At 58.1% G+C, this 763,073-nt stretch carries 720 protein-coding genes, 15 tRNA genes, 3 rRNA genes, 1 other RNA gene, 1 pseudogene and 1 riboswitch; of the genes and pseudogenes, 351 read left to right on the forward strand and 389 right to left on the reverse strand.

Annotation, left to right across the window (positions count from 1 at the left end):
- Nucleotides 1–36: 36 nt before the first annotated feature.
- The 5 genes from purF to ACP15F_RS07780 all read left to right on the forward strand — a co-directional run bounded on the left by purF (nucleotide 37) and on the right by ACP15F_RS07780 (nucleotide 5,083).
- Nucleotides 37–1,488 (forward strand): amidophosphoribosyltransferase, encoded by a 1,452-nt coding sequence (gene purF / locus ACP15F_RS07760; RefSeq protein WP_424940959.1) that lies wholly within the window; start codon nucleotides 37–39, stop codon nucleotides 1,486–1,488.
- A 44-nt stretch (nucleotides 1,489–1,532) separates the two neighbouring features.
- Nucleotides 1,533–2,186, forward strand: a complete 654-nt coding sequence (locus tag ACP15F_RS07765; RefSeq protein ID WP_424940241.1) for an SDR family NAD(P)-dependent oxidoreductase — start codon at nucleotides 1,533–1,535, stop codon at nucleotides 2,184–2,186.
- 130 nt (nucleotides 2,187–2,316) lie between these two features.
- Entirely contained in the window at nucleotides 2,317–3,114 is a 798-nt protein-coding gene (gene surE, locus ACP15F_RS07770; RefSeq protein ID WP_424940242.1) for a 5'/3'-nucleotidase SurE, read from the forward strand.
- Nucleotides 3,111–3,779: a protein-L-isoaspartate(D-aspartate) O-methyltransferase gene (locus ACP15F_RS07775; RefSeq protein WP_424940243.1), complete on the forward strand. Its 669-nt coding sequence runs from the start codon at nucleotides 3,111–3,113 to the stop codon at nucleotides 3,777–3,779. The genes surE and ACP15F_RS07775 overlap by 4 nt, the downstream gene beginning before the upstream one ends.
- 122 nt (nucleotides 3,780–3,901) lie before the next feature.
- Nucleotides 3,902–5,083, forward strand: coding sequence for a peptidoglycan DD-metalloendopeptidase family protein (locus ACP15F_RS07780; protein WP_424940244.1), 1,182 nt, complete (start codon nucleotides 3,902–3,904; stop codon nucleotides 5,081–5,083).
- Between the two features lie 104 nt (nucleotides 5,084–5,187).
- Here ACP15F_RS07780 and ACP15F_RS07785 read toward each other — a convergent pair whose 3' ends face one another.
- The 4 genes from ACP15F_RS07785 to ACP15F_RS07800 all read right to left on the reverse strand — a co-directional run bounded on the left by ACP15F_RS07785 (nucleotide 5,188) and on the right by ACP15F_RS07800 (nucleotide 10,860).
- On the reverse strand, nucleotides 5,188–7,146 hold the full coding sequence (locus tag ACP15F_RS07785) for a bifunctional 2',3'-cyclic-nucleotide 2'-phosphodiesterase/3'-nucleotidase (protein ID WP_424940245.1): 1,959 nt from the start codon (nucleotides 7,144–7,146) through the stop codon (nucleotides 5,188–5,190).
- 156 nt (nucleotides 7,147–7,302) lie between these two features.
- Nucleotides 7,303–8,763 carry a ribosome biogenesis GTPase Der gene (der, locus tag ACP15F_RS07790; protein WP_424940246.1) on the reverse strand — a complete coding sequence of 487 codons (1,461 nt, stop codon included), beginning with the start codon at nucleotides 8,761–8,763 and terminating at the stop codon, nucleotides 7,303–7,305.
- Nucleotides 8,764–8,810: 47 nt separating this feature from the next.
- A complete protein-coding gene (locus ACP15F_RS07795; protein WP_424940247.1) occupies nucleotides 8,811–10,160 on the reverse strand; it encodes a PQQ-binding-like beta-propeller repeat protein in 1,350 nt (449 codons plus the stop codon).
- A 61-nt stretch (nucleotides 10,161–10,221) separates the two neighbouring features.
- The gene (locus tag ACP15F_RS07800) at nucleotides 10,222–10,860 is read right to left on the reverse strand and encodes a hypothetical protein (protein ID WP_424940248.1); all 639 of its coding nucleotides are present in this window, start codon (nucleotides 10,858–10,860) and stop codon (nucleotides 10,222–10,224) included.
- A 202-nt stretch (nucleotides 10,861–11,062) separates the two neighbouring features.
- Between ACP15F_RS07800 and ACP15F_RS07805 the strand changes: the two genes are divergently transcribed.
- Both ACP15F_RS07805 and ACP15F_RS07810 read left to right on the forward strand, forming a co-directional pair.
- Nucleotides 11,063–12,295, forward strand: a complete 1,233-nt coding sequence (locus tag ACP15F_RS07805) for an efflux RND transporter periplasmic adaptor subunit (RefSeq protein ID WP_424940249.1) — start codon at nucleotides 11,063–11,065, stop codon at nucleotides 12,293–12,295.
- The gene (locus tag ACP15F_RS07810) at nucleotides 12,292–16,059 is read left to right on the forward strand and encodes an efflux RND transporter permease subunit (protein WP_424940250.1); all 3,768 of its coding nucleotides are present in this window, start codon (nucleotides 12,292–12,294) and stop codon (nucleotides 16,057–16,059) included. Before ACP15F_RS07805 ends, ACP15F_RS07810 begins: the two co-directional genes overlap by 4 nt.
- 52 nt (nucleotides 16,060–16,111) lie before the next feature.
- On the opposite strand, the gene ACP15F_RS07815 is transcribed toward ACP15F_RS07810, so the two are convergent.
- Nucleotides 16,112–17,938: an ABCB family ABC transporter ATP-binding protein/permease gene (locus tag ACP15F_RS07815; protein WP_424940251.1), complete on the reverse strand. Its 1,827-nt coding sequence runs from the start codon at nucleotides 17,936–17,938 to the stop codon at nucleotides 16,112–16,114.
- An 85-nt stretch (nucleotides 17,939–18,023) separates the two neighbouring features.
- Between ACP15F_RS07815 and ACP15F_RS07820 the strand changes: the two genes are divergently transcribed.
- Nucleotides 18,024–18,353 carry an ArsR/SmtB family transcription factor gene (locus ACP15F_RS07820; protein ID WP_424940252.1) on the forward strand — a complete coding sequence of 110 codons (330 nt, stop codon included), beginning with the start codon at nucleotides 18,024–18,026 and terminating at the stop codon, nucleotides 18,351–18,353.
- A gap of 70 nt (nucleotides 18,354–18,423) precedes the next feature.
- Here the strand turns inward: ACP15F_RS07820 and ACP15F_RS07825 are convergent, their stop codons facing one another.
- The gene (locus ACP15F_RS07825) at nucleotides 18,424–19,554 is read right to left on the reverse strand and encodes a LysM peptidoglycan-binding domain-containing protein (protein WP_424940253.1); all 1,131 of its coding nucleotides are present in this window, start codon (nucleotides 19,552–19,554) and stop codon (nucleotides 18,424–18,426) included.
- A 107-nt stretch (nucleotides 19,555–19,661) separates the two neighbouring features.
- On the opposite strand from ACP15F_RS07825, the gene ACP15F_RS07830 reads away from it, so the two are divergent.
- Nucleotides 19,662–20,219 (forward strand): TIGR00730 family Rossman fold protein, encoded by a 558-nt coding sequence (locus ACP15F_RS07830; RefSeq protein WP_424940254.1) that lies wholly within the window; start codon nucleotides 19,662–19,664, stop codon nucleotides 20,217–20,219.
- Here the strand turns inward: ACP15F_RS07830 and rarD are convergent.
- From rarD to ACP15F_RS07870, 8 genes are all read right to left on the reverse strand, one after another.
- The gene (gene rarD, locus ACP15F_RS07835) at nucleotides 20,183–21,097 is read right to left on the reverse strand and encodes an EamA family transporter RarD (protein ID WP_424940255.1); all 915 of its coding nucleotides are present in this window, start codon (nucleotides 21,095–21,097) and stop codon (nucleotides 20,183–20,185) included. The genes ACP15F_RS07830 and rarD overlap by 37 nt on opposite strands.
- 101 nt (nucleotides 21,098–21,198) lie before the next feature.
- Complete coding sequence (locus tag ACP15F_RS07840; protein ID WP_424940256.1) at nucleotides 21,199–21,798, reverse strand: superoxide dismutase; 600 nt, start codon at nucleotides 21,796–21,798, stop codon at nucleotides 21,199–21,201.
- Between the two features lie 91 nt (nucleotides 21,799–21,889).
- The gene (locus tag ACP15F_RS07845) at nucleotides 21,890–22,213 is read right to left on the reverse strand and encodes a hypothetical protein (RefSeq protein WP_424940257.1); all 324 of its coding nucleotides are present in this window, start codon (nucleotides 22,211–22,213) and stop codon (nucleotides 21,890–21,892) included.
- Nucleotides 22,214–22,350: 137 nt separating this feature from the next.
- Entirely contained in the window at nucleotides 22,351–22,776 is a 426-nt protein-coding gene (locus ACP15F_RS07850) for a hypothetical protein (protein ID WP_424940258.1), read from the reverse strand.
- Between the two features lie 220 nt (nucleotides 22,777–22,996).
- The gene (locus ACP15F_RS07855) at nucleotides 22,997–23,410 is read right to left on the reverse strand and encodes a hypothetical protein (protein ID WP_424940259.1); all 414 of its coding nucleotides are present in this window, start codon (nucleotides 23,408–23,410) and stop codon (nucleotides 22,997–22,999) included.
- Between the two features lie 65 nt (nucleotides 23,411–23,475).
- The gene (locus ACP15F_RS07860) at nucleotides 23,476–24,030 is read right to left on the reverse strand and encodes a sarcosine oxidase subunit gamma (protein WP_424940260.1); all 555 of its coding nucleotides are present in this window, start codon (nucleotides 24,028–24,030) and stop codon (nucleotides 23,476–23,478) included.
- A complete protein-coding gene (locus ACP15F_RS07865; RefSeq protein WP_424940261.1) occupies nucleotides 24,023–27,040 on the reverse strand; it encodes a sarcosine oxidase subunit alpha family protein in 3,018 nt (1,005 codons plus the stop codon). The genes ACP15F_RS07860 and ACP15F_RS07865 overlap by 8 nt, the downstream gene beginning before the upstream one ends.
- The gene (locus tag ACP15F_RS07870) at nucleotides 27,037–27,360 is read right to left on the reverse strand and encodes a sarcosine oxidase subunit delta (RefSeq protein ID WP_424940262.1); all 324 of its coding nucleotides are present in this window, start codon (nucleotides 27,358–27,360) and stop codon (nucleotides 27,037–27,039) included. Before ACP15F_RS07870 ends, ACP15F_RS07865 begins: the two co-directional genes overlap by 4 nt.
- A gap of 50 nt (nucleotides 27,361–27,410) precedes the next feature.
- On the opposite strand from ACP15F_RS07870, the gene ACP15F_RS07875 reads away from it, so the two are divergent.
- Nucleotides 27,411–27,584, forward strand: a complete 174-nt coding sequence (locus tag ACP15F_RS07875) for a hypothetical protein (RefSeq protein WP_424940263.1) — start codon at nucleotides 27,411–27,413, stop codon at nucleotides 27,582–27,584.
- Nucleotides 27,585–27,592: 8 nt separating this feature from the next.
- Here ACP15F_RS07875 and ACP15F_RS07880 read toward each other — a convergent pair whose 3' ends face one another.
- Entirely contained in the window at nucleotides 27,593–28,840 is a 1,248-nt protein-coding gene (locus ACP15F_RS07880) for a sarcosine oxidase subunit beta family protein (protein WP_424940264.1), read from the reverse strand.
- A gap of 223 nt (nucleotides 28,841–29,063) precedes the next feature.
- On the opposite strand from ACP15F_RS07880, the gene ccmI reads away from it, so the two are divergent.
- From ccmI to ACP15F_RS07900, 4 genes are all read left to right on the forward strand, one after another.
- Nucleotides 29,064–30,332: a c-type cytochrome biogenesis protein CcmI gene (gene ccmI, locus ACP15F_RS07885; protein WP_424940265.1), complete on the forward strand. Its 1,269-nt coding sequence runs from the start codon at nucleotides 29,064–29,066 to the stop codon at nucleotides 30,330–30,332.
- Entirely contained in the window at nucleotides 30,329–30,793 is a 465-nt protein-coding gene (gene ruvX, locus ACP15F_RS07890) for a Holliday junction resolvase RuvX (protein ID WP_424940266.1), read from the forward strand. The genes ccmI and ruvX overlap by 4 nt, the downstream gene beginning before the upstream one ends.
- A complete protein-coding gene (locus tag ACP15F_RS07895; protein WP_424940267.1) occupies nucleotides 30,793–31,026 on the forward strand; it encodes a DUF1289 domain-containing protein in 234 nt (77 codons plus the stop codon). Before ruvX ends, ACP15F_RS07895 begins: the two co-directional genes overlap by 1 nt.
- A gap of 79 nt (nucleotides 31,027–31,105) precedes the next feature.
- Nucleotides 31,106–31,477 carry a hypothetical protein gene (locus tag ACP15F_RS07900; RefSeq protein WP_424940268.1) on the forward strand — a complete coding sequence of 124 codons (372 nt, stop codon included), beginning with the start codon at nucleotides 31,106–31,108 and terminating at the stop codon, nucleotides 31,475–31,477.
- Nucleotides 31,478–31,777: 300 nt separating this feature from the next.
- On the opposite strand, the gene ispG is transcribed toward ACP15F_RS07900, so the two are convergent.
- From ispG to hemA, 3 genes are all read right to left on the reverse strand, one after another.
- Nucleotides 31,778–32,899, reverse strand: a complete 1,122-nt coding sequence (gene ispG / locus ACP15F_RS07905; RefSeq protein ID WP_424940269.1) for a flavodoxin-dependent (E)-4-hydroxy-3-methylbut-2-enyl-diphosphate synthase — start codon at nucleotides 32,897–32,899, stop codon at nucleotides 31,778–31,780.
- Between the two features lie 95 nt (nucleotides 32,900–32,994).
- Nucleotides 32,995–34,212 carry a helix-turn-helix domain-containing protein gene (locus ACP15F_RS07910; RefSeq protein WP_424940270.1) on the reverse strand — a complete coding sequence of 406 codons (1,218 nt, stop codon included), beginning with the start codon at nucleotides 34,210–34,212 and terminating at the stop codon, nucleotides 32,995–32,997.
- Nucleotides 34,213–34,320: 108 nt separating this feature from the next.
- Nucleotides 34,321–35,544, reverse strand: a complete 1,224-nt coding sequence (hemA, locus tag ACP15F_RS07915) for a 5-aminolevulinate synthase (protein ID WP_424940271.1) — start codon at nucleotides 35,542–35,544, stop codon at nucleotides 34,321–34,323.
- A gap of 270 nt (nucleotides 35,545–35,814) precedes the next feature.
- Between hemA and ACP15F_RS07920 the strand changes: the two genes are divergently transcribed.
- Nucleotides 35,815–37,191 carry a M20/M25/M40 family metallo-hydrolase gene (locus ACP15F_RS07920; RefSeq protein ID WP_424940272.1) on the forward strand — a complete coding sequence of 459 codons (1,377 nt, stop codon included), beginning with the start codon at nucleotides 35,815–35,817 and terminating at the stop codon, nucleotides 37,189–37,191.
- 59 nt (nucleotides 37,192–37,250) lie between these two features.
- Here the strand turns inward: ACP15F_RS07920 and ACP15F_RS07925 are convergent, their stop codons facing one another.
- From ACP15F_RS07925 to ACP15F_RS07945, 5 genes are all read right to left on the reverse strand, one after another.
- Nucleotides 37,251–37,463, reverse strand: coding sequence for an RND transporter (locus tag ACP15F_RS07925; RefSeq protein ID WP_424940273.1), 213 nt, complete (start codon nucleotides 37,461–37,463; stop codon nucleotides 37,251–37,253).
- A gap of 82 nt (nucleotides 37,464–37,545) precedes the next feature.
- Nucleotides 37,546–37,622 (reverse strand) — tRNA-Asp (locus tag ACP15F_RS07930).
- 150 nt (nucleotides 37,623–37,772) lie between these two features.
- Nucleotides 37,773–37,849: transfer RNA gene (locus ACP15F_RS07935), tRNA-Asp, on the reverse strand.
- A 164-nt stretch (nucleotides 37,850–38,013) separates the two neighbouring features.
- Nucleotides 38,014–38,202, reverse strand: a complete 189-nt coding sequence (locus ACP15F_RS07940; RefSeq protein ID WP_424940274.1) for a phosphoglycerate mutase family protein — start codon at nucleotides 38,200–38,202, stop codon at nucleotides 38,014–38,016.
- Nucleotides 38,203–38,237: 35 nt separating this feature from the next.
- Nucleotides 38,238–38,313 (reverse strand) — tRNA-Val (locus tag ACP15F_RS07945).
- Nucleotides 38,314–38,444: 131 nt separating this feature from the next.
- Between ACP15F_RS07945 and ACP15F_RS07950 the strand changes: the two genes are divergently transcribed.
- Nucleotides 38,445–39,473: a GlxA family transcriptional regulator gene (locus ACP15F_RS07950; RefSeq protein ID WP_424940275.1), complete on the forward strand. Its 1,029-nt coding sequence runs from the start codon at nucleotides 38,445–38,447 to the stop codon at nucleotides 39,471–39,473.
- Between the two features lie 4 nt (nucleotides 39,474–39,477).
- On the opposite strand, the gene speB is transcribed toward ACP15F_RS07950, so the two are convergent.
- Nucleotides 39,478–40,449 (reverse strand): agmatinase, encoded by a 972-nt coding sequence (gene speB, locus ACP15F_RS07955; RefSeq protein WP_424940276.1) that lies wholly within the window; start codon nucleotides 40,447–40,449, stop codon nucleotides 39,478–39,480.
- Between the two features lie 395 nt (nucleotides 40,450–40,844).
- On the opposite strand from speB, the gene ACP15F_RS07960 reads away from it, so the two are divergent.
- Nucleotides 40,845–41,411, forward strand: coding sequence for a hypothetical protein (locus ACP15F_RS07960; protein WP_424940277.1), 567 nt, complete (start codon nucleotides 40,845–40,847; stop codon nucleotides 41,409–41,411).
- A 35-nt stretch (nucleotides 41,412–41,446) separates the two neighbouring features.
- Here ACP15F_RS07960 and ACP15F_RS07965 read toward each other — a convergent pair.
- The 5 genes from ACP15F_RS07965 to ACP15F_RS07985 form a co-directional block, all read right to left on the reverse strand.
- Nucleotides 41,447–41,522: transfer RNA gene (locus tag ACP15F_RS07965), tRNA-Val, on the reverse strand.
- A gap of 126 nt (nucleotides 41,523–41,648) precedes the next feature.
- Nucleotides 41,649–44,054: an endopeptidase La gene (gene lon, locus ACP15F_RS07970; protein WP_424940278.1), complete on the reverse strand. Its 2,406-nt coding sequence runs from the start codon at nucleotides 44,052–44,054 to the stop codon at nucleotides 41,649–41,651.
- Between the two features lie 220 nt (nucleotides 44,055–44,274).
- On the reverse strand, nucleotides 44,275–44,760 hold the full coding sequence (locus ACP15F_RS07975) for a flavodoxin family protein (RefSeq protein WP_424940279.1): 486 nt from the start codon (nucleotides 44,758–44,760) through the stop codon (nucleotides 44,275–44,277).
- 6 nt (nucleotides 44,761–44,766) lie between these two features.
- Nucleotides 44,767–45,909: a tRNA guanosine(34) transglycosylase Tgt gene (tgt, locus tag ACP15F_RS07980; RefSeq protein WP_424940280.1), complete on the reverse strand. Its 1,143-nt coding sequence runs from the start codon at nucleotides 45,907–45,909 to the stop codon at nucleotides 44,767–44,769.
- A 54-nt stretch (nucleotides 45,910–45,963) separates the two neighbouring features.
- Nucleotides 45,964–46,137 (reverse strand): hypothetical protein, encoded by a 174-nt coding sequence (locus ACP15F_RS07985; protein ID WP_424940281.1) that lies wholly within the window; start codon nucleotides 46,135–46,137, stop codon nucleotides 45,964–45,966.
- Nucleotides 46,138–46,476: 339 nt separating this feature from the next.
- On the opposite strand from ACP15F_RS07985, the gene ACP15F_RS07990 reads away from it, so the two are divergent.
- From ACP15F_RS07990 to ACP15F_RS08010, 5 genes are all read left to right on the forward strand, one after another.
- Nucleotides 46,477–46,842 (forward strand): SUF system Fe-S cluster assembly protein, encoded by a 366-nt coding sequence (locus ACP15F_RS07990; protein WP_424940282.1) that lies wholly within the window; start codon nucleotides 46,477–46,479, stop codon nucleotides 46,840–46,842.
- A 155-nt stretch (nucleotides 46,843–46,997) separates the two neighbouring features.
- Complete coding sequence (locus ACP15F_RS07995; protein WP_424940283.1) at nucleotides 46,998–47,645, forward strand: MarR family transcriptional regulator; 648 nt, start codon at nucleotides 46,998–47,000, stop codon at nucleotides 47,643–47,645.
- Nucleotides 47,642–48,349 carry a DUF3307 domain-containing protein gene (locus ACP15F_RS08000; RefSeq protein ID WP_424940284.1) on the forward strand — a complete coding sequence of 236 codons (708 nt, stop codon included), beginning with the start codon at nucleotides 47,642–47,644 and terminating at the stop codon, nucleotides 48,347–48,349. The genes ACP15F_RS07995 and ACP15F_RS08000 overlap by 4 nt, the downstream gene beginning before the upstream one ends.
- A 29-nt stretch (nucleotides 48,350–48,378) precedes the next feature.
- The gene (locus ACP15F_RS08005) at nucleotides 48,379–48,771 is read left to right on the forward strand and encodes a HesB/IscA family protein (protein WP_424940285.1); all 393 of its coding nucleotides are present in this window, start codon (nucleotides 48,379–48,381) and stop codon (nucleotides 48,769–48,771) included.
- On the forward strand, nucleotides 48,771–49,079 hold the full coding sequence (locus ACP15F_RS08010; protein WP_424940286.1) for a TfoX/Sxy family protein: 309 nt from the start codon (nucleotides 48,771–48,773) through the stop codon (nucleotides 49,077–49,079). The genes ACP15F_RS08005 and ACP15F_RS08010 overlap by 1 nt, the downstream gene beginning before the upstream one ends.
- Here the strand turns inward: ACP15F_RS08010 and ACP15F_RS08015 are convergent.
- Nucleotides 49,076–49,993, reverse strand: coding sequence for an isopenicillin N synthase family dioxygenase (locus tag ACP15F_RS08015; RefSeq protein WP_424940287.1), 918 nt, complete (start codon nucleotides 49,991–49,993; stop codon nucleotides 49,076–49,078). The two genes, ACP15F_RS08010 and ACP15F_RS08015, sit on opposite strands and share 4 nt — an antisense overlap.
- Before the next feature lie 131 nt (nucleotides 49,994–50,124).
- Here ACP15F_RS08015 and tpiA point away from each other — a divergent pair, with 131 nt between their 5' ends.
- The 4 genes from tpiA (at nucleotide 50,125) to ACP15F_RS08035 (ending at nucleotide 55,044) form a co-directional block, all read left to right on the forward strand.
- Nucleotides 50,125–50,871 (forward strand): triose-phosphate isomerase, encoded by a 747-nt coding sequence (gene tpiA / locus ACP15F_RS08020; protein WP_424940288.1) that lies wholly within the window; start codon nucleotides 50,125–50,127, stop codon nucleotides 50,869–50,871.
- Nucleotides 50,872–50,985: 114 nt separating this feature from the next.
- Nucleotides 50,986–52,383, forward strand: coding sequence for a pyridoxal phosphate-dependent decarboxylase family protein (locus ACP15F_RS08025; protein ID WP_424940289.1), 1,398 nt, complete (start codon nucleotides 50,986–50,988; stop codon nucleotides 52,381–52,383).
- 146 nt (nucleotides 52,384–52,529) lie between these two features.
- Nucleotides 52,530–53,264: a PAQR family membrane homeostasis protein TrhA gene (gene trhA / locus ACP15F_RS08030; RefSeq protein WP_424940290.1), complete on the forward strand. Its 735-nt coding sequence runs from the start codon at nucleotides 52,530–52,532 to the stop codon at nucleotides 53,262–53,264.
- A gap of 241 nt (nucleotides 53,265–53,505) precedes the next feature.
- Nucleotides 53,506–55,044: a trimethylamine methyltransferase family protein gene (locus tag ACP15F_RS08035; protein WP_424940291.1), complete on the forward strand. Its 1,539-nt coding sequence runs from the start codon at nucleotides 53,506–53,508 to the stop codon at nucleotides 55,042–55,044.
- A gap of 70 nt (nucleotides 55,045–55,114) precedes the next feature.
- Here ACP15F_RS08035 and ACP15F_RS08040 read toward each other — a convergent pair whose 3' ends face one another.
- The 3 genes from ACP15F_RS08040 to ACP15F_RS08050 all read right to left on the reverse strand — a co-directional run bounded on the left by ACP15F_RS08040 (nucleotide 55,115) and on the right by ACP15F_RS08050 (nucleotide 58,354).
- Complete coding sequence (locus tag ACP15F_RS08040) at nucleotides 55,115–56,935, reverse strand: ABC-F family ATP-binding cassette domain-containing protein (RefSeq protein WP_424940292.1); 1,821 nt, start codon at nucleotides 56,933–56,935, stop codon at nucleotides 55,115–55,117.
- A 31-nt stretch (nucleotides 56,936–56,966) separates the two neighbouring features.
- Entirely contained in the window at nucleotides 56,967–57,707 is a 741-nt protein-coding gene (locus ACP15F_RS08045; RefSeq protein ID WP_424940293.1) for a GNAT family N-acetyltransferase, read from the reverse strand.
- 173 nt (nucleotides 57,708–57,880) lie between these two features.
- Nucleotides 57,881–58,354 carry an outer membrane protein assembly factor BamE gene (locus tag ACP15F_RS08050; protein WP_424940294.1) on the reverse strand — a complete coding sequence of 158 codons (474 nt, stop codon included), beginning with the start codon at nucleotides 58,352–58,354 and terminating at the stop codon, nucleotides 57,881–57,883.
- Nucleotides 58,355–58,498: 144 nt separating this feature from the next.
- On the opposite strand from ACP15F_RS08050, the gene ACP15F_RS08055 reads away from it, so the two are divergent.
- The 8 genes from ACP15F_RS08055 (at nucleotide 58,499) to ACP15F_RS08090 (ending at nucleotide 64,636) form a co-directional block, all read left to right on the forward strand.
- Nucleotides 58,499–59,095, forward strand: a complete 597-nt coding sequence (locus tag ACP15F_RS08055; RefSeq protein WP_424940295.1) for a YceD family protein — start codon at nucleotides 58,499–58,501, stop codon at nucleotides 59,093–59,095.
- A 245-nt stretch (nucleotides 59,096–59,340) separates the two neighbouring features.
- Nucleotides 59,341–59,550: a 50S ribosomal protein L32 gene (gene rpmF, locus ACP15F_RS08060; RefSeq protein ID WP_108856658.1), complete on the forward strand. Its 210-nt coding sequence runs from the start codon at nucleotides 59,341–59,343 to the stop codon at nucleotides 59,548–59,550.
- A gap of 56 nt (nucleotides 59,551–59,606) precedes the next feature.
- Nucleotides 59,607–60,695, forward strand: coding sequence for a phosphate acyltransferase PlsX (gene plsX / locus ACP15F_RS08065; protein WP_424940296.1), 1,089 nt, complete (start codon nucleotides 59,607–59,609; stop codon nucleotides 60,693–60,695).
- Nucleotides 60,692–61,666, forward strand: coding sequence for a beta-ketoacyl-ACP synthase III (locus ACP15F_RS08070; protein ID WP_424940297.1), 975 nt, complete (start codon nucleotides 60,692–60,694; stop codon nucleotides 61,664–61,666). The genes plsX and ACP15F_RS08070 overlap by 4 nt, the downstream gene beginning before the upstream one ends.
- Before the next feature lie 193 nt (nucleotides 61,667–61,859).
- A complete protein-coding gene (gene ihfA / locus ACP15F_RS08075) occupies nucleotides 61,860–62,162 on the forward strand; it encodes an integration host factor subunit alpha (RefSeq protein WP_424940298.1) in 303 nt (100 codons plus the stop codon).
- Nucleotides 62,163–62,223: 61 nt separating this feature from the next.
- Nucleotides 62,224–63,300 (forward strand): MerR family transcriptional regulator, encoded by a 1,077-nt coding sequence (locus tag ACP15F_RS08080; RefSeq protein ID WP_424940299.1) that lies wholly within the window; start codon nucleotides 62,224–62,226, stop codon nucleotides 63,298–63,300.
- Nucleotides 63,301–63,400: 100 nt separating this feature from the next.
- Nucleotides 63,401–63,477, forward strand: a tRNA-Pro gene (locus tag ACP15F_RS08085).
- 85 nt (nucleotides 63,478–63,562) lie between these two features.
- Nucleotides 63,563–64,636, forward strand: coding sequence for a 2'-deoxycytidine 5'-triphosphate deaminase (locus ACP15F_RS08090; protein ID WP_424940300.1), 1,074 nt, complete (start codon nucleotides 63,563–63,565; stop codon nucleotides 64,634–64,636).
- Between the two features lie 40 nt (nucleotides 64,637–64,676).
- Here ACP15F_RS08090 and ACP15F_RS08095 read toward each other — a convergent pair whose 3' ends face one another.
- The 7 genes from ACP15F_RS08095 to ACP15F_RS08125 form a co-directional block, all read right to left on the reverse strand.
- Nucleotides 64,677–64,886 carry a hypothetical protein gene (locus ACP15F_RS08095; protein WP_424940301.1) on the reverse strand — a complete coding sequence of 70 codons (210 nt, stop codon included), beginning with the start codon at nucleotides 64,884–64,886 and terminating at the stop codon, nucleotides 64,677–64,679.
- A 6-nt stretch (nucleotides 64,887–64,892) separates the two neighbouring features.
- The gene (scpB, locus tag ACP15F_RS08100) at nucleotides 64,893–65,495 is read right to left on the reverse strand and encodes an SMC-Scp complex subunit ScpB (protein WP_424940960.1); all 603 of its coding nucleotides are present in this window, start codon (nucleotides 65,493–65,495) and stop codon (nucleotides 64,893–64,895) included.
- Nucleotides 65,496–65,583: 88 nt separating this feature from the next.
- Nucleotides 65,584–66,378 (reverse strand): segregation and condensation protein A, encoded by a 795-nt coding sequence (locus ACP15F_RS08105; RefSeq protein ID WP_424940302.1) that lies wholly within the window; start codon nucleotides 66,376–66,378, stop codon nucleotides 65,584–65,586.
- Nucleotides 66,365–67,396, reverse strand: a complete 1,032-nt coding sequence (locus tag ACP15F_RS08110; RefSeq protein ID WP_424940303.1) for a glycoside hydrolase family 3 N-terminal domain-containing protein — start codon at nucleotides 67,394–67,396, stop codon at nucleotides 66,365–66,367. Before ACP15F_RS08110 ends, ACP15F_RS08105 begins: the two co-directional genes overlap by 14 nt.
- 2 nt (nucleotides 67,397–67,398) lie before the next feature.
- Complete coding sequence (locus ACP15F_RS08115; RefSeq protein WP_424940304.1) at nucleotides 67,399–68,586, reverse strand: SPOR domain-containing protein; 1,188 nt, start codon at nucleotides 68,584–68,586, stop codon at nucleotides 67,399–67,401.
- Nucleotides 68,587–68,686: 100 nt separating this feature from the next.
- Nucleotides 68,687–70,408 carry an arginine--tRNA ligase gene (gene argS, locus ACP15F_RS08120; protein ID WP_424940305.1) on the reverse strand — a complete coding sequence of 574 codons (1,722 nt, stop codon included), beginning with the start codon at nucleotides 70,406–70,408 and terminating at the stop codon, nucleotides 68,687–68,689.
- Between the two features lie 143 nt (nucleotides 70,409–70,551).
- Complete coding sequence (locus ACP15F_RS08125) at nucleotides 70,552–71,694, reverse strand: deoxyguanosinetriphosphate triphosphohydrolase (protein WP_424940306.1); 1,143 nt, start codon at nucleotides 71,692–71,694, stop codon at nucleotides 70,552–70,554.
- 139 nt (nucleotides 71,695–71,833) lie between these two features.
- Between ACP15F_RS08125 and ACP15F_RS08130 the strand changes: the two genes are divergently transcribed.
- Entirely contained in the window at nucleotides 71,834–72,157 is a 324-nt protein-coding gene (locus ACP15F_RS08130; protein ID WP_424940961.1) for a HesB/IscA family protein, read from the forward strand.
- 4 nt (nucleotides 72,158–72,161) lie between these two features.
- Here the strand turns inward: ACP15F_RS08130 and ACP15F_RS08135 are convergent, their stop codons facing one another.
- A complete protein-coding gene (locus ACP15F_RS08135; RefSeq protein WP_424940307.1) occupies nucleotides 72,162–72,578 on the reverse strand; it encodes a hypothetical protein in 417 nt (138 codons plus the stop codon).
- 141 nt (nucleotides 72,579–72,719) lie between these two features.
- Here ACP15F_RS08135 and ACP15F_RS08140 point away from each other — a divergent pair, with 141 nt between their 5' ends.
- The 7 genes from ACP15F_RS08140 (at nucleotide 72,720) to ACP15F_RS08170 (ending at nucleotide 79,041) form a co-directional block, all read left to right on the forward strand.
- Entirely contained in the window at nucleotides 72,720–73,910 is a 1,191-nt protein-coding gene (locus ACP15F_RS08140; protein WP_424940308.1) for an NAD(P)/FAD-dependent oxidoreductase, read from the forward strand.
- Between the two features lie 62 nt (nucleotides 73,911–73,972).
- Entirely contained in the window at nucleotides 73,973–74,752 is a 780-nt protein-coding gene (gene xth, locus ACP15F_RS08145) for an exodeoxyribonuclease III (RefSeq protein WP_424940309.1), read from the forward strand.
- 9 nt (nucleotides 74,753–74,761) lie between these two features.
- Nucleotides 74,762–75,700 carry a nucleoside hydrolase gene (locus ACP15F_RS08150; RefSeq protein ID WP_424940310.1) on the forward strand — a complete coding sequence of 313 codons (939 nt, stop codon included), beginning with the start codon at nucleotides 74,762–74,764 and terminating at the stop codon, nucleotides 75,698–75,700.
- The gene (locus ACP15F_RS08155) at nucleotides 75,697–76,143 is read left to right on the forward strand and encodes a GNAT family N-acetyltransferase (RefSeq protein ID WP_424940311.1); all 447 of its coding nucleotides are present in this window, start codon (nucleotides 75,697–75,699) and stop codon (nucleotides 76,141–76,143) included. The genes ACP15F_RS08150 and ACP15F_RS08155 overlap by 4 nt, the downstream gene beginning before the upstream one ends.
- Nucleotides 76,144–76,167: 24 nt before the next feature.
- Nucleotides 76,168–76,851, forward strand: coding sequence for an endonuclease/exonuclease/phosphatase family protein (locus ACP15F_RS08160; RefSeq protein WP_424940312.1), 684 nt, complete (start codon nucleotides 76,168–76,170; stop codon nucleotides 76,849–76,851).
- A 91-nt stretch (nucleotides 76,852–76,942) separates the two neighbouring features.
- Complete coding sequence (locus tag ACP15F_RS08165; protein ID WP_424940313.1) at nucleotides 76,943–78,205, forward strand: cation:proton antiporter; 1,263 nt, start codon at nucleotides 76,943–76,945, stop codon at nucleotides 78,203–78,205.
- On the forward strand, nucleotides 78,205–79,041 hold the full coding sequence (locus ACP15F_RS08170) for a PhzF family phenazine biosynthesis protein (RefSeq protein WP_424940314.1): 837 nt from the start codon (nucleotides 78,205–78,207) through the stop codon (nucleotides 79,039–79,041). Before ACP15F_RS08165 ends, ACP15F_RS08170 begins: the two co-directional genes overlap by 1 nt.
- Here ACP15F_RS08170 and ACP15F_RS08175 read toward each other — a convergent pair.
- A complete protein-coding gene (locus ACP15F_RS08175; protein WP_424940315.1) occupies nucleotides 79,038–79,700 on the reverse strand; it encodes a TetR/AcrR family transcriptional regulator in 663 nt (220 codons plus the stop codon). The genes ACP15F_RS08170 and ACP15F_RS08175 overlap by 4 nt on opposite strands.
- A gap of 306 nt (nucleotides 79,701–80,006) precedes the next feature.
- Here ACP15F_RS08175 and ACP15F_RS08180 point away from each other — a divergent pair, with 306 nt between their 5' ends.
- The 4 genes from ACP15F_RS08180 (at nucleotide 80,007) to ACP15F_RS08195 (ending at nucleotide 83,663) form a co-directional block, all read left to right on the forward strand.
- Complete coding sequence (locus tag ACP15F_RS08180) at nucleotides 80,007–80,423, forward strand: Fur family transcriptional regulator (RefSeq protein WP_424940316.1); 417 nt, start codon at nucleotides 80,007–80,009, stop codon at nucleotides 80,421–80,423.
- Nucleotides 80,424–80,546: 123 nt separating this feature from the next.
- Nucleotides 80,547–81,419 carry a DMT family transporter gene (locus ACP15F_RS08185; protein ID WP_424940317.1) on the forward strand — a complete coding sequence of 291 codons (873 nt, stop codon included), beginning with the start codon at nucleotides 80,547–80,549 and terminating at the stop codon, nucleotides 81,417–81,419.
- Between the two features lie 83 nt (nucleotides 81,420–81,502).
- A complete protein-coding gene (eno, locus tag ACP15F_RS08190) occupies nucleotides 81,503–82,777 on the forward strand; it encodes a phosphopyruvate hydratase (RefSeq protein WP_424940318.1) in 1,275 nt (424 codons plus the stop codon).
- Nucleotides 82,778–82,895: 118 nt separating this feature from the next.
- Nucleotides 82,896–83,663, forward strand: a complete 768-nt coding sequence (locus ACP15F_RS08195; RefSeq protein ID WP_424940319.1) for a hypothetical protein — start codon at nucleotides 82,896–82,898, stop codon at nucleotides 83,661–83,663.
- 41 nt (nucleotides 83,664–83,704) lie between these two features.
- Here the strand turns inward: ACP15F_RS08195 and ACP15F_RS08200 are convergent, their stop codons facing one another.
- Complete coding sequence (locus tag ACP15F_RS08200) at nucleotides 83,705–84,037, reverse strand: GYD domain-containing protein (RefSeq protein WP_424940320.1); 333 nt, start codon at nucleotides 84,035–84,037, stop codon at nucleotides 83,705–83,707.
- Nucleotides 84,038–84,172: 135 nt separating this feature from the next.
- Here ACP15F_RS08200 and ACP15F_RS08205 point away from each other — a divergent pair, with 135 nt between their 5' ends.
- Nucleotides 84,173–84,598 carry a cupin domain-containing protein gene (locus ACP15F_RS08205; RefSeq protein WP_424940321.1) on the forward strand — a complete coding sequence of 142 codons (426 nt, stop codon included), beginning with the start codon at nucleotides 84,173–84,175 and terminating at the stop codon, nucleotides 84,596–84,598.
- Nucleotides 84,599–84,600: 2 nt separating this feature from the next.
- On the opposite strand, the gene ACP15F_RS08210 is transcribed toward ACP15F_RS08205, so the two are convergent.
- Nucleotides 84,601–85,854, reverse strand: coding sequence for a divergent polysaccharide deacetylase family protein (locus ACP15F_RS08210; RefSeq protein ID WP_424940322.1), 1,254 nt, complete (start codon nucleotides 85,852–85,854; stop codon nucleotides 84,601–84,603).
- 129 nt (nucleotides 85,855–85,983) lie between these two features.
- Here ACP15F_RS08210 and ACP15F_RS08215 point away from each other — a divergent pair, with 129 nt between their 5' ends.
- From ACP15F_RS08215 to lexA, 6 genes are all read left to right on the forward strand, one after another.
- Nucleotides 85,984–86,565, forward strand: coding sequence for an anthranilate synthase component II (locus ACP15F_RS08215; protein ID WP_424940323.1), 582 nt, complete (start codon nucleotides 85,984–85,986; stop codon nucleotides 86,563–86,565).
- Nucleotides 86,562–87,578, forward strand: coding sequence for an anthranilate phosphoribosyltransferase (gene trpD, locus ACP15F_RS08220; RefSeq protein ID WP_424940324.1), 1,017 nt, complete (start codon nucleotides 86,562–86,564; stop codon nucleotides 87,576–87,578). The genes ACP15F_RS08215 and trpD overlap by 4 nt, the downstream gene beginning before the upstream one ends.
- Nucleotides 87,579–87,614: 36 nt before the next feature.
- On the forward strand, nucleotides 87,615–88,415 hold the full coding sequence (gene trpC / locus ACP15F_RS08225; protein ID WP_424940325.1) for an indole-3-glycerol phosphate synthase TrpC: 801 nt from the start codon (nucleotides 87,615–87,617) through the stop codon (nucleotides 88,413–88,415).
- Nucleotides 88,412–88,894: a cyclic pyranopterin monophosphate synthase MoaC gene (gene moaC, locus ACP15F_RS08230; RefSeq protein ID WP_424940326.1), complete on the forward strand. Its 483-nt coding sequence runs from the start codon at nucleotides 88,412–88,414 to the stop codon at nucleotides 88,892–88,894. Before trpC ends, moaC begins: the two co-directional genes overlap by 4 nt.
- Nucleotides 88,894–90,066 carry a gephyrin-like molybdotransferase Glp gene (glp, locus tag ACP15F_RS08235; RefSeq protein WP_424940327.1) on the forward strand — a complete coding sequence of 391 codons (1,173 nt, stop codon included), beginning with the start codon at nucleotides 88,894–88,896 and terminating at the stop codon, nucleotides 90,064–90,066. Before moaC ends, glp begins: the two co-directional genes overlap by 1 nt.
- 144 nt (nucleotides 90,067–90,210) lie before the next feature.
- Nucleotides 90,211–90,909: a transcriptional repressor LexA gene (lexA, locus tag ACP15F_RS08240; protein ID WP_424940328.1), complete on the forward strand. Its 699-nt coding sequence runs from the start codon at nucleotides 90,211–90,213 to the stop codon at nucleotides 90,907–90,909.
- Nucleotides 90,910–90,984: 75 nt separating this feature from the next.
- On the opposite strand, the gene phaR is transcribed toward lexA, so the two are convergent.
- From phaR to ACP15F_RS08255, 3 genes are all read right to left on the reverse strand, one after another.
- The gene (gene phaR / locus ACP15F_RS08245; RefSeq protein ID WP_424940329.1) at nucleotides 90,985–91,545 is read right to left on the reverse strand and encodes a polyhydroxyalkanoate synthesis repressor PhaR; all 561 of its coding nucleotides are present in this window, start codon (nucleotides 91,543–91,545) and stop codon (nucleotides 90,985–90,987) included.
- A 176-nt stretch (nucleotides 91,546–91,721) separates the two neighbouring features.
- Nucleotides 91,722–92,165, reverse strand: coding sequence for a Phasin (locus tag ACP15F_RS08250; RefSeq protein WP_424940330.1), 444 nt, complete (start codon nucleotides 92,163–92,165; stop codon nucleotides 91,722–91,724).
- Between the two features lie 149 nt (nucleotides 92,166–92,314).
- Entirely contained in the window at nucleotides 92,315–94,120 is a 1,806-nt protein-coding gene (locus ACP15F_RS08255) for a PHA/PHB synthase family protein (RefSeq protein WP_424940331.1), read from the reverse strand.
- A gap of 111 nt (nucleotides 94,121–94,231) precedes the next feature.
- Between ACP15F_RS08255 and phaZ the strand changes: the two genes are divergently transcribed.
- Nucleotides 94,232–95,548, forward strand: a complete 1,317-nt coding sequence (phaZ, locus tag ACP15F_RS08260) for a polyhydroxyalkanoate depolymerase (RefSeq protein WP_424940332.1) — start codon at nucleotides 94,232–94,234, stop codon at nucleotides 95,546–95,548.
- 78 nt (nucleotides 95,549–95,626) lie between these two features.
- Here the strand turns inward: phaZ and ACP15F_RS08265 are convergent, their stop codons facing one another.
- The 3 genes from ACP15F_RS08265 to ACP15F_RS08275 form a co-directional block, all read right to left on the reverse strand.
- Nucleotides 95,627–96,352 (reverse strand): alpha/beta fold hydrolase, encoded by a 726-nt coding sequence (locus tag ACP15F_RS08265; RefSeq protein WP_424940333.1) that lies wholly within the window; start codon nucleotides 96,350–96,352, stop codon nucleotides 95,627–95,629.
- A gap of 67 nt (nucleotides 96,353–96,419) precedes the next feature.
- Nucleotides 96,420–97,388: an alpha/beta hydrolase gene (locus ACP15F_RS08270; protein WP_424940334.1), complete on the reverse strand. Its 969-nt coding sequence runs from the start codon at nucleotides 97,386–97,388 to the stop codon at nucleotides 96,420–96,422.
- Nucleotides 97,385–98,140 (reverse strand): alpha/beta fold hydrolase, encoded by a 756-nt coding sequence (locus tag ACP15F_RS08275; protein WP_424940335.1) that lies wholly within the window; start codon nucleotides 98,138–98,140, stop codon nucleotides 97,385–97,387. The genes ACP15F_RS08270 and ACP15F_RS08275 overlap by 4 nt, the downstream gene beginning before the upstream one ends.
- A gap of 172 nt (nucleotides 98,141–98,312) precedes the next feature.
- Here ACP15F_RS08275 and thrS point away from each other — a divergent pair, with 172 nt between their 5' ends.
- The 5 genes from thrS (at nucleotide 98,313) to ACP15F_RS08300 (ending at nucleotide 103,297) form a co-directional block, all read left to right on the forward strand.
- A complete protein-coding gene (thrS, locus tag ACP15F_RS08280; RefSeq protein WP_424940336.1) occupies nucleotides 98,313–100,259 on the forward strand; it encodes a threonine--tRNA ligase in 1,947 nt (648 codons plus the stop codon).
- Nucleotides 100,260–100,673: 414 nt separating this feature from the next.
- The gene (locus tag ACP15F_RS08285; RefSeq protein ID WP_246936518.1) at nucleotides 100,674–100,967 is read left to right on the forward strand and encodes a DUF2282 domain-containing protein; all 294 of its coding nucleotides are present in this window, start codon (nucleotides 100,674–100,676) and stop codon (nucleotides 100,965–100,967) included.
- A gap of 96 nt (nucleotides 100,968–101,063) precedes the next feature.
- Nucleotides 101,064–101,942 carry a DUF692 domain-containing protein gene (locus ACP15F_RS08290; RefSeq protein ID WP_424940337.1) on the forward strand — a complete coding sequence of 293 codons (879 nt, stop codon included), beginning with the start codon at nucleotides 101,064–101,066 and terminating at the stop codon, nucleotides 101,940–101,942.
- The gene (locus ACP15F_RS08295) at nucleotides 101,939–102,727 is read left to right on the forward strand and encodes a putative DNA-binding domain-containing protein (protein ID WP_424940338.1); all 789 of its coding nucleotides are present in this window, start codon (nucleotides 101,939–101,941) and stop codon (nucleotides 102,725–102,727) included. Before ACP15F_RS08290 ends, ACP15F_RS08295 begins: the two co-directional genes overlap by 4 nt.
- A gap of 21 nt (nucleotides 102,728–102,748) precedes the next feature.
- Complete coding sequence (locus tag ACP15F_RS08300; protein WP_424940339.1) at nucleotides 102,749–103,297, forward strand: DoxX family protein; 549 nt, start codon at nucleotides 102,749–102,751, stop codon at nucleotides 103,295–103,297.
- Nucleotides 103,298–103,359: 62 nt separating this feature from the next.
- On the opposite strand, the gene ACP15F_RS08305 is transcribed toward ACP15F_RS08300, so the two are convergent.
- From ACP15F_RS08305 to ACP15F_RS08315, 3 genes are all read right to left on the reverse strand, one after another.
- Complete coding sequence (locus ACP15F_RS08305; protein WP_424940340.1) at nucleotides 103,360–104,706, reverse strand: uracil-xanthine permease family protein; 1,347 nt, start codon at nucleotides 104,704–104,706, stop codon at nucleotides 103,360–103,362.
- Between the two features lie 200 nt (nucleotides 104,707–104,906).
- Nucleotides 104,907–105,263, reverse strand: coding sequence for a hypothetical protein (locus tag ACP15F_RS08310; protein WP_424940341.1), 357 nt, complete (start codon nucleotides 105,261–105,263; stop codon nucleotides 104,907–104,909).
- A gap of 35 nt (nucleotides 105,264–105,298) precedes the next feature.
- The gene (locus ACP15F_RS08315; RefSeq protein WP_424940342.1) at nucleotides 105,299–105,634 is read right to left on the reverse strand and encodes an arsenate reductase family protein; all 336 of its coding nucleotides are present in this window, start codon (nucleotides 105,632–105,634) and stop codon (nucleotides 105,299–105,301) included.
- A 264-nt stretch (nucleotides 105,635–105,898) separates the two neighbouring features.
- Between ACP15F_RS08315 and ACP15F_RS08320 the strand changes: the two genes are divergently transcribed.
- Nucleotides 105,899–106,117, forward strand: a complete 219-nt coding sequence (locus ACP15F_RS08320) for a cold-shock protein (protein WP_142853336.1) — start codon at nucleotides 105,899–105,901, stop codon at nucleotides 106,115–106,117.
- Between the two features lie 226 nt (nucleotides 106,118–106,343).
- On the opposite strand, the gene ACP15F_RS08325 is transcribed toward ACP15F_RS08320, so the two are convergent.
- Nucleotides 106,344–106,994 (reverse strand): hypothetical protein, encoded by a 651-nt coding sequence (locus ACP15F_RS08325; protein ID WP_424940343.1) that lies wholly within the window; start codon nucleotides 106,992–106,994, stop codon nucleotides 106,344–106,346.
- Nucleotides 106,995–107,088: 94 nt separating this feature from the next.
- Nucleotides 107,089–108,000 carry an FAD-dependent thymidylate synthase gene (gene thyX / locus ACP15F_RS08330; RefSeq protein WP_424940344.1) on the reverse strand — a complete coding sequence of 304 codons (912 nt, stop codon included), beginning with the start codon at nucleotides 107,998–108,000 and terminating at the stop codon, nucleotides 107,089–107,091.
- Nucleotides 108,001–108,153: 153 nt separating this feature from the next.
- Here thyX and ACP15F_RS08335 point away from each other — a divergent pair, with 153 nt between their 5' ends.
- Both ACP15F_RS08335 and ACP15F_RS08340 read left to right on the forward strand, forming a co-directional pair.
- Nucleotides 108,154–108,582 (forward strand): VOC family protein, encoded by a 429-nt coding sequence (locus ACP15F_RS08335; protein WP_424940345.1) that lies wholly within the window; start codon nucleotides 108,154–108,156, stop codon nucleotides 108,580–108,582.
- A gap of 32 nt (nucleotides 108,583–108,614) precedes the next feature.
- The gene (locus ACP15F_RS08340) at nucleotides 108,615–109,337 is read left to right on the forward strand and encodes a DUF1194 domain-containing protein (protein ID WP_424940346.1); all 723 of its coding nucleotides are present in this window, start codon (nucleotides 108,615–108,617) and stop codon (nucleotides 109,335–109,337) included.
- Here ACP15F_RS08340 and ACP15F_RS08345 read toward each other — a convergent pair.
- From ACP15F_RS08345 to ACP15F_RS08355, 3 genes are all read right to left on the reverse strand, one after another.
- Entirely contained in the window at nucleotides 109,331–109,828 is a 498-nt protein-coding gene (locus ACP15F_RS08345; protein ID WP_424940347.1) for a MarR family winged helix-turn-helix transcriptional regulator, read from the reverse strand. The two genes, ACP15F_RS08340 and ACP15F_RS08345, sit on opposite strands and share 7 nt — an antisense overlap.
- 116 nt (nucleotides 109,829–109,944) lie before the next feature.
- Nucleotides 109,945–110,253, reverse strand: coding sequence for a succinate dehydrogenase assembly factor 2 (locus ACP15F_RS08350; RefSeq protein WP_424940348.1), 309 nt, complete (start codon nucleotides 110,251–110,253; stop codon nucleotides 109,945–109,947).
- A 3-nt stretch (nucleotides 110,254–110,256) separates the two neighbouring features.
- Nucleotides 110,257–110,652: a helix-turn-helix domain-containing protein gene (locus tag ACP15F_RS08355; RefSeq protein ID WP_424940349.1), complete on the reverse strand. Its 396-nt coding sequence runs from the start codon at nucleotides 110,650–110,652 to the stop codon at nucleotides 110,257–110,259.
- Nucleotides 110,653–110,758: 106 nt separating this feature from the next.
- Between ACP15F_RS08355 and ACP15F_RS08360 the strand changes: the two genes are divergently transcribed.
- Together ACP15F_RS08360 and ACP15F_RS08365 are read left to right on the forward strand one after the other, a co-directional pair.
- Complete coding sequence (locus ACP15F_RS08360) at nucleotides 110,759–111,961, forward strand: pyridoxal phosphate-dependent aminotransferase (protein ID WP_424940350.1); 1,203 nt, start codon at nucleotides 110,759–110,761, stop codon at nucleotides 111,959–111,961.
- 32 nt (nucleotides 111,962–111,993) lie between these two features.
- Complete coding sequence (locus ACP15F_RS08365; protein ID WP_424940351.1) at nucleotides 111,994–112,395, forward strand: hypothetical protein; 402 nt, start codon at nucleotides 111,994–111,996, stop codon at nucleotides 112,393–112,395.
- A 33-nt stretch (nucleotides 112,396–112,428) separates the two neighbouring features.
- Here the strand turns inward: ACP15F_RS08365 and ACP15F_RS08370 are convergent, their stop codons facing one another.
- The 5 genes from ACP15F_RS08370 to ACP15F_RS08390 all read right to left on the reverse strand — a co-directional run bounded on the left by ACP15F_RS08370 (nucleotide 112,429) and on the right by ACP15F_RS08390 (nucleotide 120,377).
- Nucleotides 112,429–113,790 (reverse strand): MATE family efflux transporter, encoded by a 1,362-nt coding sequence (locus tag ACP15F_RS08370; RefSeq protein WP_424940352.1) that lies wholly within the window; start codon nucleotides 113,788–113,790, stop codon nucleotides 112,429–112,431.
- 51 nt (nucleotides 113,791–113,841) lie between these two features.
- Nucleotides 113,842–114,993: a lytic murein transglycosylase gene (locus ACP15F_RS08375; protein ID WP_424940353.1), complete on the reverse strand. Its 1,152-nt coding sequence runs from the start codon at nucleotides 114,991–114,993 to the stop codon at nucleotides 113,842–113,844.
- A 141-nt stretch (nucleotides 114,994–115,134) separates the two neighbouring features.
- Nucleotides 115,135–116,088: a polyphosphate kinase 2 gene (gene ppk2 / locus ACP15F_RS08380; RefSeq protein ID WP_424940354.1), complete on the reverse strand. Its 954-nt coding sequence runs from the start codon at nucleotides 116,086–116,088 to the stop codon at nucleotides 115,135–115,137.
- Nucleotides 116,089–116,239: 151 nt separating this feature from the next.
- Nucleotides 116,240–118,531 (reverse strand): glycosyl hydrolase family 28-related protein, encoded by a 2,292-nt coding sequence (locus ACP15F_RS08385; protein WP_424940355.1) that lies wholly within the window; start codon nucleotides 118,529–118,531, stop codon nucleotides 116,240–116,242.
- 199 nt (nucleotides 118,532–118,730) lie between these two features.
- Nucleotides 118,731–120,377, reverse strand: coding sequence for a lysine--tRNA ligase (locus ACP15F_RS08390; protein WP_424940356.1), 1,647 nt, complete (start codon nucleotides 120,375–120,377; stop codon nucleotides 118,731–118,733).
- A gap of 152 nt (nucleotides 120,378–120,529) precedes the next feature.
- Between ACP15F_RS08390 and ACP15F_RS08395 the strand changes: the two genes are divergently transcribed.
- Entirely contained in the window at nucleotides 120,530–120,901 is a 372-nt protein-coding gene (locus ACP15F_RS08395) for a tellurite resistance TerB family protein (RefSeq protein ID WP_424940962.1), read from the forward strand.
- 233 nt (nucleotides 120,902–121,134) lie between these two features.
- On the forward strand, nucleotides 121,135–121,833 hold the full coding sequence (locus tag ACP15F_RS08400; RefSeq protein WP_424940357.1) for a glutathione binding-like protein: 699 nt from the start codon (nucleotides 121,135–121,137) through the stop codon (nucleotides 121,831–121,833).
- A gap of 47 nt (nucleotides 121,834–121,880) precedes the next feature.
- Here the strand turns inward: ACP15F_RS08400 and dacB are convergent, their stop codons facing one another.
- Nucleotides 121,881–123,365, reverse strand: a complete 1,485-nt coding sequence (gene dacB, locus ACP15F_RS08405) for a D-alanyl-D-alanine carboxypeptidase/D-alanyl-D-alanine endopeptidase (RefSeq protein ID WP_424940358.1) — start codon at nucleotides 123,363–123,365, stop codon at nucleotides 121,881–121,883.
- A gap of 74 nt (nucleotides 123,366–123,439) precedes the next feature.
- Nucleotides 123,440–124,036: a nicotinate-nucleotide adenylyltransferase gene (locus ACP15F_RS08410; RefSeq protein WP_424940359.1), complete on the reverse strand. Its 597-nt coding sequence runs from the start codon at nucleotides 124,034–124,036 to the stop codon at nucleotides 123,440–123,442.
- Nucleotides 124,037–124,175: 139 nt separating this feature from the next.
- Here ACP15F_RS08410 and ettA point away from each other — a divergent pair, with 139 nt between their 5' ends.
- Nucleotides 124,176–125,831 carry an energy-dependent translational throttle protein EttA gene (ettA, locus tag ACP15F_RS08415; protein ID WP_424940360.1) on the forward strand — a complete coding sequence of 552 codons (1,656 nt, stop codon included), beginning with the start codon at nucleotides 124,176–124,178 and terminating at the stop codon, nucleotides 125,829–125,831.
- 56 nt (nucleotides 125,832–125,887) lie between these two features.
- On the opposite strand, the gene ACP15F_RS08420 is transcribed toward ettA, so the two are convergent.
- Nucleotides 125,888–126,778 (reverse strand): hypothetical protein, encoded by an 891-nt coding sequence (locus tag ACP15F_RS08420; protein WP_424940361.1) that lies wholly within the window; start codon nucleotides 126,776–126,778, stop codon nucleotides 125,888–125,890.
- A gap of 151 nt (nucleotides 126,779–126,929) precedes the next feature.
- Between ACP15F_RS08420 and ACP15F_RS08425 the strand changes: the two genes are divergently transcribed.
- Entirely contained in the window at nucleotides 126,930–127,421 is a 492-nt protein-coding gene (locus ACP15F_RS08425; protein WP_424940362.1) for a histidine phosphatase family protein, read from the forward strand.
- Nucleotides 127,422–127,423: 2 nt separating this feature from the next.
- On the opposite strand, the gene ACP15F_RS08430 is transcribed toward ACP15F_RS08425, so the two are convergent.
- The 8 genes from ACP15F_RS08430 to ACP15F_RS08465 form a co-directional block, all read right to left on the reverse strand.
- Nucleotides 127,424–127,813, reverse strand: coding sequence for an acyl-CoA thioesterase (locus ACP15F_RS08430; RefSeq protein ID WP_424940363.1), 390 nt, complete (start codon nucleotides 127,811–127,813; stop codon nucleotides 127,424–127,426).
- A gap of 79 nt (nucleotides 127,814–127,892) precedes the next feature.
- Nucleotides 127,893–128,321, reverse strand: a complete 429-nt coding sequence (gene hpaR, locus ACP15F_RS08435) for a homoprotocatechuate degradation operon regulator HpaR (RefSeq protein WP_424940364.1) — start codon at nucleotides 128,319–128,321, stop codon at nucleotides 127,893–127,895.
- The gene (locus tag ACP15F_RS08440; RefSeq protein WP_424940365.1) at nucleotides 128,305–128,715 is read right to left on the reverse strand and encodes a hypothetical protein; all 411 of its coding nucleotides are present in this window, start codon (nucleotides 128,713–128,715) and stop codon (nucleotides 128,305–128,307) included. Before ACP15F_RS08440 ends, hpaR begins: the two co-directional genes overlap by 17 nt.
- 74 nt (nucleotides 128,716–128,789) lie before the next feature.
- A complete protein-coding gene (locus ACP15F_RS08445) occupies nucleotides 128,790–130,022 on the reverse strand; it encodes a Tm-1-like ATP-binding domain-containing protein (protein WP_424940366.1) in 1,233 nt (410 codons plus the stop codon).
- Nucleotides 130,019–131,461 (reverse strand): aldehyde dehydrogenase, encoded by a 1,443-nt coding sequence (locus ACP15F_RS08450; protein ID WP_424940963.1) that lies wholly within the window; start codon nucleotides 131,459–131,461, stop codon nucleotides 130,019–130,021. Before ACP15F_RS08450 ends, ACP15F_RS08445 begins: the two co-directional genes overlap by 4 nt.
- On the reverse strand, nucleotides 131,368–133,008 hold the full coding sequence (locus ACP15F_RS08455; RefSeq protein ID WP_424940367.1) for a tripartite tricarboxylate transporter permease: 1,641 nt from the start codon (nucleotides 133,006–133,008) through the stop codon (nucleotides 131,368–131,370). Before ACP15F_RS08455 ends, ACP15F_RS08450 begins: the two co-directional genes overlap by 94 nt.
- Nucleotides 133,009–133,015: 7 nt before the next feature.
- A complete protein-coding gene (locus ACP15F_RS08460) occupies nucleotides 133,016–133,705 on the reverse strand; it encodes a tripartite tricarboxylate transporter TctB family protein (RefSeq protein ID WP_424940368.1) in 690 nt (229 codons plus the stop codon).
- A gap of 78 nt (nucleotides 133,706–133,783) precedes the next feature.
- Entirely contained in the window at nucleotides 133,784–134,725 is a 942-nt protein-coding gene (locus tag ACP15F_RS08465) for a tripartite tricarboxylate transporter substrate-binding protein (protein ID WP_424940369.1), read from the reverse strand.
- 169 nt (nucleotides 134,726–134,894) lie between these two features.
- Here ACP15F_RS08465 and ACP15F_RS08470 point away from each other — a divergent pair, with 169 nt between their 5' ends.
- Both ACP15F_RS08470 and ACP15F_RS08475 read left to right on the forward strand, forming a co-directional pair.
- A complete protein-coding gene (locus tag ACP15F_RS08470; protein WP_424940370.1) occupies nucleotides 134,895–135,701 on the forward strand; it encodes an IclR family transcriptional regulator in 807 nt (268 codons plus the stop codon).
- Nucleotides 135,698–137,050, forward strand: a complete 1,353-nt coding sequence (locus ACP15F_RS08475) for an aspartate aminotransferase family protein (RefSeq protein WP_424940371.1) — start codon at nucleotides 135,698–135,700, stop codon at nucleotides 137,048–137,050. The genes ACP15F_RS08470 and ACP15F_RS08475 overlap by 4 nt, the downstream gene beginning before the upstream one ends.
- A 50-nt stretch (nucleotides 137,051–137,100) precedes the next feature.
- Here the strand turns inward: ACP15F_RS08475 and ACP15F_RS08480 are convergent, their stop codons facing one another.
- The 4 genes from ACP15F_RS08480 to ACP15F_RS08495 are packed head-to-tail and all read right to left on the reverse strand — an operon-like array spanning nucleotide 137,101 to nucleotide 140,455.
- Entirely contained in the window at nucleotides 137,101–137,469 is a 369-nt protein-coding gene (locus ACP15F_RS08480; RefSeq protein WP_424940372.1) for a VOC family protein, read from the reverse strand.
- Between the two features lie 53 nt (nucleotides 137,470–137,522).
- Nucleotides 137,523–137,834 (reverse strand): 2Fe-2S iron-sulfur cluster-binding protein, encoded by a 312-nt coding sequence (locus ACP15F_RS08485; protein WP_424940373.1) that lies wholly within the window; start codon nucleotides 137,832–137,834, stop codon nucleotides 137,523–137,525.
- 25 nt (nucleotides 137,835–137,859) lie between these two features.
- Nucleotides 137,860–139,149, reverse strand: coding sequence for a glutamine synthetase (locus ACP15F_RS08490; RefSeq protein WP_424940374.1), 1,290 nt, complete (start codon nucleotides 139,147–139,149; stop codon nucleotides 137,860–137,862).
- 46 nt (nucleotides 139,150–139,195) lie between these two features.
- Nucleotides 139,196–140,455: a cytochrome P450 gene (locus tag ACP15F_RS08495; protein WP_424940375.1), complete on the reverse strand. Its 1,260-nt coding sequence runs from the start codon at nucleotides 140,453–140,455 to the stop codon at nucleotides 139,196–139,198.
- Between the two features lie 87 nt (nucleotides 140,456–140,542).
- Between ACP15F_RS08495 and ACP15F_RS08500 the strand changes: the two genes are divergently transcribed.
- Nucleotides 140,543–141,253 (forward strand): type 1 glutamine amidotransferase, encoded by a 711-nt coding sequence (locus tag ACP15F_RS08500; RefSeq protein WP_424940376.1) that lies wholly within the window; start codon nucleotides 140,543–140,545, stop codon nucleotides 141,251–141,253.
- A gap of 3 nt (nucleotides 141,254–141,256) precedes the next feature.
- Here ACP15F_RS08500 and ACP15F_RS08505 read toward each other — a convergent pair whose 3' ends face one another.
- On the reverse strand, nucleotides 141,257–141,907 hold the full coding sequence (locus ACP15F_RS08505) for a GntR family transcriptional regulator (RefSeq protein WP_424940377.1): 651 nt from the start codon (nucleotides 141,905–141,907) through the stop codon (nucleotides 141,257–141,259).
- A 238-nt stretch (nucleotides 141,908–142,145) separates the two neighbouring features.
- On the opposite strand from ACP15F_RS08505, the gene ACP15F_RS08510 reads away from it, so the two are divergent.
- The 6 genes from ACP15F_RS08510 (at nucleotide 142,146) to pta (ending at nucleotide 149,147) form a co-directional block, all read left to right on the forward strand.
- Entirely contained in the window at nucleotides 142,146–143,543 is a 1,398-nt protein-coding gene (locus ACP15F_RS08510; protein WP_424940378.1) for an aspartate aminotransferase family protein, read from the forward strand.
- A 99-nt stretch (nucleotides 143,544–143,642) separates the two neighbouring features.
- Nucleotides 143,643–144,233 (forward strand): GNAT family N-acetyltransferase, encoded by a 591-nt coding sequence (locus tag ACP15F_RS08515; RefSeq protein WP_424940379.1) that lies wholly within the window; start codon nucleotides 143,643–143,645, stop codon nucleotides 144,231–144,233.
- A 92-nt stretch (nucleotides 144,234–144,325) separates the two neighbouring features.
- Nucleotides 144,326–144,628, forward strand: coding sequence for a hypothetical protein (locus ACP15F_RS08520; protein ID WP_424940380.1), 303 nt, complete (start codon nucleotides 144,326–144,328; stop codon nucleotides 144,626–144,628).
- A 55-nt stretch (nucleotides 144,629–144,683) separates the two neighbouring features.
- Complete coding sequence (locus tag ACP15F_RS08525; RefSeq protein WP_424940381.1) at nucleotides 144,684–146,162, forward strand: PLP-dependent aminotransferase family protein; 1,479 nt, start codon at nucleotides 144,684–144,686, stop codon at nucleotides 146,160–146,162.
- A 117-nt stretch (nucleotides 146,163–146,279) separates the two neighbouring features.
- Nucleotides 146,280–148,055: a sulfoacetaldehyde acetyltransferase gene (gene xsc / locus ACP15F_RS08530; protein ID WP_424940382.1), complete on the forward strand. Its 1,776-nt coding sequence runs from the start codon at nucleotides 146,280–146,282 to the stop codon at nucleotides 148,053–148,055.
- An 87-nt stretch (nucleotides 148,056–148,142) separates the two neighbouring features.
- The gene (pta, locus tag ACP15F_RS08535; RefSeq protein WP_424940383.1) at nucleotides 148,143–149,147 is read left to right on the forward strand and encodes a phosphate acetyltransferase; all 1,005 of its coding nucleotides are present in this window, start codon (nucleotides 148,143–148,145) and stop codon (nucleotides 149,145–149,147) included.
- Between the two features lie 3 nt (nucleotides 149,148–149,150).
- Here pta and ACP15F_RS08540 read toward each other — a convergent pair whose 3' ends face one another.
- The 4 genes from ACP15F_RS08540 to ACP15F_RS08555 are packed head-to-tail and all read right to left on the reverse strand — an operon-like array spanning nucleotide 149,151 to nucleotide 152,081.
- Entirely contained in the window at nucleotides 149,151–150,017 is an 867-nt protein-coding gene (locus tag ACP15F_RS08540) for a phosphate acyltransferase (protein ID WP_424940384.1), read from the reverse strand.
- Between the two features lie 12 nt (nucleotides 150,018–150,029).
- Nucleotides 150,030–150,827, reverse strand: coding sequence for a metal ABC transporter permease (locus ACP15F_RS08545; RefSeq protein WP_424940385.1), 798 nt, complete (start codon nucleotides 150,825–150,827; stop codon nucleotides 150,030–150,032).
- Nucleotides 150,817–151,596 (reverse strand): metal ABC transporter ATP-binding protein, encoded by a 780-nt coding sequence (locus ACP15F_RS08550; protein WP_424940386.1) that lies wholly within the window; start codon nucleotides 151,594–151,596, stop codon nucleotides 150,817–150,819. The genes ACP15F_RS08545 and ACP15F_RS08550 overlap by 11 nt, the downstream gene beginning before the upstream one ends.
- Nucleotides 151,593–152,081: a Fur family transcriptional regulator gene (locus ACP15F_RS08555; protein WP_424940387.1), complete on the reverse strand. Its 489-nt coding sequence runs from the start codon at nucleotides 152,079–152,081 to the stop codon at nucleotides 151,593–151,595. The genes ACP15F_RS08550 and ACP15F_RS08555 overlap by 4 nt, the downstream gene beginning before the upstream one ends.
- 76 nt (nucleotides 152,082–152,157) lie before the next feature.
- On the opposite strand from ACP15F_RS08555, the gene ACP15F_RS08560 reads away from it, so the two are divergent.
- Complete coding sequence (locus ACP15F_RS08560; protein WP_424940388.1) at nucleotides 152,158–153,132, forward strand: zinc ABC transporter substrate-binding protein; 975 nt, start codon at nucleotides 152,158–152,160, stop codon at nucleotides 153,130–153,132.
- 47 nt (nucleotides 153,133–153,179) lie between these two features.
- Here ACP15F_RS08560 and ACP15F_RS08565 read toward each other — a convergent pair whose 3' ends face one another.
- The 3 genes from ACP15F_RS08565 to gabT all read right to left on the reverse strand — a co-directional run bounded on the left by ACP15F_RS08565 (nucleotide 153,180) and on the right by gabT (nucleotide 159,393).
- A complete protein-coding gene (locus ACP15F_RS08565) occupies nucleotides 153,180–156,770 on the reverse strand; it encodes a hydantoinase B/oxoprolinase family protein (protein WP_424940389.1) in 3,591 nt (1,196 codons plus the stop codon).
- A gap of 112 nt (nucleotides 156,771–156,882) precedes the next feature.
- On the reverse strand, nucleotides 156,883–158,094 hold the full coding sequence (locus ACP15F_RS08570; protein WP_424940390.1) for an acyl-CoA dehydrogenase: 1,212 nt from the start codon (nucleotides 158,092–158,094) through the stop codon (nucleotides 156,883–156,885).
- 3 nt (nucleotides 158,095–158,097) lie between these two features.
- Nucleotides 158,098–159,393, reverse strand: a complete 1,296-nt coding sequence (gene gabT / locus ACP15F_RS08575; RefSeq protein ID WP_424940391.1) for a 4-aminobutyrate--2-oxoglutarate transaminase — start codon at nucleotides 159,391–159,393, stop codon at nucleotides 158,098–158,100.
- A 136-nt stretch (nucleotides 159,394–159,529) separates the two neighbouring features.
- On the opposite strand from gabT, the gene ACP15F_RS08580 reads away from it, so the two are divergent.
- Both ACP15F_RS08580 and ACP15F_RS08585 read left to right on the forward strand, forming a co-directional pair.
- Nucleotides 159,530–160,111, forward strand: coding sequence for a cupin domain-containing protein (locus tag ACP15F_RS08580; RefSeq protein ID WP_424940392.1), 582 nt, complete (start codon nucleotides 159,530–159,532; stop codon nucleotides 160,109–160,111).
- 8 nt (nucleotides 160,112–160,119) lie between these two features.
- The gene (locus ACP15F_RS08585) at nucleotides 160,120–161,232 is read left to right on the forward strand and encodes a CaiB/BaiF CoA transferase family protein (RefSeq protein WP_424940393.1); all 1,113 of its coding nucleotides are present in this window, start codon (nucleotides 160,120–160,122) and stop codon (nucleotides 161,230–161,232) included.
- A gap of 54 nt (nucleotides 161,233–161,286) precedes the next feature.
- Here ACP15F_RS08585 and ACP15F_RS08590 read toward each other — a convergent pair whose 3' ends face one another.
- From ACP15F_RS08590 to ACP15F_RS08600, 3 genes are all read right to left on the reverse strand, one after another.
- Nucleotides 161,287–162,537, reverse strand: a complete 1,251-nt coding sequence (locus ACP15F_RS08590) for an imelysin family protein (protein WP_424940394.1) — start codon at nucleotides 162,535–162,537, stop codon at nucleotides 161,287–161,289.
- A gap of 154 nt (nucleotides 162,538–162,691) precedes the next feature.
- The gene (locus ACP15F_RS08595; protein WP_424940395.1) at nucleotides 162,692–163,426 is read right to left on the reverse strand and encodes a hypothetical protein; all 735 of its coding nucleotides are present in this window, start codon (nucleotides 163,424–163,426) and stop codon (nucleotides 162,692–162,694) included.
- 11 nt (nucleotides 163,427–163,437) lie between these two features.
- Entirely contained in the window at nucleotides 163,438–164,685 is a 1,248-nt protein-coding gene (locus ACP15F_RS08600; RefSeq protein WP_424940396.1) for a hypothetical protein, read from the reverse strand.
- 172 nt (nucleotides 164,686–164,857) lie between these two features.
- Between ACP15F_RS08600 and mnmH the strand changes: the two genes are divergently transcribed.
- Nucleotides 164,858–165,913 carry a tRNA 2-selenouridine(34) synthase MnmH gene (gene mnmH / locus ACP15F_RS08605; RefSeq protein ID WP_424940397.1) on the forward strand — a complete coding sequence of 352 codons (1,056 nt, stop codon included), beginning with the start codon at nucleotides 164,858–164,860 and terminating at the stop codon, nucleotides 165,911–165,913.
- On the opposite strand, the gene selD is transcribed toward mnmH, so the two are convergent.
- Complete coding sequence (selD, locus tag ACP15F_RS08610) at nucleotides 165,894–168,074, reverse strand: selenide, water dikinase SelD (protein ID WP_424940398.1); 2,181 nt, start codon at nucleotides 168,072–168,074, stop codon at nucleotides 165,894–165,896. The two genes, mnmH and selD, sit on opposite strands and share 20 nt — an antisense overlap.
- Before the next feature lie 206 nt (nucleotides 168,075–168,280).
- Between selD and ACP15F_RS08615 the strand changes: the two genes are divergently transcribed.
- Nucleotides 168,281–169,591: an NAD(P)/FAD-dependent oxidoreductase gene (locus tag ACP15F_RS08615; RefSeq protein ID WP_424940399.1), complete on the forward strand. Its 1,311-nt coding sequence runs from the start codon at nucleotides 168,281–168,283 to the stop codon at nucleotides 169,589–169,591.
- A 61-nt stretch (nucleotides 169,592–169,652) separates the two neighbouring features.
- Here ACP15F_RS08615 and ACP15F_RS08620 read toward each other — a convergent pair whose 3' ends face one another.
- From ACP15F_RS08620 to ACP15F_RS08630, 3 genes are read right to left on the reverse strand one after another with little or no spacing between them, the layout of a single operon-like run.
- Nucleotides 169,653–171,008 carry a sensor histidine kinase gene (locus ACP15F_RS08620; protein ID WP_424940400.1) on the reverse strand — a complete coding sequence of 452 codons (1,356 nt, stop codon included), beginning with the start codon at nucleotides 171,006–171,008 and terminating at the stop codon, nucleotides 169,653–169,655.
- Entirely contained in the window at nucleotides 171,005–171,670 is a 666-nt protein-coding gene (locus ACP15F_RS08625; protein ID WP_424940401.1) for a response regulator transcription factor, read from the reverse strand. The genes ACP15F_RS08620 and ACP15F_RS08625 overlap by 4 nt, the downstream gene beginning before the upstream one ends.
- Complete coding sequence (locus tag ACP15F_RS08630; protein WP_424940402.1) at nucleotides 171,671–171,928, reverse strand: PepSY domain-containing protein; 258 nt, start codon at nucleotides 171,926–171,928, stop codon at nucleotides 171,671–171,673. It abuts the gene before it with no gap.
- A 55-nt stretch (nucleotides 171,929–171,983) separates the two neighbouring features.
- Here ACP15F_RS08630 and ACP15F_RS08635 point away from each other — a divergent pair, with 55 nt between their 5' ends.
- Entirely contained in the window at nucleotides 171,984–172,151 is a 168-nt protein-coding gene (locus ACP15F_RS08635; RefSeq protein ID WP_424940403.1) for a hypothetical protein, read from the forward strand.
- 94 nt (nucleotides 172,152–172,245) lie between these two features.
- Here the strand turns inward: ACP15F_RS08635 and ACP15F_RS08640 are convergent, their stop codons facing one another.
- Complete coding sequence (locus ACP15F_RS08640) at nucleotides 172,246–173,487, reverse strand: PqqD family peptide modification chaperone (RefSeq protein ID WP_424940404.1); 1,242 nt, start codon at nucleotides 173,485–173,487, stop codon at nucleotides 172,246–172,248.
- Between the two features lie 128 nt (nucleotides 173,488–173,615).
- Between ACP15F_RS08640 and ACP15F_RS08645 the strand changes: the two genes are divergently transcribed.
- Entirely contained in the window at nucleotides 173,616–174,026 is a 411-nt protein-coding gene (locus ACP15F_RS08645; RefSeq protein ID WP_424940405.1) for a hypothetical protein, read from the forward strand.
- A gap of 243 nt (nucleotides 174,027–174,269) precedes the next feature.
- Here the strand turns inward: ACP15F_RS08645 and ACP15F_RS08650 are convergent, their stop codons facing one another.
- From ACP15F_RS08650 to ACP15F_RS08660, 3 genes are read right to left on the reverse strand one after another with little or no spacing between them, the layout of a single operon-like run.
- Nucleotides 174,270–174,599: a DMT family transporter gene (locus ACP15F_RS08650; protein ID WP_424940406.1), complete on the reverse strand. Its 330-nt coding sequence runs from the start codon at nucleotides 174,597–174,599 to the stop codon at nucleotides 174,270–174,272.
- A gap of 54 nt (nucleotides 174,600–174,653) precedes the next feature.
- Nucleotides 174,654–176,207: a phytoene desaturase family protein gene (locus tag ACP15F_RS08655; RefSeq protein ID WP_424940407.1), complete on the reverse strand. Its 1,554-nt coding sequence runs from the start codon at nucleotides 176,205–176,207 to the stop codon at nucleotides 174,654–174,656.
- 13 nt (nucleotides 176,208–176,220) lie between these two features.
- Complete coding sequence (locus tag ACP15F_RS08660) at nucleotides 176,221–177,129, reverse strand: N-acyl homoserine lactonase family protein (protein WP_424940408.1); 909 nt, start codon at nucleotides 177,127–177,129, stop codon at nucleotides 176,221–176,223.
- A gap of 223 nt (nucleotides 177,130–177,352) precedes the next feature.
- Between ACP15F_RS08660 and ACP15F_RS08665 the strand changes: the two genes are divergently transcribed.
- Together ACP15F_RS08665 and ACP15F_RS08670 are read left to right on the forward strand one after the other, a co-directional pair.
- Nucleotides 177,353–177,877 carry a flavodoxin domain-containing protein gene (locus ACP15F_RS08665; protein WP_424940409.1) on the forward strand — a complete coding sequence of 175 codons (525 nt, stop codon included), beginning with the start codon at nucleotides 177,353–177,355 and terminating at the stop codon, nucleotides 177,875–177,877.
- A gap of 8 nt (nucleotides 177,878–177,885) precedes the next feature.
- Nucleotides 177,886–178,245, forward strand: a complete 360-nt coding sequence (locus tag ACP15F_RS08670; RefSeq protein ID WP_424940410.1) for a DUF1801 domain-containing protein — start codon at nucleotides 177,886–177,888, stop codon at nucleotides 178,243–178,245.
- 6 nt (nucleotides 178,246–178,251) lie between these two features.
- Here the strand turns inward: ACP15F_RS08670 and ACP15F_RS08675 are convergent, their stop codons facing one another.
- From ACP15F_RS08675 to ACP15F_RS08700, 6 genes are all read right to left on the reverse strand, one after another.
- Nucleotides 178,252–179,538: a saccharopine dehydrogenase family protein gene (locus tag ACP15F_RS08675; RefSeq protein ID WP_424940411.1), complete on the reverse strand. Its 1,287-nt coding sequence runs from the start codon at nucleotides 179,536–179,538 to the stop codon at nucleotides 178,252–178,254.
- A complete protein-coding gene (locus ACP15F_RS08680; protein WP_424940412.1) occupies nucleotides 179,519–179,809 on the reverse strand; it encodes a 2TM domain-containing protein in 291 nt (96 codons plus the stop codon). Before ACP15F_RS08680 ends, ACP15F_RS08675 begins: the two co-directional genes overlap by 20 nt.
- A gap of 287 nt (nucleotides 179,810–180,096) precedes the next feature.
- A complete protein-coding gene (locus ACP15F_RS08685) occupies nucleotides 180,097–181,194 on the reverse strand; it encodes an ABC transporter ATP-binding protein (protein WP_424940413.1) in 1,098 nt (365 codons plus the stop codon).
- Nucleotides 181,195–181,198: 4 nt separating this feature from the next.
- Nucleotides 181,199–182,095: a carbohydrate ABC transporter permease gene (locus tag ACP15F_RS08690; RefSeq protein WP_424940414.1), complete on the reverse strand. Its 897-nt coding sequence runs from the start codon at nucleotides 182,093–182,095 to the stop codon at nucleotides 181,199–181,201.
- A complete protein-coding gene (locus ACP15F_RS08695; RefSeq protein WP_424940415.1) occupies nucleotides 182,088–182,960 on the reverse strand; it encodes a carbohydrate ABC transporter permease in 873 nt (290 codons plus the stop codon). Before ACP15F_RS08695 ends, ACP15F_RS08690 begins: the two co-directional genes overlap by 8 nt.
- A 62-nt stretch (nucleotides 182,961–183,022) precedes the next feature.
- Nucleotides 183,023–184,267, reverse strand: coding sequence for an ABC transporter substrate-binding protein (locus tag ACP15F_RS08700; RefSeq protein WP_424940416.1), 1,245 nt, complete (start codon nucleotides 184,265–184,267; stop codon nucleotides 183,023–183,025).
- Nucleotides 184,268–184,487: 220 nt separating this feature from the next.
- On the opposite strand from ACP15F_RS08700, the gene ACP15F_RS08705 reads away from it, so the two are divergent.
- Complete coding sequence (locus ACP15F_RS08705; RefSeq protein ID WP_424940417.1) at nucleotides 184,488–185,231, forward strand: response regulator; 744 nt, start codon at nucleotides 184,488–184,490, stop codon at nucleotides 185,229–185,231.
- Nucleotides 185,228–186,676: a sensor histidine kinase gene (locus tag ACP15F_RS08710; protein ID WP_424940418.1), complete on the forward strand. Its 1,449-nt coding sequence runs from the start codon at nucleotides 185,228–185,230 to the stop codon at nucleotides 186,674–186,676. Before ACP15F_RS08705 ends, ACP15F_RS08710 begins: the two co-directional genes overlap by 4 nt.
- A 351-nt stretch (nucleotides 186,677–187,027) precedes the next feature.
- On the opposite strand, the gene ACP15F_RS08715 is transcribed toward ACP15F_RS08710, so the two are convergent.
- Nucleotides 187,028–187,561: a hypothetical protein gene (locus ACP15F_RS08715; protein WP_424940419.1), complete on the reverse strand. Its 534-nt coding sequence runs from the start codon at nucleotides 187,559–187,561 to the stop codon at nucleotides 187,028–187,030.
- Nucleotides 187,562–187,924: 363 nt separating this feature from the next.
- On the opposite strand from ACP15F_RS08715, the gene ACP15F_RS08720 reads away from it, so the two are divergent.
- On the forward strand, nucleotides 187,925–188,296 hold the full coding sequence (locus tag ACP15F_RS08720; protein WP_424940420.1) for a Rap1a/Tai family immunity protein: 372 nt from the start codon (nucleotides 187,925–187,927) through the stop codon (nucleotides 188,294–188,296).
- Between the two features lie 124 nt (nucleotides 188,297–188,420).
- Nucleotides 188,421–188,765, forward strand: a complete 345-nt coding sequence (locus ACP15F_RS08725) for a hypothetical protein (RefSeq protein ID WP_424940421.1) — start codon at nucleotides 188,421–188,423, stop codon at nucleotides 188,763–188,765.
- Nucleotides 188,766–189,128: 363 nt separating this feature from the next.
- Here the strand turns inward: ACP15F_RS08725 and ACP15F_RS08730 are convergent, their stop codons facing one another.
- From ACP15F_RS08730 to ACP15F_RS08760, 7 genes are all read right to left on the reverse strand, one after another.
- A complete protein-coding gene (locus ACP15F_RS08730) occupies nucleotides 189,129–189,644 on the reverse strand; it encodes a hypothetical protein (protein ID WP_424940422.1) in 516 nt (171 codons plus the stop codon).
- Between the two features lie 138 nt (nucleotides 189,645–189,782).
- Nucleotides 189,783–190,190, reverse strand: coding sequence for a helix-turn-helix domain-containing protein (locus ACP15F_RS08735; protein ID WP_424940423.1), 408 nt, complete (start codon nucleotides 190,188–190,190; stop codon nucleotides 189,783–189,785).
- Nucleotides 190,183–190,530 (reverse strand): hypothetical protein, encoded by a 348-nt coding sequence (locus ACP15F_RS08740; RefSeq protein ID WP_424940424.1) that lies wholly within the window; start codon nucleotides 190,528–190,530, stop codon nucleotides 190,183–190,185. Before ACP15F_RS08740 ends, ACP15F_RS08735 begins: the two co-directional genes overlap by 8 nt.
- A 183-nt stretch (nucleotides 190,531–190,713) precedes the next feature.
- Nucleotides 190,714–190,926: a MerR family transcriptional regulator gene (locus ACP15F_RS08745; protein WP_424940425.1), complete on the reverse strand. Its 213-nt coding sequence runs from the start codon at nucleotides 190,924–190,926 to the stop codon at nucleotides 190,714–190,716.
- A 92-nt stretch (nucleotides 190,927–191,018) separates the two neighbouring features.
- Nucleotides 191,019–191,855: a hypothetical protein gene (locus ACP15F_RS08750; protein WP_424940426.1), complete on the reverse strand. Its 837-nt coding sequence runs from the start codon at nucleotides 191,853–191,855 to the stop codon at nucleotides 191,019–191,021.
- Nucleotides 191,856–191,902: 47 nt separating this feature from the next.
- A complete protein-coding gene (locus tag ACP15F_RS08755; protein ID WP_424940427.1) occupies nucleotides 191,903–193,093 on the reverse strand; it encodes a tyrosine-type recombinase/integrase in 1,191 nt (396 codons plus the stop codon).
- A gap of 150 nt (nucleotides 193,094–193,243) precedes the next feature.
- Nucleotides 193,244–193,333: transfer RNA gene (locus ACP15F_RS08760), tRNA-Ser, on the reverse strand.
- Nucleotides 193,334–193,531: 198 nt separating this feature from the next.
- Between ACP15F_RS08760 and ACP15F_RS08765 the strand changes: the two genes are divergently transcribed.
- The 16 genes from ACP15F_RS08765 to ACP15F_RS08840 all read left to right on the forward strand — a co-directional run bounded on the left by ACP15F_RS08765 (nucleotide 193,532) and on the right by ACP15F_RS08840 (nucleotide 208,594).
- On the forward strand, nucleotides 193,532–194,419 hold the full coding sequence (locus tag ACP15F_RS08765; protein ID WP_424940428.1) for an SPOR domain-containing protein: 888 nt from the start codon (nucleotides 193,532–193,534) through the stop codon (nucleotides 194,417–194,419).
- A gap of 63 nt (nucleotides 194,420–194,482) precedes the next feature.
- Nucleotides 194,483–195,685, forward strand: a complete 1,203-nt coding sequence (locus tag ACP15F_RS08770) for a D-alanyl-D-alanine carboxypeptidase family protein (RefSeq protein WP_424940429.1) — start codon at nucleotides 194,483–194,485, stop codon at nucleotides 195,683–195,685.
- Between the two features lie 8 nt (nucleotides 195,686–195,693).
- A complete protein-coding gene (tmk, locus tag ACP15F_RS08775; protein ID WP_424940430.1) occupies nucleotides 195,694–196,323 on the forward strand; it encodes a dTMP kinase in 630 nt (209 codons plus the stop codon).
- The gene (locus tag ACP15F_RS08780) at nucleotides 196,320–197,447 is read left to right on the forward strand and encodes a DNA polymerase III subunit delta' (RefSeq protein ID WP_424940431.1); all 1,128 of its coding nucleotides are present in this window, start codon (nucleotides 196,320–196,322) and stop codon (nucleotides 197,445–197,447) included. The genes tmk and ACP15F_RS08780 overlap by 4 nt, the downstream gene beginning before the upstream one ends.
- A 16-nt stretch (nucleotides 197,448–197,463) precedes the next feature.
- The gene (locus ACP15F_RS08785) at nucleotides 197,464–198,267 is read left to right on the forward strand and encodes a TatD family hydrolase (protein ID WP_424940432.1); all 804 of its coding nucleotides are present in this window, start codon (nucleotides 197,464–197,466) and stop codon (nucleotides 198,265–198,267) included.
- Nucleotides 198,264–199,079 carry an MBL fold metallo-hydrolase gene (locus ACP15F_RS08790; protein WP_424940433.1) on the forward strand — a complete coding sequence of 272 codons (816 nt, stop codon included), beginning with the start codon at nucleotides 198,264–198,266 and terminating at the stop codon, nucleotides 199,077–199,079. The genes ACP15F_RS08785 and ACP15F_RS08790 overlap by 4 nt, the downstream gene beginning before the upstream one ends.
- The gene (locus tag ACP15F_RS08795; protein ID WP_424940434.1) at nucleotides 199,076–200,011 is read left to right on the forward strand and encodes an AEC family transporter; all 936 of its coding nucleotides are present in this window, start codon (nucleotides 199,076–199,078) and stop codon (nucleotides 200,009–200,011) included. The genes ACP15F_RS08790 and ACP15F_RS08795 overlap by 4 nt, the downstream gene beginning before the upstream one ends.
- A 177-nt stretch (nucleotides 200,012–200,188) precedes the next feature.
- Complete coding sequence (gene pcaF / locus ACP15F_RS08800) at nucleotides 200,189–201,391, forward strand: 3-oxoadipyl-CoA thiolase (RefSeq protein ID WP_424940435.1); 1,203 nt, start codon at nucleotides 200,189–200,191, stop codon at nucleotides 201,389–201,391.
- Nucleotides 201,392–201,393: 2 nt separating this feature from the next.
- Nucleotides 201,394–202,371: a 1,2-phenylacetyl-CoA epoxidase subunit PaaA gene (gene paaA, locus ACP15F_RS08805; RefSeq protein ID WP_163038429.1), complete on the forward strand. Its 978-nt coding sequence runs from the start codon at nucleotides 201,394–201,396 to the stop codon at nucleotides 202,369–202,371.
- Nucleotides 202,372–202,382: 11 nt separating this feature from the next.
- On the forward strand, nucleotides 202,383–202,667 hold the full coding sequence (gene paaB / locus ACP15F_RS08810) for a 1,2-phenylacetyl-CoA epoxidase subunit PaaB (RefSeq protein WP_108856777.1): 285 nt from the start codon (nucleotides 202,383–202,385) through the stop codon (nucleotides 202,665–202,667).
- Nucleotides 202,667–203,425, forward strand: a complete 759-nt coding sequence (gene paaC, locus ACP15F_RS08815; protein ID WP_424940436.1) for a 1,2-phenylacetyl-CoA epoxidase subunit PaaC — start codon at nucleotides 202,667–202,669, stop codon at nucleotides 203,423–203,425. Before paaB ends, paaC begins: the two co-directional genes overlap by 1 nt.
- Before the next feature lies 1 nt (nucleotide 203,426).
- Nucleotides 203,427–203,888, forward strand: coding sequence for a 1,2-phenylacetyl-CoA epoxidase subunit PaaD (paaD, locus tag ACP15F_RS08820; RefSeq protein WP_424940437.1), 462 nt, complete (start codon nucleotides 203,427–203,429; stop codon nucleotides 203,886–203,888).
- A gap of 9 nt (nucleotides 203,889–203,897) precedes the next feature.
- A complete protein-coding gene (locus ACP15F_RS08825) occupies nucleotides 203,898–204,962 on the forward strand; it encodes a 2Fe-2S iron-sulfur cluster-binding protein (protein ID WP_424940438.1) in 1,065 nt (354 codons plus the stop codon).
- A gap of 10 nt (nucleotides 204,963–204,972) precedes the next feature.
- A complete protein-coding gene (locus ACP15F_RS08830; protein ID WP_424940439.1) occupies nucleotides 204,973–205,731 on the forward strand; it encodes a Phenylacetic acid catabolic protein in 759 nt (252 codons plus the stop codon).
- A gap of 36 nt (nucleotides 205,732–205,767) precedes the next feature.
- The gene (gene paaZ, locus ACP15F_RS08835) at nucleotides 205,768–207,795 is read left to right on the forward strand and encodes a phenylacetic acid degradation bifunctional protein PaaZ (protein ID WP_424940440.1); all 2,028 of its coding nucleotides are present in this window, start codon (nucleotides 205,768–205,770) and stop codon (nucleotides 207,793–207,795) included.
- Nucleotides 207,796–207,802: 7 nt separating this feature from the next.
- Nucleotides 207,803–208,594 carry a PaaX family transcriptional regulator C-terminal domain-containing protein gene (locus ACP15F_RS08840; protein WP_424940441.1) on the forward strand — a complete coding sequence of 264 codons (792 nt, stop codon included), beginning with the start codon at nucleotides 207,803–207,805 and terminating at the stop codon, nucleotides 208,592–208,594.
- A gap of 55 nt (nucleotides 208,595–208,649) precedes the next feature.
- On the opposite strand, the gene rpoH is transcribed toward ACP15F_RS08840, so the two are convergent.
- The 3 genes from rpoH to ACP15F_RS08855 form a co-directional block, all read right to left on the reverse strand.
- The gene (rpoH, locus tag ACP15F_RS08845; protein WP_424940442.1) at nucleotides 208,650–209,546 is read right to left on the reverse strand and encodes an RNA polymerase sigma factor RpoH; all 897 of its coding nucleotides are present in this window, start codon (nucleotides 209,544–209,546) and stop codon (nucleotides 208,650–208,652) included.
- A gap of 182 nt (nucleotides 209,547–209,728) precedes the next feature.
- Nucleotides 209,729–211,177, reverse strand: coding sequence for a cardiolipin synthase (gene cls / locus ACP15F_RS08850; protein WP_424940443.1), 1,449 nt, complete (start codon nucleotides 211,175–211,177; stop codon nucleotides 209,729–209,731).
- A gap of 32 nt (nucleotides 211,178–211,209) precedes the next feature.
- On the reverse strand, nucleotides 211,210–212,244 hold the full coding sequence (locus ACP15F_RS08855) for an RluA family pseudouridine synthase (protein WP_424940444.1): 1,035 nt from the start codon (nucleotides 212,242–212,244) through the stop codon (nucleotides 211,210–211,212).
- On the opposite strand from ACP15F_RS08855, the gene ACP15F_RS08860 reads away from it, so the two are divergent.
- Nucleotides 212,243–212,572, forward strand: coding sequence for a DUF6476 family protein (locus tag ACP15F_RS08860; protein WP_424940445.1), 330 nt, complete (start codon nucleotides 212,243–212,245; stop codon nucleotides 212,570–212,572). The two genes, ACP15F_RS08855 and ACP15F_RS08860, sit on opposite strands and share 2 nt — an antisense overlap.
- A 27-nt stretch (nucleotides 212,573–212,599) precedes the next feature.
- On the opposite strand, the gene ACP15F_RS08865 is transcribed toward ACP15F_RS08860, so the two are convergent.
- A tRNA-His gene (locus tag ACP15F_RS08865) sits at nucleotides 212,600–212,676 on the reverse strand.
- A 106-nt stretch (nucleotides 212,677–212,782) separates the two neighbouring features.
- On the opposite strand from ACP15F_RS08865, the gene ACP15F_RS08870 reads away from it, so the two are divergent.
- Entirely contained in the window at nucleotides 212,783–212,989 is a 207-nt protein-coding gene (locus tag ACP15F_RS08870; protein ID WP_163038448.1) for a DUF6324 family protein, read from the forward strand.
- A 6-nt stretch (nucleotides 212,990–212,995) separates the two neighbouring features.
- On the opposite strand, the gene ACP15F_RS08875 is transcribed toward ACP15F_RS08870, so the two are convergent.
- The 4 genes from ACP15F_RS08875 to ACP15F_RS08890 form a co-directional block, all read right to left on the reverse strand.
- Nucleotides 212,996–213,454 (reverse strand): MmcB family DNA repair protein, encoded by a 459-nt coding sequence (locus tag ACP15F_RS08875; protein WP_424940446.1) that lies wholly within the window; start codon nucleotides 213,452–213,454, stop codon nucleotides 212,996–212,998.
- Nucleotides 213,455–213,742: 288 nt separating this feature from the next.
- Complete coding sequence (gene coaD / locus ACP15F_RS08880) at nucleotides 213,743–214,234, reverse strand: pantetheine-phosphate adenylyltransferase (RefSeq protein WP_424940447.1); 492 nt, start codon at nucleotides 214,232–214,234, stop codon at nucleotides 213,743–213,745.
- 205 nt (nucleotides 214,235–214,439) lie between these two features.
- Nucleotides 214,440–214,874: a CBS domain-containing protein gene (locus ACP15F_RS08885; protein ID WP_424940448.1), complete on the reverse strand. Its 435-nt coding sequence runs from the start codon at nucleotides 214,872–214,874 to the stop codon at nucleotides 214,440–214,442.
- Between the two features lie 92 nt (nucleotides 214,875–214,966).
- Nucleotides 214,967–215,869, reverse strand: a complete 903-nt coding sequence (locus ACP15F_RS08890; RefSeq protein ID WP_424940449.1) for a LysR family transcriptional regulator — start codon at nucleotides 215,867–215,869, stop codon at nucleotides 214,967–214,969.
- 182 nt (nucleotides 215,870–216,051) lie between these two features.
- Between ACP15F_RS08890 and ACP15F_RS08895 the strand changes: the two genes are divergently transcribed.
- The 7 genes from ACP15F_RS08895 (at nucleotide 216,052) to ACP15F_RS08925 (ending at nucleotide 222,988) form a co-directional block, all read left to right on the forward strand.
- Complete coding sequence (locus ACP15F_RS08895) at nucleotides 216,052–217,551, forward strand: CoA-acylating methylmalonate-semialdehyde dehydrogenase (RefSeq protein ID WP_424940450.1); 1,500 nt, start codon at nucleotides 216,052–216,054, stop codon at nucleotides 217,549–217,551.
- Nucleotides 217,552–217,684: 133 nt separating this feature from the next.
- The gene (locus ACP15F_RS08900) at nucleotides 217,685–218,818 is read left to right on the forward strand and encodes a carboxylate-amine ligase (protein ID WP_424940451.1); all 1,134 of its coding nucleotides are present in this window, start codon (nucleotides 217,685–217,687) and stop codon (nucleotides 218,816–218,818) included.
- Nucleotides 218,819–218,958: 140 nt separating this feature from the next.
- Complete coding sequence (locus ACP15F_RS08905) at nucleotides 218,959–220,110, forward strand: acyl-CoA dehydrogenase family protein (protein ID WP_424940452.1); 1,152 nt, start codon at nucleotides 218,959–218,961, stop codon at nucleotides 220,108–220,110.
- Nucleotides 220,110–221,138, forward strand: a complete 1,029-nt coding sequence (locus ACP15F_RS08910; protein ID WP_424940453.1) for an enoyl-CoA hydratase/isomerase family protein — start codon at nucleotides 220,110–220,112, stop codon at nucleotides 221,136–221,138. The genes ACP15F_RS08905 and ACP15F_RS08910 overlap by 1 nt, the downstream gene beginning before the upstream one ends.
- Before the next feature lie 10 nt (nucleotides 221,139–221,148).
- Nucleotides 221,149–222,021, forward strand: coding sequence for a 3-hydroxyisobutyrate dehydrogenase (mmsB, locus tag ACP15F_RS08915; protein ID WP_424940454.1), 873 nt, complete (start codon nucleotides 221,149–221,151; stop codon nucleotides 222,019–222,021).
- Nucleotides 222,022–222,046: 25 nt separating this feature from the next.
- Nucleotides 222,047–222,706 (forward strand): Crp/Fnr family transcriptional regulator, encoded by a 660-nt coding sequence (locus ACP15F_RS08920; RefSeq protein WP_424940455.1) that lies wholly within the window; start codon nucleotides 222,047–222,049, stop codon nucleotides 222,704–222,706.
- Between the two features lie 78 nt (nucleotides 222,707–222,784).
- Nucleotides 222,785–222,988, forward strand: a complete 204-nt coding sequence (locus tag ACP15F_RS08925; RefSeq protein WP_424940456.1) for a YgaP family membrane protein — start codon at nucleotides 222,785–222,787, stop codon at nucleotides 222,986–222,988.
- Nucleotides 222,989–223,108: 120 nt separating this feature from the next.
- Here the strand turns inward: ACP15F_RS08925 and ACP15F_RS08930 are convergent, their stop codons facing one another.
- From ACP15F_RS08930 to ACP15F_RS08950, 5 genes are all read right to left on the reverse strand, one after another.
- Nucleotides 223,109–224,500, reverse strand: coding sequence for a TRAP transporter large permease (locus ACP15F_RS08930; protein WP_424940457.1), 1,392 nt, complete (start codon nucleotides 224,498–224,500; stop codon nucleotides 223,109–223,111).
- 3 nt (nucleotides 224,501–224,503) lie between these two features.
- Nucleotides 224,504–225,163 (reverse strand): TRAP transporter small permease, encoded by a 660-nt coding sequence (locus ACP15F_RS08935; protein WP_424940458.1) that lies wholly within the window; start codon nucleotides 225,161–225,163, stop codon nucleotides 224,504–224,506.
- Between the two features lie 110 nt (nucleotides 225,164–225,273).
- On the reverse strand, nucleotides 225,274–226,275 hold the full coding sequence (locus ACP15F_RS08940) for a DctP family TRAP transporter solute-binding subunit (protein WP_424940459.1): 1,002 nt from the start codon (nucleotides 226,273–226,275) through the stop codon (nucleotides 225,274–225,276).
- A gap of 232 nt (nucleotides 226,276–226,507) precedes the next feature.
- Nucleotides 226,508–227,749: a sigma-54-dependent transcriptional regulator gene (locus tag ACP15F_RS08945; RefSeq protein WP_424940460.1), complete on the reverse strand. Its 1,242-nt coding sequence runs from the start codon at nucleotides 227,747–227,749 to the stop codon at nucleotides 226,508–226,510.
- Nucleotides 227,746–229,488: a sensor histidine kinase gene (locus ACP15F_RS08950; protein ID WP_424940461.1), complete on the reverse strand. Its 1,743-nt coding sequence runs from the start codon at nucleotides 229,486–229,488 to the stop codon at nucleotides 227,746–227,748. The genes ACP15F_RS08945 and ACP15F_RS08950 overlap by 4 nt, the downstream gene beginning before the upstream one ends.
- Before the next feature lie 58 nt (nucleotides 229,489–229,546).
- Here ACP15F_RS08950 and ACP15F_RS08955 point away from each other — a divergent pair, with 58 nt between their 5' ends.
- Nucleotides 229,547–230,722, forward strand: coding sequence for a cytochrome P450 (locus ACP15F_RS08955; RefSeq protein WP_424940462.1), 1,176 nt, complete (start codon nucleotides 229,547–229,549; stop codon nucleotides 230,720–230,722).
- Here the strand turns inward: ACP15F_RS08955 and ACP15F_RS08960 are convergent, their stop codons facing one another.
- A complete protein-coding gene (locus ACP15F_RS08960) occupies nucleotides 230,723–231,184 on the reverse strand; it encodes an Lrp/AsnC family transcriptional regulator (protein ID WP_424940964.1) in 462 nt (153 codons plus the stop codon). It abuts the gene before it with no gap.
- Nucleotides 231,185–231,324: 140 nt separating this feature from the next.
- Here ACP15F_RS08960 and ACP15F_RS08965 point away from each other — a divergent pair, with 140 nt between their 5' ends.
- The 8 genes from ACP15F_RS08965 to ACP15F_RS09000 all read left to right on the forward strand — a co-directional run bounded on the left by ACP15F_RS08965 (nucleotide 231,325) and on the right by ACP15F_RS09000 (nucleotide 240,836).
- Complete coding sequence (locus tag ACP15F_RS08965) at nucleotides 231,325–231,651, forward strand: DUF2849 domain-containing protein (protein ID WP_424940463.1); 327 nt, start codon at nucleotides 231,325–231,327, stop codon at nucleotides 231,649–231,651.
- The gene (locus ACP15F_RS08970) at nucleotides 231,644–233,314 is read left to right on the forward strand and encodes a nitrite/sulfite reductase (protein ID WP_424940464.1); all 1,671 of its coding nucleotides are present in this window, start codon (nucleotides 231,644–231,646) and stop codon (nucleotides 233,312–233,314) included. Before ACP15F_RS08965 ends, ACP15F_RS08970 begins: the two co-directional genes overlap by 8 nt.
- Nucleotides 233,304–234,044: a phosphoadenylyl-sulfate reductase gene (locus ACP15F_RS08975; RefSeq protein ID WP_424940465.1), complete on the forward strand. Its 741-nt coding sequence runs from the start codon at nucleotides 233,304–233,306 to the stop codon at nucleotides 234,042–234,044. The genes ACP15F_RS08970 and ACP15F_RS08975 overlap by 11 nt, the downstream gene beginning before the upstream one ends.
- A complete protein-coding gene (locus ACP15F_RS08980; RefSeq protein ID WP_424940466.1) occupies nucleotides 234,041–234,451 on the forward strand; it encodes a DUF934 domain-containing protein in 411 nt (136 codons plus the stop codon). Before ACP15F_RS08975 ends, ACP15F_RS08980 begins: the two co-directional genes overlap by 4 nt.
- Nucleotides 234,452–234,519: 68 nt before the next feature.
- Nucleotides 234,520–235,374 (forward strand): ferredoxin--NADP reductase, encoded by an 855-nt coding sequence (locus ACP15F_RS08985; RefSeq protein ID WP_424940467.1) that lies wholly within the window; start codon nucleotides 234,520–234,522, stop codon nucleotides 235,372–235,374.
- 107 nt (nucleotides 235,375–235,481) lie between these two features.
- The gene (locus tag ACP15F_RS08990; RefSeq protein WP_424940468.1) at nucleotides 235,482–236,048 is read left to right on the forward strand and encodes an ImuA family protein; all 567 of its coding nucleotides are present in this window, start codon (nucleotides 235,482–235,484) and stop codon (nucleotides 236,046–236,048) included.
- The gene (locus tag ACP15F_RS08995) at nucleotides 235,990–237,483 is read left to right on the forward strand and encodes a Y-family DNA polymerase (RefSeq protein ID WP_424940965.1); all 1,494 of its coding nucleotides are present in this window, start codon (nucleotides 235,990–235,992) and stop codon (nucleotides 237,481–237,483) included. The genes ACP15F_RS08990 and ACP15F_RS08995 overlap by 59 nt, the downstream gene beginning before the upstream one ends.
- On the forward strand, nucleotides 237,480–240,836 hold the full coding sequence (locus ACP15F_RS09000) for an error-prone DNA polymerase (protein ID WP_424940469.1): 3,357 nt from the start codon (nucleotides 237,480–237,482) through the stop codon (nucleotides 240,834–240,836). The genes ACP15F_RS08995 and ACP15F_RS09000 overlap by 4 nt, the downstream gene beginning before the upstream one ends.
- Nucleotides 240,837–240,909: 73 nt before the next feature.
- Here ACP15F_RS09000 and ACP15F_RS09005 read toward each other — a convergent pair.
- Both ACP15F_RS09005 and ACP15F_RS09010 read right to left on the reverse strand, forming a co-directional pair.
- Nucleotides 240,910–240,985: transfer RNA gene (locus tag ACP15F_RS09005), tRNA-Thr, on the reverse strand.
- 47 nt (nucleotides 240,986–241,032) lie between these two features.
- A complete protein-coding gene (locus ACP15F_RS09010) occupies nucleotides 241,033–242,694 on the reverse strand; it encodes an ABC transporter permease (protein WP_424940470.1) in 1,662 nt (553 codons plus the stop codon).
- An 87-nt stretch (nucleotides 242,695–242,781) separates the two neighbouring features.
- On the opposite strand from ACP15F_RS09010, the gene ACP15F_RS09015 reads away from it, so the two are divergent.
- Complete coding sequence (locus ACP15F_RS09015; protein WP_424940471.1) at nucleotides 242,782–243,660, forward strand: hypothetical protein; 879 nt, start codon at nucleotides 242,782–242,784, stop codon at nucleotides 243,658–243,660.
- A gap of 45 nt (nucleotides 243,661–243,705) precedes the next feature.
- Here ACP15F_RS09015 and ACP15F_RS09020 read toward each other — a convergent pair whose 3' ends face one another.
- Nucleotides 243,706–243,963 (reverse strand): DUF2312 domain-containing protein, encoded by a 258-nt coding sequence (locus ACP15F_RS09020; protein ID WP_424940472.1) that lies wholly within the window; start codon nucleotides 243,961–243,963, stop codon nucleotides 243,706–243,708.
- 154 nt (nucleotides 243,964–244,117) lie between these two features.
- On the opposite strand from ACP15F_RS09020, the gene ACP15F_RS09025 reads away from it, so the two are divergent.
- Nucleotides 244,118–244,333 carry a hypothetical protein gene (locus ACP15F_RS09025; RefSeq protein ID WP_424940473.1) on the forward strand — a complete coding sequence of 72 codons (216 nt, stop codon included), beginning with the start codon at nucleotides 244,118–244,120 and terminating at the stop codon, nucleotides 244,331–244,333.
- A 50-nt stretch (nucleotides 244,334–244,383) separates the two neighbouring features.
- Here ACP15F_RS09025 and ACP15F_RS09030 read toward each other — a convergent pair whose 3' ends face one another.
- The 8 genes from ACP15F_RS09030 to ACP15F_RS09065 all read right to left on the reverse strand — a co-directional run bounded on the left by ACP15F_RS09030 (nucleotide 244,384) and on the right by ACP15F_RS09065 (nucleotide 253,211).
- On the reverse strand, nucleotides 244,384–246,468 hold the full coding sequence (locus ACP15F_RS09030; protein WP_424940474.1) for a 3-hydroxyacyl-CoA dehydrogenase NAD-binding domain-containing protein: 2,085 nt from the start codon (nucleotides 246,466–246,468) through the stop codon (nucleotides 244,384–244,386).
- A 132-nt stretch (nucleotides 246,469–246,600) separates the two neighbouring features.
- Nucleotides 246,601–246,813 (reverse strand): hypothetical protein, encoded by a 213-nt coding sequence (locus ACP15F_RS09035; protein WP_424940475.1) that lies wholly within the window; start codon nucleotides 246,811–246,813, stop codon nucleotides 246,601–246,603.
- Nucleotides 246,814–246,892: 79 nt separating this feature from the next.
- Entirely contained in the window at nucleotides 246,893–247,219 is a 327-nt protein-coding gene (locus ACP15F_RS09040; protein ID WP_424940476.1) for a TraR/DksA family transcriptional regulator, read from the reverse strand.
- 74 nt (nucleotides 247,220–247,293) lie between these two features.
- Entirely contained in the window at nucleotides 247,294–248,292 is a 999-nt protein-coding gene (locus tag ACP15F_RS09045; RefSeq protein WP_424940477.1) for a FliM/FliN family flagellar motor switch protein, read from the reverse strand.
- Nucleotides 248,293–248,337: 45 nt separating this feature from the next.
- Entirely contained in the window at nucleotides 248,338–251,076 is a 2,739-nt protein-coding gene (locus ACP15F_RS09050) for an ATP-binding protein (protein WP_424940478.1), read from the reverse strand.
- Nucleotides 251,076–251,369: a hypothetical protein gene (locus ACP15F_RS09055; RefSeq protein WP_424940479.1), complete on the reverse strand. Its 294-nt coding sequence runs from the start codon at nucleotides 251,367–251,369 to the stop codon at nucleotides 251,076–251,078. Before ACP15F_RS09055 ends, ACP15F_RS09050 begins: the two co-directional genes overlap by 1 nt.
- 7 nt (nucleotides 251,370–251,376) lie before the next feature.
- Complete coding sequence (locus ACP15F_RS09060; protein ID WP_424940480.1) at nucleotides 251,377–251,745, reverse strand: response regulator transcription factor; 369 nt, start codon at nucleotides 251,743–251,745, stop codon at nucleotides 251,377–251,379.
- Between the two features lie 125 nt (nucleotides 251,746–251,870).
- Nucleotides 251,871–253,211 (reverse strand): short-chain fatty acyl-CoA regulator family protein, encoded by a 1,341-nt coding sequence (locus ACP15F_RS09065; RefSeq protein ID WP_424940481.1) that lies wholly within the window; start codon nucleotides 253,209–253,211, stop codon nucleotides 251,871–251,873.
- A 298-nt stretch (nucleotides 253,212–253,509) separates the two neighbouring features.
- Between ACP15F_RS09065 and ACP15F_RS09070 the strand changes: the two genes are divergently transcribed.
- Nucleotides 253,510–253,794: a glucose-6-phosphate isomerase gene (locus tag ACP15F_RS09070; RefSeq protein ID WP_142854628.1), complete on the forward strand. Its 285-nt coding sequence runs from the start codon at nucleotides 253,510–253,512 to the stop codon at nucleotides 253,792–253,794.
- A 51-nt stretch (nucleotides 253,795–253,845) separates the two neighbouring features.
- Here ACP15F_RS09070 and ACP15F_RS09075 read toward each other — a convergent pair whose 3' ends face one another.
- Entirely contained in the window at nucleotides 253,846–255,351 is a 1,506-nt protein-coding gene (locus ACP15F_RS09075; RefSeq protein ID WP_424940482.1) for a class I adenylate-forming enzyme family protein, read from the reverse strand.
- Nucleotides 255,352–255,471: 120 nt separating this feature from the next.
- On the opposite strand from ACP15F_RS09075, the gene ACP15F_RS09080 reads away from it, so the two are divergent.
- The 4 genes from ACP15F_RS09080 (at nucleotide 255,472) to aat (ending at nucleotide 259,211) form a co-directional block, all read left to right on the forward strand.
- Entirely contained in the window at nucleotides 255,472–256,014 is a 543-nt protein-coding gene (locus ACP15F_RS09080; protein WP_424940483.1) for a LuxR C-terminal-related transcriptional regulator, read from the forward strand.
- Nucleotides 256,015–256,693: 679 nt separating this feature from the next.
- The gene (accB, locus tag ACP15F_RS09085) at nucleotides 256,694–257,191 is read left to right on the forward strand and encodes an acetyl-CoA carboxylase biotin carboxyl carrier protein (protein ID WP_424940484.1); all 498 of its coding nucleotides are present in this window, start codon (nucleotides 256,694–256,696) and stop codon (nucleotides 257,189–257,191) included.
- Between the two features lie 10 nt (nucleotides 257,192–257,201).
- The gene (gene accC, locus ACP15F_RS09090) at nucleotides 257,202–258,554 is read left to right on the forward strand and encodes an acetyl-CoA carboxylase biotin carboxylase subunit (protein WP_424940485.1); all 1,353 of its coding nucleotides are present in this window, start codon (nucleotides 257,202–257,204) and stop codon (nucleotides 258,552–258,554) included.
- A 6-nt stretch (nucleotides 258,555–258,560) separates the two neighbouring features.
- Nucleotides 258,561–259,211, forward strand: coding sequence for a leucyl/phenylalanyl-tRNA--protein transferase (gene aat, locus ACP15F_RS09095; RefSeq protein WP_424940486.1), 651 nt, complete (start codon nucleotides 258,561–258,563; stop codon nucleotides 259,209–259,211).
- On the opposite strand, the gene ACP15F_RS09100 is transcribed toward aat, so the two are convergent.
- The 15 genes and pseudogenes from ACP15F_RS09100 to ACP15F_RS09170 form a co-directional block, all read right to left on the reverse strand.
- Complete coding sequence (locus tag ACP15F_RS09100) at nucleotides 259,175–259,534, reverse strand: DUF2155 domain-containing protein (RefSeq protein WP_424940487.1); 360 nt, start codon at nucleotides 259,532–259,534, stop codon at nucleotides 259,175–259,177. The two genes, aat and ACP15F_RS09100, sit on opposite strands and share 37 nt — an antisense overlap.
- Nucleotides 259,531–259,989: an outer membrane lipid asymmetry maintenance protein MlaD gene (gene mlaD, locus ACP15F_RS09105; RefSeq protein ID WP_424940488.1), complete on the reverse strand. Its 459-nt coding sequence runs from the start codon at nucleotides 259,987–259,989 to the stop codon at nucleotides 259,531–259,533. Before mlaD ends, ACP15F_RS09100 begins: the two co-directional genes overlap by 4 nt.
- 45 nt (nucleotides 259,990–260,034) lie before the next feature.
- Nucleotides 260,035–260,406 carry an NADH:ubiquinone oxidoreductase subunit NDUFA12 gene (locus ACP15F_RS09110; protein WP_424940489.1) on the reverse strand — a complete coding sequence of 124 codons (372 nt, stop codon included), beginning with the start codon at nucleotides 260,404–260,406 and terminating at the stop codon, nucleotides 260,035–260,037.
- Nucleotides 260,407–260,588: 182 nt separating this feature from the next.
- Nucleotides 260,589–261,857, reverse strand: a complete 1,269-nt coding sequence (gene clpX, locus ACP15F_RS09115) for an ATP-dependent Clp protease ATP-binding subunit ClpX (RefSeq protein ID WP_424940490.1) — start codon at nucleotides 261,855–261,857, stop codon at nucleotides 260,589–260,591.
- A gap of 135 nt (nucleotides 261,858–261,992) precedes the next feature.
- Nucleotides 261,993–262,625 (reverse strand): ATP-dependent Clp protease proteolytic subunit, encoded by a 633-nt coding sequence (locus ACP15F_RS09120; protein WP_163040322.1) that lies wholly within the window; start codon nucleotides 262,623–262,625, stop codon nucleotides 261,993–261,995.
- 237 nt (nucleotides 262,626–262,862) lie between these two features.
- Nucleotides 262,863–263,714: pseudogene (locus tag ACP15F_RS09125) on the reverse strand (ABC transporter permease); the annotation flags it as partial.
- A gap of 5 nt (nucleotides 263,715–263,719) precedes the next feature.
- Complete coding sequence (locus tag ACP15F_RS09130; RefSeq protein WP_424940491.1) at nucleotides 263,720–264,994, reverse strand: ABC transporter permease; 1,275 nt, start codon at nucleotides 264,992–264,994, stop codon at nucleotides 263,720–263,722.
- A gap of 111 nt (nucleotides 264,995–265,105) precedes the next feature.
- A complete protein-coding gene (locus tag ACP15F_RS09135; protein WP_424940492.1) occupies nucleotides 265,106–266,212 on the reverse strand; it encodes an extracellular solute-binding protein in 1,107 nt (368 codons plus the stop codon).
- Between the two features lie 116 nt (nucleotides 266,213–266,328).
- Nucleotides 266,329–267,429 (reverse strand): ABC transporter ATP-binding protein, encoded by a 1,101-nt coding sequence (locus ACP15F_RS09140; protein ID WP_424940493.1) that lies wholly within the window; start codon nucleotides 267,427–267,429, stop codon nucleotides 266,329–266,331.
- A gap of 357 nt (nucleotides 267,430–267,786) precedes the next feature.
- On the reverse strand, nucleotides 267,787–268,995 hold the full coding sequence (locus tag ACP15F_RS09145; protein WP_424940494.1) for an aminopeptidase P family protein: 1,209 nt from the start codon (nucleotides 268,993–268,995) through the stop codon (nucleotides 267,787–267,789).
- A 167-nt stretch (nucleotides 268,996–269,162) separates the two neighbouring features.
- On the reverse strand, nucleotides 269,163–269,981 hold the full coding sequence (locus ACP15F_RS09150) for a metallophosphoesterase family protein (protein WP_424940495.1): 819 nt from the start codon (nucleotides 269,979–269,981) through the stop codon (nucleotides 269,163–269,165).
- 12 nt (nucleotides 269,982–269,993) lie between these two features.
- A complete protein-coding gene (locus tag ACP15F_RS09155) occupies nucleotides 269,994–271,157 on the reverse strand; it encodes a DegT/DnrJ/EryC1/StrS family aminotransferase (protein ID WP_424940496.1) in 1,164 nt (387 codons plus the stop codon).
- A 12-nt stretch (nucleotides 271,158–271,169) separates the two neighbouring features.
- Nucleotides 271,170–271,874, reverse strand: coding sequence for a PIG-L deacetylase family protein (locus tag ACP15F_RS09160; RefSeq protein ID WP_424940497.1), 705 nt, complete (start codon nucleotides 271,872–271,874; stop codon nucleotides 271,170–271,172).
- Nucleotides 271,871–272,788: a methionyl-tRNA formyltransferase gene (locus ACP15F_RS09165; protein WP_424940498.1), complete on the reverse strand. Its 918-nt coding sequence runs from the start codon at nucleotides 272,786–272,788 to the stop codon at nucleotides 271,871–271,873. The genes ACP15F_RS09160 and ACP15F_RS09165 overlap by 4 nt, the downstream gene beginning before the upstream one ends.
- Nucleotides 272,785–273,396: a sugar transferase gene (locus ACP15F_RS09170; RefSeq protein ID WP_424940499.1), complete on the reverse strand. Its 612-nt coding sequence runs from the start codon at nucleotides 273,394–273,396 to the stop codon at nucleotides 272,785–272,787. Before ACP15F_RS09170 ends, ACP15F_RS09165 begins: the two co-directional genes overlap by 4 nt.
- A 199-nt stretch (nucleotides 273,397–273,595) precedes the next feature.
- Here ACP15F_RS09170 and ACP15F_RS09175 point away from each other — a divergent pair, with 199 nt between their 5' ends.
- The 21 genes from ACP15F_RS09175 to ACP15F_RS09275 all read left to right on the forward strand — a co-directional run bounded on the left by ACP15F_RS09175 (nucleotide 273,596) and on the right by ACP15F_RS09275 (nucleotide 299,989).
- Entirely contained in the window at nucleotides 273,596–274,735 is a 1,140-nt protein-coding gene (locus ACP15F_RS09175) for a glycosyltransferase (RefSeq protein ID WP_424940500.1), read from the forward strand.
- A 182-nt stretch (nucleotides 274,736–274,917) separates the two neighbouring features.
- Nucleotides 274,918–276,780 carry a GumC family protein gene (locus ACP15F_RS09180; protein WP_424940501.1) on the forward strand — a complete coding sequence of 621 codons (1,863 nt, stop codon included), beginning with the start codon at nucleotides 274,918–274,920 and terminating at the stop codon, nucleotides 276,778–276,780.
- A gap of 19 nt (nucleotides 276,781–276,799) precedes the next feature.
- Nucleotides 276,800–278,188: a hypothetical protein gene (locus tag ACP15F_RS09185; RefSeq protein ID WP_424940502.1), complete on the forward strand. Its 1,389-nt coding sequence runs from the start codon at nucleotides 276,800–276,802 to the stop codon at nucleotides 278,186–278,188.
- Nucleotides 278,185–279,540 (forward strand): lipopolysaccharide biosynthesis protein, encoded by a 1,356-nt coding sequence (locus ACP15F_RS09190; RefSeq protein WP_424940503.1) that lies wholly within the window; start codon nucleotides 278,185–278,187, stop codon nucleotides 279,538–279,540. The genes ACP15F_RS09185 and ACP15F_RS09190 overlap by 4 nt, the downstream gene beginning before the upstream one ends.
- On the forward strand, nucleotides 279,537–280,880 hold the full coding sequence (locus ACP15F_RS09195) for an O-antigen ligase family protein (protein WP_424940504.1): 1,344 nt from the start codon (nucleotides 279,537–279,539) through the stop codon (nucleotides 280,878–280,880). The genes ACP15F_RS09190 and ACP15F_RS09195 overlap by 4 nt, the downstream gene beginning before the upstream one ends.
- On the forward strand, nucleotides 280,877–282,106 hold the full coding sequence (locus ACP15F_RS09200) for a polysaccharide biosynthesis/export family protein (RefSeq protein ID WP_424940505.1): 1,230 nt from the start codon (nucleotides 280,877–280,879) through the stop codon (nucleotides 282,104–282,106). Before ACP15F_RS09195 ends, ACP15F_RS09200 begins: the two co-directional genes overlap by 4 nt.
- 16 nt (nucleotides 282,107–282,122) lie before the next feature.
- Entirely contained in the window at nucleotides 282,123–283,295 is a 1,173-nt protein-coding gene (locus ACP15F_RS09205) for a glycosyltransferase family 4 protein (RefSeq protein ID WP_424940506.1), read from the forward strand.
- Nucleotides 283,296–283,299: 4 nt separating this feature from the next.
- Entirely contained in the window at nucleotides 283,300–284,124 is an 825-nt protein-coding gene (locus ACP15F_RS09210) for a sulfotransferase family protein (RefSeq protein ID WP_424940507.1), read from the forward strand.
- 643 nt (nucleotides 284,125–284,767) lie between these two features.
- The gene (locus ACP15F_RS09215) at nucleotides 284,768–286,903 is read left to right on the forward strand and encodes a polysaccharide biosynthesis protein (protein ID WP_424940508.1); all 2,136 of its coding nucleotides are present in this window, start codon (nucleotides 284,768–284,770) and stop codon (nucleotides 286,901–286,903) included.
- Between the two features lie 5 nt (nucleotides 286,904–286,908).
- The gene (locus ACP15F_RS09220) at nucleotides 286,909–288,138 is read left to right on the forward strand and encodes a glycosyltransferase family 4 protein (protein ID WP_424940509.1); all 1,230 of its coding nucleotides are present in this window, start codon (nucleotides 286,909–286,911) and stop codon (nucleotides 288,136–288,138) included.
- Entirely contained in the window at nucleotides 288,135–288,563 is a 429-nt protein-coding gene (locus ACP15F_RS09225; protein ID WP_424940510.1) for a GtrA family protein, read from the forward strand. The genes ACP15F_RS09220 and ACP15F_RS09225 overlap by 4 nt, the downstream gene beginning before the upstream one ends.
- Entirely contained in the window at nucleotides 288,560–290,209 is a 1,650-nt protein-coding gene (locus tag ACP15F_RS09230) for a hypothetical protein (protein WP_424940511.1), read from the forward strand. Before ACP15F_RS09225 ends, ACP15F_RS09230 begins: the two co-directional genes overlap by 4 nt.
- A 115-nt stretch (nucleotides 290,210–290,324) precedes the next feature.
- Entirely contained in the window at nucleotides 290,325–291,131 is an 807-nt protein-coding gene (gene rfbF, locus ACP15F_RS09235; protein ID WP_424940512.1) for a glucose-1-phosphate cytidylyltransferase, read from the forward strand.
- Between the two features lie 8 nt (nucleotides 291,132–291,139).
- Nucleotides 291,140–292,264, forward strand: a complete 1,125-nt coding sequence (gene rfbG, locus ACP15F_RS09240; protein ID WP_424940513.1) for a CDP-glucose 4,6-dehydratase — start codon at nucleotides 291,140–291,142, stop codon at nucleotides 292,262–292,264.
- Nucleotides 292,265–292,284: 20 nt separating this feature from the next.
- Nucleotides 292,285–293,490, forward strand: a complete 1,206-nt coding sequence (locus ACP15F_RS09245) for a DegT/DnrJ/EryC1/StrS family aminotransferase (protein ID WP_424940514.1) — start codon at nucleotides 292,285–292,287, stop codon at nucleotides 293,488–293,490.
- Complete coding sequence (locus ACP15F_RS09250) at nucleotides 293,487–294,590, forward strand: acyltransferase family protein (RefSeq protein WP_424940515.1); 1,104 nt, start codon at nucleotides 293,487–293,489, stop codon at nucleotides 294,588–294,590. Before ACP15F_RS09245 ends, ACP15F_RS09250 begins: the two co-directional genes overlap by 4 nt.
- Nucleotides 294,587–295,831, forward strand: a complete 1,245-nt coding sequence (locus ACP15F_RS09255; RefSeq protein WP_424940516.1) for a class I SAM-dependent methyltransferase — start codon at nucleotides 294,587–294,589, stop codon at nucleotides 295,829–295,831. Before ACP15F_RS09250 ends, ACP15F_RS09255 begins: the two co-directional genes overlap by 4 nt.
- Nucleotides 295,832–295,839: 8 nt before the next feature.
- Entirely contained in the window at nucleotides 295,840–296,802 is a 963-nt protein-coding gene (locus ACP15F_RS09260; RefSeq protein WP_424940517.1) for an NAD-dependent epimerase/dehydratase family protein, read from the forward strand.
- Nucleotides 296,799–297,827, forward strand: a complete 1,029-nt coding sequence (locus ACP15F_RS09265; RefSeq protein ID WP_424940518.1) for a glycosyltransferase family 2 protein — start codon at nucleotides 296,799–296,801, stop codon at nucleotides 297,825–297,827. Before ACP15F_RS09260 ends, ACP15F_RS09265 begins: the two co-directional genes overlap by 4 nt.
- A gap of 5 nt (nucleotides 297,828–297,832) precedes the next feature.
- Nucleotides 297,833–298,915: a glycosyltransferase family 4 protein gene (locus ACP15F_RS09270; RefSeq protein ID WP_424940519.1), complete on the forward strand. Its 1,083-nt coding sequence runs from the start codon at nucleotides 297,833–297,835 to the stop codon at nucleotides 298,913–298,915.
- A 3-nt stretch (nucleotides 298,916–298,918) separates the two neighbouring features.
- The gene (locus tag ACP15F_RS09275; RefSeq protein WP_424940520.1) at nucleotides 298,919–299,989 is read left to right on the forward strand and encodes a glycosyltransferase family 4 protein; all 1,071 of its coding nucleotides are present in this window, start codon (nucleotides 298,919–298,921) and stop codon (nucleotides 299,987–299,989) included.
- Here ACP15F_RS09275 and ACP15F_RS09280 read toward each other — a convergent pair.
- The 4 genes from ACP15F_RS09280 to ppsA form a co-directional block, all read right to left on the reverse strand.
- On the reverse strand, nucleotides 299,986–300,639 hold the full coding sequence (locus ACP15F_RS09280; RefSeq protein WP_424940521.1) for an HAD family hydrolase: 654 nt from the start codon (nucleotides 300,637–300,639) through the stop codon (nucleotides 299,986–299,988). The genes ACP15F_RS09275 and ACP15F_RS09280 overlap by 4 nt on opposite strands.
- 6 nt (nucleotides 300,640–300,645) lie before the next feature.
- Complete coding sequence (locus tag ACP15F_RS09285) at nucleotides 300,646–301,617, reverse strand: ATP-grasp domain-containing protein (protein ID WP_424940522.1); 972 nt, start codon at nucleotides 301,615–301,617, stop codon at nucleotides 300,646–300,648.
- A gap of 118 nt (nucleotides 301,618–301,735) precedes the next feature.
- A complete protein-coding gene (locus ACP15F_RS09290) occupies nucleotides 301,736–302,629 on the reverse strand; it encodes a hypothetical protein (RefSeq protein ID WP_424940523.1) in 894 nt (297 codons plus the stop codon).
- A 305-nt stretch (nucleotides 302,630–302,934) separates the two neighbouring features.
- Nucleotides 302,935–305,334 (reverse strand): phosphoenolpyruvate synthase, encoded by a 2,400-nt coding sequence (gene ppsA, locus ACP15F_RS09295; protein ID WP_424940524.1) that lies wholly within the window; start codon nucleotides 305,332–305,334, stop codon nucleotides 302,935–302,937.
- Between the two features lie 117 nt (nucleotides 305,335–305,451).
- On the opposite strand from ppsA, the gene ACP15F_RS09300 reads away from it, so the two are divergent.
- Nucleotides 305,452–305,802 carry a hypothetical protein gene (locus tag ACP15F_RS09300; protein ID WP_424940525.1) on the forward strand — a complete coding sequence of 117 codons (351 nt, stop codon included), beginning with the start codon at nucleotides 305,452–305,454 and terminating at the stop codon, nucleotides 305,800–305,802.
- Nucleotides 305,803–305,837: 35 nt separating this feature from the next.
- On the opposite strand, the gene ACP15F_RS09305 is transcribed toward ACP15F_RS09300, so the two are convergent.
- From ACP15F_RS09305 to acsA, 4 genes are read right to left on the reverse strand one after another with little or no spacing between them, the layout of a single operon-like run.
- Entirely contained in the window at nucleotides 305,838–306,092 is a 255-nt protein-coding gene (locus ACP15F_RS09305) for an acyl carrier protein (RefSeq protein WP_424940526.1), read from the reverse strand.
- Nucleotides 306,089–307,249, reverse strand: coding sequence for a dihydrolipoamide acetyltransferase family protein (locus ACP15F_RS09310; protein WP_424940527.1), 1,161 nt, complete (start codon nucleotides 307,247–307,249; stop codon nucleotides 306,089–306,091). The genes ACP15F_RS09305 and ACP15F_RS09310 overlap by 4 nt, the downstream gene beginning before the upstream one ends.
- Before the next feature lies 1 nt (nucleotide 307,250).
- On the reverse strand, nucleotides 307,251–309,245 hold the full coding sequence (pdhA, locus tag ACP15F_RS09315; RefSeq protein ID WP_424940528.1) for a pyruvate dehydrogenase (acetyl-transferring) E1 component subunit alpha: 1,995 nt from the start codon (nucleotides 309,243–309,245) through the stop codon (nucleotides 307,251–307,253).
- Nucleotides 309,242–310,981, reverse strand: a complete 1,740-nt coding sequence (gene acsA, locus ACP15F_RS09320) for an acetate--CoA ligase (RefSeq protein WP_424940529.1) — start codon at nucleotides 310,979–310,981, stop codon at nucleotides 309,242–309,244. The genes pdhA and acsA overlap by 4 nt, the downstream gene beginning before the upstream one ends.
- A 194-nt stretch (nucleotides 310,982–311,175) precedes the next feature.
- Here acsA and ACP15F_RS09325 point away from each other — a divergent pair, with 194 nt between their 5' ends.
- Entirely contained in the window at nucleotides 311,176–313,788 is a 2,613-nt protein-coding gene (locus ACP15F_RS09325; protein ID WP_424940530.1) for a cation-translocating P-type ATPase, read from the forward strand.
- 16 nt (nucleotides 313,789–313,804) lie between these two features.
- Here ACP15F_RS09325 and ACP15F_RS09330 read toward each other — a convergent pair whose 3' ends face one another.
- Together ACP15F_RS09330 and ACP15F_RS09335 are read right to left on the reverse strand one after the other, a co-directional pair.
- Nucleotides 313,805–314,563, reverse strand: a complete 759-nt coding sequence (locus ACP15F_RS09330; protein WP_424940531.1) for a sulfite exporter TauE/SafE family protein — start codon at nucleotides 314,561–314,563, stop codon at nucleotides 313,805–313,807.
- 241 nt (nucleotides 314,564–314,804) lie between these two features.
- A complete protein-coding gene (locus tag ACP15F_RS09335; protein ID WP_424940532.1) occupies nucleotides 314,805–317,060 on the reverse strand; it encodes an adenosylcobalamin-dependent ribonucleoside-diphosphate reductase in 2,256 nt (751 codons plus the stop codon).
- Between the two features lie 172 nt (nucleotides 317,061–317,232).
- On the opposite strand from ACP15F_RS09335, the gene ACP15F_RS09340 reads away from it, so the two are divergent.
- From ACP15F_RS09340 to ACP15F_RS09405, 14 genes are all read left to right on the forward strand, one after another.
- Entirely contained in the window at nucleotides 317,233–317,667 is a 435-nt protein-coding gene (locus ACP15F_RS09340) for a DUF1489 family protein (protein WP_424940533.1), read from the forward strand.
- Nucleotides 317,668–317,898: 231 nt separating this feature from the next.
- Nucleotides 317,899–318,765, forward strand: a complete 867-nt coding sequence (locus ACP15F_RS09345) for a branched-chain amino acid aminotransferase (RefSeq protein WP_424940534.1) — start codon at nucleotides 317,899–317,901, stop codon at nucleotides 318,763–318,765.
- Between the two features lie 74 nt (nucleotides 318,766–318,839).
- Entirely contained in the window at nucleotides 318,840–319,295 is a 456-nt protein-coding gene (locus ACP15F_RS09350; RefSeq protein ID WP_424940535.1) for a universal stress protein, read from the forward strand.
- A 12-nt stretch (nucleotides 319,296–319,307) separates the two neighbouring features.
- Entirely contained in the window at nucleotides 319,308–319,772 is a 465-nt protein-coding gene (locus tag ACP15F_RS09355) for a DUF2267 domain-containing protein (protein ID WP_424940536.1), read from the forward strand.
- An 85-nt stretch (nucleotides 319,773–319,857) separates the two neighbouring features.
- A complete protein-coding gene (locus tag ACP15F_RS09360) occupies nucleotides 319,858–320,418 on the forward strand; it encodes a NifU family protein (protein WP_424940537.1) in 561 nt (186 codons plus the stop codon).
- Nucleotides 320,408–321,016 carry a tRNA (adenosine(37)-N6)-threonylcarbamoyltransferase complex dimerization subunit type 1 TsaB gene (gene tsaB / locus ACP15F_RS09365; protein WP_424940538.1) on the forward strand — a complete coding sequence of 203 codons (609 nt, stop codon included), beginning with the start codon at nucleotides 320,408–320,410 and terminating at the stop codon, nucleotides 321,014–321,016. Before ACP15F_RS09360 ends, tsaB begins: the two co-directional genes overlap by 11 nt.
- A 6-nt stretch (nucleotides 321,017–321,022) precedes the next feature.
- Nucleotides 321,023–321,445: a GNAT family N-acetyltransferase gene (locus ACP15F_RS09370; RefSeq protein ID WP_424940539.1), complete on the forward strand. Its 423-nt coding sequence runs from the start codon at nucleotides 321,023–321,025 to the stop codon at nucleotides 321,443–321,445.
- A gap of 179 nt (nucleotides 321,446–321,624) precedes the next feature.
- Nucleotides 321,625–322,620 carry a BMP family lipoprotein gene (locus ACP15F_RS09375; protein ID WP_424940540.1) on the forward strand — a complete coding sequence of 332 codons (996 nt, stop codon included), beginning with the start codon at nucleotides 321,625–321,627 and terminating at the stop codon, nucleotides 322,618–322,620.
- A gap of 7 nt (nucleotides 322,621–322,627) precedes the next feature.
- A complete protein-coding gene (locus ACP15F_RS09380; RefSeq protein WP_424940541.1) occupies nucleotides 322,628–324,196 on the forward strand; it encodes an ABC transporter ATP-binding protein in 1,569 nt (522 codons plus the stop codon).
- Nucleotides 324,196–325,302, forward strand: a complete 1,107-nt coding sequence (locus tag ACP15F_RS09385) for an ABC transporter permease (RefSeq protein ID WP_424940542.1) — start codon at nucleotides 324,196–324,198, stop codon at nucleotides 325,300–325,302. Before ACP15F_RS09380 ends, ACP15F_RS09385 begins: the two co-directional genes overlap by 1 nt.
- Before the next feature lies 1 nt (nucleotide 325,303).
- The gene (locus ACP15F_RS09390; protein WP_424940543.1) at nucleotides 325,304–326,311 is read left to right on the forward strand and encodes an ABC transporter permease; all 1,008 of its coding nucleotides are present in this window, start codon (nucleotides 325,304–325,306) and stop codon (nucleotides 326,309–326,311) included.
- Nucleotides 326,295–327,098 (forward strand): purine-nucleoside phosphorylase, encoded by an 804-nt coding sequence (locus tag ACP15F_RS09395; RefSeq protein ID WP_424940544.1) that lies wholly within the window; start codon nucleotides 326,295–326,297, stop codon nucleotides 327,096–327,098. Before ACP15F_RS09390 ends, ACP15F_RS09395 begins: the two co-directional genes overlap by 17 nt.
- 62 nt (nucleotides 327,099–327,160) lie before the next feature.
- Complete coding sequence (locus ACP15F_RS09400; protein WP_424940545.1) at nucleotides 327,161–328,078, forward strand: sulfite exporter TauE/SafE family protein; 918 nt, start codon at nucleotides 327,161–327,163, stop codon at nucleotides 328,076–328,078.
- A complete protein-coding gene (locus tag ACP15F_RS09405) occupies nucleotides 328,078–328,845 on the forward strand; it encodes a TIGR02186 family protein (RefSeq protein ID WP_424940546.1) in 768 nt (255 codons plus the stop codon). The genes ACP15F_RS09400 and ACP15F_RS09405 overlap by 1 nt, the downstream gene beginning before the upstream one ends.
- A 109-nt stretch (nucleotides 328,846–328,954) precedes the next feature.
- Here ACP15F_RS09405 and ACP15F_RS09410 read toward each other — a convergent pair whose 3' ends face one another.
- The 7 genes from ACP15F_RS09410 to ACP15F_RS09440 all read right to left on the reverse strand — a co-directional run bounded on the left by ACP15F_RS09410 (nucleotide 328,955) and on the right by ACP15F_RS09440 (nucleotide 336,017).
- Nucleotides 328,955–329,683 (reverse strand): SDR family oxidoreductase, encoded by a 729-nt coding sequence (locus tag ACP15F_RS09410; RefSeq protein ID WP_424940547.1) that lies wholly within the window; start codon nucleotides 329,681–329,683, stop codon nucleotides 328,955–328,957.
- On the reverse strand, nucleotides 329,676–331,214 hold the full coding sequence (locus ACP15F_RS09415) for an ATP-dependent DNA helicase (protein ID WP_424940548.1): 1,539 nt from the start codon (nucleotides 331,212–331,214) through the stop codon (nucleotides 329,676–329,678). The genes ACP15F_RS09410 and ACP15F_RS09415 overlap by 8 nt, the downstream gene beginning before the upstream one ends.
- Nucleotides 331,215–331,301: 87 nt before the next feature.
- On the reverse strand, nucleotides 331,302–331,952 hold the full coding sequence (locus ACP15F_RS09420) for an acyl-homoserine-lactone synthase (protein ID WP_424940549.1): 651 nt from the start codon (nucleotides 331,950–331,952) through the stop codon (nucleotides 331,302–331,304).
- Nucleotides 331,953–332,041: 89 nt separating this feature from the next.
- Entirely contained in the window at nucleotides 332,042–332,755 is a 714-nt protein-coding gene (locus ACP15F_RS09425; RefSeq protein WP_424940550.1) for a helix-turn-helix transcriptional regulator, read from the reverse strand.
- Complete coding sequence (locus ACP15F_RS09430) at nucleotides 332,700–332,915, reverse strand: hypothetical protein (RefSeq protein WP_424940551.1); 216 nt, start codon at nucleotides 332,913–332,915, stop codon at nucleotides 332,700–332,702. Before ACP15F_RS09430 ends, ACP15F_RS09425 begins: the two co-directional genes overlap by 56 nt.
- Nucleotides 332,916–333,149: 234 nt before the next feature.
- Nucleotides 333,150–334,439 carry a crotonyl-CoA carboxylase/reductase gene (gene ccrA / locus ACP15F_RS09435; protein WP_424940552.1) on the reverse strand — a complete coding sequence of 430 codons (1,290 nt, stop codon included), beginning with the start codon at nucleotides 334,437–334,439 and terminating at the stop codon, nucleotides 333,150–333,152.
- Nucleotides 334,440–334,583: 144 nt separating this feature from the next.
- Nucleotides 334,584–336,017, reverse strand: coding sequence for a 1-acyl-sn-glycerol-3-phosphate acyltransferase (locus ACP15F_RS09440; protein WP_424940553.1), 1,434 nt, complete (start codon nucleotides 336,015–336,017; stop codon nucleotides 334,584–334,586).
- A gap of 228 nt (nucleotides 336,018–336,245) precedes the next feature.
- On the opposite strand from ACP15F_RS09440, the gene ACP15F_RS09445 reads away from it, so the two are divergent.
- Together ACP15F_RS09445 and ACP15F_RS09450 are read left to right on the forward strand one after the other, a co-directional pair.
- On the forward strand, nucleotides 336,246–338,210 hold the full coding sequence (locus tag ACP15F_RS09445) for a methylmalonyl-CoA mutase family protein (protein ID WP_424940554.1): 1,965 nt from the start codon (nucleotides 336,246–336,248) through the stop codon (nucleotides 338,208–338,210).
- A 133-nt stretch (nucleotides 338,211–338,343) separates the two neighbouring features.
- Complete coding sequence (locus tag ACP15F_RS09450; RefSeq protein WP_424940555.1) at nucleotides 338,344–338,976, forward strand: CAP domain-containing protein; 633 nt, start codon at nucleotides 338,344–338,346, stop codon at nucleotides 338,974–338,976.
- A 62-nt stretch (nucleotides 338,977–339,038) separates the two neighbouring features.
- Here ACP15F_RS09450 and ACP15F_RS09455 read toward each other — a convergent pair whose 3' ends face one another.
- Nucleotides 339,039–339,563 (reverse strand): DUF4329 domain-containing protein, encoded by a 525-nt coding sequence (locus ACP15F_RS09455; protein WP_424940556.1) that lies wholly within the window; start codon nucleotides 339,561–339,563, stop codon nucleotides 339,039–339,041.
- 46 nt (nucleotides 339,564–339,609) lie between these two features.
- Between ACP15F_RS09455 and deoD the strand changes: the two genes are divergently transcribed.
- Nucleotides 339,610–340,314 (forward strand): purine-nucleoside phosphorylase, encoded by a 705-nt coding sequence (gene deoD / locus ACP15F_RS09460; RefSeq protein WP_424940557.1) that lies wholly within the window; start codon nucleotides 339,610–339,612, stop codon nucleotides 340,312–340,314.
- Between the two features lie 55 nt (nucleotides 340,315–340,369).
- Here deoD and creD read toward each other — a convergent pair whose 3' ends face one another.
- Entirely contained in the window at nucleotides 340,370–341,842 is a 1,473-nt protein-coding gene (creD, locus tag ACP15F_RS09465) for a cell envelope integrity protein CreD (protein ID WP_424940558.1), read from the reverse strand.
- 68 nt (nucleotides 341,843–341,910) lie between these two features.
- The gene (locus ACP15F_RS09470; protein WP_424940559.1) at nucleotides 341,911–342,774 is read right to left on the reverse strand and encodes an urea carboxylase-associated family protein; all 864 of its coding nucleotides are present in this window, start codon (nucleotides 342,772–342,774) and stop codon (nucleotides 341,911–341,913) included.
- Between the two features lie 96 nt (nucleotides 342,775–342,870).
- Between ACP15F_RS09470 and ACP15F_RS09475 the strand changes: the two genes are divergently transcribed.
- A complete protein-coding gene (locus ACP15F_RS09475) occupies nucleotides 342,871–343,377 on the forward strand; it encodes a DUF2478 domain-containing protein (protein ID WP_424940560.1) in 507 nt (168 codons plus the stop codon).
- Nucleotides 343,378–343,494: 117 nt separating this feature from the next.
- The gene (locus tag ACP15F_RS09480; protein WP_424940561.1) at nucleotides 343,495–344,712 is read left to right on the forward strand and encodes an NAD(P)/FAD-dependent oxidoreductase; all 1,218 of its coding nucleotides are present in this window, start codon (nucleotides 343,495–343,497) and stop codon (nucleotides 344,710–344,712) included.
- An 11-nt stretch (nucleotides 344,713–344,723) separates the two neighbouring features.
- Here ACP15F_RS09480 and trpA read toward each other — a convergent pair whose 3' ends face one another.
- Together trpA and ACP15F_RS09490 are read right to left on the reverse strand one after the other, a co-directional pair.
- Nucleotides 344,724–345,515, reverse strand: a complete 792-nt coding sequence (trpA, locus tag ACP15F_RS09485; RefSeq protein ID WP_424940562.1) for a tryptophan synthase subunit alpha — start codon at nucleotides 345,513–345,515, stop codon at nucleotides 344,724–344,726.
- A gap of 59 nt (nucleotides 345,516–345,574) precedes the next feature.
- Complete coding sequence (locus ACP15F_RS09490; protein WP_424940563.1) at nucleotides 345,575–345,991, reverse strand: VOC family protein; 417 nt, start codon at nucleotides 345,989–345,991, stop codon at nucleotides 345,575–345,577.
- Between the two features lie 100 nt (nucleotides 345,992–346,091).
- On the opposite strand from ACP15F_RS09490, the gene ychF reads away from it, so the two are divergent.
- The 4 genes from ychF (at nucleotide 346,092) to ACP15F_RS09510 (ending at nucleotide 350,942) form a co-directional block, all read left to right on the forward strand.
- Nucleotides 346,092–347,189, forward strand: coding sequence for a redox-regulated ATPase YchF (gene ychF / locus ACP15F_RS09495; RefSeq protein WP_424940564.1), 1,098 nt, complete (start codon nucleotides 346,092–346,094; stop codon nucleotides 347,187–347,189).
- 210 nt (nucleotides 347,190–347,399) lie between these two features.
- Nucleotides 347,400–348,740: an NAD(P)-dependent oxidoreductase gene (locus ACP15F_RS09500; RefSeq protein WP_424940565.1), complete on the forward strand. Its 1,341-nt coding sequence runs from the start codon at nucleotides 347,400–347,402 to the stop codon at nucleotides 348,738–348,740.
- The gene (preA, locus tag ACP15F_RS09505) at nucleotides 348,740–350,044 is read left to right on the forward strand and encodes an NAD-dependent dihydropyrimidine dehydrogenase subunit PreA (RefSeq protein WP_424940566.1); all 1,305 of its coding nucleotides are present in this window, start codon (nucleotides 348,740–348,742) and stop codon (nucleotides 350,042–350,044) included. The genes ACP15F_RS09500 and preA overlap by 1 nt, the downstream gene beginning before the upstream one ends.
- Before the next feature lie 43 nt (nucleotides 350,045–350,087).
- Nucleotides 350,088–350,942, forward strand: coding sequence for a DMT family transporter (locus ACP15F_RS09510; protein WP_424940567.1), 855 nt, complete (start codon nucleotides 350,088–350,090; stop codon nucleotides 350,940–350,942).
- On the opposite strand, the gene ACP15F_RS09515 is transcribed toward ACP15F_RS09510, so the two are convergent.
- Nucleotides 350,923–351,549, reverse strand: a complete 627-nt coding sequence (locus ACP15F_RS09515) for a TetR family transcriptional regulator C-terminal domain-containing protein (RefSeq protein ID WP_424940568.1) — start codon at nucleotides 351,547–351,549, stop codon at nucleotides 350,923–350,925. The genes ACP15F_RS09510 and ACP15F_RS09515 overlap by 20 nt on opposite strands.
- Nucleotides 351,549–352,181 carry a TetR family transcriptional regulator C-terminal domain-containing protein gene (locus ACP15F_RS09520; RefSeq protein ID WP_424940569.1) on the reverse strand — a complete coding sequence of 211 codons (633 nt, stop codon included), beginning with the start codon at nucleotides 352,179–352,181 and terminating at the stop codon, nucleotides 351,549–351,551. Before ACP15F_RS09520 ends, ACP15F_RS09515 begins: the two co-directional genes overlap by 1 nt.
- Nucleotides 352,182–352,386: 205 nt before the next feature.
- On the opposite strand from ACP15F_RS09520, the gene ACP15F_RS09525 reads away from it, so the two are divergent.
- From ACP15F_RS09525 to ACP15F_RS09550, 6 genes are all read left to right on the forward strand, one after another.
- On the forward strand, nucleotides 352,387–353,634 hold the full coding sequence (locus tag ACP15F_RS09525; RefSeq protein WP_424940570.1) for a Zn-dependent hydrolase: 1,248 nt from the start codon (nucleotides 352,387–352,389) through the stop codon (nucleotides 353,632–353,634).
- Between the two features lie 63 nt (nucleotides 353,635–353,697).
- A complete protein-coding gene (hydA, locus tag ACP15F_RS09530; protein WP_424940571.1) occupies nucleotides 353,698–355,152 on the forward strand; it encodes a dihydropyrimidinase in 1,455 nt (484 codons plus the stop codon).
- Complete coding sequence (locus tag ACP15F_RS09535) at nucleotides 355,152–355,940, forward strand: ABC transporter ATP-binding protein (protein WP_424940572.1); 789 nt, start codon at nucleotides 355,152–355,154, stop codon at nucleotides 355,938–355,940. Before hydA ends, ACP15F_RS09535 begins: the two co-directional genes overlap by 1 nt.
- A complete protein-coding gene (locus ACP15F_RS09540; RefSeq protein ID WP_424940573.1) occupies nucleotides 355,933–356,868 on the forward strand; it encodes an ABC transporter permease in 936 nt (311 codons plus the stop codon). The genes ACP15F_RS09535 and ACP15F_RS09540 overlap by 8 nt, the downstream gene beginning before the upstream one ends.
- Entirely contained in the window at nucleotides 356,865–357,710 is an 846-nt protein-coding gene (locus ACP15F_RS09545) for an ABC transporter permease (protein WP_424940574.1), read from the forward strand. The genes ACP15F_RS09540 and ACP15F_RS09545 overlap by 4 nt, the downstream gene beginning before the upstream one ends.
- Before the next feature lie 53 nt (nucleotides 357,711–357,763).
- Entirely contained in the window at nucleotides 357,764–358,753 is a 990-nt protein-coding gene (locus ACP15F_RS09550) for an ABC transporter substrate-binding protein (protein ID WP_424940575.1), read from the forward strand.
- 73 nt (nucleotides 358,754–358,826) lie between these two features.
- Here ACP15F_RS09550 and ACP15F_RS09555 read toward each other — a convergent pair.
- Together ACP15F_RS09555 and ACP15F_RS09560 are read right to left on the reverse strand one after the other, a co-directional pair.
- A tRNA-Leu gene (locus ACP15F_RS09555) sits at nucleotides 358,827–358,913 on the reverse strand.
- A gap of 47 nt (nucleotides 358,914–358,960) precedes the next feature.
- Nucleotides 358,961–359,434, reverse strand: a complete 474-nt coding sequence (locus tag ACP15F_RS09560) for an Lrp/AsnC family transcriptional regulator (protein WP_424940576.1) — start codon at nucleotides 359,432–359,434, stop codon at nucleotides 358,961–358,963.
- A gap of 105 nt (nucleotides 359,435–359,539) precedes the next feature.
- Here ACP15F_RS09560 and putA point away from each other — a divergent pair, with 105 nt between their 5' ends.
- Nucleotides 359,540–362,983, forward strand: coding sequence for a bifunctional proline dehydrogenase/L-glutamate gamma-semialdehyde dehydrogenase PutA (putA, locus tag ACP15F_RS09565; protein ID WP_424940577.1), 3,444 nt, complete (start codon nucleotides 359,540–359,542; stop codon nucleotides 362,981–362,983).
- Between the two features lie 47 nt (nucleotides 362,984–363,030).
- Nucleotides 363,031–363,780 (forward strand): rhomboid family intramembrane serine protease, encoded by a 750-nt coding sequence (locus ACP15F_RS09570; RefSeq protein WP_424940578.1) that lies wholly within the window; start codon nucleotides 363,031–363,033, stop codon nucleotides 363,778–363,780.
- 30 nt (nucleotides 363,781–363,810) lie between these two features.
- On the opposite strand, the gene ACP15F_RS09575 is transcribed toward ACP15F_RS09570, so the two are convergent.
- From ACP15F_RS09575 to ACP15F_RS09585, 3 genes are all read right to left on the reverse strand, one after another.
- Nucleotides 363,811–364,014 carry a hypothetical protein gene (locus ACP15F_RS09575; protein WP_424940579.1) on the reverse strand — a complete coding sequence of 68 codons (204 nt, stop codon included), beginning with the start codon at nucleotides 364,012–364,014 and terminating at the stop codon, nucleotides 363,811–363,813.
- Between the two features lie 75 nt (nucleotides 364,015–364,089).
- Nucleotides 364,090–364,875, reverse strand: coding sequence for an inositol monophosphatase family protein (locus tag ACP15F_RS09580; RefSeq protein WP_424940580.1), 786 nt, complete (start codon nucleotides 364,873–364,875; stop codon nucleotides 364,090–364,092).
- A gap of 71 nt (nucleotides 364,876–364,946) precedes the next feature.
- Nucleotides 364,947–365,852, reverse strand: coding sequence for a LysR substrate-binding domain-containing protein (locus tag ACP15F_RS09585; RefSeq protein ID WP_424940581.1), 906 nt, complete (start codon nucleotides 365,850–365,852; stop codon nucleotides 364,947–364,949).
- Between the two features lie 98 nt (nucleotides 365,853–365,950).
- Between ACP15F_RS09585 and metF the strand changes: the two genes are divergently transcribed.
- On the forward strand, nucleotides 365,951–366,817 hold the full coding sequence (metF, locus tag ACP15F_RS09590; protein ID WP_424940582.1) for a methylenetetrahydrofolate reductase [NAD(P)H]: 867 nt from the start codon (nucleotides 365,951–365,953) through the stop codon (nucleotides 366,815–366,817).
- A gap of 102 nt (nucleotides 366,818–366,919) precedes the next feature.
- On the forward strand, nucleotides 366,920–367,399 hold the full coding sequence (locus ACP15F_RS09595; protein WP_424940583.1) for a PaaI family thioesterase: 480 nt from the start codon (nucleotides 366,920–366,922) through the stop codon (nucleotides 367,397–367,399).
- Here ACP15F_RS09595 and ACP15F_RS09600 read toward each other — a convergent pair.
- The gene (locus ACP15F_RS09600; RefSeq protein WP_424940584.1) at nucleotides 367,396–368,535 is read right to left on the reverse strand and encodes a type III PLP-dependent enzyme; all 1,140 of its coding nucleotides are present in this window, start codon (nucleotides 368,533–368,535) and stop codon (nucleotides 367,396–367,398) included. The genes ACP15F_RS09595 and ACP15F_RS09600 overlap by 4 nt on opposite strands.
- A 122-nt stretch (nucleotides 368,536–368,657) precedes the next feature.
- On the opposite strand from ACP15F_RS09600, the gene ACP15F_RS09605 reads away from it, so the two are divergent.
- The 3 genes from ACP15F_RS09605 to ACP15F_RS09615 all read left to right on the forward strand — a co-directional run bounded on the left by ACP15F_RS09605 (nucleotide 368,658) and on the right by ACP15F_RS09615 (nucleotide 373,114).
- The gene (locus tag ACP15F_RS09605; protein WP_424940585.1) at nucleotides 368,658–369,089 is read left to right on the forward strand and encodes an Lrp/AsnC family transcriptional regulator; all 432 of its coding nucleotides are present in this window, start codon (nucleotides 368,658–368,660) and stop codon (nucleotides 369,087–369,089) included.
- Between the two features lie 41 nt (nucleotides 369,090–369,130).
- Nucleotides 369,131–370,777 carry an alpha-D-glucose phosphate-specific phosphoglucomutase gene (locus ACP15F_RS09610; RefSeq protein ID WP_424940586.1) on the forward strand — a complete coding sequence of 549 codons (1,647 nt, stop codon included), beginning with the start codon at nucleotides 369,131–369,133 and terminating at the stop codon, nucleotides 370,775–370,777.
- Between the two features lie 234 nt (nucleotides 370,778–371,011).
- A complete protein-coding gene (locus ACP15F_RS09615; protein ID WP_424940587.1) occupies nucleotides 371,012–373,114 on the forward strand; it encodes an autotransporter domain-containing protein in 2,103 nt (700 codons plus the stop codon).
- 71 nt (nucleotides 373,115–373,185) lie between these two features.
- Here the strand turns inward: ACP15F_RS09615 and ACP15F_RS09620 are convergent, their stop codons facing one another.
- Nucleotides 373,186–373,524 carry a hypothetical protein gene (locus tag ACP15F_RS09620; protein ID WP_424940588.1) on the reverse strand — a complete coding sequence of 113 codons (339 nt, stop codon included), beginning with the start codon at nucleotides 373,522–373,524 and terminating at the stop codon, nucleotides 373,186–373,188.
- A gap of 261 nt (nucleotides 373,525–373,785) precedes the next feature.
- On the opposite strand from ACP15F_RS09620, the gene ACP15F_RS09625 reads away from it, so the two are divergent.
- Nucleotides 373,786–376,911 (forward strand): valine--tRNA ligase, encoded by a 3,126-nt coding sequence (locus ACP15F_RS09625; protein ID WP_424940966.1) that lies wholly within the window; start codon nucleotides 373,786–373,788, stop codon nucleotides 376,909–376,911.
- A 43-nt stretch (nucleotides 376,912–376,954) separates the two neighbouring features.
- On the opposite strand, the gene ACP15F_RS09630 is transcribed toward ACP15F_RS09625, so the two are convergent.
- On the reverse strand, nucleotides 376,955–377,131 hold the full coding sequence (locus tag ACP15F_RS09630; RefSeq protein ID WP_142854590.1) for a twin-arginine translocation signal domain-containing protein: 177 nt from the start codon (nucleotides 377,129–377,131) through the stop codon (nucleotides 376,955–376,957).
- 96 nt (nucleotides 377,132–377,227) lie between these two features.
- On the opposite strand from ACP15F_RS09630, the gene ACP15F_RS09635 reads away from it, so the two are divergent.
- Entirely contained in the window at nucleotides 377,228–378,340 is a 1,113-nt protein-coding gene (locus tag ACP15F_RS09635) for a pyridoxal phosphate-dependent aminotransferase (protein ID WP_424940589.1), read from the forward strand.
- Here ACP15F_RS09635 and ACP15F_RS09640 read toward each other — a convergent pair.
- Nucleotides 378,337–379,536 carry a pyridoxal-phosphate-dependent aminotransferase family protein gene (locus ACP15F_RS09640; protein ID WP_424940590.1) on the reverse strand — a complete coding sequence of 400 codons (1,200 nt, stop codon included), beginning with the start codon at nucleotides 379,534–379,536 and terminating at the stop codon, nucleotides 378,337–378,339. The genes ACP15F_RS09635 and ACP15F_RS09640 overlap by 4 nt on opposite strands.
- A gap of 168 nt (nucleotides 379,537–379,704) precedes the next feature.
- Here ACP15F_RS09640 and ACP15F_RS09645 point away from each other — a divergent pair, with 168 nt between their 5' ends.
- The 3 genes from ACP15F_RS09645 to ACP15F_RS09655 are packed head-to-tail and all read left to right on the forward strand — an operon-like array spanning nucleotide 379,705 to nucleotide 383,062.
- Nucleotides 379,705–380,391 (forward strand): fused DSP-PTPase phosphatase/NAD kinase-like protein, encoded by a 687-nt coding sequence (locus tag ACP15F_RS09645; protein WP_424940591.1) that lies wholly within the window; start codon nucleotides 379,705–379,707, stop codon nucleotides 380,389–380,391.
- The gene (locus ACP15F_RS09650; protein ID WP_424940592.1) at nucleotides 380,388–382,271 is read left to right on the forward strand and encodes an ABC transporter ATP-binding protein; all 1,884 of its coding nucleotides are present in this window, start codon (nucleotides 380,388–380,390) and stop codon (nucleotides 382,269–382,271) included. Before ACP15F_RS09645 ends, ACP15F_RS09650 begins: the two co-directional genes overlap by 4 nt.
- A gap of 56 nt (nucleotides 382,272–382,327) precedes the next feature.
- The gene (locus ACP15F_RS09655; protein WP_424940593.1) at nucleotides 382,328–383,062 is read left to right on the forward strand and encodes a YgfZ/GcvT domain-containing protein; all 735 of its coding nucleotides are present in this window, start codon (nucleotides 382,328–382,330) and stop codon (nucleotides 383,060–383,062) included.
- A 79-nt stretch (nucleotides 383,063–383,141) separates the two neighbouring features.
- Here ACP15F_RS09655 and ACP15F_RS09660 read toward each other — a convergent pair whose 3' ends face one another.
- Nucleotides 383,142–383,687, reverse strand: coding sequence for a pseudouridine synthase (locus ACP15F_RS09660; RefSeq protein WP_424940594.1), 546 nt, complete (start codon nucleotides 383,685–383,687; stop codon nucleotides 383,142–383,144).
- Between the two features lie 66 nt (nucleotides 383,688–383,753).
- Nucleotides 383,754–384,317: an elongation factor P gene (gene efp, locus ACP15F_RS09665; RefSeq protein WP_108856959.1), complete on the reverse strand. Its 564-nt coding sequence runs from the start codon at nucleotides 384,315–384,317 to the stop codon at nucleotides 383,754–383,756.
- A 213-nt stretch (nucleotides 384,318–384,530) separates the two neighbouring features.
- On the opposite strand from efp, the gene ACP15F_RS09670 reads away from it, so the two are divergent.
- The gene (locus ACP15F_RS09670) at nucleotides 384,531–384,848 is read left to right on the forward strand and encodes a DUF6280 family protein (protein WP_108856960.1); all 318 of its coding nucleotides are present in this window, start codon (nucleotides 384,531–384,533) and stop codon (nucleotides 384,846–384,848) included.
- 121 nt (nucleotides 384,849–384,969) lie between these two features.
- Nucleotides 384,970–386,415, forward strand: a complete 1,446-nt coding sequence (locus tag ACP15F_RS09675; protein WP_424940595.1) for a cobyric acid synthase — start codon at nucleotides 384,970–384,972, stop codon at nucleotides 386,413–386,415.
- Nucleotides 386,416–386,418: 3 nt separating this feature from the next.
- Here the strand turns inward: ACP15F_RS09675 and ACP15F_RS09680 are convergent, their stop codons facing one another.
- The 3 genes from ACP15F_RS09680 to ACP15F_RS09690 all read right to left on the reverse strand — a co-directional run bounded on the left by ACP15F_RS09680 (nucleotide 386,419) and on the right by ACP15F_RS09690 (nucleotide 389,688).
- Nucleotides 386,419–387,411 (reverse strand): hypothetical protein, encoded by a 993-nt coding sequence (locus ACP15F_RS09680; RefSeq protein WP_424940596.1) that lies wholly within the window; start codon nucleotides 387,409–387,411, stop codon nucleotides 386,419–386,421.
- Nucleotides 387,412–387,564: 153 nt separating this feature from the next.
- Nucleotides 387,565–388,989, reverse strand: coding sequence for a TolC family outer membrane protein (locus ACP15F_RS09685; RefSeq protein WP_424940597.1), 1,425 nt, complete (start codon nucleotides 388,987–388,989; stop codon nucleotides 387,565–387,567).
- A 45-nt stretch (nucleotides 388,990–389,034) separates the two neighbouring features.
- Nucleotides 389,035–389,688 carry a protein-L-isoaspartate O-methyltransferase family protein gene (locus ACP15F_RS09690; protein WP_424940598.1) on the reverse strand — a complete coding sequence of 218 codons (654 nt, stop codon included), beginning with the start codon at nucleotides 389,686–389,688 and terminating at the stop codon, nucleotides 389,035–389,037.
- A gap of 200 nt (nucleotides 389,689–389,888) precedes the next feature.
- Here ACP15F_RS09690 and ACP15F_RS09695 point away from each other — a divergent pair.
- Nucleotides 389,889–389,962: transfer RNA gene (locus tag ACP15F_RS09695), tRNA-Cys, on the forward strand.
- Nucleotides 389,963–390,318: 356 nt separating this feature from the next.
- On the opposite strand, the gene ACP15F_RS09700 is transcribed toward ACP15F_RS09695, so the two are convergent.
- A complete protein-coding gene (locus ACP15F_RS09700) occupies nucleotides 390,319–391,278 on the reverse strand; it encodes an NAD(P)-dependent alcohol dehydrogenase (protein WP_424940599.1) in 960 nt (319 codons plus the stop codon).
- Nucleotides 391,279–391,421: 143 nt separating this feature from the next.
- On the opposite strand from ACP15F_RS09700, the gene ACP15F_RS09705 reads away from it, so the two are divergent.
- From ACP15F_RS09705 to ACP15F_RS09730, 6 genes are all read left to right on the forward strand, one after another.
- Complete coding sequence (locus ACP15F_RS09705; RefSeq protein ID WP_424940600.1) at nucleotides 391,422–392,408, forward strand: NAD(P)-dependent alcohol dehydrogenase; 987 nt, start codon at nucleotides 391,422–391,424, stop codon at nucleotides 392,406–392,408.
- A gap of 44 nt (nucleotides 392,409–392,452) precedes the next feature.
- Nucleotides 392,453–393,181, forward strand: a complete 729-nt coding sequence (locus ACP15F_RS09710) for an ABC transporter ATP-binding protein (RefSeq protein WP_424940601.1) — start codon at nucleotides 392,453–392,455, stop codon at nucleotides 393,179–393,181.
- Nucleotides 393,178–395,541, forward strand: coding sequence for an FtsX-like permease family protein (locus ACP15F_RS09715; RefSeq protein ID WP_424940602.1), 2,364 nt, complete (start codon nucleotides 393,178–393,180; stop codon nucleotides 395,539–395,541). The genes ACP15F_RS09710 and ACP15F_RS09715 overlap by 4 nt, the downstream gene beginning before the upstream one ends.
- Nucleotides 395,542–395,546: 5 nt before the next feature.
- Nucleotides 395,547–396,776, forward strand: coding sequence for an efflux RND transporter periplasmic adaptor subunit (locus ACP15F_RS09720; RefSeq protein ID WP_424940603.1), 1,230 nt, complete (start codon nucleotides 395,547–395,549; stop codon nucleotides 396,774–396,776).
- 727 nt (nucleotides 396,777–397,503) lie between these two features.
- On the forward strand, nucleotides 397,504–400,422 hold the full coding sequence (locus ACP15F_RS09725; RefSeq protein ID WP_424940604.1) for an acetoacetate decarboxylase family protein: 2,919 nt from the start codon (nucleotides 397,504–397,506) through the stop codon (nucleotides 400,420–400,422).
- A gap of 89 nt (nucleotides 400,423–400,511) precedes the next feature.
- Complete coding sequence (locus ACP15F_RS09730; RefSeq protein WP_424940605.1) at nucleotides 400,512–403,316, forward strand: ATP-binding protein; 2,805 nt, start codon at nucleotides 400,512–400,514, stop codon at nucleotides 403,314–403,316.
- 310 nt (nucleotides 403,317–403,626) lie between these two features.
- On the opposite strand, the gene ACP15F_RS09735 is transcribed toward ACP15F_RS09730, so the two are convergent.
- From ACP15F_RS09735 to ACP15F_RS09765, 7 genes are all read right to left on the reverse strand, one after another.
- Nucleotides 403,627–404,283 carry a Crp/Fnr family transcriptional regulator gene (locus ACP15F_RS09735; RefSeq protein WP_424940606.1) on the reverse strand — a complete coding sequence of 219 codons (657 nt, stop codon included), beginning with the start codon at nucleotides 404,281–404,283 and terminating at the stop codon, nucleotides 403,627–403,629.
- Nucleotides 404,284–404,449: 166 nt separating this feature from the next.
- Nucleotides 404,450–405,673, reverse strand: a complete 1,224-nt coding sequence (gene nqrF, locus ACP15F_RS09740; RefSeq protein ID WP_424940607.1) for an NADH:ubiquinone reductase (Na(+)-transporting) subunit F — start codon at nucleotides 405,671–405,673, stop codon at nucleotides 404,450–404,452.
- Nucleotides 405,674–405,686: 13 nt separating this feature from the next.
- The gene (gene nqrE / locus ACP15F_RS09745; protein WP_108856976.1) at nucleotides 405,687–406,295 is read right to left on the reverse strand and encodes an NADH:ubiquinone reductase (Na(+)-transporting) subunit E; all 609 of its coding nucleotides are present in this window, start codon (nucleotides 406,293–406,295) and stop codon (nucleotides 405,687–405,689) included.
- Nucleotides 406,295–406,948, reverse strand: coding sequence for an NADH:ubiquinone reductase (Na(+)-transporting) subunit D (locus tag ACP15F_RS09750; protein WP_246936217.1), 654 nt, complete (start codon nucleotides 406,946–406,948; stop codon nucleotides 406,295–406,297). Before ACP15F_RS09750 ends, nqrE begins: the two co-directional genes overlap by 1 nt.
- Nucleotides 406,948–407,760, reverse strand: coding sequence for a Na(+)-translocating NADH-quinone reductase subunit C (locus ACP15F_RS09755; RefSeq protein ID WP_424940608.1), 813 nt, complete (start codon nucleotides 407,758–407,760; stop codon nucleotides 406,948–406,950). The genes ACP15F_RS09750 and ACP15F_RS09755 overlap by 1 nt, the downstream gene beginning before the upstream one ends.
- On the reverse strand, nucleotides 407,753–408,952 hold the full coding sequence (locus tag ACP15F_RS09760) for an NADH:ubiquinone reductase (Na(+)-transporting) subunit B (protein ID WP_424940609.1): 1,200 nt from the start codon (nucleotides 408,950–408,952) through the stop codon (nucleotides 407,753–407,755). Before ACP15F_RS09760 ends, ACP15F_RS09755 begins: the two co-directional genes overlap by 8 nt.
- Before the next feature lie 4 nt (nucleotides 408,953–408,956).
- Nucleotides 408,957–410,300, reverse strand: coding sequence for a Na(+)-translocating NADH-quinone reductase subunit A (locus ACP15F_RS09765; protein WP_424940610.1), 1,344 nt, complete (start codon nucleotides 410,298–410,300; stop codon nucleotides 408,957–408,959).
- Between the two features lie 181 nt (nucleotides 410,301–410,481).
- Between ACP15F_RS09765 and ACP15F_RS09770 the strand changes: the two genes are divergently transcribed.
- Together ACP15F_RS09770 and nqrM are read left to right on the forward strand one after the other, a co-directional pair.
- Nucleotides 410,482–411,504: an FAD:protein FMN transferase gene (locus ACP15F_RS09770; protein WP_424940611.1), complete on the forward strand. Its 1,023-nt coding sequence runs from the start codon at nucleotides 410,482–410,484 to the stop codon at nucleotides 411,502–411,504.
- A 16-nt stretch (nucleotides 411,505–411,520) separates the two neighbouring features.
- The gene (gene nqrM, locus ACP15F_RS09775) at nucleotides 411,521–411,760 is read left to right on the forward strand and encodes a (Na+)-NQR maturation NqrM (protein WP_133489393.1); all 240 of its coding nucleotides are present in this window, start codon (nucleotides 411,521–411,523) and stop codon (nucleotides 411,758–411,760) included.
- A 38-nt stretch (nucleotides 411,761–411,798) separates the two neighbouring features.
- On the opposite strand, the gene ACP15F_RS09780 is transcribed toward nqrM, so the two are convergent.
- Nucleotides 411,799–411,984, reverse strand: a complete 186-nt coding sequence (locus tag ACP15F_RS09780; protein ID WP_133489391.1) for a hypothetical protein — start codon at nucleotides 411,982–411,984, stop codon at nucleotides 411,799–411,801.
- An 81-nt stretch (nucleotides 411,985–412,065) separates the two neighbouring features.
- On the opposite strand from ACP15F_RS09780, the gene ACP15F_RS09785 reads away from it, so the two are divergent.
- Nucleotides 412,066–412,587, forward strand: coding sequence for a CBS domain-containing protein (locus ACP15F_RS09785; protein WP_108856983.1), 522 nt, complete (start codon nucleotides 412,066–412,068; stop codon nucleotides 412,585–412,587).
- A 133-nt stretch (nucleotides 412,588–412,720) separates the two neighbouring features.
- Here ACP15F_RS09785 and ACP15F_RS09790 read toward each other — a convergent pair.
- Nucleotides 412,721–412,795 (reverse strand) — tRNA-Thr (locus tag ACP15F_RS09790).
- A gap of 264 nt (nucleotides 412,796–413,059) precedes the next feature.
- On the opposite strand from ACP15F_RS09790, the gene murA reads away from it, so the two are divergent.
- The 10 genes from murA to ACP15F_RS09840 all read left to right on the forward strand — a co-directional run bounded on the left by murA (nucleotide 413,060) and on the right by ACP15F_RS09840 (nucleotide 419,486).
- Nucleotides 413,060–414,325 (forward strand): UDP-N-acetylglucosamine 1-carboxyvinyltransferase, encoded by a 1,266-nt coding sequence (murA, locus tag ACP15F_RS09795; RefSeq protein ID WP_424940612.1) that lies wholly within the window; start codon nucleotides 413,060–413,062, stop codon nucleotides 414,323–414,325.
- 5 nt (nucleotides 414,326–414,330) lie between these two features.
- Entirely contained in the window at nucleotides 414,331–414,813 is a 483-nt protein-coding gene (locus ACP15F_RS09800) for a DUF2948 family protein (protein ID WP_424940613.1), read from the forward strand.
- A gap of 65 nt (nucleotides 414,814–414,878) precedes the next feature.
- Complete coding sequence (gene hisD, locus ACP15F_RS09805; protein WP_424940614.1) at nucleotides 414,879–416,180, forward strand: histidinol dehydrogenase; 1,302 nt, start codon at nucleotides 414,879–414,881, stop codon at nucleotides 416,178–416,180.
- 16 nt (nucleotides 416,181–416,196) lie between these two features.
- Nucleotides 416,197–416,679: a UPF0262 family protein gene (locus ACP15F_RS09810; protein WP_424940615.1), complete on the forward strand. Its 483-nt coding sequence runs from the start codon at nucleotides 416,197–416,199 to the stop codon at nucleotides 416,677–416,679.
- Between the two features lie 65 nt (nucleotides 416,680–416,744).
- Nucleotides 416,745–417,152: a low molecular weight phosphatase family protein gene (locus ACP15F_RS09815; protein ID WP_424940616.1), complete on the forward strand. Its 408-nt coding sequence runs from the start codon at nucleotides 416,745–416,747 to the stop codon at nucleotides 417,150–417,152.
- A gap of 122 nt (nucleotides 417,153–417,274) precedes the next feature.
- Entirely contained in the window at nucleotides 417,275–417,493 is a 219-nt protein-coding gene (gene infA, locus ACP15F_RS09820) for a translation initiation factor IF-1 (protein WP_008186030.1), read from the forward strand.
- A gap of 12 nt (nucleotides 417,494–417,505) precedes the next feature.
- Nucleotides 417,506–418,093 (forward strand): Maf family protein, encoded by a 588-nt coding sequence (locus ACP15F_RS09825; protein WP_424940617.1) that lies wholly within the window; start codon nucleotides 417,506–417,508, stop codon nucleotides 418,091–418,093.
- Nucleotides 418,090–419,127 (forward strand): ribonuclease E/G, encoded by a 1,038-nt coding sequence (locus tag ACP15F_RS09830; RefSeq protein ID WP_424940618.1) that lies wholly within the window; start codon nucleotides 418,090–418,092, stop codon nucleotides 419,125–419,127. Before ACP15F_RS09825 ends, ACP15F_RS09830 begins: the two co-directional genes overlap by 4 nt.
- Complete coding sequence (locus tag ACP15F_RS09835) at nucleotides 419,127–419,321, forward strand: DNA gyrase inhibitor YacG (protein ID WP_424940619.1); 195 nt, start codon at nucleotides 419,127–419,129, stop codon at nucleotides 419,319–419,321. The genes ACP15F_RS09830 and ACP15F_RS09835 overlap by 1 nt, the downstream gene beginning before the upstream one ends.
- Nucleotides 419,322–419,411: 90 nt before the next feature.
- Nucleotides 419,412–419,486, forward strand: a tRNA-Phe gene (locus ACP15F_RS09840).
- A 260-nt stretch (nucleotides 419,487–419,746) separates the two neighbouring features.
- Here the strand turns inward: ACP15F_RS09840 and ACP15F_RS09845 are convergent.
- The 4 genes from ACP15F_RS09845 to dcm form a co-directional block, all read right to left on the reverse strand.
- Nucleotides 419,747–421,570 (reverse strand): hypothetical protein, encoded by a 1,824-nt coding sequence (locus ACP15F_RS09845; protein WP_424940620.1) that lies wholly within the window; start codon nucleotides 421,568–421,570, stop codon nucleotides 419,747–419,749.
- A 125-nt stretch (nucleotides 421,571–421,695) separates the two neighbouring features.
- Nucleotides 421,696–423,006: an MvaI/BcnI family restriction endonuclease gene (locus ACP15F_RS09850; RefSeq protein ID WP_424940621.1), complete on the reverse strand. Its 1,311-nt coding sequence runs from the start codon at nucleotides 423,004–423,006 to the stop codon at nucleotides 421,696–421,698.
- Nucleotides 422,991–423,422 carry a very short patch repair endonuclease gene (locus tag ACP15F_RS09855; protein WP_424940622.1) on the reverse strand — a complete coding sequence of 144 codons (432 nt, stop codon included), beginning with the start codon at nucleotides 423,420–423,422 and terminating at the stop codon, nucleotides 422,991–422,993. Before ACP15F_RS09855 ends, ACP15F_RS09850 begins: the two co-directional genes overlap by 16 nt.
- Before the next feature lie 31 nt (nucleotides 423,423–423,453).
- Entirely contained in the window at nucleotides 423,454–424,500 is a 1,047-nt protein-coding gene (gene dcm / locus ACP15F_RS09860; RefSeq protein ID WP_424940623.1) for a DNA (cytosine-5-)-methyltransferase, read from the reverse strand.
- Between the two features lie 487 nt (nucleotides 424,501–424,987).
- Here dcm and ACP15F_RS09865 point away from each other — a divergent pair, with 487 nt between their 5' ends.
- The gene (locus ACP15F_RS09865; protein ID WP_424940624.1) at nucleotides 424,988–425,482 is read left to right on the forward strand and encodes a hypothetical protein; all 495 of its coding nucleotides are present in this window, start codon (nucleotides 424,988–424,990) and stop codon (nucleotides 425,480–425,482) included.
- A 524-nt stretch (nucleotides 425,483–426,006) separates the two neighbouring features.
- The gene (locus tag ACP15F_RS09870; protein ID WP_424940967.1) at nucleotides 426,007–427,341 is read left to right on the forward strand and encodes a MobA/MobL family protein; all 1,335 of its coding nucleotides are present in this window, start codon (nucleotides 426,007–426,009) and stop codon (nucleotides 427,339–427,341) included.
- Nucleotides 427,342–428,028: 687 nt separating this feature from the next.
- Here the strand turns inward: ACP15F_RS09870 and ACP15F_RS09875 are convergent.
- Nucleotides 428,029–428,202, reverse strand: a complete 174-nt coding sequence (locus ACP15F_RS09875) for a hypothetical protein (RefSeq protein ID WP_424940625.1) — start codon at nucleotides 428,200–428,202, stop codon at nucleotides 428,029–428,031.
- 334 nt (nucleotides 428,203–428,536) lie between these two features.
- On the opposite strand from ACP15F_RS09875, the gene ACP15F_RS09880 reads away from it, so the two are divergent.
- The 5 genes from ACP15F_RS09880 to ACP15F_RS09900 all read left to right on the forward strand — a co-directional run bounded on the left by ACP15F_RS09880 (nucleotide 428,537) and on the right by ACP15F_RS09900 (nucleotide 433,680).
- Nucleotides 428,537–429,856, forward strand: a complete 1,320-nt coding sequence (locus ACP15F_RS09880) for a DNA-primase RepB domain-containing protein (RefSeq protein WP_424940626.1) — start codon at nucleotides 428,537–428,539, stop codon at nucleotides 429,854–429,856.
- 368 nt (nucleotides 429,857–430,224) lie between these two features.
- Entirely contained in the window at nucleotides 430,225–432,057 is a 1,833-nt protein-coding gene (locus ACP15F_RS09885; protein WP_424940627.1) for a DUF7380 domain-containing protein, read from the forward strand.
- Nucleotides 432,058–432,487: 430 nt separating this feature from the next.
- Nucleotides 432,488–432,850: a hypothetical protein gene (locus ACP15F_RS09890; protein WP_424940628.1), complete on the forward strand. Its 363-nt coding sequence runs from the start codon at nucleotides 432,488–432,490 to the stop codon at nucleotides 432,848–432,850.
- A gap of 80 nt (nucleotides 432,851–432,930) precedes the next feature.
- Nucleotides 432,931–433,347, forward strand: coding sequence for a hypothetical protein (locus tag ACP15F_RS09895; RefSeq protein ID WP_424940629.1), 417 nt, complete (start codon nucleotides 432,931–432,933; stop codon nucleotides 433,345–433,347).
- 111 nt (nucleotides 433,348–433,458) lie between these two features.
- Complete coding sequence (locus tag ACP15F_RS09900) at nucleotides 433,459–433,680, forward strand: hypothetical protein (RefSeq protein WP_424940630.1); 222 nt, start codon at nucleotides 433,459–433,461, stop codon at nucleotides 433,678–433,680.
- Between the two features lie 86 nt (nucleotides 433,681–433,766).
- Here ACP15F_RS09900 and ACP15F_RS09905 read toward each other — a convergent pair whose 3' ends face one another.
- Together ACP15F_RS09905 and ACP15F_RS09910 are read right to left on the reverse strand one after the other, a co-directional pair.
- Nucleotides 433,767–433,913, reverse strand: a complete 147-nt coding sequence (locus tag ACP15F_RS09905) for a hypothetical protein (protein WP_424940631.1) — start codon at nucleotides 433,911–433,913, stop codon at nucleotides 433,767–433,769.
- 61 nt (nucleotides 433,914–433,974) lie between these two features.
- On the reverse strand, nucleotides 433,975–435,126 hold the full coding sequence (locus tag ACP15F_RS09910; RefSeq protein WP_424940632.1) for a DUF6538 domain-containing protein: 1,152 nt from the start codon (nucleotides 435,124–435,126) through the stop codon (nucleotides 433,975–433,977).
- A gap of 248 nt (nucleotides 435,127–435,374) precedes the next feature.
- On the opposite strand from ACP15F_RS09910, the gene ACP15F_RS09915 reads away from it, so the two are divergent.
- Both ACP15F_RS09915 and ACP15F_RS09920 read left to right on the forward strand, forming a co-directional pair.
- Complete coding sequence (locus tag ACP15F_RS09915) at nucleotides 435,375–435,824, forward strand: thiol-disulfide oxidoreductase DCC family protein (RefSeq protein WP_424940633.1); 450 nt, start codon at nucleotides 435,375–435,377, stop codon at nucleotides 435,822–435,824.
- Nucleotides 435,821–437,422, forward strand: coding sequence for a DUF4166 domain-containing protein (locus ACP15F_RS09920; RefSeq protein ID WP_424940634.1), 1,602 nt, complete (start codon nucleotides 435,821–435,823; stop codon nucleotides 437,420–437,422). Before ACP15F_RS09915 ends, ACP15F_RS09920 begins: the two co-directional genes overlap by 4 nt.
- An 81-nt stretch (nucleotides 437,423–437,503) precedes the next feature.
- Here ACP15F_RS09920 and ACP15F_RS09925 read toward each other — a convergent pair whose 3' ends face one another.
- Together ACP15F_RS09925 and ACP15F_RS09930 are read right to left on the reverse strand one after the other, a co-directional pair.
- Nucleotides 437,504–439,396, reverse strand: coding sequence for an acyl-CoA synthetase (locus ACP15F_RS09925; RefSeq protein ID WP_424940635.1), 1,893 nt, complete (start codon nucleotides 439,394–439,396; stop codon nucleotides 437,504–437,506).
- A 152-nt stretch (nucleotides 439,397–439,548) separates the two neighbouring features.
- Entirely contained in the window at nucleotides 439,549–441,345 is a 1,797-nt protein-coding gene (locus ACP15F_RS09930; protein WP_424940636.1) for an ABC transporter transmembrane domain-containing protein, read from the reverse strand.
- Between the two features lie 158 nt (nucleotides 441,346–441,503).
- Between ACP15F_RS09930 and ACP15F_RS09935 the strand changes: the two genes are divergently transcribed.
- Nucleotides 441,504–441,899 (forward strand): hypothetical protein, encoded by a 396-nt coding sequence (locus ACP15F_RS09935; protein ID WP_424940637.1) that lies wholly within the window; start codon nucleotides 441,504–441,506, stop codon nucleotides 441,897–441,899.
- Nucleotides 441,900–441,907: 8 nt separating this feature from the next.
- On the opposite strand, the gene ACP15F_RS09940 is transcribed toward ACP15F_RS09935, so the two are convergent.
- The 5 genes from ACP15F_RS09940 to ACP15F_RS09960 form a co-directional block, all read right to left on the reverse strand.
- Nucleotides 441,908–442,306 (reverse strand): hypothetical protein, encoded by a 399-nt coding sequence (locus ACP15F_RS09940; RefSeq protein ID WP_424940638.1) that lies wholly within the window; start codon nucleotides 442,304–442,306, stop codon nucleotides 441,908–441,910.
- A gap of 92 nt (nucleotides 442,307–442,398) precedes the next feature.
- Complete coding sequence (locus ACP15F_RS09945; protein ID WP_424940639.1) at nucleotides 442,399–442,983, reverse strand: rhodanese-like domain-containing protein; 585 nt, start codon at nucleotides 442,981–442,983, stop codon at nucleotides 442,399–442,401.
- Nucleotides 442,984–443,003: 20 nt separating this feature from the next.
- A complete protein-coding gene (locus ACP15F_RS09950; RefSeq protein ID WP_424940640.1) occupies nucleotides 443,004–443,324 on the reverse strand; it encodes an antibiotic biosynthesis monooxygenase family protein in 321 nt (106 codons plus the stop codon).
- 70 nt (nucleotides 443,325–443,394) lie between these two features.
- Nucleotides 443,395–443,787, reverse strand: coding sequence for a zf-TFIIB domain-containing protein (locus ACP15F_RS09955; RefSeq protein ID WP_424940968.1), 393 nt, complete (start codon nucleotides 443,785–443,787; stop codon nucleotides 443,395–443,397).
- 90 nt (nucleotides 443,788–443,877) lie between these two features.
- The gene (locus ACP15F_RS09960; RefSeq protein WP_424940641.1) at nucleotides 443,878–444,285 is read right to left on the reverse strand and encodes a universal stress protein; all 408 of its coding nucleotides are present in this window, start codon (nucleotides 444,283–444,285) and stop codon (nucleotides 443,878–443,880) included.
- Nucleotides 444,286–444,410: 125 nt separating this feature from the next.
- On the opposite strand from ACP15F_RS09960, the gene ACP15F_RS09965 reads away from it, so the two are divergent.
- The 12 genes from ACP15F_RS09965 (at nucleotide 444,411) to rpmE (ending at nucleotide 451,821) form a co-directional block, all read left to right on the forward strand.
- A complete protein-coding gene (locus ACP15F_RS09965) occupies nucleotides 444,411–444,914 on the forward strand; it encodes a hypothetical protein (RefSeq protein WP_424940642.1) in 504 nt (167 codons plus the stop codon).
- Between the two features lie 167 nt (nucleotides 444,915–445,081).
- Complete coding sequence (gene ffh / locus ACP15F_RS09970; protein ID WP_424940643.1) at nucleotides 445,082–446,599, forward strand: signal recognition particle protein; 1,518 nt, start codon at nucleotides 445,082–445,084, stop codon at nucleotides 446,597–446,599.
- Between the two features lie 7 nt (nucleotides 446,600–446,606).
- Entirely contained in the window at nucleotides 446,607–447,170 is a 564-nt protein-coding gene (locus tag ACP15F_RS09975; RefSeq protein WP_424940644.1) for a GNAT family N-acetyltransferase, read from the forward strand.
- Nucleotides 447,167–447,463, forward strand: a complete 297-nt coding sequence (locus tag ACP15F_RS09980; protein ID WP_163038848.1) for a chorismate mutase — start codon at nucleotides 447,167–447,169, stop codon at nucleotides 447,461–447,463. The genes ACP15F_RS09975 and ACP15F_RS09980 overlap by 4 nt, the downstream gene beginning before the upstream one ends.
- A gap of 55 nt (nucleotides 447,464–447,518) precedes the next feature.
- Nucleotides 447,519–447,908 carry a 30S ribosomal protein S16 gene (gene rpsP, locus ACP15F_RS09985; protein WP_424940645.1) on the forward strand — a complete coding sequence of 130 codons (390 nt, stop codon included), beginning with the start codon at nucleotides 447,519–447,521 and terminating at the stop codon, nucleotides 447,906–447,908.
- Nucleotides 447,909–447,929: 21 nt separating this feature from the next.
- Nucleotides 447,930–448,559, forward strand: a complete 630-nt coding sequence (gene bluB, locus ACP15F_RS09990; protein ID WP_424940646.1) for a 5,6-dimethylbenzimidazole synthase — start codon at nucleotides 447,930–447,932, stop codon at nucleotides 448,557–448,559.
- Between the two features lie 6 nt (nucleotides 448,560–448,565).
- Nucleotides 448,566–448,715 (forward strand): hypothetical protein, encoded by a 150-nt coding sequence (locus ACP15F_RS09995; protein WP_424940647.1) that lies wholly within the window; start codon nucleotides 448,566–448,568, stop codon nucleotides 448,713–448,715.
- On the forward strand, nucleotides 448,712–449,224 hold the full coding sequence (gene rimM / locus ACP15F_RS10000; protein WP_424940648.1) for a ribosome maturation factor RimM: 513 nt from the start codon (nucleotides 448,712–448,714) through the stop codon (nucleotides 449,222–449,224). The genes ACP15F_RS09995 and rimM overlap by 4 nt, the downstream gene beginning before the upstream one ends.
- Nucleotides 449,225–449,275: 51 nt before the next feature.
- Nucleotides 449,276–450,097, forward strand: a complete 822-nt coding sequence (gene trmD / locus ACP15F_RS10005; protein WP_424940649.1) for a tRNA (guanosine(37)-N1)-methyltransferase TrmD — start codon at nucleotides 449,276–449,278, stop codon at nucleotides 450,095–450,097.
- Between the two features lie 36 nt (nucleotides 450,098–450,133).
- Nucleotides 450,134–450,940 carry a mechanosensitive ion channel family protein gene (locus ACP15F_RS10010; protein ID WP_424940650.1) on the forward strand — a complete coding sequence of 269 codons (807 nt, stop codon included), beginning with the start codon at nucleotides 450,134–450,136 and terminating at the stop codon, nucleotides 450,938–450,940.
- 273 nt (nucleotides 450,941–451,213) lie between these two features.
- A complete protein-coding gene (rplS, locus tag ACP15F_RS10015) occupies nucleotides 451,214–451,588 on the forward strand; it encodes a 50S ribosomal protein L19 (protein WP_142852306.1) in 375 nt (124 codons plus the stop codon).
- A gap of 11 nt (nucleotides 451,589–451,599) precedes the next feature.
- On the forward strand, nucleotides 451,600–451,821 hold the full coding sequence (gene rpmE, locus ACP15F_RS10020; protein ID WP_108857017.1) for a 50S ribosomal protein L31: 222 nt from the start codon (nucleotides 451,600–451,602) through the stop codon (nucleotides 451,819–451,821).
- 55 nt (nucleotides 451,822–451,876) lie between these two features.
- Here rpmE and ACP15F_RS10025 read toward each other — a convergent pair whose 3' ends face one another.
- The 3 genes from ACP15F_RS10025 to ACP15F_RS10035 form a co-directional block, all read right to left on the reverse strand.
- The gene (locus ACP15F_RS10025; RefSeq protein ID WP_424940651.1) at nucleotides 451,877–452,131 is read right to left on the reverse strand and encodes a peptidase; all 255 of its coding nucleotides are present in this window, start codon (nucleotides 452,129–452,131) and stop codon (nucleotides 451,877–451,879) included.
- Between the two features lie 81 nt (nucleotides 452,132–452,212).
- Complete coding sequence (locus tag ACP15F_RS10030; protein ID WP_424940652.1) at nucleotides 452,213–452,575, reverse strand: Lin0512 family protein; 363 nt, start codon at nucleotides 452,573–452,575, stop codon at nucleotides 452,213–452,215.
- Complete coding sequence (locus tag ACP15F_RS10035) at nucleotides 452,575–452,919, reverse strand: Lin0512 family protein (RefSeq protein WP_424940653.1); 345 nt, start codon at nucleotides 452,917–452,919, stop codon at nucleotides 452,575–452,577. Before ACP15F_RS10035 ends, ACP15F_RS10030 begins: the two co-directional genes overlap by 1 nt.
- A 166-nt stretch (nucleotides 452,920–453,085) precedes the next feature.
- On the opposite strand from ACP15F_RS10035, the gene ACP15F_RS10040 reads away from it, so the two are divergent.
- The 11 genes from ACP15F_RS10040 to ACP15F_RS10090 all read left to right on the forward strand — a co-directional run bounded on the left by ACP15F_RS10040 (nucleotide 453,086) and on the right by ACP15F_RS10090 (nucleotide 464,525).
- Nucleotides 453,086–453,898 carry a division plane positioning ATPase MipZ gene (locus tag ACP15F_RS10040; protein WP_424940654.1) on the forward strand — a complete coding sequence of 271 codons (813 nt, stop codon included), beginning with the start codon at nucleotides 453,086–453,088 and terminating at the stop codon, nucleotides 453,896–453,898.
- A gap of 62 nt (nucleotides 453,899–453,960) precedes the next feature.
- The gene (locus ACP15F_RS10045) at nucleotides 453,961–454,908 is read left to right on the forward strand and encodes an ABC transporter permease (RefSeq protein ID WP_424940655.1); all 948 of its coding nucleotides are present in this window, start codon (nucleotides 453,961–453,963) and stop codon (nucleotides 454,906–454,908) included.
- A complete protein-coding gene (locus ACP15F_RS10050) occupies nucleotides 454,905–455,729 on the forward strand; it encodes an ABC transporter permease (RefSeq protein ID WP_424940656.1) in 825 nt (274 codons plus the stop codon). Before ACP15F_RS10045 ends, ACP15F_RS10050 begins: the two co-directional genes overlap by 4 nt.
- The gene (locus ACP15F_RS10055) at nucleotides 455,726–457,303 is read left to right on the forward strand and encodes an ABC transporter ATP-binding protein (RefSeq protein ID WP_424940657.1); all 1,578 of its coding nucleotides are present in this window, start codon (nucleotides 455,726–455,728) and stop codon (nucleotides 457,301–457,303) included. The genes ACP15F_RS10050 and ACP15F_RS10055 overlap by 4 nt, the downstream gene beginning before the upstream one ends.
- Entirely contained in the window at nucleotides 457,303–458,742 is a 1,440-nt protein-coding gene (locus ACP15F_RS10060) for an aldehyde dehydrogenase family protein (RefSeq protein ID WP_424940658.1), read from the forward strand. Before ACP15F_RS10055 ends, ACP15F_RS10060 begins: the two co-directional genes overlap by 1 nt.
- An 11-nt stretch (nucleotides 458,743–458,753) precedes the next feature.
- Entirely contained in the window at nucleotides 458,754–459,176 is a 423-nt protein-coding gene (locus ACP15F_RS10065; RefSeq protein WP_424940659.1) for an acyl-CoA thioesterase, read from the forward strand.
- Nucleotides 459,177–460,319: a winged helix-turn-helix domain-containing protein gene (locus ACP15F_RS10070; protein ID WP_424940660.1), complete on the forward strand. Its 1,143-nt coding sequence runs from the start codon at nucleotides 459,177–459,179 to the stop codon at nucleotides 460,317–460,319.
- 68 nt (nucleotides 460,320–460,387) lie between these two features.
- Nucleotides 460,388–461,128, forward strand: coding sequence for an SDR family oxidoreductase (locus tag ACP15F_RS10075; RefSeq protein WP_424940661.1), 741 nt, complete (start codon nucleotides 460,388–460,390; stop codon nucleotides 461,126–461,128).
- A gap of 69 nt (nucleotides 461,129–461,197) precedes the next feature.
- Nucleotides 461,198–462,184: a P1 family peptidase gene (locus ACP15F_RS10080; RefSeq protein WP_424940662.1), complete on the forward strand. Its 987-nt coding sequence runs from the start codon at nucleotides 461,198–461,200 to the stop codon at nucleotides 462,182–462,184.
- 33 nt (nucleotides 462,185–462,217) lie between these two features.
- Nucleotides 462,218–462,775, forward strand: a complete 558-nt coding sequence (locus ACP15F_RS10085) for a hypothetical protein (protein WP_424940663.1) — start codon at nucleotides 462,218–462,220, stop codon at nucleotides 462,773–462,775.
- 271 nt (nucleotides 462,776–463,046) lie between these two features.
- The gene (locus ACP15F_RS10090; protein WP_424940664.1) at nucleotides 463,047–464,525 is read left to right on the forward strand and encodes an NAD-dependent succinate-semialdehyde dehydrogenase; all 1,479 of its coding nucleotides are present in this window, start codon (nucleotides 463,047–463,049) and stop codon (nucleotides 464,523–464,525) included.
- 48 nt (nucleotides 464,526–464,573) lie between these two features.
- Here ACP15F_RS10090 and ACP15F_RS10095 read toward each other — a convergent pair whose 3' ends face one another.
- A complete protein-coding gene (locus ACP15F_RS10095; protein ID WP_424940665.1) occupies nucleotides 464,574–464,945 on the reverse strand; it encodes a hypothetical protein in 372 nt (123 codons plus the stop codon).
- 442 nt (nucleotides 464,946–465,387) lie between these two features.
- A riboswitch (FMN riboswitch) is annotated at nucleotides 465,388–465,604 on the forward strand.
- Between the two features lie 72 nt (nucleotides 465,605–465,676).
- Between ACP15F_RS10095 and ACP15F_RS10100 the strand changes: the two genes are divergently transcribed.
- Nucleotides 465,677–466,555, forward strand: coding sequence for a DMT family transporter (locus tag ACP15F_RS10100; RefSeq protein ID WP_424940666.1), 879 nt, complete (start codon nucleotides 465,677–465,679; stop codon nucleotides 466,553–466,555).
- Nucleotides 466,556–466,607: 52 nt separating this feature from the next.
- Here the strand turns inward: ACP15F_RS10100 and ACP15F_RS10105 are convergent, their stop codons facing one another.
- From ACP15F_RS10105 to ACP15F_RS10150, 10 genes are all read right to left on the reverse strand, one after another.
- Nucleotides 466,608–467,060 (reverse strand): Hsp20 family protein, encoded by a 453-nt coding sequence (locus ACP15F_RS10105; protein WP_424940667.1) that lies wholly within the window; start codon nucleotides 467,058–467,060, stop codon nucleotides 466,608–466,610.
- Nucleotides 467,061–467,181: 121 nt separating this feature from the next.
- Nucleotides 467,182–467,988 (reverse strand): trypsin-like serine peptidase, encoded by an 807-nt coding sequence (locus ACP15F_RS10110; RefSeq protein WP_424940668.1) that lies wholly within the window; start codon nucleotides 467,986–467,988, stop codon nucleotides 467,182–467,184.
- A gap of 12 nt (nucleotides 467,989–468,000) precedes the next feature.
- Complete coding sequence (locus ACP15F_RS10115; RefSeq protein ID WP_424940669.1) at nucleotides 468,001–468,828, reverse strand: trypsin-like serine peptidase; 828 nt, start codon at nucleotides 468,826–468,828, stop codon at nucleotides 468,001–468,003.
- Nucleotides 468,829–468,907: 79 nt separating this feature from the next.
- Entirely contained in the window at nucleotides 468,908–470,197 is a 1,290-nt protein-coding gene (gene glcF, locus ACP15F_RS10120) for a glycolate oxidase subunit GlcF (protein WP_424940670.1), read from the reverse strand.
- A 3-nt stretch (nucleotides 470,198–470,200) separates the two neighbouring features.
- Nucleotides 470,201–471,331, reverse strand: coding sequence for a glycolate oxidase subunit GlcE (glcE, locus tag ACP15F_RS10125; protein ID WP_424940671.1), 1,131 nt, complete (start codon nucleotides 471,329–471,331; stop codon nucleotides 470,201–470,203).
- Nucleotides 471,332–471,385: 54 nt separating this feature from the next.
- Nucleotides 471,386–472,819 carry an FAD-linked oxidase C-terminal domain-containing protein gene (locus ACP15F_RS10130; protein WP_424940672.1) on the reverse strand — a complete coding sequence of 478 codons (1,434 nt, stop codon included), beginning with the start codon at nucleotides 472,817–472,819 and terminating at the stop codon, nucleotides 471,386–471,388.
- Between the two features lie 75 nt (nucleotides 472,820–472,894).
- Complete coding sequence (locus ACP15F_RS10135; protein ID WP_424940673.1) at nucleotides 472,895–474,982, reverse strand: DUF7408 domain-containing protein; 2,088 nt, start codon at nucleotides 474,980–474,982, stop codon at nucleotides 472,895–472,897.
- Nucleotides 474,979–477,744 (reverse strand): DUF4159 domain-containing protein, encoded by a 2,766-nt coding sequence (locus ACP15F_RS10140; RefSeq protein ID WP_424940674.1) that lies wholly within the window; start codon nucleotides 477,742–477,744, stop codon nucleotides 474,979–474,981. The genes ACP15F_RS10135 and ACP15F_RS10140 overlap by 4 nt, the downstream gene beginning before the upstream one ends.
- Nucleotides 477,741–478,610, reverse strand: a complete 870-nt coding sequence (locus ACP15F_RS10145) for a DUF58 domain-containing protein (RefSeq protein WP_424940675.1) — start codon at nucleotides 478,608–478,610, stop codon at nucleotides 477,741–477,743. Before ACP15F_RS10145 ends, ACP15F_RS10140 begins: the two co-directional genes overlap by 4 nt.
- Nucleotides 478,610–479,614 (reverse strand): AAA family ATPase, encoded by a 1,005-nt coding sequence (locus ACP15F_RS10150; RefSeq protein WP_424940676.1) that lies wholly within the window; start codon nucleotides 479,612–479,614, stop codon nucleotides 478,610–478,612. The genes ACP15F_RS10145 and ACP15F_RS10150 overlap by 1 nt, the downstream gene beginning before the upstream one ends.
- A 58-nt stretch (nucleotides 479,615–479,672) precedes the next feature.
- On the opposite strand from ACP15F_RS10150, the gene ACP15F_RS10155 reads away from it, so the two are divergent.
- On the forward strand, nucleotides 479,673–480,275 hold the full coding sequence (locus ACP15F_RS10155) for a DUF1285 domain-containing protein (RefSeq protein ID WP_424940677.1): 603 nt from the start codon (nucleotides 479,673–479,675) through the stop codon (nucleotides 480,273–480,275).
- A 52-nt stretch (nucleotides 480,276–480,327) separates the two neighbouring features.
- Complete coding sequence (locus ACP15F_RS10160) at nucleotides 480,328–481,443, forward strand: THUMP domain-containing class I SAM-dependent RNA methyltransferase (protein WP_424940678.1); 1,116 nt, start codon at nucleotides 480,328–480,330, stop codon at nucleotides 481,441–481,443.
- Nucleotides 481,444–481,488: 45 nt separating this feature from the next.
- Here ACP15F_RS10160 and ACP15F_RS10165 read toward each other — a convergent pair whose 3' ends face one another.
- Nucleotides 481,489–482,265, reverse strand: a complete 777-nt coding sequence (locus ACP15F_RS10165) for a transporter substrate-binding domain-containing protein (RefSeq protein WP_424940679.1) — start codon at nucleotides 482,263–482,265, stop codon at nucleotides 481,489–481,491.
- Nucleotides 482,266–482,419: 154 nt separating this feature from the next.
- Here ACP15F_RS10165 and ACP15F_RS10170 point away from each other — a divergent pair, with 154 nt between their 5' ends.
- Together ACP15F_RS10170 and ACP15F_RS10175 are read left to right on the forward strand one after the other, a co-directional pair.
- Nucleotides 482,420–483,121: an amino acid ABC transporter ATP-binding protein gene (locus tag ACP15F_RS10170; RefSeq protein WP_424940680.1), complete on the forward strand. Its 702-nt coding sequence runs from the start codon at nucleotides 482,420–482,422 to the stop codon at nucleotides 483,119–483,121.
- Nucleotides 483,122–483,130: 9 nt separating this feature from the next.
- Nucleotides 483,131–483,904 carry an amino acid ABC transporter permease gene (locus ACP15F_RS10175; protein ID WP_424940681.1) on the forward strand — a complete coding sequence of 258 codons (774 nt, stop codon included), beginning with the start codon at nucleotides 483,131–483,133 and terminating at the stop codon, nucleotides 483,902–483,904.
- A gap of 12 nt (nucleotides 483,905–483,916) precedes the next feature.
- Here ACP15F_RS10175 and ACP15F_RS10180 read toward each other — a convergent pair whose 3' ends face one another.
- The 8 genes from ACP15F_RS10180 to acs all read right to left on the reverse strand — a co-directional run bounded on the left by ACP15F_RS10180 (nucleotide 483,917) and on the right by acs (nucleotide 493,398).
- Complete coding sequence (locus ACP15F_RS10180; protein WP_424940682.1) at nucleotides 483,917–484,603, reverse strand: D-lyxose/D-mannose family sugar isomerase; 687 nt, start codon at nucleotides 484,601–484,603, stop codon at nucleotides 483,917–483,919.
- A gap of 81 nt (nucleotides 484,604–484,684) precedes the next feature.
- Entirely contained in the window at nucleotides 484,685–486,100 is a 1,416-nt protein-coding gene (locus ACP15F_RS10185) for an exonuclease domain-containing protein (RefSeq protein WP_424940683.1), read from the reverse strand.
- 2 nt (nucleotides 486,101–486,102) lie between these two features.
- Nucleotides 486,103–486,627, reverse strand: coding sequence for a hypothetical protein (locus ACP15F_RS10190; RefSeq protein ID WP_424940684.1), 525 nt, complete (start codon nucleotides 486,625–486,627; stop codon nucleotides 486,103–486,105).
- A gap of 51 nt (nucleotides 486,628–486,678) precedes the next feature.
- Nucleotides 486,679–488,514 (reverse strand): putative nucleotidyltransferase substrate binding domain-containing protein, encoded by a 1,836-nt coding sequence (locus ACP15F_RS10195; RefSeq protein WP_424940685.1) that lies wholly within the window; start codon nucleotides 488,512–488,514, stop codon nucleotides 486,679–486,681.
- A 103-nt stretch (nucleotides 488,515–488,617) separates the two neighbouring features.
- Complete coding sequence (locus ACP15F_RS10200; protein ID WP_424940686.1) at nucleotides 488,618–490,405, reverse strand: sodium:solute symporter family protein; 1,788 nt, start codon at nucleotides 490,403–490,405, stop codon at nucleotides 488,618–488,620.
- A gap of 15 nt (nucleotides 490,406–490,420) precedes the next feature.
- Nucleotides 490,421–490,681, reverse strand: coding sequence for a DUF4212 domain-containing protein (locus ACP15F_RS10205; protein WP_424940687.1), 261 nt, complete (start codon nucleotides 490,679–490,681; stop codon nucleotides 490,421–490,423).
- A gap of 63 nt (nucleotides 490,682–490,744) precedes the next feature.
- Nucleotides 490,745–491,428, reverse strand: a complete 684-nt coding sequence (locus ACP15F_RS10210; protein ID WP_247093693.1) for an adenylate kinase — start codon at nucleotides 491,426–491,428, stop codon at nucleotides 490,745–490,747.
- Nucleotides 491,428–493,398, reverse strand: a complete 1,971-nt coding sequence (gene acs / locus ACP15F_RS10215; protein WP_424940688.1) for an acetate--CoA ligase — start codon at nucleotides 493,396–493,398, stop codon at nucleotides 491,428–491,430. Before acs ends, ACP15F_RS10210 begins: the two co-directional genes overlap by 1 nt.
- Nucleotides 493,399–493,803: 405 nt before the next feature.
- Here acs and ACP15F_RS10220 point away from each other — a divergent pair, with 405 nt between their 5' ends.
- Nucleotides 493,804–494,484, forward strand: coding sequence for a nitroreductase (locus ACP15F_RS10220; RefSeq protein WP_424940689.1), 681 nt, complete (start codon nucleotides 493,804–493,806; stop codon nucleotides 494,482–494,484).
- Here ACP15F_RS10220 and ACP15F_RS10225 read toward each other — a convergent pair.
- The 6 genes from ACP15F_RS10225 to ACP15F_RS10250 all read right to left on the reverse strand — a co-directional run bounded on the left by ACP15F_RS10225 (nucleotide 494,481) and on the right by ACP15F_RS10250 (nucleotide 501,953).
- Entirely contained in the window at nucleotides 494,481–495,584 is a 1,104-nt protein-coding gene (locus ACP15F_RS10225) for a thiolase family protein (protein ID WP_424940690.1), read from the reverse strand. The two genes, ACP15F_RS10220 and ACP15F_RS10225, sit on opposite strands and share 4 nt — an antisense overlap.
- Nucleotides 495,581–496,780, reverse strand: coding sequence for an AMP-binding protein (locus ACP15F_RS10230; RefSeq protein WP_424940691.1), 1,200 nt, complete (start codon nucleotides 496,778–496,780; stop codon nucleotides 495,581–495,583). The genes ACP15F_RS10225 and ACP15F_RS10230 overlap by 4 nt, the downstream gene beginning before the upstream one ends.
- Before the next feature lie 133 nt (nucleotides 496,781–496,913).
- On the reverse strand, nucleotides 496,914–497,348 hold the full coding sequence (locus ACP15F_RS10235; RefSeq protein WP_424940692.1) for a universal stress protein: 435 nt from the start codon (nucleotides 497,346–497,348) through the stop codon (nucleotides 496,914–496,916).
- Entirely contained in the window at nucleotides 497,345–499,960 is a 2,616-nt protein-coding gene (locus ACP15F_RS10240; protein ID WP_424940693.1) for a TRAP transporter permease, read from the reverse strand. Before ACP15F_RS10240 ends, ACP15F_RS10235 begins: the two co-directional genes overlap by 4 nt.
- 126 nt (nucleotides 499,961–500,086) lie before the next feature.
- Nucleotides 500,087–501,055 carry a TAXI family TRAP transporter solute-binding subunit gene (locus ACP15F_RS10245; protein WP_424940694.1) on the reverse strand — a complete coding sequence of 323 codons (969 nt, stop codon included), beginning with the start codon at nucleotides 501,053–501,055 and terminating at the stop codon, nucleotides 500,087–500,089.
- Nucleotides 501,056–501,083: 28 nt separating this feature from the next.
- Entirely contained in the window at nucleotides 501,084–501,953 is an 870-nt protein-coding gene (locus ACP15F_RS10250; RefSeq protein ID WP_424940695.1) for a MurR/RpiR family transcriptional regulator, read from the reverse strand.
- A gap of 117 nt (nucleotides 501,954–502,070) precedes the next feature.
- On the opposite strand from ACP15F_RS10250, the gene ACP15F_RS10255 reads away from it, so the two are divergent.
- Nucleotides 502,071–503,390 (forward strand): aspartate aminotransferase family protein, encoded by a 1,320-nt coding sequence (locus tag ACP15F_RS10255; protein ID WP_424940696.1) that lies wholly within the window; start codon nucleotides 502,071–502,073, stop codon nucleotides 503,388–503,390.
- Nucleotides 503,387–504,157 carry a 3-keto-5-aminohexanoate cleavage protein gene (locus tag ACP15F_RS10260; protein WP_424940697.1) on the forward strand — a complete coding sequence of 257 codons (771 nt, stop codon included), beginning with the start codon at nucleotides 503,387–503,389 and terminating at the stop codon, nucleotides 504,155–504,157. Before ACP15F_RS10255 ends, ACP15F_RS10260 begins: the two co-directional genes overlap by 4 nt.
- Nucleotides 504,158–504,160: 3 nt before the next feature.
- On the opposite strand, the gene ACP15F_RS10265 is transcribed toward ACP15F_RS10260, so the two are convergent.
- From ACP15F_RS10265 to lpdA (ACP15F_RS10300), 8 genes are all read right to left on the reverse strand, one after another.
- Complete coding sequence (locus ACP15F_RS10265; RefSeq protein WP_424940698.1) at nucleotides 504,161–505,126, reverse strand: helix-turn-helix domain-containing protein; 966 nt, start codon at nucleotides 505,124–505,126, stop codon at nucleotides 504,161–504,163.
- 73 nt (nucleotides 505,127–505,199) lie between these two features.
- On the reverse strand, nucleotides 505,200–508,052 hold the full coding sequence (gcvP, locus tag ACP15F_RS10270) for an aminomethyl-transferring glycine dehydrogenase (RefSeq protein ID WP_424940699.1): 2,853 nt from the start codon (nucleotides 508,050–508,052) through the stop codon (nucleotides 505,200–505,202).
- 62 nt (nucleotides 508,053–508,114) lie between these two features.
- Entirely contained in the window at nucleotides 508,115–508,480 is a 366-nt protein-coding gene (gcvH, locus tag ACP15F_RS10275) for a glycine cleavage system protein GcvH (RefSeq protein ID WP_424940700.1), read from the reverse strand.
- Between the two features lie 18 nt (nucleotides 508,481–508,498).
- Complete coding sequence (gene gcvT / locus ACP15F_RS10280; RefSeq protein WP_424940701.1) at nucleotides 508,499–509,596, reverse strand: glycine cleavage system aminomethyltransferase GcvT; 1,098 nt, start codon at nucleotides 509,594–509,596, stop codon at nucleotides 508,499–508,501.
- A 32-nt stretch (nucleotides 509,597–509,628) separates the two neighbouring features.
- Nucleotides 509,629–510,042 carry a universal stress protein gene (locus ACP15F_RS10285; protein ID WP_424940702.1) on the reverse strand — a complete coding sequence of 138 codons (414 nt, stop codon included), beginning with the start codon at nucleotides 510,040–510,042 and terminating at the stop codon, nucleotides 509,629–509,631.
- A 66-nt stretch (nucleotides 510,043–510,108) separates the two neighbouring features.
- Entirely contained in the window at nucleotides 510,109–511,482 is a 1,374-nt protein-coding gene (locus ACP15F_RS10290) for an alanine/glycine:cation symporter family protein (protein ID WP_424940703.1), read from the reverse strand.
- A 47-nt stretch (nucleotides 511,483–511,529) separates the two neighbouring features.
- Entirely contained in the window at nucleotides 511,530–512,474 is a 945-nt protein-coding gene (lipA, locus tag ACP15F_RS10295; RefSeq protein WP_424940704.1) for a lipoyl synthase, read from the reverse strand.
- 10 nt (nucleotides 512,475–512,484) lie between these two features.
- The gene (gene lpdA, locus ACP15F_RS10300; protein WP_424940705.1) at nucleotides 512,485–513,861 is read right to left on the reverse strand and encodes a dihydrolipoyl dehydrogenase; all 1,377 of its coding nucleotides are present in this window, start codon (nucleotides 513,859–513,861) and stop codon (nucleotides 512,485–512,487) included.
- Between the two features lie 268 nt (nucleotides 513,862–514,129).
- Here lpdA (ACP15F_RS10300) and ACP15F_RS10305 point away from each other — a divergent pair, with 268 nt between their 5' ends.
- Nucleotides 514,130–514,666 carry a helix-turn-helix domain-containing protein gene (locus ACP15F_RS10305; protein ID WP_424940969.1) on the forward strand — a complete coding sequence of 179 codons (537 nt, stop codon included), beginning with the start codon at nucleotides 514,130–514,132 and terminating at the stop codon, nucleotides 514,664–514,666.
- A 128-nt stretch (nucleotides 514,667–514,794) separates the two neighbouring features.
- Here ACP15F_RS10305 and ACP15F_RS10310 read toward each other — a convergent pair whose 3' ends face one another.
- A complete protein-coding gene (locus tag ACP15F_RS10310) occupies nucleotides 514,795–515,187 on the reverse strand; it encodes a carboxymuconolactone decarboxylase family protein (RefSeq protein WP_424940706.1) in 393 nt (130 codons plus the stop codon).
- 389 nt (nucleotides 515,188–515,576) lie between these two features.
- Here ACP15F_RS10310 and ACP15F_RS10315 point away from each other — a divergent pair, with 389 nt between their 5' ends.
- Entirely contained in the window at nucleotides 515,577–517,538 is a 1,962-nt protein-coding gene (locus ACP15F_RS10315) for a DEAD/DEAH box helicase (protein WP_424940707.1), read from the forward strand.
- 107 nt (nucleotides 517,539–517,645) lie between these two features.
- Here the strand turns inward: ACP15F_RS10315 and ACP15F_RS10320 are convergent, their stop codons facing one another.
- The 6 genes from ACP15F_RS10320 to ACP15F_RS10345 form a co-directional block, all read right to left on the reverse strand.
- Nucleotides 517,646–518,653 carry an Ldh family oxidoreductase gene (locus tag ACP15F_RS10320; RefSeq protein ID WP_424940970.1) on the reverse strand — a complete coding sequence of 336 codons (1,008 nt, stop codon included), beginning with the start codon at nucleotides 518,651–518,653 and terminating at the stop codon, nucleotides 517,646–517,648.
- Between the two features lie 62 nt (nucleotides 518,654–518,715).
- The gene (locus tag ACP15F_RS10325) at nucleotides 518,716–519,366 is read right to left on the reverse strand and encodes a DUF3726 domain-containing protein (protein ID WP_424940708.1); all 651 of its coding nucleotides are present in this window, start codon (nucleotides 519,364–519,366) and stop codon (nucleotides 518,716–518,718) included.
- Nucleotides 519,363–521,066: a hypothetical protein gene (locus ACP15F_RS10330; protein WP_424940709.1), complete on the reverse strand. Its 1,704-nt coding sequence runs from the start codon at nucleotides 521,064–521,066 to the stop codon at nucleotides 519,363–519,365. Before ACP15F_RS10330 ends, ACP15F_RS10325 begins: the two co-directional genes overlap by 4 nt.
- Nucleotides 521,067–521,170: 104 nt before the next feature.
- On the reverse strand, nucleotides 521,171–522,715 hold the full coding sequence (locus ACP15F_RS10335) for a BCCT family transporter (protein WP_424940710.1): 1,545 nt from the start codon (nucleotides 522,713–522,715) through the stop codon (nucleotides 521,171–521,173).
- A gap of 63 nt (nucleotides 522,716–522,778) precedes the next feature.
- Nucleotides 522,779–523,759 carry a membrane dipeptidase gene (locus ACP15F_RS10340; RefSeq protein WP_424940711.1) on the reverse strand — a complete coding sequence of 327 codons (981 nt, stop codon included), beginning with the start codon at nucleotides 523,757–523,759 and terminating at the stop codon, nucleotides 522,779–522,781.
- Nucleotides 523,759–525,207 (reverse strand): aldehyde dehydrogenase family protein, encoded by a 1,449-nt coding sequence (locus ACP15F_RS10345; protein WP_424940712.1) that lies wholly within the window; start codon nucleotides 525,205–525,207, stop codon nucleotides 523,759–523,761. Before ACP15F_RS10345 ends, ACP15F_RS10340 begins: the two co-directional genes overlap by 1 nt.
- 112 nt (nucleotides 525,208–525,319) lie before the next feature.
- Here ACP15F_RS10345 and ACP15F_RS10350 point away from each other — a divergent pair, with 112 nt between their 5' ends.
- Both ACP15F_RS10350 and ACP15F_RS10355 read left to right on the forward strand, forming a co-directional pair.
- The gene (locus ACP15F_RS10350; protein ID WP_424940713.1) at nucleotides 525,320–526,228 is read left to right on the forward strand and encodes a LysR family transcriptional regulator; all 909 of its coding nucleotides are present in this window, start codon (nucleotides 525,320–525,322) and stop codon (nucleotides 526,226–526,228) included.
- Nucleotides 526,225–527,238 carry a GlxA family transcriptional regulator gene (locus ACP15F_RS10355; RefSeq protein ID WP_424940714.1) on the forward strand — a complete coding sequence of 338 codons (1,014 nt, stop codon included), beginning with the start codon at nucleotides 526,225–526,227 and terminating at the stop codon, nucleotides 527,236–527,238. The genes ACP15F_RS10350 and ACP15F_RS10355 overlap by 4 nt, the downstream gene beginning before the upstream one ends.
- A 10-nt stretch (nucleotides 527,239–527,248) precedes the next feature.
- On the opposite strand, the gene ACP15F_RS10360 is transcribed toward ACP15F_RS10355, so the two are convergent.
- The 4 genes from ACP15F_RS10360 to ACP15F_RS10375 are packed head-to-tail and all read right to left on the reverse strand — an operon-like array spanning nucleotide 527,249 to nucleotide 532,319.
- Nucleotides 527,249–527,800, reverse strand: a complete 552-nt coding sequence (locus ACP15F_RS10360; RefSeq protein WP_424940715.1) for a sarcosine oxidase subunit gamma — start codon at nucleotides 527,798–527,800, stop codon at nucleotides 527,249–527,251.
- On the reverse strand, nucleotides 527,793–530,747 hold the full coding sequence (locus tag ACP15F_RS10365; protein ID WP_424940716.1) for a sarcosine oxidase subunit alpha family protein: 2,955 nt from the start codon (nucleotides 530,745–530,747) through the stop codon (nucleotides 527,793–527,795). The genes ACP15F_RS10360 and ACP15F_RS10365 overlap by 8 nt, the downstream gene beginning before the upstream one ends.
- Nucleotides 530,744–531,040, reverse strand: a complete 297-nt coding sequence (locus ACP15F_RS10370; RefSeq protein ID WP_108857908.1) for a sarcosine oxidase subunit delta — start codon at nucleotides 531,038–531,040, stop codon at nucleotides 530,744–530,746. The genes ACP15F_RS10365 and ACP15F_RS10370 overlap by 4 nt, the downstream gene beginning before the upstream one ends.
- Nucleotides 531,041–531,068: 28 nt before the next feature.
- Nucleotides 531,069–532,319: a sarcosine oxidase subunit beta family protein gene (locus ACP15F_RS10375; protein WP_424940717.1), complete on the reverse strand. Its 1,251-nt coding sequence runs from the start codon at nucleotides 532,317–532,319 to the stop codon at nucleotides 531,069–531,071.
- A 320-nt stretch (nucleotides 532,320–532,639) separates the two neighbouring features.
- Between ACP15F_RS10375 and ACP15F_RS10380 the strand changes: the two genes are divergently transcribed.
- The 3 genes from ACP15F_RS10380 to ACP15F_RS10390 all read left to right on the forward strand — a co-directional run bounded on the left by ACP15F_RS10380 (nucleotide 532,640) and on the right by ACP15F_RS10390 (nucleotide 539,028).
- Nucleotides 532,640–534,643: a hydantoinase/oxoprolinase family protein gene (locus tag ACP15F_RS10380; RefSeq protein ID WP_424940718.1), complete on the forward strand. Its 2,004-nt coding sequence runs from the start codon at nucleotides 532,640–532,642 to the stop codon at nucleotides 534,641–534,643.
- A gap of 208 nt (nucleotides 534,644–534,851) precedes the next feature.
- Complete coding sequence (locus tag ACP15F_RS10385; protein WP_424940719.1) at nucleotides 534,852–535,829, forward strand: efflux RND transporter periplasmic adaptor subunit; 978 nt, start codon at nucleotides 534,852–534,854, stop codon at nucleotides 535,827–535,829.
- Nucleotides 535,822–539,028 carry an efflux RND transporter permease subunit gene (locus ACP15F_RS10390; RefSeq protein WP_424940720.1) on the forward strand — a complete coding sequence of 1,069 codons (3,207 nt, stop codon included), beginning with the start codon at nucleotides 535,822–535,824 and terminating at the stop codon, nucleotides 539,026–539,028. The genes ACP15F_RS10385 and ACP15F_RS10390 overlap by 8 nt, the downstream gene beginning before the upstream one ends.
- Before the next feature lie 29 nt (nucleotides 539,029–539,057).
- Here the strand turns inward: ACP15F_RS10390 and ACP15F_RS10395 are convergent, their stop codons facing one another.
- On the reverse strand, nucleotides 539,058–539,594 hold the full coding sequence (locus ACP15F_RS10395) for an SDR family oxidoreductase (protein WP_424940721.1): 537 nt from the start codon (nucleotides 539,592–539,594) through the stop codon (nucleotides 539,058–539,060).
- Between the two features lie 421 nt (nucleotides 539,595–540,015).
- Here ACP15F_RS10395 and ACP15F_RS10400 point away from each other — a divergent pair, with 421 nt between their 5' ends.
- Entirely contained in the window at nucleotides 540,016–550,755 is a 10,740-nt protein-coding gene (locus ACP15F_RS10400; protein ID WP_424940722.1) for a hypothetical protein, read from the forward strand.
- A 6-nt stretch (nucleotides 550,756–550,761) separates the two neighbouring features.
- Here ACP15F_RS10400 and ACP15F_RS10405 read toward each other — a convergent pair whose 3' ends face one another.
- From ACP15F_RS10405 to ACP15F_RS10435, 7 genes are all read right to left on the reverse strand, one after another.
- Entirely contained in the window at nucleotides 550,762–551,238 is a 477-nt protein-coding gene (locus ACP15F_RS10405) for an invasion associated locus B family protein (protein WP_424940723.1), read from the reverse strand.
- Nucleotides 551,239–551,526: 288 nt separating this feature from the next.
- A complete protein-coding gene (locus ACP15F_RS10410; protein ID WP_424940724.1) occupies nucleotides 551,527–552,066 on the reverse strand; it encodes a DUF3833 domain-containing protein in 540 nt (179 codons plus the stop codon).
- A gap of 30 nt (nucleotides 552,067–552,096) precedes the next feature.
- Nucleotides 552,097–552,657, reverse strand: coding sequence for a DUF3833 domain-containing protein (locus ACP15F_RS10415; RefSeq protein WP_424940725.1), 561 nt, complete (start codon nucleotides 552,655–552,657; stop codon nucleotides 552,097–552,099).
- Nucleotides 552,654–553,880, reverse strand: a complete 1,227-nt coding sequence (locus ACP15F_RS10420; protein WP_424940726.1) for an MFS transporter — start codon at nucleotides 553,878–553,880, stop codon at nucleotides 552,654–552,656. Before ACP15F_RS10420 ends, ACP15F_RS10415 begins: the two co-directional genes overlap by 4 nt.
- The gene (locus tag ACP15F_RS10425; protein WP_424940727.1) at nucleotides 553,880–554,374 is read right to left on the reverse strand and encodes a hypothetical protein; all 495 of its coding nucleotides are present in this window, start codon (nucleotides 554,372–554,374) and stop codon (nucleotides 553,880–553,882) included. The genes ACP15F_RS10420 and ACP15F_RS10425 overlap by 1 nt, the downstream gene beginning before the upstream one ends.
- Complete coding sequence (locus tag ACP15F_RS10430) at nucleotides 554,367–555,524, reverse strand: class I SAM-dependent methyltransferase (protein ID WP_424940728.1); 1,158 nt, start codon at nucleotides 555,522–555,524, stop codon at nucleotides 554,367–554,369. Before ACP15F_RS10430 ends, ACP15F_RS10425 begins: the two co-directional genes overlap by 8 nt.
- Nucleotides 555,463–556,806: an NAD(P)/FAD-dependent oxidoreductase gene (locus ACP15F_RS10435; RefSeq protein ID WP_424940729.1), complete on the reverse strand. Its 1,344-nt coding sequence runs from the start codon at nucleotides 556,804–556,806 to the stop codon at nucleotides 555,463–555,465. Before ACP15F_RS10435 ends, ACP15F_RS10430 begins: the two co-directional genes overlap by 62 nt.
- A 122-nt stretch (nucleotides 556,807–556,928) precedes the next feature.
- Here ACP15F_RS10435 and ACP15F_RS10440 point away from each other — a divergent pair, with 122 nt between their 5' ends.
- A complete protein-coding gene (locus ACP15F_RS10440; protein WP_424940730.1) occupies nucleotides 556,929–557,702 on the forward strand; it encodes a DUF1365 domain-containing protein in 774 nt (257 codons plus the stop codon).
- A complete protein-coding gene (locus ACP15F_RS10445) occupies nucleotides 557,699–558,424 on the forward strand; it encodes an SDR family NAD(P)-dependent oxidoreductase (protein WP_424940731.1) in 726 nt (241 codons plus the stop codon). The genes ACP15F_RS10440 and ACP15F_RS10445 overlap by 4 nt, the downstream gene beginning before the upstream one ends.
- A 124-nt stretch (nucleotides 558,425–558,548) precedes the next feature.
- Here ACP15F_RS10445 and ACP15F_RS10450 read toward each other — a convergent pair whose 3' ends face one another.
- The 3 genes from ACP15F_RS10450 to ACP15F_RS10460 all read right to left on the reverse strand — a co-directional run bounded on the left by ACP15F_RS10450 (nucleotide 558,549) and on the right by ACP15F_RS10460 (nucleotide 560,510).
- Nucleotides 558,549–559,064: a fasciclin domain-containing protein gene (locus tag ACP15F_RS10450; protein WP_424940732.1), complete on the reverse strand. Its 516-nt coding sequence runs from the start codon at nucleotides 559,062–559,064 to the stop codon at nucleotides 558,549–558,551.
- 178 nt (nucleotides 559,065–559,242) lie between these two features.
- The gene (locus tag ACP15F_RS10455) at nucleotides 559,243–559,878 is read right to left on the reverse strand and encodes a ChrR family anti-sigma-E factor (protein WP_424940733.1); all 636 of its coding nucleotides are present in this window, start codon (nucleotides 559,876–559,878) and stop codon (nucleotides 559,243–559,245) included.
- A complete protein-coding gene (locus ACP15F_RS10460; protein ID WP_424940734.1) occupies nucleotides 559,875–560,510 on the reverse strand; it encodes a sigma-70 family RNA polymerase sigma factor in 636 nt (211 codons plus the stop codon). Before ACP15F_RS10460 ends, ACP15F_RS10455 begins: the two co-directional genes overlap by 4 nt.
- A 322-nt stretch (nucleotides 560,511–560,832) precedes the next feature.
- On the opposite strand from ACP15F_RS10460, the gene ACP15F_RS10465 reads away from it, so the two are divergent.
- Complete coding sequence (locus tag ACP15F_RS10465) at nucleotides 560,833–561,369, forward strand: hypothetical protein (RefSeq protein ID WP_424940735.1); 537 nt, start codon at nucleotides 560,833–560,835, stop codon at nucleotides 561,367–561,369.
- On the opposite strand, the gene ACP15F_RS10470 is transcribed toward ACP15F_RS10465, so the two are convergent.
- Complete coding sequence (locus tag ACP15F_RS10470) at nucleotides 561,366–564,680, reverse strand: polysaccharide deacetylase family protein (RefSeq protein ID WP_424940736.1); 3,315 nt, start codon at nucleotides 564,678–564,680, stop codon at nucleotides 561,366–561,368. The genes ACP15F_RS10465 and ACP15F_RS10470 overlap by 4 nt on opposite strands.
- A gap of 511 nt (nucleotides 564,681–565,191) precedes the next feature.
- Between ACP15F_RS10470 and ACP15F_RS10475 the strand changes: the two genes are divergently transcribed.
- The 4 genes from ACP15F_RS10475 (at nucleotide 565,192) to argE (ending at nucleotide 571,720) form a co-directional block, all read left to right on the forward strand.
- Nucleotides 565,192–567,630 (forward strand): DUF3131 domain-containing protein, encoded by a 2,439-nt coding sequence (locus ACP15F_RS10475; protein ID WP_424940737.1) that lies wholly within the window; start codon nucleotides 565,192–565,194, stop codon nucleotides 567,628–567,630.
- A gap of 351 nt (nucleotides 567,631–567,981) precedes the next feature.
- Nucleotides 567,982–569,355, forward strand: coding sequence for an aspartate aminotransferase family protein (locus ACP15F_RS10480; protein WP_424940738.1), 1,374 nt, complete (start codon nucleotides 567,982–567,984; stop codon nucleotides 569,353–569,355).
- A 10-nt stretch (nucleotides 569,356–569,365) separates the two neighbouring features.
- Nucleotides 569,366–570,550 carry a M24 family metallopeptidase gene (locus tag ACP15F_RS10485; protein WP_424940739.1) on the forward strand — a complete coding sequence of 395 codons (1,185 nt, stop codon included), beginning with the start codon at nucleotides 569,366–569,368 and terminating at the stop codon, nucleotides 570,548–570,550.
- Nucleotides 570,551–570,553: 3 nt separating this feature from the next.
- Nucleotides 570,554–571,720, forward strand: a complete 1,167-nt coding sequence (argE, locus tag ACP15F_RS10490) for an acetylornithine deacetylase (protein ID WP_424940740.1) — start codon at nucleotides 570,554–570,556, stop codon at nucleotides 571,718–571,720.
- Nucleotides 571,721–571,993: 273 nt separating this feature from the next.
- Here the strand turns inward: argE and ACP15F_RS10495 are convergent, their stop codons facing one another.
- Nucleotides 571,994–574,543 (reverse strand): CARDB domain-containing protein, encoded by a 2,550-nt coding sequence (locus ACP15F_RS10495; protein WP_424940741.1) that lies wholly within the window; start codon nucleotides 574,541–574,543, stop codon nucleotides 571,994–571,996.
- A gap of 353 nt (nucleotides 574,544–574,896) precedes the next feature.
- Between ACP15F_RS10495 and ACP15F_RS10500 the strand changes: the two genes are divergently transcribed.
- From ACP15F_RS10500 to ACP15F_RS10520, 5 genes are all read left to right on the forward strand, one after another.
- Entirely contained in the window at nucleotides 574,897–576,624 is a 1,728-nt protein-coding gene (locus tag ACP15F_RS10500) for a sensor histidine kinase (protein ID WP_424940742.1), read from the forward strand.
- A complete protein-coding gene (locus ACP15F_RS10505) occupies nucleotides 576,624–577,964 on the forward strand; it encodes a sigma-54-dependent transcriptional regulator (RefSeq protein WP_424940743.1) in 1,341 nt (446 codons plus the stop codon). Before ACP15F_RS10500 ends, ACP15F_RS10505 begins: the two co-directional genes overlap by 1 nt.
- Nucleotides 577,965–578,085: 121 nt before the next feature.
- Entirely contained in the window at nucleotides 578,086–579,096 is a 1,011-nt protein-coding gene (gene dctP / locus ACP15F_RS10510; RefSeq protein ID WP_424940744.1) for a TRAP transporter substrate-binding protein DctP, read from the forward strand.
- 57 nt (nucleotides 579,097–579,153) lie between these two features.
- Nucleotides 579,154–579,786: a TRAP transporter small permease subunit gene (locus ACP15F_RS10515; RefSeq protein ID WP_424940745.1), complete on the forward strand. Its 633-nt coding sequence runs from the start codon at nucleotides 579,154–579,156 to the stop codon at nucleotides 579,784–579,786.
- Nucleotides 579,787–579,796: 10 nt separating this feature from the next.
- Complete coding sequence (locus ACP15F_RS10520) at nucleotides 579,797–581,197, forward strand: TRAP transporter large permease (RefSeq protein WP_424940746.1); 1,401 nt, start codon at nucleotides 579,797–579,799, stop codon at nucleotides 581,195–581,197.
- A gap of 249 nt (nucleotides 581,198–581,446) precedes the next feature.
- Here ACP15F_RS10520 and ACP15F_RS10525 read toward each other — a convergent pair whose 3' ends face one another.
- From ACP15F_RS10525 to ACP15F_RS10555, 7 genes are all read right to left on the reverse strand, one after another.
- The gene (locus ACP15F_RS10525; RefSeq protein ID WP_424940747.1) at nucleotides 581,447–581,701 is read right to left on the reverse strand and encodes a hypothetical protein; all 255 of its coding nucleotides are present in this window, start codon (nucleotides 581,699–581,701) and stop codon (nucleotides 581,447–581,449) included.
- A gap of 69 nt (nucleotides 581,702–581,770) precedes the next feature.
- Nucleotides 581,771–583,603, reverse strand: coding sequence for a Na/Pi cotransporter family protein (locus tag ACP15F_RS10530; RefSeq protein WP_424940748.1), 1,833 nt, complete (start codon nucleotides 583,601–583,603; stop codon nucleotides 581,771–581,773).
- 15 nt (nucleotides 583,604–583,618) lie between these two features.
- On the reverse strand, nucleotides 583,619–585,259 hold the full coding sequence (locus ACP15F_RS10535; RefSeq protein WP_424940749.1) for an inorganic phosphate transporter: 1,641 nt from the start codon (nucleotides 585,257–585,259) through the stop codon (nucleotides 583,619–583,621).
- Between the two features lie 384 nt (nucleotides 585,260–585,643).
- Nucleotides 585,644–586,783, reverse strand: coding sequence for an N-acetylglucosamine-6-phosphate deacetylase (gene nagA / locus ACP15F_RS10540; protein WP_424940750.1), 1,140 nt, complete (start codon nucleotides 586,781–586,783; stop codon nucleotides 585,644–585,646).
- Nucleotides 586,780–587,823 carry an SIS domain-containing protein gene (locus tag ACP15F_RS10545; protein ID WP_424940751.1) on the reverse strand — a complete coding sequence of 348 codons (1,044 nt, stop codon included), beginning with the start codon at nucleotides 587,821–587,823 and terminating at the stop codon, nucleotides 586,780–586,782. The genes nagA and ACP15F_RS10545 overlap by 4 nt, the downstream gene beginning before the upstream one ends.
- 26 nt (nucleotides 587,824–587,849) lie before the next feature.
- Entirely contained in the window at nucleotides 587,850–588,605 is a 756-nt protein-coding gene (locus ACP15F_RS10550; RefSeq protein ID WP_424940752.1) for a GntR family transcriptional regulator, read from the reverse strand.
- The gene (locus ACP15F_RS10555; protein ID WP_424940753.1) at nucleotides 588,592–589,488 is read right to left on the reverse strand and encodes a BadF/BadG/BcrA/BcrD ATPase family protein; all 897 of its coding nucleotides are present in this window, start codon (nucleotides 589,486–589,488) and stop codon (nucleotides 588,592–588,594) included. Before ACP15F_RS10555 ends, ACP15F_RS10550 begins: the two co-directional genes overlap by 14 nt.
- Before the next feature lie 159 nt (nucleotides 589,489–589,647).
- Here ACP15F_RS10555 and ACP15F_RS10560 point away from each other — a divergent pair, with 159 nt between their 5' ends.
- From ACP15F_RS10560 to ACP15F_RS10585, 6 genes are all read left to right on the forward strand, one after another.
- Complete coding sequence (locus ACP15F_RS10560) at nucleotides 589,648–590,541, forward strand: N-acetylmuramic acid 6-phosphate etherase (protein WP_424940754.1); 894 nt, start codon at nucleotides 589,648–589,650, stop codon at nucleotides 590,539–590,541.
- 22 nt (nucleotides 590,542–590,563) lie between these two features.
- The gene (locus tag ACP15F_RS10565; protein ID WP_424940755.1) at nucleotides 590,564–591,817 is read left to right on the forward strand and encodes an ABC transporter substrate-binding protein; all 1,254 of its coding nucleotides are present in this window, start codon (nucleotides 590,564–590,566) and stop codon (nucleotides 591,815–591,817) included.
- A 64-nt stretch (nucleotides 591,818–591,881) separates the two neighbouring features.
- Nucleotides 591,882–592,796, forward strand: a complete 915-nt coding sequence (locus ACP15F_RS10570) for a carbohydrate ABC transporter permease (protein ID WP_424940756.1) — start codon at nucleotides 591,882–591,884, stop codon at nucleotides 592,794–592,796.
- Between the two features lie 12 nt (nucleotides 592,797–592,808).
- Nucleotides 592,809–593,648: a carbohydrate ABC transporter permease gene (locus ACP15F_RS10575; RefSeq protein WP_424940757.1), complete on the forward strand. Its 840-nt coding sequence runs from the start codon at nucleotides 592,809–592,811 to the stop codon at nucleotides 593,646–593,648.
- A complete protein-coding gene (locus ACP15F_RS10580; protein ID WP_424940758.1) occupies nucleotides 593,645–594,679 on the forward strand; it encodes a Gfo/Idh/MocA family protein in 1,035 nt (344 codons plus the stop codon). The genes ACP15F_RS10575 and ACP15F_RS10580 overlap by 4 nt, the downstream gene beginning before the upstream one ends.
- Entirely contained in the window at nucleotides 594,676–595,671 is a 996-nt protein-coding gene (locus ACP15F_RS10585) for an ABC transporter ATP-binding protein (RefSeq protein WP_424940759.1), read from the forward strand. The genes ACP15F_RS10580 and ACP15F_RS10585 overlap by 4 nt, the downstream gene beginning before the upstream one ends.
- Nucleotides 595,672–596,107: 436 nt before the next feature.
- On the opposite strand, the gene ACP15F_RS10590 is transcribed toward ACP15F_RS10585, so the two are convergent.
- Both ACP15F_RS10590 and ACP15F_RS10595 read right to left on the reverse strand, forming a co-directional pair.
- Nucleotides 596,108–598,027: an ATP-binding protein gene (locus ACP15F_RS10590; protein ID WP_424940760.1), complete on the reverse strand. Its 1,920-nt coding sequence runs from the start codon at nucleotides 598,025–598,027 to the stop codon at nucleotides 596,108–596,110.
- The gene (locus tag ACP15F_RS10595) at nucleotides 598,008–598,847 is read right to left on the reverse strand and encodes a phosphate/phosphite/phosphonate ABC transporter substrate-binding protein (protein WP_424940761.1); all 840 of its coding nucleotides are present in this window, start codon (nucleotides 598,845–598,847) and stop codon (nucleotides 598,008–598,010) included. The genes ACP15F_RS10590 and ACP15F_RS10595 overlap by 20 nt, the downstream gene beginning before the upstream one ends.
- Before the next feature lie 273 nt (nucleotides 598,848–599,120).
- On the opposite strand from ACP15F_RS10595, the gene ACP15F_RS10600 reads away from it, so the two are divergent.
- The 3 genes from ACP15F_RS10600 (at nucleotide 599,121) to ACP15F_RS10610 (ending at nucleotide 602,922) form a co-directional block, all read left to right on the forward strand.
- Nucleotides 599,121–600,107 carry a sulfotransferase family protein gene (locus ACP15F_RS10600; RefSeq protein WP_424940762.1) on the forward strand — a complete coding sequence of 329 codons (987 nt, stop codon included), beginning with the start codon at nucleotides 599,121–599,123 and terminating at the stop codon, nucleotides 600,105–600,107.
- Nucleotides 600,097–601,317, forward strand: a complete 1,221-nt coding sequence (gene chrA / locus ACP15F_RS10605; protein ID WP_424940763.1) for a chromate efflux transporter — start codon at nucleotides 600,097–600,099, stop codon at nucleotides 601,315–601,317. Before ACP15F_RS10600 ends, chrA begins: the two co-directional genes overlap by 11 nt.
- 366 nt (nucleotides 601,318–601,683) lie before the next feature.
- The gene (locus ACP15F_RS10610; RefSeq protein WP_424940764.1) at nucleotides 601,684–602,922 is read left to right on the forward strand and encodes a helix-turn-helix transcriptional regulator; all 1,239 of its coding nucleotides are present in this window, start codon (nucleotides 601,684–601,686) and stop codon (nucleotides 602,920–602,922) included.
- A 142-nt stretch (nucleotides 602,923–603,064) separates the two neighbouring features.
- Here ACP15F_RS10610 and ACP15F_RS10615 read toward each other — a convergent pair whose 3' ends face one another.
- The gene (locus ACP15F_RS10615) at nucleotides 603,065–603,535 is read right to left on the reverse strand and encodes a hypothetical protein (protein ID WP_424940765.1); all 471 of its coding nucleotides are present in this window, start codon (nucleotides 603,533–603,535) and stop codon (nucleotides 603,065–603,067) included.
- Between the two features lie 190 nt (nucleotides 603,536–603,725).
- Here ACP15F_RS10615 and ACP15F_RS10620 point away from each other — a divergent pair, with 190 nt between their 5' ends.
- Nucleotides 603,726–603,920 (forward strand): hypothetical protein, encoded by a 195-nt coding sequence (locus ACP15F_RS10620; RefSeq protein ID WP_424940766.1) that lies wholly within the window; start codon nucleotides 603,726–603,728, stop codon nucleotides 603,918–603,920.
- 208 nt (nucleotides 603,921–604,128) lie between these two features.
- On the opposite strand, the gene ACP15F_RS10625 is transcribed toward ACP15F_RS10620, so the two are convergent.
- Nucleotides 604,129–604,204, reverse strand: a tRNA-Ala gene (locus ACP15F_RS10625).
- A 97-nt stretch (nucleotides 604,205–604,301) separates the two neighbouring features.
- The gene (locus tag ACP15F_RS10630) at nucleotides 604,302–604,622 is read right to left on the reverse strand and encodes a TIGR02300 family protein (RefSeq protein ID WP_424940767.1); all 321 of its coding nucleotides are present in this window, start codon (nucleotides 604,620–604,622) and stop codon (nucleotides 604,302–604,304) included.
- Nucleotides 604,623–604,748: 126 nt separating this feature from the next.
- Between ACP15F_RS10630 and ACP15F_RS10635 the strand changes: the two genes are divergently transcribed.
- Both ACP15F_RS10635 and ACP15F_RS10640 read left to right on the forward strand, forming a co-directional pair.
- Complete coding sequence (locus ACP15F_RS10635) at nucleotides 604,749–605,480, forward strand: M48 family metallopeptidase (protein WP_424940768.1); 732 nt, start codon at nucleotides 604,749–604,751, stop codon at nucleotides 605,478–605,480.
- A 31-nt stretch (nucleotides 605,481–605,511) separates the two neighbouring features.
- On the forward strand, nucleotides 605,512–606,162 hold the full coding sequence (locus tag ACP15F_RS10640) for a GntR family transcriptional regulator (protein WP_424940769.1): 651 nt from the start codon (nucleotides 605,512–605,514) through the stop codon (nucleotides 606,160–606,162).
- A gap of 55 nt (nucleotides 606,163–606,217) precedes the next feature.
- Here ACP15F_RS10640 and ACP15F_RS10645 read toward each other — a convergent pair whose 3' ends face one another.
- From ACP15F_RS10645 to ACP15F_RS10680, 8 genes are all read right to left on the reverse strand, one after another.
- Nucleotides 606,218–606,880: a hypothetical protein gene (locus tag ACP15F_RS10645; protein ID WP_424940770.1), complete on the reverse strand. Its 663-nt coding sequence runs from the start codon at nucleotides 606,878–606,880 to the stop codon at nucleotides 606,218–606,220.
- 380 nt (nucleotides 606,881–607,260) lie between these two features.
- Nucleotides 607,261–608,646, reverse strand: coding sequence for a dihydrolipoyl dehydrogenase (gene lpdA / locus ACP15F_RS10650; protein WP_424940771.1), 1,386 nt, complete (start codon nucleotides 608,644–608,646; stop codon nucleotides 607,261–607,263).
- A 100-nt stretch (nucleotides 608,647–608,746) separates the two neighbouring features.
- Nucleotides 608,747–609,016, reverse strand: coding sequence for a hypothetical protein (locus tag ACP15F_RS10655; protein ID WP_424940772.1), 270 nt, complete (start codon nucleotides 609,014–609,016; stop codon nucleotides 608,747–608,749).
- 125 nt (nucleotides 609,017–609,141) lie between these two features.
- Nucleotides 609,142–610,635, reverse strand: a complete 1,494-nt coding sequence (odhB, locus tag ACP15F_RS10660) for a 2-oxoglutarate dehydrogenase complex dihydrolipoyllysine-residue succinyltransferase (RefSeq protein WP_424940773.1) — start codon at nucleotides 610,633–610,635, stop codon at nucleotides 609,142–609,144.
- 3 nt (nucleotides 610,636–610,638) lie between these two features.
- Entirely contained in the window at nucleotides 610,639–613,617 is a 2,979-nt protein-coding gene (locus tag ACP15F_RS10665; protein WP_424940774.1) for a 2-oxoglutarate dehydrogenase E1 component, read from the reverse strand.
- A 60-nt stretch (nucleotides 613,618–613,677) separates the two neighbouring features.
- Complete coding sequence (gene sucD / locus ACP15F_RS10670; protein ID WP_108857213.1) at nucleotides 613,678–614,562, reverse strand: succinate--CoA ligase subunit alpha; 885 nt, start codon at nucleotides 614,560–614,562, stop codon at nucleotides 613,678–613,680.
- A 4-nt stretch (nucleotides 614,563–614,566) separates the two neighbouring features.
- Nucleotides 614,567–615,760 carry an ADP-forming succinate--CoA ligase subunit beta gene (gene sucC / locus ACP15F_RS10675; RefSeq protein WP_424940775.1) on the reverse strand — a complete coding sequence of 398 codons (1,194 nt, stop codon included), beginning with the start codon at nucleotides 615,758–615,760 and terminating at the stop codon, nucleotides 614,567–614,569.
- 186 nt (nucleotides 615,761–615,946) lie between these two features.
- Nucleotides 615,947–616,804, reverse strand: a complete 858-nt coding sequence (locus tag ACP15F_RS10680) for a putative nucleotide-diphospho-sugar transferase (RefSeq protein ID WP_424940776.1) — start codon at nucleotides 616,802–616,804, stop codon at nucleotides 615,947–615,949.
- 150 nt (nucleotides 616,805–616,954) lie between these two features.
- On the opposite strand from ACP15F_RS10680, the gene ACP15F_RS10685 reads away from it, so the two are divergent.
- Entirely contained in the window at nucleotides 616,955–617,962 is a 1,008-nt protein-coding gene (locus tag ACP15F_RS10685) for a glycosyltransferase family 2 protein (protein WP_424940777.1), read from the forward strand.
- Here the strand turns inward: ACP15F_RS10685 and ACP15F_RS10690 are convergent.
- Both ACP15F_RS10690 and mdh read right to left on the reverse strand, forming a co-directional pair.
- Nucleotides 617,959–618,852, reverse strand: coding sequence for a putative nucleotide-diphospho-sugar transferase (locus ACP15F_RS10690; protein ID WP_424940778.1), 894 nt, complete (start codon nucleotides 618,850–618,852; stop codon nucleotides 617,959–617,961). The two genes, ACP15F_RS10685 and ACP15F_RS10690, sit on opposite strands and share 4 nt — an antisense overlap.
- A gap of 77 nt (nucleotides 618,853–618,929) precedes the next feature.
- The gene (gene mdh, locus ACP15F_RS10695; RefSeq protein WP_108857218.1) at nucleotides 618,930–619,892 is read right to left on the reverse strand and encodes a malate dehydrogenase; all 963 of its coding nucleotides are present in this window, start codon (nucleotides 619,890–619,892) and stop codon (nucleotides 618,930–618,932) included.
- Between the two features lie 158 nt (nucleotides 619,893–620,050).
- Here mdh and ACP15F_RS10700 point away from each other — a divergent pair, with 158 nt between their 5' ends.
- Complete coding sequence (locus ACP15F_RS10700) at nucleotides 620,051–620,809, forward strand: sulfite exporter TauE/SafE family protein (protein WP_424940779.1); 759 nt, start codon at nucleotides 620,051–620,053, stop codon at nucleotides 620,807–620,809.
- Here the strand turns inward: ACP15F_RS10700 and ACP15F_RS10705 are convergent.
- Nucleotides 620,806–621,129 (reverse strand): hypothetical protein, encoded by a 324-nt coding sequence (locus tag ACP15F_RS10705; protein WP_424940780.1) that lies wholly within the window; start codon nucleotides 621,127–621,129, stop codon nucleotides 620,806–620,808. The genes ACP15F_RS10700 and ACP15F_RS10705 overlap by 4 nt on opposite strands.
- Before the next feature lie 305 nt (nucleotides 621,130–621,434).
- On the opposite strand from ACP15F_RS10705, the gene ACP15F_RS10710 reads away from it, so the two are divergent.
- The 9 genes from ACP15F_RS10710 (at nucleotide 621,435) to ACP15F_RS10750 (ending at nucleotide 629,477) form a co-directional block, all read left to right on the forward strand.
- The gene (locus ACP15F_RS10710) at nucleotides 621,435–622,283 is read left to right on the forward strand and encodes an HpcH/HpaI aldolase/citrate lyase family protein (protein ID WP_424940781.1); all 849 of its coding nucleotides are present in this window, start codon (nucleotides 621,435–621,437) and stop codon (nucleotides 622,281–622,283) included.
- Between the two features lie 23 nt (nucleotides 622,284–622,306).
- Entirely contained in the window at nucleotides 622,307–622,855 is a 549-nt protein-coding gene (locus tag ACP15F_RS10715; protein WP_424940782.1) for an NnrU family protein, read from the forward strand.
- Between the two features lie 68 nt (nucleotides 622,856–622,923).
- Nucleotides 622,924–623,958, forward strand: coding sequence for a MaoC family dehydratase (locus ACP15F_RS10720; RefSeq protein WP_424940783.1), 1,035 nt, complete (start codon nucleotides 622,924–622,926; stop codon nucleotides 623,956–623,958).
- Between the two features lie 131 nt (nucleotides 623,959–624,089).
- Nucleotides 624,090–625,094 carry a glycosyltransferase family 2 protein gene (locus tag ACP15F_RS10725; protein ID WP_424940784.1) on the forward strand — a complete coding sequence of 335 codons (1,005 nt, stop codon included), beginning with the start codon at nucleotides 624,090–624,092 and terminating at the stop codon, nucleotides 625,092–625,094.
- Between the two features lie 282 nt (nucleotides 625,095–625,376).
- Nucleotides 625,377–625,760: a succinate dehydrogenase, cytochrome b556 subunit gene (gene sdhC, locus ACP15F_RS10730; RefSeq protein WP_424940785.1), complete on the forward strand. Its 384-nt coding sequence runs from the start codon at nucleotides 625,377–625,379 to the stop codon at nucleotides 625,758–625,760.
- A 10-nt stretch (nucleotides 625,761–625,770) separates the two neighbouring features.
- Nucleotides 625,771–626,142: a succinate dehydrogenase, hydrophobic membrane anchor protein gene (sdhD, locus tag ACP15F_RS10735; RefSeq protein WP_424940786.1), complete on the forward strand. Its 372-nt coding sequence runs from the start codon at nucleotides 625,771–625,773 to the stop codon at nucleotides 626,140–626,142.
- An 18-nt stretch (nucleotides 626,143–626,160) separates the two neighbouring features.
- Nucleotides 626,161–627,966, forward strand: coding sequence for a succinate dehydrogenase flavoprotein subunit (sdhA, locus tag ACP15F_RS10740; protein WP_424940787.1), 1,806 nt, complete (start codon nucleotides 626,161–626,163; stop codon nucleotides 627,964–627,966).
- A gap of 12 nt (nucleotides 627,967–627,978) precedes the next feature.
- The gene (locus ACP15F_RS10745) at nucleotides 627,979–628,758 is read left to right on the forward strand and encodes a succinate dehydrogenase iron-sulfur subunit (protein ID WP_108857227.1); all 780 of its coding nucleotides are present in this window, start codon (nucleotides 627,979–627,981) and stop codon (nucleotides 628,756–628,758) included.
- Complete coding sequence (locus ACP15F_RS10750) at nucleotides 628,755–629,477, forward strand: ZIP family metal transporter (RefSeq protein ID WP_424940788.1); 723 nt, start codon at nucleotides 628,755–628,757, stop codon at nucleotides 629,475–629,477. The genes ACP15F_RS10745 and ACP15F_RS10750 overlap by 4 nt, the downstream gene beginning before the upstream one ends.
- A 14-nt stretch (nucleotides 629,478–629,491) precedes the next feature.
- Here the strand turns inward: ACP15F_RS10750 and panC are convergent, their stop codons facing one another.
- Together panC and panB are read right to left on the reverse strand one after the other, a co-directional pair.
- The gene (panC, locus tag ACP15F_RS10755; RefSeq protein WP_424940789.1) at nucleotides 629,492–630,328 is read right to left on the reverse strand and encodes a pantoate--beta-alanine ligase; all 837 of its coding nucleotides are present in this window, start codon (nucleotides 630,326–630,328) and stop codon (nucleotides 629,492–629,494) included.
- Nucleotides 630,325–631,152, reverse strand: coding sequence for a 3-methyl-2-oxobutanoate hydroxymethyltransferase (gene panB / locus ACP15F_RS10760; protein WP_424940790.1), 828 nt, complete (start codon nucleotides 631,150–631,152; stop codon nucleotides 630,325–630,327). Before panB ends, panC begins: the two co-directional genes overlap by 4 nt.
- Nucleotides 631,153–631,303: 151 nt before the next feature.
- On the opposite strand from panB, the gene ACP15F_RS10765 reads away from it, so the two are divergent.
- Entirely contained in the window at nucleotides 631,304–632,773 is a 1,470-nt protein-coding gene (locus ACP15F_RS10765) for an ABC transporter substrate-binding protein (RefSeq protein ID WP_424940791.1), read from the forward strand.
- A 43-nt stretch (nucleotides 632,774–632,816) separates the two neighbouring features.
- On the opposite strand, the gene ACP15F_RS10770 is transcribed toward ACP15F_RS10765, so the two are convergent.
- The 3 genes from ACP15F_RS10770 to ACP15F_RS10780 all read right to left on the reverse strand — a co-directional run bounded on the left by ACP15F_RS10770 (nucleotide 632,817) and on the right by ACP15F_RS10780 (nucleotide 635,128).
- On the reverse strand, nucleotides 632,817–633,722 hold the full coding sequence (locus tag ACP15F_RS10770) for a DMT family transporter (protein WP_424940792.1): 906 nt from the start codon (nucleotides 633,720–633,722) through the stop codon (nucleotides 632,817–632,819).
- A 90-nt stretch (nucleotides 633,723–633,812) separates the two neighbouring features.
- Nucleotides 633,813–634,553, reverse strand: a complete 741-nt coding sequence (locus ACP15F_RS10775) for a YebC/PmpR family DNA-binding transcriptional regulator (RefSeq protein ID WP_424940793.1) — start codon at nucleotides 634,551–634,553, stop codon at nucleotides 633,813–633,815.
- Nucleotides 634,554–634,675: 122 nt separating this feature from the next.
- Complete coding sequence (locus ACP15F_RS10780) at nucleotides 634,676–635,128, reverse strand: hypothetical protein (RefSeq protein WP_424940794.1); 453 nt, start codon at nucleotides 635,126–635,128, stop codon at nucleotides 634,676–634,678.
- 125 nt (nucleotides 635,129–635,253) lie between these two features.
- On the opposite strand from ACP15F_RS10780, the gene ACP15F_RS10785 reads away from it, so the two are divergent.
- Nucleotides 635,254–635,643, forward strand: coding sequence for a MarR family winged helix-turn-helix transcriptional regulator (locus tag ACP15F_RS10785; protein WP_424940795.1), 390 nt, complete (start codon nucleotides 635,254–635,256; stop codon nucleotides 635,641–635,643).
- On the opposite strand, the gene ACP15F_RS10790 is transcribed toward ACP15F_RS10785, so the two are convergent.
- Nucleotides 635,640–636,092 carry an Lrp/AsnC family transcriptional regulator gene (locus tag ACP15F_RS10790; RefSeq protein ID WP_424940796.1) on the reverse strand — a complete coding sequence of 151 codons (453 nt, stop codon included), beginning with the start codon at nucleotides 636,090–636,092 and terminating at the stop codon, nucleotides 635,640–635,642. The genes ACP15F_RS10785 and ACP15F_RS10790 overlap by 4 nt on opposite strands.
- A 72-nt stretch (nucleotides 636,093–636,164) precedes the next feature.
- On the opposite strand from ACP15F_RS10790, the gene ACP15F_RS10795 reads away from it, so the two are divergent.
- Together ACP15F_RS10795 and ACP15F_RS10800 are read left to right on the forward strand one after the other, a co-directional pair.
- Nucleotides 636,165–636,758 carry a LysE family translocator gene (locus ACP15F_RS10795; protein ID WP_424940797.1) on the forward strand — a complete coding sequence of 198 codons (594 nt, stop codon included), beginning with the start codon at nucleotides 636,165–636,167 and terminating at the stop codon, nucleotides 636,756–636,758.
- Nucleotides 636,759–636,789: 31 nt separating this feature from the next.
- A complete protein-coding gene (locus ACP15F_RS10800) occupies nucleotides 636,790–638,571 on the forward strand; it encodes an SLC13 family permease (RefSeq protein WP_424940798.1) in 1,782 nt (593 codons plus the stop codon).
- Here the strand turns inward: ACP15F_RS10800 and ACP15F_RS10805 are convergent.
- The 5 genes from ACP15F_RS10805 to mgtE all read right to left on the reverse strand — a co-directional run bounded on the left by ACP15F_RS10805 (nucleotide 638,566) and on the right by mgtE (nucleotide 643,881).
- The gene (locus tag ACP15F_RS10805) at nucleotides 638,566–639,141 is read right to left on the reverse strand and encodes a hypothetical protein (RefSeq protein ID WP_424940799.1); all 576 of its coding nucleotides are present in this window, start codon (nucleotides 639,139–639,141) and stop codon (nucleotides 638,566–638,568) included. The genes ACP15F_RS10800 and ACP15F_RS10805 overlap by 6 nt on opposite strands.
- Nucleotides 639,142–640,920 carry an SLC13 family permease gene (locus tag ACP15F_RS10810; protein ID WP_424940800.1) on the reverse strand — a complete coding sequence of 593 codons (1,779 nt, stop codon included), beginning with the start codon at nucleotides 640,918–640,920 and terminating at the stop codon, nucleotides 639,142–639,144.
- A gap of 95 nt (nucleotides 640,921–641,015) precedes the next feature.
- A complete protein-coding gene (locus ACP15F_RS10815; protein ID WP_424940801.1) occupies nucleotides 641,016–641,840 on the reverse strand; it encodes a TIGR00282 family metallophosphoesterase in 825 nt (274 codons plus the stop codon).
- Between the two features lie 73 nt (nucleotides 641,841–641,913).
- Nucleotides 641,914–642,474, reverse strand: coding sequence for a 5-formyltetrahydrofolate cyclo-ligase (locus tag ACP15F_RS10820; protein ID WP_424940802.1), 561 nt, complete (start codon nucleotides 642,472–642,474; stop codon nucleotides 641,914–641,916).
- 21 nt (nucleotides 642,475–642,495) lie between these two features.
- On the reverse strand, nucleotides 642,496–643,881 hold the full coding sequence (gene mgtE / locus ACP15F_RS10825; RefSeq protein WP_424940803.1) for a magnesium transporter: 1,386 nt from the start codon (nucleotides 643,879–643,881) through the stop codon (nucleotides 642,496–642,498).
- Between the two features lie 127 nt (nucleotides 643,882–644,008).
- On the opposite strand from mgtE, the gene guaD reads away from it, so the two are divergent.
- Complete coding sequence (guaD, locus tag ACP15F_RS10830; RefSeq protein WP_424940804.1) at nucleotides 644,009–645,292, forward strand: guanine deaminase; 1,284 nt, start codon at nucleotides 644,009–644,011, stop codon at nucleotides 645,290–645,292.
- Here guaD and ACP15F_RS10835 read toward each other — a convergent pair.
- From ACP15F_RS10835 to ACP15F_RS10845, 3 genes are all read right to left on the reverse strand, one after another.
- A complete protein-coding gene (locus ACP15F_RS10835; RefSeq protein WP_424940805.1) occupies nucleotides 645,289–646,620 on the reverse strand; it encodes an 8-oxoguanine deaminase in 1,332 nt (443 codons plus the stop codon). The genes guaD and ACP15F_RS10835 overlap by 4 nt on opposite strands.
- 151 nt (nucleotides 646,621–646,771) lie before the next feature.
- Entirely contained in the window at nucleotides 646,772–647,575 is an 804-nt protein-coding gene (gene hisN, locus ACP15F_RS10840) for a histidinol-phosphatase (protein ID WP_424940806.1), read from the reverse strand.
- 59 nt (nucleotides 647,576–647,634) lie between these two features.
- Nucleotides 647,635–648,003 (reverse strand): helix-turn-helix domain-containing protein, encoded by a 369-nt coding sequence (locus ACP15F_RS10845; protein WP_424940807.1) that lies wholly within the window; start codon nucleotides 648,001–648,003, stop codon nucleotides 647,635–647,637.
- A 299-nt stretch (nucleotides 648,004–648,302) separates the two neighbouring features.
- Between ACP15F_RS10845 and ACP15F_RS10850 the strand changes: the two genes are divergently transcribed.
- Nucleotides 648,303–649,274, forward strand: a complete 972-nt coding sequence (locus tag ACP15F_RS10850) for an NADPH:quinone oxidoreductase family protein (protein WP_424940808.1) — start codon at nucleotides 648,303–648,305, stop codon at nucleotides 649,272–649,274.
- A 15-nt stretch (nucleotides 649,275–649,289) separates the two neighbouring features.
- On the opposite strand, the gene ACP15F_RS10855 is transcribed toward ACP15F_RS10850, so the two are convergent.
- The gene (locus ACP15F_RS10855) at nucleotides 649,290–650,141 is read right to left on the reverse strand and encodes a LysR family transcriptional regulator (RefSeq protein ID WP_424940809.1); all 852 of its coding nucleotides are present in this window, start codon (nucleotides 650,139–650,141) and stop codon (nucleotides 649,290–649,292) included.
- Between the two features lie 123 nt (nucleotides 650,142–650,264).
- Here ACP15F_RS10855 and ACP15F_RS10860 point away from each other — a divergent pair, with 123 nt between their 5' ends.
- The 3 genes from ACP15F_RS10860 to ACP15F_RS10870 all read left to right on the forward strand — a co-directional run bounded on the left by ACP15F_RS10860 (nucleotide 650,265) and on the right by ACP15F_RS10870 (nucleotide 652,080).
- Complete coding sequence (locus ACP15F_RS10860) at nucleotides 650,265–650,477, forward strand: DUF1127 domain-containing protein (protein ID WP_424940810.1); 213 nt, start codon at nucleotides 650,265–650,267, stop codon at nucleotides 650,475–650,477.
- A gap of 109 nt (nucleotides 650,478–650,586) precedes the next feature.
- On the forward strand, nucleotides 650,587–651,303 hold the full coding sequence (locus ACP15F_RS10865) for a Bax inhibitor-1/YccA family protein (protein ID WP_424940811.1): 717 nt from the start codon (nucleotides 650,587–650,589) through the stop codon (nucleotides 651,301–651,303).
- Nucleotides 651,304–651,375: 72 nt separating this feature from the next.
- Nucleotides 651,376–652,080, forward strand: coding sequence for an SGNH/GDSL hydrolase family protein (locus tag ACP15F_RS10870; protein ID WP_424940812.1), 705 nt, complete (start codon nucleotides 651,376–651,378; stop codon nucleotides 652,078–652,080).
- A 57-nt stretch (nucleotides 652,081–652,137) separates the two neighbouring features.
- On the opposite strand, the gene rpmG is transcribed toward ACP15F_RS10870, so the two are convergent.
- From rpmG to ACP15F_RS10905, 7 genes are all read right to left on the reverse strand, one after another.
- The gene (gene rpmG / locus ACP15F_RS10875; RefSeq protein WP_008034579.1) at nucleotides 652,138–652,305 is read right to left on the reverse strand and encodes a 50S ribosomal protein L33; all 168 of its coding nucleotides are present in this window, start codon (nucleotides 652,303–652,305) and stop codon (nucleotides 652,138–652,140) included.
- 176 nt (nucleotides 652,306–652,481) lie between these two features.
- Nucleotides 652,482–652,872, reverse strand: an RNA gene (gene rnpB, locus ACP15F_RS10880) — RNase P RNA component class A.
- A 119-nt stretch (nucleotides 652,873–652,991) separates the two neighbouring features.
- Nucleotides 652,992–653,642 (reverse strand): N-acetylmuramoyl-L-alanine amidase, encoded by a 651-nt coding sequence (locus ACP15F_RS10885; protein WP_424940813.1) that lies wholly within the window; start codon nucleotides 653,640–653,642, stop codon nucleotides 652,992–652,994.
- Complete coding sequence (locus ACP15F_RS10890; RefSeq protein WP_424940814.1) at nucleotides 653,642–654,388, reverse strand: hypothetical protein; 747 nt, start codon at nucleotides 654,386–654,388, stop codon at nucleotides 653,642–653,644. Before ACP15F_RS10890 ends, ACP15F_RS10885 begins: the two co-directional genes overlap by 1 nt.
- Before the next feature lie 42 nt (nucleotides 654,389–654,430).
- Nucleotides 654,431–655,912, reverse strand: a complete 1,482-nt coding sequence (gene gatA, locus ACP15F_RS10895; protein ID WP_424940815.1) for an Asp-tRNA(Asn)/Glu-tRNA(Gln) amidotransferase subunit GatA — start codon at nucleotides 655,910–655,912, stop codon at nucleotides 654,431–654,433.
- Between the two features lie 12 nt (nucleotides 655,913–655,924).
- A complete protein-coding gene (gene gatC, locus ACP15F_RS10900; protein WP_108857251.1) occupies nucleotides 655,925–656,212 on the reverse strand; it encodes an Asp-tRNA(Asn)/Glu-tRNA(Gln) amidotransferase subunit GatC in 288 nt (95 codons plus the stop codon).
- 95 nt (nucleotides 656,213–656,307) lie between these two features.
- Nucleotides 656,308–656,763, reverse strand: coding sequence for a nucleoside deaminase (locus ACP15F_RS10905; protein ID WP_424940816.1), 456 nt, complete (start codon nucleotides 656,761–656,763; stop codon nucleotides 656,308–656,310).
- A 71-nt stretch (nucleotides 656,764–656,834) separates the two neighbouring features.
- On the opposite strand from ACP15F_RS10905, the gene ACP15F_RS10910 reads away from it, so the two are divergent.
- The gene (locus ACP15F_RS10910) at nucleotides 656,835–657,791 is read left to right on the forward strand and encodes a pseudouridine synthase (RefSeq protein ID WP_424940817.1); all 957 of its coding nucleotides are present in this window, start codon (nucleotides 656,835–656,837) and stop codon (nucleotides 657,789–657,791) included.
- Between the two features lie 10 nt (nucleotides 657,792–657,801).
- Here ACP15F_RS10910 and xseA read toward each other — a convergent pair whose 3' ends face one another.
- On the reverse strand, nucleotides 657,802–659,382 hold the full coding sequence (gene xseA / locus ACP15F_RS10915) for an exodeoxyribonuclease VII large subunit (protein ID WP_424940818.1): 1,581 nt from the start codon (nucleotides 659,380–659,382) through the stop codon (nucleotides 657,802–657,804).
- A 1-nt stretch (nucleotide 659,383) separates the two neighbouring features.
- On the reverse strand, nucleotides 659,384–660,034 hold the full coding sequence (locus tag ACP15F_RS10920; protein WP_424940819.1) for a glycine-rich domain-containing protein: 651 nt from the start codon (nucleotides 660,032–660,034) through the stop codon (nucleotides 659,384–659,386).
- 59 nt (nucleotides 660,035–660,093) lie between these two features.
- Here ACP15F_RS10920 and purD point away from each other — a divergent pair, with 59 nt between their 5' ends.
- Nucleotides 660,094–661,356: a phosphoribosylamine--glycine ligase gene (purD, locus tag ACP15F_RS10925; RefSeq protein ID WP_424940820.1), complete on the forward strand. Its 1,263-nt coding sequence runs from the start codon at nucleotides 660,094–660,096 to the stop codon at nucleotides 661,354–661,356.
- A gap of 103 nt (nucleotides 661,357–661,459) precedes the next feature.
- Here the strand turns inward: purD and ACP15F_RS10930 are convergent, their stop codons facing one another.
- The 6 genes from ACP15F_RS10930 to ACP15F_RS10955 form a co-directional block, all read right to left on the reverse strand.
- Nucleotides 661,460–662,176 (reverse strand): FG-GAP repeat domain-containing protein, encoded by a 717-nt coding sequence (locus tag ACP15F_RS10930; RefSeq protein WP_424940821.1) that lies wholly within the window; start codon nucleotides 662,174–662,176, stop codon nucleotides 661,460–661,462.
- On the reverse strand, nucleotides 662,176–662,499 hold the full coding sequence (locus ACP15F_RS10935) for a 2Fe-2S iron-sulfur cluster-binding protein (RefSeq protein ID WP_424940822.1): 324 nt from the start codon (nucleotides 662,497–662,499) through the stop codon (nucleotides 662,176–662,178). Before ACP15F_RS10935 ends, ACP15F_RS10930 begins: the two co-directional genes overlap by 1 nt.
- A 239-nt stretch (nucleotides 662,500–662,738) precedes the next feature.
- Entirely contained in the window at nucleotides 662,739–663,086 is a 348-nt protein-coding gene (locus tag ACP15F_RS10940) for a hypothetical protein (RefSeq protein WP_424940823.1), read from the reverse strand.
- 109 nt (nucleotides 663,087–663,195) lie between these two features.
- Nucleotides 663,196–664,065: a 50S ribosomal protein L11 methyltransferase gene (locus tag ACP15F_RS10945; RefSeq protein ID WP_424940824.1), complete on the reverse strand. Its 870-nt coding sequence runs from the start codon at nucleotides 664,063–664,065 to the stop codon at nucleotides 663,196–663,198.
- Between the two features lie 52 nt (nucleotides 664,066–664,117).
- Nucleotides 664,118–664,663 (reverse strand): YcxB family protein, encoded by a 546-nt coding sequence (locus tag ACP15F_RS10950; RefSeq protein WP_424940825.1) that lies wholly within the window; start codon nucleotides 664,661–664,663, stop codon nucleotides 664,118–664,120.
- A gap of 129 nt (nucleotides 664,664–664,792) precedes the next feature.
- Nucleotides 664,793–666,013 carry an MFS transporter gene (locus ACP15F_RS10955; protein WP_424940826.1) on the reverse strand — a complete coding sequence of 407 codons (1,221 nt, stop codon included), beginning with the start codon at nucleotides 666,011–666,013 and terminating at the stop codon, nucleotides 664,793–664,795.
- Between the two features lie 148 nt (nucleotides 666,014–666,161).
- On the opposite strand from ACP15F_RS10955, the gene ACP15F_RS10960 reads away from it, so the two are divergent.
- From ACP15F_RS10960 to ACP15F_RS10970, 3 genes are all read left to right on the forward strand, one after another.
- Nucleotides 666,162–667,229 (forward strand): YeeE/YedE family protein, encoded by a 1,068-nt coding sequence (locus ACP15F_RS10960; RefSeq protein WP_424940827.1) that lies wholly within the window; start codon nucleotides 666,162–666,164, stop codon nucleotides 667,227–667,229.
- A gap of 92 nt (nucleotides 667,230–667,321) precedes the next feature.
- Nucleotides 667,322–667,768 carry an SRPBCC family protein gene (locus tag ACP15F_RS10965; protein WP_424940828.1) on the forward strand — a complete coding sequence of 149 codons (447 nt, stop codon included), beginning with the start codon at nucleotides 667,322–667,324 and terminating at the stop codon, nucleotides 667,766–667,768.
- 71 nt (nucleotides 667,769–667,839) lie between these two features.
- Nucleotides 667,840–668,115 (forward strand): hypothetical protein, encoded by a 276-nt coding sequence (locus ACP15F_RS10970; RefSeq protein ID WP_424940829.1) that lies wholly within the window; start codon nucleotides 667,840–667,842, stop codon nucleotides 668,113–668,115.
- A gap of 34 nt (nucleotides 668,116–668,149) precedes the next feature.
- Here the strand turns inward: ACP15F_RS10970 and ACP15F_RS10975 are convergent, their stop codons facing one another.
- A complete protein-coding gene (locus tag ACP15F_RS10975) occupies nucleotides 668,150–670,345 on the reverse strand; it encodes a primosomal protein N' (RefSeq protein ID WP_424940830.1) in 2,196 nt (731 codons plus the stop codon).
- Between the two features lie 101 nt (nucleotides 670,346–670,446).
- Between ACP15F_RS10975 and fsa the strand changes: the two genes are divergently transcribed.
- From fsa to ACP15F_RS10995, 4 genes are all read left to right on the forward strand, one after another.
- Complete coding sequence (fsa, locus tag ACP15F_RS10980; RefSeq protein ID WP_142852119.1) at nucleotides 670,447–671,100, forward strand: fructose-6-phosphate aldolase; 654 nt, start codon at nucleotides 670,447–670,449, stop codon at nucleotides 671,098–671,100.
- A 134-nt stretch (nucleotides 671,101–671,234) separates the two neighbouring features.
- Entirely contained in the window at nucleotides 671,235–671,942 is a 708-nt protein-coding gene (locus ACP15F_RS10985) for a DUF484 family protein (protein WP_424940831.1), read from the forward strand.
- Complete coding sequence (locus ACP15F_RS10990; RefSeq protein ID WP_424940832.1) at nucleotides 671,939–672,874, forward strand: tyrosine recombinase XerC; 936 nt, start codon at nucleotides 671,939–671,941, stop codon at nucleotides 672,872–672,874. Before ACP15F_RS10985 ends, ACP15F_RS10990 begins: the two co-directional genes overlap by 4 nt.
- Before the next feature lie 53 nt (nucleotides 672,875–672,927).
- Complete coding sequence (locus ACP15F_RS10995) at nucleotides 672,928–673,620, forward strand: CDP-alcohol phosphatidyltransferase family protein (RefSeq protein WP_424940833.1); 693 nt, start codon at nucleotides 672,928–672,930, stop codon at nucleotides 673,618–673,620.
- A gap of 37 nt (nucleotides 673,621–673,657) precedes the next feature.
- On the opposite strand, the gene ACP15F_RS11000 is transcribed toward ACP15F_RS10995, so the two are convergent.
- From ACP15F_RS11000 to ileS, 11 genes are all read right to left on the reverse strand, one after another.
- A complete protein-coding gene (locus tag ACP15F_RS11000; protein WP_424940834.1) occupies nucleotides 673,658–674,107 on the reverse strand; it encodes a molybdenum cofactor biosynthesis protein MoaE in 450 nt (149 codons plus the stop codon).
- 1 nt (nucleotide 674,108) lies between these two features.
- Nucleotides 674,109–674,357, reverse strand: coding sequence for a molybdopterin converting factor subunit 1 (gene moaD / locus ACP15F_RS11005; protein WP_424940835.1), 249 nt, complete (start codon nucleotides 674,355–674,357; stop codon nucleotides 674,109–674,111).
- Entirely contained in the window at nucleotides 674,354–675,028 is a 675-nt protein-coding gene (gene pgsA / locus ACP15F_RS11010) for a CDP-diacylglycerol--glycerol-3-phosphate 3-phosphatidyltransferase (protein WP_424940836.1), read from the reverse strand. The genes moaD and pgsA overlap by 4 nt, the downstream gene beginning before the upstream one ends.
- Before the next feature lie 18 nt (nucleotides 675,029–675,046).
- A complete protein-coding gene (gene uvrC / locus ACP15F_RS11015) occupies nucleotides 675,047–676,930 on the reverse strand; it encodes an excinuclease ABC subunit UvrC (protein ID WP_424940837.1) in 1,884 nt (627 codons plus the stop codon).
- A 316-nt stretch (nucleotides 676,931–677,246) separates the two neighbouring features.
- Nucleotides 677,247–678,038, reverse strand: a complete 792-nt coding sequence (locus ACP15F_RS11020) for an SDR family oxidoreductase (protein ID WP_424940838.1) — start codon at nucleotides 678,036–678,038, stop codon at nucleotides 677,247–677,249.
- Nucleotides 678,035–679,003, reverse strand: a complete 969-nt coding sequence (locus tag ACP15F_RS11025; RefSeq protein WP_424940839.1) for a calcium/sodium antiporter — start codon at nucleotides 679,001–679,003, stop codon at nucleotides 678,035–678,037. Before ACP15F_RS11025 ends, ACP15F_RS11020 begins: the two co-directional genes overlap by 4 nt.
- A gap of 168 nt (nucleotides 679,004–679,171) precedes the next feature.
- The gene (locus ACP15F_RS11030) at nucleotides 679,172–679,969 is read right to left on the reverse strand and encodes a S49 family peptidase (protein ID WP_424940971.1); all 798 of its coding nucleotides are present in this window, start codon (nucleotides 679,967–679,969) and stop codon (nucleotides 679,172–679,174) included.
- An 80-nt stretch (nucleotides 679,970–680,049) separates the two neighbouring features.
- Nucleotides 680,050–680,811 carry an ABC transporter permease gene (locus tag ACP15F_RS11035; protein ID WP_424940840.1) on the reverse strand — a complete coding sequence of 254 codons (762 nt, stop codon included), beginning with the start codon at nucleotides 680,809–680,811 and terminating at the stop codon, nucleotides 680,050–680,052.
- A complete protein-coding gene (locus ACP15F_RS11040) occupies nucleotides 680,808–681,734 on the reverse strand; it encodes an ABC transporter ATP-binding protein (protein WP_424940841.1) in 927 nt (308 codons plus the stop codon). Before ACP15F_RS11040 ends, ACP15F_RS11035 begins: the two co-directional genes overlap by 4 nt.
- 65 nt (nucleotides 681,735–681,799) lie before the next feature.
- Nucleotides 681,800–682,258: a methylated-DNA--[protein]-cysteine S-methyltransferase gene (locus tag ACP15F_RS11045; protein WP_424940972.1), complete on the reverse strand. Its 459-nt coding sequence runs from the start codon at nucleotides 682,256–682,258 to the stop codon at nucleotides 681,800–681,802.
- Nucleotides 682,259–682,330: 72 nt separating this feature from the next.
- Nucleotides 682,331–685,234, reverse strand: coding sequence for an isoleucine--tRNA ligase (gene ileS, locus ACP15F_RS11050; RefSeq protein ID WP_424940842.1), 2,904 nt, complete (start codon nucleotides 685,232–685,234; stop codon nucleotides 682,331–682,333).
- 269 nt (nucleotides 685,235–685,503) lie between these two features.
- Between ileS and ACP15F_RS11055 the strand changes: the two genes are divergently transcribed.
- Both ACP15F_RS11055 and ACP15F_RS11060 read left to right on the forward strand, forming a co-directional pair.
- Nucleotides 685,504–685,932, forward strand: coding sequence for a group III truncated hemoglobin (locus ACP15F_RS11055; RefSeq protein ID WP_424940843.1), 429 nt, complete (start codon nucleotides 685,504–685,506; stop codon nucleotides 685,930–685,932).
- Nucleotides 685,933–686,027: 95 nt separating this feature from the next.
- Nucleotides 686,028–687,233, forward strand: coding sequence for an FAD-dependent oxidoreductase (locus ACP15F_RS11060; protein WP_424940844.1), 1,206 nt, complete (start codon nucleotides 686,028–686,030; stop codon nucleotides 687,231–687,233).
- On the opposite strand, the gene ACP15F_RS11065 is transcribed toward ACP15F_RS11060, so the two are convergent.
- Genes ACP15F_RS11065 through ACP15F_RS11075 form a run of 3 tightly spaced genes read right to left on the reverse strand, consistent with a single transcriptional unit; the run spans nucleotide 687,181 to nucleotide 690,031 of the window.
- Complete coding sequence (locus tag ACP15F_RS11065; protein ID WP_424940845.1) at nucleotides 687,181–688,200, reverse strand: YcjF family protein; 1,020 nt, start codon at nucleotides 688,198–688,200, stop codon at nucleotides 687,181–687,183. The two genes, ACP15F_RS11060 and ACP15F_RS11065, sit on opposite strands and share 53 nt — an antisense overlap.
- A complete protein-coding gene (locus ACP15F_RS11070) occupies nucleotides 688,185–688,619 on the reverse strand; it encodes an N-acetyltransferase family protein (RefSeq protein ID WP_424940846.1) in 435 nt (144 codons plus the stop codon). Before ACP15F_RS11070 ends, ACP15F_RS11065 begins: the two co-directional genes overlap by 16 nt.
- Nucleotides 688,616–690,031 carry a YcjX family protein gene (locus ACP15F_RS11075; protein WP_424940847.1) on the reverse strand — a complete coding sequence of 472 codons (1,416 nt, stop codon included), beginning with the start codon at nucleotides 690,029–690,031 and terminating at the stop codon, nucleotides 688,616–688,618. The genes ACP15F_RS11070 and ACP15F_RS11075 overlap by 4 nt, the downstream gene beginning before the upstream one ends.
- Nucleotides 690,032–690,224: 193 nt before the next feature.
- On the opposite strand from ACP15F_RS11075, the gene truA reads away from it, so the two are divergent.
- Nucleotides 690,225–690,995 (forward strand): tRNA pseudouridine(38-40) synthase TruA, encoded by a 771-nt coding sequence (gene truA / locus ACP15F_RS11080; protein WP_424940848.1) that lies wholly within the window; start codon nucleotides 690,225–690,227, stop codon nucleotides 690,993–690,995.
- On the opposite strand, the gene ACP15F_RS11085 is transcribed toward truA, so the two are convergent.
- Nucleotides 690,968–692,383, reverse strand: coding sequence for a pyridoxal phosphate-dependent decarboxylase family protein (locus ACP15F_RS11085; protein ID WP_424940849.1), 1,416 nt, complete (start codon nucleotides 692,381–692,383; stop codon nucleotides 690,968–690,970). The genes truA and ACP15F_RS11085 overlap by 28 nt on opposite strands.
- 137 nt (nucleotides 692,384–692,520) lie before the next feature.
- On the opposite strand from ACP15F_RS11085, the gene parE reads away from it, so the two are divergent.
- The gene (parE, locus tag ACP15F_RS11090) at nucleotides 692,521–694,479 is read left to right on the forward strand and encodes a DNA topoisomerase IV subunit B (protein ID WP_424940850.1); all 1,959 of its coding nucleotides are present in this window, start codon (nucleotides 692,521–692,523) and stop codon (nucleotides 694,477–694,479) included.
- A gap of 734 nt (nucleotides 694,480–695,213) precedes the next feature.
- On the opposite strand, the gene ACP15F_RS11095 is transcribed toward parE, so the two are convergent.
- From ACP15F_RS11095 to ACP15F_RS11110, 4 genes are all read right to left on the reverse strand, one after another.
- Nucleotides 695,214–695,624 (reverse strand): c-type cytochrome, encoded by a 411-nt coding sequence (locus ACP15F_RS11095; protein ID WP_424940851.1) that lies wholly within the window; start codon nucleotides 695,622–695,624, stop codon nucleotides 695,214–695,216.
- Nucleotides 695,625–695,700: 76 nt separating this feature from the next.
- Complete coding sequence (locus ACP15F_RS11100) at nucleotides 695,701–696,342, reverse strand: DUF3047 domain-containing protein (protein WP_424940852.1); 642 nt, start codon at nucleotides 696,340–696,342, stop codon at nucleotides 695,701–695,703.
- Nucleotides 696,343–696,438: 96 nt separating this feature from the next.
- Nucleotides 696,439–697,116: an ABC transporter ATP-binding protein gene (locus tag ACP15F_RS11105; protein ID WP_424940853.1), complete on the reverse strand. Its 678-nt coding sequence runs from the start codon at nucleotides 697,114–697,116 to the stop codon at nucleotides 696,439–696,441.
- Entirely contained in the window at nucleotides 697,109–698,395 is a 1,287-nt protein-coding gene (locus tag ACP15F_RS11110) for a lipoprotein-releasing ABC transporter permease subunit (protein ID WP_424940854.1), read from the reverse strand. The genes ACP15F_RS11105 and ACP15F_RS11110 overlap by 8 nt, the downstream gene beginning before the upstream one ends.
- Before the next feature lie 315 nt (nucleotides 698,396–698,710).
- Here ACP15F_RS11110 and ACP15F_RS11115 point away from each other — a divergent pair, with 315 nt between their 5' ends.
- The 4 genes from ACP15F_RS11115 to ACP15F_RS11130 all read left to right on the forward strand — a co-directional run bounded on the left by ACP15F_RS11115 (nucleotide 698,711) and on the right by ACP15F_RS11130 (nucleotide 701,419).
- A complete protein-coding gene (locus tag ACP15F_RS11115; protein ID WP_424940855.1) occupies nucleotides 698,711–699,214 on the forward strand; it encodes a YbjN domain-containing protein in 504 nt (167 codons plus the stop codon).
- A 108-nt stretch (nucleotides 699,215–699,322) separates the two neighbouring features.
- Entirely contained in the window at nucleotides 699,323–700,138 is an 816-nt protein-coding gene (gene proC, locus ACP15F_RS11120) for a pyrroline-5-carboxylate reductase (protein ID WP_424940856.1), read from the forward strand.
- Nucleotides 700,131–700,469: a tRNA-binding protein gene (locus ACP15F_RS11125; protein ID WP_424940857.1), complete on the forward strand. Its 339-nt coding sequence runs from the start codon at nucleotides 700,131–700,133 to the stop codon at nucleotides 700,467–700,469. The genes proC and ACP15F_RS11125 overlap by 8 nt, the downstream gene beginning before the upstream one ends.
- The gene (locus tag ACP15F_RS11130; RefSeq protein ID WP_424940858.1) at nucleotides 700,469–701,419 is read left to right on the forward strand and encodes a 2-hydroxyacid dehydrogenase; all 951 of its coding nucleotides are present in this window, start codon (nucleotides 700,469–700,471) and stop codon (nucleotides 701,417–701,419) included. Before ACP15F_RS11125 ends, ACP15F_RS11130 begins: the two co-directional genes overlap by 1 nt.
- A 93-nt stretch (nucleotides 701,420–701,512) precedes the next feature.
- Here the strand turns inward: ACP15F_RS11130 and ACP15F_RS11135 are convergent, their stop codons facing one another.
- Nucleotides 701,513–702,091, reverse strand: coding sequence for a thymidine kinase (locus tag ACP15F_RS11135; RefSeq protein ID WP_424940859.1), 579 nt, complete (start codon nucleotides 702,089–702,091; stop codon nucleotides 701,513–701,515).
- Between the two features lie 401 nt (nucleotides 702,092–702,492).
- On the opposite strand from ACP15F_RS11135, the gene ACP15F_RS11140 reads away from it, so the two are divergent.
- Nucleotides 702,493–702,960, forward strand: a complete 468-nt coding sequence (locus tag ACP15F_RS11140; protein ID WP_424940860.1) for a hypothetical protein — start codon at nucleotides 702,493–702,495, stop codon at nucleotides 702,958–702,960.
- On the opposite strand, the gene ACP15F_RS11145 is transcribed toward ACP15F_RS11140, so the two are convergent.
- Complete coding sequence (locus ACP15F_RS11145) at nucleotides 702,961–703,314, reverse strand: diacylglycerol kinase (protein WP_424940861.1); 354 nt, start codon at nucleotides 703,312–703,314, stop codon at nucleotides 702,961–702,963.
- Nucleotides 703,308–703,679 carry a YigZ family protein gene (locus ACP15F_RS11150; RefSeq protein WP_424940973.1) on the reverse strand — a complete coding sequence of 124 codons (372 nt, stop codon included), beginning with the start codon at nucleotides 703,677–703,679 and terminating at the stop codon, nucleotides 703,308–703,310. Before ACP15F_RS11150 ends, ACP15F_RS11145 begins: the two co-directional genes overlap by 7 nt.
- Before the next feature lie 92 nt (nucleotides 703,680–703,771).
- Here ACP15F_RS11150 and ACP15F_RS11155 point away from each other — a divergent pair, with 92 nt between their 5' ends.
- Complete coding sequence (locus ACP15F_RS11155) at nucleotides 703,772–704,023, forward strand: hypothetical protein (protein ID WP_424940862.1); 252 nt, start codon at nucleotides 703,772–703,774, stop codon at nucleotides 704,021–704,023.
- On the opposite strand, the gene glpK is transcribed toward ACP15F_RS11155, so the two are convergent.
- Nucleotides 704,010–705,476, reverse strand: a complete 1,467-nt coding sequence (gene glpK, locus ACP15F_RS11160; protein WP_424940863.1) for a glycerol kinase GlpK — start codon at nucleotides 705,474–705,476, stop codon at nucleotides 704,010–704,012. The genes ACP15F_RS11155 and glpK overlap by 14 nt on opposite strands.
- Before the next feature lie 94 nt (nucleotides 705,477–705,570).
- Between glpK and ACP15F_RS11165 the strand changes: the two genes are divergently transcribed.
- Nucleotides 705,571–707,007, forward strand: a complete 1,437-nt coding sequence (locus tag ACP15F_RS11165) for an FAD-binding oxidoreductase (protein ID WP_424940864.1) — start codon at nucleotides 705,571–705,573, stop codon at nucleotides 707,005–707,007.
- A gap of 72 nt (nucleotides 707,008–707,079) precedes the next feature.
- On the opposite strand, the gene ACP15F_RS11170 is transcribed toward ACP15F_RS11165, so the two are convergent.
- From ACP15F_RS11170 to ACP15F_RS11185, 4 genes are all read right to left on the reverse strand, one after another.
- The gene (locus tag ACP15F_RS11170) at nucleotides 707,080–707,565 is read right to left on the reverse strand and encodes a hypothetical protein (protein ID WP_424940865.1); all 486 of its coding nucleotides are present in this window, start codon (nucleotides 707,563–707,565) and stop codon (nucleotides 707,080–707,082) included.
- 135 nt (nucleotides 707,566–707,700) lie between these two features.
- Nucleotides 707,701–709,071 (reverse strand): glutamate--cysteine ligase, encoded by a 1,371-nt coding sequence (locus tag ACP15F_RS11175; protein ID WP_424940866.1) that lies wholly within the window; start codon nucleotides 709,069–709,071, stop codon nucleotides 707,701–707,703.
- 62 nt (nucleotides 709,072–709,133) lie between these two features.
- Nucleotides 709,134–709,640 carry a hypothetical protein gene (locus ACP15F_RS11180; protein WP_424940867.1) on the reverse strand — a complete coding sequence of 169 codons (507 nt, stop codon included), beginning with the start codon at nucleotides 709,638–709,640 and terminating at the stop codon, nucleotides 709,134–709,136.
- The gene (locus tag ACP15F_RS11185) at nucleotides 709,637–710,362 is read right to left on the reverse strand and encodes a 16S rRNA (uracil(1498)-N(3))-methyltransferase (RefSeq protein WP_424940868.1); all 726 of its coding nucleotides are present in this window, start codon (nucleotides 710,360–710,362) and stop codon (nucleotides 709,637–709,639) included. The genes ACP15F_RS11180 and ACP15F_RS11185 overlap by 4 nt, the downstream gene beginning before the upstream one ends.
- An 11-nt stretch (nucleotides 710,363–710,373) precedes the next feature.
- On the opposite strand from ACP15F_RS11185, the gene ubiA reads away from it, so the two are divergent.
- The 3 genes from ubiA to ACP15F_RS11200 all read left to right on the forward strand — a co-directional run bounded on the left by ubiA (nucleotide 710,374) and on the right by ACP15F_RS11200 (nucleotide 713,951).
- Nucleotides 710,374–711,342 (forward strand): 4-hydroxybenzoate octaprenyltransferase, encoded by a 969-nt coding sequence (ubiA, locus tag ACP15F_RS11190; protein WP_424940869.1) that lies wholly within the window; start codon nucleotides 710,374–710,376, stop codon nucleotides 711,340–711,342.
- Between the two features lie 64 nt (nucleotides 711,343–711,406).
- On the forward strand, nucleotides 711,407–713,602 hold the full coding sequence (locus ACP15F_RS11195) for an OmpA family protein (RefSeq protein WP_424940870.1): 2,196 nt from the start codon (nucleotides 711,407–711,409) through the stop codon (nucleotides 713,600–713,602).
- 22 nt (nucleotides 713,603–713,624) lie between these two features.
- The gene (locus tag ACP15F_RS11200; RefSeq protein WP_424940871.1) at nucleotides 713,625–713,951 is read left to right on the forward strand and encodes a hypothetical protein; all 327 of its coding nucleotides are present in this window, start codon (nucleotides 713,625–713,627) and stop codon (nucleotides 713,949–713,951) included.
- 2 nt (nucleotides 713,952–713,953) lie between these two features.
- Here ACP15F_RS11200 and ACP15F_RS11205 read toward each other — a convergent pair whose 3' ends face one another.
- Together ACP15F_RS11205 and ACP15F_RS11210 are read right to left on the reverse strand one after the other, a co-directional pair.
- Nucleotides 713,954–715,996, reverse strand: coding sequence for an FAD-dependent oxidoreductase (locus ACP15F_RS11205; RefSeq protein ID WP_424940872.1), 2,043 nt, complete (start codon nucleotides 715,994–715,996; stop codon nucleotides 713,954–713,956).
- A 99-nt stretch (nucleotides 715,997–716,095) separates the two neighbouring features.
- Nucleotides 716,096–717,655: a trimethylamine methyltransferase family protein gene (locus ACP15F_RS11210; RefSeq protein WP_424940873.1), complete on the reverse strand. Its 1,560-nt coding sequence runs from the start codon at nucleotides 717,653–717,655 to the stop codon at nucleotides 716,096–716,098.
- An 85-nt stretch (nucleotides 717,656–717,740) separates the two neighbouring features.
- Between ACP15F_RS11210 and ACP15F_RS11215 the strand changes: the two genes are divergently transcribed.
- Entirely contained in the window at nucleotides 717,741–718,358 is a 618-nt protein-coding gene (locus tag ACP15F_RS11215; protein ID WP_424940874.1) for a TetR/AcrR family transcriptional regulator, read from the forward strand.
- 116 nt (nucleotides 718,359–718,474) lie between these two features.
- Entirely contained in the window at nucleotides 718,475–721,672 is a 3,198-nt protein-coding gene (locus ACP15F_RS11220; protein WP_424940875.1) for a reductive dehalogenase, read from the forward strand.
- A gap of 24 nt (nucleotides 721,673–721,696) precedes the next feature.
- Here the strand turns inward: ACP15F_RS11220 and ACP15F_RS11225 are convergent, their stop codons facing one another.
- From ACP15F_RS11225 to ACP15F_RS11235, 3 genes are read right to left on the reverse strand one after another with little or no spacing between them, the layout of a single operon-like run.
- On the reverse strand, nucleotides 721,697–723,079 hold the full coding sequence (locus ACP15F_RS11225) for a sensor histidine kinase (RefSeq protein ID WP_424940876.1): 1,383 nt from the start codon (nucleotides 723,077–723,079) through the stop codon (nucleotides 721,697–721,699).
- A 23-nt stretch (nucleotides 723,080–723,102) separates the two neighbouring features.
- Nucleotides 723,103–724,473, reverse strand: coding sequence for a dihydrolipoyl dehydrogenase family protein (locus ACP15F_RS11230; protein WP_424940877.1), 1,371 nt, complete (start codon nucleotides 724,471–724,473; stop codon nucleotides 723,103–723,105).
- A gap of 1 nt (nucleotide 724,474) precedes the next feature.
- Entirely contained in the window at nucleotides 724,475–725,218 is a 744-nt protein-coding gene (locus tag ACP15F_RS11235; RefSeq protein WP_424940878.1) for a TVP38/TMEM64 family protein, read from the reverse strand.
- Nucleotides 725,219–725,476: 258 nt separating this feature from the next.
- Between ACP15F_RS11235 and rpmH the strand changes: the two genes are divergently transcribed.
- From rpmH to yihA, 10 genes are all read left to right on the forward strand, one after another.
- Nucleotides 725,477–725,611 carry a 50S ribosomal protein L34 gene (rpmH, locus tag ACP15F_RS11240; protein ID WP_133484898.1) on the forward strand — a complete coding sequence of 45 codons (135 nt, stop codon included), beginning with the start codon at nucleotides 725,477–725,479 and terminating at the stop codon, nucleotides 725,609–725,611.
- A gap of 17 nt (nucleotides 725,612–725,628) precedes the next feature.
- Entirely contained in the window at nucleotides 725,629–726,069 is a 441-nt protein-coding gene (gene rnpA, locus ACP15F_RS11245; RefSeq protein ID WP_424940879.1) for a ribonuclease P protein component, read from the forward strand.
- Nucleotides 726,066–726,314 carry a membrane protein insertion efficiency factor YidD gene (gene yidD / locus ACP15F_RS11250; RefSeq protein WP_424940880.1) on the forward strand — a complete coding sequence of 83 codons (249 nt, stop codon included), beginning with the start codon at nucleotides 726,066–726,068 and terminating at the stop codon, nucleotides 726,312–726,314. Before rnpA ends, yidD begins: the two co-directional genes overlap by 4 nt.
- 354 nt (nucleotides 726,315–726,668) lie before the next feature.
- Complete coding sequence (locus ACP15F_RS11255; protein WP_424940881.1) at nucleotides 726,669–726,893, forward strand: hypothetical protein; 225 nt, start codon at nucleotides 726,669–726,671, stop codon at nucleotides 726,891–726,893.
- Between the two features lie 111 nt (nucleotides 726,894–727,004).
- Nucleotides 727,005–727,235 carry a hypothetical protein gene (locus ACP15F_RS11260; protein ID WP_424940882.1) on the forward strand — a complete coding sequence of 77 codons (231 nt, stop codon included), beginning with the start codon at nucleotides 727,005–727,007 and terminating at the stop codon, nucleotides 727,233–727,235.
- Between the two features lie 70 nt (nucleotides 727,236–727,305).
- The gene (ttcA, locus tag ACP15F_RS11265) at nucleotides 727,306–728,154 is read left to right on the forward strand and encodes a tRNA 2-thiocytidine(32) synthetase TtcA (protein WP_424940883.1); all 849 of its coding nucleotides are present in this window, start codon (nucleotides 727,306–727,308) and stop codon (nucleotides 728,152–728,154) included.
- A gap of 294 nt (nucleotides 728,155–728,448) precedes the next feature.
- Nucleotides 728,449–729,804 (forward strand): putative bifunctional diguanylate cyclase/phosphodiesterase, encoded by a 1,356-nt coding sequence (locus ACP15F_RS11270; protein WP_424940884.1) that lies wholly within the window; start codon nucleotides 728,449–728,451, stop codon nucleotides 729,802–729,804.
- Between the two features lie 106 nt (nucleotides 729,805–729,910).
- A complete protein-coding gene (gene yidC / locus ACP15F_RS11275; protein ID WP_424940885.1) occupies nucleotides 729,911–731,713 on the forward strand; it encodes a membrane protein insertase YidC in 1,803 nt (600 codons plus the stop codon).
- The gene (locus tag ACP15F_RS11280; RefSeq protein ID WP_424940886.1) at nucleotides 731,710–732,465 is read left to right on the forward strand and encodes an MOSC domain-containing protein; all 756 of its coding nucleotides are present in this window, start codon (nucleotides 731,710–731,712) and stop codon (nucleotides 732,463–732,465) included. Before yidC ends, ACP15F_RS11280 begins: the two co-directional genes overlap by 4 nt.
- Nucleotides 732,462–733,115 carry a ribosome biogenesis GTP-binding protein YihA/YsxC gene (yihA, locus tag ACP15F_RS11285; RefSeq protein ID WP_424940887.1) on the forward strand — a complete coding sequence of 218 codons (654 nt, stop codon included), beginning with the start codon at nucleotides 732,462–732,464 and terminating at the stop codon, nucleotides 733,113–733,115. The genes ACP15F_RS11280 and yihA overlap by 4 nt, the downstream gene beginning before the upstream one ends.
- Nucleotides 733,116–733,157: 42 nt before the next feature.
- Here yihA and ACP15F_RS11290 read toward each other — a convergent pair whose 3' ends face one another.
- Nucleotides 733,158–733,892 carry an SDR family NAD(P)-dependent oxidoreductase gene (locus ACP15F_RS11290; protein ID WP_424940888.1) on the reverse strand — a complete coding sequence of 245 codons (735 nt, stop codon included), beginning with the start codon at nucleotides 733,890–733,892 and terminating at the stop codon, nucleotides 733,158–733,160.
- A 105-nt stretch (nucleotides 733,893–733,997) separates the two neighbouring features.
- Here ACP15F_RS11290 and argB point away from each other — a divergent pair, with 105 nt between their 5' ends.
- Genes argB through ACP15F_RS11310 form a run of 4 tightly spaced genes read left to right on the forward strand, consistent with a single transcriptional unit; the run spans nucleotide 733,998 to nucleotide 736,818 of the window.
- Nucleotides 733,998–734,858, forward strand: a complete 861-nt coding sequence (gene argB / locus ACP15F_RS11295) for an acetylglutamate kinase (protein WP_424940889.1) — start codon at nucleotides 733,998–734,000, stop codon at nucleotides 734,856–734,858.
- A gap of 51 nt (nucleotides 734,859–734,909) precedes the next feature.
- The gene (locus ACP15F_RS11300) at nucleotides 734,910–735,704 is read left to right on the forward strand and encodes a sterol desaturase family protein (protein WP_424940890.1); all 795 of its coding nucleotides are present in this window, start codon (nucleotides 734,910–734,912) and stop codon (nucleotides 735,702–735,704) included.
- Nucleotides 735,641–736,318, forward strand: coding sequence for a ferredoxin (locus tag ACP15F_RS11305; RefSeq protein WP_424940891.1), 678 nt, complete (start codon nucleotides 735,641–735,643; stop codon nucleotides 736,316–736,318). The genes ACP15F_RS11300 and ACP15F_RS11305 overlap by 64 nt, the downstream gene beginning before the upstream one ends.
- Nucleotides 736,315–736,818, forward strand: coding sequence for a SixA phosphatase family protein (locus ACP15F_RS11310; protein ID WP_424940892.1), 504 nt, complete (start codon nucleotides 736,315–736,317; stop codon nucleotides 736,816–736,818). The genes ACP15F_RS11305 and ACP15F_RS11310 overlap by 4 nt, the downstream gene beginning before the upstream one ends.
- 15 nt (nucleotides 736,819–736,833) lie before the next feature.
- Here ACP15F_RS11310 and ACP15F_RS11315 read toward each other — a convergent pair whose 3' ends face one another.
- The 18 genes from ACP15F_RS11315 to rpsM all read right to left on the reverse strand — a co-directional run bounded on the left by ACP15F_RS11315 (nucleotide 736,834) and on the right by rpsM (nucleotide 751,646).
- Nucleotides 736,834–737,379: a hypothetical protein gene (locus ACP15F_RS11315; protein WP_424940893.1), complete on the reverse strand. Its 546-nt coding sequence runs from the start codon at nucleotides 737,377–737,379 to the stop codon at nucleotides 736,834–736,836.
- Between the two features lie 21 nt (nucleotides 737,380–737,400).
- On the reverse strand, nucleotides 737,401–737,850 hold the full coding sequence (rpiB, locus tag ACP15F_RS11320; RefSeq protein WP_424940894.1) for a ribose 5-phosphate isomerase B: 450 nt from the start codon (nucleotides 737,848–737,850) through the stop codon (nucleotides 737,401–737,403).
- Nucleotides 737,851–737,956: 106 nt separating this feature from the next.
- Nucleotides 737,957–738,700: an amino acid ABC transporter ATP-binding protein gene (locus ACP15F_RS11325; RefSeq protein ID WP_246937843.1), complete on the reverse strand. Its 744-nt coding sequence runs from the start codon at nucleotides 738,698–738,700 to the stop codon at nucleotides 737,957–737,959.
- 54 nt (nucleotides 738,701–738,754) lie between these two features.
- The gene (locus ACP15F_RS11330) at nucleotides 738,755–740,392 is read right to left on the reverse strand and encodes an amino acid ABC transporter permease (protein WP_424940895.1); all 1,638 of its coding nucleotides are present in this window, start codon (nucleotides 740,390–740,392) and stop codon (nucleotides 738,755–738,757) included.
- A 1-nt stretch (nucleotide 740,393) separates the two neighbouring features.
- Nucleotides 740,394–741,656 (reverse strand): amino acid ABC transporter permease, encoded by a 1,263-nt coding sequence (locus ACP15F_RS11335; protein WP_424940896.1) that lies wholly within the window; start codon nucleotides 741,654–741,656, stop codon nucleotides 740,394–740,396.
- A gap of 121 nt (nucleotides 741,657–741,777) precedes the next feature.
- Nucleotides 741,778–742,806 carry an amino acid ABC transporter substrate-binding protein gene (locus ACP15F_RS11340; protein WP_424940897.1) on the reverse strand — a complete coding sequence of 343 codons (1,029 nt, stop codon included), beginning with the start codon at nucleotides 742,804–742,806 and terminating at the stop codon, nucleotides 741,778–741,780.
- Between the two features lie 208 nt (nucleotides 742,807–743,014).
- Nucleotides 743,015–743,731, reverse strand: coding sequence for an ATP12 family chaperone protein (locus tag ACP15F_RS11345; RefSeq protein ID WP_424940898.1), 717 nt, complete (start codon nucleotides 743,729–743,731; stop codon nucleotides 743,015–743,017).
- Nucleotides 743,728–744,411: an HAD-IA family hydrolase gene (locus ACP15F_RS11350; RefSeq protein WP_424940899.1), complete on the reverse strand. Its 684-nt coding sequence runs from the start codon at nucleotides 744,409–744,411 to the stop codon at nucleotides 743,728–743,730. Before ACP15F_RS11350 ends, ACP15F_RS11345 begins: the two co-directional genes overlap by 4 nt.
- Nucleotides 744,412–745,452: an RluA family pseudouridine synthase gene (locus ACP15F_RS11355; protein WP_424940900.1), complete on the reverse strand. Its 1,041-nt coding sequence runs from the start codon at nucleotides 745,450–745,452 to the stop codon at nucleotides 744,412–744,414.
- Nucleotides 745,449–745,826, reverse strand: a complete 378-nt coding sequence (gene crcB / locus ACP15F_RS11360) for a fluoride efflux transporter CrcB (protein WP_424940901.1) — start codon at nucleotides 745,824–745,826, stop codon at nucleotides 745,449–745,451. Before crcB ends, ACP15F_RS11355 begins: the two co-directional genes overlap by 4 nt.
- A gap of 31 nt (nucleotides 745,827–745,857) precedes the next feature.
- Nucleotides 745,858–746,463 carry a cytochrome b/b6 domain-containing protein gene (locus ACP15F_RS11365; RefSeq protein WP_424940902.1) on the reverse strand — a complete coding sequence of 202 codons (606 nt, stop codon included), beginning with the start codon at nucleotides 746,461–746,463 and terminating at the stop codon, nucleotides 745,858–745,860.
- 14 nt (nucleotides 746,464–746,477) lie between these two features.
- Nucleotides 746,478–746,924: a c-type cytochrome gene (locus tag ACP15F_RS11370; RefSeq protein ID WP_424940903.1), complete on the reverse strand. Its 447-nt coding sequence runs from the start codon at nucleotides 746,922–746,924 to the stop codon at nucleotides 746,478–746,480.
- A 99-nt stretch (nucleotides 746,925–747,023) separates the two neighbouring features.
- Nucleotides 747,024–748,337: a replication-associated recombination protein A gene (locus tag ACP15F_RS11375; RefSeq protein ID WP_424940904.1), complete on the reverse strand. Its 1,314-nt coding sequence runs from the start codon at nucleotides 748,335–748,337 to the stop codon at nucleotides 747,024–747,026.
- 53 nt (nucleotides 748,338–748,390) lie between these two features.
- Nucleotides 748,391–748,978, reverse strand: a complete 588-nt coding sequence (locus ACP15F_RS11380) for an autoinducer binding domain-containing protein (protein WP_424940905.1) — start codon at nucleotides 748,976–748,978, stop codon at nucleotides 748,391–748,393.
- Nucleotides 748,979–749,164: 186 nt separating this feature from the next.
- Complete coding sequence (gene rplQ / locus ACP15F_RS11385; protein WP_298907557.1) at nucleotides 749,165–749,593, reverse strand: 50S ribosomal protein L17; 429 nt, start codon at nucleotides 749,591–749,593, stop codon at nucleotides 749,165–749,167.
- Between the two features lie 154 nt (nucleotides 749,594–749,747).
- The gene (locus ACP15F_RS11390) at nucleotides 749,748–750,764 is read right to left on the reverse strand and encodes a DNA-directed RNA polymerase subunit alpha (RefSeq protein WP_424940906.1); all 1,017 of its coding nucleotides are present in this window, start codon (nucleotides 750,762–750,764) and stop codon (nucleotides 749,748–749,750) included.
- A gap of 108 nt (nucleotides 750,765–750,872) precedes the next feature.
- The gene (gene rpsK / locus ACP15F_RS11395; RefSeq protein WP_108857342.1) at nucleotides 750,873–751,262 is read right to left on the reverse strand and encodes a 30S ribosomal protein S11; all 390 of its coding nucleotides are present in this window, start codon (nucleotides 751,260–751,262) and stop codon (nucleotides 750,873–750,875) included.
- A 15-nt stretch (nucleotides 751,263–751,277) separates the two neighbouring features.
- Entirely contained in the window at nucleotides 751,278–751,646 is a 369-nt protein-coding gene (gene rpsM, locus ACP15F_RS11400) for a 30S ribosomal protein S13 (protein ID WP_424940907.1), read from the reverse strand.
- A 322-nt stretch (nucleotides 751,647–751,968) separates the two neighbouring features.
- Between rpsM and ACP15F_RS11405 the strand changes: the two genes are divergently transcribed.
- A complete protein-coding gene (locus ACP15F_RS11405; protein ID WP_424940908.1) occupies nucleotides 751,969–752,940 on the forward strand; it encodes a hypothetical protein in 972 nt (323 codons plus the stop codon).
- On the opposite strand, the gene ACP15F_RS11410 is transcribed toward ACP15F_RS11405, so the two are convergent.
- From ACP15F_RS11410 to ACP15F_RS11425, 4 genes are all read right to left on the reverse strand, one after another.
- Nucleotides 752,937–753,515 (reverse strand): adenylate kinase, encoded by a 579-nt coding sequence (locus ACP15F_RS11410; protein ID WP_133484926.1) that lies wholly within the window; start codon nucleotides 753,513–753,515, stop codon nucleotides 752,937–752,939. The genes ACP15F_RS11405 and ACP15F_RS11410 overlap by 4 nt on opposite strands.
- A complete protein-coding gene (gene secY / locus ACP15F_RS11415) occupies nucleotides 753,512–754,864 on the reverse strand; it encodes a preprotein translocase subunit SecY (protein WP_424940909.1) in 1,353 nt (450 codons plus the stop codon). Before secY ends, ACP15F_RS11410 begins: the two co-directional genes overlap by 4 nt.
- Before the next feature lie 106 nt (nucleotides 754,865–754,970).
- Nucleotides 754,971–755,441 carry a 50S ribosomal protein L15 gene (gene rplO / locus ACP15F_RS11420; RefSeq protein ID WP_424940910.1) on the reverse strand — a complete coding sequence of 157 codons (471 nt, stop codon included), beginning with the start codon at nucleotides 755,439–755,441 and terminating at the stop codon, nucleotides 754,971–754,973.
- Nucleotides 755,442–755,575: 134 nt separating this feature from the next.
- Entirely contained in the window at nucleotides 755,576–756,412 is an 837-nt protein-coding gene (locus ACP15F_RS11425) for a DMT family transporter (protein WP_424940911.1), read from the reverse strand.
- 164 nt (nucleotides 756,413–756,576) lie between these two features.
- Between ACP15F_RS11425 and ACP15F_RS11430 the strand changes: the two genes are divergently transcribed.
- A complete protein-coding gene (locus ACP15F_RS11430) occupies nucleotides 756,577–757,131 on the forward strand; it encodes a hypothetical protein (protein WP_424940912.1) in 555 nt (184 codons plus the stop codon).
- 216 nt (nucleotides 757,132–757,347) lie between these two features.
- On the opposite strand, the gene rrf is transcribed toward ACP15F_RS11430, so the two are convergent.
- The 5 genes from rrf to ACP15F_RS11455 all read right to left on the reverse strand — a co-directional run bounded on the left by rrf (nucleotide 757,348) and on the right by ACP15F_RS11455 (nucleotide 762,556).
- A 5S ribosomal RNA gene (gene rrf, locus ACP15F_RS11435) occupies nucleotides 757,348–757,462 on the reverse strand.
- An 80-nt stretch (nucleotides 757,463–757,542) separates the two neighbouring features.
- A 23S ribosomal RNA gene (locus ACP15F_RS11440) occupies nucleotides 757,543–760,374 on the reverse strand.
- A 399-nt stretch (nucleotides 760,375–760,773) separates the two neighbouring features.
- A tRNA-Ala gene (locus tag ACP15F_RS11445) sits at nucleotides 760,774–760,849 on the reverse strand.
- A gap of 7 nt (nucleotides 760,850–760,856) precedes the next feature.
- Nucleotides 760,857–760,933, reverse strand: a tRNA-Ile gene (locus ACP15F_RS11450).
- Nucleotides 760,934–761,085: 152 nt separating this feature from the next.
- Nucleotides 761,086–762,556, reverse strand: a 16S ribosomal RNA gene (locus ACP15F_RS11455).
- The 16S, 23S and 5S rRNA genes sit together here with 2 tRNA genes alongside, the layout of an rRNA operon.
- Between the last annotated feature and the right edge of the window lie 517 nt (nucleotides 762,557–763,073).

Genomic DNA, 763,073 nt, shown 5'->3' on the forward strand with positions numbered 1-763,073 from the left:
CTCATGTCCGACACCTCGCCCGCCTGCCCCTCGACCATGCCATTCGCGCATCCGTTTGATGACGACAAGCTGAAGGAGGAGTGTGGTGTATTCGGCGTAATCGGCCTGAAAGACGCTGCCAACTTCGTCGCGCTTGGCCTGCACGCCCTACAGCATCGCGGACAAGAGGCTGGCGGCATCGTCTGCCACGATCCCGTTGAGGGCTTTAACTCTGCCCGCCGCTTTGGCTATGTCCGCGACAACTTCACCAAGGCCAGCGTGATGGAGACCCTACCGGGTCCGCTGTCCATCGGCCATGTGCGCTATTCCACCGCCGGATCGAAAGGTGCCGTCATCCGCGACGTACAGCCCTTCTTTGGCGAGTTTTCGATGGGTGGCGCTGCGATTGCCCATAACGGTAACATCACCAACGCCGACGCTCTGCGTAAAGAACTTATCGAGCGTGGCTCGATCTTCCAAAGTTCGTCGGACAGTGAATGCATCATTCACCTGATGGCCCGCTCGTTGCAACGCACCATCCCCGAGCGGATGGAAGACGCGCTTCGTCGTGTTGAAGGCGCGTTCTCGGTGGTGGCCATGACCCGCACCAAGCTAATGGGCGTGCGCGACCCGCATGGAGTTCGTCCGCTGGTACTGGGCAAACTTGGCGAAGGCTGGGTTCTGTCGTCGGAAACCTGTGCGCTGGACATCATCGGGGCGGAGTTCATTCGCGAGATCGAACCGGGCGAGATGGTCGTGATCACCGAAGACGGTGTCGACAGCAGCTTCCCCTTCCGCCCGCAGCCCTCGAAGTTCTGTATCTTCGAGCACGTCTATTTCTCACGTCCTGACAGCATCTACGGCGGCCGTTCGGTCTATGAAACCCGTCGTCAAATCGGCGTGGAACTGGCCCGTGAAACCCCGGTTGACGCAGATCTGGTCTGCCCGATCCCGGACAGCGGCGTGCCCTCGGCCATTGGATACAGCCAAGAAAGCGGCATTCCCTATGCGCTTGGGATCATCCGCAACCAGTATATGGGCCGGACCTTCATCGAGCCGACCGAGCAGATCCGCAACATGGGTGTGCGTTTGAAACTGAACGTGAACCGCGCCCTGATCCGCGGCAAACGCGTTATTCTTGTCGACGACAGCGTGGTGCGCGGCACGACGACCCGCAAGATCAAGGACATGCTTCTGGATGCAGGCGCCAAGGAAGTCCACTTCCGCATCGCGTCGCCCCCCACCGCATGGCCCTGTTTCTACGGCGTCGACACGCCCAACCGTGACAAACTTCTAGCCGCACAGATGACTGAGGACGAGATGTGTGAACATCTCAAGGTCGACAGCCTGAAATTCATCTCGCTCGACGGACTGTATCGTGCCGTTGGTGAAGCCGAAGGCCGCAAGAAAGACTGCCCGCAGTATTGCGACGCGTGTTTCTCGGGTGAATATCCGGTGACGCCTGCGGATCAGATCGAAAAAGGGTTCGAGCTGAAAGCGGCAGAGTAATACGACCACTTGCCCGCACTGCAGCGACGTGACATCAGAGCATTATGACCGACACACAGAAAATCGCCCTCGTAACCGGTGCATCGCGTGGCCTTGGCGCCGCACTCGCGCTGGAGCTATCCAAAACCCACCACGTCGTGGCCGTGGGCCGCACCACCGGTGCGCTGGAAGAGCTGGATGACAAGATCAAGGCTGCCGGTGGCTCTGCCACGCTGGCCCCGATGGATGTGACCAACAAAGACGCGATGGCGCATCTGTGCCGTTCGATCCATGACCGTTGGGGACCGATTGATGTTTGGGCGCATACCGCGATCTACGGCCCTGCCCTAATGCCGACCCCTGATCTGGACGACAAGGGCTGGACGCAGGCGTGGAACACCAATGTCGAAGCAACGCGCAACTTGATCTTCATGGTTAACGCTCTGATGACCGATGACAGCACGGCGCTGTTCTTTGCCGATGACCATGCGGGCGAGAAGTTCTTTGCAGGCTATGGCGCGACCAAGGCAGCCCAAGTCGCGATGGTGCGCAGCTGGGCGGCTGAAAACGCCAATATCGGCCCGCGCGTGATCGTGGCGGAACCCAAGCCTTTGGCAACCTCAATGCGCGGACGGTTCTTCCCCGGCGAAGACCGTAGTGCCTTGGCCTCTGTCGAAGACGAGGCAAAGCGTATCCTGTCTGAGGCAAACCTCGCTTAAACGCTGACCTGATCGCAACGGTTTTCACTTCGTCGCCCTATCTATGTCCGCTGTGCTTGCCGCACCAGCGTCCCTGCCCTATTGAATGGCAAAAGGCCACCAAATCTGGGCTTGGCGGAAAGGGCGAACCATGCGCATTCTCATCACCAATGACGACGGGATCAACGCTCCGGGTCTGAAGGTGGCCGAAGCCATCGCCCATCAGATCGCGCAAGATCTGGCCGGCGAGAAGGCCGAGATCTGGACCGTCGCGCCCGCCTTCGAACAATCTGGCGTCGGCCACTGCATTTCCTACACCAGCCCCTTCATGATCGCCGAGCTTGCCCCCCGCCGTTTTGCCGCTGAAGGCAGTCCGGCGGATTGCGTGTTGGCCGCGCTTTATGACGTGATGCCTGCGCGACCGGATCTTGTAATCTCGGGTGTGAACCGGGGTAACAACTCGGCCGAGAACGCGCTTTATTCCGGCACTTTGGGGGCCGCGATGGAGGCCGCATTGCAGGGCCTGCCCGCCATTGCTCTGTCGCAATATATGGGCATCGGCACCAAGGATCTGGACAGCGTATTTCAGGCAGCCGCCGCATATGGCCCCGAGATCGTGCGCAAGCTTGTTGAAAACGGGCCTTGGGACAAGGGCAGCAACTATCCGATTTTCTACAACGTGAACTTCCCGCCCGTCGCCGCCGATCTGGTCAAAGGCGTACGCACGGCCCCACAAGGTTGGCGCCACGATGCGTTCTTCGGAACCGAGGCGCATCACAGCCCATCGGGCCGCAAATTCCTGTGGATTAAGGGCGGGCCGCAGGCCACACCATCCGAGCCCGGCATGGACCTGACCGTTAACTTGGAAGGCTATGTCTCGGTGACACCGATGCGGGCAGACCTGACCGCACATGACCACCTTTCCACGCTTGAGGGTCTGTTTGAATGAACCAAGCTGACGGACAAGCCCCTGTGGCATGGGACGCGGAACAGAAGATGCAGTTCCTGTTCGCGTTGCGCTCGAAGGGCGTGACGAACCCGCGCGTCCTATCTGCGATGGAAGAAGTTGACCGCGGCCCGTTTGTACGCGGCGTCTTCGCCAAGCGCGCCTATGAAGACATGCCGCTGCCGATTGCCTGCGGGCAGACGATTTCACAGCCGTCCGTCGTGGGGTTGATGACACAAGCCGCCAATATCTCGCCCCGTGACAAGGTGTTGGAACTGGGCACCGGGTCTGGCTATCAGGCAGCGATCCTGTCGAAGCTCGCCCGCCGGGTCTATACCGTCGACCGTCACCGCCGCCTTGTGGCAGAAGCACGCGAGCTGTTTGAGGCGATGGACCTGCACAATATCACCGCCATCACAGGCGACGGATCACGCGGCCTGCCCGATCAGGCACCGTTCGATCGCATCATCGTCACCGCCGCCGCCGAAGACCCGCCCAGTCCGCTCTTGGCGCAGCTGGCAGTTGGCGGTATCATGATCGTACCGGTAGGGCAGTCTGACGCCGTACAAAGTCTGATCAAGGTCACAAGAACCGAGACAGGATTTGACTATGACGAGCTTCTGCCGGTGCGGTTCGTACCCCTTTTGGAAGGGCTGGGGCGCGAATAGCGATTTTCCCCGCGACGGCGGGTTCCGGTTGGGCTATTCCAACCACATCACAATAAGGCCCGCAAAAAGGGTCACATGCAGAGCCTGATAAACAGGCCCATGGATTGAGGAAGAGACGAGCAATGCCACTCCACAGCACAATTGCGTGCCTGTCCCCCCGTGCAGAACTGCGCAGCGGGGTGAAAACACGTGCGACACTTTTATTCGGATCGCTTCTGGCGCTTTCTGCCTGCGGCGATGATTTTGACCTGGATTTCCGCGGACTGGCTGGGGGCGAACTATCCACCGCCCAGGCCGCGCAATCTGTCGGCACCGCTCAGCGTCCAAAGCCTGATGCGCGTGGTGTGATTTCCTATCCCAGCTATCAAGTGGCTCTGGCCAAGCGCGGTGATACTGTCGCCGATGTAGCAGGTCGGATCGGAATGAAGCCAACCGAGCTGGGCCGTTATAACGGACTTGCGCTGGATGCGCCCCTGCGGGATGGCGAGCTTCTGGCTCTGCCTCGCCGCGTGTCGGAACCCGCTGGCGGTGTAATCAAACCCGAGGGTGAGATCGACATTACCACACTGGCAGGCGACGCCATTGACCGCGCGGGCAATACCACGCCCAATGCTACGGCGCCCAAGGCCTCGGGCCAACAACCTGTGCGTCACCGTGTCAAACGCGGCGAGACCGCTTACTCTATCGCACGTAGCTATGGCGTGTCAGTACGGTCTCTAGCCGACTGGAACGGGCTGGGTGCAAGCCTGACTGTACGGGAAGGCCAGCACCTGCTGATCCCCGTGAAAGTCGCAGCCCCTGTGAAAGAAACGCGAATTTCGCAACCCGGTCAGGGATCATCTACACCGACACCTCCCTCTGCGGCAGCCGCGCTGCCCAAGGACGAAGAGAAGCAAGCAGCTCCGAAGGCACCCACTGCCCCAAAACTGTCCGACACCCGCACACAAGCCAGCGCGGCCCGGATGTCTCTGCCAGTTGCGGGCAAGGTGACAAGTGTGTTCGATGCTGAGAAAGCAGGATACATCCTGATTTCAGCAAAACCCGGCGACGCAGTGAAAGCTGCTGCCAGCGGCACGGTGCGGCTTGTATCGAAAGACGTCGAAGGGGAAGAGATCGTGGTGATCGACCACGGTAACGGCACGCAGACGGCCTATAGCTTCATTTCAGGGATCACCGTGAAGAAGGGACAGAAGGTTAAGCGCGGCCAGCAGATCGCCGTGGCCACCAAGAACCGCTATAACGCGATCCAGTTCCTTGTGTTCAAAGGCACGGAACCCGTCGACCCGATGCCTTATCTGAACTAAGGGGTTTAGGGGCTCTGCCCCTCGCCCCATTGGGGCTCACCCCGAGATATTTCTGGTAAGAAAACAAGGGCCGCCTGTTTGGGCGGCCCATTTCACTTGATTGCTCAGAGCGAGATGCGGAAGAGCGCAAATCCTGTGTCACTGGTGCCCGCTTCTTCGATCGTGACGCCTTCGACATTTCCTGCGTGGGGCGCGGCAGCGGGTCCGGTTTCAAACAGAACCGTCGTACCTTCGAGTGGGGCAAAGCGCCAGTTGGCATCGGCCTTCGGGCTGACGGTGCCCTGTTCAACGATATAACGCACGATCACATCACGATTGGTGTCCGGGCCTTCAAACACGGTGGTGGATCCATCCGCACCGGGGAAACTGCCGCCGCCGCCAGCACGGTAGTTGTTTGTCGCAATGATGAATTCTTGTGCGTCGTCAATTGGTTGCCCATTGAAACTGAGGTTTACGATGCGATGAGCATCCGGGGCCACAACCTCGCCTTTCTTATTGTAGCGGGATGGTTGGCTTAGATCGATTTCATACGTCACACCGTCGATCACATCGAAATTGTAGGACGGGAAGTCGGGGTTCAGAAGCACCGCATCGGCGCTGCCCGCGTCGATCTGGTTGAACATGCCCGCCGAACGTTCCAGCCATTCGCGCACGGTGGCTCCGTTAATCCGTACCGCCCGGACGGTGTTGGGATAAAGGTACAGATCAGCCACGTTCTTGATCGCCACATCCCCCACAGCCACGTCGGTATAGTAATCAGGTCCCCCTCGCCCACCGGCCTTGAATGGCGCAGCAGCGGATAGGATCGGCAAGCCTTCGTGCTCGGTCCCCTGCATCATTTGCTGGATGTACCACGTCTGGGCATTCGATACGATCTGAACAGACGGATCATCCGCCACCAGCGCGAAATAGCTATGCAGCGGGGCGTCCGTCTTCCCCACCGCGCGGCGCACATAGGCCAGCGTCTCGTCATGTTCGGTCTGGGTCGAGGCCAGGATAGCCGGGACGCTTTCGACCAGCGCGGTGATCGAGCGGTCTTCATTGCGCTTATAGATCGGGCGCGCCTCGGAGGTGTGGGACACTACGCGCCATGCGCCGCCGTCGTGTTCAATCAGCAGATCAATCAACCCCATGTGCGAGCCCCAGAACCCGCCCATCACGGCGGGGGTGCTCATGATCGTGCCGCGTTCAACATCCACGCCGGGGAAATCGGCATAGGTCGAAGACGGGAAGACAAGATGCGAATGCCCGGTCAGGATCGCGTCAATGCCGTCGATGGCCGCCAGCGGGATCGAGGCGTTTTCCATCCCCTCTGTGTGATCCGCCGACCCGATGCCAGAATGAGACAGCGCGATGATCAGATCCGCGCCCTCTTCGCGCATTTGCGGGATATAAGCCTTCGCAGCCTCGATGATATCGCGCGCCTGCACATTGCCTTCCAGATGGCGGCGGTCCCAGTTCATGACTTGTGGCGGCACAAATCCGATGAAACCGATCTTGATAGGTTGTGTCGTGCCCGCGCCGTTGGTGATGGTGCGGTCGACAATCACATAGGGCGGCAGAAGGGTATCATCGTCACGCGGGGACGCGCCCAACGTTTTGGCGACGTTGGCGCAGACCACAGGAAAGTTCGACCCGGCCAGGGATTTCATCAGGAAATCTAGGCCATAGTTGAACTCGTGATTGCCCAGAGTCGACGCGTCATAGCCCAACGTGTTCATAGCATTGATGACCGGATGCGTGTCGCCTTCCTTCATGCCACGCTCATAGGCGATATAATCGCCCATCGGATTGCCTTGCAAAAAGTCGCCATTGTCCAGAAGCAGCGAATTGGTCGCCTCGGCCCGGACATCGTTGATCAGGGCAGCTGTGCGCGCCAGACCAACGCGATCGGTTTCACGATCCGAGTAGTAGTCATAAGGGAAGACATGCACATGCAGGTCGGTCGTCTCCATGATGCGCAGATGCGCCTGATTGGAGGATGCTTGTACAGAGTATGGGTGAAGCGCGAGAAAGCCGGCCGAACCGGCCAGAAAACCGCGGCGTGTCAGAGAAAAGGGCATGGGAACCTCGGTCCTGTTGTATGATTTTTTGAATGCTATGAGGTCAGCATGACAGAGAAATGACGCGAACCGAGAGTCATTTTCCCAAGAAAAGCGAAACTCCGCCCGTTTGGTCGCGGGCGGAGTTTCGAATTTTCAGTACAATCAGCGCGGAACTCAGTCGTCTGCGCGGCCCTTCCCAAGGTGCTTACGCAACCGAGAAGGCGTTGATTTCTTGCGGTTTTTATAGGGGTTCTTATCCCCCTGCCCACGCATAGTCAGGCGAATGGGCGTTCCCGGCATGTCGAAATCTTCGCGCAATCCGTTGACCAGATAGCGCGAATAGCTTTCGGGCAGTTTGTCAGGGTGCGAACACATGACAATGAACCCCGGCGGGCGCGTCTTGGCCTGAGTCATGTAGCGCAGCTTGATGCGGCGACCACCTGGGGCGGGCGGCGGGTGTGCCGAGACCATCTCGGCCAACCAGCCGTTCAAGTGCGCGGTTTTCACGCGACGGTTCCACACGTCATAGGCACGCATCACGGCCTCGTGCAGACGGTCCATTCCCCGGCCCGTCTTGGCTGAGATCGTGATCAATGGCGCGCCGCGCAGCTGTGGCAAAAGGCGATTGAAGGATTCAAGCAAGCCTTTCAGCTTGGCCTGTTTTTCAGGCTCGACGTCCCATTTGTTCACGGCGATGACGACCGCGCGGCCTTCGCGTTCGGCCAGATCGGCGATGCGCAGATCCTGTTGCTCGAACGGGATGGCGGCATCCAGAAGAACGACCACGACCTCGGCGAATTTCACCGCGCGTAGACCGTCAGATACGGACAGCTTTTCAAGCTTCTCCTGCACTTTCGCACGTTTGCGCATTCCGGCAGTGTCAAAAATACGGGTGGGCGTGCCGTTCCAGTCAAATTTCACCGAAATCGAGTCGCGGGTGATCCCAGCCTCGGGCCCGGTCAGAAGACGCTCTTCGCCAATCAGCTTATTGATTAGGGTCGACTTGCCAGCATTCGGGCGGCCAATCACGGCAACCTGAAGCGGCTTTTCATTGGTAGGCACCTTGGGCGCATCTTCATCGTCGTCCGCATCCACATCAACTTCGATCTCGGGCTCGGTTTCGGCAGCGCGTGCTTCGAATTCTTTGGCGATAGGCTGCAGCGCCGACAGCAGCTCGCCCATACCTTCGCCATGCTCAGCCGACAGGCGAACCGGTTCGCCAAGACCCAACGAATAGGCCTCGATCACACCGGCATCGGCAGCTTTGCCTTCAGCCTTGTTGGCACCCAAAATAACGTGAGCATTCTTGCGGCGCAGGATGTCAGCAAACACCTCGTCCGCAGGCAGGATCCCAACACGTCCGTCCACAAGGAACAGGCACGCGTCGGCCATTTCCACCGCGCGCTCGGTCAGGCGACGCATCCGGCCCTGAAGGCTTTCATCCGTCGCTTCTTCAAGCCCGGCTGTGTCGATCACGGTAAACCGCAAGCCTCCCAGTCGCGCCTCGCCTTCGCGCAGGTCACGGGTCACGCCCGGCTGGTCATCAACCAGCGCAAGACGCTTGCCAACCAGTCGGTTGAACAGGGTAGATTTGCCCACATTTGGGCGCCCTACAATGGCAAGGGTGAAGCTCATATTGCTCTCCGGGTCACATCAAGCGCCCCGCATACACGGTTTTTGGATCAGCGCAAAGCCAGAAGTTTGCCGTCGCGCGCCACCACATAGGCAACCCCGTTTACGACGACCGGTCGCGTGGCCGCACCACCCGGCACAGCCGTCTGCGCAATTAGGCTGCCGTCCACCGGGTTATAGCCGCGCATGATCCCGTCCGAGGACGCGACCCACAGCTTCCCACCGGCCAAAACCGGGCCAAGATTGGCATGGATACGCTTGATTTTACGGGCTTTTCGCTTGGTGAAATACGGCAGGCGCGTGCCCCAGATCCGTTCGCCGGTGGCGGCGTCCAGACGCACGATCTCGTTCTCATCGGACACAAGGAAGACCGAGCCACCTGTTACCCAAACGGGACTGGTGGCGCCTTCAGTTGCGGTCCACAGGCGTTCGCCCGACAGGTTCATTGCAACGGTACGCCCGGCCGAGTTGCCGGTGTAAATCACGCCGTTCTTCACAACGGGTTCACCGGTGATGTCGCTGACTTGAGAATAGGCGCGGCCCACGCGTTCGCCAGCGATCAGGCTGGACCATGTGCGCGTTCCGCCTTTTTTCAGGGCGGCCACAACCTCGCCCGAGGCGAAGGGCAGCAGGACCACACGATCTGTCACAGCGGGCGACGAGACACCCACAACGCCGTCTTGGCTGGGCGTGCCGGTCAGGCGCCATTTCACTTTGCCGGTCGCGGCATCCATCGCCCATGCGGTGTTGTCGCGGCTTACCACATAGACAAGACCGCCCACGGCTGCAGGTGCGCCCGATCCCGGTGCGTCCATGCGCTGTTGCCACTTCACTTTTCCGGTTGCCGCATCCAACGCCGACACAAGTCCAAAGCCCGAGGACACAAACAGCGTGCCATTGGCGAAGGCCAGACCACCACCGGATGCATCATCCGAGCGATCCGAGGCAGGCGTCAGGTCGCGCACCCAAACACTTGCGCCCGAGGTCGAGGTCGCCACAACCTGCGCACGGCTGTCCAATGTATAGATACGGCCATTCGCCACTACGGGTTCCGCTGTGATGCGGTGCTTTCGGTCATTGCCTTGCCCGATCGGGGCGCTCCAGATCAGCTGGGGGCGCGACGACAGGGTCGCGTGCTGAATTTGGTGGGTCGGTGATCCGCCCAGATGGGTCCAACTGGCGTGGTTCACAGCGCGCGGCAGGGTGATTGGACGGGCACCGTCCTCCTGCTCGACTACGCTACGCGCAGCGATGGCCTCGGCGGCGGCGTCTTCACCAAGCGTCTGCGGGTTCGGGCTGCGCAGCCCTTCGCGTTCGCCCGGCAGAATATATTCCGGGGTGGAACAGGCTGCCAGAATGCTCATCGAAGTCAGAAGCGCGGCGCTGAGTTTGAATTTCACGACAATCCCCCCAAGGATCACTTATAAATTTCGTCAAAGGCTTATGGCAAAAACCTGTTCGTCAGGATGCCTCGGGCGTGCCCCCTAGCGCCACAATCAACTGAGTTGCGCGACGACGCAAGGCCCCCGATGCCTCGTCATCCACCAAAAGTGCCTGAAGACGGCTTACTGCCGCCTCTTTATCGCCGGCCCGTAGCTCAGCCAGAGCTAGGGCCTCTTCACCCAAAACACGGTATGGGGCACCTGCCACCAAAACCGGAGCCAACATCGACCGCACTTCGTCCAGCGATACGGCCTCGTCCTGCATCTGCGCCACACGCAGCGCGGCCAGATGGCGGAAGTGATCGGGAAGAGATGCGTCCGAAGCAATTTTCATCAGCGCGTCGGTCGATACGTCAGCCGCATCACTTGCTACCAGAAGGTTCAGAACGGCACTTTGCTCGCCCGCGCCTGCAACACCTTGAAGGGCGGCGATTCTTTCCTGCGGGTCCTCAATGCCTTCGGCTGCAAGGATCGCATCCCCAAAGGCCTGTGCTGCGGATTGCTCACTTGCTTTGCGCCATTCATTGTATGCCGCTCCGCCCACCACAGCGACGACGGCCACAGCAGCGATCCAACCATATCGCCGCATCACGGTGTAAAGCTTGTCCCGGCGAACTTCTTCGCTCACCTCATCAATGAAACTGTCTGTGTCGCTCACGGGCATTGCCTCCGAATTCAGTCGCTTTCTTTTGCCCCAACGAAGCCCCATTGCCAAGAGGCATCCGAGGACTGTGCGGATAAAGCACATATGGCGATCCACATCATCACGAACCGTGATCACTTTCACCTAAGCGCGAACTTGTTACCGCGAACGGGAACACCTATGTTCAAACGCAAAACATTACCCATCAGGAGGGGTCATGCGCCTATTCCCAATTGTGACCGCATTACTGGTCGTTGCAGGCCTGTTCATGCTTGTATTTCAGCGAGACACCCTAGACGAAGCTGCCGGCGTGACCGCAGCCTCTGATGCGGCAGTCGATACCGAGGTCGAAGCGGATGCCGCCGAGCAGACTGGCTTGTCGGTTGTTGTTCTTAAATCCGCCGCGCGCGAGATCGAAACCCCCATCGTCATCCGGGGCCGGACCGAAGCCACCCGCCGGGTCGAACTTCGGGCCGAGACCTCGGGACAGGTTGTGTCGGACAAACTGGCCAAAGGCTCGACCGTTGCCAAGGGCGACGTGATGTGCCGACTTGATCCCGGCACTCGTGACGCCAGCCTTGCCGAAGCGAAGGCGCGTCTGGCCGAAGCCAAAGCCCGCGCACCCGAAGCTGAGGCCCGCGTGATCGAGGCTCAGGCCCGTTTGGACGAGGCAACCATCAACCTGACCGCCGCCGATAAATTGTCGCAAGGTGGGTTCGCGTCCGACACCCGCGTGGCCAATGCCCGCGCAGGCGTTGAAGCTGCACGTGCAGGTGTCATTTCGGCCCAATCGGGTGCCGCCAGCTCGGATGCGGTGATCCAGTCGGCCACCGCAGCGGTTGCCGCTGCGGAGCGCGAGATTGAACGCCTCGATATTCGTGCACCTTTCGCGGGTGAGCTGGAAACCGACACCGCCGACATCGGAACCCTGCTCCAGCCGGGCGCCCATTGCGCCACCTTGGTTCAGTATGATCCCGTCCGCGTTGTGGGATATGTGTCCGAGCTTCTGGTTGATCAGCTGTCGACCGGACTTGTGGCAAATGTACGTCTGGCCTCGGGCCGGACCCTGCAGGGCTCGGTGACTTTCGTTGCTGACACGGCAGATCCCGTCACGCGCACGTTCCGCGTCGATGTCGAGATGTTGCCTGCCGAGGGAGAGATCCCCGTACGCGCCGGACAGACGGCCGAAATCGTAGCCAGCGGTCAGGGCACGGTCGCCCATCTGTTGCCGCAAAGCGCTTTGACGCTGAATGATGACGGCAATCTGGGTGTCCGTGTAGCCCTTGAAGATAACACCGCAGGGTTCATGCCCGTGACCGTGGTCCGTGATAGCCTGAAAGGCGTCTGGGTCTCGGGTCTGGGTGAGGCAACGGATGTCATCATCATTGGCCACCACTATGTGACTGACGGGTCTGCCCTTGCCATCACCTATCAGGAGACCGGGCTATGACCGCCATCATTGACTGGGCCTCGGAACGGGCCCGAATGGTCATAGCTTTCGTGATCCTGTCGATTTTGGCAGGCACGATTGCTTATGTTAGCCTACCCAAAGAAGGCGAGCCGGATATCGAAATTCCGGCTCTGTTCGTTTCCGTCCCCTTCCCCGGCATTTCTGCCGCCGATGCCGAGCAGCTTCTGGTCCGCCCAATGGAGACCGAACTGGCCGACATTGATGGTTTGAAAACTATGTCCAGCACCGCTGCCGAAGGCTATGCTGGTGTGGCGTTGGAGTTCGAGTTCGGCTGGGACAAGACCAAGGTCATGGCAGACGTTCGCGACGCCATGAATGGTGCCGAAGGTGATTTTCCGTCGGGCTACGACAGCTATTCCGTGAACGAAATCAACTTCTCGGAATTTCCAATCATCATCGTAAACCTGACCGGCAACGTGCCAGAACGCACACTGGTTCAGATTGCGCGCGATCTGCAAGATCGGCTGGAAGCGCTGGACAGCGTGCTGGAAGCCTCACTGGCCGGCTATCGGGATGAGATGATCGAAGTCGAAATCGACCCGCTGAAGCTGGAAGCCTATAACGTGACCGCAGGCGAGCTGATCTCGGTTGTGCAAAACAACAACCAATTGATCGCAGCGGGGGACATCAAGACGCCGACGGGCTCGACCGCCATCAAGATCCCGTCGTCCTTTGATGAGCTTCAGGATATTTATGACCTTCCGATTAAGGTGAATGACGACAGCGTGGTAACGCTTGGCGATCTGGCGACGATCCGACTGACCTTTGAAGACCGCGAGGGCACCGCACGTTTCAACGGCGACACCACCGTCGCGCTTCAGGTCGTTAAGCGCAAAGGCTTCAACCTGATCGGCACCGCAGCCGAGGTGCGCCGTGTCGTGGATGAGACCCGCGAAGACTGGCCGCCGGAGTTGCAGAAAGCCGTCTGGGTTGGCGTGTCCAACGACCAATCCATCATTGTCGACAGCATGGTGCGCCAGCTTGAGGGCTCGGTTGTAACGGCAATTGCGCTGGTGATGATCGTGGTGCTTGGGGCTTTGGGCACACGCCCTGCCCTGTTGGTGGGTTTTGCCATCCCAACCTCGTTCCTGCTTACCTTTGCACTGTTTGGAGCACTTGGGGTCACGATCTCGAATATCGTGATGTTCGGCCTGATCCTGGCCGTAGGGATGCTGGTCGACGGAGCAATTGTTGTCGTCGAATATGCAGACAAGAAAATCAAGCTGGGGGTCGGCCCCATGCAGGCCTATACGATGGCCGCGAAACGGATGTTTTGGCCGATCGTCAGCTCGACCGCGACCACGCTCTGCGCCTTCCTGCCGATGCTGTTCTGGCCGGGAATTCCCGGACAGTTCATGGGCTGGCTGCCCAAAACACTGATCTATGTGCTGTCGGCTTCGCTTTTGGTGGCGCTGGTTTATCTACCGGTTGTCGGCGGCGTTTCAGGCCGCGTCAGTCGCTTGTTTGGCACACTCTCCAAAGCCCTGTCCTATGCGCCGATCTGGGTCCGGGTGCCGCTGGCAGTGATCTTTGCCTATGTGCTTTTCCTGTCGGGCCTGCAACTCTTGAACCCGGGCTATATCTTCGGCGGCACCATCCCGATTGAGGGCGCAATGGCCATCCTGCCCGGTGCACTGATGTTCCTGATCGGGGCGTCTGGTACCTCCATTGCGATGGGGTCGATTGACTGGCACATGCCGTGGTACCGCGAAGATGATCACATCCATGGCGGCTATCAACGCACCAAGTTTGGCCATGTCATTCATTTCATCGCGGGCAATCCAATCATGCCGATTGTCTCGATTGTTCTTGTGATCACCTTCGTCGTAACCACATTTATCACCTTCGGGCGCAACAGCCTTGGGGTCGAGTTCTTCACGGACAGCGAACCCGAGCAAGCCATCGTCTATGTCCGTGGGCGCGGCAACCTAAGCGTTACGGAAAAGGACGCCATGGTTCGGCAAGCGGAAGAGATTGCGCTGAACACCAAAGGCATCGAAAGCGTCTTTGCCTTTGCTGGCGCTGGCGGTCTGAACCAGAACACTGGCGGGGCCTCAGGCCCGCGCGACACGGTGGGGCAGTTGCAGATTGAACTTGTCGCCTGGGCCGACCGCCCGTCAATCGAGAAAGATGCAGCGCTCTTCGGGTTCATCCCCTTCACAACGCGCGAGATTGATCCCGAATATGACGGCGATGCCGTGATGCTGCGTCTTGAAGAGAACCTGAAAACCATCCCCGGCATTCGGATCGAGGTTCTGAACCTGAACCGCGGCCCGGCGTCCGCCAAGCCGGTGCATCTGCGTCTGAAAGGCGACAATTGGGAGGTCTTGCAAGCTGCGACCGAGGCCGCCGTCACCCAGTTCGAGGCCACCCCCGGTCTGAACGCCATCGAGGACACCCTGCCCCTGCCCGGCATTGACTGGCAGCTGCAGGTCGACGTGGCTGAGGCCGGGCGCTTCGGCACCAATGTCGCCACCGTGGGCGGTATGGTGCAGTTGATCACCAACGGGATATTGTTGGACACCATGCGGGTCGATAGCTCGGACGAAGAAATAGAAATCCGCGTCCGCCTGCCCGAAGAAGACCGCGTCTTGTCCACGCTGGACACTCTGCGTCTGCGCACGCCGGGCGGTCTGGTGCCGCTGTCCAACTTCGTGACCCGCCAACCTGTGCCCAGCTTCTCCCAGATCGACCGGGTGGATCAAAGCCGCTACTACGACGTGAAAGCGGCCGTGGTCAGCGATCTGGTGCGCTTAACAGGCGAAGACGGCAGTGAACAGGTCGTCACGCTGGACGAGGCCGCGAAGATCATGGAGGACACGCCTGATCTGACCCGTACCCCGGTGACGCCTGCCGTGCAGATTGCCACATTGACCGAATGGATCGAAGCCACGGGCCTGCCCGACGGTGTCACCTATGAATGGACCGGCGATCAAGAGGATGAGGCCGAAAGCCAAGCTTTCTTGGGTCAGGCCTTCATCGGCGCGCTGGGGCTGATGTTCATCATCCTGCTGGCGCAGTTCAACAGCGTCTACAACTCGGTTCTGGTGCTTCTGGCGGTGGTCCTGTCGACCACGGGTGTGCTGATCGGGATGATGGTGATGCAACAACCATTCTCGATCATCATGACCGGCACCGGGATTGTCGCGCTGGCGGGGATCGTGGTGAACAACAACATCGTCTTGATTGACACATATCAGGACTATGCGGGTCACATGCCCAAGATCGAGGCCATCACCCGCACCGCCGAGGCGCGTATCCGCCCCGTTCTGCTGACCACAATCACCACGATGGCCGGTCTGGCCCCGATGATGTTCGGCCTGTCGCTGGACTTCTTCGGCGGCGGGTACTCGATCGATAGCCCGACCGCGCTGTGGTGGAAGCAGTTGGCAACCGCTGTGGTCTTTGGTCTTGGCATTGCGACAGTTCTTACGCTGGTCTTCACGCCCTCGATGCTGGCCTTGCGGGTTTGGATCTCGGCGGGCGCGTATCGGTCGATCACACTCTTGGAAAGCCTTGCCCGCAGCTCGGGCCAGACGGCCCGCGACCGCATGCTGGAAAAAGCCGCCAAGAAGCAAGAGCTGCACGAGTTGCAGTGGGTGGACGATGAGCCTGTTTTGTCCGCGGCAGAAGCTGCCTCAACAGCGGTCGAGACGTCGGCCCCGGCAACCCCCGAGGCGTTGCAGCCTGACCCCGACCCCAAACCGGCAAAGCCCGGCAGCGGTAAGGAAGCTGCAGAATAAAGGAAAGGCGCAGAGTTCTCTGCGCCTTTCTTCGTTTCAGGAGTGGGATGGATCAGCCCGCCAATGCCTCGGGCTCTTCTTCACTGGCTTGACGCGCCCACATCGCAGCATACCGTCCGCCCTGCTCCAAAAGCGCATCATGCGTACCTTGCTCGACGATCACGCCTGCTTCCAGCACAACGATTTCATCTGCATCCACGATGGTGGATAGGCGGTGTGCGATGGTGATCACCGTGCGCCCCTGCCCCATCTCGCGCAGACTGTCCTGAATGTCGCGTTCGGTCTGGGTGTCCAAGGCCGAGGTCGCCTCGTCCAGCAAAAGGATCGGAGGGTTCTTCAGAAGCGTCCGCGCAATGCCCACGCGCTGCTTTTCACCGCCGGACAGTTTCAACCCGCGCTCGCCCACCTGCGTTTGATAGCCGTCGGGCAGCTCCATGATGAAGTCGTGGATCTTGGCGGCCTTAGCGGCGGCTTCGATCTCGGACCGGGAGGCCTCGGGGCGGCCATAGGCGATATTGTAGAGCACCGTGTCGTTGAACAGGACTGTATCCTGCGGCACTACGCCGATCTGGGCATGCAGGCTGTCCTGAGTGACGTCGCGCACGTCCTGCCCGTCGATGGACAGGCTGCCATCATTCACGTCGTAAAACCGGAACAATAGCCGCCCAATGGTGGATTTCCCCGACCCGGACGGGCCTACGATCGCCACGGTTTTCCCTGCGCCCACATCCAGAGAAACACCTTTCAAGATCGGGCGTGCAGCTTCATAGCCGAAATGGACATCACGGAAAGAAAGCGCCCCACCTGTCACGGCAATCTCAGCGGCATCTGGTTTGTCACTTACGTCCGCAGGCTGCTCTAAAAGATCGAACATTTCGCTCATATCCACCAGCGATTGCCGGATCTCGCGATAGACCGTGCCAAGGAAGTTCAGCGGCATGGTGATCTGGATCATATACGCATTGACCATGACGAAATCGCCTACGGTCAGCTGCCCGTTTTGAACGCCAACAGCCGCCAGAACCATCACAGCGACCAAACCGCCCGTGATCAACAGGGCTTGCCCGAAGTTCAGGAAGGCCAGCGAATACGAGGTTTTCAATGCGGCCTGTTCATAGCCCGCCATCGCACTGTCATAGCGCGCGGCCTCGCGCTTCTCGGCTCCGAAATACTTGACGGTTTCGAAGTTCAGAAGTGAATCAATGGCCTTTTGGTTGGCATCTGTGTCCTGATCGTTCATTTCCTTGCGGATGCGTACGCGCCACTCGGTCACTTTGAAAGTGAACCAAACGTAGGCCCAGATCGTGACCACTACGACCGCCAGATACCAGACGTCGAACGTCACAAACAGGATCAGCGCGATCAAGCCAAGTTCAAGGATCAGTGGTCCCATCGAGAACAGCATGAAGCGCAGAAGGAACTCGACCCCCTTCACGCCACGTTCGATGATACGGCTTAGGCCACCGGTCTTGCGCGTGATGTGATAGCGCATGGACAAGCGGTGAATATGGGTGAAGGTTTCAAGCGCCAACTGGCGCAGAGCGCGCTGACCGACACGGGCAAAGATCACGTCGCGCAGCTGCTGGAAACCGTTGCTCATCAAGCGCGCCATGCCATAGGCCAAGGTCAGCCCCACTGCCCCTGCGCCGAGCATAACGGCTGGTGCCGTGCTTTCGCCGGCAAGTTCGTTCACGGCCCAGCCATAGAACCACGGCGTTGCCACCGCGACCAATTTCGCTAAAAGAAGCGCCAGCATCGCCAGCACGACGCGGCGTTTCACCCAAGGGTGATCCTCGGGCCAAAGATAGGGAGCGACGCGCCGAATGGTGCGCCAATTGTTGTCTGGAAGCTCGGTCGAAGTGATGCGGCTGGGCGCCATGGCGTCTTGTCCTGACTGCTTAGAAGTTCAGCGCGACGCAAGGTTCAGGCTTGCATCGTTTCAATATTTCATCAATATTTGAACTATGGAACAGAGTCGAGTCCTGAAATCCTTGTCTGCCATGGCCCATGACACGCGGCTTGAGATCGTGCGCCTGTTGGTGCCACGCGGCGATGACGGGCTGTGCGCTGGTGACATTGCGCAAACGCTTGGGGTGTCAGCCTCGGGCCTGTCCTTTCACCTATCGCAACTGGAGCAAGCAGGACTTCTGACCTCGCGTAAGGAAAGTCGCCATGTGATTTATGCAGCAGATCGGGCGGCGCTTGGTGGCGTTATTTCCTATCTGCTGAATGATTGCTGCGCTGGGGCTGCCGATATTTCCGGCTGTATCGCGACAGCTGCGCAGAAGGCCTAGAGGGGCTTTGCCCCTCGCCCCTTCGTGGCTCACCCCAGGATATTTCGGGTAAGAAAATAAGGTGCCGGCGTTACTCTGGGATCGAGAAGACTTGCCCCGGATAAATCAGGTCGGGATCGCGGATCTGGTCGCGGTTTGCCTCGAAGACACGTACATAGAGTGGCCCTTCCCCCAGCGTATCTCGGGCAATGGCCCAAAGGGTCGACCCGGGTTGAACCGTCACAGCTTCGACCTTCGCAGGATCCTCGGGCGTAGACGTGACAGCAGCGATTTGCGCCACATCTTCACGTTTGAACGGGGTCTCGGTGCGCGAGGTAACAGTGCCATCGGCGGCAAGCTCGTCCACGCGCAGGGTATAGATGCCTGCCTCGACATCAGGAAGCGGCAGACGCCATTGCCCGTCGTCGGGAATAGGTGCGGTTTTGACCGGGGTATTGTCCAGATAGACACGCAATGCGCTGCCCCCGGCGGCACGCCCTGACAAGGCAACCTCGCCCTGATCATCATAGGTTATGGCGTCGATGATGACGTTTTGAACAGTCAGATCCCCGACTTCGTCTTGAAGGACCGTGATGCCTTCGTCATCCGCCAATAGGACACGCGGTGCTTCGGTGGCCTCGGGGGCCGAGGGCTGTTCCGGCGCTTCACCTTCATCTTGTGAATCCGCGATGACAGGCGTGTCAGGGGCCGCCTCAAGTGCTGTTGTGCGAGGTTCGATCAAAATGGTTTGTGGCGGGGCCGCGCCCTCGACAACTTCGCCCGCCTCGTTCAGGGCTTGCAAGCTGAGTTGACCGGCCGCAGTGATGGGCACGTCCAACAGGGCCACAAAATTTCCCGCATCATCAGCCGTTAGCGTTTCGATCGGCGCGCCATTCAAGGACAGTTGAACGGTGGCTCTTGGGGCGGCATGTCCCGCGATCACCGCGCGACCATCCGGATCGACGCGCACGACGTCAAAAGCGGGCGCTGTTTCCTTAGCAGGTGACTGCGTGTCTGTCGTGTCCTGAGCAATGTCGGGGTCTGCGGTTTCGACAGGCTGATCTATTTGCGGGACGGCGGCGGTCTTCACATCCGGGTCCGAAACAGGCGCCGAACCGCGTTGCCCAAGGGTGTAGTATCCCAACACCGCCACGACCACAGCGGCCCCAATTCCAATCCAGATCTTACCAGCGCCCGCGGCGCTGCCTGACTTTTCCGCCATCTACATCCCCTGTTGCGATCTTACTGCCGCGTCATCTTGCCCGACCCTAGCAATACGGCTAACACCGGTCAAAAGATCATTCCGATATATTCTGCCCGGAGGGCCTCATGACACAACATACAGCTTCGATTTGCGTTTACTGCGGCTCTCGTATGGGAGGTGACCCCGCCTATCGTGGAAGCGCCGAGACGCTGGGTGCAGCCTTGGCAAACAACAATTGGCGTCTGGTTTACGGCGCCGGGGATGTCGGGTTGATGGGCGAAGTTGCGAAAGCCGCGCAAACGGCTGGTGCTGACACGTTCGGCGTGATCCCCGAGCACCTGTTAAACTGGGAAGTCGGTAAGCGAGATCTAACCAGCTTCATCGTGACCGAGAACATGCACGAGCGCAAAAAGGTCATGTTCATGAATTCGGACGCTGTGGTTGTGCTGCCCGGTGGTGCAGGATCACTGGACGAGTTTTTCGAGATCCTGACTTGGCGCCAGCTTGGCCTTCACAAAAAGCCTATCTTGCTTTTGAACGTGAACGGGTTCTGGGATCCGTTGATTGGGCTGCTGGATCACGTGATCACCCAAGGCTTTGCCGAAGACAGCCTGAAAGGCTTCGTCACCGTGGTGGATGATGTGGATCAAGCGGTGGCGGCCCTGCGCGACGCTCTGTCCTGACGATAAGCGCCCGCCGAGTAGATCGCCAAAGCGGCCCAGATCATCGGGAACGCGATCATGTGCCAGATCGTGATCGGCTCGCCCAGAATGGCCACGGCGCAGAGGAACTGTAGACTGGGATTCAAATATTGCACCACGCCCACGGTCGACAGCTTCAAGCGTCGTGACGCATAGCTGAACAGCATCAGCGGACCGCCAGTCAGCAGGCCCGACCCAATCAGCATCGCGCTGGCAACGAGGTCGGTGCCGAACACTGCTCCATTGCGCCCCAAGATCCCCGCCCAGCCCTGTGTGTGTGTCCCCCAGAGCCAGATCAACGCAAGTGGCGCAAGGAACAGCACCTCGGCCGTAACAGTAACCACAGGACCTGCTGAAATCAGTTTCTTGATCACGCTGTAACCTGCGAACGTACCGCCAAGCAGCAGCGCCAGCCAAGGCGCCACCCCTAGCCCGATGGTCAGGGTCAAAACCGCTCCGGTGGCCAAAAGCACTGCGGCCAGCTTGCTGGCGGACAGGCCTTCGGCAAAGAACAGCATACCCAGCGTTGCCATGATGAGCGGGAAGATGAAGTAACCAAGGCTGGCCTCGACCACCATGCCGACCTGCACCGACAGGATGAACCCACCCCAGTTGACCGAGATCATTACGGCCGCCAGCAGCACCAAAAGTGCTGTGCGCCCGGTCATCAGTCCGGGAATCTCCCACAGCCGACCCTGAAGCGTTAGATAGAGGCCCAACAGAACCAGCGACCAAAGGGTACGATGGCTCAGAAGCTCCAATGGAGGCACATGGGCAAGCATGTAGTAATAGAGCGGTGACAAGCCCCAGACTGTACAGGCCACGATAATGGCGATGACGCCTTTGGTTTTGTCGCTCATGCGCCCCTCCTGCTTCACCCGCAGACTTGGCACAAAAAAAGCGGCCACCCAAGGGGCAGCCGCATCTAATCTTGTGATCTCGGGCATCACGCCCGGATGGGTTACAGGCGCGAGGCCACGTTTTCCCAGTTGACCAGATTGTCGAGGAAGTTCGACAGATAGGCCGGACGCTTGTTGCGGAAGTCGATATAGTACGAGTGCTCCCACACGTCGCAGCCCAGAAGCGCGGTCTGGCCAAAGCACAGCGGGTTCACGCCATTTTCGGTTTTGGTCACAGCCAACGAGCCGTCAGCGTTCTTGACCAGCCAAGCCCAGCCCGAACCGAACTGACCCGCGCCAGCAGCCGAGAACTGCGACTTGAATTCGTCAACCGAGCCGAAGCTTTCAGTGATCGCTTTTTCCAGCTCACCCGGCATGGCAACCTTGCCCGGGCCCATCATTTCCCAGAACTGGTTGTGGTTCCACAGCTGCGAGATGTTGTTGAAGATACCGTTCTGAGCAACAGCTTTGTCGTCATAGGTGCCAGTGATGATCTCTTCGAGGGTCTTGCCCTCCCACTCGGTGCCAGCGATCAGCTTGTTGCCGTTGTCGACATAAGCCTTGTGGTGCAGGTCGTGGTGAAACTCCATGGTTTCAGCCGACATGCCGAACTCGGCCAGTGCGTCGTGTGCGTATGGAAGATCGGGAAGTTCAAAAGCCATTTTGGGCCCCCTGTTCAGTGCGTGTTTCTGTTGCCTACTAGATGGGGCAGCGGAAGGGGGAAGGTCAAGAGGGACCGCCCCCCTTATGTGTTTACTTTGCGACCTCACAAGTGCCTTTCGAACGAAATGTGTTGTCGTACCCAACGATCATCGCTCGGATCGTCGCTGCGCCGTTCGCCTTCTGGCGGGTCAATCGATAGCTGATGTTCATGTTGATTGAGTTGCCGCGATCAGCGTTCGTCCCAAAGTCGCCTTGGACTTTCCATGAGTAGGTGATCCTTTTGTCGTTGTTGACAGCGACCTTTGCGACGATCGGCTGCCCGTATACTTCGTCGATCAGACCGTCATAGGCGTAAGTTTCACCTTCTTCTTCGATGGTGAAGATCACAGGGGCTATCCCCTGTTTCTCTTGCATCGTGCATTTGTAATCTACTGCGTAGGCGGCTGTAGATACTCCGATTGCAGCAATAGTAAAAACGCTACCACATACTGTTCGAATCATAGCTTAGTTCTTGACAATTATCTGCGTACTAGGAGGTCAAAGACCTTAAGTCACTTGGTGACTTTGCAGGTCCCCGTATCACGGAAGGTATTTTGATAGCCGAGTGGCTTCATAGTGATCACCGCTGACAGCGATGGTTTTTTGATCGTAAGACTGTAGACGTGGTTAGCGTAGGCCACACCTGATCGGCCCGTAGACGTCCCACCAATCGTATCCAGACGGTACCGGAAGCTTGTGCGCTTTGCATTGTCTGTGATGCTCGAGGTTGGAACCGGTTTACCAACATACTTGTTGATAATTCCGTCAATAATCATCGCGGTCCCATTTGCCTCGTCGTAGTTTACGTAGACTGTTGGGCCCATCCAGTTCCCCCCAGATCTACCCATCTTAAGCTTACATTCATAGTTTTTTGCAAATGCCGGCGCCGCTGATACGGCCACTGCTGCGACCAATCCGAAGGTGGGGAAGAATTTCATATCTTGTATCCTCAATACTACGTTAAGCTACTCAAACAAAACAGTTCATCTCGTTTGTCCGAACCAGAGTTAGACAAATTTTCTTCTAATTCCGCTCAACAATTCAACTTCGCGCAGGCGTAAATTGATTCATCTTTAATTTCAACCAAAACAAGATTCTGTTAAAAGCTTCAGACAATCTGTCTGAATGCATCTGAATTATCCGAGCACACGGGAATTGTCAGCGCCCCAACAGTCGACACTGCCCCTCCCCCCTAAAGTCATTTGAATACCCCCGTGGTTTGGACTTGACGATCAGCCGCAATGAAGGCTTCAGCAGCGTCGCTCGGAAGGCCAAAGCTGATGTGAATTGCCGACCGGGGCCGGCCCGATTGGTCAGGTCTTTGATTTCCCAAGAAATCGTCAGGCGTTTGTCATTTTCCACGACCACGCGCGCGGGAATGGGGTCTCCGATAAAGTACTTAATCAGTGGGTCCCAGACTTCGGCGTCCAACTGTCCTTGAACGTGTTCAAATATCAGGCGTTCGGGGATCCATTCCCCTGTTCCGTCCGGGCGTATGTCACAACGAAAAATCTCGCCCTGTGCCATTGCTGGCAATAGGGCGAGAAAAGCAATCGCTACACTGTTACGCATGGCGCAACGATAGGCCAAATCTCGCTAAGGTAGCAAGTATTTATATCCTAAAGAGGAGGTCAGGATTACCAGACCTCTCCCCCGGGTTGGGCAGCGTCTTTCAGAAGATCAAACGCGTATTGTGCGACCGAGCGGAAGCAAACCAGAACGGCCGTTTCGTCATCTTCCAAATAGAAAGCGGCAGGGATCTGTGCGATGCGGGTACGGCGTAGCATACCCGGCTGTATGACCGAGGTATCGGCCGGAGCCAGCTTAGCGATCACTTCGCGGCAGGCAGCGCCTTTCACGCGGTACACGGCACGGGCGTCCGAGACGTTGACGACCAGCGAATGCTCGTCGCCGAGCGACTTGGTTGCAGCCTCGACAATCGCAGGTGCTTCGGCATGATCGACGATCAGCAACAGCTCGTCCGGTGACATCCAGCCCACACGGCCTTTGGCCCCTTCCGCGACCTCGCCCTGCCCTGGCATGGCGGCCCCTGTGACGGCTTTCACCGCCTTGGCGACGCCCTTGGACGCAAGGTCCCCGCGCAGGGTGATCATGCCGGTCAGGCCAGCCTCTTCGACTTTACAATAGCCGTCAAACGACGCGCCTTGGAGTGCGGATACAGCGTTAGACATTCTGCTTCTCCCCTTCCTTGTCATAGAAGACCGGATCGCAAATCCGCGCCTTGATCACCGTGTTCGAACCATCGACTGTGGGGAAGCTGATCACTTCGCCCATACGGTCGGGACCGTGCAAAACCAGACCCATCGCGATGCCCTTCTTCAGCGTCGGCGAATAATAGGTCGAGGTCACGCGTCCGATCATGTTGCGTTGGCCGTGGACATTGTTGCCCTCACCCACTGCATAGGCACCATCCGGCAGGACAGACCCGTCCAGCGTTTCCAGACCCACCAGTTTCCAGCGCTCAGGATCGGTCATGTGCGACCGCTGCTGCGCACGCTTACCAAGGAAGTCTTCCTTCTTCTTGGAGATCGCCCAGTTCAGCCCAAGATCCTGCGGGATCACGGTGCCGTCGGTCTCATCCCCGATCATGATAAAGCCCTTCTCGGCGCGCATGATGTGCAGACACTCGGTGCCATACGGCATCACGCCGAACTCTTCACCCGCTTCCAGAAGCGCATCCCAGAAGGCGCGACCCTGGCTGGCAGGTACAGCGATTTCGTAGGACAGCTCGCCCGAGAACGAGATGCGATAGACCCGCGCGTCAAACCCGCCAATGGTGCCGTCTGTCCACTGCATGAAGGGCAGTGTTTCTTTCGAAACGTCCATACCGCCGAGCTTCTCCAACACCTTGCGGGCGTTGGGGCCAACTACGGCAACTTGCGCCAGCTGCTCAGTGATGTTGGCGACATAGACTTTCCAGTCCCACCATTCGGTTTGCAGCCATTCCTCCATCCACGCATGGATGCGGTCCGCGCCGCCCGAGGTGGTGTGGCAGAGCCACGTGTCCTCGTCGATACGGGCCACAACGCCATCGTCCGACAGGAACCCGTTTTCCGAGCACATCAGACCATAGCGGCATTTCCCAATCGCAAGGTTCGACATCATGTTGGTGTACATCATGTCCATGAACTTGCCCGCATCGGGGCCTTTCACGATCAGCTTGCCCAGCGTCGAGGCGTCCAGCAGGCCGAGGTTTTCGCGGGTGTTCAGCACCTCGCGGTGGACCGCTTGTTCATTGGTTTCACCCGGTTTGGCATAGCAATAGGGGCGACGCCAGTGGCCGACGGGTTCCATGTAGGCGCCCGCGTCTTCGTGCCACTGATGCATCGGCGTGCGACGGATCGGCTGGAAGATTTCATGGCGCGCTTCACCTGCAATCGCGCCAAAGCTGATTGGCGTATAAGGCGGGCGAAAGGTGGTGGTTCCGGTGGTTGGAATTTCCTGATCCAACGCATCAGAAAGAACAGCCAAGCCATTGATATTGGAGAGCTTCCCTTGGTCGGTCGCCATACCAAGCGTGGTGTACCGTTTGGTGTGCTCAACACTTTCATAGCCTTCACGCGCAGCCAGCTGAACGTCGGACACTTTCACGTCGTTCTGGTAATCCAGCCACATTTTCATGCGCTTCTCAGGACCCGCGCCCTGCGGCATGATCCAGACCGGCGCCATCGGCTGAGCATCTTCAGCGTCTGCTTTCGGACCAGCTTTGCGCACGGCTTTGCCGCCAGCCGCTTTGGCCGCAGCTTTACCTGCGTCATAGGCATCCGACAGCGTTTCCGCCAGTGACATCGCGCCCGAGGCGGTGCCTGCGGTTACAACGAAGGCCTCGCCGTCATGGCTGGTCGGTGCGCGGTTCGGATCTGGGCGGAAGTGGGCGTACGCCTCGTCCCAGATCAGCTTGCCGCCGCAATGTGACCACATGTGCACGACCGGGGACCAGCCGCCGGACATGGCAACCGCGTCGCATTTGATCTCTTCCAAAGCCGAGCCCTCGCCCGCCTGAAGACAGATCGACACGCCGGTGACGCGCTTGCCGCCGTGCACTTTGGCGATAGCGCGACCCGGTTCAACCCGGATACCTGCGGCCCGGGCGGCTTCTGCCAACGGACCAGTTGCTTCGCTGCGCGCATCCAGAACCACGGGCACGTCCAGCCCGGCCTCTTTCAGCGTCAGCGCCGTGCGGTACCCATCGTCATTGTTGGTCACAACCACGGTGCGGTCGCCGATGGACACGCCCCAGTTCACCGCATAGTCACGCACAGCCGAGGCCAGCATGACGCCGGGAATGTCGTTGCCCGCGAAGGACAAAGGACGTTCGATCGCGCCGGTTGCGGTCACGATCTGCTGGGTACGGATGCGCCACAAACGGTGACGCGGACGTCCGTCGCCCGGCGTGTGATCGGCCACGCGTTCATAGCCCAGCACATAGCCGTGGTCATAGACGCCCGAGGCCATCATGCGGGTGCGCAGGGTGACGTTCTCCATGCCTTCAAGCTCGGCCACGGTGGTGTCGATCCACGCGTCAACCGACATGCCGTCGATCTCGCCGCCATCAACGGCTGCACGACCACCCCAGTGATGGGTTTGCTCCATTACCAGCACTTTCGCGCCCGACCGACCTGCGGCCAGAGCAGAAGCCAGCCCCGCCACGCCGCCACCAATGATGACGACATCTGTGTGGTGGTAATAGTGCTCGTAGCGATCGATATCGGCCTCGGTCGGGACTTGGCCCAAACCGGCGGATTTACGGATGATCGGTTCAAACACGTGCTTCCACGCGGCCGCAGGGGCCATGAAGGTCTTGTAGTAGAACCCCGCCGGTAGGAAGCGCGCGGCGTAGTTGTTCACCACGCCCACGTCGAACTCAAGGCTCGGCCAGTGGTTTTGCGATGTCGCATAGAGACCGTCAAACAGCTCGGTCGTGGTGACGCGCTGGTTGGGTTCAAAGCGCCCACCCTGCCCCAGATTGACCAAGGCATTCGGCTCTTCTGCGCCAGAGGCCACAACACCACGCGGACGGTGGTATTTGAACGACCGGCCCATCAGCATCTGGTCTTCGCCCAGAAGTGCCGCGGCCAGCGTGTCGCCTTCATAGCCCTTCATGCGCTTGCCGTTGAAGGTGAAGTTTTTTGGTTTCGAACGGTCGATCAGACGACCGCCATTTGCCAGACGGGTGCTCATTTCCAGCCCCCCCACTCAGGATGTTTCTTCTTGATCTTGGCGACCAGCTCTTTCGGCGGCTCATAGGTCTGGGCGGAATAGGTGCCGTAAACCTCAAGCGTCATGGTGTTACGCGCCGCGTGGAACCACTTGCCGCAACCCGAGACATGCCGCCAGCGCTCAAAGTGAACGCCTTTGGGGTTCGCGCGGTGGAACAGATAGGTCTCGAAATCATCGTCAGACGAGCCGGGGCCAAAACGCTTCAGATGCGCTTCGCCACCGCCATGCAGGTCCGTTTCATCGGCCATCACGCCGCAGTATGGGCATTCAAGGATCAGCATGGCTGCACCTCATAGTTGACTGTGCTTCCGAACCATGTAGTGCTTTCGGAATGATTGATTTTCTCAGCTTTGAACTGCTTTACGGCCTTATGTTCGCCGCAGCGATCGTGGTTTACCCGTTCCTGAAAAAAGGTAGGAGTCGACCCAAGTCGCGCAAAGACGGCGTCCACAACGCGGACTATCTGAGCAGCCCTTTTGATCCCAACGACAGACGTAACTTCTAACTTCGCCATCAGTGCGCCACCCCCGCAGCTACGCTTTCATCAATGAAGCGTCCTTCGGTGAAGCGATTCAGGCCGAACGCGCCAGCCAGTGAGCCGGGTTCGCCCTTGGCGACGGTTTCGGCCATGGCCCAGCCCGATCCCGGGATCGATTTGAAGCCGCCGGTGCCCCAACCACAGTTGATGAAGCAGTTGCCCAAGGGCGTCTTGCCGATGATCGGCGAGCGGTCTCCGGTCACATCCACGATGCCGCCCCATTGGCGCAGCATTTTCAGGCGCGAGATGATTGGGAAGGTTTCAACCAGTGCGCGCACGGTTTCTTCGACGTGGTGGAATGATCCGCGCTGGGTGTAGTTGTTGAACCCGTCGGTGCCGCCGCCAATCACAAGCTCGCCCTTGTCGGACTGAGACATATAGCCGTGCACAGTGTTGGCCATAACGACCACGTCGATGCAGGGTTTGATCGGCTCTGACACCAGCGCTTGCAGGGCAACGCTTTCCATCGGCAGACGGAAGCCCGCCATATCAGCCAAGTGGCCTGCGTTGCCCGCAACAACCATCGCCAGCTTATCGCAGTCGATCTGACCATGCGTCGTGTCAACGCCGGTGACGTTACCGTTTTCCTGACGCACGCCAGTCACTTCGCATTTCTGGATGATGTCCATGCCCATATCGGAACAGGCACGGGCATAGCCCCACGCCACCGCATCGTGACGCGCGGTGCCTGCACGAGCCTGCCACAGCGCACCCAAAACGGGATAGCGCGGGCCGTTAATGTTCATGATCGGCACCAGTTCCTTTACGCGCTCGGGCGAGATGAACTCGGTCGTGACACCTTGCAGTGCGTTCGCATGCGCCGTGCGCTCATATCCGCGCACCTCATGCTCGGTCTGGGCGAGCATCATGACGCCGCGGGGCGAGAACATGACGTTATAGTTCAGGTCCTGCGACATCGTCTCGTACAGAGACCGCGCCTTTTCATAGATCGCCGCCGAGGGGTCTTGCAGATAGTTCGAGCGGATGATGGTGGTGTTCCGGCCCGTGTTGCCGCCGCCCAGCCAGCCCTTTTCGATGATCGCCACATTGGTGATCCCGAAATTCTTGCCAAGATAAAACGCCGTGGCCAACCCGTGGCCACCAGCCCCTACGATCACCACATCGTATTTCTTCTTGGGTTTGGGCGATTTCCAAGCCCGCTCCCAACCGGTGTGATAGCGCGCAGCTTCCCGCGCGATGGCAAATGCCGAATAACGTCGCATGCGATTCCCCTGTTTGGGTTTTCGGTTTGTGTCGGTTTTACGCCGAAGCGACATGACACCATTCAAGATCAGCGTCATTTGATCGGAAAAAGACGACATATTCCACAAATCACGTCACTTTTCCGGCATGCCGATTGTCGCAGGCCCTGATCTGGGGTTTTGCGATGGGGCTTAGCGCATTACATGGGGTGAGCTACTGTTTGCAAAGCCGCGCGGAGGATACATGGATAACTTGGCATTTTGGGCCATCATTGGTGCTGCCACATTGGCAACCATCCTTGTTCTGGCGCGGCGAATACTCGCGGTCACTGCTGATGAGACGCCAGATGGCGACGAAAAGATGAGTTCAGACATGAAGGTCTATCGCGACCAACTGTCTGAATTGGACCGCGATATTGCCCGCGGTACGATCTCGAAAGCAGATGCCGAGCGCGCACGCGTCGAAATCTCGCGCCGACTTCTTGATGCAGATAAAACGGCGAAAGCCCGCAAAGCCGCCAAAGACACACCCAAAGGCCTAACCCGCGCGACGATGGCCATCATCGCAATCGTTCTGGGGGCCGGAAGCCTTGGTCTTTATTGGACCATCGGTGTTCCCGGCGCCCCCGACTTTGGCCGCGCCAAGCGTATCGCGATCAGTGACGAGGTCCGCCAGAACCGTCCCTCGCAAGACCAAGCAGAGGCGCAGATGCCCGTCTGGGCTGGGCCACCTATCGATGCCCCGGCAGACTATATTGAGCTGGTCGACGGCCTGCGTAAGGCCGTGGCTGGCCGCCCCGAGGATCCCCGCGGATTGGACCTTCTGGCCCAGCACGAAGCGGCACTTGGAAACTTGGTCGCCGCCCGTACGGCCATGGGGCAACTGCTTGAGTTAAAAGGCGACACCGCAACGGCGGATGATTTCGCGCGCCAAGCAGAGTTGATGATCAACGCAGCCGGAGGCTTTGTGTCTCCGGATGCCGAAACCATGCTGAGAAACGCATTAGAGCGCGATCCGAACCATGCTTTCGCGCGCTTCTATTCCGGGCTGATGTTTGCCCAGAATGGCCGTCCGGATCTGGCATTCCGCCTATGGCGTCGACTTTTGGAGGAGGGCCCCGCTGATGCCGAATGGTGGCCCTCAGTTCGCGATCAGATCGGAGATCTCGCGGCCCTTGCCGGCGAGAACTACACCCCGCCGGAAGCACCCGCCATGCCCCCCGTTGCTGGCCTGTCCGGCCCGAGCGCTGAAGACATCGAAGCTGCATCCGACATGTCCGGTGAAGAACGTGCTGAGATGATCCAATCCATGATCACCCGCCTGTCGGACCGCTTGGCGACCGAAGGCGGCACGCCCGAGGAATGGGCGAGGCTGGTTTCGGTCCTGGGCGTGGTTGGTGACACCGATCGCGCTGCGGCGATCTGGGCCGAAGCGCAAACCATCTTTGCAGATCATCCCACAGCACTTGAAACCGTGCGCGCAGCCGCCCAGCAGGCAGGTGTTGTGCAGTGATTTTTGACAGCATCGAAGATTTTGCCGCCGCCCTGCCCCCAATGACGGCTCTGGCTGGGCTGGATCTGGGCACCAAAACCATCGGCGTCGCGGTCTCGGACAGCTTCCGGCAGGTGGCCACCCCGTTGGAAACCGTCAAGCGCAAGAAGTTCACGCTGGACGCGGAACGTTTGCTTGAGATTGCGAAGGATCGGCAATTGGGCGGACTGGTCCTTGGCCTACCCCGCAACATGGACGGAAGCGAAGGCCCGCGCTGCCAATCCACCCGTGCCTTTGCCCGAAATCTAGAGAAACTGACCGATCTGCCCATTGGCTTTTGGGACGAACGGTTGTCCACCGTTGCAGCCGAACGCGCCCTGCTTGAGGCGGATACGTCTCGAAAGCGTCGCGCCGAGGTGATCGACCACGTGGCTGCCGGGTATATCCTGCAAGGTGTATTGGACCGATTGAGGCATCTGTGATGACAGACGACGTCTGGAAACGAAACGAGATCGCAAGCCCTTGCGTGAAGATCTGCGTGGTCCATCCCGAGGCCCGGATCTGCACCGGCTGCTATCGCTCGATCGAAGAAATTGGCGGATGGTCCGGCATGACCGACGCCGAACGCGCCCAGATCATGGACGAACTTCCCGCCCGCAAATCCAGCCTGACTAAGCGACGCGGCGGACGACGCGCGCGGTTGAAAAAAACCTAATCACCTTCTCTCACCGCATCGTGACAGCACGTCATAGCGCGGCGCGTTAGAGTATCTGGACATGTTTTAGGAGCCCCAGATGCGTATACTTCCCTTGGCCATAGCCCTGTGCAGTCTCCCTGCACTAGCCTCTGCAACGGACTGGAATACACGCCCGGATGATCGGCCCTTGTCAGCAGGAGAACTGCGAGACCAACTGGTTGGGAACACCCTTGTCTTCTTTGACAACGGCACCTCGGTCTACTCGAAAAACGGCGAATATTCCTACACCTACGGCGAAGGCGGCACTTGGTTGGGACATTACGAGCTGAAAGAGGACGGTATCGCCTGCACAACCTTTGTCACCGGAGGTACGCGCTGCGATTTGATTGTCCATAGCGGAGCGCGCCTTACGTTGATCACCGAAGACGGTATGCGTTTCCCCATTCGCGAAGTCACACAAACTGAGTAGTTAAAACGCGCATGGCTTTGCCTCGTGCCCAGCGGGGCAGATGCCGGCTGCGCCGGACAGGGGCGCTGCCCCCGCATGATTTTCCTGCGGAAACTCATGCTCCCCCGGGATACTTCCGGTAAGAAAATGAAAGGGAGGCACGAAGCCTCCCTGAAATGAATGTCTCATTTCCTTACACGGCCATCGGCGTCCCCGCCTGTTCCGTGGCTTCACACTCTCAGGTCAAGGTTAACAACCTCTTATTTTCTTACCAAAAATATCCTGGGGGTGAGAGCCGTAGGCTCGAGGGGGCAAAGCCCCCTATTCCGCCGCTTCCGCATCCGCATCGATCTGAGCCGCACGTTTCTCGACCAGATCGACGATGTGATCGACCATTTTGTCGTTATCCAACTTATGGTCCTGTTTGCCCGCAACATAGACCATACCGGATCCAGCCCCACCGCCGGTAAAGCCCACATCGGTCATCAGTGCCTCACCGGGACCATTTACAACACAGCCAATGATCGACAGACTCATCGGTGTGTGGATATGCGCCAAGCGCTCTTCAAGCGTAGCCACGGTCTTGATCACATCAAATCCCTGACGCGCGCATGACGGGCACGAGATAATGTTCACACCGCGATGGCGCAGGCCCAGAGATTTCAGGATCTCAAAACCCACCTTCACCTCTTCGACTGGGTCGGCAGATAGGCTGACACGGATCGTGTCACCAATACCGGCCCACAGCAGATTGCCCAGACCGACAGCCGATTTAATCGTACCAGACACAAACCCACCCGCTTCGGTAATTCCCAAGTGGATAGGCGCGTCGGTGGCCTCGGCAATGCCGTGATAGGCAGCGGCCGACAGGAACACGTCCGAGGCCTTCACGCTGATCTTGTATTCGCGGAAGTCATTGTCTTCCAGAATTCGGATGTGCTCCAATCCGCTTTCGACCATCGCCTCGGGGCAAGGTTCGCCATATTTTTCAAGCAGATGCTTTTCAAGCGAGCCCGCGTTCACGCCGATGCGGATTGAGCATCCGTGGTCTTTGGCCGCTTTAATCACTTCTCGTACGCGGCCTGCGTCGCCAATGTTGCCCGGATTGATCCGCAGGCAAGCGGCCCCAGCCTCGGCGGCTTCGATTGCGCGTTTATAGTGGAAGTGAATATCGGCCACGATAGGCACCGGGCTTTCGGCCACGATTTCCTTCAGTGCAGTGGTGGATCCTACATCCGGGCAGGAAATGCGCACGATATCGGCACCCGCTTCGGCTGCAGCAAGTACCTGCCCCAGCGTCGCCTTCACATCCGAGCTGTCTGTGTTGGTCATAGTTTGCACCGCAATCGGCGCGCCGCCGCCAACAGGCACATTGCCCACCATGATCTGCCGAGATTTCCGGCGCTCGATATCACGCCACGGGCGAATGGGATTGTGAGACATGTGTAGAATTCCAGCTGGCTTCACTTGGTCAGAGAGATAACCCGCGCACGCACCATCGACAAGGCACGCCCGAAAATTGATCTATTGAGAAGCGATTATTCGGTGGCCTGAAGCTCGGCCACGACAGTTGCAAGGTCGGCGTCGCCTTCCATATCAGCCAATGCGAAGTTCTCAAGCACAGCGTCTTGAGACAACGCCACATTCTTAACAACCGACGGTCCATCACCTGCCGGACCGTAGGCGGAACCATTCACCGCGAAGTAGATGGATCCAGCATTACCGGACCGCAAAACGGGTGCTTGTTCGGTTTTGGGCAGGACATAGTGTTCGCCAGTATCTAGGATCTTTTCAAAGATCACACTGCCATCTGCGGCCTGAATACGCACCCACGAGGGACGCACGGCAAAGACGGCCACATCAGCGGCATCAGCACCCAACACTTGAACACTGCGTTCGGTTGTAGCTGCGGGCACGACGCCGGCAAGGCGGGTACCGCTCTCGGGGAAGGTTTCTTCAGAAACTGGAAACTCAGGTGTCTCCAACCCGGCCAGAACGCCAACGGTATTGGGGTTCAGTGTCGAGATCGGCGCATCCCGATGTGTCAGAACCGGCACGTCCAATGCTTGCGGACGATAGAGGCGATCAAGTGCTTCGACGGTGGGCGGGGTCGTCAGACCAGCGGCAGCAACCAGCGTACCCTCTTCGTCAAGCGACGGCCTTGCACCATCCAGCTCTGGCAGTTCCGACAGGACACCGGGGGTTTGTTCAATCGGCGCAAAATCAACGCGCTGAACCTCATTCAACAGGGCCCAGCCGCCATAGCCAAGGCCGCCAATCAAAAGCAGCAGCATCGAGATCGAGCCGATGGCGCCGGGCTCGATACCGGTAAAAATGCTTTCTTTCTGCGGCACCCAAGTTGCATTCGGGTTGGCCAAGGGATCACCACGGTGTTCCGGTTTGCTTTGGGTATTCTTTTCACTGACCAGACCGTTTGACAGGCCGCGATCAACTTCAAAACCGGCCTCTGTGCAGAAGGTCGAATAAGCCCATTCAGGATCCAGCCCCAAATAGCGCGCGTAAGAACGTACATAGCCCGCGATGAACCCTTGCGACGCAAAGGCCGTGGGATCCGCGTTTTCAATGGCTGCAATGTAGGTTGCTTTGATTTTCAGCTCGCGCTGTACATCAAGAAGGGACTTACCAAGCGTCGCACGTTCGCCGCGCATGACGTCGCCAAGAAGCACCTCGTAGGAATCGAACCCCGTAGGTTGTTCTTCTTCCTCGACCTTAGACGTGCTCCAACGCCCGATCATACAACTGCTCCTGATGCCTCTTTAGTCCCAAGGAGACGATTCGTGGTCCATCGTTTCCCTAAGGGGAAAGTAACACATCACGCAAATTTGTGTATATTAACTTTCAGCCTACGCAGACAGTTCGGCACGATTTAGCTCACAGTGCGACCACAGGCTGTCTAGGGCGCGCACCAGCTTGTCCATTTCGTCCGGTCCGTGCACCGGCGACGGGGTGAACCGAAGCCGTTCAGTGCCCCGAGGAACAGTCGGAAAATTGATCGGCTGGACGTAAATTCCGAAGTTTTCCAACAACATATCGGACAGCTGCTTGGTATGGACCGGATCGCCGACGATCACCGGAACGATATGCGAGCCGTGATCAATGATCGGCAGCCCCATCCCCTTCAGGCGAGTCTTCAGGATCTTGGCTTGTGTCTGATGCTGATCGCGCAGCGATTGATCCGTTTTTAAATGCTTCACCGATGCCGCTGCAGCTGCCGCAACCGATGGCGGCAAAGACGTCGTGAAGATAAACCCGGGCGCGTAGGAGCGCACCGCGTCACACATCTTGGCGGAGGCTGCGATATAGCCGCCCATCACGCCGTAGGCCTTGGCCAGTGTGCCGTTGATGATGTCGATCCGGTGGGCCAGGTTGTCGCGCTCGGCAACCCCTGCCCCGCGTGGGCCATACATGCCGACAGCGTGCACTTCGTCGATATAGGTCAGTGCGCCGAACTCGTCTGCCAGATCACAGATCTCTTCAATCGGGCCAAAGTCGCCATCCATCGAATAGACGCTCTCAAAAGCGATCAGTTTCGGCGCGGCAGGGTCGTCAGCTTCCAGCAGTTCACGCAGATGCTCCACGTCGTTGTGACGGAAGATACGCTTCGCTCCGCCATTGCGGCGCACGCCTTCGATCATCGAGGCATGATTCAGCGCATCCGAATAGATGATAAGACCGGGGAACAATTTGGGCAGCGTCGACAAGGTCGCGTCATTGGCAATATAGGCCGAGGTGAACAGAAGCGCCTCTTCCTTTTGATGCAGATCCGCAATCTCGGCTTCGAGCCGTTTGTGATAGATCGTGGTGCCCGAGATGTTGCGCGTGCCGCCCGACCCAGCGCCGGTGGCATCAATCGCTTCATGCATGGCTTCAAGCACAACTGGATGTTGACCCATTCCCAGATAGTCATTGCCGCACCAAACGGTGACCGGCACTTCGCTTCCATCGGGCTTGGTCCAAGTCGCATGAGGGAACTGCCCTTTACGGCGTTCAATCTCGATGAAGGTGCGATAACGCCCTTCCTCATGCAGGCGTGATAGCGCCTCGTCCAGCTTGTGATTATAGTCCAATTTACCCTCCCGGGCCGTTTCATCCTGTTCCCTGCGCAGCCTTATACAGGGATTCCCCCGCAAAACGCATTCAAAAAAACGTATATTGCGCCTGTTCGCTTTCCCATCTTCTGGGACTGGTCCGGGTTTTACATTGATCCATCTCAAACGGAAGAGTTTTCATAGCCAACGCGACAACTCGTCCAAGGGTCGTTTGGAGCGGATCGGATCTGGACAGTGGCAATGGCAGTGATAGGCTCGGCACAAACTTCCCGTTACCGGAGACACGATATGTCGCTTGATCAAGTTCTGGACCGCATTGATGCGGGCCTTCCCGACGCTCTCGACCGTTTGATGGAGCTTCTGCGCATCCAGTCGATATCTACCGACCCCGCTTTTTCCGATCACTGCGTGACCGCCGCCGATTGGCTGGTGAACGACCTGAAAACAATTGGTTTTCAGGCAGATAGGCGTGACACCCCCGGCCACCCCATGGTGGTTGGCCATGGGGGTGACGGCGATCGGCACCTTCTGTTCTATGGGCACTATGACGTGCAGCCTGTCGATCCGTTGGACAAATGGGACCACGACCCGTTTGCGCCGTTTGTCGAAGACACACCCAACGGCAAGATCATCCGCGCCCGTGGAGCATCGGATGACAAAGGCCAGTTGATGACCTTTGTAGAGGCCTGTCGCGCTTGGAAAGAGGTACATGGTTCGCTGCCCGCGAAACTGACGATTTTCTTCGAGGGGGAAGAGGAATCAGGATCTCCGTCGCTCGTGCCATTCATGGAGCAGAATCGCGACGAGCTGACCGCTGATATCGCTTTGATCTGTGACACGTCCATGGTCAGCCCCGGCGTTCCATCCATTGCCAGCCAGTTGCGCGGGATGCTGAAGGACGAATTTACGCTGATCGGGCCGAAGCTGGATCTGCACTCGGGGCATTATGGTGGTCCCGGCCTGAACCCGCTGCGCGAGATGTCCCGCATCGTCGCCAGCTTCTATGATGACGAGACCGGTAAGGTCACGGTCGAGGGCTTTTACGAGGGCGTGCATGACACCCCGGCGGACCAGTTGGACGCGTGGGAGAACTCGGGCTTCGACCAAAAGGCCTATCTGGACAATGCAGGCTATACGATCAGCCACGGCGAAAAGGATCGATCCTGCCTGGAACAGCAATGGGCCCGCCCGACGCTGGAAGTGAACGGCATCTGGGGTGGCTATAACGGTGTCGGATCGAAAACTGTGATTCCGTCGGAAGCGCATTGCAAGATCACCTGCCGTCTGGTGGGCGATATGGACCCGGACAAGCTGCGTGACCGCGTGCGCGCCCATGTCGAGGCTCAGTTAAAGCCCGACATGAAAGTGATCTGGGACAATGATCTGGAAGGCTCTCCGGCCTCGGTGATGGACATCACTCGCCCCGAGTTCGGCGCGGCCCAGAAAGGCCTGTCGGACGAATGGAACCGCGAAGCTGTCTTTGCAGGTATGGGAGGATCGATCCCAATCGCGGGCTACTTCAAGTCGATCCTAGGCATGGAAAGCATGCTGGTAGGTTTTGCTAATGATGATGACAAGATCCACTCTCCGAACGAGAAATACGACCTTGAGAGTTTCCACAAAGGGATCCGCAGCTGGGCACGTATCTTGGCAGAACTGGCTTAATCTTCCTTAGCCGCCAAAAGACGTCAGAACCCCGGAAGGCCCCGCCTTTCGGGGTTTTTTCATGCCCGCTTCAGGCGTACCAGCTTCAGAACCAGCAGCAGCCATGGCGCGCCGTGCATCACCAGATCAAAGATATCGACGGGCTCGACCAGTGTGCCGGATGCAAGCATCCCCAGCTTCTCCCAGATATGCGGCGGCGCATAGGGCGCCAGCCCTAAAGTCAGGCAAGCAATCAGGATCAGCGAGAACGGCATTTCGTCGATAAAGGACATTAAGATCTCCTGATCCAATGGGTTGCACCACGCAGGTTCACCCGCATTAACAGGCCGAGCTATCTGATGAAATGTGGTGAAGTGGCGCGGTTGACGGGGCTCGAACCCGCGACCCCCGGCGTGACAGGCCGGTACTCTAACCAACTGAGCTACAACCGCGCGTGGCGGCTGGAATAGCCCGAGGTCGTCGGGGGGTCAATGGGGAAAACGGCGGTTTCTGGCGAAAAAAATCGACGCCGCTGCGCGGGCATTTCGACGTCCCTACAACGAAAAAGCCCCGCCATTGGCGGGGCTTCTTTCGGGCAGTGGTGGCGCGGTTGACGGGGCTCGAACCCGCGACCCCCGGCGTGACAGGCCGGTACTCTAACCATCTGAGCTACAACCGCTCACTGCCAGTCTTGCGACTGTTTGGGCGTTCTAGGCCCACCCGCCGGGGGCGTCAAGCGGCCTTTTGCAGATTTCGAATTATTTTTCGATCACGCAATGGCCGTGGTCGGGATGAAGGTGAAAAATGATCCCCTGCCCGCCCGGTAAATCCATCATTCCGCCCTCATCCAGCCCCAGCCATCGGGCGCGCAGCACACGCGACAGCACGCCGCAACATACCAGCCATCGCAACAGCCTGACGTCGCCCCTTACCAGTCAGCGGCGAATCCAGTCGCCCCTGATGTCGACCAGCCGCATTCCACTCGGTTTGCCCGTGATGAATAACGAAGATTTCCGGATAGATAGACCCCATGCTGGGATCGTGCACGATTACGTGTGGGGAGTAAATGGTGGGTGATGAGAGACTCGAACTCCCGACATCTTCGGTGTAAACGAAGCGCTCTACCAACTGAGCTAATCACCCGCCGTGGGACGCGACATATCGCTATTCGCCGGGGCTTGGCAAGAGGTGAAATCCACTTTTTTCATTTTCTGACGCGGACGGATGAAAACACGGCGTTGTGTTGCTTTGTTAACGAGGCAAAGGGCGCTAAAATGGGTCAGTTAGCTGTCAGGATTGCCATGCAAGAACCCGTCGTGCCAAAGGGCGTCGCCCATGTCGCCGTCACTCCTCCGAGCGAGCCCGAGCCGATCGTGTTCGTGCTTTTGGACAACCTGTCGATGCTGGCCTTTACGTCAGCCATCGAACCCTTGCGCATTGCCAATCAGCTTACAGGGCAGATCCTATATCGCTGGACCACCATGTCGGAGGATGGCGAAAATGTGCGCTGCTCCAATGGGATCGAGATCGGCATTGATCGCCCCATCGGCGATACGCCTGCCAACAGCCGAATCTTTGTGTGCTCGGGCGTTCAACCCGAGAAATCCGTGTCGACGAAGGTCTCAGACTGGATGCGGTTGCAATGGCGGCTGGGGCGCACGGTCGGGTCGCTGTGCACCGGGGCGTATACATTGGCGAAGGCGGGTATTCTCGGCGGGCACAAATTCACCCTGCACTGGGAAAACATCGCGCCGTTTCGCGAGCATTTCCCGGACCTTGATCCGGTCGAGCAGCTTTACACGATCGACAACCGCGTGTTGACCTGTGGGGGTGGTGCGGCGGCGACGGACCTGTTCCTGCGTCTGATCTATGACACGCACGGGCCGGTTTTGGCGCAGGCCGTTCTGAACATGTGCCTGCACACCGTTCAACGGTCGGAAACGGACCGCCAGCAAAGCTCGACATCGGCAACCATCGGGGTGCGCAACGACAAGCTGGTGCGCGTGTTGACCTATTTTGAAGAGAACCTCGAAGACAGCGTCAATCTGGATATTGTGACCGAAGAGTTGGGCATTTCACGCCGCCAGATGGAGCGGCTATTCCGCCACCATTTGAACACGACGCCAAAGAAATACCTGCAGGACCTACGCCTGCAACGCGCCCGCATCCTGCTGGCCGAAACGGATATGCCTGTGGTCGATGTAGCGATCGCCTGCGGCTACGATTCTGCGGCCTATTTCTCAAAACGGTTCCGCGAGACGTTCGGTATGTCCCCCCACCGGTTTTCTGCCGGCGGGGGATAAGCCCCTACCCGACCTGTTTGTTGTGAAAGATGAAGCCCAGGAAGTTCAACAGCAGCTGCGCCGCCAAAACTTGGGTGCTTTCGGTCGGGTCGTAAGCTGGTGCGACCTCGACCAAATCAATACCAACCACATCACCGCGTTTGCTGAGCCCCTGAAGAATCTCAAGCACGTCGTAGTAGGCAAAGCCCCCGTGGCTGGGTGTCCCCGTTCCCGGCGCGATTGACGGGCAGAACGCATCAATGTCGATGGTCACATAATAGCGCACGCCCTCAGGAATGCGGTCCAGAACACGCTCCGTCCCCAGCTTGCGCACCTGCCGCACCGACAGAATATCCGAGCCTCGCGCCCGCGCATCCTCATAGCCCTCCTTCGCCGTGGACGAGACGTTGCGAATACCCAGTTGCGTCATGCCTGACACATAGTCCTTCTCGATCGCACGGCGCATAGGGTTGCCATGGCCCTCGGTCACGCCGTGGCGTTCGTCGACGAAATCCAGATGGGCGTCGATCTGGACCACATGGATAGGGCCATTTTCGGCGCAGTCTTCTTCAAAGGCGCGAATGCAGGGAATGTTGATCGAGTGATCGCCGCCAATCGTCACCGGCAACGCACCGGCGTCCAGAATTTTCTTCACTCCGTATTCAATGTTGGCGTGACTTTTGTCAGTCATAGTGTGGACGATATCCGCGTCGCCTAGATCGACGATCCGAACATCGCTGCCCAGATAGGTGGCGTCGTCTTCGTGGTCATAAGCACCCGCGTGCCCAAAGCTGAACAGGGTCGATGCCTCGCGTACCGCCCGCGGGCCAAACCTTGCACCGGAGCGATACTGGCACCCGAAATCAAACGGTGCGCCCAGAATTGCGACATCAGCGTCAATCTGATCCCAGTTTTCCACATAAGGTTTCTTGCCAAAGGTGGCGATTCCAACAAATGGCAGGTTCAACCGACCGCCAGCGTAGCCGTGTTCCGACATGCGTTCCTCCTATCGCGTGACAGAGCGAGTGAAACTGAAAACACATCAAGAAGAAAGCGAATTTCGTCGAATTCACAATTGCATGGACAGTTCGATCTCGGCCTGCTTGGGCTTGAACCGGACACCGACCCCACCCTAGATTACATCCAAGGCACAATGCGTGCCGATGTGACGTGTGATTGTTGAAGTTTTTGGAGTCTGGTTTGGCCAAGCAAATATTTGATGGTGCCTCCTTGCGAGTCATTGGGCAGGCAATCGAAAGGCCCCAACTGTTCGTCACCTTTGATCACTGGCGACGCCACAGGGCATCGTTTCCCGACTACCACCCCTCGAATACGGCTCTGAACAACGGGTATGGACATATCTATATCCAGACGGCGCAAAATGACTGGTTCTTGAACCAAGACACCGAGCGTTTGCGCGCCTTTCTGACAGAGTTTTGCCAAGACAAGGAAAGCTGCTCGATCGGGTTCTCTATGGGCGGATACGGCACATTGTTGTTTGCCAATGCGCTACGTCTGCGCCGAACTTTGCTGCTGTCCCCACAGTATTCGATCATGCCGGATAAGGCCCCATACGAAACGACCTATCGAGATGAGGCGACCACTTTGGACCCTGCTCTAGATCATCTTGAGCCTTTGCGGGACGAGCAGCGCCTTCAGGGCATCATCGCCTATGACCCAAGGCTTGCACCGCAAGATCGGCTACATGCACAGCATATTCGCGCTCTGCATCCCGACCTTCAGCCCGTCGCCCTGCCCTTTGGCGGTCACACTGCTTTGAAGCATTTCGAAGGTACGGGAACCACGTATCAGATTATGCAGGCCTTTATCGAAAATGATCTGACCGCCGGCGCGCTGCGCGGTGTACATGGCCTGATCGGTCGCGATACGCCACGTTATCAGACTCGTCTAAAGGCTTATCTTGAACAGCGGCGCGAACGCAGCAGGACCGCTCCTTAAACCAAGGGCGTCAACGCTTTGCAATCAAAGGATAATGGTGGGTGATGAGAGGCTCGAACTCCCGACATCTTCGGTGTAAACGAAGCGCTCTACCAACTGAGCTAATCACCCGACTGGACGCTATTTAGCGCCGCCGCACTAAGGGTGCAAGAGGCAGAATGCAGCCAAAGTCTCGTATATAGAAAAAGGGCGCGACAGATATCCGCCGCGCCCCAAATCTGTTTAATCCGGCTGGGATCAGTGCGCCACGGCACCCGATCCGCCTGCATCCTTGGCCAGTGCCTTGGCGGCGGCCTCTTCTGCGGCTTCGTCCCATTCGACGGCTTCAGGCTTGCGCACCAAAGCGTGCTCCAAAACCTCGGATACATGGCTGACGGGGATGATGGTTAGCCCCTCTTTCACGTTGTCCGGGATCTCGCGCAGGTCTTTTTCGTTCTCTGCCGGGATCAGCACGGTCTTGATGCCACCGCGCAACGCGGCCAGCAGCTTTTCTTTCAAGCCGCCGATGGCCAGCGCATTCCCGCGCAAGGTGACCTCGCCGGTCATGGCGATGTCTTTCTTCACCGGAATGCCGGTCAGCACAGACACGATGGACGTCACCATGGCCAAACCTGCCGACGGTCCATCCTTGGGCGTCGCACCTTCCGGCACGTGCACGTGAATGTCCCACTTTTCGAACTGGGGCGGCTTCACACCGATTTCAGGCGCAATCGAGCGGACATAGGAACTGGCCGCATCAATTGATTCCTTCATCACGTCGCCCAGTTTCCCGGTGGTCTTCATCCGACCTTTACCCGGCAGACGCAGAGCCTCGATCGACAGCAGATCGCCACCGACACTGGTCCAGGCCAGTCCGGTCACAACACCCACCTGATCCGCCTCTTCCGCCAGACCAAAGCGATGCTTGCGCACGCCCAGATAGTCGTCCAGAAGATCCGGCGTGACCTCGACGGTCTCGACCTCTTTCTTCACCAGCTTGGTCACAGCTTTACGGGCCAACTTAGCCAGTTCGCGCTTCAAGTTCCGCACACCTGCTTCGCGGGTGTAGTAGCGGATGATGTCGGTCAAAGTGCTTTCCGGCACCGCAAACTCGCCCTTTTTCAGCCCGTGATCTGCGATCGTCTGGGGTAGCAAGTGACGCGATGCAATCTCGCGCTTTTCGTCCTCGGTGTAACCGGCCAACGAAATGATCTCCATCCGGTCCAGAAGCGGGCCCGGCATGTTGTAGGAGTTCGCCGTGGTCAGGAACATCACGTTCGACAGGTCGTATTCGACCTCAAGATAGTGATCGACGAAGGTCGAGTTCTGTTCCGGATCAAGCACTTCCAGCATCGCTGACGCGGGATCGCCACGGAAATCCTGACCCATCTTGTCGATTTCATCCAACAAGATCAGCGGGTTCGTGGTATTCGCCTTTTTCAGCGCTTGAATGATCTTACCGGGCATCGAGCCAATGTAAGTCCGACGGTGACCGCGGATTTCGCTTTCATCACGCACGCCACCCAGCGAGATGCGAATGAATTCGCGCCCCGTCGCCTTGGCAACCGATTTCCCCAACGAGGTTTTACCCACGCCCGGAGGGCCAACAAGGCACATGATCGGGCCTTTCAGCTTCTTCGAGCGCTGCTGAACGGCCAGATATTCAACGATGCGTTCCTTGACCTTCTCAAGCCCATAGTGATCAGCGTCGAGCACTTTCTGCGCATTGTTCAGGTCTTTCTTCACGCGGCTTTTCTTGCCCCATGGCAGACCCAGCATCCAATCCAGATAGTTGCGAACAACCGTGGCTTCCGCCGACATGGGCGACATGTTGCGAAGCTTCTTCAGCTCAGCATCCGCCTTTTCGCGCGCTTCCTTGGAAAGCTTTGTTTCCTCGATCTTTTCTTCCAGTTCGACCAGTTCGTTCTGGCCTTCCTCGCCGTCGCCCAACTCTTTCTGAATGGCCTTCATCTGCTCATTCAAATAGTACTCGCGCTGGGTGCGTTCCATCTGGGATTTCACGCGGGTCTTGATCTTTTTCTCGACCTTCAGGACGGACATTTCGCCCTGCATCAGGCCAAAGACTTTCTCAAGTCGCTCAGACACAACGAAGGTCTCCAAAAGCTCCTGCTTCTGTTCGACCTCGACGCCCAAATGACCGGCCACAAGGTCGGCCAGCTTGTCGGGTGCACGTGTCTCGGACACGGCGGCAAGCGCTTCTTCGGGGATGTTCTTTTTGATCTTGGCGTAGCGCTCGAATTCTTCGCCGACCGAACGCAACAACGCTTCGATCTCGTTCGGGTCGCCCGGACGCTCTTCGATCACTTCGGCGAAGGCTTCGAAATAGTCTGCATTGTCGACATAGTCGGTGATGCGCACACGCGACTGCCCTTCGACCAACACTTTTACCGTGCCGTCAGGCAGTTTCAGCAGTTGCAGCACATTGGCCAGCACACCTACCTGATAGATGCCGTCCACATCCGGCTCGTCAATCGCCGGGTCGATCTGGCTGGACAGCAGGATCTGCTTGTCATCCGCCATCACCTCTTCCAGCGCACGTACGCTTTTCTCGCGTCCTACAAAGAGCGGCACGATCATATGCGGGAACACCACAATGTCGCGCAGCGGCAGGACCGGGAAGGATTGGCTCAGTTGCTCACTCATGGATCTTCCTTATAGTTGGGCAGTTCGCATGTCCCCGATAGTCGGCAGATCACGCGTCCTCCTGAATTTCGGCCTTGGTTAACAGACCGGTCACGCAAAAATGGGAACGTGAAGCGGGGTTTTCAACCGCTTCCGACCAGCGTTTGACACCATTGTGACCAGCAATTTCCCGATCCACAAGGCGGGTCCCGAAATTATCCACAGGAATCTCTGGGCTGGATCAAAAGACGCCCAGCGCAAGTCCAGCGGACAGGGCAGCCCCAAGCTCGCGACACGGTGCCAAGGCTTCAGCGTCCAACTGTTTTGGGGCCAAGATGTCCTCGGGTGTTTGGGCATGGGTGCAGAGGATCAAGGGCGGCTGAACTTCGCGCAGACGCCAGCCCGTGGCGATCCGGGCCAGTTGTCGTGCAGCCCCCTGCCCGTCCGACCCTGCACAGATCATCTGGGCATAAGGGCGCCCTTCGATCAGGCCCAATACTGGGTAATAGCAGCGGTCAAAGAACTCTTTCATCTGACCGGACAGTGTGGCCAGATTTTCAGGCGCGCAGAACATATATCCCGCAGCGCCCACCAAGTCCTCTGGCCCAGCCTCTTCTGCCGTTAGAATACGCACCGGTCCCTCAGCACGTGCCGCATCATAAGCTGCCTCGGCCATCTGCTTGGAGCCGCCCGTGCGCGAGTGCCATATGATCAGAAGCTCAGCCATAACCCCTTATAGCGGATCAATATCCCCTTGTGCACGGGTCGCGTGGAACTCCGCCTCCCACGCATTAAAGCGCCCTTCGGAAATCGCATCGCGCATCCCCTGCATGATCTCTTGGAAGTAATGCAGGTTGTGCCACGTCAACAGCATGCCCGAGATCATCTCGTTCGAGCGGAACACGTGGTGCAAATAGGCGCGCGAGTAGTTCTGACACGCCGGACAGGTGCAGTTCTCGTCAATCGGGCGCGGGTCATCTTGGTGGCGGGCGTTTTTGATGTTCAGCACACCCATACGGGTCCAGACCTGCCCTGTGCGGCCCGAGCGCGACGGCAACACGCAATCCATCATGTCCACACCGCGCTTCACGGCACCCACGATGTCATCGGGTTTGCCCACGCCCATCAGATAACGCGGCTTGTCTTCGGGCAGGTATCCGGGCGCGTAGTCCAGACAATCGAACATCGCCTCTTGCCCTTCGCCCACGGCCAAACCGCCAATGGCATATCCGTCAAACTCGATCTCGCGCAGGGCTTTCGCTGATTCCTCACGCAGATCAGCCTCGAGCCCGCCTTGCATGATGCCAAACAGCGCATGTCCCGGACGGTCCCCAAATGCATCCCGCGAGCGCTGCGCCCAGCGCATCGACAGACGCATGCTTTCTGCAATCCGCTTGCGATCGGCGGGCAGCGCGGGACATTCGTCAAAGCACATCACGATGTCTGATCCCAGAAGCTTCTGGATTTCCATCGAGCGCTCCGGCGTCAACTCGTGCTTGGACCCATCAATATGCGATTTGAAGGTCACCCCGGTCTCGGTCAACTTGCGTAGGCTAGCCAGAGACATGACCTGAAACCCGCCACTGTCCGTCAGGATGGGTTTGTCCCAGTTCATGAACTTGTGCAGCCCGCCCAGACGATCGATCCGCTCGGCCGTTGGGCGCAGCATCAGGTGATAGGTATTGCCCAGCAGGATATCCGCCCCGGTCGCGGCAACGCTTTCTGGCATCATTGCCTTTACGGTGGCTGCGGTCCCAACGGGCATGAAGGCCGGTGTGCGGATATCGCCACGTGGCGTGTGGATTACACCTGTACGTGCGCGGCCATCCGTTGCCTTCAGCGAATATGAGAACTTTTTCGTGCTTTGATCAGTCATGGCCGAGATGTGGCCCAACACGACCCGAAAGCCAAGGGCTATTGTCAAATCAGCCTAGGCATCGGGGGGTGTTTTCATCTTGTCCATGCTGGCAAGGGCGGCCACGACCTCGGGCTCTTTTGCCAAACGCGCGGCAAGACGTTCCAACCTGCGGCTCATCAGCATCAGTTCGGTTGTTGTGTTCGGGTCAAGATGCGCGGCCAGATCATAGGTGAACCCCTGAACCATTTTCGCCGCGTCGGACAGTTGATCTATCCGTTTTCTTCCCTCGCCTCTTCGTTTTGAAGAGCTCTCAAAATCCGTGGTCATTGCGCCACGCACCCCTTGTAAATCCCCACGGCCCAAAATGGGCACATCGCCCCTAAGGGCCCATCTATCCAGTTAGAGTTGACCTACAACTATGGCGAAAATTGGCCACATCTTCGTCAATATAAAGCTGTGCATATCGAAATCTGTCTAGGGTCATCTTAGCCTGTTTGCTAGCATTTTTCCATGTCTGTCATTGCAGCTCTGGACCTCGGGACCCGAGAACCCTATATGTTCGCTCAGGATTAGAGCGAGACCAGCATGACCGATACAGCCGATACCCGGATTGAAGGGGAACCCCTGATCAAACCGTCCAGCGTAGAGCACCCGCTTTATGACGCGGTGGTCGAAGCATGCCGCACGGTCTATGACCCAGAGATTCCGGTGAATATCTTCGATCTTGGCCTTGTTTACACGATCGAGATCAACGACCAGAACGAAGTCGACCTGATTATGACCCTGACCGCACCTGGCTGCCCCGTGGCTGGCGAGATGCCGGGTTGGTTGGTTGAAGCGATTGAACCTGTGGCAGGCGTTAAGCAGGTGAATGTCGAACTAACATGGGAACCGCCCTGGGGCATGGAAAATATGTCCGACGAAGCGCGGCTGGAACTTGGCTTTATGTAAGCCCTCCGCCCATAATGATATATGTCGATGCAGATCGGCCCAGCGCAACCCAATCGGGTTGCGTTTTTTGTTTCGCACCCCTTTTTGGCTGCACCTCGCACACCGCAACCTAAAAAGGTTGCATTTCAACATTAGCAACCTATTATGGTTGCATCATGTCCGTAAACCAAACACATATCGCTGTCCTGACCGGAGACATCATCGGTTCGACCCAAATGTCGCCCGAGGATCTGGAACGCGCATTTGATGCGCTATCCGCCTCGGCCGAGGTGCAAGCCGACTGGCACGGAGAGGACCTGCACTTCACGCGACAACGCGGGGATGGGTGGCAAGTCAGGCTTGCGCGCCCAGAGCTTGCGTTGCGGTCAGCACTCGCATTCCGGGCTGCGCTTAGGTGCGAGGGGAAAGAGTTTTCGACCTTTATGGCGGTGGCTGAGGGGGAAGCGGGGCCAATCCCGCCCGGTATTGACCTGAACATGTCGTCAGATCAGGTATTTGTGGAAAGCGGTCGCCATCTGGACAGTATGAAATCCAAGACCGAGAGCGTCGAACTCAGCCATCTGGACATCGGAGGGATCAGCGCAGCTTTCGTATTGGCAGACTATATCTCGCAAAGCTGGACCCCCGCGCAAGCTGCTGCCATGCTACCAATGCTCGCACCCGGCGAAACACCAAGCTACTCTGCAGTGGCAAAAGGACTGGGAAAATCTCGACAAGCCGTCTCAAAGGCATTGGATGGCGCTGGATTTGAAGCAATCTGGATCGCGTTAAGCGCAATCGACATGTATGAGCAACAACGATGATTGAAACCTTCACAGCTCTCCTCTTTGCCCACGTGCTGGCTGATTTTGTCTTTCAGACCAAGTGGATCAACGACAACAAGCAGCGACCGCAGGTCCTTCTTCTGCACGCGCTGATCGTCCTTGTCACAGCGCAGGTTGCGCTGGGCGTATATGATACACCCGAGCTATTGGCCCTCGCCCTCGCCCATCTGATCATCGACTGGGTGAAGCAGTTTGGCAGGTTTCGGAAGCTCCCGGGCTTTCTGTGGGATCAGGCAGCGCATCTTCTGACCATCGTGGCTGTCGCTGTCTATGCCCCAACGCTTTGGGACACATGGCCCGACGCCACCCTGCCCCTTATGGCACTGGCCGCAGGGGCGATCCTTGCCACCCGCGCGGGCGGGTTTGCCATCGGGCTGCTTATGCTGCCGCATTCCATGCGCATTCGTAACAACGGGCTGAAAGGCGGTGGTTGGACCATTGGCATTCTGGAACGGGGATTGGTCTTTGTCCTGATCCTTGCCGACCTGCCCCTTGGCGTGGGCTTTTTGGTCGCTGCCAAATCCATCCTACGTTTTGGCACCGCCAGCCGCGATCAGCGCACTGCCGAATATGTGATCATCGGCACTTTGGCCAGTTTCGGCTGGGCGATCCTTGCAGGTTTTGCCACCCAAGGCCTTCTTTCCCTTCTGCCCCCGCTTGAGATTACCGCTTGGCTTCCCTAAATTAGGGACAAGCGACAAGGATCACAGACATGTTCGGTATTCCCGGCAAATCACCCATCACCATGACCCCAGCGGCCGAGGCTCAGATTGCCCGACTGATGGAGAAGGACGGCCATAAAGGCCTGCGCATTGGCGTCAAGAAAGGCGGCTGTGCGGGGATGGAATACACCATGGATTATGTGGACGAGGTCGAAGCCCATGACGAGGTGGTCGAACAAGGCGCTGCCCGCGTGATGATCGCCCCCATGGCGCAGATGTTCCTGTTTGGGACCGAGATCGACTATGAAATCTCGCTTTTGGAAAGCGGCTTCAAGTTCAACAACCCCAACGTGACCGAGGCCTGCGGCTGTGGCGAGTCGATCAAGTTCGACGACACGTTGGCCGCAGCACCCGCGGATCTGAACGCCCCTCCGAAATTCTGATGGCTGTCACGAACAGTGACATCGCCTTCGTCAAAGAGCTCTTTTCCGGGCTTGGTCCGCTTACGCATCGCAAAATGATGGGCGGGGCCACGTTTTACTGCGATGGGCAGGTCTTTGCGATCCTGTCCAGCGAGGGTGAAGTGTTTCTGAAGGCAAAAGGCGCGTTTGCCGATGCTATGGCCGACGCGGGCAGCCGCATCTTTGGGATGAATGGCAAGACGATGGGCTATTGGACCCTGCCCGAAGACGCTCTAGACGATCCCGAGCTTGCGGCCAATTGGGCCCGCCGCGCGCTGGACGCGCTTTAGGATCCTGCCTGCGCCATCAGGTGCAGATAGGTCTCGTCAAACCGCTTCTTCATGTGATCCCCGGCCATAATCGGCTGATCCGCACCCTTGGGGGCGACATTGGTGTCGTGGTTGGGATTGAAGAACATCGGGATCGAGATACGTTCGTCCCCTGATCCAACAACGCGGTGCAAGGTCGCTTTCACGCGGCCTTCGGTCCACATTTCCAACATCTCGCCGAAATTGATAACGAAATCCCCTAGCGGGGCATTCACCGGCAACCAGCTCTCGTCCGCGCCCAGCACCTCAAGCCCGGCCACGCCGTCAGACGCCAAAAGCGTCACGCAGCCATAATCCGTATGCGCCGCGATGCCAAAATCCTTGTCACCTGCCCAATCCGGGCGCGGCGGATAATAGTTACCGCGCAAAAGCGCCATCGGACGGGTGAAGGCCGCGTCGAAATAGGTCTCGTCCTCGCCAATCGCGGCGGCAATGCCACGCAGCACGCCCATCGCGACGCCCAGCGCCTTGGCGTAATAGGCCTGAATGGCCTCGCGAAAGCCCTCAAGCTCGGGCCATTGGTTGTCACCGTAAACCGACAGGTTCTGCGCGCGCAACGGATCGTCGGCGGCAAGCTCAAAGCCGCAGTCGAAGACTTCTTTGAAGTCCGGGTTGGCGTCGGGATCGACCTGCTCGCTACCCGCAGCGCCCCAGCCGCGATTGGCACCGGTCTTGGCCATGTTGACGGCTTCTTTCACACGCTTGGGCTGGTGAAAGAACGCGCGATACATCGCGATCGTCTCGGACAACTCTTCAGTGTTGATCGCCGTATTGTGCACGGTCAGAAAGCCCACCTCCTGCACACCACGCAAAAGTTCGGCCATCGTGGCCGGATCTCGGGCATCAATCAGGGCAGCATCCAGTCTGGGGATCATCGGGGACCTCGCAAATAAACTTGTCCGCTTCTACAGCACGCACCCCACGGATCAATGGCAAAATGGCCGCAGGGCTTGACGCCCCGTGCCCCGCGTCGGAAAACGGACCGAACATGACGAGGGAGATTGATATGCGGCGCAAGATGGCAGCGGGCAATTGGAAGATGAATGGCCTGCAAGATAACCTGGCCGAGCTGGGCGCGCTGGCGCAGGGATATGGAAGCGCGGAGTGCGATATCCTTGTCTGTCCCCCCGCCACGCTGATCAATCAGGCCGCCTCCGTCAGCGGCGACAGCATCGCCATCGGCGGGCAGGATTGCCACAAGGCGGAAACCGGCGCGCATACGGGCGACATCTCGGCCCAGATGCTGAAAGACGCGGGCGCGACCCATGTGATCCTTGGCCACTCTGAGCGCCGCGAAGATCACGACGAAAGCGACACGGATGTGCGCCTGAAAGCCCGCGCCGCGATTGAGGCCGGTTTGAAGGTTGTGATCTGCATGGGCGAAAGCCTTGAAGAGCGCGAGGCCAACAACACACTTGATATCATCGGCGGGCAGCTGGCGGGCTCGATCCCCGATCAGGTCACGGCTGAGAACCTGATTGTCGCCTATGAACCCATCTGGGCGATTGGCACTGGCAAAGTGCCGACACTGGATCAGATCGGCGAAGTGCATGACTTCATCCGCGCGCGTCTCGTGCGCCGCTATGGCGACGGCGTTGGGCTTTCTACCCGCATCCTCTATGGCGGATCGGTCAAGCCAGACAATGCTGCCGATATCTTTGGAGTGTCCAACGTGGACGGCGCCTTGGTTGGCGGGGCCAGCCTTAAGGCCAAGGATTTTGGCAAGATCATCACGGCACTGGCCTCGGCCTGATCCCCCTTGAGACTTCAACAACTCGAAACCCCGGCCATTGTGTCGGGGTTTTTCATATCTTGACAGAATGGCCCATATAGTTAACATCGCAATTAAACATCGCAGGAGCCTTCGATGAACTATGATGATCTGGCCGACTGGCAAAAACGCGCCGCCGATTGGGCTCGCGACTATCACGCCGGCCTTCGTGACCGCCCTGTGCGGCCTGACATCGCACCCGGCGCGTTTCTGGCAAAGATTGAAGCCCCTATTCCAGAAGCCCCCGAAGCAATCGAAGCCATTTTCGACGACTTCACACGGCTTGTACCCGATGCCATGACCCATTGGCAGCACCCGCGTTTCTTTGCCTATTTCCCCGCGAACGCCGCCCCTGCATCGATGCTGGCCGAGCAACTGGCCAACGCGATGTCCGCTCAAGCAATGCTGTGGCAGACCGCGCCTGCCGCCAATGAAATGGAAGATCTCGTGATCCGCTGGTTGCGCGATGGTATGGGCCTGCCCGAGGATTTCACCGGCACCATTCATGACAGTGCGACGACTGCCACGTTCTCGGCGGTCACTACGATGCGCGAGCTTGCGCTGGATCACACAGGTATCACCAAGGGCCTGTCCGGCGCGCCTCAACTGCGCATCTATGCCAGCGCGCAGACCCATTCCAGTGTCGACAAGGCCGTGCGCCTGTCGGGGATCGGGCAGGACAATCTTGTGAAAGTCCCCACTATTCCCGGCCACCCCACATGGTCGATGGATCCCGAGGCCTTGGATCGCCTGATCCGCGAGGACGTCGCCGCCGGGCGCAAGCCAGCGGGCGTTGTGCTCTGCGTTGGCGGCACCTCAATCGGGGCCTGTGATGACATCGCCGCCTGTATCAAAGTGGCGCATGGCCACGGACTGACCGTTCACGTGGACGCTGCTTGGGCCGGCTCGGCCATGATCTGCGAAGAGTTCCGGCATCTATGGGAGGGCATCGAGGACGCCGACAGCATCATCTTCAACCCGCATAAATGGCTGGGTGCTCAGTTCGACTGCGCCGTGCAATTCCTGCGCGACCCCGGCCCGCAAATCGGCGCGATGGGGCTGCGGCCGGAGTATCTGAAGACACAGGGCGCGGACGAGATCGTGAACTATAACGAATGGACCCTGCCCCTTGGTCGCCGCTTCCGCGCGCTGAAAATCTGGTTCCTGCTGCGTGCCGAGGGGCTGTCGGGCCTGCGCGCTCGCATCCGCAATCACGTCGCGTGGGCGAAAGAGGCGAGTGCCGCCATCGCCGCCCTGCCCGGCTTTGAAATCACCACGCCCCCGATCCTGTCGCTGTTCAGCTTTCGATATCAGGACGACGCGAAAACCGCCGAGCTGCTCGAGCGTGTAAACCGCGACGGGCGTATCTATCTGACCCAGACCTATCACGACGGATCCTTCGTGATCCGCGTATCTGTAGGACAGTTCACCTGCACGCGAGAAGACGTGATGACCATCCCATCCGTTCTCGCAGAACTTGCGCAGGATCTGTAAGGTCAGGAAATCTTTACATTTTCGTGAATATGCTCTATAGTATAGGGGCTGGTGTCACGGGCAACTGACATTTTATTGACCAAAGCTCGGCACACCCAAGCCTGTATCGCCCCTTATATTAGAGGCAAGCGAGAGAGGGTATTCACATGGAAGATTTCCGTGAACATTTTCTGGGCCGCCACGCTGAAAACCTATCGGACAGCTGCACTGCCCACCACACTGACACTCTGCCCAACCGGCACCATTTCGGGCAGCATTTCACCTTTCGCGAATATGTAGCTGATGGGGTTGTGCATGGGCTTGGCGTGATTGCCGCGCTGATCGGCTCGATCACGTTGATCCTATGGGCGACCGGCGATGCGCCAATGGGTCATCTGCCGCCGCTGCTTGTCTATGGAATCGGGATGGTCGCCAGCTTCGCGCTTTCCGCCGCCTATAACATGACCCTGCACACCTCTGCCCGTTCCGTTCTTCGCCGCTTTGATCATGCGGCGATTTTTCTTTTTATTGCCGCCACCTATACGCCCATCGCCCTGATCGGGATCGGAGGCGGCACAGGCGTGGCATGGGCCGCCCTGATCTGGAGCGTGGCGCTGTTTGGCATGACGTTGAAGCTTTTCTTCCTGTGCCGGTTCGAGCGGACGGGCTTCATGCTGACACTAATGCTGGGCTGGATGGGTGTTCTGATGATCGGGCCTTTGCTGGCCAGCGTCAGCCTTGGCGTTTTGATCCTTCTCGTGGGTGGAGGGTTTCTATTCACCATCGGCACGCTCTTTCACCTCCGCGACCACTGGCCGTTCAACCGGGCGATCTGGCATGTGCATGTGCTTTTGGGTGCCGCCGCCCACTATGCTGCCGTTGTGATGGTCGCGTGGTCCTGATCGCCCGTTGGCCCGCCTAATTGGACACAGAAAGCGTCATAGAGAATGACGCAAACGGAACAGAATCCTTCGGCCACGTCTCCAATAGTTGACCACACGGAGGACCCGATGGACCGACTTGACTGGATCATCTCGATTGTTGTGCGCACCATTGGCGCAGAACGTGGTCGCGCAGCGCGCGGCCGCCCCTGCTGATGTCATTACCCAGAAATTGACAGAACAGCAGCAAGGACATCCCCATATGACAACAAGAACTTCGCGCCGCGCAGGTGGCCGTCAGGCCCGCCAAGCCCTTCGCGCAGCCCCTTTGGCCAAAGATTCGCGCCCCGTACGCGCAGGACTTGAAGGCGGCGCATACAAGCCCCTCACCCCGGAAGGCATGGAGCGCATTCACCAAGCCGCCTTGGACGCATTGGAACAGATCGGTCTGGCCGACGCCCCGCCGTCTGGCGTCGAGATCATGACAAAAGCCGGGGCCATTCTGGGCGATGACGGACGTCTACGCTTCCCCCGCGCCTTGGTCGAGGACATGCTAGCGAAGGCCGCCAAGGACCTCACCCTGTGCGCACGCGATCCGCAGCATGACCTGAACCTCGCAGGCACGCGCGTCCATTACGGCACTGCTGGCGCAGCCGTGCATATGGTCGACGTGGACGGGCGCGAATACCGCGACAGCACCGTGCAAGACCTGCATGACGCGGCCCGGATCGTGGACCAGCTGGACAACATCCACTTTCTGCAGCGCCCTATGGTGTGCCGCGACATCCCCGACAACCGCGAGATGGACCTGAACTCGATCTATGCCAGTGTGACAGGGACCAAGAAACACATCGGTGTGTCTTTCACCGAGCCGGATTTCGTCGATGACGGGATCGAGCTTCTGCACATGATGGCGGGGGGCGAAGACAAGTGGCGCGCACGTCCTTTCGTGTCGAACTCGAACTGTTTTGTCGTGCCGCCGATGAAGTTCGCCACCGAAAGCTGCCAGGTGATGGAGAAGGTCATTGCCGCGGGCATGCCAGTTCTGCTGTTGTCGGCGGGCATGGCCACCGCCACCGCCCCGCCCACGTTGGCAGGCACCATCGTTCAAGCCGTGGCAGAGTGTCTGGCGGGCGTGGTCTATGTGAACGCGATCAAACCGGGCCATCCGGCGATCTTTGGCACCTGGCCCTTCGTGGTCGATCTGCGGTCTGGCGCTATGTCGGGCGGATCGGGCGAGCAGGCTTTGCTTACCGCTGGCTGCTCTCAGATGCACCAGTTCTATGGGCTTCCAGGCGGCGCTGCGGCGGGGTTCTCGGATTCGAAACTGCCCGATATGCAAGCCGGGTGGGAGCAGATGTGCTCGAACGTGATGGCGGGCCTGTCTGGTTTGAACATGGTGTACGAGGCTGCAGGCATGCATGCGTCCCTTCTGGGCTTCTGCCATGAAAGCCTGATCCTTGGGAACGATATTATCGGACAAGCCTTGCGCTGTGTGCGCGGGATCGAGGTGACCGAGGATGCGGTCAGTCTGGACATGATGCGGTCGGTCTGTCTGGGCGGTCCGGGTCATTATCTGGGCGAGGATCAGACGCTGAACCTGATGCAGACGGAATATGCCTATCCAACCCTTGGCGACCGCACGTCGCCCAAGGAATGGGCCGAGGTTGGAAAGCCTGATCTGGTGCAGGCGGCCAAGGCGCGGAAAGAGGTCATTCTGGCCGAAACGTCGCGTGCGCATTTGGATCCGGTGGTGGACCAAGCCATTCGCACGCGGTTCAACATTCACCTGCCGAGATAGGTCGAAAACTCAGGACCGGGGGTTTTGCACCCCCGGACCCCCGCAGGATATTTACAGTAAGAAAATAAAGTTAGCTGGATGCTTCGGCTTTTTCTTCCAGCTCTAGCCATTCTTCTTCGGCAGCGGCGAGCTTTTGTTGCCGATCAGCTAGCCCCTCAGAGGCTTTCTTGAACTTCACGGGTTCTTTCGAAAACAAATCCGGGTCCATCAGGAACTCTTCCAGCTTTGCGATCTCAGCCGTCAGGCGGTCCATTTCGCTGGGAAGCGCTTCGAGCCGGTGTTTTTCGGTGAAGCTAAGGCCCGGTGCACTCTGCTTTTCTTTGGGCTTGTCTTTAGGGGCGGTCTTGGGTTTCTCGGTTTTTTTCGCAGCCGGAGCGTCTTCTTCCTGACGTTGCGCACGATAGTCCGACCAGCCGCCTGCATAGGCCGTAGCGATCCCGTTGCCTTCCATGGCGATCGTGCGTTCGGCCACGCGATCCAGGAAATCACGGTCGTGGCTGACAACCAGAACGGTGCCGTCGAAGCCCGAGATCAGTTCTTGCAGCAGGTCCAGTGTTTCCACATCCAGATCGTTGGTCGGTTCGTCGAGCACCAGAAGGTTCGACTGCCGCGCCATGATGCGTGCAAGGATCAGCCGCGCTTTTTCGCCACCGGATAGGGACCGTACCGGCGCGCGCGCCTGTTCGTCCGAGAACAGGAATTCTTTCAGATAACCCACCACATGTTTCGGGTTACCGCGCACCATCACTTGATCGGATTTGCCGGAAATGCGCATTTCCGGGTCCGAGGTCAGGTTCTCCCACAGGCTGGCGTTTTCGTCGAGCGTCGAGCGGTTTTGATCGAACACCGCCATCTCGATGCCCGTGCCATGTGACACGCTGCCCGTATCCGGCTCTTCCTGCCCGGTAAGCATTTTCAGAAGCGTGGTTTTGCCCGCACCATTGGGACCGACAAAAGCGATGGTTTCGCCACGCATGACGCGCAAATCGAAGGCTTTCAGGATGACTTTATCGCCGTAAGTCTTTGAAATTCCTTTGGCCTCGATCACCTTGCGACCGGATTTCGGCCCGGCCTCAAGTGCCATCTCGGCGGCGCCCTGCCGCTTAATCTGAGATGCGCGTTCATCTTTCAATGCATGTAGTGCACGCAATCGCCCTTGGTTGCGTTTGCGTCGGGCCGAGATGCCTTCGACGGCCCAGCGGGCCTCGGATTTGATTTTGCGGTTCAGTTTGTGACGGTTCGTATCTTCTTCATCCCAAACCTTATCGCGCCAAGCTTCGAAGTGTTCGAAGCCTTTTTCCTGACGGCGCACCTGCCCCCGGTCGACCCAAAGCGTGGCGCGGGTGAGCGCGCGCAGGAAGGCACGGTCGTGGCTGATCAGAACAAAGCCCGCGCGGGTTTGTTTCAGCTCGTTCTCCAGCCACTCGATGGCTTGAATATCCAAGTGGTTGGTGGGCTCGTCCAAAAGCATCAGTTCAGGCGCTTCGGCCAGAAGTTTGGCAAGTGCCGCGCGACGTCGTTCCCCGCCCGAAGCCGTAGCCACCGGCGTATCGAGCTTCATTTTCAGCCCTTCGGCGACACGTTCAACCAGATAGTCGTGCCCCGGCTCAAGACCCGAGGCCGCGAATTCGCCCAGTGTTTCAAAGGCAGACAGATCCGGGTGCTGGTCCATGTATCCGACTGTCACACCCGGAGACAGAACGCGGGTGCCGGTGTCGGGTTCGACCATGCCCGCCATGATTTTCATGAGCGTCGACTTGCCCGACCCATTGCGCCCAACCAGCGCCACGCGGTCGCTGGGCTGCACCACAAGGTCCAGACCATCAAATATGGGATCGCCGCCAAAAGTCAGCGCGATATCGTTCATCTGCAATAGGGGTATACGTGCCATAGGGCCGGGTTACGGGCTTGCGCCGGTCTGGTCAAGCAGGCGTGGCCACAGCGCGCAGCAATCGCGCACGCGCTGGCGGGACCGAGGCGATCTCGACCCCGGTAAAGACATGAAGCGTATCCAGATCGTGATCCACAACGGCATGATCCGACACCCACCCCCCCATCATCAGATAGGTGCGCAGAAGCGGCGGCAAGCCCAGCATGGCACGCTTGGTATCAGGCGCGCGGCGCAGGCGTTGCGCAAAACGAAACACGTTGGGTGCTTTGACACGCGGGCGCCAGCGTTTGGGTGCAATGTGGCGGTCCCGAAGCAAGGCAAACGTATCCAGATAGCGCGCCTCGTCCGTCCCATGAAACGACGAACAGCCGAATAGTAGGCCGATCTTTTCCTGATCCACATAGCGCGTCATCGCGCCCCATGCCACGCGTAGAATATCCGCCCCGCCTTGAGCTTCGGGATCAATACAGAAGCGGCCCATCTCGATCATCGGGCTGTTATAGTCGTACAAGGCAGAAAGCTCGTAGAACTGCGCGGAATAGCTGTCGCTGATGGATTTGCCGTCTGGAAAGGGCAGCAGGCGGAAACTGGCGACTAGCTTGCCGGTTATGGCGTCTTCGATGAGAACATGGCGGCAAATATCGTCAAAGGAGTCTGCGTCTAGCCCTTCACCACCACGAAAACACCTGTGGCGCAACACCTGTGCGGAAAGGATATCGGCACGGGTTTCGCCAAACCGTGCGTGATAACGGGGTATGTTCCGTATCGGCATGTGGTGCCCCTGCCCTTAGCGCAAAGCGCCTTTGTCATCATATGCGCATGCGCCTTTGTGCAGACAAGATATGACAGACAAGTGACGTCACGAAAGCGAAAGCTGCGCGCCCTGCGCTTACAATAGAAAAGGCGCCGGAAGACCGACGCCATTTCACAGGGATTATGAGGGGCTTAGTTGCGGCCCAGTTGTTCCGCCAGATCGATGCGACCGAACGATCCGAAGAGCTGCCGCAGGAAGCTGACGCCCTTGATGTTGCTTGCGGTCACGCGACGCTCAAGCACAACAACGCGCCCGTCTTGCAACCCGAAACGTTCGATGTTCTCGACACGTCCCTTGCTGTCAAAGCTGATCGCCAGAACTTCGCGGTCGATCTCTTTCGGGGCGTTGTACAAATAATGCTCGAACTGCGAACGAACATAGTAATACCCGCTGTCGGACAATAGACCAGCGGTCCCCGGCTTGCCGATTGCCTCGGCCACGGTTTCGCGGGTATCTTTGCCAACCACCAGAAGATCCACGTCTTCTTTCAACGGCATATAACCGTGATTGCGGTAGGTCGCGGCACAGGCCGTCAAGGCGATGGCAAGCGTCACAACGGCGATGGCCTTGCCTGCGCGTTTCACCCTATCTGTCAGATAAGACATATGCTCCCCTTGCGTTCTGCCCTTGCTTCTGGGTATCGGCTTATCGCAGGAACGGCCACGGTTCAAGAAACGATACTGATCTTGTATCCCCGTGGTCAGGATTCCTACCATATCCGGTTCGCCCCAACGTCAGGAGACACCGACATGAGCACCGATACGCCCGGCACGGGTCAGCATACGACCAAGTATCAGCACATCCTGCGTGTGGCCGATCTGTCGACAGGTTCGGCAACTCCATTCGAGCTGATCCCAACGGATGCCGAATGCAAAGCGATTGCTGCTGAACTGGGGATACCTGCCCTGCGCAAGCTGCGATTCAAGGGCACTCTAAATGCGCGCGGCAAGACGGATTGGCAGTTGAAAGCACAACTGGGTGCCACCGTTGTTCAGGACTGCGTTGTCACCTTGGATCCTGTCACGACCCGGATCGAGGACCCCGTAAGCCGACGCTGGGTCCGCGATCTGCCCGAGCTTGAGGCCGGCGACGAGATCGAGATGCCGGACGATGAAACGCTCGAACAGCTTGGAGCCGAAATTGATCTGGGCGAAGTGATGATCGAATCTCTCGCTCTGGCTCTGCCTATGTTTCCGCGAGCGGAAGGCGCTGAATTGGATCAAACCAACTTCGCCGCTCCCGGCGTTGCTCCGATGAGCGATGAAGACGCCAGACCTTTCGCTGGCCTGTCTGCTCTGCGTGACCAACTGGCAGGTAAATCCGACTCGAGTGACGACGCCGAATAAGCCGCCCGACCGCCCATCACGCTGAAACTCACCCGTAAAACTGAAGATTTCGGCAAATTCAGACCAATCGGCACTTGCAAGAAAAAAGAATCCCAGTATTTTCCCGGCTTCTTCCACAAGATGGGTTGGACAGCGCCCCGCAAACAGCGTATGAGGCGCCGAGACTCACACACGAGAATAACCGGCTTCCCTGAAGCCTTAAGAAATCACCGGGCCATGCGCCCCCAAAATCGAAGGTTGAGACCATGGCCGTCCAACAGAACAAAGTATCCAAGTCGCGCCGCAACAACCGCCGCGCACATGACGCTCTGGTTGCTGCGAACCCGAACGAATGTTCGAACTGCGGCGAGCTGAAGCGCCCCCACCACGTTTGCCCGTCCTGCGGTCACTATGACGATCGCGAAGTTGTTGCCATGGCCGACGAAATCGACCTGGACGACGAGGACGCAGCGTAAGGCACTTGCCCCGCGCGGGTGGGCATGTCAGAAAATCCCCGAGCATGGGATAAAGAATGACAATGAACGCCCCCAAACGCACAATCGTATCGGTCGACGCCATGGGCGGAGATCTAGGACCGGCAGCTGTCGTTGCCGGTCTTGCGCTGTCTGCAGACAAGAACCCAAATATTGGGTTCATTCTGCACGGAAACAAACCCGATCTTGAAAAGCTGGTTGTCCGGACAAAAGGTCTGGCCGACGTTTGCGACATCCGTCACGCCGACGAGGTTGTGACCATGGATGACAAGCCCAGCTATGTGATGCGCAATGGTCAGAACACCTCGATGTGGTCGACCATTGATGCCGTCCGCAATGGAGAGGCCGACGTGGCCGTCAGCTGTGGCAACACCGGCGCCTTGATGCTTCTGTCGATGGTCCGCCTGCGCAAATTGCCCGGCGTGAACCGCCCTGCCATCGCCTGCCTCTGGCCTTCGCGCAACCCAGCTGGTTTCAACGTGATGCTGGATGTGGGTGCTGATATTCGCGCCGATGACACCGACCTTCTGCAGTATGCTCTGATGGGTGCGTCTTACGCGCGCAACGGGCTTGGTCTGGCACGCCCGCGCGTCGGCCTTCTGAATGTCGGAACCGAAGAACACAAAGGCCGACCCGAGCTAAAAAGCGCACATGAGTTGATTGGTGACGCCGCAGAGCATGCCAATATCGACTATGTCGGCTTTGTCGAAGGCGGTGATATTCCATCTGACCGCGTAGATGTCGTTGTCACCGACGGATTTACAGGAAACGTGGCGCTGAAAACCGCCGAAGGTACAGCGAGCCTTGTCTCGGGCCTGCTTCGGGATGCGTTCAACGCGACAATTCTGTCGAAGATCTCGGCCCTTTTGGCGCTGACTTCGCTGCGTCGTCTCAGCAAACGTGTGGATCCGCGCCGCAACAATGGCGGCGTGTTCCTTGGCCTGAACGGCACCGTGGTGAAAAGCCATGGCTCGGCAGATGCGACGGGGATGTCGGCAGCCGTGAAACTGGCCTTCCGACTGGCCGAAAGCGGCTTTAATCAGAAGCTTGCAGCCCGGGTTGCATCCGCAGGCACGCAAAGCCAAGATCAAAAAAATCAAAAACCGGAAGGTGAGCAGCCAGAATGACACTTCGCGCCGTGGTCAAAGGCGTCGGGCACTATTTGCCCGAACGCGTGGTTCCAAACTCGTATTTCGAAGACATCGTCGACACATCTGACGAATGGATTCGCACCCGGTCAGGGATCGAGCGTCGCCACTTCGCCGCAGAAGACGAAACCACTTCGAAAATGGGCGCGAACGCGGCGCGCGCGGCGCTTGCCGATGCCGGACTGGAACCTGATGACATCGACGCCATCGTTCTGGCGACCTCGACTCCGGACCTGACATTCCCGTCGGTCGCCACGATGGTGCAGAACGAATTGGGTATGACGCGTGGCTTTGCGTTTGACGTTCAAGCCGTCTGCGCAGGCTTTGTCTTTGCTCTGACGAACGCCAACGCCCTGATCCTATCCGGGCAGGCCAAGCGCGTTTTGGTCATCGGGGCCGAGACGTTCTCGCGTATTTTGGACATGAATGACCGCGCCACCTGCGTTTTGTTTGGCGACGGTGCGGGCGCCTTGGTGCTTGAGGCACAAGACGGCGACGGTAGCAATTCGGATCGCGGCATTCTTTCAGCGGACCTGAATTCGGACGGACGCCTGCGCGAAATGCTCTATGTGGATGGCGGCGTCTCGACCACGCAGACGTCGGGCCACCTGCGCATGCAGGGCAATCCACTGTTCCGTCAGGCGGTAGGCAAACTGGCCCAAACCGCCGAGACAGCCTTGTCTAAAGTTGGGCTGACCGACGACGACGTAAACTGGATCGTGCCCCATCAGGCCAATATCCGCATCATCCAAGGCACCGCTAAAAAGCTAGGCGTCCCGATGGACCGCGTTGTGGTCACCGTTCAAGATCACGGCAACACCTCGGCTGCGTCGATCCCTCTGGCGATGTCCGTGGCGCGCAGCGAAGGCAAAATCAAAGATGGCGATCTTCTGGTCGCCGAAGCCATCGGCGGCGGTTTGGCCTGGGGGGCAGTGGTTCTTCGCTGGTGATCCCCGAGGCCAGAGCTAACCTTCTCAAGAAACACCATCTCCACCCCAATTTGCACTGGCGAGCTTCTGCTTTCGCAAGCCATTGATATTGACTCGGAATTTCAAAAATTCCATGCTCCATGCCAGTATCTAATCATGCCCGGTGCACATGCATCGATAAAAAGGGCAGAAAAAAGCCATTCAGGGGGACAATATGAATGAAAAGACTTTGACCCGCATGGACCTTAGCGAGTCCGTGTTTCGTGAGGTCGGCCTTTCGCGCAACGAAAGCGCGCAACTGGTTGAAAACGTCTTGAACCACATTTCAGACGCGCTGGTGTCTGGCCAAAGCGTCAAAATCTCGTCATTTGGAACATTTTCGATCCGCGACAAGGCGGCCCGCGTTGGTCGCAATCCCAAGACCGGGGAAGAAGTGCCGATCCTGCCACGGCGCGTCCTGACCTTCCGCCCGTCGCATCTGATGAAAGACCGGGTCGCGGCTGGAAACAAACGCTAATCGGGCCGGATTAAGGCCCCTTTTGCACCCAGAAGCCACGGATTAGAGAGCAGACAACGACATGGACAAGAAGTCTCCTGACGCCTTTCGCACCATCAGCGAGGTGGCCGATTGGCTGGGTGTGCCCACCCACGTGTTGCGCTTCTGGGAAAGCCGGTTCACGCAAGTCAAACCTGTCAAGCGCGCTGGGGGGCGTCGGTACTATCGCCCTGCGGATATGGAGCTTTTGGGCGGTATCCGGAAGCTTTTGCATGAAGACGGCATGACCATTCGTGGCGTGCAGAAACTGTTGCGCGAACAAGGCGTCAAGCACGTGGCAGCCATGTCCCCTCCGCTTGAAAGCTCAGAAATGCGGGATTCGGATGGGTCGAATGTGGTGCCATTGGCGACCTCTCGAACCTCCACCGAGGCTTCGGAAGAGCACGCACCCGAAGTGACTGACACAGTCAGTCCGGACACGGTCAAGGCGCAAACCGATCATCAGGACATCCTGGACGACACTCCGGTGTCTGAGCCAGAACCAGAGCCAGAGGCTGCCGAACACGACAGCCCTCCTACGCTGACCGACGCAGCGGATGATTCCGACGACAACCTTGTAGAGGCCCTGACAGACAAGCCTTCCACCGAGGTGATTGACGACGAGCCAGCAGAACGCGATCTGTTCGCGGCAGAGACAACGCCGGAACCTGAAACGCTTGAGCACGATCACGAGCCGACCGAACTTGAGGCTGATGTCGCCGAGGCGGGCAGCGTTGAGGAGATCGACGAGATTAATGCTCCGGCCAGCGGCGACGTAGAATCACAGGAGAGCGCCACGCAAGAGGCGCCTGACACGTCCGAACCCGAGGTTGCCGCCCCTGCCGAACCAGTCGAACCAGTCCCGGCGATAGAACCTGACCCATCTCCAATCGCTCCTCCCCCTTCTCCGCTTCCAATTGATATTTCGCATATTTCGGATGACGTTGCTGACGACGCTTTCGCCACATCGCAAAGCGTATCGATCAGTGCGAAACTCAGGGCTTTCCGTAGCTCGGGTGGGGTGCTGCCTGACGACAAGCTGAGCAGCTTGACCGCGCGCCTGTCAGATCTGGCGATCCGCATGGCCCCTGCCCCATCCGACAATGGTCAGGCAGAATGACCCCACTTGGAGTTTGGGAAATTTCATTGGAAAGAATGCGCAATTTCCGGACGTTTCCCGCTTGCCCTGCCCGTGAAAATCACTATGTAAGGGCCTCAGTCGGGCTATGGCGCAGCCTGGTAGCGCGTCCGTCTGGGGGACGGAAGGTCGCAGGTTCGAGTCCTGCTAGCCCGACCAATTCAAAAAACGCCCGCCCGGCTTTCGGGTGGGTGTTTTTGTATGGATCAGGCCCCTTTGCGGCCTGCGGCGAAGGAGGAACGCCATGAAATCCGGAGTGTTGGCAGATCATCAGATCCGGCAGATGATCACCGAAGGTGGTATTTCCGCGTCCTCGCCCATTTTGAACGAACAGATACAGCCGGCCTCGCTTGACCTGCGACTGGGCGAGAAAGCCTATCGCGTACGCGCGTCCTTTCTTCCGGGCAAAGAAGCCACTGTCACCGAGCGTCTGGCCGATCTAACCATGCACGAGCTGTCGCTAACAGGCGGCGCGGTGCTGGAAAAGGGATGCGTCTATGTGATTCCTCTGATGGAGCGGCTGAACCTGCCCGAAGGCATGACCGCCGCCGCCAGTGCCAAAAGCTCGATCGGGCGGGTCGATCTGATGACCCGCGTGATCACCGATCAGGGGATCGAATTTGATCGCGTGCCCGAAGGCTATGACGGCCCGCTTTATGCCGAGCTTTGCCCGCAAAGCTTCTCGGTCGTGGCCCAGCCCGGTCAGCTGCTGAACCAAATCATCTTCCGGCAGGGCAAAACGATTCTATCCGACGACGACCTGCGCGCCGTGCATGAACGCAGCGCGATTGTATCGGGCGACCCCGTCATCTCGGACGGGTTGGGGTTTTCGGTTGATCTGAAGCCCCGCGACGGTGATCTGGTCGGCTATCGTGCCAAGCGCCACACTGGCGTCGTGGACCTGTCAAAGCTGGCTCATTACGACCCTGCGGAATACTGGGAAGAGGTCCGCACGACCGAAGGCCGGATCATCCTTGACCCCGGCGCGTTCTATATCCTCGTCAGCCGCGAAGCCATCGCCATCCCGCCCGATTGCGCCGCCGAAATGGCGCCCTATCTGGCCATGGTCGGCGAGTTTCGCGTGCATTACGCGGGCTTCTTTGACCCCGGATTCGGCTATGATGCGGCGGGCGGAACCGGATCGCGTGGTGTCCTTGAGGTGCGCTGCCACGAGGCCCCCTTCGTCTTAGAGCACGGACAGGTCGTGGGGCGTTTGGTTTATGAAAAGATGAGCGAGATCCCCGAGGCACTCTATGGTGTCGACATCAAGTCGAACTATCAGGGGCAAGGCCTGAAGCTGTCGAAGCACTTCAAGTAACGGCAAGGACCACAACCTATCGGAACCGACCGCACGGCAGTTAAAACAATCGCCGTCCGATCCTCATCGTTTTCCGCCCGCGATTAGCAAGCTTGCGGGCTTTGCGGGCCTCTTCGCGTTCCTCGGGAGTCATCTCTTCTTTGGCTTTACCTCGGCGAGCCGCCAAATCGATGCCAGCGTTGACGCCTTTGTTCATCAGGCGGCGCGTGACGATGCGGACGATCATGTTGATGATTTGATTGACGTTCATGGCAAATCAATCCTCGAACAGTTCCGACTGACCTTCCGGGCTTTCATCCTCATCATCAGAGTCTGGTCCGGGCATGGCACCGGGTGGTGGGCGGCTTTCCAGCAGGCCTGCCGAACGCAGCTCCTTCAGCCCCGGCAAGTCACGCGCACTTTCCAGTCCGAATTGGTCCAGGAAGCCCGGCGTGACCACGAAAGTCACGGGGCGGCCCGGTGTCATGCGGCGGCGGCCGAAGCGGATCCACTCCATTTCGATCAACTGATCAATGGTGCCACGGCTGACGGACACGCCCCGGATCTCTTCGATCTCGGCCCGCGTAACCGGTTGATGATAGGCGATAATTGCCAAAGTCTCGATCGCGGCGCGGCTGAGCTTGCGTTGCTCGACCGTTTCCTTTTGCATCAGATACCCTAGGTCCGGCGCAGTGCGGATGGCCCAAGCATCGCCCACCTTTACGACCGAGACACCCCGACCTTCATAGCGCTTGCGCAGATGGACCAAGGCCTCGGCTGCGTCGCACCCATGGGGCATGCGGTCTTCCAATTCTTTCACGCTGACGGCTTCGGCCGAAGCAAAAAGGATGGCTTCGACCATCCGTTCCTGTTCGCCCATCGGAGGGGCCTCGAACAGGCTTTCCTCGCGCGCGTCTTTCGCGTCTTGTCCGTCACTAGGCCCCTCACTGGGCGTGTCACTGATCACATCATCCGTCATTTGATTTCCTGCGGATTTGAATGGGCGAAAACGTGTCGCCCTGTCTAAGTTCAAGCTCGCCTCGTTTGGCCATTTCCAATGTGGCAGCGAAATTTGCAGCCATGGCCGAGCGGCGTTTGGCGGGTTCGACTTCCCACCCTTCGGGCAGATACGAGGTCAGCTCGGTCCAGTCACCGGCATAGTTGATTAGCCCGCGCATCCGGTCCAGTGCCTGCTCCATCGTCATTACCGCGTCGCGATCCATGACGAAGGGGCGGAATTCATCCTTGGTGCGGATCCGGGCATAGCCCTGCATCAGGTCCAAAAGCGTCGCGGTGTAGGTCACACGGCGTATGCGGGTCACATCTTCAGGCACACCACGGGCGAAGAAGTCGCGCCCAAGCTGGTCGCGCGCCATCAGCTTGGCAGCGGAATCACGCATGCCCTGAAGCCGCTCCAACTGGAAGGCAAGGTGGGCGGCCAGCTCTTCCCCGGTCGGCCCTTCTTCCGAAGGATCCGGCGGTAAAAGCAGGCGCGATTTCAGGAATGCAAGCCAAGCGGCCATCACCAGATAATCGGCGGCCAGTTCGATCCGCAGATGTCGCGCTTGTTCCACGAAGGCCAGATACTGCACCGACAGTTCCAACACCGAGATCTTGCGCAAATCCACCTTTTGCGTACGCGACAGCGTCAGAAGAAGATCGAGCGGGCCTTCAAACCCCTCGACGTCAACGATCAGCGCCTCGGCGGCCAACCGCTCGGACACTGACATTGCATCTTCTTGAAACTCTTCAGTCTCGCTCATCACCCGCCTGTACTACTGTCTCACCAGTCATCAGGCTTTGAAATTCCGCGTCCAAGGCGTCAATGTCAATGGGAACGGGTGGTTTGCGCCACGAAAGCGCGGCTTCGGCGCGCGAAAGTGCGTCGCCAGACAGATCTCCGCAGGCATCTGCGACCACTTCCATCTGCTCAAGCACGCCATTGCAATGCAAAATGATGTCACATCCGGCGCGCAAGGCAGCGCGGGATCGCACGGACAAAGCGCCAGACAGCGCCTGCATCGAGATATCATCCGTCATCAGAAGCCCGCCAAAACCGATCTTCTGACGGATCAGGGCAATCATATCCGGGCTTTGGGTCGCGGGGTGGTCTGGGTCGATGTCTTCAAACACGATATGGGCGGACATGCCCAAGGGAAGACCCGCCAAGGGTTCAAACGCCATGAAGTCGGTCCAGCCAAGCTCTTTCGCTTTGGTTTTGACCCGTGGAAGTTCCAGATGCGTGTCCAGAGAGGACCGGCCATGGCCTGGAATGTGTTTGACCACAGGCAGCACGCCGCCATCCAGCAAACCTTGCGCCACGCTGGCCGCACGTTCGGCGACTTTGACCACATCCTCGCCATAGCAGCGATTGAGCAAGATGGGATGGGTGTCTGCCGTCGCAATATCGGCCAAGGGGGCGCAGTTGCCATCAATGCCGACCGACAGAAGCTCGTCCGCGATCAGGCGATAACGGATGTAAAGACTGCGCACCGACGCCTTGGGGTTCAGCTTGACCTGATCCAATGCAGGCAGCCATTCACGCCAATACGGAGCACCCATTCGCGCAACGCGACCACCTTCCTGATCAATGAAGATCGGCGCGTCCCGCCCCACAGCGCCGCGCAGCTCGCTGGTCAGGGCGCGCAACTGATCTGGCGTGTCCACATTCCGGGCAAAAAGGATGAAGCCCCAAGGTTGGGCGCGTTCGAAAAAATCCCTTTCGGCGCGCGAAATCGATGTGCCTTCGCAGCCAAAGATATATGCGCCAATGCGGGACATAACTATCGGGTCGCGACCGGGATACAGGCGGCCTTCGAGGCCATCAGCACCGAGCAGAAGCGGCGCGAGTCTGCCAGATCAGCAAAGCCCATCGCACGCAGGCGATAGAAGGTCTTGCCGCCGGTCTGAGCTTTCTCGATCACGCGGGACTTGCCCCCCATGTAGTCCTCGAACCGGGCGGACAGAACGCCCCACTGTTCGCGCGCGACTTCGGCGCTATCAAAAGCCCCCAGTTGCACAAGGCGTGTGCCGGGGGCCAAGGTCGAAGGATCAACTTCATTTACTGCAGGAGTGCCCGTCGGCGCGGGGGCCGAAACCTTGGTGTTCAGATCCGCAGGCCGCAGATTTGGTCGAAGGGATTTGCTGACACCGGGCACCGAGGCCGGAATGATCTTGACGCTTGGCTCGGCTGGAACGGCTGGCACTGCAGCTTCAGCGACGGGCGGCACAGGAATAGCCATCGGCGCGATCGAGGCGACAAGCTCGGTCGACGCGGTTTCCAGCGTCGCCCCAAGCATAGGAGCGTCGGCGGCGATTTGTTCGGCAATAGCAAGTGCTGCGGCCACGGGATCCAATTCAGTGGTCGGTTCGGTCACATATGCCTGAATGGCTGCGGCGGGCACGGTAACATCGGTATCGGCACGGGCGACCTCGGCCACCGCCGCATCTTCGCCCGACAGTGACGCGGGTTCGGGCGCCAGAACCAGACGATCAGCAGGGGCAGAAGCCTCGCCTTCCGCCTGTACGGCGTTTACGGCCAGACCTTGATGGTCTGCCGATTGTCCGCCGGGATTTTCAGGCTGTACGCGCATGGGGCCCTCAAGCGCGCGAACGACCGGAATGCCGGTAACGTCGCGCATAGCAAGCTTATAGCCCCAAACGCCCAGACCTACGATCAGGGCCAGAGACACAGCGGCCCCAGCATAATTCAAAAGCCCCGCGGCCCCACCACCACGCGACGCGTTAGGTTCAGACGGCTGGGCGTAGTACCCTTGATCATCGAAGGGCGCTTCGTGATACCCGGCGTAACCGTTTTGCTGTGGTACGGGCGGCACTGCGGGACCACCATGGGCCGGATGCACATAAGCAGACCCCGCAGATGTCACCACAGGTTCGGGTCGATGCCCATAGTCGGGATGATTTTGATACGCGGGATGCGGGGCGTTATGCCCCCAATTTGTTTCTGCCATCTTGCCTCACACCCGGAAATCAGGGGCTTGGCCTTATGGCTCTTTCCACACCCTGCGCCGGTCAAACTGCTCTACTCGCACTCGACCGGGGCGCATTTTGTCAGCGCATTTCCTCGGCCGGAGTGACGCCCAAAATACCCAATCCGGACGAAATGACAACGGCCACTGCGCGCGGCAGGGCAATTTTTGCCGCCGATGAGTCATTATTGCCATCCTGAAGGAAGCGCAGTTCAGGTTTGTCGTTGCCACGGTTCCACAGCGCGTGGAATTCCGAGGCCAGCTCGTACAGATAGAACGCAATCCGGTGGGGTTCATGGGTGCGCGCGGCGATCTCGACCAGACGCGGCCATTCGGCCAGTTTCTTGGCCACGGCCAGCTCGGCTTCGTCCTGCAGATTTGGCGTGTCGGTCAGGGTGATCCCCTGCTCTTCCGCCTTACGCAGCACCGAGCGAACCCGCGCATGAGCATATTGTACGTAGAATACCGGATTGTCTTTGGATTGCTCCAACACCTTGTCGAAATCGAAATCCAACGGCGCATCATTTTTGCGCGTCAGCATCACGAAACGGGTCACGTCCGAGCCGACCTGCTCGACCACGTCGCGCAAGGTGACAAAAGTTCCGGCTCGCTTGGACATTTTGAACGGCTCGCCGTTCTTGAACAGCTTCACCAGCTGGGTCAGCTTGATGTCCAAAGGCACTTTGCCATCGGACAGGGCCGACACGGCCGCTTTCATCCGCTTTACATAGCCGCCGTGATCGGCGCCGAACACGTCGATCAGCGCATCAAAGCCACGTTCAACTTTGTCGAAGTGATAGGCAATATCGGGTGCAAAATAGGTCCAGCTACCGTCCGATTTCTTCACCGGGCGGTCCACGTCGTCGCCATGTTCGGTCGACTTGAACAATGTCTGCTCGCGCGGCTCCCAATCCTCGGGCTTTTTGCCCTTGGGTGGCTCCAGTACGCCTTCATAGATCAAGCCCTTGCCTTCCAGCGTCTTGATCGCGCCTTCGATCCGACCCGTGCCATAAAGCGATTTTTCGGAATAGAAGACATCCATCTTCACACCCAGCTGGGCGAGATCCTCACGGATCAGGTCCATCATGGCTTCCGTCGCGAACTCACGGATTTCAACCAGCCAGTCGGCTTCGGGCTTGCCCATATAGGCATCGCCCACCTTGGCCTTCAGCGCCTCGCCAACCGGCACCAGATAGTCGCCGGGATAGGTGCCGTCCTCGAACGCGACCTCTTGGCCGTGTGCTTCGAGGTACCGCAAATATACGGACCGCGCCAATACATCGACCTGCGCACCACCGTCATTGATGTAATACTCGCGCGTCACATCATGACCGGCGAAATCCAACAGGCTCGCCAGCGCGTCGCCAAATACAGCCCCGCGGGTATGCCCCACATGCAGGGGCCCCGTTGGGTTAGCCGAAACATATTCCACGTTCACTTTCTGACCAGCGCCCATGGTCGACCGGCCAAAGCCAGGATCTGCAAGCACGCCTTCAACCAGACCTGCCCAAATCGATGCCGCCAAACGCAGATTCAAGAAACCCGGCCCAGCAACCTCGGCCACGTCAATGCGGGCATCCTCGGCCAACTTGGCGGCCAGCACATCCGCAATGTCGCGCGGTTTCATCTTGGCGGGTTTCGCCAGAACCATAGCGGCATTCGTTGCCATATCCCCATGCGCCGCATCACGCGGAGGTTCGACCGCCACGTTGTCAAAGCTCAGCCCCTCGGGCAAAGCGCCTTCGCTGACCATTTGGGTCAGGGCATCAATCACAAGCGCGCGAATATCGGCAAAGAGGTTCATCATCTCGGTCCTTATCTGTCCCGCGCACTCCTATCAGCCCCGCCCCAAAGGTCAAGCGATGCTAGGGCCGAACCCGACCTCAACTCATTTTCTTACCGGAAGTATCCTGGGGTGAATGCGCGCAGCGCAGAGGGGCAAAGCCCCTACCCGCCCAGTCCCAATCGCGCATGTTCCTGAAGCGCGAAACGATCAGTCATGCCCGCGATATAATCCGACACCAAGCGCGCCAAGGCGGTCTCGCCATCTGCGGCTTCAATCTCGCGGCACCACTCATCGGGAAGCTCCATCGGGTGCGCCATGAAATGGTCGAACAGATCCCCCACCACGGCGGTGACACGGGTGCGCATTTCAACCACCGAGGGCGCGCGGTACATGCGAGTGAACAGGAACTTACGGATCACTTTCAGATCGGCCCACAGCTCGGGCGAAAACCGAATGACCGCGTGGTCCAGCGCGCGAATATCCTCGACCGATTGCGGGTCGGCCGCTGTTAACAAGCGCTGCGAGGTGCTCAACACATCCTCGACCATCACGCCGAACACACGGCGCAGCGCCTCATGACGGCGACGGCCTGCATCCAGCCCGGGGTAGAGCCCGTCCACCTCGGCGATTGCAGCGCCTACAATGGGCAGCTCTGCTATCTCTTCCATGGTGAACAGCCCCGCGCGCAGCCCGTCATGCAGATCGTGGTTGTTATAGGCAATGTCATCGGCCAGCGCCGCCACCTGCGCCTCGGCGCCCGCATGGGTCGACAGTTCCAGATCATGCAGAGCGTTGTACTCGGCCAGTGCATACGGCAGATCTCCCGTCACCGGGCCATTGTGCTTTGCGATCCCCTCGAGCGTTTCCCAGGTCAGGTTAAGCCCGTCCCATTCGGCATAGTGCCGTTCAAGCGAGGTCACGATCTTCAAGGCCTGCGCGTTGTGATCGAAGCCGCCAAAGGGGGTCATCAGCTCGTCCAGCTTATCTTCGCCCGTATGGCCAAAGGGCGTGTGACCCAGATCATGCGCCAGCGCCACAGCCTCGGTGAGGTGGCTGTTCAGTCCCAGAGCGCCTGCGATGGTCCGCGCCACTTGGGCCACTTCGATCGAATGGGTCAATCGAGTACGGAAATAGTCGCCCTCGTGTTCCACGAAAACCTGTGTTTTATGCTTTAGCCTGCGAAAGCCCGAGGAATGGATGATCCGGTCGCGATCCCGTTGATAGGGCTCGCGAAATTCGCTTTCCCGTTCCGCATAAAGCCGCCCCCGGCTGCCACCGGGATGGGTTGCAAAGCTGGCAAGCATGGCTGCCCCTTTCCGCCTGTCATTTCTGGCACGTTTTGGATGTCCCGTCTGCGCGCGCCTGTTCAGGGCGTCTTGTCGCGCCCGTCCGGCCAACCTATATTCTCTTTGGCGTGAACATGAAACGGAATTCCCGATGGATCTGAACCTGCCCCCCAAAGTCACCGAACGGGCTTTTGCCCGCCTGTCCGAGATCGGTGCAAGCCAACAAGGCAAAGCGCTGCGCGTGGCTGTCGAAGGTGGCGGCTGTTCGGGTTTCCAATACGAGATTTCGCTGGATGACCCCGCCGAAGGAGACTTGGTGTTGGCAGGTGGCGGCGAGCAGGTCGTGGTGGACGAAGTGTCCCTGCCCTTCCTGACGGATGCGGTCATCGATTTCACCGAGGAGTTGATTGGTGCGCGCTTCGTGATCAACAATCCGAATGCCACGGCCTCTTGCGGCTGCGGGACCTCGTTCTCAATCTAGGGCGTCAAGCCGCCATCAATTCGGCGCCCAATGCCATCGCGTCCAATGCATCTTCCTTGGCAATACGCCAAGCATAGGCGAAATCGGCCTGCCATGAATTGCCCAGCTGGCGCTTAAGCGTCCCGATCAGCGTGTTCGCCAACAGCTCGGCATGGTCCGTACTCAGCCCACGCATCGCCAGACGAAAGCCGATGAGGCGCAGCCCGGCGGTCATCGTGACCTCGTTTCCAGCGAAGGTCATCATCAAACGATAGAGCACCCGCACCTGTTCGGCGTGATCATCAATCCGCGCAGGAAACAGCACCCGCAACTCGGGCGCACGCTGAAACAGCAACGGGAAAAACGCATGGGCAAACGCGTCTTCCTGCCCGACCAACAGGTCCAGACTGTGCAAGCATTGCGCGCGTGTCAGATGATCCATGGCAGTGATCCTTCGTGTAAACCTTCAGATTTCCCTCAAACTTGACGGATCTCGGTTAACAATTTCTGACTGTTTCCAAAGAAAATCGCCGCCCGGTGTATTTTTCTTCCCCCCGTCCCGTGAACACGCTACCACGCGCGCATGAAAGCGGACTGGCATACGATTATCATTGGCGCGGGCGCGGCGGGACTGTTTGCAGCACCCTATGCGGCCAAGACGGGTGCAACGCTGGTCATCGATCATGCCAAAAAACCCGGCGAGAAGATCCGGATTTCCGGCGGCGGGCGCTGCAATTTCACCAACATGTATGCCGAACCGAAGAATTTCGTTGGGCAGAACCTGCATTTCCACAAATCCGCTCTGGCCCGCTTTGGCCAATGGGATTTTGTCGAACTGGTCGATCAGGCGGGCATCTCTTGGCACGAAAAGACGCTGGGGCAGCTGTTTTGCGATGAGAAGTCAACGCAGATTGTCGAGATGCTGACCACCCGTCTGGCGCAAGCAGGAGCTGAACTGGCACTTGAGACCTCTGTGGACTCAGTCGCACAGACGGATGACGGGTTTCAGCTTGAAACCTCGAAAGGCACACTCACCTGCCAAAACCTTGTCATTTCGACGGGCGGCAAGTCGATCCCCAAGATGGGCGCGACCGGCTTTGCCTATGATATTGCAAGACAATTCGACCATCAAATCGTCGAGACCAGCGCCGGACTTGTGCCCTTCACGTTCCCGGACGGACGGTTTGCGCCAATATCCGGCGTCTCGTTGCCCGTGCGCGTCTGGAATGATCGCGCCAGCTTTGAAGAAGCGCTTCTGTTCACCCATCGCGGCTTGTCCGGCCCGGCGATCCTGCAGATCTCGTCCTATTGGCAACCGGGCGAGCCCGTGCATATCGACCTGATCCACGGGTTAGACCTGCGCGAGACCCTTCGCACGCAGCGTCAGACCGAAGGGCGGCGGCAGTTGTCGACTGAACTGTCCCGCCACCTTCCCGCGCGCTTGGTCGACCATCTGACCACCGAATTGTCGGGGCGTTTTGATCTGACCGAACGGCTGGCGGATCAGTCCGACAAGGCACTGGATGCATTGCTGGACCAGCTCTCGGATTGGCAGCTCACCCCCTCGGGCACCGAAGGCTATCGCACCGCCGAGGTCACGTTGGGCGGCGTCTCGACCGACGGGCTGGACAGCAAGTCCATGATGTCCAAAACCACCCCCGGCCTCTATTTCATCGGCGAATGCGTCGACGTGACCGGCTGGCTGGGCGGGTTCAATTTCCAGTGGGCCTGGGCCAGCGCGCACGCCGCCGGGCGGCATATCGCCGAAGGCTGACCCGCATTGCTTGCGCCCACCCGCGTTTGCCCCCACAGTGACCCCAACGACAGGAGAGCCCCATGAAAATTGCCAGCTTCAACATCAATGGCATCAAGGCCCGTTTGCCCGCTTTGATGGACTGGCTGGACGAGGCGCAGCCCGACGTGGCGATCTTGCAGGAAATCAAGTCAATTGACGAGAACTTCCCCCGAGAAGCCTTTGAAGACAAAGGGTATAATGTCGAAACCCACGGGCAGAAAAGCTTCAATGGCGTCGCCCTTCTGTCCAAACTTCCGCTTGAGGATGTGACCCGCGGATTGCCCGGTGACGACGAAGACGAACAGGCCCGTTATATCGAGGCGACCGTGGTCGGTGATCACGCGGTGCGGATCTGCGGGCTGTACCTGCCCAATGGCAATCCCGTGCCCGGTCCGAAATACGACTATAAGCTTGCATGGATGGAGCGTCTGCGCGCCCGTGCCGAGGAATTGCTGGCCGAGGAAACGCCTTTCCTGATGGCAGGCGATTACAACATCATTCCGCAAGCCGAAGACGCCGCCCGCCCGCAGGACTGGACGGAAGATGCGCTCTATCGCCCGGAAAGCCGCGAGGCTTGGCGCAAGATCCTGAACCTTGGCCTGACCGAGGCGTTCCGCGCCCGCAACCAAGCCCCGGAACAGTATTCATTCTGGGATTTCCAGCGCGGATCGTGGCAGCGCAATGATGGTATTCGCATCGACCATTTCCTGCTGTCGCCGGAATGCGCGGATTTGCTGGAAGATTGCCAGATCGACAAAGAGGTTCGCGGGCGTGAAAAGCCCTCGGACCACGTTCCAGTTTGGGTAAAGCTTGCCGCGTAAGGGGTTGGAATGACGCGTAAGATCATTATCGACACCGATCCCGGTCAAGACGATGCCGTGGCCATCCTTCTGGCTCTGGCCAGTCCCGAGGATGTCGACATTCTTGGCATTACCGCTGTGGCCGGCAACGTGCCACTGGACCTTACCCAGAAAAACGCACGCATCGTGTGTGAATTGGCGGGGAAACCAGAAACGCGTGTCTTTGCGGGCTGTGACCGGCCCCTACGTCGTGATCTGGTGACGGCTGAATATGTACACGGGAAAACCGGTCTGGACGGGCCGACCTTGCCCGATCCTACCATGCCACTTCAGGACCAGCACGCGGTCGACTTCATAATCGAGACCCTGCGCTCGGAAACGCCAGGCTCGGTTACGCTTTGCCCTCTTGGGCCGCTCACCAACATCGCTACCGCGTTCGAGCGCGCGCCTGACATCGTCGAGCGTGTACAGGAAATCGTCTTGATGGGCGGCGCCTATTTCGAGGTCGGAAATGTCACCCCAGCGGCCGAGTTTAACATTTACGTCGATCCGCAAGCAGCTGATATTGTGTTTAAATCCGGAACACCGCTTGTGGTCATGCCACTTGACGTCACCCACAAGGCGCTCGTGACCAAACCCCGTAATGACGCCTTCCGCGCGCTTCCAGGCGACGTAGGCCATGCGGTGGCCGAGATGACGGATTTCTTCGAGCGTTTCGACATCCACAAATACGGCTCGGAAGGCGCTCCTTTGCATGATCCAACCGTCATCGCCTATTTGATCCGTCCGGACCTGTTCACGGGTCGCCACATCAATGTGCAGATCGAAACACAGTCCGAACTGACCATGGGAATGACAGTTGCCGACTGGTGGGGCGTGACAGATCACCCACCCAACGCCACCTTCATCGGCGACCTTGATGCGGATGGATTTTTTGACCTTCTGACCAAAAGGATCGCCCGCCTATGAGCAGCCTGCGCCTTGCCACGATGGACGACCTTGAGCGGCTAATGCCCCTTGTGGCCGGGTTTCATGCCGAAGAAGGCATTGAACAGGACGATGACACCCGACGCGGCGCATTGGTTCCGCTTCTGGAAGGCTCGCCTCACGGCGCTATCTGGATGATCGGACCGCGTGTGGCCCCGGTTGGATACATCGCGGTCAGCTTCGGTTGGTCGATCGAATTCGGCGGGATCGACGCCTATTTGGATGAGCTTTATGTCCGCGAACGCGTACGTGGTCGTGGAATGGGGTCCGAGGCATTGGCCGCTTTGGTTCGCGCCCTGTCCGGGCAAGGTGTTACTGCGATGAGCCTTGAAGTGGATACCGACAATGACCGGGTCCGTGCGCTTTATGAACGCATGGGCTTTCAGTCGCGCAACCGCTATCATCTAATGACTCATCTCTTCTAAAGCGCCTGTGCGGGCATATTCGCTATGGATCTGAAAATCGCCACCTACAATATGCGCAAGGCCATTGGGCTAGACCGCAGACGTGATCCGCATCGCATTCTAAACGTGCTGAACGAGCTGGATGCGGATGTGTTAGTGCTGCAAGAGGCCGATCGCCGTCTTGGCCCCCGTCCCTCGGCGCTTCCGTTCAAAATGATCGAGGAAGAGACGGATTTTGTCCCCGTCCCCTTTGCCTCCAACGGGCTGTCCTTGGGCAGCCATGGCAATGCAGTTTTGGTGCGCAAGGGGCTGACCTTTCACGATGCCCGCACGGTGGAACTGCCAGGATTAGAGCCACGCGGCGCCGTGTCCGTTGGGATCGAGGGCAAGATGCAGGTGATCGGCACGCATCTGGGCCTACTACGCCCCTATCGCCACCAGCAGATGCGCGCGCTTGCAGGACATTTCGACCACATAGAATTGCCTACGGTGATCCTTGGCGACTTCAATGAATGGTCCCCCCGACGCGGGTTCGAACCGCTCGAGGCGCATTTCGACATCCATACCCCCGGCCGGTCCTATCACGCCTCGCGCCCCATGGCGGCGCTGGACCGGATCGCCACCTCGGAAGGTGTTGAGTTACGTGATGCAGGCGTAGATCAGTCCAAGCTGGCGCGCATCGCCTCGGATCACCTGCCGGTCTGGGCAAAGCTGCGCATCACAGACTGAGTGAATCCGTCGCAATTTCCGATATTTGTCTGCGCCTATCCACGTGCTAAGAGGCGCTCAAGCACGATTTACGGATCATACAGGACCGACAATGACTTTTCTGCAAATTGCATCTCTTTTGATTGTTCTGGCCGGCCTTTTCGGCGCCATCAACTATCTATTCCTGAAACTGCCCTCGGCCATCGGCATCCTTGTGGTATCACTGGCGGCTTCGGTTGCGATCCTGATCCTTGACCTTGTGGCCCCTAGCCTTGGTGTTGCCGATCAGGTGCGCACGCAGGTTACCAGCATCGACTTCTCGGACGCACTTTTGGAAGGCATGCTGGGGCTTTTGCTGTTTGCGGGTGCCCTGCACGTCAAAATCTCGGACCTGCGCCTGCAATGGCGGCTAGTTTTCCTGATGGCGACGATGGGCGTGGCCCTGTCGACCGTGGTGGTCGGCGTCGGCTTTAGCTGGATCACCGGCATGCCGATCCTGATCGCATTGGTGTTCGGGTCGCTGATCACCCCCACCGATCCGGTGGCCGTACTGGGTGTCTTGCGCGAGGCAAACCTGCAAAAGTCGCTGGAGACCAAGATCGCGGGCGAAAGCCTGTTCAACGACGGCGTAGGTTACGTGGTCTTCCTGGTGCTGGTCGGGCTGGCCTTTCCAGATCACGGCAGTCACGGCGGTGGGCACGAGGAAAGCGCGGCGATGGGCGCGGTCATGCTATTCCTGCAGGAAGCCGTGGGTGGTGCCGTTCTAGGTGTCGCCCTTGGCTGGCTGACTTTCCGCATCATGCGCCAAATCGACGACTATTCGCTTGAGGTTCTGTTGACCCTTGGCCTTGCATTCGGGGGCTATTCGCTGGCCGTCGCTCTGCATTTCTCGGCCCCGATCATGGCGGTCTGTGCGGGTCTTCTGATCGGTGACGTAGGCGCAAAACATGGGATGAGCGAAGAGACCCGCAAATATGTCGACGCCTTCTGGAAACTGATCGACGAGATCCTGAACGCCGTCCTGTTCCTGATGATCGGGTTCGAGGTCTTCGCCGTTGCCTTCACCATGGATGCCGTCATGGCGGGCACCATGGCCATCGCGCTGGCATTGGTCGCGCGTCTGACCGCAGTGGCCGTCCCTGTGCTGCTTCTGAAGCCCTTCCGCAGCTTCTCGCGCGGGGTGATCCCGATCATGACTTGGGGCGGGTTGAAAGGCGGTATTTCCGTTGCGTTGGCTCTGTCGCTGCCCGACAGTGAATGGAAACCGCTGATCCTGACCGCGACCTATATCGTTGTGATCTTCTCGATCATCGTACAGGGGCTCACCGTGGCCCCGATGGCGAAACGGATTGGCCGCGAACCGGAGCTGATGTGATGCGTGACTATGCCGTCTATGATGTGTTCACCGACACGCCGTTTGGTGGCAACCAACTGGCCGTGATCCCGGATGCGGACGGGCTGACCACGGCGCAGATGCAGACCATCGCGCGCGAGTTCAACTTCTCGGAAACGACCTTCGTTCTACCGCCCGAGGATCCAGCACACACGGCCCGCATCCGTATTTTCACGCCCGTGCGTGAACTGCCTTTCGCGGGGCATCCCACCATTGGCACCGCTGTGATGCTGGCCGAGATGGGATATGGCCCTGACATGGTGCTGGAGCTGGGCGTCGGTCCCCTGCCCGCCCACGCCGAGGCCGGGCAGGCCCGCTTCGTGACCGAGGTACCATTGGAGCGCAAAGGCAAACCCGAGGTCGATCTGGTCGCCCGTGCCATTGGCTGTGGAGCGGATCAGATTGTGACCCAGCCCGAGATCGCCTCGCTTGGTGGGGATTTCGTCTACGCGCAGCTGGATAGTCGCGAGACACTCTCGACCCTATCGCCGAATACGGACGCCATGCGCGAAGGGACAAAGCTGTTCCCCGGCAATCATGACTTTGCGGTCTATGCGTGGGTCGAGGATGCCGACGGCACGATCCGCGCCCGCATGTTCGCGCCGCTGGATGGCATTCCGGAAGACCCGGCCACCGGATCCGCAGCAGCGCCCTTGGCCGCGCTTCTGTGTGCAGATCGTGGAGGGGAACAGCGCCTGACTATTCATCAGGGCTATGACATGGGGCGTCCGTCGCAGATCCAATTGCAGGCGGAACCGGGGAAAGTCACCGTCGCGGGATCTGCCGTGCGTATCATGTCGGGAAAACTGATCCTTTAACCCTGTCTGGGCGGGATCATCACGGCTTCTAGGATCAGCCGCAACGAGGGCTCAAAACTGGGCGCAAAGGCGTAGGCTGCGAAAGCTTCACGCATGTCGTCAGGCAACCCTTCCGGGTCGCGCTGCGCCGAAATGTCGAACTGCGCAGCCCCGAGCATCGTCATCATGATGGTGCGCGCCAGCGTGTCGACTTGATCAGGCCCGATACCGATGACCATCGCCAGATGTGTGGCCCATTCCTGCCCCAAGGCAAGCAGCCTGCGTTTGGCGACGAACAGAGGCTCATCCGCCACATTGGCTTCGATCACAGCGACCAGTCGCGCGAAAAGCGGTAGGAAAAGTGGTGTGGTCTGGGCATTCACGGTCAGCAGATGCGCCAGTTGCGCAGCACTATCGCCGGGTTTCGCACTCGATATGAATCGCGCGACCACCTTTTCCATCGCTTCAATGAACAAAAGCAGGAACAGCTCTTCCTTCGAGCGCACGTAGAGATACAAGGTCCCTTTGGCGAGCCCAGCGCGCTTTGCCAATGCGTTCATCGTCACGCCATCAAAACCTGATTCGTCGATAATCTCTCGTGCGGCAGCCAGAATCGCGACTTGCCGTTCGGCCTTCTGATCTTCGGACCGGGCGCGTTTTGCCTTTTCTTCCAGTGCCATAACCCCATTCGCGGCGAAAACTCGCCTTATCCTCGGTAGACAATTAGTTGCCGCTCACACAACTGACCATTGGTCACTTAAAGCGAATACCCCTTCCGTTCAGTGAAAGGCAAATGCAGTGAAAAAGAAAGCGGTCCTTATCACGGGTGTTTTTTGCGGGGCCGGCAACTAGACCGCGCTGTTTGGATGAAGGGGAAAGCCCCCGCGCCCTGAAGTCCCTGATTAGCCAACACTCTCGGCTTACCCCCCTTTGCCTGCCCGGATTTTCGCGGCATAAGGGGCGGGCATCAAACCACCGAGGGGCAAATGTCAGGCGCATCCATTTTGAAACGCTGTGAAGATATGGGGCTGCGTATGACCGACCAGCGCCGCGTGATTGCGCGTGTGTTGGAAGACGCCCACCATGACCACCCCGATGTAGAAGAGCTTCACGCCCGCGCCTCTGCCGTGGACAGCCGGATATCGCTGGCGACTGTGTATCGTACAGTGAAGCTGTTTGAGGAAGCAGGCATACTGGTCAAGAACGAGTTCGGTGATGGGCGCGCACGGTATGAAAGCGCTGATCGTGACCACCACGACCACCTGATCGACCTGTCCACCGGCGAAGTGATCGAATTCCTCGACCCCGAGATCGAAGCGCTTCAAGAAAAGATCGCCGCCAAGCTGGGGTACGAGCTGAAAGGTCATCGCCTAGAGCTTTACGGCGTGCGCAAGAAAGACTGAGACACGCCGCTATCCATCACGCACCGTGATTGGATACATCAACGAATCCCCCCTTGCCGCACCTTCTGAAATCGGTTTCTGTCGGCTGGCTGCGCGGACGAAACCGCGCCTATGGGACAGAACATGCAGAATATTCGCGGCATCATCTTCGTTACCTTTTCCATGGCAGCCTTTGCTTGCGAAGACGCGTTCATCAAGTCGATGTCGCGCGGCATTCCCGTGTCTGAAGTTCTGATCTTTCTAGGACTGGGCGGGATGATTGCCTTCGGCACCATGACCTATATGCAGCGCGGCACACTGGCCCCGCTGGTGCATCGCGACATGCGATCACCGATCATGCTGTGGCGCAACGCGTCCGAGGCCGTCGCCGCTATGTTCTTCATCACCGCCTTGTCGCTGGTGCCGCTGTCGACCGTCGCGGCCGTCTTTCAAGCCACGCCACTGGCGATCACCGCAGGCGCTGCTCTGTTTCTGGGCGAACAGGTCGGCTGGCGACGGTGGAGCGCCATTGGGTTTGGCTTCATTGGCGTCTTGATCATCATCCGCCCCGGCAGCGATACGTTCCAATTGGCTGCCCTTCTGCCCTTGGGCGCGGTGATCACCATTGCTGTTCGTGATTTGCTGACCCGGCAAATGGACCCGTCGATTCCGTCGATCAGCGTTGCCTTCTATGGTTTTGCATCGGTCATTCCTGCCGGGATCCTATTGGCCCCGATCAATGATCCCTTCGTAATGCCGCACGGCGTCGAGTGGCTGATCATGCTGGGTGCAATCATCTGCGGTGTATCGGGCTACTACGCCATCGTGCAGGCGATGCGGATCGCTGAAACCTCAATCATCATGCCATTTCGCTATATGCGGCTGATCTTCTCGATGATCCTTGGCGTGCTGATCTTTGCGGAACGTCCTGACGGCTGGACCTATCTGGGTGCGGCCATCGTCATTGGCACCGGAATTTACATGTTCCTGCGCGAACGACAGGCCCGCGTGCGCTAACATCGCCCCCGGCTGTTGTCGAGACGCGCAGGACACGCTAAAGACGCCACAACTGAAGTTTTCTTCTTATTGGGAGCGCTAACATGAGCACCATCATCGACATTCTCGCCCGTGAAATTCTGGACAGCCGCGGCAATCCCACCGTCGAGGTGGACGTGATCTTGGAAGACGGCACGCTGGGCCGCGCTGCTGTGCCCTCGGGTGCATCGACCGGTGCCCACGAAGCCGTTGAAAAGCGCGATGGCGACAAGGCGCGTTACATGGGCAAAGGCGTTCTGGCCGCTGTAGAAGCCGTGAATGGCGAGATTGCGGACATGCTGGTCGGCTTCGACGCCACCGAACAGGAAGCCATCGACGCCGCCATGTGCGAGCTGGACGGCACCCCCAACAAAGCCCGCCTTGGCGCCAACGCCATTCTGGGTGTGTCGCTGGCCGTGGCCAAAGCCGCAGCAGACGCATCTGCCCTGCCCCTCTATCGCTATGTAGGCGGCGCATCGGCCCGCGTTCTGCCGGTTCCGATGATGAACATCATCAATGGTGGCGAGCATGCCGACAACCCGATCGACATTCAGGAATTCATGATCATGCCAGTTTCGGCCGCGAACATTCGCGAAGCCGTACGCATGGGCGCCGAGGTGTTCCACACCCTGAAGAAAGAACTGACCGCTGCTGGTCTGTCCACCGGCATCGGTGACGAAGGTGGCTTTGCCCCCAACATCGGTTCAACCCGCGACGCGCTGGACTTCATCATGAGCTCGATCAAAAAAGCGGGCTACACACCGGGCGAGGATATCTATCTGGCCCTCGATTGCGCCGCGACCGAGTACTACAAAGACGGCAAATACGTTCTGGCCGGCGAAGGCAAATCGCTGACATCCGAAGAAAACGCCGATTACCTGAAAGCCCTGTGTGACGATTATCCGATCATCTCGATCGAAGACGGCATGGACGAGGATGACTGGGACGGCTGGGTCGCCCTGACCAAAGCCATCGGCGACAAGGTGCAGCTGGTGGGCGACGATCTGTTCGTGACCAACCCGGCCCGTCTGGCGATGGGCATCGAAAAGGGTGCGGCGAACTCGATGCTGGTGAAAGTAAACCAGATCGGATCGCTGTCGGAAACCCTGAAAGCCGTCGACATGGCCCACCGCGCACGCATGACAAACGTCATGTCCCACCGCTCGGGCGAGACCGAGGACGCCACGATTGCAGACCTCGCCGTCGCCACCAATTGCGGCCAGATCAAAACCGGCTCGCTGGCACGGTCCGACCGGTTGGCGAAATACAACCAGCTGATCCGCATCGAGGAAAGCTTGGGCGCGACTGCCGAATATGCCGGGCGTAGCATTCTGAAATAAGGCGACAGACAATAAACACATGAAGGCCGGGGATTTCCTCGGCCTTTTTCGTTGCACGGCAAGATGACAACTTTGTCATACCGGTTGCCCCTCGCCTGACAGCGCCTAGACTTCCCGCATGGCCCATGTCGCACAATACCAGGTTCACCTTATGCTACTGCTCTTCGGGATCGGAGCGGTCGGCACGCTGTTTCTGTTTCGCAAACCTCCGGGTCACAAGGCATGGAAGCTGGCGGATCTGGTTTGGGTACTTCTGGGTGGCCTAGGTGCGCTGATTGCCATCATCGCGGGGCTTTACACGGCGGACAGCTCGCGGCTTGATCGGCAAATTGATGTGGCCTATGCGGTCACGCGTGCCTTTGACGGGGATGCAGCCCGGTTTCGGCTGCGATACTGCGAAGGTGCGACCGATCCTGACCTGAAGACACTTTGCGAAAAGATCGAGTTTCTATCCGCTTCGACTGCCGCCAACGCCGAGCTTCCCCTGTTCATCGAGGTCACGCAGTCTGTAGCACCGCTTGCGGGCCTCAGCTTTCTGTTCGGGAAAAGCGTTGCCGCCCGCGAGGCCGAGATGCAAGAAATGCGCGATCAGGCCGATGCGTTTAACATCGAACGCTTTCTTGTCTTCGCAGCAACGGATGAGAAAACCAAAGCTGCTGCTGCCGCCCTCGCCCCAACACGTCCCGAAGTGGTTGGTGACTTCAACGTGCTGGCCCGCGCTTATGAGGATCTGGTGTCCGAGGTGGGTGCATTGAAAGACGAATGGGAATACCTGCAACAGCATTCCGGCATCTTGATCTGGCAGGTGATCGCGCTGTGCATGGTCAGCTTCGCCGCGCCGTTCCGACTGGGAAAATCCATCACCGAACTGCGCCATAGTATGTGATGGGCGGGCGACCGATATGCGTCTTCCCGCCCATCTCCCCCTCAGCTTCCGACGGCTTGATAGGCAGCGCGGCCTTTGCCCGCAGCCTCCATCGCTTTCATCGCTTCTTTACTGGTCATTAACTTGATCGTGGATCCGCCAGACATCGTGCCCGACGCGCCGACCACCAAAGCGCAAGCCGCCATCGTGTCGTCATCCGGCGCCTCAATCAGCGCCATGACATCATCATCCCCGAAACAGAAAAACAGGTGATGCAGCTTGCCACCCATGCTTTCGATCATCGCCCCAGCTGCGGCTTCGCGGTCTTGCGGGGTGTCGACCAACGCGCGCAGTGCATCCGTGCTATAACGGCCTTTGAACATATAAAAAGACATATCAACCTCCTGATTGGAAATGGATGACAGGTCTATGCCTTGCCTCGGCACTCGTGAAGACACGCAGATCTTACCACGCTTTCGCACTCGCGCGTATACATCAAAAGGTTATACACTTCCCCCATGACACCGGACATGACAGCAGACCAGATCATCACGCAGCTGAACCTCGCACCTCATCCCGAAGGTGGGCATTACCGCCAGACTTGGGTGGATACGGACGCCAGCGGACGCCCCAGCGGAACCTGTATTTATTTTCTGTTAAAAGAAGGAGAATGCAGCCATTGGCACAAAGTCGATGCAACCGAGATCTGGCTGTATCACGCCGGTGCCCCCTTGGTGCTGTCCTTGTCAGATACCGACAACGGACCCGCCACAGATCGCACACTTGGGCCTGATCTGGCGACGGGGCAGATGCCTCAGATCATTGTGCCCACAGATCACTGGCAGGCGGCACGGACGACCGGAGCGTATACGCTGGTCAGTTGTACCGTGTCTCCGGGGTTTCAGTTTGAAGGGTTCACGCTGGCCCAACCCGGGTTCGACATTCCCCGGACTTGATCTTACGAGCCGCCCAGAAGCACCGCGGACACCGGCACCATCGCAACCGAGCTGATGCGGTTGCCGACGCTCCATTCCACCAAGGCGGTCAGCGTCTGTGGGACTGCGCGTCCCATCAGAATCACGCCCTCTTCCTGATCTGCCTTGAAAGCGGCGTTGTCCAGAAAACGGCGGATCACCTTGTTGTCCTGTCCGTCCCCATCGAGATCACGGAACACCAATCCAGACGGCACGCCTGTTTTCAGCGCGTTCTTGTGGCCGGTGTTCAGCCCCTCGGGCTGAGTGATCAACCCATGCCCAGACACGACAAGGATTTCGGCGATCTGACGCGACAAAGGCGCGTTCGTCTGAAACCCGCTGTCGGGTGCCATGTAAACGGCGACGCCCATATTCAGCTTGGCTTGTTGTACCTGCAGGTTAACCTCGGCATCGGTAGGCGTGGCGCCAGACGGCAAATCAGCCTGCATCACAAGCTCGGCACCTGCACCGCGATAGAAGGCCATCGCGTCCTCAAGATCAGGTGCATTCACATCCAGAATGACGCTGACCGGGAAGGGTAAATTTTCCAAACCTTCCAACTGCGTGCGCTCTGGTCCCATGTCTTTCAACACCACCGCCATCAAGGGGCGCCCTTCCGTATCCGATGCGGGCACGGAGTTGCGCTCAATCGCCAAAGGCGATGTCGACAGGTCGGTCAATGGGGCTTGTGCTTCAGGACGTGTCGCGCCTTCGTCTGCAACCGGCTCTTCGGTCTCGGGGGCTGGATCGGTGCCGCCAATGCTGGGCAAACGGTTGGTGGTTACGTCGCTGGCCTGGTTTTCAAGCGGAGCAACAGATGTACCCAACCCGCTTTGTTGATCTGTGGTGACTTCGGGTTCGGGTGCATCGGGGGCGACTTCGCTGCCATCAGGTGCCGCAGGTTGTTCGGGTTGGCTCGTTTCACGATTCCCAGTGCCATCGCCCGTATCCGTCATCGGCGCAGCATCCCCATCCGAGGGTTGCTCGGATTGCGCGCTATCGTTGGGACCCGCAGCCTCTTCTGTCGCGTCGACCTTCGGTGCCCCTTCCGTTTCCGGCACGGGGTCGGCGGTCTGGATCTCGTCCGCTACGGGATCTGTCACGGGGGCCGGAACTTCGACCGGAGCGACCGGCGCCGTGGCCATTTCGACCGGTGGTAACATCGGAGACACCAACGCCACCCCAATAGCAGATACAAATCCGCCAGAAACCACACCTGCAAGGAAGCCTTTTGCCATGGCTGCTACCCCCAAATACTCAATTGATACTGCACCGCTCTTGACCCTCGGCGCTTGCCTGGACCATGTATAGCCCGACAAGGGCCGTTCGTAACCCCTTCTGACACAACTTTGGCGAAAGGCCGCGACATGATCCTGCTGATCGATAACTATGACAGCTTCACATACAATCTCGTCCACTATTTCGGCGAGCTTGGGGCCGATGTGGTCGTGCGCCGCAACGACGCGCTGGATGTGCAGGAAGCGATGGGCATGGGCGCAGACGGGATTGTGCTTTCCCCCGGCCCTTGTGACCCCGCTCAGGCTGGGATCTGTCTTCCCCTGACCATGGCCGCAGCCGAGGCGAAAGTACCGCTGTTCGGTGTCTGCCTTGGCCATCAGACCATCGGCGAAGCATTCGGCGGCGATGTCGTGCGTGCACCCGAGATTGTGCACGGCAAAATGGGCACGGTTCGGCACGAGGGCAAAGGCGTGTTCGAGGGGCTGCCTTCGCCGCTTCAGGCGACGCGCTATCACTCGCTGGTGGTGGATCGTGACACCCTGCCCGATTGCCTTGAGATCACAGCCGAGTTGGACAATGGTCTGATCATGGGCCTGCGCCACAAAGAGCTTGAGATCGAGGGCGTGCAGTTCCACCCCGAAAGCATCCGGTCGGAACATGGCCATGCAATGATCGAGAATTTCCTGAAGAAAACTAAGGTGGCGGCATGAGCGACGCGATGAAACCTCTGATTTACGCGGCCACCGAAGGTCCGCTGTCACGCGCTCAGGCCGAAGCTGCGTTTGAAGAATTGTTCGAGGGCCGCGCCACGCCTGCGCAAATCGGTGCGCTTCTGGCCGCCATGCGGGCACGCGGGGAAAGTGTCGCGGAGTATTCTGCCGCTGCCGCCGTCATGCGCGCGAAATGCGCCAAGGTGAACGCACCCGAGGGCGCGATGGACATCGTTGGTACGGGCGGCGACGGAATGGGCACGTTGAACATCTCGACCGCGACGGCCTTTGTCGTGGCGGGTGCTGGGGTGACTGTCGCCAAACACGGCAACCGCAACCTGTCGTCCAAGTCGGGTGCCGCAGATGCGCTGACCGAAATGGGCGTTAACGTGATGGTCGGCGCTGATGTGGCTGAACGCGCGATCAACGAGGTCGGTATCGGCTTCATGATGGCCCCAATGCATCATCCTGCGATGAAGCACGTGATGCCGGTGCGTCAGGAAATGGGCTGCAAGACCATCTTCAACATCCTCGGCCCTTTGACCAACCCTGCGGGCGCTAAACGCCAACTGACCGGTGCCTTTGCGGCCGATCTGATCTTCCCGATGGCCGAAACCCTGCAAGCGCTGGGGTCCGAGAAGGCGTGGCTGGTCCACGGGGCAGACGGGATGGACGAGATCTCGATCACCGGGGCGACTTCGGTTGCGGCGCTTGAAGACGGCAAGATCCACGCCCGCGAAATCCACCCGGAAGATGCTGGATTGCCCGTGCATCCGCTGGCCTCGATCCTCGGTGGAGAGCCCGCCGAGAACGCCGTGGCCTTCCGCGCGCTCTTGAATGGCGAGGGTTCAGCCTACCGCGACGCGGTTCTGTTCAACGCTGCGGCCGCTCTGGTCGTGGCCGACAAGGTGGCTGATCTGAAATCCGGCGTCGAGATGGCCGCCGAAAGCATCGATAGCGGTGCTGCGAAGGCCAAGATCGAAGCACTGGCCGCGCTAACCTCAGCAAGCTGACTTGCCCCTACCCCTTCAAGGAACTAGACCAAGCCCATGAGCACTGTTCTGGATAAAATCAAAGCCTACAAACTCGAACACGTGGCCGCCTGCAAAGCCGCCCGCCCCCTGTCCGAGGTCGAGGCCGCCGCCCGCGACGCATCCCCCACAAGGGGCTTTGCACAATCGCTGATGAAAGACGCCGAAAACGGCTATGGCTTGATTGCCGAGGTGAAAAAGGCCAGCCCCTCTAAGGGTCTGATCCGCGCCGATTTCAACCCGCCCGCCATCGCCACAGCCTATGAAGCTGGCGGGGCATCTTGCCTGTCGGTTCTGACCGACACACCGTCCTTCCAAGGCGCGGATGAGTTCCTCGTGGCTGCCCGTTCAGCGGTCTCGCTCCCTGCCCTGCGCAAGGACTTCATGTATGACACCTATCAGGTGGCTGAAGCTCGTGCCTTAGGTGCCGACTGCATCCTGATCATCATGGCGTCCGTCGAAGACAGCCAAGCGCAAGAGCTTGAAGATGCTGCCTTTTCTTGGGGAATGGACGTGTTGGTCGAGGTGCATGACGAAGAGGAGCTGGAACGTGCCACGATCCTGAAGTCCCCTCTTCTGGGCGTGAACAACCGCAATCTGAAGACCTTCGAGACGACATTGGACACCACCCGTCGCCTGTCGAAACTGGCCGGAGCCGAACGTCATTTGGTCTGCGAAAGCGGCCTTTTCACGCCGCAGGATCTGGCCGACATGGCGGAACATGGCGCGCGCAGCTTCTTGATCGGCGAAAGCCTGATGCGGCAAGATGATGTCGAGGCCGCAACCCGTGCCATCCTCGCCAATCCGGTGCCGGCATGAGCGACAGCCCCCTGACCCATTTCGACGCTGACGGACAGGCCCATATGGTCGATGTCTCAGATAAAGCCGTGACAGATCGCGTCGCGCTGGCCGAAGGCTTCGTCCGCATGACGCCCGAGACGCTGGCACTGGTGACATCCGGCACCGCCAAGAAGGGCGACGTTCTGGGCATCGCGCGTCTGGCCGGGATCATGGGGGCCAAGAAGACCTCGGACCTGATCCCACTCTGCCATCCCCTGCCTATTACCAAGGTGGCGCTGGAGCTTGAGCCGCAGCCCGATCTGCCCGGCGTGCGCATCACCGCTACGGTGAAAACCGGCGGCCAAACTGGCGTGGAAATGGAAGCCCTGACCGCCGTGTCGACCGCCTGCCTGACGGTCTATGACATGCTGAAAGCGGCCGAAAAGGGCATGGAAATCACGGGCATCCGCCTTCTGCGCAAAGAGGGTGGAAAATCAGGAATATACGAGGCGACATAATGATCACGGTGAACGAGGCGTTGGACGCAATCTTTGATCTGGTCACGCCTTGTGGAACCGAAGAGATGCCGCTGGCCGAGGCCGCTGGCCGCGCTCTTGCAGCCCCTGTCACCGCCACCCGCCTGCAACCGCCCTTTGCCGCATCCGCCATGGACGGATACGCGCTGAACGGTGTTGAAGCCGACCCTGAAGCGATGTTCCGCGTGATTGGAGAAAGTGCTGCAGGTCACGGGTTCGATGGCCGTGTCGGCCCCGGCGAATGCGTGCGCATCTTCACCGGCGCGCCCCTACCCGACGGCACCAATCGCGTGATCATTCAGGAAGATGTGGACCGTAAGGGCAACCTGATCACGCTTGCTCGGAAACTCGACAAGGGCCCGCACGTCCGCCCAGCAGGTGCCGATTTCAAACCCGGTGACACGATCCCCGCCCCGCGCGTTCTGACACCCGCCGATCTGGCGCTGGCTGCTGCGATGAACGTGCCCACACTGACCGTTGCCCGCAAACCTGTTGTCGCGCTTTTGGCCACCGGAGACGAACTTGTCATGCCCGGAGAGACCCCCGGCCCAGACCAGATCATCGCTTCGAACAGTTTCGGCTTGAAAGCTCTGATCGACGCGAACGGAGGCCACGCCCGCATGTTGCCCATCGCTCGCGACAACGCCGATAGCCTGCGCACGGCACTGGATCTGGCAGCAGATGCGGATCTGATCGTGACCATCGGTGGAGCCTCGGTTGGGGATCATGACATCGTCGGCGAAGTCGCCACCGAGATGGGCATGGACCAGAGTTTCTACAAAGTGCTGATGCGACCTGGAAAACCGCTTATGGCGGGCCGGATGGGTGACGCCGTTATGGTCGGCCTGCCCGGAAACCCAGTATCCTCAATGGTTTGCGGGCATGTCTTTCTTGTCCCGGCCCTGCGTGCCATGCAGGGATTGGGTGAAGCTTCCGCCCCGCGCCACAATGCCACCCTCGCCGTTGATATCGGCTCGAACGGTCCGCGCGAACACTACATGCGCGCGCGGGTCGAGAACGGCAAGATCACCGTCTTTGACAGTCAGGACAGTGCCCTTCTGAGCGTTCTGGCCCAAGCCAATGCGCTGCTCGTGCGCCCGATTTCGGCCCCAGCGTTGGAAGCAGGCGCGCAGGTCGAATACCTTCCAATCTGATCCCTTCGCTCCCGTCCTGTCGCAGACTTGACACAAAAAGGGAACATGGGTAGAACATACCTTGAACGCCCCGCGACGAGGGCCACGGGCTGAAGGTCAAGAAACTGATCCTTTCGCCCGCTGAACGAGGACGGAGGAACGCAGATGCTGACCCGCAAGCAGTTGGAACTTCTGGAATTTATCCACAAGCGCATGCAGAAGGATGGTGTGTCGCCGTCTTTTGATGAAATGAAAGAGGCGTTGGACCTACGGTCGAAGTCCGGCATTCACCGCCTGATCACAGCACTTGAAGAGCGCGGGTTTATCCGTCGCCTAGCTCACCGGGCCCGTGCGATTGAGATCGTGAAGCTGCCGGAAACCATGGACAATGGTGGGCGTGCCGGGTTCGAGCCACGCGTGGTTGAAGGTGGGCGGCCCGAAAGCACTCCCAAAACCGCCATGCCATTGGACGCGCTTGGTGTGAACGAGCTGCCGCTACTGGGCCGGATCGCCGCTGGTGAACCGATCGAAGCCATCACCGACGGGGCACAGCATGTATCTGTACCCGGCGCGATGCTGGGCGCTGGCGGACGCCACTATGCGCTTGAAGTTAAAGGTGATTCCATGATCGACGCGGGGATCAACAATGGCGACGTTGTGGTGATCCGCGAAACCAATCAAGCCGACAATGGCGACATCGTGGTTGCGCAAGTCGATGGATACGAAGCCACGCTGAAGCGCTTTCGTAAGAACGGTGATATGATCGCCCTTGAGGCAGCTAACCCAGCTTATGAAACCCGCCTGCTGCCCGAGGGTCAGGTAAAGGTTCAAGGCAAACTGGTCGGTCTGATCCGCACCTACTAAGCCCTCAACACGGCACCCGAAACGAAGAAAGCCCGGTCTGCACCGGGCTTTTTATCTGGTCAGTGTTGAAGTGTCCTAGCTCAGCTTGGACAGTTTCGACTGAAGTTCAACCAGCTGTTTCTTTATCTTGTCCAGCTCGTCCGCATCCCCAGTCTTTTCCCCCGCTTCGCTGTCCTGCGTAGGACCCGAAGACCCGGAAAACCCGCTCATCATTGCCTTCATGAACGCTTCCTGCTGGGCCTGCATGGCCTCAAACCCCGGCATGTTCGCCATGGGATGTCCCATACCGCCGAAGTTCTCCATCATCTTCGACTGTCCATCGCGCAACATCTCGAAGCTGGCGGCAAGAAACTGGGGCACGATGCTCTGAGCCTGAGTGGTATATGACCGGACCAGATCGGTCAGCACATCTACCGGCAAGACATTCTCGCCGCGGCTTTCGTGTTCAGCAATGATTTGCAGTAGATACTGGCGTGTCAGGTCATCGCCGGATTTCAGGTCGATGATCTGCACCTCGCGCCCATCGCGGATGAACCCCGCAATGTCGTCCAAGGTCACGTAATCGGACGTTTCGGTGTTATAGAGCCGCCGGCTGGCATAACGCTTGATCAGCAGCGCATCCTGAGACTTGTTCATATTACCTCCCCGCAGAAAACTATCTTTCTGCACTGCAAAATCCTAGCAGCGCGGGACGTAAAGGCAAGACATTTGCTCAAATTCCAGTCACGTCACCCAAAAAGAAAAGGACGGGCCATTGACCCGTCCTTCAGGAAGTCGCCGGAAGGGAGGAGTGCTCCGGCGTATATCCTAGCTTATTTCGAGGTTGCCTTTTTGGCAGCTTTCGAAACTTCGTCGGTCGCTTTTTTAACTGCAGCCTGAGCTTCTTCGCCCATCTCTTTGCCAGCAGCCATCATCAGCTCAACGGTTTCAGCTTGAACTTTTTTAGCAACTTCAGCGAAAGCAGCCATGTTTTCGGCAGCCAGCTCGGCCTGAGCCGAAGCGAAGTCGGTCATGGCTTTGGTGTAGTCGGTTGCTTCGTCTTTTGCAGTCGCAACGTCGCCCATTTTCGACAGGGTTTCTTTGGTCCACTTGGTCGAGATCTCGGCCGATTTGTCAGCAGCCTGCAGGGCTACTTTCGACATTTTCTCACCCAGGGCAGCCTGGTTTTTGAAAGCGTCCTGAGCGATCGACATGTCCATCGGGAAGTTGGCCATCATGTCCTGGAACATCTTGGTGTAATCTTGAGTCTTGGTCATTTTAAAGCTCCTAAGTGCGGGGGCGCCGGGAGAAAGCGCCGTTCTGTTTCTGAAAACAATATGCATGCTGCAGTGCAGCAAATCAAGCTTTTTCTGCACTGCAGCATGTAACACTTATAAGTTGTTGGTTTCCAAGTCTTTAGACAGCGTTACGCCTGAGGAACCGCCTTTACGTAGGTGCCGGGTGCAGGCGCAAGTGGCTCGTGTGCCGAATCGCCTGGCTGACGTGCGTCGACCTTTTTGCCGGATTTCTTCGCCAACCATGTGTCCCAGCGTCCCCACCACGATCCTTCGTGGAAGCTGGCACCTTCATGCCAATCTTCGGGCGCGTCTGGCCAATCTTCATTGGTATAGTGTCCGTATTTCTTCTTGGACGGCGGGTTCACGATCCCTGCGATATGGCCGCTCTCGGACAGAATAAATGTCTTGTCCTTGCCTGACATCTGCCGCATCCCGTTATACGAAGACTTCCATGCAGCGATGTGATCTGTCTCGCATGCGATGGCACAAATCGGCGTTTCCACATCTGACAACGTCAGGGTTTCGCCCAACAAGTCAAAGCCATCTTCGGCAAACTCGTTGCCCACACACAACCCGCGCAGATACTCGACTGTCATCTTGGCTGGCAGGTTGGTGCTGTCACCATTCCAATAAAGCAGATCAAAGGCAGGCGGGGTTTTCCCCAACATATAGCTGTTGATCGCCGGGCCATAGATCAGATCATTCGGGCGTAAGTACGAGAATGTGCGCGACATGAAGAAGCTATCCAGATAACCACGTTCATTCACCTCTTCTTCGATCCCATCAACGAAATCGTCATCCAAGAAGACGCCAACCTCGCCCTGATCCGAGAAATCGGTCAATGTGGTGAAGAAGGTGGCTGAGTTAACGGACTTGTCGCCGCGCTTCTTCATCAGGGCCAATGTCAGAGACAATGTGGTGCCCGCAATGCAATAGCCTACCACGTTCACTTTCTGCTGGCCGGTGATATCTTTCACCTCGCGGATCGCGGCCATATAGCCGTCTTCCACATAGTCGGCTAGTCCCACATCGCTGTACGACGCATCCGGGTTCACCCAACTGACCACGAAGAGTGTGTAGCCTTGATCAACAATCCATTTGATCAGGCTGTTCTGCTCTTTCAGGTCCATGATGTAGAACTTATTGATCCAGGGCGGGAAGATGATGAGAGGCCGAGCGTGAACCTTTTCGGTTGTCGGCGCGTATTGGATCAACTCGATCATACGATTGCGATAGACGACTTCGCCGGGAGTGGTGGCGATGTTGCCGCCGACTTCGAAGGCGCTTTCGTCCACCAGCTTGACCAGAAGCTCGCCATCATTGGCTTCCAGATCCGAGACAAGGTTTTCCAGCCCGTCGACCAGCGACTGGCCATTCGTCTCGATCGCGCGTTCCATTGCGTCCGGGTTGGTGCCCAGAAAGTTGGTCGGGCTCATCATGTCGATCATTTGCTGCGTAAAGAAGTCGAGGCGCTTGCGCTCGTCCTCGTTCAGCCCTTCAACACCCTCCAATGCTTCGCTCATGGTACCCGAGGTGATCAGATACTGTCGCTTCAGATAGTTGAAATAGGGGTGTGTTTCCCAAAGGGGGTTGGAAAAGCGGCGGTCTTTGGGGGCATGATCTTCAGGAGCCTTAAACTCTCCTGACAAAAACGCGGCCTGTGCTTCGACTGCATGTTCCAGCGTTTTGCCCCAGAAGGCAGCCTGCTGTTCGATCATTTTGGCGGGGTTGGCCATCATGTCCGACCACATCGAATTGGCCGCTTTAATATAAAAGTCCTGACTAGGCCCCTGGAGGCTGGGTCGCACCGGTTTTCGGTTTGACATGATCTCGCCCAAACGGGAGGACAGCTCTTCAATCTTGGCGAGATTCGCGCCCAATTCGCTCGTATCCGGCACCAAACCTTCCGAAGTTTCCTTTTGATCAGTTGTCATAGCACGAATTCCCCCCTATCCTTTCGCTGTTGCAGCATTACAAAAACCGCATATGTTAAAGACTATGCAAATGCAGAAACAAAAAAGCAAAGGCTAATTAGGGGATTGCGCATGCGCTACATGGCGACCTACGACCTGATGGAGACCATCCGGAACACGAATCAGTGGCTTGGCGCCACGGCCGCAGCAATGGGTTCATACCCGGCGACCGCTTTGTTCCCCAGCCCGGTATTCCAGATGATGGCAGCTTGGGGCGAAGTTACCGAGCGCAGCTTTCACCGTATGATTGTTAAGCCTGACTGGGGCATTACCAGCGTTGTGGCCGAAGACGGACGCGACCATGTGGTGCAAGTCGAGAAGCTGGTGGAGCGCCCCTTTGGCGATCTGATCCAGTTCAAAGTGCTTGGCCGCCCAGAGAAAGCACGCCGCGTGATGCTGGTTGCGCCCATGTCGGGCCACTATGCAACGCTTCTGCATTCAACCGTTGCCAGCCTTCTGCCGGATGCAGAAGTCTATGTGACCGACTGGCACAATGCCCGTGACATCCCGGTCAGCGAAGGCAAGTTCGACGTCGAAGACTATACGCTCTATCTTGTAGACTTCATGCGCCACCTTGGTCCCGACATCAATGTTGTGGCCGTGTGCCAGCCTGCCCCACTGACGCTGGCTGCCACCGCCTATCTGGCCGAAATTGACCCCGAGGCGCAGCCGCAGACACTGACCCTGATCGGCGGTCCGATCAATCCGGATGCCGCTGCCACCGACGTGACCGACTTTGGTCGCCGCGTGACCATGGGCCAGTTGGAAGAAATGGCGATCCAGCGTGTCGGCTTTAAATATGCCGGTGCTGGTCGAATGGTTTATCCGGGCCTTTTGCAGCTGGCGGGCTTCATGTCGATGAACTCCGAGACCCACTCGAAAGCATTTGCAGACCAGATCATGCGCGTCGCCAAGGGCGAAGCCTCGGATCACGACAAGCACAACCGTTTCTACGATGAATATCTGGCCGTCATGGACATGACCGCTGAATTCTATCTGTCGACTGTCGAGCGTCTGTTCAAAAACGGCGAGGTCGCAAAGAACGAGTTCGTTGTGGATGGCCACAGAATTGACCTTGGCGCAATCACCGACGTCGCCGTGAAAACCGTTGAAGGCACCAAAGACGACATCACGGCCCCCGGTCAGTGTATCGCGGCGCTGGACCTTCTTACCGGCCTATCGGACGACAAGAAGGCAAGCCACCTTGAAGAAGGTGCCGGTCACTACGGTATTTTTGCAGGCAAAAGCTGGCGCAACAACATTCGCCCGCTGGTTCTGGACTTCATTGATCAAAACGCCGGACGTCACGCCGCACAGGCCGCCAAGAAAAAGGCTGCCAAGAAAGGCAAGCCGGTTGCCCTGAAAGCTGTGAAAAAAGCCGCCAGCTAATCCTGCCTGCTTCCTAAGAAACAAGAAACGCGCCTGCCTTTCGGCATGGCGCGTTTTTTCATGTCGCTTGAACAGGCATCACGCGATGGCGCGTTCTCGCAGTTGAAGCGGAAGCTCCATCCAGGCACGTAGGCCGATATTCACGTGTTCAGGCGTTTCCAGTGTAGGCAGGTGACCCGCGTCCGGCAGGATCACCAGTTCGGCGTCTTGGATCAGCTCGGCCATGGTTTCATGGCGTTTGGGTGGTGTCAGCGTGTCATGCGCGCCGCACATCACCATGGTGGGGATCTTCAATCTTTGAAGCGCGCGTTGCGCATCCGGCCGGCGTTGCAGCGCACGGGTCTGGCGCACGAATGTCTCGGGACCAATGTCACCCGCCATTTGGAACACAAGCCCCATAATCTCGTCCCGTGCGGGACCGGGGGCCAGAACGTCCGGCGAAAATGCCTCGGCCATAGCCTGATCCAGCCGACCGATGTTCGCATGAACAATCTGCGGCTCGCGCCATGCAGCCTGCGCAGGCGTATCCGCCAATGGCGAGGTCGAGATCAATGCCAGCCTATTCACCCGGTCGGGTGCGCGCCGGGCCATCTCCATCGCGACGATCCCGCCAAGGCTTAACCCCGCCAAAGCAAAGCGCGTGGGCAATTGATCCAGCAATAGCGACGCCATTTCGCGGACGGTTTCGCCCCGCGTCGGAGCAGCCACAATTACCGTGTGGTCGCGTGACAGATCATTGATTTGCGGCCCGAAAACCCGTGCATCGCACATCATTCCGGGGATCAGAACCAAGGGTTCTTTCATGCTGGCCTCACCTGTATTTTTTATCTGCTTTTCCCCGACCTTGGCCCGCAGCCGGGGCGCACGCAAGTTATAACCCGCGCGCCCAGTCCAGAATTTTTTCAACCGTGGAGTCTGTGCCATCCGGGCTGACAATGTCCCCCGCCAACACATGCGCCATAGGGTCGATGCCCGGTCCCGGCGTGACCACGTGCCGATGCACGATCCCGCCCCAGCCAGCAGCGACGTTTTCAGTCGCGTCAGCGGACACCACCTGATCCTCTTTCGAATAGATGAACAACGCCGGTGCGTTGACGACCCCATAGCCCGAGTTCGCCGCGACCTTCACCATTGCTGCCATCGGCATCAAGGCCGTGGTGGGATAGCTTTCCGTCCAGAATTTGGCCTGCATGTCGTTTATCGGCGTGAAGCCGCGATTGGCGCCCGCGAATAATGGCACCCAGTGACGTGCGGCAGGGAAGGTCAACAGCGAGGCTTGCGATTGGTTGATCCCAAAATTCGGCGAGATGAAGGTGATCCCCTTCACACCTTTCGCGGCCTGTTCATCAAACAAGCCAAGGGCTGCAATCGTGCCCCCGGTCGAGGTCGATATAATCAACACTTCATCTCCGATGGCACGACCAATCGCCATAGCCTCGGCAAAATCGACCATCCAGTCGTTGACGGTCGGGCCGGCCATCGCCTCGGCGCTACGGCCGTGACCCGCCAGACGGGCGTTATAAAGGTTCGCCCCCAACCCCTCGGCAACCAATTGCTGCACGGGGCTAATTTCCTGATGAGAGGCCGAGAAGCCGTGGATATAGACGACCGACAGAGGCGTCTTCTGCCCGGCCTCGCCTGCCCAGACGATTTGCTTCTGCGCGCCGTCTACCAGATCGTCAAATACAGCTTCCCGCTGCGCCAGATAGGCGTCCGGATCGGGGCCGATGGCCGCCGCATCAAATTGAACGTCCAGATCAACCGGCTCGTACGGGCCAATTACGAACAGGGCTGCAACAACAGCGGATACACCCATGGCGGTACGCAACACTCCGTTCATGCTGCACCTCGGGCCAAAACGACCTTGACCATTTTCTGGATCGTGCGCAGGCATTCATCGTCCGAGAACCGGTGATCCGCCCCTTTCACAAGCGTCAGGCGAATGTCATCGCCTTCGACATGTTCAAGCAACTTCACCGCCTGAGACGTGGGGACCGCGTCGTCTTCCGTTCCTTGCAGGAACCGCACCGGCATATCCAACCGCAACGGCGAGCGCAGCACCATCTGGTTCCGGCCGTCCTCGATCAGACGTTTGGTAATGATGTAATCCTCGTCATAGTCCGACGGGATCGACACGAAGCCCTCGCGCTCCAACTCGGCTTTCTGGTCATCGGTGAACCCGGCCCAGTATCCGTCCTCGGTGAAATCAGGCGCGGCGGCGATGGTCACCAGGCCCTTGATCCGCTCGGGTCGTGCGCGTGACAGCAGAAGCGATTGCCAGCCGCCCATCGAGCTGCCCACCGCCAGAACCGGCCCGTCAATCAGCTTGTCCACGACTTCCAGCGTGTCTTCGTGCCAATCGCCAATGCTGCCCTCGGCAAACGTGCCTGAGCTGACGCCGTGACCTGAATAGTCAAAGCGCAGGAACGCGCGGCCCTGCTCTTTCGCCCACGCCTCAAGCGCGACGGCCTTGGTCCCTTCCATGTCCGATTTCAGACCAGACAAGAACAGGATCGTCGGCCCCTGCCCGTCTGTCTTTGCAAAGGCGATGCGGCGCCCTTGCTTGGTTTCAAGGTGCTGGATTTCGGACATGTCGGCCTCTTTCTCTGTCATTGGCGACGACAATATCCACCCCTTGGCGCAGTGCAATCCCCCTTATGGCGGGTCGGGCGTTGACAGCACCGGCGCAAGCGGTAAAAAGACCCGCAGACATAACCCGCAACCGGGCGTTCCGTGGGCGCCAAAACGACGAGGAGCTAGGCAAATGAGCCAGATTTCCCTTACATTTCCCGATGGTAATTCGCGTGAGTTCGACGCAGGTGTAACCCCTGCCGAGGTCGCCGCTGGCATTTCCAATTCGCTGGCCAAGAAGGCCATTTCCGCCACTGTGAACGGCGCCCATTGGGACCTGCAATGGCCGATCAATGAAGATTCAGACATCGCCATTCACACGATGAAAGACCCCGATCAAGCGCTGGAACTGATCCGCCACGATTTTGCTCACGTGATGGCGCGTGCCGTGCAAGAGATCTGGCCGGACGTCAAAGTCACCATCGGGCCGGTCATCGACAACGGCTGGTATTATGACTTCGACCGCGAAGAGCCTTTCACGCCGGAAGATCTGGGCACGATCGAAGCCAAGATGAAAGAAATCATCAACAAGCGTGATCCTGTCACGACCGAGATCTGGGAACGCGATCGCGCGGTGAAGTTCTATGAGGCCAACAACGAGCCTTATAAGGTCGAGCTGATCGAAGCCATTCCGGGCGACGAACCGCTGCGTATGTATTGGCATGGTCACTGGCAGGATCTCTGCCGTGGTCCACACTTGCAGCACACCGGCCAGCTGCCCGCCGACTCGTTCAAACTGATGAGCGTGGCCGGAGCTTATTGGCGTGGCGACAGTGACCGCGCCATGCTTCAGCGTATCTATGGTGTGGCCTTCCAGAACAAAGATGGGCTGAAAAAACACCTGCACATGCTGGAAGAGGCCGCCAAACGCGACCACCGCAAGCTGGGCCGCGAGATGAACCTGTTCCACATGCAGGAAGAAGCACCGGGTCAGATCTTCTGGCATCCGAACGGTTGGTCGATCTACACCCAACTGCAAGACTACATGCGCCGCCAGCAGCAAAAAGGCGGCTATGTCGAAGTGAACACTCCGCAAGTGGTGGATCGCCGCCTGTGGGAGGCCTCGGGCCACTGGGACAAATACCAGGAAAACATGTTCATCGTGGAAGTGGATGAAGAACACGCCCGCGAAAAGGCTGTGAACGCGCTGAAGCCGATGAACTGCCCCTGCCACGTTCAAGTCTATAATCAGGGCCTGAAATCCTACCGTGACCTGCCGCTGCGCATGGCCGAATTTGGCTCGTGCAACCGCTATGAACCGTCGGGTGCGCTGCATGGGATCATGCGGGTGCGTGGCTTCACACAGGACGACGCGCATATCTTCTGTACCGAAGCGCAGATCGAAGACGAAACGAAGCTTTTCATCGAGTTCCTGTCCGAGATCTATAAAGACTTGGGGTTCGAGAAGTTCTCGGTCAAATTCTCGGACCGTCCCGAGAAGCGTGCAGGCAGCGACGAGGTCTGGGACAAATCCGAAGCCGCGCTGATGGCCGCCACCAAGGCAGCCGGATGCGAGTTCGAGTTGAACCCCGGCGAAGGCGCCTTCTATGGTCCAAAGCTGGAGTTTGTTTTGACCGACGCGATTGGCCGTGACTGGCAGTGCGGCACATTGCAGGTCGATTTCGTTCTGCCGGAACGTCTGGATGCAAATTATGTCGGCGAAGACGGCGCCAAGCACCGTCCGGTCATGTTGCACCGCGCAACGCTAGGCTCGTTCGAGCGTTTCATCGGCATCCTGATCGAAGAACACGCGGGTAAGCTGCCCTTCTGGCTGGCCCCGCGTCAGGTTGTCGTAGCCTCGATCGTGTCGGATGCGGATGACTTTGTGCACGAAGTTGTCGCAGCGCTGAAAGCCAAGGGCATACGCGCCGAGGCAGACATCCGCAACGAGAAGATCAATTATAAGGTCCGCGAACACTCGGTCGGCAAAGTTCCGGTGATCTTGGCCGTCGGCAAGAAAGAAGTCGAGGACGGGACCGTCTCGATGCGCCGTCTGGGCGAAAAGCACTCGAAAGTGCTGCCTTTGGATCAGGTCGCAACGGATTTGGCCAAGGAAGCCACGGCTCCTGATCTGGTTTGATCGTAAAACACACCAATTCAAGCGCCCTTTGACCCGGTCAGAGGGCGTTTTTTTGTTCTTCAGGGTGTTACACGGGCTCACAAAGGGCGTGAGGCTCCCCCTGCTGCAATGCAGAAAACTGTAACATTACAGAATTTGGCGCCCATACCTTTGAAAGATGTGAACGGCGCGACGCCCTTTTTCGTTACAATCCATTTCAACGCAGCCAAGGCTAACCCGACGGAAACTCAAGTTTTCTTGGCGCTTCGCGATTTTCGCTTGGGCCCAACCGCTCACGCCCGCGTTATGATCCGCTCGCGCTGTCCTGACAGGCCCGTGATCCACGTTTTCGTGAGTGGAGACAGCCCCACTCCCCGCTTAGCTTTTCCTTACCGCCTCGAAGCGGATCGAATTACAAACCCGAAAGGAAATACGATGTCGAAAAAAACTGTAGCCATCCTGGGCGCTGTCACCGCTGCTGTTGCTGCCAATGCTGCTCCGGCTTTTGCTGAAGACAACGAAAAGTGCTTCGGCGTTTCGCTGGCAGGCCAGAATGACTGTGCAGCTGGTCCCGGCACCACCTGCGCCGGTTCGTCGACTGTCGACTATCAGGGCAACGCATGGAAACTGGTTCCGGCCGGCACCTGCGAAACCATGGAAATCACCGATGCAGACGGCAAAAAGCACATGGGTTCGCTGGAAGCTACCGAGATGAACCTGCCCGGCTGATCCCTTCGGATCGCTGACTAGTCCCAAGAAGAACGCTCTGGCCAAGATTACTTGGCCAGAGCGACCCACACAGACAAGAACACGAAGGGCTTTGACATGCTGAATCAACGCAATACCACGACGCTTCCCAACGGCGCTGGCGTTGGGTACAAAGCGCAGCATTTCCAAGATCTTCTGAACAACCCCGGCGCGGTCACATGGCTGGAAATTCACGCCGAGAACTATATGGGCGACGGCGGTCGTCAGATCGCACAACTGCGCCATCTGGCTGAAAACTTCCCAATCTCCGTGCACGGCGTTGGTGCGTCCATCGGCGGCGAAACCCGCTTGGACCCGGAACACCTGGCGCGGCTGAAAAAGCTGGTGGATTGGCTGAACCCGGCCAGTTTCTCGGAACATCTGGCGTGGTCGGCCCATGACAGTGCATTCCTGAACGACCTTTTGCCCCTGCCCTATACGAACGACACGCTGAATCGCGTCACCGCGCATATCAACGAGGTGCAAGAGCTTTTGGGCCGCAAAATGCTGCTTGAAAACCCATCGTCCTATCTGGCCTTCGCTGAAAGCACCTGGTCCGAGCCTGACTTCATCCGGGAAATCGCCCACCGTACCGGATGCGGTCTGCTGCTGGACGTGAACAACGTGTTCATCTCGGCCACCAATCTTGAATTTGAAGCGCTGGATTATCTGGACGCCTACCCGCTGGAGTTGGTCGAGGAAATTCACCTTGCCGGTCACGACGAAGACGCGGACGAACTGGGCCGCAAGCTGTTGATCGACAGCCACGGCAAACCCGTGGACGAACCCGTCTGGGCGCTGTTTGACCATGTAATCGCCCGCACCGGAGCCCGCCCTGCTCTGATCGAATGGGACAATGACGTGCCCGACTGGGATGTGCTGGAAAGCGAAGCTGTCCGTGCCACGGCGCAGATGACCGCCGTCACCGAAGGCCAGACCCAAAAGGTGCCCGCATGACCCAAGACACGCTGACCCAAACGCCCACACGCGCCACCGTTTCCCAAGCAGAGTTTCGCGCCGCAATCCTGAACGCGCAGGCCGATGTGCCCGAGGGCTTGGTGAACCCCGATGGTCAACAGGCGTCCAAACGCTTTTCGGTCTATCGCAACAACGTGGTGCACAGCCTGTCCGAGGCGATGCTGACCGGCTTTCCGGTATTGACCAAGCTGTTGGGGGACGAGTTCTTTCGCGAGATGGCCAAGGTCTATCTGCGTATCCACCCGCCCGCCTCGCAGTTGATGATGCATTACGGCGCTGCGCTTCCGGGCTTTCTGGAGAGTTTCCCCGGCACGTTGCACCTGAAATACCTGCCCGACGTGGCGCGGTTGGAACTGGCCTTGCGCCGCGCCTATCACGCAGGCGACGCCGACCCAATTGACCCGGCAGCTTTGACCGCCCTCAGCCAACACGAGTTAATGGAGGCCCGCCTGACGCTGGCCCCCGCCTGCGAGGTGTTGCGCGCTAAGTGGCCCGCGAAAGCCATTTGGGATTTCAACATGCATGATGGCCCCAAACCGTCAGCCGGAGCGGAAGACATTCTGATCTCGCGCGTGGGGTTTGAGCCTGTCACCCACCTGCTGCCAGAAGGAGCAGCAGCCTTTGTCAGCTCGCTTCTAAAAGGTCGCAGCTTTGGTACCGCCCTTGGGCTTGCCACATCCGAGACACCAGATTTCGATCTGACCGCCACGCTGACGATCCTGATCGCGGCACAGGCCATAACCGGCATAGACCGGGACGAATAAAGAAGAAGGAAGGACATCACCATGCAAGCCTTGGTGCACATTCACAACCGGCTGGCCGGACTGGCTGATCGCGCAGCCCCTGAAGCCCTGCCCCTGCTGGCGCGCTTTACTTTTGCCGCCACGCTGCTGGGCTATTTCTGGGCCTCGGCCCTGACCAAGGTGGGTCCGGGTCTGTTGGGCATCTTCAAGCCCTCGCTGGGCGCCTATGCCCAGATCTTCCCAAAAGCGATGGAGGCCGCCAGTTATAACGTCGGGGACCTAAGCTTCTTTCATTGGGCTGTCGTCTTTGCCGGAACCGTGGCCGAGTTTATCCTACCGCTTCTAATCGTAATCGGGCTGTTCACCCGCTTGGCCTCGCTGGGCATGATCGGCTTTGTCATCGTGCAAAGCCTGACCGACCTTTTTGGTCACGGCGGTATCGAACATGCGGAAACGCTTGGTGCGTGGTTCGACAGAATTCCCGACAGCGTCATTCTGGATCAGCGCCTGTTTTGGGTCGTCGTCTTGCTGATCCCTGTCTTAAAGGGCGCAGGATCACTGTCTGTAGATCGGCTTCTTAAGCTGAAGTAACCAGTGTTTTGTTTGCTTGTGTTGTAAAGAGCACCCCGAGGGGTGCTCTTTCGTCGTTTTTCTTATTCGCCCAATTCTTCCGGAAGTACCAAGTTCAGCACGATCGACAAGAAGGCTGCAGGCAACAAGCCCGAGGTCAGAAGGATCTGCCAGGTCCGCCCCATATGCTGAAGGGCTTCTGGCACCATCTGAAGTCCTAGCCCCATCGACAGGGACACAGCGAAGATCACCATGTTGCGACGGTTCCACGTGACCTCGGACAACATGTTCAATCCAGCCGCTGCCACCATGCCGAACATCACGATCACACCGCCGCCCAGCACATTGATCGGCACTGTCGACACGATCGACCCGATCTTCGGCACCAGACCACATAGGATCAGGAACAATGCGCCGATCGTCACCACATGGCGGCTCATCATGCCAGTCATGCTGATCAGTCCGACATTCTGGCTAAACGAAGTATTGGGCAGCCCACCGAAAATTCCGGCAATCGCGGTACCCAAGCCGTCAGCGTAGGTCGCGCCCGAGATCTCATCATCCGTGGCCTCGCGTCCTGCGCCGCCTTTGGTGATGCCGGACGTATCCCCCACCGTCTCGATCGCCGAGATCACGGCCATGAAGCACATGCCAATGATAATCGCACCATTGAAGTCCATGCCCCACTTAAAGGGCGTCGGAAGCGCGAACCATGATGCACGACCCACGTTGCCGAAGTTGACCTGCCCCATCATCAGCGCAACCACATACCCGACGACCAGCCCGATCAGCACAGCTGCCACAGCCATGAAGCCGCGCGTGAAAAACTTGATGGCCAGCGTCACAACGATCACGACCAGAGCCGGAATCCACATGTTTAGGCTGCCAAACTCGGGTTTACCCATAAGCGGCACGCCCCCGGCGGCGTATTGAATGCCGACCTTGACCAGCGAAAGGCCGATCATCAGGACGATCAGGCCCGTGACCAAAGGTGGGAGAGCGAAACGAATGCGACCAATCACGGTACCCAGCAGAAAATGGAACACGCCGCCAATGACGACACCAGTCATCAGCCCGGCCATCCCGGCCACGCCTTGCCCGGCCACCGCTGGGATCATCACCGGCAGGAAAGCAAAACTGGTCCCTTGGACAATCGGAAGCCGCGCGCCCACGGGGCCCATGCCGATGGTCTGAAACAAAGTCGCGATGCCCGCAAACAACATCGACATTTGGATCATGTACAACATCACCGGAAAATCAGGCGAGTTGGATCCGAACCCGAACCCTGCTGCACCTGCAACAATGATGGCCGGCGTCACATTGGACGCGAACATTGCAAGGACGTGCTGAATGCCCAACGGCACGGCTTGTCCTAAAGGTGGCGTGTAATCGGGGTTTCGCAGGTTCTCTGCGCTTGCAAGGTCTGTCATGGTATGTCCCTGTTCTCCTTGGGGATTTCCCCAAATTGGATTGTTCTTGTTATCGTTGATGGGACGAGCGTGGCCAAAATCCTATATTATTGCAAATTTCAGTCACGCAGATGCAGAAAAACGCACCGCCGCAGGGCAGCACGAAAAACACCCGCAGAGCGGTTCTGCGGGTGTTCAAAATCCAGAGTTTTCAGGGTCGTTTAGTGCGGATCAGGACGCAGCGCCGCCAGAGCCAGAATGCCGCCCAGTGCCGCCAGCGCGATCGGGAACATGGTGAAGACACCATAACCAAAAGCGAAATACATCCCGGCGGCCGAGGCCAGCATCAACGCTCCCCCGATCTGCGCGACTGAACGCGCCATCGCGCCACCCGCCAGCGCCAGAAGCGGCGCGATCAAGGCAAACACCCGCACGCGACCGGGGTTATCCACCTGCTCGGCCAAGTCCGGAAGTTCGCCAAACCGGTCGATCACTTCTGTGTATCCATATCCAAAAAATCCGACGATCATGCCCAAAACACCTGCAATCACACCCAAAACCAACGCGGCATTACGCATCACAATTCTCCTGTTCTTTCACACCAGATAAGCGATCAGGCGCGGTTCTCCAACCATTTCGCCTGAGTTTTTGCATCCCAACCCAACGTCAATAGCCCGCCTGCTTCGATCACAGGGCGTTTCATCAGCGTAGGATGCTGCGCCAGAAGGGCGACCGGATCCCCTTCCCGTTCGTCTTCCGACAACCCGCGCCATGTGGTTGATCGCTTGTTCACCAGCGCCTCGCCAAAAGCCTCGAAGAACCGGGCAAGATCATCCGCAGCCACCCCATCGGCGCGCACATCCACATAATCCAACCTGAACCCAGCCCCTTCAAGCGCCTTCACGGCCTTGCGGCAAGTGTCACAGTTTTTCAGTCCCCAGATGCGCATATCGCCCCCTGTCATATTCCTGTCATGCATCCTTATGAAGATGCAGCCAGCGTCATTTATGGCCGTAAAACATGCAAAACGGAAGGTCGCAAAGACTTGCTGCAAAACAGGCATCACCAAGGTTTTTCTTGCATTTTACGACCTCTCGTCCCATGTCTGAGGGGTAAGACAGAACTATCTACCGCCTCCTTTCATGCAGTCGGACGATACCTGATTGCGAACGAAGGCCCGCACACTGCAGGGTTCAAATAAGGAGAAGCGGACATGTCCGATAAACAAACCGGCACCGTAAAATGGTTCAACACCACCAAAGGCTATGGCTTCATCGCACCCGATAACGGCGGCAAAGACGTGTTTGTACACATCTCGGCCGTAGAGCGTTCGGGCCTGACCGGTCTAGCTGACAACACCAAAGTGGCTTACGAGCTGCAAGAAGGTCGTGACGGTCGCCAGTCGGCTATTGATCTTGAGGTTCAGGGCTGATTTAGCCTTCTACCGTATAGAATTGCGAAACCCCGCGGAGTGAAAACTCGGCGGGGTTTTTCCTTGGGGGACCGCCTCGTCTGCTGAGGGTGGCGCCCGACTTCGGGCGGGTGCGATGCCCGTCTATCACCAAGTTTGCTGAGGGCGGCGCCTGACCCTGGGATGGTGCGAAGCGCCCTCCCGTGGGGAGGGTCGGGCGCTGCCCGTGCGCGGCACGGGCTAACTATCAGTTCGGTTTTTCCTGCGAGCGCCTATTTGTTAGAAGATATTGCAGGAAGTTTCGGCCATTCTGTGTGATCTGATAGTTGCCTGCACGGTGGTCTACGAACTCCCAAACAATGAGATACTTCATAAACTCATCAATGCTCCAACCCTGAAGCAAACCACTTTGCTCCTGATAGTCCGCTAAAAGATCTTCCGCCTCCGCCTGAGGTACATCCCGACCATTTAGCAAGTTCAATGTTCTAAGTTGCGAACCAAATATTCCAGCATAGGCCCGTTCAAAGGAATTCGCCAGTTGTGCGAAAGTAAGGGCTCGCACCAGAGCCGCTTCTCTTTGGTCAGTTGGAATTTTTTCGAGCGCTTCCCAGTTCGCACCTTCAAACTCCTCAGCGACCGGATCGGACAGAGGAGCCAGTGACTCCTTGGCCAGTGCAGAGCCGGGTTTTGGACCTTCGATGTTATCTTGGTTTACGGTGTCAAACTCCGCTCCCGTGGGACCAACTTTCTTTACGCGCACAAGGAGTGTTTTAAGTTCATTCTTGAACAACTTCGCTGCGAAATATACAGCAATTGGCCAAGCAAGGGCGGCCATAAACTCAAATAGTCTATCCCAAAATGGGAGCCAATCGATCAGTATTTTCTCAACTCTATCCATTTCTGTCCTTTTAATAGGCCGCGCCTCGCGGCGCGCCCGTTCTTCACTTCAATTGATCCCTCAGATCAATTGATCGGGGCTTAGCCCCGACCATTCATCCCCCCTTCAACTCCGCCTCAAACTCGCGCCATTCCCCTTTCGACATGCCCGAGTTCTCCTGCGTGACCTCCTCGCCTTTCAGCATCCGACGCACACAATCCATCGCGCGGCCGGACAGGTTGGCACCGCCAAGGCGGTAGTCCTCGAACGCGCCATATGCCGCCGGAACCCAGTCGGCGACGACTTTGCAGATTGCGTCCGCATAGACGCGGATTTCGTATTGGGCGTGGTGGTCGGCGCGCAGGCGCAGGAAGTGGAACAGGTTGTGCAGGTCCACTTTCCAATACCATTGCGTATAGATGTTGGCGGGCAGGTTCATGCGGGCCAGTTCGCGGGCCAGACCGTCTTGGCCGTCGTCCGAAATCATTTCTTCATAGTGATCATAGGCGCGGTTGCTGTCGGCCTTCAGGATCTCCAGAACCCGTGCGGCTTCTTCGCCTTGCAGGGCTGCGCCCCGGCCTTGGTTGTTCACCACGGACTGTGCGGCGACGTGTTCGGGTGCGGGGATGTAGAACTCGCGATCGAGGATCGAATAGCGGGCCGAGTACTCGTTCACATTCGCGGTGCGGTGACGGATCCACTGGCGGGCCACGAAGACCGGCAGTTTGACGTGCAGTTTGATCTCGCACATCTCAAACGGGGTCGAGTGCCAGTGGCGCATCAGATAGCGGATCAGGCCTTCGTCGTTTTGCACCGACTTGGTGCCCTTGCCATAACTGACACGCGCGGCCTGACAAATCGCAGCATCGTCACCCATATAGTCGATCACCCGGACGAACCCGTGATCCAGAACTTCATGCGCGGTATACAGGTGCTTCTCCATCCCTTCGCTGATTGCGCGGCGGGTGGTGCCGGTCTGTGCGCGTTGGTCTTCAATTTCCTGAATTTGCTCGGGGCTAAGTGACATTGCGAATCTCTTTCGGTTGGCTGCCCCGCCACTATATCTAGTTGCGGCTTTCGGAAAAACAGCCATATGCCGTGGAATGTGTGTTTTGGCTGTTCTCGCCGCATTCACCTGATAGGCTGACCGTGAAACCTGTCATTCATCGGAGATATCCCAATGAAAATTCGCTATCTGCACACAATGGTTCGGGTAAAGGACCTTGATGCCAGCATTCGCTTCTTCGAGCTGCTCGGGCTAGAGAAAACACGCCATTCCGACTTTGAAGAGGGGCGGTTTTCATTGATTTTTATGGCTCCACCCGGCCAGCCGGACTGCCCGGTCGAGCTGACCCATAACTGGGATGGTGATGACGGGTTGCCGTCAGACAGCCGTCATTTCGGCCACTTGGCCTATGAGGTCGAAGACATCTACGCCATGTGCCAGCATTTGCAGGACAACGGCGTTGTGATCAATCGTCCTCCGCGCGACGGAAGGATGGCCTTTGTGCGTTCGCCCGACAATGTGTCAGTCGAGCTGCTGCAGGCAGGCGATCCCCTGCCCCCGCAGGAACCTTGGGCCAGCATGGAAAACACCGGACACTGGTGATGGGAACGCGGGCCACATTCGGGCCTGGGTCCATGCGCGTCCTAAAGCGTATGGCGGCAATTGGTTTGGCCTGTGTGCTTCCGCAGCTAGCACAATCAGAGCCCCAATGCAGGCAGGCGCTTGCGCTGGGGCTGGATATTTCAGGATCTGTCGACAGCCACGAATATCGCCTGCAACTGGATGGTCTGGCAGCCGCGCTGCAAAGCCCTGTGGTGATGGAAAGGCTGCTGGCCTCATCCGAGACGATCATAGAACTCAGCATTTTTGAATGGAGCGGTCCCGGAAATCAGCGAATGCTGCGAGACTGGACCGCGCTGACCTCAGAAACTGTGATTTCCGACATCGCCAATGGCCTGCGCCAAACCACACGCGTGCCCGCCGATCCGTCTACGGGGTTGGGGCGCGCGATGTTGTTTGGGGCCGAGTTGCTGTCGCAACGCCCGGACTGCTGGTCCCACAGTCTTGATCTGTCCGGTGATGGGCAATCGAATTCCGGGACCCGTCCACAAGACGTCCATCAAGACCCGCGATTGAGAAACATCGTTATAAACGCGCTGGTCGTCGGTGCCTCGGTTCCGGGCAAGGACTTGATCTCGTATTTCGAGGCCTATGTCCTGCACGGCTTCGGTAGCTTCACCATGCAAGCTGATAGTTTCGATGAATTCGAAGCCGCGATGATCAAAAAGATCCTGCGCGAAACGCAGGGGGTGATGGTGTCAGAAGCAACACCTGCCCTGCACCATGCCGATCAGTAGATATAGCGGATCTGGTCTGTCCAATAGCGTTCAACACGCTTCAACGCAGTGTTGATATCCGTGATACCGTCCGCAGACAGCACATCCCGCGACTGCAACCCATCAGCGTGACGCTCGAAGAGCCCAGCCACGACATCCCGGATTGATCGCCCTTTTTCCGTCAAGCGCACCCGGACCGAGCGGCGATCGATCTCGCATCTCTGATGGTGCATATAGCCCATCTCGACCAGCTTTTTCAGGTTATAGGACACATTCGAGCCCTGATAATAGCCGCGGCTTTTCAACTCGCCCGCCGTCACTTCGTTATCGCCGATGTTGAACAGCAAAAGCGCCTGGACGGCGTTTACTTCCAACACGCCGACGCGTTCAAATTCATCCTTGATGACATCCAAGAGCAACCTGTGCAGTCGCTCGACCAACGCCAGCGCTTCAAGATACTGCACAACGAAGCCATGATTGACCGTTTGCCCGATCTGGGAATGCATGCTCATACGTCTCTCCGAACCGTTACTGTGACGACTCTTGAGACTGAAAGAAAAACATTCAGTTAAATATGTCGGGAAACCACCGACACGATCGGAACAATTTTCAGAAAATGACCGCGCACTTAGCGCGATTGCATATGGCTGGCGATCCGCGAGATCAGTTCAGACAGGGCTTCAGGCGCATCCTGTTGGCCCGACACCCACTGATACAGATCCTGATCGTTTTCACCCAGCAATGCCTCGTACAGATCCAGCTCGTCCGAGCTCATGTCTTCCAGATGATCATCAGCATAACGCGACAGGATGATGTCCATCTCTTTGATGCCGCGCCGCATCGACCGCATGGCAAGACGCTTGACGCGATGCTCGGGCGTCTCGCCCGCGTGCGCACCTGGGGTTTCCTTCAACTGATCATAGGGAATACCGCTCATTACTTATCCTTCCAGTCGCTTGCGCAGGCGTTTTTCTAGTCGGCCTAGTTGATCTGCCGAGCGGTTCATCTGCATCTTGATGTCACGAATTTCAAGCAGAAGATCACGTACCTCTGGGGCTTCGCCACCTTCAAGCGACGGTTCTTCAACCCCTGCCCCTTCACCGGTCAGAAGCCAGCGCATGGACACGTTCAAAACACCCGATACCATCTGCAGTTTATTGGCGCGCGGTTCTGAAAGATCCTCTTCCCAGCCCCGAAGCGTCTTTAGCTTAATTCCCAGCCGTTTTGCCAATGCGGATTGCGACATGTTTTCAGCTTCGCGGGCGGCAGCAAGGCGATCCCCGAAGGTCGCGGCATCCTCGGAATACCAGTCACCGTTTGTTGCTGTCTGTTCCATGCCTGTCTCTCCTCATACAATGTCGATACGCGGCACCTGATGATGCTTGATCAGCTACGCTGCGCACCCTAGAAGAATTGCATTGAACATACAAACCGAGGCCGCCATGTCTTTCCTGTCCGCGACACTTGACCGCGTAAAACCATCCCCAACCATCGCTGTTTCCACTCTGGCTGCCGAATTGAAGGCCGCTGGGCGTGATGTGATCGGTCTTGGCGCGGGCGAGCCTGATTTCGACACCCCTGACCACATCAAAGCCGCAGCAAAGGCCGCCATTGATGCAGGCAAGACCAAATACACGGCGCCCGACGGGATGCCCGAGCTAAAGCAAGCGATCTGCGACAAGTTCAAGCGCGAGAACGGGCTGGATTATACACCTGCGCAAGTCTCGGTCGGCACCGGCGGCAAACAGATCCTGTATAACGCGCTGATGGCCACGCTGAACCCAGGCGACGAAGTGATCATCCCCGCGCCCTATTGGGTCAGCTATCCAGACATGGTGCTTCTGGCCGGCGGTGAACCTGTGGTCGTCGAATGCCCGATCGAGACCGGCTTTCGCATGACGCCCGAACAGCTTGAGGCCGCGATCACGCCGAAAACCAAGTGGCTGATCTTCAACTCGCCGTCGAACCCGACCGGTGCGGGTTATTCGCGCGCGGAACTGAAGGCGCTGACTGACGTTCTGATGCGCCACCCGCATGTCTGGGTGATGACCGACGATATGTATGAGCACCTCGCTTACGACGATTTCGAGTTCTGCACGCCTGCCGAAGTCGAGCCCGGCCTCTATGACCGCACGCTGACCTGCAACGGTGTGTCGAAAGCCTATGCCATGACTGGGTGGCGGATCGGCTACGCGGCTGGTCCCGTGGAACTGATCGCTGCAATGCGTAAGATCCAATCGCAGTCGACCTCGAACCCCTGTTCGGTCAGCCAGTGGGCCGCAGTGGAAGCGCTGAACGGCCCTCAGGATTTCATCACCGAGAACAACAAGATGTTCGTACGTCGCCGCGATTTGGTCGTCGAGATGCTGAACGCTGCCGACGGCATCGAATGCCCGGTGCCGGATGGGGCGTTTTATGTCTATCCGTCGATCAAGGACTGCATCGGCAAGACCTCGGCCGGTGGCGTTAAGGTCGACACGGACGAGGCCTTTGCCAAAGCTCTTTTGGAAGAAAAAGGTGTGGCAGTCGTCTTTGGGTCAGCCTTTGGCTTGTCGCCAAACTTCCGTGTCAGCTATGCCACGTCAGACGAGGCGCTCAAGGAAGCCTGCACACGCATTCAGGATTTCTGTGCCACTTTGGTATAGAACGAAAAGCGTTCCGAATCGAAAGGCCTGTAATGACCTCTGAGTTGCCAGATTACTATTTCCGCGTCCGTGAAAACGGGGCGTTTGTGTTCAAGGTTGATACAGAAAATCGGCAACGCCGGATCGAACTTGATCAGATCGCAGTCGTGAACATCAAAAACGGCGATGTGAAACCCCAAGGGGGTCGCGAGTTGTCTGACGAAGACAAAACCGCGATCTCGGATTGGATGGAGCAACGCCGCACCCAGTTAAAACAGCGCGATATCGATGATATCCTACGCACCGTAGATCACCTGAATCTGACCACACACTGGGCGCAGGCCCGCGCCTCGGACGAGGATCTGGAACAGGTCACGGATGCACTTTTGCTTGCCATGCACGACCTGCGTTCGATGCTTGTGCGCAAGAAAGCTGATCGTCTGGGCAAGGGCTAATTCCCCACATGCGAAAACGTTTGACCGCCTGATCTATCGGGAGGTCGACCCTAGGCGTGACGATTGCATCCAGAAGCGCCACGACATGAAGGCGCCTGCGCAGAGCAACCCCAAAAGCAGTCCCCACCAAACGCCGACCGCGCCAAAGCCCAGCGTGATGCCAAGCACGTAAGACGACCCCATCCCGACCACCCAATAGCTGAGGCTGGCGATGATCATTGGTACCCGCGTATCCTGCACCCCACGCAGAAGGCCCATGGCGATGGCCTGAGCGCCATCTGCAAACTGGAAAAGAGCTGCGACCACAAGCAGCGAGGTGCCAAGGACAACGATCTCATCGCGCAAGACCTCGGCCGGGTCTAAGAACAGTTGGATCAGCGGCTCGGGGAACACAAAGAACAAGATGACCGTCAGACCGCCGAACAGAACGGACGCCAGTGTCGCCGCCAACGCCCCCCGGCGCAGCCCAACTTCGTCCCTGCGGCCCAGTGCACGACCTGCGCGCACCGTTGCCGTCATCGACAGACCAAGATGCACCATAAAGAAGGTCGCGGTAATCTGAAGCGCGATCCCGTGGGCGGCCAATTCCACCGTGCCGATCAGCCCCACAACGATAGTCGAGGCCGAAAACATCCCCACCTCGGCCAACGTAGTCAATCCGATCGGAACACCCAGCTTCAACAGGTCGACCAAGGCCTCCCAATCCGGTTTCCACAGCCGTTGAAACAGCGCTTGCTCGGGGTTCAGGCGGGCGGCGTACAGCCACAGCACGAACCCTGCTGCGATCTGGATGGTGACAGAGGCAATTGCGGCCCCTCGCACACCAAGCTCAGGTGCGCCCCAATTGCCGAAAATCAATGCGTAGTTGATGACACCGTTCATAATGGCGGCAATGATTGTCGCCCATAACACAATCCGCGCGTGCTCCAGCGCCGATAGGTAACTGCGCAAGGAATTGACACCCAGCGCCGGGATTAAGCCAAAGCCCGCGATCCTAAGATAGCTTTGTGCAATTAGGCTTAGCTCTTCGTCCTGCCCCATGGCCTGAAGGATTGGCGCGGACATCCACATCAAAGGCAGCACAGCCAAGGCAAAGCCGATCGAAATCCAAAGCGCCATACGGGTCAGGCGACGCACGCGGACGTCGTCTCCGGCCTCGTGGGCTTCGGCAACCATGGGCATCAACGCAAAGGCTGGCCCAGAGCCCATGATCAGGAAGATGAAGAAGAATGTGCCTGCCAAGGTGACGGCGGCCAGCTCCTCGACCCCATACCAGCCCAGCATGATCGTGTCGGTGATCTGCACCGAAAATTGCGCCAGCTGCGAGGCCACCAAGGGGGTGCCCAGAACCAGAACCGCACGCATGTGCTGAGGAAGAGTCATTACCTGTGTCATTCCCCACACCTATTGCGGGTGATGCGGAGGGGCAAGCACAGACTGATGGCGCTATCGCAGCATTTGCAGCAGAGCTTTCGACGGCTTACCGGTTACAGAAAGACCACGAGAACGCTGGTAGGCTTCGATAGCGGCGAAGGTCTTTTTGCCCAAGACGCCATCCGCCTCGCCAGCGTCAAATCCCGCACGCATCAGCCCGCGTTGCAGCGCCTTGCGATCCTCCAATGTCAGCCCATACTCGTCCGGCCCGAACGAAGCACGCAAGGCGGGGCGTCCGACCAGCCGGTCCGATAGATGTCCAACGCCAATGATGTATTTCTGAGCGTTGTTGTAACGGCCTAGAACGGAATAGTTGTGATAGACTTCGAACACCGGCCCATTATCGCCCGCTGGTTTCACCACGCGCCCCCGACCCGACGGTGCACGGCCCGTAATTTCTTCGCCCCAGCGCTGCCCACGTTTCCAGCCAGACCGGCTGAGGTAAGCCGCCGTTGACGCCAGCGCGTCCGTCGGGTCGTCTGACCAGATATCGCGCTTGCCGTCACCCGTGAAATCCACCGCATAAGCCAGATACGAGGTCGGAATGAACTGGGTATGCCCCATCGCGCCAGCCCAGCTTCCGGTCATTCGGTCAGCCGAGATATCTTCGCGCTGCAGGATCTTCAGAGCTGCCATAAGTTGCCCCTCGAAGAACCGCCCGCGCCGCCCATCATAAGCCAGCGTCGACAAGGCCGAGATCACCGGCACATCTCCGCGCCGCGCGCCATAGCGGCTTTCCAGCCCCCAGACAGCCACGATCACCTCTTTCTCGACACCGTATTTTGCTTCCAGCTGGCGCAACAGACCCGCATGTTTGCGCAGCATAGCGCGGCCTTTCTCGATCCGCGCATCCGACGCCGCGATGGCCAGATAATTCTCGAAACTGCGTACAAACTCGGTTTGGTTGCGGTCTTGTTCCACGACATCGGGCAAGTATCCCACGCCCCGGAAGGCGCGGTTGATCGTAGCCTGACTGATGCCCTGCGCGCGAGCACGTGCTTTTGCACCCTCGATCCACGCATCAAATCTGGCATTCGGAACTGGGCGCATTGCGGTTGAAGACGGACCAGAGGCGCTGGCCACTGCACGTGCCCCGCCGGACTGACACGCCGCAAGCGAAAGTGCTGAAATTCCTGCGAGAAGAAAACGTCTGGAATACGTCATGAAATCACCTGTACTGCTTTACTCGGGACGGGCCGCATTTTGCACACCGACCATGTTTTCCTCAGACTACCTCGCTTCAACAAAAGATTGAACGAAAAAGGGGCGCCGAAGCGCCCCTTGTGTTCCATGTCATCCGCAAGCTTAGGTGCGGCGCTGATCCGGATGCAGGCTTGCACCCAGAATGTGGTTCGAATTGTGGATCACCTGGCTGGCATGACCCACGATCAGCGGATCAGGCGAACCGACCAGATCATGGTCTTTGTCAGGATATTCAACCGTCGACAGGAAGTGGCGCATGCATTCCAAACGGGCACGTTTCTTGTCGTTCGACTTAATGATGGTCCACGGAGCGTCAGCAGTGTGCGTATAGAAGAACATGGCCTCTTTCGCCTCGGTATAGTCATCCCATTTCGACAACGACGCCAGATCGACCGGGCTTAGCTTCCAACGCTTCAACGGGTCATCCTTGCGGCTGTCAAAGCGGCGCTTTTGCTCTTCGCGCGTGACCGAGAACCAGTACTTGTACAGACGGATACCCGAGCGGGTCAGCATACGTTCATATTCAGGGGTCTGGCGCATAAACTCCAGATAGTCGCTGGGTGAACAGAAGCCCATCACACGCTCTACGCCAGCACGGTTGTACCACGAACGGTCATAGAAGACCATTTCGCCTTCGGTGGGCAGCTGGCTGATGTAGCGTTGATAGAACCACTGGCCACGCTCTTCGTCGGTGGGCTTGTTCAGCGCCACAACGCGGGCTTCGCGGGGGTTGAGATGCTCCATAAAGCGTTTGATCGTGCCACCTTTACCGGCCGCATCACGGCCTTCGAACAGAAGCACGAACTTCTGGCCCGTCTCACCAACCCAACGCTGGACCTTCAACAGCTCGGCCTGAAGGCGTGCTTTCTCGGCCTCATACTCCTTGCGTCCCAGCTTGGTATCATAGGGATACTTACCGTTCTCAAACGTTTCGCGGATCTGGTCGGCGCTCACTTTCGGAAACGGCTTAGGCTCAGCTTTGGGTGCATCCGCGGGTTTGGCGGCTGCTTTGGCTGCAGTTTTCGGCGCACTATTACGGGGCTGGGTCACAGTCATTCGCATCTCTCCTTAATTGTCCGATTTGCCTCTAACAAACCCGTCGGCACCGCGCTTTGATCCGCATCAATAAAATGAAGATGTTCCGAAAAATCTCGCGTAGGTATGCACAGGAAAAGGCCCACCAATTGATGGGCCTTTCTGGTCTGCATCAGACGGGATGGTCCGTCCGCAAGGTCACATGTGCCGTCCCACGCACGGGCTTAGACCACTTCAACTGGGCCAATTGTGCGTTACCGCCTTGGTTCACCAACACATGCGGATTGTCCCAGACCTGATTGTTGGAAGCATCGTGTAGATTGCCTTCGATCACCACGGATGTGACCGACCGCGCATTGCCACCGAAGGGGAAATAGGCCGAGCCATCCAAAGTCCAGGTGTTGCTTTCCGTGTTTTGATTGAACTCCAATGTCACCGGCGAGATCGTGCGCTGATCAACCCCAACGAAGGCATTGTTCTGGAAGGTCACATCGCGCGTGCTCCACCCGTTCAACGTCCCATGAGTGGTCGAGACGCTTTCCACACGATCAACACGCCCATTCAGCGACCGGAACGTGTTGTTGCTGACGTGGAAGCCCGACAGATAGTGCCCCGTTCCAAAGGGCTTGATCATGATCCATGTGAACCAGGGGGCCACATCATTGGCGGTGAAGATGTTGTCGGTGATCGTCATCCCGCCGAACGCATACTCGGTGCCGAAATCCGGCTCAGCATCATGTTCGTTGTTCCATTCGACCATACAATTGTCGATGTAGTTGCCGGTAAGGACCGTCTTGTTGTTCTCAAGGGTGAAGACAATGCCTGCCACGCGCGGGCCATCGGGGACTTCATCCCCCTGATACAAGTGATTGCCCTGAATGATATGACCCGAGCCATACATCACCATCGATGTCCCCAGACGTTGGAACTGAGAATCCCTGATCTTGGCATCATTGGCATTCACGTTGACCGCCACGGAAACGCGATCCGTTGCCGGGGTGCTTTGTTCACCCGAGATGAATTGGCAGCGGTCGACGTGGAGGCCCTGACAGGCCCGCCCGATCGAGCTGATCCCGTGGTTCTTCGGCTTGATGAAGTGGCAATCCTCGAACACCATATTCTCGCCGTTGCGCGCCAGCATCACCGCCGAGGCATGTGTATTGCACTGGAACTCGACCTCGATCAGATTCATGCGCCGCAGTTCTGCGAACCCACCGAAATCCAGCACGTATTTGTGACGGGTGAACGTATAAGTCTGGTTGGGATCTGCACCCCAAAGCGGGCGGCTCAGCTCAAGCTCTTGTGCACTGATATCGACCGATTTCACATAAACCTCGCGCCCAACGCCATTGCCGGTCACGATCGAGCCCGGTTGAATGGCTGCGATCCCTGTTACATTCGTTAGTTTTAGCGGATTGGCGGGGCTGTACTGCGCAGCCGAGCTTGTCACCTCGTCATCCCAGGGTGCACCACCGATGACATAGAATTGGCCGTTCCGGATCGCGCGACGGATCAGGAACGTATCCGAGGTCGCATAGGCCTCTTGCATGTCGATGGGCTCGGTCACATCAATGCGTCGGCCGCACATATCCAAAACCTTGTGGTCGGTATAGTGCAGCAGCGCCTGAAACGCCTTGCGAAAGCCCAGAAGCTCGCTTCCGAAGGCGTCGATATACGTGGGCAGATCGAAGCTTCGTGTCAGGGACAAAAAGACATTGTCCGCCATCGTCACAGTGCCTTCAAAGCGGATATCAGAGTGAAGGGTCAAGTTGCCACCGATACGAAAGATGCCTTCGGGTACCAACAACGTACGCCCGCCCGAAGCCGCATCCGCCGCCTGAAACGCAGCACGGTCATCGGTCACGCCATCCCCAGCCGCGCCATAGTCACGGACATCAACCCAGTCCATCATATCGCGCAGATAGGCGCCGGTGACGTCCTCGACGATGATGTCGTCAATGCGCACCGCAGCCCCGTTCGACCCGGTCAAATCCAGCCCCACATGGGCAAAGGCCACGTCCTCGCCCCAGACCATATCGACACTAGACCGGCTGCCAGATCCGATGATCGCAGACACTTCGACCACTTCTCCATAGGCTGTCAGCGCGACCTCTGGCCCGGTCTCGACATAACCGCCCGCATGCCCCCCACCCGACAGGCTGGGACGCGCCGCAATACGCACCGACGGAAGCGGCCCCGAAATCGCCTTGACCCGCGCACGCACCCGCAAATAGCAGCCCTGCTCGAACGGCGTCTGCCCCATAAAGCGCAACGTCTGGGTGTTTTGGTCCTTGAACAGCTCAAGACAGCTGTCGAAATCCTGATCCGCCGGAACAATCGCCGCATTGCCTGCCCCGTCATAGGTCAGGCTGCCGGGGGTGCCGTCCTCGCTTGACCAGACATCCAGCCCATCCGTAAATTCAGGCGGCATGAACACCACCCCTTCGGTAATCGCCTTGTTCATCAGGTTCCCTTTCAGGTCGAAATCCACGCAATGCCCCGCGCAGACGCGAAGGACGCGCAGGACGGGGCGAGAAACGTCGAAAGGGGTAATTATCTGGGGTTAATGGGCGTTAACACCGGCGTGCGTTGCGCAAAGCTCAGTACAGAAAACGGCGCCCGATCTCTCGGACGCCGCACATCATTTCAATGGCTTAAAGGTGTTACTTCACCAGATCTCCGGCCAGCGCCTTGTCGATCAAGGTCGCCGTTTCTTCGGCCCCGTACAGGGCGGCAAACCCACCGAAACGCGGACCTTGGCTGGCACCCAACAGCACTTCATACAGTGCCTTGAACCAGTCGCGCAGGTTTTCAAACCCGTGCAGCTTGCCCAGCGCGAAGACGACTGACTGCAAGAATTCGTCCGATCCGAAATCAACTGCGGGCAGCGGATCTTCGTTGCCCATCATCTGGTTCTTACGCGCAATCGCGTCCAACGCCACGTCGCCATCGCGCAGCGCACGTGCGAGTTCTTCCAACGCGCCGCGTTCTTGATCTGTAGGCAGACGGAAGACCTTCTCTGGCTCCACAAAGTCCTCGTAATACTTCACCGCATAGCCCGCCGCCGCATCCAGATCCGGGTGCGTTTCTGGCGACGCGTCCGGCGCATAGCGCTGGATGAAGCCCCAAAGCTGCGCCTTGTCATGGGCATGTGCCACCGACGCCAAATTCAGAAGCATCGAGAACGGAACCACCAAGTTCGACACCGGCACGTCGCCGCCGTGAATGTGCCAGACCGGGTTGTTCAGCTGCGCCTTCAGATCCTGCTTGTGATAGGCATTCAGCTGCTGGTGATATTCATCCATTGCCTTCGGGATCACATCGAAATGCATCCGCTTGGCCGTCTTGGGCTTCAGGTACATGAAGTACGCCAGACTTTCGGTCGAGGCATAGGTCAGCCATTCGTCAATCGAAATCCCGTTGCCCGAGGTTTTCGAGATCTTCTGCCCATTGGCGTCCAGAAACAGCTCATATGTAAAGTGCTCGGGCGCGCGCCAGCCAAGAATTCGGCAGATCTTGTCATAGATCGGCGTGTTGGTGGAATGGTCCTTGCCGTACATTTCGAAATCAACTTCCAGCGCGGCCCAGCGCGCCCCGAAATCGGGCTTCCACTGAAGCTTCACATTGCCGCCCGTGACGGGCAGCGTCCATTCTTTACCGTCCTCATCATCGAAGGTGATGGTGTGGTTTTCGGCATTCACCTCTTTCATCGGCACGTACAGAACACGGCCAGTTTCGGGGTGGATCGGCAAGAAGATCGAATACGTCTGGCGACGCTCTTCACGCAGTGATTTCAGCATCACCTCCATGACTTCGTCGTATTTCTCGACGGCGCGCTTCAGCACCTCGTCAAACTGGCCCGAGGCATAGAATTCCTGCGCGGAATAGAAGTCGTATTTGAACCCGAACGTATCAAGGAAACGACGCAGCATGGCGTTGTTGTGATGACCAAAGCTCTCATGCGTGCCAAACGGATCCGGCACGCTGGTCAGCGGTTTTTGCAAATGCTCATGCAGGGTTTCGGAATTCGGAACATTGCCCGGCACTTTGCGCATTCCGTCCAAATCATCTGAGAAACAAATCAGCTTGGTCGGAATGTCCGAAATCACCTCGAACGCGCGCTGGATCATCGTGGTCCGCGCGACTTCGCCAAAGGTACCGATATGCGGCAGACCCGACGGCCCATAGCCCGTTTCAAACAGCACATATCCCTTCTCAGGTGCGCCCTTCTGGTAACGTTTAAGCACCCGGCGCGCTTCTTCAAAGGGCCAGGCTTTCGAGCTCATTGCGGCGTCACGCATTTCGGACATGTGCATTCCTTTCATCTCGCGCTTATTGCGCGTGAGCATCTCCCTATTGCGAAGGGAGTTCGGGGTCAATATTCTGCACCGCAACAGAGGAGCAATTCCAAGTGCAAGATATCCCCCATTCCCTGACCCCTCAGGACAGCCTGATTGCCGTGATGATGGCTGTTTCGGCATCAGATGAAGAAATCACATCAGCCGAACTTTTGACGATTGAGCGGATCGTTAATCACCTGCCCGTCTTCGCCACATATGACCCCGACCGTTTCAAAACAGTCTCGCAAACCGTGTTTGACCTGTTCGCCGTCGAAGATGGGTTGGATGCCCTCTTTGGTCTTGTGCGCGACAATCTACCGGAAAACCTGTGGGAAACCGCTTATGCACTCGCCTGCGACGTGGCGGCTGCCGATGGCGTCCTGCAAGGCCCCGAGCTGCGGATCCTCGAAGAAATCCGGTACGAGTTGAGCATCGATCGTCTGCACGCTGCGGCCATCGAACGCGGGGCGCGTGCCCGTCATATGTCGCTGTAGATCAACGGCCAGACCCTACGACACCTCGAAGGGGCCCACGTGGCCCCTTTTGCTTTGGACAGGACGACCAACTGCCGTGTCCCAAATGACACCACGCGGGCGTGATCGATAGGCGTCTTGAAGCCGTGTCGGCTTCGTCCCATATTCGACCTCAATCACGCGTCGCAACACCTTTGAAGAGCTTCAAGTTCTGGCTTTTTCCTCTTTGAAAGGTTTCAACTTTAGGAAAATCCATGTTGCAAGATTTTAAGATCACCGAACGCTGGCCCGCCACCCGGCCCGACGTCATCCAGCTTTATTCTCTGCCCACGCCGAACGGTGTGAAAGCGTCTGCCATGCTGGAAGAAACCGGCTTGCCTTACGAGGCACATCGCGTCTCGATCATGGATGGCGATCAGTTCACGCCCGAATTTCTGTCGCTGAACCCGAATAACAAGATCCCCGCGATCATTGATCCCAATGGCCCCGGCGGCAAGCCGCTGCCCTTGTGGGAAACCGGCGCCATCTTGATCTACCTTGCTGAAAAATCTGGGAAGTTCCTGCCTGTAGACCCGGCCAAACGTGCCGAGGTTCTTCAATGGCTGATGTGGCAAATGGGCGGTTTTGGCCCCATGCTGGGACAGTTCGGTTTCTTCTATGCCTTCGGCGGGAAAGAGATCGAAGATAAGCGTCCGCTGGAACGCTACCGCGACGAGGCCAAGCGCCTATTGGGCGTTCTGGACAAGCGTCTTGACGGTCGCGAGGTCGTGGCCGGTGACGAATACTCAATCGCGGACATCGCCATCTGGCCATGGGTCCGCGCATTGTTTACCGGCTATAATGCGGGCGAAATCCTCGAGCTTGAAACCTTCCCGAATGTGCTGCGCTGGCATACCACCTGCGCGGATCGTCCGGCCTCGAAAATCGCTGTGGATATGCCTCCGAAGCCCTGACAAAGACAACTAACTACGAACACCAAAGGGGCCAAACGGCCCCTTTTTTATGCCTCGAACAATACCGACCAGCGTGCAATCAGATCGTGCTGCAATCCCCGTGAGCGGCGGCTCCATCCCCGCGCGCCTTGCGGTCGTTCACGAAACGCTTTCTGAATTGCGCCCCTGCGCTCCATATCTGCCGTGAAGATCGCAAAGGCCAACTCGCGCCCGTTTGGGGTGGTGACATACCCCGCCAGCGCGGACACGAAGTTCAACGTGCCGGTCTTGGCACGGATCGAGTGGCTTCCACCGTCCAGCAGCAGGTCAGAGTTTGGTTGGATGTTCTTCAAGAGCGGCGCAAGCTCGCCGTCAGGAGACAATGAAATCAGCGCCTTAACCATGTCGCGCGCAGTTACGATGGACTGATCACTTAGACCGCTGTGATCAGCAAAACTTAATCGACGCGTTCCCACCGCGTCTTTCGCCCAATTCGACATCATGGCCGCTGAGCCCGCTAGATCCGCCGGTGCCCCCCCCGCTTCAACACTGGCTGCCATGCCCACAACTTCGGCCGTCAGATTGGTCGAATACTTCAGCATTCCCTTCACGATTTCAGCGACTGGCATTGAGGAATGTGTGACCAGAACGTCGCCATTGGCCGCGCCATCTTGCGTCAATGGACGCGGCAGCTTTACCCCCTGCCCACGCGCCAGCACCTGAAAAACCTCGCCAGCATAAATGTCAGGCCGACGGACCGGCAACCAACGTGACCCGCCCTTACCTAATGCCCCCTGCGCAACGGTCCAGCTGTCGACGCCAGCAGCATCCTTATAGGTGAAAATAGGTGATTTGCGGTCCACGACCTGCATCCGCGCAACCTTTACCGCAGGGCGCAGCGTTTCGGATCGGGCATCCATCGCCACATTCCAGCCCTGCCCCTCGCGTTTCCATTCGAAATGCACGCGGTTGAAGTTTAAGTTCAGCCCGGAAATCGAGGGGTTGTACCCCAGATGATCTGGCTGACCGGGGTCAATAACCCGCTGATATGGCAGATAGGATCCGTTCACATGAAATTTTCCGGTGATCCCTGTCACGCCTTTTGCACGCAGGTCCTTCGCCATTTGTGACAGAGCATCCGTATCCAGTGTCGGATCCGCCCCGCCCACAAGGATCAAATCGCCCTGAATGACACCGTTCTGCACAGGCCCTGTCGCCATCAATCGTGTTTGAAAGCGATGTGTGCCGCCAAAAACTGACAGTGCATACGCCCCTGTAATCGCCTTGGCGACGCTGGCCGGAGGTAGGGGAAGGACCGGATTGTGAACTTCCAACACCTCCCCACTGAGGGCATCTGCCACCATGAAACCGATCTTACCCCCAAGTCCGGCTTCGGCCGCCAGCGCCTCGACCGACGGTAAGCTTTTCTTCGCATAGTCGCCCGGTTTTGGGTTGGGAAACAGCGAGGTAGCGGGCGCGTTGGCAATCGCAGGCGATGCTGCACTTGCCCCCAAACCCGCCAAAAATGCGCGTCGTGAGAATAGGATCGTCATGGGCCGAGTTAACCCTCTGACCTCTAGGCAATCAAGCTAGAAACCGGCCACTCGGCACGTTCTTTCTGATAAGACTACCAGTCTCCACGCGCTCGGATCTGAGAAGACGAGACATCCAGCATTGGCACATTCAGCAAAGACCATGCAGGCGCTTGTGACACCCGCAATTTCGCCGCCTGCCGCCCCGTGATCTGAGCCGACCGGAAGCGGCGCGCGGCCTTGGACATGCGTGCAGCACCCCGATCCCCCGGACGGGCCAAGATGCCGACCGGCACGTTCGACATGATCCAGTCCCAACGCTCCCACCGGTGGAAATCGGCCAAATTGTCAGCTCCCATCAGCCAGACGAAATGCACGCCGGGATAAAGCGCGATCAACGCCTCAAGCGTTTCGGCTGTGTACCGCGTGCCTGTATGCGCCTCGATCTCAGTGACCTTCACACGCGGGTGCTGCATCACATCACGCGCATGGTCCACACGTTGCGCCAGAGGGGCCGGTCCATGTTCCTTCAACGGATTTCCCGGCGTGACCAGCCACCACACCTGATCCAACCCAAACCGCTTCAAGGCCTCGCGTGTGATGTGCACATGCCCTTCATGGGCCGGATCAAACGACCCGCCCAAAAGGCCAATCACCTGCCCCGACCGCGCATATGGAAAATCGTGACGCATCGCCCACCTGCTAAAACCGCAACTTCCCTAGCGTGCGGCAATTGCCCTCGTCCAGTGAAATCGCTATTTGCATGGAATGCGCGCAAATCACCTGCGTGAACGGAACAACGGGCTGCTGCCCACTCAACGGAGCATTCACATGGCCGCTTATCAATATGTCTACCACATGGACGGCGTTTCCAAGACCTATCCGGGTGGCAAGAAATGCTTTGAAAACATCCGCCTCAGCTTTCTGCCCGGCGTGAAGATCGGCGTCGTTGGCGTAAACGGCACCGGTAAATCGACGCTGATGCGCATTATGGCCGGCATCGACAAAGAGTTTCAGGGCGAAGCTTGGGCCGCCGAAGGCGCCAAGGTCGGCTATCTGCCGCAGGAGCCCGAGCTGGACGCATCCTTGGACGTGCGCGGCAACGTCATGCAGGGCGTGGCCGAGAAGAAAGCGATCCTTGAGCGCTACAATGAGCTTGCCATGAACTACTCGGACGAAACCGCCGAGGAAATGGCCAAGCTGCAGGATGAGATCGACGCACAGAACCTCTGGGATCTGGACGCGCAGATCGATGTCTCGATGGAGGCCCTGCGCTGCCCCCCCGATGATGCCGACGTCACAACCCTGTCGGGTGGTGAGAAACGCCGCGTGGCGCTGTGCAAGCTGCTGTTGGAAGCGCCCGACATGCTGCTGCTTGACGAACCGACCAACCACTTGGACGCCGAGACCATCGCGTGGCTGCAACAGCACCTGATCGACTATAAAGGCACCATCCTGATCGTCACCCACGACCGTTACTTCCTGGATGACATCACCGGCTGGATCCTTGAACTCGACCGTGGGTCGGGCATTCCCTACGAAGGCAACTACTCGGCGTGGCTGGAGCAGAAAGCCAAGCGACTGGCCCAAGAAGCCCGCGAAGATAAGTCCAAACAGAAAACGCTCGAACGCGAATTGGAATGGATGCAGCAGGGCCAGAAAGCCCGTCAGGCGAAATCCAAAGCCCGTATCGCCGCCTATAACGAGATGGCGAACCAGTCCGAGCGTGACAAAGTAGGTCGCGCCCAGATCGTTATCCCCAACGGCCCCCGTCTGGGTGGCAAGGTGATCGAGGTCGAGGGCCTGAAGAAAGCCATGGGTGACAAGCTGCTCATTGAAAACCTCGACTTCTCGCTGCCCCCCGGCGGCATTGTCGGCGTGATCGGCCCCAACGGCGCGGGCAAATCGACGCTGTTCAAAATGCTGACCGGTCAGGAACAGCCCGACGAGGGCACCGTTGAACTGGGCGACACCGTGAAACTGTCCTATGTGGACCAGTCGCGCGATGACCTGAACGACAATGACACCGTTTGGGAAGCGATTTCCGGCGGGGCCGAGATCATCGAACTGGGCGACGCGCAAGTGAACTCCCGCGCCTATTGTTCCAGCTTCAACTTCAAAGGCGGCGATCAGCAGAAAAAACTGAACCTGCTGTCGGGCGGTGAACGCAACCGCGTCCACATGGCACGTCTGTTGAAAGAGGGCGGCAACGTGCTCCTCCTCGACGAACCGACCAACGACTTGGACGTAGAGACCCTGCGCGCGCTTGAAGACGCGCTGGTTGATTTTGCCGGCTGCGCCGTCGTCATCTCGCACGACCGCTTTTTCCTCGACCGTATCTGTACCCACATCCTGGCCTTCGAAGGCGACGCCCATGTGGAATGGTTCGAAGGCAACTTCGAGGACTACGAAGAGGACAAGAAGCGCAGGCTGGGACCGGACGCGCTGGAGCCCAAGCGTCTGAAGCATAAGAAGTTTACGAGATAAGAGAGCGGCCCCTTCGGGGGCCGTTTTTTTCGGTGCGAGGTAGCGAAATCAAACAGCTAGCCCTTTTCATCTTGATGATGTCGAAGAACATATGTGATCGCATCGCTAACGACTTTTCTGTAGTGCGCCGAATCGTCATACTTAGACACAAACTCTGGATCTAGCTCGGTTAAATAATCAAATACTTCTGCACGATCCTTCTCTAATTTTTTCCGGCTTATCGCACCGGTATTAAGTCCGCGAGCCAGCCTTAAAACGACTTCATACAATGAGGGGTCAACAGAACTGAAACCGCTACTTGCCAACGCGTTTCTTGTAGAAAGGTTCGGTTTCAATACTTGGCCTTCAAGCCGTCGTAATTGACTGCGGAGACTGTTGAACTCACTTACCCAGAATTCCTTTTCCGTAACCTCTTTGGTATCCAAACCAGCAACTTTGAACTTCCCAAAATGCTTTAGAAAGGTAGTGTACTCAGGATCGGATGACTTTTCAAAAGTAGCTATCATCTTCTGTGATAGCTTCTCTTTAAACGCTAGAACATCGTTGTATCTAAGGTCTCGGCGATACTCGAGGTGTTCGATGGGTGAAGTATCAAAACTGTAGGCAGTCTTGTCGTCCTTGAGAACAATTGCAGGCTTGTCAAAGGCAAGCCTTAGTCCCAGCTCAAACATTACATTCGCGTTTTTTGCACTGACATCACACACAACGATATCCGCATCATAAAGATTCTGTACAATGCGCTGCTGAATAACGCCCACATCATCAGATTCACTAACCAGCTCGGCATCAAATCCCGCAGCGTCCGCCGCTTCTTTCACAATACCAAGCACTTCTGCCCAGTGGTGGGGGGAACAACCATCGATATCTGAGATCGGCATCACAATACCGCAAATCGGCTTCTTCTTCTCTTCGATTTTTCTGCTTTCAGTAGTTGTTCGTTTGGCCATAATTCATTCCCCTGCAACCATCTCCACTCAGCGTTGTAGTGCCCTTCACCAATACATTCAATAAGTTGAGTTCAAATATCCGCCGCCCCAAAACCTAGGCACATCCCCCACTCCGCGATAAGCTCCCCCCATTAAGAAGAGGGGAAACATTATGAAACGAAGGGGTTTTCTGGCGCTGACGGGCGCTGGGGTTTTGACGGCTTGTGCGCGACCGGGTGTGCTCGGGCTTGAGCCGAACACAACGTTGATCATCGTGCGGCATGGGGATCGCACCGGGGAAAATCTGAATGCGATTGGGCGCGCGCGGGCGCAGGCTTTGGTCGGTGCGCTGGATGGGGTCCATGTCGACGCGATCTATTCCCCCAGCGTGCAGCGCAATCTGGACACGGCGCAGCCTCTGGCCTCGGATCGTGGTCTGCAGATCAACCGGCTTCCTGCAAATGGAATGGCGACACGCCTCATCAACGACGCCTCTGGAAAAACCGTCGTCTGGATCGGCAACAAAGGCAATCTGCGCGAGATCTGGGATACCTTGGGTGCAGGCGGAGAGCCGCCGCTGAACTATGGCGACCTGTTCACCGTGACGGCCAATCGTTTCGGCATGTTGCAGATCGACCGGCGCCAACACGGCCCGGCAGTTTAGCGTCAGTCTTTCTTCACAGGAACCGGGTTTCCGTCGTCATCCAGTGACACAAAAATGAACACGCCCTCGGTCACTTTGTGCTTTGATCGGCCACGGTCACGTTCCGACCATGCCTCCAGCGTGATTGCCATTGAGGTGCGGCCGACCTTCGTGACCTCGCCATAAAGGCACAACACATCGCCCACCTTGACCGGCGAGATGAATTTCATCGCGTCCACCGCCACGGTTGCGACGCGCCCGCCTGCATATTCTGCCGCCAGAACACCGCCCGCGATGTCCATTTGGGACAGCACCCAGCCGCCGAAGATGTCTCCGGCAACGTTGGTGTCCTTGGGCATGGCAAGCGTGCGCAGGATGATGTCGCCTTCGGGCGAGGATTGGGTGTCAGACATAGAGAGCCTCGTGTTTTGCTTGCCCATGGGTAAGCCGCACTAAGGCCCCGTGCAAGAACGCCCTTACGTTACACGCGGATCAAGCCGCGCGCGCTACGTTGTAAAGCTCGTTCAACAGATCCAGAAGCGTTTCCATCTTCTCGGTCCCGAATTTCTCTTCCAGATCTTCATAAATGCCCGATGCCTTTTGCGACATGGCAGTGTATCTCCGGCAGCCTTCAGGGGTGATTTGCACACGGCGGCGACGGGCGTCGGTGTCCTCAATCCGTTCGATCAAACCGCGCTCGGTCAGCGTTTTCAGGATACGCGACAGGCTGGGGGGCATCAAAACACAGCGGTCAGCCAGTTCGGTGGCGCAGCAGGCTTTCCCTTCGGCCAGCACGCGGATGACGCGCCATTGCTGGACTGTCAGGCCGATGTCGTCGAGTTCTTGGCGGAAAGGTTTGAGGGTTGCCTCGCGGGCGTGGAGGAGTGCCAGAGGCAGGGCGCGATCAAGTTTCTTCATCATTATCAGTCCTTTCGCGGATGGCCGCGTGGATCGTGCTCCAGGTTTTACGGCTGAAGCGGGTTACGATTTCCTGAACCTCGAGACTTAAGATGAAGGGCGTGTCGCCCATCTGCGGGCGCAGTGCGTCCTCAACCGCACTGTAAAGGGTATCAGCGATGGCCTCGCGCGTGGCCTCGTCCCGTCCCTGCCCAAGCCTAAGGATCATATCCAAGAAGTGATACCCACCTGCCCCGTCGCCAATTGCATCGACGTCCGATTCGAACCCGCGTACACGGATGCCGCCAATAGGGCATTTCCCGGTGGCAACCAATGCTTCGCGCATGGTCTCGGCCAGCGCAGACAGATCCGCTTGTTGGCCCAAACCGGTGCTGTATTCGAATGACAGGTGCGGCATGTTCACTCCTTAACACCGGTAGTAAATACCCGTCGCGTCTAAATTGCAAATCATTGCAGGTGCAACAAGTTGTCTCAGGCAGTGATGACGCCTGCAGCGACCCATGCGTCGAACTCGGCCAGCACCCGATCCGAGAAATCCGCGTCGTTGATGTGGCTGTCCAGCTCGATCAGCGTCACGTTGTCCGGGCAATGGGCGCGGATCTCTTCAATGAAAGCGGCAAGTCCGTCGGCATCATGCAGCGGACCTCCCGGCCGATCCCATTCATTGCCGCCTTCAAGCGGCAGGATCAGGTTCACCGGGCCTTTTGCGCCAGCAAGCTGGGTGCACATGGCCCGCGCCATCTCGCGCCGCTGATCGGGGGTCATCATCACCGAGGACAGCAGCCGATTATGTGCATGCACTTCCTGCCCGGCCAGCTTCGACGGCACGTCCTGCCAACCGATGAAATCCACGAGGTCATAGCATCCGATCGACACCATCTGCGGCGTGGCCGAGGCCCCGGCATTGGTCATCCGGTCGGGCCCGGCAGAAATGGTCGACCCCATGATGTGATTGCCCAGCTCTTGCGGCGCGAAGTCCAGAACGGCGGCAAAGGCACCCTCGCCCGCAAGGCTTTCAAAGGCGCGCCCACCCATACCGGTGGCGTGAAACACAGCGACCTCGAACCCGCGTTCTTCCAGCGCTGGCTTCAGGCTGACCATATATCGCAGCACGGTTTTGCCGAAGCTGGTCATGCCGATGAGCGGCTTTTGGAAGTCCGGCTTCTCGACCGCACGCGCCGCACCCAGCACGGCACCTGCCGCCTGTGACAGCGACGCCTTACAGATCGAGTTCAGCCCGTACAGCCCGCCAGCCCACAGGATCATCTGTACATCCGCCGGCAGGCGCTCAGGTGGGATCAAAGGTGAGAAACTGACGGTCGAGACCACGTATTTCGGCACCCCAATCGGCAAGGCCTGACACAGGTCCAGTGCGGCATCGGTGCCCATCGTCCCACCCAGAACGATCAACCCATCGAACACGCCCTCGCGATAGAGTTTCAGCGCCAAAGAGGCCGAGCCCTGCGCCATGATCTGCATGGCGGTGTTTTCGTCCCCGCTGTCGATTGCAGCTTGGATCGACGAGCCACCCGCCTCGGCCACGTCATGTTTCGAATAGTCGCACGGCGCCGACGGGTCCCCCAGAACCGAGATATCCATCGTGGCCACGCCGCCGCCCTGAGCCCGGATCACATCGGCGATATAGTTCAGCTCGTCATCTTTGGTGTCATAGGTCCCGACGACCAGAATTGTCTTGTCGCTCATAGCTGCATCCATGCTGTCTTGAGGTCGAAATACTTGTCGAAGGCGTGCATCGATTTGTCGTGCCCGTTGCCCGATTGCTTGACGCCGCCCAAGGGGACCGTGCCGTCCGGACCGCCATAGGTGTTCACGTGGACCACGCCCGCCTGAATGTCGCGCACCATGTTATGCGCGCGGCTGAGGTTCGACGTCCAAACCCCTGCAGCCAAACCAAAATTTGTCGAGTTGGCGATAGCAACAGCATCGGCATCGGACTTGAACGGCGTGACGGCCAACACCGGACCGAAGACTTCGTTCTGGGCCACATTATGTTCGGGCTTTACGCCTTTCAACACCGTCGGCTCCATGAAATAGCCCCCCGTGTCCTGCATGATCCGCGAGCCGCCCAAAGCAATCTCGGCGCCCTCGTCAACGGCTTTCGTGACGAAGTTCAGGTTGCCTTCCAGCTGAGGCAAATTGTTCACCGCACCGATGTTGGTGGTCAGGTCCAGCGGGTTACCGACTTTCATCGCAGCGGCGTGGCGCGACAGCGCCTCGACAAACTCATCATGGATGCTTTCTTCGACCAAAAGCCGAGACCCCGCCACACAGACTTGCCCTGCATTGCGGAAAATGCCAGCAGCTGAGACCTTCGCTGCTTGCTCCAGATCCGGTGCGTCGGCAAAGACTACGTTCGGGGACTTGCCGCCCAGTTCCAGATAGCAGCGTTTCAAGTTTGAGCGCGCCGAATATTCCAAAAGCCTACGCCCGACGCCGCCCGAGCCAGTGAAGACCATCACATCCACATCCATCGACATGGCCAACGCTTCACCGGTGACAGACCCGGCGCCCGTGACGACGTTCAGGACGCCATCGGGAAGCCCGGCTTCGGCCGCAAGTTCCGCGAGTTTCAGAAGCGACAGAGATGCGGTTTCGGCAGGTTTCAACACAACCGAATTGCCCGCAGCCAGCGCGGGCGCCAGCTTCCACGCCCCAATCATCAGCGGGAAGTTCCACGGTACAATCGCGCCGACAACACCGACGGGTTCCTTGTGCACAAGGCCCAGAATACCCGGCGCAGTCGGGGCAATCTCACCATACACTTTATCCAAAGCCTCAGCGTAGTAACGGAAAGTGCCCGCAGCCGAACCCGGCTCGGCTTTCAGGGCCATGCCGATCTCGGTCCCATTGTCGCGCACACCCAGAACGGCCAGTTCCAGCGCGTTGGCCTCGATCAAATCGGCCAGCTTGTGCAACACTTTCTTGCGATGGGCAGGCGCTGCGCGCGACCAACGCCCGTCATCAAAGGCGCGGCGCGCCGCTGCCACCGCCCGATCAACGTCAGCCGCAGAGGCACGCTCAATCGTGGTCAGTCTTTGTCCGTCAATCGGCGAGAGAACGTCTTGCGCTTCGCCCTCAGCTTCTTGCCACGCTCCGTCAATATATAGTTTCTGCGGCGCGATAGGATGGCGGGAAAGCTCGTTGATGCGTGACTGATCTGCCATTCGTCGGTCTTTCTTTCTTTGTAGTCCAGCCAGACCCGGCGGAAATGCAGGAGCAAGACAAGGACAATCATTCCAAACAGGATCGCTGCGATAGGGCGATCAATGAAATCAAGCGGGGTCTTCACGCGCGCCATGGCGCTGCGCAGTTTGACCTCCATAATACCGCCCAGAACCATGCCCAGAACGATCGGCACGACGGGCAGTTGCATGCGTTTCATGATGAAACCGAAGATGCCGAAAGCGGCTGCGATGATGCAATCGGTCAGCGAGTTTCGCAGGCTATAGACGCCCACAAAGCTGAGGATCAGAATACACACGCCCAAGAACCGATTGGGGATCTTTACCACCTTGATCAGTTGGTTGGTTGCCACCAACAGGAAGGCCACGACCAGCACGTTCAGGATCAAGAGCGCGAGGTACAGCGCCACCACAAAGTCCATATCGTTCTGAAAAAGCTGCGGTCCCGGGATCACGTTGTGGACGTAGAAGACGGACAGCATCATCGCCGTCAGCGCCTCGCCGGGGATGCCCAGCGCCAGCAGCGGGACCATGGCGGCGCCTGGAACCGCGTTGTTGGCAGTCTCGGCTGCGATCAGACCCTCGGAGGAGCCATGCCCGAAATCCTCGGGGCGTTTCGAGGACTTCTGAGCATAAGTGTAGGACATGAACTGCGCAGTGAATTCACCCACGCCGGGGATCATACCCATGACCACACCGAACGTGGCCGAGATACCCGCGATGCGCGGGTGACGAGCCAGCTCGCGGAAGCCTTGGAAGAAGCTGCCCTTCAGCTTGGTCAGGCGGACTTTCTCGTCATCGCCATGAAGCAGCGTGAAGGCCTGGGACAGTGCAAACAGGCCCAGAACCACAACGATCAGGTTCACGCCTCCCGACAGCCAGCTTTGATCAAACGTGTACCGTTTCGAGAAGCTGGCCGAATGCAGGCCGATGGTATTTAACCAGATGCCAAAGCACGCCATCGCCGCCGCGATCAATGTGTGTTTGCGGTGCGCGGTCACAACAAGAATGATGCCCAGAAGAGCCGCCAAGAAGATCTCGCGTGAGCCAAACATGGGTGCGATTTTCGCCAGAATGGGCGCGAAGAAGATCAGGCAGACCACAGAAAAGATGCCACCAAAGAAGGACGAGCTATAGGCCAGCGACAGCGCGCGCCTTGCCTCGCCCCGGGTGGTCATGGGATAGCCGTCGTAGGTAGTCAGCGCATTCACCGCCGTGCCTGGCGTGTTGATCAGGATCGCGGGGATCGAGCCCCCATACATCGAACTGCCATAAATGCCCAAAAGCACGGTCAGCCCCACGATCGGGTCCATGCTGAACGTGGCAGGCAGCAGGATTGCGATGGCGACCGCGGGGCCGACGCCAGGGATCGCTCCGATCAGCACACCGCCGACCGAGCCGACCAGAAGGGCCAGCACCACATCCCAGCGGGCCAGAACCGAGGAACTGGCTTGCACTTGCGCAAGGAAGTCGTAGATCAGATCCATGCTGCCCTCAGAAATTCAGGATGAAGAACGAGCGCAGCGCGCCCGGAAGATATTCATAGATCGCGGCGCCGGGGATCTTCACTTGCAGGAAGCTTTTGAAGATCAGCACGACTAAAACCGCGAAGACACCTGCGCTCCACATCATCAGGCGCGAGCGATAACCCACGCGCCATGTCAGGATCAGCGAAAACGCGATGGTAACCGGCAGATACCCGATTAGCGGCACCAGAAGAACATAGGCCAAAAACCATCCTGCCCACTCGAAGACTGACGCCCAGATCTTGGCTTCTCGCCGGTCTGTCCAGTGTTGATACAGCCATGTCACGCGGATCACTGCGACCAGAAACACAATGGGGGCTGCGGCGATGGGACCAAGCCAAAACGCCAACCCAATGGCCAACGCAGCCCAAAATAAGCTTTCAGCCCATTGCAGCCAGTCCGCCTCGCGCATCCATCTGGGCAAACGGCGCTGTTTGCGCGGCAAATGCCAAAAATGCAGGGCCGTGAATAGAACCATTCCCCCCACACCAATGCCCGGCCAGAACCGGGGTTGCGCGAAGAAATCTTTGCCTTTCAGCCACTTGGTTTGATCTTCAATGGCAGCGAGCAAAAGCGTGGCGCAGATCAGGAACAAGGCTGCAAACAACACCTGACCACGCTGAGGTCGGTCGGGATGTTCGGTGATTTCGTCGCTCATATCGGGCGCTTTCCGGGGGGTTATGCGTCACACGGGGCCAGCCAAGGCCAGCCCCGCGAAAGGTTGTGTCAGCAAGGATTACTCAAGGATCCCGCTGATCACCGCACCAGTTGCCTGGTCGCCAGCGATGCGTGCGGCCGAAGCTTCGGCATCCATCCAGTAGACCAGAGCGCCGGTTTCCTTGGCAACAGCCTGAGCACGTTCGCTCATCACAGTTTTCGCGGCCACTGCAGCGATCTTTTCACGCACGTCAGCAGGTGTGTCTTTGGTCACGAACAGACCGTTCCACAGAGCGATGTTCAGCTGCGAGTCCAGCTCGCCAATGGTGGGCGTGTCCGGCACAAGGCTGATACGCTCGTCAGTGACCGCCATCAGGACCTTCACATCGTCAAGGCAAGGTAGGATCAGCTGCAATGTTGTGTTGATCACGTCTGCGTCGCCCGAAGCCAACGTGTTACAGTCCAGCGCGTCAAATGCGGCATCCGAACCCCACTCAAACCCAGCATTCTTTGCATAGGCCTTGGTCACCTGCGTCGGCGTCAGCACGTCACCAAAGTGACCCAGAGCTACGTCGTTTTCCTTGGCATAGGCAGCCAGCTCTTCCATCGAGCTGTAGGGCGCGTTGCCCGAAGTCGCGACCACAAAGGGATAGGTCAGGAAGATGCCGATCGGGTCGAACTTGGCCGGGGCCAGCTCGTCGATGCCGATCTCGTGGCCGATCACGGGCACAGCGGGAACGAAGCTACCAATTGTGTATCCGTCAGCCGGAGCCGTTGCCACGTCGATCGCACCGGGGAACGGACCACCGCCGCCACCGGGTTTGTTCACCACAGCCGCCGAGACGCCGTATTCCGCTTGGAAGTCTTCTGCGATCATGCGGGTCAGCACGTCTTCAAGATCACCCGGAGGCCACGGCACGATGAAGCTGACCGGTTTTTCCGGATATTCAGCCATGGCGGGTGCAGCAACCATGGATGCGGTTACGGCCAGCGCGCCAGCCAGAATGGATTTGGTGTTCATTGTGATCTCCCGTTGAGTTCGGTCAGGTTTATCGGTTCATTATTTGAACCATTGGTTTTAAAATAGATTGACAGACGGGAGTGATTCCTGTCAACAAAACAATGAATATGTGAACGAAATTCTGCGCATGCCGCCAATAGGCATGGGCAGAATCCAACCGGAAAGCCCCATGGGAACAGCATCCAAGGCCCTGTCACTGCTGAATTATTTCAGCCGCGCCCAGTCTCAGATCGGGCTAAGCGACCTGGCGCGTCTGTCAGGAATGAACAAGGCTACGGTGCATCGTCTAATGGGCGAATTGGCGGATCATGGATTCGTCGAACAGGTCGGCGCGGGGCGGGAATATCGCCTTGGGCCCGCCTTTCTACGCCTCGCGGCCCTGCGCGAAAAAGCGGTTCCGATGCGAGAACTGGTACTGGCGGAACTGACCAAGCTCAGCGAGTTGACCGGCGAGACATCGCATATGTCGCTCTTGAACGGAGAAGTGTTGTCCAACCTCGCCTACAGCTATGCCCAGAAGCACGGAACCATGGTTATGATGGAAGATGCCGAGGTTTTGGAGCTGCATTCGACCGGATCCGGTTTGGCCGTTTTGGCCTTTTCGCCCGTTCCGTTCGTCGATGCCGTTCTGGAAAAGCCTTTGGTCGCGCGCACACCCGAGACCGTTACCGATCCGGGCGCTATTCGGGCGCTCTTGCCGAGGATCCGCAAGCACGGCATGGCGCAATCCGTCGGCGGTTACGAAGAAGACGTCTATTCCCACGCTGTGCCGATTTTCGACGCCAGATCGCGCTGTATCGGTGCCATGGCCGTAGCGGCCCCGGTGTCACGCATGACCGACGAATTGCGATCAACGATCCAAGCCGAACTCTCCCTTGCGGCCCTCCGCACGACGCGCGTGCTTGGGGGCTTTCCGCCTGACAGTTTTCCGAAAATCAAACCCACAGACTCCCCTGTAGAAAGCGAGCTGACATGAAAGATTCCAACTTTCTGAAAGAAAAGAACGCCCGTTCGCTCTGGCATCCGATGGCGCATCCCGCCGACAGCCTTCAGAACCCGCCCACCATCATCACCGGAGCCTCTGGCGTGAAGATCAAGGATGTGGACGGCCACGAGGTTGTCGACGCTGTCGGCGGATTGTGGAACGTAAACCTTGGCTTCTCGAACCAGCCCATCAAGGATGCGATTTCTGCCCAGCTGGACACCCTGCCCTATTATTCGACCTTCCGGGGCACCACCAATGACAAGGTGATCGAGCTGTCCGAGCTTCTGCGCGATTTCTTCGAACCAGATGGCCTGACGCGGGCGTTCTATACCTCGGGCGGGTCGGACAGTGTGGAAACTGCGCTACGTCTGGCGCGCCAGTATCACAAGGTGAAAGGCGACACGGGCCGCACCAAGTTCCTGAGCCTGAAGAAGGGCTATCACGGCACCCATATGGGCGGCGCGTCGGTGAACGGGAACGCCAATTTCCGCACCCAGTACGAACCACTTCTGCCCGGCTGCTATCACATCCCCGCGCCCTATACCTATCGCAACCCGTTCAATGAAACGGACCCCGAGCGTCTGGCGCAACTGTGCTTGCAGGCGATGGAAGATGAGATCGCGTTCCAAGGTGCGAACACCATCGCCGCCATGATCATGGAGCCCATTCTGGGCGCAGGGGGCGTCATCCCACCCCATGAAAGCTTCATGCCGGGCGTGCGCGAGATCTGCTCGAAACACGGTATCCTGTTGATCGCGGATGAGGTCATCACAGCTTTTGGCCGCACCGGTGGCTGGTCTGGCAGCCGGTACTGGGGTGTGCAGCCTGATTTCATGTGCACAGCCAAGGCCATCACCAACGGATACTTCCCGTTTGGGGCCGTGATGATTGCTGATCATGTGGTTGAAACCTTTGAGAAAGATACGACGGGCGCTGCCGCCATCGGCCATGGCTACACCTATTCGGGCCACCCGGTCGGTGCGGCGGCCGCCGTGGCCTGCATGGAAGAAACTGTTCGTCTGAAGGTGAACGAAAACGCGGCGGCGCGCGGCGCCGAGCTGTTCGCGGGCCTGCAAGACCTGGCCACAGAACATGACATCATCGGAGATGTGCGTGGGGGCCATGGATTGATGTGCGCGTTGGAGCTGGTCTCGGACCGCGCCACAAAAGCATCCATCGACAAAAAGTCCATCGGCACCCTGCAAGAGGTCGCCTATCAGAACGGCGCAATGGTGCGGGTATCCGGCCCGAACGTCATCATGTCGCCGCCGCTGGTGCTTACCTCGGACGACGTGCAAACCATTCTGAGCGCGCTGAAGGCGGGATTTGCCGCCATCTAAACCCGCGCGATCGCCGAGATGAAAGATAAGGCCGCCACAACTGGGCGGCCTTATCTGTGCTGGTCGATCAAAATGGGAAACCCGTCGGGATCTGTGACCATGAAACTACCGGGCCCATCGTCTCCGCCCTGTTCTTGCGTGACTTCGATCCCGGCGGCCGCAAGCTGCGCCTTAATCGCGCGCACATCGTCAAACGGGTCCACATTGGTCGCGTTCTGATCCCAGCCGGGATTGAAGGTCAGCATCGCGCCTTCAAACATCCCCTGAAACAGCCCCACAAGCGTGTCGCCATTTTTCATGATCAGATAGTTGTGTTCCTCGGTCCCGGCATAGGCGGTAAAGCCAAGTGCTTCGTAAAACACCCGAGAAGCGGCCAAATCCCTGACGCCAAGGCTGACGGAAAACGCTCCGAGTTGCATGATGTGATCCTCCCTTTGCCACAAGTGTAGCACATAGGGGGATCACTCGGGATCTAGACTGGGACAACCAGCCGGATGCCGTCCAGTTCATCCGAGGCTTCGATCTGGCAAGACAGGCGCGAGGCATCGGTGACTTCGCCATCCGCCATGTCCAGCATCGCCTCTTCAAAGTCGCCTTTTTCGCCGGTTTTGGACAGCCAATCACCGTCCACATGCACATGGCAGGTTGCACAGGACAAAGACCCGCCGCATTCACCCTGAATGCCCGCAACATTGTTGGCTTGGGCGGCTTCCATCAGATTCACGCCGGGCTGGACGTCGGCCACAACTTCCTCGCCCCCAGGCAAGACCCAGGTTGCTTTCATCTTATATCTCCTTGTTTTTATGAGCTTATATGAAGTTCACATAGAAATCGCGCAGCCCGTCGCCCTCAAGATCTCGGGTTTTGATAACCTCTTTGCGCTTCATAAAAATGTGGTTGTCGACCAGCAGGCGGCCGACGCGGTCACCAAGCACTGTGTCAGCCTCAAGATCCTTCATCGCGGCCTTCAGGTTTACTGCTGTGCCGTCTTTGGCCTCGGTGCGATCAAACCCATCACCGCCCTCCATCGGGCCAAGCGGATAGTTGTTTTCCAGCCCTAGCAACGACGCCTGCAACACTGCGGCGACCGCCGTATAGGGGTTGGCTGCAGCATCCGCCATGCGATGTTCCAAACGCGATTTCGCGCCGCCCTCGCCGGAAATCCGGGTGGTGACGTTGCGGTGATCCCCACCCCAATTGCGCCAATAGCCGGACAGCGATCCCGGCTGCAAACGCTGGTACGAGTTCGTCGTCGGCGCGACCAGCCCAGCCAGCCCTTTGTGGTGATGCATCAAGCCCGAGATACAACCGCGCGCCAGATCGTTCATATGTTCCGGCCCGCCAATGGGTCCGTTGTCCAGCGCATTGCCGCCAGACCGATCCCGGAAGCTATAGTTGATATGCATGCCCGAGCCGCCAGCCTCGGCGATTGGTTTGGGCATGAAGGTCAAGACCAGCCCGTGCTCCAGCGCCACTTCGCGCGCCATCTGGCGGAACAGCACGATGTCATCCACGTGTTTCAGCGCTTCGTCAAAGGTCAGTGTAAATTCGAACTGCGGGCTATCATATTCGCCCGTCATCATCTCGAGATTGAAGCCCAGTTTCTCGGCGCGTTCCCAGATATCATCTGTGAAGCGCAGCGGATCCGTGAACGGCCCGGTGCCATAGACCACGCCACCCGGCGCGTCATAGGGCACAAGGCGGCCGATCTCATTGGCCATCAGGGCGAAACACTCCAGCTCGATCCCGACCATCGGGGTCAAGCCACGCTCTTCCCAAGCCGCAATCGCGCGTTTCAGCGCCTGCCGCCCGCACAGATCCAACGGCACACCGTCTTGGTCGTAAAGGTCACCAATGACAATCTGCGTCGACGCCTCCCAGCCCTCGCGAATGTCCTCGGCCCGCCAGCGCAGCTCCATATCCGGCAGGCCTTCCTTCATCATGGCGCCGGGCGCGTCCAGAAGATCCTTGTCGTAGTGCACGCCATAGGTCGACCGGCAGAACCGCGTGTCGCCCGTGCCGATTTTCGAGCCGGGCAGGTACTTGCCACGCAGAATGCTCAGATGATCAAGCCACAAGGCCCGCAAACGATCTTTCATGTATCCTCCCTACCCCGGCTGTGCCGAGACGTCCCCGTTTGTGGGGTTATTTGGCCTGCATTGTCACAGGCAATTCCTTGATCCCGCCCACGAAGTTCGAGCGCAAGAATTTGTGGTCCCCGGCAGGTTCCACCATTTTCACACGTTTCGCTAGTTCTTCGAACAAAACACGCACCTCAAGCCGGGCCAGATGCATACCCAGACAAACATGCGGGCCGCCCTGCCCGAAGGACATATGGCGGTTGGGGCTGCGGAACAGATCAACGCGGTTAGGATCGTCGAACACCTCTTCATCGCGGTTGGCCGAGGACCACCAATACAGCACCTTGTCGCCTTCTTTGATGAGCTTCCCGTGCATTTCATGGTCCCGCGTGGCGGTGCGGCGGAAGTAAAGCGCGGGCGTGGCCCAGCGGATGATCTCGTCCGGAGCGGTCGCCCAGATGTCGCCACCTTCTTGCATTTGGCCCAGAAGCTCCTGCTGATGCGCCATCGCTTGAATGCCTGCCGCGATGGAATAGCGTGTCGTGTCATTGCCTGCGGCGACAAGCAGACAGAAGAAGTTGCGGAACTCTTGCTCTGGCATCACTTCGCCGTCGCGGTTCGGCTGCAAGATCATGTGGAGCACACCATCCGTGTCGCCCTTGCGGTTCTTTTCCTCGATCAGCCGCTTGGCATAGTCGAACAGCTCGGCCCCGGCGGGTGAGTTGAACGGCATCATCCGGTATTCATCGGTCTGCATCTTGTCCAAGACATGATCAGTGAAATCCGGGTCCGTGTTCGCAATCAGCGCATCGCCCTTTTCAACCAACCATGGCAGGTCCTCGTCCGGCGTGCCAATGATCCGGCCCAGCATCATCATCGGCAGCTGGCGCGCGATGACCTTAGTCGCATCGAACGTTCCAGCCTCTAGGGCCGCGTCCAGAATGGGATGGCACAGCTCGCGAATTTGATCTTCGAACCCGGCAACGACAGGGCGCGAGAACGCCTTACCGACCATCACACGGGTCTTCATATGCTCGGGCGGGTCGGTTTCCTGAAAGGTGCGGCGAGCCAGATATTCCTCGTAAGTCTGGTCCTCCATCCGGATCCCGCGGGCCGAGGACATCAGCTCGTAATTCCGGTTCAGCTCGGTGATGTCAGCGTGGCGTACCACGTTCCAGAAGCCCTCGCCCCCGTCCCAATCGGTCCAGCTGAGCGGGTCTTCGCGGCGCAGACGTGCAAAGGTGTTGTGCGGCGCGCCGTTTACAAAAGTGTCGTGGCTGGACAGATCCGCAAATCCATCATCCTGTGGCGTCCAAACGGTCATGCGCATCTCCCTGGCGTTTTAGCTGTTGTATATAGCGCGTCTGTAAATATATTATAGAACATGTTAAATATGTAAAGCGGAGAAATCATGCACATCGCGATCCTGATGACGAACACGGATGAAAGCGGATTTGCTGACCAACACCCGAAGGATGGCGAGAAGTGGACCGCGTTGCTGTCCCGTCAGCGCCCGGACTGGGAGTATTCGGTTTTCGCCGTAAAGGACGGCGATTTCCCGCAAGATCTTGAAGCCTTTGATGGGTTCGTGATCACGGGCAGCCCAGCCTCGGTCCATGATACGGACGCATGGGTCGCGCAGCTGTCAGATCTAATCCGCACCTTACATATCCGGCAGAAGCCACTTTTTGGTGCCTGTTTCGGACACCAGGCCATCGCGAAAGCGCTTGGTGGAAAAGTAGAATCAAACCCGGGCGGATGGGTTTTTGGATCAACCGAGATGGAGATCAGCACCCCTGCACCGTGGGTCGACGCGCAGCAATTCCGACTCTATGGCGCCCATATCGAGCAGGTGACGCAAATGCCAGCGGGGGCCACAAACATCATGACGTCCGAGGGGTGTCCGATTGGCGGGTTCCACATCGACAATCACGTCTTCACCACGCAGAACCACCCGGAAATGACACCAGACTTCATCGCAGCTTTGATTGACGAGTTGGAAGAAGAAAAGCCCGCCGAGGTGATCGAATCCGCTCGCAACACGCTTTCAAAGCCCGCCAACGGCCCGCAATTTGCCGACTGGATCGTGCGATTCTTTGAACACGCAAAGGCGCAAAGCTAATCCCTAGCCAAGCGCAGCCAGCAGATCCATCACCGTCACCTGGTCGAACAAAACATGTTCGGTCATCAAGGCGCGTGCCCTATCGGATTCATGTGCCAAGATCAGCTCGGCAATCTGGCGATGCTCGCGCGCGCTTTCTGCAATCGCACCGGGTTTGCGATAGCGGGCGCGGTAATAGGCCAACAGCTTGCGCCCATTCATCTTGATCATGTCCAGAAGAAACGGATTTCCCGCGGCCTCGGCCACCTTTTTGTGGAACGCGAGGTTCAGCGCGTAATACCCATTCGGGTCACCATCCCCCTGATCGCGCGCATGGGCTTCGCAGGCTTCGACGATCTGCATCAAAGCAACGCCGTCCTCGGCACCGATCCGCCGCGCAGCCAAACCCGCCGCCTGCCCTTCCAGCTGGGCGTTCACTTCGAGAATGGCCAGAAACTCTTCAAAACTAGGTTTGAACAGAACCGCCCCTTTGCGCGGTGGGCGGGTAACCAGCCCCATTACTTCAAGCCGTAGCAACGCCTCGCGCAGAGGTGTCCGTGACACTTCATAACGCGCGATCAGTGCGTTTTCATCAATCGCTTCGCCGGGCGACAGCTCGCCCTTTTCAATAGACGTCAGGATTGCGTTCAGAACGATTTCGGTTTGACCAGCCATGCGGGCAGTTAAGCAAATCCTGCCGCAATTTCCAGCCTTCGCTGCAATTCCGTGTTACAATTCAGAACGGGCCCGCCAGACAGAGCTGAGATCCACAGGCGATTACGTTATTTCTGGACATATCCTAAAAATCGGCTGGCCCTATTTTCGTTTCCAATTTCCGAGAAGATATTTGATCAAAGAATCTCTGTTCCCACGGCCCGCTTCGCACGGGGAACCTTCAGCACCGGAGGACGTCATGGACGGTCAAATCAAAGAAAACGATATCAGCCACGTAGTTGAAGCCGATAAGGCCCATGTTTGGCACCATCTGACTCAGCACAAGCCTTTTGAAACCGGTGATCCACGTATCATCGTGGAAGGTAAAGGCATGCGTGTTTGGGACCAGAACGGCAAAGAGTATATCGATGCTGTGTCGGGTGGTGTTTGGACCGTGAATGTGGGCTATGGCCGCGAATCCATCGCCGACGTCGTGCGTGAACAGCTGGTGAAGATGAACTATTTCGCCGCCGCTGCGGGCTCGATCCCTGGCGCGCTGTTTTCCGAGAAACTGATCGAAAAGATGCCGGGAATGAGCCGCGTCTACATCACGAACTCGGGTTCGGAAGCGAACGAAAAAGCTTTCAAGATGATCCGCCAGATCGCGCATAAGAAATACGGCGGCAAGAAAACCAAGATCCTGTATCGCGACCGCGACTATCACGGCTCGACCTTGGCAACGATGTCGGCTGGTGGTCAGGACGAGCGTAACGCACAGTACGGCCCCTTCGCACCGGACTTCATCCGCGTGCCGCACTGCATGGAATACCGTAAGCACGAGCTGGGGCTGGAGCATCTGTCGGGTGCCGAGTTTGGCCGCGCCGCTGCTGACGCCATCGAAGAAGTCATCCTGCGCGAAGGTGCTGACACCGTTGGCGCCCTGTGCCTTGAACCCATCACCGCAGGTGGCGGCGTGATCGAAGCGCCCGAAGGCTACTGGCCGCGCGTGCAAGAGATTTGCGAGAAGTACGACATTCTTCTGCACATCGACGAAGTCGTCTGTGGTTTGGGTCGTACCGGCACTTGGTTTGGCTATCAGCACTACGGCATCAAGCCTGATTTCGTCACCATGGCGAAGGGTGTGGCCTCGGGCTATGCGGCGATTGCCTGCTGCGTAACCACCGAGCGCGTGTTTGACATGTTTAAGGAAGACGCCTCGGACCCGATGGGCTATTTCCGCGACATCTCGACCTTTGGCGGCTGCACCGCTGGCCCGGTTGCGGCGCTGGAAAACCTGCGCATCATCGAAGACGAAGGTCTGTTGGAAAACACCACCAAGATGGGTGAACGCATGCTGGCCAACCTGAATGCGCTTGCTGACAAGCATGCCGTCATCGGCGACGTGCGTGGCAAGGGGCTGTTCCTTGGCGTGGAGCTGGTCAAAGACCGCGAAACGAAAGAGCCGGTGGCCGAGGCCGACGTGGGCTCTGTCGTCGCAGATTGCGGCGCGCAAGGCGTGATTATCGGCGCGACCAACCGCTCGGTTCCCGGTAAAAACAACACACTGTGCTTCAGCCCGGCCCTGATCGCGACCGAGCAGGACATCGATCGGATTTGCGAAGCCGTCGACAATGCCCTGACCAAAGTATTCGGCTAACCCAACCGAAATTGGACTGGTCAAAAAATTCAAAGGCGGCTCTGGAAACAGGGCCGCCTTTCTTGCATCTCGATCAGGCACAAAGAAAGGATCTGCACCATGTGGCCAGCCCCCGTCACCCTTACCGGTAATCACGTCACGCTCGCTCCCCTCAGTCTGGATCACGCGCCCGCCTTGAAAGACGCCAGCGCAGACGGAGAGCTGCATCGTCTCTGGTACACGTGGATCCCCAAGCCTGAGGACATGGAGGACGAAATCAAACGTCGTCTGTCGCTGCAGGATGCTGGGTCGATGCTGCCCTTCTGTGTGATGACACCGGATGGCACACCCGTCGGCATGACGACTTTTATGAACATCGACGCCACCAACAAACGGGTTGAAATCGGATCGACGTGGTATCGCACCTCTGTCCAACGCAGCCCACTGAACACCGAGGCCAAGCGGCTGTTGTTGTCCCATGCCTTTGAAGATCTGGGTTGCATCGCGGTCGAGTTCCGCACCCACTTCATGAACCACCAAAGCCGGTCAGCCATCGAACGTCTTGGGGCTAAACTGGATGGCGTATTGCGCAGCCATATGGATCAGGGCAACGGAGTACTGCGAGATACGGCGGTTTACTCGATCATCGCATCGGAATGGCCCGCCGTCAGATCCAACCTGACGTGGCGGCTTGAAAAGCCAAGGAAATAAGGGGCATCACCATCACGTGACCCTCTGGGGCTGGACAATTAACAATTTTGTTCTATATTTGTTCTCATACACTAAGAACAAAGGAACGCGCTATGGCCCAGCCCCAAAGCTTGCCCCCGACGCCCAAACAGACGGATTATGCCCGCGCAATTGCGTCGAAGCTCGGCGCGGCAATTCCTGCGGATGTGGCCCAAGACCGCGCGGCCCTGTCCGGCTGGATTGGCGAACACCAAGCCCGATTGAAATCACGCTCTGCGCAGTTGCATGACAACCGGGCAACCTCGAAACAGGTCGCTTATGCCGAGCGTATCGCTCGTGTAAAACGTCGCTCTGTCCCGGATGAGTGTTTTCGCGATGCAGGTTTGATGTCGGCGTGGATCTCGTCTAATCGCTAAGAAGTTGAGTATATCCAGATTGCGCCCCAACTAGGTCCAATATAAGGTGTCCTGTATGGCAGCACCTGTTGAGACATTCTTTCTGGACCCAGACGCCCAAGGCACACTTCAGGCCCAGATCCAGCAAATGATCGCCGAGGCGATCCTGTCCGGGCGTTTGCCCCGTGGCGAAAAGCTTCCCTCAACGCGGAAGCTGTCGACACATCTGGGGGTCAGTCGGATCACCGTGACCCTGGCCTACACCGAACTTCAAGCGAACGACTATCTTTCGTCCAAGGGGCGGTCTGGGTTCTATGTCTCGGAAAACGCTCCGGAACCGCCCAGCTTCCAGCCGCGCGCCCGCGGCGAAGACAAGGTCGACTGGCATCGCGCCATTGGCAACCATTTTACCGGTGGCAGCACGCCCAAAAAGCCGCAAAACTGGCGGCAACAGAAATATCCCTTCATCTATGGCCAGGCCGATCCCAAGCTGTTTGATCATAACGCATGGCGTCTTTGCGCCCTTCGCGCGCTTGGCCACAAAGACCATGAAGTCATGATGGGCGACTACTATGATCAGGATGACCCTCAACTGATCGAGTTCATCGCCCGCCACATCCTTCCTCGCCGCGGCATTCTAGCCCGGCCGGAAGAAATCCTGATCACGTTGGGCGCTCAAAACGCGCTGTGGATGGCCGCGCAGATCCTGCTGACCCAGCGCCGCACTGCTGCGATTGAGGACCCATGTTATTACTCGCTGCGTGACGTGCTGACCCAAAGCCGATGTCATCTGGTCAACATCCCTGTGGACCGCGACGGTCTTCCACCCGAAATGCTGCCAGATGGCACTGATGTCATCTTTTCCACGCCCAGCCACCACAGCCCCACAACGGCCACGATGCCGATTGAGCGGCGCAAAGCGCTTTTGGCACGCGCGAAAGAGCTGGACGCAGTGATTGTGGAAGACGACTATGACTTCGAAATGTCGTTCCTAAAGCCTCCCTCGCCCGCGCTGAAGTCCTTGGACCGAGAGGGGCGCGTGATCTATGTGGGCAGCTTCTCGAAATCACTATTTCCGGGTCTGCGTCTTGGCTACATGGTTGGGTCCGAACCTTTCATTCGCGAAGCCCGTGCCCTGCGATCCGCCGTGCTGCGCCATCCGCCCGGCCTGATTCAGCGCACGGTCGCCTATTTCTTGTCACTGGGCCATTACGATGCCCTGATCCGCCGCATGGGAAGCGCCTATCAAGAACGGCGCGAGGTTATGAACCTAGCCATCGAAGATACGGGTCTGAGCATTGCAGGGCGTGGTGTTTTTGGTGGCTCCGCTTTTTGGATGCGCGCACCAGATGGGGTGGATATGGGTCAATTGGCCGGATCGCTTAACACCAAGGGCGTCTTGATTGAACCCGGCACGCCGTTCTTCCGCGGACCAAACCAACCCACCAATTTCTATCGGATCGCCTATAGCTCGATTCCAGCTACGCGTATTCCCGAAGGGATATCTCTGATCGCTGACGAGATCACCGCCGCGGTAAATTCTGGCGCCAGATAGCCAATACAACTGGCCCTATAGGCACAGGGCCCAGCTGCCTAAAAAGATTCAGGAAAACAGACAGGGCGGACGAAGTATTTTCGCCACCCCAGCACCATTTCAAGGGAGAGCGTCACAATGAAAATGACCACGGAAGAAGCGTTCGTAAAAGTGCTTCAGATGCATGGGATCGAACATGCTTTTGGCATTATCGGGTCAGCCATGATGCCGATTTCGGACATTTTCCCCGATGCGGGCATCACCTTCTGGGACTGTGCCCATGAGGGATCAGGCGGCATGATGGCCGACGGCTATACCCGTGCGACCGGCAAGATGTCGATGATGATCGCGCAGAACGGCCCGGGCATCACCAACTTCGTGACCGCTGTGAAGACTGCCTATTGGAACCACACCCCGCTTCTGCTGGTCACCCCGCAGGCGGCCAACAAGACCATTGGTCAGGGTGGTTTCCAGGAAATGGAACAGATGCGCATGTTTGCTGACTGCGTGGCCTATCAGGAAGAGGTCCGCGATCCAGCACGTGTGGCTGAGGTTCTGAACCGTGTCATCATGAACGCCAAGCGCGCCTCGGCACCGGCGCAACTGAACATTCCGCGCGACATGTTCACTCAGATCGTCGACATCGAGCTTCCGGCGATTGTTGAATTCGAACGCCCCTCGGGTGGCGCGGATGCGGTGACCGAAGCCGCCAAGCTGATCTCAGAGGCCAAGAACCCGGTCATCCTGAACGGTGCTGGTGTTGTTCTGTCGAAGGGCGGCATCGAAGCCTCGAAAGCGCTGGCCGAGCGTCTGGATGCCCCGGTTTGCGTTGGCTATCAGCACAACGACGCCTTCCCTGGTTCGCACCCGCTGTTTGCTGGTCCCTTGGGATATAACGGCTCGAAAGCGGGCATGGAGCTGATCAAGGAAGCGGACGTGGTGCTGTGCCTTGGCACCCGCCTGAACCCGTTCTCGACCCTGCCGGGTTATGGCATGGAATACTGGCCTTCGGACGCCAAGATCATCCAGGTCGACATCAACCCCGACCGCATTGGCCTGACTAAGAAAGTGTCGGTTGGCATCATTGGCGACGCAGCCAAAGTGGCCAATGGCATTCTGGAACAACTATCGGATACCGCTGGCGACGCGGGTCGCGACGAACGCAAAGCCAACATCGCGCAGAAGAAATCCGCATGGGCGCAGCAGCTCAGCTCGATGACCCACGAGGACGACGATCCCGGCACCACCTGGAACGAACGTGCGCGTGCTGACAAGCCCGAATGGATGAGCCCCCGCATGGCGTGGCGTGCAATCCAGTCTGCCCTGCCGAAAGAGGCGATCATCTCGTCCGACATCGGCAACAACTGCGCCATCGGCAACGCCTATCCGTCGTTCGACGAGGGCCGCAAGTATCTGGCGCCCGGCCTGTTCGGCCCCTGTGGCTATGGCCTGCCAGCGGTTGTTGGCGCCAAGATCGGCTGCCCGGACGTGCCTGTGGTTGGCTTCTCGGGCGACGGTGCTTTCGGCATCGCAGTCACCGAGCTGACCGCCATCGGCCGCGAGGAATGGCCCGCCGTAACGCAGGTTGTCTTCCGCAACTATCAGTGGGGCGCCGAGAAGCGTAACTCGACCCTGTGGTTTGACGACAACTTCGTGGGCACCGAGCTGGACCAGCAGGTATCCTACGCTGGCATCGCCAACGCCTGTGGTTTGAAAGGCGTTGTCGCCCGCACCATGGACGAGCTGACAGATGCGCTGGACCAAGCCGTGAAGGACCAAAAGAACGGCATCACCACCCTGATCGAAGCTATGATCAACCAGGAACTTGGTGAACCCTTCCGTCGCGACGCGATGAAAAAACCCGTCAAAGTCGCGGGCATCAGCAAAGACGACATGAAGCCTCAGCAAGTCTGATCGCATCATTCCGGGCGCGGGATCCCTCGCGCCCGGACATTTGGCCGAGAACTATTCGACTCCCCGTCCCTTGACCCCGAGGCCCTAATGAAACCGCTTGAGACCCTTCTGAAAAACGCGGCCCGCACCAACCTGCGGATCATCCTGTCCGAAGGTAGCGATCCTCGTGCCGTTGCAGCCGGGTATCAAGCTGTCGCGCAAGGCATTGCACGCATCGGCCTTGTCGGCGACAAAGCCGCAATCCAGGCAGAGTTCGACGCGCAAGGCCTTGATATTCAAGATGCAATCGAAATCCACGATCCGGCAATCTCGCCACTTCGCGACGAACTGGCCACGCTGTATCACAGCTTGCGAAAGCACAAAGGTGTGACGCTTGAAGACGCGCAAGTCGCCGTGGATTTGCCCCATGTTTTTGCGGCTCTGTTGGTGAAATCCGGCCACGCTGACGGCACTGTTGGCGGGGCGGTTGCGACCACAGCCGACATCGTACGCGCGGCCATTCAGATCATCGGGACCAAACCAGACACAAAACTTGTTTCGTCTTTCTTTCTGATGCTGTTCTGCAAAGAGCATCACGATCGCAAGGGCGCGATGATCTTCGCTGACAGCGGTCTGGTAGTTGATCCGTCCGCCGACGAAATGGCTCAGATCGCCCTCAGCTCGGCGAATTCCTTCGAACGCCTGACCGGGGAAACACCTCGCGTTGCGATGCTGTCGTTCTCGACGCGGGGGAGTGCGGAACATGACGCCGTGTCGAAAGTCGTAACCGCGACCGAAACTGCCCGCACCCGTGCGCCAGATCTGATAATCGATGGCGAGCTTCAGTTCGACGCAGCCTTCGTACCGGACGTCGCTGCGCGCAAAGCCGAGGATAGCCCTCTTCACGGAAACGCAAATATCTTCATCTTTCCCAATCTGGAAAGCGGAAACATCGCCTATAAGATCGCCCAACGCATGGGTGGGGCCGAGGCGATTGGACCCATCCTTCAGGGTTTGGCCAAACCGGCCAATGACCTGTCGCGCGGATGTTCATCCGAGGATATCTTGCACATGATTGCCGTCACAGCCGCACAAGCCAGCGACACCGAATAAGGGTCACTGCCCGTTCGAGCCTGCAATCGACAGAACTGTCGCGGCGACGATCTCATCTACGGTGGCGCCGCGACTTAGATCACAAATTGGTTTGCGGAAGCCTTGCAAGATTGGGCCATAGGCTTTGGCCCCCGCCAGTTGCACCATTAACTTATAGGCAATATTGCCGGCATCAAGATCAGGAAACACCAGCACATTGGCGCGATTATTCATGCCCGCCTGTTTCTTCTGCGCTGTCATCATATCCAATGCCGCATCGGCCTGAACCGGCCCGGGGAAGCCCGTGATTTCGGCGGCCTCGCGCACTTTCTCGACGGCCTCGCCTGTTCCGGAATACCCTGTCGAAAAGGACAGAAGCGCCACATCAGCACGCCCCAGAAGAGACTTCGCCGTCTTGGCGCTCGCATTGGCGATATCCGCCAGTTCCTGAGATGTCGGAGACACGTTTACCGCGCAGTCGGCGAAGACAAACTCCTGCCCATCGAGAAGAACCATTAGGAAATAGCTCGACGGTGTTTGGATACCCTCCTCCAGCCCGATCACCATCGACGCTGCTTCGATCACGCGGCGGGTGGGAGCGATGGCACCCGCCACCATCAGATCCGCTTCGCCGGTCGCGACCATGGCAGCTGCCCGCATTAAGGGCCGATGCAACAGCCGCTTGGCAATCGAGCTACGCATCGCGCGGGTTGTTGTCAGTGCGTCAACGTGATGATCAGAAAGCTCGACAAGCGCAACTGGCTGCGCCAGTCCATCAGCATGCAGTCGTGCCGCAGCTTCTGAAATGCGGGGATCTTCCATTTCGGGAAAGACAACGCGCGGCTTTCGCTTTGCGGCGATCTCGAAGGCGCGATCCAGCGTGGCCGTCATGAAGCTGTCCTATCAAGCGGTTGGGGTGCGGATCGTCCTATACCCGGTTGTCAGCACAAAGATCAACGCTGCTGCGACAATGATGGATGGCCCGGCGGGTGTATCCAACCGAAGTGACGCCCAAAGCCCTGCCCCGCTAGCGGCCCAGCTGACCAGAACGGCGGCGATCACCATTTGCAAAGGAGACGTCGAAACGCGGCGCGCGGCGGTGGCCGGGATAATCAACATGGCCGACACCAACAGTGCGCCCACGACCTTCAAAGACACGGCCACAACCAACGCAATGGACACCGTGATGACAAGGCTTTCGCGATGTGGGTTCACCCCAGAAGCAGCCGCCAAGTCAGCGCTGAGTGTAGACAACAACAATTTTGACCAACGCCACGCGATAACGGCGGCAATCAATGCCGCACCTCCCCAGATGAGCACAAGATCAGAGCGCGTGACCGTCAGAATGTCTCCGAACAGATAGGCGGACAGATCGACCCGGACATTGGGCACAAACGAGATTGCGACCAGCCCTGTGGCAAGCGCCCCGAAGGACAGCACACCAAGCCCGCTGTCTGGCGACTGACCTTGCGCCATCATCCAACTGATCGCACCGGCCATGGCCAAAGCGACAACCAATGTACCAAGGCTGATCGGCAGCGAAAAGATCAGCGCAAGGGCAACGCCCAGAATGGCCGCGTGCGCCGTCGCATCCCCGAAATAGGCCAACCGCCGCCATACAACAAACGCCCCCAATGGGCCTGTTGCGATGGACAGGCCGAACGCGGCCAGCACCGCACGTACAAGGAAATCATCCAACATGTTCAACCTCGTCCTCGGGTGCACCGTGATGGTGGGTGTGATCATGGGTGTGATCATGTGCGCAGTCATGATCGTGGTCATGCGCATGCTGATACAACGCCAGTGCGCCTTGCGTCCCATGGCCAAACAGCGCGCGATATTCTGGCGCATTCTGCACCACATGTGGCTTGCCCTCGCAGCAGATATGCCCGTTCAGGCAAATCACCCGATCCGAGGCGCTCATCACCACATGCAAATCATGCGAGACCATCAAGACAGCAACTCCTGTGTCGCGCCGGACATCCTCAATCAAGCGATAGAACCCGGCCTCGCCCATTTGGTCCAGACCTTGCGTCGGCTCGTCTAGGATCAGGATATCGGGCTTTTCCAGCAGCGCGCGCGCCAAAAGAACGCGCTGCAACTGGCCTCCGGACAGGTCCGCCACTTGGCGCGTTTCGATCCCCGGCACCCCCACGCGCTCCAGCATGTCCGAAATCCGGTCAGGTTTATGAGACTTGGGCAGGTTCAGGAATGTGCGCACAGGCAGTGGCAGTGTTGGGTCCAGCGCGAGTTTCTGCGGTACGTACCCGACGACCAGACCGACCTTACGCTGGATCTTGCCTTTGGACGGCGTCAGTCCCAGCAACGCACGTAGAAGCGACGTCTTGCCTGACCCGTTGGGGCCTACGATGGTAACGATCTCGCCCGGCGCGACCGATATGTCGACTTTGTCCAGCACAAGCTGTGCGCCGTGGCGGACCGTCAGCCCCTTGGCCTCGATCAGGGTCATGAGTGCGCCTCATCCTGGCAGGATGGGCACAGGCCCAATGCCTCGACATTGGCACGCTCGACGGCAAAGCCTAGCTTCGCGCCGGCTTCATCAATCAATGAACGCAGGGTCGTTGCCGGGATCTCGGCCACGGCCTTGCATGTTCTGCAAATAAAGAAGGCAGGGGCGTGATCGCATTCAAATGTGGTGCAGGCCGTGAAGGCATTCAAACGCCGGATTCGGTGTGCAAGCCCCTGATCCACAAGGAATTCCAAGGCGCGATAGGCGACAGGCGGCTGACTTCCGAACCCATCTTCGGAAAGGCGTTCCAGCACATCATACGCCCCCATAGCGCGGTGTTCTTCCAGAAGAATTTCCAACGCACGCCGACGTACAGGCGTCAATCGCGCCCCTGCCTCTCGGCAAATCCCCTCGGCGCGAGTCAGCGCTTCGCTGGCGCAGGTTGAATGGTCATGATTGTGGAACGCGCTGGCGGGATCCGACATGGGTTGACACCTGTGTTGTGTAATATTATCACCTTTTGTAAATGATATAACATTACACAAACTGGAGCAAGCCCCGATGACATTGATCCGCACCGCGATTGCGCTGTGCTTTGCCCCATCCTTGCTGATGGCGGAAACACCAAAAGTCGTGACCGATTTCGCACCGATCCATTCACTTGCCTCACAGGTGATGGAGGGCCTAGGCGCACCTGAGCTGTTGCTGCCGCAAGGCGCAGACCCGCACGGTTTTCAGATGCGTCCGTCGCAAATGCGGTCGCTGTCGGATGCCGATCTTCTGATCTGGGTTGGCCCGGCCATGACGCCGTGGCTTGAACGCGCCATTGCGGGCGCGTCGCTGGATCACAGCTTGGCGCTGCTATCCGAGCCAGGCACGATACTACGCGAAGGTGGTCATGACCACGACGACGATCACGAGGAACATGCCGACCACGATCATGGACACGCGCATGAAACGCATGATGATCATGATCACGATGATCATGACGACCACGATCACGCCGCGCATGTCGAAGGTGTTGACCCGCATGCATGGCTGTCACCCCATAACGCGCAGGTCTGGATTGAAGCCATCGCTGAAGAACTATCCGAGTTGGATCCCGAGAATGCCGAGCGGTACCACGAAAACGCCCACAAGGCGCAAGAAGGCATCGCCGCATTAGACAGCCGCATTCAAACGCGACTTGCTCCAGTTCAAGGCAAGGGGTTCATTCTGTTCCACGATGCACTTGGCTATTTTTCGGATCACTACGGCCTGAACAGTCTGGGTGCGATCCGCGAAACGGATGCGGCACCGCCCTCGGCCGCGCAACTGAACGAGATTGCCGAGAAAATCGAACATGGCGACGTCTCATGCATCTTCTCAGAGCCCGCGCAGGGCACATCTCAGGTGCAGGAACTGGCTAAGAATACAGATGTCGGTACAGCAGTTTTGGACCCCGGCGGCGCGACCCAAGACATCGGACCAATGCTGTATGAAAACCTGATGTGGGCAACAGCCGACACAATCGCCAGCTGCTTGGAAGGCAAGTAAACAGAAACGGGCGCCAACGCGGCGCCCGGTCTCTTTTGCTTCAGGGATCAGGCTGGTTTGCCCCAGCCGCCCCCTCCGGGTGTGCACATTTCGAATAGATCGCCGGGATCCAGCGCAACCTCGCCATTTCCCGGCATCGGGATGCGGGTACCGTCAGCTTTCTCGGCTGTGTTCACCCCCACCTGTCCGGGCGCACCGCCGTCGCCTCCGAACGGTGGTACAACGCGGTGAGAGCTGAGCGTCGTGACGGTTACAGGCTCAAGGAACCGCAGACGCCGCACCACCCCGCCACCGCCACGCCACTGTCCTGCGCCACCGGACCCGGCGCGCAGCGAGAACGCCTCGAGCCGCACAGGGAAGCGTTTTTCAAGGATCTCCGGATCGGTCATGCGGGTGTTGGTCATGTGGCTTTGCACGCCATCGCAGCCGTCAAACCCCGGCCCGGCCCCGGTGCCGCCGGCGATGGTTTCATAGTTCTGGAAATCATCATTGCCCCAGATGAAATTGTTCATCGTTCCCTGCGACCCTGCAATCACCCCAAGCGCGCCGTAAAGCGCGTTGCAGGCGGCTTGGCTGACCTCAGTGTTTCCAGAGATCACCGCCGCCGGATAGCGCGGGTTCAGCATCGAACCTTCGGGGACGATAATATTCAGCGGCGCCAGACAGCCTTCGTTCAGAGGAATGTCCGCGCCTACCAGTGTGCGGAAGACGTAAAGCACCACCGCGCGGCTGATCGACAAGGGCGCGTTGTAGTTGCCCACTTGTTGATCCGACGTGCCCGTAAAATCAACCGTGGCAGAACGCGTGGCTTTATCGACACTGACGGTGACGCGAATTTCAGACCCGCCATCCATCGGATAGCTGAACGCCCCATCGCGCAGCCGATCAATCACACGGCGCACGCTTTCTTCGGCATTTGCCTGCACATGGCCCATATAGGCCTGCACAATATCCAAACCATAGTGATCGACCACGCCCAGCAAGGCTTGTCGTCCGGTTTCGTTCGCGGCGACCTGCGCTTTTAGATCCGCCATATTCTGGTCGATGTTGCGGCACGGATACCGGCCCGAAGCCAGCAGCGCGCGCATATCCTCTTCCAGCAGCTGCCCTTCAGCAACCAATCGCGTATTCTCGATCAACACGCCTTCGTGCTCGATATGCGTACTGTCAGGCGGACCCGAGCCCGGCGTGCGCCCCCCGATGTCGGCATGGTGGCCACGTGACCCCAGCCAGAAAGCGATGCTGTCGTCCACAAAGACAGGCGTCACCACGGTCACATCTGGCAGGTGCGTACCCCCATTAAAGGGGCTGTTCAGCACAAACGCGTCGCCCGGCTTCACCGTACCTTCGTTGTCGCGCATCACTGTGCGGATGCTGTCGGACATCGAACCCAGATGCACCGGCACATGCGGTGCGTTCGCGACCAGATCGCCAGATGCGTCAAAGATCGCGCAAGAGAAATCCAGCCGCTCCTTGATGTTCACCGACCAAGAAGTATTGGCCAACGTCGCCCCCATCTGATCGGCCACCGACATGAAGAGGTTGTTGAAGACTTCCAGCAACACCGGGTCCACATCTGTCCCCGCCGCATGGGCACGGGTAAGCGCCTCAACTCGTTCAAGGATCAGGTTGCCATGCGCGTCCTGCCGCGCCTGCCAGCCCGGTTCGATCATGTTGGTGCCAGTGGGTTCGCGGACGATCGCGGGGCCGGAAATGCGGGCGTCTGCCGACAGGTTCCCACGGTCATAGAGTGGCACATCTTGCCAGCCCTCTTCAGTGCAGAGTTGCACTTTGTCGTCGGGCTGATCATCCCCACTGGTCACATGCCCACGCGGAGCTTCGCCCGATACTCCGATGGCCTCGACCGCCAGCACCTCGAACAAGATTGCACGTTCGGGCGAGTGGAAACCAAAGCGTGCCTCATGTGCCGCTTCAAAGTCCGCTCGCATCTGGGCAGCATCGCCAAACGGCACCCCAAGCGCTTGATGCGAGCCGTCATAGCGCAAATGCGCGATGCGTTCGATTTGAATGTCGGTGACGCCCTGCTTGGCGACTTCAGCTTCTGCTTCCGTAGCCAAAGCCTGCAAACGTGATGATGCTTCACCCAGCGCATCAAGCGCCGCATCGAACTGTTCCTGCCGCAAGGCGCGGATCTCGGCCAGCCCCATGCCGTATGCAGACAGTACGCCAGCGAAGGGATGCAGAAACACAGATTTCATACCCAACGCATCGGCGACCAAACAGGCGTGTTGCCCCCCTGCCCCGCCAAAGCATTGCAGCACATATCGGGTCACATCATGGCCGCGCTCGACCGAGATTTTCTTGATCGCGTTAGCCATATTGTCGACGGCAATGCGCAGAAAACCACGGGCCACGTCCTCGGGCGACTGAGCGGTTTGGCCGGTCTCTTCCGCGATTTGATGCGCGAGGGTTTCGAATTTCTGGCGCACAACATCAGCGTCCAGTGGTTGATCACCATTCGAGCCAAAAACATGCGGGAAATGGGCGGGTTGCAGACGGCCCAGCATAACGTTGCAATCGGTGACCGTCAGCGGCCCACCGCGTCGGTACGCCGCCGGTCCGGGATTGGCGCCGGCACTTTCCGGCCCGACCTGAAAGCGGCCATCGCGGAATTGACAGATTGAGCCGCCGCCTGCCGCGACCGTATGAATATCCATCATCGGCGCACGCATGCGGACGCCCGCAACCTCGGTCTCGAAACTGCGCTCATAGCTGCCCGCATAGTGGCTGACATCAGTCGATGTGCCACCCATGTCGAACCCAATCAGGTGGTCATAACCGGCAACTTCACCCGTTTTGACCATGCCGACGATGCCACCTGCAGGGCCGGACAGAATCGCGTCTTTGCCCTGAAACATCGCCGCATCGGTCAGACCGCCATTGGACTGCATAAAGAGCAACCGATCACAGGCGGTGCCAATATCGAGCGCCCCCGCAACCTGTTCCACATAGCGGCGCAGGATCGGCGACAGATAGGCGTCGACAACTGTCGTATCACCCCGACTGACCAGTTTGGACAGGCGCGAGACCGCATGGCTTTCGGACACCTGTGTGTATCCAATGTCCCGTGCGATTTTAGCCACCTGCGCTTCATGAACGGGGTTCAGATAGCCATGCAGGAAGGCGATTGCGACGCCGCGAATGCCTGCATCAAAATGGTGCTGCAACAGGGCACGTACAGCATCTTCATCAACAGCACGCAGGACATTTCCGTCCGCGTCCAGTCGCTCGTCCACTTCTTCGACCGCCGCATAGAGCAGATCGGGACGTTTGATATGCAGATCAAACAGGCGTGGGCGGGTTTGATAGCCGATGCGCAGCAAATCCCCGAAGCCTTTGGTGATCAGAAGCAACGTGTCGTCACCCTTACGCTCCAAAAGCGCGTTGGTCGCGACCGTCGTTCCCATCTTGACCGAGGCAATCGCCCCGTCCGGAATCGCCTGATCCGCCACCACCCCCAAAAGCTCGCGGATGCCTTGAACAGCAGCGTCGCGATAGCGTTCGGGGTTTTCACTCAACAGCTTATGGCTTTGCAGACCACCATCAGGGTCACGCGCTACAATGTCGGTGAACGTGCCGCCACGATCCACCCAGAACTCCCACTTGCTGTCCGACATTGGCGCCTCCCTGATCCGTCAGACAGAGGTCAGGCATGGGCCCCGAAATGTCAATCGGGCAGACGCAAAAGGGCGCCCCGAAGGACGCCCCTTTTATTGGATTATTCAGCGATCAGAAGAACGCCTGAAGATCGGTCTGTGCACGACCAAGGATCAGAGCGTGCACGTCATGAGTGCCTTCATAGGTGTTGACCGTTTCCAGGTTCACCATGTGGCGGATGACGTTGAACTCCAGCGAGATGCCGTTGCCACCATGCATATCACGGGCGTGACGGGCAATTTCCAACGCCTTGCCGCAGTTGTTGCGCTTGATGATCGAGACCATCTCGGGTGCGGCTTTGGCTTCATCCATCAGACGGCCAACGCGCAGCGCGGCTTGCAGGCCCAGCGAAATCTCGGTCTGCATGTTGGCGAGTTTCAGTTGGAACAGCTGGGTTTGTGCCAGCGGTTTGCCGAACTGTTTACGGTCCAGACCGTACTGACGCGCAGCGTGCCAGCAGCTTTCTGCAGCGCCCATAGCCCCCCAAGCGATGCCGTAACGTGCGCGGTTCAGGCAGCCGAACGGACCTTTCAGCCCTTCCACGTTGGGCAGCAGCGCGTCTTCCGACACTTCCACGCCGTCCAGAACGATCTCGCCGGTGATCGACGCACGCAGGCTCAGCTTGTTTTCGATTTTCGGTGCGGACAGGCCCTTCATGCCTTTTTCCAACACGAAGCCACGGATCTTGCCGCCATGGGCATCCGACTTGGCCCAGACCACGAACACATCCGCGATCGGCGCGTTCGATATCCACATTTTCGAGCCGTTCAGAACATAGCCACCATCGACCTTCTTGGCCGTGGTTTTCATGCTGCCGGGGTCCGAGCCCGCATCCGGTTCGGTCAAGCCAAAACAACCGATCCACTCGCCCGAGGCCAATTTCGGCAGATACTTGTTGCGCTGCTCTTCCGAGCCATAGGCGTAAATCGGGTACATCACCAAGGACGACTGCACCGACATCATCGAGCGATAGCCGCTGTCGATGCCCTCAACTTCGCGCGCAACCAGACCGTAGGTCACATAGCCGGCTCCGATGCCGCCATATTCCTCGGGGATGGTGGTGCCCAGCAGGCCCATCTCGCCCATCTCGGCGAAGATTTCCGGGTCGGTGGTTTCGGTCGCATAGGCTTCGGTGACGCGCGGGGCCAGTTTCTCGGCGCAATAGGCCTTGGCCGCGTCGCGGATCATGCGTTCGTCTTCATTCAACTGGTCTTCCAGCAGGAAGGGGTCTTCCCAGTTGAAGCTTGACAGTTCGGGGCGGGATTGAGGGGCAAGATCGGCCATGTCTCAGGCTCCTTTCGCGTTGATGGAGGCTTCGATGGAAGCTTCCAGAATATCAAGGGCTTCGTCCAGCTGGTCAGCCGGAACAGTCAGAGGCGGCAACAGGCGTACGGCGTTACCACGGGTGCCGCAAGGCAGGATGATCAGACCGCGCTTTTCTGCCTCGGCCACGATGGCCATGGTCAGGGCAGCATCGGGTGCGTTTGTTTCGCGGTCGGTAACCAGCTCAAAGGCTACCATTGCGCCCAGACCACGCACATCGCCGATGGCTTCCATGCCCTGACGGGCCGCAATATCGGTCAGGCGAGCGTTGATCTTTTCACCGATCTCAGTGGCGCGATCACAGAGTTTCTCTTCGTCGATTACGTCCAGAACGGCGTGCGAGGCAGCGACAGCCAGCGGGTTGCCGGCGTAAGTACCGCCGATGCCACCAGCGGGGGCGGCATCGACGATCTCGGCCCGGCCAGTGACCGCTGAGAGCGGGAAGCCCCCAGCCAGACCCTTTGCCATGGTCACCAGATCGGCAGCAACACCAGCATGATCGAAGGCAAACATTTTGCCGGTCCGCGCGATACCTGCCTGAACTTCGTCCGCAATCAGGACAATGCCGTGTTCGTCACAGATGGCGCGGATCGCTTTCAGGAACTCGGGCGGGGCAATGTTAAAGCCACCCTCGCCCTGTACGGGTTCGATGATCATCGCGGCGACGCGCTCGGGATCAATCGAGCTTTTCAGCATGTTGTCCAGCACGGCCAGCGACTGTTCGACCGACACGCCGTGGAAGGCGTTCGGGAATGGAGCGTGCAGAACTTCCGGCGGCATCGCACCAAAGGCTTTCTTATAAGGGTTCACCTTGCCGCACAGCGCCATGCCCATCAGGGTGCGTCCGTGGAAGGCGCCTGAGAATGCAATCACGCCCGAACGACCCGTATAAGCACGCGCCATCTTCACGGCGTTCTCAACCGCTTCAGCACCGGTGGTCACCATCATGGTCTTCTTGCTGAAATCACCTGGCGTGGCAGCGTTCAGACGCTCGGCCAGCGACACGTAGCCTTCGTAAGGGGCGACGTGGAAACAGGTGTGGGTGAAGGCCTCGGCCTGTTCGGCTACGGCAGCCATCACTTTCGGGTGACGGTGACCGGTATTGTTCACCGCAATCCCTGCAGCGAAGTCGATGAAGCGTTTGCCATCAACATCCCACAGTTCCGCGTTCTCGGCGCGCGCAGCATAGATGCCACGGGTGGCAACACCGTTTGCCACCGCATCTGTGCGGCGGGTCATAAGAGCTTCTGTATTCGACATGCGAACCCCCAGACAAAATTTGATTCCGCTTCATATTGCGCAAAATCTTGAGCAATGCTATCAAAATTTTGCGCAAGATATGGAAAAGCAGAGACTCGCCACGGACCCGGACGGGTACTGGCAAAGGGGGTCAGTTATGCATGATGAGTTTGATGTAGGCACCCGCCTGAAAGAGCTAAGGCAGCAATTTGGCTTATCTCAAAGGCAGTTGGCAGAAGCTGCCGGTGTACCACACGGCCAGATCTCGATGATCGAACGCAACCACTCGTCGCCTTCCGTTGCAAGCTTGCGCAAGATTTTGGGCGGACTTCACATGTCGATGTCCGAGTTTTTTGAGCCCGAAGCTCCCGCAACCCAGCAAGTGTTCTTCACACCAGCCGAGTTGCGCGACCTGACCTCGGCACTGTATCAGGACAACGAAGCGGCCCAACGGATGATCACCATCAAACAGGTGGGCGACGCCAAAGCGCACGGGCTTCAGGTGCTACAGGAATTCTATGAACCCGGTGCCGACACGGGCGAAACCATGATTGAACATGAAGCCAACGAAGGCGGCATCGTGATCGAGGGCGAATTGGAAATAACTGTGGGCGAAGAAACCCGCGTGTTGAAAACGGGCGATTCCTATCTGTTCAACTCGCGCGAGCCACATCGCTTTCGCAACATCTCGGACCGGCCTGCACGCATCATCTCGGCCTGTACCCCACCATACCTATAGGAGCTGCCATGCACCCGCTTGAAGGACTGAAAGTCGTAGAACTCGCGCGCATTCTGGCCGGGCCTTGGATCGGCCAATCTCTGGCCGACTTGGGCGCGGATGTGGTGAAGGTCGAGGCCGAAACGGGCGATGACACCCGCACGTGGGGCCCACCCTTCATCGAACGTGACGGCGACAAGACCGCCGCCTATTACTACTGCGCCAACCGGGGCAAAGACGTGATCACCGCCGATTTTCGCACGCCCGAGGGTCAGGAAAAAGTGCGCGAGTTGATCAAGGACGCTGACATTCTGGTTGAGAACTTCAAGGTCGGTGGACTGGCAAAGTACGGGCTGGATTATGACAGCCTATCGAAGCTGAACCCGCGCTTGATCTATTGCTCGGTCACTGGATTTGGACAGGATGGGCCATGGGCAAAGCGCGCAGGCTATGACTTCCTGCTGCAAGGTCTGTCGGGACTGATGTCGGTGACGGGTGATCCGGCGGGGCAACCGCAGAAGGTTGGCGTTGCGATCACGGATATTGTCACCGGGCTATACGGGACGATCGGCATTCTGGCGGCTGTCGAACAACGTCACCGCACTGGGCGCGGGCAGCATGTGGACATGAGCCTTCTGGACTGCGCCACTGCGCTGATGGCCAATCAGGCGATGAACTATCTGGCAACTGGCAACAGCCCCAATCGGTTGGGGAACGAGCACCCGAACATCGCCCCCTATCAGGTTTGCCCGGTGAAAGATGGGCATATCATTCTGGCAGTTGGCAATGACGGGCAGTTTCAGCGGTTCTGCGGCGTAATCGGGCGCGAGGATTTGGCGTCTGATGCGCGGTTCGGCACGAACTCGGACCGCGTGGCCCATCGCGATGCGCTGACCCCAGCCATCGAGGGCGCTCTGTCGAACTGGACTATGGCCGACATCCTGGCTGCACTGGAAGAGGCGACCGTCCCCGCCGGACCGATCAACACGATGGAACAGACCTTCCAGAACCCCCAGATCCTGCATCGTGGAATGCAGATCACGCCCGAGGGGGTGCCCGGCGTGCGGGGGCCTTGGGTGTTCTCGGATGCCGAGTTGAAGCTGGACCGCTCAGCCCCCACACTCCCCAAGGACAAGAGCTAACAAATAGGGGGCAGACGCAACACGCCTGCCCCCCTGCACCTCTTCCGGCTGATCCTACTGGAACACAGCTGTTGGGTTGTCCAAGCTGTCCGACCCCTCGACCGCGATTTCTCCTGCACCGACCACAGCAACTGCGCGTTCAATGTTGCGGGTCTGATCCACCAGACGGTCAATCGCATTCTGAACCAGCGCACCGCCCGGATGTCCCGCACCCAGCATCTGGTCATAAGAGGTACCCGCTTCGGCCGCCGTGCGAATATCGCCCAACGCAATCATGGTTTCATTCATGTCGCCCAGCAAGTTGTCCGCCAACGCGCCGTCGGCGGCCTTCACCAAATCATACAGCGATGCGCCTTCGACAACGGATCCATCGATGCGGACATAGCGACCGGTATAGACGTTGCGAATACCTAGTCCGTCGAAGTAATGCGAATTGTGGGTATTGTCCGAGAAGCAGTCATGCTCTTCTTCCGGGTCATTCAACAGAAGGCCGAGTTTCATACGCTCGCCTGCTTGTTCTCCATAAGACAGCGATCCAATTCCAGTCAGCGCCATTGTGACACCCTGACCGGCATCCGTTGTCACATCGGTGCGGCCCTGCCCGCCTTCTGACCAGTTCGCAACCGCTTCTTCCAGATCCGAGATCAAAAGATCGGTTGCCGCAATCAGGTACTGAGCACGGCGGTCACAATTGCGCCCGGTGCAATTTGACGTGTTAAAATCTGACGCCGGACGCATACCCGCGCCATGATCGGTGCCCGACAGGTCTTGCCCCCACAGCAGGAACTCAATGGCGTGATAGCCCGTGGCCACGTTTGCCTCAATCCCTTCGAGCTCGTGCAGGCTTTCAAGAAGGTCCGGCGTAATGGTCGTTGCGTCGATCAACGCCCCTCCAGCATTCAGCTTGGCATTTGCAATGATATTTACTGTCGAGAACGGGTTTTCGTCGTTCGCGCCATAATCGCTGGCGATGTAGTCGATAAGACCTTCATCCAGAGGCCAGGCGTTTACCTTGCCCTCCCAGTCATCAACCGTAGGATTACCAAAACGGAAGGCTTCGGTCTGTTGGTAGGGTATGCGGGCTGCCAGCCAGGCGTGCTTGGCAGCACCCAAGGTAGCGTCCGAAGGGGCAGCGACCAATGCATCAACAGCCACCTTCAGTGCATTTGCAGTGGTCAGACTGTCTTCGTACCCAGCCAAGGCGATGTCTGCATAGTTTGTCACGACCTCTTCAGGAGTGACAGCAAAAGCGGCGTGAGCGGAAATTCCGGCGACACATATGGCCAGAAGGGATTTGCGGATCATGGGAACCTCATAAGTTTCAATCCCAGATCAATTAACAAAGTCTTTTTGTCAGGTAAAGATAAACCTTAGTATTTTTATCAGGTTTATATTTCTTCGTCTGCAAATGAAAAAACCCGGCCAAATCGGCCGGGTTTTTCTGACTGCTTATGAGATGTTAATCTGATCCGGCGTTTGCCGGTGCTCCTAGTATTTCGGGAATGGCTCCACTGCGCACCGCGTTCTGAACATAGTCTTCCAGCGCCTGATTGATCTGGTTCACAGCGCGTTTTCGGGCGCGGTCATCTTTTCCGAAACGTAGAACTGTGACGCTTTCTGCCCTGCGCTCAAGACCTTCACCTAGTGTACGCAAATCGCGTCCACCCTCGGGCGTCGCTTTTATCAGCATCACACGCGTATTGTTGAGAAATTTAACTTTCGGTCTGTCCAGGCTGCTATCATCTGGCCCAGAATTCCGTAAATCACCACCTGCCAGCACAATAATCATCTGGCCGGCAGGATATTCCTTTAGCCTACGGACAGTTGAATGAAGGGCCAGCAGAACTGGCTCATCCGGTGCCGACGCCTCAGGTTCATAACCGTCAAGCAGCTCTTTAATCTGGCCCGGCTTCACCCTTCCAAGCCGATCCACACGGGTATCCAACCCGTTACCAAAGGCAACAAGTGACAGATCAACTTGAGCCCAACTATCGCCAAGTTGTTCCTTAATACCACGCACCAATCGTTGTGCAGAACGCGCTGTCATGTTCTGCGCATCACCGCTGACATCTGCAACAATTGTCAATCCAAACAAACTTTTCGGCTGCGCCTGAGCTGGAAGGCCAAAGCCGACAGCGCCGACAAATGTCAACAGCGCGGAGAAACGAAGGAGTTTTGGGGTCATATGTTTCATAGGCTTCATCCTTATCTCAACCACTCGCGAATTCTGGGGCGATCACAATCATAGGACATCTTGTTGAACGCCGCGGTAAAGCCCAATGCCGAGAACCGAACGACATGCTTGGCTTTTCCATTCAGGCCGGTCCCACGAATGACAATCTCTTTCCCGCGACGAATGGCCCGCACGATTTCAGACGATGCAAACCCGTTCCTCAGATCTTTGGGGCGTACACGCCCATCTTCAATATGCAGTCGGATCTTGCGACCATCCACAGTCGCAGTGATCGGAAAGTCATTGTTGAACCGGTTCGGTGTTACGAAATCAAAGAACAGCGAGTTTCCGCGCGCCGCTGGATCAGCATGGATTTCCATCCGCGGCAACGCGTAAGTTTTGAATCCTTGGGTGCGCTTCGCATAGCTGACGATGGCACAGGTGCCGCTTTCGACATCATCATAGCTAATCCAGTCTTGGAAACGCTTGAAACCTGGTTCTCCGCGAAGATCCTTACGTTTCTGCTTGAAGCTTTCATCTAGCAACAGCCTTGCAAGGCCTTCATTCAAGTAACGTGAAGGCTCCAACCCATTTGCTGAAGCATATTTTGCCAGCATACCTCTCTCTCGATTTGTGATTGCACCCTGGCGAACTTCGTCCACGTCCGAGTACTTCCGGTTCAATACCCACCGTATGTGTCGGATCTCACGTGGCTTCAGTCCCAATGCCTCTTCTTCTTCGAGGCTGCCGATTTCGCTGGGTTTAAATGGGCCACCCTTGGCCCCACATTCATTGGCAAGGGCCGCGGCAATTATCTCTGACGTCAGGCTTGAATATGCGGCCGAGTGAAACTCTCCATCACCGGCGCGCCCGGTCAGGTGGAACAACGGAGCATCCTCGTCATTCCCCTGAAGAGCAGCCCAAAGCGGTTCGGCGTTAAGGTTCCTTGGCCTAATCTCAAAGAAGCCAGTGAACTTGTTACGCTGATTGCGATGTACAAACTGTATCCTTTCCCACTCCTCGGCCCCAGTCACATCAAGCGAAACAAAGCCTCGTTTCCCGGCTTTCCGGTATGTCGCCACAAGCAAAGGCGCATTATCAGAGGTCTGAGCGCGCGGTTCAAAAATGACCGAACAACTACCAGAGTCTCTTTTAACAACCTCGTATCGAGTTTCCGCCTGTGCGCTGGTTGCCATCGCCAACGACAGCCCGACACCGCCAAGAAAAGCGCCAAATCGAGACATGCGAAGTTTGGTGTATGACGTCTCAGATCTCGTCATGTTGCAGCCCATCCTTCCTGAATATTTCTAACAATTGAATACAGCATAGCCCCTGCCCCCGGCGGCTTTCAAAAGATTCGTCCCAGAAATTGAAAGTTTTCCGCATTTTAACGGTCTGGCGCCGGGCAACAGTCTGGTTTACCACCAGTATGGCAGAACCTAGAGGACGCGGATGGTGCTGAAACTCGACTTGTTGGCAGATCTTTCAGCGCTGGATGTGGACGACATCATCGACGTGCGTGCACCGTCCGAATTTGCCGAAGACCATATCCCTGGAGCCATCAACCTGCCTGCCCTCAGCGACACGGAACGCGCCCACGTTGGCACGATCTATGTTCAAGACAGTCCGTTCAAAGCACGCAAAATCGGGGCGGCCTTGGTTGCGCGCAACGTTGCGACCCATCTGGAGACACAGCTAGCCGAGCACCCGGGAAGCTGGAAGCCCGTCGTCTATTGCTGGCGCGGCGGGCAGCGGTCCGGCTCTGTCGTGTCAATCCTGTCGCAAATCGGTTGGCGCGCGCAGCAGCTGGAAGGTGGCTATAAATCCTATCGCCGTCTTGTAAAATCGCTTCTCTATGATGCCCCGCTTCCGCATCAGCTCGTGTTGATTGACGGAGGCACTGGCACCGCCAAGACCCGGCTGCTTGAAGCACTGGCAAAGGCCGGCGCCCAAGTGTTGGACCTTGAAGATATGGCCAGCCATCGCGGATCCCTTTTCGGGTTGGTCGGCCCGGCGCAACCCAGCCAAAAGTGGTTTGAAAGCCAAGTGGCCATGGCTTTGGGCAGGTTTGATCCGACCCGCCCTGTCTTCGTCGAGGCCGAAAGCAATAAGATCGGACGACTTATCGTGCCGCCCAGCTTGTGGCAGAAAATGATCCGCGCACCCCGGTTTGCACTGTCAGCCCCCCTGCCCGCCCGCGCGGCTCATCTGGCCCGAGACTATGCCGACCTGATTGATGATCCATCCCGTTTGGAAGACATTCTGGAGCAACTTGTCCCCTATCACGGGCGCGAACAGATCGACCTTTGGCACGCGTTGGCAGGCAGCAGGGATATGCAAACTCTGGCGGCAGGGTTGATCGAGGTGCATTACGATCCGCGCTATCGACGCATTACCCGCAAGGATGCTCCGAAGCCCACGCACATTGAGTTGTCCGATTTGTCGGATGCCACACTGAGGGCAACGGCTGAGAACCTTATTGCGCAAACTAGCGGCAGCGAATGCTAGCAGGTCCGGCCTGCAACTGACCAATGTCAAACGCCTGCAGTCCGTCCGCCATAAACGCCTCCAACACAATTTGCACATTCTGCTGGGGCACGGTGGCCAGAAAACCGCCAGCTGTCTGAGGATCGTGCAGTAACACACCTTTGGCGCCGCCCGCACCGGTGGCCGGGGCCGCATCTCTGTTTGCCGCATGGATCGTTGACCGAACGCCTGCGTCCGCCAGCGCTTCAGCCCCCGGATAGGTCGGAAGGGCTGACAGATCCAATTCAGCCGACACGCCTGACGCACGACAGATCGCCATCAAATGCCCCGCCAGCCCGAACCCGGTGACATCTGTCATTGCGCTGGCATGAGGGCGCAGGATCCGTGCCTCGTCCCCTTGAGAGCGCATCATTTGCTGCATCAGCTGCGCCACATTGCGCCCGTCCGCGCGTCCCTGCATCTCGCCGGCTAACACCGTGCCGGACCCGATTGGGCGCGTCAGGATCAGGTGATCGCCCGGCTGCGCCCCGGCAGTGGTCAGGGCCTGTACCCCGTCAGGCAGCACGCCAGTCATCGACACGCCGATCGTCATCTCAGCCCCCATGCTGGAATGCCCGCCAATCAATGCGACTTGTTCATCGTCAAGGAGCGCAGCAACCTGTGCCAGTATTTCATCCATCGTACGGGACTGAAGTTGCGCGCTCATGCGGGGAAGGATGACAGATAGCATCGCGGTTTTCGGCTGCGCCCCCATCGCCCAGATATCCCCCATTGCGTGGTTCACTGCGATACGGGCCAACACACCGTGATCATCCGTGAATGCACGCAGGTGGTCCGTAGTCAGAACCTGAAGCGCATTTCCGACCCGCATCACTGCGGCATCATCTCCGGGTCCGGTCAGAATTTCTTCCGGCAGGGTTTGATCCAGCTTGGACAGCGCATGTGACAGGCTTCCTGGCGCCACTTTCGACCCGCACCCACCACAGAGCGGAGCCGCATCACACTCATCCCCGCCCAATGCCTGCTCGCCTTTCACCGGCGCGGGCGTCATCAAGGGCAGATGGCGAAACTTCTCCATGAATTTTTGGTCGATACGATCCTTCCAGCGCCACAACCCAGGCAGCGTGACCGCACGCCCCCATTTCTCGGCCAAGGCTCGTTTTCCACCCAACGAGATCAGTTTCAAATAGTCATGTTGCGGTTTGAAGGGGCGCATGGTGCCGCCCGTCAGCGCCGCGCGCAGATTGTGGGCCAACACCGGCGCCGCACGTACCGCGAACACTCCGGCTTTCGGACGGGGATCGTGCAGCATCTCGGCGCAATCCCCGACGGCAAACAGACCCTCCTGCCCCGGCACCCGAAAGTCCGGACCGACCGGAATGAATCCGTCCGGCGTCAGTGGCAGTGGGCTGTCTTGCAACCAACCATGGGCAAAGGCCCCGGCCGTGCCGACGGTGAACCGGCTGTCCAACTTGCTGCCATCCGCTAGTTCCACATGGTCCGCTGCGATCCGTGCGACCGAGATATTCACGTGCAACTCTACCCCAAAATCGCGCAGCGCCGCCCGCAAAGGGCCTTGGGCTGCTTTGGCGCGGGCAGTGATATCTGGCCCGGCCTCGATCAAATGCACCTTGGTGTCCCTCTCGTCCCCAAGTGCATGGGCCATCGCCAAGGCAAGCTCGACTCCGGCCACACCAGCCCCGATCACCGCCACATGAGGCAGCTTTTCGCCCGCGGCCACCGCGTGCAAGAAAGCCTGCCACCGCGCCGCGTACACGTCCAATGGCTTCGCCCCACTGGCATGATCTGAGAAGCCCGGGATATTCGGCATCTGCGCATGAATACCTACATCGACGGACGCGATGTCATACCCGATCTGCCGGTGCCCATCTATCACAACCGTCCGCGCCACTGGGTCGATCTCTGTCGCGTGGCCAATCACCAAGCGCGCGCCTGCAAACCGAGCAAGCTTTACCAGATCAATGTCCAATGCTTCGCGCGTATAATGGCCTGCGATATGGCCGGGTAGCATACCGGAATAGGGCGCGGTCGGGGCCGGGTTGATCAGCGTCAACCGAGCGCCAGGCAATGGCTTCATTCCCCACATCCGCAGGACAAGCGCATGGGCATGGCCGCCACCAATCAACACAAGATCTTTAGTCAGGACGGGCTGCGCAAGCATGATGGGTTACCTTTAAATCTCTGCCCACCGCGATAGCCGAATGAGGGCGCGTTGACCACCACCGAACCTTTCACAAGAACGCGACACTTTCACTGATCTCAAAATCAGCATTGCCAGTATTTTCAACTTGAGCCCCTGCTCTCCCTTGCGCAAGGTGATGAAAAAAGCGCCGCATGGCCTATGGATCAGCAGGGACAAACAAACCCATGACACATTCCCGGATGGACAGGCCCGGCCAGCCCTATCTTGATACCTACTACACACGCACGATGGAGCCACCACTGGACGCCGCCCCTTTAACGGAACGGGTCGAGGCCGATATCTGTATCATCGGCGGCGGGATTGCTGGGATCAGTTGTGCCTACGAACTGGCTTCTGCAGGCAAATCCGTCGTGCTGTTAGAGGCAGGCCAGATTGCTTGGGGCGCCAGTGGCCGCAATGGTGGCGTCGTTGGGCCGGGGTTCGCAGCAGATGGGGCGGCCATCGAAAAGAAACTTGGGCTGAAAGCTGCAAAAAAGCTGTTTGACCTATCCCGCGAAGGGGTCGAGATCTTTCGCTCTTACACAGAAAAGCTGTCGCTGCCCGGAGTAGACATGCGACCGGGTGGGCTGTTGGTGTCCCGCTATCCTGACGCACAGGCGATGCAGGCCTATGCACGGAAAAAAACGCGCGAATATGGTTATCAGCTGAACTATGTGCCGACCGAGCAACTACGTGAGCTGGTGCACTCAGATCGCTATTTTGACGGCGTCTATGACCCGCAAGGTTTCCACGCCCACTCGTTGAATTATTGCCTAGGGTTGGCCCGTGAAATTCGGCGCCTATCGGGACGGATCTTTGAAAACACCCGCGCCCTGTCATTGGAACGACAAGGCGCAGACCATCTGATCACCACGCAGAATGGATCCGTCCGGTGCCAGACGGTTGTAGCTTGCCAAGGTGGGCTGGTGGACGGGTTTTACAGAACACTGCAGCGCACCCTTTTGCCCATCGGGACTTTTGTGACCGTGACCGAACCACTGGGCAGTCGGGCGCAAGAGGTAATCAACACCACGGCAGCCATTGTCGACACGCGCATGGCCTGCGACTACTTCCGGCTTACTCCTGACGGGCGCCTATTGTGGGGCGGCGGTATGACCGGCAAAGCGCTGGAGCCCGCAAATCTGGAACAGCAGATGCGACGCGGCTTCACGTCGGTCTTCCCGCAGCTATCAGATGTCAAAATCGACGCGACGTGGAGCGGCCTATTGGGCTATGCGCGCCACCGAATGCCCTATCTGCGCGAGTTGCATGACGGGATCTGGGCCGCCACCGCCCTAGGAGGCCACGGCATCAATGTCGGCCCTCTGATCGGCCGCCTGATGGCTGAAGCCCTTGTCGAGAACGGTCAGCGCCACAAAATGCTGGATCCATATGACCTTACATGGAATGGGTCTGTGTTTGGGCCATTGGCGGCAGACGCGGTTTATCACTGGGAGGCTTTGAAAGAACGCTACTATGAATGGCGGTTTGCTTGACGCGAATGTGTCGCGCCCGTTGATGTGTGGACCACCCGCGCCACGATTGCACCGGCATGTATCAAGATTCACGGCCAGCTTCGGCTGCGGACCACGACAGGCGCACCTGCAATCCCCCCATATCAGCTTGACCAAGTGACAGGACGCAGCCATGCGTCTGGGCCATGCGTTGCGCGATGCTTAGCCCCAAACCAGCACCAGCCTGGTTCGGATCAAGCCTGGTCCCCTGCGAAAAGGCCGCGTCATGTTCCGATTGCGGGATGCCCGGACCATCGTCCTCGATGGTCAAAACCACATCCTTGCCGTCCTGCCCACCACGCACGGCGATCCGGCTTTCTGTCCACTTCACCGCATTGTCCAAAAGGTTGCCCAAAAGCTCGGTCAGATCAAACTCGTCAAACGGCAACATCAGTGGGCTGGGCAGCTTGATGTCCCATTGGATGTGCTCCGCACCGGGCTGGCGGCCCAGCGCCTTGTGAAGCCGCTCGACAATCGTGCTGACATCACTGCGACGCAACACTTGCTGACTATCACGGCTTGACGAAAGCTCGCGTTCGACAATGTGCTGGATACTGGTGATCTCCATCATCAGATCATCGGCCAGACCGTCATTACCCAGCCGCCGGACCTTCCGCTCGATCCCGTGCATAATCGTCAGCGGAGTCTTCAACCCGTGAGCAAGGTTCCCGGCCCGCGACCGGGCACGTTTCAACGCTGCATCATTGGCATCCAAGAGCTTGTTCACCTCATCGACCAACGGCAAAACCTCGGAAGGATAATCGGAAGACAACCGCTCTTTTGGGGATTGCGAGACATGTTGGACTTCAGACCGGATCTTTTGCAGAGGGCTTAACCCAAGTCGAACCTGGATCCAGCTCGCGGCAAACAAAAACAGACCCAGAACGGCCAGCCAGAGGACGGAATTCGTGGTGAAACGCGCTACGGATTCATCCAAATCTGCCCGACCAATGGCCACTGCCAAAAAGACTTCTCGGCGGGTTTCACCCTCCCCTACGGTGATCACCCAGTTGGCAACGGCCACAACTTCTTCGGTGTCGGTCGTTACGTCCGCAAAAGCAATCACACCCGGTGTCTGCGGACGATTCAGAACCAATGGAGACGCCCAGAATGATGGGGACAAAATCGGTTCAGCATCGTCGATCTGAACCTGCCAATAGAATCCCGACAAGGCCTGTTCGAACCGCGGGTCCGAAATGGGTGCCACCTCGATATCGCCCTCTGCGCTGACACTTACATTGCCACTCAGAAGGGTCAGATATGTCTCAAGCTCGCTGCGGGCGCGGTCTTCAAAGTAAATCCGAAAGAGGACATTGAAAACGATGGCAGTTGCGATCAGGGCCAACGCGGTTGCCAAAGCAGCAGATAGCAACAAGCGTAGACCCAGCGACATTTTCATGCCTCATCCCCGGCTATTAGATACCCAAAACCCCGGCGCGTTTCGATCACACCTGCCCCGATCTTGCGGCGCAGACGGCCAACCAAAACTTCGATTGCGTTACTGTCAGGTTCCTGATCGCGGTAGTAGATGTTTTCGACCAGCTCTTCCTGCGTGACCACTTGGCCGCGATGGTGAAGCAAGTAGTTCAGCAGCCGGTATTCCAGCGGCGTGACTTTCAGCGGACGCCCGTCGACCGAGACACGCATCTGGCGAAGGTCCACCCTCAAAGCCCCGGCTTCAAGGATCGTGGCCTTCTGCCCGCTCGAACGACGCAGAAGTGCGCGCAGACGTGCCACAAGCTCTTCCATCTGGAACGGCTTACCCAGATAGTCGTCAGCTCCCGCGTCGATGCCTTCGACGCGTTCATTCCAGTTGGCCCGGGCCGTCAGCAGGATCACTGGCAGATCCAGCCCTTCTTCGCGCCATTTGCGAAGTACCGACAGTCCATCGCGTTTGGGCAAACCAAGATCCAGGATCGCGGCGGCATAGCTTTCGGTACTGCCCAAGAACCAGCCTTCTTCGCCGTCATGGGCGATTTCAGGGATCAGCCCCTCGCTTTCCAGAACGTCTGCGATAAGCTCGGCGATTTTGTGTTCATCTTCAACAATCAGGATACGCATTCAGCACCTCTGCATGCTGGCGATCCGGCCCGAACCAGCGTCAACCGAGACCGAGATGACGGCGCCAGAGCGATTGACAATCATAACTTGAAAAACCGGCTTTCGTCCTTTTTCGGAGTATCCGACCTGCACCAGTTTGCCTGGATACCTTTTCTGTACGGTCTTCAGAACCTCTTGCAGCGGGCGTGCATCCCCGCGGGCAATCGCACGTTGGGCGCGCTTGTAGTCCTGGCGCGAAATCTGGGCGTTCCCCGACATCGAGGACCTTCGACACGCCCCCGGCCCACTTGGAACAGATGCGGCGCTGTTGGTCGTGTGCCCGGATCCGGTCGGGTCGCTTGGTCCGCTGGCACGGCTGGTTGGTGACGGGCGGGAAGCAGGGCTTGCTGGGGACGCCGGGCTGGCCCGTGAAGCCGGGCTGGCTGGAGATGCTGGTGAAGCCGGTGAGGCTGGTGAAGATCCCGACGATGCCCGCGCCTGACTCAGGCCAAACATCGCGGGAGCCATATAGGCGCCTGCTGCCCCCAGTCCAAGCCTTGCCAGAGCGGCACGGCGCGATATGCGCTTGCTGCTGGTCATTGTGCTGCGACGTCCGAAGCGGCTGGTGTTATCAAACGCGCCCGCGCCAAGTCATGCATCAGACCCGCGCTATCCTGAGCGATCTGTTCGATATCGACAGCCGGGAATGCTGCCGACAAAATCTCAACAACCTCTGTCAGATCAGTTGGCTCTTCTAGCAACTTCCAGATCGCCGATGAAATCGGGTTCAGACGGAAAATGCCGATCCCTGATCCATCCGCCAGGAAACACTCCTCGCCCACCACGCTTTCGGTCACACCAACGGCCTGCACATAGCACAGCCCCTTGTCGAATTTGGGTGCGGATTGACCCAGCTGATCCAGCGGTGCCTGACGGTCATCGGGGGCCAAATTGGTCACACGGGCGGCAGGAAGAGCCGCCAGATCCGGATGGTTTGATAGGTATTCAGCAGCCTCATCGGCACAGTGATAGCACAACTGGAAAATCGGCATGTTGCGCGTCAGCGTATCGATCGATCGCAGGATTGCCCCTGCATGACGTGTTCGGGCGAAATTTTGGGTGATCAGGCTGGCAATCGCATCCTCACGCGTCATCTCGGAAAGTTGCGGAGGGATCGGTTCGTCACGTCGATCAAGCACGACCATTGCTCCGAGGGGAAGGTTTTCGCCCCAAGGCGCAACCGGCAAATTGGCAAGGTATTTGTATTGACGGTTCGACGGGCCGGGATCTTGCGCGACGTCGTTTCGAAATGCCTCGCTGAAACTTTCTGGAACGGGCAGACGCAGGCGCGGCAATATCCCGTTGGCGATGCCAACACAGGTCCGCTTTTCAGGCTCTACGCGTACGGGCAGGAAATCATCGGTATAAAGGCGGCGACCCAAGCGCAACAAAGCGATGGCCAGCGTGCTTTTTCCTGCGCGTCTGGCGTTCGGCACAACCACCAGTCGCCCGCCGAAATCAATTGCCGCCGCGTGCAGGCACAACAGGCCCGGATCCGACCGCAATCGTTCCCACGCCATTTCCGCCACCAGATCACAGACAGCGTTCACATCGTCCCAGATACGCGGGGCATTGGGCGCATCTGCACATTCTACTTCCCAACGCTGTGGCCCGACCGAACGGATCGTCACAAAAGGAGGAGTACTCGAGGCGGTTTCCAGGATCCGATGCGGCCACGCGCTTAGGACCGTAGACAGAATGTCCCCGATCTCCGCCGCCCCTTCGAGTGCGACGGGATGCTGCAACCCTTCGAACTGCACATATTGCGATTCTGCCACGTCTCGACCCCAAATTACCGCTGCTCATGCTAGCGAATTTCCCCTGCGTTTCAACGCAATCCGCCCTGCCCACAATTCTCGTGCGGACAAGGCGTTTTTTCAGGTGGGAATGCTCCCGACCGACTTATTTGTCACAAACAGACACGCCATCTGCACGCGTGCGGACGGTTCCGCCAGAGTTTTCACATTGCGAACGCGTCATCGTTCTGGGGCGGCTTGGACCGCTGGACGAGCTAGGCGAGCTGACCGAGCTCGGCGACGACGACCCGGACGGGGAACTGGACCCCGATGCGCCCGAAGGAGCGCTGGCCGGGGATGCCGGCGACGGTGCACTGGCGGGCGACGGTGCGCTGGCGGGCGAGTTTGAGCTGCCGCCCGATGATCCGCTGGACCCCGAGGACGATGCGTGGGCAGCCGACAGCGTTGTCAGTGCCGGAACGGAATACGCGGTCAACGCAAGACCACCAATGCGGGTCAACGCTCTGCGCCGGGAAATCATTTTGTTATCTTCTTTGGTCATGTTTTCTGTCCTTCTCTGATGTTTGGCATGCCAAACGGCACTCTCCAGATTCGAGATAGCGCATCCTCCCTTTCAACCGTCTGAATGAGTTTGTCAGCGTTTTGTCAGGAACCAGGCGTTTAGTTCATTCGGTGACATGCAGAACCGGTGCTCAGTCCTTCTCATCCCGACAAACGTGACGACAATGCGGAACACACCGCGGTCATTACAGTGCCCCCAGCCATGGGCCTAAATTGGTTTAGAGTTGATATCTGTCCCGAGGCTATCCAGTCGCTGCCGTGGACAGCCCGTTCAACACGACGACACCCGCGATGATAAGACCAATACCAAGATAGGCATATCCATCAAGCGCTTGCCCGAACGCCAATGCGCCGATAAGCGTAACGCCCGCGATGCCGCCCCCTGCCCAGACCGAATATGCAACGCCAAGGGGCATGGTGCGAACGACAAGCGACATGACATAGAACGCGGAGCCGAAGCAGATCAGTGTCAGCCCGACATAGCCGAACTTGGTGAATCCATCCGACAGTTTAAGCGCCGTGGTTGCCAGGAGCTCAATAGCGATCCCGACTGACAGTAGTATCCAGTGCATCAATATTTCCTTTCGTTTCAAGTCATAAGCATGATCGGAGCTTAAAAGACGGCTCTACCCCCTAAACTTGGGGAACACTTTCGGATCGACGCTTGCCGCTGAAAGAAGACCGCCCCAAAGTGCTCCGGGTATTCCCGGACTGGCCACGTCCTGCCCTGCAAGGAATAGACCGGGAACCGGCGTTTTCGCCCGTAGCGCATCACACATGACACGGTCCGGCGTAACGTCGAGGCCATAGAACGCCCCCTTCCGATGTCCGGTGAAACTCACCGTCGAAAGAGGCGTGGCCAAATCCCGATAGACCACCAGATCGGCCAGATCTGGGAAATGGGTTTTGAACTGCGCCATCAGCGTGTCCTCAACCCGACGCTTGAATTCGGCATAGCTGTCGCCACGTTCGCCAGCGGGCAGCTCTGCCCATTTATCGACAGTGGACCAGTCAGCCCAGACCAGTAACTGGCCCATATGTTTTTGCTGCGGACCGGGGTCGTGGGCCGGGTTCTTAAGCGATCCGAAGGACGCGACCATGCAGGGCGGTGGGCCATCGGGCGCGGTGGTCCAAATCGCATCGACCTCTCCCGTTGGGTAAATCCAGTGGTTCGCTTTCGTTGCGCCAGCGGCCTCGATGTCGCCCTCGAAGCCCAAGAAAAGGGTAAAGTGTGCGATGCTCGAAGGCAGCCCGCGGATCTCGGCTTTCCAGTCCTCAGGCCCTATCCCCTCGGGCAGGAAGGCGTCGATGGTCTCGCGCGCACCAATATCCGAGATCACCGCATCAGCATGGATTTCCGTCCCGTCTTCGGTCCGAACCCCAACCACGGTGTCGCCGTCGAACAGAAGCGTGTCTACGCGAACTCCTGCACGGGCTTCGCCGCCGTGTTGAGTGATGGTCGGGATGATGTGATCTGCGAAGGCGGCGCTGCCGCCCACCGGATACCACGAGCCGCTCGGCAGATAGGCCCCGGCGATCAATGCATGCATTGCAAAGCTAGCTTTACTTGGGCGCCCACCATGGTCACCCCATTGCGCAGCCATCACGGCGGCAAGCTGGGGATTGTCGGTTAGTTCGTCGATGACCTCTTGCGTTGTCCGGGAGCACCATTTCGCAATTGCCCGACGGTTCCACCAATCCAGAACGTCCCCCGCAACCTCGGGCATCGCGCGGGTCGGGAAAATCTTTTCCATCGTTTCCAAACCTTCACGCAGCGCTTGGGTCCAAGCCTCGATCGCCTTCGCCTGATCGGGAAAGCGGTCCTTTAGGTCCCGTTCCTGCGCCTCATAGGGACGTGAAAGGGTCAGCGGTTCGGACGATCCGATATGCACCACGTCATAAATCGACCCCAAAGACGTGAACTCGATGGGTGTCATCGACAACCAGTTCAGCAATTCACGCGCGCGATCTTCCGGGGCTACCCCGCTTAGGTAGTGCACCCCCACATCCCAAGAGAACCCATCACGCGAAAAGCTGTGAGTCAGCCCTCCGAATGTCTGATGCTGCTCAAGCAACAAGACCTTGCGCCCGACTTTGGACAAAGCTGCAGCCGCCGCCATTCCGCCCATCCCAGATCCAATCACGATGGCATCCCAGTGGTCATGGTTTGCGTTACTCATTGCACTTCTCCTTTCATCTTTTGGACGCACGACCCATTGCCCGTGCGACTGTCTTTTCTGCGGCAAAGTCATGTGATGCGATAACTGCAAGATCCGGCAGGCGATCCCGCAGCCGACGGACCTTGGCGAACGATGCGAGAAGCATTCCTTTGTCACCTGTTCCGGGCAGGATATCCTGATCCAGCAACCCCGCCTCATAGGTCAGGTCGCCCACCAACAGGATCGGATCCCACCCGCCTTGGCGGATCAGCATCGATATGGAGCCGACCGTGTGCCCGGGCGTGGGCAACAAGATCATCGAACCGTCACCCGCCACGTCATAGATACCGTCGAACCCCTCGAAGAGCGGATCATCAGTAGGCTCGAACGCGATTTGCTGCCAGTTGGCCGACGGGATCTCGATATGCTCGCGCAGGATCCATTCACGTTCCGGGTTTGGTTCATGCAAGATTGACCATTCTCGGTCACTCACCAGTAGTTTGGCCTGCGGGATCTGGGCGATGCCGCCCACGTGATCGAAATGCAGATGGGAAATAATCGCTGTTCGAATGTCGCTGGCAGCGACGCCACGAGCGGCCAAGACGTGATCAACGCGGTCCTTTTCAGTCACGTGGAGCTGGAAAATTCGCGGCAGCAAAAAGCGCCCCACCGCCTGTTTGATATAGCGCGTATCGGACATGATCGCCGGATCAATTCCAGTGTCGAACAGCACCAACCCGTCGCGGTGTTCAATCAGGAAAAACTGTAAAGGCAAAGGCACCCAACGACGCCCAAAGAAAACCCACCAAAGCTGTGGCAGCCGACTGCCATAGCGATGCTCCTCGTGTTGCTCGGCATGCCCGCCATTCAAAACTCGAACCGAGGCAATCGGGTGATCAGCTTGAGGTAACCCAGCCAAGTGAAGTGTTCTGGAAACAGCCATATGCAACTCCCTAAAATCCGGGAACGGCCGCCTTTGACAACGAGGTCAGACGGTCGGACCTCACTAAACAATTCGGTTATCTCAAACGACATAGCATGGGGTAAAACTGATCGCATTGACGTGCGTCATGGCACCCCCGGAACCCTCTGTAGCATAACTATAATTGCTGGTTCCGCGGGTTGACCTCCCGCGTATTGCAGAGAGGTTTCACATGAAGGGTGCGGTGTTATTTGCGACCAAATACGGCTCCACGGCCGAGTATGCCGAATGGATCGGAGAGGCGGTTGGGCTGCCCGTGCAGGACGTCCGAACGCAAAACGTCGACCCGTCTCAATTTGATTTCCTGATCCTCGCAACCCCGGTGATTTACTACAGACTTCTGATCACGGATTGGGTGCAGAAGAACCTTTCGAAGCTCGACGGCAAGCCAATTGTTATGGTCACTGTCTCAGGTGCCCCGCCCGGTCCAAAGCTTGATAATTGGGTGGGTGACAGCCTGCCTCGGGACTTTCTTTCGAACGTCAGCCATGTCGCACTTCGCGGACGGCAGAATCCGAAAGACCTGACTTGGTTTGATCGGACCATGCTGCTTATCGCTGCGTGGAAAAACCCCGATCCCGTGGCCAGCCGGGAGGAACGCGAGGGGTTTGACTATATGGACAAGGCCAGCATCGCCCCGATTGTGGCATTGGTTGAGGAGTTGAGGTCGCAAGGCTCGACCGCACAGCAAGCCAGCATGAAAGAGTAGTGCATGCCATGACCAAAGCGACTGACAATATCGACAGCTACATCGGATCCGGTAGCGCCGAGGCCGCACCGCTTCTATCAGAATTGCGGGCGTTCATTCACGCCACCCTGCCCGGCGCCGCGGAAAAGATGCAGTATGGTGTCCCGACCTTTCTGAATGCCCATGGTGTTCCAGTGATCTATCTGTACGGATCAAAAAAGGGCCAAGTGAACTTCGGCTTTCTGAAAAGTTCTGAACTCAGCGACCCAGACAGTGTGCTGAGGGGATCTGGAACCCCAAGCAAACACATCCCCATCTTTTCAGGCAAACCGATTAACAAGGACATGCTGATCAGTTTCATCCAGCAGTGCGAACAACTGAAAGCTTAAGGTTGGTTATCTTCGACCATCCTCCACCACCTCGAAAAACAGACCCGCATGTGCCGTCACCCGATTGCGCAGCAACTTTCCCATCGCAGCTGCCGGGGTCCAGAACCCACCGCCGACGGGCAATTTGGCTTCATCTTCGGCAAGGCAGAGTGCTGCTTCCGTCAACATCAGCGTGGTCGAGCGTACGCCCGGATCGCCCTGACCGGTGATGCGGAGCTTCAGGATGGTGCCGTCGGGCAACTCCCCCACTTGCATGATCTCATAGGACCCGGTTTCCCGAACTTCCTTGCTTGGCCCCTCACCGGATTTCGGCAGTACATGGCGCTTGAGCATCCCGCGCGTCACCGGGATCGCCATGGCAATCAGAAGCGCGCGCCCGAAGATCGCATAGCGCAATGCCGCCCACCATCCTCCAAACCCGCCACGGGTCAACGCGGTTTCCTGATATCGAAAATCGCGACCATATGGATACCCCATGATCGCATTGCTGCGCCGCACAACCTTGGAATTCATCGGCCCCATGAAATAGGGCTTGGTCCACGCGTGCAGATCGGCATCCCACGTCACTTCGACCGGCATCATGCGATCCGGGCCATCGGGGCCCTGCCGCATGCCCTCGGGACATAGCGCGTATGGATCAACCGACAGCCGGTCAAATTCCGGATCGGTTTCGCGCAGGTGCATGGCATTTAGAAAACTCGCCGCTGTTCCCCCGCTGAAGCCGCCCTTCATCCGGGTCACACGGGTGGTCACACGTTTGCAGCATGTGCCGTGGCGGGACAGAGCAATCTCTTGCAGAAACTGAACGCCCAGATCTGAGGGGATCGAGTCATGGCCGCAAGCATGCACAATCCGCGCGCCGGTGTTCTGCGCCATCTGCTCGTGGGCGTCGATCATCGCCCGCATCCATTGCGGCTCGGCCGTCAGATCACAGTAATGCGTGCCGTTTCGCGCACAGGCCGCGACCAACTCGCTCCCGTAAAGTGCAAATGGCCCGACTGTCGAGACAACAACACGGGTTTGGGCTGTCATTGAGGCCATGAATGCTGCGTCGAGGCTGTCCCCCACCAAGATCGGGATGTTGGTGCCAGAGCCGGGCAATTCGGCGCGCACGGTCTCAAGCTTGCTCTGGTTCCGCCCGCCGATGGCAAGCCGAATGCCACATTCCTCGCTGCGTCTGGCCAGATGATGCGCGGCGCGGCGACCAGTGGCGCCGGTCGCCCCCCACAGCACGACATCGAACTCTCGTCCGTGCATTGGCGTGGGCGAGCCGCTAGCGGTTATCATTGGCATTTTGGACACCTGACTTGCGCAGCTCGCGCTCTGTCATCACGTCAACGATTGTTCTTTTGTCCTTTAACAGGAAGATCCCTGCGCCGTGCAGAACAATGGCAATCCCCCATCCCATCAGGGGCCAATGAAACCAGATTGTCCCTGATGAAGTCAGCAGATCGATAACCAACAACAATGACATCGCTGCAGCGTATACAACCAAGTGAACATAGAACCCGTATTTGGCCTCAGCGCGCTGTCGAGCTCTAGCGTACTCCTCCGTCTGTGTCATAGCTTGCTCCAAAGTCCATCATGTACAATGGAGAAAGGCTCTCACAATTTGAGCGAGTTCGCCGTGATATAAATCAACAGCCCTTTTGGATGTCGGTCGAACCCTGCCTAGATATCAGCACCGCCTCGGACCCGAGGACGCCAATTTTGTTGCCATATTCGACACACACGCTTCTCAGTCGCAGCACCTAGTTGGGGTAGCTGGTCGAGCGAATGCCATACCTGCCTCAAGCGGGTTTCCTTTGGCGGTGCTGGCCCCGCCTTTAGCGGCAACCAGCCTAACTCTGGTCAGTTCAAACGTTCGCCGCTTTCCGGTGCAAAGTAGGAGACTTTGCTCAGGTCAAATGCCAGCGGCAAGGTCTCGCCCGAGCGTGCGCTGGTTTCTGCGTGAAGACGCGCGGTGACTTGTTTGCCCCCCAGTTGTGAGACGACGTAGGTGTCAGCCCCTGCCGGTTCCACCATGTCGATAAGGCAATCGGCTTCTTGTACATCCTCACCGGCGCGGAAACCCGCTTCGGCGATGTCTTCGGGGCGCAGGCCCAGAATAACGTCTTCTGGCAAGTCCTTGGCGTGTGTATCGGTCAAAACCAACGGTTCCGCGCCGGAGCGTTCGATCTCGATCTTCGTGCCATTGCCATTGGCTTTGGCGCGCGCGGGGATCAGGTTCATCGCCGGGCTGCCCATGAAGTCCGCCACGAAAAGGTTGGCGGGGCGGTTATAGATCTCAGCAGGGCTGCCGATCTGCTGCACGATCCCGCCCTTCAGGACGACAATCTTGGTCGCCAAGGTCATCGCCTCGATCTGGTCGTGGGTCACATAAACCATGGTGGCGTTCAGGTTTTGGTGCAGTTTCTTGATCTCGGTCCGCATTTCGACACGTAGCTTGGCGTCGAGGTTCGACAGCGGTTCATCGAAGAGGAACAGCTTGGGATCGCGTACCAGCGCCCGCCCCATGGCCACACGTTGCCGTTGACCGCCCGAAAGCTGGCCGGGACGGCGCTGCAAAAGCGGTTCAATCTGCAGCTGCTGCGCCACTTCCTGAAGCTTTTGGTCCTGCGTTGCCGCGTCCACACCTCGCACTTTCATGCCGAACGTGATGTTCTTGGCCACCGACATGGTCGGGTAAAGCGCATAGGATTGGAAGACCATCGCGATGTCGCGGTCCTTTGGGCTGACGTGGGTCATGTCGCGCCCGCCGATGTCGATCGTGCCCGCGGTGATCGGTTCAAGCCCCGCGATGCAGTTCAAAAGCGTGGACTTGCCGCAGCCCGAGGGGCCGACCAGAACCAAGAAATCTCCCGGTTCGATCGCGACGTTGATGTCTTTCAGGATCTCGACGGACCCATAGTTCTTGTAGAGGTTTTTGATATCCAGAATAGGAGCCATGGGTTTAGCCTTTCACGGAGCCCGCGGTCAGTCCGCGGATGAAATATTTGCCAGCGACGACATAGACGAGGAGCGTGGGAAGGGCGGCGATGATCGCAGCAGCCATATCCACGTTGTATTCCTTCACGCCGGTGGTTGAGTTGACGATATTGTTCAGCGCCACAGTGACGGGTTGGGTTCCGGCTTGACTGAAGGACACGCCGAACAGGAAGTCGTTCCAGATTTGGGTGAACTGCCAGATGACGGTCACAACGATGATCGGAAGCGACAGCGGCAGGAAGATCGACCAGAAAATCCGAAAGAACCCTGCCCCGTCCACTTTGGCGGCTTTCACCAGCTCTTGCGGGATCGATACATAGTAATTGCGGAAGAACAGCGTGGTGAATCCGATGCCATAGATTACGTGGACGAAGATCAACCCAGGAATGGTGCCAGCAATGCCCATCAGGCCCAGCATGCGTGCCATCGGCAGCAGCACCACTTGAAACGGGATGAAGCAACCAAACAGCATCAGCGAGAAGATCAGGTTCGCCCCTTTGAACTTCCATTGCGCAATTACGTAGCCGTTGAGCGCTCCAAGAAAGGTCGTAATGGCAACCGCAGGGATTGCAAGGATGACCGAGTTCCAGAAGTATGGGCGCAGGCCCTCGCATTGGATGCCGGTGCAAGCTCCGGACCAAGCTGTGCGCCATGCCTCGAACGTGACTTCGCGGGGGAAGGCGACAAGGCTGCCCGTGCGGATTTCCTCAAGGCTTTTCAGCGAGGTCGTGACCATCACGAAAAGCGGCATCAGATAGAACAGCGCGAAAAGGCCAAGCAGGATGAATAGCAGCCAGCGCAGGGCGAAACGGGTCCAACTGCGCGACGTGCCGCGAGTGGTGGAAAGCGCGAGATCAGTCATGTTTCGCCCTCAATTCTGAGTAAAGGTAAGGGACGACGATCGCAAAGACGACGACCATCATAACCATGGCAGAGCTTGCCGCCTGTCCGATGTCACCGCGCGAGAACGCCATGGCATACATGTAGGTTGCGGGCAGATCCGTGGCATATCCGGGACCGCCTCCGGTCAAGGCGATGACAAGGTCGAAGCTTTTGATCGCAAGGTGCGCCAGCACAATGAAAGCTGACAGGAAGATCGGGGCCATCGACGGAATGATGATGGCGGAATAGATGCGCCAGCTGGGGATACCATCAACCTGTGCGGCCTTGATGATCTCTCCGTCCACGCTGCGCAGGCCGGCAAGGAACAGCGCCATGACAAAGCCCGAAGCTTGCCAGACACCGGCAATCACAACGGCATAGATGGCCATATCCGGGTCGATAATCCAGTCGAAACTGAAGTTCTCGAACCCCCAGTCGCGAACCATCTTTTCGATGCCCAGTCCGGGGTTCATGATCCACTTCCACGCGGTACCGGTGACGATCATCGACAACGCCATTGGGTAAAGATAGATCGTGCGCAACACGCCTTCTGTGCGGATTTTTTGATCCAGCAAAATTGCGATTAGCAGACCCAGAACCATCGAGATCCCGATGAACAACGTACCGAAGATGAAAAGATTCATCATCGCGGTATCGAACCGAGGCGACGCGAACAGGCGCTCGTATTGGATAAGACCTTCAATCTCGTATTTCGGCAAAAGCCGCGAGCGGGTCAGCGACACCCAAGCCGTCCATGCGATGAAGCCGTAAACGAAAACGAGGATGGCAATGAAAGAGGGTGCAAGCACCATCTTGGGGATATGACGTTCAAGCCATTCGGTCATTGTAACGATCCCTGAGTAAAAGGAGGCCCCGCACCTGTGTTCAGGCGCGAGGCCAGGGAGATTTACATGGAGTTGGCGACAGCGTCGGCCAGCTGATTCACAGCGTCAGCCGAGGACATGTCCGAGTTGAAGTGTGCGGTCACCACATCGGTGATTGCGCCTGACTGAGCACCACGCAGCGCCATCCCATGGGCATAGCTGGGCAAAAGCGAGCCGTTGTCCGAGCTTACGCTCATGTCCTTGGCGGACAGGTGCGCACAGCTGTCAAACTCGTCCAGCGCAACATCAACACGTGCCGGGATCGAACCCTTGTTCAGGTTGAACACTTTCTGGAAGTTTTTGCCGACGATCAGCTTGGACAGAAGTTCTTGTCCGGCTTTCTTGTCGTCACCATCCACGTTGAACATCGCAAAGCTGTCTACATTATACAGGAAGCCATCACCGGGAACAGAAGCACACAGGAAATCTTCGCCCGGCGCTTTGCCAGCGGCAAGGAACTCGCCCTTGGCCCAGTCACCCATGATCTGGAACGCGGCTTCGCCATTCATGACCATTGCGGTGGCAAGGTTCCAGTCACGACCCGAGAAGTTGTCGTCGACATAGCCGCGCATTTTGCGCATCTGGTCAAAGACAGCGACCATCTGGTCAGATTTCAACGTGTCCATGTCCAGCTCAACAAAAGCTTTCTTGAACCCGTCGGCGCCCAGAACGCCCAGCGCGACAGCTTCGAACACCGTGGCGTCCTGCCATGCCTGGCCACCATGTGCCAGTGGCGTGATGCCAGCGGCTGCCAGCTTGTCAGCGGCGGCGTTGAACTCGTCCCACGTGGTGGGCATTGCGATGCCATTGGCTTCTAGAACGTCAGCATTGGCCCAGATCCAGTCCACGCGGTGCACATTGACGGGTGCTGCACACCATTCGCCGTCGCACATCATGTGACCAGCGATTGAAGCTGGCAGAACGTCCGCCCAACCTTCTGCTTCTGCAACGGCCGAGATATCAGCCAGAACGCCTTCCTCATACCATTCCTGAATGGCGGGGCCTTTCAGCTGAACGGCAGTCGGTGCGTTGCCTGACAGTACGCGGGCGCGCAGTGCGGTCATCGCAGCGTCACCGCCCCCGCCAGCGACCGGCATGTCGGTCCAGGTTCCGCCATTGTCGGCGAACTCGCCTTGCAGCACGGCAACAGATTTGGCTTCGCCGCCTGATGTCCAATAGTGCAGAACCTCGGCCTGAGGTTCGGCCACGGCGGGCATGGCACATGTAATAGCAATGGCCGAAACGGCCGCAAATACGGATGTCTTCATTTGTTTTTCCTCCCTTTGGCCACTCGTCTGAGTGACGCTGTATCCAGCTTGACGACCTGCCCCCCTGCGGCGCAACGCTTGAAACGCGGTAGTCTTGCACACGAAGTCAGTTTTTCGGCCGTTTTGTTACGTGATGTTACGCAAGCCTTGATTTTGTTGCACGCTGTTACAAACAAACAGATGGTGAGGACGGCACATTTGCCGAAGGGAGGCACATCGCATGGCGATTCCAAGACTGCTGGTCGTGGATGATGACGCAGAGACACGAAGCATGATGATCCAGTTTCTTCAACAGAACGGGTTCATGGCCTTCCCGTGCGAGACAGAAGACGCCATCCGGCACCATCTGAAGGGTGGTCGGGTGGATCTGATCTTGCTTGACGTGATGCTGGCAGATGAGAACGGCGTCGAGATCTGCTCTCGGCTGCGCAAGGAACAGGACGTGCCTGTTATTCTGGTGTCTGCCCTATCTGCCGACCATCACCGTATGAAAGGGTACGAGGTCGGCGCAGATGACTATATCGCCAAGCCCTTCAATCCCGATCTTCTGCTGGCCCGTGTGCGCGCGGTCCTACATCGTGCAACTCGCAGCGCCTCGCTTGTTTACCGGCGTAGCGTTTCGGTCTTTCGTTTTGCAGGCTGGCACTATGACGCCAAACGTGACGAAATCACGTCGCCACAAGGGTATCAGGTCGCCCTGTCCCGCAAGGAGACCGCGTTGCTTCGTGTCCTGCTGGCAAATCCACATATCCCCCTGACCCGCGAAGAAATCGCAACATCCCTTGATGTAACTGGCGAGGCACATGGGGCGACTTCCGAAGGGTCTGGCCGTGCCATTGACGTGCTGGTGGGCCGGCTGCGCGGAAAGATCGAGACCGACCCGAAAGCTCCTGACCTACTACGTACTGAACGCGGAATTGGGTATGTCTTTGCCGCCGACGTGACGACCGAGGACAGCGCATGAGCAAAGGGTTTCGCCTGCAAACCCTTGGGGTCACTCTGGTTGTAGTCTCTTTCGCGATGGCGTTTGCGTCAGCATGGATGTGGTTTTCATCGACCCGCTCATGGCAGGAACACCAGACCGGCAGCTATGTAAGCGGCATATCCCTTTACGAAGCCCTGCGCACCGGCGCTGAGCCTCCTACTGGCATAAGCATCACGTCATTAGATGCGAAAGACGAGATACTGGCCAGTCGGGGCGAGTTTTCGCGCTTGCCTGACATCCCCACGCCTGCCTTCATCACCAACGTGTCGATCAAGGGGCCCGGTCGAGACCCCCTGTCCGGGGAAACACTTACGCTCGGCATCGTATCCGGCAACCTGCAGTACGCAGTGGCCGAGCTCGTTTCAAACGAGGGCCAGTCCGCCGCGCAGAAATTTGGCAATGTCACGCGCCTTTTGGCGACCTATTGCAGCGAACCGATCCTCTTTGCCCGCATGGGAACACAACCATGGCTGCGCATCGACGGACGTGCGGTCTGGGGGTGCGGTGCCGCGCCCAGGGACCTGCGCCTTCTGGCGGTTCTGATGTGCCTGGTTGCTTTGGCCATCGTTGCAACTCTTGTACGTGACACCTCTGCCTATTTCGATCGGTTCGCGACAGCCTTGCACAATCGCCGTCGCCTGGGAGGGCCCCAAAGCTATGCCGTTCAAGGGCCTGAGGAGCTGCGTGATATTGTTTTGGCGGTGAACAGCTATCTGGAAGATGAACGCGCCCAGCTGTCCAAGCGAGCGACAGTTCTATCTGGGGTCAGCCATGACCTTGGCACCCCTGCGACACGGTTACGCCTGCGTACAGCGCTGATCGAGGACGCCGACCTGAGGGACAAGTTCGAGGCCGACATCGACAGCATGACTGAAATGATCGACAGCGTGCTGACCTATACCCGCGCCGAGCTCAACGAAGAAACACCCCGCCAAGTGTCGTTGACGTCCCTGATCGAAGCTCTTGTTGCGGACTACGAAGACTGGGGCCAACCGGTTTCCATCCGCACCATGGAACGGCCCATGCTCGAAGGGGGACGATCCCTGTTCGCCTCCAGCCCCGGGCAAGTGGCTCTTCCGGACATTCAACGCATTCTGATCACGGCCCGTCCCATTTCCCTGAAGCGCGCCATATCAAATCTGATTGAAAACGCATTGAAATACGGTCGCCGGGCCACTGTCGAGCTGACCGCAAACGCGGATCACGCAACCATCGTGGTCGAGGACGAAGGGTCGGGCATGTCCGCCGAAGACATTGAAGCCGTGGTGGCACCGTTCAAACGCGGAGAGAATACCCAAGCCGTTGATGGATTCGGACTGGGCCTGACGATCGTGGCAACCGTGGCTGAACAACACGGAGGGCGTTTATTCTTCGAAACCGGCGCACATGGTTTGCGCGCGTGTCTCGAGATTTGCAGGAATTAGGAACTGTGACAAATCAGTCAAACTGGTGCGAACCGGCATCGGGTGGTTAGGAAACCCCAAACGGGTCAATGAGCTCTGGATGCGCAGGCAAGTTGTGAAACCGCGTAAATCCAACGAAACGATTGTATCACAGCCATACAAATAATGGCCTAACGCACGCCCTCGACGCGGTTTGACGCGCATAGGAAGTTCAGGAAATCTAAGACAGAGGGCTATGGCGGAGGAGGTGTCTTACGAACTAAACACTCATCCTATTGTTTTTAAGATTTTTTAAGAGAGTCAAAATCCAATATACCACACTAAATACCACATCACTGACTTAGAGAGTCACGATTCACAGTGGTCCTAGGTCTACTTGATTTTGACGCCACGCACCTCACCAAGCCCCCAGCCCCAGCAGTCCTTGTCCTTATCCGCAGTATCGCATCCCCGTTCCACAACGAAGTCAGCAGAGGCGAAGTCATCAATAACCGCGTTAAACTCAGAAGTTGCATCTGGCTCTAGCCAAACCTTGTTGTGGACTGGATGGAATTTTTCGGTTCCATCCGCATCGACCACAACGAAGTTAATCTCAACCCATGTATAGACAATGTCCGGGCGCTCATTTTCCAGCAAGGCCTCAAAAGATAAGTTTTCTTGATCTTTTCGAGGGCCACCTTTCCCTTCCAAGCCATTTGGAGAAAGCCTTATCTCATGCTTGCCAACACAAGCGGCCTTCGTGGCCTCCTCAGACAACACGCTATTGGAGTTTAGGCGCATGCACTCCACCACACCTTCAAGAGAACCGCGCCGAAAATTATCATTGTAGGCCCGTTGAATGGGTTTAAATCCTGTAAGGGAAAGTAACAGCGTCGCAGAAAGTGCGATTAGTAAATAGTTCTTCAATCTTGAAACCTTATTCAAAGAATCTCAGCAAATCTTCATTCACCCTAGGCTGCACAGAAATCCTCGCCCTTCAACCTTTACTATAGCAACATTCGCTCGCGAGACCCGCGAAATGCTGGCTATGAATTCTAATAAAACTCCTCCGCTCCAATGACAGCACAACCCTGCAAGTACTCTACATAAACTTCGTTCATTTCATCCACAAAGCAACAGACCTTTACCGATTGCCGCACGGGGGAGGAAACAATCGTAGACCCTCATGCTAGACTTGCAGATGTCCAACTTGACTTTCGCCCTATGCGAGCACCATTGTTAGGGATGTTTAGATCACTTATTGCAACATCCGCATTGTGCATTTCGCCCATGCTAAACACTCCCGCTCAAGGCTCTCCACTATCTGGCAATCAAGTCTACGAACTGTGTACCGCTACTATGGCGACCAACCCAGAGAATGCTCTGATGTGTAGAGGCTACATGTTCGGCATCATTGAAGGACTAAACTTAGGTTTACTGATGGTAATCGTCAAATCCGGGGAAGCAAAAGACTATCAAGAAACCCACGATGCATACAGCGAGCTTTCGGGATATTGCGCCCCTGATGACGTCACCACAAAACAGTTGGAAGATATCTTTGTTGGCTATATGGCGGCCAATCCTGCTGAACGTCACCTGCCAGCAAGTTCGCTCTTTCTATTTTCGATGCGAAGCGCTTTCCCGTGCTCGCACAATCAATAGGCCGCAAGCAGTAGATACGATCGAAAAGTTCGAGAATGGCGAGATCGAGAAAAGGGCTTTGAATCATACAAGAACTCATCAGATGGCTAGAAATCACACCAGATAAGAAAGTTCTCTTCACACAATGCTAATTTTTGAAAGTGCCTTGTTTTCAGTTTCACAGGGATGGCTCACAGGGTGGAAGGTCAAGGATAAGACCTCTGGAGCGATAACTGTGCCGAATGCGGTATTGAAATCTCAAATTGGGCTGGTTTGGATACAAGTCAGAAAGACAAAAAAACACTTGTCACTAGACAGCGCTCAATCTGAGGATTTGCTGTTTTTTAGTTTTGCGAAGGCGGTTCGCGATCCAAGCGGCAGCGATGGTAAGCTTTGGACCTCCCTGCAACCGGATATCTTAGCCGATCTGATTATCTCCGAAGCCAACAAAACCGTTAACGATCCATTTCACAAACCCAGTTGGTGGTAACCTGAAACCCCTTTCAAAACCTAGAGGAATCGAATTTCTCCGAAAAGCGTCGACCAATCAACGCACTATAGCGACAAATGAGCAGCCCGGTACAATCCACTAGATACAGACGGATTTAACGACTGTTAGACAGAAAACGCACTAACGCCTGCAGCTCGCCCACTGCCATCGACCGCAAACCATGCTTGTAGCTCGGATGCGCTTCCCCCTTAGGCGCACCACCCCCCGCCCCGTGAAAGCGACACACACTCCAACCACGCACCGCTGGTGCCCTACAAGGCTTTCCGGTGCGCTTAGAGTGCGCGGTGCATCTAGGCGCGTTCTGGAGGCGTTCTACAGGGTTCATGGGGTTAGCGTCATTTTTCACTTCGCACCCCCTCCATAGGCCACATCACCCACAACGGCCTGACCGCCCTCATTCACAGTCACACGCTCCACCCGGACAACCTGTTGCGCTTTGGCGCGGTACTTTTTCAGCGCCTCCAGTTGAGCCAAGTAGGTTCGGCTTAGACGCGTCATGGACCGCTCATATGGCTCTCTGACGGTCACAATCTTGGCGTCCATCATGCGCTGAGCGGCACAAGCCATCGCGGCATGGGTAATGCCCATCTGAGTGACAAGCATTGCCTCAGCCGCATCGTGCGGCTCAAGCTCGATACTCATGGACATAACCATGTCCCTGAAACGTTCCCCTTTCTCGCCAAGCGCCAGAATTGCGCTCTCAAGAACGCCTGAGGCGGCTTCGTTGGTCTTTGTGCCATACAGTCCCAACAAAGCGCCTTCGGCCTCTATCTGGACCACTACGCCTCCATTGCTGTCTTTCTTCACCACCGGGATCTTGCGTCCGGTGCCCTGCATCTTTTCGGGTTCATTCCCCATCTCTGTTTCCCCTTAAGTGAGTGGTAAATATTAGTGTTCCGTTTCAGAACCCAACGAGCGCAAATTATCGGCTCTGACGGGTTCTGATTTGGACCCTAAGATTGCCCTAGGGTTTTCATTTGGATCGACCAGCAACGCCTACGGTTCCGTTTCAGAACCGCGTTTTGTTTTTCCTGAAGGCAGGAAAGAACGCCAGTCATTGGTTGCAAGCCGTTTGCCCTTTGCAGATTGCGTGGGCTTTGTTGTGAGCCGCCATTCATGCGCCTTGCGGTGATACCAGTTCCCTTCCCTTTCCAGCGCAAGAAAACCGTGCCTCACAAGCTCAGCATATGCCCTCTGAACGGTTGCCTTCCCCATGCCCAGCGCCTCGCCAGCCTCAGCATAGGAAAGCGTCAGAGCACCATTGTTGCCGCCGTGGTATCTCGTGTGCAGTTCAAGCCAGAGCTTTACCGACGCGCCAGACAGGCTACGCCATGCATCGCTTTTGAGCTGAGCGTATGGGAGGGGCACATACTGCCCCTCGCTTTTCCTGTTGCTCTTACCCATGCGGGGGCACTTCGGGCACCTCAGCACCCTCCCCTTCAGCCTGAGCGCATCCACGCGCCTCGCCTTGCAGCTCTTCGCGCAAACCGATTGCAGATTTTGGAAACTCCAAAGCCTGCCAATCGCATCGACCTGGCAAGCGATAATGCGCTATCCGCTCCGGCCCCCGATAGTCTGTTTCGATAGGCCAGGAATACTGACTGCGCAGGGTGTGGATGATGGCACCCAAGCGCCAGCCGCGCACCTCTCCTATTTCATCCATATGGTTGATGATGCGCCCCTGAACGAGCGCTTTGCAGGTCCAGTAGATTTGCGTTCTGTTGCTATACCAATGCTCAGTCATAGATGATGCGTCCTTTCTGAATTTGAACTCGTTCGACCGAGTTTGTCAGGCGCGAAAAATAAAACCTCTGGCGGTTTTCCCTTGTCGGGCATGGGCGTCTTGTGACATCAACTGAACTTGCGAAGGTGGCAGTTTCTGTCACTCGAAAAGCCTCAGCCCCGCGTGCGGAGTTGGGGTTTTTCATTAGGCGGCCTCTCCATTCGGATCGACGCGCTGGGCGCTGAGATAGGCGTTTAAGTCCGTACCGTGATAGCCGATGCGGCGTCCGATACGGATAAAGGCAGGCCCGGTCATGCGGTGCCGCCATTGTGCGAGCTTTTCGCGGTCGCCTAACACGCGTAGCTCTGGATCTTCTGGAAAGTAGATACGGTCGTCGTCGTAGATTTTGGTCATCATTGAAACCCCTTCAGGTTGGTTGCAATGACAAACTACTGGCTGTTGCCCCTTGTAAAATAGTCCCATCAAGAGAACCAATTAGAAGGGATTAATTACTTCCGAACCTTTCGCGCACGCTCGTAGGTCTGAATCGAACGCCCAGTAATTGGAAACCCCGCTTCCGTCAGCTCAAGAGCAATTGCTTCTGCACTAACCCCATCTGGTGGTCCATCTGGATAGCGAGATAGATACTCTCTCTTAGCCGGTGCTGGCTTAGGACCGCGCTTCCGTAAATGTACCGTTTCGTTTTTTTGCGACTCGGGCTTTGTCCAGTGCTTGTTCAGCAAGCAAATTGAGGCATAAAAATCATAGTAATTATCTGGATAGACCGAAGGATCAAACACCACACAACTTCCAACAAAAGGTAGTACATTGCTCTCAAACACACCATCGGTAGCTGAGGATCCAAATGGATCACCAAAGTAATGTCGCAGCACTCTCTTTGTCTGATTTTTTTCCTTAACAACGCCAGTTTCGGCATCGAGGCAGCAATACCTATCCCAAAAGTCACGCCCAATCATTCGACCAGCATCAAGCTCTTGATATACGGTACAAAGTTCGGACATCTCCCTCAGAGGAAACTCAAGGTAGAAATGGGAGAACTGGTCGGGGTGAAAGAGAACTGCGTGATTGGCCTTTAGCAAGTTACCACTGCTGTTACAAAGCACCGCTCCATAGTTTTCATCGAACTGGTTCATTATCCAGAACGAAATGAGTTCTATCTCGAACCCAGAGTTTCTCAAATCAAGTCGTTTGCGCGCGAACTTATGTTCGTAGAGAGTTGAAAGCCCAAATTCCTGTCCAATTTCTTCGATTAAAGCTCTTTGAGGGTCTTCTTCTAGAATCTCAAGCGCATCAGCCAAATAGACCCTTGTCGCAAGTTCGCGCACTCTCATTCTCACTTCACGCCAATCCAGGTAGTTTGGTGGACAGAACACTAGTTTACCCCCCTAGTGGTTTTCGACTCGACAAACCGGCACCAATCGCCTGCCATATCACGTCGACGTTCCAACAAATCAGACCTTGCATAAGCGCGCTCCACATCATTCCCGATCTGATGCGCTAATGCGGCCTCAGCAAGCTCCCTAGGCGCATTTGCGGCCTCTGATGCCCAATCCCTGAATGAACTGCGGAAACCATGCACAGTGAAGCCCTCACGCCCCATACGGCGCAACAGCATCAGCATCGACATATTCGAAAGCGGCCTGTGCCGTTTCTGCCCCTCAAAGACGTAGATGGATGCCATCGCCTTGAGCGGCTCTAGGATTGCCAGCATTTCATAAGTCAGGGGAACGCGGTGTTCTTTGCCCCCCTTCATACGCTCGGCTGGCACGGTCCAAAGGCGCGTTTCAAAATCGACCTCCGGCCATGTCATTTCCAGCACCTCTGTCGTGCGTGCAGCGGTCAGAATGGTGAATTGCAGCGCCTTCGCCGCCATCGCCGTTCGTTTATCAAGCTCGGCATAGAAGGCAGGCACATCGCGCCACGGCATCGCGTCATGGTGTTGCGGCTTGGCTTTGACCTTGGGAAGAACTTGCGCCTCTTTCACGGCTGTTACCGGGTTCTCACCAGATCGAAACCCTTTGGCCTTCGCCACATCCAAAACAACCTTGATGCGCTGAGCAAGCCGTTTCGCGGTTTCGTGCTTTTCGGTCCAGATAGGAGACAGGCACATCAACACTTCCGGTTGCCCGATGGCATCAACGGGCATTCGGCCAATCTTGGGAAAAGCGTAATCGCGCAATGTGTTTAACCATTGCTGCCCATGCTTGGGGTTCTTCCATGTGGGCAATCGGTCAATATGCACTTGGCGGCTTAGCTCTTCAAAAGAGGGGATCTCGCGCTGGGCGTTATATCGTGGGTTCAGCCCAGACTTTGCCATGCGTCGGTATTCCAAAGCCCTCTCGCGTGCTTGGTTTAGCGTCACAACATCAGCACCACCTAATCCGAAGTCCGTGCGCAACGGCCCGCCCTTGGCGTTCTTCTGGCCCTTAACGGTGACACGCACAATCCAGCGCCGCGCTCCAGAAGGATCGACCACCAGATAAAGCCCAGACCCGTCGCCATGCCGACCCGGCCCCAGATTCTCCACCAGTCTTTTTGTTAGCTTGCCGCCCAGCGCCGCCATCTAGAAATACCACCATTCATACCACGCAATGAAAGTATATGAGGTGAAGCGAGTAAAATCTAGACAAACCGCACGCAATGCCATTCGCCATGCAAATAAGGCGCTTCAGGCACTTAAAGCAAGCAGTTGCAATCTATCGAAATGGGTAGATGGCGGAGGAGGTGGGATTCGAACCCACGGTAGACTTTCACCTACGTCGGTTTTCAAGACCGGTGCATTCAACCACTCTGCCACTCCTCCGACAAGGAGACGCTTAACTTCCATTGAGCGATTCTGAAAGTGCAGATTTCACGCGGGAAGGTGCTCATGGGGCAAGGAAGCAATTGCCGCCCTTTTCTCGCGCGGATGTTGTGTTTAGACTGCCTCCAAATCTGGGGGTTACCCCGAACGAGCAGTCTGGATCCAACGATCCCAAATCAAAGATACTAGGGGCGCGATATGTCGATAAAGACCACCTTGAAAGTGGCCGTGGCACTTGGAGGTGCCTTTCTTGTTGCCGCGTGCGACGACACTAACCTTCCTGGCTTTCTACAAAACACCAAAGACGGCAATGAAAGCGCTAGCGCATCCCCTCGAACTGGGGATGTGAAAGAGCGCGACGTGGAAGCGCCCGAGGTCTTTCAAGTGACCGAAAAAGGCCTTTGGGATGGCCGCCCCAGTCTGGGTGGCGTCTGGGTTGCACATCCAAGCGCGAAAGACCCGGAACGCGTTATCATCCGCAACACATCGAACGGAAAATTCGTCGTTGGTGCCCTGTTCCGTCGCGAGCGGGAAATTCCCGGCCCGCGTTTGCAGGTCTCGTCTGATGCCGCTGCCGAGTTGGGACTGCTGGCCGGAGCACCATCCGAGCTGACCGTGACCGCATTGCGTAAAGAAAAAGTGCCCGAGCCCCCCGCGCCAGAAGCTGAACCGGTTCTAGAGAACCCCGAAGAGATCTCGCAATCGTCGTTGGATGATCCGATCGCCGCCGCCAAGGCCGCATTGGACCGTACCGAGAAAACAGCGCCGCGCGTTGGCACAAAACCTGCGCCCAAACCGGCCGCCAAGCCTGCTGCAGCACCCAAACCCGCCGCACCTGCCCCGTCGGGCAATCTGTCAAAGCCGTTTATTCAGATCGGCATCTTCTCGGTCGAACAAAACGCCAAGAATACAGCCGAGTCCCTGCGTGGGATTGGCATCATTCCGACCATCAAGCAGGGCAAATCGAACGGTAAGGATTTCTGGCGCGTTCTGGCGGGACCGGCTTCGTCCAAATCTGAACGTGCCGAACTGCTGAAGAAAATCGAAAGGCTTGGTTTCGCCGATGCCTATTTTGTCACCAACTAAGCCCGGATAACTGACATCGTGCGAACACACTCTCACAGACCAACCAAAGGACAACACCTGACCATGTTTCGTCGCCTGACCTTGTGCATTTCGGCCTTTGTGGCTTTGGTTCTTCTTGCAGCTCTGCCCGCGCGTGCATTCGAAACGCGTGCGACCTCGGCCTATGTGTTGGATGTCACCACGGGTACCGTCCTGATGGAGAAGAACGCCGAGGTACCCCTGCCCCCAGCATCCATGTCCAAGCTCATGACGGTTAACATGTTGTTCGAGGCGCTGTCGGATGGCCGAGTAACCCTCTCGACCCCCTTTGGTGTGTCAGATCGCGCGGCCAATATGGGCGGCTCGACTATGTTTCTGACCCGCGGCGACCGCCCCACGGTTGAAGACTTGCTGCAAGGCATTATCGTACAATCCGGCAATGACGCCTGTGTTGCAGTGGCAGAAGGGCTTGCTGGCACCGAAGACGCATTCGCCCGGATGATGACCGACCGCGCACGCGACATGGGTCTTGAGAATTCAAGCTTCGGCAATGCCTCGGGGTGGCCTCACCCGATGCAACGCATGTCGATGAAAGATCTGGCCCTTTTGGCGCGTCACCTGATCGTCGATTTCCCGGACTATTATCATTATTTCGCGCAGACCGAGTATCACTTCAAGGATCGTGCACCGGACAACCGGTTCAACCGCAACCCCCTGCTAAGCCTTGGTATTGGTGCGGACGGGCTGAAGACCGGTCACACTCAGGAAGCAGGATATGGTCTGGTTGGCTCGGCCCGTCAGGGCGATCGCCGCATCGTCTTCGTAATCTCGGGCATGAACTCCGAGAAAGAACGCGCGGACGAGGCCGAAGCCATCGTCAATTGGGCCTTCCGCCAATTCACAATGAAGACAACCGTGAAGGCCGGCCAGCGCGTGGCCGAAGCTCCGGTCTGGTTGGGGGCGAGCGAAACGGTTGGACTGGTTCCGGCCGAAGATGTGAACTTGTTGATCCCTGCAGGGCAACGCGACGGGATTAGCGCAACCGTCAACTGGACGGGCCCGATCCCCGCCCCGATTGCACAGGGGCAGGAGCTGGCACAGATGGTGATCAGCCGCGATGGGCTGAGCGATACCGTCATTCCGCTTTATGCTGAGCAAGGCGTTGGCAATGCGGGATACCCCAAACGCCTGACAACCGCCGCCGAAAAGGTTCTGAAGCTGGTAATGGGTGGCGACGTACCGCCCCCCGCGATCCCTCTGGGCGCAACGTCCTCCGCGACGAACTGACCACACTCATGAGCGGCTTATTCATTAGTTTCGAGGGCATTGACGGCTCGGGCAAATCCACGCAGGCACGTCTGTTGGCTGAAGCGTTGCGGGATGCTGGGCATGATGTTGTTCTGACCCGCGAACCCGGAGGCTCGGCTGGAGCTGAAGAAATCCGCGCCCTCGTGCTGGAAGGCGATCCCGACCGCTGGTCGGCAGAGACCGAGCTTCTTTTGTTCACCGCTGCTCGCCGCGACCATTTGGAGCGCTTGATCGACCCGGCCTTGGCCGAGGGCAAGATCGTCATTACAGATCGCTTTGCAGACAGCACCCGCATGTATCAAGGCACACGATCCGGTGACAAACGCGCGCAGGTCGATGCGCTGCACGATCTGATGATTGGGCGCGAGCCTGATGTGACCTTTCTGATCGATATGGACCCGGATCTGGGCCACGCCCGCGCAAAGGGCCGTGGCGGCACCGAGGAACGGTTCGAGGATTTCGGCGCCGAGCTTCAACACAAGATGCGTGCTGGCTTTCTGGAATTGGCAGGGGACCATCCCGACCGGTTCCGTGTTATCGACGGCACCCGCGACATAGACGTGGTCGCCGCAGACGTGCTGACCACAGCGCTGGCCGATATTAAGGTCCACGCATGAGCACCGATCCCGACAACATCCCCCAGCCAGACCAGATCGAAGGCGCCCCACATCCCCGCGAGGCTGCTCGTCTGATCGGGCAAGATGCTGCGGAACAGGCATTTCTAACCGCCTACAACTCGGACCGGATGCATCACGGTTGGCTGATTTCTGGCCCACGCGGAGTGGGCAAAGCAACGCTGGCGTGGCGCATCGCTCGCTTCCTGCTTGCTACGCCTCCAGATGATGGCGGCATGTTCGCGGCCCCTGCCCCGGACACGCTGGATATTTCGCCTGAACACCCAGTTTCACACCGAATTGCCGCTCTGTCGGAACCCGGTCTATTCTTGCTGCGCCGCCCGTGGGACGAAAAAGCGAAGCGCCTGAAAAACGAAATCACTGTGGACGAAGTGCGCAAACTGAAAAGCTTCTTTGCGTTGTCTTCGGCAGGCGGAGGGCGTCGCGTGGTGATTGTCGATGTGGCCGACGAGATGAACACCAACGCAGCCAACGCGCTGCTAAAGCTGCTGGAAGAACCACCCGAGGGCGCAGTTCTGCTGCTGATCAGCCACCAACCCTCGCGTCTTTTGCCAACAATCCGCTCTCGGTGCCGTGAGTTGCGCCTGCCTCCCTTGGCCCCGGACGCTCTGTCTGAAGTTATGGCCGGGCTGGACGAAACACCTTCAGCGGATGACGTTTTGCGCTTGAACGAACTGGCCGCAGGTTCAGCGGGCGACGCGCTGCGCTTGCTGCACCTGAATGGGCTGGGCACCTATGCCGATCTGGTGCACATCTTTCAGGCCCGAGATTTCGACCGCCCCCGTGCATTGAAGCTTGCGGAAAGCGCGACGGGCAAAGCGAATGCAGAACGGTTTGCATTGATCTTGCAACTGTTTGACCTGTTTCTGGCCCGACTGGCACGCCACGGGGCCGGATTTCACCCTGCGGCCGAGGCCGCGCCGGGCGAAGCAGCCTGTTTGGCGCGTTTGTCACCCAACCCGCAAGCCGCGCGTGCGTGGGCCAGTTTGCAGCAGGAATTGTCGGCCCGTGCAGGACATGGGCGCGCCGTGAACCTTGACCCTGCTGCGCTCATCCTTGATATGCTTTTCAGGATCAACGATACGGCCACGAAACTGGCCGCCTGAGGCAAGGACGCCCCTGATGAGCACGCCGAAAATTACCGACAGCCATTGCCATCTGGACTTCCCCGATTTCGAAGGCCGTTTGGACGAGGTGATCGCCAACGCCGCCGAGGCAGGCGTCGCGCGTATGGTCACAATCTGCACGAAAATGGCCAATCTGGCGCAGGTGCAGCCCATTGCCGAAGCCCATGCGCCTATCTTCTTTGCTGCTGCCACCCACCCAATGAGCGTGGCGTCCGAACCCATGGTCTCGGTAGAAGAACTGGTGGCCCTTGCCGCCCATCCCAAATTCGTTGGGATCGGGGAAACGGGGCTGGACTATCACTATACTGCCGAAAGCCGCGACGTGCAGATCGAAAGCCTTTTGGTTCACATCGAAGCCGCTCGCCAAACGGGCCTGCCCCTGATCATCCACTCGCGCGACGCGGATGAAGATATGGCCCGCATCCTGACCGAGGAACACGGCAAAGGCGTGTTTGACTGCGTGATGCATTGCTTCAGTTCTGGCCCTGAACTCGCACAGGCAGCACTGGATTTGGGCTTCTATCTGTCCATGTCCGGCATCGCCGCCTTCCCGCGCAGCAAAGAAGTGCGCGAGATTTTCGCCGCCGCCCCCGTGGACCGTATTCTGGTCGAGACCGACGCACCCTATTTGGCGCCCCCGCCCCATCGCGGCAAACGCAATGAACCGGCCTTTACCGTGCACACGGCCAAAGTGGGTGCCGAGTTGTATGACCTTAGCTACGAAGACTTCGCGGCCCAAACCGAAGCGAATTTCGAACGGCTTTTCGCCAAGGCGGCCGCATATGAGGTGCCCGCATGACGGAACTGTCACCCGGCACCTATTTCACCATCCTTGGCTGCGGATCCTCGGGCGGCGTTCCTCGTTTAGGTGGGCATTGGGGCGATTGCGACCCCAGCAATCCAAGAAACCGGCGCACCCGCTGCTCGGCACTTGTGACGCGCGTTGGGGATGATGGTGGCGTGACCCGCGTTTTGATCGACACATCACCCGACATGCGCACCCAGCTTTTGGACGCGGGCGTCGGCGCGCTAGACGCGGTGGTCTATACCCACAGCCACGCGGACCACATGCATGGCATCGATGACCTGCGGATGATCGTTTACAACATGCGAAAGCGCGTGCCCGTCTGGGCTGACAGCCCCACGCAGACCGCACTGATGTCACGCTTTGGCTACGCGTTCGTGCAGCCCGAAGGGTCGAGCTATCCTCCTATTCTGGATTTGCACACGATTAACGGAGACGTGGTGATCGAAGGTGAAGGTGGCCCGATCCGATTGACCCCGTTCGAAGTGCGCCACGGCAATATGGACTCGCTTGGCTTCCGCATCGGAGACTTGGCCTATCTGCCCGATGTCAGCGAGATCCCCGATGACGTTACCCATGTACTGCAAGGGCTTCAAACCTTTGTCATCGATGCGCTGCGACGTACTCCGCATCCGACCCACTTCAATCTGGATGACGCGCTGCACTGGATCCGCCAGACGGGCACCAAACAGGGCGTTCTAACCAACATGCATATTGATCTGGATTACGCCACGGTTGACGCTGAAACGCCCGATAATGTGACCGTGGCCTTTGACGGAATGGTTCTGCCCATTCAGCACGCATGAATGCGCTGATCGACATCATTCTGCCGGTCTTTCTGGTCGTCGGTTTTGGATATGTCGTGCGCTGGCGCAATGTCTTGTCGGACGGCGCTATTGATGGGCTGATGAAGTTCGCCCAAAGTGTCGCCATCCCCTGTCTTCTGTTTCTGGCCATTGCCCGGCTGGATCTGAAATCCGACTTTAATGCGCCCCTGCTGCTCAGCTTTTACACCGGTGCCTTGGCTGGGTTCTTTGCTGGTCTCTTGGGTGCGCGCTACCTGTTTGGCCGGCCTTGGCCCGACGCGGTGGCGTTTGGATTTGTCACGCTCTTCTCCAACTCGCTTTTGCTAGGCCTGCCCATCACCGAACGCGCGTTCGGCCCTGTCGCCTTGGCCGGAAACTATGCCATCATCGCGATCCATGCGCCGTTTTGCTATGCAATTGGCATCACCGCGATGGAGATAGCACGGGCGCAAGGCAATGGCGCGATGCAAACCGTCCGCCAAATCGGGCGTTCGATGTCACGCAACATCCTTGTGATGGCCATCGCTGCCGGGTTTGTCGTGAACCTGACCGGCCTGCCCCTGCCCGGCGTGCTGGTCGAGGCCTTGGCCCTTGTAGGACGCGCCGCCTTGCCGACCGCGCTTTTTGCCTTGGGGGGGGTGCTCTACCTGTACCGGCCCGAGGGTGATCTGAAGATCGTGGCGTTCCTTTGCCTCGTCTCGTTGATCATGCACCCCGCCATCACGTGGACCTTGGGCAGCACATTGTCGTTGGAAACAGACGCCTTCCGGTCCGCCATCCTAACTGCCGCCAGCGCACCGGGCATCAACGCCTATGTCTTTGCAAACCTCTATGGTGTGGGCAAGCGGGTGGCGGCCACAACCGTTCTGGTTGGCACGGCGCTTTCCATTTTCACCGTCTGGGGTTGGCTTGCTCTTTTGGGCGCGTCCTAAGCCAATCCGTACAAGCTTTCGTAGGTATTGTTACCAATAGCCCTGCAGGGGTTTTATCTCGTAACATATCTATTGTGACGAATCGACGTTCGGACTATATTCGACCAAACGGTCAGCAATACTCCAAGCCGCCGCAAGCTTATCCCGCGCCGTGCTTGGACATTCCGGGAGGGATACATGGAAGCTTTCATCTGCGACGCGGTGCGCACTCCGATCGGTCGATATGGCGGAGCGCTGTCCAGCGTCCGTGCCGACGACCTTGCAGCACTGCCCATCGCCGCTTTGAAAGAGCGCAACCCAGATGTGGATTGGGCGTCAATTGATGACGTGATCTATGGATCAGCCAACCAGGCAGGCGAAGACAACCGCAATGTGGCGCGCATGGCCGCCCTTCTGGCAGGTCTGCCCGTTGAAGTTCCGGGCACCACGATCAACCGTCTGTGTGCTTCGGGCATGGACGCGGTCGGCATGGCTGCGCGTGGCGTGAAAGCGGGCGACTATGATCTGTGTATCGCAGGCGGCGTCGAAAGCATGAGCCGCGCACCCTTCGTGATGCCCAAGGCCACCAGCGCCTTCACCCGCGCCAATGCGGTTTACGACACCACAATCGGCTGGCGCTTCGTGAACCCGAAGATGGACAAGCTGCACGGCACCCATTCGATGCCCCAGACGGCTGACAACGTGGCCGAGGACTATAACGTCAGCCGCGAAGACCAAGACGCGTTTGCCGCCCGTAGCCAAGCCCGCTGGGCCGCTGCGAACGAGGCTGGCATGTTCGCGGACGAGATCATTCCGGTGAGCATCCCGCAGCGCAAGGGTGATCCGATTGTTGTCGACACCGATGAACACCCCCGCCCGGGCACCTCGGCTGAAAAACTGTCGGGTCTGCGCGGCGTGAACGGCCCCGACCTGACGGTCACTGCGGGCAATGCCTCGGGCGTGAATGACGGCGCGGCTGCAATGCTGATCGCCTCGGAAGCCGCCGCGACTGCCAACAATCTGAAACCGATGGCCCGCGTGGTTTCTATGCAAGCCGCCGGTGTTGCGCCCCGTGTAATGGGCATCGGCCCCGTTCCTGCCAGCCGCAAAGCGCTGGATAAGGCCGGGCTGACCATCGACCAGATCGATGTGATAGAATTGAACGAAGCGTTTGCAAGCCAAGGTCTTGCCACGCTGCGCGAACTGGGTGTTGCGGATGATGATCCGCGCGTGAACCCGAATGGCGGTGCGATTGCACTGGGCCACCCGCTGGGCATGTCCGGCGCACGGTTGGTGCTGACCGCCGCTTATCAACTGCAACGCACAGGTGGGCGCTATGCGCTGTGCACCATGTGCGTGGGTGTGGGACAGGGCGTTGCCCTTATTCTGGAAAGGATCTGACGATGTATGCACAGATGATCACAGCCGAGGCCTCGGACGAGGATCCCAAGCTGCTTGAAGAGTTTCAGGCGCGGATTGACCGCGATGAAAAGATCGAGCCGAAAGACTGGATGCCGATGGCGTATCGCAAGACGCTGATCCGCCAGATCGGCCAGCACGCGCACTCGGAAGTGGTTGGTCAGCTGCCGGAAGGCAACTGGATCACACGCGCCCCGACGCTGGAACGCAAAGCGATCTTGCTTGCAAAAGTACAGGACGAGGCCGGCCACGGTCTGTATCTGTACTCGGCCGCGGAAACGCTGGGTGTATCGCGCGACGAGCTGGTTGAGCTTCTGCACGAAGGTAAGATGAAGTATTCGTCGATCTTCAACTACCCGACACTCAACTGGGCCGATATTGGCGCCGTGGGCTGGCTGGTCGATGGCGCGGCCATCGTGAACCAGGTGGCACTGCAGAGGACGTCCTATGGTCCCTACAGTCGCGCGATGATCCGTATCTGTAAGGAAGAAAGCTTCCATGCGCGTCAGGGTTATCACGCGATCATGCAGATGGCCTTTGGTACGCCCGCGCAGAAAGCCATGGCACAAGACGCCGTGAACCGCCTGTGGTTCCCCGCAATCATGATGTTTGGTCCGTCGGACAGCGAAAGCGTCCACTCGGAGCAGTCGATGACGTGGAAGATCAAGGTGCGTTCGAACGACGACCTGCGCCAGCAGTTTGTCGACCAGACCGTCCCGCAGATCGAGTATCTGGGTCTGGACCTGCCCGATCCCGGCATCAAGTGGAACGAGGAACGTGGTCACTATGACTATTCGGACCCCGACTGGTCCGAGTTCTTCAACGTTATCAAAGGCAAAGGCCCCTGCAACGTGGACCGTCTGAATGACCGGACCAACGCTTGGGAAGACGGCGCATGGGTGCGCGACGGTCTTCTGGCCCATGGCCGCAAAAAAGCCGCTGCACGCACAGCCGCCGAATAAGGAGAGATCACATGTCGAAAGAATGGCCCCTCTGGGAAGTATTCATCCGCGGCCAGCATGGCCTGAGCCACCGTCACGTGGGCAGCCTGCACGCGCCAGACGCTGAAATGGCAATCAAGAACGCCCGTGACGTGTACACCCGTCGCAACGAAGGCGTGTCGATCTGGGTTGTAGAAGCACAGCACATCGCAGCCTCGAGCCCCGAAGAAAAAGGTCCGCTGTACGAGCCCTCGAACTCGAAGGTCTATCGTCACCCGACCTTCTTCGACATCCCCGAAGAAGTGGGGCACATGTAATGGCTGACAACGCACTCTTTCAATTTCTGCTGCGGATGGGCGACAACAGCCTGATCCTCGGCCACCGCGTCAGCGAGTGGTGTGGCCACTCGCCGGTACTGGAAGAAGATATCGCTCTGGCCAACACCGCACTGGACCTGATCGGTCAGACTCAGTTCTGGCTGGGTCTTGCGGGTGAAGTCGAAGGCAAAGGCCGCACGGCGGATGATCTGGCCTTCCTGCGCGACGCCTGGGACTATCGCAACGTCCTTCTGTGCGAACTGCCCAACGGTGACTTCGGTCAGACCCTGATGCGCCAGTTCCTCTACGACGCATGGTCGTCGGTGATGCTGGGTCGTTTGATGGCCTCGTCCAACGAACGTGTGGCCGAGATCGCGGCCAAAGCCTCCAAGGAAGTCACCTATCACGTGGAGCGCTCGGGCGACACAGTGGTTGGTCTTGGCGACGGGACCGAAGAAAGCCATGCACGCATGCAGGCCGCACTCGATTACCTCTGGCCCTATGTGGGCGAGATGTTTGACAGTGACGAGGTTGACGCGGCCATGGTCAAGGCAGGCGTTGCCCCTGACCCCGCTTCCCTGCGCGAAGAATACGACGCGCTGGTGGGTAAGGTTCTAGGCCAAGCAACTCTGACCATCCCGACCGACACGTTCCACCACAAGGGCGGGCGCACAGGCTATATGCATACCGAGCATCTGGGCCATCTGCTCTGCTCTATGCAGTGGCTGCAGCGCGCTTATCCGGGCGCGAACTGGTAAGATGGGTCAGCCGTCAGTAGATACGATCTGGGACTGGCTGGACCAGGTGCCCGACCCTGAGATCCCCGTGATCTCGCTGGTCGACTTGGGCATCATCCGGGATGTGAAGTGGGAGGGCGATACATTGAAGGTCGCCGTCACCCCCACCTATTCCGGCTGTCCGGCCACGTCCGTGATCAATTTCGATATCGAAACCGCGTTGCGCGACCGCGGGATCGAGAAGCTGACCCTGACACAGCAACTGTCCCCACCTTGGACCACCGATTGGCTGACGGAGAAGGGCAAGGCGAAGCTTGAAGAATACGGCATCGCCCCGCCCTCGCCCAAAGGCGAACCAGAACGCTGCCCCAACTGCGGCGGCAATAATCTGGAACGCACCAGCCAATTCGGCTCGACCCCATGCAAGGCGCTCTGGCGATGCCGCGACTGCCTTGAACCCTTTGATTACTTCAAGTGCATCTAGGAGACACCCATGGCGCGCTTCCACAATCTTACTGTGACCGATATCCAGAAAACCATCCGCGACGCGGTGGTGGTGACGCTCACCCCTGAAGACCCTGAAGCTTTCGACTTCACCCAAGGCCAATACCTTACCTTCCGTCGCGACTTCGACGGGCAGGAACTGCGCCGCTCTTACTCGATCTGTTCGGGTCTGGACGACGGCAAGCTGCAGGTAGGCATCAAACGTGTCGATGGCGGCGCGTTCTCGACCTGGGCCAATGAAGAATTGGCGACGGGCGCGATGATCGAAGCCATGCCTCCCATGGGCAACTTCCATATCCCGCTCGATGCGACCACCAACCGCCACTATCTGGGCTTTGCCGGTGGGTCGGGCATTACGCCGGTTCTGTCGATCATCAAGACCACGCTGGCGCGCGAGCCTCAGTCCGAGTTCACGCTGGTCTACGCCAACAAGGCCGTGACCACGATCATGTTCCGTGAGGAACTGGAAGACCTGAAAAACCTCTATATGGGCCGCTTCAACGTGATCCATATCCTTGAAAGCGACGCGCAGGAAATTGACCTGTTCACCGGATTGGTGGATGCGGAAAAATGCGCGGCTCTGTTCAAGAACTGGATCGACATCAAATCCGTCGACACAGCCTTCATCTGTGGCCCCGAGCCGATGATGCTGGGCATTGCCAAAGCATTGCGCGATCACGGACTGGATGACGCGCAGATCAAGTTCGAGCTGTTTGCCTCAAGCCAACCTGGCCGCGCGGCCAAGAAAGCCTCCAGCAAAGCTGCTGTCTCTGGCGAAGGCATCGAAGCCGTGATCGCCATGGATGGCGCAAGCCGCACCATCACCATGGACGGCGAAACCTCGATCCTGGACGCGGCTTTGGCCAACGATATGGACGCACCTTACGCCTGTAAGGCCGGTGTCTGTTCGACCTGCCGCTGTAAGGTTCTGGAAGGCGACGTGGACATGATCACCAACCACGCGCTGGAAGATTACGAGGTCGAGAAAGGCTATGTCCTTTCCTGCCAATCCTATGCCCGCTCGGGCAAAGTCGTCGTCGATTTCGACCAATAAGGAGACCCCCATGTCAGAGATGAGCATCACCGATTATCTGGCTCAGGGCGGTGTCCTGACCAATCCCGAAAACGTCCCGGCGCGCTATCGTGCCGAGCTTATGCGCCTGATGGCCACTTTCGTGGACAGCGCATTGGCAGGGGCTGCTGGCTTCGCCGACATCATCAACGAAGGTCCGGGCATCAAAGAACGCATTGCGGCCGCCAAGATCGTGCTGGAAAAGACCGACAACGCCGACAAGGTGCTGACGATCATGGGCGATTTCGGTGCCAACACCGCACGCTATGCCAACCACCATCCTTGGACAGATCGTGTGGCACGCGACGCTGATATCGGCACCTCGCGCACCGACACGGACATGCGCCTGTCGGTCTTCAACTACCCGATGCAGGGCTGGTCGGATGCCGTGGTCATGAACCTTCTGATGGGTTTGGCCGTGGGCGTGCAGATGAGCGAGTTTAAACGCGTCTCCTATGCGCCTTTGGCTGAAGCCTTCCGCGCAGTCGCCCCGGTCGAGGCCCGTCACGCAGAACTTGCCGCCGAAGGCATCGAACGCCTTGTGGAGACCGGCACCAGCATGGCCGACCTGCAAGCCAGCGTCGACTACTGGTGGCCCCGCGTCGCGGCAAGCTTCGGCAAGGACGTGTCGACCCGCGCCAGCCAGCTGCAGGCCTTTGGACTGCGCCATTCCACAAACGCGGAACTGCGCGAGGAATGGGAAGCGGCGGCAGCCACCACCTTGGACAAACTGGGGCTGAGCGCGCCGTAAGCGCTCGCCCACCCGAATACGAACAGAGGACAGAGCATGACCCTGATGAAAGTCTCCAGCTTCGCGGCTGGTCAATGGATCGCACCGGGCGCAAATGCCCGCCCCATCGCCTCGGCCATCACCGGGCTGCCGCTTGCTGAAGCGGGCGGCGCAGATCTGGATATGCAGGCGATGATCGACTATGCGCGCAATGTGGGGGGCCCTGCCCTGCGCGAGATGGGCTTTCATGACCGCGCCAAGATGCTGAAAGCACTGGCAATGGAATTGGGTCAGCACAAACAAGAGCTTTACGACCTCAGCTTCGACACTGGGGCCACGCAGTCGGACCACATGATCGACATCGACGGCGGTGTTGGCACCGTGTTCGTCTTCGCCTCTAAGGGTCGTCGCGAGATGCCTGATGGCAAGGTCTATATCGACGGCGAAATCGAGCAGCTGTCGCGCAACGGCACCTTCCTGGGCATGCACATCGCTACGCCTTTGCAAGGTGTGGCCGTGCACATCAACGCCTTCAACTTCCCGGTCTGGGGGATGCTGGAAAAACTGGCCCCGACCCTGTTGGCCGGCGTGCCTGCCATCGTGAAACCCGCGACAGCCACGTCTTACGTGACCGAGGCCGCCGTGCGCATCATGCTGGACAGTGGCATTCTGCCCGAGGGCGCGTTGCAGCTGATCTCGGGCGGCACAGGTGACCTTCTGGACCGTCTTGGCCCGCAGGATATTGTCAGCTTCACTGGCTCGGCTCAGACCGCGTCGATGCTGCGCTCGAACCCGAACATTCTGAAGAACTCGGTGCGGTTCGTGGCCGAACAGGACAGTCTGAACGCGTCGATCTTGGGCCCCGACGTAACCCCCGGCACGGCAGAATTTGACCTCTTCATCAAAGAGGTACATCGCGAGATGACCACAAAGGCCGGTCAGAAATGTACTGCCATCCGCCGCATCATCGCGCCGGAAGCACAGGTTCAAAACGTGATCGAGGCACTGTCGGCCCGCTTGGACAAAACCGTGATCGGTGACCCACGCGCCGAAGGTGTGCGCATGGGTGCTCTGGTCTCGGCTGGGCAGAAGACAGATGTGTTGCAGAAGGCCGCCGCCATCGGGTCGGAAAGCAAGATGGTCTATGGCAACCCAGATGACATCGATTTCGAAGGCGACGTTGATCCAGGCGCTTTCGTGAAGCCGATGCTGTTTCACTGCGAAAACCCCGACACTGCGACCATCGTCCACGAATGCGAGGCGTTCGGCCCCGTGTCGACCATCATGGGCTATCGCGACATCGCCCACGCCATCGAATTGGCAAACAAGGGCGAAGGCTCGCTGGTGGCTTCGGTCATCACCGGATCAGGAGACGTGGCCCGTGACGTGGCCATGGGCGCTGGGGCTTTCCACGGTCGCCTGTATTTCAACAACGCGACCTCAATGAAGGAATCCACCGGTCACGGCTCACCCCTGCCCCACATGGTGCATGGCGGTCCGGGACGTGCCGGCGGCGGCGAGGAAATGGGCGGTGTCCGTGGTGTACTGCACTACATGCAACGGACCGCCATTCAGGGCAGCCCCGACATCCTGACCTCGATCGGTGGGCGCTGGGTGCCCGGTGCGACCGAAATCGAAGGTCCGGCCCACCCGTTCACTCGCAAATATGGCGAGCTGTCGATTGGCGAGACCCTGCACACCAAATCGCGCGAAGTCACGTTGGCGGATATCGAGAAGTTCGCCCATTTCACCGGCGACACGTTCTATGCCCACATGGACAGCGAAGCCGCCAAGCGGAACCCGTTCTTCCCGGATCGCGTGGCGCATGGCTACCTGCTTCTGTCTTTCGCCGCGGGCCTGTTTGTTGAGCCCAACGAAGGCCCCGTTCTGGCCAATACCGGGCTTGACAACCTGCGCTTTATGAAGCCAGTCGAGGCCGGTGACAGCATGAAAGTGCGCCTGACCGTGAAGGCCAAAACGCGCCGCACAGATGAGTATGGCGAAGTGCGCTGGCATGTCACCCTGACCAACCAGGATGATGAACTGGTGGCGGAATATGAACTGCTGACGATGAACGCCTATTGAGGACGCAATGACACTCACCGACCCGCTTGCAGATACTCTGGCGCACTTGCGCGACAGTAGCGATCTGCGCGTCTGGTCAGTGATCGTCACCTTGATGGGTGATCTGACCGTTATGGGCACGCCGGATGCAGATGCGTCCGGCGTTTCCGGTCAGGCCTTGGGTAAGGTCATGGCGGCCCTTGGCATTCGCCCCGAAGCTACCCGAGTCGCTCTGCATCGTTTGCGCAAGGATGGCTGGATCGAAAGCACGCGCCACGGGCGCCGTTCAGTCTATCACCTGACACAGGACGGGCTGGCCCAGACCAAGGCCGTGGCGGATCGCATCTATGGCCCGGCACGTGCAGCACCTGCGCAATGGCATCTGCTTGCCCTGCCCCCGCACGCCGAAGATGATGGCAGCTTTGACGCTTTGATCGCCGAGGGTTTCAGCGAACTTATGCCGGGCGTGTTCCTTGGCACCTCGGCCCCGCGCACCACACCCGAGGCTCTGCATTTTTCTGATCCAAAAGCAGAGCTACCCAACTGGGTCATCGCAAAGCTTGCACCGCCGAAGTTGCAAATAGATTCGGATCTGTTGCGAAAAACAATCAGACATCTGCCACTTAGCGCGTTGCACAGCCTGCCTGCACTGGATCGCGCAGCTCTCAGGTTGGTATTGTTACACGAGTGGCGCCGTATCGCGCTTCGTCTACCCGATCTTCCGGTGGAAGCGATTTGCCCTGACCTTCAGGTTCGCGCTTTGGTACATGAGGCGTTAAAGGCACTTGGGCCGCTGCCGATTGACCAGCTATCCCCGTAAACAGAAACGGCCCCGCGCAGTCTGCACAGGGCCGTTCAATCATTTGTATTCCTGATCAGGCGTGTTCCAGCAGGCCTTTTTCGGACGCAAGTTCTTGCATGCGCTTTTGCAGCTTCTCAAACGCCCGCACTTCGATCTGGCGGATCCGCTCGCGGCTGACGTCATAGACACCCGACAGGTCTTCCAGCGTCACCGGTTTGTCCTTCAGGCGGCGTTGGGTCAGGATGTCTTTTTCCCGGTCGTTCAGAACATCCATGGCTTGCGACAGAAGCTCGCGACGAACGTTCATCTCGTCGGTTTCGGCATAGTCGCCAGCCTGGTCGGCGTCTTCATCTTCCAGCCAGTCCTGCCACTGCATCGCACCTTCGCCGTCGTTCGAAACAGTCGCATTCAGCGACGCGTCCCCGCCCGACAGGCGACGGTTCATCGAGACCACTTCAGCCTCGGTCACATTCAGATCTTCAGCGATTTTCTGAACGTTTTCCGGACGCAGGTCACCTTCTTCCAGCGCACCAATGCGCGCCTTCGCCTTACGCAGGTTGAAGAACAGCTTTTTCTGGGCCGACGTCGTGCCAAGCTTCACCAGCGACCACGAACGCAGGATGTATTCCTGGATCGAGGCACGGATCCACCACATGGCATAGGTTGCCAAACGGAAACCCTTTTCCGGGTCAAACCGTTTCACCGCCTGCATCAAGCCCACATTGGCTTCGGAAATCACTTCAGCCTGAGGCAATCCATAGCCGCGATAGCCCATAGCAATCTTGGCGGCCAGACGCAGGTGCGAGTTCACCATCTGGTGCGCAGCGTCACGATCCTCGTGATCGGCCCAGCGTTTGGCCAGCATGTATTCCTGTTCCGGCTCCAGCATCGGGAACTTCCGAATTTCCTGAAGATAGCGGTTCAAACCGCCTTCTGGCGTCGGGGCCGGCAAATTTTTATAGTTGCTCATCGTTGCAAACTTCTCCTGTCCGCTTCCCTCATGTTTAAGGGCTTAACATCGAGATAAGCCTTACAACACAGTTTTCAAGAGGGTGTCATCGAATTTCGTTACCAGAGTATGAACCTCAGCGGGCAATTGTAAGAGGATGACACATTGCCTCACGCAGTCGTGCAGAAAGTTGCAAATGCAAATTAAAGCAGAGGCGCCATCATCCCGACCGTGTTGATCAGAACACGGCGGGTAATTGACCAGCTTTCGACCTTCTTGCGCGAAACGGGCAAGGAGGCATTCAAGAACAGCTCTTGCTTGTCCACGATTGCACCGACGGTGGCCGGATCGGCTAGCATCATGCTGTTTTCATAGTTCAGATCAAAGCTTCTGCGATCCAGATTGGGGGACCCGACCAAAGCCGCCTGCCCGTCCACGGTCAAGATCTTGGCGTGCAGAAGGCCGGGCTGGAACTCGTGGATCTCGACGCCCGCCTTCAACAGCGCGCGATAGAAGCTGCGCGAAGCAAAACCCACGAAATGACTGTCATTGTTAGCCGGTACGTTCAGCCGCACCCGCACACCACGCACGGCTGTGGCACAAATCTGCTGCTGCAAGGCTTCGGAGGGCACGTAGTAAGGCGTGGTGATCACCACCTCCTTCTGCGCCGAGGCCAGAAGCATCTGCGCCATGTCAGGTACACCCTGTACGCTTATATTCGGCCCCGTCCCTGCAACGACTGCTGGAAACCCGCCGTCTGGCACCGGGGTTTCGCGTTGCAACAGGTTCGAAATGTCTGTCCCGCCATTGACCATCCAATCCGAGACAAAAAGTCGTTGAGACTGCCACGCCACCGGCCCCGAGATGCGCATCATGATATCGACCCAAGGCGCGAACTTCTTTTTCACCAGAAACGCCGCATCAGAACAGTTCTGGCTGCCCACATAAGTCGTGTCATGGTCGATCACGATGATCTTGCGGTGATTGCGGATGTCCAGACGGCGGAAAAATGCAGCAAAAAGGGCGAACCGGAATGCAAAGGCTACGACAGTTTCGATGCCCGCTTCCTTCATGGCCTTCCACAACGGATCCGCCAAGAGCCCGCGCGACCCAAGTCCGTCGACGATAACCCGACAGGACACCCCGCGTGCCGCGGCCCGCATCAGCGCCTTGGCCACGCGGGTTCCGTTGCGGTCGGTCAGCCAGATATAAAACAGCAGATGCACGTGATCGTGCGCCGCGTCGATGTCTGCAATCAGCCAGTCGATGCTTTCATCACTATCCGTCGTGACCTTGGCGCGGTTGCCTGCAACGGGTTGAAACCCATTGACCGACGCCGCGCGCGCAAAGGATTGGCGGTACAGCAATGGCAGCTCGGGCGAGGCCATCTCGCCTTTTGGCAGCTTGGGAAGTTCGCGTCGCAAGTCTTTGAGTTTCTTATCAGACCTCCGATCCGAACTGGTGTCACCAAGAAAGAAATACGCGATGACCCCAACAAGAGGCAGCGACATGATTACGACGACCCATGCCAGACGCGATGCGGCCGAACGGTGCTCGCGCGTCACAGCACGGGCAATGGTTGCGATGTCCAGAAGCACCAGAAGGATGGCCCAAGTGCTGCCCCAGGTGGTCGCCCAGGAAATCTCGAACATGCTCGCCTTACCTCGTACTCATCGCGCTGGTTTCAGCCCGCGCGCAGGGTTTCGATCAGCTCCAGCATATCCGCTGGAATGGGCGCTTCAAAGCTGAGTTTTTCGCCCGAAACCGGATGCACAAACCCCAGCGACGCAGCATGCAGCGCTTGCCGTGGGAAAGCGCGCGCCGCTTCGACCGCATCAGGGCCAATCACCTTCACGTTCAGCTTACGCCGCCCGCCATAGGTGGGATCTCCGATCAACCCGTGGCCCGCGTGGGCCATATGCACGCGAATCTGGTGGGTCCGACCGGTTTCCAACCAGCACTCGATCAAGGCGGCTTGGACGGGGGTGCCAAAGCCTTCCAGGATCCGCGCCCGCGTCACAGCATGGCGCCCACCCGAAAACAGCACTGCCTGCTTCTGGCGGTCGGTCTTGTGCCGCGCCAGTTGTGTGGTGATCTTTAGGATATTGCCCTTTTCAAAGCTGGTGCCTTTAATCCCGCCCAGACGCGGATCCGCCTGATCTGGCGCACCGTGGGTGACAGCCAGATAGTGCCGCTCGGCCGAGTGCGCTTCGAACTGTTTGGCCAGCCCGTGATGCGCGGCGTCCGATTTCGCAACCACCAACAAGCCCGAGGTGTCCTTGTCGATCCGATGCACAATACCGGGGCGCTTTTCGCCCCCGACTCCAGACAAGTTACCGCCAAAATGGTGCAACAGCGCGTTGACCAGCGTGCCCGTGGGTGTGCCCGGCGCAGGATGCACCACCATGCCTGCAGGCTTGTTCACCACGATCAGATCATCGTCCTCATAGACGATGTCCAGCGGGATATCTTCTGGGCCGATATGGCTTTCATTGGCCTCAGGCACCCGAATCTCCAATTCGTCCCCTTCGGCCAGTTTCCCACGCGGATCATCCATCACCTGACCGCCCATCGTAACCGCCCCTTCGGCAATCAGTTTGGCCAATCGGGACCGCGACAGGTTTGCTTCCTCTGGCACATCACGCGCAATCGCCTTATCAAGACGCTTGGGCGGGTTCTCGGCTATGATGACCCGGACAATCCGGTGCGAGGTAGACATGGACAAAACTCCTGAACAGGAACTGGACGAAGCCCTTGAGGATAGCGTGGGCCTTGGCACCGTGCGCTATCTGAAAACGATTGTCACGGCAATGACGGTGGCAACGATTCTGGGGATGATCGTGCTGATCACCGTTGTGGTGCTGAGATTCTCTCAGACCTCACCCGAGGCGCCCTCCTTCCCTCTACCAGATCAGATCACCCTGCCAGAGGGCGTGACAGCAGAGGCTGTCACACTGGGCCGCGACTGGATCGGCATCGTTTCCGGAGATGAGATTTTGATCTACGGCACTGACGGTCAGCTTCAAAAACGCATTACATTGCGCTGATTCATTTGCGTTCTGAAGAGGGGGAGATGGTACCGACACCCCGGCTCGAACGGGGGACCTCTTGATCCACAATCAAGCGCTCTAACCTACTGAGCTATGTCGGCACGCCGGATGCATTTACCCCCCCACGCGGGGCTTTGCAAGAGGTCGCGGGTTGAAAAATGCATGAAAGCGCACTAACCCGATCAGAAGAAATTCAGGAGGCCACACATGGGCATCAACGACGAAAGTGACATCGACGCAAACCTTCAGATCGGGCCGACCTCGATTGGAATGGTGCGCCTTTATGTGGAAGGCGGCGGCGTGGAACTGCCGATGGATTTCGAACCGGAAGAGGCCGAAGAAATCGCGGAAGAACTGCTAACGGCCGCCAAACAGGCCCGCGCATTGGCAGACAGCGCCAAGTCGAAAAAGTAACGTTTTCTATACGTTGACCAAAGCCGCCACGCCGGGATCGCGAAAACCTTGCAACCGGCGCGCGGCATGGGTCGCAAATTTCTGCACCATCACTTTGCGCCGGGCCGGTGCCAGCTTGTCTTCCGGCCCCATGCGCAAAATCTCGGCGTCATAGCTATCAGCGATGATCAGCCCGGTGTCATCCGGCAACAGCTCGGTCGGGAAGTCGGAATCAACGGCCCAGAAATAGCGGTCGCACCATTCCAGATATCCTTCCCATTTGCTGTCGGACGTGAAATCCACGCGTGAGGATTTGCACTCGATCACCCAGACCTCGCCCTTTGGGCCCAGCGCCATCACATCGACCCGCAGCCCCCGTGTCGGCACCAATTCTTCGACGGTCACAAACCCATGGCTCAGCATGTGACGGCATACACCGCGCGCCAGAAGTTGTCCGGGCATCAAGGTTTGGTCAGTTATCGCCATACTGCAAATCGAACATTTCGTGAACAAAATGTCAATGCTACGTGCGCAGCCGATCCTCCCCTTGCACATAAGGCGCCCCACGCCTATCTAGGCCAAGGCGGCTTCTGCCCTTCGCGTCACATGCGGGTAAAATTCCGGTGGCCTTAAGCAATTCCGAGGGAGCTGGCTCTGTTTGGGCCGTGGTCCACTTACCCGGCGCCCACCTGTATATACAGGTCCTCGGGAATTCAGACCCCGACGGTCGCGGTGGGGCCGCCACTTTTCACTGCAAACCAGCGCCGGTGCGCTTCAGTTAATCTTGTCGAGCAGCTGTCCACGCACGTCTTCGGGAACAAACTTGCTGACATCGCCGCCCAGCTTGGCGATCTCTTTCACCAGCTTTGATGCAATCGCCTGATAGCGTGCCTCGGCCATCAAGAACACAGTCTCGACGCTGTCATCCATCGCGCGGTTCATACCAACCATCTGATATTCATACTCAAAATCCGTAACTGCCCGCAGGCCGCGAATGATGATCTGTGCGCCGACATCATGAGCACAATCGATCAGAAGGTTCTGGAAGGGATGCGCGACGATCTCGGTCCCGGTTTCAGCAGCCAGTTTCGCGCATTCGCTTTCAACCATCGCGACGCGCTCTTCCAGCGTGAACAAAGGCCCTTTGCCCGTGTTGATCGCAACACCAATCACCAGCCGGTCTACCAATGCACAGGCACGACGAATGATGTCCGTGTGCCCCAAAGTGATCGGGTCGAAAGTTCCGGGATACAATCCGATGCGCATGATCTGGTCTCCTTGCAGTGGGCGCACGCAACATTATGGCGCGCCCAAATGCAAGCTTTTTCCGCAGTGCAGCGTATTCCTACGTAAAGCGTTCCCAGATAGACTTGAGACACAAGTTTGTTTCGAAACGCCCGCAACGCGGATGTCTTGCATCGCGTTGCGGCTTCCCCCTTTTCAGGTCAAACCCGAAACGCTTTTATTCGCTTCAGTAGCCCATGATCATGTTTTTCAGCGCGTCCGCCTGCTGCGAGAGCTCTTCCAAACGCGCCTTGACCACGTCACCGATCGAGACAAGCCCAACCATCTCGTCTCCGTCCATCACCGGCATGTGGCGAAAGCGGCCCTCGGTCATGGTCTGCAACACCTGAATGGCGCGGTCGCCCGGTGCGCAGGTGATCAGCTTCTCGGTCATCAGATCGTCCACTGGCTGATCCAAACAGCCCGTGCCAACCTTGCCAAGCTCGGAAACAATGTCGCGTTCTGACAGAATGCCCGCGGGATGCACGCCGTCCGTGGACACGATGACTGCACCGATCTTTTTCTCAGACAACAACTGCGCCGCGTCTGCCACCTTGCTACCCGGCTGAACCGTGGCAACGCCCTCGAGGTTTTTGTCTTTGAGGATCTGGTGAATGAGCATAGGCGCCCTCCCGTCTGTATGCATTGTATTTTTCTGTCCCCAGCGTCACCCCTTGCGCAACATAATGTCAAGGCCTCTTTGCACCTGCAGCGTTATCCGTCCACCATTCCCTCAAGTCGCGCCACCTCGTCCCGAATGCCGCGCAGCAGTTCCTCTCCCACTCGCGCGAAACGCTCCATCCGTGCGTCGCCTTCGTGGCGCACCAAGTAGAAGGAGCGTTTAATCGACAGTTCCTCTATCAGGATGCGCTTCAGTTCCGGAGCTGACGGCAGAATGAAATCATGGGTAACCCCCACACCGCCCCCTTGCTTCACAAGCCCCAACTGAACCGAGACAAGGTTTGACGCCAGTGCCGTCTTTTCGACCCCGAGATCCTCGAGAAAGTCCAACTCAGGATAAGAAATCATGTCCTGAATATACCCGACCACAGGATGATTGCGCAGATCAGCCAAGCAATCCAATGGCGCGGCCTGTTCTAAATAATCATGCGACGCTGCGAGATGCAGATGATAGTCTGTGATCTTCTGAACCGTGATCCGCCCAGTCTGCGGTGGCGATACTGTGATCGCCATATCCGCCTCGCGCTTTGACAGGTTGATCACGCGGGGAAGCGCCACGATCTGCAACTCCAGCTCAGGATGATCACGCTGAATCGCGGCGCAAACTTGCGGCAGGATGAAACTGGCCACCCCATCCGTGGCCCCGATCCGCACCTGTCCAGACAACTGACCGGACTGCCCTGCCAGCTCGTCCACACCCGACATCACCGCCTGCTCAGCCCGTTCCGCATGAGATAACAAGCGCAGCCCTGCATCAGTTAACGCATATCCTTGCGGAGACTTCGTGAACAGCGACAACCCAAGATCCGCCTCTAACTTGGACACCCGCCGCCCAACCGTCGCCGCATCCCGCTTCAACACCCGCCCAGCGCGCGACAAGCTTTCCCCGCGCGCCACTGCTAAAAACACTTTCAGATCATCCCAGTCCAAGGCCAATCCCTCATTTTCTTACCAGAAATATCCTGGGGTGAATGCGCACAGCGCAGAGGGGCAAAGCCCCTTTCACCGGTCATGGACATACCGACGCCTTGCAAAAACGCAAAACGCTTTTGGAAAACTACGTCTTTTCCCGGCAATTTTGCAAGACTATGCTGCGCATGAAATTTGGGAGATTTATCATGCAAAAACTTGGACACTGGATCAACGGCCAGATGGTCGATGGCACGTCGGGCCGCACCGCCGACGTCTTCAACCCCGCCACCGGCGAAGTGCAGGCACAGGTTGCCCTTGCCACCAAAGCCGAGCTGGACGACGCCGTCGCCAAAGCCGCCGAAGCCCAGAAAGAATGGGGCGCCACCAACCCGCAGAAACGCGGCCGCGTGATGATGGCCCTTGTTGGTCTTCTGAACCGTGACATGGACAAGCTGGCCGAAGCCCTGTCGCGCGAGCACGGCAAGACCATCCCTGATGCGAAAGGTGACGTGCAGCGTGGTCTGGAAGTGATCGAATACTGCATCGGCGCGGCCCAGATGATGAAGGGCGAGTTCACCGACAGCGCCGGCCCCGGCATCGACATGTACTCCATGCGTCAGCCTCTGGGCGTTGTGGCCTCGATCACGCCGTTCAACTTCCCCGCCATGATCCCGCTGTGGGGTATGGGCCCGGCTTTGGCCGCTGGTAACGCAATGATCCTGAAACCGTCCGAGCGTGACCCCTCGGTCCCGCTGATGCTGGCTGAGCTGTGCAAAGAAGCGGGCCTGCCCGATGGTGTTCTTCAGGTTGTGAACGGCGACAAAGACGCTGTTGACGCGATCTTGGACAACGAAACCGTTCAGGCGGTGGCCTTCGTTGGATCGACCCCGATTGCGCATTACATCTACTCGCGTGCAACCGCCAACGGCAAACGCGCACAGTGCTTCGGTGGTGCGAAAAACCACATGATCATCATGCCCGACGCGGACATCGAACAGGCTGCTGACGCGCTGATCGGCGCTGGTTTCGGCGCTGCTGGCGAACGCTGCATGGCGATCTCGGTTGCCGTTCCGGTTGGCAATGAAACCGCAGACAAACTGCGCGACGCCCTTGTCCCGCGCATCGAGAAGCTGAAAGTGGCCCCATACACCGACGGTGATGAAGTCGACTACGGCCCCGTTGTGACTGCCGCCGCCAAGGAAAACATCCTGCGTCTGATCAACTCGGGCGTGGAACAGGGTGCTGATCTGGTTGTCGACAGCCGCGACTTCAAACTGCAAGGCTATGAAGACGGCTTCTTTGTTGGCCCGCACCTGTTTGACAACGTCACAACCGACATGGACATCTACAAGCAGGAAATCTTTGGCCCTGTTCTGTCGATGGTCCGTGCCGAGAACTATGAAGAGGCCATCGGCCACGCCATGGATCACGAATACGGCAACGGCACCGCGATCTTCACCCGTGACGGTGATACCGCCCGTGACTTCGCCAACCGGATCAACATCGGCATGGTCGGCATCAACGTTCCGATCCCAGTTCCGCTGGCCTATCACACGTTTGGCGGCTGGAAGAAGTCGGGCTTTGGTGACCTGAACCAGCACGGCCCGGACGCGTTCAAGTTCTACACTCGCACCAAGACCGTTACCCAGCGCTGGCCGTCGGGCATCAAAGAAGGTGGCGAGTTCAACTTCAAAGCCATGGACTAAGACCGCTCACGGTTTAAACGAAACGCCCTGGTCTCTGGCCGGGGCGTTTTGCGTTCCACGACCCCTGCCCGCTTGTCCATTCGACATTCTCTTGCCAAAGTGGACCTGCGCGACGCAGACAGGAGGACAGGCCATGGCCCGAACAGCCCCCACATTCTCGATCGGAATCGAGGAAGAATACCTGCTGGTGGACCGCGACAGCCTTGCCCTGCGCGAAGCCCCAGATGAGATGATGGAGGCCTGCCGCGCAGAGCTGGAAGGCCAAGTCAGCCCCGAATATCTGCAATGCCAGATCGAGATCGGTACCCGCGTCTGCGCCAACGTGACCGAGGCCCGTGATGACCTGAAACGTCTGCGCGCCAGTGTCGCCAAACACGCCAAGGATTACGGGCTGGCCCCAATTGCGGCCTCGTGCCATCCGTTTGCCAATTGGAAAGATCAGCACCACGTCAACAAGGACCGCTATAACGACCTGCGCCGCGATTTGGCGGGCGTTGTGCGCCGGATGCTGATTTGCGGGATGCATGTACATGTGGGTATTCCCGATCCCGACACCCGGATCGACCTGGTCAATCAACTGTCCTATTTCCTGCCCCACCTTCTGGCGATGTCCGCCAGTTCGCCTTTCTGGCAGGGCGAAGATACGGGGCTTGCGTCCTATCGTCTGACCGTCTTTGACAACCTGCCCCGCACCGGGTTGCCGCCTCAGCTGGGCAGCTGGTCGGAATATGAACGCTCGGTTCAGGCGCTGGTGGACATCGGCGTAATCGAGGACAGCTCGAAAATTTGGTGGGACCTGCGCCCGTCGGCCCGCTTCCCCACGATTGAGGCACGGATTTGCGATGTCCAACCCCGGCTGGAAGACACCTTGTCTTTGGCCGCCTTGATCCAGTGTCTGACGCGGATGTTGTGGCGGTTAAAGGCAAGGAACCAACGCTGGCGGCAATATGACAACTTCCTGATCGGTGAAAATCGATGGCGCGCCCAGCGCTATGGCGTGACGGGTGGCTTGATTGACTTTGGTCAGGGAGAAATCGTGGGCTTTGACGCACTGCTCGACGAGATGATCGAGCTGATTGGCGAGGACGCACACGCCTTGGGGTGTCAGACTGAAGTTGAACGCGCCCGCACCATCCTAGAAGGCGGCACGGCAGCAGACCGCCAGCGTGCGGTTTTCCAAGACAGCATTCAGGCCGAAAAGCCGAAAGAAGAAGCCCTACGCGATGTGGTCCGCCATCTGGTCGATTCGTTCCACGACGGCCTGTAGAACTCCGTATTTCTACGTGGTTTTTCGATGGCTTAGCTCCGGATAATTCCAAGGATGCGGTGGAACTGTTACGGGCTTTGAAAAACTCCTGTAAGGATTGCGCCATAAATTGTGCACAGACACGTGGACGGGAGGACCAGATGGATTTCGCGCTGACCGAGGAACAGACCCTCATTTTCGATATGGCCAAAAGCTTTGGCGAAGAAAATATCGCACCTAATTCCGAGAAATGGGAGGCCGAAGGCACCATCCCGAAAGAGCTGTGGCCGCAACTGGCCGAGCTGGGCTTTGGTGGCATCTATGTATCAGAAGAATACGGTGGTTCCGGCCTTTCGCGCCTTGACGCCACGCTGATTTTTGAAGCCCTTGCCATGGCCGACCCGGCCATTGGTTCGTTCCTGTCGATCCACAACATGTGCGGCGGCATGATCGACAAGTTCGGCAAGGAAGAAGACAAGCAGAAATGGCTTCCGGCGCTGTGCTCGATGGAGAAAGTCTTCTCGTACTGTTTGACCGAACCGGGTTCCGGCTCGGACGCGGCTGCGCTGAAAACGCGCGCCGAAAAGACTGACAAAGGCTATGTGATGAACGGCAACAAAGCCTTCATCTCGGGCGGCAACTATTCGGACGTGTACGTCACCATGTGTCGCACTGGCGAAGATGGCCCCAAGGGCATTTCGACCGTAGTCGTCGAAGCCGGCACACCGGGTCTGAGCTTTGGTGCAAATGAACGCAAAATGGGGTGGAAGGCGCAGCCGACCTCTCAGGTTCAGTTCGATGATTGTCTTGTCCCGCATGAAAATCTGCTGGGTGAAGAGAGCAAAGGTTTTGTCTATGCCATGGCTGGCTTGGACGGCGGACGTCTGAATATCTCTGCCGGTGCTCTTGGCGGGGCACAGAAAGCTCTGGATCTGACCCTGCAATACATGGGCGAGCGCAAGGCCTTCGGCAAAACCATCGACCAATTCCAAGCGCTGCAGTTCCGTTTGGCCGAGTATGAGACCAAGCTGCAAGCCGCACGTACCTTCCTGCGTCAAGCCGCATGGAAGTTGGACAATGGCGCTCATGATGCGTCGAAGTTCTGTGCCATGGCCAAGCTGATGGTGACGGATGTTTCGTTTGAGGTCGCCAATGGCTGTCTGCAGTTACATGGCGGCTATGGCTATCTGTCCGACTATGGCATCGAAAAGATCGTGCGTGACCTGCGCGTGCACCAGATCCTTGAAGGCACGAACGAGATCATGCGCCTGATCGTCGGCCGTCAGCTTCTGGCCGAGCGCGACCGCGGCTAATGTCGGACATCTCGATCCGAAAAGAAGGCAAAGCTGGGCGGATCACTTTGACCCGCCCAGAAGCCCTGAATGCACTCAGCTATGACATGTGTCTGGCCATCGACGCCGCTCTGATCAAATGGGCCGATGATGACGACGTGGCGCTGATCCTGATTGATGCCGAAGGCGACCGCGCCTTCTGTGCCGGTGGCGACATCCGCGAGATTTACGAGATCGGCCTATCGGGCGATCACACCCGCGCGCAGGAATTCTGGCGCGATGAATACCGCATGAACGCGCGTCTGTTTGAATTCCCCAAACCCGTGGTCAGCTTCATGCAGGGCTTCACGATGGGCGGTGGCGTGGGTGTCGGCTGTCACGGCTCGCACCGGATCATGGCGCGCTCGTCGCGGATGGCGATGCCGGAATGCGGGATCGGTCTAGTGCCGGATGTGGGCGGATCGATGATCTTGGCGCATGCGCCCGGACGGTTGGGCGAATATATTGGCATGACCGGCGCGCGCCTTGCGCCGGGCGACGCGATCCACGCGGGCTTTGCCGATTATGTGATCCGTCAGGCCGAATGGGACGCGCTGAAGGCGGATCTGATCCGCACCGGCGATCCCAGCCATATTGACGAGGCCGCAATTCCGCCGATCCCGGGCAACCTGTCGGCCATGCAGCCGATGATCGACGCGCATTTCGGCGGCGGCAGCTTGGGCGAGATCGTCGCCTCTTTGCGCGCCGAAGACAGCCAGTTTGCCGAAAACACGCTGGAGCTTCTCAGCCGGAACTCACCCCTGTCGATGGCCTGCACGGTCGAGATGCTGCACCGCATGTCGGACACTCGTGACGTGCGGACCACGCTCGAACTGGAATACCGCTTCGTCTATCGTGCGCTAGAGCATTCCGATCTGGTGGAAGGCATTCGCGCGGCTGTGATCGACAAGGATCGTAACCCGAACTGGGAATACGACATGGAAAACCTGCCGCAAGAGGCAGTCGAACATATGCTCGCCCCGTTGGGCGACAAGAAACTGACATTCTAGGGAGAACCTCATGAAAATCGGATTTATCGGACTGGGCAACATGGGTGGCCCGATGGCTGCGAATTTGGCCAAAGCCGGTCACGAGGTCACCGGCTTTGACATGGCCCCTGTCGAGATCGAGGGCGTCGTCATTGCCGCTTCAGGCGCCGAAGCCGCTGCAGGCAAAGACGTGGTTGTGACCATGCTGCCCAACGGCCAAATCCTGCGCGCAGTTGCCAATGAAATCGTCCCCGCGATGGAACAAGGCGCGGCCTTCGTCGATTGCTCGACCGTGGACGTGGAAAGCGCGCGCGCAGTGGCGGAACAAGCCGCGGCAGCGGGCCTTCTGCCCGTAGACGCCCCCGTATCGGGTGGTGTTGGCGGCGCATCGGGTGGTACGCTGACCTTCATGGCGGGTGGCTCGGCCGAGGCCTTCGCCAAGGCAGATCCTCTGTTCGACATCATGGGCCAGAAGGCCGTGCATTGCGGTGACAGCGGTGCTGGTCAGGCGGCCAAGATTTGTAACAACATGATCCTTGGCATCACCATGATCGGCACCTGCGAGGCGTTCGCGCTGGCCGACAAGCTGGGTCTGGATCGCCAGAAGATGTTCGACGTGGTCTCGACTTCGTCGGGGTATAGCTGGACCATGAACGCCTATTGCCCTGCCCCGGGTGTTGGTCCGGCCTCGCCCGCCGACAACGACTATCAGCCGGGCTTTGCTGCTGAGCTGATGCTGAAAGACCTGCGTCTAAGCCAGCAAGCGGCCGAGGCTGCGGATGCCGACACCCCTATGGGTCAAGCCGCCACCGACCTTTACACGCAGTTCGTCGAGAACGAAGACGGGCTGGGCATGGACTTTTCGGCCATGTTGCCGCGGTTTGAAAAACGCGGTCGCGGCTAAGGCACATTCGGTCTAGCCTAGACACATGAGCTGGACCGAACATACAGATCAAATCGCCGGGCTGGACGCCCCAGCCCGCGCGCTTCTGGACACGCTTTCCCCGATGGATGTACCCGACGGGGCCGTGTTGTTTTGCCCCGGAGAGGCGGTGAAGGGCTATGTCGTCATGCTGTCCGGGCAGGTCGACGTGAACCTGATCGGCCCCAATGGGCGCGACATTCTGCTGTATCGCGTCGCACCGGGCCAAAGCTGCATCCAGTCGACGCTGGGGCTGCTGGGTGGCGACGATTATACCGCCGAAGCCACGGCCGAGACCCCTGCCCGTCTTGTCCTGATCCCACGCGACGTGTTCTTTGCGCTTCTGGACAGCTCGCCCGGCTTTCGACGGCTGGTCTTTGGTGCCTTTGCCGAACGCATGCAGTCGATGATGCAATTGATCGAGAACGTGTCCTTCATGAGCGTCGAGGCCCGTCTGGCCGCGCTTATTCTGGACCGCTGTGGCCCAGATGGGTGTTTGCACATGACACAGGCCGAGATGGCGACAGCGATCGGCACCGCACGCGAGGTGATCTCGCGTCGGTTGGACAAGATGGCACATGCGGGATCGGTGGCGCATGAACGCGGTGTCGTGACAGTTCTGGATCGCAAGGCGCTGAACAAAATCGTCAACGGGACAGCTTTTTAACCATCCTGTGTGACCACGTCACATGCCTTTCCCCAAAAGCCTTGTTAGCAAGGTGTCAGACAAGGAAAGGAGTTCATCATGCTCAAACGTAACGAAGGTAACATGGATCGCATTTTGCGCGTTGTCGCTGGTCTGGCCCTGCTCGGTTGGTATTTCTTTGCTGGAGGTCCGATTTGGGCGCTGATCGGCATCGTCCCACTGGCCACTGGTGCGCTGGGATCCTGCCCGGTGTATTCGATCTTCGGGATCAACACCTGCAAGCTTAAAAACAACGCTCAATAAATTCGCAACTTTTGGGTGCTAAACCCAATTGTGTAGCGAGTAGAACGGTAAACGCCGGGCCCCTAGGAGCCCGGCGTTGTGCTTTTTCCAGGGATGGGCCGCGTTCACGGCCCACCCTATCTATTTCGTGATGATCTCTGGTCCCATCAGCAAAGTCGGCAACCATGTCGACAGGAACGGGATATAAGTCACCATGATCAGGAAGACGAAGAGCACAGCCAAGAATGGTGCCGCTGCCCTCACAACCTTCATCATGGGCATCCCAGCCACGCCCGACGTCACGAAGAGGTTCAGACCAACTGGCGGCGTGATCATCCCAATCTCCATGTTCACCACCATGATGATGCCCAGATGGATCGGATCCACGCCCAGCTCGATGGCAATCGGGAACACCAACGGCGCCACGATCACGATCAGGCCCGAAGGCTCCATGAACTGACCGCCGATCAGAAGGATCACGTTCACGATGATCAGGAACATGATCTTACCAAACCCTGCCGACAGCATTGCATTGGCGATTTGCTGCGGGATCTGTTCATCGGTCAGCACGTGCTTCAGAATCAGCGCGTTGGCGATGATGAACATCAGGGTGATGGTCAGACGACCGGCCTCGAACAGGGTGCCGCGCGTGTCTTTGTGGAAGAACGCAGTGATCAGCGCCTGAGGCTTTTGAAGCAGAGTCTTCTTGCCCTCACCCGTGTCCGCCAGCGGACCCATGTCGCGATAGACGAAACAGGCCACGATGAACGCATAGACCGAGGCAACCGCCGCCGCTTCCGTGGGCGTAAACAGCGCGCCGGTCACGCCGGGAATGCCATAGATGCCAACCATGATGATCACGATCAGAAGCAGTCCCCACAGCGCGTCCGAGAAGCTGGACAAGATCTCGCGCCAGCCTGCGAACTCGCCCTTCGGCATGTCCTTGATCGTGGCAATCACATAGATTGCGATCATCAGCATCAGGCCCGCCATAAGGCCGGGAATGACGCCTGCCAGGAACATACGTCCAACCGAAACTTCCACAGCCGAGGCATAGACCACCATCACAATCGACGGCGGAATCAGGATGCCCAGCGTACCTGCGTTACAGATGACACCTGCGGCGAAATCCTTGGTGTAGCCGACCTGACGCATCGCTGCGATGACGATTGTCCCGATAGCAACCACGGTCGCAGGCGACGAGCCTGAAAGTGCGGCAAACAGCATACAGGCAAAGACGCCCGCAATCGCAAGACCGCCCCGGAAGTGCCCCACACAGGCGATCGAGAAGCGGATGATCCGTGCGGCCACCCCTCCGGTCGACATGAACGACGACGCCAGAATGAAGAACGGAATCGCCAAGAGCGTATAGTGCCCGGCCTGCGCCTGATAGAAGCTCTGCGCAACCGAGGCCAGCGAGGTCTCTGAGAAGAGCAGAAGGAAGGTGATCGAGCTCATGCCCAGCGCAACCGCAATCGGCACGCCGATCATCAGAAGGCCAATGACCATGGCAAATAGGAATACGACGTCCATGGGTTACTCCTCCCACTGATGGTCTTTGAGCTGGTCGATCTCGTCCTCGACCTCGTGGCTCACAATCAGGGCGTCCTGCTGACCGCGCCAGATGCGCAATGTGGCTTGCAGGAACCTGAACAGAAGCAACCCGACCCCGACGGGCAGAATGGTATAGGGGACAACGCGGGGCAGCTTGTCATAGGTCTCGCCCTGATTGATCAACCCTTCCAGAAAGCGCAGGATTTCGGGCATGGGCACCTGATCGGTGATGTACCACGCCTGATCGCGTGTCTTTTCAAAGCCAGTGGGGAACCAGCGGCCCGATGTCCGGTCAAGGGCAGCATAGGGTGCCCAATAGTCCCAAGCGCCTTTCATCAGCAGGAACGCATACACGATGCAAACTGCGGCAGCGATCAGCGCGACAATCCTACGTGTGCGCGACGGCAGCATGTTGGTCAGTGCGTCCACCCCAAGGTGCGCCGTGACCTTCACGCCATAACTGACGCCAAACAGCACAAGCCAGGCAAACAGGATCAGGGTGACTTCCAGCCCCCAGATGATGGCGCTGTTGAAGACATACCGTAGGACAACGTTGACGAATGTGATCATCACCATCAGGCCAAGAAGCAGCGCGATGACCGTTTCCTCGAAGCCTTTGGTGTTATGTGTTGTGGAACTCATGGTGGTTCCTCTCCATGAGGTTGGGCCAAGCAGCGCAGAACGGATCACGTCTGGCCGGGCCGAGGATAAGAGGTGTCGGGGCAGACCAAAGCCCGCCCCGACCGAAAAGCTTAGTGCATTCCGTTGATTTTCTGAGCTTCAGCGATGTTCTCAGCACCTACATCAGCTTCGAACTGAGCCCATACCGGCTTCATCGCTTCCAACCATGCAGCGCGCTGTTCGTCGGTCAGCTGGCGTACAACACCGCCGGCGTCGATAACGGCTTGCTTCGAGGCTTCGTTCACCGCGAAAGCTTCGCTGTTGCGGAAGGCTGTGACCTCGTCCACGATGGTGGCCAGTTGGTCACGCACGTCTGCCGGCAGACCTTCCCACCAGTCAACATTGGTCACGACCATGTAGTCCAGCAGACCGTGGTTGGTCTCGGTCACGCCGTCCTGAACTTCGAAGAACTTCTTGCCATAGATGTTCGACCAGGTGTTTTCCTGACCATCCACAACTTTCTGCTGCAGCGCACCGTAGACTTCCGAGAACGCCATCGGCTGCGGCGAGGCACCCAGTGCTTCCATCTGGGCAACCAGAACGTCCGAGGTCTGAACGCGGAACTTCAGGCCGGCCGCATCGGTCGGCAGCTCAAGCGGTTTGTTGGCCGAGAACTGCTTCAACCCGTTATGCCAGAAGGCCAGACCCAGAAGGCCGCGGCGGGTCATCGATTCTTTCATCGCCTGACCGGTTTCGCCCTGTTGGAAGGCATCCACGGCATCCATGTTTTTGAACATGAAGGGCAGATCGAAGATCCGGAACTGCTTGGTGAAGGCTTCGAATTTCGACAGCGACGGAGCAGCCAACTGAACGTCGCCTTGCAGCATCGCTTCCAGAACTTGGTTGTCGTTATAGAGGGTCGAGTTCGGGTAGACCTCCATACAGGCTTTGCCGTTCATCTCGTCATTCACGCGCTGTTCCAGCAGCGACGCAGCAATCCCCTTGGGGTGCTTGTCGGTGTTGGTCACGTGGCTGAACTTGATAACGATCTCGCCGTCATCACAGGCCGCTTGTGCGGTGGTGACAGACGCAGCGATGGCCAGGGCCGAGGCCGCAATGGTCAGGAATTTCATGTGGTGTCCTCCCAGACAGATAGAAAAGCGCCCGAAATGGGCAACAGTCCAATTGGGTCACGAGTTTGTGACGTCGCCAAGGGGAACAGAGACAATCGCAGCGGATAGCGTTTTTATCTTTTACTTACTGTGTGTTGAGATGCCCCACGCTGTGCTCATGGCTGCCCTGCAACTGCGGCATGGGCGGATTTTCACACAGTGGACATCGGCACCTGTGCGAAAATCCGCACAATCAGGCGCGAAACGCTTCGGGCCGAATCCCATGGCGCGCCAACTTGTCGTAGAAAGTCTTGCGCGGCAGTTTCAGCTCTTTCGCAGCAGCAGTCGCCCCGCCCCCATGTCGCTTCAGGGCATCCATTAGTAGCGACCTTTCAACCTGTGCAAGCTGCTCGGAAAGGCCCAGCCCCTCTCCGTCAGATGGCGCGTCCATCTGATCTAGCCCTAGTCCCATGGAAAAGCGCATGGCAGCGTTCATCAAGGCGCGCGCATTACCCGGCCAGTCCCGTGCCATCAACTGTGCGATGGCATCCTGTCCGATTTCAGGTGGGGTCAGGGCCGCTTGTTCCGACGAGATCGAGACATAGTGCCGGAACAAGAGCGGAATATCCTCTTTCCGCTCGCGCAAGGCCGGGATGCGAATCCGAAAGAGATCCAGTTTATAATAGAGATCTGCATTGAAACGCCCGGCCCGATGTTCAGCTTCAAGATCACGATAGCTTCCAGCAACCATGCGCCAGTTCCCGGGCTGCTCCAACAGGTCCAGAAGTCGATACTGCACACCTGCATCCAGCGCTCCGACCTCGTCCAGAAACAGAGTGCCGCCTTCAGCCCGGTCAACACCCGACAAAAGATCTGCCGCGCTAAGGCCAGCAGCGGCCAGCTTGACGAAGGGCCGCGTGGCATCGCCAGACAGCAGGTGCAGAACCTCGCAGACCTTAGACGTTCCCGAACCCGGCTCGCCACAAATCAAGACCTCGGCCTTGGTGGCGGCGGCGGAACGAACCTGTGCACGCAGTTCTTCTGCCAGTGCGCTTTCCCCGATTAGAAGACGTGCCGCCGCATCTCCTGTTTGTGCTTTGGTGCGAAGGGCGCGGTTTTCCAACACCAGTATTCTGGTATGGATCGCCCGTCCTATAACAGACAGCAACGTATTGGGATTACATGGTTTTTCTAGAAAATCAAACGCCCCTTCGGTCATTCCACGTACGGCCGTGGGGATATCCCCCTCGCCCGTCAGCAAAATAATCGGCAGTTCAGGATCAACCGCTTGCGCCTGCTGTAACAACGCAAAGCCATCCTTTCCAGGCATACGAATGTCCGACAGCACAACACCCGGGAAATCAGCGCGAAGATGATCTTTTGCCTCGACATAGCTGCCGGCGGAAATCACAGTCAAACCGTTCAGCTCAAGCGTCTGGCCCAGTGCTTCACGCACCATCATGTCGTCATCGACCAGCAGCACCGTCTGTGTCATTCCGCGTCCTTCCAATAGGGGAGTTCAACCGTAAACATCGCCCCGTTTTCGCAGTTACGCCCACGAATATCGCCCCCGAAGCTTTGCACAAGCCCATACGAGATCGATAGCCCAAGCCCCATGCCATCTTCTCCTACCTGCTTGGTCGAGAAGAAGGGTTCAAATATCCGGTCGGGATCCTCAATGCCCGGCCCGCTATCTTGCACCGTCACGGATAGGGTCTTGCCCGCATTGACGGCAATCCGAATGTGGCGGTCATTCTGCCCGATCATGGCGTCCGCCGCGTTGTTGATCAGGTTTACAAAGACCTGAGACAATCGCACCTCGCCCGCTTTAGCAAAGACAGGCGTGGTCGGAGGCACCCAGTCCAACGTGACCTGATCCGCCTTTAACCGGGGTTCAGTCAATTCGACCGCAGTCGACACCACTTGCCCCAGATCTACTTTGCCCGTTGGTTCGTTTTCGTTACGCGCAAAGGCGCGCAGGTTCTTGATGATCCGTGCCATGCGATGCGACAGCTCAGAGATCCGCGTCAGGTTCTGCCCGGCCTGCTCTTCCTGTCCGCGCTCAAGAAACAACGAGGCATTCTCGGAAAAACTGCGGATCGCCATCAGGGGCTGGTTCAATTCGTGACTGATGCCTGCTGACATCTGCCCAAGCGCCGACAGTTTGCCTGCCTGCACCAGATCATCCTGCGCCTTCTTCAATGCGGCCTCGGCCTCACGCCGTTCGCGGTTTTCGCGCAGCAGGTCCAGGTTGGCTTCGGACAGCGCCTGTGTGCGTTCCGCAACGCGGGCTTCAAGCCGTGCATTGGCAGCGGCTTCAATGCGCAGCCTCTCATCAAGAGCACGCCGCCGCTCACCCACCGCTAGAAGAAGCCCGCCAATCCCCAGACAAATCGCGGCGGCGATGGCCGCCAGCAGGGCCGCACTGCGTTCGGCTGGCGCCGTATCCAGCAGGATTTCGCCGCTTAGGCCCACGGTGGACAGGTCGCGGGTCAAATGCAGTGCCCGGTCGGGAAGATACGGCCCGGCCGCGACCCTCCAGACCTCGTGCCCCGTCCAGTTGCTAGCGCTGCTGTTCAGGAAACGCTCGGCCGGGCGGGTTGCGCTGACCAGATCCAACCGGTTTGAAACAAAGACCTTTTCGCCATTCAGCGTGAAGAACAGCGCTGACGCGGTCGAGGGCCAGTTCTCTTCAAAATCCAAAAGGTTCGTGCGTGCGATCACTGCGCCCTGCCCCTGTTCGCCCTTACCCACGATTGGTGCTGCATAGGAAAACACCCGGCGCAGACTTCCGTTGCCCACGGGTTGAAACTCGGCTTCTGACCCCAAGGCACCTGTCAGAGCGCGATGGATCATTGCGCTTGCAGGGTCCAACTGCTGTTGGGCTTGGTGTGAAGCCGCCAATACGCGTCCATTGTTATCCACCAGCAAAAGCTGATGCGCACCCGTCATATCTGCCATCGCTCGCAGCAAATCATCCGCAGCTTGTGGGTCCTTGGCCTCTCCACCTAGCCGCGCTCGTAAGACGGGGTGTCGTGCAAGAACAACGGCCAGCTCGCGGTAGCGAAACAGGTGGCGCGTCAACTGGTCCGTTGCCAGATCCAGCTCGGACGAAGCTTGCTCTGACAGCGGTGTCAACGCCGCCCGCCACGCCACCGCCCAGACCCCGGCACTGATCACCAGCGTCCCGAGAAGAAAGGGAAAAATCCATTTCGTATGCAAAAACCGCAACATGACGGCAGCATAGGAAGCAGCTCTTGCATTGACCAGTCGCTTTAAGGAACATGCGCGCATGAAGCGATTGACCCAATCCCCGACCGATCCCGAATTCATCCAGAACCCCTATGCGTTCTACGACTGCGCCCGTGTGGAAGGTGATGTGTTCTTCTGGGAAGACTATGACCTGCCCATGGCGGTCAGCTTTCGCGCGGTCAACGCGTTGCTTCGGGATCGCCGGTTCGGTCGCGAACCCGTCGAGCCACGACAGTTTCCAGACCATCTGGCCCCGTTTTACGCGGTCGAAGCACATTCCATGCTGGAACTGGAAGCCCCCCGCCACACGCGCCTGCGCAAACTGGTGCTGCGCGCCTTTACCTCGCGCAGAATTGCCGCGCTTGGTCCCGAGATCGAGACGCTGACGCATGAATTGATCGACGCCTTTCCGGACGGCGAGTTCGACCTCTTGCCTGCATTTGCCACCCGTATTCCGGTGATCATCATCTGCCGCCTTTTGGGCGTTCCCGAGGATCGCGCGGATGACCTGCTTCGGTGGTCCAACGCTATGGTCTCGATGTATCAAGCACGCCGCACCCGCGCGATCGAGGACGAGGCGATTGCCGCAACCGAAGCCTTCGTCGCCTTCATGCGGGACTATGTGGACGAGCGTCGCGGTGACCCGCACGACGACCTGATCACCGAGCTGATTCAGGCCGAAGAAGAAGGCGAGAAGCTGTCCACGGACGAGCTGATCTCAACCTGCATCCTGCTGTTGAACGCAGGCCACGAGGCGACCGTACATGCTATGGCCATCGCGGTGAAAACCCTGTTGGAACAAAAGGTTTCGGCAGAGGTATTGTTGCCCGATTCAATTGACGAAACGATCGAAGAGACCCTGCGCTTCGACCCTCCGCTGCACATGTTCACACGCCATGTTTATGAAGATACAACGCTTTACGGGCACGAGTTCAAGCGCGGAGACGAAATCGGATTGCTTTTGGGGGCGGCCAACCGTGACCCGGACATGTGGGATGATCCGAACGTGTTCGACCCATCCCGGCGGATTAAACCAAATACGGCCTTTGGGGCAGGCGCGCATTTCTGCATCGGCGCACCGCTGGCGCGGCTAGAACTGAAACACGCCCTCCCGATCCTGTTCGAACGCTGCCCGGGTCTGACCATCACTTCGCCACCCAACTACGGGAATGTCTATCATTTCCACGGGCTGGAAAAGCTGATGGTTCGCGTGTGATCAGATCGGCAGTTCGGTCGAGAACTTGATCTCTTCCATCGACAACAGCGCGGTCACGTTGAAGATTTTCACCTCGGAAATCAGCGCCTGATAAAACTCGTCATAGGCACGGGCGTTTTCCACACGGACCTTCAGGATATAGTCGATCTCGCCCGCCAAACGGTGCGCTTCCATCACTTCAGGGCGCGCACGTAGGGCTGCCAGGAACTTCTCTTGCCAGTCGGCTTCGTGCTCGGACGTGCGGATCAAAACGAAGAAACACGCTTCAAACCCAAGGCTTTCGGCGTCCATCACCATCGTGTTCTGCCCAATCACCCCGCCTTCGCGCATCTTGCGAATCCGGTTCCACACCGGCGTCTTTGATGACCCCACCTTCTTGGCAATTACGTCCAAGGACTGCCCTGCATCACTCTGAAGCTCGCGCAGGATTTTCCGGTCGATCTCGTCCAGCCGAACAGACATTCCGCTTTTTCCCTTCTTCTGGTCCGGGCGTTCCAATTGGCGCTCAAACCGAAACAACATTCCTTATTTCCCACGACACCTCGCGGAATAATGGGAAAATGTCCTATATAATGCACGAACGCAACCGGAAAGGACATCCTATGCCCCGCCCATTCACACCCAAAGTCGTAACCGCCAACGATCTGATCGAAGGTGACGTAATCTATATGGCCCGCAACGGGTCATGGGTGCGTGACATGTGTATGGCATGGTTGATCGACGACGAGGCCGAGGCGAACGCCCAACTGGCCCATGCCGAAACCGAGCCCGGCGTGGCTGTTGGCCCCTATCTGGCTGACGCAGCCGCAGGCCCCACTGGCCCGATCCCCACCCATTTCCGCGAAGCGTTCCGTGCCACCGGCCCGTCGAACCGCTACCACGGCAAACAGACAGAGCAATCGGCGTCGGAGGCCGTGGCCAATGTATGATTACAACCATTTCGACGAAAGCTTCGTGCGCAACCGCGTGGATCAATTCCGCGAGCAAGTGGGCCGCCGCATCTCGGGCGCGCTGACCGAAGACGAGTTCAAACCGCTGCGCCTGATGAACGGCGTCTATCTGCAACTGCACGCCTATATGCTGCGCGTTGCGATCCCTTATGGCTCGCTGAACCCCAGCCAGATGCGTCAGCTGGCGATGATCAGTGAACGCTGGGACAAGGGCTATGGCCATTGGACCACGCGTCAGAACATTCAGTATAACTGGCCGCGCCTGTCGGATATTCCTGACATGCTGGACGCGCTCGCGGATGTTGGCATGCACGCCATCCAGACCTCGGGCAACACGATCCGTAACGTGACCGCAGACCACTTCGCGGGCGCTGCCGCGGACGAGGTTGAAGATCCCCGCCCAACGGCCGAGCTATTGCGCCAGTGGTCCACCGACCACCCGGAATTCCAGTTCCTGCCGCGCAAGTTCAAGCTGGCCGTGACCGGGTCCAAGGCTGACCGTGCTGTCACCAAGGCGCATGACATCGGCATTCGCATCGTGAAGAACGACGCGGGCGATGTGGGTTATCAGATCCTTGTTGGTGGTGGCCTTGGCCGCACGCCCGTCGTCGGTCAGGTCTTGAAAGACTTCCTGCCCCGCGCAGATCTGCTGCCTTATGTCGAGGCCATCGTCAGCGTCTACAACACGCTGGGTCGCCGCGATAACAAGTATAAGGCGCGCATCAAGATCACCACGATGGAGAACGGGATCGACAAGATCCACGAATTGGTCGAGGCCCGCTTCGCTCAGCTGCGCCCGCTGTTTTCCGGCGTGGATCAAGAGCATTTCGCCAGCATCGCCGCTGACTTCACCGCACCTGACTTCAAGACGGCCGACCTTGCGGGCTATCACGCTGCCCGTGACGCCGACCCGATCTTCCGGTCGTGGAGCGATACCAATGTGGATGACCACCGCGCGGACGGCTACGGGATCGTCACGATCTCGATGAAAGCGCATGGCGCGACGCCGGGCGACGCCAGCTCGGATCAGATGCGCGTGCTTGCTGATCTGGCCGAACAGTTCGGCCACAGCGACATTCGTATCAGCCACGAGCAGAACGTGATCTTCCCGCATGTCCACCGCTCGGACTTGCCTGCGCTGTTCGCGACACTTCGCGCGCATGGCATGGCGACGGCCAATGCCGGTCTGATCTCGGACATCATCGCCTGCCCGGGCATGGATTACTGCGCGCTGGCCACAGCCCGCTCGATCCCGGTCGCGCAAGAAATTGCCGAGCGTTTCGACGCGCTGAAGATCGAGCACGACATCGGCCATCTGCAGATCAAGATCTCGGGCTGCATCAACGCCTGTGGTCACCACCACCTGGGCCATATCGGCATTCTGGGTCTGGACCGTGCGGGCGTCGAAAACTATCAGATCACCTTGGGTGGTGACGCCGGCCCGGACACTGTGATTGGCAAACGGGCCGGCCCCGGCTTTGCCTATGACCAGATCGTCCCGGCCATCGAACGTCTGGTGCACGCCTATCTTGAGCACCGCGAGGACGAGGGCGAGACCTTCATCGACGCCTTCCGCCGTCTGGGCGAAGCGCCGTTCAAGGCGGCCCTCTATCCGGAAGAGGACAAGACCCATGCCGCTTGAAATCCCCCTTCCCCCCGCGGAAGAGCGCGCGGCTGATCTGAACGGTCGTTACAAGCACCATTCCGCGACCTCGGTCGTGGAGCGGGCGCTGTCGGACAGCACCATTGGCTCGCTTGCGCTGGTGTCCAGCTTTGGTGCGGAAAGCGTTGTGTTGCTGCACTTGGTGGCCAAGGTCGACCGCACCGTTCCGGTGATCTTTCTGGACACACAGATGCTGTTTCAGGAAACGCTCGATTATCAGGTCGAGGTGGCTGAAAAGTTGGGCCTGACCGATGTGCGCGTTGTGCATCCTGACCCGGAAGAGCTGTTCGCCCGTGACCCGGACAACATTCTGCATTTGGCAGACACCGATGCCTGCTGCGCTGTACGTAAGGTTGAGCCGCTGGACCGTGCTTTGGACGGGTTTGACGGCTGGATCACCGGGCGCAAACGCTTTCAGGGCGGCAAACGCGTGGATCTGGAGTTTTTCGAGGCCGAGGATGGTCTGCTGAAGGTCAATCCGTTGGCCCATTGGGCGGCGTCCGACGTGCAGGATTACCTGATCAACAACCGACTGCCCAAGCACCCGCTGGTCAGCCGCGGCTTCCCGTCAATCGGCTGTGCACCCTGTACCTCGGCTGTGAAACCCGGGGAAGACCCACGTGCCGGACGCTGGCGCGGGGCCGAGAAGACGGAATGCGGCATCCATTTCGTGGATGGTAAAATGGTACGCGTAGGAGCAGAAGCATGAGTGTGATTGTAACCGATAACGGCTTTGCCCGTGACGACTGGACTGAAGGGTTCGCAACCCCGGACGAACGTGCTGCCAATGACACGCGCGGATTGCACATCGCCTCGGACACGGATCCGGCGGCGCTGGCCGATCTGATGGTCGGCGTGCCTGCCATCCGCATCGATTTTCCGTCATTCGCGGATGGACGCGGCTTCACGCTGGGCCGTCAGCTGCGCCTTTTGGGCTATCAGGGGCGTCTGCGCGCCCACGGCCACGTGATCTCGGACCAATATGCGATGGCGCGCCGGTCGGGCTTTGACGAGGTCGAGATCTCGGACGAGCTGGCCCAACGTCAGCCGGAAGCCGAATGGAAGTTCCGGGCGGACTGGAAGGCCTATGACTATAGGTCGCGGATGACTGGCTAGACCGGTCTTCGTAACCCTCCTATATACTCTGACAGGAAAGGGCGGGGCATTGTGCCCTGCTGACGCTTATGAATGAAGTGACGCCCGTTATGGATGCTGAAACCAAAGTAAAACCGGTCCCCACCCTGCCCGACGCGCAGACCGTGACCGAAGTTGAACATTACACTGATCGTCTGTTCAGGTTCCGCTGCACGCGGCCTGCCAGCCTGCGCTTCCGCTCGGGCGAGTTCGTGATGATCGGGTTGATGGGCGACCCGCACCCGGAGACCGGCAAACAAAAACCGCTTCTGCGTGCCTATTCGATTGCATCTCCCAGCTGGGATGAAGAGCTGGAGTTCTACTCGATCAAGGTTCCGGATGGGCCGCTGACCTCGAAACTGCAGCACCTTGAAGTGGGCGACGAGATCATCCTGCGTCCGAAACCCGTTGGCACGCTGGTGCATGACGCCCTGATCCCCGGCAAACGCATCTGGTTCTTCGCCACCGGCACCGGCTTTGCCCCCTTCGCCTCGCTTCTGCGCGAACCGCAGACTTACGAGGATTACGACGAGGTGATCATCACCCACACCTGCCGTGAAGTGGGCGAGCTGACCTATGGTGCGAACCTGATCGAGGCGCTGAAAGACGATGAGCTTCTGAACGAAGTGATCGGTGAAGGCTTCTGGAAGAAGATCAAGTATTACCCGACCACCACCCGCGAACAGAGCCCCAAGATGGGCCGCATCACCGACCTGATGCGCTCGGGCGAGGCGTTCAAGGATCTGGGCGTCGAGCCGCTGAACCCCGACCATGACCGCGCGATGATCTGCGGCAATCTGGCCTTTAACCTAGAACTGAAAGAGATGTTCGAGGAATACGGGCTTGAGGAAGGCGCGAACTCGAAACCTGCGCAATATGTGGTCGAGAAAGCGTTCCTGGACTGATCCAAACAGATCACCGCTGACACATTCTCCGCCCGCTGCACCCTCGTGCCGCGGGCGGTTTTGTTCTGCGTATGTTCCTTTTGGCGACGCGGTGCTAATCTGGACCCATGCAGATTCTCGACCGGCCTCACTTTCCACCAGCCAAGACCCGCACGCATGAAGTGTACGGCCCCGGCGCGCAGGTCTTCGCCTTCGCGATTGCGGCGCGTTTGGGCGGTCCGTGCCTGTGGGTGCGCGGCGGATGGGACGCAGCCCAGATCAACCCAAACGGCTTTGCCCCTTTCATCAACCCGGCGGACTTTGCCCTGTGCAACACCAAGGACCAGATGCAATCGCTGGCCGTCGCAGAAGAAGCCCTGCGCGACGGGGCCGTTCCGCTTGTCGTGATGGCCCTGCACAAACCCCTTGGCCTGACCGAGGGCCGACGCCTGCAACTGGCCGCCCGCGATGGGAAGTCCACGGGGCTGGCCATCATCCCCGAAGGGATGGGCAGCAACGCCGCCGAAACCCGCTGGCATTGCGCGCCCGTTTTTGACCCGGATTATGGCGGCGAGGACTCGACTCTGCATCGGTGGGAGCTTAAAAAGAACAAATCAGGAACATTGGGTGTTTGGTATGTTCGATGGGATCGGGCGTCGCGTCATGTCGTTGTGGTTCCCCCGGTTGGCAAGTGACCGGGTTCTCCGCCGCTGCCCGCTGGATGGCCCCTTTGCCCTGACCCAGAAAATCAGCAACACGGATCGGCTGTATTGCCTGAATGGGCCAGCACTGAAACAGGGGCTGCACGTGGGCATGCCCTATTCCGACGCCCGCGCCTTTTGTCCCGACCTGCAGACGACCCCGGTGGACCTGCCACAGGACGACCGCTTCCTGCATCTTCTGCGCCGCTGGGCCACGCGCTATTGCCCATGGGTCGGGCTGGAAGGCCGGGATGGGCTGGTCTTGGACGTGACCGGAGCCACCCATCTGTTCGGCGGTGAAGACCGGATGTTGGCCGACATGCGCATGCGCCTGATGCGCGCCGGTCTGTCGGTGCAAATCGGGCTGGCGGACACGCGGGGCGCGTCTTGGGCCTTGGCACATTTCGGCGAAGGTGTGGCCCCTGCGGGCGATCCCCTGCCCGTGCTTCAGGCGCTGCCCGTGGCGGCGCTGCGGTTGGGGGACAAAACCACCACCGCGCTGGAACGGCTGGGCCTGCGCAAGATTGGCGATCTGGCCAGCACCGCCCGCGCGCCCCTTGCACGGCGCTTTGGGACGGATGTGCTGATGCGGCTGGACCAAGCCCTTGGCCACCAGCCCGAGGACATCACCCCGCTGGCCGACCCGCCCCATTTTGGGGTCCGCATGACCCTGCCCGAGCCCATTGGCCTGATCGGGGACGTGATGGCGGGAGTCTCGCGCCTGTTGGATCAACTCTGCGCCAAACTGCAAACGCACGAGATGGGCGCGCGGGTGCTGACGGTCACGGTGCGCCGGGTGGATCAGGACAGTCAGGACGTGGAACTGCGGCTGGCCCGCGCCTTGCACGATCCCCAGCGTATCCTGCCGCTCTTTGAACGCGGCTTGGCCGAGGTCGACGCAGGCTTTGGCATTGACCAACTCCGCCTGCAAGCCACCCAAGTTGAACCCCTGCGCGCCCAGCAGATCACCCATGCTTCGACCACGCAGAACGGCAGCGCGGGGCAGCTTGAGGATCTGGTCACCCGGATCGGCGCGCGCATTGGGCTTGAGAACATCCAGCGGTTCCTGCCCGCCGACAGCCACATCCCCGAACGCAGCTTCCTGATCGCCCCCGTCGCCTATTCCGAGGCCACGCGCGGCGGGCCATGGGCCTGCACGCAGCCCCGCCCCCTGTCCCTGTTCCCGCCCGAACCGATTGCCGCCCACGGACCTCAGCCGCCCAAACGCTTTCGCTGGCGGCGCATGTCCCTGACCACAGGGCGCGCCACGGGGCCGGAACGCATCGCGCCGGAATGGTGGCTTCCCGATGAAAACTGGCGATCTGGCCTGCGCGATTACTGGCGCGTCGAGACCACGCAAGGAAGGCGGCTTTGGCTGTTCCATACGCCGCAAAACCCCGGCTGGTTCGTACAGGGAGAGTTCGCATGACCCCGCCCGATACACCCCATCTGCGCAGCCTGCGCGCGCAAGGAAGCTCGTATGCCGAGCTCTGCGTCACCACGAACTTCACCTTCCTGACCGGCGCCTCGCATCCGGAAGAGCTGATCGTACGTGCCGCCGAGCTTGGATTGTCCGCCATCGCCATCACGGACCACAATTCACTGGCCGGGGTCGTGCGCGCGTGGTCCGCCTTGAAGCAACTCAGGCAAGAGGCCGACGAGGCGGTGAAAATCCAGTCACAGCAGCGGGTGGATTCTTCTTCGCGACAGAAAACCGGTCCTGAGACGCCGATTGCCAAACCAGATGCCCTCCAGCTGCCCAAGCTGATTGCCGGATGCCGCTTGATTTTGCAGGACAGCACGGTGGACTGGGTCGCCCTGCCCCGCGACCGCGCCGCCTATCAACGTCTGACGCGCCTTCTGACTTTGGGCAAACGCCGGGCCGAGAAAGGTCAGTGCACCCTCTACACCAAGGACATGCTGGAGGCGTGCAAAGGCATGATCCTGATCGCCCTGCCCCAGAAGAGGTTCAAGCAGGCCGTGTCCGAGATCCAGCAGATGCGCCGCCGCTTTCCCGATCACGTCTTTCTGGGGGCAGCACCCCGTTATGACGGCAGCGATCAGGCCTATCTGACCGCTTGCGCTGACTTGGCGCACCGCGCCTCGGCCCCGATGGTTGCGGTGGGGGATGTGCTGATGCATCACGCCAGCCGCCGCCAACTGGCCGATGTGCTGACTTGCATGCGCGAGCACATCACCATCGACCAGATCGGCACCCGTGCGCTGCCCAATGCCGAACGCCGCATCAAACCCGCCCGCGACATGATCCGCCTGTTTCGCAACCACCCCGGCGCGATCCGCCGCACGCTGGAAATCGCAGACCGGTGCAGCTTTGATCTGGGCGAGCTGTCCTATGAATACCCGCATGAAGAAGACGCGACTGAGCCCCCTTTCGCCCGGTTGGAACGGCTGGCGCATGAGGGGCTGGAACGGCGCTATCCCAATGGTGCGCCAGACCGTGCGCACACGCTCATGGCCAAAGAGCTGGCCGTGGTGAAAGATCTTGATTTCCCAGCCTATTTCCTGACCGTCCATGACATTGTGCAGTTTGCAAAATCGCAGGGTATTCTGTGTCAGGGGCGTGGATCTGCCGCCAATTCGATCCTCTGTTATCTTCTGGGCATCACCGATGTCAGCCCCGACATGATCTCGATGGTGTTCGAGCGTTTCATCTCGAAATACCGGGGCGAGCCGCCGGATATTGACGTGGATTTCGAACATGAGCGCCGCGAAGAGGTGATCCAGTGGATCTATCAGAAATACGGCCGCCACCGGGCGGGGCTCTGCGCCACGGTCATTCACTTCCGAAGCCGCGCGGCCATCCGCGAGGTCGGCAAGGTGATGGGCCTGTCGCAGGACGTGACCTCGAGCCTATCCGGCCAAATCTGGGGAATGAGCAATGGTGGCGTCGATCCCGACCGTATCCGCGAGGTTGGCCTTGATCCCGAAGACCGCCGTCTGATGCAAACCATTCATCTGATCCGCGAGGTCATCGGCTTTCCCCGCCACCTGTCTCAGCATGTGGGCGGGTTTATCATCACCCGCGGGCGGCTGGACGAGCTGGCCCCGATCGAAAACGCCGCGATGGAGAACCGCACCGTCATCTGCTGGGATAAGGATGACATCGACGCGTTGGGCATCCTGAAGGTGGATATTCTGGGGCTGGGGATGCTCAGCTGCCTGCGCAAAAGCTTTGCCCTGCTCAGCGAGTTCGAAGGGCAGGATCTGGGCATCGCCACCGTCCCGCAGGAAGACCCGACCACCTATGATATGCTCTGTGCCGCCGACGCGGTCGGGGTGTTTCAGGTCGAAAGCCGCGCCCAGATGAACTTCCTGCCGCGCATGAAGCCGCAGACCTTCTATGATCTGGTGATCGAGGTCGCCATCGTCCGCCCTGGCCCCATTCAGGGCGGCATGGTGCAGCCTTTTATCAAGCGACGCCAAGGGCTTGAGCAACCCGAGCCCTTCGGCCCAGAGCTGGAAGAGGTGACACGCCGCACCCTTGGTGTACCGCTGTTTCAGGAACAGGCCATGCAGATTGCCGTGGTCGGCGCGGGCTTTACCGCAGAAGAGGCCGACCACCTGCGCCGCTCTCTGGCCTCGTTCCGGCGGATGGGCACCATTGGCCAGCACCGCGACAAGTTCATCACCGGGATGCTGAAGAATGGATATAGCACAGACGTCGCAGAACGCTGCTTCGGGCAGATCGAAGGCTTCGCGGATTACGGCTTTCCCGAAAGCCACGCGGCGGCGTTTGCGATGCTGGCTTACGTCTCGGCTTGGATGAAATGCCACCACCCAGCGGTCTTTGCCTGCGCGCTTTTGAACTCGCAACCGATGGGGTTCTATGCGCCTGCCCAGATCGTGCGGGATGCGCGCGAACATGGGGTGGAAACGCGGCCCATCTGCGTGAACCACTCGGACTGGGACAACCGTCTGGAACGCCGCCCGGACGGCACGCTGGCGCTGCGCTTGGGCTTTCGCCAGATCAAAGGCTTTCGCGAGGAAGACGCGGGCTGGATCGTGGCGGCGCGCGGGAACGGATACCCGGACCCGCAAGCGCTGTGGCTGCGCGCGGGCCTGATCCCCGCCGCGCTGGAACGTCTGGCCGAGGCCGACGCCTTCGCTGATATGGGCCTGACCCGGCGCGACGCGCTGTGGCAGGTCAAGGCGATCCAAAGCCCCAAGCCCCTGCCGCTCTTCAACGACCCGATTGACGGCGAAAGCATCAACGAGCCATCCGTTGCCCTGCCCGCAATGCATCTGGGCGAGGAAGTCGTCGAGGATTACGTCGCCACCCGCCTAACCCTGCGCGCCCACCCGATGGAGCTGTTGCGCCCAAAAATTCCCGGCCTGACCCGCCATGACACGCTGCAACAGGTCCCGTTGGGCCGCCATGCGGTCTGCGGCCTTGTCATCACCCGCCAGCGCCCCGGCACGGCGTCCGGTGTAATTTTCCTGACGCTTGAAGACGAAACCGGCGTCAGCAATGTGGTGGTCTGGCCCAAGGTCTATGAGCAACACCGCCGCATCGTCATGGGCGCGCGGTTGTTGCAAGTGAAGGGCTATCTGCAACGCGAAGGCATCGTCGTACACCTGATCGCAAAAGAAATTACCGACCTGTCCTATAAGCTTTACGAACTTGGCCACCCGATGCCCGAAGCCCTGACCACCGAGGGCGCGCGCACCGACGACACCCCGAAACAGTCCCGCCACCCCGCCCGCGCCATGCATCCGCGCGATCAAGCCAAACGCTTGTTTCCCAGCCGGGATTTCCATTAGCGAACTGGGCGAATACGCATACATAAAGCCGCCGGTCTTGAAAGTTGGCCGTACAAGGTGTGTTTGGTGAAAATGGTGCCCCCACACGGACTCGAACCGCGGACCTACTGATTACAAATCAGTTGCTCTACCAGCTGAGCTATAGGGGCACTCGGGGACGATCTAATTGCTTCTTTCAGAAGGTGCAAGTGAAAGTTCAGCGGCGGCTGGCGCGGGCCATCAGGGCGACGGCGCAGAGGCCGACGGCGATGACCATCAGAGCAGGTGGGGCGGCCTGCCCCAGCTGTTCAAGCGACGCTTGCTCGTAAACTCGAGTGGCGAGGGTGCCATAGTTGAAGGGGCGCAAAAGCAGGGTTGCGGGTAGCTCTTTCACGCTGTCGACAAAGACCAGCAAAAGCGCTGTGCCAACCGAGCCGCGAATCAAAGGGAAGTAGACCTCGGTTAAAGCGCCGCGGGCCGAACGGCCTAGTGAACGGGCCGCCATCGGAATGTTGGGCGAGACGCGTTCAATTGCGGCATCGGTGGCGCCTTGTGCGATAGCGAAGAAGCGCACGCAATAGGCATAGATCACGGCAAAGGCAGTGCCCGTCATCACCAGACCGGGATCCCATCCCGTCACCGCAAGAACGCCATCCGCCATCGCGTTGTCCGCCGCCGCCATAGGGATCAGGATCCCAATGCCCAGAACGGCACCGGGCGCCGCATAACCGATGGTGGTGACAGGCATCAGTTTGCGCGCAAATGCACTGCCGGAAAGACGCACCCCGTAAACCAGAAACAGCGCGCCCAGCACTGTGACGAAAGCAGCGACTGCTCCGACGGTCAACGTGTGTACCAGAGCCGAGAACAGCCCGTTCGACAGCCAGTATTCCGGCTTGGCCAATGCGTGCGAGAACAGAACAGCTACGGGCAGCACAAAGCCGATTACGAAGGGGACTGCGCACAGCATCAACGCTGCCAAGCCGCCCAAACGCCCGAGCTGGCGCGGTTCGACCGGGCGGCTTTGGCGTGACATCCGATAGAACCGGCTGCGCGAGCGTCCGAGCTTTTCAAGCGCAGCCAACAGGAAAACGAAACCGAGAATGACCAAAGCAATCTGGGCTGCGCCTCCTGCGTTATGGCTTTCCAACCAGACGGTAAAGATGCCCGTGGTCAGGGTTTGCACGGCGAAATAGTCCACGACACCGAAATCCGACACCGTCTCCATCATCACGATGGCAACCCCTGCGGCGATGGCTGGTCGTGCAAGCGGCAGGCCCACGCGCCAGAAGCGAGCAAACGGCCCTGCCCCTAACGCGCGGGCGACCTCATAGGCATCAGCGGATTGCTCACGAAACGCCGCGCGGGCCAGAAGAAAGACATAGGGGTTCAAAGCCGCCGCCAGCACGACAATGGCCGCCCAGCGCGAGCGGATTTCAGGGAACCAATAGTCGCGCGCGCTTTCCCACCCGAACACAGACCGCAGACCGGTCTGAAGCGGTCCGGCATATTCCAAAAAATCGACAAGAGCATAAGCCCCGACATAGGCCGGAATCGCCAAAGGTGTCAGCAAAAGCCATTCGAGCCATCGCGCACCAGGGAAGCGATACATGGTTATTAGCCAAGCCGATCCTGTCCCTACCGCAGCGGATAAAAACCCGACGGACAGCGAAATGATCATCGTGTTGGTGACGTAGCGCGGCAAGGTGGTTGCCATTAAATGCGGCCACGCATTTTCTTCGGGCGTAAGCGCCAGCCAAAGGATCGAGAGGATCGGCAAAATCACCAGCGCGGCAATCACAATTGCCCCGACAGACCAAATATTTAGCCGAAGACGTGCGCGTCTTGGCGCCTCTATCCGAGTCTTTTGCTCAACCATGCACCGGCTTTAACCTGAAATTAGTTTAACTGTCCAGAAATCCCCAGTATGTTTCACTTTGGCAGGGCAGCAGAACACAGGCGGCAGATGAAAATCGCAATCCATATCGGCGCACATTGCACGGATGACGACCAGTTGACGAAGTCGCTTCTGAAAAACGCCAATCAGCTTTTCTCGGATGGGGTCGCCGTTCCCGGACCTACGCGGTATCGGGGTTTACTGGGCCAGATCATGGTCAAACTAAAGGGCAGTGTTGCCAGTGCCGACACACAGGACATGCTTATTGACGAGCTTATCGATTCCAAAGAAGCCAAACGGATTGTACTTGGGCATCAGCATTCCTTAGGCGTTCATCACCGCGCGATCGAAGACGGACGTCTTTATCCTTTGGCCGCGCGCAACACGTCTTGGATGCGTAATTTGTTCCCCGATCATGAAGTCTCCTACTACTTGGGGATCAGCAACATTGCCAATTTCATGCCCGACATCGCTTCCCATCTGGACGACGAGAAAAGAGAGCTCATGCTGGCGTCTGCGGACCCACGCGATCTGTACTGGGCGGACGTGATCGAAAGCATTCGTGACGCCAACCCAGATACTCCGATCACTGTGTGGTGCAATGAAGATACGCCACTGATCTGGCCAGAGGTCATGCATGCGATTTCAGGGGTAGATCGAGCCATCGAGCTTGAACGTGGAGGGCTCGACGTTCTTGAGCAGATTACCAAAGCGGACGGGATGACCCGACTGCGGGCCTATTTGCGCGAAAACCCGTTTCAGACCGACGTTCATCGCCGCCGTATATTGGCGGCTTTCCTTGACAAGTTTGCCAAGGACGGAGTGGTTGAGCACGAAATCAACCTGCCGGGCTGGACACAGGATTTGGTCGACGAGCTGACGGAAAACTATGAAAGTGATCTGAGAGACATCGCCAGAATTCCGGGCGTCACATTGCTGAGCGCATAAAAAAAGGGCCCCGCCGGGCCCTTTTCGTTCCTCAGCCTGAAGGGCTTACATGCCCAAGGCTTCCTTATACATGTCCAGCACCGCCTCTTCTTCTGCGATGTCATTGGCATCGCGCTTGCGAAGGGCGATCACCTTGCGCATGACCTTGGTGTCATAGCCACGGCCTTTTGCTTCTGCCATGACCTCTTTCTGTTGGTCCGCAATGTCCTTTTTTTCCATGTCCAAACGCTCGATACGTTCGATGAACTGGCGAAGCTCGTTTGCGGTGACGCGATAGCTGCTGTCGGTTTGTTGTTCGTCCATGGGGCCCTCTTACCTGTGATGATTGCCCGCAGATCGTGACAGGCGATGTTGAAACCCGATTTAGCCCGACAGTTGATCACCTTCAAGACCTCACAGGGCTTGCACAGCGGCATCCCGCGCGGTAGGCGCATGGAAACCAAAACAGGAGACCGCCATGGACTGGCTGATCATCGTAGGAGCAATCATGTCTGGTATCGGCCTGATCGGGTTGGTGGCCAGTGCGCTGAAGGTCATGAAAGCCAAGCGCGAAGGGCTTGAAGATGCGCAGCTGCGCGCACGCGTTCAAAAGGCCATGGCACTGAACATGGGCGCGCTTGGCCTGTCCGTTCTAGGTCTGATGTGCGTTATCCTTGGCGTTTCGCTGAGCTGATGTCGCGACGGGGCCACTTTCGGCCCCACCGCCCTTTTCAAAGCAAGTGCTTATAGGTCGCCAAACTTGCGACCGTTTTTGATCAGCTCGTCAAACAATGGGGACGGCGCCCAGAAACGTGGCTCTTCGGCCCGCCAGCTGGTCAGCGCGTTCTTCACTTTCAAAAGACCGACCTGATCCGCCGCCATCATCGGACCGCCGCGATGGCGCGGGAAGCCATAGCCATACAGAAGCACCACATCCACATCGGACGGGCGCAATGCGACACCCTCTGAAACCAGCCGGGCACCTTCGTTCGCCATCGCAAATAGGCAGCGGTCCTGAATTTCTTGATCCGAGAAACTGCGCGGCGTAATCCCTTGGGCGCGGCGTTCGTCCTCGATGATCTCCAATACGTCCGGGTTTTCTACCGGGCCATCCTCTTGATCGTGGATATAGTATCCGCGCCCCGCTTTCTGACCGAACCAGCCCTGTTCGCAGATCTTGTCTCCGATGCTGACATAGCGATCTTCTGGTGCGCGCGTGGCCGCTAGTCGCTTGCGCCGCGCCCACGAAATATCCAGTCCGGCCATATCCAAAACTTGATAGGGACCAATAGGAAAGCCGAAAGCGCGCATCGCTGCGTCGACCTGCGCCGGTGTCGCGCCATCTTCCAGCATGAAATCAGCCGCCAGCCGGTAGGCCGCAAGCACCCGATTACCGATAAACCCATCGGCCACCCCTGCCCGCACGGGCACTTTGCGCAGCTTACGCGCCAGTTCAAACCCGGTGGCCACCACGTTGGGATCGGTTTTCTCGCCGACCACAATTTCGAGCAGCTTCATGATGTGTGCAGGAGAGAAGAAGTGATACCCAACCACATCTTGCGGCCGCGAGATCGTCGCAGCCAATGCGTCGATATCCAGATACGAGGTGTTGGTCGCAAGGATCCCGCCCGGCTTCATCACCTCATCCAGCTGAGCGAACACGTTGCGTTTGACATCCTCGTCCTCGAATACGGCTTCGATGATCAAATCGACCGGAGTCAGATCCTGCATGTTTGTCGTACCGGTCAGGCGCGACAGGCGCCCTTCACCGGTGGCTGCGTCGATGCGGCCTTTGGCGACCGATTTATCATAGTTGCTAACGATGCGCTGAACGCCACGCTCCAGCCCGTCCTGATCACGCTCGACCAGCACGACTGGGAACCCTGCGTCCAGACAGGCGATCGCAATGCCAGCGCCCATGGTTCCGGCTCCGACAACACCAATGGACGTGACCGGGCGCAGCGTCGCCCCCTTCAGCTCGGGGACTTTCGCCGCACGACGCTCGGCAAAAAACGCGTGGCGCATGGCCGTTGCTTCTGGACCTGTTTCGCAGTCATCAAAAGCCGTGCGTTCCATTGCGATGCCAGCCTCGAACGGCAGGATTTGGGCGGCTTCGACGCAGTCGATGATCCGCGCAACCGAGGGCAGCGGATCGTTCTTCATCTTTTTGCGACGGGCGGCAACGGCGTTCGCAAATGCGACTGCATCCTGCAGACCATCGGCGCGGTCACGGGTTGGGCGGGTCTTGGCACCCTCCAAGACGACCTGTTGTGCCATCGCAAGCGCGGCATCGTCCACGTCAGTTTCGGCAATCTTGTCGATCAACCCAAGACCAAGCGCTTTCTTGGCCTGGATTGGTTTGCCTGACAGCATCAGATCCAAAGCAGCTTCGGCCCCGACGATACGCGGTACGCGCTGTGTCCCGCCCCCGCCCGGCAGAACGCCCAACTTCACTTCGGGCAAACCCAACTTGGCGTTATTCAACACGACGCGGTAATGGCACGCCAGCGCCAGTTCAAACCCTCCGCCAAGCGCGTTTCCATGCACTGCAGCGATTGTAGGTTTCGGACTGGTTTCCAGAAGGTCGCACACTTGCGACAGGATCGGTGTCTCACGAGGGCGTCCAAACTCGCGCACATCGGCACCCGCAGGGAACGTGCGCCCACTGGCCACAAGCACGATCGCCTTTACGGCATCATCCGAGATCGCCGCCTGTATCTGCCTAGATAATCCTGTTCGCACCGCATGGCTTAGGGCATTGACGGGCGGATTATCAATTGTGATGACCGCAATATTGTTCTCGACGCGCAGGGTGACAGGCTCGGACATGGTTCCTCCGTGATCAGTTGCCTCCAAGGGGCAGATCGGGGGCGGTCTTGTCAATGGCTGTTGGCGCCATCAAGACACTTTTCCCGACCGCCCGGTCGGATATGTCACAATCCAAAGTGCTCACCGCACCTGTCAGATGGGCATATTGTCGAACAGGTCGTCCGCGTCATCGTCTTCCAGCTTTTCCTCGAAGTTACGAATGTCTTCGGGCACTGGCAGACCAAGCTTGTCCAGCTCGGCAATTTTCTCGCGCAGTTGTTCCTGCAAAACGTGGCGATCTTCGGGCCGTTTCGCAATCTCGTCCAGAATCATACTGATCGAGGCTTTAAGTTCTTCAAACGCCATGGCGTTCTCCCTTTCATGTCAATCGGTTGGGCGAAGTCTTTAAATCACCAAGCCTTCACCCATCCAGTGGCAGCAGCAGTCAAGCGTGCTTGGCCGCGCAATCCCGACAGAACGGCGTATGCGGCAGCACGTTCAGTCGTTCGGGTGAAATCTCGTTTCCGCATTCGACGCAATAGCCGAACTCGCCCTCATCCATACGGGCAAAAGCTGCCTTGATTTGCGCGATTTCGGTCTGGCCCGAGTTACCCAGACCTTCCAGAACCTCGTCTTCCTCGCGTTCGACAGCCAGTTCTTCCCAGTCTTTCGACTGGTGGCCTTCCAATTCATCTTCAATCTCGTGAAGGCGCTTGTCTAGTTCATTCATCCGCGCCGTCAGAATTCCACGATACCTGTTCACATCTACCATAGCGTTCTCCTTTGCCTCGACTTTGGAGCGTGACAGCAAAATCTGCATTGATGCAGGTCAAGCAATTCCAGGCTTTAAGAGTTCTGCAAATCGCCCCCTACGACTGGCAGATCCGGAGCGGTTGAGGACAAGGATGTCGTAGACATCGCAGTGTCCACCGATGCCATCGGGAGCGCCGGGCTCATGTCAACAGGCACCGCGGTTCCGATGCGCAAAGCCCTCTGGCCATGTATCTGGCCCAGTCGACACGTCGTCACAATGTCCCCCTTGGGGTCCAACAAATCAACATGCCCGAGCGCCTGTGCCGGCACAGGGATCATCATCCCGACCTCAAGCTTAGCGACATCCGTCACCGGCAAATGCACCTGATGAAGGATGGCACGTAATTCTGCCTGACAGGTCATTGCTACATCCGCGAGGGTTGCATCCGTCGTGCCCCCTTCTACAGCTGCATCTCGTTTGGTTTTGGCTGGAGGATCGAACGGGAGGATCAGCGTCAGAGCGCCCTGTTTTGCCCCACCTGCTAGGTCCAACTCAGCCCGATAAGTTCGGTACATTACATTTTCGAGCGTCAGCGGGATCAACTGTGGATCCATGAACGGCAATGCATAGCGATATCCAGTCACCTGCGCGGCAATTTCTAACTGCGCGTCTTGGACTTCCGCCTCAAAACACTCAAGCAATCGGTCCACGAAGTCTGCGCAAATGGCAGCATCCGTACGTGTGGGCGAACGATCACCGGGGACGAGGGCATTTGACACTTTACCAATCGTCAGGGCTTCGACCAGCCCAACCATCAACGCACCGTCCAGAATAACCATCCCAAAGCCGCTGTCTGGTCCTTCCACCAAACAAAGCAGAGCTTGTTCGGGAAGTTCATCCAGCACCGCGTCCAATACCGCCTTACCTTCGACGGACGATCGCATTGCAGTGGATATCTTGGCCACATCCTGCGCCGCGCGTTGAAGTGCATTTCCCAATGCTCCGGTCGCGGTGAGCGGACTTATCCCCGAAGGCGGTCGCCCTGCCCCGGCTTTGCGTTGCAGCACGCTGAGAGTTTCTGGATCGGCCATATCAATTCCAAGCGATTGGTCGCTCCGACACTGCCAAGACAAGGTTTACAAATGATTGACGCCCACGTTCGAAACATGGCCAAGGGGGGATGGGGTGCTAACAGGCAAGGTGACGCGGAACGCTGCGCCACTCTGCCCGGGCAAATAGGTGATTGCACCTCCCAGTTTATCCATGATCTCGCGACAGATGGCCAGTCCAAGCCCAGCCCCCCCGGCCGCCGTCTGATCCGATAAGCGCGAGAATTTTTCGAAGATCATCGACTGACTTTCCAAAGGCACACCGCTGCCATTGTCGACAAAGTCCACCTGCAGCTGGCCTCCGCGTTGACGCACACGGATCGCTAGCCGCTTGCCGTTTGCGTCACAGTATTTCGCAGCATTCGAGATCAGGTTGATGAACACCTGCGCCAACCGGTCGGTGTCCGTGTAAAGCGCAATTCCTTCATCCGATCGATTGCGGTGGATATGCATCTTTTCTTGATCAATAACCGAGCTCGTCGCTGCAATCGCCCGGTCAAGAACTTCACGCACGACCTCGCGCCGAGGATAAAGCTGCACTTGACCGTTTTCCAGCACACTGAGATCCAGAAGATCGTCCAAAAGCCGGGTCAAACGCACGCTTTCATCATGGATGATCGAGGCATGGCGCGCGGCCGCCTCGGGATCATCGGCACCGCCGTCACGCAGAATTTCCGAAAACGCACGGATCGAGGTCATGGGGGTACGAAGTTCGTGGCTGATCTGGCTTAGGAACGCATCTTTCTGGATCGACAGCTGGGTCAGCTTTTCGTTCACTTCGGACAGCTGGCGGGCTGTGGTAGTCAGCTCAAGCTGCTTCGCTTCCATCTGCGATGTCTGTTCCAGCATTTGCTGGGTTTCGTCGGCAACGGCCATTAGGTCATCGACCGATATGGTCGCCCCGCCAAGGATCTGCGCGATCATCGCATGTGCGGTCGCCGACCCCACGAGGCCCGACAACTCCCGTTCCAATCGCCCGATGAAATCTGGCGTCGTGTCCGGAAGGTAACCCTGCTTTCCTTGCTGCTCGGCTTGCGCTTGAAACCACGCCTGTGCCTGATCCGCGCCCATGATCTGTTGCGCCATAACCAGAAGGTCTTCGGATGTGGCCGCGCTGAAGCTGTGGCCGCGCGCGGGCCCCGAGTGATCCAGCACGTTAACGAATTGGGCCGCCTGCAGGCGCTCCAGCGGACTGGGGAAAGACAGAAGCGAGATCAGGACGAACACCGCACAGTTCAGGATCAACGACCAGAATAGCGCGTGTACGACCGGGTCCAACCCGTCCACTCCGAACAAAGCTTGCGGGCGCAGCGCTTCAATCCCCCAAGGACCATGCGCCAACATGGTGCCGGTCATTACGCCTGCCTCTCCGAAGCTGGGCAGGAAAAGCGTATAGGCCCAAATTGCAAAGCCGGTGATAAGCCCGGCGACCGCGCCGTTTCGCGAAGCACCGCGCCAGAACAGCCCGCCCGCCATAGCTGGCAACACCTGTGCCACACCAGCGAACGAGATCAACCCGATCGCCGCAAGCGCCGCCCCGCCACCGGATATGCTGTAATAAAAGTATCCCAGAACCAGAATGCCTCCGATGGACAACCGGCGCGCGGTCAGCAGGATCCGTCGGACATCGCCATACTCCGACGCCCCAGCCCCAAGTCGTGTCGACAGCCAGATGGGCATAATGATGTGGTTTGACACCATGGTCGCCAGCGCAATCGAGGCGACAATGACCATCGAAGTGGCCGAGCTGAATCCCCCAAGGAATGACAACATCGCCAACCCATCCCGCTCGAAATACAAAGGCAGGGTCAGGACGAACAGGTCCGGGTTCTCGCCCTTTGGCAACAGGGCCAGCCCCACCACCGCGATTGGAATGACGAACAAGCTCATCAGAAACAGGTAAAGCGGAAAGGCCCATGACGCAGTGGCTAGCTGGCGTTCATCCACGTTTTCAACCACCATCACCTGAAACATGCGCGGCAGGGTCAGAAAGGCCGCCGCAGACAGGAACGTCAGTCCAACCCAGCGTCCGCCCTGCAGCGCCCACGCGCCTTCTGGGGCAGCCTGAATGGCTTGCTCCATAGCGATCGCGATGCCCTGAGGCCCGCCACCAATGCCCCAAACAACAAAAATACCCACCGCCAAAAGCGCCACCAGCTTGACCACGGCCTCGACCGCGATGGCCGTGACAACGCCGTGATGGCGTTCGTTCACATCAAGGTTGCGGGTGCCAAAAAGGATGGTGAACAAGGCCAGGCCGCCCGCGACCCACAGGGCGGTTTGCTCCAAATCGGGAATGGCCCATCCGGCGGATCGGTCGCGCGCAAAAACGGCAAAGGACAACGTAACCGATTGCAATTGAAGCGCAATGTAGGGCGTGGAGCCGATCACGGCGATCAGCGTGACAAGCACCCCCAGAAGGTTCGACTTACCATAGCGCGATGATACTAGATCCGCGATCGAGGTGACGCGCTGGCTGCGTCCGACCCGCACCAATTTGCGCAAGAACCACCACCAGCCGATCATCACCAGAGTCGGCCCCAGATAGATTGTGACGAACTCCAACCCCGATCGCGCCGCATAGCCGACCGCCCCGTAAAAGGTCCAAGCTGTACAATAGACCGACAAGGACAGCGTATAGATCATGGGCGAGGACAGAAATCGCACCTTACTACGCCGCGCTCGTTTATCGGCCACAAAGGCGACGATGAACAGCATCACGACGTAAAGAAAACAAACGACGACCAGCGTGTTGAACGTCAGCATCAGCGCAGACCTGTGTTTTCTTCATTGGATTGAGGGGCTTCGCGAGGTGTTCCTGAAGCAGCACCTGAAGCCTCTCGCCCAAGATAACGGGCAAGGACAAACGCGGATAGTATCAGAAGGAACCATGCCGAGAACACATAGGCCAGGCGCGCCGATCCGATCACCCCGCCTACCATCAGGGGCAGAAGAAACAAAATCACGCCCAACAGCGGCAAAAGCCGCGCAGCGTCTTCGATCCGGCGCCTGCGATAGCTTTGGCGTGCAAGAAACAAGGGTTCACGCGGAGACCTCATGCCCCTTTCACCCTCCAACCAGCTCGCGCAGATTGCTTAGCATTTCGGTGTTCGAGAAAGGCTTGGTCATGAAACGGTTCACGCCCAACCGCTCGGCCAACTCGCGGTCGGTTTTCTGTCCCTTGGCGGTCAACATCAAAACCGGAAGCGCGCGCGTGGCATCCGAACTACGCAGATCCTGCAGGATGTCATAGCCTGATTTGCCTGGCAGCATCACATCAAGGATCAGCACATCGGGTTTGACGTCATGCACAGCTTGCACCGCAGTTGTCCCGCTGGCATGGGTCGACACCCTCCAGCCATCACGGCTTAAGATGAAGCTGATAGCCTCGGCGATGTTCGGTTCATCCTCGATGACCAACACCTGTTTTGACATACGCCCCTCCCCCGAGATGCGGCATTTCCACACCGTCCAACGACTATCGCCAAGATCATTGTCTCAATCAAGCAAAACACGCCCACACGACAAAGTTGCATCGCTTGGCACAAGGTCGAACGGGATCACCCCGCCGACAGGATTGTCGCCTCTCGGCGCGCAGAACAATCGGTCCGCGGGCAGACACGACAGGTCGAGCCAACTTCAATCGGCGTGGCGAGTGACAAAGCCTCTCCGTCCAATGCATCATCCAGCTCGCGGACCAGCATGACAGCCTCAAGCGCCGGAGGCTGATCAAAGGACGGCGCATCTCGTTGCACGCAAATTGCCTGACACACATGTCGCCGCCTTGCACCGCCCGGTTGGCGGACCACGGCGCGGATCGGGCGTCCGGGCTGTGCAAGGGCTTGAAACAACGGCCAATAGGGACAGGCAGCCCCGAACCGAGGCAGGCTAAATCCGGGTACGGCTTTGCGCAGCACCAGCGCCCCTGCACCATCACAACTGATTACACCAGCAGCCATCCCGTCAGAACGCGCAGGAACGAATGCGATCCGACGCATAACCGATGGCAAGGGCTGACCAAAAGAACGCGCCAAAGCGACCGGGTCCCAACCAAGTGACTCGCGTTCGGCTTGAAACTCCTGCACGGGCATAGCTTCGGCATCCGCCACATATTGCGTTAGGAATTGTCGCGCCATGTCTTGTGCTTCGCGCGTGGTCAAAGCCGCGCTTTCCGAGATAACCATTCCTATCGCCTTATCTCGGGCATTTTCTTTCCAGACTGCCGGGTTCTCGAGGTCGGAGAAGAAGTGGTTGTGAAGTTCGAGGAACGTGGCAAGCTCCTCTGCTGGACCAATAGGCACGACCTCTTCGCTGTTACCGGCGTCCAGAAATTCGACCAACCCCTGTGCAGCACCTGACAACCGCATCCCTTCATCACGCATGTTGCGCAAGAAACGGTCCTGCCATTCCTGATCAACCTCGCCGCCGCCCGACAAAATGGCCGCCGTAGAGCGGATCGCCGTCACGGCCGAGATCACTTCGTGCAGCGATGCCGCCAGTTCCGGATCGTGGGTCAATCGATCGGATAGCGCCTCGACCATCTGCTCAAGCTCTTGAATGCGCTGATTTTGCGCCATGACCAAAGACGCCCAGCCGGGGAAGCGACCTGCGAAGTCTTCGGACCGATCCAATTCGGCCTGCGCCTGCGGCAGCCGCTTATCCGCTTCACTAAGCGCGCCCAGAAGTGCAGCCTCGGCTCCTTCCGCCAGAACGGCCGGGTCTGTCTTCAGCGCTCCTGCAATCGCGTCCAGCAGACTATCCCCAACCCGCCTGCGGTTATGCTCGATCAGGTTCAGATAGGCCGCCGATATCCCAACCTCTTTGGCCAGCGCCGCCTGTTTCAGCCCCAGCACAAGCCTGCGTTCGCGAATTCGGCTTCCTGCAAGTCTGGAATGCGGCATAACGAGATTAGCTTTCTTTAGGTTGACGGGGCAGTTCCTGAGTTTTCAAACCAAACGCGCAGGAAGGTTGTAGTTTACAAAAAGGTTTTGCGTTTATAACCTGTTATCACAGATTTTTCAAAGACGATCCTGACAAGAAACACAGATTAACAAGTTTCAAAATCACGCCACCTCTTACGCAGCACGTTCTGGGTGGCAAAATCCCGCCGGGTTCGGACGAGAATGCGCTGATCAGTTTCCTTGACCTGTCAATCGCCTAGAAAGAGTATGAAAACAGCCTTTCATCCTGGAGGATAACATGAAGAAATCCGTATTGACCCTTGCCTGTGTGGCTTCGCTGGCGTTGACCGCCTGCATGAACCGCCCACTGACCGATCAAGAGAAAACCATCATCGGCGGCGTTGCCGGTATCGGCGCTGGCCTGATCACGGCCAATGCCATTGGCGCCAACAAGAACTGGACAGTTCTGACCACGCTGGCTGGCGCTGCTGCTGGCATCATGGTTGCTCGCAATAGCCACACCAACATGTGCGCCTATTCGAACGGCGACGGCACCTATCGTCAGCGCCCCTGCCCGGTCTGATTTAGACACAGCAGAATGTGACAAGGCGCGCCCGAAACGGCGCGCCTTTTTTTATATGCAAAGCTTGCGAAGCTCGGTTTTCAGCACTTTGCCATAGTTGTTCTTCGGCAGCTCCTGCACAGCAGAATAGGCCTTGGGGCGTTTGAACCGTGCGATATTGGCCAAACAATGCGCGTCTAATGTGGCCTCGTCCAAACTTGCGCCTTCCGCCAAAACGACAAATGCGACAACGTCTTCGCCCCATTCCGTGCTGGGGCGCCCCACTACGCTAACCTCATGCACATCCGGATGGGTCAACAGCGCCTCTTCCACCTCGCGCGGATAGATATTCGTCCCGCCCGAGATGATCACGTCCTTAGACCGGTCCCGCATGGTCAAATAGCCGTCTTCATCCAAAAATCCCATGTCTCCGGTCATCAGCCAGCCATCTACTAGCGTTTTCGCGGTGGCCTCGGGATTGTTCCAATAACCGGGCATGACGGGTGTGCCGCGCACCATGATCTCACCAACTTCGCCGGGCGGCAAAGGTAGACCAGCAGCATCCCCAATCCGTACCTCAACCACACTTTGCGCCCGCCCGACCGAGGCCAGACGCTCGCGCCAGCGCGGATGGGTGCGGTCAGCCACATCGTCACGCGACAGGGCGGTGATCGCCATCGGGCATTCGCCCTGCCCATAAATCTGGATAAAACGTGGACCGAACCAGTTTACCGCGTCCTCAATGTCGGCCAGATACATCGGACCTCCGCCATAGACGATGGTCTTGATCCCTTCGCCGCGACGCCCGGCTGCCTCCGCAATATCCGTGAACCTCCTTACCATCGTCGGAGCCATGAACATTTGAAGCGGGCCTTGTTTCTCGGCCGTATCCAAAAGCTCGATCTCGTCAAATCCGCCAGAGGCCGGTGTGATATGTCGCGCGCCGCGGGCCACGTGGATGGGCGCATAGATGCCCGCGCCGTGGCTCATCGGGGCCATATAAAACACTGCATCTTCAGGCGAGACATCATCGCAATCCAACAGATAGGACAGCGATGTCGACCGGATCATTCCGTGGCTGATATAGACTCCCTTGGGCTGCCCGGTTGTGCCCGACGTATAGAACAGCCACGCCAGATCGTTATCCGCGCGCTCCGCGACTGGTAGCGGATCATGATTGCAAAGCTCGGTAAACGTGTCGTGCTCGACATGGATCAACGGCACGTCGATAACGTCTGACAGGTCAGAGGCCAGGTCATCCGTCGCCAATACCAGCTTCGCGCCAGAGTTATCGACGATGAAGGCGGCCTCTTTCGGGTGGAGCTTTGCATTGATCGGCACAACCGCCGCCCCCAGCCCCCAAACACCGTAGAAGCCCAGAAGATACTCGGGGCAGTTCTTCATGAAAAGCGCGACCCGGTCGCCCGGCCCGACACCATGCGCGGCCAGTGCAGCGGCCAGACCCTGCGCAGCCCGAAAAAACTCCGCATAGGTAAAGACCTGTTCCGGCCCGCGAAACACCGCCGGCCGGTCCCCTTTGATCTGCGCTGTGCGCTCAAGCCAATGCGCCAGATTCATGAGACTTCCCTTTCGCCCTGATCGACCAAACGACTATCGAACGACAGTTTGCATCCATGCAAGCCCCGTAAAACTACGCAACTGTTTGAATTGTCGTCGAAGCTTTGGCAGGATAGGGCCATGACGCAGATGGATCTTGCCTTCATGTACGCGCCCACGGGGCTTGCACTGACCGAAAACAGGATCGTGCGCCAATGCAACTTGCGCTTTGCCGAGATGTTTGGAGCCGAAGTCGACAGCTTTCGCGATATGTCGCTAGAGCGGCTGTACCCGTCCTTGAAAGACTATGAGAAAGTGGCGCGCGTCGGGGGTGACATCCTGCGTGAAACCGGACGGTACGAGGACGAGCGCGTCATGCGGCGCCTAGATGGCGACGTGTTTTGGTGCCGGGTGCGTGGCACCAGCCTGACGCCAGATGACCCTTTCCGACAAGGGGTTTGGAGCTTTGCTGACCTCTCTGCCGAGCGCCCAGTGGTCGAATTGACTCCGCGTGAACGCGATGTGGCGATTCTGACCTGTCAGGGTAAAACTTCGAAAGAGATCGGCCTTTCGTTGGGACTAAGCTATCGCACTGTCGAAGCGCATCGCGCACGACTGCTGCAAAAGTTCGGCGCACGCAAACTGCCCGAGCTTGTGGCGAAGTTTTCGGGCATGCCGATTTAAGGCGCAGTTAACCTTCGTGTGGATTCTCTTGCACGCCTTAATCTTCAGTTAATCCCGAGCCGACTATACTGGTATTTGGTGGGGGCTCCGCAAAAGACGGAGCTTACAATGGAATTCACGATACCGTCCCCTTTGGGGGCGCAAGCCACGATTGCGGCACAACAGCCGGCGCGTCCGGCACCTGATCCGACGCGGGTCGAAAAGGCCCCTAGAGCCGGCAAGGCGCGAGCGGATACGCACAACGCAACGAACCATGGCAATACGCAGGCACCGAGCAACCGCGCGAACCGAAACGCGACCGAACCGCCGCCGGACCCGAACCAACCAGTCGGGCCGCCGCCCTCCTTTCAAGTGAACGTCCTTGAGATGGAACGTGAGTTACAACAGCGGCTAGCGCAGATCGAGCTTTCGCGATCTTTGGAGGACCAGAGCTCTCTTCAGGTGACTGGACCTGAGCACGAAGATCCGGTCAAACCGGCCTCTGACAGGGCCGATTGACGAGAACTTGGGTTTTGTGCCAGAAATCCCCGGTCCGCCCCGCCAATTCCTGACCGAATTCGGGCGATTTTCCGTTTTCACGATCCTTCTTGCTTTTCTCCCCTTACGTGGCGTCCTATAAGCGTTGCAAAGACACAAAGCCTGCATAGATAGACAGGCAGACAATCTAGGGCGAGGACCCATGGCCAAGAAAAATCACGATACCGATGTGGCATTCATCGAAGCACTGGCGAAACTGCTTCAGGAAAACGACCTGACCGAATTGGAAGTCATGCGCGACTATGGCGAAAACGACAGCCTGAACGTGCGCGTCAGCCGCGCCAAAGAGGTCGTTCAGCAGGTCACCGCCCCTGTTGCCGCAGCCCCGGCCGCAGTCGCAGCACCGGCTGCTGCAGCCCCCGCAGCGGAAGCACCAGCTGCCGCGTCAGACGATCCTGCAAGCCATCCGGGCGCTGTACCTTCGCCCATGGTCGGCACCGCCTATCTGCAAGCCGAACCCGGCAGCCCGGCATTTGTCAACGTTGGTGACACCGTGTCGGAAGGCCAGACTGTTCTGATCATCGAAGCAATGAAGACGATGAACCAGATCCCGGCCCCGCGCGCAGGGAAGGTCACTCGCATCTTGGTCGAAGATGGCTCGCCCGTTGAGTTCGGCGCGCCCCTGATGATCATCGAATAAGGGACATCACATGGCCCAGTTCGACAAAATCCTGATTGCCAACCGGGGCGAGATTGCGCTGCGCGTGATCCGTGCCGCCCGCGAGATGGGCATCAAGACCGTTGCCGTGCATTCGACCGCTGACGTGGACGCGATGCATGTGCGCATGGCAGACGAAAGCGTCTGCATTGGCCCCAACGCCGGCGCTGACAGCTATCTGTCGATCCCCGCGATCATCGCCGCCTGTGAGATCACTGGCGCGCAGGCTGTGCACCCCGGTTACGGCTTCCTGTCGGAAAATGCGACCTTCGTGCAGGCGCTGGAAGATCACGAGATCACCTTCATCGGCCCCTCGGCCGAGCACATCCGCATGATGGGCGACAAGATCACTGCGAAAGACACAGCGATCAAGCTGGGCATCCCTGTTGTTCCGGGCTCTGAAGGCGGTGTGCCTGATATCGAAAGCGCGCGCAAAACCGCGGCTGAAATGGGTTACCCGGTCATCATCAAAGCGACTGCCGGTGGCGGCGGACGCGGCATGAAAGTTGCCGAGACCGAGGCCGACATCGACACCGCGTTTTCCACCGCGCGTTCGGAAGCAAAAGCCGCCTTCGGCAATGACGAAGTCTATATGGAGAAATACCTTCAAAAGCCGCGCCACATCGAAGTGCAGGTCTTTGGCGACGGCCAAGGCGGCGGCGTACATCTGGCGGAACGTGACTGCTCGCTGCAGCGTCGCCACCAGAAGGTGTTCGAGGAAGCCCCCGGCCCTTCGATCAGCCCAGAGAACCGCGAGAAGATTGGCACGATCTGCGCCAACGCCGTGGCCGAAATGGGCTATTCCGGCGCAGGCACGATCGAGTTCCTTTATGAAGATGGCGAGTTCTATTTCATCGAAATGAACACACGCCTGCAGGTGGAGCACCCGGTCACTGAATACATCTTCGACGTCGACCTCGTTCGCGAACAGATCCTCGTGGCAGAAGGCAACAAGCTGTCCTTTGCGCAGTCAGATCTGGAAGTGAACGGCCACGCAATCGAGGTGCGTCTGAACGCCGAGCGTCTGCCGAACTTCACCCCTAGCCCCGGCAAGATCACTCAGTATCACGCTCCGGGCGGTCTGGGTGTTCGGATGGATAGCGCACTGTATGACGGCTATTCGATCCCGCCTTACTATGACAGCCTGATCGGCAAGCTGATCGTACATGGTCGCGACCGCCCCGAAGCGCTGGCACGTCTAAGCCGCGCATTGGGCGAGCTGATCATCGACGGGATCGAAACCACTGTCCCGCTGTTTGACATGCTTCTGGCCGAGCCCGACGTCCAATCGGGTAATTACAATATCCACTGGCTGGAACGCTGGCTGGATGAAAATATGGGGTAAGGGCCATTGGCCCACCCCACCCCTCCTCCTTTAACTGCTGAGCTGCTGTTGAAAGCCTATGCCATGGGCGTGTTTCCCATGGCCGAAGGACGCGACGATCCCGAGGTTTTCTGGGTCGATCCAAAGCACCGTGGGATCATCCCTCTGGACGGGTTTCACCTCTCACGCAGCCTTGCCCGCACGATCCGCCGCGCGCCGTATCAGGTCACGCTGAACCGGGACTTCGCCGGGACTGTCGCAGCGTGCGCCGATCGCAACGAAACGTGGATCAATGACACCATTTTCTCGCTGTATGAGCAGCTCCACAGAATGGGACACGCCCATTCGCTTGAACTGTGGGATGGCGACGATCTTGTCGGTGGTGTTTACGGTGTCACGCTTGGCGGGGCGTTCTTCGGAGAAAGCATGTTCTCGCGCCGCCGGGATGCGTCAAAGATCGCACTGGCGTATATGGTAACCCATCTACGCGGCTGTGGCTTTGCGCTGTTTGATACGCAATTCCTGACGCCTCACTTGGCCAGCCTAGGCGCGATCGAAATCCCGCGCGTGGAGTATCATAAACTGTTGGAACGTGCGCTAGAGATCGGCGCGGACCTGACCGACCGCCCCCTGCCCAAGGTTCACTCGGTCGCGCAGCGCAGCACCCAGACGTCATAGCGCGGGTGATCCAAGGCGTTCAGCGCCGGAGAAGAGGCGATCATCCAACCTTCGAACGTCGTCTCTTCAGAGTTTCCATCGCGCACCACCAGCCACGCGAAAGCGTCGCCAGACGGGTTGTCCGTGGGATAGCGGCATTCACCCAATGTGACGCGCAAACGGCCAAGTTCGACCGTGTCGCCTACATTCATTTTGAAGTCCACGGGCGTGCCCGATACCTTGTCCAAGCCCCGCAAATGAGCGCCGGGTGCTTTCGCGGTTTCAGCCCAAGCGGTGCTGGCCGCAAACAGGGCAGCAGACAATGTCAAAGCTGCACGGATCACTCGGCACTATCCTCGCTACCGGCCACGTATTTCAGCAGCAACTGCACAAGACTGACCGAGCCTTGAGTGTCTTCAATCTCGTCGCCAGGCTCTAGGTTGAAGAGCGATCCGCCGGGCAAAAGCTCGACATAGTTACCACCCAGAAGCCCTTCGGACGAAATGATGATGGCGGTGTCTTCCGGAAGGGCGACATCCGACTGAACGGTGAAATCTGCGTCCGCACGGAAAGTTTCAGGGTTCAGCGTTATGTCGGTCACGGCACCAACTTTGACGCCACCCAAGCGCACATCCGTTCCGATCGAAATGCCATCGGCCGTGCGGAAAGACGCGGTATAGGTATCCGTTGTTCCTGTACCGGACAGGCCTACAATCTGGCCCGCGTACATTAGGAACCCAACGGCGACCGCCAGCACGATGCTGCCGGTGACGACTTCGGTTGTGTGGCTATTGCTCATGCGAAATGTCCCTCGTTCCGGGGGCCGATCGGCGAAATAGTGAGTTTATTCGGGCTGCCAAGCTTCGTAGTCGCTACGTTCAGCCGGAGCGGTCTGACGCAAAGATCCTACAGGAGCATAAGCCATCGCTGTGCCGGTCAGGTTGTCCTGATGCGGCTTTTCCCAGTCTTTGTGAGCCAGCGGTTTGTCTTCCGGGCAGTTATCGAAGGTGTGATGAAGCCAGCCATGCCATTCGGGGCTGACGCGGCTTGCCTCGGGCTCGCCGTTATAGATCACCCAGCGGCGGCTATCGTCCTGATTGCGATAGAAGACGTTGCCTTGATCATCTTCCCCAACTTTCACACCCTTGCGACGGGTGAACAGCCAGGTTCCGATCGTCTCACTGTGGTACCATGTCAGAAGCGAAAGAAGCCGCATGTCGATCTCCGAAATTTCTTACACTTGATATGGCCCATGGCAGGCCGAAGGTCCAGAGCTTTGCCCTCCAATCCACGATCCTTGCGCGATTTGAAGCCAGTTTCGCACGAAGGCAGGCCTGAAAAGGAAAAGCCACCGCTAAGGCGATGGCTTCTTGATGCGTTGGGAATCAGTTCGCGCCGTTAGCTGGCGGTCACTTCTTCCTTCGCGGTGTCCGCGTAAATGATCAGCGGCTTCGCGTCCGAGGTTACAGCCTCGTCGTTCACGACAACTTCGTCCACATTCTCGAGCCCCGGCAGGTCGAACATCGTATCAAGCAGGATGTCCTCCATGATCGAACGCAACCCGCGCGCGCCGGTTTTACGTTCGATGGCACGTTTCGCGATGGCCTTCAGCGCATCCTCGGTAAAGGTCAGCTGCGCTTCTTCCAGTTCGAACAGGCGCTGGTATTGCTTGACCAGTGCGTTTTTCGGCGCAGTAAGAATGGTGACCAGAGCTTCCGCATCCAGATCTTCCAGCGTCGCGATCACCGGCAGGCGACCAACGAATTCTGGGATCAGGCCAAATTTCAGCAGATCTTCAGGTTCCAGTTCTTTGAACAGTTCACCCACGCCGCGATCGTCGTTTTCGCGTACATCTGCGCCAAAGCCCATTGCCGAGCCTTTGCCGCGCTGTGCAATGATCTTATCTAGACCAGCAAAAGCACCACCACAGATGAACAGAATGTTCGTGGTATCCACTTGCAGGAATTCCTGTTGCGGATGCTTACGGCCACCTTGCGGCGGAACCGAAGCCACGGTGCCTTCCATGATCTTCAGAAGCGCTTGCTGCACACCCTCGCCCGACACGTCGCGGGTGATCGAGGGGTTGTCCGACTTGCGGGTGATCTTGTCGACTTCGTCGATATAGACGATGCCCCGCTGTGCACGTTCGACATTGTATTCCGACGCCTGCAGCAGCTTCAAAATGATGTTTTCCACGTCCTCGCCCACATAACCGGCTTCGGTCAGTGTGGTGGCGTCGGCCATTGTGAAAGGCACGTCCAGAATGCGCGCCAGCGTTTGGGCCAGCAGCGTCTTACCGCAACCCGTCGGGCCGATCAGCATGATGTTGGACTTCGCCAGCTCGATCTCGTCGCCATTGGCGGCGGCGTGATTCAAACGTTTGTAGTGGTTGTGGACCGCGACAGACAGAACGCGTTTGGCATGCCCCTGCCCGATGACGTAATCGTCAAGAACCTGACAGATCTCCAATGGTGTCGGCACCCCGTCCGAGGATTTCAGCCCCGAAGACTTGGTTTCTTCACGGATGATATCCATACACAGCTCGACGCATTCGTCACAGATGAACACTGTCGGGCCCGCAATCAACTTACGCACCTCGTGCTGGCTTTTGCCGCAGAACGAGCAGTAAAGCGTGTTCTTGCTGTCACCAGAGGAATTATTCGCCATAGTCCAGTCCTATTAGGCCGGATACCGACCCCGTTAAGCCCTTCCGGGCGGTCTTTTGCCCCTATCCCCAGCTTAGGCCAGGGATGGAACAGGTACAATCAGCTTTTTGAAAGGCCCTCAACAGGCCCTTCAAATTCAGGCCTCAGCGTCGTCGCCTTTGGCGCGGTTCTCGACGATCTCGTCAATCAAACCCCAGTCTTTGGCGGCTTGCGGATCCATAAAGTTGTCGCGCTCCAGCGCATCAACCACCGCTTCCATCTTTTGACCCGTGTGCTTCACATAGATTCCGTTCAGGCGATCCTTCAGCTTTTGGGTTTCCTGTGCGTGGATCATGATGTCCGTCGCTTGGCCCTGATAGCCGCCCGAAGGCTGGTGCACCATGATGCGCGAGTTAGGCAGCGAGAAGCGCATGCCGCTTTCGCCAGCTGCCAGCAGAAGCGATCCCATCGACGCCGCCTGACCAATCACAAGGGTCGATACCTTCGGCTTGATGTATTGCATTGTATCATAGATCGACAGGCCAGAGGTCACCACGCCACCGGGCGAGTTGATATACATCGAAATTTCTTTGTTCGGGTTCTCAGCTTCAAGGTGCAGAAGCTGCGCCACGATCAGGCTGGACATACCGTCATGCACCGGACCGGACAGGAAAATGATCCGCTCCTTCAACAGGCGCGAGAAAATGTCATAAGCTCGTTCCCCGCGCGAGGTCTGCTCAACCACCATGGGAACAAGGGTATTCATATAGGTATCAATCGGATCGTGCATGTCGCCTGCTTTCTCTTCGCGCCAAAGCCCGTTCTGGGCACCTGATGCCAACCTAGTCCTGTGCTAAGGGGGCTGCAAGGGGCCGAAACGTCCCCACTGCTAACACCAGCACACATTTCAAACAGAGATGCCGGAAAACGGTTAACAAATTCCTTTTCTTAGCTTCGCTATGACAACAAAGCGCAAAAGAAAAGGCGCCCAAAAGGCGCCTGATCTTTTTCAGTTATTCTAAAATCATCAACCAGGAGACATCCCGCGCAGGCGCTCCGAGCGGCGGCGCAGAAGTTCAACCGTGGTCAGAAGCGCAATCGAGATGACCACCAGGATGGTTGCGACCGCCAGAATGGTCGGGCTGATCTGTTCGCGCAGACCGGTAAACATTTGCCATGGCAGCGTTTGCTGCTTGGCCGAGCCGACGAAGATCACCACCACAACCTCGTCAAAAGAGGTGATGAAGGCAAACAGCGCACCCGAGATCACGCCCGGAAGGATCAGCGGCATCTGCACGCGGAAGAAGGTCGTGACGGGATCTGCACCCATATTCGCCGCAGCACGGGTCAGCGAGCGGTCAAAACCCACCAGTGTTGCGGTCACGGTGATGATCACGAAGGGGATACCAAGTGCAGCGTGCGCCAGAACAACGCCCCAGTAGGTACCTGCCAGACCGATGCGGGAATAGAAGAAGTACATCCCAGCCGCCGAGATGATCAGCGGAACAATCATCGGTGAAATCAGCGTCGCCATGATGGCGCGACGTGCAGGCACATGCGGCTGGCTCAGGCCAATCGCGGCCAAGGTGCCCAGCGATACTGACAGCAGCGTTGCAGCTGGTGCGATCTTGATCGAGTTCCACAAAGCATCTTGCCAATCGGGGTTCGAGAAGAAGTCACGATAGTGCTTCAGCGAATAGCCCGCCGGGTCGAAGCTCAGCATCTCTTTCGTAAAGGTGAAGAAATCCTGCGAGTTGAAGCTAAGCGGGATCACCACAACGATGGGAGCGATCAGGAAGAAAAAGATCAACCCACAGATCACGCGGAACGTATAGTGCCAGACCCGCTGGCCGGTGGTTGCATATGGAGGAAGTGCCATGTCCGTTACCCCAGCTTCACGTTGTCAATGCCGACGATCTTGTCATAGGCCCAGTACAGGACCAGAACGACCGCCAGAAGGATTGCGCCCAGCGCCGAGGCCAAGCCCCAGTTCAGTGAGCTTGAGATGTGGAAGGCAATCTGGTTCGAAATGAACGTGCCTTTCGTACCCCCGACCAAAGCCGGCGTAATGTAGTAACCGATCGCCAGAATAAACACGAGGATCGAGCCCGCGCCAATGCCCGGTACGGTCTGCGGGAAGTAAACCCTCCAGAATGCGGTCCAGTCGGTTGCGCCAAGGCTTTTGGCCGCGCGCAAATATGTAGGCGGGATGGTTTGCATCACCGAATACATCGGCAGGATCATGAACGGCAACAGGATATGGGTCATTGCCACGATCGTACCGAATTGGTTGTTGATGATCACAAGTCGTGCACTGTCATCCACAAGGCCGACCCAGACAAGTATGTCGTTGATCACCCCCTGTTGTTGCAGCAGAATTTTCCAGGCCGACGTCCGCACCAAAAGCGACGTCCAGAAGGGCAGCAACACTAGGATCATCAGAATGTTCGCCTGACGCATTGGCAGGTTCGCCAGGATCCACGCCACCGGGTAAGCCAAAAGGATACAGCAGATGGTGATCGCCATCGACATCCACAGCGTACGTCCCAACAGGTTCATATATATCCGTTCGGCTTCTGGACGCATCTCAGCCCCGTCAGGACCAACGCGCATATCCACAGCGTTCAGGAAGTAACCAGAGGTAACGGGCGGCGAATAGGTCTGGATCGTGCGCCAATTGTCGGCGTCGCCCCAACCCTTGTTGATGTCGATCAGCTCGTCTTTCCAGGAGCTTACGCCCTCGATGTCGAACTTTTTCGCCTTGCGTCCAGTCTTACGAAACAGCGAGGAAATCCCCGGGTTTTCATAGTTCAGTCGCGTGCCAACCTTGGTGTGGGTCTTGGCGGCCGCCGCCTCTTTCAAGTCGGCTGCCATGGCTGCATAGACCGCCTCGCTTGGCAGATCACCAGAATCGGCATCCCAATCCGCCAACGCCACCACTGTGCGTGGAAGCGTGTCGGTTACAATCCCGTTCTTAACCGAACGATACAGCATATCGGCAACTGGCAAGATGAAACTAATCAGAATGAACAGCAACAACGGCGCAATCAGCAGCAGCGCTCGCATTTTCTGTCGGCGGAGCGCCCGCGCAAGACTGCGCTTCAGCGGCGTTCCATCTGCGGCCAAAACCGGGCCGCCGGTATCAGTTGTATCGCTCATATCTTCCCTGTCGGCTGTTGCCGTTTCTTGGTTTCAGTCAGGTAAATTGACAAACAAATCAGATATTAAAAAAGGGGTGAAGGAGGCCCGAAGGCCCCCTTCGATGTCAGATTACTTGGCCAGCCAAGCTTCGAACTTTGCGTTCAGATCGTCACGGTTGTCTGCCCACCATTCGTAGTCATACACGTGTACGTTGCCCGAGTTTGCCGGGTCGGTCGGCATGTGCGGAGCCATGTCGATGCCCAGTTCGGCGTGCTTGCCAACCAGCGGAGCCGACGATGCACGGGCCGGGCCGTACGAGATGTAGGCAGCCTGATCAGCCAGACGCTGAGTGTCGGTAGCGAACTTCAGGAAGTCCATTACGCGGGCTTTGCGGTCTGCAGGCAGGCCAGCGGGAACTACCCAACCGTCCAGGTCAAACGACTGCATGTCCCACAGCATCTCGATCGGCTGGTTCTGCTCGGCGATGGCCGAGAACAGGCGACCGTTGAAGGTCGAACCGAAGACGACTTCACCGTCTGCCAGCAGCTGCGGGGTTTCTGCACCAGCAGTCCACCAGACAACCTGATCTTTGATGGTGTCGAGCTTCGCAAGTGCGCGCTCCATGCCACCGTCGGCGCCCAGAACGTCATAGATTTCGTCCTTTGCTACGCCATCGCAGTACAGTGCCCACTCTACGTTATCGATTGGACGCTTCTGCAGGGCGCGTTTGCCCGGCCAGGTGTCCATATCAAAGATTGCGCAAACGCTGTCAGGCTTGGTTTCGCCAACCAGGTCTGTGCGGTAACCGAAAGTGGTCGAGTATACGATCTGCGGAACAAAGCAGTCCGACACCAGCAGGTCGCCGAAGTCATCCGACGCCGAAGTGCCATCGGGCGCAGCGGCCAGATCAGCATCGTGATCCAGCTCTTCAGCCAGACCTTCGTCGCACAGACGCATCGAGTCCGAAGCAACAGCGTCAACCAGGTCCCAGGTAACGTTGCCGGCTTCGTTCATGGCGCGCAGCTTGGCCACAGCTTCAGCCGAGCTTTCGTCCCAGGTGACTTTCACCTCGGGGTGCATTTCCAGATACGGTTCGACATAGGCCTTGATCTGGCTGGCCTGATAGGCTCCACCCCAGGACACCAGCGTCAGTTCGTTGGCCATGTCCTCGGCGGTTGCCACATTGCCGGCAAGCGTCAGGGCCGAGGTGGCCATAAACATCTTCGCAAGTTTCATACTTAAATTCTCCCTAGTTATCCCGTTTGATTGGTCGGAACTGCATGACGGGCTGCATGGCAATTCCCTGGCAGAATGCCCGGGGCCGTGTCGCCACGCCCCCGTAGCAATTGGGTTTACGCGTCTAGCGCGCGACAATCCTGCGGCAACCAGCCGATTTCGATCTGCTGGCCAGGTGTCAGGCGCTCTACATCCGGGGCGTTACGGGTCTTGATGATGAACTCATCATTGCCAGCAACACGCAGGCGGGTGCGGAAGATGTCGCCCATATAAATGAACTCAAGCACTTCGGCTTTGAGCGTGTGGGCACCTTCCTGCAGGCGCTCTTTATTGTATTCGACGCGCTCGGGACGGATCGAAACCTGAGTGCGTTCGCCAACCTTCGAAACGTTGATCGGGGTCGCATCCAACTCTTCGCCATCATCCAGACGCACGACGCAGGTGTCACCCGAAATCTCGGTCACAACACCTTCCAAGGTATTGTTTTCACCAATAAATTGCGCAACGAAGCTGTTTTCCGGCTTTTCGTACAGCAGATCCGGCGGGGCCAGCTGTTGAATGCGGCCATCGTCGAACACGGCCACGTTGTCAGACATGGTCAGAGCTTCGGTCTGGTCGTGTGTCACGTAGACCGTGGTGATGCCTAGGCTGTGCGCCAAGTGGGTGATTTCGAACTGCATCTTTTCGCGCAGCTGTTTGTCCAGCGCGCCCAGAGGTTCGTCCATCAAAACCAGTTCGGGTTCAAACACCAGAGCACGCGCCAGTGCGACACGCTGCTGCTGACCGCCTGACAATTGCGACGGACGGCGGCCGCCAAAGGCGCCCATTTCCACCATGTCCAGTGCACGTTTGATCTTTTCTTCACGCTCGGATTTGCCCATTTTGCGCACTTCCAAGGGGAAGGCGAGGTTTTCGGCAATCGTCATGTGCGGGAACAGCGCATAGTTCTGGAACACCATGCCGATGCCACGCTTGTGCGGTGGGATATTGTTGATCGGTTGACCGCCCAGACGAATATCGCCGTGGGTTGCGGTCTCGAAACCGGCCAGCATCATCAAGCAGGTGGTTTTCCCGGATCCAGACGGCCCGAGCATGGTAAGAAACTCGCCCTTCGCAATCGACAGGTTCAGGTCTTTTACGACCAATGTTTCGCCGTCGTAGCTTTTTTGGACACGATCGAAAACGACAAATCCGTCGTCGGTTACAGCTTCAGCCAAGTGACCCCCCTGGTCTATGTTCTTTTTTTTCACGCACCAGCCAACACGAAGAAATGAATGAATTCAACAGTCAATTCGACCGAAATTCTACTGTCTGACAATTAAATGTGCTTTTCTGCGCGTGCATTACGCCTCAAAGCTTAACCATCAGATCGCGCCAAACCTCTTTTTATAAACACTTTGCCCCGCCGTTTTCTGACCATGGGTAAAGCCGTTGATTGGTGACCGGGCGGCAGGGGGAATATTGCGTATGCAATCGACCTGCCGCCCGGGTTCCTGCCTTTAGTCTGGGTATATCACACCTTCAGGACGACACGCTCGCGACCCTTCAGGGCAATTTTACGCCAGAATCAGTTCCTATCGCGAAATAATGTTGTGGTCGGGGCCATAGGGAAAGCCGGTGATGTTCTCGGACGCATCTTCGCCAACCACCAGAATATCATGTTCACGATAGCCGCCAGCACCCGCTGTGCCTTCAGGCAAGAACAACATCGGCTCCATCGACACAACCATGCCGGGTTCCAACACGGTGTCGATGTCTTCGCGCAGCTCCAGACCAGCCTCGCGGCCGTAGTAATGCGACAACACGCCGAACGAGTGTCCATAGCCAAACGACCGATATTGAAGCAGTCCTTCGCTTTCGAAGAACTTGTTGATCTCGGCAGTGATGCCAGAACATGTCGCGCCCGGCCTGATCAGGCTGATCCCAAGCTCGTGTGCGGCGACATTGGCTTTCCAGATCCGTAGGCTTTCCGCATCAGGCTCGCCCACGAACAAGGTGCGCTCCAACGCGGTGTAGTAGCCCGAGATCATCGGGAAAGTGTTCAGCGACAGGATATCGCCGCTTTCCAGCTTGCGCGTGGTGACCGGGTTGTGAGCGCCGTCGGTGTTGATGCCCGACTGGAACCAGACCCAGCTGTCGCGGATTTCGCTGTCCGGATGGGTGCGCGAGATTTCAAGCTCCATCGCGTCACGCCCGGCCATTGCGATGTCAATCTCGCGGGCACCGACGCGGATCGCGTCGTGGATGGCGGCACCGCCCACATCTGCGATACGAGCGCCTTCGCGGATCAGCGCGATTTCCTCGGCCGATTTGATCATGCGTGCCTGCATCGTGTCCCCAGCAATGTCCGTGAAGCTGCTGCCGGATAGGAACTCTTCGGCCAAGTCGCGCTGCGCCAAAGTCATGTGATCGCCTTCGATCCCGATGGATTTGGCATTTCCGACAAGGTTCTTAACCGCGCGCCAATAGTTATTGCGCTCCCAATCGGTGTAGATGACGTTGTCGCCATAGCAGCGCCGCCATGGCTGGCCCGCGTCGATATTGGCCGACACCGTGGTCGACCGATCCGCCGTTACGACGAGCGCATAGGGGCGACCAAAGGCGCAATACAGAAAGCCCGAATAATAGGCGATATTGTGCATCGAACTGAACACAACCGCTTCCACACCGCGTGCGGCCATGATCTTGCGCAGACCCGCCAGACGACGTTCGTACTCCGCGTCCGAGAAGGGCAGCGGGGCTTTTTCACCGTTTTCACAAACAAAGTATTGAGGGCGTGACATATCACATCTCTCCATCTTCCGAGGCCGGGATGTCTTGGGATATGCCCGGCCAACCAAACTCCCCGGCGTCCAGGGCAGTTGATCTCCGGACCGGTGTGCATGTGGCACACAGGGCAGCGACGCCATCGCTGCGGATGGGGGATTAGTGGCCATCAAAGGCGGGTCTGTCAACTGGCTTCGTGCGGGTCCGTGTTGTCGGGCCAGATTTGCTGCGAGCCGCCCTGCCCCAATACGTGCACGCCTTGGGCGGAAACGGATACTGTTGGAAGCGTCCCGGTTTGATACGCCCCGGTATCCACCGAGATCCGCCCCTGTCGGACCCTCACGTCGGGAACAATCGTGTGGCCATGCACCACCCAAATTCCATCCTGCCGGGGCTGAGATCGAAAATCCGCATGTCCCCAGACCAGGACGTCATCCTCTTGTTCCTCGATGGGCGCGACGGGATCGGCCCCTGCATGGACGACCGCGACATTGCCAGTCTGCCAGACGGTTGGCAGCGATTGCAGGAAGGACAGCGCGGCGTCGCCAAGCTCCTGCTTCAACCGCTCGCGCACCATCAGAACGCGGTCCCCGCGCATGTCCAACTTCGTAACACCGATGCCGAAGCTTTTCAGGGTCTCAACGCCGCCATTCGCGAACCAGACCGGCGCGTTCAGCGGGGGATTGTCCAGGAAGCTCGAGAGCATTTGCTCGTGATTGCCGCGCAGACAGATAATGTCCCGAGGGTCGTCGGCCTGCAACGCCATCACGCGACGCAGCACCCCCGCGCTGTGCGGGCCGCGATCCATATAGTCTCCCACAAAGACAAGCGGCAGATTAGCGTGGTCTGGATCGGATGCGATCTGGTCCAGCGTGGCGTCAAGCGCCTCAAGCTGCCCGTGAATATCGCCAATGACCAGAAAGGGCTGATCCGGGGCCAGCGGCGCGTCGAAATCCGCGCCGCCCCCAAATTTCCGAAACAGGCTGTCCAGCAGTTTTCCCATTTCGTCCTTTCTTTATCGGGTCGCGTTCGCGATCACCGTTTGCAAACAGTCACCCAGATTCCGCGTACGCTCGGGCGTCCATGTCGGGTCCACAAGGAAGCACAGGCTGGTGTCGCCCAATTCCCGCGCCACCGGAAGCGGCGCGTCTGGTCCCAGACCATAGCGCGTGAAGGTGCCTTCGCGATAGATCTCGGAACAACTGCCTGAAAAGATCGGGAAGCCTGCGTCCGAGACTTCGGCGATGATGCGATCGCGGCTCCAATCGTTTTTCAATGCTTCAGGGCGCACGAAGGCATAGAAACGATAATAGGCATGGGTCATGCCGTCCGGTACGTCCGGCACGCGGATTGCGTCGAGCCCCGACAGTGCCTGCGCCAGAATTCCCGCGTTTTCCGTACGATGCGCGCGCCAATCGGCAAGCCGTTTCAACTGCACCCGCCCGATGGCCGCAGACGGACCCGTCATGCGCAGGTTCGTTCCCGGCCCGGCGCCATGCAGCCAGCGAAAGCCCGGAGGATGCTCGGTGTTGAACACCACATCATAGTCCTTACCGTGATCTTTGAAGCTCCACGCTTTTGACCAAAGATCGCGATCATTGGTGGTCAGCATACCTCCCTCGCCACCTGTCGACATGATCTTGTCTTGGCAGAAGGAAAACGAGCTGAACGTGCCGAAATTGCCAACGTTCTGATCGCCAATCATCGCGCCATGAGCTTGGGCGCAATCTTCAATCACCCACAGATCATGCGCCCGGGCCAGATCCATGATGGCACCCATGTTGCAAGGCCATCCGCCCAGATGCACGGGAATGATCCCTTTTGTTCTGGGCGTGATCAGCGGTGCGATGGTGTCTGCGGTGATGTTCTGGCTGTCCGGGTCGACATCTGCGAAGACCGGCACGCCCCCTTGCAGAGAAACCGAACTGGCCGAGGCGATAAAACTGCGGGGCGTGACGATGACCTCGTCACCCTCCGACAAGCCCAGCACATGCAAGGCCGCGTCCAGAGTGACCGTCCCGTTTGCCATCGCAATCGCATGGGGCACACCGAACCATTCGGCGAACTCGGCTTCGAAGGCGCGCACGTCGGGGCCAGTCCATGCGTTCACTTTGCCAGAGCGTAAAACCTCGGTCACGGCGGCGATCTGTTCTTCGTCGAATACGGGCCAATTGGACATCGGATGTTCCCCTTAGATCACGCTGCGCACTAGGACAAAACCCTCGGCCGCATGGCGATGCACTGTGGCCCCGCGCAGGGTCGCCAAGGCACGAAGCGCGTTGACCGATCGCTCGTGCGGCGGCTCTTTCACTTGGCTTGCAAACATCTGAAACGCCTCAAGCTTGCGGTCGAGCGTGTCGGACACGTCGATGAACACGTTCGGCACAAAAGCGGGCGTCAGGTAAGGCGCATTCCAGTTGGTTTCCGACAAGGTCTCATAAGCCATGATCGTGGTCGGATAGTCCTGCTGATGCGGGCGGCTGGCGACCAGTGTCGACAGGAAAGACAGCTGGTGATCCATATGAATGTCGCCGGGATGGGTGACAAAGATCAATCCCGGAGCCAGATCGCGCACTAGTTTGCCAAGGCCTGCGTTCAGCCCGCCATGCGGATGCTCTGCCAGTTCAGCAGCGGGGAAATCCAACCAATGCGTCTTCGTTACGCCCAGATGGTCATGGGCCGCGCGAGCTTCGGCCCGGACAGCCGCAATCATCTCGTCCGTGTAAAGCGGTGCGCTGCCTTTCGTGACGACGGCCACATGCACTTCGCGCCCTTCATCTGCAAGGCGCGCGATGGTGCCACCTACGCCCAAAACCTCGTCATCGGGATGGGGGGCCACCACCAAAACTGGAGCCTTCGGGTTGCCGCCAAAGGCTGAAGAAGCAAGCGTGCTCATGTCGTACTCTTTCCAAGTTTCGTATGTATTTTCGGGGAGGTGTCCGCCCCGGTCCAATCCAAAATATCAATGCAGTTTCCGTCACCGCAATAGACGGTGAAAACGCGGCCCTCGATGTTCTGAACCTGTCCGGGGATACCGATGTAATAGCCCTTGCGCGGTGTGTGGCGCACATCTGTCAGGACCAGCTTCACCCCATTAACCGTATAGGTGAACGCGCCGGGATAGGGCGGCCCCGCCGCGCGGATCAGGCGGTGAATGTCGGCGGCGGGCCAGTTCCAGTCGATCAGCCCGTCCTCGGGGCGGCGCAGGGCGCAGGTGCTGGCCCCGTCTTCATCTTGCGGTTCGCGGGGCACATCGCCCGCCGCGATACGATCCATCAGGGGGGGCAGCATGTCCGCCAAAGCCTCGATATGCCTGTCATAAAGCTCGCGCACTTTGATCGTGTCGGGGTCGACGGTGAACCGCGCTTTGGCGGCAATCGGGCCGGTATCGGCGCCCTCGCCCAGCCAGAAAAGCGAGGACCCTATGGTTTGCTCTCCTAAAAGAATCGTCCAAGGCAGAACCGCCCTGCCCCGTAATTTGGGCAAGTCCGAGGGGTGATACCCGATGCAGCCCAGCTTTGGCACGGCACGAAATTCAGCCCCGCAAAGCTGCGACCAGCCAATGACAAGCACGAGATCAGGGTCGATGGCGCGAATGGCGGCGATGGTTTCTTCTGAATCGCTTTTCCGGGTCAGATGAAGCGTGCTGCCATGCGCCTTGGCCACGGGCGCAAGGTCCGCGTAATCCGAATGGCGATGCGCCAGTTCCGGTGGCAGTGTCACGACCATCTCGGGGATATGCCCGGCGTCATACAGCGCGTTCAACGCCTTCAAAGAGCCCTCCACGGCGCCTACAAATACGGTTTTCATGCGTTCGCCTGCTTTCCCGAAGGGGTCGCACCCCAATCCGCGGCCTCGGCGATCCGATCCTCGCGCCGATGTTCGCCAAACAAAGCAACGCCGATGGTTTCGGCCATGATGCGGAAGTCCAGCGCGGTCGACCGATGGGCGACATACCAAAGATCCAGCTTCAGTTTTTCGTCGTCATTCAGCGCGGTGTTCCCGCTGACTTGTGACCAACCCGTCAGGCCCGGCCGTACCGAGCCACGCTTAATCCCATCCGCCCCGAACCCCTGAACAGTTTCCACCATCAAAGGGCGCGGACCGACCAGCGCCATGCGACCGGCAAGGATGATAAACAGCTGCGGCAGCTCGTCAAAACGGGTGCGGCGCAGGAATTTTCCAGCTGGGATCAGACGCTCTTCGTCGGGGAGCCAGACGCCGTGTTCATCACGGTCATCCGTCAGAGTGCGGAACTTAACCACATCGAACGGCACCCCGCCCTTTCCCGCGCGCGTTTGGCGAAACATCACCGGACGACCAAGTGTCGCGATCACAATCAGGTAAGTTATCGCGCAAAGAGGCACGGCAATCGCCAGCAGGCACAGGCAGATCAGAATCTCGAGCAATCGATTCATGTGAGTCCAACAAACAAGGGCCTGAAGCAGGCAGAAAGAAAATGCTAGGGCACCCTGAAGCACTTCGGTCGCATCAAAATCGGGCATCATCACCCAGCGCGACGCTAAAATCGCTATGAACCAGAAAATCCTGCCCCAACATGCACATACGTAATGAATCAAGCTTGCCAGACATTCAGATTCCATGCAAGCTCGCCCCATGAAAGTTATTCATGTCGTCACAACCACGGATGTCGGCGGCGCTCAAATTATGTTGCAACGATATTTGTCTGCTCTGAAAGATGATGCGCAGTCGCATTCCGTGATATCGTTGGTGCCCCCCGGCTCGGTTGCCTCGCAAATCGAAGAACTGGGTGTCGAGGTGTCTGACCTTGGCCTACGTCCGGGGCGGATCACATTGGGCGCGCTATGGCGACTACGGCGCATGTTGCGCGACGCGCGCCCGGATGTTGTGCATGGCTGGATGTATCACGGATGCCTTGCAGCGTGGGCTGGGTTGAAGCTTTTGCCCAAACGCAAACGGGCCGCGCAGGTTTGGGCGGTCCATCACTCGCTTCAAGACATCAACAACGAAAAGCGGTCGACTCAGATTGTGGTTCGCATGATGGCCGCCTTGTCTCGTAAAGTTGAGCTGATCACCTATTGCTCGGGCGTTTCGCAACAGCAGCACGAGGCGATTGGTTTCTGCCCGGACCGTGTCGAATTGATCGCGAACGCCGTTGATACCGAAGTGTTCAAGCCGGATTCCGAGGCCCGCGCACGTCTTTCAGATATCGCAGGCATCCCAGAGGGTCGCCTGATTATTGGGAATGTGGCGCGCAGCCACCCCATGAAGGATCACGTCGCCATGGTGACCGCCACGGCGAAATTGGTCGAGATGGGCCATGACGTTCATGCGGTCTTGGTGGGCGAAGGGCATCGCGACAGCCCGGCCGAGCAAGCCGCGCGGGACCTGAACATCGCAGACCGGGTCAGCATCATCGACACGCGCCCGGACATTCATCGCATTGTTCCGGGGTTTGACATCTTCCTGTTGTCCTCGGCATGGGGTGAAGCTTTCCCTCTTGCTGTGTCCGAAGCCATGGCCGCTGAAGTGCCCTGTGTGGTCACGGATGTAGGCGATTGCGCCACGCTTGTCGGCGATACCGGTCGTGTCGTTCCACCTGCTCTGCCTGAAAAACAAGCACTTGCAGTTGCGGAACTCATTGACGAAGGCCCTGTCGCTAGGGCAACCTTGGGGAAACTGGCACGTGAACGCGTGTCCGAGAATTTTTCGACAGGAATTTATGTCGATCGTCATTATGCGGCCTACCGGCGCGCACTCTCTGCAAAGATTTAAGCGCAGAGATCAGATTTGAAACGACGTCCCTTCTCAGGGGGAAATTGGGAAGTGGATTACTTTGGGTGGCCCGCCGAAAGGCGGAAAAAAGTTGATAGGGGTTATGTGGCGAGTTCTTGGAGAACGTCGTCATCGTGTTTTCGCCATTCGGAAACAGTCGTGACCCGAATGGAGATTGATGCATGAAGATCGACGCACAAATCGGAAGCGACGACGGCGGCTCGAACGACTTTGATCGTATCGGGTTGGACGGCTTTTGGCTGATCCTGCGTCGACATCTGCGCCTGATCTTCCTGATCGTCGCCGCTGTCATTGCCGCCACCTATGTTGTCGTCGAACGGCTGGAAGAACGCTATACCGCGCGTGCAACTCTGGTTCTGACGGGCTTGGACACGCGCGTGCGCCAAACTGACACTCAATTGGAAAGCTTTGAGCTTTCGCGCGCAGTGATCGAAACTGAAATGGATGTGTTGAAGTCACGGGCCTTTGCCGATCAACTGTCAATGTATCTGGGTCTGTATGACGACCCGTCCTTTGTCTCGCCGACCTCAGACGGACAACCAATTGAAACCGCATTGCATCAAGAATTGGTGCTGGACAAAATCCAAGGCTCGTATGTGGTGTTCCGGTCCGGGGAAAGTCTGGCCATCGACATCATCGCCACGGCGAATGCTCCGGTCCTTGCAGCCAACATCGCCAATGCCATACCTGCGGTTTACATCGAAAACAGCCTGTCCGAGCAGCGTGAAAGCGTCTCAAGCTCGATCGTGTTTTTACGTGACCGGGTCGAGACGTTGGGTGAAGAGCTGACACTGGAAGAGGTCCAGCTGGCCGATTTCATCCGAGACAACAAGCTGGATGACGAACAGCTTCCCGATCGGCTGCGCTCGCAGGTTCAGTATCTCACGACATTTCTTAAAACTGCGGATGCGGGTCAGGATACGGAACGGCTGCAAAATGAATTGGCCAGTGTCGAAAGCGAGCTGCAAGATCGGACCCGCGCCGAGCTTGCCCAGATGCGCCGCGAGCGCCTTCTGGAAGTGCAGCGCCTGCGCTATCAGACCGCCATCGAGAAACTGAACGAGCTTGAAACACAGATCAATCTGGTGTCGCAGGGCGCGCGGCAGGTTTCCGTCGCCCGCCCCCCCGTTGCGGCATCGTGGCCGAACAAGAAATCATCACTTGTTATTGCAGCCGTCGGTGGATTGGTTCTGGCCTTTGTGGTCGCACTTGTTCTGGACCTGATGAACCGACGCATTTGGAGCGAAACGCAAACCATGCGGATCTCAGGTCTGCCAAATGCCGGATTTCTTCCACGAATTGGCCGGGATGCCGGGGCCATGCGCCGCGAGAGCGTCGCACGTTTTCTGATCGCGAAACCGCATACAATGTTCGCCCAAGCTGTCCGCGGTGCAACGGGTCTTTGGTTTGATGACAACAGTGAAGGCTGGGTGGTGATGATCACGTCGGGTTTACCGCATGAAGGTAAGTCCACCGTCACGGTCGCACTTGGTGTTTCTGCGGCCTTGGATGGTCTACGCACTTTGGTCATCGACATGGACAGCCACCGCGAGGCCGCAGCGCGTCTGCTTGACGCCAAAACCAAGCCCGTGAAACTGACTGATGTACTTGAGGACAAAGTCGCCCCCAGCCCCGTTGTTCTGGACGGCAAAACGATCGAAGGGTTGGATTTCCTGTCCCTGGATTCGCGCAGCACATCCAACTTGAAAGAACAGCGCCAGCATTTAACGGCGCTTAGAAGCAAATTACGTGATACATATGATTTAGTGATTGTTGATACGCCGCCTGTTCTGGTCGTGGACGACACTGTCCGCATCGGCGTGCTGGCGGACGAAATCTGGCAAGTGGTTCGTTGGGGCCGCACCCCAGAAAACGTACTCGTAGATACAGTTGAACGATTGAAGCGCGATGGTCTTCCGATCACGGCGACCTTGATCAACGACGTTGATACGCGCAGGCATCAAAGATTGGGATATGGTGGGTATGCTCAGTATTATAACTACGGTGAAGGATATTATTCATAATCGCCTTTGGAGGCGTCGGTTGAGTTTCAGATCGATCGCGGCCTCTTTCGCTGCCAGTTTGGGAATTGTCGCGACTGTGCTTCCAGCACAGGCCGCTGATTTGGCTTTTCCGGGGGCCATTGGCTATGGAGCCAAGGCCGAGGCTTGGAAGGGAGGCGACATTGTCGCAGTGACGACCTTGGCGGACGATGGTCCGGGAAGCCTGCGCGCCTGCGCCAAGAACGGTAACCAGCCACGCGTTTGTGTTTTCCGCGTCTCGGGGACGATCATGCTGGACAGTCCGATCCGGGTCGGCTCGAATATCTATATCGCGGGCCAGACCGCGCCGGGTAAAGGCATCCAGCTGCGCAATCGCAACTCGGTCCTGACGCCGCTTGTCGTGAAGAACGTGCGCCAGGTGGTGATCCGGTTCATGAAGATCCGTCCCGGCCCCAGCATCACGCCATCAGCCAATGTGGATGCGATTACGGTCGAGGATTCCCGGATGGTCTATCTTGGCAACCTGTCCATGCAGTTTGCCACAGATGAGACGTTCAACATCCATGTGTCCGGCGGAAAGGTCTCGAACATCACGTTGGCCGACAGCATTCTTGCACTCAGCCTTGATCGCAGCACTCACCCGAAAGGCAAGCATTCAAAGGGTGCACTGATCTGCTCACACGAGAAAAAAGAGAACGTGTGCGGCCGGATCACCATCGCGCGCAATCTGTTTGCCCACCATCGTGACCGGATGCCCGACATCAAAGGCACCAACCTTGGGCGGATCGATGTTTTGAACAACGTGTTCTACAATCCGATCAGCCAGTTTGGCGAATTCTATGATCTGCTGGGGGACGTCACAATCATCTATGGCGGGAATGCTGCCCTGACGGGCCCAAGCACTTCGGGAAGAACACCCGAGGCCGTTCAGGTCTTTGAATGGAAGCGCAAGCGGCGTGTGTCGCTCATGTCTTTCAATAACAAAAGGGGTACTGCTACCGGCTGCAATCCTCGCAGCTTTGCGGTGCTGAATTCTACCGCTAAAGCACGGAGAATTCCCACAACGTCCGGTCCCTTCTCTGCACCTGTCTATGATAGCAAACACACCGTGTATAATGTCCTGACACAGTCGGGTGATCGTATGCCAGGGGAAGTGCATCTAGACTGGCTGGACAAGCAGGTCATCAATGACACCCTGAAATGCCGGGGTCGCGTGATTAACCACCCGGAAGAAGTCGGCGGCTGGCCACAAGTTCCCAACGTCCCGCCCACGATTGACAGCGATAAAGATGGGCTGCCTGATCACTATGAGGCGTCAACTCCGGGCCTGTCGCCCAGTCAACCGAACAACCCGTGGGCGCGTCCTTCAGGCAGTTCGCTAAGCCATGTAGAAACTTGGCTGGCTAAACTTGCCGGAGATCTTAAATGATCCAACGACTGCGTCGACTTCTGCCTAGCGACCAGATCGCCCTGCGCCTGCTTCGAAACCTGAAATGGATCTTTTCCTCTCAGGTTGCGATGGCGGTGTTGGGCATGATCTCGCTAGCGGTGTCGGCGCGGGCGCTCGGAGCCGCCGGACTTGGTGCTCTGGCCCTGATCGAAGCGTTTGCGCGCATCAATGCTCGGTTGGTGCATTTCGAGCCATGGCAAGCGGTCATTCAATATGGCAGCGTTGCCTTGGAAGAACAGGACACCACGCGGTTTGAAAAGCTTGTGGGCCTGTCCGTCGTGATTGACGTGATCGGAGGCCTAGCTGCTGCAGCGCTGATCCTCTTGTTGGCGCCCCTTGTGGCAGAAACCATCGGACTGGATGGCAGTGCCGCGCAACTTTTGTCCTTGGGCGCGCTTGCGGTTGTTCTGTCGCTGCGGGCCACGGGCGTTGCTCTGCTTCGGCTTTATGACCGCTTTGACCAACTGGCAAAGATCGACACAGCGACGGCCCTGCTGCGACTGGTGCTCTCGGTGATCGCATGGCTGATTGGCGGCACTCTTGCTCACTTCGTTATCATCTTTGTCTTATTCAGCCTTGCCGAAGGATTGATTGCATTCTTCTTTGGACTTCGTGAGATGAAGCAGCGTGGGCAACAACCAAAGTACGGAAATCTAGTCAGCACCTTGAATCAGAACCGGGGTTTTCTGCGCTTCATGTGGAACTCGAACCTCGCCGTGATCCTGCGCCAAACCACGCAGCGACTGGATGTGGTGATCCTTGGCGCCCTGGTCGCCCCGGTCTTTGTCGGTCACTATCATATCGCACGCAAATGCGGAGACGCGGCCATCCGCCTCGGGCGCCCGATCAAGCAAGCAGTCTTCCCCGAATTCAGCCGCCTTGCGGCCAGCGGAGATTTCGCTCGCATCCGCAAAACCGCACTTTGGATCAGTGTCGGTTTCTGCGCCATCCTCGCGGCCGGCATCATTCCAACACTGATCTATATTGTCCCCATTCTGAACGCCGCATTTGGCGAAGCTTTCATTGCTGCGGCACCAGTTGTGTCCATTCAGGCCATCGCCGTCGCATTGTTCCTAGCAGGCGTTATCCTTGGTCCGGTCTTACTGAGCCTTGGCCTAGACCGCGAGCTGATGCTGGTTGGAGCGGCGACAGCAGCACTATTCTTCGTCCTGATCTATCCGTTTGTCATCGCCTTTGGTGTGAAAGGTGCAGCACTTAGCCACCTCATCAGCAACGCCCTTTGGCTTGGAGCCTGCGGCTGGTTGGTGATCAAAACGCTAGATACGAAAACGAGCCACCCCGCATCGGTTAAGTCCGAGGTGCCGCTATGATCGCGCGCCGGACATGGGCCATGCCAGGCCCCTCGCAACCATCTGGCAACCGCCAGCCCCGATCCCGTATGGACCCTTTCGGGCTGGTCAGTTCCGGCCTTGCCACCCCCACTGGGCTTTTGGTCGCCGCCGCGGTCATTCTTGGCCCAATGAACCACGTCAAGCTCAGCTCGGTATATGTTACGGCCTCGGATATTGTGGCCCTGATGGCTTTTATTCTGATGCTGGCCAGCCGCACGATCAGCATCAAGTTCTTCGGCCCCGCAACAGCGTTCTGGTTTATGTCCTTCTTTGCCTTCATGGGCGGATTGACCATCAGTTCAGTCGTCAATGGAAACCCGATGGCCTTGCCCAACACATTCGCCCAGTACGGCTATTCACTTTTGGTGTTGCCAATGATCCTTGGGGGGCGGTCCTATGCGCAAACCATCGCACTGGTGAAGCTACTAGTAGCGTCGTACGTCTTCGTGATGGTCTTTGGAGCTTATGTTGTTCATTTCGTCGACAATCCCAACCTCATGCTGGTGTCCGGCTCGGGCCGGATGCGGTCCCTAATCCAACGCGAGAATGAATGCGCCGTGCATGGGGCCATCGCCATCGTCTTGGTTCTGGGTCTTTACAAAATGGGCGAGTTTCGGTTGCGTACGGTGCTTCTGTGCCTGCCGCCACTGATCTATGGGATCATGCTGACGGGGTCCGTTTCGGGCCTGTTCGCTACAATCCTTGGCGTTACGCTTCTGATCACAATCGTCGGCCCGTTCAAATACCTGCCATTCTCGGCGGCCGCATTCATCGCCATTGCAGGCTTGATGGTCTTGCTGGGTGACAACTTCATGCCCGCCATCTTCCAAGAACGCGTGCTGAACCCCCTTCTGGATCGAAACCTGTCCGAGGCCGGCACCTTTTCTGACCGCGCCCTACTGATGCAAGAGGCGTTCGCCATCGTGAAAGATACGATCTTTCTAGGTCTTGGCGTCGAACAGTTTCGCGAAGTCAGCTCACATCACGCAGCCGTGCACAACGCATATCTTCTGGCATTTGTTGAGGGCGGATTGATCTCGATGCTGGGGGTGATCGGGTTCTTCTTGTCTGGTTTCGTTCTGATTTGGGCCGCTATGGTCGAACGGGCAAATCGGCTGGTTTGGGCGATCACGCTGGTGGTCCTTCTAATCTATGCCGTAGCTTTCAACATGTTCCCGACGTTCTTTGCCCGCTTCTGGAACATGCCATGGATCCTCTTGTTTTCGCTGACTGCCGCCAGCTTGCAGCAACCGGCTCATCGTCCGCGCCCGCCCAATCCGCAAATCTCGGTTCTTCGCAACAAAAGAGTACGCCCATGATCCGCACAGTTACGCTTGTCCTGACCCTGATGTTTGCTTTGGTTGCGTCGCCCGATCCCGCCCGAGCTACTGAATACCAACTTCACGCACATGACGAACTTCGCTTGCGCGTGCTGCGTTGGGATGGGGATCGCAACGCATTCATGGTGTTGGACGGAGTATCTGGCGATTATCGCATTTCGTCCGAAGGTGTACTGTCCCTGCCCCTGATCGGCAGCCTAAGTGCCATTGGACAATCCACCACCGCTCTCGCCCGTCAGATCGAACTTGAAATCGAGCGCAAACTGGGAATTTCCCCTGCTCCTCGTGTCGGCATCCAGATAACGGACCACCAACCAATCTTCGTCTTGGGTGAAGTCACATCGCCCGGCGCATATGCCTATCGGCCCGGCCTAACAGCGCAGCAGGCCTTGGCTTTGGCCAGCGGGTTGATCCGCCTACAACCGGCCAATGCTGGTGCATTTGCGCAAGACACCATGCGTTTGGGCGGCGAAGTCCGCAGCCTTGAGGCCGAGATCGAAGCGACCGAGGCAGAACGTGCCCGACTGGTCGCCGATCTGGAGGATCTGGATCGCGCCGCAGAAGAAGCAACTAAACCGATCCGTCCCCGTCCGCGTGGGGTCGAAGGTGACATTCTGGACGCCACCCAAAAAGCGCGGGCAGCGCAGGGTGAACGGTTGCGCGACCTGCAAAACGTGTTGCGTGAACAGATTGACCGGATGACGGCCCAGATCACTCTGCGGTCTGAACAGATTGAACGCACCACGGCCGAACTGGCCGATGTGACGTCTCTGAAACAGCGTGGACTGACGGTCAACACACGCGTGAACGCGCTGACCACTGCGCTGAATGATCTGGAAAGCAAACGACTTCAGCTTGAGATCGCGCGCCTAACCGCACGTCAGCAATTGAACCGCGCCGAACGCGACACGCTGGCCCTGACCGATGACGCCCGCGCCAGAACGCTGGAACAGCTCAATCGCGTCGATCGCGACCTAACCCGCTTGGACATTCGCCTTGCAACAGCCGAGGCCCTGCGCGCCCAAGCCGTCGCCAGCGGGCTAGCCGTTCCTGATCCCTTGGCCGAAAGCCTGACTGAATTCCGCGTCAGCCGCGTGATCGACGGCGCGCCTGTTTCACTGGTGATCGCCCCTACCGATAGTTTGATGCCAGGCGACACAATTGAGGTGTCACGATCCGCAACTTTGCCCACCAACTCTCAGTAATTCTTTTAGGCTATTCATGAGTAAAATTCGCATATTCTATCCCTTTGTCGGGGGTGCCACGATTGGGGGCAGCCATGTCTCGGCGCTGGGTTTGATCCGAAATCTAGACCCGGACCGTTACGAACCAATCATCGCCCTGCACCGCGAGGCGGGCGCGCTTGGAGCATATATTTCAGAAATGGGATTGTCCTATGAGGTGCTCGAGACCCCGCGCATCATTGCCCCCAAACACAGCCGCAGCCCTGATGACGCGACACGCCTCGGTTTTCTTCTGCGCTCGGTCCCGCAGATGGTGCGGTATCTAAAGAAAAACCGGATCGACATCGTGCACACGAACGATGGCCGGATGCACGGATCCTGGAGCTTGCCAGCCAAACTGGCGGGCTGCAAATTTATCTGGCACCACCGGCAAGGTCCTGATGCCAAGGGTGCAAATATCATCGCGCCCCTGCTGGCAGATCGCATTCTGTCGGTGTCCGAGTTCTCGCGCCCCGAACGCCCCATCCGATCCATTGATGACCGGTTTCAGGTGGTGCGAAGCCCTTTCAATTTCGACCCGGACATTCCTGACAGGCGGGCTTGTCACAAAGCGCTGTGTACGGAACTGGGCGTGCCAGAAGACAGCGTTCTTCTGGCCTATTTCGGCGTGCTCAACGACCGAAAACGCCCGGTGCATTTCGTGGGTGCCGTAAAGGCGGTACGCGATGCGATGCCAACGCGCCCGGTACATGGGTTGATCTTTGGTCGGGTCGAGACCGAAGGCTCGGGCCTTGATCACGCGTGTATCAATCGCGCTGCAGAACTTGGCCTATCATCAAACTTGCACATGATGGGGTTTCGCGATCCCCCCGCGCCGGCCATGGCGGGCGTGGACGCCCTTTTAATCACAGCGTTGGACGAACCTTTTGGTCGAACGTTAATCGAGGCAATGCATCTTGGCACCCCGGTTATTGCCACCCAACACGGAGGCAACCCAGAGGCAATAACAGATGGCGAAACCGGTTTCCTTGTGGATCCCTGGGACGCGAAGGCCTTTGCCAGCCCTGTGCGCGACCTGATCGAAGATTCCGAACAACGCACGCGGATCGCCGAATCCGCGCAACAAGATGTACGTGGGCAATATGGGCTGGATGTCCATGTCGCCAAAACCACAGCCGTTTATGAAATGCTCGCAGGGCAGATGGATTGACCCAATGACAAACACGACTCCCCGTCCCATTGATTTTCTGATTATCGGTGCCGCCAAATGCGCGACCACTTGGGAACAACAATCCTTGTCGGCTTCGCCCGGCATCTTCATGCCCGCACCCGAGCTACACTTTTTCTCACGCGTGTATGAGAAGGGCTTCGACTGGTTCAACGCACAGTTCGACGGCGCGCAGCCAGATGACATCCTTGGCGAAAAATCTAATTCGTACCTAACCCAACCCGAGGCCGCCGCCCGCATTCATACGGCTTATCCGGACGTGAAGATGATCGTGCAAATGCGCGATCCAGTACAGCGGGCATATTCCGACTATTGTATGCTGCTACGTCGTGGCGAAGTGGATGAGGATATCCGCCGACATTTGGATCCGCAAAAAGCCGCAACCGAACGGTTTCTAAGCGATGGTCTGTATGGACAACACTTGAGAAGGTTCTATGCGCTGTTCCCGCAAGAGCAGATCCTGCTTTTGGCGTTTGAAGACGTGGCCACGCATCCAGAGCGGCAGTTGCAATGGGTCGCGGATCACATTGGCTATACCGGTCAGCTGACCCCGCCGATGCGCGAGAAGGTAAAAGATAAGCATGCCGCCGCCGTTCCCGCCCCTTTGCGTCGCTTGCTTGCACCACTCCGCCCGCTTCTAGACCCCATTCGCAACCGCCCTCCGATCAGCACGTTGCGAAGCCTCGTCGCAAAGCCTTTCACCTATCCTGCTCTTCCTGATGATCTTAAACGTGAAATCGAGACGTTCTATCAGGCTGACAAGGATGAGTTGGGGACCTTGGCCCCGTCGTTCAAACCTAGCTGGGTATAGATGTATCAGCGCAGCGGGGGATAAATATATTCATGATCTAATGATTCCCTCGCCACACCACCTTAGGTTGCTATACAGGATAGCTTTATTGCTTTTTGGATCTTTTTCAAATTCTCGAAATACCACCTAAAGGCGTCCCACCAGAATTCCGCTAGCCGTTCGCGATAGAACCTCCACCTAACCCACTGTAATTCATACTAGTTTCGAAAAAAGAAACAGTACGTGTCTACAATTTGTTAGAAATGTGGCGGCCTTTGCGGTACATTTAAAAAGCAAGGAAACAGATTACGTTTTGATTCTGATCGAAACTTCCAGGGGTGGGTCTGTTTCTAAGTAGCAAAGAATTTTGTGCCTGTGCTCTCCGCCCCAGTTCTAATGCCGTGCGTTTTTTGAAGTGCGGTTATGTGTTTGCCAGATTTTGGCGCAGTAAAAGTATTGATGCGAGAGCGCGCTAGTAGTGAGTGTACGAGACGTTGAACAATTTGTTTGGAACAAACTCAGGCTGACATAATTCAGCCATCCGTGTTGGAAAATGTCAGCCGGTTCAACTTCTCGAAACGTATGAATTTCTGTCGTGCGCCCCTGAAGCGTCACGAAATTTGAACAATGTTTTTTTATCTCGGAGCCGGGGAAGGTTCTTAAAATGCTTGATGGAATGGGGTTCGGGTCTTCTCGGGAAGGCGCCACGTCTGCTCGTACCGGAGTACAAGATACACTGAAGCACTGGCTTGCTCAGAAGAAGATTGAGCTATGTGCAAACCATAAACTGGTGATCGGAGACATTCTTGCCTCTGCTGCTGCCGTGTTTGCTGCGATCAGCCTGTCACAGGGTGGTGCGGTCACATCGGAGCTGATGGCAGCGATGGGTCCGATGATGCTATTGGCAGCCGTCGTTAACTTTGTAATTTTCACAGTGATGGGCTTTTACAAGCGGCATTCACGGTCAACATCTCTGGATGATGTGATGGTGATTTCGCGCGGGGCCTTGCTGGCCATCAGCGTTCAGATCCTGATTGCGGCTCAACTTCCTGCCTTGGCTCCGATCACCTTCTCGATCTTCATTATTCAGTTTCTGGCAACGATCCCGTTCACAGGGGCGCTGCGCATTATCGCACGTCACCGCGAACTGGTCCGCCGCACCCGGCGGGCGGATCGCATCGCAGAAAATCAGGTTCCCGTTGTTCTGGTTGGGACCGGCACAAATTGCGATCTGTTCTTGCGGTCGCTGGACCGGTTAAGCTCGACCTATGTTCCGGTCGGGATCATTGATGATGCCACCGGCTCGACCGGCCTGCATTTCCACAATGCGCGTATTCTTGGTTCGATCCGCGAGCCCAAACGGGCCATCGAAGCTTTAGAGGCTTGCGACTTGAAGGCAGAACAGCTGTTGCTGACAGAAGATGTCGCGCACTTTGATAACAAGGGCATTTTCGAGCTTCTGTCTTGGGCGACATCGAACGGCATCAAGATTTCGCGCCTGCCTGGTCTGGCGGATCCTGCTTTGGATCAGGCCGGTGACAACGAAATCAAACTGCGCGCCATTCAGCCTGAGGACATTCTGAACCGTCCGCAGAAAGCTGTGGAACGGTCTCTGCTTCGCCAGATGATCGAAGGGCGTCGCGTGTTGATCACGGGTGCCGGTGGTTCCATCGGCAGCGAGCTGTCGCGTCAGATCGCCTCGTTCAATCCATCGCTTTTGGTGCTTTTGGACAATTGCGAGTTCAACGCCTACTCGATTGATATGGACCTTGATAAAAACTATCCCGATGTAAACCGACAGGTGCATGTCGGCTGTATCCGGGATGCCCAGCGTGTTCAGTCCGTCTTCCAGCGCTACAAACCTGAACTGGTTTTCAACGCCGCGGCACTGAAGCACGTTCCGATGGTCGAGCTAAATCCCTGCGAAGGCGTACTGACCAATGTCGTTGGCACACGCAACGTCGCGGACGCCGCGCGCGATGTCGGTGCCATTGCGATGGTTCAGATCTCGACTGATAAGGCGGTGAACACAACCAACGTCATGGGCGCGACCAAACGTGTGGCTGAATTCTATGCTCAGGCACAGGATCGCATCACCTATCAAAAGCAAAGCCAGAAATCGACGGCGCAGACGCGCTTCTTCTCGGTTCGGTTTGGCAATGTTCTGGGATCGTCCGGGTCTTTGATCCCGCTGTTCCAAAAACAGATTACCGAAGGCGGACCGCTGACTGTCACCGATCGTCGGATGGAGCGTTTCTTCATGACCATCCGCGAAGCCGTGCAGTTGACGGTTGTGGCTGCGGCCAAAGGGCTGGCGCGCAACTCGGGTCTGGGCGAGATCTTCGTGCTGGACATGGGTGAACCGGTCAAGATCGTGGATCTGGCAGAGCGCATGATCCGCATGGCTGGGCTTGAACCTTACCGCGACATCGAGATCGACTTTGTCGGGATCCGTCCTGGCGAGAAGCTGTTTGAAGAGCTGTTCGATAAAGCAGAAGAGCGTCGCGACAGCGGTATCGAATCTGTCGACAGCGCTCTGCCTGACGGCGTGCCGATGGCACAGCTGCGGTCCGCGATCACGGCCCTAGAAGATGCCGCCCGTGCAGGCGATGAGGCTGCCGTGCGCCGTCAGCTGATCGATCTCGTTCCGGGCTATGGTAAACATGCGGACCCGACTCCGCGCGAGAATGTTCACTGCATCAGATCCGGCCGCCCGTCTTATCCGGCTCCGGTTGCGGGTCCCAAACGTCAGGCCGAGATCCGGGAAGGATCGGGACCGCGCCTTTGGGCAGGCGAGTAATCAAGATGTCGCGCGCATCTCATATGCATGATCAGACCGACAATCACGCTCCAAAGAAAGCGGTCGTGCTTGGCAGTCTTGGATGGTCCTTGGTGAACTTTCGCCTTGATCTGATCCGCAGGCTGGCCGCGAACGGGTACGAGGTTCTGGCCGCCGCTGCGGATATCGATGACGAAACGGCCCGGACGCTCCGCGAAAACGGTGTGCGCCCCTGCCCCATCCCGATGGATCGCACGGGGACTAACCCGGTGCGCGATCTGAAAACGCTTTCGGCTCTGGTCCGGTTCTTTCGAAAAGAAAAGCCTGAGCTTGTGATCTCATACACCATGAAGCCGAACATCTATGGCAGCCTTGCTGCACAGATCGCCGGCGTCCCGCACCGCTATGCGCTGTTTACCGGGCTGGGATACAGCTTCATGGAAGAGAACCCGACAGGACGACGCAAGCGTGTACGCGATTTGTCGATCCTGTTGCACCGGGCCGCTCTGCGCCGCATTCATGGCGCGTTTTGCTATAACTCGGCGGACCGCCGCGACATCCGTCGCTTTCACCTGATCCCAGACCGTGTGCCTCTGCATGACGTTCCCGGATCTGGGGTGGACACGCGGCGCTATACGACCACCCCCATTCCCGAGGGGCGTGTGAAATTCCTGTTCATCGGGCGGCTTTTGCGCAGCAAGGGGCTTTTGACCCTTGGCAAAGCCGCCGAAATTCTTCGTGCCCAAGGGCATGAATGTGACATCGACATTTTGGGACCGGCAGACAGCAACCCTGACGCCATTGACCCCGATCTGTTTGCCGAATGGCAGACAAGCGGACTGGTCAATTGGTTAGGCGAGACACGTGACGTACGTCCGTATCTGGCCAAGTGCAGTGTTTTTGTCTTACCGACCGAGCTGCGTGAGGGCGTCCCGCGATCGATCCTTGAGGCCATGTCCAGTGGACGCGCTGTGATCACCACAGACGCCCCCGGTTGTGGCGAAGCCACCCAAGACGGCGTGTCTGGCCTGGTCTTTCCTCAAGGGGACGCGGACGCCCTTGCGCAGACGATGAAGAAATTCATCGAAGATCCTTCCCTTGCAGTAACTATGGGCAAAGCCGCACGCGACCACGCGTGCCGGACGTTTGACGTGCATCTGGTCAATTCAATCTTGATGCAACACATGGGGGTCGAGCCCCTTGATCCGGAATCGGATCTGCCCAAGGGCCTTTCCTTTGCGGAGATGGCGTCATGATCCGCGCGGCCACCCCTTTGCCGTCAGGCGATACGCCCGAGCAAGGCAACCGTTTCCTGCGGTTCCTAGTAACCGGAGTGGTCAATACTGGCTTTGGCTATTCGGTCTACGCGGCGTTTGTCTTCGCCGGCGCGCACCCCCAAGTAGCCTTGGCTTTGCAGTTCGCCATCGGCGTGGTGTTCAACCACATGACCCATGGGCGCTTTGTCTTTGGAACACGCGGCTACAGCCGTTTCCCACATTACGTCGCCGCTTACGTGGCCGTCTATCTGTTCAACGCAGTTCTATTGAAGCTGCTTCTGGGTCTTGGCGCTGGCGCCTATCTGGCACAAGCCATTGCGCTCGCCCCTACTGTATTGCTGTCGTTCAAACTGGTCTCGGCCGCCTTGCGCGGTGGCTCGGATGACGGAAAGGGCGCAGCATGAGTGTTACCGAACTTTTCAAGACCAGCGCCTCTTCTTCTGACACCGAAAGGTCGTTGGACGATCCGGTTGCGCGCCGCATGGGACATATTGCGATTGCCGTCGGCTTCGCCATCTTGCTGGCCGCCGTCTATGGCCGCCTCATGGGATATGGTCTGCGCCGGGACGAGATGATGTTCGTCCCTCCGGCCCGCCTGCTAAGCGAGATGTCGCTCTATAGCGACGTATTCTATAACCACGTTCCCTATTCTGCAGGGTATTTCCGCGGGTTCGATCTGATTTTCGGAGCCGGAGGGCTGCTTTTCTCGGCCCGTATGGGGATCTTCGCAGCTTGGCTGATGCTGGCGGGTGTGACCAGCTGGATCACACTGCGTCTGTCGGGCTCAACGCGCCTGTCGCTGTTCTCGGCCGTCGCGATCCTGACTTGTCATCCACTGATGAACGAACCCGGCATGGCAGCTTCAAACAATCTGCTACAGCTGCCCTTTGCCCTTGCTGGGCTTGGCTTTTTCCTGATCGAGTTGAAAGAACAACGCCTAAGACCTGCGCGACTGTTTGCTTCGGGGCTTTGCCTGTCCATGGCGGCTGGCATGAAAGTCAGCGCCGTCGCATTCATCCCGCCAGTGGCGATTGCCGCTTTCCTGTTGCCTGTGTCACTTCCATTCGCAGATCGCGCTCGCCGCGTCGCGCTGCCGATCCTTGTTGGTGGTCTGGTGGGGGCATTGCCGCTCTTCATCCAGCTTTTGTCGGACCCCCAGCTATTTCTGGCCCATATCGTCAAGTTCCACACCGGTCCCCATGTCGCCTACTGGGAAGTCAACCGCCTGACCGAACCGGATCTAGCTCTAGGCCTAGGCGCGAAAGCTCAGCTTGCCTATGGGGTTTGGCTGGCTGGCGTTCCCTTGATCATTAGCTTTGTTATCCTGTGCTTTAGCTGGATGGCCTTTACTAATCCGACGGGTCATCACGAGCATGAAGAACATGCATTCGGCCCGGTTCTGGTTGTGCTTGGAACTCTTGTGACGACCGGGATGATGAGCTTTCTGCCGACGCCCGGTTTCTCGCAATACTATATCGCGCCGCTTGTGGTTCTGCCGGTATTGGCCTCGCTGATGATGGCGCATGTACCATGGCGCCAGCAAGAGCACACGCGACCGGTTCTTGCCGCAGCATCGCTTCTGTGCGTGCTGACGGCCCTGCCCTGGTTGGCCCCAGAACTGCGGACCACGCTTGGCGTTGGCACCACCACGCCCCAGCGTATGTATGCCGGGGGCCATGCCCTTGAAGCCGCGATGAACGAGCGTGGGATCGTTAACGGAAAGGTCGCAACCTTCTTGCCGATCTACCCTCTCGAGGCAGGGCTCGACGTCTATCCAGAGCTGGCGACAGGGCAGTTTGCCTATCGCATCGCACCAATGACCGATCCTGAGCTGGCCAAGCATTACGTAATGGCCGGACCGGATCAGATCTCATCCGTATTTGACCGGGAACCGCCTGCCGCTTTCCTGCTTGGCTATGAGCCGACGCTGGAAGAACCGCTTTTGAATTACGCAATTGCGCACGGCTATCGCGAGGTTTCCATCGACGGCCTGAACAACCGCTATGGCGAGGGCCGCGTATTTCTTCAACCCGGGGAGCATTCCGAATGAGCCCCATCCTGCAACCATTTCAACCAAGCACTTTTCAAACCCGCGTCCCTAGGGTGGCACTGATTGGGGCGCTTCTCACACGAGTTCAAACATCTTTCGAAGGGGGTAACACACCATGCAAACAATCTTGCTAGCCGGCGGCCTTGGGTCGCGTCTGGCTGAAGAAACCGTTGCCATTCCAAAGCCGATGGTCGAGGTCGGCGGTCGTCCGATCATCACCCGCGTGATGGATATCTACAGCCATTTCGGGCATAAGGACTTCATCGTAGCAGCGGGCTATAAGTCGCTGTCACTGAAGCAATATTTTGCCAACTACCACCTGATTGCCAACAACATCACGGTAGCCGTGGACAGCGGCAAGATGGACCTGACCCCGGCCCAACCCGGCGGGTGGAATGTGTCCGTCGTGGATACTGGCCCCAAGACCATGACCAGCGGGCGTATTCGCCGCTTGAAGGAATGGCTCAAGCCCGGTCCCTTCATGGTCACCTATTCGGACGGGGTGGGGAACATCGACATCAACGCGCTGATCGAGTTCCACAAATCCCACGGGAAACTGGCGACCGTGACCGCGGTGCAGCCGCCTGCCCGTTTCGGCAACATCGAACTGGCAGGGGACCGCGTCGAGGCCTTCACCGAGAAAGTGCGTCGCCGCAACACATGGATCAACGGCGGTTACTTCGTATTCGAACCCGAGGTCATGGACTATTTCGTCGATGACATGGAACCGCTGGAGCAATCGCCCCTGACCCAGATGGCGCAGGATTGCGAGTTGATGGCCTATAAGCATGACGGGTTCTGGCATCCGATGGATACGATCCGTGATCGCAACACTCTGAACGAGCTGTGTGAAGAGGAAACGCCCCCCTGGATGCGGTTCAACGAAGAATTGCCGTCTGACATTACGGCCCTTGCGATTTGAGGTCCAAGATGTCCGGCGCTGTCCCTTCTGATTTTGGCGGCGCTTTCAAAGGCCGCCACGTTCTTGTCACCGGGCACACCGGTTTCAAGGGCGGATGGATCTGCCATTGGCTGATGCAACTTGGTGCGCGCGTAACGGGCATTGCCCTTGCGCCGGAACCGGGTCCGAACCTGTTTGAGACGACAGGTCTGGAAGGCGACATGGACAGTCGCCTGATCGACATTCGGGATCGGGACACCTTGCTGGAACAGGCTGGTGACATCGATGCCGATCTGGTGATCCACATGGCTGCGCAACCCTTCGTGCGTCGATCTTATGCTGAACCCGCCGCAACCTTTGCCACCAACGTGTCAGGCACAGCCCATGTGCTTGATCTGGCGCGTGACATGCCGTCTTTGAAGGCTGTGGTCGTTGTGACCAGCGACAAATGCTATGAAAACAACGAATGGGGTTGGGGCTATCGCGAAAATGACCCTATGGGCGGCTCGGATCCTTACAGCGCCTCGAAGGGTGCGACCGAACTGGTCGCGCAGGCCTATCAGCGCTCGTTCTTCAACGCTGAGGACGGACCGCAACTGGCAACAGTTCGCGCAGGCAACGTGTTTGGTGGCGGCGACTGGGGCGACGATCGCCTGGTCCCCGACATCGTGCGCGCCACCGTCGCGGGTCAGCCCGTACAGATCCGCAACCCGTCCAGCATCCGCCCGTGGCAACATGTGCTGGAACCGCTTTCGGGCTATCTGGCTTTGGCCGCGCGCCTTTTGTCTGATGGGGCGGGTTTTGCCGGTCCGTGGAACTTCGGGCCCGATGTCTCGGGCACGGTGAATGTGCGCGAATTGGCGGCACTGATGCAGGACAGCTGGGGCGCAGAAGGACCAAAGTTCGAATTCGGGGAAGCCGATCCCAACATGCACGAAGCCGGGATCCTGCGACTGGACAGCACCAAGGCTCAGACCCAATTGGGCTGGCGCCCGCAGCTGGAACTTTCCGGGGCCGTGCGCATGACAGTTGACTGGTATCGCGCCCATCAAGCGCATGAGAACATGAAAGATTTCACCTTGGCACAGATCGCGCAATACGGCGCGCTGATGTCTGGGACAACACAGAACACAACATCGCTGGCCGCCCAATAGCGCCGGAGAAGGAGATTACAATGCGAGTGAATTACGGCCAAACCGTTCATGGACAGGAAGAGATCGACGCCGTTGTCGAGGTACTGAAGACGTCGACCCAGATGGGACCGCGTGTACGCAAGATGCAGGAACGCGTCGCTGCTTTGTTTGCCAAGAACCACGGGATCATGGTGAATTCGGGATCTTCGGCCAATTATCTGGCGGTCGAAATCCTGGACCTGCCAAAAGGCAGCGAAGTGATCACCCCTGCCCTGACTTTCGCCACGACGGTTGCTCCGTTGGTACGTCAGGGTTTGATCCCTGCTTTCGTAGACGTGGCCCCCGGCACCTATAACATCGACGTGGATGCGATCGAGCGGATGATCACGCCCAACACCTCGGCGGTGATGATCCCGTCGCTGATCGGTAACCTGCCGGACTGGGTACGCATTCGCGAACTGGCCGATGCCCACGGGTTGAAAGTCATTGAAGACAGCGCCGACACGCTGGGTGCAACAATTGGGTCGAACAGCACCGGCAAGTATTCGGATGTCTCGACCACCAGCTTCTATGGCTCGCATGTGATCAACGGCGCGGGCAATGGCGGCATGCTGTGCGTGAATGACGAGGAACTGGGCCGCCGCGCGCTGCTTCTGCGGTCATGGGGCCGCAGCTCGTCCTTGTTTGTCGAATCTGAGACCATCGAGAACCGCTTTAACGTGCAGGTCGACGGGATCGATTATGACGCCAAGTTCCTGTTCGAAGATCTGGGATATAACCTGGAACCGTCCGAGATCAGTGCGGCCTTCGGACTGGTCCAACTGGACAAGCTGAACCACAACATCAGCGAGCGCGAAAAGAACTTCGACGCGCATATGGCCTTCTTCAAAACCTACGAGGATTGGTTCATTCTGCCCAACCAGCTACCCAACAGCCGCACAGGCTGGCTGTCTTTCCCGGTGACCCTGCGCGAAGGTGCGCCCTTCACACGGCGCGACATGCAAATCTATCTAGAGAAGGCTGACATCCAGACCCGTCCGGTCTTTACCGGCAACATCCTGCGTCAGCCCGCCATGAAGAACGTCACCTGTAAAACCGACCCGGCGGGCTATCCGGTGTCGGATGAGGTGATGAAGGGCGGGGTTCTTCTGGCGGTCCATCATGGTCTGACACAAGCGCATATGGACTACATGCATGAGATCTTCACCGATTTCGCCCGTCAGTATCAGGGAGTCGCCGCGCAATGAGCAAACTCCGCGCCCCTCACCAATTGCCGAGCTGGCTGCCTTATGAAGGCGGCCAGAACACCGGCATTCACGGGCTGAGGGGCGTGGCCGCCGCAATGGTGTTGTTTGCCCATATCGTGGGCGGCACGGGTGAACATATCTATGCGGATAACGCGGCGTATATCGCCGTGTCCGAGCCGCTTTGGAACTTCGGCACCTTCTTTGTCTATCTGTTCTTTGCAATCTCAGGATTTGTGATCCTGCCCAGCGCCTTCCGCTATGAACCCCGGGATTTCGCATGGCGCCGGATCTTGCGGATCTATCCTCTATTTTTGGTCTTCTCACTGATTTTCATCGCTGGGAATGCGGTCACGAACCTGCAACCCAGCCTGAATGATCTACCTACGATCCTCTATGCGCTAAGTTTCACGAACCTTCTGGCGGGGACCGAACAGCTGACGCCCAACGCGTGGAGCCTGACCTATGAGATGATGTTCTATTGCCTTGCTGGCCTAGGGGCGTATGCGATCACACAAAAGCTGCGGGGGCTTCAGTTGATCATGGCACTTGCCTCGGTCGCGTTCTTGGTGCTGTTTCCGAAATCCATCTATTTCGTAGCGGGTATCCTGGTTTTCATCCTGCATGGCAGAAAGTTCATTCAGAAAATCCCTGCACGCCCTCTGATGGAAATCACCGCTGCGCTGGCTTTGGCCTATGCGTCATCTCGCGCACATTTCGATTTCCGCGCGGGTGAACTTGGCGAGCCGATCACTCTGATCTGCATGGCATTGACCTTCCTGTACTTTCTGTTCGCCGTCGAAAAAGACAGCGTGACTGCACGGCTTCTGTCGGCCCGTTGGGCGCAGTATCTGGGGACAATCAGCTACAGCCTGTATCTGGTGCATCCCTATATCTACATGCCCATGCGGGTCGCTTTTCAAAAGCTTGGACTATTCTCGGACAATGCATGGGCCAGCGTGTTCGTGTTCGGCGTGATCACTTTCATTCTATCCATCGCAGCTGCCCATATTTCCTTCATCTTGTTTGAAAAATACCCTCAGAAGCTGGCCAAAAGTTGGGCCGCTCGACCTAAAATTATCCAAAAGGGAACGCTCTCATGAATGTGCAATCCAAACCCGCTTCGACCCTGTCTCAGTGCCGTACGTGTGGGTCCAAGAACCTGTTTCTTTTCCTGCCGATGGGGGCGCATCCGCCAGCAAATATGTTTGCCAAGACGGCAGATCCTGAACAGCGCCAACCGGCGTTCGAGCTGAACACCCAAGCCTGTCTGGATTGCGGACTTATTCAGGTAGCCGATCAGGTTCCCGACGCGTTCTTCGAGGACTATCTGTATGTCCCGTCCGGCGCAGCCACTATGCACGAACACTTCGCCGGACTGGCGTCCGTGGCCTGCGAGAATGCGGATGGCGGACTGATCGTGGACGTTGGGTGTAACGACGGCCTGATGCTGGGCCATGCGGTGAAAGCGGGCGCGACAGTACTGGGCATCGACCCGGCCGCCAACTTGGCCCCGCTGGCGAAAGAGCGTGGCGTTGATGTGCTGACCGGGTATTTCAATCCCGAAACTGCCGCTGCCGTTCTAAAAGACAAGGGACCTGCAAAGGTCATCACCACCACAAACACGTTCAATCACATTGATGATCTGCACGGGTTCATGGATGCCGTTCGGGTTCTGTTGGACGATGACGGCGTCTTCGTGATCGAGGTGCCGTGGGGCAAAAAGATCGTCGAGACCAACCAGTTCGACAACGTCTATCACGAGCACATGTCCGAGCTGAGCCTCTTGTCGATTGTCCGGCTTGGCCAATCACGTGGCATGGATGTGGTCGATGTTACCAAACTGCCGGTGCATGGCGGATCCATGCGGGTCTTCATGAAGCGCGCCAGCCTTGGACAAGAGCCCGCACCCATCGTGGCGGAAATGCTGGCAGAGGAGAACGCTGCCGGGCTAACCGAACGCGCGACCTATGAAGCCTTTGCCGAACGCGTGGACGAGTTGGGACGCCAGTTGAAGGTCATGCTGGCCGACATCAAGGCCGAGGGTAAAACCGTTGCCGCCTATGGCGCACCTGCAAAGGGCAACACATTGTTGAACTATTTTGGCATCGGCGCAGATACGCTTGATTTCGTGGTCGACAAGAACCCGCTGAAACAGGGGCTTTATACTCCCGGCACGCGGCTTCCGATCCTGTCGCCTGATGCGGTAACCGAACGCAAGCCTGACTATCTGCTCGTCTTGGCATGGAACTTCTTTGACGAGATCCGCGAACAGATGTCCGATTTCGAAGCAAGCGGCGGCAAGTTCATTGTACCCCTGCCGATGCCGCGCCTTGTGCCATAGGTAGCAGGATGGCACGGGTTCTGATCACTGGCGGCACGGGTTTTATCGGCTCGCATCTGGCACGCAAATGTCTTGCGCGCGGGGATGAAGTGACGCTGCTAGTACGCCCAAGCTCGCAGCTTGATCGAGTGTCCGACATCGCGCCGCAACTTAGCATTCAGCGCGTAGCGTTTTCCGATCAGGATCGGCTGGACGCGTGTGTGGCGCAGGCCCGGCCCGAGATCGTGTTTCACCTTGGGGCCAGAACCCGTTTCACCCCTCAGCCAGATCTGTCGGACCTGCAACTTGGGTTGGACGAAAACCTGACGCCTCTGGTGGCACTTTTGTCCGCCTGCGCCCGTATAACCTTGGCCCCAAAAACCTTTGTCCGGGCCGGAACCATTGCTGAATACGGCCCCATCGCGGCCCCCTATCGCGAGAGCGACAAGGAACAACCGGTTAATACCTATGGCCTGTCCATGTTGGCGGGAACGCAGTTTCTGAACGGCAGCCGAAACCGCCTGCCTTTCCCAGTATCGACCGCGCGGCTGGCGCTGACGTATGGCCCGGCGCAATCGCAGGACTTTCTTTTGCCGTCGTTGATCCAATCCTGCTTGACACAGGACCCCATCACCGTTTCGCGTCCCAAGGATCGACGTGACCTTATCCATGTCAGTGACGTGGTTTCGGCCTTTCTACGCATGGCCGAAATGTCGGATGCCGTGCCACAAGTGGTGAACATCGGGACTGGGAACGCTCCGACGATGCGCGAGGTTACACTTGCCGTCATCAAGGCCATGGGCGCCTCGAGCGGGCTTGCACAATTCAAAGACCAACAGGATGATGACAGTGTTGAGCTCAGGATTGACCCCACTTCGCAGCAAGAACAGCTGAACTGGTCCCCCAACATCACATTGGACGCCGGGATTGCCAGTTTGGCTAAGTCCGCACGGGAACACCTGCCTCACCCCACGAACAGGAGATCAGCATGACCACGCTTGTTTCGATCCTTATCCCCGCCCTGAATGAAGAGGCAAATGTGCGCCGCGCCTATGACCGCGTACTGGCGGTGTTTGAGGAATTGGACGGCTACGAGCCAGAGATCATTTTCACTGACAATCACTCGGACGACGATACCTTCTTGATCCTGTCCGAGATTGCTCAGAACGATCCGAACGTGCGCGTGATCCGGTTTTCCAAGAACGTGGGTTATCAGGCGTCCGTGCTGACCGCCTATCGTGCTGCGCGTGGAGCATGCTCCATTCAACTTGACTGCGACCTGCAGGATCCACCTGAGCTGATCCCGAAAATGTTGGACCTGTGGAAACAGGGCAATCAGGTGGTCTATGGCGTGCGCCGCAGCCTTCCGGATGGACGCATCACCGCCTTTGCGCGCCGGTTTTACTACATGCTGATCGATCGGATTAGCGATGACGACCTACCCCGAAATGCGGGCGAGTTTCGTCTGACCGACCGGCGAATTTTGGACGAGCTGAAACGTGTAGATGACCGATCGCCTTATGTGCGCGGATTGATCAGCGGCATGGGGTTCAGCCAAGTTGGCTTTGAATACGATCGGCAGGCCCGGCTTGAGGGCGAGTCGAAATTCCCATTCCGCGCAATGCTGTCACTGGCCATTGATGGCATGATCAACCATTCGCTTCTGCCTCTTAGACTGGCGTCCTATATCAGCCTGATTGTCGGACTGGGCACGTTTCTGTTGATGATGTTCTACATCCTCGCCAAGCTGGTCTTCGGGCAGGATTGGCCCGCAGGTTTCGCAACGACCACCGTATTGCTGTTGCTCTCGATGACGCTCAACGCCATGTTCTTGGGCATAATGGGCGAATATATCGGGCGAATTTTCATGCAGTCGAAAGATCTTCATCGCCCACTGATCGAGGCCGAGTTGAACACGCCCAGCGAAAGGGACAATCTAGCTGGCCGGTCACTTGATGGAACCGGAACCTCTGAAAAACCCGACACGGAAACCCTTATCAACAAGATCGTGGGATAGGTTTTTTGCGCGTACTATTCATTCAGGGTGGGTTTGGGACCGGTGGCGCCGAAAAAGTCATCGCGATGATTGCCAACCACCGGGTTGCCCAAGGTGATGAAGTCGAGGTCGCCGCCATGCGCGCGCCAAAGGACGGCACCTATTACAACTACTCCCCGGACGTCAGATTGACGGTGTTAGAACCCGATGTGGATATGAGCGCTCCGGCAAACCAAATGCGCAGGTTGCGCCAAGTGCGCCGATTGATCCGTGATCGCAAGCCTGATGTGGTCGTATCTTTTCTAACCAAAATCAACGTCCTGACCCTTGTTGCCGGCATGGGGCGTCGTGTTCCGATTGTGATTTCCGAACGCAACAATCCTGGCGTTCAGAACAATCACCCGGTCTGGAAGAAAGCCGCAATGCTTCTGGGGCCGCGGGCCAGCGCTATTGTCACATTGACCGAGCGTGGCCGCGACCAGCTTCCAAGCAAGTTGCACCGTCGCGCCCATGTGATCCCCAACCCGTGCACGCCAATGAACGGCAGTCGGAACCAGAAAAAGTCCCGCGCCACCGACCTTGTGGCTGTCGGGCGCTTGGATTGGCAAAAAGGGTTCGACCTGCTTATGCAGTCCTTGGCCAAATTGCGCGAGACACATCCCGACATCAATCTGACGATCTTTGGTGAAGGTCCCGAACGCCCTTCTTTGGAACGATTGCGATCTGAATTGGAACTGGATGGCGTCGTTTCGATGCCCGGCACGACCCAAAAGCATGGCGCATGGTTGGGCGAAGGGGACATTGTCGTGGTCACCTCGCGCTATGAAGGGTTTTGCAATGTGGTGGCCGAAGCCACGTTGTCGGGCGTTCCCATCGTTTCGTTCGATTGTGAATTTGGCCCACGCGAAATGATCCAGCACGAGGTCAACGGCTTGCTTGTGCAGACCGGAAATGTTGAGGAACTGACCGAAAGCCTGCGCCGCTTGATCGAGAATGCAGAGCTGCGCCAAGGCATGGCGCAGGCCGCGAATTTGAATAAAGACTATCTTGATCCCGATCGAATTCTTGGCGACTGGGACCGTGTCATCAACAGCGCGGTGAAGGACTGATCCATGAAAGTGCTGTTGATCCAAGGCGGTTTCGGAGTGGGAGGGGCAGAAAAGGTTGCGGCCATGATCGCAGCTCATCGCGCGCAGCTTGGAGACGAAGTGACCGTTATGGGCTTCGACATGCCTGATGACGGGTCTTACTTCCCGTATCCCGAAAGTGTGCGGCTATTGCTGCCCGATGGCGCACAGAAGAGCCACCCATTGGCGCGTTTTCAGATGATCCGCCGCACCATTCGCACCATGCGCCCGGACGTCGTCCTGTCCTTCTTGACCAAGGTGAACGTACTCAGCCTTGCTGCCGCAATTGGCACCGGCGCGCCTGTCGTAATTTCAGAACGTAACAATCCACGAGCGCAGAACGCCCACCCGATTTGGCGGCACGCGCAGAACCTTCTGGTGCATCGCGCAGCCTGCGCTGTCATGCAGACCGAACGTGCACGCGCGGATTTGCCCGCATCGGTTCAGGCCTCTTCAACGGTGATCCCCAACCTCTGTGCGCCCGATCCAGACCACCCGGCGCAGCCTGATTCCAGCGGAAATCGACTGGTCGCTGTTGGGCGGCTTGATAAGCAAAAGGGCTTCGATGTTTTACTGCAGGCCATGGTCTCCATTGTGGACGCCTTGCCCGATGTTTCGCTGACCATTCACGGCGAAGGTCAAGAGCGCCAGGCCCTAGAGGCTCTACGCTCTGAATTGAACTTGGAGGATCACGTCGCCTTGCCCGGTGCCAGCCCTTCTCCGGGCGCATGGCTGTCTGAGGCTGATCTTTTGGTCATGCCGTCCCGGTTCGAAGGCTTCCCCAATGTGCTGGCCGAAGCGACGGTCTCGGGCCTTCCCGCCGTATCGACTGACTGCGATTTTGGCCCGCGCGAGATCATTTTGGAAGGCGAGAACGGAGTGCTGGTTCCAGTTGACGACGCGCCCGCTTTAGCAAACGCAGTGATTCAATTGATGCAAGACAGCGCGTTGCGCGCTCATATGTCCAAACAGGCCACAATCAATCGCGACCGCTTGGCACCGGAGCGGATTTTGGCGGATTGGGATCAAGTAATCGCGCGCGCCACCGTGGGCTAACCCGCTAGTACAGCGTCCAGTTCGTCAAAGCTTTCAATCACACAGTCAGCCGCATGCAGTTCGTCAGGGGCTTCAGGTGCATGCACCCGCCCCGGTCGGTCGATCTGAACCGTCATCCAGCCACGCGCCTTGGGCGTCACAAAATCTTTCGCTGGATTGTCGGCAACATAAACCATCTGCATGCCCGGCGTCGCGGCATCCTCCATCAACTCGTAAGCTCGTGGATGTGGTTTCCCGTATCCCTGTGGCCACGCCCCCGTCGGGCAAATATGGGCCAGATGCGCTTCCAGCCCCAAGGCCGAGACCTTGTTGCGCTGCATCCGCTCTGGGCCGTCGGTGATCAACCCAAATGGCCCCTGTACGCGCGCAAAAAAACGCAAAACGTCGTCGCACAGTTGAATGGTTGGAGGGTGATTTCGATAGACATCAACCAGGCGCGCAATCATATCCTGATCCGCCTCAAGCCCCACGGCTTCACAGGCGCGGTTGAAGATGTGTCGCCGTTCGCCTTCTTCAAACAGATTGCGGCAATGCTGCCCGAACCCCTTCAGCCCGAACTGTTCCTGCACCCATTCGCCAGCACAGGCATATCCGCTGAACGCGAAGTCCCGTTCAAGATACAGCGTGTCGTCCAGATCAAACACCAACACAGGCTGTCACCCCTGATAAACGGCGCGGTCATAGCGCAGCATCAGGACACCATCACGCCAGTCGTCATTGGCTGTGGATGGAAGCTCACAAAGTTCCTCGAGCAACCATTGTGCAAAAGTCGCGCCTGCATGATCAGCAAGGGGATAGCCGCCGCCAAAACGCGCGTTGATCTCGATCACGCGAGGACCAAACCGAGGGTCGTCAATGATCTGAAAACAGGCCACGCCCCGCAACCCCGGAAGCGCTCTGGCAATCCCTTGTGCGATTTCCTTCAGGTCTTCGCGCCGCTCGGTTCGGCCTTTTTCGACCTCTCCGGCACGGATGCTTAGCCGGATATGCGGCACCACACATTTCAGGGTGCCGGACTGATCCACAAACATATTGATCGTGTATTCCGGCCCCTCAAGCGTGTCCTGAAAGATCATCGGCTCGTCAAACCTGTCGGGCACATCACCAACATCCTGATAGACCGCCAGCCCGCGACTGGCACTGCCACCGCTGGGCTTTGCAAATACGGGCCATGTCAGTGCAGTGGGATCCGCCCAAAGCTGCGCTTCATCCATAGTGCGCGGCACCGGCACGCCGGCCTCGGCAAAGACTTTGGACGTCAATGCTTTGTTGCGCGCGATCTCGATCACCGAAAGGTCCGAGATATGAACCCTTGCGCCAAGGTCCCGGAACTCGTCCACAGAACGTGCCAGCGGCAAAAGCTCTGTGTCGATGGTTGGCACCACCAGAGCCACATTATACTTCCGTACGATATCCTTGATCGTGTCGATATAGGCGGGATCTTCGCAGCGCGGCACCTTGAAAGCGTGATCCGCCACGGCACAGGCCGCACTGAGGTCAGGATCAAGGTCACAAGCCAAAACAGTCAGATCCAAGGACAGCCGTTCAGCGGCTGCATAGAATGACTCGATCAACCCAACGCGACGACCGGCAGAGCAGATAAGAATGGAAAGTGCCGACTGCCCCATGTGAACTCCTTAATCTATGAAAAACCATATCCTGAAATCAGCTAACTGACATGAAAACACTATAACGGATAACCCCGCAAACACAGTAAAAAGAATGGCTTGGGGGACGAATAGGACGTCAGCAACGATACCCGAATGGTTTCAAATCAATGCCAACCAGACTTGCCAGCTTACGATTGCTTTCATCGTAGTGACCTTCGATCTTCTCATTGATCAACCGCTCATACCGGGTCGAAATTCGATCATCGAAAGACCGCGCGCCGGGCAGTGCACCTAGAAATTTAGTGGCCAGTTTCAAATAGCCCAACGGGACGAAGCCACCGGGGGACAACTGCGTGTTGCCAATCGTGCCGTTCACAAGCCGCATGAGCAAAAGCGGCAACAGCGGACGCGACTGGTTTGTCAGCTCGTTCACAAGCTCCAGATCAAAGCCGAAGAATGTGTTCAATCGCGCCGCAAACGCATTGAAATCCTGCGCCATCAGTTCAAACGGAAGCGCCAGAACATTCTCGGCGCCAAAATGGTCGTGATACAGCGTCACAAGCTGATGATAGTTCAGATAGTCCAGCTCGAACGCGGGAAGCTTATAGATCTGGGGCTGCGGGTTGGTCAGAAACTCGCGCAGCTTCAAACTCCCCCCATCTGCCACGTATTGCTGATAGAAGCTTTTGATCCAGTGAGACTGTTCACGGAAGATGATCAGGATCTTTGCGTCGGGAAAGGATTGGGCAAGGCGACCCGCGATCAGTTCCCGGTCAAACCCGCCTGATGCCGGATAGCCCGAGAGCCTTTCATGCGACATGACCAGCGCTTTGGACTGTTCAACAGCGCGCTCGGTTTCGGACTCGAAGGGCTTGTCGTTGAAGTCCAGTGAATGCCCGATAAACGCATTACGAACTTCCGCGCGCTCGACATAATAGATCGATGCATGCGTGCGAAACTTATTCTGCAAGGTCGACGAGCCGGTCTTGTGTATCCCGATATGGATGAAGGTCGGCGCGGATTGGGTCATAAAATGAAGCTGCTTCTCATCACTGAACAAATTCATTTGCGTTCACGAACACTCCTAATATCCCTCAACAACTGCACAAAACAAAACGTAAATCTTAAACCGGTCAAAAATATGCCGACCAGCTTTGCTTTATGTTGGATTCACTACTATTCGGCCCGAAAAAGCAATTAAAACCTTCTCCTAACGGGCAGAATAGAACAAATTCTACGCCCTTTGCACATCTATGGCGAGAATCAGAGCACGTCACATCATGAGGTGTCACAGAACGCAGTTGTGAACTTCTGGTCTGGATCCCGAGATGGTTTCTAGCTGTCAGTATCAGTTTCCGCGTCAGCGACGTGCTTTTTCACTTGGACAAAACTGTCCGGAACCACCGAGATTGAATCGATTTCGGCATCCACCAGAACGCGGGCGAAGTCGGGATAGTTCGACGGCGCCTGACCGCAAAGGCCGATCTTGGCACCCGAGGCATGGGCCTTCTGAATCGCTGTGCGGATCATCCACTGGACCGCTTCATGGCGTTCGTCGAAAAGCGATGCAAGTTTGTCGCTGTCTCGGTCGATCCCAAGTGTAAGCTGTGTCAGATCGTTCGAACCAATCGAGAAAGCGTCAAAGCGCTTGGCGAACTCCTCGGCCAGAATAACGTTAGAGGGGACTTCGCACATCACGTAAGTTTCCAACCCGTTGACGCCACGCTCAAGTCCTTCTTCCTTCATGACCTCGATCACGCGGTCAGCCTCTTCAGGTGTTCGGCAGAATGGGATCATGACCATCACGTTATCGAAACCGATCACTTCCCGCAGGCGACGAATGGCACGGCATTCCAGTTTGAAGCCTTCAATATAAGCCGGGTCGTAATACCGCGACGCACCGCGCCAACCGATCATGGGATTTTCTTCTTTGGGCTCGAACTGCGCGCCCCCCAGAAGATCCGCATATTCATTGGATTTAAAATCGCTCATCCGAAGGATCATTGGATTTGGATAGGCCACTGCGGCGATCCGCGACAATCCAAGCGCAAGTTGGTCCTCGAAATAGTCGGCTTTGTTGGGATACCCTACCGTCAGCGTTTCGATTTCCGCCCGAACGTTTTCGTCCGTCAGCGTATCAAAGCGAAGCAAGGCTTCCGGGTGCACCTTGATCGTGTTTGCGATGACAAATTCCATACGCGCCAGCCCCACTCCGTCCGCCGGAAGGCGCCACCAGCGCGCCGCGGTCGAGGGGTTGGCCAGGTTCAACATCACCTTCGTCCGTGTGTCCGGAATATGGGACAAATCAAGGTCTTCCACCGTGATCTCGGCCAATCCTTCATGGACATAGCCTTCAGCACCCTCGGCGCAATTCACGGTGACTTCCTGCTGATCATGCAAGACGTGGGTCGCGTTTCCGCACCCGACCAAGGCAGGCACCCCAAGTTCCCGGCTTACGATGGCTGCGTGACTTGTGCGTCCACCATGGTCCGTCACGATGGCGGATGCGCGCTTCATGATGGGTACCCAATCCGGGTCTGTCGTCGACGTGACCAGTACGGACCCATCCACGAAACTCTCGATCTCGTCTGCTGTTTCGATCAGGCAAACCCGTCCAGAGGCAACCTGTTCGCCGATTGAAAGACCTTCGACAATGGTCGGTCCGTGGTCCCCGATCGAGTACCGTTTCAACAGCCCCTCCCCGCTTCGCGATTGAACGGTTTCCGGGCGCGCCTGAACGATGAAAAGGTCTCCGTCCAAGCCATCCCGCGCCCATTCGATATCCATCGGCTGGCCATAGTGCTTCTCGATCGTTGATGCCTGCCGAGCGAGTTGAAGGATTTCCTCGTCACTCAATACAAAGCGCGCGCGTTCCGCCTTCGACGTCGGGACATTGCGGACGGGTTCAACGTCACCGGCACCGGAATATACCATCTTGATTTCTTTGGCGCCGAGCTGCTTTTCGATGATCGGGAAGGTGCCCTTTCGGTCAAGGAAGGGCTTATAGACCTCGTATTCATCAGGCGTAACCGCCCCCTGAACCACGTTTTCCCCAAGACCCCAAGCCGCATTGATCAAGACAACCTTGTCAAACCCTGTTTCCGTATCAATCGAAAACATAACGCCCGACCCGCCGATATCCGACCGCACCATTTGTTGGATGCCAACCGAAAGAGAGACCTGCATATGGTCGAACCCCATCGCCTCGCGGTAGGTGATCGCGCGGTCAGTAAACAGGGACGCATAGCATTTCCGGCACGCAATCAGCAGGTCCTCTTCCCCCGAGATATTCAGATAGGTTTCCTGCTGACCTGCGAAACTCGCGTCCGGAAGATCTTCAGCTGTCGCGCTGGAACGAACCGCAACGGTGACGTCCTTCTTCTTCGAACGGGCCGATAAGGCCCGATAGGCCTTGCGGATTGCGGCCTCTGAGGCCTTGGGCCAGTTTCCCGCCGTGATCGCTGACCGGATTGCTTGCCCGGCCGTTTGCAGCGTGATTTTCCCGTCGTTATAGGCACCGAGAGTGCTGGAAATCAGCGGCCCCAATTCGTTGTTCTGAACATATCGCTGATAGGCACCCGCGGTGGTCGCAAAGCCCGGTGGGACACGGATGTCCATCGCTCTCAGCTCTCTCACCATTTCTCCAAGTGAAGCGTTTTTGCCTCCCACGATGGGTACATCGCGACGGTTCAGATCTTCGAAGAAAATGACCTCTTCGGCATTTGAAGGTTTCATGGCGTCCTCCCAGAAATCCATCTGATTATTCTAGTTAGATACGCTGAAAAGGCCTTGATCTTGGTCAATGCCTTCCGGCGGCCCTAGGTCCAGACTTGACGAAAGGGAGGACGTGCCATGAACACTGATCTTGTGAAACTAGCCCAAGAGGTTGAGGCAGCGCTTACCTTAGACGGTGACCTTGTCGAGCGCGTGATTGCACAGCTTTTCGAAGTGTTAGGGGATCAGAGGATCGAGCCAAAGCACTTGGATTCGACCGACCAGATACTTGCATTGATAGCCGCCATCCGTCCCGGATGGGCTATGTCGATGAAAGGAGCCGCGCATCTTCCCAACGGCCACTGGAGCTGCTCACTCAGGAAATCGGACTTGCGGGACAATGACGAATACCTTGGCATTGGCCGTGGGCCGACGCTTCCGCATTCATTGCTCGCCGCACTTCTGAAGGCCTTGGCGCAGGCATCCTGACTTGCCCGTTCCAATTTGGAGCATTCGACAAGGCACTAAGCCGACTGCTGGAGTTTCTCCATGAGGAACCGTACCGCCGCTCCCGTGGTTTCGATATTCTGATAATCCGTTTCCGAAACCGACACCCCCAATGTCTCGTGAAGTGCTGTCACAAGATTCAGAATATCCATTGAATCCAGCTCCAGATCATCTTGAAGGTGATCATCGTCCGACACATCGGCGGGATCGATGTCCGGCGCGACCTTGTTAACCAATTTCAAGAATGCTTCTCTGATTTCACCCTTGTTCATAACTCCTCCGGTTTTGAAAGCTTGTCAGCCAATACAGTCAGAAATTTTGACGCCTGACGCCCATCGCAGACGCGGTGATCCGCTGAAAGAACGAAACGGGTCACTTCGCGGGGAACGACCGTTCCGTCGACAACCCATGGTCGGACTTGCGGTGCTCCAACGGTCAGCAGCGCCACCTGCGGCGGGAAAATCACGCCGATCATTTTCTCGGCCCCACTTTCCCCAAGGCTTGAAACCGTCAGGGTTCCACCTGTCATTTCAGAGCCACGCAGCCGCCCAGCGCGTGCCCGCGTCACAAGATCCCGCATTCCGGCCATGACCTCTTCCAGCGGCATTTCGTCAACCCGAAACAGCGCAGGGGCCACAAGCCCACCGCCGCGCAAGGCAATCGCGACCCCTGTATTGACGTCTTCAGACGGGACAAATGCGCCGTCTGCAAAATGCCCATTCAACGCGCGAACCTTACGTGCGGCGAGCGCTGCAGCCTTGACGATGACCGCACCAAGCAACACGCGGTCGGATGGCGAAAGGTTCGCGTTTCGGGCTGCCAACCACTTGGAAACAGCTTGTGTATCGACGGTTTGCGTGACCGAGAGGTGAGGAATTTCCCGCTTTGAACGGACCATTGCGGCGGCGACGGCCTTTCGCATCTCGGACAACTCGTCCTTCGCCGTTGGTGTCACTTTCCGCGCCTTTGCCACAGCTTCGACATCAGCAAGAACAATCGCACCACCCGGCCCGCTGCCCTGAAGGTCAGACAGGTCAATATTTGCCTCAGCTGCCGCGCGACGCGCAGCAGGACTGGCGCCGCCACCCGTGACCCGCGCAGGGGCGCGACTTTCAACAGGTGAACACTCGTCCGCGCTGACCGCTTCGCTCGTTGCCTCAACGGTAGGTTCCGGCGTAACTTGGGCCGGCTCTTCCCCCTCTCCTATTCGGGCCAGAGGTTCACCGACTGGAACTGTTTGGCCAATTTGCGCAATCAGTTCAGACACTTTCCCCGCTTCAAAGCTTTCGATCTCGATCGCGCCTTTCTGCGTTTCGACAACGGCCACAACATCTCCTCGGCGCACCTCGTCTCCGGGGTTCACCAGCCACTCGACCAATGTGCCGGCTTCCATGTCAGCACCCAAAGATGGCATTCGGAAAATACCCATCTTACGCCTGCCCCATTGCGGCTTTCGCCGCTGCTACAATTGCAGGAACCTGCGGGATCGAGGCATCCTCCAAGTGTTTTGGATACGGGATTGGAACCTCCGCGGCACAGACCCGACCGACCGGAGCATCCAGTGTCCAGAATCCCTGTTCCATGATCCGCGCCAAAATTTCGGCCGCCAAGGATCCAGAACGCCACCCCTCGTCCACGACTACAGCGCGCCGAGTGCGGGCGACGGACCCGATGATGGTTTCATCATCCAGTGGGCGCAGTGACCGAAGATCGATCACTTCAGCGTCGATCCCCTCGCCCGCCAGCACCTCGGCTGCCTCAAGCGTTTTGTACAGGGACCCACCATAGGTGATCAGCGTCAGGTCCTTCCCCGGCCTGCGAATTGCCGCCTTGGATATGTCGACCGGCCCGGCATTGGAGTCGATCTTGTCAGTTCGATTGTACAACATCACGTTCTCGAAAATCAGCACCGGGTCTGGATCTTGCAGCGCCGTCCAAAGCATCCCGCGTGCGTCCTCTAACGTCGCAGGTGCCAATACTTTCAGGCCGGGAATATGGGCGTACCACCCTTCAAGGCTGTGAGAATGCTGGGCTGCAAGTTGCTTGCCCGCGCCTGTGGCCATCCGAATGACAACCGGCACGCCAAACTGCCCGCCCGACATGTGGCGCAAGGTTGCCGCCGTGTTGAGTATCTGATCCAGCGCCAGCAAACTGAAATTCACGGTCATCAGTTCAACAATGGGCCGCATGCCTGCGCAGGACGCCCCAATCCCCGCCCCGGTGAACCCGGATTCAGATAAAGGCGTGTCGCGAATGCGATCTGGCCCGAACGCGTCCATTAACCCTTTCGAGACCGCATAGCAGCCGCCATAGGCACCAACGTCTTCCCCCATCAGGAACACATCTGGATCGCGCGTCATCGCATCTGAAATCGCCGCGCGAACGGCTTCACGGTATGTTGTCTCGACCATTTCGCCCGACGGTTCAGCTGCGTCGACTGGAGGCACCGACGCGGCCATCACATCCTTGGTCAGGGACGCTACAGGCTCCCATGTTCCGGCTTCTGCAAAAGCGACCGCCTTTTCAATTTCGGCATCCACTTGCACTTCAATATCGGTGATGTCCTTGTCCCGGATCAGCCCGTTCTCCAAAAGCCACGTCTGGAACCTTAAAATTGGTCCCTTCTGACGCCATTCCTCGACTTCTTCCTTGTCCCGATACAGCTGGGCATCAAACATTGAATGTGGCCGAAAACGATAGGTTCTACACTCAAGGAACACCGGTTCACCCGTCTCGCGAATGTGTTCGAGTGCCTGCATCGCAGCGACCTCGACAGCCACCACATCCATGCCGTCAACGACACGGGTTTCGACACCATATGCGCCAGCTTTCCGACTTATGTCAGTCTCAGATTCCGACCGCGCAAGCGCTGTGCCCATCGCGTAGCCATTGTTTTCGCAGACAAACAAGACCGGCAATTGCCACAATGCGGCAAGGTTGAGGGTCTCATGAAACTCTCCTTCGGCGACCGCGCCTTCACCGAAAAAACAGGCCGTCACATTGCTGTCCCCACGCATCCGATCCGCCAAGGCCAAGCCAGCCGCCAAGGGAAGCCCACCACCAACAATCGCGTTGCCACCGTAGAAATTCGTTTCGGCGTCGAACAGGTGCATCGACCCGCCGCGCCCGCCCGAGCAGCCCTCGGACTTGCCGTACATTTCTGCCATCACAGACGACATCGAGACACCGCGCATCAGCGCGTGCCCATGTTCGCGATAGGTGGCAACCACGCGGTCAACGTCCGACAGCAAGGGAATGATCCCGGCCGCGATGGCTTCTTCTCCGTCGTATAAGTGTAAGAAACCGCGTATTTTTTCTTGCGTGTACATCTCGGCGCATTTGTCTTCGAACCGCCGAATGCGGATCATGTCCTGCAACAGCTGGCGGACGTGGTCGTGGTCCAATTTGGGTTTGATCGCGGTCATGTCTCATCCGTCTCCAATGTCGAGATATCCCCCTCGGGCAATCCCAGCTCGCGCGCTTTCAAAAGGCGCCGCATGATCTTTCCCGAGCGGGTCTTGGGCAGAGTTTTGCGGAACACAATCTCGCGCGGGGCAACTGCCGCCCCCAACCGTTTGCGGGCCAGCCCACGGATATCGCGTTCCAGATCTTCGCTTGGGGAATACCCCGGATTAAGCGTTGCATAAGCCTTGACGATCTCGCCAGCCGTCTCGTCCGGAACCCCGATCACAGCGGCTTCGGCTACGGCTTTATGCTCGATCAAGGCGCTTTCAACTTCGAACGGGCCGATCAGATGGCCTGAAGATTTAATCAAATCATCCGCGCGCCCTACGAACCAGAAATACCCGTCTGCATCCCGCATGGCGAGGTCGCCTGACAGGTACCACCCGTCTTTGAAACACTTGTCGTAACGCTCCTGTTCATGAAGATAGGTCCGCATCATCGAGGGCCAGCCGGGCCTCAACGCCAACTCGCCGATTTCACCGTCAGCCAATTCGCGCAGACCGCCATTGTCCTTTTCGACGATACCCGCGCTGATCCCGGGCAATGGCTTTCCCATCGATCCCGGCTTGATGTCATGCGCCTGTGTATTGGCGATCATGATGCCGCCGGTTTCCGTTTGCCACCAGTTGTCGTGAAACGGTCGCCCGAACACTTCGTTCGACCAAACTACCGCCTCGGGGTTCAGGGGCTCGCCAACGCTCGCCAGAAACTCCAATGCGTTGAAATCAAACCGTTCCGCTGCCTCCTCGCCCGCACGCATCATCATGCGAATGGCGGTCGGGGCGGAATACCAAATCGCGACCTTTTCCTGTTCTAGGATGCCGTACCAACGTTCGAGGTTGAACTCGGCCTCGTCGACAATCATCGTTACCCGGTTCACCAGCGGCGAGATGATCCCATAGCTGGTTCCCGTCACCCACCCCGGGTCTGCGGTGCACCAATAGGTTACGCTGGGCCTCAGCTCTAATGCATACCGCCCTGAAAGCGCGTGATACAGCACCGCGCCGTGCACATGAACTGCCCCCTTAGGCCGTCCAGTTGTGCCCGAGGTGAAATGGATCAACGCTGGGTCTTCCGGTTGTGTGTGCACCGCCTGGAAGTCGGTCAAGGCCGCCTGCATTTCAGGGCCAAGGGCGACACATCCTTCTGGCGCGTCGTCACCGACGATCAGAACCAATTCAAGCGACGGGATCTCGGCCCGCCACGAAGCGATCTTACGCTTGTAGAGAGATTTGGTCGTCACCAACACATTGGCGTCGCCAATCTCCATCCGGGTTCGCAAGGGCTCGGGTCCAAATGCTGCAAAGAGCGGCGTGAACACCATCCCGGCCTTCAATGTGCCAAGCGCCGCAGCATAGAGTTCTGGTCGTCGCCCCATCGCGACGAATACGCGCGCGCCTTTCTTCAGCCCGTGACTTTGAAGCAGGTTAGAAAACCGCGAAGACATTTCGGATAGATCGCGATAGCTGAGCGATACTCGCCCGCCATCCTTTGACAGCCAAATCAAGGCAGCTTGATCCCCGTGCCCTTGTTCCACATGGCGATCAACGGCCTCGTAGCCGATGTTAAGTGCGTCGTTCGGTAAGCCTGTCAGAAGTTCGCGACCCAGATCATGTGCTGACTGATCCCGATCCAACTTATCCAGTTGCCAACAAGCAGCCGCGCGCTCTTCGGGGGACTTCCCGATGATGCTCATAGCTACCTCCTCTTGCTTAAAGTCTGGTCGCACAGGGCAATGGTGGGCAATGATTCAAATCAAGGCACGTGAACAATAGCGGTTGGCGGGTTTTGGGATGAACCGCTTAAACAGGCTGGTTTGACCTGCCTCAAGGCCTCAAAAGCTGGCATGCTCAAACTGGATTTGGATGAGAGAAAGGCGGACAACCAATCATGCGTTCGAAAAAATCTCCGGATCGATTTAGCGGCCTGACCGTTGCCGAAGCAGCCAAACGGCTGGAAGAGCACGGCCCGAATGCTCTGGCTGCGGCCAAATCAACGCCGGTATGGCACATCTTCTTGCGTCAGTTCACAGGGCTGTTGGTGTTGCTGTTGATCGCAGCGGCACTGGTCGCGCTGGCTTTGGGCGAGCATATCGACGCCATTGCGATTGGGATGGTTGTCATTTTGAACGGTGTGCTTGGCTTTGTGCAGGAATGGCGCGCCGAGACGGCTTTGGCTGCTTTGCGCAATATGCTGGCCCCGATGGCGCGCGTGATCCGGGACGAGGAACTGATCGAGATTGACCGTCGCGAGATTGTTCCGGGCGACTTGATCCTATTGGAGGCCGGCGACCAAGTGCCCGCTGACGGGGTCCTGACCTCGGCCATGGAACTGCGAGTCGACGAAAGTGTTTTAACGGGCGAGTCCGCGCCGGTTGCCAAATCCCTTCAACCCGCAGACGCCGCCAATCACGTCATGATGGGCACCCATGTGGTTTCCGGTCGAGCCGAGGCGCTTGTCGACGCGACGGGGGTAAACACTGCATTCGGCAAGATCGCCACCCTGACGGGCTCAGTCGGCGAGAAAGAAACCAACTTGTCGAAACGATTGGGGAAGCTGGGTGGGCAGTTGGGTTTAGCTGCGCTGGGAATTGGAGCAGCCGTTGCGCTGGTTGGGATCGTTGCGGGGCGTGACACGATAGACATGGTCATGACCGGGCTTTCCATGGCCGTGGCCATTGTTCCAGAAGGCCTGCCGGCTGTCGTGACGATCAGTCTTGCGCTTGGGGCGGCCGCGATGGTGCGCCAGAATGCGCTGGCCCGGCGCTTGCAAGCGATGGAGACCCTCGGCGCGGCCACCGTGATCTGTACCGACAAGACCGGAACCCTGACCGAAAACATGATGACGACCGAGCGGCTTTGGATCGCTGGCCGTCAATACGAGGCGGCCGGAACAGGCTATGATCCCGCAGGCCGAATTCTGTCGGACGGTCAGCCCATTCGCTATGGCACGGATCCCGATCTGGATGCCGCGCTGGACGTGATGGTGGGCTGCACCCATGCCAAGCTTCGGCGGGAAGGGGCGCAGTGGAAGTTGATCGGAGACCCCACCGAAGGGGCGCTGGTGACCTTTGCCTATAAGGGCTGGACCGAGATGCCGGTAGGAGAGGCCGTGTCCGAAAAACCCTTCTCGTCGGAACGCAAACGAATGAGCACGGTTCGGTGGCTTGGCGAACACCTGACTCAACTGGTCAAAGGGGCACCAGAACAGGTACTGGATGTGTGCACGCACTGGCGTGGGCCAGATGGGACGGTTCCGTTGACCGACGCGGATCGCGCTTCCATAGAAACGGCTTACGCCACCTACGCAGAGCAAGGATTGCGGGTCATCGCTTTGGCGCGGCGCGGAGTCTCATCGTCGGAGGTCACCGAAGAAGCGCTCGAATTCATTGGACTTGTTGGCATGGTCGATCCGCCGCGCCCAGAGGTCCGGGCAGCGATCCGCGCCTGTGCATCGGCCGGCATCCGGGTGATCATGATAACGGGCGATGGCCCGCTAACTGCTCGCGCCATCGCAAACAAGCTGAACATGCCGGTCGAACGGACCGTCACTGGGGCAGAGCTTGAAGGCCTAGATGAAGATGCTCTGGTACAGCTTCTGAAAGAGCCCGTTCTGTTTGCCAGAACCTCTCCCGAGCACAAGATGCGTTTGATCCGCACCCTACAAATCGAGGGGCACATCGTCGCCATGACAGGGGATGGCGTGAACGACGCGCCAGCGCTGAAAAAAGCGGATATCGGCGTGGCCATGGGCACGCGTGGCACAGATGTGGCCAAAGACGCCGCCGATCTGGTGCTGCTGGATGACAACTTCGCCACTTTGGAACGCGCCATCCGCGAAGGGCGCAGGCAATTCGCCAATATCCAGCGGTTCGTGCGGTATCTTTTGTCGTCCAATGCAGGCGAGGTGGTGGCGATCCTTGTGAACCTCGCTTTGGGTGGCCCATTGATCTTTCTGCCGACCCAGATCCTATGGATGAACCTTGTCACCGATAGTGTCACGGCATTGATGCTGGGACTTGAGCCGGGATCGCCCGAGCAGATGAAAAAGCCCCCGCGGGATCCAAAATCGGGAATTTTGAACCGCACAGCAATGTGGATCATTCTGGCCTTCGGCGCCTATACCGGCACCGCAAGTCTTTATCTGTTTCACACCTTCCTGCATGAGGGCGAGACAATCGCACGCACCGTGGCATTCAGCGGCATGGTCCTGTTCGAAAAGGTGAGTGTCTTTGCCTTCAGATCTTTCTCACGCCCGTGCTGGCAGCTGGGCTGGTTTTCTAACCCGCTCTTGATGCTGGCATTGGTCGCCATGATCGGAGCACAGCTTGCCGCCGTGTACTGGCCTCCGTTGCAGACTTTGCTACGTACGGCACCGCTGGGATGGGAACACTGGCAGATGATCGCCCTATTCGCCATTCCGTTGATCGCTGTACCGGAGATTGCGAAGACCATTCTTGCCAAGCGCGAAGGGTTGGCCGGGGACGAGCCTGCTGAGGTTTAATCTGCAACGCCGGACATCATCCCAAGACCAACCGCCCTGCCCCGGCAACGCAGAAGAACAGCAACAACCACATGACACGTGTCTTGAAAGATTCAGCAGGGGTCGAGAAGAAGTGCCGAGACCCCAGCCAGATCCCAAGCAGCATAATCGGGATGGCCACCAGGATCCGCCAAAGCGTCAGCATGTCGTAATGGTCAGCAGCCAACAACAGTCCCCCAGTGAGAATATCGGTGAAGAACAGATAGGCGATCATGGTCGCACGCATGGTGTGCGAAGCGATCGTCGTCGAGGTGAAGAACAATGCCAGCACCATCCCACTTAGCGCGGTTGCGCCGTTGACCACTCCGGCCACCAGCCCTGCCAAGAACAGCCCCGGAATGGTGACCGAAAAGGGACGCCACGAGAACAAAAGCATTGAAGCGGTCGACGCAAAAACGATGCAGTAGACGAACAGACGAAGGTCGTGTTCGGAAAAATACGACAGCAAGAATACACCCGCAGGCGCGCCGATCAGACTGGCTGCCAACAGAACAGCCAGAAATCGTCGGTTTATTTGTGGCAGGATGCGTGGCGCCTGACTGCAGGACGCCAAAATCTCAAGCGCGATGGATAGCGGGACAAGTTGGGCTGCAGGAAAGATGGGCAGCAATCCGACCATCAGTATGGCCGAGAACCCAAATCCAGAATAGCCGCGTGCGAAGGACGCGGCGAATATGACGATGCCCGCCAAAACAAGCGCATAAGGAGACAGGTTCAAAATAGAGGTGCTGATCATCCGAGTTTCCAACGTGAACGGCGTCGGCATTCACTGTAAATCGGTTTTCGCGAAGTTCGAGCCGCAATTCTGCTGGATCATCTTGCTGCGTACCATAATTGCTGCAGTGCGCGTCACGCATACAATCAAACGAGGGATACATGAAAAGAAAATGCCACCGTCCAAATGGAGCGGTGGCATTTTGTAGTGGTAAAATCACAAGCAGTGGCTGGATTTCACATCTGGTTAGTCAACAACCAGATCACCCACATTTGGAATGACCGCAGGATCCGCAGGTCATGCAGCCTTCGATCATGCGCATGTCAAATTGACCACAGCTGGGGCAGGCTTTGCCACGCGGTGCTTCGCCAAGGTTCACGACGGCAGCCTGTGGGTCTGACTTCAGCCCCATACCTTCGCCTTCCAAGAACCCGGTCGCGATCATGTGACGCTCGATCACCGATCCGATGGCCGCCAGAATCGAAGGAATATATTTCCCATCCATCCACGCCCCACCGCGCGGGTCGAACACGGCTTTCAATTCTTCCACGACGAAGCTGACGTCACCACCACGGCGGAACACGGCCGAGATCATGCGGGTCAGCGCCACGGTCCACGCGAAGTGCTCCATGTTTTTCGAGTTGATGAACACCTCGAACGGGCGGCGGTGTCCGTTGATGATCAGGTCATTCACAGTGATATAGATCGCGTGTTCGCTATCGGGCCATTTGACCTTATAGGTATGGCCTTCCAAGGATTGGGGGCGATCCAGCGGTTCCGAGATGTAAACTACGTCCGCGCCGCTATCGGCCTCGGGCGCTTTTTCGCTTTCCTCGGACACCGACAGAACCGATCCGGTCACATCGTTCGGACGATAGGTGGTGCAGCCCTTACAGCCGGATTCCCACGCTTCCATGTAGACGTCCTTGAAGTCATCAAAGCTGATGTCTTCCGGGCAGTTGATGGTCTTGGAAATCGAGCTATCGATCCATTTCTGGGCCGCCGCCTGCATCTTCACGTGATCCATCGGGGCCAGCGTCTGCGCGTTGACGAAATAGTCCGGCAGTTCCTTGTCGCCAAACTTGTCGCGCCACAGCTGAACGGCATAGTCCACGACCTCTTCCTCGGTGCGCGAGCCATCGGGCTGCAGCACTTTGCGGGTATAGGCATAGGCGAAGACCGGCTCGATCCCCGAAGACACGTTGCCCGCATAAAGGCTGATCGTCCCGGTCGGCGCGATCGAAGTCAGAAGCGCGTTGCGAATGCCGTGCTTACGGATCGCGTCGCGCACGTCGTCATCCATGTGTTGCAGCGAGCCCGAAGCCAGATACTTGTCCGCATCAAACAGCGGGAACGGGCCCTTTTCCTTGGCCAGCTCGACCGACGCCAGATAGGACGCGCGCGCGATCTGCTTCATCCACGCTTCGGTCTGGGCCGCAGCCTCATCCGAGCCATAGCGCAGGCCCAGCATCAAAAGCGCATCCGCCAGACCGGTTACACCAAGGCCGATGCGGCGCTTGGCTTGGGCTTCCTGCGCCTGAGCCTCCAGCGGGAAGCGGCTTTCGTCGACCACATTGTCCATCATGCGTACGGCAGTGGCGACCAGCTCGGACAGCGCGTCGCCGTCCAGTTCGGCGGTCTCTTCGAACGGATCCTTGACCATTTTCGCAAGGTTGATCGAGCCCAGCAGACAGGCGCCATAAGGCGGCAGGGGCTGTTCGCCACAGGGGTTGGTGGCGGCGATCGTCTCGCAATAGTTCAGGTTGTTCATCTGGTTGATGCGATCGATGAAGATCACGCCCGGCTCGGCATAATCATACGTGGCCTTCATGATCTTGTTCCAAAGATCACGGGCTTCAACCGTGTGATAGATCGTGCCGTTGAACTTCAGATCCCAGCTGCCATCCGACTTCACGGCCTCCATGAAATCATCGGTGACCAGAACCGACATGTTGAACATGCGCAGACGGGCGGCGTCGGATTTGGCGGTAATGAAGTCCTGAATATCGGGGTGGTCGCAGCGCATGGTGGCCATCATCGCCCCACGACGCGAGCCTGCCGACATGATCGTGCGGCACATCGCGTCCCACACATCCATGAAGCTCAGCGGGCCGGACGCATCCGCTGCCACGCCCATCACATCTGCCCCACGCGGGCGAATGGTCGAGAAGTCATAGCCAATACCGCCACCCTGCTGCATGGTCAGCGCGGCCTCTTTCAACATGTCGAAAATGCCGGCCATGCTGTCGGGGATCGTACCCATAACAAAGCAGTTGAACAGGGTCACGGCACGGCCCGTGCCGGCACCTGCGGTGATGCGACCTGCAGGCAGATACTTGAAATCCTTCAGCGCGTCATAGAATCGCTCTTCCTGCGCGGGTTCGGACGCGGACAATGCACGCGCGATCCGGCGCCAAGTGTCTTCAACCGACTGATCCTGCGGCGTCCCATCGGCCTGTTTCAAGCGATATTTCATATCCCAGATTTGTTCAGCGATGGGGGCGGCAAAGCGGCTCATACGATTGGTTCCTGTTCGGCTTGGAGGGCTTTCGACAATACGCGAGCGGCCCATTTTGGTCAATGGTCGCGCCACCATTTCCGAACGTTGCAACCGGCACTTGCATCGATTGCGAATCCCAAACAGGGCGCGTAGGATTGGAGTTCTAGAACACTACATGTTGATGGGGAAGATGGCAAAGCACGTAAATCTGGTAAAATTATGCGTTGGCGCCGAGAAGGTCGAAGATCTGACCGCGTGGCAGAATATGCGCATGGGACAAACCGGATTACCCAACCCACGTCACATCACCCGCATGTGGCCCAAGCGCGAGGCCGAGCTGATTGCCGGCGGGTCGCTCTATTGGGTGTTCAAGGGGCTGATCTTGGCCCGCCAGCGCATTTTGCGACTGGACGAGGTCATCGGTCAGGATGGCATCCGCCGCTGCGGACTGGTGCTGGACCATCAGGTCGTGCTCACGGAAAACCAACCACGCCGGGCGTTTCAGGGCTGGCGCTATCTGTCGGCAGAAGATGCCCCGCGCGATTTGAAAGCGGATGACCCGTCCGACAAAGACCCCCTGCCCGCTGAATTGGCCTCGGCCTTGGCAGAAATCGGCATCCGCTGAACCTGTCACAAAAGCTTCGCATCCACACGCCAGACTAAGCCTGTGCCCGATTCCGCATTTCCGGATGCCCGCCCGGTAAGGATCGAATGCACACCGCGTGCCCGTCTGGTCCTATCGCACGCACTTAGCGCTCTGACGGTGTCCCCAAGCCGTCAGAGCGTTTTCGTTTTTGTTGCTCTTGGAACGATCTGCGATCGCTGTTAGCCTTCGCAAGATTTTCGGGAGGACACCATGGCAATCGGCACTAACATCCGCACCTATTTCAACGGGACATGGTACAATGAAGACCTAGCGGTGATGAAAGCGGCGGATCATGGATCGTGGCTAGGCACAAACGTGTTCGACGGCGCGCGTTTCTTTGAAGGGGTCCATCCCGATCTGGACGCCCATTGCGCGCGAACCAATCGGTCGGCTGAAGCGCTGATGATCACCCCGACGGTTACGTCCGAACAAATGGTCGAGATTGTGAAGGAAGGGTTGGCTCAGTTTCCAAAAGACGCCGCCGTCTACATCCGCCCTATGTATTGGGCCGTGGACGGAGGTCACATGGGTGTGGCGCCGAAGGAAAACAGCACCGGCTTTGCCATCTCGCTTGAGCAGATCCCGATGGCCCCTGCGCAAGCTTCGTCCCGACTGACCACCACGCGTTTCCGCCGCCCCACTTTGGACAGTGCAATCGTGAACGCCAAGGCGGGGTGTCTCTATCCAAATAACGCCCGGATGCTCTTGGAGGCTCATTCCAAAGGGTTTGACAACGCGTTGGCTTTGGACGCGCTTGGCAATGTCGCGGAAACTGCGACTGCAAACATCTTTATGGTCCGTGATGGAGAAATCTTCACCCCCATCGCCAATGGCTGTTTTCTGGCTGGGATTACCCGCGCGCGCCACATCAAGAACCTGCGCGCTGATGGGTACACCGTACACGAAGCCGTTCTGAGCTATGAAGATTTCCACAACGCGGACGAGGTTTTTGCGTCCGGTAACATGTCCAAAGTCACGCCGGTCAGCGCATTTGACGACACGCAGTACAACGTCGGCCCGGTGACCCAGCGCGTGCGCGAGCTTTACTGGGACTGGGCGCTCTCTGGCGAAAGCTAAGCCAGACAGGCACAGAAAAACGATAGACACTCCTCAATGGCTCGGGCAGAGTGATCGCGTTTCGGAGGACATCTATGCGCAAGTTTCTCGTAATTCTGGATGACAGCCGCGAATGCCTGAACGCGATGCGGTTCGCCGCCATGCGTGCGGCCCATACGGGCGGTGGCGTGACGGTTCTGTCGATCATTCCACCGGATGAGTTTAACCACTGGATTGGCGTGGGAGAGCTGATGCGCGAGGAAGAGCGCGAACGAATAACCGTACATTACGAAGTCTTCGCGAAATGGATGCGTGACCGGCAGGATGTGGAACCAGAACTGGTCATCCGCGAGGGCGAGGCTGTACCGGAAATCTTGGCCCATGTGCGCGAAAATCCAGATGTGGGCGTGCTGGTTCTTGGGGCTGGTGAAGGCAAGAAAGGCCCCGGTCCGCTGGTTACACAGATGACGCGCGCCTCGGCCGAATTGCCGATCCCGATCACCATCGTGCCCGGGACAATGACCAAGGATCGTCTTGAAGCGATCACCTAGGCCCCACACCCAATGCCAATGCCTTGGACATATCGCCACGCGCAAAAAGAATTCGCATCGATCTTGGCGCGCACGAAAGACGAGATGGGCTCGGCCCTACTGTCAGACAATATGACCTACACTGCAATCGAGGGTGTCTTACGCTGCTTTCGCGCGCGACTAACACCCGAACAAGTGATTGCTTTCGGGGGTGTCCTGCCCTCGATCCTGCGTGCCATTCTAGTGCACCAATGGGATGTGACCGAAGCGCCGCGACCATTTGGAACGCGGGCAGGTATGACGAAAGAGGTTCAGGCCCATCGTCAGCACCACAACATCGCCACGGATGATTGCATCGAAGCCTTCGCCATTGCCCTCTGGAGTCACTCAAACCATCGTGATCTGGAGCACGTTCTGGCCAAGATCGGTCCCGAAGCCGAAGATTTTTGGGCCATAACGCGCTATGATCTGTCCGAGCTCCAGCCAAAGATCATCTAGTCTGTCAGGCGCTTCAATCGGGGTCTAGCGGCTTGACAGTCAGTGGTCCGAGGCCCATATCAAACCTGACAAAAAAGGTGCGCTCATGTTTATTCAGACCGAATCCACTCCGAACCCCGCAACGCTGAAATTCCTGCCTGGGCAGGACGTGCTGGGGGCCGGAACTGCTGACTTCCCATCTGCCGACACCGCCGAAGGGTCGCCGCTGGCGACGCGCGTATTCAAAGTGAACGGCGTGACAGGCGTGTTCTTTGGCGCTGATTTCGTCACTGTCACCAAGGACGAAGCGGTCGATTGGGATCACATCAAACCCGCCATTCTTGGCGCGATTATGGAGCATTTCCAGTCGGGCCAGCCCGTCATGGCAGGCGAAGCCGTTGCCTCGGGTCATGCTGAACACACCGGCGAAGATGGCGAGATTGTTGAGCAGATCAAAGAGCTTCTGGACACTCGCGTCCGCCCAGCAGTGGCGCAAGATGGTGGCGACATCACCTTTCACGGCTTTGATCGCGGCATCGTTTACCTGCACATGCAGGGGGCCTGCGCGGGCTGCCCGTCTTCGACCCTGACCTTGAAAATGGGGATCGAGAACCTGCTGAAGCATTATATCCCTGAGGTGATCGAGGTACGCCCTGTTGCAGCCTGATCCGATGATCTTGGCATTTGACACATCGGCCGCGCATTGCGCGGCCGCTTTGCTGTGCGGGGACAGGATTGTCGCTGAAAGGCACGAGGACATGGCGAAGGGACAAGCCGAACGGCTGTTTCCGTTGTTGGAAGAGGTTTTGGCCGACGCCAACCTGGCGTGGTCTGACCTAACAGCCATCGGCGTGTGCGTTGGCCCGGGGAACTTCACCGGCATCCGCATTTCGGTCTCGGCTGCTCGTGGATTGTCCTTGTCTTTGGGGGTGCCCGCAATCGGTGTATCATCGCTTGAAGCGCAGGCGCTGAATGCCCCCCGTCCTGTCTGGTCCCTGATCGACGCGCGGCGGGATCATTTCTATGCGCAACAGTTCGCCGACGATGGGACCACAGCGCCAAACCTGATCACAGGTGATGAAGCGGCTGACCTGACCGGAGATCGCATCGGCCCCGAGGTCGCCGCAAGCCCTGCCCCAGCCATTGCCCGGATCGCGGCAGAGCGCTTGCTTGCAGGCGCGACCGAAGACCGGCCCGCGCCGCTTTACATCCGCTCCGCAGACGCCGCGCCTCCACGTGATCCCGCGCCAGTTATCCTGCCCTGATCTGCCATGTCTGACGCCACTTCAAGTTCCCTCTCGGCCATCCACGTTGCGGCATTCAAGACGTCGCGCGGCTGGAGCACGGATGAGATCGCTCAGCTTCAGGCATCCCCCCACGTTTTCACGGTCTCCTGCCCCGACGGCTTCGTCATGGGGCGCGTCGTTGTCGACGAGGCCGAGCTGCTAACCATCGCGGTTGCTCCGATGGCACAGGGACGTGGGATTGGCGTGAAGCTATTACAGGATTTCGAACGCACCGCCGCCGAACGGGGCGCCGCCCGTGCCTTCCTTGAAGTCGCCAAAGACAACACTGCCGCCTTGGTGCTTTACCGACGCGCGGACTGGTCAATCTGTGGCCAAAGGCCCGCCTATTACACACGATCCGACGGCTCGACCTGCGATGCAATTCTGATGGAAAAGCACCTTACCTAAGGTGAAGCTTCTGATTTTCCCCAAGTTTTGCGGCGCTGCGGCGAACAAATATCGGCATCTCCTCTTGCCCTCTGATGAAAATCCCGGATGATCCTTGGCAGCGATCTGCTCGCAGACTTTTGGGGAATCGGCGGACATGCGGTCTGTGCGGCCCCACAACAACAACCGGGAGAATTGAAATGACCCTGATGAAAAGCTTTCTAGGCGCCGCCGCGTCGTTGGCCCTGACCGCAGGTGCCGCGCTGGCTGAGCCCGCAATCATTTTCGACTTGGGCGGTAAATTTGACAAATCCTTCAACGAAGCTGGCTTTAATGGCGCCGAGAAATGGGCCAAGGAAACCGGCGGTTCGTATCTAGAGGTCGAACTGCAGTCGGAAGCTCAGCGTGAACAGGCTCTGCGCCGCTTTGCTGAAACCGGCGCCAACCCTGTGATCACCATGGGTTTCGCTATGTCGACCCCGATTTCGGAAGTGGCACCTGATTACCCGGACACCACCTTCGTCACCATCGATGGCTGGTCGGACGCGCCGAACGTTCTGAACGTCGCATTTTCCGAGCATGAAGGCTCGTATCTGGTCGGCATGATGGCTGCGACTGCCTCGGAATCGGGCACCGTGGGCTTCATCGGCGGCATGGACATTCCGCTGATCCGTAAGTTCGCCTGTGGCTATGCCGAGGGCGTTCTGGCCGTGAACCCTGACGCCACCGTCATCGCCAACATGACCGGCACCACTCCGTCGGCTTGGAACGACCCGGTTAAAGGCGGCGAACTGACCAAAGCGCAAATCAGCCAAGGCGCTGACATCGTGTATGCTGCCGCTGGCGGCACCGGTCTGGGCGTTCTGCAAACTGCTGCCGACGAAGGCATCCTCTCGATCGGCGTGGATTCGAACCAGAACCACCTGCAGCCGGGCAAAGTCCTAACCTCGATGCTGAAGCGTGTGGACGTGGCCGTTTACGAAGCCATGACCATGGGCGCTGACATCAAGCCGGGCGTACAGGTCATGAACCTGGCTGCTGAAGGCGTTGGTTATGCGCTGGACGAACACAACGCAGCACTTGTCTCGGACGAGATGAAAGCTGCCGTGGACGCCGCTGCAGCCAAGATCATCTCGGGCGAACTGGTCGTGCATGACTACATGTCTGACGACAGCTGCCCGGTTCTGGACTTCTGATCCAGCCATGACTGCGTCACAAAACGGGGAGCAACAGGCGACTGTTGCTCCTGCCATCGAACTTCGCGGCATCTCGAAGGCCTTTGGGCCAGTGCAGGCGAACAAGGACATCTCGATTTCCGTGAAGCCGGGAACGATCCACGGCATCATCGGCGAAAACGGTGCGGGTAAATCCACGCTGATGTCCATTCTTTATGGGTTCTACAAAGCGGATGAGGGGCAGATCTTCATCCACGGCAAAGAAACCCAGATTCCCGACAGTCAGGCCGCGATCCGCGCGGGCATCGGGATGGTGTTCCAGCACTTCAAACTGGTCGAAAACTTCTCGGTACTTGAGAACGTGATCCTTGGGGTCGAAGACGGCCCGATGCTGCGCCCGTCGCTTGCCAAGGCACGCAAATCGTTGAAAGCACTCGCGGAGGAGTATGAGCTCCACGTTGACCCCGAAGCCCTGATTGAAAATCTGGGCGTGGGAACACAGCAACGTGTCGAGATCCTCAAGGCGCTGTATCGCGAAGCCGATATTCTGATTTTGGACGAACCCACTGGTGTTCTGACCCCTGCCGAAGCCGATCACCTGTTCCGCATTCTGAATGGGTTGCGCGATCAAGGCAAAACCATCGTCTTGATTACCCACAAGCTACGCGAGATCATGGAGATCACCGACACAGTATCCGTGATGCGTCGCGGGCAGATGACGGCCACCGTCAAGACCAAAGACACCAACCCCGAAGAGCTGGCCGAGTTGATGGTTGGCCGTAAAGTGCTGCTACGCATCGACAAAGTACCAGCTCAACCCGGCGAGAAGGTCCTCGAGGTCGAGAACCTGCACATGGTCGATGAGCATGGGGTTGAGCGCCTGAAGGGCATCAATTTGAATGTTCGCGCAGGCGAAATCTTGGGAATTGCTGGCGTATCCGGCAATGGGCAGACCCAGCTTCTTGAGGTTTTGGGCGGCTATGCTTCGGCCACCGGAGAAATCCGTATCAACGGGGATACCATTGATTTAACGGGAAAATATTCGGATGGCCGGTCGCGCCGCGAACGCGGTATCGCGCATGTGCCTGAAGACCGTCAAGAGCACGGGCTGATCATGAACTTCCCTGCCTGGCAGAACATTGTTTTCGGGTATCATCACGATCCCGAGTATCAGAAGAACAAGCTTCTGATGGACAATGCCAAGATGGTCGAAGTTGCGCAGGACAAGATGGACCGGTTCGACGTGCGACCTCCACTTCCCCAACTGAATGCGAAAAGCTTTTCCGGCGGCAACCAACAGAAGATTGTTGTGGCGCGTGAAATCGAACGCAATCCCGATCTTTTGCTGGTCGGCCAGCCCACCCGCGGTGTGGACATTGGGGCAATCGAGTTCATTCACAGGCAGATCATCGGATTGCGTGATCAGGGCAAAGCGGTGCTATTGGTCTCGGTCGAGCTGGAAGAGATCCTGTCGCTATCAGACCGGATCGCGGTCATGTTTGACGGCCATATCATGGGCGAACGCCTGCCCGATCAAACCGATGAACGAGAGCTTGGCCTTCTGATGGCCGGTGTGACAGGAAACGGAGACAGCTGATGGACAAGATGCCGAAATGGGCGGACGTCGCCCTGATCCCCTTCCTGAACCTGTTGATCGCGTTCGTCCTGTCCGGGTTGGTAATTTTTGCCATCGGAGAAAACCCGTTCAAGGCGCTGATGACCATGATTGATGGTGCATTCGGGTCCACCTATGGCTGGGGATATACGCTTTATTACACAACCAACTTCATCTTCACGGGGCTGGCCGTGTCCATCGCCTTCAAGGCCGCGATGTTTAACATCGGTGGCGAAGGTCAGGCGATTATCGGTGGATTGGGTGTGGGGCTGGCGTGTTTGTTCATCCCGACCGCCCTGATGCCACACTGGACCATCGCATTGGTCTTCGCGATGATCGCGGGCGGCTTGTTCGGCGCAGGCTGGGCATTTATCCCGGCCTATTTGCAGGCTAAACGAGGTAGCCACGTCGTGATCACCACGATCATGTTCAACTTCATCGCCACTGCGCTGATGGGCTATCTGCTGATCAAACCCTTGAAGTTGAAAGGCGCACAGGAAAGTGCGTCGGCCAGCTTCCCCGAAGTGACGAACCTGCCAACCTTGCACGAGCTTCTGGCCCCTCTGGGCATCAGCTTTTCCAAATCGGCCCCCGCCAACGTGTCGCTGTTCATCGCGCTGGCCATGTGTGTCGTGGTCTATCTGCTGATGAACCGCTCGCGTCTTGGCTATGAAATCCGCGCCTTTGGGGAAAGCCCGACCGCATCGGTTTATGCCGGCATTTCGCCGACCAAGATCATCATTGTCGCGATGATGTTGTCCGGCGCGATTTCGGGTCTGATGGCGATCAACGCCACGATGGGTCAACACGAACGTCTGATCCTGAACGCGGTTGAAGGCGCAGGCTTTATCGGCATCGCAGTGGCGCTTATGGGTCGAAACCATCCGTTCGGCGTGCTTCTGGCCGCGTTGCTATTCGGTTTCCTCTATCAGGGTGGCAGCGAACTGTCGCTGTGGTCGAAAATTCCGCGCGAGTTGATCATCGTTATTCAGGGCTTGGTGATCCTGTTCACCGGTGCGTTGGACAACATGGTGCGCATGCCGGTTGAACGCATGTTCATTGCCGCCGCCAAGCGAAAGGACGCCTAATATGGATTTCCTGACGATCGTCCAGATTGCCGACTCGGCCCTGCGTCTTGCAACGCCCCTGCTATTCGCATGCCTGGCTGGTCTCTTTTCCGAACGCGCCGGCATCTTTGACATCGGGCTTGAAGGCAAGATACTGGTCTCGGCCTTCATGGCTGCCGCCATTGCGTCCGTCACCGGATCGGTCTGGATGGGCCTTCTTTGCGGTGTCTTCGCGTCAATCAGCTTTTCAGCTGTGCACGGCGTGGCCTCGATCACTTTCCGCGGCAATCAGCTGATTTCCGGCGTGGCGCTGAACTTTCTGGCGTCCGGCCTTACCGTGTTGGCCGCCCAAGCATGGTTCAGCCAAGGTGGACGCACGCCGCCCCTGATGGGCAAAGGCCGCTTCCCTCCCATCGAACTGCCCTTTGCCCTTGGCAAGTCCGATGCCGAGGCCGCAGGCGTGCCCCTACGCGTGTTGATCGATCAAGCCAACCCGATCCAGCAGGTCTATTCCGAATTCATCTCGGGCCACACGATCCTTGTCTATGTTGCCCTACTGATGGTGCCTTTGTCGTGGTTCATCTTGTTCCGCACCCGCTTTGGCCTGCGCCTGCGTGCGGTGGGTGAGAACCCAGCCGCCGTGGATACCGCCGGGGTGTCCGTGATCAAGCTGCGCTATGCCTCGATGGCCATTGCAGGCACGCTTTGCGGTCTTTCGGGCGTCTATCTGGCCACAGGCCTTGGCGCAGGTTTCATCAAGGAAATGTCCGCTGGCCGTGGCTATATCGCGCTGGCTGCGTTGATCTTTGCCAAGTGGAAGCCGGTACCCGCGCTGGGGGCCACGTTCCTTTTTGGTCTGCTTGAAGCGATCGCAAACCGCTACCAGAACATTGACCTTGGTGGCATCGTGATCCCCGTTCAGTTCATGCAGGCCCTGCCCTATATCCTGACCGTGGTAATCCTTGCCGGCTTTGTCGGCAAATCCGTCGCACCCAAAGCTGGGGGTCAGCCCTATGTCAAAGAACGCTAAGGCGCTCGCGGATCAGATCCGCGCGGTTGCCGGCGACGCCCCCGTCGAGGTCGGGCTGGTACTTGGATCAGGCCTTGGCCATCTGGCAGACGCGGTGGAAGGCGTTGCGATCCCTTACGGCCAGCTTGAGGGCTTCCCCCATGCGGGTGTCTCGGGCCACAACCCGAACCTTGCAATCGGCACGCTGGGCACTACCCGTGTGGCGGTCTTTGGTGGGCGTGAGCACTACTACGAGAACGGCCGTTCCGACGCGATGCGCCTACCGCTTGAGGTTCTGTGCGAACTTGGCGCCGATCGTCTAATCCTTACCAATGCCGCGGGGTCGATGCGCCCGGACATTCCGCCAGGCGATTTGATGCAGATCACCGATCACATCAACTTCTCAGGTCTGAACCCTCTGATCGGCGAAAGAACTGATGCGCGGTTTGTACCTATGGGTGGGGCATACGACCCAGACATGATCACGGACTTTCAGCACATAGCGGCTGAAGAAAACGTTCCGCTGCAGCAAGGAACATACGCGTGGTACTCGGGCCCATCTTTCGAGACGCCGGCCGAAATCCGTGCAATCCGCATCCTAGGCGCAGATGCCGTCGGCATGTCGACGGTGCCTGAAGTGATTCTGGCCCGCTTTCTTGGCTTGCGCGTCGCGGGCTTTTCGACGGTGACAAACATGGCCCAAGGCCTGTCAGACGAGGCGATTAGCCACGAGCATACAAAGGCTATGGCACCACTTGGCGCAGAAAAGCTGGAAAAACTGGTTCGGCGCTACTTAACGCGTGACTAGACGGCGCAAATTGCGCCATTAATGGTCCAACATCCAAGACCACAAATCAGAGTTGCCTCCACATGCAGATCTACCTGCCGATTGCCGAAGTGTCCGTGAACGCGTTCCTTCTGCTGGGTCTTGGTGGAATTGTGGGCATTCTTTCCGGCATGTTTGGCGTGGGCGGCGGTTTCTTGATGACCCCGCTTCTGTTTTTCATTGGCATCCCACCCGCCGTGGCCGTTGCGACCGAGGCGAACCAGATCGTCGCAAGCTCGTTCTCGGGCGTGCTGGCGCATCTAAAGCGAAAGACGGTGGATCTCCGAATGGGCTGTGTGCTCTTGGTCGGGGGGTTGATCGGCGCAGCACTGGGTGTGCAGCTTTTCAACGCGCTGAAAGCCATCGGCCAAGTCGATCTTCTGGTTAAACTGTCTTACGTGCTATTTCTGGGCATCATCGGTTCGCTGATGTTCGTCGAAAGCCTACGAGCGTTGATGAAATCACGTGGAGGGCACAGCGTCCCCAAGCGACGCAAGCACACGTGGGTTCATAACCTGCCCTTCAAAATGAAGTTCCGCACCTCGGGGCTGTATATCTCGGTTATTCCACCCATCTTGGTCGGTGTCCTAGTCGGTATTCTTGCAGCCATCATGGGAGTCGGTGGCGGCTTCATCATGGTCCCCGCGATGATCTATCTGCTTGGTATGCCGACGAAAGTTGTCGTCGGGACATCGCTGTTCCAGATTATCTTTGTGACCGCCTTCACCACGCTTTTGCACGCCACGACCAACTTCACCGTGGACATGGGCCTTGCGGTCTTGCTTCTGGTCGGCGGTGTTATCGGTGCCCAGATTGGTGCCCGGATCGGTGTGCGCCTCAAAGCCGAACAATTGCGCGTCCTGTTGGCCTTCATGGTGCTGGCAGTCTGCGGCAAACTAGGTTTGGACCTGTTGATCCAACCAGCCGAGCTGTTTGAACTTGGCGCGGCGGGAGGCCACTAATGCTGCGGATCCTGCCCATACTCGCGCTGTTCCTGCTGTCAGCCTTGCCCACCCGGGCAGAAGAAATCGTCGCGGGCCTTAGCCAGAACCGCGTGTCGATCACAGCCACTTTTGTCGGCTCAGAGATCCTGATCTTTGGCGCGGTCAAACGTGAGAGCCCTTCGCCCAAAGCGCCCCCGCTCGAAGTTGTGGTCGTGGTCGAAGGTCCAAGCTCGCCTATTACGGTGCGCAAGAAAGACAAACGTTTCGGTATCTGGGTGAACACCGACGCCATGGAATTGGCTGCCGCACCCAGCTTCTATGCCATCGCGACCACGGATACTTTGGACAAAAGCATCTCGAAACTGGACGACTTTCGACACCTAATCTCAGTCGAACGTTCGATCCAGATTTCTGACAGCCCGTTCAACAACCTTGACCCACGAGAATTCACCGAAGCCCTGATCCGCATTCGCGAGAAAGCAGGCCTTTACAAGCGATTGGAAAAAACCGTCAAGCTTGAACAGGACACGCTGTTCGAAACCCGCGTGGCCCTGCCTGCCAACCTCACTGAAGGCGACTATCGCACACGCATTTTGCTGACACGGGGTGGTCAGGTAACGTCCGAGTACGAGACCATCATCAACGTCCAAAAAGTCGGGCTGGAACGCTGGATCTTCAATCTGGCCCATGAACAACCGCTGATATACGGCCTTTTGTCTCTGGTTATCGCCATCGCCGCCGGCTGGGGCGCGTCAGCCGCCTTCCGCATGATCCTGCGCAACTGATCCTCATTTTCTTACTAGAAATATCCTGGGGGCGTGTGAAAGCCTTGGCTTTCGCACGGGGGCAAAGCCCCCTACAGGCTCACGAAGTGAGCCACCAACAGCCCGTGTATCAGCCGCGGCCGATATAGGGCATCTTGGTCGCCATCACCGTCATGAACTGCACATTCGCCTCGGCGGGCAGCTGCGCCATATGCAGGACCGACCGCGCGACTTCTCCCACATCCATGGACGGGGGCGGTACGTCGCCTTGCGCAACTGCTACGTCGATGATGCCCTGCAACAGGTCCGTACGCGCATTACCGATGTCGATTTGACCACAGGCAATGTCAAAGGGACGCCCATCAAGGCTGAGCTGCCGTGTCAATCCGGTGATCCCGTGCTTGGTCACCGTATAGGTCACGGCCCCCTCACGCGGGACATGGGCGCTGATCGAGCCGTTATTGATGATCCGTCCACCTTGCGGGGATTGCGCCCGCATCTGCGCAAAGGCTGCACGGGCACACAGGAACATGCCGGTAAGATTGACCGACACGGCACGGGTCCAATCCTCGACCGATACCTCGTCAATCGGAGCCGCAGGTGTGAACAGCCCTGCATTGTTGAATAGCACGTCCAGACGGCCCGCTTTCGTGGCGAACTGGTCAAACGCAGCACGTACGGCTTTAGGGTCCGAGACATCTGCAACCAGCACATGCGCCCTGCCCTGCCCTTCGGCGATCTCGTCCAGCACCTCTTTGCGGCGCGCCAGCAGACCGACCGTCCACCCTTCGGCCAGAAACAGCTCGGCCACGGCGCGACCAATGCCGGCGCTGGCCCCGGTGATCAGAATGCTAGGCATCGGATGCTCCTTGTGCTTCGAGTGTCAGGGCGGTGGGTTTCGCGGGCAGATCCGCCGTCGATAACTCGGCCTGCGGACGCGCCATCGCATAGCGCGTCACCCAATGCAGGCGCGTTTCCGCCCTTGTGATCGCCACATAGGCCAACCGCTTCCACAGCGGCAACCCGGCCTCGCTGCGCCCCGCCCACGCCGCTGCGGCAATATCCGGGGCAAACACCTGCACTTCGGGCCATTGCGAGCCCTGCGCCTTGTGGATGGTCACAGCAGCCCCGTGCAGGAATGCAGCCCCCATGCGGGCGGCGAAGGGGATGAAAGGCTCTTCTTCGTCTGGTTTCTCGATCTTCACAATGGATGCCGCCGAGACCTGGGGGTCCTCTGCTCCCAACACATGTAAACGTGAAAACCCGGGCCGTTTTCCAGGCCCCAGATAGACACATTGTGCGCCTTTGATCAGGCCGCGCGCCTCAAGGTCGATGCGTTTCTTTCGGTGCTTCAACGGCAGCTCGATCCCGTCGCAGATCAAGGGCTCACCTGACAGAAGCTCGGTCTCGGGCGCGTGAAAGGCAGATCGAAATGCTTGAATTAACCGCACTCGTGTCTTGTTGCGCCAGACCAGAACCGGCGAACGTGCCATGAGGTCGGCATTTGCCCGTGGTGACACAACTACACGATCATCCCGCGCGGCAGCTTGATGGATCATCCGTTCAAAGCTGTCGAAATCCAGCGCATCGTCGGCCAGAGCATGCGCCAGATCCAAAATTGGGTTGTCTTCTTCCTGACGGTGGATGCGATGCAAAACCTGCTTTCGCGGACCTTTGATATCGTCAAAGATCATCTTTCCTGATTGTCCGACCGGGGCCAGCTGCGCCGGATCGCCAAACAGGACCAACGTCGGAAAAATCTCGCACAGATCCTCGAACTGCTTTTCGTCCAGCATCGAGCTTTCGTCGACAAAGCCAATGTCCAGCGGATCGTCACGCCGCTTCCAGCCGGTAATGAAGTCCGACCCACGAAGGCCAGCAGCAGCCAGAGCGCCGGGAATGGATTTCTGGGTCTGATAGAACGCAAAGGCACGGTCCAGCGCCTCGTCTGTCAGCCCTTCGATTTCGGGCCGCTCGCCGTTTCCGGCCAGCCACTCGGCGATCTTTTCGTATTCCGGGTCATAAACGGGTGTGTAGAGGATCCGGTGGATCGTTGTCGCCGGCACACCGCGGTTGCGCAAAACGCTCGCCGCTTTGTTGGTCGGGGCCAAAATGGCAAGGGTGCGGCGTTCCTTGCGGCGCTTACCTTCCCAATCGCCCGAAATCACGTCGACACCCGCGTCCTCAAGCGCACGATAGAGTTCGGCCAACAACAGCGTCTTACCGGATCCGGCCTTGCCGATCACAGCCATCACCTGCGATTTGCCATCCGCGACAGGTGTCAGCAGGGCATCATCCAGATTGACGCCCGACAGGCGCAGCATTTCCGAGACACGGTCATGCGCTTCGGCTTGGTCGTCCGAGAAAGTAACAGGGGATCGTTCGGTCATGCCGCGACCCTATCGCGCGGGCATGGGCAGCACCAGCGCCCGAAGACGCTGGTCGCCGATTTTTCTCAGGATTTGATCAGCATTCGATCAGGCGCTGCGCGGCAGCTTCTGCGGTGCTGGGGTACGATTGACCGTGGACAGCGAATACTGCAGCCAGCCTTGGCTGACTTCACGCGAGACACCGACCTTCTTCAAGGTGGGTTCAAACGCACTTTCATCCATCGACCACAAGCCGACGCCGATACGATCGCGACCTTCGCCGCCCATTCCGATGACATCCGGTTCAAGGCCCATCAGGCGATAGATCCGTTCCATCCGCGGGTCGAAGACGCCAACGAAGTGTTCCAGCTTGAAGGTATCCATGATTTCACCAGCGCCCAGCGCCAGTGCCGCCGATGCACGACGATCTGCACTTGGGGACAGGCAGAAACGAGTGCATTCCCAGATCAGTGGGCTTTCGATGTGGACGCCGTCGGTCAGATGGCTGAAGTGGTCATTCACCATCGTTTGCCCGACCGTAGGTAGAAAGCGCATAGATCCGCCATGACGGCCATCAGCCTGCTCCCAGATCACGTAGAGCGGGTTCATATCGTCGTATTCGTCGCGCTCGAACCCGTTATCGTCGACCGACACATCCCAGCCAAGACGGCGCGAGAACTGTTCCGCGCGATCCTGAAACATGGTTTCAGCCAGCAGAGGGAATTTCGAAAGATCATTGCCATAGAGGTAACGCAGCATGAGTGGAGCTCCTTTGTCCGAGTGATTAACAGGACAATGCTCGCCTCTTAGTTAACGTATGGCAAATACATCGTGAGGTAGAACTGTGTTTAAATTATGATAACACCCGTCGAAAGCGCCCTAGCAACCGCATGGGTTGTATTCATAGCACCCAACTTGTGACGTGCACTTTCGATATAAACGCGCAGCGTATGTTCCGAGATATTTAGCTCGGCCGCTGCTTGTGCGCGGCTCATTCCACGTGCAAGGCAGCCCATCGAAGCCAGCTCTCGTGGGGACAATGCAGGCACACTGCTTTCCTCTCCCCACTGTTCGAACTCCAGAGCTTTCTTGTTGAACTCATGCGCCAGAATCATCAAATCACGGGTATTTTCATCGATGAATTTTGCCCAAGCCTCGTCGCTTAACGACGCGTTCAAGGTAAACAGGGCGAACTGTCCGTTCGGTCCGCGAATGGGAATTGTATAGCCTTGATTGCCTAGACCGTGGTCCAAAGCATCCTGCCACATTTCACGCGCGGGCTTTGATGACCAGTCCAGCTCCTTCCATGAAACCGGGGTAAACCTTTGAAAACAGCCGAAAATTACTGGGTCTAGACGCAGATACTCTTTTTCGAGATAGCGATCCACCCATTCAGCCGAATAGGTGCCAGCGCCATAGCGCTCGCCCACAGAATTCACCCAATGATAAACAATGTGCTCGACTGCATAGTGATCCCGCAGTTCTTCTAGGACCGACTGTAGATCCTCAAGCGTGGCCGCCGCTTGCAAGGTAGAGAGAAGGTCTTCGAGACGGTTTGTCATAGGAGTGCGCGATCTTCCTCTTCTCGCGAGACATATCTGCAATCTCGGTCAAAGCGATGAGCCGTGCATCATCGAGCCATTCAGCTGTCACACTCAGACCGTTATTCTCAGCATAGGCCATGAGGTCGGTAATTACATCAACAATCCATTTGTCTGACATGACAAAACCTCCTTTGGGTGACGCTAGTGACTACTTTAGCATGTATATTAATGACTTCTAACTCGCGGAATGGAACTCCCCATAAATAGCGAGGTAGAGAATGGTAGTTAATTCACCTTCCGTAGGGGAAACTTCCAAAAACTGGCGCAAACCGGCCAAGTGATTCGCATTTCAAAAAAAATGCCCGCCGCCTTTGGGAAGGCAGCGGGCCGTTTTACGGGTGGAATTCTCGGCTTACTTGGGGCCAGCTTCCAGTGCGTCTTCGAAGGTCCGCAGTCCGGTCTTCGGGGACTGCACCAGCACCGACATGTTGCCGGGCTTGTGCTCGTTGCGGTACATCTTCATGTGTGCGTCCGGGATCTCAGCCCACGGGAACACTTCCGACATGTAGGGGTCGATGCGACGCTCGATCATCAGCTTGTTTGCCGAAGCCGCTTGCTTGAGGTGCGCGAAGTGCGAACCCTGCAGACGCTTCTGGTGCATCCAAGTGTAGCGTACGTCGAAGGTACAGTTGAAGCCGGTGGTGCCTGCGCAGATTACAACCATGCCACCCTTCTTGCAGACCAGGTTCGATACCGGGAAGGTCGATTCACCGGGGTGTTCGAACACGATGTCCACGTTGTTGCCCTTGCCGGTGATATCCCAGATGGCTTTGCCGAAGCGGCGGGCTTCTTTAAACCATACGTCGTATTCGGGCGTGTTCACTGTGGGCAGCTGTCCCCAGCAGGTGAAGTCCTTACGGTTGATCACGCCCTTGGCGCCCAGACCCATAACGAAATCACGTTTGCTTTCGTCCGAGATCACACCAATGGCGTTACCGCCAGCCGCGTTGATCAGCTGGATCGCATAGGATCCCAGACCACCCGAAGCGCCCCATACCAGAACGTTCTGACCGGGCTTCAGTTCATGCGGGTGGTGACCAAACAGCATGCGGTATGCGGTGGCCAGCGTCAGCGTATAGCAGGCGCTTTCTTCCCAAGTCAGGTGCTTGGGACGGTGCAGCAGCTGCTGTGCCTGAACGCGGGTGAACTGAGCGAACGACCCATCGGGGGTCTCATATCCCCAAATCCGCTGGCTAGGCGAGAACATCGGGTCACCGCCGTTACATTCTTCATCGTCGCCATCATCCTGGTTACAGTGGATCACGACTTCGTCGCCCACTTTCCAGCCTTTGACCTTGTCGCCCACGGCCCAAACAACGCCCGAGGCATCGGACCCAGCGATGTGATAGTCCTGCTTGTGAACGTCAAACATGCTGACGGGTACACCAAGACCGGCCCAGATGCCGTTATAGTTCACGCCAGCGGCCATCACCAGAACCAGCACTTCGTGGCTGTCCAGTTTAGGGGTCTCGACGACTTCGACCTGCATGGCCTGATCGGGTTCACCCTGACGGTCGCGGCGGATCGCCCAAGAGTACATCTGAGCGGGTACGTGACCCAGCGGGGGCATTTCACCAATCTCGTAAAGATCTTTTTTCGGGGCATCGTATTCGGCGATGCCGGTTTGTGTGTCCAAAGCCATGTCGGCCTCCTGATCTTGCGCGTTATCTGATTCTATTGCCGCAGTGCGGAATTGCGGCTGCAACTGCAGCATTACGGATCACAAAGTAAGATTGCAACCACAATCAGCAACATTTTGTAATTTTATGTCGCGGCAAACCTGACTTTAGGGCAAGATTGCTGCATCCGCCACTTCTGCGGGCGTCAGGTTCGAGATGTGGATCGGCTCGATCTCAGAGCTCAGATGCGCGATGGAGTTCGCATAATAGGCCAAAATCAATCGATCGGGCCTATGAATGTGATAGGTCGCCTCATTGCCCTCGCCCGTCTTGGCAACCAGTTTACGCAGCAAAAGCTCGCGCAATCCGACCTCGGCAGCATATTCCATATCGCTGCGCGGAATGTGGACATGCACGTCTCGCGTTTCCATATCGTCGACCAGTGACTGAAAACGCGCGGCAATCTGGGCATGGCTTTGCCCGTCGCGTTCCAACAGGATGGCCGAGACAACAGGCACGGGCAGAACAGGCACCACGTCGCGAATGCGCGACATCAACTCGTGACCAAGCGGCTCCAGCATGTCATCCGGGCTGCGCCCATCCAGATAGTCCACCAGAGATACCGGATCCCCGAATGACACACTGGCATAGCCGAATCGGTGAAAGCGCCCAGTCATTCGCTGCCAGAAATGCCGCCCCACATGGCGCGCCACATATTTGAACCGCAGTCCAAAGCGACGGCTGCCTTTGATATCGGCCGATACCAACACCCGGTCTTCAAGGACGCGGTCATAGTTCATTGCGACGGGTATAAAGACCACGTTGCGACTTTCCCCCGGTACGAAGTCTTGCACGATGTAACTCAGCAATCCCAGCTTGGGGTCACCGACCTCTCCGTTCAGGCTCAGCCCACCTTCCGGGAACATCGCCTGCGTCACGCCGCCATCGGTCGCCATACGGACATAGCGCGATAGCACTTTCCGATAGAGGTTATTGCGGCTTCTGCGCCGAATGAAATACGCGCCCATAGAGCGGATCAGCGTGCGCAGCGGCCAGACTCGCGCCCATTCACCCACTGCATAAGAAAGATGGGAACGCTCGGCGGCCAGCCACGTGACCAGCACGTAATCCATATTGGATCGGTGGTTCATTACGAAAATGACCGTGGCGTCAGAATCGATCTCGCTCAGACGCGCCTCGTCAAACGCTCCAAGACGTACGCGATAGAAAGCACGGCTGAGGAGTTTCGCAATCCAAATGCCGAACCCGAAATAGGCTGTGGCGGAAAAGCGCGGGACGATTTCGCGGGCGTAACGCTGGGCTTTTTCGAACGCCACCTGTTCGGGGATCCCCGCCTTGCGCGCGTGTTCGACGATCGCTTTGGCAACCTCGGGGTCATAGGACAGGCGCTGTACCATGTCGTAACGCCGCGCCAGTTTGAACGGCTCGATCGGACGCTCGAGACGTTCGTTCAGCTGCGCAACCGCGCGTTCCAACCGCTTGCGGAAGAACCAGCGCACCGAGGGAAACAGGAAATGCGACGCGAAGGTCACCGTGGCAAAAGCCAAGATAAGAACAAGCAACCAAAGAGGAAGTTCCACCACACGCGTCATATCAAACCTGTCTCACCATTTTGCACAAAGGTAAAGCAGCACGAACCCTCCCGAGCGCAGCGAGGGCCACCCCCAACCGGTTTCAAGGCCCTAAGGGCCAATGCACACCGGGCGGGAGCACCACTTCACGTAACTTTCTTCCCGTGATTTTACCCCTTGCGTAATTTTCTTGCGTCACTAAAAATGCTGCAGCGCAACATAAGGTGAGTCTCTGACATGTCTTCGAATACAATCCGCCCCTGGCTTTTCCGTACCTATGCTGGTCACTCGACCGCCAAAGCCTCGAACGAGCTGTATCGCACCAATTTGGCCAAAGGTCAGACAGGGCTTTCTGTTGCTTTCGACCTGCCAACGCAGACCGGCTATGACAGCGATCACAAACTGTCGCGCGGCGAAGTGGGTAAGGTTGGTGTACCGCTAAGCCACCTAGGCGACATGCGCGCGCTGTTTGACAATATCCCGCTTGAGCAGATGAACACCTCGATGACGATCAACGCCACCGCGCCGTGGCTGTTGTCGCTTTATATTGCCGCGGCCGAGGAACAGGGCGCCGATATTTCGAAGCTTCAGGGCACCGTTCAAAACGACATCATCAAGGAATACCTGTCGCGCGGCACATATGTGTGCCCGCCAAAGCCGTCGTTGCGCATGATCACCGACGTTGCTGCCTATACCCGTGAACACCTGCCGAAATGGAACCCCATGAACGTGTGTTCCTATCACCTGCAGGAAGCCGGTGCGACGCCAGAGGAGGAGCTGGCGTTCGCACTGGCCACTGCCATTGCCGTTCTGGACGACCTGAAAGAAAAAGTGCCCGCCGAGGCCTTCCCCGCCATGGTTGGCCGTATCTCGTTCTTCGTGAACGCCGGCATCCGCTTCGTCACCGAGATGTGCAAAATGCGCGCTTTTGTCGAGCTGTGGGACGAAATCACCCGCGAGCGTTACGGCGTTGAAGACCCGAAATTCCGCCGCTTCCGTTATGGCGTTCAGGTGAACAGCCTTGGCCTGACCGAGCAGCAACCGGAAAACAACGTCTACCGCATCCTGATCGAGATGCTGGCCGTGACCCTGTCGAAAAACGCCCGCGCCCGTGCGGTACAGCTGCCCGCGTGGAACGAAGCACTTGGCCTGCCGCGTCCGTGGGACCAGCAGTGGTCGCTGCGTATGCAGCAGATCTTGGCTTATGAAACCGACCTTCTGGAGTTCGACGACCTCTTTGACGAAAACCCTGCCGTGGAACGCAAAGTGGCCGAACTGAAAGACGGCGCTCGCGCCGAACTGGCCCAGATCGACGGTATGGGCGGCGCAGTTGCCGCCATCGAATACATGAAGTCGCGTCTGGTGGAATCCAACGCCGCCCGCATCGGCAAGATCGAGGTTGGCGACACCACGGTCGTCGGTGTGAACAAATGGCTCGAGACTACTGAAAGCCCGCTGACTGCTGGCGACGGTGCCATCATGGTGGCCGATAAAGAAGCCGAGGCCGACCAGATCGCGCGTCTGGAACAATGGCGTTCGGATCGGGATGACAAGGCCGTGCAGGACGCACTGAATGCCCTTCGTGCCGCCGCCAAGTCTGGCGAGAACATCATGCCATCTTCGATTGCCGCCGCAAAAGCAGGCGTGACGACCGGCGAATGGGGCGAAGTGATGCGCCAGACCTTTGGCCAGTATCGCGCGCCGACTGGCGTGTCGAAGAACCCGTCGAACCGCACCGAAGGGCTGGACGAAATCCGGGGCCGCGTCGACGCTGTGTCGGACGCGCTTGGCCGCCGCCTGACCTTCTTGGTGGGCAAACCGGGCCTTGACGGACACTCGAACGGGGCCGAACAGATCGCCGCCCGTGCGCGCGATTGCGGCATGGACATTACCTATGAAGGCATCCGCCTGACACCCGAAGAACTGGTGGCATCCGCGCTTGAAACCAAAGCGCATGTTGTCGGCCTGTCGATCCTGTCAGGCAGCCACATTCCGCTTCTGGAAGAGCTGATCGAACGGATGAAGGACGCCGGTCTGGGCGACGTTCCAGTGGTCGCGGGCGGCATCATCCCTGATGAAGACGCCGACCGTCTGCGCGCCATGGGCGTCGCAAAGGTCTATACGCCGAAGGATTTCGAGCTGAACACCATCATGGAAGACATCGTGACTTTGGTTGCCCCAAAGGACATCGCTGCGGAATAGAACACCACATGCAATCGCTCGCATTGGAAACAATTGACGCGATTTTGCACCATTCGCTGCAGAATTCGGCCTTATTTCGCGTGTAAATCTCGTGGAAGTAGTGCTTCGTTTCCAGCCAAAGGTGTGTGTCCAAATGAAAAAGCTTCTTCTGACAGTGGCCCTGGGGTTGCTCACCTCTCAGTCACCTGCACTGGCGGGTGAGGTTGTTCAGGTCAGTTCAAAAGGCGGGGTTTTCAACTACTATAAGCCAACCCCCAATGATCACCTAAGCAGCATTGAAAAACAGGCCTATGACATCCTTATGCGTGAACGCGCAAGGCACGGGTTGGCTCCGATCCCACTTTCATCCAGCCTGACCCTTGTGGCCGGGCGCCATGTCGAGGATTTCACCCGCAACATCGCCCCAAAGGGCGGCCCCCGTCGCGGCACGAATACACACAGTTGGAGTGACGCACCCTATTACGCCAACCACCGAGCCCCAAAAGCCATGTGGGACGCACCTAAGCGGTTGCGCACCAAATACCGCAAGAACGCCTATGAAATCACCGCTTGGGGATATAGCGACCCCGAGGTTGTGATCAAAGGCTTCCTGAACTCGCCCAATCATCGCAAGGTCATTTTGAACGAAGGTATGTGGCGACGGAAGAATTGGCGCTCGGTTGGCATTGGCTTTGGTCGCGCTAAGGTTCAGGGACAATATCGGACATTCTGGTCGATCTGGTTCGGAGATGCCAAAGATCCGGCCGGCAAGCCGAAACGCAATTAAGGTTAGGCGCTATTATCTGGCATCGGGACCGTTTCTGGTTCGGGCCAGGGACTGACGTCCTCTTACTCGTCTCCTTCCGCAAGCTTTTGCACTAAATCATCGTAGCCATAGCTCGTGGCGATGTGGCCCATGTCACCGGGCTGAAAATCTGTGTCCGACGGAAGGCATCCGATCCCACAAATCTGCGTGGTCACCATATCTTCCGTGTCGATATACCAAAGACGCCCACCGGGTGTGGCAACCCACCCGTCGATGCCTTCTTCCTCATCGCCTTCCATATCGTCACCAGACGGGACTTCGTTGGCATAGTCGGGCGAGAACGCACCGTGCGTGTGGTAAGATGACAGGATCGTCTCGAGGTTCTCGGGGTCGTCTGGCAAACAGGAATCTCTTTTCCCCGGCGTTGGGCGCGATGCAGCAAGTGCACCCTCGACATCGTATCCAAGGTAACCGCAAAACTCGCGGTTCCAACGTATGGACCTTGGCTGAAGCTCGGCGAAAACTTGTTTCACCAGCGTCAACTCTGCTGCCTCTTGCGCAAGGGTCAAACTTGGCACGATAAAGAATGGTAAAACGATCCAGCGCACGGGATCCTCCTTTGCCTGTAAGACACAATGATTATAGGAGCCGACCATGACCGTCCATATCGGGGCCGAACAGGGCCAAATCGCAGAAACCGTTCTGATGCCGGGCGACCCCTATCGGGCGCGCTGGGCTGCTGAAACCTTTCTTGAAGGGGCGGAACTGGTCAACGAAGTGCGCGGGATGCTGGGATTTACCGGCACTTATAAAGGCAACCGCGTCACCATTCAGGGATCAGGCATGGGGATGCCATCGATCTCGATCTATGCGAACGAGTTGATCCGCGACTATGGCGCAAAAACACTAATCCGCATCGGGTCCTGTGGTGGCATGCAGCCTCAGGTGAAGGTGCGCGATGTGGTGATCGCGATGACCTGTACAACGGTGGCAACCCCGTCCAGCACCATATTTCGCGAGCTGAATTACTCGCCTTGTGCTGATTATGGTCTGCTAGAGGCCGCCGTTGCTGCTGCACGTGGACGCGATGTGGGTGTGCATGTGGGCGGGATCTATTCGTCTGACACGTTCTATGACGAACGCCCGGACCTGAACGAACAGATGACCCGTCACGGCATTCTTGGGGTCGAGATGGAAGCCGCCGAGCTTTACACACTGGCAGCCCGCCATGGCGTTCGTGCGCTGGGGATCATGACCGTATCGGATCACCTGCAAACGGGCGAGGCATTGCCATCCGACCAGCGCGAGAAGACCTTTGGGGACATGGTTGAAATCGGACTGGAAGCTGCGTTCGCCTGACCGCATCCAACGATACCGAACGTGAAAGAGGCGCCCATCGGCGCCTCTTTTTGTGTTAGTCGTCCTTGGGTTTGTCGCTGGCTGGCAATGTGGGCCACGGCCCCTCGGCTTTCTGTGAAGCTTCGGGCTTAGGCGGCACCTCGGCCTTCTTGGCCGCACGTCGGGCAAACAGCCCCGGCCCCGGCCCGCCTTCGCCATACCATTCCTCGTTCCGCGTGGCGTACATGGTCGCCCCAATCGCCACGAAGGCCAGTGTGGCGCCTGCCAGAAGGGCATAGTCGGTCGAATAGAGGATCAGATAGAGCACCGCGTAAAGCAGCACCAACATACCGCCCAACACCCATGTGCGCGTGCCCAGCTTCAAAGCAAACCGCCCGAACATCAAAAGCAACAGGATCAAGGCCGCGGCCGATCCGACATAGGCGGCGGTGAAGCCCACCTGCTCGGCATAGGCCAACATCAGCAGCGTAAACACCGCCTGGGACAGACCGATCAGCAGGTACTGCACCGGATGCACCGGTTTCTTGCTTTGCATGTCCATCAGGAGGACCGTCAAGAAAGTCAGCGACACGAACAGAATGCCATAACGCGCAGCACGCCAAGCTTTCTGATAAAAGTCATTTGGCTGATAGAAGCTTACCCCAAATGACGTATCCCGCCGTGCCGTCGCCTCGTAATCCTGACGCGAGATTTGTGGCAAGCTGCGCGCCAGATGTGGGATGGTCCATTTGGCTTGGAAACCGGTGTCCGAGATCTCGGATCCGTCGGGCAAGAACGCCCCGCCAAAGCTGGGATCCGGCCAGTCGCTGTTCATTTCGACCGTCGAAATTCGCCCCACCGGAGCCATGCGCAATTCGGCCGCACCGTTCAGCCCCAGCACCAAGTCAAACTTCGTTTGGTCTTTGCCGCCTGGCAACAACGCGGTCAAACCGGCGGCATCGCCCAATGGCTCCATCAGGATTTCATCCGACCCTGATGTCAGACGCGCTTCGCCGCGCAGCGCGCGGTTCGAGCTGACAGTCAGACGCAGGCTGGCCTCGTCCCAAACGGCAAACTCATTTTCGTCCAGCTGAGCCTCAACCCGATCAAACGGGTACTCGGTCGCGATGTTGGCCTGCGCCTGATAGACAGGCACTTGGAAGATGCCGCGATGGCGCATCTGGGTTTCGGTCGTGATCTTAACGTCGAACACATCCGGATAAATATAGAGCGCTTCCCGGTTTTCGATCCGCTCAACCTCGACCAGTTTTTGCAAGTTCTCTCCGGTTTCCTTGTCGCGCATGACAAGACCGGTGGCCTCGTCGATCACATTGTGAAGCTCGGTCACAGTGACCCGCGCTTTGACCGGTATGACCACACTCGGACCCGAGATCGTCTGCTGCCCACCCCATTCCTGACCAACTGACCGGATCGTGTCTTCGGAATAGTGACGCCGGGAGTTCACAATGTCCGACACCATCATCAGAGGGATGAACATCACAAGGCACAGAACGCCCACAATAATAAACCGCCAGCCGAGGGATCGCATGGCAAACTCCTTTTAATGCACAACCCTACACTATGGGTTGAGGCGAGACATTCAAGTTGGGGTTTTCCTTATCGCCCGTGGCTTTGATCATAGCCGTTCACGGGTGGGGACTGCCAATCGCCCAGCGCACCCTTGTCCGGGGCGAAGACCTCGACCAACAGCGGATGGCAAGCTGCAGAGTCCGAGCTGTGTTGGTCCGAGCAATCCCCGCCGGGACAAGCGCTGAGCGCGCCCAGCAGGTCAATTTCCGCAAAGAATTCAAGGTAGTCGCCCGGGCGCACCGGGCTGGCTTTCATGAAATACTGCCCCGTATCGCGGGTGAACCCGGTGCACATAAAGACGTTCAACACGTCATGCACATGCGGCTGCGCCTCGTCCAGCGAACAGCCCAGATGATCGGCCAACGCACGGGTCAGGTTGGAATGGCAGCAATGATGATACTGCCCGCCGGACAGCAGGTTATTCGTGTACGGATCGCAGCGCGTGCCGATCACATCATGAACCGAGCCGCCAAATTTGTCGAACCCGTACCAGTCCAGCGTGTCGTCGATGATCGTCGCCATTGGACGCATGGCGGGAAAGCTGGTCCACATCCGATCAGAGACCGACAAATGCGTGCCATGTAAAGCACGGGTCTTACCGGAATAGAACCGCTCGTTCAGATCATCTGCATTCCACAGGTTCAAGTCCCCTACCTGCGGCCCCTCGACCGAGGTGATGCGGAAGAACTGCCCAGCAGGCACGTTGAAGGTACGCGCATCGCGGGCGGGGATCAGAACCTCGTCCACTTTCTGCGCTGTCGCGCGGGCCGCCTGATACAGCTCCAGATCCGGCGCGGTCAGACAATCGACCGGGTAGCAGATGACCGGCTTCACCTCTTTACGGACGTCGGCGTCTGCCGGGGGCGCATGGGATGGGATCTGGGGTTTCATGTGACGCTCCGATTGTCTGATCGCATGAAGACATGCAGTTCACACAATTGACAAGCCCTCGCAGGATTGCCAAGTCAGTGGCGAAGGGAATGACCTATGAAACTTGCTTATGTAATTGCGCCTGGACGGGGCACGACAAACCTTCTTCTGGCGGGCGTAGCGCAGGCTTTGGCCGACAAAGGTGTGAACCTGTGCGGAACCGTGCAACTGGATACCGAACGGGCCGAAGAACATCACTGCGACATGGATGTGTTGGTTCTGCCAGACGGACCGAAAATCCGTATCAGCCAGTATCTTGGCGCCAATGCCCGTGGCTGCAAGCTGAACCCCGAGGCACTGGAAACCGCAGTGGGTCAAACCGAAGAACGTCTGCGCGCCGGGGCCGATCTTCTACTGGTCAACAAGTTCGGCAAGCAAGAGGCCGAAGGACGCGGGTTTCGCGAAGCGGTGGGACAAGCTCTGGCACAGGACATTCCTGCGATTATCGGGCTGAGCGAAGGGTCGCGCGATGCTTTCATGGCCTTCGTGGGCGAGGCAGAAGAGATCGCGCCAGAACATGACGCGGTGTTGGACTGGGCACTTTCGGCAACCGGACGTCAGTGACCTGACGTTCCACGACAAATTCCCATCACAGGATCTTTCCTCATTCGAGACCCGGCGCTAACCTGCGCTGACTCGTGGCCAGCCACGCCGACCCCATCCCATCGACAGGAGCCCTCCGTGAGCCAACGGTCATTCCGCACCCACCCCGAACACAGCACCTATGACGTCGTGATTGTTGGGGGTGCAATCATGGGATCATCGGTTGCGTGGTGGCTGTCGCAAGACACGCAATTTAACGGTCGCATTTTGGTGATCGAACGCGACCCCAGCTTTGCACAATGCTCGACGGCCCATACTAATTCCTGCATTCGTCAGCAGTTTTCTGAAGCTCTAAACGTAAAAGTTTCACAATTCACACTTCAGTTCGTTAAAGACCTCCGCGCGAATATGGGCGGGGATGAACGGATCGAGAATATCGGCGTGCAGGATTTCGGCTATCTTTATCTGGCAGATAATGATGCGCGGGCCGAGGAACTGAAGGCCGCCCAAACCATGCAAGCCGCGCTTGGCGCAGGTACCCGCATCATGTCACGTGAAGAGCTGGCCGAGGCCTATCCGTTCTATGATCTGGACGACATCATTCTGGGTAGCCACGGTGCCGTCGATGAAGGCTATTGGGATGGCGGCGCGCTGTTTGACTGGTTCCGCCGCAAGGCGATGGAAGCGGGTGTGGAATATCTGTCGGGCGAGGTGACGGCCATTCAGACGAACGGTTCGCATGCCAATGCGGTTACCCTATCCGACGGAACCCAAATCGGATGTGGACAGCTGGTCAATGCGGCCGGGCCACGCGCGGCACTCCTGTCGAAAATGGCTGGGTTGGACGTTCCAGTCGAGCCACGCAAACGCTTCACATGGGTATTCAGTGCGGCCGATCCCTTGGACCGCCCCCTGCCCTTGACGGTCGATCCCAGCGGCATCCATTTCCGCCAGGACGGGCCCGAGACCTATATGGTCGGCGTCGCGCCCCACGAAGATATCGCCGTCGCGCCGGATGATTTCCATATGGATCACAGCATCTGGGAAACTCATGTCTGGCCCCATATCGCCACGCGTATCCCGCAGTTTGAGGCGCTAAAGATCGTCACCGAATGGGCTGGGCATTATGCCTATAATACACTGGATCAGAACGTCATTCTCGGCCCGCACCCCGAGCTGGAGAACTTCCATTTTATCAATGGATTCTCGGGACATGGGCTGCAGCAAGCCCCTGCCATGGGGCGTGGGTTGGCCGAATTGATCGTCCACGGCAACTATCGCAGCATGGATCTGTCACCTTTTGGGTATGAACGGATCGTCACGGGCACGCCCTTTGGCGAGCGCGCCGTGATCTAATCAAACGCGATTCACCCTCGGTGCGCGCCGTCAGCCAGCGTTTTGACGAAGGTCAGGATATCAGCGACCGACTCGCCCGCACCGATTTTCGACACGATGGCCGATCCGACGACGGTCCCGTCTGCGACGCTGGCAATCGCCTCGGCCTTTTCTGGGGTGTTCACACCAAAGCCGACGATCACTGGAATATCGGTTGCAGCTTTGATGCGCGCCACTTCCGGTCCGACGTCTCCGGATTGCGCCTCGGCCGAGCCAGTCACACCAGTGACCGAAACGTAATACACAAAGCCCGAGGTGTTCTGCAGAACTTTCGGCAGGCGCTTGTCATCGGTGGTGGGTGTCGCCAGGCGAATGAAGTTCAGGCCCGCCTTTTGCGCCGGGATGCACAGTTCCTCGTCCTCTTCGGGCGGCAGGTCCACCACGATCAAACCATCAACACCCGCAGCTTGCGCATCGACCAGAAACTTGTCCACGCCGCGATTATAGATGGGGTTGTAATAGCCCATCAGAACGATCGGCGTCGTGTCATCTTCCTTGCGAAACTCAGCCGCCATATCCAGCGTCTTTTGCAACGTCATACCTGCGCCAAGCGCGCGCTGACCGGCCAGCTGAATGGTCGGACCATCCGCCATCGGATCGGTGAAGGGCACGCCCAGCTCGATCACATCCACACCAGCCGCGGGCAGACCCTTCATCACCTCAAGCGAAGTTTCCACATCGGGATCACCACCCATTATGTAAGCAACAAAGGCTTTCTGGCCCTTTTCCTTAAGCGCGGCAAACTTGGCGTCGATGCGAGTCATGCGTGATCCCCTTCTTGGTCCTGCCCGGTTTGCCCAAGCAGAACAGGAAAATCAATGCCTCACTGGTAATCACTGTCCGCCATAATCATCCAGCGCACCCCGAACTTGTCGGTCAGCGTCCCAAAAAGAGACGTCCAGAACATCGGCGCAAGCGGCATACGCACTTCGCCACCTTCTGCCAAGGCATCGAACACGCGGCGGGTTTCCTCATCGCCCGCCAGCGACACGCAGACATTGCAGCCCGCCATCTCGGGTGTCTCGCCCGAGGGATCATCGCTGGCAAACAGCCAACCGTCTCCGATGGCCAATCCGGCGTGCATCACCGCGTCATCAGGCACGCCCGGCATCTGGGCGCGGTCGGCCTCGGGCATATCCTTAAACGACATGATCTCAGGCGCCGTTCCGAAAACCTCGCCATAGCGTGTCATCGCCGCGCGCGCTTGGTCTTTAAAAAATACATAGGGAATAGGTTGCATCAATCATCCTCCTCCATTTCATGCGTTCCCACTCCACCACGCTTGCGCCCAGCCTGTCAAAGCCCTAGAACGCGCGAGTATTTCAACGACGGAGGCCGTGATGGGTTTCAAGATGGGTATTGTGGGTCTGCCGAATGTGGGCAAATCGACCCTGTTCAACGCACTGACCAAAACGGCTGCCGCGCAGGCTGCCAACTTCCCTTTCTGCACCATCGAACCCAATACGGGTGAAGTGAACGTGCCCGATGCGCGCCTTGATAAACTCGCTGCGATCGCATCGTCGAAAGAGATTATTCCCGCCCGCATGACCTTTGTGGACATTGCCGGTCTGGTGAAGGGTGCGTCCAAAGGTGAAGGTCTGGGCAACCAGTTCTTGGCAAACATCCGCGAAACTGACGCGATTGCGCATGTTCTGCGCTGTTTTGATGATGGCGACGTGACCCACGTTGATGGGCGTGTGAACCCGGTCGAAGACGCCGAAGTGATCGAGACCGAGCTGATGCTGGCCGATCTGGAAAGCATCGAGAAGCGCCGCGCCGGTCTGGTGCGCAAGCTGAAGGGCAACGACAAGGACGCCCAACAACAGGACCGCCTTCTGGCCGCGGCTCAGGAAGCGCTGGAGGACGGCAAACCTGCCCGCACGGTCGACGTGGACGAAGAAGACAAGAAAGCGTGGAAACTGCTTCAGCTTCTGACCACAAAAAAGATCCTCTATGTCTGCAACGTAGACGAAAGCGATGCAGCCACCGGAAACGCGTACTCGAAAGCGGTCGAAGAGATGGCCGCAGCGCAAGGCGCGGCATCCGTCGTGATTTCCGCCAAGATCGAAGAAGAAATCAGCCAGCTGGACGACGAGGACATGGAGATGTTCTTGGAAGAGCTGGGTCTGGCCGAAGCGGGTTTGGATCGCCTGATCCGCGCTGGCTACGAGCTTTTGCATCTGGAAACCTATTTCACCGTCGGCCCGAAAGAGGCCCGCGCCTGGACCATCCGCGAGGGCACCATGGCCCCGCAAGCCGCAGGTGTGATTCACGGCGATTTCGAACGTGGTTTTATCCGGGCCGAGACCATCGCCTATGACGATTATGTCGAACTGGGCGGTGAAGGCCCTGCGAAAGAGGCCGGCAAAATGCGCGCTGAAGGCAAAGGTTATATGGTAAAGGACGGCGACGTTCTGCACTTCCTCTTCAACGCCTGATCTGACTTACATTTCAATAAGCTAAAGCCGCGACCGCCCGTCGCGGCTTTTTCTTTGCGCCTGCGACGCTTGCACATGAACGTCCGTTCATACGTTGCGGCTTAATTCCTGAGCACCTGTGAAAAACTTTTACCATCTGGTAAAATTTATAGCCATACGCAGATTTCTGTGCCTTACTGAAAGCACCAAAGCCAATCCAAGGAACCAGCTATGGCACATATCAACAGGGAAAATGGCGTTGCAGCCGGGCGACTAGACCCGACGCAAGTAGCCGACAACTTTACCGACCTTTACCCGGAATATGACGGGCACGAGGCACTGGTCGCAGCGGATCGCTGCTATTTCTGTCACGACGCACCATGCATGACCGCCTGCCCCACCTCGATCGACATTCCGCTGTTCATCCGGCAGATCGCCACCGGCACACCCGAAGCCGCCGCGAAGACCATTCTCAACCAGAACATTCTGGGCGGCATGTGCGCCCGCGTCTGCCCGACCGAGACCTTGTGCGAAGAGGTTTGCGTGCGCGAAACCGCAGAAGGCAAACCGGTCGAGATCGGACGCCTTCAGCGCTATGCGACCGACACGCTGATGGCGTCGAACACGCATCCCTTCACCCGCGCAGACAAGACCGGAAAATCGGTTGCCGTTGTGGGCGCCGGTCCCGCAGGTCTGTCCTGCGCGCACCGTCTGGCCATGCTGGGCCATGACGTTGTGGTGTTTGAGGCCCGCGCCAAAGGGGGCGGCCTGAACGAATTTGGCATCGCCGCCTATAAGTCCACCGACGACTTCGCCCAGCGCGAAGTGGATTGGCTTCTGTCCATCGGCGGGATCGAGATCCGCTATGGGCAGTCGCTGGGCAACGGGGTCACTTTGGACACATTGAAAAGCGGTTTCGACGCAGTTTTCCTAGGCATGGGATTGACCGCTGTGAACGCGCTGGGGATGCAGGGCGAGGACAAAGACAACGTCTTGGACGCCGTTGATTTCATCGCGGACTTGCGTCAGGCATCCGACCTGACCACCCTGCCCGTCGGGCGACGCGTTGTCGTCATCGGCGGCGGCATGACCGCGATTGATGCGGGCGTGCAGGCCAAGCTGCTAGGCGCGGAGGATGTCACCATTGTCTATCGTCGTGGACAAGAGGCCATGGCAGCCTCGGGTTTCGAACAGGAGCTGGCGCAGCAAAAGGGCGTAACCCTGATTTGCAACGCGACGCCTGTTGGCGTCGAAGGTAATGGATCGCTGACTGGAGTCACCTTCGCCTATACCGAAACGAAAAACGGCAAACTGGTCACGCTGGACGAGACCTTCAGCCTGCCCGCCGATCAGCTGTTCAAAGCCATCGGTCAGAAGCTGGGCGACACGCCCGACGCGCTGACCTTGGACGGCGGTAAGATCAAGGTCGACGACGCCCAACGCAGCAGTGTCTCGGGCGTTTGGGCCGGGGGCGACTGTGCCTCGGGTGGGGATGACCTGACCGTTACTGCCGTTGCCGAAGGTCGCGATGCGGCCATGGATATTCACGCTACATTGATGGGAGCACGCTAATGGCCGATCTGACATCAAACTTTCTTGGAATTTCGTCTCCCAACCCGTTCTGGCTGGCCTCGGCCCCGCCCACGGACAAAGAATACAATGTTCGTCGCGCGTTCGAGGCTGGCTGGGGCGGCGTGGTTTGGAAAACCCTCGGGGAAGAAGGCCCACCCGTCGTCAACGTCAATGGTCCGCGCTATGGCGCCATTCACGGCGCCGATCGACGATTGCTTGGTCTAAACAATATCGAGCTGATCACCGACCGCCCGCTTCAGGTCAATCTGGACGAGATGACCCGCGTGAAAAAGGACTATCCTGACCACGCGCTGATCGCCTCGGTCATGGTGCCCTGCGAGGAAGCCGCGTGGAAAGAGATCATTCCACGCATCGCGGAAACGGGCTGTGACGGGTTCGAGCTGAATTTCGGCTGCCCGCATGGCATGGCCGAACGGGGCATGGGATCGGCTGTCGGCCAGGTGCCCGAATATATCGAGATGGTCACCCGCTGGTGCAAAGAGGCGACCGACCTGCCGGTGATCGTGAAGCTGACGCCGAACATCACCAACATTCTGAACCCGGCGCAAGCTGCCAAGGATGGCGGCGCGGATGCGGTCAGCCTGATCAACACGATCAACTCGATCACGTCCGTGAACTTGGACGCGATGTCGCCCGAACCGATGATCGACGGCAAAGGCACACATGGCGGCTATTGCGGCCCGGCGGTGAAGCCCATCGCGCTGAACATGGTGGCCGAGATCGCCCGCAACCCCGGCACACATGGCCTACCCATATCGGGCATTGGCGGCGTGACCACATGGCGCGATGCGGCCGAGTTTATGGCGCTTGGCGCAGGCAACGTGCAGGTCTGTACGGCGGCCATGACCTATGGCTTCAAGATCGTGCAAGAGATGATCTCGGGCCTGTCGCAATGGATGGACGAACAGGGGTATAGCTCGATTGACGAAGTCATTGGGCGCGCCGTTCCGAACGTCACCGACTGGCAATACCTCAACCTGAACCACGTCACCAAGGCGCGGATCAGTCAGGACGATTGCATCAAATGTGGCCGCTGCTTTGCCGCTTGCGAAGACACCTCGCATCAGGCAATCACCATGTCCGAAGACCGTGTCTTTGATGTGAAAGACGACGAATGCGTTGCCTGCAACCTGTGCGTCAATGTCTGCCCCGTCGAGGGCTGTATCACGATGGAAACCATCGCGTCCGGCGCCATGGATGAACGGACCGGAAAGCCTGTTGCGGATGAGTATGCGAACTGGACAACCCACCCCAACAACCCCAGCGCAACCGCTGCGGAGTAAAAGCCCTCCGGCCCTGCTGCCTGCGTGGCAGGGCCATTTGGCGATGCTCAGCTTTTCAATGCTGGTGTCGCTGTCATTCACTTTCGGACATATCGTGGCCCGCGACATGGCCCCAGCGGCACTGAGTACGGTGCGGTTTGCGCTGGCTGCGTTGTTGCTGATGGCCGTGGCCAAAGTGATGCGCGTGCCGCTTGCCCCAGTGTTCCACCGCTTCTGGCGCTTTGGCCTGATGGGCGGGTTGATGGCCATCTATTTCATCACGATGTTCGAGGCGCTGCGCGTCACCTCTGCCGTATCAACTGCCGCCGTCTTCACCCTGACGCCCTTGATGGCTGCCGGGTTCGGCTATGTCATTGCCCGCCAATACGCCAGCCGCTGGACCCTGATTGCCCTGACAATCGGGGCCGTGGGGGCAGTTTGGGTGATCTTTCGCGCCGACCTGAACGCGCTTTTGCGGTTCGAGATCGGCTTTGGCGAAGCCTTGTTTACCATAGGCGCCTTCGCGCACGCGATGGTGCCAGCCCTCGCCCGCAAGCTGGCCCATGATGTGAAACCGGTCCAGACCTCGATCGGGACCATTCTTGGGGCGCTGATCGTCACAGCCATCTATGGCGCGCCGGACCTGATCGCGACGAATTACGCCGCCCTGCGCCCTGCCGTCTGGCTGGTGATCATCTATCTGGCCGTTGCCGCTACTGCCGGGTCATTCTTCCTGCTGCAATTCGCCGCCCAGCGTCTGCCTGCAGGAAAGGTCATGGCGTATACCTATCTTGTGCCCAGCTGGGTGGTGCTGTGGGATCTTCTGCTGATTAGCAATACCCAGCCACTGACGCTGCTTCTTGGGATCGGGGCAACGCTGTTGGCGCTGCTCATGCTGCTTAGGGCCGAAGCGTCCTGATCAGCATGTCTTTAATGAACTGCTCGGCATCCTCGAACCGAGTGGCAGAGCGTTCCGCCCCAAGAACCGAGCGCACCTGCACGTCGAAATCGGCATAGTGCTGCGTCATCGCCCAGATCGAGAAGATAAGGTGATGTGGGTCCAACGGTGCCAGTTTACCCGCATCCATCCAACCCTGAATTATCGCAGCTTTTTCGTCGACCAGAGTTTTCAGATCGGTGGGCAGAACCTCTCCCAGACGCGGGGCGCCATGCAGGATTTCCGTCGCGAACAAGCGGCTTTCTCGGGGCATATTACGTGACATCTGAACCTTGCGCGAAACATAGGTCAGGATCTCATCCATTGGATCGCCATCTGCCGTCAGATCATGCAGCGGCTGCACCCATTTCTGAAGCAGGCTTTCCAAAAGCTCGGCATAGATCTCGTCCTTGCCGTTGAAGTAGTAAACCACATTCTGCTTGGACAAACCGGCGGCTTTAGCGACTTGCTCTAACGTCGCGCCACGCAAGCCTTTTTCCGAGAATACATCCAAAGCGGCTTCAAATATCGCCTGCCGCTTTTCCATCTGATTGCGCGTCTTGCGCGCCGTTGTTCCAGCCCGCGCCATTACGCATCACCATGCTTTTCAACGCCACGCAGAAGCAGGTCTTTCACCGCCTTCTTGGTGTCGTCCCACTGGCGGTTGGTCAGTTCGACCCCTTCGTTCAGCGTGGTGATCTGGTGGGTAAAATCCGCATAATGCTGGGTCGTCGCCCAGATCGCATAAAGCAGATGACGCCCGCTGATCGGGCGGATCTGCCCACGCGCAATCCACGCCTCAATCACCACAATCCGGTCTTCGGTCCACGAGCGCAGCTCGTCTTCCAGATAGTCCTGAACTATCGGTGCACGTTGAATGATCTCATTGGCCCAGACCTTCGAACCATAGGGGCGCGTCCGCGCCAGATCGAGCTTGGTGTCGATATAATCGCCCAGCGCTTTGATCGGATCGTTGTCGACGGTGATGCTGTCCGCCGCAGCCCGCCAGATATCAAAGATCTCGCCCACGACGCGCCGATAGAGAAGTTCTTTGGTTTCGAAGTAATAGACCACGTTCGACTTCGGGATGCCCGCTTGCGCTGCGATCCGGCTGATCGAGGCACCTGCATATCCGAACTCGGCGAACACACGTTCAGCTGCGGTCAGAATCCGCGCTGTGATTTCCTGCCGATTGCGGCTTTGAATGCCTTTTGTCGCCATACCTACGTCAACACTTCACACCTTAATTCTGCGTATCTTTCGCGCAGTTCTTTACCTTTTCGCACGAGATTTCCTCAGAAAACAGAACAATTCGCACGATCGGTCAGATAAATGTTGACCGATCGTGCAGAAATCATCCAGCCTGATGACAAGACGGAATCTAAATTCCGCGAACACATTCATGTGTACCCAAAGGGAGATGAATATGACCAATCGCAAGAACCTGCGCATTGACCCGGATCGGCTGTGGGACAGCCTGATGGAGATGGCCAAGATCGGCCCCGGCATTGCAGGCGGCAACAATCGCCAGACGTTGACCGACGAGGACGCAGAAGGCCGCGCGCTGTTCCAGATATGGTGCGAAGCGGCTGGCATGACCATGGGCGTCGACACGATGGGCAACATGTTTGCCACCCGCCCGGGCGAGGACCCCGACGCCCTGCCCGTCTATATGGGCTCGCATTTGGATACGCAGCCAACGGGCGGCAAGTATGACGGCGTCTTGGGCGTGTTGGGCGGGCTGGAAGCCGTCCGCACGATGAACGACCTAAACGTCAAAACCAAACACCCGATTGTCATCGCCAACTGGACCAACGAAGAAGGCACACGCTTTGCTCCGGCCATGCTGGCATCGGGCGTGTTTGCTGGGAAGCACTCGCAAGACTGGGCTTACGATCGCGAAGATGCCGAGGGCAAGAAGTTCGGCGACGAGTTGAAACGTATCGGCTGGGTCGGCGACGAGGAAGTCGGCGCCCGCAAGATGCACGCGATGTTCGAGCTGCACATCGAACAAGGCCCCATTCTGGAGGCCGAAGCCAAAGACATCGGCGTTGTCACCCACGGCCAAGGGCTGAACTGGTTGGAAGTGACCATCATCGGCAAGGAAAGCCACACCGGCTCGACCCCCATGCCTATGCGGATCAACGCAGGCCGTGGCCTCGCCCTGATCACCGAACTGGTTCACGAGATCGCGATGAAGCACCAACCCAACGCGGTGGGTGCCATCGGGCATGTCGATGTCTATCCGAACTCGCGCAACATCATCCCCGGCAAGGTTGTCTGCACCGTCGATTTCCGCTCGCACCTGCAAGAGGTGATCGACGCGATGATCGCCGAGTTTGACGAACGCGCACCGAAGCTCTGCGCCGACATTGGCGTCGAGATGAGCTGGGAAATGGTCGGCACCTTCGACCCGCCCGCCTTCGACGAGACCTGTGTGAAAGCGGTCCGCGATGCGGCGCAAGAGCTGGGCTATAGCCACATGGATATCGTGTCCGGCGCGGGCCACGACGCCTGCTGGATCAACGAAATCTATCCGACGGCGATGATCATGTGCCCCTGCGTGGATGGCCTAAGCCACAACGAGGCCGAGGACATTTCCAAGGAATGGGCGGCTGCAGGAACCGACGTGCTACTGCATGCTGTGTTGGAGACCGCACAAATTATAGACTGATCAAACACATCCCCCGGACTGAATAAAAAACAAACACAGCCGGGCGCAACAGGGAGTTGTCGGATGACCAAAGTAATCAAAGGCGGCACTGTCGTCACAGCAGACCTTACTTATAAAGCTGACGTCCTTGTCGACGGTGGCAAAATCATCGAGATCGGGCCGGACCTGAAGGGCGACGAGGTACTCGACGCCACTGGCTGCTACGTCATGCCCGGCGGGATCGACCCACATGTGCACCTCGAAATGCCCTTTATGGGCACCTATTCCTCGGACGATTTCGAAAGCGGCACGCGCGCTGGTCTTGCGGGCGGCACCACGATGGTGGTGGATTTCTGCCTGCCCAACCAAGGCGAAAGCCTGCTGGATGCGTTGAAGCGTTGGGACAACAAATCGACCCGCGCGAACTGCGATTACTCGTTCCACATGGCGGTGACATGGTGGGGCGAGCAGGTGTTTAACGACATGCAGACCGTCGTGCAGGAGCGTGGCATCAACACCTTCAAGCACTTTCTGGCCTATAAGGGTGCGCTGATGGTGAATGATGACGAACTCTACTCGTCGTTCAGCCGTCTTGCCGAACTGGGCGCGACCCCGATGGTCCACGCAGAAAATGGTGATGTGATTGCCGAGCTGTCAGCGAAACTTCTGGCCCAAGGCAACACCGGCCCCGAGGCACACGCCTATTCCCGCCCTTCTCAGGTCGAAGGCGAGGCCACCAACCGGGCCATCATGATTGCCGATATGGCCGGCGCGCCGCTTTATGTCGTGCATGTATCCTGCGAAGAAAGCCACGAAGCCATCCGCCGCGCCCGTATGCAGGGCAAACGCGTGTGGGGCGAGCCGCTGATCCAGCACCTGACGCTGGATGAAAGCGAGTATTTCAACAAAGATTGGGACCACGCCGCGCGCCGCGTCATGTCGCCCCCCTTCCGCAACAAACAGCATCAGGACAGCCTGTGGGCGGGTCTGCAGTCAGGCTCGCTGAGCGTTGTAGCCACCGACCACTGCGCCTTCACGACCGAGCAGAAGCGTTATGGCGTGGGCGACTTCACCAAGATCCCGAACGGGACCGGCGGGCTTGAAGATCGGATGCCGATGCTCTGGACAAACGGTGTGGCAACGGGGCGTTTGACGATGAATGAATTCGTCGCTGTGACCTCGACCAATATCGCAAAGATCCTGAACTGCTACCCGCGCAAGGGTGCCGTATTGGTTGGCGCAGATGCCGACCTTGTGGTTTGGGATCCCGAGAAATCCAAGACCATCGCCGCGGGCACGCAGCAATCGTCCATCGACTACAACGTCTTTGAAGGGCACGAGGTCAAAGGCCTGCCACGCTTCACCCTGACACGTGGTCAGGTGGCCGTACATGATGGAGAAATCCGCACACAGGAAGGCCACGGCGAGTTTGTCGCGCGCGAACCCAACGCGACCGTCAACACAGCACTTTCGAAATGGAAAGAGCTGACCACACCTCAGCCCGTGAAACGCACCGGCATTCCGGCAACAGGAGTTTAATGCACGTGACTTCGGATACGGTAATCAAGGCAGAGAACCTTGATCTGACCTTTCAGACCAATGACGGCCCGGTTCATGCGTTGAAGGACGTGTCGCTGGACATCAAGAAGGGTGATTTTGTCAGCTTCATCGGCCCATCGGGCTGCGGCAAAACCACCTTTCTACGCTGCATGGCGGATTTGGAAACGCCGACGGGCGGGACGATTACGGTCAACGGTGTAACCCCGCACGAGGCCCGCCAGTCGCGCGCCTATGGCTATGTGTTCCAACACGCGGGGCTGTATCCATGGCGGACCATCGGGCGCAATGTGCGTCTGCCGCTCGAGATCATGGGCTATTCCAAAGCCGATCAAGACGAGCGGATCAAGCGCGTGCTTGAGCTGGTCGATCTGGCGGGGTTCGAGAAGAAGTTCCCATGGCAACTGTCAGGCGGGATGCAGCAACGGGCATCTATTGCCCGCGCGCTGGCTTTTGACGCGGACATCCTTTTGATGGACGAACCCTTCGGCGCTTTGGACGAGATCGTGCGTGATCACCTAAATGAACAACTTTTGAAGCTCTGGGCCAAGACGCAGAAGACGATCTGCTTCGTCACCCACTCGATCCCCGAGGCGGTGTACCTGTCGACCAAAATCGTCGTCATGTCCCCGCGTCCGGGCCGGATCTCTGACGTGATCGAATGCCCCCTGCCCGCCGAGCGCCCGCTGGACATTCGCGACACGCAAGAGTTTCTGGACGTGGCCCACCGGGTCCGCGAAGGGCTGCGTGCGGGTCATTCCTATGACTAGAACGCTGTTTCCAGTCCTGACCGTCCTTTTTGGCTTCCTTGTCATCTGGTTTCTGGCCGTGGCACCGATGAACATCCGCGTCACACTGGATCAAGTGGCGCGCGCAGGTGCCGACGTGACCCCGGCCACGGCTATCGAGCGACGCGAGGCGTCGGTCCTGTCATTGATGGCCAACAACCGCGCCTATATCGCAGCGGGGTATGACCTTGACCGTCCGCGCCTGCCTACGCCCACACAAGTTGGGCAAGAGTTGTGGAAGACCACGGGCGCAATGATCTTGAAAGGACGCACATGGTCGAAACGGTCGCTGATCTATCACGGCTGGATCACCCTGCAATCGACCTTCTGGGGTTTCCTTCTGGGCACCTCGGTCGGAATTTTGGGCGCGGTGTTGGTTGTGAAATCCCGCGTGCTTGAAATGTCACTGGTCCCGTGGGCGATCATCTCGCAAGCGGTGCCCATTGTGGCTTTGGCCCCAATGATCATCGTGCTGTCGTCTCAGGCTGGGATCGAAGGGCGCGGGTTTCCGAAGGCCCTGATCTCGTCCTATCTGTGCTTCTTTCCGGTGATGGTCGGCATGATCAAGGGGCTGCGGTCCCCAACTGGCGAGCAATTGGACCTTCTGAAAACCTATAGCGCCTCGGGTATGCAGCAATTCCTGAAACTACGCGTTCCGGCGTCACTGCCCTATCTTTTCACCTCGCTGAAAATCGGGATCGCCGCCGCTTTGGTCGGCGCCATCGTGGGCGAGCTGCCGACTGGCGCCATCAGTGGGCTGGGCGCGCGGATCTTGATCGGGGATCAGTTCGGAACACCCTTGGCAATCTGGTCAGCCCTTTTCGCCGCGGCCATTCTGGCAGGCGTGCTGGTCACCCTTATTGACCGGACGCAGCATGTCTTGCTGCGCAAGATGGGGATGCGCACATGAGCTGGATGATCCTTGCCTTTGTCTTCTGGATATTTGCCTGGGGCACCAACATCGCCCTTGTTCGCTCGCGGCTGTCTGACACAGCAGTGGTAAAATACACGGTCCCGATCCTGTTCGGTCTAACCATCGTCGTCTTATGGGAGGCCGCAGTCCACACATTTGCCATCTCTCAGGCCATCCTGCCCGCGCCCTCTGCCGTGGCCGAACGGTTCGTAAACTCAACGGGCATGTTGTGGGAGGACTTCGTTCAGACCGTTTTGAAAGGCGCCTTGCGTGGGTACATTTTCGGCGTACTTGCGGCCTTTGTCGTCGCGATCCTGATCGATCGTTCGCCCTTCCTGACACGTGGACTTTTGCCCATCGGGAACTTCGTGGCGGCCCTGCCTATCGTCGGCGTCGCGCCCATTCTGGTCAGCTGGTTCGGATTTGATTGGCACTCGAAAGCTGCCGTGGTGGTTGTGATGGTGTTCTTCCCTGTGCTGGTAAACACCGTTCAAGGCCTGCGCGAAACCGACGCGATGCTGCGAGATTTGATGAAAACCTATGCAGCAGGATATTTCAAAACGCTGATCAAACTGCGCATTCCCGCCGCTATGCCCTTCATCTTCAACGGGCTGAAAGTGGCCGCGACACTTGCCCTGATCGGGGCAATTGTGGCTGAATACTTTGGATCACCCACCCGCGGGATGGGGTTCCGAATTTCAACGGGCGTCGGCAGCCTGTCGATTGATCTGGTCTGGGCCGAGATCGTCGTCGCCGCGTTGGCAGGCACTGCCTTCTACGGCATCGTCGCGTTCATAGAAAAGAAGGTGACCTTCTGGCACCCCTCACAAAGAGGCTGAGGAAATCAGCCCGAAAACCCAAAACAAAAAAAGAATTCAACAAGGAGAGTACCATGAAACTTAAATCAATGATCGGCGCAGCTGCCCTTGCCGTCAGCGCAAGCGCGGCAACTGCGGCAGATGACGTCACATTGCAGCTGAAATGGGTCACGCAGGGCCAGTTCGCGGGCTACTATGTGGCGCTTGAGAACGGCTATTACGCTGAAGAAGACCTGAACGTCACGATCTTGCCCGGCGGCCCTGATATTGCCCCCACGCAGGTGATTGCAGGTGGCAGTGCAGATGTCGTTGTTGAATGGATGCCCGCCGCCCTTGCGGCCCGCGAAAAAGGTCTACCGCTGGTGAACATCGCTCAACCCTTTGCATCATCTGGCATGATGCTGACCTGCTGGGGGGATGTCGGGATCTCGTCGCCCGCCGATCTGGCCAACCGCACCCTTGGTGTCTGGTTCTTCGGCAACGAATTCCCCTTCATGAACTGGATGTCCAAGCTGGGTCTGTCGACAGATGGCAAAAGCGAAACCGGTGTCGAAGTGCTGAAGCAGGCGTTTAACGTGGACGCCCTGTTGCAACGCCAAGCCGACTGTATCTCGACCATGACCTATAACGAATACTGGCAGGTCATCGATTCCGGCGTCAGCCCGGACGAACTGGTCACCTTCAAGTATGAAGACCAAGGCGTCGCGACGCTGGAAGACGGCCTGTATGTGCTGGAAGACAAGCTGTCGGACGCTGCCTTCACCGACAAGATGGAGCGCTTTGTGCGCGCCTCGATGAAGGGCTGGAAATGGGCCGAAGAAAACGCCGAGGCCGCAGCCGGGATCATCTTGGATTATGACGAAACCGGTGCTCAGACCGAGACACACCAGATCCGTATGATCGGTGAGATCGGCAAGCTGACCGCAGGGTCGGACGGGTCGCTGAACGAAGCCGCTTACCAGCGCACGGTCGACACCCTGATGGGTGGTGGTTCGGACCCGGTGATCACCAAAGCACCTGAAGGAGCTTGGACCAGCGCCATCACTGATGCAGCTCTGAAGTAATTCACTGATATAAAAAAGAAAACGGCGCGCCTATCAGGTGCGCCGTTTGCATTTCAACAGCTTGTCAGAAGCTTGGTACCCGCGGCCGGACTCGAACCGGCACGGCCTATCCGGCCTAGAGATTTTAAGTCTCCTGTGTCTACCATTCCACCACGCGGGCAAAGCGCTCTTTTCCTAGCGCCAAAGATCGGAAGGGGCAACGGCAGATCACACCGAAGTGCCATCTTCCTTCACGGCTTGCATCGCTACATGGGTCGAGCTTTGCGCCACATGCGGCAAGGAACTGATCTTCTCTCCTAACACCCGGCGATAATCGCGCATATCCTGCGTACGGACCTTCAGTAGATAATCGAAATGGGCGGCCAGCATATAGCACTCCTCGACCTCGGGAATGGCGGCGACCCCTGCGTTGAAGGCGGTCAACGCCGCCTCGCGTGTGTCGGACAGTTTCACCTCGACAAAAGCAACGTGGTCGCGGCCCATGCGGATCGGGTCAATCTGCGCACGGTATCCGGTGATTACGCCGGTTTTCTCAAGCTTCTTCAATCGGGCTTGGGTTGGCGACTTTGACAAGCCGATCTTCCCGGCCAGATCAGTGATCGATATCCGCCCATCCGTCGACAGAATATCCAGAATCAAACGATCGAAGCGATCGAATTCGGCTTTCCATTCGTCCTGCATTTATCGCTCCATTCAGACTCTATCTTTGCTTTATAGCACTATTTAAGTCATTTCGACTAGCTCTATTGGGATATGATGGTCACAACGACAAGCAAGGAGATCCGCATGACCACCGATCTGCGCACAATGATTGATGACCTCGCCTATACGGATGAAGAGCGCCATATCGCCAGCCTTGTGGATGCGGCCAACCTGTCTGACGCGGATCGTGCGCGGATTGCGGCCAGCGGAGCAAAGCTGGTGCGCGGCATCCGTGAAAGCTCGGACCCCGGATTGATGGAGGTCTTCCTAGCCGAGTACGGTCTGTCCACCGACGAAGGCATCGCACTGATGTGTTTGGCCGAAGCCCTGTTGCGCGTACCAGATGCGGAAACCATTGATGCTCTGATCGAAGACAAGATCGCGCCGTCTGACTGGGGCAAACACCTTGGGCGCTCGTCCTCGTCGCTTGTAAACGCTTCGACCTGGGCACTGCTGTTGACCGGCAAGGTTCTTGAGGACCGCGAGCCGGGCATCGCCGGCGCGCTACGCGGTGCCGTGAAACGTCTGGGCGAACCCGTCATCCGCACCGCCGTCGGCCGCGCCATGAAGGAAATGGGCAGCCAGTTTGTGCTGGGCGAAACCATCGGGGCCGCGATGAAGCGTGGTTCCAAGATGGAAGAAAAAGGATTCACCTATTCCTACGACATGCTGGGCGAAGCGGCCCTGACCGACAGCGATGCGCGTCGCTATCAGATGGCCTATGCCAAGGCGATTTCCGAGATTGCGGGCGCCTGTACGTCCAATGACATCCGGTCGAACCCCGGCATCTCGGTCAAACTCTCCGCGCTTTTTGCACGCTATGAACGCGCCCAGCACAAGCGTGTGATGGAAACGCTGGTCCCCCGCGTCTCGGCCCTTGCGCAGCTGGCGAAATCAGCGGGCATGGGCTTCAACATCGACGCCGAGGAAGCAGACCGTCTGCAAATCTCTCTGGACGTGATCGAAAAGGTGCTGGAAGACCCGGCACTGGCCGGTTGGGATGGATTTGGCGTTGTCGTGCAGGCTTATGGCCACCGCGCCGGAGCCGTCATCGACTGGCTGCATCAGACCGCCGAGCGTCTGGACCGCAAGATCATGGTGCGTCTGGTGAAAGGCGCTTATTGGGACAGTGAAATCAAGCGCGCGCAGGTCGAGGGGCTGGAAGGCTTCCCCGTCTTCACCCGCAAAGTCGCCACTGACGTCAGCTATATCGCCAACGCGAAGAAACTGCTTGGCCTGACCGACCGTATCTATCCGCAATTCGCCACCCACAACGCCCACACCGCAGCGGCTATTCTGGACATCGCGCAGAGCTCGGGCATCGACGCGCAGGCTTACGAGTTCCAGCGCCTGCATGGCATGGGCGAACGTCTGCACCAGATCATCATGGACGCAAACGACACCCGCTGCCGCATCTATGCCCCGGTGGGCGCACATCGCGACTTGCTGGCCTATCTGGTGCGCCGCCTGTTGGAAAACGGCGCCAACAGTTCTTTCGTAAACCAGATCGTCGACGAAAGCGTCACGCCCGAAGAAGTCGCCGCCTGCCCCTTCGATGCCCTCGCCATCGAAGCCCCGCACGTCCCCACCGGACCCGAGATCTTCGGGGCACGCAAGAACTCGATGGGGCTGGACCTGACCTATGACCCGCATCTGGACCAGATCGAAACTGCGCGCGGGGCGTTTGCCGAGACAGATTTCTCGGGCGCGCCGTTGATCGCCGGCAAGCCCGCGGGCGGACCGGTTGTGACGGTTATGAACCCCTCGACCCACGCGCCAATTGGCCAGATCACATGGGCCAGCGCCGAGGACGTGGAAGCCGCGTTGACCGCCGCCAAGGCGTGGGATGCCAGCGCCGTGGAACGCGCCAAGGTGTTGAACCGGGCCGCAGACCTCTATGAGGAAAATCTTGGTCTCTTCTTCGCGCTATTGTCGCGCGAGGCAGGGAAAATCTGGCTGGACTGCATGGGGGAACTACGCGAAGCCGTTGATTTTCTGCGCTATTACGCCAGCCGTGTAGATGATCACACCCGCGCGCCCGTGGGGGTGTTCACCTGCGTTTCGCCGTGGAACTTCCCGCTGGCCATCTTCACCGGCCAGATTGCTGGGGCTTTGGCCGTAGGCAATGGCGTGCTGGCGAAACCCGCCGAACAGACCGGATTGATCGCCCACGCCGCCGTGCAACTGCTACATGACGCAGGCGTTCCGCGTAATGTTCTGCAACTTCTGCCGGGTGACGGCGTGACCGTCGGCGCCGCTTTGACTTCTGATGCACGTGTCGGCGGCGTGGCCTTCACCGGCTCGACTGAGACAGCCCAGATCATCCGCCGTGCAATGGCCGCAAACATGGCGCCGTCGGCCCCTCTGATCGCGGAAACCGGCGGCTTGAATGCGATGATCGTGGACAGTACCGCCCTGCCCGAGCAAGCGGTGCGCGACATCGTAGCATCAAGCTTCCAGTCAGCGGGCCAGCGATGCTCGGCTCTGCGCTGCCTCTATGTGCAAGAAGACGTGGCCGAGGCCATGACTGAAATGCTGGTCGGCGCGATGAATGAGTTGAAGCAGGATGACCCGTGGCATCTGCACACAGATCTTGGCCCGGTAATTGATGACGAGGCCTATCAGGGCATCAAGACCTATGTAGACGCCGCGCGCGCCGAGGGTCGTATCGCACACGAGCTGACCGCGCCGGACGGGGGATATTTCGTCGCCCCGACCCTGATCCGTGTGAATGGGATCGAGGACATGAAACGCGAGATCTTCGGCCCAGTCCTACACCTCGCCACCTTCAAGGCAAATGAATTGGATCAGGTGATCGACGCGATCAACGCGACCGGATATGGCCTGACCTTCGGGTTGCACACCCGTATTGACGACCGGGTACAGCATGTTTGTGACCGAATGCATGTGGGCAACGCATATGTGAACCGCAACCAAATCGGCGCCATCGTAGGATCACAGCCTTTCGGCGGCGAAGGTCTGTCTGGTACCGGCCCCAAGGCAGGAGGTCCCATGTACATGGATCGGTTCTGTCAGCCTGCGCAAGCCGAGCACTACGAAGATAACGGCGGTGCCGTGCCCAGCGTGGAGGTGCTGACTGGGTTGATTGCAAAAGCTAAAAGCCATGCGCCCCTATCATCGTCCCGCCTGCCCGGCCCAACCGGAGAGCTGAACCAACTGTCCGTTCACCCACGCGAGCCATTCCTTTGCATGGGGCCAGGAAAGGCGGCGGCGCAGGCACAGAAAACCGCGATCGAAGCACTCGGCGGTACAGCTGTATTGGCCCCCAACCTGAAACCTGACACGATTGAAGGGATCGACGGAATCAGCGGCGTGATCTTCTGGGGCGCGGATGCGGTCGCCCGACAGATCGTCACCGCACTGGCCAAGCGTACGGGGGCCATCCTGCCCCTGATCACTGGCGCACCAACGGCGGAAACAGTGACCCACGAACGTCATCTCTGCGTTGATACAACGGCATCAGGCGGCAATGCCGAACTTCTTATGCTGGCGCAAACCAAAGCCTGATAGGCCTATGACTTGACCCGGTGACACACATCGGGTCAAGTCAGCCCATGTTCCCCCTTCGCGATCACAACCCGTCAGAACGCCGCCCCTTTGTCACCTATGCGCTGTTGGCAGTAAACGCGCTGGTCTTTCTCTATATGTGGCCGCTCTATGGAAGTACGGCAGCGTCGCAGGTGTTTGTGGATTACGGCATGATCCCGCAACGCTTGTCGCAAGGTGTGGATCTGGAGACGCTCGTCACCTCGATGTTCTTGCATGGCGGCTTCATGCATTTCGCTGGAAATATGCTGTTTCTTTGGATCTTCGGCGACAATCTGGAAGATATGCTAGGCCATGTCCGGTTCCTGCTGTTCTATCTGGCCACCGGAATTGCTGCAGCGCTTCTGCAGTATGCCACAGACCCCGGAAGCCCGGTTCCGATGATCGGCGCCTCGGGTGCAATCGCTGGAGTTATGGGGGGCTATCTGCTTCTGTTTCCCAAAGCAAAGGTCGATGTGCTGTTCATCATCGTGATCATTTTCAAGATCATCCCGATCCCGGCTTGGGCTGCCCTATTGGTTTGGTTCGGGCTGCAACTGTTTAATGGCGTTGCATCTTTCGGGGTAGAAGGCGGAGGCGTGGCACATTGGGCTCATGCAGGCGGCTTTATCGCAGGCTTCGCGCTGATTGCTCCCCTCTGGATGCGTCTGGGGGCGCAACGGTTCTGGGATCGTACAGATGGACACCCCGACCACCCCGAGGCGAAATACAAACTCACCCGGACCAGTGTTCCCCGGACCGGGCGACGCAAACGCTAGTTAAGTATGGTGTTCTGAGAACCGCCGCCGTTAGTTAAGGCCGATCGGCCTTTCGGAAACGACTTCACTGACTTTGTTGGCAAGGCCGGGAAGATTTGAAGTGGCTACAAACGAAGCAAACATGCCGATCATCAGGATTGCAGCGGTCAACACCACCCAATCGACGGTAACGGCGCCATCCTCATCGCGTGCAAAGCGCGATTGGCAACGGGTAATATGTGACAAAATAACCATGCAACTATCTATTGGCTACGTTTGCGGCACAAATATGTCAGGTCGCGGTCTTTTTCAGCCCGGATCCTGCCCGTATTAGCTGTTTTGCACCAAACCGTTGAATTTTTCGAAGATTGGCTCGTTTCCGGCAACAATGCTACCGCTGTCCAGAATCGACTCGCCTTCAACTGGGCCAACCAAGCCGCCAGCTTCCTTTACGATCAGAAGGCCCGCAGCAATATCCCACGCATTCAAGTTCCGCTCCCAGTAGCCATCATAGCGACCAGCGGCGACATAGGCCAAATCCAGAGCGGCCGAGCCGAACCGGCGCACGCCAGCGCAGGACGGTAGAATGCGGGCCAGATCCTGAAGCGTTTCTGGCAAATCAGAACGGCCACCGAAGGGAAGTCCGGTTGCGAAAATGCATTCGATCAAACGCGAACGTCCCGACACACGCAGACGGCTTTGGTTCAGCCATGCGCCCTCGCCTTTTTCGGCGTAGAACATTTCATCTTTGGCGGCATCATAGACCACTCCGGCGACGATCTCGCCCTTGTGCTCAAGCGCAATCGAAATCGCCCAATGGGGCAGACCGTGCAGGAAGTTCGTGGTGCCATCCAGCGGATCGACGATCCAGCGGCGGGTCGGATCTTTGCCTTCAGCGGCTCCACCCTCTTCGGCCAACCAGCCATAGTTGGGGCGCGCTTCCATCAGCTCATCGCGAATAATCTTCTCGGCAGAAATATCGGCCTTCGACACAAAGTCACCGGCACCCTTCATCGAGACCTGTAGGTTCTCGACCTCGCGAAAGTCTTTCACAAGGCTGCGACCAGCCATGCGGGCCGCTTTGATCATCACGTTCAGATTTGCACTGCCTTGCATCGAAAGGACTCCTGAGGTTTCAAACGGCGCGTATACGCCCGTAAGCCTTGTTTGCCAAGCCTGAAAGGACGTCAGTTGCGTTGAAGTTTTACCGGCTCAGACCGACACAAGCGGATCATATGCGCCATGAACGGAACCATCGTGTCTTCGTCCCGTGTTGCGGCATACATTTGCTTGCGCAGGCCGCCTTCGGTCAGAGGTCTGGTGATGAAATCCGGGTTGCGCTTCACATCCCCCAAAACCCAGTCCGGCAACACCGCAACACCGCGCCCTGCGGCGACCAACATCAGCATCACTTCGGTCATTTCGACTTGTCGGATTCCACGCGGCTCGATCCGTTCCGGTGTCAAAAGCGCTGTGAAAACATCAATTTTTGAACGTTCCACCGGATAGGTCAGCAGAAATTCCTTTTCGAAATCCTCAGCGACGACAAAGTCCTCGCTGGCCAGAGGGTGCCCCGCGGGTGCTACAAATCGCGGCTCATAGGCAAAGAGCGGCGAGAAGGTGATGCCCGGCATATCGACCGGATCTGACGAAATGACAAAGTCGACTTCTTCACGTCGCAAGGCTTCGAGTGCGTCAAATGCAAGACGTTGGCGGATGTCCAGATCCACATCCGGCCAAGCATGGCGCAGTTTATCCAGCACGGGAAACAACCAGTCAAAACAGGCATGGCATTCGATCGCAATGTGCAGCCGACCGGATCGGCCGGACTTCAATGCACGAAACTCTTCTTCCAGCCGGTCAATTTCAGGCAACACCTGTTCGGCCAGCCGAAGCAGCTTCATCCCGGCTGGGCTAAGACGCATGGGCTTGGTCCTGCGGTGAAACAGCTCCATCCCCACCTGCTCTTCCAGCCCCTTGATCTGATGGCTCAGCGCAGATTGTGTGATGTGCAGAATGTCTGCCGCCCGCGCAAGTGACCCCGCATGATGAATAGCCCGCACAGTGCGCAGATGCCGGAATTCGATATACATGCATGAACCTCATGTTCTTTTTGAGTATTATGAATTTGTCTCACAATCATTCTTGAGGCACAAGGGGACAACTTCGCCAAACTGACGCCGAGGATGCCATGATCACGCCTAATATCTCGTTCGAGTTCTTCCCCCCCCAATCGCTGGACGCGTCGTTCCGGCTGTGGGAGACCGTGCGCCAGCTGGCCCCACTGGATCCAAACTTTGTCTCGGTGACTTACGGCGCTGGTGGCACCACCCGTGAACTGACCCACGACGCCGTCGGGACGATCCACAAGCATTATGGCCTGAACGTCGCGGCCCACCTGACTTGCGTCGACGCCAGCCGTGAAGAAACTCTGGCCATTGCGAAAAGCTATGCCGAGGTCGGCGTGACAGAAATCGTCGCCCTGCGCGGCGACGCTCCGAAAGGAACTGACCGTTTCGCACCGCGCGCAGATGGGTTCGAGAACTCTGTTGAGCTGATCGAAGGTCTTGCAGACACTGGTGATTTTCACATCCGCGTGGGCGCCTATCCGGACCCGCACCCGGAAGCATCTGATCTGGATGCCGACGTCGCATGGCTGAAGCGTAAGGTTGATGCGGGCGCCAACTCGGCCATCACGCAGTTCTTTTTTGAAGCTGACACGTTCTTCCGCTTCCGCGACAAATGCGAGAAGGCCGGGATCGACGTACCGATCATTCCGGGCATCCTGCCCATCGAAAACTGGAAGGGTGTACGCAAGTTTGCCGAACGCTGCGGCGCATCCGTACCAACTTGGCTTGATGATGCCTTCCAGAAAGCCGAGCGCGACAACCGCACAGATCTTCTGGCCACGGCGATCTGCACCGAGCTGTGCACGGATCTGATTGAAGGCGGCGTTGAAGATCTGCATTTCTACACGCTGAACAAGCCCGGCCTGACCCGCGACGTTGCGCATGCCCTAGGGGTCACACCGCAGATCAACCTGGCAAACGTGGCCTGACACGGGACGCACAACGTCACGAACACTGTGACCCAGCGTAAGACTTGCGCGTATAAGATCACGATCTAGCCTTTTTGAAGACCCCTTCGGAAAGGCTTTTTCATGCTGAATGCATCCTCGTTTGACCAATTACCAACGCTCGACGACACCACATCCATGTCGGGGTTGGAGTTCATGCAGGGCATCTTGAACGGCACCATGCCAGCTCCCCCTATCGGGGCGACGCTGAACTATCATTTGCATGCGGTCGAAGATGGGAAAGTCACGTTCCACGGCACTCCGGCGTTCGAGCATTGCAACCCGATGGGCACCGTCCACGGTGGCTGGTACGGCACACTTTTGGACAGTGCTATGGCCTGCGCGGTGATGACACGCGTACCTAAAGGATCCGTTTATACCACCCTAGAATACAAGGTGAATATCCTGCGCCCCATCCCACGCGGTATGTTGATCGAAGCGACGGCACAGGTTCAACACGCGGGGCGTTCGACAGGTGTTTCGAATGGCGAAATCCGGGGCGTCGAGGATGACAAGATTTATGCCACCGGCTCGACCACCTGTATCATCATGAAGGTTGCCTAAAGCGCCAACGACTGCACCGTCACAGTTTCAATCGCACCATAGCCGTTGAACCGCGTAACGGTCGCAAGGCTATACGCCCCCATTCCAGCCAGCAGAAGATAGTCTTCCTCCTCCAGATCGTCGGGAAGCGACAATGGGTCCGGCAATTGGTCGATGGAATCGCAGGTCGGCCCGAAAACGATACGTTTTTCCAGCGCGCCTGTGTGTAGGGCTCCATCGGCACGAACAGTTTTCAACCGATCTGGCACGCCAATAGACGGCGCTTCCGACAATGCGCCATAGATCCCGTCATTCAAATATACGGCTCCGTCTTCGCGGATGGCTTTAACACAAGTGGCAAGGCTGAATGCCTCGGCCACCATGGCGCGGCCCGGCTCGCAGACCAACTCAGGAGAGTCATCGCCAAACTCGATTACGACAGCTGCGTGGATCGCGTGAAAGATCGCTTCCAGATCCGGTGCCACGCCCCGGTTGGCGGCGAACCCTCCACCCACGTTCAAGCGATGCAATCGAATGCCGGCGTGTTTCGCTACGTCAGCACATTGCGATATGTAAGCCACCCAGGCCGATGGGTCCGCGCATTGAGTGCCCGGATGAAATGTCATGGACGGGATGAACCCTGCGGACTTTGCTTTTTGCAAAAGAGCGACCGCCTGATCGGGATCAGCACCGAACTTCGCACCGAAGTTATACGCCGCCCCTTCCACCGGGAGCGCCAAACGCACCGATATTTCAACGCCTTCCGGCGGCACCTGTGCGATCAATTTGTCCAGTTCACGCGCACTGTCCACGGAATAGGATTGTACATTCAGCGCCACAGCCTGAGCGATCTCGGCGCGGGATCGCACCGGGTTGTTATAATGCATCTCGACATCGCGAGACACTGCGCGCAGCGCCAACATCTCGGCCGGACTGGCCACGTCAAAGGCCTGCAAACCAGCCGTCACAAGGTTCTCTAACACCATAGGCGTGTCATTGGCTTTGACCGCATAGGTTACCAACCCATCAAACCCCGCAATGAAGCGGCGCGCAGTTGCCTGCAACACCGCTGGGGCGAAGTACATGACCGGCTGCATAGGGCGCTCGGTCTTGAGGTGGGACAGTGGTGTCAGCCAAATCGAGGGTTGTCTGCTCATGGTCTTTTTCCGGGATCCTGTTGACGCTAACCATAGAATCACAAGCCGCGCCGTCGATTTCCAGTGGCACTCCGGACGAAATGACGCTTAAATACCGTCAAAATGAAGGAATGACCGCACAAATGGACGACACCGACCGCGAACTTTTGGCCCAGTTGGAAAGCAACGCCCGGCTGCCCGTCGCCACATTGGCACGACGCTTAGGGCTGGCGCGTTCGACCGTGCAGGCACGGATCGAACGCCTTGAAGAGAAAGGCATTATCGCTGGATATGCGCTTCGGCTGGGCGACGCAGCGCGCGGGGACCGCATCCGCGCAACAGTTTTGATTTCGATCGAGCCGCGATCAACCCCGGCGGTTCTAGCGCGCCTGAAAACCCTGACCCAAGTCGAAGCTGCCCACACGGCTTCGGGTCGTTGGGACATGGTGCTGCAACTGGCTGCACCTTCGACGGCTTCGCTGGACGAAGTGCTGGACGCCATCGGAGAAATTGACGGGGTGAACAGTTCGGAAAGTCTGATCCACCTCTCGACGCGGATCGACCGATTGGGCTAAGACTGTCACGATATAGTTAATACCTTTCAAGGACAAAGACCGTGACTTTTAAAGACTTTCAGACCTTTAAAACTGCGCCGATTGACGGGCAGAAACCGGGGACATCCGGGCTGCGCAAGAAAGTCGCGGTATTTTCGGAACCCGGATACCTGGAAACCTATACACAGGCCATTTTCAACGCGATTGAACCGGCAGGAAAGACCTTCGTCTTGGGTGGCGACGGGCGCTTCTTTAACGGCGAGGCCATCGTAACCATCCTGCGGATGGCCGCTGCCAACGGCGTGGCGAAAATCATCCTTGGACAAAACGGCATCCTGTCGACCCCGGCGGTCAGCCACCTGATCCGCAAACGCGGCGCTGATGGCGGCTTCATCCTGTCAGCCAGTCACAATCCCGGCGGACCAAACGGGGATTTCGGGCTGAAATACAACACTGCAAACGGTGGCCCGGCACCGGAAGCGATCACTGACGAGATTGTCGCCTGTGCGGAAGCGATCTCGGAATACAAAATCGGCGGTGATCTGTCCGAGGTGTTGCCCACATTGGGTGATCTGGGCAGCTATATGTTCTCAGGCATGGAAATCGAGATCATCGATCCCGTTGAAGACTATGCCGCCCTGATGGAAGAGCTGTTCGATTTCGACGCCATTCGCACAATGATCGATGGCGGTTTCACCCTGCGTTTTGACGCGATGCACGCAGTCACCGGCCCTTATGCCGTCGAGATTTTGGAACGTCGTCTGGGCGCAACCAAGGGTTCGGTCGTGAACGCGGTTCCACTGGTGGACTTCGGCGGGGGCCATCCAGATCCAAACCCTGTGTGGGCCAAAGAGCTGTTTGACCACATGCATGGTCCCGAAGCGCCGGATTTTGGCGCAGCTTCGGACGGAGATGGCGATCGGAACATGATTGTCGGAAAAGACATCTATGTGGCGCCTTCCGACAGCCTCGCCGTTCTGGCGGCAAATGCGCATCTTGCGCCCGGATATGCGCGCGGGATTGCAGGCGTTGCGCGGTCCATGCCAACCTCGACTGCGTCGGATCGCGTGGCCGAGAAGATGGGGATCGAAGCGTTTCAAACGCCGACAGGTTGGAAGTTCTTCAGCAACTTACTGGACGCGGGTCGCGCCACCTTATGTGGCGAGGAAAGCGCTGGCACCGGATCGGATCACGTACGTGAAAAAGACGGGCTGTGGGCCGTGTTGTTGTGGCTAAACATCCTTGCCGTACGCGGTGAAAGCGTGGCCGATATCCTAATGGATCACTGGCAGACCTATGGCCGTGATTATTACTCCCGGCATGATTACGAGGCGTTGGACACAGAGAGTGCCAACCACTTGATGACCGAGCTGAAATCAAAGCTTACTGCCCTGCCCGGCCTGACAGCCGCTGGGATGACCGTCAAAAACGCCGAGGACTTCGCCTATACCGATCCGATTGATGGCTCTGTCGCAACCGGGCAAGGCATCATTCTGACCTATGAAGGTGGCGCACGCGCCATGCTGCGCCTGTCTGGCACGGGCACCGAAGGCGCAACGTTGCGGGTTTATCTTGAGCAGTATGCAAATACCTCGGAGCCGCTGAGCAGAAACGTGCAAGAGGCACTGTCAGATGTCATTGCCGCCACAAGCGCGGTGGCAGGCATTCAGGGCATTCTGAAACGTACGGAACCGGATGTTATCAGTTAATATCTGACTCATAATTACGTCTTTCTGCATTCAATGCTCGTAGAACGCCCTTAATTTCTTGCTTTATCGCCCAGAAACGGGGGATAAATTAACCAATTGTTAACAATTCGCATCGTGCGGTTTTTCAGTTTTTCGGCCGCGATATTTTGATTTTACACACCGCGCGTGTGCGACCAGAAATCCCGATTGGTCTGATATTGATCAGTACAATTCCCATCGGGCGAGGAGGTGCAAATGGCACGTCGTAGATCCTTGGCCTCAACCCGCCAGCCTTTTCAGCTGTGGCGGTCCATGATTGTTGTGCTTAGCGCCTTGCCGGTCGCAAGCTCGGCCGCGGCGCAATCCACCATCGAACAGATTGACCCCTTTGCCAGTACAGTCCCATCCCCGATCGCAGAGGCGCATGGGATTTCCGGCGGTGGGACGGTCGTGGTCGGCACCGCATCGTCAGGCAGTTTGACCGAAACGGCCTTCATGTTTGTGAACGGCGGCCTGATTGCGCTTGATCCGTCAGGCACCTTGCCACGCAGCATTGCCTATGACGCCAGCGAAGATGGCGCGGTGGTCATTGGAGACATGGAGCTTTCAGGCGTCGGCACGCGGGCCTTTTACTGGACCCAAGCCACGGGAATCGTCTCGGCCCCTCCAATGCTTGGCGGCGACAGCAACGCCAACGCGATCAGCGGCGACGGACGTATCATTGTCGGTCAGATGAGCTCTGCCGCATTGCCGCAACGGGCCTTTGTTTGGGACAGGATCAACGGCAGCGTGACCGATATCGGCACCTTGCGCAGCGACCTTGCAGGTTTTGCGCGGGCAAATGGGGTGAATGGGAACGGAAACGTCGTGGTCGGTGGGGCTGCCGCAAGTTCCGCGTTTCACGCCTTCCGCTGGACTGCATCCGGCGGAATGGAGGACCTTGGAACCATCGGCGGGGCCTTGGGCTTCAGCGAGGCTTTGGCCGTCAGTAAGGATGGCGACACCGTTGTCGGCCGATCGATCACCCCACTTCCCGTCGACAATCGTGCCTTCCGCTGGACCAGAGCCACGGGAATGCAGCATCTGGTCGCGCCGGATGAAGCCGATATTCGGGAATCGCGCGCAACCGCTGTCAGCGGTGATGGCAGCTTTGTTGCCGGGTTCACGGTTGGCATTTCGCCCAAGCAATCCAAGGCGATACGCTGGGATGCGGCGGGCGACGGGCTGTATCTTGGGGATTTGACGGCAAACAACAGCGGCAATTCGCAAGCGACCGGGATCAGCGACGATGGCAGCATTGTTGTCGGCCGGTCCACCTTTGACGCCAGCGGCGACTGGCGCGGCTTTATCTGGCGCGAGAATGGCGCCTCGCCGACGGGAACGATGCTGGATCACGTAAACACACTTACGCAAGTGTCGAATGCAGCCGCGGCTCAGGCCGCAGGTGTGACGATGCTCGCCTCCCAATCGCAATTCGTTCTGGGTCAAGAGGTAGCGCCGGTCGCAGGGGGCGCATCAGGCGGGTTCTTGTCCTCAAGCGGCAAGGGGCGCTCGCCCATTGCCTTACGCGTCGCCGCAGGTGCCAGCCACGCGCCTGACGGCAAGGAGTTGGTGATCGGTGGGCTGTCGGCCTCGACCCCGGTGGGGCAAAATCTTACCTTTGGCGGCTATCTTGGCTTTGGCAGCGACCGAGATGATCTGGCCGATTTCGGGATCGACGGCAACTTCGCGGCATTTGGTCTGTATCTGCGTGGCGGACAGGTTGGGGCCGAAGGGCTTAACTGGAAAATTGCGGCCTCGCAAGTTGCGGCAGATGTGACGATCACGCGGACAACGGCCCTGGCCAACACCGAACGCGGCACGGGCGACAGCAGCATGCGGGCGCGGTCCGCCTCGATCGAGATTGGGTATGGCTTTGTTCAGGGCCAAATGTTGATCACCCCATATGCACGATTGGCGCGCACGGTGTCGACGCGGGATGGCTATTCGGAAACTACGGATGCCGCGTTCCCGGTCCGCTATGACGATTACGAGATCTCGGAAACCACAGCGACCATTGGCGCCAATATCGGCACGGCGCTTGGCGACAACGGCTTCCTAACTCTGTCAGCCGGTATGGCGTGGGATCTGTCGCGCAACGCGGGCGATGTGACCGGGACCAGCGACATTCCGGGGATGACGAATTTCGCGATCTCGGGCCCGGTTCTGGAACACGAGCAACGGCTGTTTGCCGAGGCACGCTATGTGCACCAGTTGGGCAAAGGCCGCGCATATGATGTTGGGATTGGCCTACATCAGACTCCATACGCCGAAAAGCCCAGCCTGACAGCCACTATCGGGTATTCGATGAGCTTCTAACGCCTTCAACACAAACAAAAAACGCCCGGTGTTTCTGCCAGGCGTTTCTCGTTTTAAGGTTGGGGCGTGCGTTAGCCCGTAACCTCGGTGCAGGTGCCGCGGCCCCAGCCGGATTTGGCACCTGAAGCCGAGAAGTCAAAGTGACCGTCTTTCAAGTTCACATTGTAATGCAGCGTATAGCTGTAGTCGTCGCTGAACATCAGATAGGTAACCGAGTCGAGCCCCGGATATACACTGGCCGTCTTCTTCTCTCCATCCATCATCAGATAGCCATCGTGACCATCATCAATGGCCACCAAGGTCACGGCCATTTCAGGCAGTTTTCCATTCGGAACCTCGCAGTTGAAAGTCCGTTCCTGTGCAAGAGCCATGGTGGGTGTGAAAGCCAAAAGGAGGAGTGCTTTTTTCATAAGTATTCGCCTGTTGATCCGGGTTTCCGTCAGACAGCATAGATTGATCCGTCGCGTGGGCAGAACTGCTATCGGTTGAATATGGCATCATTTTGTCGAAACCCCACCCAACCGTTACCAAAGCCCTTTTTCTGTCGCGTCAGTTTTCCGGTTCTTCCCGTCAATATTACTATTCCCTCACCCCTCAGGTGCGGGCGGGGTTTCCCTTTGCCCCCCACTTGGGTAAACGGTCTTTGATTTATGAGATTTGGGACGACCACCATGGCCATGGACAAGACCTTCGACGCGGCAGCTGCTGAAGCACGCATCTATAAAACCTGGGAAGAGGCTGGTGCCTTCAAAGCAGGTGCAAATGCGAAACCCGGTGCGGAAAGCTTCACCATCATGATCCCGCCCCCCAACGTGACGGGCGCGCTGCACCTTGGCCATGCGTTCAACAACACGCTGCAGGATATCCTGATCCGTTGGCACCGCATGCGCGGCTTCGACACGCTGTGGCAGCCCGGTCAGGACCACGCAGGTATTGCCACCCAGCTTCAGGTCGAAAAGATGCTGGCCGAAACGGGACAACCCGGTCGCCGCGAGCTGGGCCGCGAGGCGTTTCTGGATAAGGTCTGGGAATGGAAGGGCGAATACGGCTCGACCATTATCGAACAGCTGAAACGTCTGGGCTCGACCTGCGACTGGTCGCGCAACGCCTTCACTATGGCTGGCGCGCCCGGTGATCCGCGCGTGGGGCACGAGAACTCGGCCGATTTCCACGATGCCGTTCTGAAGGTCTTCGTGGACATGTACGACAAGGGCCTGATCTATCGCGGCAAGCGTCTGGTCAACTGGGACCCGCATTTCGAAACCGCGATTTCGGATCTCGAGGTCGAGAACATCGAGACCCCCGGCCACATGTGGCACTTCAAATACCCGCTGGCCGGTGGTGCGACCTACACCTACGTCGAGAAGGACGAGGACGGGAACGTCGTACTGGAAGAAGAGCGCGACTATATCTCGATCGCCACAACCCGCCCGGAAACCATGCTGGGCGACGGCGCCGTTGCTGTGCACCCCGATGACGAACGCTATGCGCCCATCGTCGGCAAGCTTTGCGAAATCCCCGTGGGTCCGAAAGAGCATCGCCGCCTGATCCCGATCATCACCGACGAATACCCGGATATGAACTTCGGTTCCGGGGCCGTGAAGATCACCGGCGCGCATGACTTCAACGACTATCAGGTCGCCAAGCGCGGCGGCATTCCGATGTATTCGCTGATGGATACCCGCGGTGCGATGCGGGCCGACGGCCTGCCCTACGCAGACGAAGCCGCGACCGCCCAGCGCATCGCCAACGGCGAAGAAGGGTTTGACGAGGCGAAGATCGCCGCGATGAACCTTGTTCCGGATGAGTTCCGCGGGCTGGATCGTTTCGAGGCCCGTAAGCTGGTGGTCGATCAGATCACTGCCGAGGGTCTGGCCGTGATGATCACCAAAACCGTCGACGTCGACGGCGAAGAGGTCACCGGCACCGTGCCTTACGTCGAAAACAAGCCGATCATGCAGCCCTTCGGCGACCGCTCGGGCGTTGTGATCGAGCCTATGCTGACCGACCAGTGGTTCGTAGATGCCGAGAAGATCGCCGGCCCCGCGCTGGACGCTGTGCGCAATGGCGACGTGAAGATCATGCCGGAAAGCGGCGAGAAGACCTTCTATCACTGGCTGGAAAACATCGAGCCGTGGTGTATCTCGCGCCAGCTGTGGTGGGGACACCAAGTGCCGGTGTGGTACGGCCTTGATCTGTCCGGCCAAGGCTTCAAGGACGACGAGAACGACGGCGCGCTGGATCTGGTCGAAATGGGCCGCCTGCTTCTGGACCAAGACCTGCTGCCGGGTCACGAGCACAGCCACTGCGCCCATGACTTCGACGCGGTTGCGCCTAAGTTTGGTGAGGTTCTGGTCACGCTGCCCGCGCCGCTCAACCACGCCCGTGTGGTCGAAGTCGCCACCCGCGCCGAAGCGATGCACATGTTGGCCGAGAGCCTTGCAACCTATGAGACCTCGCAGGATCCGACCAAGCTGGTCTACCCGGTCTGGCGCGATCCCGACGTGCTGGACACGTGGTTCTCATCAGGTCTGTGGCCCTTCGGCACACTGGGCTGGCCTCAGGACACGGATGAGCTGGAACGTTTCTTCCCCGGTGACGTACTGATCACCGGCCAGGACATCCTGTTCTTCTGGGTTGCCCGGATGATGATGATGAGCCAAGCCGTCTGCCACAAGAACCCGTTCCACACGGTCTATCTGCACGGTTTGGTCCGTGACGAGAAGGGCAAGAAAATGTCCAAGACCACGGGCAACGTGATCGACCCGCTCGAGATCATTGACGAATACGGCGCGGACGCTCTGCGATTCACCAACACCGCCATGGCCTCGATCGGGGGCGTGTTGAAAATGTCCAAGGATCGCGTGGCTGGATACCGGAATTTCGGCACCAAACTTTGGAATGCTGCAAGATTTGCGGAAATGAACGACTGTAAACCAGTCGCGGATTTCGACCCGAAAAGCCCGACGCAAACGGTGAACCGCTGGATCATCTCGGAAACCGCGAAAATCCGCGAGGATGTGGATGCCGCGCTGAACGCCTATCGTTTCAACGACGCAGCACATGGGCTGTATGCCTATGTCTGGGGCAAGGTTTGCGACTGGTATGTTGAGTTCTCGAAGCCCCTTCTGAACTCGGAAGACGAGGCCGTTCTGGCCGAAACCCGCGCGACCATGGCGTGGGTCATCGACCAATGTCTGATCATGCTGCACCCGATCATGCCTTTCGTGACCGAAGAGCTGTGGGGCCAGATTGCCGAGCGTCCGAAGATGCTGATCCACGCGGATTGGCCGGAATATGGCGACGAGCTGTTGGACGAAGACGCCGCGCGCGAGATGAACTGGGTGATTTCGTTGATCGAAAACATCCGCTCGGCGCGTTCGCAGATGCACGTCCCCGCCGGTCTGAAAATCCCAGTGATTCAGCAGGAACTCGACGCAGCTGGTCGCACCGCCTTGGAAAACAACCAAGCGCTGGTGATGCGCATGGCGCGTGTCGACTCGATCACGGAAATGGCCGAGCTGCCGAAAGGCTGCATCACGGTCGCTGTTGCGGGGGGTATCTTCGCGCTGCCACTGGCCGAGATCATCGACGTAGACGAGGAAATCGCGCGGCTTGAGAAGTCTCTGGGTAAGCTGGCCAAGGAATTGGGCGGGCTGCGCGGGCGTCTGAAGAACCCGAAATTCGCGGAAAACGCGCCACCCGAGGTTTTGGCCGAGACGAAGGCGAACCTTGCTGCCCGCGAAGAGGAAGAGGCGACGCTGAACGCCGCACTCGATCGGTTGAAAGAAATCTAAGGGACAGGCCGGGGCGACCCGGCCTTTTCTTTTGCGTGGACTGTTACGGCACCAACCGTTCAACGGCGCGCATCATGCCCATGGATTTGTCATAGACCAGCGTCAGAACCCGGCGCATTGGCGGGGTTTTGGCGGCTTGCACGGCCACCTGAGGCATCCGCGTCGCGGCCCCGGCAGCGGCGGCGGAGGCAAGGAATGTGCGTCGGTTCATTTGGGGCATACTCGGCCCTCCACTTATTAAGAACCATTCTTAACTAAGCATGATCCGCGCGATTTCAACCTTGCCCGCCCGCGCCTGCCCTGCTCTAACGCGCATATGACCAAGACCTATGCCCGCCTGACCCCGCTTGCCGATAGCCTGCCCTCAACAGTGCCTTTTGTCGGCCCTGAAACACAGGAACGCGCCCGCGGCCGAAGCTTTGCTGCGCGATTGGGGGCGAATGAGAACACCTTTGGCCCCTCGCCCAAGGCGATTTCGGCGATGTCTAAGGCCGCAGGTGACGTCTGGATGTATGGCGACCCCGAGAACTTCGATCTGCGTAACGCGTTGGCGGATCACCACGGCATTGCGCCCGAGAACATTTTGGTAGGCGAAGGGATCGATGGGATCCTTGGGTATCTGGTGCGGCTGATTATTGGACCGGGCGACAAGGTAGTGACATCGCAAGGCGCGTATCCGACCTTCAACTACCATGTCGCTGGGTTTGGCGGCGAGTTAGAGACGGTGCCCTATAAGGACGATCACGAAGACCCAGTGGCTCTGATCGCCAAGGCGGCCGAGGTCGGGGCCAAACTGGTCTATATCGCCAATCCGGACAACCCGATGGGGACTTGGCATGATGTCGAAACGATCCAGCGCATGATTAATGCGGTGCCCGAGGGCTGCCTGTTGGTGCTGGACGAAGCCTATATTGAATTTGCACCGGAAGGCACCGCGCCCCCGCTTAACACGGATGATCCGCGCGTGATCCGAATGCGCACGTTCTCAAAAGCTTACGGGATGGCGGGCGCACGGGTCGGCTATGCGATTGGGCATGCCAATCTGATCACCGCCTTCAACAAGATCCGCAACCATTTCGGCATGTGCCGGATCAGTCAGGCGGGCGCTTTGGCGGCGCTGAAGGATCAGCAATACCTCGAGCAAGTGGTGCAAAGCGTGGTCGACGCTCGGTCCCGCATTGACCAGATCGCGGCAGAGAACGGGTTGAGCACCCTGCCCTCGGCGACCAATTTCGTGGCTGTGGATTGCGGAGAGGATGCCGCCTTCGCCAAGGCGGTGTTGGATCAGTTGATCGCGTTGGACGTGTTCGTGCGTATGCCCTTTGCGACCCCGCAAAACCGCTGCATTCGTATTTCAGCGGGACGCTCGGACGAACTGGATGCCTTCGCAGCCGCCCTACCCAAGGCGTTGGCCGCCGCTCGCGCCTAAGCTTCCGCCACCACCTTGGCAGCTGCGGGCAATGCGCCCTCTCCGTGCGGGATGCCCAGCGCGGTCAGGCCCGATTGAATGGCAGACAGAGCGCCCATCACCATTGGAGCGTTCACATGCCCCATATGACCCAGACGGAAGAATCCATCGCCTTTCGGATCGTCAGGGGTAGACATGCCAAGGCCAATGCCAAGGGTGATGCCAGTGTTCTGCTCGGTCCAGTTGCGCAGGGCCGTGCCATGCGGCGCGCCGATGCGAAGAGAGGTCACAGCGGTCGAGCGATGCGCAGGGTTGGCGACATTCATCTGAAGCGGACCGTCAGCACCCCAAACCTCAAACGCCGCCCATATAGCGCGGGCCAGATGGGTGTGACGTGCCCAAACCGCCTCGACACCGCCTTCTTCGGCGATCATCGCCAGCGCTTCGCGCAGTCCAAACAGGTGATGGGTTGGAGCGGTGCCTCCGAAATACTGATAGAAGAGGTCCGGATTGGCGCGCGGCTGCCAGTCCCAGTAACGCGACACGCGGGGCTGTGCGGCGCGAACGGCGGTGGCCTTATCGTTGAAGAACACAAACCCCATACCCGGCGGCACCATCAACCCCTTTTGCGAGGCCGCGACGGCGACATCCACACCCCAGGCGTCCATTTCGAACCGATCACACCCCATCGACGCGATGCAATCGACCATCAAGAGCGCGGGATGTCCGGCGGCATCCATCGCTGCGCGCACGGCCTTAACGTCATTCAGGATCGAGGTCGACGTATCCACATGTGTCAGCAATACCGCTTTCAGTTCGTGATGTTGGTCGGCCCGCAACAGATCTTCAACACGCCCAGGATCGACGGGCGTTTGCAGCCCGAATTCTTCGACAACGGGTGTGATGCCCAACCCGCTCGCCATCTCGCGCCAGCCATGGCCAAATCGCCCAGTGCAGAGCGACAAAACTTTGTCGCCGGGGGATAGCGTGTTGGACAGAGCGGCCTCCCACGCGCCGTGGCCGTTGGCGATGTAAATCACCGCGTTGTGCCGAGTGCGCGCCACGGATTTCAATCCGTCGATCAGGCCGGGCATCATATCCACTACCTCGCCGGCGTAAATATTGGGCGCGGCGCGATGCATGGCCTGCAGCACACGATCAGGCATGACTGACGGACCGGGAATGGCTAAATAGGAACGACCAAAAGATAGGGACATGGGCTGCTCTTTCACTTCTCAGACCTCAAGCGGTAATGCGCCACCCTGATGGCGTCAACGCCGTTGTCAGAGTCGTTGACAGGGCCGCCCGCTTGTTTGTGGCGCGCGGACAAGCTACATCCCGTAGGTACCCTTTTGGGCGGAATGTCAGAACTGGACCGGAACCGCATGTTCAAGAGCTTGTATGCCAAGATCAAACAACGCGAACGTGCGTGGAAACACGGGTTCGGGATGGACATTTCGACACCTGAAGGGCGGCGCGCGGCGCGGCGGCACAACAACCTTGTCGACCACGCTTTTGTCCGCCGGATCCTGCCCAACCGGTATCAATTGTCGCCCGACGCATGGCGGTCAAACCAGCCCGACCCGGTGCATTTCCCTGCGCTTGAACAGGCCGGGATCAAGACTGTGATCAACCTGCGGGGCGAAGACAAGTATTCCTATTACCTGTTCGAGGTCGAAGCCTGCCGTGACTATGGTATGACGTTGATTAACCACCCGTTATTTGCACGGGTACTGGGAACGTCTGAAGAGTATCTTGAACTGCTCGACATTATGGAACGTGCCGAGAAGCCCTTTCTGATCCATTGCAAATCCGGCGCTGATCGGACTGGCATTGCGGCAGCGCTGTACCAGCTGGACCAGTGTGGCGCGACACCGGATGAGGCACGCGCGCAACTGTCTTTGAAATACGCCCATCAACGCTGGTCGAAAGCGGGCATTCTGGATGCGATGATTGACACCTATGCGGATCATTACAAGGATGACCCGATCTCGATCCGCGACTGGTTGACCCACCACTATGACGCCGACGCGATTACCCAAGCTTTTCAGGCCAAACGGAAAAAGTCATGAGCGCTGACACTCCCCGCACCGACCAAAAAGAGATGATCCGCTGGCTGTGGAAAGGCTATATGCGGGCCTATCGGCTGCCCTTGGCCTTGGCGATGCTTCTGATGCTGGCCGAAGGTCTGGCGCTGGGGGGGCTTAGCTACATGATCCGGCCGATGTTCGACGTAGCGTTCTCGTCCGGGAATACCAGTTCGATCATTTGGGTTGCAGTGATTGTTGCAGGCATTTTCATTGTCCGTGCCTTTGCAGCCTTTGGCCATCGTGTGCTGATGGTCCATGTGGGGCAGCGCGTGGCCGCAAAGCTGCAAACCGATATGGTGGCGCATATGCTGACGCTGGACAGCAGCTATTTCCGCGACAACTCGCCCGGGACGTTGATGGAGCGGGTGCGCGGGGATGCCCAAGCCATCGCTACGATCTGGGAGGTCGTGCTGGCCGCAGTGGCCCGCGATGTAGTGTCCCTGCTTGCGCTTTTGGGCGTGGCCTTGTCGATCGACTGGCTGTGGGTCGTGGTCGCCGTCGCGGCGGCTCCGGTCCTGACCTATCCGATGGGAATCTTGCAAAAGCGCGTACGTCGGACCACCACCGACAGCCGAGGTGCGGCAGCACAGATCTCGACCCGATTGGACGAGATCTTCCACGGCATCAACTCGATCAAACTGTCAGGCACAGAACGCCACGAACAATCCCGCGTGGATCGCGAGATCAGCGCCTTTGCCAAAACCCATCTGCAAAGCCAAGCCAACCAAGGGGCCATTGTTGCAATGGTCGATATCATCGCGGCGGTCGGCTTCTTCGGCGTGCTGGTTTATGGCGGGTTGCAGATCAACGCGGGCACCAAGACCGTGGGCGAGTTCATGAGCTTTTTTACGGCCATGGCGCTGGTCTTTGACCCGCTGCGCAATCTGGGCAAAGTGTCTGGTGGTTGGCAGGCGGCGATTGCCAGCCTGACGCGCATTCGCGATGTGTTTGCACAGAGCCCAACCATCCTGTCACCTGCCAAACCTGCCGCTTTGCCGGGCAAAGCAGCACAAGCCGATATCGTGTTGAAGGACGTGAATTTCGCCTATGGCGACACGCCTATCCTGCGCGACGCAAGCTTCACTGCCGAAGCCGGGAAAACCACTGCATTGGTTGGCGCATCCGGTGCGGGCAAAAGTACCGTATTCAATTTGCTGACGCGCTTGGCGGATGCCAAATCAGGCGAAGTATCTATTGGCGGGGCCGAGGTCACGTCGCTGCCACTGGATCAACTGCGCGGGCTGTTCTCGGTCGTCAGCCAAGAGGCACTACTGTTCGACGAAAGCCTGCGCGACAACATCCTGATGGGACGCGATGGCGTGGATGAGGCGACGATGAAACACGCGCTGGATACAGCGCATGTGGCCGACTTCATTCCCCGGCTTGAAAGCGGCCTAGATAGCCCTGCAGGCCCGCGCGGATCGAACCTGTCCGGCGGACAGCGCCAGCGAGTTGCCATTGCGCGTGCCGTTCTGCGCGATGCCCCGGTTTTGTTGTTGGACGAGGCAACCTCGGCACTCGACACCAAGTCCGAGAAACTGGTGCAAGAGGCGCTGGACACACTGGCCAAAGGCCGTACCACGCTGGTGATTGCCCACCGCCTGTCGACGGTCCGGGATGCCGACAAGATCGTGGTGATGGATCAGGGCCGCGTTGTAGATCAGGGCACCCATGACGAACTGTTGGAGCGTGGCGGTCTGTATGCACAGCTTTATAATCTGCAGTTTCAAGACGGCGGAGACGCATCCGACAAAACGTCTATGCGCAAAGGCAAGACCTACCTGCCCACCGAAACCAAGGAACCGCCCCGCTGGTCGTTTCGCGGCATTCTTTCGGGCGGGTTGTGGCGCAAGCGCGGCTGACCCCTTTTCGCATCGCTCGGCGGACCTATATTGGTCTGGCATGACAGGAGACTCCGATGACTGACCGCACTGTTCTGAAAATCACCGGCGATGACCGCGAGAGTTTTCTTCAGGGATTGGTTTCCAATGATCTGAAAGGGTTGAAGGACGGGTTGGTCTATGCGGCCCTTTTGACCCCACAGGGCAAATATCTGGCGGACTTTATTCTGGCACCAGCAGAGGAAGCTATCTTGGTCGACGTCTCTAGCACGATTGCCAAGCCATTGGCGCAGCGCCTGTCCATGTACAAGCTGCGTGCCAATGTGGGGATCGAAGTCACCGACATCGTCCCGGCACGCGGGTTGGGCGACGCCCCAAACGGAGCCTTTGCCGATCCGCGGCACGCGGCACTGGGATGGCGCGCCTATGACGGACGCCCCAGCGACGAGGGTGCCGATTGGGACGCAATCCGCGTTGAGCATTGTATCCCGGAAACCGGGGCCGAGCTGACTGGCGATAGCTATCTATTGGAGGCAGGTTTCGAGCGTCTGAACGGCGTGGACTTCCGTAAGGGCTGTTATGTCGGGCAGGAAGTAACTGCCCGGATGAAGCACAAGACGGAGCTGAAGAAGGGCTTGGCAACGGTGTCGATCGAAGGGGAGGCCCCGGTGGGCACAGCGATCACGCGAGATGGAAAGCCAGTCGGGACTTTGTTTACGCAGTCGGGCGGTCAGGCAATTGCGTATCTACGCTTTGATCGGGCTGGATCCGGCATGCTGGCCGGGGACGCTGTGGTCAGTTGGGACGGTTAAGGGGCGCTGCCCCGCATGAGTTTCCTGCGGAAACGCATGCTCCCCCGGGATACTTCCAGTAAGAAAATGAGTTCTGGGTTCAGGCGCGGCGCCATTTTCCCTGACCTATGCCATCCAGCGTATAGGCCCCCACACCATAGCGGATCAGCCGCAGGGTTGGGTGGCCAACGGCGGCGGTCATACGACGGACCTGACGGTTCTTGCCTTCGGTGATCTTAAGCTCGATCCAGCAATCGGGAACGGAATTGCGCACCCGGATCGGAGGATTGCGCAGCCAGAGACCGGCCGGTTCTTCAATCCGACGCGCAATGGCAGGGCGGGTCCGACCATCTTTCAGATCGACACCATCGCGCAGTGCTTGAAGGGCGGCCTCATCCGGGACGCCTTCCACTTGCACCCAGTATGTTTTCGCAAGCTTATGCTTCGGGTTTGCAAGTTTCGCCTGAAGCTTGCCGTCATCCGTCAGCACCAAAAGCCCTTCACTGTCGCGATCCAGACGCCCTGCGGCGTAGACGCCGGGCAGGTCGATATAGTCAGAGAGAGTTTGCCGATCGCTGTCTGCACTTCCTTTGTCAGTGAATTGTGACAACACGTTGAACGGCTTGTTGAAGAGGATCGTGGTCATGCCAATGGCCTTATAGAAAAAGGGCAGAGCGCGTGCCCTGCCCTTCTGGGGTTCTCACCGAAGCGCTTAGGCGCGCTCGGAGTATTCCATGGTTTCGGTGTTCACCACGATGGCCTCACCCTGACCAACGAAAGGCGGCACCGAGATACGTACGCCATTGTCCAATACCGCTGGTTTGAAGCTGTTGGCCGCTGTTTGGCCTTTTACCACCGGTTCTGTTTCCTCGATGACACAGGTCACCTTTTGCGGCAGCTTGGCGTTCAGGGCTTCGGTGTCGTAGAACTCGACCACGATGGTCATGCCGTCCTGCAAGAAGGGGCGGCGTTCGCCCAGCAGGTCCGCAGGGATCTGGTTCTGCTCATAGGTTTCGGTGTCCATGAAAATCAGCATTCCGTCATCTTCATACAGGAACTGCTGGTCCTTCTGTTCAAGGCGCACACGTTCGACCTTGTCCGCAGAACGGAAGCGTTCGTTCAGCTTGGAGCCGTTGCGCAGGTTCTTCATTTCAACCTGCGCAAAGGCACCGCCTTTGCCGGGTTTTACGTGGTCGACCTTCACCGCAGCCCACAGGCCGTCATTGTGTTCGAGCACGTTTCCGGGACGAATTTCGTTTCCGTTGATCTTGGGCATATCCTGAAACCTTCACAAAAGGTTGAAATTTCTTGGTCCGACCCTATATCTTGCGGGCTTGACTGTGGCAAGCGCGAGCGAGACGGCCAAATGCAACAGCTATGCGACAGACGCATGGCTGCCATGTGATCCGAGGGATACCGAATCACGCAGAAAACGCCATATTGGCCGCTACGCCAGAAACCGCAAGACCAAGAATAACAAAGGACGACCATGCTGGACTCCGTAGACGGTACCGCTTTCAATAACGAACAAGGCAACCGCGCGCGCAAACTGTTTGCTGCTGTCGTGCTGGCTGCTTTGGACGACGCCATTGCTGATGACAAAAAATACGGCAACGGCCCCGATCAGATTGCCCGCTGGGCCCGTTCGCGCGACGGGCGCGAAGTGCTGAGCTGTGCTGGCATCGACCCGAACGAGCGTGTCGTCAGTGGCCTGATGGATTTTGTGTCCAAAGGCATCCGTACGTCGGTTGCGCTGAGCCGCGAGGAAAGCGAGCGTCGCAACGCCGCCACCGCGGAAGCCGCATAAGGCACGATTACAGAATACTCCATGAAATGCGCGTCCCAATCGGGGCGCGTTTTTCGTTTCAGCCCTTCCCGATGTCGGAACAGGGCTGGAGCGCGCTTAGAAAAGCGCCTAAGTCTTGGCCATGACTAAGGCGATTATGATCCAGGGCGCAGGCTCGAATGTTGGGAAGTCTCTGCTGGTGGCAGGGATTGCACGGGCAGCGGTGAAGCGCGGGCTGAATGTGGCCCCGTTCAAGCCGCAGAACATGTCGAACAACGCGGCCGTCACCGTAGACGGGGGCGAGATAGGACGTGCACAGGCGCTGCAAGCACGCGCCTGTGGGCTTGATCCGATCGTGGATATGAACCCGGTTTTGCTGAAACCTGAAACGGACACCGGGGCGCAATTGATCGTGCAGGGCAAACGTTTTGCCACCATGAAGGCGCGCGACTATGGCAAGGCCAAGGCCGAACTGTTGCCGCGCGTTTTGGAAAGCTTTCACAGATTGGGCGAAGGCCGCGATCTGGTGCTGGTCGAGGGTGCTGGCAGCCCCGCCGAGGTAAATCTGCGCAAGGGTGATATCGCCAATATGGGTTTTGCCGAGGCCGCTGACCTTCCGGTCGTGCTGGCAGGTGACATTGACCGGGGCGGCGTGATTGCCCAACTAGTAGGCACGCATGCCGTACTGCCCGACGGCGATCGGGCGCGGATCAAAGCCTTTCTGGTCAACAAATTCCGAGGCGACCCAACGCTGTTCGCCGATGGTGCGGCCGAAATCGCCCGCCTGACCGGCTGGCGCGATCTTGGCACGCTGCCCTGGTTTGCGGATGCGTGGCGTCTGCCGGCCGAGGATGTGATGGACATCACCACCCGCAAAGGCGGCGCGTTCAAAATCGCGGTGCCCCGTTTGAACCGGATTGCCAATTTCGACGATCTGGACCCGTTGGTGAACGAACCGGACATCACGGTCGAGATCATCGAGCCCGGTCGCCCCCTACCCGGTGATGCCGATCTTGTTCTGATCCCCGGGTCGAAATCCACCATCGCCGATCTGGCCGACTTCCGGACGCAGGGCTGGGACATCGACCTGACCGCTCATATCCGGCGCGGAGGGCACGTTCTGGGCATCTGTGGTGGCTATCAGATGCTGGGGGCCGAGATCATCGACGCCGACGGCATTGAAGGTCCAGCTGGCCGCGTAGCAGGGCTTGGACATCTGGATGTGGTCACGCATCTGGAGCCGCTCAAGACACTGGCCCTAACGCAAGCCACACATCTTCCATCGGGCCAGTCTGTCGAGGGGTACGAGATCCACCTAGGACGCACCGAAGGCCCAGATTGCGCTACGCCGTGGTTGTCGGTGCAGGGCCGCCCTGAGGGGGCCAGCAGCACGGATGGGCGCATTCAGGGGTGTTATCTGCACGGGCTATTTGCCGCTGATGGATTCCGGCGGAACTTCCTGAACGGATTGGGTGCGACGACATCAGGGGTCAGCTTTGACGCACAGATCGAAAGCAGCCTAGATGCGCTGGCCGATCATCTGGAATCTCATCTGGATATTGATGCCCTGTTGGAATTGGCGCGCTAAGCGTCAGTCAAACTTTTCCAAAGACAGGGCGCGCGTCACCTCGCGGCGCACCATACGGCGTACGGCTTGAGTGATCTTTACACCGATCTCGCCTTTCAGCTCTTCTCGGACAATCCGCGAGACGATTTCTTGCAGATAGGCTTCGTCGATGAAATCGGTGTCGTCTTCAACAATCTCGGCTACCGGCGCTTCCTCAACCTCGACACTGCCGACAAAACTTTCGGCGTCGGTGTTTTCTTCGGCCAGCTCACGCGTCGGATCATCCGCATCAATACTGTCCACGTCCGAAGCAGCTTCGGCATCATCTATCAGAGCTTCCCCAACAGTATTCAAAACAGACTCGTCGTCCGAGATGTCTTCGTCTTCAACACCATCTTGATCAATGATCAGCTCAAGTGCGTCATCCGTGTCGTCGTGCGCAAGTTCCTCAACATCAGGAGCAACCACCGGATCACTTGCCTCGGCTGCGGTTGTTTCCTCTTCAGCATCTTTGGGAGACGCATCTGCCGCTGAACGGCTTAGACGTTCGTGAAGGAAGGCCACCTGAGCGGTTTCGCCCAAAGCGTCGCTATCCCAATTGTCTTCGAAATCGACCTGTGAATCGGCCGGAGGCATCGGCATGTCTGTCGAGCTTTGCAACCCGGGCTCAACCGCATCTGGGGCAATAGTCAGATCAAAAGGCGCGTGGTCTTGGTCTTCACCAGCATCAACAGATTTTCCATCAGTATCCGCAGCGGCCAGATCACCCTGCCCTAGCTTTTCAACCGGAATGTCGCGCACAGAGCCGTTCTGCGTCGCCGCCTCATTCCGATCTACCTCTGAGGCGTCGACTAGAACGCCGTCAAAGACACGGAAAGCAGGTGTCAGAATTAGTTTATTGTCCGTCGGGGACGCGGGCTCGCCACTGTCTGGCTTATCAGCCTGATCGGCTGAAATAAGACGGCGGATCGAGGACAGAACATCTTCAATTTCTGCGTTCGAGACCGGATCCGACATAAGGCACTTCCTGTTTAAACTACAACACATGACCGGATTCCCGGTGCGACTGCCGCCAGATTAGCCAGTTCAGCCAGACCAGACAACAGTCTGAAGTAGAAACACGCAGCGAAGAGGCAAAACTTACACGTCGCTTAAGCCTCAAAAAGCGCTTTATTTCTTGCCCAACGCCTCGAGAACAAGGTCCAGACGCTCGCCCTGCGGGCTGACACGACGGACCGGAGCGGACTGGACAGCGTTATAATACGCTTCAGGGTCATAGGTGACGACGCCGAGATTTAGATGCTCTGCCGTCAGAAGACCCATCGAAGACAACAGCGAATAGACCGCGAAGTACTGATTCGACTGTGCCGTAATGCGGGCGGCTTCGGCGTTCAGCAGTTCTTGCTCGGCGTTCAGAACATCAAGCGTGGTCCGCGAACCAAGCGAGGCTTCCTCGCGGGCGCCACGCAAAGCCACCCGGCTGGCGCGGATCTGGCGGTCGGTCGCCTGAAGCGACGCTGATGCGATGGCCAACTGTGCCCACGCATTGGCGACGCCTTGATCAACAGCGATACGAGTCTGATGTAGCCCCGAACGGGCGGCTTCAGATTGCGCGATGGCTTTACGGTACTCAGCAGACAGGCGGCCACCGGCATAAATGGTGCCCTGAAGTGTCACCCCGACCGAATGGGAATACAGATCGCCCGTTTGGAACGATCCGTTCTGGAAACGGGTCGCCCCATCTTTGGTCCAGGACGACTGCGCCTGCCCCAAGATCGATGGTTTCATCCCGTCCTTCGAGATAGCAACGCCCAGATCCGAAGCCGCCACATTGTGCTGAGCGGCCAGAATGTTCGGGTGGCGGTCACGGGCAACTGCCTGTGCGGCCTCGACAGTCTTGGCGGTCATGGGCGGCGCGGGCGGTGCGCTGAGTGTCGTTGGGTAGTGACCCGTCACGGCCTTGTATTCCTCGCGCGCAATCTCAAGATTACCGCGGGCCGAGGCTTCGTTCGCGCGGGCCGCTGCCAGACGTGCGCGGGCCAAAGCCACGTCAGTCTGAGTTACCTCACCCACTTCGAAACGATCGTTGGCGGCGCGCAGTTCTTGCGTCAGAACCCGTACCGAGTTGCTTTGCAATTGTGCATTTTCGACCGCAGAACGGACATTCAAATAGGCCTGAACTGCGCGCAGAAGTACCTGCTGCTCGACCCCGACGAGGCTGTCACGGGTGGCCAGAACCAGTTGCTTTTGAAGCTCGATCGCTTTCTTGCTGCGACCGAAGTCAAAAATCAGAATGTTGGCGGTCAATGTCGCAGTGGTCCGCCATCCGGTATTGTTTGGAATTCCGGTATCCGGGTCCGCAAAGGTCTGGTTCAGCGCGTAAGTCAATGACGGGCGCAGGGCCGAGCGGGCAATGGCTACATCTTCGTCGGCAGCACGCAAGGTCGCACGGTTCTGTTCCAGAAGACCACTGCTTTTGTAGGCAGACGCCATCGCATCAGAGAGGCTTTCGGCATAAGCCGCCGGCGCAGCGACAAGAGCACAGGCAGCAGCAATGGCCAGACCCGTCAGCTTTGATTTGAACCCAGTACGCATGTTACTCTCCAGCCTCTCAAAATCAGTGTAGGCGTTTTGCCGTTGTCAAAGCGCGAATTCGCGTGGCGCTTCAAACCCAGCCACTACGGGGGCCCCAGCGCTGAAATTCGGCCGCCAGACCATATCCCCATCAATCTTATACCCGATTTTCACGGTGCCCAACATCCCTTCGGCAAAGATGCAGGCGATGCGCCCGCCATCCTTAAGCTGCTCCAGCAGGCCTGCCGGCACAGTTTCCACCGCGCCCTGCACCATGATCACGTCATAGGGGCCGTTCTTTTTATTGCCGTCAGCAAGTGAACCCGCGACGACCGCCACGTTATCCACGCCCTGTGCCGACAGAATGCCCTGCGCTTCATTGGCGCGGTCCTCTGTTTCTTCCACAGCGATTACGAATTCCGCCAGCCGCGCCAAAATGGCTGCGCTGTAGCCCAGGCCACAACCCAGGTCCAATACCAGCTCGTCCGGTTGTACGTTCAACGCATCCAGCATCTTGGCCAGTGTGCGCGGCTCAAGCATCACGCGACCATCATCAAGATCGATGTTCTCGCCCACATAAGCGGCCTCGCGCTTACCGTCCGGCACATATTCCTCGCGCGCGACATTCAACATCGCATCAATGATCGGGAACTTTGTAACATCCGAAGGACGCACCTGCGTGTCGACCATCATGGTACGGCGTGCGGCGAAATCTGTCATGGCGGGCCTATGTTTCTGGGATCTTTATTATCTCTTGCCACAACTAGGCCTGTGGCTGCAATCCTGCAAGGTGGTGGGACCGTATTGATCGCTTGATCAGACGATTTATGAAACCTGTGCCGGAAAATCACACTTCCAACCGCGAAACCGGGCTGGACATCCCCCCAAGATTGGCGCTAGAGAACCCCCACACCACGGATGGCGAGTTGGCGGAGTGGTGACGCAGCGGATTGCAAATCCGTGTACACCGGTTCGATTCCGGTACTCGCCTCCACAAAAAATCCGAAAGTCAGATAAGAGTACACCACCCGGTGGGTGGCTTTCGTCTTTTGAGTCGCACAAATTATCACATTCCGCATTGTTCGCCTTTGTCGGACCTCACTTAAAACCAAATGGCCGACATGCTGAACAGCACGAGGAGCATCGTTATGGCAGACGACCGCCACAGCTTTGTTGGGTTTTCCACGAGCATCATTTGGTGCCCCTGCCGTCGCAGATTTTTGACCGAACTCCGCGGCGGACTGGGGCTGTTTGACACCGGAATTGGTCCGGCGATCATGTCCGACACGCACCAAATCAAACTGTCGGTGAGGCGGGCTATGTGCCGTGCGTCAAACGTGTGTGTTTGCGTCAGTCGAGACCCGGCTTGATGACGATTTTACCCAACACCTTGCCTTTTCCCGTACGTGCCAATGCATCTGGCACCGATGAGAAAGGAAGCACCGCTTCGACATGAGGTACGATCCGGCCTTGGGTCGCGTATTCGGCGACACGGCGTGTCAGGTCCTGACCGGATGGAACCAAGAGCATCTTGATCGATTTATTTCGCGACAAGAGCCACCCCCCGAACACGATGGAGAGGAGTGTGGGCACGCCTCCACCCAAGGCCAGATAGGTCCCTCCTTCGGCGAGCGCTCGGGAAATCTGGCGCGGTCCGCGGGTGGCGACCATATCGAGTATCCGGTCCCATTTCTTGCCCGTCTCAGTGAAGTTCACCTTTGTATAGTCGATGGTTTCATCGGCCCTTAGTCGTGTGAGCCATTCAACCTTTCCAGCATTGTCTACCGCCGTCACATGCACCCCGGCCGCCTGTGCCAACTGCATTGCCATCGTGCCTGATCCGCCCCCGGCACCGTTAATCAGCAGCCGATCGCCCGCGGACAAACCGTCAGTCCCTGCCACGGCGATGCCACCAGCCTGCGGCAGACAGGCAGCGACGTCATCAGACAGGGAATCGGGGACGATCACCGTTTCGTCTGCGGGAACACAGGCATAATCGGCGAACCCGCCGCGTGTCATAACATAGTCCCCCATAACCCGTTGCCCGATTTCGAAACCACTGACGCCCTCGCCCAGTTTGTCGACAACGCCGACAATGTCCGAGCCCAGAACCGGCACCTTGGGTTTGAACAGTCCTCCGACCGTCCGCACCCATGCTGGTGAGCCGGTAAGATATTCCCAATCAGACAAGTTTACTGCGCAGGCCAAAACCTTGACCCGTATTTCCCCTTTGGCGGGCTCGGGCATGTCGATCACTGACAGCCGGAGCCGATCGGGACCACCATAGCGGTCATAAACAACGGCTTTCATGTTCTATTCCTTATTTCAAATTCTGGCATGTCGATCCCTTCCAAGCCAGCTTGGCCCGTTTTCGACAGGCGGCCCGTGACCCAGACAGTTTCGCATTTGTCCACCAGAGCTGCTAGACTTCCAGCATGATAGCAGATCCGACCATGAAAGCCGCAGTGATCACTGGCTATGGCTCTCCGGACCGTCTGGAAGTGCGCGATGTCCCGCGTCCGCAACCAGCGAAGAACGAAGTGCGGGTGCAGATCCATACCAGTACGGTCAACCGAACAGATACGGCCACATTGCGTGCGCATCCGTTCTTCATGCGCGCCATTACCGGCCTGTTTAGACCTAAGATGCAATCGTTAGGTATGGACTTTGCTGGGGTTATTGACGCGCTTGGGGCTGACGTGTCGTCGTTTCAGGTGGGTGATCGCGTCTTCGGGATGTCGTCCGAACGCTTCGGGGCGCATGCCGAATTCCTCTGCATTCCGGCTGACGAGGCAATAGTCCATATTCCAAAGGGCATTCCCTTCGAGCAGGCCGTCGCCGGGGAAGGTGCTTGGTATGCACACGGCACGACCAAGCTTTTGGCGGAAGGCCAGCGCTGTCTGATCTACGGCGCCTCAGGGGCTATCGGGACGGCAGCGGTTCAGCTTGCCAAAGCCAATGGCGCCTATGTGGTTGCAGTCGTAGGAACCCGCCATACAAGCCTGGCCAAAGCGTTGGGTGCGGACCGGGTCGTAAACTATGAAAGAGAAGACTTCACCGCAATCGGAGAGACTTTCGATCTGGTTTTTGATGCGGTTGGCAAGACTTCTCGGGGCGCATGCCGCCCGCTGATGAAGACTGACGCGATCTATTGCGCAACCGACATGGGGCCTTATTGGTCCAATATGCTGCTTGGCATCTGGTTCGGGCTAACGGGAAGCAAACGGGTGCGCATCCCGTTTCCCGAAGACGCTCCGGAATTCATTCAGTACCTCGCTGATTTGATGGCTCACGGAAAATACCGGGGCGTATTCGACCGTACATATCCTCTTGAGGAAATTACTTCTGCTTTTCAATATGTTGAAACAGAACAGAAGACCGGGATCGTGTCGGTGGAAATTCTGGGCCAACAAGGGCAGACCGATAGTCCACACCCTTGACTTCGATCAATATTGTGCAGCCGATACTCGTGGTAAGATGCATCATGGAGCAGACGCGTGAAATAGAAGCAAAGCTCGCCTTCAAGGTCGAGAGTTTGACAAAGACCTATGGCGAGGGCCATTCGGCAGTTCACGCACTAAGAGGCGCTGATCTAGCGATTGAAGACGGCGAAATAGTTGTTTTGCTCGGGCCATCTGGAAGCGGGAAATCTACACTTCTGAACATCTTGGGAGGGCTGGACCGCGCCACGTCTGGCTCGGTTCAATTTCGCGATCAGGATCTTACCAAGATGGATGACCGCGCGCTTACATATTACCGCCGCCGCCATGTTGGGTTTGTCTTTCAATTCTATAATCTGATGCCAAGCTTGACCGCGCGCGAGAACGTAGAGCTTGTCACCGAAATTGCTGAAAACCCGATCAGCGCAGAACAGGCGCTCGAGCTTGTCGGGCTAACCAAGCGCATCGATCATTTCCCAGCACAACTGTCTGGGGGGGAACAACAACGGGTCGCCATTGCCCGCGCCGTGGCAAAGCAACCAGATGTGCTGTTTTGTGACGAACCCACAGGGGCTTTGGACAGTGCAACGGGCCGTGCGGTGTTGAGGGTCATTCAGGATGTCAACGAAGCTTTGGGCACGACCGTGTTGCTCATCACCCATGCTGCAGCAACGGCTGCCATGGCCGATCGGGTCATTCACTTTGCAGATGGCCAAATCCACAAGGTCGAGCTGAACGAAAACCGCCTTTCCGCCGAGGAGATTCACTGGTGACCCCGCTGCATGCCAAACTCATGCGCGATCTTTGGCGGATCAAGGCGCAAGCGGCGGCGATCATGATGGTGATTGCAATCGGTGTTGCTCTGCAAATCATGATGTCAGGGTTCGTGTCATCGCTTACCTTAACCCGCGACGCTTACTACGAACGCCATCAACTTGCGGACGTGTTTGCACCCGTCGTGCGTGCCCCCAATTATGTCGCAAGCCGGCTGGCTGACATCCCCGGTGTGCGCACGGTCGAGACACGGCTTTCCAGCATGGCATCGACCACTGTGGCGACCCGCGAGTTTTCGGTCTCGATGCAGGTGCTGTCTTTACCGTTGCATGGGCGGCGGCACCTGAATGAAGTGCGCCTGACACAGGGGCGGTTGCCCGATGCACAACGGCCCGATGAAATCCTGCTGCTTGAAAGCTTCGCGACCGCCCACAGTATTGTGCCCGGAACGCGCCTTGAGGTTACGCTGAACGGGGTACGCCGCTGGTATGATGTGGTGGGCACAGCACAATCGCCCGAGTTCATCTATTTCGCAGCTCCCGGAGAGTTCATCCCGGACGACGCACGGTTTGGTGTGATCTGGATGGGCAGGCCCGCGCTCGCAGCGGCTATGGACCTTGAGGGTGCCTTCAACGAGGCGCTGGTTTCGCTTCTGCGGGGGGCGAATAAAGCTGCAGTGCTTGATCAAATTGACCGAGTCCTGGATCCGTTTGGGGCGCCCGGGGCCTTTGGGCTTGAGGATTTCTCGTCTGATCGCTTCCTCAGCGAAGAAATCTCAGGGCTCGAGGTCACTTCCAGCACCGTGCCGCCTGTTTTCATGTTGGTGGCTGCGTTCCTTCTTTATATCGTCATCAGTCGAATGATTACCGCAGAGCGCGAAGAGATTGGGCTGCTCAGGGCTTTTGGCTATTCGAAACAAGAAGTTGCCAGCCACTACCTGCAACTGGCCCTGTTCATAGCCGTGACCGGTGCTGCGTTGGGCTGCCTTTTGGGCGTGGTCCTTGGGCGCTCGATGGTCCCGATTTACACGACCTATTACAAGCTACCATTCTTGTTGTTCCGGCTTGAATTCACATCCTTTGCGTCTGGATTGCTGATGAGTATCCTTGTCGCCTCGCTGGGTGGGGTTTGGGCCCTAAGAGCAATCTTCCAACTGACAGCCGCCGAGGCAATGCGCCCGCCCACCCCTCCAGATTTTTCGCACTCGATTTCATTTCGCAAAGGTTTGATCGCACGTTTGGACCAACCCACACGCATGGTCCTTAGACGCTTGTTGCGCCAACCTTGGCGTATGCTGGGGGCAGTGGTCGGCATCGCTTCCGGTATGGCACTAAGTTTGGGCATGTTGATCATTTACGAGGGGTTTGACGTCGCCATCGATCAGACCTTCAACGTCGTAGATCGATCCGATGCCACCGTCAGCTTTGTTCAAAATGCCCCCATGCGGGCCGTCTATGATCTGAAAGGAATGACCGGTGTTTCCCATGCCGAGCCTGTCCGCTTTGTCCCGGTTGTGTTCCGAAATGGCCTTCGGACGTACAGGGGATCTATCACAGGGTTGTCCGACAACCCGGTATTGAACCGCGCTCTGAATGCGGATTTACGCCCGATTGCGATGCCACAGCATGGTATCATTTTGTCCACACCCTTGGCTGACATTTTGGATGTTGGTGTCGGGGACACCCTGACATTGGAGATCCGGGAAGGACACCGGGCCAAAGTGACAACGCAGGTCGCAGGTATCGCCAAAAGCCTTTTGGGCGCACCGGCCTATATGGACTTGAGATCCTTGGGGCGACAAATTGGTGATCCAGATCGTTTCTCGGCGGCTTACATCTCAATTCAAGACGGTTGGCGGTCCAAAGTTTATGCAAACCTCAAGGACATGCCCGCCGTTGCAGGTATCAGCCTGCGCAGTGAAGCCGAAGAGGCCTTTAAAAAGGTTATGGATGAGGGGGCTGGGTCCGCGCGTTTCATTATGGGGGTCATGGCCTTCGCTATCACCTTCGGGATCGTCTATAACGTGGCGCGGGTGGCGCAGGACGAAAGTGCGCGCGATCTGGCCAGCTTGCGCGTCATGGGGTTCAGACATTCGGAAGCCGCCTTCGTGCTGTTGGGGGAGCTGGCGGTGGTGACATTGTTGGCCTTGCCCCTTGGCTTATTGATTGGCACGGGGCTTTCACATCTGATTGCTCAGGGGTTCTCGACCGATCTTTACCAAATTCCGGTCGTTTTTGCGCCGAAAGCCTATGGCAGCTCCATCTCGGTTGTGGTGGGCGCTGCCGCGTTCTCAGGCTGGCTTGTGCAGCGCAAAATACGGTCCACTGATATCACTCTAGCCCTTAAAACAAGAGAGTAACTGGAATGCAAAAACACGCGAAACTCTCTCGAAACGTCCTGATAATTGCGGTTGTCGCTTTTGTTGGCGCCGCGATCATTGCGCTTCTTATGCCAAAGCCAATTCCTGTTGATTTTGGCGATGTGCAGCGGGGGCCGTTGGAGGTCACCATCGTCGAAGAGGGGCGCACAAGCGTCCGAGAGACTTACATCGTCTCAACTCCCGTCGCCGGTAGGCTGCTACGCGTTAGGGTCCACCCCGGAGATGTGGTCACCAACCGAGAAACGGTGGTCGCACGGATGCTTCCCACCAATCCGGCGGTTTTGGACAGTCGCACACGCGAACAAGCCACAGCCGCTGTAGAGGCCGCTGCGGCGGCAGTTCAGCTTGCCAAAGCAAATCTGGACGCGGCCCTTGCCAATGAAGAGCTAGCCAATTCCGAAGTCGAGCGCTCCCGCGCGCTTTATAACAGTGGCATTGCAAGCAAAGCCACGCTGGACCGCGCTGAAAGTGCGTGGCGCGCCAGCCGGGCCAGCAGCGCCACAGCGGAAGCGTCCATACTGATGCGCGAAGCCGAGTTGGCAAATGCACAGGCAATCCTTGTGGGCCAGGACGACCTTGGCTCGACAAATGTAGGGTCGGACAGCAATGCGCAGGAAATCCCGCTTTTGTCTCCGATTGACGGACGTATTCTGCAGGTCTTTCAAGAAAGCGAGACAGTGCTGCCCGCTGGCGCACCCATCATGGAAATTGGCGACATCGCATCGGATCTAGAAGTCATCGTCAACGTGATCTCTTCGGATGCAGTCAGGGTCACTGTGGGCGACAAGGTTATCCTTCGCGATTGGGGACAGGACAACGAACTTCGTGGTGTTGTCACGCGTGTTGATCCGTATGGCGTCACCAAAGCATCCGCCTTGGGCATTGAAGAACAACGCGTACGCATTGAAATCGAAATTCAAAGCCCACCCGAAGACCGCGCAGGGCTGGGCCATGGCTATCGTTTGGAAGCGGCCATCGTCGTGTGGCAGTCAGAAGATGTACTCTCGGTCCCAACCAGCGCACTGTTCCGAACCAATGGAAACTGGTCGGTTTTCAGGGTCAATCAAGGCGTGGCTGAATTGACCAGCGTCGAGATCGCGAATGGCAACGGAATCTATACCGAGGTACAGCAAGGCTTGGGCGAAGGTGACGTCGTCATCTTGTATCCCTCTGCAATTGTTGAAGATGGAAGCCGGGTCGAGAAGAGGCAGTAGGCGCGAGCCGAGTTGATCGCGGCCCGATCAGAACCCTGCCTGCAGATGAACTCGTGATCGACCCCACCACGACGATGATTGCCGAAAGGCAGAGTGTTGAGCAGTTGGCGACATGCATCACGCCTGCAGCCTTTCCGGCAGCGAGCTACGTGGCCGTCACCTGCATCGTCTGCCCCGACCGACGGCGGAGTGGGATAACGGCGACGATACCGTAACACTGCATACTCTGATCCGTTTCATTCGAGATTGCTGGAACGGATGGTGATCCCCCGAGCAACAAAATCGTCTTGCTTGATGTGGTGCAGTTTACCCGAAACCTCAAATGGAACCGCGCATAGCGGCTCTCTGACCGGCAGCGTTGCGGACGAACCTGTCATTGCAGGTGGTGGGGACGACCTGATCGCAATCTCGTTTGATGATGTAAGCGGGGCATTGGCCCCACTGGCCAATGGTGCTGTCACAGCCCCCGAGTCGCGTAACGTAGACAGACCGCTTATTCGTTAGAATAGTAATTCCCATACAGTCGGGCTGCGCGCTACGGATGCAGGCAGAAAATACTTTTCCACCATTGATTGCTTAACACTGAAAAATAATCGCTTTGCGCCTGTATTTCGAAGCGAACCATGTTGGCGGATTAGCCCGCATCGGCAATGGTTAACAATAGTTTACCAAGATCATCAGTTTGTAACGATCACTTTCAACAGCATCAGTTTATTGGGGACATGGGATGGAGAAGAAGAAGATCGCCGTGATCGGTGGCGGTGTAGGGGCCATGACAGCCGTATATGCCATTACGCAGACTGCCGATTGGGACAAAAAATATGACATAACCGTCTATCAGCTTGGATGGCGGACAGGTGGGAAAGGCGCCAGCGGGCGCAACGCTGAGTTTGGGCAGCGCATTGAAGAACACGGCCTGCACGTCTGGGCCGGTTTTTATCAGAACGCCTTTCGCAACATGCGCCATTGTTATGAACAGATGGTCGAACTGGGTTTGCGCAAGAAAAGCGACCCACTTGGCACGATGGACAAGGCGTTCAAGCCGCTGTCGCATCTGTTTCTGGCCGAGAACGTCCCTACGGATGACCCAGATGGAAACCCTTGGCGCCCGTGGGTGATCGACCTGCCTAAAAACGACGAAGTTCCCGGGGACGAAACCAAGGTTCCTTCGCCTTTCGAGATGATGATGCGAGTTTTGCAGATCATGCTCGAGTTTCTACGGCGCGGCGAGCTTGAGGGCGGCGCGGACGGACCGCTTGGGATCGAAGTTCCCGACGGCCTTTTGGACCGGCACGAAAGCATCCTGTCACATCTGAAAGCTCTGCCCGGCGCTGGCCTTCCCGCAGGACCGCATAATTCGGACCTGCTGCTTGAGATCATCGAAGATGCTCAGGCCGAGGTACACAGCCAGCAGACTCCAGAAAACATGGCGCGTGACAGCGTGCGCCGCGGGCTGAACCTGTTGGATATCGGTCTGGGCTATATGCACGGGGTTGTCAGCTCGGACACGTTCACCAACGGCTATGACGTGCTTGACCAGTGGGAGTTTTCCGACTGGCTGCGCATGAACGGGGTCAGCGATCAGGCACTGAAATGGGTGTCGATCCGGGGCTGCTATGACTTCGTGTTCGGCTTTCCCATGGGCAACACCGAACGTCAGGGCGACACGGGCGCGGGCACGGCCTTACGTGCGATGACGCGACTGATCTTCACCTATTCCGGGGCAATCTTCCACAAGATGCAGGCCGGGATGGGCGACACGATCTTTGGTCCCTACTATCAGGTTCTGAAAGAGCTGGGCGTGAAGTTCGAGTTCTTCAACGCCGCCCGCAACCTGCATCTGGACGAGGACCGCACTCATGTCGAGCGCATCAGCATGGTGCGGCAGGCCAAGGTGAAATCTGGAAGCTATAACCCGCTGGTCGACGTAGACGGCCTGCCCTGCTGGCCGTCCGAACCCTTGTGGGATCAGCTCGAGGACGGCGCGCATCTGAAAGACAGCGGCATCGACTTTGAAAGCGAACGCACCCCACCCAAAGGCGAGGCCTATTCCTTGAAACGGGGCGAGGATTTTGACCTTCTAATCCTAGGCGCATCCATCGGGTCGCTTCCTTATATGTCGCAAGAACTGTCCATCGCGTCCGAGCGCTGGCGCAACATGCTGGACCGGGTCAAGACGGTCCCGACCCACGCGATGCAGCTGTGGATGAACAAAACCCCGAAACAGATGGGGTGGGAGAAGCTGGTCAAAGCGCATAACTCGCAAAAGTCGCTGCCTTCGTCCCCGATGCGGACAGTCATCACCGGCTTCGCCGAACCTCTGGACACGTGGGCGGACATGTCCCACCTGATCCCCCACGAAGATTGGGGGACGAACAAGCCAAGCTCGATTGCCTATTTCTGCTCGCCCGCGCCGGACGGAGAGGACATTCACGATTTTCGCGAAAACTTTGGTCGTTGGATGGACAAGGATCTGGTCAAGCTTTGGCCGGGAGCCGAAAAGGACGGCAAGTTTGATCGCAGCTTGCTGCATGAAAGTGAAGAGGCCGGGATCTACTCCCGCGTGAACATGTTCGGATCGGAACGCTATGTCTTGTCGGTCACCAACAGCGTCTATCACCGGCTGGCTCCGTCCCAAAGCGGCTTCGCTAACCTGTATCTGGCAGGCGACTGGACGCGCTGCGGGATGAATGCAGGCTGCGTCGAGGGCGCAACCATGTCCGGGATCGCCTGCGCGTCGGCAGTCACGGGTGAAAAGCTGTTGAACGTCGGTGCCGAAGACATCGCCCGCGAAGAAACCGTGTCGGAAAAGGCGATGTTCCAGACGAACTCGGTCACGGGGACGAAATGGCCACTTACCCCGTTCTTTGCACGGGGCGAGATGACGGGCGTCTTCATCTTCTATGAAGTCCCCCGCGCCGAGGTTCAGGCCATGCTTCCGCCAGGGATCGAGCTGGGACCAAGCCCCCTGACCCGACCGGGGTATCACCCTGTCGGTATGTCGTTCTGTAGCTATCACAACGTACGTGGGTCGTTCATTCCGGACTTTTTGGCGATGTCCCCGTATGGAGAGGCGACCTTTGCCATCCCCTATACCCGCACCGCCGAAGCGCGGCAGGCACCGCTGCTGTATCCGCGCAGGCTGTATGTAAACAGCAAGTCCGCCATCATGGCCGGCAAGGTGTTTTACGCGATGCCGAAGGTCTGGTCGGATATCAAACTGGAAAACACCCGCTTCACCGCGACAGGTGCACGCGGAATGAAGATCGAGGCCTGTTTCCAACAGCATATGGACCCCGACCCCCTGCCCGGCCATCCGGCACAGGGGGCAATCTCGAATCTGTTGAACATGACCTTCGTGACGCGCAATGCCTCGGGCCGTTTGTTCTACAACGCGTTCGACCTGCAATTGGACCGCGCCTATGTCGCCCCGGTGTCTGCCCAGATCGAAGTTAAAGACCCGGATCCTCAAGGTTTTCCAACAACTTCGTTTGACGCCGCGCCGCTTCAGTTGCAAACTGGTGAACGCCTTCCCGGTGCATTCCGGGTGTGGTGTTCGTGGGCGATGACCAATCCGCTGGACAGCAAGCGGGTACGTCACGCGGCCATGGCAAGAGAGTGGGTGCGTCAGAGGTCGATGAGGTGAATATGCTGGCAATGAATTGTATGTCATGCGCAGAACCGCTGCATGAAGGGGCGCGGTTTTGTAGTTCTTGCGGGACCGAGGTTATCGCTTTGGACGACAATCCCGAGCTGCGCATCCTGACCATTCAGTTCATTGATCTTGTCGGTTCGACGGCTTTTGCCAACTCGACCGAGCTTGAGACCTATGATGACACCATTGCCGCGTTTCATCAGCAGGTAAACGAAACGGTGGAAACCTATCGCGGCCGCGTGTTGCAGCGCTATGGCGACGGGGTGCTGTCCTGCTTCGGACTGGACCACGACGGCGAAGATTCAGCATTGTCGGCCATCGCATCAGGCCTGTCGATCGCCAAGGCAATTCCAGAACGGGTGAACGGGCTGCAGGTACGGGTCGGGATCGATACCGGCCAGATCATGTGTCGTGTGGGCCAACAAGGTGCCCTGTTTCCGCAGCTGACTGGGTTGCATGTAAACCGCGCCGCGCGTTTGCAAGAACAGGCGCCAACGGGCGGGGTCGTGATCTCGGGTCAGACCAAGTCATTCCTGTCGCGCTTGGCGCGGCTTGATGAAGCCACCCACGACACGCGCCTTCTGAAAGGGATCGACCAGCCGGTCGAGCTGATCGAAGTGACCGGCTTCCATTTTCAAGAAGATCACACAGAAGGCTCTGATCTGCTGGAGCGTGACAAAGAGCTTGCTCTGCTGCAGAACGACACCAGCCGCGCCCATGCGATTATTGGCCCGGCAGGCATCGGCAAAACCGTGCTTCTGGATGCCTTCAGCCGCACACAGAAAAACATCGGCACCATCAAGGTCGACGCCCGTGCGAACCTTCAGCAATCCCCGTTGTTCCCTGTCGCAGAAACCCTGCGGCGCGAGTTGGACCTTCAGGACCAGTCGTCGTTGTCAGAGCTGACAGAGCAGTTTCAGTCCATCGGAGTGACGTTGACGGATCAGGACGCCATGGTGATGGCAGGGTTGCTTGGATTATCGGTTGCCCAACCGGTGCTTCTGACACCCGAACAGCTACAATCGCGCAGGATCTCTTTGGCCACCCATGCGCTGGCGGGTTTGGCGCAAACGCGCACGGCAGCCCTGACATTTGATGACTTGCATTGGTTCGATGAAGACACAATCGCAGTGCTGCTGGCGCTGCTGCAAGCTGACGGAACTCCGCCACGCGTCGTTGTCACCAGCCGTCCCTCGGAAAAGATCGACACTCTGCTGGAAAACGCATCTATCGCGCCAATCCATTTGGCCCCCCTCAGCGATACCGCAGCGCAAGAAGCCCTGTCCGCCTATCCCGAGCTGGACGATGCAAAGCGCACACGGATTATCGAAGCGGCCGAGGGCAACCCCCTGTTCCTCGCTGCCCTCGCCACCCATGCGCGCCAGTTTTGGGACAAGGATGACACTCAGCAACTACCCCAAACGATCGAGGCCACATTCCAAGCCATCATCAACGGCTTTGGCGCATTGCGAGACGTGATCCAATGCGCATCAATCCTTGGGCGCGATTTCCAGCCTGCGCGGGTGGCGCATTTACTGCCGGAACGTCCCAACCTCGAGGACGAGTTGCGCGTTTTGACCATTCGCGGAATCTTCAATCCATTTGGTGAAGACGAACTGCTATTCGATCACATCCTGCTGCGCGACGCTGCATACGAGATGATCCCGGGCAAGCGTCGGCGCAAGCTTCACAAATCATTTGCTGACGCTATGCAAACCCATGACCCAGCCTATTGTGCTGCGTATCCGCATCTGATGGCGGACCACCGCATGGCGGCGCGCGACCACGAAAATCTGCCTGCGGCATGCATGGCTGCAGGCATTCACATGCTGATGGCTGTGAACTTCGACCAGTCGATGACCTATCTAGATCACGCGCGCACGGACATGGAAGATCAGGCCTCTCCCGCACTGGTTACACGCCCCGAATACCTTCCGGTCTTGTCGCTTCTGGCCAGCGCCACGGTTCAGCGCATGGGGTTCTCGCACCCCATCGTTTTGGAACGCTATCAGTTGCTAGAAGACGCTATTGCCCATGCCGAGGGCACCGATCGCCAACGCATGACCGCGCTCTATGGTCTGTTCGCCCATCGCATCATCAACGGACGCGTTCGCGAAAGCGGCGAGTATGTCGAGATGATGGAGAAGCTCGCACGCGACGGAGATGACGAACTGAAGGTCATGTGGCTGGTTAATGAAACCGCCCATGCGCTGTATTCGGGGCAGTTTGATCAAGCTGCCGACAGAAGCGTCGAGTTGAAATCCCTCTATCGGGTCGAAGATCACGGCCGCCTGTTCTTGGAACTGGGCGCAGATCCTCTGGCGTCTGTTTTGTCCGCAGATGCGCATGTGGCAAGCCGCAGTGGCGATCTTGAGGGGGCACAAGCTGCGATGTCACAGGCTCAGGAACATCTGAAGGCCATTGGGGCCATCGCACAGATACCGTGGATCCATATTTTTGGCGGACAGGCTCTGTTGGCAGGAGGGCATTTGGATCTGGCCGTGCAAGAGGTTCAGGCAGGGATCGAGATCGCCGACGAACAACAAGCACAGTTCTGGTCGCTAATCGGGCGTGTCTGGATGACGATCCTTCAAATCTATCAGGGCAACACGACTGAAACCCCTGCCATGCTGGAAATGCTGACCGAGCAAGCCAGCCTGATCGGGGCGGATCTGAACGCCCCCTTCTACAAGGCGGCCCTTGCGAAGGCCCATCTGACAAATGGTGCGTTGGATACAGCACATACGTTGCTGGAACAGGCTGAACTTTTGTCTGAATCTATGGGTGAGCACGAATGGAACAGCTCCATCCGCGAAGTTCGGACAGAGCTTTCACAACTTTCGTCTGGTGTGTCGGCGCCTCTGGACCTGAGAACCCAGAGTTGACGTAGCGCCTCACCACTCACGGCAGCCAATAATGGCACAACCAAACCCCGTCCGTCATCTGACAGGGGAAGACACTTAGGCGTCCCGAAGGCCGGGTCTAATTCTCACTCCAAAACGCCGTTGCCAGCGCCACCCAAAGCGAGCTCCATCTATCTAAGCGTGCTAAAATAACTTTCCCCAAAAGCTTTCAGCGTCTTCTCCTTTTGGATAGCACGCACCGATTGCCCCATCTGTGACGCACGTCACAGGTACGAAGAAAACTGCCGATTTCCGTACGTTTTCAATCTATTGGTGTGATCGTTCGAAAGCCTTAATAGTCGTCGCCCTGAGCCAGCTCTTGCAGGCGGGCTTGATCCTCGATCACGACCAACCCCTTTTCGAAACGCGCAATACCGTCGCGTGTCCACGCCTTGAGCTGTCGGTTTACGTTCTCACGCGTTAGGCCCGCATAGGCTCCTAGCCAGCTTTGGCTTGCTTTCACTGCAACTTGGCCCGTTTCTGTTTGCACAGCGGTTGGCAGAAGCCGAAGCAGGCACGCCGCAAGACGGGCTTGACCGCTCTGCATGGTCTGCACCTCGAACATCTCGGACGCATTGCGGGCTTTCTGACAAAGCGCTTCGATGACCAAGATGGCACTGTCAGGGTCTTCCCTGAACAACTGAAGCACATCGCCGCGTTGCACTTCGACAGCTTCCATGGCCTCTAGAGCGACCACATCCGCGCTGCGCGGACCACCATCCAGACAAGCGATATCTCCCAGCACGTCGCCCGCCGTGGCGACGCCCAGAATGGATTTCTGACCCAGTGCGGTGGTCACACTGACTTCGGCCGTACCTGATGAGACGATCAAAAGCGTCAGGCCTGGATCGCCAAAGCGGAACACCACATCTTTCTTCTTATAGACACGGGCGTGGCCGCGCTGGCGCAACCGATCCAGCGCCCCTGCGCCAAGAGAACTTAAAACCATGAAATCCCCGACTTAAGGTCTTCCCAGATTAGGGATCACCACAACAAGGTCAACCAAATGCCCGACGGGCCGATCAACTATTACGCGCCATCAACGCAAACAAAAAAGCCCCGAGCAAGCAAGGCTCGGGGCTTTTTTGTGTTTGTGACTAAGCGAATTGGTTCGCTTACCCGCCGAAGTCATCCAGCATGATGTCTTCACGATCCACACCCAGATCCAACAGCATGTTGATCACAGATTGGTTCATGATGGGCGGACCACACATGTAGTATTCGCAGTCCTCAGGTGCCGAGTGATCCTTCAGATACTCGTCAAAGAGGACATTGTGGATGAAGCCGGTATAGCCGCCCCAATCGTCCTCGGGCAGCGCATCTGATAGGGCGACGTGCCATGTGAAGTTCGGGAACTCTTTTGCCAGTTCGTCGAAATCTTCAACAAAGAACATCTCGCGTTTTGAGCGTGCGCCGTACCAGAATGTGATCTTGCGATCTTTGTTCTTCAAGCGCTTCAGCTGATCGAAGATGTGACTGCGCATCGGCGCCATGCCAGCACCACCGCCGACGAACACCATTTCTTTTTCGGTCTCGCGGGCGAAGAATTCGCCGAACGGGCCCGAAATCGTGACTTTGTCGCCCGGCTTCAGGTTGAAGATATAGGACGACATCTGGCCCGGCGGAATGCCTTCCGATCCCGGAGGGGGCGAAGCCACGCGGACGTTCAGCATGATCATGCCTTTCTCGTCCGGATAGTTCGCCATCGAATAGGCACGTTCAATCGGCTCGGTCACGACGGACTTGTATTGCCACAGATTGAATTTGTCCCAGTCCTCGCGATACTCGTTTTCCACATCGAAGTCAGTGTAATTGACTTGATGGGCCGGAGCTTCGATCTGGATGTAGCCACCAGCGCGAAAGTTCACGTCTTCGCCTTCGGGCAGGTCCAGAACCAGCGCCTTGATGAATGTTGCGACGTTTTCGTTGGAACGCACGGTGCATTCCCACTTCTTGACGCCGAAGACCTCTTCCGGGACTTCGATTTCCATGTCCTGCTTCACGGCCACCTGACAGGACAGGCGGTCGCCACAGGCGGCCTCACGCTTGGTGATGTGGCTTTCTTCGGTCGGCAGGATCGAGCCGCCGCCGGAATGGATTTTGACCCGGCACTGCGCGCAGGTGCCGCCACCGCCGCAAGCCGACGGGACGAACAGCTGTTGTTCTGCCAGTGTCTGCAAAAGCTTACCACCCGCAGGAACCGAGATCGTCTTTTCGCCGTTCACAACGATATTCACGTTACCCGTGGACACCAGCTTGGATCGCGCGGCCAGAATGATCGAGACCAGCGCCAGAACGATCAGGGTGAAAAGGATGATGCCAAGGCTAAAGGTTGCCATATCTTTTTGCCCCTTACAGTTTCACGCCAGAGAAGGACATGAAGGCCATCGCCATCAGTCCCGCGGTGATGAAGGTGATCCCCAGCCCTTGCAGGCCATCCGGGATATCCGAATATTTCAGCTTTTCGCGCACACCTGCCATCGCAGTGATGGCCAGTGCCCAGCCGAAGCCCGACGAGATGCCGTAGGTCACTGATTCCGCGAAGTCATAGCTGCGCTCCACCATGAACAGCGAGCCACCAAGGATGGCACAGTTCACTGTAATCAATGGCAGGAACACACCCAGCGCGTTGTAGAGTGGCGGGAAATACTTATCCAAAACCATCTCGAGGATCTGCACCAGTGCGGCGATCACGCCGATATAGGAAATCAGACCAAGGAAGGTCAGGTCCACATCGGCAAAGCCCGCCCAGCTAAGCGCACCGGGCGCCAGCAGATAGGTCAGGATCAGGTTGTTGGCCGGAACCGTGATCGACTGCACCACCATGACCGAGATACCCAGACCAATTGCGGTCGAAATCTTCTTCGACACGGCAATGAAGGTACACATGCCAAGGAAGAAGGACAGGGCCAGGTTTTCAACGAAGATCGCCTTAACGGCGAGGGAAAGGAGCGCTTCCATCAGTGGGCCTCGACCGTTTGAATTTTGTATTCACGTTCTTCGACCTGACCGGGTTTCCATGTGCGGAAGGCCCAGATGATCAAACCGATGATGAAGAACGCCGACGGGGGCAGAAGCAGCATACCGTTGGGGACATACCAGCCACCGTTGTTCACGGTTTCCAGAATGGTGATGCCAAACAGGCTGCCCGATCCGAAAAGCTCGCGGATCACGCCGACCAGCATCAGGATCAGGCCATAGCCCAGACCGTTGCCGACGCCGTCGATGAAACTGTCGATGGGGCCGTTCTTCATGGCAAACGCCTCGGCCCGGCCCATCACGATACAGTTAGTGATGATCAGACCGACGAAGACCGACAGGGTTTTCGAGATCTCGTAAGCGAAGGCCTTAAGCACCTGATCCACCAGAATAACCAGCGAAGCGATGATCACCATCTGCACGATAATCCGGATCGATCCGGGGATCTGGCTGCGGATCATCGAAATGAACAGCGACGCGAATGCGGTCACCAATGTCACCGCGATGGCCATGACGAAGGCCACCTGAAGCGACGAGGTCACCGCCAGCGCCGAACAAATCCCCAACACCTGCAAGGTGATCGGGTTGTTGTCGACCAGTGGGTCGATCAGCATCTCTCTGCGTTTATGGGCCATCAGATATCCCCCGCTTTCAGATTTGCCAGGAAGGGAGCATAGCCGCTTTCACCCATCCAGAAGTTCAGAAGGTTGTGAACACCCACCGTGGTCAGGGTCGCCCCTGCCAGCGCGTCGATGTGATAATCGGCACCTGCTGCCGGAACCGACTTGGTCACGCTGATCTGCAGATCACCGTTTTCATCGGCCAGTTTCTTGCCGTTCCAAAGCGACTTCCAACGTGGGTTGTCGACCTCGGCGCCCAGACCCGGGGTCTCGGCGTGTTCATAGAATTGCAGTGCGAAGATGTCGTTGCCGTTCTCTTCCAGCGCAATGAAGCCGTAAAGCGTCGACCACAGGCCATAACCGTGGATCGGCAGGATCACCTTGTCGATCGCACCCGCATCGTCGCGCAGCAGATAGACGGTGACGAACTTGCCCTGACGTACAATGCCTGCCGGATCTTCGTCCAGTGCAACCGAGGTTGCGGGATCGTCCGCAGCCGAGCGGTCATCAAAGCTGGCCACGTCAAAGGCGTCGGTGAAAGTGCCGGTTTCCAGTTCAAGAACGCGGGCCTCAAAAGCTTGGAAGCTTTCGACCACATCTTTGTCGGGATCATAGATGCCCGCGACCTGCAGAATGTTGATCTGCTTGTCCTTCAGCGCGTTGACCTCTTGCAGCGGGCGCAGGGCCACGGCTGCGGCCGACACGATCATCGAGGCGACAAGGCACAAGGTGACAGCCACAACGACCGTTTTGCCAACCGAGTCGGCGGGCGCATCGAGAAAGCGGCGGATGGGGCCTTTGGTGGTGTTCAGATCGTTATCAGACATGGCGTTTTGCCCTGCGTTTGATGTTGGCCTGAACGACGAAATAGTCGATCAGCGGAGCGAAGACGTTGCCGAACAGGATCGCCAGCATCATGCCTTCCGGGAAAGCCGGGTTGATGACGCGGATCATCACGACCATGAAGCCGATCAGCGCGCCATAGATATAGCGGCCCATATTGGTGTGCGCGCCGGAAACGGGCTCGGTCACCATGAAGACCAGACCGAAGGCATAACCGCCCAGCACAAGGTGCCAGTACCACGGCATGGCGAACATCGGATTGGTGTCGGACCCAATGGCGTTCAGCAAAAGCGAGAAGCCGATCATCCCGCCCAGACAGCCCACCACCATGCGGTAGTTGGCGATCTTGGTGACCAGAAGGAAGATCAAGCCAAGGATACAGGCCAAGGTCGAGGTCTCGCCCATTGAACCAGGGATGAAGCCATAGAAGCTGTCCCACCAGGTGATGCCGCGCGCGGCCAATGCCTGCACGCCGTCCGATGCCGATACGGCCAGAGCGGTTGCACCGGTAAAGCCGTCGACTGGCACCCAGACGCTGTCGCCCGACAGCTGTGCAGGATACGCGAAGTACAGGAACGCACGACCCGTCAAAGCCGGGTTCAGGAAGTTCTTTCCGGTTCCGCCGAAGACCTCTTTACCGATAACCACGCCGAAGATGATGCCCAAAGCGACCTGCCACAGGGGCGTGGTTGCGGGTACGATCAGGGCGTAAAGCATTGAAGATACAAGAAAACCTTCGTTTACCTCGTGTTTACGCACCGTGGCGAAGATCACCTCGAAAATACCGCCCGCGACCAGTGTCACAATGTAGATCGGCAGGAAGTACAGAAGTCCATGCGCCATATTTGCAAAGACGCTGGCAGGGTTAAACCCGATGCCCAGAGCCTCGATAATCGCAGCGCGCCAGCCCGTGGGACCGAACTCGGCAATTGCCATGTTGGTCTGGAAGCCGGTGTTATACAGCGCCATCAAGATACAAGGGATCGTCGCGATGACCACATAGGTCATGATGCGCTTCATATCCACGTAAGACCGCGCATGAGGTGCGGCGGTCGTTACTGTCTTCGGCGTATAAAGGAAGCTCTCCACCATCTCGTAGATGGGGAAGTACTTTTCCCATTTGCCGCCCTTTTCAAAGTTCGGTTCGATCCGATCGAAAAAATTACGCAAGCCCAAAGGTCTACCCCTCTTTCTCGATCTTCGTCAGGTTGTCGCGCAGCGCCATCCCGTACTCATATTTCGCCGGACAGGCAAAAGCGACAAGACCGAGGTCTTCTTCGTCCAGTTCAAGCGCGCCAAGCGCTTGGGCCTGATCGGTGTCCATCACCAGAAGTGCGCGTAAAAGCTGGGTGGGCAGGAAGTCCTGCGGCATCAGCTCTTCAAACGTGCCGGTGGGCACCATCGCGCGGCGACCACCGTTCATGTTCGAGGTCAGCGGGTACTCGCGCTTGGCAAAAGCCGAGCCCAGAACCGGCTGCACCGCGTATTTGGCGAACATCGGGCGGATCCAACCCATCGGGATCTGCTTTTTGTCCTCTTCAATCAGGGTGATCTGACGGGCGTAGCGGCCAAGATAGCCGTCCGCGCCTTCACCAGCCCGACCGCTCAGGACCGAACCCGAGATCATGCGCACCGGCAGATCGGCGGGAATGTCACCCGCGGACAGGTCAGCCATCGAGGCCCCTGCGATGGTGCGGATCAGACGCGGGTTGGCACATGCCGGACCAGCCAGCGAAATGATGCAGGACGCATCATAGGTGCCGGCGATCAGCAGACGACCAATGACGATCACGTCCTGATAGCCGATTGTCCAAACCGTCTTGTCCGCGCGGGGCGGTTCCAGGAAATGCATATGCGTGCCGGCCAGACCTGCCGGGTGCGGGCCTTCGAAGGCCGCGGCTTCCACGCCAGCGATGTCTTGGCCCGGCAGGGTCGCACCTTCAGCCTGACACAGGTATGTCTTGCCATCGCTCAGCGAGGCGACCGCTTGCAGACCCTTGGCAAAGGCCTCGGCATCTTCTGCGATAATCACGGCAGGATCCGCGGCCAGCGGCTCGGTATCCATGGCGTTCACATAGATCGCAGCCGGGCGGGTCGCGGGATCCGGTACTTTAGAATAGGGACGCGTGCGGAACGCGGTCCATAGACCGGCGGCGCATAGGCGCTGGGTCAGACCTTCGGGCGTTGCCGCGTCACCGATGGACGAGAAGTCGACGGGTTCGGCCGCGCCGTCCTTCACGTCAATCTCAATGCTGATCAGCTTGCGACGTGCGCCGCGGTTGATGGCTTTGACCGTACCCGCCACCGGCGAGACAACCTGCACATCCGGCATGTCCTTGCTGATCAGAATCGGGGTACCTGCCCCAACCACATCACCTTCCGCGACCAGAATTCGCGGCTTCCAGCCGATGTAATCATCACCAAGAATGGCAACCGATTGCGGTAACGGCCCTTGTTCGACGCCCGCCTTGGGCGCACCAGAGATCGGAATATTCAATCCTTTGCGTAGCCTAAACCGCTGCACAGTGTTCACCTCTTCAGATTGACTTGCAGCTATATGCAATATGTACGGCGCGGTCGAAAGGGTCTTTTTACAAAGTTTAGGTCATTTTCTTGTTGAAAAGACCATTATTGTCTAAGACAAGCCTCACTGAACATTCAAATACGACCAGTTCGCGACTGAAAGAGGTTCTCCTGTGCCCGACATGATCAAATTCTCACGCCGTTCCATCCTGTTCATGCCGCTGGCCTTGGCCGCGTGCAAAGGGTCCGCAGCTCGTGTCTTCAACCTGTCGGGCCTGACCATGGGCACCACATATAATGTGGTTGCGATCGATTCTTCGAAAAGCGTGAACGAAGCTGACGTGAAGGCCGCCATCAGCGGCGCACTGGCGGAAGTGAACCAGCAGATGTCGAACTGGGACGCTAATTCTGAGATCTCGCGCTTCAACGCTGCTGCCAACACGGCACCAGTTCAGGTCTCGCCCGAACTGGCACATGTGATGAAAGCTGCTGACACTGTATATACCGCCAGCGAAGGCCGCTTCGACACCACGATGGGCCCGCTGATCGAGCTGTGGGGCTTTGGTGCTCCGGGCAAAACGCCGATGCCGCAGCAAGCCGAAATCGACAACGCACTGGCCGCTGTAGGTCACCACAACACCATCAGCGTGGGCGACGGCGCGCTTCAGAAGAAACAAGCCGACGCACAGGTTTATCTGGCCGCCATCGGCAAGGGCTATGGTGCCGACCGCGTTGGTCAGGCGTTGGAAGCTTTCGGCATCACCGACTATCTGGTCGAGATCGGCGGCGACCTGTACGCGTCGGGCCGCAACCCCGATGGTCTGCCCTGGCAGATCGGGATCGAGACGCCCGCATCCCTGAACAACGGCGTCTTCGACGTGGTTGGCATTTCGGGTCTGGGTCTGGCCTCCTCTGGCGACTATCGCAACTATTTCGAGCAAGACGGTCAGCGCTATTCGCACGTGATTGATCCGGCCACCGGGCAGCCGATCACGCACCGCACGGCCTCGGCCACCGTTTTGGCAGAAAACTCAATGATGGCAGATGCTTGGGCGACCGCGATGCTTATCCTGGGCCGCGAGCGTGGTCTGGAAATCGCAGCGCAGCACGACGTCGCCGTTCTGTTCGTCGAGCGCGACACCGAGGCGTCGAGCCTGCAGTTCAAGTCGTCCGCAAGCGACGCCTTCACGCGCCTGACCGCGTAACAAACCGGAGAGCTTCATGGCCACCTTCCTTCTGACCTTCGGCGTACTTCTTGTCATCATGCTGGGCATGGCGCTTGGCGTGATCATGGCAGGCAAGACGATCAAAGGCAGTTGTGGTGGCCTGAATGCCATCAGCGATGCGGATCAATGCGTGGTGTGCAGCAAGGACATTGATCCCAACAGCCCACTACGCGATCGCCTGACACAGTGTCCTCGCAAAAAGAAGATGTTGGAGCAGATGCAGGCTGAAAGCTAAGCCGCGCGTCAGACAATCCGAATATAGGGGCCCTGCCCCTAGCCTGCCCCGGCCAAGGGGACAAATCCCAAAACAAGCAGCCCAGCGGCTGTCAGAACCCCATAGATCCACAGCAAATAGCGTGGGCCTTCGGTCTTCCAAACCCGTCGATATTGATAGCCGCAAAAGCAGGCCAACACGAAGATCACCGTCGCGACCGGGGATGAAAGTGCAAGCTGCGACATTTTTTATCTCCTGAAATCGATTGGCTGGGTTATGCTTCCTATGAGTGCGGACCGCAATCAGTTCAGGGAGGACAGCAAAACATGCCCACGTCGTATCAGGCTCCTATGCGTAAAGATCGCAAGGGATCGCAAAGCCAAAGTCAGGATCCATCCAGCAATCTCAAGACCAAAACAGCCGTGGTTGGGGATGTCCTGAAAAACAAGGACGGCGATGTGATTTCCATTCGCCCCGGTGAAACCTTGGGCCGCGCGGTCGAGATTCTGCGCGACAAGCGAATCGGTGCGCTGGTCGTTACAGACAGCACTGGTGCATTGTGCGGAATCCTTTCAGAGCGCGATATTGTGCGAAAACTGGCTGATGCGCCGGGCCAGACCCTGCCGCAGCTGGTTGAAGACGTCATGACCAAAGAGGTCCAGACCTGCAGCACAGACGATCCGTTGGTTTCGGTCCTGAAACGGATGAGCGATGGTCGCTTCCGCCACATGCCAGTCATGGGCGAAGTCGGTCCGATCGGCATGGTCACCATCGGCGATGTCATTACGCATCGATTGAACGAGGTCGAGCACGAGGCCCTACAGTTGAAGCAGCTGATCGTCGGTTAAGTCGACAGCCATTATATTTATGAACTAAAGTCACGCGCGGCCATGGGTCCGCGCGTTTCTGTTAGGGCATCTAAAACGCCGCAAACATCTGCGATTTGCAGTTTCAATAGCATCTTTTCAGGGGGGTTAACGATGGTGCTGTGAGGGAGGATTGAACTCCCGACCTCGTCATTACCAATGACGCGCTCTACCACTGAGCTACCACAGCATCCTATCGTGAGCGGCTGACTAAACCTATTCTATGACGGAAGCAAGCGCATTCTGGACCCTTTTTTCATTCCGCGTTACAGAAGAGCTCATGGAGCGGAAGAACACATCTCAAAAGCCCACAAAAAAAGGGGCGGATCGCGAAGCGCGGCTGAAAGCAGCTTTGAAAGCGAATATGGGTCGGCGCAAAGCGCAGGCCAAGGCACGTGCCGCGTCAGATGACGAAGCGGCGGAAAATGAACAGAATAATAGGTAAGGCAGGTATATGGATTCGATTGTAGTGACCGGCGGCAGCGAGCTGCGTGGTGAAATTCCGATTGCAGGGGCGAAGAACGCCTGCCTGACCTTGATGCCTGCGACGATTCTGTCGGAAGAGCCTCTGACCCTGACCAACGCACCGAGGCTGTCCGACATCAAGACGATGACCCAGCTTCTGGAAAGCCTAGGTGCCGAGGCAGCGTCGATGCAGGAAGGTCAGGTTCTGACCCTGTCCAGCCACAATCTGGACAACCACGTCGCGGACTATGACATCGTGCGCAAGATGCGCGCCTCGAACCTAGTTTTGGGACCGATGCTGGCCCGTCTAGGCCATGCAGTTGTGTCCCTGCCCGGCGGCTGTGCCATTGGGGCACGCCCGATGGATTTGCACATTTTCGGACTGGAAAAGCTGGGCGCCGAGATCGAGCTGAAAGACGGCTATCTGCACGCCAAGGCTCCGCGCGGATTGAAAGGTGCCGAGATTGAGCTGGCCTTTGCCTCGGTCGGCGCGACCGAAAACATCCTGATGGCCTCGACCCTTGCCAAAGGAACCACCGTCATTCGCAATGCAGCCCGCGAACCCGAAATCGTGGATCTGGCCGACTGCCTGCGCAAAATGGGCGCGCAGATTGAAGGTGATGGAACATCCGAGATCGTCATTCAGGGTGTGGACCGCCTGCACGGCGCCACCCACCCCGTTGTTACCGACCGGATTGAACTTGGCACCTATATGCTGGCCCCGGCTATTGCGGGTGGTGAAGTGGAATGTCTGGGCGGAAGGATTTCTCTAGTCGAAAGTTTCTGTGAGAAACTGGATGCGGCAGGCATCCATGTGGAAGAGACCGCGAAGGGCCTTAAAGTCGCGCGCCGCAATGGCCGTGTTTCGGCTGTGGATGTGACCACAGAACCCTTCCCCGGCTTCCCTACTGATCTTCAGGCACAAATGATGGCGATGCTGTGCACGGCGGAAGGCACTTCGACCCTGCACGAAACCATTTTTGAAAACCGCTTCATGCACGCCCCGGAACTGACCCGCATGGGCGCAAATATCGAAGTGCATGGCGGCACGGCCACCGTGCATGGTGTTAAGAAGCTGAAAGGTGCGCCTGTGATGGCAACCGACCTGCGCGCCTCGGTCTCGCTTATTCTGGCGGGTCTTGCCGCCGAGGGCGAAACTGTCGTCAGCCGCGTCTATCACCTTGATCGCGGATACGAGAAAGTTGTGCGCAAACTGTCCTCGATCGGGGCCAAGGTCGAGCGCGTGAAGGAGTGACCGACATGCAAGATGCACGGTTCGAAGATGGCGGCGAACGCCCGCTGAAACTGGCTGCGTTAGACAACGATGATCTCGAGGTCCTGTCGGCGCTGGCACAAGACGCGGTGTTTCCGGCGTCCGAAATCTCTTGGTCGCCAGCGCAGCGGCGCTTTGCCCTGCTGATCAACCGCTTCCGTTGGGAAGACAAGCCGGCCGCCGAGGCTCGAGGTCGCCCAATGGAACGCGTTCAGTCGGTCCTATCCATCTCGGATGTTCTAAAAGTGCAAAGTCAGGGGGTTCAGAAGGGTGACAAAGACATGATCTTGTCGCTTTTGTCCCTCTCCTTCGCACCCGGGGATGACGGAATGGGGCGGATCGAGCTGGTTCTGGCGGGTGATGGAGCCATCGCATTGGACGTCGAAACGCTCGATGTGACGCTGCAAGATGTCACACGCCCCTATATCGCGCCCTCAAAACATGCGCCCGAGCATGACCTGTCCAAGTAATCTGCGCCCAAGCGCAGCTTGAAGCCATGCCGCGCCGCAGCTAAAACGGCGCAAAGGAGAGCGCCATGCCCCAGTTTCTGAACAGCACGTCCGCCGATTTCGAGGCGCGTTTTACCGAGCTTCTGTCGATGAAGCGCGAAGACAGCCCAGACGTGGATGCCGCCGTCGCGGGGATCATTGCCGATGTGCGCGAACGCGGGGATCAGGCGGTGATCGATCTGACCTCGAAATTCGACCGTTTGGATCTGACGCCCGCCACGCTTCGCTTTTCGGAAGCCGAGATTGAAGCGGAATGCGCCAAGGTTTCGGACGAAGATCGCTCGGCGCTGGAACTGGCTGCCGAGCGCATCCGTGCCTATCACGCGCGCCAGATGCCCGAGGATCAACGCTGGACAGATGAAACCGGTGCCGATCTGGGCTGGCGGTGGAGCGCTGTGTCTGCCGCTGGCCTTTATGTGCCCGGCGGGCTGGCCAGCTATCCATCTTCAGTCTTGATGAACGCCATTCCGGCGAAGGTTGCGGGCGTTGAACGTCTGGCGATCACCGTTCCCACACCTGATGGAATCACAAACCCACTGGTATTGCTGGCGGCACGTATCGCTGGCGTGGACGAGATCTATCGCATCGGTGGGGCACAGGCCGTAGCTGCTTTGGCCTATGGCACCGACACCATCGCGCCGGTCGACAAGATCACCGGGCCGGGCAACGCTTTTGTGGCCGCTGCCAAGCGCCGTGTCTTCGGCAAAGTGGGCATCGACATGATTGCGGGACCGTCCGAAATTCTGGTCATCGCGGATGCGGATAATGACCCCGACTGGCTGGCGCTTGATCTGATGAGCCAAGCCGAACATGACGAAAGTGCTCAGTCGATCCTCATCACCACGGATGAAGCCTTCGGCCAGCGCGTTGCAGAAGCTGTCGAAGCACGTCTGGAAACTCTGGAACGGCGTCAGATTGCAGGTGCCAGCTGGCGCGACTTCGGCGCGGTCATCACCGTGCGCGATCTGGACGAGGCCGCGAGCCTGTCCAACCGCATCGCGCCCGAACACCTTGAGCTGTGCGTGGCTGATCCTGAAGCCCTGTCGGCCCAATGCATCCACGCTGGTGCTATCTTCCTTGGGCAATTCACGCCTGAAGCCATCGGCGATTATGTCGGTGGCCCAAACCACGTGCTGCCCACCGCGCGTTCAGCCCGCTTCAGCTCGGGCCTGTCGGTGATGGACTTCCTGAAACGCACCACGTTGGCGCGCATGACACCTGGCGCACTTGCTGCCATCGGCCCTGCCGCCGAAACCCTTGCCATTTCCGAAAGCCTTGAAGCTCACGGCCTGTCCGTGCGCGCAAGGCTTGACGCCCTTAACGATTGACCCTCAGATAGTGCCAATGACCACCAACCGCATCACCCATATCGAAATTGATGACACCGGCCTTGCCGCCCCCACGCCCGAGATCGAGCAGGAGCGCAAGGTTGCAGTCTTTGATCTTCTGGAAGACAACAGCTTTGATCTGGCCCCGCGTGGCGACCAGCCCGTGCCGGATGGTCCGTACCATTTGGGTCTGGCAATTCGCGAAAAGCGTCTGGTGGTCGAAGCAACGACCGAAGCCGGTGATCCGGCGGGCGAGTTTCACCTGTCGCTCGGGCCGTTCCGTCAGGTAGTAAAAGACTATTTCGCCATCTGCGAAAGCTATTTCGACGCGGTGAAGAAGCTGCCCCCTAGCCAGATCGAAGCTATCGACATGGCCCGACGTGGCATTCACAATGAAGGCGCGCGGGTGTTGCAGGAACGGCTTGAGGACAAAGCCGAGATCGACATCGATACCGCTCGCCGCCTATTCACCCTGATCTGTGTTCTACACTGGGGTTGAATTTGAACGTTAATCGTCCCCAATCCGTGCTGTTCTGTTGTGACCACAATTCTGTGCGCTCACCGATGGCCGAAGGGATGATGAAGGCGTTCTACGGGCACGAGATCTATGTCCAATCCGCTGGCGTTCACAGCGAGCTCGACATCGACGGATTTTCAATCGCTGTCTGTGACGAGCTGGGGATCGAGCTGTCCGGCCACCGCGTGCGCAGCTTTGACCAGATGGAAGAATGGGGCGACGACCTTTCCAGCTTCGACCTTATCATTGCCCTGTCCCCCGCCAGCCAACGCAGGGCACTGGAATTGACGCGTGTGTTCCATCTGGACGTAGAGTACTGGCCCATTCTGGACCCAACGGGTCTGGGCACACGGCGCGAGGAAAAGTTGGCCAATTATCGGCTCGCACGTGACCAGATCCGTGACCGGATCCTCGAACGCTTCGGGGCTCCGACACAGGATAACCACCCCGCATAAAGCCACCGCCGCAAGGCGCAGGCAGCAATTCTTGCTTCTATGCCGAATTCCCTTGAAAACCGGGACGTTTCCCCCCATTTATAGCGCGCCCACGATGGGTGGGTGAAAATACAGGAGTGAACATGGCCAAGGAAGAACTGCTCGAATTTCCCGGTGTCGTTAAGGAACTCCTGCCGAATGCGACATTTCTGGTCGAGCTGGAAAACGGCCATACGATCATCGCTCATACGGCAGGTAAGATGCGCAAGAACCGCATCCGCGTTCTGGCTGGCGACAAGGTGCAGGTCGAAATGACCCCCTATGATCTGACCAAAGGTCGGATCAACTATCGCTTCAAGTAAGCGCTGTCGCGCATGACGCGTCCCAAACTGATTCTGGGCTCTGGTAGCCCAAGACGGGCCGAGTTGCTGGGGCAGCTCGGCCTTGTTGCTGATGCCATCCGCCCCCCGGATGTGGATGAGACGCCCACAAAAGGCGAGCTTCCGTTGAATTATTGTCGCCGGATTGCAGCTTCGAAAGCTGCTGCGATGACCGTGGCCGCGGACGAGGTCGTATTATGTGCCGACACAACCGTCGCGCTTGGCCGCCGCATCATGGGCAAGCCCGAGGATGCCGCACAGGCCGCTGAATTCCTGCTGTCTTTGTCCGGGCGACGTCACCGCGTCATCACCTCGGTCGTGGTGCGCAACGCCACTGGCACATGGGCGCGCGATGTGGTGACCCATGTCAAAATGAAGCGCCTGTCGAATGAAGAGCTGAACGGCTATCTGGCCACCGGCGACTGGCAGGGCAAGGCGGGTGGCTATGCCATCCAAGGACCGGCCGGAGCGTTCATTCCATGGATTCAAGGCAGCTATACCGCCGTCGTTGGCCTACCTGTCGCTGAAACCGCCGGGCTGCTTCAGGCCGCCGGTTATCCCCTATACGGAGTTGAGCCATGAAGGGCAGCACTATCGCGCTTGATACCTATAACGGCCGCATGGCCGCAGCACAGATTACCGATGGAAAGCTGACCGATTTACTGATCGAGCCGCCCGAGGGCGTCGTGCTGCCCGGTGCTATCTTTCGCGCCATTTGTGACCGACCTCTGAAGGGCCAAGGCGGTATGATGCTGCGTCTGCCGGGTGGCCAGTCAGGTTTTCTAAGACAGGGTAAAGGTCTGAAACCTGGCGAACGCATTCTCGTGCAGGTCACGGGCTTTGGTGAAGACGGCAAGGCCGTTCCTGTCACGCAAAAAGTTCTGTTCAAAAGCCGCTATGCCATCGTCACGCCCGGCGCGCCGGGCATCAATGTCAGCCGCGCGATTCGCGATGACGACGCGCGCGTCCGCCTTCTTGAAGTGGCGCATGAAGTCATGGACGACGCCGAAGAGGGCCTGATCATCCGATCCGTCGCCGAAAAAGGGTCGAGCGATGATGTCGCCGCAGATATTGCGGCGATGCTCGACCTCAGCCGCGCGGTGCTTGCCGATCAAGACGGCGACGCCGAGCTTCTGGTCGACGGCCCCGACCCGCACGAGCTTGCTTGGCGCGAGTGGCCTGAACCTGATCTTCTAGATGATTCTGACAGCGCATTTGACCGTCACAACGTGCACGAGATGATCGACGCTGCCCGTGGTGCCTTTGTGCGCCTGCCTGGCGGCGCCTCGATGTTCGTTGAACCCACCCGCGCATTGGTCGCAGTGGACGTAAACACGGGCGGAGACACCAGCCCAGCGGCGGGTCTGAAGGCCAATATCGCTGCAGCCCGTGCCCTGCCCGCCGCGCTGCGATGCCGGGGCCTGGGCGGCCAGATCGTCGTTGATTTCGCCCCCTGCCCCAAGAAAGATCGCCGCCAGTTAGAGCAGGTTCTGCGCGCCGCATTGAAGGCGGAAGGGATCGAAACCGCAATGGTAGGTTGGACGCAGCTGGGCCTGTTCGAACTGCAGCGCAAACGCGAACGCCTGCCCCTGTCGCACTGCCTGGAGGATCGCTAATGGCTTGTCCTATCTGCGAAAAAGACACCGATCCCAAATACCGCCCTTTCTGTTCGCGCCGCTGTGCAGACGTGGATCTTGGCCGCTGGCTGAATGGGTCCTATGCCGTCCCCGCAGACAGCCCGGAAGATCTGGATGAGGCCGCTGATGCCATGTCTCAGGTGCTTTCTCGCGAAACTTTGAAGCCGCATTGAAAAACCTTTGAAAAACCCTCTTTTCCCTCTGGACACCGCCGCACCCCGCGTCTAAAACCCGCCCACCCGAACGATGAAACGTTCACCCGTGCCCGGGTAGCTCAGGGGTAGAGCAGTGGATTGAAAATCCTCGTGTCGGTGGTTCGATTCCGCCCCCGGGCACCATTTTTCTAAGAGATTGAAGCTCGCAACTTGTTGTTATTGCTGCAATAAAACCCGCTTACAGCCGCTTTGCAGAAAGCTTTTATCCGAGTTTGCTACACAACTTGCTACACAAGTTGCTCCACATCTCGAGTTGAGCATGGCCGATGTGTAGTTCGGCCAAGAAGCTGACCGACACAGAGTTGAAGCTTGATCGTGACGATCAACCTTGCACTCGCTGCATGTCACTCCAATGCGCAACGCATCTTGTATGGACAGAAAGCTCAAGGTTGACAGACAATTGATCCTGTCGCGCCTACCTCAGTGCAGGCCGAGAAGAATGACTGAAGGAGCCAATACAATTGAACGAATGAGTGGGATGGACGCTTTCCTTTCTGAATGTCGGAAAACGCGTCCTCGACTGCCTGCTTACTGAGCGATGAAGTTACGATTATCGCTCGCCGTCGCACATCTGGCGCGTTTCTTCCTCGGGCGACCGACGCACCAATATCGCCTGTATTGTTTCGAATAATTTTTTCGATTTGAGTCGGTTGGTTCGGCGCATTGTAAGTGGTGCTCCAACCTTCGATTTTAGCCTCCATTCGCTCTGGCGGAAGCATCATGTTCCCAAGGTTTTTAATCGCTTGGCTTACAGCTATGTGAAACGATCCAGCGCTGAGCTCAAGTGGGCCATGTTTCGCGTGGTAGAAACTCACTTGGACAAAGCCTGCATCTTCCCTGATACCAATGAAGTCTGCCCATTCATCGCCAAGGTCATCGCAGACTAAGACATCATCCTCCGCAGCGACGTGCTCAACGATGGCCCCGAACGTGGAGGTGTCGTCGAACTCAACTTGGTTCGCCACGAAATTACCTTTCTCGCTGACCACGGTTTGGAGGGACGCTTCCGGATGTAAGTAAGGTAGAACTCCGCGACCCCCATCGAACATTGCTTCATCTTGAAACACCTGGCCATCAACGTAGGAGAGCGTCACATCGTCGAAAAGCACAATGAAGCTGTTCTCTTCATCAAGAAATGACTGAAGTGTTCGCTGATCAGGATCTTCTCCCAACGCTACACTGCGCGATTCAACTTTCACCGAGGCTGAGGCACCAAGTGTTAGCGATCTCAACGCAATTCGGCTCTTATTCAAGCTGATCCTGGCGCACTCATCACCCTGATCTGGGAGTCGTGCTGAACGCATCTTCCCGTCACCTTCGATGATCAGCGCAGGTTCGAGGTCGCTGAGGAGCGCTTCTATTTCGTCGATAGAGAGCTCAGAAGTTTCCCCTTCGGTCGAAACCAGCCGATAGGTGGCTTTGGTGGCATCGTCGCCAATTACCGCCTCCGCAAGTCGTGCCGTATCTACCGCGATAGCAGAAGGCTGTGACAAACTCAGAGCGTCAGTAAGCGAGATTGGCCGGGCAAAGGTTTTGATGAAGGGTGAAACATCGACAGGATCCTGACGCAGTGCGTCGATAGTGGTTACGGCGAACTCAATCAGATCCTCATGGTCTACTTTTCCAGATCGAACTCCAATCCGACCTGTGCTTGGGGTAGCAGTTCTATAGGTGCCATCGACGGTGACAGCGTAGGTCTGCGGAGCATATCTACGACTGCCCGCTGGCCCCACGACATTTGCCAAATTCGGAGCTTCCAGTGTTTTGTTTCGCATCACGTGTTGTGACACGGACATATTTCGCATTCTCATTTTCTGGAACACTGCATCTTCGTGTGCAATTGCTCCCTCCACCCGACTCGTTGCGACCGGTGCAAGATGTTTTGTTTTGAACGCGGATGGCAAACTGAGGCGCGAAGTAAACACCGCCACATGTTCTTGGTATTCTACTAAGAGTAAGTAACCGAGGAGCTCCTCTCGCATTCCAGAAGCCGAATCGAGAAACACAGGTGGTGCTTCATACTTGAAGCAGATTGCGGACCAACACGCGTCACCCACGCATTCGCGAATGTGTCTAAATACGTTATTTCGGGTGGTGCCGTGCTTTTTGCGGAGTTCCTTGAACAATTCGTCGACCACTGCATGGGTGAGGTTCTCTTTTATGCTGAAAAATGCAGCCGCTTTTCCGACGGTAAGGTTCTCAATCATTTTCCCTCAATTCTCTATCAAGTTTGCTCGCAAGAACGCATTACTTCGAGCTAAGTTCGGGGCTCTTCAAATTCTACAGCTGAAAAGCAATATGGCGTGGTGAGTTGTAAGCGATCTGACAACGATCAAGCGAATTGCAGGGTTTCGAAGGATTGATACAGATCTGGAAGATCTGCGTGAGAAACCCGAAACTGATTTCTCTTCTTCTGTTTGCCATCTTCGACCTTCACAGCAGGATCGAGATAGACACCGCCTTGGCTGACGAGCCGCATGAACCTGAAAAAATCAGTTCCCTGGCCAAGCTGGACCCTATCGGCATATTGATATTGCCTCGGGTTGCCGGATGACAGCGAAGGAAGGTAGGCCGCTTGAGCATGCTTGCGATTCCAATGATTGAGAAGGTTCTTGAACTCCCAGCCTGCGGCAACGCGATCATCAGGGGCGACCAGCAAGATGCTCCCACCCATGTCGTCAATCTTGCCCTTTTCCGTGTCGTATCCTTCAACGATCATCCGAACCGAAGTGCGCGCGTGCGCTTCGGATCCGTATTTGTAAATGCCGCCGAAGTTCCTGCGCCCCGGCCGGCCTTTAGTGTCGTCGTAGCCGAAGTCATTCATAAACAGCGGAAAATTGTCAGAATATACGCCTGAGGTTGGCTCAGGAGTCATCAATGTGACTGGTGATTTCGCCCGAAAATTCACGAAATCCCTGACGGAATACTGCTTGATCTCCCATCCCATAAAGTCAGGTTCCGCGATTCCGTTGGGGATAATCCCCAGTTCGGCTTCGAGGGTATATCCACCACCATTCTGTGCGGAATACGGCCTGATTACCCCATCGGAGTGCAGTCTTTGACCGGAAATCCAGCCTTTTCCATGAACTTTCCGAAGTGTTTCCAGAAGAATCTCACGCGGGTCGCGGCTGGCGGTGGTTGCCAGACGGGTGATGTTCGAGAATACACCTTCCGACGGAAACTCGCCCTGAGCGTCCAGCTCGGCGACTACGTCAGAATCATGGGCGTCTACATAGCCAAAAACGCGCCCCTCGGGGGAAACACCGAAGAACATCACCCTTCCTTCATCGCGAGAGACCATGAGGCCCTTCGGTGCGTTCACAGCTTTCTGCAGAAAGCCCGACATTCTGACTTCGGGGTATTTGGGGTAAAGGATGAGCTGGGCGTTGGGTGCTCGCCATGTTCCCTGGCTGTCTATCCAATAGAACTCGACAGAAGCTTTGTCGCGCCGCCGGACAGATCCTGCTTTCTCAGAAAAATCAGTCTCGATGTCACCATGCGGAATGATGTTCAACGCATCAAAGCCGCCGCCCAGGTAAACTTGGTTCTTCGAGTTGTCATTGGGTGCAAGGCGCTTCGCATAGAAGCGCTTCGCCCCCGCATCTTGCATTGCTGAAATAAGGTTGCTCAGGGAGGTAAACATGAGTCGACGCCTCTGATTTCAAATATTTTTTCGTCAGAGGACAACCATTGGGCGAGAGAGTCAATAACAGTTTCCGAATTGATTTTCTTTGGGCCACGGAGGGCGCACTCCCAAACAACTGCGACCCTCCATCCCATATCCTGAAGCTCACTTGCTGTTTTGATGTCACGCCTTCTGTTGGTGGAAATTTTGCTCTCCCAGAAATCCCTTCGGGTGCGCGGTAGCCGGAAAAGGTTGCAGTCATGACCATGGAAGAAGCATCCCCGCACATCAATCAGAGCGCCATATCGGCGCAGGACTATGTCTGGTGTCCCCGGGAGCGCCTTATCATGAAGGCGAAAGCGAAAGCCGCGGGCGTGAAGCCCGCGGCGGATCAGAAGTTCTGGCTTCGTGTTCTTGCTGCGAATAGCCGACATATTGCGGCTGCGGGTAGCTTGATCGTGAACGTCAGACAGAGACTGCCTCCTTCGGGCGGTTGTCCATCACGTGCGCAAGATGAGGTGCCATAATGCGCGCAACCTCTTTGAACACGGGGACGGCAACGCTGTTCCCGAACTGGCGATAGGCCTGGGTGTCAGACACCGGAATTCTGAAGTCATCAGAATACCCCATGAGGCGAGCACATTCACGTGGCGTCAAGCGGCGAGGATTATTTCCCTCACCCTGATCAATCAGGATCTCCGATCCGTCTTTATGGTAACGTGCAGACAGCGTCCGAGAGACATTCTCGGGGCCGACCAGACCAAAACCAAAGCCGTTACCTGCGGCTTTGTGTTTGGCAGCGTAATTCTGCAGGTATTCCCAAAGCTTATCCGTCAGGGTGTATTTTGGGTTCACCCTGGCATCCGGGCCCTCAGTATAAGGAATTTCGGCTGTCTCGGTTCCATTCTGAGGATGAAGGATCGACCCAAGCGTGATACTGCCCTTAGGCTTCAACTGGAGGTCCTCAAAAGTGAAACCGGTGTCTTCCTTGAAGCCAACGATCACAATCCTCTGGCGATGTTGAGGAACGAAGTGCTGGGCGTCGATCACCTGAGCCTTCACCGAGTATCCAAGTTCCTGCAAAGCGCCCATGATCACTTCAAAGGTTTTTCCCTTGTCATGACTCGTCAGGTTTTTGACATTCTCGAGCATGAAGGCTTCAGGCCGATGATGCTCAAGGATCCTGACAACATCAAAGAACAGTGTTCCCTGTGCTTCATCACGAAATCCATGTTCTCGGCCGAGTGAGTTCTTTTTGGAAACACCGGCTAAGGAGAATGGCTGACAGGGGAAACCGGCACACAGCACATTGTGCGGAGGGATGTCTTCGGCAGCCACTTCACGAATGTCACCGGCGATGGGGCGATTGTCGCGGTAGTTGGCCTCATAAGTCTGTTTTGAGAACTTATCCCACTCGCTCGTGAAGACACAGTGCCCGCCGATGCTCTCCATAGCCTGGCGCAAACCACCGATTCCGGCGAAAAGATCAATAAATGTGAAGCCTTGGCTCATCCTGGTCGCACCTCTTTTTCATGCACTATATATGGGTATTACGGCCCGGTCCAGGCCAGTAATAGCAACTATCCGATCAGTTTCCCATTGATTTGTTCATATTTCGTTCTCATCGTGGGGTGGCGAAGAATAACTGTCCCAGCTTGGTTCTCAGATCGCATGAACTTTCTGTCTTCGTTCATGCCGCATGATGACTTTCCTCATTGGTAGCCTTCGCCGCTTGGCCTATTTTACATTGGCTGAAATTCAAAAAACCGAAGCCGCTTTTTTTGCAATTTCGGCATAAAGTTTTGTTTCACCCCCCTTGAACGGCGTCGAGAAAAATCCCAGAAAACATTGCACTTAGCTCTCTTCAGAGTTCAGTGAGACCGGAGCAGAGCTTGTGTCGCTCCGGTCTCACATGAACTCGAAGAGAGCATTCAGAGACATCCAAAGGATGGATCTGAAGAAGGGGTGACAAGATCTTCCTCAAATCTTGGAGCCCATCATGACGGCACATGTGCCGGGCGCAGCGCGTCCGCTATCCACTGGCGAAATCGTTTCATTCCGCTTCCCTCATTCAGATGGTCCCGGTGACAAGGACCGTCCTTGTCTGGTCATTCATGTCGACGACGCGACAGGCGAGGCTGTGCTGGCCTACGGAACGTCCATCTTTCCTGAGAAGCTTTCGGAGTTCTCCCTGACAGTCACGAATGTCGCCAATCTGGCGGTGCTCAACTTGGTGAAACCGACGCGATTTATGTGCCAGCGGCGTGTCCGGGTGCAGCAATCAGACCCGCGGTTCGCACCCAATTCCCAAGGTGACATAGTCATTGGTCAGTTTCCCGGTGAGGGCATTGGCTGGGGACGGCTATACGCAAGCCTCCCCACTAAAACACCTGATCAGGAACGTCTGGGAGTTCACCCCCCAAAGCTTAAACCTTCCCAGAAGCGAAACTCGCTATTTGGGAGGCGTAAGCCCCGCGGCGCGATCGTCGCGTGATTTGCTTCTCTCGCTTTCTTTGGGAGCTACTGGAACTGTTTGCGCTGGAAGGTCAGTGGCTTCCTCTTCGGGCAGCGGATCAAGACCAAGGAAAGCTCTATCACTACTTCGAGTGATCTTCGCGTGCAGCTTTTCTATTGCGTCGGCTTTCCGCTTCTCGCCATCGAGGGTCTCAAGGAGAGCGAGGCTGGCAGCCCCATATAGTATCAGCCTTCGGGTCTCATCCTTCCTTTGCTGAATTCGAGCTCTCGCCTGCAGATCCTTCAGGCGTCGTTGGGCTTGCTCAATTTGCGTGACAAGACTGCTCATAACCGTTCTCCATCAACTGCGTCTCTGGAGAGGAGGTGGCTCCCGAAATACGTGTTCGCTCCCGGAAATTTGTGGTGCAAAGCACAGGCGCCTGTAAGGCACCCACCGCAGAACCCTCGAGGGGTTGCGCGCAGTTACGCAAACCCAGGGGTTTGCCTGCGCGCCTGCAGCGGGCCTGAGGAGCGGAAGTCGTGTTCGGGACCAACTTCCCTTGCATGAGACATCCTGCAAGCCGACTTGAAGTCATCATCCACTCCCGCGCTGACACCCGGAATGCTGTCAAATCTGCAGCATACACAGCGCGCTCCATCTTCATTGACGAACGCTTTGGAACGCGTTTCAGAGCGACCAAGAAAGGAGGTCTTTTGTCTCACGAACTCATAAACTGGCCAGGCGATACTGCGGCACTCTGGAACGCTGCTGAACGGGCAGAGAAGCGCCGCAATTCACGTGTCATTCGGGAACTGCGCCCCTCACTGCCGCGGGAGCTACCGCTCGCCGCTCAGGTGAGGCTGGTTCGGGGATTTTGCCTCTGGCTCAGAGATGAATATGGCGTCGCTGTGCAGGCGGATATTCACGCTCCGCGATTTCTGGACGAAGAGAAGGAAAAGCTTCATTCGAAAGGCAAACTCGGCATGGCTGAAGCGGATTACCTTGCCACCTTATTTGACACCGAAGAGACTAATCAGAATTTTCACGCCCATCTTTTGATGACAACCCGCAAGGTCTGCCCCAAGACAGGGGAATTCGGTGAGAAAACAAGAGTTTTGGATGGCGGGGACACTGGTCCAGATGAAGTGACAAGGATCCGGAAGGTATGGGAACAGAGAACGAATGCAGCCCTGAAAAAGGTCGGATCGTCTGCTCGTGTGGACCTTAGGTCAAACGCGGAAATGGTGAAGGCCGGAGATGCGCCCGAAGGCCTCATTCGACAAGATCATCTCGGACCACGCGCTTTTGCTGTTGCGATCAGGAAGCAGGAGAGTCGCAGGAAAGCGAAGGCCGAGAAAGACAGCGACGATGAAAATCCACTGGACGAAGGGCCTGTAGACCCAAAGGAAGAGGCAAACGATCAAGAGAAGCCATATTTCCAACGTGTCCTCGATGGTGAAGAAGATGATTTTGATCCCGGACAACGGCGTGAAGCCATACGTTGCTACAACGAGGGACTTTGGAATTGCTGGTTGTTGCAACGTGCATGGCAACGCGAACAAGGACGAGAAGCGGCCGAGCAGATAGCTGCGGAGCGTGAGGCCGACCGAAAAAGAGTTGCCAAGGCGGAACGGCAAGAGATGCAGAGCGCCAATTCGTCCGCGGAGGTGGAGGCCGCCATGGCAACCTCCAGCCAGTTCGATAGCGTCAGGATGGGGGCTGCATTTGAACACGCGATGGCTTGGGCGCGCGGGGAGCAGACCGAGCCGCCTTGCGAGGAGCCGGAGTTTTCTTCAACGGTCGATTTAGAGGCTTACGAGCCTCCGCAGGCGAAGCCGCACCCGGAGTCATTGTTTCAACCGCGGATTGTTCGGATTCGGGGACCTCGATCTCGATAGCGTCTGCCGCAGCCTCGTATTGTTCAAGGCAATCCGCGAGGTAAGTATTTTCCTGCTGGAGTATCTGAAGCTTTTCGGCATGTTCAGCCCTCATCTGCAGAATCTCCTGATCGCGGGCGCCAAGTTGCCGCACATTCTGTTCAGTCATCTCGCGGATCAGCTTCTGGATTAGATCCTGCACCGATTGCTCCAGAACAGCGACCACATTGCTGATCTGTCCCAGCGTCGTTTCGGCCAGCGGTATATCGGCTTTCGTGTCCTGTTCTTTCGCCGACAAGTAGTTGTCCCAGATTTCTCGGATGCGGCCAAACCGACCCAGCCCATTGAGGGCTTTGTGGATCTCCGTAGCAGTGGCGTGTCTGCCAATTTCGGCGGTCAGATTTTCACCGGTCGAGATGATCTCTTCGTCTGAAAATTTCGGTGGTCGCGGCATGTCGTTCTCCTGTGTTTGCCAAAACTTGGGAGAATGATTGGATCGTCACTTCAAACGCCAAAACGACTTTCAAACATTTTTTTGTCTACCATCTCTGGATTGATCGAAAACCTCACAAAACAAAGGGTTTTATGCACTACTCAATTGTCGGAGGAGCGCCAGAGAATGTCCGTAGAGAGGCCTTTCGGGCATGGATTGACCATAGGAAAGTAACCCGAACACGCAATGCCCGAGGGGCAAAATTTAGCTGGTCGTCAGTTGCCGCGTTCCAGCAGATGATACGGAGCTGTTTCACGGAATCTTATGACCCTCTCAGGGTCGTCGACCGGATCGCTTCCCGATACCCGGACCAGATGCCGTAGATAGAGCAACACAGCTACTGTGATGGGCAATACGCAGACATTGATTACAATTTCGAATGCGGTCATTCGGATTCTCCCTCATTGAAGGTTTAGCACAGATAGCCGGCATCGTCGTCCCGTGCTCCCTCATCAAGTGAGGTCTCCAGCGCCATATGACAATTCACCAGCCATAAAACGCCGGGTTCACGGGCAATGTTTGTAGGTCAGCTGGTAAGTAGGTTTGTTTGTCCGTTTGAAAGTTTGGAAAGTAAGTTAGTTTGTAGGTCGGAAGGTAAGTGAGAAATTAGGTAAGAGATTGAAAATTAGACTTGCTTCGTAATCTGAGGCGCGGGGAAGTGGAGTTGAGTTTCATTTTCAACCCACTTTTCTGGGATTGCGGGCACGGGCCTATTTCCCGCGGATGCAACACACAGATCCGCGAACATTCGCCCCGCACAATCCGATCCCGCAGCCCCTCACCCCGGAGGACTATATCTCTTTGCTTCATCCCAAAGGCAGCCTTGGTGGGCCGGCTACTTTGACCATGTTGCCGGATGGTAGAGCCAAGTCCTGGACCTACTACAAGGACACGCTTCTCGATCAGTTGCCAACCTTCCTGGACGCCCCTTCTTTTGTCTCGTTGAACCGCTTTTGGGGCAAACGCAAAAACAACAGCCTGGCGGCAGTGAACGCGCTGTTTGTCGATCTCGACTATCGCAACACCATCGCTTGGCGTGGAAAGACACCTGACAAGGTTCAGGCGGCTTATTCCGCCCATCTTGCCGTGCGCGGACTGCCTCAGCCGTCCATCATTCTGCACACTGGCAGAGGGGTCGCAGCTATTTGGCTGATTCAGGAACTGCCGTGGACGATTAAAAAACGCTGGCGCGCCGCACTGAAGGCACTAATCGAACTCTCCCTGACTTTTGGCGCGGATCCACTGTGCAATGATGAATCCCGCGTCTTCAGAATTCCAGGGAGCATCAACGAGAAATCCAGGAAGCGCGTTGGGGTTGCTGGTGGCACCCTGCAACGCTATCTATTCGAGGAGCTGGAAGATCAGATTTACCAGGCTTGTGGCCGGCCCACGCGAACGGAATACCTGGCCAGGAAAGAGGCCCGGAAGAACAACCGGAAGAAAAGTTCGCCAAAGACCGGCGCTGCCATGCCAAGGGGCCTGACCCAGCCTCAGCGGTTCCGACAGATTATGGAGGATTTGGAGGCCTTTCGGAGTTTTTTCGGCGGGATGGTTCCTGTCGGCCACCGCAACACCTGGCTACATTTCTATGCGACCTGTCTTACACATATCCCGGATGCCGGTAACATCAAGGCTCAGATCACCAATATGGCAGCCATCGCCACTCCGGGTCTGAAGACGATTGACGTGCAGGCAACCGTCAGGCAGGCCGTAGACAAGGCAAGCCGTCCCACCTCGCATTGCGTCTGGAAGGATGGGCGCTACAGCTATAAGGGATCAACGATCGCGGAGAAGCTGGAGGTCTCGCCCCAGTTGGCCCGGGATCTGGGCTTGCGTCAGGTCGTCCCGGTTGAAGAGCGCAGGCACCGCAAGGCGGTGGCTGAGCGCTCGAGGCGTGCGGCACAGGGTGCGGCCACACGTGACGAATATCTGGCTGAGAACAGTGCCTCCCGGACAAAGCCCTGGCTGGCACTCGGCATTGGCAGGACCAAGTATTACGAACTTAAAAAGGCCGGCACCTTGCCGGAATTAGCCGCGGCTTAAGGCCGGACAGGTCCGTGTCCGTAACAGGATAGTATTGAGACTCCCTGAGGAACGAAGGGAAGGAAGAGAGCTCCGCTAACCACCCAGCTCACCTCCTGACAGGCAGAACCGGATCGCCAGCGACCCACCGGACAAGCCCACGCCAGCAGTGGATGGCGCCGGCTTGTCCGGGCGACTGAAACTGGAAACGCTTTGGAATGATGCCGTGACTGGTGTGAAAGGCAGAACAGAAAGGAAAACACACTGCCAATGTATGTTGCTGCATAATCAATTAGTTCTGGGCCGTTTATCGCACTTGAATAATTTTGCCGAGCGGCGATGTTGACTGTGCAATATAGCATCTTTGCGTTTTCAAAAGGTCCTCAGTCATGACGAAAGCAGCCTGGCAGCTTGCCGAAGCAAAGCACGTGAACGGTATCGACATAGATGGGCCGATCTCAAGCTTGGTTTCGCCGAGAACCCGCACTTACGCGGATGCGTTTTTCAAGACCGCAGAAAAGTTACCAGGTGATCACGACCACCGGCATATCTATATGATGCTCGGTTCATTGATGCAGATGTATCAGAAGTCTGGTGAACCCGGTCAGCCATATGGTGCGATGATGCGGATGGAAAATCGCAGAACCGCTGAGCCAGCAGATTTTGTTGGTTCCCCGGTTGAAGCCATGGTGGCATGCTCCGAGGCTACAAAAAACTCAGTCGTCCTCGCCCGAATATGTGACGTTGCATGGCTTTTGGAGCGAAAACGCCACGAGATCGGGATGCGCGCGTTAAGAGCGTATATCGACGTGGCTAAAGAACTTGAGAGCGGGAAACTCGTAGAGGATCACGGTAATGGCCTGGTTGGTCTTTCCGGTTTTGACACCCTGCGGCGAGCTCTATTTGTGTCCAGGGGTATCGGCAGGCCGGAAACAGAACATGAAGTTATCATAGAGCTTGTGAAAAACTGCAGGATTCGGTCCGCTGCACAACCGGGACAAAACTTCTTTCGAAGGTTCTCGGAACTCGACTTGGACTGGGGGGCATCGGATCCATTTGCCGTGGGTGATCTTATTGTTGATGTGCTGAAAGGAGATCGCACTGGCATCGAGGGTAATATTGATGCGGAGCTTTGGATTTTGGCATCCAGAGCATACCGGATGGCCAAGAACGATGAGAAAAAGCTCGAATGCCAGGCAAATGCAGCGGAAAGCTACGTCAGGGCTGCTGATCAGTTTGATGGAAAACCTGGTGGCGCGATGCTCGCGTCTCATTGGCTTTCGATGGCGATTTCGCAATACCACGGCCATCCCGGATCGCGAGAGCGTCGGAAGGCCCTGAGGCATCGTTTGGTAGATGTCCAAGAGGGTATTCGGGAGGAGCTGCAGACGATTTCAACTCCTATGGACTTTCGAGAAATTGCTGAAGAAACCAAGAAACGACTCGATGGAATGCCGTTGCTTGACTTGCTCCTGCTCTTCGCGGACCTCGACCGATCTCCCGACCCGGAGCAATTGGTGGAAAAGGCGCAAAAAAGCGCTGAAGAAGCCCCACTCTCTTCGCTCATTTCTGCTTCCTACATGGATCGTGACGGAAAGACGGTCGCAAAGGCGCCTGGAGTCGATCCGGTTGGCGAAAGTGATATTGTGGCGTTGCTACCGACCATTCATCGGTCGGAAAGTATTCGGCGACAGATCCTTGCTCGATCCACAATCGAGGTAGCCCGCAGTTCGATAATGCAGCAGCACTTCGTATCGCTCGATCACGTCGCTGATCTGCTCGCGCATAGCCCGGCAGTGCCCCCGGATTTGCATACAACGATTTCAACTGGCTTCCTTCGGTTTTTTGAGGCCGATCACATCAGCGCCCTGCACATCTTGACGCCGATGCTTGAGGGTATCCTGCGACACATTCTGAAGAGTGCGGGCCATGACGTTTCGACTTTTGACAATGCGACTGGAACCCAGGAAAACCGGACTATTTCCTCTCTGTTCGATGCCATGCGAGAGGAACTTGACCAAGTTTTTGGCCGTGCTCTGACGGACGATATCGAGCGCGTTTTTCTCTCCAAGTATGGACCAAGCATTCGTCACAGTGTTGCGCATTCTCTGCACCATGATGGCGTGCCTTGCAGCGCCGATGCGATCTACGCGAACTGGCTGATTTGGCGGATTTGCTGCATTCCACTGTTCCCTCACCGCGATAAAATCGTGCTTCCATAAGCCCACCCGTATTGTGGGAATGATGAAGCGGTATTAGCCACAATCGCTTGGGATTCTGGTTGCAAGGGGCTGCTTCACAACGTTTATTCTTCACGCGAAAATCAATGTCGAGTTGTGCGGTTGCATGGTGGTCATCGTGCTCTGCGGATGCGTCCCGCAGCGTCAATAAGCAAGTGAGTAGGCATATCCCCTTTCCATTCTCGCCCCTCTCGGTGAGGGCGCGAACGGCAAATGGATGCCCCTCGTGAAGCGGTTCAGAAAGCGGAAATCCATTCAGCTTTGATCAAATCTAAGTGCCGCCCATGCGCTCGGCTTACGCCACTTCCTCCTCCTGCGGTCAGGGCGACTTTCAAGAATGGGAAAGAACATCCGACCATGCCACGCTTGATACCGATCGCTTCCCGCGGCCGGCACAACATGGAGAACTCTAATGTTCGACCTGATTTCCCCGGTGCATACCGACCTGCAGGAATATCTGTGGAGCCACTCAGAAGGCCTGCAGAACGCGGCGCTCGTTTTAGGCGGTATGCCCGCTGTGAAAGCGACAAACGCTCTCATCGACGATGTCTGCTCGTCCACGGTTCTCAACCGACGCATGATGCAGAGCCTGACACGGCTGCACGAATTGCTTTCGCTCGAACACGTGCACGATGCCGACCGACCTGAGGCGGCATATTTCGCGACGCTCGATCCCGCCGCTCCCTACGTCGAAGACATCTGTCTGATGGCAGACCAACTTCGCGAGCACATGGAGAAGCTGGAAGCCCCCGTCAGGTTGGCTCAGGCGGCATGAGCACCCGCTGGCAGGAACAATCATCTGCCAGCGTCTTGAGCGGGCCAACGACGCGCCTGCATCTATCGAAAGGAATGACTATGGATGAGCTGACGGAACGCGAAGTTCATGAGCTGGTGCTGGATGTAATCGTGCAGGGGCGTTTGCTCGCTGAGGAATGGCCGGATGCAGGTGTAGTGCCTCGGGGATGCTCCAAAAACCTGATACTCGAGACCCTGAAAAAGCTGCGATCGCGCCAGGGCTGCGAGACACTCGACGAAGACCTCCTCGACCTCCTCGGCGACACCATCCGAAGGTCGGCAAATGAGCACCGCGAGGACCTGGGAGACAGGTCGCTCAAGTTCGATATCGAGACGGAAAACATCTTCGACGCCCGCACCATCGAACTCATCAATCTGATGCACCGATGGAAGCTTCTGAGACGCTCGAAGCGCGCACTGGATGACAAGATAGAGGCACTGAGTTTTGGCGAAAAAACGCTGTCGAAAATTCACTAAAGGGGTTGAAATACCCCTAAAATTCAAGTATTTAGGTGGAAATCGAGTTTTTATTTCTCTCAAATTTTGAACGAACCCACTTCCTGATCTCCTTAACCCCGGAGATCAAAATTGACCCAGTTCAAAAATATGCCTCGCCACGAAAAAATCACGAAAATCGAACAAGCGCTCGACTATGTTGGAGTGATGATTACTGATCGTGCAGAGGGTGAAAATTATGAGGCCCTCTACGAACGTTTGGAAGGTGAGCTTCAGAAGCTGCGAGCGCGAGATGACTTGCGGAGCCGAATCCTTAGGCGACAAGAGGCGAGCGCATTCAAGCTTGCTGCCTGATCCACACAAAACGCTTGAGGCACCTTGCTGTGCGTGCCTCAAGCATACAGGCATATCGAAGGTATCAACTTGACCAATTCGAGATCTCAGGTCGAAAGTGAGATCGTTTTCAACACTTCACGTTTTTCTTGTAGCGACATCTCATCTCCGTAGACCTCGCGGTCACGCGCCTTTTTCACCGAGTGCCCCATCATCTCGGCCCTGACCTCATTGCTGAAGCCAGCGTTTCTCATTCGGGTCTCGAAGCTGTGGCGGAGGCCGCCGATCGTGATTTCTGCAGGCAATATGCCCTTTTCATGCAAAACCTTGTTTGCGGCGGCAGAGTATGTGCCCTTTCCGCGATACCTTGGAAACCCCTCGGGATGGCGCTTCATGGCGCTTCATGGCGCTGAGGGCAGCTCCCAGCAGAGGGATCTTTCTCTTACTGGGTTTGTTCTTGATCTCGCGGGCCCATTCCCCTGTTTCTTTCCTGATCCAAATATGCGGGATGTCATCGTCAAGGAAGATGGAGTGGGGCGGAAGGTCAGTGATCTCGGACTGTCGAGCGCCTGTTTCGGCAATGATTAGTGTGATGTCACGAAGCTCATCATTCATGAACCTCAATGATCCAGGAGCGAGAATTTGTTCCTGCAGAGTATCAAGTGGGACTTCAAGCTTCCGTTCTTCATCACCGCCAAGCTTAGAAAATCCTTTGCCAAGGTTATAGAAGGGCGAAGATGGAACTTCACGCTCGTCCGCTCCTATTGCGTCATGATATTTAGCCCATAGCAAATTGAGGAGGCTGATTTCTTTCTGTGCAGAGGAACCTGAGAGGTCACCTTCCATCACACGGTCTTTCAGGGCGTCGCGAAGTGCCACAGCGTCAATGCGAGGGATGTCGATGAAAATCGGGTCCTGTCCCATCAGTTGAGTGAACTTGGCAACTGGGCGGGTCCATCGAGACCGCCAGACCTTCTTTTGTTTCTCGTGCTTGTCGATCAGATCTTCAGGGAACCATTCGGGCATTTTTTCAGCCACCTGCGTGATCGTCAGTTGTGGTCGCTCCACTCCACCCAACAACGCAGCAGCCATGTGCGAAGTTGGCGCGTCTTTGTTGCGCTTCAAGTCGTCGATGCGCTCCAGGATGGCTTCGACGCCTCTGGTAGCCAACTCATCTGCGGGCTGGTATGAAAATGATCGCGAAGCTGCAAGCTGTGTGATGGTTTCGTATTGCCTCGTAGGGTCTGGTGATGTCATTGCCAGTTTTGCATCAAGATCGGCCAATACCTGTTGCTTCACGAGCGCCTTTCGGGCTTCGGCGGTATCACGGTCGCCGGTTGATAGGCTTCGATGAATTTCTTTCTTGCTCTCAACGCTGGAGTATCGAGTAGGAACGCGCATTCGCAGATGCCAAAGCCCATTCCGCATGATCATCTGGGGTGGGTTCTTCCTGGCTTTTTCAGACAAGTGCTGCTCCACACTATGCTACACAAATCACTACACATGCCAATTGGCGTGGTATAATTTATTCTTTAATTACAATGATGTGTCTTGGCAATAATTTCTGGTTCGATTCCGCCCCCGGGCACCACTTTTACCAAGTAAAAGAAATGTGTAGCCGCTGCTGCATCTTGGTGGAATTCCGCCCGACAGCTGCGTCGATACGCCCGCATTCCAATGTTGTCTGCAAAACGTTTGAGACCCAAACTGGTTTCATGGTTCAGCTTCACTCGTATCGAAACGACCCCACCATTCCTGAATTTGACGACAGCGCGCCTGTGGCTGTGATGGACGCCGAATGTGCGCTGTGCAGTTGGGGTGCGCGCATGATCCACCGATTGGATCGCACCGGTGCAGTTCGCATTTGCCCCGTACAGACAGATCTGGGCGCTGCTTTGATGCGACACTTTGATCTCGATCCGGACGATCCAGCCAGCTGGTTATTCCTGCACAACGGGCGGCCCCATGTGGATTTCGAGGCCGTGCTTTACGCCGGCCAGCACTTAGGAGGTTGGGGATATCTTGCTTCCGTTCTGCGGATCTTTCCCCGCCCCCTTCGGAACTGGCTGTATCAGCGCATGGCGCGCAATCGCTATGCGATGTTTGGACGAAGTGACATGTGCGCTCTACCCGATCCCGACTTCCAAAAACGGCTATTGCCATGAAAGTGCTGGTTCTTGGTGGAAGCGGTGTCTTCGGATCTCGGCTTGCGCAGCTATTGGTACGCGATGGGCATAACGTGACCGTTGCCGGGCGCAACTTGTCCAACGCGCAATCCATGGCGGAAAGTCTTGGCTGTGGCGCCCTGCAATTGGATCGAGACGGAGATCTAAGCGTACTTCCCGGATATGACGTTCTGGTCGACGCAGCGGGCCCGTTCCACACGTATGGCGCTGATCCCTATCGGCTCGCACGCGGAGCGATCTCTGGCGGTGTTCACTACCTGGACCTATCGGACAATGCCCCATTTTGCGAGGGGATTTCAGCCTTAGATGCCGAAGCAAAAGCAGCCAATGTCTGCGCTATTTCAGGAATGTCTTCGGTTCCTGCACTTTCAAGCGCGGCGGTCCGCGCATTGGTCGGCGACGATCACCCCGACAAGATCGAGGTCGCCATTCTGCCTGGAAACCGTACGCCGCGCGGATTGTCGGTCATCGCGTCGATCCTATCTCAGGCAGGACGCCCCATGAAAGTCTTTCGCAACGGGAAATGGACAAGCGTGCCGGGGTGGTCGGACCCGAAAACCTATGATCTGCCCGGCGAGATTAGACGGCAGGGATGGTTGATCGAAGTGCCCGACGTCACCTTGTTCCCAAAGCATTTCGCGGCACAGTCCGTTATCTTTCGGGCCGGGTTAGAACTTGCCGCTATGCGCTATGGGCTAAGTGCATTTGCGCGATTTCGGCGGCGGGTGCCGGTTCCAATCACCGGACCAATCCTGCGGGTGTTCAAACTGGCTGCGGACCTGCTTTCCCCCTTTGGCAGCGACAGCGGCGGGATGCTGGTCAGTGTCACTGTTGGACAGGAACAACGATCTTGGCGGCTACGCGTGGATCATGGAGATGGACCTTTCATTCCCGCCATTGCCGTTCGCGCACTGTTGCGGCGCGACGCCCTGCCAGTTGGTTCTGGCCCTGCTTTGGAAACCATAACTTTGACGGAAGCTGAAACTGACATGTCCGATCTGCATACGTTTAGCGAAAAAAGCAACGTCGTACGAAAAACGATCTTTCAGCAAGTACTCGGACCCGACTTCGATAACCTTCCAAAGGCCGTTCGGGCTACGCATTTAACACGTGACACGAGCCGCTGGTCAGGGAATGCCTCTGTCACACGCGGTGAGGGACTTTGGAGCCGTTGCCTTGCTTGGCTATTTCGATTCCCAAAGGCAGCGGGCACCATCCCTGTCGAAGTAACAAAGACCGTCACACCGAAGGGCGAAACGTGGCTGCGCAGCTTTGGCGGCAGCCGCTTTCGGTCACATCTTGCGGCGACCCCACAAGGCATGACCGAGCGTTTCGGTCCCTTCACATTTCGTGTTGATCTGACGGTGGCTAATGGCAGCCTGAACTATCCGGTGTCCGGTGGTCGGCTGGGTCCATTGCCGCTTCCGACATGGCTGCTTCCTATTTCGGAAGCGCGTGAGTTTGAGGACGATGGTCGCTTTCATTTCGACGTGAAACTCAGCGCGCCGATTACTGGCGGATTGCTGGTTCACTATGAAGGAACGCTTTCCCAGAAAGCCCCAACGTCTAACGACTGATTGACGAACGCGCAGCGGGTCGGTGGCTGAACGAAAAAGGGCGACCCAAGGGCCGCCCAAATAGTTTGTGATCGGACCTGATTAGTCCATCCATTCAAACGGTCGCGTGAACTCGCCCAGGCATTTTTTGACTGCGTCATAGTCGACTTCGCCCGTTGCTTGCAGGCGCGCCACAAGGCCACGTTTCTTGTCGTCCAGAACCTCGGCCACATGGGCAGCATGGCCTGCATCAGCAAGCGCCTTGTCATAAATGCGAGAGATGGCGGATTTGCGCAGATCGGGTTTAAAGACCTTGCCCACCGCTGTCTTGGGCAGCTCGTCCAAAATCTCGATATGCTTGGGCAGGGCGGCTTTCTCGTGGATATGCTCTTTGGCGAAGGCCATCAGCTCTTCCGATGTCACCTGAGCTCCGCCGACCAGTTCGACATAGGCGCAAGGCAGTTCACCCGAATAGCTATCAGGCTGACCAATGGCACCAACCATGGCGACGGCCTCGTGCCCGGCCAGAACCTCTTCGATTTCGGCGGGATCGATGTTGTGGCCACCACGAATGATCAGATCCTTGGCGCGGCCGGTGATCCACAGGTAACCGTCCTCATCAAGACGCCCCAGATCGCCCGTACGCAAATGCGTTCCTTGCGCGAACAGCCCGTTGTTTTTGGCCTCTTCGGTATAGGTCGCCCCCGTGAATACACCCGGGTTCGACAGGCAGATCTCGCCCACCTCATCGACACCGTGTTCTTTCAAAACGGTTCCGGCGTCATCGCAGGACAGGATTTTAACATCGGTGTAGGGGAATGGTACGCCAACTGACCCAACCTTCTTCGCGCCGGTGGGCGGGTTGCAGGACACCAGACAGGTTGCCTCGGTCAGGCCATAGCCTTCGACGATGTTCACGCCGGTCGCGTCGACGAAGCGGTTATACAGCTCGATCGGCAGCGGGGCCGAGCCCGAGAATGCGGTTTTCAAGGTCGACACATCCGCATCTACCGGGCGCTGCATCAGGGCTGAAATGGCCGTCGGCACGGTGATCATAAAGCTGACCTTGTAGCGCTCGATCAGCTTCCAGAAATTGTCAAAGACGCCATCGCCGCGATAGCCCGCAGGCGTCGGATGCACGAAATGCGCGCCAGACATCAGACAGGCCATCCAGATCACGTGGACCGCAAAGACGTGGAACAACGGCAGCGGGCACATGATCACGTCTTCTTCGTTGAACAGAAGGTTTGCACCCAGCCAGCCGTTATAGACCATACCGGATTGCTTGTGCTGCGCCACTTTCGGTGTCCCAGTGGTGCCGCCGGTGTGGAAATAGGCCGCCACGCGATCATCGGTTTTGTCTTCGAAATCCAGCGTAGCGTTCTGGCGCTTCATCTCGGCCACGAAATCCAGAACCTTGGCATTGTGCTTCACTGGGTTCTTCGGACGCACCAAAGGCACAATCCAGCTTTTCGGGGGTTTGAGGTATTTGTTCAGATCAATCTCGAGCACCGTTCTGACGTTCGGAGCCATCGCAACGGCATCGTTCGCCAGTTGAGCGACCTCGGATTTTGGGAACGCCTTCAGGGTCACCAGAACCTTTGCCCCGGTTTCCTTCAGGATCCCCGCCACCTGTTCGGCGTCCAAAAGCGGGTTAATCGGGTTCACAATCCCGGCGATGCCGCCACCCATCAGGGTATAGATCGTCTCGTTCGAGTTGGGCAGCAGGTAGGCCACCACGTCATTTTCCTCGATACCCAGCGACCGAAACAGGTTTGCGGCTTGGCACGAGCGGTCAAGCATCTGCTTCCATGTCACGGTTTCTTTGGGGTCGGTGGGGCCAGACGTGATCTGGAACGAGGCCGCAGGGCGGTCCGGGAAGGCACGCGCGGTGCGCTCAAGCATCTGGTAAAGCGTACTGGGTTTATCCCGCGCCTCCCAGCTCATCTCTGCTTCGACGGCATCCCGATCGAACATCGATCCAAATTCATACATCCTACATCCTCCCTTCGCCCATTTTTCGGGCCTGTTTGGAAGCTGAGAATGGGCGTAAACGCCTTCACTCGCAAGTCTGACGTGACGTGGAATTGACGTTTACGGAAGGTAAGCAGTGCACAGATTGGCGATGTTTACCGCAGGCGGGGTGCTTAAATCTGACCTTCGGTGAACTGAAGCCGCGCTAGACGAGCATATAGGCCATCTTGCGCGACCAGCTCTTCATGAGTGCCCTGCGCCACGATCCGACCTTCGTCAAAGACAACGATCCGGTCAGCCTTCTTCACGGTCGCCAGACGGTGCGCCACGATCAAGGTGGTGCGGCCCTGAGCCAGCTCATCCACCGCGCCCTGCACCAAGCGTTCGCTTTCCGCATCAAGGGCCGAGGTGGCTTCGTCAAGCAGCAGGATCGGCGCGTCGCGCAGAATGGCGCGCGCAATGGCGATGCGCTGTTTCTGACCACCTGACAGCATCACGCCGCGTTCGCCCACATAGGTGTCATAGCCTTCGGGAAGGCGCGACAGGAAGTCGTGGGCGGCCGCCGCCTTGGCGGCGGCCTCGACTTCTGCATCTGTCGCATCGGGACGTCCAAATCGGATGTTGTCACGGGCCGACGCAGCAAAGATCACCGCGTCCTGCGGAACAAGAGCTACATATTTGCGGAACTCATCGCGGCGCATGTCGCACAGGTCGACGCCATCCAGCTTTACCGACCCGCTTTCTGGGTCATAGAAGCGCTGGATCAGCTGAACAATGGTGGTCTTGCCTGCGCCCGAAGGGCCGACAAGGGCAACCGTCTCACCTGCGGTGACGTCCAGAGTGATCCCTTCCAACGCAGCCTGATTGGGACGCGCGGGATAGTGAAAAGTGACATCATCAAACGTCAGAGCACCAGTCGGGCGCGACGTGATTGCGATGGGTTCGGCAGGGTCTTTGACCTGATCCTCCGCGTTCAAAAGCTCGACCAAACGTTCGGTCGCACCGGCGGCACGTTGAAGCTCGCTCCAGATTTCAGACAGGGCACCAACAGCGCCTGCAACCATCACGGCATAGATTACAAACTGCACGAGCGCCCCGATGGACACCTCGCCCGCCGTCACATCACGCATCCCGATCCACAAGACGCCCACGACGCCCGAGAAAATCAGCGAGATTACGATCACGGTCATGATCGCGCGGGTCGAGATCCGGCGTTTGGCGGACAGGAAGCTTTCTTCGGTCAGGCGGGAAAACTCGCTTCGGCTGCGATCTTCATGTGTGAAGGCCTGCACGGTTTGAACGGACAGCAGCGCCTCGGACGCATTGCCCGAGCTTTTGGCGATCCATTCCTGATTTTCACGGCCCAGCACGCGCAGGCGGCGTCCCAGAACGATGATTGGCACAACGACGACCGGCACAATCAGCAGGACCAGTCCGGTCAGCTTGGCCGAGGTAAACAGCATCAGGATCATCCCGCCGATGAAGATGAACACATTGCGCAGCGCCACCGAAACCGACGACCCGATCACCGACAGGATCAACGTGGTGTCAGTGGTGATCCGCGACAGCACCTCGCCGGTCATGACTTTCTCATAGAAGGCCGGGCTCATCCCCACGACGCGATCAAAGACCGCTTTGCGAATGTCCGACACGATCCGTTCACCCAGTCGGGTGACTAGATAATACCGAAGCCCCGTGCCCAGCGCGAGCAGCGACGCAACCCCAAGGGCCGCAAGGAAGTACTTGTCTAGAAGCTCGGGCGTGGCTTCGCCAAACCCATCCACAACACGGCGCACTGCAATCGGCAGGATCAGAGAGATCCCAGCGGTGAACACCAGCGCGACGAAGGCCGCCAGCATCCACATCCGATGAGGGCGCATGAATGGCCACAGGCCGGACAGTGCACCAATACGTTTGGATTTCTCGCGTTCGTCCATCTCGACGCTGGACGCACCTGCCTGTCTTGCCATGTGATCTGCTCCTTTGGTGCACGGATACCGAAACCACCCTTTACACACAAGCGGCATTGAATGTTTGCGATGCACGACTTTCGGCCAACCTGCTTTTGTACAAACCGAGTTCCGACTATGCTAGCGGCATAGGAATACCGAGTATTGGAGCGCGTATCATGTTCAAAGCCACAAAACAGCGCCTATTGGCGGCTGGGATTGTTCTGACATTGGTCGGAGCCTGCGCCACGCCGCAAAAACAGTGCATCGCGCGAGAGACATCCGAATATCGCGCCGTGTCCGCGCAGATTGAAGAGCTGGAAAAGACGCTGGCCCGAGGGTACGCGCTGCACCGGCAACAGGTTCCGTATACGGAAACACGGCTTTGCCATGTGCAAGGACGGAAGAAGCCTATCCCTTGCAACAGAACGCGTTTTCACACGATCGAAACGCCTGTGACCGTCGACATCGGGGAAGTGCGCAAGAAACTGGCGCGATTGAAAGCGCATCGCAGAAAGCTTGAACCAGCGGCAAAAAGCGCGCAGGCGGCCTGTATACGTGCGTATCCAGAGTAATTGCGGCCTTATTGGGGAACCGACACCTTGATTGCCGTGGGTTTGCCGCCCTGCCCGAAGACTCGGACCAAGATGATCCCTCCGCTTTTCAGCCGCCTTGCGGCCTTAGGGCCGATATTCCCGCGCGCAACCAGCGTTTGAAGGCTTTTGCGGCTTTGACTGCTGCCGAAGTACGGATCCCATTGATCGCCGGGCTGGCTGACGCCAAATCGATGATAGTTTGCCCGATCACGGCGCAGCACTTTCCACGGCTCGGACAAAGCAGCCCCTTTGGCATTGGTCAGGTCCGACTTGCCGATGAAGACGGTGAAGGATCCGATTTGATCCTGCGCGACCGCCACTTGTGACGCCAAGGCCAAGCCCAGCGCCAAAACGGCAGTTTTCAGAGGTTGAATGCGATGGCGCATGTCCCATTCCTTAAGCACTGGCCGTCAAGCGGCGTGCCTAAAGAATGGGGATGACGCTTCCCAAGGTCAATGGTGGGTGACCTGACCGTTGCTTAACTGTCACCCGTCACTGTCAGACCCAGCATCCGCCACGCATGCATCCCACCGCGGTAATAGTGGATCTTGTCGGCAGGAAAACCTGCTTCGATCATACGGCGGGCTGCTGTCGGAGACTGACCGCACCAGTTGCCATTGCAAAACAGCGCCACTGGCTTGGCCGCTTCGCAATCAAACCCGTCGAAATCCAGCTCGCAACCCAGTTCGTCCAGACGATCTGTTGCTTCGTTATAGGGAATCGAGATCGCGCCCGGAATGGTTCCGGTTTCGTGATCCGCCACGACACGGCTGTCGACCACGATTGCCTCAGGATCTTGCAGCATGGCCAGAAGCTCTAGCTCTCCAATAGGAGTGACCCCCGGAGCAGGCACCATTGGCTGCACGCAGAAATTCGGGCAATTGCGCGAGGTACGCGCCCATTCGCCCGACAATTCATGTGCGGGATCATCAATGCGCGAAATCTCGACTTCGCCTGCATCGGTCTGAACGGTCACCCAAGGCATATCCGGGGTGATGTTCACATCGGCAAAAACGGGGGCGGCAAAAAGGGCGAAGGCCGCCGCGGTCAAAACGGTTTTCATGTCAGCTCCTGCTGTCGGAATTAATTGAAGGTCTCGAACACGTCATACATGACGGGTTCAAAGCTTTTGCAAAGGGTGGCGATCTTACGATTGCGTTCGCGCATTTCGTCGGTGCGCAGCATGGCCTGAAAATCTTCGCGCCGGGTCCATTGGCTGTAGTTGGCAATCCGCGTCTGGGCGTCATTCACATGCAGTCCCGCGCCGACAAATCCCGGCTGCTTCGAGATGAAGCTTTCATAGGCATCCGTCAGCGCGTCCAGAAGATCCTGACAGGTGCCGGGCGTCATCTCGAACGTGGTGATAACGGTTTGATAGTCGGGGGCTTTGCTGATTTTGGGCATGGCTTCCTCCTTATTAAAGGAAGCCTAGCCGCATTTGGATCACATATGAATATGTGATCTTGCCACATCGTCAGTCAAAAATGTCGAAAAGCTCGGAAAGGACGGATTTCCGGCGCTTTTTCTTATAGCGCTTGGCGTGACGATAATCATCGTCGTCATAGTCATCATCATCGTCATACCGCCGCTTGCGCGATGACCCCGGTTTCATCCCGGCCCCACGCTCCATCTCTTCGCGCGACCGCATCTGGCGGGGTTCGCTTTGACGAACAGGCTCGGACGGGGGCGGAGGGGGCGCGACAAATGGGTCCGGGTCGTCCAACTCGACCGCGGGGGTCGCCTTTTCGATGATCTTGTCCAGCTCGCCTCGGTCCAGCCAAACACCACGGCATTTGGGGCAATAGTCGATCTCGACCCCTTGGCGTTCAGTCATCAAAAGCTCGGTTCCGTCCACCGGACATTTCATCATGGATCCTCCTGTATTGAGGATCATGTAGGCACGAAAAAGCGGGCCACAAGGGGCCCGCCAGTCGGTCACGCTAGAAGGGAAGAGAGGTTAGCGCGACACGTGAACCGCACAGGGCGCGTGGCGTACTACGCGCGCGGCTGTCGATCCCAGGAAAAAGTCAGTCAGGCCCGGACGGTGAGACGCAACAACGATGCAATCCACGTTGTTGTCCTTGGCATAATCCACAATGGCATGGCCCGCATGGCCCGAGATCACTGCGATCGAAACACCCGGAACCGCTTTAAGCTCTTCCTGCAAGCGGCGCTCCAGCTCGTTCACATTGTCTTCCAGCTGCCCTTCCGGCAGGTACTGGGCGACATAGGCGGGCACCTCTTCCATAACATGAAGCGCTGTAATCTTTGCACCATCTTCGGAAATGGCGTTGGCGATCTCAAGCGCTTCAGAGGTGTTGCGGTCGTGGTCAAGCGCGATCGGCACCAGAACGTTTTTGTACATGAGTCAGCTCCTTCATGGGCTTCAATTCGTCTTGACCAAAACGTAACGCGCGAACGATCCGCTGAATATGACACAGGTCAAATACCCCTCTTTTCTTGTCGGGCTTTCCTTTCTACCCTGTCACCATGAAAACGCTGACCAAAACGCCTGACCTATTGGTTCTGGACCACAAGCCGTGGCTGCTGTCGCTTGGAATGATCGCCGGGCTGTTGATTTTCCTTGGCATTGGCTTCAACGCCTTGATGGACGGAGAATTGGTGTTCGGCCTGATGTTTGCCGGGATCGGAACGCTCACATGGGGCGTCTGCTTCGTGGTGTTTGCCAAACGTGTTCAAATGATCTTTGACACGAAGGCCGGGCAGATCGTGAAACGGAAACGGTCGGTGTTGGGCTATGCGCAGGACGTCTATCCGTTAGAGGACTGCCATGGGGCTGTTTTGGAAGAAAGCCGTAGCGATGGATCGACCACCTATCGTCCGGTTCTGGTCTTTGACGGGCAACCAAACCTGCCGGTCGTAGGCTACTACACCAACGGCTCTGGACCGCGCCGTACCGCTGACGCCATTAATGCATGGTTTGCAGAGCGGCAAAGCCCAATGCAGCTTGACTCTGACGCCCGAACCCCGTAATTCCGCCCCAAATCTCGGAAGTGCGAAACTTCCGGTCCCATGGCCCAATGCCGGGATCGCCCCCTGTCAGCGTGTTACGCCCACAGGGGCCATCGTGGTTTGGGTGTTTGGAAAAGCGCAATCCCGCCCCTATCTTTGGGGAAATGAAACGGCAAAGGAGCCGCGAAATGTTTGAGAGCCTGTCAGATCGCCTGTCTGGTGTCTTTGACCGCCTGACGAAACAGGGTGCGCTGTCCGAAGATGATGTGAAAACCGCCCTGCGCGAAGTGCGCGTGGCCCTGCTTGAGGCTGACGTCTCGCTGCCGGTCGCCCGCGATTTTGTAAAGAAGGTGCAGGAACAGGCGACCGGCCAAGCTGTGACCAAGTCGGTCACGCCCGGCCAGCAGGTCGTCAAGATCGTTCATGACGCACTAGTCGACGTTCTGACCGGCGAGGGTGAACCCGGCGCGCTGAAGGTTGACAGCCCCCCTGCCCCGATCCTGATGGTTGGTCTGCAAGGTGGTGGTAAGACAACGACCACCGCGAAGCTGGCCAAACGCCTGACGGAAAAAGAGGGCAAGCGGGTTCTGATGGCCTCGCTCGACATCTATCGTCCGGCCGCTATGGATCAGCTGGCCGTACTGGGTACGCAGATCGGCGTGGACACATTGCCCATCGTTCCGGGCCAAAAGCCTGTCGACATCGCCAAGCGTGCCAAGCAACAGGCGACGATGGGCGGCTATGACGTCTATATGCTCGACACCGCTGGCCGTCTGCACATCGACGAAGTCCTGATGGGCGAGGTCGAGGAAGTCTCGGCCGTTGTGAACCCACGCGAGACCCTGCTGGTGGTTGATGGCCTGACCGGTCAGGTCGCCGTCGAGGTCGCGCAGGAATTTGACGACAAGGTCGGCATCTCGGGCGTCGTTCTGACCCGTATGGATGGCGACGGACGCGGTGGTGCGGCTCTGTCTATGCGCGCTGTCACCGGCAAGCCGATCAAGTTCGTTGGTCTTGGCGAAAAGATGGACGCGCTGGAAACGTTCGAGCCCGACCGGATCGCAGGCCGTATCCTTGGCATGGGCGACATCGTTGCTCTGGTCGAGAAAGCTCAAGAGACCATCGAGGCCCAGCAAGCCGAGCGCATGATGAAGCGCTTCCAGAAGGGGCAGTTCAACATGAACGACCTGAAGATGCAGCTGGAGCAGATGATCAAGATGGGCGGCATGCAGGGGATCATGGGAATGATGCCGGGCATGAAGAAAATGGCCAAGCAAGCCGAAGACGCCGGCATGGACGATAAGGTCCTGAAGCAGCAGATCGCGCTGATCCAATCGATGACCAAACGTGAACGCGCCAACCCGCAGATCCTGCAAGCCAGCCGTAAGAAACGTATTGCCGCTGGGGCTGGCATGGAAGTGTCCGACCTGAACAAGCTTCTGAAAATGCAGCGCCAGATGGGCGACATGATGAAGAAGATGGGTAAGATGGGCAAAGGCAAGATGCTGAAACAAGCCATGGGCGGCATGTTCGGCAAAGGCGGCGGCATGCCTGATATGCCTGCGGGCATGGACCCGTCCTCGATGGACCCCAAGGCGCTTGAAGCCGCGGCGAAAGCCATGGGCGGCAAGCTGCCCGGTGGTCTGCCCGGTCTTGGCGGCGGTGGCCTGCCCCCCGGCCTGTCCGGCTTCGGGAAGAAAAAGTAAGCGTCCCGTGAAACTGCCCTTCGATCATATCACCACACCGCGCCTTGTGCTGCGCCCGCCAGAAGCTGGCGATTGGGACGCGTTTCGCGATTTCCTGATGGAAAGCCCGCGCGCGGAGTTCGTTGGTGGCGGACCAAGCAGCGACAACACGCGGCGCACCGTCTGGCGCGCTTTCGGACATGCCGTAGGCCACTGGGTCTTGAAGGACTACGGCCCCTTCATTTTGGTGGATAAATCCAACAGCCAGCCCATCGGTTGGGTCGGCCCGTGGTGCCCCGAAGGCTGGCCGGAACCCGAGATCGCTTGGTCGATCTGGTCCGACGCCCATGAAGGCAAAGGCTTCGCGCACGAGGCCGCCGTGGCCGCCCTCGACTGGGCCTATGCAAACACCAACATCGACAGCTTCGTCAGCTACGTGGATCACGACAACGCCCCCTCGGCCGCATTGGCCAAACGGTTGGGCTGCGTGATCGACACGGACGCCCCGCGCTTTGAAGACGAAGACGACAGCTATGACGTTTGGCGTCACCCTGCGCCCGACACAGACGGCAACCCGGAGGCTTACGCATGACCGACGCATCCACCCGCGCTGCGGATCTTCTGAAAGAACACCGCGAGTCAATCGACCGACTGGACGCAATCCTTGTCTATACGCTGGGCGAGCGCTTCAAGCACACGCAAGCCGTGGGCAAATTGAAAGCAGAACACGACCTACCGCCGTCCGATCCGAACCGGGAAGCCCGCCAAATCGAACGTCTGGAAGATCTGGCCACCCGCGCCAATCTGGACCCCGAATTCGCCAAGAAATTCCTGAACTTCATCATTGATGAGGTCATCAGGCATCACAAACAACATCAGGAATGACGGGGCTCCCCCAATCGGAATGCCCCTCAAATAGCTAGAAAAAAGGAAATCTCTCATGGCTATGAAAATTCGTCTCGCCCGTGGTGGCTCGAAAAAACGTCCCTTCTATCGCGTTGTAGCTGCTGACAGCCGCATGCCGCGCGACGGCCGCTTCATCGAGAAACTGGGCACCTACAACCCGCTGCTGCCGAAAGATTCGGAAGAGCGCGTGAAGCTGGACATGGAACGCGTTCAGTACTGGCTGGGCCAAGGCGCACAGCCGTCGGATCGCGTAAGCCGCTTCCTGGAAGCTGCTGGTGTTCTTGAGAAAAAAGAGCGCGCCAACATGAAAAAAGCCGAGCCGGGCCAGAAAGCCAAGGACCGTGCAGAAGAGAAAGCTGAAAAAGCCGCCGCCGCTGCTGAAGCGGCTGCTGCTCCGGCTGAAGAAGCTGCTGCCGAGGAATAAACCCTTCGGACTGGATCTGACATGCACGCCTTTTCAGACGAGTTTCAGTCGGATCTTGAAGATCTGATGCGTTGGCGGCGCGATGTGCGCCGCTTCCGCACGGATCCTGTGGACGAGGCATTGCTGACGCAGTGCCTCGACGCGTTTCTGATGGCCCCTTCGGTGGGGCTGTCCGAACCGTGGCGGGTGGTGCGCGTCAAAAGCGATGACGCCCGTGCTGCCGCGCTTGAGAATTTCAAAGCTGCCAATGCCGATGCGTTGTCTGGGTACTCCGGCGACAAGGCGCAGCTGTATTCGGGCCTGAAACTGTCCGGCATGGAGAACGCCCCCGTGCAACTGGCGATTTTCTGCGACGAAGCGACGGACAAAGGCGCCGGTCTTGGTGCGAGAACCATGCCCGAGATGCGGCGCTATTCCGTCGTGTCCGCAATCATGCTGTTCTGGCTTGCCGTGCGGTCGCGCGGATTGGGGCTGGGCTGGGTGTCGATCCTTGACCCCGACCAACTGTGCCGCGATCTGGATGTGCCCAAAACTTGGAGCCTCGTGGGATACTTCTGCCTCGGCTGGCCCGAGGCAGCCGCCGACAGCCCGGAACTGGAAAAAGCCGGGTGGGAAAGCCGCCGCGGTTCGCTTCCAGTAGATATAAGGTGACGCCAAATGGGTTTGCTTTTTCATCCCTTCAAGTTGATCATATTGGTCGGCGCTGGCTTCACCGCTGGCGTGATTTACGAACGTGGCGTTCTGGGCGACAAGTGCGAAACCCGGGGCGGTGAAATGGAACAAGGTGTCTGCATAGGTGCAAAATGAGTGACGACCGGATTTGTGTGGGAAGCATTGGCGGCGCCTATGGCGTTCATGGCGATGCGCGCATCAAAAGTTTTTGTGCGGAGCCGACCGCGATCGCAGATTACGGCCCGCTGGCATCGGAAGATGGCAAGCATTTCTTTTCTCTGACGCTGCTGCGCCCAATCAAGAACGGCTTTTCCGTGCGCATCGACGGCGTAACCACAAAGGAAGAAGCCGACGCGCTGAAGGGCGCGAAGCTTTACGTCGATCGCGACGCACTGCCCGCATTGCCAGATGACGAATACTATCACACCGATCTGGTCGGTCTGACGGTTCTGGACACCGGCGGGCAAGAGCTGGGCAAAGTCCATGCCGTGCATAATCACGGCGCGTCCGATGTGCTGGAAATCCGGCTGCCCGGAAGCTCGGCCACCGCGCTTTTGCCCTTCACACTGGATGCGGTCCCAACAGTGGATCTGGCATCAGGCCGGATCATCGCAGACCCGCCTGAAGGTGTGTTTCCGGAATGACATGCCCCCTTGGGGCTGGGCAAACCCTGCCCACGCGGATAAGCCTGCACCATGACTGATACGCCCGAGAAAAAACCCCGCTCACATGGCCGCATTGCCGTGTCGGCCTCGCTAAAGCCGCGCGAGTTGATGACCGACACGCCGCGTATTGCAGGCACATGGACCGCCAAGGTGATTACGCTGTTTCCCGGCGCCTTTCCCGGCGTGCTGGGCGAAAGCCTGACGGGGAAAGCGCTGAAAGACGGAGGCTGGGCCTTGGAGCCCATCGACCTGCGCGTCTTTGGTGAAGGCAAGCATCGCAATGTGGATGACACACCGGCAGGCGGTGGCGCGGGCATGGTGCTGCGCGCCGACATTCTGGGCCGTGCCATCGACATGGCCCAGCGAGGCGCGCCAAAAGATCGCGCGAAGTGGCCGATCGTTTACATGTCACCACGCGGCAAGCCGATGGATCAGGCCACCGCCCGTCGCTTTGCGAACTGTGATGGCATGACCATCCTGTGCGGCCGCTTCGAAGGCGTCGATGAACGCGTGCTGGAAGAATACCAGATCGAAGAGGTCAGCCTTGGCGATTTCGTTCTGACCGGCGGCGAGATCGCCGCGCAGGCCATGCTGGACGCCACCGTGCGTCTGCTGCCCGGCGTCTTGGGCAACGAAGCCTCGACCGAGGAAGAAAGCTTTTCAGCCGGGCTGTTGGAACACCCCCAATACACCCGCCCCGCCGAATGGCGTGGCCGAACGATCCCCGACGTTCTGACATCTGGCCACCACGGCAAAGTCGCTGAATGGCGGCGGGAAATGAGCGAGAAAATTACCCGTGAACGCAGGCCCGACCTGTGGGAAGCCCTGACGCGCGATCAGGACGACACCTGATCACGCCTCTTCTGAATTTCTAAAGGTTACACCACTATGGAAACCCTTCTTGAGCAGGTCCAAGACTATGGACCGTTGGCCCTGAATGTTGCCAAGGCATTTGCCACTCTGATCATCGGCTGGATGGTTGCCAGCACCGCCGGATCATTGGCCCGACGCAAGGTTAACAACACACCTAACATCGACCCGACCCTGGGCAATTTCATTGCCTCGATGGTGAAATGGGTGATCTTGTTGATGGTGCTGGCCGCTGTTCTCAGCATCTTTGGCATCCAGGCGACCAGCCTTGTGGCGATGCTCAGCGCGGCCACTTTGGCCGTTGGCTTGGCCCTTCAGGGCACGCTCAGCGACATCGCGGCCGGGTTCATGCTGACCCTGTTTCGCCCCTACAAACTTGGACAATTCGTCGATATTGGCGGCACTTCAGGCACGGTGAAGGATCTGAACCTTTTCGTGACCGAGCTTGTGACTCCTGACAACGTTCAAGTGATCGTGCCCAACGGGCAGGCTTGGGGCTCGATCATCCGCAACTTCTCGCATCACGACACGCGCCGCGTCGATATGGTCTTCGGCATCGACTATGCCGACGACATCGACAAAGCGATGCAGATCATCACCCGGCTTGCAGATGCGGATACCCGCGTCCATTCGGACCCCGCCCCTTGGGTCCGCGTGACCAACCTTGGTGACAGCAGCGTTGATCTGACCACCCGCGTCTGGTGCGATAACGCTGAATACTGGAACGTGAAGTTCGAGCTGACCAAGGCGGTGAAAGAGGCGTTTGATGCTGGCGGCATCTCGATCCCCTATCCGCATTCGGTGGAAATCAAGAAAGACGCCTGATCGCGTGCGAAATAAGGGGGTTTCAAGACCGAGACCCCCTTGCCACATGCCCCAATCCCCCCTATACACCGCCCGTCCGGCACTCTTCCGAGTCGCACGGACCTTTTCCTTTTGGGCTGTTGCCTTTCTTCGGCAACTACACAGCACGCGGGAAACAGACAAAGAAACGACGGACTATACTCCCGCGGGCGCATGACGGACCCGGTGAAGACGCGGAGCTCTTGGACGGCACCAACTTTGCGGAACAACCGCAAGCAGATAGGAGATGATCAGATGGACCTGATCGCACAGCTAGAGGCGGAACAAGTTGCCGCCCTGGGGAAAGACATCCCCGATTTCAAAGCCGGCGACACTGTTCGCGTAGGCTTTAAGGTGACCGAAGGCTCGCGCACCCGTGTTCAGAACTATGAAGGCGTTTGCATCAGCCGTAAGAACGGCGAAGGCATTGCCGGATCGTTCACCGTTCGCAAGATTTCCTTCGGTGAAGGCGTGGAACGTGTTTTCCCGCTGCACTCGACCAACATTGACTCGATCACCGTAGTGCGTCGTGGCCGCGTACGTCGCGCCAAACTGTACTACCTGCGTTCGCGTCGTGGTAAATCGGCACGTATCGCTGAAGACACCACATACAAAGCCAAAAAAGCTTAAGGAGCGCCGATATGAAAAAAGATCTGCATCCCGACTACCACCTGATCGACGTCAAAATGACCGACGGCACCATCGTTCAGATGAAATCGACCTGGGGCAACGAAGGCGACACCCTGTCGCTGGACATCGACCCTTCGGCTCACCCGGCATGGAACGGCGGCAGCACCCGTCTTCTGGACACCGGCGGCCGCGTGTCGAAGTTCAAATCGAAATACGAAGGCTTTGGTTTCTAAACCACGCCTCTTTCGAGTTAGAAACGCCGCTTCGTTTGAAGCGGCGTTTTTTGTTTCAGGTGGCCGGTGCAAGGATCAAATGTCGAGCGATCCCGTAGACATAGAGCCCCGCGAACAGGATGTTGATGTACTTGAGTTGCCTCTCGGTGCGCAGCCACGCGCAATAAATCCAGATTAGGCAGAAGGGCAGGCTCAGGCACATCGCAGCGAATTGCCAGCCCTGTACGATTGAGATCGTACTGGCCAAACCAAGGCCAAACGCGATCCACTTCAACGGCTGCTCGTAAGCAGCAAACGTCATAAGCGTCATAGACAGTCTTTCAGGTAAACAGCGCCGTGAACCCGGCGTTCTGCTTTGACCGAAGTAGCACCAAAGATGCGTTCTGACAATTCACTCAGATGCGATGCGCCACTTCCCCGCCTGATCCGGCAACCACGCTTCGATCGCGGCCGTCGCCACCACATGCACCTGCCCGGCGCTCTCTGTATTCATCCCACCCTTCACGGCCCGCACCTCGGCGCGACCACGGGGCAGTTCGGCGCGTACGGTTTCAAGATCCACGCCATCAGGATCCGCCACGCCGATGGTTACCGACACGCGCATGTCCTGATGATCCAGCCCCAGCGTGGAAAACAGAGTGATTGACGAATGGTGCAGCGCATCTTGCACCGCGCGGCAGGCGGCTTTGGTATAGTCCTGACCATAAAGGTCATTGCCCATTCCCATCTCAAGGATCATGCGTTTCTCACCCATCACGCGGCCTCCATCATGAAGGACACGGCGATTGCGACATTGGCGATCAGCGTTTTGCCACCGTGGGGTTTGTCGATGTCCAACCCGCCGTGCTTCACGGTGAACGAGATATTGCCATAGGGAAAATCCTTGGCCAGTTGGCTGGTATCGACTTGATCGGGTGCCTGCACGGCGATTTCCACATCCACGATCATGTCGGTTTTCTCGAACCCGAACAGCTCGGCCATATTGACCGAGTTGTGCCACAGCGCGTCCCGGATCGCGCGGGCGGCGGCCTCGGTATAATCCTCGCGGCGCAGCGACGTGCCCATGCCAAATTCAACAAGTACGCGTTTCTTTACCATCGTGCCTCCTCGGGTTTCGACCATGCTTATCGCAGTATTTCTGCGACCATATAGCCAGCCTTCGCGAAAGAGTTGTACAAATTGGTTTTGCGCCCCTTCCCCCTGCGAATGATGCGACATATAGTGGCTGAAAGAAAAAAACACTCAAGATACCGGGGATAGTGGCGTGGCACATATTATTGTTGTCGGGAACGAAAAGGGCGGTGCGGGCAAGTCTACCGTGTCGATGCATGTGGCGACCTCGCTGTCGCGCCTGGGGCATCGCGTGGGCGTGCTGGATCTGGACCTGCGCCAGCAAACTTTTGGCCGGTTCATCGAAAACCGCAAGGTCACGATGGAGCGTGAGGGCAAAAACCTTCCAACCCCAGAATACCACGAACTGCCCGATGTTGATCCGTCAGATCTGAAAGACGGTGAAAACCCGTATGACCGTCGGCTGGCTATGGCCATCGCTTCGCTTGAGCACAGCCAGGACTTTATCCTGATCGACTGCCCCGGATCGCATACCCGCCTGAGCCAAGTGGCGCATTCGCTGGCCGACACATTGGTGACACCGTTGAATGACAGTTTCGTAGACTTTGATCTGCTGGCGCATATCGACCCCACCTCAGGCAAAGTCACCGGCCCGTCGGTCTATTCCGAAATGGTTTGGAACGCGCGCCAGTTGCGCGCCAAAGCCGGGCTAAAGCCTGTTGACTGGATCGTCGTACGCAACCGTTTGGGTGCGCAGATGATGCACAACAAGAAAAAGATGGGCGATGCGATTGAAGAGCTATCGCGCCGTATCGGCTTCCGCGTGGCCCCCGGCTTTAACGAACGTGTCGTCTTCCGCGAGCTCTTCACCCGCGGCTTGACCCTTCTGGACCTGCGCGATGTGGGTGTGATGGGGCAGATGAATATCTCGAACGTCGCTGCCCGTCAGGAATTGCGCGAGTTGATGAAATCCCTGAATCTTCCCGGAGTCGAGGTCAAGATCTGACTTCGACAGGCTGGGCGCTGAATTCTCTTTTCGCTGGCACAGTCGGGGGCTAGGCTCGGCCCATGTTGCGTTTCGTAATCACCCGCGCCCTTTCGCTTGGCCTCAGCCTAATCGTGGCCTCGCTGGTGATTTTCGCCATGATCGAAGTCATCCCCGGAGACCCAGCGTCCTTCATGCTAGGCCTGAATGCGTCACCTGATACGGTGGCTGCTTTGCGCGATGATCTTGGCCTGAACGGATCCCTCACCACCCGCTATTTCAATTGGATCGGAGGGTTGCTGGTCGGAGATTTTGGCACCTCCTATACCTATCGCGTGCCAGTGTCCGAACTTGTTCTGGAGCGCCTTCAGGTATCTTTACCGCTGGCCCTGTTTGCCCTGCTGCTGTCCACGCTGATTGCCATTCCCGTGGGGCTGATCGCAGCCGCACGCCGTGGACAGATGACGGATTACACTATCATGGGCGTGACCCAGATGGGCATCGCGGTTCCAAATTTTTGGTTCGCCATGCTGCTGGTGTTGATCTTTGCCGTGCAGTTACGCTGGTTCTCGGCTGGCGGATTCCCCGGCTGGGACGCTGGCGTGGGTCCAGCGCTGAAAGCCCTCACCCTGCCCGCCATTGCGCTGGCCCTGCCGCAAGCGTCGATCCTGGCGCGCGTCATGCGCTCGTCCCTTCTGGACGTGCTGCATCAAGACTATATGCGCACCGCCCGCGCGAAAGGGCTGAGCGTCGCGCAAGCCACGCGTCGCCACGCGCTGCGCAATGCGATGATCCCGGTTTTGACCATCATCGGGCTGCAATTCAGCTTCCTACTGGCCGGTGCGATCATCATTGAAAACGTCTTCTTCCTGCCCGGGCTTGGGCGGCTGATCTTTCAGGCCATCACACAACGCGATCTGGTGGTGGTGGAAAGCGTGGTCATGCTCTTGGTCTTCGCGGTCATCCTTGTGACCTTCCTTGTGGACGTGGCCTATGCGGTGGTCGATCCAAGGCTCAGGAGGCGCGCATGACCCGCCTGCCCGCCCAGCTTTGGATCGGCGCTGCGCTCAGCATCGTGCTGCTGGCCGCCGCACTGATTTCGTTCCTGTGGACGCCCTATGACGTCACCGCGCTGAACATCGCGGACAAGCTGAAAGCCCCCTCGGCAGACTACCTTCTTGGCACTGACCACTTTGGCCGAGACCTTTTGTCCATGTTGATGGAGGGCGGACGAATTTCCATCGCTGTCGCCGTCTTGGCCGTCGGGATCGGCATGGGGCTGGGCGTGCCTCTGGGCCTGATGGCCGCCGCCAATCGCGGCGGCTGGCTGGACGAGGTCATCATGCGCGGTAACGACCTGATCTTCGCCTTCCCCTCGCTTGTTATCGCCATTCTGATCACTGCTACCTTCGGCCCATCCGCCACCAACGCAATCATCGCCATTGGCATCTTCAATATCCCGGTCTTCGCCCGCGTGGCCCGTGGTGGCGCCCTGACCATCTGGACGCGCGAGTTCATCATGGCCGCACGCGTGGCCGGTAAGGGTAAAGCCCGCATCAGTGTCGAGCACATCCTGCCCAACATCGCCAACCTGTTGATTGTGCAAGGAACTATCCAGTTCTCGCTAGGTATTCTAGCCGAAGCGGGGCTGAGCTATGTGGGTCTTGGCGCGCAGCCGCCCACTCCCAGTTGGGGCCGCATGTTGGCGGATGCGCAGACCATGATCTACTCCACACCCCGCCTTGCCATAGCGCCGGGTCTGACGATTGTCGTCATGGTTCTGGGACTGAACCTGATGGGAGACGGGCTCCGAGATCTGCTGGACCCCCGGATCAGAAGGGCGCGCGAATGATCGAGATCCGGAACCTCTCGCTGTCGATCCATGACACGCCCATCCTGCAGGCCGTGGACTTGTCCATCACGCCCGGTCAGGTGGTTGGGCTGGTGGGCGAAAGCGGGTCGGGCAAGTCGATGACCGCATTAGCGCTGATGGGACTGTTGCCAAGCGGTGCCGAAGTCGCGGGTCAGGTGATGCTGGACGAAACGGACCTGACCCTGCTGCCCGAGGATGCGCTTTGCGACATTCGCGGGCGACGGATTTCGATGATCTTTCAAGAGCCGATGACGGCACTGAACCCGGTTAAAACCATCGGGGATCAAGTGGCCGAAACGCTATTGATCCACACCGACACCTCCAAAGCTGACGCTCTGCGCATCGCCGCCGAGAAACTGACACGTGTGGGTCTGCCTCAAGATCGCTTCCCGCTGGACCGTTATCCGCACGAGTTGTCCGGTGGTCAGCGCCAGCGCGTCTGCATCGCAATGGCCATCGCGCTGCATCCCGACCTTCTGATCGCGGACGAACCAACGACCGCGCTGGACGTCACCACACAGGCACAGATCCTTGACCTGTTGAAAGAACTGGTGGCTGAAGAAGGAATGGGATTGCTACTGATCACCCACGATCTGGCCGTGGTCGCTGGGATGGCCGATCACGTGGCGGTCATGCGCAAGGGCGAGATCGTCGAACAGGGCGCTACCGAAGCGCTTTTCCGCACCATGGCGCACCCCTATACCCGTCAACTGCTCGAGGCCTCGAGCCACGCGCCCGATGGCACCGCGCAGCCCAGCGCCTCCGCCCTTTTGCAGGTCCGCGCCGCCGTGCGCGACTACCCCCTGCCCCGAACACGTCTTTTCGGCCCCGCCCCGCAATTCCGCGCTGTGGATGGCGTCAGCTTTACGCTGAACAAAGGCGAAAGTCTGGGGCTGGTGGGCGAAAGTGGCTGCGGAAAATCCACGCTCAGCCGCGCCATTCTGGGTCTGGAACCGCTGCAAGGCGGAGAGATCCTGCTGAACGGCATCCCCATCACGCCTGACATGGACCCCAAGCGTCGTGCGGGACTTCAGGTTGTGTTTCAAGACCCGTATGGCAGTTTCAATCCCCGCTGGACCGTCGAAAAACTGGTCTCCGAACCCTTCCATCTAGTTGGACAACGGCCCGAGGACTGGCGCGATCGCGTCCGTGACGCGCTTGCCGAGGTCGGCTTGCCGGGTGAGGCCATGACCCGCTATCCGCACGAGTTCTCTGGCGGCCAACGCCAGCGCATCGCGATCGCCCGCGCCCTAATCCTCCGCCCTGAACTGATCCTGCTGGACGAGGCCGTGTCGGCACTGGATGTCTCGATCCGCGCGGATATTCTGGATCTATTGGCAGACCTTCAGGCCAAGCACGGGCTAGCCTATCTGTTCATCAGCCACGACCTTGGCGTTGTGCGCAATGTCACCGACCGCGTGTTGGTCATGCGCGCGGGACAGATCGTGGAAGAGGGCGAGACCGAGGCGGTCTTCACTCAGCCGCAAAATGACTATACTCGAAACCTGATAAACGCGGCGCCGGCCATTCCGCCCGCGTGGAGGACGGCTTAATGGACGCGCTTTGGTTTGATCCCACGGAAATCCTGATTGGCGGCGATTGGCGCGCCACAAAGGACACGCTCCCCGTCGAAGACCCTTCGACTGGCAAGGAATTCGCCCGCATCGGGCGCGGCAGTGCGAATGACGTGGACGCTGCGGTCGGGGCAGCACGACACGCTCTGGATGGCGATTGGGGCCGCATGACAGCGGTCGAGCGCGGGCGCATCCTGACCCGCATCGGGCAATTGGTACATACTCGCATCGACGACCTGACCGCATTGGAGGCCCGCGATGTCGGCAAGCCCCTGACACAGGCGCGCAACGACGCCATCGCTCTGGCGCGCTATATGGAGTTCTATGGCGGCGCGGCGGACAAGGTGATGGGCGAGACCATCCCCTATCTGGATGGCTACACCGTCTACACGCTGCGCGAACCGCATGGGGTGACGGGTCATATCGTGCCGTGGAACTATCCCATGCAGATCATCGGACGCTCGGTCGGCGCGGCTTTGGCGATGGGCAATGCCTGTGTCTTGAAACCCGCAGAAGAGGCCTGCCTGACTGCGCTGGCTTTCGCGCGTCTGGCCGAGGAAGCGGGCCTACCCAAAGGCGCGTTGAACGTGGTGACGGGACTGGGCGAGGAAGCCGGCGCGGCCCTGTCAGCGCATCCCGACGTGGATCACATCAGCTTCACTGGCTCGGTCCCTGTGGGTGGACTGGTGCAGGCCGCCGCCGCCCAGAACGTTGTGCCCGTGACGCTGGAGCTTGGGGGCAAATCCCCCCAGTTGGTCTTCGACGACGCCGATCTGGACGCCGCCCTTCCCTTCCTCGTTGGCGCCTGCATTCAGAACGCGGGCCAAACCTGTTCGGCCAGTTCGCGCATTCTGGTGCAGCGCGGGGTCTATGATCAGGTCGTGGCGCGGATGGGCGCGGCCTATGACGCGCTGCGTGTGGGCCCTGCCGAGGCGGACCTGAATGTGGGGCCGCTGATCTCGGCGCGGCAGAAAGAGATTGTGAGCGGATTTCTGGCGCAGGGCGCGGATTTGAAGATCGCGGGTCAAGGACAGATCGCCGATGTGCCGGCGGGCGGTCACTACGTGGCCCCCACCCTCTTTGCCGATGTCCCACCAGACCACCCGCTGGCCCGCGACGAGGTCTTCGGCCCGGTACAGGTCATCATCCCCTTCGACACGGAAGATGAGGCCGTTCAGATCGCCAACGCCACCGACTATGGACTTGTCGCTAGCATCTGGACCGCAAACGGCGCGCGCCAAATGCGGCTGGCCAAGCGCCTGCGCGCGGGTCAGGTCTTTATCAACAATTACGGTGCGGGAGGCGGCGTCGAATTACCCTTCGGCGGGGTTGGCAAATCGGGCCACGGGCGCGAAAAAGGCTTCGAAGCGCTTTACGGGTTTTCGCAATTGAAAACCGTCGCCGCGAAACACGACTGACAGGAGGCCCAATGGCCATCATCGAAACCTTCCGCCGGGTGATCGACCCAACCGATTGCGACATGCTGGGACATATGAATATCAGCCGCTATTTCGGCTGCGTCTCAGATGCGGGTCTGGGGCTGATGACCGCTTTCGGGTTGGGGCATGACCAACTGACCGGCGGACGTCGTCAGGCTTTTGCGATGGTGCATTCCGACGCCACCTATCACCGCGAGGTTCTGGCGGGCGAATGGGTCTATATGCGGTCGGGCATTGCCGAGCTTGGCCGGCGTTCAGCGACCTTCCAGCACTGGATGTACCGCGGCATTGATGACGAACTGCTATTCGACGTGACCGCAAAATGCGTCTTGATGGATCTTGAGGCCCGCAAGGCCACGGTGATCGACGAAGATCTGAAGACACTGATGCAAGCCTTTCTGGTCGAGGGTTAAATGGGAGCCGCGCTGAAGATCCCTAATCGGCAGGCGCGGCAACTGTGGCTGTCGACCAATCTATTGGCCGCCACGCCGACCGGTGCGGTCGATCTGCAGGACATGATTTGGCGGCTGGGCTTCGTGCAGATCGACACGATCCGCAATGTCACCCGCGCGCATAACCACATCCTGTGGAGCCGCAATCAGAACATCAGCGAAGGCGCGATCTGGAAGCAGCTGTCTGACCGCGCTTTGTTCGAGCATTTCACCCATGACGCCAGCCTGATCGACATGCGCGTGCTGCCCTATTGGCGACGTCAGTTCGACCGCTTGGGCGAATATATGGGGCGGTCGGAGTGGTACCAATCCGGGCTCGGAAAAGCGCAGATCGCCGAGATCCGCGACCGCATCGCCCGCGAGGGTGCCCTGTCCACCCACGCCTTCGACACCAAGGTCGACAAACGCGAGATGTGGGCGCGGCCTCCACACAAGAAGGCGCTGGATCAGATGTGGTATGCTGGGGAGCTGGCCACCTGCCACCGAAAGAAATTCGTGAAGTTTTATGATCTGGGTGAACGGGTATTCCCCACATATGATCCGGTTCCAGATGCGGATGCGGTGCACTGGCTGTGCAAAAGTGCAATTGATCGCTTGTCTTTTGCAACTACTGGCGAGATTGGGCGCTTCTGGGATGCGATGAGCGCACGCGAGGCAAAGGCGTGGTGCGAGGATGCAGCGCTAATCCCGGTCGAGATCGAAACCGCAGATGGTGGCAGCTACGCCGCCCTTGCCCCTGCCGACATCGAGGTCCGGCTGGATGCCCTCTCGGCCCCCACCTCGCGCCTGCGGATCCTCAATCCGTTCGACCCCGCGATCCGCGACCGCGCGCGGCTCGAGAAGCTCTTTGGCTTTGACTATCGCAACGAAATGTTTGTCCCGAAGGACAAGCGCCGCTGGGGATACTATGTCTATCCTCTGCTGGAGGGCGACCGTTTCGTCGGCCGGGTTGAACTGAAAGCCGATCGCAAATCAGGCGAGCTGTCCGTCATCGGCTTCTGGCCGGAACCCGGTATGCGTTGGGGCGCGGCGCGTCACGCGAAACTGGATGCCGAGCTTGCGCGGTTCGCGCGGTTCGCGGGGTTGTCTGCGACCAAGTGGTAGGTCGTGCGTGCCTGACTTGCACGCGGGCTGAATTGGGCGCAAGCTGATCTTGCTATCAGGAGATGAACATGCGGCTTCAAGATAAAACAGCCATTGTGACTGGCGGCGCATCCGGCTTTGGCGCTGGGATCGTGCGCAAATTCGCCGCCGAGGGTGCGCGAGTTATGATCGCCGACCTGAACGATGAACTCGCCCGTGAAGTGGCCACAGAGGTCGACGGCGCAGCGCATCATGTGGATGTCTCCTCGGGCGACAGTGTCGCACAGATGGCGCGCGCGGCGCACGAGCTGTGGGGCCATGTGGACATCGTAGTGAACAACGCGGGCATCACCCATCTGCCCAAACCGATGGAAGAGGTCGACGAGGGCGAATTTGACCGCGTGTTGGCTGTGAATGCCAAATCCGTCTATCTGACCGCCCGCTATTTCGTACCGGGGATGAAGGCGGCAGGTACGGGGGCGGTATTGAACGTCGCCTCGACAGCCGGCCTTAGCCCACGCCCAAACCTGAACTGGTACAATGCCTCGAAAGGCTGGATGATTACGGCGACCAAGGCCATGGCGGTCGAGCTGGCCCCGCATGGCGTGCGCGTGAACGCCATTTGCCCTGTGGCGGGCGAAACCCCGCTTTTGTCTAGCTTCATGGGTGAAGACACACCTGAAATGCGCGCGAAGTTTATCTCGTCTATTCCGATTGGCCGGTTTTCCACGCCCGAAGATATGGGCAATGCTGCCTGTTTCCTGTGCTCGGACGAGGCCAGCATGGTGACGGGCGTTGCCATGGAAGTGGATGGCGGTCGCTGTATTTGACGTCTCAGTTGGGGGTTTCACACCCCCAAACCCCCGTGGGATATTTTTTGGTAAGAAAATGAGGATGCGATGAAACCGGGACCGAAGAACCTGATCACAGATGTATCCGGACTGCGTGTAGGCAATGCTGACGACGCTGTGATCAAGACCGGCGCGACCGTTTTGGTCGGAGACACGCCCTTTACGGCAGGCGTTCACGTGATGGGCGGCGCACCCGGTACACGTGAAACAGATCTTTTAGCGCCGGACAAGCTGGTACAGCAGGTGGATGCCTTGGTTTTGTCAGGCGGGTCAGCCTTTGGGCTGGATGCGGCATCTGGTGTGGCGGATGCTCTGCGCGAAGAAGGGCGCGGATTTCAAGTGGGGGATCAGCATGTCCCCATCGTATCTGGCGCCATCCTGTTCGACCTTCTGAATGGGGGCGACAAGGGCTGGGCCCAGAACCCCTATAAGGGGCTTGGGCGTGCAGCCTATGCGGCGGCGTCGGATGATTTTCTGATCGGCAGCCACGGTTCCGGGTTCGGGGCCACCACGGCCGGGTTGAAGGGAGGGCTTGGCTCAGCGTCTCTGGTGCTGGACAACGGCGTGACCGTGGGTGCTTTGGTCGCTGTCAACGCGTTGGGATCGGTCACGATGGGCGACGGGCCCGAGTTCTGGGCCGCCCCGTGGGAGATGGACGGTGAGTTCGGCGCGCGTGGAATGGGGACGCATGACCCAAGCTTTGAACCGCGCCCCGAGGCGCAACTGGGCGAAAACACCACGATCGCGATCATTGCCACAGACGCGAAGCTGGATCAGGCGCAGGCCACACGCTTGGCCACCGCCGCCCATGATGGCATGGCGCGCGCCATTCACCCCAGCCATACGCCGTTCGATGGCGATCTGATCTTTGCGGCGTCCACGGGGGAAATCGCATTGTCGGACCCCGGCTTTGATGCGCTCAGACTGGGGCATGCCGCCGCCACCTGTCTGGCCCGTGCTGTGGCCCGAGGTGTCTTTGCGGCGCGCGCGCATCCGAATGACACATTACCCACATGGGCAGACAAGTTTTCATGACGGGCTTTGGCCCATTTCGATAAGGAGGGACGTATGTCCTATTTTCGCGCATTGGCGCTTACTGCCACGCTTCTGACCCCGGGATTTGCCCATGCGGACGAAGTAACAGACACGCTTCAATCCGCCCTCAGCGCATACGAGGAAGGCGACTTGTCCTATGCGCTGGAAGAGTTGGAGTTTGCCAAGCAACTGATGCAAGCAATGAAGACTGCGGACTTGGCGAAATTCCTGCCCGAAGCACCTGACGGATGGACCCGCGAGGTCTCGAACGAGGTTGCTTCTGGAATGGCGATCTTTGGTGGTGGATCGGGGTCCGAAGCGACCTATAGCAACGACAATGACAGCTTCACGATCACCATTATGGCAGACAATCCTATGGTGGGCGCGCTGTCTGGCATGATGGCTAATGCCAGCCTGATGGGTATGAAATTGGAACGCGTTGGGCGCCTGAAATACCTCAACCAAGATGGTGAATTGTCGGGCATCGTAGACGGACGCATCTTGATCCAGGCCTCGGGTGCAGATGTGGAAATGATGAAGACCGTTCTGGCCGAGATCGACCATCGCGGATTGGAAGATTTCGGGCGCTGATCCAAACACCAGTGAAGTATGGGCCGCTCATTTTTGCGGCAATTTCCCAGATTCTTCGAAGAATCATGCGCGGGCAGATAGAAGCCCGCGCAACCCTCCAAAAAATGATCAAAAAAATGTATCCAATCGGGATGAATTCCGAGCGTGGATGCGGTATGTCCGATTCCAAGAGGACCGGCGCGCTTGCGCCAAAACCACTTAACATGTTAACATCTAGACATCCCCGACCGGGTCAAACACCCAGTCGGCACCGGAATTGGGAGAGATGACCATGGCCGCCAATGCCACCGAGCTGAAGAAGCTTCTGAAAGACCCCTCGCTGGTCGAGACCCGCGCCTACGTGAACGGTGAATGGGTGGATGCCAAGGATGGCGCCACTTTCGACGTAACTAACCCCGCGCGCGGCGATGTGATCGCTCAAGTGGCAGATCTGACCCGCGAAGAAGTGGCTGTGGCCATTGAAGCCGCCGATAAGGCTGGCCGTGAATGGGCCAAGCGCACCGCTAAGGACCGCGCCAACATTATGCGCAAATGGTTCAACCTGATGATGGAAAATCAGGACGATCTGGCCACCATCTTGACGGCTGAAATGGGCAAGCCCCTGCCAGAAGCCATGGGCGAGATCGCCTATGGCGCAAGCTTCATCGAATGGTTCGGCGAAGAAGCCAAACGCATCTATGGCGAGACCATCCCCGGCCACCAGCCCGACAAACGCCTGATGGTGATCCGTCAGCCGATCGGGGTTGTTGCGTCGATCACGCCGTGGAACTTCCCCAACGCGATGATCACCCGCAAATGCGGCCCCGCTGTTGCAGCTGGTTGTGGTTTTGTGGGCCGTCCGGCAGCCGAAACCCCGCTGTCGGCAACTGCTCTGGCCGTTCTGGCCGAACGTGCTGGCGTGCCCGCTGGCGTCTTCAATATCGTACCCAGCTCGCGCAGCTCGGACATCGGGAAAGAGTTCTGCGAGAACCCGCTGGTGCGCAAACTGACCTTCACCGGCTCGACCAATGTCGGTCGTATCCTGCTGCGTCAGGCCGCTGATCAGGTTCTGAAATGCTCGATGGAGCTGGGCGGTAACGCACCCTTCATCGTGTTCGACGACGCCGATCTGGACGCTGCCGTCGAAGGCGCGATTGCCTGTAAATTCCGCAACAACGGCCAGACCTGCGTTTGTGCCAACCGGATCTATGTGCAGGAAGGCGTCTATGACGATTTCGCCGCACGTTTCGCCAAAGCCGTATCCGCCCTGCCTGTCGGTGACGGTCTGAACGAAGGCATCGCGCTTGGCCCTCTGATCTCGGACAGCGCCGTGGACAAGGTGCGCGAGCACGTAGCCGACGCGACCTCGAAAGGGGGCGAAGTGATCCTTGGCGGCAAAGAGCACGAGATGGGCGGTCTGTTCTATGAGCCGACCATCATCAAGAACGCCACGCGTGAGATGGACGTCGCCACGGACGAGACCTTTGGCCCGATGGCACCGCTGTTCAAGTTCAAGGACGAAGACGACGTGATCCAGCAGGCGAATGACACGATCTTCGGTCTGGCGTCCTATTTCTACGCCAACAACCTAAGCCGCGTTTACAAAGTGGCCGAGGCGCTGGAATACGGCATCGTCGGCGTGAACACCGGCATCATCTCGACCGAGACCGCGCCGTTCGGCGGCGTGAAACAGTCGGGCCTTGGCCGCGAAGGCTCGCGCCACGGGATCGAGGATTTCCTCGAGATGAAATACATCTGCATGTCGGTCTGATTGGGCCTACAGGATGGACATGAAAACGGAGGGGCGACCCTCCGTTTTTTATTCTGACTTGTCGAAGTAAAAGGCAATCCTGATTACATAGCCTAGGAATATCATATGTCCGTAGAACTTAAGGCCAGCGTCAACCAAAAAGTCAGATAGTCCATCAAATCGAGACGTATCGACCGCTGCGTAAGATACGAACAACAGCACAACCACGTTTAGCAGCCAAGCGGTTGCAATGCTCTTCGCATCAAAAACAAGTGCGCTGAAAACGATCATTGCCCCTGACAAAACGAGCCCGTAGCTGAACGCGTCTCTTTTTAGTGGGAAGAGAGTCTGTTGATCGACAGTTCCCTTGTACATGATGATGCCGAGCGCAATCATCGGTATTGCGACAACGTAAATCCAATTAATTTCAGTCTCATACACTTGGCTTCTTCTACTATCGGGGATCAGACTGTTCTGTTTTGCTCCCTCGTCTTGGCCATAGCAACTCAATCACCGTTGCAACGCCAAAGGGATACACAAGAACGGTGAGGATCATGCTCCATCGCGGTGATGTGCCCAGCACGTTCAACAGGAAATCGATGCTGAAAGGTTCAATCACTCGAAACAAGTCCAGCACTATCAGCGGAAGGGAAATCCAAACAACGACCATGCCGACCACTGTGTCCCGCTGCCACCGGTTCTCGTTTGAACTCGTGCTCAATTTCTGTGACCCAACTAGAACCTATTTCCGAACGACCAGTTCTCTTACAATACAGATACCTATTGTTGATTTCCAAGCAAGCCTCACTTGATGAGTACACCATGAGACTTGACCCTCCCCTTCCCCCACCCTACTTTCCCATCGCTGCCCCAGCCGGGGCGGTGACATTCTCAGGGCGGGGTGGAATTCCCCACCGGCGGTAAGTTTTTTTGCGGAGTCACATCTGTTTGTCTCGCAAATCAAACACACTTAGTTTGAATTGCGAGGCCGTTGAGCCGCGTAAAAAACAAAGCCCGCGAGCGGCCTCTTTCGAGGGGTGACAGCAGATCTGGTGCAACTCCAGAGCCGACGGTTACAGTCCGGATGGAAGAGAATGGGTTGGGGTGCACGGGATCCGTGTGCCCTGTCCTTCTGCCTTGGGTCATTGCGTAAGGAAGAAAGGACATCTCGCATGACTCAGTCAATTTATCTTACTCAACCCGTCAAAGCGGCGGGGCTTATGGTTCTGGCGGGCGCGACGTTTGCGCTGGTCAATACCGGGTTGCAATCGGCAACCATGGGCAAGGGCGCATCTGCCCCTGCCGTTACCTTCTGGCAATACCTGATTGCGCTTGGCTTTTACCTGCCATGGGTGTTTCGCCACCGCGCGGCGGTGATGAAAACCGGGCAAGTCTGGTTGCACGTTCTGCGCGTCGCCTTGGCGGCGGGTGGCGTGCAGCTTTGGACGCTCGGTCTGGCACATGTGCCAATCTGGCAGGCGATTGCGTTGATCCTACTGTCACCGTTCTTTGTGACGTTGGGTGCGGGGCTGGTGCTGCGCGAGCACGTCTCGGTCCATCGTTGGGGTGCGGTCCTATTGGGCATCATCGGCGGCGCGATCATACTCGAGCCGTGGTCGGATCGCTTCGAGCTGGCCGCCCTGCTGCCCGTGGGCGCGGCGGCGCTCTGGGCGTCAAGTTCAGTCGTGACGAAGTTCCTGACCCATCGCGACAGTACGGAAACGATCACCATCTATCTGCTGCTGCTCCTCAGTCCGATCAACGCGGGGTTGGCACTTGGGACCGGGTTCACCCTGCCCTCAAACGCGATCTGGTTGGTGGTGGGGGCGGGTCTTCTGACGGCCTTTGCCCAACACGTTCTGGCACGAGCATACTCGCTGGCGGATGCAGCCTTCTTGCAGCCGTTTGATCACATGAAACTGGTGTTCAACGTGGTGCTGGGGTTCGTAGTGTTTGGCTTCCTGCCCACCGGCTCCATGTGGATCGGCACGGCAATAATCATGGCGGCCAGTTTCTGGTTGCTGGAACAAGAGCGACGCCAACCCGCATAAAGCAAAAGGGCGCGGAAAACCCCGCGCCCTTCGTTAAATCGGATCCGTCGGATCAGGCCTCGATGGCCTTGGCTTCGACGTCATGCTTGCCAGCAATCTCGATCCGGCGCGGTTTCAGTGCTTCGGGCACTTCGCGCAGCAGGTCAATGTGCAGCATTCCGTTTTCGTGGACCGCACCCGAGACGCGGACATGATCGGCCAAATGGAAGCGACGCTCAAATGCGCGAGTGGCAATGCCACGGTGCAGATAAGTGCGTTCTTCTTCGCTGGCCTTCTTGGCCGAGACAAACAGCGCCTTGTCGCGCAGCTCGACCGACAGTTCGTCTTCGGTGAAACCAGCCACGGCGACCGAGATGCGCCAAGCATCTTCGTCTGTTTTCTCAATGTTATACGGGGGATAGCTGTCGCGGCTGACGTCATTGGTCAGAACTCGGTCCATCAGGTCGGCAATCTGGTCAAAGCCAACGGTGGCACGGTAAAGCGGCGACATATCAAAATTACGCATTGGGTGTCCTTTCACAAAGCGACATATGTGGGGCCTTCCCCATTGGGACAGGCAGTTCACGGACCCGCCCGGCGGCATCCGTAGAACAAAGATATGTCTGGATTTGGCCTGTTCAAGCCCCTCAGGGTTTGACGAAACGGGCCCCGGAATTGTCACGGTCTCCGACACCGATGCGCCGCGAGTTTACTTCTGATCCGCCGACCACACCCCGTCCCGCGCGAAGCGCCTGTTTTACTTCGGCCAGACGTGCGGGCAGCATCATGCCAAGCCCAGCTTTCTGCCCCCGGTATTTGGTTACGGCAGATACCACGGACACGATCCGCGGACGCCGCCCGGAGGTATTGAACACCGGCGCGCCTGAAGATCCGAACCAGATATCGCAATCAAACACGATCAGATCACTGTCGCGGTCAATTACCGAACAGCGCGCCTCGCGCGACAATGCATCGGCCCGACCGCGCGCATAGCTGACGACCGAGATCTCTTGTTCATTTCGGGAAAGTGCCTCAACCGCAAACGGGGCGGCGGTCGCCGTCGGAATGGGTGACTTCAGAACCACCAGACCGACGTCATATTGGATGTTGCGAAAGCCCGGATTTGGCCCCGTGTCATAGTTTGGATGAATTACAGCCAGCTTCGCGGCACTGGTTTCCACGAATTCACCGTCCCGCAGCCCTGCAAAGAACGTCACCCCGTCGAGAGATCCTTTCGCCACCGCATCCTCGATGCAATGGGCCGCGGTCAGGACCAGATCACTGGAAATCAGCGCGCCTGAACAGAACCCCCCGGGCATGTCCAGTCGCCCAACCGCTTCGAACCCCAACAGATCACTGCGAAGGGTCAGACGTTTAAGGGATCCGCCCTCCTGCGCAAGGGCCAGCTGGGTCGTCAGCAAAAATAGGGTCAGAAAGGCAAAAACATGTTTCATGGAGCTAAGAGATCAGGGACGCACGAACTTGGCCCCTCCGGGGCCAGCCGCGCCAGTGCCTACTTGGCGCACCTTGGGGGTCCGCACGGTTTCGACACGTGTGAACACTCCGTCATCCGTCGCCAGCATCTCGTACATTTCCGCAAGTGGCGTTTCCAGATCGGTTCCCAATGACACCGGAATATCGCGCACCATCGCCTTGGCCGAGATCACAGAAACGATGCGCGGCTCGCCGCCTTCAAGAACAAAGACCGGCGCACCGGACGATCCGAAATCCACCGTGCAACTCAGTACCAGCGCACCGCCCTGACGGGCCAGCACCTTACAGGTTTCCTGAAGCGCCGGGCTTTCCGTTCGATCATGGGCATAGGAAACCACGCCGACCTCGGCCCCCTTGCGCGGCCGCGAGAATGTCTTGAATGGTTTGACCGACATATTGCGAATGGGCTTATCCAGCTCCAAAAGCGCCAGATCTCTGGCCACGCGTGTTGGGTTTTCAGATGGCGTAAACTTGAAATCCGGGTGCACAACCGCGCGTCGCACCCCGCGATATGCCGATGCACGTCCACCACGCCATCCGGCTAGGAATTCGATTTCAGAAAGCTTGAACCGTTCTCCGCTGTCGCGGTCATACAGGCAATGTGCCGCTGTCAGGACAAGGTTCTCGTCAATCAAAGACCCGGTACAGAAGCTTCCGCCACCTATGTTCAGACGTCCAACGCCTTCCCAGCCCTTGCTGTCATCCCCGGTCATCAGGGTGCGCAAAGGCGAAGGGTCAGATGCCCCCAACGGTCCGGCCAGCCACAGTGCGGCGACCAAAAGTGCCAAAATACGCTTCATGCTCTACTGCCTTTATGGGGCGGTTTCTCCACCCTCTCACATATGTTTACGGCGAAAAAGAGGACAGGCAAATGGTATTTTAAAGCTGCGGCGACAATTTGCGAGGCTTTGGCCCGCCAGTGGCCCAGTCCAACAGCTCGACCGTGTGCACCACAGGAATGCCGGTGCCCGACCCAATTTGCATCATACATCCGATGTTTCCCGCCGCGATTATCTGGGGCGACTTGGCCTCCAGATTAACCACTTTGCGCTTCTTCAGCTCTTTCGAGATCTCGGGCTGCATCAGGTTATACGTCCCCGCCGAACCACAGCAGAGATGAGGGTCGGCAGGCTCGACCACCTCGAACCCAGCCTGTTTCAACAGCGTTTTCGGGTGGGTTTTCACCTGCTGCCCGTGCTGAAGGCTGCAAGCCGAGTGATAGGCGACCCTCAGCTCCATCTGTGCCTCGGGCAGATCCAACGTCATCAACAGCTCGCTGATATCCATCGCCATGTCCGATACCGCTGCCGCATCTTCGGCCAGAGCGTCATTGCGGAACATGAAACCGTAATCCTTCACAGTTGTGCCGCAGCCCGAGGTATTGATGACAATCGCGTCCAGCCCCTCGCCGCGCTTTTCGCGCATCCACGCGTTGATATTGGCCGCCGCCTGCGCGTGGCTTTGATCTTCTTTGCCCATGTGATGGGTCAAAGCTCCGCAGCAGCCCATACCCTTGGCCACAACAACTTCACAGCCCAAGCGGGTCAGCAGACGGATCGTTGCATCGTTGATGTCCGTATCCAGCGCCTTTTGCGCGCAACCTGTCAGCAGCGCGACACGTTTCTTGCGGTCGCCTTTCGCCGGGAAGACCTGCGGCGCGTCATTTGCGGATTTGCGCGGCAGCTTCGGAGGGGCCATTTCCAGCATCGCTTCAAGCCGGGGATCGGGCATAAATTTGCGCAAGGGTCGCGCCAGTCGCGCGCCTTGCATCGCCAGCCGGAAGCGGCCCGGATAGGGGATCACCTGCGCCAGCGTCCAACGCAGCAGGCGGTCAAACAGCGGGCGCTTATAGGTCTTTTCGATATGCGCACGGGCATGGTCGATCAGATGCATGTAATGCACGCCCGATGGGCAGGTCGACATGCAGGCCAAACAGGACAGACATTTATCCACATGCTCGACCGTTTTCTTGTCGGCAGGCCGCCCAGCTTCAAGCATATCCTTGATCAGATAAATCCGCCCCCGTGGGCTGTCCAATTCGTCCCCCAGCACCTGATAGCTGGGACAAGTCGCCGTGCAAAACCCGCAATGCACACAAGACCGTAAGATCTCGTTCGCGCGTTCGATGGCGGGGTCTTTCAACTGCTCGGGCGTGAAATGGGTCTGCATGGCTTAGGCTCCCATCAGGCCGGGATTGAGGATCCCGCGCGGGTCGAATTTCTGGCGAAGCCCTGCGGTCAGGGCGGCGATGGGAGCTGGTTCTGGTTGGAACACGGGAACAGTCGCGCGCACATCCGCAGGGGCACGTACCAAAGTCGCGTGACCGCCAAGTTTTTCCAACTCGGCCCGCACACGCGTGGCACCGGCATCAGCTTGATCAGCAACATGCAGCCAAACCAGCCCGCCACCCCAATCGTAAATCGCTCGCGGAGAAAGATCTTCAAGTGCTGCCACCAGTCGCGGACCATCCGATGGTTTGACCGAGACGCGCCAAACCGCGCCCTCAAGCCCTGCAAATCCGCTGACATCCCGGATCTGCGTCCAGACATCCGACGACCCCGCCCCCGCAACCGGTTCAAACCCTGCCAGCACGCCCTTGGCCAACTCTGCCGCGCGATAGGACACCGACGCCTCAAGCCCCTCGATCCGCACGAAGGTCTTTCCGTCGGCAAACGCGGCCCCTGTTACATCGAAAGGTGATCCCAACGCCGCCGAAAGGCTCTCCACCGCCTGCTCAGCCGTTTGGCCTTCGCCTACGAGTGTGATCTCAGCTTCAGGAATGGCCATTACCTTCAGGCTCACTTCGGTCATCAAGCCCAGCGTGCCCCAACTGCCTGCCATGAGCTTAACCAGATCATAGCCCGTCACGTTCTTCATGACCCGGCCGCCGTTCTTCAGCACGCGCCCAGCACCATCGACAAACCGTACGCCAAGACAGAAATCTCGCGCGGCACCGACCTGGATCCGTCGCGGTCCCGACGCATTGGTAGCCACCACACCGCCAATGGTCGACGCGCCTTTTGTGCCCAGAAGCCCTCGAAGGTCACCCGGCTCAAATGCCAGCCGCTGGCCTTCTTTGGACAAGAGCTCGTCGATCTCTGCCAGTGGCGTTCCACTTTGCGCCACCAGCGTCAGCGCGCCCGGCTCGTACAGCGTCACGCCCGACAGCCCCGTCGTGGGAACAGGCGTGCCGTCCACAGGCGCGCCAATATCACGCGTCCCGCCGCCGACAATCCGGATCGGCCCATTTGCCGCTTGGATCAGATCGGACAGGTCTTGTTCACTTGTCGGAGTATTGCTCATTTTCTGGTCTCAATATCTCGGGGTGGGCGCTGATCAAGCCATGGGGCAGAGCCGCTATCCAACTCGTCGGGTTTCGGTGACATTTAGGGGGAACACTTTGGCTGGATTTAAAAGCCAGCCCGGATCAAACACATCTTTCACCTGAAGCTGAACTTCCAGATCACCATCGTTGTACTGCGACGTCATCAGGTCGCGCTTCTCAACGCCAACACCGTGTTCACCTGTCAGACAGCCGCCCACCTCGACGCAAAGCCGCAGAATATCCGCGCCCAGCGCCTCGCATTTCTCAAGATCGCCGGGTTTGTTGGCATCAAACAGGATCAGAGGGTGCATGTTGCCATCGCCCGCGTGGAACACGTTGCCCACGTCCAACCCATAGTCTTTGCTCATCTCACTGATGCGGCGCAGCACCAAGGGGAGCTCGGACACAGGGATCGTCCCGTCGAGGCACATGTAATCGTTGATCTGCCCCATCGCACCAAAGGCCGACTTGCGCCCCAGCCAGATTTTCGCGCTTTCCTCGGCCGAGTTGCTTTCGCGGACTTCGACCGGGTTGTGACGCTTGGCGATCTTCACAATGCGCGAAAGCTGATCGTCGATCTCGGTGTCCGATCCTTCGACCTCGATAATCAACAGCGCTTCGCAATCGGGATAGCCCGCACCGGCAAACGCTTCGGTCGCGCGTATACAGGGGCGATCCATAAACTCGATCGCGACGGGCAGGATGCCGGATTTGATGATGTCGGACACGCAATGGCCCGCGACCTCGTTGCTGTCAAACCCTACCAGCACAGGGCGCGCGCCCTCGGGCTTGGCGAGGATACGCAAGGTCGCTTCAGTCACGATGCCAAGCTGGCCTTCGGATCCGCAGATCAATCCCAACAGGTCCAGCCCGCCCGCATCCAAATGCGCGCCTCCGATCTCGACCACTTCTCCATCGGCCATGACCATGGTCACGCCCAACAGGTTGTTGGTGGTCACACCGTATTTCAAGCAATGCGCGCCGCCCGAGTTCATCGCAATATTCCCGGCAATCGCACAGGCCAATTGCGACGATGGATCGGGGGCATAGAAGAACCCGTCCTCTTCGACGGCACCTGTCACTGACAGATTGGTGCGGCCAGACTGCACTCGGATGAACCGGTTGTCATAGTCGGTCTCTAACACGTCATTCAGACGCGCGACGCCAAGGATCACACTGTCTGCAGTGGGCAATGCGCCACCCGCAAGCGACGTCCCTGCCCCACGCGGCACGACAGGCACGCCTTCTTCAGAGCAGATGCGCATCACCGCCGACACTTCGTCGGTCGAGGCCGGCAGCACCGCACAAAGTGGCGGGCATTTATAGGCTGTCAGCGCATCACATTCATAGGCACGGGTCTGGATCGGGTCATGCACCACAGCCCCGACGGGCAACACAGATTGCAGCCGCGCAACGATGTGATCTTTGCGCGACAGAATGCTGGAGTTCGGTTCTGGCATCTGCATGGGCATCCCCCAAAATAAAATTGGTAAAAAAATATAACCAATTTTCGGAAGGTGATGCAAGCTGCTTTCTTCAGGTTACGACACGCGGTTTTTGGCACCTCGCCCTTCAATCAACCAAGCCGCCACCAAAGCAAGGGCCGCCAGCACAAGAAACAGGGCAGGAGGCGCCAAGGGGCGCAAACGGATCGCTGTGGTGACATAGGCCTCGCGCGGAGTGTATCCCAGCCAACCGCGCCCGGATGCGGGCTGCCCTGCACGCACGGCCCGCAAGCTGGGCAGGCCGTCTCCAATCCGCATGGCGGCTCCGCGGCTTGTGGCCAAGACAGGCTGGATCAAATCACGTCGCGCCAGTGGATTGCTGAACTCCACCGAGGTCGCCGCGCCTCGGACTACGACCGTAGACAAATCGCCCTGCTCCACGTGGAAAAGCCCGGTGGCATCGGTCGCGAACGTGGTTTCAAACACGCCGGGCTCGCTTGGGGACAGCACTGCGGTCATGCCTTCTCCTGCAGGGAGGGTGACTGTTACGTCGGGCAGTTCAGACTGCATCGTGCTGCGCCGGATCAAAAGCCCCTCGTCCGTTGCAACAGCGGACAACGCCTCTTCTTCCAGCTCGGGTTCGCGCATCAGCCAATGCGCCAGCCGACGCAACAGCTCTAACTGCGGTCCACCGCCCTGATGCCCGCGTGCCCAAAGCCAAGCATGGTCTGATGCCAACAACGCCACCCGTCCCTCGTCACTGCGGTCCACCATCAGAAGCGGAGCATCATCTGCCGCTGACAGGATGACATGCCCCCGCATGGGAACGACTTCGACATGCCGCATCCATGGCCCCCAGCCCCCCTCTGGTGCGTGCTGCGACAATGCTCGGGTCACCGGATGGCGTTGACCGTCTTCAGAGACGACTGGTTTGTACGGTTCCTCGAATAAGCGCCCTGTTGGGGTGGCTGGTAGAATATCGGCAAGCCCCGTGCGGGCGATACTGTCAGCACTTGCCAGCGATGGCCCCGCCGCGATCAGCACTGCCCCGCCCCGTTGCACATAGTCGCGCACGCTCGTCAAATATCCGCCGGGCAGAATGCCCCGCAGCTGGTAGCGGTCGAAGATGATCAGATCGAACTCGTCGATCTTATCGATGAATAATTCCTGCGTTGGGAAGGCAATCAGGCTGAGTTCATTCACCGGCACACCATCTTGCTTGTCAGGTGGGCGCAGAATTGTGAAATGCACAAGATCCACCGCGCTGTCGGATTTCAGCAGATTGCGCCATGTGCGCGTCCCGGGATGTGGCGTGCCTGAGATCAGTAGCACTTGTAGGCGGTCGCGCACGCCATTCAGTTCGATCACTACCTCATTATTGCGGCCGGTCAGCTCGCCCTCTTCCATCGGAAGGGTCACATGGATCAGGTTCCGGCCCGCGTGCTCCAACGTCAGCGGCAATACGATGTCCGCCCCCTCGGCCACTGGCACGTCTGCAATTGGTTCGCCGTCATGAGACACAGAAAGAAATGCCGGGGGAAGCGCATCAGGGGCGGCGCCAAAGGTCTCGACCTTCAGACGCAACTCGATTTCCTCGCCCAATATTGCAAAAGCAGGAGCATCCGTGACACTGACCCGACGATCCCAATCACGGTCACGACCCGAGATCATCGCATGCACGGGCACAGGTAATCCGGGCGCGTTCTGCAGATCATGCACAACCCCATCCGTGATCAGCACAACACCCGCCAGACGGTTCGCAGGAAGCTCGGCCACAGCTTTCTTCAGGGCGGTCATAAGACGTGTTCCGTCACCGGCGCCGTCGCCTTCAGGCGCAAGCTCTGACAAGCGCCGCCATATAGGCTCGACCGTGGAACGAGCAGCGATCTGCGACATCAGTCCCTCTTGCGCCTGCAAATTCTGTGCTGGGCGGTCCGACAAGAATTGCGAGGGGCTGTCATCCTCAAGCACCAACAGAATATCCCTCAACGGATCGCGTTCTTCCTGTTGAAGTGATGGCCCACACAGTGCCGCAAGAAGGATCAGCGCAGCGACGAACCGCAACGCCCAGCCGGACAGCCCACGCCACAAGGCCACGGAAAGCGACGCGCAAACCAGCACCGCCAATAGGGCGATCACCGTCCACGGCAGACCGGGCGCGAACTGAAGCGACATCGCACTCATTCCCCCAACCTTTCCAACAACGCTGGAACATGAACCTGATCGGATTTGTAGTTACCGGTCAGCACATGCATCACCAGATTGATCCCAAACCGCACGGCCATTTCACGCTGACGTTCACCCGCCTGCCCACGTCCCACCGGGAACATCGGACGCCCATCCTCGCGGATGGCCCAGGCGCCGGCCCAGTCATTCCCACCGACGATTACGGGCGTCACGCCATCATTAAGATTACGAAAAGGCATCCCCTCGGCGCGTTCAGCGTCAGGAGGCGGAGCTTCAGCCCAGACGGGGCCACGATTGCGGCCCGGAAACTCTTGCAGCAAGTAAAAGCTGCGGGTCAGCACGTGATCATGTGGCACCTGATCCAAAAGCGGAAGATTCAAAGGCAACGCAACGGCACGCAAACGGCGGCTTACTGCCGAGCCCGCGCCTGTTCCCCCATCGCGGGTGTCAAACAGGATCAGCCCACCAGCCGCAAGATAGCGCTTCAGGTGCAGGATCGCATCGGGACTTGGAATGGGCGTCGTATCGGTCAGAGGCCAATATAGCATCGGATAGACGGAGAGGTCATCGACCTCGACATCCACCCCCACAGGGCGTGCGGGTTCGACCGAAGTGCGCAGGTACAGCTGATCGGACAGGCCCAGCAATCCAGCTTGCGCCACCTGATCCACAACAGGATCTCCGCTTTTCACATAGGCCAATGTGACAATGCTCGCCGCATCCAGCACATTGGGCGGGGTGTCAGTCTGTGCGTCAGCCAAATGCGGTATGGAGATCAGGGAAAGCCCAACGAACGCGCCCGTCGCGACCCGCCGCGCGGCTGGCAAAAGGCGACCGGCCAACCAAAGCGTCAGCAGAACATCCAAAGCTCCTAACACAAGCGCCAGCGCCAATAGCCACGGACCGAACTCTTGCCGGGTATCCTCGGTCTGCCAGCGCGGCGTAATATGCGCAGGCCATTCGGCGCGCTCCAGCACACTGTCCGCACGCAGCACATTCACTGCCTGCACCCGATCCCCATCTGCATATAGCCCCGGCGCAAGATCGGGGCCGGCAGGGTCCGCCAATTTCGGCCCCGGCACACCTGCCCTAGCATCTTGCGGCGACACCTGCCCGAATCCGTCTAAAACATGTGTCGCCACCCAAGTGGTTCCTTCCAGAGTGATCCCTTCACGCGCACTGCCCTGTGACGACACGGCTAAACGCTCCAGCATCTGCACAAAGAGCCCCGAGAACGGCAAAGACGACCAATCCGCATTGGCCGATATATGGAACAACACCACCTGCCCTGCGCCCAGCGCACGGCGGGTCACGATGGGCGTGCCGTCAGTCAGGGTGGCAATGGTACGTTCGGCCAGATCCGGGCCGGGCTGAGCCAGGATCTGCGCCTCGACCTGCACATCATCCGGAACGGGCAAGCCAAAGAAAGGCGAGTTGTCCGGGAACGAAGCCAGCGCTCGCGGGTCACCCCAGCTCATCGCGCCGCCAACCACACGGCCACCGGCACGCAACCGCACGGGCAGCAACGCGTCCTCTACACCCTGTCCTATATCCGCAGCGGCCAATTGCGGTCCTGCGAAACGTAAAAGAAGACCGCCTTGTTCAATCCATCCGATTAGAGCCTCGCGATCGGTGTCCGAAAACGTCGCCACGTCCGGCAGGATCACAACATCAGGGCCCGCCTTGATCAGTTCTGTTAACGCGGGCAGCTCGACCGTTTCTGCAGTGTTCGCCAACGCCTCGCGCAGGTAATGAAGCGGCGACAGAAGCTCTAACCCTTCACGTTCACCCACTGTGTTCAACAGCGCTACCTTGCGACGGCGCAGGCTGTCATCGGCAAGGGTAACGGCCCCTGCAGCCCGATGATCGGTTATCTGAATGCGATCAATCCGATTGCGCAATTCGCTTGGGACAATTAGCCGAAGCTCGGCCCGGTTGGCCCCGACTTCAAACGCCACTGGGGCAGATAACAATACGCGTTCGACCCCTTCCGGGTCAGGGCCAAGCGCGTCTATGGTCAGCGGAGTAGAGGGGCTGGGACCGGAACTCAAAACCGTAAGAACCAAATCTCCTCCGTCCAAGGTAGCGGGTAAAAGGCCAAACCGGGCCGAGGCTGGCTCGGAAACTTCGAGCTGACCAATTTGTTCGAAATGTGAAATCAGTTCAGGGCGACCGACCCGTTGAACACCGTCAGATACCCACCAAACATCTGTGCGTCCCAACGACTGTGGCCAATCTTCACTCCCAGAATATTCAGCATCCCACGCCACCGGCGTCAGCCCCGGCAACGAGGATCGCCATGCATCCGCAGCTTGCCAAATGACGCTTTGATCGACCTTGGTCCGCCCAATGGAGCTTGCCATAACAATTGCTACGGGACGTGCTGCAGCCTGTGCCTGCTCAAGTCTGGCCTCGATCACTTGCACTCGCTGGGGCCAGTCCGATGCGGCAGGCCAATAGTCATCAACAAAGATCAAAAGCCGGCCAGACCTGCCCGACCTGTCATCCGGATTAAGCACTGGCCCGGCAAATCCGATGATCATCGCGGCCACCGCCAGAAGTCGTAAAAGTAGAAGCCACCACGGGGTACGATCTGCCTGAGCCGTCTTGTCTTCCAGCCCCAACAGCAACGTGACCGCCGGAAAAACCTGTTTGCGGGGCGCTGGTGGTACGGCACGCAAGAGCCACCAGATCACTGGCAGAACAAGAAGCCCGAACAGCAACCATGGCGCCGCGAAACCTATGCCAAACACACTCACCGGATTGGTCCTCCAATGGCGTTCCACAGCCAAAGCAGCGCCGCACTGGCCGGGTCTTGAGTGTGATAGCTATGAAAGCGCCATCCTGCGCGTTTGGCGATCTCGGAAAGTTCGGATTTGCGCCGCGCCAATCTGTCCAAATAGCGATCGCGCAGATCCGCCGCCTCGCGCGTGTCGTGGCTGAGCGCGCCGCCGACATCCTGAAACAGCACGCGGCCATGAAACGGGAACACCTCTTCCATTGGGTCAAGCACTTGGAACAGAACGCCTTGCTGGCCTCGATCCTGTGCCGCCTGTACGAAATCGCGGGTGGCCTGTAGAGGAGCCAGAAAATCCGAAAACACCACCTGTCGCGCCCGAGGGACAGCAAAAGCATCTTTCAAGGGCGCATCCGCCCGCAACATCTGGTCCGCCATACGTGACAGCGTCATCTGCCCGCGCCTTGGCGCTTGCGCACCGCCCAGAAGACCGACACGTTCCCCGCCACGCAGCAAAAGAGATGCCAGCGCAAGCGCGATGATCCGTGCTTGGTCACCCTTTTCAGGCAGCTTGGGGTCCGACGAAAACGCCAGCGACGCGGACGGATCCACCCAGATCTGAACCGAATGCGCTGCCTGCCATTCCTTTTCCTGCACATAGTGCCGGTCGGATCGCGCCGAACGACGCCAATCTATGCGGTGAGACGGATCACCCGGCTGCGCGCGGCGATATTGCCAGAACGCCTCGCCCTGCCCGGATTGTCGCCGCCCATGCTCGCCCATCTCAACCGATTGCGCCAAGTGTTGCGCCGCCACAAGTAACGGCGGAAGTCGCGCCGCCAAGGCTTCGGCACGGGACCGAAGCTGGATAGGGGCGCTGCCGGACATCACGCCGCGGCCTCGGTTTGCAACACAGACGCAACCGTTTGTCCGATGACGTCAGACACTGTCAGTCCTTCGGCCCGCGCAGCATAGCCCAAGGCCATGCGATGACTGAGAACCGGAGCCGCAAGTGCATGAATATCGTCAATCCCCGGCGCCAAACGCCCATCCAGCAGCGCCCGCGCCCGTGCCAAAAGCATCAAAGCCTGTGTGGCGCGTGGGCCTGGCCCCCAGCTGACATTATCTCGTATGATCTGCGGGGCGCTGGGATCATCAGGGCGACAGGCGCGGACCAAATCCAAAATGGCCTCGACCACGCTTTCACCCACGGGCATCCGGCGCAACAGCGTCTGTGCGGCGATCAGCTCGGCCCGGCTAAAGATAGGAGACACGCTTGCATCCTCTGTCCCCGTGGTCGCCAGCAGGATATCCCGTTCCGCGTCGCGATCCGGATAATCCACATCAATCTGCACCAGAAACCGGTCCAGCTGCGCCTCGGGCAGAGGATAGGTGCCCTCTTGCTCTAATGGGTTTTGCGTGGCCAGCACGTGGAACACTTCGCCCAAATTATGGGTCTGACCCGCGATCGAAACTTCGTGCTCCTGCATCGCTTGAAGCAACGCCGACTGGGTACGCGGGCTGGCGCGGTTGATCTCGTCCGCCAGCAGAAGTTCGCAAAACACCGGACCTTTGATGAAACGGAAAGATCGTGCACCTGTGTCGCTTTCTTCCAAAACTTCCGCGCCCAAAATGTCAGATGGCATCAAGTCCGGCGTAAACTGGATACGTCCATCATGCAGTCCCATGACCGTGCCCAACGTTTCGACCAACCGCGTTTTTCCCAGTCCGGGCAGGCCGATCAACAAAGCATGGCCACCGGCCAAAACGGCCGCGAGTGTCAGATCCACGACCCGATCCTGGCCCATGATTTTGCGACCCACCATCTTGCGCGCCTCGGCAAGTTTGGCACCAAGGGCCTCGACATCACTCAGTAGATCCTCGTTCTGCATGGCAATTCCTTTGCGTGAATACTAAGTACATTAAAGGCCAGATTCAGATGGGGACCAAATGACAAATTCGCCAAGCTCCGGAAAATCAGCGGAAACTCGGCCCTTTGACGCCGACGCCGTGTCGAAAGCCATCGGACATGAGGCCGGAACATCATTACCTCCTGTGCATCTTTGGACCCCGGAATACAGCGGCGAAATTGACATTCGAATTGCGCGCGATGGTACTTGGTTTCACGAAGGCGGCGAAATCAGGCGCGAAGGTCTGGTGCGGTTGTTTTCATCCATCCTGAAGCTTGAAGACGGGAAGTATTTCCTTGTCACGCCGGTCGAAAAATGGGGCGTCACGGTCGAAGACGCGCCCTTTGTGGCCACAGACATGACTGTGACCGATGACGGGCGGGATCAGCGACTAACCTTCACCACGCATGTAGGCGACAGTGTGACCGCTGGCCCGGATCACCCCCTGCGGCTGGGTTGCACGTTCGAAACCCCCTGCCCCTATGTCGAGGTCCGCGCCGGTCTTGAGGCGTTGATTGATCGCAAGACCTTCTATCGGTTGATTGAACAAGGCGTGGCCGAAGATCACGGCGGCGCATCATGGTTTGGCGTCTGGTCCGACGGACAGTTCTTCCCGCTTATCCCAACGGACGAGCTTGGGTGAGCGGTCTGCGCATTTCGCTCGCCGCTCCGCGACCTTTGAGCTAGAAGGCCCCATGAATACCGATGATCTTGAGATTTTCCTTGTCGCCCCACCCGGTCTAGAGCCGGTCTTGGCGGACGAGGCCCGCGCTGCTGGCTTTCCTATGCCAACAGTCAGCCCCGGCGGCGTCACCACGCGCGGAAATTGGTCCGAGGTCTGGCGCGCCAACTTGACCTTGCGCGGCGCGACCCGCGTACTTGTCCGACTGGGTGAATTTCGCGCGTTCCACATGGCACAGCTTGACAAACGCGCGCGCAAGTTTCCGTGGGGCGACGTTCTACGCGTAGACGAACCCGTACGGGTCGAAGCCGTCTGCAAGCGCTCGAAAATCTATCACCACAAAGGTGCGGCTCAACGGGTTGAACGCGCGATTACCGAAACTCTGGGTGCGCCGATCAGCAAAGATGCAGCGCTGGTGATCAAGGTTCGGATCGACGACAACCTTGTGACCATCAGTTTGGACAGCTCAGGCGAAAGCCTGCACAAACGCGGGCACAAAACCGCAACCGGCAAGGCGCCCATGCGCGAGAACTTGGCCGCTCTGTTCCTGAAAGCTGCGGGCTTTGACGGGGAAGCACCCGTTTTGGACCCAATGTGCGGATCAGGCACTTTCCTGATTGAGGCGGCAGAGATGGCCGCGGGTCTTCTGCCGGGTCGTGATCGCAGTTTTTCCTTTGAAAAACTTGCAAATTTTGATGCCAAGGCCTTTGAGAGTTTGAAAGACTCGAACGCTCCGGCCTTGCCAGAAAATGTTCGATTTTTCGGATCCGACCGGAATGCCGGTGCCATTGCCAACAGCCGAAAGAACGCCGAAAGTGCTGGTGTGGCGGCGGCATGTCAGTTCACCGAGGCATCGATTAGCGACATTGAACGTCCCGACACCGAACCTGGCCTGATTATCGTGAACCCGCCTTACGGGGCGCGGATCGGCAACAAGAAACTGCTCTTCGCGCTCTACGGCACGATGGGTAAAGTGTTTCTGGAGCGGTTCAAAGGGTGGCGCGTGGCGATCATTACTTCGGATGGCGGGTTGGCAAAGGCGACGGGCCTACCATTTCTGCCCCCCGGCCCTCCGATCGACCACGGCGGGACCAAAGTGAAACTGTACCAAACAGCACCGCTTCGATAAAAAAGGCCGGGATCTCCCGGCCTTTCTTGATTTATGAACGCCCGTTTACTGCAGGCCCCATTTCGCGGCGGTCTCGTCGAAGAAGCCTTTTTCCTGCTTCAGCTGGATCCAGCTGTTTACATAGTTGATCCACACTTGATCGTTCTGCGGCAGAAGCATCGCGATTGGGGTCGGCGCGCGCGGGGCTGCCACCGGAACGGCTGTCACTTGCGGGAATTTCTGTGTCAACGTCGCCCCTTCGATGTTCGAGGTGATGAACACATCCGCCCGGCCCGATAGCACTTCCTGATAGCCACGCGCGGGGGCTTCGACGACTTTGATATCTGCATCCGGGAACCACTCTTTCACCATCTTCTCGAATGAAGTGCCCAGCGTGGTCGCCACTTTCACTTCAGGCTTATTGATCGCATCCCAGCCATCAAAGCCCTCGAGCTTGTCGTTCGTCGTAAACGGCATAATCTGGACCGAGATATACGGATCAGAATACCCAGCAACCTTCATCCGCGAGGGCGAGATCGAGGCAGACCCCGTCATGTGATAGTTCCCAGCGACAATACCATTCACCAGCGTTTTCCAATCGGTCGGCACGAACTCCAGTTCGACCTCAAGGTCTTTGGCCAGCTCTGTCATGACGTCGATGTCATATCCTTTATAGCCCTCGGTCGCCGGATCGCGCACAGACATAGGGTTCCAATCGCCTGTTGTCCCCACCTTCAGAACACCGCCCGAAAGGATTTCGCTCAACGCGGATTGTGCCGATGCGGCGCCGGTCAGTGTTGTTAAAGCCAGCAGCCCTGCACCGAGAGTTCTCAAAAAGTTCATCACACCTTGTCCTTTTGGTGGTTATAAATACGAGTTTTCATTCATATAGGTTACGGGATCGTATCCGGAATGGATCACAGGTCACGATGAGTTGAACAAAAAACGGCGTGTGGAACAAGTGCAGAACATAAAACAACCCAACACCGCCGTTCAGATGACAGGCGTCTCTAAGTGGTATGACGACTTTCAGGTGTTGCGCGATATCTCGATTGCGGTTGATGTAGGCGAGAAGCTGGTCATCTGCGGACCATCTGGGTCCGGGAAGTCAACGGTCGTGCGTTTGTTGGCCGGATTGGAAACACATCAAGAGGGCGATATCCAACTGCAGGGCGGGACGATGGATGCGCAACGCCCCGGCGACATAGGCATGGTATTTCAAAGCTTTAACCTATTTCCGCACCTATCAGTTCTAGACAATTTGACACTTGGCCCGGTGAAAGCGCTTGGCCTATCCCGGGCCGAGGCCGAAGACCGTGCACGTGCATATCTGGAACGGGTTCGTATCCCAGAACAGGCTGACAAACGCCCCGCGCAACTGTCTGGGGGCCAACAACAACGCGTCGCCATCGCCCGCGCCTTGTGCATGGAACCCAAACTGATGCTGTTTGACGAACCCACATCCGCGCTGGACCCTGAGATGATCGCCGAAGTTTTGGAGGTCATGGAGGATCTAGCCGCCGATGGCATGACCATGATCTGCGTAACGCATGAAATGGGCTTCGCCCGCCGTGTCGCGGATCGGATTGCCTTTATGGACGCAGGTGAGATCGTCGAAATCGGTGCGCCTGAGCAGGTCTTTAACGCTCCGAAATCTGAACGTTTTGCACTTTTCCTTGATAAAATCCTGAAACACTGAGGGGCCGATATGACTTTTCGAACAATCGCCCTGCTGTCTTCGCTTTTGCTTCTCACCGCCTGTTCGGCCGCACCCGGCACATGGGGCTGGTATGTCATTGACCCGACAACAGACAACGGTTGGACCAATATCCGCTTCCTGATCCGGGGCTTCACCTCGACCATCCAGATCTCGGTTCTGGCGGCAGTCGCCTCGATCATCATCGGGCTTCTGGTGGCGCTTCCCGCGTTCGCGCAGAACCGTTGGTTGCGGCTTCCCAACCGGGTTTACGTCGAATTCATCCGGGCGATCCCGCTGCTGCCGATGCTGTTCTGGGTCTTCTATGGCCTTCCCGTCGTGATGCGCGGGATGGGGATCAACATTTCGATCGACCCATTTTGGGGTGCGGTGATCACCTTAGCGCTGTCAGACAGTGCCTTCACCGCCGAAATCTTCCGCGCGGGCATCCAAGCCGTCCCTCGTGGGCAAGATGAAGCTGCCCAGACCATCGGGCTGAGCCGCGCTAAGGCCATGCGCTATGTCATCCTGCCGCAAGCGGTGCGGCGCATCCTGCCGCCCTTGGCCAACCAGTTCATTTATATCGTGAAAATGTCTGCCTTTGCGTCCGTCATCGGGATGCAGGAACTGACCCGGCGCGCGAACGAACTGGTGGTGACAGAATATCGCCCGCTCGAGATCTACACGCTGTTGATCTTGGAATACCTGATACTGGTCCTGATTATCTCGGCTGGGGTGCGGTGGCTGGAACGGCGCATGGGGGCGGACGAAAGCCGTCGCCCGTAAAACCGGGAACACTTATGACAGATACTGCGGGTAGTCGCTGACCAATAGGTGGCCCGGCGCCACATCATCTTCAATAGTCGAAAACCGCCCTATGGGGTCACGGAAGATGTTGTCGGTTTCATCGTCATTGACGGTCGATACCTCACCAATCAGAACGTCGCCGCCTTCGCCCCAGAACGCATGCCAATCCCCAGGCATAAGCGTGACACTTTCCCCGGGCGCTAGTCGTAGTTTTTCACCCGGGAGATAGGCGCGTTTGACCCCATCACACATCACGACGCCACCACGATCTTCGGCAAACCCACCCGCATCATCTGATCCAAAAAGCTCGACCACCAACGTTGCACCGCCGCGATTAATGATGTCTTCGGCCTTCAGCACATGGGTATGCATAGGGGAAAGCTGATCCTGACGAGAGATTAGTAGCTTCTCGGCGTAGCACATCCCCCGACCTGTCGTCAGATCCTCCAAGCGCCCGTTGCGTAGCGTGAACAGGAACAATCCCAACCGGTCAAAGTCACCTGCGCCATAATCCGTGACATCCCAGCCGCAGCGCGCATCAATCACATGTGCAGCCGCGTCACGTTGCGCCACAAATGCATCTGGTGACCAATCGGAAAACGGGGGAAGAACCGCGCCGTGGCGCTCAAATAGCGCGCGCGCATCTTCGATAAGTGCATTGACCCGAGAGCGTTTCATCGCGACCTCCTGACTTGTGCAGAAATCACTAGCCAGTTAGCGCAAACGCCTCAACCTTTTTCACAGCGCTCCATGCGCTGATCAGTTCAAGTCTTCCAGCAAACGCTTGTGCTTTTTCGCCTCGGCAATTGCACCGCCCAGCGTCTCGATCCCCTTGGAATGCAGCATCGCCAGCATCTTGCAAAGAACCTCGGCGGTGGCATGGGCATCGCCAAGTGCCGTGTGGCGCAGTTCGGGCGGGATCACCACGCCAAGACGGTCACAGAGCGCGTCCAGCGTGTGCACCTCGGTCGTGCCGTATAGAACCGCAGACAGAAGAACCGTGTCCAGAACGGGGTGGGTCCAGTCGACACCGCAATCTTCGGCATGACGGCGCAGGAAGGCCATATCGAACGGCGCATTGTGCGCCACTAAAACAGCCCCGCGCGAGAAATCATGCAGGGTCTTGCCTGCTTCGCGAATAGTCGGTTGCCCGGCCACCATCATGTCCGAGACCTTGTGTACTTTTGTCGAGGCCGGCGGGATCGGCATTTCAGGGTCAACAAGTTGGTTGATCACCTCGCCGGGAACGATTTTTTCCTTCACCACGCGCACAGCACCGATCTGTACGATTTCGTCTTTGTGCGGCAAAAGCCCTGTGGTTTCCGTGTCGAACACCACATAGGTCAGATCGCGCAGGCTCATCTCCATCAGATCATCTGTGGCCTGCCCTTCCATCAAATCGAAGTCGAACACGACCGGGCGGCCTTCGTCGGGCGCGATGGTGGTATGAGCTTCGTCGATCATCAGAAGATAACCTTCGCCCGGTGCAAGCGGCTTTAGGCGTGCATCAAACTCTAGCCCATTGGACGCGGAGAGGTCAGTAAAGCTCTGCTCCAATCCGGACGAGATCATTTTGTCATAGGCCGCCAAAAACGGAGTTTTCTGGAAGTAGTCAAAGATCGAGGCGTTCAGACGTGCCGGGCTGACCTGGGACAACACAGCGGCTGCCTGTTTGTCATATAGCACGATCTGGTGAGCGGGGTTGATCAGCACCATCGCCACCGGGATTTCGGACAGAAGCGCCGTTAGTCGGTTCTTGTCGGCAGACAGTCTTTGGGTCTCGGCCGCGACGATGCTGGCCTGATCCATTGTGGATTTCATCAGCTGCTCAGAAACAGCTTCCGCCGCTGGGGCCAGATCGCCCAAGAAGCGTGCGCTATGGGTGTCTACGCCGCCACTTCCAGCATGAGCCCGCGACCGCAATCCCGACGCCAAACGCTCGATCGGGCGTGCGACGTTCTCGTCGAAAAGAAACCAAACCCCGGCAACCAAGGCCAGTAGACCGAAGCTGGACAGAACCCCCGCGAATACAAAGCCCGACGTGATGTCTTCCGGTGTGGCGCGATTTGCGCCAACCAAAAGCGCCGCTATGACCAACAGCACTGCGGCTACGGCCAAAAAAGCGAAAAACAGGAATACCCGAAAGCGCAAAGACAGCTTCGTCAGGATTTGCATTTCTATACCTCCAGTTTACAGATTGCCGTGACCAGCGAATCCCCCTCACCCGGCGCGAACCAATCGACTCCGCTAATCTCACCATCGGCATCAAACGAAACGCCATCGATCAACGGAGCACGTTTGCCCGCGTCGCAGTCGGTTAGCATCACCATCTTTTCCGGCGCCGACCAGCGGCCGAAGAAGTAAACGTCAACCAGACGCATGGCGGGGCGTGCCTCATGGGTCCGCAGGGACGCTTCATCCAGCGCAATGAACCGCTCGGTAAAGGGTTTTACATAGGTCCACGGGCGATACATCGCTTTGTTTTCGACCGTTTGAACGACCTCCATTCCCTCCGGAAGGGTCGCACGAGTACGCTCATACCACGCGTACTCGTTGGCGATGGTGGTGATGATCATGGCAAGGCCTGCGCCAACGGGCATCGCCCATTTCGGCAGCCGCCCGCCGCTGATCTTGTTCAGAAGCAGCACCACACCCGCGCCTGCAAAGCCTGATACCAATGTGGCAACCATCTCATAGAACATTACGTTTCCTCCCTACCCGATTTGGCCCATTCCGGCCTATTTTGACCTGTCTTAACCCAGCATGCCGCGCCCATGCCCGATGGCACTTTGCATGGATTTCACCACGACAAAGGCATCGCGCAAGTGGCTGCGTTCAAACTCGGACAAGTCCGAGGGCGACAGATAATTGTCCGGTTTTCCACCGGCTTTGACTTCGGCGACCTGATGTTCCAGCCGTGTGTCGGCAATCAGGTCATAGGCATCCAACAGATCCTGCCCGCCTGATTGGCTGAGGCCACCGGCGTGGATCGCGGCCTCGAGCCGAGCGCGAGTGTTCGCTTCTTTCAGTTCGCTCTGAAGCGCATAAACGCGGCCGAGATCGACGATGGGCACGACACCGTTATGTTTCATATCCAGCTGGTTCTTATGCTCGCCCGATCGGATCGTGGCAAACCCACGCAGAAGACCAAGAGGCGGCGTATGCTTCAGCGAATTCGACACCATATGCGCCACGAAGATCGAGTTCTTCGCCGCCAGCTTCAGCGTGTCTTTCTGAAGCCCGTCAAACAGGCTTTCATCCCCGGATATCGCACGCAGATCAAACATAACCGAGGCCAGCATCTGTGCTTCCGGGCTTGGCTTGGCGATCCAGCCGTCGAAATAGCTTTTCCAAACTGACAAGGGCTGACACCAGCGTGGGTTTGTCGCCATCATATCACCGGGGCAATAGAAATAGCCGCAGACATCCAGACCGTCACAGACAAAATTGGCCAGTTCGGTGAAATAGCCATCGCGATCTGCATCGGTGACGTCGTCGTGCAAAATCATACAGTTATCTTGATCTGAGACACCGGTTTGCTCTTGTCGGCCTTGCGAACCGCAGGCGGCCCAAAGGTAGGGCACCGGCGCAGGGCCCAACTTTTCCTCGCCCAGTGCCAGCAGGCGGCGGGTGCAGGTGTCGGCAATATCGGTGATCAGGCGTGTGACCACCTGATGCGGGCGCCCTCCGGCGACCAGTTGGACCAGAAGCTGCGGGATACGGGCCGTAACGTCGCGCATTTCTTCGGGCGTTTTGGCCTGTGCAATCTCGCGCACCAATTCGGCCGAGCTGACGGCCTGAAAGCGTGTCAGGTCCGTTTGGCTGACGATGCCAACCAGCTTACCGCCTTCAACGATGGGGACATGGCCAATGCGGCGCTCCATCATCACGTGCAGAACGTCGGACCCAATGGCGGACGGGGCAAGCGTGATGGGATTGAGGGTCATAATCTGCGACACCGGAGTGTCGACTGACAACGCTTCGGCCAGAACTTTGCCCGAGATGTCGCGCGTGGTTAGGATCCCGGACAGCGCGTCACCCTCGGTTACACACAAGGACGAAACACGCCTGTCGCGCATAATAATGGCGGCCTCTTGTACGGTCGCAGTAGACGTGCAGGTGACCGGATTTGTAGCCATCAATGTGTCAACTTGCGTCGTGGCAAGATCCTGACGGTCTTGCTTGGATTGGCGATCCGGTCGAGAGCGGTCAAAGAAGCGACGGACAGGATCCTGTGCTTTGAACAGTTCGTGGAACTGTTCAGCGGGCAAAATCAATAGAGTGCTGTCGGTTACGGCGCGAGCGGATGTCACAGCCTTCCCATCGCGGAGCAACCCGCGTTCACCGAAGGTATTTCGCAACCCGAGATGAGAAACGATCGAACCGTTCTCGTCGGCAACCTCTACTTCACCTTCATAGACGATGAAAATGCCCGGCAAAGTTTCATCAAGCTCGTAGACGCCTTCTCCGGCGGAAACCAAACGTGCATCCAACTTGGGCACGAGGGTTTCAACAACATCGGCTGTAAGGGCGTCATAGGGGTGAACGGATTTCAGGAAACGAAATACCTGATCTTGGCTCAGGGGCATATTTAGGTGCCTTCTTCAAAAGTTAGTCCCGCCCGATATGACACCGGACGGGACAAATTTAAAAGGGGGCGGGTCGCCGCAGAGGGCCACCCGCCCAAACTTTTTATTTGTTCTGAGCTGCACCAGCACCGCGCGGAACGCGAACCGATTCAATCATCTCTTTGATCTCAGCCGGAAGCGGCTTGGTCATACCCGACACGGTGTAAGCAACCGCGAAGTTGATCGCTGCACCAATCGCGCCGAACGAGGTCGACTTGATGGTACCCAGAAGCGGATCAGCATCGGTGAAGCTGTTGGTGCCCGGGATGAACAACCAGCCTTTGTGCAGGAAGATGTAGATCAGGGTAACCGAGATACCCGCGATCATGCCTGCAACAGCACCGGTGTTGTTCACTTTGGTCGAGAAGATACCCATCATCAGAGCCGGGAAGATCGACGCGGCGGCCAGACCGAAGGCAAGTGCCACGGTTTGTGCTGCGAAGCCCGGAGGGTTGAGACCCAGATAGGTAGCTACAACAATTGCCACTGCCATCGCCACACGTGCCGACAGAAGTTCGCCTTTTTCCGAAATGCTCGGGTTGATCGCACCTTTGATAAGGTCGTGCGATACAGCCGACGAGATCGCCAGAAGCAGACCAGCAGCGGTTGACAGCGCAGCGGCAAGACCACCAGCAGCAACCAGACCGATAACCCAACCCGGCAGGTTGGCGATTTCGGGGTTAGCCAGAACCAGGATGTCGCGGTTGAACTTGGTCAGCTCGTTACCGGTCCAGCCTTTTTCAGCGGCCATTGCTTGCATAGCTTCAGACTTGTCGTTGTAGTACTGGATCTTGCCGTCGCCGTTCTTGTCTTCCCAGTTCAGAAGACCAGTTTTCTGCCACGTCTTCATCCAGTCGTAACGATCTTCGGTCTCGATCTGCTGAACAGTCACAGCTTCACCATTGACGCCACCGTTCGGCCACATCATTTCCGAGATGTTCAGGCGTGCCATTGCACCAACAGCAGGAGCGGTCAGGTACAGCAGAGCGATGAACACCAGGGTCCAACCGGCCGACCAACGGGCGTCCGATACTTTAGGCACGGTGAAGAAGCGCATGATCACGTGCGGCAGACCAGCGGTACCGATCATCAGCGACAGGGTGAACAGAACCATGTTGAACGTGTCGGCGTGGTGAGCAGTATACTCGTTGAAGCCAAGTTCGGTCACGATTGCGTCCAGTTTCGCCAGCAGAGGCTCGCCCGAAGCTGCGTGCTCGCCGAACAGGCCCAGGGCCGGGATCGGGTTGCCAGTCAGCTGCAGCGAGATAAAGATCGCCGGAATGGTGTAAGCAGTGATCAGTACGCAGTACTGAGCAACCTGCGTGTAGGTAACACCCTTCATGCCGCCGAAAACGGCGTAGGCGAATACAACAGCAGCACCGATGAACAGACCGGTTGTGTTGTCCACTTCCAAGAAGCGACCAAACGCAACACCAACGCCGGTCATCTGACCGATAACGTAGGTGGTCGAGGCCACGATCAAGCAGACAACAGCCACGATACGGGCAGTCTGCGAGTAGAAGCGATCACCAATGAATTCCGACACGGTGAACTTGCCGAACTTACGCAGGTAAGGCGCAAGCAGCAGTGCCAGCAGCACGTAGCCGCCGGTCCAGCCCATCAGGAACGACGAGTTGTCGTAACCGGTAAAGGCGATAAGGCCAGCCATCGAAATGAACGATGCAGCCGACATCCAGTCAGCAGCCGTCGCCATACCGTTGGTGACCGGGTGAACACCACGCCCAGCGGCGTAGAATTCTGATGTCGAGCCCGCGCGGGCCCAGATTGCGATGCCGATGTAAAGTGCGAAGCTCGCACCCACAAACAGCAGGTTGATCGTAAACTGATCCATCTGTTTCTGGCCCCTTTATTCTTCGTCTACGCCGTGGTCACGGTCGAGTTTGTTCATGCGGATCGCGTAGTTGAAGATCAAAATCAAGAAGACAATGATCGACCCCTGCTGAGCGAACCAGAAACCAAGATCGGTTCCGCCTACGGCGATGCCAGACAGCATCGGGCGCAGCAGAATGCCGAATCCAAATGAAACGATCGCCCAAATCACTAGGCTGATCTTAATGATGCGCAAATTGGCGGACCAATAGGCGTCGTTTTGTGAGTTATCGGCCATGAAGCCTCCTCCCTCTGAAGTTCCTCCAACGGGGTTGCGCATGCAGCCCCGCCCTTCCCTTTCTTATGCGACCGCTTCCTGAACGATCTCATTAAGGTCACCTGCAATGGTATCGATAGCCTTCATGGCATCGACCTTCTGCAAGCTGCCCTTGCCCCCGTAGTAGGCAATGAGCGGTGCCGTTTGTGCGTGGTAGGCCACAAGGCGGCTTCCCACGGTTTCGGCGTTATCGTCGGCCCGGCGTTTCATGTCCGTGCCGCCGCATTTGTCGCAGACGCCATCTTTGGCGGGCTGCTTAAACTCGTCGTGGTACCCTTCACCGCAACCGCCACATGTGTAACGGCCCGAAATACGGGTCACCATTGCAGCGTCATCGACCTCTAGGCTGATGGCTGCGTTAATCTTCTGACCGCTTTCCGCCAGCAGGGCGTCCAGCGCCTCGGCCTGAACGGTGGTGCGGGGGAATCCGTCAAGGATCACGCCCTTGGCGCAATCGGCGTCTTGCAGACGGTCGCGCAGGATGTTGATGACGATCTCGTCCGAGACCAGTTCACCAGCTTCCATAACGGCTTTTGCAGCAAGGCCCGCTTCGGTCCCTGCTGCTACAGCTGCGCGCAAAAGATCTCCGGTCGAAAGCTGAACAAGTCCGAACTTGTCTTCCAGCATCCGGGCCTGAGTGCCCTTCCCGGCGCCCGGAGGGCCGAGAAGGATCAGAACAGGCGCGGCGGTCGTTGTCGCTCCGTCCATTATGCACCCGCCTTAGTCATGCGGTTGTCGATCAGATCGTCGACGACCGACGGATCGGCCAGCGTCGAGGTGTCACCCAGCGAACCGAAATCGTCCTCGGCGATCTTGCGCAGAATGCGGCGCATGATCTTGCCCGAACGGGTCTTCGGCAGGCCCGGGGCCCACTGGATGTGATCAGGGCTGGCGATCGGGCCGATTTCCTGACGGACCCAGTTGCGCAGCTCGACCTTCAGCTCGTCGGTATACTCTTCACCGTCCATCAGGGTGACGTAGCAATAGATGCCCTGACCCTTGATGTCGTGCGGGAAGCCAACAACGGCAGCCTCGGAAACCTTGGCGTGAGCAACCAGAGCGCTTTCCACCTCGGCGGTACCCATGCGGTGACCCGATACGTTGATCACGTCGTCCACACGACCGGTGATCCAATAGTAGCCATCCGCGTCGCGGCGGCAGCCGTCACCAGTGAAGTAGTAGCCTTTGTAATCGGCGAAATAGGTCGACACGAAACGGTCATGATCGCCATAGACGGTGCGCATCTGGCCAGGCCAGCTGTCTTTCATGCACAGAACGCCTTCGGCTTCAGTCTCGTGGATCTCTTCGCCAGAGGTCGGCTCGAGGATCACAGGCTGCACACCGAAGAACGGAGTGGTGGCCGAACCAGGTTTGGTCGCAGTTGCGCCGGGCAGCGGGGTCAGCAGGTGACCACCGGTTTCAGTCTGCCACCAGGTGTCAACGATGGGGCAATTTCCTTTGCCGACAATGTCGTTGTACCAGTTCCAGGCTTCCGGGTTGATCGGCTCGCCCACGGTGCCCAGCACCTTCAGGTCGCTCAGATCATACTTGGTCACGAATTCTTCGCCGCGTGCCATCAGGGCACGGATCGCGGTCGGCGCAGTGTAGAACTGGTTTACCTTGTGCTTTTCGCACACGGCCCAGAAACGGCCTGCATCCGGATAGGTCGGAACGCCTTCGAACATCACTGTGGTCGCACCATTGGCCAGCGGGCCATAGACGATGTAGCTGTGGCCAGTAACCCAACCCACGTCAGCGGTACACCAGTAGATGTCGCCTTCATGATAGTCGAACACGTACTCGTGGGTCATAGCGGCCCACAGCAGATAGCCGCCGGTGCAGTGCTGTACGCCCTTCGGCTGGCCGGTCGAACCCGACGTGTACAGGATGAACAGCGGGTCTTCAGCATTCATGGCTTCGGGCGGGCAATCTGCCGACGCGTTTGCCATCAGTGCGGTGTACGAATGGTCACGACCATCCACCATCGGCACGTCGCCGCCAGTGCGCTCGACCACCAGAACCGGGGTCGAACCCAGATCGCCGTGGGCCAGAGCGGCATCAACGTTGGTTTTCAGCGGGGTGTTACGTCCACCACGGGGGGCTTCGTCAGCAGTGATCACCAGCGAGGCGCCACAGCCCTCAACACGGGCAGCCAATGCCTCGGGCGAGAAGCCCGCGAATACGATCGAGTGGATGGCGCCGATGCGGGCACAAGCCAGCATCGCATAAGATGCTTCCGGGATCATCGGAAGATAAAGAATGACGCGGTCGCCTTTTCCGACGCCCATGCCCTTCATCACGTTAGCCAGCTTCGAGACATTCTCGTGCAGCTCATTATACGTGATCTTCTTATCGAGGTTCGGATCGTCCGATTCCCAGATGATTGCGACCTGGTCACCACGGGTCTCGAGGTGGCGGTCGATACAGTTGGCCGAGACGTTCAGTTCGCCATCTTCAAACCATTTGATCGACACATCGGGGTGCGCAAAAGTGGTGTTCTTGATTTTGGTCGGCGTCTTTGTCCATGTCAGACGCGTCATTTGCTCGGCCCAGAATGCATCAGGGTCATTTACAGATGCGGCGTACATCTCTTGGTATTTCGCGGCATCAATATGTGCATTCGAGACAAACTCCTCAGACGGAGCATAGGTCTTATCAGCCGTAGCTTGCGACGACATTCAGTTTCCTCCCAGATTTTCCTCCAAACGCGACCGGTGCGCGTGGGCTGGGACATCACCAAATTGGTTTATTCCCAAACTTGCCTTGAAAACTGGAGGATTAATCACATCTAAACAACAGATTTTGTGTAAATTTGTTTAACTAGCACCTCACGATCTGTAATTTATTACAAATCCAACCATACATCCTATTGTTAATTATAAATTTTATAGTAAATCCTTCCATCCAAAAAATGTAAAGTCGCGACATGCCCCTAGGTCAATTCGGCCCTCTCGTATTGCGTAAACTTTAGGCTTCAGTGGGAAAACCGCCGAATGTTTAGAAATATGGGTAGGTGTGAAGTGACCTCAGGCGATTCACCCCACGCTTGACAGTCCACGGCCATGCAAGGCACATCCGAAAGCATGCAAAGCCCGTTTCATGACCTCTTGTCCCAACGCCATTCCGTGCGCGCCTTCACCAAGGATCCCGTACCCAAATCTGATCTGGAAAAGATCTGTCAGGCAGCGCGAAAAGCGCCTAGCGGGGCCAACTTGCAGCCCGGGAAGTTCCATGTTCTGACCGGTCAAGCGCTGGACGGACTGACCAGCGCCCTACATGACGCGTTGGATCGCAACGAACCGCCCGTCAGCGAGTATTCCTATTTCCCAACTCCGATGCCTGCTGACCTGAAGGCCCGGCAGCGTGCCGCCGGATACGCGCTTTATCAGGCGCTAGGGATTGCAAAGCGTGATGTGGCGGGGCGCCGTGCGCAATTTGCGCGCAACTATGTCTTCTTTGACGCTCCTGTGGGTGTGGTGGTCACCATTGACCGACGCATGGGCAAGGGATGCTTCATGGATCTGGGCATGACCCTTATGACGTTCCTGCTTGCGGCTGAGGATCTGGGATACGGTGCGACTGGCATCGGCGCGTTGGCCAATTATGCCCATGTGGCACATGATCACCTGAACTTGCCCGAGGACGAGTTGGTCGTCTGTGGAATTGCCGTGGGCAAGAAGGACGAAGCCGCGCCCGTGAACCAGTTCCGTACTGAACGCGATGCATTGGACGTATTCACCAGCTTTCGCGGGTTCGACGACTAGGGCGCTGACAAAACCAAAGCGCTGCCCAACCCGCCTGCTGCAGCAATTGCGGCCACACCAGCCCCGCCCGTGCGCAGAAGCTCGTGATACAGCCCCACCGCCAAAATCGCGCCGGATGCTCCGATGGGGTGCCCGCGCGCAAGTGCACCGCCATTTGGATTGACGATATCGCGCGGCAGGCCCGCCCCTTCCTGACAGGCAATCGCCTGAACGGCGAAAGCTTCCATGATCTCGGCGGAGGTCAAGCCGTCAGGCGTTCGCCCTGCCCGCTCCAGCGCCGCATTGATTGCAGCGACGGGGGCAACGCCGGGCAGATCGGGAGTTCCGCCGAGGCTTGAGCCGGCATCGACCCGGATTTTCGGAGCTGAAAGCGTCCGCGCCATGCGATCAGACACCACCAGAACGAATGCTGCCCCATCCGCAGCCACAGCCATATTGGCCGCCGTCACGGTGCCTGACACCACCGGCGCACGCGCGCAAAGGCGCGGGGTAAGCTTTCGAGTGAATGCGTCAGCATCCTGCCCCGCGACGGAAACAATTTGGTCGCTTTGCTCGCCCGCCATGGCAGCCTGATGGCTTGCCACCGCCCAGTGATCCTGCGTTTGCCGGGTGATCCCCAGCTTCTGCGCCAAAGCTTCGGCCGCATCGGCCATATCAGGGTCGCGTTCAGCCCACGGGGTAAATCGGGCTTGTTCATAGGGCTCTGGGTCTCGCCCATCCGCGAAGGTCCGGTATCTTAATGGGCGGCGAGAATAGCTTTCCGCCCCGCCCGCGATCACCACATCATGCTGGCCAGACAAGACCATGGCCTGTGCCAACATCACGGCATCCAGCCCGCCGCAGCACTGGCGATCGATGGTCAATCCACCAACGGTTTCCGGTAGACCTGCGGCCAGTGCAGCAACTCTTGCGGGGTTGCCACCGGCACCCAGAGCGTTGGCCAAAATCAACTCGCCGACCTGGTCGGGTGCTACCCCCGCCTGATCCAGCAGATCACGGATCACAGGCGCGGCGAGGTCGTGAATATCCAGCGAAGCAAATACCCCGCCCCGTGGGACGACCGCTGTTCGGCGGGCGGCTATGATCCAGACCGGGCTCATCCCTGCCCCCGCACAATTTGTTCCAGCTTTTTCAGGTCCGGCTTTCCGGCAGGCAACATGGGCAGAGCGTCCACGAACAGTATCTGACGCGGCATAGACGGTACACCGAGAGCGTCACGGCAACGGTCCTTGATGGTTCCAGCCACATCGTCGCACGCCGCGCATTCGACCACGGCAGCCAACACGTGCCCTCGTGCGGCATCCGGCACCGGAACTACCGCACAGCGCGCGCCGTTGACGGCCTGTTTGATCTCGGCTTCGACCGCTTCGGGAAAGACATTGTGGTCCGCCACGGTAACCATACGTGACTTGCGCCCGAGAAGATAAAGAAAGCCGTCATCGTCAATCCGCGCCATTTCGCCCACGGTCAGGAACCCGTCTTTCCAGCGAGTATCCGGGCTGTCGCCTTCTACATAGCGTTCGAACACATAGGGGCTTTTCACCCAAAGCTCGCCCGGGCCTTGTCCAACCGCCTGGTCGTCTCTGCCCCGCAGCTCGATCTGCACCCCAGGATAGGCGCGCCCGACCGAGGCAATAGGCGCATCCACAGGCGCAATCGCCATGAAGCTCGTCTCAGACGCACCGAAGAACTCGTGCAATTGTGCATTTGGAAACAGCTTAGAGGAAGCTTTGGCCGTCTCAGGGTCCAACTTACCACCGCCCGAAAACACCAACCGCATCTCAGTCAGCGGTGCTGGATTTGCCTTCAATAGCAGCCGCAGCTGTGCGGGGGTGGCGTAAAGCACCTGCACGCAGCCTTGCGACAGCCCCTGAAGCTGAGCGCGCGGCGACAGGCCGCTCAACACCGATAGGTTCGCGCCCAGATGAAACGCTTCCAAAATGGCAAACAGCACCAGCGAATGTCCCGGGTCGCCCAGTACGGCATAGGGGGTGTCTGCCCCGGCGCCAAACTGGCGGCGGGTTATCTCGAAACTCGCGATCCAGCTTTCCGGGCTGCGCTGGATGGTCTTGGGCGCGCCGCTAGAGCCAGAGCTTTGGCATTGCAGCACCTGCTGTCCGTTATCGTCATGCCACACCTCGATCGGATCCGCCGTCGTTTGACGCGCGCGGATACTGGCTCCGTTGCGCAACCCATCCTTCAAAAGATCCACAGCGCGCGCCGCATACATCGCCTGCGCGGGTACGTCCTGTTGCGGAAGATGAACAGTGCTTTGCATGTCTTGCCGAAAGCGCATGGATGTCACGTTGTCCCTGTTTGGCCCGGAAGCTTCCTAGTCTTTGTAAAAGCACCGCCGACCAAGGGGAAGCCCAACAAAATACGGGCGTGGCTTGCACCACGCCCGTATGAAGCTTCATAAAGTCGTCGTATTAACTGCGAACCACGTAGACTGAGCAATTCGAATGGCGCACAACCCGTGCCGCGTTCGGACCCAGCAGATAGTCTTTCAGGTCTGGACGATGCGCCCCAAGCACGATCAGATCCGCCTTGCCAAGCTCGGCTGCGCGCAGCACCTCTTCATAGACAGACCCCATCGCGACGATGTGGCGGACTTTGCTGTCAGCTTCGGCACCCAGCCCCTTCTTCGTCATGGATTTCAGAATGTCGCTGGCGTCATTCTGTGCCGATTTGACGTGGTGGTCCTGAAAGTAGGCCCCGACCACCGACATGCCGAAATCCGGCACGACGGTGATTACGTCAAGCTGTGCATCATGAAGCTCTGCAAGCTCGGCTGCCGTTTTCAGAACGGCGTTTTCGTCATCAACGCGGTTGATGTCGACGGCGCAAAGAATGGTCTTGGTCATACCGTTTCTCCTTCCATGATCTCTTCTTCCTTGGCGCGGCGCGACTGCAAGAAGGCCACAAGGCCAAGCAGCAACAGTGCCGGGATGAAGATCAGCTCTTTGGGCAATTGGTTCGACGGGGCCTGAACCGCCGAGATCTGAACCGGGTCATCCCCGTAGAAATCGAAGGTCGACAGCTTGTCAGCCAGCGGCGTACCGAACATGGGTTCGTCAATCCGCATCACGTCCCCTTCTGGCATCAATGCGATGCCTGATGCGTCGAGGCGTGCTGCCCCCCCATCAGCTTCGGGGACGTTCAGAACCACGGTCAGGTCCTTGACCTCGAGCGTGTCAAAGTCTGGCCCCGAGATCACAACCCGCAGCGGATCTCCGGGATTGGCGTCCCCAATCGCTTGCTCGATCTGAGCAGGCGCGATCTGCGTGAACGGAGGCTGGATCTGGTTCATGAAGAAGCCCGGGCGGAACAGCGCGAAGGCAATCAGCAGCAGAGCTACGGTTTCCCAGATGCGCGATTTCGTCAGGAAGAAGCCCATCGTACCGGCGGTGAACACAAGGATACCGATGGTCGCCACAATGAAGACGATAATCCCTTGTGTGACCGTCACATCAATCAACAGAAGATCCGTGTTGAAGATGAAGACGAACGGCAGGGCCACGGTGCGCAAGCTATAGAAGAACGCGGTGAAACCGGTACGGATGGCGTCGCCACCCGAGACAGCCGCCGCCGCGAAACTTGCCAGCCCTACCGGGGGCGTCACGTCCGCCATGATCCCGAAATAGAAGACGAAGAGGTGAACAGCGATCAGCGGCACAACAAGGCCGGACTGCGCGCCCAGTTCAACAACAACGCCCACCATCAGCGAGGACACAACGATATAGTTCGCCGTGGTCGGCAGGCCCATCCCAAGGATCAGCGACAGGATCGCCACGAAGACCAACATCAGGATCAGATTGCCGCCGGACAGGAACTCGACGAAATCGGCCATCACCTGACCAATACCTGTCAGCGACACGGTACCGACGATGATACCCGCCGTAGCCGTCGCCAGACCGATCCCGATCATGTTGCGCGCGCCGTCGATCATACCCTCGATCAAGTCCATGACACCGTCACGCAGACGCCCAACAGGGTTCGTTTCCCCGCGGAAGAACGCCTTCAGCGATTTCTGCGTCAGAAGAATGCCGAACAGAAGGAAGGTTGCCCAGAAGGCCGACAGGCCGGGCGATTTCCGCTCGATCATCAGGAAGTAAACCAGAACGATGATCGGCATCAGATAGTACAGACCCGACTTGTAGATCTTGGCCACGTCCGGAAGCTCAACCACTTCGGCGTTGGGATCATCGGGTTCCAGGTCAGGAACCTGTGCAGCCAGATAGATCAGGGCCACGTAGATCACGAACAGCAGGATCGACAGGATCCAGCCCGAGCCTTCCGGGAACAGCGATACAATCCAGCCCACCGGGTATTGCGTGGCGTAGCACAGAAGCGCGAAGCCCGCGAAGAAGGCAAACATCCCGCCGATGGTTTTGCCCATCGACACGACCTTGTTGCCAATGGTCGGCATTTTGTTTTTCACCGCCTCAAGGTGCACGATGTACACCAGCGCGATGTAGGAAATGATCGCGGGCAAGAAGGCGTGGGTGATGACCTCGACATAGGAAATGCCCACATATTCCACCATCAGGAACGCAGCAGCGCCCATGACGGGTGGCATGATCTGACCGTTCACGGACGAGGCGACCTCGACCGAGCCAGCCTTTTCAGCCGAGAAGCCAACGCGCTTCATCAGAGGGATGGTGAAGGTACCAGTGGTCACAACGTTGGCGATGGACGACCCCGAGATCAAGCCGGTTGCAGCCGAGCCAACAACCGCCGCTTTCGCCGGGCCACCACGCAAGTGACCAAGGGCGCCAAACGCCATCTTGATGAAATAGTTACCTGCTCCTGCGCGGTCCAGAAGCGCACCGAACAGGACGAACAGGAAGACAAACTTGGTCGATACGCCCAGCGCGATGCCAAAGACACCCTCGGACGTGATCCACATGTGGCTCATTGCTTTGCGAAGCGACGCACCGGCCCAGCGGATCTGGTCGGGCACCACTTCGGACGAACCGAAGAAGACATAGAATAGGAATACGATCGCAAGGGCCACCATGACGGGGCCAAGCGTGCGGTAGGCTGCGATGAACAGGAAGGTCAGACCGGCCAGAGCGAAATACGCGTCAGATTGATCGGCCAGACCACCGTTTGCGACAATCTTTTCGTAAAAGAAATAACCGTAAAGCGCCAAGAATGCGCCGCCCACACCGAGAAGCCAGTCATACCACGGGATATAGTCGCGTGGGCTGGACTTGAACAACGGATAGGCCATTGCGGACAAGAAAATGGCAAATGCCAGATGGAACTGGCGTGAGTTGTTGATCAGATCTCCGGGCAGTACATATGGCGCCACTGGCGAGGCCAGAAGAACCTGAAAAATTGACCAAATCAGCGCGACGGCAGCAATCATCAGCCCCACCGCACCATGCGGGCTTCGGGCGCCCGTGTCGCTGGCGGCGACGAGCTCTTGAAGCTCTTCTTCGCTTAGCGCGCGTTCTTCTTTCGTGGACATTTGGTATCTCCCTCGGTCACCAAAGCGACCTCACTTGTTCATTCTCAAACCTAGCCCGATCTTTCGCCGGGTCATGTAACCGGGGGACGACGTACCGCCCCCCGATTGGTTTTTTCCGCTAGCGGATCACTCGATGATGCCAGCTTCTTTGTAGTACTTCTCAGCACCGGGGTGCAGAGGAGCGGACAGACCAGCAGTTGCCATTTCCTTGGGGTCAAGGTTGGCGAATGCAGGGTGCAGGCCTTTGAAGTCTTCGATGTTGTTCATCACCGACGAAACAACAGCGTATACAGCTTCGTCCGATACAGCGTCCGAGCTTACGAAGGTCGCGCCCACACCGAAGGTGGCGGTGTCTGCATCGTTGCCGCGATACATGCCGCCCGGGATAACCGCGGTACGGTAGAACGCATTGTCTTCAACCAGCTTGTTGACGACGTCGCCCGACACTTCGACCAGAACCGAGTCACACGCGGTGGTGGCTTCTTGGATCGAACCCGACGGGTGACCAACGGTGTAAACCATGGCGTCGATCTGGTTGTCACACAGAGCAGCCGACTGTTCCGAGGCTTTCAGCTCGGTTGCCAGAGCGAAATCACCAGTGGTCCAGCCCATGGCTTCAAGCAGAACTTCCATGGTGCCGCGCTGACCCGATCCCGGGTTGCCGATGTTTACGCGCTTACCTTTGAGGTCTTCGAAGGTTTTGATGCCGCTGTCAGCACGTGCAACGACGGTGAAGGGCTCGGGGTGGACCGAGAATACTGCGCGCAGACCTGGGAATGCGCCAGCGTCTTCGAACTTCGAAGTGCCGTTGAAGGCATGGTACTGCCAATCCGACTGAGCCACACCAAACTCCAGCTCGCCTTCGCGAATGGTGTTGATGTTGTAGACCGAGCCACCGGTCGACTCGACCGAGCAACGAACGCCGTGGTCCTTACGGCCCTTGTTCACCAGGCGACAGATCGCACCACCGGTCGGATAATAAACACCGGTTACACCGCCGGTACCGATGGTGATGAATTCCTCGGCAAATGCAGCAGGCACTAGCACAGCAGTGGCAGCAACCCCCGCAAATGCAATTTTGAATCCTTGAAACATCAGATTTCTCCCTTGTTTGATGTTCTGATTATTCGGTCCACACTTCGGCAAGTTGCCGGTTGTGCAGTTCGACTTCTGCTATTCGATCCTGCGCGGCGGCACCTGATCGGCCGACGACCATGCCAACGATGGTTTCCAGCAGAAACATCGTGGACACATAAGACGAATAGAATTGAGGGCTATCGGTCGAGACAACGAAGCTCGCCGATGCGTTTTCCAACGCAGGACAGGTATGTGTATCGGTGATCACAACTACGAAAACCCCTAACTCGCGCGCAAGCCTGGCAGCCTTGATCACTGATGCGGCAAACGGCGGCTTGGTTACGATAAGTAGTGCATCACGTTTATCGAGTCCTGACAAGGCTCCCCCTAGGGAAGCCCCCATCCGGTTGGCCAGAACCCAGTTGTCTGCACAGAAATTAGCCATATAGGAAAGGTATTCGACGACACCCGTCGATCCCAGCGCGCCCAGCAACAATACCTTTCGCGCGTCCGCTAAGACGTCCGCCACCGAGGCGATCGCATCCGGATCGAGATTCGATAATGTCATCTTCAGGTTGTGCTGACAGGCCGTGAAGTGTGCTTCAAGGAAGTCCGATTTTCCGTCGCCATGCTCTCTCTGAAGTTGTCCCGCGCGATCAGCAAAGTTGTTCACTTTGCGGTCGATTTTATCGCGCATTTCGTCGCGCAGAACGTCAAAGCTGGGATAATCCAACGCACGTGCTAGCCGCGAGAACGTTGCTGGCGAAACGCCGCTTTGCGAAGACACAGTTCGCAAAGGACGCGACACGGCATCCAGCGGATTGGCCACAAGGTAATCAGCCGCAGCACGCAAAGCTCCGCTTAGATCACTATAGGCCACCGCCAGCCTCTTTTCGAAGCTCTCACTTGCGTTCACGTCCAGGTGCCTCCCTGCTGGGACAAGGGGTAGTGTTCCTTTTGTTTCACATATTGTCAATTCCAGCATTATTTGTTTCAATGCCAACAGTATCAACGGGACATGCGAGGGGACACCATGTCACATATTTTCCCGCGTCACAGCAAATCAGCTCCACCTGTCGCAACACGCGGAGATGGTATTTACCTGATTGATTCTGAAGGAAAAAGGTACCTTGATGGGTCGGGTGGTGCAGCGGTGTCTTGCCTTGGTCATTCGGACCCGGACGTGGCCCAGGCCATGCATGATCAGATCGACAGACTCAGCTTTGCCCATACCGGATTCCTGACCTCGGAACCGGCAGAATCACTCGCGGACCGTTTGATCGCGCACGCGCCCGAGGGAATCGAACGGGTGTATCTTGTGTCTGGCGGCTCGGAAGCTGTGGAAGCGGCACTGAAGCTGGCGCGCCAGTACATGATCGAAATCGGGCAGATCCAACGCACCCGTTTCATTGCCCGCAAGCAAAGCTACCACGGCAACACGCTTGGAGCGTTGGGTACCGGCGGCAACATGTGGCGGCGCGAGCCATTTGACCCACTGATGATGTCGGCCAGCCATATCGACCCCTGCTATGAATACCGCCTGCGCCAAGACGGTGAGACCGAAGAAGAATACGGCCTGCGCGCCGCAAATGCCTTGGAAGACGAGATCCTGCGCGTCGGGCCCGAGAGTGTAATCGGCTTTCTTGCCGAACCGGTGGTTGGTGCGACGTCAGGGGCAGTGCCCGCCGTCAAAGGCTATTTCAAACGCATCCGCGAAATCTGTGACCAATACGGGGTCCTTCTGATCCTTGACGAGGTCATGTGCGGCATGGGCCGTACCGGCACCCTGTTCGCCTGCGAGCAAGACGAAATATCACCCGACATCATCACCATCGCCAAGGGACTTGGCGCGGGCTATCAGCCCATCGGCGCAATGCTGTGCACAGGTGCGATCTATGACGCGATCGCACAGGGCAGCGGGTTCTTTCAACACGGGCACACCTATATCGGGCACCCTGTGGCCTCGGCCGCTGCAGATGCGGTTGTGCGCAAACTGACCGAAGGCGGCATGGTCGCGCGAGCGGCCAAGATGGGTACGCGCCTGAACGATGCACTCCACGCCGAATTCGGCCAGCACCCTCATATCGGTGACATCCGCGGACGTGGCATGTTTCGCGGGCTGGAAATCGTGGCGGATCGCGACAGCAAAGCGCCCTTTGACCCGTCCCGTGGTATCGCGGGCCGCCTGAAGAAACAGGCGTTCGAGAACGGCCTGATCTGCTATCCAATGAGCGGCACGATTGACGGGCAGACCGGGGATCACGTGTTGCTGGCCCCGCCCTTCATCATCTCGGATGATCAGATTGACGAACTGGTGGGCAAGCTCTCCAAATCGCTGGAGCAGGTTCTGTGACATCCCTTCCCAAGATCATGCTTGCCCCGAACGGGGCACGCTTGACCAAGGCCGACCACCCTGCCCTGCCAATGACCCCGGCCGAGATATTGGAGACCACGCAGGCCTGTCAGGCGTTGGGCGTGGACGGGCTACATCTGCATTTGCGAGACGCGGATGGAAAGCACCTTCTGGATGCCGACGCCTATGCGCAGGCGTTGAAACTGTTCCGGGCCGAGATGCCCGGCTTCCCGGTGCAAATCACGACCGAGGCGGTCGGGATGTATGACCCCGCCCATCAACGACATGTCGCGCTGAAATCGGGTGCGGACATGGTCTCGGCTTCTGTGCGTGAGCTATGCCGCGATGATCACGACGTGACGCGCGCGTTTTACAACGACTGCGACCGGCGCGGCATTGCCGTGCAACATATCCTCTATGATGTGGAGGATGCCGAACTTCTGACCCGCGTGTTGGATGACGCGCTTCTGACTTCTCCGGATTTGCAACTGATCTTCGTGCTGGGCCGCTATGCTGTCGGACAGGAATCCGACCCGAAAGAGCTGGATCTGTTTCTGAACTGGCTGGCCTCAACCGGCCTGACGCCCGACTGGGCCGTCTGCGCCTTTGGCCAAAACGAGACCCCCGCCCTTGTCCGCGCGGTTCAGGCAGGCGGCAAATGCCGGATCGGGTTTGAGAACTCGCGCCAGCACGCGGACGGGTCCATTGCACAGGACAATGCCGCGCGCGTGGCTGAGTTGGTGAAGGCCTGCGCCGAGTTGGCCTGAGCCTTAGAACATCTTCGCGCGTGCATCCGTCGGCGACATGCCAAATTGCTTCTTGAACGACCGCACAAGGCTGGAGCGCGTCCCGAACCCGGTGGCCGCTGCAATCTCGTGCATGGAGTAGCTGGTCTGCTGTACCAGTTGACTGGCACGCTCCAACCGCAGGCTGCGATAGATCGTCAGGGGGCTAACCCCCAACTGCGTGGCAAAGCGGCGCTGCAACTGGCGCGACGACACATTCATGATCCGAGCGATCTGGACGATCGATAGCGTGTTCTCCAGATGCTCCAGCATTACTGCCACACAATCGCCAATGATCCGGTCCCCGCCGGAATAGCGTTTGATGATGTGCTCTTGCTTACCGTGGAACGGCTCGCCCGAGACCTCAAGCCCAACATAGTCGCCGAAGGTGGCGGCGGAAAACCCGCCCATCTCGGCTTCGAGCAACCTTAAGAACAGGCGCAGGGCGGCGAAGATGCTGGTGGCGCTGCAAATGCGGCCATCAATGGCAAAGGGCGCGCCATTTTCGGCGCAGAACAGTCCCTCTTCCTCGGCCACGAAGCGTAAGTTGGAGTGCACGGCCAAGGCGGTGCGGCTGGCGAATACCGATTTGCACAGGACAAACACGCCGCCACCCACCAGTACGCATTGGCGGCTGAGCCGCAAAAGCTGGTGCGCGCGGCCAAGCTGTTTCTGGGTCAACTGCCAGCGGGCGTGGAAATCGGCCCAGAATACGACGGTGCGGTTGCGCCAATAAGCCTGATCATGCGACGGGCAGCTGTCCAGCGTATAGACAGACAGGTCGCGCGGTGTTTCCGCGTTGGTGAACTGATCAAGCGAGATGAAGAAGTCGCGAAAGACGCTGGCCAAGGCCACATGGCTGCGGTCCGGCACGATGATGGTGATGCCCTGAATGGGGCCAATGGCCGACAGGTCATTCATCGGGGTCAAGAGTGTGTTTTGAATATTCATAGATGCATCCCGTTTTCTGGTACGACATTATGAGCCCCCGCCCGACCCCATTGGGACCGGGCGGGGGAAGTGTTTATGCGTCGTCTTCGTAGGCGTCCATCGGCGGACAGGTGCAGATCAGGTTGCGGTCGCCATAGGCGTTGTCCACGCGGTTAACGACCGGCCAGTACTTGTCCACACCAAGGTTACCCGGAGGGAAGCAGGCCTGTTCGCGGGTGTACGGACGATCCCATTCGCCCACCAGATCACGCACCGTGTGCGGCGCATGTTTCAGAGGGTTGTTTTCGGGATCGATCTTGCCGTCGATGATGTCCTGAGCTTCGGCCCGGATGGACAGCATGGCCTCGCAGAAACGATCCAGCTCGGCCTTGGGTTCGCTTTCCGTCGGCTCGACCATCAGCGTACCAGCTACCGGCCACGACATGGTCGGCGCGTGGAAGCCGCTGTCGACCAGACGCTTAGCCACGTCATCCACCGTTACGTTGCCGTCATCTGCCAACGGGCGGGTATCAAGGATACACTCGTGCGCCACACGCCCGGTCTTGGACGTGTACAGAATGTTGTAGCCATCCTGCAGACGCGCCGCGATATAGTTGGCGTTCAGGATCGCAACCTTGGTGGCCTGGGTCAGACCCGCACCGCCCATCAGCAGCACATAAGCCCAGCTGACAGGAAGAATCGAGGGCGAGCCAAAGGGTGCGGCCGACACCGGACCAACGGCAGTGCCGTATTCCGGGTGACCGGGCAGATGCTCGGTCAGGTGGGCTTTCACACCGATCGGACCCATGCCGGGGCCGCCCCCGCCATGCGGAATGCAGAAGGTTTTGTGCAGGTTCAGGTGGCTGACGTCGCCGCCCACATCGCCCGGACGGGCAAGGCCGACCATGGCGTTCATGTTGGCGCCGTCGATATAGACCTGACCGCCGTGATCATGGGTGATCTGGCAAACCTCTTGCACGGTTTCTTCGAACACACCGTGGGTCGACGGATAGGTGATCATGCAGGCCGCAAGATCGTCCGAGTGCTGGATCGCCTTCGAGCGGAAATCTTCCAAATCGATGTTGCCATCGTCATCCGATTTCACGACCACAACCTTATAGCCCACCATCTGCGCAGACGCCGGGTTGGTTCCATGCGCCGAGGTCGGGATCAGGCAGATGTTGCGGTGCGCTTCGCCACGTGCCGCGTGATAGTTGCGGATGGTCAGAAGGCCTGCATATTCACCCTGCGCACCCGAGTTCGGCTGCTGCGAGATCGCGTCATAGCCGGTGATCTGGCACAGCTTGTCGTTCAGGTCGGCGATCATCTCGTGATAGCCTTCGGCCTGATCTTCCGGGCAGAACGGGTGGAGGTTGCCGAATTCCGGCCATGTGACCGGGATCATCTCGATCGTCGCATTCAGCTTCATGGTGCAGGACCCCAGTGGGATCATCGCACGGTCCAGAGCCAAATCGCGGTCAGCCAGACGGCGCATATAACGCGTGATCTCGGCCTCTGCGCGGTTCAGGTGGAAGATCGGGTGGGTCAGATAGGCGCTTTCACGCAGCGCATAATCTGGCAGTCTGTACGCCACTTTCGAGCTGTCATCCTTGCGATCGATACCAAAGGCACCCCAGACAGCTTCGATGGTTTCCGCACGGGTCTGTTCATCAAGGCTGATGCCAACCTTGGTTTCACCCACTTTGCGCAGGTTGACGCCACGGGCAACTGCGGCCTCCATAACGGTTTTCTGCAGCGGGCCGACCTCGACGGTGATGGTGTCGAAGAAGACTTCCGGCTCGACCGAAAAGCCGTGCTCTTCCAGACCAGCAGCCAGACGCGATGTTTTGCGGTGCACCGACTGGGCAATTGCCTTGATGCCATCAGGGCCGTGATACACAGCGTACATCGAGGCGATCACAGCCAGCAAAGCCTGTGCAGTGCAGACGTTCGAGTTCGCTTTTTCACGACGGATGTGCTGTTCGCGGGTTTGCAGCGCCAGACGATAGGCTTTGTTGCCACGCGCATCGATCGAGACGCCGATGATACGGCCCGGCATGGCGCGCTTCAGCTTGTCAGTCGTCGCCATATAGGCAGCGTGCGGACCACCATAGCCCATAGGAACGCCGAAACGCTGGGTCGAACCCACGGCGATGTCGGCGCCCATTTCACCCGGCGACTTCAGCAGCGCCAGCGCCAGAATGTCAGCGGCCACAACAGCGATTGCTTTGTGCTCGTGCAGGGCTTCGATTTCTTTGGTGAAGTCGCGCACGTGCCCTTCGGTGCCCGGATACTGGAAGATCGCACCGAACACGGCGCCTGCGTCCAGCGCATCGGGATCAGCAACCTGCACGTCGATGCCCAGAGGCTCGGCGCGGGTTTTGATCACGGCGATGGTCTGCGGGTGACAGTTCTTGTCCACGAAGAACGCCGCATTGTTGGCTTTCGAGCGCGAGCCGCGATGCGCCATAGTCATGGCTTCAGCGGCAGCCGTGGCTTCATCCAAAAGCGAGGCGTTGGCGATTTCCAGACCGGTCATATCCGACACCATGGTCTGATAGTTCAGAAGGGCTTCCAAACGGCCTTGCGAAATCTCAGGCTGGTAAGGCGTGTAGGCCGTGTACCAAGCCGGGTTTTCCAGAATATTGCGCAAGATGGGCGCGGGCGTCGTGGTGCCGTAATACCCCTGCCCGATCAGCGAGGTCAGAACCTTGTTCTTCGACGCCACCTGTTTCATGTGGAAAAGCGCATCGCGTTCCGACATGGCAGCGCCCCAGTCCAGTGCCTCTTCCTGACGGATTGCGGGCGGAACCGTTGCGTCGATCAGTTCATCAAGCGTCTTGAAGCCGATCACTTTCAGCATGTCGCGCATCTCGGTCGGGCTGGGCCCGATATGGCGGCGGTTGGCGAAGTCATAGGCTTCGTAGTCGGTCAGTTTGAAGGCCATGCTTTGATCCTCGTGCAGGGGGGATTGGGCCCGCCGGTTGTGGTCCGGCGGGCAGTCTGTTCTTAGCCGATCAGGGCTTTATAGCCGTCCAGATCCATCAGATCTTCCAGCTGCGAGGCGTCGGCCAGCTTGACCTTGTAGATCCAAGCGTCGCCTTCAGGGTTCTCGTTCAGGGCACCTGGGGTGTCTTCCAACGCGCCGTTGGCCTCGACCACTTCACCGTCAACGGGGGCGTAAATTTCCGATGCGGCTTTGACGCTTTCGATCACGCCGATTTCGTCGCCCTTTTCGAACTCGTCGCCTTTTTCGCGCTGTTCAACAAAGACGATTTCGCCCAGCTGGTCAGCGGCGTGTTGGGTGATGCCGATGGTGGCAATGTCGCCCTCAACGGTGATCCATTCGTGCTCTTCCGAGTAATAAGTTGTCATATCAGGAAGTCCCCTGTCTTAGCGTTTGTAGTTCTGCTGCACGAAGGGCAGCGATACGATTTCGGCAGGCTGAGCCTTGCCGCGAATGATAAGGTTCACTTTCTCGCCAACCTCGCCGTGGCCCTTGGCCACATAGCCCATGGCAACCGGGCCGCCGACGGTCGGACCAAAGCTGCCCGAGGTGATTTCGCCGATGGTGTTGCCTTCCGCACTCTGGATTTCCACGTGCTGACGGGCGGGGGCACGGCCTTCGGGCTTGATGCCCACCAGCTTCTTCGCGGCACCTTCGGCCAGCTCACGCTGGATGCGGTCTGCACCCGGGAAACCGCCTTCTTCCTTGCGACGCTTCTGGATCGCCCAGCTTAGGCTTGCCTCGATCGGAGAGGTCGACTGATCGATGTCATTACCATAGAGGCAAAGGCCAGCTTCCAGACGCAGGCTATCGCGAGCACCCAGACCAGCAGGTTCGCAGTCGTCATGGGCCAGGAAGGCACGAGCTACAGCCTCGGCCTGATCTTCAGGGATCGAAATCTCGTAGCCATCTTCGCCGGTATAACCCAGACGCGAGATGCGGCATTCGACACCGTTGATGTCTGCGACGGTGGTTTCCATGAAGGTCAGGTCACGGGCGGCGGGGCAAAGTTCGCCCACCACGTCTTCGGCCTTGGGGCCTTGGACGGCAACCAGAGCACGGTCGAAGATCTCGGTCACTTCGACACCGTCCAGATTGGCAGCCATGTGCGGGATGTCTTGATGACGCATGGACGCGTTCACCACGACAAAGAAATGATCACCTGCGTTCGATACGATCAGGTCATCCATGATGCCGCCGTCTTCGTTGGTGAAGAAGCCGTAACGCGCCTTGCCTTCTTTCAGCGTGGCATAGGCCTGCGGGCAGATCGCCTCGAGCTTCTCGCCGATGTTGTCGCCCTTCAGGATCACCTGACCCATGTGGCTGACATCAAAAAGCGCGGCTTTCTCGCGGCAATGCTTATGCTCGCCCATGATCCCCATCGGATACTGAACGGGCATTTCCCAGCCAGCGAAATCAACCATCTTGCCGCCGAGTTCGACATGCAGATCATAAAGCGGTGTGCGTTTGGGGGTGTCGGTCATGGCCGCGCCTCCTGTCAGTTTGTTTTTCTGGTTCAGTCGCGAACGACCGACACGGTGCAATGTGCATTGCGCACGACCCGTGCAAGGTTTGGGCCGATTTCGAAATTCGGGAAGTCACCCTTCGCAGAGGCCATAATGATGTGATCAAAGCCTTCTTTGTGAGCAAGCTTCAGAATCTCACGGTAAACGCTGCCTTCTTCAATGTGAACAGGCACGTCAGAAGCACCACCTGCATCGAGGATCGCTTTGACGGCGCCCGTCACGTGGTCCTTGGCCCCTGCACCATAGTTTGCGGGCAGGTTGGGCAGCAGGATGATCTCGGGGATGACCGACACGGCGTGCAGTTCGGCCCCATAGAATTTCGCCTGTTCCAGAGCAAACGGCAGGGCTTTCTTCCACGAACGATCATCGGTGTGATCAATGGGCAGCAGGATCTTGCTTGTCATTGTCTCTCTCCTAACGAAAGGAATTGGAGGGTCCGGGGGCGACCCGCGCCGCCCCCGGGGTCAATCTTATTCGGCAGGCGTTGTGCCACCTTCTTCCGAAGCTCCGTTGCTGGCGAAAAACTCTTTCGTCAGCTTGAAGATAACCGGGCTCAGCAGGGCCAAGGCGATCAGGTTCGGAATGGCCATCATGGCGTTCAGCGTATCAGCCAAGAGCCAGATGAAGCCCAGATCCGCGGTTGCGCCGAAATAGATCATCACGATCCAAGCGATGCGATAGACTGGCAGGATCTTGTGACCGGCCAGGAAGCCCACGCACTTTTCGCCATAGAACGACCAGCCAAGGATGGTGGTGAAGGCGAAGATCGACAGAGCGACGGCGATCAGATAGCCGCCGATGCCCGGCAGGGTGCTTTCAAATGCCAACGACGTCAGAGCCGCACCGCTTTCGCCCGAGGTCCAAGCGCCCGACGAGATGATGGCCAGACCAGTGATCGAGCACACGATGATGGTGTCGATGAACGTGCCCAGCATGGCGATCAGACCTTGGTTTACCGGACCTTTGGTCGATGCAGCAGCGTGTGCGATCGGGGCCGAGCCCAGACCGGCTTCGTTCGAGAAGACACCACGTGCCACACCAAAGCGGATCGCCATCCAGACAGCCGCACCTGCAAAGCCACCTTCGGCAGCCGAAGGGGTGAAGGCGTGGGTAAAGACCAGCGACAAGGCCGAACCGATATTGCCGATGTTGATCAGCAGAACCAGCAGACCGGCGACGATGTAAGCCACGGCCATGAACGGAACCAGTTTACCAGCAACCGCACCGATGCGGGTGATGCCGCCAAGGATAACAGCTGCGGTCAGGATCATCAGAACTACGCCGGTGACCGAGGTGTTCAGGCCAAAGTTGGCTTCCAGAACCTGTGCAACACCATTGGCCTGCACACCGTTGCCGATGCCGAAGGCAGCAATGGCACCGAACAAAGCGAAGGCAACGCCCAGCCAAGCCCATTTCGCGCCCAGACCGTTTTTGATGTAGTACATCGGGCCACCAACATAGTTGCCCAGCTCATCTTGCTCGCGGTATTTCACGGCCAGAACGGCTTCGCCGTATTTGGTGGCCATGCCTACCAGGGCGGTCATCCACATCCAGAACAATGCGCCCGGACCGCCCAAGAAGACAGCGGTGGCCACACCGGCAATGTTACCCGTACCGATGGTCGCCGACAGCGAGGTCATCAGCGCGTTGAATGGGCTGATCTGGCCTTCGCCTTGGCTGTAACGGCCTTGGAACAGCAGACCAAAGCCTGTGCCCAGCTTCAGGATCGGCATGAACTTCAGGCCGACCTGCAGGAAGAAGCCGACGCCCAGAATAAGGACCAGCATCAGCGGCCCCCAGACGACGCCATTGATGGCTCCTACGATTGAATTTAACGCTTCCATGGTTTCCTCCCAGTGAATTCGGCCCGACATGGGCCTGCGCGTTTCGGTTATGCCCCTGCCGCAAGCGCGCCATCGCGGGCTTGCTTTAAGGCGGCAAAGTCTTCGTCAGCATGGAACGATGATCGCGTGAGTGGTGTTGCCGAGACCCCAAGGAACCCCTTGGCGCGGGCGGCTTGCTCCAGGCTTTCGAACTCTTCCGGCGTCCAGAACCGGTCGATCTTGTGATGTTTGGCGGTGGGCTGCAGGTACTGCCCCACAGTCAGGAAATCGACATTCGCGGCGCGCAGGTCGTCCATCACCTGTTTCACCTCGGCCATCGTTTCGCCCAGACCAACCATCAAGCCGGACTTGGTGAAAAGGCCAGGGTTGGCGCGTTTGGCATCGTCCAGAAGGCGCAGCGACTGATAATAGCGCGCGCCGGGGCGCACCGTCGGATACAGGCGCGGGACGGTTTCCAGATTGTGGTTGAAGACATCGGGTGCAGCGTCGAATACATCGTCCGCCGCATCGCCCTTGCCCAGAAAGTCCGGGGTCAGAACTTCAACCGTGGTGCCAGGGTTCTGGTGGCGTACGGCGCGGATGGTCTGAGCAATATGCCCTGCCCCGCCATCGGCCAGATCGTCCCGATCGACCGAGGTGATCACCACGTGACGCAAGCCCAGTTTTTTCACCGCTGCAGCGACGCGGCCCGGCTCGAACGCATCCAGCGCATCCGGACGACCAGTCGACACGTTGCAGAAGCTGCACCCTCGGGTACAGATCTCGCCCATGATCATCATGGTGGCGTGACGCTTGGACCAGCATTCGCCCGCATTGGGGCACGCGGCCTCTTCACAGACGGTGACCAGATCATGGTCGCGCATCAGGCGACGGGTCTCGTAATACTCGGCGCTTTCGATCTTCTTTTTGCGAATCCAGCTGGGTTTACGCGGGATCGCGCTGTCGGGCTTGTGCGCCTTTTCGGGGTGACGCAGGCGGGGGATCTGGTTCATCGTCGCCCCCTTACGCGTGAATGGCGCGGCCCAGCGCGTCCAGACAGGCTTCTTTAACGGCTTCGGCCATCGAGGGGTGCGCGTGGCAGCTGGCCGCCACGTCCGTGAGTGTCGCACCCTTCGTCATCGCCAAGACCAGCTCGGCGATCAGATCGCCGCCATGGGCACCGCAAATATGTGCGCCCAATAGCACGCCGTCCGGACTAGCCAGAACCTTGACCGCGCCGTCCGTTTCCCCGGTCGAGCGCGCGCGCGAGTTCGCCATGAAGGTAAACTTGCCGCTGATAAAGTCGGTGCCCGCGTCTTTCAGCGCTTCTTCGGTGGCCCCGACCGAGGCGACCTCGGGATCGGTGTAAACAACGCCCGGTACTTTGCCGTAATCCACGTGGCCTTTCAGACCAGCCAGAGTTTCAACGCAGGCCACGCCGTCTTCTTCCGCTTTATGCGCCAGCATCGGGCCGGGCACGCAATCGCCGATCGCATAGATGCCGGGGACCGAGCTTTGGAATGTGCCATCCACCGGGATGAAACCGCGCTCGTTGACCTCAACGCCCAGCGCTTCCAACCCCAGACCGCGGGTGACGGGGCGACGGCCAATGGCGACCAGAACCTTGTCGGCCTCAATGATATCCAATGTGTCTTTGCCGACGCGTTCAACGGTCAGGGACAAGCCACCCTCGCCCGCATCAACAGCTTTCACCGCGCGGCCTAGTTGGAATTTCAGCCCGCGCTTTGACAGGGCGCGCTGCGCCAGCTTCGCGATCTCGCCGTCAATGCCGGGCAGGATGCGGTCTAGATATTCGACCACGGTCACCTTGGCCCCCAGGCGCGCCCAGACTTGACCCAGTTCCAGACCGATGACGCCAGCGCCGATCACCACCAGATGCTCGGGCACGGCATCCAGCGCCAGTGCGCCGGTCGAGCTGAGCACGTCTACCTCGTCAATCTCGACGCCCGGCAGAGGGGTCGGCTCAGACCCGGTTGCGATCAAGATGTTCTTTGTTTCGTGAACCGTGTCGCCCACCTTGACCTGACCAGCAGCGGGAATGGTCGCCCAGCCCTCGATCAACTCTACCCCGTTCTTTTTGAACAGGAAGGCGATGCCTTTGGTCAGATCGCCTACGACCTTGTCTTTACGCGCCATCATGGCACCCAGATCCAGAGAAGCCCCTTCGACGGCGATCCCATGCGCCGCCAGATGCGACAGCTCGGCATATTTTCCAGAAGACGTCAGAAGCGCCTTAGAGGGGATGCAGCCAACGTTCAGACAGGTGCCACCCAAGGACCCACGCCCTTCGACACAGGCAACCTTTAGTCCCAGCTGTGCGGCACGGATGGCGGCGACATAGCCACCGGGGCCGGCTCCGATCACGATAAGGTCAAACATCTGGTCCTCCGCTCCCGCTTACATTCAGAAATGCGTATCTTTGTGGAATAGTTTCCTATTCGGGATTTCTTGTTTCTCATAGGAAACTTCTGTGCCCTTTGCAAGAATTGTGTGCGGCGGGATACTTTGACAGCTTTGTGAGCAATTACTAAGCTGCGAGGGAATAAGGGGAAATTGACGGGAGGTAAGCTTGGAGACCGACACGAATAGCGCATCGCAAACCGGCAATGAGCCAGCGGAAGCACCGGATGGCGAAGCCATGGGTCGCATGATTCGAGAAGCACGGAAGGCCAAAGGGCTGACATTGGAAGACACTGCGCGGGCTGCTGGGATCGGCCGCTCAACCCTGTCAAAGATCGAAAACAACCAGACCCGGCCCAGTTTCGACATCATACGGCGCCTCATGCAGACGCTAGAACTTGAGACCCCACAACTGTTCCTGCAATCCGCAAAAGCGGACATTTCTGGTCGTCGCGACTATACCCGTGCAGGCCAAGGCGAGATCAAGAAGACGCCGACCTATACGCATGAATTGCTGTGCAACGAGCTGACCTCGAAAAGTATGGTTCCCTATATCTCGACTGTCACGGCGCGCGAGGTTTCCGAATATGATGATTGGGTGCGCCACAATGGCGAAGAGTTCATGTTTGTCCTGTCAGGTGAACTAACTCTGGTGACAGAGCATTATCGGCCTCTACAGCTGGGTCCGGGCGATTCTGTTTACTACGACGCACGCATGGGGCACGGGCTGATTTCAACCAGTGCGGAAGATGCGAAGGTGCTGTGGGTATCGCTGGGGCTTTAACCCGACCCCCTGGCACGCAACGAATTTCGCGTCGACAGAAAGGCCGAGACAAAGCCACCGTTGAATACGGTACATCAAGGGTGGCTTGGCCAAAACTGCTTTCTGCTGAGCAGGCTGGGTTCAGCGGATCACCCCGCGGACGCGTTTTCCTCAAGCACTTTGCGCGCAGCCCGGAAGCATTCCAACGCCTGAGGCACGCCACAATAGATCCCGATCACATGAATGATCGCGCGGATTTCTTCTTGGGTGACACCGTTGTTGATGGCCCCGCGGCAGTGAAGCTCCCATTCATGCATTTTGCCCAAGGCGCCGATCATCGACAGATTCATCATCGAACGGGTTTTGGCGTCGATCACGTCGTCCCCCCAGCCGAAGCCCCAGCACCATGCGGTCATCGCCTCTTGAAATGGGCGGGTAAAGTCGTCTGCAGCGGCTAGGTTCTTTTCCACATACTCTGCGCCGAGCGTGGATTTGCGTTGTTCTAGCCCCTTCAGAAACAGGTCTTCGTCAAAAGTGCTCATAGCTTACCCCTCGAGCGTTGTTGCGACATTCTTGTCTGCGCATAATTTCAAACCATTCCGCGCGCCTTCTAGCGTCCATAGCCGGATTTTCCGCGTCTTGCCTACCATCAGGATTTGGGTCTGACACGAGAGAGGAGCTGGTTCATCTGATTGAATGAATTATGCGACTGAGGTGCGATGAAGCAAGCACCGCATTGGGCATCCTCAGTCAATTCGATATCAGAGCCCAGAGAACATCTTTTTCTTCGCCGCAATCACGCCAATTGCTGAAACAACAGGGCGTCTACACCTATACAAACCCCTCTTCACCCGATAGACCGCACCCTTAACCTAGGACAAGGCACAGGCAGCGGGCTTGCGCCAGCCAGGACATACAAAGAACCTTAGTCGTGAAAAAAACCATCGCAGCTGCGCTTGCCCGCAAGGGCTATGATACTTTGACCCCTGTTCAGCAGGCGGTCACCAATCCGGATCTGGAAGGTCGTGACCTGTTGGTATCGGCCCAGACTGGATCGGGCAAGACGATTGGGTTCGGGCTGGCCATCGCGCCGACACTGCTTGGGGACGAAGACACTTTCGGCGCGTCAGGTGCGCCGCTTGCGTTGGTCATCGCCCCAACACGTGAACTGGCCATGCAGGTGAAACGTGAACTTAGCTGGCTCTATGCCGATGCGGGCGCATTTCTGGCATCCTGCGTAGGCGGTATGGATATGCGCGACGAGCGCCGCGCCTTGGCACGGGGCACACATGTTGTTGTCGCCACGCCGGGGCGTCTGCGCGACCACATCATGCGCGGATCCATCGACCTGACACAAATCCGTGCCGTCGTGTTGGACGAAGCTGACGAGATGCTGGATCTGGGGTTCCGCGAAGATCTTGAGTTCATTCTTGAAGAAACGCCGTCTGACCGTCAGACGCTGCTGTTCTCGGCCACGGTACCCAACGCAATCACCAAGCTTGCCAAAAGCTATCAGCGCGACGCTGAACGCGTCTCAACCGTTGGCGAGCAGAAACAGCACAGCGATATCGAGTATCGCGCCATGACCGTCGCCGCCCAAGACAATGAGCACGCGATCATCAATGTGCTGCGCTATTACGAAGCGCCGAACTCGATCGTGTTCTGTAACACCCGTGCGATGGTCTCGCGACTGACCACGCGTCTGTCGAACCGTGGCTTTGCGGTTGTGGCCCTGTCTGGCGAGTTGACCCAAAGCGAACGTTCCAATGCGCTTCAGGCGATGCGCGACGGTCGTGCGCGGGTCTGCGTAGCGACCGATGTCGCCGCGCGCGGCATCGACCTGCCCAACTTGGATCTTGTGGTTCATGCCGAACTGCCCAGCAGCCACGAAACCCTTCTGCACCGCTCGGGCCGGACCGGCCGGGCCGGACGCAAGGGCGTAAGCGCGCTGGTCGTCGTGCCGTCGGCGCGCAAGAAGGCAGAACGCATTCTGAAGTTTGCCAAACTGAACGCTGAATGGGGCCCTGGCCCCTCGGCCGAAGCGGTGCATGGACGCGACGAGCAGCGGATGCTGGCCTCGGATGACTGGGCGGTCGAGATTGCCGACAGCGAACAGTCCGCCGTTGCGCAACTTGTTGAAAAATTCACGCCAGAACAGCTGGCTGCGGCCTATCTGCGGCAATACAAAATCCGCCACTCGGCCCCCGAGGAATTGCAGACAGTCACGGATCAGAAACGGAAGCCCAAAGCGGCGTTCGGTCCCAGTGTGTGGTTCTCGATTTCGGAAGGCCGCAACCAAAACGCGTCGCCACGTCATTTGCTGCCCATGATCTGCAAGGCGGGCAAGATCACGAAAGACGAAATTGGCGCCATTCGCATCGCGGATGACCAGTCCTATATCGAAATTCGTGAAAGCGCTGTGGATGGTTTTGTGTCGGCCATCGGGTCGGGCATGCGGATCGAGAAAACAAAGGAAATTGTGCGGCTTGACGGCGCGCCCGATGTACCAGAGTTCAAACGGCCGAAACGCGACTTTGACAAACCTGGAAAGCCGCGTCACCGCAAGGGCAACACTCCGCCGGTTGACTGGAATGACGCGCCTTCGCCGAAGCGTCGCAAGCCCAAACCCGAAGATCGCAAGCCACGCACAAAAGGGCCGAAGACAAAAAGCACCGATGCCGGGGCGCATGACGCTGTGGCACCTCGGAGGTCCTCGGACGATAAACCTAAGGGTAAATCGAAAGCGGCGTACGGCACATCCGAACGCGGAAAAGCTAAGCCCCGCAAGGACGGCCCCAAAGGCCCCCCGCCCCCTAAGGGCAAGGCAAGCAGCAAGAAAAACCGTGCACGCGCTGCAGCGCGCAATGGGAACGATACCCCTAAACGGCGGTAACGTTCGCCTTCGTGCGCTTTTGATTTCGCAAGCGCCGGTACCTGATACGCCTCCCGAGAGGCAAAACGACCTTCCGCATGTTGATCACCTGCGGAAGGTCAATTTGTTTAGACGAGCGCGCGTACTTTTTCGAGCAGCGCGGCGTTCACGGCCACGCCCTCTTTCGCGGCGCGGATACGGGCGGCCTGACGACCGTCACCCGGCAGACGTGCACCGTCTTGATCGCGGAACGAGGCAATCAGAGCTGCCAGTTTTTCCTGGAACAGACCACCGGATGTGGCTTCCGGGTCAATCGCGATGAAGAACTGGCCGGTTTTGGGCGGACCACCTGCGGTGCCCGAGAACGGGCTGGCGACTGATCCCAGCGTGGCGCCTGCCATGGCCGCAGCCATCAGTTCCACGGTCAGCGCAACGCCGACGCCCTTATAGTCGCCCGACGGCACCATCGAGCCCTTCAGCCCGGCCTCGGGGTCAGTGGTGGGCTGACCGTCTGCATCCAGCACCCAGCCTTCCGGAACCGGCTTGCCTTCGCGGGCGTGCTTCATCACTTCGCTTTTGGCGATGGTGCTGGCCGATTGGTCGATCAGAAGCGCGGCATTGCCGTCGGCATCGGGGGCCGAGATTGAGAACGGGTTGGTGCCAACCACTGGCTTCGCACCACCCGAAGGGGCAATCGACGCGGGTGCGTTGGTGAAGCCGATGCCCATCAAGCCAGCCTGCGCCAGACGCTGCGTGTGCACGCCCAGAACGCCACAGTTATACGAGTTGTTTACGGCCAGAACCGCCACGCCCATCTCTTTCGCCAGCGGGATTAGCTTTTCAAAGCCAAGATCAATCGCGCTGTGAGCAAAGCCAGTGGCGGCGTCCACAGTCACAACCGCAGGGCGGGGCTGTTCGACCACGGGTTTGGCCTGACCATCCACCTTGCCGCACTCGACGTGCTGGGCGTAGATCGGAATATAAGCCAGCCCGTGCGAAGCAACGCCATCGGCCTCGGTCATCGCCGTTGCGACGGCCAAGGGGCGCGCGTTTTCTTCCGAGGTGCCCGCCTTGACCAGCGCGTCAAAGGCAAGGGTTTCGATTTCTGAGAGCGAGAGTGTTTCAGTGGCGGTCATCATTTTTCTTTCTTTTTTATCAGTCGTTTGATGGGGGCAGCATCCCGCCCCCAGTCAAGATATCAGTCGTTGTCGCTGACCCCGGCACCCGCACCGCGCAGGCGGCTTTCTTCGGTGGCGGGGGCAAAGGTACGGTGGGCAAAGCCGCCCAGTTGTTCCCAGCTGCTTTCGCAAACCTCGGCACGCATCACGGGTTCGCGTCTGCCAGCCATTTCAGCCGGAGCCGAGAAGACCAACTGGCTGGCATGCTTGGCACGAAGCGCATCGGCGTCGCCCTGAACGCACAGCTGCTTGCCGTCGGTGGCAACCCGCGCACCGTCCCATTCGGCGGCCACGGGCACACCAAGACGCAGCGCGGCGCCGCCCATGAATGGCACGGCCAGCAATGGCAGGCTGACGTCTTTCATGGTGATGGTCCCGCGTTCCAACAGGCGCACCGCACAGTCGGACAGCGAGGCACCTGCGATCAGGGGGCTCATCCGGCGGGTCGGCGCGTGCCAGATATCGGCACTCAGCGACACGGGCGACACATCAATCGGAGGGATCCTGTCGTTCATGACCAATAGCTCGGCCAGCATTTCCGTACCGGGAAAGCCGAAGGCGGACAGCCAGCGTGTGCCTTTTGCCGCCTCTTCCGACAGACCCCAAGACAGCCCGGCACCGCGCGCAGCGCGTTTGCTCATGGCCTCGATTTCGTTCAGCGAGTGGCTCATGCGACGCCCTCCTCAAGCTTGGGCTCGGTGTCGGGGAAAACCCAGAAATCGGCGTTGTCCTGTGTCAGTTCGGTGGGCAGTGGCGCGTTGCCATACATGCAAATCCGTACCCAGCGATCCGAACGCGGGTCGAACTGCGTGGCGCCAAAAAAAGCCAGCTTGCAGCGCAGCATGTCGATGGGCAGCACATGATCCGAGATCGTGTTGTCGCGGATCTCTGCATACGGGGCACGACCAACGATCTGGGCACGGCGCAGCACGTGGCGGTGTTCCGGGTGGCGCAGAAGGAAGTCGGCAACTTGTGCTTCGTCCGGCCAATGGGTCAAAGCGTTGAACAATTGCGCGGCATCCCGACCGGGGGCCAGCGGCTGCTCATACTCCTCGATTGGTTCTTCGAAACGCTCACCCAGACGGGGTTCAAGCTTTTCTTCCGATACATACCACGCACGGGCGCGGTTTTCCGGGGCCTGCCAGTTGGTGTCGATTGCCCAAGAATAGATGTCGGTCAGCAGTGCACGCAAATCGCCAACAGTCATCGCCCCAGCGATACGGAAGGTGGCGGTGTTGTCAGCGGCCATATCCTGAGCATAGCTATCAACAAGTGCACCATAAGGTTCCAAGATCAGCGAAGCGATCCATTCCTGCCCCTCAAGTGACAGGTTCTCTTCCGCCCAACGATACAGCGCGTCCCACGGCTGGCCCGAGGTCAGGTCTGCGCCCGCCAAATAGGCATCCACCTTGGCGACGTCCGCGTTAAGATTCTTAAGCTTCTCGATCTGGATCGGATGCTCGGAATGCCAGCCGTCGATGGTGATCTTGCTGCGTGCAATCAGTGACTTGAACAGTGCAATCTCGTCCGCGCTGGCTTTCTCAAGCTTACGCACCGTCTGGATGGCGTTCTCGCGGGCGGCGACCCAGTTGTTAAACAGAACCGGGTGGTTCAGCAGGAACGGTGCCATGCCTAGACCGGTCGAGTTGCCGATCCCCATAGCGCGCCCGATCTCGGGCGACAGCTGAGCAGCTTCGCGCCCACCGGCTGCGGCACGGCGGTCGGCCATGTGTTGCACCAGATCCAGCACGAACCAGCGGGTCAGATAGACCGACAGCATCTCGACTTGGAACGGCGCGCGGAATTCGGGGCGGTCGGCGATCATCTCGCGATCGGCGGCACCCAGTTTGCCGGAGCCATAGACCGCAGTGGTGCGCATCAGATATCCGACAGCCTTGATCTGGTCGATGTCGGGCTGGTTGCCCTCGGCTAGGTTGGACACCACGTGCTCCCACAGGCGGACCGAGCGGTTGGCGCGAGATACGGACAGCTCCGTCCCCGACACACGGCCCGCTTCCTGAACCGGAATGTTATGCGACAAACGTTCGATGTCGTCGGCGGTCGGCACACCATCAAACAGGGTGAAAGTGGCATCCCATGCGTCTGCGATAACCCGGTCCGAGCGTTTCTCAGGCGGCAGGTCGTGGGCATAGGCGATCAGCGAATAAGCGCGGTCGGGGCCATAGGCGGTATAGACCGCGTGGCCTTCGCCTGCGTCATTTACGTTGAATGCGGTCTTCTCGAACCGCCAGCCTTCACGGGCCAGACGACGAGTCAGCACGCGCATGAAGGACAGGCGTGATTGGTGAATGGAACCGAGGCGCGCAAGGCGCATGACCAGTTCGGGATCACGGCGAGTTATGGTGTTCATTCTCTTGGCCTTTGCAGTCAGGACAATAGAGCATTTCCGGCTTTACGTCGAACAGGGCCAGAGATGCGCGGGGGTCAGGGGCGCCCGAAGGCGCCCCGTCTTGATTAGCTTTCTTTGCCTTTTGCCAGCGTGATGCGCAGGGCATCCCACAGCGACGGCAGCAAGATCAGCGACACCGGTACGGCGGTCACAACGATGAAGCTTTGCAGTTTAGATACGCCTCCGGACCCGACCGAGATCAAAATCACAGCCATGACGCCCATGGCGGTGCCCCAGAAGACACGTACCATTGCGGGCGGGTTGTCACCGTCGCTCATCGTGGCCGAGATCACATAGCTCATCGAGTCGCCGGTCGTGGCCACGAAAATCGTGGTCAGGATCAGGAACATCAGCGAGACAAGGAAGCCCAGCGGCAGGTTCGAGGTGATCGCCAACAGCGCTGCCGGCAGGTTGAACCCTTCGAACGCTTTCGAGATCGTGCCAGTTTCTGCCAGCTCCATCGAGATGCCGGTGCCGCCGATGATGGTGAACCAGAAGTTGGTCACGATCGGAGCGATGATCGACAGCATGATGATGATCGAGCGGATCGAACGGCCGCGTGATACGCGGGCGATGAACATTGCCATCAGCGGGCCATAGCCCATGAACCAGCCCCAGAAGAACACGGTCCACCAACCCAGCCAGCCGGGTGCTCCGAACAGACCTGCGTCACCGCGGTACAGCGCCATCTGGAAGAAGTTGGCGATATAGGTGCCGAAGCCCGAGAAGAACGAGCCGAAGATGAACCCGGTCGGACCTGCAACCAGGACGAAGACCAGAAGCACTGCGGCAAGGATCACGTTGATCTTTGACAGCAGCTGAATGCCGCGCGACAGACCGGTCATCGCCGAGATCGTGTAGATGCCGACAAGACCTGCAATCACCAGGAACTGCGTGGCGAAACCGTTCGGGATGCCAAAGAGGTCATCCAGACCGTAAGCGACCTGCAGACCCAAGAAGCCGATCGGGCCAACAGTACCTGCCACAACGGCGATGATCGACGCCGCATCCGCGATCAAGCCGATCGGGCCGTGGATCTTGTCGCCAAAGACCGGGTACAGCAGCGTGCGCGGGGCAAGCGGCAGACCTTTTTCATAGTGGTAGTGCATCAGCATCACGGTCGACAGCGAGCCAAGGATCGCCCACGCCAGGAAACCCCAGTGCATGAAGCTTTGTGCAATCGCACCGTTTACCGCATCAACGGTCCCACCTTCGGCACCGAACAACGGCGGCGAGGACAGGAAGTGTGCAATCGGCTCGCCAGCGGCCCAGAACACACCGCCACCGGCCAGAAGCGTACACATGATCATCGAGCCCCACTGGAAGGTGGTGAACTCGGGCGCGGCAAGCCCGCCCATGATCGCACGGCCACCGGGCAGCACGCACAGAACCAGACCAATCAAGAAGGTCGCCAGAAGCAGAACCTGCCAGTACAGACCGAAATACGTGGCCGAGACGTTGAAGCCCCAGTCCACAGCTGCCGACAGCGCGTCAAGATTGACCAATGCTGCCAGACAGAAAAGGGCGATGAACCCGCCCGAGATCAGGAACAGCGGCTTGTTCACGCCGCTGGATTTCTGATCAGTCACTCCCATAGATGCTTCAGACATCTATCTCTCCCTAGATATGGCCCCTCCTGTTCGCTCGAGGCCAAGTTTCACGTCCCCGGCCCCTTAACGTCCTGTCTGAGGGCCAAAATTCTCTGCAAAAAAGCGGTACCAGTTACGTCCCATGATGCCGGCAACCTCGCCGTCATCCATGCCCACGGCCTTCAGGCCGTTTTCGATGTTGCCAAAGTGGCGGTTGTCTTCGAACCAGCTGGGCATCGGGGGGAAACCGGGCGCGGATTTGGACCCTTCGCCATAGTCGATTTCCTTGGTCCAACGACCCACACGCATCCATTCAACGATGCTGTCGGGTTGGTCCTGACAAAGATCGGTGCCGATCCCCAGATGCTCTGCGCCGTATTTGTCCGCCGTGTGTGCGATCATCTCGCAGAAGCTTTCCAGCGTGCAGTCACCCTTGTCTTTCAGGTGGTGCGGATAGACCGAAAAGCCGAGCATCCCACCATTTTCGGTCACCGCACGGATCACCGCATCGCGCTTGTTGCGCAGGGCGGGCGACCAGTCATACGGATTTGCGTGAGTGATGGCGATGGGACGCTCGGACAGCTCGGCGGCTTCGATCGTCGACCGATCAGCCGAATGGCTCATGTCCACCACAAGACCCACGCGGTTCATCTCTTTGATGACCTGTTTGCCCATACGCGTGATGCCCATGTCTTCGGCCTCGTAACAGCCGGTCGCCAGAAGCGACTGGTTGTTATAGGTCAGCTGCATGAAACGCGCACCAAGGGTGTGGACGATCTCGACCAGACCGATGTCATCTTCGATTGGCGACGGGTTCTGGAAGCCGAAGAACACCGCCGTGCGCCCGGTTTCTCGGGCCACGTCGATATCCGAAGCCCACAGACCCTTCATGATCAGGTCGGGATACTGCTCAAACCAACGGTTCCACTTTTCAAAGTTCAGAACCGTTTCGCGGAAGTTCTCGTGGTACGAGATGGTGACGTGGATTGCATCCACGCCCCCTTCGCGAAGCTGGCGGAAGATCTTCTCGGACCAGTTGGCGTATTGAAGACCGTCGATCCGCATCAGACAGGACCGGCGCTGATGTATGCAGTCTTGACGGTGGTGTAGAACTCGGCTGCTGCCTTGCCCTGCTCACGCGGACCGTACGAGCTGTCGCCACGGCCACCGAACGGCACGTGGTAGTCGGTGCCAGCGGTCGGTAGGTTCACGGTGACAACACCGGTCTGGGCGTTGCGACGGAAATGCGTGGCGCGGGCCAGCGATTTCGTCACGATGCCCGAAGTCAGGCCGAAGTTGGTGTCGTTGACGGTGGCCAGTGCTTCGTCATAGCTGCCAACCTTGATCACGGCGGTCAGCGGCGCAAACATTTCTTCGCGGTTGATGCGCATGTCGTTGGTGGTGTTCAGGAACACGCCCGGCGACATATAGAAACCGTCATGCGGCATCTCAAGACGCGCACCGCCGCAGGCCAGTTCGGCACCTTCAGTTTTGCCTAGATCAACATAGGCCAGATTTTCTGAAAGCTGCTGTTCGCTGACGACAGGACCCATCTGGGTGCCATCTTCCAGCGCGTGCCCAACTTTCATGGCCTGCGTGCCAGCCACCAGTTTTTCAACAAAGGCGTCGTGGATGGCTTCGTGCACAACCAGACGCGATGACGCGGTACATTTCTGACCGGTGCCACCGAAGGCGCCACCCAGTGCCAGCGTTACAGCCAGATCCAGATCGGCGTCGTCCATCACGGCCAGAGCGTTTTTCGAGCCCATCTCCATCTGAACTTTGGTCAGGTTCTGGATTGCAGCCGAAGCGATGCCTTTGCCCACCGGAACCGAGCCGGTGAAGGAAATGGCGTTCACTTTCGGGCTTTCCACCAGACGCTGGCCGATTTCACGACCTGCGCCCATCACCAGGCTGAACAGACCTTTCGGGATGTCCTGACGGTTGATGATTTCAGCCAGAGCAACAGCCGAGGCGGGCGTTACGTTGGCGGGCTTCCAAACCACGGCGTTGCCGTAGCACAGGGCAGGTGCGATCTTCCACGACGCGGTTGCGGTCGGGAAGTTCCAGGGGCTGATGATGGCGACGGTGCCAACTGCTTCGCGGCGCACGTCGATTTCGACGCCCGGGCGCACGCTGTCTGCGTTCTCGCCCAACTGACGCAGGCATTCGGCTGCGTAATAGGTGAAGAATTGGCCGGCGCGATACACCTCGCCTTTGCCTTCCGCGAAGGGCTTGCCTTCTTCACGGGCCAGAAGCGTGCCCAGCTCTTCGCAGCGGGCAATCAGCTCGTTGCCGATGGCGTTCAGAACCGCCTGCTTGCGCTCCATGCCATAGGCTTCCCATTCGCGCTGTGCCACTTTGGCTTGGTCCAGCGTGGCCTCCAGCTGGTCGCTGCTGGCCTGCGCAAAGACGCCAACCAGATCGGTCAGATCCGAAGGGTTACGGTTTTCAATTTCGCTTACGCCTGCCAGCCATTCGCCAGCAATCAGGTTCTTTTGGATATCGGTCATGGAAGTGTCGCCTCACACAGAAGTCAGTTTCGTTGGGTATGGACTTTTTACCATACTTCAATCAAACTCAAATTCCTTAAGGTTATTTCAGGTAAATTGAAGTGTAATCGCTATGGCGCTGAAAATCGAAATGCTACGTGGCTTTGCCACGGTCGCCCGCAGCGGCAATCTTAGCGACGCGGCCCAAACGTTGGGGCGCACGCCCTCGGCCGTGTCCATGATGCTGAAGCAGCTGGAAACCCATCTGGGTGAGCCGCTGTTTGAAACTGACCGCAAAAGCAAACTGACCGCGCTAGGCGCGTTCGTTCTGGAACAGGCCGAGCGCGAGCTGCAGCAGTTCGACAACACCGTGAAGGCGATCGAGGGTTTTGCCAAGGCCACCCACGGCCACGTGCGCATAGCGACCGTACCGTCGGTCGCGGGCACCATCATCCCGCAGGTTTTTTCGCGCCATATCAATGACTACGGCAATGTAGACATCGAAGTTCGCGACATGGATTCAAGCTCGATCCTGCATGAACTAGACCGCGATAGAATTGATATCGGCATCGCGACAATGGGCCAGCAGAACGTGGGGCTGAACAGTCAGCACCTTCTGTCCGACACGTTTGGCGTCATCTGCGCGCCGTCCCATCCGCTGGCACAGGACACCGGTCCGGTCACGTGGGATGCGTTGACCGATGAGCGGCTCATCGCAAACTCTCTGTCCGCAGGGATCAGCGCCGAACCGTCGATCTTGTTGCACGAAAAAGCGCTGCTGTCGGCCCATAACCTGACATCGATCACGGGTATGGTGCAGGCCAATATTGGAATCACAATCCTGCCGGAAATGGCAGTCAGGGCAGCAAACTCGACGGGTCTGGTCTTCCGTCCGCTCGCAGAACCGCAAGCAAAGCGTGAAATTCACCTGTTGCGCCGTGCTGATTCGACCCTGTCCCCGGCAGCACGCCTTCTGGAACGGCATATTCTGGAGATCGCTGCCGAGATCTCGCAAGACACATTGATGGGAATGCCCTCATGACAGATGCAAGCCTTGCACAACCGCCTCTGACACTTGGCATACTAATCTTTCCCGGTTTTCCGATGGCCTGCCTGACGTCGTGTATCGAACCGCTGCGCGCCGCCAATGAAATCTCGGGACAACAGGCGTTTCGCTGGAAGGTGATTGCCGAAGACAGCGCCCCAGTCGACTCGTCAGCTGGGGTCAGCTTTGCCCCGGATTGCACGCTGTCCGAGGCCGGAGAGCTGGATGTTTTGCTGTTTACCGCCAGCCCCAACGCTCGCTTCGCGACCCCATCCCGGGCCAACGCCGCCCTTCAGCGATACCAACGCGGCAAGACCCGTCTGGGATCGATCAGTGGCGGGGTTTTCGCCTTGGCCCGTACTGGTCTGACGCGCGAGAATCCGTTATCCGTGCACTGGTGTTACGAGGCCGCCTTTCAGGCCGAATTCCCCGACATCCCGGCGCAAAGCACGGTGATTTGCGAAGATGGGGACTACACCACCATTTCTGGCGCATCAGCGGCGTTTGACCATATGCTGGCCCTGATCGAAGACCGTCTGGGCGGCGATATCATGGCCGAGGTCGCCTGCTGGTTTCAGCACCCCTATATCCGCAGCGCCGCCGCCGCGCAAAAGACGCCAGCCCATGACACGGCGAAAAGTCAGGACCTGCTGCCCAAGCAAGTCGAACGCGCGATTGAGCATTTCGCCGCGCATATCGAAAGCCCGATCCAGATCAGCAAAGTGGCCGAGGCGGTGGGCGTCTCGACCCGCTCGCTTGAGCGCAGCTTCAAAGAAGCGACGGGGCAGAGCCCGCTGAAGTATTACCGGAAAATGCGGATGAAACAGGCGCGCCAACTGGTGCTGTATTCCAACACGCCCGTGACCGAGGTCGCCTTCATGGTTGGCTATGCCACGCCCGGCGCATTCCTGCGGCACTATCGCGAAAGCTTCGGGATGACACCGATTGCGGATCGGCGGGCCAAGAACTCGATGCGGGTCAAGGGCAGCGACGCGCTGCCCTCGTGATTTTATCAGTTTAGGCGACCGAACGGGCCGCCGCCACCAGCGCATGATGCAGTGACGCCGCCGACGAACGCGGGCCGATCACGACCATTCGATCGTCCGCCAGTCGCCACAAGAACGCGCCCAGATGTTCAACCGTTCCGCGGATTACGTCTCCGGTAGCCATCGTGCGCACGGGCACGTTGGACAGGCGTTCAAACAGATCACAAAGCGCGTCGCCCGAGACGTCAAACCGGCACCAGCCATCGGTCTGCTCTACGACCGACGCCGTGTCGCCCACGATCTGTTTCAGTTCTGCCGCTAGCAATTCGTGCTGATCGTGACCGGCAGAGATCATCCACTGATCGGGACCGGTCCAGAAGGCCGTGAAATCGCCCTGCGTTGCGGATTTCCCGACTCCCGGCAAGGTTAGTGGCAACGCCTTTTGAAGCGCGGCAAGTTGCCCTTCGCGCGCGGCCACAGACGCCAGCGCTTGATCCACAACCTCGGCAATGGTCAGCGTTCCGATTTGGTCCACTCGCGGTTCTTCCGCGCCCAGCGGGGTGATGGGTTTTAACTTATGCACGGAGCTTCTCTCCTTCCGGATCGACAAAATGTGGGCTGACGATTTCGACCAGAACTTCTTGTCCTTCCAGTGGGTTAACCAGCCGCAACTGTTCGCCCATCCGATCAAACCCAGACTTTACAAAGCCAAGCCCGATCGAACTTTCAAGGATTGGTGAGTAAGCAGCCGAAGTGACATAGCCCTGATCATGGGCCGCATCGACGGGACCAGAGGCACTCATCAGATGGCCGCCTGCAGGCACAGATTTCGACGCGTCCACCGGGCGCAGACCCACGAGGTTCAGCGCATCTTCTGCGGTCATCCCATCACGACGTGACAGCACGTTGCCGATGCAATCCTTCTTGGTCGAAACCATCCGGCCCAACCCAAGGTTCAGAGCTGTCGTGGTGCCATTCAGTTCATTGCCCGCCGCGTGGCCCTTTTCGATCCGCATGACGCCCAGCGCTTCGGTCCCGTAAGGCGTGACGTTGAACTCTTCGCCCGCCGCCATCATCTGACGCATCAAGGCATCGCCATAGCGGGTGGGGACGGCGATTTCATAGGCCAGCTCGCCCGAGAACGAGATCCGGAACAGCCGCGCGCGGCAGCCGCCACAGACGGTAATCTCGGCACATCCCATGAAGGGGAACGCCTCGTTCGAGATGTCAAATTCGGGGTCCACGATCTTTTGCAACAGCTTACGCGCGTTGGGGCCGGCGACGGCGTATTGCGCCCAGGCGTCGGTCGTCGAAATCAGCTGCACATCCAGATCCGGCCACAGGCATTGGCGAGCAAATTCCATGTTGCGATAGACCACAACCGCATTGGCGGTGGTGGTGGTGACGACGAAATGATCCTCGGCCAGACGGGCGGCGGTGCCGTCGTCATAGGCCACGCCATCTTCGCGCAGCATCAAACCATAGCGCACCTTGCCCACGGGCAGTTTCGCGAAGCCATTGGCATAGATCTTGTTCAGAAATTCAGCGGCATCCGCGCCCTGAACGTCGATCTTTCCCAGCGTGGTCACGTCGCAAATGCCGACAGAGTTGCGGGTCGCCAGAACCTCGCGGTCGACAGACTGACGCCAATGCGTTTCACCTTTCTGCGGGAACCATTGCGCGCGCAACCAGTTGCCAACTTCGACAAACACGGCGCCCTGTTCCTCGGCCCATTTGTGGCTGGGGGTCAGGCGGGTTGGGTGGAATTCCTTGCCCACCGCACGGCCTGCCAGCGTGCCCATCGAGACGGGCGTATAGGGCGGGCGGAAAATGGTTGTGCCGGTGTCGGGGATTGATTTTCCTGTCAGCTCGGCCATCACCGCCAGTGCGCCGACGTTCGAGGTTTTGCCCTGATCGGTCGCCATGCCCAGCGTGGTATAGCGTTTCAGGTGCTCGACGGATGTGAAGTTTTCCTGATGCGCCAGCTTCACGTCCTTGACGGTGACGTCGTTCTGGAAGTCCAACCACGCGCGTTTGGCGCCCGAGACATGCCAGAATGGGGTGAGCGTGACGGGTGCGTCTTCGGCTTTGGGAAGATCCGCAGGGGTCGCAGAGATGCCCAGATCAGAGAGCGCTTCGACAGCTTTCGCAGCGCCACCGGTCAGCGCCGCATGGGTCGACATTTCGCCCATGGCAGCCCCTGCAACGCTTTGGCCCGACGGCAGACCCTGCCCCGGTACAAAGGCATGAATATTGTCGTTCCAAACGGGACGGCCGCGCTGATGGCAGGTCAGGCCAAGGTTGGGGTTCCAGCCGCCAGACATCGCCAGTGCACCGCAGGGGATCACGCGGGTCTGGCCGTTTGCCAAGCGCACGGTGACCGAGCTCAGGCCAAGTCGGCCCTTGGTGTCGATGATCTGTGCTCCGGCCAGTACTTCGATGCCCTCAATCGCGGGTGCTTCCGGTCGGATATCCACAACGGCGGGCACCTCGACCCCTTTGGCGATCAGGTCGCGGGCGGTCTGATGGGCGTCATCGTTGTTGGCAAACACCACAACCGACTGCGCGGGCGTGGCCGCATAGCGATTGGCATAGGCGCGGGTGGCACCGGCCAGCATCACGCCGGGACGGTCGTTATTCTCAAACCCGATCGGGCGTTCAATCGCACCGGCAGCGACCAGTGCGCGTTTGGAATAGATCCGCCAGAGCGTCTGGCGCGGCTTGTCGGCCTCGGGGGCGATCAGGTGATCGGCGTTCCGTTCGACCGCGCCATAGACGCCGTGATCGTACGAGCCAAACACTGTTGTACGCGGCATCACACGGACATTAGGCAGCTCGGCCAGCTCGGCTTGTGCCTGTTCAACCCAATCCGCGCCGGACTGGTCCGACAGCGATCCGGTGTCGGCAAGCAGACACCCACCCAGACGGAAGTCTTCGTCCGCGATGATCACCTGTGCGCCTGCACGGCCTGCGGTCAGCGCAGCGGCCAGACCTGCAGGTCCAGCGCCGATGACCAGAAGGTCGCAATGCAGGAAGCCCTTGTCATATACGTCGGGGTCGCCCTCGCCTGTCAGGCTGCCAAGACCGGCGGCTTTGCGGATGATCGGCTCGTAGAGTTTCTCCCAGAACGCGCGCGGCCACATGAAAGTCTTGTAGTAAAATCCCGCGCTTAGGAAATTCGAGAAGCGATCATTGATCGCCATGAAATCGCGTTCCAGCGACGGCCAGCGGTTTTGCGAGTTGGCTGTAAGACCGTCATAAATCTCGGCCACGGTGGCGCGGGTGTTGGGCTCTTGACGGCCGCCAGAACGCAGCTCGACCAGCGCGTTGGGTTCCTCGGACCCGGCGGTCAGCACGCTGCGCGGGCGGTGATACTTGAACGAACGCCCCATAAGACGCACGCCATTGGCCAACAGCGCCGAGGCCAGCGTGTCGCCCGCATGACCCTGATAGCTTTTGCCATCAAAACTGAAATTCAGCGTGGCCGACCGGTCGATCAGCCCGCCGGAAAGGCGATTTGCCTGCTTCATTGCATCACCTCGGCGGCGCGGTTGGCGCGGGCGACGTCGCGGGCCAGTTCGACCTTTGTGATCTCATGCGTGGTGGTGTCGCGGGTTACGACCAGCCACGAGCGGTCGCCCTGCTCGTGAAACCACAGTTCGCGGTGCAGACCGGCGGGATTTTCGCGCAGATGCAGATAGTCGTGAAACTCGCGCAGAGCGTTTTCCGACAGCCAATAGGGACGGTTGATCAGGCCCGCGTCGCCCAGATAGGTGAACTCTTGCGCGTCGCGCGGTCCAAGAAGCGGATGGTTGATGATCATCGGTTCAGTTCCTCAAATCGCAGCTGTGTCAGTGCAGGTTTGGTTGGGCGCCTTGGCCCTTTTCGTCGATCATGTGCCCGGTCATGAACCGGTCCAACCGATAGGCTTTGGCGGTCTCATGCGGACGGTCGGTTTTCAGAAGGTGGGCAAAGCAGAAGCCAGCAGCGGGCGTGGCCTTGAAGCCGCCATAGCACCAGCCGCCGTTGAAATAGAGACCCTCGATATGGGTCTTGTCGATGAAGGGCGATCCGTCCATCGACATGTCCATGATGCCACCCCAGCTGCGCAGAAGCCGTGCGCGGCCAAGACCCGGGATCAGTGACATGCCACCTTCGATCACATCCTCGACCACCGGCAGGTTGCCGCGTTGGGCGTAGGAATTGTAGCCGTCGATATCGCCGCCAAAGACCAGTCCGCCTTTGTCGGACTGGCTGCAATAGAAGTGACCCGCGCCATAGGTGATCACGCCCGGAATGAAGGGTTTCAGCCCCTCGGACACAAAGGCCTGAAGCACATGGCTTTCAATCGGCAGACGCATGCCCGCCATCGCCATCACCCGGCTGGAGCTGCCCGCGACCGAGACGCCAACTTTCTTGGCACCAACGAACCCGCGCGAGGTCTCGACACCCAGCACGCGACCGCCTTCGATTTTGAAACCCGTGACTTTGCAATTCTGAATGATGTCCACGCCGCGCTGGTCTGCGCCGCGCGCGTATCCCCAAGCGACCGCATCGTGACGCACGGTGCCGCCACGCCGGTGCAAAAGGCCACCTTTGATCGGGAAGCGGGCATTGTCGAAATTCAGGAACGGATACAGCGCACGCACGCCGTTCGTGTCCAGAAGCTCTGCGTCTGATCCGTTCAGGATCATCGCATTCCCGCGCCGCCGTGCCGCATCGCGCTGCGCATCGGTGTGGACGAGGTTCAGAATGCCGCGCTGGCTGACCATCGCGTTATAGTTCAGGTCTTGCTCAAGACCTTCCCACAGCTTCAGCGAAAACTCGTAGAATGGCTCGTTCCCGTCGAGCAGATAGTTCGAGCGGATAATCGTCGTGTTCCGGCCAACATTACCGCCGCCGATCCAGCCCTTTTCCAGCACCGCGATCCGTGCACCCTGAAACTCTTTCGCCAGATAATAGGCAGTGGCCAACCCATGTCCGCCGCCGCCAATGATTACATAATCATAGGCGTCCTTCGGGTCAGGATCGCGCCATTGCGGCCCCCAACCTTTGTGCCCGGTCAGGCTTTCCTTGATTAGTCTCAAAGCAGAGTATCGCATGAGGGCTCCTGTTCTTTCATCTCCTATGAAGATTGATAATGCTGGCAAGTACCTTTTCGCTTTTGGACAAGTTTGACGCCAGAATCGACATATGTCCCGAAGTTCATCGTAGACTCGGATTGGATCCACCAATTAACCGCGCATTCAGACCTCGCAGAGGGCGGCGGCGGACCGAAATTTGGATTGCTTCCATCTCTGGGTCGTTGAATGACGGAAATGGACCGTTCTTACGCTTGAAACTGGCCCAAAACGAGGTTCACTAATCTTTGCGATTCCCCGATCCCGAAAGGACTGGGGCTTTTACTCACGAGGGAGCGGACATGGTGTTGTCATTAGGGGTTGATACGGGCGGAACTTATACCGATGCGGTATTGATCCGGGACGAAGCCGATGTCATCGCCAGTGCGAAATCGCTGACCACCCGCACTGACCTAGCGATCGGCATGGGAAAGGCCATTCGGGCGGTACTGGAAGATGCTGGCATCGCGCCTTCCGAGGTTTCGATGGCTTCGTTGTCGACCACTCTGGCAACCAACGCTCTGGTCGAAGGCCAAGGCGGTCGTGTTGCTTTGATTTATATCGGCTTTCGCGAAAGTGATCTTGAAAAGCACGGGCTGAAAGACGCCTTGAAAGGGGATCCGGCTTTGGTGATAGCCGGGGGTCATAATCACGCCGGCGGAGAAGCCGCAACGCTGGATCTCGAAGCGCTGAAAGATTTCTTAAGCTCTCATGACGGAGTTTCCGGGTTCGCCGTCGCAGCGCAGTTTGCGACGCGCAATCCGGCCCACGAGCTTGAAGCGGCACAGATCATCACCGAGATCACAGGCGCACCCGTTACTTGCTCTCATCAGTTGTCATCCAAACTGAATGGCCCCAAACGCGCGGTGACGGCGGTGCTGAATGCACGGTTGATCGGCATGATTGATCGCTTGATTGGTCGGGCACAGGATACGTTGCGCGATATCGGAATTGATGCGCCGATGATGGTAGTTCGTGGCGACGGTGCCTTGATGAGCGCCGAACAGGCCCGCGAGCGTCCCATTGAAACCATCCTCAGCGGCCCTGCTGCCTCAATCGTTGGCGCGCGCTGGTTGACCAATGTCGAGAACGCCTTGGTATCTGATATTGGCGGAACCACCACGGATGTCGCCTTGATCCGCGATGGAAAACCCATGATCGATCCCGCAGGCGCTCGGGTTGGCGGGTTTCGCACCATGGTCGAAGCTGTGGCCATGCGGACCCACGGTTTAGGCGGCGACAGCCAAGTCCATCCTGTCACCGAAGGATTGAAGGGTGGTGTTTTTCTGGGACCACGCCGGGTGCTGCCGGTGTCATTGATCGCGGCGGAAGCCGGAGATGTGGTCCATGCAGAGCTAGACGCGCAGTTGCGCATGAGCGCCCCTAGCGAATATGACGCTCGGTTCGCACGCCGCGTACCCGGTGTGCCGACTGATGGCATCGACACACGGGCCGAGACGTTGCTTGAACGCCTCGGAGGAGATGTCGTTCCTCTGAACAAGCTTCTGAGAACCCGGCTTGAGGGCAGCGCACTGACCCGATTGGTTGATCGCGGCATCGTTCAGGTGTCCGGGGTGACGCCCTCTGACGCAAGCCACGTTTTGGGACGTTTGGACGCCTGGGATGTCGAGGCAGCGCGCAAAGGGCTTGAACTGTTTTGCCGCAAACGTATCGGTAGCGGCGCGCGCTTGGCGCCCACTCCGGAAGAGATGGCGCAATTGATCGTGGATCAGATGACCGAGCAGACCGCATTGACCCTGCTTGAAACCGCGTTTGCCGAAGAAGACCAAGATTTCGGACTGCCTGCCGAGGTATTGGCGCGACATGTTTTGACACAGCGCGGCCTCGCAAATCACCGTGGTTTGCTTGCCTTGAACACCGCCCTGAATGTCGAAGTCGTCGGCTTGGGCGCCTCGGCGCCAAGCTATTACCCGGCTGTCGGAAAGCGACTGCAGTGCCAGATGCGATTGCCAGAGCATTCTGGCGTTGCCAACGCCGTCGGGGCGGTTGTCGGGCGTGTCACATTTCGCCGCTCAGGCACCGTGACGTCCCCAACCGAGGGCCGATTCCGCGTTCATCTGGCATCTGGGCCACAGGATTTCAACGACGCGGAACAGGCGATGAAGGTCATGGAGGACCATCTGCGTGCGGATGCACGGGACGCCGCAAAGGAAGCGGGCGCTGAAGACATTCGCATCATTGTCGACCGAGATGTCCGATCTGCACAAGTCGAAGGACAAGATGTCTTTGTCGAGTGTTCGGTGACGGTCGAAGCCAGTGGAAGACCCCGGGTTGCCTTGGGGTAGATAAGACCTTCCGAACACGGGCCCATTGCGTGGTCTCTATCAGGTAACACGCGATTGCGCCTGCAATCTGTCTGCATCGCAGGTGTTGATCCTTGTCAATTACCCATCGAATGAGCGTGCTTATATTCAATAGCGAAATTGGCGCTCGTCTTGTGAAATTCAGAAGCAATTGAATTAGCTTGGGCCACCCACCGGATAGGAGACCGCGATGCTTAAGTTCTTTGTGCCTGTTTTGGCCGTCTTGTTCCCGCTTGCGACCTTGGCGGAAGAGACTTTTGTTGCACACAGTGCCGACGTTACCGAATGGAAAGCCGTCTTCGGCCGGATCGAAGCGCGTGACCGTGTACAGGCACGTTCGCGGCTTGGGGGGACGATCATCTCGATCGCCGTATCCGAGGGGTCCAAAGTTGAGAAGGGCCAACAGATTGCCAGCATCACCGATGAAAAGCTGACGCTGCAACTGAATGCGATTGATGCAACACTGACCTCTTTAGAATCTCAGTTGGAAACGGCCTTAGCTGACCTTCAGCGCGGCGAAGACCTGCTGAAACGCGGCGTCGCCACGGCCCAGCAGTTGGATCAGTTGCGCACACAAGTGGATGTAATCAAAGGACAGATCGGTACAGCGCAGGCCGAACGAAGCGTTCTTAAGCAACTGGAAACTGAAGGGGCTGTGCTTGCCCCAATTGGCGGAACCGTGCTTCAGGTGCCCGTCACCGAAGGATCTGTCATCATGCCCGGCGAAAGTGTCGCCGAGATTGGCGGCGGTGGATTTTTCCTGCGCCTCGCTGTGCCTGAACGTCATGCCGGTTACCTGAAAGAAGGTTCAGAAATTCGTATCGGCAGCGACGAGGGCGAGACCACCGGCGTTCTGGCCAAACTATATCCCCAGATCGAAAACGGCCGCGTGATTGTCGACGTTGAATTCGCAGGCATGGCCACAGATTTCGTGGACGCGCGCGTTCTGGTGCGGCTGCCGGTTGGCAAATCAACTGCCTTATTGGTGCCAGTCACATCTGTTTCCACCCGCATGGGGTTGGATTTCGTCACTGTCCTAACCGCTGACGGATCAGAGACGCAGCGTACCGTCGTCACCGGTGGATCGCGCAAAATCGACGGCCACGAGATGATTGAAATCCTGTCGGGTCTGACCGAAGGCGAACAGTTGGTGGCCAATCATGAGTGAGCAACCACACACGACCTCTCTGGGCATCGCGGGCGGGCTAACCAAAGCATTCATCGGCTCGGCGCTGACACCTTTGATGATTTTGGCGGCCCTTGCCGTGGGCCTAGTGGCGCTGATCAGTCTGCCGCGGGAAGAAGAGCCGCAAATCTCGGTCCCGATGGTGGATATCCATATCCAAGCGCCGGGTCTGAAGGCGGAAGACGCCGCAAAACTGGTGACCGAACCGATGGAATCCATCGTGCAGGGCATCAACGGTGTTGAACACGTTTATTCGCAGACTAGCGATGACTATGCCCTTGTAATGGCTAGATTTCTGGTCGGCACCTCGGCGGATACCGCGATCTTGCGGGTACACGACAAGGTGCGCGCGAATATGGATCGCATCCCTGTTGGGATCGACGAGCCTCTGATCGTGGGTCGGGGAATCGACGACGTGGCCATCGTGTCGCTGACGTTGTCGGCTAAGCCTTCGGCGGGGCAAACGACAGCGAACGACCTGACCCGCATTGCACGCAAACTGCAGGTTGAGGTCGCAAAGATCCAAGATGTTGGTCTGACCTATCTGGTCGGCGAAAGCCCCGAAGCAATCCGCATCGCCCCTGACCCCGAGCGTCTGGCACTGTATGGTGTAACCTTGCAGCAGCTGGCGGGTAAGGTCCAAGGTGCCAACCGCGCGTTCAACAACGGGTACGTGCGTGACAATGGGCAACAGATTTTGTTGGCAACCGGCCAGACCCTTCAGGCGTCTTCTGATGTGGCCAACCTGCTTCTGACCACGCGAGACAACCGCCCGGTGTACGTTCGTGACGTCGCCAATGTCAGCTTCGTGCCTGATACCTCGGATAAGATCGTTGCCAACGTCACACGTGGCGAGAACGGAGAGATCATCCGCACCCCCGCGATCACGCTGGCGGTCGCCAAACGTGCTGGTGCCAACGCCGTGGTCGTCGCCGAGGAAATCCTCCACCGTGTCCACATGCTAGAACACGACCTGATCCCTGACACCATTCAGATCGACGTCACCCGCGACTATGGAGAAACAGCGGACGAGAAAGCCAATGAGCTTCTGTTTCACCTGGGTCTGGCGACGGTATCCATCGTGGCATTGGTGCTGTTCACCATCGGCTGGCGCGAGTCCATCGTGGTGGCGGTGGTGATCCCGGTCACCATTCTACTGACTCTCTTTGCGGCGTGGGTGATGGGCTACACACTGAACCGTGTGTCACTGTTCGCTCTGATCTTCTCGATCGGGATCCTTGTGGATGACGCGATCGTTGTCATCGAGAACATCGCCCGCCATTGGGGCATGCCCGACAAGGCGGATCGCGTAACCAAGGCCATTCGCGCCGTCGCCGAGGTGGGCAACCCGACCATCGTCGCGACCCTGACCGTTGTGGCCGCCCTTCTGCCGATGTTGTTCGTGTCCGGCCTGATGGGACCCTACATGAGCCCGATCCCCGCGAATGCCTCTGCTGCAATGATCTTTTCGTTCTTTGTGGCGGTGATCATCACACCGTGGCTGATGATCAAGATTGCGGGCAAAGCGCCTGCACATGATCATGGTGAAGAAGGTCACGTTGGAGGCAATTTGGGGCGGATCTATGCCGCGGTCGCGCGTCCTTTGCTGAAGACCAAAACCATCAGCCTGACCTTCCTTCTGGTCGCTGTTGTCATCTCGTTTGGGTCGCTTGCACTGATCTATACCAAGGACGTTACGGTCAAGCTTTTGCCCTTCGACAACAAGTCCGAGCTGTCGGTCGTTGTTGATCTGCCCGAAGGATCATCGATCGAGGCGACCGATGCTGTGGCGCAAGCCGTGGCGCGGGAAGCGTTGCAGATGCACGAGGTGGTATCTGCGCAGACCCATGCAGGGGCCGCCGCGCCCTTTAACTTCAACGGTCTAGTCCGGCACTACTATCTGCGCACGCAGCCTCATCTGGGCGACGTGCAGATCTTGCTGGATCATAAAGAGCATCGCGAACGCACCAGTCACGAGATTGCATTGGAGCTGCGTGAGCGGTTGAACCAACTTGATCTGCCTGCGGGCACCAATGTGAAAACGGTCGAGCCGCCCCCCGGCCCGCCGGTCATGGCCACCCTGCTGGCCGAGGTTTACGGCCCCGACGCAGAAACCCGGCGCGAGGCCGCAAGCAAGATCCGTGCAGCATTTGACGGCGTGCCTTTCGTTGTCGACGTCGATGACAGCTTCGGGGAACAACCGCGCCGTCTTCGCATCACGATTTCGCCCGACCAGCTGGAGTTCTTCGGCGTGCAGGAACAGGACGTCTTCTCGACGCTGGCTTTGCTGAACCACGGACAAACCGTAGGGTATTCGCATCGCGGTGACGGCCGCTATCCGATCCCCATCGTTGTTGAACGCGACAAGGCAGACCGGGTTCTGGACGAACGCTTCCTGTCCACCCCCATCCCGGCCAACGCCCTGCCCGGCGCGCGCGGTGTCGTGGAGCTTGGCGACGTGATCGAGATCACCGAGGAACTGGCCTCGTACCCGATCTTTCGTCACAACGGTCGCACGGCAGAAATGGTCACCGCCGAGGTCGCCGGTGACTTCGAAGCCCCGGTCTATGGTATGATCGCCGTGGCCGAGCAGTTGGACGCCATGGAGTGGGAAGAGGGTACAAAACCCGTGATCAGCCTGAACGGCCAACCCGACGACGAAAGCATCGTTACCCTTTTGTGGGATGGCGAATGGGAGGTCACTTGGGTCACGTTCCGCGATATGGGCGCTGCCTTCGCCGTCGCGCTACTTGGGATCTATATCCTTGTCGTCGCGCAGTTTGGATCGTTCAAACTGCCGCTAGTGATCCTAACGCCCATCCCCTTGACGTTCGTTGGGATCATGGGTGGGCACTGGCTGTTCAGCGCGCCTTTCTCGGCACCGTCTATGATCGGGTTCATTGCCTTGGCCGGCATCATCGTGCGGAACTCGATCCTGCTGGTGGATTTCATCCGGCATGCAGATCCCGCGAAGGACAAGGTGGAAACGCTCATCGAAGCGGGTGCGATCCGCTTCAAGCCGATCCTGTTGACCGCCGTTGCAGCAATGATTGGCGCGGCGGTGATCTTGGTCGACCCGATCTTCCAAGGTCTTGCTTTGTCGCTGCTCTTTGGCTTGCTCAGCTCGACCCTGCTGACGGTTCTGGTGATCCCCGCAATCTACCGCGTGTTCCGGACCTGAGACATCTAAACCGCTAGCGCCGCTCGCAGTTAGATAGCTTCATAAGTAAAACAAACAGCCCCGACACTTGGGGCTGTTTCTGTTTTTGGATAAAGGGCTGCAATCATCACTTCTGACGCGGGTGCACCAGAAATGGTCTGTGGGATGCCCCCTTTCCGGGCCTTCATGTAAGGCACAACCAGCCTGCACAGGTCAAAACTACTGTCTAGGTTCAGTGCCATGACCTGTTGAAAATCAACCTGATCAATGTCTTCCAAGAACCGGTTCTCACTGCCGCCACCAGCATTGTTCAAAAGGATGTCGGGGCCACCAAAACGTTCGACAGTCGCGGCAACCAGTTCCTGTCTGATGGACGCGTCTGTCACATCACCTGTGAAGGGAACAAGCTGTTCGGCGACTGTCGGATCTGTTTCCTCAACAGCGGCCTGCAGCTTTGCTGCGTCACGTCCCAACATGAAGACATACACCCCATTTGCGACCAAAGCCCGAGATGTCGCCAGTACGATACCTTCCGACCCTCCGGGTACGATCGCACAATGGTCTCTGTCTCGTTCAGTGGTGCACATGGAAAGGTCCGGGGGGGCTTTTTCATCACTCGTGGATTTCAAGCTCAAAAGAAAAACAACAAAACAACAACTTACACAGTTTACACACCCCATACACCGCATGGCCATCAGATCGGCAGCCGAATTGATATGAGCTGCGCTTAGACTGCTCTGCACCGCCCCTTATCCGACCGGAAAACTGTCGAGTTTGTGTTAATTTTAAGGCTTATTGACAGAAGAAAATCGCCTCTCTAGCCTCGCGTCATGTAGTTGGGGAATGGGTGACCTAAAGTGCAGGAAAATCTGCCGAGGCGCTCAACGTACTAAATAGATGATTTTTCGTAGGTTCCGCGTGTCCTGGGGTGGCTGGGGTGTCGCAAAAAATTTAACTTGTTATGTATCCAGACTCGGCCTTTTGGCCGGGCTGAATGTGCTTGCTGGAATGCCTGCATGGGCCAATGACCCCTGCATCGAGGACAACGGCCATCCCGTCTCGGGCGCGATCGTCGAGGTCTTCTGCGAAGGCGACCAGTCCGACGGCGTTCACTTTCCAAGATTCACCTATGTTCCCTTGGCTGGCTGGCATCTGCTCAATCCATTCAATCCAAATACATTCTCTGAGATCGAGGTCGCCTATCTGGACGGCCCGATTGTCACCAACAACATCTCGGCCATTCGCTTGCTCACTTATGCGCAACCCTATTTGGACTATGGCCATGACTTCGAAGCGCGGCTTCTGCCGGATGGGGCCGGACGATACATTGGCGCCAACGGTGTCGGGGCTTCTGCGGTTGAGCTCAGTTCGTATGGCGCATTTTTGATGCAAGGGGACGTGAACTTCCCATACCTTGATGAGCGCTTCGGCTTTTCTGGCAGCGATCTATCCCTGCGGATCGACAACTCCTTCCCGGCCCGTGGTCCAGGCGATGGGGCGATCTATTTCGACAACACGATTTACGACTTCGGCCATGATCGAACCAATTCCCAATACGCAAACTGGGCCGCGGGCAACGCCTTCTCGATGGTGACAACCGGTAACCGTGGACATGGCGTTGTCATGGCAAGCGCGGGTGGCCACGGATCCGGTGGGTCAAGCGACCGTACATATGGGGGACCGGGTGGCCGGGGCGGAACGCTTGGCGGTATCGTTCAAGGCTATATCACCACCTATGGCAACGATGCGGCCGGGATCTTGATGCGCAGCCTGGGCGGAAACGGTGGCAATGGTCACAATGGCACGGTGTTTGGCAGCGGTGGCAGCGGTGGAATCGGTGGACGCGGAGAATACGTAGTCCTGAACAACATGGCCTCGATCAGCACATATGGGTTCCGGTCCTCGGGCATCGTGGCGCAATCGTTGGGCGGCGGAGGGGGGCTGGGCGGCAATGGCGGCTGGGTTTCCGGATCCGGCGGCGCGGGTGGTTCAGCCTCGCGCGGGGATATCGTGCGAGTGACCAACCAGAATTGGGCCAGCATCGTCACGCGCGGTGCCGGTGCAAACGGTATTCTAGCGCAATCCATTGGCGGATTTGCCGGCACAGCTGGCTCAGGCGGCTATCTGTTCTCAGCTGGTGGGAACGGGCGGTCTGGCGGCAGCAGCAGCGGCGTATTCGTGACCAACAACGCCTCGATCGATACTTGGGGTGCTTATGATGCCGTCGGCATTTTGGCACAATCCATCGGCGGCGGTGGCGGTGCGGGTGGTGCTTCTGATGGTTTCTATGCCATTGGAGGCACAGGCGGCCTTGGCGGTGACAGCGCCGGACTTCAAGTCATCAATCGCGGCACGATCAATACCCATTGGGGCCTGCGCAGCCACGGCATTCTGGCGCAATCCATTGGTGGTGGCGGCGGCGTGGGCGGCAGTGCCAATGGTGCGGGCGCGCTTGGGGGCGATGGCAACTCGGCAGGATCGTCGGGTCAAGCCACCGTTATAAACAGCGGCGCGATCTATACTGCTGGGCAAGACGCGATCGGCATCTTCGTGCAGTCCATCGGCGGCGGCGGCGGTCACGGCGGCAACGCCAGCGGAATGGCGGCAATCGGCGGGCGTGGTGGATTTGGCGGCAATGGCGAGCGCGCCAACGTGTTCAATGACGGGTACGTTTCCACCTGGGGACATTATGCCGCCGGGATTTCGGCGCAAAGTATTGGCGGCGGGGGCGGCACAGGTGGCTCGGCCACATCGTCCGGTGCCTTTGCATCCTTCGCTATGGGCGGAAGCGGCGGATTTGGCGGCAATGGCTCTCAGGTGAACGTCACCAATACCAGCGGCTTTACCGGATCGGCCAACATCAATACGCGCGGAGATTACGCGGACGGCATTTTGGCGCAGTCCATCGGTGGTGGTGGCGGCAATGGCGGCGGGGCGATGTCCAGCGCGTTCGGCGCGGGCTTCTCGGCTGCCTTCGCCATCGGGGCCAATGGCGGCGTCGGGGGCGGTGCGGGCAGCGTGAACGTTGCCTATCGCGGCGACATCCGAACCGAGGGGAACTGGGCCAACGCCGTCCGTGCGCAATCGCTGGGCGGCGGCGGTGGCAGCGGCGGCTATGCGATCTCGGGATCAGCGGCCACATCCGGCGCCCTCAGCTTCGCACTGGGCGGATCGGGCGAGGCAGGCGGCCAAGCGCAAAACGTCAGTGTCACGACCTATAACAGCCTTCTCACGTATGGGGACCGTTCCTCGGCCATTCTGGCGCAATCCATCGGCGGCGGTGGCGGCAATGGCGGGTTCGCTTTCGCAGGCGCGATGAGCGGCGTCGGAAGCCTGAGCTTCGCCTTGGGTGGCGACGGCGCACGAGGCGGCAGCGGTGCAAACGTTGCTGTCGACAGTCACGGAAATATAGCGACACGCGGGCTGATGTCCTCGGGCATCGTTGCGCAATCCATCGGCGGCGGTGGCGGCAATGGCGGGCACTCGATGGCGCAAAGCTTTGGTGGCGCGGGTGCGGGATCGCTGGCTTTGGGCGGCAGCGGATCGCTGGGCACATATGGCAGCCATGTCACTGTAACCTCGCGTGGTCAGATCGACACGTCGGGTGACGGCGCCCACGGGATCGTCGCGCAATCCATCGGAGGCGGTGGCGGCAATGGCGGCTTCGCGGTCGCAGGTGCGGCCAGTGGCGGCGGAAGCCTGTCGGTGGCCGTGGGCGGCGCTGCCGGCGGCGGTGGCGGCGGCCGCACCGTAACGGTAACCACATATGATCGGATCGGCACCCAAGGCGACCACGCCACGGGGATCTTGGCGCAATCGCTTGGAGGTGGTGGCGGCAATGGCGGAATGGCCCTTGCGGCGGGCGCCTCGGGCAAAGGGGCGTTGTCGGTCGCGCTTGGCGGCGCGGGCGGAAGCGGCGGCACGTCGCAGCGCGTATCAGTGACCGCAAATGGCGCCATCGTCACGGCGGGCGACATGTCCTCGGGCCTTGTGGCGCAATCCATCGGCGGCGGGGGCGGCCGTGGCGGCATGGCAATTGCCGGTGCTCTGTCAGGAACCGCATCGGGTAGCCTTTCCCTTGGCGGCAGGGGCGGCGGCGGCGGTCATGGCGGACAGGTTTGGGCCAATGCGACCGGGTTGGTTCTGACACAGGGCGACGGCGCAACCGGCGTTCTGGCACAATCCATCGGCGGCGGCGGCGGAGACGGCGGCATGGCGATCAGCGCCTCGGCCAGCTTTACCGCCAGTGCGACCGCCAGCATCGGCGGATCCGGTGGCCTCGGAGGCAATGGCGCACGGGTCGATCTGCTTGCATCAAACGGAGCATGGACTTTTGGCGATAACGCCAATGCACTGGTCGCACAGTCCATCGGCGGCGGAGGCGGCAATGGCGGCATGTCCAGCTCTGGCAGCTTCGCGGCGACAGGCTCGGTCGGGCTTGGGTTCGGCGGAGCTGGCGGTATTGGCGGGTCTGCTGGCGCAGTTAATGTAGTCGTCGCCAATTCGGCCATTCCAGATCGCAACATCGAGACCTATGGCGACAATTCCACCGCGATCCTTGCGCAATCCATCGGTGGAGGCGGCGGTAATGGTGGCTTTACGGCCTCCAGCGCGAACGCCGGCACCGGCAGCGCCACGATGGCGTTTGGGGGGGCTGCCAGCATCGGTGGTCGAGGCAACTACGTTACTGCCAGCGTTACCGAGAGCATCCTGACCAAAGGGGATCTGTCCCATGGCCTTGTGGCGCAGTCCATTGGCGGCGGCGGCGGCAATGGCGGCTTCTCTGTATCCGGTGGCTTTGGCGGCAACCGAGCCACACTGGCGATGGGTGGATCCGGTGGCAACGGTCAGTTTGGCGGCGCGGTGACAGTCTCGCTGGGTACCACGGCGTTTGACACATGGGTGCACACCGAAGGTGATGGCTCGATCGGTGTCTTGGCGCAATCCATCGGCGGGGGCGGCGGCAATGGCGGCTTCGCGATTGGGGCAGATGCCTCGAACAGCGCATTTACAGCCGGACTTGCCATGGGCGGCTCTGGCGGCACGGGCGGAGATGGCAACACGGTTTCACTGACCAATCGCGCCTCAGTCAGCACGCTTGGCGATCACGCCACAGGTCTTTCAGCACAATCGATCGGCGGAGGCGGCGGCAATGGTGGCTTTGCCGTCTCGGGCGGGCTGAACGCAGGCACCGCCGCGCTTAACGTTGCGCTTGGCGGCGCAGGTGGCGCAGGTGGCGCGGGCAGCTCCGTCGCTTTGGCGAGCTATGATGACATCAGCACTACGGGCCGTTTCTCGGGTGCGATCCTTGCGCAGTCGATCGGCGGCGGTGGTGGCAATGGCGGCTTCTCAGCGTCATCAAGTGTGTCCACCACGGCCGGCGGAGCCTTCGCCCTTGGCGGACGCGGAGCATCTGGCGGATCGGCTGGGGCGGTGCACGTCAGCGCCGAAGGTCAGTTATTCACGACCGGAGATCACTCGGCCGGTATTCTGGCGCAATCCATCGGCGGTGGCGGCGGCAATGGTGGTATGGCGATCACGGGTGCGTTCAGCAGAACAGCGGCAGCATCTGTCGGCATTGGCGGTCGCGGCAGCTCGGGCGGCTCAGGTGGGTATGTGGGCGTGACCAATGCGGCCACCATCAACACCACGGGCGACTACGCGATCGGCCTTGCCGCGCAGTCGATTGGCGGCGGTGGCGGCAATGGGGGCTTCACCATCGGCGGCGCTCTAGCCAGATCCGCCAACCTTGGCGTGACCATCGGCGGATCAGGCGCAGGTGCCGTGCACGGCGGGACGGTCGAGGTTACGAACACTGGCGCCATCATGACGGGTGGTGCGCATTCTGACGGGTTGCTGGCACAATCGATTGGCGGCGGCGGCGGCACGGGAGGCCTCTCCGCAGGTCTGGCAGGCGGCGGAAACTCTGCTTCGCTTCGGCTGGGTGGTGGCGGTTCGGGCGGCGCCTTTGGCGGCACGGTTCGTGTGACGCAAACCGCGACGATCCTGACCCAAGGCGATGACAGCGCGGCAATCCGGGCTCAGTCCATCGGAGGCGGCGGCGGCAATGGCGGCTTCTCGCTTGGCGGGACGGCCAGTTCGGGTCGCGCGGCAACCGTCAGCCTTGGTGGCAACGCAGGCACCGGCGGCTGGGGCGGCACTGTAACCGTCAACAACACCGGAGATTTGTTTACACTGGGCGACCGCTCGGCAGGGTTGGTGGCGCAGTCCATTGGCGGTGGCGGCGGTGCAGCCGGATCCGCTGGCAGCTTGTCGGCGACCTCGGGCAATGCATTGACCCTTGCGCTTGGCGGTACCGGGGGCAATGGCGGCAATGGCAACGCTGTGACCGTGACCAATTCCGGTACCGTATCCACTGCGGGCGAAGGCGCCCAAGCGCTTTTGGCACAGTCCATTGGCGGCGGCGGAGGTAACGCGGGCGGCACCTTGTCCTTGCGGGCAGCGGGCGCTGCTTCGGCCAGTCTGTCCATTGGTGCCAGAGGCGGCATCGGTGGCTCGGGCGGCACTGTAGACTTTACCCAAACCGGGCTCGCTGGTGGCGGCACGGTGCTGCAAACACGCGGCCAAGGTGCAGAGGCTATGCTGCTGCAATCGATCGGCGGCGGTGGCGGCAACGGCTCGTACAATATTGCCGGTGGCGGCAACAAAGGATTTGGCGGCAGCCTTTCTGTCGGTGCCAGTGGCGGCGCCGGTGGTAACGGAGGCACGGTCACCGGGCGGATTGGCGCAGCGGGGGTTTTGATCAACGTTTATACGCATGGCGATGACGCAGCTGCGATCCGCGCACAGTCCATCGGCGGAGGCGGCGGCAATGGCAGCTTCACGATGGCGGCTCAGGGCACAAGCGGTGCCGGTCTGAGCCTGACCATGGGCGGTCGCGGTGGTTCGGGCGGTGCGGGCAGCGCGGTCTCGCTTGTGCAGCTGCACGCCAACATCTACACGACGGGTGCGGGCAGTGCTGGCATCACAGCGGAAAGCATCGGTGGCGGTGGCGGATCAGCGAACGTGCATCTATCGGGCGCATTCTCGAAATCAAACGCGCTGTCGCTGCAACTGGGCGCAGATGGTGGCACCGGATCGCGTGCGGGTGACGTGCGGGTTGTGTCCAATGGGCAGGTGATCACACAGGGCACGAACGCAGCGGGTATCATCGCGCGGTCACTGGGCGGCGGCGGCGGCAATGCAGGTGTAAATGCTGGTCTGGCCCTTTCCTCGAAATCCAACGGGGTTGCCGTCACACTGGGCGGCACGGGCGGCAGCGGCGGACATTCCGGCGCGGTTTCCGTGGTGTCGGGCAGCGTGATCGACACGGCCTCGGATGGCAGCGGCGGCATCATGGCACACGCTATAGGCGGCGGTGGCGGCACCGGCGGCTTTGCCGGAGCATTTGCCGGTTCCTTTGATGACGGCAAAACGCTGAGCCTGCAACTGGGCGGCAATGGTGGCGTTGGTCACTTTGGTGGCACAGTGGATGTGACGTCGAACGGTGCAATCCTGACACGCGGCGCCGATGCGACAGGCATCAGCGCGTTGTCGCTGGGTGGCGGCGGTGGTTCGGGCGGCGGCGCAATGGCCTTCAACTTCGCCCTAGACAACGAAGCGACACAGCTGGCACTGGCCAACGGTGGTGCTGGAGTCACGGGCGGCTATGCCTCAGGTGTTACGGTCACCAATATGGCCTCGATCGCAACCGGTGGCACACGCAGCCATGGCATCACAGCCCAATCCATCGGTGGCGGTGGTGGCAACGGCGGACAGGCCGTGGCAGGCAGCATCATTGCGAAAAAAGCTGGCTCGGGCGCGAACCAGTTCTATGTGGCGCTTGGCGGTTCCGGAGGAGACGGAAACCACGCGGGCGCTGTCAATGTTCAAAACCATGCTGGCATCACAACGCTGGCTGGTAATTCCCACGCGATCCTTGCCCAATCGATCGGCGGCGGTGGCGGCACTGCCAATCAAGCGCTATCGATCGGCTTTTCGGGCGCGGACAGCACGGCCTTCGGCCTGTCGCTTGGTGGAGACGGTGGAACGGGCGGCTATGCCGATCAGGTCGCTGTCACCAACAGTGCCGCGCTGTTCACCCAAGGTGTTCTCAGCCGGGGCATTCAGGCCCAATCCATCGGTGGCGGTGGTGGTGCAGGTGGCTTCACCGGCAGCGCTGCTTTGGGACGCGGTGGTGACACCACCCAATATGCGTTCTCGATCGGCGGCGCAGGTGGCGACGGCAATATCGGCGGCGCGGTCAGTGTGACTCACTCCGGCTATCTGTTGACCACCGGAGCGTTCTCGGAGGGTGTTTTGGCGCAGTCGATTGGCGGCGGTGGCGGTGCCGGCGGCTCTGCCCTTGCGATGACGCGCGCAACAACACCTGCAACCGGCCAGAGCGGCGACCCTGCACGCAACCTTGCGGTTGCCGTTGGAATTGGCGGCGAAGGAGGCACCGGCGCACACGGAGGTGCCGTGACTGTGGATATCGACGGGGTCGTGAACACGTTCGGCCTGAACTCGCACGGTGTCATGGCGCAATCCATCGGCGGCGGGGGCGGTTCGGGCGGAAATTCCAAGGCCGTGACGATCTTTGCGGGAACCGCTGACACGAACCAGCCCAACGGACCGCAGAACAAGTCGCGTGTTTTGACCATGGGTGGCAACGGTGGAGCGGCTGGCAATGGCGGCGATGTGACCGTTGAAAATGACAGCTGGGTTGTCACCTACGGCGCGAATGCCTTCGGCGTCATGGCGCAATCTGTTGGCGGCGGCGGCGGTGTCGGAGGCCATGGCGAACACGGCAAACCCACCATAGATGAACTGGTGGCTATCGGGGGCGATCTGGTCGCAAACCTGCCGACCCTCCCTGCCCTTCCGGCCTTCCCATCGCTAGGGTCCCTGCCCGGCCTACCCGGAGCGACCGGTCTTCCCGGTCTGCCTGACTTGCCCAACCTGACCAACTTACCAACTCTGCCCAGCTTGAGGGATCTAGGCAGTTTGCCTGGGTTGAATGGCGCTACTGTACCCGGACTTCCCGGGTTGCCCGCACTACCGGGCCTGCCGATGGTTGCAGATCTTCCTGAAGCACCGGATGTCCCGGGCCTTCCGCCCGCACCCGATCCCCCGACGGCCCCCGAACCCCCTGAAGCGGATGAGGAAGAGGATGGCGTAAGCCGGTTTGAGATTGCCATCGGCGGTCGCGGCGGCGCGAGCGGTGATGGTGGTTTGGTGACCGTGACCAACCGCGGAAATGTGATGGCGTTGGGCGAAGGCGCCATCGGTGTCTTTGCGCAATCCGTCGGTGGCGGTGGAGGTCTTGGCGGATACGGCGCTGTTGGCGAAACAGGCACCATCGGGCTTGGCGGCTCGGGCGGTGCTGGTGGTATTGGCGGGGATGTTCTGGTCACGAATGAAGGCCTTATCCTAACCGCTGGAACCGCAGGTTATGGCATCTTCGCGCAATCCGTTGGCGGTGGCGGCGGCATGGGCGGCAATGTGGATCGTGGTGTCTATGGCGAGGAAAATACGGATGCTCTGGCATTCGGCGCCTCGGGTGGCGCTGGCGGAAATGGTGGCGACGTTACCGTTGTCAGCCAGGGCGCCATTGTCACGCTGGGTGACGGCGCGACAGCCATCTTCGCGCAATCGGTCGGCGGCGGCGGCGGTGTTTTAGGCCAGATCGGCCAAGGCACTGGGCTTGTCGGCAGCACAGGTGCCATCGGCACAGCAGGCGATGTGCTTGTGGATCACACGGGTACAATCATCACTGCGGGCGACGGCGCGCACGGCATATATGCAACCGCTCTTGATGGAGCCGGTGCGCCTTCGGGCAGCGTGACGGTCAACTATACGGGTGACATTACCGTTCTGGGCGACGACGCCTATGCGATCCTTGCGCAAACCACTGCCAATGGCGGCCAGCCAAACCGCGTTGATATTGGCATCGGCAAAGGATCGACCATCACCGGTGGATCGAACACAGCCACCGTGTCTTTGGTGGGTGGTACCGACAATACGTTGACGAACGAAGGCCAGCTACAATCTTCTGGCGGGCTGGACGCGACCGTGATCGAGGCGCTCAGCGGAAATGACGCAATCACCAACGCAGGCGTATTCGTTGGATCGTTTGACCTTGGGTCGGGACAGAACCTGTTCGACAACCAAGATGGGGCTCTGATGCTTCTTGGCGCGCAATCGCATCTACACGATGGCAGCGCTGGCGCGTCGGGGCTGTTGATGAATGCCGGCGAGTTGTCATTTGGCGACACCGGCTATTTGAATACCGCCGCACGTGTAGCTGCGTTTGATCCCGCACAAAGACCCTCAACGCTGGACGACCTGCACCTGACCGGAGATTTCCAGCAGGCCGCAGTCGGGACCACGTTTATCGACCTTGATTTCGGCACACGCACCGCGGATCACCTGATCAACACCGGATACGCCAATTGGGATGGTACGCTTTCGGTCCTGACCTACAACGCATCGCATTTGCGCTCGGGCACCTCACATGCCCACTTCTCTACAGCATCTGCCGGGGCGGATATGGGTGGGCTGAGCCTTGATATCGCGCCCAGCGCGATCGTCGACTATTGGATAGCAGCGCTGTCTTCGACCCAGCTCGCGGTGCAATGGGATGTGGATTTCACGCCCGCAGACGCCAATTTCAATCGAAACCAGACAGCCCTTGGCGCGCATCTGAATTCTGCCTTCAAAGGGGGGGCTCCAGCCGGGTTGCAGGACCTCTCAGCGGCGCTGTTTTCGGTGCCGGATGCAAGCATTCTTCCAGTTCTGTATGACAGCATGAATGCCGAGGTCTATGCAGCCCGCAAAGCGTCCAACCACCTTGGCCTTCTGAGCTTTGCAGAACGATTTGGTCGCTGCGAACTCTCTGACGAAACGTCCAGCTGCGTGACCTTCAGCTTTGGCAGCGAAAAAAGCCGACGCAGTGGGGATTTCGAGTATCAGGATCAGGCAACCTCGCGTGCATCCTCGCAGCTGAGCGCAGCGCGCGAGTTGGACAATGGCGCACGGCTGGGGTTCGGACTAGATTTCGGATCGAACACCACCAGCCATGCCAATGCTGGTGCCCGTGCCTCGGGTCGTCACATGATGATCGGGCTCAACTATGATGTAGCCAGATATGGGGTTGATTGGAAATTTGGATTGGCGGGCGGTCAGGCAAGCTCGGACATCCAGCGTAGTCCGTTCATCGGAGGTTCCACTGAGGGAACCCTGAACACCTCCAGCATTGCCTTGTCGCTTGGTGCGGAAAAGCAATTTGATCTGGCTTCTGGTTTATTTGTTCGCCCCGGCGCACATCTAAGCCTTGGCAAGACGGCCTCGCAAGCCACCCAAGAACGTGGTGGAGACCTTGGTCTGGCGCTGGAACACAGCACGGATTGGTTTGTGGTCTTTACCCCGTCAATCGAGCTGGGCTTTGACGGTCCGGTACAGGAAGGCTGCCGTGCACGTTGCAGCTCGGTCACCGGCGGATTGAAGCTGTCGCGTCAGACCTATCTAGGCAACCGCTCGGCCACCTCCACAGGTCGGTTCATTGCCAGCCCCGCAGGGTCTGATCCATTTACCGTGACTGATGCATTGGAAGACAGCTGGGCCGTGGAAGCATCGGTGGGATTGGAGTTGGCACCGCTTACTTCGGCCGAGATCGTGGCCGAGCGCCGTTGGCTTGGCAACACAACATCAAACAGCGTTGGCTTCCGGCTTGAACACGCGTTCTAAAGCAACCTATTCAGCCAGTTTGATCGCGTCGAAGCTTTGCGCAAACCCATCAAGTTGAAGGGTAAAGCTTACGTCCTGATCAGGGGCCATCCGGAATGTAAGGGGCTGGGTGCCTCCGGCCAGAAACATGTCCGAAATCTCACCTGAGAATGGCGTGTTTGCATAGCAGGCGGCTGTGTCACAGGTTTCAAGGGCCAAGGTGATGCTGCCAAGGGTTACACCAGACGGGATGTGTACGCCGACGGGCAATTCAACAGACAAAAGTGCATGACCAGGAAGATCCAGCTCTTCCGATGTGACCACGGTGCTGCGCACGATCGGTGCCCCATTTTGAGCGTCCACGACAGTCTGCGTTGCGCGGCACACCAACGCCGCCGAGCGTGAGGCCGATATGCACTGTTCTTGCCAGTTTCGCGCCTCTTGCGCCTGTGCGATCATTGGGAGCGTAGAAACAAGCAGGAAGGTTGCAACGGAACGGATCATCGGGGCCTCTTATCAAGTGTATATCGCGCTGTGCGCATTGTCTGGATTAGAAGGCGAAAAGCCGTTACCCGTGTCAAGCTTTGCCTGCCGCTGCGTATCTATTGTGGGACATTGTGGTGATATGGGTCCAAAACGCCCCGTTCTAGACAAGATTTCCCATTACGACTTGTTAGGATTTGGCCAAGGTAACCGATCACAAGGCTGCGCGCCCAAAGCCGTTCGAACAGCTTTATCGACATTTACCGCGTGTGCGAGATTGTGATCCTTAGTGGCGGCGAGAAACACCACTTATAGCTTCTCGAAAACGATGATGGCTTCACCAATGCGTACCCCATATCGCGACACGTAGGCTCGATTAAGCACTCGATCTTCATTGAGGAGCCACATCCAATCATCAAAATCGACACGCATCGTGCCCTTCCGGACTGGTAGGTCAATGCGATATGTCCAATTGAACGTATCACCATTCTCGCGACCAACGGCGGCGCCCAGAACACCAGGAGCCGTCCCTTCCCAAGTCTCCTCGCCGGTTTTCTCAAGTGTCCAGATGCGCTGCTCGGTTTCGCCGTCGTCATAAGTGAAGTCTTCAACCAACGTCAGCGTCTGGCCATTCCATTCTCCGGTGATCTGAACGTCAAACCGGCGTTGAACCCTTCCGAACAGGTCTTGAAATTGACCACGTGCGACGGATTTTCCGTCGAAGAATTCTTCAAGGTTAAACTCGCGATCTGATAGCGGCTGGTCTTGCAGGTCTGGGCGGCCAGCACATGCCGACAAGGTCACGGTCGCCAGCACCAATCCTGCTATAAAACGTTTCTTCCGTGTCATTATGGTTTGCTCCTTTTGCGCAACAAAGGATCAATAAGGCAGCTCGTCATCCGGGCGCATCGTGGCAACCAGTTCCGCCACCTTGATGCCGAACTTACGCAGCTCCGACTTATTCATGATCACGCCGTTTTCAGTGAGGTACAGCCAGTCCGTGACTGACAAGGTGTGGCCACCGGCCTCTTCCGGCAGCACAATCTGGTATTCCATCTTGATGGTTGATCCTGAAACTGTACCGCGCGCTTCGCCGATGATGTCATCCGCCGTGGCGGTAAATGTGCTGTCTTCGCCCAGCGTCAGAAACCACTTGCGACTTTGCTGTCGTCCATTGGAATAGGTGAATTCTTCGCTCAGCGTTCCGGTGTCACCATCCCATTCGCCTACCATCTTGGCGACAAAGCTGTTGGTCATCTTGCCGGTCGGGCCAAAGATCAGCCCCTCGGATAGGATCGGGCCAGACAGATGCGTCTTAAGCTCAAACTCTGGACCGGTTCCGGCATAGTCATCCGGATCCTGCGCGCGAAAGCTTAGGAATATGGATTTCGCGATCATCGCAAAGACCACAAACAAGGAAAGAACAGTTAGAAGCTTCATGTGGTTTGACCTTCTGACGGGAGCGCAAGGACAAGGGCCATTGCGCCAAGTTTCAGGATACAGGGAATGACGGCATAAGAGATGTTTAGCGTGGTCAGTGCGTAAGTGCTGTTCGACCCGCCGGGTGTGAACCCGCTGCGTTCAAGCAGAGGCAGAACAAGAAACGCGGCCAGCGCTAGGCCCAGTTTTCCAGCGAATGACCAGATACCAAAGGCAAGGGATGGCTCCAGCCCTGCCCGGTTAAGCGCGACCGAAAACATGGCGGGCAAGATCACCATATCCGCCCCCAGTGCCGCTCCAGACGCGATGCAGACCACGGCGAACCCAGAAAGGTTGCCGGGCGCCAGAGAAGCGGCCCCGACGAAGCCAAGGATCGCAAGTGGCATCGCGATCAGCAGGGTGACTTTTGGTCCAGTTCGATGACTTAGCCGCGTCCAAAGAGGAAGGCTTACACCCGCGCTGAGAAAGAACAGGATCAACAGCGGACCAGCCTTACCCGGAAGTTGCAGGCGATCTTCGACGAAGAACAGAAACAGGGTGGATGTGATGGCGACGGGCAGGCTGTTGACGAGCGCAAGCACCAAAAGCCGCATCGCCCCGGATTGGCTGAGGCCAGCAAGCGACAAGGGCTGACCCGGGATCGGTTTGCGCTGCCAAATGGGGAACGAGAGGACGGCGCATGCCACCGCAAGCGTGCCTAGGAACAGTCCAAATGCTGGATAGCCCTGTGCGCTTGCCCCAAAGGCCACGAAGATGGTTGGGACGATAGAGGCCACAACCACTCCGGCCAGCATCCCGCCTTCGCGGAAGGCCGCCATCGTCATCAACGCACGTGGCGTCGGCGTCGCGGCAAGCGTCGCGCTTCGGGCGTAAAGCAGGATCATGCCAAGGCTGTAGGACGAAAAAAGCAACACAAGGATTGCGATGATCTGGGCAACGACATTCGGGCCAGCGTTTAGGGCAAACAGAAGCGGAAAACCAATCGCAAGTCCGAATGCAGCGGTGACCGCGAAGATACTTTGCGCCTGCGACCAGCGGTCGATGGCCCACCCAATCAGCGGATCTTGCACAAGATCAACAAGACGGATCACCAAAAGGATAGCACCCACCGTTCCCAGCCCGATTCCTAGATTAAGCGACGCAAAACGCGGCAGATGGATGTAAAGTGGAATGCCCGCGGCAGCCAACATCAAAGCATAGAGACTGACGCGCGGGTACAGCATCATTCGCCCTTCAGCTTGCCGGTAAAGGACTTCGACCGGGTATTCTCACCCAGAAAAATGCCCATGAAGCGGGATTTGATTTGGGGGTGCGAAAGTGTGCAGGTTCGTTTCCCATTCAGCCAGAATGCGATCTTGTTCTGACCTTGAGATACGGCCGTATAACGGTCCCCTTTGCGAACATCGTCAAAGCAGGTTTCAAGCTGGCCGCGGACTGGCACGCTAGATCCCAAACGCGCAAACTCGCGCATGGTGCTTTCAACCAGATCAAACTCGGTCAGGTTGCGCATGTATTGCAGCTCGAGCCCAAAATCCTTGTTCCAATCCAGGGGCGCCCCGGATTGGGTAAACAACCGCGCTTTATAAAGCGGGAATCCAACAAATCGGAACGTCGCAGCCCCCCTCAGCTCTGCATTCGGCAGCACGGATTCAACTGTGTTCGCCTGCGCGCTTGCAGGAGCCAAAAGCAACCAGAGGAGAGCCAGAAAGCTACGCATGGGCCAGCTCCACCTGGACCACATTGGTGTGACCAACTGCGAACGAGGCAGCGCAGATCTCGAGGTAGTATTGCCAATTGCGGAAAAAGCTTTCGCTATATCCCATCTCGGCAATCCGGCGTTTCTGGGCGCTCAGGCGTTCGGCCCAGATCCGACAGGTTTGGGCGTAGTCCTGACCAAAGGCGAAGTTGTCACGGACCGCAAAACCCGCGTCGTTGGCTTGCTTTTCGATCACGCTATCAGACAGGAGCATGCCGCCGGGAAAGACGTATTGGCGGATGTAATCGGACGAGGTTTTGTAGGTCTCAAAGAAGCTGTCCTTGACGGTGATCGCCTGCAACAGCACACGCCCACCTTCGGCAAGATTACGTTTGAGGGTGGCGAAATAGCTGGGCCAGTAACGCGCACCCACAGCCTCGATCATCTCGATCGAGACAATGTTGTCGTATTGCCCGTCGATGTCGCGATAATCGCGCAGCTGTATGTCGGCACGCCCATCAAGGCGGCATTCGGCATAGCTGTGCTGATTTCGCGAGATCGTGACGCCTGTCACATCCCGACCATTCTGGCTGGCATGTTCCGCGAAACCACCCCAGCCGCAGCCAATTTCCAAAACCCGTTCGCCATCCGCCAGTCTGGAAAGGGCACGGTCGTTCTTTCTGTTCTGCGCGCGCGCCAGATCATTTTCACCGTTTTCAAACAGGCCCGAAGAATAGGTCATGCCGTCATCGAGCCAAAGCGCATAGAACTCGTTTCCGACGTCATAGTGGGACCGGATGTTCTTGCGCGATCCACGACGCGAGTTGGCGCGCATCACTGTATCAACCAACCTGAACTTGGCCTTGTGAAACGGGCTGGCCTGATCATAGGCGCCAAGGTGGTCGCGGTTGTTCATCGCCAGAGCCATCAACCCTTCAACGGACGGTGTGTCCCACATCCCTTGGACATAGGTTTCACCAAGCCCGACCTGCCCATGCGCGGCCATGGCCGACACAGCGGCCCAATCGCGGATCACCATCTCGGCCTCGGGGCCGGATGTGCCAAAGTGATAGCGTTCGCCCTCGGGCGTGCGCAGGGTCAGCTGACCGTCACGCAGACGCTCGCATGTCGACAGAAAGTTCGACTTCAGGGCTTTGTTCGTGAGACGCATGATCCATTCCTTTGAATTGGTGAGAGTTGGTAAGCGCACGGACGATGCGCATAGCGCTGGCGATGCCATCTTCGTGGAAGCCGTGCCGGTTCCAGGCACCCGCGAACCAGGTGTGGTTCTGGCCTTGCATTTGACGGATATCTTGCTGAGCCTTCAGGGCCGCCTTGTCGAATACCGGGTGGTGGAACTCGACCTCGTCATAGATCGCATCCCTCGGGATGGGTTTTGATGGGTTCAGCGTGACGAAAAGTGGGTCGGATTCGGGAATGCCCTGAAGCTTGTTCATCCAATAGGTGACACCAATGTCCCCGTCTTGTGATCTGTATGACCAACTTGACCAAGCGGCTTTGCGACGCGGCATCTGCCCAGTGTCGCAATGAAGAACGGCCGTGTTGGGTTGGTAGCGGATACTGCCAAGGGCAGCGGCCTCGGCTTCGGTGGCATTTTCGCCCAAGATCTTCAACGTCTGGTCAGAATGGCAGGCGAGGATCAACTCGTCGAAGGTCGACAGCTGCGTGTCGCCGGTGTGGATGTGAACGCCGAAATCGTCGCGCTGTACGCGCACAACAGGTGTGTTCGTCCGGATATCACAGCCGCGCGCGACCAGGGCGGCTTCCAGTCTGCGAACATATTCGATGCTGCCGCCCTTGACGGTCCACCATTGGTGTTCGCCCACCCCGGCCAAAAGCGCGTGGTTGCGAAAGAACTGCACCAGTGATTTCGCCGGGAACTGGTCCACCTCGGCCACGGGCGTTGACCAAATCGCGCCACACATCGGCATCAGATAGTTGTTGCGAAACCAGTTCCCCAAGCCCAGCTCATCCACCAGCTCACCGATCGTTTTGTCGTCGTCCTTGGCAGCCTCTTCAGCGCGTTTCCCAAACCGAACGATATCGGCAATCATTTTTAGGAACTGTGGGCGCAGCAGGTTTTCTTTTTGCGCAGTGATAGCGCCAAGTGTGTTCAAACCGTATTCCAGCTGACCGTCATTGATGCTGGCTCCAAAGCTCATCTCGCTTTTGATCACCGGCACATCGAGGTCGCGGAAAAGACGCGTCAGATAGGGATAGGTTACGTAGTTGAAAACGATAAAACCCGTGTCGACCGGTTGGTCTCCGTTCTTACCCGCCATCACGGTACGTGCATGGCCGCCCAAACGCGACGCAGCTTCGAACAATGTGACGTCGTGATAAGGCGCCAAGTAATACGCGGCAGATAGGCCCGAAATGCCGCCGCCTACTATGGCGATCCGTTTGCGGGGGCCGTGGGTTTGATCGTACATTCTGTCCTCGCCTCAGGGATGGTATGAGGGGGTTACGTAAGGCCTTGGCATCTGGATCATTTTTGTTTGGGAAAACTTACGCTTTAAGTGATCCAAACCATTCGCGCGCGCGTAACACCCCCATGATGCTGGAACATATTCAGGCCCAAACCCACCATGCTCGCCGTGGCGCGCTTAAGAACGCGTTCACCTACGGGGTGGATTACGTGCTGACCGATCTTGGCCCCGCCAAACCCCTCCTGATCTCTCGAAATCGCTTTAATCTGTGGTCTTTGTGGGATTACCGCCATGGCGGAAAACGTGACGATGGGCGCGGGGTGGAATGGTTCCGATCCATCCTGGAAGACCGCGGGATGCTGACCGAAAACGCACAGCTTCTGCTGCTCACTCAGCCCAGCTTCCTGTGGTTCCATTTCAATCCGGTCAGCTTCTGGATCGCCGTAGTGGATGGCACACCCCGCGCCTTTGTGGCCGAGGTCAACAGCACCTTCGGACAGCGTCATTGTTACTTCTGTGCGCGTGACGGGTTCGCGCCGATCCGGAAAGGCGACACCCTGATCGCCGAGAAACTTATGCATGTCTCGCCCTTTCAGAAGATCGCGGGTCACTACGAATTCAATTTCGACATGGCGGACGACAAGATCGACATTCGGATTTCCTTCAAGAACGCTGATCATGGTGTATTGGCCACCTTGTCAGGCGAACGCCGTCCCGCGACAAGCGCAACATTGGCATGGGCGGCCATCCGTCGACCATTGGGTGCAGCCAGAGTCGTGGCGCTTATTCATTGGCAAGCGGCAATCCTGTACCTTAAGCGTGCGCCGTTCTTGAAAAAGCAGAAACCGCCTGAAGAGCTTATCAGCGATGGGCATGACCTGCGCGGTGCACGTGAATGACGCATTTTGCTGGCAGAACCTATTGGCTTATCGGGGCCAGCGAAGGCTTGGGACGTGCTTTGGCGAAACGTCTGGATGACGAAGGCGCGCGCGTAATCCTGTCTGCGCGCAATGCGGATCGGCTCGAGGAGCTTAGCGGAACATTACAGAATGCCCGAGTGCTTCCGCTGGACGTTACTGACACAACTGCTGTTCGGGAAGCCGCCGCGTCTGTCGGACCGATAGACGGCGTAATCTACAACGCAGGTGCCTACGAGCCAATGCGCGCGACAGACTGGGACAGCGACGCCGCGCTCAGGATGAGTGACGTCAATTTCACAGGTGCCCTTCGTGTGCTGGGAGAGGTTGTCCCAAGCTTTGTGAAAGACGGACAAGGAGATATCACGTTGGTCGGTTCACTGGCCGGTTATCGCGGTCTGCCTGCCGCGATCGGCTATGGAGCCAGCAAAGCTGCACTTGTCAGCTTGGCCGAGACCATGCGCTTTGACCTAAAAGGGACAGGCGTCACCGTGCGGCTGGTCAATCCCGGATTCATCAAGACCCGCCTGACAAAGAAGAACAACTTTCGTATGCCGATGCTGATGACGCCCGAGCATGCGGCTGAGCGCGTGCTTTCGGCGATGAAGAAACGTCGGTTCCGCACGGATTTCCCTGCTCCGTTTTCTTGGGGAATACGCTGTTTTGAATACCTGCCTGACATCCTATTGTATCGCGGAAAGTAGATCCTCGACCGTCCAGAACAAAGTACCTGCTTCCACTATTGCCATATGAAAATCCGGCGCATTCTCTGATCGAAGGCGCCGGATTGGGGAAGTTGCTCTACCGTGTTGGCAGAGCATCTGGGGATTAGTGACAGGCAGGGCGCGTACCCGGCAGCAGAACTTTATCAACCACATGGATCACGCCATTGTCCGCTTGAATGTCGGCAATCACCACATTGGCCATCTCGCCCGTTCCATCAGCGATCATTACACCGTCCGAACCCGCGGTGATGCACAGGCGTTCGCTTGCCAGGATCGGCTTGAAGTAGTTCGAGCCGGCAGGGATTTGACCAGCCATCAGCTTGCGATCATCGACGTGGTACAGAAGCACGTTGGTCAGCTGTTGCTTGTTCTCGGGTTTCAGCAGCGTTTCAACCGTACCTTCCGGCAGCGCGGCAAAGGCGTCATTGACCGGGGCGTAAACAGTGAATGGGCCCGGGCCCGAGAGGGTCTCGGCCAAGCCTGCTGCTGTAACTGCGGCCACAAGCGTCGAGAAGCGGTCGTCGCCAGCGGCGATATCGACGATGGTGTTGGCATGGGCTGCGACGGCAGAAACGCTCAGGGCAGCGGCTGCAATAGCGGTTTTGAACTTCGATTTCATTTTAGTAACTCCTTGTCGGTGGGCATCTGTCGCCCGGCTTGATTTGATGTTCGTACAAGGGTTACGAAGCTGAACTAACGTTGGATGACCACATCACAGATATGTGATCTAAGCATTTGATATCAAAAATAAACCACCGGAAATCCGGTGGTTTATTGCAGGGCGAGTTGGGGGGAAATCAGATCCGGAATAGCGGTTGTAACAGCCTTGGGATCAGCGCGTTGAAACGCAATCGTGCATCGGTTGCGGCCAGACAGATACAAGCGTCACCCGGATCGGCCACCGGCGTGTGTTCCAGCGTTTCATCGGCGATTTCAATGTCACCCACACCGAAGCGGCCAGTTTCGTCACTGAAGCTGCCTTGGAGGACAAGTGTCATCTCCAATCCATTATGGCTGTGATCTGGAACGGCCTGTCCCGGCGGAATGTAAAGCAGCCTGACCGAGCCATGCGCATCTGCTGACAAGATATCCTGCCGAACGCCCATGCCCAGTTTCTTCCACCTGGGTGCACGGCCTTGCATGACCTCCATGACAGGACCCGGATAAACCCCGTTCCGGTCATAAACCGGTTCCGGTGTAAATGGATCGTCCAATTGCGCAAGAATGCTGTCCTTGAGCGAGGCTGACACCGCCACCGCATTGGTATCTTCCAATACAGCCCCTCCGACTGCCTGATGCGCCTCGAGCGCCACGCGGCACTGCGCGCACAGCGACACATGGCTAGCCACAGCAACAGCAAACGGATGCGGAAGCGTGCCGGCTGCATAAGCCGCCAACATGGTGTCGGGGACATGATGGTTAATGGCACTCATTGTTTGAGGTCCTTCAGCTCGTGTCTCAAGCGTTCCAGCCCTAGCCGGATACGTGACTTGATGGTTCCTAAGGGCAGTCCGGTCTGGGCGCTGATCTCTTGATGAGTCAGCTCACCCAAATAGGCCCTCTCGATAATCTCGCGCTGCTCTGGTTTGAGATTGGCAAGAGCTAGTTTCAGCTGCCCGGCCTCTTGTTCCAGTCCAAGTATTTGGCTGGCATCTGGCTCGAGACCTGGCTCTTCTTTCAGCTCTTCCGGCATCGGCCGATTTTCTTTTCGCGCGATGTCTATGTGGCGGTTACGGGCGATCTGGTAAATCCAGGCAGAAACCTGCGCGCGGTGCGGATCAAAGGACGCCGCCTTGCGCCAAATCGTCAGCATCACATCCTGAACGATCTCCTCAGCCTGAGGCGCTGATGCTCCGGAACGAATGATAAACCCCTTCAGCCGAGGCGCGAAGAAATCAAACAACGCAGAAAATGCAGCACGATCGCGGTTGTCCCGGACTGCAAGCATCCACTTGGTCTGTTGCGAGTAATCGGTTCGACTTTGCGACACAGCTTCTCTTTCGTGGCGAGATCCAGTGCAGATGCTTTTCGCGCAGCTTGGGATATCTAATGTTTGTGTCAACATAGCCTAGTTACGCAGAACTGTGAAATCCGGATCACTTTCTGTCGAAATTAGCATTGAGGCGGCCAAGTATGCCAACGAGCCGCTGGCTACGACGGGTTCCTTCTGGTGAACCGATTATCGCCACGCGAAAGTTCAGACAATAATTTGAAAGCGATCCGCTTCTTGGCCGGTTCGCAACCACTATCAGTACTGAAAACAAACCATGCGCTTCCGGCAATTGGGCGAAAAATCGCGTGGGCCAGAAACACATATAGATTCCGTGATATGAACATATTAATGCTTGAATTCACACCTAAGAGTTGTGCTCGCAAGAGCTGGTCCATTGAAACAACAGAAAACGCAACTATATGCCTGCCCATCGTCCCAATGCCAGGTCAAGGAGATCAGTATGACATTGCCAACAGTGCTGAGGCCCCTTCTTCTTTTGATATTCACGTTCATCGCTTCAACGGCAATGGCGGATTTGACCTGTAAAGGTGACTGGCAAAGCGCGGCTCTGACCAACTATGAAAGCTATCCCGATCCGGGAAGTGTCGAATGCGTCAAATACAATGGCTGCAAATGGGCAGGTCAGTTTTATGGTGTCAGCGGCAAGAAATCCGAAAGCTGGGTGGCCAGCAAAAATATCGCTGCCGTTCACCAAAAGCACTGGAACCGCCTTGGCGGGAAACACCTGCGTTTGCGCCAGGGCAACCGCGAGATCGTTGTTGAGGTGCTTGATCTTTGTGCCGATTCCGACTGCAACGGTTGCTGCACGAAGAACCTTGGCGGCGACGGTTATTTGATCGACATCGAGAAATTCACGATGGGTCGCTTTGGTTCAGGTTCGGGTACGGTCGATTTTCAGGTGTGTAGCTAAGCCTGTCCGCGGGGATCCTCTGCAACCTTGTCAACATGAACAACACGTGCCTGCGCTCTTGAAAGTTCAAGCGCACTAGTCAGATCAATCGACGACGTACGCGTAATCTTTCGCCACCCTGTAAAGCGCCCCGTGACCGCACGCGCGATCGAGCGCAACGCCACCATCCAATAGATCTGACGATAAAAAAACCTTTGGGTCAGAACCCAAGGCAAAAGGCGCTTGTCCTCTTTAGGTTCAAGCCCAAATGCGATGGTCGCAAGAACCAGATCCGAAAGCAGGTAAGCCACATACCCAATTGCGACCAGGATGGACGAGCTTTGAAGCGCTGCCCGGGAACTGTCGGACAGAAGCTCGAAAAGCGCGAACAGATTGAAGATCATGACAAGGTCTGCAATGGGCGCAAACAGGGAAAACACAGCGCCAAACAAGAACAGATCGGGGATCGACACCCATCCAACGGCGCGCCGCTCAAAGAACGCGCCTTTGTGCTTCCATGCAATTTGCAGCATTCCGAAATGCCAGCGCAACCTTTGTCGCATCCACTGCCGGATGGTCTCTGGTGCCTCTGTGAACGCGTGGGCGGCAGGTTCATAGACAACCTTGAAATCATTGCGAATGACCGAGACAGTCAGGTCCGCGTCCTCGACAAGTGTTTGGGTCGTATAGCCACCAGAGGTGATTACCGCTTCGGTGCGCCATGCCCCGATCGAGCCCGGAACCACCATAATCCCGTTCAAAACCTCGTAGGCACGACGGTCCAGATTCTGTGCAGAAATGTATTCGATCGCCTGCAGACGGGTCAGAAGATTGCGCCGGTTCCCAACTTTGACATTCCCCGCGACCGCGCCGATTTCAGGGTCGTTAAAGTGTTTGACCAGCTCTCCAATCGCCTCGGGCGCGATGATCGTATCCGCATCAATGGCGACAAATACCGGAGTTTCGATGTGCCGAATGCCGGTATTAAGTGCTTCGGCCTTGCCCTGATTGTCTTGACGGATCAGTCGGACTCGCGGGTCCGCTCCGAAATGGTCACTGACCACCTGAGCCGTATTGTCGGTCGAGCCGTCATCAATCACGATCACCTGAGCAATCGGGTAAGTTGACTGAAGCACCGATGTTATCGACTTAACAATCACTGTTTCTTCGCAATAGGCGGGGATGAGAACCGAAACTGGCAAGACCGCTTCGCCCGCCTTGTGAACACGCCGCTCCTTGATCAACGCCAAGACCAAAACCGTGAGCGACCGGATCACACCAGCCGTAATTAGCACGAAAAACGCGGTCGTGACGGCGGATTTCAAGCTGCGGATCAGCAAGAAGGAAAGGCCGCTCATCTGATCACCATCGTCCACCACCCTGCCCGGCTGGATGTTGCCGTCATGGCTTGTGACGCTGGCGACCGACACAATGGATATCCCCGCATCCTGGAGCGACTGAATGATCATAGGCAACGCCTTGACCGTTTGTTCACGATCACCACCTGCATCATGCAACAGAACGACGTTGCCTTGATCGGCCTCGGCACGCGAGGTCACGGTGCCCACAATCTCTTCAGCACCCGGACGGGTCCAATCGGTCGAGTCAATCTCGATCCCGACGACGACATAATTCTCGTCCGACAAAAGGCTGAGAACCCGTGCTTCATTCGGCGTTTCGGGGTTTTCATCAAACCCATAGGGCGCGCGGAAAAGATTCGTGCTTTTCCCGGAAACGCTTTCGATCAGCTCTTGCGAGGCATGAAGCTCGAGCTTGAGGCGAAAGTCCGATATCTCGGCGATGTTGGGGTGGAAGAACGTGTGAACACCCAGCTCATGCCCCTCATCGACAATACGGCGTGCGATCTCTGGGTGTTGCTGAACCCGCGTTCCAATCACAAAGAAAACCGCAGGAACATCGTGTTCTTTGAGAATGTCCAAGATCGCCGGCGTGTATTTCGCGCTTGGTCCGTCGTCGAAGGTTAGTATCACCGACCGATCCGGCATGTCGCCACTTTGGGTCACCGTAAACGCCCGTGGAAGGTCCAGATAGGTCGCTTCGACAATGAAGCCACGTTCCGGATCCAGCTGCAAGATACGCCTTCCCGATGCTGCTGAATTATTCCCGGTCAGAAACGGGCCCGCGCCGACATACCTCACATAGGGTGCGGTACTGATCCTTTGCAGCAGCCCCAAAGCGATCTCAGGCTCTGGTAACCCCGGAGAGATGATCTTCCAAACACCGGGGTCTCCGCCTGCAACGGGCCAAAGCGCAATTCCATCCATTTCGCTGAGCGGAAGCCGCGAGAGCTGGTTGTGGGCGCTCAGTGCATCCAAGAGCCAGATGTGATGCCGTTGCCCTTTGTCATCGAGAAAGCGAACCTCTGTGTTCAAGGCGTCCTGATCGATGCGCATGGTGCCGTCATGTTGCAACACTGCCTCGGTGACATCGAAATAATTCAGGTATTCCGGTGCGGATCTGGCACTGATCCAGTCCATTCCAAAACCGCCGATGGCGACGACCACTTTCTCGGACGGCAGATCCGCCAGTAACTTCGATACCTTCGTTTCAAACCAAGCCTGCGGCGCAAGCGGTTCGGGTCCGCTGAAAGGCCCAGGTTCGTTGAAGGCAAGCACAATCATTTTGTCCGCCAGATCAGCCGCATTCGGCTGATCCCAGATCGCATGATCTACACCCGCGATAAGACAGCTGTCTTTATCGGCCTCATCAAGACCAGCCCGCAAAGCTGTCGCGAAACCTGTCAGATCTTGAGCCGCAATTCTGAAGGCACTTGAAAGATCCACGCAAAGCCCGTCGGCGCCTTCAGAAACGACCACGGATTTCAGCGCGTCGATCAGTTCGGTTTGCAGTGCAACTGACGTAAACAAATTCGGCTGCGCCGTTTCTTGAGGAAATTCGATCCGGGCAACTGGAAGGAAACTGACGCGGCCTTTGTTCACCTTCCACAGATCCAAGAGCTTATCCCGATAGAGAGATGGGTGGTTCGTGACAGATCCGGTTGCTCCATCAATCGTGACCCAGTCAGACAGCAACACATCAATCGCATCGATATTTGTTCGGGCCTCTACGACGCCCGCCAACGACCATGACGGAACGAACGCATGCACTTTGGTTGTCTGAACGGTGTAGGTGTCGCCCGGCCTTGCAGCACCTTCCAGGGCATCGGTCCAAAGCTGCGAAGATGACGACTTGGCGTCCTCGCTTTCAATCCCCGACACGTCTGGTAATCCGACGTCTTCAGAGGTTGCCGCCTCGTTCAATACCGCGCCCTCAATCTGAGAAGGCAGTTCGGACCGATGAAGGTGGACCATGAACGACCCAAACCAAACCGCCACAAACACCAAAAACACACCGGACAACACGCTGAAAAAGACGAGCCGATGGGACGTCGGATCGAAGAATACTGGCTTCGCCTTAGGCTTTTCCTTGTTGTCGTTTGGGCTTTTCAATTCAGCTACCTGTATCGCGCCCCGCTATGCGCTGGTGTTTCTTTCAGTCTGACACAGCAAGCAGGTTGAAGGAACGTGTATATGGTCGCAGGTCTGATGGGTGTGACGTCTTGGTTGTTGGCTGCAAAGCCTAAAGCTGCAATGGTGAGCAGAGCGGTAGTTCTAAGGAGTGAAGATGGATCGCCGAACATTTCTCTCTCGCACCATGGCCGGAGGGGCGATTGCATTCACTTCGTCATGGCAAATGGCTCATGCCGCTGCCACGCACCCAAGTCTTCTAATCGTCAGAAACGTGAGCCCACGCAGTTCGGCAAGCGCACTCGTGTCTTTCTTAGACCCAATCACTTCGCAGAACCTTCCCGTTTGCGTCGCGGTGAAATTTGATCAAGAAGAATGGGATAGTGCGGACCAAAACGCCGGTCTGATGGAAGCGCTGCATAAGCTGACCATCGACTATCCCGGCCTGGTCGATTTGGCTATCGAGTTGCCGGGGCTTGCAAGCGAGCTTCCCTATTTGCGTATGCGCTCCGTCAGCGAAGCGCGGAATCGGTTTAGGCGGGCGATAGGAAAAGCCGATGGAAAATACGCACCGCAAACGGTGATTTCAGATCTGCCCGATGGCGAAGTTCCGACGATAGAAGGGTTGCGGTCCGCCGGTATTCTGACCTCTTTCCTGATCGCCAAAAGCGGGCGCACGCCGACGGTTTGGCGGAATGCTGATGGTACTCAACAAGTTAACGGGGGATGGCGCCTTCCCCCCTCGCCTACCTCTAGTGAGATCGCAAACACATTTACTCAGGCGACATCCCAAGATGGACCGTTGGTGTTTGTCGCGTCTTTTCCTGACGACAATACACAAGGGGATGATGTCTTCTTCGATCAAGGCGCTGTCCTCGGCGACACCCTTCGACGCAACCTGATCTCCAGTCGCAACTATTTCATTTTGCCGTCGGAACTTAGGTTCCGATCCGGCGCCGCTTTCGCCCGCAACATGGTTCTCTGCGTCGAAGTGGACGGGTCCGACACAGAAAGCAGCAGCCTCAGGTCGCAACTCGCCGCCGCCAATGTGCCATTCACTGAGCTTTTGCTAACCACGCGATCAGAGAGTATCGCGAACAGTCTGACTGAAAACGGCCCCCATCAATGCCTCATTGTGTCAAACTCGGACACGGACGATTGGCAAGACGTCAGGATGCGCGCGTTCAAGGCCGGCACCAGCGGCTCAGACGAGCCCGTACACTGCATTGCACTTGATCGCGCAGGGGACGGGTCCACAGACGCCCCTGCCCTCGCGGGCTTTGAAGTTATTCTCGACAATGCGGAAACCGAAAAGGGTGACATCGGATTTGATGCTCAGGGGGCGCTTCGTCTGAGATCCTCAATGGTAATCGACTCGCCGATCTCTGCACAGAAGCTTCAGGAAGATGTGCTGCTATCCGCTCCATACAGTGACGACGTCACGCTGCGGATCAAAGAAAGCGCCTTCACGCAGCTTGAAGACGCACAGGCGTTGGTCAAAAGCCTTGTCGAACTGGCGCAGTCAGACCAGTTTCGCGTCTTGGACCTTCAACAGTTTTTCAAAGCCGTTTCGACAAAAAGCGAACCGGCACGGCTTCTTCGATCCGCCAGCCGCTGGCCGGCGCGCATGACCAACGCGGACATGGAAACGAAAGAGCGTGAGCGACTTCTTGAAGACGCCAAGACGGCTTGGTCCTATTTCGAAGGACTGACGGATCCCGACACCGGGCTGGTGCCCGCGACGGCGTGGATTGAAGACGATCAAATCGAAACCTATCGGTTCAGCACGATGTGGGACACGGGAACCCTTCTGTTGGCGATCGTGAGTGCGCATAGCATCGGCATCTTGGACGACGACGCGTTTGAACTGCGCTTGAAGAAAGCCTTGGCTGGGCTTTCGACCGGTACGTTCAACGGGTTGCGGCTGCCCAAGGGGCTGACCTCAACGGATGGAAAAGCCAAGGGCGACGACGACTATAATGCAAGCGACACCGCGAGGCTGCTGACCTCGCTTCACTTGGTCCAATCCTATACAAAACAGGATTTGGGGATCGGCGATATCGTTCGTGGGTGGGACTTGGAGAAAACCATTCAAGACGGAACCCCAATGACGGTGCGCGGTACCAAAATGGTGTCCGCCTATCAGTCCAACTACGCAGGCTACATCGCGCGTGGATTTGCCCTGTGGGGCTATCCGGTGACATCGCCCTACACGGACCCCAGACCCGGATCTCGTTTCGATCAAGGGGTTCAAATTCTGCATGAAATAGCGCAGTTCGGCCCTATCGGCACAGAACCTCATCTTCTCGAAGCAGTGGAACTTGGCACCTCGCCGCGCGCGCGCGCAGCGGCAGAGGCTCTGTTCGCAGCACAGATCGATGAATACCAAGCAACAGGGAAGCTGGTCTGCGTCTCGGAAGGCCCTGTAAACCGAGAGCCGTGGTTCGTATACCAAGGCTATCAGATCGCCGATGACGGGGGGAAATGGACCGCCGAGACCCTTGACCCTTCTCCGCGTTTTCAGACCAAAGGATTTGTCCGGGCTGTCGATATGCTGAACAGCAAAGGCGCATTCCTCTGGAACGCCCACCGACCAAACGACTATACGGATCGCTTGGTCAATCAGGTGCGCGAAAAAGCCACGACAAGTGAACTTGGGTTCAGCCCGGGCGTGTTTTCGGTGACCGGAAAATCGGATCAGGCTTACAGCGACATCAATACGAACGGCGTTATTTTACAGGCACTTGCCTATCAGCTGAACGGCCGCATTCCCTGCGTGAAATGGGTTCGATAGGGTCGCTGCAACTCGATTATGCGAAGTCCGGGAAGCGTGGGAAACACTTGCTTTCAACATGCCAAAAGTAGAGCTCGAAGACCACTGCGTCCCAAAGCAGGCGTGCGCGGATGAGGCCACGATGCTCCGCTTGTAGAACTTCAGACCCGTCGTAAGACGCTTGCAGAATTTATTTGCCGTACAATGCCGTTTTGTGCTTCCATCGCGGTGCTCTGGCAATAAAGGCATTGCGCGCTGCTGTCCGGGTGAGCGGAGCCAATCTGCTCAGATTAAGCCCCTCTGGTTTGATGCGTGCAACAGGCTCCTTTCATGACACCCGGCGGCGCGCCGCCTGAACCTGAAGGGCACTCCATGCTTCACAATGATCAACTTGAACAGTGGGATCGCGAAAACTTCTTTCACCCATCGACACATCTGGCCGAATTCGCGCGGGGCAACGTGCCTCATCGCGTCGTAACTGGCGGCACGGGCTGCCATATCGAGGACCGCGACGGCAACCGGCTGCTGGACGCATTCGCCGGTCTTTACTGTGTGAATGTGGGCTATGGTCGGCCCGAGATCGCCGACGCCATCGCCGATCAGGCCCGCGAGCTGGCTTATTATCATTCCTATGTCGGGCATGGGACCGAGGCGTCGATCACCCTGTCCAAGATGATCCTTGATCGGGCGCCGGACCATATGTCGAAGGTCTATTTCGGTTTGTCCGGCTCGGATGCGAATGAAACCAACATCAAGCTGATCTGGTACTACAACAACATCCTGGGTCGCCCCGAGAAGAAGAAGATCATCTCGCGCTGGCGGGGGTATCATGGGTCCGGGCTGATGACGGGTTCGCTGACCGGGCTTGAACTGTTTCACAACAAATTCGACCTGCCCTTGGCGCAGGTGATCCACACCGAAGCCCCCTATTATTACCGCCGCCCGGATCTGGCGCAAACCGAGGCCCAGTTCGTGGCCCATTGCGTGGCCGAGTTGGAGGCGCTGATCGCGAGAGAAGGCGCAGACACCATTGCCGCCTTCATCGGCGAGCCGGTGCTGGGCACGGGCGGGATCGTGCCGCCACCCGCAGGTTATTGGGAGGCCATCCAAGCCGTACTTGAAAAACACGACATCCTTCTGGTCGCAGACGAGGTCGTCACCGGCTTTGGCCGCTTGGGAACGATGTTCGGGTCCGAGCACTATGGCCTTCGCCCGGACCTGATCACCATCGCCAAGGGGCTGACATCCGCCTATGCGCCGTTGTCTGGGACCATCGTTTCGGACAAGATGTGGAAAGTTCTGGAACAGGGGACGGATGAGAACGGCCCAATCGGCCATGGTTGGACCTATTCCGCCCACCCCATCGGTGCTGCGGCGGGGGTCGCAAACCTGAAACTCATCGACGATCTGGGACTGGTTGAAAACGCCGGGACCGTCGGCGCCTATTTGAACGCCGCCATGCAGGACGCATTGGGGTCACACGCCAATGTCGGCGAAGTCCGCGGTGAAGGTATGCTCTGCGCGGTCGAGTTTGTGGCCGACAAGGACAGCCGCAGCTTCTTTGACGCCAGCGATAAAATTGGCCCGCAGATCGCGGCCAAACTGCTGGAGCAAGACAGCATCATCGCCCGCGCCATGCCGCAGGGCGATATCTTGGGATTTGCCCCGCCGTTCTGCCTGACCAAAGCAGAAGCAGATCAGATTGTGGACGCCACCGCGCGGGCCGTTCACGCGGTTCTGGGGTAAGGAGGTTTCAATGACACACAGCAACGCACCCTTCAGCCAAGCAGAATACCAGCGCCGGATCGCCCTCACCCGCACCGCGATGTTGCAGGCCGGGCTGGAGGCGATCTTTGTCACCGACCCGTCAAACCAAGCGTGGTTGACGGGCTATGACGGCTGGTCTTTCTATGTCCATCAAGGCGTGATCCTGACCCTAGAGGGCGAACCCATTTGGTGGGGGCGCTATATGGACATGATGGGCGGGCGTCGCACCTGCTGGATGAGCCACGACAACATTCTTGGCTATGGCGATCACTTCGTTCAATCAACCGAGATACACCCGATGCAAGACCTCGCCGCGCATCTGAAAGCGCGTGGGCTCAGCAAGGCCCGTATCGGCGTCGAGATGGAGAACTATTACTACTCGGCCAAGGCCCATGCGGTCCTGACCGACGAGCTGCCAGAGGCTAAACTTGTGGATGCGACGGCCTTGGTCAACTGGCAACGGCTGGTCAAGTCCGGGGACGAGATTGCCTTCATCCGCAAAGCCACGCGCATCTCCGACAAGGTCGTGCAGACCGCGATTGACCGCGCTGCACCGGGTGTACGCAAGAACGATCTGGTGGCGGATATCATGCATGCGGGCATCACCGGAGTTGGCGACGATTGGGGCGACTACCCTGCCATCGTCCCGCTGACCCCATCTGGTCTGGATGCGACCGCCGCCCACCTGACGTGGAACGGCGCCCCTATGCGCGAAGGCGAAGCAACCTTCTTTGAACTGTCGGGCTGCTATCGCCGCTATCACGCGCCGCTCTGCCGAACCGTGTTCCTTGGCAAACCCTCGGACGAGATGCTGCGTGCCGAGGGGGCGCAACTGGAAGGCATCGAGGCCGGGCTGAACGCCGCGCGTGCGGGCAATCGCACCTGCGACATCGCCAACGCGTTCATGGATGTCCTTGCCAAACACGGGATCGAGCGGTCGGGCCGTATGGGTTATCCCATCGGCCTCAGCTACCCACCCGATTGGGGCGAGCGCACCGCATCGATCCGCAGCGAGGATGAAACGGTTCTGGAACCCGGAATGGTGTTCCATTTCATGCCAGCGCTTTGGATGGACAGCTGGGGACTTGAAACAACCGAGACCATCCTGATCCGCGAAACCGGTGCGGCCGAGCCGATGTGCAGCATCGACCGCAAGCTCTTTGTGAAAGGCTAACCCATGTTGGAACAGGCGAAGCGCATCCTGAAGGACCTGATCGCCTTTCCGACGGTCTCGGCGGACAGCAATCTGGCGATGATCACCTATATGGCGGATCACCTTGAAGCCTGTGGTGCGCGGGTCGAGATCTTCCAAGATCCCACGGGACAGAAAGCCAACCTTTTTGCCACGCTGGGGCCGGATGTCGACGGCGGGCTGGTCTTGTCCGGACATAGCGACGTGGTGCCGGTCACCGATCAGGACTGGACGTCGGATCCGTTCGAGATGGTCGAACGTGACGGGCGGCTTTACGGGCGTGGCACATGTGACATGAAGGGGTTCATCGCCGCGACTTTGGCGATGGCTCCGCGCTTCGCGCAAACCCCGCGCACGGCACCCATCCACTTCGCCTTCACCTATGACGAAGAAACCGGCTGTATCGGTGCGGAGCATCTGGCCCAATCCCTGACCGAACGTGGCCTGCGCCCCTCCATGGCCATCATCGGCGAACCCACGATGATGCGCATCATTGAAGGCCACAAAGGATGCTTTGAGTACACGACACGATTTCAAGGGCTGGAAGGCCACGGCTCGGCCCCCGATTTGGGGGTGAACGCCGTGGAATACGCGGTCCGCTATGTGGCGCGACTTTTGGAACTACGCGACCAGTTGAAGACGATGGCCCCGAAGGACAGCCCCTTCGATCCACAGTGGACGACGATGAATGTGGGCGCGTTGCATGGCGGCAGCGTCCACAACGTCATCGCCCCGAAAGCACAGGTCGACTGGGAGATGCGGCCGGTTCAAAGCTCGGATGCAACTTTCGTCAAGCAATCCATCGCCAAATATTGCAACGATACGCTTCTGCCCGCCATGCAGGCCGTTCATCCGGACGCCTCGATCGAGACCGAGATCGTCGGAGAGGTCGCGGGGCTAATCCCCGTCGAGGGCAACGAAGCCAAACGGATCCTGTCCGAACTCACGGGGGCCAATTCGGCGGATGTTGTCCCCTTCGGCACCGAAGCCGGGATCTTTCAACAGCTTGGCATGGACGTGGTCGTGTGCGGGCCGGGGAGTATCGAACAGGCCCACAAAGCCGATGAGTACCTTTCGCTCGACCAACTGTCCAAATGCCTTGATCTGTTGGGGAAAATTAATCTGGCTTTTGCGAACAAAGGGCAGGATTGATTGCTTTTCCTTCCCACTGAACACCGACCCAGCTTCCGCTACGCCGGGGCGGATCTGGCTCTGGCCTGCGATGAAGCTTAAAGCGCATTACAGTCTCATCCGAAATGAAACTTCGCGCGTATATTAAAGAAAGCCACCAATAGGCAATTGTCGCAATCATGCGCCTGGATGAATGAACCGCGCCGTTCCTTGTCGGCGGCGCGGTTCTTAAGTTCACCTAAGCCTATGCGGAAACCTCGTTGATTTCAGCGGCAGCGGCCAAGCACCGCCTCCTTAGAAGAACACGGTAGCGTTGTTGTATACCTCGAAAACATTTGTCGCATCGAGTTCCGCAGCGGCTACATTTTCGACCAAGATCGTGCTGTCATCGGCATAAGTGATCAAGGCCCCGTTTGCGGTGTCGACAATGTTTGCCAGTGGATTGAAGGTCCCACTGGAATCGTCATGCGAGACGGTGATCACATCGGTGGTGACATCGAAATCCGTGATGGTGTCGTGGTTGTCGCCATAAACCCCGCCGTAAGGATCCGAGCTTCGGTTGAAAAGAAACTCATCCGCGCCGTCGCCCCCAGTCAGAGTATCATCGCCCAAGAAGCCAGCGATTTGGTCGTTGCCCGCACCGCCGTCGATCGTGTCATCAGCAAACGAGCCAATGACCAGATCATCACCAGCGCCAGCGTTGAACTCTGTCGCGCTACCATGCGTCGCCAGAATTACGTCGTTCCCGGCCGTACCAATGATTTTCTCGACATCAATCAGTGTCGTGACCTGACCATCCACCTGATAGCCAAACTCGCTCGGCGCTGCGATCAGTCGACCGTGGTTGGCCATGTCATTGCTCATGCTAAGATGCAGCGTGCTCCAACCCGAGAAATCGGCAGTGTCTATGCCCGCTCCGCCATTGATGACATCTGCCCCGGCGCTCGCGATGATCAGATCATCCCCGGCACCCGCATTGAACGTCTCGTCCGCTACGGTTCCGGTCAGGCTATCGTTGCCAGTTGTTCCATCAATCTGAGTTCGAGTCAGCGGCACTGCATCGAAAAGAACAATCTTGTTGTCGGACAGATCCGCATCCGGACTGGAGTTGTTTTGGATCTGGGCAATCAGATTGTAATCCCCATCAAGAAGAAGTTTATCGATCGTACGCGTCACGTTGACGGTAATGGTTTCCCCTGCGCCCAAGCTATCGACAAGAGCCGCGCCCAACCAGTCATCCCCATCCGAATGGCTGCCGATCTGATCTTCCGACACGAACAGCTGAACCGAGAAGAACCCGATATCAGAGTTACCCGTATTGCTAATCGTGATTGAAAGGTCGACGGTCGCTTCCCCGTTCAAATCGAAGTCAGATGTGTCGTTGATGACGACGCTGTCCAAGGACAGATTGTGAACGGGCTCTTCAATGGTGATCTGGGTCCAATTGCTGACATTGTCAGTCTCATTGCTTTCGGCGACCGCATCCCCGCTATCGGCCACTGCAGCGACATAATAGGTGCCGGGCGCAAGGCTCGATGCGTCAAGCTGAGCGGTAAGGGTGGCGCCGTCACCTTGATTAAGAAGATAGGTGATGTTCGCCGCCTGCTCGGAAATGACAGACGTCATGTCCGGTGCGGATGCAATGACCAGTTTGTTCTGGGTGACACCAGTTTGCACGACCCCGGTCTGGCTGACATTCCAGCTGAGCGTTGGCGTGTCCGTTGACAAGATCACAGCATCATCGATGGACAAATCAGTTGCTGCGACGTTGGCCTCGGGTGCTTGAACCACTGACGTGGCATCTTGCGAGACGTCCGAAAACTCAAATACTTCAACATCAGAAAACAGGGTGGTTCCATTGGAACTGGTCACCTGAATGGTGTTAGCGTCGATCTGCTCTACGGTGAAATCCTCGCGTCGACCCGAGAAGCGGACCGTATCCGTTCCGTCGCCCCCCAGCACGGTATCGCCATCTCCGTTTCCAGCAGCGCTGAACGCAATATAGTCGTCACCTGCGCCCATATCGAAGGTTTCGGCAACGCTTTCCGGATGGAACACATCATCGCCATCCGTACCGTATGAGGTGCCGCCAATGAAGCGGATCGGGATTTGTGCTGTCACCATATTGTCATCGGTATTTTGCTCCGCCACGGACGGGTTCCAGACGATATAGGTAATGATCTCATAGCTGCCTGCCGGCAGGGATTCAGGCACAGTGTATGTCGCCAACTGGTCAATGCTTTGACCGGCAGCCAGATCAATCGTTGTGGATCCGATCTCAAGATCATCTGCAGATAGGGTTCCATCCGTGCTGAGCACCGTCACGACCTGAACATTCGTCGCATCAATCGTGCCCGGGTTCGACACCGAGATCTGCATCGAGACACTGGCGTCGCCATTCAGATCTTCGTCGGTGTTGATATCCCAATTGGCCAAATTCAGCGTCAAATCTGCGATGCGAGGCACCACAACTTCTGTTGCGGTTTGCGTCATGTCAGCGAACTGAAAAAGCTCGACATTCGTGAATGTATCCGTGCCCTCAGGACCGCTGATCTGGATGGTCTCGGAATCGATCAACGTAACCGTATAATCGTCGCGCGCACCGGAGAACACGGCAGTATCATTACCATCACCGCCATCGATCACGTCATCGCCAAGCCCGCCAATAAGCGTGTCGTTGCCCGTGCCACCTTCCAACAGATCATTGCCGCCAAGACCGTACAGAACGTCATTACCGCCATTGCCTTGAATTGTGTCTGAGGCGTCGGTGCCAGTCAGGACATTGTCCTTGCGATTTCCCTTAATCGCACCCGAACCGCTTCCATTCTTTCCGCCTTTGGGCATGTAAAATCCTCCAACTAAAAATTACCAATACTCGCTTTTGTAGAATTGCTTACATCCAGAAACAATTTAATATTGAGGGCTAGGGCGCATAATCTCGGACATCTGAGGAAGAGAACCTTAGGCGCCTTGCTCAGGCTGAGCCACGTATTTCATTCCAAGGGCACCGCTCTTCAGCTCACGAGGTCGGTGGAGAAATTGACGCGCCGCTCCTGTTTAACCGTTACTGCGGTTTGTCGAAAGCAGTCATTCGAACGCATCGTCCTAGGTTGGCAGGTATCTGTGGCCCATGTCTGGCACGGGTTTCAGCAAAGTAATTACTTGCTTTCCCAATTGTTTCCGGCCAATCGAATTGCATGCGTTTGCGATCGCTTATCATTCCAATTGCCGCGACTGCGGTTGTTGCGACCATCCTTTTTAGGATGTCATACAGCTATTTTCAGTCCGAAGAGCTAACGAAAGCGCAAGGGCGTCTTTCGCTTTACCAAAGCTCGGTCTCGGGCGAGCTAGAGCGGTTTTCCCACTTAACATATGTTCTGGCGCGCGATCCATTTGTGATCGAAACCGCGAAAGGCGAAGCGACCGACTCGCTGAATGCACGGATACAGGATTTCGCATCCCGCGCCGGTCTGGATGCGATTTACCTGATTGATCCTGATGGGCTGACAATTGCTGCGTCCAACTATCAGGAACCAAGCAGCTTTGTTGGGCAGAACTATGCGTTCCGGCCCTATTTCCAAGACGCACTTATGGGCACGCAGGGGCGGTTTTATGCGATCGGGGCAACCACCGGTCTGCCAGGATACTTTATAGCGGACGCGGTTCACGACACGTCGGGTCGGATGCTTGGTGTTCTGGCGATTAAGATCGACCTGACAGGGCTTGAGGACAACTGGACCGGCTCAGGCGAGCGGGTGTTCTTGGCCAACAAGGACGGAGTAGTCTTGTTGGCGTCGGATCCGTCGTGGCGCTATCGCGTTCTCGCGCCTCTGTCGTCCGAGCGGCGGCAGGAAATTGTGGAGGCACGACAGTTTTCGGGTCAAGACTTGGCTGCGTTGGATTGGACCGTTCTTGCAGATCAACGGGCCCGGATCGGCGGGTCTGAACATCTGCATCTGGTGGCGGATGACTTGCCGCACGGGTGGCAGCTGCATTTCTTTGCCAGCGACGATCAGGCACGTACGCGCGCGTGGCTGGTGACAGCGATTGCGATGATCCTGGCGGCGGTGGCGTTCATCCTGTTCCAAATCCAGCGCGCGCGTCGCGTGGATGCGGAACTGCGCCGGTCCGAACGGGAAGAGGCCGAGCTGCGGCAGGCGAACGAGCGGCTGGCCACTGAAGTCACCGAACGCCTGTCCGCAGAGCGCCGCTTAAAGCGTACCCAGAACGAGCTGGAAAGCGCCAGCCGTTTGGCAGCCCTTGGTCGGCTGGCTGCGTCAGTGACACATGAGTTGGGACAGCCGATTGCGGCGATGCGAAATCATCTTGTGGCTGCCGAAATTGGCGGAAGCGGGGGAACCAAGCTGACCTCGGATTTTGGCGGGCTGGTAGACCGGATGGAAGGCATCACGCGGCAGCTGAAGTTCTTTGCCAGCTCGGACTCTGAAGCATTTAAACAGCTGGACCTGCGCGATGCGATCAAGATGTCGTTGGAGCTTGTTTCGCCGAACATTCAACAGATTGGGGCCGAGGTGGTGTTGGACTTGCCCGCGCAGCCCGTCCCAATTCGCGGTATCCGTTTGCGTATCGAACAGGTGATGACCAACCTTCTGCGCAACGCCCTGGACGCCAGCGAAGATCGTGACACGCCGAAGCTGATCGTGCGTGCCGGGGTCACTGGCCCCGACGCGTGGGTCGAAATCGAGGATAACGGACACGGCATCGGCTCGGCCACATTGGAAGATCTGAAAGAGCCCTTCGTCACCACCCGTGAAAGCGGTCGGGGAATGGGGCTGGGTTTGGCAATATCAGCCAGTATCGTTAAGGATCACGACGGCGAAATGACCGCGCGAAATGTCGGCCCAGAAGGGGCGGTTTTTCGTGTAATCTTTCCGCATGCCCCCCTTGAAGAGGATCAAGTCTGATGGCGGACACGCGCCCCTTTAGCGTTTTGATTGTCGATGACGACAAAGCTTTGCGCCAATCCCTTGTGGATCTTTTGACTGCGGCGGGTTGGTGCGCTGAAGCAACCTCGCGCGCGGCGCAGGTGTCGTCGAAGCTGGCGGATGTGCCGCCCGATGTAATCTTATCGGATGTTCAGATGCCCGGCATGACAGGCTTGGAGCTCTTGAATTCTTTGGACTTGGAAACGGCCCCGCCGCTTGTGCTGATCTCGGCGCATGGGGATATTCCTATGGCAGTTCAGGCGATGCAAGACGGGGCGTACAGCTTTGTTGAAAAGCCTTACGAGCCGCGGCGGCTGTTGCGGATCCTGACCCATGCGGCGGAACAAAACCGGATGCGGCGCGACAATGCCCGTCTGAAGGATCGCTTGATGCGGCTGTCGGGTCTGGACCGCGTGCTGTTGGGGCAAACGGACGAGGTCGCGACGCTGCGCCAAGATGTGCTGGCGCTGGCGGATATCGGGGCGAGCGTTTTGATCACGGGTGAAACCGGGACGGGGAAGGAACTTGTCGCCCAAGCGCTGCATGATTTGGGCGGGGACGGACAGACGCCGTTTCTGGCGCTGAACTGCGCGGCCCTGTCCCCCGACACGTTCGAGGCCGAGATGTTCGGCGTCGCTGGCGAACGCGAGGGGCGGCTGACCGCCGCGTCGGGCGGAACGCTGTTTCTGGACGAGGTCTGCGCCTGCCCACTTGCTGTGCAGGCCAAGCTGTTGCGCGTGTTGGAAGACAAGCAAGTGCTGCCTGTTGGGGCAACCCAAGCAGTCACGACCGAGTTCCGCGTGATATCGGCCACCAGCGAAGACGTTTCTGCGGCTGTGAACGATGGTCGCTTGCGGCAGGATTTCCTGTTCCGCATCAACACCGTTGTTCTGGCTGTCCCGTCCTTACGCCAAAGACGTGTCGACATTGCCCTGCTGGCGCGCCATTTTCTTGAGGATTACGCCAAAATCTATGAGCTGGCTGTGGCAGCCCTGACGCAGGACGATCTGGCCGCGCTTCTGGCGCATGACTGGCCCGGCAATGTGCGCGAGCTGCGCAATGTGTGCGAACGCCGGGTGTTGGCCGCGCGGCGTGGCGGAGGGTCGATGACCCAAGCCATCGAAGCGGATCAGCATCTGGACGACATCCCCGGCACCCTACGCGAGGCCGTTGCCGCCTTTGAACGCGAACTGATCGGCAAGGCCATTCAGGCCCATGAGGGCCGGATGGACGCCGCCGCCGAAGCGCTTGGGATCGGACGCCGCACGTTGAACGAAAAGATCGTGAAACTGGGTCTGGATAAGGACGCTTTGCTGTAACCCATTTGCCCTGCGGATTTCCGCAGGGCTGGCGATTGGGCGCATGCAATTTCCCTCATAGCCTTATTGGGCCAGTCGGCAGATACTACCCCCACAAATCGCGATTTCTGGGAGGAATACCATGCGACCGAATTTTAAAGGTGCTGTTGTAGCAGCGCTTTCCCTGACCTTTGCCACCGAAGCCTTCGCCACGGATTGGAATGTTTCCTTGTGGGGCAAGCGACGTGCCTTTACCGAACATGTTGAAAAACTGGCCGAGTTGGTGAGCGAGAAAACCAATGGCGAGTTCAACTTGAACCTCAGCTATGGCGGTCTTTCCAAGAACCGGGAAAATCTGGACGGGATTTCCATCGAAGCGTTCGAGATGGCGCAGTTCTGCGCGGGTTATCACCGCGACAAGAACCCCTCGATCACCGTGTTGGAGCTGCCTTTCTTGGGCGTGACCTCGCTTGAGCAAGAGATCGCGCTGTCGATGGCGGTCTATAACCACCCGGCGACGCAGGCTGATATGGCGCGCTGGAATGCGACGCTGCTGATGCCGTCGCCCCTGCCGCAGTACAATATTGTTGGCGCTGGCGATGCGCCCGCGACCTTGGCAGACTTCAAGGGTCTGACCGTGCGCGCGACCGGTGGGATCGGCCAAGCGATGGAAACCATCGGCGCGGTTCCGACCTCGATGTCGGCGTCCGAAGTGCGTCAGGCGATGGACAGTGGCGTGGTCAAGGCGGTCAGCTTTGCGCCTCACGCGCACATGTCCTTTGGCACGATCGAAAACGCGACTTGGTGGACCACCAACCTGAACCCCGGCACCGTGAACTGCCCGGTCGTCGTGAACTCGGACGCGCTGGCAAATCTGTCGGACGAACACCGCGACGCTCTGCTGGGTTCGGTAGACGAGGCGCTGGCCCATTATGTCGACAACTACAACAACAAGACGATGGTTGCTTGGGGCCCGGCCCTGGAAGAAAAGGGCATTCAGCAGGTGACGTTCTCGGATGAGGAAATCGCCGCGTTCCGCGACGCCGCTGCCGCCCCGGCTGCCGAGGCTTGGATCGCCGACAACACCGCCCGTGGCCTGCCCGCACAAGAGCTTTATGATCTTGTCACCGGCATGATTGCCGAAGGCAGCTAACCCCATCGCCCCGCGCCCGACCGGCGCGGGGTTTCCTTTCCTGAACGGAGCGGTGCCATGGCCGGGTCTTCCCTTGTTCTGACCGATGACAGTGTGCTGAGCCGCATTGACCAAAAGCTCTATCGCGTCGAAGGCGTATTGGCACTGGTCAGCGGGCTTGCAGTGTTTTCCCTGATGATCTTGGCGGTCGTGTCCGTCAGCGGGCGCAACTTCGCCAACCAGCCCTTGCCGGGCTATATCGACTGGATCGAACAGGCCATGCCGCTGATCGCGTTCATGGGGATTTCGTTCACACAGCGCGATGGCGGGCATATCCGCATGGACATGCTGGTCGGCGCGCTGCGCGGCCGCAGCCTCTATCTGGTCGAGCTGATCACGACGCTGTTCGTTCTGGCCCTGATGCTGCTTCTGGTCTGGGGAAGCTGGGCGCATTTCGAACGCAGCTTCGACTTTGCCGCCCCCTTGTGGAGCCGCGACAGCTCGGTCGATATTTCGCTGCCGCTTTGGCCGGCGAAGCTGCTGGCACCCGTCGCGTTTTCCGTCCTGTGCCTGCGCCTTGTGCTGCAAGTCTGGGCCTATGGACGCGCGCTGATCACCGGGGCGACGTCCCCGATTGCCGTGCCTCTGATTGCCGATGCCGCCAAGCAGGCGGCGATGGAAGCTGAACACGTTTCAGGCAACGACGCTTAAGGATACTGGTATGGAACCGATTGAAATTGGCCTTATCGTCTCGGGCGGGCTGCTTGTTCTTGTCATTCTGGGGATGCGCGTGGCTTTTGCCGCTGCGACTGCGGGCATGGTGGGCTTGGTGTGGATTTTCTGGGCCAAGTTCGGCTATGAGCCCGAGCGGTTTGGCAAGGCCGTGACCATTGCGGTCAAGACAGCCGGGCAGGTGCCGCATTCCAAGATTTCGAGCCAAGCGCTCAGCCTGATCCCGACCTTCATTCTGATCGGCTACTTGGCCTACTACGCCGGGCTGACCAAAGCCCTGTTTGAAGCTGCAAAGCGCTGGCTGGCCTGGGTGCCGGGCGGGCTGGCTGTCTCGACCGTTTTCGCGACCGCAGGGTTTGCGGCTGTGTCGGGCGCGTCTGTTGCGACCTCGGCGGTCTTCGCCCGTATCGCGATCCCCGAGATGCTGAAGATCGGGTATAACAAACAATTCGCAGCCGGAGTCGTTGCCGCTGGCGGCACGCTGGCCTCGCTGATCCCGCCTTCGGCCATTTTGGTGATCTATGCGATCATCGTGGAACAGGATGTCGGTAAGCTTTTGCTGGCGGGCTTCATCCCGGGCGCATTCTCGGCCGTTATCTATGGCGCGCTGATCATCGGCATGGCTGTCGTGATCAAAGATTTTGGCCCGCCGGTCAAAGGCTTCACCTGGAAAGAGCGCTTCGTCTCGCTTCCCCCGGCTTTGCCGATCCTTGTCGTGGTCCTGACCATCATCCTTTTCGTCTATAACCCGTTCGGCGGCGAGGCATGGGGTACCCCCACCGAAGGCGGCGCGATCGGAGCCTTCGTGGTCTTCCTGATGGCGCTCTATCGCGGCATGCGTTGGGCGCAGTTGAAAGACGCGCTTCTGGAAACCGCCAAGCTGAGCGTGATGATCTTCACCATCATCTGGGGCGTGCTGATCTATGTCCGTTTCCTTGGCTTTGCCGAGCTTCCGGCCGCGTTCTCGGACTGGATCACATCGCTAACCATGTCGCCCATGCTGATCCTTGTCTGCATCCTGCTGGCCTATGCGGTCTTGGGCATGTTCATGGACGCCATCGGAATGCTTCTGCTGACCCTGCCCGTAGTCTATCCTGCCGTTATGGCCTTGAACGGGGGCGAGTTCGTATCCGCCGCTGACAGCACGTTCGGGATGTCCGGGCCTATGTGCGCAATCTGGTTCGGGATCCTTGTGGTGAAGATGGCCGAGTTCTGTTTGATCACACCACCGATCGGCCTGAACTGCTTCGTCGTGGCCGGTGTGCGCGACGATCTGAGCGTGCAGGACGTGTTCAAAGGCGTGACACCGTTCTTCATCGCAGACGCGATCACCATCGGTCTATTAGTGGCATTCCCTGCAATCGTCTTGTGGCTGCCGGGTCAGGTCTAAACATCCGTCGAGCACACCTTCAGTAGTGCTCGACGTTAATGACCAAAGAACGAACGTGGAGAGTGACAAAAGGGGCGATATCACTCGAAATCCAAGGCTTGTTTCCGACCTATCCCGGTCACTCGTGGATCGATCTTTTGCTGCGGTGAATGCTACCTATAGAGAGAGGCGCGTAAACTGGACAGGCCCAGTCATCACATTCACCTGATCTGAACATAGACGAGTAGATGCTGTCGTTGGAGCGCATAACTATTGCACGTCAATATTGCTCTGCAGCCAGCTCGCGCGTTCCTGTTGTTTGCGCACCAACGCAAGCTTGCGCTCTAAGCGTAGTTTTTTATCTGGCTTTTCAGTTTCGGAAATCTCGGCCTCTAACTGCCCAGCTTTCGTGTCCAGTTTCCTGATCACCTTGCTGACATGATCTGGCTTGATCTTCCGGGTTTTTCCCTTCTCAAGCCGATCATAATACTTGTCGAGCTTCTCGATCATGCTCTCAAGTCCCATGGCATCCTCCCGCACGCGACGCGCTATCCCGCCGCCAGATTGTAATTGCATTATGACACGCAGCGCTGATCATTTTCCACCGTCACCACGTTGACTGGCCGACGCGGTCAGTAGCAGATCCGCCAATTCTTCATCCTCAAGAGCGAGAATGCGTTCGACCTCGGCCATGGCATCTTCAGTTTCGATGTAATATGCGCGCGCTGCGCCAAGCAGGTCTCGTATCGCAGCATAAGCATAGTTGGCGTCGTTCAGGAATGATGTTGCGACGATCGCTTCAAGTTCATGATTGCGGATCAAAACGTCAATCCGATGGTTGGTGTCTTGCGCATCACTGAGAACCTGAACGCGTTCCTGATCCAGCCACAGGCTTGACCGGTCTTCCGGATCTGCCAGATCCAGCTTGTTGATCTCGACCAATATCCGCGCGATTTCGGTGCGCAGTTGGTCATACAGGTCGGTGATTTTGCCTTGTTCCGTCTGGGTGTATCGGGTGGCATTTCGCCTTAAATGTTTGACAGCCTTCACCGCCCTGACAATGCGCCCTGCCACATCGCGGAGCGAATAAATGTCGTCCATCACGTCTTCTGGCATGTCTCTGGCACCTACGCGGGTCGCAAACTCGACAATAGCAGAATAGAGCGTTTTGATCCGTGCTTCATAACGCTCGTCAATGTCGAACTCGACAGGCGTACGGCTGGTGGCGACTGTCGCGGCGATGTCTTTCGAGGTGAAGATATCGTGCCTATGCAGGTTCAGCCCGTGGACGATCAGCTCTACCGCATTGTCATAGAGGTGTTTCACCTCGCTTCTCATCGCATGTTCGATGGTCTGCGGGAATTCATCCACTGCAGCAGACAGATATTTCGGCTTGCTTAGATCTTCTTCAGGCTGAGCGATTGTGCGCTCCAGAAACACAATCAATTTATTCAGAAGAGGCAGCATGATCAGCACGCCAAGCGTATTAAAGATCGTGTGGAAGACTGCCAGTTTCAGTGTGTAGTCGGTGTCGGCAATGCCCACACCCGCGGATATGAAATCCACCGACATACGAATTGGACCAATAAAGGCCAGGGCCACCCCGGCCGTGACCATATTGAATATCAGATGCGCCAGCGCCAACCTTTTGCCTTGGAAATTGGCCGTCAGTGATCCGATGATGGCCGTGATGGTCGTTCCGATATTTGCGCCAATGGCGAGCGCCAATGCGTTTTCGTATGAAATCTGCGAGGCAGCGAGCGCTGTGATGATCAGCGTCATCGTTGCGTGGCTGGATTGCATGACCACGGTCGCGGCCGTTCCAACCAACGTATAGACCAGAAGCCCAAGCAATCCTGCCAGGGCAAATCGCGTCAGATCAAACTGATCTTTAAACGCCTCGAACCCCTCTTTCATGTGGTGAATGCCCAGAAACAGGAAGCCTAGCCCTGCAAGGACAAATCCTGCGCCCCGCAAGTATTTGTTCTTCTGGAACACAAGCACGATGGCGATGGCCAGCATCGGCAGGGCATAGGCCGAGATTTTTACCTTCAGTCCAAAACCTGCAACCAGCCAAGCACCCGTTGTGGTGCCGATATTTGCACCAAAGATGATCCCCACACCCGCAACAAGCGAGATCAGCCCCGCCGATAGAAACGAGATGGTGATCACCGATACCAAGGAGCTGGACTGCATGATCGTGGTCGACAAGATCCCGAAACCCAGCGACTTTGGAACCGATCCCGTTGCCCGCTCAAGCAGCTTCTCCAGAATTCCGCCGCTGAACAACTTGAAGCCATCTTCAAGCATCAGCATACCGAACAAGAAGATCGCCACACCTGCGGCGATCTCTTGGAAGTCACTGCTGGCCCAGAACCCGAGGGACAAGACCAGCAGAATGACCGGCAGAAGCAGTTTTTTCATCATCGGAAGGACCGCACCCTATGGCAACATCATGCCGCGAAGGACAAAATAGAAGAGCGCCGCAAGGACAGCCGAAACCGGTACAGTGATGATCCACGCCGAAACGATTTTGAACAGCGATGCGCGATGCACCAATTGGCGCTTCAATGCCTTTTGCAGCACCTTACGTTCTGCAGCATCAATCACAGCCTCTGGGCCCATCTTTTTGAGCTCAGTGAGCATGCGTTGCTTGTCTTCTACCGGGGCATTGCGGAACGTCATCAAAACTTGCTCGGCAACGGCAAAATCTTTCTCGCCTTCGTGCTTGTGCAGAACATCTTCAACAACCTTGCCCATACGGGTTTCCAGGAACTCGCGTAGGAAGCCAACACCGAACACCGCGCCAAGGGCGACGTGGGTAGAGCTGATTGGCATGCCAAGCTGGCTTGCGATAATCACCGTGATTGCAGCGGCAAGCGCAATACAAAACGCGCGCGATCGGTCCAGTTCTGTGATTTCAGAGCCGACAGTCCGGATCAGCTTCGGTCCGAAGAGCGCAAGACCAATCGAGATGCCGATGGCTCCGATCACCATCACCCACAAAGGAATGGCCACCTTTGATGCGCCGCCTTCTGTTTGCGTAAGCGCATCAACCACACCGGCCAGTGGACCAACGGCATTGGCGACGTCATTGGCGCCATGGGCAAAGCTTAAAAGTGCCGCCGAGATGATCAGAGGAATAGTGAAAAGCTTATTCACGCCCTCGGTCGAATTCTCAAGCTTTGGCGCGGCCGCGTTGATCATCGGCCGCACGATAATGATCGCCACGAGGCCCACAACAAGGCCAATCAGCATCGCCGTTGTAAAGTCGATCTTGATCAACTTCTTGATGCCTTTGAGGGCAATATAAGTTGTGAAAGCCCAGGTCATGATGCCGATCATGAAGGGGACGACCTTGCGCGCGTTCTCAATGAGGTCATCTTTGAAAAAGATGGTCTTTTTCAGAATGAACAGGAACAGCGCTGCAATGATCCCGCCGGTAACAGGCGAGACAACCCAAGACAGGGCGATCTTCCCCATCGAATCCCAGTTGACGACATCCCAGCCAACAGCGGCAATCCCTGCCCCCATTACCCCACCAACGATCGAGTGCGTGGTCGAAACCGGCGCTCCAAGCCACGTAGCCGTGTTAAGCCAAAGGGCCGCACCAATCAGCGCACCCATCATCACCCAGATGAATACATTTGGGTCTGATACGTTTGCTGGATCAATGATCCCTTTCTTGACAGTCGAAACCACGTCACCACCGGCGATGATGGCGCCGGCAGCCTCAAATATGGCAGCGATTACAATCGCTCCTGTCAGGGTCAGCGCGTAGGACCCAACAGCGGGACCGACGTTGTTTGCAACATCGTTCGCCCCGATGTTCATCGCCATATAAGCGCCGATTACAGCCGCTGCGATGAGCAAGAACAGCTGGTCGACATGAGCGTATTTTGTCCCTGTGTAAAGAATGACAGCGACCACAAAAAGGATGGCAGTCCCCAACCGACCAACTTCCGATCGACTTATGTTTGTGGCCTTTTCGATCTGCAGATAGTCTTTGACCTTCAAAGTGTATCCCCCAGCAAATTTTACGGTAAAGCTAACCAACCACGTCGAAACAACGAGGCTGGTCATTTGGTGGCCATTTTGTGCCGCCAATTTTCTGACCTTTATGATGCAGATCATTGACGCCAAAGGTTCTGATGGCGGTTGATATTTTTGTCACAAGATTGTTGGAACAGCCTGTCGAAATTCGCGGATCGGACGAAACGTTCTAGACGGCCCCCAGAATTTGGACAGTGCCCAGAATACTGAACTGGGCGATCGCGTACTTTCACTATTCAAAGAAGGTGGAGGGCCACGGGCTATCAAGCGGCGGGGCCAAAAAACAACTTACCTTGAGGCAGTGGACAACGTCATTTGGACGGGACTGAGAAGCCAAATCGAACTCTTTGACCATCAGGAGTCGCAAGCACTTCAAAATGGACTATCCACGACGAAACTCAGGCGCGGGCTAGCTCATTCCAAGGCAGACACCGTGCGCAAATCACGAGAAATTTGGATCAGATCGGAAAGATGGCAATCTGGTTCGGCAGGAGTGACAAATCGCGTTCTGAGCAACTGTGATGGCGTTTTCGTTGCTGCGCCCAGCACGGCTTCAAGAGGCAGCCCGACCTGTTCGACCATCACTCGGATGGCGGTGGTCAGATCAAGATCCGCTCCGGCCAATGTGCCGTCCGCAAGCGTTAGCTGACCATTCTGCCGATGGATGGTGCGGTCTTTCAACGTGAATTGCGTCTTGTCAGATCCCGCAACGGCCATGGCGTCGCTGACCAGAAAAATCCGCCCCGGTGCGGCCTTGGCGGCCCATGCGGTGCGGATAGATTGCGGGTGGACGTGAACGGCGTCGGCAATCAGCCCAGTCGACACCTCACCACAAGACAGCGCCGCGCCTACAAGCCCCGGTTCGCGATTGCCAAGCTGGCTCATTGCGTTGAACAGGTGGGTAACACATCGCGCGCCAGCAGCCATGTATCTGCGACAAGTGTCATAGTCCGCGTCCGTATGACCCAGCGACACCAGAATGCCCGCCTGTGCCATCGCTGTGACCTGCGCCTCGGTTACGTTTTCAGGCGCAATGGTGACCTTCAAGAACGGCAGAGCGTCAGCGGCAGTCAGAAGCTCGGCCAGATCATCGTCCTGCATCGGGCGGATCAGCGCTGCGTCATGCGCGCCTTTGCGGGCAACTGACAGATGCGGGCCCTCAAGATGCAGACCGGCAATTCCCCGAACGCCTGCGCGGATGGCTTCGATGGTCGCTGCGATCGTAGCGCGTGTAATCTCAGGCGTGTCCGTGATCAGGGTGGGCAGCAGGCGTGTAACGCCTAGAGCGCGATGGGCGCGTGCGATCCGTTCCAAGGTTTCGACCGAGGGGGCATCCCCCAGCATGATCCCATCCCCACCATTGACTTGCAGATCCACGTAACCGGGACTGATGATATCTCCTCCAAGGTCAATCACCTCGCCCAAGTCAGGTACATCCGCATCGGGGCCAAACGCCACGCGCTGCCCATCTTCGAAACAGATCGCGTGACCGTCAATCAGCTGCGCCCCGTCGAAAATCCGTCCGCCGCGATATGTCACCATGCCTTGTGTCATACCGTTTCCGTTACTTTCTTCAGGTGGCGGGGCGTATCGGGATTGATCCCGCGTCGGGCTGCAACGGTTTCCACCATGCCATAGAACGACACGATCGAGGCCACGGGATCCGTGATCCAATGATCCGTACAAACATGGGGCAGATGGTTTGCCACCTTGGCTTTGTCCGAGGTCGTGAAGGCCAACGCGCCCTTCTCGGCCAGCGCATCGGCAACGCTGGCAATACTGTCTTCGGCCGCATCGCGCGCCGCAAAGGCAATCACCGGGAAGCCCGGTTCAACGATGGATACAGGACCGTGCAGCACCTCGGCCGAGGAATAACTTTCTGCGTGGATTTGGCAGGTTTCCTTGAACTTCAACGCTGCTTCGTTGGAAATCGCCCAGCTGGGACCGCGACCAAGAGTGAAAAGCGACTGGCATTCGCCGGACCCAACGATGGCCTCGACAACCGGGGACCAGTCACACTCGGTTGCCTTTTTCAGGTGCTCGGGCAACGCATGAATTGCTTTGATCAGCGCGGCATCTTCTTTCAACTGCGCCAGAAGCCACAGCCCCGCGACAAGCGAAGTCACGAAGGTCTTGGTGGCCGCAACGCTCAGCTCGGGGCCTGCGTGAATCGGCAAGGTAGCCGCTGTGGCTTGCGACAATGGCGATGTCGCATCATTGGTGATGGCCACGGTATAGGCGCCGGTTTTTGCGAAGGCTTCGGTAAGCCGCACGATGTCGGGGCTTTGACCTGACTGCGACACGGAAATACACAGTGAACCCTCGCCTGCAACATCCACTCCGTAGATTGATTTGATCGACGGCCCGACCGATGCCATCGGCAATCCCAGCAACAGCTCGCTTGCATATTTCAGATAGGTCGCAGCATGGTCAGACGAGCCACGGGCCACCGACAGAAGGAAACGAGGATCACGTTCGCGGATTTCGGCAGCAGTTGCCGAAACACCCGCATGCCCTTCGGTCAGAAGCCGTTCAACAGCGTCAGGAATTTCATTGATTTCGCGTCGCATGCGCGTTGTCGTGTCTTGGGACATGTCAGGCAGCCTTCATGTTTGTCAGGTCACGTTGAGAGGCGCAGTTCGGCCACAAAGTCATAGGCGTCACCGCGATAGACGGATCTTGTCAGCTCGGCCACGCGGCCGCTGTCCAGATAGGAAATACGTTGGATGCTCAGCCCTGCAGTGCCTTCGGCAACGCCCAGAAGCGCGGCATCATCGGGTTCCAGATTGACGGCCGAGATCTTCTGCACCGCGCGGACCGGCCGATTGCCGGATTGCTCAAGCACTTCGTAGAGCGAACGGGATACGTCGATCGGGTTGGGCAGAATATCCAGCGGAAGCGAGGCACGTTCCAGCGCCATTGGCTGTCCCCCGGCCTCACGCAAGCGGTAAATACGGGCCACGGAATCGCCGGCAGCAAGCCCCAATGTCAGAACCTCTTCCGGTGAAGGAATAAAGACGCCACGCTCCAGCCAACGCGACGTAGTTTCAAGACCACGGCGCTTCATGTCCTCGGTAAAGGATGTCAGATGCGACAGCGATTGTTCAACCCGTGCAACCGGGGCACGGACAAATGTTCCCGACCCCTGACGCTGTTCGACCACGCCAAGCTTTACCAGTTCCTGAATGGCTTTGCGCACCGTGACGCGGGACAGTTCAGTGATCTCGGCAACTTCGCGTTCTGGGGGCAAAGAACTGTCGGGCGGCAGAATGCCTTTTTCGATCGCTTCTTCAATCCTGCGACGCAACTGCACGTAACGCGGACCCGAGCGGTGCCCCAGCCACTCCTGAGGATCCAGAAAATCAGAGATGTTCATTTGCAATCTCCTCGCTGAAGGCTTGGGCCAATGACAGCGCCCCACTAAGAGGTTCCCCCGCCGGGGCAGTTACGCAGCTTTGCATGTCGTGCGGCAGATAGGATGCGTATTGCGGCGCGATGCCTCCGGTCAGACAGATAGCCATGCCGGACTTCCATCCCAGGATCGGTAGCAACTCTGCGATGCTATTGGCCGCTTCCCGCACGACCTGCAGGGCAATGGCATCACCCTCGGCGGCATATGCGGTGATTGCCGGGGCCAACGCCCCAAAATCCGCTGGGCGGGCAGTTGAAGCGAATTGCACGATGCCTGCTGCGCCGGACAACTTATCCAGAACATGCTGGGAGTAGGCACTGTGCCCACGGAGTCCATCAACGGCATCCAGTGCAAGCGTCAAACCACGTCGCCCAACCCATTGCGCAGACGCCGGATCACCTAGTACCGGCCCCCAGCCCCCCGCAAATCTCTGATCTTTATTGATCTGAGCCGCCAAGAACGAACCTGTACCGCAATGCGCCACCACGCCGTCACGTGCCCCCAATGCGCCCACCAATGCGGACGGGCGATCATCTTCGACGCGTATATGTGAAAACGGAAGGGCCTCGGCAACCTTCTCGGCAACGGATGGCCCTGCAACCCCGGCCAGCCCCACATAGGCTGGTAGGCTGGCCAACTTGTCCAGCGCAATACCTGCACGCGCACTCAGCAACTCCAATCCGCGAGAGATCTCGGAAATGGCGGCGTCGAAGTCCGTGGTGACGTTGGCGGAACCAAGCTCGACAACAATGTCTGCTCCCCTGCCCCGTAGGGCAAGGCGGCAACGCGTGCCACCCCCATCGATGGCCACCACTGGGCCAGGCATATAAGCGGACGAATGATTCATGTGATACCTTTATAATACCTATCCACACATTAAAAGACCAAAAACGGCCCAAATACCCAAGTTGAGGGCCGATTGGCGCAAAATTCAAGCCCTGGAACAAAATGGTAGACAAATGGTATTTAAAAGGTATGTTATTTGACAATCCAAGGGGGGAATCGCGTGTTGCAACGTGTCACAGAACAATTGCACGAAAAGGCAGAGGGGCTTGATTGCCGCCCCCTGACCGAGATCGCATCCCTCTTGTCCGATGGGCAATGCAATGCAGCCGCCTGCGTTGAAGACGCGACGCGCCAGATTGCTGCTGCCAGTCAGGCCATGGCCAAGAGCATTACCCAAAATGCTATACTGCATTATGTGGCAGCGGGGTCCTCGGGGTTGATGGCTGCCGCCGACGCGATGGAGCTGGGCGGCACGTTCTCGATCCCGCCTGCTCAGATACGTATTCACATGGCAGGAGGCTTGCCGACTGGGGCAGAAATGCCCGGAGGCACCGAGGACGAAACTGACCAGATCCGTAAGAGCCTCGCCGACATCGGGCCTTTGGATACTGTGATCGCCGTATCTGCCAGCGGCTCTACCCCCTACACAAGCGAAGCGGCACGGATCGCAAAATCCGCAGGCGCCACGGTGATCGGCATCGCCAACAATGCCGGGGCTGAACTGCTAAGCCTTAGCGATCACCTCGTTCTGCTGGCGACCCCACCCGAACTTCTTTCGGGTTCGACCCGGATGGGTGCAGGCACGGCGCAAAAAATTGCCCTGAACATGCTGTCGACGCTGATGGCTGTAGAACTGGGTCATGTACATGACGGCATGATGGTCAATCTGACCGCAGACAATTCCAAATTGCTCGGCCGCGCGCGCGGCATTGTCGCGAAGATCGCAGGCGTCGACGATGCCAATGCCGATCGCGCCCTATTGCTGGCAGGCGGCGCTGTTAAACCCGCCATTTTGATTGCATCCGGCGTGGCGACCCTATCCGAGGCCAACGCGCTTCTGAATACCAGCAAAGGACATCTTCGCCCTGTGCTGGAGAAACTCAAGAACCAATAGGTTAAATTTCTGGGAGGAAAAAATGAAACGTAACATCATCTCGCTGGCACTGGCTGGCACTGCATTGGCTGCGACAAACGCCTATGCCGAGGACGTCACGCTGACCATCGAAAGCTGGCGTAACGACGACCTGACCCTGTGGCAGGACAAGATTATCCCCGCATTTGAAGCCGAGCACCCGGGCATCAAGGTGAAGTTCACCCCGTCAGCCCCTGCGGAATATAACGCGGTGTTGAACTCGAAGCTGGACGCTGGATCAGCCGGTGACCTGATCACTTGCCGCCCGTTCGACGCTTCGCTGGCGTTGTTCGACGCCGGCCACCTGGCCGATTTGGCCGACATGGAAGCCATGGGCAACTTCTCGGACGTTGCAAAGTCTGCTTGGCAGACAGACGACGGCTCGGCCAGCTTCTGCGTTCCGATGGCATCCGTGATCCACGGCTTCATCTACAACAAAGACGCCTTTGCCGAACTGGGCATCGACGTGCCGAGTACCGAAGCCGAGTTCTTTGCGGCCCTCGACAAGTTCAAGGAAGATGGTAGCTATATCCCGATGGCGATGGGCACCAACGACCAGTGGGAAGCCGCAACGATGGGCTATAACAACATCGGCCCGAACTATTGGAAAGGTGAAGAAGGTCGTCTGGCGCTGATCAAAGGCGAACAGAAACTGACCGATCCGCAGTGGGTTGCACCGTATGCGACGCTTGCCAAATGGGGCGGCTATCTGGGTGACGGGTATGAAGCCCAGACCTATCCAGACAGCCAAAACCTGTTCACACTGGGCCGCGCCGCTGTGTATCCGGCGGGTTCGTGGGAAATCTCGGGCTTTAACGCCTTGGTTGATTTCGAAATGGGTGCCTTCAAAGCACCAGTCCAGAACGCAGGCGACACCTGCTATATCTCGGACCACACCGATATCGGCATCGGCATGAACGCCAAGACTGCCAACCCGGACGCCGCCAAGACCTTCCTGTCTTGGGTCGCAAGCCCAGAGTTCGCGTCGATCTTCGGTAACGCCCTGCCCGGCTTCTTCCCGCTGTCCAGCACGCCTGTTGAACTGGAAGACCCGCTGGCGAAAGAGATCGTAGGCTGGCGCGGCGAGTGCGAAAGCACCATCCGTTCGACCTATCAGATCCTGTCGCGTGGCACACCGAACCTGGAGAACGACACCTGGGGCGCATCGGTTGCCGCCATCAAAGGCACTTCGTCGCCTGAAGAGCTTGGTCAGAAACTGCAAGACGGCCTGGCCAGCTGGTACGCACCGCAACAGTAACCTCCCTCTGTTGCACATGACCCGGACGCTTTGATGGCGTCCGGGCACACACCCGGAGTTTCCCATGCAAAAGCCTCGTATCCGTTGGCATATTGCCGTATTCCTTGCGCCTGCGGTGCTTGTCTATACGGCGGTGATGATCTTCCCGCTGTTCAACACGCTGCGCTTGTCCTTGTTCAGTAAAATTGATCAGGAGCGCGTCTATGTCGGGCTTCAAAACTTCCAGACCCTGTTTGGCGACCCAATCTGGTCCGAGCAGTTTTGGAACGCATTGGGGAACAATTTCTGGTTCTTTTTGGTCCACATGTTGGTTCAAAACCCTATCGGCATCGCCTTGGCCGCGATCCTAAGTCACCCGCGCTTGCGATTTGCCGCACTCTATCGCTCTGCAATTTTTATCCCCACGATCATGAGCTTCGTGATCGTCGGTTTTGCTTGGAAACTGATCCTGTCGCCCATCTGGGGCATCGCGCCTTCGATGCTGGATGCGGTGGGCCTGAAAGCACTGTTTGCACCGTGGTTGGGCAAAGAAGAATACGCGCTTACCACGCTGGCGCTGATCTCGGTCTGGCAGTTCGTCGGCATCCCGATGATGTTGATCTACGCGGCCCTTTTGACGATCCCCGAAGAGATATTGGAAGCAGGCGAGATTGATGGCATCACCGGCATGTCGGCATTCTGGAAGATCAAGCTTCCGCTGATCCTGCCGTCGATCGGCATCATCTCGATCCTAACTTTTGTCGGCAACTTCAATGCGTTCGACCTGATCTATGCAGCCCAAGGCGCATTGGCGGGTCCGGCTTTCTCGACCGACATCCTTGGCACCTTCATGTACCGGACTTTCTTTGGCTTCCAGCTGCAACTGGGTGATCCGCATATGGGATCGGCCATCGCTGGCGCCATGTTTGCGATCATTCTGGTGGGTGTCTGCATCTATCTTTTCGGCATCCAGACCCGGATGCGCCGGTATCAGCTGTAAGGAGTTAGGACCATGAAACAGGCCCGCACAAACCCGCTTAATACAGCCGCGATGCATGGCGCGCTGATCCTTTACACACTGATCGCGCTGTTCCCGGTTTTCGTGATCCTGATCAACAGCTTCAAGACGCGTCGCGCAATCTTCCGCGAGCCTTTGGCGCTGCCCGATGCGGACAGCTTTTCGATGATTGGTTATCAGACGGTGATGAAACAGGGGGATTTCTTCCTCTACTTCCAGAACTCAATGATCGTGACCGTCGCCTCGCTGTTCTTTGTGCTGCTTTTCGGCGCCATGGCGGCTTTCGCACTGGCCGAGTACCGCTTCAAAGGCAATACGCTGATGGGGCTGTACCTTGCCCTTGGCATCATGATCCCGATCCGTATCGGCACCGTTGCAATCCTCGAGATGATGGTGGCCACCGGATTGGTCAATTCACTGTGGGCGCTGATACTTGTCTATACCGCGCAAGGCTTGCCTTTGGCTGTCTTCATCTTGTCCGAATTCATGAAGCAGGTATCAGATGACCTGAAGAACGCGGGGCGGATTGATGGCCTGTCGGAATACGCAATCTTCTTCAAGCTTGTGTTGCCTCTGGTGCGACCGGCGATGGCGACGGTTGCTGTATTCAACATGATCCCGATCTGGAACGACCTGTGGTTCCCGCTGATCCTCGCCCCCGCCGAAGAAACCAAAACGTTGACGCTTGGCAGCCAGGTCTTCATCGGCCAGTTCGTAACCGACTGGAACGCGGTTCTGTCCGCCCTGTCGATGGCGATCCTGCCGGTACTGGCGCTCTACGTGATCTTCTCGCGTCAGCTGATCCGCGGCATCACGTCAGGAGCCGTGAAATGACACGTGTTTTGGTTGCAGGGCTGGGCAATATGGGGATGAGTCATGCTCTGGCACATCACCATCATCCAGACGCCGAGATTGTGGGGTTGGTCAATCGGTCCGGCAACACGGATCAGAGCGATCTGGCGGCTTATCCGATCTATACAGATTTCCACGAGGCCCTCGCCACCACTCAACCCGACCTCGTGGTTATCGCCACCTATTCCGACAGCCACGCAGACTATGCCGTGGCAGCGATGGAAGCAGGTGCGCATGTCTTCGTCGAAAAGCCACTGGCTACCACCGTCGAAGATGCGCGCGGGGTGGTGGAAACGGCGACCCGGCTGGGCCGGAAACTGGTCGTGGGCTATATCCTACGCCACCATCCCAGTTGGGTGCGCCTGATCAACGAGGCACGCGCACTGGGCGGGCCTTACGTCTTTCGGATGAACCTAAACCAACAAAGCACAGGTGCCGAGTGGGAGACCCACAAGGCACTGATGCAGACCACAGCCCCGATTGTCGATTGTGGCGTCCACTACGTCGATGTCTGGTGTCAAATCACCGACGCCAAACCCGTGCGTGTGAATGCAATGGGTTTGCGCCTTTCAGACGAAATCGCGCCGGACATGTACAATTACGGCCAATTTCAGGTCACCTTCGATGATGGATCCGTTGGCTGGTACGAAGCCGGCTGGGGCCCGATGATGTCTGAGACCGCGTTCTTTGTGAAAGACGTAATTTCGCCCGCCGGGTCCGTGTCTATCACTGAATCTGACAAGGCCGGCTCTTCCGACGTGGACGGCCATACCAAGGTTGGAGGATTGTTGGTGCACCGACCTGATGGCGACACCCTGATCGACCTTCCAGACGAGCCCGGCCACCAAGAACTCTGCGATGCCGAGCAATCCTATATGCTGCGTGCGATCCATGAAGACGTAGACCTTACCCGACACATGCAGGACGCTATTCAGTCGCTGGCCATTTGTTTAGCCGCTGATGAAAGTGTCCGCTCCGGACAACCTGTAAACCTGATGGAGGTGACGCCATGACGGCGCTGACCCTGACCAATGTGAACAAATCCTTCGGCAAAGTTCATGTGCTGAAAGATATCAATATTGAAATCGAAGAAGGCGAGTTCGTCGTGTTCGTCGGCCCATCAGGCTGCGGCAAGTCAACGCTTCTGCGTGTGATTGCTGGCCTTGAAGACGCCAGCTCGGGCGAGATCCGTATCGGGGACGACGTGGTGAACACGACTCCGCCCTCGAAACGCGGGATCGCGATGGTGTTTCAAAGCTATGCGCTTTATCCGCACCTGAATGTGCGCAAGAACATGTCGCTGGCGTTGAAACAGGAAAAACAGCCCAAGGATGTGATTGACGCCCGTGTGGCTGAAGCCAGCCGGATGTTGAACCTTGAAGAGTATCTGGATCGCTTCCCCTCCGAGCTATCGGGCGGTCAGCGACAACGCGTCGCCATCGGACGCGCCATCGTGCGACAGCCCAAGATTTTCCTGTTTGACGAACCGTTGTCGAACCTTGATGCGGCCCTACGCATGAACACGCGGATCGAGATCGCCGGGTTGCACGCGCAGCTTGGCACCTCGATGGTCTATGTCACTCACGACCAGACCGAAGCAATGACGCTGGCCGACAAAATCGTCGTTCTGCGCGACGGGCGTGTCGAGCAAATTGGCAGCCCTATGGAGCTTTACAACAACCCGGCTAACCAGTTTGTCGCAGGGTTTCTTGGATCACCCGCCATGAATTTTTTCCCAGCCAGCCTGGTGACGAAAGGCGATGATCGGACAATGGGTGTACGGCCCGAGGATCTGTATCTGACAGACGATGGCGCCTTGTCGGTGAATGTCAGCCATGTTGAGAAACTTGGTGGAGATACCAACGTAATCGCCAATCTCGGCGGTCAACAGATTACGGCACGCCTGTTTGGTCAGCATGACATTGCTGAAGGGCAATCGTTAGCTTTGGGATTTAACAGGGACAACGCATATCTTTTCAACTCGGATGGCGCGCGCGTTTACTAGTCCTCAAAACCGCATCGCGGGACAAGTATGTCTTGCTCTTTTCCCGTGATGCGAACGAGCTGCACATAGATTGACCAGCCAGTTCGACACCACACCCTATCAGATCGCTGTGCCCCGCCCGAGAAAGGTGTCGAAGTGTTCACGCGATCCATGCATTGCTGAAGCCCAACGACACATTGCGCGGATCGCTTTCACATCATCCACGCGGTTTACGGAACCACAAACTTGACGGGTTTGAAGTTAAAGGCAGTTTCCACCAGGCGTCCGCACATGGAATTCAGCAGGTCGTTCAAGAGGCTCCCGTAAACCGACGTTCATGGTGCAAAAACCAAATCGGTGCCTATTCCTCAAAGAACAGATAAATGGCCACCTCAGGCTGACATAGCGCCGTTTTCGAGGCCGCGTTTGAACCCATTTAAGAACTGACGAAGGATAATCACGCCCTGCATATTTGAGTTAGATGTTCGGATAGCGTCTCGACCAAGTCAGTTTTCGATAGAGGCTTGGCTAGGAAGCCGTTCATGCCGGCTTCTAAACAGTTCTCTATGTCTTCTGAAAAGGCACTCGCACTCAAACCGATTATTGGAGTATGGAGCATTTTTTGTGAACCATTTCGAATACGGCGCGTTGTTTCCAGCCCGTCAATCCCAGGCATGTTGACGTCCATCAAGACTAGATCAAAATGCTCTTTCTTCAGTAGATTGATGGCGCTTTCACCGCTTTCGGCAGTAGTTACATCGTGTTCGAGTGAACGTAGAATAACCTTAGCGATCTTTAGGTTCGTTTTGCTATCATCTACCACCAGAATACTGGACGGCATTGCGCGTGGCTGATGACGCGACGAATGGGTTTTCTGATCGGGCTCTCGTTCAGCTTTGGGTTCCCTCTCAACTTCAACAGAGTTGAACGGCAACGAAAAATAGAAACGGCTGCCTTCGCCTTCACAACTATCAACAGACAGTTCGCCACCCATCTCTGCCACCAGCATATTGCAAATAGATAGTCCTAGACCCGTGCCTTGGTATTCGCGGTTGCTACGATTATCCACTTGAACAAACCGTTCGAAGACCTGAGCTTGATCCTGTTCCGAGATTCCAATTCCGCTATCGGAAACCTCAAAGCAAATTGTGCAGTTAGGAGCGTTGGATCTAGCGGGCGTGGTTACGCGCACCGTAACACCCCCTTCTGAGGTGAACTTAATGGCGTTTCCAACGAGGTTAATCAGAACTTGGCGCAACCTATTTGCATCACCCATGACGATCTTTGGGCAAATCTCCTGCACCGAAAAATCGAGAGAAATTTCTTTGTTTTTCGCCGCGACTTGGAAGATGCCTACGACATTCTGCACCAAACTTCTGATCGAGAATTCATCGTTGTGGAGGACGAATTTCCCCTCGTCCATTTTTGTGATGTCTAGGATGTCATCAATGATAGACTTAAGCGCCTTTCCGGATTCCTGTATCGTTTCAATCAGCTGCGACTGATCTTTCGGTAGCTCTTGTTCCAACAGAAGTTCGGCAATCGGAATTACCCCATTCAAGGGTGTGCGAATCTCGTGGCTCATGGTGGCCAGAAAACGGGATTTTGCCTCTGCCGCTGCCTGGGCTTCGTCACGGGATGCGATCAGGCTTTGTTCGTTCTCTTTGATGGTTGTCCGCATCGTGGAAAAACTATTGGTCAGATCGCCAATTTCATCGTTTGAACTGGGCGGAATTTTCGCCTGATAGTTACCTCGGGCAAGCTGTTGAGCGGCTGAAGCGAGCAAGGCTGCTCGTTTCACAACCCAATGTTCCAGAAGAACGCCGACCACAACAAGCGCCCCAAGGAAGAAAACCGCGATCAGGATTGTAAGATATCGAACTTGCCGGCGGATCTGCCCGAGATCGTCGGAGATATCAACACGAACCGAAAGCACCGCCAGTTCTTTACCTTCAAACGAGATGCTCCGCGATGTCTGAATTATGTCGGGCTTGGCTACCGGGTCGGCCTTAGACAGGGGATATAGCCGCGTGCCATCCGGCGTCGTAAGAATGACGGTTTCCCAGTTCTGGTATCGCCCCTGCATGCTGCTAAGAGTCTCGAAAACCGCACCGATTTGATTTTGCAGCAGAAACGGAATAAGCGCATCTGACAGAATTTCGACATTCTGATCCAGATTTCGGACCTGCGAGACAGTCATCTCGCGCGTCAGACGCGGTTCCCAGATAAAGGACAGCCCCAGCACACATATGCACATCATGCATGCAAGCAGGGCTACAAAGCGGCTGCGCAGCTTGAAGCGCACGCCTGCCAAAGCCGAGTCAAAAGCCGCTTTGGCAGACGCCACAAGTGGTGGATCACTTAACAAAGAACTCATCTAAACCCATTCCTTGCAATTCCGTGTAGTCTTCCAGACTTGTTTCGATCACCTCACGGATCGGAACCCGTTCAAGCAATTCACGCCCATATCCAGTTTTCCAAAGGTCCAGAAAGGCCTGCGTTACCTGTCTTTGCACTTCCTCGGGAACTCGTGGATGAGCAGCAATAGGGTGCGGCGGAACACGGGTGGTTTTGTAGAGGACACGCAGCTGTTCTGATATCTCGATCGGCTGTGAACGGAACGTCCCCATCACCCCACCAGCTGCTGCAGCTTGGTTCAGAATAACATTTAGGTAAGCCGATCCATGTGTTGACACGTACATTGGCGAAAACCCGACTTTGCGTTGATTGGTCAAGTCGGATCGGATCAACAGCGAAGCACCAAGTGCATTTGGCGCAGGGAAAGCGATGGTTTGACCTTCTAGGTCCTCAACCGATTGATATTCACTATCATCGCGTACAACCAGAATGCCGAACAGTTCACGCCCCCCATCACGTATGAGCGGCTGATATCCCTGTGTTTGAGCGGCGATGATCGCGTGATACGGGTTCATATAGGCGAAATCAAATTCACCATTCATGAAGCTGGTTTCAAATTCTGGGATCCGGGGCGAACCCACAATCTCGAAATCGTAGCCAGTGCGTTTCTCGATTTCGCTGATAATCGGCTCCCAAATCCGTGCGAGCTTTCGCGCTTCGAATTGTGGAACGATGCCGAATGTATACGTCTGTGCGACAAGCGGTGATGCGTTTAGCCACAGCGCTGCGATGACGCCAAGTACGCCACCAAGAGTTGAGCAAAGTGTATTTCTGATCATGTGAGCCCCTTTGGACGCCGTCGGTAGTCGATCAACATCTCTGCCGATGAATTTTCGAGTTCGCTTTCGGAACTTGGGGCAGATTGCTTAATATTTTCACTACACAGGTAGTTTTCCCAATTTCACGCCACACAGAGGAAAAGCTCTTAAGGTTAATGTGTGTTTCATCTGCGTTAACGAAACGTAAACAATTTACACGCTTTAGTTGTGTCTTGAAGCAACCACCGCGACTCTGAAGCGTCAGAGAAGGTGGTCCAAAACGGAGCGCTGCAGATGCCATATTTCATGATCGGGACGCAAAGGTCTGGTTCGAACCTACTGCGTATCATGTTGAACCAGTCACCCGAACTTGTTGCCCCTCACCCACCACATATTCTGGAAAGACTTTGGCCGTTGTTGTCTGAATATGGCGACCTGCAGGATCCACAGGCGTTTTCGCGCTTGGTGGATGACGTTTGTCTGCTTGTCGAAACCAACCCGGTCAGTTGGAAACTTGGCCAGATTGATCGCGCAGCCTTGGAGCAAGCTTGCTCAGAGAACTCACTCGTGGCCGTCTATTTTGAGATCCATAACCTGCTGACACGTCACAACATGGCAACGGACTGGGTTTGCAAATCCCTAGCGAATGTTCACTTCGCGGAAGAGATTGACCGCTTTGGTGGTGAGAATGCCAAATTCATCCACCTGCATCGTGATGGACGGGACTCAGCACTGTCGTTCCGCAAGGCGATCGTGGGCGAAAAATCATTCTATCACATTGCAAGACAATGGCGTGCAGAGCAGGAAAAGGCACTGGAACTTGGCCGAAAACTATCGGCTGACCGTTTCATATCGATCGCGTACTCCGACTTGATCGCGCGTCCAGAATCCGAGCTGCGTCGCTTGTGTGACTTTATGAACGTCCAGTTCTATCCCGACATGTTAGAGTTCCATAAATCCCGCGAAGCCGCGAGCACATCCGTGGCCGGGCAGATGTGGTCCAATGTGCAAAAACCGGTCATGTCGCAGAATACAAACAAGTTTATGCGCGAGATGAGCCCACAGGATATCGCGGTATTCGAAGCTGTTGCGGGCGACATCTTGGACAGGATGGGTTACCCATTGATGAGCGATTTTGACGATGAGAACCAGCGCCTTAAGGTGCAAGCTCTGGAAAATGCAAACCCCGACGATTTGCAGAAGCGAAAAGCGCAGGCGTCGGTGATGCAAGAGATCAAAGAACGTCTCGCCAACAGCAACACAAAACGCCATGTCGCATAAATCTGTCAGCGCCTACGCCGAGGAGATTTCGCTCGTCCGATTGTTTTTAATCTTCTTCAAAATTGGGTGCATCTCGTGGGGCGGATATATGGCGCTGATCTCGGTTGTTCGGTCCGAGATCGTTGGGAAGTACCGTCTGATTGAGGATGATGACATCATGGACGGTGTCGCCCTTGCGATGCTGCTTCCAGGACCCGTCGCGGTGAATGTCGTCGCATATGTCGGCGACAAGATCCGCGGTCCGCTTGGCGGTGCCGTGTGCGCCGCGGCGGTGATCCTTCCGTCATTCCTTCTGATGGTCGGCTTCGCGGCCCTTTACCTGTCTTGGGGAACTCTGGTTGTGGCGGACAAGGCGCTGGCAGGCGTTCTGCCCGCGATTGCGGCCATTATCCTGAATGCGGGCCTGAAGATGCGTGAGAAGGCCCTTCAGGGACCCATAGATGTTGCTATAGCCGCAATAGCGGCCGTCCTGCTTTTGACCGTTGGTGGTATCTGGGTCGTGGTCGGAATTTTCGCGGTCGCGGCGGTCGTCGGCATCCTGCGACATCAGTCGGCCGATGCGGATATTCCCGTCGAAGAACCGCGCGTTCAACCAGCATTTGGACGCGGGTCACGTGTCGTCTCTTTGTTCTTGCTTATGTGTATCGGCCTGTTCCTGTTTCTTCCTCAATTGAATATCACATCGATCCTTGTGCAGTTGTTTTCGGTGTTCTCCGGCATGAGCCTGCTGCTCTTTGGGGGCGGATATATCTTCATACCCATGATCCAAGAGGCCGTCGTGAATACTTACGGTTGGCTGGCCATCGAGGATTTCGCAGCAAGTATTGCACTGGGTCAGGTCACGCCCGGACCCATTCTGATCAGCGCGACATTCATCGGGTATAAAGTCGCGGGCCTCGCCGGCGCTGTGATTGCGACAATTGCAATCTTCATGCCGCCAGCTGCCTTGATCATACTGGCCTCGCATCAGTTACAGCGGTTCCGCCACTTGTCGCGTTTCAAAGCCGCACAGGCCGGCATTCGAACAGCAGTCTTTGGATTGATCATCTCGGCCGCAGCTTCGTTGCTGATAGGTATCGCCAGTGAAGCGACAAACCTGCTGGCACCCGCGGCGATTTTCGTACTGTCGTGCGTCTTACTGATGCATCTGAAAAAGGGAGAGATCTGGACCGTGCTGATCGCGGCAGGGTTGGGACTGCTCATCTTCTAATAAGAAGCGAGAACGCAGATTGGTTCAGGTGCAGCCTATATGACCCTGTACGCACAGACCACACTTGGCGGATTGCGGACACAAACTGCATCCAAACACCCATCAAGCCGGTACCACGGAAACCAGGACTCAGGTCGTCAAGAAACCGGAAACGCCTGAAGAGCCAAAGTCAATGACTATGCCCTTTGGGCTTTGCCCTGTTTGGAAAACGGGCAAGTCCACAGCGTTCTCCGTCCTATATGTCGAAGACGTGAAAACGTGCGTGGCCAGCAATATCCACAGCCTTGACGGAATTGTTTTCAGTGTGAAGTATTGAAGTCGCTACATTACTTGTTGAAGAAATTGGCTGGAGTGGGGAGGTCAATCGTGGCCGGCTCTGACATGAGAGCAGCACAAGAACTAAGCGAACTCATTGGTCTTATTTATGATTCAGCGCTTGAACAGAACCAATGGGAGAGGCTGCTTCAAAAGATATGCGAGATGTTCCCTGGTCATATGGCATTGACCGGCACGTTCGACGGCGGCCATTTCCTTGGTGGGTATTCTCCTTCAGGTTTTATGACCGAACGTTTTAAATCAATGTATGAAGCCCGCTGGGACGACGGACATTTTATTGGTGATCAGAAGGCCTATGCCGACGAGCGCGCAGCCGCGCTTCGACGCGATCCGCCAACTTTGGGCAGGGTCCGCAGCTCTCGGGATTGGTATTCGGATGAAGAGTATCGCAACACGGCATTCAATCGGATTTTCATGAAGCCAGTTCGAACCGGTCATTGGACGACGCTCGTTTTCGCACTAAATGGCACGCGTCTGGCAGCCCTTATGTTTTTTGAGAACGAAGAAGAAAAGCTTGAAAAAGACTTCGTCGGGCTCCGCCAAATTCTGGAACTCATTTCACCTCATGTGGTGCGCGCAACAAGAATTGCCCGGGCACTTTATATGGCTAAGGAAGTTGCCGAAACTTACAAAGGATTTTTGGACGCGATCGCCATCCCGCTTTTGATTTCGGACAGCGGCCGGACATTACAGATGGCAAATTCGGCAGGACAGCGCCTTTTGGACCGAGGGGACATATTTCGGCTGTCCCAGACCGGAAGCCTGTCTTTGGTCGATACGCATGATTTCAACGCGTTTCGTAAGATCCTGCTTGATGTCGAAATTGACAACGATGCCCGCGGCTTGCGTCTGGAGCAGGCGGATGGCGTTATTTCGCTCTGCGTCGCGCCATTCCATCCTTCGATGGTCACGCATCTGCAGGCAGAGAAAGACGTGTTTGATAAAGACCAGTTGCTAGCGATCTTTGTCGGGGCACACGGAACGCATTCGATTAATCCCGGGTTGTTGCAGGACGTCTTCCAACTAACACCGCGTGAAGCGACGATCTGCAACGCCTTGGCGTCCGGACAAACGCCCGTGCAGATCTCAAGCGAACTGGGCCGGGCTGAAAAGACCATCCGCAACCAAATTCAATCTGTATATGACAAGGTCGGTGTCGCTTCGAACCGCGAGCTGTCAGACGCGCTGTCCGTATTCCGGGCTGTCGGCGCAATGTTTGATTCAGAAGATCCGTATTTGTTCGGAGAACAGCAGCCACAGATCACTTGAGATCGAGTTGGTGCTCAAAACACAAAGCTTCTTGGGTTTCGTCGTGTTGTCACAGAAAAGTTCGGCGTCCTTTCTAAAACGCCGAACTTAGGTTTGTGGACCGAAGCGCCTCTGCGCTCGTCACTTCTAGGGAACCAACCCCTTAGTTAACGGCAACCGACCCAAGAACATCGAGCTTAGAATCCCCGGTCTCGGGATTGGTCGCTGTGGTGAAAGTGCCGCCGCCAGTCGCATTGGCAAACTTTCCAGTCCCACCCGCGACATACCATGTCCCAACCGAGGCTCGTTCCGGCGTCATGCCGGTGACATTCCAGGGGCCAAACCATGTGTCGCCATCTGCGTCAGACCAAGTGCAGACCCCCATACCAGAAGCGCCAGAGCCCAGAGCAATTTGCATGCTGCCCAAGCATTCACCGGTCATCCCATCAAGGGGGGATCCATTTTCGGGCAACGTGTACATCGACTTGAGATCGACAAAAACATGCGTCTCGCCCAGAGGCATATATTTGTTCTCTGATTTGCCAACCGTTGTTCCGCTGACATCATACGAAGCTCCACCGGCAAAAGCCGCGCCAGTCGAAGCAATAAATGCAAGTACAGTAAGGGATTTCATCAAATTTCTCCTTCGAAACATCCTCGACGCTTTTTGTTTCAGCGCGTCGTTTGCTGATGTTTCAAAACTGGCATGGCGCTCTTAGCACATGCATGAGCAAAGCTACCCAAAGCGATATGGGCAATTCTCCTCATGAAACGCACCTTAGGACCACGGCATGATCCAGAGATCAGACAAAAGGAGTTTCAAAATGAATATGTTCACTCAATCAGTTAAGATCGTTGTTGCCGCATCCGCTATTGGCCTTGGCGCAATTACGGTGCCTACGGCGGCACATGCCATGTCCATGCCAACACTGAGCTACCCCGACGCGGGCAACGGGTGGGGCTGCCGTTTCACAAACACTTGTGAGTTTGGTTCGCCGACGACGCGCGAAAATCGCTAACAACCATAACAAACTGGCTTGGCCGTATCGTTGAAATGAAATGCACGGCCAGCCAGAAATCGCACCAACTTCGAGCCGCGCCAATTGAGCGATCGCGAGGCCTGAATTCTTAGACGTATACAGAGTGCGAAATGGCAACAATGCATGCGAATGGAAATCGAATGCTGCGCAACCACTTAAAATCATTGCCAAATCAGAGAGAGGGATTTGGTGGAGCCTAGCGGGGTCGAACCGCTGACCTCTTGCATGCCATGCAAGCGCTCTACCAACTGAGCTAAGGCCCCATCCGTGACAGCCAAGTTGCTGTCTGTGCGCGGTATTTATGCAAAGGCGCGAAGGGGTTCAACCCAAAAAACGCGCCTTTGCAAAAATTATTGACGCTTACTCGTCTTCTTCCGCGGGCATATCCGCGATTTCGTCCAGCGACACTTCTTCATCATCATCGTCGTCCAGAACATCATCGCCCAGATCGACATCGGATGCGTCGTCATCTTCCAGAACAGCATCTGCGTCGTCGACCAGATCGTCCTTCATGACTGCTTTGTCTTCTTTGTCGGCCACCATCGTGCGCGACCCTTTACCGGTCTCCAGGTTTACGACCTCACCCGTATAGGGGCTGACCACCGGATCGGCGTTCAGGTCGTAAAAGCGTTTTCCGGTCGTCGGGCATACACGTTTGACGCCCCATTCAGCTTTGGGCATTTGAAACCCTTTCCGTTCATACTGACTCATCTGAGATTTCAGGCAACTGCCACAATGCTGCAAGGGTGTCAAAGCCTTTTGCAGCGAAGGGTTGACCTTGGACGGATTCAAGCCTCATTGAGGGGCATGTTGTTTCGAAATTCACGCAATCGGCTAACAGAGAGCACGACCCTGACTTTGGGATCACCCGATCCGGTTGTAATCGAGCTTCGGGCATCGAAACGTGCGCGCAGACTGTCTTTGCGCGTGTCCCGCCTGGATGGGCGCGTGACGCTGACGGCTCCTCACGGGTCCGACAAGGACGGAGCCCTTCAGTTTGCCACCGAACGACTGGACTGGATCCGGGGCCATCTGGCGCAAACTGCTCCCAGTGAAGTGCCGGGCATTGGGTCCACGCTTCCCTTTCGCGGAGAGCCACTGGCACTGGCGCGCGGACATGCGCGTGTTGTGCAAATTTCCGACAATAAATTGCTGTTGCCACCTCATTCCCCTGAACGTGACGCGATCCGGGCCGAGATGTTTCTAAAGGAAGCCGCCCGCGTGGCCCTTGTTGCCGCCAGCGACACCTATGCGGCGAAGGTTGGTCGGTCATACGGTCGGATCACCTTGCGCGACACACGGTCCCGCTGGGGGTCGTGTAGTTCTCGCGGCAATCTTAGTTATTCGTGGCGTCTGATCATGGCCCCGCCAGAGGTGTTAGAGTACGTGGCCGCCCACGAAGTCGCGCATCTTGTGCATATGGACCACTCCAGCGCCTTCTGGGCACAGGTCGAGGAAATCTTTCCAAGCTACCAAGCCCCACGGAAATGGTTGAAAGATCACGGGACCGATTTGCATCGCTATCGCTTTCGCGATTGACCTTTTGGGATTTGTGATCACAATTACCCGCATGCAAAGCCAAATTCGCCAAACCTCGGACAGTACCAGCGCGCATGAACGCGTTTATCGCCACTTGCGTACCCGCATCATGCACGGAGAGCTGGATCCCGGCGAAAGTCTGACCATTCGAGGCATCGGCGCTGAATACGATGTGTCAATGACGCCCGCACGAGAGGCCGTACGCAGGTTGGCTGCGGAAGGGGCGCTGACCCTATCCAGCTCAGGCCGTGTGACGGCACCAGACCTGTCCGCCGAGCGGATCGAGGAACTTACCGCCCTGCGTGCATTGTTAGAGCCAGAACTGGCCGCCCGCGCCCTGCCACGCGCCCATATGACCCTGATCGACCGCCTGCGTTCAATCAACGCTCGGGTTTCGGAATGCGTCGCTAATCAAGATGCTATCGGCTATCTGCGGACCAATCTGGAGTTTCACCGCACGATTTACCTGCGGGCACAGGCTCCGGCCATTCTGGCCATGGCAGAGACCGTCTGGCTGCAGCTTGGGCCCACCATGCGCGCGCTCTACGCAAGCGGCCAGCGTACCGACCTGCAACGCCACCACCGCATGATCCTGTCGGCCCTCGCAGCCGGAGACGAGCCTGCCCTGCGGCTGGCCGTACGCACGGATGTGACGCAGGGCTTGAAGATGCTGGTGGGGTAAGTCGCGCTGCCGAAGTAAGTAGAAAGAACAGGCGCTTGGACAGCGCCTGGTTCGATCAGTCCATCACATAGCGAAACGCTGCAATCTCGGCGTCCAGACGTTCGATATCGAGCGTGCTTTTCTCGGGCACAATGAAAAGACCCTGCCGTCCGCAAGTGTCTGCACGCTGAACAAACTCTTCAACGACATGATAGTGCGGCCGGTTCATATAGTCATCGAAAAACAGATGCGTTCCCGGACGTGCGTTTCTTAGGGATGTCAAAAAACAGCAAACCCGGAAACGGCCATCTACAAGAACCACATCAGGATCCGCGTTCCCTTGGCTCCACATCTGGCTGGCATAGTCGGAAAATCTAGCACGATGATCGTAGGTGCTTGGCCGACCCCAGGCTTTCAAAGGCCCAAGATCAATGTGGTTCAAGTGGAGCCGATCGGTAGCTTCAGCCGGCACACGCTGCCGAACCTTATCAAGCCAAGCCGAGCTCGTATCTGTCGCATGAATGTTCGCACCAGAGTTTTTGGCCATCCAAACGGTGCTCGCTCCACACCCATACTCGAAGTAAGTTACACTTTTCGCTGCAATTGATTTGAAAAGCGCGTCATCACCTTCAAAAAGGTCATCAGGATTTTTCCGCGAAGAATCCGATGCTCCCGCGCCTTTTTTTATCAGCTTCGCAAATGCAATGAGCCGCGATCTGCCGGTGGAGTTGTTTTTCATTTCGCTCACTCTCTAAAATCGATACTGGCCTTGCCCGTCAAAACCTCAAGTAGCTTCTCAGCGTGCCTTCTCAACGCTTGTTAGTGCACTGTTTGCAGCAAACTTGCTAGCTATGGGCAGTCGTTAAGCCATCATCTTGTGACAATTGTTAGACACTCGATAGGCACAATATTCTGCTTTGGCAATCACTTTGAGGTTGAAGCGGGTGCTAACGTCAAGTGGCCCGGCTTCCTTCTGATATTGCTTCGCACAACTACGGCAATTCCAGCCCCACGCCTTACTATGACGCAAAGGTTTCTCGTGAACCTCAGACACACCGACGCGACCAAAGAAAAAGGCACGCCAACCGGCGTGCCTTCTGTTTTGTAGGTAATCCGCAATTAGGCGTGGATCGCGCCGTCTCCGCAAGCCAGAGCCGCCTCACGCACCGCTTCCGAGAAGGTCGGGTGGGCGTGGCAGGTGCGGGCCAGATCTTCGGCCGATCCGCCGTATTCCATCAGCACACAGGCTTCGTGGATCAGTTCGCCAGCGGTTGGGCCCATGATGTGGACGCCCAGCACGCGGTCGGTGGCTTTGTCAGCCAAGATTTTCACAAACCCGTCGCCTTGGAAGACGGCCTTGGCGCGGCCATTGCCCATGAAGCTGAACTTGCCAACTTTGTAGTCAACGCCAGCTTCTTTCAGCTCTTGCTCGGTCTTGCCAACGGATGCGACCTCGGGCGAGGTGTAGATCACGCCGGGGATCACGTCATAGTTTACGTGACCAGCCTGACCGGCGATGCTTTCCGCAGCCGCCATGCCTTCGTCTTCGGCTTTGTGCGCCAGCATCGGACCTTCGGTCACGTCGCCAATCGCCCAGATGCCGGGAACGCTGGTTTTCCAGTGGTCGGTGGCAATCTGACCGCGCTCGGTCATTTTTACACCAGCGGCTTCCAGACCCAGACCGTCCACAAACGGACGGCGGCCGGTGGCAACCAGCACCACATCGGCGTCGATCACATGCTCGCTGTCATCCTTGCGCAGCTTGTAGTTTACGGTCGCCTTTGTCTTCTTGGCGTCCACTTTCTGAACGGCGGCACCCATGATGAAGTTCAGACCCTGCTTTTTCAGCGTGCGCTGGAAGGTTTTCTGGATGTCTTTGTCCATGCCTGGCGTGATGTCGTCGAGGAACTCAACAACAGTCACTTCCGACCCCAGACGTGCATAGACCGAACCCATTTCCAGACCAATGACGCCCGCGCCGATAACAACCATCTTCTTGGGGATCTTCGGCAGTTCAAGCGCACCGGTCGAGGTCACGACGACCTTCTCGTCTACCTCAACACCCGGAAGGCTCGACGGCTCGGAACCGGACGCGATCACGATGTGCTTGGCGTTGTGAACCTCGTCACCCACCTTGACCTGTCCGGCGGCAGGGATCGAGCCCCAGCCCTTCAGCCAGTCAACTTTGTTCTTTTTGAACAGGAACTCGATGCCTTTGGTGTTCTGACCAATGACGTCGTCCTTATAAGCCAGCATCTCTTTCCAATCGACCGAGGGGCTTTTGCCCTTCAGGCCCATCTTGGCGAAGTTATGCTCGGCCTCATGCAGGCTGTGCGAGGCGTGCAACAGCGCCTTCGAGGGGATACAGCCAACGTTCAGACACGTACCGCCCAACGTCTCGCGACCTTCAACACATGCGGTCTTCAGGCCTAGCTGAGCACAACGGATGGCGCATACATAGCCACCGGGGCCACCACCGATTACGATTACGTCATAGTCTGCCATATCTCTTTATCCTTCTTTCTTCGCCATGCGCTGGCCGACTGCCGTTTCTGCGCAACTTGCGTATTCGAATTGAAGTTGAAAACCGCCGTGGTTCTGTCCCTTAGACCGGGGTCAGCAGCTTCACACTCACATTGATCACACCATCCCGTTCCATATGCATGGCCAGTTCTTCGGATTCGAAGAACGCGCGGGCGCGGTCAAGATCAAGAACTTGGAAAAGCGCAACCGCGTGGTTGTCCTGTGCAGGATCACGCCAGACATGAAGCTCGCGGATACCGACTGCTTTCCGGTTGAAACGGTCCTTCTTGAAAACCGTATGCCAGGCGTCGAAATCAGCCACATCGGCTTGCCAGAGAATATGGGTTGCCATGGTCAGAAACTCCCTCTGTGTGCGGCGACCGTAGCACGCGATAGCATGCGGGTCTTTGACTTGAATCGTGCGCCTAAAACAGGATGCTGGCGCGCTCGGCCCAATGCCAAGCGCACCAAGGTTCTTTACAGATCCATCAGCAGACGGCGCGGATCTTCCAGTGCTTCTTTCACACGTACAAGGAAGGTTACGGCGCCTTTGCCGTCAACGATGCGGTGGTCATAGCTCAGCGCCAGATACATCATCGGGCGGATCACAACTTGGCCATTGATCGCCATTGGGCGGTCTTGGATTTTGTGCATGCCAAGGATGCCCGATTGCGGCGGGTTCAGGATCGGCGAGGACATCAGCGATCCGTAAACACCACCGTTCGACAGGGTGAAGGTACCGCCCTGCATTTCGTCCATCGACAGCTTGCCGTCACGAGCTTTGCGGCCCTTTTCGGCAATGGCTTTTTCGATCTGAGCGAAAGACATGCTGTCGGCATCGTTGATCACCGGAACCACCAGGCCCGTGGGCGTACCTGCAGCAACACCCATGTTCACATAGTTCTTGTAAACGATGTCGGTGCCGTCGATCTCGGCGTTGACTTCCGGCACTTCTTTCAGTGCGTGGCAGCAAGCTTTGGTGAAGAAGGACATGAAGCCCAGACGGACGCCGTGCTTCTTCTCGAACAGGTCTTTGTATTCCTTACGCAGAGCCATCGTTTCCGTCATATCCACCTCGTTATAGGTGGTCAGCATGGCGGCGGTGTTCTGGCTGTCTTTCAGTCGGCGCGCAATGGTCTGACGCAGGCGCGTCATCTTCACGCGTTCTTCGCGGGCGGGATCGCCTGCAGCGCGCGGAGCGGCCGGGGCAGCGGCGGGAGCAGCAGCTTTCGGTGCGGCCAAAGCGGCAGCAACGTCGTGCTTCATCACGCGGCCATCGCGACCGGTGCCCTGTACATCAGCGGGGTTCAGGCCAGCTTCGGCCATGGCTTTCTTGGCCGACGGTGCGTCTTCCACGTCCTTGCCAGTCGCCGCAGGTGCAGCAGCCGCGGCAGGAGCAGCAGCAGGAGCGGCGGCAACCGCACCGCCGGAAGACAAGACGGCCAGTTTGGCCGACGCGTCAACGGTGGTGCCTTCCGGTGCCAGAATCTCGGCCAGCACACCAGCGGCAGGCGCGGGCACTTCCACGGATACTTTGTCGGTTTCCAGCTCGCACAGCATCTCGTCCTGCTGAACTGCGTCGCCAACCTGTTTGAACCAGGTCGATACGGTGGCTTCCGACACGCTTTCGCCAAGCGCGGGGACCATCACGTCCACAGCCTGACCTGCGTCAGCGGCAGGAGCGGCAGCAGCCGGGGCAGCTTCAGCGGCGGCAGGTGCAGGGGCAGCGCCCTCGCCTTCGCCGATCATGGCCAGCAGCGCGTCAACGCCAACGGTATCGCCTTCAGCAGCAACGATCTCGCCCAATGTACCAGCAGCAGGCGACGGAACCTCGACGGTTACCTTGTCGGTTTCCAGCTCGCACAGCATTTCGTCAACAGCAACGGCGTCGCCGGGTTTCTTGAACCATGTTGCGACCGTGGCTTCGGTCACGCTTTCGCCCAGCGTGGGGACACGTACTTCAATGCTCATGGCTTATTTCCCTTCAATAGTCAGCGCGGCATCAACCAGCGCTTCTTGTTGTGCTTTGTGGGTCGATGCCAGACCCGTTGCGGGCGAGGCCGCAGCCGGACGACCAGCATAGACCGGACGCGTATGTTTCGCGCCGATGCGGGTCAGCACCCATTCGATATTCGGTTCGACAAAAGTCCACGAACCTTGGTTTTTCGGTTCTTCCTGACACCAGACGATTTCCGCCTGTTTGAAGCGCTCAAGTTCCTTGACGCAGGACATGGCCGGGAACGGATAGAACTGCTCAAGACGCAGGATATAAACGTCGTTGATGCCACGCTTGTCGCGCTCTTCCAGCAGGTCATAGTAAACCTTGCCCGAGCACATGACGACGCGCTTGATCTTGTCGTCTTTCACCAGCTTGGCGTCCGAACGGCCCGTGCCATTGTCACGATCGCCATCATCCCACAATACGCGGTGGAAGCTTGAACCTTCAGTGAAGTCCTTGGCGTCCGACACGCACAGCTTGTGACGCAGAAGCGATTTCGGCGTCATCATGATCAAAGGCTTACGGTAGCCGCGATGCAGCTGGCGGCGCAGGATGTGGAAATAGTTCGCTGGGGTCGAGCAATTCGCCACGATCCAGTTGTCACCACCACACATCTGCAGGAAACGCTCCAGACGGGCCGAGCTGTGTTCCGGCCCCTGCCCTTCGAAACCGTGCGGCAGAAGGACGGTCAGACCGGACATACGCAGCCATTTGCTTTCGCCCGACGAGATGAACTGGTCGAACATGATCTGCGCGCCGTTGGCAAAGTCGCCAAACTGGGCTTCCCACATCACCAGCGCGTTGGGTTCAGCCAGCGAATAGCCATATTCGAAACCCAGCACCGCATATTCCGACAGCATCGAGTCGATGACCTCGTAATGGGCCTGACCTTCGCGGATGTTGTTCAGCGGATAGTAACGCTCTTCGTTGTCCTGATTGATCAGGCCCGAATGGCGCTGCGAGAACGTCCCGCGCGTACAGTCCTGACCGGACAGACGCACCGGGAAGCCTTCAGTCAAAAGCGAGCCAAAGGCCAGAGCTTCTGCGGTCGCCCAGTCAAAACCAGTGCCGTTCGCGAACATCTTCGCCTTGGTATCCAAAAGACGCCCAACGGTCTTGTGCATCGGGAAGTTTTCCGGAGCCGTCGACAGGGCTTTGCCCACCTCGGTGAAGGTGTCGGTCGAAATCTCGGTCTTGCCGCGCTGGTATTCGTCACTGTTGCGATCAAGGTGCGACCAACGCCCATCCAGCCAGTCGGCCTTGTTGGGCTTATAATCTTTCCCGGCCTCGAACTCTTCGTTCATGTGGGCCTGGAAGGCCGCTTTCATGTCCTCAATCTCGCCTTCCGGGATCAGGCCATCCTTGACCAGACGCTCGGTATACAGCTGCAACGTGGTCTTATGCTTCTTGATGTTCTTGTACATCATCGGATTGGTGAACATCGGCTCGTCGCCTTCGTTGTGACCAAACCGGCGATAACAGAAGATGTCCAGAACCACGTCTTTGTGGAACTTCTGGCGGAACTCGGTCGCGACGCGGGCAGCGTGGACTACGGCTTCCGGGTCGTCGCCATTCACGTGGAAGATCGGGGCTTCCACCATCAGGGCGATATCCGTCGGATAGGGCGACGAACGGCTGAAATGCGGAGCTGTCGTAAAGCCGATCTGGTTGTTCACCACGATATGCATCGTGCCGCCGGTCTTGTGACCGACCAGCCCCGACAGGCCGAAGCCTTCCGCCACGACACCCTGGCCAGCAAAGGCCGCGTCACCGTGCAGAAGGATCGGCAGAACCTGATCACGATCCTCGTCGTTCATCTGTTCTTGCTTGGCGCGGACCTTACCCAGAACCACAGGGTTCACGGCCTCAAGGTGCGAGGGATTCGCGGTAAGCGATAGGTGAACCTTGTTGTCGTCAAACTGACGGTCCGACGAGGCACCAAGGTGGTACTTCACGTCGCCCGAACCATCGACTTCGTCCGGTTTGAAGCTGCCGCCTTGGAATTCGTTGAAAATCGCGCGGTAAGGCTTCTGCATCACATTGGCCAGAACCGACAGGCGGCCACGGTGGGGCATGCCGATGACGATATCTTTCAGGCCCAGCTGACCGCCGCGCTTGATGATCTGCTCCATCGCCGGGATCAGCGCTTCGCCGCCATCAAGGCCGAAACGCTTGGTGCCCATATACTTCACGTGCAGGAATTTCTCGAAACCTTCGGCCTCGACCAGCTTGTTCAGGATCGCCTTACGGCCTTCCTGCGTGAAGCGGATTTCCTTGTCGAACCCTTCGATACGTTCTTTCAGCCAACCGGCTTCTTCCGGGTTCGAGATGTGCATGTATTGCAGCGCAAAGGTGCCGCAATAGGTGCGCTTCACGATATCAAGGATCTGGCGGATCGACGCGACCTCAAGTCCCAGAACATTATCGATAAAGATCGGGCGATCCATGTCCGCTTCGGTGAAACCATAGGACGCAGGATCAAGCTCGGGATGGGGCGTGGGTTTCTGCATGCCCAACGGATCCAGATCCGCAACAAGGTGACCGCGAATACGATAAGCACGGATCAGCATCAGCGCCCGGATCGAGTCCAGAACAGCGCGTTTTACCTGATCATCAGAAAGGGTCACACCCTTCTCTGCAGCCTTCGCCTCGATCTTCTTGGCAGCTGCCTTGCCTTCTTCGGCAGGGGCTTCAGGCCATTGACCGTCCAGTGCGTGCACCCGGTCGCCATCCGGCATCGGGGGCCAGTCACCACGTGCCCAGCTGGGGCCAGCGGCCTCGGCGGTCACATCGCGGGCGTCATCCCCAAGCTCTGCGAAAAAGGCATGCCAAGCGGCGTCAACCGCGCTGGGATCTTTCACATACTGGGCGTAAAGCTGCTCCAGATACTCGGCATTGTGGCCTTGCATGAAGCTTGATGCATGGAAGATGTCGTTGGGGCTCTGGTCGTTCATTGGGTCACCTGAGAAATTGAAAACGCGCGCCCCAAGGGTTTGGGGCGCGCGAGAGTCGTCTTACTTGCCGATCGCTTCCAGCACGGCCTCGCCCAGCGTCGCGGGGCTGTCTGCCACCACAATGCCAGCAGCACGCATGGCTTCGATCTTGTCTTCAGCACCGCCTTTACCACCAGCAACGATGGCACCAGCGTGGCCCATGCGGCGTCCCGGAGGTGCCGTACGGCCAGCGATGAAGCCAGCAACCGGCTTCCAGCGGCCTTTTTTCTTCTGTTCGGCCAGGAATTCAGCAGCTTCTTCTTCTGCCGAACCACCGATCTCACCGATCATGATGATCGACTGAGTTTCGTCGTCGTCCAGGAACATGTCCAAAACGTCGATATGCTCGGTGCCCTTGATGGGGTCGCCACCGATGCCAACCGCAGTCGACTGGCCCAGACCGATATCGGTGGTCTGTTTCACAGCCTCATAGGTCAGCGTACCCGAGCGCGACACAACACCTACGCTACCGCGCTGGTGGATGTGGCCGGGCATGATGCCGATTTTACAGGCGCCGGGGGTGATCACGCCGGGGCAGTTCGGGCCCACAAGACGCGAGGCCGAGCCTTCCAGAGCACGCTGAACGCGCATCATGTCGAGCACCGGAATGCCCTCGGTGATACAAACGATCAGTTCCATCTCTGCGTCGATCGCTTCAAGGATCGAATCCGCTGCGAAGGGCGGCGGCACATAGATCACGGAAGCGTTGGCTTCGGTGACGTGCTTGGCTTCGTGAACCGAGTTGAAGATCGGCAGGTCCAGATGCGTCTGGCCACCTTTGCCCGGCGTTACACCACCGACCATTTTGGTGCCATATGCAATGGCCTGTTCCGAGTGAAAGGTACCCTGCGAGCCGGTCAGACCCTGACAGATGACCTTGGTATTTTCGTCAATAAGAACTGCCATTGTCTTAGCCTTTCACCGCTTTCACGATTTTCTCTGCGCCGTCCGACAGGTTGTCGGCAGCGATCACATCAACATCCGAGTTGTTGATGATGTCTTTACCGGCTTCCACGTTGGTGCCTTCCAGACGCACGACCAGCGGAACCTGCAGGCCCACTTCTTTCACGGCTGCAACAACGCCCTCGGCGATGACGTCACAGCGCATGATGCCGCCGAAGATGTTCACGAGGATGCCCTTTACGTTGGGGTCCGAGGTGATGATCTTGAAGGCTTCGGTCACTTTCTCTTTGGTGGCGCCGCCACCAACGTCCAGGAAGTTGGCCGGCTCAGCGCCGTACAGCTTGATGATGTCCATGGTGGCCATTGCCAGACCAGCACCGTTCACCATGCAGCCAATTTCACCGTCCAGAGCGATATAGTTCAGGTCGTATTTCGACGCTTCCAGCTCTTTCGGGTCTTCTTCGGTGGTGTCGCGCAGTTCGGCGATATCCGGGTGGCGATAAACGGCGTTGCCGTCGAAGCCAACTTTGGCGTCCAGCACTTTGATGTCGCCGCTATCCGAGATGATCAGCGGGTTGATCTCAAGCATCTCCATGTCCTTCTCGGTGAAGGCTTTGTAGAGCTTGCCCATCAGAGCAACACACTGCTTGATCTGTGCACCTTCCAGGCCCAGCGCAAACGCGATGCGGCGGCCGTGGAAACCTTGGTATCCGGTGGCCGGATCAACCGAGAAGCTCAGGATCTTTTCGGGGGTGGCGGCTGCCACTTCCTCGATGTCCATGCCGCCTTCGGTCGAGCAAACGAACGAAATGCGCGAGGTCTGGCGATCTACCAGCAGAGCAAGGTACAGCTCACGCTCGATGCCGGAACCGGCTTCGATGTAGATACGGTTAACCTGCTTACCGGCCGGGCCGGTCTGGTGGGTCACAAGGGTGCGGCCCAGCATCTTCTTGGCTTCTTCAGCGGCTTCCTCGACCGATTTGGTCAGGCGCACACCACCTTTTTCGCCAGCGTCGGCTTCCTTGAAGGAACCCTTGCCGCGGCCACCTGCGTGGATCTGTGCTTTCACCACCCAGAGGGGGCCGTCGAGTTCACCTGCGGCGGTCTTGGCATCTTCTGCTTTCAGTACAACGCGGCCGTCCGAAACGGGTGCGCCGTAGGATTTCAGAAGGGCCTTCGCCTGGTATTCATGAATGTTCATGAAATCATCCTATCCAGTTGGTCCATTGGGTCCCGGACAAGATGCACAGGTGAAGCGCTAGGCAAAAATGTTTTTTGCAAAATTGGGCGAAATTCCGGTGAAGTCGCCATTTTTGTGATCACACCTCAAAATGCGTGATCACAAATCGTTAATATTTGGAAGATCAGGCCGTTTGCGAATCTTGATCTATCGCAAACGACGCCAGATCGAGCGGGCGCGTTTTTCGACCTTGGGATAGCGGCGCAACAGGTCTCCAATCCTATCACGGGCGGATGGCGCAGCCCCCAAAGTGCGGTCTCGGCCCAGCAGGTCGTGCAGCGCCGTCAGCGCGCCCTTTCCCACCAGTTCAGTCAGATCAAACGGCTGATCTGTCTTCTCATCGATGCCGATAATCTCGTGCAGGGTGGTGATGTGCAAAAGGCGTGGCGCGGCCATACGTTTGCCCATGGCAGGCATATAGCCCGTATGCATCAGGTTGTATTCCGGCGGCAGGATCCAGACGCGCAAATCGCTGTCCCACAGAAGTTCACGAAGGACTGGCTGGTCCCAACGCTCGCCCTCGCCTGTCATGCGCTGCTCCCAGCTGCGTAGGAAGGCCTGTGTCTTCTCAGACTTGCGGATACCCATGACACCACTGTTGATCTGACGAAATCCGGTGGGCAAATCCTGTGTCGGCTGATGCATCGGCACGGTGCCATTGCCGTATTGATCATGCGCCCCAATGCAATCGAACTGCCTGAGCAGTGCGAACATGTCCGAGCAATCAGCCACCGCGACCACATCGCAATCCAGATAGACCGTTTGGGCAAAGCGGCTCTCGCGCAGGGCCTCCATTTTAGGGCGGGTGCCGACATAGTTCAGGATGTGAACCTGATTGAACACGGGATCATCCACATGCGCGTCAGCAAAAAGGTCAATCTGAATATCATCTCCCATCACGGCCCGCAACGACCGCGCCGCCCGCTGCGCCAACCCGCGATATTGAGCGCCGGTTGCAGCAAAGACAAAGCCGTCATCGGCGGTCATTGGGAAAAGTAGGGTCACGAAAAGCTCCTAACCAAAGCTGGACAGTATTTCCTCCGCTTTAGTCCAATCCAACCTCCGCAGCAATCACCCCTCTCTCAACGCTTTGTCATTGCTGGCGACTTGGCCACGGTGATAGAATTGGGTGTCTACTGCTCTGAGTATTTCCAAATGTCTATTCCCAGCTGGTCTGTCGTTTCAACAATACGCGAACCGCTTCCGCTTGTGCTGGCCTTTGCGTGCCATCACCTGCGCATGGGTGCGCAGCGTGTACATCTTTTCTTCGATGATCCAAATGACCCAGCAGCCGAGGTCATGGCCGCCATTCCCGGCGTCGACGTCACCCTGTGTGACGACAACCATTGGAACGCTCTGGATCAGGAAAAGCGCCCCAGCTGGCAAACACGACGACAGACGTTGAACGCCAACATCATTGCACAGAAACAGAATACCGATTGGCTTTTGCACGCAGACGCCGACGAATTTCTATGGGCACCCGATGGAATTGAAGAAGAGCTTGCCCACGCCGAAACCTGGTTGCACATTCCAAACTTAGAACGTGTCTGGACCGCGCCCGAGAATGGGATCTTCGATGGGGCGTTCCGCGCATCGGGCCTGACCATCGCAAGGATGGGTGAGGTCTATGGCCCAGCGCACAGCTACTTGCAGAACGGACTGTCTGGCCATACTTCAGGCAAAGCGATGGCCCGGCTGGCCGATCGCAAATTCATTGCCATTCACGCCGTCAAAGAGGAATTCCAAGGTAAAGCTTTACCCGGTCGAACGAAAGCAAGGGCGCGGATCTTGCACTTTGACGGAATGACTGCCCGCCATTGGCTGTTAAAGTCACTTCGCTATGCAATACAGGGCAAAGCACTGCTTCAAACGCTCCACAACCGACGCAGGGCCGGCATTGAACGTGTGATGGCAGCGCGTGATCCGCTGACTGAGGGCTTGGCGTTGCACGCCGAGATCTTTCATCTTTCAACCAAACAGCAGAACATACTAAAGGCACAGGACGCCCTTCTGACCTGCCCGCTAGATCTGGATCATGCTGTGGCCACCCATGCACCCGGCTTGGCGGCCGATTTCTCAGCAGAACGGTTTGATGCGTGTCTCACCAGCGCGCTCGAAGACGTGGTTGAACTAATCCGCGACCAATCATCTAAACGCGCTTAACCACGCAGCGATGCGCGTATCTTGCGAAGCGGGTTTGTCAATTTGCGCACATATTTCAGCTCCCGCTCGGCCGCGCGCAGCTTGAATTCTGTTTCGCTTAGTTTCTTGGCCAACTGAGTGGCGGGCGATGGCAGTTTGCCAACCTCCTGCGCCCCGACCTTGGCATCACACTCAAGAAGAAACTCAAGGTGTTCGCGCTGTCGACGGACCGGTAGCGCCTCTTCCATGGTGAACGGGGTTTCCGGATCCCCAGCGGCAATTCTATGAAGACGTTGGCTGTGCAGGATCCGCGGTGCGCCCTGCTTGGGCCTCCAAGTGTCAAGCGTCCAAACGGCAATCAAGTTGTATTCCTGCGGCAATGCAAACATCGACAGGTCCGATTTCCATAGCAACTCGCGCAAAGTTGGCTGATCCATATCGGCGTCCCGCTCTCGGACGGTCTGGTCCCAGTTCGCTACAAGTTCCTTCGTCTTCTCTGTGGTTTTGATGGCAATAACACCCGCATTTAGCAGACCAAAACTGCGAGGCATCGTACCGTCCTGAACCAGTCGCTCACCATCGCGTGCAAAGGCGAACGACGACGCAAGATCGAACCGATCCAGCAATTGGAACAGTTCGGACACGTCCATCAGCACCACAATGTCGCAATCCAAATAAACCGTCCGCTCGAACCGAGTACGCCGCATCGCCTCCATCTTCGGACGAAAATAACTGTCGGACAGCTTGTGAATGCGGTCAAAGGCCGGATCAACCAACTCGGCATCCGTGAACAGATCCACTTGGGCATCAGGCATCACCTGCCGCAAGCTGCGGACAGCGCGCCGTGCAAGATTAACGTATTTCGCGCCCGTTGCCGCGAAGATGAAACCATTTCCCTTTGGGTCTGACACAATGCGCCTCTTTCAAAAAAATTGCGCCGCTCAACTTGAGCGGCGCAACTTGTAAACGAACGGTTATAAATCTGGTCTTATGCCAGCGAGCTGTCAATGCCCTTACAGGCCTCAACAAGACCCTTCACCGCGTCGACCGATTTGTCGAACATGGCTTGCTCGTCTTTGCTCAGCTCGATGTCGATGACTTTTTCGATGCCGTTGGCACCGATCACGGTCGGTACGCCAACATAGAAACCGTCAAGGCCGTAGGCGCCATCAACGTAGGCAGCAGCAGGCAGAACGCGTTTCTGGTCGTTCAGGTAAGCCTGAGCCATTTCGATCGCCGAAGCAGCCGGGGCGTAGTAGGCCGAACCGGTTTTCAGCAGGCCAACGATCTCGGCGCCACCGTCACGGGTGCGCTGAACGATGGCGTCCAGTTTCTCTTGGCTGGTCCAACCCATCTTCACCAGATCCGGCAGCGGGATGCCGCCAACGGTCGAGTAACGGGTCAGCGGAACCATGGTGTCGCCGTGGCCGCCCAGTACGAAAGCAGTGACGTCGCGCATGGATACGTCGAATTCGACCGACAGGAAGTGACGGAAGCGTGCCGAATCCAGAACGCCAGCCATGCCAACCACTTTGTTGTGGGGCAGGCCCGAGAATTCGCGCAGAGCCCAAACCATGGCGTCCAGCGGGTTGGTGATACAGATCACGAATGCGTTCGGGGCGTGCTCTTTGATGCCTTCGCCAACCGATTTCATGACTTTCAGGTTGATGCCCAGCAGGTCATCGCGGCTCATGCCCGGCTTGCGCGGAACACCAGCGGTGACGATGCAGACGTCTGCGCCGGCAATATCTTCGTAGGACGTGGTGCCCGAAAGAGCTGCGTCGAACCCTTCAACGGGGCCGCTTTCCGCGATGTCGAGTGCTTTACCCTGGGGGATGCCGTCCGCGATATCGAAAAGGACAACGTCGCCCATTTCTTTCAGTGCAGCGAGGTGAGCAAGGGTGCCCCCGATCATGCCGCTACCGATAAGCGCAATCTTGGTTCTGGCCATGAGTGTGATCTCCGATCAGTTGTTTTCGGGCGCATGCCTAGTCTGAAAGTGCCTTTCGCGCAAGGGCGCTGCGCTGCGGCGACACAGATAGCTTGCATCCGAATGCGACACGAGATAGCGCTAAAGCGCCCATTTTCCAGCCTTTTGAAGGATGTCACATGCCCGAGGTTCTAGACCTCACTTTCTTTGCCTTTGCCATTCCCGCAGTGATCTTTGCCGGGATTTCCAAGGGTGGCTTCGGGTCGGGGGCCGCCTTTGCGGCAACCCCTTTGCTTGCGCTGATTCTGGAACCCGGGGCGGCCATTGGCCTGATGTTACCGCTTTTGATGCTGATGGATGTGACCGCGCTGAAGCCCTTTTGGCGCAAGTGGGACACAAGGTCAGCCAGCTACTTGATTTGGGGGGCTGTGCCGGGCGTTGCAATCGGAAGCTTGCTCTACTCGTTCGCCAATCCAGATGTATTCCGATTGCTGATCGGGCTGATCGCGGTTGGTTTCGTCGCATTCCGAGTTGCACGCATGAAAGGGCTAATCCGCTCTGCAGCGCAGCCAATGCGTGGTCGCATGGGGGTCTTTTGGGGAGCGGTCGCTGGCTTCACCAGCTTCATCAGCCATGCCGGAGGTCCCCCGGCAGCGGTGTACCTGTTGTCACGGCACCTAGATAAAACGACTTTTCAAGCGACCACTGTGATCAGCTTTTGGGCCATCAATCTGATGAAATTCGTACCGTATTCGGTGTTGGGGATCTTCACTTGGCAAACGGCAAAGGCAGATCTTCTGCTGATCCCCTTTGCCGTGCTGGGCGTCTGGATCGGGGTGCATCTGCACCACAAGATGTCCGAACGCCTGTTTTTCGGCTTCACCTATCTGTTCCTGCTCCTGACCGGGACCAAGCTGATTTGGGAAGGCCTGACTTAGACCGGACTACCAAGCCTTGCCGGGGTCAGTTCTTCGTCGAGCTGTTCATACCCCTGCCCTGCAGCGACCAGACAGGTCATACCATTTGCCATCGTTACCGTGATCGTCCATGTGCCCGTGTCAGCGGACGCATAGACCTCGACTACCTGCCGGTCCGACGCAAGTCCGATGGATTGCCGCGTTTCGCCATAAGATTCGGTCAGACGCTGCACCACTGAATCGCGGTCGGCGCAACGCGTCGTTCCCTGCGCCTGCATTTGTCCGGCTGACAAAAGAATCGCACCGACACCAAGTCCAAGGGCCAGAATGTCCTGTTTCATGGATCTGTCCTTTCTTTTTGGGCCGTTCTGCCGGGCCAACCGGCGCACCGGCGGCATCAGGTCCGTGTTCCAACTGAAGCCGAACTGCATCCCATTGCGTCAGTGGCCAACCGTGAGCCCTTCCGTCATTCGGCATCTCAGTGAAAAGCCTGCGCGGTGAAGCCGAAGAAGTGGTTAATGCGCCGCGCCAACAAGGCCGCCCCCATGCAACAAGCGTAAATTTTCTGCATCGCGGCAAAGTTTGCCTTGCGAATTGGTGCGCAAATGTGATCCCTTGCGCAACAATATTGCGGAGACACAGAATCATGACCACACGCCCTTACCGTTCCGTCCTTTACATCCCCGGCTCGAAAGAGCGTGCGCTGGAAAAGGCCCGTGGCCTTGCCGCTGACGCGATCATTTTCGATCTTGAAGATGCCGTTGCCCCCGATGCCAAAGTCGAGGCTCGTGCCATTCTGAAAGCCGAGCTGGACAAAGGCGGCTATGGCAACCGTGCCAAGATCGTCCGCATCAACGGGTTCGATACCGAATGGGGTAAAGACGATGTAGCGGCCTTTGTGGGCGCAGATATCGACGCGATCCTGATGCCGAAAGTCGGTTCGGCCGCGCAACTGGACGAACTGGCCGCGCTGATCCCCGACGTGGATCTATGGGCGATGATGGAGACCCCGATCGGCATGCTGAACGCTGCCGAGATTGCTGCCCATCCGCGCCTAAAGGGCTTTGTCATGGGCACGAACGATCTGGCAAAAGAACTCAACACTCGCTTCCGCGCAGATCGCCTGCCGATGATGGGCGGGCTGCATATGTGCCTGATCGCCGCTAAAGCCCACGGGGTTGTGATCGTTGATGGCGTCTACAACGCGTTCAAAGACGACGAAGGCCTGAAAGCCGAATGTGATCAGGGCCGCGACATGGGCATGGACGGCAAGACGCTGATCCACCCGGCTCAGCTGGAGACCGCCAACGCCGCATTCGCTCCGTCAGAGGCCGAGATTGACCTGGCAAAGCGTCAGATCGCTGCGTTCGAGGAAGCCGAAGCATCCGGTCAAGGCGTTGCGGTCGTGGATGGTAAAATCGTCGAAAACCTGCATGTTGAGACAGCAAAATCCATTCTGGCCAAAGCCGACGCCATCGCCGCGATGGGGGGCTGAGGCCCCAGCGAAGGAACCCCACCATGACGCTTCTTATTCTCGGTATTGCTCTTTGGTACGGGGGCCATTTCTGGAAACGTGCCCTACCCCGAGCCCATTCCAATATGGGCGAGCGGGCAAAAGGGCTCTCTGCAGCGCTGATCCTGATCGGTGTGGCTTTCATGGTATTCGGGTATCGAGTGGCGGACAGCCAAGACCTTCACGCATATCCGCCCGCGTTGCGCCATGTGAACAACCTGATGGTTCTGTTTGCGCTCTATTTCATGAGCCCTGGCCCCTCGAAAGGCGCGCTGTTTTACAAGATGCGCCACCCGATGCTGACAGGTTTCATCATTTGGGCGGTTGCGCACATCATGGTGAACCCGGATCTGGCTTCGATGATCTTGTTCGGGGCGCTGACAGTCTGGGCTGTGCTGGAAATCGTTGTGATCAACCGCGCAGAACCCGACTGGCAACCCAAGCCAAAGGGCACCATCGCCAAGGACGCTATGTTCTTCGTGGCCTCGATCGTGTTGCTGGCGATCATCGGATATATTCACGGGTTGATCGGCCCGACCCCATTCGGCGCGTAACCAACCTGCGCGCGACCTAACACCGGTGGGCCGATCTCTACGCCTGCCCCGACATTTGGAGAGCTTTGATGGCCAAAACCAATCCCGGACGCTTCTTTGAAGATTACAAGCTGGGCGACGTGATCGACCACGCCGTGCCGCGCACCGTGGCCGAAGGTGAACGCGCGCTGTATCACGCACTTTATCCGGCGCGCCATGCCCTCTATTCCTCGGACGAGTTCGCCGGGGCCTGCGGATTGGAAGGCTCGCCGATCGACGACCTGATCGCCTTCCACGTTGTGTTTGGCAAAACCGTGCCGGACATCTCGCTGAACGCCGTTGCGAACCTTGGCTATGCAGAAGGCCGCTGGCTGAAGCCGGTCTATCCCGGCGACACGCTGCGCTCGCAATCCGAGGTGATCGGGCTGAAGCAGAACTCGAACGGGAAATCGGGTGTGGTCTGGGTCCGCACGCGCGGGTTCAACCAGATGGACGAGCCGGTGATGGAGTATGTCCGCTGGGTGATGGTGCGCAAAGGCGATCTGGACGCCCCTGCCCCCGAAACCGTGATCCCCGAGCTGAAGGGCGTGCTGGAGGTGGGCGACCTGTCGATCCCCGAAGGTCTGTCATTCGAGGATTACGACTTTACGCTGGCTGGCGAACCGCATCGCTGGGGCGATTATGAGGTGGGCGAAAAGATCGACCACGTGGATGGTGTCACGGTCGAGGAAGCCGAGCACATGATGGCCACCCGCCTGTGGCAAAACACGGCGAAGGTCCACTTCGACGCCACTTTCCGCCCGGACGGTCAGCGCTTGATCTATGGTGGCCACGTGATCTCGATGGCGCGCGCGCTGTCCTTCAATGGCTTGGCAAACGCACAGATGATCGTTGGCCTGAACGGCGGTGCACACGCGAACCCCTGCTTCTCGGGCGACACGATCCGCGCGTGGTCCGAAGTTCTGGACAAGGCCGATACCGACGCCCCCGGTGTGGGTGCCGTGCGCCTTCGTTTGGTCGCCGTCAAACACGGCGCGCCCGAGTTCGCGCTGAAAGGTGAAGACGGCAAATACCTGCCCGAGGTCATGCTTGATCTCGACTATTGGGTATTGATGCCGAGGTAAAACATCATGGCTTGGGACTAGGACTCTCGTCCCAAGCCATATCCACTTCAGCGATACACAACCACCACCCTTTAAACCCGTCTCGCATTGTGCGAAGAGGTCGTCGTCGACCAAATGAAGGACGTTGTTTCATGAAACGCATTAAGCGTCTCGCCGCGCAAATCAGGGGTGTGGGACTTCAGGCCAGCGCTGCAAACCGCACGAAGCCGGTCGCACCGCCGATCATTGAAAACGACACACGCAAGCCCTTGGCAGCTGTGACATTCGTCTGGAACGAGGAAGCCTATCTTCAAAAATGGGTGGACTATTATGCTGGGCAACTTGGTCGCGAGAACCTTTTTGTTTTTGCACATGGCGAAGACCCAATGGTCTCACGCGTGGCCGAAGGATGTCGTATCTATGGCCTTCCGCGCAGCCGGGTCGATGCTCTTTTTGCCCGCCGCAAGTCAGATCTGGCTGCAGGCGCAGTGTCCTTTCTACTGGCAGAGTATAAGACGGTCATCGTCGGTGACGTCGACGAAATGGTGATCGTAGATCCTGCCAAAGGTGGTCAATTGATCGACTATGTCGAGACCCATCGCGGGCGGAACCAATCACTCAAGCCCTTTAATTTTGACCTGCTTGATGACCCAGACGCTGGCGCATTGGATATGTCGAAGCCTATCTTTGCGCAGCGCAACATGACGCGCACCCGCTATCAGTTCTGCAAACCCGTGATCGTTTCCGACCGGATCGAGTTCGCTGCTGGTTTTCATTATTCAGATCACTACCCTGAACTGGCCGAAGATGCTTATCTGGTCCATCTGCATTTCGCTGATCGGGCCATCAACCAAGAGATCGATCTTCTGCGACAAGCAAGCTTCGTCGACAATCCCCATCTAGACAAGGCACATGAGCGGTCCAAGGGCTACTGGTCTAAGCACATGCAGCGGTACTCGAGCCGCAATCGCCGATCAGCATCGATGCCTATACTGGATCTTGATGACGCAATGCCCCAATTCTGGAACGCTATGCGCGGTAACATCATCCGTCAGCCACAGACGCAATTGAACTCGGCCGGTTGGACTATGAGTTATGGAAACGTTGACGCCGAGGTTCGCCTGAGAATCCCAAGCCGCTTCTCTGAAGTTCTCTAAAAGTCTAGACGCAGGCCGAAGCGCGCAGGCTGCTTCGATTTACTCTCTGCGCAATGGGGCTACGGTTCAAACAGGCGCCTCGCTTGGGATTTCCGACTGGATTTGTCGGAATACAGCAGCATACAATTCTGTGATCACATTTGCAAAAAGCGTGATCACAAGCCCCCCAAAACCCCTCTGTTAGCGCAAATTTCCCGACTTTCCGGTCGCTTCTTGCGTGACTCTGTGCCGCAAAAGGCGCTATTCCTGTCGCAAAGTCGAAATAGACAGAAGGAGGCCGCCATGGCCGACGTGAACAGAGGCAACCGCCCTCTTTCTCCGCATCTGCAAGTTTACCGCCCGCAGCTGACCTCCATCACCTCGATCTTCGCCCGGATCACCGGGGTAGCCCTGCTGGGTGCTGCGATCTTGGTCGCTTGGTGGTTCTTCGCCGCATCGATGGGGGTAGGATACTACAACATTGTGAACGGTCTGATGACCTCGTTCATCGGGGACGTGATCATGTTCCTCGCGCTCTGGGCGCTTTGCTATCACGCGCTCTCCGGCCTGCGGCACATGATCTGGGATATCGGCATCGGCCTTGAAGTCGAAACCGCCGAGAAAATGGGCATCGGCGTCATCGTCGGGTCTGTCGTTCTGGCGATCCTCGTCGCCCTGATCGTGTAAGGAGCCCGTTATGCAATATATGACTGACCGCAAACGCGCCGTGGGCAAAGGTTCTTCGGGTTCTGGTACAGAGCACTTCTGGGGACAGGCGATTTCCGCCGTTGGCCTTCTGATCCTGATGCCTCTGTTCGCTTTGACTTTCGGTTGCGCCCTTGGCCTGCCCTATGAAGAAGCGATCGCCTATTACCAGCGCCCCTTCCCCGCGATCATCGCAGCCATGACCTTTGTGACCGCCATGGTTCACTTCCGTCATGGCATTCAGGTCGTGATCGAGGACTACTCGCGCGGCGTCACCAAGAAAGTTCTGGTGATCGTCTGCACCGCGCTGGCCTACACAGTTCTGGCAGTTGGCCTTTATGGCCTCGGCCGCATCGCCTTTTAAGACCGGAGAGCAACCAAAATGGCAGCTTACGAATACGAAACACACGAATATGACGTGGTCGTGGTCGGCGCCGGTGGCGCTGGTCTGCGGGCCACGCTTGGCATGGCCGAACAAGGTCTGCGCACCGCTTGTGTGACCAAAGTTTTCCCGACCCGCTCGCACACTGTTGCGGCTCAGGGCGGTATCGCCGCGTCCCTGTCCAATATGGGCCCGGACAACTGGCAGTGGCACATGTACGACACCGTGAAGGGCTCGGACTGGCTGGGCGACACGGATGCAATGGAATACCTTGCCCGCGAGGCACCCAAAGCGGTGTACGAGCTGGAGCATTATGGCGTTCCTTTCTCGCGTACCGAAGAAGGTAAGATTTATCAGCGCCCGTTCGGCGGCCACACCACCGAGTTCGGTGAAGGCCCCGCTGTGCAGCGAACCTGTGCTGCTGCTGACCGGACCGGTCACGCAATCCTGCACACGCTTTACGGCCAGTCGCTGAAGAACAACGCTGAATTCTACGTTGAATACTTCGCCATCGACCTGATCATGTCGGAAGACGGTGAATGTCAGGGCGTAGTTTGCTGGAAGCTGGACGATGGCACCATGCACGTCTTCAACGCGAAGATGGTTGTGCTGGCCACAGGCGGCTATGGCCGCGCGTATTTCTCGGCCACCTCGGCCCACACCTGCACCGGCGACGGTGGCGGCATGGTGGCCCGTGCGGGTCTGGCCCTGCAGGATATGGAGTTCGTTCAGTTCCACCCGACCGGCATCTACGGTTCGGGCTGCCTGATCACCGAAGGTGCACGTGGCGAAGGTGGCTATCTGGTCAACTCGGAAGGCGAGCGTTTCATGGAGCGTTATGCGCCCCAGTACAAAGACCTTGCCCCGCGCGACTATGTATCCCGCTCGATGACGATGGAGATCCGCGAAGGCCGCGGTGTGGGTGCAGAAGGGGATCACATCTTCCTGCATCTGGATCACCTTCCTGCCGAGGCTCTGGCCGAACGCCTGCCCGGCATTTCGGAAAGCGCCAAGATCTTTGCCGGTGTTGATGTGAACAAAGAACCGATCCCGGTTCTGCCGACCGTTCACTACAATATGGGTGGCATCCCGACCAACTATTGGGGTGAAGTGCTGAACCCGACCGCTGACGATCCGACGGGTGTTGTTCCCGGCCTGATGGCCGTGGGTGAAGCTGGTTGTGCGTCGGTACACGGTGCAAACCGCCTTGGCTCGAACTCGCTGATTGACCTTGTGGTCTTCGGCCGCGCCGCCGCGATCCGCGCTGGCAAGGTTGTAGACGCGGACAGCGCCAACCCAGTTCTGAACCAAGCATCGGTTGATGCAGCCTTTGATCGCTTCGATGGTCTGCGCAACGCAAGTGGCGCGGTTCCGACCGCCGACCTGCGTCTGGAAATGCAGAAGACGATGCAGGCAGATGCTGCCGTATTCCGTACCGCCAAGACCATGAAAGAAGGCGTCGAGAAGATGACCGCCGTGGCCGCCAAGATGGACGACCTGGCAGTGACCGATCGCTCGCTGATCTGGAACTCGGACCTGATGGAAACGCTGGAACTGGCGAACCTGATGCCCAACGCTCTGGCCACAATCCACGGCGCAGAAGCCCGCGAAGAAAGCCGCGGCGCCCATGCACACGAGGACTTCCCAGAACGCGACGACAAGAAGTGGCGTGTCCACACTGTCAGCCGCGTAGAAGGCAATAAGGTTGACCTGTCCTATCGTCCGGTCGTCGTTGATCCGCTGACCACCGAAGCCGAAGGCGGCATCGCTTTGAAGAAAATCGCGCCCAAAGCGCGTACGTTCTAAGGAGGACGCCAGATGGTACAATTCAAGCTCCCCAAGAACTCGACCGTTCGCGTCGGTAAGACATGGCCCAAGCCCGAGGGTGCAAGCAATGTCCGCAAGTTCCAGATCTATCGCTGGAACCCGGATGATGGTGAAAACCCCCGTGTGGACACCTATTTCCTGGACATGGACAAGTGTGGTCCGATGGTTCTGGACGCACTGATCAAGATCAAGAACGAGATTGATCCGACCCTAACTTTCCGCCGCTCGTGCCGTGAAGGCATCTGTGGGTCCTGCGCGATGAACATCGACGGGATCAACACGCTGGCCTGTATTTACGGGATGGACGAGATCAAGGGCGACGTGAAGATCTATCCGCTGCCGCACATGCCGGTGGTGAAAGACCTGATCCCGGACCTGACGCATTTCTATGCGCAGCACGCCTCGATCATGCCGTGGCTGGAAACCAAGACCAACCGCCCCGCGAAAGAGTGGAAGCAGTCGATTGAAGACCGCAAGAAGCTTGATGGTCTGTATGAATGCGTTATGTGCGCCAGCTGCTCGACCTCGTGCCCGAGCTATTGGTGGAACGGTGATCGGTATCTTGGACCGGCCGCGCTGCTGCACGCTTATCGCTGGATCATTGATTCACGCGACGAAGCCACAGGCGAGCGTCTGGACCAGTTGGAAGACCCCTTCAAACTGTATCGCTGCCACACGATCATGAACTGCTCGAAGACCTGCCCGAAAGGCCTAAACCCGGCCAAGGCAATCGCTTCGATCAAGAAAATGATGGTAGAACGCCAGCTTTGATCGCCGATCTGCAAGATGCAATTCTATTGGCCGCCCTCGCCGGGGCGGCCATTCCTTTTGGGGCATGGCTTGCCCGGTTTGATCGACTGTTCCCCGGCCCGTTACGGGATAAGGCCAATCATTGGATCATGGCGTTTGGTGCAGGCGCGCTGCTGTCCGCTGTCGCTCTTGTACTGATCCCCGAGGGGCTAGAGCGTGTCAGCGGCCTGTCTGCCCTATTCCCCGTCATCCTTGGTGCCTTGGCCGCCCTTGCTGCCGATATCGCATTGTCTCGGCAAGGCGGATCAAAAGCACAGTTCATGGCCATGCTGATGGACTTTATTCCCGAGACGATCGCTTTGGGGGCCGTGATTGCCGCTGAACCCCAACTTGCCATTCTGCTGGCCGCCTTGATCGCCGCGCAGAACTTACCCGAAGGTTTCAATGCTGATCGAGAATTGGAGCAAGGTTCTCAGATGCCCCGCGCCCGCCGACTAGTTCTATTCCTGATGCTGGTCCCGCTAGGTCCCATTGCCGCACTGATCGGCATGACGGCTTTGGCGCACGCCCCAATGGTACTGGGTTGGCTGATGCTGTTCGCAGCGGGCGGGATCCTGTATCTGATGTTTCAGGACATCGCGCCCGAGCTGCGCATCAAACGCAGCTGGTCACCGCCCCTTGGGGCCATATTGGGTTTTTCGCTGGGGCTCGCAGGGCACATCGTGACCACAGCCGGATAGCCCCCGCCGAATGCTTAAACCGCGATGTTGTCGATCAGCCGTACATCACCCAGCATCGCCGCCGCCAAAAGGCGCGCAGGACGCGAGAGGTCTTTGACCGGCTTCAATGTCTCTGCGTCCCGCAGCTCCAGATACTCCACCGCATCATAACCCGCCCGTTCAATCTGAGCCTTGGCGCTGTCCAGAACCACGCGTGGCTCGGCCCCTCGGCGGATGGCTTCGGCGGCACGGTCCATTTCGGCTTTCAAGACAGGTGCAACGGCGCGTTCTTCCTTGGTCAGACGCACGTTGCGCGACGACATCGCCAACCCGTCTTCTTCGCGCACAGTGGGGCAACCGATTACTTCGGTCTCGATGTCCAAGTCCTCGGACAAGCGACGCACCAATAGCATCTGTTGATAGTCTTTCTGTCCGAAGCAAGCCACATCTGCACGCGATTGCAAAAACAGCTTGGACACCACGGTCGCAACGCCGTCGAAATGACCGGGGCGATGGGCGCCCTCGAGGTCTTCGGTCAGGCCAGACACCCGCACATTGGTCGCAAACCCATCGGGGTAGATTTGGTCAGGTGTCGGCACATAAAGCGCATCGATCCCATAGGGCGCCAGCTTCTCGGCGTCGTCCTCTTCCGTGCGGGGGTACTTGTCCAGATCTTCCGGGTTGTTGAACTGCTTGGGGTTCACGAAGATCGTGACGATCACGCGGTCAGCGTGTTTCTTCGCCTCTTCCACCAAGGACAGATGCCCGGCATGAAGCGCGCCCATGGTCGGCACGACGGCCACCCGTTCGCCTTTGAAAATCCAGCTGCGGCGCAGGGTGCGCAGATCGTCCTTGGAACGAATGATCTTCATTTCTTTTTGACCTCATCTGCAAAGACGTGCTCGGGCGCCGGGAAACTGCGATTTCGCACCTCTTGAGCATATTTGGCAATTGCTTTTTCACCGTCCACGCCCAAGGTCGCATAGCGCTTGGCGAATTTTGGTTTGAAGGCCGTGAATAGGCCCAGCATGTCATCCACCACCAGAACCTGCCCGTCGCATTGCGCCGAGGCTCCGATCCCGATGGTCGGGATCGACACGGCTTCGGTGATCTCGTTGGCCAGGCTTTCCGGTACCTTTTCCAGAACAACCGAGAACGCGCCAGCCGCTTCGACCGCTTTGGCGTCGGCCATCACACGGTCGCGGTCTTCACCACGGCCCTGAACTTTGTACCCGCCCAGAGTGTTGATCGCCTGAGGGGTCAGACCGATATGCGCCATGACGGGAATCGATCGGCTGGTCAGGAAGCGGATGGTTTCTTCCATCGATACGCCACCTTCCAGTTTCACCGCTGCGGCCCCTGTTTCACGCATCAAGCGTGCAGCGTTACGGAAGGCTTGCTCGGGGCTTTCTTCGTAAGATCCGAAGGGCATATCGACGACCATCATGGCCTGCTTCAAGCCGCGCTTCACTGCAGCACCGTGCAGGCACATCATCTCCATCGTAACGCCCAATGTGTCAGGCAACCCGTGCACCACCATGCCCACGCTGTCACCCACCAGAACGACGTCGCAATGTGCGTCCATCATTTCCGCGGTTGGTGTGGCATAGGCGGTCAACACCACCAAAGGCGTGTCCCCCTTGCGGGCCCGAATATCCGACGGTGTCGGTGTCTTAATTTTTGCCGAAGCGCTCATGGTCTCCTCCCCTGATCCTCTTCGCTGGCAAACACTATATTGCTGCGGCGCAGAATTTCAAAGGGGAATGACGGAACGTCTTTCCCTTGCCTAAACGGAAAATCCCGCGTTTCATGGGATTTGTCCCGCAAAACGGGTAAGGAGGATTTCCATGACCAACCCAAAACTAACCGCCGCTGCTTGGCTTTTGATGAGCTCAACCGCTTGGGCCGGGTCCGACGCAATCACGCTGGGGATGGTTCTGGAACCGCCAAACCTTGATCCGACCGCCGGAGCCGCTGCTGCGATTGACGAAGTCGTTTACGCCAACATCTTTGAGGGACTGACAAGATTTGGTCCGGATGGCGCGGTCCTGCCCGCGCTGGCCAGTGATTGGAGCGTCAGCGAAGACGGCCTGACCTATACCTTCACTCTGCGCGAGGGTGTGAGTTTTCACGATGGTACCACAATGGATGCCGATGACGTGGTGTTCTCGCTGGATCGTGCGCGGGCCGAGGATTCGACCAACGCGCAGAAGGCATTGTTCAAGGATATCGAAAGCGTGACAGCCGTCAGCCCGACTTCGGTCGCGGTGAAGCTGTCCGCCCCAAACGGCAACTTCCCCTTCAACATGGCGTGGGGGGATGCAGTGATCGTGGCGCCTGAAAGCATCGAGAACGCGGCAACCAACCCGGTCGGCACCGGGCCGTTCACCTTTGTCGAATGGGCCAAGGGCGATCATGTGAGCATCGCGCGCAACGACGCCTATTGGGGCGACGCGCCCGCGCTGGCAACAGCGACGTTCAAGTTCATCTCGGACCCGAACGCGGCCTTTGCGGCGATGATGGCTGGCGACGTAGATGCCTTCCCGAACTTCCCTGCGCCCGAGACGCTGGCCCAGTTCGAGGCCGACCCCCGTTTCACCGTGATCGTCGGCTCGACCGAGGGCGAGACGATCCTGTCCACCAACAACAAATCCGGCCCTCTGGCGGATGTCCGCGTGCGCAAAGCAATTGCGCATGCGATCAACCGTCAGGACATCATCGACGGCGCGATGCATGGCTATGGCACACCGATCGGTACTCACTTTGCCCCGCACAACCCGGACTATGTGGATCTGACCGACCAATCCGGTTTTGACCCCGAGATGTCGAAAGCTCTGCTGGCAGAAGCCGGAGCAACAGATCTAACCCTGCGCCTGATGTTACCGCCCCCCGCCTATGCCCGCCGTGGGGGCGAGATCATCGCCGCCCAACTGCGTGATGTCGGCATCCAGACCGAGATCTCGAACCTCGAATGGGCGCAATGGATCGAACAGGTGTTCAAAGGCAAGGATTTCGATCTGACCATCGTGAGTCACACCGAGCCCGCAGACATCAACATCTATGCCCGCCCGGAATACTATTTCCAGTATGATAACGCTGATTTCCAAGCGCTGATCGAGAAGCTCTCGGTCACTTCAGACCCTGCAATGCGGTCAGACCTAAACAAACAGGCCCAGCAGATCATCGCGGATGACTATGTGAACGGCTATCTGTTCCAGCTGGCAAAAACCGGCGTGGCAAATGCCAAGATCAACGGGCTGTGGGAAAACGCGCCCACTCAGGCCAATGACCTGACTGGCGTTAGCTGGTCGGACTGATCAACTGAAATCACGATCAAAGGGCGTCCGCAGTGGGCGCCCTTTATGTTTTCGTCGCATTCGGATTGGGTGTTACGCGGCGCTTCAGCACAGCTTCGCGCCACGTGATATAGGTGACGGCGGTCATGATCATGCCAGCGCCAATGACCACCCACATATCGATAGGCTCGTTGAACAGGAAGACGCCAACTGCGGACGCCCAGATGATCTGCAGGAAGGTGACGGGTTGGGTGACGGACACAGGCGCCTCAGCAAACGCGCGCGTCATCGAGTAGTGCCCGGCCGTGGCAAAAAACGCTACCAGAACCAACCACCCCGCCTGAACAAGCGTGACCGGTTCCCAAACGTACCAAGCCACTGGCAGCAGACCGATGGTAACGGTTACCGACATCATCGCGACGATCTGCGCGGCAGTGGCGTCTTGCGAAAGACGTTTCGCGATCAGATAGGACGCACCAAGGAAGATCGCGGTGAACACCATCGCCAGATGGCCGTCGCCCAGCTCGCGTACGCCGGGACGCAACACGATCAGCACGCCCATAAACGCGACGCCAACCGCCATCATGCGTCGAGTCGAGAACGTCTCGCCCAGAAACATTGCTGCGCCCAGCATGACATAGATTGGGTTCAGGTAATTCATCGCCGTCACCTCGGCGATGGTGATTTGGGTCATGGCATAGAACCAACACGTCACCGCGCCCACATGCACCACGCCGCGCGCCACAAACAGCCGCCAGACCAGCGGTGAAAACCGCGCTTGGGGAAGTTTCACAAGGGCGGGCAGGACGAACAACAGGCCAAACAGAAACCGCAAAAACGCCGCTTGGGACGAGGGCATCGCCTGACCTACATATTTAACCAGCACGTTCAGACCGACGAACAGAAACCCTGCCGCCAGCATCCATGCGATCCCATGCGCGGGGCGGTCCAAGGTCTGAGTGCTGCTCATCCGGCGACAAGACACTGGATTGGATACAAAAACAAGAGACCCCGGCGCGGCAAAACCGAACCGGGGTCTGAATTCTTTCCAAGGGCGCGCTTACAGCTGCGCCATCACCTCGTCCGAGGCTTCGAAATTGGTGGTGACGCGCTGCACGTCGTCATCATCCTCAAGCGCATCCAGCAGCTTCATCAGCTTTTGCATATTCTCAAGGTCCAGCTCGGTCGTGATGTTCGGCTGCCAGATCAGCTTGGTCGATTCACTTTCACCCAGTGCAGTTTCCAGCGCGGTCGACACTTCGTTCAGATCCGTGTCCGCACAGGTGATACGGTGGCCGTTCTCATCGCTTTCGCAATCTTCGGCGCCCGCTTCGATGGCAGCTTCCATCACGGTGTCTGCATCGCCAGCGTCTGCGCCATAAATCACTTCGCCTTTGCGGTCGAACATGAAGCCCACCGACCCGGTTTCACCCAGATTGCCGCCGTTCTTCGAGAAGGTTGAGCGCACAGTCGACGCGGTGCGGTTTTTGTTGTCGGTCATGGTCTCGACGATGACCGCGACGCCATTGGGGCCATAGCCTTCATAGCGGATCTCGTCATAGTTTTCAGCGTCGCCACCTTGCGACTTCTTAATCGCGCGTTCGATCACGTCCTTCGGAACCGATTGCGACTTGGCCTCTTTCACAGCCAGACGCAAACGCGGGTTCTTGTCGGGATCAGGATCGCCCATTTTGGCGGCCACGGTGATCTCTTTTGCGAGTTTCGAAAAGAGCTTCGAGCGCAGTTTGTCCTGGCGACCTTTGCGGTGCTGGATGTTTGCCCATTTTGAGTGGCCAGCCATGGCGACCTCCGTCTGCTGTGTCGGTTCTATCTGTCAGTTTCCACGTTCAATACCGCAAGGCAGCCCGGAGGTTCAAGGTGGCAAGGCAAGCTCGTTGGAATCGGGCTCCAATCAGTTCGGATTCAGGTGCGAGCTTTCATCTGACGACGCTTGGCGGTCATCTTCAGGCCGTCACGGATGTTCAGCCCCAACAAGGACAAATTCATGGCACCCGCAGCAAGCTCGATGCCCTGAACCACATAAAACATCGTATCAAACGCGCCGTTGCTGGCCTTGTAGTTCAGATAAAGCGCGGCAGGTACCAGTACCAACAAGCCCGCGCCCGCGATGATTGGCATGCGTTTTTTCTTCGCCTCTATCAAGGCACCTTTGCGTTTGGCCCCCAAAGACATCCCGGTTGCGCCGACTATGGCCATCGCGGGCACCATTACGATCAGAGCGTAGACGATCGTCTGCTTCACCATCGCAATCGCGGCGTGGCTGCCGAATACCTCGACCGTGACAGAGCTGGTCCAAAAGCTAAGAACGCACAAAAAGGCGATAGTTCCGGCGGCGGCGTGGATCTTCGTTTTCATGGCGTTTCCTTTCCTGATTCTAATTTATATAGCATGCTATATATTATTGCATAGCTCGCTATGCAAGTGTAATCTTCGGTATGGAATTCAGTAAAAACACCTCCGCCGGCTTTCTCGTCAATCACATGGCTCGACTGTTCGCCAAAACCCTTCAGAGCAACATCACCGATCTGGGTCTGACTTGGGGTCAGTTCCCCATCCTGATTGAACTATGGGAAAAAGACGGACGGACCCAAAAAGAGCTGGTGACGCGGCTAGATTTGGAACAAGCCACAGTCGCCAACACGCTGAACCGGATGGAGCGCGACGGGCTTGTGCGCCGGGTTAAGGATCCAAATGATGGACGGGCGCAGCAGATTTGGCTGACCGAGACCGCGAAGGCCTTGCGCGTGCCGGCACAGGCCGCAGCAAAGACAAGCAACACGCAAGCGCTGTCTGTGCTTACGCCTGACGAGCAAACTCAGCTCATAGCATTAATGAAGCGTGTCATTGATGGATTTAGCGACACACGCTAAGCCCGTTCATCCTTGGGCGAGCCCATTACAACATGTGTCACCAGTTGATGCACCTGCGGCAGCGTGCCCAGCTTGTCGGTATGAAACCGCTTGTAAGCGATCAGGTCTTCGGCCTCGACGCGCAGCAGATATTCGACAGTGCCGGTGATGTTGTGACACTCGCGAACCTCGTCATACAGCGCCACGGCCCGTTCAAACCCTTCCTGCGCCTCTTTTGTATGATCCTTAAGGCCCACGGTGACATAAGCCACGAATCCTACGCCCATCGCCACCGGATCCAGCACAGCTCGATAGCCTGCGATCACGCCCTGCCGTTCCAGCTCCTGCACACGGCGCAAGCAAGCTGACGGCGACAATCCCACGCGCTCTGCCAGTTCGGTATTGGGTAGACGCCCATCGCTGGACAGTTCCCGCAATATTCGATTGTTTATTTGATCTTGCTTCATCATTAATTGCAGTAATAGCCGATAATCATGCAACTTTGCAATCTGGCGGCGCGCGATGTCCGCAATAATCCCCTTATGACTTACGATCTCCTCTTCGCGCTCGTCGCCTTCGCTTTCGTCTCGTCCATCACGCCGGGGCCAAACAACCTGATGCTGATGGCGTCGGGGGCCAACTTTGGTTTCGTGCGCACCATCCCGCATATGCTGGGCGTGGCATTAGGGTTCACGTTGATGGTGGTGCTGGTAGGGGCTGGGCTTATGCAGCTCTTCGACCTCTATCCGGTCAGCTATACCATCTTGAAAGCGGGCAGCGTGGTCTACCTGCTGTGGCTCGCATGGAAAATTGCCCGCGCCTCTGAGCCTGGCATGGGCAAGTCCGGTGGCACTCCTATGACATTTCTGCAAGCTTCTGCCTTTCAATGGGTGAACCCGAAAGCTTGGGCGATGGCGTTGACCGCAATCAGTGTCTACGCACCGACGCGCGATATGGGGGCAGTCCTGTTGGTGGCGGTGATCTTTGGAGCAGTGAACTTGCCTTCAGTGTCCACTTGGACGGTTCTGGGTCAGAAAATCCGCGTGATCCTGACCAATCCCACCCGACTGCGCGCTTTCAACGTCACCATGGCCTTGCTGCTTGTTGCCACACTTTTCCCCGTAATCTACGGGTGACGCGCCCTGCCCCACGCGGTACTCCTTGGGCATGACAACTGATCAGATTATTCTCTTTTCGCTATTCGGCGCCGTGTTCGGCCTGCTTCTCTGGGGCCGCTTTCGTTATGATATCGTGGCCTTTTCCGCGCTGATGGTGGGCGTCGTCCTTGGCGTCGTCCCCACGAAAGAGGCGTTTTCCGGCTTCGGCCACCCCGCTACTCTGGTGGTGGCGTTGGTTCTGGTCGTATCAGCAGGGCTTGTCCGATCCGGGGCTGTGTTCTTGATCACCCGCACGCTTGTGGACGCGTCGCGATCATTGGGCGCACATATCACGCTTATGGGCGCCATTGGTGGCGTGCTGTCGGCCTTCATGAACAACGTGGCCGCGCTGGCGCTGTTGATGCCGGTTGACATTCAGACCGCCCGCAAAGCGGCGCGCCCCGTTGGATTAAGCCTGATGCCACTGTCCTTTGCCACCATCCTTGGTGGCATGGTGACACTGATCGGAACGCCTCCCAACATCATCATCGCCGCCATCCGCGAAGACGCTTTGGGAGAGCCTTTCAAGATGTTCGACTTTGCCCCCGTGGGCGGTGTCACAGCCATCGCGGGCCTGATCTTCGTTGCCTTGATCGGCTGGCGGTTAATCCCACAGCCTGACGCCGGAAAGAACGGATCAAACCCGATGGACGAGTTCAGCCAATACGTGGCCGAACTGACCGTGCCGGAAGGCTCGAAGCACGTTGGCAAGCGCCTGAAAGATCTACTGGAGGATGCCGAAAAGAACGATGTCGCCATTCTTGGCCTCGTCCGTGACGGCACACGGCGCTATGGCACCCAACGCGGTACGAAGCTGAAAGCACATGACGCATTGGTGTTAGAAGCCACGCCCGAGGCGCTGGACGAGTTTCGAGCGGCGCTTGGCCTGGCATTTGCCGAAGGTCACCGCGAAGAAAAACTGAAAGCCGAGGGCGACGGTCTGTCAAAGATCGAGGTCGTTGTCCCCGAAAACTCTCGGATCGCGGGCAAGACGGCACAATCGATCGGTCTAAATTGGCGCCAACGCTCTGTTCTGATGGGCATCTCGCGTGCCGGCAAGAAGATCACCCAACAAATGCGCAAGACCGAGGTCCATCCGGGCGATATTCTGTTGCTTCTGGTTCCTCAAGGGAACGAAGCCGACGTCACCGAATGGCTGGGCTGCCTGCCGCTGGCGGAACGCGGCCTGACCGTGACCCGCGACGAGAAAGTCTGGCTGGCCATCGGTCTCTTCGCGGCAGCTGTCGCGGCCGCAAGCCTTGGGCTGATCTATCTGCCCGTCGCTTTGGGGCTGGTCGTGGTGGGCTATGTGTTGGCCAAGATCGTACCCCTGTCCGAGCTTTATACCCATATCGAATGGCCCGTCGTTGTGCTGCTTGGGTCGATGATCCCGCTGGGGGCTGCATTGGACAGCTCGGGCGGCACCGAACTGATCGCCGGTGCGCTGGTCGGCGTGACCGAAGGGTTGCCCGCATGGGCCGTACTGACCGTCTTGATGATCGTAACGATGACGCTGTCGGATGTTCTGAATAACACCGCCACGACCATTGTCGCGGCCCCCGTCGGCATTCAGATGGCACAGGCGTTGGGCAAGAACCCTGACCCCTTCCTGATGGCCGTGGCAATCGCTGCATCCTGCGCCTTCCTGACCCCTATCGGGCACAAGAACAACACGCTGATCCTTGGCCCCGGCGGCTATAAGTTCGGAGATTACTGGCGCATGGGTCTGCCACTGGAAATCTTGGTCGTAGCCGTATCGATCCCTGCGATTTTGGTGTTCTGGCCGCTATAGAGAATCGGGAAACAGATCCGGCGCTCGGGTCTCTTTCTTCCAATCGGTGATGGCCAAGACCAGATCATCCCGCCAACTCTCACGTGTCAGCCCCGGAACATGCGCCTGTTGTCCGTCGCGCATCACCTCACGGATCGCGTGTTTGAACAGATAAAATCTGTGCAGATCCGGAGTTTCGTGATCGAACCACAGGCGCGACACTTTTTTGAGCGCATCAAAATCATCCCCCCCGGCGGCAAGAACATCGGAAAGATGCACCCAAGCCAGCCACCGCGTGGCGGTTGCGGGGTCACCCGGCAGGAAGAGATGCAAATCACGCGCGACATCCCGGATTAAGTCAGACAGCTCACCCCAATGGGCCGGGCTGGGCAGGCTTGAAAGCGTGTAGAGCGCACCACTTTCAATGGCGCGTGCCGCGACATTACCGTTTGGGGCATCCACGACCGCAGCACTTGCCCATGACAGCATTTGATCCGCCCATTTCTGTGCCAGACCGTCCACGTCGAAATTCAGCGACCTACGCCCCAATAGAAGCAAGCTCGTGCGTTCAGGAAAGGCCGGTGCGGACACTTACAGCGGCCAGAAGAACGGAATCAGAGCAGAGGCCAGAATACCTACGGACAGGTTCAACGGAATGCCAACCTTCAGGAAGTCCGAGAATTTATAGCCACCCGGCCCGTAGACCAGTGTGTTGGTCTGATAGCCAATAGGCGTCGCAAAACTGGCCGAGGCCGCGACCATCACGGCAACAACCAGCGGGCGCGGATCAAGGCCCAGCGCGGTCGCCAGCCCGATGGCGATGGGTGTCACGACCACCGCCACGGCGTTGTTTGACACAAGTTCTGTCAGAACCGAAGTCAGCAGATAAATCGCCCAGACAATCAGGAAAGGGGGAAGCTTACCCAGAAGCGGCGCGATGCCTTCTGCGATCAGCGCCACCGCGCCCGAGCTTTCAAGCGCGGCCCCAATGCCCAGCATCGCAAAAATCAACACCAGAAGACGGCCATCCACAGCCCCAAAGGCCTCGTCCGCGTCGATGCACCGGGTCATCAGCACCACGGCCACAGCCAAGACGGCCAACAGGAAAATCGGGGCGACGCCAAAGCCCGCCAGCGCCACCAATCCAATCAGCACGGCCACCGCGATCGGCGCATGACCGCGGCGATACTCGCGGTCCGACGGAGCCGTCACATCGACCAGATCCATATCCTGTGCCAGTCGCTGAATATCCTCGGGGGCGCCTTCCAGAAGAAGGGTATCCCCGACGCGCACAACCAGATCATCCAACTGACGGCCAATATTCTGGTTCTTGCGGTGAACGGCCAGCGGATAGACACCATAACGACGACGTAGACGCATCTTGCCCAGCTGCTTACCAACCATTTTGCACCCAGGTGAAATCAACACTTCAACCGTGGTCGTTTCCACCGCCGACACCTGATCCACGCGTTTCAGGCTTTTGTCACGCTGCAGACTAAGAAGCTCGGTCATTGCTGTCCGCAGAACCACACGGTCACCCACTTGAAGCGTCACGCCCTCCAAGTTGCGTCGCAGCGAGGTATCACCGCGCACCACATCGACCAGCCGAACGCCTTCGCGCTTGAACAGCTGCACCCCGTTAACCTCGCGCCCGATCAGGTTGGATTCCGGCGGGACCACGGCCTCGGTAAAAAACTTCTTGCGCGATCTATCGGTCAAAAGCGTGGCCATGCTGTCGCGATCGGGCAGGATCTTCGGCGCAATGAAGCGCAGATAAAACATACCCCAAGCGACCAGAACGACGCCCAAAGGGGTGACCTCAAAGATTGTGAACGGCTCAAGCCCGCCATCGCGTGCCACACCATCCACAAGCAGATTGGTTGAGGTGCCGATCAGCGTCAGCGTGCCCCCCAGAATGGCCCCATAGCTCAGCGGGATCAGCAGTTTCGAGGCCGACTTCCCAATCTTCTTCGCCAGCTGGATAAAGACAGGGATCATCACCACCACGACCGGCGTATTTGATACAACCGCAGACGAGATCACGACGAAGCCCATCAACACCGACAGCGCCAGCATTGGGCTGTGTTCAGCCTGTTTTTCCGCAATCTGTGTAAACCACTGAAGCGCGCCGGTTCGTACCAGTGCCCCCATCACGATGAACATCGCTGCGATGGTCCATGGGGCCGGGTTCGACAGCACTTCGAGCGCGCTATCGTAGTCCAGAATACCCATGACCAGCATGATCGAGACACCGCCAATGGCGACGACTTCGGTTGGGAAGCTTTCTCGCAGGAACAGGATGAACATCCCGCCCACTGTCATCAGGGCAATCACCGCCTGTGTGGTGGCGCTGAACTCGAATAAACCCATGCAATGTCCCCGTTTAATCGCTTGGAACAGTTTTGCCCTGCACATGTGTCATGGGCAAGCACGGTTTTGCAGTTAAACGGAATTTGGCAGATTGCTTAATCCGCATCCAAAGGGGAAGCGTTCTGAAGCCGCCCGCCGTTGCGCACCATCTGAACCCGCGTGGCCTTGCCCGAGCGATCGTCAGTTTCGATGTACAGACCTGACAACGTGGCCTCGCCCTCGGCTGGGGTAAATCGCCCTTTGGCCATACCAGTCACGAAACGGCGCATGGGCTCTTCCTTCTGCATGCCGATGACGCTGTTGTAGTCGCCACACATCCCGGCATCCGCCATAAACGCCGTACCCTTGGACAGAATCTGCGCGTCGCCCGTTGGGATATGCGTATGCGTACCCACGACCACACTGGCGCGTCCGTCGCACCAATGGCCGATTGCCATCTTCTCGGATGTTGCTTCGCAATGGATATCAACCAGCGAAGCCTGCACTGCCCCACCCAGAGTGTGGCGCTTCAGAACCAGATCTACCGCCGAAAACGGATCGTCATAGGCGCGTTTCATGAAGACCTGACCCAGCACCTGCGTCACAAGGATCTTGCGACCGCGCGCATCCGCAAAAACCCGCGCGCCCACGCCGGGGCAATCTTTGGCATAGTTCAAGGGACGGATGATGCGCTTTTCCTGTTCGCAGAAGCTCAGCATATCGCGTTGATCGAAGGCATGATCCCCAAGGGTAATCACGTCCACACCCGCATCCAGCAGCGTTTTCGCGTGACCCGCATTCAGCCCATGCCCGCTGGTGGCGTTTTCGCCATTTGCAACGACGAAGTCGAGCTTCCAGTCATTGCGCAGCGTCTTCAGCCGCTCCGTCACCGCGCGCCGTCCAGCACGCCCCATGATGTCACCAAGAAAGAGTATTTTCATGGGACGTAGCCCTAGGCGGCTTTTATCCCAAGGGCAAGAGTTTGGCGCAAACTACCCTGCAGTTCCGGACGGGTCAGAACCAGATCACGCCATCATCGGTCACAATCGCGTCCAACGGTTGGTCCGTGGGCTCAAGCGGCAGATCTTCGGCCTCTTGCGCGCTATAGGCATAGCCGATGGCCAAGGTTGACCGTTCGGCCCGCAGCCCTTCCAGCGTGCGGTCATAGAAACCGCCACCGTAGCCCAGACGCCCGCCGTTGCGATCAAAGGCCACCAACGGGACGACCACAACCTCGGGCGTGATGAACCTGAGCTTGGCAGGCACTTGCGCGCCAAAGGGGCCATCCACCATGTCACTGTCCGGGCGCCAATTCGCGAATTTCAGGGGCAGTCCAGTGCCCTCAATATACGGCACGCCAATGGATGACCACGCGGCCATCGCGGCCATCGCGGGCAGCGGATTGATCTCGGTTCGGATCGGCATATAGCCCGCCAACGTCTTACCTTTGTGGTCATTCAGGACCGAAATCAGATGCGCCATGCCCAGCGCAGAGCGCGCTTCGGAATGCGCTTCTTTGCGGCGAGCAAAGGCAGCTTTACGGGCGGCCGCTTTAACGGCAGTCAGGTCAGTCATGTCGAGGTCCAGTCAGGGTCGTCAGATCAGCATTACAGCAGCAAGACCAAGGAAGGCGAAGAAGCCCACGACATCCGTCACCGTGGTCACAAACGCACCCGAGGCCAGTGCCGGATCGATATCCATCCGGTCCAGCACCACCGGGATGATAACGCCTGCCAGCCCTGCGATCACAAGGTTCACGACCATCGCCACGCCGATCACGACACCCAAAAGCGGTGTGCCAAACCAGATGACGCCGACAATCCCCATGACCACCGCAAAGATGACCCCGTTTACCAGCCCAACAGCCGCTTCACGCCAGATCACACGCCATAAGTTGGCCGAGGTCAGGTCTTTCGTGGCAATGGCGCGTACAGCCACGGTCAGCGACTGCGTACCCGCATTGCCGCCCATCGAGGCGACGATGGGCATCAGAACTGCCAGCGCGACGAACTGGGTAATGACCTCGTCAAACTGTGCGATCACCAGTGACGCCAAGATCGAAGTTACAAGGTTCACCGCCAGCCATGGGAAGCGACGCTTTGTGGTTTCCACCACTTTATCAGAAAGCGAGCTTTCCTCGGCCACACCGGCCAGACGCAGAATGTCTTCTTCGTGCTCTTCATCCAGAATGGCCATCGCGTCATCAATGGTGATCACGCCGACCAGACGTTCATCGGCATCCACAACAGGGGCCGAAATCAGGTGGTACTGGTTAAAGGCATAGGCGACTTCGCCCTCGTCCTGCAGGACAGGAATTGTGCGGAAACTGTCTTCGGTGATCGCGGTCATGGGCACTTCACGGGCGCTGCCCATCAAGCGTCCCAGTGTGACGTATCCTGTTGGACGCATCCGCGGGTCGACCAAGATCACGTGATAGAATTGTTCGGGCAGATCATCTTGCGCGCGCAGGAAATCAATCGTCTGCCCAACATTCCAATGATCCGGTGCCACCACCAGCTCGCGCTGCATAAGACGGCCAGCTGATTCCGCAGGATACGAGAGCGACTGTTCGACCACCACGCGGTCATCGTCATCTAGGGCGTCCAGAACGGCTTCGGTCTGTGGATCGTCGAGATCTTCGATCAGGTCTACGACGTCATCGGTTTCCAGAACGCGCACGGCCTCGGCCAATACGGCGGGCTCCATGGCGTGTACCACGTCCTCGCGCAGACGCTCGTCCAGTTCAGACAGAACCTCGCCGTCGAATTCGGCACCATAAAGACGCACAAAGATGTCGCGCTCATCGTCAGGCAGCTGTTCGACAAGGTCAGCGATGTCGGCGGCGTGCAGTGGGTCAAGCAGCGCTTGAAGCGCGGGGCCATTTTCGGCAGCCAGCGCGTCGCGAACAGGACCAAAGGTTTCACGATCCAGTTCGTAGTCACCTTCTTCGGGCGACTCGTCGATAATTTGATCGTCCAGCATCGCGCGCCCTCCGTTCGCCGTTTGGCCCGACCATAGGCCAAGCCTTCCCGCAAGTGAACCGGCAGAAAGTCATTGAACAGGCGAAATTCGCAGCCTACCGTGGACGACGGCGATCACGGAGGTTCCTATGGAACTGCTTCTAGGACAGGTACTTCAGTTCAACGACACCCCGTTTCAGGGGCGTCCCGAGGATACGGCCACGCATATCCGGCGCGGAGCGGTTCTGGTACGGGACGGAATGATTGCAGATGTGGGCGAGGCAGACGCCCTGCGCGCCCTGCACCCTGACGCAAGCGTGACCGATATGGGCGATGCACTGTTGTCGCCCGGCTTCGTCGCCACCCATGTGCACTACCCGCAAACCGCCATCATCGCGTCTTGGGGCAAGCGGCTGATCGACTGGCTGAACAGCTATACCTTTCCCGAGGAAAGCCGGTTTGGTGACGCGGACCACGCAACCCAGATCGCTGAGACCTATTTTGACCTTGTGACGGCAGCGGGCACCACCACGTCGGTCAGTTATTGCACGATCCATCCTGAAAGCGTGGATGCCTATTTCACTGCGGCGCAATCGCGCGGGCTCCGGGTTTTGGGCGGCAAGACCTGCATGGATCGCAACGCTCCGGACAATCTGCGCGATACGGCGCAGTCGGCCTATGACAACAGCAAAGCTTTGCTTGAACGCTGGCACGGGCAGGACCGACTGTCCTATGTGATCACGCCGCGCTTCGCCCCAACCTCGACCCCCGAACAGCTGGAGGCGTTGGGATCGCTTTGGACCGAGCATCCGGACCTTCTGATGCAGACCCATATCAGCGAACAGCACGAGGAAATTGCGTGGGTCGCGGATCTATTCCCTGATGCGCGCGATTATTTGGACGTGTACGAAAAGTTCGGGCTGGTAGGAAAAGGCGCTCTTCTGGGCCATGCGATCCATCTGACCGAACGCGAACGCGACCGGATTCGCGAGCTGGACGCTAGTCTCATCCACTGCCCAACCTCGAACACCTTCATTGGCTCCGGGCTCTTTGACATGCAGGGACTGATGGCTCAGGGGCATCGGATTGGGCTGGCCACCGACACCGGCGGCGGGTCCAGCTTTTCGATGCTACGTACGATGGCCGCAGCCTATGAGGTTGGGCAATTGTCCGGCACAGCGCTGCACCCGGCACAACTGTGGTGGCTGGCAACTGCAGGATCTGCGCAGGCAATCCATATGGGGGACACGATTGGCCGTCTGGCCCCGGGATACGAGGCTGACATCATCGCGGTCGATTTGGCATCAACCCCCGCAATCGCTCAGCGCGCGGCACGGGCCGAGACCATTTGGGAAGCGGTTTTCCCCACCATTATGATGGGAGATGACCGGGCAATTTCTGCGGTCTGGGCAGGTGGGAAGAAACTGCGCTAACCCATTAGGCGTGCGGCCAGTCTGTTTTGGTCTTCGATCACGCGGGGCAAATCCACTGTGGTCATATGACCATCGCGCACAACTTGACGTCCCTCGACAAACAGATCACGCACTCGGCGCGGTCCAACCAGCACAAGTGCCGCCGGATCCCAGCTGCCAGCGCTGTCCAACCCCGTCACATCCCAAATGGCGATATCCGCGCGTTTCCCGACGGCGATCTGGCCGCAATCGTAGCGCCCCAAGACCTCGGCCCCACCGCGTGTTGCGATGCGCAACGCCTCACGCGCACTCATCTGATCGGCCCCAAGTGCCACGCGCTGCAACAACATGGCCTGCCGTGCTTCGTCCATCAGGTTTCCCTGATCATTCGACGCAGATCCATCCACACCAAGTCCGACTTTGACGCCCGCATCTCGCATCGCGCGCACAGGTGCGATCCCGGACCCAAGGCGGCAGTTGGAACAGGGGCAATGCGCAACACCTGTCCGTGTATGCGCAAACAGATCAATCTCGTCCCCATCAAGCTTGACGCAATGGGCGTGCCAGACATCGTCCCCGACCCAACCCAGTTCCTCGGCATATTGGCCGGGACGGCAGCCAAATTGTGCCTGAGAGTATGCGATGTCTTCGTCATTTTCTGCCAAATGAGTGTGCAGCATGACCCCTTTGTCACGCGCAAGGGTGGCAGCGTCGCGCATCAAATCTCGGCTGACCGAGAAGGGAGAGCACGGAGCGACCCCCACACGCAGCAGTGACCCCTCTGAACTGTCATGAAACGCATCAATGACACGGATGCAGTCCTCGAGAATATCAGCCTCGCGTTCGACCAATGCATCGGGTGGCAATCCACCGTCGCTTTCGCCGATAGACATCGCCCCGCGTGTGGGGTGAAAGCGCAGACCGACAGCCCGCGCACCATCGATTGTGTCCTCCAGACGTGCTCCGTTCGGGTAAAGATACAGGTGATCCGAAGACATGGTACAGCCAGACAGCGCCAGCTCGGCTAGCCCAACCATTGCCGAGACCCGCATTTCGTCCGGACCGAACCGCGACCAAATCGGATAAAGCGTCTGCAGCCAACCAAATAGCAAGGCATTCTGCCCTCCCGGCACCGCACGGGTGAGCGTTTGATACAGGTGGTGATGCGTATTGACCAATCCGGGCGTCACGACGGCACCACTGACGTCAATTACCTCGCCCTGAGTCTCAAGATTTATGCCAATCTTTTGAATGGTGCCGCCAGACAGAAGGATATCGACGCCCGACAGTTCGTCATCCCCGTCATTCATGGTCAGAACAGTACGCGCGTTCTTGAGTAAATAGTCCAAGTTGCCTCCTTCCGCCCATTTCGGTGAGACAACTCGAGATCCACGACAGAAAGGGCAAAGGACTCGTGGATAGAGAAATTCTGCCACAAAGGTACCGAGAGAAGCAACTACCCCTAATCCCGGTTACAGATCGGCGCTAATCGGGGGGCTCTTATACTTTATGTAATACTTCAAGTGCCGCCGCGTGGATTTCGGCATTAGCCGCGGCTACCACCCGACCGCCTTGATGAGCCGGACCACCCTGCCAGTCGGTCACAATGCCCCCTGCGGCTTCAATCACAGCAATCGGCGCCTGAACGTCATAGGGCTGCAACCCCGCCTCGACCACTAGGTCGATTTGGCCGGCAGCAACCAGACCATAGGCATAACAATCCATTCCATAGCGCGTCAGCTTCGTTTTCGGGGCTAGGGCATGAAAGGCCGCGCCTTCTTCAGACGTGCCGACTTCGGGGAACGTCGTGAATAGAATCGCATCAGACAGATCGGTTGTGCTGCGAGTCTTCAATGCTCGGCGCCCCAATGGACCATCGACCCAAGCTTCGCCGAAGCCGCCAAGGAACCGCTCTTTGATATATGGTTGATCAATGATGCCCAGTTCGGGACCATCCTCTCGTCCGACGGCGATCAGAACCCCCCAAGTGGGTGTGCCCGATAAAAACCCGCGCGTGCCGTCGATTGGATCCAGAACCCATGTCAGACCGCTGGTACCCGCTTTCTGGCCAAACTCTTCACCAAAGATGCTGTCGTCAGGGCGCAAGGAGGCCAACACATCGCGCATCGCCTTTTCGGCAGCACGATCGCCTTCCGTCACCGGATCGAAACCCTCGGAAAGCTTATTATCCGCCGTCAGGTCGGCAGATCGGAAAAATGGAAGAACCGCATCACGCGCCGCATCAGCCAAAGCATTTGCTACGCGGATTAGGTCAATCTGAGTGTCTTCGTTCAATCTCTGCATCGCCGATCCCCCATGCTGTCTTAAGCGCGGTACCAGCGATGCCCAAGCTGCGTCAAGCGTCAGGCGACATCCGACAAAACGCGGGCCAGTTCGAACAGACGGCGGCGCTGATTCTCTGGAATGGCATAGTAGCTGCGTACAAGCTCCAATGCTTCCTTATCTGCAAGGATATCGCCGGGCAAAGTGTCTTCGCCTGTTTCATCCACGTGGTTCTCCAACCCCTCGAAAAAGAAGTTGACCGGTACAGACAACGCCGCAGCCATGTCCCAAAGCCGGGAAGCCGATACGCGGTTCATACCGGTTTCATATTTCTGGATTTGTTGAAACTTGATGCCAACTTTTTCAGCCAGTTGCTGCTGAGTCATTCCCACCATCCAACGCCGATGACGGATACGTTTGCCTACATGGATATCCACAGGATGCTTCATCCAATTACTCCTCGTTAACACGCTGCTAGGCAGCCCTACCTACTTCCAACTGATCAACCGCTGCATCAGCGAATGAAGAATGACACCGTCAATCACATATGGTCCGCACCCTAGGCGAATTCGAACACTCGCTCACCACCACTGCGGGTATAATTCCGTGCGATCAACACGCAAGCTTTGTCTAACATATTCATAAAAGTAATGCAATTTCACACGTTAACTGAAAGCTGTCAGAACTGCTGGCTCAGCCCCTCTCGATTTTTTCACGCGGCCACGCTACATCACGGGCAGGAGGCCCCATGAAAACACTTCGCGTTACAGAGCTAGGCAAACACCCGACATTAATCGATTTGCCCACCTTGCCCATCCAACCGGGACACGCCCGTGTCGACATTCGTGCCTGCGGGCTGAATTTCGCCGATCTTCTGATGACAAAAGGAACCTATCAAGACACTCCAGAGGTTCCGTTTTCCCTTGGGATGGAGCCAGCGGGCGTTGTGACCGAGCTCGGCCCAGACACAGATGGACCTGCCGTGGGCACCCGCGTCGTCGTGTTTTCCGGCAAAGATGGATTGGCAGATGAGGGCGTTTTTCCGGCAAATCGTTGCTTGCCCCTGCCCGACAACATGAGTTTCGAGGACGCAGCCGCGTTCCAAATCGCATATGGCACTAGCCATATGGCGCTGGACTACAAAGCTCGACTTCAGCCCGGTGAAACATTGCTGGTGTTGGGGGCTGCCGGGGGAGTTGGCTTGACCGCCGTCGAGATCGGAAAAGTGATGGGCGCACGGGTTATCGCCTGCGCGCGCGGGGCGGATAAGCTGGAAATCTGCAAACGCGCAGGCGCCGATCATGTGATCGACAGCACCTCGGAAGACATACGCGAGGTTGTCAAAGCACTTGGCGGGGCGGACGTAGTCTATGACGCTGTCGGTGGCGAGCAAGGCGAAGCCGCGTTCCGCGCCACCAATCCCGACGGAAGGTTTTTGTATATCGGGTTTGCCTCGGGCGACATGCCCAAGCTGAAACCCAACCACATGCTGGTGAAGAACATCACCGCGATCGGTCTGTACTGGGGTGGCTATCTGAAGTTCAAGCCTGAGGCTCTGACCGACAGCCTGCGCCAGCTTCTGGATTGGTATGCCGATGGCAAGATCAACCCGCATGTCAGCCACACTCTGCCACTTGAACGGGCCGAGGATGCGTTAGAGCTTTTGCGCAGCCGCAAGTCCACAGGCAAGGTCGTGGTTACGATGGGGCCGAACATCTAGGCCCCATCCCGTGCCCTACAGTTCGTCAAACGCGCGCCGGATCATGACCAACAGATCATCCATCGCCTGATTGCTGCTTTTGGCGGCATACATGTTCACTTGCGTCACCGCGAGGTCCGGCAGCGCGCCGCCGTGGTCGACCAAGTCCAGATCACTGCGCACCGTGCCTTCGATCACCGCATGAACGGCGAGATCCGCAGACAGTGATGCCTCGATGGTGCGGGTCGAATCGCTTTCGACCCCCATTTCCCACGCGATGCCTGCCTCGTCCAACGCCTGCTGCACCCCTTTGCGGAAAATGCAGTTGTGCTCGAATGCCAGGCGCAATGGACGCTGCCGCCACGCTTGCCCACCCGGAGCCCCAACCCAGACCAGCGGCAACGCGGTCAAGGTCTCGCCGCCCGCGTCCATGTCCTCTTCCGTGGTCAGAATGGCGTCACATTCCCCCCTCGCGAACATCGCCTTCAATCGGCTGGTATACGAGGAGATCAGCTGGACCCGCATCCGCGGATAGGCCGCGTGGAATTGGCGTAAAACCTTTGGAATCGCTGGATAGACGACGTCGGCTGGCACGCCTAGAACGACCTCGCCCTCAAATGCTTGATCGGTCAGACGTGCGTATACCTCGTCATTCAGACGCAGAATGCGGCGCGCATACCCCAACAGTTGCTCGCCATCTGCGGTTAGGGACACGCCACGCCCCGAACGGTCCAGCAATGGACGCCCCAGACTTTCCTCGAGACGTTTCAACTGCATGGAGACCGCCGATTGCGTCAGATGCAAAAGACCGGCCGCGCGGGTGACACCACCGGCATCCGCTACGGTCGCAAAACTGCGAAGAGCAGTCAGGTCAAGGTTACGCGGCATATCACCTCCCGTGATGATTTAGTACAAAATCATTCATTTTACTTATCTCATTCGATCAAGCATAACGATCAAGAATTTTGATGCAACAAGCATCATTCATCGCAAACACGAAGGAGAGACGAGATGACCGCCGTAACCTGCACAAATGCCCCAGCCGCAAAACGCAACTTCTCGCTGCTGGCGTGGCTTGCAACCGTGATCCAGACCCGTCGCGAGCGCGTGGCCCTGTCACAGTTGGACGCCCAGCGTCTTGACGATCTTGGCCTGACCCGCGCACAGGCACAAAGCGAAGCCAACCGCCCGATCTGGGACGTGCCTTCGCATTGGCAACACTGACCAATTCACGCTGTTAAGCACTTGAAAATTGCGCCGCCCTTGCCAATATAACGGCCAAGGGCGGTTTCTATTTCGGGGACCGCCAAAGAAAGTTTGCTTGGAGGTCTAAATGGCTGAGTTTGACACGATCCACGCTGGCGCTGGTACACGCGCCGCGATCGACGAAGGGCTGCGCGCCCATATGAACAAAGTGTACGGCACCATGTCGGTGGGTCTGCTTCTGACCTTCGCCGCCGCTTGGGCCGTGGGCAACAATGCCGCGATGATGGAAACGCTGTTCACCGGCTTTACCCGTTACATCGTGATGTTTGCCCCGCTGATCATGGTTTTTGCCTTTGGCGCAATGATCAACCGCCTGTCCGCTGCTGGCGCACAGCTGTTCTTCTATACCTTCTCGGCCGTGATGGGCGTCTCGATTGCCTATATCTTTGTGATCTTCACCGGGATGTCCATCGCACAGACATTCCTGATCACCGCAATCGCCTTCGCAGGTCTCAGCCTGTACGGATACACGACCAAGCGTGACCTTGGGCCGATGGGCACCTTCCTGATCATGGGTTTGATCGGCATCATCATCGCGTCGATCGTGAACATCTTCATTGGTTCGTCGATGATCCACTTCGCCATCTCGGTGATCGGTGTCCTGATTTTTGCTGGCCTGACCGCCTATGACACGCAGAAGATCAAGACCGACTATCTCGCGCATGCCCATGCTATGGACAGCGAATGGCTGGCGAAATCTGCGATCATGGGTGCACTGAGCCTGTATCTGGACTTCATCAACCTGTTCATGTTCCTGCTGCAGTTCCTTGGCAACCGCGAGTAATCAGAACACGTTGACGTGCTTTCGGGGCCGGTCCTAGTGACCGGCCCTTTTTCGTTGCGCTAAGGTAAACCTATGAACCGGTTGTTTGAAAACATCGCGAAGCTCATCCTCAGCCCGCTTCTGACAGCTCAGGCGCTGAGGGTACGGAAGACCGCAGCCACGCTGCCCGAACCGCCTGGGCATCGTTTCGGAGCACAGGGGACCGGCCCTAACCTGTCGCTGATGATCGTCGGCGACAGCTCTGCCTCAGGGGTTGGTGCCCCCCATCAAACCGAGGCGCTGTCAGGGCAGCTCGTAAGCGCGCTTGGCGCGTCGTATCACGTCAACTGGCGCCTACTGGCCCGGACCGGTTCGACGACCCGCACCACCCTGCCCCTGTTGAAATCCCAAACGCCCGAGCAGACAGATATTGTTCTGGTCGTGCTTGGGGTGAACGATGTGACCAGTCAAATGCCGCTCTATCGCTTGCTCGCGTGCCGAGCCGAACTCTACACACTTCTTTTCGAGAAATGGGGGGCGAAGCGCGTGATCGCTACCGGCATCCCTCCGATAGGAAGCTTCCCGCTGCTACCCAATCCCCTGCGCTGGGTTCTCGGCCTGCAAGCACGTCGCTTCGACCATGCGCTTGCCGAACAGGCCGCGTCCATGGGGGTAGACTATATGCCCTTCGACGTACCTTTAACGCCCGAGATGATGGCCGAAGACGGGTTCCACCCGGGGCCCAATGCCTATTACCTTCTGGGACGTAAAGTGGCCGCACAAATCCTGCACCGCTAGGCACAAACGAAAAAAGCCGCCCCAAAGGGACGGCTCTTTACCCAAAGAATGGCGATCTTACTTGATCTTGCCTTCTTTGTATTCAACGTGCTTGCGCACAACCGGGTCGTACTTTTTGACAACCATTTTCTCGGTCATGGTGCGTGCATTTTTCTTGGTCACATAGAAGTGGCCGGTATCCGCGGTCGAGTTCAGGCGGATTTTGATTGTGGTCGGCTTCGCCATAACAACAGCTCCTATCGGGCGGGCGCATGCCGCCCGGCGTAAATCTCTGGAACCCGCCTTTTAGCGCCATTCCAACCCGAGTCAACCGCAAAGCAGAGGAATCCCGCGCCCCGCTGCTTTTTCTTGTCACAAACATCCCCGCAGAGGCCTAGATGTTTGAAACCAGCCAGAATCATTTGCGCGGATGGCCTGTAAGCCGGATTCTGTCCCGGTGTTGCCACCATGGATGACCATTCCTCTAGACCTGCTGTTACCAACAGGTTCAAGCTGCCAACCCGGATCTGCTCGGGGCAAGACACCCCTGGGGTTAACCCCGCGCGATCCCTATTAGGCATTGCTCCCGGTGGGGCTTGCCGTGCCGCCGCTGTTGCCAGAAGCGCGGTGGGCTCTTACCCCACCGTTTCACCATAACCCGCGCATGCGCAGGCTGTCTGTTCTCTGTGGCGCTTTCCCTCGGGTTTCCCCGGCCGGGCGTTACCCGGCACCGTTGCCTTGTGGAGTCCGGACTTTCCTCGCGTCACGAAGGGGCACGCCCCAACAGTCACCCGCGGTCATCCAGCCATCCGCGCAAGGCTGGACTTAGATATGCTTAGCCGTGGCGTCAAGGCACGAGGGCGAAAGGGGCGCTGCCCCTCGCGGCTGGGGCCGCTCACCCCGGGATATATCAGGTAAGAAAATAGAGAGGGTCAGACTGGTAAAACCGCGAGGTCTTCTGCAGATAGCGGCCCTGTCCCCCACGGACGGTAACGAAGGCGCACAGCGGCCAGCAGAACGGTATCGTCAACCTCGGTTGGGTAGCCAAGCTTGCCTGCGCAGGTGCGAAAGGTTTCGGCCGAAAGCTCGGAGACAGAGCTGGCGCCACCCGAGCGCGCAGCAAGCCCTTGTCGTGCCAAACGTGCCCAGTCAAAGCGGGGACCCGGGTCCACTTTGCGTCCTGGTGCCATATCGCTGTGGCCGATCACGCCCTTGGGCGCGATATTCCATCGTTTCATAACGCCCGGCAGCAGCGCCTCAAGCGTCGCCATTTGCGGATCGGAAAACGGTGAGGCTCCATCATTATCCATCTCGATACCAATCGAGCGGGAGTTGATGTCATCCAAACCGCCCCACGATCCGGCACCCGCATGCCATGCGCGCGCGTCTTCATCGACCATCTGAAACAGCCGCCCATCGCGATGGATCAGATAGTGCGCCGACACCTCGTATTCTGGGCTACACAGGCGTTCCAATGCCTCGTCCGGATCCGCCATGGCGGTGTAATGCAGGACAATTAAAGACGGCACCAACCCATCCCGGCGCGGGCCGAAATTCGGGGATGGATGCGAAATGTGCTGCATCACTCGGTCGAGATGTTCAGCGTATTGCCGGGCAAAGGAACGGGTTGCGCAGGAGGCACAGGTGCGATCGGAGGCGTTGGGGCTGTCGTCGTGGTGGGCTGGGTTGAAATGCCAATGGCTTCAAGCTCGGACGCACTGACCGCTTCTTCGGTGGCGACAGGGGTAGTTGCCACGCCGCGCGCTGCGCGGAAAGGTGCTGGGTCCCATGCGCAGGCGAACCCATCTCCGTCCGGGTCAATCCCGTAACGGTCACGCTGCGGACCGCCGCTTTCAAGGAATGCGATCTGGGCAAAATCGGCCGAGGTGTAGCGGGAACAGTTACGCTGCGCGCGTGATTCCCCGGACAAGGCTGAACGCTGATATACGGACTGCCCGACCGAATTGGTCGTGGACAACGCATATTGCACGATCGAGGCCGAATTGCCGGAAGGTCGATCCGGCAAAGCCTCGGGCTGCACTTGCTCGTAATTCGCGCGGTAACCGTCCAGACGCGCCGCATCGCTTTCGATGCTCTCGCGGGCGGAAACAGCGGCGAAATCCTGTTCATCGGAGATGCCCGCCGCTTCAGAGGCCGCCGTCGGTGCAGCGTTAACTGAACTATCGTCCCCAAAGGCCGACAAAGGCTGGCCATCGGCCCCGACAGCAGCAGCCCGCCCCGCCAAACCATCCGGCGACCGGCTGTCTGGCACAGGGGCGACACATCCGGCCATCAGGCCGAGAAAGGCAAGTCCAACAGTGATGCGCATCGCAGGCTCCTTAGGGTTTCGGTCACGCCAATGGGGCGCGTTTTACCACCATTTCGAAGGCTTCGCCACAAAGCCAGCACGGGCCTCGACCTCGTGGGCGATATTCAGCAGATCGCCTTCTTCCCACGGGCGACCGATCAGCTGCAGACCAAGGGGCAGCCCCTGAGCATCCAGACCCGCAGGGATCGAAATGCCCGGCAGACCGGCAAGGTTCACGGTCACAGTAAAGACGTCGTTTAGATACATCTTTACAGGATCGGCATCCTTCATCTCGCCCAGACCAAAGGCCGACGAGGGCGTCGCCGGGGTCAGGATCGCGTCCACGCCTGCAGCAAAGACATCATCGAAGTCTTTCTTGATCAATGCGCGCACGCGACGGGCACGGTTATAGTAGGCGTCGTAGAAGCCAGCCGACAGCACATAGGTGCCGACCATCACGCGGCGCTGCACTTCGTCGCCGAAGCCTTCGGCGCGGGTTTTCTCGTACATCTCATTGATGCCATCACCCGCTTCCAGCTTGGCACGGTGGCCGTATTTCACACCGTCATAGCGGGCAAGGTTCGACGACGCTTCAGCAGGCGCAATCACGTAATACGCAGGCAGCGCGTATTTCGTGTGCGGTAGCGAGATGTCGACGATCTCGGCACCTGCGTCGCGCAGCATATCAGCACCATCAGCCCACAGCTTCTCGATCTCGGCGGGGATGCCCTCCATGTGGTATTCTTTCGGGATCCCGATTTTCTTACCTTTGATGTCGCCGGTCAGCATGGCTTCGAAATTCGGCACCGGAATGTCGGCGCTGGTCGAATCCTTCGCGTCATGGCCACACATGGCTTCCAGCATAATCGCCGCATCGCGCACAGATTTGGTCATCGGTCCTGCCTGATCCAGCGACGAGGCAAAGGCCACGATGCCCCAGCGCGAGCAACGCCCATAGGTGGGCTTGATGCCAGTGATGCCGGTGAAAGCAGCAGGCTGGCGGATCGAGCCGCCGGTGTCGGTGCCGGTTGCCGCCAGACACAGGTCAGCAGCCACAGCCGAAGCCGAGCCACCCGACGAACCACCGGGGGTCAGATCGCGGTCGTCCACTTTCCACGGGTTCACAGCGTTGCCGTAAACCGAGGTCTCATTGGACGAGCCCATGGCGAATTCGTCCATGTTCAACTTGCCCAGCATCACAGTGCCCGCATCCAGCAGGCTCTGGCTAACGGTCGATTCGTATTCCGGCTTGAAGCCATCGAGGATTTTCGAGGCCGCCTGCGAGGGAACACCCTTGGTGCAGAACAGATCCTTGATGCCCAGCGGGATGCCGCACATATCAGGGGCGTCGCCAGCCTGAATACGCGCATCAGCGGCTTTCGCCTGCTCGCGCGCCAACTCAGGAGTGTTGTGCACGAAAGCGCCCAGCGCACCGGCGCCTTCGATTTCGGTCAGGCAGGCCTCGGTGATCTCGGTCGAGGTCACATCGCCCTTACGCAGCGCGTCACGGGCATCGGCAATCGTCAGTTTATTCAGCTCAGTCATATCCCTGCCCCCTTATTCGACAACTTTCGGAACCGCGAAGAAGCCTTCGCGGGCATCCGGTGCGTTGGACAGGATTTTTTCCGGCATGCCGCCATCCGTCACCACGTCTTCACGGCGTTTCAGGCGCATCGGCGTGACCGAGGTCATCGGTTCGACACCCTCCACATCAACTTCGTTCAGCTGTTCGATGAACCCGAGGATCGCATTGAAGTTCTCGGCCAGCTCCGGCAGGCGGTCGTCTTCGACCTTGATGCGGGCCAAATGCGCAACCTTGCGCGCGGTTTCGATATCAATCGACATAAGGTGTCTCCGGATGTGTTTGCGCGTGGGCGCGTTGCCCAGTCATTTATCGCGCGGGACGTCAGGCTGCAAGCGGTGCGGGGAGTTGCAGTGGCTCAATCCCGCTTTGCTGCAAAGAAGGTTTTCAAAAGTGCTTCGGATTCTTCGGCCGCAATCCCGTCATAGACTTCCGGCACGTGATGACATTGCGGGTGGCTGAAGATGCGCGGGCCATGGGCGACACCACCCGATTTGGGATCCGCAGCGCCATAGTAAATGCGCCGGATCCGCGCTGCCGACAGGGCGGTTGCGCACATCGGACAGGGCTCCAGCGTGACGTAGAGGTCATAGCCCGGCAGCCGTTCGGACCCCGCTTGGGCACAGCCCTTGCGGATCACAAGGATCTCGGCATGCGCCGTAGGATCGTTCAGCTCGCGGGTGCGATTGCCCGCCTGCGCCACCACCGAGCCGTCCGGCGCGACCAGCACGGCCCCCACCGGCACCTCGCCGCGATCTGCGGCGGCGCGAGCCTCGGCCATGGCGGCCTCCATATGGCTTTTGAAACGGGTCATGCCCCTTCATGCCTGCCCTGCAAGCGATTGCCAAGGCTTCCCCTTTCGCGCGGCGCACGCTATGCGGGGGTATGACGGATAAACCCACCCCAGCTGGCGACCGGATCGCCAAGGTTCTCTCGCGTGCAGGCATTGCCAGCCGCCGCGAAGCCGAACGCATGATCGAAGCCGGACGCGTCAGCGTCAACGGCACTGTGATCGACAGCCCAGCCCTGAATGTGACCCCCAAGGACAAGATCTTTGTGGATGACAAACCTGTGGCCGAGCCAGAGCCCCCGCGCATCTGGCTGTATCATAAGCCCACGGGGTTGGTGACAACGGCCAAGGACGAAAAGGGCCGCGAGACGGTTTTCGACAAACTACCCGAAGACATGCCGCGCGTGATGAGCGTTGGGCGGCTCGATTTGAACTCGGAAGGGCTGCTGCTTCTGACCAATGACGGCGGCGTAAAGCGTAAGCTAGAGTTGCCCTCGACCGGGTGGACGCGCAAGTATCGCGTGCGGGTGAAGGGCAAGCCGACCGACGACATGCTGGCCCCCGTGCGCAAGGGAATCACCGTCGATGGCGAACGGTTCCAACCCATGTCGATCTCGCTGGATCGGCAACAGGGTGCGAATGCGTGGCTGACCATCAGCATTCGTGAGGGCAAGAACCGCGAGATTCGCCGCGCGATGGAAGCGATCGGCCTGTCGGTGAACCGCCTGCTGCGCGTCAGCTATGGCCCGTTCCAACTGGGCGAATTGAAAGCGGGTGAGGTTGAGGAAATCCGCCAGCGCGTCGTGCGTGAACAACTAGGTATGGAAGCACCGCAGAAAACCCCCGTTCGCAAGCGAGCTGAAATCCCACGTGGTAAACATGGTAGCAAACCGGGTGCCAAGCCCGCATTCAAGGGTGCGGGGCGTTCTGGAGGAAAACCCGGCGGAAAACCGGGGCAACGTCCGACGGGCAAAAGCTTTGGTGGCGGCGGGTCACGCGACCGGAACGCTGGCGGCAAACCACAAGGCCGACCGGTACCACGCAAGAAATAAGACTTAGAGCTTAGAAAAGTGACCCTTGATCCGGGGCGTCTTTTTTGGGCTTTGCTTTGCGGGCAGGTTTGGGCGTCGGAGCCGTTGTGGCAGGGGCGGACGCGGATCCATCCAACGACAAACGCCCATCTGCAAATTCGATCTCCAACGCCTTGGCCTTGCTGGCCGCATCCTGCGTCGTCACCACATCGCCATCGCCACGCACCACTGCATAACCGCGTTTCAGAGTTTCCGTATAGCCCAACGTCTGGCGCATCCTCTCGAGCGCGGCCAGACGGTCTTTCTGACGCGTGACGGCAGATAGATAGGCGTTGTCCAGCCGGGCTGATGCATCCTGAAGCGCTTGATTTCGCTGCTGATTGGCTTGTGCAATGCGCCCAGAATCCAATCGCGCGGCTAGGCGGTCAAGCTCGCGTCGATGCTGAGCTGTACCACGCGATAGTCCCGGGCCAAGCCGGCTAGTCGCCATTGCCAGCTTGTCGTGCAACGGCGCAAGGCGCGCTGTCAGGGCGCGAGGGCGCAACCCAGCCGAGGCCTCGCTCAGCTTCACCCGCCGCGCTTGCGTCATCTGCGTCAGTGCCACGGGAAGTTTAAGGCCCGCGGTGTCCAACCTCTGGCGCGGCCCATCCAGCAAACTGTCCGCGCGAGGCAAGGCACGGGAAAGATCGCGCAGGCGTTGACTGCGTTGGCTAACACCTTGCTCTAACGCGCGTGTCAGGCGGGTTCCCTGCTCTTCCGTCCACGCCAATAGCTCCAGCCGAACCGGAACGGCGTGTTCCGCAGCGGCCGTGGGTGTCGGCGCGCGCAGGTCAGACACAAAGTCGATCAGCGTCGTGTCGGTCTCGTGCCCGACAGCCGAAATCAGAGGGATGTCCGATCCCGCAGCAGCCCGCGCGACATTCTCTTCGTTAAAACCCCATAGGTCTTCGATCGAGCCACCACCCCGCGCAACAATCAGCAAATCGGGGCGCGGCAGTGCTCCGCCCGGTGTCATGCGATTGAAACCTTCGATGGCCGCTGCCACTTGCGGCGCACAGACGTCCCCCTGCACTGCAACGGGCCAGATAAGCACTTTGCGCGGAAAGCGATCACGCAGTCGGTGCAGAATATCGCGGATCACTGCCCCAGATGGCGAGGTTACAACCCCGATCACCTCGGGCAGGAAAGGGATCTTTTTCTTGCGTTCAGGGGCGAAAAGACCCTCGGCAGCCAGCGCTTTCTTGCGCTTTTCCAACATCGCCATCAACGCGCCTTCGCCCGCGACCACAACATCATCGACATTGATCTGGTATTTCGACTGGCTGCCAAATGTGGTGATCTTGCCCGAGACGATGACCTCCATCCCTTCTTCCGGCATGATCGACAGACGGCTGACCTGGCCTTTCCAGCTGACCGCCGCAATCACGGATCGGTCGTCTTTGACGTCAAAGTAAAGGTGCCCCGAACGTGCCAGCATCACGCGGCCGACTTCGCCGCGCACCCGGACGCGACCAAACGCGCCCTCAATGGTCTTTTTCACCGCGCCGGAGATTTCGGAAACGGTAAACTCGGGCGTGTTTTCACCCGGCTGGGGATCGTCGATCAGGTCCATCTCAGTCTCCTCCGCATCCGCCGTCTCCGCAGCTCGTTGTGCAACCAGTCGGGTTGTTCCCCGTTTTCATATGAGCCGAAATCGGTTTGCCCGCGATAAGAACGCCGGAAATATAGAACCATCCGCAAAATGCGAAGACCAAGCTCATGGCGATATACACACCGTCGCCAGTCATGATGCCAGCCCAAGCCACCCCTGCTGAAACCAAGGTCGCAATCAGAATGCGGAACTTCGACGCGCGCGGCGGAGGCGGAGGGCCCCAATACGCGACCGGAGCCGGACTTCCAAAGGTGGCGTGATAGAGCGCCTTGGTATGGCTGAATTGCTCGGCGAAACGCGCGCTGTCCGCACTTTGCATCCCCGGTTCGTGATGAAGCGGCTTGCCCAAGACTGTTTTGCACATCACATCCCAATAGTCGCGCGTATAGGTCATGTGCAAATGCCATACTTTGTCGACCACATCGGACGGCGTAACGGGCTTATCCGAGAGCTGTGACAGAAACAAAAACCGGCGGTACTCTTCAATTGCACCAAGAGTGAATTCGTCACTCCAACTCTCAGTATTTGCAAGTTTCCGGGAAAATGGGAGGTCCGCTCCCGGTACGTCAAACTGATGGGCTTGGATGGCTTTCCAAAGGTTTTCGCTCTGCATGCTTGTCGAGGCCCTGCTGCTTCTGTATTTCACCCACAACTTATACAGGGAGAGCATCCATGAACATCCTTATTCTGGGCAGCGGCGGGCGTGAACATGCGCTGGCATGGGCAGTGATGCAGAACCCGAAATGTGACCGGCTGATTGTGGCTCCGGGCAACGCGGGCATGGCGCAGATTGCGGAATGCGCGAAACTGGATATCGAGGATGGTGGCGCGGTTGCAACCTTCGCTCAGGAAAACACGATCGACTTCGTGATCGTTGGGCCCGAGGCACCTTTGGCCAACGGTGTCGCTGATCGTCTGCGCGAGGCGGGCATTAAAGTGTTCGGCCCGTCTGCCGAGGCTGCAAAGCTGGAAGCGTCGAAAAGCTTCACCAAGGAAATCTGTGACGCAGCCAATGCGCCCACAGCGGCTTACGGCCATTTCACGGACGCCGAGGCCGCCAAGGCTTACATCCGCGAACAGGGCGCACCTATTGTGGTCAAGGCCGACGGGTTGGCTGCCGGTAAGGGTGTGATCGTTGCGATGGACGACCAAACTGCGCTGGACGCCATCGACGACATGTTCGGCGGCGCCTTTGGTGGCGCGGGCGCCGAGGTCGTGATCGAAGAATTCATGGAGGGCGAAGAAGCCTCGTACTTCATCCTCTGCGACGGCAAGACTGCTCTGCCCATCGGGACTGCACAGGACCACAAGCGTGTAGGTGACGGGGACACCGGGCTGAACACGGGTGGCATGGGTGCCTATTCGCCTGCGCCGGTTCTGACAGACGAGATCGCTGCCCGCGCCATGCGCGAAATCGTGCAGCCGACCGTGGACGAGATGGCCAAACGTGGCACGCCATATCAGGGCGTGCTTTATGCAGGCTTCATGATCAAGGACGGTCAGGCGCGCCTAGTGGAATACAACGTGCGTTTTGGCGATCCGGAATGTCAGGTGCTGATGATGCGTCTTGGCGCACAAGCGCTGGACCTGATGCTGGCCTGCGCCGAGGAGCGTTTGGATGAGGCTCAGGTGAACTGGGCAGATGATCACGCGATGACCGTCGTAATGGCGGCGAATGGCTATCCGGGTTCCTATGAGAAGGGCTCGGTGATCAACGGGTTGGACGCACTGCCCGAAGATTCCAAGAACATGGTGTTCCATGCGGGCACGACCGAAGTTGACGGCAAGATCACCGCTTCAGGCGGACGGGTTTTGAATGTCACCGCTCGCGGCGACAGCCTGCAAGAAGCTCGCGACCGGGCTTATGCGATGATCGAGGGCATCGATTGGCCCGAGGGTTTCAATCGTTCGGACATTGGTTGGCGCGCACTTTAGTACTGCGACGATTGGTTCGTGTCGTGAGCCTGTAGGGGGCTTTGCCCCCACGCGCCCCTATCGGGACACGCTCCCCCAGGATATTTTTGGTAAGAAAATGAAGTCAGTCGCAGCGAAGTGCTGCGGTTAGGCTACTTGGATCGCTGTACTTGCCGATCGGGGCGATCTCGAATTCTCCATCGATCAAGCGCGCTTCCATCACGCGCGACCAGTTGGCGCTGGCGGTGACGACCACGGGCGCTTGGTCAGGACAGATGCGCACGCCGCCTTCGATATCAGGACTGCCATATTTGTGATTGGTCAGCCCACCCACAGACGCGATTTCTTTAAAGCCGAACGGTGTTTGTGATGCATCCACCGTCACCAGCCGCAAACGGCGGGCAAGGTGGGGACGGTCAACATAGGCGATTTCATCCAGCCCGTCGCCGTTAAAATCTGCAATTCCAGCTACAGCCAACCAGCGGTGACGGGTGCCGATTGGGGCGTTGCTGCCGAGCGCTGACAGTGAACCGTCCTGCAGCCCGTAGATACGGACCATCGCGCCGGTGTTGTCGCCACTGAATACTGTCACGACTTCAGGGGCCCCATCGCCATCGAAGTCGTGCAGGCGTGGCGAGGTATCTTCGAAAACTCCACCTGATACGCGCGACACAAGCCGCGATCCATTATCAAGGGTCACTTCAAGCGCACCGTATTCTCCGCCGGGCACAGCGCCGTGCCCATAGCGGTCAGTCGGCTCGACATAGCGGGCCGAGGCAATGTCGGCCGCAGCGGGTGCGGCCAGACAGATGGATATGAGGGCGGCTTTAATGCCGCGCATCAGATCTGCTTTTCGGGCATGTGAACAACCAGACCATCAAGCTCATCGGTGACTTTGATCTGGCAGGTCAGACGCGAACGTGCCGCATCGGGCTCGAACGCGAAATCTAGCATGTCTTCTTCCATAGCATCCTTCGCGGGGATCTTTTCGACCCAGGCGTTGTCGACATAGACATGGCAGGTCGAACAGGCGCAGGCTCCGCCGCAATCTGCTTCGATCCCGGGAACGTTGTTGTCACGGGCGCCTTCCATGACGGTCAGGCCGGGGGCAACGTCCACGACGTGTTCGGTTCCGTTGTGCTCGATATAGGTGATCTTCGCCATGTGGCTTCTCCCTTATTGGCGGATTGCAGGCGGCGCAGTGGGTTTACCACTAGTCGCACCGCTTGCTGGCTGTTCATTCGACAGACCAGATAGCAACGATATCACCTTATTTCGAGCCCAAAAGCGGCGAAAAATGTCGCACGGTTTTCACAAGCTCGTTTTTTAGGGGCCAATACGACAAACCCACCCGGAGCTATCCGGATGGGTAAGTATTCTGATCGCGGGAACAGAATGTAGTTTTAGAACAGCCCCGTAAAGTATTGGGCCACTGCCAGCGTGAACGGGTCAACTTGCATCAGCCACGCGCCGGCTTTTTCAATTGCTCCACCTTCGGCGAGGCTTTCAAGCCGTGTCGAATAGCTGGAGAGGCCGACCTGACTGACCAGTATCCCTTTAAATAGGACAAGTCCGACAAGGGCGATCACAATAGCGCGCAGCGGGAAGCCGCGGCTTTTGAAGCTTTTTTCCTTTGGAACCAACAGCCCGTCACGTTCCACAAGCTGGACGTAACCCCGGGCAATTTTGTTATGACGGCGATCAATTTGCCGAATGCGTTTTCGAAAATCTCGTACTTGAGTTTCGGCCATGTTCAACTTCCCCCAGTTGATGAGCCAGTAATAGTTATGCAGCGCTTAACAGATTAAAGCAATTTTAAGGCATTTGCTAGGAAACCGATTGTTTCTTGCCACAATTTTATCATTTTTTCCGCAAAATCAACGTCGTCCAGTCTCCGATCTCTTCACGATTCACCAAATCGAACCCGTTTTGATTGTAGCTTTTCAGCACATCTTCAGCCTGAGGGTTAAGAATCCCTGACAAGATCGCATAGCCGTTTTCGCCAATATTCCGCCCCATATCCGGTGCCAAACCGATCAACGGTCCTTTCAGAATATTCGCAAATACAAGATCGAACGGAGCCTTTGACGAAATATCTTCCGCACCGAACCCGGCGGCCTCAACGCACAGAACGCGTTTCTCAAGGGCGTTTGCCGCAACATTGGCGCGGGCGACATCCACAGCAACCTCATCAATGTCGCTTGCAATCACGGTGTTCGGCCAGATCTTAGCAGCGGCCATCGCAAGAACGGCTGTGCCACAGCCGATATCAGCCACGTTTTCGCCCACAAACCCGTCTTGAGCCAAATGATCCAACGCCCGCAGACAGCCCAAGGTCGTCCCGTGATGCCCGGTGCCAAAAGCCATCGCCGCATCAATCAGCAGTCCAATCTTGTCTTCCGGCAGGGATGCAGCGTCGTGACTTCCATAAACGAAGAAACGGCCTGCTTCGACCGGTGCCAATTCGCGTTTGACATGCGCGACCCAGTCAACTTCGGGCAGTTCGGACACGCTGAAGTCATTCGCGCCATGCATCGAAGCAAGCAATGCCAACCCAGCAGCGTCGGGTTCTTCGACGAAATACCCTCCGACTTCCCAAATGCCGCTGTCATCTTCGATCTCGAACACACCGACACCCGTGGGTTCCGGCACAAGGTGTTCCATTGCGGCCCCAAGGGCCTCGGCGGCATCTTGTCCGTTAAGGGTGGTCAAAGCGGTCCAGGTGGGCATGTTGTGTCCTTTCAAACAAGCCATTGTGCCCTAGCGCCCTGATCTTTGCGGGTCAAGCGTCGGTCACTGCCGTGTCTAAGCCGGATGCGGCACGCCACGCCTCGATCTGATCTGCGACCTCTTGCATTTGTGCGTCATTGTTGAAGGCCGATCGTTCGATTGGACAGTAGTCATATGCGTCGATCAGCAGCAGCAACCCGCGTTCGGTCACGAGCACCCCCTCCATATGGCTCCAAGAGATCAACACCTCATACCCCGGATGCGTGATACGCATGCCCAGCGGGGACAGCACAATCCGCGCCACGCCTTCGCGCATACGCGATCTGCTAAGTGTTTTTCGATAAGAAATTCGGCTGTGCCGCACGACCAAAAGCCCGGCCCCCATCAGCAACATGAAGGACAGAAACGTCCAAACACTTGCGTCACTGGCAAAAGCGACAATGGCTGAAATGCACACGAATGCGGCGATCAGGATCGTTGATCTGACTTGTCCACCCCATCCCTTTGCACGCCGCCGCCTTTCGGCAGCGAGGGTCCGCATGGCAAAGTCGATATCGATCGCGTCAAAACGCGAGTAGAACTCTAGATTGGTGCTCAAATCGGATCTCTTGAATATGGCTGGATACAATCAGCGCCCACGTAACAGCAGACAATATCACTGTGTCAGATTGCAATAGATCGGGCGAGTAAGGAAACTCCCACCCTACCGGAGCGCGCAGTTTCCCGCTTATCCAGGCGCACGCGCCAATCTTTGGGTCAGAATCGTTTCATTGCCCTTCTCGGGATGGCGCGGGATTAGCAGCGCCAAAGAAAGCGATACCCCTGCCATCGCCGCGGCCATTCCGAATACTGCTCCGGGCGACACCACCCAAAGATACCCAAGAAGCGCAGGCAGGAAGACCGCCGCGATGTGGTTGATTGTGAAGGCAACCGCCGCCGTTGGCGCGATATCTTGCGGATCCGCGATCTTCTGAAAATAGGTCTTCAACGCGAAGGCCAGCGCGAAGAACAGGTGATCTAGGACATAGAGCACAGCGGCCAAAACCACGCCCCATCCAAAGTAATAGATTCCACCATAGGCCAGGAACACACAGATCAGGCCGACATATTCGAACGCCAGCGCGCGCCGCTCGCCCCATTTGGCCACGGCTTTGCCCATCAGGGGGGCGAAGAAAATGTTGGCCACATAGTTGATCAAGAACAGAGCCGTGACTTCGTGTACCTCGAAGCCAAAACGCTCGACCATCATGAATGCCGCGAAGACAATGAAGATTTGTCGCCGCGCGCCGGCCATGAATTGCAGCGCATAGTACAGCCAATACCGGCGGCGCAGCACGAACTGCTTCAGCTGCGGCTCGGGGCTTTCAAACTGGGGATATGCAAAGAAGGCAAAGACCGCGATGGCAAGGGTTGTGCCACCCGCAACCATGTAAACGAGGTTATAACTCAGATCGAAAGTCTTCCACGTCAGCACCAAAAGGCCATAGCTGACCAGCGCGGCTGCCGATCCGATGGACATGATCCAGCCCAACATCTGCGGCGCTTTTTTCTTGTCGATCCATTGAAGTTGAAGCGACTGGTTCACGGTTTCAAAATAGTGAAACCCGATCGAGCTGAGCATGGTCACCGTCAGGATGCCGCCAAAACTTGGGAACCACGCGGTAATCGCGGTAGCCGCGCCCAGAAGACCCAGCGACACGACGCCCAGCACCTGTTCGCGAAACAGCATCAGCAGGGCAATGACACCAATGGCCAAAAAGCCCGGAATCTCGCGCACGGTGTGCAGCCAGCCGATCTCGACCCCTGTGAAGTCGGCGGCCTCGATCACGAAGTTGTTCAGCAGCGCCGACCAAGTGAAGAACGCAATCGGCATCGCCGCCGCCATCAGCATCAGCAGGAAGATGGGACGGCGCCAGAATGGCAGATCGCGGGCATCAGAAAGGGTCATGATGATGTGTCTCATGCGCCTGCATTACGCCTGAATTCCGCGCTTTGCGAGCGCAAATCGCATTCACAAATGCATATGCGTTTCTGACATAGGTCAAGGTGGCGTGCGCCCACGGCGCTAAAACTGCGCCAACTTGAAGGAGCCGCCAATGGACATCGTCCCCCTGATCGACCGCATCGGAGAAAACCCGACCGCTGCGCTGTTCGGCCTGATCACCGGCATCGTTTTCGGTGTCTCGGCCCAGCGCTCGCGCTTTTGTCTGCGTGCCGCGGCAGTCGAATTCGCCCGTCGAATGATGGACGCCTCGGTCGCTGTATGGCTTTTGACCTTCTCGACCGCTGTGGTTTGGGTTCAGGGTGCAACCATGTTGGGCCTGATGCGCCCCGAAGACGCGCGGATGATGGCCGTGACCGGGAGTTGGTCGGGCGCGATCATCGGCGGTCTGCTGTTTGGTGTCGGTATGGTGCTGGCGCGCGGCTGTTCGGGTCGACTGCTGGTTTTGGCTGCGACAGGCAACCTGCGGTCTGTCGTCTCGGGACTGATCTTTGCCGTGGTCGCACAGATGAGCCTGCATGGCTGGCTTTCCCCAACCCGTGACTATCTTGCCCGCCTGTGGATGACGGAAGGCGGTGTGAACGTAAACCTTCTGAACGTGCTGGGATTGCCGGACGGGTTCGGCCTTGCGCTGGGACTGATGACCGCCGTTCTGGCCATCGTGATCGCACGCAAAGCAGGCCTTGGCCCGCGCCGCTTGATTTTCGGATCCGGCGTTGGCTTCGCCGTGGCTCTTGGCTGGGTTCTGACCTATCAACTGTCGCTTGCCGCGTTCGAGCCGGTATCCGTGACTTCCGCCACCTTCTCGGGCCCGTCGGCGAATACGCTGATGTTCTTCCTCGTCTCGGACCCGGTACTTGAGTTCGACGTGGGCCTTGTCCCCGGCGTCGTCATCGGTGCCTTCGTGGCCAGCTGGCTGACCAAGGAATTCAAGTTCCAGGGGTTCGAAGGCGAGGCCAACATGCGCCGCTCGATGACTGGGGCGGTCCTGATGGGCTTCGGCGCCATGCTGGCCGGAGGCTGCGCGATCGGCGCAGGCGTCACGGGGGGGTCGATTTTCGTCGGCACCGCATGGCTTGCCCTTCTGTGCATGTGGATCGGCGCGATGGTGACGGATGCGCTGGTGGATCAACGCGGGGCCCTTGGGGTGGCGGCCGAGTAAACCTTAAAACTGTCAGCATCCCATGACACTCCTGACAGAATGCTGTCAGGAGGGCACGTCTATGGTTCCTCAAACACAAAGGAACCTTCACCATGATTCAGATCGAACGCACCCGAACCCTCAACGCCAACCCCGACGCCGTTTGGGCGGTGCTGGGACGCTATATGCATATCAACGACTTCGCCCCCGCCGTTGCCAAAGTGGACGCCCTGACAGCGGGCAGCGACGGCGTCGGATCAAAACGCCGCTGCCATTTCGACAATGGCGGATCAATGGTGGAAGAGGTCACCGATTGGCAAGAAGGCCGCGGCTACAGCATCCGCGGATCGGAACTGGCCCCGATGCCCCTGACCAGCCTGACCGCCGAGATTTGGATCGAACCTGCCGGGAATGGATCAAAGGTCGCATGGTCCACCGCGTTTCAAGTCAAATACGGCCCGCTGGGTTGGCTGCTTGGTCAGGTGATGATGAAACCGATGATGGGGAAAGTGATTGATGCGAATTTAGAGGGATTAGCTGAGGAGTCGGGCAGAGCTTAAACAGCGTTCTGCTCTTCCATCGAGCAGTGCCGTTCTTGACACAGCTATCACCAGTCGCATGTACTTCCAGAATGAAAAGCCCAATCGCCGTAGGCGCTGCACTGGTACAATTCGTTCTGGGAGGAATGCTGCTTCAACCTGCCCTCAGCCTGCCATCTAATCAGGACGTTCTATTTCTGCTCTATTTGCCGGGCCTGCTTTTTGCAGCCAGTGGCGTCACGCTGATCGCAAAGGCGCCAAGGCCCGGTGAGGACGGGAAGGCCTGGCTCTGCATCTTTGCGTTCGCGGTGCCGTACATCGTGACACTGCCGATGCTGCCCATCATGTTTCACGTTTTCGCCCGATGAGTTGGCTCGCTGCACCGAATAGTCGCAGCCGGATCTAGTAAAAACTCTGCGGATCGATATCCACCGACACCCGCATATCCCCTTTGACCGGAAACTGTGCCAGCCAGCGTTTTAGCGCCGCTTGGATGGGCGCGGTTTTTTCCGCCTTCACCAACAGGCGCACGCGGTGACGTCCGCGCACACGGGCGATGGGCGCGGGGGCGGGGCCGAACAGTTGCGCGCCGATTTGGTGAAGCGGCTCGGACCTTCGGGCCATCTCGGCCCCCAGATCAAACACGGCTTGAATGTCGGGCGAGGACAGGACGATCCCTGCCATGCGACCGTAAGGCGGCACGCCTGCGGCTTGGCGCTCGCCCGCTTCGGCTTTCCAGAACTTCTCTTCCTCGCCCGCAAGGATCGCGCGGATCACGGGGTGCTCGGGTTGGAAGGTTTGCAAAAGGGCGACGCCCGGCGTTTCCGCCCTCCCTGCCCTGCCCGCAACCTGTCGGATCAATTGGAACGTGCGTTCCGCCGCGCGCAGGTCAGACCCTTGCAAGCCGAGGTCCGCATCGATCACGCCCACCAAGGTCAGCTTGGGAAAGTTATGTCCCTTGGCGACCAACTGCGTGCCGATGATGATGTCTGCTCCACCTTCGGCAATCAATTCGATCTGCGCCTTCAGGGCGCGGGCTGATCCAAACAGGTCCGAGGACAACACAGCGATGCGCGCGTCCGGGAAGGCCGCTGTGACTTCTTCGGCCAGCCGTTCAACACCCGGCCCGACCGGGGCCAGCTTGCCTTCGACTTCGCATTCTGGGCAAGCATCCGGCATTGGTTTCGTTTCGCCACATTGATGGCAAACCAGACGTTTCTGAAAGCGGTGTTCGACCATCCGCGCGTCGCAATGATCGCAGCCGATCTGGTGCCCGCACGCCCGACAAATGGTGACGGGCGCATAGCCGCGGCGGTTGATGAACAGAAGCGATTGTTCGCCCTTTGCAATGCGCAAGTTCACGGCGGCCTTCAGCGTAGGAGAGATCCAGCTTTGCGACGGCAGATCTTCTTGCCGCATATCAATCGCGCGCATCTCGGGCATGACGGCGGGGCCATAACGGCTGGTGAGTTCGATCCGCTTGTACTTCCCGGCCTCGCAATTGGCCCAAGTCTCAAGCGAGGGCGTGGCGGACGCCAGCACCACCTGCGCGTCGCAGATCGAGGCACGCATAACCGCCATATCCCGCGCGGAATAGAGCACCCCGTCTTCCTGTTTGTAGGAACTGTCGTGTTCTTCATCGACAATGATCAGCCCAAGGTCTCGGAAGGGCAGGTAAAGCGCAGATCGCGCACCAACCACAAGCGAGGCATCCCCCTGCCCGACCATGCGCCAGCAACGGCGGCGTTCGGTCATGGTGACACCGGAATGCCATTCGGCGGGACGCGCGCCAAAGCGTTCCTCGACCCGTTTCAGAAATTCGGCAGTCAGTGCGATTTCGGGCAGCAGCACCAGCGCCTGGCGCCCTTTGCGCAGGCAGGCGGCGACGGCCTCCAGATAAACCTCAGTCTTGCCCGCGCCGGTGACACCGCGCAGAAGCGTGGTGCCATAACGGCCCGATCGCACCCCATCGGTCAGCTGTTTGGCGGCAGCGGCCTGATCTACGGTCAGCTCTTTACTGGGCAGTGATGGATCAAGCCGCGGATACGGCATGTCGCGGGGCGTATCCTCTTCCCGGATGGCGCCTAGTTTCACGAGACCCTTCACAACGGATCCGCTAACGCCCGCCAGATCACCCAGCTCTTTCTGCGTGAACCCCACGCCGGGCTGATCCATCAACACATCCATCACCTTGGCACGCGCATCGGTCAGCCGGTTAGGGCGGTGCCCCGAGGCCTTCAACACCTTGCGCATCGAGGGTGGATCTGACAGCCCCGGCGCGCGGGTGGCTAGGCGCAGCATCTGGCTCATCGGGGTCAGGGTATAGTCGCCAACGCGGGTCAGGAACTCGGCCATTTCGGATCGCATCGGGGCGACTTCCAAAACCCGGATCACGGCGCGCAGCTTCGAGGCATCAAAGCCCCCTTCACCCGGCCCCCAGACAACACCCAATACCTTACGCGGCCCAAGCGGGACCTCGACATAGTCGCCTTGCACGCAGCCCCCTTCGGGCGCGCGATATGTCAGGATTCGGTCCAGAGGCTGGGCGGTCAAAACGCCGACCCTTGCGCCTGCCGGAAACTGCTCGATATCACTCATAAGGTCAGATTCCCCGTCATCGGAAATATCATAAGGGCTTTCTGCCCGCGCGCCCATGGGGTAAGAGAGCGCAAACGCAAACTTCCGCAGGATACGCGCACATGAAATTCTTTGCAGATACCGCCGACATCGACGCCATCAAGGAACTGAACGACCTTGGCATGGTGGACGGTGTGACCACCAACCCCTCGATCATCAAGAAATCGGGCCGCGACATCATCGACGTCACGAAAGAGATCTGTGACATCGTGGACGGCCCTGTTTCGGCAGAAGTCACCGCCATCGACGCCGACACCATGATCGCCGAAGGCCGCAAGCTGGCCAAGATCGCCGACAACATTGCCGTGAAAGTGCCGCTGACATGGGACGGGCTGAAAGCCTGTAAAACCCTGTCGGACGAAGGCACCATGGTGAACGTGACCCTCTGCTTCTCGGCCAACCAAGCGCTGCTGGCGGCCAAAGCGGGCGCGACCTTCATTTCGCCCTTCATCGGCCGTCTGGATGACATCAATCTGGATGGGATGGAGCTGATCGAAGACATCCGCACCATCTATGACAACTATATGTTTGACACGCAGATCCTGGCCGCCTCGATCCGCAACGTGAACCACATGAAAGACGCCGCACTGGTTGGTGCAGACGTTGCTACGGCTCCGCCCTCGGTCATTCAGGCAATGGCGAAACACGTTCTGACCGACAATGGTCTGGACGCGTTCCTGGCCGATATCAAAGCCGCTGACATCAAGATCCTGTAAGCAGGCCTTAATTATTAGCATGTGACGAGGGGGCCACGGCCCCCTTTTCTATTTCTGCCCGACGCCTAATTTTAACCCATAAGGCACACGGTTGGTGTATTATCCCCAAAACGACAAAAAACTTCGAGGCAACTATGAGCGGTTCCCCGGCACTGGATGACGAGCTGCGCGCGCATCTGATCGCGCAGCCAGAGATTATTTTAAACGACCAAGACATCATGAATGCATTGGTCACTGCGCATGAACGTCAGATGGGCACGAACATCGTTGATCTGCGCGGCGCAGCCATGGATCGGCTAAGCAATCGGCTGGACCAACTTGAAGACACGCATCGCTCGGTTGTTGCGGCGGCCTACGAAAATGTCTCGGGCGTGGCGCTGATCCACCGCGCGGTGCTGCGCATGCTGGATCCCGCAGACTTTGCCGCCTTCATGCAGGACCTGGACGGCGAGGTCGCCGAGACTTTGAAGGTCGATTGTATGCGGCTTGTGCTGGAAACCATTCAAGACGAGGCAGATGCGAAAGTTGGCCGGCTGGGTGCCGTGCTGTCCACAACGCCTGCCGGATTCATCGACGACTATCTTGGACAACCCGCCGGGCCAGAACGTCGCAAGGTCTTCTTGCGGCAAGTTCAGGAACGCGACCCCGACATCTATGGCGACTGCGACTATTGGATTCGCTCCGAGGCTTGCATCGTGCTGGACCTTGGGGAAGGTCGCCTGCCTGGAATGCTGGTTATGGGCACCGAAGACCTGACACAATTCCGTCCCGGACAGGGCACGGATCTTCTGGAGTTTTTCGGGGGCGTGTTTGAACGCGCGATGCGCCGCTGGCTGTCATGACCAGTGGCGGATCCCTGCATATCCCCCCCGGCGCCCGAGACGCGCTGGCTCTGTTTCTTGACCACAAACGTGCACTGAACGCAGCATCCGAGAACACAATCAAAGCCTATCAGGCAGATATAGGTGGGTTTCTGGCTTTCATGGCCACCCATCTGGGTGGCGAAGCCGGACGCGGTGCTCTTGCCCGTGTGACGATCAGCGATATGCGCGCGTGGATGGCGTCGGAACGCAGTCGCGGCATTAGTGCGCGCAGTCTGGCGCGCGCCCTGTCGGCGGTAAAAAGCTTCTATAGCTGGCTCAGCGAACAGGACGGGTTTGACGCAACCGCCGTTCTTTCCACGCGCAGCCCGAAATTCGCTAAGAAACTGCCCCGCCCCTTATCACCGGACGCAGCACAGGCAGTGCGTGACACGGCCCCCCTGCAATCAAGGCACGACTGGGTCGGGGCCCGGGACTTAGCGGTTGTGACACTTCTGTACGGCTGCGGGCTGCGCATCTCGGAAGCGCTGGGTCTGACTGCAGCCGACACCCCATTGAAAGAGGTTCTGCGCATCTGCGGGAAAGGCAACAAGGAACGGCTGGTTCCCGTCCTTCCCGCCGCCCGCGACGCGGTCGAGGCATATCGCAAGCTGTGCCCCCACCCCGAAGCCCCCGACGCACCGCTTTTTCGCGGTGTTCGCGGTGGGGCTTTAAATCCGCGGCAGGTGCAATTGATGATGCAGCAAGTCCGCCTGCAATTGGGTTTGCCGGCCACGGCGACACCCCACGCATTGCGCCACAGCTTCGCCACCCACCTACTGGCCTCGGGTGGGGATCTGCGCGCCATTCAAGAGCTGCTGGGCCATGCCAGCCTATCGACAACGCAGGGCTATACTGCGCTGGATACATCGAAACTGGTTGAAGTTTATAACGCTGCGCATCCACGCGCCTGAAGCCCCTCAGCTTTTCGCTTTCCACCAAAGCGGTTTTCCTGCACAAAGCGCGGATGAACATTCAGACCAAAGCCCTGCTCGTCCATCTGCTGACCGCAACCGGAGCCGTCTTTGCCATGCTGGCGATGTTGGCCGCCGTGGACGAGAAATGGGGATTGATGTTCCTGTGGTTGGTGGTCGCCTTCATCGTGGACGGCATCGACGGCCCGTTGGCGCGCAGGTACCACGTCAAGGTCAATGCACCACAATATGACGGCGTGTTGATGGATTTGATCATCGACTATCTGACTTATGTGTTCATCCCGGCATATGCCCTGTTCAAATCTGGCCTGATGTATGGCTGGACCGGTTGGTTTGCGATTATTGTAATCACTTTCGCCAGCGTCGTTTACTTTGCTGACACGCGAATGAAGACCAAAGACAACAGCTTTTCTGGCTTTCCCGGCTGCTGGAACATGGTCATTCTAGTTCTCTTCGCGACTGAACCGAATTTCTGGGTTATGACCGCATTGGTCGCCGCCATTGCAGTCGCGATGTTCCTGCCCCTGAAGTTCATCCACCCCGTGCGGACCGAGCGCTGGCGCCCTGTCAGCCTTCCGATGGCCTTGGCGTGGACTGGCTTTGCAGGCTGGGCGGCTTGGGTCGATTTCCACCCGGAAAGCTGGGCGCATTGGGGTCTTGTTGTGACGTCGATCTATCTGCTGGGTGCGGGGATCGCACAGCAAATCATTCCAGAAAAGGCCTAAGCGCCTAAGCAATTCGCTGCTAGGCGTGCAACACGTCTCACTCTTCCCAGCGTTTCAGTGCTTCCTCATCATTCACCTTGGCATCCACCCAATCGGTGTCACCATCCTTGGTGAATTCTTTCTTCCAAAACGGCGCACGGGACTTCAGATAGTCCATCAGGAACTCGGCCGCTTCGAACGCCGCCACGCGGTGCGCCGAGGCTGTGGCAACCATCATGATCTGATCCCCGGGCCGCAACGGGCCGTGACGGTGGATCACAAGGCAATCCGCCAATGACCAACGCCGCGTCGCCTCGTCCACGATGGCCGCAATTGCCTTCTCTGTCATGCCTGGATAGTGCTCGATCTCCATCCGGTCCAGCGTGCCTGCTTCGTCCCGAACGACGCCGGTAAAGCTAACAACCGCACCCAGATCGCTGCGACCTTGTGCAAAACCGGAAAGCTCTGCCCCTTGGTCGAAACTGTCTGATTGAACACGGACGGTCATCTTATCCGCCTGTCATCGGCGGGAAGAACGCCACTTCACGTACGCCCTCAAGCGATGCATCGAAATCTGTAAGCTCTTGGTCCAAAGCAACCCGCAATGCCGACAGGTCTTCGAAAGCCGCAGCATAGCGCGGCTCTCGGGCACGCAGCTCGTCGACCAGCTCAGCCACCGTCGCGGCCGACGTCTCGACCTGCTCGCGTGGTTCTCCAATCCGTTCGCGGACCCAAGCGAAATACATCACGTCGATCATGCGTCATCCTCTTTCAAATGGGGCATCGCTTTGCGGAAATAATCCCAACCGGTGATCAGTGTTAGCAAGCCGGCAATCCAAAGCAGCCAAAGCCCGATCCGGCCCGACCAAATCGTCGCATGGAAATAACCGCGCAAGCCGTGGACGTCTTCAACCTCGCCCATCAGGATCTGCTCGACCATCGCATCATCCATGCCAAATGAACCCATTCCGAAATGGTGTTCGAAGATCCCGCGCGAGAACAAAACCGCGATGGCCACCATCTGCGCAGTCGTCTTCCACTTGGCCAGCTTGGTCACTTTCAGCGTGCCCGCTGTATCCCCCAGAAATTCGCGCAGACCCGAGACAAAAACCTCGCGGAACAGGATCACCGTGGCGGGCAACACCAACCAAGGGGTCCAATAGACATCCGAGTAGCCGACGATCACCATCAGCGCGATCACCACCATTGCCTTGTCAGCAATGGGATCCAACATCGCACCCAGCTTACTTTCCTGCTTCCATTTGCGCGCCAGATAGCCATCCAGCCAATCAGTCGCCGCGGCTGTCAGGAACAGGATCAGCGCAAGCCAATCCGCCAACGGGCGGGAAAAATAGAGGAACATGATCGCTACAGCCGGCGCTGCGATCAACCGCGACAGAGTCAGGATATTAGGCAAAGACCATTTCATAGGGTTTTCAATACCGTGTCAGGCCTTGTCATGGAAGAAGCCATAGATGGTTTCTGCAAGAGTTTCTGATATGCCGTCCACCGCCTTCAAATCTTCAAGTCCCGCACGGCTGACCGCCTTGGCTGATCCAAAGTGCTGTAAAAGCGCGCGTTTGCGGGTGGCGCCGACGCCCGGTACTTCGTCCAACGGGGTCGCGCCCTGCGCTTTGGCACGTTTCGCGCGGTGGGTGCCAATGGCAAAGCGGTGCGCTTCGTCGCGCAGACGCTGGATGAAATAGAGCACCGGATCATTGCGTTTCAGCGCGAAGGGGCGTTTGCCGCGCCGGTGGAACTCTTCCTTGCCGTGATCGCGGTCTACACCTTTGGCCACGCCGATCATTGGGATGTCAGTGACGCCCAACTCCTCCATAATCTCGTGTACCGCGCTGACCTGCCCGGCCCCGCCGTCGATCAAAAGCAGCCCCGGCCAGTGTTCGCCCTCGCGGTCGGGGTCTTCTTTCAACAGACGCTTGAAGCGACGCGTCAGAACCTCTTTCATCATGCCAAAATCATCGCCCGGCGTTAGATCATCGCCCTTGATGTTGAACTTGCGGTACTGGCTTTTCATGTAGCCCTCCGGCCCCGCCACGATCATCGCGCCGACAGCATGTGCACCTTGGATATGCGAGTTGTCGTAGACCTCGATCCTATGGGGCGGACCATCCAGACCAAATGCCTCGGCTATCCCATCCAGCAGCTTTGCCTGTGTCGCGGTTTCCGCCATCTTGCGACCCAAGCTTTCGCGTGCGTTGCGTTGGGCATTGGCGACCAGCTCGGATTTCTCGCCGCGTTGAGGGACTGTCAGCTCCACCTTACGACCCAGCTTTTCGGTCAGCGCTTCGGCCATCAGATCCTGCTCGTCCAACGGGTCCGACAGCAGGATCAAGCGCGGAGGTTCTTTCTGGTCATAGAACTGCCCGACGAAGGCCTGTAGCACCTCGCCCGGCCCTGCCCCCGCCCCGGTACGCGGATAGAAATCGCGGTTACCCCAGTTTTGATTGGCACGGATGAAGAAGACCTGCACACAGGCCTGACCGCCCTCCATATGCAGCGCGATCACATCCGCCTCGGCCACACCCTGTGGGTTGATGCCCTGACTTTGCTGAACCTGCGTAAGCGCGCGGATCCGGTCGCGCAACACGGCGGCTTTCTCGAACTCCATCGCTTCGGACGCGGCCTCCATATCTGCCGCCAAGCCTTCTTGCATCTTCGTCGTGCGCCCCGACAGAAAATCCACCGCATCCTGCACCAACGCGCCATAGCCCTCAGCATCTATCTTGCCCACACACGGCCCTGCACAACGTTTGATCTGATACTGCAAACAGGGCCGAGAGCGCGCGTCGAACGTGGCATCCGTGCAATTGCGCAGCAGGAACACTTTTTGAAGCTGGTTCAGCGTCCGGTTCACCGCATCCGCGCTGGCAAACGGGCCGAAATACTGGCCCTTCTCTTTGCGCGCACCACGGTGCTTCTTGATTTGTGGATACTCGTGACCCGTTAACAAAATGTTCGGAAAGCTTTTGTCGTCCCGCAGCAGCACGTTGAAATGCGGCTTCAATTGTTTGATTAAGTTCTGCTCAAGCAGCAGCGCCTCGGTCTCGGTCCGCGTGGTCAGAAACATCATCGAGGCCGTCTGGCTGATCATCCGCGCAATCCGCGCGCTATGCCCCGTCGGCTTAGCATAGTTCGACACGCGCTTTTTCAAGCTACGTGCCTTCCCGACATACAAGACCCGCCCCTTGGTATCGAGCATGCGATACACACCGGGCGAGTTGTCGAGGGTTTTCAGATAGAACTGGACCACCTCATGGCCGGTTGGAACCGGTGAGTTTTCCTGCTGAGGATCCTGCTTATCGCGCGTCATGGGGCATCTTTCTTGATTCTTTTTCCCGCTGCAATCTTATCGTTCCGGTTACAAGAGAAAACATGCCCACAGAAACTGTGGATAAGTCTGAGGACATGTTGCCCGCCCGGCGGATTTTCCGTTGTTTTCGGCCCCTTTCGTCGAACTGCCTATTTTTTAGGCAGCATTGCAACTCATTGTTTTCAAACAAAAGAAATATGTCTTTTCTGTAAACATGTGAAATCATTGCGAAAAACTAGGATCCAGGCATGAAACTGCTTCACAGGTGCACAACTTCCGCTAGGGCAGGCTAGAAATCCCCATCGAAAGGTTAGGATTAGCTGGGTTTTCCGATCACATCCGGCGTCTGCCAGCCAAGGTGTTGGCCACCATCAACAGCAATCATCTGCCCGGTTACAGCGCGCGCCGTGAGCAGATAGGACAAGGCCGCCGTGATGTCTTCCGGGTTCGGGCCGCGCTTCAAGATCGATCCCGAACGCTGCGCGTCGAAATGGTCCTGCGACTGGCGTGCCCCGATCATTGTAGACCCCGGAGCAATTCCGTTGACCCGCACCTGCGGAGCAAGTGCCTGAGCCGCTGTACGCGTCAACGTCCACAGCCCGTGTTTTGCTATGCTGTAGGTCATAAATTCCGGCGTCAGCTTCTGCACGCGCTGATCCAGCATGTTGACGACAAGAGCTTGCGCCAGTTGCTCGCCCTTATCGTCCGCAGTTGCCTCAGGGGCTTGCGCGGCGAATTCTTGCATCAGAAACAGGGGGGCACGCAGATTCGATGACATATGGCGATCCCAACTGTCACCGGACACAGTGTCGATACGGTCATATTCGAAGATCGACGCGTTATTCACCAACACAGACAACGGACCGCCCAAGGCCTCGGCGGCGCGTGGTACCAACGCCTGAACCTCGTCCAAATTCAGGAAATCCGCTTGAAGGGCAACAGCACTCTGTCCCTGCGCCTCGACGTCCTCGACGGTCTTCGCGGCACCTTCAGCCGAGCTGCTGTAGTGCACAGCAACATCAAAGCCATGGCGCGCAAGTTCGACGGCCATCGCGCGTCCAAGCCGCGCCCCTGCCCCGGTCACCAATGCGCGCTTCACCTGCATCATGCGTTCCCCAGAACGATCAATACATAGACGATATAAAGAGCCGCCAAAAGAATGCCCCAGACGCGGCCCATATGCCATTTCCAGAAGACGAAGGGTGCCAACAGCAACGACGCCCCCAGCATGACCCACAGGTCAAACTGCAGGATGCCCGGCTCGACCGGGATCGGCCCAACCAGCGATGCGATGCCGATAATGGCCAGTAGGTTGAACATGTTCGACCCGATCACGTTGCCCAAGGCCACTTCAGCCTGTTTGCGCAGGGCGGCCATAACCGTGGTTGCAAGCTCGGGCAACGAGGTCCCCAGCGCAACAAGCGTCAGGCCAATTACGGTCTCTGAGATGCCATAGTGGCGGGCGATACTGGTGGCGGAATCCACCAGAAGGTCAGCCCCCAGTGGCAAGCCGATCAAGCCCAACAACAGGAACATGATGACTTTCCACCAAGGCATGTCGGGATCCGCACCCTCGACATCCTCGTCTTCTTCACTTTCCTCTTCAAGCCCGGCCTTGACGGCACAGCGGTGACGCATCGCCTCTTTAAAGGCGGACCCAAGGATCAAAGCCAATGCGGCCAGCAATGCCAGCCCCTGAGGCCACGAAATCTCGCCACCAAAGGCGAGGACCATAAACAGAAGCGTGGCCCCCATCATCTGAAGATAGCTTTTCCGGCTGTCACAAGTTTTGGTGGACAGCCCGGCAAGCAACGCGGGCACACCCAGCACCAACAGGATGTTGGCCGTGTTCGATCCGACCACGTTCCCCATCGCCAGTCCGGGCACGCCCTCGGCAATCGACTGGATCGAAATCAGAAGCTCGGGCGCGGATGTGCCAAACGCCACGATGGTCAAAGACACGATCATCGCAGGCACACCAAGGCGCAGCGACATGTTCACGGCACCGCGCACAAGGCTGTCGCCCGCAAGCAAAAGGATCACCAGGCCAAGCGAGGCAAAAATCAGATCCAAGGCTCAGCCCTTTCCCTTGCAGTCACATGGGGATTTCCCCAGCTTATAGCGCCCGCAACGGGGGCATTTCATCGCTTCGATACGTTGTTGGCCGGGATAGCGCAACTTGCCAAACATGGCCAGCACAGCCATGGCAACCAAAAATAGGGCTACAATCTTAATGACCATTCAAAGACCAAAACGGGCGTATTCCGCGCGCTCCTCGATGCTCAGCAAAGTGTCCGAGACAAGACGCATCCCGAACCGTCCAAGCAACCCGCGGCGCGGGCCATAGACACGGAAACGTACCTTGTCGCCGTATTTGTCTTTCATGGTCGGCACTAGATGCCCAATCCCGTCGGCCAGCCCTTTTTCGATAGCGGCGCGACCCAACCAAATATCACCGGTAAACAGATCCTCGCCTTCGGGCAACTTGCCGGCGCGGCGGGATTCGACCTGCGTTTTAAAGGCTGCGTGAATGTCTTCTTGCAAGGCTTTCAGCCGCTTCACATCATCAGGCTTTTCAGGTTGGAACGGATCCATCATCGATTTCGATTTGCCTGCCGTGTGGACGCGACGCTCGACCCCGATCTTCTCCATCAATCCGGTCAGGCCGAACCCGGCCGAAATCACACCGATGGACCCAAGGATCGAGCTTTCATCCGCATAAATCTCGTCCGCTGCGGTCGCCAACCAATAGCCGCCCGAGGCAGCCACATCTTCGACGAACCCATAAACAGGGATTTCTTTCTCGGCGGCCAGACGGCGAATGCGCGCGGCGATTAAGCTGGATTGAACCGGGCTTCCGCCGGGCGAGTTGATTACCAAAGCCACTGCAGACGGCTTGCCTTTGCGAAAAGCGCGCTCAATGGCCGGGGCCATCGCGGCATCATTCAACTGTCCGCGTGTTCCAGTGGCAATCACACCCGACAAGCGTATCACGGCCACCGTGGGTGACTTCTTCACAAAAGGTAGATGTTCGATCATGGCTGTCATGTAGATGGCTCATTCACTTCAAACAAGGGTGACGCGATCACGCTTTTTCCCACCTGTGGCATCTCTGCGCGTCAACTGCGCAATTTATACCCCGAACGGAAGATCCAGCCGATGGTGAACAGACAGGCCGACATAAACAGAATGATCGCTGCAAAGGACCACCCCAGCGCTACATCCGCTTGCCCAAAGAACGCCCAGCGAAAGCCCGAGATCAGATAGACAACGGGGTTAAACAGCGTGATCGTTTGCCATACGGGAGGAAGCATCGAGATCGAATAGAAAGAGCCGCCAAGGAACACGAGCGGCGTGATCACCAGCATTGGCACCAGCTGCAGTTGTTCGAAATTGCCTGCCCAGATCCCGATAATAAAGCCCAGAAGGGCGAAACTGATACAGGTCAGAACCAAAAACAGCAGCATCCAGACCGGATGCGCGATGGTCAAATCGACGAAGAAATGCGCGGTCACAAGGATGATCAACCCGATCATGAACGCCTTTGTTGCCGCCGCCCCCACATAGCCGATCACAATCTCGAAGAACGAAATCGGGGCCGAGAGCAACTCATAAACCGTGCCGATGAACTTCGGAAAATAGATGCCGAATGACGCGTTCGACGTGCTCTGTGTCAACACGGTCAACATGATCAGGCCCGGCACGATGAACGCGCCATAGCTTACGCCCTCGACCTGATCGATGCGAGATCCGATGGCCGCGCCGAACACGATGAAATAAAGCGAGGTCGACAGCACGGGCGAGATGACCGACTGCACCAACGTGCGGAAGGTGCGCGCCATTTCGAAACGATAGATGGCCGCAATGGCATTCCAGTTCATGCCACGTCCTCCTTCACAAGGTCGACAAAGATGTCTTCAAGCGAGCTTTGGCGTGTCGACAGGTCAGCCAGATGCAGCCCCGCTTGGCGCAAGTCTGCCAGCAATCCTGTGATCCCAGTACTGCCCGCCTGCGCGTCATAAGAATAGATCAATCCACCTTCATCCGAGATGGTCAGCGGATAGTCCGCCAATGCTTCTGGCAGGGCATCAATCGGCGCGTCCAACTCGATCAAAAGTTCTTTCTGCCCAAGCCGTTTGATCAGCGCGTCTTTCTCTTCAATCAACAGGATTTCCCCGTTCGAGATCACACCAATCCGATCCGCCATCGCCTCGGCTTCTTCGATATAGTGGGTGGTCAGGATGACCGTCACACCAGCCTCTTTCAGCTGGCCAACGATCTCCCACATATCTTTGCGCAACTCGACGTCAACGCCCGCCGTGGGTTCATCCAGAAACAGAATTTTGGGGTCATGGCACAACGCCTTGGCGATCAGGACGCGCCGCTTCATCCCGCCCGACAGCGTCATGATCCGGTTGTCTTTCTTGTCGTGCAGGCTGAGGAGCTTCAGGATTTCCTCGATCCGCGCATCATCACGCGGCTTGCCAAACAGCCCGCGCGAAAAGCGAACCGAGTTCATGACCGTCTCGAACGGCTCTAGATTGATTTCCTGTGGCACCAACCCGATCAGGTTACGCGCCTCGCGGAAGTCTTTCATGTGATCGAAACCCGCGACGGTGATCGAACCTGAGGTGAGCGTCGAAATCCCACAAATAATTGATATTAGTGTTGTTTTCCCGGCTCCGTTCGGACCGAGAAGGGCAAGGATCTCGCCCTCGTCGATCTCAAGATCGACGCCTTTCAGCGCTTGGTGCCCGCCTTCATAGGTCTTGGTCACGCCGCTGACGTTCAGGATGGTTGCCATGTTGTCCCCCAGTGTCGCTGCCTGTTTGCCTTGTTTTTCCAGCAATGACCAGCAGGCCGAACTTTTCAGATAAGCAAACCTGCGGCACCTTCAAGGCGCAGCAGCTGAACTTTCGTCTCGACCCCACCTGCACCGGAGAACCCGACCAGTTTACCGCCCGCCCCCATCACCCGATGACAGGGGATAATGATCGGTATGGGGTTCGCACCACAGGCATTGCCGACGGCCTGAGCCGAATTGCCCGTCAGTTTCGCGATGTCGCCGTATGTCAGTGTTTCACCGAAGGGAATGGCAGACATGGCATCACAAACCGCGCGCTGAAAATCACTGCCATGAACCAAAGTCGGCAAGTCAAACTTGGTCAGTCGACCTTCGAAATACGCGGTGAGCTGAGATTGCGCTTCAGTCAGCACCGGCGTTTGCTCGCCTTCAGGTTCAGCATCCCAAACCAGCCGGACAATATAGCCGCCGTCTTCCACAACCCCCAAACGCCCAACCGGGCTATCCACCACCTCGATATTCATGCCCGCATGGTGCAAAAGAAAACGCCCCGGCACAATGGCCGGGGCGCTCCGTTTCTTGCTGTTTCGTGCCCGTTAGGACAGCGCTTCATCACACCGGCCACAGGTTCCTGCATGATCATGGCTGCCCACATCCGGCAGGATTTTCCAGCAGCGCTGGCATTTCTCGCCCGTGGCTTTTTCGAACACCACACCCACACCTTCGACTTCCGGCACGCGGAAGGCCTCGGCGGGCAGCGGGTCGTTGGTCAGCTGCACTTGGCTTGTGATGGACACATCCGCGAAGTTCACAGACTTCAACGTCGCCAGCACATCCTTGTCACGCACATGCACAACAGGTGCGGCTTCCAAAGACGCCCCGATCACTTTGTCACGACGCTGGATTTCCAGCGCGGCGGTGACGACTCGGCGAACCTGGCGGATGCCCGCCCATTTGGCGGCCAGCGGCTCGTCCAGCCAATCGGCAGGCGTGTCCGGGAAGTCGACCAGATGGACCGAGCTTTCGTCGCCCGGGAAGCGCTCCAGCCAGACGTCTTCCATGGTGAAGACCAGAACCGGGGCCAGCCAGGTGGTCAGACGGTGGAACAGGATGTCCAGAACCGTGCGCGCGGCGCGGCGGTTCAGGCTGTCGGCCCCATCGCAGTACAGCGCATCTTTGCGGATGTCGAAATAGAAGCTCGACAGGTCCACGGTCGCGAAGTTGAACACAGCCGAGAACACGCCTTGGAAGTCGAACTTGCGATAGCCGTCGCGGACGACGTGATCCAGTTCGGCCAGACGATGCAGCACCCAGCGCTCCAGCTCGGGCATGTCTGCCACGTCCACACGCTCGGCCTCGTCAAATTCATGCAGGTTGCCCAGCATGAAGCGCATCGTGTTGCGCAGGCGGCGATAGCTGTCAGCCACACCTTTCAGGATTTCCGGCCCGATCCGCTGATCAGCGGTGTAGTCTGACTGAGCCACCCAGAGACGCAGAATGTCTGCGCCATATTGCTTTACGACTGTCTCGGGCACGATGGTGTTGCCCAAGGACTTGGACATTTTCATGCCCTTTTCGTCCAGCGTAAAGCCGTGAGTTACGACGTTCTTGTAAGGCGCGCGACCCTTGGTGCCACAGGCTTGCAGAAGCGACGAATGGAACCACCCGCGGTGCTGGTCGGTGCCCTCCATATAGACGTCCGCAATACCGTCCGGCGTACCGTCTTCGCGATCACGCAGCACGAACGAGTGGGTGGACCCGCTATCAAACCACACGTCGAGCACGTCGAAGACTTGCTCCCATTCATCGGCATTGTGCTCGTTGCCCAAGAAACGCTCTTTTGCACCGTCAGCATACCACGCATCCGCGCCTTCAGCCTCGAACGCTTCAGCGATGCGAGCATTCACGGCGGGATCGCGCAGAAGGAAGCCTTCGTCGGTCGGCAGAAGACCTTTCTTGGTAAAGCAGGTCAGCGGAACACCCCAAGCCCGTTGACGCGACAGCACCCAATCCGGGCGCGCCTCGATCATCGAATAGAGGCGGTTACGACCGGTCTGCGGCCACCACTGCACCAGTTGGTCGATCGAGTTCAGCGCACGTTCACGGATGGTCTTGCCCATCTCGTCCTGCCCATCGCCCACTTCACGATCCACCGAAGCGAACCACTGCGGCGTGTTGCGGAACACAATCGGCGCTTTCGAGCGCCATGAGTGCGGATAGGAGTGCGTCACGCGGCCACGCGCGATGATGCCGCCGGCCTCGACCAGCTTGGCGATCACGGCGTTGTTGGCTTTACCTTCCTTGCCCTTGCGGTCAAAGACCTGAAGGCCCGCGAAGAACGGCACGTGCGGCAGGAACTCCGATTCCTCGCCCACGTTGTGGGTCATCCGGTCGATCCAATTGCGCGCAACAAAGGCTTCATAGTCGTCGGCACCGTGGCTGGGCGCGGTGTGCACGAAACCCGTGCCCGCATCATCCGTCACGTGATCGCCGTCGATCATTGGAACGTCATAGTCCCAGAACCCGTCCGCTCCGTCGGCACCGTTGAACGGGTGCTTACAGATCAGCCCGGCCATCTCGTCCGCGGCCACGTCCCGCACGCGGGTAAACTCGGTCACGCGGGATTTGCCCAGCGCGTCCTCGGCCAGAGCGTCGGCGAAGATGTAAAGCTGACCGGCAGCGGTCCAGCTTTCTTCCTCGGTCGCATCAACACGGTAGAGGCCATAGGCAATCTTGTCGTTATACGCGACAGCCTTGTTCGACGGGATCGTCCAAGGAGTCGTCGTCCAAATCACAACACGCGCCTCGGCCAGATCACCTTCGGCATTCGCGAAGCTGAACGGCACCCAGATGGTGTGCGACTTGTGGTCGTGATACTCGATCTCGGCCTCGGCCAGCGCGGTTTTCTCAACCGGCGACCACATCACGGGCTTCGATCCCTGATACAGCGTGCCGTTCATCAGGAACTTCATGAATTCCTCGGCGATCACGCGTTCGGCGTGGAAATCCATCGTCAGATACGGGTTTTCCCACTTGCCGGTGATGCCCAGACGTTTGAATTCGTCACGCTGGATGTCGATCCAACCCTCGGCGAACTTGCGGCATTCCTGACGGAAGTCGACCACGTCCACGTCGTCCTTGTTCTTGCCCTTCTTGCGGTACTGTTCCTCGATCTTCCATTCGATGGGCAGACCGTGGCAATCCCAGCCTGGAACATAGCGTGCATCATGGCCCATCATCTGGTGCGAGCGCACGATCATGTCCTTGATGGTCTTGTTCAGCGCGTGACCGATATGCAGGTGCCCGTTCGCATAGGGGGGGCCGTCATGCAGGATGAACGGCTCGCGATCACCAGCGGTCTCACGCAGGCGGTCATAGACGCCGATTTTTTCCCACCGGGCCAGCCATTCGGGCTCGCGCTTGGGAAGGCCAGCGCGCATCGGGAAATCGGTTACGGGAAGGGTCAGCGTATCTTTATATTCGGGTGTATCGGCACACATGTGTCCGGTCCTTTTCAGGATAAGTCGTCAATGTCGAAGAAAGGGCGGCGCGTCGTTCCATGCGCCTTGTCCCGGCGGCTCGTCTGGATCAGAGCGCCGGGCATATAATTCGAATAATGATCGCTTTGGCGTGCATCATGGGCGCGTTATAGGCGCGTGGGGGCGTGGCGTAAAGCCATGAAGGCTGGGCAGGCTGCGCTGAATTGTCCACGCGCGCGGGCTTGGCTCTGCAGCTTGAACCGACTAATTTACTCGGGAAAGAGGTTTCCATGTCCCACACACCCAACCCGCTGCAACTTTTCGATATCTCGCCCGACCAGATCGACGCGGTTCTGGCGCGGTTTTATGCGCGCATTCGAGTTCACCCCCAGCTTGGACCGATCTTCAACGGGCATGTCGGGACGACGGACGCGGAATGGGACACACATATCGCCCTGATCACCCGTTTCTGGCGCGGCGCAATCCTGCGCGAACCCGGCTATGACGGCAGCCCGATGCGTGCCCACATGCAAGCAGGCAACGTGCGGCCCGAGCATTTCGACCCGTGGATTGCTCTGTTTGAGGAGGTCGCGACAGACACCCTGCCCGCCGACACTGCCCGCTCGTGGATCGCGTTGGTACATCGGATCGGGCGCGGGTTGCGCATGGGGGTCGAGGATATGACGCGGCCAGCGAGTGTGGTGCCGAGTTTGGGGTAAGGCTCTGCAAACAAGAGCGATCCACCCATGTTTGACACGCGCACTCACGCCCCCTACCAAACTCTCAGGACATTTTAGGTTACTGGAAATTAGATATGCGTATTGGGATTGCAGGTGCCGGGATCGGAGGACTTAGTCTGGCGATCTTGCTGCGCGATGCAGGCCTCCACCCCGAGATTTTTGAACGGTTCGACGCACCCAAACCCGTAGGGTCCGGGTTGGTAATCCAGCCCGTTGGACAAGACATCTTGGCGCAGATGGGCTGTCTTGAAAATGTGCTTTCACACGGCAACAAAATCACCCGAATGCTCGGCAAACAGGTGCGAAGCGGCCGCCGCGTTCTGGACGTTTCCTATGATCCGAAGCAAACCGGAGCCAGCTATGGTCTGTCCATCCAACGCGCCAGCATATTTGACGCGCTCTATCGGGGCGCCCGACAGCGGGCCATTCCGATCCATACCTCTCATGCAATTACCGGATATGCCGATAAGCACTTCGTGTTCGAGGACAGAACCCATTCCGACCGGTTCGATCTGTTGGTCGATGCCAGCGGTGCGCGGTCAAAGCTGTCTCCGTTGAACAGCAAACACCTGTCCTATGGCGCACTTTGGGCGAAGCTCGATTGGGATGAGGGGGTGGGTCTCGACAAGACGCAACTCAGCCAACGCTATGACGGTGCACATAAAATGGTTGGCGTCATGCATACCGGCGTCATGCCGAACGAGCACAAAGCCTCGGCCGCATTCTTTTGGTCACTTCCTGCAGACAGCTATGAGACTTGGCGCCAAGAGGGCTTGGTCAAATGGCGGTCCGAGGCGCTGGCTCTTTGGCCCGAGATCGAGCCTTTTGTCGCCCAGATCGGTGACCCAGACCAATTCACCATGGCCCGCTACAGCCACGGCACGCTGCGCCGCCCGTATCGTGAAGGCATCGCCTTCATCGGAGACGCCGCACATCGCGCCAGCCCTCAGCTGGGACAAGGGGCGAATATGGCGCTGCTGGATGCGGCAGCGCTGTCGTGGGCGCTGGTTGAGTTTGGCTCTGACAAGGGGCCGGCTGCCTATGCGAAAGCCCGGCGCCTGCATGTGGCGATCTATCAATTGATGAGCTGGGCATTTACGCCGATGTATCAATCCAACAGCCGTATCCTGCCGTTCCTGCGAGACCGCGCACTATTTCCCCTGTCACAAATCCCGCCGGTGCCGAAACTTCTGACATCACTGGTCTGCGGCAACATGACGGCGCCTATCAGGTCTTTGCCCCAAACAACCCCGTCAACGCGCGCTTTACGATCCCGGTAACGCTTGGGCGTTTGCCCTCGCCAAAGGGAAGCGGGCGGCAAACCTCAAGTGCTGCAACACCAACGCGGGCGGTCAGGGCGCCGTTCACCACGCCCTCGCCAAAGCGGCGCGAGAGTTTGGACAACATCCCGCCACCAGCCAAAGATCCGATCATGTCATCGCCGACCGCAACTGCGCCGGTGGCAACAAGATGCGTCATCACTGCGCGGGTCAAACGCCAACTGCCCAAGGTGCCCGAACGCCCGCCATAGATCTCGGCCACGCGGCGGATCATGCGGATGTTGGCAGTCAGGGCGGTGGCGACGTCGGCCAACGCCAAAGGCACGATTGCGGTGACGGTGGCGACTTGGCGGGCGGCGGCTTCGACCTCTTTCAGGGCGGCTTGGTCCAGAGGAGCCATCAGCTCGACCTCGGCTAGGGTGAACAGGGTGTCGGTGTCAAAGACCTCGCCTTCGCGTTCGCGGAACCGTTCCAGCGCCCAGCGCATGTCATCGCGCCCTTGATAGAGGCGTTTCAGGCGGGTCATCACGTCGCGCGCCTCGTTCAGATCGTCATGGGTGCGGGCCTGCTCGGCCGCATGATGCAGCGCATCCACCCGGCGCATCCGCGCAAAGGCAATCCATTCGCGCAGCGCGATAATAAGAAGCACCAGAAGGAAAGCTCCGGTCAGGCCCAAAGCCGCATAGCCCAGATAGGGATTGCGTGTGATCAGCCCGGTGACGAAATCATAAGCCGCGACTGACAGCACGAAGCCAAGGATCGATAGAAGCAGCGACCAGAACCAGCGCATCAGACGCGACGGCTTGCGAGCGGTGATGGCGATCACGCCTTGCATCGCCGCACCAGACGGATCCGGGCCGGTCACATCAGGCACGGGTGGCGCCTCGGCAGGCGAAGTTGTCGGGCCATCCTCAAGCTCGATCAGCACGGGGCCTTGTTTGCGGTCGCTTGTCACGCGCGCCTCCATTCATAACAGATGTCGGGCAGACCTTCGTCATTGCCTGCGCCATCGGTGCGGAAGATCTCGGAAAACCCTTCGCGCAAGTAAAACCGCTGCGCCCTATCATTGTCTTGAAACGTGTAGAGCGACAGGCTGTCACTGACCTGTTTCGCATGATCCAAAAGAGCCTTGCCGACGCCACGCCCGCGTGCATGGGGCGAGACATAAAGCGCATGGACCTTACGCTTGTCGCGCGACAGAAATCCCAAAAGGCGGGTTTCATCTCGTGCGACCAAGGTCCAGCCATTGCCCACCAGCATCTGCGCGAACTCTCTTTCGCTGGCGCGCGAATGTACACGGGGCATCCATTCGGTCGATGCGTTCCAGCCCGTCAGGATATTGGCCATGGCGGGCACGTCGGATGAGGTGGCCGGGGCAATGATCACAACCGATCCCCCAGCAAGAACTCGGCGGCCTTGTCCAGTCGGATATGCGGCGGGCCTTCACCGGGTTTCAACGAAATCGCCGCCGGGGCGAAGCGCATGATCTGGTAATCGGCGTCGAGCCATTTCGTATCCCCACTACGTGCGGGTTTCAAAAGTTGCGCGGGGTCTTCGGGAAGGTCGCCGGGATAAAACGCCGCCGTCTTGCCGCTGTCCAAAAGCTGCCCGCGCACGCAGTCAAGGCTCTGCCCATCATGATCCAACCGCTCTTCGGTCGTCGTGCGCAACGCTGCCAGAGACATTGCCGCCGTCTTGGCCCCAGCGAAATCTGCACGATCTCGGGCGTCACGCAATAGCGCTTCGGTGATGGCTGTCAGACGTGGGTGCTGCGTATGGTGCAAGTGATCCGCCTTGGTCGCGGCAAACAAGATCCGCTCAATCCGACGACCCAGAAAAATCGAGCTGAGGAACCCGTTCGTGCCGGGGCGAAATGCTGTCAAGATTTCGGCCATCGCGCGGCGCAGATCTTCCAGCGCGGCAGGGCCGGAATGGATCGCGCCCAGCACGTCCACCAGCACCACCTGCCGATCGATGCGCGAGAAGTGATCGCGAAAGAACGGCTTCACCACGCGGGATTTATAAGCCTCGAACCGGCGCTCCATCTCGCGCCACAAGCTGCGGCGGGGCTTGGTGTCGGGTTTTGGCAGGGGGGCGAATGTCAGCGCAGGGCTGCCTTCAAGGTCGCCCGGCAGAAGGAAGCGTCCGGGAGTGCAATCGCTATAGCCATCCTCGCGCGCGGCTTTCAGATAGTCGGCGAAAGAGGCGGCTAGATCCTTGGCCTGCACTTCGTCCAGCTTCTCGGTCGGGTCCGCGGCGCGTGCTTTTGCCAGAAAGTCCTGCGCTTGATCGCGCGCGTCGATACGCTCCAACACCTGCGCGGCCCAGTCGGAATAGCTGAGATCCAGAAGCGCCAGATCCAAAAGCCATTCGCCGGGGTAGTCCACGATATCCAGATGAACCGTTCGTGGCGAGCGAAGCCCACCCAAAAGGCCCGAAGGCTGGACACGAAACGACAGGCGAAGCTCGGATATGGCGCGGGTGCTGTCGGGCCAATGCGGCGCGGGGCCGGTCATGGCAGACAGATGCGTTTCATAGTCAAATCGCGGCACGGTATCATCTGGTTGAGGCTGCAAGAATGCGCTTTGAATGCGCCCTTCCGAGGCAGCAACCAGACCCGGCATCCGTGCGCGGTCCATCAGGTTCGCCACCAGAGAGGTAATAAAGACGGTCTTGCCCGCCCGCGACAAGCCCGTCACGCCCAACCGGATCACCGGCTCGAATAACGCCTCGCTTGTGGCGTCTCCTATCGCCTCGATCTGGCGGGTGACACTGTCTGCAATATCGCCAAGCCCCACGGCTGTCTCCTTCACTGCTCGCCTTAAAGATAGGTTCACAGAACGCGTTTCACCAGAGGGGAGGTTTGGGCAGATTATCCCCGTGGCAAGGGGCGTTGCCCCTCGGCCTGCGGCCTCACCCCAGGATACTTCTGGTAAGAAAATGAGAGCAGCAGCAGCTTGTCTGTACAAGAGCAGCACGCTATGCGGGGGCATGCCTAGATTTGCGTTAAAAGTTGAATACCACGGAGCTGGCTTTGTCGGATGGCAGCGCCAGAAGGAACACCCGTCCATTCAGGGCGCGATTGAGGATGCTTTGGCGAAGCTAGAGCCAGGCGAGCACATGATCATCGCCGCCGGGCGCACCGATGCAGGCGTGCATGGTCTGGCGCAAGTTGCGCATGTCGATCTGACGCAGGACTGGCAACCCTTTCGCCTGTCCGAAGCACTAAATTATCATCTGCGCAATCATCGTATTGCCATCAACCAGTGCGTCAAAGCCGGGGACGATTTCCACGCCCGTTTCTCTGCGCGCGAACGGCGGTATTTGTTTCGGCTGATTTCGCGCCGCGCACCGTTGACCCACGAACGCGGGTTGGCGTGGCATGTGAAGCGCAAGCTGGATGCGGGTGCAATGCAAGCTGGTGCAGACAGGTTGCTCGGTCGGCACGACTTCACCACCTTCCGGTCCACCATATGCCAAGCCGAAAGCCCCGTGAAATCGCTTGATGAGCTGCGTGTGGAAGAGATTGAATTGCCCAATGGAACAGAGTTTCGTTTTCATGTGCGGGCAAGATCGTTTTTGCACAATCAAGTACGCAGTTTTATCGGCACTTTGGAACAGGTCGGAGCTGGGTCGTGGTCACCGGACGATGTGACAAAAGCGTTGGGCGCGCGTGACCGTTCGGCATGCGGTCCGGTCAGCCCGCCCCAAGGGCTTTACTTGGCTGGCGTCGGCTATCCCGACGATCCCTTTAACAACTGAGCCACATTGGCAACGTCCGTGATGGCCTCTGATATATGGTGATCACGGGTGCGATGATTGGTGATGGCGGCACGCAGGCATGTAACGCCGTTCACATCCGTCGTCGAGAACACCGTGGCGTTGTGAAGCTGCAAATGCGTTGCGATCTTTGCGTTAAGGACGGATTGCTGATCAGCGGGCAAGTCCGGTGCAGCAGTAAAGAGGCAGATATTTGACACGACTGGTGCGGCCAGCTTCATGCCGTGGGCCTGCACCTGATCCGCCATGTAACACGCTTGGACACAGTTGCGAGTAATCGCGGCCGAGAACGCCTCTTCCCCGAACATTTCCAACGCACACCAGACCTTCAGCGCGCGGTTGCCGCGCGAAAGATCGATGCCATAGTCGCAGAACCACGGGTCTCCGCCAGCGAGGCCTTCTGCTGCGCCTTGCAGATAGGAGGGGCGCGCTGCAAAGGCGGCGCGGTGGGCGGTTTCGTTCGCGATCAGCGCCAGCCCGCAGTCGTATCCAACATACATCCATTTGTGAAAGTCCAAGGCAATGCTGTCTGCCCGTTCAATCCCGTCAGTCAACGCGCGCCACGGCTCGTCGGCCAACCGGGTCCATGCCCCAAACGCGCCGTCCACATGCAGCCAAATCCCCTCGGATACGGCCAGATCCGCCAGTGCATTTAGATCATCATAGCACCCCAGATCGACTGATCCGGCGGTCCCAACGATGGCCATCGGTGTCAGCCCCTGTGCCCGGTCAGCTGCAATCGCCTGTTGCAGTGCCTTTAGATCCATCGCTCCGCTATCTGCGCGCACCAAACGAAGCTGATCATGCCCTAGCCCAAGCAACTCAACTGCTTTGCGGGTCGCATTGTGGACCCCTTCGGCGGCATAGACAGTCAGCTCCCTATCACCCCCGTCTGCCCGCACATCCGGACAACACCGCACCCGTGCCGCTTGAAGGGCGATCACAGTGGCTTGCGACGTACCCGCCACCAGAACACCGCTCGCGCCTTCACCAAAGCCCATTTTGCGGCGGGTCCAGTCGATGACCGCGCGCTCCATTTCGTTGATGCCGTGATTTCGTCCGCCGCCATTGGTGTTCATCGCAGCCGCCGCAATCCCCGCCACGAAATCCGAGGCCAGCCCACTGCCCTGTACCCAGCCCCAAAACTTGGGATGCGTGTTGCCGCCGTGATAGGGCAATACTTGATCCGCCACACGCGCCACGACATCACCCCCTGCCCCAATGGAATAATGATCAGCCAGATCAGCCGGCGGGGCTTGCCACGGGTGGTCCTCGGCATCGCGCATTTGGTCCACGCAGCGATCCAGCAAACGGTGCAGATCTTGTCTCAACGCCTCCCAATCGGTGGGGTCCAGAGGGGGTGTGGTCATGGCGCGGTCCTTTTCCAAACGCCTTCAGCCTATCCAAATCCATCCGAATGGAAAGCGTGCTCTTCCCCCTTCCGGGCAGCTCTGACATAATGCCCCGACAAAAAGAATTCCGAGCAGCGTTCAAGGCGACCGAATACATGAGCAACGACCTTCTGGCCGGCCAAGGCCCCGACGACTATGACGCCTCCTCGATCGAGGTGCTGGAAGGGCTGGAGCCCGTGCGTCAACGTCCCGGCATGTATATCGGCGGCACCGATGAACGCGCGCTGCACCACATGGTCGCCGAGATCCTGGACAACTCGATGGACGAAGCCGTCGCAGGTTTCGCTAACCGGATTGAGGTCACGCTGAACGCGGATTACTCTGTGTCGGTCACCGATAACGGGCGCGGCATTCCGATTGATCCGCACCCTAAGTTCCCCGACAAATCCGCGCTTGAAGTGATCTTGTGTACGCTTCACGCGGGCGGCAAGTTCTCAGGCAAGGCGTACCAGACCTCGGGCGGTCTGCACGGCGTTGGCTCGTCGGTCGTGAACGCGCTGTCGGATTCGATGGTGGTGAAAGTGGCCAAGAACAAGGAACTGTTCGAACAACGCTTTTCGCGCGGCGTCCCGATGGGCCCGGTCGAAAAGATCGGCGCAGCCCCCAACCGCCGCGGAACCGAAGTCACCTTCCATGCAGACGAACAGATTTTCGGCAAACACCGCTTCAAGCCCAAGCGATTGTTCACGCTGGTGCGCTCGAAAGCCTATCTGTTCTCGGGCGTGGAAATCCGCTGGAAATCCGCCATCGACGACGGCGAAACTCCGACCGAAGCCATCTTCCATTTCCCCGGCGGTCTGTCCGACTACCTAAAGGAAACTCTGGGCAGCGCATCGATCTATGCCGAGCAACCTTTCGCAGGCAAGGTCACTTTCCAAGAGCGCTTTGGCGAACCGGGATACGTTGAATGGGCGATCAACTGGACGCCCTCGCGCGATGGCTACATCCAGTCCTATTGTAACACCGTGCCCACGCCCGAAGGCGGCACGCACGTCACTGGGTTCTGGGCTGCGATCCTTAAGGGTATCAAGGCGCATGGCGAGCTTGTGGGAAACAAGAAGGCCGCCAATATCACCCGCGACGATCTTCTGACCGGTGGCTGTGCGCTGGTGTCTTGCTTCATCTCGGATCCCGCCTTTGTGGGCCAAACCAAGGACCGCCTGTCGACCGAAGCCGCCAATAAGATGGTCGAACAATCCGTGCGCGATCACTTTGACAACTGGCTGGCCGCGGACACGAAATCCGCCGGCGCGATCCTTGATTTCCTTGTGCTGCGGGCCGAGGAACGTCTGCGCCGTCGTCAGGAAAAAGAAACCGCGCGCAAGACCGCCACCAAGAAGCTGCGCTTGCCCGGCAAGCTGACCGACTGCACCTCGAAGGACCGCGCAGGAACTGAACTGTTCATCGTCGAGGGCGACTCGGCGGGTGGCTCGGGCAAGGGCGCGCGCAACCGCAAAAATCAGGCGCTGTTGCCGCTCAAGGGTAAAATTCTGAACGTGCTGGGGGCTGCGTCGAACAAGATCGGCACCAATGCCGAAATCCGCGACCTTTGCGAGGCTCTGGGCGTCGGCACCGGCACCAAGTTCAATCTGGATGACCTGCGCTATGACAAGATCATCATCATGACCGATGCGGATGTCGACGGGGCGCATATCGCCTCGCTTCTGATGACATTCTTCTTCACCCAGATGCGTCCGCTGATCGACGGTGGCCACCTGTATCTGGCCTGCCCGCCCCTGTTTCGCCTGACTCAGGGCGCACGCCGTGTCTATTGTCTGGACGAGGCAGAGCGCGACGAGTGGCTGGAAAAAGGTTTGGGCGGCAAAGGCAAAATCGACGTCAGTCGCTTTAAAGGTCTGGGCGAGATGGACGCAAAAGACCTGAAAGAAACCACCATGGACCCCGCGACCCGCAAGCTGATCCGCGTGACAATTGACGAAGACGAACCCGGCGAAACCGCCGCCTTGGTCGAGCAGCTGATGGGCAAAAAACCCGAACTTCGTTTCCAGTATATTCAGGAGAACGCGAAGTTCGTGGAGGAGTTGGATGTTTAACTTCCAAATCCCTCAAGGGTAGCATATCCATTACTCACGAAAACTTGTGAGACGAATTTCGATATGATTCTAAGACTTACTGCATTGGCAGCGCCGCTCATTGCCCTTGCCTCATGTGTTCCAACAGTTGAAGGCTATCAGCAACTTGTGAACTCGTGGAAAGGTGGAACTGAACAACAGCTTATTACGAAATGGGGTGTGCCCGACAAATCCTTTAGGAGCGGCGGAAATCACTACATCAGCTACGTTCAACGAGGAAATGTGTACGTCCCCGGAACCCAGCCCACGTACACAACCACGGTCTACGGCAATACCGCTTACACCAATTCTTATGGCGGCACACCCGGTCGCAACATCGCAACCTATTGCGAAACTACATTCGTTTTGGCAAATGGCCTTATCAAAGATGTTACGTTTAAGGGGAACAATTGCACCGCAGTTCCCAAAAGCGAGCAGTAGTATCTAAGGTCACTTCGAAGCAGAGAAATGGGCAGCGCCTGAACTTAAGTCGTCGTTCAAACTGCCCTCTTTAGACGGCCCGTGCACCGCACGGGCCACGCCCGACCCTCCCCCCGGGAGGGCGTATTGCGACGGATCGCCGAACGAAATGCTGCGGATGTGGTGAAGGCATAAGAAACTGAGATGCCTACGACGCCCACCCAGGGTCGGGCGTGGCCCTCTGTTTCACATTTCCTGCGGACGGGCGCTGCCCGGTCTATCGACCGGGCGGAAGATCAGTCCTGCACAGACTCCAAATACTCCGCCAGCCTTACCAGCGCAGCGGGTGTCGGGGTCATCACGCCTTTTTCGTCCACCCAGACCTCCATCTCGCTTTCCAGCAGCGCGCCGAATTCCGGCATGGGGGCGCGTTGGGTGCCTTTGGCGTATCCGTCGATGGTCGACATGACGTGGCGGGTCGGGAAACTGCCGCCGTGTTTGGCGGTCAGTTTGGTCAAGTCCGGCGCGCTGGGATAGATGCCGCCCTTGGCGTCATCACCATGGCAGGACGCGCAGTTTTCGGCATAGATCTCGGCCCCGGTCAGTTCGGACAGGTCCTGAACCTCGGGTTTGGCCTGAGTCTGGAAGATGTCTTCCGGCTGACAAGCAGCGAGAAGGATCAGAAGAAGAGGTGCTGCGCGGCGCATTGGGGAACCTGTTTGCCTTTCTAAGGGCTTGCTTTGGCGTGATTCTATCACGCCTGCGCACATGTGCAACCCTAGGTCACTTTAAGCTGAAATTGCTGACTTTCCCCTGCATGACCACATCCGTGTCGTCGCTGTCTGCTGATAAGGCCAATGCGACCAATGCATCAGGCTCTGACCCGAACGCGCGACGGTAATCTGCTGCCAGATCGACGCTCTCGGAATGCGACCCAGTGCCTGACGGGCGCAGCACGATGGTCTTGCCCCGCGAGCCCAGATAGGGCGAGCCCAGAACGGCCCCTCGGTTATGGTTGCCACCCCAGACATAGACCAGCACGCGGCCCTCAGGGTGGTTCAGAAGCTTGCGAAGGTTGCGGGTGCCTTGCAGCCCTTCCGCCTCTGCCTTCGGCAGGAACGCGAAATAGAGCGCAAGATTGCGGTCATCCCCGCCCTTCTGGCGCAGATCCGTAGCAGGGACCGAGCTGTCCACAGCCCAGCGCCAACTGGCTTTGCGCGCGCTCCAATCCTTGGGCGCAAGCCGGTCATAGGTGATCGACACCGCGCCATCTGCTGTCACCCCCATCGACCCGCCAGCGGCCGCGAACGTAACTTTCGAGAAGATGGCAAACCAATGCGTGCGCCACGAATTGAAGTTCACGGGACCCGCGGTGGCCATGCTGGCCGTCAATGTTAGGGCAAGGATCGAGGTCAGGATACGCATCGGAGGCTCCGGCAGGAAAACACTGTGCCTGACAGATTGCCGATCCCGCGCAGACGCGCAATCGGGCCTCACGCGATTGTCAGGGGTTGCGAGCGGTTACAGGATTTCACCGCCCTCAAGACGCAAGGTGCGATCCATGCGGGCGGCCAGTTCCAGATTGTGCGTGGCAATCAGCGCAGACAGGCCGGTTTCGCGCACCAGCTCCATCAAGGCAGCAAACACCGTGTCCGCGGTGTCGGGATCAAGGTTCCCCGTCGGCTCATCCGCCAAAAGCAGCGCAGGACGGTTGGCCAGTGCCCGGCAAAACGCCACGCGCTGTTGCTCGCCACCTGACAGCTCGGCTGGACGATGGCTGGCACGGGTATCGACACCTACGCGGGCCATCAACTCCATCGCGTGATCACGTGCGGCCCGTTCGCCTACACCATTGGCCAGCTGCGGCAGCACGATATTTTCCAGCGCGGTGAATTCCGGCAACAGGTGGTGGAACTGATAGACAAAGCCCACTTCGTTGCGGCGGGTAGCGGTGCGGCGGCGGTCGGACTGGGCGTCCATCTTCTGGCCGTTGATCGAGACCTCGCCCGCATCAGCCGCATCCAACAGCCCCGCAATATGCAGAAGCGTCGACTTGCCCGAGCCCGAAGGCGCGACCAGTGCCACCACCTCGCCCTTGGCAATCGACAGATCCGCACCGCGCAGCACGCGGATTTCTCCGGGGGTGTCTTCGTTATAGGTCTTGGTGATACCCGAGAGGCTAAGAACCGTGTCACTCATAGCGCAGTGCCTCCACCGGGTTCATCCGCGCAGCTTTGCGCGCCGGGAACAATGTCACGACAAAAGATAGTGTGAGTGACAGACCGACAGCAGACGCCACATCCCAGAATTCAAGCTTGGCTGGCAGGTGATAGATACCCCGGATCGAAGGATCCCAGACCCCCCCGCCCGAGATGAAATTCACCAGCGCGAACACGCTGTCGATGTTCAAAGCAAACAGGCATCCAAGGATCACACCGGCGATAGTGCCAACGATCCCGGTCAGAGACCCACACAGGAAGAAGACCCGCAAGATTGACCCTTCGGTCAGACCCATGGTGCGCAGGATGCCAATGTCGCGCCCTTTGTTCTTCACCAGCATGATCAGACCGGATGTAATGTTCATCGAGGCGATCAGCACCAGCACCGACAAGATGATGAACATCACGTTGTCCTCCATATCCAATGCGCGCAGGAACGCGCCAGATCGGTCGCGCCATGTCCAAACGCCACTAGGGTCTTCGACGGCTTCCATGATGGGCATCAGCAGTTTGTCGATGCCTTCCGGGTCGTCCACCATCACTTCGATCTCATCCGCCAGCCCTTCGCGGTTAAAGAAGCTCTGCGCCTCGGCGATGGGTAGATAGACACGGGTGCGGTCAATGTCCCAACGGCCGGCTGTGAAGATATATGTCACGTCATAGGCATTCACGCGCGGGCTGGTGCCGAACGCGGTCTTCACCCCATTGGGCGAGATGATCTTGATCTTGTCCCCAATCCCGACATTCAGCTCGGCCGCGACGCCAGACCCGATGGCGGCCCCGCGCTCGAAATCAGACAGATCCCCAGCCGAGCTTTCGGGCTTGGCAATGCGCGGAATGGTCAGGATGTCTTCATAGGCAATTCCGAAGACCTCTACCCCAGCATTGTACTGGCCCCGGTTCGCCATGACCTGGCCTTTGACCAAAGGGGCCGCGCGAACAACTCCCGGAACCGTCATGATCCGGTCCGCCCAGTCTTCGTAGTTCGAGATGGTGCGATCAAGCCCACCATTCGCGGTGATCCGACTTTGGGCATAGACCTCGACATGGGCGTTTGCGCCCAAAATCGTGTCGACAAATTCGTCCCTGAACCCGGTACGTACCGCCAGCGTGATGATCAGAGCGGCAACCGCCAGCGTGATCCCGATCAGGCTAATCCATGTCATGGTACTGACGCCACCTTCGGCACGGCGCGCGCGCAGATACCGCCACGCGATCTGCCATTCAAAACGGGAAAACGGGGCTGTTCGCTTGGGCAACTGTGGCTCCTGACGGGGTAAGATTTGCGCCAAACTGGGGGTTCTGGGCGGCAAGGTCAAGCACCTGCCCCTGATGCGGCCTGAAACCGCCACTCCGCCCGCAATCCGTTAACCTGTGGAGAAACAAAAGTTTTCTGTGGACAACTCGTTTAACAGGCAAAGTTTCACTTTACAGAGAGAAATCGGGGTGACACCATATCTAGTAAGGCAAGGCGCAAAGAACGCCGAACCTTGTACAGGCATCAAGCATTTGTGGCCATTAACGGTCGCTGCCACGAACCCGCCGCGAATGCTGAAACCAATGGGGGGCATATCATGGCCGCAACCGAGCAGTACATCGAAAGCGAAGATCTTCACCCGATCGACATCGTCGAAACCATCGCGGAACACCACGCTTGGGAATTTGACCGCGTCGCTGAAGACCAGATTGCCATGGCGGTTGAAGGCCAGTGGCGTACTTACTCGATCACGTTGGCTTGGTCGCCATACGATGAAACACTGCGCCTGATCTGCACCTTTGAAATGGAGCCCCCAGAAGACAGCCTGCCGCGCGTCTATGATGCCCTGAACCGCATCAACGACCAATGCTGGACCGGCGCCTTCACCTATTGGGAAGAGCAACGTCTGATGGTCTGGCGCTACGGTCTGGCCCTAACGGGCGGCCTGTTTGCTGGCCCTGAACAAATCGACCGGCTGATCGCCTCGGCCGTGTCGGCATCGGAGCGTTTCTACCCCGCGTTCCAGCTGGTCGCATGGACCGACCGCAGTGTCGAAGACTCCCTTCAGGTTGCCATCGCCGAGGCCTATGGCCGCGCCTGACGCCGCCTTTCCCTTTCGGACCAATTCTTCTGGCGCGCTTTCGGCTTGCGCCGCGCGTTCTGCGCTCTAATCTCGCATCCAGTTTCAGATACGGATCGGGGCGTCATCATGATGGATCAGGTAAAATCGCGCGGGCTGGTGCTGCTGGGCTGCGGAAAGATGGGATCGGCCATGCTGGAAGGCTGGCTGTCGGACGGGTTGCCCACCAGCTCGGTCTGGGTGAATGACCCCTACCCGTCGGATTGGCTGCAATCGCTGGACGGGCTAAACCTGAACGCACAGCTTCCCGAAAACCCCGCCATCGTACTCATTGCCGTGAAACCGCAGATGATGGCCGAGGCGCTGCCCTCGTTGAAAGCCCTTGGCAATGGAACGACGCTGTTCCTGTCGGTCGCGGCGGGCACGCCGATTTCCACTTATCAAGACATGCTGGGCGACCAAACCCCGATCATCCGCGCCATGCCCAACACCCCCGCCGCCATCGGGCGCGGGATCACGGCGATTTGCGGCAATGATCATGCAAGCGCTGACGACATGGATCTGGCCCAAGCGCTTTTGTCCGCTGTCGGGCAGGTCGTCCGTCTGGACGGAGAACACCAGATGGACGCCGTCACTGCGGTCTCTGGCTCTGGCCCCGCCTATGTGTTCCATCTGATCGAAACGCTGGCTGCCGCGGGTGTCAAACAAGGCCTGTCGGAAGACCTCGCCATGCAGCTTGCAAAAGCAACAGTAAGTGGCGCGGGCGCTCTGGCGGAAGAGGCCGACGACAACCCCGCCCAGCTGCGCATCAACGTCACAAGCCCCGGCGGCACCACCGCTGCGGCCCTATCTGTCCTGATGGACGAAAACACGGGCTTTCCCGACCTTCTGACCCGCGCGGTGAAAGCCGCCGCCGACCGTTCCAAGGAGCTTGCCAATGGCTGAGATCACATTTGACGACTTCATGAAAGTCGACATTCGCAAGGGCACCATTACCCGCGCCGAACCTTTCCCCGAGGCCCGCAAGCCCGCCATTAAGCTGTGGGTCGATTTTGGAGACGAAATTGGCGAGAAGAAAAGCTCGGCCCAGATCACCGCGCATTACAATCCAGACGCCCTGATTGGGAAAGAGGTCTTGGCCGTGGTCAATTTCCCACCCCGCCAGATCGGCCCAATGCGCAGCGAGGTTCTGGTCCTTGGCCTGCCCGACCCGGACGGCGAAGTCGTGCTGCTGACCCCCGATAGAACCGTTCCGAACGGAGCGCGGATGTTCTGATGAAACTTTTCATCTCGCGCCCACTGCCTGATGCGGTTCTGACCCGCGCCCGTGATGCCTATGACACCACGGTGCGCGACATCACAACCCCGATGACACGGGACGAGATGATCGCGAGCCTGCGCGACTATGACATCGTCTTGCCCACCCTTGGCGACCTCTATTCCGCCGACATCTTCGCCGATGTAGCCGACATCCGCGCCCGCCTGTTGGCGAATTTCGGCGTGGGCTACAATCACATCGATGTGGACGCGGCCAAAGCCCAAGGCATTCAGGTGACCAACACGCCCGGCGCTGTCACCGATGCCACAGCAGATACTGCCATGACCCTCATCTTGATGACCGCCCGCCGGGCTGGGGAAGGTGAACGGATGCTGCGCAACGGTGCGTGGGAAGGCTGGCACCCGACGCAGTTGCTGGGAATGCACGTGTCCGGCAAAACGGTCGGCATAATCGGTATGGGTCGGATCGGCGAAGCCATCGCTAAACGCTGCCATTTTGGCTTTGGTATGAACGTGGTGTTCTACAATCGCTCACCCAAAACGCCGGACCTGCCCGCGCGGCAACTGCCCAGCATCGACGCCGTCGCCCGTGCCGCTGACATCCTTGTCATCGCCGTCCCGGGCGGAGCCGAGACACTCCACCTGATCGACAAAGATACGTTCGACGCCATGCCTCCCCATGCACTCCTAATCAACATCGCCCGCGGTGAGATCGTCAATGAAGCGGCTCTGATCAATGCCCTGGAACAAAGTCAAATCGCAGGAGCAGGTCTGGATGTGTACGAGTTCGAACCCAAAGTGCCAAAGGCCCTAACTGACCGCGAGGACGTGACCCTACTGCCGCATCTGGGCACCGCCACGCTCGAGGTGCGTACAGATATGGGCATGCTGGCGCTGGACAATATCGACGCCTTCCTGAATGGCGCTGACTTACCAACCCCAATCTAGTTTCATTTTCTTACCAAAAATATCCCCGCCGGAGGCCCGCCTGTCGCATCGCGACAGGTCATCAAGCGCGCCGCAGGCGCACCTTCAGAAAACTCAGCCCCCAGTTGCTTCACGCCAGTGGCGACGGCACAGGGACACATAGGTCTCATTCCCGCCAATCTGCACCTGATCGCCGTCGGTCAACACGCGCCCCTGATCATCCTGCCGCACCACCATCGTGGCTTTCTTTCCACAGTGACAAATCGTGCGCACCTCGCGCATTTCATCCGCCAACGCCAACAGCGCAGCGGAACCCGGGAACAAATTACCCTGAAAATCCACCCGCAACCCATAGCACATCACCGGCACACCCAGATCATCCACGGCGCGGGCCAGTTGCCAAACCTGCTCACTGCTTAGAAATTGCGCCTCGTCAATGAAAACACAAGCGCAGGGACCATCGGCACGTCGGCGCGCGATCTTGTCAAAAAGATCCTCGCCCTCTGCAAAGGTGTCTGCGTCTGCTCCGATCCCGATCCGGCTGCCAATTTGCGCATCGCCCGCGCGATTATCGAATTGCGCGGTGATCAGATAGGTCTGCATTCCTCGCTCATGATAATTGTAACTGGCCTGCAGAAGCAGGGTCGATTTTCCTGCGTTCATGGTCGAATAGTGAAAATAGAGCTTTGCCATACCCCTGAATTACGCGCCCAGTTAAATGGGTTCAACCGTTCGTTTCAGGTGTCATTCGAAGAAAAAGCGGAAACTGGCGGTGCGTAGAAAAGGAGAAAGCGGACGCGAACACAACACACGATCGATGGGCAATTGCCCGGGGATGGAAATGACCGTCACACTCGTAAACAAATCACGTCCTGCTTTCTCATGCAGGCTTCCGCCCGCATCCCGCTGTATTGCCACCGCGGGCCTTTTCTTTCCGACGCACGTGGCATCGGGCACTTGTCAAAACTCTCTTACCTGCAAACAGCAAAAGACAACTCGCTACAGTTATGAAATAAGCCATTCCCTTAGCGGAAAAATAATGGGAAAAGAGATATGGAATTCCCCTCAGCTGGGGAAGACATAAGGATGCAATTATGGCCGGTGTTGGAAGTTACCTGAAAAAGCATACCGAAGCTCTCGTCAAAGATGTCGGGCTGGAAGCGGCTTGTGAAGTGACGGGCAAGTCCAAGGCCACCTTGGGGCGGTACTATTCCGACAGTGACGAGCACGCAGATCGCTTCATGCCGGTCGATGCCGTTGCTGCCTTGGAAGAGGCTGCGCGCTATCCGCATGTCACAAGCGCATTGGCCGAGCTTCAAGGGATCACCATTTCGTATGATGCCGAACGCAAGAACTCGACCGAGGGCGGGGTAAATAGCGACGTGATTGCGCTGTCGCAGCGTTTCGCGATGCTGATGGCGGAATACCAGCAGTCCATAGAAGACGGGATCATCACGATTAACGAAGCCAAGCGCCTTCTGCGCGAGACGCTGGCACTTCAGCATGTGCTGATCGACATGAAGCTGCATCTGGAAGAAGAGGCCGGGAACGGTCAGACCTGATCAACCGAGCAGGATCACCCCCCACGCAACACCACCGGCAAGAGCCGTAAGCGCGACAAAGGCACTGCCGGTGTCTTTGGCCTCACGGGCAAGGTCATGTTCTTCTCGCGTGACAAGGTCCACGGTGCGTTCGATGGCAGTGTTAATCAGCTCGGACGCGACGACCAGTACGCTTAGTGCCAGCAACAGCGCGGTTTCTCCTCGGCTCAGATCCAACCACAGCGCCGTGATGCATGATATCAAGCAGACGACCGTCCATTGCCGCAACGACGCTTCGGTCCGCCACGCGGCGCGCCACCCGGCCCAAGACCAGACGCAAGTCATCCAGAACCGATGCAGCTGCGTCTTCAGCATGTGCCGCTCTCAAGCTCTGCGTTTTCGAGGTAGTGATGCACAGCGTCCTGCACCCGGCGGAATCGATCGCCGCCCAGCTTGGTGCCCCCAAACCAGCGGGTCACGACGATGATGTGCCCCGTAACGTCTTCACGGTCGAGCATACGCAGAATGACCATTCCCGCGCCGGCCTCGCCATCATCGCCTTTCACACCGCCCTCTTCGGGCAGGATCGCCGCCCACGTATTGTGCGTGGCCTTGGCAAAGCGTTTGTCGCGGGTCAGGTTTTTCAGAAACGCTTTCACATCCGCACGGCTGTTTACCCGACCACCCGAGACCGCGTATTTCGACCCCCGGTCCGTCAGAAACCCGCTGAATTGCTGCATATCTGTCTTGCCCATAAGATTTGTATAGCCGCCGATCCATCGCTTCGCCAGATCACTCTGGTCTTTGTCGCCCAAGCGACTAGACTTGGATTATGTTTACCATCGAACACGAATTTGACTCCACGATCGTCACCCTTGTTGACGAGGGCGACGATACCGATACCCCCCACCTGAACGAGGACGTGACCATCAACGCCTTTGCCGATTGCGTCACGCTGGAACAATGGGATCCGCGGACCGATCAAGTGCACAAAATCACCTTATCCCCGGCCCAACTGCGTGACCTAACCGCCGCGTTGAACTTGCCCGAAGGGATCTATCGATCGGAACTCAAGGGCGACTAAGGGTCCGCGACACTGCGTCTTTCCACCCCGCATAGCGGCGGGTCCGGGTGGCGTCATCCATCTGCGGCGCAAAGCTGCGCTCAAGCGCCCAAGTGGCGGCGAACCCGGCTTGATCGGGATAGATCCCGGCCTTCATGCCTGCCAGCCACGCCGCGCCCAGAGCGGTGGTTTCCAGAACTGTCGGGCGATCCACGTCTGCACCGTTGATATCGGCCAAAAACTGCATTGCCCAGTCGGACGCCGCCATGCCTCCATCTACGCGCAACACAGTTTTACCTGCGTCGCCCATATCGGCCTGCATCGCTTCAAGTAGGTCACGGGTCTGGAAACCCACGGCCTCCAGCGCGGCGCGGGCGAGCTCTTTCGGGCCTGACCCTCGGGTCAGACCAAATACAGCGCCCCGGCATTCTGCATCCCAGTACGGTGCGCCCATGCCGGTGAAGGCAGGCACAAGGATCACCTCTTGCTCGAGATCAGCGGCGTCGGCCAGCGCCGTGGTCTCGGCAGCGTTGTCGATGATCCCCAACCCGTCGCGCAGCCATTGCACGGCCGCACCTGCGATAAAGATCGAGCCCTCCAACGCATAGGTCGGTTTGCCATCCAGCTGATAGGCAATTGTTGTCAGCAACCGGTTGTTCGAGGCCACCGGCGCGTCACCTGTGTTCAGCAGCGCAAAACACCCCGTGCCATAGGTGGATTTCAGCATCCCCGGCTCGAAACACGCCTGCCCGATGGTTGCCGCCTGCTGATCGCCCGCCACACCCAAAATAGGCACCGGCGCGCCCAACAGATCGGTTACCCCAAACTCGGACGCGCAATCGTGCACCGCTGGCAGCATGCTCATCGGTATATTCAACAGCGCGCAGATATCCGCATCCCACGCGCCGCGCTTGATGTCATACAGCATCGTGCGCGCGGCGTTGGTTGCGTCGGTCACATGCGACGCGCCATCCGTCAGCCGCCAGATCAGGAAAGTGTCTACAGTCCCGAACGCCAGCTCTCCGGCTTCGGCCTTGGTCCGCGCGCCGTCCACATTGTCCAGGATCCACGCCAGCTTCGTGGCCGAGAAATACGGGTCCAGCAAAAGCCCCGTGCGGTCCGTCAGCATCGCTTCGTGGCCAGCCGCCTTCAGATCAGCGCAAGTCTGGGCCGTACGTCGATCCTGCCAGACAATCGCATTGTAGATCGGAGCCCCCGTCACACGGTCCCAGACCAGTGTTGTCTCACGCTGGTTGGTGATGCCAATGGCTGCGACTTCATGCCCTTCGGCAGCCTCCAGGCAGGTGGCGCAGACGGTTTCCCAGATTTCTTCCGGATCATGCTCAACCCAGCCTGAGGCCGGAAAATGCTGCGTGAATTCCTTTTGCGCAACGGCACTTGGCCGCATATCCCCATCAAACAGGATCGCCCGGGACGAAGTTGTGCCCTGATCAATGGCAAGGATATGGGTCATGGGGGCTCTCCTTCTTGGCATCGCGCGCAGATCTTTCTAGAAGTTATCGCTAGCACCTTGCCAAATCCAAGTCACGCATCCCGAAGGACCCGATATGGACATTCTTAACGCTCTGCGCAGCATCACCGGTTCGGGCCATGTTTTGACCGGACCCGACATGGCGGGGTTCGCGACGGATTGGGTCGGTAAGTACAAGAACACGCCTTTGGCGGTCGTGCGTCCCGGATCGGTCGAGCAAGTCTCTCAGGTCATGAAACTGGCAAACGACACGCAAACGCCCGTCGTGCCTGTATCCGGTCACACCGGCCTTGCCGGAGGGGCCCACGCCCCCGAAGGCAGCCTGATGTTGTCACTGTCGCGGCTGAATACGATCCGCGAGATCAAGCCCGACGCCCGCCTTGCCATCGTGGACGGTGGCGTGGTTTTGGAAACTTTGCACAACGCTGTGGCCGAGCACGGCTTGCGCTTTCCAATGATCTTCGGCGCGCAGGGGTCGTGCCAGATCGCCGGGATGCTGGCCACGAATGCGGGCGGATCGAACGTTCTGAAATTCGGCAACACCCGCGCGCTGTGCATCGGGATCGAGGCCGTCTTGCCCGATGGCCGCGTGTTGGACCTGATGAGCGAACTGCACAAGGACAATTCCGGCTATGACCTGCGCGATCTGCTAATTGGCTCGGAAGGCACGCTGGGTGTGATCACCGGCGCGGTGCTGAAACTTGTCCCCGCTCCCGCAGCGCGTGCGACGGCAATGCTGGCGCTGGAAAATCTGACCGATGCACTATCCGTTCTGAACCGTCTGCAAGAGGCCACCGGCGGCGCGATCGAGGCATTCGAATACATGCCCGCGCATTACTTATCTGCCGTCCACACCCACTTCCCTGACCTGAAGCCCGTTTTCGACGCCGACCACCCGGTGACGGTTCTGGCCGAGATCGCTTCGACCGCGCCAAAAGATGCCCAGCCCGACCCGGATGGCAGTCTGCCGCTGGTCAGCACGTTCGAGGCGCTGCTGGCCGACGCGATCGAAGCGGGGCAAATCCAAGATGCAATCATCGCCCAGAACGACACCCAGCGCAGCCAGATCTGGGCCCGCCGCGAAGCCGCCGCCGAGGTCTGCCTTGGCCGCAGCCCGTTGGTGAATAACGACATCGCCCTACCGCTGGATCAGATTGAACCTTTCTTGGCCCGCATGACTTCAGAACTCGGCCAGCTAGATACGAATGCGGACACGCTCGAAGTCGCACATCTGGGCGACGGCAACATCCACTACGCGGTTTTCCCAAGCGACCCTGCGCTCTGTGACCCGATCATGGAACGGGTCGAGGATGTGGTGCGCGAGATGGGCGGCAGCTTTTCCGCCGAACACGGGATCGGGCTGTCTAAACTGCCGTCAATGCAGCGCCGCAAGGATCCGGTGGCACTTACTGTGATGCGGCAGATCAAACAGGCACTGGATCCGAAAGGGATAATGAACCCGGGGAAGGTTTTACCGGGGTCGAGGCAGACAAATGACAAACAACCGCTTTGAAACCAAGTTTGCCCTGATTTACACAGCGGCGAGTACTGAAGTTATGTTGGCTCACTTAACCCACTACGGCATTCACGATTGGGAAATAGCGTCGGAAAATCGCGCGCAGGCGCGTTCGCAATAGCGCAGCTTCCGATCCTCGGATTTTTGGCTTTGCCCCGTCTGAACTGACGGTTCAGCCACAATGAATTCAAACCCGTCTGAAAAGGTTATTTTAACAACAACGCGGCGATCACCATCGCTATCTCTGGAAGTCACAATTTCAGGTTCGGGTATGGCCGCGGGCTCTAAGATTCTGGAAACACGCTTGTGAGGGTATTGCCAGACAAACGAAACCCGTCCATCCGGCTCAAGGAACGCTGTGTAAATCGGTGTCGAGGCTGCTGTGTAGACAAAAAGGACAACCACGAGCCAAACAAATGCGATCAGCGCATACTCGTAACCCGGACCGTCGAGATCGAGAACCGCAGTCGTCGCAACCGCCCCGAATATCAGGACAAACAAGCACACGGTCCACACAAGCAATGCATGACGATGTGCTGCAATGCGTTTTCTCATACACCCGTATCCCTAGTGAAATATCCACATGATGGAGCATGATCGCAAAAGGGAACCTGATCAAGCACGCTCAATAGAGGTGATTGGATCAGAATGTTCTGCGTGGCGACGGGCAATTTTCCCGCAATCTGGACGTCAGTAACTATACTCGTCGTAGATCCGGCTTAGATCCCCGTCCCATTCGCCGTGATACTTGCCCAGCAGCTCACAAGCGGGCGAGCGGCCTTCTTCGACGCTTTCTTGCAGCGCGTTCAGGAAGTGGGTTTCGTCCGGCACCATGCCGCCGCTGCCGACACGCGCGCGGGCTTTCAGGCCGGTTTCGGCGATCTTCACCACGTCGCGGGCCAGATCCAGCATACGGATGCCGTTCACCTCGGCCTGCAAGCCTTCAACGGATGACGCAACCCGCAAAGCCTCGCGCGTTTCCGCGTCCCAGCCTTTGGCCAGGTCCCATGCCGCATCAAGGCTGGTTTGGTCATACATCAGGCCAACCCACAGGGCAGGCAGCGCACACAGGCGACGCCACGGGCCGCCATCGGCGCCGCGCATCTCCATATATTGTTTGATGCGAGCCTCGGGGAAGATCGTGGTCAGGTGATCGGCCCAGTCTGACAAGGTCGGCGTCTCGCCCGGCAGTGCGGGCAGTTTGCCTTGCATGAAGTCGCGGAAGGACTGGCCCAGTGCGTCGATATATTGCCCGTCGCGATAGACGAAATACATCGGCACATCGAGCGCATAGTCCACATAACGCTCAAACCCCATGCCGTCTTCAAAGACGAAAGGCAGCATGCCGGTACGTGCGCCGTCCAGATCGCGCCAAATGCGCGAGCGCCACGACTTGTGACCGTTGGGCTTGCCCTCAAAGAAGGGAGAATTCGCAAACAGCGCGGTCGCCACCGGCTGCAGCGCCAGCGCCACGCGGAACTTCTGAACCATGTCGGCCTCGGACGCAAAGTCGAGGTTCACCTGCACAGTGCAGGTCCGGTACATCATCTGTTTTCCGTGGGTGCCGACCTTATCCATATAGTCGGTCATCAGCTTGTAACGCCCCTTGGGCATCACCGGCATTTGCTCGTGTGTCCATTCGGGTGCCGCGCCCAATCCGATGAAACGCGCGCCGATCTCGTCCGCGATCTCGTGCACTTCGCGCAGGTGTTCGTTCACCTCGTCACAGGTCTGGTGGATGTTGTCCAAAGGCGCGCCCGACAGTTCAAACTGCCCGCCCGGTTCCAGCGAGATATTCGCCCCGTCGCGTTCCAATCCGATCAGGTTGCCCGCTTCGCGTACCTCGGTCCAATTGTAGCGGTCACGCAGACCTTCCAGCATTTTCAAGATCGAGCGGTCACCGTCATAGGGCAGCGGATTCAGCGAGTCCTTGCAATAGCCGAACTTCTCGTGCTCGGTGCCGATCTTCCATGTCTCACGCGGTTTGCAGCCGCTTTCCAGAAACTGCGCCAGCTGATCGTGATGGGTGATCGGGCCACCACCGGACTGAGGAATGGACATGTTCGGCTCCTGTTGAAAACGCCCTTATGGGGCTTCAGTCGTGGGGCAAGCGGCTGCCAGTGTCAATGCAGCTTTGCGACAGCGCGCATCCATATCACGACAGTGTCATTGGGTGGCGTATTCACCGCCCGGATCGCGGCGTCAATATTGGCACCAGATAGCGCGGTAAGCGCATCGAAAATCGCCTCGGCCCCTTCGGCGCGCGCAGGTATGGTCAGGACGGCGCCCAGTTGCTGGAACCGCCAGACGGGAAGGCCGGCCAGGTCGCGCCCAATCTCGATCCGCACCACATCGTCAAGCGAAGCAAAGCCACCGCCTACCGGTGCCAGATAGGTCACTTGGCGTTCGTCAATCTGCACGACGCCGACACCGCCGTGAGCCGACCGGATCCGCGCGCGACGCAAGCCAGACCACAAGATCACCGCACCAAACCCGGCCAAGGCCAGCCCCATCCACTTGACCAAACCCAGTGATCCCCATGCCCACCAGACACCCAGCAAAATGACGCCAGTCCCGACGAGGGCTTCTCGGTAACGGACTAGTTCGGCCCGAAGCTCTGGCCGGATCATCCCCAATCCCCCAGCACTTGCTGCCACATGGTCATGGCGGCGACGGCGGCGGTGTCGGCGCGCAGGATGCGGGGGCCAAGGCTGACGGGGTGGGTGTTCTCCATCGCGTGCAGGCGGGCGCGTTCGCGGTCGGAAAATCCGCCTTCGGGGCCGATGAATATCGCCCAGCGGTGACCGCTTGCCGCGGTGAGTGTTTCGGCCGCACCCACCAACGCCTCGTCACAGAACATGATCTGGCGGTCGTCGGGCCATGCGTCCAATAGCTTGTCCATGCGCATCAGGTCGACGACCTCGGGCACATAGGTGCCGCCGCATTGCTCGGCAGCCTCGACGGCATGCGCTTGCAGGCGATCCTTGCGGATGCGTTCGGAATTGGTGAACTCGGTCGACATGGGCTGGATCAGGGCCGCGCCCATCTCGGCCGCCTTCTCGACTATGAAATCGGTGCGCGCCTTCTTGATCGGCGCAAAGCACAGCCACAGGTCGGGCGGCATGTGCAGCGGTCGGGATTGCTCTAGGCACTCCAGCACACCTTTGCGTTTGCCAGCCTCAATCACGCGGGCAGGATACTCGCCTTCGCGGCCATTAAACAGCGCCACATGATCGCCTTCGCCCAGCCGCATCACCCCAAAAAGATAGTGCGCCTGATCGCGATCCAGCGAAACGGTTTGCCCCTGACCCAAGGGGTGATCTACATAGAGCCGAGTTTTTGCCTGTTTCATGAGGGAAATCTATGACCCCCAACGCCGATTTGCCAGACCCCAAGGGGCAGGTTTCTGATGCCTATTCGGGCAATTGGGTGGATCATCGTGCGCCTGCATGGTCGCGACCCTATCTGCGCCTTAGCCGCGCGGATCGCCCGATTGGCACGTGGCTGTTGTTAATTCCCTGTTGGTGGAGCCTGCTTCTGGCAACCGCCAGCACCGGACGCTTTGGCTTGTATGAGGTATGGATCATGCTGGGCTGCGCTATTGGGTCGTTCCTAATGCGCGGCGCGGGCTGTACGTGGAATGACATCACGGATCGCGATTTCGACGGCAAGGTCGAGCGCACCAAATCCCGCCCGATCCCATCGGGTCAAGTCACGGTCAAACAAGCGCTGATCTGGATGGGTCTACAGGCGCTGATTTCCTTTGGCATCCTTCTAACCTTTAACTGGACCACGATCCTTCTGGGCGTTGCGGCCCTTCTGCCGGTGGCGGTCTATCCCTTCGCCAAACGTTTCACGTGGTGGCCGCAGGTCTTCCTTGGCATCGCGTTTAACTGGGGCGCTTTGGTGGGGTGGGTCGCGCATACCGGATCGCTAAGCCTTGCCCCCGTCGTGCTTTACGCCGCCGGGATCGCATGGACGCTGTTTTACGACACGATCTATGCCTATCAGGACACCGAAGATGACGCGTTGATCGGCGTAAAATCCACCGCGCGCCTGTTCGGAGAGAACAGCCGTACTTGGCTGCGACTGTTTCTGTTCACAACCGTCGCGCTGACAGCGCTTGCCGTTATCTTGGCTCTGGCACCCAGCTCTCATGTCCTGTCTCTGGTCGTCTCGCTTGGGGGCGCGTGGTTTATGGGCTGGCATCTGGCGTGGCAGTTGCGCAAACTGGACACCGATAGTTCGGAAATCTGTTTAAAACTGTTCAGATCCAATCGCGATGCGGGCCTGATTTTTGTGCTGTTTCTTGCCGCAAGCCAAATCGTTTGATTGCACCCCGCACGAACACCCCATAAAAAGCTTGAAACCAAAGAGATAACGGACTCAATTTCGTATGCGCCCATCGCAAATCCTTCTGGTCCCGGCCTCGCTTGTGGTCGGCGCTTTTCTGGCCCTGTTTGCGGCTATCCTTTCGGTCAATGTCATCGAAAGCAGTTCAGAAGATGCAGTACATGACGCGCTGACCCTGCGTGGACACGAATGGGTCGACGTTCAATCAGACGGCCTGCAGGTTGTTCTGTCCGGTATCGCACCCAGCGAGGCCATGCGCTTTCGTGCCCTTTCCATCGCCGGAACCGAGGTCGACGCCGCCCGTGTCATCGACAACATGGCCATTCCCGCCGCAGAAGCTGTGCAACCGCCACGCTTCTCGATCGAGGTGCTGCGTAACAACTCTGGCATCTCGATGATTGGCCTGATCCCCACGCAGTCCGACCGCGATGACTTGATCGACGAAGTCCGCGATATCGCCGGCAACGCGCAAGTCACCGATCTTCTAGAGGTGGCGGATTACCCGATCCCCGCCAACTGGGACACAACGCTGGACTTCGCCCTGTATGCGCTGGCCCAATTGCCACGTTCGAAGATCTCGATGGATGCTGACCGCGTATCGATCACCGCCGTGGCCGACAGTGCGGAAGAACAGCAAGACTGGGCACGTAGCCTGAAACGCAAGGCTCCGCGCTCGATCCTGTTGTCCATCGACATTTCGGCCCCGCGCCCGGTGATCACGCCTTTCACACTGCGGTTCTTGATTGACGACGGCGGCGCCCGGTTCGACGCCTGCTCTGCCCATGACACTGTGGGCCGCGCCAAGATCATTTCGGCCGCGACCGAAGCAGGTCTTGAAGGCGTCACCAACTGTATCATCGGGCTGGGCGTGCCATCCCCGGATTGGGCCGATGCGGCCGAAATGGGCATCAATGCCGTGGCTGCCCTTGGCGGAGGATCCGTCACCTTCTCGGACGCAGATGTGACGTTGATTGCCCAAGACACCACCCCGCAAGCCACCTTCGACCGCGTGGTAGGCGAGCTGGAAAGCAACCTGCCTGACCTCTATTCTCTGCACTCTGTCCTGCCCGAGCCCGTGAAGATCGACGGTACCGGCGAAGGCGAAGCCACGCCGGAATTCGTGGCGACCCTTAGCCCGGAAGGTCAGGTGCAGCTGCGTGGCCGCCTGTCGGACGAAGCCTTGCGCAGTGCAGCCGAAAGCTTTGCCCGGGCCAAGTTCGGATCACGCTCGGTCTATCCGGCCACCCGCCTTGACCCCGATTTGCCCAGCGACTGGCCCACTCGCGTTTTGGCCGGCCTTGAGGCTCTGTCGCTGGTCGCCAATGGCGTGATCGTGGTCCAGCCCGACATTGTGGATATTCGTGGACGCACTGGTGACCCGGAAGCCAACGCTGAAATCTCGCGACTGCTAAGTGAAAAGCTGGGTGCGTCCGAGAACTTTCAGGTCAACGTGACCTATGAAGAAAGCCTGAACCCGACGCTGAACCTGCCCAGCCCGGAACAATGCGCCGCCGACATCAACGCCGTTCTGGCTGAAAAGAAGATCACCTTTGCGCCCGGCTCGGCCAACATCGAAGCGTCAGCTGCAGATACGGTCGACAAGATCGCCGAGATCATGCGCCAGTGTTCTGATGTACGGATGGAGATCGCAGGCTACACTGACAGTCAGGGCCGCGAAGAAATGAACCTTGCCCTGTCACAGAACCGTGCACAGGCTGTTCTGACCGCCCTTCTGTCGCGCAGAATCCTGACCTCGAACCTGTCCGCCGTCGGCTATGGCGAGGAAAACCCGATTGCCGACAACGGGACCGACGTGGGTCGCGAAGCAAACCGTCGGATCGAGTTCCGCCTGCTGGGAGGTGTGACACCAGAAGACAGTGAAGCCCCTGTATCCGACAGTGCAACGGATGCAGCTGCCGACGCCCAAGCGGAAGACCCGGCCACAGAGGCAACAACTGAAACTGTCAATCCCGACACGGCTGGCGAACCTGAAGCGTCCTCGGAACCTGCGGCAACGCCAAATGAGGTCTCAGACGCAAGCGACGCTGAAAGCACAGACGCACCTGCCGCGCCGACGGCCGAGACAGAAGACGGTACGCCCGTTGCTGGTGAAGGTGAAACTCCTGACGCCTCTGGCACCGAATCAAGTGAAGATCCAACAGAGCGCCCCTATAGTGGCCCTGAAATCTTCGCCCCCGATGCAAACGACACTCGCCCGGCCCCGCGCCCGGTACGCTGATAGACACCGAAGGACAGTCCCGATGAACAGAACCGAGTTTATCATCGTCACCGCCATCATTCTTTTTGTGGCATTCGTGCTGGGCTGGTTTGCCCATTGGCTGATCCACCGCTTTGTGCAGGTTCAAGGCAGCGAAATGAGCGAGTTGGACAAGATGGCTCAGGCGCTGCACGACGCAGAAGAAACTCGTGACGAAGCGATTACCTATCTGCAATCGCGCGAAGCCGAGATGTCGAACCAGCTTCACCAGACCGAAGCCGAGCTGCGCGCCGCCATGGATGGTCTGCGCGACGCTCGCCACGAAGCGGAAGAGCTGCGCGCGTATATTGAACGCACGCAGCAGGCTTAAGCTTACAGGTCTTTCACCAATCTAAGCGCGTCGTAGATGGCGGCATGTGTATTGCGTGCTGTCACGGCATCGCCAATGCGGAACAGTTGAAACTGCCCATCGGGATTGGTGCGTATGGACTGCGGACGCCCCTCGATCAGCGCATTATGGTCCACCTCGCCCCGGTTCGATGACTGTTCTTTCAGGTCAAAATACAGATCATCCATCGGCATCGTGCCATAGTTCACCACAACTTGGTCGTATGTCACCTCGCGGGTGAATTCGGAATAATCGGTACCCAGCGTGACCGTCAGGCGATTGCCGTCGCGCTGAATGCCTTTCAGGCGTTCGGTCACGGTGAACCGCACCCCTTTGGGCTGAAGCGACCGCATGTAGGGCACAAGGTTCATCGCCATGATGTCGGGGGCGAACACGCGATCTGGCGTCATCACCTCGACCTTCGCCCCGGCCTCGGCAGCGATCTCGGCGGCCTGAAGTGCCGGATGGTCGCCGCTTTCGTCATAGATCAGCACATCACCCGCGCATTTCACATCGCCCGCGATCACGTCCCAGGCGCTGACGGCCAAGTCCTGCTCGCCCTTGGTCTCAAAAAGCTCAAGGTTCGGCAACCCGCCGGTGGCGACGATCACCACATCGGGGTCTAGGGCGGTCACGTCCGAGGCTTCGGCCCATGTGTTGAAATGGAAGGTGACATCACGGGCGGCACATTGCGCCATTCGCCAATCGACAATGCCGATCATCTCGCGCCGACGCGGGGTCTGAGATGTCAGACGCACCTGCCCGCCGGGATCGGGCTGCGCTTCGAAGACCGTCACATCGTGACCGCGCTCGGCGGCAACACGCGCGGCTTCAAGCCCCGCAGGCCCAGCGCCCACGATCACCACCTTGCGAGGGGTATCCGCCGGGGCAATCTCGTGTGGCATGGTCAGCTCGCGACCCGTGGCTGCGTTATGCACACACAGCGCATCTCCCGCCTGATAGATCCGGTCCAGACAATAAGTGGCGCCTACGCAAGGGCGAATATCCTCTTCTCGCCCTTCGATAATTTTCTTCACGATATGCGGATCGGCCATATGCGCCCGAGTCATGCCCACCATATCCAGCTGACCCGAGGCCACGGCATGGCGCGCTGTCGCGACATCGGGAATACGCGCGGCGTGGAAGGTGGGCATCCCGATCTCTTTGCGGACCCGCCCGGCAAAATCCAAATGCGGAGACGCCGGTGCGCCCTGAATAGGGATCATATCCGTCATTGCAGGATCCGTATGAATGCGGCCCCGGTTAATGTTCAGGTAATCAACCTGCCCGCAGTCGCGCAGCATCCGCGCGATCTCCAGCCCCATATCTGGATCAATCCCGCCAGTTTCGACCTCGTCCGGGGCGAAGCGCACACCAACGATGAACTCGCGACCCACGCGTGCGCGCACGGCCTCGATGATATCCATCGTCAACTTCATCCTCCCGGCCAGATCGCCGCCATAGGGGCCGTCCAAACGGTTGGTCAGCGGCGAGATAAACTGGTCCAGCAAATGCCCATGGGTCATCACCTCGACCCCATCCATGCCGCCTTCTTTCATCCGCTCGGCCGCGTCCGCAAAATCCGAGATGATCCGCGCAATGTCCCAATCCTCGGCCATTTTCGGGAACGCACGGTGAGCCGGTTCGCGATGCGGGGTAGAACACACAGGCGGCAACCAATCGCCCTTGTTCCAACCTGTGCGGCGGCCAAGATGGGTCAGCTGGATCATACAAGCTGCACCATGTTCGTGCACCGCATCCGTTAACTGTCGGATCCATGGAACCACCTCGTCCTTATAGGCAAGGATGTTGTTAAAAACTGGCGGGCTATCCTTCGACACAGCTGCAGATCCCGCCGTCATAGTCATCGCCACCCCCGCCTTTGCGCGCTCTGCATGATAGGCAGCATAGCGCTCTTTCGGCATCCCATCCTCGGGATAGGCCGGTTCATGGCTTGTCGTCATGATCCGGTTTCTCAGGGTCAGATGCCCCAACTGATATGGCTGCAAAAGTGGATCGTTCGACATCATCCATCCTTCTCGGCTTTGGGCTTTGCTGCCCTCATTTTCTTACCACAAATATCCTGGGGGAGCGTCGCAGACGCGGGGGCAAAGCCCCCTTCACCCTTAGTACCAAGCGTCATCCATCGAGGCTTTCTTGCGCGCAACAAAATCCTTCAGCGCCGCATCCGTCGCCGGATCCATCCCTGGCGCTTCATACGCCGCAAGCTGGGCTTTCCAACGGGTATTTGCACGCGTTGCCATATCGATCTCGCCCTGTTCGTCCCATGTCTCCCACGGCTGGTTGTCGTCCAGCGCGCTGTCGTAATAGGCCGTTTTATAGTGCCGCAGAGTATGGGCGGTTGAGAACAAATGCTCTCCGGGTCCTTTTTCGGCCAAAGCGTCAAAACCCAACGTGTCCTCGTTCACCGCAACCCCATCGTAATAGGAGTGCAGCGCGCCACACAGGTCCAGATCCAGCATGAACTTCTCATAGGACATGGACAGAAGCCCATCCAAGAAGCCCGCCGAGTGCAGCAGATAATTCGCCCCACACTGCACCGCCGACATCATCGACATCATCGCCTGCTGCATCGCCTGAGCATCGGGAAGTTTCGAGGTCGAGAAGTTGCCCGCACAGCGCAGGGGCAGATTCAAACGGCGTGCCAACTGGCCATAGACCAGACTCCCCACAGCGGGCTCTGCCGTTCCAAAAGTGGGCGATCCCGAGCGCAACGACATCGAGCTAAGGAAACTAGCCAGCACCACCGGCGCGCCGGGGCGTTCCAGCTGCGCCACCGCGCAGGACACCATGCTTTCCGCCAGACATTGTGCGATGGACCCGGCCATGGTCAGGGGCGACACCGCGCCACCCAGCAAGAACGGCAGGTGTATGGATCCCTGCCCAGCCTTGGCATACTCGCGAATGCCCTGTGTCGTGATCCCGTCCATTACCAAGGGGCTGGTGGTGTTGAAATTGCCCATGATCACGCAGTTCTGATCGACAAAATCAGCGCCAAACAGCACGCGGCACATCTCGACACTGTCGGCAGCGCGTTCTGGCGCAGTGACCGAGCCAAGAAACGGGCGGTCGGAATAGCGCATGTGAGCATAGACCATATCAAGATGGCGTTTGTTCACCGGCACATCGGTCGGTTCGCACACAGTGCCGCCGGAATGGTGCAACCACGGGCTGGACTGCCCTAGCTTCACGAAGTTCTCGAAGTCTTCAAGCGTGCCATAGCGGCGACCCTTGTCCAAATCCATCACGAACGGGCTGCCATAGGACGGTGCGAAGACCACGTTGTCCCCACCGATCTCGACATTGTTGGCCGGGTTGCGGGCGTGTTGAGTAAAGACCGCCGGTGCTGTCTTCAGGATCTCGCGGATCATGCCCGGCGCGAACTTGATGTTCCACCGCGTGTCGTCCAGCTGCGTGACCTCGCCGCCAGCCTTGCGGAACATCTCGACCGTGTCGGGATCATCGCGAAACTCGATTCCAATCTCGGCCATGATGCGGTCGGCTGTTGCTTCGATCTGCTGCAACGCGTCCTCACCAAGGATGTCATAGGTGGGGATGCCGCGCTTGATATAGGGACGCTCCAGATGCGGGTTCTGCCCAGGCGCACCATCGCGTACCTCCCGCTTACCACGGCTACGCCGCCGTCCTGTTCTTAGCTCGCCCATCACATCCTCCTTTGCCATGAGTCGCTTAGTTGACATAGGTGACATCTGATTTGACACGTGTGTCAAGTCACCTATGATGCCGATCATGGCTAAAAACGACATACCCCGCCCGCGCGCCTCGGAACGCATGTGGCTTGATGCAGCGCTTGAGCTTTTGGTCACGGTTGGTGTTGATGGGGTGAAGATTATGCCGCTGGCCAATCATCTCGGCCTGACGCGCACCGGATTCTATCACCACTTCCGCGACCGCGAGGCGCTTCTGGACGCTATGATCAAACGGTGGGAAGACAAGAACACGGGTAACCTTGTCGCTCAATGTGCGCGCTACGCCGAAACAGTCTGCGAAGCGATGTTCAACCTTCAGGATTGTTGGTTCCAGAAAGACCTGTTCGACGCCCAACTTGACCGTGCCATCCGAAACTGGGCCGACCATGATACGGACCTGAAACGCCGGGTTGATGATGCCGACGCACAGCGCAAGGCTGCCATCAAATCCATGTTCGAACGCTTCGCCTATCCCCCAGACGATGCCGAGGTGCGGACCATGGCGATCCTCTATACACAGGTCGGCTATATCGCGATGGAGATCAAAGAAGATCCCATCGGCCGGATCGACCGCGTTCCGCTATACGTCGAGCTTTTCACGGGCCAAACGCCCTCGGAAAACGAGATCCGCCGTTTTCGCGCGCGGAACGGATATTGAATCCAATTTTTTCCTAGCGTCTAAATTCAAGACATGCTTTTGGTATTCTAACACCTAATAGACCTGATCGGACCCAAAGCTAACTTCTGGCTTCCCCGGCAGAATGGACGACCGACATGCGCTTGTTTTCGACCCGCAATCGGCCCGTGGATCTGGGCCCCTACCCGCTTGAACGTCTGCGCCGTTGCGACACAGCAACGGGGCTTGATCAGCTCGACCTAGATCCGCATCTGTCCTTTGATCGGCCCGACCGCCCCGAAAGCCTTGTCAACGCAATGGCCCCTTATCAGGCGGCACTGGACGCCATCCGGGATGGCGAGGTCAATCCAACCCGCTCGACCATTCCTGATGATCCAGACGAGCGCGCGCGTCACCTGAAGGCTTTTGGCTATTTCTCGGACGCGTCGATGGTCGGGATCACACGGTTGGGCGCCGACGCGCTGCGCGACACGCCCTCTGAGAACCCCGGCATTCAGGAGCTGGTCACCGCCCTTGGCACACGCGAGGTCCGGACGCTGGCCGCTGGCATAGACACCTTGATGGCCGAGTTGAAGGAAAGCTTGACTGCCGGCATCCGCCCCGTGTCGGGTCACACCCATGCGATTGTCTTTCTGTACGAACACCACCGCGCGCCCCGCGCGGACGAGCCCGGCGCAGATTGGATCATGGACGCGCAAGACCACCGCGCCTGCCTTTTGTCCTCGGAAACCGCCATCGTCATCGCGAACTATTTGCGACTTTTAGGATTTGACGCGAAGGCCCATACGGGGGCGGCCAGCGATGTCTGGATGTCTCGGCTGTCCGTTCAGGCCGGGCTGACATGGGCAACGCCTGACGGCCCACGTGCCCCGTGGGTTGGCGACCAATTCGGCATTGCCGTCGTCACCACCGATCTTGAGATCACGCCCGACCGCCCCCTTGCCCCCGAGGCTGAACAGCCGAATGTGACCGGGTTACGGTGGAAGCTGGGCGTGGACAGCGCCAAATCCGGCCTGAACCGCGATCCTTATGAACGGCGCGATTATGCCCAAGGGCCACTGCCCTTCGAGCGGTTAAAGCGTGTCGACCAACCCACATCCTATATCGACGAAGAAAACGTCGCGCGCGTGCCGAAGCGATCTGACATGTTCGCCCGCGCGCAGTTCGGCGATATGGGCAAGCACCTGCACGAGCATTCCTCGGGCGGGATGTATGTGCGCAAGGCCGCCCCCAGCTATGCCCAGCGCCGCGCACTTGGGGTGTTCACGCCGCTGCAAGACGGCCCCGTGGCGAAGGGCGCGCGCCCGACAAACGCGGAAAAGAACGCCGCGGCCCTGCGCGCAGCAAGCTATTTCCTTGGGATCGACGCGGCGGGGACTAGCCGCTGCCCGGACTGGGTCTGGTACAGCCATGACGCCACCGGGGCCGAGATCGTACCGACCCATCACAACGCCATCTCGATGATCGTGGATCAGGGCTTTGAAACGATGGAGGGCGCGTCCGGCGATGACTGGATCGCAGTCAGCCAATCGATGCGCGCCTATCTGCGGTTCTCGCTGATCGGCGGTGTCATCGCACAGCAGATCCGCAACCTCGGATATTCCGCCAAGGCCCATACGGTGATGGATGGTACGGTGCTGCAACCGCCGCTGCTGCTTCTCGCCGGGCTGGGTGAAATCAGCCGCATTGGCGAGGTCATTTTGCATCCCCTTCTGGGCCCCCGCCTGAAATCAGGCGCGGTGACGACGGACATGCCGCTGGCCCATGACAAGCCGATTGATTTCGGCCTGCAGAGGTTCTGTGAGTCTTGCAACAAATGTGCCCGCGAATGCCCGTCCGGAGCCATCACCGCCGGGCCGAAGAAGATGTTCAACGGCTATGAAATCTGGAAATCCGACAGCCAAAAATGCACCACCTATCGCGTGACCCAGCCGGGTGGCGCGATGTGCGGGCGCTGCATGAAGACTTGCCCGTGGAACCTTGAAGGGCTCTTTGCCCAAACGCCGTTCCGCTGGGCGGCCTCGAACCTGCCGGGGGCGGCACCTGTATTGGCCAAGCTCGATGATGCTGTTGGAAATGGCGGGCTGAACGAAGTCAAGAAATGGTGGTGGGATTTAGAGCTGGGGGCGGATGGCGGATACCACGCGCCCATGCAGCCCACGAACCGCCGTGATCTCCAGCGCGAGATTAATCTGAAGCCCGAGGATCAGACCCTCGCGACCTATCCCGCACCTCTGGCCCCGCCGCCCTATCCCTATCCGTTCCCGATGGACCGCGAGGCCGGAATTGCGGCCTATGACGCCATGATATCAGCCAAGGAGTATCGTGACCGGAAGGCACGTGGGGATCTATCGATGATCCACAAGTATTTCGTGCCGCAAGACAGTCCTGTGCTTCAGCTGACTCTATCCAAGGTCGAAAAGATGACCGCTGGCGTCACGAAATACGAGATGTCCGCACTGGACGGGTCGGATTTGCCCGCATGGACTGCCGGGGCGCATCTGGATGTGCTCGTCTCGCCCGACTTCCTGCGCCAGTATTCGATGTCCGGCGACCCGGCTGACCGCAGCCGCTATCAGATCGGTGTCCTGCGCGAAGACGAGGGGCGTGGCGGCTCGGCCCTTTTGCACCGCATCTTCACCGAGGGCCGCAAGGTCTTCGTCTCGCATCCCATCAATCACTTTGAACTGGTCGAGGACACCCCCAAGACCTTCCTAATGGGAGGCGGTATCGGTATCACCCCGATGATCGCCTTCGCACATCGCCTACACGCCATCGGTGCGGATTTCGCGCTGCATTACTCGGCCAGCAGCCGGAAAGATGCGGGGTATCTGGACGACTTGGCCGCGATGCCATGGGCGGACCGCGTGCACCTGCATTTCACCGATGAAGGTACGCGAGCCGATTTCGAAACGGTACTTTCCAATGCGCCCGAGGGTGCGCATGTCTATGCCTGTGGGGCGGACCGCTACATGGACGCCGTGATGCACGCGGCCGAACGCCAAGGCATCCCCGAGGACGCGCGGCATCTGGAATATTTCAGCGTGCCCGAACAGCCCGATTACGAGAACCACCCCTTCACGCTGCGCCTGAAAGACGGCCGCACAATCGCGGTCTCGGACGAACAGACGGCCGCAGATGCACTGAACGAGGCTGGGTTCCATGTGGACGTGAAGTGTTCAGACGGGATCTGTGGCGTGTGCAAATGCGGCGTTCTGTCGGGCGAGGTCGAACACCGCGATTTTGTCCTGTCTAACGCCCAGCGCGAGGGGGCGATGATCCTGTGCCAAAGCCGTGCAGCGGAACCAGACGGCGAGATCGCGCTGGATCTCTAGACACACATCTTTGCCAAGAAGAGTTCAGCCCGCGATGTCGCGCGGCAGCGTGATCAGAAACGTCGTGCCCGATTCGTCGGAGTTTTCCAGCTCTAACGTGCCACCATGCCCGCGCACCAGCTCGGCCGAGATGGCCATACCCAGACCAGACCCTCCCTTGCGGTTGGTGCCCGCGAAGGGTTGAAACAGGTGATCCCGCGACGACTTGGGCAAGCCCGGCCCGGTATCCACGACGCGAATCTGCCAATCAGTTTCGGTTTCGCTGGCCTGCAACGCAATCTCGCCCGGTTTGCCGGACGCCACGATCGCTTGCCGCGCGTTGCGCACAAGGTTGGACAGCACGCGATAAAGCTGCTCGGGATCGGCGCGCAGGGTTAGGCCGGCAGGGATGTCTTCGGCGAAAGACAGGTCATGTTCGCCCGCCGACAGACGCTCGCTTTCAATGATGTCGGCTGTCAGCTCGGCCAGATTGAAACGGTTCATGCTTGGCGCGGGTTCTTCCGCCTTACCAAATGCCAAAGTGTTTTCACACAGACTGACCGCGCGGGTGATCGAATTAACAAGCTTCGGCACGACCCGTTTAACCATCGGATCTTCGCTGCTTTCCATTCGGTCGGCAAACAGCTGTGCTGTGGTCAGCACGTTGCGCAGGTCATGGCTAATCCTGGCGACCGCCCCGCCCAGCTGCGCCAGTCGTTCCTTTTGCTTTAACGCACCGGTTAGATCGGTCTGAAGGCTGCGCAGCGTGACCTCGGCTTCGCGCAATTCCGTTACTGTCGTGCCGGGGGCAATGATGCGTCGCGCGTCCTCGGGATCGGCGGCATAGGCTTTCATATTGCCAACGACCCCCTTGATCGGGCGCACAATCAATCGCTGCACTGCTAGGAACAGAAGCAGCGCGGTAATGACAGAAATGACGGCCGAAAGCAGAAGAATGTTTACCCCATAGTCGATCATCGCAGCGCGCAGCTTGGCTGTCCACATGGTGACTTCGATCACCAGCCCACCCTCGCGCACGGGATCGCCGATGACACGGATGACCTCGGGCTCGGAATTGAACAGGCGCATCATCGCGTCCCTAATCAATGTCATCGCCGATGCGTCGCGTAGGTCATAGTCGTGGGTCACCGCGCCGGGAGGAGTCGATGACAACATTAGCTCGCGCATCTCATCGCGGCGCAGAACGACGTTATAGACCTCGGCGTTTTCTAAAAGCTCGGCTTCCAGTTCCGGTGCAATCATGTCGTCTGCCAACAAAGCAAGAGACGCGATCTGTGCACGTTCCAAACGGTCTTGTAAGTAGTCGGCCCGAAAGCGCGCGACCGAAGGCACGAAGATCATAATCTCGGCCAGCATGACGAACAGGGTCGTCAGGATCAGAAAACGGCCGGAAAGAGTATTGAACACCTGCGCGCCCTCGTCAGTTGGGGTTACGGGATAAATTTCTGCACGAAACCTACCACCCGCTTGACCATAGGGTTATCAAAAAGTCGAGGCGAGAAATAGGCCCCCGCCGCCCGCTTGCTGATTTCCGCCATGGTGGGATAAGGCGCGACCATGCCCGCGATCTGCCCCATTTTCAAACGGTTGGCGATAGCGAGCGCCCAAAGGGTGATCATTTCGCCCGCGCCGGGGCCGACGATAGAGACCCCGACAGGGCGGCCTTTGACGATCATCACCTTGATCAGCCCTTTTGCCTGCTGGGTCGCGATGGCGCGGTCGTTTCCGGCGAAGTCGAACCGTGCCACTTCCAGCTTATCGCCATGGACCTTTCGCGCTTCTGCTTCAGTCAGGCCGATCTGTGCCAGCTCGGGCGCGGTATAGGTCGCCCATGGGATGTGATCCGTGCGTTGTTTCGAGGGCAGCCCAAACAGCATTGAGCGGATGATGACACCCGCGTGGTAGCCCGCCACATGGGTGAACTGCAGTCCGCCCGCCACATCGCCAATCGCATAGACCTTCTTATTGGTCGTGCGCAGACTGGTATCGACCTTGATGCCTGCGCGGGTGGGGTCGATGCCTGCGGCTTCCAAGTTCAGCTTGTCGGTGTTGGCTTTGCGCCCCACGGCCATCAACAGATGCGTACCTTTGAAGATGCGGCCATCCTTGGCCTCGACCTCGATCGCACCGGCCTTGCCGCGAATTTCAGCGGCCATCGCGTCTTCTTCAATGGCGATGCCTTCGTCGCGCAAAGCATCTAGCACGTGCGCGGCCATCTCAGGATCATCCCGGCCCAGCGCCTTCATGCCTTCGATCACGGTGACCTCACAGCCAAGCCGGCGGTGTGCTTGCGCCATCTCCATCCCGATGGGACCGCCGCCAATGATCAGCAGGTGATCGGGACGGGTTTTCAGCTCGAAGATCGTCTCGTTGGTTTCATAGGGCACATTCTCGATGCCCGGAATGGGCGGCACCAGCGGCGACGAGCCAGTCGAAATCACGAAGCGCCGCGCTTCGATGACATAGTCGCCCGCTTGCACCTCTTTCGGCGAGATGAACTGGCCGTATTCGGTGATCACCCGCACGCCCAGCCCTTCAAACCGCTCGACCGAATCGTGGGGTTCGATGGTCGCAATGGTCTGGTGCACATGGTCATGCGCTGCGTTCCATTCCATGCCAGCCTTGCCTGCATGGAGCAGCGCCTTGGACGGCACGCAGCCATAGTTCAGGCAGTCCCCGCCCATCTTGTGGCCTTCCAGCAGCACAACTGATGCACCCATCTGCACGGCTCCAGCCGCGACAGACAGCCCGCCCGAGCCTGCACCGATGATGCAGACATCCGTCTTGATACGTTCTGCCATGTCAGGCGTCCTTCTTGAAAAGTTTCAGCACCATCGGAAGGGCGGCAAGGGCTGCCAGTCCCAGTATGGGCAACAGGATGTGAGGCTCAAAGATGATACCAAGATCCGGGGTTTCACCGCGGGCAAATACCTCGCCCAACCCAGCGCCCACCGAAGTATAGACCAGCCCACCGGGGATAATGCCAAAGAAGGTCGAGATGACGAAGCGATGCAGCGGTACACCAACCAGCGCAGGGATCAGGTTGGCCACAAAGAACGGCACGGCTGGAACGAGGCGGATCAAGAACAGAACAGACCACTGATTCTCGTCGATCCCATCCTTGATGGATTTCACCGCGCCCTCGCTACCTTCCATCTTGGCGGCTAGTTTTTCACCCAGCCCCCAACGCGCAGCCATAAAGATCAGCACGGCACCAATCGTGGCGCCCGTGACGTTGAAGAGCACACCTGGGAAGGTTGCGAACAGGAAGCCCCCTGTCAGGGTCGCAATGGTCGCGCCGGGCAGCGAGAAGCCGACGATCACCACATAGGCCGCGATAAACACGCCCACCGTCAGCAGATAGTTGGCGTCTCGAAACGCCAACAACGCCTCGCGGTTTTGTGCCAACGTCTCGAAGCTCAGATAGTCGCGCAGGGTAAATGCCCCGATCACGGCCACACTTAGGATCGCAATCAAAGGAAGACGGCGCAGAAGCGCGTTCTGTGCGGGCTTCGACATATTTGTGTCGGGTTCAGTCATCATCATCTGTCTTTCCGGGCCGTTTCGGCATGCAGGCGGCAGCACCGCGTTTGGTTGTCTGCAACATGAGCCCAAACTCCTGCCTTGCCCACCCACCTCACGCTTGCTTGAACAGGGGTGAAGAAATCGCGTACGGATGTAACAAAAGGGGCGAAAATATTTCATCAGGCATTTGACTTGCCCCAGAATGCCCCCTATAGACCGGGCTTCGAATGACACACGCTCCGAATCCACCGGGATTGGGAGCATTAACGGAGACGGGCGATGAAACGCACATACCAACCTTCGAACCTGGTTCGCAAACGCCGCCACGGCTTTCGCTCGCGCATGGCTACCAAAGCCGGTCGCAAGATCCTGAATGCCCGCCGCGTACGTGGCCGGAAGTCGCTGAGCGCATAAGCGCTCGGGTCGCAGGCATGTCTGCGCCCAAAGCTGACAAAACGAAGACCGCCGAGGCCGATGGGTCTGCGGCGGTTTCCGTTTGCGTGGATGATCCCAAATTGATCACCTTGACCGAACGGCGTGACTTTCTGGCTGCCGCGCGCGCCCGTCGTGCGCCAGCGCCCGCGTTTTTGTTACAGGCACGCAAACGGCGTGACGGTGAGACACCCGCGCCCGACCAGACCCGCATCGGGTACACCTGCTCAAAAAAGGTCGGCAACGCCGTCGTCCGCAACCGCGCCAAACGCCGCTTGCGCGCCATTGCGCGCGAGGTCCTGCCCGGTCTCGCTAAACCCGGCTGGGACTATGTGTTGATCGGTCGCGCTGAAAAAACCGTGTCGCGAGACTATATGGATCTTAAAGCGGACCTTGCCCGCGCCATTGACCAGATCCACGCCCCGCGAAAGAAATCATGAGCCCCGCAGCTTTCATCCTATCCCTGCCGATCCGGGCCTATCGCCTGATCTTCAGCCCTTGGGTTGGGTTCAACTGCCGTTATCAGCCCACCTGCAGCGCCTATGCGTTGGAAGCCCTGCAAAAGCACGGCGCCTTCAAGGGCGGCTGGATGGCGGCAAGACGGATTGCGCGCTGCAATCCCTGGGGATCCTGCGGCTATGATCCAGTGCCCGGAAAAGATCACGATTGTAGCACCCACGATTGATACAATCGTGCCCCTGCGGCCACAGACCGTTGCAACTTTCACTTGAAACTTGAGTTGTGATCCGTTTGCGCTAAACAGGCGCCATCCGCAACGCTCAAACAGAAGGAGGCGTTACATGACGAATACCAGCGCTCTCCGCCAAACCTGTGTTGCGGCCTATTGGGGCACTCACGCTTCGTGACCTTTGCGTCACGCGTCTGACCGCCCTCACCAGCCCGTATGCCGGGCTTTCCGATAGCTAACATGTAACCAAGACCACGGCCGTACTGCGTCCGTCGCTTCGTAACCTTTCAGCTCTCATTGCAACCAACCCAAACTTCAAAGAAGGGCCGGCCCTGTGTCGGTGACCAACCCATGATGGACTCGAATTTTCATTCTGAACCCGTCCGGCTGAACGACCTGCTGGACAATCTGATTGCCGACCACGGTGCGATGCGTGTGCTGCGCACGCTGATGATGCGGCTTGTCGCGCGGAACGTACGGCGTCCACGGGCGGACCATCTGTCCGATCACCTGCGCCGGGACGTCGGGCTTCCGCCTGGCCACCCTCCGCCAGAATTCCGCGAACCGCGACTGTAATCCGCGCTTTCACACGGTCCGCCCCGCATTTTGGGGCGGACCAGAAAGTGCTTGACCTAAAGTTGACTTGAGGTCCGACAACACAGTCACACCCGATTGAGGAGACCGATTATGACCTACTCATTAACCCTTCCGCCACGCCCGTCGCATTCCAAACGGCTTGAGGCAAGTTTGCGCAGCCTAATAGCGCGCCACGGCCGCTGGCGCGTGATCCGCGCCAGCCTGTTTGCCAAACCGATGAAACCCGGTCGGCTCGAGGATTTGCCGCCTGCGATCCGTCGCGATCTGGGGCTGCCCCCGCCTGATCCGGTTTTGCCCTCTCAACGCCAGCACCTGCTGTAAGGGCATCACGCGAAGGCCCACGTGCCTTCGCACCCTTGCCCGGCGGGGCGTTTTCGCCTATGCCGCGCCCATGTTGGGCGACCTTGATGATATCCACCCGCTGTTTCACGGCGCGCCCTCGACCACCGAGTTCAAGAAGCTGCGTAAGCGCATCATGCGCAATGTGCGCGAGGCCTTGGACCAGTACGGCATGGTCGAACGCGGGGCCAAATGGCTGGTCTGCCTGTCGGGCGGCAAGGACAGCTATACGATGCTGGCCGCGCTTTACGAGCTGAAGTGGCGCGGCGTTCTGCCGGTGGAAATCCTTGCCTGTAACCTCGACCAAGGACAGCCGGGATTCCCCGCGACAGTCCTGCCTGAGTTTCTTGAGAAAATGCAGGTGCCCAACCGGATCGAATACGAAGACACCTATTCGATCGTCATGGACAAGATTCCTCAGGGCCGCACCTTCTGCTCGCTCTGCTCACGCCTGCGTCGTGGCAACCTTTACAGAATCGCACGCGAAGAAGGCTGCTCTGCCGTGGTTCTGGGTCACCATCGTGACGACATTCTAGAAACCTTCTTTATGAACCTCTTCCACGGTGGCCGCCTGGCCACGATGCCGCCGAAGCTGGTGAACGAAGAAGGTGACCTTTTCGTCTATCGCCCTCTGGCCCATGTGGCCGAGGAAGATTGCGAGAAATTCGCGACTCAGATGAACTACCCGATCATCCCCTGTGACCTTTGCGGATCACAGGACGGGCTGCAGCGCCAGCAAGTGAAAAAGATCATCGATGGATGGGAACGGAACTTCCCCGGCCGCCGACAAATCATGTTCAAGGCGCTTATGAACACGCGTCCCAGCCACCTTCTGGACCCTCAGTTATTTGATTTCGTTGGGCTAACACGCGACCCCGCAAAAATTGACGAAAACTCCTGACTAATTTTTGATAGTTTTTTTGGACACGTTAATACCTGATTGACCACATGTTCCTACTTTGTCCAAAGCGCCCGGCAACTCGGGGCGTTTTTTGAGAGTAAGTCATAGGAACCCATCATGACTGCCAGCTTTGGTCATCATTCCCGCAAAATCGCTGTTCGGAATCTTCTGCTCAGTCCCCAGTTCACTGCCATTTTACCTGCTGCCATGCTTCTGGCTTTCTGGATGGGAGGGGAACCGCTCCTGTTGCTTTCAGCGATCATCTTTCCGGGCCTCTTTGCCCTGGGTGGCGCATTGACGCGAAGCTCCCTGAAGGACAGGTGGCCCACCGATCCGGTAACCGATCTGCCCCAACGCGAGCGCTTGATCAATATGCTGGATACAGGTTTTGAAGACCCCGAAATGAAAGAGAAAACCTGTCTGGTGATCGAAGTGGACGCCTTTCCGAATCTGGCCGAACACTATGGACGCGACGCACAGGACAGAATTGAGACGCAATTGGGCGAGACTCTTCGATCGATGCTGCGTGTGACTGATCTGATTTGCTCTCTGGATCGCGGAAAATTTGGGGTCGCCATCGACCGGGCCGCACGCGCTGATCTAGAAGTCGTGTTGCAAATTGCCTCGCGCCTTCAATCTGCCATTACGACACCAATCGAGTTGAACGAAACGCACCTGCACCTAACCGCCAGCGTAGGATTTGCTCTTCCGCAACGCGCGCCCGAAGCAACGGGGGAATCACTGTTTCAGGCAGCAGAAAGCGCCCTTCAAAGCGCTCAAGCAGCTGGACCGGGATCTATACGTGCCTTCTCCAACGGCATGGCCCCACGGGCAGCGGCCACCAACCATTCTGAGGCCGAACTTACCGAAGCGTTGGAGACCGGCCAGATGCTTCCTTGGTTTCAGCCACAGGTCTGTCTGCGGACTGGGCGTCTAACTGGGATGGAGGCCCTGGTGCGGTGGAACCATCCTAAGCAGGGTTGGATAGCTCCTGGAGCGTTCCTGCCTGCGCTTACACAGGCGGGATTGCTTGAACGTCTTAGCGAAGTGATGCTGTTTGAATGCCTAACCGCCATTTGCGCGTGGGACAAACAGGGGCTCGAAGTACCCACCATATCGATCAACTTGTCCTCGGCAGAGCTGTCTAATCCTAAATTATTCGAGAAAATTCGCTGGGATTTGGACCGATTTGACGTTTCACCTGAACGGCTGACACTGGAAGTTCTGGAAAGTGTGATTGCCCAAGGCGAGGACGATGTCATCGTCCGCAACATCAATGCGCTGTCTCGGATGGGCTGCAATATCGATCTGGATGATTTCGGCACTGGCCATGCGTCGATCGCACATATCCGGCGTTTCTGTCTAAACCGAATCAAGATCGATCGGTCTTTCATCACCCATATCGACACCGATCCCGACCAACAAAACATGGTCGCAGCTATCCTGACCATGGCCAAACAGCTGGAGATAAGAGCACTGGCTGAAGGCGTCGAAACCCATGGTGAATACGCCAAACTGGGGGAACTTGGGTGCACTGACGTCCAAGGCTATGCCGTGGCCAAGCCGATGCCGATGGATGTCACCAGTCTTTGGATTAAAAACCATAAATCTACCTCGGATCGTTCTCATCCCGTTTTAAAGCACGCCTAGTCGGATCAATCGCCCGCATTTCTTGGTGTATCAGGATAAACTGCTTGACCTTTTGGCCCTTGCCCTGTTGAACCACTCTGACCGAAATCTATGAGTGGTAGGCACGATGGACGACCAGAATAAGAACCTAATCCTGGCAACGGTTCTAAGCTTTATTGTCATCACAGGCTGGTTGATCATGTTTCCACCAGCCGAGCCTCCTCTGCCCTCCGAGCCAGCCTTGCAAACGTCGCAAGACACAAGTGCGGCTACAGCACCTGCCGCATCTGCACCGACAGACGCAGCACCGGCGGACATTGCTACACAACAGGCCGAAGCCGGTCGCATAGACATCAGCACACCTGAACTGTCGGGCTCGATCTCGCTTCTGGGCGGTCGCATCGACGACCTAAAGCTGAAGGAATACCATGTAGAGCTATCGAAAGAGAGCGACATCGTCACCCTTCTGCGCCCCGCTGGTGAGCAGGAAGCCTATTACACGCTTTATGGCTGGACCCCTGGCGGCACCACTGCGCTGACAGATGTTCCTGGCCCGACCACCATCTGGTCTGTCGAAAACGGCAGCACGCTGACTCCGTCCACCCCCGTCACGCTACGTTGGGACAGCCCCGCAGGTCTGATTTTCCGTCGCACCTTGTCGGTCGATGAGAACTTCATGTTCTCGATTGAACAAGCCGTCGAAAACACCGGCGAGACCACACAACGCATGGCCCCCTACGGCGTAATCGCCCGCCATGGCGAACCGCAGGACCAGAAAGGCTTTTTCATCCTGCACGAAGGCCTGATCCGCGAAGTGGATGGCGAACTAGAGGAAAGCGATTATTCGGATATCGCCGACCTGAGCTACGACGAGCGCGAAGCCTCGCTGGCTGATGTTCAGCAGGTCGAAGAAAACGGCTGGCTGGGCTTCACCGACCATTACTGGATGACGACGCTGATCCCGGAACCCGGAGAGCCGTTTACCTCGGTCGTACGCTATGCTGACAAAGCTGACATCTATCAGGCCCAGTTCCGCCTGCGCGCGCAAGACGTCGCCCCCGGCGCGACCGCCAGCGCGACGACGCATTTCTTTGCCGGTGCCAAGGAATGGGAAACCATCCGCGCGTACCAGAACGACATGGGCATCGACAAGTTCATCGACTCGATCGACTGGGGTTGGTTCTTCTTCCTGACCAAGCCGATCTTCGCTGTTCTGCACTGGCTGAATGCATTGATCGGCAACATGGGCTGGGCGATCATCGGCCTGACGCTTGTGATCAAGGCGGTTCTCTTCCCGCTGGCCTACAAATCCTATGTCTCGATGGCGAAGATGAAAGAGCTTCAGCCCGAGATGGAGAAGATCAAGGAACGTGCTGGCGACGACCGCCAGAAGGTCCAGCAAGAAATGATGGAGTTGTACAAGAAGGAAAAGGTCAACCCGGCGTCGGGTTGCTTGCCGATCCTTCTGCAGATCCCGATCTTCTTCTCGCTCTACAAGGTGATTTTCGTCACGCTTGAACTGCGCCACGCTCCGTGGATCGGTTGGATCAAAGACCTTTCGGCCCCAGATCCCAGCTCGATCCTCAACCTGTTTGGCCTGCTGCCTTATGCGACCCCCAGCCCGGAAAGCTTCTTGGCCATCATCTCGCTTGGTGTGCTGCCGATCCTTCTGGGTATCTCGATGTGGCTGCAACAGAAGCTGAACCCGGCACCCACCGATGCAACACAAGCAATGATCTTTGCTTGGATGCCGTGGGTATTCATGTTCATGCTGGGCGGGTTCGCCTCGGGCCTTGTGGTCTACTGGATTGCGAACAACACCATTACATTCATCCAGCAATACACGATCATGCGCAGCCATGGGCACAAGCCTGACGTGTTGGGCAACGTACTGAAAAGCTTCAAGAAACGTCCGAAAGACGCGAAATGACCGGGGTTGTCGCTGGTATCTGGCGGCACCCGATCAAGTCGCATGGACGTGAAGAGCTGTTGCGCGTTCCCGTGAACGAGGGCCATTGCTTGCCCTTCGACCGCAAATGGGCGGTCGCGCATGAAGCCGCCAAGTTGGAAGATGGTAAAAGTTGGGTGCCCTGCACGAATTTCTCGCGCGGGGCTAAGGCTCCTAGTCTGATGGCCATTTCTGCTGTCACCGACGAGGTGACGAATACGATCACTCTGACACACCCTTCGCAACCGGGTATCACGATCAACCCGGATCGCGCCGAGGATCACGAGCGTTTCCTGAATTGGATCACCCCCTTGTCGCCGACCAACCGCGCACTTCCAGAGCGACTGGTAGCCGTTGGTCGTGGAATGACCGACACGGATTACGAAAGCGTTTCTTTCATTAACCTCGCTTCTCACCGCGCCGTGGAAGAGAAGCTGGGTCGAGAAATCTCGCCGCAGCGCTGGCGCGGGAACATCCTTCTGGAAGGCTTCGCACCGTGGGAAGAGCGCAGCTGGATTGGCAAGCGCCTGCGCATCGGCGATGCTGAGTTTGAGATCCGCGAACACATCACGCGTTGCTTGGCGACAACCGCCAGCACCCGCACGGGTGAACGTGATGCGGATACTCTGGGCGTTTTGAACCAGAACTGGGGACATCAGGATTGCGGCGTTTATGCCGTGGTAACAAAACCCGGAGTAATCGTACGTGAGGAACCGGTAGAGGTGATCGAATGACCATGCTTCCATTCCCAATGGCTGAAGAGCCAGATCAGTCATCAAAAGAAAAAGGTCGCTTGCTGTTCGCGGGGGCTACCGATTTCCTGAAGGGCGTCGTCGCGATGGACGGTCTGCCCGCACCCGACCGGATTGAGGTTTGCTTTGCCGGGCGTTCAAACGTCGGGAAATCCAGCCTGATCAATGCGTTGACGGGGCGCGTCAAGCTGGCCCGCGCATCGAACACACCCGGCCGCACGCAGGAAATCAACTTCTTCACGACGACGAACGGACCTTATCTTGTTGACCTTCCAGGCTATGGCTATGCGAACGCGCCAGTGGCCGTGGTCGAGAAGTGGCAACGCCTTTTGAAGAACTATCTGTCAGGCCGTCAGAACCTTCGTCGGGCGTTTGTCCTGGTTGACTCGCGACATGGTGTGAAGAAGGTCGATGAAGAGATCATGAGCCTTCTGGACAAGTCCGCCGTGACCTTTCAGGTGGTGATGACCAAAGCCGATAAGGTCAAGGAAAAGGACCGCGAGAAGGTGCTGGCTCAAGTGCGCAAGGCACTATCCAAGCACCCAGCGGCGTATCCAGAACTGGTGCTGACCTCGTCTGAAAAAGGCGATGGGATCGAGACACTACGGGCGATCATCGCCGGTCTGGACTGACCGGGATTGCACGCTCCGCGTAGCTAAGTTTCTGCGCTGAAATCACACATGCTGCGCGCCATTCACCTCGATCTCGGCGCCTGAGATATACGAGCTTTCATCCGAACACAGGAAGTAGATCGCCGAAGCGACTTCTTCAGGCTGGCCAAGACGTTGAAGCGGCAGCTTCTCGACAATCTTCTCGGTACCGGGGGACAGGATGGCCGTCTCGACCTCGCCGGGGGCGATGGCGTTGACGCGCACGCCCATCGGCCCGAAATCATGTGCCATTTCGCGAGTCAGCGCGGCAAGCGCCGCCTTCGAAGTCGCGTAGGCCGCACCTGCAAAAGGATGCACGCGCGCGCCAGCGATCGACGTCACGTTCACCACAGCTCCTTTAGCAGCGGCCAGTTCCTCGCGCAGGCCACGGGCGAGCACCACGGAGGCAAAGAAGTTCACATGGAACACCTTGCCCCAATCCATCAAGTCGGTGTTAAGCGTATTCAGGCGCTCCCCGTCCGGGCCTTTAGGCGAGATGCCAGCATTATTCACCAGCGCATCTAGCCGACCGTTAAGACGCTCTTGAATGACGCCGACCGCATTAATCGTGTCGGCAGGGTCGGCTAGATCCAGCTGGACGTGGTTTTCCGCGCCTCCGCCCCATGGGCATTCATCGGGGAACGGTTGGCGCGAACAGGTGATCACACGCCAGCCCTCGCGGTTGAACTTGCGCACTGTGGCATGTCCGATACCGCGGCTTGCGCCGGTTAGAAGCAGGGTTTTGCGATCATCGCTCATGGGGCACCTCTTGTCCGCGCCACAGTAGCAGGCGGGGCTGCGGCTGCAATGCCCCTTGGCAGGACGCAGCCAAGCGCGTAACAGGGTTGGAACGAAGGACCAGAGATGAAGACCCAGAACATGAACCGCGATTGGATCGCCACCGCCCGTACCCTGTCCCAAGCCCTGCCCTATCTTCAGCGCTACTCCGGCGCGACTGTTGTCATCAAGTTCGGCGGCAACGCCATGGGTGACGATGAAGAGATGGCCAGCTTTGCACGCGACATCGTTCTAATGCGTCAGGTGGGCGTGAAGCCAGTGGTCGTGCATGGCGGAGGTCCGATGATCAACGCGATGCTGGACAAACTGCAGATCGAAAGCAGCTTTGTGAATGGCAAGCGCGTCACCGATGCGGCCACGGTCGAAGTCGTTGAGATGGTCCTGTCAGGCCGTGTAAACAAACGCATCGTGCAGGCCATCAATGCCGAAGGCGGCAAGGCCGTGGGCCTGTCAGGTAAGGATGCCGGACTGGTCACCTGCGACCAGACCAACCCAGATTTGGGTTTTGTCGGCACGCCCTCGGACGTGGACGTTTCGGTGCTGCATGATCTGGCAGCCGCCGAAGCCATTCCGGTCATTGCTCCGCTTGGCGCGGGCCGCAATGGCGAAACATTCAACATCAACGGTGACACGATGGCAGGTGCGATTGCTGCCGCGCTGAAGGCCGATCGCCTACTTCTGCTGACTGATGTGGAAGGCGTTAAGGGCGCAGATGGTGAAGTGCTGACCGAGCTGACACCGACGAAAATCCGCGAAATGACGGCTTCGGGCGTGATAGCCGGTGGGATGATCCCAAAGACGGAAACCGCTCTGGATGCAATCGACGGCGGTGTACGTGCTGTGGTCATTCTGGATGGCCGCGCACCCAATGCCTGTCTGTTGGAGCTGTACACCGATCATGGTGCCGGGTCGCTGATCCGTGCGTAAGGCGCACCTCTTCGTGAGTTGAACTTCCGGGGGGAGATTTACATTCCCCTTATGGAATATGAAATCCTGATCCGTTTGGGCAGCTTTCTGGTGCTCTTTGCCATCTTTGCCATGGCCGAAACGCTTGCCCCGCGTCGCGTGCGCGTTCAGCCGCGCTCGGGCCGCTGGTTCACCAACCTGTCACTGGTGGTGATCGACAGCCTTACACTGCGACTGATGAGTCTTCTTCTGCCACTGCTTGCGGTGGGCGCTGCGATTGATGCAGCGCGTGCGGGCTGGGGATTGTTCAACGTCATCGACTTGCCCACATGGCTAGAGGTCCTAGCCGCGTTCCTGATCCTCGATTTCGCAATCTGGGCACAGCATCTGGTGTTTCATAAGGTGCCCGCACTGTGGCGCTTGCACCGTGTCCACCACGCCGACCGGGACTTCGATGTCTCGACCGCTCTGCGTTTCCATCCGATCGAAATCGCGGCCTCTATGCTGATCAAGATCGGGCTGGTGTACCTGATCGGCGCACCTGCGATTGCGGTAGTCCTGTTCGAGGTCGTTCTGAACGGATCCGCCATGTTCAATCACACCAATTGGCGGCTTCCACTGGCTTTGGATCGCGTCTTGAGACTTGTTCTTGTTACACCCGACATGCATCGTGTGCATCATTCGGTGCACCGCCACGAGACAGACAGCAACTATGGTTTCTGTCTGTCGATCTGGGATCGGTGGTTTGGCACCTACACCGCCCAACCAAAAGACGGGCATGACGACATGGTGATAGGACTGGAATGGCAGGGCGAGAAACCGATGAAGCTGGGCTGGAGCCTGATGCTACCGTTCCGGCGGAAATAGATCACGCGGCCGAAGCCCGTGCCGTCCATCTGGATGTCTTCGGCATGCTACACGACGGTGGCGACACCATCTTTCTTCTTGGGCCGCACGAGCCGGGGTTCTGGGCGGCATTTTCTGACACGAACGAAGCACGTGACGGTGCGGCTGATCCAATAGACCGCTGGTCGAAGCGTGTGATCGGAGACCTTGCCCAGCGCTGGGGCGGAGTTGCAGTGTTTCCGTCGGATGGGCCACCATACCCACCCTTTCAGGCATGGGCGCGCGCCTCTGCCCGGGCGTGGGACAGCCCTGTAGGGATGTTGGTGCATGACACGGCGGGTCTGTGGGTCAGCTATCGCGGAGCCATCCGCATACCACATTTGCTGGACCTACCAAACACGGGCACCAAGCCCTGCCTGACCTGTGATGCACCTTGCCTGACCGCATGCCCCGTAGACGCCCTTGGCCCCAACGGCTACGACGTACCGGCCTGCAAGTCCCATCTCAACACCGAGGATCGAGCGGACTGTATGACACAAGGTTGCGCAGTGAGGCGCACTTGTCCTGTCAGCCAGACTTATGGCAGATTGCCCCTTCAATCCGCATTTCACATGAGAGCCTTTAATCCGACATGACCCTGACTTTGATCCTGACCCGTCACGCGAAATCCAGCTGGAGTGACGCGGACCTTGATGACCATTCTCGCCCGCTGAACAAGAGAGGCCGGGCGTCGGCTAAGTCTATTGGGCGTTGGCTTGCGGATCATGGGCTCACTCCCGGCGAGGTGCTGTGCTCGGATGCTGCCCGCACGCGCGAGACTTGGGCCCTAATCGCGGACAAGCTGGTGGGCGTGCCGCAGGCAAGCTATCAGTCTGCGCTATATCTGGCGGACCCGGACACTATGTTGGCGAAGCTGCGCGATGCCTCAGCGGGGACCGTGATGATGGTCGCGCACAATCCCGGATCGGCCTATATGGCGCGGCGGCTAGTGGCCGAACCGCACCCGCATGAGAAATTCCATCACTATCCCACCGCAGCCACATCCGTGATCGAATTTGATGCGGAAAGCTGGGCGGATGTGAACTGGGGGGCTGGCCGTGTGGTCGAGTTCGTGGTCCCGCGCGAGCTGATCTAATCGGCCCGACTGGGATCAATCCCCACGCAAGGTCCGCTCGAACGGGACGCCCGCCTGATGGATCTTGTCCATTAAAGCACGAATGGAATACCCGGTATATTCGCGAAGCTGAATCGATGGGTGATCGTGGAAATGCACCCAGTATTGGTTCTCGTCCGCTTGCTCTGACCGGTAGATGGTGATGTGCTCTAGCTGTTTTATGGCGGACAGCGGCGCATGGAACCCCTCTTCCGGGCCATGGGCATGATCTGGCACCTGCCAGAGAAGATCGTCTTGCGTCAGGCGAAACCGCCATTCCCCCGACGTGCCAGCGGCGCGGCGCGCGAAGAGAATGAGTTTCGCCAGATGGTACAGCGCTGTAAGGATCAGGAAGAGGCCAAGGAAGCCCCACAGGTTCCACGTCTCAAGCGCCTCGAAAGACAGGGCCCAGACCGCATCACCGGGCACGAGCCACAGCCCCACTGCAATGAACAGAACTGCAATAATCGGCATGATGATCATGTATTCCAGATTGCGTCTGGAAACTGATTTTCGGATGTCGAATATCGGTTTTGCGGACATGGGCGCCCTGCCCTCTGTTGATTAGCCTTCGATCGCTTCCATCATGTCAACGCGAGTGGCGTGACGTCCACCCTCGAACTCGGCGTCAAGGAAGGCGTCAACGATGTGCAGTGCCAGATCCTGACCGACGACACGGGCGCCGATGGACAGCATGTTGGCGTTGTTGTGTTCGCGGATCATACGGGCCGAGAACGCTTCCGAGCAGACACCGCAGCGGATGCCATCAACGCGGTTGGCCGACATCATGATGCCCTGACCGGTGCCGCACAGAATGATACCCAGTGCGCAGTCACCCGAAGCGACCTTACGTGCAGCGGCTTCACCATGTTTGGGGTAATGCGTGCTTTCAGGGGTCATCGGGCCGATGTCGACGGCTTCGTACCCTTTGGCAACAATGTGATCGGCAATCGTCTTGCGCAGATCAATGGCGGCGTGGTCGCTTGAAAGAACGATACGTTTGTTGGCAGTCATGATGTCATTCCGTGATTGAGGTGACCGTGTTGGCCGCCTTCTAGCACCCTCGCAACAAAAAAGCCCCACCAAAATGGCGGGGCTTTTGAAGTTCTGTCCAGAAAGATCAGAGGATCTGGCTGAGGAACAGTTTGGTGCGTTCTGATTGCGGGTTGTTGAAGAACTCTTCCGGTTCGTTCTGCTCCACAATCTGGCCGGCATCCATGAAGATCACGCGGTTTGCGACCTCTTTCGCGAAGCCCATCTCGTGGGTTACGCACAGCATGGTCATACCTTCTTCGGCAAGCTCCACCATGGTTTCCAGCACTTCCTTGATCATCTCAGGGTCAAGCGCCGAGGTGGGTTCGTCGAACAGCATGATGCGCGGCATCATGCAGAGCGAACGGGCAATCGCTACACGCTGCTGCTGACCACCCGACAACATGCCCGGATACTTATGGGCCTGTTCCGGGATCTTCACCTTCTCAAGGAAGTGCATCGCGCGCGCTTCAGCCTCTTTGCGGGGCTCTTTGCGCACCCAGATGGGCGCCAGCGTGCAGTTTTCCAGAATGGTCAGGTGCGGAAAGAGGTTGAAGTGTTGGAACACCATCCCCACTTCCGAACGCACCTTGTCGACGTTTTTCAGGTCCGAGGTCAGCTCGGTCCCGTCAACGATGATCTGGCCTTCCTGATGCTCTTCCAGACGGTTGATACAACGGATCAAGGTCGATTTACCCGAGCCCGACGGCCCCGCGATAACGATCCGTTCGCCCTGATAGACGGTCAGATCAATGTCGCGCAGCACGTGGAACGAGCCATACCACTTGTTCATGTTGCGGATTTCGATTGCCACCTCGTCCGAGACGGCCATTTTGCTGCGATCAGCGTGGTGATCGAGAGTAATAGAAGACATAGCGTCTCTCCTTTAACGGTGGTCCGTACGAAGTCGGCGTTCGAGATACATCGAATAACGCGACATCGAGTAGCAGAAAACGAAGAACAGAAGGCCGATGAAGCCATAAAGCTCCCACACCAGTCCGTTCCAAGCTTGGTCTGCACGGATTGCATTCGAAAGACCCAGCGGGTCGAGAAGGCCAATGATCGACACCAGCACCGTGTCCTTGAACACGCCGATGAAGGTCGAAACGATGCCCGGGATCGAGATCTTCAGTGCCTGCGGCATGATGATCAAACGCTGTGCTTTCCAATAGTCCAGACCCAGCGCATCTGCGGCTTCATATTGACCGCGCGGAAGTGCGGCCAGACCACCCCGGATCACCTCGGCCATATAGGCTGCGGCGAAGAGCGTCACCATGATCAGCACCCGAAGGATGATGTCAAAGCTGGTGCCCGGCGGCATGAAGATGTTCAGAAGCGTCGATGCCACGAACAGAAGCGTGATCAGCGGCACGCCGCGAATGAACTCGATAAAGCCCACACACAGCGCCTTGACGATCATCAGATCCGACTGACGACCCAGCGCCAGCACGATGCCAATTGGCAGCGAACAGGCGATGGCGACGACACCGATGGTGATCGACAGCATGAAGCCCCCGAAGTCTCGGCTTGCCACAGGTTCAAGGCCGATGGGAAGAAGTGAATCACCTATGCTAGACACGTGGTTTATCAACGGGAATAGATCCCTGATACCAGTTTCTGTCCCGCTCACCCTTCGACCGACATTAACGGTGAAGTCAGTGAAATGGACCACTCCAGTGAACCAGCCGCGAACGTTGTCAATGATGTTCAACAAAATGCTCAATGGGTCGATGAACCAAAAAGCAGCCACCGCTACTGCAATCAACACTATGCCAAGCTGTCCTACGCCGAGGGCCGAAAACCGTTTTACTGAATAGGCAATTGCAACAAATCCCAACGCGGCTGCAACGGGTAGCCAGATGGATCCCCCCCACAAAAGCCAAGGTGCGAGGAAGGGGAAGATGGCCGAGAAGATCAGCGGATTAGGCAGTCGCTTGGCTCCAGATTCAATTTCAGCTGCACGAGCTTCTTTGTCGGTCGACAGAGCCTTGAACCCGATGAAGGCAGCGGCCCCCAACAAAGCAAGACCGATGACGATTCCGACACCTCCGCCCAGATACAGGGCAGTCAGGCCCAGTACTGCAAAAAGAAGAACCCAGTTCATCCGACGCGAGATCATGTTGAACAGTACCGGCGTCACCGCCACAAACAGAAGTGCAAAAGCTACGATCGGACGCCAACGTTGGTCAGGGATGATCCCTTCGGATCCGTTGGGATAGAAGCCAAACAGCAGCTGTTCCCAACGGTCGCGGATCACGCCCCAACAGGCGCCCCCATGACCATGGCCACCGCCGACGATCTCGTGACACTCGTTTTGCGAGGTCGCGTTCCAAGTGGGCTGGAAGAGCCACGGCAGCAATGCCATCAGGGCCATAGCAATCACGATGAGTGATAGAATGGTCAGGATCGAGTTCACGACACCATTAAACAGGTTTTGCCGCATCCACCCGACGGGTCCGACCGACGAAGCGGGCGGGGAGCGTTCGGGCAACATTTCAGAGCGGACATAAGACATATCAGACATATCAGCGCTCCTTCAGCTTCACAGATTCGTTGTACCAGTTCATCACGCCTGAAATTGTCAGCGAGATCACCAGATAGACGGCCATCAGCAGAAGAACCGTCTCAAGCTCGCGCCCGGTTTGGTTCATGGTGATGCCCCCCAACGTCCCTGTGATGTCCATATAGCCCACGGCAATCGCCAGAGAGCTGTTCTTGGTCAGGTTCAGATAGTTCGAGATCAGCGGCGGGATGATCACCCGCAGCGCCTGCGGTAGGATCACAAGGCTCATCGTGCGGTTCGGGCGAAGGCCCAGCGCACCTGCAGCTTCGGTTTGACCCTTCGACACAGCCATGATGCCTGCGCGAACAATCTCTGCGATGAACGCCCCGGTGTAAAGCGACAGTGCCAGCCACAACGCAATCAGCGAGTTACGCATGTGCGTCCCGCCTTTGAAGTTGAAGCCCTTCAGCTCCGGATAGCCCCAGTACAGTCCCAGGGTGGTCAGCACGATCACAGTCGGAACCACAACAACGCCAAGGCGCCAATACCAAGTAGTCGGGCGATCACCGGTTTTCTCCTGGATCGCATCGGCACGACGCTTAATCAGAACCGAAGTCAGGATCCCCGCGATAAACACCGCGGCGATGGCCAGAAGATCCAAGCTGACGTCGAAACGCAGACTGGACTGCCCAAAGAAGTGAATGTTGCCCAAGCTGTTCGAGAACAGCGGCTCGGGGATATAGACACCCCGGTTTGTGATCGCGACCGTATCCCAAAGGGACATCGTGGCTTCGCCTTTCTTAAAGGCGCGAGGTGCCGGAAGGGTTTCGATCAAGATCGCCATCGTGAACACAATCCACAGAAGGACTGGTACGTTGCGGAACATCTCGACATAGACGGCGGCAAGGCGCGACACAATCCAGTTCGGGGACAGGCGCAGAACGCCAATGAAAACACCGATGATTGTCGCAGCGACACAGCCCATGACGGCCACAAGCAGCGTGTTGAGAAGTCCCATCAGAGACGCACGCAGGTGCGTATCCTGGGAATTATACTCCAGCAGGCGCTGGTTGATGTCATAGCCTGCGGGTTCGCTCATAAACCCAAAACTGGGCTCTTTACCCAAGTCTGCAAGGTTTTGAGCAGTGTTCGAAATTAGCCAGAAGACCAAGATCAAGAAGCCAATCAAGGCGACGATCTGAATGGTCATCGAGCGGTACCGGCTGTCATACAACAGCATTGATAGCCGGAACTGGCCCTGGTGAGGGTCGGTCATAGATGTCATGTGGTACATCCCCGTTGCCCTTGGCTTTTTATAAAAAATGGCGGCTTGGGCCGCAGTGCCAAGGTGCGTTCAGATGGAAAGAAAAAGGGCGTGGCTGAACCACGCCCTTTTCATGTGTGTCTTAACGGAAGGGCGGCGAGTAGATCAGGCCGCCTTCGGTCCATTGTGCGTTCAGGCCACGTGCCAGACCGATCGGAGTTGCTTCACCAATGGTCTTGGCGAAGATTTCGCCATAGTTGCCGTTTGCCATGATCGCGCGCTTGGCCCAATCAGCATCCAGACCCAGCATTTCGCCCAGGTTGCCTTCGGTGCCCAGAATACGGTTGATCTCTGGGTTATCGCCAGCAGCTGCCGACATCTCACCAACGTTGGTCGAGGTGATGTCAAACTCTTCAGCGCTGATCAGAGCGTTCAGAGTCCAGCGTACGATGTCACCCCAGTTGTTGTCGCCGTGACGGACCAGCGGGCCCAGCGGCTCTTTCGAGATGATTTCAGGCAGGATGATCGACGACGACGGATCTTCGAAGGTCGAGCGCGTAGCGGCCAGACCCGAAGCGTCCGTGGTGTAGACGTCACAAGCGCCAGCCAGGTACTGCTGCTGAGCTTCTGCGTTGGTTTCGATCGGAACGGGCTCGTATTCCATGTCGTTTGCACGGAAGAAGTCAGCCAGGTTCAGTTCGGTGGTGGTGCCGGTCTGGATACAAACGGTTGCGCCGTCCAGTTCCTTGGCCGAACCAACGCCCATGTCTTTCGAAACCATGAAGCCTTGACCGTCATAGTAGTTGACGCCAACGAATTCGAATTTCAGGTCAACGTCACGCGACAGTGTCCAGGTGGTGTTACGGGCCAGCATGTCGATCTCGCCCGAGGCAAGCGCGGTGAAGCGCGTTTTACCTGTGGTCGGAATGAACTCGACAGCGTCGGAATCCCCAAGCACTGCGGCAGCAACTGCGCGGCAGACACTTACGTCGAAACCTTCCCAACGACCATTTGCATCCGGAGCAGCAAAGCCGGGAACGCCGGTGGCAACACCACAGTTCAGCTTGCCGCGTTCTTTAACCTGATCAAGGGTCGACGCGTCTTGAGCCATGGCAGCGCTAGCAGCGATACCGGCAACAGCGAATGCGCCAAGAAAAGCGGTTTTCTTCATATTTACCTCTTCCTGATTTTGCCCATTTTTGAGGGCTTTATATGCGAACATGTGTGCCCGCAGTGAGTGATGCAGAAGGGTGTCCCCCCTTCAACTGCCTCAGATTTTGAAAGTATTGATCAGATTTCGTCAAGGGTTACATCGCGATTTGCGATGCTTAACCTAGGGGAAAGCAAGAAAATTAGCCCCGCCTAACGCTTTGGTTGCATTAAGTTTCGCCACCGATTGCAGAGTAATACCATGCTGCAAGGGCAAAGTCCTTGGCCTTCTTTTCAACCAATTCTTGAGCTTCCTCGTCTTTTCCCCACAATTCTTCCTGCCAAAGCTCGTCCAGACGGGACAGCTCCCATGCTGCATCTGCATCCAAATGCCTTTCGGTTACAGCAAAGGCCAAGATCAACGAGCCCGACATCGACACAAGGTCGTGAAAGGCGGTCAACTGGAATGGAGATAACCCGTGAACCAAATCCGTCAGTTTTCGAACAGAATGCGCATCCTGTGCTTCATGCATCACACCCGCGACCGGCTTGAGGTGCGCATCCAGAGAATCGACCGCCCAGTCGAGAATCGGATCCCAGTTCTCGGCCTGACGTGTGACCAGCTCCTGCGGGGTGGTGGCGCGGTAGCACAAAAGGTCACTGTCACCATAGGCAGCCAACATGTCGGCAACGGCTGCGTGCTGCACCGTGACTTTGTCGATGGCCGAGTTTGACATGCGCGTGACCGGCATGGTGTTGGGGTTCACGGCGTCCTCTTGCGCATCCCATTCGGCAGCCATGGCTTCGGCCAAAGCGCGCGACGGCACGACCAAAGGTGACTTCGCGGGCGTCTTGACCGCGCGTCCGTCAAGCAGAACCTGAAAGCCGCCGTCGGCTTCACCTACCGTCGTTTCTTTCCAGAACCGTTTTGCTGCCCAACCGCTCATGCCGTCCCCCAAAGTTCGTCTAGCGCCGCGGGCAGTTCCGCAAACGCATCAATCAAGATATCTGCACCGGCCGCGATCAGCCGTTCCCGAGGGTGATAGCCCCAGGTTACACCAATGGTCCGAAACCCAGCCGCTTTGCCCATATCCATGTCAAAGCTCGTATCGCCGATCATCACCGCATTGGTCGCCTCGGCACCAGTTTCGGACAGCGCTCGCTGCAACATCGACGGATGCGGCTTGGACGGATGATCATCGGCGGTTTGGTGTGTCACGAAAAACTTGCGAAGATCATGTGCATCATAGGCATGATCCAACCCGCGCCGCGCCTTTCCGGTCGCCACGCCCAACAGCACTTCGTCGCGCGGATGCAGGACTTCCAGTACTTCGCGCGCACCGGGATACATCGGTGCGGCGGCTTCGCCGCCCTTTTCGGCGCGCAGTTTGATAAACATGTCTTTGTACTGCTGGGCTGCGATGTCGACGTCCTTGTCGGACAGGTCAGGAACCAAACGTGCAATGGCGTCGTGCAGAGACAGACCGACGATGGACAGAACCTCTTCACGACTTGGAAGGGCCACGCCCATTTCACCGAAGGCACGATTCATCGCCTCGACAATGAAATCCTGACTGTCGATCAGTGTCCCATCGACATCGAACACAGCAAGCTTAAGGGTGGTCATTCAGAGCGCCTCGAACGGGTCATCAGCGGCCAGATCCGGGGTCCAGCCAAAGGTTTCGAACGTGTCCGCCATGTGCGGCGGCAAATCGGCGGTGACTGTGATGGGCTTCTTCGTCACGGGATGCTCGAACGTCATCGAGCGCGCGTGTAAATGCAGCTTGCGTGAAATCTCTCCGCCAATCATCGCGCCCCAGCCGTCACCCATATTGTCCTGCGACGAGCCACCATATTTGCCGTCGCCGATAATCGGGTGCCCGATCTCGGCCATGTGGGCGCGCAGTTGGTGAGTGCGGCCGGTGATCGGCTCCATCGCGACCCAAGACGCACGGCTCGCCACGCGATAGAGCGTGGCATACAGCGTGTGCGCCCGTTTTGCGTCTGGATATTCGTGCATCGCGCGTGGATGCACACAGATCATCTTTTCGCCTGCACCACGTCCACCACCTGCTGCTTTGAACAGCCCATAGCGGATCTCGCCCAGATAGGGGGTCGGCACACCAGCCACGACGGCCCAATAAATCTTGCGGGTTTCTTTATGACGCATTGCGGCGGTCAGCCCGGACGCTGCCGCCTGCGTACGCGCCAATAGCAATACGCCCGAAGTGTCCTTGTCCAACCGGTGCACAAGGCGGGGTTTTTCGTCGCACTCGAACTTCAGAGCCTCGGCCAGACCGTCCACATGCTTAAGCTGCTTCGAGCCACCTTGCGTGGGCAGTCCCGGTGGTTTGTTCAACGCAATCACGTGGTCATCTTTATAGATGACGCAGGATTGGATCATCTTGGCGTCAGCATCCGACACCCGCGCATTAGGTTTCGTCGCGGGGCGTTCATCCTTGGTGGTCGGAAGAGGCGGTATGCGCACCTCGTCCCCCGGCCCCACGCGGGTCGAGGTTTTGACCTTGGCTCCGTTCACGCGGAACTCGCCCTTGCGGCAGCCCTTTTCGATCCGGCCCTGCCCCACATGGGGAAACATGCGTTTAACCCAGCGGTCCAGCCGCTGCTCGGCCTCATCCGGGCCAAGGGTGATAAGTTGAACGCTCATACCAATACCATCCGTGCCAACATAACCCCTGCGATCAGTGCAGTAATCGAAAGGACAACCGTTCCGATCACATAAACCGCGGCGGATCCAATCTGTCCACGCTCAAACAGCGTGAACGCTTCAAGCGAATAGGCCGAGAACGTCGTGAACCCACCTAGAAATCCTGTCATCAGCAGAGGCGACATGTGTGATATTTCCTTACGCGCCAGCAATACAACGATGACGCCAATTAAGAACGAGCCCAGCACATTCACAATCATCGTGCCCGCAGGAAATCCTGCGCCGAACGCACGAATATATGCGTTCACGCTGAGATAGCGGGCCGAGGCGCCAAGCGCGCCGCCCAAGGCAACTTGTAGAAGGGGTGTCATCATGGCGTCTGACTGAGGCCAAGCGCCTTTATTGTCAAGCGTCCGGGTGGTCTTTACGCACCTCTTTCCAACCTGTGACCATAGGTTTCACAAGGTTTTCGCGCTTCCAGAAGCGATAGAACAGGATCGCGCCAAGGTGCAGCATGACCAGCACCAGAAGCAGAAGTGACAGGCGATAGTGCAGTCCCGCCGCCGCACGTGCTGTGTCATAGCTGACCCAATCCACCAGCGGCCCGGTGTTGATGAAGTCATCCGCGTCGATGAACAGTCCAGTCCCGACCTGCAAAAGCAAAATGCCAAGAAGTGCGAAGACCGACAGGGCGCCCACCGGATTGTGGCCCGGCCAATAGCTTGGTTTGCGCTTGGGCATGGTCGCCACATAAGCCAAAGTTTTCTTCGGACCGAACAGAAAATGGCTAAATCGTGCGGGACGCGAGCCGACAAATCCCCAAAGAATGCGGAATGCCAACAGCCCGATGACCGCATAACCTGCATAGAAATGCAGGGTCATGATGTTGGGCCCGAACCGGCCCAGCATCCAGCCGGTAATAACGCAGATAACCAGCGCCCAGTGAAATAGGCGCAAGGCCGGATCCCACAGCTTAACGCGCTCGACGTTTTCAGGACGCTGATTATCCATGTCGCTATACCCGCTTACTTGGCGCGGTAGTTGTCGTGGCAGGCTTTACAGGTCCCACCCAACGGGCCAAGGGCCGCTGCCATTTGGTCTTTGCCAGCGCCGGCCACGGCCTGCATGGCTTTCACAGCGTCAACAAAAGCACCGCCTTTTTCCTGCACGCCGGGGAAGTCTTCCCAGATCTTCGGCAATGCACGGGTTTTGTCCGAATCCGCGTTGGAGGTGCCAGGCATATACAGGTGCCCAACATTATACATGGTCAGCGTACCCATATTGTCGGCGGCGGTCTGAGCAGCCGCAGAATCATAGTCGATTTCACCTTTGGCCATACCGGCCAGCACGCCCATGTTGGCACCCAGCAGTTTATAGAAGCCCTGTCGTGCCTTAATCGTGTCCTCGACAGGGTCTGCGGCGAGGGCGGCAGTAGGAATGGCAAGGGCGGCGGCAAGAATAATTTTACGCATAAGATGGCTCCTTTGGCTGCGAGGTCGAGAGGAATGATCGTAAAGAATGATCATTCCCATCTTTCCTTCACCTAAGGGTAGCTGCAAGTCAAATTCCTGTCACAGCCGTTTTCTGCGCAAATTTGCGAAGTAGTCTGTGCGTTTTTTCAGCTCTCGTTCGAAACCGCGTTCGACCGGCACGTAATAGACGTCGCGCTTCATGTCGTCGGGGAAATAGTTCTGCCCCGAGAACCCGTCCGGCGCATCGTGATCATAGGCATATCCATCGCCATAGCCCTGCTCCTCCATTAACCGTGTCGGGGCGTTCAGAATATGCTTTGGGGGAGGCGCAGAACCTGTTTTCTTCGCTGCTGCCATTGCAGCCTTAAAGGCCACATAGTTCGCATTGGATTTCGGTGCGAGCGCCAGATAGATCACCGCCTGCGACAGGGCGAGCTCTCCTTCCGGACTGCCCAAACGTTCATAGGTTTCCCACGCATCCAAACAGACCCGGTGGGCCTGCGGGTCCCCCAAACCAATGTCCTCAACAGCCATGCGGGTCAGGCGGCGCGCCAAAAAGCGGGGATCCTCGCCACCGTTCAGCATCCGCGCAAACCAGTAAAGCGCCGCGTCCGGATCCGAACCGCGCACGGATTTGTGCAGGGCGGATATCAGGTTGTAATGCTCGTCGCCCGACTTGTCATAAACGGCGGCGCGCTTCATCAGTCGCGAGGACAACCCTTCGACATCTAGCTTGCCTTCAATCTTCCACGCTGTGACCTGTTCCACCAAGTTCAACAGCGCACGACCGTCGCCATCTGCCATTTCCAGAAGTGCTTCACGTGCTTCGCCAGTCAGAGGCAATGCCTTCCCCAGCTCTTGTTCCGCACGCTGTACCAGCCGTTCCAGATCGGTCAACGACAGGCGCGTCAGCACCAACACCTGAGATCGTGACAGCACAGCTGCGTTCAGCTCGAACGAGGGGTTTTCCGTTGTGGCACCGACCAACAAGATTGTGCCGTCTTCCATGTAGGGCAGGAACCCGTCCTGCTGGGCTTTGTTGAATCGGTGGATTTCGTCCACGAACAAAAGCGTCCCCTGCCCGTTTGCGCGGCGGTGCTTGGCGGCCTCGAACACTTTGCGCAGCTCGGGCACACCAGAAAAAATCGCGCTGATCTGGACAAAATGTAGATCGGTTTCGCGGGCTAGAAGACGGGCGATGGTGGTCTTACCCACGCCGGGTGGCCCCCAAAGGATCAGCGACCCAAGGCTGCCCGCCGCCAACATCGTACCCAAAGGGGCCTCGGGTCCAAGCACCTGCTCTTGCCCAATCACCTCGGACAGGGATTGCGGACGCAACCGGTCCGCCAACGGGCGCGGCGCATCATGACCGCGATCCGGGCGGTCTGTGGAACTGTCGAAAAGGTCAGCCATAGGATGAAACTAGGCGTCTCGGTGGGTGGGGAAAAGAAGAAAAGCGACGAAGTTCAGATCAATCCGCTTTCTTGCGCCCGCTGGATCGCTTCAGCTGTGGTTCGCGCAGACAACCGTTCCCGCGCGCTGCGCAATCGCGCCTTCAACGCGCTTTCAGAGATACCCAAGAGCGCAGCGATCTCGGCGTATCGATGCCCCTTGGCCACATGCTGCAATGCTGCCTGCTGAGATGGCGTCAGGGTTTCAGGTGGTGTTGTAATGCTATGCAACCGCTCTACAATCGTCTGCAGCTCTGAGATTTCATCATCCGTGAACTCTCGATCGGGTCGTGCAAAACCAGCGATCGTGCGGGACGACGTTAAACCAAAGGCAATTGCCACCCCATAAACCAAACCATATTCAGCAGCCTGTTCTAGAATTCGGTGCGGGTCGGGCAATTCCAACGCGCTCCAACGGATAGCGGAGTCCGTGCCAAACCCCCAGAACACGACTGGGTCCGCCAACATATAGCCTCGTTCCGCGTAGAATTTTGACCATGCTGGATCGTAGGTCTTGTATTGCAGATGTGGCGAGGCATTGCGGATGTGCAATACAATCGAATAGCCAGAAGGCGTCAAGCGATCCAGCTTGGCCAAAAGCATGCCTATTTCCTGATCGTTTCGCATCCACCACCCGGCATCTAGCGTTTAAAGATAGACTATCTTTTTAGATGCTTAACACAATGTCAAACAACCACCGATTGCTTTTTGGTGTGTGATGAAGATACCGGCGCAACAAAAAAGCCCCGCACAATGGCGGGGCTTTCGAACGCGTTAGAAACGCAGTTCTTATTCTTCGGCGTCTGCAACAGCTTCTTCAGCTTCCAGACGGGCACGGTCTGCTGCGCCTTTGGCATCGGCATCGCGGTCAACGAATTCGATGATCGCCATCGGAGCCATGTCACCATAACGGAAGCCAGCTTTCAGAACGCGAACGTAACCGCCCTGGCGTTCAGCATAGCGCGGACCCAGAACGTCAAACAGTTTTGCAACCAGAGCTTCCTGCTTCAGACGGGCCGAAGCCTGACGACGTGCGTGCAGGTCGCCACGTTTGGCCAGCGTGATCATCTTTTCGATGATCGGGCGCAGTTCTTTGGCCTTGGGCAGGGTGGTTTTGATCTGTTCGTGTTCGATCAGCGATCCAGCCATGTTAGCGAACATGGCTTTACGGTGTTCATGGGTGCGGTTCAGGCGGCGGTAACCACGAGCGTGACGCATTTTCTTAATCCTTCTTTGGTGCTCTTAGGTGAGCGGTGCTTTGTCTGAGAACCGATGCGTGTCGGTCCCTCTCCTTGGGGCAGGATTGCCCAGATGTTCCCCGCCAGTGCGGGCATTTGGGGGCCAGATACCCGGCCCCCGAAACCGTGTCAAATCAGAACTGGTCTTCGAATTTCTTCGCCAGCTCTTCGATGTTCTCAGGCGGCCATTCCTCGACATCCATGCCAAGGTGCAGACCCATGCCCGAAAGCACTTCTTTGATCTCGTTCAGCGACTTGCGGCCGAAGTTCGGAGTGCGCAGCATCTCGGCTTCGGTTTTCTGGATCAGATCGCCAATGTATACGATGTTGTCGTTCTTCAGGCAGTTTGCCGAACGAACAGACAGTTCCAGCTCGTCCACTTTCTTCAGCAGAAGCGGGTTGAACTCGAGACCATCGTCTTCGTCCTGACGACCAGCAGCTTCCGGCTCGTCGAAGTTTACGAAGATCGACAGCTGGTCCTGCAGGATGCGCGCAGCGTATGCCACAGCATCTTCAGGCGTAACCGAACCATCGGTTTCCAGCTTCAGCGTCAGTTTGTCATAGTCTAGAACCTGACCTTCACGGGTCGGCTGAACATCATACGACACTTTCTTGACCGGCGAATAGATCGCATCAACCGGGATCAGGCCAATCGGCGCATCTTCCGGCTTGTTCTTGTCCGATGCCACATAGCCTTTGCCAGTGTTGACAGTCAGCTCCATGAACAGGTCCGCGCCGTCATCCAGGTGACAGATCACGTGATCTTTGTTCAGGATTTCGATGCCAGCGGATTCCGAGATAGCACCAGCGGTGACAACCATCGGGCCTTTGGCCGAGATTGACAGGCGCTTGGGGCCTTCGACTTCCATGTTGATCGCTACACCTTTGAGGTTCAGAACGATGTCGGTGACGTCTTCACGTACACCAGCAACCGAGCTGAACTCGTGCAGAACGTTGTCGATTTGAACCGACGTAATAGCGGCACCTTGCAGCGAGCTCATCAGCACGCGGCGCAGGGCGTTGCCCAAGGTCAGACCAAAGCCACGTTCCAGCGGTTCGGCGATAACTGTCGCCTGACGTGCAGGGTCATTGCCCGGCTTAACGTCCAGCTGTGTCGGCTTGATCAATTCTGCCCAGTTCTTGTGGATCATGCGTCCCTCCATACTTGTCCTGTCCCCATGTCCAAAGGGCAGGACGCCCGAGGTGAAAATGACGGAAACCGGGCCTCGCTTCGTGCGGGGCCCGGCCGTAAAATGTTCTTATACGCGACGGCGCTTCGGCGGGCGGCAGCCGTTGTGTGCGATCGGGGTCACATCACGGATCGAGGTGATGTTGAAACCGATAGCAGCCAGTGCGCGCAGAGCCGATTCACGACCCGAACCGGGGCCCTGAACTTCAACTTCCAGCGTCTTAACGCCGTGTTCCTGAGCTTTCTTGCCAGCATCTTCCGCAGCCATCTGAGCAGCATACGGGGTCGACTTACGCGAGCCTTTGAAACCCATGGTACCAGCCGACGACCACGAGATGGCGTTGCCTTGTACGTCCGAGATCAGGATCTTGGTGTTGTTGAACGAGGAGTTCACGTGAGCAACACCGGATGCGATGTTCTTACGCTCTTTACGCTTAGTGCGAGTCTTATCACGAGCCATTCGTCAAACCCTCCCTTACTTCTTCTTACCGGCAATGGCCTTTGCGGGGCCTTTGCGGGTACGTGCGTTGGTGGAGGTACGCTGACCGCGGACCGGAAGGTTACGACGATGACGCAGACCGCGGTAGCAGCCCAGGTCCATCAGACGTTTGATGTTCATCTGAGTTTCACGACGCAGGTCACCTTCAACGGTGTAGGTTGCGTCGATGTGCTCACGGATGGCCAGAACTTCGGCATCCGACAGCTCGTTCACACGACGGGTTACGTCGATTTTCACAGCTTCACAGATGGCGGCAGCCGAAGTATGGCCGATACCAGTGATATATGTCAGGGCGATCGGGACCCGTTTATGGGTCGGGATGTTTACGCCAGCAATACGTGCCACGTAGTCTTTCCTTTCGTTGCGGATCCGTAACTCCGGAACCTTTTTTCACAACGGAAGCCCGCCGGATTTTTCCTGCGGGCCGCGCTGAATTCTTTGGTCTGGTGCAGTTCAGGGAGCGACCCAGAAAACACACCGATTCCCGTAAGGGATGGGGTGACTTAGTAGGGATTGCCTTGGGCGTCAAGACCTAGTGCAATACCTCTCTAAGATGAAGACGGTTTAGGCTATTGCGGCGACCCCGACAACTGACCATTTTCATTTCGGTTGATCCGGTAATCCGTCCGTGTTTCCTTGACGCAAGTTTCATGCGTTGGAGGTTATCTTGAAGTTTCATTGGGCAGATTTTCTTGATCGCGAAGGCGGACACTGGACGATGACCCCGAACGATGAACGGTTCAAGTTTTGGGTCGAAGATTGTTTGGAACTTCCACAAGACACCACAACAGTCACCATAGGCCGAGACGTTCAAGGGATTGAGCACCTACAGAACCTTCCTGCCTTGGAAGAGGTCACTCTGCACGAAACCAATCAAGCTCAAATCGAAGCAGTTTCACAGTGTGATCAAATCAAACGTCTGCGGATCACACATGCTCGTCCAAAATCCATCGCCGCAATCGCTAAGTTGAAGAAATTGGAAGAGGTTGTGTTAGAGTATGTGTCCGGATTTGACGACATCTCGCCGTTGGCAGAATTGCCTGAACTGCGCTCACTCCATATGGAAAACCTGCGGGCGATGCGAGATTTCTCGCCTCTGGGGCAATGCGCGAAACTGCGTTACCTCACGATCAGCGGAACGTTTGACTGGCCACAGCCCGTAAACTCGATTTCCTTCGCGGCAAACATAGGAACGCTGGAGTTCTTGATGCTGATGGCACGTCTGGAAGATGTCGAAAGCGCTAAGGATCTGACCGCAATCGGCGAACGGTGCCAGTTCAATTTCACGGACAACCTTCTTCCCTTAGAAATCTTCGCCTATCTCGAAGCGCATTGCTCAAAGGCAAAGTTTGAGCCTGTGAGTAGGTTCTATTCGGGCGGTGACATTTGGCTGCCAGAAGACGATCCAAGACATGATCTGCCCGATGCAGTCATAGCCGAAAAGCATCCCGATATCATTGTGTGTGATGACGGAAGAAGACTGCTCGCAACGGAAAGCGAGTATGACAAGTATCTGCTGCTTGGGCGCAATGCCCGCAGCATTTCGGTCAAAACGAAAAATGCGGCGGACAAAGCCGCCGCATATCGGAACAAGTATCTAGAACTTGTTGAAGCTGCCAAGCGTGAGCCGACCCGTTAGGCGCCCAGCACCTCGGCGATTTCGCCCTGTACTTCATCAATGGTGCCCAGACCGTTGACCGACTTCAGGTCACCCTTGGCCCAGTAGTACCCGATCAGCGGCGAGGTCTTCTTGTAGTATTCCATCAGACGGATCTTCAGGCTTTCCTCGTTGTCGTCTGCGCGCACAGGCTGACCTGCCTTGCGGGCTTCCTCGGCACGGCCAACGATGCGGCCAACCAGCACCTCGTCGTCCACCCGCATTTCAACAACGGCGTCCAGCGTCTGATTGTGCTTTTCAAGAAGCGCACCCAGAGCGTCCGCCTGAGGCAACGTGCGGGGGAAGCCGTCGAAGATGAAGCCGCCTCCGGTGTCGCCTTCCAGCTTTTCCTCGATCAGGCCGATAACGATCTCGTCCGTGACAAGTTCGCCTGCATCCATGATGGCGGCAACTTTCTTGCCCATCTCGGTGCCCGAGGCTTTCGCCTCGCGCAGCATGTCGCCGGTCGACAGCTGGATCATGCCACGCTCTTCAACCAGTTTGGCGGCTTGAGTGCCTTTGCCGGCACCCGGCGGTCCAAGCAGAATAATATTCATCGGCGCGACGGAGCCTTCTTGCGTTTCTTACCGCGCAGCTGAGACTTCTCGATGAGACCCTCATACTGGTGGGCAAGCAGGTGGGATTGAACTTGCTGGATCGTGTCCATGGTCACGGACACAACGATCAGAACCGACGTACCACCGAAGTAGAACGGGATCGCCAGCTGGCTGCGCAGGATTTCCGGCATCAAGCAGACGGCGGCCAGATAGATCGAACCCAGCGTCAGCAGGCGGGTGACAACATAGTCCAGATACTCGGCGGTTTTCTTGCCGGGGCGAATGCCGGGTACGAAACCGTTTTGGTTCTTCAGGTTGTCCGCAACTTCATCCGTCTTGAACGCAACTTCTTTGGTGTAGAAGAAGGTGAAGAACATGATCATCGCTGTGAAGAACAGCAGGTACAGCGGCTGACCGGGGCCGAAGTAGGCCAGAATGGTCGACATGATCGGGCCGGACTGACCGGACGAGAAGGTCGAGATCGTCGTCGGCAGCAGCAGAAGGGCCGAGGCGAAGATCGCCGGGATAACGCCCGCCGGGTTCACCTTGATCGGCAGGTGGGACGAGCCACCATCGTACATCTTCATACCAACCTGTCGGCGCGGGTACTGGATGTGCACCTTGCGCAGCGCGCGTTCCATGAACACGACAAAGGCAATCACGGCGACCATCATCACGATCACACCGATGATCACGGCGGGGCTGATCGCGCCAGAACGGCCCGAGGCCAGGAACTGAGCCAGAGCAGCAGGGATTTCCGCTACGATGCCCACGAAGATGATCAGCGAGATACCGTTGCCGATACCGCGTGCGGTGATCTGCTCACCCAGCCACATCAGGAACATGGTGCCGCCAACCAGCGTAATCACACAGGCTGCGATAAAGAAGCCACCAGGGTTGGTCACCAGATCACCCGCTTGCAGCGAGTTTGCCAGCGCAAAGGCCTGACCCGTGGCCAGCAGAACGGTGCCATAGCGGGTGTATTGGTTGATCTTCTTACGGCCTTGCTCGCCCTCTTTCTTCAGCTGCTTCAGAGGCTCCCACATGGAAGACAGAAGCTGCACGATGATCGAGGCCGAGATGTAAGGCATGATGCCAAGGGCAAAGACACCCATTCGGCTGAGCGCGCCGCCTGTGAACATGCCAAGCACACCGGCGATGCCGGACTGGGCTTGCTCCATGAAGTCACGCAGGGCGTTCGCATCAATCCCCGGAACGGGGATGTACGTGCCAAGACGATAGATGATCAGAAGCCCGATCGTGAAGAAGATGCGCTGGCGAAGCTCGGTCGCTTTGCCGAAAGCGCTCCAGCTCATGTTCGACGCCATTTGTTCTGCTGCAGATGCCATAAGGCCCCCTTAGATCAAGTAAAACGCCGCCGGACCGTTCCCGGCTCCGGCGGCGCTTGAAAACGTGATTAGACATGTAAGACGCTGGGGCGCGCCTCACAAGGTCTTATTCAGCTGCAGCCGGAGCAGCGACGGTCAACTTACCGCCAGCTTTTTCGACAGCTTCAACAGCCGACTTCGACGCACCGGTCACGGTGATGTTGGCTTTGGTGGTCAGTTCACCTTTGGCCAGAACGCGTACACCGTCCAGTTTCCGGCGCACCAGACCCGAAGCAACCAGAGTGTCTTCGTTGATGTCTTTGGCGTCGATTTTCTTTTCATCAATAAACTTCTGGATCAGGCCCAGGTTGATCACAGCGAACTTCTTGCGGTTCGGCTTCGAGAAGCCACGCTTGGGAAGACGCTGGTAGAGGGGCATTTGGCCGCCTTCGTAGCCGTTGATAGCTACACCCGAACGCGACTTTTGACCTTTGATACCACGGCCACCGGTCTTACCAGTGCCCGAACCGGGACCACGACCAACACGTTTGCGGGGTTTGGTTGCGCCAGGATTGTCGCGCAGTTCATGCAATTTCATATCGCTTCTCCTTTGCCGGAACTGACCCCAGAAGCGATACGGGGCCAAACACGGCTTTTCTTGGTTTTGATTCTGTGACGTAAAGCCACCGGGGGCGTATAGACGAGCTGCCTTTGCGACGCAAGCCTTCTCGGCTATTTGCGCGCGACAAGCCCGATGGCGATGCCCCCCAACACAAGGGCCGAGGCGGCGACTTCACGAAACCCTACAGTTTCACCCAGCAGAGCGACCCCTGCCCCCATCGCAATGACCGGGACCGAGAGCTGCACCAGAGCGCCGGTGCTGGCGGCGAGTTGAGGTAAGACGCGGTACCATAGTGCGTATCCAAGCCCCGATGTGATTGCCCCCGACGTGATGGCCAGAAGGACACCCGGAATGGAGAGGGCCTCGCCCCAGATGAACGGCAGCGTGACGATCAGGACAATAGGCGTGGCAAAGATGAAATTCCACGCGGTCGCCTGAAGTGGCTCCACGGCCCTTCGTCCAATCAACGAATAGACGCCCCAGCCGATGGCCGCAGCGGTCATCAAAATTAATGGGAGCATGGGAAGCTGCACGTTCTCAGACGGCCAGACCAAATAAGCGAGCCCCAGCATGGAAACCGCCATCCCGCACCACCGTAGCGCTGGGATCCCATCCCCCGCCCTCACCGCGCCCGCGAACATCGTGACTTGCACGATGGCAAAGAGGACGAGCGCGCCCAGACCTGCGTCCAGCGCAACATAGGCAAACGAGAAGCCCAACAGGTATGTGGCCAACGCCCCGGCTGAGATCCAATCGGGGTTTGTACGCTTGAGGGCAACCTTCTGCCCCAACACCATCAACACCCACAGCATCACAGCACCCGAGAGCACTCGGATTACCGCAAATCCAGCGGGGCCAATGGCACCCTCGGCCAATCCCGCCCGGTTGAGCAGAGAGTTTGCCGCGAAGGCGGTCATGGTGAGAAGGGTGAGGACGAAGAGGCGCATGTGGGTTCCGGTAGTTTTTTCATTTACTTACTCTGCAATCCGCACAAACGCACCTCACGACTTAGTGGGACTCCAGCCTAAACCTATAATAAAGCGCTTTTATTTCACTTCCCCCCATGGTAGCCGCGCCCAAAGCGAGACCTGTGGATTTCAAGGAGTAGAAAGTGAAACCGATGTTTAAGTCGTTGCCCGTTGTCGCAGCCATTGCCACGCTAGCTGCCTGTAACAGTACTGACGGCATTCAAAAGGAAAATTACCCCCAACCTGTTGCCGAAAGTTCAATCAGTTTTAGAACAGCCCCAGGGTTCAACCAGGACCGTATTGAAAGCGTCGAAAAGAAGACCTTCCGCACATTCCTGAAGGTCGATGACTCGACGGTGCGCGAAATTCAGGGGGCAAAATGCCAACTGCGCTCGTCTGAATTGTCCGTTCAGTTTGTAACCCCTGCCCATGTGAATATCCCCCTTGTGCAGGACAAACCCCAGCCCTTGCGGCTGACATGTCAAAAAGGGAACTGGAGTTCTGATCAAACGCTAACTCCGTTCATTCCTCAAGAAACGGCCGGTGCTCCATATGCAGGCGGTGGTGTGGCCGGCATTTTGGTAGGCGTTGCTGTAGATGCTGCTCTAACCGGCGCGGTCAACGCGGCGCGCAACAGCAAAGATGTTTGGCGGTTTGTCCCAAGGGCCAAGAACGAGCTTCCCATCCAGTTGAAATAGGATCGCCACTAGAGCCGAAGTGCCTTTCACACTGCAATTCGAAAACTCTAAAAGGCGCGGCATTCTCGGCCGCGCCTTTTCATTTTCTCGTATATTCCCTTCCGCCCGAACGCGGAACGCCCCCCCCAACACAAAAACGCCGCCGGCATTTCTGCTCGGCGGCGTTTTGTTTGTTTTTATCATCGTTTTGAGAGGATACTGATTGCTCTTTATTAGGTTTGGCGGTGACCTACTCTCCCACACCTTAAGATGCAGTACCATTGGCGCAACCGTGCTTAACGGCCGAGTTCGGGAAGGGATCGGGTGTTTCACTGGTGCTGTGACCACCAAACCGAATAAAGAGCAATTCCAAGTCAAGTTATACTGTGATGTATGCTTTTGATTTTTCAGTAGAACTGTCTTCTACTGGATCAAATCAAGCCTATCGGACCATTAGTACCAGTCAGCTGAACGTGTTACCACGCTTACACCTCTGGCCTATCGACGAGGTAGTCTTCCTCGGTCCTCAGGGATACCTTGTTTTGAGGGGGGCTTCCCGCTTAGATGCCTTCAGCGGTTATCCTGTCCGTTCATAGCTACCCAGCACTACCGTTGGCACGATAACTGGTCCACCAGTGGAACGTTCACCCCGGTCCTCTCGTACTAGGGGCAACTCCTCTCAAGTATCCTACACCCACGGCAGATAGGGACCGAACTGTCTCACGACGTTCTAAACCCAGCTCACGTACCTCTTTAAACGGCGAACAGCCGTACCCTTGGGACCTGCTCCAGCCCCAGGATGAGATGAGCCGACATCGAGGTGCCAAACACTGCCGTCGATATGGACTCTTGGGCAGTATCAGCCTGTTATCCCCGGCGTACCTTTTATCCGTTGAGCGATGGCCCTTCCACTCGGGACCACCGGATCACTATGGCCGTCTTTCGACTCTGCTCGACTTGTCAGTCTCGCAGTCAGGCTGGCTTCTGCCATTGCACTCAACGAGCGATTTCCGACCGCTCTGAGCCAACCTTCGCGCGCCTCCGTTACTCTTTAGGAGGCGACCGCCCCAGTCAAACTACCCGCCACACAGGGTCCCGGATCCGGATAACGGACCGCGGTTAGACATCAAACAGAACAAGGGTGGTATCTCAAAGGAGGCTCCCTCAGAACTGGCGTCCTGAGTTCAAAGCCTACCACCTATTCTGCACATGTTGTGTCTGATGCCAGTGTGAAGCTGTAGTAAAGGTGCACGGGGTCTTTCCGTCTAACCGCGGGAAGCCTGCATCTTGACAGGCAATTCAATTTCGCTGAGTCGATGTTGGAGACAGCGGGGAAGTCGTTACGCCATTCGTGCAGGTCGGAACTTACCCGACAAGGAATTTCGCTACCTTAGGACCGTTATAGTTACGGCCGCCGTTTACCTGGGCTTCAATTCGGAGCTTGCACTCCTCCTTTTAACCTTCAGGCACCGGGCAGGCGTCAGACCCTATACGTCGTCTTGCGACTTCGCAGAGCCCTGTGTTTTTAGTAAACAGTCGCCACCCCCTAGTTTGTGCCCCCAGTCAATACTTGCGTAGAAACTGGGCCTCCTTCTCGCGAACTTACGGAGGTATTTTGCCGAGTTCCTTCAACATCGTTCTCTCAAGCGCCTTGGTATACTCTACCTATCCACCTGTGTCGGTTTAGGGTACGGTCTTATAGGAGGGCTATTTCCAGGAACCTCTAAGCAGCCCATTCAATCCGATAAGGATGAACTACCTTCGAGATCCGTCACCACTCCACGGCCCAGGAATATTAACCTGGTTCCCATCGCCTACGCCTTTCGGCCTCGGCTTAGGGGCCGGCTTACCCTGCTCAGATTAGCTTTAAGCAGGAACCCTTGGATTTTCGGCGAGGGGGTCTCTCACCCCCTTTGTCGCTACTCATGTCATCATTCTCACTAGTGATCTCTCCACGGGATCGCTCACACGCCCGCTTCATCGAAAGCTCCGATCCTCAAATGCATCCGAAGATGCTAATGAGGAATGGAACTATGTCACACTACGCTCTGCTACCGCGTGCATAAATGCACACCCTAAGCTTCGGCTCATGGCTTGAGCCCCGGTACATCTTCGCCGCAAGACAACTTATTTAGACCAGTGAGCTGTTACGCTATCTTTAAAGGATGGCTGCTTCTAAGCCAACCTCCTGGTTGTTTTGGTCGTCTCACCTGCTTTCCCACTTAGCCATGAATTAGGGGCCTTAGCTGTAGGTCAGGGTTGTTTCCCTCTCCACAACGGACGTTAGCATCCGCTGTGTGTCTGCCATATAGTACTTCCCGGTATTCGGAGTTTGATTAGGATCAGTAAGGCTGTGGGCCCCCATTACCCATTCAGTGCTCTACCCCCGGGAGTATTCGTATGACGCTCTACCTAAATAGATTTCGCAGAGAACCAGCTATCTCCGAGTTTGATTGGCCTTTCACCCCTAGGCACAGCTCATCCCGATCTTTTTCAACAGATGTGGGTTCGGTCCTCCAGTGCGTGTTACCGCACCTTCAACCTGGCCATGCCTAGATCACTCGGTTTCGGGTCTGATCCACCTAACTCATTCGCCCTATTAAGACTCGCTTTCGCTGCGCCTACACCTAACGGCTTAAGCTTGCTAGATAGACCAAGTCGATGACCCATTATACAAAAGGTACGCCGTCAGCCCTCAAGGGGCCTCCGACTGATTGTAGGCGTTCGGTTTCAGGTACTGTTTCACTCCCCTCGTCGGGGTGCTTTTCACCTTTCCCTCACGGTACTGGTTCGCTATCGGTCAGTAAGGAGTACTTAGCCTTCGAAGGTGGTCCTCCGATCTTCAGACAGAATTTCACGTGTTCCGCCCTACTTAATACGTCCAATCGTGCTTCATATACGGGACTGTCACCCACTATGGTTGCGCTTCCCAACGCATTCTATCCACACTCATGGCTCGGCTGGTCCCCGTTCGCTCGCCGCTACTAGGGGAGTATCAATTGATTTCCTTTCCTCCGGGTACTTAGATGTTTCAGTTCCCCGGGTTTGCTTTTATAAACCTATGTATTCAGTCTATAAATACCTGTTTCAGAACACTATAAATAACCGAAGTTATTATAATGAACTGTCAGGTGGGTTCCCCCATTCGGAAATCTCTGGGTATAACGGCTATTCTCACCTTCCCAAAGCTTATCGCAGAGTATCACGTCCTTCATCGCCTCTTACTGCCAAGGCATTCACCAAACGCCCTTCTCGCGCTTGATTTGATCCAGGAGAAGACAGACCTTTTGTTCATCTGCCATCTCACCCCGAAGGGCAAACTGGACCAAAAGCATACTTTCCCGCGCTTCTTAATTGTTCCGAAGAACTGGATCGCAGATGTCGGTCTTTGATCCATTAAGAAGCACAATAAGATCTGATCTCTCAGATCTTGGTTAGTGTACTTGACTTGGACAACACCGTCGTTTCAGCAGCGATATCGAAGAAGGTCCGAGGAAAGGGACCAAAATCAACCGCTTCCCGAAGGAAGAACCGCTGAGGCAACCACCCACTTGTGGCACCAACAGTGTTGTTTATTGTATTCTCTCTAAACGATGTAAAAGACGTCCGATTGGACGGTTAAAAACCCAAAGGTTCTTAACGGTCAAATCGACAGGAAGGTAATGGTGGAGCCTAGGAGATTCGAACTCCTGACATCCTGCTTGCAAAGCAGGCGCTCTACCAACTGAGCTAAGGCCCCATATAAATGGTGGGTCGAGGAGGACTTGAACCTCCGACCTCACGCTTATCAGGCGTGCGCTCTAACCACCTGAGCTACCGACCCTTACCAGACCGGCAGGTCTGTCTTTGATATTTATTGCACTGAAGAGATATGAGGACGGCCTGGTCCGTCTGATATAGATCTGCAAAGGACAGATCTGTTGCTAAGTGTATCCACGATAATCGGCGAACCGATCATACTAGGTACATCCTTAGAAAGGAGGTGATCCAGCCGCAGGTTCCCCTACGGCTACCTTGTTACGACTTCACCCCAGTCGCTGATCCTACCGTGGTCCGCTGCCTCCTCAAAGAGGTTAGCGCACGGCCGTCAGGTAGAACCAACTCCCATGGTGTGACGGGCGGTGTGTACAAGGCCCGGGAACGTATTCACCGCGTCATGCTGTTACGCGATTACTAGCGATTCCGACTTCATGGGGTCGAGTTGCAGACCCCAATCCGAACTGAGACATCTTTTGGGGATTAACCCACTGTAGATGCCATTGTAGCACGTGTGTAGCCCAACCCGTAAGGGCCATGAGGACTTGACGTCATCCACACCTTCCTCCCGCTTATCACGGGCAGTTTCTTTAGAGTGCCCAGCCGAACTGCTGGCAACTAAAGATGTGGGTTGCGCTCGTTGCCGGACTTAACCGAACATCTCACGACACGAGCTGACGACAGCCATGCAGCACCTGTCACTGATCCAGCCGAACTGAAGGAATAGATCTCTCTAAACCGCGATCAGGATGTCAAGGGTTGGTAAGGTTCTGCGCGTTGCTTCGAATTAAACCACATGCTCCACCGCTTGTGCGGGCCCCCGTCAATTCCTTTGAGTTTTAATCTTGCGACCGTACTCCCCAGGCGGAATGCTTAATCCGTTAGGTGTGTCACCGAATAGTATACTACCCGACGACTGGCATTCATCGTTTACGGTGTGGACTACCAGGGTATCTAATCCTGTTTGCTCCCCACACTTTCGTACCTCAGCGTCAGTATCGAGCCAGTGAGCCGCCTTCGCCACTGGTGTTCCTCCGAATATCTACGAATTTCACCTCTACACTCGGAATTCCACTCACCTCTCTCGAACTCAAGACTAGCAGTATTAAAGGCAGTTCCAGGGTTGAGCCCTGGGATTTCACCTCTAACTGACTAGTCCGCCTACGTACGCTTTACGCCCAGTAATTCCGAACAACGCTAACCCCCTCCGTATTACCGCGGCTGCTGGCACGGAGTTAGCCGGGGTTTCTTTACCAGGTACTGTCATTATCATCCCTGGCGAAAGAGCTTTACGACCCTAAGGCCTTCATCACTCACGCGGCATGGCTAGATCAGGCTTGCGCCCATTGTCTAAGATTCCCCACTGCTGCCTCCCGTAGGAGTCTGGGCCGTGTCTCAGTCCCAGTGTTGCTGATCATCCTCTCAAACCAGCTATAGATCGTCGACTTGGTAGGCCGTTACCCCACCAACTATCTAATCTAACGCGGGCTAATCCAATACCGATAAATCTTTCCCCCGAAGGGCGTATAAGGTATTACTCTCCGTTTCCAGAGGCTATTCCTTAGTACTGGGTATATTCCCACGCGTTACTAACCCGTCCGCCGCTCGGTCCCGAAGGACTGCGCTCGACTTGCATGTGTTAGGCCTGCCGCCAGCGTTCGTTCTGAGCCAGGATCAAACTCTCAAGTTGAAAAGCAATTACTTGCTTATCCTTGACGTTCGAACCTCTGCACATACTGTTGTTTCCAATTGACTTAGAAACGTTCCGGTCCAACCGGCTGGTCGGACCTACTTCTGTTTGTTGTGCTTCAGTTTACCAAAGTAAACCAGAAGCCGTCCAAACAGTGAAGCTGACTATCCATCATCGCTAAACCTTCATAAGAAAGCCTCGCTAGGTAGTTGGACATATGTGCAGTTGTTTGTTCATCGAAATGAACCAAACCGCCCACATATCTCTTCAGATACCATCAATTTCAAAGAGCGTGGATCCTAGTAAAACCAGAACCCAGAGACAAAAACCAACCAGATGCGCTGCCGTTTCCTTTAGCGCGTCCCGCCGATAAGCCTCTGTTTTTTAACCAAACTTTGCAGTCTCTTGCGTCTCTCGACCCCGTCGTCCGCGCCGTCTGGCGTCCCGTTGTGCGCCTCAGCGCCGCCGGTGAAGTGGGTTCTAAGGTTACTCGCCGACAGCCGCAAGCGCTTTTTTC

Origin of the sequence: Aliiroseovarius sp. S253, from assembly GCF_049800855.1 — a bacterium.
Taxonomy (GTDB): domain Bacteria; phylum Pseudomonadota; class Alphaproteobacteria; order Rhodobacterales; family Rhodobacteraceae; genus Aliiroseovarius.

What these genes read in the sequence shown, in the direction of transcription:
- accC (WP_424940485.1), top strand. Translation starts at nt 257,202, where the DNA reads ATGGCCCAGTTCGACAAAATCCTGATTGCCAACCGGGGCGAGATTGCG.
- ACP15F_RS10615 (WP_424940765.1), bottom strand. Translation starts at nt 603,535, where the DNA reads ATGAAATCCCTTACTGTACTTGCATTTATTGCTTCGACTGGCGCGGCT.
- xth (WP_424940309.1), top strand. Translation starts at nt 73,973, where the DNA reads ATGAAAATTGCCAGCTTCAACATCAATGGCATCAAGGCCCGTTTGCCC.
- ACP15F_RS09655 (WP_424940593.1), top strand. Translation starts at nt 382,328, where the DNA reads ATGACTGACCGCACTGTTCTGAAAATCACCGGCGATGACCGCGAGAGT.
- ACP15F_RS08335 (WP_424940345.1), top strand. Translation starts at nt 108,154, where the DNA reads ATGAAAATTCGCTATCTGCACACAATGGTTCGGGTAAAGGACCTTGAT.
- ACP15F_RS09055 (WP_424940479.1), bottom strand. Translation starts at nt 251,369, where the DNA reads ATGAGGTCTCCGCGTGAACCCTTGTTTCTTGCACGCCAAAGCTATCGC.
- ACP15F_RS09490 (WP_424940563.1), bottom strand. Translation starts at nt 345,991, where the DNA reads ATGCAACCTATTCCCTATGTATTTTTTAAAGACCAAGCGCGCGCGGCG.
- ACP15F_RS09705 (WP_424940600.1), top strand. Translation starts at nt 391,422, where the DNA reads ATGAAAGCCGCAGTGATCACTGGCTATGGCTCTCCGGACCGTCTGGAA.
- ACP15F_RS08425 (WP_424940362.1), top strand. Translation starts at nt 126,930, where the DNA reads ATGAAACGAAGGGGTTTTCTGGCGCTGACGGGCGCTGGGGTTTTGACG.
- ACP15F_RS10545 (WP_424940751.1), bottom strand. Translation starts at nt 587,823, where the DNA reads ATGTCCCAAGACACGACAACGCGCATGCGACGCGAAATCAATGAAATT.
- ACP15F_RS09230 (WP_424940511.1), top strand. Translation starts at nt 288,560, where the DNA reads ATGAGTGTTACCGAACTTTTCAAGACCAGCGCCTCTTCTTCTGACACC.
- ACP15F_RS10885 (WP_424940813.1), bottom strand. Translation starts at nt 653,642, where the DNA reads ATGCAGCACATTTCGCATCCATCCCCGAATTTCGGCCCGCGCCGGGAT.
- ACP15F_RS09845 (WP_424940620.1), bottom strand. Translation starts at nt 421,570, where the DNA reads ATGATTGAGAACCTTACCGTCGGAAAAGCGGCTGCATTTTTCAGCATA.
- ACP15F_RS10195 (WP_424940685.1), bottom strand. Translation starts at nt 488,514, where the DNA reads ATGCCCCTGAGCCAAGATCAGGTATTTCGTTTCCTGAAATCCGTTCAC.
- ACP15F_RS10055 (WP_424940657.1), top strand. Translation starts at nt 455,726, where the DNA reads ATGATCGAGATCCGGAACCTCTCGCTGTCGATCCATGACACGCCCATC.
- ACP15F_RS09245 (WP_424940514.1), top strand. Translation starts at nt 292,285, where the DNA reads ATGCGAGTGAATTACGGCCAAACCGTTCATGGACAGGAAGAGATCGAC.
- ACP15F_RS09065 (WP_424940481.1), bottom strand. Translation starts at nt 253,211, where the DNA reads ATGCCGCATTCCAGACTTGCAGGAAGCCGAATTCGCGAACGCAGGCTT.
- trpA (WP_424940562.1), bottom strand. Translation starts at nt 345,515, where the DNA reads ATGACTCGCATCGACGCCAAGTTTGCCGCGCTTAAGGAAAAGGGCCAG.
- ileS (WP_424940842.1), bottom strand. Translation starts at nt 685,234, where the DNA reads ATGTGTGCCGATACACCCGAATATAAAGATACGCTGACCCTTCCCGTA.
- ACP15F_RS11060 (WP_424940844.1), top strand. Translation starts at nt 686,028, where the DNA reads ATGCGTATTGGGATTGCAGGTGCCGGGATCGGAGGACTTAGTCTGGCG.
- ACP15F_RS09325 (WP_424940530.1), top strand. Translation starts at nt 311,176, where the DNA reads ATGCGTTCGAAAAAATCTCCGGATCGATTTAGCGGCCTGACCGTTGCC.
- ACP15F_RS08475 (WP_424940371.1), top strand. Translation starts at nt 135,698, where the DNA reads ATGAAAGATTCCAACTTTCTGAAAGAAAAGAACGCCCGTTCGCTCTGG.
- metF (WP_424940582.1), top strand. Translation starts at nt 365,951, where the DNA reads ATGATCACGCCTAATATCTCGTTCGAGTTCTTCCCCCCCCAATCGCTG.
- ACP15F_RS09000 (WP_424940469.1), top strand. Translation starts at nt 237,480, where the DNA reads ATGACCCCGCCCGATACACCCCATCTGCGCAGCCTGCGCGCGCAAGGA.
- ACP15F_RS08940 (WP_424940459.1), bottom strand. Translation starts at nt 226,275, where the DNA reads ATGAAATTCCTGACCATTGCGGCCTCGGCCCTGGCCATCGCTGCGTCT.
- rimM (WP_424940648.1), top strand. Translation starts at nt 448,712, where the DNA reads ATGAGTGACGACCGGATTTGTGTGGGAAGCATTGGCGGCGCCTATGGC.
- ACP15F_RS10480 (WP_424940738.1), top strand. Translation starts at nt 567,982, where the DNA reads ATGCTTCACAATGATCAACTTGAACAGTGGGATCGCGAAAACTTCTTT.
- ACP15F_RS11175 (WP_424940866.1), bottom strand. Translation starts at nt 709,071, where the DNA reads ATGTCCATTCCTCAGTCCGGTGGTGGCCCGATCACCCATCACGATCAG.
- ACP15F_RS11315 (WP_424940893.1), bottom strand. Translation starts at nt 737,379, where the DNA reads ATGTCCGCAAAACCGATATTCGACATCCGAAAATCAGTTTCCAGACGC.
- ACP15F_RS09930 (WP_424940636.1), bottom strand. Translation starts at nt 441,345, where the DNA reads ATGGCAAGACAGGCAGGTGCGTCCAGCGTCGAGATGGACGAACGCGAG.
- bluB (WP_424940646.1), top strand. Translation starts at nt 447,930, where the DNA reads ATGCACGCCTTTTCAGACGAGTTTCAGTCGGATCTTGAAGATCTGATG.
- ACP15F_RS09720 (WP_424940603.1), top strand. Translation starts at nt 395,547, where the DNA reads ATGCAAAAACACGCGAAACTCTCTCGAAACGTCCTGATAATTGCGGTT.
- ACP15F_RS09305 (WP_424940526.1), bottom strand. Translation starts at nt 306,092, where the DNA reads ATGAACAAGGGTGAAATCAGAGAAGCATTCTTGAAATTGGTTAACAAG.
- ACP15F_RS08320 (WP_142853336.1), top strand. Translation starts at nt 105,899, where the DNA reads ATGTCCGATAAACAAACCGGCACCGTAAAATGGTTCAACACCACCAAA.
- ACP15F_RS10210 (WP_247093693.1), bottom strand. Translation starts at nt 491,428, where the DNA reads ATGGACGGAGCGACAACGACCGCCGCGCCTGTTCTGATCCTTCTCGGC.
- rpoH (WP_424940442.1), bottom strand. Translation starts at nt 209,546, where the DNA reads ATGAGCAACTATAAAAATTTGCCGGCCCCGACGCCAGAAGGCGGTTTG.
- ACP15F_RS08985 (WP_424940467.1), top strand. Translation starts at nt 234,520, where the DNA reads ATGAATGAAGTGACGCCCGTTATGGATGCTGAAACCAAAGTAAAACCG.
- purF (WP_424940959.1), top strand. Translation starts at nt 37, where the DNA reads ATGCCATTCGCGCATCCGTTTGATGACGACAAGCTGAAGGAGGAGTGT.
- ACP15F_RS09300 (WP_424940525.1), top strand. Translation starts at nt 305,452, where the DNA reads ATGAACACTGATCTTGTGAAACTAGCCCAAGAGGTTGAGGCAGCGCTT.
- paaZ (WP_424940440.1), top strand. Translation starts at nt 205,768, where the DNA reads ATGACCCTGATGAAAGTCTCCAGCTTCGCGGCTGGTCAATGGATCGCA.
- moaC (WP_424940326.1), top strand. Translation starts at nt 88,412, where the DNA reads ATGAGCGACAGCCCCCTGACCCATTTCGACGCTGACGGACAGGCCCAT.
- putA (WP_424940577.1), top strand. Translation starts at nt 359,540, where the DNA reads ATGACCACCGATCTGCGCACAATGATTGATGACCTCGCCTATACGGAT.
- ACP15F_RS11065 (WP_424940845.1), bottom strand. Translation starts at nt 688,200, where the DNA reads ATGGAGGCGCGCGTGACAAGCGACCGCAAACAAGGCCCCGTGCTGATC.
- ACP15F_RS09265 (WP_424940518.1), top strand. Translation starts at nt 296,799, where the DNA reads ATGACCACGCTTGTTTCGATCCTTATCCCCGCCCTGAATGAAGAGGCA.
- ettA (WP_424940360.1), top strand. Translation starts at nt 124,176, where the DNA reads ATGGCCGCTTATCAATATGTCTACCACATGGACGGCGTTTCCAAGACC.
- ACP15F_RS08250 (WP_424940330.1), bottom strand. Translation starts at nt 92,165, where the DNA reads ATGACCAAGACTCAAGATTACACCAAGATGTTCCAGGACATGATGGCC.
- ACP15F_RS10335 (WP_424940710.1), bottom strand. Translation starts at nt 522,715, where the DNA reads ATGTCTGAAGCATCTATGGGAGTGACTGATCAGAAATCCAGCGGCGTG.
- odhB (WP_424940773.1), bottom strand. Translation starts at nt 610,635, where the DNA reads ATGAGCATTGAAGTACGTGTCCCCACGCTGGGCGAAAGCGTGACCGAA.
- ACP15F_RS08070 (WP_424940297.1), top strand. Translation starts at nt 60,692, where the DNA reads ATGACACTTCGCGCCGTGGTCAAAGGCGTCGGGCACTATTTGCCCGAA.
- ACP15F_RS10575 (WP_424940757.1), top strand. Translation starts at nt 592,809, where the DNA reads ATGAAACAGGCCCGCACAAACCCGCTTAATACAGCCGCGATGCATGGC.
- ACP15F_RS10505 (WP_424940743.1), top strand. Translation starts at nt 576,624, where the DNA reads ATGGCGGACACGCGCCCCTTTAGCGTTTTGATTGTCGATGACGACAAA.
- ACP15F_RS10710 (WP_424940781.1), top strand. Translation starts at nt 621,435, where the DNA reads ATGACCACACGCCCTTACCGTTCCGTCCTTTACATCCCCGGCTCGAAA.
- ACP15F_RS08590 (WP_424940394.1), bottom strand. Translation starts at nt 162,537, where the DNA reads ATGATCCGCAAATCCCTTCTGGCCATATGTGTCGCCGGAATTTCCGCT.
- ACP15F_RS07805 (WP_424940249.1), top strand. Translation starts at nt 11,063, where the DNA reads ATGCGCCTATTCCCAATTGTGACCGCATTACTGGTCGTTGCAGGCCTG.
- ACP15F_RS10230 (WP_424940691.1), bottom strand. Translation starts at nt 496,780, where the DNA reads ATGCGCTTTCGGCAAGACATGCAAAGCACTGTTCATCTTCCGCAACAG.
- ACP15F_RS10180 (WP_424940682.1), bottom strand. Translation starts at nt 484,603, where the DNA reads ATGAAACGCTCTCGGGTCAATGCACTTATCGAAGATGCGCGCGCGCTA.
- ACP15F_RS08655 (WP_424940407.1), bottom strand. Translation starts at nt 176,207, where the DNA reads ATGAGTAACGCAAACCATGACCACTGGGATGCCATCGTGATTGGATCT.
- ACP15F_RS08140 (WP_424940308.1), top strand. Translation starts at nt 72,720, where the DNA reads ATGAAAGCGGACTGGCATACGATTATCATTGGCGCGGGCGCGGCGGGA.
- ACP15F_RS08315 (WP_424940342.1), bottom strand. Translation starts at nt 105,634, where the DNA reads ATGCGCATCTGGGGACTGAAAAACTGTGACACTTGCCGCAAGGCCGTG.
- ACP15F_RS10985 (WP_424940831.1), top strand. Translation starts at nt 671,235, where the DNA reads ATGAGCGGTTCCCCGGCACTGGATGACGAGCTGCGCGCGCATCTGATC.
- ACP15F_RS07910 (WP_424940270.1), bottom strand. Translation starts at nt 34,212, where the DNA reads ATGATCGGGCGTTGGAGCACGTCTAAGGTCGAGGAAGAAGAACAACCT.
- ACP15F_RS08325 (WP_424940343.1), bottom strand. Translation starts at nt 106,994, where the DNA reads ATGGATAGAGTTGAGAAAATACTGATCGATTGGCTCCCATTTTGGGAT.
- ACP15F_RS09285 (WP_424940522.1), bottom strand. Translation starts at nt 301,617, where the DNA reads ATGGGGCAGTCGGCACTTTCCATTCTTATCTGCTCTGCCGGTCGTCGC.
- ACP15F_RS11145 (WP_424940861.1), bottom strand. Translation starts at nt 703,314, where the DNA reads ATGCTGAAGACGCAGCTGCATCGGTTCTGGATGACTTGCGTCTGGTCT.
- ACP15F_RS10165 (WP_424940679.1), bottom strand. Translation starts at nt 482,265, where the DNA reads ATGAACTTTTTGAGAACTCTCGGTGCAGGGCTGCTGGCTTTAACAACA.
- ACP15F_RS08135 (WP_424940307.1), bottom strand. Translation starts at nt 72,578, where the DNA reads ATGGATCATCTGACACGCGCGCAATGCTTGCACAGTCTGGACCTGTTG.
- ACP15F_RS07810 (WP_424940250.1), top strand. Translation starts at nt 12,292, where the DNA reads ATGACCGCCATCATTGACTGGGCCTCGGAACGGGCCCGAATGGTCATA.
- ACP15F_RS09370 (WP_424940539.1), top strand. Translation starts at nt 321,023, where the DNA reads ATGTCTGACGCCACTTCAAGTTCCCTCTCGGCCATCCACGTTGCGGCA.
- ACP15F_RS08895 (WP_424940450.1), top strand. Translation starts at nt 216,052, where the DNA reads ATGCAAAAACTTGGACACTGGATCAACGGCCAGATGGTCGATGGCACG.
- ACP15F_RS08785 (WP_424940432.1), top strand. Translation starts at nt 197,464, where the DNA reads ATGAGCACGCCGAAAATTACCGACAGCCATTGCCATCTGGACTTCCCC.
- ACP15F_RS10945 (WP_424940824.1), bottom strand. Translation starts at nt 664,065, where the DNA reads ATGCCCACCTGGACCGCTTTGACCACCCTTAACGGACAAGATGCCGCC.
- ACP15F_RS09035 (WP_424940475.1), bottom strand. Translation starts at nt 246,813, where the DNA reads ATGGCGTTTGAAGAACTTAAAGCCTCGATCAGTATGATTCTGGACGAG.
- ACP15F_RS11030 (WP_424940971.1), bottom strand. Translation starts at nt 679,969, where the DNA reads ATGATCGAACATCTACCTTTTGTGAAGAAGTCACCCACGGTGGCCGTG.
- pdhA (WP_424940528.1), bottom strand. Translation starts at nt 309,245, where the DNA reads ATGACCGCGATCAAACCCAAATTGGACCACGACCACGTCCGCCAGCTG.
- ACP15F_RS09150 (WP_424940495.1), bottom strand. Translation starts at nt 269,981, where the DNA reads ATGGGAAAACTGCTGGACAGCCTGTTTCGGAAATTTGGGGGCGGCGCG.
- ACP15F_RS09825 (WP_424940617.1), top strand. Translation starts at nt 417,506, where the DNA reads ATGACGCGTCCCAAACTGATTCTGGGCTCTGGTAGCCCAAGACGGGCC.
- ACP15F_RS08945 (WP_424940460.1), bottom strand. Translation starts at nt 227,749, where the DNA reads ATGACACAGACGGTGCTGCTGGTCGATGACGACATGATGGTGCGTGAA.
- ACP15F_RS07975 (WP_424940279.1), bottom strand. Translation starts at nt 44,760, where the DNA reads ATGGCTGAGCTTCTGATCATATGGCACTCGCGCACGGGCGGCTCCAAG.
- ACP15F_RS09955 (WP_424940968.1), bottom strand. Translation starts at nt 443,787, where the DNA reads ATGAAATGTCCGGTGGACGGAACCGAGCTTTTGATGACTGAACGCCAA.
- ACP15F_RS10705 (WP_424940780.1), bottom strand. Translation starts at nt 621,129, where the DNA reads ATGAAACAGGACATTCTGGCCCTTGGACTTGGTGTCGGTGCGATTCTT.
- ACP15F_RS08485 (WP_424940373.1), bottom strand. Translation starts at nt 137,834, where the DNA reads ATGAAAGCAACCTGGGTCTTGCCTGGGGGCGAGGAAGTTGTGGCCGAC.
- ACP15F_RS08685 (WP_424940413.1), bottom strand. Translation starts at nt 181,194, where the DNA reads ATGGCTCCTATTCTGGATATCAAAAACCTCTACAAGAACTATGGGTCC.
- ACP15F_RS08165 (WP_424940313.1), top strand. Translation starts at nt 76,943, where the DNA reads ATGACTTTTCTGCAAATTGCATCTCTTTTGATTGTTCTGGCCGGCCTT.
- ACP15F_RS11215 (WP_424940874.1), top strand. Translation starts at nt 717,741, where the DNA reads ATGGCTAAAAACGACATACCCCGCCCGCGCGCCTCGGAACGCATGTGG.
- ACP15F_RS09445 (WP_424940554.1), top strand. Translation starts at nt 336,246, where the DNA reads ATGTCTTCGAATACAATCCGCCCCTGGCTTTTCCGTACCTATGCTGGT.
- ACP15F_RS08205 (WP_424940321.1), top strand. Translation starts at nt 84,173, where the DNA reads ATGACAGCAGACCAGATCATCACGCAGCTGAACCTCGCACCTCATCCC.
- rarD (WP_424940255.1), bottom strand. Translation starts at nt 21,097, where the DNA reads ATGAGCGACAAAACCAAAGGCGTCATCGCCATTATCGTGGCCTGTACA.
- ACP15F_RS11135 (WP_424940859.1), bottom strand. Translation starts at nt 702,091, where the DNA reads ATGGCAAAGCTCTATTTTCACTATTCGACCATGAACGCAGGAAAATCG.
- ACP15F_RS10535 (WP_424940749.1), bottom strand. Translation starts at nt 585,259, where the DNA reads ATGACCAGCCTCGTTGTTTCGACGTGGTTGGTTAGCTTTACCGTAAAA.
- ACP15F_RS09335 (WP_424940532.1), bottom strand. Translation starts at nt 317,060, where the DNA reads ATGAGCCGCTTTGCCGCCCCCATCGCTGAACAAATCTGGGATATGAAA.
- ACP15F_RS09430 (WP_424940551.1), bottom strand. Translation starts at nt 332,915, where the DNA reads ATGTCAGACAAATGGATTGTTGATGTAATTACCGACCTCATGGCCTAT.
- ACP15F_RS08585 (WP_424940393.1), top strand. Translation starts at nt 160,120, where the DNA reads ATGCACCCGCTTGAAGGACTGAAAGTCGTAGAACTCGCGCGCATTCTG.
- ACP15F_RS09500 (WP_424940565.1), top strand. Translation starts at nt 347,400, where the DNA reads ATGGCACATATCAACAGGGAAAATGGCGTTGCAGCCGGGCGACTAGAC.
- ACP15F_RS11200 (WP_424940871.1), top strand. Translation starts at nt 713,625, where the DNA reads ATGAACAGAACCGAGTTTATCATCGTCACCGCCATCATTCTTTTTGTG.
- ACP15F_RS09380 (WP_424940541.1), top strand. Translation starts at nt 322,628, where the DNA reads ATGACTGCGTCACAAAACGGGGAGCAACAGGCGACTGTTGCTCCTGCC.
- ACP15F_RS09810 (WP_424940615.1), top strand. Translation starts at nt 416,197, where the DNA reads ATGACCACCAACCGCATCACCCATATCGAAATTGATGACACCGGCCTT.
- ACP15F_RS11170 (WP_424940865.1), bottom strand. Translation starts at nt 707,565, where the DNA reads ATGAGAAAACGCATTGCAGCACATCGTCATGCATTGCTTGTGTGGACC.
- creD (WP_424940558.1), bottom strand. Translation starts at nt 341,842, where the DNA reads ATGCGATCCCTCGGCTGGCGGTTTATTATTGTGGGCGTTCTGTGCCTT.
- ACP15F_RS09405 (WP_424940546.1), top strand. Translation starts at nt 328,078, where the DNA reads ATGCTGCGGATCCTGCCCATACTCGCGCTGTTCCTGCTGTCAGCCTTG.
- ACP15F_RS08465 (WP_424940369.1), bottom strand. Translation starts at nt 134,725, where the DNA reads ATGAACACCAAATCCATTCTGGCTGGCGCGCTGGCCGTAACCGCATCC.
- ACP15F_RS08660 (WP_424940408.1), bottom strand. Translation starts at nt 177,129, where the DNA reads ATGGCTGTTTCCAGAACACTTCACTTGGCTGGGTTACCTCAAGCTGAT.
- ACP15F_RS11305 (WP_424940891.1), top strand. Translation starts at nt 735,641, where the DNA reads ATGGCAGGGCGAGAAACCGATGAAGCTGGGCTGGAGCCTGATGCTACC.
- ACP15F_RS10815 (WP_424940801.1), bottom strand. Translation starts at nt 641,840, where the DNA reads ATGAAAATACTCTTTCTTGGTGACATCATGGGGCGTGCTGGACGGCGC.
- ACP15F_RS10025 (WP_424940651.1), bottom strand. Translation starts at nt 452,131, where the DNA reads ATGACGCTTATGACGTTTGCTGCTTACGAGCAGCCGTTGAAGTGGATC.
- ACP15F_RS08400 (WP_424940357.1), top strand. Translation starts at nt 121,135, where the DNA reads ATGTTGCAAGATTTTAAGATCACCGAACGCTGGCCCGCCACCCGGCCC.
- nqrE (WP_108856976.1), bottom strand. Translation starts at nt 406,295, where the DNA reads ATGGAAGCGCTCCTTTCCCTCGCCGTTAAGGCGATCTTCGTTGAAAAC.
- ACP15F_RS08455 (WP_424940367.1), bottom strand. Translation starts at nt 133,008, where the DNA reads ATGGATCTGATCTACGACTTCCTTGCGCAAGTGCAAGCCAGTTCCTCG.
- ACP15F_RS09580 (WP_424940580.1), bottom strand. Translation starts at nt 364,875, where the DNA reads ATGCAAGGCAGTGCAAATCTGAACGTGATGATCAAAGCGGCCCGCATG.
- ychF (WP_424940564.1), top strand. Translation starts at nt 346,092, where the DNA reads ATGGGTTTCAAGATGGGTATTGTGGGTCTGCCGAATGTGGGCAAATCG.
- ACP15F_RS11210 (WP_424940873.1), bottom strand. Translation starts at nt 717,655, where the DNA reads ATGGGCGAGCTAAGAACAGGACGGCGGCGTAGCCGTGGTAAGCGGGAG.
- panC (WP_424940789.1), bottom strand. Translation starts at nt 630,328, where the DNA reads ATGAAGATCATTCGTTCCAAGGACGATCTGCGCACCCTGCGCCGCAGC.
- ACP15F_RS08860 (WP_424940445.1), top strand. Translation starts at nt 212,243, where the DNA reads ATGGACAAAACTCCTGAACAGGAACTGGACGAAGCCCTTGAGGATAGC.
- ACP15F_RS08390 (WP_424940356.1), bottom strand. Translation starts at nt 120,377, where the DNA reads ATGTCCGAAATGCGTGACGCCGCAATGAGCTCGAAAGCCTGGCCCTTT.
- dcm (WP_424940623.1), bottom strand. Translation starts at nt 424,500, where the DNA reads ATGAGCCAAGGCTTCACATTTATTGATCTTTTCGCCGGAATCGGTGGT.
- ACP15F_RS11105 (WP_424940853.1), bottom strand. Translation starts at nt 697,116, where the DNA reads ATGAGTGACACGGTTCTTAGCCTCTCGGGTATCACCAAGACCTATAAC.
- ACP15F_RS09045 (WP_424940477.1), bottom strand. Translation starts at nt 248,292, where the DNA reads ATGGCCGATCCAGAAACTCTCAGCGTGCTGCAACGCAAAGCCGGGGCA.
- ACP15F_RS09905 (WP_424940631.1), bottom strand. Translation starts at nt 433,913, where the DNA reads ATGAGAAACGCTGGCTTCAGCAATGAGGTCAGGGCCGAGATGATGGGG.
- clpX (WP_424940490.1), bottom strand. Translation starts at nt 261,857, where the DNA reads ATGGCGAATAATTCCTCTGGTGACAGCAAGAACACGCTTTACTGCTCG.
- ACP15F_RS10520 (WP_424940746.1), top strand. Translation starts at nt 579,797, where the DNA reads ATGGAACCGATTGAAATTGGCCTTATCGTCTCGGGCGGGCTGCTTGTT.
- mmsB (WP_424940454.1), top strand. Translation starts at nt 221,149, where the DNA reads ATGAAAATCGGATTTATCGGACTGGGCAACATGGGTGGCCCGATGGCT.
- ACP15F_RS10190 (WP_424940684.1), bottom strand. Translation starts at nt 486,627, where the DNA reads ATGTTCTATGAGATGGTTGCCACATTGGTATCAGGCTTTGCAGGCGCG.
- ACP15F_RS11195 (WP_424940870.1), top strand. Translation starts at nt 711,407, where the DNA reads ATGCGCCCATCGCAAATCCTTCTGGTCCCGGCCTCGCTTGTGGTCGGC.
- lexA (WP_424940328.1), top strand. Translation starts at nt 90,211, where the DNA reads ATGCTGACCCGCAAGCAGTTGGAACTTCTGGAATTTATCCACAAGCGC.
- crcB (WP_424940901.1), bottom strand. Translation starts at nt 745,826, where the DNA reads ATGATGACACCCCTTCTACAAGTTGCCTTGGGCGGCGCGCTTGGCGCC.
- ACP15F_RS10935 (WP_424940822.1), bottom strand. Translation starts at nt 662,499, where the DNA reads ATGGCGAAGATCACCTATATCGAGCACAACGGAACCGAACACGTCGTG.
- ACP15F_RS08735 (WP_424940423.1), bottom strand. Translation starts at nt 190,190, where the DNA reads ATGGGTAAGAGCAACAGGAAAAGCGAGGGGCAGTATGTGCCCCTCCCA.
- ACP15F_RS08460 (WP_424940368.1), bottom strand. Translation starts at nt 133,705, where the DNA reads ATGAGCGACGAAATCACCGAACATCCCGACCGACCTCAGCGTGGTCAG.
- ACP15F_RS10745 (WP_108857227.1), top strand. Translation starts at nt 627,979, where the DNA reads ATGGTACAATTCAAGCTCCCCAAGAACTCGACCGTTCGCGTCGGTAAG.
- thyX (WP_424940344.1), bottom strand. Translation starts at nt 108,000, where the DNA reads ATGTCACTTAGCCCCGAGCAAATTCAGGAAATTGAAGACCAACGCGCA.
- ACP15F_RS10150 (WP_424940676.1), bottom strand. Translation starts at nt 479,614, where the DNA reads ATGCAGAACGAGGATCTACTGAGTGATGTCGAGGCCCTTGGTGCCAAA.
- ACP15F_RS09395 (WP_424940544.1), top strand. Translation starts at nt 326,295, where the DNA reads ATGTCAAAGAACGCTAAGGCGCTCGCGGATCAGATCCGCGCGGTTGCC.
- ACP15F_RS11140 (WP_424940860.1), top strand. Translation starts at nt 702,493, where the DNA reads ATGGCCGGTGTTGGAAGTTACCTGAAAAAGCATACCGAAGCTCTCGTC.
- ACP15F_RS07985 (WP_424940281.1), bottom strand. Translation starts at nt 46,137, where the DNA reads ATGGTTCAGGGGTTCACCTATGATCTGGCCGCGCATCTTGACCCGAAC.
- ACP15F_RS10415 (WP_424940725.1), bottom strand. Translation starts at nt 552,657, where the DNA reads ATGAAGCTTCTAACTGTTCTTTCCTTGTTTGTGGTCTTTGCGATGATC.
- lpdA (WP_424940771.1), bottom strand. Translation starts at nt 608,646, where the DNA reads ATGGCAGACTATGACGTAATCGTAATCGGTGGTGGCCCCGGTGGCTAT.
- ACP15F_RS09780 (WP_133489391.1), bottom strand. Translation starts at nt 411,984, where the DNA reads ATGTCGCAGCTTGCACTTTCATCCCCGGTCGCGACGGTGATCTTCGTG.
- ACP15F_RS08600 (WP_424940396.1), bottom strand. Translation starts at nt 164,685, where the DNA reads ATGACGAGATCTGAGACGTCATACACCAAACTTCGCATGTCTCGATTT.
- ACP15F_RS09885 (WP_424940627.1), top strand. Translation starts at nt 430,225, where the DNA reads ATGACGAAAGCAGCCTGGCAGCTTGCCGAAGCAAAGCACGTGAACGGT.
- ACP15F_RS10450 (WP_424940732.1), bottom strand. Translation starts at nt 559,064, where the DNA reads ATGAAATCGAAGTTCAAAACCGCTATTGCAGCCGCTGCCCTGAGCGTT.
- ACP15F_RS09940 (WP_424940638.1), bottom strand. Translation starts at nt 442,306, where the DNA reads ATGCGCCATCGCATTCAACCTCTGAAAACTGCCGTTTTGGCGCTGGGC.
- ACP15F_RS08150 (WP_424940310.1), top strand. Translation starts at nt 74,762, where the DNA reads ATGACGCGTAAGATCATTATCGACACCGATCCCGGTCAAGACGATGCC.
- ACP15F_RS09935 (WP_424940637.1), top strand. Translation starts at nt 441,504, where the DNA reads ATGTTCAAAGCCACAAAACAGCGCCTATTGGCGGCTGGGATTGTTCTG.
- ACP15F_RS08790 (WP_424940433.1), top strand. Translation starts at nt 198,264, where the DNA reads ATGACGGAACTGTCACCCGGCACCTATTTCACCATCCTTGGCTGCGGA.
- ACP15F_RS10205 (WP_424940687.1), bottom strand. Translation starts at nt 490,681, where the DNA reads ATGGCCGATAACTCACAAAACGACGCCTATTGGTCCGCCAATTTGCGC.
- ACP15F_RS08990 (WP_424940468.1), top strand. Translation starts at nt 235,482, where the DNA reads ATGCAGATTCTCGACCGGCCTCACTTTCCACCAGCCAAGACCCGCACG.
- ACP15F_RS10775 (WP_424940793.1), bottom strand. Translation starts at nt 634,553, where the DNA reads ATGGCTGGCCACTCAAAATGGGCAAACATCCAGCACCGCAAAGGTCGC.
- ACP15F_RS07990 (WP_424940282.1), top strand. Translation starts at nt 46,477, where the DNA reads ATGACCGATACAGCCGATACCCGGATTGAAGGGGAACCCCTGATCAAA.
- parE (WP_424940850.1), top strand. Translation starts at nt 692,521, where the DNA reads ATGAGCAACGACCTTCTGGCCGGCCAAGGCCCCGACGACTATGACGCC.
- ACP15F_RS08550 (WP_424940386.1), bottom strand. Translation starts at nt 151,596, where the DNA reads ATGACCCTGATCGAGGCCAAGGGGCTGACGGTCCGCCACGGCGCACAG.
- rpsK (WP_108857342.1), bottom strand. Translation starts at nt 751,262, where the DNA reads ATGGCTCGTGATAAGACTCGCACTAAGCGTAAAGAGCGTAAGAACATC.
- ACP15F_RS10930 (WP_424940821.1), bottom strand. Translation starts at nt 662,176, where the DNA reads ATGCGCGGCATTAAAGCCGCCCTCATATCCATCTGTCTGGCCGCACCC.
- ACP15F_RS08090 (WP_424940300.1), top strand. Translation starts at nt 63,563, where the DNA reads ATGAAATCCGGAGTGTTGGCAGATCATCAGATCCGGCAGATGATCACC.
- ACP15F_RS08510 (WP_424940378.1), top strand. Translation starts at nt 142,146, where the DNA reads ATGGACGGTCAAATCAAAGAAAACGATATCAGCCACGTAGTTGAAGCC.
- ACP15F_RS10320 (WP_424940970.1), bottom strand. Translation starts at nt 518,653, where the DNA reads ATGACCGCCACTGAAACACTCTCGCTCTCAGAAATCGAAACCCTTGCC.
- ACP15F_RS10870 (WP_424940812.1), top strand. Translation starts at nt 651,376, where the DNA reads ATGAACCGGTTGTTTGAAAACATCGCGAAGCTCATCCTCAGCCCGCTT.
- ACP15F_RS09540 (WP_424940573.1), top strand. Translation starts at nt 355,933, where the DNA reads ATGACTAGAACGCTGTTTCCAGTCCTGACCGTCCTTTTTGGCTTCCTT.
- ACP15F_RS08765 (WP_424940428.1), top strand. Translation starts at nt 193,532, where the DNA reads ATGTCGATAAAGACCACCTTGAAAGTGGCCGTGGCACTTGGAGGTGCC.
- ACP15F_RS10905 (WP_424940816.1), bottom strand. Translation starts at nt 656,763, where the DNA reads ATGACCCGTTTCAAAAGCCATATGGAGGCCGCCATGGCCGAGGCTCGC.
- ppsA (WP_424940524.1), bottom strand. Translation starts at nt 305,334, where the DNA reads ATGAAACCTTCAAATGCCGAAGAGGTCATTTTCTTCGAAGATCTGAAC.
- sucD (WP_108857213.1), bottom strand. Translation starts at nt 614,562, where the DNA reads ATGGCAGTTCTTATTGACGAAAATACCAAGGTCATCTGTCAGGGTCTG.
- ACP15F_RS10070 (WP_424940660.1), top strand. Translation starts at nt 459,177, where the DNA reads ATGGGAGCCGCGCTGAAGATCCCTAATCGGCAGGCGCGGCAACTGTGG.
- ACP15F_RS10145 (WP_424940675.1), bottom strand. Translation starts at nt 478,610, where the DNA reads ATGTCCGGCAGCGCCCCTATCCAGCTTCGGTCCCGTGCCGAAGCCTTG.
- ACP15F_RS07950 (WP_424940275.1), top strand. Translation starts at nt 38,445, where the DNA reads ATGGGTCAGTTAGCTGTCAGGATTGCCATGCAAGAACCCGTCGTGCCA.
- ACP15F_RS10850 (WP_424940808.1), top strand. Translation starts at nt 648,303, where the DNA reads ATGAAAACACTTCGCGTTACAGAGCTAGGCAAACACCCGACATTAATC.
- selD (WP_424940398.1), bottom strand. Translation starts at nt 168,074, where the DNA reads ATGCTTGCGCAGCCCGTCCTGACTAAAGATCTTGTGTTGATTGGTGGC.
- ACP15F_RS09890 (WP_424940628.1), top strand. Translation starts at nt 432,488, where the DNA reads ATGTTCGACCTGATTTCCCCGGTGCATACCGACCTGCAGGAATATCTG.
- ACP15F_RS09925 (WP_424940635.1), bottom strand. Translation starts at nt 439,396, where the DNA reads ATGTATGAATTTGGATCGATGTTCGATCGGGATGCCGTCGAAGCAGAG.
- ACP15F_RS10780 (WP_424940794.1), bottom strand. Translation starts at nt 635,128, where the DNA reads ATGAAAACGAAGATCCACGCCGCCGCCGGAACTATCGCCTTTTTGTGC.
- ACP15F_RS10100 (WP_424940666.1), top strand. Translation starts at nt 465,677, where the DNA reads ATGACTCAGTCAATTTATCTTACTCAACCCGTCAAAGCGGCGGGGCTT.
- rplQ (WP_298907557.1), bottom strand. Translation starts at nt 749,593, where the DNA reads ATGCGTCACGCTCGTGGTTACCGCCGCCTGAACCGCACCCATGAACAC.
- ACP15F_RS10865 (WP_424940811.1), top strand. Translation starts at nt 650,587, where the DNA reads ATGGCTGAGTTTGACACGATCCACGCTGGCGCTGGTACACGCGCCGCG.
- ACP15F_RS10340 (WP_424940711.1), bottom strand. Translation starts at nt 523,759, where the DNA reads ATGCGGATCGACGGTCTTCAATACGCCAACTGGTCCGAGAAGATCTTC.
- ACP15F_RS11115 (WP_424940855.1), top strand. Translation starts at nt 698,711, where the DNA reads ATGGCCGCAACCGAGCAGTACATCGAAAGCGAAGATCTTCACCCGATC.
- dctP (WP_424940744.1), top strand. Translation starts at nt 578,086, where the DNA reads ATGCGACCGAATTTTAAAGGTGCTGTTGTAGCAGCGCTTTCCCTGACC.
- ACP15F_RS10810 (WP_424940800.1), bottom strand. Translation starts at nt 640,920, where the DNA reads ATGGGTTTATTCGAGTTCAGCGCCACCACACAGGCGGTGATTGCCCTG.
- ACP15F_RS09155 (WP_424940496.1), bottom strand. Translation starts at nt 271,157, where the DNA reads ATGTCCAATTGGCCCGTATTCGACGAAGAACAGATCGCCGCCGTGACC.
- ACP15F_RS08950 (WP_424940461.1), bottom strand. Translation starts at nt 229,488, where the DNA reads ATGTTGCGGTTTTTGCATACGAAATGGATTTTTCCCTTTCTTCTCGGG.
- ACP15F_RS08360 (WP_424940350.1), top strand. Translation starts at nt 110,759, where the DNA reads ATGTCTTTCCTGTCCGCGACACTTGACCGCGTAAAACCATCCCCAACC.
- mgtE (WP_424940803.1), bottom strand. Translation starts at nt 643,881, where the DNA reads ATGCTGGACGATCAAATTATCGACGAGTCGCCCGAAGAAGGTGACTAC.
- ACP15F_RS10595 (WP_424940761.1), bottom strand. Translation starts at nt 598,847, where the DNA reads ATGATCAGAAATACACTTTGCTCAACTCTTGGTGGCGTACTTGGCGTC.
- pta (WP_424940383.1), top strand. Translation starts at nt 148,143, where the DNA reads ATGAAACCGCTTGAGACCCTTCTGAAAAACGCGGCCCGCACCAACCTG.
- ACP15F_RS09015 (WP_424940471.1), top strand. Translation starts at nt 242,782, where the DNA reads ATGAAAATCGCAATCCATATCGGCGCACATTGCACGGATGACGACCAG.
- ACP15F_RS10010 (WP_424940650.1), top strand. Translation starts at nt 450,134, where the DNA reads ATGGAAACCCTTCTTGAGCAGGTCCAAGACTATGGACCGTTGGCCCTG.
- ACP15F_RS10325 (WP_424940708.1), bottom strand. Translation starts at nt 519,366, where the DNA reads ATGAGCCACTCGCTGAACGAAATCGAGGCCATGAGCAAACGCGCTGCG.
- ACP15F_RS09375 (WP_424940540.1), top strand. Translation starts at nt 321,625, where the DNA reads ATGACCCTGATGAAAAGCTTTCTAGGCGCCGCCGCGTCGTTGGCCCTG.
- ACP15F_RS10590 (WP_424940760.1), bottom strand. Translation starts at nt 598,027, where the DNA reads ATGAGTTCTTTGTTAAGTGATCCACCACTTGTGGCGTCTGCCAAAGCG.
- ACP15F_RS08525 (WP_424940381.1), top strand. Translation starts at nt 144,684, where the DNA reads ATGGCAGCACCTGTTGAGACATTCTTTCTGGACCCAGACGCCCAAGGC.
- yidC (WP_424940885.1), top strand. Translation starts at nt 729,911, where the DNA reads ATGGACGACCAGAATAAGAACCTAATCCTGGCAACGGTTCTAAGCTTT.
- ACP15F_RS09660 (WP_424940594.1), bottom strand. Translation starts at nt 383,687, where the DNA reads ATGACCACGATCCTCTTCAACAAGCCGTTCAACGTGTTGTCACAATTC.
- ACP15F_RS08350 (WP_424940348.1), bottom strand. Translation starts at nt 110,253, where the DNA reads ATGAGCGGTATTCCCTATGATCAGTTGAAGGAAACCCCAGGTGCGCAC.
- ACP15F_RS08055 (WP_424940295.1), top strand. Translation starts at nt 58,499, where the DNA reads ATGAGCACCGATACGCCCGGCACGGGTCAGCATACGACCAAGTATCAG.
- ACP15F_RS10305 (WP_424940969.1), top strand. Translation starts at nt 514,130, where the DNA reads ATGATTCGAGAAGCACGGAAGGCCAAAGGGCTGACATTGGAAGACACT.
- rpmE (WP_108857017.1), top strand. Translation starts at nt 451,600, where the DNA reads ATGAAAAAAGATCTGCATCCCGACTACCACCTGATCGACGTCAAAATG.
- ACP15F_RS10085 (WP_424940663.1), top strand. Translation starts at nt 462,218, where the DNA reads ATGTCCTATTTTCGCGCATTGGCGCTTACTGCCACGCTTCTGACCCCG.
- ppk2 (WP_424940354.1), bottom strand. Translation starts at nt 116,088, where the DNA reads ATGACTGTGACCCAGCCCCGTAATAGTGCGCCGAAAACTGCAGCCAAA.
- eno (WP_424940318.1), top strand. Translation starts at nt 81,503, where the DNA reads ATGAGCACCATCATCGACATTCTCGCCCGTGAAATTCTGGACAGCCGC.
- ACP15F_RS11255 (WP_424940881.1), top strand. Translation starts at nt 726,669, where the DNA reads ATGATGGACTCGAATTTTCATTCTGAACCCGTCCGGCTGAACGACCTG.
- purD (WP_424940820.1), top strand. Translation starts at nt 660,094, where the DNA reads ATGAACATCCTTATTCTGGGCAGCGGCGGGCGTGAACATGCGCTGGCA.
- ACP15F_RS10060 (WP_424940658.1), top strand. Translation starts at nt 457,303, where the DNA reads ATGGACGCGCTTTGGTTTGATCCCACGGAAATCCTGATTGGCGGCGAT.
- ACP15F_RS08010 (WP_424940286.1), top strand. Translation starts at nt 48,771, where the DNA reads ATGGCTGTCACGAACAGTGACATCGCCTTCGTCAAAGAGCTCTTTTCC.
- ACP15F_RS10330 (WP_424940709.1), bottom strand. Translation starts at nt 521,066, where the DNA reads ATGAACACCATAACTCGCCGTGATCCCGAACTGGTCATGCGCCTTGCG.
- ACP15F_RS08855 (WP_424940444.1), bottom strand. Translation starts at nt 212,244, where the DNA reads ATGTCTACCTCGCACCGGATTGTCCGGGTCATCATAGCCGAGAACCCG.
- ACP15F_RS09310 (WP_424940527.1), bottom strand. Translation starts at nt 307,249, where the DNA reads ATGGGTATTTTCCGAATGCCATCTTTGGGTGCTGACATGGAAGCCGGC.
- rplS (WP_142852306.1), top strand. Translation starts at nt 451,214, where the DNA reads ATGGACCTGATCGCACAGCTAGAGGCGGAACAAGTTGCCGCCCTGGGG.
- ACP15F_RS10110 (WP_424940668.1), bottom strand. Translation starts at nt 467,988, where the DNA reads ATGAAACATGTTTTTGCCTTTCTGACCCTATTTTTGCTGACGACCCAG.
- ACP15F_RS08740 (WP_424940424.1), bottom strand. Translation starts at nt 190,530, where the DNA reads ATGACTGAGCATTGGTATAGCAACAGAACGCAAATCTACTGGACCTGC.
- ACP15F_RS07855 (WP_424940259.1), bottom strand. Translation starts at nt 23,410, where the DNA reads ATGCGTAACAGTGTAGCGATTGCTTTTCTCGCCCTATTGCCAGCAATG.
- ACP15F_RS10600 (WP_424940762.1), top strand. Translation starts at nt 599,121, where the DNA reads ATGCCATATTTCATGATCGGGACGCAAAGGTCTGGTTCGAACCTACTG.
- ACP15F_RS10715 (WP_424940782.1), top strand. Translation starts at nt 622,307, where the DNA reads ATGACGCTTCTTATTCTCGGTATTGCTCTTTGGTACGGGGGCCATTTC.
- ACP15F_RS09510 (WP_424940567.1), top strand. Translation starts at nt 350,088, where the DNA reads ATGCTCAGCTTTTCAATGCTGGTGTCGCTGTCATTCACTTTCGGACAT.
- ACP15F_RS10460 (WP_424940734.1), bottom strand. Translation starts at nt 560,510, where the DNA reads ATGTTGACACAAACATTAGATATCCCAAGCTGCGCGAAAAGCATCTGC.
- secY (WP_424940909.1), bottom strand. Translation starts at nt 754,864, where the DNA reads ATGGCATCTGCAGCAGAACAAATGGCGTCGAACATGAGCTGGAGCGCT.
- hpaR (WP_424940364.1), bottom strand. Translation starts at nt 128,321, where the DNA reads ATGATGAAGAAACTTGATCGCGCCCTGCCTCTGGCACTCCTCCACGCC.
- fsa (WP_142852119.1), top strand. Translation starts at nt 670,447, where the DNA reads ATGAAATTCTTTGCAGATACCGCCGACATCGACGCCATCAAGGAACTG.
- ACP15F_RS10050 (WP_424940656.1), top strand. Translation starts at nt 454,905, where the DNA reads ATGACCCGCCTGCCCGCCCAGCTTTGGATCGGCGCTGCGCTCAGCATC.
- ACP15F_RS10555 (WP_424940753.1), bottom strand. Translation starts at nt 589,488, where the DNA reads ATGAATCATTCGTCCGCTTATATGCCTGGCCCAGTGGTGGCCATCGAT.
- ACP15F_RS08025 (WP_424940289.1), top strand. Translation starts at nt 50,986, where the DNA reads ATGAACTATGATGATCTGGCCGACTGGCAAAAACGCGCCGCCGATTGG.
- ACP15F_RS11230 (WP_424940877.1), bottom strand. Translation starts at nt 724,473, where the DNA reads ATGGCAGAACGTATCAAGACGGATGTCTGCATCATCGGTGCAGGCTCG.
- ACP15F_RS09515 (WP_424940568.1), bottom strand. Translation starts at nt 351,549, where the DNA reads ATGGCGCGGGCTGGAACAACGGCGCGCAAGACGCGCAATCAGATGGAA.
- nqrF (WP_424940607.1), bottom strand. Translation starts at nt 405,673, where the DNA reads ATGGCAACCTTTAGCCTTGGCATCATCCTTTTCACCCTGATCGTTCTG.
- ACP15F_RS09425 (WP_424940550.1), bottom strand. Translation starts at nt 332,755, where the DNA reads ATGACAAACCGTCTCGAAGACCTTCTCTCTACCTTGCAAGCGGCGGCC.
- ACP15F_RS09290 (WP_424940523.1), bottom strand. Translation starts at nt 302,629, where the DNA reads ATGACCCAATCCGCGCCGACCTTCATCCATATCGGGATACACAAGACC.
- ACP15F_RS10310 (WP_424940706.1), bottom strand. Translation starts at nt 515,187, where the DNA reads ATGAGCACTTTTGACGAAGACCTGTTTCTGAAGGGGCTAGAACAACGC.
- ACP15F_RS09450 (WP_424940555.1), top strand. Translation starts at nt 338,344, where the DNA reads ATGAAAAAGCTTCTTCTGACAGTGGCCCTGGGGTTGCTCACCTCTCAG.
- ACP15F_RS09165 (WP_424940498.1), bottom strand. Translation starts at nt 272,788, where the DNA reads ATGAAAACCGTATTTGTAGGCGCCGTGGAGGGCTCTTTGAAGGCGTTG.
- ACP15F_RS10500 (WP_424940742.1), top strand. Translation starts at nt 574,897, where the DNA reads ATGCGTTTGCGATCGCTTATCATTCCAATTGCCGCGACTGCGGTTGTT.
- ACP15F_RS09835 (WP_424940619.1), top strand. Translation starts at nt 419,127, where the DNA reads ATGGCTTGTCCTATCTGCGAAAAAGACACCGATCCCAAATACCGCCCT.
- ACP15F_RS10405 (WP_424940723.1), bottom strand. Translation starts at nt 551,238, where the DNA reads ATGATCCGTTCCGTTGCAACCTTCCTGCTTGTTTCTACGCTCCCAATG.
- ACP15F_RS09965 (WP_424940642.1), top strand. Translation starts at nt 444,411, where the DNA reads ATGAAAACGCTGACCAAAACGCCTGACCTATTGGTTCTGGACCACAAG.
- efp (WP_108856959.1), bottom strand. Translation starts at nt 384,317, where the DNA reads ATGCCCAAGATCAACGGAAACGAAATTCGTCCCGGAAACGTGCTCGAA.
- ACP15F_RS08615 (WP_424940399.1), top strand. Translation starts at nt 168,281, where the DNA reads ATGACACATTCCCGGATGGACAGGCCCGGCCAGCCCTATCTTGATACC.
- ACP15F_RS09400 (WP_424940545.1), top strand. Translation starts at nt 327,161, where the DNA reads ATGCAGATCTACCTGCCGATTGCCGAAGTGTCCGTGAACGCGTTCCTT.
- ACP15F_RS09160 (WP_424940497.1), bottom strand. Translation starts at nt 271,874, where the DNA reads ATGAGCACGCTTGCTTCTTCAGCCTTTGGCGGCAACCCGAAGGCTCCA.
- ACP15F_RS09685 (WP_424940597.1), bottom strand. Translation starts at nt 388,989, where the DNA reads ATGCGTACTGGGTTCAAATCAAAGCTGACGGGTCTGGCCATTGCTGCT.
- acs (WP_424940688.1), bottom strand. Translation starts at nt 493,398, where the DNA reads ATGTCGTCGCAAGCTACGGCTGATAAGACCTATGCTCCGTCTGAGGAG.
- ACP15F_RS11155 (WP_424940862.1), top strand. Translation starts at nt 703,772, where the DNA reads ATGTTTACCATCGAACACGAATTTGACTCCACGATCGTCACCCTTGTT.
- ACP15F_RS08910 (WP_424940453.1), top strand. Translation starts at nt 220,110, where the DNA reads ATGTCGGACATCTCGATCCGAAAAGAAGGCAAAGCTGGGCGGATCACT.
- ACP15F_RS11325 (WP_246937843.1), bottom strand. Translation starts at nt 738,700, where the DNA reads ATGGCCGTCTCGGACGAGGTGGCAATCGAAATCCGCAACATGAACAAG.
- ACP15F_RS09750 (WP_246936217.1), bottom strand. Translation starts at nt 406,948, where the DNA reads ATGGCCCATAAACGCAGAGAGATGCTGATCGACCCACTGGTCGACAAC.
- lon (WP_424940278.1), bottom strand. Translation starts at nt 44,054, where the DNA reads ATGAGTGAGCAACTGAGCCAATCCTTCCCGGTCCTGCCGCTGCGCGAC.
- ACP15F_RS08470 (WP_424940370.1), top strand. Translation starts at nt 134,895, where the DNA reads ATGGGAACAGCATCCAAGGCCCTGTCACTGCTGAATTATTTCAGCCGC.
- ACP15F_RS09895 (WP_424940629.1), top strand. Translation starts at nt 432,931, where the DNA reads ATGGATGAGCTGACGGAACGCGAAGTTCATGAGCTGGTGCTGGATGTA.
- ACP15F_RS10255 (WP_424940696.1), top strand. Translation starts at nt 502,071, where the DNA reads ATGTCACATATTTTCCCGCGTCACAGCAAATCAGCTCCACCTGTCGCA.
- ACP15F_RS07780 (WP_424940244.1), top strand. Translation starts at nt 3,902, where the DNA reads ATGCCACTCCACAGCACAATTGCGTGCCTGTCCCCCCGTGCAGAACTG.
- guaD (WP_424940804.1), top strand. Translation starts at nt 644,009, where the DNA reads ATGGAACTGCTTCTAGGACAGGTACTTCAGTTCAACGACACCCCGTTT.
- ACP15F_RS09470 (WP_424940559.1), bottom strand. Translation starts at nt 342,774, where the DNA reads ATGAAACCCCAGATCCCATCCCATGCGCCCCCGGCAGACGCCGACGTC.
- ACP15F_RS08005 (WP_424940285.1), top strand. Translation starts at nt 48,379, where the DNA reads ATGTTCGGTATTCCCGGCAAATCACCCATCACCATGACCCCAGCGGCC.
- ACP15F_RS08595 (WP_424940395.1), bottom strand. Translation starts at nt 163,426, where the DNA reads ATGAAACATATGACCCCAAAACTCCTTCGTTTCTCCGCGCTGTTGACA.
- ACP15F_RS10380 (WP_424940718.1), top strand. Translation starts at nt 532,640, where the DNA reads ATGGTGTTGTCATTAGGGGTTGATACGGGCGGAACTTATACCGATGCG.
- ACP15F_RS10795 (WP_424940797.1), top strand. Translation starts at nt 636,165, where the DNA reads ATGACTTACGATCTCCTCTTCGCGCTCGTCGCCTTCGCTTTCGTCTCG.
- ACP15F_RS09130 (WP_424940491.1), bottom strand. Translation starts at nt 264,994, where the DNA reads ATGAGCGATACAACTGATACCGGCGGCCCGGTTTTGGCCGCAGATGGA.
- ACP15F_RS09260 (WP_424940517.1), top strand. Translation starts at nt 295,840, where the DNA reads ATGGCACGGGTTCTGATCACTGGCGGCACGGGTTTTATCGGCTCGCAT.
- gabT (WP_424940391.1), bottom strand. Translation starts at nt 159,393, where the DNA reads ATGTCGAATACAGAAGCTCTTATGACCCGCCGCACAGATGCGGTGGCA.
- ACP15F_RS07840 (WP_424940256.1), bottom strand. Translation starts at nt 21,798, where the DNA reads ATGGCTTTTGAACTTCCCGATCTTCCATACGCACACGACGCACTGGCC.
- ACP15F_RS08180 (WP_424940316.1), top strand. Translation starts at nt 80,007, where the DNA reads ATGTCAGGCGCATCCATTTTGAAACGCTGTGAAGATATGGGGCTGCGT.
- ACP15F_RS09020 (WP_424940472.1), bottom strand. Translation starts at nt 243,963, where the DNA reads ATGGACGAACAACAAACCGACAGCAGCTATCGCGTCACCGCAAACGAG.
- glpK (WP_424940863.1), bottom strand. Translation starts at nt 705,476, where the DNA reads ATGACCCATATCCTTGCCATTGATCAGGGCACAACTTCGTCCCGGGCG.
- ACP15F_RS10685 (WP_424940777.1), top strand. Translation starts at nt 616,955, where the DNA reads ATGTCTATTCCCAGCTGGTCTGTCGTTTCAACAATACGCGAACCGCTT.
- gcvT (WP_424940701.1), bottom strand. Translation starts at nt 509,596, where the DNA reads ATGACCGACACCCCCAAACGCACACCGCTTTATGATCTGCATGTCGAA.
- sdhA (WP_424940787.1), top strand. Translation starts at nt 626,161, where the DNA reads ATGGCAGCTTACGAATACGAAACACACGAATATGACGTGGTCGTGGTC.
- ACP15F_RS09250 (WP_424940515.1), top strand. Translation starts at nt 293,487, where the DNA reads ATGAGCAAACTCCGCGCCCCTCACCAATTGCCGAGCTGGCTGCCTTAT.
- ACP15F_RS10035 (WP_424940653.1), bottom strand. Translation starts at nt 452,919, where the DNA reads ATGGTAAAGAAACGCGTACTTGTTGAATTTGGCATGGGCACGTCGCTG.
- rpmH (WP_133484898.1), top strand. Translation starts at nt 725,477, where the DNA reads ATGAAACGCACATACCAACCTTCGAACCTGGTTCGCAAACGCCGCCAC.
- ACP15F_RS08045 (WP_424940293.1), bottom strand. Translation starts at nt 57,707, where the DNA reads ATGCCGATACGGAACATACCCCGTTATCACGCACGGTTTGGCGAAACC.
- ACP15F_RS10990 (WP_424940832.1), top strand. Translation starts at nt 671,939, where the DNA reads ATGACCAGTGGCGGATCCCTGCATATCCCCCCCGGCGCCCGAGACGCG.
- ACP15F_RS09630 (WP_142854590.1), bottom strand. Translation starts at nt 377,131, where the DNA reads ATGCCCCAAATGAACCGACGCACATTCCTTGCCTCCGCCGCCGCTGCC.
- ACP15F_RS08680 (WP_424940412.1), bottom strand. Translation starts at nt 179,809, where the DNA reads ATGACACAGACGGAGGAGTACGCTAGAGCTCGACAGCGCGCTGAGGCC.
- ACP15F_RS10525 (WP_424940747.1), bottom strand. Translation starts at nt 581,701, where the DNA reads ATGGGACTTGAGAGCATGATCGAGAAGCTCGACAAGTATTATGATCGG.
- ccmI (WP_424940265.1), top strand. Translation starts at nt 29,064, where the DNA reads ATGGATAACTTGGCATTTTGGGCCATCATTGGTGCTGCCACATTGGCA.
- sdhC (WP_424940785.1), top strand. Translation starts at nt 625,377, where the DNA reads ATGGCCGACGTGAACAGAGGCAACCGCCCTCTTTCTCCGCATCTGCAA.
- ACP15F_RS10420 (WP_424940726.1), bottom strand. Translation starts at nt 553,880, where the DNA reads ATGCTGTACCCGCGCGTCAGTCTCTATGCTTTGATGTTGGCTGCCGCG.
- ACP15F_RS08505 (WP_424940377.1), bottom strand. Translation starts at nt 141,907, where the DNA reads ATGGCTGGTCAAACCGAAATCGTTCTGAACGCAATCCTGACGTCTATT.
- ACP15F_RS11220 (WP_424940875.1), top strand. Translation starts at nt 718,475, where the DNA reads ATGCGCTTGTTTTCGACCCGCAATCGGCCCGTGGATCTGGGCCCCTAC.
- ACP15F_RS09075 (WP_424940482.1), bottom strand. Translation starts at nt 255,351, where the DNA reads ATGAATCTGGCGCATTGGCTTGAGCGCACAGCGCAGATCAAAGGGGAC.
- ACP15F_RS10645 (WP_424940770.1), bottom strand. Translation starts at nt 606,880, where the DNA reads ATGAAAAACAACTCCACCGGCAGATCGCGGCTCATTGCATTTGCGAAG.
- yihA (WP_424940887.1), top strand. Translation starts at nt 732,462, where the DNA reads ATGACCATGCTTCCATTCCCAATGGCTGAAGAGCCAGATCAGTCATCA.
- ACP15F_RS08285 (WP_246936518.1), top strand. Translation starts at nt 100,674, where the DNA reads ATGTCGAAAAAAACTGTAGCCATCCTGGGCGCTGTCACCGCTGCTGTT.
- ACP15F_RS07995 (WP_424940283.1), top strand. Translation starts at nt 46,998, where the DNA reads ATGTCCGTAAACCAAACACATATCGCTGTCCTGACCGGAGACATCATC.
- ACP15F_RS09850 (WP_424940621.1), bottom strand. Translation starts at nt 423,006, where the DNA reads ATGTTTACCTCCCTGAGCAACCTTATTTCAGCAATGCAAGATGCGGGG.
- surE (WP_424940242.1), top strand. Translation starts at nt 2,317, where the DNA reads ATGCGCATTCTCATCACCAATGACGACGGGATCAACGCTCCGGGTCTG.
- ACP15F_RS08080 (WP_424940299.1), top strand. Translation starts at nt 62,224, where the DNA reads ATGGACAAGAAGTCTCCTGACGCCTTTCGCACCATCAGCGAGGTGGCC.
- ACP15F_RS10920 (WP_424940819.1), bottom strand. Translation starts at nt 660,034, where the DNA reads ATGCAGAGCGAAAACCTTTGGAAAGCCATCCAAGCCCATCAGTTTGAC.
- ACP15F_RS08875 (WP_424940446.1), bottom strand. Translation starts at nt 213,454, where the DNA reads ATGGCGATAACTGACCAAACCTTGATGCCCGGACAACTTCTGGCGCGC.
- ACP15F_RS10400 (WP_424940722.1), top strand. Translation starts at nt 540,016, where the DNA reads ATGCCTGCATGGGCCAATGACCCCTGCATCGAGGACAACGGCCATCCC.
- ACP15F_RS11130 (WP_424940858.1), top strand. Translation starts at nt 700,469, where the DNA reads ATGAAACTTTTCATCTCGCGCCCACTGCCTGATGCGGTTCTGACCCGC.
- ACP15F_RS10175 (WP_424940681.1), top strand. Translation starts at nt 483,131, where the DNA reads ATGACTTTTCGAACAATCGCCCTGCTGTCTTCGCTTTTGCTTCTCACC.
- ACP15F_RS11350 (WP_424940899.1), bottom strand. Translation starts at nt 744,411, where the DNA reads ATGACCACCCTTAAGCTTGCTGTGTTCGATGTCGATGGGACACTGATC.
- ACP15F_RS11125 (WP_424940857.1), top strand. Translation starts at nt 700,131, where the DNA reads ATGGCTGAGATCACATTTGACGACTTCATGAAAGTCGACATTCGCAAG.
- rplO (WP_424940910.1), bottom strand. Translation starts at nt 755,441, where the DNA reads ATGAAATTGCATGAACTGCGCGACAATCCTGGCGCAACCAAACCCCGC.
- ACP15F_RS10265 (WP_424940698.1), bottom strand. Translation starts at nt 505,126, where the DNA reads ATGAATATTCAAAACACACTCTTGACCCCGATGAATGACCTGTCGGCC.
- ACP15F_RS08965 (WP_424940463.1), top strand. Translation starts at nt 231,325, where the DNA reads ATGCCCCGCCCATTCACACCCAAAGTCGTAACCGCCAACGATCTGATC.
- ACP15F_RS10455 (WP_424940733.1), bottom strand. Translation starts at nt 559,878, where the DNA reads ATGAGTGCCATTAACCATCATGTCCCCGACACCATGTTGGCGGCTTAT.
- ACP15F_RS09385 (WP_424940542.1), top strand. Translation starts at nt 324,196, where the DNA reads ATGGACAAGATGCCGAAATGGGCGGACGTCGCCCTGATCCCCTTCCTG.
- ACP15F_RS11290 (WP_424940888.1), bottom strand. Translation starts at nt 733,892, where the DNA reads ATGAGCGATGATCGCAAAACCCTGCTTCTAACCGGCGCAAGCCGCGGT.
- ACP15F_RS08755 (WP_424940427.1), bottom strand. Translation starts at nt 193,093, where the DNA reads ATGGCGGCGCTGGGCGGCAAGCTAACAAAAAGACTGGTGGAGAATCTG.
- ACP15F_RS09525 (WP_424940570.1), top strand. Translation starts at nt 352,387, where the DNA reads ATGACCAATCGCAAGAACCTGCGCATTGACCCGGATCGGCTGTGGGAC.
- ACP15F_RS09690 (WP_424940598.1), bottom strand. Translation starts at nt 389,688, where the DNA reads ATGACAGATTTCGCCGCACGCCGTACCATGATGGTCGACACGCAGGTG.
- tgt (WP_424940280.1), bottom strand. Translation starts at nt 45,909, where the DNA reads ATGACTGATCAAAGCACGAAAAAGTTCTCATATTCGCTGAAGGCAACG.
- ACP15F_RS10855 (WP_424940809.1), bottom strand. Translation starts at nt 650,141, where the DNA reads ATGCCGCGTAACCTTGACCTGACTGCTCTTCGCAGTTTTGCGACCGTA.
- mlaD (WP_424940488.1), bottom strand. Translation starts at nt 259,989, where the DNA reads ATGAGCAATAGCCACACAACCGAAGTCGTCACCGGCAGCATCGTGCTG.
- glp (WP_424940327.1), top strand. Translation starts at nt 88,894, where the DNA reads ATGATCACGGTGAACGAGGCGTTGGACGCAATCTTTGATCTGGTCACG.
- mdh (WP_108857218.1), bottom strand. Translation starts at nt 619,892, where the DNA reads ATGGCCAGAACCAAGATTGCGCTTATCGGTAGCGGCATGATCGGGGGC.
- ACP15F_RS08275 (WP_424940335.1), bottom strand. Translation starts at nt 98,140, where the DNA reads ATGTCCGAAATCCAGCACCTTGAAACCAAGCAAGGGCGCCGCATCGCC.
- rpsP (WP_424940645.1), top strand. Translation starts at nt 447,519, where the DNA reads ATGGCTATGAAAATTCGTCTCGCCCGTGGTGGCTCGAAAAAACGTCCC.
- ACP15F_RS10860 (WP_424940810.1), top strand. Translation starts at nt 650,265, where the DNA reads ATGACCGCCGTAACCTGCACAAATGCCCCAGCCGCAAAACGCAACTTC.
- ACP15F_RS08095 (WP_424940301.1), bottom strand. Translation starts at nt 64,886, where the DNA reads ATGAACGTCAATCAAATCATCAACATGATCGTCCGCATCGTCACGCGC.
- ACP15F_RS07850 (WP_424940258.1), bottom strand. Translation starts at nt 22,776, where the DNA reads ATGAAATTCTTCCCCACCTTCGGATTGGTCGCAGCAGTGGCCGTATCA.
- ACP15F_RS10940 (WP_424940823.1), bottom strand. Translation starts at nt 663,086, where the DNA reads ATGGCCGAAACTCAAGTACGAGATTTTCGAAAACGCATTCGGCAAATT.
- ACP15F_RS09110 (WP_424940489.1), bottom strand. Translation starts at nt 260,406, where the DNA reads ATGCGGCTTCTTTCGCTTCTGACATGGTACCACAGTGAGACGATCGGA.
- ACP15F_RS10075 (WP_424940661.1), top strand. Translation starts at nt 460,388, where the DNA reads ATGCGGCTTCAAGATAAAACAGCCATTGTGACTGGCGGCGCATCCGGC.
- ACP15F_RS10160 (WP_424940678.1), top strand. Translation starts at nt 480,328, where the DNA reads ATGAATACCGATGATCTTGAGATTTTCCTTGTCGCCCCACCCGGTCTA.
- ACP15F_RS08175 (WP_424940315.1), bottom strand. Translation starts at nt 79,700, where the DNA reads ATGGCACTGGAAGAAAAGGCAAAACGCGCCCGGTCCGAAGATCAGAAG.
- preA (WP_424940566.1), top strand. Translation starts at nt 348,740, where the DNA reads ATGGCCGATCTGACATCAAACTTTCTTGGAATTTCGTCTCCCAACCCG.
- ACP15F_RS08630 (WP_424940402.1), bottom strand. Translation starts at nt 171,928, where the DNA reads ATGTCGGGGAACGCCCAGATTTCGCGCCAGGACTACAAGCGCGCCCAA.
- ACP15F_RS08490 (WP_424940374.1), bottom strand. Translation starts at nt 139,149, where the DNA reads ATGAAAGATCGTTTGCGGGCCTTGTGGCTTGATCATCTGAGCATTCTG.
- ACP15F_RS10635 (WP_424940768.1), top strand. Translation starts at nt 604,749, where the DNA reads ATGTTGTTTCGAAATTCACGCAATCGGCTAACAGAGAGCACGACCCTG.
- ACP15F_RS08000 (WP_424940284.1), top strand. Translation starts at nt 47,642, where the DNA reads ATGATTGAAACCTTCACAGCTCTCCTCTTTGCCCACGTGCTGGCTGAT.
- ACP15F_RS08745 (WP_424940425.1), bottom strand. Translation starts at nt 190,926, where the DNA reads ATGATGACCAAAATCTACGACGACGACCGTATCTACTTTCCAGAAGAT.
- tmk (WP_424940430.1), top strand. Translation starts at nt 195,694, where the DNA reads ATGAGCGGCTTATTCATTAGTTTCGAGGGCATTGACGGCTCGGGCAAA.
- ACP15F_RS08980 (WP_424940466.1), top strand. Translation starts at nt 234,041, where the DNA reads ATGAGTGTGATTGTAACCGATAACGGCTTTGCCCGTGACGACTGGACT.
- ACP15F_RS08430 (WP_424940363.1), bottom strand. Translation starts at nt 127,813, where the DNA reads ATGTCTGACACCCAATCCTCGCCCGAAGGCGACATCATCCTGCGCACG.
- ACP15F_RS10390 (WP_424940720.1), top strand. Translation starts at nt 535,822, where the DNA reads ATGAGTGAGCAACCACACACGACCTCTCTGGGCATCGCGGGCGGGCTA.
- ACP15F_RS11150 (WP_424940973.1), bottom strand. Translation starts at nt 703,679, where the DNA reads ATGCAGCAATTCAGCGGGTTTCTGACGGACCGGGGGTCGAAATACGCG.
- infA (WP_008186030.1), top strand. Translation starts at nt 417,275, where the DNA reads ATGGCCAAGGAAGAACTGCTCGAATTTCCCGGTGTCGTTAAGGAACTC.
- ACP15F_RS10350 (WP_424940713.1), top strand. Translation starts at nt 525,320, where the DNA reads ATGGCGCTGAAAATCGAAATGCTACGTGGCTTTGCCACGGTCGCCCGC.
- ACP15F_RS09390 (WP_424940543.1), top strand. Translation starts at nt 325,304, where the DNA reads ATGGATTTCCTGACGATCGTCCAGATTGCCGACTCGGCCCTGCGTCTT.
- ACP15F_RS08410 (WP_424940359.1), bottom strand. Translation starts at nt 124,036, where the DNA reads ATGCGTCACGATTTTCCATATGCGCGGTCGGGGCAGGTGATTGGCCTT.
- ACP15F_RS09870 (WP_424940967.1), top strand. Translation starts at nt 426,007, where the DNA reads ATGAGACATCCTGCAAGCCGACTTGAAGTCATCATCCACTCCCGCGCT.
- paaD (WP_424940437.1), top strand. Translation starts at nt 203,427, where the DNA reads ATGGGTCAGCCGTCAGTAGATACGATCTGGGACTGGCTGGACCAGGTG.
- ACP15F_RS08830 (WP_424940439.1), top strand. Translation starts at nt 204,973, where the DNA reads ATGTCAGAGATGAGCATCACCGATTATCTGGCTCAGGGCGGTGTCCTG.
- ACP15F_RS10045 (WP_424940655.1), top strand. Translation starts at nt 453,961, where the DNA reads ATGTTGCGTTTCGTAATCACCCGCGCCCTTTCGCTTGGCCTCAGCCTA.
- ACP15F_RS09735 (WP_424940606.1), bottom strand. Translation starts at nt 404,283, where the DNA reads ATGGTTTTAAGTTCTCTTGGCGCAGGGGCGCTGGATCGGTTGCGCCAG.
- ACP15F_RS08125 (WP_424940306.1), bottom strand. Translation starts at nt 71,694, where the DNA reads ATGCTTGCCAGCTTTGCAACCCATCCCGGTGGCAGCCGGGGGCGGCTT.
- acsA (WP_424940529.1), bottom strand. Translation starts at nt 310,981, where the DNA reads ATGAGCATCATCGGGAAGTCCCCCGAAGAGCGCGCGGCTGCTTGTTGG.
- ACP15F_RS11340 (WP_424940897.1), bottom strand. Translation starts at nt 742,806, where the DNA reads ATGAAGAAAACCGCTTTTCTTGGCGCATTCGCTGTTGCCGGTATCGCT.
- ACP15F_RS09355 (WP_424940536.1), top strand. Translation starts at nt 319,308, where the DNA reads ATGCCAATGCCTTGGACATATCGCCACGCGCAAAAAGAATTCGCATCG.
- ACP15F_RS09920 (WP_424940634.1), top strand. Translation starts at nt 435,821, where the DNA reads ATGAAAGTGCTGGTTCTTGGTGGAAGCGGTGTCTTCGGATCTCGGCTT.
- ispG (WP_424940269.1), bottom strand. Translation starts at nt 32,899, where the DNA reads ATGTCTCACAATCCCATTCGCCCGTGGCGTGATATCGAGCGCCGGAAA.
- ACP15F_RS10445 (WP_424940731.1), top strand. Translation starts at nt 557,699, where the DNA reads ATGACGCATTTTGCTGGCAGAACCTATTGGCTTATCGGGGCCAGCGAA.
- dacB (WP_424940358.1), bottom strand. Translation starts at nt 123,365, where the DNA reads ATGACGATCCTATTCTCACGACGCGCATTTTTGGCGGGTTTGGGGGCA.
- paaA (WP_163038429.1), top strand. Translation starts at nt 201,394, where the DNA reads ATGTATGCACAGATGATCACAGCCGAGGCCTCGGACGAGGATCCCAAG.
- ACP15F_RS08290 (WP_424940337.1), top strand. Translation starts at nt 101,064, where the DNA reads ATGCTGAATCAACGCAATACCACGACGCTTCCCAACGGCGCTGGCGTT.
- ACP15F_RS08905 (WP_424940452.1), top strand. Translation starts at nt 218,959, where the DNA reads ATGGATTTCGCGCTGACCGAGGAACAGACCCTCATTTTCGATATGGCC.
- murA (WP_424940612.1), top strand. Translation starts at nt 413,060, where the DNA reads ATGGATTCGATTGTAGTGACCGGCGGCAGCGAGCTGCGTGGTGAAATT.
- phaR (WP_424940329.1), bottom strand. Translation starts at nt 91,545, where the DNA reads ATGAACAAGTCTCAGGATGCGCTGCTGATCAAGCGTTATGCCAGCCGG.
- ACP15F_RS08480 (WP_424940372.1), bottom strand. Translation starts at nt 137,469, where the DNA reads ATGCAACTCGGAGCGTTTTCCGTCAGCCTTGGCGTCAGGGATTTGGCC.
- ACP15F_RS09680 (WP_424940596.1), bottom strand. Translation starts at nt 387,411, where the DNA reads ATGTCGGATCCGGTCTCGAACGCAGAAATTGAAGATGTTCTGTCCTCG.
- ACP15F_RS08555 (WP_424940387.1), bottom strand. Translation starts at nt 152,081, where the DNA reads ATGTCGGATCCCGCCAGCGCGTTCCACAATCATGACCATTCAACCTGC.
- ubiA (WP_424940869.1), top strand. Translation starts at nt 710,374, where the DNA reads ATGACCCCCAACGCCGATTTGCCAGACCCCAAGGGGCAGGTTTCTGAT.
- ACP15F_RS08270 (WP_424940334.1), bottom strand. Translation starts at nt 97,388, where the DNA reads ATGAACGGAGTGTTGCGTACCGCCATGGGTGTATCCGCTGTTGTTGCA.
- coaD (WP_424940447.1), bottom strand. Translation starts at nt 214,234, where the DNA reads ATGCGCATCGGATTGTATCCCGGAACTTTCGACCCGATCACTTTGGGG.
- ACP15F_RS11045 (WP_424940972.1), bottom strand. Translation starts at nt 682,258, where the DNA reads ATGAATATCGAGGTGGTGGATAGCCCGGTTGGGCGTTTGGGGGTTGTG.
- nagA (WP_424940750.1), bottom strand. Translation starts at nt 586,783, where the DNA reads ATGACACAAGGCATGGTGACATATCGCGGCGGACGGATTTTCGACGGG.
- ACP15F_RS08770 (WP_424940429.1), top strand. Translation starts at nt 194,483, where the DNA reads ATGTTTCGTCGCCTGACCTTGTGCATTTCGGCCTTTGTGGCTTTGGTT.
- ACP15F_RS09855 (WP_424940622.1), bottom strand. Translation starts at nt 423,422, where the DNA reads ATGTCGGCTATTCGCAGCAAGAACACGAAGCCAGAACTTCTGATCCGC.
- ACP15F_RS08935 (WP_424940458.1), bottom strand. Translation starts at nt 225,163, where the DNA reads ATGAGTTCCACAACACATAACACCAAAGGCTTCGAGGAAACGGTCATC.
- ACP15F_RS10090 (WP_424940664.1), top strand. Translation starts at nt 463,047, where the DNA reads ATGGCCGCCAATGCCACCGAGCTGAAGAAGCTTCTGAAAGACCCCTCG.
- ACP15F_RS09670 (WP_108856960.1), top strand. Translation starts at nt 384,531, where the DNA reads ATGCTGGACTCCGTAGACGGTACCGCTTTCAATAACGAACAAGGCAAC.
- ACP15F_RS09960 (WP_424940641.1), bottom strand. Translation starts at nt 444,285, where the DNA reads ATGTACAAAAACGTTCTGGTGCCGATCGCGCTTGACCACGACCGCAAC.
- xseA (WP_424940818.1), bottom strand. Translation starts at nt 659,382, where the DNA reads ATGGACCTGATCGACGATCCCCAGCCGGGTGAAAACACGCCCGAGTTT.
- plsX (WP_424940296.1), top strand. Translation starts at nt 59,607, where the DNA reads ATGACAATGAACGCCCCCAAACGCACAATCGTATCGGTCGACGCCATG.
- ACP15F_RS08115 (WP_424940304.1), bottom strand. Translation starts at nt 68,586, where the DNA reads ATGGCAGAAACAAATTGGGGGCATAACGCCCCGCATCCCGCGTATCAA.
- ACP15F_RS09710 (WP_424940601.1), top strand. Translation starts at nt 392,453, where the DNA reads ATGGAGCAGACGCGTGAAATAGAAGCAAAGCTCGCCTTCAAGGTCGAG.
- ACP15F_RS10345 (WP_424940712.1), bottom strand. Translation starts at nt 525,207, where the DNA reads ATGACCGATATCCAAAAGAACCTGATTGCTGGCGAATGGCTGGCAGGC.
- ACP15F_RS08375 (WP_424940353.1), bottom strand. Translation starts at nt 114,993, where the DNA reads ATGACGTATTCCAGACGTTTTCTTCTCGCAGGAATTTCAGCACTTTCG.
- rpmF (WP_108856658.1), top strand. Translation starts at nt 59,341, where the DNA reads ATGGCCGTCCAACAGAACAAAGTATCCAAGTCGCGCCGCAACAACCGC.
- ACP15F_RS10470 (WP_424940736.1), bottom strand. Translation starts at nt 564,680, where the DNA reads ATGGTCCACCTTCATCGGTCCGAACTGCCTTCTCAGATTGAGGGCGCG.
- ACP15F_RS11300 (WP_424940890.1), top strand. Translation starts at nt 734,910, where the DNA reads ATGGAATATGAAATCCTGATCCGTTTGGGCAGCTTTCTGGTGCTCTTT.
- ACP15F_RS08955 (WP_424940462.1), top strand. Translation starts at nt 229,547, where the DNA reads ATGAAGCGATTGACCCAATCCCCGACCGATCCCGAATTCATCCAGAAC.
- ACP15F_RS08675 (WP_424940411.1), bottom strand. Translation starts at nt 179,538, where the DNA reads ATGCCAATGATAACCGCTAGCGGCTCGCCCACGCCAATGCACGGACGA.
- ACP15F_RS08885 (WP_424940448.1), bottom strand. Translation starts at nt 214,874, where the DNA reads ATGCTCATTCACCAGATCCTCAAAGACAAAAACCTCGAGGGCGTTGCC.
- ACP15F_RS09330 (WP_424940531.1), bottom strand. Translation starts at nt 314,563, where the DNA reads ATGATCAGCACCTCTATTTTGAACCTGTCTCCTTATGCGCTTGTTTTG.
- ACP15F_RS08395 (WP_424940962.1), top strand. Translation starts at nt 120,530, where the DNA reads ATGATGGCTGTTTCGGCATCAGATGAAGAAATCACATCAGCCGAACTT.
- pgsA (WP_424940836.1), bottom strand. Translation starts at nt 675,028, where the DNA reads ATGAAATGGTCTTTGCCTAATATCCTGACTCTGTCGCGGTTGATCGCA.
- ccrA (WP_424940552.1), bottom strand. Translation starts at nt 334,439, where the DNA reads ATGGCTTTGGACACACAAACCGGCATCGCCGAATACGATGCCCCGAAA.
- ACP15F_RS09585 (WP_424940581.1), bottom strand. Translation starts at nt 365,852, where the DNA reads ATGTATATCGAATTCCGGCATCTGCGCACTGTGCGGGCTATTCATCAT.
- ACP15F_RS08925 (WP_424940456.1), top strand. Translation starts at nt 222,785, where the DNA reads ATGCTCAAACGTAACGAAGGTAACATGGATCGCATTTTGCGCGTTGTC.
- ACP15F_RS08920 (WP_424940455.1), top strand. Translation starts at nt 222,047, where the DNA reads ATGAGCTGGACCGAACATACAGATCAAATCGCCGGGCTGGACGCCCCA.
- ACP15F_RS11355 (WP_424940900.1), bottom strand. Translation starts at nt 745,452, where the DNA reads ATGAGCGTTCAACTTATCACCCTTGGCCCGGATGAGGCCGAGCAGCGG.
- ACP15F_RS11055 (WP_424940843.1), top strand. Translation starts at nt 685,504, where the DNA reads ATGTCCCACACACCCAACCCGCTGCAACTTTTCGATATCTCGCCCGAC.
- ACP15F_RS08930 (WP_424940457.1), bottom strand. Translation starts at nt 224,500, where the DNA reads ATGGACGTCGTATTCCTATTTGCCATGGTCATTGGCCTTCTGATGATC.
- scpB (WP_424940960.1), bottom strand. Translation starts at nt 65,495, where the DNA reads ATGGGCGAACAGGAACGGATGGTCGAAGCCATCCTTTTTGCTTCGGCC.
- ACP15F_RS10720 (WP_424940783.1), top strand. Translation starts at nt 622,924, where the DNA reads ATGGCCAAAACCAATCCCGGACGCTTCTTTGAAGATTACAAGCTGGGC.
- ACP15F_RS08870 (WP_163038448.1), top strand. Translation starts at nt 212,783, where the DNA reads ATGGGCATCAACGACGAAAGTGACATCGACGCAAACCTTCAGATCGGG.
- ACP15F_RS08520 (WP_424940380.1), top strand. Translation starts at nt 144,326, where the DNA reads ATGGCCCAGCCCCAAAGCTTGCCCCCGACGCCCAAACAGACGGATTAT.
- ACP15F_RS11335 (WP_424940896.1), bottom strand. Translation starts at nt 741,656, where the DNA reads ATGACATCTATGACCGACCCTCACCAGGGCCAGTTCCGGCTATCAATG.
- ACP15F_RS08040 (WP_424940292.1), bottom strand. Translation starts at nt 56,935, where the DNA reads ATGGCACGTATACCCCTATTGCAGATGAACGATATCGCGCTGACTTTT.
- ACP15F_RS10080 (WP_424940662.1), top strand. Translation starts at nt 461,198, where the DNA reads ATGAAACCGGGACCGAAGAACCTGATCACAGATGTATCCGGACTGCGT.
- ACP15F_RS11100 (WP_424940852.1), bottom strand. Translation starts at nt 696,342, where the DNA reads ATGCGTATCCTGACCTCGATCCTTGCCCTAACATTGACGGCCAGCATG.
- tpiA (WP_424940288.1), top strand. Translation starts at nt 50,125, where the DNA reads ATGCGGCGCAAGATGGCAGCGGGCAATTGGAAGATGAATGGCCTGCAA.
- proC (WP_424940856.1), top strand. Translation starts at nt 699,323, where the DNA reads ATGATGGATCAGGTAAAATCGCGCGGGCTGGTGCTGCTGGGCTGCGGA.
- gcvH (WP_424940700.1), bottom strand. Translation starts at nt 508,480, where the DNA reads ATGACAACTTATTACTCGGAAGAGCACGAATGGATCACCGTTGAGGGC.
- ACP15F_RS09605 (WP_424940585.1), top strand. Translation starts at nt 368,658, where the DNA reads ATGGACGACACCGACCGCGAACTTTTGGCCCAGTTGGAAAGCAACGCC.
- ACP15F_RS09575 (WP_424940579.1), bottom strand. Translation starts at nt 364,014, where the DNA reads ATGGTTATTTTGTCACATATTACCCGTTGCCAATCGCGCTTTGCACGC.
- ACP15F_RS08570 (WP_424940390.1), bottom strand. Translation starts at nt 158,094, where the DNA reads ATGGCCGATCTTGCCCCTCAATCCCGCCCCGAACTGTCAAGCTTCAAC.
- ACP15F_RS09195 (WP_424940504.1), top strand. Translation starts at nt 279,537, where the DNA reads ATGATCGCGCGCCGGACATGGGCCATGCCAGGCCCCTCGCAACCATCT.
- ACP15F_RS10960 (WP_424940827.1), top strand. Translation starts at nt 666,162, where the DNA reads ATGGACATCGTCCCCCTGATCGACCGCATCGGAGAAAACCCGACCGCT.
- ACP15F_RS08015 (WP_424940287.1), bottom strand. Translation starts at nt 49,993, where the DNA reads ATGATCCCCAGACTGGATGCTGCCCTGATTGATGCCCGAGATCCGGCC.
- argS (WP_424940305.1), bottom strand. Translation starts at nt 70,408, where the DNA reads ATGAACCTCTTTGCCGATATTCGCGCGCTTGTGATTGATGCCCTGACC.
- ACP15F_RS09560 (WP_424940576.1), bottom strand. Translation starts at nt 359,434, where the DNA reads ATGCAGGACGAATGGAAAGCCGAATTCGATCGCTTCGATCGTTTGATT.
- ACP15F_RS09070 (WP_142854628.1), top strand. Translation starts at nt 253,510, where the DNA reads ATGAAGAAATCCGTATTGACCCTTGCCTGTGTGGCTTCGCTGGCGTTG.
- uvrC (WP_424940837.1), bottom strand. Translation starts at nt 676,930, where the DNA reads ATGACGCGCGATAAGCAGGATCCTCAGCAGGAAAACTCACCGGTTCCA.
- ACP15F_RS09135 (WP_424940492.1), bottom strand. Translation starts at nt 266,212, where the DNA reads ATGAAACTTGCGAAGATGTTTATGGCCACCTCGGCCCTGACGCTTGCC.
- glcE (WP_424940671.1), bottom strand. Translation starts at nt 471,331, where the DNA reads ATGAGCAATACTCCGACAAGTGAACAAGACCTGTCCGATCTGATCCAA.
- gatA (WP_424940815.1), bottom strand. Translation starts at nt 655,912, where the DNA reads ATGACTGAGCTGAATAAACTGACGATTGCCGATGCCCGTGACGCGCTG.
- ACP15F_RS08420 (WP_424940361.1), bottom strand. Translation starts at nt 126,778, where the DNA reads ATGGCCAAACGAACAACTACTGAAAGCAGAAAAATCGAAGAGAAGAAG.
- ACP15F_RS09040 (WP_424940476.1), bottom strand. Translation starts at nt 247,219, where the DNA reads ATGGTAGATGTGAACAGGTATCGTGGAATTCTGACGGCGCGGATGAAT.
- ACP15F_RS09700 (WP_424940599.1), bottom strand. Translation starts at nt 391,278, where the DNA reads ATGAAAGCCGTTGTTTATGACCGCTATGGTGGTCCCGATCGGCTCCGG.
- ACP15F_RS10135 (WP_424940673.1), bottom strand. Translation starts at nt 474,982, where the DNA reads ATGAGTGCGATGTCGCTTCAGTTCGCGCCCGGTCTGCCGTGGACGGTG.
- ACP15F_RS09080 (WP_424940483.1), top strand. Translation starts at nt 255,472, where the DNA reads ATGACGCAGATGGATCTTGCCTTCATGTACGCGCCCACGGGGCTTGCA.
- ACP15F_RS10065 (WP_424940659.1), top strand. Translation starts at nt 458,754, where the DNA reads ATGGCCATCATCGAAACCTTCCGCCGGGTGATCGACCCAACCGATTGC.
- ACP15F_RS10655 (WP_424940772.1), bottom strand. Translation starts at nt 609,016, where the DNA reads ATGGCAACCCATATTCTCTGGCAAGCCGATGTGGCTGATTTCGACGCC.
- ACP15F_RS08710 (WP_424940418.1), top strand. Translation starts at nt 185,228, where the DNA reads ATGAGCAAAGGGTTTCGCCTGCAAACCCTTGGGGTCACTCTGGTTGTA.
- ACP15F_RS09030 (WP_424940474.1), bottom strand. Translation starts at nt 246,468, where the DNA reads ATGTCCGAGCCTGTCACCCTGCGCGTCGAGAACAATATTGCGGTCATC.
- ACP15F_RS08545 (WP_424940385.1), bottom strand. Translation starts at nt 150,827, where the DNA reads ATGTTGGATGATTTCCTTGTACGTGCGGTGCTGGCCGCGTTCGGCCTG.
- ACP15F_RS07830 (WP_424940254.1), top strand. Translation starts at nt 19,662, where the DNA reads ATGACACAACATACAGCTTCGATTTGCGTTTACTGCGGCTCTCGTATG.
- hisD (WP_424940614.1), top strand. Translation starts at nt 414,879, where the DNA reads ATGCCCCAGTTTCTGAACAGCACGTCCGCCGATTTCGAGGCGCGTTTT.
- ACP15F_RS10130 (WP_424940672.1), bottom strand. Translation starts at nt 472,819, where the DNA reads ATGCAGATGCCAGAACCGAACTCCAGCATTCTGTCGCGCAAAGATCAC.
- argE (WP_424940740.1), top strand. Translation starts at nt 570,554, where the DNA reads ATGTTGGAACAGGCGAAGCGCATCCTGAAGGACCTGATCGCCTTTCCG.
- ACP15F_RS11095 (WP_424940851.1), bottom strand. Translation starts at nt 695,624, where the DNA reads ATGCGCCGCGCAGCACCTCTTCTTCTGATCCTTCTCGCTGCTTGTCAG.
- ACP15F_RS10435 (WP_424940729.1), bottom strand. Translation starts at nt 556,806, where the DNA reads ATGTACGATCAAACCCACGGCCCCCGCAAACGGATCGCCATAGTAGGC.
- ACP15F_RS09170 (WP_424940499.1), bottom strand. Translation starts at nt 273,396, where the DNA reads ATGAATCGATTGCTCGAGATTCTGATCTGCCTGTGCCTGCTGGCGATT.
- ACP15F_RS11330 (WP_424940895.1), bottom strand. Translation starts at nt 740,392, where the DNA reads ATGTCTGATATGTCTTATGTCCGCTCTGAAATGTTGCCCGAACGCTCC.
- ACP15F_RS09190 (WP_424940503.1), top strand. Translation starts at nt 278,185, where the DNA reads ATGATCCAACGACTGCGTCGACTTCTGCCTAGCGACCAGATCGCCCTG.
- lpdA (WP_424940705.1), bottom strand. Translation starts at nt 513,861, where the DNA reads ATGTTTGACCTTATCGTGATCGGAGCCGGCCCCGGTGGCTATGTCGCC.
- ACP15F_RS08825 (WP_424940438.1), top strand. Translation starts at nt 203,898, where the DNA reads ATGGCGCGCTTCCACAATCTTACTGTGACCGATATCCAGAAAACCATC.
- ACP15F_RS10585 (WP_424940759.1), top strand. Translation starts at nt 594,676, where the DNA reads ATGACGGCGCTGACCCTGACCAATGTGAACAAATCCTTCGGCAAAGTT.
- ACP15F_RS08365 (WP_424940351.1), top strand. Translation starts at nt 111,994, where the DNA reads ATGACCTCTGAGTTGCCAGATTACTATTTCCGCGTCCGTGAAAACGGG.
- ACP15F_RS08300 (WP_424940339.1), top strand. Translation starts at nt 102,749, where the DNA reads ATGCAAGCCTTGGTGCACATTCACAACCGGCTGGCCGGACTGGCTGAT.
- ACP15F_RS10845 (WP_424940807.1), bottom strand. Translation starts at nt 648,003, where the DNA reads ATGAAGCATCCTGTGGATATCCATGTAGGCAAACGTATCCGTCATCGG.
- accB (WP_424940484.1), top strand. Translation starts at nt 256,694, where the DNA reads ATGGCCAAGAAAAATCACGATACCGATGTGGCATTCATCGAAGCACTG.
- ACP15F_RS07870 (WP_424940262.1), bottom strand. Translation starts at nt 27,360, where the DNA reads ATGCTGATCCTTGAATGCCCATACTGCGGCGTGATGGCCGATGAAACG.
- thrS (WP_424940336.1), top strand. Translation starts at nt 98,313, where the DNA reads ATGAGCCAGATTTCCCTTACATTTCCCGATGGTAATTCGCGTGAGTTC.
- ACP15F_RS08035 (WP_424940291.1), top strand. Translation starts at nt 53,506, where the DNA reads ATGACAACAAGAACTTCGCGCCGCGCAGGTGGCCGTCAGGCCCGCCAA.
- ACP15F_RS08560 (WP_424940388.1), top strand. Translation starts at nt 152,158, where the DNA reads ATGACATTGATCCGCACCGCGATTGCGCTGTGCTTTGCCCCATCCTTG.
- ACP15F_RS08670 (WP_424940410.1), top strand. Translation starts at nt 177,886, where the DNA reads ATGACCAAAGCGACTGACAATATCGACAGCTACATCGGATCCGGTAGC.
- ACP15F_RS10410 (WP_424940724.1), bottom strand. Translation starts at nt 552,066, where the DNA reads ATGACACGGAAGAAACGTTTTATAGCAGGATTGGTGCTGGCGACCGTG.
- ACP15F_RS08255 (WP_424940331.1), bottom strand. Translation starts at nt 94,120, where the DNA reads ATGACAACTGATCAAAAGGAAACTTCGGAAGGTTTGGTGCCGGATACG.
- ACP15F_RS11380 (WP_424940905.1), bottom strand. Translation starts at nt 748,978, where the DNA reads ATGCTTTTGGCCAAGCTGGATCGCTTGACGCCTTCTGGCTATTCGATT.
- ACP15F_RS10820 (WP_424940802.1), bottom strand. Translation starts at nt 642,474, where the DNA reads ATGACTGACCTGACTGCCGTTAAAGCGGCCGCCCGTAAAGCTGCCTTT.
- lipA (WP_424940704.1), bottom strand. Translation starts at nt 512,474, where the DNA reads ATGAACCAGATCCCCCGCCTGCGTCACCCCGAAAAGGCGCACAAGCCC.
- ACP15F_RS11205 (WP_424940872.1), bottom strand. Translation starts at nt 715,996, where the DNA reads ATGTCGAACGATCCACTTTTGCAGCCATATCAGTTGGGGCATCTGACC.
- ACP15F_RS08440 (WP_424940365.1), bottom strand. Translation starts at nt 128,715, where the DNA reads ATGCCGCACCTGTCATTCGAATACAGCACCGGTTTGGGCCAACAAGCG.
- ACP15F_RS10240 (WP_424940693.1), bottom strand. Translation starts at nt 499,960, where the DNA reads ATGTCCACGAAAGAAGAACGCGCGCTAAGCGAAGAAGAGCTTCAAGAG.
- ACP15F_RS09360 (WP_424940537.1), top strand. Translation starts at nt 319,858, where the DNA reads ATGTTTATTCAGACCGAATCCACTCCGAACCCCGCAACGCTGAAATTC.
- ACP15F_RS11345 (WP_424940898.1), bottom strand. Translation starts at nt 743,731, where the DNA reads ATGAGCGGTTGGGCAGCAAAACGGTTCTGGAAAGAAACGACGGTAGGT.
- ACP15F_RS10170 (WP_424940680.1), top strand. Translation starts at nt 482,420, where the DNA reads ATGACAGGCGTCTCTAAGTGGTATGACGACTTTCAGGTGTTGCGCGAT.
- ACP15F_RS09815 (WP_424940616.1), top strand. Translation starts at nt 416,745, where the DNA reads ATGGCCGAAGGGATGATGAAGGCGTTCTACGGGCACGAGATCTATGTC.
- ACP15F_RS07920 (WP_424940272.1), top strand. Translation starts at nt 35,815, where the DNA reads ATGTCGCTTGATCAAGTTCTGGACCGCATTGATGCGGGCCTTCCCGAC.
- rpiB (WP_424940894.1), bottom strand. Translation starts at nt 737,850, where the DNA reads ATGACTGCCAACAAACGTATCGTTCTTTCAAGCGACCACGCCGCCATT.
- rnpA (WP_424940879.1), top strand. Translation starts at nt 725,629, where the DNA reads ATGTCTGCGCCCAAAGCTGACAAAACGAAGACCGCCGAGGCCGATGGG.
- ACP15F_RS10030 (WP_424940652.1), bottom strand. Translation starts at nt 452,575, where the DNA reads ATGGGTGAGAAACGCATGATCCTTGAGATGGGAATGGGCAATGACCTT.
- ACP15F_RS09640 (WP_424940590.1), bottom strand. Translation starts at nt 379,536, where the DNA reads ATGTCCCTATCTTTTGGTCGTTCCTATTTAGCCATTCCCGGTCCGTCA.
- nqrM (WP_133489393.1), top strand. Translation starts at nt 411,521, where the DNA reads ATGGCCACCTTCCTTCTGACCTTCGGCGTACTTCTTGTCATCATGCTG.
- ACP15F_RS09340 (WP_424940533.1), top strand. Translation starts at nt 317,233, where the DNA reads ATGGCAAAGCACGTAAATCTGGTAAAATTATGCGTTGGCGCCGAGAAG.
- trpC (WP_424940325.1), top strand. Translation starts at nt 87,615, where the DNA reads ATGAGCACTGTTCTGGATAAAATCAAAGCCTACAAACTCGAACACGTG.
- ACP15F_RS08200 (WP_424940320.1), bottom strand. Translation starts at nt 84,037, where the DNA reads ATGTCTTTTTATATGTTCAAAGGCCGTTATAGCACGGATGCACTGCGC.
- ACP15F_RS09620 (WP_424940588.1), bottom strand. Translation starts at nt 373,524, where the DNA reads ATGAAAAAAGCACTCCTCCTTTTGGCTTTCACACCCACCATGGCTCTT.
- ACP15F_RS07860 (WP_424940260.1), bottom strand. Translation starts at nt 24,030, where the DNA reads ATGTCTAACGCTGTATCCGCACTCCAAGGCGCGTCGTTTGACGGCTAT.
- ACP15F_RS09025 (WP_424940473.1), top strand. Translation starts at nt 244,118, where the DNA reads ATGGACTGGCTGATCATCGTAGGAGCAATCATGTCTGGTATCGGCCTG.
- ACP15F_RS09205 (WP_424940506.1), top strand. Translation starts at nt 282,123, where the DNA reads ATGAGTAAAATTCGCATATTCTATCCCTTTGTCGGGGGTGCCACGATT.
- hisN (WP_424940806.1), bottom strand. Translation starts at nt 647,575, where the DNA reads ATGCAGAGATTGAACGAAGACACTCAGATTGACCTAATCCGCGTAGCA.
- ACP15F_RS08195 (WP_424940319.1), top strand. Translation starts at nt 82,896, where the DNA reads ATGGCCCATGTCGCACAATACCAGGTTCACCTTATGCTACTGCTCTTC.
- ACP15F_RS07875 (WP_424940263.1), top strand. Translation starts at nt 27,411, where the DNA reads ATGATTGATTTTCTCAGCTTTGAACTGCTTTACGGCCTTATGTTCGCC.
- ACP15F_RS10235 (WP_424940692.1), bottom strand. Translation starts at nt 497,348, where the DNA reads ATGACCAAGACCATTCTTTGCGCCGTCGACATCAACCGCGTTGATGAC.
- ACP15F_RS09010 (WP_424940470.1), bottom strand. Translation starts at nt 242,694, where the DNA reads ATGGTTGAGCAAAAGACTCGGATAGAGGCGCCAAGACGCGCACGTCTT.
- ACP15F_RS10565 (WP_424940755.1), top strand. Translation starts at nt 590,564, where the DNA reads ATGAAACGTAACATCATCTCGCTGGCACTGGCTGGCACTGCATTGGCT.
- ACP15F_RS09570 (WP_424940578.1), top strand. Translation starts at nt 363,031, where the DNA reads ATGTTCCCCCTTCGCGATCACAACCCGTCAGAACGCCGCCCCTTTGTC.
- ACP15F_RS10725 (WP_424940784.1), top strand. Translation starts at nt 624,090, where the DNA reads ATGAAACGCATTAAGCGTCTCGCCGCGCAAATCAGGGGTGTGGGACTT.
- ACP15F_RS11390 (WP_424940906.1), bottom strand. Translation starts at nt 750,764, where the DNA reads ATGATCCACAAGAACTGGGCAGAATTGATCAAGCCGACACAGCTGGAC.
- ACP15F_RS10430 (WP_424940728.1), bottom strand. Translation starts at nt 555,524, where the DNA reads ATGCGTCTCACGAACAAAGCCCTGAAGTCGAACTTTCTGTCGACATGC.
- ACP15F_RS10515 (WP_424940745.1), top strand. Translation starts at nt 579,154, where the DNA reads ATGGCCGGGTCTTCCCTTGTTCTGACCGATGACAGTGTGCTGAGCCGC.
- ACP15F_RS09865 (WP_424940624.1), top strand. Translation starts at nt 424,988, where the DNA reads ATGACGGCACATGTGCCGGGCGCAGCGCGTCCGCTATCCACTGGCGAA.
- ACP15F_RS09255 (WP_424940516.1), top strand. Translation starts at nt 294,587, where the DNA reads ATGAATGTGCAATCCAAACCCGCTTCGACCCTGTCTCAGTGCCGTACG.
- ACP15F_RS10975 (WP_424940830.1), bottom strand. Translation starts at nt 670,345, where the DNA reads ATGAGTGATATCGAGCAGTTTCCGGCAGGCGCAAGGGTCGGCGTTTTG.
- trhA (WP_424940290.1), top strand. Translation starts at nt 52,530, where the DNA reads ATGGAAGATTTCCGTGAACATTTTCTGGGCCGCCACGCTGAAAACCTA.
- ACP15F_RS10225 (WP_424940690.1), bottom strand. Translation starts at nt 495,584, where the DNA reads ATGAGCCCGGTCTGGATCATAGCCGCCCGCCGAACAGCGGTCGTCCCA.
- ACP15F_RS10530 (WP_424940748.1), bottom strand. Translation starts at nt 583,603, where the DNA reads ATGATGAAAAAACTGCTTCTGCCGGTCATTCTGCTGGTCTTGTCCCTC.
- ACP15F_RS08960 (WP_424940964.1), bottom strand. Translation starts at nt 231,184, where the DNA reads ATGTCTGTTCGGCTGGACGAGATCGACCGGAAAATCCTGCGCGAGCTT.
- sucC (WP_424940775.1), bottom strand. Translation starts at nt 615,760, where the DNA reads ATGAACATTCATGAATACCAGGCGAAGGCCCTTCTGAAATCCTACGGC.
- ACP15F_RS11020 (WP_424940838.1), bottom strand. Translation starts at nt 678,038, where the DNA reads ATGATGCAGGTGAAGCGCGCATTGGTGACCGGGGCAGGGGCGCGGCTT.
- ACP15F_RS10770 (WP_424940792.1), bottom strand. Translation starts at nt 633,722, where the DNA reads ATGAGCAGCACTCAGACCTTGGACCGCCCCGCGCATGGGATCGCATGG.
- ACP15F_RS08215 (WP_424940323.1), top strand. Translation starts at nt 85,984, where the DNA reads ATGATCCTGCTGATCGATAACTATGACAGCTTCACATACAATCTCGTC.
- rpmG (WP_008034579.1), bottom strand. Translation starts at nt 652,305, where the DNA reads ATGGCGAAGCCGACCACAATCAAAATCCGCCTGAACTCGACCGCGGAT.
- ACP15F_RS09645 (WP_424940591.1), top strand. Translation starts at nt 379,705, where the DNA reads ATGTTCAAGAGCTTGTATGCCAAGATCAAACAACGCGAACGTGCGTGG.
- cls (WP_424940443.1), bottom strand. Translation starts at nt 211,177, where the DNA reads ATGTTCGAGATTTCCTGGGCGACCACCTGGGGCAGCACTTGGGCCATC.
- ACP15F_RS10220 (WP_424940689.1), top strand. Translation starts at nt 493,804, where the DNA reads ATGCAAAGCCCGTTTCATGACCTCTTGTCCCAACGCCATTCCGTGCGC.
- ACP15F_RS07845 (WP_424940257.1), bottom strand. Translation starts at nt 22,213, where the DNA reads ATGCAAGAGAAACAGGGGATAGCCCCTGTGATCTTCACCATCGAAGAA.
- ACP15F_RS08970 (WP_424940464.1), top strand. Translation starts at nt 231,644, where the DNA reads ATGTATGATTACAACCATTTCGACGAAAGCTTCGTGCGCAACCGCGTG.
- ACP15F_RS08105 (WP_424940302.1), bottom strand. Translation starts at nt 66,378, where the DNA reads ATGAGCGAGACTGAAGAGTTTCAAGAAGATGCAATGTCAGTGTCCGAG.
- ACP15F_RS08700 (WP_424940416.1), bottom strand. Translation starts at nt 184,267, where the DNA reads ATGAAGACATCCGTATTTGCGGCCGTTTCGGCCATTGCTATTACATGT.
- ACP15F_RS09650 (WP_424940592.1), top strand. Translation starts at nt 380,388, where the DNA reads ATGAGCGCTGACACTCCCCGCACCGACCAAAAAGAGATGATCCGCTGG.
- ACP15F_RS11310 (WP_424940892.1), top strand. Translation starts at nt 736,315, where the DNA reads ATGACCCTGACTTTGATCCTGACCCGTCACGCGAAATCCAGCTGGAGT.
- ACP15F_RS11000 (WP_424940834.1), bottom strand. Translation starts at nt 674,107, where the DNA reads ATGACCGTCCGTGTTCAATCAGACAGTTTCGACCAAGGGGCAGAGCTT.
- ACP15F_RS11425 (WP_424940911.1), bottom strand. Translation starts at nt 756,412, where the DNA reads ATGCGCCTCTTCGTCCTCACCCTTCTCACCATGACCGCCTTCGCGGCA.
- moaD (WP_424940835.1), bottom strand. Translation starts at nt 674,357, where the DNA reads ATGATCGACGTGATGTATTTCGCTTGGGTCCGCGAACGGATTGGAGAA.
- ACP15F_RS09550 (WP_424940575.1), top strand. Translation starts at nt 357,764, where the DNA reads ATGAAACTTAAATCAATGATCGGCGCAGCTGCCCTTGCCGTCAGCGCA.
- ACP15F_RS10365 (WP_424940716.1), bottom strand. Translation starts at nt 530,747, where the DNA reads ATGAAGCAGGCAAATCGCCTTTCCGGCGGGCTGATCGACCGGTCGGCC.
- ACP15F_RS07880 (WP_424940264.1), bottom strand. Translation starts at nt 28,840, where the DNA reads ATGCGACGTTATTCGGCATTTGCCATCGCGCGGGAAGCTGCGCGCTAT.
- ACP15F_RS10620 (WP_424940766.1), top strand. Translation starts at nt 603,726, where the DNA reads ATGAATATGTTCACTCAATCAGTTAAGATCGTTGTTGCCGCATCCGCT.
- ACP15F_RS10970 (WP_424940829.1), top strand. Translation starts at nt 667,840, where the DNA reads ATGAAAAGCCCAATCGCCGTAGGCGCTGCACTGGTACAATTCGTTCTG.
- ACP15F_RS08160 (WP_424940312.1), top strand. Translation starts at nt 76,168, where the DNA reads ATGGATCTGAAAATCGCCACCTACAATATGCGCAAGGCCATTGGGCTA.
- ACP15F_RS10800 (WP_424940798.1), top strand. Translation starts at nt 636,790, where the DNA reads ATGACAACTGATCAGATTATTCTCTTTTCGCTATTCGGCGCCGTGTTC.
- ACP15F_RS09635 (WP_424940589.1), top strand. Translation starts at nt 377,228, where the DNA reads ATGACCAAGACCTATGCCCGCCTGACCCCGCTTGCCGATAGCCTGCCC.
- ACP15F_RS08305 (WP_424940340.1), bottom strand. Translation starts at nt 104,706, where the DNA reads ATGACAGACCTTGCAAGCGCAGAGAACCTGCGAAACCCCGATTACACG.
- ACP15F_RS09410 (WP_424940547.1), bottom strand. Translation starts at nt 329,683, where the DNA reads ATGCCTAGCATTCTGATCACCGGGGCCAGCGCCGGCATTGGTCGCGCC.
- ACP15F_RS07815 (WP_424940251.1), bottom strand. Translation starts at nt 17,938, where the DNA reads ATGGCGCCCAGCCGCATCACTTCGACCGAGCTTCCAGACAACAATTGG.
- ACP15F_RS09220 (WP_424940509.1), top strand. Translation starts at nt 286,909, where the DNA reads ATGTCGCGCGCATCTCATATGCATGATCAGACCGACAATCACGCTCCA.
- ACP15F_RS10185 (WP_424940683.1), bottom strand. Translation starts at nt 486,100, where the DNA reads ATGCAAATCCTGACGAAGCTGTCTTTGCGCTTTCGGGTATTCCTGTTT.
- ACP15F_RS09210 (WP_424940507.1), top strand. Translation starts at nt 283,300, where the DNA reads ATGACAAACACGACTCCCCGTCCCATTGATTTTCTGATTATCGGTGCC.
- yidD (WP_424940880.1), top strand. Translation starts at nt 726,066, where the DNA reads ATGAGCCCCGCAGCTTTCATCCTATCCCTGCCGATCCGGGCCTATCGC.
- ACP15F_RS10440 (WP_424940730.1), top strand. Translation starts at nt 556,929, where the DNA reads ATGATGCTGGAACATATTCAGGCCCAAACCCACCATGCTCGCCGTGGC.
- ACP15F_RS09350 (WP_424940535.1), top strand. Translation starts at nt 318,840, where the DNA reads ATGCGCAAGTTTCTCGTAATTCTGGATGACAGCCGCGAATGCCTGAAC.
- ACP15F_RS08515 (WP_424940379.1), top strand. Translation starts at nt 143,643, where the DNA reads ATGTGGCCAGCCCCCGTCACCCTTACCGGTAATCACGTCACGCTCGCT.
- speB (WP_424940276.1), bottom strand. Translation starts at nt 40,449, where the DNA reads ATGTCGGAACACGGCTACGCTGGCGGTCGGTTGAACCTGCCATTTGTT.
- paaB (WP_108856777.1), top strand. Translation starts at nt 202,383, where the DNA reads ATGTCGAAAGAATGGCCCCTCTGGGAAGTATTCATCCGCGGCCAGCAT.
- ACP15F_RS09415 (WP_424940548.1), bottom strand. Translation starts at nt 331,214, where the DNA reads ATGACCGAACGATCCCCTGTTACTTTCTCGGACGACCAAGCCGAAGCG.
- ACP15F_RS10965 (WP_424940828.1), top strand. Translation starts at nt 667,322, where the DNA reads ATGATTCAGATCGAACGCACCCGAACCCTCAACGCCAACCCCGACGCC.
- ACP15F_RS07825 (WP_424940253.1), bottom strand. Translation starts at nt 19,554, where the DNA reads ATGGCGGAAAAGTCAGGCAGCGCCGCGGGCGCTGGTAAGATCTGGATT.
- ACP15F_RS10785 (WP_424940795.1), top strand. Translation starts at nt 635,254, where the DNA reads ATGGCTCGACTGTTCGCCAAAACCCTTCAGAGCAACATCACCGATCTG.
- rfbF (WP_424940512.1), top strand. Translation starts at nt 290,325, where the DNA reads ATGCAAACAATCTTGCTAGCCGGCGGCCTTGGGTCGCGTCTGGCTGAA.
- rfbG (WP_424940513.1), top strand. Translation starts at nt 291,140, where the DNA reads ATGTCCGGCGCTGTCCCTTCTGATTTTGGCGGCGCTTTCAAAGGCCGC.
- ACP15F_RS08540 (WP_424940384.1), bottom strand. Translation starts at nt 150,017, where the DNA reads ATGACGGCCACGCTGGATCGCGCCTTCGAGATCGCCGCAAAGCGAAAG.
- trmD (WP_424940649.1), top strand. Translation starts at nt 449,276, where the DNA reads ATGACTGATACGCCCGAGAAAAAACCCCGCTCACATGGCCGCATTGCC.
- ACP15F_RS09275 (WP_424940520.1), top strand. Translation starts at nt 298,919, where the DNA reads ATGAAAGTGCTGTTGATCCAAGGCGGTTTCGGAGTGGGAGGGGCAGAA.
- ACP15F_RS08650 (WP_424940406.1), bottom strand. Translation starts at nt 174,599, where the DNA reads ATGCACTGGATACTACTGTCAGTCGGGATCGCTATTGAGCTCCTGGCA.
- ACP15F_RS07775 (WP_424940243.1), top strand. Translation starts at nt 3,111, where the DNA reads ATGAACCAAGCTGACGGACAAGCCCCTGTGGCATGGGACGCGGAACAG.
- ACP15F_RS09050 (WP_424940478.1), bottom strand. Translation starts at nt 251,076, where the DNA reads ATGCTGACGTTCAACACGCTGGTCGTCGTTTGTTTTCTTTACGTCGTG.
- ACP15F_RS10580 (WP_424940758.1), top strand. Translation starts at nt 593,645, where the DNA reads ATGACACGTGTTTTGGTTGCAGGGCTGGGCAATATGGGGATGAGTCAT.
- ACP15F_RS10495 (WP_424940741.1), bottom strand. Translation starts at nt 574,543, where the DNA reads ATGCCCAAAGGCGGAAAGAATGGAAGCGGTTCGGGTGCGATTAAGGGA.
- gatC (WP_108857251.1), bottom strand. Translation starts at nt 656,212, where the DNA reads ATGTCGATTGATATCGAAACCGCGCGCAAGGTTGCGCATTTGGCCCGC.
- ttcA (WP_424940883.1), top strand. Translation starts at nt 727,306, where the DNA reads ATGTTGGGCGACCTTGATGATATCCACCCGCTGTTTCACGGCGCGCCC.
- ACP15F_RS09120 (WP_163040322.1), bottom strand. Translation starts at nt 262,625, where the DNA reads ATGCACGATCCGATTGATACCTATATGAATACCCTTGTTCCCATGGTG.
- ACP15F_RS10425 (WP_424940727.1), bottom strand. Translation starts at nt 554,374, where the DNA reads ATGCGTAGCTTTCTGGCTCTCCTCTGGTTGCTTTTGGCTCCTGCAAGC.
- ACP15F_RS11040 (WP_424940841.1), bottom strand. Translation starts at nt 681,734, where the DNA reads ATGGCAACCATCCTGAACGTCAGCGGCGTGACCAAGACCTATGAAGGC.
- mnmH (WP_424940397.1), top strand. Translation starts at nt 164,858, where the DNA reads ATGGTGCTGAAACTCGACTTGTTGGCAGATCTTTCAGCGCTGGATGTG.
- ACP15F_RS08185 (WP_424940317.1), top strand. Translation starts at nt 80,547, where the DNA reads ATGCAGAATATTCGCGGCATCATCTTCGTTACCTTTTCCATGGCAGCC.
- ACP15F_RS10245 (WP_424940694.1), bottom strand. Translation starts at nt 501,055, where the DNA reads ATGTTTCAAGGATTCAAAATTGCATTTGCGGGGGTTGCTGCCACTGCT.
- ACP15F_RS08730 (WP_424940422.1), bottom strand. Translation starts at nt 189,644, where the DNA reads ATGGGGAATGAACCCGAAAAGATGCAGGGCACCGGACGCAAGATCCCG.
- ACP15F_RS10570 (WP_424940756.1), top strand. Translation starts at nt 591,882, where the DNA reads ATGCAAAAGCCTCGTATCCGTTGGCATATTGCCGTATTCCTTGCGCCT.
- sdhD (WP_424940786.1), top strand. Translation starts at nt 625,771, where the DNA reads ATGCAATATATGACTGACCGCAAACGCGCCGTGGGCAAAGGTTCTTCG.
- ACP15F_RS08580 (WP_424940392.1), top strand. Translation starts at nt 159,530, where the DNA reads ATGCATGATGAGTTTGATGTAGGCACCCGCCTGAAAGAGCTAAGGCAG.
- ACP15F_RS08345 (WP_424940347.1), bottom strand. Translation starts at nt 109,828, where the DNA reads ATGAGCATGCATTCCCAGATCGGGCAAACGGTCAATCATGGCTTCGTT.
- ACP15F_RS09800 (WP_424940613.1), top strand. Translation starts at nt 414,331, where the DNA reads ATGCAAGATGCACGGTTCGAAGATGGCGGCGAACGCCCGCTGAAACTG.
- ACP15F_RS08500 (WP_424940376.1), top strand. Translation starts at nt 140,543, where the DNA reads ATGCACATCGCGATCCTGATGACGAACACGGATGAAAGCGGATTTGCT.
- ACP15F_RS10955 (WP_424940826.1), bottom strand. Translation starts at nt 666,013, where the DNA reads ATGACCCTTTCTGATGCCCGCGATCTGCCATTCTGGCGCCGTCCCATC.
- ACP15F_RS08110 (WP_424940303.1), bottom strand. Translation starts at nt 67,396, where the DNA reads ATGTCCCGCATTGGCGCATATATCTTTGGCTGCGAAGGCACATCGATT.
- ACP15F_RS10700 (WP_424940779.1), top strand. Translation starts at nt 620,051, where the DNA reads ATGCCCGAGGTTCTAGACCTCACTTTCTTTGCCTTTGCCATTCCCGCA.
- ACP15F_RS09980 (WP_163038848.1), top strand. Translation starts at nt 447,167, where the DNA reads ATGACCGACGCATCCACCCGCGCTGCGGATCTTCTGAAAGAACACCGC.
- ACP15F_RS08445 (WP_424940366.1), bottom strand. Translation starts at nt 130,022, where the DNA reads ATGAGCGACAAGACAATTCTGGTCGTCGGGACCTATGACACCAAAGAT.
- ACP15F_RS11165 (WP_424940864.1), top strand. Translation starts at nt 705,571, where the DNA reads ATGGACATTCTTAACGCTCTGCGCAGCATCACCGGTTCGGGCCATGTT.
- ACP15F_RS10640 (WP_424940769.1), top strand. Translation starts at nt 605,512, where the DNA reads ATGCAAAGCCAAATTCGCCAAACCTCGGACAGTACCAGCGCGCATGAA.
- ACP15F_RS08625 (WP_424940401.1), bottom strand. Translation starts at nt 171,670, where the DNA reads ATGCGTATCCTGATTGTTGAAGATGAACACAAAATCGCCGAGCTTATC.
- ACP15F_RS07940 (WP_424940274.1), bottom strand. Translation starts at nt 38,202, where the DNA reads ATGGGGTCTATCTATCCGGAAATCTTCGTTATTCATCACGGGCAAACC.
- ACP15F_RS09180 (WP_424940501.1), top strand. Translation starts at nt 274,918, where the DNA reads ATGAAGATCGACGCACAAATCGGAAGCGACGACGGCGGCTCGAACGAC.
- ffh (WP_424940643.1), top strand. Translation starts at nt 445,082, where the DNA reads ATGTTTGAGAGCCTGTCAGATCGCCTGTCTGGTGTCTTTGACCGCCTG.
- ACP15F_RS07785 (WP_424940245.1), bottom strand. Translation starts at nt 7,146, where the DNA reads ATGCCCTTTTCTCTGACACGCCGCGGTTTTCTGGCCGGTTCGGCCGGC.
- ACP15F_RS08265 (WP_424940333.1), bottom strand. Translation starts at nt 96,352, where the DNA reads ATGAAAGAACCCTTGGTTCTGATCCCCGGAATGATGTGCGATGCACGG.
- ACP15F_RS10550 (WP_424940752.1), bottom strand. Translation starts at nt 588,605, where the DNA reads ATGAACATCTCTGATTTTCTGGATCCTCAGGAGTGGCTGGGGCACCGC.
- chrA (WP_424940763.1), top strand. Translation starts at nt 600,097, where the DNA reads ATGTCGCATAAATCTGTCAGCGCCTACGCCGAGGAGATTTCGCTCGTC.
- ACP15F_RS08695 (WP_424940415.1), bottom strand. Translation starts at nt 182,960, where the DNA reads ATGACCGAATGGCTTGAACGTCATATCCCCAAGATGGTGCTTGCACCC.
- argB (WP_424940889.1), top strand. Translation starts at nt 733,998, where the DNA reads ATGAAGACCCAGAACATGAACCGCGATTGGATCGCCACCGCCCGTACC.
- ACP15F_RS11260 (WP_424940882.1), top strand. Translation starts at nt 727,005, where the DNA reads ATGACCTACTCATTAACCCTTCCGCCACGCCCGTCGCATTCCAAACGG.
- ACP15F_RS09875 (WP_424940625.1), bottom strand. Translation starts at nt 428,202, where the DNA reads ATGACCGCATTCGAAATTGTAATCAATGTCTGCGTATTGCCCATCACA.
- ACP15F_RS08170 (WP_424940314.1), top strand. Translation starts at nt 78,205, where the DNA reads ATGCGTGACTATGCCGTCTATGATGTGTTCACCGACACGCCGTTTGGT.
- ACP15F_RS09675 (WP_424940595.1), top strand. Translation starts at nt 384,970, where the DNA reads ATGACTAAGGCGATTATGATCCAGGGCGCAGGCTCGAATGTTGGGAAG.
- ACP15F_RS08155 (WP_424940311.1), top strand. Translation starts at nt 75,697, where the DNA reads ATGAGCAGCCTGCGCCTTGCCACGATGGACGACCTTGAGCGGCTAATG.
- gcvP (WP_424940699.1), bottom strand. Translation starts at nt 508,052, where the DNA reads ATGGCCTTCAAACTGACCGACTACGAAGCCTATGACTTCGCCAACCGC.
- ACP15F_RS08370 (WP_424940352.1), bottom strand. Translation starts at nt 113,790, where the DNA reads ATGACACAGGTAATGACTCTTCCTCAGCACATGCGTGCGGTTCTGGTT.
- trpD (WP_424940324.1), top strand. Translation starts at nt 86,562, where the DNA reads ATGAGCGACGCGATGAAACCTCTGATTTACGCGGCCACCGAAGGTCCG.
- ACP15F_RS07820 (WP_424940252.1), top strand. Translation starts at nt 18,024, where the DNA reads ATGGAACAGAGTCGAGTCCTGAAATCCTTGTCTGCCATGGCCCATGAC.
- ACP15F_RS10285 (WP_424940702.1), bottom strand. Translation starts at nt 510,042, where the DNA reads ATGACAAGCAAGATCCTGCTGCCCATTGATCACACCGATGATCGTTCG.
- ACP15F_RS11235 (WP_424940878.1), bottom strand. Translation starts at nt 725,218, where the DNA reads ATGATGATGACTGAACCCGACACAAATATGTCGAAGCCCGCACAGAAC.
- ACP15F_RS09145 (WP_424940494.1), bottom strand. Translation starts at nt 268,995, where the DNA reads ATGTCACGCCCTCAATACTTTGTTTGTGAAAACGGTGAAAAAGCCCCG.
- ACP15F_RS10200 (WP_424940686.1), bottom strand. Translation starts at nt 490,405, where the DNA reads ATGGATCAGTTTACGATCAACCTGCTGTTTGTGGGTGCGAGCTTCGCA.
- ACP15F_RS09520 (WP_424940569.1), bottom strand. Translation starts at nt 352,181, where the DNA reads ATGGCGACAAAAGGCATTCAAAGCCGCAATCGGCAGGAAATCACAGCG.
- ACP15F_RS07925 (WP_424940273.1), bottom strand. Translation starts at nt 37,463, where the DNA reads ATGTCCTTTATCGACGAAATGCCGTTCTCGCTGATCCTGATTGCTTGC.
- ACP15F_RS09995 (WP_424940647.1), top strand. Translation starts at nt 448,566, where the DNA reads ATGGGTTTGCTTTTTCATCCCTTCAAGTTGATCATATTGGTCGGCGCT.
- ACP15F_RS08720 (WP_424940420.1), top strand. Translation starts at nt 187,925, where the DNA reads ATGCTAAACACTCCCGCTCAAGGCTCTCCACTATCTGGCAATCAAGTC.
- ACP15F_RS08295 (WP_424940338.1), top strand. Translation starts at nt 101,939, where the DNA reads ATGACCCAAGACACGCTGACCCAAACGCCCACACGCGCCACCGTTTCC.
- ACP15F_RS10105 (WP_424940667.1), bottom strand. Translation starts at nt 467,060, where the DNA reads ATGCGTAATTTTGATATGTCGCCGCTTTACCGTGCCACCGTTGGCTTT.
- ACP15F_RS09595 (WP_424940583.1), top strand. Translation starts at nt 366,920, where the DNA reads ATGCTGAATGCATCCTCGTTTGACCAATTACCAACGCTCGACGACACC.
- ACP15F_RS08340 (WP_424940346.1), top strand. Translation starts at nt 108,615, where the DNA reads ATGCGCGTCCTAAAGCGTATGGCGGCAATTGGTTTGGCCTGTGTGCTT.
- ACP15F_RS08050 (WP_424940294.1), bottom strand. Translation starts at nt 58,354, where the DNA reads ATGTCTTATCTGACAGATAGGGTGAAACGCGCAGGCAAGGCCATCGCC.
- ACP15F_RS08355 (WP_424940349.1), bottom strand. Translation starts at nt 110,652, where the DNA reads ATGGAACAGACAGCAACAAACGGTGACTGGTATTCCGAGGATGCCGCG.
- ACP15F_RS08310 (WP_424940341.1), bottom strand. Translation starts at nt 105,263, where the DNA reads ATGCGTAATGCCGCGTTGGTTTTGGGTGTGATTGCAGGTGTTTTGGGC.
- ACP15F_RS08620 (WP_424940400.1), bottom strand. Translation starts at nt 171,008, where the DNA reads ATGAAAATGTCGCTGGGTCTACGCTTGTTGCTATCTGCTGCTTTGGCA.
- ACP15F_RS09615 (WP_424940587.1), top strand. Translation starts at nt 371,012, where the DNA reads ATGGCACGTCGTAGATCCTTGGCCTCAACCCGCCAGCCTTTTCAGCTG.
- ACP15F_RS07900 (WP_424940268.1), top strand. Translation starts at nt 31,106, where the DNA reads ATGCGTATACTTCCCTTGGCCATAGCCCTGTGCAGTCTCCCTGCACTA.
- ACP15F_RS09545 (WP_424940574.1), top strand. Translation starts at nt 356,865, where the DNA reads ATGAGCTGGATGATCCTTGCCTTTGTCTTCTGGATATTTGCCTGGGGC.
- ACP15F_RS10375 (WP_424940717.1), bottom strand. Translation starts at nt 532,319, where the DNA reads ATGCGATACTCTGCTTTGAGACTAATCAAGGAAAGCCTGACCGGGCAC.
- ACP15F_RS09215 (WP_424940508.1), top strand. Translation starts at nt 284,768, where the DNA reads ATGCTTGATGGAATGGGGTTCGGGTCTTCTCGGGAAGGCGCCACGTCT.
- ACP15F_RS09770 (WP_424940611.1), top strand. Translation starts at nt 410,482, where the DNA reads ATGATCAAATTCTCACGCCGTTCCATCCTGTTCATGCCGCTGGCCTTG.
- ACP15F_RS09625 (WP_424940966.1), top strand. Translation starts at nt 373,786, where the DNA reads ATGGCCATGGACAAGACCTTCGACGCGGCAGCTGCTGAAGCACGCATC.
- ACP15F_RS11410 (WP_133484926.1), bottom strand. Translation starts at nt 753,515, where the DNA reads ATGAATATTATTCTGCTTGGACCGCCGGGTGCCGGCAAAGGCACTCAA.
- glcF (WP_424940670.1), bottom strand. Translation starts at nt 470,197, where the DNA reads ATGCAGACCCATTTCACGCCCGAGCAGTTGAAAGACCCCGCCATCGAA.
- ACP15F_RS11185 (WP_424940868.1), bottom strand. Translation starts at nt 710,362, where the DNA reads ATGAAACAGGCAAAAACTCGGCTCTATGTAGATCACCCCTTGGGTCAG.
- ACP15F_RS09060 (WP_424940480.1), bottom strand. Translation starts at nt 251,745, where the DNA reads ATGTCAAAACAGGTGTTGGTCATCGAGGATGAACCGAACATCGCCGAG.
- ACP15F_RS10355 (WP_424940714.1), top strand. Translation starts at nt 526,225, where the DNA reads ATGACAGATGCAAGCCTTGCACAACCGCCTCTGACACTTGGCATACTA.
- ACP15F_RS10910 (WP_424940817.1), top strand. Translation starts at nt 656,835, where the DNA reads ATGACGGATAAACCCACCCCAGCTGGCGACCGGATCGCCAAGGTTCTC.
- ACP15F_RS09945 (WP_424940639.1), bottom strand. Translation starts at nt 442,983, where the DNA reads ATGAAAACCGTTTTGACCGCGGCGGCCTTCGCCCTTTTTGCCGCCCCC.
- ACP15F_RS07765 (WP_424940241.1), top strand. Translation starts at nt 1,533, where the DNA reads ATGACCGACACACAGAAAATCGCCCTCGTAACCGGTGCATCGCGTGGC.
- ihfA (WP_424940298.1), top strand. Translation starts at nt 61,860, where the DNA reads ATGAATGAAAAGACTTTGACCCGCATGGACCTTAGCGAGTCCGTGTTT.
- ACP15F_RS08900 (WP_424940451.1), top strand. Translation starts at nt 217,685, where the DNA reads ATGGCCCGAACAGCCCCCACATTCTCGATCGGAATCGAGGAAGAATAC.
- ACP15F_RS11280 (WP_424940886.1), top strand. Translation starts at nt 731,710, where the DNA reads ATGACCGGGGTTGTCGCTGGTATCTGGCGGCACCCGATCAAGTCGCAT.
- ACP15F_RS10370 (WP_108857908.1), bottom strand. Translation starts at nt 531,040, where the DNA reads ATGATCATCAACCATCCGCTTCTTGGACCGCGCGACGCGCAAGAGTTC.
- der (WP_424940246.1), bottom strand. Translation starts at nt 8,763, where the DNA reads ATGAGCTTCACCCTTGCCATTGTAGGGCGCCCAAATGTGGGCAAATCT.
- ACP15F_RS11085 (WP_424940849.1), bottom strand. Translation starts at nt 692,383, where the DNA reads ATGACCACACCCCCTCTGGACCCCACCGATTGGGAGGCGTTGAGACAA.
- ACP15F_RS08210 (WP_424940322.1), bottom strand. Translation starts at nt 85,854, where the DNA reads ATGGCAAAAGGCTTCCTTGCAGGTGTGGTTTCTGGCGGATTTGTATCT.
- ACP15F_RS11370 (WP_424940903.1), bottom strand. Translation starts at nt 746,924, where the DNA reads ATGCGTAAAATTATTCTTGCCGCCGCCCTTGCCATTCCTACTGCCGCC.
- ACP15F_RS10665 (WP_424940774.1), bottom strand. Translation starts at nt 613,617, where the DNA reads ATGAACGACCAGAGCCCCAACGACATCTTCCATGCATCAAGCTTCATG.
- ACP15F_RS09345 (WP_424940534.1), top strand. Translation starts at nt 317,899, where the DNA reads ATGGCAATCGGCACTAACATCCGCACCTATTTCAACGGGACATGGTAC.
- ACP15F_RS10115 (WP_424940669.1), bottom strand. Translation starts at nt 468,828, where the DNA reads ATGAAGCGTATTTTGGCACTTTTGGTCGCCGCACTGTGGCTGGCCGGA.
- xsc (WP_424940382.1), top strand. Translation starts at nt 146,280, where the DNA reads ATGAAAATGACCACGGAAGAAGCGTTCGTAAAAGTGCTTCAGATGCAT.
- ACP15F_RS10630 (WP_424940767.1), bottom strand. Translation starts at nt 604,622, where the DNA reads ATGCCCAAAGCTGAATGGGGCGTCAAACGTGTATGCCCGACGACCGGA.
- pcaF (WP_424940435.1), top strand. Translation starts at nt 200,189, where the DNA reads ATGGAAGCTTTCATCTGCGACGCGGTGCGCACTCCGATCGGTCGATAT.
- ACP15F_RS08780 (WP_424940431.1), top strand. Translation starts at nt 196,320, where the DNA reads ATGAGCACCGATCCCGACAACATCCCCCAGCCAGACCAGATCGAAGGC.
- ACP15F_RS11180 (WP_424940867.1), bottom strand. Translation starts at nt 709,640, where the DNA reads ATGATCCGGCCAGAGCTTCGGGCCGAACTAGTCCGTTACCGAGAAGCC.
- ACP15F_RS10155 (WP_424940677.1), top strand. Translation starts at nt 479,673, where the DNA reads ATGACAAATTCGCCAAGCTCCGGAAAATCAGCGGAAACTCGGCCCTTT.
- ACP15F_RS07865 (WP_424940261.1), bottom strand. Translation starts at nt 27,040, where the DNA reads ATGAGCACCCGTCTGGCAAATGGCGGTCGTCTGATCGACCGTTCGAAA.
- ACP15F_RS08840 (WP_424940441.1), top strand. Translation starts at nt 207,803, where the DNA reads ATGACACTCACCGACCCGCTTGCAGATACTCTGGCGCACTTGCGCGAC.
- ACP15F_RS08995 (WP_424940965.1), top strand. Translation starts at nt 235,990, where the DNA reads ATGTTCGATGGGATCGGGCGTCGCGTCATGTCGTTGTGGTTCCCCCGG.
- ACP15F_RS11365 (WP_424940902.1), bottom strand. Translation starts at nt 746,463, where the DNA reads ATGGATAATCAGCGTCCTGAAAACGTCGAGCGCGTTAAGCTGTGGGAT.
- truA (WP_424940848.1), top strand. Translation starts at nt 690,225, where the DNA reads ATGCCTAGATTTGCGTTAAAAGTTGAATACCACGGAGCTGGCTTTGTC.
- panB (WP_424940790.1), bottom strand. Translation starts at nt 631,152, where the DNA reads ATGAGCGCTTCGGCAAAAATTAAGACACCGACACCGTCGGATATTCGG.
- ACP15F_RS10995 (WP_424940833.1), top strand. Translation starts at nt 672,928, where the DNA reads ATGAACATTCAGACCAAAGCCCTGCTCGTCCATCTGCTGACCGCAACC.
- ACP15F_RS09915 (WP_424940633.1), top strand. Translation starts at nt 435,375, where the DNA reads ATGGTTCAGCTTCACTCGTATCGAAACGACCCCACCATTCCTGAATTT.
- ACP15F_RS09950 (WP_424940640.1), bottom strand. Translation starts at nt 443,324, where the DNA reads ATGCCCAAAATCAGCAAAGCCCCCGACTATCAAACCGTTATCACCACG.
- ACP15F_RS11035 (WP_424940840.1), bottom strand. Translation starts at nt 680,811, where the DNA reads ATGAACTGGAATGCCATTGCGGCCATCTATCGTTTCGAAATGGCGCGC.
- ACP15F_RS10290 (WP_424940703.1), bottom strand. Translation starts at nt 511,482, where the DNA reads ATGGAAGCGTTAAATTCAATCGTAGGAGCCATCAATGGCGTCGTCTGG.
- ACP15F_RS09755 (WP_424940608.1), bottom strand. Translation starts at nt 407,760, where the DNA reads ATGTCTGATAACGATCTGAACACCACCAAAGGCCCCATCCGCCGCTTT.
- ACP15F_RS11375 (WP_424940904.1), bottom strand. Translation starts at nt 748,337, where the DNA reads ATGGCTGACCTTTTCGACAGTTCCACAGACCGCCCGGATCGCGGTCAT.
- ACP15F_RS08385 (WP_424940355.1), bottom strand. Translation starts at nt 118,531, where the DNA reads ATGAACAAGGCGATTACCGAAGGGGTGGTGTTCATGCCGCCTGAATTT.
- ACP15F_RS10485 (WP_424940739.1), top strand. Translation starts at nt 569,366, where the DNA reads ATGACACACAGCAACGCACCCTTCAGCCAAGCAGAATACCAGCGCCGG.
- ACP15F_RS07895 (WP_424940267.1), top strand. Translation starts at nt 30,793, where the DNA reads ATGACAGACGACGTCTGGAAACGAAACGAGATCGCAAGCCCTTGCGTG.
- ACP15F_RS08725 (WP_424940421.1), top strand. Translation starts at nt 188,421, where the DNA reads ATGCTAATTTTTGAAAGTGCCTTGTTTTCAGTTTCACAGGGATGGCTC.
- ACP15F_RS08690 (WP_424940414.1), bottom strand. Translation starts at nt 182,095, where the DNA reads ATGACTGATCTCGCGCTTTCCACCACTCGCGGCACGTCGCGCAGTTGG.
- ACP15F_RS09200 (WP_424940505.1), top strand. Translation starts at nt 280,877, where the DNA reads ATGATCCGCACAGTTACGCTTGTCCTGACCCTGATGTTTGCTTTGGTT.
- ACP15F_RS10890 (WP_424940814.1), bottom strand. Translation starts at nt 654,388, where the DNA reads ATGCGCATCACTGTTGGACTTGCCTTTCTCGGCCTGATGGCCGGATGT.
- ACP15F_RS09725 (WP_424940604.1), top strand. Translation starts at nt 397,504, where the DNA reads ATGGAGAAGAAGAAGATCGCCGTGATCGGTGGCGGTGTAGGGGCCATG.
- ACP15F_RS09535 (WP_424940572.1), top strand. Translation starts at nt 355,152, where the DNA reads ATGCACGTGACTTCGGATACGGTAATCAAGGCAGAGAACCTTGATCTG.
- ACP15F_RS08795 (WP_424940434.1), top strand. Translation starts at nt 199,076, where the DNA reads ATGAATGCGCTGATCGACATCATTCTGCCGGTCTTTCTGGTCGTCGGT.
- ACP15F_RS09830 (WP_424940618.1), top strand. Translation starts at nt 418,090, where the DNA reads ATGAAGGGCAGCACTATCGCGCTTGATACCTATAACGGCCGCATGGCC.
- ACP15F_RS09420 (WP_424940549.1), bottom strand. Translation starts at nt 331,952, where the DNA reads ATGCTGCGTTACCTCTATGGCAATGATCTTTCGAAATTCCCTCTGCTG.
- ACP15F_RS10395 (WP_424940721.1), bottom strand. Translation starts at nt 539,594, where the DNA reads ATGTGCACCACTGAACGAGACAGAGACCATTGTGCGATCGTACCCGGA.
- ACP15F_RS09785 (WP_108856983.1), top strand. Translation starts at nt 412,066, where the DNA reads ATGCCCACGTCGTATCAGGCTCCTATGCGTAAAGATCGCAAGGGATCG.
- ACP15F_RS10790 (WP_424940796.1), bottom strand. Translation starts at nt 636,092, where the DNA reads ATGATGAAGCAAGATCAAATAAACAATCGAATATTGCGGGAACTGTCC.
- ACP15F_RS08565 (WP_424940389.1), bottom strand. Translation starts at nt 156,770, where the DNA reads ATGTCGGACAGCAAGTGGGAGTTCTGGGTGGATCGTGGCGGCACGTTC.
- ACP15F_RS08495 (WP_424940375.1), bottom strand. Translation starts at nt 140,455, where the DNA reads ATGACCGTTTGGACGCCACAGGATGATGGATTTGCGGATCTGTCCAGC.
- hydA (WP_424940571.1), top strand. Translation starts at nt 353,698, where the DNA reads ATGACCAAAGTAATCAAAGGCGGCACTGTCGTCACAGCAGACCTTACT.
- ACP15F_RS09600 (WP_424940584.1), bottom strand. Translation starts at nt 368,535, where the DNA reads ATGAGCAGACAACCCTCGATTTGGCTGACACCACTGTCCCACCTCAAG.
- ACP15F_RS10765 (WP_424940791.1), top strand. Translation starts at nt 631,304, where the DNA reads ATGACCAACCCAAAACTAACCGCCGCTGCTTGGCTTTTGATGAGCTCA.
- phaZ (WP_424940332.1), top strand. Translation starts at nt 94,232, where the DNA reads ATGCGCTACATGGCGACCTACGACCTGATGGAGACCATCCGGAACACG.
- ACP15F_RS09880 (WP_424940626.1), top strand. Translation starts at nt 428,537, where the DNA reads ATGCAACACACAGATCCGCGAACATTCGCCCCGCACAATCCGATCCCG.
- ACP15F_RS09475 (WP_424940560.1), top strand. Translation starts at nt 342,871, where the DNA reads ATGAAACTTGCTTATGTAATTGCGCCTGGACGGGGCACGACAAACCTT.
- deoD (WP_424940557.1), top strand. Translation starts at nt 339,610, where the DNA reads ATGACCGTCCATATCGGGGCCGAACAGGGCCAAATCGCAGAAACCGTT.
- ACP15F_RS10385 (WP_424940719.1), top strand. Translation starts at nt 534,852, where the DNA reads ATGCTTAAGTTCTTTGTGCCTGTTTTGGCCGTCTTGTTCCCGCTTGCG.
- ACP15F_RS08975 (WP_424940465.1), top strand. Translation starts at nt 233,304, where the DNA reads ATGCCGCTTGAAATCCCCCTTCCCCCCGCGGAAGAGCGCGCGGCTGAT.
- ACP15F_RS08705 (WP_424940417.1), top strand. Translation starts at nt 184,488, where the DNA reads ATGGCGATTCCAAGACTGCTGGTCGTGGATGATGACGCAGAGACACGA.
- ACP15F_RS09225 (WP_424940510.1), top strand. Translation starts at nt 288,135, where the DNA reads ATGATCCGCGCGGCCACCCCTTTGCCGTCAGGCGATACGCCCGAGCAA.
- paaC (WP_424940436.1), top strand. Translation starts at nt 202,667, where the DNA reads ATGGCTGACAACGCACTCTTTCAATTTCTGCTGCGGATGGGCGACAAC.
- ACP15F_RS09175 (WP_424940500.1), top strand. Translation starts at nt 273,596, where the DNA reads ATGAAAGTTATTCATGTCGTCACAACCACGGATGTCGGCGGCGCTCAA.